Annotated in this window: 946 protein-coding genes, 3 tRNA genes, 1 other RNA gene, 14 pseudogenes, 11 riboswitches and 4 other annotated features (2 of these 979 cut by a window edge); of the genes and pseudogenes, 345 read left to right on the top strand and 619 right to left on the bottom strand. The window is 36.0% G+C overall.

The window, feature by feature from the left end:
• Nucleotides 1–776, top strand: the 3' portion of a protein-coding gene (locus tag AC6CHJ_RS09190; protein ID WP_147196734.1) for a hemolysin family protein. It extends 532 nt beyond the left edge of the window; 776 of the gene's 1,308 nt are visible here — the last part of the coding sequence; its start codon lies off the left edge, out of view; the stop codon is at nucleotides 774–776.
• A 358-nt stretch (nucleotides 777–1,134) separates the two neighbouring features.
• The gene (locus AC6CHJ_RS09185) at nucleotides 1,135–2,346 is read left to right on the top strand and encodes an MFS transporter (protein ID WP_498288208.1); all 1,212 of its coding nucleotides are present in this window, start codon (nucleotides 1,135–1,137) and stop codon (nucleotides 2,344–2,346) included.
• 311 nt (nucleotides 2,347–2,657) lie between these two features.
• Here AC6CHJ_RS09185 and AC6CHJ_RS09180 read toward each other — a convergent pair whose 3' ends face one another.
• Complete coding sequence (locus AC6CHJ_RS09180) at nucleotides 2,658–2,855, bottom strand: cold shock domain-containing protein (protein WP_066788321.1); 198 nt, start codon at nucleotides 2,853–2,855, stop codon at nucleotides 2,658–2,660.
• Nucleotides 2,856–3,182: 327 nt separating this feature from the next.
• On the opposite strand from AC6CHJ_RS09180, the pseudogene AC6CHJ_RS09175 reads away from it, so the two are divergent.
• The 4 genes and pseudogenes from AC6CHJ_RS09175 to AC6CHJ_RS09160 all read left to right on the top strand — a co-directional run.
• Nucleotides 3,183–4,031 (top strand): annotated as a pseudogene (locus tag AC6CHJ_RS09175) (ABC-F family ATP-binding cassette domain-containing protein); the annotation flags it as partial.
• Between the two features lie 183 nt (nucleotides 4,032–4,214).
• Nucleotides 4,215–4,532 (top strand): annotated as a pseudogene (locus AC6CHJ_RS09170) (ATP-binding cassette domain-containing protein); the annotation flags it as partial.
• A gap of 18 nt (nucleotides 4,533–4,550) precedes the next feature.
• Nucleotides 4,551–5,063: a hypothetical protein gene (locus AC6CHJ_RS09165; protein ID WP_498288544.1), complete on the top strand. Its 513-nt coding sequence runs from the start codon at nucleotides 4,551–4,553 to the stop codon at nucleotides 5,061–5,063.
• Between the two features lie 18 nt (nucleotides 5,064–5,081).
• A complete protein-coding gene (locus AC6CHJ_RS09160; protein ID WP_498288206.1) occupies nucleotides 5,082–6,206 on the top strand; it encodes a conserved virulence factor C family protein in 1,125 nt (374 codons plus the stop codon).
• A 411-nt stretch (nucleotides 6,207–6,617) separates the two neighbouring features.
• Here AC6CHJ_RS09160 and AC6CHJ_RS09155 read toward each other — a convergent pair whose 3' ends face one another.
• The gene (locus AC6CHJ_RS09155) at nucleotides 6,618–7,505 is read right to left on the bottom strand and encodes a LysR family transcriptional regulator (protein ID WP_147196740.1); all 888 of its coding nucleotides are present in this window, start codon (nucleotides 7,503–7,505) and stop codon (nucleotides 6,618–6,620) included.
• A 148-nt stretch (nucleotides 7,506–7,653) separates the two neighbouring features.
• On the opposite strand from AC6CHJ_RS09155, the gene AC6CHJ_RS09150 reads away from it, so the two are divergent.
• The 4 genes from AC6CHJ_RS09150 (at nucleotide 7,654) to AC6CHJ_RS09135 (ending at nucleotide 11,761) form a co-directional block, all read left to right on the top strand.
• Nucleotides 7,654–8,394, top strand: a complete 741-nt coding sequence (locus AC6CHJ_RS09150) for an acetoacetate decarboxylase (protein WP_066788311.1) — start codon at nucleotides 7,654–7,656, stop codon at nucleotides 8,392–8,394.
• A 67-nt stretch (nucleotides 8,395–8,461) separates the two neighbouring features.
• Nucleotides 8,462–9,487: a ketopantoate reductase family protein gene (locus AC6CHJ_RS09145; RefSeq protein WP_498288204.1), complete on the top strand. Its 1,026-nt coding sequence runs from the start codon at nucleotides 8,462–8,464 to the stop codon at nucleotides 9,485–9,487.
• Nucleotides 9,488–9,872: 385 nt separating this feature from the next.
• Nucleotides 9,873–10,436, top strand: coding sequence for a GNAT family N-acetyltransferase (locus tag AC6CHJ_RS09140; protein ID WP_498288202.1), 564 nt, complete (start codon nucleotides 9,873–9,875; stop codon nucleotides 10,434–10,436).
• A gap of 134 nt (nucleotides 10,437–10,570) precedes the next feature.
• Nucleotides 10,571–11,761 (top strand): YycP family beta-propeller protein, encoded by a 1,191-nt coding sequence (locus AC6CHJ_RS09135; RefSeq protein WP_249774476.1) that lies wholly within the window; start codon nucleotides 10,571–10,573, stop codon nucleotides 11,759–11,761.
• A 40-nt stretch (nucleotides 11,762–11,801) separates the two neighbouring features.
• Here the strand turns inward: AC6CHJ_RS09135 and AC6CHJ_RS09130 are convergent, their stop codons facing one another.
• Nucleotides 11,802–13,013, bottom strand: a complete 1,212-nt coding sequence (locus AC6CHJ_RS09130; RefSeq protein ID WP_498288200.1) for an NAD(P)/FAD-dependent oxidoreductase — start codon at nucleotides 13,011–13,013, stop codon at nucleotides 11,802–11,804.
• Nucleotides 13,014–13,243: 230 nt separating this feature from the next.
• Between AC6CHJ_RS09130 and AC6CHJ_RS09125 the strand changes: the two genes are divergently transcribed.
• From AC6CHJ_RS09125 to AC6CHJ_RS09100, 6 genes are all read left to right on the top strand, one after another.
• Entirely contained in the window at nucleotides 13,244–14,674 is a 1,431-nt protein-coding gene (locus AC6CHJ_RS09125; RefSeq protein ID WP_498288198.1) for a hypothetical protein, read from the top strand.
• A gap of 34 nt (nucleotides 14,675–14,708) precedes the next feature.
• Nucleotides 14,709–15,290 (top strand): hypothetical protein, encoded by a 582-nt coding sequence (locus AC6CHJ_RS09120; RefSeq protein WP_371923779.1) that lies wholly within the window; start codon nucleotides 14,709–14,711, stop codon nucleotides 15,288–15,290.
• Nucleotides 15,287–18,484, top strand: coding sequence for an AAA family ATPase (locus tag AC6CHJ_RS09115; protein ID WP_498288196.1), 3,198 nt, complete (start codon nucleotides 15,287–15,289; stop codon nucleotides 18,482–18,484). Before AC6CHJ_RS09120 ends, AC6CHJ_RS09115 begins: the two co-directional genes overlap by 4 nt.
• A gap of 130 nt (nucleotides 18,485–18,614) precedes the next feature.
• Complete coding sequence (locus tag AC6CHJ_RS09110) at nucleotides 18,615–19,754, top strand: cation:proton antiporter (protein WP_498288195.1); 1,140 nt, start codon at nucleotides 18,615–18,617, stop codon at nucleotides 19,752–19,754.
• 128 nt (nucleotides 19,755–19,882) lie between these two features.
• Nucleotides 19,883–19,955, top strand: a tRNA-Ala gene (locus tag AC6CHJ_RS09105).
• Nucleotides 19,956–20,090: 135 nt separating this feature from the next.
• Nucleotides 20,091–20,624 carry a P-loop nucleotide/nucleoside kinase family protein gene (locus AC6CHJ_RS09100; protein ID WP_498288193.1) on the top strand — a complete coding sequence of 178 codons (534 nt, stop codon included), beginning with the start codon at nucleotides 20,091–20,093 and terminating at the stop codon, nucleotides 20,622–20,624.
• A 267-nt stretch (nucleotides 20,625–20,891) separates the two neighbouring features.
• Here AC6CHJ_RS09100 and AC6CHJ_RS09095 read toward each other — a convergent pair whose 3' ends face one another.
• Entirely contained in the window at nucleotides 20,892–21,206 is a 315-nt protein-coding gene (locus AC6CHJ_RS09095) for a CHY zinc finger protein (RefSeq protein ID WP_498288191.1), read from the bottom strand.
• A gap of 108 nt (nucleotides 21,207–21,314) precedes the next feature.
• Here AC6CHJ_RS09095 and AC6CHJ_RS09090 point away from each other — a divergent pair, with 108 nt between their 5' ends.
• The 6 genes from AC6CHJ_RS09090 (at nucleotide 21,315) to AC6CHJ_RS09065 (ending at nucleotide 28,409) form a co-directional block, all read left to right on the top strand.
• Complete coding sequence (locus tag AC6CHJ_RS09090; RefSeq protein WP_498288189.1) at nucleotides 21,315–22,040, top strand: ZIP family metal transporter; 726 nt, start codon at nucleotides 21,315–21,317, stop codon at nucleotides 22,038–22,040.
• 95 nt (nucleotides 22,041–22,135) lie between these two features.
• A complete protein-coding gene (trhA, locus tag AC6CHJ_RS09085) occupies nucleotides 22,136–22,777 on the top strand; it encodes a PAQR family membrane homeostasis protein TrhA (protein ID WP_498288188.1) in 642 nt (213 codons plus the stop codon).
• Between the two features lie 402 nt (nucleotides 22,778–23,179).
• On the top strand, nucleotides 23,180–24,271 hold the full coding sequence (locus AC6CHJ_RS09080; protein ID WP_498288186.1) for a transglutaminase domain-containing protein: 1,092 nt from the start codon (nucleotides 23,180–23,182) through the stop codon (nucleotides 24,269–24,271).
• 186 nt (nucleotides 24,272–24,457) lie between these two features.
• Nucleotides 24,458–25,591, top strand: coding sequence for a sigma 54-interacting transcriptional regulator (locus AC6CHJ_RS09075; protein ID WP_498288184.1), 1,134 nt, complete (start codon nucleotides 24,458–24,460; stop codon nucleotides 25,589–25,591).
• 193 nt (nucleotides 25,592–25,784) lie between these two features.
• A complete protein-coding gene (brnQ, locus tag AC6CHJ_RS09070; RefSeq protein WP_498288182.1) occupies nucleotides 25,785–27,131 on the top strand; it encodes a branched-chain amino acid transport system II carrier protein in 1,347 nt (448 codons plus the stop codon).
• Nucleotides 27,132–27,302: 171 nt separating this feature from the next.
• Nucleotides 27,303–28,409: a PRK06851 family protein gene (locus AC6CHJ_RS09065; RefSeq protein ID WP_147196765.1), complete on the top strand. Its 1,107-nt coding sequence runs from the start codon at nucleotides 27,303–27,305 to the stop codon at nucleotides 28,407–28,409.
• 468 nt (nucleotides 28,410–28,877) lie between these two features.
• Here AC6CHJ_RS09065 and AC6CHJ_RS09060 read toward each other — a convergent pair whose 3' ends face one another.
• Complete coding sequence (locus AC6CHJ_RS09060) at nucleotides 28,878–29,285, bottom strand: hypothetical protein (RefSeq protein ID WP_249774465.1); 408 nt, start codon at nucleotides 29,283–29,285, stop codon at nucleotides 28,878–28,880.
• 152 nt (nucleotides 29,286–29,437) lie between these two features.
• Entirely contained in the window at nucleotides 29,438–30,262 is an 825-nt protein-coding gene (gene ku / locus AC6CHJ_RS09055; RefSeq protein WP_147196769.1) for a non-homologous end joining protein Ku, read from the bottom strand.
• 180 nt (nucleotides 30,263–30,442) lie between these two features.
• Here ku and AC6CHJ_RS09050 point away from each other — a divergent pair, with 180 nt between their 5' ends.
• The 23 genes and pseudogenes from AC6CHJ_RS09050 to AC6CHJ_RS08940 all read left to right on the top strand — a co-directional run bounded on the left by AC6CHJ_RS09050 (nucleotide 30,443) and on the right by AC6CHJ_RS08940 (nucleotide 51,669).
• Nucleotides 30,443–32,254 carry a DNA ligase D gene (locus AC6CHJ_RS09050; protein WP_498288542.1) on the top strand — a complete coding sequence of 604 codons (1,812 nt, stop codon included), beginning with the start codon at nucleotides 30,443–30,445 and terminating at the stop codon, nucleotides 32,252–32,254.
• A 106-nt stretch (nucleotides 32,255–32,360) separates the two neighbouring features.
• Nucleotides 32,361–32,582, top strand: a complete 222-nt coding sequence (locus AC6CHJ_RS09045; protein WP_498288180.1) for a transcriptional regulator — start codon at nucleotides 32,361–32,363, stop codon at nucleotides 32,580–32,582.
• A gap of 559 nt (nucleotides 32,583–33,141) precedes the next feature.
• Complete coding sequence (locus AC6CHJ_RS09040; RefSeq protein ID WP_147196775.1) at nucleotides 33,142–33,438, top strand: WXG100 family type VII secretion target; 297 nt, start codon at nucleotides 33,142–33,144, stop codon at nucleotides 33,436–33,438.
• 283 nt (nucleotides 33,439–33,721) lie between these two features.
• Complete coding sequence (esaA, locus tag AC6CHJ_RS09035) at nucleotides 33,722–37,147, top strand: type VII secretion protein EsaA (protein WP_498288178.1); 3,426 nt, start codon at nucleotides 33,722–33,724, stop codon at nucleotides 37,145–37,147.
• Nucleotides 37,137–37,610 (top strand): type VII secretion protein EssA, encoded by a 474-nt coding sequence (essA, locus tag AC6CHJ_RS09030; protein WP_147196779.1) that lies wholly within the window; start codon nucleotides 37,137–37,139, stop codon nucleotides 37,608–37,610. The genes esaA and essA overlap by 11 nt, the downstream gene beginning before the upstream one ends.
• Nucleotides 37,600–37,863 carry an EsaB/YukD family protein gene (locus tag AC6CHJ_RS09025; protein ID WP_147196781.1) on the top strand — a complete coding sequence of 88 codons (264 nt, stop codon included), beginning with the start codon at nucleotides 37,600–37,602 and terminating at the stop codon, nucleotides 37,861–37,863. The genes essA and AC6CHJ_RS09025 overlap by 11 nt, the downstream gene beginning before the upstream one ends.
• The gene (gene essB / locus AC6CHJ_RS09020) at nucleotides 37,863–39,152 is read left to right on the top strand and encodes a type VII secretion protein EssB (RefSeq protein ID WP_147196782.1); all 1,290 of its coding nucleotides are present in this window, start codon (nucleotides 37,863–37,865) and stop codon (nucleotides 39,150–39,152) included. The genes AC6CHJ_RS09025 and essB overlap by 1 nt, the downstream gene beginning before the upstream one ends.
• A 12-nt stretch (nucleotides 39,153–39,164) precedes the next feature.
• Nucleotides 39,165–43,625, top strand: a complete 4,461-nt coding sequence (gene essC, locus AC6CHJ_RS09015; protein ID WP_498288176.1) for a type VII secretion protein EssC — start codon at nucleotides 39,165–39,167, stop codon at nucleotides 43,623–43,625.
• A gap of 2 nt (nucleotides 43,626–43,627) precedes the next feature.
• Nucleotides 43,628–44,035, top strand: a complete 408-nt coding sequence (locus AC6CHJ_RS09010; RefSeq protein WP_147196785.1) for an EsxC family T7SS substrate — start codon at nucleotides 43,628–43,630, stop codon at nucleotides 44,033–44,035.
• A gap of 13 nt (nucleotides 44,036–44,048) precedes the next feature.
• Nucleotides 44,049–44,354: a WXG100 family type VII secretion target gene (locus AC6CHJ_RS09005; protein WP_066788226.1), complete on the top strand. Its 306-nt coding sequence runs from the start codon at nucleotides 44,049–44,051 to the stop codon at nucleotides 44,352–44,354.
• A complete protein-coding gene (locus AC6CHJ_RS09000; RefSeq protein ID WP_147196787.1) occupies nucleotides 44,351–45,019 on the top strand; it encodes a DUF5081 family protein in 669 nt (222 codons plus the stop codon). The genes AC6CHJ_RS09005 and AC6CHJ_RS09000 overlap by 4 nt, the downstream gene beginning before the upstream one ends.
• Nucleotides 45,016–45,324, top strand: coding sequence for a hypothetical protein (locus AC6CHJ_RS08995; protein ID WP_147196789.1), 309 nt, complete (start codon nucleotides 45,016–45,018; stop codon nucleotides 45,322–45,324). Before AC6CHJ_RS09000 ends, AC6CHJ_RS08995 begins: the two co-directional genes overlap by 4 nt.
• On the top strand, nucleotides 45,324–47,285 hold the full coding sequence (locus AC6CHJ_RS08990) for a hypothetical protein (RefSeq protein WP_498288173.1): 1,962 nt from the start codon (nucleotides 45,324–45,326) through the stop codon (nucleotides 47,283–47,285). Before AC6CHJ_RS08995 ends, AC6CHJ_RS08990 begins: the two co-directional genes overlap by 1 nt.
• A 12-nt stretch (nucleotides 47,286–47,297) precedes the next feature.
• On the top strand, nucleotides 47,298–47,549 hold the full coding sequence (locus AC6CHJ_RS08985; protein ID WP_498288171.1) for a hypothetical protein: 252 nt from the start codon (nucleotides 47,298–47,300) through the stop codon (nucleotides 47,547–47,549).
• Between the two features lie 29 nt (nucleotides 47,550–47,578).
• Nucleotides 47,579–47,959 (top strand): hypothetical protein, encoded by a 381-nt coding sequence (locus AC6CHJ_RS08980; protein ID WP_498288169.1) that lies wholly within the window; start codon nucleotides 47,579–47,581, stop codon nucleotides 47,957–47,959.
• Between the two features lie 187 nt (nucleotides 47,960–48,146).
• Nucleotides 48,147–48,539: pseudogene (locus AC6CHJ_RS08975) on the top strand (UCP033725 family protein).
• A 416-nt stretch (nucleotides 48,540–48,955) separates the two neighbouring features.
• On the top strand, nucleotides 48,956–49,192 hold the full coding sequence (locus AC6CHJ_RS08970) for a hypothetical protein (RefSeq protein WP_498288167.1): 237 nt from the start codon (nucleotides 48,956–48,958) through the stop codon (nucleotides 49,190–49,192).
• Nucleotides 49,193–49,288: 96 nt separating this feature from the next.
• Nucleotides 49,289–49,546: a hypothetical protein gene (locus AC6CHJ_RS08965; RefSeq protein WP_498288166.1), complete on the top strand. Its 258-nt coding sequence runs from the start codon at nucleotides 49,289–49,291 to the stop codon at nucleotides 49,544–49,546.
• 31 nt (nucleotides 49,547–49,577) lie between these two features.
• Nucleotides 49,578–49,733: a hypothetical protein gene (locus AC6CHJ_RS08960; RefSeq protein WP_498288540.1), complete on the top strand. Its 156-nt coding sequence runs from the start codon at nucleotides 49,578–49,580 to the stop codon at nucleotides 49,731–49,733.
• A 170-nt stretch (nucleotides 49,734–49,903) separates the two neighbouring features.
• Complete coding sequence (locus tag AC6CHJ_RS08955; RefSeq protein WP_498288164.1) at nucleotides 49,904–50,104, top strand: hypothetical protein; 201 nt, start codon at nucleotides 49,904–49,906, stop codon at nucleotides 50,102–50,104.
• 310 nt (nucleotides 50,105–50,414) lie between these two features.
• On the top strand, nucleotides 50,415–50,807 hold the full coding sequence (locus tag AC6CHJ_RS08950) for a UCP033725 family protein (protein ID WP_498288163.1): 393 nt from the start codon (nucleotides 50,415–50,417) through the stop codon (nucleotides 50,805–50,807).
• A 67-nt stretch (nucleotides 50,808–50,874) separates the two neighbouring features.
• Nucleotides 50,875–51,054: pseudogene (locus tag AC6CHJ_RS08945) on the top strand (hypothetical protein); the annotation flags it as partial.
• Nucleotides 51,055–51,159: 105 nt separating this feature from the next.
• Nucleotides 51,160–51,669 (top strand): GNAT family N-acetyltransferase, encoded by a 510-nt coding sequence (locus AC6CHJ_RS08940; protein WP_498288161.1) that lies wholly within the window; start codon nucleotides 51,160–51,162, stop codon nucleotides 51,667–51,669.
• 107 nt (nucleotides 51,670–51,776) lie between these two features.
• Here the strand turns inward: AC6CHJ_RS08940 and AC6CHJ_RS08935 are convergent, their stop codons facing one another.
• A complete protein-coding gene (locus AC6CHJ_RS08935) occupies nucleotides 51,777–52,253 on the bottom strand; it encodes a VOC family protein (protein ID WP_392993275.1) in 477 nt (158 codons plus the stop codon).
• 299 nt (nucleotides 52,254–52,552) lie between these two features.
• Between AC6CHJ_RS08935 and AC6CHJ_RS08930 the strand changes: the two genes are divergently transcribed.
• On the top strand, nucleotides 52,553–53,413 hold the full coding sequence (locus AC6CHJ_RS08930; RefSeq protein WP_392993278.1) for a glycoside hydrolase family 25 protein: 861 nt from the start codon (nucleotides 52,553–52,555) through the stop codon (nucleotides 53,411–53,413).
• Between the two features lie 57 nt (nucleotides 53,414–53,470).
• Here AC6CHJ_RS08930 and AC6CHJ_RS08925 read toward each other — a convergent pair whose 3' ends face one another.
• Nucleotides 53,471–53,965 (bottom strand): GNAT family N-acetyltransferase, encoded by a 495-nt coding sequence (locus tag AC6CHJ_RS08925; protein ID WP_392993281.1) that lies wholly within the window; start codon nucleotides 53,963–53,965, stop codon nucleotides 53,471–53,473.
• Nucleotides 53,966–54,105: 140 nt separating this feature from the next.
• Nucleotides 54,106–54,423, bottom strand: coding sequence for a hypothetical protein (locus AC6CHJ_RS08920; RefSeq protein ID WP_249774449.1), 318 nt, complete (start codon nucleotides 54,421–54,423; stop codon nucleotides 54,106–54,108).
• A gap of 305 nt (nucleotides 54,424–54,728) precedes the next feature.
• On the opposite strand from AC6CHJ_RS08920, the gene AC6CHJ_RS08915 reads away from it, so the two are divergent.
• From AC6CHJ_RS08915 to AC6CHJ_RS08905, 3 genes and pseudogenes are all read left to right on the top strand, one after another.
• Nucleotides 54,729–55,118 carry a VOC family protein gene (locus AC6CHJ_RS08915; protein WP_249774448.1) on the top strand — a complete coding sequence of 130 codons (390 nt, stop codon included), beginning with the start codon at nucleotides 54,729–54,731 and terminating at the stop codon, nucleotides 55,116–55,118.
• A gap of 65 nt (nucleotides 55,119–55,183) precedes the next feature.
• Nucleotides 55,184–55,768 carry a GNAT family N-acetyltransferase gene (locus AC6CHJ_RS08910; protein WP_249774447.1) on the top strand — a complete coding sequence of 195 codons (585 nt, stop codon included), beginning with the start codon at nucleotides 55,184–55,186 and terminating at the stop codon, nucleotides 55,766–55,768.
• 82 nt (nucleotides 55,769–55,850) lie between these two features.
• A pseudogene (locus AC6CHJ_RS08905) lies at nucleotides 55,851–56,381 on the top strand (DinB family protein); the annotation flags it as partial.
• Nucleotides 56,382–56,562: 181 nt separating this feature from the next.
• On the opposite strand, the gene AC6CHJ_RS08900 reads toward AC6CHJ_RS08905, so the two are convergent.
• Nucleotides 56,563–56,742, bottom strand: a complete 180-nt coding sequence (locus AC6CHJ_RS08900; protein WP_147196815.1) for a hypothetical protein — start codon at nucleotides 56,740–56,742, stop codon at nucleotides 56,563–56,565.
• Between the two features lie 33 nt (nucleotides 56,743–56,775).
• Nucleotides 56,776–57,765, bottom strand: coding sequence for a zinc-dependent alcohol dehydrogenase family protein (locus AC6CHJ_RS08895; RefSeq protein ID WP_498288159.1), 990 nt, complete (start codon nucleotides 57,763–57,765; stop codon nucleotides 56,776–56,778).
• An 814-nt stretch (nucleotides 57,766–58,579) separates the two neighbouring features.
• Between AC6CHJ_RS08895 and AC6CHJ_RS08890 the strand changes: the two genes are divergently transcribed.
• Nucleotides 58,580–59,059, top strand: coding sequence for a DinB family protein (locus AC6CHJ_RS08890; RefSeq protein ID WP_498288157.1), 480 nt, complete (start codon nucleotides 58,580–58,582; stop codon nucleotides 59,057–59,059).
• 139 nt (nucleotides 59,060–59,198) lie between these two features.
• Here the strand turns inward: AC6CHJ_RS08890 and AC6CHJ_RS08885 are convergent, their stop codons facing one another.
• Together AC6CHJ_RS08885 and AC6CHJ_RS08880 are read right to left on the bottom strand one after the other, a co-directional pair.
• Nucleotides 59,199–59,822 carry a LysE family translocator gene (locus AC6CHJ_RS08885; RefSeq protein WP_498288155.1) on the bottom strand — a complete coding sequence of 208 codons (624 nt, stop codon included), beginning with the start codon at nucleotides 59,820–59,822 and terminating at the stop codon, nucleotides 59,199–59,201.
• Nucleotides 59,823–60,056: 234 nt separating this feature from the next.
• Nucleotides 60,057–60,200: a hypothetical protein gene (locus AC6CHJ_RS08880; RefSeq protein WP_249774445.1), complete on the bottom strand. Its 144-nt coding sequence runs from the start codon at nucleotides 60,198–60,200 to the stop codon at nucleotides 60,057–60,059.
• A 283-nt stretch (nucleotides 60,201–60,483) separates the two neighbouring features.
• On the opposite strand from AC6CHJ_RS08880, the gene AC6CHJ_RS08875 reads away from it, so the two are divergent.
• Nucleotides 60,484–60,666, top strand: coding sequence for a hypothetical protein (locus tag AC6CHJ_RS08875; RefSeq protein ID WP_147196826.1), 183 nt, complete (start codon nucleotides 60,484–60,486; stop codon nucleotides 60,664–60,666).
• Between the two features lie 122 nt (nucleotides 60,667–60,788).
• On the opposite strand, the gene AC6CHJ_RS08870 is transcribed toward AC6CHJ_RS08875, so the two are convergent.
• Complete coding sequence (locus tag AC6CHJ_RS08870) at nucleotides 60,789–61,319, bottom strand: GNAT family N-acetyltransferase (protein ID WP_249774444.1); 531 nt, start codon at nucleotides 61,317–61,319, stop codon at nucleotides 60,789–60,791.
• Between the two features lie 227 nt (nucleotides 61,320–61,546).
• On the opposite strand from AC6CHJ_RS08870, the pseudogene AC6CHJ_RS08865 reads away from it, so the two are divergent.
• A pseudogene (locus AC6CHJ_RS08865) lies at nucleotides 61,547–61,792 on the top strand (YunG family protein); the annotation flags it as partial.
• A 528-nt stretch (nucleotides 61,793–62,320) separates the two neighbouring features.
• Here AC6CHJ_RS08865 and AC6CHJ_RS08860 read toward each other — a convergent pair.
• From AC6CHJ_RS08860 to AC6CHJ_RS08850, 3 genes are all read right to left on the bottom strand, one after another.
• Nucleotides 62,321–63,349 (bottom strand): GerAB/ArcD/ProY family transporter, encoded by a 1,029-nt coding sequence (locus AC6CHJ_RS08860; RefSeq protein WP_498288153.1) that lies wholly within the window; start codon nucleotides 63,347–63,349, stop codon nucleotides 62,321–62,323.
• The gene (locus AC6CHJ_RS08855; protein WP_147196831.1) at nucleotides 63,346–64,764 is read right to left on the bottom strand and encodes a spore germination protein; all 1,419 of its coding nucleotides are present in this window, start codon (nucleotides 64,762–64,764) and stop codon (nucleotides 63,346–63,348) included. Before AC6CHJ_RS08855 ends, AC6CHJ_RS08860 begins: the two co-directional genes overlap by 4 nt.
• Before the next feature lie 447 nt (nucleotides 64,765–65,211).
• Entirely contained in the window at nucleotides 65,212–65,349 is a 138-nt protein-coding gene (locus AC6CHJ_RS08850; RefSeq protein WP_149032004.1) for an Arm DNA-binding domain-containing protein, read from the bottom strand.
• A 570-nt stretch (nucleotides 65,350–65,919) separates the two neighbouring features.
• Here AC6CHJ_RS08850 and AC6CHJ_RS08845 point away from each other — a divergent pair.
• From AC6CHJ_RS08845 to msrB, 15 genes are all read left to right on the top strand, one after another.
• A complete protein-coding gene (locus AC6CHJ_RS08845) occupies nucleotides 65,920–66,357 on the top strand; it encodes a hypothetical protein (RefSeq protein WP_249774439.1) in 438 nt (145 codons plus the stop codon).
• Between the two features lie 83 nt (nucleotides 66,358–66,440).
• Nucleotides 66,441–66,614, top strand: coding sequence for a hypothetical protein (locus AC6CHJ_RS08840; protein WP_498288151.1), 174 nt, complete (start codon nucleotides 66,441–66,443; stop codon nucleotides 66,612–66,614).
• A 458-nt stretch (nucleotides 66,615–67,072) separates the two neighbouring features.
• Nucleotides 67,073–67,891 (top strand): GH25 family lysozyme, encoded by an 819-nt coding sequence (locus tag AC6CHJ_RS08835; RefSeq protein ID WP_392993299.1) that lies wholly within the window; start codon nucleotides 67,073–67,075, stop codon nucleotides 67,889–67,891.
• 725 nt (nucleotides 67,892–68,616) lie between these two features.
• Nucleotides 68,617–68,790, top strand: coding sequence for a hypothetical protein (locus AC6CHJ_RS08830; protein ID WP_392993302.1), 174 nt, complete (start codon nucleotides 68,617–68,619; stop codon nucleotides 68,788–68,790).
• A 546-nt stretch (nucleotides 68,791–69,336) separates the two neighbouring features.
• The gene (locus tag AC6CHJ_RS08825; protein ID WP_498288149.1) at nucleotides 69,337–69,879 is read left to right on the top strand and encodes an SMI1/KNR4 family protein; all 543 of its coding nucleotides are present in this window, start codon (nucleotides 69,337–69,339) and stop codon (nucleotides 69,877–69,879) included.
• Between the two features lie 414 nt (nucleotides 69,880–70,293).
• The gene (locus AC6CHJ_RS08820) at nucleotides 70,294–70,731 is read left to right on the top strand and encodes a BrxA/BrxB family bacilliredoxin (RefSeq protein WP_498288147.1); all 438 of its coding nucleotides are present in this window, start codon (nucleotides 70,294–70,296) and stop codon (nucleotides 70,729–70,731) included.
• Entirely contained in the window at nucleotides 70,719–71,507 is a 789-nt protein-coding gene (locus tag AC6CHJ_RS08815; protein WP_498288145.1) for a class I SAM-dependent methyltransferase, read from the top strand. The genes AC6CHJ_RS08820 and AC6CHJ_RS08815 overlap by 13 nt, the downstream gene beginning before the upstream one ends.
• A 497-nt stretch (nucleotides 71,508–72,004) precedes the next feature.
• On the top strand, nucleotides 72,005–72,586 hold the full coding sequence (locus tag AC6CHJ_RS08810) for a YpjP family protein (RefSeq protein WP_147196847.1): 582 nt from the start codon (nucleotides 72,005–72,007) through the stop codon (nucleotides 72,584–72,586).
• Between the two features lie 414 nt (nucleotides 72,587–73,000).
• On the top strand, nucleotides 73,001–73,945 hold the full coding sequence (locus tag AC6CHJ_RS08805; protein ID WP_392993313.1) for a thymidylate synthase: 945 nt from the start codon (nucleotides 73,001–73,003) through the stop codon (nucleotides 73,943–73,945).
• 12 nt (nucleotides 73,946–73,957) lie between these two features.
• Nucleotides 73,958–74,437 carry a dihydrofolate reductase gene (locus AC6CHJ_RS08800; RefSeq protein ID WP_150284610.1) on the top strand — a complete coding sequence of 160 codons (480 nt, stop codon included), beginning with the start codon at nucleotides 73,958–73,960 and terminating at the stop codon, nucleotides 74,435–74,437.
• 223 nt (nucleotides 74,438–74,660) lie between these two features.
• A complete protein-coding gene (locus tag AC6CHJ_RS08795; RefSeq protein ID WP_392993316.1) occupies nucleotides 74,661–75,500 on the top strand; it encodes a DegV family protein in 840 nt (279 codons plus the stop codon).
• 73 nt (nucleotides 75,501–75,573) lie between these two features.
• The gene (locus AC6CHJ_RS08790) at nucleotides 75,574–76,389 is read left to right on the top strand and encodes a GDSL-type esterase/lipase family protein (protein ID WP_150284609.1); all 816 of its coding nucleotides are present in this window, start codon (nucleotides 75,574–75,576) and stop codon (nucleotides 76,387–76,389) included.
• A complete protein-coding gene (locus AC6CHJ_RS08785; protein ID WP_066788105.1) occupies nucleotides 76,382–76,963 on the top strand; it encodes a YpmS family protein in 582 nt (193 codons plus the stop codon). Before AC6CHJ_RS08790 ends, AC6CHJ_RS08785 begins: the two co-directional genes overlap by 8 nt.
• Nucleotides 76,964–76,977: 14 nt before the next feature.
• Nucleotides 76,978–77,511, top strand: a complete 534-nt coding sequence (msrA, locus tag AC6CHJ_RS08780; RefSeq protein ID WP_392993322.1) for a peptide-methionine (S)-S-oxide reductase MsrA — start codon at nucleotides 76,978–76,980, stop codon at nucleotides 77,509–77,511.
• Nucleotides 77,504–77,935 carry a peptide-methionine (R)-S-oxide reductase MsrB gene (gene msrB / locus AC6CHJ_RS08775; protein WP_147196855.1) on the top strand — a complete coding sequence of 144 codons (432 nt, stop codon included), beginning with the start codon at nucleotides 77,504–77,506 and terminating at the stop codon, nucleotides 77,933–77,935. The genes msrA (AC6CHJ_RS08780) and msrB overlap by 8 nt, the downstream gene beginning before the upstream one ends.
• Nucleotides 77,936–77,983: 48 nt before the next feature.
• On the opposite strand, the gene AC6CHJ_RS08770 is transcribed toward msrB, so the two are convergent.
• Nucleotides 77,984–80,947, bottom strand: a complete 2,964-nt coding sequence (locus tag AC6CHJ_RS08770; protein WP_498288142.1) for an EAL domain-containing protein — start codon at nucleotides 80,945–80,947, stop codon at nucleotides 77,984–77,986.
• A gap of 301 nt (nucleotides 80,948–81,248) precedes the next feature.
• On the opposite strand from AC6CHJ_RS08770, the gene AC6CHJ_RS08765 reads away from it, so the two are divergent.
• Nucleotides 81,249–81,470 carry a YozE family protein gene (locus tag AC6CHJ_RS08765; protein ID WP_498288140.1) on the top strand — a complete coding sequence of 74 codons (222 nt, stop codon included), beginning with the start codon at nucleotides 81,249–81,251 and terminating at the stop codon, nucleotides 81,468–81,470.
• A gap of 101 nt (nucleotides 81,471–81,571) precedes the next feature.
• Nucleotides 81,572–82,276, top strand: a complete 705-nt coding sequence (deoD, locus tag AC6CHJ_RS08760; RefSeq protein ID WP_066788093.1) for a purine-nucleoside phosphorylase — start codon at nucleotides 81,572–81,574, stop codon at nucleotides 82,274–82,276.
• Nucleotides 82,277–82,339: 63 nt separating this feature from the next.
• Here deoD and AC6CHJ_RS08755 read toward each other — a convergent pair whose 3' ends face one another.
• Entirely contained in the window at nucleotides 82,340–83,506 is a 1,167-nt protein-coding gene (locus tag AC6CHJ_RS08755; protein WP_498288138.1) for a tyrosine-type recombinase/integrase, read from the bottom strand.
• Nucleotides 83,507–84,397: 891 nt separating this feature from the next.
• Between AC6CHJ_RS08755 and AC6CHJ_RS08750 the strand changes: the two genes are divergently transcribed.
• From AC6CHJ_RS08750 to AC6CHJ_RS08730, 5 genes are all read left to right on the top strand, one after another.
• Nucleotides 84,398–84,694 carry a hypothetical protein gene (locus AC6CHJ_RS08750; protein ID WP_498288136.1) on the top strand — a complete coding sequence of 99 codons (297 nt, stop codon included), beginning with the start codon at nucleotides 84,398–84,400 and terminating at the stop codon, nucleotides 84,692–84,694.
• A 618-nt stretch (nucleotides 84,695–85,312) separates the two neighbouring features.
• A complete protein-coding gene (locus AC6CHJ_RS08745; RefSeq protein ID WP_498288134.1) occupies nucleotides 85,313–85,597 on the top strand; it encodes a hypothetical protein in 285 nt (94 codons plus the stop codon).
• A 15-nt stretch (nucleotides 85,598–85,612) separates the two neighbouring features.
• Nucleotides 85,613–85,915 carry a hypothetical protein gene (locus AC6CHJ_RS08740; protein WP_498288132.1) on the top strand — a complete coding sequence of 101 codons (303 nt, stop codon included), beginning with the start codon at nucleotides 85,613–85,615 and terminating at the stop codon, nucleotides 85,913–85,915.
• A 207-nt stretch (nucleotides 85,916–86,122) separates the two neighbouring features.
• Nucleotides 86,123–89,089 (top strand): DEAD/DEAH box helicase family protein, encoded by a 2,967-nt coding sequence (locus tag AC6CHJ_RS08735; protein ID WP_498288130.1) that lies wholly within the window; start codon nucleotides 86,123–86,125, stop codon nucleotides 89,087–89,089.
• A gap of 971 nt (nucleotides 89,090–90,060) precedes the next feature.
• Nucleotides 90,061–91,401: an SIR2 family NAD-dependent protein deacylase gene (locus tag AC6CHJ_RS08730; protein WP_498288128.1), complete on the top strand. Its 1,341-nt coding sequence runs from the start codon at nucleotides 90,061–90,063 to the stop codon at nucleotides 91,399–91,401.
• 238 nt (nucleotides 91,402–91,639) lie between these two features.
• Here the strand turns inward: AC6CHJ_RS08730 and AC6CHJ_RS08725 are convergent, their stop codons facing one another.
• Nucleotides 91,640–92,713 (bottom strand): SH3 domain-containing protein, encoded by a 1,074-nt coding sequence (locus tag AC6CHJ_RS08725; protein WP_498288126.1) that lies wholly within the window; start codon nucleotides 92,711–92,713, stop codon nucleotides 91,640–91,642.
• A gap of 408 nt (nucleotides 92,714–93,121) precedes the next feature.
• Here AC6CHJ_RS08725 and AC6CHJ_RS08720 point away from each other — a divergent pair, with 408 nt between their 5' ends.
• The 10 genes from AC6CHJ_RS08720 to AC6CHJ_RS08675 all read left to right on the top strand — a co-directional run bounded on the left by AC6CHJ_RS08720 (nucleotide 93,122) and on the right by AC6CHJ_RS08675 (nucleotide 109,725).
• Nucleotides 93,122–93,457: a hypothetical protein gene (locus tag AC6CHJ_RS08720; protein WP_498288124.1), complete on the top strand. Its 336-nt coding sequence runs from the start codon at nucleotides 93,122–93,124 to the stop codon at nucleotides 93,455–93,457.
• A gap of 449 nt (nucleotides 93,458–93,906) precedes the next feature.
• Nucleotides 93,907–94,146: a helix-turn-helix domain-containing protein gene (locus tag AC6CHJ_RS08715; RefSeq protein ID WP_498288122.1), complete on the top strand. Its 240-nt coding sequence runs from the start codon at nucleotides 93,907–93,909 to the stop codon at nucleotides 94,144–94,146.
• 113 nt (nucleotides 94,147–94,259) lie between these two features.
• Nucleotides 94,260–95,063 carry a hypothetical protein gene (locus tag AC6CHJ_RS08710; RefSeq protein WP_498288120.1) on the top strand — a complete coding sequence of 268 codons (804 nt, stop codon included), beginning with the start codon at nucleotides 94,260–94,262 and terminating at the stop codon, nucleotides 95,061–95,063.
• A 27-nt stretch (nucleotides 95,064–95,090) separates the two neighbouring features.
• Nucleotides 95,091–95,963 carry a hypothetical protein gene (locus tag AC6CHJ_RS08705; protein WP_498288118.1) on the top strand — a complete coding sequence of 291 codons (873 nt, stop codon included), beginning with the start codon at nucleotides 95,091–95,093 and terminating at the stop codon, nucleotides 95,961–95,963.
• Nucleotides 95,957–98,242 (top strand): hypothetical protein, encoded by a 2,286-nt coding sequence (locus AC6CHJ_RS08700; RefSeq protein ID WP_498288116.1) that lies wholly within the window; start codon nucleotides 95,957–95,959, stop codon nucleotides 98,240–98,242. Before AC6CHJ_RS08705 ends, AC6CHJ_RS08700 begins: the two co-directional genes overlap by 7 nt.
• A 196-nt stretch (nucleotides 98,243–98,438) precedes the next feature.
• The gene (locus AC6CHJ_RS08695; protein ID WP_498288114.1) at nucleotides 98,439–99,533 is read left to right on the top strand and encodes a hypothetical protein; all 1,095 of its coding nucleotides are present in this window, start codon (nucleotides 98,439–98,441) and stop codon (nucleotides 99,531–99,533) included.
• Nucleotides 99,534–100,155: 622 nt separating this feature from the next.
• Nucleotides 100,156–102,525 (top strand): Helicase associated domain protein, encoded by a 2,370-nt coding sequence (locus tag AC6CHJ_RS08690; RefSeq protein WP_498288112.1) that lies wholly within the window; start codon nucleotides 100,156–100,158, stop codon nucleotides 102,523–102,525.
• 1,126 nt (nucleotides 102,526–103,651) lie between these two features.
• Nucleotides 103,652–104,215, top strand: a complete 564-nt coding sequence (locus tag AC6CHJ_RS08685; protein ID WP_498288110.1) for a site-specific integrase — start codon at nucleotides 103,652–103,654, stop codon at nucleotides 104,213–104,215.
• A 213-nt stretch (nucleotides 104,216–104,428) separates the two neighbouring features.
• Nucleotides 104,429–108,394, top strand: a complete 3,966-nt coding sequence (locus AC6CHJ_RS08680; RefSeq protein WP_498288108.1) for a YobI family P-loop NTPase — start codon at nucleotides 104,429–104,431, stop codon at nucleotides 108,392–108,394.
• A 563-nt stretch (nucleotides 108,395–108,957) separates the two neighbouring features.
• Nucleotides 108,958–109,725 (top strand): hypothetical protein, encoded by a 768-nt coding sequence (locus tag AC6CHJ_RS08675; RefSeq protein ID WP_498288106.1) that lies wholly within the window; start codon nucleotides 108,958–108,960, stop codon nucleotides 109,723–109,725.
• A gap of 57 nt (nucleotides 109,726–109,782) precedes the next feature.
• Here the strand turns inward: AC6CHJ_RS08675 and AC6CHJ_RS08670 are convergent, their stop codons facing one another.
• Nucleotides 109,783–110,649, bottom strand: coding sequence for a hypothetical protein (locus tag AC6CHJ_RS08670; RefSeq protein WP_498288104.1), 867 nt, complete (start codon nucleotides 110,647–110,649; stop codon nucleotides 109,783–109,785).
• Between the two features lie 703 nt (nucleotides 110,650–111,352).
• Here AC6CHJ_RS08670 and AC6CHJ_RS08665 point away from each other — a divergent pair.
• From AC6CHJ_RS08665 to AC6CHJ_RS08645, 5 genes and pseudogenes are all read left to right on the top strand, one after another.
• Nucleotides 111,353–111,478 (top strand): annotated as a pseudogene (locus tag AC6CHJ_RS08665) (purine-nucleoside phosphorylase); the annotation flags it as partial.
• Between the two features lie 183 nt (nucleotides 111,479–111,661).
• Nucleotides 111,662–111,811, top strand: coding sequence for a hypothetical protein (locus tag AC6CHJ_RS08660; RefSeq protein ID WP_184117462.1), 150 nt, complete (start codon nucleotides 111,662–111,664; stop codon nucleotides 111,809–111,811).
• Between the two features lie 108 nt (nucleotides 111,812–111,919).
• On the top strand, nucleotides 111,920–112,417 hold the full coding sequence (locus AC6CHJ_RS08655) for a hypothetical protein (protein ID WP_498288102.1): 498 nt from the start codon (nucleotides 111,920–111,922) through the stop codon (nucleotides 112,415–112,417).
• A gap of 230 nt (nucleotides 112,418–112,647) precedes the next feature.
• Nucleotides 112,648–113,085 (top strand): nucleoside 2-deoxyribosyltransferase, encoded by a 438-nt coding sequence (locus AC6CHJ_RS08650; RefSeq protein ID WP_147196864.1) that lies wholly within the window; start codon nucleotides 112,648–112,650, stop codon nucleotides 113,083–113,085.
• A gap of 250 nt (nucleotides 113,086–113,335) precedes the next feature.
• Nucleotides 113,336–114,028, top strand: a complete 693-nt coding sequence (locus tag AC6CHJ_RS08645; protein ID WP_498288100.1) for an aspartate/glutamate racemase family protein — start codon at nucleotides 113,336–113,338, stop codon at nucleotides 114,026–114,028.
• A gap of 412 nt (nucleotides 114,029–114,440) precedes the next feature.
• On the opposite strand, the gene AC6CHJ_RS08640 is transcribed toward AC6CHJ_RS08645, so the two are convergent.
• Together AC6CHJ_RS08640 and pgoN are read right to left on the bottom strand one after the other, a co-directional pair.
• Entirely contained in the window at nucleotides 114,441–115,235 is a 795-nt protein-coding gene (locus AC6CHJ_RS08640) for an SDR family NAD(P)-dependent oxidoreductase (protein WP_392993334.1), read from the bottom strand.
• A 156-nt stretch (nucleotides 115,236–115,391) separates the two neighbouring features.
• Nucleotides 115,392–116,237, bottom strand: coding sequence for a glyoxal/methylglyoxal reductase (gene pgoN, locus AC6CHJ_RS08635; protein ID WP_392993336.1), 846 nt, complete (start codon nucleotides 116,235–116,237; stop codon nucleotides 115,392–115,394).
• Nucleotides 116,238–116,858: 621 nt separating this feature from the next.
• Between pgoN and AC6CHJ_RS08630 the strand changes: the two genes are divergently transcribed.
• The 7 genes from AC6CHJ_RS08630 to AC6CHJ_RS08600 all read left to right on the top strand — a co-directional run bounded on the left by AC6CHJ_RS08630 (nucleotide 116,859) and on the right by AC6CHJ_RS08600 (nucleotide 124,750).
• On the top strand, nucleotides 116,859–117,266 hold the full coding sequence (locus AC6CHJ_RS08630; RefSeq protein WP_392993339.1) for a DUF2512 family protein: 408 nt from the start codon (nucleotides 116,859–116,861) through the stop codon (nucleotides 117,264–117,266).
• A 121-nt stretch (nucleotides 117,267–117,387) separates the two neighbouring features.
• Nucleotides 117,388–118,887, top strand: a complete 1,500-nt coding sequence (locus AC6CHJ_RS08625) for a lmo1851 family serine protease (protein WP_392993342.1) — start codon at nucleotides 117,388–117,390, stop codon at nucleotides 118,885–118,887.
• Between the two features lie 160 nt (nucleotides 118,888–119,047).
• Nucleotides 119,048–119,947 (top strand): CobW family GTP-binding protein, encoded by a 900-nt coding sequence (locus AC6CHJ_RS08620; RefSeq protein WP_392993344.1) that lies wholly within the window; start codon nucleotides 119,048–119,050, stop codon nucleotides 119,945–119,947.
• Nucleotides 119,948–120,124: 177 nt separating this feature from the next.
• Nucleotides 120,125–120,946 carry a CAP domain-containing protein gene (locus AC6CHJ_RS08615; protein WP_498288099.1) on the top strand — a complete coding sequence of 274 codons (822 nt, stop codon included), beginning with the start codon at nucleotides 120,125–120,127 and terminating at the stop codon, nucleotides 120,944–120,946.
• Between the two features lie 278 nt (nucleotides 120,947–121,224).
• Entirely contained in the window at nucleotides 121,225–122,643 is a 1,419-nt protein-coding gene (locus tag AC6CHJ_RS08610) for a spore germination protein (RefSeq protein WP_392993352.1), read from the top strand.
• Complete coding sequence (locus tag AC6CHJ_RS08605) at nucleotides 122,640–123,671, top strand: GerAB/ArcD/ProY family transporter (protein ID WP_392993355.1); 1,032 nt, start codon at nucleotides 122,640–122,642, stop codon at nucleotides 123,669–123,671. The genes AC6CHJ_RS08610 and AC6CHJ_RS08605 overlap by 4 nt, the downstream gene beginning before the upstream one ends.
• Complete coding sequence (locus tag AC6CHJ_RS08600) at nucleotides 123,659–124,750, top strand: Ger(x)C family spore germination protein (protein ID WP_392993357.1); 1,092 nt, start codon at nucleotides 123,659–123,661, stop codon at nucleotides 124,748–124,750. The genes AC6CHJ_RS08605 and AC6CHJ_RS08600 overlap by 13 nt, the downstream gene beginning before the upstream one ends.
• Before the next feature lie 65 nt (nucleotides 124,751–124,815).
• Here the strand turns inward: AC6CHJ_RS08600 and AC6CHJ_RS08595 are convergent, their stop codons facing one another.
• Nucleotides 124,816–126,165: an MATE family efflux transporter gene (locus AC6CHJ_RS08595; protein WP_392993359.1), complete on the bottom strand. Its 1,350-nt coding sequence runs from the start codon at nucleotides 126,163–126,165 to the stop codon at nucleotides 124,816–124,818.
• 75 nt (nucleotides 126,166–126,240) lie between these two features.
• On the opposite strand from AC6CHJ_RS08595, the gene murG reads away from it, so the two are divergent.
• Nucleotides 126,241–127,323 carry an undecaprenyldiphospho-muramoylpentapeptide beta-N-acetylglucosaminyltransferase gene (gene murG, locus AC6CHJ_RS08590; RefSeq protein WP_498288096.1) on the top strand — a complete coding sequence of 361 codons (1,083 nt, stop codon included), beginning with the start codon at nucleotides 126,241–126,243 and terminating at the stop codon, nucleotides 127,321–127,323.
• Nucleotides 127,324–127,425: 102 nt separating this feature from the next.
• Here murG and AC6CHJ_RS08585 read toward each other — a convergent pair whose 3' ends face one another.
• On the bottom strand, nucleotides 127,426–127,974 hold the full coding sequence (locus AC6CHJ_RS08585; protein ID WP_066787918.1) for a GNAT family N-acetyltransferase: 549 nt from the start codon (nucleotides 127,972–127,974) through the stop codon (nucleotides 127,426–127,428).
• Nucleotides 127,975–128,580: 606 nt separating this feature from the next.
• Here AC6CHJ_RS08585 and dapF point away from each other — a divergent pair.
• The 6 genes from dapF (at nucleotide 128,581) to odhB (ending at nucleotide 137,872) form a co-directional block, all read left to right on the top strand.
• Nucleotides 128,581–129,552, top strand: a complete 972-nt coding sequence (dapF, locus tag AC6CHJ_RS08580; RefSeq protein ID WP_249774409.1) for a diaminopimelate epimerase — start codon at nucleotides 128,581–128,583, stop codon at nucleotides 129,550–129,552.
• 23 nt (nucleotides 129,553–129,575) lie between these two features.
• Entirely contained in the window at nucleotides 129,576–131,309 is a 1,734-nt protein-coding gene (locus tag AC6CHJ_RS08575) for a diguanylate cyclase domain-containing protein (RefSeq protein ID WP_498288093.1), read from the top strand.
• A 143-nt stretch (nucleotides 131,310–131,452) separates the two neighbouring features.
• Nucleotides 131,453–132,133, top strand: a complete 681-nt coding sequence (locus tag AC6CHJ_RS08570) for a response regulator transcription factor (RefSeq protein WP_147196892.1) — start codon at nucleotides 131,453–131,455, stop codon at nucleotides 132,131–132,133.
• Entirely contained in the window at nucleotides 132,130–133,548 is a 1,419-nt protein-coding gene (locus AC6CHJ_RS08565; RefSeq protein WP_147196894.1) for a HAMP domain-containing sensor histidine kinase, read from the top strand. Before AC6CHJ_RS08570 ends, AC6CHJ_RS08565 begins: the two co-directional genes overlap by 4 nt.
• A 231-nt stretch (nucleotides 133,549–133,779) precedes the next feature.
• Nucleotides 133,780–136,590 (top strand): 2-oxoglutarate dehydrogenase E1 component, encoded by a 2,811-nt coding sequence (locus AC6CHJ_RS08560; protein ID WP_147196896.1) that lies wholly within the window; start codon nucleotides 133,780–133,782, stop codon nucleotides 136,588–136,590.
• Nucleotides 136,591–136,621: 31 nt separating this feature from the next.
• Nucleotides 136,622–137,872 carry a 2-oxoglutarate dehydrogenase complex dihydrolipoyllysine-residue succinyltransferase gene (gene odhB, locus AC6CHJ_RS08555; RefSeq protein WP_498288091.1) on the top strand — a complete coding sequence of 417 codons (1,251 nt, stop codon included), beginning with the start codon at nucleotides 136,622–136,624 and terminating at the stop codon, nucleotides 137,870–137,872.
• Between the two features lie 80 nt (nucleotides 137,873–137,952).
• Here the strand turns inward: odhB and AC6CHJ_RS08550 are convergent, their stop codons facing one another.
• The 3 genes and pseudogenes from AC6CHJ_RS08550 to AC6CHJ_RS08540 form a co-directional block, all read right to left on the bottom strand.
• Nucleotides 137,953–138,384, bottom strand: a complete 432-nt coding sequence (locus AC6CHJ_RS08550) for a tyrosine-type recombinase/integrase (RefSeq protein ID WP_498288538.1) — start codon at nucleotides 138,382–138,384, stop codon at nucleotides 137,953–137,955.
• A gap of 324 nt (nucleotides 138,385–138,708) precedes the next feature.
• Nucleotides 138,709–138,912: pseudogene (locus AC6CHJ_RS08545) on the bottom strand (N-terminal phage integrase SAM-like domain-containing protein); the annotation flags it as partial.
• 12 nt (nucleotides 138,913–138,924) lie between these two features.
• Nucleotides 138,925–139,143: an Arm DNA-binding domain-containing protein gene (locus tag AC6CHJ_RS08540; RefSeq protein ID WP_498288089.1), complete on the bottom strand. Its 219-nt coding sequence runs from the start codon at nucleotides 139,141–139,143 to the stop codon at nucleotides 138,925–138,927.
• A 374-nt stretch (nucleotides 139,144–139,517) separates the two neighbouring features.
• On the opposite strand from AC6CHJ_RS08540, the gene AC6CHJ_RS08535 reads away from it, so the two are divergent.
• The 3 genes from AC6CHJ_RS08535 to AC6CHJ_RS08525 all read left to right on the top strand — a co-directional run bounded on the left by AC6CHJ_RS08535 (nucleotide 139,518) and on the right by AC6CHJ_RS08525 (nucleotide 141,208).
• A complete protein-coding gene (locus AC6CHJ_RS08535) occupies nucleotides 139,518–140,042 on the top strand; it encodes a GNAT family N-acetyltransferase (RefSeq protein WP_498288087.1) in 525 nt (174 codons plus the stop codon).
• Between the two features lie 391 nt (nucleotides 140,043–140,433).
• Nucleotides 140,434–140,628 carry a hypothetical protein gene (locus tag AC6CHJ_RS08530; RefSeq protein ID WP_066787887.1) on the top strand — a complete coding sequence of 65 codons (195 nt, stop codon included), beginning with the start codon at nucleotides 140,434–140,436 and terminating at the stop codon, nucleotides 140,626–140,628.
• Nucleotides 140,629–140,881: 253 nt separating this feature from the next.
• Nucleotides 140,882–141,208: a hypothetical protein gene (locus AC6CHJ_RS08525; RefSeq protein ID WP_150284583.1), complete on the top strand. Its 327-nt coding sequence runs from the start codon at nucleotides 140,882–140,884 to the stop codon at nucleotides 141,206–141,208.
• A 339-nt stretch (nucleotides 141,209–141,547) separates the two neighbouring features.
• Here AC6CHJ_RS08525 and AC6CHJ_RS08520 read toward each other — a convergent pair.
• Nucleotides 141,548–141,790: pseudogene (locus AC6CHJ_RS08520) on the bottom strand (tyrosine-type recombinase/integrase); the annotation flags it as partial.
• Nucleotides 141,791–142,033: 243 nt separating this feature from the next.
• On the opposite strand from AC6CHJ_RS08520, the gene AC6CHJ_RS08515 reads away from it, so the two are divergent.
• Complete coding sequence (locus AC6CHJ_RS08515; protein ID WP_498288085.1) at nucleotides 142,034–142,471, top strand: hypothetical protein; 438 nt, start codon at nucleotides 142,034–142,036, stop codon at nucleotides 142,469–142,471.
• Here the strand turns inward: AC6CHJ_RS08515 and AC6CHJ_RS08510 are convergent.
• Nucleotides 142,463–142,687, bottom strand: a complete 225-nt coding sequence (locus AC6CHJ_RS08510) for a hypothetical protein (RefSeq protein WP_251646646.1) — start codon at nucleotides 142,685–142,687, stop codon at nucleotides 142,463–142,465. The genes AC6CHJ_RS08515 and AC6CHJ_RS08510 overlap by 9 nt on opposite strands.
• Nucleotides 142,688–143,359: 672 nt before the next feature.
• Nucleotides 143,360–144,440, bottom strand: a pseudogene (locus AC6CHJ_RS08505) (Ger(x)C family spore germination protein).
• A 464-nt stretch (nucleotides 144,441–144,904) separates the two neighbouring features.
• Between AC6CHJ_RS08505 and AC6CHJ_RS08500 the strand changes: the two are divergent.
• Nucleotides 144,905–145,105: a cold-shock protein gene (locus AC6CHJ_RS08500; RefSeq protein ID WP_066788929.1), complete on the top strand. Its 201-nt coding sequence runs from the start codon at nucleotides 144,905–144,907 to the stop codon at nucleotides 145,103–145,105.
• A gap of 259 nt (nucleotides 145,106–145,364) precedes the next feature.
• Here the strand turns inward: AC6CHJ_RS08500 and AC6CHJ_RS08495 are convergent, their stop codons facing one another.
• From AC6CHJ_RS08495 to AC6CHJ_RS08480, 4 genes are all read right to left on the bottom strand, one after another.
• Nucleotides 145,365–145,871, bottom strand: a complete 507-nt coding sequence (locus AC6CHJ_RS08495) for a P-loop nucleotide/nucleoside kinase family protein (RefSeq protein WP_498288083.1) — start codon at nucleotides 145,869–145,871, stop codon at nucleotides 145,365–145,367.
• Between the two features lie 430 nt (nucleotides 145,872–146,301).
• Nucleotides 146,302–146,772: a DinB family protein gene (locus tag AC6CHJ_RS08490; RefSeq protein ID WP_251646641.1), complete on the bottom strand. Its 471-nt coding sequence runs from the start codon at nucleotides 146,770–146,772 to the stop codon at nucleotides 146,302–146,304.
• Between the two features lie 311 nt (nucleotides 146,773–147,083).
• Nucleotides 147,084–147,932: an MBL fold metallo-hydrolase gene (locus AC6CHJ_RS08485; protein ID WP_498288081.1), complete on the bottom strand. Its 849-nt coding sequence runs from the start codon at nucleotides 147,930–147,932 to the stop codon at nucleotides 147,084–147,086.
• 254 nt (nucleotides 147,933–148,186) lie between these two features.
• Nucleotides 148,187–148,882, bottom strand: a complete 696-nt coding sequence (locus AC6CHJ_RS08480; RefSeq protein ID WP_498288079.1) for a VC0807 family protein — start codon at nucleotides 148,880–148,882, stop codon at nucleotides 148,187–148,189.
• Nucleotides 148,883–149,123: 241 nt separating this feature from the next.
• On the opposite strand from AC6CHJ_RS08480, the gene AC6CHJ_RS08475 reads away from it, so the two are divergent.
• Nucleotides 149,124–149,402, top strand: coding sequence for a hypothetical protein (locus AC6CHJ_RS08475; protein WP_066787858.1), 279 nt, complete (start codon nucleotides 149,124–149,126; stop codon nucleotides 149,400–149,402).
• A 223-nt stretch (nucleotides 149,403–149,625) separates the two neighbouring features.
• Nucleotides 149,626–149,826 (top strand): cold-shock protein, encoded by a 201-nt coding sequence (locus AC6CHJ_RS08470; RefSeq protein ID WP_147198058.1) that lies wholly within the window; start codon nucleotides 149,626–149,628, stop codon nucleotides 149,824–149,826.
• Nucleotides 149,827–150,032: 206 nt separating this feature from the next.
• Here the strand turns inward: AC6CHJ_RS08470 and AC6CHJ_RS08465 are convergent, their stop codons facing one another.
• A complete protein-coding gene (locus tag AC6CHJ_RS08465) occupies nucleotides 150,033–150,431 on the bottom strand; it encodes a YkvA family protein (RefSeq protein WP_498288078.1) in 399 nt (132 codons plus the stop codon).
• A gap of 404 nt (nucleotides 150,432–150,835) precedes the next feature.
• Nucleotides 150,836–151,228 carry a DUF1259 domain-containing protein gene (locus AC6CHJ_RS08460; RefSeq protein WP_498288077.1) on the bottom strand — a complete coding sequence of 131 codons (393 nt, stop codon included), beginning with the start codon at nucleotides 151,226–151,228 and terminating at the stop codon, nucleotides 150,836–150,838.
• A 171-nt stretch (nucleotides 151,229–151,399) separates the two neighbouring features.
• Between AC6CHJ_RS08460 and AC6CHJ_RS08455 the strand changes: the two genes are divergently transcribed.
• The 4 genes from AC6CHJ_RS08455 to AC6CHJ_RS08440 are packed head-to-tail and all read left to right on the top strand — an operon-like array spanning nucleotide 151,400 to nucleotide 153,742.
• Entirely contained in the window at nucleotides 151,400–152,011 is a 612-nt protein-coding gene (locus tag AC6CHJ_RS08455) for a histidine phosphatase family protein (RefSeq protein WP_498288076.1), read from the top strand.
• Nucleotides 152,012–152,067: 56 nt separating this feature from the next.
• Nucleotides 152,068–152,685 carry an NUDIX hydrolase gene (locus AC6CHJ_RS08450; RefSeq protein WP_150284571.1) on the top strand — a complete coding sequence of 206 codons (618 nt, stop codon included), beginning with the start codon at nucleotides 152,068–152,070 and terminating at the stop codon, nucleotides 152,683–152,685.
• 30 nt (nucleotides 152,686–152,715) lie between these two features.
• Nucleotides 152,716–153,063 carry a DUF6176 family protein gene (locus tag AC6CHJ_RS08445; RefSeq protein WP_251646633.1) on the top strand — a complete coding sequence of 116 codons (348 nt, stop codon included), beginning with the start codon at nucleotides 152,716–152,718 and terminating at the stop codon, nucleotides 153,061–153,063.
• 55 nt (nucleotides 153,064–153,118) lie between these two features.
• Nucleotides 153,119–153,742, top strand: coding sequence for a kinase (locus tag AC6CHJ_RS08440; protein WP_498288075.1), 624 nt, complete (start codon nucleotides 153,119–153,121; stop codon nucleotides 153,740–153,742).
• Between the two features lie 109 nt (nucleotides 153,743–153,851).
• On the opposite strand, the gene AC6CHJ_RS08435 is transcribed toward AC6CHJ_RS08440, so the two are convergent.
• Entirely contained in the window at nucleotides 153,852–154,094 is a 243-nt protein-coding gene (locus AC6CHJ_RS08435; RefSeq protein ID WP_498288074.1) for a hypothetical protein, read from the bottom strand.
• A 32-nt stretch (nucleotides 154,095–154,126) separates the two neighbouring features.
• On the bottom strand, nucleotides 154,127–155,071 hold the full coding sequence (locus AC6CHJ_RS08430) for a bile acid:sodium symporter family protein (protein WP_498288072.1): 945 nt from the start codon (nucleotides 155,069–155,071) through the stop codon (nucleotides 154,127–154,129).
• Between the two features lie 178 nt (nucleotides 155,072–155,249).
• Between AC6CHJ_RS08430 and AC6CHJ_RS08425 the strand changes: the two genes are divergently transcribed.
• The 4 genes from AC6CHJ_RS08425 (at nucleotide 155,250) to AC6CHJ_RS08410 (ending at nucleotide 157,807) form a co-directional block, all read left to right on the top strand.
• Nucleotides 155,250–155,612, top strand: coding sequence for a YnfA family protein (locus AC6CHJ_RS08425; protein WP_498288070.1), 363 nt, complete (start codon nucleotides 155,250–155,252; stop codon nucleotides 155,610–155,612).
• Nucleotides 155,613–155,765: 153 nt separating this feature from the next.
• Nucleotides 155,766–156,656, top strand: a complete 891-nt coding sequence (locus AC6CHJ_RS08420) for a LysR family transcriptional regulator (RefSeq protein ID WP_498288068.1) — start codon at nucleotides 155,766–155,768, stop codon at nucleotides 156,654–156,656.
• Between the two features lie 84 nt (nucleotides 156,657–156,740).
• Nucleotides 156,741–157,106, top strand: coding sequence for a CidA/LrgA family protein (locus tag AC6CHJ_RS08415; protein ID WP_498288066.1), 366 nt, complete (start codon nucleotides 156,741–156,743; stop codon nucleotides 157,104–157,106).
• Complete coding sequence (locus AC6CHJ_RS08410; RefSeq protein WP_150284564.1) at nucleotides 157,106–157,807, top strand: LrgB family protein; 702 nt, start codon at nucleotides 157,106–157,108, stop codon at nucleotides 157,805–157,807. The genes AC6CHJ_RS08415 and AC6CHJ_RS08410 overlap by 1 nt, the downstream gene beginning before the upstream one ends.
• Nucleotides 157,808–157,860: 53 nt before the next feature.
• Here the strand turns inward: AC6CHJ_RS08410 and AC6CHJ_RS08405 are convergent, their stop codons facing one another.
• A complete protein-coding gene (locus AC6CHJ_RS08405; RefSeq protein WP_066787829.1) occupies nucleotides 157,861–158,607 on the bottom strand; it encodes a glucosaminidase domain-containing protein in 747 nt (248 codons plus the stop codon).
• A gap of 181 nt (nucleotides 158,608–158,788) precedes the next feature.
• Here AC6CHJ_RS08405 and hutG point away from each other — a divergent pair, with 181 nt between their 5' ends.
• The 4 genes from hutG (at nucleotide 158,789) to AC6CHJ_RS08385 (ending at nucleotide 161,989) form a co-directional block, all read left to right on the top strand.
• The gene (gene hutG / locus AC6CHJ_RS08400) at nucleotides 158,789–159,736 is read left to right on the top strand and encodes a formimidoylglutamase (protein ID WP_498288064.1); all 948 of its coding nucleotides are present in this window, start codon (nucleotides 158,789–158,791) and stop codon (nucleotides 159,734–159,736) included.
• Nucleotides 159,737–159,799: 63 nt separating this feature from the next.
• Entirely contained in the window at nucleotides 159,800–160,765 is a 966-nt protein-coding gene (locus AC6CHJ_RS08395; RefSeq protein ID WP_498288062.1) for an SDR family oxidoreductase, read from the top strand.
• 56 nt (nucleotides 160,766–160,821) lie between these two features.
• Nucleotides 160,822–161,298, top strand: coding sequence for a DUF4871 domain-containing protein (locus AC6CHJ_RS08390; RefSeq protein WP_498288061.1), 477 nt, complete (start codon nucleotides 160,822–160,824; stop codon nucleotides 161,296–161,298).
• Nucleotides 161,299–161,368: 70 nt separating this feature from the next.
• Complete coding sequence (locus AC6CHJ_RS08385; protein WP_498288059.1) at nucleotides 161,369–161,989, top strand: NUDIX hydrolase; 621 nt, start codon at nucleotides 161,369–161,371, stop codon at nucleotides 161,987–161,989.
• Nucleotides 161,990–162,114: 125 nt separating this feature from the next.
• Here the strand turns inward: AC6CHJ_RS08385 and AC6CHJ_RS08380 are convergent, their stop codons facing one another.
• The gene (locus AC6CHJ_RS08380) at nucleotides 162,115–162,996 is read right to left on the bottom strand and encodes an SDR family oxidoreductase (protein ID WP_498288536.1); all 882 of its coding nucleotides are present in this window, start codon (nucleotides 162,994–162,996) and stop codon (nucleotides 162,115–162,117) included.
• Between the two features lie 175 nt (nucleotides 162,997–163,171).
• On the opposite strand from AC6CHJ_RS08380, the gene AC6CHJ_RS08375 reads away from it, so the two are divergent.
• Nucleotides 163,172–163,339 (top strand): hypothetical protein, encoded by a 168-nt coding sequence (locus tag AC6CHJ_RS08375; RefSeq protein WP_173668475.1) that lies wholly within the window; start codon nucleotides 163,172–163,174, stop codon nucleotides 163,337–163,339.
• A 115-nt stretch (nucleotides 163,340–163,454) separates the two neighbouring features.
• On the opposite strand, the gene AC6CHJ_RS08370 is transcribed toward AC6CHJ_RS08375, so the two are convergent.
• On the bottom strand, nucleotides 163,455–163,850 hold the full coding sequence (locus tag AC6CHJ_RS08370; protein WP_066787817.1) for a hypothetical protein: 396 nt from the start codon (nucleotides 163,848–163,850) through the stop codon (nucleotides 163,455–163,457).
• A 303-nt stretch (nucleotides 163,851–164,153) separates the two neighbouring features.
• On the opposite strand from AC6CHJ_RS08370, the gene dsdA reads away from it, so the two are divergent.
• Together dsdA and AC6CHJ_RS08360 are read left to right on the top strand one after the other, a co-directional pair.
• Nucleotides 164,154–165,392, top strand: coding sequence for a D-serine ammonia-lyase (dsdA, locus tag AC6CHJ_RS08365; RefSeq protein ID WP_498288057.1), 1,239 nt, complete (start codon nucleotides 164,154–164,156; stop codon nucleotides 165,390–165,392).
• A gap of 319 nt (nucleotides 165,393–165,711) precedes the next feature.
• Nucleotides 165,712–166,905: a NupC/NupG family nucleoside CNT transporter gene (locus tag AC6CHJ_RS08360; protein WP_249774378.1), complete on the top strand. Its 1,194-nt coding sequence runs from the start codon at nucleotides 165,712–165,714 to the stop codon at nucleotides 166,903–166,905.
• 75 nt (nucleotides 166,906–166,980) lie between these two features.
• Here the strand turns inward: AC6CHJ_RS08360 and AC6CHJ_RS08355 are convergent, their stop codons facing one another.
• Complete coding sequence (locus tag AC6CHJ_RS08355; RefSeq protein WP_158512583.1) at nucleotides 166,981–167,145, bottom strand: hypothetical protein; 165 nt, start codon at nucleotides 167,143–167,145, stop codon at nucleotides 166,981–166,983.
• A gap of 114 nt (nucleotides 167,146–167,259) precedes the next feature.
• Here AC6CHJ_RS08355 and AC6CHJ_RS08350 point away from each other — a divergent pair, with 114 nt between their 5' ends.
• From AC6CHJ_RS08350 to AC6CHJ_RS08330, 5 genes are all read left to right on the top strand, one after another.
• Nucleotides 167,260–167,430: a hypothetical protein gene (locus AC6CHJ_RS08350; protein ID WP_498288055.1), complete on the top strand. Its 171-nt coding sequence runs from the start codon at nucleotides 167,260–167,262 to the stop codon at nucleotides 167,428–167,430.
• A 188-nt stretch (nucleotides 167,431–167,618) separates the two neighbouring features.
• On the top strand, nucleotides 167,619–171,338 hold the full coding sequence (locus AC6CHJ_RS08345; protein WP_498288053.1) for a PDDEXK-like endonuclease domain-containing protein: 3,720 nt from the start codon (nucleotides 167,619–167,621) through the stop codon (nucleotides 171,336–171,338).
• Nucleotides 171,339–171,646: 308 nt separating this feature from the next.
• Nucleotides 171,647–172,201, top strand: a complete 555-nt coding sequence (locus tag AC6CHJ_RS08340; RefSeq protein ID WP_498288051.1) for a short-chain dehydrogenase — start codon at nucleotides 171,647–171,649, stop codon at nucleotides 172,199–172,201.
• Between the two features lie 111 nt (nucleotides 172,202–172,312).
• Nucleotides 172,313–172,837 (top strand): hypothetical protein, encoded by a 525-nt coding sequence (locus AC6CHJ_RS08335; protein WP_498288049.1) that lies wholly within the window; start codon nucleotides 172,313–172,315, stop codon nucleotides 172,835–172,837.
• A gap of 484 nt (nucleotides 172,838–173,321) precedes the next feature.
• The gene (locus AC6CHJ_RS08330) at nucleotides 173,322–173,720 is read left to right on the top strand and encodes a DUF2283 domain-containing protein (protein ID WP_498288047.1); all 399 of its coding nucleotides are present in this window, start codon (nucleotides 173,322–173,324) and stop codon (nucleotides 173,718–173,720) included.
• Nucleotides 173,721–174,113: 393 nt separating this feature from the next.
• On the opposite strand, the gene AC6CHJ_RS08325 is transcribed toward AC6CHJ_RS08330, so the two are convergent.
• Together AC6CHJ_RS08325 and AC6CHJ_RS08320 are read right to left on the bottom strand one after the other, a co-directional pair.
• Nucleotides 174,114–174,605 carry a GNAT family N-acetyltransferase gene (locus AC6CHJ_RS08325; protein ID WP_147198104.1) on the bottom strand — a complete coding sequence of 164 codons (492 nt, stop codon included), beginning with the start codon at nucleotides 174,603–174,605 and terminating at the stop codon, nucleotides 174,114–174,116.
• 79 nt (nucleotides 174,606–174,684) lie between these two features.
• Nucleotides 174,685–175,203: a DinB family protein gene (locus AC6CHJ_RS08320; protein ID WP_498288045.1), complete on the bottom strand. Its 519-nt coding sequence runs from the start codon at nucleotides 175,201–175,203 to the stop codon at nucleotides 174,685–174,687.
• Between the two features lie 647 nt (nucleotides 175,204–175,850).
• Between AC6CHJ_RS08320 and AC6CHJ_RS08315 the strand changes: the two genes are divergently transcribed.
• From AC6CHJ_RS08315 to AC6CHJ_RS08305, 3 genes are all read left to right on the top strand, one after another.
• Entirely contained in the window at nucleotides 175,851–176,666 is an 816-nt protein-coding gene (locus tag AC6CHJ_RS08315) for an MBL fold metallo-hydrolase (protein ID WP_498288043.1), read from the top strand.
• Nucleotides 176,667–176,835: 169 nt separating this feature from the next.
• Nucleotides 176,836–177,084 carry a DUF5776 domain-containing protein gene (locus AC6CHJ_RS08310; RefSeq protein WP_498288535.1) on the top strand — a complete coding sequence of 83 codons (249 nt, stop codon included), beginning with the start codon at nucleotides 176,836–176,838 and terminating at the stop codon, nucleotides 177,082–177,084.
• A gap of 610 nt (nucleotides 177,085–177,694) precedes the next feature.
• Nucleotides 177,695–177,916 carry a transcriptional regulator gene (locus AC6CHJ_RS08305; protein WP_498288041.1) on the top strand — a complete coding sequence of 74 codons (222 nt, stop codon included), beginning with the start codon at nucleotides 177,695–177,697 and terminating at the stop codon, nucleotides 177,914–177,916.
• 196 nt (nucleotides 177,917–178,112) lie between these two features.
• Here AC6CHJ_RS08305 and AC6CHJ_RS08300 read toward each other — a convergent pair whose 3' ends face one another.
• From AC6CHJ_RS08300 to AC6CHJ_RS08290, 3 genes are all read right to left on the bottom strand, one after another.
• Nucleotides 178,113–178,703 carry a hypothetical protein gene (locus AC6CHJ_RS08300; RefSeq protein ID WP_498288039.1) on the bottom strand — a complete coding sequence of 197 codons (591 nt, stop codon included), beginning with the start codon at nucleotides 178,701–178,703 and terminating at the stop codon, nucleotides 178,113–178,115.
• Nucleotides 178,704–178,923: 220 nt separating this feature from the next.
• Nucleotides 178,924–178,997, bottom strand: a tRNA-Arg gene (locus AC6CHJ_RS08295).
• A 112-nt stretch (nucleotides 178,998–179,109) separates the two neighbouring features.
• Nucleotides 179,110–179,577 (bottom strand): PTS sugar transporter subunit IIA, encoded by a 468-nt coding sequence (locus AC6CHJ_RS08290; RefSeq protein WP_498288037.1) that lies wholly within the window; start codon nucleotides 179,575–179,577, stop codon nucleotides 179,110–179,112.
• An 83-nt stretch (nucleotides 179,578–179,660) separates the two neighbouring features.
• On the opposite strand from AC6CHJ_RS08290, the gene AC6CHJ_RS08285 reads away from it, so the two are divergent.
• The 4 genes from AC6CHJ_RS08285 (at nucleotide 179,661) to AC6CHJ_RS08270 (ending at nucleotide 184,721) form a co-directional block, all read left to right on the top strand.
• Nucleotides 179,661–180,644, top strand: coding sequence for a LacI family DNA-binding transcriptional regulator (locus AC6CHJ_RS08285; RefSeq protein ID WP_498288035.1), 984 nt, complete (start codon nucleotides 179,661–179,663; stop codon nucleotides 180,642–180,644).
• A gap of 173 nt (nucleotides 180,645–180,817) precedes the next feature.
• Nucleotides 180,818–182,221, top strand: coding sequence for a sucrose-specific PTS transporter subunit IIBC (locus AC6CHJ_RS08280; protein WP_498288033.1), 1,404 nt, complete (start codon nucleotides 180,818–180,820; stop codon nucleotides 182,219–182,221).
• Between the two features lie 71 nt (nucleotides 182,222–182,292).
• Nucleotides 182,293–183,780 (top strand): glycoside hydrolase family 32 protein, encoded by a 1,488-nt coding sequence (locus AC6CHJ_RS08275; protein WP_498288031.1) that lies wholly within the window; start codon nucleotides 182,293–182,295, stop codon nucleotides 183,778–183,780.
• Nucleotides 183,777–184,721 (top strand): carbohydrate kinase family protein, encoded by a 945-nt coding sequence (locus tag AC6CHJ_RS08270; RefSeq protein ID WP_249774366.1) that lies wholly within the window; start codon nucleotides 183,777–183,779, stop codon nucleotides 184,719–184,721. Before AC6CHJ_RS08275 ends, AC6CHJ_RS08270 begins: the two co-directional genes overlap by 4 nt.
• A 93-nt stretch (nucleotides 184,722–184,814) precedes the next feature.
• Here AC6CHJ_RS08270 and AC6CHJ_RS08265 read toward each other — a convergent pair whose 3' ends face one another.
• The 3 genes from AC6CHJ_RS08265 to AC6CHJ_RS08255 form a co-directional block, all read right to left on the bottom strand.
• Nucleotides 184,815–185,003, bottom strand: a complete 189-nt coding sequence (locus AC6CHJ_RS08265) for an H-type small acid-soluble spore protein (RefSeq protein WP_147198120.1) — start codon at nucleotides 185,001–185,003, stop codon at nucleotides 184,815–184,817.
• A gap of 17 nt (nucleotides 185,004–185,020) precedes the next feature.
• Complete coding sequence (locus tag AC6CHJ_RS08260; protein ID WP_184117469.1) at nucleotides 185,021–185,194, bottom strand: hypothetical protein; 174 nt, start codon at nucleotides 185,192–185,194, stop codon at nucleotides 185,021–185,023.
• A gap of 119 nt (nucleotides 185,195–185,313) precedes the next feature.
• On the bottom strand, nucleotides 185,314–187,338 hold the full coding sequence (locus AC6CHJ_RS08255; protein WP_147198122.1) for a bifunctional 2',3'-cyclic-nucleotide 2'-phosphodiesterase/3'-nucleotidase: 2,025 nt from the start codon (nucleotides 187,336–187,338) through the stop codon (nucleotides 185,314–185,316).
• 492 nt (nucleotides 187,339–187,830) lie between these two features.
• On the opposite strand from AC6CHJ_RS08255, the gene AC6CHJ_RS08250 reads away from it, so the two are divergent.
• The 6 genes from AC6CHJ_RS08250 to AC6CHJ_RS08225 all read left to right on the top strand — a co-directional run bounded on the left by AC6CHJ_RS08250 (nucleotide 187,831) and on the right by AC6CHJ_RS08225 (nucleotide 192,905).
• Entirely contained in the window at nucleotides 187,831–189,939 is a 2,109-nt protein-coding gene (locus AC6CHJ_RS08250; protein ID WP_498288029.1) for a bifunctional diguanylate cyclase/phosphodiesterase, read from the top strand.
• Between the two features lie 194 nt (nucleotides 189,940–190,133).
• Nucleotides 190,134–190,736: a hypothetical protein gene (locus AC6CHJ_RS08245; protein WP_147198126.1), complete on the top strand. Its 603-nt coding sequence runs from the start codon at nucleotides 190,134–190,136 to the stop codon at nucleotides 190,734–190,736.
• An 82-nt stretch (nucleotides 190,737–190,818) separates the two neighbouring features.
• A complete protein-coding gene (locus AC6CHJ_RS08240) occupies nucleotides 190,819–191,034 on the top strand; it encodes a DUF1540 domain-containing protein (RefSeq protein WP_498288027.1) in 216 nt (71 codons plus the stop codon).
• A gap of 147 nt (nucleotides 191,035–191,181) precedes the next feature.
• Nucleotides 191,182–191,403 (top strand): DUF2829 domain-containing protein, encoded by a 222-nt coding sequence (locus AC6CHJ_RS08235; RefSeq protein WP_147198130.1) that lies wholly within the window; start codon nucleotides 191,182–191,184, stop codon nucleotides 191,401–191,403.
• A gap of 92 nt (nucleotides 191,404–191,495) precedes the next feature.
• On the top strand, nucleotides 191,496–192,248 hold the full coding sequence (locus AC6CHJ_RS08230) for a 3-oxoacyl-ACP reductase (protein WP_392993508.1): 753 nt from the start codon (nucleotides 191,496–191,498) through the stop codon (nucleotides 192,246–192,248).
• A 147-nt stretch (nucleotides 192,249–192,395) separates the two neighbouring features.
• Nucleotides 192,396–192,905 carry a QueT transporter family protein gene (locus tag AC6CHJ_RS08225; protein ID WP_249774362.1) on the top strand — a complete coding sequence of 170 codons (510 nt, stop codon included), beginning with the start codon at nucleotides 192,396–192,398 and terminating at the stop codon, nucleotides 192,903–192,905.
• Between the two features lie 84 nt (nucleotides 192,906–192,989).
• On the opposite strand, the gene AC6CHJ_RS08220 is transcribed toward AC6CHJ_RS08225, so the two are convergent.
• Together AC6CHJ_RS08220 and AC6CHJ_RS08215 are read right to left on the bottom strand one after the other, a co-directional pair.
• Nucleotides 192,990–195,206 (bottom strand): MMPL family transporter, encoded by a 2,217-nt coding sequence (locus tag AC6CHJ_RS08220; protein ID WP_147198137.1) that lies wholly within the window; start codon nucleotides 195,204–195,206, stop codon nucleotides 192,990–192,992.
• Between the two features lie 163 nt (nucleotides 195,207–195,369).
• Nucleotides 195,370–195,996 (bottom strand): TetR/AcrR family transcriptional regulator, encoded by a 627-nt coding sequence (locus tag AC6CHJ_RS08215; RefSeq protein WP_147198139.1) that lies wholly within the window; start codon nucleotides 195,994–195,996, stop codon nucleotides 195,370–195,372.
• Between the two features lie 396 nt (nucleotides 195,997–196,392).
• Between AC6CHJ_RS08215 and AC6CHJ_RS08210 the strand changes: the two genes are divergently transcribed.
• Together AC6CHJ_RS08210 and AC6CHJ_RS08205 are read left to right on the top strand one after the other, a co-directional pair.
• Nucleotides 196,393–198,999 carry a cation-translocating P-type ATPase gene (locus tag AC6CHJ_RS08210; protein WP_498288024.1) on the top strand — a complete coding sequence of 869 codons (2,607 nt, stop codon included), beginning with the start codon at nucleotides 196,393–196,395 and terminating at the stop codon, nucleotides 198,997–198,999.
• 153 nt (nucleotides 199,000–199,152) lie between these two features.
• A complete protein-coding gene (locus AC6CHJ_RS08205) occupies nucleotides 199,153–199,536 on the top strand; it encodes a RidA family protein (protein ID WP_498288022.1) in 384 nt (127 codons plus the stop codon).
• Between the two features lie 254 nt (nucleotides 199,537–199,790).
• Here the strand turns inward: AC6CHJ_RS08205 and AC6CHJ_RS08200 are convergent, their stop codons facing one another.
• On the bottom strand, nucleotides 199,791–201,089 hold the full coding sequence (locus AC6CHJ_RS08200; RefSeq protein ID WP_498288020.1) for an NCS2 family permease: 1,299 nt from the start codon (nucleotides 201,087–201,089) through the stop codon (nucleotides 199,791–199,793).
• Nucleotides 201,090–201,175: 86 nt separating this feature from the next.
• Nucleotides 201,176–201,276: riboswitch (purine riboswitch) on the bottom strand.
• Nucleotides 201,277–201,409: 133 nt separating this feature from the next.
• On the opposite strand from AC6CHJ_RS08200, the gene AC6CHJ_RS08195 reads away from it, so the two are divergent.
• Nucleotides 201,410–201,559, top strand: coding sequence for a hypothetical protein (locus AC6CHJ_RS08195; RefSeq protein ID WP_184117471.1), 150 nt, complete (start codon nucleotides 201,410–201,412; stop codon nucleotides 201,557–201,559).
• 40 nt (nucleotides 201,560–201,599) lie between these two features.
• Here AC6CHJ_RS08195 and AC6CHJ_RS08190 read toward each other — a convergent pair whose 3' ends face one another.
• The gene (locus tag AC6CHJ_RS08190; RefSeq protein WP_147193330.1) at nucleotides 201,600–201,791 is read right to left on the bottom strand and encodes a hypothetical protein; all 192 of its coding nucleotides are present in this window, start codon (nucleotides 201,789–201,791) and stop codon (nucleotides 201,600–201,602) included.
• 134 nt (nucleotides 201,792–201,925) lie between these two features.
• Here AC6CHJ_RS08190 and AC6CHJ_RS08185 point away from each other — a divergent pair, with 134 nt between their 5' ends.
• From AC6CHJ_RS08185 to AC6CHJ_RS08170, 4 genes are all read left to right on the top strand, one after another.
• Nucleotides 201,926–202,129: a DUF3797 domain-containing protein gene (locus AC6CHJ_RS08185; protein ID WP_498288018.1), complete on the top strand. Its 204-nt coding sequence runs from the start codon at nucleotides 201,926–201,928 to the stop codon at nucleotides 202,127–202,129.
• A gap of 611 nt (nucleotides 202,130–202,740) precedes the next feature.
• Nucleotides 202,741–202,824 carry a putative holin-like toxin gene (locus AC6CHJ_RS08180; protein WP_223823582.1) on the top strand — a complete coding sequence of 28 codons (84 nt, stop codon included), beginning with the start codon at nucleotides 202,741–202,743 and terminating at the stop codon, nucleotides 202,822–202,824.
• Between the two features lie 323 nt (nucleotides 202,825–203,147).
• Entirely contained in the window at nucleotides 203,148–204,281 is a 1,134-nt protein-coding gene (locus AC6CHJ_RS08175) for a DUF4145 domain-containing protein (protein WP_498288017.1), read from the top strand.
• A gap of 142 nt (nucleotides 204,282–204,423) precedes the next feature.
• On the top strand, nucleotides 204,424–205,287 hold the full coding sequence (locus AC6CHJ_RS08170) for a pyridoxamine kinase (RefSeq protein ID WP_498288015.1): 864 nt from the start codon (nucleotides 204,424–204,426) through the stop codon (nucleotides 205,285–205,287).
• Nucleotides 205,288–205,311: 24 nt separating this feature from the next.
• On the opposite strand, the gene AC6CHJ_RS08165 is transcribed toward AC6CHJ_RS08170, so the two are convergent.
• Complete coding sequence (locus tag AC6CHJ_RS08165; RefSeq protein ID WP_392993523.1) at nucleotides 205,312–205,851, bottom strand: ECF transporter S component; 540 nt, start codon at nucleotides 205,849–205,851, stop codon at nucleotides 205,312–205,314.
• 382 nt (nucleotides 205,852–206,233) lie between these two features.
• Between AC6CHJ_RS08165 and AC6CHJ_RS08160 the strand changes: the two genes are divergently transcribed.
• On the top strand, nucleotides 206,234–207,871 hold the full coding sequence (locus tag AC6CHJ_RS08160; protein ID WP_498288013.1) for a catalase: 1,638 nt from the start codon (nucleotides 206,234–206,236) through the stop codon (nucleotides 207,869–207,871).
• A 51-nt stretch (nucleotides 207,872–207,922) separates the two neighbouring features.
• Here the strand turns inward: AC6CHJ_RS08160 and AC6CHJ_RS08155 are convergent, their stop codons facing one another.
• A complete protein-coding gene (locus tag AC6CHJ_RS08155; protein ID WP_498288011.1) occupies nucleotides 207,923–208,519 on the bottom strand; it encodes a GNAT family N-acetyltransferase in 597 nt (198 codons plus the stop codon).
• Between the two features lie 261 nt (nucleotides 208,520–208,780).
• On the opposite strand from AC6CHJ_RS08155, the gene AC6CHJ_RS08150 reads away from it, so the two are divergent.
• The 10 genes from AC6CHJ_RS08150 to AC6CHJ_RS08105 all read left to right on the top strand — a co-directional run bounded on the left by AC6CHJ_RS08150 (nucleotide 208,781) and on the right by AC6CHJ_RS08105 (nucleotide 214,894).
• Nucleotides 208,781–209,563, top strand: coding sequence for an MBL fold metallo-hydrolase (locus AC6CHJ_RS08150; RefSeq protein WP_147193335.1), 783 nt, complete (start codon nucleotides 208,781–208,783; stop codon nucleotides 209,561–209,563).
• A 27-nt stretch (nucleotides 209,564–209,590) separates the two neighbouring features.
• On the top strand, nucleotides 209,591–210,601 hold the full coding sequence (locus AC6CHJ_RS08145) for a nucleoside-diphosphate kinase (RefSeq protein ID WP_498288009.1): 1,011 nt from the start codon (nucleotides 209,591–209,593) through the stop codon (nucleotides 210,599–210,601).
• 145 nt (nucleotides 210,602–210,746) lie between these two features.
• Nucleotides 210,747–211,175 carry a GNAT family N-acetyltransferase gene (locus AC6CHJ_RS08140; RefSeq protein ID WP_498288007.1) on the top strand — a complete coding sequence of 143 codons (429 nt, stop codon included), beginning with the start codon at nucleotides 210,747–210,749 and terminating at the stop codon, nucleotides 211,173–211,175.
• Nucleotides 211,176–211,190: 15 nt separating this feature from the next.
• Nucleotides 211,191–211,721 carry a GNAT family N-acetyltransferase gene (locus tag AC6CHJ_RS08135; protein ID WP_498288005.1) on the top strand — a complete coding sequence of 177 codons (531 nt, stop codon included), beginning with the start codon at nucleotides 211,191–211,193 and terminating at the stop codon, nucleotides 211,719–211,721.
• A gap of 445 nt (nucleotides 211,722–212,166) precedes the next feature.
• The gene (locus AC6CHJ_RS08130; RefSeq protein ID WP_498288003.1) at nucleotides 212,167–212,937 is read left to right on the top strand and encodes a GNAT family N-acetyltransferase; all 771 of its coding nucleotides are present in this window, start codon (nucleotides 212,167–212,169) and stop codon (nucleotides 212,935–212,937) included.
• 29 nt (nucleotides 212,938–212,966) lie between these two features.
• On the top strand, nucleotides 212,967–213,104 hold the full coding sequence (locus AC6CHJ_RS08125; RefSeq protein ID WP_392993542.1) for a hypothetical protein: 138 nt from the start codon (nucleotides 212,967–212,969) through the stop codon (nucleotides 213,102–213,104).
• Nucleotides 213,105–213,233: 129 nt separating this feature from the next.
• Nucleotides 213,234–213,584, top strand: coding sequence for a DUF2200 domain-containing protein (locus AC6CHJ_RS08120; RefSeq protein ID WP_392993545.1), 351 nt, complete (start codon nucleotides 213,234–213,236; stop codon nucleotides 213,582–213,584).
• Between the two features lie 160 nt (nucleotides 213,585–213,744).
• On the top strand, nucleotides 213,745–214,221 hold the full coding sequence (locus AC6CHJ_RS08115; protein WP_392993546.1) for a DUF2975 domain-containing protein: 477 nt from the start codon (nucleotides 213,745–213,747) through the stop codon (nucleotides 214,219–214,221).
• A gap of 10 nt (nucleotides 214,222–214,231) precedes the next feature.
• Nucleotides 214,232–214,447, top strand: coding sequence for a helix-turn-helix domain-containing protein (locus AC6CHJ_RS08110; protein ID WP_392993548.1), 216 nt, complete (start codon nucleotides 214,232–214,234; stop codon nucleotides 214,445–214,447).
• Between the two features lie 72 nt (nucleotides 214,448–214,519).
• A complete protein-coding gene (locus tag AC6CHJ_RS08105) occupies nucleotides 214,520–214,894 on the top strand; it encodes a DUF3997 domain-containing protein (RefSeq protein WP_498288001.1) in 375 nt (124 codons plus the stop codon).
• A 102-nt stretch (nucleotides 214,895–214,996) separates the two neighbouring features.
• On the opposite strand, the gene AC6CHJ_RS08100 is transcribed toward AC6CHJ_RS08105, so the two are convergent.
• From AC6CHJ_RS08100 to AC6CHJ_RS08080, 5 genes are all read right to left on the bottom strand, one after another.
• Nucleotides 214,997–215,632 carry a response regulator transcription factor gene (locus AC6CHJ_RS08100; RefSeq protein ID WP_147193343.1) on the bottom strand — a complete coding sequence of 212 codons (636 nt, stop codon included), beginning with the start codon at nucleotides 215,630–215,632 and terminating at the stop codon, nucleotides 214,997–214,999.
• A complete protein-coding gene (locus AC6CHJ_RS08095; protein WP_498287999.1) occupies nucleotides 215,607–216,653 on the bottom strand; it encodes a sensor histidine kinase in 1,047 nt (348 codons plus the stop codon). The genes AC6CHJ_RS08100 and AC6CHJ_RS08095 overlap by 26 nt, the downstream gene beginning before the upstream one ends.
• Nucleotides 216,650–217,342, bottom strand: a complete 693-nt coding sequence (gene liaF / locus AC6CHJ_RS08090) for a cell wall-active antibiotics response protein LiaF (RefSeq protein ID WP_392993556.1) — start codon at nucleotides 217,340–217,342, stop codon at nucleotides 216,650–216,652. The genes AC6CHJ_RS08095 and liaF overlap by 4 nt, the downstream gene beginning before the upstream one ends.
• 93 nt (nucleotides 217,343–217,435) lie before the next feature.
• Entirely contained in the window at nucleotides 217,436–218,089 is a 654-nt protein-coding gene (locus AC6CHJ_RS08085) for a PspA/IM30 family protein (protein ID WP_498287997.1), read from the bottom strand.
• 14 nt (nucleotides 218,090–218,103) lie between these two features.
• Nucleotides 218,104–218,448 (bottom strand): lmo0954 family membrane protein, encoded by a 345-nt coding sequence (locus AC6CHJ_RS08080; RefSeq protein ID WP_147193347.1) that lies wholly within the window; start codon nucleotides 218,446–218,448, stop codon nucleotides 218,104–218,106.
• 172 nt (nucleotides 218,449–218,620) lie between these two features.
• Between AC6CHJ_RS08080 and AC6CHJ_RS08075 the strand changes: the two genes are divergently transcribed.
• A complete protein-coding gene (locus AC6CHJ_RS08075; RefSeq protein ID WP_498287996.1) occupies nucleotides 218,621–219,184 on the top strand; it encodes an NUDIX hydrolase in 564 nt (187 codons plus the stop codon).
• Nucleotides 219,185–219,252: 68 nt separating this feature from the next.
• Here AC6CHJ_RS08075 and AC6CHJ_RS08070 read toward each other — a convergent pair whose 3' ends face one another.
• Nucleotides 219,253–219,537: a winged helix-turn-helix transcriptional regulator gene (locus AC6CHJ_RS08070; RefSeq protein WP_392993565.1), complete on the bottom strand. Its 285-nt coding sequence runs from the start codon at nucleotides 219,535–219,537 to the stop codon at nucleotides 219,253–219,255.
• A 125-nt stretch (nucleotides 219,538–219,662) separates the two neighbouring features.
• Between AC6CHJ_RS08070 and AC6CHJ_RS08065 the strand changes: the two genes are divergently transcribed.
• The 4 genes from AC6CHJ_RS08065 to AC6CHJ_RS08050 all read left to right on the top strand — a co-directional run bounded on the left by AC6CHJ_RS08065 (nucleotide 219,663) and on the right by AC6CHJ_RS08050 (nucleotide 222,592).
• Entirely contained in the window at nucleotides 219,663–220,280 is a 618-nt protein-coding gene (locus AC6CHJ_RS08065; RefSeq protein WP_498287994.1) for a nitroreductase family protein, read from the top strand.
• 148 nt (nucleotides 220,281–220,428) lie between these two features.
• Nucleotides 220,429–221,016 (top strand): Maf family protein, encoded by a 588-nt coding sequence (locus AC6CHJ_RS08060; RefSeq protein WP_498287993.1) that lies wholly within the window; start codon nucleotides 220,429–220,431, stop codon nucleotides 221,014–221,016.
• 19 nt (nucleotides 221,017–221,035) lie between these two features.
• Nucleotides 221,036–221,512, top strand: coding sequence for a metal-dependent hydrolase (locus AC6CHJ_RS08055; RefSeq protein WP_147193352.1), 477 nt, complete (start codon nucleotides 221,036–221,038; stop codon nucleotides 221,510–221,512).
• Nucleotides 221,513–221,701: 189 nt separating this feature from the next.
• The gene (locus AC6CHJ_RS08050) at nucleotides 221,702–222,592 is read left to right on the top strand and encodes a 3-hydroxyacyl-CoA dehydrogenase (RefSeq protein ID WP_498287991.1); all 891 of its coding nucleotides are present in this window, start codon (nucleotides 221,702–221,704) and stop codon (nucleotides 222,590–222,592) included.
• A gap of 91 nt (nucleotides 222,593–222,683) precedes the next feature.
• Here AC6CHJ_RS08050 and AC6CHJ_RS08045 read toward each other — a convergent pair whose 3' ends face one another.
• Both AC6CHJ_RS08045 and AC6CHJ_RS08040 read right to left on the bottom strand, forming a co-directional pair.
• Nucleotides 222,684–223,214 carry a ribonuclease H-like YkuK family protein gene (locus AC6CHJ_RS08045; RefSeq protein WP_066787496.1) on the bottom strand — a complete coding sequence of 177 codons (531 nt, stop codon included), beginning with the start codon at nucleotides 223,212–223,214 and terminating at the stop codon, nucleotides 222,684–222,686.
• 152 nt (nucleotides 223,215–223,366) lie between these two features.
• Complete coding sequence (locus tag AC6CHJ_RS08040) at nucleotides 223,367–225,310, bottom strand: catalase (protein ID WP_498287989.1); 1,944 nt, start codon at nucleotides 225,308–225,310, stop codon at nucleotides 223,367–223,369.
• 257 nt (nucleotides 225,311–225,567) lie between these two features.
• Here AC6CHJ_RS08040 and AC6CHJ_RS08035 point away from each other — a divergent pair, with 257 nt between their 5' ends.
• From AC6CHJ_RS08035 to AC6CHJ_RS08010, 6 genes are all read left to right on the top strand, one after another.
• Nucleotides 225,568–225,768 (top strand): cold-shock protein, encoded by a 201-nt coding sequence (locus AC6CHJ_RS08035; RefSeq protein WP_066787490.1) that lies wholly within the window; start codon nucleotides 225,568–225,570, stop codon nucleotides 225,766–225,768.
• A 102-nt stretch (nucleotides 225,769–225,870) separates the two neighbouring features.
• A complete protein-coding gene (locus AC6CHJ_RS08030; RefSeq protein WP_066787487.1) occupies nucleotides 225,871–226,173 on the top strand; it encodes a YunC family protein in 303 nt (100 codons plus the stop codon).
• Between the two features lie 356 nt (nucleotides 226,174–226,529).
• Entirely contained in the window at nucleotides 226,530–227,660 is a 1,131-nt protein-coding gene (locus AC6CHJ_RS08025; protein WP_147193356.1) for a betaine/proline/choline family ABC transporter ATP-binding protein, read from the top strand.
• 25 nt (nucleotides 227,661–227,685) lie between these two features.
• Nucleotides 227,686–228,321, top strand: coding sequence for an ABC transporter permease (locus tag AC6CHJ_RS08020; RefSeq protein WP_066787483.1), 636 nt, complete (start codon nucleotides 227,686–227,688; stop codon nucleotides 228,319–228,321).
• A 12-nt stretch (nucleotides 228,322–228,333) separates the two neighbouring features.
• Complete coding sequence (locus AC6CHJ_RS08015; protein ID WP_498287987.1) at nucleotides 228,334–229,254, top strand: osmoprotectant ABC transporter substrate-binding protein; 921 nt, start codon at nucleotides 228,334–228,336, stop codon at nucleotides 229,252–229,254.
• Nucleotides 229,251–229,952 carry an ABC transporter permease gene (locus tag AC6CHJ_RS08010; RefSeq protein WP_066787477.1) on the top strand — a complete coding sequence of 234 codons (702 nt, stop codon included), beginning with the start codon at nucleotides 229,251–229,253 and terminating at the stop codon, nucleotides 229,950–229,952. The genes AC6CHJ_RS08015 and AC6CHJ_RS08010 overlap by 4 nt, the downstream gene beginning before the upstream one ends.
• A 48-nt stretch (nucleotides 229,953–230,000) precedes the next feature.
• Here AC6CHJ_RS08010 and AC6CHJ_RS08005 read toward each other — a convergent pair whose 3' ends face one another.
• Nucleotides 230,001–230,564 carry a flavodoxin family protein gene (locus tag AC6CHJ_RS08005; protein WP_150284511.1) on the bottom strand — a complete coding sequence of 188 codons (564 nt, stop codon included), beginning with the start codon at nucleotides 230,562–230,564 and terminating at the stop codon, nucleotides 230,001–230,003.
• A gap of 151 nt (nucleotides 230,565–230,715) precedes the next feature.
• On the opposite strand from AC6CHJ_RS08005, the gene AC6CHJ_RS08000 reads away from it, so the two are divergent.
• On the top strand, nucleotides 230,716–231,291 hold the full coding sequence (locus AC6CHJ_RS08000) for a superoxide dismutase family protein (RefSeq protein WP_066787473.1): 576 nt from the start codon (nucleotides 230,716–230,718) through the stop codon (nucleotides 231,289–231,291).
• Nucleotides 231,292–231,632: 341 nt separating this feature from the next.
• Here the strand turns inward: AC6CHJ_RS08000 and AC6CHJ_RS07995 are convergent, their stop codons facing one another.
• Both AC6CHJ_RS07995 and AC6CHJ_RS07990 read right to left on the bottom strand, forming a co-directional pair.
• Nucleotides 231,633–232,682 carry a DUF4352 domain-containing protein gene (locus AC6CHJ_RS07995; protein WP_251646507.1) on the bottom strand — a complete coding sequence of 350 codons (1,050 nt, stop codon included), beginning with the start codon at nucleotides 232,680–232,682 and terminating at the stop codon, nucleotides 231,633–231,635.
• A 292-nt stretch (nucleotides 232,683–232,974) separates the two neighbouring features.
• Complete coding sequence (locus AC6CHJ_RS07990; RefSeq protein ID WP_147193362.1) at nucleotides 232,975–233,190, bottom strand: YczO family protein; 216 nt, start codon at nucleotides 233,188–233,190, stop codon at nucleotides 232,975–232,977.
• A gap of 247 nt (nucleotides 233,191–233,437) precedes the next feature.
• On the opposite strand from AC6CHJ_RS07990, the gene AC6CHJ_RS07985 reads away from it, so the two are divergent.
• Together AC6CHJ_RS07985 and AC6CHJ_RS07980 are read left to right on the top strand one after the other, a co-directional pair.
• On the top strand, nucleotides 233,438–233,773 hold the full coding sequence (locus AC6CHJ_RS07985; protein WP_249774340.1) for a nucleoside triphosphate pyrophosphohydrolase: 336 nt from the start codon (nucleotides 233,438–233,440) through the stop codon (nucleotides 233,771–233,773).
• Between the two features lie 93 nt (nucleotides 233,774–233,866).
• Nucleotides 233,867–233,967: riboswitch (SAM riboswitch) on the top strand.
• A gap of 129 nt (nucleotides 233,968–234,096) precedes the next feature.
• The gene (locus AC6CHJ_RS07980; protein ID WP_498287985.1) at nucleotides 234,097–235,200 is read left to right on the top strand and encodes a 5-methyltetrahydropteroyltriglutamate--homocysteine S-methyltransferase; all 1,104 of its coding nucleotides are present in this window, start codon (nucleotides 234,097–234,099) and stop codon (nucleotides 235,198–235,200) included.
• A 51-nt stretch (nucleotides 235,201–235,251) separates the two neighbouring features.
• Here the strand turns inward: AC6CHJ_RS07980 and AC6CHJ_RS07975 are convergent, their stop codons facing one another.
• The gene (locus AC6CHJ_RS07975) at nucleotides 235,252–235,665 is read right to left on the bottom strand and encodes a PH domain-containing protein (protein WP_498287984.1); all 414 of its coding nucleotides are present in this window, start codon (nucleotides 235,663–235,665) and stop codon (nucleotides 235,252–235,254) included.
• Nucleotides 235,666–235,848: 183 nt separating this feature from the next.
• Here AC6CHJ_RS07975 and AC6CHJ_RS07970 point away from each other — a divergent pair, with 183 nt between their 5' ends.
• The 7 genes from AC6CHJ_RS07970 (at nucleotide 235,849) to AC6CHJ_RS07940 (ending at nucleotide 241,179) form a co-directional block, all read left to right on the top strand.
• A complete protein-coding gene (locus AC6CHJ_RS07970) occupies nucleotides 235,849–236,814 on the top strand; it encodes an NAD(P)H-dependent flavin oxidoreductase (protein ID WP_498287982.1) in 966 nt (321 codons plus the stop codon).
• 111 nt (nucleotides 236,815–236,925) lie between these two features.
• A complete protein-coding gene (locus AC6CHJ_RS07965) occupies nucleotides 236,926–237,597 on the top strand; it encodes a reverse transcriptase-like protein (protein ID WP_498287980.1) in 672 nt (223 codons plus the stop codon).
• Between the two features lie 43 nt (nucleotides 237,598–237,640).
• Nucleotides 237,641–238,303 (top strand): response regulator transcription factor, encoded by a 663-nt coding sequence (locus tag AC6CHJ_RS07960; protein ID WP_498288533.1) that lies wholly within the window; start codon nucleotides 237,641–237,643, stop codon nucleotides 238,301–238,303.
• Entirely contained in the window at nucleotides 238,293–239,339 is a 1,047-nt protein-coding gene (locus AC6CHJ_RS07955) for a sensor histidine kinase (protein ID WP_498287978.1), read from the top strand. Before AC6CHJ_RS07960 ends, AC6CHJ_RS07955 begins: the two co-directional genes overlap by 11 nt.
• A 63-nt stretch (nucleotides 239,340–239,402) precedes the next feature.
• Nucleotides 239,403–239,981 carry a YdhK family protein gene (locus AC6CHJ_RS07950; protein WP_498287976.1) on the top strand — a complete coding sequence of 193 codons (579 nt, stop codon included), beginning with the start codon at nucleotides 239,403–239,405 and terminating at the stop codon, nucleotides 239,979–239,981.
• Nucleotides 239,982–240,084: 103 nt separating this feature from the next.
• Complete coding sequence (locus AC6CHJ_RS07945) at nucleotides 240,085–240,405, top strand: four-helix bundle copper-binding protein (protein ID WP_498287975.1); 321 nt, start codon at nucleotides 240,085–240,087, stop codon at nucleotides 240,403–240,405.
• A 174-nt stretch (nucleotides 240,406–240,579) separates the two neighbouring features.
• A complete protein-coding gene (locus AC6CHJ_RS07940) occupies nucleotides 240,580–241,179 on the top strand; it encodes a YdhK family protein (RefSeq protein WP_498287973.1) in 600 nt (199 codons plus the stop codon).
• Nucleotides 241,180–241,470: 291 nt separating this feature from the next.
• Here the strand turns inward: AC6CHJ_RS07940 and AC6CHJ_RS07935 are convergent, their stop codons facing one another.
• The 5 genes from AC6CHJ_RS07935 to AC6CHJ_RS07915 all read right to left on the bottom strand — a co-directional run bounded on the left by AC6CHJ_RS07935 (nucleotide 241,471) and on the right by AC6CHJ_RS07915 (nucleotide 243,458).
• Nucleotides 241,471–241,686: a DUF3006 domain-containing protein gene (locus AC6CHJ_RS07935; RefSeq protein WP_498287971.1), complete on the bottom strand. Its 216-nt coding sequence runs from the start codon at nucleotides 241,684–241,686 to the stop codon at nucleotides 241,471–241,473.
• A gap of 94 nt (nucleotides 241,687–241,780) precedes the next feature.
• Nucleotides 241,781–242,020, bottom strand: coding sequence for a ComEC/Rec2 family competence protein (locus tag AC6CHJ_RS07930; protein ID WP_498287969.1), 240 nt, complete (start codon nucleotides 242,018–242,020; stop codon nucleotides 241,781–241,783).
• 23 nt (nucleotides 242,021–242,043) lie between these two features.
• Complete coding sequence (locus tag AC6CHJ_RS07925; RefSeq protein WP_498288532.1) at nucleotides 242,044–242,373, bottom strand: MBL fold metallo-hydrolase; 330 nt, start codon at nucleotides 242,371–242,373, stop codon at nucleotides 242,044–242,046.
• 280 nt (nucleotides 242,374–242,653) lie between these two features.
• Nucleotides 242,654–242,851 carry a twin-arginine translocase TatA/TatE family subunit gene (gene tatA / locus AC6CHJ_RS07920; RefSeq protein ID WP_066787432.1) on the bottom strand — a complete coding sequence of 66 codons (198 nt, stop codon included), beginning with the start codon at nucleotides 242,849–242,851 and terminating at the stop codon, nucleotides 242,654–242,656.
• Between the two features lie 91 nt (nucleotides 242,852–242,942).
• Entirely contained in the window at nucleotides 242,943–243,458 is a 516-nt protein-coding gene (locus tag AC6CHJ_RS07915; RefSeq protein ID WP_249774330.1) for a hypothetical protein, read from the bottom strand.
• Nucleotides 243,459–243,605: 147 nt separating this feature from the next.
• Here AC6CHJ_RS07915 and AC6CHJ_RS07910 point away from each other — a divergent pair, with 147 nt between their 5' ends.
• The 5 genes from AC6CHJ_RS07910 to AC6CHJ_RS07890 all read left to right on the top strand — a co-directional run bounded on the left by AC6CHJ_RS07910 (nucleotide 243,606) and on the right by AC6CHJ_RS07890 (nucleotide 246,851).
• Nucleotides 243,606–244,013 carry a hypothetical protein gene (locus AC6CHJ_RS07910; protein WP_392993613.1) on the top strand — a complete coding sequence of 136 codons (408 nt, stop codon included), beginning with the start codon at nucleotides 243,606–243,608 and terminating at the stop codon, nucleotides 244,011–244,013.
• Nucleotides 244,014–244,378: 365 nt separating this feature from the next.
• The gene (locus AC6CHJ_RS07905; protein WP_392993616.1) at nucleotides 244,379–244,717 is read left to right on the top strand and encodes a hypothetical protein; all 339 of its coding nucleotides are present in this window, start codon (nucleotides 244,379–244,381) and stop codon (nucleotides 244,715–244,717) included.
• 41 nt (nucleotides 244,718–244,758) lie between these two features.
• The gene (locus tag AC6CHJ_RS07900; protein WP_498287967.1) at nucleotides 244,759–245,520 is read left to right on the top strand and encodes a class I SAM-dependent methyltransferase; all 762 of its coding nucleotides are present in this window, start codon (nucleotides 244,759–244,761) and stop codon (nucleotides 245,518–245,520) included.
• Between the two features lie 86 nt (nucleotides 245,521–245,606).
• Nucleotides 245,607–246,251, top strand: a complete 645-nt coding sequence (locus tag AC6CHJ_RS07895) for a hypothetical protein (RefSeq protein ID WP_498287965.1) — start codon at nucleotides 245,607–245,609, stop codon at nucleotides 246,249–246,251.
• Nucleotides 246,252–246,329: 78 nt separating this feature from the next.
• Complete coding sequence (locus AC6CHJ_RS07890) at nucleotides 246,330–246,851, top strand: P-loop nucleotide/nucleoside kinase family protein (protein ID WP_392993620.1); 522 nt, start codon at nucleotides 246,330–246,332, stop codon at nucleotides 246,849–246,851.
• Nucleotides 246,852–246,999: 148 nt separating this feature from the next.
• Here AC6CHJ_RS07890 and AC6CHJ_RS07885 read toward each other — a convergent pair whose 3' ends face one another.
• Nucleotides 247,000–247,434 carry an Rrf2 family transcriptional regulator gene (locus AC6CHJ_RS07885; protein WP_498287963.1) on the bottom strand — a complete coding sequence of 145 codons (435 nt, stop codon included), beginning with the start codon at nucleotides 247,432–247,434 and terminating at the stop codon, nucleotides 247,000–247,002.
• A 183-nt stretch (nucleotides 247,435–247,617) separates the two neighbouring features.
• On the opposite strand from AC6CHJ_RS07885, the gene AC6CHJ_RS07880 reads away from it, so the two are divergent.
• The gene (locus AC6CHJ_RS07880) at nucleotides 247,618–248,256 is read left to right on the top strand and encodes an NAD(P)-dependent oxidoreductase (protein WP_498287961.1); all 639 of its coding nucleotides are present in this window, start codon (nucleotides 247,618–247,620) and stop codon (nucleotides 248,254–248,256) included.
• 127 nt (nucleotides 248,257–248,383) lie between these two features.
• Here AC6CHJ_RS07880 and AC6CHJ_RS07875 read toward each other — a convergent pair whose 3' ends face one another.
• Nucleotides 248,384–249,298: a DMT family transporter gene (locus AC6CHJ_RS07875; RefSeq protein ID WP_150284493.1), complete on the bottom strand. Its 915-nt coding sequence runs from the start codon at nucleotides 249,296–249,298 to the stop codon at nucleotides 248,384–248,386.
• A 185-nt stretch (nucleotides 249,299–249,483) separates the two neighbouring features.
• Between AC6CHJ_RS07875 and recQ the strand changes: the two genes are divergently transcribed.
• Complete coding sequence (gene recQ, locus AC6CHJ_RS07870; protein ID WP_498287959.1) at nucleotides 249,484–251,253, top strand: DNA helicase RecQ; 1,770 nt, start codon at nucleotides 249,484–249,486, stop codon at nucleotides 251,251–251,253.
• Between the two features lie 121 nt (nucleotides 251,254–251,374).
• Here the strand turns inward: recQ and AC6CHJ_RS07865 are convergent, their stop codons facing one another.
• Nucleotides 251,375–251,665 carry a hypothetical protein gene (locus AC6CHJ_RS07865; RefSeq protein ID WP_066787410.1) on the bottom strand — a complete coding sequence of 97 codons (291 nt, stop codon included), beginning with the start codon at nucleotides 251,663–251,665 and terminating at the stop codon, nucleotides 251,375–251,377.
• A gap of 385 nt (nucleotides 251,666–252,050) precedes the next feature.
• Here AC6CHJ_RS07865 and AC6CHJ_RS07860 point away from each other — a divergent pair, with 385 nt between their 5' ends.
• The 3 genes from AC6CHJ_RS07860 to AC6CHJ_RS07850 all read left to right on the top strand — a co-directional run bounded on the left by AC6CHJ_RS07860 (nucleotide 252,051) and on the right by AC6CHJ_RS07850 (nucleotide 255,210).
• Nucleotides 252,051–252,248: a DUF6501 family protein gene (locus tag AC6CHJ_RS07860; protein WP_066787407.1), complete on the top strand. Its 198-nt coding sequence runs from the start codon at nucleotides 252,051–252,053 to the stop codon at nucleotides 252,246–252,248.
• A 186-nt stretch (nucleotides 252,249–252,434) separates the two neighbouring features.
• Nucleotides 252,435–253,298, top strand: a complete 864-nt coding sequence (locus tag AC6CHJ_RS07855) for an AAA family ATPase (RefSeq protein WP_249774321.1) — start codon at nucleotides 252,435–252,437, stop codon at nucleotides 253,296–253,298.
• A gap of 10 nt (nucleotides 253,299–253,308) precedes the next feature.
• The gene (locus AC6CHJ_RS07850) at nucleotides 253,309–255,210 is read left to right on the top strand and encodes a vWA domain-containing protein (protein ID WP_498287957.1); all 1,902 of its coding nucleotides are present in this window, start codon (nucleotides 253,309–253,311) and stop codon (nucleotides 255,208–255,210) included.
• A gap of 220 nt (nucleotides 255,211–255,430) precedes the next feature.
• On the opposite strand, the gene AC6CHJ_RS07845 is transcribed toward AC6CHJ_RS07850, so the two are convergent.
• The 4 genes from AC6CHJ_RS07845 to AC6CHJ_RS07830 all read right to left on the bottom strand — a co-directional run bounded on the left by AC6CHJ_RS07845 (nucleotide 255,431) and on the right by AC6CHJ_RS07830 (nucleotide 259,801).
• Nucleotides 255,431–255,709 carry a hypothetical protein gene (locus AC6CHJ_RS07845; RefSeq protein WP_498287955.1) on the bottom strand — a complete coding sequence of 93 codons (279 nt, stop codon included), beginning with the start codon at nucleotides 255,707–255,709 and terminating at the stop codon, nucleotides 255,431–255,433.
• A 190-nt stretch (nucleotides 255,710–255,899) separates the two neighbouring features.
• A complete protein-coding gene (locus tag AC6CHJ_RS07840) occupies nucleotides 255,900–257,258 on the bottom strand; it encodes a murein hydrolase activator EnvC family protein (protein WP_498287953.1) in 1,359 nt (452 codons plus the stop codon).
• 718 nt (nucleotides 257,259–257,976) lie between these two features.
• Nucleotides 257,977–259,158, bottom strand: a complete 1,182-nt coding sequence (locus tag AC6CHJ_RS07835; protein WP_498287951.1) for a toxic anion resistance protein — start codon at nucleotides 259,156–259,158, stop codon at nucleotides 257,977–257,979.
• A gap of 1 nt (nucleotide 259,159) precedes the next feature.
• A complete protein-coding gene (locus AC6CHJ_RS07830; RefSeq protein ID WP_184117476.1) occupies nucleotides 259,160–259,801 on the bottom strand; it encodes a 5-bromo-4-chloroindolyl phosphate hydrolysis family protein in 642 nt (213 codons plus the stop codon).
• Between the two features lie 269 nt (nucleotides 259,802–260,070).
• Between AC6CHJ_RS07830 and AC6CHJ_RS07825 the strand changes: the two genes are divergently transcribed.
• The 3 genes from AC6CHJ_RS07825 (at nucleotide 260,071) to AC6CHJ_RS07815 (ending at nucleotide 261,136) form a co-directional block, all read left to right on the top strand.
• Entirely contained in the window at nucleotides 260,071–260,367 is a 297-nt protein-coding gene (locus tag AC6CHJ_RS07825) for a DUF1033 family protein (protein WP_249774317.1), read from the top strand.
• Between the two features lie 203 nt (nucleotides 260,368–260,570).
• On the top strand, nucleotides 260,571–260,771 hold the full coding sequence (locus AC6CHJ_RS07820) for a cold-shock protein (RefSeq protein WP_066787385.1): 201 nt from the start codon (nucleotides 260,571–260,573) through the stop codon (nucleotides 260,769–260,771).
• Between the two features lie 164 nt (nucleotides 260,772–260,935).
• The gene (locus tag AC6CHJ_RS07815; protein ID WP_066787382.1) at nucleotides 260,936–261,136 is read left to right on the top strand and encodes a cold-shock protein; all 201 of its coding nucleotides are present in this window, start codon (nucleotides 260,936–260,938) and stop codon (nucleotides 261,134–261,136) included.
• 123 nt (nucleotides 261,137–261,259) lie between these two features.
• On the opposite strand, the gene AC6CHJ_RS07810 is transcribed toward AC6CHJ_RS07815, so the two are convergent.
• The 5 genes from AC6CHJ_RS07810 to msrA (AC6CHJ_RS07790) all read right to left on the bottom strand — a co-directional run bounded on the left by AC6CHJ_RS07810 (nucleotide 261,260) and on the right by msrA (AC6CHJ_RS07790) (nucleotide 268,168).
• Nucleotides 261,260–262,864 (bottom strand): ABC-F family ATP-binding cassette domain-containing protein, encoded by a 1,605-nt coding sequence (locus AC6CHJ_RS07810; RefSeq protein ID WP_066787380.1) that lies wholly within the window; start codon nucleotides 262,862–262,864, stop codon nucleotides 261,260–261,262.
• A 315-nt stretch (nucleotides 262,865–263,179) separates the two neighbouring features.
• Entirely contained in the window at nucleotides 263,180–264,685 is a 1,506-nt protein-coding gene (gene scpC / locus AC6CHJ_RS07805; protein WP_147193386.1) for a succinyl-CoA:acetate CoA-transferase ScpC, read from the bottom strand.
• Between the two features lie 750 nt (nucleotides 264,686–265,435).
• A complete protein-coding gene (locus AC6CHJ_RS07800; protein WP_147193387.1) occupies nucleotides 265,436–266,500 on the bottom strand; it encodes a DHH family phosphoesterase in 1,065 nt (354 codons plus the stop codon).
• 100 nt (nucleotides 266,501–266,600) lie between these two features.
• Complete coding sequence (locus AC6CHJ_RS07795) at nucleotides 266,601–267,404, bottom strand: SH3 domain-containing protein (RefSeq protein ID WP_498287949.1); 804 nt, start codon at nucleotides 267,402–267,404, stop codon at nucleotides 266,601–266,603.
• Nucleotides 267,405–267,619: 215 nt separating this feature from the next.
• Nucleotides 267,620–268,168, bottom strand: coding sequence for a peptide-methionine (S)-S-oxide reductase MsrA (msrA, locus tag AC6CHJ_RS07790; RefSeq protein ID WP_392993811.1), 549 nt, complete (start codon nucleotides 268,166–268,168; stop codon nucleotides 267,620–267,622).
• A 112-nt stretch (nucleotides 268,169–268,280) separates the two neighbouring features.
• Here msrA (AC6CHJ_RS07790) and AC6CHJ_RS07785 point away from each other — a divergent pair, with 112 nt between their 5' ends.
• A complete protein-coding gene (locus tag AC6CHJ_RS07785) occupies nucleotides 268,281–269,222 on the top strand; it encodes an LCP family protein (RefSeq protein WP_147193390.1) in 942 nt (313 codons plus the stop codon).
• Between the two features lie 60 nt (nucleotides 269,223–269,282).
• Nucleotides 269,283–270,503 (top strand): AI-2E family transporter, encoded by a 1,221-nt coding sequence (locus tag AC6CHJ_RS07780; protein ID WP_392993815.1) that lies wholly within the window; start codon nucleotides 269,283–269,285, stop codon nucleotides 270,501–270,503.
• A gap of 55 nt (nucleotides 270,504–270,558) precedes the next feature.
• Here AC6CHJ_RS07780 and AC6CHJ_RS07775 read toward each other — a convergent pair whose 3' ends face one another.
• Entirely contained in the window at nucleotides 270,559–271,734 is a 1,176-nt protein-coding gene (locus AC6CHJ_RS07775; protein ID WP_147193391.1) for an aminotransferase class I/II-fold pyridoxal phosphate-dependent enzyme, read from the bottom strand.
• A gap of 468 nt (nucleotides 271,735–272,202) precedes the next feature.
• Here AC6CHJ_RS07775 and AC6CHJ_RS07770 point away from each other — a divergent pair, with 468 nt between their 5' ends.
• The 4 genes and pseudogenes from AC6CHJ_RS07770 to AC6CHJ_RS07755 all read left to right on the top strand — a co-directional run bounded on the left by AC6CHJ_RS07770 (nucleotide 272,203) and on the right by AC6CHJ_RS07755 (nucleotide 278,025).
• Nucleotides 272,203–274,164, top strand: coding sequence for a methyl-accepting chemotaxis protein (locus tag AC6CHJ_RS07770; RefSeq protein WP_392993818.1), 1,962 nt, complete (start codon nucleotides 272,203–272,205; stop codon nucleotides 274,162–274,164).
• A gap of 56 nt (nucleotides 274,165–274,220) precedes the next feature.
• Nucleotides 274,221–274,325: riboswitch (SAM riboswitch) on the top strand.
• A 76-nt stretch (nucleotides 274,326–274,401) separates the two neighbouring features.
• On the top strand, nucleotides 274,402–275,310 hold the full coding sequence (metA, locus tag AC6CHJ_RS07765; RefSeq protein ID WP_147193393.1) for a homoserine O-acetyltransferase MetA: 909 nt from the start codon (nucleotides 274,402–274,404) through the stop codon (nucleotides 275,308–275,310).
• A 78-nt stretch (nucleotides 275,311–275,388) separates the two neighbouring features.
• On the top strand, nucleotides 275,389–277,338 hold the full coding sequence (locus AC6CHJ_RS07760) for a GTP-binding protein (protein ID WP_498287946.1): 1,950 nt from the start codon (nucleotides 275,389–275,391) through the stop codon (nucleotides 277,336–277,338).
• 196 nt (nucleotides 277,339–277,534) lie between these two features.
• Nucleotides 277,535–278,025: pseudogene (locus tag AC6CHJ_RS07755) on the top strand (NUDIX hydrolase).
• Nucleotides 278,026–278,137: 112 nt separating this feature from the next.
• On the opposite strand, the gene AC6CHJ_RS07750 reads toward AC6CHJ_RS07755, so the two are convergent.
• Together AC6CHJ_RS07750 and cbpA are read right to left on the bottom strand one after the other, a co-directional pair.
• Nucleotides 278,138–278,210, bottom strand: a tRNA-Lys gene (locus tag AC6CHJ_RS07750).
• Between the two features lie 79 nt (nucleotides 278,211–278,289).
• Entirely contained in the window at nucleotides 278,290–278,943 is a 654-nt protein-coding gene (gene cbpA / locus AC6CHJ_RS07745; protein WP_150284476.1) for a cyclic di-AMP binding protein CbpA, read from the bottom strand.
• A 248-nt stretch (nucleotides 278,944–279,191) separates the two neighbouring features.
• Here cbpA and AC6CHJ_RS07740 point away from each other — a divergent pair, with 248 nt between their 5' ends.
• The 7 genes from AC6CHJ_RS07740 (at nucleotide 279,192) to AC6CHJ_RS07710 (ending at nucleotide 285,699) form a co-directional block, all read left to right on the top strand.
• Entirely contained in the window at nucleotides 279,192–280,178 is a 987-nt protein-coding gene (locus AC6CHJ_RS07740) for an NAD(P)H-dependent flavin oxidoreductase (protein WP_446738375.1), read from the top strand.
• Between the two features lie 325 nt (nucleotides 280,179–280,503).
• Nucleotides 280,504–281,097, top strand: coding sequence for a M15 family metallopeptidase (locus AC6CHJ_RS07735; protein WP_223823543.1), 594 nt, complete (start codon nucleotides 280,504–280,506; stop codon nucleotides 281,095–281,097).
• A gap of 140 nt (nucleotides 281,098–281,237) precedes the next feature.
• Nucleotides 281,238–281,981, top strand: a complete 744-nt coding sequence (locus AC6CHJ_RS07730; RefSeq protein WP_498287944.1) for a hypothetical protein — start codon at nucleotides 281,238–281,240, stop codon at nucleotides 281,979–281,981.
• 720 nt (nucleotides 281,982–282,701) lie between these two features.
• A complete protein-coding gene (locus AC6CHJ_RS07725; RefSeq protein WP_084246889.1) occupies nucleotides 282,702–282,854 on the top strand; it encodes a YpzG family protein in 153 nt (50 codons plus the stop codon).
• Between the two features lie 150 nt (nucleotides 282,855–283,004).
• Nucleotides 283,005–283,811: an ABC transporter permease gene (locus tag AC6CHJ_RS07720; protein WP_066791871.1), complete on the top strand. Its 807-nt coding sequence runs from the start codon at nucleotides 283,005–283,007 to the stop codon at nucleotides 283,809–283,811.
• 4 nt (nucleotides 283,812–283,815) lie between these two features.
• Entirely contained in the window at nucleotides 283,816–284,589 is a 774-nt protein-coding gene (locus AC6CHJ_RS07715) for an ABC transporter ATP-binding protein (protein WP_498287942.1), read from the top strand.
• Nucleotides 284,590–284,604: 15 nt separating this feature from the next.
• Complete coding sequence (locus AC6CHJ_RS07710; RefSeq protein WP_498287940.1) at nucleotides 284,605–285,699, top strand: ABC transporter substrate-binding protein; 1,095 nt, start codon at nucleotides 284,605–284,607, stop codon at nucleotides 285,697–285,699.
• Nucleotides 285,700–285,731: 32 nt separating this feature from the next.
• On the opposite strand, the gene AC6CHJ_RS07705 is transcribed toward AC6CHJ_RS07710, so the two are convergent.
• Entirely contained in the window at nucleotides 285,732–286,319 is a 588-nt protein-coding gene (locus AC6CHJ_RS07705) for a TcaA NTF2-like domain-containing protein (RefSeq protein WP_147193401.1), read from the bottom strand.
• Between the two features lie 497 nt (nucleotides 286,320–286,816).
• Between AC6CHJ_RS07705 and AC6CHJ_RS07700 the strand changes: the two genes are divergently transcribed.
• The 6 genes from AC6CHJ_RS07700 to AC6CHJ_RS07675 all read left to right on the top strand — a co-directional run bounded on the left by AC6CHJ_RS07700 (nucleotide 286,817) and on the right by AC6CHJ_RS07675 (nucleotide 291,957).
• Nucleotides 286,817–287,437 carry a hypothetical protein gene (locus tag AC6CHJ_RS07700; RefSeq protein WP_498287938.1) on the top strand — a complete coding sequence of 207 codons (621 nt, stop codon included), beginning with the start codon at nucleotides 286,817–286,819 and terminating at the stop codon, nucleotides 287,435–287,437.
• A gap of 357 nt (nucleotides 287,438–287,794) precedes the next feature.
• Entirely contained in the window at nucleotides 287,795–289,333 is a 1,539-nt protein-coding gene (locus tag AC6CHJ_RS07695; protein ID WP_498287936.1) for an NAD(P)H-hydrate dehydratase, read from the top strand.
• A 30-nt stretch (nucleotides 289,334–289,363) separates the two neighbouring features.
• Entirely contained in the window at nucleotides 289,364–289,849 is a 486-nt protein-coding gene (locus AC6CHJ_RS07690) for a hypothetical protein (RefSeq protein WP_498287934.1), read from the top strand.
• 165 nt (nucleotides 289,850–290,014) lie between these two features.
• The gene (locus AC6CHJ_RS07685) at nucleotides 290,015–290,665 is read left to right on the top strand and encodes an alpha/beta hydrolase (RefSeq protein WP_392993840.1); all 651 of its coding nucleotides are present in this window, start codon (nucleotides 290,015–290,017) and stop codon (nucleotides 290,663–290,665) included.
• Between the two features lie 313 nt (nucleotides 290,666–290,978).
• Complete coding sequence (locus tag AC6CHJ_RS07680) at nucleotides 290,979–291,326, top strand: hypothetical protein (protein WP_066787322.1); 348 nt, start codon at nucleotides 290,979–290,981, stop codon at nucleotides 291,324–291,326.
• Nucleotides 291,327–291,510: 184 nt separating this feature from the next.
• Entirely contained in the window at nucleotides 291,511–291,957 is a 447-nt protein-coding gene (locus AC6CHJ_RS07675) for a hypothetical protein (protein WP_249774303.1), read from the top strand.
• A gap of 66 nt (nucleotides 291,958–292,023) precedes the next feature.
• Here AC6CHJ_RS07675 and AC6CHJ_RS07670 read toward each other — a convergent pair whose 3' ends face one another.
• From AC6CHJ_RS07670 to AC6CHJ_RS07660, 3 genes are all read right to left on the bottom strand, one after another.
• On the bottom strand, nucleotides 292,024–293,553 hold the full coding sequence (locus AC6CHJ_RS07670) for a solute symporter family protein (RefSeq protein WP_147193407.1): 1,530 nt from the start codon (nucleotides 293,551–293,553) through the stop codon (nucleotides 292,024–292,026).
• Nucleotides 293,553–293,945, bottom strand: coding sequence for a DUF485 domain-containing protein (locus AC6CHJ_RS07665; protein WP_147193408.1), 393 nt, complete (start codon nucleotides 293,943–293,945; stop codon nucleotides 293,553–293,555). Before AC6CHJ_RS07665 ends, AC6CHJ_RS07670 begins: the two co-directional genes overlap by 1 nt.
• Before the next feature lie 190 nt (nucleotides 293,946–294,135).
• Nucleotides 294,136–295,467: an MATE family efflux transporter gene (locus AC6CHJ_RS07660; protein ID WP_498287932.1), complete on the bottom strand. Its 1,332-nt coding sequence runs from the start codon at nucleotides 295,465–295,467 to the stop codon at nucleotides 294,136–294,138.
• Between the two features lie 128 nt (nucleotides 295,468–295,595).
• Here AC6CHJ_RS07660 and AC6CHJ_RS07655 point away from each other — a divergent pair, with 128 nt between their 5' ends.
• Together AC6CHJ_RS07655 and AC6CHJ_RS07650 are read left to right on the top strand one after the other, a co-directional pair.
• Nucleotides 295,596–296,417, top strand: a complete 822-nt coding sequence (locus AC6CHJ_RS07655) for a MerR family transcriptional regulator (RefSeq protein ID WP_498287930.1) — start codon at nucleotides 295,596–295,598, stop codon at nucleotides 296,415–296,417.
• Nucleotides 296,418–296,663: 246 nt separating this feature from the next.
• Nucleotides 296,664–297,614 (top strand): tyrosine recombinase XerC, encoded by a 951-nt coding sequence (locus tag AC6CHJ_RS07650; RefSeq protein WP_498287928.1) that lies wholly within the window; start codon nucleotides 296,664–296,666, stop codon nucleotides 297,612–297,614.
• Between the two features lie 255 nt (nucleotides 297,615–297,869).
• On the opposite strand, the gene AC6CHJ_RS07645 is transcribed toward AC6CHJ_RS07650, so the two are convergent.
• Together AC6CHJ_RS07645 and AC6CHJ_RS07640 are read right to left on the bottom strand one after the other, a co-directional pair.
• Nucleotides 297,870–298,607 carry a sulfite exporter TauE/SafE family protein gene (locus tag AC6CHJ_RS07645; RefSeq protein WP_498287926.1) on the bottom strand — a complete coding sequence of 246 codons (738 nt, stop codon included), beginning with the start codon at nucleotides 298,605–298,607 and terminating at the stop codon, nucleotides 297,870–297,872.
• A gap of 336 nt (nucleotides 298,608–298,943) precedes the next feature.
• Entirely contained in the window at nucleotides 298,944–300,017 is a 1,074-nt protein-coding gene (locus tag AC6CHJ_RS07640) for a CAP domain-containing protein (RefSeq protein WP_392993855.1), read from the bottom strand.
• Between the two features lie 459 nt (nucleotides 300,018–300,476).
• On the opposite strand from AC6CHJ_RS07640, the gene AC6CHJ_RS07635 reads away from it, so the two are divergent.
• The 9 genes from AC6CHJ_RS07635 to AC6CHJ_RS07595 all read left to right on the top strand — a co-directional run bounded on the left by AC6CHJ_RS07635 (nucleotide 300,477) and on the right by AC6CHJ_RS07595 (nucleotide 311,608).
• Nucleotides 300,477–303,815, top strand: a complete 3,339-nt coding sequence (locus tag AC6CHJ_RS07635) for a CDP-glycerol glycerophosphotransferase family protein (protein ID WP_392993856.1) — start codon at nucleotides 300,477–300,479, stop codon at nucleotides 303,813–303,815.
• A gap of 256 nt (nucleotides 303,816–304,071) precedes the next feature.
• Entirely contained in the window at nucleotides 304,072–304,272 is a 201-nt protein-coding gene (locus tag AC6CHJ_RS07630; RefSeq protein ID WP_066787299.1) for a hypothetical protein, read from the top strand.
• Nucleotides 304,273–304,848: 576 nt separating this feature from the next.
• On the top strand, nucleotides 304,849–305,013 hold the full coding sequence (locus AC6CHJ_RS07625) for a hypothetical protein (RefSeq protein WP_249774295.1): 165 nt from the start codon (nucleotides 304,849–304,851) through the stop codon (nucleotides 305,011–305,013).
• A 331-nt stretch (nucleotides 305,014–305,344) separates the two neighbouring features.
• Nucleotides 305,345–306,274 (top strand): glutaminase A, encoded by a 930-nt coding sequence (glsA, locus tag AC6CHJ_RS07620; RefSeq protein ID WP_392993859.1) that lies wholly within the window; start codon nucleotides 305,345–305,347, stop codon nucleotides 306,272–306,274.
• Nucleotides 306,275–306,636: 362 nt separating this feature from the next.
• Complete coding sequence (locus tag AC6CHJ_RS07615) at nucleotides 306,637–307,257, top strand: class I SAM-dependent methyltransferase (RefSeq protein WP_147193415.1); 621 nt, start codon at nucleotides 306,637–306,639, stop codon at nucleotides 307,255–307,257.
• 441 nt (nucleotides 307,258–307,698) lie between these two features.
• Complete coding sequence (locus AC6CHJ_RS07610) at nucleotides 307,699–307,965, top strand: YhdT family protein (RefSeq protein ID WP_147193416.1); 267 nt, start codon at nucleotides 307,699–307,701, stop codon at nucleotides 307,963–307,965.
• The gene (panF, locus tag AC6CHJ_RS07605; protein WP_392995622.1) at nucleotides 307,965–309,425 is read left to right on the top strand and encodes a sodium/pantothenate symporter; all 1,461 of its coding nucleotides are present in this window, start codon (nucleotides 307,965–307,967) and stop codon (nucleotides 309,423–309,425) included. The genes AC6CHJ_RS07610 and panF overlap by 1 nt, the downstream gene beginning before the upstream one ends.
• 134 nt (nucleotides 309,426–309,559) lie before the next feature.
• A complete protein-coding gene (locus AC6CHJ_RS07600) occupies nucleotides 309,560–310,771 on the top strand; it encodes a S8 family peptidase (protein ID WP_392993863.1) in 1,212 nt (403 codons plus the stop codon).
• Between the two features lie 81 nt (nucleotides 310,772–310,852).
• Nucleotides 310,853–311,608, top strand: a complete 756-nt coding sequence (locus AC6CHJ_RS07595) for a hypothetical protein (RefSeq protein ID WP_392993866.1) — start codon at nucleotides 310,853–310,855, stop codon at nucleotides 311,606–311,608.
• A gap of 119 nt (nucleotides 311,609–311,727) precedes the next feature.
• On the opposite strand, the gene AC6CHJ_RS07590 is transcribed toward AC6CHJ_RS07595, so the two are convergent.
• Nucleotides 311,728–312,327, bottom strand: coding sequence for a tetratricopeptide repeat protein (locus tag AC6CHJ_RS07590; protein WP_498287923.1), 600 nt, complete (start codon nucleotides 312,325–312,327; stop codon nucleotides 311,728–311,730).
• A gap of 157 nt (nucleotides 312,328–312,484) precedes the next feature.
• Here AC6CHJ_RS07590 and AC6CHJ_RS07585 point away from each other — a divergent pair, with 157 nt between their 5' ends.
• Nucleotides 312,485–313,342: a hypothetical protein gene (locus tag AC6CHJ_RS07585; RefSeq protein WP_498287921.1), complete on the top strand. Its 858-nt coding sequence runs from the start codon at nucleotides 312,485–312,487 to the stop codon at nucleotides 313,340–313,342.
• Between the two features lie 174 nt (nucleotides 313,343–313,516).
• Here AC6CHJ_RS07585 and AC6CHJ_RS07580 read toward each other — a convergent pair whose 3' ends face one another.
• Complete coding sequence (locus AC6CHJ_RS07580) at nucleotides 313,517–314,392, bottom strand: LysR family transcriptional regulator (protein WP_498288530.1); 876 nt, start codon at nucleotides 314,390–314,392, stop codon at nucleotides 313,517–313,519.
• A gap of 178 nt (nucleotides 314,393–314,570) precedes the next feature.
• Between AC6CHJ_RS07580 and AC6CHJ_RS07575 the strand changes: the two genes are divergently transcribed.
• The 6 genes from AC6CHJ_RS07575 to AC6CHJ_RS07550 all read left to right on the top strand — a co-directional run bounded on the left by AC6CHJ_RS07575 (nucleotide 314,571) and on the right by AC6CHJ_RS07550 (nucleotide 320,623).
• Complete coding sequence (locus AC6CHJ_RS07575; RefSeq protein ID WP_392993870.1) at nucleotides 314,571–315,035, top strand: nucleoside deaminase; 465 nt, start codon at nucleotides 314,571–314,573, stop codon at nucleotides 315,033–315,035.
• A 24-nt stretch (nucleotides 315,036–315,059) separates the two neighbouring features.
• Nucleotides 315,060–316,289 (top strand): amidohydrolase, encoded by a 1,230-nt coding sequence (locus AC6CHJ_RS07570; RefSeq protein ID WP_498288528.1) that lies wholly within the window; start codon nucleotides 315,060–315,062, stop codon nucleotides 316,287–316,289.
• A 264-nt stretch (nucleotides 316,290–316,553) separates the two neighbouring features.
• A complete protein-coding gene (locus AC6CHJ_RS07565) occupies nucleotides 316,554–317,801 on the top strand; it encodes an amidohydrolase (RefSeq protein ID WP_392993872.1) in 1,248 nt (415 codons plus the stop codon).
• Complete coding sequence (locus tag AC6CHJ_RS07560) at nucleotides 317,798–319,021, top strand: amidohydrolase (protein ID WP_392993874.1); 1,224 nt, start codon at nucleotides 317,798–317,800, stop codon at nucleotides 319,019–319,021. The genes AC6CHJ_RS07565 and AC6CHJ_RS07560 overlap by 4 nt, the downstream gene beginning before the upstream one ends.
• Nucleotides 319,022–319,266: 245 nt before the next feature.
• The gene (locus tag AC6CHJ_RS07555) at nucleotides 319,267–319,752 is read left to right on the top strand and encodes a hypothetical protein (RefSeq protein WP_150284450.1); all 486 of its coding nucleotides are present in this window, start codon (nucleotides 319,267–319,269) and stop codon (nucleotides 319,750–319,752) included.
• A gap of 115 nt (nucleotides 319,753–319,867) precedes the next feature.
• The gene (locus AC6CHJ_RS07550) at nucleotides 319,868–320,623 is read left to right on the top strand and encodes a class I SAM-dependent methyltransferase (RefSeq protein ID WP_392993878.1); all 756 of its coding nucleotides are present in this window, start codon (nucleotides 319,868–319,870) and stop codon (nucleotides 320,621–320,623) included.
• A 254-nt stretch (nucleotides 320,624–320,877) separates the two neighbouring features.
• On the opposite strand, the gene AC6CHJ_RS07545 is transcribed toward AC6CHJ_RS07550, so the two are convergent.
• Complete coding sequence (locus AC6CHJ_RS07545; RefSeq protein WP_392993880.1) at nucleotides 320,878–321,495, bottom strand: exosporium glycoprotein BclB-related protein; 618 nt, start codon at nucleotides 321,493–321,495, stop codon at nucleotides 320,878–320,880.
• A gap of 257 nt (nucleotides 321,496–321,752) precedes the next feature.
• Nucleotides 321,753–322,820, bottom strand: a complete 1,068-nt coding sequence (locus AC6CHJ_RS07540; protein WP_392993882.1) for a hypothetical protein — start codon at nucleotides 322,818–322,820, stop codon at nucleotides 321,753–321,755.
• A gap of 228 nt (nucleotides 322,821–323,048) precedes the next feature.
• Here AC6CHJ_RS07540 and AC6CHJ_RS07535 point away from each other — a divergent pair, with 228 nt between their 5' ends.
• The 4 genes from AC6CHJ_RS07535 to AC6CHJ_RS07520 all read left to right on the top strand — a co-directional run bounded on the left by AC6CHJ_RS07535 (nucleotide 323,049) and on the right by AC6CHJ_RS07520 (nucleotide 325,438).
• Complete coding sequence (locus AC6CHJ_RS07535; protein WP_150284446.1) at nucleotides 323,049–323,684, top strand: BMQ_0737 family morphogenetic spore coat protein; 636 nt, start codon at nucleotides 323,049–323,051, stop codon at nucleotides 323,682–323,684.
• 125 nt (nucleotides 323,685–323,809) lie between these two features.
• The gene (locus tag AC6CHJ_RS07530) at nucleotides 323,810–324,373 is read left to right on the top strand and encodes a hypothetical protein (RefSeq protein ID WP_392993884.1); all 564 of its coding nucleotides are present in this window, start codon (nucleotides 323,810–323,812) and stop codon (nucleotides 324,371–324,373) included.
• A complete protein-coding gene (locus AC6CHJ_RS07525) occupies nucleotides 324,366–324,638 on the top strand; it encodes a hypothetical protein (RefSeq protein WP_392993887.1) in 273 nt (90 codons plus the stop codon). Before AC6CHJ_RS07530 ends, AC6CHJ_RS07525 begins: the two co-directional genes overlap by 8 nt.
• A gap of 14 nt (nucleotides 324,639–324,652) precedes the next feature.
• Nucleotides 324,653–325,438, top strand: a complete 786-nt coding sequence (locus AC6CHJ_RS07520; protein WP_150284443.1) for a hypothetical protein — start codon at nucleotides 324,653–324,655, stop codon at nucleotides 325,436–325,438.
• Nucleotides 325,439–325,600: 162 nt separating this feature from the next.
• Here the strand turns inward: AC6CHJ_RS07520 and AC6CHJ_RS07515 are convergent.
• Both AC6CHJ_RS07515 and AC6CHJ_RS07510 read right to left on the bottom strand, forming a co-directional pair.
• Nucleotides 325,601–326,545, bottom strand: a pseudogene (locus AC6CHJ_RS07515) (beta-propeller fold lactonase family protein); the annotation flags it as partial.
• A 681-nt stretch (nucleotides 326,546–327,226) separates the two neighbouring features.
• Complete coding sequence (locus AC6CHJ_RS07510; protein ID WP_392993889.1) at nucleotides 327,227–327,520, bottom strand: hypothetical protein; 294 nt, start codon at nucleotides 327,518–327,520, stop codon at nucleotides 327,227–327,229.
• A 479-nt stretch (nucleotides 327,521–327,999) separates the two neighbouring features.
• Here AC6CHJ_RS07510 and AC6CHJ_RS07505 point away from each other — a divergent pair, with 479 nt between their 5' ends.
• Nucleotides 328,000–328,212, top strand: a complete 213-nt coding sequence (locus AC6CHJ_RS07505) for a hypothetical protein (protein WP_498287918.1) — start codon at nucleotides 328,000–328,002, stop codon at nucleotides 328,210–328,212.
• A 243-nt stretch (nucleotides 328,213–328,455) separates the two neighbouring features.
• Here AC6CHJ_RS07505 and AC6CHJ_RS07500 read toward each other — a convergent pair whose 3' ends face one another.
• Nucleotides 328,456–329,865, bottom strand: a complete 1,410-nt coding sequence (locus AC6CHJ_RS07500; RefSeq protein ID WP_392993895.1) for a right-handed parallel beta-helix repeat-containing protein — start codon at nucleotides 329,863–329,865, stop codon at nucleotides 328,456–328,458.
• Between the two features lie 647 nt (nucleotides 329,866–330,512).
• Between AC6CHJ_RS07500 and AC6CHJ_RS07495 the strand changes: the two genes are divergently transcribed.
• Both AC6CHJ_RS07495 and AC6CHJ_RS07490 read left to right on the top strand, forming a co-directional pair.
• On the top strand, nucleotides 330,513–330,638 hold the full coding sequence (locus AC6CHJ_RS07495) for a hypothetical protein (RefSeq protein WP_498287916.1): 126 nt from the start codon (nucleotides 330,513–330,515) through the stop codon (nucleotides 330,636–330,638).
• Nucleotides 330,639–330,692: 54 nt separating this feature from the next.
• Entirely contained in the window at nucleotides 330,693–330,953 is a 261-nt protein-coding gene (locus tag AC6CHJ_RS07490) for a hypothetical protein (protein ID WP_498287915.1), read from the top strand.
• A gap of 350 nt (nucleotides 330,954–331,303) precedes the next feature.
• On the opposite strand, the gene AC6CHJ_RS07485 is transcribed toward AC6CHJ_RS07490, so the two are convergent.
• Together AC6CHJ_RS07485 and AC6CHJ_RS07480 are read right to left on the bottom strand one after the other, a co-directional pair.
• Nucleotides 331,304–332,014, bottom strand: a complete 711-nt coding sequence (locus AC6CHJ_RS07485; RefSeq protein WP_498287913.1) for an ankyrin repeat domain-containing protein — start codon at nucleotides 332,012–332,014, stop codon at nucleotides 331,304–331,306.
• Between the two features lie 927 nt (nucleotides 332,015–332,941).
• Entirely contained in the window at nucleotides 332,942–333,814 is an 873-nt protein-coding gene (locus tag AC6CHJ_RS07480; RefSeq protein WP_147193431.1) for a YitT family protein, read from the bottom strand.
• A 705-nt stretch (nucleotides 333,815–334,519) separates the two neighbouring features.
• On the opposite strand from AC6CHJ_RS07480, the gene AC6CHJ_RS07475 reads away from it, so the two are divergent.
• Nucleotides 334,520–335,377, top strand: a complete 858-nt coding sequence (locus tag AC6CHJ_RS07475; protein ID WP_147193432.1) for a manganese catalase family protein — start codon at nucleotides 334,520–334,522, stop codon at nucleotides 335,375–335,377.
• Between the two features lie 441 nt (nucleotides 335,378–335,818).
• Here AC6CHJ_RS07475 and AC6CHJ_RS07470 read toward each other — a convergent pair whose 3' ends face one another.
• The 4 genes from AC6CHJ_RS07470 to AC6CHJ_RS07455 are packed head-to-tail and all read right to left on the bottom strand — an operon-like array spanning nucleotide 335,819 to nucleotide 339,471.
• Nucleotides 335,819–336,583, bottom strand: coding sequence for an IucA/IucC family C-terminal-domain containing protein (locus tag AC6CHJ_RS07470; protein ID WP_498287911.1), 765 nt, complete (start codon nucleotides 336,581–336,583; stop codon nucleotides 335,819–335,821).
• On the bottom strand, nucleotides 336,564–337,397 hold the full coding sequence (locus tag AC6CHJ_RS07465; protein ID WP_392993899.1) for an ABC transporter ATP-binding protein: 834 nt from the start codon (nucleotides 337,395–337,397) through the stop codon (nucleotides 336,564–336,566). Before AC6CHJ_RS07465 ends, AC6CHJ_RS07470 begins: the two co-directional genes overlap by 20 nt.
• A gap of 17 nt (nucleotides 337,398–337,414) precedes the next feature.
• Nucleotides 337,415–338,470, bottom strand: a complete 1,056-nt coding sequence (locus AC6CHJ_RS07460; protein ID WP_498287909.1) for a FecCD family ABC transporter permease — start codon at nucleotides 338,468–338,470, stop codon at nucleotides 337,415–337,417.
• On the bottom strand, nucleotides 338,467–339,471 hold the full coding sequence (locus AC6CHJ_RS07455; RefSeq protein ID WP_150284436.1) for a FecCD family ABC transporter permease: 1,005 nt from the start codon (nucleotides 339,469–339,471) through the stop codon (nucleotides 338,467–338,469). Before AC6CHJ_RS07455 ends, AC6CHJ_RS07460 begins: the two co-directional genes overlap by 4 nt.
• 173 nt (nucleotides 339,472–339,644) lie before the next feature.
• Between AC6CHJ_RS07455 and AC6CHJ_RS07450 the strand changes: the two genes are divergently transcribed.
• Nucleotides 339,645–340,631 carry an ABC transporter substrate-binding protein gene (locus tag AC6CHJ_RS07450; RefSeq protein WP_150284435.1) on the top strand — a complete coding sequence of 329 codons (987 nt, stop codon included), beginning with the start codon at nucleotides 339,645–339,647 and terminating at the stop codon, nucleotides 340,629–340,631.
• Nucleotides 340,632–340,915: 284 nt separating this feature from the next.
• Here AC6CHJ_RS07450 and AC6CHJ_RS07445 read toward each other — a convergent pair whose 3' ends face one another.
• From AC6CHJ_RS07445 to AC6CHJ_RS07425, 5 genes are all read right to left on the bottom strand, one after another.
• Entirely contained in the window at nucleotides 340,916–341,596 is a 681-nt protein-coding gene (locus AC6CHJ_RS07445; protein WP_392993908.1) for a hypothetical protein, read from the bottom strand.
• 406 nt (nucleotides 341,597–342,002) lie between these two features.
• Nucleotides 342,003–343,028 carry an NADH:flavin oxidoreductase/NADH oxidase gene (locus tag AC6CHJ_RS07440; RefSeq protein WP_251646361.1) on the bottom strand — a complete coding sequence of 342 codons (1,026 nt, stop codon included), beginning with the start codon at nucleotides 343,026–343,028 and terminating at the stop codon, nucleotides 342,003–342,005.
• Nucleotides 343,029–343,192: 164 nt separating this feature from the next.
• Nucleotides 343,193–343,615, bottom strand: a complete 423-nt coding sequence (locus AC6CHJ_RS07435) for a MarR family winged helix-turn-helix transcriptional regulator (RefSeq protein WP_498287907.1) — start codon at nucleotides 343,613–343,615, stop codon at nucleotides 343,193–343,195.
• Nucleotides 343,616–343,854: 239 nt separating this feature from the next.
• Complete coding sequence (gene fosM, locus AC6CHJ_RS07430; protein WP_147193439.1) at nucleotides 343,855–344,277, bottom strand: FosM family fosfomycin resistance protein; 423 nt, start codon at nucleotides 344,275–344,277, stop codon at nucleotides 343,855–343,857.
• 33 nt (nucleotides 344,278–344,310) lie between these two features.
• Nucleotides 344,311–345,237, bottom strand: a complete 927-nt coding sequence (locus tag AC6CHJ_RS07425) for an EamA family transporter (protein WP_498287905.1) — start codon at nucleotides 345,235–345,237, stop codon at nucleotides 344,311–344,313.
• Between the two features lie 105 nt (nucleotides 345,238–345,342).
• Here AC6CHJ_RS07425 and AC6CHJ_RS07420 point away from each other — a divergent pair, with 105 nt between their 5' ends.
• Complete coding sequence (locus tag AC6CHJ_RS07420) at nucleotides 345,343–346,230, top strand: AraC family transcriptional regulator (protein ID WP_147193441.1); 888 nt, start codon at nucleotides 345,343–345,345, stop codon at nucleotides 346,228–346,230.
• Nucleotides 346,231–346,293: 63 nt separating this feature from the next.
• On the opposite strand, the gene AC6CHJ_RS07415 is transcribed toward AC6CHJ_RS07420, so the two are convergent.
• The 4 genes from AC6CHJ_RS07415 to AC6CHJ_RS07400 form a co-directional block, all read right to left on the bottom strand.
• Nucleotides 346,294–346,827, bottom strand: a complete 534-nt coding sequence (locus AC6CHJ_RS07415) for a hypothetical protein (RefSeq protein WP_147193442.1) — start codon at nucleotides 346,825–346,827, stop codon at nucleotides 346,294–346,296.
• A gap of 95 nt (nucleotides 346,828–346,922) precedes the next feature.
• The gene (locus tag AC6CHJ_RS07410; RefSeq protein ID WP_147193443.1) at nucleotides 346,923–347,399 is read right to left on the bottom strand and encodes a DUF2975 domain-containing protein; all 477 of its coding nucleotides are present in this window, start codon (nucleotides 347,397–347,399) and stop codon (nucleotides 346,923–346,925) included.
• Between the two features lie 179 nt (nucleotides 347,400–347,578).
• The gene (locus AC6CHJ_RS07405) at nucleotides 347,579–348,082 is read right to left on the bottom strand and encodes a YusW family protein (RefSeq protein ID WP_184117482.1); all 504 of its coding nucleotides are present in this window, start codon (nucleotides 348,080–348,082) and stop codon (nucleotides 347,579–347,581) included.
• A gap of 102 nt (nucleotides 348,083–348,184) precedes the next feature.
• A complete protein-coding gene (locus AC6CHJ_RS07400) occupies nucleotides 348,185–349,633 on the bottom strand; it encodes a SulP family inorganic anion transporter (protein WP_498287903.1) in 1,449 nt (482 codons plus the stop codon).
• 183 nt (nucleotides 349,634–349,816) lie between these two features.
• Between AC6CHJ_RS07400 and AC6CHJ_RS07395 the strand changes: the two genes are divergently transcribed.
• A complete protein-coding gene (locus AC6CHJ_RS07395) occupies nucleotides 349,817–350,359 on the top strand; it encodes a recombinase family protein (protein WP_066787203.1) in 543 nt (180 codons plus the stop codon).
• Nucleotides 350,360–350,419: 60 nt separating this feature from the next.
• Here AC6CHJ_RS07395 and AC6CHJ_RS07390 read toward each other — a convergent pair whose 3' ends face one another.
• The 4 genes from AC6CHJ_RS07390 to AC6CHJ_RS07375 all read right to left on the bottom strand — a co-directional run bounded on the left by AC6CHJ_RS07390 (nucleotide 350,420) and on the right by AC6CHJ_RS07375 (nucleotide 352,525).
• Complete coding sequence (locus AC6CHJ_RS07390) at nucleotides 350,420–350,806, bottom strand: hypothetical protein (protein ID WP_446738411.1); 387 nt, start codon at nucleotides 350,804–350,806, stop codon at nucleotides 350,420–350,422.
• 32 nt (nucleotides 350,807–350,838) lie between these two features.
• Nucleotides 350,839–351,249 carry a GNAT family N-acetyltransferase gene (locus tag AC6CHJ_RS07385; protein ID WP_446738950.1) on the bottom strand — a complete coding sequence of 137 codons (411 nt, stop codon included), beginning with the start codon at nucleotides 351,247–351,249 and terminating at the stop codon, nucleotides 350,839–350,841.
• 163 nt (nucleotides 351,250–351,412) lie between these two features.
• Nucleotides 351,413–351,934, bottom strand: a complete 522-nt coding sequence (lepB, locus tag AC6CHJ_RS07380) for a signal peptidase I (protein ID WP_084246884.1) — start codon at nucleotides 351,932–351,934, stop codon at nucleotides 351,413–351,415.
• 96 nt (nucleotides 351,935–352,030) lie between these two features.
• The gene (locus AC6CHJ_RS07375) at nucleotides 352,031–352,525 is read right to left on the bottom strand and encodes a DUF1648 domain-containing protein (protein WP_150284425.1); all 495 of its coding nucleotides are present in this window, start codon (nucleotides 352,523–352,525) and stop codon (nucleotides 352,031–352,033) included.
• 153 nt (nucleotides 352,526–352,678) lie between these two features.
• Here AC6CHJ_RS07375 and AC6CHJ_RS07370 point away from each other — a divergent pair, with 153 nt between their 5' ends.
• Nucleotides 352,679–353,521, top strand: coding sequence for an aldo/keto reductase (locus tag AC6CHJ_RS07370; protein WP_498287900.1), 843 nt, complete (start codon nucleotides 352,679–352,681; stop codon nucleotides 353,519–353,521).
• A 44-nt stretch (nucleotides 353,522–353,565) separates the two neighbouring features.
• Here AC6CHJ_RS07370 and AC6CHJ_RS07365 read toward each other — a convergent pair whose 3' ends face one another.
• The 14 genes from AC6CHJ_RS07365 to AC6CHJ_RS07300 form a co-directional block, all read right to left on the bottom strand.
• A complete protein-coding gene (locus AC6CHJ_RS07365) occupies nucleotides 353,566–355,572 on the bottom strand; it encodes an FtsX-like permease family protein (protein WP_498287898.1) in 2,007 nt (668 codons plus the stop codon).
• Nucleotides 355,562–356,323 (bottom strand): ABC transporter ATP-binding protein, encoded by a 762-nt coding sequence (locus AC6CHJ_RS07360; protein WP_147193451.1) that lies wholly within the window; start codon nucleotides 356,321–356,323, stop codon nucleotides 355,562–355,564. Before AC6CHJ_RS07360 ends, AC6CHJ_RS07365 begins: the two co-directional genes overlap by 11 nt.
• Nucleotides 356,324–356,420: 97 nt before the next feature.
• Nucleotides 356,421–357,401, bottom strand: a complete 981-nt coding sequence (locus AC6CHJ_RS07355) for a sensor histidine kinase (protein ID WP_498287896.1) — start codon at nucleotides 357,399–357,401, stop codon at nucleotides 356,421–356,423.
• Nucleotides 357,402–358,100 (bottom strand): response regulator, encoded by a 699-nt coding sequence (locus tag AC6CHJ_RS07350; RefSeq protein ID WP_446738413.1) that lies wholly within the window; start codon nucleotides 358,098–358,100, stop codon nucleotides 357,402–357,404.
• 166 nt (nucleotides 358,101–358,266) lie between these two features.
• Nucleotides 358,267–359,673, bottom strand: a complete 1,407-nt coding sequence (locus AC6CHJ_RS07345) for a sensor histidine kinase (protein ID WP_498287894.1) — start codon at nucleotides 359,671–359,673, stop codon at nucleotides 358,267–358,269.
• Nucleotides 359,674–360,381, bottom strand: coding sequence for a response regulator transcription factor (locus AC6CHJ_RS07340; protein ID WP_498287892.1), 708 nt, complete (start codon nucleotides 360,379–360,381; stop codon nucleotides 359,674–359,676).
• Nucleotides 360,382–360,464: 83 nt separating this feature from the next.
• Entirely contained in the window at nucleotides 360,465–360,824 is a 360-nt protein-coding gene (locus tag AC6CHJ_RS07335) for a YxeA family protein (protein ID WP_446738415.1), read from the bottom strand.
• A gap of 15 nt (nucleotides 360,825–360,839) precedes the next feature.
• Entirely contained in the window at nucleotides 360,840–362,759 is a 1,920-nt protein-coding gene (locus AC6CHJ_RS07330) for an ABC transporter permease (protein WP_498287891.1), read from the bottom strand.
• Between the two features lies 1 nt (nucleotide 362,760).
• A complete protein-coding gene (locus AC6CHJ_RS07325) occupies nucleotides 362,761–363,516 on the bottom strand; it encodes an ABC transporter ATP-binding protein (RefSeq protein ID WP_498287889.1) in 756 nt (251 codons plus the stop codon).
• Between the two features lie 270 nt (nucleotides 363,517–363,786).
• Nucleotides 363,787–364,257 (bottom strand): DinB family protein, encoded by a 471-nt coding sequence (locus AC6CHJ_RS07320; protein WP_498287888.1) that lies wholly within the window; start codon nucleotides 364,255–364,257, stop codon nucleotides 363,787–363,789.
• 158 nt (nucleotides 364,258–364,415) lie between these two features.
• A complete protein-coding gene (locus AC6CHJ_RS07315; RefSeq protein WP_498287886.1) occupies nucleotides 364,416–365,618 on the bottom strand; it encodes a M20 family metallopeptidase in 1,203 nt (400 codons plus the stop codon).
• A 42-nt stretch (nucleotides 365,619–365,660) separates the two neighbouring features.
• Nucleotides 365,661–366,503 carry a MetQ/NlpA family ABC transporter substrate-binding protein gene (locus AC6CHJ_RS07310; protein ID WP_498287884.1) on the bottom strand — a complete coding sequence of 281 codons (843 nt, stop codon included), beginning with the start codon at nucleotides 366,501–366,503 and terminating at the stop codon, nucleotides 365,661–365,663.
• Between the two features lie 18 nt (nucleotides 366,504–366,521).
• Nucleotides 366,522–367,172: a methionine ABC transporter permease gene (locus AC6CHJ_RS07305; RefSeq protein ID WP_066787149.1), complete on the bottom strand. Its 651-nt coding sequence runs from the start codon at nucleotides 367,170–367,172 to the stop codon at nucleotides 366,522–366,524.
• Nucleotides 367,162–368,193, bottom strand: a complete 1,032-nt coding sequence (locus AC6CHJ_RS07300; RefSeq protein WP_150284414.1) for a methionine ABC transporter ATP-binding protein — start codon at nucleotides 368,191–368,193, stop codon at nucleotides 367,162–367,164. Before AC6CHJ_RS07300 ends, AC6CHJ_RS07305 begins: the two co-directional genes overlap by 11 nt.
• A gap of 96 nt (nucleotides 368,194–368,289) precedes the next feature.
• Nucleotides 368,290–368,392: riboswitch (SAM riboswitch) on the bottom strand.
• 143 nt (nucleotides 368,393–368,535) lie between these two features.
• A riboswitch (SAM riboswitch) is annotated at nucleotides 368,536–368,636 on the bottom strand.
• Between the two features lie 241 nt (nucleotides 368,637–368,877).
• Between AC6CHJ_RS07300 and AC6CHJ_RS07295 the strand changes: the two genes are divergently transcribed.
• Nucleotides 368,878–369,138 (top strand): hypothetical protein, encoded by a 261-nt coding sequence (locus tag AC6CHJ_RS07295; RefSeq protein ID WP_498287882.1) that lies wholly within the window; start codon nucleotides 368,878–368,880, stop codon nucleotides 369,136–369,138.
• 131 nt (nucleotides 369,139–369,269) lie between these two features.
• Here AC6CHJ_RS07295 and AC6CHJ_RS07290 read toward each other — a convergent pair whose 3' ends face one another.
• Nucleotides 369,270–370,595 (bottom strand): PA2928 family protein, encoded by a 1,326-nt coding sequence (locus tag AC6CHJ_RS07290; protein WP_498287880.1) that lies wholly within the window; start codon nucleotides 370,593–370,595, stop codon nucleotides 369,270–369,272.
• A gap of 465 nt (nucleotides 370,596–371,060) precedes the next feature.
• Here AC6CHJ_RS07290 and AC6CHJ_RS07285 point away from each other — a divergent pair, with 465 nt between their 5' ends.
• Together AC6CHJ_RS07285 and AC6CHJ_RS07280 are read left to right on the top strand one after the other, a co-directional pair.
• Nucleotides 371,061–372,443 carry an alkaline phosphatase gene (locus AC6CHJ_RS07285; protein ID WP_498288526.1) on the top strand — a complete coding sequence of 461 codons (1,383 nt, stop codon included), beginning with the start codon at nucleotides 371,061–371,063 and terminating at the stop codon, nucleotides 372,441–372,443.
• A gap of 108 nt (nucleotides 372,444–372,551) precedes the next feature.
• Nucleotides 372,552–373,205, top strand: coding sequence for a DUF4352 domain-containing protein (locus tag AC6CHJ_RS07280; protein ID WP_498287878.1), 654 nt, complete (start codon nucleotides 372,552–372,554; stop codon nucleotides 373,203–373,205).
• 656 nt (nucleotides 373,206–373,861) lie between these two features.
• Here AC6CHJ_RS07280 and AC6CHJ_RS07275 read toward each other — a convergent pair.
• The 5 genes from AC6CHJ_RS07275 to AC6CHJ_RS07255 form a co-directional block, all read right to left on the bottom strand.
• Nucleotides 373,862–373,966: a 3D domain-containing protein gene (locus AC6CHJ_RS07275; protein WP_249775953.1), complete on the bottom strand. Its 105-nt coding sequence runs from the start codon at nucleotides 373,964–373,966 to the stop codon at nucleotides 373,862–373,864.
• A gap of 280 nt (nucleotides 373,967–374,246) precedes the next feature.
• The gene (locus AC6CHJ_RS07270; RefSeq protein ID WP_498287876.1) at nucleotides 374,247–375,041 is read right to left on the bottom strand and encodes an SDR family NAD(P)-dependent oxidoreductase; all 795 of its coding nucleotides are present in this window, start codon (nucleotides 375,039–375,041) and stop codon (nucleotides 374,247–374,249) included.
• 121 nt (nucleotides 375,042–375,162) lie between these two features.
• A complete protein-coding gene (locus AC6CHJ_RS07265) occupies nucleotides 375,163–376,176 on the bottom strand; it encodes an AraC family transcriptional regulator (RefSeq protein WP_498287874.1) in 1,014 nt (337 codons plus the stop codon).
• A gap of 514 nt (nucleotides 376,177–376,690) precedes the next feature.
• The gene (locus AC6CHJ_RS07260; RefSeq protein WP_498287872.1) at nucleotides 376,691–378,052 is read right to left on the bottom strand and encodes an amino acid permease; all 1,362 of its coding nucleotides are present in this window, start codon (nucleotides 378,050–378,052) and stop codon (nucleotides 376,691–376,693) included.
• Nucleotides 378,053–378,132: 80 nt separating this feature from the next.
• Nucleotides 378,133–378,392 (bottom strand) — a binding site (T-box leader).
• A 131-nt stretch (nucleotides 378,393–378,523) separates the two neighbouring features.
• On the bottom strand, nucleotides 378,524–379,711 hold the full coding sequence (locus AC6CHJ_RS07255) for an erythromycin esterase family protein (protein ID WP_498287870.1): 1,188 nt from the start codon (nucleotides 379,709–379,711) through the stop codon (nucleotides 378,524–378,526).
• A 294-nt stretch (nucleotides 379,712–380,005) separates the two neighbouring features.
• On the opposite strand from AC6CHJ_RS07255, the gene AC6CHJ_RS07250 reads away from it, so the two are divergent.
• Complete coding sequence (locus AC6CHJ_RS07250; protein ID WP_498287868.1) at nucleotides 380,006–380,374, top strand: DUF3889 domain-containing protein; 369 nt, start codon at nucleotides 380,006–380,008, stop codon at nucleotides 380,372–380,374.
• A 105-nt stretch (nucleotides 380,375–380,479) separates the two neighbouring features.
• Here AC6CHJ_RS07250 and AC6CHJ_RS07245 read toward each other — a convergent pair whose 3' ends face one another.
• Nucleotides 380,480–381,130, bottom strand: coding sequence for a DedA family protein (locus AC6CHJ_RS07245; RefSeq protein WP_498287866.1), 651 nt, complete (start codon nucleotides 381,128–381,130; stop codon nucleotides 380,480–380,482).
• A gap of 267 nt (nucleotides 381,131–381,397) precedes the next feature.
• Between AC6CHJ_RS07245 and AC6CHJ_RS07240 the strand changes: the two genes are divergently transcribed.
• On the top strand, nucleotides 381,398–382,561 hold the full coding sequence (locus AC6CHJ_RS07240; RefSeq protein ID WP_498287865.1) for an acyl-CoA dehydrogenase family protein: 1,164 nt from the start codon (nucleotides 381,398–381,400) through the stop codon (nucleotides 382,559–382,561).
• 198 nt (nucleotides 382,562–382,759) lie between these two features.
• On the opposite strand, the gene AC6CHJ_RS07235 is transcribed toward AC6CHJ_RS07240, so the two are convergent.
• The 7 genes from AC6CHJ_RS07235 to AC6CHJ_RS07205 all read right to left on the bottom strand — a co-directional run bounded on the left by AC6CHJ_RS07235 (nucleotide 382,760) and on the right by AC6CHJ_RS07205 (nucleotide 388,122).
• Nucleotides 382,760–383,296: a hypothetical protein gene (locus AC6CHJ_RS07235; protein WP_498287863.1), complete on the bottom strand. Its 537-nt coding sequence runs from the start codon at nucleotides 383,294–383,296 to the stop codon at nucleotides 382,760–382,762.
• A 409-nt stretch (nucleotides 383,297–383,705) separates the two neighbouring features.
• A complete protein-coding gene (locus AC6CHJ_RS07230) occupies nucleotides 383,706–384,659 on the bottom strand; it encodes an ABC transporter permease (protein WP_498287861.1) in 954 nt (317 codons plus the stop codon).
• Entirely contained in the window at nucleotides 384,652–385,557 is a 906-nt protein-coding gene (locus tag AC6CHJ_RS07225) for an ABC transporter ATP-binding protein (protein WP_147193475.1), read from the bottom strand. The genes AC6CHJ_RS07230 and AC6CHJ_RS07225 overlap by 8 nt, the downstream gene beginning before the upstream one ends.
• Entirely contained in the window at nucleotides 385,550–386,266 is a 717-nt protein-coding gene (locus tag AC6CHJ_RS07220; protein ID WP_498287859.1) for an ABC transporter ATP-binding protein, read from the bottom strand. The genes AC6CHJ_RS07225 and AC6CHJ_RS07220 overlap by 8 nt, the downstream gene beginning before the upstream one ends.
• Nucleotides 386,256–386,633: a GntR family transcriptional regulator gene (locus AC6CHJ_RS07215; protein ID WP_147193477.1), complete on the bottom strand. Its 378-nt coding sequence runs from the start codon at nucleotides 386,631–386,633 to the stop codon at nucleotides 386,256–386,258. Before AC6CHJ_RS07215 ends, AC6CHJ_RS07220 begins: the two co-directional genes overlap by 11 nt.
• 3 nt (nucleotides 386,634–386,636) lie before the next feature.
• On the bottom strand, nucleotides 386,637–387,413 hold the full coding sequence (locus AC6CHJ_RS07210; RefSeq protein ID WP_498287857.1) for a hypothetical protein: 777 nt from the start codon (nucleotides 387,411–387,413) through the stop codon (nucleotides 386,637–386,639).
• A 130-nt stretch (nucleotides 387,414–387,543) separates the two neighbouring features.
• Nucleotides 387,544–388,122, bottom strand: a complete 579-nt coding sequence (locus tag AC6CHJ_RS07205; protein ID WP_392994008.1) for a hypothetical protein — start codon at nucleotides 388,120–388,122, stop codon at nucleotides 387,544–387,546.
• 169 nt (nucleotides 388,123–388,291) lie between these two features.
• Between AC6CHJ_RS07205 and AC6CHJ_RS07200 the strand changes: the two genes are divergently transcribed.
• The 3 genes from AC6CHJ_RS07200 (at nucleotide 388,292) to AC6CHJ_RS07190 (ending at nucleotide 389,724) form a co-directional block, all read left to right on the top strand.
• Nucleotides 388,292–388,621, top strand: a complete 330-nt coding sequence (locus AC6CHJ_RS07200; protein WP_249775941.1) for a PadR family transcriptional regulator — start codon at nucleotides 388,292–388,294, stop codon at nucleotides 388,619–388,621.
• A gap of 1 nt (nucleotide 388,622) precedes the next feature.
• Nucleotides 388,623–389,468 (top strand): DUF1129 domain-containing protein, encoded by an 846-nt coding sequence (locus tag AC6CHJ_RS07195; RefSeq protein WP_498287855.1) that lies wholly within the window; start codon nucleotides 388,623–388,625, stop codon nucleotides 389,466–389,468.
• Nucleotides 389,469–389,571: 103 nt separating this feature from the next.
• Nucleotides 389,572–389,724: a hypothetical protein gene (locus AC6CHJ_RS07190; RefSeq protein WP_184117487.1), complete on the top strand. Its 153-nt coding sequence runs from the start codon at nucleotides 389,572–389,574 to the stop codon at nucleotides 389,722–389,724.
• 56 nt (nucleotides 389,725–389,780) lie between these two features.
• Here AC6CHJ_RS07190 and AC6CHJ_RS07185 read toward each other — a convergent pair whose 3' ends face one another.
• From AC6CHJ_RS07185 to AC6CHJ_RS07175, 3 genes are read right to left on the bottom strand one after another with little or no spacing between them, the layout of a single operon-like run.
• Complete coding sequence (locus AC6CHJ_RS07185) at nucleotides 389,781–390,503, bottom strand: amino acid ABC transporter ATP-binding protein (RefSeq protein WP_392994013.1); 723 nt, start codon at nucleotides 390,501–390,503, stop codon at nucleotides 389,781–389,783.
• Nucleotides 390,496–391,158, bottom strand: coding sequence for an amino acid ABC transporter permease (locus AC6CHJ_RS07180; RefSeq protein WP_066787081.1), 663 nt, complete (start codon nucleotides 391,156–391,158; stop codon nucleotides 390,496–390,498). The genes AC6CHJ_RS07185 and AC6CHJ_RS07180 overlap by 8 nt, the downstream gene beginning before the upstream one ends.
• Nucleotides 391,159–391,180: 22 nt before the next feature.
• The gene (locus AC6CHJ_RS07175) at nucleotides 391,181–391,966 is read right to left on the bottom strand and encodes a transporter substrate-binding domain-containing protein (protein WP_498287852.1); all 786 of its coding nucleotides are present in this window, start codon (nucleotides 391,964–391,966) and stop codon (nucleotides 391,181–391,183) included.
• Between the two features lie 645 nt (nucleotides 391,967–392,611).
• Between AC6CHJ_RS07175 and AC6CHJ_RS07170 the strand changes: the two genes are divergently transcribed.
• A complete protein-coding gene (locus tag AC6CHJ_RS07170) occupies nucleotides 392,612–392,947 on the top strand; it encodes a 2Fe-2S iron-sulfur cluster-binding protein (RefSeq protein ID WP_147193485.1) in 336 nt (111 codons plus the stop codon).
• 182 nt (nucleotides 392,948–393,129) lie between these two features.
• Here AC6CHJ_RS07170 and AC6CHJ_RS07165 read toward each other — a convergent pair whose 3' ends face one another.
• The 12 genes from AC6CHJ_RS07165 to AC6CHJ_RS07110 form a co-directional block, all read right to left on the bottom strand.
• On the bottom strand, nucleotides 393,130–394,092 hold the full coding sequence (locus AC6CHJ_RS07165) for an SLAC1 family transporter (protein ID WP_498287850.1): 963 nt from the start codon (nucleotides 394,090–394,092) through the stop codon (nucleotides 393,130–393,132).
• 199 nt (nucleotides 394,093–394,291) lie between these two features.
• The gene (locus AC6CHJ_RS07160; protein WP_392994024.1) at nucleotides 394,292–395,077 is read right to left on the bottom strand and encodes a transporter substrate-binding domain-containing protein; all 786 of its coding nucleotides are present in this window, start codon (nucleotides 395,075–395,077) and stop codon (nucleotides 394,292–394,294) included.
• A gap of 1 nt (nucleotide 395,078) precedes the next feature.
• Nucleotides 395,079–396,389, bottom strand: a complete 1,311-nt coding sequence (locus AC6CHJ_RS07155) for an aspartate aminotransferase family protein (RefSeq protein WP_392995629.1) — start codon at nucleotides 396,387–396,389, stop codon at nucleotides 395,079–395,081.
• Nucleotides 396,390–396,600: 211 nt separating this feature from the next.
• Entirely contained in the window at nucleotides 396,601–397,995 is a 1,395-nt protein-coding gene (locus AC6CHJ_RS07150; protein WP_392994026.1) for a DUF4179 domain-containing protein, read from the bottom strand.
• Complete coding sequence (locus AC6CHJ_RS07145) at nucleotides 397,988–398,524, bottom strand: sigma-70 family RNA polymerase sigma factor (RefSeq protein WP_498287848.1); 537 nt, start codon at nucleotides 398,522–398,524, stop codon at nucleotides 397,988–397,990. The genes AC6CHJ_RS07150 and AC6CHJ_RS07145 overlap by 8 nt, the downstream gene beginning before the upstream one ends.
• A gap of 162 nt (nucleotides 398,525–398,686) precedes the next feature.
• Nucleotides 398,687–399,532: an agmatinase gene (gene speB / locus AC6CHJ_RS07140; RefSeq protein WP_498288524.1), complete on the bottom strand. Its 846-nt coding sequence runs from the start codon at nucleotides 399,530–399,532 to the stop codon at nucleotides 398,687–398,689.
• Between the two features lie 4 nt (nucleotides 399,533–399,536).
• Entirely contained in the window at nucleotides 399,537–400,391 is an 855-nt protein-coding gene (gene speE / locus AC6CHJ_RS07135) for a polyamine aminopropyltransferase (protein WP_066787053.1), read from the bottom strand.
• Nucleotides 400,391–400,831 (bottom strand): adenosylmethionine decarboxylase, encoded by a 441-nt coding sequence (gene speD / locus AC6CHJ_RS07130; protein WP_066787050.1) that lies wholly within the window; start codon nucleotides 400,829–400,831, stop codon nucleotides 400,391–400,393. The genes speE and speD overlap by 1 nt, the downstream gene beginning before the upstream one ends.
• Nucleotides 400,832–402,328 (bottom strand): aminotransferase class I/II-fold pyridoxal phosphate-dependent enzyme, encoded by a 1,497-nt coding sequence (locus AC6CHJ_RS07125; RefSeq protein ID WP_498287846.1) that lies wholly within the window; start codon nucleotides 402,326–402,328, stop codon nucleotides 400,832–400,834.
• On the bottom strand, nucleotides 402,328–403,515 hold the full coding sequence (metK, locus tag AC6CHJ_RS07120) for a methionine adenosyltransferase (protein ID WP_498288522.1): 1,188 nt from the start codon (nucleotides 403,513–403,515) through the stop codon (nucleotides 402,328–402,330). Before metK ends, AC6CHJ_RS07125 begins: the two co-directional genes overlap by 1 nt.
• A gap of 92 nt (nucleotides 403,516–403,607) precedes the next feature.
• A riboswitch (SAM riboswitch) is annotated at nucleotides 403,608–403,728 on the bottom strand.
• Nucleotides 403,729–403,903: 175 nt separating this feature from the next.
• Nucleotides 403,904–406,270 carry a heavy metal translocating P-type ATPase gene (locus tag AC6CHJ_RS07115; RefSeq protein ID WP_498287845.1) on the bottom strand — a complete coding sequence of 789 codons (2,367 nt, stop codon included), beginning with the start codon at nucleotides 406,268–406,270 and terminating at the stop codon, nucleotides 403,904–403,906.
• Between the two features lie 387 nt (nucleotides 406,271–406,657).
• Nucleotides 406,658–406,906, bottom strand: a complete 249-nt coding sequence (locus AC6CHJ_RS07110) for a hypothetical protein (RefSeq protein ID WP_147193494.1) — start codon at nucleotides 406,904–406,906, stop codon at nucleotides 406,658–406,660.
• A gap of 823 nt (nucleotides 406,907–407,729) precedes the next feature.
• Between AC6CHJ_RS07110 and AC6CHJ_RS07105 the strand changes: the two genes are divergently transcribed.
• Entirely contained in the window at nucleotides 407,730–408,239 is a 510-nt protein-coding gene (locus AC6CHJ_RS07105) for a YfiT family bacillithiol transferase (RefSeq protein ID WP_392994037.1), read from the top strand.
• Nucleotides 408,240–408,794: 555 nt separating this feature from the next.
• Here AC6CHJ_RS07105 and parC read toward each other — a convergent pair.
• Entirely contained in the window at nucleotides 408,795–411,233 is a 2,439-nt protein-coding gene (gene parC / locus AC6CHJ_RS07100) for a DNA topoisomerase IV subunit A (protein ID WP_498287843.1), read from the bottom strand.
• The gene (gene parE, locus AC6CHJ_RS07095) at nucleotides 411,230–413,203 is read right to left on the bottom strand and encodes a DNA topoisomerase IV subunit B (protein WP_150284385.1); all 1,974 of its coding nucleotides are present in this window, start codon (nucleotides 413,201–413,203) and stop codon (nucleotides 411,230–411,232) included. The genes parC and parE overlap by 4 nt, the downstream gene beginning before the upstream one ends.
• 240 nt (nucleotides 413,204–413,443) lie before the next feature.
• Between parE and plsY the strand changes: the two genes are divergently transcribed.
• Both plsY and AC6CHJ_RS07085 read left to right on the top strand, forming a co-directional pair.
• Nucleotides 413,444–414,046, top strand: a complete 603-nt coding sequence (plsY, locus tag AC6CHJ_RS07090) for a glycerol-3-phosphate 1-O-acyltransferase PlsY (protein ID WP_066787024.1) — start codon at nucleotides 413,444–413,446, stop codon at nucleotides 414,044–414,046.
• Between the two features lie 15 nt (nucleotides 414,047–414,061).
• Nucleotides 414,062–414,349 (top strand): HesB/YadR/YfhF family protein, encoded by a 288-nt coding sequence (locus AC6CHJ_RS07085; protein WP_066787020.1) that lies wholly within the window; start codon nucleotides 414,062–414,064, stop codon nucleotides 414,347–414,349.
• Between the two features lie 61 nt (nucleotides 414,350–414,410).
• Here AC6CHJ_RS07085 and AC6CHJ_RS07080 read toward each other — a convergent pair whose 3' ends face one another.
• Together AC6CHJ_RS07080 and acnA are read right to left on the bottom strand one after the other, a co-directional pair.
• The gene (locus tag AC6CHJ_RS07080) at nucleotides 414,411–414,833 is read right to left on the bottom strand and encodes an acyl-CoA thioesterase (RefSeq protein ID WP_392994045.1); all 423 of its coding nucleotides are present in this window, start codon (nucleotides 414,831–414,833) and stop codon (nucleotides 414,411–414,413) included.
• 135 nt (nucleotides 414,834–414,968) lie between these two features.
• Nucleotides 414,969–417,674, bottom strand: a complete 2,706-nt coding sequence (gene acnA / locus AC6CHJ_RS07075; RefSeq protein WP_498287841.1) for an aconitate hydratase AcnA — start codon at nucleotides 417,672–417,674, stop codon at nucleotides 414,969–414,971.
• Nucleotides 417,675–418,554: 880 nt separating this feature from the next.
• Between acnA and AC6CHJ_RS07070 the strand changes: the two genes are divergently transcribed.
• Nucleotides 418,555–418,761 carry a hypothetical protein gene (locus tag AC6CHJ_RS07070; RefSeq protein ID WP_150284381.1) on the top strand — a complete coding sequence of 69 codons (207 nt, stop codon included), beginning with the start codon at nucleotides 418,555–418,557 and terminating at the stop codon, nucleotides 418,759–418,761.
• A gap of 47 nt (nucleotides 418,762–418,808) precedes the next feature.
• On the opposite strand, the gene AC6CHJ_RS07065 is transcribed toward AC6CHJ_RS07070, so the two are convergent.
• Nucleotides 418,809–419,027, bottom strand: coding sequence for a helix-turn-helix domain-containing protein (locus AC6CHJ_RS07065; RefSeq protein WP_150284380.1), 219 nt, complete (start codon nucleotides 419,025–419,027; stop codon nucleotides 418,809–418,811).
• A 491-nt stretch (nucleotides 419,028–419,518) separates the two neighbouring features.
• Here AC6CHJ_RS07065 and AC6CHJ_RS07060 point away from each other — a divergent pair, with 491 nt between their 5' ends.
• The 3 genes from AC6CHJ_RS07060 to AC6CHJ_RS07050 are packed head-to-tail and all read left to right on the top strand — an operon-like array spanning nucleotide 419,519 to nucleotide 421,880.
• The gene (locus AC6CHJ_RS07060; protein WP_150284379.1) at nucleotides 419,519–420,790 is read left to right on the top strand and encodes an FtsK/SpoIIIE domain-containing protein; all 1,272 of its coding nucleotides are present in this window, start codon (nucleotides 419,519–419,521) and stop codon (nucleotides 420,788–420,790) included.
• Complete coding sequence (locus AC6CHJ_RS07055; RefSeq protein WP_223823540.1) at nucleotides 420,726–421,328, top strand: replication-relaxation family protein; 603 nt, start codon at nucleotides 420,726–420,728, stop codon at nucleotides 421,326–421,328. The genes AC6CHJ_RS07060 and AC6CHJ_RS07055 overlap by 65 nt, the downstream gene beginning before the upstream one ends.
• Nucleotides 421,329–421,340: 12 nt before the next feature.
• Nucleotides 421,341–421,880 (top strand): pilin, encoded by a 540-nt coding sequence (locus tag AC6CHJ_RS07050; RefSeq protein ID WP_150284378.1) that lies wholly within the window; start codon nucleotides 421,341–421,343, stop codon nucleotides 421,878–421,880.
• Nucleotides 421,881–421,921: 41 nt separating this feature from the next.
• On the opposite strand, the gene AC6CHJ_RS07045 is transcribed toward AC6CHJ_RS07050, so the two are convergent.
• From AC6CHJ_RS07045 to AC6CHJ_RS06835, 43 genes are all read right to left on the bottom strand, one after another.
• The gene (locus AC6CHJ_RS07045; RefSeq protein WP_150284377.1) at nucleotides 421,922–422,305 is read right to left on the bottom strand and encodes a YhjD family protein; all 384 of its coding nucleotides are present in this window, start codon (nucleotides 422,303–422,305) and stop codon (nucleotides 421,922–421,924) included.
• The gene (locus AC6CHJ_RS07040) at nucleotides 422,302–422,523 is read right to left on the bottom strand and encodes a WYL domain-containing protein (protein WP_150284376.1); all 222 of its coding nucleotides are present in this window, start codon (nucleotides 422,521–422,523) and stop codon (nucleotides 422,302–422,304) included. The genes AC6CHJ_RS07045 and AC6CHJ_RS07040 overlap by 4 nt, the downstream gene beginning before the upstream one ends.
• A gap of 258 nt (nucleotides 422,524–422,781) precedes the next feature.
• The gene (locus tag AC6CHJ_RS07035) at nucleotides 422,782–423,339 is read right to left on the bottom strand and encodes a hypothetical protein (protein ID WP_150284375.1); all 558 of its coding nucleotides are present in this window, start codon (nucleotides 423,337–423,339) and stop codon (nucleotides 422,782–422,784) included.
• A gap of 18 nt (nucleotides 423,340–423,357) precedes the next feature.
• Nucleotides 423,358–424,347 carry a DUF6731 family protein gene (locus tag AC6CHJ_RS07030; RefSeq protein ID WP_150284374.1) on the bottom strand — a complete coding sequence of 330 codons (990 nt, stop codon included), beginning with the start codon at nucleotides 424,345–424,347 and terminating at the stop codon, nucleotides 423,358–423,360.
• Nucleotides 424,348–424,487: 140 nt separating this feature from the next.
• Nucleotides 424,488–425,300, bottom strand: a complete 813-nt coding sequence (locus AC6CHJ_RS07025) for an N-acetylmuramoyl-L-alanine amidase (RefSeq protein ID WP_150284373.1) — start codon at nucleotides 425,298–425,300, stop codon at nucleotides 424,488–424,490.
• A gap of 1 nt (nucleotide 425,301) precedes the next feature.
• Nucleotides 425,302–425,559, bottom strand: coding sequence for a phage holin (locus AC6CHJ_RS07020; RefSeq protein ID WP_223823539.1), 258 nt, complete (start codon nucleotides 425,557–425,559; stop codon nucleotides 425,302–425,304).
• Nucleotides 425,560–425,565: 6 nt separating this feature from the next.
• Nucleotides 425,566–425,970, bottom strand: a complete 405-nt coding sequence (locus AC6CHJ_RS07015) for a hypothetical protein (protein ID WP_150284371.1) — start codon at nucleotides 425,968–425,970, stop codon at nucleotides 425,566–425,568.
• 95 nt (nucleotides 425,971–426,065) lie between these two features.
• Entirely contained in the window at nucleotides 426,066–426,260 is a 195-nt protein-coding gene (locus AC6CHJ_RS07010; RefSeq protein WP_150284370.1) for a hypothetical protein, read from the bottom strand.
• 140 nt (nucleotides 426,261–426,400) lie between these two features.
• Complete coding sequence (locus tag AC6CHJ_RS07005; protein ID WP_150284369.1) at nucleotides 426,401–426,676, bottom strand: hypothetical protein; 276 nt, start codon at nucleotides 426,674–426,676, stop codon at nucleotides 426,401–426,403.
• A gap of 229 nt (nucleotides 426,677–426,905) precedes the next feature.
• A complete protein-coding gene (locus tag AC6CHJ_RS07000; RefSeq protein WP_150284368.1) occupies nucleotides 426,906–427,196 on the bottom strand; it encodes a hypothetical protein in 291 nt (96 codons plus the stop codon).
• Nucleotides 427,197–427,363: 167 nt separating this feature from the next.
• Nucleotides 427,364–427,789: a hypothetical protein gene (locus AC6CHJ_RS06995; protein ID WP_498287838.1), complete on the bottom strand. Its 426-nt coding sequence runs from the start codon at nucleotides 427,787–427,789 to the stop codon at nucleotides 427,364–427,366.
• Nucleotides 427,790–428,113: 324 nt separating this feature from the next.
• Nucleotides 428,114–428,446, bottom strand: a complete 333-nt coding sequence (locus AC6CHJ_RS06990; protein ID WP_498287836.1) for a winged helix-turn-helix domain-containing protein — start codon at nucleotides 428,444–428,446, stop codon at nucleotides 428,114–428,116.
• Between the two features lie 504 nt (nucleotides 428,447–428,950).
• Complete coding sequence (locus AC6CHJ_RS06985) at nucleotides 428,951–429,091, bottom strand: XkdX family protein (protein WP_498287834.1); 141 nt, start codon at nucleotides 429,089–429,091, stop codon at nucleotides 428,951–428,953.
• On the bottom strand, nucleotides 429,091–429,258 hold the full coding sequence (locus AC6CHJ_RS06980) for a hypothetical protein (RefSeq protein WP_498287832.1): 168 nt from the start codon (nucleotides 429,256–429,258) through the stop codon (nucleotides 429,091–429,093). The genes AC6CHJ_RS06985 and AC6CHJ_RS06980 overlap by 1 nt, the downstream gene beginning before the upstream one ends.
• Nucleotides 429,255–430,652 carry a hypothetical protein gene (locus tag AC6CHJ_RS06975; RefSeq protein ID WP_498287830.1) on the bottom strand — a complete coding sequence of 466 codons (1,398 nt, stop codon included), beginning with the start codon at nucleotides 430,650–430,652 and terminating at the stop codon, nucleotides 429,255–429,257. The genes AC6CHJ_RS06980 and AC6CHJ_RS06975 overlap by 4 nt, the downstream gene beginning before the upstream one ends.
• Nucleotides 430,653–430,662: 10 nt before the next feature.
• On the bottom strand, nucleotides 430,663–431,277 hold the full coding sequence (locus AC6CHJ_RS06970; RefSeq protein ID WP_150284363.1) for a DUF2612 domain-containing protein: 615 nt from the start codon (nucleotides 431,275–431,277) through the stop codon (nucleotides 430,663–430,665).
• Complete coding sequence (locus tag AC6CHJ_RS06965) at nucleotides 431,270–432,451, bottom strand: baseplate J/gp47 family protein (protein ID WP_223823538.1); 1,182 nt, start codon at nucleotides 432,449–432,451, stop codon at nucleotides 431,270–431,272. Before AC6CHJ_RS06965 ends, AC6CHJ_RS06970 begins: the two co-directional genes overlap by 8 nt.
• Nucleotides 432,438–432,809: a contractile injection system sheath initiator gene (locus tag AC6CHJ_RS06960; RefSeq protein ID WP_150284362.1), complete on the bottom strand. Its 372-nt coding sequence runs from the start codon at nucleotides 432,807–432,809 to the stop codon at nucleotides 432,438–432,440. The genes AC6CHJ_RS06965 and AC6CHJ_RS06960 overlap by 14 nt, the downstream gene beginning before the upstream one ends.
• Nucleotides 432,806–433,114 carry a hypothetical protein gene (locus AC6CHJ_RS06955; RefSeq protein WP_150284361.1) on the bottom strand — a complete coding sequence of 103 codons (309 nt, stop codon included), beginning with the start codon at nucleotides 433,112–433,114 and terminating at the stop codon, nucleotides 432,806–432,808. Before AC6CHJ_RS06955 ends, AC6CHJ_RS06960 begins: the two co-directional genes overlap by 4 nt.
• A gap of 47 nt (nucleotides 433,115–433,161) precedes the next feature.
• A complete protein-coding gene (locus AC6CHJ_RS06950) occupies nucleotides 433,162–434,124 on the bottom strand; it encodes a phage protein (protein WP_150284360.1) in 963 nt (320 codons plus the stop codon).
• Nucleotides 434,117–434,494: a phage baseplate plug family protein gene (locus tag AC6CHJ_RS06945; protein WP_150284359.1), complete on the bottom strand. Its 378-nt coding sequence runs from the start codon at nucleotides 434,492–434,494 to the stop codon at nucleotides 434,117–434,119. The genes AC6CHJ_RS06950 and AC6CHJ_RS06945 overlap by 8 nt, the downstream gene beginning before the upstream one ends.
• Before the next feature lie 41 nt (nucleotides 434,495–434,535).
• Nucleotides 434,536–435,120: a LysM peptidoglycan-binding domain-containing protein gene (locus AC6CHJ_RS06940; RefSeq protein ID WP_150284358.1), complete on the bottom strand. Its 585-nt coding sequence runs from the start codon at nucleotides 435,118–435,120 to the stop codon at nucleotides 434,536–434,538.
• Nucleotides 435,120–439,508: a phage tail tape measure protein gene (locus tag AC6CHJ_RS06935; protein WP_498287827.1), complete on the bottom strand. Its 4,389-nt coding sequence runs from the start codon at nucleotides 439,506–439,508 to the stop codon at nucleotides 435,120–435,122. The genes AC6CHJ_RS06940 and AC6CHJ_RS06935 overlap by 1 nt, the downstream gene beginning before the upstream one ends.
• On the bottom strand, nucleotides 439,501–439,704 hold the full coding sequence (locus AC6CHJ_RS06930; RefSeq protein ID WP_498287825.1) for a hypothetical protein: 204 nt from the start codon (nucleotides 439,702–439,704) through the stop codon (nucleotides 439,501–439,503). Before AC6CHJ_RS06930 ends, AC6CHJ_RS06935 begins: the two co-directional genes overlap by 8 nt.
• The gene (locus AC6CHJ_RS06925; RefSeq protein ID WP_498287823.1) at nucleotides 439,688–439,981 is read right to left on the bottom strand and encodes a hypothetical protein; all 294 of its coding nucleotides are present in this window, start codon (nucleotides 439,979–439,981) and stop codon (nucleotides 439,688–439,690) included. Before AC6CHJ_RS06925 ends, AC6CHJ_RS06930 begins: the two co-directional genes overlap by 17 nt.
• A gap of 67 nt (nucleotides 439,982–440,048) precedes the next feature.
• A complete protein-coding gene (locus AC6CHJ_RS06920) occupies nucleotides 440,049–440,450 on the bottom strand; it encodes a phage structural protein (RefSeq protein ID WP_498287821.1) in 402 nt (133 codons plus the stop codon).
• A 41-nt stretch (nucleotides 440,451–440,491) separates the two neighbouring features.
• Nucleotides 440,492–441,505: a DUF3383 family protein gene (locus tag AC6CHJ_RS06915; RefSeq protein ID WP_498287819.1), complete on the bottom strand. Its 1,014-nt coding sequence runs from the start codon at nucleotides 441,503–441,505 to the stop codon at nucleotides 440,492–440,494.
• Between the two features lie 14 nt (nucleotides 441,506–441,519).
• Entirely contained in the window at nucleotides 441,520–441,975 is a 456-nt protein-coding gene (locus AC6CHJ_RS06910) for a phage neck terminator protein (protein ID WP_498287817.1), read from the bottom strand.
• Nucleotides 441,968–442,345, bottom strand: coding sequence for a hypothetical protein (locus tag AC6CHJ_RS06905; protein WP_498287815.1), 378 nt, complete (start codon nucleotides 442,343–442,345; stop codon nucleotides 441,968–441,970). The genes AC6CHJ_RS06910 and AC6CHJ_RS06905 overlap by 8 nt, the downstream gene beginning before the upstream one ends.
• Complete coding sequence (locus tag AC6CHJ_RS06900; RefSeq protein ID WP_498287813.1) at nucleotides 442,329–442,943, bottom strand: hypothetical protein; 615 nt, start codon at nucleotides 442,941–442,943, stop codon at nucleotides 442,329–442,331. Before AC6CHJ_RS06900 ends, AC6CHJ_RS06905 begins: the two co-directional genes overlap by 17 nt.
• Nucleotides 442,943–443,287, bottom strand: a complete 345-nt coding sequence (locus AC6CHJ_RS06895) for a DUF4054 domain-containing protein (protein ID WP_498287811.1) — start codon at nucleotides 443,285–443,287, stop codon at nucleotides 442,943–442,945. Before AC6CHJ_RS06895 ends, AC6CHJ_RS06900 begins: the two co-directional genes overlap by 1 nt.
• Nucleotides 443,288–443,304: 17 nt before the next feature.
• Nucleotides 443,305–443,604: a hypothetical protein gene (locus AC6CHJ_RS06890; RefSeq protein WP_150284348.1), complete on the bottom strand. Its 300-nt coding sequence runs from the start codon at nucleotides 443,602–443,604 to the stop codon at nucleotides 443,305–443,307.
• Between the two features lie 12 nt (nucleotides 443,605–443,616).
• Nucleotides 443,617–444,513: a DUF2184 domain-containing protein gene (locus AC6CHJ_RS06885; RefSeq protein WP_150284347.1), complete on the bottom strand. Its 897-nt coding sequence runs from the start codon at nucleotides 444,511–444,513 to the stop codon at nucleotides 443,617–443,619.
• A gap of 15 nt (nucleotides 444,514–444,528) precedes the next feature.
• Nucleotides 444,529–444,975, bottom strand: a complete 447-nt coding sequence (locus AC6CHJ_RS06880) for a structural cement protein Gp24 (RefSeq protein ID WP_150284346.1) — start codon at nucleotides 444,973–444,975, stop codon at nucleotides 444,529–444,531.
• A complete protein-coding gene (locus tag AC6CHJ_RS06875) occupies nucleotides 444,975–445,256 on the bottom strand; it encodes a DUF6275 family protein (RefSeq protein WP_150284345.1) in 282 nt (93 codons plus the stop codon). The genes AC6CHJ_RS06880 and AC6CHJ_RS06875 overlap by 1 nt, the downstream gene beginning before the upstream one ends.
• Before the next feature lie 11 nt (nucleotides 445,257–445,267).
• The gene (locus AC6CHJ_RS06870) at nucleotides 445,268–446,365 is read right to left on the bottom strand and encodes a DUF2213 domain-containing protein (protein WP_498287808.1); all 1,098 of its coding nucleotides are present in this window, start codon (nucleotides 446,363–446,365) and stop codon (nucleotides 445,268–445,270) included.
• A 27-nt stretch (nucleotides 446,366–446,392) separates the two neighbouring features.
• The gene (locus AC6CHJ_RS06865) at nucleotides 446,393–447,166 is read right to left on the bottom strand and encodes an Ea47 family protein (protein ID WP_498287806.1); all 774 of its coding nucleotides are present in this window, start codon (nucleotides 447,164–447,166) and stop codon (nucleotides 446,393–446,395) included.
• 53 nt (nucleotides 447,167–447,219) lie between these two features.
• The gene (locus tag AC6CHJ_RS06860) at nucleotides 447,220–447,972 is read right to left on the bottom strand and encodes a minor capsid protein (RefSeq protein ID WP_498287804.1); all 753 of its coding nucleotides are present in this window, start codon (nucleotides 447,970–447,972) and stop codon (nucleotides 447,220–447,222) included.
• Nucleotides 447,959–449,311 (bottom strand): DUF1073 domain-containing protein, encoded by a 1,353-nt coding sequence (locus AC6CHJ_RS06855; protein ID WP_498287802.1) that lies wholly within the window; start codon nucleotides 449,309–449,311, stop codon nucleotides 447,959–447,961. The genes AC6CHJ_RS06860 and AC6CHJ_RS06855 overlap by 14 nt, the downstream gene beginning before the upstream one ends.
• A 13-nt stretch (nucleotides 449,312–449,324) precedes the next feature.
• A complete protein-coding gene (terL, locus tag AC6CHJ_RS06850) occupies nucleotides 449,325–450,755 on the bottom strand; it encodes a phage terminase large subunit (RefSeq protein ID WP_498288520.1) in 1,431 nt (476 codons plus the stop codon).
• 4 nt (nucleotides 450,756–450,759) lie between these two features.
• Nucleotides 450,760–451,587 (bottom strand): terminase small subunit, encoded by an 828-nt coding sequence (locus AC6CHJ_RS06845; RefSeq protein ID WP_498287800.1) that lies wholly within the window; start codon nucleotides 451,585–451,587, stop codon nucleotides 450,760–450,762.
• Between the two features lie 839 nt (nucleotides 451,588–452,426).
• Complete coding sequence (locus AC6CHJ_RS06840; protein ID WP_498287798.1) at nucleotides 452,427–452,831, bottom strand: helix-turn-helix transcriptional regulator; 405 nt, start codon at nucleotides 452,829–452,831, stop codon at nucleotides 452,427–452,429.
• A gap of 21 nt (nucleotides 452,832–452,852) precedes the next feature.
• Nucleotides 452,853–453,029 carry a hypothetical protein gene (locus AC6CHJ_RS06835; protein WP_498287796.1) on the bottom strand — a complete coding sequence of 59 codons (177 nt, stop codon included), beginning with the start codon at nucleotides 453,027–453,029 and terminating at the stop codon, nucleotides 452,853–452,855.
• A gap of 275 nt (nucleotides 453,030–453,304) precedes the next feature.
• On the opposite strand from AC6CHJ_RS06835, the gene AC6CHJ_RS06830 reads away from it, so the two are divergent.
• Entirely contained in the window at nucleotides 453,305–454,396 is a 1,092-nt protein-coding gene (locus AC6CHJ_RS06830) for a Ger(x)C family spore germination protein (protein WP_498287794.1), read from the top strand.
• Nucleotides 454,397–454,464: 68 nt separating this feature from the next.
• Here AC6CHJ_RS06830 and AC6CHJ_RS06825 read toward each other — a convergent pair whose 3' ends face one another.
• The 24 genes from AC6CHJ_RS06825 to AC6CHJ_RS06710 form a co-directional block, all read right to left on the bottom strand.
• Nucleotides 454,465–454,656, bottom strand: a complete 192-nt coding sequence (locus AC6CHJ_RS06825) for a DUF3954 domain-containing protein (RefSeq protein WP_498287792.1) — start codon at nucleotides 454,654–454,656, stop codon at nucleotides 454,465–454,467.
• A 145-nt stretch (nucleotides 454,657–454,801) separates the two neighbouring features.
• Complete coding sequence (locus AC6CHJ_RS06820; RefSeq protein WP_498287790.1) at nucleotides 454,802–454,984, bottom strand: hypothetical protein; 183 nt, start codon at nucleotides 454,982–454,984, stop codon at nucleotides 454,802–454,804.
• Between the two features lie 19 nt (nucleotides 454,985–455,003).
• Nucleotides 455,004–455,180: a DUF6877 family protein gene (locus AC6CHJ_RS06815; RefSeq protein WP_498287788.1), complete on the bottom strand. Its 177-nt coding sequence runs from the start codon at nucleotides 455,178–455,180 to the stop codon at nucleotides 455,004–455,006.
• Nucleotides 455,143–455,343 carry a DUF6011 domain-containing protein gene (locus AC6CHJ_RS06810; protein ID WP_149032030.1) on the bottom strand — a complete coding sequence of 67 codons (201 nt, stop codon included), beginning with the start codon at nucleotides 455,341–455,343 and terminating at the stop codon, nucleotides 455,143–455,145. The genes AC6CHJ_RS06815 and AC6CHJ_RS06810 overlap by 38 nt, the downstream gene beginning before the upstream one ends.
• Before the next feature lie 163 nt (nucleotides 455,344–455,506).
• Nucleotides 455,507–456,484, bottom strand: a complete 978-nt coding sequence (locus AC6CHJ_RS06805) for a DNA-methyltransferase (RefSeq protein ID WP_498287786.1) — start codon at nucleotides 456,482–456,484, stop codon at nucleotides 455,507–455,509.
• A gap of 32 nt (nucleotides 456,485–456,516) precedes the next feature.
• The gene (locus AC6CHJ_RS06800) at nucleotides 456,517–456,867 is read right to left on the bottom strand and encodes a hypothetical protein (RefSeq protein WP_498287784.1); all 351 of its coding nucleotides are present in this window, start codon (nucleotides 456,865–456,867) and stop codon (nucleotides 456,517–456,519) included.
• Nucleotides 456,868–456,995: 128 nt separating this feature from the next.
• Entirely contained in the window at nucleotides 456,996–457,166 is a 171-nt protein-coding gene (locus tag AC6CHJ_RS06795; RefSeq protein ID WP_498287782.1) for a hypothetical protein, read from the bottom strand.
• Nucleotides 457,129–457,302, bottom strand: coding sequence for a DUF6011 domain-containing protein (locus AC6CHJ_RS06790; RefSeq protein ID WP_498287780.1), 174 nt, complete (start codon nucleotides 457,300–457,302; stop codon nucleotides 457,129–457,131). The genes AC6CHJ_RS06795 and AC6CHJ_RS06790 overlap by 38 nt, the downstream gene beginning before the upstream one ends.
• Entirely contained in the window at nucleotides 457,283–457,555 is a 273-nt protein-coding gene (locus tag AC6CHJ_RS06785) for a hypothetical protein (protein ID WP_498287778.1), read from the bottom strand. The genes AC6CHJ_RS06790 and AC6CHJ_RS06785 overlap by 20 nt, the downstream gene beginning before the upstream one ends.
• Nucleotides 457,556–457,573: 18 nt before the next feature.
• Entirely contained in the window at nucleotides 457,574–457,702 is a 129-nt protein-coding gene (locus AC6CHJ_RS06780; protein ID WP_498287776.1) for a hypothetical protein, read from the bottom strand.
• A 12-nt stretch (nucleotides 457,703–457,714) separates the two neighbouring features.
• On the bottom strand, nucleotides 457,715–457,858 hold the full coding sequence (locus AC6CHJ_RS06775) for a hypothetical protein (RefSeq protein WP_498287774.1): 144 nt from the start codon (nucleotides 457,856–457,858) through the stop codon (nucleotides 457,715–457,717).
• Nucleotides 457,852–458,067 (bottom strand): hypothetical protein, encoded by a 216-nt coding sequence (locus AC6CHJ_RS06770; protein WP_498287772.1) that lies wholly within the window; start codon nucleotides 458,065–458,067, stop codon nucleotides 457,852–457,854. Before AC6CHJ_RS06770 ends, AC6CHJ_RS06775 begins: the two co-directional genes overlap by 7 nt.
• On the bottom strand, nucleotides 458,067–458,378 hold the full coding sequence (locus tag AC6CHJ_RS06765) for a hypothetical protein (protein WP_498287770.1): 312 nt from the start codon (nucleotides 458,376–458,378) through the stop codon (nucleotides 458,067–458,069). Before AC6CHJ_RS06765 ends, AC6CHJ_RS06770 begins: the two co-directional genes overlap by 1 nt.
• The gene (locus tag AC6CHJ_RS06760) at nucleotides 458,378–459,346 is read right to left on the bottom strand and encodes an ATP-binding protein (RefSeq protein ID WP_498287768.1); all 969 of its coding nucleotides are present in this window, start codon (nucleotides 459,344–459,346) and stop codon (nucleotides 458,378–458,380) included. The genes AC6CHJ_RS06765 and AC6CHJ_RS06760 overlap by 1 nt, the downstream gene beginning before the upstream one ends.
• Nucleotides 459,234–460,136 (bottom strand): DnaD domain protein, encoded by a 903-nt coding sequence (locus tag AC6CHJ_RS06755; RefSeq protein WP_498287766.1) that lies wholly within the window; start codon nucleotides 460,134–460,136, stop codon nucleotides 459,234–459,236. Before AC6CHJ_RS06755 ends, AC6CHJ_RS06760 begins: the two co-directional genes overlap by 113 nt.
• A gap of 17 nt (nucleotides 460,137–460,153) precedes the next feature.
• Nucleotides 460,154–460,357, bottom strand: coding sequence for a YkzI domain-containing protein (locus tag AC6CHJ_RS06750; protein WP_498287764.1), 204 nt, complete (start codon nucleotides 460,355–460,357; stop codon nucleotides 460,154–460,156).
• 12 nt (nucleotides 460,358–460,369) lie between these two features.
• Nucleotides 460,370–460,537, bottom strand: a complete 168-nt coding sequence (locus AC6CHJ_RS06745) for a hypothetical protein (RefSeq protein WP_498287762.1) — start codon at nucleotides 460,535–460,537, stop codon at nucleotides 460,370–460,372.
• On the bottom strand, nucleotides 460,530–461,333 hold the full coding sequence (locus tag AC6CHJ_RS06740; protein WP_498287760.1) for a PD-(D/E)XK nuclease-like domain-containing protein: 804 nt from the start codon (nucleotides 461,331–461,333) through the stop codon (nucleotides 460,530–460,532). The genes AC6CHJ_RS06745 and AC6CHJ_RS06740 overlap by 8 nt, the downstream gene beginning before the upstream one ends.
• On the bottom strand, nucleotides 461,305–462,210 hold the full coding sequence (locus AC6CHJ_RS06735; protein ID WP_498287758.1) for a hypothetical protein: 906 nt from the start codon (nucleotides 462,208–462,210) through the stop codon (nucleotides 461,305–461,307). The genes AC6CHJ_RS06740 and AC6CHJ_RS06735 overlap by 29 nt, the downstream gene beginning before the upstream one ends.
• 76 nt (nucleotides 462,211–462,286) lie before the next feature.
• A complete protein-coding gene (locus AC6CHJ_RS06730) occupies nucleotides 462,287–462,478 on the bottom strand; it encodes a hypothetical protein (protein ID WP_498287756.1) in 192 nt (63 codons plus the stop codon).
• Between the two features lie 12 nt (nucleotides 462,479–462,490).
• The gene (locus tag AC6CHJ_RS06725) at nucleotides 462,491–462,826 is read right to left on the bottom strand and encodes a hypothetical protein (RefSeq protein ID WP_498287754.1); all 336 of its coding nucleotides are present in this window, start codon (nucleotides 462,824–462,826) and stop codon (nucleotides 462,491–462,493) included.
• Nucleotides 462,827–463,157: 331 nt separating this feature from the next.
• Nucleotides 463,158–463,469, bottom strand: coding sequence for a hypothetical protein (locus tag AC6CHJ_RS06720; RefSeq protein ID WP_498287752.1), 312 nt, complete (start codon nucleotides 463,467–463,469; stop codon nucleotides 463,158–463,160).
• Nucleotides 463,450–464,184, bottom strand: coding sequence for a Rha family transcriptional regulator (locus AC6CHJ_RS06715; RefSeq protein WP_498287750.1), 735 nt, complete (start codon nucleotides 464,182–464,184; stop codon nucleotides 463,450–463,452). The genes AC6CHJ_RS06720 and AC6CHJ_RS06715 overlap by 20 nt, the downstream gene beginning before the upstream one ends.
• A gap of 101 nt (nucleotides 464,185–464,285) precedes the next feature.
• Nucleotides 464,286–464,489 carry a helix-turn-helix transcriptional regulator gene (locus AC6CHJ_RS06710; protein ID WP_498288518.1) on the bottom strand — a complete coding sequence of 68 codons (204 nt, stop codon included), beginning with the start codon at nucleotides 464,487–464,489 and terminating at the stop codon, nucleotides 464,286–464,288.
• Nucleotides 464,490–464,671: 182 nt separating this feature from the next.
• Here AC6CHJ_RS06710 and AC6CHJ_RS06705 point away from each other — a divergent pair, with 182 nt between their 5' ends.
• Both AC6CHJ_RS06705 and AC6CHJ_RS06700 read left to right on the top strand, forming a co-directional pair.
• Nucleotides 464,672–465,052, top strand: a complete 381-nt coding sequence (locus AC6CHJ_RS06705) for a helix-turn-helix domain-containing protein (protein ID WP_498287748.1) — start codon at nucleotides 464,672–464,674, stop codon at nucleotides 465,050–465,052.
• Nucleotides 465,053–465,403: 351 nt separating this feature from the next.
• Entirely contained in the window at nucleotides 465,404–466,576 is a 1,173-nt protein-coding gene (locus AC6CHJ_RS06700; protein WP_498287746.1) for a site-specific integrase, read from the top strand.
• Between the two features lie 646 nt (nucleotides 466,577–467,222).
• Here the strand turns inward: AC6CHJ_RS06700 and AC6CHJ_RS06695 are convergent.
• The 11 genes from AC6CHJ_RS06695 to AC6CHJ_RS06645 form a co-directional block, all read right to left on the bottom strand.
• Nucleotides 467,223–468,488, bottom strand: a complete 1,266-nt coding sequence (locus AC6CHJ_RS06695; protein ID WP_147193501.1) for a cytosine deaminase — start codon at nucleotides 468,486–468,488, stop codon at nucleotides 467,223–467,225.
• Nucleotides 468,485–469,768, bottom strand: a complete 1,284-nt coding sequence (gene codB / locus AC6CHJ_RS06690; RefSeq protein ID WP_147193502.1) for a cytosine permease — start codon at nucleotides 469,766–469,768, stop codon at nucleotides 468,485–468,487. The genes AC6CHJ_RS06695 and codB overlap by 4 nt, the downstream gene beginning before the upstream one ends.
• Before the next feature lie 308 nt (nucleotides 469,769–470,076).
• Nucleotides 470,077–471,360, bottom strand: coding sequence for an MFS transporter (locus AC6CHJ_RS06685; protein ID WP_249775924.1), 1,284 nt, complete (start codon nucleotides 471,358–471,360; stop codon nucleotides 470,077–470,079).
• 155 nt (nucleotides 471,361–471,515) lie between these two features.
• A complete protein-coding gene (gene arcC, locus AC6CHJ_RS06680; RefSeq protein ID WP_066786998.1) occupies nucleotides 471,516–472,451 on the bottom strand; it encodes a carbamate kinase in 936 nt (311 codons plus the stop codon).
• 86 nt (nucleotides 472,452–472,537) lie between these two features.
• A complete protein-coding gene (locus AC6CHJ_RS06675; protein WP_066786995.1) occupies nucleotides 472,538–473,812 on the bottom strand; it encodes a YlbE family protein in 1,275 nt (424 codons plus the stop codon).
• A 62-nt stretch (nucleotides 473,813–473,874) separates the two neighbouring features.
• A complete protein-coding gene (gene fdrA, locus AC6CHJ_RS06670; RefSeq protein ID WP_498287743.1) occupies nucleotides 473,875–475,620 on the bottom strand; it encodes an acyl-CoA synthetase FdrA in 1,746 nt (581 codons plus the stop codon).
• Between the two features lie 73 nt (nucleotides 475,621–475,693).
• Nucleotides 475,694–476,743: an ureidoglycolate dehydrogenase gene (allD, locus tag AC6CHJ_RS06665; protein WP_249775923.1), complete on the bottom strand. Its 1,050-nt coding sequence runs from the start codon at nucleotides 476,741–476,743 to the stop codon at nucleotides 475,694–475,696.
• A 31-nt stretch (nucleotides 476,744–476,774) separates the two neighbouring features.
• On the bottom strand, nucleotides 476,775–477,824 hold the full coding sequence (allD, locus tag AC6CHJ_RS06660; protein WP_147193505.1) for an ureidoglycolate dehydrogenase: 1,050 nt from the start codon (nucleotides 477,822–477,824) through the stop codon (nucleotides 476,775–476,777).
• Between the two features lie 153 nt (nucleotides 477,825–477,977).
• Nucleotides 477,978–478,742 carry a (S)-ureidoglycine aminohydrolase gene (allE, locus tag AC6CHJ_RS06655; RefSeq protein ID WP_066786979.1) on the bottom strand — a complete coding sequence of 255 codons (765 nt, stop codon included), beginning with the start codon at nucleotides 478,740–478,742 and terminating at the stop codon, nucleotides 477,978–477,980.
• Between the two features lie 43 nt (nucleotides 478,743–478,785).
• Nucleotides 478,786–480,018, bottom strand: coding sequence for an allantoate deiminase (allC, locus tag AC6CHJ_RS06650; RefSeq protein WP_147195048.1), 1,233 nt, complete (start codon nucleotides 480,016–480,018; stop codon nucleotides 478,786–478,788).
• A 326-nt stretch (nucleotides 480,019–480,344) separates the two neighbouring features.
• The gene (locus tag AC6CHJ_RS06645) at nucleotides 480,345–482,012 is read right to left on the bottom strand and encodes a PucR family transcriptional regulator (RefSeq protein WP_147193506.1); all 1,668 of its coding nucleotides are present in this window, start codon (nucleotides 482,010–482,012) and stop codon (nucleotides 480,345–480,347) included.
• A 257-nt stretch (nucleotides 482,013–482,269) separates the two neighbouring features.
• Between AC6CHJ_RS06645 and AC6CHJ_RS06640 the strand changes: the two genes are divergently transcribed.
• Nucleotides 482,270–483,139, top strand: a complete 870-nt coding sequence (locus tag AC6CHJ_RS06640; protein ID WP_498287741.1) for an alpha/beta hydrolase — start codon at nucleotides 482,270–482,272, stop codon at nucleotides 483,137–483,139.
• A gap of 53 nt (nucleotides 483,140–483,192) precedes the next feature.
• Here AC6CHJ_RS06640 and AC6CHJ_RS06635 read toward each other — a convergent pair whose 3' ends face one another.
• On the bottom strand, nucleotides 483,193–484,515 hold the full coding sequence (locus AC6CHJ_RS06635) for a uracil/xanthine transporter (protein WP_066786968.1): 1,323 nt from the start codon (nucleotides 484,513–484,515) through the stop codon (nucleotides 483,193–483,195).
• A 21-nt stretch (nucleotides 484,516–484,536) separates the two neighbouring features.
• Entirely contained in the window at nucleotides 484,537–485,439 is a 903-nt protein-coding gene (locus AC6CHJ_RS06630) for an oxamate carbamoyltransferase subunit AllH family protein (protein ID WP_498287739.1), read from the bottom strand.
• A 169-nt stretch (nucleotides 485,440–485,608) separates the two neighbouring features.
• Here AC6CHJ_RS06630 and AC6CHJ_RS06625 point away from each other — a divergent pair, with 169 nt between their 5' ends.
• Nucleotides 485,609–487,267, top strand: a complete 1,659-nt coding sequence (locus tag AC6CHJ_RS06625) for a PucR family transcriptional regulator (protein ID WP_150284309.1) — start codon at nucleotides 485,609–485,611, stop codon at nucleotides 487,265–487,267.
• Between the two features lie 37 nt (nucleotides 487,268–487,304).
• On the opposite strand, the gene AC6CHJ_RS06620 is transcribed toward AC6CHJ_RS06625, so the two are convergent.
• From AC6CHJ_RS06620 to AC6CHJ_RS06585, 8 genes are all read right to left on the bottom strand, one after another.
• Nucleotides 487,305–488,681 carry an NCS1 family transporter gene (locus tag AC6CHJ_RS06620; protein WP_066786959.1) on the bottom strand — a complete coding sequence of 459 codons (1,377 nt, stop codon included), beginning with the start codon at nucleotides 488,679–488,681 and terminating at the stop codon, nucleotides 487,305–487,307.
• A gap of 76 nt (nucleotides 488,682–488,757) precedes the next feature.
• Complete coding sequence (allB, locus tag AC6CHJ_RS06615) at nucleotides 488,758–490,113, bottom strand: allantoinase AllB (protein ID WP_150284308.1); 1,356 nt, start codon at nucleotides 490,111–490,113, stop codon at nucleotides 488,758–488,760.
• Between the two features lie 35 nt (nucleotides 490,114–490,148).
• Nucleotides 490,149–491,489 (bottom strand): allantoinase, encoded by a 1,341-nt coding sequence (locus AC6CHJ_RS06610; RefSeq protein WP_066786953.1) that lies wholly within the window; start codon nucleotides 491,487–491,489, stop codon nucleotides 490,149–490,151.
• Nucleotides 491,490–491,959: 470 nt separating this feature from the next.
• Nucleotides 491,960–492,163 carry a YbdD/YjiX family protein gene (locus AC6CHJ_RS06605; RefSeq protein WP_498287737.1) on the bottom strand — a complete coding sequence of 68 codons (204 nt, stop codon included), beginning with the start codon at nucleotides 492,161–492,163 and terminating at the stop codon, nucleotides 491,960–491,962.
• Between the two features lie 13 nt (nucleotides 492,164–492,176).
• Nucleotides 492,177–494,228 (bottom strand): carbon starvation CstA family protein, encoded by a 2,052-nt coding sequence (locus AC6CHJ_RS06600; RefSeq protein WP_498287735.1) that lies wholly within the window; start codon nucleotides 494,226–494,228, stop codon nucleotides 492,177–492,179.
• Nucleotides 494,229–494,473: 245 nt separating this feature from the next.
• Nucleotides 494,474–495,385 (bottom strand): pseudouridine-5'-phosphate glycosidase, encoded by a 912-nt coding sequence (locus AC6CHJ_RS06595; protein WP_498287734.1) that lies wholly within the window; start codon nucleotides 495,383–495,385, stop codon nucleotides 494,474–494,476.
• Entirely contained in the window at nucleotides 495,382–496,491 is a 1,110-nt protein-coding gene (locus AC6CHJ_RS06590; RefSeq protein ID WP_498287732.1) for a carbohydrate kinase, read from the bottom strand. The genes AC6CHJ_RS06595 and AC6CHJ_RS06590 overlap by 4 nt, the downstream gene beginning before the upstream one ends.
• Nucleotides 496,492–496,636: 145 nt before the next feature.
• A complete protein-coding gene (locus AC6CHJ_RS06585) occupies nucleotides 496,637–498,019 on the bottom strand; it encodes an amino acid permease (RefSeq protein ID WP_249775986.1) in 1,383 nt (460 codons plus the stop codon).
• Between the two features lie 674 nt (nucleotides 498,020–498,693).
• Here AC6CHJ_RS06585 and AC6CHJ_RS06580 point away from each other — a divergent pair.
• Nucleotides 498,694–499,242, top strand: a complete 549-nt coding sequence (locus AC6CHJ_RS06580) for a cysteine hydrolase family protein (protein ID WP_498287730.1) — start codon at nucleotides 498,694–498,696, stop codon at nucleotides 499,240–499,242.
• Nucleotides 499,243–499,288: 46 nt separating this feature from the next.
• Here AC6CHJ_RS06580 and AC6CHJ_RS06575 read toward each other — a convergent pair whose 3' ends face one another.
• Nucleotides 499,289–500,728 (bottom strand): MDR family MFS transporter, encoded by a 1,440-nt coding sequence (locus AC6CHJ_RS06575; RefSeq protein WP_147193517.1) that lies wholly within the window; start codon nucleotides 500,726–500,728, stop codon nucleotides 499,289–499,291.
• Nucleotides 500,729–500,857: 129 nt separating this feature from the next.
• On the opposite strand from AC6CHJ_RS06575, the gene mscL reads away from it, so the two are divergent.
• Nucleotides 500,858–501,235, top strand: a complete 378-nt coding sequence (gene mscL / locus AC6CHJ_RS06570; RefSeq protein WP_147193518.1) for a large conductance mechanosensitive channel protein MscL — start codon at nucleotides 500,858–500,860, stop codon at nucleotides 501,233–501,235.
• Nucleotides 501,236–501,401: 166 nt separating this feature from the next.
• Here the strand turns inward: mscL and AC6CHJ_RS06565 are convergent, their stop codons facing one another.
• Nucleotides 501,402–501,998 carry an SCO family protein gene (locus AC6CHJ_RS06565; protein WP_147193519.1) on the bottom strand — a complete coding sequence of 199 codons (597 nt, stop codon included), beginning with the start codon at nucleotides 501,996–501,998 and terminating at the stop codon, nucleotides 501,402–501,404.
• Nucleotides 501,999–502,090: 92 nt separating this feature from the next.
• On the bottom strand, nucleotides 502,091–502,213 hold the full coding sequence (locus AC6CHJ_RS06560; RefSeq protein WP_084246878.1) for a YvrJ family protein: 123 nt from the start codon (nucleotides 502,211–502,213) through the stop codon (nucleotides 502,091–502,093).
• Nucleotides 502,214–502,449: 236 nt separating this feature from the next.
• On the opposite strand from AC6CHJ_RS06560, the gene AC6CHJ_RS06555 reads away from it, so the two are divergent.
• Nucleotides 502,450–502,878 (top strand): DUF2621 domain-containing protein, encoded by a 429-nt coding sequence (locus AC6CHJ_RS06555; RefSeq protein WP_066786929.1) that lies wholly within the window; start codon nucleotides 502,450–502,452, stop codon nucleotides 502,876–502,878.
• Nucleotides 502,879–502,919: 41 nt separating this feature from the next.
• Here the strand turns inward: AC6CHJ_RS06555 and AC6CHJ_RS06550 are convergent, their stop codons facing one another.
• The 7 genes from AC6CHJ_RS06550 to AC6CHJ_RS06520 form a co-directional block, all read right to left on the bottom strand.
• Complete coding sequence (locus AC6CHJ_RS06550) at nucleotides 502,920–503,420, bottom strand: CcdC family protein (RefSeq protein WP_147193520.1); 501 nt, start codon at nucleotides 503,418–503,420, stop codon at nucleotides 502,920–502,922.
• Nucleotides 503,421–503,443: 23 nt separating this feature from the next.
• Nucleotides 503,444–503,803: a response regulator gene (locus tag AC6CHJ_RS06545; protein WP_184117490.1), complete on the bottom strand. Its 360-nt coding sequence runs from the start codon at nucleotides 503,801–503,803 to the stop codon at nucleotides 503,444–503,446.
• A gap of 26 nt (nucleotides 503,804–503,829) precedes the next feature.
• Complete coding sequence (locus AC6CHJ_RS06540; protein WP_147193521.1) at nucleotides 503,830–504,540, bottom strand: cytochrome c biogenesis CcdA family protein; 711 nt, start codon at nucleotides 504,538–504,540, stop codon at nucleotides 503,830–503,832.
• Between the two features lie 338 nt (nucleotides 504,541–504,878).
• Nucleotides 504,879–506,270 (bottom strand): argininosuccinate lyase, encoded by a 1,392-nt coding sequence (gene argH, locus AC6CHJ_RS06535; protein WP_147193522.1) that lies wholly within the window; start codon nucleotides 506,268–506,270, stop codon nucleotides 504,879–504,881.
• Nucleotides 506,267–507,478, bottom strand: a complete 1,212-nt coding sequence (locus tag AC6CHJ_RS06530; RefSeq protein WP_147193523.1) for an argininosuccinate synthase — start codon at nucleotides 507,476–507,478, stop codon at nucleotides 506,267–506,269. Before AC6CHJ_RS06530 ends, argH begins: the two co-directional genes overlap by 4 nt.
• Before the next feature lie 247 nt (nucleotides 507,479–507,725).
• Entirely contained in the window at nucleotides 507,726–508,481 is a 756-nt protein-coding gene (locus AC6CHJ_RS06525; RefSeq protein WP_249775912.1) for an SDR family NAD(P)-dependent oxidoreductase, read from the bottom strand.
• Entirely contained in the window at nucleotides 508,468–509,412 is a 945-nt protein-coding gene (locus tag AC6CHJ_RS06520) for an MBL fold metallo-hydrolase (protein WP_147193525.1), read from the bottom strand. Before AC6CHJ_RS06520 ends, AC6CHJ_RS06525 begins: the two co-directional genes overlap by 14 nt.
• Nucleotides 509,413–509,532: 120 nt before the next feature.
• Nucleotides 509,533–509,740, top strand: a binding site (T-box leader).
• Between the two features lie 78 nt (nucleotides 509,741–509,818).
• On the opposite strand from AC6CHJ_RS06520, the gene proC reads away from it, so the two are divergent.
• Nucleotides 509,819–510,634, top strand: coding sequence for a pyrroline-5-carboxylate reductase (gene proC / locus AC6CHJ_RS06515; RefSeq protein WP_147193526.1), 816 nt, complete (start codon nucleotides 509,819–509,821; stop codon nucleotides 510,632–510,634).
• Between the two features lie 73 nt (nucleotides 510,635–510,707).
• Here the strand turns inward: proC and AC6CHJ_RS06510 are convergent, their stop codons facing one another.
• From AC6CHJ_RS06510 to AC6CHJ_RS06470, 9 genes are all read right to left on the bottom strand, one after another.
• Nucleotides 510,708–511,028, bottom strand: coding sequence for an LPXTG cell wall anchor domain-containing protein (locus AC6CHJ_RS06510; RefSeq protein WP_184117491.1), 321 nt, complete (start codon nucleotides 511,026–511,028; stop codon nucleotides 510,708–510,710).
• A gap of 111 nt (nucleotides 511,029–511,139) precedes the next feature.
• Entirely contained in the window at nucleotides 511,140–514,217 is a 3,078-nt protein-coding gene (locus AC6CHJ_RS06505; RefSeq protein WP_498287727.1) for an AAA family ATPase, read from the bottom strand.
• A complete protein-coding gene (locus tag AC6CHJ_RS06500) occupies nucleotides 514,214–515,383 on the bottom strand; it encodes an exonuclease SbcCD subunit D (RefSeq protein WP_498287725.1) in 1,170 nt (389 codons plus the stop codon). Before AC6CHJ_RS06500 ends, AC6CHJ_RS06505 begins: the two co-directional genes overlap by 4 nt.
• 163 nt (nucleotides 515,384–515,546) lie before the next feature.
• Nucleotides 515,547–516,314 (bottom strand): alpha/beta hydrolase, encoded by a 768-nt coding sequence (locus AC6CHJ_RS06495; protein WP_147193530.1) that lies wholly within the window; start codon nucleotides 516,312–516,314, stop codon nucleotides 515,547–515,549.
• Between the two features lie 516 nt (nucleotides 516,315–516,830).
• On the bottom strand, nucleotides 516,831–518,513 hold the full coding sequence (locus tag AC6CHJ_RS06490; RefSeq protein WP_066786897.1) for a methyl-accepting chemotaxis protein: 1,683 nt from the start codon (nucleotides 518,511–518,513) through the stop codon (nucleotides 516,831–516,833).
• A 457-nt stretch (nucleotides 518,514–518,970) separates the two neighbouring features.
• The gene (locus tag AC6CHJ_RS06485; RefSeq protein WP_249775906.1) at nucleotides 518,971–519,639 is read right to left on the bottom strand and encodes an HD domain-containing protein; all 669 of its coding nucleotides are present in this window, start codon (nucleotides 519,637–519,639) and stop codon (nucleotides 518,971–518,973) included.
• A 25-nt stretch (nucleotides 519,640–519,664) separates the two neighbouring features.
• On the bottom strand, nucleotides 519,665–519,901 hold the full coding sequence (locus tag AC6CHJ_RS06480; RefSeq protein ID WP_249775905.1) for a hypothetical protein: 237 nt from the start codon (nucleotides 519,899–519,901) through the stop codon (nucleotides 519,665–519,667).
• Nucleotides 519,902–519,969: 68 nt separating this feature from the next.
• Nucleotides 519,970–521,154 (bottom strand): NAD(P)/FAD-dependent oxidoreductase, encoded by a 1,185-nt coding sequence (locus AC6CHJ_RS06475; protein ID WP_150284288.1) that lies wholly within the window; start codon nucleotides 521,152–521,154, stop codon nucleotides 519,970–519,972.
• 31 nt (nucleotides 521,155–521,185) lie between these two features.
• Nucleotides 521,186–521,617, bottom strand: coding sequence for a helical membrane plugin domain-containing protein (locus AC6CHJ_RS06470; protein WP_066786888.1), 432 nt, complete (start codon nucleotides 521,615–521,617; stop codon nucleotides 521,186–521,188).
• Between the two features lie 458 nt (nucleotides 521,618–522,075).
• Here AC6CHJ_RS06470 and AC6CHJ_RS06465 point away from each other — a divergent pair, with 458 nt between their 5' ends.
• Nucleotides 522,076–522,282: a DUF4017 family protein gene (locus tag AC6CHJ_RS06465; protein ID WP_392995637.1), complete on the top strand. Its 207-nt coding sequence runs from the start codon at nucleotides 522,076–522,078 to the stop codon at nucleotides 522,280–522,282.
• 63 nt (nucleotides 522,283–522,345) lie between these two features.
• On the opposite strand, the gene AC6CHJ_RS06460 is transcribed toward AC6CHJ_RS06465, so the two are convergent.
• The gene (locus AC6CHJ_RS06460) at nucleotides 522,346–522,792 is read right to left on the bottom strand and encodes an SRPBCC family protein (RefSeq protein WP_147193534.1); all 447 of its coding nucleotides are present in this window, start codon (nucleotides 522,790–522,792) and stop codon (nucleotides 522,346–522,348) included.
• Between the two features lie 144 nt (nucleotides 522,793–522,936).
• Here AC6CHJ_RS06460 and AC6CHJ_RS06455 point away from each other — a divergent pair, with 144 nt between their 5' ends.
• A complete protein-coding gene (locus AC6CHJ_RS06455) occupies nucleotides 522,937–523,533 on the top strand; it encodes a DUF421 domain-containing protein (RefSeq protein ID WP_184117492.1) in 597 nt (198 codons plus the stop codon).
• 76 nt (nucleotides 523,534–523,609) lie between these two features.
• Here the strand turns inward: AC6CHJ_RS06455 and AC6CHJ_RS06450 are convergent, their stop codons facing one another.
• From AC6CHJ_RS06450 to AC6CHJ_RS06435, 4 genes are all read right to left on the bottom strand, one after another.
• Nucleotides 523,610–523,795, bottom strand: coding sequence for a hypothetical protein (locus tag AC6CHJ_RS06450; RefSeq protein ID WP_147193535.1), 186 nt, complete (start codon nucleotides 523,793–523,795; stop codon nucleotides 523,610–523,612).
• A gap of 324 nt (nucleotides 523,796–524,119) precedes the next feature.
• Nucleotides 524,120–524,302, bottom strand: a complete 183-nt coding sequence (locus tag AC6CHJ_RS06445; protein ID WP_147193536.1) for a hypothetical protein — start codon at nucleotides 524,300–524,302, stop codon at nucleotides 524,120–524,122.
• A 455-nt stretch (nucleotides 524,303–524,757) separates the two neighbouring features.
• Nucleotides 524,758–526,887, bottom strand: a complete 2,130-nt coding sequence (locus tag AC6CHJ_RS06440; RefSeq protein ID WP_249775904.1) for a type IA DNA topoisomerase — start codon at nucleotides 526,885–526,887, stop codon at nucleotides 524,758–524,760.
• 127 nt (nucleotides 526,888–527,014) lie between these two features.
• Entirely contained in the window at nucleotides 527,015–527,587 is a 573-nt protein-coding gene (locus tag AC6CHJ_RS06435) for a YitT family protein (RefSeq protein WP_147195058.1), read from the bottom strand.
• Between the two features lie 573 nt (nucleotides 527,588–528,160).
• Here AC6CHJ_RS06435 and AC6CHJ_RS06430 point away from each other — a divergent pair.
• Complete coding sequence (locus AC6CHJ_RS06430; RefSeq protein ID WP_147193538.1) at nucleotides 528,161–528,490, top strand: zinc metallopeptidase; 330 nt, start codon at nucleotides 528,161–528,163, stop codon at nucleotides 528,488–528,490.
• Nucleotides 528,491–528,534: 44 nt separating this feature from the next.
• Here the strand turns inward: AC6CHJ_RS06430 and ade are convergent, their stop codons facing one another.
• From ade to AC6CHJ_RS06410, 4 genes are all read right to left on the bottom strand, one after another.
• Nucleotides 528,535–530,301, bottom strand: coding sequence for an adenine deaminase (gene ade, locus AC6CHJ_RS06425; protein WP_498287721.1), 1,767 nt, complete (start codon nucleotides 530,299–530,301; stop codon nucleotides 528,535–528,537).
• 137 nt (nucleotides 530,302–530,438) lie between these two features.
• Nucleotides 530,439–532,019, bottom strand: a complete 1,581-nt coding sequence (locus AC6CHJ_RS06420; RefSeq protein ID WP_498287720.1) for a long-chain-fatty-acid--CoA ligase — start codon at nucleotides 532,017–532,019, stop codon at nucleotides 530,439–530,441.
• 153 nt (nucleotides 532,020–532,172) lie between these two features.
• Nucleotides 532,173–532,682 (bottom strand): DNA-deoxyinosine glycosylase, encoded by a 510-nt coding sequence (locus tag AC6CHJ_RS06415; RefSeq protein ID WP_249775901.1) that lies wholly within the window; start codon nucleotides 532,680–532,682, stop codon nucleotides 532,173–532,175.
• Nucleotides 532,683–532,698: 16 nt separating this feature from the next.
• Nucleotides 532,699–533,073 (bottom strand): hypothetical protein, encoded by a 375-nt coding sequence (locus AC6CHJ_RS06410; protein WP_498287718.1) that lies wholly within the window; start codon nucleotides 533,071–533,073, stop codon nucleotides 532,699–532,701.
• A 268-nt stretch (nucleotides 533,074–533,341) separates the two neighbouring features.
• On the opposite strand from AC6CHJ_RS06410, the gene AC6CHJ_RS06405 reads away from it, so the two are divergent.
• Nucleotides 533,342–535,402, top strand: a complete 2,061-nt coding sequence (locus AC6CHJ_RS06405; RefSeq protein ID WP_147193543.1) for a methyl-accepting chemotaxis protein — start codon at nucleotides 533,342–533,344, stop codon at nucleotides 535,400–535,402.
• Nucleotides 535,403–535,632: 230 nt separating this feature from the next.
• On the top strand, nucleotides 535,633–536,934 hold the full coding sequence (locus AC6CHJ_RS06400; protein ID WP_498287716.1) for an aminotransferase class I/II-fold pyridoxal phosphate-dependent enzyme: 1,302 nt from the start codon (nucleotides 535,633–535,635) through the stop codon (nucleotides 536,932–536,934).
• A 212-nt stretch (nucleotides 536,935–537,146) separates the two neighbouring features.
• Here the strand turns inward: AC6CHJ_RS06400 and AC6CHJ_RS06395 are convergent, their stop codons facing one another.
• From AC6CHJ_RS06395 to AC6CHJ_RS06375, 5 genes are all read right to left on the bottom strand, one after another.
• Complete coding sequence (locus AC6CHJ_RS06395) at nucleotides 537,147–538,400, bottom strand: dicarboxylate/amino acid:cation symporter (protein ID WP_249775899.1); 1,254 nt, start codon at nucleotides 538,398–538,400, stop codon at nucleotides 537,147–537,149.
• Nucleotides 538,401–538,543: 143 nt separating this feature from the next.
• The gene (locus tag AC6CHJ_RS06390; protein WP_498287714.1) at nucleotides 538,544–539,542 is read right to left on the bottom strand and encodes a tetratricopeptide repeat protein; all 999 of its coding nucleotides are present in this window, start codon (nucleotides 539,540–539,542) and stop codon (nucleotides 538,544–538,546) included.
• A 123-nt stretch (nucleotides 539,543–539,665) separates the two neighbouring features.
• Nucleotides 539,666–539,887 (bottom strand): hypothetical protein, encoded by a 222-nt coding sequence (locus AC6CHJ_RS06385; RefSeq protein ID WP_147193547.1) that lies wholly within the window; start codon nucleotides 539,885–539,887, stop codon nucleotides 539,666–539,668.
• A 135-nt stretch (nucleotides 539,888–540,022) separates the two neighbouring features.
• On the bottom strand, nucleotides 540,023–541,579 hold the full coding sequence (locus AC6CHJ_RS06380) for an aminotransferase class V-fold PLP-dependent enzyme (RefSeq protein WP_498287712.1): 1,557 nt from the start codon (nucleotides 541,577–541,579) through the stop codon (nucleotides 540,023–540,025).
• A gap of 2 nt (nucleotides 541,580–541,581) precedes the next feature.
• Nucleotides 541,582–542,133: a glycerol-3-phosphate acyltransferase gene (locus AC6CHJ_RS06375; RefSeq protein ID WP_147193549.1), complete on the bottom strand. Its 552-nt coding sequence runs from the start codon at nucleotides 542,131–542,133 to the stop codon at nucleotides 541,582–541,584.
• A gap of 173 nt (nucleotides 542,134–542,306) precedes the next feature.
• On the opposite strand from AC6CHJ_RS06375, the gene AC6CHJ_RS06370 reads away from it, so the two are divergent.
• Complete coding sequence (locus AC6CHJ_RS06370) at nucleotides 542,307–543,569, top strand: glycosyl hydrolase family 18 protein (protein ID WP_147193550.1); 1,263 nt, start codon at nucleotides 542,307–542,309, stop codon at nucleotides 543,567–543,569.
• 405 nt (nucleotides 543,570–543,974) lie between these two features.
• Here the strand turns inward: AC6CHJ_RS06370 and AC6CHJ_RS06365 are convergent, their stop codons facing one another.
• The 3 genes from AC6CHJ_RS06365 to cyoE all read right to left on the bottom strand — a co-directional run bounded on the left by AC6CHJ_RS06365 (nucleotide 543,975) and on the right by cyoE (nucleotide 548,633).
• Complete coding sequence (locus AC6CHJ_RS06365) at nucleotides 543,975–547,091, bottom strand: MMPL family transporter (RefSeq protein ID WP_392994134.1); 3,117 nt, start codon at nucleotides 547,089–547,091, stop codon at nucleotides 543,975–543,977.
• Nucleotides 547,088–547,552 carry a MarR family winged helix-turn-helix transcriptional regulator gene (locus tag AC6CHJ_RS06360; protein WP_147193552.1) on the bottom strand — a complete coding sequence of 155 codons (465 nt, stop codon included), beginning with the start codon at nucleotides 547,550–547,552 and terminating at the stop codon, nucleotides 547,088–547,090. Before AC6CHJ_RS06360 ends, AC6CHJ_RS06365 begins: the two co-directional genes overlap by 4 nt.
• A gap of 148 nt (nucleotides 547,553–547,700) precedes the next feature.
• Nucleotides 547,701–548,633: a heme o synthase gene (gene cyoE / locus AC6CHJ_RS06355; RefSeq protein ID WP_150284269.1), complete on the bottom strand. Its 933-nt coding sequence runs from the start codon at nucleotides 548,631–548,633 to the stop codon at nucleotides 547,701–547,703.
• A 257-nt stretch (nucleotides 548,634–548,890) separates the two neighbouring features.
• Here cyoE and AC6CHJ_RS06350 point away from each other — a divergent pair, with 257 nt between their 5' ends.
• The 5 genes from AC6CHJ_RS06350 (at nucleotide 548,891) to AC6CHJ_RS06330 (ending at nucleotide 552,028) form a co-directional block, all read left to right on the top strand.
• Complete coding sequence (locus tag AC6CHJ_RS06350; protein WP_147193554.1) at nucleotides 548,891–549,112, top strand: KTSC domain-containing protein; 222 nt, start codon at nucleotides 548,891–548,893, stop codon at nucleotides 549,110–549,112.
• Between the two features lie 224 nt (nucleotides 549,113–549,336).
• Nucleotides 549,337–549,432, top strand: coding sequence for a YjcZ family sporulation protein (locus AC6CHJ_RS06345; RefSeq protein WP_084246876.1), 96 nt, complete (start codon nucleotides 549,337–549,339; stop codon nucleotides 549,430–549,432).
• A 235-nt stretch (nucleotides 549,433–549,667) separates the two neighbouring features.
• On the top strand, nucleotides 549,668–550,393 hold the full coding sequence (locus AC6CHJ_RS06340) for an AzlC family ABC transporter permease (RefSeq protein ID WP_147193555.1): 726 nt from the start codon (nucleotides 549,668–549,670) through the stop codon (nucleotides 550,391–550,393).
• Nucleotides 550,390–550,716 carry an AzlD domain-containing protein gene (locus AC6CHJ_RS06335; RefSeq protein WP_147193556.1) on the top strand — a complete coding sequence of 109 codons (327 nt, stop codon included), beginning with the start codon at nucleotides 550,390–550,392 and terminating at the stop codon, nucleotides 550,714–550,716. The genes AC6CHJ_RS06340 and AC6CHJ_RS06335 overlap by 4 nt, the downstream gene beginning before the upstream one ends.
• A gap of 151 nt (nucleotides 550,717–550,867) precedes the next feature.
• Nucleotides 550,868–552,028 (top strand): cation:proton antiporter, encoded by a 1,161-nt coding sequence (locus AC6CHJ_RS06330; protein ID WP_147193557.1) that lies wholly within the window; start codon nucleotides 550,868–550,870, stop codon nucleotides 552,026–552,028.
• 97 nt (nucleotides 552,029–552,125) lie between these two features.
• On the opposite strand, the gene AC6CHJ_RS06325 is transcribed toward AC6CHJ_RS06330, so the two are convergent.
• From AC6CHJ_RS06325 to AC6CHJ_RS06315, 3 genes are all read right to left on the bottom strand, one after another.
• On the bottom strand, nucleotides 552,126–552,311 hold the full coding sequence (locus AC6CHJ_RS06325; RefSeq protein ID WP_066786829.1) for a hypothetical protein: 186 nt from the start codon (nucleotides 552,309–552,311) through the stop codon (nucleotides 552,126–552,128).
• Between the two features lie 64 nt (nucleotides 552,312–552,375).
• Nucleotides 552,376–552,840, bottom strand: a complete 465-nt coding sequence (locus tag AC6CHJ_RS06320) for a hypothetical protein (protein WP_147193558.1) — start codon at nucleotides 552,838–552,840, stop codon at nucleotides 552,376–552,378.
• 114 nt (nucleotides 552,841–552,954) lie between these two features.
• Nucleotides 552,955–554,412, bottom strand: a complete 1,458-nt coding sequence (locus tag AC6CHJ_RS06315) for an aldehyde dehydrogenase family protein (RefSeq protein ID WP_498287709.1) — start codon at nucleotides 554,410–554,412, stop codon at nucleotides 552,955–552,957.
• Nucleotides 554,413–554,562: 150 nt separating this feature from the next.
• Between AC6CHJ_RS06315 and AC6CHJ_RS06310 the strand changes: the two genes are divergently transcribed.
• Nucleotides 554,563–554,934 (top strand): nucleotide excision repair endonuclease, encoded by a 372-nt coding sequence (locus AC6CHJ_RS06310; protein WP_066786822.1) that lies wholly within the window; start codon nucleotides 554,563–554,565, stop codon nucleotides 554,932–554,934.
• Between the two features lie 93 nt (nucleotides 554,935–555,027).
• Nucleotides 555,028–555,270 (top strand): hypothetical protein, encoded by a 243-nt coding sequence (locus AC6CHJ_RS06305; protein ID WP_249775896.1) that lies wholly within the window; start codon nucleotides 555,028–555,030, stop codon nucleotides 555,268–555,270.
• A gap of 14 nt (nucleotides 555,271–555,284) precedes the next feature.
• On the opposite strand, the gene AC6CHJ_RS06300 is transcribed toward AC6CHJ_RS06305, so the two are convergent.
• The 6 genes from AC6CHJ_RS06300 to AC6CHJ_RS06275 form a co-directional block, all read right to left on the bottom strand.
• Nucleotides 555,285–557,144, bottom strand: a complete 1,860-nt coding sequence (locus AC6CHJ_RS06300) for a P-loop NTPase family protein (protein ID WP_498287707.1) — start codon at nucleotides 557,142–557,144, stop codon at nucleotides 555,285–555,287.
• A gap of 211 nt (nucleotides 557,145–557,355) precedes the next feature.
• Nucleotides 557,356–559,329 carry a thioredoxin domain-containing protein gene (locus tag AC6CHJ_RS06295; RefSeq protein ID WP_498287706.1) on the bottom strand — a complete coding sequence of 658 codons (1,974 nt, stop codon included), beginning with the start codon at nucleotides 559,327–559,329 and terminating at the stop codon, nucleotides 557,356–557,358.
• A gap of 471 nt (nucleotides 559,330–559,800) precedes the next feature.
• Nucleotides 559,801–561,018 (bottom strand): MFS transporter, encoded by a 1,218-nt coding sequence (locus AC6CHJ_RS06290; protein ID WP_147193563.1) that lies wholly within the window; start codon nucleotides 561,016–561,018, stop codon nucleotides 559,801–559,803.
• 239 nt (nucleotides 561,019–561,257) lie between these two features.
• Nucleotides 561,258–561,932 carry a toxoflavin lyase-like VOC family protein gene (locus AC6CHJ_RS06285; RefSeq protein ID WP_498287705.1) on the bottom strand — a complete coding sequence of 225 codons (675 nt, stop codon included), beginning with the start codon at nucleotides 561,930–561,932 and terminating at the stop codon, nucleotides 561,258–561,260.
• A 335-nt stretch (nucleotides 561,933–562,267) separates the two neighbouring features.
• Nucleotides 562,268–563,062, bottom strand: coding sequence for a class I SAM-dependent methyltransferase (locus AC6CHJ_RS06280; protein WP_498287703.1), 795 nt, complete (start codon nucleotides 563,060–563,062; stop codon nucleotides 562,268–562,270).
• A 63-nt stretch (nucleotides 563,063–563,125) separates the two neighbouring features.
• Nucleotides 563,126–563,533, bottom strand: coding sequence for an NUDIX hydrolase (locus AC6CHJ_RS06275; protein WP_147193566.1), 408 nt, complete (start codon nucleotides 563,531–563,533; stop codon nucleotides 563,126–563,128).
• A 183-nt stretch (nucleotides 563,534–563,716) separates the two neighbouring features.
• Here AC6CHJ_RS06275 and AC6CHJ_RS06270 point away from each other — a divergent pair, with 183 nt between their 5' ends.
• Nucleotides 563,717–564,211, top strand: a complete 495-nt coding sequence (locus AC6CHJ_RS06270; RefSeq protein WP_498287701.1) for a hypothetical protein — start codon at nucleotides 563,717–563,719, stop codon at nucleotides 564,209–564,211.
• Between the two features lie 148 nt (nucleotides 564,212–564,359).
• On the opposite strand, the gene AC6CHJ_RS06265 is transcribed toward AC6CHJ_RS06270, so the two are convergent.
• From AC6CHJ_RS06265 to AC6CHJ_RS06250, 4 genes are all read right to left on the bottom strand, one after another.
• Nucleotides 564,360–565,376, bottom strand: coding sequence for an NADP-dependent oxidoreductase (locus tag AC6CHJ_RS06265; RefSeq protein ID WP_184117494.1), 1,017 nt, complete (start codon nucleotides 565,374–565,376; stop codon nucleotides 564,360–564,362).
• Nucleotides 565,377–565,620: 244 nt separating this feature from the next.
• A complete protein-coding gene (locus AC6CHJ_RS06260) occupies nucleotides 565,621–565,953 on the bottom strand; it encodes an antibiotic biosynthesis monooxygenase family protein (protein ID WP_147193569.1) in 333 nt (110 codons plus the stop codon).
• Nucleotides 565,954–566,121: 168 nt separating this feature from the next.
• Nucleotides 566,122–568,557, bottom strand: coding sequence for a bifunctional diguanylate cyclase/phosphodiesterase (locus AC6CHJ_RS06255; RefSeq protein ID WP_147193570.1), 2,436 nt, complete (start codon nucleotides 568,555–568,557; stop codon nucleotides 566,122–566,124).
• 171 nt (nucleotides 568,558–568,728) lie between these two features.
• Nucleotides 568,729–568,968: a hypothetical protein gene (locus AC6CHJ_RS06250; protein ID WP_147193571.1), complete on the bottom strand. Its 240-nt coding sequence runs from the start codon at nucleotides 568,966–568,968 to the stop codon at nucleotides 568,729–568,731.
• A 129-nt stretch (nucleotides 568,969–569,097) separates the two neighbouring features.
• On the opposite strand from AC6CHJ_RS06250, the gene AC6CHJ_RS06245 reads away from it, so the two are divergent.
• Nucleotides 569,098–569,316: a hypothetical protein gene (locus AC6CHJ_RS06245; RefSeq protein WP_392994164.1), complete on the top strand. Its 219-nt coding sequence runs from the start codon at nucleotides 569,098–569,100 to the stop codon at nucleotides 569,314–569,316.
• Nucleotides 569,317–569,373: 57 nt separating this feature from the next.
• Here the strand turns inward: AC6CHJ_RS06245 and AC6CHJ_RS06240 are convergent, their stop codons facing one another.
• The 10 genes from AC6CHJ_RS06240 to AC6CHJ_RS06195 form a co-directional block, all read right to left on the bottom strand.
• Nucleotides 569,374–571,086, bottom strand: coding sequence for a methyl-accepting chemotaxis protein (locus tag AC6CHJ_RS06240; RefSeq protein ID WP_147193573.1), 1,713 nt, complete (start codon nucleotides 571,084–571,086; stop codon nucleotides 569,374–569,376).
• 211 nt (nucleotides 571,087–571,297) lie between these two features.
• A complete protein-coding gene (locus AC6CHJ_RS06235) occupies nucleotides 571,298–572,197 on the bottom strand; it encodes a patatin-like phospholipase family protein (RefSeq protein ID WP_147193574.1) in 900 nt (299 codons plus the stop codon).
• Nucleotides 572,198–572,284: 87 nt separating this feature from the next.
• Entirely contained in the window at nucleotides 572,285–573,097 is an 813-nt protein-coding gene (locus tag AC6CHJ_RS06230) for a metallophosphoesterase (protein ID WP_498287698.1), read from the bottom strand.
• Between the two features lie 147 nt (nucleotides 573,098–573,244).
• Nucleotides 573,245–574,666, bottom strand: coding sequence for a polysaccharide pyruvyl transferase family protein (locus AC6CHJ_RS06225; protein ID WP_392994169.1), 1,422 nt, complete (start codon nucleotides 574,664–574,666; stop codon nucleotides 573,245–573,247).
• A 148-nt stretch (nucleotides 574,667–574,814) separates the two neighbouring features.
• The gene (locus tag AC6CHJ_RS06220; protein WP_392994172.1) at nucleotides 574,815–575,420 is read right to left on the bottom strand and encodes a hypothetical protein; all 606 of its coding nucleotides are present in this window, start codon (nucleotides 575,418–575,420) and stop codon (nucleotides 574,815–574,817) included.
• Nucleotides 575,421–575,595: 175 nt separating this feature from the next.
• Entirely contained in the window at nucleotides 575,596–577,668 is a 2,073-nt protein-coding gene (locus tag AC6CHJ_RS06215) for a catalase (RefSeq protein ID WP_392994175.1), read from the bottom strand.
• 312 nt (nucleotides 577,669–577,980) lie between these two features.
• Nucleotides 577,981–578,256 (bottom strand): DUF2087 domain-containing protein, encoded by a 276-nt coding sequence (locus AC6CHJ_RS06210; RefSeq protein WP_392994178.1) that lies wholly within the window; start codon nucleotides 578,254–578,256, stop codon nucleotides 577,981–577,983.
• Between the two features lie 28 nt (nucleotides 578,257–578,284).
• Nucleotides 578,285–578,782 carry a DUF1648 domain-containing protein gene (locus AC6CHJ_RS06205; protein WP_249775867.1) on the bottom strand — a complete coding sequence of 166 codons (498 nt, stop codon included), beginning with the start codon at nucleotides 578,780–578,782 and terminating at the stop codon, nucleotides 578,285–578,287.
• A 147-nt stretch (nucleotides 578,783–578,929) separates the two neighbouring features.
• Entirely contained in the window at nucleotides 578,930–579,709 is a 780-nt protein-coding gene (locus tag AC6CHJ_RS06200) for a YqhG family protein (RefSeq protein ID WP_392994182.1), read from the bottom strand.
• A 32-nt stretch (nucleotides 579,710–579,741) separates the two neighbouring features.
• The gene (locus AC6CHJ_RS06195) at nucleotides 579,742–581,268 is read right to left on the bottom strand and encodes a DEAD/DEAH box helicase (RefSeq protein ID WP_498287696.1); all 1,527 of its coding nucleotides are present in this window, start codon (nucleotides 581,266–581,268) and stop codon (nucleotides 579,742–579,744) included.
• 201 nt (nucleotides 581,269–581,469) lie between these two features.
• On the opposite strand from AC6CHJ_RS06195, the gene AC6CHJ_RS06190 reads away from it, so the two are divergent.
• Complete coding sequence (locus AC6CHJ_RS06190; RefSeq protein ID WP_066786769.1) at nucleotides 581,470–581,814, top strand: hypothetical protein; 345 nt, start codon at nucleotides 581,470–581,472, stop codon at nucleotides 581,812–581,814.
• A 396-nt stretch (nucleotides 581,815–582,210) separates the two neighbouring features.
• Here AC6CHJ_RS06190 and rnz read toward each other — a convergent pair whose 3' ends face one another.
• The 4 genes from rnz to AC6CHJ_RS06170 all read right to left on the bottom strand — a co-directional run bounded on the left by rnz (nucleotide 582,211) and on the right by AC6CHJ_RS06170 (nucleotide 585,762).
• Nucleotides 582,211–583,158 carry a ribonuclease Z gene (rnz, locus tag AC6CHJ_RS06185; RefSeq protein ID WP_498287694.1) on the bottom strand — a complete coding sequence of 316 codons (948 nt, stop codon included), beginning with the start codon at nucleotides 583,156–583,158 and terminating at the stop codon, nucleotides 582,211–582,213.
• Between the two features lie 3 nt (nucleotides 583,159–583,161).
• Nucleotides 583,162–584,409, bottom strand: a complete 1,248-nt coding sequence (locus AC6CHJ_RS06180; RefSeq protein ID WP_249775864.1) for a DNA polymerase IV — start codon at nucleotides 584,407–584,409, stop codon at nucleotides 583,162–583,164.
• Nucleotides 584,410–584,499: 90 nt separating this feature from the next.
• The gene (locus AC6CHJ_RS06175; protein WP_498287691.1) at nucleotides 584,500–585,330 is read right to left on the bottom strand and encodes an MBL fold metallo-hydrolase; all 831 of its coding nucleotides are present in this window, start codon (nucleotides 585,328–585,330) and stop codon (nucleotides 584,500–584,502) included.
• A 90-nt stretch (nucleotides 585,331–585,420) separates the two neighbouring features.
• Nucleotides 585,421–585,762, bottom strand: a complete 342-nt coding sequence (locus tag AC6CHJ_RS06170; protein ID WP_392994195.1) for a hypothetical protein — start codon at nucleotides 585,760–585,762, stop codon at nucleotides 585,421–585,423.
• A gap of 114 nt (nucleotides 585,763–585,876) precedes the next feature.
• On the opposite strand from AC6CHJ_RS06170, the gene AC6CHJ_RS06165 reads away from it, so the two are divergent.
• Entirely contained in the window at nucleotides 585,877–586,503 is a 627-nt protein-coding gene (locus AC6CHJ_RS06165) for a LysE family transporter (protein ID WP_147193588.1), read from the top strand.
• Here AC6CHJ_RS06165 and AC6CHJ_RS06160 read toward each other — a convergent pair.
• The 5 genes from AC6CHJ_RS06160 to mce form a co-directional block, all read right to left on the bottom strand.
• Nucleotides 586,500–587,876 carry an amino acid permease gene (locus AC6CHJ_RS06160; protein ID WP_392994201.1) on the bottom strand — a complete coding sequence of 459 codons (1,377 nt, stop codon included), beginning with the start codon at nucleotides 587,874–587,876 and terminating at the stop codon, nucleotides 586,500–586,502. The two genes, AC6CHJ_RS06165 and AC6CHJ_RS06160, sit on opposite strands and share 4 nt — an antisense overlap.
• A gap of 179 nt (nucleotides 587,877–588,055) precedes the next feature.
• Nucleotides 588,056–588,526, bottom strand: a complete 471-nt coding sequence (locus AC6CHJ_RS06155; protein WP_150284237.1) for a chemotaxis protein CheW — start codon at nucleotides 588,524–588,526, stop codon at nucleotides 588,056–588,058.
• Nucleotides 588,527–588,539: 13 nt separating this feature from the next.
• The gene (locus AC6CHJ_RS06150) at nucleotides 588,540–589,661 is read right to left on the bottom strand and encodes a M20/M25/M40 family metallo-hydrolase (RefSeq protein ID WP_066786748.1); all 1,122 of its coding nucleotides are present in this window, start codon (nucleotides 589,659–589,661) and stop codon (nucleotides 588,540–588,542) included.
• Nucleotides 589,662–589,896: 235 nt separating this feature from the next.
• The gene (locus tag AC6CHJ_RS06145) at nucleotides 589,897–591,453 is read right to left on the bottom strand and encodes an acyl-CoA carboxylase subunit beta (RefSeq protein ID WP_147193590.1); all 1,557 of its coding nucleotides are present in this window, start codon (nucleotides 591,451–591,453) and stop codon (nucleotides 589,897–589,899) included.
• A gap of 3 nt (nucleotides 591,454–591,456) precedes the next feature.
• Nucleotides 591,457–591,870 (bottom strand): methylmalonyl-CoA epimerase, encoded by a 414-nt coding sequence (gene mce / locus AC6CHJ_RS06140; protein ID WP_498287687.1) that lies wholly within the window; start codon nucleotides 591,868–591,870, stop codon nucleotides 591,457–591,459.
• Between the two features lie 226 nt (nucleotides 591,871–592,096).
• On the opposite strand from mce, the gene prli42 reads away from it, so the two are divergent.
• Nucleotides 592,097–592,192: a stressosome-associated protein Prli42 gene (gene prli42 / locus AC6CHJ_RS06135; RefSeq protein WP_150284233.1), complete on the top strand. Its 96-nt coding sequence runs from the start codon at nucleotides 592,097–592,099 to the stop codon at nucleotides 592,190–592,192.
• A 39-nt stretch (nucleotides 592,193–592,231) separates the two neighbouring features.
• On the opposite strand, the gene AC6CHJ_RS06130 is transcribed toward prli42, so the two are convergent.
• The 14 genes from AC6CHJ_RS06130 to AC6CHJ_RS06065 form a co-directional block, all read right to left on the bottom strand.
• On the bottom strand, nucleotides 592,232–592,720 hold the full coding sequence (locus AC6CHJ_RS06130; RefSeq protein ID WP_498287684.1) for a DinB family protein: 489 nt from the start codon (nucleotides 592,718–592,720) through the stop codon (nucleotides 592,232–592,234).
• Between the two features lie 90 nt (nucleotides 592,721–592,810).
• Complete coding sequence (locus AC6CHJ_RS06125) at nucleotides 592,811–593,113, bottom strand: hypothetical protein (RefSeq protein ID WP_498287682.1); 303 nt, start codon at nucleotides 593,111–593,113, stop codon at nucleotides 592,811–592,813.
• A gap of 181 nt (nucleotides 593,114–593,294) precedes the next feature.
• Nucleotides 593,295–593,735, bottom strand: a complete 441-nt coding sequence (locus AC6CHJ_RS06120; protein ID WP_147193594.1) for a BrxA/BrxB family bacilliredoxin — start codon at nucleotides 593,733–593,735, stop codon at nucleotides 593,295–593,297.
• Between the two features lie 75 nt (nucleotides 593,736–593,810).
• On the bottom strand, nucleotides 593,811–595,262 hold the full coding sequence (gene dacB / locus AC6CHJ_RS06115; RefSeq protein WP_498287679.1) for a D-alanyl-D-alanine carboxypeptidase/D-alanyl-D-alanine endopeptidase: 1,452 nt from the start codon (nucleotides 595,260–595,262) through the stop codon (nucleotides 593,811–593,813).
• 108 nt (nucleotides 595,263–595,370) lie between these two features.
• Nucleotides 595,371–596,105 (bottom strand): SDR family NAD(P)-dependent oxidoreductase, encoded by a 735-nt coding sequence (locus tag AC6CHJ_RS06110; protein ID WP_147193596.1) that lies wholly within the window; start codon nucleotides 596,103–596,105, stop codon nucleotides 595,371–595,373.
• A gap of 190 nt (nucleotides 596,106–596,295) precedes the next feature.
• Nucleotides 596,296–597,378 carry a methylmalonyl Co-A mutase-associated GTPase MeaB gene (meaB, locus tag AC6CHJ_RS06105; protein ID WP_147193597.1) on the bottom strand — a complete coding sequence of 361 codons (1,083 nt, stop codon included), beginning with the start codon at nucleotides 597,376–597,378 and terminating at the stop codon, nucleotides 596,296–596,298.
• Complete coding sequence (scpA, locus tag AC6CHJ_RS06100) at nucleotides 597,371–599,521, bottom strand: methylmalonyl-CoA mutase (RefSeq protein ID WP_498287676.1); 2,151 nt, start codon at nucleotides 599,519–599,521, stop codon at nucleotides 597,371–597,373. The genes meaB and scpA overlap by 8 nt, the downstream gene beginning before the upstream one ends.
• Nucleotides 599,518–601,182 carry a methylmalonyl-CoA mutase family protein gene (locus AC6CHJ_RS06095; protein ID WP_392995641.1) on the bottom strand — a complete coding sequence of 555 codons (1,665 nt, stop codon included), beginning with the start codon at nucleotides 601,180–601,182 and terminating at the stop codon, nucleotides 599,518–599,520. The genes scpA and AC6CHJ_RS06095 overlap by 4 nt, the downstream gene beginning before the upstream one ends.
• A 200-nt stretch (nucleotides 601,183–601,382) precedes the next feature.
• Nucleotides 601,383–602,660, bottom strand: a complete 1,278-nt coding sequence (locus AC6CHJ_RS06090) for a dihydrolipoamide acetyltransferase family protein (RefSeq protein WP_392994224.1) — start codon at nucleotides 602,658–602,660, stop codon at nucleotides 601,383–601,385.
• Between the two features lie 17 nt (nucleotides 602,661–602,677).
• A complete protein-coding gene (locus AC6CHJ_RS06085; RefSeq protein ID WP_066786718.1) occupies nucleotides 602,678–603,661 on the bottom strand; it encodes an alpha-ketoacid dehydrogenase subunit beta in 984 nt (327 codons plus the stop codon).
• A gap of 3 nt (nucleotides 603,662–603,664) precedes the next feature.
• The gene (locus tag AC6CHJ_RS06080; RefSeq protein WP_147193600.1) at nucleotides 603,665–604,669 is read right to left on the bottom strand and encodes a thiamine pyrophosphate-dependent dehydrogenase E1 component subunit alpha; all 1,005 of its coding nucleotides are present in this window, start codon (nucleotides 604,667–604,669) and stop codon (nucleotides 603,665–603,667) included.
• Nucleotides 604,670–604,681: 12 nt separating this feature from the next.
• Entirely contained in the window at nucleotides 604,682–606,109 is a 1,428-nt protein-coding gene (lpdA, locus tag AC6CHJ_RS06075) for a dihydrolipoyl dehydrogenase (RefSeq protein ID WP_392994229.1), read from the bottom strand.
• Nucleotides 606,110–606,249: 140 nt separating this feature from the next.
• The gene (locus AC6CHJ_RS06070; RefSeq protein WP_147193602.1) at nucleotides 606,250–607,347 is read right to left on the bottom strand and encodes a Leu/Phe/Val dehydrogenase; all 1,098 of its coding nucleotides are present in this window, start codon (nucleotides 607,345–607,347) and stop codon (nucleotides 606,250–606,252) included.
• A gap of 171 nt (nucleotides 607,348–607,518) precedes the next feature.
• Nucleotides 607,519–609,567 (bottom strand): sigma 54-interacting transcriptional regulator, encoded by a 2,049-nt coding sequence (locus tag AC6CHJ_RS06065; RefSeq protein WP_498287672.1) that lies wholly within the window; start codon nucleotides 609,565–609,567, stop codon nucleotides 607,519–607,521.
• Between the two features lie 133 nt (nucleotides 609,568–609,700).
• Between AC6CHJ_RS06065 and AC6CHJ_RS06060 the strand changes: the two genes are divergently transcribed.
• Nucleotides 609,701–609,940, top strand: coding sequence for a DUF2627 domain-containing protein (locus AC6CHJ_RS06060; RefSeq protein WP_147195066.1), 240 nt, complete (start codon nucleotides 609,701–609,703; stop codon nucleotides 609,938–609,940).
• Nucleotides 609,941–610,018: 78 nt separating this feature from the next.
• Here AC6CHJ_RS06060 and AC6CHJ_RS06055 read toward each other — a convergent pair whose 3' ends face one another.
• From AC6CHJ_RS06055 to AC6CHJ_RS05940, 24 genes and pseudogenes are all read right to left on the bottom strand, one after another.
• Nucleotides 610,019–610,741: a glycerophosphodiester phosphodiesterase gene (locus tag AC6CHJ_RS06055; protein WP_392994236.1), complete on the bottom strand. Its 723-nt coding sequence runs from the start codon at nucleotides 610,739–610,741 to the stop codon at nucleotides 610,019–610,021.
• Nucleotides 610,734–612,195 (bottom strand): annotated as a pseudogene (locus AC6CHJ_RS06050) (flagellar assembly protein A). The gene AC6CHJ_RS06055 and the pseudogene AC6CHJ_RS06050 overlap by 8 nt, the downstream one beginning before the upstream one ends.
• Nucleotides 612,196–612,358: 163 nt before the next feature.
• Nucleotides 612,359–612,667 (bottom strand): hypothetical protein, encoded by a 309-nt coding sequence (locus tag AC6CHJ_RS06045; RefSeq protein WP_392994242.1) that lies wholly within the window; start codon nucleotides 612,665–612,667, stop codon nucleotides 612,359–612,361.
• Nucleotides 612,668–613,607: 940 nt separating this feature from the next.
• Nucleotides 613,608–614,030: a hypothetical protein gene (locus AC6CHJ_RS06040; RefSeq protein ID WP_392994245.1), complete on the bottom strand. Its 423-nt coding sequence runs from the start codon at nucleotides 614,028–614,030 to the stop codon at nucleotides 613,608–613,610.
• Between the two features lie 595 nt (nucleotides 614,031–614,625).
• The gene (gene spo0A, locus AC6CHJ_RS06035) at nucleotides 614,626–615,417 is read right to left on the bottom strand and encodes a sporulation transcription factor Spo0A (protein ID WP_066786694.1); all 792 of its coding nucleotides are present in this window, start codon (nucleotides 615,415–615,417) and stop codon (nucleotides 614,626–614,628) included.
• Between the two features lie 288 nt (nucleotides 615,418–615,705).
• A complete protein-coding gene (locus tag AC6CHJ_RS06030) occupies nucleotides 615,706–616,665 on the bottom strand; it encodes a SpoIVB peptidase S55 domain-containing protein (protein WP_147193607.1) in 960 nt (319 codons plus the stop codon).
• A gap of 120 nt (nucleotides 616,666–616,785) precedes the next feature.
• On the bottom strand, nucleotides 616,786–618,486 hold the full coding sequence (gene recN / locus AC6CHJ_RS06025) for a DNA repair protein RecN (protein ID WP_249775848.1): 1,701 nt from the start codon (nucleotides 618,484–618,486) through the stop codon (nucleotides 616,786–616,788).
• A gap of 20 nt (nucleotides 618,487–618,506) precedes the next feature.
• A complete protein-coding gene (gene ahrC / locus AC6CHJ_RS06020; protein ID WP_066786684.1) occupies nucleotides 618,507–618,956 on the bottom strand; it encodes a transcriptional regulator AhrC/ArgR in 450 nt (149 codons plus the stop codon).
• 97 nt (nucleotides 618,957–619,053) lie between these two features.
• The gene (locus AC6CHJ_RS06015) at nucleotides 619,054–619,875 is read right to left on the bottom strand and encodes a TlyA family RNA methyltransferase (protein ID WP_392994250.1); all 822 of its coding nucleotides are present in this window, start codon (nucleotides 619,873–619,875) and stop codon (nucleotides 619,054–619,056) included.
• On the bottom strand, nucleotides 619,872–621,782 hold the full coding sequence (gene dxs / locus AC6CHJ_RS06010; protein WP_147193610.1) for a 1-deoxy-D-xylulose-5-phosphate synthase: 1,911 nt from the start codon (nucleotides 621,780–621,782) through the stop codon (nucleotides 619,872–619,874). Before dxs ends, AC6CHJ_RS06015 begins: the two co-directional genes overlap by 4 nt.
• 317 nt (nucleotides 621,783–622,099) lie before the next feature.
• Complete coding sequence (locus AC6CHJ_RS06005; RefSeq protein ID WP_498287666.1) at nucleotides 622,100–622,984, bottom strand: polyprenyl synthetase family protein; 885 nt, start codon at nucleotides 622,982–622,984, stop codon at nucleotides 622,100–622,102.
• On the bottom strand, nucleotides 622,981–623,223 hold the full coding sequence (locus tag AC6CHJ_RS06000; protein ID WP_392994255.1) for an exodeoxyribonuclease VII small subunit: 243 nt from the start codon (nucleotides 623,221–623,223) through the stop codon (nucleotides 622,981–622,983). The genes AC6CHJ_RS06005 and AC6CHJ_RS06000 overlap by 4 nt, the downstream gene beginning before the upstream one ends.
• Before the next feature lie 2 nt (nucleotides 623,224–623,225).
• Nucleotides 623,226–624,575: an exodeoxyribonuclease VII large subunit gene (gene xseA, locus AC6CHJ_RS05995; RefSeq protein WP_498288515.1), complete on the bottom strand. Its 1,350-nt coding sequence runs from the start codon at nucleotides 624,573–624,575 to the stop codon at nucleotides 623,226–623,228.
• Nucleotides 624,576–624,704: 129 nt separating this feature from the next.
• The gene (gene folD / locus AC6CHJ_RS05990; protein ID WP_147193614.1) at nucleotides 624,705–625,574 is read right to left on the bottom strand and encodes a bifunctional methylenetetrahydrofolate dehydrogenase/methenyltetrahydrofolate cyclohydrolase FolD; all 870 of its coding nucleotides are present in this window, start codon (nucleotides 625,572–625,574) and stop codon (nucleotides 624,705–624,707) included.
• A 24-nt stretch (nucleotides 625,575–625,598) separates the two neighbouring features.
• Complete coding sequence (nusB, locus tag AC6CHJ_RS05985) at nucleotides 625,599–625,973, bottom strand: transcription antitermination factor NusB (RefSeq protein WP_147193615.1); 375 nt, start codon at nucleotides 625,971–625,973, stop codon at nucleotides 625,599–625,601.
• Between the two features lie 259 nt (nucleotides 625,974–626,232).
• On the bottom strand, nucleotides 626,233–626,634 hold the full coding sequence (locus AC6CHJ_RS05980) for an Asp23/Gls24 family envelope stress response protein (RefSeq protein WP_147193616.1): 402 nt from the start codon (nucleotides 626,632–626,634) through the stop codon (nucleotides 626,233–626,235).
• A 20-nt stretch (nucleotides 626,635–626,654) separates the two neighbouring features.
• Nucleotides 626,655–628,013: an acetyl-CoA carboxylase biotin carboxylase subunit gene (gene accC, locus AC6CHJ_RS05975; RefSeq protein ID WP_066786659.1), complete on the bottom strand. Its 1,359-nt coding sequence runs from the start codon at nucleotides 628,011–628,013 to the stop codon at nucleotides 626,655–626,657.
• 15 nt (nucleotides 628,014–628,028) lie between these two features.
• Nucleotides 628,029–628,529 carry an acetyl-CoA carboxylase biotin carboxyl carrier protein gene (gene accB, locus AC6CHJ_RS05970; protein WP_147193617.1) on the bottom strand — a complete coding sequence of 167 codons (501 nt, stop codon included), beginning with the start codon at nucleotides 628,527–628,529 and terminating at the stop codon, nucleotides 628,029–628,031.
• 253 nt (nucleotides 628,530–628,782) lie between these two features.
• On the bottom strand, nucleotides 628,783–629,328 hold the full coding sequence (locus tag AC6CHJ_RS05965; protein ID WP_066786653.1) for a SpoIIIAH-like family protein: 546 nt from the start codon (nucleotides 629,326–629,328) through the stop codon (nucleotides 628,783–628,785).
• Nucleotides 629,325–629,576 (bottom strand): SpoIIIAG-related protein, encoded by a 252-nt coding sequence (locus AC6CHJ_RS05960; protein ID WP_490722673.1) that lies wholly within the window; start codon nucleotides 629,574–629,576, stop codon nucleotides 629,325–629,327. Before AC6CHJ_RS05960 ends, AC6CHJ_RS05965 begins: the two co-directional genes overlap by 4 nt.
• Before the next feature lie 260 nt (nucleotides 629,577–629,836).
• Nucleotides 629,837–629,980: a hypothetical protein gene (locus AC6CHJ_RS05955; RefSeq protein WP_158512567.1), complete on the bottom strand. Its 144-nt coding sequence runs from the start codon at nucleotides 629,978–629,980 to the stop codon at nucleotides 629,837–629,839.
• Nucleotides 629,980–630,873, bottom strand: coding sequence for a stage III sporulation protein AE (locus AC6CHJ_RS05950; protein ID WP_184117496.1), 894 nt, complete (start codon nucleotides 630,871–630,873; stop codon nucleotides 629,980–629,982). The genes AC6CHJ_RS05955 and AC6CHJ_RS05950 overlap by 1 nt, the downstream gene beginning before the upstream one ends.
• Before the next feature lie 32 nt (nucleotides 630,874–630,905).
• Nucleotides 630,906–631,280, bottom strand: a complete 375-nt coding sequence (locus AC6CHJ_RS05945; RefSeq protein WP_066786645.1) for a hypothetical protein — start codon at nucleotides 631,278–631,280, stop codon at nucleotides 630,906–630,908.
• Nucleotides 631,280–631,510 carry a SpoIIIAC/SpoIIIAD family protein gene (locus AC6CHJ_RS05940; protein WP_066786641.1) on the bottom strand — a complete coding sequence of 77 codons (231 nt, stop codon included), beginning with the start codon at nucleotides 631,508–631,510 and terminating at the stop codon, nucleotides 631,280–631,282. The genes AC6CHJ_RS05945 and AC6CHJ_RS05940 overlap by 1 nt, the downstream gene beginning before the upstream one ends.
• A gap of 560 nt (nucleotides 631,511–632,070) precedes the next feature.
• On the opposite strand from AC6CHJ_RS05940, the gene AC6CHJ_RS05935 reads away from it, so the two are divergent.
• The gene (locus AC6CHJ_RS05935; protein WP_147193619.1) at nucleotides 632,071–632,280 is read left to right on the top strand and encodes a hypothetical protein; all 210 of its coding nucleotides are present in this window, start codon (nucleotides 632,071–632,073) and stop codon (nucleotides 632,278–632,280) included.
• 417 nt (nucleotides 632,281–632,697) lie between these two features.
• On the opposite strand, the gene efp is transcribed toward AC6CHJ_RS05935, so the two are convergent.
• Genes efp through AC6CHJ_RS05915 form a run of 4 tightly spaced genes read right to left on the bottom strand, consistent with a single transcriptional unit; the run spans nucleotide 632,698 to nucleotide 635,265 of the window.
• Nucleotides 632,698–633,255 (bottom strand): elongation factor P, encoded by a 558-nt coding sequence (gene efp / locus AC6CHJ_RS05930; RefSeq protein WP_066786635.1) that lies wholly within the window; start codon nucleotides 633,253–633,255, stop codon nucleotides 632,698–632,700.
• A 24-nt stretch (nucleotides 633,256–633,279) separates the two neighbouring features.
• Nucleotides 633,280–634,341, bottom strand: coding sequence for a M24 family metallopeptidase (locus tag AC6CHJ_RS05925; protein WP_498287660.1), 1,062 nt, complete (start codon nucleotides 634,339–634,341; stop codon nucleotides 633,280–633,282).
• A gap of 13 nt (nucleotides 634,342–634,354) precedes the next feature.
• Nucleotides 634,355–634,783 carry a type II 3-dehydroquinate dehydratase gene (aroQ, locus tag AC6CHJ_RS05920; protein WP_147193621.1) on the bottom strand — a complete coding sequence of 143 codons (429 nt, stop codon included), beginning with the start codon at nucleotides 634,781–634,783 and terminating at the stop codon, nucleotides 634,355–634,357.
• Between the two features lie 44 nt (nucleotides 634,784–634,827).
• Nucleotides 634,828–635,265, bottom strand: a complete 438-nt coding sequence (locus tag AC6CHJ_RS05915) for a hypothetical protein (protein ID WP_147193622.1) — start codon at nucleotides 635,263–635,265, stop codon at nucleotides 634,828–634,830.
• 183 nt (nucleotides 635,266–635,448) lie between these two features.
• On the opposite strand from AC6CHJ_RS05915, the gene AC6CHJ_RS05910 reads away from it, so the two are divergent.
• Entirely contained in the window at nucleotides 635,449–636,339 is an 891-nt protein-coding gene (locus AC6CHJ_RS05910; RefSeq protein WP_498288513.1) for a DUF1385 domain-containing protein, read from the top strand.
• Nucleotides 636,340–636,361: 22 nt separating this feature from the next.
• Here AC6CHJ_RS05910 and AC6CHJ_RS05905 read toward each other — a convergent pair whose 3' ends face one another.
• Together AC6CHJ_RS05905 and AC6CHJ_RS05900 are read right to left on the bottom strand one after the other, a co-directional pair.
• Complete coding sequence (locus AC6CHJ_RS05905) at nucleotides 636,362–636,721, bottom strand: hypothetical protein (RefSeq protein WP_147193623.1); 360 nt, start codon at nucleotides 636,719–636,721, stop codon at nucleotides 636,362–636,364.
• Between the two features lie 30 nt (nucleotides 636,722–636,751).
• On the bottom strand, nucleotides 636,752–637,585 hold the full coding sequence (locus AC6CHJ_RS05900) for a lipoate--protein ligase family protein (RefSeq protein ID WP_147193625.1): 834 nt from the start codon (nucleotides 637,583–637,585) through the stop codon (nucleotides 636,752–636,754).
• A gap of 104 nt (nucleotides 637,586–637,689) precedes the next feature.
• Here AC6CHJ_RS05900 and AC6CHJ_RS05895 point away from each other — a divergent pair, with 104 nt between their 5' ends.
• The gene (locus AC6CHJ_RS05895) at nucleotides 637,690–638,070 is read left to right on the top strand and encodes a rhodanese-like domain-containing protein (RefSeq protein WP_066786621.1); all 381 of its coding nucleotides are present in this window, start codon (nucleotides 637,690–637,692) and stop codon (nucleotides 638,068–638,070) included.
• 390 nt (nucleotides 638,071–638,460) lie between these two features.
• Here AC6CHJ_RS05895 and AC6CHJ_RS05890 read toward each other — a convergent pair whose 3' ends face one another.
• The 12 genes from AC6CHJ_RS05890 to comGA all read right to left on the bottom strand — a co-directional run bounded on the left by AC6CHJ_RS05890 (nucleotide 638,461) and on the right by comGA (nucleotide 647,957).
• The gene (locus AC6CHJ_RS05890) at nucleotides 638,461–638,820 is read right to left on the bottom strand and encodes a hypothetical protein (protein WP_498287656.1); all 360 of its coding nucleotides are present in this window, start codon (nucleotides 638,818–638,820) and stop codon (nucleotides 638,461–638,463) included.
• Nucleotides 638,821–639,154: 334 nt separating this feature from the next.
• Nucleotides 639,155–640,633 (bottom strand): aminomethyl-transferring glycine dehydrogenase subunit GcvPB, encoded by a 1,479-nt coding sequence (gcvPB, locus tag AC6CHJ_RS05885; RefSeq protein ID WP_147193629.1) that lies wholly within the window; start codon nucleotides 640,631–640,633, stop codon nucleotides 639,155–639,157.
• Nucleotides 640,626–641,975: an aminomethyl-transferring glycine dehydrogenase subunit GcvPA gene (gene gcvPA, locus AC6CHJ_RS05880; protein ID WP_498287654.1), complete on the bottom strand. Its 1,350-nt coding sequence runs from the start codon at nucleotides 641,973–641,975 to the stop codon at nucleotides 640,626–640,628. The genes gcvPB and gcvPA overlap by 8 nt, the downstream gene beginning before the upstream one ends.
• 20 nt (nucleotides 641,976–641,995) lie before the next feature.
• Nucleotides 641,996–643,108 (bottom strand): glycine cleavage system aminomethyltransferase GcvT, encoded by a 1,113-nt coding sequence (gcvT, locus tag AC6CHJ_RS05875; RefSeq protein ID WP_147193633.1) that lies wholly within the window; start codon nucleotides 643,106–643,108, stop codon nucleotides 641,996–641,998.
• A gap of 44 nt (nucleotides 643,109–643,152) precedes the next feature.
• A riboswitch (glycine riboswitch) is annotated at nucleotides 643,153–643,226 on the bottom strand.
• Between the two features lie 3 nt (nucleotides 643,227–643,229).
• A riboswitch (glycine riboswitch) is annotated at nucleotides 643,230–643,322 on the bottom strand.
• An 84-nt stretch (nucleotides 643,323–643,406) separates the two neighbouring features.
• Nucleotides 643,407–643,970 (bottom strand): shikimate kinase, encoded by a 564-nt coding sequence (locus AC6CHJ_RS05870; RefSeq protein ID WP_147193635.1) that lies wholly within the window; start codon nucleotides 643,968–643,970, stop codon nucleotides 643,407–643,409.
• A gap of 268 nt (nucleotides 643,971–644,238) precedes the next feature.
• The gene (locus tag AC6CHJ_RS05865; protein WP_147193637.1) at nucleotides 644,239–644,424 is read right to left on the bottom strand and encodes a hypothetical protein; all 186 of its coding nucleotides are present in this window, start codon (nucleotides 644,422–644,424) and stop codon (nucleotides 644,239–644,241) included.
• Nucleotides 644,405–644,842 (bottom strand): competence type IV pilus minor pilin ComGF, encoded by a 438-nt coding sequence (locus tag AC6CHJ_RS05860; RefSeq protein ID WP_392994286.1) that lies wholly within the window; start codon nucleotides 644,840–644,842, stop codon nucleotides 644,405–644,407. Before AC6CHJ_RS05860 ends, AC6CHJ_RS05865 begins: the two co-directional genes overlap by 20 nt.
• A complete protein-coding gene (locus tag AC6CHJ_RS05855) occupies nucleotides 644,821–645,126 on the bottom strand; it encodes a hypothetical protein (protein WP_147193641.1) in 306 nt (101 codons plus the stop codon). Before AC6CHJ_RS05855 ends, AC6CHJ_RS05860 begins: the two co-directional genes overlap by 22 nt.
• Nucleotides 645,116–645,574: a competence type IV pilus minor pilin ComGD gene (comGD, locus tag AC6CHJ_RS05850; protein WP_249775840.1), complete on the bottom strand. Its 459-nt coding sequence runs from the start codon at nucleotides 645,572–645,574 to the stop codon at nucleotides 645,116–645,118. The genes AC6CHJ_RS05855 and comGD overlap by 11 nt, the downstream gene beginning before the upstream one ends.
• Nucleotides 645,558–645,869, bottom strand: a complete 312-nt coding sequence (comGC, locus tag AC6CHJ_RS05845; protein ID WP_147193645.1) for a competence type IV pilus major pilin ComGC — start codon at nucleotides 645,867–645,869, stop codon at nucleotides 645,558–645,560. Before comGC ends, comGD begins: the two co-directional genes overlap by 17 nt.
• Before the next feature lie 14 nt (nucleotides 645,870–645,883).
• Nucleotides 645,884–646,912, bottom strand: a complete 1,029-nt coding sequence (comGB, locus tag AC6CHJ_RS05840; RefSeq protein ID WP_498287651.1) for a competence type IV pilus assembly protein ComGB — start codon at nucleotides 646,910–646,912, stop codon at nucleotides 645,884–645,886.
• A 7-nt stretch (nucleotides 646,913–646,919) separates the two neighbouring features.
• Entirely contained in the window at nucleotides 646,920–647,957 is a 1,038-nt protein-coding gene (gene comGA / locus AC6CHJ_RS05835) for a competence type IV pilus ATPase ComGA (RefSeq protein ID WP_498287649.1), read from the bottom strand.
• Between the two features lie 254 nt (nucleotides 647,958–648,211).
• On the opposite strand from comGA, the gene AC6CHJ_RS05830 reads away from it, so the two are divergent.
• Nucleotides 648,212–648,913: a helix-turn-helix transcriptional regulator gene (locus AC6CHJ_RS05830; RefSeq protein WP_498287647.1), complete on the top strand. Its 702-nt coding sequence runs from the start codon at nucleotides 648,212–648,214 to the stop codon at nucleotides 648,911–648,913.
• Between the two features lie 130 nt (nucleotides 648,914–649,043).
• A complete protein-coding gene (locus AC6CHJ_RS05825; protein WP_066786585.1) occupies nucleotides 649,044–649,283 on the top strand; it encodes a DUF2626 family protein in 240 nt (79 codons plus the stop codon).
• A 178-nt stretch (nucleotides 649,284–649,461) separates the two neighbouring features.
• Here AC6CHJ_RS05825 and AC6CHJ_RS05820 read toward each other — a convergent pair whose 3' ends face one another.
• The 3 genes from AC6CHJ_RS05820 to AC6CHJ_RS05810 all read right to left on the bottom strand — a co-directional run bounded on the left by AC6CHJ_RS05820 (nucleotide 649,462) and on the right by AC6CHJ_RS05810 (nucleotide 652,079).
• Nucleotides 649,462–650,286 (bottom strand): aminoglycoside phosphotransferase family protein, encoded by an 825-nt coding sequence (locus AC6CHJ_RS05820; RefSeq protein WP_498287645.1) that lies wholly within the window; start codon nucleotides 650,284–650,286, stop codon nucleotides 649,462–649,464.
• Between the two features lie 55 nt (nucleotides 650,287–650,341).
• Nucleotides 650,342–651,190 (bottom strand): GNAT family N-acetyltransferase, encoded by an 849-nt coding sequence (locus tag AC6CHJ_RS05815; RefSeq protein ID WP_498287643.1) that lies wholly within the window; start codon nucleotides 651,188–651,190, stop codon nucleotides 650,342–650,344.
• A gap of 250 nt (nucleotides 651,191–651,440) precedes the next feature.
• Nucleotides 651,441–652,079 carry an MBL fold metallo-hydrolase gene (locus tag AC6CHJ_RS05810; protein ID WP_498287641.1) on the bottom strand — a complete coding sequence of 213 codons (639 nt, stop codon included), beginning with the start codon at nucleotides 652,077–652,079 and terminating at the stop codon, nucleotides 651,441–651,443.
• A gap of 187 nt (nucleotides 652,080–652,266) precedes the next feature.
• Here AC6CHJ_RS05810 and AC6CHJ_RS05805 point away from each other — a divergent pair, with 187 nt between their 5' ends.
• On the top strand, nucleotides 652,267–652,446 hold the full coding sequence (locus AC6CHJ_RS05805; RefSeq protein WP_066786576.1) for a DUF2759 domain-containing protein: 180 nt from the start codon (nucleotides 652,267–652,269) through the stop codon (nucleotides 652,444–652,446).
• 110 nt (nucleotides 652,447–652,556) lie between these two features.
• On the opposite strand, the gene AC6CHJ_RS05800 is transcribed toward AC6CHJ_RS05805, so the two are convergent.
• From AC6CHJ_RS05800 to rpmG, 4 genes are all read right to left on the bottom strand, one after another.
• On the bottom strand, nucleotides 652,557–654,455 hold the full coding sequence (locus tag AC6CHJ_RS05800; protein ID WP_498287639.1) for an LTA synthase family protein: 1,899 nt from the start codon (nucleotides 654,453–654,455) through the stop codon (nucleotides 652,557–652,559).
• A gap of 229 nt (nucleotides 654,456–654,684) precedes the next feature.
• The gene (locus AC6CHJ_RS05795; RefSeq protein ID WP_498287637.1) at nucleotides 654,685–654,891 is read right to left on the bottom strand and encodes a YqgQ family protein; all 207 of its coding nucleotides are present in this window, start codon (nucleotides 654,889–654,891) and stop codon (nucleotides 654,685–654,687) included.
• Between the two features lie 17 nt (nucleotides 654,892–654,908).
• The gene (locus AC6CHJ_RS05790; RefSeq protein ID WP_147193657.1) at nucleotides 654,909–655,478 is read right to left on the bottom strand and encodes a 5-formyltetrahydrofolate cyclo-ligase; all 570 of its coding nucleotides are present in this window, start codon (nucleotides 655,476–655,478) and stop codon (nucleotides 654,909–654,911) included.
• Nucleotides 655,479–655,536: 58 nt separating this feature from the next.
• A complete protein-coding gene (gene rpmG / locus AC6CHJ_RS05785) occupies nucleotides 655,537–655,686 on the bottom strand; it encodes a 50S ribosomal protein L33 (RefSeq protein WP_066786565.1) in 150 nt (49 codons plus the stop codon).
• Between the two features lie 162 nt (nucleotides 655,687–655,848).
• On the opposite strand from rpmG, the gene AC6CHJ_RS05780 reads away from it, so the two are divergent.
• Together AC6CHJ_RS05780 and AC6CHJ_RS05775 are read left to right on the top strand one after the other, a co-directional pair.
• On the top strand, nucleotides 655,849–656,235 hold the full coding sequence (locus AC6CHJ_RS05780; protein ID WP_249775833.1) for a hypothetical protein: 387 nt from the start codon (nucleotides 655,849–655,851) through the stop codon (nucleotides 656,233–656,235).
• A complete protein-coding gene (locus AC6CHJ_RS05775) occupies nucleotides 656,232–656,696 on the top strand; it encodes an endolytic transglycosylase MltG (protein WP_249775832.1) in 465 nt (154 codons plus the stop codon). The genes AC6CHJ_RS05780 and AC6CHJ_RS05775 overlap by 4 nt, the downstream gene beginning before the upstream one ends.
• A 71-nt stretch (nucleotides 656,697–656,767) precedes the next feature.
• Here AC6CHJ_RS05775 and pstB read toward each other — a convergent pair whose 3' ends face one another.
• The 7 genes from pstB to AC6CHJ_RS05740 all read right to left on the bottom strand — a co-directional run bounded on the left by pstB (nucleotide 656,768) and on the right by AC6CHJ_RS05740 (nucleotide 664,138).
• On the bottom strand, nucleotides 656,768–657,595 hold the full coding sequence (pstB, locus tag AC6CHJ_RS05770; RefSeq protein WP_498287635.1) for a phosphate ABC transporter ATP-binding protein PstB: 828 nt from the start codon (nucleotides 657,593–657,595) through the stop codon (nucleotides 656,768–656,770).
• Nucleotides 657,596–657,608: 13 nt separating this feature from the next.
• A complete protein-coding gene (gene pstA / locus AC6CHJ_RS05765; RefSeq protein WP_498287633.1) occupies nucleotides 657,609–658,487 on the bottom strand; it encodes a phosphate ABC transporter permease PstA in 879 nt (292 codons plus the stop codon).
• A complete protein-coding gene (gene pstC, locus AC6CHJ_RS05760; protein ID WP_498287631.1) occupies nucleotides 658,487–659,428 on the bottom strand; it encodes a phosphate ABC transporter permease subunit PstC in 942 nt (313 codons plus the stop codon). The genes pstA and pstC overlap by 1 nt, the downstream gene beginning before the upstream one ends.
• Nucleotides 659,429–659,451: 23 nt before the next feature.
• On the bottom strand, nucleotides 659,452–660,408 hold the full coding sequence (locus tag AC6CHJ_RS05755) for a PstS family phosphate ABC transporter substrate-binding protein (RefSeq protein WP_150284102.1): 957 nt from the start codon (nucleotides 660,406–660,408) through the stop codon (nucleotides 659,452–659,454).
• 147 nt (nucleotides 660,409–660,555) lie between these two features.
• Nucleotides 660,556–662,733, bottom strand: coding sequence for a peptidoglycan D,D-transpeptidase FtsI family protein (locus tag AC6CHJ_RS05750; RefSeq protein WP_498287629.1), 2,178 nt, complete (start codon nucleotides 662,731–662,733; stop codon nucleotides 660,556–660,558).
• A 186-nt stretch (nucleotides 662,734–662,919) separates the two neighbouring features.
• The gene (locus tag AC6CHJ_RS05745; protein ID WP_392994315.1) at nucleotides 662,920–663,528 is read right to left on the bottom strand and encodes a superoxide dismutase; all 609 of its coding nucleotides are present in this window, start codon (nucleotides 663,526–663,528) and stop codon (nucleotides 662,920–662,922) included.
• 130 nt (nucleotides 663,529–663,658) lie between these two features.
• Complete coding sequence (locus AC6CHJ_RS05740) at nucleotides 663,659–664,138, bottom strand: DUF456 domain-containing protein (RefSeq protein ID WP_147193674.1); 480 nt, start codon at nucleotides 664,136–664,138, stop codon at nucleotides 663,659–663,661.
• A 122-nt stretch (nucleotides 664,139–664,260) separates the two neighbouring features.
• Between AC6CHJ_RS05740 and AC6CHJ_RS05735 the strand changes: the two genes are divergently transcribed.
• The 4 genes from AC6CHJ_RS05735 to AC6CHJ_RS05720 all read left to right on the top strand — a co-directional run bounded on the left by AC6CHJ_RS05735 (nucleotide 664,261) and on the right by AC6CHJ_RS05720 (nucleotide 666,969).
• Nucleotides 664,261–664,773: a DUF1189 family protein gene (locus tag AC6CHJ_RS05735; RefSeq protein ID WP_221297932.1), complete on the top strand. Its 513-nt coding sequence runs from the start codon at nucleotides 664,261–664,263 to the stop codon at nucleotides 664,771–664,773.
• Between the two features lie 50 nt (nucleotides 664,774–664,823).
• The gene (gene yqfZ, locus AC6CHJ_RS05730; protein WP_066786537.1) at nucleotides 664,824–665,162 is read left to right on the top strand and encodes a protein YqfZ; all 339 of its coding nucleotides are present in this window, start codon (nucleotides 664,824–664,826) and stop codon (nucleotides 665,160–665,162) included.
• A gap of 96 nt (nucleotides 665,163–665,258) precedes the next feature.
• On the top strand, nucleotides 665,259–666,374 hold the full coding sequence (gene ispG, locus AC6CHJ_RS05725; RefSeq protein ID WP_147193676.1) for a flavodoxin-dependent (E)-4-hydroxy-3-methylbut-2-enyl-diphosphate synthase: 1,116 nt from the start codon (nucleotides 665,259–665,261) through the stop codon (nucleotides 666,372–666,374).
• A 22-nt stretch (nucleotides 666,375–666,396) separates the two neighbouring features.
• The gene (locus AC6CHJ_RS05720; RefSeq protein ID WP_147193678.1) at nucleotides 666,397–666,969 is read left to right on the top strand and encodes a 5' nucleotidase, NT5C type; all 573 of its coding nucleotides are present in this window, start codon (nucleotides 666,397–666,399) and stop codon (nucleotides 666,967–666,969) included.
• Between the two features lie 45 nt (nucleotides 666,970–667,014).
• Here the strand turns inward: AC6CHJ_RS05720 and AC6CHJ_RS05715 are convergent, their stop codons facing one another.
• Complete coding sequence (locus tag AC6CHJ_RS05715) at nucleotides 667,015–667,497, bottom strand: hypothetical protein (protein ID WP_498287627.1); 483 nt, start codon at nucleotides 667,495–667,497, stop codon at nucleotides 667,015–667,017.
• Between the two features lie 616 nt (nucleotides 667,498–668,113).
• Here AC6CHJ_RS05715 and AC6CHJ_RS05710 point away from each other — a divergent pair.
• The 5 genes from AC6CHJ_RS05710 (at nucleotide 668,114) to AC6CHJ_RS05690 (ending at nucleotide 671,572) form a co-directional block, all read left to right on the top strand.
• Nucleotides 668,114–668,842 carry a ZIP family metal transporter gene (locus AC6CHJ_RS05710; RefSeq protein ID WP_498287625.1) on the top strand — a complete coding sequence of 243 codons (729 nt, stop codon included), beginning with the start codon at nucleotides 668,114–668,116 and terminating at the stop codon, nucleotides 668,840–668,842.
• Between the two features lie 242 nt (nucleotides 668,843–669,084).
• The gene (locus AC6CHJ_RS05705) at nucleotides 669,085–669,393 is read left to right on the top strand and encodes an excalibur calcium-binding domain-containing protein (RefSeq protein WP_147193684.1); all 309 of its coding nucleotides are present in this window, start codon (nucleotides 669,085–669,087) and stop codon (nucleotides 669,391–669,393) included.
• A gap of 174 nt (nucleotides 669,394–669,567) precedes the next feature.
• Entirely contained in the window at nucleotides 669,568–669,804 is a 237-nt protein-coding gene (locus AC6CHJ_RS05700; protein ID WP_498287623.1) for an RNA polymerase sigma factor, read from the top strand.
• Between the two features lie 230 nt (nucleotides 669,805–670,034).
• The gene (locus AC6CHJ_RS05695) at nucleotides 670,035–670,877 is read left to right on the top strand and encodes a zf-HC2 domain-containing protein (RefSeq protein ID WP_498287621.1); all 843 of its coding nucleotides are present in this window, start codon (nucleotides 670,035–670,037) and stop codon (nucleotides 670,875–670,877) included.
• 47 nt (nucleotides 670,878–670,924) lie between these two features.
• Nucleotides 670,925–671,572, top strand: a complete 648-nt coding sequence (locus tag AC6CHJ_RS05690; protein WP_498287619.1) for a DUF421 domain-containing protein — start codon at nucleotides 670,925–670,927, stop codon at nucleotides 671,570–671,572.
• 87 nt (nucleotides 671,573–671,659) lie between these two features.
• On the opposite strand, the gene AC6CHJ_RS05685 is transcribed toward AC6CHJ_RS05690, so the two are convergent.
• Genes AC6CHJ_RS05685 through AC6CHJ_RS05675 form a run of 3 tightly spaced genes read right to left on the bottom strand, consistent with a single transcriptional unit; the run spans nucleotide 671,660 to nucleotide 673,716 of the window.
• The gene (locus AC6CHJ_RS05685; protein ID WP_147193692.1) at nucleotides 671,660–672,085 is read right to left on the bottom strand and encodes a Fur family transcriptional regulator; all 426 of its coding nucleotides are present in this window, start codon (nucleotides 672,083–672,085) and stop codon (nucleotides 671,660–671,662) included.
• Nucleotides 672,086–672,097: 12 nt separating this feature from the next.
• A complete protein-coding gene (locus AC6CHJ_RS05680) occupies nucleotides 672,098–672,949 on the bottom strand; it encodes a metal ABC transporter permease (protein ID WP_147193694.1) in 852 nt (283 codons plus the stop codon).
• Entirely contained in the window at nucleotides 672,949–673,716 is a 768-nt protein-coding gene (locus AC6CHJ_RS05675) for a metal ABC transporter ATP-binding protein (protein ID WP_147193695.1), read from the bottom strand. The genes AC6CHJ_RS05680 and AC6CHJ_RS05675 overlap by 1 nt, the downstream gene beginning before the upstream one ends.
• Nucleotides 673,717–673,820: 104 nt before the next feature.
• Here AC6CHJ_RS05675 and AC6CHJ_RS05670 point away from each other — a divergent pair, with 104 nt between their 5' ends.
• A complete protein-coding gene (locus AC6CHJ_RS05670) occupies nucleotides 673,821–674,066 on the top strand; it encodes a DUF2624 family protein (protein ID WP_147193697.1) in 246 nt (81 codons plus the stop codon).
• A gap of 84 nt (nucleotides 674,067–674,150) precedes the next feature.
• On the opposite strand, the gene AC6CHJ_RS05665 is transcribed toward AC6CHJ_RS05670, so the two are convergent.
• From AC6CHJ_RS05665 to AC6CHJ_RS05625, 9 genes are all read right to left on the bottom strand, one after another.
• Nucleotides 674,151–675,689 (bottom strand): acyl-CoA carboxylase subunit beta, encoded by a 1,539-nt coding sequence (locus AC6CHJ_RS05665; RefSeq protein ID WP_392994330.1) that lies wholly within the window; start codon nucleotides 675,687–675,689, stop codon nucleotides 674,151–674,153.
• Nucleotides 675,690–675,703: 14 nt separating this feature from the next.
• The gene (locus AC6CHJ_RS05660; RefSeq protein ID WP_249775822.1) at nucleotides 675,704–676,483 is read right to left on the bottom strand and encodes an enoyl-CoA hydratase; all 780 of its coding nucleotides are present in this window, start codon (nucleotides 676,481–676,483) and stop codon (nucleotides 675,704–675,706) included.
• Nucleotides 676,461–677,390 (bottom strand): hydroxymethylglutaryl-CoA lyase, encoded by a 930-nt coding sequence (locus tag AC6CHJ_RS05655; protein WP_221297933.1) that lies wholly within the window; start codon nucleotides 677,388–677,390, stop codon nucleotides 676,461–676,463. Before AC6CHJ_RS05655 ends, AC6CHJ_RS05660 begins: the two co-directional genes overlap by 23 nt.
• Complete coding sequence (locus AC6CHJ_RS05650) at nucleotides 677,383–677,601, bottom strand: acetyl-CoA carboxylase biotin carboxyl carrier protein subunit (RefSeq protein WP_147193703.1); 219 nt, start codon at nucleotides 677,599–677,601, stop codon at nucleotides 677,383–677,385. The genes AC6CHJ_RS05655 and AC6CHJ_RS05650 overlap by 8 nt, the downstream gene beginning before the upstream one ends.
• A gap of 99 nt (nucleotides 677,602–677,700) precedes the next feature.
• Nucleotides 677,701–679,062, bottom strand: a complete 1,362-nt coding sequence (locus tag AC6CHJ_RS05645; RefSeq protein ID WP_498287616.1) for an acetyl-CoA carboxylase biotin carboxylase subunit — start codon at nucleotides 679,060–679,062, stop codon at nucleotides 677,701–677,703.
• Nucleotides 679,063–679,073: 11 nt separating this feature from the next.
• A complete protein-coding gene (locus AC6CHJ_RS05640; RefSeq protein ID WP_498287614.1) occupies nucleotides 679,074–680,717 on the bottom strand; it encodes an AMP-binding protein in 1,644 nt (547 codons plus the stop codon).
• 32 nt (nucleotides 680,718–680,749) lie between these two features.
• A complete protein-coding gene (locus tag AC6CHJ_RS05635; RefSeq protein ID WP_147193710.1) occupies nucleotides 680,750–681,892 on the bottom strand; it encodes an acyl-CoA dehydrogenase family protein in 1,143 nt (380 codons plus the stop codon).
• A 63-nt stretch (nucleotides 681,893–681,955) separates the two neighbouring features.
• The gene (locus tag AC6CHJ_RS05630) at nucleotides 681,956–682,579 is read right to left on the bottom strand and encodes a TetR/AcrR family transcriptional regulator (protein WP_147193712.1); all 624 of its coding nucleotides are present in this window, start codon (nucleotides 682,577–682,579) and stop codon (nucleotides 681,956–681,958) included.
• A 256-nt stretch (nucleotides 682,580–682,835) separates the two neighbouring features.
• Nucleotides 682,836–684,059, bottom strand: coding sequence for a helix-turn-helix domain-containing protein (locus AC6CHJ_RS05625; RefSeq protein ID WP_392994341.1), 1,224 nt, complete (start codon nucleotides 684,057–684,059; stop codon nucleotides 682,836–682,838).
• Nucleotides 684,060–684,179: 120 nt separating this feature from the next.
• On the opposite strand from AC6CHJ_RS05625, the gene AC6CHJ_RS05620 reads away from it, so the two are divergent.
• Nucleotides 684,180–685,478 carry an MFS transporter gene (locus tag AC6CHJ_RS05620; protein ID WP_392994342.1) on the top strand — a complete coding sequence of 433 codons (1,299 nt, stop codon included), beginning with the start codon at nucleotides 684,180–684,182 and terminating at the stop codon, nucleotides 685,476–685,478.
• A 65-nt stretch (nucleotides 685,479–685,543) separates the two neighbouring features.
• Here the strand turns inward: AC6CHJ_RS05620 and AC6CHJ_RS05615 are convergent, their stop codons facing one another.
• The 6 genes from AC6CHJ_RS05615 to AC6CHJ_RS05590 form a co-directional block, all read right to left on the bottom strand.
• A complete protein-coding gene (locus AC6CHJ_RS05615) occupies nucleotides 685,544–686,047 on the bottom strand; it encodes a GNAT family N-acetyltransferase (RefSeq protein WP_498287612.1) in 504 nt (167 codons plus the stop codon).
• Nucleotides 686,048–686,116: 69 nt separating this feature from the next.
• A complete protein-coding gene (locus AC6CHJ_RS05610) occupies nucleotides 686,117–686,374 on the bottom strand; it encodes a hypothetical protein (RefSeq protein WP_147193720.1) in 258 nt (85 codons plus the stop codon).
• Between the two features lie 73 nt (nucleotides 686,375–686,447).
• On the bottom strand, nucleotides 686,448–686,924 hold the full coding sequence (locus AC6CHJ_RS05605; RefSeq protein ID WP_392994346.1) for a PaaI family thioesterase: 477 nt from the start codon (nucleotides 686,922–686,924) through the stop codon (nucleotides 686,448–686,450).
• Between the two features lie 233 nt (nucleotides 686,925–687,157).
• Nucleotides 687,158–687,712 carry a hypothetical protein gene (locus tag AC6CHJ_RS05600; protein ID WP_392994348.1) on the bottom strand — a complete coding sequence of 185 codons (555 nt, stop codon included), beginning with the start codon at nucleotides 687,710–687,712 and terminating at the stop codon, nucleotides 687,158–687,160.
• Nucleotides 687,713–687,797: 85 nt separating this feature from the next.
• Nucleotides 687,798–688,694 carry a deoxyribonuclease IV gene (locus AC6CHJ_RS05595; RefSeq protein ID WP_147193726.1) on the bottom strand — a complete coding sequence of 299 codons (897 nt, stop codon included), beginning with the start codon at nucleotides 688,692–688,694 and terminating at the stop codon, nucleotides 687,798–687,800.
• A 17-nt stretch (nucleotides 688,695–688,711) separates the two neighbouring features.
• Nucleotides 688,712–690,010 (bottom strand): DEAD/DEAH box helicase, encoded by a 1,299-nt coding sequence (locus tag AC6CHJ_RS05590; RefSeq protein WP_498287609.1) that lies wholly within the window; start codon nucleotides 690,008–690,010, stop codon nucleotides 688,712–688,714.
• A gap of 207 nt (nucleotides 690,011–690,217) precedes the next feature.
• Here AC6CHJ_RS05590 and AC6CHJ_RS05585 point away from each other — a divergent pair, with 207 nt between their 5' ends.
• Together AC6CHJ_RS05585 and AC6CHJ_RS05580 are read left to right on the top strand one after the other, a co-directional pair.
• On the top strand, nucleotides 690,218–691,045 hold the full coding sequence (locus AC6CHJ_RS05585; protein WP_249775813.1) for a YqfQ family protein: 828 nt from the start codon (nucleotides 690,218–690,220) through the stop codon (nucleotides 691,043–691,045).
• 69 nt (nucleotides 691,046–691,114) lie between these two features.
• Nucleotides 691,115–692,086 carry a 4-hydroxy-3-methylbut-2-enyl diphosphate reductase gene (locus AC6CHJ_RS05580; RefSeq protein WP_147193732.1) on the top strand — a complete coding sequence of 324 codons (972 nt, stop codon included), beginning with the start codon at nucleotides 691,115–691,117 and terminating at the stop codon, nucleotides 692,084–692,086.
• A gap of 146 nt (nucleotides 692,087–692,232) precedes the next feature.
• On the opposite strand, the gene AC6CHJ_RS05575 is transcribed toward AC6CHJ_RS05580, so the two are convergent.
• The 12 genes and pseudogenes from AC6CHJ_RS05575 to ccpN form a co-directional block, all read right to left on the bottom strand.
• Nucleotides 692,233–692,760: a GNAT family N-acetyltransferase gene (locus tag AC6CHJ_RS05575; RefSeq protein WP_392994354.1), complete on the bottom strand. Its 528-nt coding sequence runs from the start codon at nucleotides 692,758–692,760 to the stop codon at nucleotides 692,233–692,235.
• Between the two features lie 12 nt (nucleotides 692,761–692,772).
• On the bottom strand, nucleotides 692,773–693,231 hold the full coding sequence (locus AC6CHJ_RS05570; protein ID WP_498287607.1) for a GNAT family N-acetyltransferase: 459 nt from the start codon (nucleotides 693,229–693,231) through the stop codon (nucleotides 692,773–692,775).
• 39 nt (nucleotides 693,232–693,270) lie between these two features.
• Nucleotides 693,271–693,686: pseudogene (locus AC6CHJ_RS05565) on the bottom strand (cytidine deaminase).
• Between the two features lie 39 nt (nucleotides 693,687–693,725).
• On the bottom strand, nucleotides 693,726–694,565 hold the full coding sequence (locus tag AC6CHJ_RS05560) for a DUF2785 domain-containing protein (protein ID WP_498287605.1): 840 nt from the start codon (nucleotides 694,563–694,565) through the stop codon (nucleotides 693,726–693,728).
• A 101-nt stretch (nucleotides 694,566–694,666) separates the two neighbouring features.
• Nucleotides 694,667–695,785 (bottom strand): Nif3-like dinuclear metal center hexameric protein, encoded by a 1,119-nt coding sequence (locus AC6CHJ_RS05555; protein WP_498287603.1) that lies wholly within the window; start codon nucleotides 695,783–695,785, stop codon nucleotides 694,667–694,669.
• Nucleotides 695,782–696,480: a tRNA (adenine(22)-N(1))-methyltransferase gene (locus AC6CHJ_RS05550; protein ID WP_147193744.1), complete on the bottom strand. Its 699-nt coding sequence runs from the start codon at nucleotides 696,478–696,480 to the stop codon at nucleotides 695,782–695,784. The genes AC6CHJ_RS05555 and AC6CHJ_RS05550 overlap by 4 nt, the downstream gene beginning before the upstream one ends.
• Nucleotides 696,481–696,590: 110 nt before the next feature.
• Nucleotides 696,591–696,965: a cytochrome c550 gene (gene cccA, locus AC6CHJ_RS05545; protein WP_066786436.1), complete on the bottom strand. Its 375-nt coding sequence runs from the start codon at nucleotides 696,963–696,965 to the stop codon at nucleotides 696,591–696,593.
• A 322-nt stretch (nucleotides 696,966–697,287) separates the two neighbouring features.
• Nucleotides 697,288–697,851, bottom strand: a complete 564-nt coding sequence (locus AC6CHJ_RS05540; RefSeq protein WP_498287601.1) for a hypothetical protein — start codon at nucleotides 697,849–697,851, stop codon at nucleotides 697,288–697,290.
• Between the two features lie 263 nt (nucleotides 697,852–698,114).
• The gene (rpoD, locus tag AC6CHJ_RS05535; RefSeq protein ID WP_066786431.1) at nucleotides 698,115–699,263 is read right to left on the bottom strand and encodes an RNA polymerase sigma factor RpoD; all 1,149 of its coding nucleotides are present in this window, start codon (nucleotides 699,261–699,263) and stop codon (nucleotides 698,115–698,117) included.
• A 33-nt stretch (nucleotides 699,264–699,296) separates the two neighbouring features.
• Nucleotides 699,297–701,117, bottom strand: coding sequence for a DNA primase (gene dnaG / locus AC6CHJ_RS05530; protein ID WP_498287598.1), 1,821 nt, complete (start codon nucleotides 701,115–701,117; stop codon nucleotides 699,297–699,299).
• Between the two features lie 459 nt (nucleotides 701,118–701,576).
• Complete coding sequence (locus AC6CHJ_RS05525) at nucleotides 701,577–702,392, bottom strand: pyruvate, water dikinase regulatory protein (protein WP_066786425.1); 816 nt, start codon at nucleotides 702,390–702,392, stop codon at nucleotides 701,577–701,579.
• A gap of 11 nt (nucleotides 702,393–702,403) precedes the next feature.
• Nucleotides 702,404–703,042, bottom strand: coding sequence for a transcriptional regulator CcpN (ccpN, locus tag AC6CHJ_RS05520; RefSeq protein ID WP_066786422.1), 639 nt, complete (start codon nucleotides 703,040–703,042; stop codon nucleotides 702,404–702,406).
• A 316-nt stretch (nucleotides 703,043–703,358) separates the two neighbouring features.
• On the opposite strand from ccpN, the gene AC6CHJ_RS05515 reads away from it, so the two are divergent.
• A complete protein-coding gene (locus AC6CHJ_RS05515; RefSeq protein ID WP_498287595.1) occupies nucleotides 703,359–704,741 on the top strand; it encodes a glycine--tRNA ligase in 1,383 nt (460 codons plus the stop codon).
• A gap of 35 nt (nucleotides 704,742–704,776) precedes the next feature.
• Here AC6CHJ_RS05515 and AC6CHJ_RS05510 read toward each other — a convergent pair whose 3' ends face one another.
• From AC6CHJ_RS05510 to AC6CHJ_RS05500, 3 genes are read right to left on the bottom strand one after another with little or no spacing between them, the layout of a single operon-like run.
• Nucleotides 704,777–705,586, bottom strand: a complete 810-nt coding sequence (locus tag AC6CHJ_RS05510) for an enoyl-CoA hydratase/isomerase family protein (RefSeq protein WP_498287593.1) — start codon at nucleotides 705,584–705,586, stop codon at nucleotides 704,777–704,779.
• Between the two features lie 13 nt (nucleotides 705,587–705,599).
• Nucleotides 705,600–706,643, bottom strand: coding sequence for an acyl-CoA dehydrogenase family protein (locus AC6CHJ_RS05505; RefSeq protein WP_498287591.1), 1,044 nt, complete (start codon nucleotides 706,641–706,643; stop codon nucleotides 705,600–705,602).
• A complete protein-coding gene (locus AC6CHJ_RS05500) occupies nucleotides 706,640–707,785 on the bottom strand; it encodes an acyl-CoA dehydrogenase family protein (protein ID WP_498287589.1) in 1,146 nt (381 codons plus the stop codon). The genes AC6CHJ_RS05505 and AC6CHJ_RS05500 overlap by 4 nt, the downstream gene beginning before the upstream one ends.
• 403 nt (nucleotides 707,786–708,188) lie before the next feature.
• On the opposite strand from AC6CHJ_RS05500, the gene AC6CHJ_RS05495 reads away from it, so the two are divergent.
• Genes AC6CHJ_RS05495 through AC6CHJ_RS05470 form a run of 6 tightly spaced genes read left to right on the top strand, consistent with a single transcriptional unit; the run spans nucleotide 708,189 to nucleotide 712,645 of the window.
• A complete protein-coding gene (locus tag AC6CHJ_RS05495) occupies nucleotides 708,189–709,094 on the top strand; it encodes an ABC transporter ATP-binding protein (protein WP_147193759.1) in 906 nt (301 codons plus the stop codon).
• 1 nt (nucleotide 709,095) lies between these two features.
• On the top strand, nucleotides 709,096–709,833 hold the full coding sequence (locus AC6CHJ_RS05490) for an ABC transporter permease (protein ID WP_147193760.1): 738 nt from the start codon (nucleotides 709,096–709,098) through the stop codon (nucleotides 709,831–709,833).
• A complete protein-coding gene (locus tag AC6CHJ_RS05485; protein WP_147193761.1) occupies nucleotides 709,834–710,970 on the top strand; it encodes a sensor histidine kinase in 1,137 nt (378 codons plus the stop codon). It begins immediately after the preceding gene.
• Entirely contained in the window at nucleotides 710,967–711,569 is a 603-nt protein-coding gene (locus AC6CHJ_RS05480; RefSeq protein ID WP_498287587.1) for a response regulator transcription factor, read from the top strand. Before AC6CHJ_RS05485 ends, AC6CHJ_RS05480 begins: the two co-directional genes overlap by 4 nt.
• Before the next feature lie 51 nt (nucleotides 711,570–711,620).
• Complete coding sequence (locus AC6CHJ_RS05475; protein ID WP_498287585.1) at nucleotides 711,621–712,160, top strand: GNAT family N-acetyltransferase; 540 nt, start codon at nucleotides 711,621–711,623, stop codon at nucleotides 712,158–712,160.
• 32 nt (nucleotides 712,161–712,192) lie between these two features.
• Nucleotides 712,193–712,645, top strand: coding sequence for a hypothetical protein (locus AC6CHJ_RS05470; protein WP_498287583.1), 453 nt, complete (start codon nucleotides 712,193–712,195; stop codon nucleotides 712,643–712,645).
• A 42-nt stretch (nucleotides 712,646–712,687) separates the two neighbouring features.
• Here the strand turns inward: AC6CHJ_RS05470 and AC6CHJ_RS05465 are convergent, their stop codons facing one another.
• The 5 genes from AC6CHJ_RS05465 to AC6CHJ_RS05445 all read right to left on the bottom strand — a co-directional run bounded on the left by AC6CHJ_RS05465 (nucleotide 712,688) and on the right by AC6CHJ_RS05445 (nucleotide 718,238).
• The gene (locus AC6CHJ_RS05465; RefSeq protein ID WP_498287581.1) at nucleotides 712,688–714,304 is read right to left on the bottom strand and encodes a thiamine pyrophosphate-binding protein; all 1,617 of its coding nucleotides are present in this window, start codon (nucleotides 714,302–714,304) and stop codon (nucleotides 712,688–712,690) included.
• 179 nt (nucleotides 714,305–714,483) lie between these two features.
• Nucleotides 714,484–715,503 carry a C45 family autoproteolytic acyltransferase/hydrolase gene (locus tag AC6CHJ_RS05460; RefSeq protein WP_498287579.1) on the bottom strand — a complete coding sequence of 340 codons (1,020 nt, stop codon included), beginning with the start codon at nucleotides 715,501–715,503 and terminating at the stop codon, nucleotides 714,484–714,486.
• Nucleotides 715,504–715,846: 343 nt separating this feature from the next.
• Nucleotides 715,847–716,593 (bottom strand): amidohydrolase family protein, encoded by a 747-nt coding sequence (locus tag AC6CHJ_RS05455; RefSeq protein WP_147193770.1) that lies wholly within the window; start codon nucleotides 716,591–716,593, stop codon nucleotides 715,847–715,849.
• Between the two features lie 163 nt (nucleotides 716,594–716,756).
• Nucleotides 716,757–716,930: a hypothetical protein gene (locus AC6CHJ_RS05450; RefSeq protein ID WP_184117502.1), complete on the bottom strand. Its 174-nt coding sequence runs from the start codon at nucleotides 716,928–716,930 to the stop codon at nucleotides 716,757–716,759.
• A 162-nt stretch (nucleotides 716,931–717,092) separates the two neighbouring features.
• Nucleotides 717,093–717,267: riboswitch (cobalamin riboswitch) on the bottom strand.
• 227 nt (nucleotides 717,268–717,494) lie between these two features.
• Nucleotides 717,495–717,697: riboswitch (cobalamin riboswitch) on the bottom strand.
• Nucleotides 717,698–717,818: 121 nt separating this feature from the next.
• Nucleotides 717,819–718,238 (bottom strand): GNAT family N-acetyltransferase, encoded by a 420-nt coding sequence (locus AC6CHJ_RS05445; protein ID WP_498287577.1) that lies wholly within the window; start codon nucleotides 718,236–718,238, stop codon nucleotides 717,819–717,821.
• 170 nt (nucleotides 718,239–718,408) lie between these two features.
• On the opposite strand from AC6CHJ_RS05445, the gene AC6CHJ_RS05440 reads away from it, so the two are divergent.
• Nucleotides 718,409–718,840 carry an NUDIX hydrolase gene (locus tag AC6CHJ_RS05440; RefSeq protein WP_498287575.1) on the top strand — a complete coding sequence of 144 codons (432 nt, stop codon included), beginning with the start codon at nucleotides 718,409–718,411 and terminating at the stop codon, nucleotides 718,838–718,840.
• Between the two features lie 14 nt (nucleotides 718,841–718,854).
• Nucleotides 718,855–719,409, top strand: a complete 555-nt coding sequence (locus tag AC6CHJ_RS05435; protein ID WP_498287573.1) for a histidine phosphatase family protein — start codon at nucleotides 718,855–718,857, stop codon at nucleotides 719,407–719,409.
• An 89-nt stretch (nucleotides 719,410–719,498) separates the two neighbouring features.
• Here the strand turns inward: AC6CHJ_RS05435 and AC6CHJ_RS05430 are convergent, their stop codons facing one another.
• From AC6CHJ_RS05430 to uvsE, 7 genes are all read right to left on the bottom strand, one after another.
• Nucleotides 719,499–720,038: a helicase gene (locus AC6CHJ_RS05430; RefSeq protein WP_498287571.1), complete on the bottom strand. Its 540-nt coding sequence runs from the start codon at nucleotides 720,036–720,038 to the stop codon at nucleotides 719,499–719,501.
• Between the two features lie 51 nt (nucleotides 720,039–720,089).
• Complete coding sequence (locus AC6CHJ_RS05425) at nucleotides 720,090–720,767, bottom strand: HAD family hydrolase (RefSeq protein WP_498287569.1); 678 nt, start codon at nucleotides 720,765–720,767, stop codon at nucleotides 720,090–720,092.
• A 57-nt stretch (nucleotides 720,768–720,824) separates the two neighbouring features.
• A complete protein-coding gene (locus tag AC6CHJ_RS05420; RefSeq protein ID WP_498287567.1) occupies nucleotides 720,825–721,289 on the bottom strand; it encodes a VOC family protein in 465 nt (154 codons plus the stop codon).
• 58 nt (nucleotides 721,290–721,347) lie between these two features.
• Complete coding sequence (locus tag AC6CHJ_RS05415) at nucleotides 721,348–722,700, bottom strand: M1 family metallopeptidase (protein WP_498287565.1); 1,353 nt, start codon at nucleotides 722,698–722,700, stop codon at nucleotides 721,348–721,350.
• 968 nt (nucleotides 722,701–723,668) lie between these two features.
• A complete protein-coding gene (splB, locus tag AC6CHJ_RS05410) occupies nucleotides 723,669–724,697 on the bottom strand; it encodes a spore photoproduct lyase (protein ID WP_498287563.1) in 1,029 nt (342 codons plus the stop codon).
• On the bottom strand, nucleotides 724,694–724,957 hold the full coding sequence (locus tag AC6CHJ_RS05405) for a transcriptional regulator SplA domain-containing protein (protein WP_147193788.1): 264 nt from the start codon (nucleotides 724,955–724,957) through the stop codon (nucleotides 724,694–724,696). The genes splB and AC6CHJ_RS05405 overlap by 4 nt, the downstream gene beginning before the upstream one ends.
• Before the next feature lie 179 nt (nucleotides 724,958–725,136).
• On the bottom strand, nucleotides 725,137–726,093 hold the full coding sequence (uvsE, locus tag AC6CHJ_RS05400; protein ID WP_498287561.1) for a UV DNA damage repair endonuclease UvsE: 957 nt from the start codon (nucleotides 726,091–726,093) through the stop codon (nucleotides 725,137–725,139).
• A gap of 147 nt (nucleotides 726,094–726,240) precedes the next feature.
• On the opposite strand from uvsE, the gene AC6CHJ_RS05395 reads away from it, so the two are divergent.
• A complete protein-coding gene (locus tag AC6CHJ_RS05395; RefSeq protein ID WP_150284057.1) occupies nucleotides 726,241–726,699 on the top strand; it encodes a GNAT family N-acetyltransferase in 459 nt (152 codons plus the stop codon).
• Nucleotides 726,700–726,935: 236 nt separating this feature from the next.
• On the opposite strand, the gene AC6CHJ_RS05390 is transcribed toward AC6CHJ_RS05395, so the two are convergent.
• Complete coding sequence (locus AC6CHJ_RS05390; RefSeq protein WP_498287559.1) at nucleotides 726,936–727,895, bottom strand: D-2-hydroxyacid dehydrogenase family protein; 960 nt, start codon at nucleotides 727,893–727,895, stop codon at nucleotides 726,936–726,938.
• 207 nt (nucleotides 727,896–728,102) lie between these two features.
• Between AC6CHJ_RS05390 and AC6CHJ_RS05385 the strand changes: the two genes are divergently transcribed.
• The gene (locus tag AC6CHJ_RS05385) at nucleotides 728,103–729,017 is read left to right on the top strand and encodes an NAD(P)/FAD-dependent oxidoreductase (protein ID WP_498287557.1); all 915 of its coding nucleotides are present in this window, start codon (nucleotides 728,103–728,105) and stop codon (nucleotides 729,015–729,017) included.
• A 12-nt stretch (nucleotides 729,018–729,029) separates the two neighbouring features.
• On the opposite strand, the gene AC6CHJ_RS05380 is transcribed toward AC6CHJ_RS05385, so the two are convergent.
• Nucleotides 729,030–729,176 (bottom strand): lmo0937 family membrane protein, encoded by a 147-nt coding sequence (locus AC6CHJ_RS05380; RefSeq protein ID WP_147193796.1) that lies wholly within the window; start codon nucleotides 729,174–729,176, stop codon nucleotides 729,030–729,032.
• Nucleotides 729,177–729,354: 178 nt separating this feature from the next.
• Nucleotides 729,355–729,606 (bottom strand): hypothetical protein, encoded by a 252-nt coding sequence (locus tag AC6CHJ_RS05375; RefSeq protein WP_066786367.1) that lies wholly within the window; start codon nucleotides 729,604–729,606, stop codon nucleotides 729,355–729,357.
• Between the two features lie 233 nt (nucleotides 729,607–729,839).
• On the opposite strand from AC6CHJ_RS05375, the gene AC6CHJ_RS05370 reads away from it, so the two are divergent.
• Nucleotides 729,840–730,682: a DUF2268 domain-containing putative Zn-dependent protease gene (locus tag AC6CHJ_RS05370; protein WP_498287556.1), complete on the top strand. Its 843-nt coding sequence runs from the start codon at nucleotides 729,840–729,842 to the stop codon at nucleotides 730,680–730,682.
• Nucleotides 730,683–730,686: 4 nt separating this feature from the next.
• Here AC6CHJ_RS05370 and AC6CHJ_RS05365 read toward each other — a convergent pair whose 3' ends face one another.
• The 5 genes from AC6CHJ_RS05365 to AC6CHJ_RS05345 all read right to left on the bottom strand — a co-directional run bounded on the left by AC6CHJ_RS05365 (nucleotide 730,687) and on the right by AC6CHJ_RS05345 (nucleotide 734,095).
• A complete protein-coding gene (locus AC6CHJ_RS05365; RefSeq protein WP_498287554.1) occupies nucleotides 730,687–731,388 on the bottom strand; it encodes a class I SAM-dependent methyltransferase in 702 nt (233 codons plus the stop codon).
• 135 nt (nucleotides 731,389–731,523) lie between these two features.
• Nucleotides 731,524–732,486 carry a cation diffusion facilitator family transporter gene (locus AC6CHJ_RS05360; RefSeq protein ID WP_498287552.1) on the bottom strand — a complete coding sequence of 321 codons (963 nt, stop codon included), beginning with the start codon at nucleotides 732,484–732,486 and terminating at the stop codon, nucleotides 731,524–731,526.
• Between the two features lie 11 nt (nucleotides 732,487–732,497).
• Nucleotides 732,498–732,818: an ArsR/SmtB family transcription factor gene (locus AC6CHJ_RS05355; protein ID WP_066786355.1), complete on the bottom strand. Its 321-nt coding sequence runs from the start codon at nucleotides 732,816–732,818 to the stop codon at nucleotides 732,498–732,500.
• Between the two features lie 183 nt (nucleotides 732,819–733,001).
• Entirely contained in the window at nucleotides 733,002–733,610 is a 609-nt protein-coding gene (locus AC6CHJ_RS05350; RefSeq protein WP_498287550.1) for a YgaN family protein, read from the bottom strand.
• Between the two features lie 29 nt (nucleotides 733,611–733,639).
• Nucleotides 733,640–734,095, bottom strand: coding sequence for a hypothetical protein (locus AC6CHJ_RS05345; protein WP_498287548.1), 456 nt, complete (start codon nucleotides 734,093–734,095; stop codon nucleotides 733,640–733,642).
• Between the two features lie 288 nt (nucleotides 734,096–734,383).
• On the opposite strand from AC6CHJ_RS05345, the gene AC6CHJ_RS05340 reads away from it, so the two are divergent.
• Nucleotides 734,384–734,698, top strand: a complete 315-nt coding sequence (locus AC6CHJ_RS05340) for a hypothetical protein (RefSeq protein WP_498287546.1) — start codon at nucleotides 734,384–734,386, stop codon at nucleotides 734,696–734,698.
• 83 nt (nucleotides 734,699–734,781) lie between these two features.
• Here AC6CHJ_RS05340 and recO read toward each other — a convergent pair whose 3' ends face one another.
• The 6 genes from recO to AC6CHJ_RS05310 are packed head-to-tail and all read right to left on the bottom strand — an operon-like array spanning nucleotide 734,782 to nucleotide 739,918.
• Entirely contained in the window at nucleotides 734,782–735,612 is an 831-nt protein-coding gene (gene recO, locus AC6CHJ_RS05335; RefSeq protein ID WP_498287544.1) for a DNA repair protein RecO, read from the bottom strand.
• Nucleotides 735,613–735,633: 21 nt separating this feature from the next.
• On the bottom strand, nucleotides 735,634–736,545 hold the full coding sequence (gene era, locus AC6CHJ_RS05330) for a GTPase Era (protein ID WP_147193811.1): 912 nt from the start codon (nucleotides 736,543–736,545) through the stop codon (nucleotides 735,634–735,636).
• A complete protein-coding gene (locus AC6CHJ_RS05325; protein ID WP_150284047.1) occupies nucleotides 736,532–736,939 on the bottom strand; it encodes a cytidine deaminase in 408 nt (135 codons plus the stop codon). Before AC6CHJ_RS05325 ends, era begins: the two co-directional genes overlap by 14 nt.
• 16 nt (nucleotides 736,940–736,955) lie before the next feature.
• Entirely contained in the window at nucleotides 736,956–737,312 is a 357-nt protein-coding gene (locus AC6CHJ_RS05320) for a diacylglycerol kinase family protein (RefSeq protein WP_498287542.1), read from the bottom strand.
• Nucleotides 737,299–737,787 (bottom strand): rRNA maturation RNase YbeY, encoded by a 489-nt coding sequence (ybeY, locus tag AC6CHJ_RS05315; RefSeq protein WP_498287540.1) that lies wholly within the window; start codon nucleotides 737,785–737,787, stop codon nucleotides 737,299–737,301. The genes AC6CHJ_RS05320 and ybeY overlap by 14 nt, the downstream gene beginning before the upstream one ends.
• Before the next feature lie 16 nt (nucleotides 737,788–737,803).
• On the bottom strand, nucleotides 737,804–739,918 hold the full coding sequence (locus tag AC6CHJ_RS05310) for an HD family phosphohydrolase (RefSeq protein ID WP_498287538.1): 2,115 nt from the start codon (nucleotides 739,916–739,918) through the stop codon (nucleotides 737,804–737,806).
• Nucleotides 739,919–740,537: 619 nt separating this feature from the next.
• On the opposite strand from AC6CHJ_RS05310, the gene AC6CHJ_RS05305 reads away from it, so the two are divergent.
• Complete coding sequence (locus AC6CHJ_RS05305) at nucleotides 740,538–741,179, top strand: GDSL-type esterase/lipase family protein (protein ID WP_498287536.1); 642 nt, start codon at nucleotides 740,538–740,540, stop codon at nucleotides 741,177–741,179.
• Nucleotides 741,180–741,220: 41 nt separating this feature from the next.
• Here the strand turns inward: AC6CHJ_RS05305 and AC6CHJ_RS05300 are convergent, their stop codons facing one another.
• The 18 genes from AC6CHJ_RS05300 to hemW all read right to left on the bottom strand — a co-directional run bounded on the left by AC6CHJ_RS05300 (nucleotide 741,221) and on the right by hemW (nucleotide 758,491).
• A complete protein-coding gene (locus tag AC6CHJ_RS05300) occupies nucleotides 741,221–742,177 on the bottom strand; it encodes a PhoH family protein (protein ID WP_147193822.1) in 957 nt (318 codons plus the stop codon).
• Complete coding sequence (locus tag AC6CHJ_RS05295) at nucleotides 742,131–743,297, bottom strand: sporulation protein YqfD (protein WP_498287534.1); 1,167 nt, start codon at nucleotides 743,295–743,297, stop codon at nucleotides 742,131–742,133. The genes AC6CHJ_RS05300 and AC6CHJ_RS05295 overlap by 47 nt, the downstream gene beginning before the upstream one ends.
• Nucleotides 743,298–743,302: 5 nt before the next feature.
• A complete protein-coding gene (locus AC6CHJ_RS05290) occupies nucleotides 743,303–743,542 on the bottom strand; it encodes a hypothetical protein (protein ID WP_066786320.1) in 240 nt (79 codons plus the stop codon).
• A gap of 50 nt (nucleotides 743,543–743,592) precedes the next feature.
• Nucleotides 743,593–744,048, bottom strand: a complete 456-nt coding sequence (locus tag AC6CHJ_RS05285) for a YqfB family membrane protein (protein ID WP_498287532.1) — start codon at nucleotides 744,046–744,048, stop codon at nucleotides 743,593–743,595.
• A 23-nt stretch (nucleotides 744,049–744,071) separates the two neighbouring features.
• On the bottom strand, nucleotides 744,072–745,076 hold the full coding sequence (gene floA, locus AC6CHJ_RS05280; protein WP_498287531.1) for a flotillin-like protein FloA: 1,005 nt from the start codon (nucleotides 745,074–745,076) through the stop codon (nucleotides 744,072–744,074).
• Nucleotides 745,077–745,086: 10 nt separating this feature from the next.
• Nucleotides 745,087–745,827, bottom strand: a complete 741-nt coding sequence (locus tag AC6CHJ_RS05275; protein WP_498287529.1) for an NfeD family protein — start codon at nucleotides 745,825–745,827, stop codon at nucleotides 745,087–745,089.
• A gap of 377 nt (nucleotides 745,828–746,204) precedes the next feature.
• Nucleotides 746,205–746,378, bottom strand: coding sequence for a 30S ribosomal protein S21 (gene rpsU / locus AC6CHJ_RS05270; RefSeq protein WP_004227078.1), 174 nt, complete (start codon nucleotides 746,376–746,378; stop codon nucleotides 746,205–746,207).
• Between the two features lie 118 nt (nucleotides 746,379–746,496).
• Nucleotides 746,497–747,165: a deoxyribose-phosphate aldolase gene (gene deoC, locus AC6CHJ_RS05265; protein WP_498287525.1), complete on the bottom strand. Its 669-nt coding sequence runs from the start codon at nucleotides 747,163–747,165 to the stop codon at nucleotides 746,497–746,499.
• 148 nt (nucleotides 747,166–747,313) lie between these two features.
• Nucleotides 747,314–748,117: an SDR family NAD(P)-dependent oxidoreductase gene (locus AC6CHJ_RS05260; RefSeq protein ID WP_147193831.1), complete on the bottom strand. Its 804-nt coding sequence runs from the start codon at nucleotides 748,115–748,117 to the stop codon at nucleotides 747,314–747,316.
• A 234-nt stretch (nucleotides 748,118–748,351) separates the two neighbouring features.
• Nucleotides 748,352–749,191: an N-acetylmuramoyl-L-alanine amidase family protein gene (locus tag AC6CHJ_RS05255; protein ID WP_498287523.1), complete on the bottom strand. Its 840-nt coding sequence runs from the start codon at nucleotides 749,189–749,191 to the stop codon at nucleotides 748,352–748,354.
• A gap of 81 nt (nucleotides 749,192–749,272) precedes the next feature.
• A complete protein-coding gene (mtaB, locus tag AC6CHJ_RS05250) occupies nucleotides 749,273–750,607 on the bottom strand; it encodes a tRNA (N(6)-L-threonylcarbamoyladenosine(37)-C(2))-methylthiotransferase MtaB (RefSeq protein ID WP_147193835.1) in 1,335 nt (444 codons plus the stop codon).
• Between the two features lie 15 nt (nucleotides 750,608–750,622).
• Nucleotides 750,623–751,360, bottom strand: coding sequence for a 16S rRNA (uracil(1498)-N(3))-methyltransferase (locus AC6CHJ_RS05245; RefSeq protein ID WP_498287521.1), 738 nt, complete (start codon nucleotides 751,358–751,360; stop codon nucleotides 750,623–750,625).
• 17 nt (nucleotides 751,361–751,377) lie between these two features.
• On the bottom strand, nucleotides 751,378–752,316 hold the full coding sequence (prmA, locus tag AC6CHJ_RS05240) for a 50S ribosomal protein L11 methyltransferase (RefSeq protein WP_147193838.1): 939 nt from the start codon (nucleotides 752,314–752,316) through the stop codon (nucleotides 751,378–751,380).
• A 19-nt stretch (nucleotides 752,317–752,335) separates the two neighbouring features.
• Entirely contained in the window at nucleotides 752,336–753,469 is a 1,134-nt protein-coding gene (dnaJ, locus tag AC6CHJ_RS05235) for a molecular chaperone DnaJ (RefSeq protein ID WP_147193839.1), read from the bottom strand.
• Between the two features lie 266 nt (nucleotides 753,470–753,735).
• A complete protein-coding gene (gene dnaK / locus AC6CHJ_RS05230; protein ID WP_249775780.1) occupies nucleotides 753,736–755,565 on the bottom strand; it encodes a molecular chaperone DnaK in 1,830 nt (609 codons plus the stop codon).
• Between the two features lie 36 nt (nucleotides 755,566–755,601).
• Nucleotides 755,602–756,210, bottom strand: coding sequence for a nucleotide exchange factor GrpE (gene grpE / locus AC6CHJ_RS05225; protein WP_498287519.1), 609 nt, complete (start codon nucleotides 756,208–756,210; stop codon nucleotides 755,602–755,604).
• A gap of 28 nt (nucleotides 756,211–756,238) precedes the next feature.
• The gene (hrcA, locus tag AC6CHJ_RS05220; RefSeq protein ID WP_147193844.1) at nucleotides 756,239–757,258 is read right to left on the bottom strand and encodes a heat-inducible transcriptional repressor HrcA; all 1,020 of its coding nucleotides are present in this window, start codon (nucleotides 757,256–757,258) and stop codon (nucleotides 756,239–756,241) included.
• A 99-nt stretch (nucleotides 757,259–757,357) separates the two neighbouring features.
• Nucleotides 757,358–758,491 (bottom strand): radical SAM family heme chaperone HemW, encoded by a 1,134-nt coding sequence (gene hemW / locus AC6CHJ_RS05215; RefSeq protein WP_392994415.1) that lies wholly within the window; start codon nucleotides 758,489–758,491, stop codon nucleotides 757,358–757,360.
• A 194-nt stretch (nucleotides 758,492–758,685) separates the two neighbouring features.
• Between hemW and AC6CHJ_RS05210 the strand changes: the two genes are divergently transcribed.
• Both AC6CHJ_RS05210 and AC6CHJ_RS05205 read left to right on the top strand, forming a co-directional pair.
• Nucleotides 758,686–759,084: a lipoprotein gene (locus tag AC6CHJ_RS05210; protein WP_498287518.1), complete on the top strand. Its 399-nt coding sequence runs from the start codon at nucleotides 758,686–758,688 to the stop codon at nucleotides 759,082–759,084.
• Between the two features lie 101 nt (nucleotides 759,085–759,185).
• Nucleotides 759,186–759,971: a phosphotransferase gene (locus AC6CHJ_RS05205; protein WP_498287517.1), complete on the top strand. Its 786-nt coding sequence runs from the start codon at nucleotides 759,186–759,188 to the stop codon at nucleotides 759,969–759,971.
• A gap of 142 nt (nucleotides 759,972–760,113) precedes the next feature.
• On the opposite strand, the gene hpaB is transcribed toward AC6CHJ_RS05205, so the two are convergent.
• The 4 genes from hpaB to gpr form a co-directional block, all read right to left on the bottom strand.
• Nucleotides 760,114–761,547: a 4-hydroxyphenylacetate 3-monooxygenase, oxygenase component gene (hpaB, locus tag AC6CHJ_RS05200; protein ID WP_498287516.1), complete on the bottom strand. Its 1,434-nt coding sequence runs from the start codon at nucleotides 761,545–761,547 to the stop codon at nucleotides 760,114–760,116.
• A gap of 195 nt (nucleotides 761,548–761,742) precedes the next feature.
• Entirely contained in the window at nucleotides 761,743–763,578 is a 1,836-nt protein-coding gene (gene lepA, locus AC6CHJ_RS05195) for a translation elongation factor 4 (protein ID WP_147193853.1), read from the bottom strand.
• A gap of 178 nt (nucleotides 763,579–763,756) precedes the next feature.
• A complete protein-coding gene (spoIIP, locus tag AC6CHJ_RS05190) occupies nucleotides 763,757–764,599 on the bottom strand; it encodes a stage II sporulation protein P (protein ID WP_066786274.1) in 843 nt (280 codons plus the stop codon).
• Nucleotides 764,600–764,651: 52 nt separating this feature from the next.
• Entirely contained in the window at nucleotides 764,652–765,659 is a 1,008-nt protein-coding gene (gpr, locus tag AC6CHJ_RS05185; RefSeq protein WP_147193855.1) for a GPR endopeptidase, read from the bottom strand.
• 161 nt (nucleotides 765,660–765,820) lie between these two features.
• Between gpr and rpsT the strand changes: the two genes are divergently transcribed.
• Nucleotides 765,821–766,069 carry a 30S ribosomal protein S20 gene (gene rpsT, locus AC6CHJ_RS05180; protein ID WP_066786268.1) on the top strand — a complete coding sequence of 83 codons (249 nt, stop codon included), beginning with the start codon at nucleotides 765,821–765,823 and terminating at the stop codon, nucleotides 766,067–766,069.
• A gap of 123 nt (nucleotides 766,070–766,192) precedes the next feature.
• Here rpsT and AC6CHJ_RS05175 read toward each other — a convergent pair whose 3' ends face one another.
• From AC6CHJ_RS05175 to AC6CHJ_RS05165, 3 genes are all read right to left on the bottom strand, one after another.
• Nucleotides 766,193–767,701 carry an MDR family MFS transporter gene (locus AC6CHJ_RS05175; RefSeq protein ID WP_498287513.1) on the bottom strand — a complete coding sequence of 503 codons (1,509 nt, stop codon included), beginning with the start codon at nucleotides 767,699–767,701 and terminating at the stop codon, nucleotides 766,193–766,195.
• Between the two features lie 116 nt (nucleotides 767,702–767,817).
• Complete coding sequence (gene holA, locus AC6CHJ_RS05170; protein WP_147193858.1) at nucleotides 767,818–768,828, bottom strand: DNA polymerase III subunit delta; 1,011 nt, start codon at nucleotides 768,826–768,828, stop codon at nucleotides 767,818–767,820.
• Nucleotides 768,829–768,920: 92 nt separating this feature from the next.
• Complete coding sequence (locus AC6CHJ_RS05165) at nucleotides 768,921–769,460, bottom strand: GrpB family protein (protein WP_147193860.1); 540 nt, start codon at nucleotides 769,458–769,460, stop codon at nucleotides 768,921–768,923.
• Between the two features lie 159 nt (nucleotides 769,461–769,619).
• Here AC6CHJ_RS05165 and AC6CHJ_RS05160 point away from each other — a divergent pair, with 159 nt between their 5' ends.
• Nucleotides 769,620–769,754, top strand: coding sequence for a YqzM family protein (locus tag AC6CHJ_RS05160; RefSeq protein ID WP_084246865.1), 135 nt, complete (start codon nucleotides 769,620–769,622; stop codon nucleotides 769,752–769,754).
• A gap of 23 nt (nucleotides 769,755–769,777) precedes the next feature.
• On the opposite strand, the gene AC6CHJ_RS05155 is transcribed toward AC6CHJ_RS05160, so the two are convergent.
• The 12 genes from AC6CHJ_RS05155 to AC6CHJ_RS05100 form a co-directional block, all read right to left on the bottom strand.
• The gene (locus tag AC6CHJ_RS05155) at nucleotides 769,778–772,054 is read right to left on the bottom strand and encodes a DNA internalization-related competence protein ComEC/Rec2 (protein WP_498287511.1); all 2,277 of its coding nucleotides are present in this window, start codon (nucleotides 772,052–772,054) and stop codon (nucleotides 769,778–769,780) included.
• 20 nt (nucleotides 772,055–772,074) lie between these two features.
• Nucleotides 772,075–772,656: a ComE operon protein 2 gene (locus tag AC6CHJ_RS05150; protein WP_066786247.1), complete on the bottom strand. Its 582-nt coding sequence runs from the start codon at nucleotides 772,654–772,656 to the stop codon at nucleotides 772,075–772,077.
• Between the two features lie 80 nt (nucleotides 772,657–772,736).
• Complete coding sequence (locus AC6CHJ_RS05145) at nucleotides 772,737–773,459, bottom strand: helix-hairpin-helix domain-containing protein (RefSeq protein WP_498287509.1); 723 nt, start codon at nucleotides 773,457–773,459, stop codon at nucleotides 772,737–772,739.
• A 69-nt stretch (nucleotides 773,460–773,528) separates the two neighbouring features.
• Nucleotides 773,529–774,266 carry a class I SAM-dependent DNA methyltransferase gene (locus tag AC6CHJ_RS05140; protein WP_147193867.1) on the bottom strand — a complete coding sequence of 246 codons (738 nt, stop codon included), beginning with the start codon at nucleotides 774,264–774,266 and terminating at the stop codon, nucleotides 773,529–773,531.
• Entirely contained in the window at nucleotides 774,263–774,613 is a 351-nt protein-coding gene (rsfS, locus tag AC6CHJ_RS05135; RefSeq protein ID WP_066786237.1) for a ribosome silencing factor, read from the bottom strand. The genes AC6CHJ_RS05140 and rsfS overlap by 4 nt, the downstream gene beginning before the upstream one ends.
• 121 nt (nucleotides 774,614–774,734) lie before the next feature.
• Entirely contained in the window at nucleotides 774,735–775,298 is a 564-nt protein-coding gene (yqeK, locus tag AC6CHJ_RS05130) for a bis(5'-nucleosyl)-tetraphosphatase (symmetrical) YqeK (protein ID WP_498287507.1), read from the bottom strand.
• Nucleotides 775,285–775,857: a nicotinate-nucleotide adenylyltransferase gene (locus AC6CHJ_RS05125; RefSeq protein WP_147193871.1), complete on the bottom strand. Its 573-nt coding sequence runs from the start codon at nucleotides 775,855–775,857 to the stop codon at nucleotides 775,285–775,287. Before AC6CHJ_RS05125 ends, yqeK begins: the two co-directional genes overlap by 14 nt.
• Nucleotides 775,858–775,869: 12 nt before the next feature.
• Nucleotides 775,870–776,175, bottom strand: coding sequence for a ribosome assembly RNA-binding protein YhbY (yhbY, locus tag AC6CHJ_RS05120; RefSeq protein ID WP_147193872.1), 306 nt, complete (start codon nucleotides 776,173–776,175; stop codon nucleotides 775,870–775,872).
• A gap of 4 nt (nucleotides 776,176–776,179) precedes the next feature.
• Entirely contained in the window at nucleotides 776,180–777,013 is an 834-nt protein-coding gene (aroE, locus tag AC6CHJ_RS05115; RefSeq protein ID WP_498287505.1) for a shikimate dehydrogenase, read from the bottom strand.
• Between the two features lie 12 nt (nucleotides 777,014–777,025).
• Nucleotides 777,026–778,129 carry a ribosome biogenesis GTPase YqeH gene (yqeH, locus tag AC6CHJ_RS05110; protein ID WP_498287504.1) on the bottom strand — a complete coding sequence of 368 codons (1,104 nt, stop codon included), beginning with the start codon at nucleotides 778,127–778,129 and terminating at the stop codon, nucleotides 777,026–777,028.
• Nucleotides 778,126–778,647 (bottom strand): YqeG family HAD IIIA-type phosphatase, encoded by a 522-nt coding sequence (locus tag AC6CHJ_RS05105; protein WP_147193879.1) that lies wholly within the window; start codon nucleotides 778,645–778,647, stop codon nucleotides 778,126–778,128. The genes yqeH and AC6CHJ_RS05105 overlap by 4 nt, the downstream gene beginning before the upstream one ends.
• Nucleotides 778,648–778,773: 126 nt before the next feature.
• Nucleotides 778,774–779,553: a phosphatidylserine decarboxylase gene (locus tag AC6CHJ_RS05100; protein WP_498287502.1), complete on the bottom strand. Its 780-nt coding sequence runs from the start codon at nucleotides 779,551–779,553 to the stop codon at nucleotides 778,774–778,776.
• Nucleotides 779,554–779,639: 86 nt separating this feature from the next.
• Here AC6CHJ_RS05100 and pssA point away from each other — a divergent pair, with 86 nt between their 5' ends.
• Together pssA and sigK are read left to right on the top strand one after the other, a co-directional pair.
• Nucleotides 779,640–780,179 (top strand): CDP-diacylglycerol--serine O-phosphatidyltransferase, encoded by a 540-nt coding sequence (pssA, locus tag AC6CHJ_RS05095; protein ID WP_066786218.1) that lies wholly within the window; start codon nucleotides 779,640–779,642, stop codon nucleotides 780,177–780,179.
• A 104-nt stretch (nucleotides 780,180–780,283) separates the two neighbouring features.
• Nucleotides 780,284–780,997: an RNA polymerase sporulation sigma factor SigK gene (gene sigK / locus AC6CHJ_RS05090; protein WP_066791851.1), complete on the top strand. Its 714-nt coding sequence runs from the start codon at nucleotides 780,284–780,286 to the stop codon at nucleotides 780,995–780,997.
• Nucleotides 780,998–781,255: 258 nt separating this feature from the next.
• Here the strand turns inward: sigK and mtnN are convergent, their stop codons facing one another.
• The 19 genes from mtnN to cymR all read right to left on the bottom strand — a co-directional run bounded on the left by mtnN (nucleotide 781,256) and on the right by cymR (nucleotide 799,365).
• Entirely contained in the window at nucleotides 781,256–781,951 is a 696-nt protein-coding gene (mtnN, locus tag AC6CHJ_RS05085; RefSeq protein WP_066786216.1) for a 5'-methylthioadenosine/S-adenosylhomocysteine nucleosidase, read from the bottom strand.
• A gap of 139 nt (nucleotides 781,952–782,090) precedes the next feature.
• The gene (locus tag AC6CHJ_RS05080) at nucleotides 782,091–782,897 is read right to left on the bottom strand and encodes a YrrS family protein (protein WP_498287500.1); all 807 of its coding nucleotides are present in this window, start codon (nucleotides 782,895–782,897) and stop codon (nucleotides 782,091–782,093) included.
• A gap of 95 nt (nucleotides 782,898–782,992) precedes the next feature.
• Nucleotides 782,993–783,274, bottom strand: coding sequence for a hypothetical protein (locus tag AC6CHJ_RS05075; protein ID WP_147193884.1), 282 nt, complete (start codon nucleotides 783,272–783,274; stop codon nucleotides 782,993–782,995).
• Nucleotides 783,275–783,481: 207 nt separating this feature from the next.
• On the bottom strand, nucleotides 783,482–783,958 hold the full coding sequence (gene greA, locus AC6CHJ_RS05070; protein ID WP_066786206.1) for a transcription elongation factor GreA: 477 nt from the start codon (nucleotides 783,956–783,958) through the stop codon (nucleotides 783,482–783,484).
• Nucleotides 783,959–784,073: 115 nt separating this feature from the next.
• Nucleotides 784,074–784,712 carry a uridine kinase gene (udk, locus tag AC6CHJ_RS05065; protein WP_147193886.1) on the bottom strand — a complete coding sequence of 213 codons (639 nt, stop codon included), beginning with the start codon at nucleotides 784,710–784,712 and terminating at the stop codon, nucleotides 784,074–784,076.
• Nucleotides 784,713–785,987: a peptidase U32 family protein gene (locus AC6CHJ_RS05060; RefSeq protein ID WP_147193887.1), complete on the bottom strand. Its 1,275-nt coding sequence runs from the start codon at nucleotides 785,985–785,987 to the stop codon at nucleotides 784,713–784,715. It lies immediately after the preceding gene.
• A gap of 17 nt (nucleotides 785,988–786,004) precedes the next feature.
• Complete coding sequence (locus AC6CHJ_RS05055) at nucleotides 786,005–786,934, bottom strand: peptidase U32 family protein (protein ID WP_147193889.1); 930 nt, start codon at nucleotides 786,932–786,934, stop codon at nucleotides 786,005–786,007.
• Nucleotides 786,935–786,939: 5 nt separating this feature from the next.
• Complete coding sequence (locus AC6CHJ_RS05050; protein WP_147193890.1) at nucleotides 786,940–787,572, bottom strand: O-methyltransferase; 633 nt, start codon at nucleotides 787,570–787,572, stop codon at nucleotides 786,940–786,942.
• 135 nt (nucleotides 787,573–787,707) lie between these two features.
• Entirely contained in the window at nucleotides 787,708–788,823 is a 1,116-nt protein-coding gene (gene mltG, locus AC6CHJ_RS05045; RefSeq protein ID WP_249775767.1) for an endolytic transglycosylase MltG, read from the bottom strand.
• A gap of 78 nt (nucleotides 788,824–788,901) precedes the next feature.
• On the bottom strand, nucleotides 788,902–789,195 hold the full coding sequence (locus AC6CHJ_RS05040) for a DUF1292 domain-containing protein (protein WP_066786187.1): 294 nt from the start codon (nucleotides 789,193–789,195) through the stop codon (nucleotides 788,902–788,904).
• Nucleotides 789,196–789,319: 124 nt separating this feature from the next.
• Complete coding sequence (locus AC6CHJ_RS05035; protein ID WP_147193893.1) at nucleotides 789,320–789,607, bottom strand: DUF1292 domain-containing protein; 288 nt, start codon at nucleotides 789,605–789,607, stop codon at nucleotides 789,320–789,322.
• Nucleotides 789,608–789,616: 9 nt separating this feature from the next.
• The gene (ruvX, locus tag AC6CHJ_RS05030; protein WP_147195078.1) at nucleotides 789,617–790,036 is read right to left on the bottom strand and encodes a Holliday junction resolvase RuvX; all 420 of its coding nucleotides are present in this window, start codon (nucleotides 790,034–790,036) and stop codon (nucleotides 789,617–789,619) included.
• Between the two features lie 2 nt (nucleotides 790,037–790,038).
• Nucleotides 790,039–790,305, bottom strand: coding sequence for an IreB family regulatory phosphoprotein (locus AC6CHJ_RS05025; protein WP_147193895.1), 267 nt, complete (start codon nucleotides 790,303–790,305; stop codon nucleotides 790,039–790,041).
• 73 nt (nucleotides 790,306–790,378) lie between these two features.
• The gene (alaS, locus tag AC6CHJ_RS05020) at nucleotides 790,379–793,042 is read right to left on the bottom strand and encodes an alanine--tRNA ligase (RefSeq protein ID WP_498287497.1); all 2,664 of its coding nucleotides are present in this window, start codon (nucleotides 793,040–793,042) and stop codon (nucleotides 790,379–790,381) included.
• 43 nt (nucleotides 793,043–793,085) lie between these two features.
• Nucleotides 793,086–793,291 (bottom strand) — a binding site (T-box leader).
• A 67-nt stretch (nucleotides 793,292–793,358) separates the two neighbouring features.
• Nucleotides 793,359–795,815: an SF1B family DNA helicase RecD2 gene (gene recD2, locus AC6CHJ_RS05015; RefSeq protein ID WP_498287495.1), complete on the bottom strand. Its 2,457-nt coding sequence runs from the start codon at nucleotides 795,813–795,815 to the stop codon at nucleotides 793,359–793,361.
• A gap of 20 nt (nucleotides 795,816–795,835) precedes the next feature.
• Entirely contained in the window at nucleotides 795,836–796,495 is a 660-nt protein-coding gene (locus AC6CHJ_RS05010; RefSeq protein ID WP_249775764.1) for a tetratricopeptide repeat protein, read from the bottom strand.
• Between the two features lie 13 nt (nucleotides 796,496–796,508).
• Nucleotides 796,509–797,630 carry a tRNA 2-thiouridine(34) synthase MnmA gene (mnmA, locus tag AC6CHJ_RS05005; protein ID WP_498287493.1) on the bottom strand — a complete coding sequence of 374 codons (1,122 nt, stop codon included), beginning with the start codon at nucleotides 797,628–797,630 and terminating at the stop codon, nucleotides 796,509–796,511.
• Nucleotides 797,631–797,649: 19 nt separating this feature from the next.
• The gene (locus AC6CHJ_RS05000) at nucleotides 797,650–798,792 is read right to left on the bottom strand and encodes a cysteine desulfurase family protein (RefSeq protein ID WP_498287492.1); all 1,143 of its coding nucleotides are present in this window, start codon (nucleotides 798,790–798,792) and stop codon (nucleotides 797,650–797,652) included.
• Between the two features lie 153 nt (nucleotides 798,793–798,945).
• Nucleotides 798,946–799,365 carry a cysteine metabolism transcriptional regulator CymR gene (gene cymR, locus AC6CHJ_RS04995; RefSeq protein WP_066786159.1) on the bottom strand — a complete coding sequence of 140 codons (420 nt, stop codon included), beginning with the start codon at nucleotides 799,363–799,365 and terminating at the stop codon, nucleotides 798,946–798,948.
• Nucleotides 799,366–799,602: 237 nt separating this feature from the next.
• Here cymR and AC6CHJ_RS04990 point away from each other — a divergent pair, with 237 nt between their 5' ends.
• Nucleotides 799,603–800,895, top strand: coding sequence for a replication-associated recombination protein A (locus tag AC6CHJ_RS04990; protein ID WP_498287490.1), 1,293 nt, complete (start codon nucleotides 799,603–799,605; stop codon nucleotides 800,893–800,895).
• Nucleotides 800,896–800,931: 36 nt separating this feature from the next.
• Here the strand turns inward: AC6CHJ_RS04990 and AC6CHJ_RS04985 are convergent, their stop codons facing one another.
• From AC6CHJ_RS04985 to hisS, 13 genes are all read right to left on the bottom strand, one after another.
• A complete protein-coding gene (locus AC6CHJ_RS04985) occupies nucleotides 800,932–802,170 on the bottom strand; it encodes an ABC transporter permease (protein WP_147193906.1) in 1,239 nt (412 codons plus the stop codon).
• Nucleotides 802,163–803,062: an ABC transporter ATP-binding protein gene (locus AC6CHJ_RS04980; protein WP_249775759.1), complete on the bottom strand. Its 900-nt coding sequence runs from the start codon at nucleotides 803,060–803,062 to the stop codon at nucleotides 802,163–802,165. Before AC6CHJ_RS04980 ends, AC6CHJ_RS04985 begins: the two co-directional genes overlap by 8 nt.
• A gap of 278 nt (nucleotides 803,063–803,340) precedes the next feature.
• Nucleotides 803,341–804,102: a tRNA threonylcarbamoyladenosine dehydratase gene (locus AC6CHJ_RS04975; RefSeq protein WP_498287489.1), complete on the bottom strand. Its 762-nt coding sequence runs from the start codon at nucleotides 804,100–804,102 to the stop codon at nucleotides 803,341–803,343.
• A gap of 134 nt (nucleotides 804,103–804,236) precedes the next feature.
• On the bottom strand, nucleotides 804,237–804,932 hold the full coding sequence (locus tag AC6CHJ_RS04970) for a glucosamine-6-phosphate deaminase (RefSeq protein WP_498287487.1): 696 nt from the start codon (nucleotides 804,930–804,932) through the stop codon (nucleotides 804,237–804,239).
• 17 nt (nucleotides 804,933–804,949) lie between these two features.
• On the bottom strand, nucleotides 804,950–806,671 hold the full coding sequence (gene ptsP / locus AC6CHJ_RS04965) for a phosphoenolpyruvate--protein phosphotransferase (RefSeq protein WP_498287486.1): 1,722 nt from the start codon (nucleotides 806,669–806,671) through the stop codon (nucleotides 804,950–804,952).
• Nucleotides 806,665–806,934 carry a phosphocarrier protein HPr gene (locus AC6CHJ_RS04960; RefSeq protein ID WP_147193913.1) on the bottom strand — a complete coding sequence of 90 codons (270 nt, stop codon included), beginning with the start codon at nucleotides 806,932–806,934 and terminating at the stop codon, nucleotides 806,665–806,667. The genes ptsP and AC6CHJ_RS04960 overlap by 7 nt, the downstream gene beginning before the upstream one ends.
• An 18-nt stretch (nucleotides 806,935–806,952) precedes the next feature.
• A complete protein-coding gene (locus AC6CHJ_RS04955) occupies nucleotides 806,953–807,672 on the bottom strand; it encodes a sugar isomerase domain-containing protein (protein WP_498287484.1) in 720 nt (239 codons plus the stop codon).
• 3 nt (nucleotides 807,673–807,675) lie between these two features.
• On the bottom strand, nucleotides 807,676–808,398 hold the full coding sequence (locus AC6CHJ_RS04950) for a GntR family transcriptional regulator (RefSeq protein ID WP_147193917.1): 723 nt from the start codon (nucleotides 808,396–808,398) through the stop codon (nucleotides 807,676–807,678).
• 34 nt (nucleotides 808,399–808,432) lie between these two features.
• Entirely contained in the window at nucleotides 808,433–809,584 is a 1,152-nt protein-coding gene (gene nagA, locus AC6CHJ_RS04945; protein ID WP_498287482.1) for an N-acetylglucosamine-6-phosphate deacetylase, read from the bottom strand.
• A 212-nt stretch (nucleotides 809,585–809,796) separates the two neighbouring features.
• Nucleotides 809,797–811,740: an N-acetylglucosamine-specific PTS transporter subunit IIBC gene (gene nagE, locus AC6CHJ_RS04940; RefSeq protein ID WP_498287481.1), complete on the bottom strand. Its 1,944-nt coding sequence runs from the start codon at nucleotides 811,738–811,740 to the stop codon at nucleotides 809,797–809,799.
• Nucleotides 811,741–812,568: 828 nt separating this feature from the next.
• Nucleotides 812,569–812,760: non-coding RNA, 6S RNA (ssrS, locus tag AC6CHJ_RS04935), on the bottom strand.
• Between the two features lie 248 nt (nucleotides 812,761–813,008).
• Nucleotides 813,009–814,787, bottom strand: coding sequence for an aspartate--tRNA ligase (gene aspS, locus AC6CHJ_RS04930; protein ID WP_066786127.1), 1,779 nt, complete (start codon nucleotides 814,785–814,787; stop codon nucleotides 813,009–813,011).
• Nucleotides 814,788–814,789: 2 nt separating this feature from the next.
• Nucleotides 814,790–816,079, bottom strand: coding sequence for a histidine--tRNA ligase (gene hisS / locus AC6CHJ_RS04925; protein ID WP_498287480.1), 1,290 nt, complete (start codon nucleotides 816,077–816,079; stop codon nucleotides 814,790–814,792).
• A gap of 79 nt (nucleotides 816,080–816,158) precedes the next feature.
• Nucleotides 816,159–816,398: a binding site (T-box leader), on the bottom strand.
• A 249-nt stretch (nucleotides 816,399–816,647) separates the two neighbouring features.
• Here hisS and AC6CHJ_RS04920 point away from each other — a divergent pair.
• Nucleotides 816,648–818,480, top strand: coding sequence for an N-acetylmuramoyl-L-alanine amidase family protein (locus tag AC6CHJ_RS04920; protein WP_498287479.1), 1,833 nt, complete (start codon nucleotides 816,648–816,650; stop codon nucleotides 818,478–818,480).
• 160 nt (nucleotides 818,481–818,640) lie between these two features.
• On the opposite strand, the gene panD is transcribed toward AC6CHJ_RS04920, so the two are convergent.
• The 8 genes from panD to dapB all read right to left on the bottom strand — a co-directional run bounded on the left by panD (nucleotide 818,641) and on the right by dapB (nucleotide 825,446).
• Nucleotides 818,641–819,027 (bottom strand): aspartate 1-decarboxylase, encoded by a 387-nt coding sequence (gene panD / locus AC6CHJ_RS04915; protein ID WP_066786117.1) that lies wholly within the window; start codon nucleotides 819,025–819,027, stop codon nucleotides 818,641–818,643.
• 2 nt (nucleotides 819,028–819,029) lie between these two features.
• On the bottom strand, nucleotides 819,030–819,881 hold the full coding sequence (panC, locus tag AC6CHJ_RS04910) for a pantoate--beta-alanine ligase (protein WP_498287477.1): 852 nt from the start codon (nucleotides 819,879–819,881) through the stop codon (nucleotides 819,030–819,032).
• The gene (gene panB, locus AC6CHJ_RS04905; protein ID WP_498287475.1) at nucleotides 819,878–820,717 is read right to left on the bottom strand and encodes a 3-methyl-2-oxobutanoate hydroxymethyltransferase; all 840 of its coding nucleotides are present in this window, start codon (nucleotides 820,715–820,717) and stop codon (nucleotides 819,878–819,880) included. The genes panC and panB overlap by 4 nt, the downstream gene beginning before the upstream one ends.
• A 213-nt stretch (nucleotides 820,718–820,930) precedes the next feature.
• On the bottom strand, nucleotides 820,931–821,914 hold the full coding sequence (locus AC6CHJ_RS04900; protein WP_147193929.1) for a biotin--[acetyl-CoA-carboxylase] ligase: 984 nt from the start codon (nucleotides 821,912–821,914) through the stop codon (nucleotides 820,931–820,933).
• Nucleotides 821,898–823,085 carry a CCA tRNA nucleotidyltransferase gene (locus AC6CHJ_RS04895; RefSeq protein WP_498287473.1) on the bottom strand — a complete coding sequence of 396 codons (1,188 nt, stop codon included), beginning with the start codon at nucleotides 823,083–823,085 and terminating at the stop codon, nucleotides 821,898–821,900. The genes AC6CHJ_RS04900 and AC6CHJ_RS04895 overlap by 17 nt, the downstream gene beginning before the upstream one ends.
• Complete coding sequence (bshA, locus tag AC6CHJ_RS04890; RefSeq protein WP_498287471.1) at nucleotides 823,078–824,214, bottom strand: N-acetyl-alpha-D-glucosaminyl L-malate synthase BshA; 1,137 nt, start codon at nucleotides 824,212–824,214, stop codon at nucleotides 823,078–823,080. The genes AC6CHJ_RS04895 and bshA overlap by 8 nt, the downstream gene beginning before the upstream one ends.
• Nucleotides 824,215–824,229: 15 nt before the next feature.
• Entirely contained in the window at nucleotides 824,230–824,634 is a 405-nt protein-coding gene (gene mgsA / locus AC6CHJ_RS04885) for a methylglyoxal synthase (protein ID WP_147193936.1), read from the bottom strand.
• Nucleotides 824,635–824,648: 14 nt separating this feature from the next.
• Nucleotides 824,649–825,446 carry a 4-hydroxy-tetrahydrodipicolinate reductase gene (dapB, locus tag AC6CHJ_RS04880; protein WP_249775980.1) on the bottom strand — a complete coding sequence of 266 codons (798 nt, stop codon included), beginning with the start codon at nucleotides 825,444–825,446 and terminating at the stop codon, nucleotides 824,649–824,651.
• Between the two features lie 215 nt (nucleotides 825,447–825,661).
• Here dapB and AC6CHJ_RS04875 point away from each other — a divergent pair, with 215 nt between their 5' ends.
• Entirely contained in the window at nucleotides 825,662–826,528 is an 867-nt protein-coding gene (locus AC6CHJ_RS04875; protein WP_066786098.1) for a YitT family protein, read from the top strand.
• A 72-nt stretch (nucleotides 826,529–826,600) separates the two neighbouring features.
• On the opposite strand, the gene AC6CHJ_RS04870 is transcribed toward AC6CHJ_RS04875, so the two are convergent.
• The 34 genes from AC6CHJ_RS04870 to prsW form a co-directional block, all read right to left on the bottom strand.
• Nucleotides 826,601–827,284, bottom strand: a complete 684-nt coding sequence (locus tag AC6CHJ_RS04870) for a zinc metallopeptidase (protein WP_498288511.1) — start codon at nucleotides 827,282–827,284, stop codon at nucleotides 826,601–826,603.
• 47 nt (nucleotides 827,285–827,331) lie between these two features.
• Complete coding sequence (gene lhaT, locus AC6CHJ_RS04865; protein WP_147193938.1) at nucleotides 827,332–827,940, bottom strand: lipoprotein heptaprenylglyceryl N-acetyltransferase LhaT; 609 nt, start codon at nucleotides 827,938–827,940, stop codon at nucleotides 827,332–827,334.
• Nucleotides 827,941–828,089: 149 nt separating this feature from the next.
• Complete coding sequence (locus AC6CHJ_RS04860; RefSeq protein WP_066786093.1) at nucleotides 828,090–828,857, bottom strand: menaquinol-cytochrome c reductase cytochrome b/c subunit; 768 nt, start codon at nucleotides 828,855–828,857, stop codon at nucleotides 828,090–828,092.
• 41 nt (nucleotides 828,858–828,898) lie between these two features.
• Nucleotides 828,899–829,573: a menaquinol-cytochrome c reductase cytochrome b subunit gene (gene qcrB, locus AC6CHJ_RS04855; RefSeq protein WP_066786091.1), complete on the bottom strand. Its 675-nt coding sequence runs from the start codon at nucleotides 829,571–829,573 to the stop codon at nucleotides 828,899–828,901.
• Nucleotides 829,574–829,594: 21 nt separating this feature from the next.
• Nucleotides 829,595–830,098 carry a QcrA and Rieske domain-containing protein gene (locus AC6CHJ_RS04850; protein ID WP_066786089.1) on the bottom strand — a complete coding sequence of 168 codons (504 nt, stop codon included), beginning with the start codon at nucleotides 830,096–830,098 and terminating at the stop codon, nucleotides 829,595–829,597.
• 265 nt (nucleotides 830,099–830,363) lie between these two features.
• Nucleotides 830,364–830,813: a DUF2487 family protein gene (locus AC6CHJ_RS04845; protein WP_066786086.1), complete on the bottom strand. Its 450-nt coding sequence runs from the start codon at nucleotides 830,811–830,813 to the stop codon at nucleotides 830,364–830,366.
• Nucleotides 830,814–830,860: 47 nt separating this feature from the next.
• Nucleotides 830,861–831,412 carry a ReoY family proteolytic degradation factor gene (locus AC6CHJ_RS04840; RefSeq protein WP_066786083.1) on the bottom strand — a complete coding sequence of 184 codons (552 nt, stop codon included), beginning with the start codon at nucleotides 831,410–831,412 and terminating at the stop codon, nucleotides 830,861–830,863.
• A gap of 17 nt (nucleotides 831,413–831,429) precedes the next feature.
• Complete coding sequence (locus AC6CHJ_RS04835; RefSeq protein ID WP_498287469.1) at nucleotides 831,430–832,683, bottom strand: tetratricopeptide repeat protein; 1,254 nt, start codon at nucleotides 832,681–832,683, stop codon at nucleotides 831,430–831,432.
• Between the two features lie 131 nt (nucleotides 832,684–832,814).
• Entirely contained in the window at nucleotides 832,815–834,110 is a 1,296-nt protein-coding gene (aroA, locus tag AC6CHJ_RS04830; RefSeq protein ID WP_498287467.1) for a 3-phosphoshikimate 1-carboxyvinyltransferase, read from the bottom strand.
• Between the two features lie 19 nt (nucleotides 834,111–834,129).
• Nucleotides 834,130–835,227 (bottom strand): prephenate dehydrogenase, encoded by a 1,098-nt coding sequence (locus AC6CHJ_RS04825; RefSeq protein ID WP_498287466.1) that lies wholly within the window; start codon nucleotides 835,225–835,227, stop codon nucleotides 834,130–834,132.
• Entirely contained in the window at nucleotides 835,224–836,324 is a 1,101-nt protein-coding gene (hisC, locus tag AC6CHJ_RS04820) for a histidinol-phosphate transaminase (RefSeq protein WP_498287464.1), read from the bottom strand. Before hisC ends, AC6CHJ_RS04825 begins: the two co-directional genes overlap by 4 nt.
• 23 nt (nucleotides 836,325–836,347) lie before the next feature.
• Nucleotides 836,348–836,710, bottom strand: a complete 363-nt coding sequence (gene aroH / locus AC6CHJ_RS04815) for a chorismate mutase (RefSeq protein ID WP_147193946.1) — start codon at nucleotides 836,708–836,710, stop codon at nucleotides 836,348–836,350.
• Nucleotides 836,703–837,797 (bottom strand): 3-dehydroquinate synthase, encoded by a 1,095-nt coding sequence (gene aroB / locus AC6CHJ_RS04810; protein ID WP_147193948.1) that lies wholly within the window; start codon nucleotides 837,795–837,797, stop codon nucleotides 836,703–836,705. Before aroB ends, aroH begins: the two co-directional genes overlap by 8 nt.
• 2 nt (nucleotides 837,798–837,799) lie before the next feature.
• Nucleotides 837,800–838,981 carry a chorismate synthase gene (gene aroC / locus AC6CHJ_RS04805; protein WP_498287463.1) on the bottom strand — a complete coding sequence of 394 codons (1,182 nt, stop codon included), beginning with the start codon at nucleotides 838,979–838,981 and terminating at the stop codon, nucleotides 837,800–837,802.
• Nucleotides 838,982–839,117: 136 nt separating this feature from the next.
• A complete protein-coding gene (locus tag AC6CHJ_RS04800; RefSeq protein ID WP_498287461.1) occupies nucleotides 839,118–839,888 on the bottom strand; it encodes a CheR family methyltransferase in 771 nt (256 codons plus the stop codon).
• Nucleotides 839,889–840,014: 126 nt separating this feature from the next.
• Complete coding sequence (gene ndk / locus AC6CHJ_RS04795; protein WP_066786060.1) at nucleotides 840,015–840,434, bottom strand: nucleoside-diphosphate kinase; 420 nt, start codon at nucleotides 840,432–840,434, stop codon at nucleotides 840,015–840,017.
• Between the two features lie 85 nt (nucleotides 840,435–840,519).
• Entirely contained in the window at nucleotides 840,520–841,494 is a 975-nt protein-coding gene (gene hepT, locus AC6CHJ_RS04790) for a heptaprenyl diphosphate synthase component II (RefSeq protein WP_184117504.1), read from the bottom strand.
• Between the two features lie 20 nt (nucleotides 841,495–841,514).
• On the bottom strand, nucleotides 841,515–842,219 hold the full coding sequence (locus AC6CHJ_RS04785) for a demethylmenaquinone methyltransferase (protein ID WP_249775741.1): 705 nt from the start codon (nucleotides 842,217–842,219) through the stop codon (nucleotides 841,515–841,517).
• 1 nt (nucleotide 842,220) lies between these two features.
• Complete coding sequence (locus tag AC6CHJ_RS04780; protein WP_147193954.1) at nucleotides 842,221–843,006, bottom strand: heptaprenyl diphosphate synthase component 1; 786 nt, start codon at nucleotides 843,004–843,006, stop codon at nucleotides 842,221–842,223.
• 164 nt (nucleotides 843,007–843,170) lie between these two features.
• Nucleotides 843,171–843,392 (bottom strand): trp RNA-binding attenuation protein MtrB, encoded by a 222-nt coding sequence (mtrB, locus tag AC6CHJ_RS04775; RefSeq protein WP_066786045.1) that lies wholly within the window; start codon nucleotides 843,390–843,392, stop codon nucleotides 843,171–843,173.
• A gap of 61 nt (nucleotides 843,393–843,453) precedes the next feature.
• Nucleotides 843,454–844,059, bottom strand: a complete 606-nt coding sequence (gene folE / locus AC6CHJ_RS04770; RefSeq protein WP_147193956.1) for a GTP cyclohydrolase I FolE — start codon at nucleotides 844,057–844,059, stop codon at nucleotides 843,454–843,456.
• Between the two features lie 231 nt (nucleotides 844,060–844,290).
• Nucleotides 844,291–844,563 (bottom strand): non-specific DNA-binding protein Hbs, encoded by a 273-nt coding sequence (gene hbs / locus AC6CHJ_RS04765; RefSeq protein WP_066786039.1) that lies wholly within the window; start codon nucleotides 844,561–844,563, stop codon nucleotides 844,291–844,293.
• Between the two features lie 362 nt (nucleotides 844,564–844,925).
• The gene (gene spoIVA, locus AC6CHJ_RS04760; protein ID WP_066786036.1) at nucleotides 844,926–846,404 is read right to left on the bottom strand and encodes a stage IV sporulation protein A; all 1,479 of its coding nucleotides are present in this window, start codon (nucleotides 846,402–846,404) and stop codon (nucleotides 844,926–844,928) included.
• Between the two features lie 94 nt (nucleotides 846,405–846,498).
• Nucleotides 846,499–847,224 carry a YphF family lipoprotein gene (locus AC6CHJ_RS04755; protein WP_498287458.1) on the bottom strand — a complete coding sequence of 242 codons (726 nt, stop codon included), beginning with the start codon at nucleotides 847,222–847,224 and terminating at the stop codon, nucleotides 846,499–846,501.
• 23 nt (nucleotides 847,225–847,247) lie between these two features.
• Entirely contained in the window at nucleotides 847,248–847,469 is a 222-nt protein-coding gene (locus tag AC6CHJ_RS04750) for a DUF2768 domain-containing protein (RefSeq protein WP_307723577.1), read from the bottom strand.
• Between the two features lie 165 nt (nucleotides 847,470–847,634).
• Nucleotides 847,635–848,651: an NAD(P)H-dependent glycerol-3-phosphate dehydrogenase gene (locus AC6CHJ_RS04745; RefSeq protein ID WP_249775738.1), complete on the bottom strand. Its 1,017-nt coding sequence runs from the start codon at nucleotides 848,649–848,651 to the stop codon at nucleotides 847,635–847,637.
• Nucleotides 848,652–848,679: 28 nt separating this feature from the next.
• Nucleotides 848,680–849,990 carry a ribosome biogenesis GTPase Der gene (der, locus tag AC6CHJ_RS04740; RefSeq protein ID WP_249775737.1) on the bottom strand — a complete coding sequence of 437 codons (1,311 nt, stop codon included), beginning with the start codon at nucleotides 849,988–849,990 and terminating at the stop codon, nucleotides 848,680–848,682.
• Between the two features lie 174 nt (nucleotides 849,991–850,164).
• Complete coding sequence (gene rpsA, locus AC6CHJ_RS04735; protein WP_498287456.1) at nucleotides 850,165–851,331, bottom strand: 30S ribosomal protein S1; 1,167 nt, start codon at nucleotides 851,329–851,331, stop codon at nucleotides 850,165–850,167.
• A gap of 83 nt (nucleotides 851,332–851,414) precedes the next feature.
• Nucleotides 851,415–852,008: a lysophospholipid acyltransferase family protein gene (locus AC6CHJ_RS04730; protein WP_498287454.1), complete on the bottom strand. Its 594-nt coding sequence runs from the start codon at nucleotides 852,006–852,008 to the stop codon at nucleotides 851,415–851,417.
• On the bottom strand, nucleotides 852,009–852,683 hold the full coding sequence (gene cmk / locus AC6CHJ_RS04725; RefSeq protein WP_173668470.1) for a (d)CMP kinase: 675 nt from the start codon (nucleotides 852,681–852,683) through the stop codon (nucleotides 852,009–852,011).
• A 273-nt stretch (nucleotides 852,684–852,956) separates the two neighbouring features.
• On the bottom strand, nucleotides 852,957–853,613 hold the full coding sequence (locus tag AC6CHJ_RS04720; RefSeq protein WP_498287452.1) for a flagellar brake protein: 657 nt from the start codon (nucleotides 853,611–853,613) through the stop codon (nucleotides 852,957–852,959).
• Between the two features lie 222 nt (nucleotides 853,614–853,835).
• Entirely contained in the window at nucleotides 853,836–855,125 is a 1,290-nt protein-coding gene (locus tag AC6CHJ_RS04715; RefSeq protein WP_498287450.1) for a PepSY1/2 domain-containing protein, read from the bottom strand.
• 21 nt (nucleotides 855,126–855,146) lie between these two features.
• The gene (sleB, locus tag AC6CHJ_RS04710) at nucleotides 855,147–855,920 is read right to left on the bottom strand and encodes a spore cortex-lytic enzyme (RefSeq protein WP_147193968.1); all 774 of its coding nucleotides are present in this window, start codon (nucleotides 855,918–855,920) and stop codon (nucleotides 855,147–855,149) included.
• Between the two features lie 230 nt (nucleotides 855,921–856,150).
• Nucleotides 856,151–856,825: a glutamic-type intramembrane protease PrsW gene (prsW, locus tag AC6CHJ_RS04705; RefSeq protein ID WP_147193970.1), complete on the bottom strand. Its 675-nt coding sequence runs from the start codon at nucleotides 856,823–856,825 to the stop codon at nucleotides 856,151–856,153.
• A gap of 71 nt (nucleotides 856,826–856,896) precedes the next feature.
• On the opposite strand from prsW, the gene AC6CHJ_RS04700 reads away from it, so the two are divergent.
• Together AC6CHJ_RS04700 and AC6CHJ_RS04695 are read left to right on the top strand one after the other, a co-directional pair.
• Entirely contained in the window at nucleotides 856,897–857,865 is a 969-nt protein-coding gene (locus tag AC6CHJ_RS04700; RefSeq protein ID WP_147193971.1) for an asparaginase, read from the top strand.
• Between the two features lie 201 nt (nucleotides 857,866–858,066).
• On the top strand, nucleotides 858,067–858,462 hold the full coding sequence (locus AC6CHJ_RS04695) for a DUF2975 domain-containing protein (protein WP_498287447.1): 396 nt from the start codon (nucleotides 858,067–858,069) through the stop codon (nucleotides 858,460–858,462).
• Between the two features lie 215 nt (nucleotides 858,463–858,677).
• On the opposite strand, the gene AC6CHJ_RS04690 is transcribed toward AC6CHJ_RS04695, so the two are convergent.
• The 4 genes from AC6CHJ_RS04690 to AC6CHJ_RS04675 form a co-directional block, all read right to left on the bottom strand.
• Complete coding sequence (locus AC6CHJ_RS04690; RefSeq protein WP_147193974.1) at nucleotides 858,678–859,640, bottom strand: YpdA family putative bacillithiol disulfide reductase; 963 nt, start codon at nucleotides 859,638–859,640, stop codon at nucleotides 858,678–858,680.
• A 308-nt stretch (nucleotides 859,641–859,948) separates the two neighbouring features.
• Nucleotides 859,949–860,629 (bottom strand): LysM peptidoglycan-binding domain-containing protein, encoded by a 681-nt coding sequence (locus tag AC6CHJ_RS04685; protein WP_184117505.1) that lies wholly within the window; start codon nucleotides 860,627–860,629, stop codon nucleotides 859,949–859,951.
• 77 nt (nucleotides 860,630–860,706) lie between these two features.
• On the bottom strand, nucleotides 860,707–862,143 hold the full coding sequence (locus AC6CHJ_RS04680; RefSeq protein WP_498287445.1) for a RecQ family ATP-dependent DNA helicase: 1,437 nt from the start codon (nucleotides 862,141–862,143) through the stop codon (nucleotides 860,707–860,709).
• 4 nt (nucleotides 862,144–862,147) lie between these two features.
• The gene (locus tag AC6CHJ_RS04675) at nucleotides 862,148–863,182 is read right to left on the bottom strand and encodes a YpbB family protein (protein ID WP_249775730.1); all 1,035 of its coding nucleotides are present in this window, start codon (nucleotides 863,180–863,182) and stop codon (nucleotides 862,148–862,150) included.
• A 101-nt stretch (nucleotides 863,183–863,283) separates the two neighbouring features.
• Between AC6CHJ_RS04675 and AC6CHJ_RS04670 the strand changes: the two genes are divergently transcribed.
• Nucleotides 863,284–863,532: a ferredoxin gene (locus tag AC6CHJ_RS04670; protein ID WP_147193982.1), complete on the top strand. Its 249-nt coding sequence runs from the start codon at nucleotides 863,284–863,286 to the stop codon at nucleotides 863,530–863,532.
• A 176-nt stretch (nucleotides 863,533–863,708) separates the two neighbouring features.
• On the opposite strand, the gene AC6CHJ_RS04665 is transcribed toward AC6CHJ_RS04670, so the two are convergent.
• Complete coding sequence (locus AC6CHJ_RS04665) at nucleotides 863,709–864,287, bottom strand: VanZ family protein (RefSeq protein ID WP_498287443.1); 579 nt, start codon at nucleotides 864,285–864,287, stop codon at nucleotides 863,709–863,711.
• A 438-nt stretch (nucleotides 864,288–864,725) separates the two neighbouring features.
• Here AC6CHJ_RS04665 and fabI point away from each other — a divergent pair, with 438 nt between their 5' ends.
• Nucleotides 864,726–865,508 carry an enoyl-ACP reductase FabI gene (gene fabI, locus AC6CHJ_RS04660; RefSeq protein ID WP_498287441.1) on the top strand — a complete coding sequence of 261 codons (783 nt, stop codon included), beginning with the start codon at nucleotides 864,726–864,728 and terminating at the stop codon, nucleotides 865,506–865,508.
• Nucleotides 865,509–865,596: 88 nt separating this feature from the next.
• Here the strand turns inward: fabI and AC6CHJ_RS04655 are convergent, their stop codons facing one another.
• Nucleotides 865,597–866,607 carry an NAD(P)H-dependent flavin oxidoreductase gene (locus AC6CHJ_RS04655; protein WP_498287439.1) on the bottom strand — a complete coding sequence of 337 codons (1,011 nt, stop codon included), beginning with the start codon at nucleotides 866,605–866,607 and terminating at the stop codon, nucleotides 865,597–865,599.
• A gap of 276 nt (nucleotides 866,608–866,883) precedes the next feature.
• Complete coding sequence (locus AC6CHJ_RS04650) at nucleotides 866,884–868,161, bottom strand: C40 family peptidase (protein ID WP_392994514.1); 1,278 nt, start codon at nucleotides 868,159–868,161, stop codon at nucleotides 866,884–866,886.
• Nucleotides 868,162–868,477: 316 nt separating this feature from the next.
• On the opposite strand from AC6CHJ_RS04650, the gene AC6CHJ_RS04645 reads away from it, so the two are divergent.
• Nucleotides 868,478–869,362 (top strand): LysR family transcriptional regulator, encoded by an 885-nt coding sequence (locus AC6CHJ_RS04645; RefSeq protein ID WP_066785977.1) that lies wholly within the window; start codon nucleotides 868,478–868,480, stop codon nucleotides 869,360–869,362.
• A 47-nt stretch (nucleotides 869,363–869,409) separates the two neighbouring features.
• Here the strand turns inward: AC6CHJ_RS04645 and trhO are convergent, their stop codons facing one another.
• From trhO to AC6CHJ_RS04590, 11 genes are all read right to left on the bottom strand, one after another.
• Nucleotides 869,410–870,363, bottom strand: a complete 954-nt coding sequence (gene trhO / locus AC6CHJ_RS04640; RefSeq protein ID WP_066785974.1) for an oxygen-dependent tRNA uridine(34) hydroxylase TrhO — start codon at nucleotides 870,361–870,363, stop codon at nucleotides 869,410–869,412.
• A gap of 188 nt (nucleotides 870,364–870,551) precedes the next feature.
• Nucleotides 870,552–871,130: an ECF transporter S component gene (locus AC6CHJ_RS04635; RefSeq protein ID WP_066785971.1), complete on the bottom strand. Its 579-nt coding sequence runs from the start codon at nucleotides 871,128–871,130 to the stop codon at nucleotides 870,552–870,554.
• Nucleotides 871,131–871,287: 157 nt separating this feature from the next.
• Nucleotides 871,288–871,424, bottom strand: a riboswitch (FMN riboswitch).
• 121 nt (nucleotides 871,425–871,545) lie between these two features.
• Nucleotides 871,546–873,330 carry an ATP-binding protein gene (locus AC6CHJ_RS04630; protein WP_498287437.1) on the bottom strand — a complete coding sequence of 595 codons (1,785 nt, stop codon included), beginning with the start codon at nucleotides 873,328–873,330 and terminating at the stop codon, nucleotides 871,546–871,548.
• A complete protein-coding gene (locus tag AC6CHJ_RS04625; protein WP_498287435.1) occupies nucleotides 873,323–874,039 on the bottom strand; it encodes a response regulator transcription factor in 717 nt (238 codons plus the stop codon). Before AC6CHJ_RS04625 ends, AC6CHJ_RS04630 begins: the two co-directional genes overlap by 8 nt.
• A gap of 229 nt (nucleotides 874,040–874,268) precedes the next feature.
• Nucleotides 874,269–875,456, bottom strand: a complete 1,188-nt coding sequence (gene ccsB, locus AC6CHJ_RS04620) for a c-type cytochrome biogenesis protein CcsB (protein WP_498287433.1) — start codon at nucleotides 875,454–875,456, stop codon at nucleotides 874,269–874,271.
• Nucleotides 875,453–877,120 (bottom strand): cytochrome c biogenesis protein ResB, encoded by a 1,668-nt coding sequence (gene resB / locus AC6CHJ_RS04615; protein WP_150283967.1) that lies wholly within the window; start codon nucleotides 877,118–877,120, stop codon nucleotides 875,453–875,455. Before resB ends, ccsB begins: the two co-directional genes overlap by 4 nt.
• A gap of 16 nt (nucleotides 877,121–877,136) precedes the next feature.
• Nucleotides 877,137–877,667: a thiol-disulfide oxidoreductase ResA gene (gene resA, locus AC6CHJ_RS04610; protein WP_066791844.1), complete on the bottom strand. Its 531-nt coding sequence runs from the start codon at nucleotides 877,665–877,667 to the stop codon at nucleotides 877,137–877,139.
• Between the two features lie 118 nt (nucleotides 877,668–877,785).
• Nucleotides 877,786–878,517, bottom strand: coding sequence for a pseudouridine synthase (locus AC6CHJ_RS04605; RefSeq protein WP_066785957.1), 732 nt, complete (start codon nucleotides 878,515–878,517; stop codon nucleotides 877,786–877,788).
• A gap of 99 nt (nucleotides 878,518–878,616) precedes the next feature.
• Nucleotides 878,617–879,615, bottom strand: a complete 999-nt coding sequence (locus tag AC6CHJ_RS04600) for a D-alanyl-D-alanine carboxypeptidase family protein (RefSeq protein ID WP_223823522.1) — start codon at nucleotides 879,613–879,615, stop codon at nucleotides 878,617–878,619.
• A gap of 18 nt (nucleotides 879,616–879,633) precedes the next feature.
• Nucleotides 879,634–880,233, bottom strand: coding sequence for an SMC-Scp complex subunit ScpB (scpB, locus tag AC6CHJ_RS04595; protein ID WP_498287431.1), 600 nt, complete (start codon nucleotides 880,231–880,233; stop codon nucleotides 879,634–879,636).
• Complete coding sequence (locus AC6CHJ_RS04590) at nucleotides 880,205–880,984, bottom strand: segregation/condensation protein A (protein WP_147193996.1); 780 nt, start codon at nucleotides 880,982–880,984, stop codon at nucleotides 880,205–880,207. The genes scpB and AC6CHJ_RS04590 overlap by 29 nt, the downstream gene beginning before the upstream one ends.
• 56 nt (nucleotides 880,985–881,040) lie before the next feature.
• Here AC6CHJ_RS04590 and AC6CHJ_RS04585 point away from each other — a divergent pair, with 56 nt between their 5' ends.
• Complete coding sequence (locus tag AC6CHJ_RS04585) at nucleotides 881,041–881,547, top strand: DUF309 domain-containing protein (protein WP_392995652.1); 507 nt, start codon at nucleotides 881,041–881,043, stop codon at nucleotides 881,545–881,547.
• Here the strand turns inward: AC6CHJ_RS04585 and AC6CHJ_RS04580 are convergent.
• The 12 genes from AC6CHJ_RS04580 to AC6CHJ_RS04525 all read right to left on the bottom strand — a co-directional run bounded on the left by AC6CHJ_RS04580 (nucleotide 881,544) and on the right by AC6CHJ_RS04525 (nucleotide 892,165).
• Nucleotides 881,544–881,915 carry a GNAT family N-acetyltransferase gene (locus AC6CHJ_RS04580; protein ID WP_066785937.1) on the bottom strand — a complete coding sequence of 124 codons (372 nt, stop codon included), beginning with the start codon at nucleotides 881,913–881,915 and terminating at the stop codon, nucleotides 881,544–881,546. The two genes, AC6CHJ_RS04585 and AC6CHJ_RS04580, sit on opposite strands and share 4 nt — an antisense overlap.
• Nucleotides 881,916–882,110: 195 nt before the next feature.
• Nucleotides 882,111–883,427 carry a diaminopimelate decarboxylase gene (gene lysA, locus AC6CHJ_RS04575; protein WP_498287429.1) on the bottom strand — a complete coding sequence of 439 codons (1,317 nt, stop codon included), beginning with the start codon at nucleotides 883,425–883,427 and terminating at the stop codon, nucleotides 882,111–882,113.
• Nucleotides 883,428–883,507: 80 nt separating this feature from the next.
• Entirely contained in the window at nucleotides 883,508–885,061 is a 1,554-nt protein-coding gene (locus AC6CHJ_RS04570) for a spore germination protein (RefSeq protein WP_392994521.1), read from the bottom strand.
• Entirely contained in the window at nucleotides 885,051–885,845 is a 795-nt protein-coding gene (locus tag AC6CHJ_RS04565) for a SigF/SigG family RNA polymerase sporulation sigma factor (protein WP_066785928.1), read from the bottom strand. The genes AC6CHJ_RS04570 and AC6CHJ_RS04565 overlap by 11 nt, the downstream gene beginning before the upstream one ends.
• Nucleotides 885,846–885,849: 4 nt before the next feature.
• Nucleotides 885,850–886,296, bottom strand: a complete 447-nt coding sequence (spoIIAB, locus tag AC6CHJ_RS04560; protein ID WP_066785925.1) for an anti-sigma F factor — start codon at nucleotides 886,294–886,296, stop codon at nucleotides 885,850–885,852.
• A complete protein-coding gene (locus AC6CHJ_RS04555) occupies nucleotides 886,289–886,642 on the bottom strand; it encodes an STAS domain-containing protein (protein ID WP_066785922.1) in 354 nt (117 codons plus the stop codon). The genes spoIIAB and AC6CHJ_RS04555 overlap by 8 nt, the downstream gene beginning before the upstream one ends.
• A gap of 231 nt (nucleotides 886,643–886,873) precedes the next feature.
• Nucleotides 886,874–888,178, bottom strand: coding sequence for a pyrimidine-nucleoside phosphorylase (locus tag AC6CHJ_RS04550; protein ID WP_498287426.1), 1,305 nt, complete (start codon nucleotides 888,176–888,178; stop codon nucleotides 886,874–886,876).
• A 15-nt stretch (nucleotides 888,179–888,193) separates the two neighbouring features.
• Nucleotides 888,194–889,396 (bottom strand): phosphopentomutase, encoded by a 1,203-nt coding sequence (deoB, locus tag AC6CHJ_RS04545; protein ID WP_249775720.1) that lies wholly within the window; start codon nucleotides 889,394–889,396, stop codon nucleotides 888,194–888,196.
• Nucleotides 889,397–889,475: 79 nt separating this feature from the next.
• Nucleotides 889,476–890,381: a site-specific tyrosine recombinase XerD gene (gene xerD, locus AC6CHJ_RS04540; protein WP_249775719.1), complete on the bottom strand. Its 906-nt coding sequence runs from the start codon at nucleotides 890,379–890,381 to the stop codon at nucleotides 889,476–889,478.
• 57 nt (nucleotides 890,382–890,438) lie between these two features.
• Nucleotides 890,439–890,936: a ferric iron uptake transcriptional regulator gene (fur, locus tag AC6CHJ_RS04535; RefSeq protein WP_066785913.1), complete on the bottom strand. Its 498-nt coding sequence runs from the start codon at nucleotides 890,934–890,936 to the stop codon at nucleotides 890,439–890,441.
• Nucleotides 890,937–891,055: 119 nt separating this feature from the next.
• Entirely contained in the window at nucleotides 891,056–891,565 is a 510-nt protein-coding gene (locus tag AC6CHJ_RS04530; RefSeq protein WP_147194008.1) for a hypothetical protein, read from the bottom strand.
• A 54-nt stretch (nucleotides 891,566–891,619) separates the two neighbouring features.
• The gene (locus AC6CHJ_RS04525; RefSeq protein ID WP_147194010.1) at nucleotides 891,620–892,165 is read right to left on the bottom strand and encodes an NUDIX domain-containing protein; all 546 of its coding nucleotides are present in this window, start codon (nucleotides 892,163–892,165) and stop codon (nucleotides 891,620–891,622) included.
• Between the two features lie 70 nt (nucleotides 892,166–892,235).
• On the opposite strand from AC6CHJ_RS04525, the gene AC6CHJ_RS04520 reads away from it, so the two are divergent.
• Entirely contained in the window at nucleotides 892,236–893,135 is a 900-nt protein-coding gene (locus AC6CHJ_RS04520) for an aldo/keto reductase (RefSeq protein ID WP_498287423.1), read from the top strand.
• Nucleotides 893,136–893,284: 149 nt separating this feature from the next.
• Here the strand turns inward: AC6CHJ_RS04520 and AC6CHJ_RS04515 are convergent, their stop codons facing one another.
• Entirely contained in the window at nucleotides 893,285–893,539 is a 255-nt protein-coding gene (locus AC6CHJ_RS04515; RefSeq protein WP_147194014.1) for a YqkE family protein, read from the bottom strand.
• A gap of 180 nt (nucleotides 893,540–893,719) precedes the next feature.
• On the opposite strand from AC6CHJ_RS04515, the gene AC6CHJ_RS04510 reads away from it, so the two are divergent.
• A complete protein-coding gene (locus AC6CHJ_RS04510) occupies nucleotides 893,720–894,655 on the top strand; it encodes an alpha/beta hydrolase (protein WP_147194016.1) in 936 nt (311 codons plus the stop codon).
• A 28-nt stretch (nucleotides 894,656–894,683) separates the two neighbouring features.
• Here AC6CHJ_RS04510 and AC6CHJ_RS04505 read toward each other — a convergent pair whose 3' ends face one another.
• From AC6CHJ_RS04505 to yneA, 6 genes are all read right to left on the bottom strand, one after another.
• The gene (locus tag AC6CHJ_RS04505; protein WP_066785889.1) at nucleotides 894,684–894,905 is read right to left on the bottom strand and encodes a YneF family protein; all 222 of its coding nucleotides are present in this window, start codon (nucleotides 894,903–894,905) and stop codon (nucleotides 894,684–894,686) included.
• A 133-nt stretch (nucleotides 894,906–895,038) separates the two neighbouring features.
• Nucleotides 895,039–895,479: a sporulation inhibitor of replication protein SirA gene (sirA, locus tag AC6CHJ_RS04500; RefSeq protein ID WP_066785888.1), complete on the bottom strand. Its 441-nt coding sequence runs from the start codon at nucleotides 895,477–895,479 to the stop codon at nucleotides 895,039–895,041.
• A 140-nt stretch (nucleotides 895,480–895,619) separates the two neighbouring features.
• Nucleotides 895,620–897,623 (bottom strand): transketolase, encoded by a 2,004-nt coding sequence (gene tkt / locus AC6CHJ_RS04495; protein WP_392994529.1) that lies wholly within the window; start codon nucleotides 897,621–897,623, stop codon nucleotides 895,620–895,622.
• 97 nt (nucleotides 897,624–897,720) lie between these two features.
• Entirely contained in the window at nucleotides 897,721–897,957 is a 237-nt protein-coding gene (locus AC6CHJ_RS04490) for a DUF896 domain-containing protein (protein ID WP_147194020.1), read from the bottom strand.
• Between the two features lie 129 nt (nucleotides 897,958–898,086).
• The gene (locus AC6CHJ_RS04485) at nucleotides 898,087–898,743 is read right to left on the bottom strand and encodes a YneB family resolvase-like protein (protein ID WP_249775979.1); all 657 of its coding nucleotides are present in this window, start codon (nucleotides 898,741–898,743) and stop codon (nucleotides 898,087–898,089) included.
• Nucleotides 898,736–899,050: a cell division suppressor protein YneA gene (gene yneA / locus AC6CHJ_RS04480; RefSeq protein WP_147194025.1), complete on the bottom strand. Its 315-nt coding sequence runs from the start codon at nucleotides 899,048–899,050 to the stop codon at nucleotides 898,736–898,738. Before yneA ends, AC6CHJ_RS04485 begins: the two co-directional genes overlap by 8 nt.
• Before the next feature lie 167 nt (nucleotides 899,051–899,217).
• On the opposite strand from yneA, the gene lexA reads away from it, so the two are divergent.
• Nucleotides 899,218–899,832, top strand: coding sequence for a transcriptional repressor LexA (lexA, locus tag AC6CHJ_RS04475; protein WP_147194027.1), 615 nt, complete (start codon nucleotides 899,218–899,220; stop codon nucleotides 899,830–899,832).
• A 149-nt stretch (nucleotides 899,833–899,981) separates the two neighbouring features.
• Here lexA and AC6CHJ_RS04470 read toward each other — a convergent pair whose 3' ends face one another.
• Nucleotides 899,982–900,482 carry a GNAT family N-acetyltransferase gene (locus AC6CHJ_RS04470; protein ID WP_498287420.1) on the bottom strand — a complete coding sequence of 167 codons (501 nt, stop codon included), beginning with the start codon at nucleotides 900,480–900,482 and terminating at the stop codon, nucleotides 899,982–899,984.
• Between the two features lie 452 nt (nucleotides 900,483–900,934).
• On the opposite strand from AC6CHJ_RS04470, the gene AC6CHJ_RS04465 reads away from it, so the two are divergent.
• Entirely contained in the window at nucleotides 900,935–901,243 is a 309-nt protein-coding gene (locus tag AC6CHJ_RS04465) for a hypothetical protein (protein WP_498287419.1), read from the top strand.
• A 212-nt stretch (nucleotides 901,244–901,455) separates the two neighbouring features.
• On the opposite strand, the gene AC6CHJ_RS04460 is transcribed toward AC6CHJ_RS04465, so the two are convergent.
• The 11 genes from AC6CHJ_RS04460 to mutS all read right to left on the bottom strand — a co-directional run bounded on the left by AC6CHJ_RS04460 (nucleotide 901,456) and on the right by mutS (nucleotide 914,426).
• Entirely contained in the window at nucleotides 901,456–902,016 is a 561-nt protein-coding gene (locus AC6CHJ_RS04460) for a DUF2247 family protein (protein ID WP_498287418.1), read from the bottom strand.
• A 287-nt stretch (nucleotides 902,017–902,303) separates the two neighbouring features.
• The gene (glnA, locus tag AC6CHJ_RS04455) at nucleotides 902,304–903,638 is read right to left on the bottom strand and encodes a type I glutamate--ammonia ligase (RefSeq protein WP_147194035.1); all 1,335 of its coding nucleotides are present in this window, start codon (nucleotides 903,636–903,638) and stop codon (nucleotides 902,304–902,306) included.
• Between the two features lie 35 nt (nucleotides 903,639–903,673).
• Nucleotides 903,674–904,057: a MerR family transcriptional regulator gene (locus tag AC6CHJ_RS04450; protein WP_147194037.1), complete on the bottom strand. Its 384-nt coding sequence runs from the start codon at nucleotides 904,055–904,057 to the stop codon at nucleotides 903,674–903,676.
• 205 nt (nucleotides 904,058–904,262) lie between these two features.
• The gene (locus AC6CHJ_RS04445; protein WP_498287416.1) at nucleotides 904,263–905,522 is read right to left on the bottom strand and encodes a methionine gamma-lyase family protein; all 1,260 of its coding nucleotides are present in this window, start codon (nucleotides 905,520–905,522) and stop codon (nucleotides 904,263–904,265) included.
• A gap of 103 nt (nucleotides 905,523–905,625) precedes the next feature.
• Nucleotides 905,626–905,925, bottom strand: a complete 300-nt coding sequence (locus tag AC6CHJ_RS04440) for a rhodanese-like domain-containing protein (RefSeq protein ID WP_066785861.1) — start codon at nucleotides 905,923–905,925, stop codon at nucleotides 905,626–905,628.
• A 208-nt stretch (nucleotides 905,926–906,133) separates the two neighbouring features.
• Nucleotides 906,134–906,361: an RNA chaperone Hfq gene (gene hfq / locus AC6CHJ_RS04435; RefSeq protein ID WP_066785859.1), complete on the bottom strand. Its 228-nt coding sequence runs from the start codon at nucleotides 906,359–906,361 to the stop codon at nucleotides 906,134–906,136.
• 57 nt (nucleotides 906,362–906,418) lie between these two features.
• Entirely contained in the window at nucleotides 906,419–907,336 is a 918-nt protein-coding gene (gene miaA, locus AC6CHJ_RS04430; protein WP_147194041.1) for a tRNA (adenosine(37)-N6)-dimethylallyltransferase MiaA, read from the bottom strand.
• The gene (locus AC6CHJ_RS04425; RefSeq protein ID WP_498287414.1) at nucleotides 907,318–908,256 is read right to left on the bottom strand and encodes an alpha/beta fold hydrolase; all 939 of its coding nucleotides are present in this window, start codon (nucleotides 908,254–908,256) and stop codon (nucleotides 907,318–907,320) included. Before AC6CHJ_RS04425 ends, miaA begins: the two co-directional genes overlap by 19 nt.
• Nucleotides 908,249–909,904 carry a glycerol-3-phosphate dehydrogenase/oxidase gene (locus AC6CHJ_RS04420; protein ID WP_147194044.1) on the bottom strand — a complete coding sequence of 552 codons (1,656 nt, stop codon included), beginning with the start codon at nucleotides 909,902–909,904 and terminating at the stop codon, nucleotides 908,249–908,251. Before AC6CHJ_RS04420 ends, AC6CHJ_RS04425 begins: the two co-directional genes overlap by 8 nt.
• A gap of 25 nt (nucleotides 909,905–909,929) precedes the next feature.
• Nucleotides 909,930–911,813, bottom strand: a complete 1,884-nt coding sequence (gene mutL / locus AC6CHJ_RS04415; protein ID WP_498287413.1) for a DNA mismatch repair endonuclease MutL — start codon at nucleotides 911,811–911,813, stop codon at nucleotides 909,930–909,932.
• A gap of 15 nt (nucleotides 911,814–911,828) precedes the next feature.
• Nucleotides 911,829–914,426: a DNA mismatch repair protein MutS gene (gene mutS, locus AC6CHJ_RS04410; protein ID WP_498287412.1), complete on the bottom strand. Its 2,598-nt coding sequence runs from the start codon at nucleotides 914,424–914,426 to the stop codon at nucleotides 911,829–911,831.
• Nucleotides 914,427–914,745: 319 nt separating this feature from the next.
• On the opposite strand from mutS, the gene gntK reads away from it, so the two are divergent.
• Nucleotides 914,746–916,290, top strand: coding sequence for a gluconokinase (gene gntK / locus AC6CHJ_RS04405; RefSeq protein ID WP_498287410.1), 1,545 nt, complete (start codon nucleotides 914,746–914,748; stop codon nucleotides 916,288–916,290).
• Between the two features lie 111 nt (nucleotides 916,291–916,401).
• On the opposite strand, the gene gnd is transcribed toward gntK, so the two are convergent.
• Nucleotides 916,402–917,298, bottom strand: coding sequence for a phosphogluconate dehydrogenase (NAD(+)-dependent, decarboxylating) (gene gnd, locus AC6CHJ_RS04400; protein ID WP_066785841.1), 897 nt, complete (start codon nucleotides 917,296–917,298; stop codon nucleotides 916,402–916,404).
• A 138-nt stretch (nucleotides 917,299–917,436) separates the two neighbouring features.
• Between gnd and AC6CHJ_RS04395 the strand changes: the two genes are divergently transcribed.
• Nucleotides 917,437–918,282: a MurR/RpiR family transcriptional regulator gene (locus AC6CHJ_RS04395; RefSeq protein ID WP_147194051.1), complete on the top strand. Its 846-nt coding sequence runs from the start codon at nucleotides 917,437–917,439 to the stop codon at nucleotides 918,280–918,282.
• A 140-nt stretch (nucleotides 918,283–918,422) separates the two neighbouring features.
• Here the strand turns inward: AC6CHJ_RS04395 and AC6CHJ_RS04390 are convergent, their stop codons facing one another.
• A complete protein-coding gene (locus AC6CHJ_RS04390; protein ID WP_147194053.1) occupies nucleotides 918,423–919,841 on the bottom strand; it encodes a DHA2 family efflux MFS transporter permease subunit in 1,419 nt (472 codons plus the stop codon).
• A 168-nt stretch (nucleotides 919,842–920,009) separates the two neighbouring features.
• Here AC6CHJ_RS04390 and AC6CHJ_RS04385 point away from each other — a divergent pair, with 168 nt between their 5' ends.
• Nucleotides 920,010–920,552 carry a TetR/AcrR family transcriptional regulator gene (locus AC6CHJ_RS04385; RefSeq protein ID WP_147194054.1) on the top strand — a complete coding sequence of 181 codons (543 nt, stop codon included), beginning with the start codon at nucleotides 920,010–920,012 and terminating at the stop codon, nucleotides 920,550–920,552.
• A 144-nt stretch (nucleotides 920,553–920,696) separates the two neighbouring features.
• Here the strand turns inward: AC6CHJ_RS04385 and AC6CHJ_RS04380 are convergent, their stop codons facing one another.
• Together AC6CHJ_RS04380 and cotE are read right to left on the bottom strand one after the other, a co-directional pair.
• A complete protein-coding gene (locus AC6CHJ_RS04380) occupies nucleotides 920,697–922,025 on the bottom strand; it encodes a GntT/GntP/DsdX family permease (protein WP_147194056.1) in 1,329 nt (442 codons plus the stop codon).
• A 288-nt stretch (nucleotides 922,026–922,313) separates the two neighbouring features.
• Nucleotides 922,314–922,746, bottom strand: partial view of an outer spore coat protein CotE gene (gene cotE, locus AC6CHJ_RS04375; RefSeq protein WP_066791840.1) — the 3' portion only. Its footprint extends 122 nt past the window's final position; only the last 433 of its 555 coding nucleotides appear in the window; its start codon lies off the right edge, out of view; its stop codon occupies nucleotides 922,314–922,316.

The following is a 922,746-nucleotide window of genomic DNA, read 5'->3' as shown; positions in this document are numbered from 1 at the left end:
ATGAAGAGGCACATAGCGAGGAAGAATTGCGCATGATTTTATCAGACAGCTATAAAAGTGGAGAAATAAATCCATCTGAATATAAATTGGTTAATCGCATTTTTGAATTTGATGAACGAATTGCAAAAGAAATCATGATTCCTCGTACTGAAATGATTGGCTTTAATAAAGAAACCACATTAAATAATGTATTTGAATTAATGAATGAAGAACAATACACTCGTTATCCGGTCATGGATGGTGATAAAGACCATGTCATTGGCATTGTTAATATGAAGCATCTCTTATCAGCTATTGTGATGGATGCCGCAAATGGTCAAAAAACCGTTGAAGAGTATATGCAGCCTGTCATCCGTATTATTGATACGGTACCAATCAATAGCCTTTTACTAAAATTTCAAAGGGAAAGCATTCATATGGCCATTTTGTTAGATGAATACGGAGGTACGTCAGGTCTCGTAACTATAGAGGATGTTATAGAAGAAATTGTTGGAGATATTCGAGACGAATTTGATGAGGATGAAGAGCCTGAAATTCAAAAGGTAGCTGATGGCCATTTTAAATTTAATGGAAAAGTGCTATTAGAACAAGTTAATTCTATGTTAGGTGTTCAAATAGATGAAGAAGATATAGATACAATTGGCGGATGGTTTATGTCACAACATGATAATATCAAGGAAGGCGTATTTTTTGAGAAAAACGGTTTCCAATTTATTGTAAAAGAAGTGAATAAACATCAAATCATTCGTGTCGAAGCAAAAAAAGTAAGTATTTAAAAGGATTATTAGCCATTAAATTAGACTAAAACCAGTAGGAGGATATTATGTTCAAAATATGAGCATAAATCCTCTATTTTTTTATATATTAGATTTGTTAAGGTGAAATATAAAGTATTTAGATAGGGTAGGAAAAAGCCCTAAATATGTGGCTATTAATTACTTATTACTATAGAGTGTAACATATTGAAAAGCATGCTATAATTCAAAGAAATATTTTTTGATAATACAAAACTTTTGATGAATCTAAATCCCCCAGATTTATCTCATATATGAAAGGAGTCGAAATTTAATGAATAGTCCAATATAATATTCCCCGATTAAGCCAAAATCCAAATGAAATATCGGGGGATATATAATGAAATTGAATAGAAATTTTTCTTTATTACTATTGGGTCAATCACTCGCAAATATAGGCGATGTTTTATATATAGTCAGTGTAATAAGTACAATTTTTGTATTAACAGGTTCAGCAATTGCAGCATCGTTCGTGCCTTTTACAATTGCATCTTCCATGTTTATATCCAGTCTGCTGACACCTCTCTTGGTTGAGAAATTAAATCTTAAATGGTTACTTGCTGGGTCACAAATTGCAAAAACTATTTTACTCTTTATTCTTGGGTTTATGTTAATAGGTCTAACAGCAACCAATTATTATTTTATCTTTTTAATAATAGGATGGATTGCTTTTTTTGACGGTTGTGCAAATCCAATAAGACAGACATTGACTCCTTACTATGTTAAACCTGAGCATCTAATTCAAGCTAATGGAATTTCTGAAACTGTTACGCAAGTAATACAAGCAGGTATGTGGTTCGTAGGAAGTTCATTGTTGATTATTGTGAGCTCTCAACAACTTATTTGGTTAGTTGGTTGTTTATTTATAATTGCAAGCATATTACTTTGCCTTTTAGAAAGTGTTAGCAATCATGAAACAACCGAGATAAAAGGGAAATTAGAAAAGATTAAAGAGGGTTGGAAAACTTTATCTAATACTCCAGTGTTAAGAAGGATTGCTTGGATAGAATTTTTGGAAACAATTGCAGCCACAGTTTGGATAGCTGCTATTTTATATGTGTTTGTCAGCGATGCATTAAACGTTGAAGAAAAATGGTGGGGATTTATCAATGGAGCTAACTTTTTAGGTTTGATTTTAGGAAGTGCTTATTGTATTAAATTTTCTTCTTTTGTAGAAAAGAAAATAGGAACCTTTATTTTTGTTGGTTCATTCTCAAGTTTCTTATTCACAATATTATTTAGCCTAAACAGCATTCCTATTATATCCTTACTTTTATCACTCTGTGTGGGACTCTTTGGACAAATTAAAAAAATTCCTCAACAAACGGTTATACAAACTAGTGTATCAAAAGAACAGTTGTCAACTGTTTATACCTCCTTAGGGGCTATCGGAACTGGGATTTTTGGTGTTGGCTCTCTTGTTATGGGAATATTAGCAGATTTTTTAGGAATCAGAATGGTATTCGTTATATCGGGCCTATTACTTGCGATTGTAAGTACAATTGCTCACAATAATAAGCAATTGTTTGTTAGAAATGTTATGGAACGATAAAATTAAAGATGAAGTATTTTATTAACTAAAACTTCCTTATTTTTAACGACTGTATGATAATTTGTGAATTAGGACCATCACTTTTGATGGTCTTTTCTGTTGAACTTATTGTACGAGGCTTTAGTAAAAGAAGAAAGGGTGCTACATATTAGATATGTAGCACCCTTAAATTTTTTTATCTTATTTATTAAGCCTTGATAAGTAATTAGTTGATAGCTCCATTTTTATATACAGCAACATTAAACGCTAACTATAAAACTGATAGAAACTTTATCTTAACTTACAAAAATTTCGCAAATAGCATTGTTGATTTATAATTTAACAACATTTGCTGCTTGGGGACCGCGATTTCCTTCAATGATATCAAACATTACTTCTTGTCCGTCATCTAAAGTACGAAAGCCTTCTTGTTGAATGCCGGTGAAATGGACAAAAACGTCATCGCCGTCATATTCTATAAAACCATAGCCTTTATCGTTATCGAACCATTTTACCTTTCCTTGATGCATTCATGATCCTCCTCACAACAGTCCATATTTAATTAAATTCATTGCTGAACACTGATTAAACTCTGAATAAAATCTTCAAACGAGCAAGTTAAGGCTCATTCTAGTATTCATCAGTGATGGGTAAACTATACATGATTATATAAAAAATGTCAAATAACTCTCACAATAGATGAGCTAAGAGCTTTTTAGGCGAGATTTGAGCCTAAGAGAAGTATACTAAATAGATCATGTCTATTAAGCGGAATCAAAGCTTTCAAATGGCTGAAGAAAGGCTTTAAAATATGGTAGACTTTATATATCAACTCCATTAGAAAGAGAAGGAAAATTATGAGTCACTTAATTGTATCTAATTTTACTAAAACAGTAGGAGATAAAACACTGTTTAGAAATATTGATTTTACTATAACAGAAGGTGAAAGAGCAGGACTTATCGGTATTAATGGTACGGGGAAATCCACATTGCTGTCTATTTTAGCAGGCGATTTGGAAGCTGATACGATAGAACTTGACCATCCAAATAAATATAGGATTGCATACTTGCCACAAAATCCCACTTTTAAAGAAGGAGAAACCGTTTTACAGGCGGTCTTTTCTGGCGATTCCCCAATACTCGCTCTTAATAGAGAATATGAGGAAACAGTTTTTGCTTTAAGCAGCCAGCCCGATTCAACATCGCTGCAAGAAAAGCTATTTCGGCTTCAACAGCAAATGGAACAACAACAGGCATGGGATATTAATGCATTAGCTAAATCATCATTGACAAGGTTGGGCATCGATCAATTTGAAGAACAAGTGAGTCACTTATCTGGTGGCCAGCAAAAACGTGTAGCCTTAGCCAAAACTCTTATAGAGCCGGCAGATCTCTATTTATTGGATGAACCAACGAACCATTTAGATGTTCAGTCAACGGAGTGGCTTCAAGATATGGTTTCTCGTTTAAAGGGAGCAGTCATTTTTATTACACATGATCGTTACTTCCTTGACGCTGTGTCAACACATATTTATGAGTTGTCAAACCAAACACTATATAAACATACAGGGAATTATGCAGCCTTTTTAGAAGCGAAGGCACTAAGGGAAGAGATAGAGAAAGCAACAAATGCGAAGATGCATAATCGTTACCGTTCCGAGCTTAAATGGATTCGTAGAGGAGCAAAGGCACGATCTACAAAACAGAAGGCTCGTATTCAACGCTTTGATGAATTATCCAAGAACTTGGACAAAATAGAAGAGGAAGACTCATTAGAAATTGGTCTTGCAACAGCACGATTAGGAAAAAAAGTGATCGAAGGTAATGAAGTTTCAAAAGCTTATAACGAAAAACAATTAATAAGCCGCTTCTCCTTCCTTTTACAACAAGGTGATCGTATTGGTATTATAGGCCCAAATGGTGCTGGGAAAAGTACATTATTGAATATCCTGGCAGGCAATATTCAGCCGGATGAAGGAACTATTGAATTCGGCTCGACTGTTCGAATTGCACATTTTACACAGCAGCTTCCTAAAATGGACGGCAATATGCGTATGATTGAATACATTAGAGAAACAGCAAATGATATTGAAGATGCTTCAGGTGAACACCATTCTGCAGCTGCAATGCTAGAGCGCTTTTTATTTCCAATGCACTCTCATGGTACCATCATTCAAAAGTTATCTGGTGGCGAAAGAAAAAGGTTGCACCTGTTAAAATTACTAATGGAACAACCGAACGTTTTATTGCTTGATGAACCGACAAATGATTTGGATATTGAAACTCTATCGATATTAGAAGACTTCATTGAACAATTTCCGGGTGTGGTTGTAACAATATCACATGATCGCTTCTTCCTTGACCGAATTGCGAAGAAGTTATGGATTCTAAAAGATGGAACAGTAGAACAAAGTCTGGAGGCATATAGCGATTACTTAGCAATTGAGCAAATACAAGAACAGCAATCAGAAAAAATTGCTCAAACTCCAAAGGCTAAACCAAAAGAAAAAACACAAAAGAAAAAGGTAACTTATAAAGAAAGATTAGAGTGGGAATCGATAGAAGGGGAAATTGCAAAAGTGGAAGAAGCCATTATGGCATTAGAAGAGGAAATTGCTAAAGCCGGCTCAGATTTTACTTTGCTTCAAAATTTAACTTCTGACTTAGAGCATCAAAATGCAAAATATGAAGAGCTCATAGAAAGATGGGAGTATTTACAAGGGATTATGAACGAATAGGAAGGAATGAAAGAAAATATGAATATTAAAAGTATAGAACCTACACCAAGCCCAAATACAATGAAAGTCATATTAGACCAAGAGCTTCCTTTTGGGACAGCCCATAATTATTCTGAGAACAATAAAGAAGACGCACCACAAGTAATCCAAGAAATATTGAAAATCGAGGGTGTGAAAGGCGTTTATCATGTTGCAGACTTTTTGGCAGTCGAACGAAATGCTAAGTATGATTGGGCTCAGCTATTGGCCGCAGTGCGCAATGCTTTTGGAGAAAATAACGAGCTTTCAGAGGCTCAAAAAGTGGACGAACATTATGGCGAAGTATATGTACATGTCCAAATGTTTAAAGGTATGCCATTGCAAGTAAAAGTGTTCGATAGTCTATCTGAACAACGTTTTGGTCTTTCAAAAAGATTTGTTGATGCATTTAACGATATGCTGAAAAAAGATGAAAACTATATTATGGAGCGTAAATGGGTAGATTATGGTGTCCGTTACGGTGATAAGGATCAAATTGGACAGAGCATGGTGGATGAACTGGAGGCCGCATATCCTGAAAAACGTATCCAAGAAATAATCGAAGCAAGTAAAGAAGAAAAAAACATAGTAACAAGAGAAAAACGAAAAATTACTATTCAGGAGTTTGAAGCAGATGATTGGGAGACGCGTTTCCAATTGCTTGATCAAATGGCTGACCCGGATACAAGTGACCTTCCATTATTGGAACTTGCGTTAAATGACGAAAAAATGTCAATACGCCGCTTGGCAACAGTATATTTAGGAATGATTGAGGACAAAGCAGTCGTACCATTTTTAAGTAAAGCATTAAAAGATAAAAGTGCTTCTGTTCGTCGCACAGCTGGAGATTGCATGAGCGATCTAGGATTTGTTGAATTTGAACCAGCAATAATAGAAGCTCTGCAAGACAAAAATAAGCTTGTTCGCTGGAGGGCTGCCATGTTCTTATATGAAACAGGTACCCCAGCAAGCCTTGAAGCATTAGAAAAAGCGAACAACGATCCTGAATTCGAAGTGAAACTGCAAGTGGAAATGGCCATTGCCCGTATTTCTAAAGGGGAAGAGGCCATGGGATCTGTCTGGAAACAGATGACTGAAGCTCGAGCAAATAATGATGTAAAATAAGTAGATTGAATCGAACCTATTTTAAAAGAAAAATGCCAGCATAATCAACTTCGATATGCTGGCATTTCTATATTATATTAAGAGCTGATTATATCTTCTCTCCTTCGTCCTTTTGAAAAGTACATGGAATAACTGTTATAAAATGATACAACACTAAACATAGCTAGCAGAAGTCGGATGACTATACTATAAATGGGTGCAAAAATGCTTGCAGTTAGTAATAAAAGTCCTAATACGCAGAGGAAAATGGCTGTATTCAAATCCTTCATGTAAACAACAACTCCTTACTTTTGTATGCTTATAAATTCGCTATGAAGGATGGATTAACCTCTTTTTTTTGAAAATTTTCATATTAATTGTGTGTTTATAAAAATTGCTTAAATATCCATCGTTAACACTTTTAATCTATTTTCAAGTAATTTTGAACATTTTAGAGTTCTCTTTAAAATAAGTAATAATAAAGTCTCTAAATTCTTTTGCTGATGGGGATAATAAACCATCTTTTACCCATGACAGGCCGACAGTGTAGGTAGGGCGGATATCAGCTATCTTTACGTAATGTAAATGGTATTTTCTGCATACCGAAATGGGAAGTAACGCCACACCTTGTCCAAGTTTAATGATTTCTGCCAATAGGCTAGAATCTACTTCAAAATTATTTATTGGTGTAAAACCTTCTTTTTCGCACAGCTCGTTTGTAAATCTACTGTATTCTTCATTACCGGCTAGAGATATAAAAGGTTCATTTGCAATATCTCTTAAAGAAATCTCCGAATGATCTGCCAACTTGTGACTAATAGGTAATACAAGGACAATATCCTCATCTACCAAAACGCAACTTGTTATTTCTTCATCCACTATAGGCGGACCTGCAATACCTAAATCTATATCCCCCTTTTTCAAGCTTGTTATAATGCCACGTTTAACTCCAATACCCTGTTGAATTTTTGTATCAGGATTGAGTGCGATATATTCACTAATTAGTCCTGTGAGAAAACGAGGATTGGAAATAGATATTTTAATTGTGCTTGTATTTTCTTGATCCTTTGACTGAATCTCCATTTTTGCATTTTCAATTTCTGTAAAAATTTTATTCACATGTTTCAAAAGAATTTTTCCTGACGAACTTAAATGAATATTTCTTCCTTTCCGGTCAAATAACTTTGTCCCTAATTCATCCTCGAGTCTCTTAATAGTAAGGCTTAACGAAGGCTGAGCAATATTTAATTGTTTGGCAGCCTTAGAAATATGCTCAGTGTAGGCGACTGTCTGAAAATAGTGTAACTGAAGCAACTCCATGTTTTGAATACCACCTATTTATTATAATAAATACATTTATATATTATTATGTATTAGATTAAATGTAAAATACGTTTTAAAATGATGAGTGTTAGGAACAAAAAGAAGAAAATATAAAGTATCTAATTTCAAAGGGAGTGTTTATTAGATGAGGAAGGAAGAAGTAGTTAGACAGTTTACTACTCCGTTAGATGCAGGGGCGTTCCCGGTTGGACCATATCATTTTTATAACCGAGAATATTTAAATATTTTATATAGAACTGACCTTGAAAGTTTAAAGAAAATCGTACCCGAACCTTTAGAGATTAAAGACCCACTCGTGAGATTTGAAATAATGAAAATGCCAGATGTAACTGGTCTTGGATCCTACACGGAATGCGGGCAGGTCATACCTGTAAGCTTTGAAGGAGAAGAGGGTGATTATCTACATGCCATGTATGTAGACAGCTTTCCGGCAATTGCATCCGGTAGGGAGATAGCGGCATACCCAAAAAAACTAGGCAAGCCTAATCTATATATAGATTCAGACGCCTTGGTTGGAACATTAGATTATGGTTCTTTGAGAGTAGCAACAGCTACTATGGGTTACAAACATTATCCTCTCGACCATTCAGAGGCACTAAAAGAAATTGTTAAACCAAACTATATGCTTAAAAAGATGCCTGGATATGATGGGTATCCAAGAATTTGTGAATTGGTCCGAAGCCAAATTACAGATGTGAAAATTCTTGGAGCCTGGTCAGGACCTGCGAGGTTGGAGCTGTTTGCCCATGCATTGGCTCCAATGGCGGATTTGCCTGTACTTGAGGTAGTGTCAGCTTCACACATCCTGACCGAGCTTTCATTAGCGTCGCCAACTGTTATTTTCGATTATCTAGCGGATAAATAGGCAGGCATTAATAATTGGTCAGAAAAAAATAGGTGTTCTAAAATGAAAAAGATAAGGGGAATTTAAAATGCGAATTGCAGTGTTAGGAGCAGGTTCTTTAGGAACTATTGCCGGTGCTTATATTGCTGCCGGCGGACAAGATATAGAATTGATTGATGTTTATCAAGCACATGTAGAGGCCTTAAACGAGACTGGAGCAAAAATAACTGGTACTACAGATTTTCATGCAGAGGTAAAAGCGATTACACCAGAGAATATGTCAGGGGTATATGATTTAGTGCTACTTTTAACAAAGCAGCTTTATAACCATTCAATCTTACAAGACTTGTTGCCATTTTTGAATGACCAAAGCACAGTACTTTCATTGCAAAATGGTATACCTGAAGAACAGGTAGCATCTATTGTTGGGAGAGAACGAGTAGTTGCAGGTTCTGTAGAATTTGGTGCGACTTTTATTAAACCAGGTGTATCAGAGCTAACAACGGAGTTTAATCGCTTTAAAGAATATGCCTTTCAGATTGGTGAATTAACTGGCGAAGTAACAGAAAGAATAGAGCAAATCAAAAAAATCTTAGATCTTGTAGGTGGTACTCATATTTCTACTAACCTAGTTGGAACAAAATGGTCCAAACTGTTAATTAACAATGCATTTAGCGGCTTATCTGCAGCTCTTAATACAGAGTTTGGTGGAGTACTTGATCATGAAATTAGTGTAGAAAGTGCAGTGCATATTGCAGATGAAACAATTAAAGTGGCACATGCAAATGGTGTGGAATTTGCTGATATGGGTGGTTTTGATATAGCTTCATTAGAAGTGAAAAGTGGAAAAGATATTCCTGAACGTATTCAAACACTGCGTGATATTATGAGATCGTCACGACTGTTAAAGGCAAGTATGCTGCAAGATTTGGAAAAGAACAGAAAAACTGAAATTGATTATATAAATGGGGTTATTCCTCGTTTAGCACTAGAAAAGGGAATACCGACTCCATATAATGATTTGGTTGTCAGTTTGGTGAAACAAGCTGAAGAAACCAAAGAATTGCCGATATTCGATTCTAATATTAAATTTTTTGAGGAATTAAATAACTAATAAATAATTTAAAAAAGAGTGTAAATCAATCCGGTTTACACTCTTTTTCTTATAATACTGGGAATCACTCATATAGATAGAAATTTGGGGTTATAATAAAATTGCAAGTACTCAATAATATTATTCTAAAAAAGTAATAGGTATATATGTAAAAAATTCTAAAACCAAATTTATCATTTTAATATTAATTAATTTTTCAAAATTGAGGTTATTTAAGTAGTTAATATAGGTGAAAATTAATATTTTCATTAAAAAGAGGAGGTATCGTTTACGTTTAGCAATTTAGGCAATAGAAGAGAGGGGAATATTATTATTTGAATTGTGTCTAACTTGTGTCTATAATGTATATATTCTATTGTAAAATAAATTCAGGGAGGTTATTCAAGTGGTATCTATTACATTAGTTCCGCATGATATAAGCTTTGCTGAAGAGATGTCTAATATGACAAGCGATCCAGCAATTCGGCAAGCTCTTGGTATGACAGATGCCCAATGCTCATTGGAAGGGACACGTGATTTTATACGCCTTGTTCAGCTAGAAGAAAGAATGGGCCAACAAGTTTCACGTATGATTTTTAATGAAAGAAATCAATTAATAGGTGTTATTTCATTAAAGTTGATTGATGAATTACAAAAAACCTGCCATATTGGTACGTGGATAGGCAAAGCTCACTGGGGAAAAGGATATAATGAATTGGCTAAGGCAGAGATATTAAAAATTGCCTTTTTGCAATTAGATTTGGAATATGTATTTGCGGGAGCGCGTTTAGAAAATATACGTTCTCAAAAAGCACAAGCCAAACTACCTTATATAACATTGCATGTTGAACGCCAATTTGAACATGAATGGAAGAAACTTGAACAGCAGGAACGAACCCCATGTATCTTAAATATGATTCGAAGAGAGGATTTCTTAAACTGGTATGAGCAATATAAGGCTGTCAGCTAAAATCTTGCTGAGAATATAAAAGTTATCTAATTCACCTTTTTTGGTATTAGATAACTTTTTTCCATTGTATGCTTTTTTCTCCTGCTATCTATGGTAAATTAATAGAGAGAATGAAAATGAATCAGGAGGCATATATGAGCTTCAAGAAAATCACCGTGTTTATCGGCATAGTGTTAGTCCTTTTAGGAGGAATATTTGGTTTTCGTCATTTCAAAACAACTAAAACAAGTGCTAAAACGAACCTCACATTTCAGGATATAAAGAAAAAAGATTTTTTACATAAACAGCAGGCTGTTTTATATGCTTCTCACACAACAGAACTACTCCAAGAGGGAAAAGGGAGCGGCCAAGCTATTTTTATAGATGAGGATGGCAATGCACAACGCTTACGGTTAGATGGACTGGAAAGCGGAAGTACATACTATCATAAAAAGAAGCTTTATATAGAAGACGCTAATCAAATTTTTTTAATCGGAAAGAATACAAAAAAGCAAAAGATGCCTAGCGAATTGAGAGGTATAAAATCGGGTTATCTGCCAGCAACGGATCAGTTTTATAGCTTGTATAATACAGGTTTCAGCACGAAATATGATTACAAAACATCTATTCGTTTCGGCAATAGTAAAGAGAAACGATTCCACGTATCACAAGTCCCTAGCTTTATCTCTGGTGTAGGGGAATTATCAGACCGTTTAGTTGTACTCACCCAAAATTTAATTAATGATCATTTTTCATTGCAAGAAGTATTTCTTCGAGAAAAAGAGGCCAAAGTTATAAAACTAACAGAACTTCCATTAAAACATCCATCTAATCTAGATATAATAAGTCCGATTATGGCAGATAAAAACAGCTACTATTTTGTAATGACGGATTATCAATCAGAAAAACGAGAAGACCTATCGTTAATTATTTATAATAGACAAACAAAAGAAACTGAAATTAAACCATTTATCAGCTATCGTTCAGAAGAACAAGTAGATAATGGATTGCCTAATAACTTTAACCATTCTTCTTATCTATACAAAAATCATTTTTATTATGTAAACGGTTTAGGAGAAGTGTATCGGTATAATTGTAGGGATGGGAAAATACAGAAATATTTGAACTTAGAATTTGAGTCAACGGCGAATCACAGGCTTGAGCAAGTTAGATTCCAAAATGGCCGAATCCACCATCTTTATTCAGATGAGGAAGGGAACTTTTTTATAGAAACATATAATTTGTCTTCGAAAAAAAGAGAAAAACTTCAAAAAATCAAAATGAATGGTTTAATCCCTCAAAATGATAAAGATTACTTTTTAACTAGTATTGAAATATTAAACTAGAAAACGATTCTCTAAGGAGAATCGTTTTTTTATGAAGAAATTAAGATATGCCGTATTTGCGGTTCACTTGAATGGTCTTCGTCTTCGAAGAGGACTTATGAAGAATCAAATCACGAATGACTTTAGAGCCCATCATGCTATACACTGTTCCATTGCCTCCATATCCTAATAGGTAATATTGATGCTTATTCGTAGGGTGTTCTCCAACAAAAGGTAAATCATCTTTCGATTCTCCAAATGTCGCAACATAGGAATATTCAATCTCTAAAGGCAGCGTTGGAAATAACTTCTGTGCTTCCTCAAGCAGTTTTTGAGATTGCTTTTTTAGTAATTCATCGCTTATATCACTATTAGGATTCTCTTCATCTAAACCGCCGACAATAATTGAACCATCAATTGTAGTTCTCAAATAGAGATAAGGTCGTTTTGTTTCCCATATGAGGGCTTTTTTATACCAACTTGTTAAGTCCTTGATTGGTTTTGTTACAATGACGTACGAACGGTTGAGGATAGCTCCTTTTCTCTTACCTACTGGTGTTGGCTCATAGCCGGTTGTATAGACAATATGCTTTGTACTGAAAACACCATCTGATGTTTTAACGGATAGAAGTTCGCCGTTTTCTTCGACATTTAATACAGAAGTAAACGGTAATAGGTGACCACCAAGATCTTCAAATTTTCGTAATACACCAAATACTAGTTTTAAAGGATTCACTTCTGCATCATGATATGTTAAAAGGGCGGCAGATTTTTTAAATGGCATCTTACTGCCTATTTCATCCTCATTCCAATAGTCACAATCAAATCCATTCTTTTGTAATGTTTTATATTCGCGCTGTATTTTAGCAATATCCTCTTCTGTACTTGCATAGCAGATACTAGGTCTGCGTATAAAATCTGCTCCATCAGGCAATTGGGCAGTCAAAGACTCTAGATCCGACATGGCCATATCACAAGATTTATAAAAAGATATAGCTGCCTTTTCACCGACTTTATCAATTAATTCACAGAGCATAATGTCATTTTCATATTGAAGCAATCCTGTATTGGCGCTCGTACTACCTTCTCCGAAGGCTCTTTTCTCTAATATAGCAACCTGTAAACCTTCTTTTGCAAGCGCATAAGCAGTTAAGCAGCCAGACATGCCCCCGCCTACTATGATAGCATCATAAATTTCAGATGGTGTTACTTCTTTCGGTTCAAAAGAAGGGACTGTATTTGGCCAATAAAGTTTTCCGTCATGTATTTCCATTTTATTCACTCACTTTCTATAGGAGTTTTTACCCTCTTTTGCTTAAAGTCTAACGTGCTATGATATAGTTATATATAGAATAAGATACAGCTAACAGGTTGTTAAAAAGTGCATGTATAGAGTTGAACAACATAGATGCACTAATATAGCTACTTTTCACCTACAGTGCTTGAAGTATGCTCTAATTAATGACATTTTCATAAAATAAAAAATAACTGGGGGTGTAGTGGATGGAAATGTTGGAATCTTTAAAAAATATGAAGTCAATTTCAATTTTTAACGAGAACATTGAACGTGGGGAATTTCATAAAACTATGCGGGATATTGCTTCACTTTCCGGTGTATTAAATGAACTATCTGCCAAACAAATGTATCAATCACCTTTGGAAATTATTCAGTTTTTACGTATGCTCGAATTGCTAAAACTACAAGCAGTTGGTTTAGCGGAAGCTATGGATGATGAAGATATGTTACTCTCTCGCTACTGCGAGTATTATCAGGAGGGGGTAGTGCCATCAAATGAGCGAGTTAAACAGATTATCAATACGCTTTCAAAGCACAGCTGGATTTCTAAGGAGTCAACTCAGCTAAAATTACTTGACCGAGGCAAAAGGATGATCGACTCATTAATCAGGCTAGCTAATGATTCACTTGCTTACCATATGCAAGATGATATCTCACGTTTGCTATATCAAGCTAAGCGAGATACAGAGATTAGCGAAGCATACGATTCTCATGGGATATCTGGTGGTCATACGTTAGCTTCAATGATTCAAAATTTAGAAGATGCTATAGACCAAATCGAATCAAGGCAATTAGAGTTCTTGGCAGATAAAAACGCATTGCCTCAGTTAGAAAAAATTCATTTTCTGATGGTGGAACTTGATAAAAAGTTATCCGAACGCTTATTAGAAGAAAATGTATTAAATCAATGCCCACTTATAAGCAGAGGGAAATCTTCCCTCAAAAAGGGAACAGCCCTAAGTAGTGGTCTGTTAAATAAATATAATCGTTTTACTTTGATGAATGATACACCTTTGACAGGAAACATTTCACTTGAGAAAGTACGTCAATTTATCATTGCTATGTATGAGCCTTCTAACGACACTAATATTCCGAATGCTCACGAAATTCTGAGCTTTATGGAGCAGGGGCTTTATGAAGATGAAGTAATTGATGGTATATGGTTGCCCATAAAATTTACAGCACCCATCAGTCCTTTAGATATTGAGGAAAGTATAGACTATTTGGAGAACTATGAACCTCAAATCTCAGATGAAGATATAAAGCAAAGTGAAATATTATTCGAAGAGTTATTAATCAATCAAGATGAAATAGATGAAGCTTTTCAAGAAGCATCATGGCAAATGACCAAAGCCATGATTTCAACGGATAATGTAGAACAGTATTTAGAAAATACGGAAGAAGCTGAAGTAGAACAACTAATAATAGAATCAGCATCTCCAGGTTGGGGAGACAGCATCCGGACAATGCTCGCGCTGTCTGCATTAGTAGACAATCACAAAATAACAGAGGAATCAAAAAAGGCAGTCCAAACATATGACAAGGAATGGGAGTGGATTAATGATGACGATAGAAAATATACACTCAAGCAATATAACCCAGAATCTAAATCCGTTATCAATGTTGCAAAATCTTAGAGCGTTTTTAACAACGGAAGAGGAGCTTGTGTTTATGCAGCTATTGTTCTCTTCTTCCTCTGCCATTCGAGGTCAAAATTATGGTTTGAAGAAAAAAGAAGCTGAAAAAATGCTAGGTATTAAGAATGATGATCATGCATTTTACTCATTTATCAATCGCTTGAATCAAGCAATCGCTAGATATTTTAAAGTGATTTATGATGAAAAAAGAGACCAGCTGATTATCATGATGCGAGTACCAGCTAAACAAGCAAAAACTACTTTAAATAAAGAGGCGCTTGCCATATTACTTTATATGTTTTATCAACAAGAGGTCTTAAGCCATGAATTTACCCTACTCCAGCAATTACTGACAGATTTTGGTCACGAAATGCAGCATGCAAGCCGTAAACTACAGAATAATATAGATATTTTAAAAAAGATTGGTGCTGTAGAAGAAGTACATCGAGCACAACAGGAACAGGCATATAAGGTAACGGCGATCGGTGTACATATGTTTTCCAACTCTTTCTTAAGAAGAGCGACAGAGTTTGCTCAATCATCACAGTTAAGCAAGGAAGAAGTGGTTAAATTCTTTAGACGCTATAATTTATATGAGCAGGAGGAGAACCAATGATTCCATACAGTTTGCAATTTAGTGGCATCCGAGATTATAGACCAACGAAAATCTCTTTTGGAAGTGAAAGTGAACATGTATTGATTGCTGGTCCAAATGGTGCAGGGAAATCAACTATTACATTCGCAATAGGAGCTGCTTTGTACTCTTCTCAAGTTGACATTGAAGGTCTCCGTTCTGCCAACTTGCCTCCTGATCAACCATGGCATGCAGAGGTATTTCTAACATTCCATAATACAGGGCTTTCACAGATTGACGCTCCGTCATATGTGGGTTTTCAGCTTTTGATACAACAAAAACCAGGAAATGTGATCCAACGGCAATACGCTGTGTATACAGGGGAATTTCCTGAAGAGATGGAGTTGACAACGACATATCGATCAGGCGATATCCAAAAAAGTAATCTATCCAAGTATAGGGAAGATTTGCAATATAAGTACCAAATACATCCAGATGTATTTTATCTTATATGGTATCAAAACGAAGTCAATCAATTTGCGGCTATGTCACCTGAAGAGCGTTTTCGGCGGTTCAGCGAAATGTACCATTTAGAAGAAATGCAAAGGGAATGGGAAGCAAGCGTTGAAAGCTTTAAGCAGATCGAAGCAGATTTCAAGTTAACAATTGGCAATCTGAAGTTAATCGAAAGCCAATTAAAAATGGCAGAGGATGCCTATAAACACTTTAGTAATAATAAAAAAACGCTAAAAAAAAATGGTGAGAAAAATGTATGGTTAATGCACTGTATTCGAGAAAAATTACGAGTTGAAAAAAATAGACATGAAGAAGATATAGCCATAAAGGAAAGATATATAAATGGGCTAGTAGAAAAACGAGAGATCATGCAACAGCAGTTGGCAGAATTAAAGGATAGAAAGACACTAAAACAACAGCAACTGAACGAAGCGGAGCAATACATTCAACAATTGAAGAACAGTGAAAAAAAGCTAAATCAAAAAAATGAAGTTATAAAAAAACAAATTCAACGATTGCAAGAAAAATTGAAAGACACAGAACAACTCCGAAAAAAAATGATGTATACCGAAGAAGAAATAGTCGTAGAAATGGACAAGTGTAAAATACGAGAGAAACAGCTGACTAAAGATATCGATTCATTCGTACATGAAAAAAGGCTTCATTCCAGGATAATCAACGACTTACAGTATAGAAAAGTACAAGAAGAATTATCGATACAGTCTCTTGATGAGCGAGAAGACGACTATCAAAATATATTATCTCTTTACATAAGCAGCCATCAAGTAGAAGTAAAGCTGTTGGAGAATAAAAAGGAATATAATGACTTAGCAAAAGAATTGCCAAGAATTGAAGAAGCAGAAACAATGTTGACTGAAGAAATTAAATTGCTAAAACAAGATAAAATGCTATCCCGTCGCCAATTAGATGCAATATCAACCCTTAGGAAGCAAGGAATCACTGCCTATACATTGAGAGATTTAGTTGAGTTGGATGAACGTGCAACTTTGAAAGATGAAATAGTACTTGACCCTATTAAATACACTATATTTTACATGGCAAGGACATGTCAGCCCGCGAATGATTTATACCATGTGCCTTTGCCATCCATCATACCAACTAAGTTTATAGACAGTTTGCCGACAATAAAATTAAAAATAAAAAAGGGACTCAAAGAGCAAGAAGTGATTTTAGCATCAAAAGTACTTTTTTGGGTGGATCAATTTTTACAAACCACCCCTCTCTTGAAGAAGAATGGTATTGAAGATGCACGAGGCGTCAGAGGGAGTCAGGAAAAGAATACATTCATTCTTAGTACGAGATCTTCAGAAGAAAGATTGATTTTATTACAAAAAAGATTCGAAAATAATCAACAAAAAAAATTCGAGATCAAAGTCAATTTAGCCAAATATGAAAAAGAAATTGGTGACTTGCAAAGTGTATTAAAAGATGTAAAAAAAGCAGAAGCATTCAATTTAGAGCTAGACCAACGAAACGATAAAGTAAAGCTTATTGCAGAAATAAACAAGCAGCTGGAAGAACAGCAAAAACAATCAGAGGATGTACAAGAGAAAATAATACATCTACATCAAGAGTTCGCATTTATAGTGCATCGCATGCAATTTCTAGAGCAACAACTTGATATTTATTCGCGGATTGGTGAATTAAAAGAAGAACAGCAGCAATTAACCAACCTAGAACAAGAAGAAAGAGATATACTAGACAAATTACATCTTATTCGAGCGAGTAAAGAAGAGTATTACGTTAAAGTGCAATCATTGCATGATTTTACAAGAGATTTTAACCGCAATATAAGAGATTTAGGGTTTGATATAGATGACAATAAACGGGAAATGACTAATGTGGAGAAGGATAGAACACATTTAGAAGAAAAAATAGAAGCTAATCAAGCGGAAATTACCCGCTACGAAATTCTTCTGCAGCAGCTAAAACACCTCATTCCTGATTTATACGAAATAGCAATGCAGAAGCAAATTGATACTAGCCTGTCGATGCCAATACTGCTCTCGGAAAATGAAAAAGCGCGAGTTGCCTTTGAAAATGCACGTAAGGGAGAAGTTGATCCACAAGCCGAAGAAAACTATAAAAAACGGAAAGAAGAGTACGAGAAAAAACAATCTGATGCCGCTTTGATGGAAGAATTAGTAGAAGAAAAAAGGCTATTGTTAGTAGATAAAGAAGATAAGTTGGATACAACGGTCCATGGACTTGTTGAAGCTTTGAACAAGAAATTCCAAACCTATATGAGCCTATTTAACTTTGAAAGCGAAATCATTTGGGAACGATATGAAGACAAACGAGGACGAGCTATTTTTAAATTATATGTAAAGGCGCATAAAGCGGGTCATGGCAGAAGGCTACAAGATGTGAGTGTAAAAGCGAGAAATGGAAAATATGGAAAGGGTGTATCGGGCGGGGAAGAATCATTAAGCTCACTCCTATTTGCACTCACCTTATTGCAACATTTAGATACAACACCAGGTTATATAATACTAGATGAATTTGATAGTGCATTAGATGAAAACCGAAAAGAAAAGGTTTTTGAATTGTATGCTAGAGAACTAGAGCGCAAGCTTATTATCTTGTCACCTAAAGCACATGATGACAGGTACTATGAAAAGTATAGCAAGGTTTTCATCGTCCAGCATAACGCTGTAAAAGTGGAAAGTGCAATCAAAGGTATACAGCTTGTAAAATAAGACTAATTCTTTTACAGATGGCATGGAGTATAGTATACTAGGTGTATAAATTAATATTTAAATGTAACACATGGTGGAGTCAGTCAATCTGGCACCGCCATGTGTTTTTTTATTTTCAAGGAGGGAAAATGTGTTTATTTTACAAATTGTGCTTGTATTACTAGCGACTAAATTGGCCGGCCATTTGAGTGTTAGGCTAGGGCAGCCATCTGTATTAGGGAAGATTATTATTGGTATTGTTATTGGACCTGCTTTATTAGGATGGATTGACGATACGGATATTGTGAAACAGTTCAGTGAAATCGGTGTTATCCTCCTTATGTTTTTGGCGGGGCTTGAAACAAATTTATCGGATCTAAATCGAAACAAAAAGGCTGCGTTACTAGTTGCAGTAGGTGGTATCATTGTTCCTATTTTATTGGGATATGCAGGATCCATTTATTATGGCTTATCAACAGCGCAAGCTATATTTATAGGATTGCTTTTATCCGCTACTTCCGTCAGCATTTCGGTACAAACATTAAAAGAACTTGGTTGGTTAAATAGTAAAGAAGGTTCTACTTTGCTAGGTGCAGCAGTTTTAGATGATATTATTGTCGTCGTCTTGTTGGCAGTAGCAATGAGTTTCTTTGGGGACTCTGATGTTAGCATTACTTGGTTGATCGGTAAAAAAGTCATCTTCTTTGCTATCATTATTTTAGTATCAATCTGGGTTGTACCTGCGTTTTTGAGACTGTTTTCAAAATTAAAAGTAACAGTGCCATTGCTTAGTGGAGCGTTAATTATTTGCTTTGGCTTTGCCTATTTCGCAGATTCTTTAGGTATTGCAGCGATTATTGGATCGTTTTTCGCAGGGATTGCGATATCTCAAACCAAATTTAAAGAGGAAATTGAGGAAAAGGTTGAGCCGATTGCAAATGGCTTATTTGTACCATTTTTCTTCGTAAGCATTGGCTTATCCGTTAGTTTTGCAGGTATCGGAAATCAAATATGGCTTATCTTTGTATTTTCATTGATTGCGCTTCTTTCGAAATTCATCGGGTCTGGTCTTGGCGCAAAAATGTCAGGCTTTTCTATGCGATCATCAATGGGTATAGGAGCAGGTATGATATCTCGTGGGGAGGTAGCATTAATTATTGCAGCAATGGGACTAGACTCAAAACTATTGCCAACAGAGTATTATACGCCAATGATTATTGTTGTCGTTATTACAACATTAGCTACACCTCCACTCCTAAAAGGAATATTTGGGAAATCACAAGAAAATTAGAATTCAAAAAAACGCTCAATCATAAGATTGGGCGTTTTGACTATAGATGCAATATGACTAACTGATAACAAGTTAATATTCTCTTGTTCGAAACATAGAGAATAAGCTATAATAAATTTATAAAAATGGGGGCATTAGCTCAGCTGGGAGAGCGCTTGCATGGCATGCAAGAGGTCAGCGGTTCGATCCCGCTATGCTCCATATAGAATTACTCAAACCCTACCAATCTATAATTAATTATCTGTAAATTTTAAATAGTCATTATTAGTGCTGTTTGATGAGAAAAAACCAAATTAAGGATTATTACAGGTCGTGTTCAAAAAGGAGTTTCTTTCAATGAATAAGATGGAAGTAAATAAAGTCTTTATAGTATCAGGACCAGCAGGAGTGGGTAAATCAACAACTTCTAAGGAACTCGTCAAAATCTTAAAGCAAAGTGCTTATATTTCTGGTGACTACATTAGCCATATGCACATTAACGGGAGAAAAAAACCATGGGAAAGTCCAGAAGAGGTATCTTTAATTTGGGACAATATTCTAGCCCTTACAAAGAATTTTTTGAATTATGGAAATGATGTAGTTGTCGATTATGTAACTTTTCCTCAAGAAGCAGAATGGCTTAGTGAAAACCTGAAAAGTTTAAGTGTAGAGGTTTATTATGCGGTTTTATGGACTGATAAAGAGACTTTGGTTAGCAGAGATCATATGCGAATTCCAGAACATCGAATGGGTGAACGATGCTTAATTTTACTAGATGAGTTTTTAGAGACAGATTTAGATGAAAAATACCTTTTAAATACAAGCAAAAATACATCCACTACATATGTATTAAATGAAATTCTAAACAATCTAAAATATAAAATGACATAGAGACATGCTTCTAACAAGACGTCGTTAGTTTTAGCTGTAAAAAGTTAGGAATAACAAAATTATCCTTTCTAAACTATATATGAATGAATTAAAAAAATAATAAAAAGAAAAACCGAACTATGTGTGAAAATTAATTTCACATGTGTTTGGTTTTTTAAATTAGTTAAAATATTTTTGACTAAGCCTCATTTTTTGTTAGGGGATAGAGGATCATTAAATATATTAGGATGAGTTTGAACACTTCAAATTGTCAAAACTCTATACTTCTCAATCTATATTAAAATAAATTGGGTAATGGTTTACACAACCGTCATTAAACTTTGCATTGCAAGAAGGACAGTGATTTGTATTCATATACTGATGAATGGTGAGTTCAGTTTTACAAACCCCACATAATATGGCTTCTACATCAAATTTTTCTTTTGGCCATTTTTGGATCGGATGATCAGCATTTTCTTCATGGCATTTATAACAAGGATAATATTCGCCGCAGCAAGCAAATTTGATAGCAATGACATCGAGAACTGTATGATAGTGAGTACACCGTGTTTCTTGATCAATAACATTTCCTAAGACGCGCAATTTACAATCTCCTTCAAGTTTTTCTACAATTGTAACATATCCCTTTCCAACAACTTGAATAAAATGAAGCTTATATCCATATATTTAACAGAATGTGGAGGTGGATATATGGGGATAGGAATTATTGGCTTTTTGGCAACTGCCAGCGGTCTTGGTGTTGGAGGTATACTTGCAACTATTTTTAAAGGAACAATACGAAAAGCGGCTGCTATTAATGGCATTTGCGCAGGTATTCTCCTAGGGCTGCTTTTTATCGAAATTATTCCAGAAAGCTTAAAGCTAAGTGGTGCGATGATTTTTGGTATAGGCGTATTTTGGGGTATTTTTGCGTTTAGCGTATTGCATGGATTCATGCACGGTGAGATGGAATCAAAGAATTTTCAAAGGGAGCAACATGGTAGGGCAGGAGCTATTTTAGCCTTAAGTATAGCAATTCACAATCTACCTCTAGGTTTGTCATTAGGATTCGGCGAAACAACTGGAATGAGTAGTTCATTACTGTTTCCTATTGTTTTACATAATATTCCTGAAGGGCTGGCAATATTTATTCCTATATCACTTGCAAAGATATCATTTAAACGACACATATTCATTCTGCTAGCAGTGTCATTTCCAGTAGGACTTGGAGCAATTCTTGGAAGTGTCATTGGAGCGTCCTATCCAATTTTTTGGGCTATTCTTCTTAGTTTCTCTATAGGAATGATTATAAGCGTAGTTTGGAAGGAAATTATAATGGAAGCAGCAGGACGCACTTCATTTTTATATGTTTTGAAATATCTTATTTTGGGTATGTTCGTCATGGCGAGTTTTCTTTTCTTTTTTCCACCAATATGATAATTGTAATAGTCAATCAGTGACATTGGGCAGTTGGAAATATACCTAAGAACTTTCATAATAATTATACAAGCAACAACAAAGGGGGAAAAGTTATGAGCGAATCAATAAATATGGCAGAACACGATAATCATAACGAGGAGTTTTGGAATGTCATCACACATGGTATAGGGTTTTTGCTTTCCATTCCCGCTTTAATTTTGTTAATGCACAAAGCAAATGTTGTTTCATCATCAATATATATGGCAAGCTTTATAGTATTTGGATTAACAATGATGATTCTTTATCTGTCTTCCACTTTATTTCACGGATTCAAGAAATATAAGCATATTTTTTCAAAGTTAGATCACTTTTCTATTTATCTTTTCATAGCAGGTACATATACGCCAATCGCATTAATTGGGGTTGGGGGCAAGCTAGGCATAACCATTTGCCTAATTGAATGGATTCTGACATGTATTGGAATTGTCTGTAAATGCTTCTTCATCTATCGCTACAAAAAGCTATCCTTATTATTCTATATAAGTATGGGATGGCTTGTAGTTATTGCTATTAACCCATTAGTTGCACATATTACATGGACGGGATTTTTGATTTTGCTAGCAGGTGGCATTTTTTATACAGTCGGTGCTTATTTTTACCAAAACAATAAAATTCCCTACAACCATGCAATTTGGCATTTATTTGTCTTAGCAGGTAGTGCATCGATGTATTGGTGTATTATTGATTATTTATAAACTTCAAAAGCGCAAGAGGCTGGGACATAAAAAATTAACTCCTTCCAATGTTGAATAATTGAACTTTATATAATAATTTTAAATGGAACGGAACACGGTTGATCGTAATTTTATGTAAGTTTTTCATTATGACTACATTCAAGAGAAAAATTATTAAAAAAAACCGGCAAATGTGAAATTGATTTCACATAGAGTTCGGTTTTTTTAATACCTAAAATACTCTTGTCTCAGTATCTTTTCTTGTGGCAAATATCAAGATACTGCATAACATAGACAATACGTTGGATAGAGTGGCAAAATATGCTTCTTTCAATTTAGTGATTTTGTATTATAGTTAATATATAGATTCACTTAAAATGATATGTTTTTGATAGATTATTAATATTGAAAGAAGGAAAGCATATGAAGAAATTTCTTGCCGTATTGCTTGGAATCTTCATTTTTTTAGGTGCTGCCATTTATTATATCCATTTAAATGTATATGCATCAGGTGGTACGCCGAAAGTTGAGTCTCAGCAGCAATTAAAGCACGAAATCTTAAAAAACTTGAATGAAGTAAAACCACACTTCACCATTCAAACAAAATACCCCATTTATAAGGCTAAAGAAGCAGAACAACAGCTGAAAAGCGTTTTCAAAGAAATAAGCTCTGTCGGCAATTATGGTTTTGGTAATTTAGATGGTTACTCTTACTATATATCTTCCACTATGGGTTTTACTAAAATCGAAATAAAAACATTCTATTTAACTACTGCAGATCAAGAGAAAAAGATACACCACAAAGTAAAAAAAATAATTCAAAATAATCATGTTCAGAAGATGACGGATTTTGAAAAGGTATTTTTCATCAATGGCTATTTGGCCTCACATATTGAGTATAGCGAAAATGCAACTCATGGTGGTCATTCTGCATATGCTGCATTATTTGACCATAAAGCAGTATGCCAGGGATACGCATTAGCTGCAGATTTGCTTTTAAGAGAATCAGGACTGCAAACCAAATACATTACAGGTAAAGTTAAAGGTGAAAACCATGCCTGGAATAAAGTAAAGCTGGATGGTAAATGGTACAACCTTGATATCACTTGGAATGACCCTATGCCTGACCGAGGTGAACGATACAGACTTAACTACTTTTTGATTAGTGATAATCAACTTGCAAAAGATCATATGTGGAATTATGACTCGCTCTTTCAAGCGAAAAGCAAAAAATACGAAGGTTTGATGAATGCTCAAGCATTTACAGTAGACAACAATAATGTTTTTTATACATTACCAAATGATTCAAATCTATATAAGTGGAATACAACTACAAGACAAAAATCAGTTCTTCTTCAGCACGTGATGCCTCTACAAAACATAGAGGCAAAGGACCACTGGTTACTATTAAAAGACTACACAGGCAATATGTCCAAAGTGAAAGAAGATGGAACAAAATATAGCGGAACGATTTTCGCTAGCATTAACCAATATACAGAGTCAGCCAGCAAATGAATAGCAAAATGGTTAAATGTATTAAAAAGTCTAATATATATGTAGATTAACTTTTATTCAATCTCAAACCTTTCGAACTGCTTACAGTTTGAAAGGTTTTTTACTAGTTCTATAAAGTTTGGTTACGACTAGAGTTTCGAAAATTGTGATATTATTATAGAAAAATATCCAAAAGGAGTGCGAGTGATGCACTTACAAGGAATTACGCCTCTACATGATTATGAGAATATTTTGATCGTTAATGAAGAAGGAAAAACAATCTTTTATGATATGGCTGATCTATCTATACTTCAACATTTAGGATTTAAACCTGAGAACTTTATTGGGGAACAAGTGACCCATCTATATAAAGATTTACCTAACGAAGAAAGTACCATATTAAGCGTGCTTCAATCAGGGGAGCCGTTGTGTGGTGTAACCCAGCGATTAACCGCACAGAATGGTTTTTCATATTCTTCCTTTAATTCTACGTTTCCGATTAAAGTGAATGGGAAGACAATGGGAGCAATAGAGTTTTCCAAAATTTATTATGGAAATGGAAATATACAAACTCTTGAAAGTTATTCATCTCACAAAATTTATCGAAAAAATAATACCATTTACACGATTGATGATTTATTAACTTGCAGTCCATCTATGCAACATATTAAAGATATCATTAATAAAATTTCTAAAACCGATTCACCAATATGGATAGAGGGTCCACAAGGCACGGGAAAAGAAATCATTGCTCAGTCTTTACATAATTTAAGTGATCGATTTACAAAGCCATATATATATTTTAATTGTAGTGCCATCGAACAAGAGAATATTGATGCTGTTTTATTTGGTCATTCTGAACATACAAAACCTAGTATTCTTAAAGAGGCCCAGGGTGGAACTTTGTATATTGATGATGCTCATAAGCTGCCATTAACTACACAAGTGAGACTATACAGAGTTATTGAAGAACAAGTTTTTAATGTAAATAGTAATGACCCAACAAAAGTAAGTGTTCGTTTGGTTTTTGCCACACCAATAAAAGGGGAAGAATTAATTAAAGAACAAACACTTAGAGAAGATTTTTTCTATCGTATGAGTGTAGTGTCGATTCAAATGCCTCCCTTAGTAGAAAGAAAAGAAGATATTAGTGTATTGGTACATTATTTTATTCATTTCTTTAATCAACATATGCATGTCCAAATTACTCATATAGATGAGAAGGTGCTTGAGCTTTTTGAGCAATATCCATGGCCAGGGAATGTTAGGGAACTAAAAAATGCAATTGAAACAGCATATAACCATACAGAAGATTCTTCTATAAAAATAGAAGAAAATTAGGGATTTCAAAACAATTATTAAAGTACAAGATGCAAAAATATCATTTAAGGTAAAAAAATTTTTACGGAGGAGGGGAAATTTTTCCCTTCTTTTTTTATCTGAATATTTAATTTAAGATAAAAAAGTCAACAAAGTTTGACACTTAATGTTCTTGGGGAAGGACAAATGTTTACTTGAAAACGGAGGTTTTTCAATGTCTAAAATGTTTCAACACAGTATAATTGTCGGGCTCGCTTTGTTTGCGATATATTTCGGTGCTGGGAATTTGATTTTTCCACCTTCCATTGGTAATGTATCTGGCACCAGTTGGATACCTGCTCTTATTGGGTTTTGTATAACAGGTATTGCATTACCGCTCATGGCGGTCATTGCCATCCTAAATGTAGGCGGAAAATTTGAAAACTTAACAAAACCTATTAGCCCATGGTTTCATAAAGTGTTTAATTTATTGCTCATGGTAGGAATCGGTATGTTTGTTACTATTCCACGTATGGCAGCTACTACGCATGAGTTAGGAGTATCTAAAATTTTTCCTTATATACCTTCTTTCTTTACGATTGTTTTATTTTTTGCCGTTAGCTTCTATTTCGTAATGGATCGGTCGAATGTAATTGATCGTATAGGGAAATGGCTTACACCTGTTCTTGTTGTTGTTTTAGTCATCATCGTTTTTAAAGGTATGTTTAGTCCAATTGGTATGCCGGCTCCTCCTTCAGTGAAAGATGCTTTTTCAAATGCATTTATTCATGCATACCAAACTGGAGATGTCGTAACAGGCATTTTCTGTGCACCCATCTTTATCGCTGCCATAGTGGGGTATGGTTATAAAGGTGCTTCTATGAAAAAGATAGCATGGCGAGGAGTAGCAATTGCTGGGGCAGGGTTATTCATTGTCTATGGAGGTTTGTTATATCTTGGGGCAACAGGGAGCAGTATATTTCCAAAAGATTTGGCTGATACAGCGCTTGTATCGGAGCTAATTCACGCGATCTTGGGGGACTTTGGAGGTGTACTCTTAGCGATCGCCATTGCTTTGGCATGTCTGACATCGGCTATAGGTGTCATTGTAGTAATAGCGGAATTCTTAGATGATTTAACTAAAAAAGTGTTGAGCTATAAAGTATGGGCTGCGATTGTTTGCATTACTGGTATTTGTATGGGGTCGTTAGGTGTAGCTAGAATAGTTGATTATACTATGCCGATTTTCACAGCTCTTTATCCGGTCGCCATTGTATTAATCTTGCTTGGTACATTCAATCGTTTTGTACCTAATTCAGGTTCCTATAGAGGAGCGATACTTTTGACGTTTATTGTTAGTCTTGTTGAGACCTTTGGAGGGATAGGTATTAAAGTGCCATTACTATTTAACGGCTTAAAGTATTTACCACTCAGTGAGAATGGATTTGCTTGGTTGGTTCCCGCTATTTTAGGATTTGTAGCAGGCGGTCTGTTATATAGAAAGAAGTCATCTCATCATGAATTAAATCAAGCTATTGAAGATAGGGAAAAAGAAGAATTAAAATTAGAGAAGATTCAATAGGTAGAATAAACTTAGAGTTGAGTATTATTTCTATTGAGGTTAAGAAATCAGCAATTTATAGATAAAGTAATGTTTTCCCTCTTTAAAAGTTTTGTTAGGCAGTCACCTATAGGCCCTTCTTAGCATATGCTAATTAAGTAATACATCTACTATGAGAGGGGCAATACATCATTGAAAGGAAATGAATTTCATTATTTTGCAGGGGGCAATACCTCAAAGGGTTTTTATAGTTTATTTGAATCTGCACTTAACAAGTTAGATAAGTTATATATCTTAAAGGGAGGACCAGGAAACGGCAAGTCGACTTTAATGAAGAAGATTGCTGGGTCAATGGTGGCAGCAGGCTTTGATACAGAATATCTTCACTGTTCATCAGATGCTGATTCATTGGATGGTATAGTCATCCCTTCTTTAAAAATTGGAATAGTTGATGGAACAGCTCCCCATGTAATTGAGCCAAAGATTCCAGGTGCTGTTGAGGAATACGTTAATCTAAGTGAAGCATGGGATACCAAACAGCTTGCAGAAAATAAGGATGTCATTCAACAATTATCTGCTGAAAAACAAAAAGCTTATACTACTGCGTATGAAAACTATAACAAGGCGCTTGCAATCCATGATGAATGGGAAGCTATATTTATCAGCAATACAGACTACGATCAGTTAGATGAATTAGCAGAAGATCTTCAAAAACAATTTTTTGGCGATCTAACTTTAAATAAAGATTCAGCAATCTTTCATAGATTCTTAGGTGCTGCCACACCTATCGGAGCAGTTGATTTTGTACCAAACCTTACAGAAGGTGTGCGCAAGCGCTATTTCTTAAAAGGAAGACCAGGTACTGGTAAATCTACACTACTCAAAAGATTAGCTAAAACGGCGAAAGCAAAGGGCTTTGACGTAGAAATATACCATTGTGGTTTTGATCCAAACAGTCTAGATATGTTGATTTTTAGAGAATTAGGTATAGCAATCTTTGATAGCACAGCGCCTCATGAATATTTTCCTACCCGGGAAGGTGATGAAATCATTGATCTATATAACCTAGCCATCACTTCGGGTACGGATGAAAAATATGAAAGCGAACTTCAAGAGATTCAAGAGGCCTATAAAAGTTCAATGGATGAAGCGACAGTCTACTTGGCAAAAGCAAAAGCTGCACATGAAAAACTAGAAAACATTTATGTAAATGCTACTGATTTTAAGATTGTCGATCAAATTACAACTCAATTAGAGGAAGCTATTCAAAATAAAGCTGAAGTGTTCAATAGATTGTAAGGAATCCTCAGCCCTTAATAACAAAATTAGGATAAGAAATATTATAAAAAGAGGAAAAAGCAATTGCGTTTGCAACACCAACTCGATGAGACTTTACAACTGCTGACATTACAGTTAGAAAATTAGAAAATAAAATGCTTTCTATTAAAGAAACACAGGAAAAGGTTATTCAACTTATTACTGAGAAGCTTAAATAACGATTAGTTGGGTTATCTTTATTAAGCTCCAATTTGATGCTTTAAGCATTAAGTTGGAGCTTTTATTTTTGATAACAAATGGTGGTTCACAAGCTGAAATTTAATAGTTTACATAATTATTATGAATGAAACTCAATGTCGAATAACCGTTGTCGAAATTTGGTTGGTAGTTAAAGTGATACTTAATTAAAAAGTAAACAATTCCTGTACTTCATTCGACATGATTCACCAGAATGAGATAAAAGGGCAAGTAAAAAGGTTTTCTGTCGAACTATAAAAATTTCTTTTGTTGAGCGACTTTTCTAACAGGCTTAAAGAAAGATTTATACTGAAGCAATGTATACATCATCACTATTACAGTCCAAACAACAAAAAGAGTGCCGAAAAGATTAAAGAAGGAATGAGAAGCGAGAAAAAATGTATACCAACTCAATAGACAAAAAACAATCATTCCAATATATGCCCACTTCTTTAATTGCATATAGCCGTATGCTATACCCAATACAATGCTGGCTAGCAATATACGAAGCAAATCCTCTGGAAAGTCAGAAATGCCGAGAATAGGTGCGTGTTCAATTGAAAGAGGCAACTGCTGGGTAAAAAAAGTAATGAATATTAAGAAAGTGCTTCCTAAGATGAATAAAAAGCTAATATAAGTAACTCCCGCTGGCCTTTCCACTTTAAACCTCACTTTCTTAGAACAGATTTCTTTAATATATAATGAAAGTACTCTAAGTATGTCTTTAGAATTAAACCTTTTAAGGCATCTTGAAATCGACTTAATAAGGAAATGCTAAAAGACCTTCAGAATTATCTCTGAAGGCCGTTAACTTAAGAAGTTTTTTCTTTCAAAGTTTTGCGTTTACGTGTTGTTTTCTTCGGCTTTGTTTTATCAAGGGATGCTTGTAATGCTGACATTAAATCCGTGACATTATCAGGCAAAGGCCGCTTAGCTTCAGATGCAGTAACCGTACTGTCTGCTTTTTTTTCTTCAATTAAATCCATCAAACGTAGACGATATTCATCCTGATATTTATTAGGGTCAAATGCTGTTGTGAGTTGATCCACTAATAGCAAAGCAGTGTCCAATTCTTTTTGAACAACAGCTTGTTCACTTGGAATGTTTGGTACTTCACCGATGCTTCTTACTTCGTCTGGAAAGTGAATGGTTTCCATTACAAGTGCATCTTTAAACACTCTTACGATGGCTAATTGTTCTTTTGAACGAATAATTATCTTGGCCACTCCGATTTTACCTGATTCTTCTAGCGTTTTTCTTAATAAAGTGTATGCTTTACTGCCATTAGCATCTGGTGACATATAGTAACTTCTTTCAAAATAGATTGGATCAATTTCTTGAAGTTTTACAAAATCGATTATTTCGACTGCCTTGTCTTCATTTTCTTTTCGTAAATTCTCAAGGTCTTCTTGATCTAATACCACAAACTTATTTTTTGCATACTCATAAGCTTTAACAATTTCATCCTCTGTGACCTCTTGATCACACCCCTCACACACCTTTTTATAGCTGATTGGAGTATTGCATTTTTTATGAAGCTGGCGTAGCTTCACATCTTTGTTTTCTGTTGCAGCATGCAATTTGATTGGAATATTTACCAATCCAAAGCTGATACTTCCTTTCCAAACGGTATGCATAATCATCACCCTCTTTTCCTTTAGTATTGAATGGATGTTAGGTTTTATGTATGCCAAATTAAATTAAGTGAAAACTACTGAGCGTATAAGTTTTTCATATCTAACAAAATGGGGAAGTAATTAATGCTAGTTGATTCAGGATAAATGGAAAAAGAAAGAAGGTGCACTTTTTTGAAACCAATGCTTTTAACAGCTACAGAGACTATTCCTTCTGGTGCTGACTGGCTATTTGAAACAAAATATGATGGGTTTCGCTGCATTCTTGAATGGAATAAGGATATAGAGCTATATAGCAGGAATGAAGGGAATCTAAGTAAGCAATTTCCTGAGATTTTAGATTTTTTAGCATCTATTAAAGAGAAAATGAAAAGTTATTTACCATTAGCTCTGGATGGCGAGCTAGTTTATTTAGCCAATGATTACAAAAGTGAATTTTCCATCGTACAAAGCAGAGCGCGTCTTCGTAGCAAGGAAAAAATTAATGATCAACGCAATCATTTTCCATGTCAATTTGTTGTTTTCGATATATTACAAATAAAGGGGAAAGATATCACGAATCTTTCTTTCTTAAAGCGAAAAGAAAAGCTAAAGGAACTATTTGAAAAAGTATCATTACCAGTTACGGTGATGCAGAATAATTTAGCATCAGTGCAAATGGTAGAACCTTTTGACGATCCCAATCAATTGTGGAAACAACTAGTTATATATAATGGGGAAGGATTGGTTGCGAAAGAAATATCAAGCCAGTGGATAGAAAATACTCGTACCAATAGCTGGCTAAAAATAAAAAACTGGCGATATGTAAATGTTATGGTTACCGCATATGAACAGGAAAATAACTTTTTTATAGGAAGTGTTCTTAGTGAAAAAGAATTTGTAGAAGTTGTAACATTTAAACATGGCATGAAAGAAGAGGAGATAAAAATTCTTTCCCAGTTATTCAAACAAAATGGAGTCAAAATAAACCAAAACCGGTGGGAGCTATCTCCATCGATTGGTGTTAAAATTGCCTGTATCGATTTTGTTGGAGGGAAATTGAGAGAGCCTAGATTTGAAGCATTTCAGTTCAATATAGAGCCAGAAGATTGTACATGGCATAAACTAGAAAAAGATCTATACCCCTTACCTTCCTCTGTTGAAATAACTCATCCCGACAAACCAATTTTCCCATTGGTAAGGATTAAAAAGGATGATTATTTGTACTACTTGCAAGTTATTTCCCCCTATCTATTGGCATTTTTATTCAATCGTCCACTCACATTAATTCGTTACCCACATGGTGTGCCGGGAGAAAGCTTTTACCAAAAAAGTGCCCCAGTCCATGTACCTTCATTTGTGACAGTAAAAGATGATCAGCTATATTGCAATAATGTTGAAACGCTTCTTTGGCTTGGAAATCAACTAGCAATTGAATATCATATTCCTTTTCAGGCAGTGAATTCAAGTGGTCCCACGGAAATTGTCTTTGATCTCGATCCTCCCTCTGTTGAAGCATTTCATTTAACCCTTGAGGCTGCAAAACAAATGAAAGTAATTTTTGATGGGCTAGGTTTCTTATCTTTTATAAAAACATCGGGAGGTAAAGGAATGCAGATCTATATCCCATTACCTGCAAATTCTTTTACCTATGAAGACACAGGATTGTTTACAAAGTTTATCTGCGACTTTTTAATCGAACAAGCTCCATCACTTTATACAATTGAGCGGCTCAAAAAAAATAGGAGGAAAAAACTCTACTTGGATTATGTCCAACACCGTGAAGGAAAAACCATTATCGCTCCTTATTCACCAAGGGGGAACGAAAGCGGGTTTATTGCAACCCCTCTTGAATGGGAAGAAGTGAAACCAGGCTTAACACCGGACCAATTTACAATACCAGTCATGATCGAAAGGGTACGCGCTAAGGGAGATTTATTCCGTCATTTTCGGAAGAATGTGAACAACAACGAGGAAGCGCTAACGCGATTTTTGAGAGAATTAAAAGGGGAGTAAAGAGAACGTCTTTTTTAAAGTCATACCAAACATTACTAATTGAAGTAAGTACGTTTGTTCGGTATAATTAATAAGAACATATATTCTTATTTTTGGAGGCAATGAAATGAAAGAGCAGCTGATAAAAGCCATGCAGTATAACCAATTGATCGAGGTGGTATATATGGCTAAGGGTGGTAAAATGACTAAGAGGCGAGTTCGAGTAATTAAGATTGTAGGCAACAAGTTTCAAGTGTATTGTTTCAGTAAGGGTAGTATTCGCACGTTTATCATTGAGAATGTTCTCGCTATGTTTCCAATAGTCTGTCAAAAGAAAAATGTGAGTTGAAAAAGAAAACTCCTCAAGGATTTCTAATATAGATTATATCCTTCAAAGCAAAAACGTCAGTATACTTGCTTGGAGGTTTTTTTGTAAAATAATACAACCTATTTAATTATTTTAATATAATTTTATATCCATTATTATGCTGTATTTATATGTAATTGGATAAATAAGAGAAAAGAAAGAGAAGCTCAGTTAGTTTATGGAGCAAATGTACTTGGAGTATTATATAGCTTGGAAAGGTATTTTCTATTATTTAAGATAGTTTTAAGTATTTTTGCCTATTTAATTTTAAAAAATTGTCCGATAGTTAGCCCTCTAAAGAGGGAGTTGAGAAAAAAAGGTACTTTTGGATTAATGTGATTATCATTTACCATTATGGAAAAAAACTCTTGATATAGCTGGTTTCATACATAAGGAATATGTTATCTCATATTCGAGATTATAAGTATATTAATATAATTTATGTTGACCATAGTGACCTTGTCAAATAAAATTTTTATAGTAATCAATTTTCCATTTGCTAAGTATGGAGGAAATTTTAAGAAATAAGGAGCTGTTGAGAATGTCAGGACAAATTCGTATGACCCCCCAAGAATTAAAAAGTAAAGCTACAAAATATGGGTCAAGCAGTGATCAAATTAGAACAATATTAGATGAGTTATCAAACCTTCAAGAACAATTACGTTCTGAATGGGAAGGTAAAGCATTTGAACGATTTGACGACCAATTCGAACAACTGAAACCAAAGGTTAAGAACTTTGCACAACTACTTAATCAAATCAAAGATCAACTTGACCAAACAGCAGATGCTGTAGAACAACATGATGTACAACTTTCTAAAAACTTCGGATTACAATAAAAATTCGTTATCCAGCATTTTGCAGTCTTACCTTCACCTCTAACGAAACAACAAAAGTGAGGGTTAACTGCCCGGAGAACAAATATTTAGCAAGATCGGAATGTTTGCGAACGGAATAATGCTCAGCTGTGTAGAAACGACTGCTGAGTGAGGTGTCATTTTATTCAACGATGGTTCACTGGTGTAAACGAAATAAATTAGTAGTAAACCTACTAGCTTGAGGACCGTTGAAAACTTTCGACGGTCCTATTGCTCTTTAGATGAAAAATAATGAGGTGTAGAAATGAAGAAATATCGGTTGCCATTTTTTATTGTTTTAGCTCTCCTTTTAGCGGCAATCATTGCATACATACCATTTCAATCGGCAACAAAAGAAAGAACAGAAAAAGCAGATTTTAAAATGGATGTCGCAATTGTTAATCTGGATGAACCTGTAGACTATAATGGGAAGAAATATAACTTTGGAGAAGAATTTAAAAAGAGTTTGGAAAATGACGATTCACATCGTTTCCATTTAGTAGATACAGCAGAAGCAGAGGATGGCATTGCAGATAAACGTTATAATATGGCAATTACCATTCCAAATGATTTTACAAAAAGAGCACTTTCAATCGATAAGGTAAGCCCTGAGCCAATAGAGCTTTCCTACAAATTAAACGAATCAGATAATGAAATTACAAAAGCACAGGCTCAAAAAATATCAGGTGACTTATTAAACTCATTTAATCAAAAAGTAATTGATGTCTTTTTTGCAAGCGTGATAGGGAACCTGCAATCTGCTCAAAATAATGTAAAAGGCATTGTGAAAAAGCAAGACCAACTAGCAGCAACTTACACCTCAGATATCCATGATCCATTAAGAGACTATTCTTCTACCTTAACGCAAATTGAAGACAGCACGAATGGAACAAGAAACTCATTTGTAAAACTGAACAAAGGGTTAAACAACTTTGCACAAGAAGCTCAAAAAAGTGTCAATGGTACTTCAGGATTATCGAATACGATGACAATGATGCAACAGTATATAACGGATGGAAATGATGGACTTAATTCGCTTATAAGCAAAATTACCGAAAACAATGATTCTTTAATGGCCGGCAATACTGAGGAATCATTAGAATATATCAAAGACCAACAAAAACAATTAAACGAATCATTTGAAGCAGATACAGGTTTACTAACAGAGATTCAAACATCTTTAAATTCTACAAGAGATGAAATATCTCGCTCTACCGTAACTTTAAAGGAACGAATTTATAATGATTTATCGAAAGAAGCTTCAGATTTAATTAATGAATCATTAAACGATTCTTTATCAGATCCTAAAAATGAAGCAAAATTGAATGCTCTTTTCTCTGTTCCTAAGGGCACGATCGAAAAAAATATTTTAAACAGCATTGATCAACTACCTTCCCTAGACGAAGAGCAATTAAAAGATTTAGATGTATCTGATACAACGAAAGATCAATTACGTAAGATTATGGCTGCAGCTAAACAATATGCTGTTGAAAACAAGCATCCTATTATTTCAAATGGCCAGTTATCTATTAATGATTATATGCAACAAATGAAACAAAAGCTTGCGACCGAAGGGGCAGTAATCGCTGATGAAGTAAATATTCCTGCGCAAGAAGCTGGCAGCCGAACATTCGCTATTAGTGCTCCAAATGGATTTGTAACAAAGAATATTGTATTAATGCTGCCAAATGGCGTTGTTTTAAATAATATTCAACCAGGTAAAATTGATTTGCCCACCGTACCGCAAGGAAAAATGAAAGTATATGCAACGTTTGTCTTAGCTGATTACGCTACAGATATTCTGGCTCCAGTTCATTGGTCTTGGTCAATTAATAGCCATAGCGAAGAGACAAATACAGCATTGATGAAGAATATGGTGACACGTGTGTCACTGCCAGCTAATTCACTAAATACAAACGAGGCACCTGTTCCCTCGCAAGATGCACCTATTATTGAAGAGGAGGCCCAAGAAACAACTATCGAAAAACCAGAAGACAATAAAGATACTGGCAAGACAAATGAATCTAATCAAACAACTGATAAAAATGAAGAGTCAACGAACGAACCAAAGGAATCAGAGGAAAAGAATCCAAATGTACAATCAAACTCTTCTAAAAATGCAACGATTAAGGAGAAACAATCCACAAAAACAGGCGATTCAGACGAAAAAGAGTCACCTGAAAAACCAAAGAGTACCGAAACAAAAACTATTACCGATAATGCGATACACCATGAGGTTACAACAATACTTGCATCGCAGGAGGATATTCCGACTCAACTAGTCATGTCCATTTGGAATTATCAGCGATTACAAGCATTATTGAACCTTTATTATAGTATCGATGTAACGAATCCGGAGCAATTTGCACAATTAAGCCACTCCTCATTTGAGCAAGTAGGTAGTGCGAATGCTGATTCCCTTTATTATGCTCTTTCGAATAAAGGGATGAAGGAATTCATCATTTCTACTCTTAAACAAACATTAATAGACCGTACTACTGCAAAACTAACGAATGATATGGAATCTCTTAATAAACAAGTCATTTCTTATAATGATGCACTGAATGGTATTGCAGAGAAGATACCTAACCTATCGCAACAACTAAATGATTCGAAAGAAGTCGCAGAACAACAAGTAGCTGATATTGATGCACTAATACCAACTGCTGCAGAATGGAAAGAAGCAAGTGGTCATCTAGCTGATACTGGCTCGAAGTTAACTGAGCAAAATGAAAAAGGAGGAAAAATAAGCATAGAATTGGAGGATGGTCTTAGTGATTTATTAACCGCAAGCGACACGGTAGCTAGTCGAGCAGAGGCAGCATCTCTTCAAGCTGGCACTGTTTATGATACATTTGATGGCATAAATCAAAAAGCAGAGCAAATTAAAATAGGCGGAACAAACATTGCTCACAAAGCTGATCAGTTAGCTGATAATCTTATTCAAAAGGTATCAAATGATAATGATTATGCATCAAACTTTAGCAATGTCCTTGCGAATAGCAAAATTGGTAATAAATCAAATGAAGCACTCTATGCATTCTTATCAAGCCCTATTGATATGTCAAAATCATCGATAAAAAATGCACGAGATACTCGTTCAACATTCTATTTACTTATAATTTCTTCATTCTTAGCTTTGTTTACAGCATATGTAATTGCTGGATTTAAACGATTCAGCTTTAAGAAATCAGATTTTGAAGACGCTGCACAACAAAGTATAATGGCAACCAATTTGCCAATCACTTTATTTACGACAGTTATTGCTACTATAGAAGGGTTAATTGTTGGTGCGATTTCCCTAAGCATTAATAAGTCAGCCATTGTTTCACCGTCGATATGGATGGCGCTTACAGCATTATGTATGGTTTTATTCGTACTTGCAGCAACATACTTACTTCGCCAATGGAAAATGGTTGGTATGTTTATTATCTTATTGGTGATTAGTATGTACCTATTCTTTACTGAAGCGCTTGGTTTTGACTTTGAAAGATCCCATATTATTCAACAATTTTCTCGTCTATCACCATTGCATTATTTAGAAAAAGCAATTTCAACTATTTTAAATACAAATAGTAGCAGTCTTTTAACCATATCTATAATCGTTATTTTAGGTTTGATTTTCTTTGTATTAAACCTATTTGTTTTTAAATTTATACGTTCGAAAGAAGAAGTGATGTATGAAGCGTAAGGGGATTATATTACTGTTAATTGTTATCGCTTGGATCATGCAAGCAGTGTCTGTCCAAGCTGATGAAAAGAATGGACAGTTAGACATTGATATCCATCGCATTAATCAAAACAAAACAAAAGTCGACAGAACCGATCATTCTGTTGAAGGGACGGAAGATTTATTTACTGATGAAAGTCTTCAACTGGATAAAGAGATCAGACAAAAAGAGACAGATAAGAAATCAGAGACGCTACATTCCCTTTTTCGAAATGACTTTATGGAACAACAAACACCTTCAACAGATCAATTATTCAAGCAGCCAATTAGTCTGAGTAATATACAACGAGAAGAAACTGCAGAGAGTCCAGCGATTAGCTGGCTCTTTGTCACTATTATTGCTCTGATTATCAGTCTTTTTTGTACAGGACTGTTCCTTTTACTTAAAAAGCTAAGTGTAGGTGAAACATATGATGAATCATAAACGCGTCACAATTGATTTTATGCAGAGCGGTGGCGGCAGCTACGATATTGCCATTTCTCAAAAAATGACTGTCAAACAATTATTGCAGGCTCTTGCCGCAAGTTTGCATACTTCAATCGATTTGAATAGCGTTATTAAATTACCTTTAAAACAAAAAACAATGATGCCTGAAGACAGATTCATGGATTATTCAATATCGAATGGAGAACTACTGGTCGTCTACATCGAACAAGACAAAAAAGGGGAGTCATAATGGAAGACAAATTAATATTAGGAGCGGTCGAATTATCTGCAAAAAAGAAAGATGACCGACTAATTCTATCTTTGCCACAAGCTGATACCTCTCTTCGCAATACACAGGAATTACAGCTTTTAAATCAAGACAAAAATTACTTTATACAAGCTGATGCTCAGGTGCAAGACGAGAACTTAGAGTTTCATTACTTATTAACAGATATGCGTTTTTTTGAACAGATAAAACAATTAGACCGAGAGCACAAATTACGCATGCTCTTTAATATAGGGCGTTTCAGCTCTATGTTAAACGGGCGTACAACTCTCGTTTTACATCCGGATAATCTAGTCTTTGATATCAACTTAATGCCTTATATGCTTTATCGTGGCATAAAAAATATTCTTCCGCCATTCCAGCATGAAGAAGGAGTGTTTTTAAAGGCTTATAAATGTCTAGCGATTGCTACGTTTTCTAAGGAATTTAAATTTGATGATCTTATGAACGGTGCTTATGAACGAGCAAAGCAGACATCCTTCGAAAAAGCTGTCCATCAGTCACAGAACGTAGAAGAGCTGCAAGCATTATTAAAAATATATTATGAGGAAGAACATAAGAAAGCAGCTCTAAAGTTTGAAAAAGTATCAAAAGCTCAATTTAAAGGTTTTAAAATTGCAACGATTGCTTTAGGTGTTGTTAGTATTGTGTTAATTTCTCTTGTTTTATATGCTTTTAGCTCTAAAATCCCAACAGAAGAGCTGTACAACCAAGCAAATGCATCCTATATCAATGAAAATTATATAGATGTAAAAGAATCTTTGAAAGATCAAAAAATAGAGGATATACCCAAAAGTATAAAAAAGATTTATGCGATTTCTAGTATCAAAACTAGTTTGCAAGAGGAAGAAAAACAAACAAACGCAATAAATTCTATATCGTCTATTTCAGATGAGCGTCTTTTAAATTATTGGATTGATATTGCAAGAAACGATTTTAATGGAAGCTTAAAGATTGCAAAAAGCCTAGATGTAAACGATTTGAAAAAGTTCAGCATCATCTTGTATGAAAATCAGTTGAAAAAAAATACAAAGATGAATCAACAAGAAAAAGAGGATAAATTAAAAGATCTTGAAGTTCAATTAAATGAAATAACTGAAGAAGAAGCAGCTGCACAAGAAGCTCAAGAATCTGAAACGCAAAAAGCAGCTGAAGAAAAACAAAAACAAATAGAGGCACAAGAAAAACAGAAAGTAGAAAAGCGAAAGAAGCAAAGCAAGGATAAACAAGATAAAAAAACAGACAAAGAATAGGAGGTGAAGGAAATGAAATATATATTGACGGTATCTAATGGAGACTCCTTCCATCGATATGAATTCCTCGCATCTCAACCAGAGGAAATCACGATTGGTGGAAATACAAAAGCAACGATTACGATGTCTTCTGCAAAGAGCGAGATTATTTGCAAGTGGGATGGCCGAGAGTTAACTGCAGATGATAGATTACTAAACTTTAACCAAGTCGAAACGATTGGATCCCTCTCACTTATTGTCTATGAAATGGAAGAAATGTGTTTTGATTTACTAGATATAACACAATGGACAATCGGAAATGAGGAAGATGATTCAATTTATTTACATAAGGAGAATCCAGGAAGAATATTTATCCAAAAAACAGGGCAGCAGGAATATTCCTTCTTTGCTGTTAATAGCAAGCTTATTGTCAATATGTACGCTAAAGAAGAAGGACAATTTTTTGATGGTGATCTGTTAGCAATTGCCGATATTTTATTCACTATTCAGGATTCACAGTTATTCGTGTATACTCCGAAAAACAGCTGTAAGATTCATTTGCCAAGCCTGGCCATTAAACATCCAGTAGTAAAACATACGTATCATCGTTCACCGCGTGTCCGATACCACCAACCTGATGAGGAAAAAATTATTGCCAATCCGCCAACAAGGCCATCTAAACCAAGCGAACAGCTGGGAAGATTGATTGTGCCGCCATTAGTGATGTTGGCTGCCATGATTTTGGTATCCATCTTTAGGCCTTATGGTATTTATATTGTTGTTATGCTTTCAGCGACCATTGTGACTGTCATTTTCTCGGTTACCTCTTATGTACGAAATGTGAAAAAATACAAAAAAAATATGAAAGAACGAGATGAAAAATTCAAAGCATATCTTCGAGAGAAATCGAAGGAATTATATCTTGCACAAAAAGAGCAGGCGGATGCATTAACCTATCATTTTCCACAGATACCTGAGCTATTACAGCTGTTGCAGGAGCAATCTGCAAGAATGTATGAAAAAACGCCATTTCATAATGATTTCTTATCCTATCGCTTAGGTAAGGGACCAGTGGATGGTAGCTTTCCCATCAAAATTAATGTAGAAGAATTCACTTTAGAAGAAGATCCGCTGATGGAAAAAGCCATTGAATTAGAACGTCAGTATAATCATGTTGACGATGCACCGGTTATAGCTGATTTAAGAAGCGGTGCAGTAGGTTATATCGGAAAACGTCCACTTGTCTTGCAGCAACTGAAACAAATGATCGCACAACTAGCATTCTTTCATAGCTATCATGAATTGCAGTTTGTGATGGTCTTCAAAGAGCAAGAGAGGAAAGAATGGGATTGGATGCGTTGGCTTCCACATGCGAGCTTACAAAATATAAACGTCCGTACATTTGTTTATCACGAACGTTCTAGAGAGCAAGTAATGAACTCACTTTATCAAATGTTAAAAGAACGCAAATTGGAAACGGAAAAGAAGAATACCCGAGAAGCAAAAGTTTTCATTCCACAAATCGTTTTAGTGATTACAGATGAAACCATTATTATGGATCATACCATAATGGAAATTCTTCAAGATGATTGCCGTCAGCTGGGTGTTTCTGTTGTATACGTGCAAGATGTTGTAGAATCGCTACCTGAGCATGTATCAACAATTGTACGAGTTAAAGATTCAACGACAGGGGAATTATTTATTCAAAATAATGAATTGAAAAAGCAATCATTTGAATTGGATTCTGTTGTTTCAGATAGTCTGCTTGAAGAGTTGACGAGAAGGTTAGCAGGCTATGAACATCTGCAAAGTCTAGAAAATCGTATTCCTGAGAGTATAACGTACATGGAAATGTACGGTGTGCAAACAGTTCAAGATTTGCAAGTATTAGAACGCTGGCAAAAACATAAACCGTATAAAAGTCTAGCTGTACCGCTTGGACTTAGAGGAAAGGATGATGTGGTTTATCTTAACCTTCATGAAAAAGCACATGGACCGCATGGTTTAGTAGCAGGTACTACAGGTTCTGGTAAATCGGAAATCATCCAGTCATATATCTTATCTTTAGCAACTAACTTTCATCCTTATGATATCGGTTTCTTATTAATCGACTATAAAGGAGGGGGTATGGCAAATTTATTCAAAGATTTGCCGCATTTACTTGGCGTGATTACTAACCTAGATGGTGCTCAATCTATGCGAGCGTTAGCATCGATTAAAGCCGAGCTTCGAAAACGCCAGCATATTTTTGGTCAACATGAGATTAACCATATTCATCAGTATCAAAAATTGTATGAAGAAAATAAGGTACAGGATCCAATGCCTGAACTCTTCATTATTTCGGACGAATTTGCAGAATTAAAAGCCGAACAGCCTGATTTTATGAAAGAACTAGTATCAACAGCGAGGATTGGACGGTCTCTTGGTATTCATTTAATATTAGCAACTCAAAAGCCAAGCGGCGTTGTAGATGATCAAATTTGGTCAAACTCGAAATTTAAACTCGCTCTTAAAGTACAAAATGAAAGCGACTCAAACGAAGTCCTCAAAACGAAAGATGCAGCTGAGATTACACAGCCAGGGCGAGCTTACTTGCAGGTAGGGAACAATGAAATCTACGAGCTTTTCCAAAGTGCATGGAGTGGAGCTACCTACAAAGGCAACCAGACAGCAGAGGATGTTGAAGATTTTACTATCTATACAATTAACGAGCTAGGTCAGTATGAGGTGTTAACAGAGGATTTAAGTGGCTTATCACAACAGGACGTACCAAAACGGCAATCCACAGAATTAGAGGCAGTAGTTGAAGAAATTCATCAAGCTGCAATAGTACAGAGCATTCAAGCACTGCCAAGACCTTGGCTGCCACCGCTAGAAGATAGAATTAGCCGACATGAATTAGGCGATGTAGTGAAAGAAAAGCAACGTTTAACAGCAAAAATTGGCATGATTGACTTGCCTCATGAACAATCGCAAATACCATTTGCACTGGACTTTGCACGAGATGGTCATGTCGCTATTTTTGCAAGCCCAGGCTATGGGAAGAGCACTATGCTTCAAACACTAGCCATGCAAATAGCGGAGAATTATACACCAGAAGAAGCCCATTTTTATTTACTCGATTTTGGAACAAATGGTTTACTGCCACTTCGTAAACTACCGCATACAGCAGATATGATTCGTTTAGATGAAGAATTAAAGCTACAAAAATGGATGAAACGCATGTCAGAGCTTATCAAGGCACGTAAAAAGCTTTTAAGTCAAATCGGTGTCTCAAACGCTGCGATGTATAAGGAATTAACGCATGAAGAACTACCTGATATTCTGATTTTCGTAGATGTAATGGATGCTGCAAATGAATCGCCATTAAAAGATGATTTTGATAGTTTGATGACTATCATTGCACGAGATGGGGCAGGCCTAGGCATCTTCCTTATTCTAACTGCAAGTAGACAACTGGCTATTCGAACACCAATCTTGATTAATATCAAAACTCAAATCGTACTGTATATGATTGATCAGTCTGAAAGCAGAGGAATTATGGGGAAAGCAGATGTATCCATTGAAGAGATGCCAGGCCGTGCGTTGATTAAATTAGATGAGGTCACACTCATGCAAGTAGCACTACCTGCAGAAGGTTTGGATGATGTACAAATTGCTGAAAACCTACGTAAGGCAATTGATGAGATTCAAAATCAGTGGCATGGTAAAAAGCCTGCACCAATTCCAATGGTACCAGAAATCGTAACAGAAGATTTCTTCTGTGCACTGCCGTCTGTTAAGGATGCTTTAGCAAATAATAAATGGCCAATTGCTGTGGATATGGAAAAGGTAGAAGCGGTGTCAATTGACTTTAACTCACATCAGCATTTACTAGTTATTGCGGATACTGAAAGAAGATTTATGCAAGCATTTGAAACCATTTTATATGCAATGGATCAATCGAATATTGTTACTCAGCTACTAATAGTCGACCAAGTAACAGCCGTCTATAGTTCCTTGCATAGTGGCCAATCGCAGTATGTCCAAAACAATGATGATGTAGCTGCATTAATTGAACAATTACTTGAAGCACAGCAGGCGAGACAACAATCTTATATCGAACAAAGAGAAAAGGGCATTACTTCTTTAAGAGCGTTTGTACAACAACTAAGTCCTATTGTTGTGTTGTTTACTGATATGGAGGCAATTATTAATCAACTGTCATCCACATCGCAGTCTCAATTAGCGAAGGTTATCTCAGAAGGGGCTACTTACGGCCTGCATCTAATTTTCGGTATGAATAGCCAAATGACAAGAAGCTATGATGAAGCCTCAACGGCTTTGAAGAAATTAAGTACAGCATTATCAATGGTCCGATTAAATGATCAATCCGTTTTAGAAGTACAAAGACCATATCGTGAAAAAGAGTTGAATGCTTCAGAAGGCTATATGATAAAAGGTAATCATGTTGAGAAAGTGAAACTATTATCCACAATGAAAGTAGGGGTGTAGATATGGCGTGGGAAGATTTAAATTTCTTTAATTGGTTCTTAAATGGAAATGAAATCAAAGCTAAACAATATCGTCAATTATCCCGTGCTCTAACTAATGATAAGGAAAGGTTGGAAAGCCGCATAGATGATATAGAAGATTCTACAGATGCATATCAGCAAGAACATCCATCGTTAAAGAGCGAAGGATTTCCTGCAAATTTATATAAGACAAAACAATCACTCGTTGACCAGAAGATGCTAAAGCTAATGGAAGAGTTAAAAGGTGAAAAAAAATCCTATACCTCAGCGATTAATATTGCCAATGAACGAGCTGGACATTATCAAAGGTTGGGAGAGGAAGAGAGAGAAAGAGAAAGAGAACGAGAAAAAAGAGAAAGAGAAAGAGAACTAGAAAAACAAAAAAAGTAATAGGAGGGTCAATATGTCTCAAGATGTTGAAATTAATGGCAGCCAATTAAATGAAGCTATTGCTCAAGCAAAAGTAATCAAAAGAGCACTTTACGACGCAAAAGCAAGTGCTGAAGGTTTTTCCAGTACATTAAGCGGTTCAGAATGGTCGGGGCGTGCCAAAGATGAATTCACAGCTTTTTTGGATATCATCATCCAATATCATGATGACATTTGTGGGGCAGCTCAAAAAAATCTGGAATCCCTAGAGAAATTAAAAAAACATATGGATGAGTTGATGCAAGAGGACATTGTTGTTGAAGTGGAGGGGATTGGATGACAGCAAAATTTACTGCAGAGGAATTACTACTCCTTGCCTCTGCATTTGATTGCCGCATGCTTTTTGGCTTGCCGGATAGGCAATTGCTAGTAATGAAAAATCAACAAGGCTTTGATGAGGCAAAACAAGGCCTTGTTGATAAAAATATTATGGATGTTGAAGGTAAGTTAACGAAGGATGGCTTCACTCTTGTACAGTTTTTAGAGCAATATGCTTCAAGCGACCGTTATATAAGGCTTGATAACCTGATGACAGGCTTTGGCAAGGATGAGCACCTCATTACTATCAAATGGCTCGAAGAGGGGAAATTCCAGTTGTTTGTTCACCAGGATATTGCCTTTCTAAAGAGAATTATGGAAGGCTACCCAATCTTTAATCGCGAACCCTTACAGGAGGATACGAGCTATTTAAAGAGGCAAATTCAAATGGAAGAGACTGAAGAATACTTTGAATCAGGGAACCCGACTGTTCAATTAGAATGCTTTACTATCAATTATGAAGAACAATCCTCAACTGCTGAGCAATGGATGTTTTTTGAAAATAATGGGCAGCTGCAAGGTATTGATATCGAACATAATATAGCCTATCAGCTAAGCCAATATTTTCTTGTGAAGAAAATTTACGATTTTTATCGTTTTCCTTATAAGGAGGCCCACATCCAATGAGTCAAGAAATAAAGATGAGTGTAGACGAAATGGTGTCTTTTCTGAAATATATTGAAAAAATTATTACAGAATTAGAGGTCAATATGAAACCTGCTATCGAAAATTTAAATAATATTCAATTCTACCTAGATGGCAAGGCAAAAAAGAATATGGGTTCCTATACGGATGCGAATAATCGGATGCTGGAGTTAAACAATTTATACAGCCGTGCTTTCTCTGTAGTCAACGGCATTATGAATAGCATGATAGAAGAAGATGAAGCCCTTGCCACAGAAATAGCGAAAGGACTGGGGCTGATCGAATAGTGAAGCTATTATACGAAGCGGACAAGTGGACAAAAGTTGCTAGCGCTTTAGAAAAGGTTAATGAAGCCCACAAATACGATAATAAATATGAAAAGTCAGATGATCTATTCAAAGACTCCAAAGCTGAAATATCAGAAAAGGATATAGATCATGCCATTTCTTTTAAACCCAAAACCTATGAACCAGAGGCGAAACCCATTCGCCAAGATTATAAAAAGTTATATGATTATGCTAAGGGAATTGGCAAAGTAATTGATGAAAAAGTAGATGATCCCTTCTATAAATCGATAGACGGGTATATTCAATCAATGGCTGATCTAAATATTTCTTCTTATAATACAACCAACACGATACATGTTGAAGAAGGCTGGTTGTTCAAAACCGATAAAGCAAGCATTACAATAGATGATTTATATGGAGCAGACACCACTTATTCAGAAAATCTTAAAGAAGAATACAATCAATGGAAACTGCAAAATAAAGATCAAGAAGATGTTTCAGAAGAAGATTATCGTACTGCGGCGCTTAATACAGGAGCCTTCGAATACGAAGGCTTACGAGCAGGCCAAGAGAAGAAGGAATTTTGGTTTAACCTTATTGCTGCAGGACTTGTTATAGGTTTGACGATTGTCTGTCCGCCAGCAGGACTAGTAGCCGGTGGTATTTACACTGCTGTTGATGTGGGAGGAGCCATAAAAGGGGAAGATCTGATTTCGGGAAGAAAGCTCTCGGACGATGAACGAATCATGCGAGGCGTTTTTGCCATTGCTCCCGCAGCAGGCGGACTGGCTATACGTACGACTCTCAAAAATGTTCCCGCTCTTGCTAATGTGGTGGTTAAAACATCGGAAGCTCTGGATAAAGCTGCCAAGCCTATCAAAAATTCTGTAGACAATCTTGCATTAAAAACAAAACAAACTGTAGCAAACGCCATTCGAAATGCAAATCATCTGGGAAGACAACATGCCAACCAGCTAAAATATATGCTGAAACATCCAGTGAACGCAGCAGTAACATCCAAAGCAGGAGAAACGACCATCAAGAAATCAGCTAAATTCATCGACGAAGCATTGCGGCCAGTACATATCAAGACAGTACAGACAACAACAGGTGAGAAAGTAGTCGCAGGACTTCAGCGGGGTGAAAATGCAGGGAAAGTTTCGAAGAAGGCTGATGATTATGTTGCTAGGATGAAAGCGGATAAAGAAATAATCTCAGTTAAAAATGAAAATCTTAAATTTGAACATGTTGGAGAATATTTTGATCATATAAATGAAATTGGAAAAAGAAATGATCTAACTACAGAGGAAAAGCTTCAGAGAATTCATAAGGCTTATGATGCTTTAGGAGATGCAAAAGGTGATATTACTGTAGTATCAAACACAAAATATTTAATGAACGAAGCATTTGATAGTGATACAGGTAGAATGATTATTGATTGGCCGCCTAAAATGGGCTTTATCGAAGACTCAATACAACCTATAAATAGAAATAATCCACTTCCAGAGCAATGGGATAGGATTGGTGGGAAAGGAGGCGAAAATTTTACCACACTGCCTGATAAAGGTAATCCATATTCATATGATCAAAGGGCAATACCATATTTAGAGAATCCATTTGCAAGACATACAGGAAACTTTGATAATGAAATTTACTTTAATGCAATAGATGCAATTAGGAGTAATGATCTTATAGAATTAAATGAAATTATTGGTGCTAATGGAAAAAAGGCGATAGACCAAATGGACTTTGATAGATTAACGGCTCAATACAAACAATTCCAAAAAAATATTAATATGAACATTGGAAACGTTGATGCGACATATGGGTTAAAAGGTGTTGCAGCCCCATGGCTTAATAGTAAAACTGGTGAAGTGTTAATGAAGGGTGGAGCTGAACAGATTGTAACACCAATAAATGGATTGGCATTAGAAAATTTGGGGATTATATCAAAATACTAAGAGGTGAAGGTTTTGACAAAAGAAGAATTCGTTGATCGTGTCAATAAAGAAAATATAAGACCTGGAGATTACGTAATAACTCTAAACAGAATAACGGATGCACCTTTAGTGATGGGTTGTGTACTTGTAAATGGTAGTTGGAAAATATTTGAAACATTTGAACGTGGAGGACACTATATAATTAAGGAATTTGACAATGAGAATGATGCATTTGAATATTTTTACGAACTAGTACGCAGAACATCTGAAAAATTTAATAGATAGGATACATGATTTTAAAGGAGTTAAAACTATTGAATATAAAAATAAAGAGAGATACTGGCATAATGGGTGGAGCAACACCGGTTTCTTTAAAAGTAAACAGTCAAGTAGTTAAAAAGTTGAAAAACAATGAAGAGTATTCAATATCTTCAGCTGAAGGGAAAGTAAAAGTTAAAGCAAATCAATGGTTTTTCGGGAGTGAAGAAAAACAAGTAGAGAGTGGCAACAGAGTAAACATTAAAATAAATAATACAGCTTTATTATTATATGTTATTTCACTAATTATTGTATTTGCAGGTGGCTTTACGAGTATAATTGCTTTTACTTTTATAGGATTGATTGGAATTGTAATTACAGTTATTTTTTCTACAAAACGCTGGTTTAAACTTGAAATTGAAAACATTGCTAATTAAAACTAAACAATGTAGTAAATAATTCATCTTGCGCCAAAAGACACTTCATTGTTCTTTGGCGCTTCTTTGTAATTCAATATCATAATTAAAAGTGTGAAGTTACTTTAATAGAAGAAAAAACCTATAATTTCAAGTAAGATCTTTGAGACTTTATTAACAAAAGACTGGTATGAAAGGAGTTTTTTAGATGAAATATGGAGTATACGGAAAGTATATGAATATTGAATATGAGATAAATAAAGATGAAGATAATAATATAATCATTATAACTGAAGATAAAACTTAAATAGATGGTACGTTTAAAGACACTTATAACAGTGGGGTTTTTAGTAAAATAGTAAAACCTGATGAACTTACAGAGTGTATCAATATAAAACCTTATGGCATCATAATGGATAAAAAATTAGAAATATCAAATGAGAGAGAAAATGAATTTCAAATCGTGACAAGCGATATACTAATTGGTACACAATTGAATTTACAGAGAGTAGATAGAGATGAATGGAAAGGTTGGGCTTCAAAGCTTGATGTAACCTTTGTTGAAGAAGAGAAACCGTTTAATCCTTTTGATTTAGCGTAATTATCTCATCTATAATCTAGTATTAATGTTAAAGCAATAGCGCAGTCTCCCTAAGGTGTGTAAATCATAAGGTAAAAGAAATAATTAAATATGATAGTAATAGTGAAACGAATGCTATTGACCATATTGTAATTCCTCTAATTGAATTGACGATAAGGGGATGGGGGTGAATAAGTTGACTAAGGAAGAATTTATTGAGCGAATCCATAAGGAAAATATTAGACCCGGGGATTATCTAATGATGTTAACTAAAATAACGGATGTGCCTTTAGTGTTAGGATGTGTACATGATAATGGCAAATGGAAAGGTCAATTTTTTTCGTCATTCTGCTAAATAACCAGCAAGTTGAACGTTTATGGGACTCAATTTTATATTATCGGTTTAAAAGGGTATATCATATGTCAGGAGGATAAAAGTGACAAAATTCGAATTTATTGAACGATTAAAAAAAGAAAGTATCAGACTAGGTGAATATTGTATAGTACTTGATAAAATAACGGATGCGCCTTTAGTGTTAGGGTGTGTATGGGAAAGTAATTTATGGAAGATATGTCAAACAAAAGAACGGAGCGGGCATTTTATAATTGAAGAATTTAATGATGAAAATGAAGCATTTGATTTTTTTTATGAAACAATATTATTCTATGCTTAAATTCTTTGAAAGCACCTCTAAAATATGAACCTAACTTAGTAAATAAGTAAGTTATTTCTACCACTATAAGAGTAACAAAAATACTAGGAGGAAATCATGACAAAAGCTGAGTTTTTTAAAAAAATAAAAACACAAAAAATACAAACAGGTGAATACTTACTCGTACTAGATCATATCTCGGATGCTCAGTATATTATTGGTTGTGTCTTCGATCAAGGTGTTTGGAAAATATATAAATCAAATGAGCGAGGAGGTCATTATGTAATAAGAGATTTTGAAAAAGAAAACCAAGCATTTGATTATTTTTATGAATTTATAATAAAAGACCAAAAATTAAAAATAACTTTTTTTTGAAGAGCCTAACTATGAACCAAATCATGTAGGAATATTAAAAAAAGATAATATCTATGAAGTATTTGCTACCTCTGAGAGAGGTGCTATATCAGGTATTAGAACCTTTAATTTGGAAGAAGAAGCGCTTGAAAATTTTATTTCAAGACTTGAATCTTTAAACCGGTTAATCCAAAAAAATTATTCATAGGTTATTAAAGTTAATCTTTCGTATTATCTGAGCTTTAGCCCGTAACGGATATCTATATAGCTAATATCTACGAGGAGTTGAATGCCTATATCCAGATATTAGACAGTGCGTGGCTCTTTCTAAGTCGGAAAGGGAATCAACCAATCAGCCGAATCCAGGCGTATCGCCAGTTGAACAAGGCCGCCGACATAGTAGAAATGCCAGACGGCATTGGCACCCATACTATGCGTAAAACGAAGGTGAACTTATGGAAAGAAAAAATGATTATAAAAATATTATGTGGTTTGGTTTGTTATTTATTGTTATTCCCGTTGTCTATGTTGGTAGTTGGATATTATATTATCAATTCAATGAGAGATGGAGTAACGTAGAAGCATCAATGAATTCTATGTTTGTTTATTATTTATTTGTATCTATATGGTGGTTTATTTACTCCTTAAGAAGAAAAAAGTAATAAACCTCACCTTTTATGTAAAAATATTCTAATGTGATTAAAGATTTGAAGTTTGGTTGGTACTGCAAAAACTTAGTTAAAGAATATAAACTATTTGCCAACAAAGATGGCTCTTACCATGTGACGTAGATAACAAGTAATATTACAATACAAGTAGAGAGAAAAATACTTAATTTCTAAAATTATAAGTATCATTTAGTAAAGTATTTGATTTGGGGGAAGGAATATTGAAAAGAGGCATATATGGAAAATACAATAATAAGGAATATAAAATAATAGCTGATATGAATGACAACATTCTAATAATGACTGAAGATAAAGCTAAAATTGACCAAACATTTAAGGAAACTAACCGAGGTGGAATTTTTAAGAAAATTGTTGAACCACAGGAACTATCAGAATGTGTATCTATATTCTCTTATTGCTTAATTGATGATGTGAAAGTAAACCTGATCCAAGAACGAGAATATCAATATCAAATTGAAACTAGTGATTTATTAATCGGTATAAAGCTGAATTTGCCTAGAATAGATAGAGATACATGGCTTGGATGGATTCCTAAAAGTAATGTAACATTGATTGAAGAAAGGAAACCGTTTAATCCTCTTGATTTAATGTGATGAGTATCTAATTTTGTTTAAGTTAATAATTAAGTGAGTAGTGATAAAATGATTTGGATTATATGGAGTTTATAATGGATTTGAATATGAGTTAGATGTTGATATGGCAGAAAATATTTATATTATAACTATGGACACAAGTAAAATTGATAATTCTTTTGAAGTTAATGAAAGCGGTAACAACTTTGAAAAAATTGCGATCCTGATGCACTGTCAAACTGTGATAGTATTACTTCTTTTGGCTTAAAAAATGGTGAAAAAATTCAAATTCTACAAGAACAAGAAAATACATATCAGGTAGGTAAGTTTTATTATTAAGAATTATTAATAAACAGATAGGAGAATTAGTTACATGTTAGAAAGCAAAAGGACAATTCTAGTTAAATATACAGAAGATGAGATAGGATATTTAGAGAAATTACTTAGTAATCCCAAAATGGTCAGATATATTGGAAATGGAAAAGTACGTAGTAGGGAACAAACAATAAATTTTTATAATTGGATTATTGAGCAGTATAAGGAGAATGAGAATTACGGCCTTAAAATCATAAAAGATAAAACTTCTAATAAAAATATAGGTCACGCAGGTCTAGTCCCACAAATTGTTGAAGGGAAGGAATTTGTAGAGGTGGGTTATTGGATTGAAGAAAATTATTGGGAAAAGGGATATGCATCGGAAATTGCTCAAACTTTGATAACTTATGGTTTACAAAACTTGAAACTCCCCGAATTAATTGCTCTCATTCAGAAAGGGAATGCTGCTTCTGAGAAAGTAGCCCTTAAAAATGGCATGAAAAAAGAAAAAGAGATAATGGTAAATGGGAAAATTGTTAATTTATATAAAATCTCGTTGAAAAAATAAAAAGAAAAAAACACGCTTGAAGGTTTTCAAACGTGTAAGTAAATGGAGGTAATTAGGCAGTTGGCAGACCGTCTAGTTCAATTATTATCCTTTTTTTACTTAATTATTCACAGATCAATTTTTTCTTTTACTTTAATTTGTTCCCACGTTTTTAATGACATTTTTTCAAATGCCTCCTTGAAGTTTAATCTAAGAGGTGATATACATTCCAGGCTATTTCCATCTGGGTCTTCAAAATATATAGCTGCATGAGCTTGTGGATTATTATTTAACACTAGTGGTTGCTCCTCATCAGAAAACCCAAAAGCTGATTTTATAGCTATGCCTCTTTCTTCTAACCAATTTTTAATATCATTCATATTTGGTCTGTCAATTCGAAATGCAACATGTCTTAGTGATGGGTGATAAGGAGTTCTCACTTTTTCTGTTTCCCATAAACCTAACCAGCTTTTTCCTTTATCAATCCAAAAAAATACGACTTTTTCTGATTGATAGGCAATCTCTAGATCTAATTTTAGATAAAATTCAACTGATCTTTTGAGATTACTTACTGGTAAATGTGCTTCATACAGTCCTTTAATCATTAATTTCCCCCGCCTGCATTTATATAATTTTATTTTTAATATAAAGAAAAATCGAGTTATGCGACATACAACTTTAGATTGAACTTATACTATAGCCAGATTTCTTATTCTACAAGCCGCAAAATTGTAAAAATATTTTCAAAGGATTGCATGGAGCAGTCCTTTTTATTTTGAATTGAGCAAGGCAGATAATGATTGTATATACATGATACATTGCAGTTGTCCTGTATGGTGTTTAAGTAAAAACATATATTGTTAATAAAAGTAAGAGATTGCATGCACAAGCTTAATGAGAGGAGGTGGTTATAATCGCAGGTGCAATCGTAGATATTTCTCATCATCAAGGTACTATAAATTGGTCGAAATTTTCAAAAGCGGTCGATATGGTAATTATACGAACACAGGATGGATCTAGCGTTGAAGATACAATGCACACTTATAATGAACAGCAAGCTATAAAGTATAAGGTGCCATTTGGCGTTTATGCATTTAATCGTGCTTCATCTGCCGCTGCTGCTAGGATAGAAGCTAAGAATTTCTATCAACGTGCTAATAAAAATACAAAGTTTTATGTAATAGATGTTGAAACATTTTCAAGTTCAGGATCAATTGGTGGTAGCGGGGAGAGTATGCGTTCTGTTATTAATGCATACGTTGCACAATTACGTGCTCTGACCAAGAAAAAGATTGGCTTATATATCGCAAATCATTTATACGACGACCTACATTTAGATGTTACTAAATTTGATTTTGTCTGGATACCTAGATATGGAGTAACACCCCCTAGTCATCCATTTGATATGTGGCAATATACAGAGACTGGTACTGTAGAAGGTGTTAGTGGAAAAGTAGATTTAAATCGATTAGCTGGCAAAAAAACGTTAGCTTGGTATATAGGAGATGATCCTAAGAAAGAAGAAGGTACAGAAAACATTAAGAAAGGAGAGTTGACTATCACACAGTATGAGGAATTAAAAAAGAGAATTGAAGAACTAGAAAAGGCTTTAGGCAAAAAAGATAGCAAAGTGAGCGAGGTTCATAAAGAGGGTTGGGCTTGGGCAAAAAAAGAAGGCATTATGGATGGGCAAAACCCTAAAAAGTTCGTTTCGCGCGAAATGCTGTCCAGTGTATTGTTCAAGAAATTTAATAAAAAGAAATAAATACTAGCCCCTATGACTGAGATCTAAAATCTCTTAGGGGCTTTCTTAGAGATGCTACTAAACTTTTAAATGTAAAATATGCTGCGGACCTTTAGGGCCTTCATAAAATTCATTCTTATCTTCAAACCCTGTCTTCAAGTAAAGGTTGTAAGCAGGAATGTTTTTCTTATTAACACCAAGCACTATTTCATTAATTTCTGGTAAATTTTCTTTCACAAATTTAGGCAATAGCTTGAGCCCCATTTTTGCTAAACCCTTTCCTTGATTTCTCGAATCAATTGAAAAAGCAGTGAGTAAACGGGCATTAGAATTGTTGCTGTACTTCAAAAGCTTAGCCCCATCTTCTAAAGCAAAATAACCAACAGGTAAATGGTTCTCCATAATTAATAAATGTTTAGTACTATTAGAAACTTGGGGGTTTTGAATCTTATCTAATGGCATACTTGTGAATTCCAATTGTTCTGTTGATAAATGGTAAGCTGATAACTGCTTCTCATATGTATTTTTGTATTCAACCAATTCAATTGAATTTTTTAAGGTTTCTGTTTGCATCCAGTCGACCTCCTAATATTTAGTTATTTCAGTATAATCTAATAATAGGTTATATACAATAAATATAGAGGATGGATAAAACTCTAATAACCAAATCTCTCTAAAGTAATGAGACGAAACTTAATTAGGCGAAAGCATAGTTAGCTTTTTGAGACGAGTTTACGTCTTCTTTTTTTCTTTGCTTTTTTCTGTTTGTAAGTTATATAAGAAGTTTTTAATGATGCGTAACTTCCGATGGCAGAATAACCATAAAACCATCCCATAAATAGGCCAGCAAGTAAATCGCCTCTATGACTAATAAATACTGAAATAAATAATCCTAGCACGAGAGCAACTGTTGGAACCCAGAAAGGCTTTATATGAAAAAATCTTTTTAAAATCTGTGTAATAATCATAACAACAGGGACTGCAATCACTGCATCCCAAAAGTTTGTATGTATCGTTGGAAAATGTTCCATTGTGCACCTCACTGTATAAATATATTTGTTTACAATATTTCCATCTAGGCAGGGGATTATACTAGAGAATTAATCTGCCTCGAACTTAGGCGAGCTAAAAGGGAGCTTTTCGGAGTCTACTTACACACTTGAATTAAATATTTGTCCAAAGTCAAAGCCTATACTAGAAGAGAGATAATATGATTGATACAGATAACTTGTATAAAAGCCTTTATTATCCACTATTTAAAGGAACACCAAATAAAAAGGGATTTAAACGTTTTCTATAGAAGTTATTAGTAATTTTAAAAAAGGTGGTCTTTGTTATGAATATAAATACAAATGCATCTCCAATTGCCTGTAAAATAAACAATGTTTTCATTCATGTTAGTGACCTGAAAAAATCTTCAGAATGGTACTGTAACTTACTTGGTATTCCATTTATTGAAGATCGTATTGAATCACCTGTATTCAATATTCCTCTTCCTTCAGAGACTGGACTTACACTGGATGATCATAGTTTTGACCCTGGATTTAAATTAAATCCCTCAGATCATGTATTATTTAATTTTTTCGTAGAGGATATTGATGAAGCGTACGATTTTATTGTGGGCAAACAGATTACCATTACAAAAGAAATTGAGCGTATTGGTGATTTCGCTTATTTTAACTTTAGCGATTTAGATGGCAATATATTAATGATTTGTAATAACTAAATATCAAAGAGTCATGGTTTTTGCACATGGCTCTTTAACTAAAATAATAAAGGAGACCAAATTTGATGAGAACAAATAATTTTCCATTAATAGAAACGGATAGATTGATCTTAAGAGAGGTTAGCAAGGATGATGCGGATGATCTGCTAATATATTTATCTGATAAGGAAGTAATGAAGTATATGGGGCTAGAGCCATTTCATTCTGTTGAGGATGCATTAGATGAAATTGCGTGGTATAAGTTAATATTTGAAAAGGGAACAGGAATGAGATGGGTAATTTCGTTAAAAGGGCAGGATAAGGTAATCGGTAGTTGCGGTTTTCTAAATAGGGCTACACAGCATTACCGCGCTGAAATCGGATATGAATTAAGTAAAGAACACTGGGGAAAAGGAATAGCCAGTGAGGCCATAGAGGCAGTTATTAGTTATGGATTTAAAGAGTTAAATTTACATAGAATAGAAGCATTAATTGAACCACTTAATTTACCTTCTCAAAAAGTATTGGAAAGAAAGGGGTTTATAAGAGAAGGACTTCTGAGGGGCTACGAGTTTACTTGCGGGAAATTCGATGATGTTTATATGTATTCGTTACTGAACCAGGATTTTAAAAGAAAAGAAGAAATAGGTAATCACTCTACTTCTGTTTAAGTATTTATTTTTGTAGGAAAAGTTTAGGTTAGCTCATTTTTAGCGATTTACCACATTGGAGGTCAAAGCTAGGAGGGATTGAATGGATATTGGAAATGAATATCTGAAAGTTATAAAAGAGAGATTTAAAAGAGTAAAAGATTTAGCAGATAAAACGATAAGTCAATTATCAGAAGAAGACCTTCATTGGAAAGTAAACGAAGCTTCCAATAGTATTGCCATAATAGTTAAACATGTGAGTGGAAATATGATATCTAGATGGTCCGATTTTTTAACGTCAGATGGTGAAAAACCTAACAGAAATCGTGATCAAGAATTTAAAGAAGATATGCCATCTAAACAAGAAATGATCTTAATTTGGGAAAAAGGATGGGATACCCTACTAAATACATTAAAAGAATTAGAGAGCCCAGATTTATTAATAAATATAACCATTCGCGGAGAAAAACACACTGTGTTAGAAGCAATTGAGAGACAAATGGCTCATTATTCTTATCATGTGGGACAGATTGTTTATATTGGTAAACAAATAAAAAGTGAAAATTGGAAAACTCTAAGCATCCCGGTAGGTAAATCAGAAGATTATCTTCAACAGATGCTAAATAAACATCAGTCTTCTAAACAGAAGAGCATAGACAGTGAATTATTATTAAAAGAGAGTAGCCTAAAGTTGCTCTCTTTGTTCCTAGTTTACGACATATTTCCACCTTCACTATAGTAAGTCACGATATTAAGAGAGTTGTCACTACAGGGGAGAAAGTTGAGAGCAAAATAAAAAAGACAGGTTTACCTGTCTAATCATTTTTCTTATCAATCTTGTTAATAATAACACGCAGTAAATCATTCTTTTCTTGTTGAACTTTAAGTAATTTAACTAAAAACCAAATAATAAATGCAACTGGAATTAAGTAAAAAATGATTGGTAGGATAAAAATAAATAAGTTGAACACAGCTACTCCAGTTCCCATCCCCATTAAAAACCCCCCTTTTTTTCTCATACTATATCCTTAGCTCGTTAAGAATACTTTTCCTCTAGATATATTAGTAGTCTCAACAATATCAATAGCCTTTTGTACATCTAATAAGTCAAATGTAGAATCTACCTCCATCAAACGCAATTTATTTTCAGCTAATAATGATATTAAAAGTTTAAAAGTATCTTGCCACTTATCTACTGATACATCTTTATTCCAATTTCTCAAATGAAATAAATTTGCATTCACTTTTGCTTTTTTTAGAATATCTGCCCAGTTTACCTGTTCACCTGATAAAAGACCAATGGTAATGAAATCTCCATTAGGACGTACACTAAAAGCTAGGTCGTTTCCCGATGAACCTCCTATAGAATCTATAGCAGCATCAGCCCCCAGTCCGTTTGTTAATTCCATAACTGTTCCATATAGGGGAACCTTAGAAGTATCTATTACATAAGAGGCACCGAGACGAAGTAACTCATCTGTATATTTATTGTTTCGAGTTACTGCAATCAACCGAAAACCTAAAATCTTTGATAATTGAGCAAAAATATGACCAATTGCTGAACCACAAGCATTAACCAATAAAACATCATGTGGTTTTAATTTTAAAGCCTCTGTACAAACCAACCATGCAGTAATGGGATTAATGTACATTTGTGAGGCAGTAAAATCATCTATGAAATGAGGTATAGGGACGGCAAATTCCGATGACGTCTTTACAAACTCTTGCCATGTACCTTCCCCGCGTAAAGGTAGCACACGTTTACCAATGAGATTGGTAGAAACTAAAGAGCCTACCTCTTCTACAATGCCCACTCCTTCATAGCCTGGAATATTAGGTAAAGATATACGGTGAGAATATGACCCTCTAATTGGTATTAAGTCAGAAGGATTGATAGGCCGGGCTAACATTCGAACAAGGACTTCATGATCCTTGGGTGGTTCGATATTTTTAGACTCAACTTTTAATACATTTTTAGGACTACCAAAATCATAGAATTTAATACATTTTCCTTCCAATATTAATGTCTCCTTGAGATAAATTAGTTTTGTTTAATTATATCATTGTAAAAATAGTCTATTATCATAAAAAATTATTCCACAAAATGAAGATTGTGGGGTTTATTTTTTGTTTGATTGGGTAAATACCCATTAGGTACTTTTTAAATCATTATTTTTATAGAACTGTAGGAGGGGCGAATGGAAAATCATATTGAACAACTTAAGATGGAATTTCAGGCACTAAGTGTAGATTTGAATAATTTAAAACGAGAAATCTATGAGGTACTTGAAAGTTTTAATACATAACAGTCCATGTTTTCTACCTATTTTTTACTTAGTATATTCAGTAGAAAATATTATCTTTTAAAGGAGCTTATTTAGCTCTTTTTCTTTTTGCTTTTTTCTTTATTTTTTGTGTTTATGTATGGTCTAGGATTCACCTATTCATTGCTATATAAATTCTCTGTTAAAAAAACAAATACGATGATAAAGGTAATTATTTCTTTCTGTCGAATCTATAACAAAGCTTTATAAATGAACTGAAGAGGAGATGGACTAAATAATTATCGAGAGGAATTTACACTTTGAAACTTTCACCATGGAAACAGTATGACACTTGGTCATGGAGGGAATTTACATTACTTCTTTTGCTCGAATTTTTTTTTGTAATAGTAGTTGTTAAATATGGAATTCAATCACTTTATCAATTGTTGTTTAGCAATACATTATACTTAGGAACATTGACAGGTTTGACGATTGCCATTGTACTTTTAACGGGATTAACAAAAGCATCATCGTTAAGGTTTTTAAATACTTTTAAAAGGGGCAAATTATGAGCAAATGTGAAAAAGAAATACTATTGAAAGAGTTTGGAAGCTGGCTTGATTTTGTGGAACAAATTGATGAATCTATCTGGGATAAACTCCTGGGTGAAGGTAAATGGGCAGTCTGTGATGTAGTTAGCCATATCTTACTTTGGGATAAATACTTTTATGAAGAAGCTATTAAGCCAATTGCTGAAGAAAAGCCAGTAACGGTTGAACACCTAGATTTTGATCTCTTTAATCAAGAGGCACGTGAGTTTGCTAAAACAAAAACCAACCATGAGTTGGCCGAGCTAGCAAAAGAATATCGTAAATGTATTATAAACTCCATTCAAGAGCAACCGGCAGAAAAGTTTACAACGCAGTATAAAGATGCTCAAGGAAATAATTTCGTTATCGAAAACTACTTAAAAGATTTTATTTGGCACGATCAACATCATATGAAGCAAATAGCTGAGAAAGGAAAGAAAAGCAGGATAGGTTTATAACCTTTCAAGGTATTATTTCATAATTAAAGCTCCTTCCCATATTTGGGGAGGAGCGAAGTTTTTCTTTCGCTTAGTATTTTTATTAGCATCCGTTAAATATCATTGTCCTTAATCAACAATTATTAAACTTGAAGCGCTTCTAATGATTTGGACGAGTAAATAGCAACTTTGCACCGAATCCGATTAAAACGATACCTGTTATTTTATCAATCGTACTCTGAACTTTAGTAGACATGAGCCATTGCTTTATATAACCTAATAAGAACACTATTGCAGTAAACCATAGGATTGATAAAAGTGCGTAACCACAGCCCATAATTATAAATTGGAGGCTTGTATTGAGACCTGGTGATACAAATTGAGGTAAGAATGTTAAAAAGAAAATAGCAACCTTAGGGTTTAATGTATTAGAGATTAAACCTTGTTTAAAGGCAGATTTTTTTTGAGGAATCACATTCGTTACACTTTCGGAAGCATTTCCTTTTTTCTTTTTAATAAACGATGTTGCTCCTAGGTAAATCAAATAAAAAGCCCCTAGAAATTTAATAATCTCGAATGTAATTGCTGATTTCATTAAAATAATAGAAAGTCCAAAAGCCGCAGCCAAGGTATGGATTATTGAACCACTCGTTAAACCAAGAGCCATCTTTAGTCCATCATTCTTTCCGGTACTAATTGTTCTTTTTGTGATTAATGCAAAGTCTACACCTGGAGACATAACAATAAAGATCGTTAGTAGTAAATATCCGAGAAAGTCGTTCATACTTGATCTCCCCTTGAAAAGTAATAGTTTATACTAACGTATATATATTCTTATTTCAACCAGCCTAGGGGATAAATAAGACAAGATTAATGACATGTTATTTTAAGAATGGTGTAAGAATTTGGTATGATTAACTAGTAGGAAGATTGTAAATGCTATTGAGTGCAAAGGTACACAAATATGGACGAAAAAGACCAGAGAACAGTAAATGTTAGCTGGACTTTTTGTTTGAAATTATTTCGATGTTTCACTATGTTTTTTCGTCTTCTCAGTCCTCGCAAATAACCAATAAATAATAGCAACTATACCGATTAGTGCCAAGGCAAGCCCTCCAAGCATCGCCATTGCTAAAATAAATCCAATATCCCCAAAATTCATTTTAAGTCTCCTTTTTATAGGTAGTATTAGTTTTGTATCTCATCATTATTACTGTTCATTAATGGCAAGATTCCCCTTTAGCAAGCGGATGTTTTTTGGGCGAGCTGACTCGATTAAAGAAAAGTAATGCGTATAGTCTATTGGTTAGTACGAATAGATGTTGTATAAACATTCGATATTAAAGAATTAGAACCATTTAATGATGCTATTTCGAAGGAAATAGAATCAACATTAGATGTAAAGCTGCCATCTACATATGTAGAATTAATAAGAAATAAAAACAGTGGAACTTCAGCTTTTAATACAGACTTTAAATGGAATTGCTATAGATGATGGAATTGGTGAAAATAATTATTTACTTAAAGAATGGGAACTACCGAAAGGACTAATTCTATTAGGCGTTGATGGTCACTCTTGGGTAGCTTTAGATTATCGTAATTATGATGGTGATAACCCGCCCGGTTGAAGTCTTCATCGTCATCCTCATATTCATCATTGTCTTCCAAAGGTTCTGGCTCTTTGTATTCCGAAAAGCCTTATGAGTGCATGTTAAAAGCCTACAGTTCAATCTATGTAGGCTTGAAAAAGTTAATCTGTAACTAATTTTGAATATAGGCTTAAATCAATAAATTTCCCATTTGATTTTTCACACTTTCTCATTGTTCCTTCAAATGTAAAGTTCAATTTTCGTAAGACTTTTATAGAGTTAATATTTTCTGGTTCTATCTTTGCTTCTATCCTGTTTATATTTAATGAATTAAATGCGTACTCTATTAAAGAAGAAATGGCTTCAGGTGCGTACCCTTTGCCCCAATATGCTTTACTAATATCGTAACCGATTTCTACTTTTGCGTTTTCAAAATCAATAGAATTATAACCACATGAACCGATAATTTGATTTGATTCCAATTCAATTATTGAATAACGAATAGCTCTCTTTTCTTGAGATAGCTTATCAAGTAAATTAATCATTTCTTTCGCTTGGCTTATATTATTGAAACTATTGATATTCATAAACTTCGTCACTTCTGGATCTGACCAAATTTTAAATAAGCTTTCTGAATCTGAAGTTGTCATTTTCCTTAAAAATAATCTTTCTGTGTATAGTTCTTTAATCAATATTTTTACCTCCGATTTTATTTTATTATGGGGAAAAGATATTGATATCTGCGCATAGTCCAGTCCCTTCTTTGTAATATCAATTTTATTGTAATAGTTCACATATATTGACACAAGTATGTTGATAAAATCACCAAGTAATTTAGAGTTCTAGCAATTATTTTTGTGTTGTACTTTAGGTCTTAATAGGTAATGTGTTAGGAGTTATTTATGTTGAATGACTTTAATGCGGCGTAACGGCATTAGTAGTAAATGACATATTAGGCGGAGAAATAAATAAAACTAAATTGCCTGGTGGCTGGCATTTTTATAACATTATTAATAGAAAGCGATATGATTTTACTGATTCTCAATTTAAAGAAGATATCCTGTATATGGATACTCCTTCAAATAGAGAAGAAGCCTATAAAGATACCAATGAAAAACAGTATAAGTATTTAAAACAACAGGTTTTCCTTAATTTAAGTAAATAAAATAAATATCAAGATATTATCATAAATAAATAGACGGCCTCTCATGTACTAAAAAAACAGGAGACTAGCCGCTTTTTTTATTTTATTTTGGTTCGGGTCCATACTATTTTTTCATAGCTTTAACCGAGATTATCCAAGTTGTACTTTTTCCTTCAGGTTATGTATCTCCATAGCGCCTAGTTTTCTTTTGAAAATCAATTTTTCTTCTTTAGCTTCTTTTATTTAATTTCAAACCACATTCTGAAGGGTTTCATATCTGGCTATTTTACACGTGAAAATCGTACGTCGTATAAGTATTAGATAAATATAAAAAGGGAGTTACTGGGGTCTTTGACTACACTCCCTTTTAATTTATTAGAATTTCTGCGTATACTTAATTTCTGAATGCCTCGGCTCACCATTATGCTAACTAATCTCCTGCTTGCCATATCCACTTGGCGATGCATCCACTTGGATAATTCAGCCTCCAGCAGCAATATTTACAACATTATCATGTAAAAACAATAAGAAACTAACAAGGAAAAAGAACTATTTTACATATTTATCTCTTCTTTTATTGTTCCAGATAATAAATAAGGGTAATAATACAGTGACCGGAATATATAAATACTGGAAATGATCTCTAAGAAATTCTACAACACGGATATTTATAAAGCCTATGCTTCCGAAAAAAAGAATAATATGCACTAAAGCCATCGCCAATTTTGGATGCTTCCGCTCTTTTTGAAAATATATTATTCGTATATTTAAAATAATTAAGCTGCATGAAATAATGCTCCAGGCGAGCCACATATATAGAAAGAAAACATCTAGCCTTTTGACAAAAGTAACTTCAATTGATTTCAAAATGTATAATACTGGCTCAGTAATATATGGCAAGGATGCTTTGGCGAAGTACATTTCTACAATAAGAATTATAAAAGCGACAAATAGTGTAATAATAAGTTGGTAAATTAAGATATCTTTAAAACGCACCTTATCTTCGGTCAATACAAATTTTCGTAATATTAAATAACTCTCTAAACCTGTAAATGAAGATAAGCCAAAAAGGGTCCCCTTTATCCATTGGTGACCAGTAATTGTTCCAATAGGAAATATTTGGGAAAAAGATAACTGTGGTAAAGTATAAAATAAAAAAAATACAAATATAAAGACAAAAGGTATTAAAAAAACGGGCATGTTTACAACAGTTGAGGGTCTACTGACGCTGATATAATAAGAAATAAACAACATTATTACCAATGTAATCGAATTAGGTGTTTTCTGTTCTACCCATATATTCAAGGTATATTGCATATAAATGAAAGAGAAGATCAGTAAAAATATCCAAATTAAAATAAAAATCCACCTTGTTATTTTCCCAGGTTCAAAGTATTTATAGAATTTTTCATATAGGCATAACTGAATAAAAATAATTACTGCAGAGATTAAGAACATTATCCAACTATCACGACCGCCAGCATTAATAATTATTTCTGGATATGCAATAAATATAATACCTGTTGTTCTAAAAAAGAGCATGAGAAACAGCTGAACTTTTGTAATGGTAAAATTCATGTTTTCTTTCCTTTCGGATCAAAACTGCTTGGTTGTGAAGTTGATCTTGAATGCTTCTTGCGGTATACAATTTGTGGAATTTTCTTAGGCTCAAAAGGCACAATTGGCGAAAAATATGGTGATTTTAAAGAGCTTAAATTACATAAATGTATCGTAAGAATTAGGAAGCCAGCCATTATGCCGAAGAAACCAAAGAGCGCAGCTGCGAACATAAATGGGAAACGCAACACTCGCACAGAGGTATTTAACTCTACCGATGGTACGACATAGCTAGATATTGCAGTCAATGCTACAACTATTACTACCATGTTGGAAACTAATCCAGCGTTGATTATGACATCTCCAACCACTAATCCACCGACAATACCTATGGTTTGAACCAAAGATTTTGGTAACCGAATACTAGCCTCTCGAATTAACTCAATGATCATTTCAACAATTAATGCTTCAACTATTGGCTTAAAAGGAATTTCACTTATATTTATTTTGAGTTTCTTGCTTAATTCGATAGGGAGAATTTCATAATGATAACTGACTATAGCAATATACAAGGCAGGTAGATAAACAGCTGTAAGGAAGCTAGCGATTCGAACCATTCGATAAAAGGACCCTACAATAACACGGCTATTAAAATCATCAGGCGATTGGTAAAATGAAAATAATGTGACAGGTGCAATATAAGCAGTAGGCGAATAATCGGTCATTATAACAATCTTTCCTTCAGAGAGATTAGCAAATACTCGGTCTGGTCTTTCGGTATTCATAATTTGAGGGAAAGGTGAATAGGGAGAATCCTCAATGAAATCATTCAACTGTCCAGATGTATATAATCCATCCGCTTGTTCTTTTATTCCTTCTAACTTTCTTTCTAAAGCAGAGAGATTGTCTTGGTTAGCAAAACGGGCTAAATACATATAATAAATATCTGCTTTGTTATCTATTCCAACAGTCACTTTTTTTACGATTAAATCAGGCACACGCATTCTTTTTCTAATGAGCGCCAAATTTGTGTCCTGATCTTCAACAAAACCTTCATGAGCACCTCGTAGGATAGCTTCGTTTATTGGCTCATCTGGAGATCTATGAGGTAAATTTGGCATTGTGAAACATACCATTTCTTGAGATCTCAATAAAAGTAGCACCGCGTATCCTTGACAGACATATTCTACTAACTTTTCGAGGTTATAACTTTCTTTATGAGTGGCGGTTGTCGCATCCCAGTCTTTTTCATTAAATGTTGTTTGCACTTTCAACGTATTCACTATATCTTGTACATCTTTTACATTGGCCATTGAACTATAGTAGCAAAGAATGGCATATTGATCTTTGGGGAACGAGATTTCTCTAGCTACAAAATCAACTGAATTATAAAAAGTGGCTTTTAATTTTTCAATCATCGATTCTAGTTGGAGCATAACTTCCTCCTCTTAGTCTTTTGCTTTTGAATACAATAAGACCATTACTTTCTCTTACACATCTTATTTTTTCATTATGTGATAACTTATTCTGTTTCAAACAAATAAAAGCTTTTGTAAATATATAAGAAATGCAAATATGAGAAAGAAAAAGTATTGGGTTTTTATATACAAAAAAACACAACATGCTAAATATACTTAGTTTAATAAATGGCTTATCGAACAACCGGGAGCATCGAATTTACGCACTTACTGCGTTTATTTGGTGTTCCTTTTTTATTGCTTTAATAAGGGGGGCTAGTAATGGAAGAATGGGCAGTTAACTTGCTTGCAAGAATATAAAAAGAACCGCACAGCGTTATATCAGATAAAAGGTATATTTAAGACGGTATCTTTTAAATGTAGAAAATCAACTTTTAATAAAACTAACCAAAAAGTAACCGAAAACTAACATTTAAAATGAAAATCCGCTTCTTTTTTTGTTTTTCCTCGCAATGATACTTGTTTTCTTTTCCCTGTCACAGGGTGCTTGGAAGCTTCTCCTACACATCGCCAAGTTGTTTTGTCTAATTGCTTATAATACATATGCGTTCACCTCTCTTAAAAAATAACATTTTCTATATATTTGCGACGGTCGGTTAATGAGTCTACAAATGAATAATTGTGATGGTTTGTAAGATAATCATTTAATCGTTTAAGTGCGAAGTCATGCAAAACATTGAACGTATCTTGCACTTGAAGGACAGCAGCTTATAATGAATCAGCAAGCTTTAAACTATCTAGCATAAAAGTTGGAATGACAAAATGATAAGCAAAACTATTGTCCATTCCTGATATTCTCGAAATGGGGGATATAAGCCTAATTGATTTCCAGTATGCCAAAGTACGTGGCATAATTAATGGGCGAATTGTTGCCATAGCTCTTCTTTTGAGACTCGGTTATCTATGTAAATATTGTTTTTAAAACACCTTGATTTATGGGGTCCAAATAAGACAATAATTTTTAATTTGTATGCAATGTACTTTATATTGAGTTGAGCTGGCGAAGTTATCTTTTTGCTTAAATATAGATTTTTTTTTCTATAAAAAGGTATTTTGTTGAAGAATTATGTTAAAGTAAAAAAGGTTTTTAAATTAACAACTTCGAGGAAAAAAATGCTTAAACTATTATCGATTAATATAATACCAGTAATAATAATACGTGTTTTATTATTTTTCTTAACACAAACTACGTGGCCTATTATTTATTTAGTCAAAATTTTCTTTGAACTATTTACCCCCATCCTACTACTGAGATTGAATTACAAAGTGGCCGTAAAAAAAGAGAAAACTTATTTTATATCCAATTCTTTTCTTATTCTTTTTAGTAGTTTGCTTGGAGTAGCGTTAGGCTACTTATTCTGGGGATTAGATGCTAGTGGATTTTCACTCCAAGACGATTTGGGGCAAAATATATTAAAAAACCCTGATAACGAAACAGCCGGAATTGTTAAGTTAGAGGCAATAATCAACGTGACACTTAGTATTTTGGGGAGTCTACTTTGTTCTATCATTTTAATTATGAGAAATCGCAAAAAATCTACTATTCTTTAATCAGCAAATATATGGAGTTATGATGGGTAACTAAGCACACCTAAAAGGTGTGCTTTTTATTTTGGGGAAAATGGGGTGTTGCAGTGGACGTGACAACAATTGAACAAATCGCCGGGAGCCAATTTATTTGGACTATATGCAGCATTCTATTGTGTGTAGCTACATTGTTGTACTTAAAAAGCGAAAACAAAAAGAGAGAAAAAAAGTTAGAAGAAACTCAAAAAGAGCAGAAAGTGAATCAGAACGCCGATACCTAGAACTGAAAGAAGAGTCACGCAAACGAGAAAAAAACTTATGGCCAACTTAAAAAGTCTTACTGAATTTCAAGAGAAAGTGTAAAAGCGATTGAAGGATTAAGCCAGTCTTATACCGGTCTTAAAAGTGACTTTTTGCATTTAGCAAAAAGAGTAGAACTGAAAGAAGAAAAAAGGTATTGGAGGAACTACCATGTTAGCAGTATTAGTTTTAGCGACCATTAATGCGCCAACTGTGATAGCTTTAGAGAATTAGTTAAAAGATCCTTACCAACTAAAAAGAATTACATCCCGCTCATCGCATTCATGATGGGTATTTTTATTGGAATAGTTTCATTTCCGTTTACAGAACTTGAAGTCACATTACGACTTTGGGCAGGTGGGATTGCTGGTCTAGCAAACACAGGTTTGTTTGAAATCACAAATTATCGAGAAGGTTTAAGTAAGGAGGGTAAGTAATTATGGGTAAAATCGTAGACATTTCTAAATGGCAACCAGAAGTGAACTATAAAACTTTTGCAACAGAGATAGACTTGGCTATCTTACGAGTACAAGATGGCTCTACAACAAAAGATAAGGTCTATCAAACGGATGCTGCAGGATGTGAGCAATATAAAGTTCCGTATGGTGTATATGCATTTACACGCTTTATTTCTGTAGGAGATGCCAAGGTTGAAGCAAGAGATTTTTATAGCCGTGCAACAGCTAATGGGCGTAAACCATTATTCTTTGTTGCTGATGTTGAAGATAAAACAATGAGCGATATGAAAGCAGGAACCAATGCCTTCATAGCAGAGTTACGTCGCCTTGGAGCTAAAAAGGTGGGTGTTTATGTAGCACATCATCTATACAGTGAATTTAATTTGGACTATTCAAAAGCTGATTTCGTGTGGATTCCTCGCTATGCTAATGATGGTGTTTCAGTGATTAAACCTAATTATCCATGTGATTTACAACAATACACAGATAAAGGTAAGATTGCGGGCATTGCTGGCAATGTTGATTTAAACCGTTTAAATGGAACAAAAACTTTAGATTGGTTTTTGGGAAAAGAAGGTGTGAAGGCAGTTTCAAAGCCAGTAAACCAAGGTTATTACCCCAAGAAATATGACAGGTTAGTTTCTCTAACAGACTTTGGTATCTATGAAGATAAAGAGTTTAAGAAAGAACTGAAACGCCATAAAAAGGACACTAAACTTGATATCATCGACATTGCTCGTACAAAAAATGGTACACCACGTTTTATAGTATGCGGTGGCTATTGCACGGCTAATCTGTAAAGGCGTATACAGTTAAGTAATATCATACTGTCCATACAGTTATAGATACGTTAAAAGACCAGGGCTATTAACACCTGGTCTAATTTTATTTCTTCCTAATCGAAATCTTTTACCCTTTCAATAAATGGTTTACCATCCACTATACCGTTGTTAAATAATTCTTGAGCAGTTTTAAATCTTTGGGTGTAGGAATCTTTAGAACGCGTGAGTAAAAAACTTAACTCTTCACTATAAAGTCTACTAATCCACCATTCTTCACCATTGTAATCTAAGCTTACTTCTTGATTCTCATCTTCAATAGCTCTTCTAACATCTTCTCATTCCTTTGAATCCATTTTTTTACCTCCTATTTAAACTAATACCCATCTCCAGGTGCTAATTTCCCATTTTTATAATGCCAATTATGTCTATGGGGAACCTTTGGATGTGATTTTTCATTCCCATGATTTGTATAATGTATATCCATATCTGCTTTTCCAGTTTTACCATAGTATCTTCGAATGCTAAGTTTCCCATCTTTATAAAAATCTCTTGATGAATAATTTTTTTAACTTCTTTTGGCAAACTTCTTAGTTATTTTGACTTTTGATAAGTAGTATGTCTACCCTTAACTTTAGTGCCTTTACTTCTAGAGTTTCGGATAATTAGACACGGATTAGACAAATCAATTAAGAAGGAAATATCCTAATAATGAATAAATTTACATATAAAAGGAGGGGGAGTCTATGTATAAATATCTAGTGGAAATCCGAATGACTGATGGACAAAGTCTTAAATTGAGAACTAATAGCGATGTAAGAGAGATCAATCCAGTGAAGATTGACGATAATAATGGCTACTCAACTATCACAAGCAAAATAACTTTAGATGGTTTAAAAAAATACGCACGTGTTTATTAAGAGTTTAAATGGAAAAACTAAATTAGCTAGTATTAATTTAAAAACTGAAAGGAGAATAATAACATGGAAGTAAGTGTGTCATCTTCATATCTAATATTTGGAGTAATAAAAATAATCTTAATGGTTGGTGCAATACCAGCTATAATATATGCTTTATATCTATTAAGAAAGATTTCAAAAAAATAATAAAAGAGTAAGAGTCTTTTCATCTTTATGTCCGAGAAGAAAAATTTAGAAATTAATAAGCTAATAAGCTAAATATCCTAAACTACAGATAAATGGTCTGGAAAAGTTGCTTCTAATATCCGTACTGATTGAAAAAAAGTAAAAAATATTCAAGAGGGGTAACAGATACAATTAGAAAGCATTATGAAAAAATACAAAGTTAAACCTAATTGGAAAAAGGATAAAATTGATTTGCATCATATAAAACCAGTAGCTTATAGGTAGTTCAAAATTAGCAAATTATAGGCAGTTCCTCGAGAAAAACATAAAAAAATCACCTCATGGTTTAATAATTATTAAAAACGAATTGTGGAGGGAAAAATGTCAGAAGTAAAAAAGGTATTAGAGAGGCTTAAAAATCAATTAGATGAAAATCTTACTCGATTAGACCCAGGAGGTTTAGTTGGACGTGATGGTACTATAATACGTGAAGAGTGCATTTTTAACCCACCTTCAAATATAGAAGAAATTTCTTCACTTGAAAAAGAGTTGGTGATAACTATTCCACAGGATTACAAAGATTTCCTTTTATATCATGATGGAATGACACTTTTTAAAAGCTATCTTGCTGAATTCAAATTCTTTAGCTTAAATGAGATTCGAGAAAATTTTTTGATTGTTCAAGAAGATTGCAAAGAATTTGACCTTGAACTAACAAAAAACTACCCAATAGGTGAATTTCCAGATGTCGGATATATTATGATTGAGAATGACAAGGCTAAAAAAGAAACATCAAAGGGTGCTATATATGTGAATCATATATCGCCAGAAGAAACAAACGAGTCATTTGTATCTTTTGTGGAAAAAATTGTAGATAAAACAGGTGAATTCTTCTGGGAAGATGCAAACCTTCCAGAATATTAATCTTTCTATGTAAGCAATAAACCTGGTTTTGCTCTTGTTGCATATCAAGATATTTTATACATTTAGTGAAATGCTAATTATTGATGAAGAATTAATGCTTGTTGTGCAGCAAATCGAAAAAATCATAGTAAAAGAATTACCGATGTTTCCTATAAAATAGAAAATTAATGAGCTATATAAAACAACACGGCCTTCCATGTTACTAAACCATGAGATAGTCGTGTTTTTATAATAAGAAAAAGTTTGTTTTAAAAGCACTATTGAATAACATTAAATATACCCAAAAATAAAAATCACCAAAAAATCACGTAAAAAATGAAAATTGGTGAAAAAATATGTAATTCGAGATAAAATAGAAGAGCACAAACCTTATAATTCAAGGGATTATGAAGGAATATGAAAGGGGACGAAATTATGAACCCATACGAAGAATATATGCAAGGCATTGTACAACCAATGCGAGATGAATTAGTGAACGCCGGTTTTACGGAATTAAGAACGCCGGATGAAGTGGCTGAACATATGCAAGAATCGAAAGGTACCTCATTGATTGTTATTAACTCTGTATGCGGATGTGCGGCCGGTCTTGCACGTCCAGCAGTTATTGAAGCTATACAGCAAGCTGAGTATAAGCCGGACCACTTAAGGACAGTGTTTGCTGGTCAAGATGCTGAAGCGACAATGCAAATGAGGGGCTTCTTTGAGGAAGTGCCACCAAGCTCTCCTTCTATTGCTATTTGGAAAGATGGACAGTTGGCTTACTTTATTCCGCGTGAACAAATTGAAGATCATGCAATGGAACAGGTGCGCGATCATTTAGTAGGCGTGCTTGATCAAATATGTGCGGAATAAAAACTATAGTAACAACAGTGGGAAGGCCCAACCAGCATTCATTTGAATTAGCGGAAAAAGCCTGTAAAGTACTTGAACTACCATTCATCGAAAGAAAGAAGAAGTCTCTTCAAAAAATAGCGGAAGAACACCATGCAAATTTAATTGTTGCGGGTAAACTCTCATATGAGTATCTTCCATTTGAATCTGAGGAACCTTTTTTCTTTCATCCTAGCTCAGCTGCCTTTCGCTTGAAACGGATAGCGAGGGGTGAGCATGAGCCTTTCTTGGATGTAGCCAAACTGCAAAAAGGAGATACCTTTTTAGATTGTACGTTAGGGCTTGGCTCGGATAGTATTGTGGCCGCTTATGCAGTAGGTGATATAGGATTAGTCATTGGCTGTGAAGGCAATCCGAATGTAGCGTTTATTGTACGTGAAGGCATGCGGTCGTATGACAGAGCGCAATTGCCTCTACTTTCTTGTATGGATTACATACAAGTTGTTAGTAGTTTAGCGATTGACTATCTTAAACAGCAACAGGATAATGCATTCGATGTCGTTTATATGGACCCTATGTTTGAAGAGACAATAGAGGAGTCAAAAAACTTTTCACCGTTGCGTGTTGCAGGACTGCAAAATTCATTAACAGATGAATGGGTAGAAGAGGCAAAAAGGGTAGCAAAGAAGCGAGTTGTGTTAAAAGCTCATTTCCGTTCTCCTTTGTTTGATCAATATCATTTCAAACGAGACATTCGCTATAATGCAAAATTTCATTATGGTGTGATTGAACTATAGGCCTGTGATTATTCGCAGGCTTTTGTTATACAAAAAAAACAGTGGATAGTATCCACTGTTTTCTCCTGAATTTCAGGTTTGTAGTTTGTTTTAAAAATTAGGGTACTCTAAACTAATGACCAAAACAAGCACTCAGTAAGGGTTTACATCCCTTACTGAGTGCGTTTGTTTTATAATCGCATTAGTCTGTAATACAAAGAGACATTAAATAGAATAATAGCAATAAAAATCCGATACCCATTGCGATTGACATAAAATTTGCCCTCCTTTTGTACAAAAACGAACGCTTTATTTTGCATTAAGGGCAGTGAATAATTAAAAATGAAGCCCGTAAATGCCGAATGGTTCTACTACCAATCTGATAGTCCCAGATTGCAGTGTCACTTTATTTCTACTATATTGTACAATGATTTAGAAAAAGATGAAACCTTTACTTCTGATTTTCGTATATACTAATAAGTGAAAAGACAATATTTGTTCAACGGCAGGTGAAAAGTATGAGAAATAAACTTCAAAAACTCCTTGTATCAACAGTCGCCGTTCTGACTTTAGGTGTTATCACATCTAATCACTCCATTTGGGAAAACTTATTAGAACACGGCGAAAGTCATAAAACGCCTTATACAAAAGATGTTTCAAAAGAATACATACAACATGCTCAGCCAGAAGTAGACCAATTCACAATGTCTGGTCAGCTAATAGATCAAGCAAAAGAACAATCTTATTTAAAATTTGGGAATCGTATTGGTCCTAAGATAAGCAATGAATTTGATCATATTATATTTCCCAAGATTGAGGAAGCTATTCATATGACAGTGGATCATCTGAATGTCAACGAGATGCGTGACTTGGCGATGACTGAAAAACCAAGTGGCGACTATTCTGAAAAGATTTTTCATATTTATCAAGCATCATCAGGACAAGATATGATTCGTTTCCATGTACGTACGGAACGCAGACCAGTAGATGGCTATTACTATAATTTTCATTATCACACCTATAAAGACAAATTTGCTTCTCATAACAATCTAGGTGAGATTTATTGGTCTAAAGATACACCACCAAAATGGTTAAGTTAAATTCTGAATATTAAAGAAAATATTTATGAACTCAATAGAAATATACGTTATCTATATTTCTACCAATTACTTTAAAACATCTTATCTTTTGTAATAACAGTTAGTCAGTAAAGATAAGTTTGTGAATGGCTTCTTTTTTAAAAGGAAACAAGTACTTTAACACAGATATGCTTGTGAAGATTTGGCGTTAATAGAAAAAACAAAAAGCTAAATTGTTAAATAAAAGCCAGATGCAAAGTAAAAATGCATCTGGCTTTTAATATTATTTATAATAGATATCTTTTAGTAAATGTATGTACATAGAGTGCTAACTAAAGAATTGAAAGTTAATACTATCTGTCTTTTTGTTTTATTTTACGTCATTTCTCGTCAATGTTATCATGAAATAGATAAATAAATTGGAGGCTATACTTAATGAAACAATACCAAGACCTTTGCCGCCATATTCTAGAAAATGGAATCGAAAAGGGTGACCGTACAGGGACTGGCACAATTAGCGTGTTTGGCTATCAAATGAGATACGATTTGCAAGAGGGTTTCCCCTTAATGACAACTAAGAAAACCTCTTTCCGATTAATTGCAACCGAGTTGTTATGGTTTTTAAAAGGGGATACGAATGTACGTACACTAATCGAAGAAAACAATCATATTTGGGATGAATGGGCTTTTGAAAAATGGATTAAAAGTGATGCATATGAGGGGCCTGATATGACAGACTTTGGCCATCGTGTATTAACAGATGAGACGTTTAAAAAACAATATGAAGAACAGATGGCCACTTTTCAACTGAGAATATTAGAAGATGAAGCATTTGCAAAGGAATTCGGCGATCTTGGTCCCGTTTATGGCAAACAGTGGCGCTCATGGCCTGACGGTATGGGTGGAACGATAGACCAAATACAAAATGTCATTGAATCAATTAAGAAGAATCCTGATTCCAGACGGCATATTGTAACAGCTTGGAATCCTGCAGAAGTAGAGGACATGGCGCTGCCTCCATGCCATTCATTCTTTCAATTTTACGTAGCGGAAGGTAAACTCTCTTGCCAGCTATATCAACGAAGTGCAGATGTTTTTCTAGGTGTTCCTTTCAACATTGCTTCGTATGCACTTCTTACCCATTTAATCGCTAAAGAATGTGGTCTAGAAGCTGGGGATTTTGTTCATACGCTGGGTGATGCTCATTTATATAAAAACCACTTGGATCAAGTGAAGGAACAACTTTCACGCAAACCCAAGACATTGCCAAAGCTTGTTATTAAAACGGACAAGAATTCAATTTTTGATTATGAAACTAAAGATTTGGCTATAGAAGGATATGACCCTTACCCGCGCATAGCAGCGCCTATTTCTGTCTAAGGAGATGAGTTTATGATTTCATTAATTGTAGCGCATGATGAAAATCGAGTGATTGGTTATCAAAATAAAATTCCTTGGTATTTGCCAGAGGATCTTGCATTTTTCAAAAAAACAACAATGGGTAAACCAATGATTATGGGGCGTAAAACATTTGAATCTATCGGCAAGCCATTGCCTGGAAGAACAAGCATTGTTGTGACAAGAGATCCATTATATCAAGTAGAAGGTGCAACGGTGGTACATTCTTTTGAAGAAGCTTTGAAAGAAGCAGAAAAAGAAAACAAAGAAATTATGGTAATCGGTGGAGAGCAATTATTTAAAATGGCGCTTCCAGTTGCAGATATCTTGTATATAACGAAAATACAACATGCCTTTAAAGGGGATACATACTTCCCGGTCTATGGTGATGAATGGAAGAAAGCTTCTGAGTCAGAGATACATGAAACAGAAGACCATATCAAATATTCTTATATTGTCTATAAAAAATCATAACTTAAAATAACGTAGAATATCTATAGTGGATATGGGTAATCATTTAATTATGGTGTTATTAAACTTTCAAGGTATCTCTGCATATTGTATAGATAAATACTTCACAAAAAGTTCTTATTCTCCCCCAAACAATTGACAAATGTCACATGTTTGAACAGCTGTAGACGGGTAAAATAAAGTATAAATACTTAAAACAGTGGATGGAATAAAAGGAAGTGTCATTATGGGACGAATTCAAATTGTAACAGATTCGACTGGAGAATTAACTAAAAGTGAAATTGAACTATACAATATTCATGTTGTACCACTATCAATTCAAATAAATAATGAAACATATATAGATGGTGTTAATTTAAATCCGATTGAATTTTTAGAGAAAATGGCAGAGTCTACTGAATTGCCTAAAAGCTCTCAGCCAGCAGTAGGGGTGTTTAAAGAGTTATTTGATGAGATTGGAAAGAATGGCGATGAAGTATTAGTTATTACTATGACAGGAAGTATGAGCGGCACCGTGAAGTCTGCGGAAGCTGCAGCTACCATGACTGATACAAATGTAGTCGTTATTGATTCTCGATTTACTTCATTTGGGCTTGGCTTTCAGGTGTTAGAAGCAGCACAGATGGCTAAAGAAGGCAAAAGCATGGATGAGATTCTACAAAGAATCGACTATGTGCGAGAGCATACCCACCTTTTTGTTGTAGTTGATACACTCGAAAACCTGGTTAAAGGCGGACGTATCGGAAAAGGGATGGGCATGATCGGTTCTTTATTAAACATTAAACCGATTGCCAACTTAGAGACAGGCGACTATAATCCTGTTGCGAAAGTGCGAAGTCATAAACAAGTAGTCAAATATCTAACCAATCAATACATCCAAGACACAGAGGGACGTGTTGTTCGAGGTGTTGGCATTGCACATGCGAATGGTTTAGAGATGGCAAACCCTCTAAAAACTAGGATTGAAGAGACAGGCTATCATGATGTAAAATTTGGCTATACGTCGCCAATTATTAGTACACATACAGGGCCAGGTGCAATTGGCTTTTCTTACTATACTGATTAATTTAGGCGGCAGGGAAGTTCCCTGCCTTCTTTCATTTTGAGCGACAGAGCCGATGTGAAAGGAGGGCAAAATAATGAAAAAGTGGATAGTTTATTTGCTGTCTGTTGTAATGCTCGCTGGCTGTGAAACACAGGACGCCGTGCATAATATAAAAGAAGAAACCAAAAAAATATTGGTGACACAAATGTTTAAACCCAAGGATGTCCAGTACGTAGCACTCGGGGATTCGCTAACCGAGGGAGTAGGCGACGAAGCGGAAAATGAAGGATATGTCGGTCGTTTAAAAACCGATATGGAAACATGGCAAGGCGTAAGATCTGTGACAATCCATAATGAAGCTAAAAAAGGTAGAAGAAGCGATCAACTCATTGACCAATTACAATCTGGGAAGCTTGACGATACACTGAGGAAGGCTAATATAATCACGTTGACTATTGGCGGCAATGATTTAATGAAGATTGTACGTGAACATATCACAGAATTAAAAAAGAAAGACTTTGATAAAGGAAGACCCAAATTTCAGCAGCGTTATGAGACCATAATGCAAATGATTAGGGAACGTAATCCAATAGCCCCTATCATCTTGATCGGTGTATATAATCCGTTGACGATCTTTACTAAAGAAGAGTCGGAAATGAACACGATCATGGATGAATGGAATTCTGATATTAGAGGCTTTGCGGATGATGATCCATATGCTGTTTTTGTAAATGTAGAGGATTTATTTGATACAAACGCGAATTTGGTTTATCATACTGATTTCTTTCATCCCAATGCTAGAGGGTATGATCAAATGACTGCTCGCATTATTGAAACACTTGAAGAAGAAAATCTAAAAAAACTATCACAAGGACAATTTGATTTTCAGGAGGATAGTATAGATGAATAAATGGAAAATAGCCTTTCTATTGCTTTTTACACTTGTGATTGTAGCTATTGTATCATTCTTCTATTTAATTACAAGACCGATTGATACAACGCCTAATCCAACTGTTAAGCAATTACCCAATGGCAGTCATTTAGAAGTACAAACGACCAAAAAAGATTTTGAAAATATGGCAAATCGATTGATTGAAAGTTCGATGAAAACGTCTAAAATTCCAGTCACAATGGAAGTTGATCAAGACGTCACATTAAACAGTACATTGACCGTATTTGAAATGGAATTGCCTATTACCATGACGTTTGAACCTTCATTAGAAGAGGGTAACTTACTCTTGAAACAAAAAACTGTTGAAGTCGGCATGCTTGATATACCGCCAAATACAGCTCTCAAACTATTGAAGGACTCCGTTGATTTGCCTAGCTGGATGGTGATTCAGCCGAAAGAAGAACAAATTTATTTTAATCTTACGGATATTGATATCCCTCTTGGTGAAAACTTAATAGGGCATGTACAAGCAAAAGAATTCAATTTAGATAAGAATCGCATTATACTTGATGTAATCATTCCTACTAAATAGGGAGGGCGTAATATATGTCAACATCTATTGCAACATTTGCAGGAGGCTGTTTCTGGTGTATGGTAAAACCATTTGATGAACAGTCAGGTATTGAATCCGTCATATCAGGCTATACAGGAGGTTATGTTGAAAACCCAAGCTATGAGCAGGTATGCACAGATTTAACTGGTCACTATGAAGCAGTACAAATTACATTTGATCCAGAAGTTTATCCATATGAAAAGTTAGTTGAAACATTCTGGACGCTTATCGATCCAACCGATGCAGGCGGCCAGTTTCATGATCGAGGCAAATCCTATATGACAGCGATATTTTATCATGATGAAGATCAAAAGAGAATTGCAGAAGAGTCTAGAAAGAGACTAGAGGAATCAGGGAGATTTAATAAACCCATTGCGACGAAAATATTAGAAGCTAAAAAATTCTATCCAGCCGAGGATTATCATCAACATTATTATAAAAAAAACCCGACTCATTACGAGCTTTATTCCATTGGGTCAGGAAGAACAGCATTTCAACAGCAAAATTGGGGGTCTCATAATGAATAAAGAGGACAAATTGAAAGAGTTAACACCGCTGCAATACCATGTTACTCAAGAAAGAGGGACAGAAGCTCCTTTCACAAATGAATATGATGAGCATTTTGAAGAAGGGATTTATGTAGACATTGTTTCTGGAGAACCGCTCTTTACGTCGAAAGATAAATATAACTCTGGGTGTGGTTGGCCTGCATTTACTAAACCTATAAAAGAGGAACAAGTTTCCGAGCATAAAGATACAAGCTTTGGTATGCAGCGTGTAGAAGTACGTAGTAAAGAGGGAGATTCTCATCTTGGTCACGTATTCCCAGATGGGCCACAAGAAACAGGTGGACTTCGTTATTGTATTAACTCAGCAGCTCTTCGTTTCATCCCAAAAGAAGATTTAGCTTCTGAAGGCTATAGCGAATATGAAAAGCTGTTTGATTTATAAGCACGATAAAAGAAGGCAACAGCGCAATACAGCGTTGTTGCCTTTTTGTTACTTAAAAATAGAAAAGAATTCTACCGGGCTTGTCCAGATAAAATCTGTGTCTGGGATCTGTTTACTGGATTCATTTAATTTGTTTAATAGATGTATCGTAGAAGCAAGAGATGTTTCATTCTCTTCCTCTAGCAGAAATGCAACACCGTATGCAAAAAGAGAGCCTTTTACTTCATTTTGCCATTTGAGCACACCGTTTAAAATGAACTTTTTATTTAAAAGGCTAAAACAAAATTGATATTTCATCTGGGATTGTATGGCCAAATTCATCGAAGAGATAATTTTCATACCGCCAAAGCTGATATTTTCGATGAGAATCTTGTTGGAACCTACTTCGACTTTTTCGTTTTGCATTTCTATTAAGGTCATATCTGCTTGAACGTAAGTAGGTAATTGAAAACGTATAAATGCACGCCGTTCCTGGTCAATAATAGTGAGTTTACAGGCACTACTAGGAGAAAGAGAGCCTGTTTTAAGAATTTGATAGAAATCTTTTTTTTGTAGAGGCTTTGAAAAAAGATAGCCCTGTATATAATGGCAGCCATTATGGAGTAAGAATTGTAACTGTTCATATTCTTCTACACCTTCAGCCACAACAGTCATTCCCAGCTCTTTCGCTAAATGGATAATCGAAAGTATGATGCCTTTATCCACACTACCCTCACTGGTTATATGCCGTGTGAAAATTTGATCGATCTTGATAATATCCGGTTTGAAAGTCCGAATTGACATAAGAGAAGAATAACCTGTCCCAAAGTCATCTATTGCTATTTTAATCCCTAAATCTCTTAATTGTTGAAGTGAAGACAACACATTTTTCTCGTTCTGCAATAGCGTACTTTCAGTGATTTCTAATTCAATAAATGTTGCTGAAATATCATATCGTGAAAGTAGAATTTTTACATATTCGGCTAATCCTTTTTTCATAAAGCGTGTTGGTGAGATATTAATAGCAATTGGCTTTAAATCAATTCCCTCGTCTTTCCAGTTTTTAAGCTGGACGCATACTTTTTCAATCACCCAATCTGTAATAGCATTTATAAGGTGGTTTTCTTCCGCCAAAGGTATAAACTCACCGGGCGAAACATAACCCCATTCAGGATGATTCCAACGTAATAGTGCCTCTGCTCCGTATACAGCACCACTGATCGGTTCAACTTGAGGCTGATAAAAAATTTCAAATTCCTCATTGTTAATCGCTTTCCGCATATCTTGATCTAAATTATATTTTTTATAGGAATGGATACTGTCTGTATATGAATATACTTGATAGTTTGCTTTACCTTGCCGTTTTGCATGATATAATGCTGAGTGCGCATTTTCCAATAATGTTTGCTTATCCGTACCATCTATACCATAAAAGCTAATGCCAATACTTGTTGATAGATGCATTTCAAATTCCTGTATGGTTAATGGTTTCTTACTTACAGTAATAAGCATTTCTGCTAATGAGTATACATCTTCCTTATCGTGGATTTTCCAAAGTAATACGATGAAATCATTGCTATTGAGCCTTCCGAAATAACTGTTTGGAGGCATTCGTTTACTAAAACGATTTGCAAGAGTTTTCAATGCCTCATCACCGATATGATAGCCTAAAGAATCATTTATTATATTTAGCCGATCAATATCTAAATAAAGCAAAGCGAATGGGTGGTTTCTGTTACATAAGCTTTCCATCACTTCGTAAATACTATGCTGATTTGGTAAATTTGTAAGAGCGTCATAACGTGCCAGATGGTTGATTTTCTCTTCTAGTAACTTTTCATGAGTGATATCAGTTACAAATCCAAAAAGAATTGTTGCATCTCTCTTTTCATTCGTGGTGGGGATTGTTTGCTCGAACAGCCATTTAACATCACCTGCACCATCAATTAATCGATAGGTAAACTTTGCACTTTCTCCTTTCGAGCTTTTCTCTAAGTAAGGACCGATTTCATGGTGATGACAAGGGTGAACCATATTTATCCAGATATCTTTATCTGTATATAAAGTTTCTAACGGAATTTTTAAGATATCTTCCATTCCTTTGGAGGCAAAAATCATTTTCCCAGTTTCAGCATCCCTCATCCAAATGCCAGCTGTTAGATTGTCAAAAATAAAGGCATAACGTGCAATAGTATCCTTCAGTTCCGATTCTAGCAGTTTCTCTGCTGTCTCATCTTTAATGACGCCATTTAGTTTATAAGGCTTACCATTCTTCCATAGAACGACTGCTTTCACTTTTATGTAGCGGAGATTGCCCGTTAAACCATGATAAATACGAAATTCAGCTGAGTAATCTTTCCCTTTGATAGCCTTTTGCACTTGATCATAAATTAATCTATAATCATCTGGATGAACTAATTTAAAGGGTTCTTCCATTTTCATGCTGGGTGTTTGAGGCAACCCAAAGAGTTTAAAAAAGTGCTTTGAGCATTTAAGACGGTCTTCAGCTATCCAATATTCAAAACTTCCAATATCGGCTATTTGCTGAGCGTTGTTTAAATGCTTTTGACTGGAAAGTAAGATGTCTTTTAATTTCACTTGTTCAGTCATATCACTCATCACCAAATATACAGCCTCTACCTTCTCTTCGTAAATTAATGGGATAAATGTAAATAACACATGAAGTGTACCATATTTATAATTACTAACTTCGATCTCATATCTTTGGGTATTGCCTGAGACAGCGTGTAAAAATGCTGTATGGATATTTCTGTAGGATTTCTTTGCAATAGATTCAAAATCTTGTATTTCATTTATTTCCTCACCCAGGATAGGGAAAGTTTCTTTATTCTGTATTATCACCTTCCCACTGGACGAAAGAATTAGAAAAGTATCTGGATGGTTTTCTGCTAGTGATGTAAGCATATTTAATAGAGCAAAAGTGATTGGACTTTCTTCTTGAGAAAAAGGGTTACTATTAGATATTAACGGTGAGTTTAAATGAATTAAATTTTCGAAATTTTTATCTGCCAATTCAATCACTTCCTTCTATTTTTTATTAAATATATAAAATAGTTGATAATTATGAATTATAAGTGCAAAGAACTAGAAAGTGAATAGGTTTAAAGGCTAAAAAAAGATATTTTTCATGCTATATTAGTAAAAATGGCATTGCTAGCATGATATGATAGACTAGTGAAATTAGATTCCCTTATTTCCTTAATTAGAAACGCAGAGTGTATTACTTCGCACTTGAAAATTAAACTTTCTGTGTAAATTAGAGACGAACGGGTACAATTATGATAAATATTCTTACTGAAACGGAGGGAATCATGTGAAACCTTCATTTTACCAATATGTATTAACATTTAGAGGCGGAAAAAATGACCCAAAGGCAGACTTTGCGGAAGCAGCATTTGATGATCATAGTTTTCCTAAAGCAGAGGAGGATTTCTCCGCTCTGTCGAAATATATAGAGGAGAACGATAGTGACCAATTAAAAGCCACAGTATTTGATGAATTATGGCAATTATATGAAGAAAAATTTTCAGAATAATATTTGTCAGATGTCAGACGTTCTTGCTACAATAAGGGTGTATGTATTATAAATATTGATTATAATAAATGTGTTATAGTCAAAAGAAAAGGGGATACAAAATGAGTATTCATATTAATGCAAAACAAGGCGATATCGCAGAGATCGTATTACTTCCAGGAGATCCACTTCGTGCAAAATATATTGCAGAAACTTTCTTAGAAGATGTTACTCAATACAACGAAGTTCGTAATATGTTCGGCTATACAGGTACATATAAAGGCAAACGTGTTTCTGTACAAGGTACAGGCATGGGCGTACCTTCCATTTCAATTTACACAACAGAGTTAATGCAAGAGTACGGATGCCAAAAACTGATCCGTGTTGGTACTTGCGGCGCTCTAAAACGCGATGTAAAGGTTCGTGATGTGATTCTTGCTCAATCTGCTACTACAGACTCTAAAATGAATGAAATTATCTTTAAAGGCATTGATTATGCGCCAACAGCTGATTTCGATTTATTGAAAAAAGCTTACAAAGCAGGCGAAGAAGCAGGTTTACACTTGCGTGTCGGTAACGTTTATACTGCTGATCTTTTCTACGGAGAAGACAATCAAAACGAAAAATTAGCGGATTATGGCGTATTGGCAGTCGAAATGGAAACAGCTGCACTTTACACACTAGCAGCTAAATTCAACCGTCAAGCATTATCTGTTCTAACAGTATCTGACCACCTTCTAACAGGTGAAGCTACTTCATCGGAAGAACGTCAAACTACTTTCAACGATATGATGGTAGTTGCTCTTGAAGCAGCTATTCAAGACTAGTTGTAGCAAGGGTTTGTGAACTGGTAAATTTTTACGGGTGACCATTGGTGACCAAATGTACTTTTAAAGGTTACTAAATAGGTCACTCGCTTTTTGTTTTTGTGACGTATCAATATGAGAATAGGTGTCTAATGTTTCACGAATATTTGCGTGACCGAGTTGTTCTTGAATGACCTTAATATTCACATTTTTGGAGAGCATATAACTAGCAAATGTGTGTCTTAAGCCATGAAATGTGATATAAGGTAAGTTGTATTTTTTTACAATATCTCGCCATTGAATGGACATTCTGTCAGGATGATTTGGAAAGCCACTATCCTTTGAGAAAACTAAATAAATGGGTTTATTATGCTTAGTATAGATTGGATTGCACTTTTCTTCTAATTTCCCCAACTTAATTTTCTTCTTATCAATATAATCTTTTAACTCGCTCATTAAATTTTGAGGAGCATATACCACACGACTTTCTCCAGTTTTCGTTGTATCCAGAAAAAATTGTTTGTTAGTTTTATCATATTGTAAGGTCTTCTCAACGTAGATTGAGTTGTTTTGAAAATCTAGTGATTCAAATTGTAAGCCGGCTATTTCTGCCATTCTTAATCCACAAAACAATGCAATTTTTATTTGTAATTGATGTTTAATGTGGAGTTTAGGAATTACTTGTAATAGTTGCTTTATTTGTTCCTCTGTATAATAGTTAATACGTCGTGTTTTCGTACGTTTTGGTTTAGTAGCCCTAGCACAAGGATTGACCTCGATATATCCCCATTCTATTGCTTTATTGAACATTGTATTAAGCATCACAAATTTTTCATAAACAGAACCGGCTTTCATCTTTTTCTGTTCAACACTAAATAAGTTAATTTGTGTTGCTGTAATTTTATGCAGTTTCATCATACCAAAAAAACCAAGTAACCCATTATTTAAATAATTTTCATATGTGTTGCGAGATTTTACTTTTAATTCTATCCCAACATAATCACTCATAAATTTTTCAGAAAACTGACTAAAAGTAATTTTCTTGGTATTACCAAACGTTTGTTGCTCCTTGCCTAATGACTTTTCAAACTGAGCAATAGCATTGATAATGTTACTCTCATTCAATTTCTTTAGTGTAGCAATTTTAATCTTTCGTAATCTTTTTCCATTTTCATCATATCCATATTCAACAATTATTTTAATTCTTGGTTGTCCTTTCTTATTTGGTTCAAGGATTCGATAACTTGCCAATTTAAATTCTCCTTAGAGTTGTATAGCAATTTTCTAAAATGAAATTATAAACCAAATTTTTCATTAATTATTATGTCACTTCTATTTTAGATATACAAATTTCTTTTAACTAGAAGAACAATATTAGCAAGGTGAGTGAAATCACTACTCTTTAGATGGCGAAATATACATATAGTTATAGTGTAATTCTTCCTTCTTTCCATTATGTTCCTTCTCATTTTTTTCGTGTAATTAGTACAGCTTTGTTGATGGAGGATGAATTTGAGAGTACTATATTAGATGTAAGAGAGATAAAGAAAGAGTTTAAGAACTCTCTAATCTAACTTAGTAGCAGTAAGGCGTCGGTAGTCGCTGCTACAGAGAGTGAGGTTAGTAACCTCATTCCTAGAGAAGAACTTTTAAAGCATTGACGCGGATTGAAATGAAAAAGAAATTCAATATATTGAGATTAATGTTAGTATCATTAAGACAAATGTCAAAAATGACTATATTATATAGATATAGCGATAAAATTGTGAAGGAACACATGGCTCTTATAAGAGAGTTGTGTGTTTCTTCTCTTTTTATATAGTAATTTGTTCCTTCTTTTATTTAAGGAAGAGGCTCAAAATAAGCTTCTCCTTAATTTTTTAAAAAAATTTGAAAGTCCTACAAAGTCAGTTATACCAAGGTTTCTAAAGCAATAATTTGTTTAGTGAAGCGTGAGAGAAAATCCAAAGTAGGATAGAAAAGTGGATGGACCTGCCATTATTGTGCTACCTTAGATATATATAGGGGGCATAAAGAAATAAGAAAAGGAAATTGTAATTAGAAAGATATCTGAAATTGAATGCAATGCCAGAATAATTATTTAGATGTATTGCTATAAAAATTATTGAGAGGAGAATGGAATTGATTAAACTAAGAAAGCCAGCAGAAGAAGACGTAAAACGTATTTTTGGAGAAACAATAAAAGTAGAGGATTATGAATACATAGTAGTATCAGATGAATGGTGTACATATACCGAATATAACAATTATGACTCGGAGTCTAATTTGTATAGCGATGTAAGTATTAATAATACAGCTATATGGGTAGGCGATGTAGTAAGTATATTCGAGGAAAACTTAGAAAGTTATACACGGGATTTGGATGATGATGAATATACATATTTCAACGAATTAAATGGAACAGAAGAAGAAAAATAAATATCCTTATTAAAGGAATTAACTGTAGGTAACATGGATGAAGAATATAGATATATGGTTGATATCATTGTAAAGGCGATTACTACGGATTATACAAGAATCTTGATTATGATTCCTTATACGTATTCAGTGACGAGGAAGATGAAGAGGAAGATGACGAGAATGAAAAATATAAAGGACTCGCTGAAGCGGTAAGTAACTATAACTGCGCGTGTAATGCAGATGTATTCTTGTATTTGAGCGATAATGAAGTTTGGACGATAACGTATGCTGGTTGCAGCGAGAGCACTACATACCAAAGTGATGACATTATTAATATACTAAGTAAATCTGTGTTCGTACCTTATGATAAATTGATAACCAAAGATGAATTGCGTGAAATATGTAGTGAGAATACTATTTAAAAAGAGATTAATAAAGATAACTAGTAACTATATGCTATTAATTGATTGAATATTAAGAATTATTAAAATAATAATGTATTTATAATATCTAAATTCATTCTTTATCTAAAAAGAAGAGTAATCCACTAAATTAGAGTGATTAAGTTTTTTTATGCTTCTAATGTACAGTGTAGTAACAGATGTGACAATAAATGAAAGGGAGTAGATAAATAATATGACAAATAAGAGCAACACAGATAGAGCGATTGAAATGGTTGACGAACTAAAGGAAAGGTTTTTAATATCTCACACGGAAGCTTGCCGTAGATTGGGCATTGCACGGATTAATTATTGTCGGTGGTCTAAGGGAGAATATCCGATTTCAGATAGGGTATTTAATCGTATGTTAGTTAAATACAACTCATTTAAAAATATCGACGACAATTCGATGTTAATCAATAAGTTGCAACTGCAAGTTACTGATATACAAAGACAGTTGGATTCAATCGCGGGAAAGTAAAGAGAGGAGATAAAAATGAATAGAAAAAATGATGAAGTGATATATGAGGCATACGTACACTATGCCCCCGACATGATAGAACATTGGACCAAAATCTACTTAGAGGAAGATTATGAAATACATAAGGGTTATATTTTTTATACATATTATAACGAGTATGAAGAGAAGACAGAGGAATATTTAATTCGTATAGATGATATTGTGGATAAGATGATATGTTACGCAAGTATAGGATATGACGAATTTAGCAAAGAGTTAATCAGAGAAGCAATCGAAGAATGTCCATGGTATAAATTTGAGATTGTGCCATTGCAATAATAAGCATAAAAAAGAGTTTATTAAACTCTGTAATTAAAAATAAAACCATTACAATTGCATGTTTGGTAGCAGTAGTTGTAATAGTTCTTTTATGAGACGGAAATTCATCAATATTAATATATTAATAGTATATCATTATTTGGTATACATATACCAGTGTACTTGAGTGGTATTATTAATCCTTCTAATTGAGAGGAGAAGAATAGAATGACTTTAATGAAACGGAATGAAGAACAACTAATTGATATTACTACAACAGTTAAAAAATACGGTAGTTTGAAGCCTTTAAAAGAGGTTTCGGATGCTGAGTATAATAAAAAAATGGCAGCAATACAGAGAGAGATTAATCAGAAAGGTATTCGGGGGAATTATAGGGTAGATGAACTTTTTGAAAAAATTGAAGAAAGACTATTTGTGCCGTCACAATACTATGTTACGGATAAATACAAAAGAAGTTATGTAAGTAGTAATCTCATTATGATTGATGTAGATGATTATACCGGGGATATGGATAAAGCTTATGAAAGCGGTCTTAGCAATTTATCGATAGGTTATGTACATACACCGTCAGGACAAGATAGATTTCGCTTAGCCTTTATACTAGACGATTATATTACAGATTATAAGCATTATAGTTATATGCATAAGACTATATGCAGCATGTTGCAAGGGTATGATTTCTACAGTTGTATTGATTTTGGTGCAAAATCGCCTATTAATTCTATAAGAGTAGGGCGAGGTTATAAATATTATAATGTAGATGCTCGAGTGCGATATACATTATATAAAAATAAAATAGCGCGAGAAATTGAAGAAGATTACGAAAAGAGATATGCAAGAGAAAACTATACTAATGATAGTGGCAGCGCTAGTGGGATTATTCTGACGGATGCTGAAATATATGAGAGGATTACGTACATGGGTGGCGTTGAAACTGAGTATGAGGATTGGTGGCCACTTGTTTTTGCCATAAGGGCAGAATTTGGCGACGGTGCAGAAGCATACGAATTAGCAAGAGCAGCATCATTTGACAGAGACAAAGATGATTTTAAAGAGAGATTAGATTCGCTTTTTAAGCAAGATATTGGATTATATACATTTGGTCCTTTTATAACTATCGCTAACAGGTATGGATATTCACCTTCTCTCGCCGTAACGGAGGCGAGAAGAGAAGCAGCAAAAGAAGCTGGAATATTAAGAGAAGAATATAGTTATAATATTAAAAATGTAAAACCCGAAAAGATGGAAGAGAAATACATAAATGCAAAAATAATAAAAAATTTATTAAAAGGTAATGATACAACTCTGATTGCTGCACCAACTAATAGTGGTAAAAGTACAGCAGTGATTGATGCATTCAAAGAAATAGCAAAGGAGTCACCTAAAAATATATGTATTCTGACGGTTCCACTTACTCCAATAATTGACAATTTAGCGAGCGAGGATGAAGAAGTTGTAGGTTATTATGCAACGCAAGAAGACTGCGAATTCCGAGACGCTATTGGAAATGCTCTAATTTATGAGAAGAAACAAATCTTTATTACTACTTATAACGCTACTCATAAGCTAGTCACATACATAAATAGTCTAATGCCGGATGCAAATATACGAATCGTAGCAGATGAGGTGCATCAGTGGGTACAAGCTTACAACTATAGAGATAAAGCTATAAGAGACTTGGCTATTACTTTACCATTAATACGATTGGGATTATCAGGGACAGACTATCCCATCGATGCTTCTTCTATTTTTAATAAAAAAATTAAATTTGTTAGAGAAGATGAAAAGATTAATGCGGATGAATACAATGTCTATACATATCAGAATGATAATGCAGATGTTTTTGCTGCTACGGTTAATGCAATTAAAAGTAATTTGACTAGTGGTGATAAGGTTCTTCTCTTTCTCGATAATACGGAAAAAAGTAAAGAATTAAAAGATAAAGTAAGAGAAGAATTGCCAATGGTTAGAGTAGCTACTGTAGATGCACCAACTAAGAAAGATAACGATGTCTATCACACTTTAGTCAAGGAGAAGCGTTGGCCTGATAATATTGATTTGATAATTTCAACTCGTCTTCTATCGGATGGAATCTCCATTATTAATAATTATGATAGCCATATCGCTATTTTATCTAGTCGATATTCGCAACTGAGAGATACAGTTGTACTACGGCAATCAGCATCAAGATTCCGTAATCAATATAAGAGTATCAATCTAATTGTGCAGGAACCAAGCAATAACATAGAAACTCCCTACAATTTCGAAGGGGCTATATCTCATGCGATGTATTATGCGGAAAAACAGTATGAGCGAGTGCAAGAGTTTGAAATCCCCGATAATTTATATGGGATTGTTGAAAATACATATCATGTGACCCCATTAGGAGTGGACGAACTAGCTATACGGCACGATGCGATGTTTTATCAATCTCGCTATTATGGTAAAAATCGGAAAGCTTTGTGGCTGGCATTCGGCAAAACATTAGGTTTACCAGTTAGTAAGATTGTTGATGTAACGCCTGCTCCTTCTCAGAAAGATGAATCAGTAAGTAGTAAAAAGAGAAGTGAAACGAAGGAAGAACGAGAAGAAAGAATGACTCAATTTAAGGATAGATGTACTCAAAAACATATTGATAGAGCTAGGATAGGGGACGTACATAGTCAAGAAAAACTTAAAAATTATTTGAATGACAACGAATACCGAACATTGAGTGATATTTTGCTTATTGTAAAGAGAGCGGAAGATATTTTTAAGATAGTAAGTCGGACGACTAGACGCAACAGTAATTATCAATACACTACATATCTGGATGAACTTTTAAAATTAGAAAGAGTGTCCGAACATAGTAATGATTTATACATAATCAAAGAGTTAACTTCTAAGCTAGAGCAGTATGATGGGCTAGTAACTAAAGAAGAATTTGAAAGTATTTTAAATTCAGTTGCACGAAAAGTTTCGGTGGCATTGCCTGTAGCAAGAGAAATTCCAAAGAAATATTTTATCAGTGAGAAGAAAAATAAGAATCAACAACGTGCAACGAAATACATACCAATTACTAGTCAGTCAGTTGGAGCAGTTTATGGAATAGAAAGTAGTGAAGTTCAAGAACATTTAGAAGAGTATAAATATTTGGTGGATAGTGGGAAAAGGGAGAAGAAAAAAATAGAGTGAGGTTAATAACCTCTTTAATGGAGGGTGGCAAGAACAGAGGTGCCCGTGGGCAGCGGAACGGCATCCACATACCCTGTCCCCCTATCCACATGAATTATTAAGCGTAAGCGTTGTTAGTGTTGGAGTATCTATTTTACTAACGTAAAACAGATACTTCTTGCTAAAAAAATCTAATTCTTCTTTATACTACTCTTCTCTTTTTTATATTATCAATTTAATTTATTTATCTAGATAAGACAGTTGATTATTAAATATATCTATATAAATAAGATTATCAACTGTCTTAATTAAAATTGAGATAGAAAGAAAAATAAAGAAGAGAATGAAAGGTTTTAATGAGGGAACTATCATGATGCGTTAGCATTATGGTAGTCCAACATTAACAACGGGTAAACCCGTGTAGTAATCTATGTGGATAGGGGGACACTCCTATGGGGGATGTCGGTCGGCGGTTCGGCCGTAAACTTTGGGGAAACAAAATTATTTCTTAGGAAATTCCAACTTTGATTTTTTAGTAGTAGAAAATATCAAACTGCATAGCATGAAATAAAGCAAATTTCGACATTGCTAAATAGATTCTATACGAAGGTGATATTATGAAGAAACTTAAAATGATACTAGCTGTTATCGAGCTATTAATACAAATTATTACATTAATACTAACATTACTTCCTAAGAGAAGAAAATAGAAGAGGAGCAGAACCATAACAGAGAAACTACTCAACTGCTACAACTGCAAGTTAATAACACTTTACAATCAGAGAGATATGCACGTCAAAACTGGCGTTGATATCCACTGTTCCCCTTCTTTTTGGATTTATCGATATATTACTTAATGTATATATCAATACTCCTAAATATTTAGTGAAATTAATATTTTATATGGTACAATAAACTCACTATTAAATATAAATGGTACAGTCCCCAAGCGTATTTAGAAGTAATTATACTAGTTTTTTAGGAGGATTATAGTGAGTTTTTTAGATATTGCAGCTTCAGCAGTTAGTAATTCATTGACTTTGTTTGTTGGAACGGGATTGAGTAAACATTTAACAGATGGTAAAGCCCCAAGTTGGCTAGAATTAATTATAGAGTGTGTTGAGAGATTAGATAACAAAGAAAAATTAAGTGATGAACTATTTGTAAAAAATGATAATGGAAAAATAGTAGATTCTAAATTGGAGCTTACAGTATGTGCTCAAATTATAGAATTAGAATATGAAAAAGTAAATAAAGATATTCGTGTTGAAATCTCACTTATTATAAAAGAATTAATTAATGATGAATCTATTAATCAAGAAAAAGTAGTTGAGTTTAAGAATTTAGTTAATGATAGGAAGGTAAACATAATTACAACTAATTATGACTCTATTTTGTCAGACTATATTATAAATAATAATAGAAGATTAGTCATTGAAGGAATGCCCATTTCAAGGGTAAATGGTGAGGTGAGTATATACCATATTCATGGGTCAATTCTCAAACCCAATTCAATTGTATTAACAATTAACGATTATTTTAATTTTCAACATAAAGAAAATTATTTTTCCAGAAAACTATTCACCCTATTGAGAGAAACTCAAGTTGTAATTCTAGGTTATTCTTTATCGGATTTTAATCTAAACAGAATACTTAATGAAGCAAAAAATACTGAGGGAGTTTCATTAAAACAATCAAATATATATTACATATCCAGACATAAAGTGGATGATGTACTGAAACGTTACTATTTAAGTTCCTATGGAGTAGAAATTATAGAAGAATGTACTATTTCTGAATTTGTTAATAATGTAGTGTCTTTATTAGAACGTGCTAAAACAGTCATAGTAAATAAAGCCCCGAAATTAAATAGTATGCTACAAGGTAATGGAATGTACGTAAAAGAGGCAATAGAGACAAAAGGATTACTAGATAGGATAATCATGAGGGCATCTTTAATTGGTACTAGCACAGACGACGAACATTTTCAGCGTTTTTTAATAAGACTTTTGGAAAAGAAACAAAGCCTAACGATGGATAGTGGAGCTTGGAGCCAGTATACACATTTTGCAGAATGGTTAGTAAATATAGCGTCTTATATTCCAATAGAAGATAGTTGTTTCGAAAAAGACTTTCTTGGTTTAATAGATTATTCTTTTTCTAAAATGAGCAGAGAACTTTATTATGGAAAATCTTGGGCTTCTTTTGAAGTGTGGGATTCCCAGTGGGATAACTTACTACCAGAAAATAAAGAGTTGCTATTAAAAATGATGGAGGAAAATCTTTATTCTCCAATGACTGGAGTTCCGTATTTATTGGATAAATATAAATAATTGTTAAATCTCATTTATAATGGAAAACATAATTAAAATTAAAAATTAAAATATAGTAATTAAATTTTGCTTAGCTTTCTATCATACTCTTCAGTAATTGGGCGCCTATCTTTAATAGAAGGCGCCCTTTTCTTTTCAATGATGTTCCGGAGCAACGAATTTATGGATTGTATTAAGGTATAGAAAGAATTTTAAGGGAGCAGCAACAAATTGGAGGTAGGTTGCTGATATTATAGAGTTATTTCTCTTTTTTAAACTTCACCACTTTAGATTTTTCAACCCAGCCTTCAATATATTCGTTATCCTGAACAAGCTGGATTTTAAGCCACTTTCCTTTTTTCTCGTGTACACTAACAGCGGAATTAGTTTTTAATTTATTTGGGTATGCAATTGGTGCATTTTTAGATTTACCCTCCCTTATAAATGTCTCTGCTCTTATCAACCCTATATGATTAATATAATTGTATTCATCAATTCCTTTTTCTTTTATATATTTTTTTATTTCGAGTTTATCAACAGCATATTCCTTTGTTGTTGCTATGTACTCTTGGATAGCGTCTCGAATTTGGAAATGATTCTCCTGTTGGAGATTAACAACTGTAATATATAGGGGAATAAGCAACATACTTAAAATTGTATAAACTACACTTGCACTTAAACCGTTCAACATATCTTTAATTAATTTCTTGAAAAAGCCTTGTTGTTTTGTATCATTTTGTTTTAATTTTGTATCTACAATTTCAAAAAATTCATCAACTGTTAAGTCTTTTAAATGAACAGAGGAATTTACTGTAAGCGTAGCATTGACTTCGCTTATTCCGCTTTGTTTAGTGTTATATGAATCTTCCTTATTACTCACTTCATCAAAAATTTCAATAAGCTCTGTAATTTTAATTGTATCAAGTTGATTATAAATACTAGATAGGTGTTCCATTGATTTCAAATTGTTAAATTGACTATGAATCTTAGAAGTATTTTTGCTTAAAGCAATTTGATTTCGTCTAAGAATATTAGTAAATGAAGAGTCTAACATTCTTTGTATTTGCGTTTGCTGTTTAACAATATCATCAAAAGGGGACCTCAACAATTCTTGCATTTTGTTTTGTTGTTCAATGATATCATCCAATGGGGACCTCATTATTTCCTGCATATAATTTTGGCGCTCAATTATAGCATCTAATGGGGACTTCATCATTTCTTGCATTTTGTTTTGGCGCTCAATAATATCATTGAATGGCGATTTCAACAATTTATTTAAACCTTCTTGGTATTTTAAATACCTATCTAATTGGGGAACTATATAATTATTCACAGGCTGAAAGACCTCCTTGAAGTAATTTATTATAATACTATTTAAAGAACATTGGAGAAGCTTGTATAATCATAGCATACTAAGGATAAATGAATTCAATTATTAATACCGGTTATAATAAATATTATAATGGACATTCCATCAATCTCATTGTCGTAAAACCAACCTCTATCATTTAAGTAGCAACAATTGATTTTCCAAATCATCTCATACTCAACTACATCGATAATCCCACTGTAATCCGGTATGGATTCTTCTACTTCTTTCTTGCTGAGTACACACGCACTGTAATAAAGACGCACCTTATCCGCACTTATGCTTAGATATAAACGGTAAGAAACAACTTATCAAAGTAGAGGATTCATGTGATTGGGATAATCCATTAATTGTTCGGGGAGGTGGTACAGGGTGTATTTAAAATCAGCAGATAGGGCACTCGGTAAGATATACTACCACTTATTGCAGATTGGTAATGTAGCTGGATTCAAATTGGGTGAGGAAGAAGTAGAAGATAGAGAATGCGAATTTAGAGCAAATCAATTATCTAAAATCACAGGAAAATTAGGAGAAGTAGCTTCTCTTTATGAATACCTCGACCGAGAAATCCTAAGCGAAGGAAAACTAATAAAAGGTGAAAGAGGTATTTACAAGATAGACGGTACTAGCATCTATTACAAATTTGGCAGACGCATCGAATACTACGACAAACGTATATCTAACTATAATATAAGCACCATTGGCTAGAATGGTAATGATTACTATATAGTAGGTTATCCATTACAATTAAATGGTACTAAGGTTCGCACACGAGGATATAATAAAAGAGAGAAGGAACAGAATGAGTCTAAATGCTAGACGATTCATTTTGTTCCTTCTCTTTTTGTTTTCTTTTTACAGTATTCCATTTTTCTTTTTTAGTAAATAGAATGTCGACTTTTTTTGAGGTTAAGTATGTGGTTTATGAAAAAGACTTAACTCGCGAAAACATACAACATATTATTTATACGCTCTACGCGATGGGGATGTTGATACCTTATATTGATGCCAATAGTGAGAAGGCTAGTTAATTCTAGTACTTCTCTTTTTAATGTGTTCCAAAAATGAGAAGTAATCCAATAAAATAAGTGTACAAGTTTGGTGAAGTTTCTAAAGTACAGTAGATATAAAAGAAAGATTCAAGGGAGGTGTAATAATTGCAAAGTAATGAATCACTAACAGATAAAGTCAACCGTCAAATCGATTACCTATTGTATTGCTATACGGTTGATGAGGTGGCAAGACTACTGGGTGTGTCTAGGGTATCGATTTACAATTGGCGACATAAACACTATAACATCAGCAAAATACGCTACAGAGTAATACAAGATAAGATGGACCAGATTTTAGAGGCGGAAAAGGAAAAAGAAGTTGAACATGCAAACATATATAAGTAATTAGTAAGTAAGTAATTTTATTAGGAAATACTGGTAAAATAATGAGTAATATAGTACACTAATAATAAGTTAGATAACTGCTACTAATATATCATTCGGGAGGTTTTAAAATAATGAATAAACTAAAAAATATAATTAAAAATACAATAGTAGGTGCATTATTAGTTAGTGGCTCATATGCTTTTTTCAATCCAGTAGATGCTAAGGCTGCTACAAATAATAATAATTTCGAATTGAGTGAAAAGGCAAAACAAGAATTAGCTGAGAATGCTAAAGTCGAAGCAATGATGGACAAGCTTGAAGAAGAACATCCGATTGTAGAGGGTGCAAAGATTACTAAATATACTTACGTTAGTGGTAATGACTATGTTAAAAATGGTAAATTTTATAAAGTTTATAGAGTTAATTGGACCAAGACTGATAAAGTTAGTTATGCCGGTGTAGCCGTACGTGTGGCTAGTAGCTACGAAAAAGTAATGTACACAACAAGCGGAAACCATGTTGATAGCCGTGCAAAATTGACAAGCGAACAGAAGAAAATTATTACTACATTAACTAAGAGTAAGACCTATAGTAAAAAGTTTCGCTATGTGGCAGTTTATAGGGATGACCTAAAGATAACATCACTATATATTATTCCAGATAATGGTGAAAAGGTAATTGATACATTAGAACCAGAAACTTATTATTATTTAGATAACAAAGGGACTCTGGGATTAGCCGCACCTAGCAAAAGTTCACCGCTTAAAGCCAAAGTAAAGATAGCTTATGCCTTAAATGTGTTACCGCATGTAGACACCGAAAAAGCTTGGTACAAAGCATTTACTGGTGGCTTTTACAATAAAAGTTCATTCCATGGATACGCTGTAGATTGTTATTATTTATTTGCTTATATATTACCTAAAAAGTTTCAATAAAAAATGATGAGAAGGAGAGGATAACTGATGAATAAAAAAAGAGTAGCGATAGTCATTTCTGCTCTTTTTATTTTGATTGCGTTTTTAATTTTTGGAATTATCGCCATTTTCAAAGCTATTAATCATGATAATAAAACCAAAAATCACGTTAGCGTAAACACTTCACAAATCAAAGGAGGCACTAACTACCATCACAACGATACAGATAGTGAGTACGATAAGATGTTAGCAGAAGAAGCTAAAGAAGCACAAGACGCACAAGATGAAAGAGTAAAAAAAGCAGAAGAGAAGAAAAAGAAGAAAGAAAAATACGCTTATGATGTAAGCAAAGAAAAAGGAAAGGAATACGTATTAGATGACGTAGGTGGTAAAATTCCTAAAGGAGCCATTGGCACCAAACCAATAAATAGTAAGAGAAGTACCAAAGATTTAAATAAGAACATAAAACCAATCTACAGTAAGTATGCAAAAGATTCGCCTAAGCTGACACAAAATAAAATTACAAAAGAAACCGATGTATTACATAAATATATAAAAGGTAATAATATTCTGATTGTTAATAGCCCTACAGATTTACAAGGTGATTCTGTTGCATTTGCATATAAAACAAATAATAAAGGTACTATTAAAGGTACAGTAGTAACTGTAATGCGTTTAACTGGTACGGCGAAAGAAGTTAAAAATAAAAATTTGCATTACATAATCAATTTTAATACTAATTACATAGACAAACATACTACTAATTGTTATAGCATAGCAAAAGCATTCGGCATGCCAATAAGTAAAAATGAATACTTTAATATGTACGAGAAGTACAAAAACGGAAAAATGACCGAGAACGATTACAAAAAGCCATACTCTATTGGTTACAACGGTATGGAGGTGGCTGTAGGATGGTAAAATTTAAAGATTTATTTAAGCTGTCAGTAGGATTATTATTCATTGGGATTTCATTCTCCTCCTTCTCTTTTTCGGTCGTTCACGCAGCCAATGATTATGAGACGTTTGAAGATGGTACTGTTATAGACAAAAATACATATAACAAAGGCAGTATGGTAGAAAACGGATTTAACTTTAATGATGACGAATTGAATGGAAAGAATGCTTTTAAATACTTACAAAAAAAATATCAAGGGGTATTCACACAAACTAAAAATTTGAAGGGACATAACAATACATCTGTGCAATTCAATCAGTATGATGCAGATAATTTCAGGACGATTTTTTATGGAGATGTAACAGATGCTGCTCAGTTGCAAATTAACGATTATGTGGGAAAACAAAGAAGATACATAGGAGTAGAGTACACAGCAACAGAACCTACACATAACCCAAAGGTATCATACGATATTTGTACTGATGGTACGCTACTTGCAAGAAAGGTTTTAGACAGACCGACTGACAATCCAGGTAGTATCCCAACAGCTAATAATTTAGTAAAAAACGGTTCAGCACAATTTAATTACAATATTGGAGTAAAAACTTATTATACTGGATTAGCATCTGCAAAATCGGGTAAAGTAAAAGAATTGCAAAATAAAAGTGGGCAAGAAATCCGAAAAGAATGGGCCGACCTTATTTATGACAAATATGCTGATGATGAAGTCATCGCACTAAATAAGCAACAAAAACATAGAGGTTGCTATTTAAGACCTAAGTACGGAATAAGTAACATGCACGCGAACCATATTCAGCTCAAGTATAAAGACCCTATAGATAGGATTGACCATTTCCACGTAACTGTTCCACCCACTGAACTCACTGACGGACAAGTTTACGAATGGCATAACGGCAGTAACTATGATGGTTTCCGACTCTCATACAAATCCAATGCCAATTTTAAAGCAATAGAAATCAAAACCAAAAAGATAGGTAAAATCATCGAAGCTACTCTGTTAGTTAAAAATACGATGTCACATTACGTCGACACAGGGACTGGGATACCAGCTGAATTTGTCGTTAGTGAGGGTAGTGGACACGTAATGTATTCAGGGTTATCACTCAAGGCACTTCCAAAATGGAGACCGGGAGAAATTAGAGAAATCCCATTATTTGATAGTTATATGATAGACGACAAATACGTGGGTCAGGATTTAGAAATTTATGCTAACTTTAATCCAGAGCAAGGAGACGCGTTTTACGAAAACACCTATAGTGATAATTCAGTCACTACTAAAATAAAAGTAGATGGCGACCCAGCAAACGATTGTGACGGAACTTGTATCAAATCATTTTTCGGAACGACAAAAAGTTATGGACGATTAGAAATGCAAGACGATAGCGATACATTAGTGTGTAATACATATACAGTTACACTAAATAATGCGACCGAGGTAGCGACACACAAAGCTAAATATACTACTTTAACTGGTTTATGGTCATCAAACTTCCATGGGCATGATAAGTACAAGAGTGATATCGATTCAATAGATGTTGGAAAAAAAGATACCCTACGAGCAACAGGTACTCCACAATTTTCCGGTGACCATGTAATTAACACACGGATTACTAACCATAAAGTACCCGGTATTAAAAAGTTGGGGAGAGTAATACGTTCCGGAAGAAGTATAGAGATGTACAGTGGTATTCATATTCGCATAACTGCTGAGAGCTTTGCAAGTTACGCAAAAGCGGAATCCACTGTTGATAAAATGTATAACTACATGACAGGTAAAAGTGACAAAAATAAATTTGTGGCACGAGGTAGCCGTACAAAAGGCGGGGAACTAAAAAATAATCTAGGTAAAATTGAAACTCCCGCTCAGATTGATAAAAATAGAGAAGAACGTGTTGTTAATACAAGTAAGAGCAAGACGCAATATGGAGATTGCAATAATACATTGACAAAATACAATGTATCGAAAGAATTTTTTGTTCCACTCGCCACTAAAAATGCAGGTGGCAAGCAGAAAACTCAGAATGGTGATTCCGCGCCAACGAAAGAGTATGCAGTAGGGAAAGACCCATATCAGTTATATACCAGTATTAATACTCCGGATGGAATTTATAAAATATTCTTCCGCAATTATGTTGACCCTAAAATTTTCGAGGGAGCTAGTGGAGAAGAAGAATACTGTAATACATCCTATGAAAAAGTGGCAATACAAGGTAACCTATACGATGATGTTCGCACTGTGGACGTGACCCCAGAAGGACCACCACCGGATTATGGATGGTAAAGAGAAGAGAAGTACACCATTAAATTAATATATTGACCTATCTAACTAATAATAGTTGGATAGGTTCTTTTTGTTCCTTCTCACCAATACAAAAAGATTATTTTATTGGGATATTATGTTATCCTAATCATAGAAAAAATTCTCTGGCATGTTTTTGTTTTATAGAAGTAATATAGCAAAAGGAGATGGATGATTTTTGAAAAGAGAAACCGAATATGGATTATGTAAATTTGTAGCGACTAAAGATGAAATTGGATACCAAGAGGTATTAGATGATTTTGAACATGCACAATTTATATATGTTTTAACATATAATATCTCTCCTAAAGATGAAACACTATTGGATAAATTGAATGAAGCTGATTTAGATACTGAAATTAAGTTTTTCACTAACATTCCTTCAAGATTCGATTCATATTATGCTAGTTGGGCTAAAAATAAAGCATCTAATGCAATAGTAAATTACTTAGAGAAGTTAAATTTTGATAATTTTAATAGTAAATTTGAAGCTAGGTTCATGTTTGAAAATCATTCAAAAATAATAATGACTAATAATATAGCATATATTGGTTCTGCTAATTTTTCTATAGAGTCAAATAAGAATTTTGAAGCGGGTATGATTACACAAGATATGAATATGATAAACTCAATTAAAGCTATAATTGACGAAGAAACTCCTGATATAGCTACTCCGTATTATGAAGCAAATATTATTCCAATTATTATTTTAGCGAGAGACCTAGAAATATTTATAACTCAAGTTAGTGAGGATATTTGGGGTATATGGGAAATTCATGGGAATACGATAGAAGATATATATATGGGAGCAGAAATGAAATTCGATATTAAAAGTATCGAACTTTTTGAAGAATTAAAAGAAGAAATTTTAGATGCTATTACTAATTTAATAAGTGAATTAAGTGAAAATGACGATGATTACGAGACCGTCAATATAATAGATAATTTAGAAGAGTTGAAGGAAGAATTTGAAGAATATACGATTGATGATGAAGTTATTGAACTTGTGGAGTTTGATGAACAAAGATATATAGACCATGAAATATCAGATAATGCTATATATATTAATGAAGACACATTAGATGATATAGTAACAGAGATTGCTCAAAAGGCACGGGAAATCATAGATGAACTAGCAAGAGATGCACAAGATAGTCTATACAATTTTAAATTAACCCTAAGCGATTTTTTAAAGAGACTATTAGAAATAATTACAGATTTAAAACACCTTATTAATAGTGAAATAGATAATACCAAGGTTAACAATAAGTAAATTTCACTTATTCAATTATCTATTGGCTGGATAATACAATATCAAAATTTTAGGAAATGTTCCTTATAATAGAAGAAACTCAATATAAAAGGTTATTAAAGAGAAAAGGAATAGTGTACGTAAATCTATTTCAAATAACAGAAATAATATCCATTTAGAACGATAGCTTTGCTATCGTTCTTTTTCTTTTTTGTTTCCTTCTCGAAGTGTTTTCTGGCATCAATTTCTTCTTTTGCTCAAAACTTATGAGTTCTGCACCTTTCTATTAGGCTTGATATTATTGACTTACAAGTTGCTCAAAACTTATTTTTAAAAATAGTCGGCCTTTTACAAAGTAGTCCAATATTCATTTCCTCATTCTTATTAATAAAACTTTGATTTCATTCACAGCAACATTCCTTTTCACCCCCACTGATTTAATCGAAGTTTACTGAAAAAAATAATAGTCTTAACAAGGAGATAAAGCCGCGATACCGGATTGTGGCTTTATCTCTCTGCATTTATCTATGGCTTTTATTAATTAAATTCGCTACCACAATAGAGGAAATATAACCATTGTTTTCCACGAATAGGCCATAGTGATTGTGAAAGAATATTCTATGAGGGGAGAGGGAATGATTCTATGATTGATGAATATGTAAAAGAATTGAAAAGATTAGCTATTAATAAAGATAAAGCAAAAATAAAATCATTACTTCAACAGATTCCAAATAATAAAAAGGGGTTAGTTTTTGAAGAGTTTCTTAAAGAATTATATATCGGTAATGGTTGGCTAGCTTTTAGAAACGGTTCTAAAGGTGACACAGGAGCAGATATTTTACTATCTCATCCCAGAACCCCAGACACCATTTCTATTATAGTTCAAGCAAAGAACCATGCAAGACGTTTAACGTTTGATGATACGAGAAATGAGTTATTAAAGTTTGAAGAGAAATCTAAAATAAAGTATAAGTGTAATAGTTATATATTGGTATCTATGGAAGGGTTTGTTAAAAATGCGAATAAATTAGAAGAATGTAATTTGCGTTTAGAAAATTGGGGCTATATAGAAGGTTTAATTGATAAATATTATAGTAAGCATAGAAGAAGCGAACCAGAGATTGAGTTATTAGCTCATAATAAAAGAGCATATAATAAATCTAAGGAACTTTTTAAACATTCCAATAAGGTGGCAGTTGTCCAGGCCACAGGAACAGGAAAGAGTTATATTATAAGGAAATTTTTGTGTGATTTTATTGATAAAAAATGTTTAGTTTTAGCACCATCAAAATATATTCTTAAGCAAATAAAGTCAAAAAGTATGTGGTTATTCCAAAATACAAAAATGATGACATATGCAAAACTTGCAAGATTTTCAGAAGGAAAAATTGAAAACTTTAAATTTGATTTTATAGTCTTAGATGAATATCACAGGTGTGGTGCTAAAGAATGGGGTAAAGGTGTTCAAAAATTATTAAATAATAATTATGATTCGTTACTATTAGGAACAACAGCTACTCCGATAAGGTATTTAGATGGGAATAAAGATATGTCTGATGAATTATTTGCTGGTAATGTTTCGTCCAGATTAAGTTTAGCTGATTCAATAGCAAAAAATATACTACCAATGCCTAGATATGTTTCTGCACTTTATACAATTGATAATGAACTAAATAAACTAAATGATAAGATTACATCCAGTGATGATTTAGAAAAAGATAATCTTTTATTGAAGTTGTCTGGGCTTAAGGGAAATTGGGAGAAATGTAAAGGTATTCCAATTATTATCAACAAATATATTAAGAAGGATGATAATAAATTTATTGTTTTTTGTGAAAGTAAAAAGCATCTAAGCAATATAGAATGGTTAGTAAAAAAGTGGTTTACGGTGGCAAAACCTAATAAAAGGGTAAAAGAGTATCGAGTAGTAAGTGGCGATAAACAAAATGAAGATGAATTAAATAACTTTAGGTTAGCAAGTAATAAAAATGAAATACACATATTATTTGCTATTGATATGTTAAATGAGGGTCTGCATATAGATGATATATCTGGTGTAATATTACTTCGTAGTACTACTTCCCCAAGGGTGTTTTATCAGCAAATAGGTAGAGCAATTCAAACAGGAAATGGTGATAAAAAACCGCTTATATTGGATTTAGTTAATAACTTTAATAACATTTGTGCGGGAGACTTTATTTCCGATTTAAATAAATCAAAAGAAAATGAAAGAAGAAAGAGATTTGAACTAGGTTTAGAAGAAAACTGTCCAGAGTTTACAATATTTGACGAAACAAAAGAGGAATTAGAATTTTTCAAAGACATTGAGTTAATGTTAAAAAATGCGTGGGAATACAGATATGAACAGCTTAAAGAGTTTTATAAAATAAATGGTCACTGTATGGTAAAACGTGACTATGATAATAAACAGCTTGCATTTTGGGTTGTTACTCAAAGAAAATTTTATAAAAAAGGAATTCTTGAAAAAGGAAGAGTAGATAAGTTAAATGAAATAAGCTTTGAATGGGGACGCGAGGAACAATGGTTACTTAGGTTTAAGGAATTAGAAAAATATCACAAAAAATCCGGAACAACAAATGTTCCTAAAGGTTTTAATGAAGTAAAAGAATTTAGTTTGTATGAATGGGTTCTTAATATGAGGAAGCTATATAAAGATGGGGAATTATCAAAAAAACAAATTGAGTTATTAGAGGGTATTGGATTTAATTGGGATAATCTTAAAAATCAAAGATGGAATATGATGTATGAACAGTTGATAGAATTTAGAAAACAGTATGGTCATTGTAATGTGAGAAGAAACCCAAGGAAAAAAAATGATTCGTCACTTGCAATCTGGGTTTCGAATCAGAGAAAGTTTTATAGGAAAGGTAAGTTATCAGATGAGAGAATAAATAAACTAAATGAAATAGGATTCAATTTTGAAATTAATTATAAAAACCGAGGTGCAAAAAAATCGAGGAACGTAAATCCGAATTTATTGAAGGAGGTATAGAAGAACCTCGTATGCAAGCGGTAATTGTAGCATACCAACAAGGAGAATTTAAAAAGGGTTCGTTCTATTTATGAAGTTCTTGCAACTTGGGAGCAATTGTAGTGAGGATTTCTCTTTTTCAAAAGTTATTTCTTCTTAAAGGATAGGGTAGCTTTTCTGTAATAAACAGGAACCTCGCTTTTTCTGGTGTGCTAGTGGAAGGGTTAGATTGCTTGGTGATAATGGAAACCACACACTTACATTAAGCAAACATTCGATTTTTCCGATACAACTCAAATATTAGGCGTGTATTAGCACGATAAAGAATAATATAGATAAAGAAATAATATTTGAATTACTTTCACTAAAAATGTACCTCGTCTAAAGCTTAAATTGGAGTTATTCGAGGATGGAGAAATGATAAAAATTTCGTTTACTCCTAGAAGTGATGCAATGGCTCAGGTTATCTTAAGCGTATTAAAGTAGTGAACGTATTAATTATCAAATACAAGATAATCAAAATGGAAAGAATCAGAGTATAGTTTTTATAACGATTAAAGGAAATATAAAAATAATGCAATTGCTAATGATTAGCAGTTGTTTTTTTATTCTATTGGATTTTTCGCTATTCTCGATGATACTCTATTTTTATGTTTGAAAAGGTAAACTTGTAACAAACGCTTGAGGTACTCTAAAATTAATAATGCCCGTATACTCCCCTTCAAGTTCTTCCAATAGCAATTATTCATATTCAATTAATATATTCACGAATAAGAAAAAGTTGGAGTATTACGATAGGTAAACAATGTTACCTAAGTTTAAGTAAATAACATATTATTTATTTTTCTTTGGCTGTAACAAAACTATTATTTAAATTAGAATTTATTGATGATTTGTTCATTTTCCTTCAATCCCTTCATATTTAATTATACATTTTTTTACACTGGAATATATACTATGCGAAGTTTGATAGTAATTTTATTGCTGCTTTTTTCTTCTCCTTCTGAATATGACACAATGTCATTTTGTCATATGCTAATTGTTGATATATCAACGTTTCCAAAAAATCATTATAAACACTGGAGACTGAATATGACATAGTGTATTGTATATTTATAATATGTCATATTATTGGAGTGAGAAGAAAATGAACGTTGTAAGCCCAATAAAAGATAAAAAGCAGCTAGAACTATTGAAAATGTATTTAAGAGAAAAAAGTAAAAGAGACTACCTAATGTTTATGGTTGGCATTTCAAGTGCATTAAGAATCAGTGATATTTTAAAATTAAAGGTTAAAGATGTTTGGGATGGCAAAAAGCCAAAGGAATTCATTTACTTAAATGAAAAGAAAACTGGTAAGTATAAACGGTTTCCAATAACCGAGAATTTAAGTAAGGCAATCAAGGAATATGTTAAAGAATACAAAGCAGAAGAAGATGACTATCTATTTTGCAGCAGAAAAGGAGATAAACCAATTACCCGACAACACGCAGCTCTAATTTTATCTCGTGGAGGTGATTTTGTTGGAATTAAAGAACCAATCAGTACTCATAGTATGAGGAAGACATGGGGATATTGGGCATACAAAAGTGGGGTTTCTCTAGCTTTAATTATGTCCGCGCTCAACCATAATAGTATTTCAAGCACTAGAAATTATCTGGGCATCACCCAAGAAAATTTGGACAACGTTTACATGAATCTAAACTTATAATTAATGAATTATATATAATAGAAGAAACTCAAAAATACTAATAGAAGATTATATTTGATTTATAGAAGCAATTATTTCTACTAAGAGTAATTGCTTTTTATATTTCTGATTAATTTGGTTTAATAAAAATCCAATTATTCCAAGTAACTGCTATAATTATAAGTGAAAATATTTCAAGTGTGATGAATCATGAACAACTTGGAGGTGTTCTAATTGGAATTTGAAAGTTTAGTGCCCAATATTGATGAGAATGATGATAATAAGAAACCCTTTTTAGACGCTATGCATTGGGCAATTACTAATGAAAATAATAAAAACATAGCTATCACTGGCCCTTATGGAGCTGGTAAAAGTAGTCTAATTGACACGTTTATTAAAAAAGAAGGAATTGAAGATAAGACCGTAAAAATATCGATAGCGACTTTTAATAAAGATAACATAGAAGATGATAGCAAAAATCAAGAAAGTCAAGATAAAGCTATTCCTCTTGAAAATATCCTTGAGCAGCAGGTACTCCAACAGTTGTTCTATAAAATTGAACCAAATAAAATACCGTTTTCTAAATTTACAAGAATATTTGATTTAGATAAGTATAAAACACTTGCTACTGTCCTTTTTACACTCATTATGAGTTTAATAACTTATTCTATGTTTAAATTTAATTGGTTACCTAAAGCATATAGTAAGTTTACTTCGGGTGACCTAAACTATACAGCAATAATAGTGCTTATAGTAATAACTCTAGCTGCATCATATACATATTTCATATATATTATTATTTTGATTTTCCAAAAGTTAGGATTAAGTAAGTTTGGATTTGGAAGTACATCAATCGAGGTAGTTACAAAGGATAATAACACTGTTTTTAATAGATATTTGGATGAAATTATCTACTTTTTTAAACAATCTAATTACAAGTACGTTATATTTGAAGATTTAGATAGGTTTGAAAATATTGGAATATACGAAAGGCTAAAAAGCTTAAACATTATTTTGAATAATACTAAGCAGCTATCAGGCCAAGATATTGTATTTATATATGCTTTGAAAGATGATTTGTTTACTAATAGTGATGGTTCTCACGAAATTTACAATAGAACAAAGTTTTTCGATTTTATTATTCCTACTATTAAAGTGGTACACACTTCTAATGCTGAAAGTATTTTATTAGATAAATTAAAATCTGAACTAAGAAGTGAAGAAAACCTTACAGGTTTAACAAGAGATTTTCTCGAAGATATAGCACTTTTCATTAACGATATGAGAATTTTGAAAAATATTTGTAATGAATTTAAAGTTTATAAAGACGCATTGGTGAATAATGGAATTACATTAGATAAATTATTAGCTTTCGTTGTTTATAAGAATATTTATCCAGGGGATTATTCAGAGCTATTAAATAATAAAGGAAAAGTTTATAGTATCCTAAATATTAAGGATTCTATCAAAGAAGAAATAAATAAAAATATCGAAATACTACAAAAAAATATTGATAATGTGAATATTACAGAAACTTATAACTCTAATGAAATTGAAATTTTATTTAATCAAGAAACATTTATAGAGAATAAATCGAGCTCTCATATAAATAAAATTGAAGTTATTAAAAATGGGGAAATTGTTAACACTATCGAACGTTCTTCTGATACAGCTATCATTTTCCAAGGTTTATTTGAAACTTGTTCAAGAATCAATGGGGATTTTAGTATTGCTGAATACAGTTTTTATGGGAGAAGTGATATATCGAACGGAATAAAATATTTTGATGCACCCTTAAAAATGAATTATTTAGAACGTTATAAATTTATTAAAGAAATGGAATCACAAAATAGTTTGAAAGTGAAACAAAAGGAACTAGAGAAAAAGTTGAAGGTAATAGAAAACTTATCAATATCAATATTAATTAAAAATAATGAGATTAACTCAGAAGTTTTAACTTCTATTAAATATGAAGACCAATTAATATATTTCTTAATTCGAAATGGTTGGATAGATGAGAATTATGAGGATTATCTATCATATTTTTATGAAGGTAGTTTATCAAGAAATGATAATAAATTCTTAAAGACCATTCGAAATGGCTTAGTAGGAGAAGAATATTTAAGATTAACAAATATAAGAAGGGTATTGGAAAGAATAAAACTGGAAGAGATGTCTTCTCAAAGTGTGATTAATTATGATTTGTTAGAATTTTTAATTGAAAATAGATTAATGAATTCGGAAAAGTATATTGCCATCGTGAAACTTCTTTTTGATTCTAATATTGATAAAGAATATTACTTAAGATTCGTAGAATCTATGATTGATAAAGTTAAATTTAATGTAGTGGGAGCTCTTATTTCTAAAGCGAATGAATTAGAGTTTAAAGTTTGGGAAGATATAGCTATTAATATAGATGCTGAAAGAAAAGAAAATTATGCTTATGCTATTATTAATAGTTGGTTATTTATTGATAGAGATATTGATATTCCTTACACAGAGAATATGAAAGAATTTATTGAACAGATGGAACCACAGAAAATTTATGACAACTGTAATTTAGAAGCAATTCAACAAATGTTAGCGGACTTAAATATTAGATTTAATAATATTACTTCTCTTGATGGTGAAAGAAAAGATTATGTAGCTAAACATAAATACTTCGAAATAAGCTTAATAAATATTCAACATCTGATAGAAAAGGTTAATATAAAAAACGTATTTGATAGTGATTTAATTAATGAATATATAAAAGCGAATATTGAAGAGTTTATTGAAAGTGTAATTTTGAAATTAGATAGCTACACTGAAGACGAAGAAACTCTAATCAGTTTTCTTAATAGTGAGGAATTAGATGAAAAGCTGAAATATGGACTAATTAAAAAAAGTTACAATAGAATTGAAGATATTTCAAAATTAGAATCTGTTAAAGATTTAATTGATTTAGATAGGATGAAATGTAATATCAATAATGTAATTTCTCTAATTAACCATGATGAATACGAAGAAGAAAAGGTAAGTTTAGATTCAGTATTTAGTAATAAATTGAACTGGAATGAATTGTTAGAACATAAGAATGAAATAAATCAAATTTCAGATGATACTTTCAATCTGATTACAAAAGAGTTCTTTAATTCTGTAATTGTGAATGGTAAAGCGATGGAAATTATATTCAAAGATACAGGAAGATACATTACAGTACCACACGAATTATTAGAAAATCCAGTTAAAAATTTATATGATAAACTTTCATCTCTTATAAATGTATTAGTTTGGGATATAGAGGTTTATCGATTTATTAGTCAATTTGAAGATGATGAATTATTATTAAAGTATTTATTTGAAGCCACAAAAGTTTATGGATACTATGAAATCAAGGATGATTTACTACAATTAAACTCAGAAGGTCTATTACCTTGGTCTGAGGAATTAATTAGTAAATTAGAATTTAATGATGAAGAAAGAATAACATACTTTAAACATATTTCTCCTAAAGTACCAGAACAATTTGTATTGGATGAGACTTGTGCGACAATCCCTCTAAGCTCTGAATTAAACCTAGAATGGAGTGATAGAGAAGCTAATACCTCATATTTCCTTACTTTAATGGATGAGGAAATTGAAGACTCTATTGTTGAAAATGCAATTGAAGAATTAGACTATTGGGATATTCAGATTTTTAGAGGGTTATTACAAATTTCAGAGAGCTTTGCTTTTTCGTATGTTGAGAAAAATGAGAAAGAAATATTTAATAATAGTGACTTTTCTCAAGAAGAATTTAACATGTTAACAAAAAGTAATTTAAGAAATGATTCAATTAAAAAACTATATAATAAAAATAAATTTGAGCCAAGTGCTGAATTTCTTAACTGGTTAATAAAAGAAGAAAGATATACTTCTTTGTTGGAACTATACAATGAAAGAGATATTATAAAGGCATATCAAAAAGAACAAAATATATCAATGATTTTGTATTGGTATATCAATGCTAAAAAGCTAAAGAGAGAAGGAATCTATGAATTACTTAGTAATTTAATACCTCCATTTAATGAGATTAAAATTGGTAATGGAAATAATAAGAAGTTTGAATACAATGAACAGACTAAAAAGCTAATGAAGTATTTAGAGGAAAAGAATGTTACGGCTACTGTTTATTGTAATGAGAATGCAGGGATTTATGTTAATAATAAGAGAAAATAAATTTTAATAGAAGTGCATAATTAAGAACATTACCAATCACTGGGCAATGTTCTTTTGTGTATCGAATCATGATAATTGATTTATTTTTTCATGTTGAACACATCCATCGGTGGTGTGTTTTTTATTTCTTCTCAATTCTTAATAATATTCACCCTATTTTTCTCACTTATTGAGAAAAACAACACTCTCTAATTTTTCATCAGCCTTTTCTCATCCTTTTTCATCATGTTTTTCTCAAGTCAAGTTTTAGGAAATATCTGTTACCAAATCAGATTTTAAAATGATATAATCATCAACTTTCTAAATAATTCAATTATCAAATCAAGTTTCTAGAATCCATTAAAAATGAATCAAGTTTTAGAAAATTGGAAAGATGAACATATTAAAGAGGGGGCTGTTGAAGAGATAAAAATCAACAATAGTAAGTAGTTGAAGAGGGATTCAGGTAGCTAAATACGAAAATTTACTTTACTTTTTTATATTGAAATCTTTAGATATTGGTGAGATTATTATCTAGGACATAGGACACATTTATCCATTATTATGAAAGTAAGGTAGACGTAATGAATATCTTGAATATCCCACCTTTTATGAGGACCATCTTTTTTAAATCTCTTATTGTGTATTTACTCGCTATATCAAATCCTTTGTATTCAATAAACAAGATACTGTTTGTTTTTGAATTAATTCTTTTTTTTATTATTATTTTAAGTATATTAATTTATTCTGATTATTCTAGTTCCAAGAAAAACTATAATAGTTTGCCAGATTGGGCTTTTTACAGATTACTCATACCGTGGTTGCAAGCTCTTTTAATCCTTGTAGTCATTTTTATATTGATGATATGGCTAAGTACCACAAAATATAACAATTCTATAATTTTAATAGTTTGTTCTTGTTGGCTATTTTCTTTAATAACTGTTGTTTATGTTTTTAGAAATATCTATTCGCTTTTAAAAAAGATTAAAGAAGTAGTTCAAGAACAAAGTTTATTTAATAAAGGAATTTTATCTCTATCATTCTTAACTCTTCTTTTTACCTTTGTCGCTCCAGACATAGCTTTTGCTTTTGGGTATAATTTATTTTTATCTGTATTTAAAGGTGTCAAACTAGGGTTTTTAGATAGTTATTATTTAAGTCTAATTATTTCAAATACTTTACCTGTAGGAACAACTTTTACTAATTATATTTCTGATATAGGAGATAATCCTTATATTTACACTTTTCAAATTTTTCATGTCTTTACGAATAAAATTATTAATTGGGTTATTATAGGTATGATTTTTAATTATCTATTTTTGGCATTTGACGGAAAACGCTTGAAGAGATAATCAACGGAAAGGCAAAGGCATACTATATTTAATCGTATGCCTAAAGAATCACTAAATTTATTTCACATTTTCAAAAATGCTTTTAACGCTTTCAATAAATAATTCCTTATTGTCATGAGCTAGTGTAAATAAAATTCCCGAATAGATAAATGCTTGAGTATATAATCCAATGCCAATATATAGCTCTTTAAACATTATATCAGCAGGTATTCTATCAATCTTTATCTTACCATTAGATTTTTTCTTTAAGAGATACTCGTTATCCTTTGTATTGAATCTTAAGCTAAGATGGGCTTCAGAATTTCTTAAATTTCTATTTATTATAGAAACCAAAACTTTGTGTTTAGGATTTTCGTCTTTAGTAAATTCTTTAACCTTATCAAATAGAGTCAAATTATAAATTTTGTAGTAGTTGTAAGGTTCTTTATTAGCTATCTTCTTAAGTACAATACAAGTAGTCAAAGTTTTACCTATAAATTCAACTCCTTTTGAATATGTATTTGATATTGCGTTAGCAAAGCGTTTTTTGTCTGCTATTTTTGAAGAATCAATAGTTCCAATCATTTGTTTGTCATTTGTAAAAAGTATAGAAAGTTCGGTATAAGCTGACATACACTCAATTTCAGGATTTTCAATTGTCCCCATAAAAAATGCTGTCATAATATCAATTGATTCTTGTCTTCCAACTTTATATGATTCAATATACAATTTCAAAAAGATTAAAATAAGTTCTTTAACTCGCTCTTTGTTAAACTGATTCTTATCCTCGTACCAGGATTTTAATATTTCAAAAAGATATTCATCAGTTTGTATGGAATCCCTTTTATTAACTAACAATTTTATTTCTTCACCAAAATATCCGTCAGCAGTCAATTCATCTAATTCATTTGATGCATCGATGAATTCTTGAAATATATTATTCAAGTTATTTTCCCTCCTCTAAGAAAAACTAAGTAAGTGTTACGTGATTTAAGTATATACTAATGGACTTTACTTTGAAATTTAGAGTAACAGAGAAGAAAGTCGTGTTTAGTCAAGTCGTATTATTATAGAAAACCCTGAAACCCTTGGTATTCATGGGATAAATATAATTGGCTCCATTTTGATGACAATAGCAACAGTAGCTTAAATAATAAACAAAGAGAATCCTAATATTAAAGGATTCTCTTTTTATATGAAACTCTATAACGTTGAAAGTATTAGTTTTATTGTCATCCCAATAATGTAAAAAGGATATATAAATAGGATATAATTTAGCTTAGAAAGTTAATTGTACAAAGTACAACGATTTGTAATACTCCTTTGTATTTAAATTGTGCAAATGTTTGGAGTGAAGAATTGGCGCAAACCCTTCGTACGCTTTGTCTTATCAGAAATCACTTTTTCATCGGTTAATTGAGTACCATCTAAATCTAAAACAATCAAATACTCTCCTTTCTTAAATTCAATATTGTTTAAGTTGCTTCAAAAAATACTTTGAGTAAAGAAAAATATAGGAAAAAGTGGATTGAAAACAGGTGACCATAAGTGACCAAAATGTCACCTGTTTTTAGTTTCAATTGCTATACAACAACGTTTTATTAAATCGAAAAATTTGATTTTGAAAGTGGCATAAACCCAGTCATATCAAGCTTTATTCGTATTAACAGTATCTGACCACCTTCTAACAGGTGAAGCTACTTCATCTGAGGAACGTCAAACTACTTTCAACGATATGATGGTAGTTGCTCTTGAAGCAGCTATTCAAGACTAATTGTAGCAATCGTTTATAGCCATACATTTTTAATAAGTGACCAAAAGTAACCATTTAAAAAAAGTGGTTAACATTGGTCGCTTTTTTACTGCTAATAAAGTATCAAGGTTTACTTCAACAAAAAAAGCATATTATATTTGTTGAATAGATTCTCTTTAAAGACAAAGAAAGTAGGTGATCAAAGTGGGGAAATATCAATTGGATACCAAAGGTCAGGTAGCTGTTACTAAGTATCACGAAAAAAATAAACCTGCCAAATTTGATAAAAAGCAGCAACTTGAAAAAATACGTGCGGAGTATTTGAAAAAGAAGCAACAACAAACTGAAAAATAATGCGAATGAAAACATAGGAGTCTACATTCTTCCTATGTTTTTGTTTTTGAGCATTAGAATAAAGTTAATATTTTTGATAATGATTTTTTACATACTGCTGAAACTATTGTGATTAAATTACGTAGATATAGTAATTATTTGTTGATAGGAGCGCTTATTATTTTATCTTATTATTTTTTATGTGGTTTAGGGGCATTTTTAGTAATAGTTTCATTGTCTTATTTTATCCTTATGTATAGCTTTAGAGAATTTGAATGGACAATTTTAAAATTTTTTGGACTCCTTCTAATTGGCATTTTTCTTTTATGGATTACTATTCCAAGTTTAAAATCTGTATTAACGAGAGATTTTGAAGTTGTTAAAGGAAAATGTAGTATAGAAATAACATCATCAACATTTGGAAGACACACTAATGATACAACCATCAATGTGCTTGATACAGATGAACAATTTGAGTTTCAAGGGATTTCTGATCTTGATGCTTATGGCACATCCATACCTTATTATTGTAAGGTTACAGTGACCAAAGACCATATGTGGGGAATGAAATATAAAATTTATGATTTAAAAACGAGAAAGCTATTGGAATCTCGCTTAGGTGAGTAGATTATAAAAGGTTTTGCACAAAAATAGTTAATATACCAAACTTTAGCAGGTTAATGCTTAAACATATCAAGCAGGCGGCCAAAAAGCGACCAATTCGTGATATGAATAGTAATTTAATGATTTTACATGAAATTTAATGATAATATGTTTAGGAATAAACTTTAATGATAATATGTTTAGGAATAAACTTTATTAAATAATTGATCGTTGTTTAAAATAGGAGGAACAAAATGGCTAAAATTTATCTTGCAAGTCCATTCTTTGATGTAGATGGTAGAGAGGAAATTGTACATGTAGAAAAAGCAGAACAGGTATTGAGAGCATTAGGGCACACTGTCTTCTCACCAAGAGAAAGTCAATTACCTGAATTCGAATTTGGTTCTTTTGAATGGAGAACATTCGTATTTAAAAACGATATGGAACACATTAAATGGGCGGATATGATATTTGGGATTATCGGAGAAAACTATGATGATACCGGAACGGCATGGGAATTAGGCTATGCTTATGCTATGGGTAAACCTGTTTTACTGTTTAATCCAAAAGGGGAAATCATTAATTTGATGATTACCGATAGTTTACATGCTTATTTTGAAGATTGGAATGAAGTTGAAAGTTATGACTTTGACACTCTTCCAAGTAAACCTTATTTAAAAGAAGTGAAATAAAAAAGGTGAGGGCTAATGCCCTTACCTTTTTTATTGTGGCAAAACTTGCTGTTTTAAATTTTATTGCAATCTATATGAATCATTTTTCTATGATTTATGTGATCTTGACTTGCATAACAAAGTATTACAGGTGCTGTACTCTAAGAAGGAAAAGGATCTTAAAATGTAGAAATTAAAGAATATAGGATGTTACGGTAGGTATTATAATATTCTATCCTACACTTACAGTCTATAAGGAGGGATTAGTGCATTGAAAACAATAGGTTTAATTGGCGGTATGAGTTGGGAATCATCAAATGAATATTACCGTTTAATAAATGAAGAAATAAAGAAAAAATTAGGTGGATTACATTCAGCCAAATGTATTTTATATAGCGTTGATTTTGAAGAGATTGAACGTTATCAAGCTAATGGAGATTGGGAAAGTGCCGGACACACTTTGGGGAATGTGGCATTCTCTTTAGAAAAGGCTGGAGCAGATTTTATTGTTATTTGTACAAACACAATGCATAAGGTAATAAATTATATTGAAGAAAAAATAAATATCCCGATTCTACATATTGCTGATGCAACAGCAAATGAAATAAAGAAAACTAAATTGAATTCAGTAGGATTACTTGGAACTAAATATACAATGATCCAAGATTTTTACAAATCAAGAATTGAAGCCAATGATATAAAGGTATTAATTCCAGTTCATGAGGATATAGAACTTATAAATAAAGTGATTTATGAAGAATTATGTTTAGGGAAAATCAATCATGCGTCAAAAGAATATTTTAAAAAAGTTATCAAGAATTTAATTGACAGAGGAGCCGAAGGGATTATATTAGGATGTACAGAGATTGGATTATTAATAAAAGAAGAGGATTCCGAAGTTCCAATATTTGATACAACAGTAATTCATGCTTTTGAATCAGTTAATAAGGCAATTGAAAATTAAGAGTTTCTTCTTTACCTATCGAATATCTTGAAAGTAGGATCGGAAAGGTACAAAAAGAATAAAACCTTTAGAAAAATCAGGTAACAATATGAGGAAAATAGAACTTGGTGATTTTCAGTTGCTTATTAATAGTGCAGGGGTCTCTCCAGGCAAATATGCACTAATTGCTTGTATACTTAATCTTCATAACAAAGAATTTCTCGATGTACATTATGGTAATTCGCTAATGTATTTCACAATTTTCATTCTATTTTTGGTTACTTATATTACATCTGCTTGGTGCTTCTTTCGGTGAGTCATAACTCTAATATTTTTATTTTTCAATACAAAATCAAGAAACTTATATACCCCATAGGATTGCTCCTATGGGGTATATTTTTTAAAACTATAATCGGTTTATTGATACATATTTTTAAAATACACTACGAACTAACCCACCGTCTATTCGCAAGGCAGAGCCATTAATGGCTGAGGCTAGGGGACTGCTTAAGAAAGTGACAAGATGGGCAATTTCTTCTGGTCGGATTAATCTTTGAATGATAGAGGTTGGACGATTTTCTTTCATAAATCGAGTTTCCGCTTCTTCCATTGTCAAATTTTTGTTAGGATAAAGCGTGTTTAACATTGTTTCTACTCCTTCAGTTAGAGTGGAGCCCGGCATAACCGTATTAACTGTCACGCTCGTACCTTTCGTTAGCTCAGCTAAACTACGAGAGAGTGAGAGCTGCATTGTTTTCGTTGCACTATAATGAGCCATTTCAAGAGATGGCATGATCGCTGCTTCACTGGCAATAAAGATGACTCTTCCTGCTTTCTTTTGAATCATTTGATTTAAGTACCAACGGGTAAGTCGAACACCACTCATGATATTCGTTTCAAAGAATTTAAACCATTCTTCATCAGAGATATCAAAGTATTCGGCAGGTTCAAAAATTCCTAGGTTATTAATAAGGATATCTATCTCCGCATAATCCTCAATCATTTTTTGGCAGCCTTGTTCTGTTCCTAAATCAGCTACTGCTGAATGAAGAATTGCATCTGGATATTTTGATTTAATTTCTTCAATAGTTTCATTCACTTTTTCTTCACGACGTCCATTAATCAGTACAGTAGCACCTTCTTCTACTAGCGACATAGCGATCGCTTTCCCAATGCCTGAAGTAGATCCTGTAACTAATGCCGTTTTTCCTTTTAAATTCAGTTGCATGTAGTTCCCTCCCAGATTGTTTTCTTAGACATTAACTTATCTATTATAGAATAAATTTTGTTTAAATTTTTCTTCTTATGGAACACTCCACATACTTTAAATACCTTAGAAAAAAGATATAGACGAATAGTAACGTCTATATCTCCTTATTTCTTATTAAAAGTCAAAATTGTCCGGATCTGGACCAACGCGATGATCTTGATTCAATCTGTCAATTTGTTCCATATCTTCTGCTGTTAGCTCAAAATCAAATATTGATGCATTTTCAACAATACGATGTTCTTTAGTCGATTTTGGAATTGTCACGATGCCATTTTGCAAGTCCCAACGTAGAATAATTTGTGCAATAGATTTATCATGTTTATTGGCAATTTCTTTAAGCTCTGGGTTATCCAATAATTGACCTTGCATCAATGGAGACCAGGCTTCCAGCTGAATACCATGTTCTTGACAGAATGACTTAAGATCTTTTTGAGTCAATCGTGGGTGGCATTCCACTTGGTTGATCATCGGTTTAACCTCTGCATCCTTCATTAAATCTTCAAGGTGATGAATTTGGAAATTACTCATTCCAATTGCTTTAACTCGTCCATCTTTGTAAAGAGATTCTAAAGCTCTCCATGCATCTTTATATTTACCTTCTACAGGCCAATGAATCAAATATAGGTCTAGATAATCCAATCCGAGTTTCTTAAGGCTCGTTTCGTACGCTGCTAAAGTAGATTCATACCCTAAGTCGTCGTTCCAAACTTTCGATGTTACAAATAATTCTTCTCTAGATATGCCGGCTTCTTTAAGTCCTTCACGGATTCCTTGGCCAACTCCTTCTTCATTACCATAAATAGCTGCAGTATCAATGCTGCGGTAACCATGTTTAATGGCTGTTTTAACAGCATTAACTAAATCTGGTCCTTCCTCTACTTTAAAAACGCCTAGACCAAACCATGGCATTTTTACGCCGTTATGCAAAGTTGTTGTATCTTGTAAGTTTTTCGCTACCATAAATAAACCTCCTGATTGTTATAAACTGAAATGGACTTAATTATATTTCGTCATACAGGAACCAACTCTGTCTTGTCGAATAACGCTTATTTATCCTGTTAAAGAGGAGAAATGTCCGGATTATATCTATTACCTTTAAATTAGAAAAATACCTTATTATTCCACATATTGCATGTTTAAATATGTTTTCAAAAGAGCATTTATAGAACCTGTACGAACTAATATTATTACCAACAATAAAGTTAACCATTACTCAAAATGTTCGATGGTCACACATGATTTGAACATCAAGATGATCCATAACGAATTGATAATGGTTAAAGCTTTCTGTACAAAAGTTATTATGAAATATATTCACCATAAAGAAAAGTACGTACTTATAAGTGCTATAGATACTTTCAGGTTCCAAAGGTACATTTTAGTGCCTATAAATTGGAGCAAGATATAAGAAGTGGCGTTTCAGTTTGAGGACAATAATTTTTTAGACTATGTGAGTAAACAAAATGGATAAATGGATTAATACGTATATCATCACCCAAAAAATTCATACTAACCTATGATTGATCTAATCAATCATCTCATTTAATCATTTATATGTTGTGTCAGCGAAAGGGGGATAGAATGATGAAATATGTGAGTGCATTCATACTAAAGCTAATTATGACTGCGGCAATACTATTAATCATCAATACAGGCATTTATGGAGGGGATGTTTCTACGACTCTCTGGATTAGCCTTGTCCTTGCTATTTTTGCTTTTGTTTTGGGAGACATTCTTATCTTCACCGTCTTTAGTAAGCGCTATGCCTATGTAATGGGCAATACTATTGCCACCTTCTCGGATGCTGTTTTAGCATTCGTCATTATTTATTTCATGGGTTCAGCTTTATATGTAGAAACGGTGGATACTCTTGCCGCATCATTGTTATCTTCTATTGTGCTTGGGATAGGAGAATGGTTATTCCACAAGTATATGGAAACAAAGGTGCTTGAACCAAAACCAGTGAGTTGCAATGTATCTTTTGATTAAGTGAGGCGAAAAGACTGCCAAGGAATTTTTGGCAGTCTTTTTCTTTTCGTTCGCTTTAATTCCTGCTATTATGATAGAAGGTGTGTTTTATACACTCTTAGATTGAAAGTGGTGAACGAATATGGATGATAAAACAAAGCAAGACCAAGAACAAAATGAACGACAATCAGAACAAGATGCTAATCATGGGAAAGTCACAGGAAAATACATACGTATGAAGCCATTTGCTTTCATCATGATGATCATGGTTTTGGTTCTTGGTACATCAGGTATAACGATTTTTGCATTAACAGTTGGCGAAGATAAAGTAGTGGAAGTTCGCACACCAGCACATGGCGAATTTCAAAAGTTGTTTAATGCATACGATCAGCTATCAAAAGGTTATTACAAGAAAATTGATACAGACAAGCTAGTAAACGGTGCGGTAGATGGTATGATCAGCGCATTAGGAGATCCATATTCTGATTATATGAATAAAAAGGAAGCTTCTGCGTTTAATGAAAGCATTTCTTCTAGTTTCCAAGGCATAGGTGCTGAGGTGCAAGAGAAGGATGGCCATATTGTGGTCGTATCACCGATTAAAAACTCGCCTGCAGAGAAATCAGGCATCAAAACTAATGATATTATTAAAAAAGTAGATGGCAAATCTATTGATGGAATGACAGCATCACAAGCCGTATTATTAATTCGCGGTAAGAAGGGGACTGAGGTCACACTTGAAATCCAGCGTGGAAGTTCTAGTAAGCTAACCACTTTTAAAATCACTCGTGCAGACATTCCTGTTGAAACTGTATATGCTGAAATGATGAAAAATAAAATTGCTCATATCCAAATCACAAGCTTCTCAGATGGTACTTATAAAGAGTTGCTTAGTGCATTAGATGATATGGAAGCAAAAGGCATGAAAGGTTTGGTTCTGGATGTTCGTCAAAATCCAGGTGGGTTGGTTGAATCCGTAGAGAATATTGCAAATCTATTTGTACCAAAAGGACAACCAATCGTACAATTCGAAGACCGTTCAGGCAATAAACAAGTCTATAAAGCAGAAGATGGCCGCAAGGTAAAAGTGCCAACAACTGTTCTTATCGATGGAGGAAGTGCATCAGCTTCTGAAATTTTAGCAGGAGCATTAAATGAGTCCTCCCATATCAAATTAGTAGGTGAAACTTCATTTGGTAAAGGGACGATGCAAACAGCTGAGAATCTACCGGACGGATCTAATCTTAAATTCACAATGGCGAAATGGTTAACACCAAAAGGTAACTGGATTCATGAAAAAGGCATAAAGCCTAATGTAAAAGTGAACTATCCAAGCTATGCATCACTTCCTTATCTGGACCCAGACAAAACCTTCAAGGAAGGTGCATTATCTGATAGCGTTAAAGTTGCTGAAAAATTACTTCAAGCTGCAGGCTATAACCCTGGTAAAATTGATGGCTTATACGATGCCTCAACGAAGTTAGCAGTGGAACAATTCCAAAAAGACAACAAGTTAAAGGAAACAGGTATTCTGAAAGGCGATACAACATACGCATTAATGAATAAAATTCGCTTGAAAATCAAAAAAGAAGATCCACAGCTGAAAAAAGCAGCAAGCATTGTAAAAGCTGAAATGAAATAGAGTAGTTAAGGAGCTGGCATTCATTTGTCAGCTCTTTTTTGAAAAGACACTATCACTATTTAGTAAACTAATCTACGATACAATTACGAACTGTTTGCCCCTTTTAGGGAGGGAAATACTATCTCTGCTGAAAGAGCAGTTAAATAGAAGGAGATTTAAAATGAAAGATGTATATTTATTCAGCGGTTTCTTAGGAAGCGGCAAAACAACCTTATTAATGAATACCATTCGCCAATTGAAAGAACAGAATTTAAAACCAGCCATTATCATGAATGAGCTAGGGGCTTTAAATTTTGATTCACAAGCAATCGAGGAAAATATACCTTTAAAAGAAATGCTAAATGGATGCATTTGTTGTACAGGTGCCGAAAAAACGGAGGCACAAATTCAATCACTGTTAGCAGATTCTGAGTTTGATGTGCTTATTATAGAAACCACTGGAGCGGCTCATCCAGTAGAAGCATTAGATGCAGTCTATTCACCGCTATTTGCAAATGAGTTAAATATTAAAGGTATCGTCACTGTCGCTGATAGTAAACGTTGGTTGGAAAGAGAAGGTATGTCAATCCAAACACGTTCCTTATTTTTAGAGCAGATTCGCCATGCACATTTGATTTTGGCAAATAAGATGGATTTACTGACAGAATCAGAAAGGGCAAAAGTTACTTTTGAGATGCAGAGCATTAATTCACATGCGCTGATCATTCAAACAACCAATGCCTCTCTACCGATTAAGTATCTTCAAAGACTACAAGCTACAGCTAGGCCGGCTTCTATTCAACAAGCAACCATTGGGGAGCATCTGCATTTAGGTTCTCGTCTTGTTACTTTCAATTCTGAGGAAAGTTTCACACAAGAAAAATTTGAAGAATGGATTAAAACGCTTCCTAATTCTGTTTATCGAATGAAGGGCTTTGTACCAATCGAGGGAATTAGAAATCCTATGCTGTTTCAGTATGCATATGGATTAACACAATGGCTTCCTGAGTATGTGAAAATGGAACCAAATCTAGTGATTATCGGAGAAAATGTGAATGAATTAGACCTGCCTAAAGCCTAAAATATTGAGATGTCAACCCTCTTAGAATAGCAATAAGGTGATAGACTTCAACTATCTTCCAAATAAAACCCTATAACTCTGCGGTCTCAGCTCCTTGCTGGAGAAAGTGGCAATCCTTGGCGACTTTTTTGCTTGATTCTTCGTTTAAGCTTGGAACACGACAAGGAGGAATGCAAGATGAACAAACTAACAAAATGGGCAATCCCATTCAGCTTACTTTTAACAGCAGGAGTGCACAGCGGAGCAATAGATGCTTCAGCTAAAACCGTTACGAAAGAACATACGAAGCAAACTTCAATGTCAAATCATACATGGCATTATCAATCAACTAAATATAATACACATAGTTATATTATGTTGAATAACTGCTTTACAAATGGTACAAATGCGAATACGCATCAACCTACAACTAAGCCGAATACAGATACATCAAAACCAAATACAGATACATCAAAACCAAATACAGATACATCAAAACCAAATACAGATACATCAAAACCAAATACAGATACATCAAAACCAAATACAGATACATCAAAACCAAATACAAACACAACAACACCGTCAAAACCAAATACTGATGCACCAAGCAAACCATCTACTGACTCTAATGCAACATCTGCTTCTCAATTTGAAAAACAAGTCATCACTTTGACTAATGCAGAACGTGCAAAAGAAGGTCTGCCTGCTTTACAAGCAGATACAAAATTGATGGGCTCTGCGAAAGCTAAATCTAAGGATATGGCAGACAAGAATTATTTCGATCATACAAGCCCAACTTACGGTTCACCTTTTGACCAAATGAAATCTCTTGGTATTACTTATAAATCAGCAGGCGAAAATATTGCCAAAGGTCAAAAAACACCAGAAGAAGTAGTGAAAGCTTGGATGAATTCAGAAGGTCACCGCGCTAACATTATGAACAAAAACTATACACATATTGGTGTAGGTTATGATGCAAAAGAAAATGTCTGGACACAACAATTTATTCAAAAATAGAATAAAGTATTTGAACTGAGATCAAAGCATCCTGATTTCAAAGATAAGAGGCTCTCGGAATATTTATTATTCTGAGAGCTTTTTTTATGTCTTCATAATTCTAAAGCCAGCCTAATATGCAACCTATATATGAATTAATTGGAAATAGGTATCAGTCATTTGATGGCTGGTTTATGTTTGAAATGTAATTTTATGTTCCATAATGAAAAGAGAAAGAATGACTAGGTAACTTGAAGGTGCCCAACCATATTCATCAAGAATGAAAGAGGAGGTATGAAATGCTCCAGCTAGAATCGATGGTTGAAAAATTAAAAGCCACTTTTTATAATTCAGTTGATTTTATAGCAAGAGAAATCTCGTTTCCAAAAGATCAATATGCAATTCTTTGCTACTATAGCTCGATGGCTAATAAAAAAGATGTACAAGATATATTGAATGTGTTAAAAGTGCAAACAACGTTTAATGAAAAAAGCTGGGATGCAACCACCTCTTCACGAAAAGAAGCCTACAATCTAGAAACATTAGTGGATTATGTTTGTCAGGGTTATACAGTACTTCTTTTATTGAATACTCAGCAAATGGTTCGTTTCTCTATACCTAACTTGCCCCATCGTTCTCCAGATGAGCCAACAAATGAAGCTATTTTACGAGGTGCCCATGAAGGATTTGTGGAAGATACAGACGTAAACTTAGGGCTAATTCGAAAAAGAATGCGAGTACCTGATTTAATTGTAAAAAAAGTAACTGTTGGAAAAGACAACAAAGCAGATATATATTATATGTATTTAGCCCGTTTTGCTAATCAAGAAAATCTTAATGATTTAGAGCAAAAACTCAATAATATGAAAGAAAAAGCCGATGGATTATATGCTTCAGGACAATTGAATGATTTCGTAGAAGATAATCCTCTATCACCTTTCCCTCAAATTATGAATACTGAAAGGCCAGACAGGGTATTTGCTAATCTTTCTGAGGGGAAAATTGTTATGATGTCGGACTTTTCGCCAACTGCTTATGTAGCACCTGTCACGTTATTTTCATTTTATCAATCGCCAGATGACTTTAATAGTCGTGTGATCGTCGGCTCATTTTATAGAATGGTTAGGGTATTTAGTTTTATTACTGCTATATTTTTACCTGCTTTTTATATAGCCATTGTCAGCTTTCATTATGAGGTTCTTCCGATTGAATTAAGTAAAAAATTAAAGTTAGACATTAGTGAAATACCTTATCGGCCAATTTTTGAAGCCTTAATTGTCGAAATAATTATTGAGTTAATTCGAGAGGCTAGTATTCGCTTGCCACAGGCTTTGGTCCAAACAATTGGTATTGTTGGTGGTTTGGTTGTAGGAGATGTCATTATAAGTGCTGGTTTAGTCTCCAATATGGTTGTTATTGTAGTTGCATTAACTGCAATTTCTAGCTATGTTGCACCATCAGTAGAGCTTAATACGTCAGTCCGTGTATTGCGTTTTCCGTTTATGTTTGCGGCTGCATTACTAGGTTTCTTTGGGATTTTAATCGGCGCACTTATTCTAGGCGTACATTTATGCAACTTAAAATCTCTGAAATCACCATACATTTATCCGATTGTTCCATTTGATCCAAAGAAAACGAAACAAATACTATTTCGTGGAAAACATACAACTTCAGGTACTCAACCTACCAGTTTTGATCCGAAAGGGAAGAAACCATGAATTTTACCATAACAAAAGTCCAATTATTTGTAATGCTCTTTTTTAGAACAACGGGAATTATTTTTATTGCTTATTCAGAGGCTCTTTTGAATGCTGGCGGAAGAGATGCATGGATTATGTTCTTTATTGCAGCTGCTTTTGTTTTTCTTCAATTATGTTTATACGAAAGATATTATAAATACTTCGAACTAGGGAAGATAACACGTTGGATTTATATTCTTAGCTGGCTTGCTTTACTTATATTATCTTTAGTATATATTCAATATACTTTAAATATTTGGGTGCTTGGAAATACTCCAAATTATGTTACGTTGCTACTGATGCTTTTAGTTTCTTATTATATTAGTGTCAGTCGGCCATCAACTGCTGTAAATATGCCAGTTTTCATTATTCCTTTCGTCTTTGTATTTGTATTCTTTCTATTGTTTGCCGTACCTGAATTAAGGGTGAGTCAACTTTTCCCAATTGGTAAAAGCTCAGGCCATCAATGGATCATGGGAACGCTGTATGGGTTAGCTTCGTTTACTGGTTTAGAAGGCTATTTAGTTTTAAGGAAATATGTATTGACTGAAGATAAAATGCGCTTCAAAGATATACTCATTTATCAAACCATCATAACTTTGTTTTCTGGCTTTTTAATGTTAGTAGTGAAGATGTATTTTGCGCCAGGTTCATTGCCATATATTACAGAACCCACCTTATATATTTTAAAGTCCATTGAAGTTACATTTGTTAAGAGACTAGATATTTTCTTTCTTTATATGTGGCTAGGCTGGAGTCTTATCTCATTCAGCTTGATTGTATTTAACATTCGCGTAGTTTATTTTCAAAAGGATCGTAAACATCAAAAAATTCCTATGGCGGTATTACACATCATAATATTTTTCAGCAGTTTAGCTTTTTTGAATATACGCTCTGTAGAATTTATTAGAGCTCATTTTCAATATATCTATATTCCTTTTACTATTATTTTACCGGTATTCATCATTTGGAAAAATAAAAGGAGGGAAACAAAATGCGCAAAATAATTGTTTTTCTCCTTTTAAGCTCTGTATTCCTTAGTGGTTGTTGGGATCAGCGATTGTATAAGGAGCTCTCTGTAATTTCTGTAGTCGGCGTAGATGGAACCATTGGAGATTTAAAAGCATTCTATGCCTATCCTAGCTCGAGCGATGATCCAACTAAATATATAGTGCTTGAGGGTGAGGGCAAAACAGCGAGAGAAGTAAGGATGAATGCCAATAAAAAAACTGAGCAAACAATGGACATAGCTGAATTGACTACCATATTAGTTAGTGAAGAAACCGCTAAGAAGGACCTATATTCTTTATTGGATGTCTATTATCGATCTGCTGAGAGTCCTATGACAGCTAAAGTTGTAATTACCGATGGCTCTACGAAAAGGTTCTTGGAACTTAAAGAAAACTTACCCAAAGAGATTGGGGAGTATTATTTAGACTTTATTCAGTCTTTTGAAAAATCCTCAATATATCCTGTAACTAATTTAGAAATCTCAGCAAATCAGATGTTTAGTGAAGGAAGAGATCTTGCATTACCGTATTTAAAAACTAGTGGAGATAAAGGGCTGCCTGAAGGTGAAGGTATTGCATTATTTAATGGTAAAGATTATACGGGTGAGCATCTTACATTACGAGAATCCACTTTTGCGACATTATTAGGCTATAAGAAATCAGATATTGTTGAGTTAGCATATCTGATGCATAAAAATGGAAAAGACATTTCTGTTGGATTTAATGCTATTCGCTTTAAGAAGAAAATGAAAGTAACACAGGATGGAAGTAATATAAAGGTAAAATATAATATTTACATGCCGATTGTTATGACGGAATATCCTCCAGACCATTTAGATCAAAAGCAAAAAAGGGAAGAGTTAGAGACGTTTATTGAAGGCAGAGTTGAGAAAGATGTAGCTAGGATGTTTAAAAGAAGCCAAGAAGCATCTTCAGATGTAGTAGGAATAGGCGAAGATATCAGAGCATATCATCCGAACTTATGGAGAGAAGGCAAATGGAAGGAAATATATAAAGACATTAAGATAGAAGCTAAAGTAAAGGTTAAAATCGTGCGTAGTGGAAGTATTAGATAATTGTAGTGGGAGTTACCGTCGTGGTGGATGGAACTCCCTTTTTAAATGTGTAATTGTTATAAACTTTATGCGTTCTCCATCTTGCGCTGTACAAACCGAAGTCGAATACTTAATGTGACAGCACCCATTGCCAGCCCTGCAATTAAACCAATCCAGTAACCATAAGGGCCAAGGTTCGTCATATTTGCTAATAATATACCGACAGGCAAGCCAATGATCCAATAAGAGACGAGTGCCATAATGAATGTAATGGTGACATCTTTATATCCTCGCAGTGCTCCTTGGATAGGTGCTTGGATGGCGTCTGAAAGCTGGAAGAAAGCAGCATATGTTAAGAAATGGCCAGCGAGTCTTATTACTTGCACATCATTGCTGTACACGCTAGCTATATGACCTTTGAATATAAGTAAAACAGTAAGAGAAATCATACAAAAAGTAACCGCAGTAATTGTACATAAACGACTATATGTTTTGGCATCTTGAAATCTCTTGGCGCCTGCTTCAAATCCAACCAAGATCGTCGCACCCATCGAGATACTGAGCGGAATCATATAAAGAAGACTGGCGAAGTTCATTGCAATTTGGTGTGCGCCGATTACTTCTGTACTATATTTGCTCATCATCATTGTAACGACAGAAAAAATACTGCTTTCTGCAAATATAGCTAAACCTATCGGCAAGCCAAGCTTAATAATTTCAAATGCTTTGGTTGGATTTGGCCTAGGTATTTTTGAAAAAAGTGAAAAACCTACAAACGGTGTCTTTTTCATTGTAATAATGATGGCAGCACCACAGATTAGCCAATAGGTAATGGCAGATGCTACACCCGAGCCAACGCCACCCAATTCGGGGAATCCTAAATGTCCGAATATGAATAAATAGTTAAAAACAATATTGATGGGTGCTGCCATCAATGTAATTAACATGCTGACTCTCGTTTGTCCAAGTGCATCAATGAAGCATCGCAATACACTGTATATGAATAATGGCAATAAACCAAAGCACATGGCTATTAAATAATGGTAGGCCACACGGTATACATCTGGCTCAAGAGACATGCCTTTCAATAACGGTTTTAAGCTAAGCGTTAATCCAGTAAAGATAATGATGGCTAACAGAATCGCTACATAAAAACCTTGTTTAACAGTAGCAGATGCTTCTTTCTCTCTTTTTGCACCTACAAATTGTGCTACAATAGGTGTGATTGATGTTAAGATGCCTGATAAACCAGTATAAACAGGAAGCCAAATAGAAGAGCCAATTGATACGCCAGCTAAATCTTGTGTACTGTATTTACCAGACATCAATACATCGAAAAATGACATGAGGTATAATGCCACTTGGGTAATTAAAATTGGCAGCACGATGGTCGACATTTTCTTCCACTTCGTGCCTACTTTTGTTGTTTCATGCATTTTGTTCAACTCCATTGAATATGAATGTTTCTAAAAGGGATAATAAGACGTTGATTTACTTTAAGGAGATTTAATATGACAAATCAGACAGTAATTTTAACGGGCGGGGGCACAGCAGGCCACGTCTCGCTCAATCAAGCAATCATACCATCTTTTCTAGAAAAAGGCTATGAGGTTCACTATATAGGTTCAAAAGAAGGGATAGAAAAAGAGATTATCGGTCAGGCATTTCCCAATTTGCCTTATCATCCGATATCGAGCGGTAAATTAAGACGCTATTTCTCTATGAAAAACTTTACGGATCCTTTCCGTGTATTAGCAGGGATTTCGCAGGCATTGTCTATTATGAGGCGCGTAAAGCCAGTAGTAGTATTTTCAAAAGGCGGCTTCGTTTCGGTGCCGGTTGTGATGGCGGCTAAAATGTCAGGCATTCCAGTTATCGCACATGAATCTGACGTAACACCAGGCCTTGCCAATAAATTGGCTTTGCCATTCGCTTCACATATCTTCACTGTTTTCAAACAAACATTAAAACATTTACCTGCAGAGAAATCGGCATGTACAGGTTCTACCATACGTCCTGCTTTATTTGAAGGAAGCAAGGAGAGGGGCCTACAATTATGTGGGTTTGGGGCAGATAAAGAGACCATTATGATCATGGGGGGTAGCCAAGGCTCTAAGTTCATTAATGATGCGGTTCGTGCCAATTTAGTGGAACTTCTAAAGAAGTACAATATCATCCATCTATGTGGTAAGGGGCATGTCGATACAGCACTAGTTGACTTGCCATCTTATAAACAGTTTGAATATGTAACAACTGAACTGCCAGATTTACTGCATGCAACTGATTATGTAGTATCTAGAGCAGGGTCTAACTCTATCTTTGAATTTTTGGCACTTCAAAAACCGATGCTATTAATTCCTCTTTCTTTAGAAAAATCTCGCGGTGATCAGATTTTAAATGCCAAACTGTTCTTTGAACAAGGATTAGCCGAAGTACTGCAAGAAGAAGAGGTCAATCAACAAAGCTTCTTAAAAGCGCTTCAATTGTTAGAAAAACATAGTGATTCGCTAATCAAAAATATGCAGGAAGCAGAATCTCCAAAAACACCAGATGAAATGGTGGAACTGATACTTCAATATGCAAAAACGAAATAAGATACTCAGGCAAGGCAGTTCAAAGGAATAATTTCTGTAGTAATATTAAAAGCCCCTCATTCTATATAGAATAGAGGGGCTTTTATTGGCAATACCGGTAATTTACATGGCTTGTTCTGTAGACTCGCCATTTCGGGTAGCCATATATAAATAAAAGGTATCTTTTTGGATTTTGAATAACTCAAATTGTTTCTCACCTTGATTAATTTCCTTATATAGAGATGGGTGGCTTTCTTTAGCATCTACAGCATAACCTAACTTTAATGCAGCACGAATTGATTTAGTATTTTCTTTGCGGATTTTTAAGAACACACATTGAAAATCGAGTTCAAAAAATAACTCTTCTAAAAACAATTCTTTCGCCTTTTGATTATAGCCTTTACCCTGATAAGGTACGCCTATCCATGTTCCTAAGAAGCCTGCGCCGTCTTGCACATCATACAAGGTAATGCTGCCAATCGGTTGGCCCCAATCGTCTAAAATCGTGCGAGAAACTACTTTACCGTTTTCTTCATCTTCCATAAGCTGGTTTGTCATAAACCAGAATTCATCGGCTGTCTTAGCCTTTTGACGAACAAAAGGGAAGACAGATGGGTGACTTAACAACTCAAAAAGCTCATTACATTCTTGTAATTCACGTCGCTTAATCATATTGAACGCCTCCTTTTGGGGGTGAACATCGAAAACCCAGTTCTAGCCCCAACGAAATTTTTCATTTAATGTTGCATAAAAAATTTCGGGGTGGGAATCGAACCCACTAGAACCAGCGATCACTGGTGGCGCACCATTTGCCTTCCCTATTGATTCTATATATTATAGACTCATTTATGAAATTATTTTGCTCTTTAACTATACTAAGATTTGCGCAAATTGCAAAGAAAAAAATACAGTTTTTAATAAAAAATTTGAACAAAGAATGATAATTGTGAACACCGTTTTTTTGCTGGAGGGAAACATAATATTGGATGAAAAGTATAGTGTTATTCCCTTATTTTCTTTAATATTCACTTAATTATGGAAAATTAATATAAATTGCGTATAATATAGAGTTAAGAATAGATAGTTTTTACTATAATGCCCTATGTTTTTACTGATTATTTGTATAATGTAGCTCTTGCTTAAGGATTTTTGCAAGAATTATTCATTGAAATTTGGGCATTCAATTATGTTTATAAAAGTACAAATAATGATGTATTAGTGTCCTATGGCTGCTTGTACAATTACATATTAGACTTACACGAAAAGAGGGGACCAAATATGATTTTAGACATTCAAAAAGTCCACGGTTCAGGAAATACTTTTTATTTATATGAAACTAAAAATGAGAAAGAACTGGATTGGGCAAATTTAGCCATATGGCTTTGCGACAAAGATATAGAAGATGGCGCAGATGGACTGCTCGTTGTGTCGCCATCTTCTATCGCATTAGCCAAAATGAGAGTATTTAACGCAGATGGCACAGAAGCATCGATGTGCGGCAATGGACTTCGATGTGTTGCACGCTATGTATTAGAAAAACATAATCTCTTGGAAGCCCAAATTGAAACGATGAAAGCTATTTTACATGTTGCAAAAGAACAGCCTTTAGCGGAAGGTATTCCTACTTACAGTGTTGAAATTTCACCTGTTTCCTTCGAACTCACTTCACTTCCAATGAAATATGAAAATAAAACAACTCTTATTAATGAGATCAATGTTGAACTTGATGAGCAGCTACAATTTACTGCCATTTCAGTGCCGAATCCACATTTAATTTCTTTTGTTCCAAAAGATTTAATAGCCACTTCGTCACATCAAGAGAAAGTGGCATCCTTTTTAAATGGCCCAAATAGTATTTGTCCAGATGGCGTAAATGTGAGTTATGTATATACAATGGGACCTGACGAGATATATGTACGCACTTTTGAAAGGGGAGTAGGCTTTACAAATGCTTGCGGCACGGCTATGACTGCTTCTGCATTAGTATCTCGCCTACTGAATTATACATCCAAAGAAAAAATTACTGTCATGAATCCAGGTGGGTTCGTCAAATGTATGGTCGGTATAAAACAAGATGAGCAATATAATTTGAGATTAATAGGTAACGCAACGATTACTGCATTATATACGTTAAAGTCTGAGGGCGCTCAATATTCATTTGAAAGCAAAGAAGAGACAGTAGAACAGCTCGCCTACCAAAAACTTAGTCATGAAGCGAAGGAAAAACACAAGACATTATTTGGCGATTGATGTTTGATGAGGAGGGAAAATGCATGATGCAAGAAGCATTTATTACAAGAGAACAATTTTATGCAATGTATCAGTTAGACCAGTCTCTTGTTTTTCTCATGAAAAAGAATGTTAACGGTTATCAATACGTTTATACGAACCAAGCAGCTAAGGATTTTTTTTCAGATAATCTGGAAGGTAAATATTTAACAGAAATAGTTAATCGAGTATCTGTGCCATTAATAGAGAAAAATTATGAAGAGGCCATCGCTAATCATAATCAAGTGACTTATCATGATTTCTATTTGGAAAATGACAGAATTCAAACAAATAAAACAGTTTGTACCCCCATAAAATACAATAAAGATACATATCTATTAGCTTCAACTTCAAAAATTGAAGAACTAAAAATCGGAACTTCAGAAGGAAATGCCAGTAATACAGCAGCTTTTAATAGCTTGAAAATAAGCCCATCAATGATGAAGCACCTCTTTGATACGTTCAACGTTGCAGTAAATATATGTATTACTGACACGCAGGGGGTCATTGAATATGTCAATGCCAGTTTCGAACAAACAACAGAGTATTCTGCTTCGGAGTTGATCGGGAATACCAATGCCATGTTGAACTCGAGAAAACAATCTCGCGCATTTTATAAAGAATTATGGTCCCAAATATCGAGCGGTTTTATATGGCGCGGAGAAATGTGTAATCGAACCAAGTACGGCAGAAACTATTGGCTAGATACAACGATTGTGCCTATCACAGATGAACAAGGGGAAATTAAGCATTATTTAGGTATAAGTTTTGATGTATCTAATAAAAAAATGCAAATGACGAAATTAAAAAATACTGAAAAGCTTTTTCAGCTTATTACAGAACATACCAAAGACTTTATCGTCATAACAAGCGATGAGGGTATTATTCAGTATGTTTCACCTAATCATGAGGCAAAACTAGGCTATGGGAAAGATGAGTTAATAGGAAAGTTTTATATGGATCTACTGTCAAAAGATAGTGCTGAAAAAATGCAAAAAGAGCTGGCGCAACATGGAGAATTCGATAGTATAAAATTAGAATTAGAAATTTGTTCAAAGGATCGCCGTACCTTTTGGACTGAAGCACAATTGACAAAAGTAAGAGATTCAAAACGTAAGGGTATATATCAAACTGTTCTAGTAGCTCGTGAAGTAACAGAACGAAAAGAAATGGAAGAACAACTGCGATATTTAGCTTATCATGATGCCCTGACGAAGCTTCCTAATAGAAGATATTTAATCGAGAAAGTTACCGAATACATCCGGATTGCAGACAGTTCAGGAAGCTCTTTAGCTCTATTATTTATTGATGGCGACAATTTTAAAGAAATTAATGATACGTATGGACATGAAATAGGTGATGAATTTATAAAAAGCTTTGGAGAAGCACTTTCTTCAAGTGTAAGAAACAGTGACCTTGTGGCAAGGATAGGTGGAGATGAGTTTATTATCGTCTTAACTGATTTATCGATAGATGAGATGAAAAGGAAAGAGCAAATTGGTCAAACAATCAGACGTATACAAGACATTTTGCATACTGGTTGGATGATAGGACCACATACCTTTTCCCCTACTTCATCTATTGGGGTTGCCTGCTATCCAGAGCATGGTTCTACTGTAGCTATGTTACTAGACCAGGCAGACCAGGCATTATACTATGCTAAAAGAGTAGCAGGAAAAGACTCTTATCATTATGTGGAGAGTATACAAGAAACCAGAGATTCAACCTTAGTACGTTAGCTTGTCCACCATCTATAATAAGCACTTTTACAAACAGTTTTGTTGTTGATTATAGAACGTACCAATCGAAACAGCGTTTAAACGTACAATTCGTGTCATAAATTATGTGACACCTCAAACTAGTAAGAATGGTGGCAGTATGTATGAATAAACGAATTTTATTAATTGAAGATGAAAAGAATATCGCAAGATTTATAGAACTGGAGCTTTCTCATGAAGGTTTTAGTGTATCAACATGCTTTGATGGTCGTGAAGGTTTACGAAAGGCGCTAGAAGAAAATATGAAAATCGATGTGATTCTCCTTGATGTCATGCTCCCTGGTTTAAATGGCATTGAAGTATGTAGAAGAATTCGAAGCCATTCCCAGGTGCCTATAATACTTATTACTGCGAGAGACGCAGTAATGGACCGGGTGGCTGGTCTCGATGCAGGTGCAGACGACTATATTGTAAAACCATTTGCCATCGAAGAGTTGCTTGCTCGTATACGTTCTATTTTAAGGAGAACAGCAGCAGCCCCAGAAAGTAGAGACTTGCTAAAATATAAAAATATCACAATAGACCAAGCTGCCTATACAGCATATGTAGATGAAAAAATGATTGAGCTCACCAAAACAGAGTTTGATTTATTGCGCCTTCTTATTGAAAACAAAAATCGAGTTTGTACAAGAGACCATATACTGGAGCGCGTTTGGGGTTATCAAAGTGATGTGGAGACAAATGTCGTAGACGTTTACATACGACATTTAAGAGCGAAACTTCCTGACAGTGCCAGCACATATATTGAAACAGTGCGGGGCGTAGGGTATGTGATGCGTGAATGAACAGAAAAAATTTATTCTCTTTCCGTAGATCATCGTTGAAAACTAAGTGGGCACTTACCTCGGCGGTTGTGATTTTCATTAGCTTTGCCATTATTTGTTCCGTGTTGTACTGGTCCATGCACACATGGTTATTATCGCAAGAACATCAATCAGTCAATCGGACAATGGATGATTTACAAGTCTTCTTTGAATCTCAAGGAAGTGGCATGACAATTGATGAAATTCGCTCGAATCGTGGATTAATGAATTCAATTATCGATAAAAATCAAACAGTACGTATTTTAAATAAAGATGGCATTGAAATTTTGCGGATTAACGATACCATCAATCAAATACCAGAAATCGAGAAACAAGTACCCTCACAAGGCTATATTGTAGAAAAGGAAAAATTAGAAGGAATAGATTGTTTTGTGGCTACAAGTAAATTGCAAATGTCGCCTTTTTTGGGGTATATACAATTGACACACCCTTTAGACTCTTTTCATTCATTGATGAATTATCTTTTAATGGCGATGTGCATACTCGGTTTAGGGGCATTAATTATTTCCTTTTACATTGGTCATTTTCTTGCGAACTTTCTTTTAAGACCGCTTCATGAGCTAAGATTAGAAATGCTGAATGTCGCGGAGGAAGGGTTTGGTACGCCTATACTAATGGAATATAGCTATGAAGATGAGATTGGTGATTTGCTTCAAGTTTTTCGCAAGATGATGGCAGAATTAGAGCAAACATTTCTATTACAACAGCAATTTGTCCAAGACGCTTCCCACGAACTTCGAACACCTATTCAAGTAGTAGAAGGGCATCTTTCATTAATCAAAAGATGGGGGAAAGATGATCCAGACGTTTTACAGGAATCTTTAGAAACCTCTTTAATAGAAATTAAGCGAATGAAAGATTTAGTAGAAGAAATGTTAGAACTAGCTAGAGGTGAGGGTGTTGCCCAAGATTCTCATTGCAACGTGGAAGAGACAATAATAGAGATAGTTGAAGAACAGCTACATTTATATCCATCAGTGAAGATTGAAATAGTGAAGCATCACTTTACAAATGTCTATGCAGCGATATCCCAACATGCATTGGGCCAAATCGTCCGAAATCTGCTTCAAAATGCCATTCGTTATAGCAACCTTGATGCCAAAATTTTTGTCTGCTTGACAATTGAAGGGAAAAATTGCAAAATCGAAGTCGAAGACCATGGTATTGGTATAGCTGAGTCTGATTTACCTTATATCTTTGAGCGATTTTATCGTGTAGATCAAGCAAGATCTCGAGAAGAGGGCGGCACAGGTTTAGGATTGAGTATCGTTCATATGCTCGTCAATAAATATGGCGGCAAAATTTTTGTTTCCAGTAAATTAGGGGAGGGAACTAAATTTCAGATAACATTCCCGTTAGAAAACAACCAAATTTGATGTCTTTTATGTAATTATTACATCATTCAAGAAAAAAAATGCTCAATTCTCTCAAAAACATTGAATTTTTTGTGAAGAGTAGTAAGATTGAAAGGAAAATTGTTCTTTTAAACCAATCTAACTTGCTGTACCGAATTGGCTGGAAGAATGATAAAATATACAGTGGATTTTCTGAAATTAAAACTTTAATTAATGGAACTGCCACTTGGCAAAAAGTTGGAGGTAATTCTCATGTCAAACAACGATTCACTTGCAAGTTCGCCGTGGGCTGCGTTTTCTGGTCCTAACCTTGGCTATGTAATGGATATGTATGATCTTTATCTGACAAATCCTGAAGAAGTAGACCAAGACCTTGTAGCACTTTTCAAACAATATGGTGCACCTTCTGTAAATACTTCAAATTCAACTGCAACTTCAACTGTTGATGCAGGCAATATTGAAAAAGTATTGGCTGCCGTACAGTATGCAGAAGCCATCCGTGAAATCGGTCACTTAGCAGCTGATCTTTACCCATTAAACAACCAACCAAAAGATTTTTCTCGCATTGAAGCAAATGCATATGGATTGACAGATGCAGACCTAATTAATATGCCTGCTTCTATCTTATTAAAAGACGTTCCTGCAAGCGTTCACAATGCGCTAGATGCAATAAATTATTTGAAATCAATCTATACAGAAAAGATTGCCTATGAATTTAGCCAAGTAGTAAATAAAGAAGAAAAGAATTGGATTCAATCAAAAGTTGAAAATGGCGCTTTAAAAACCAATCTTTCAGCTGATGAGAAAAAAGAAATTCTAAATATGTTAAATAAAGTAGAAGGATTCGAACAATTCCTTCATAAAACTTTTGTCGGCGTTAAACGTTTTTCTATTGAAGGAGTAGACTCATTAGTTGTACTAATAGATGAACTCATTCGTCGCTCTGAAAATCGCGGTACGAAAGATGTAGTAATCGGTATGGCACACCGTGGTCGCCTAAATGTGTTAACACATAATGTGCATAAACCTTATCAAATGATGCTTGCAGACTTTGCACATGTACCAAGCGAGTTATTCTTGCCAAAAGACGGCTCATTAGAAGCCACAAGAGGCTGGTCTAACGACGTGAAGTATCATCTTGGTGCAACATATAAAGCACCAAACGGATCTACTATTAAAATGGCTTACAATCCTTCTCACTTAGAAGTAGTGAGTCCTGTGGTTACTGGTCAAGCACGAGCAGCACAAGATGCTACAGAAAAACCAGGCCTTCCTGAACAAGATAAATCTAAATCTCTTGCTATCTTAGTGCACGGTGATGCAGCATTTGCGGGGCAAGGCATTGTGACAGAAACGTTAAACTACTCTCGTACATTAGAATTTAATACTGGCGGTTCTGTGCATATTATTGCAAATAATATGATTGGTTTTACAACTGAACGCCAAGATTCACGTTCTACTGTTTATGCATCAGATCCTGCAAAAGGTTATGAAGTACCAGTTATTCATGTCAATGCTGATGCGCCAGAAGCAGTCGTGCAAGTGGCTCGTTTTGCAGTTGAGTACCGTGCAATGTTCGGCAAGGATATTGTCATTGATTTGATTGGTTATCGCCGTTATGGCCATAACGAAATGGATGAACCAATGATCACCAATCCAACAATGTACAATATTGTTCATAATCATGAGACTGTTCGTGCTTTATACGGCAAACAACTTGTTTCTGAAAATATTGTGACAGAAGAAGATGTTACAAAACTTCAAAAAGATATTAAAGATGAGCTACAAACAGCGCTAGATTATGTCAAAGAAGTGGGCAAAGGCCACGAAACAAGCCTTGAAATGCCAGAAGCTGTGAAAAATGGCGCACCAAAAGACATTGCAACTGCTGTTGAAAAAGAGCGCCTTGAAAAAATGAACGAAGAACTTCTGACATTCCCAGAAGACTTCCATGTGTTTAAAAAACTAGGGAAAATTTTAAACCGTCGCCGTGATCCATTCCAAGGAAAAGGTAAAATTGACTGGGGTCATGCTGAAACACTTGCTTTTGGTACAATTCTGCAAGAAGGCACACCAGTACGCATTTCTGGTCAAGATGTACAACGCGGTACGTTCTCTCAACGTCATCTTGTGTTACATGACGAGCAAAACGGCAATGAATATGTGCCATTGCACCATATTTCAGGTTCACAAGCATCATTCGCACCAATCAATAGTCCATTATCTGAAGCGGCAATGGTTGCTTATGAATATGGCTACAATTTAGAAAATGAAAAAGCGCTTGCTATTTGGGAAGCACAATATGGTGACTTTGCGAATATGGCACAAGTCATGTTTGATAACTTTATTTCAAGCACTCGCTCAAAATGGGGTGTTAAATCAGGCGTTGTTATTTCACTACCGCATTCAGCTGAAGGCCAAGGGGCAGAGCATACAAGTGCTCGTCTAGAACGTTTCTTGCAATCGTCAGCTGAAAATAACTGGACTGTAGTAATGCTTTCAAGTGCAGCAAACTACTTCCACTTATTGCGACGCCAAGCTAAAACATTAGGCACAGATGCTGTTCGTCCACTCATCATGATGAGTCCGAAGTCACTTCTGCGCAATCAGCTTGTTGGAGCAGATGTAGAAGAATTAACAAACGGCGAATACCGCCCAGTAATTGAACACAATACAATAGGCCAAGATGCAGAGAAAGTGAAAAAAATCGTATTTGCATCTGGTAAAATGGCAATTGATCTTGCTGAAAAAATTGGTAGTGGAGAAGGTTATGAGCACTTGCACTTAGTACGTGTAGAACAATTATATCCATTCCCAGAAGAAGAAATCGCAGAAATTCTAGCGAAATTCCCGAAAGTCAAAACGCTTGCTTGGACGCAAGAAGAGCCAAAAAATATGGGTTCTTGGTCATTTGCAGATCCATACATGCGCGAATTAGCTGGTAAAGGCCAAAAAGTGGTGTATGTTGGTCGTGACGCGCATTCAAGTCCTGCAGAAGGCGATGCGGATTCTTATAAAGAAGCGCAAGCAAAAGTTATTGATGAAGCATTATCAAGTAAGTAAGCAACGTTAAAAGACAAAGGAGGAAATGAAAGTGGCAGACATTATTGTTCCAGAATTAGCAGAATCAATTACAGAGGGTGAAATCGTACGTTGGGTTAAGCAAGTAGGGGACCAGGTAGATAAAGGTGAATTTATCGTTGAGTTAGAAACAGATAAAGTCAATGCAGAAATCATCTCTGAAGAAGCAGGCGTTTTAACTGAAATTCTGGCTCAAGAAGGAGATGTAGTAGAAGTAGGAGCTGTTATTGCTAAAGTAGAAGCAGGCGGAGCAGCTGCAGCACCTGCACCAAAAGAAGAACCAAAACAAGAAGAAGCTCCAAAAGCGGAAGAGCCAAAACAAGAAGCTCCTCAAGCCGCAGCACCTGTAGTGGAAGAAACAACTTCAAATGACCGTGTAATCGCTAGCCCAGCCGCTCGCAAATTAGCACGTGAAAAAGGTATTAATCTTAGCGAAATTTCACCAGTAGATCCGCAAGGCCGCGTACGTGTTCAAGACGTAGCAGCTCATGGAACTGCACCAGCTGCTGCTCCTAAAGCAGCTGAAGCACCAAAAGCAGCACCAGCTAAAAATGTTGACGATTCTCGCGTAGAAGTTGTGAAAATGACTCGTCGTCAACAAACTGCTGCAAAACGTTTACTAGAAGTTTCTCAAAGCACTGCAATGCTAACAACATTTAACGAAATTGATATGACAAATGTTATGGCGCTTCGCAAACGTAAAAAAGATGCTTTCCAAGAAGCACATGACGGCACACGCCTAGGCTTCATGTCTTTCTTCACAAAAGCTGTAACAGCTGCTCTTAAAAAATATCCAGCTGTAAATGCTAAAATTGTCGGCGACGAATTGCACTACAATAAATTCTATGATATCGGCGTAGCTGTAGCGACTCCAGATGGATTAGTTGTTCCAAACGTTCGTGATACAGACCGTAAAAACTTTGCAGAAATTGAAGCAACAATCGCTGAACTAGCAACAAAAGCGCGTAACAAAAAGTTAGCTCTTTCTGACCTAGAAGGTGGTTCATTTACTATCACAAACGGTGGTGTATTCGGTTCATTAATGTCTACACCAATCATCAACGGCGAACAAGCTGCAATCCTTGGTATGCACAACATTGTCAGCCGCCCAATTGCTGTTGGCAATGAAGTACAAATCCGTCCAATGATGTATGTAGCACTTTCTTACGATCACCGCATCATCAACGGTCAAGAATCAGTTGGCTTCTTGAAAACAGTAAAAGACTTGATCGAAAACCCAGAAGATTTATTGTTAGAATCTTAATAAAACCTTTAGTATCAAAGGTATGAAAGGTTTTAAGAATTAAATGAATAAAGAAAGCTCCTGAGAAATCAGGGGCTTTTTTAATGCTTAAAATTCTTTTTGACCACATTTTGACCACCAGAATTTTTTTGAGTAGTTTTTTGTAAGTAATTTATGAGTAAGTCTGTTGTTTTTTCAATAGCTTCAGTGGTCACATGCGTGTAAATATTCATCGTAGTTTCGATATGTGCGTGACCTAATAATTTTTGAACTACTTTGATATCTACCCCAGCAGCAAACAACAAAGAAGCACATGAATGTCTTAGACCATGAACTGTTATACGCGTTAAATCATATCGTTTACACAGTTTATTTAAAACCTCATTAACATAAGAATTGCGATAGGGTTCAAATGAAGTTTCTTTTGTGAAAATAAATCGGGAGCTAACTTTTTCGCCTGTTATTAATCTTAGCTTTTTATTTTGTCTAATTAGGTCTTTCAAAACGTTATATGTTTCTGCATCTAGATGGATATCTCGCAGGGATGAAGGGGTTTTAGGTTTTAGTATCTGATAATTACCCTCAGCATCATAGAACAGTGTTTTAGTAATGCTGTTGTTTGTGTATCATCTTTCAAGTCCTTCTCCTGTAGAGCTAAAAGTTCTCCTTTACGCATTCCTAAGCAGCAATGTGCGAAAGAGGGCGTACTTTTTTAATGACTCATTTTTCTTTACTTGCTCTAAAAAATAGATAGATTGATCTTTGTTCCAAAAGTTCTCTAACTTTTCTTTTTCCTCGAATAAAGTGACTCTTGGATATACAGTATTATTAAAAGGCGACATCTCGATATATTCCATTCAGGAAGCAAAATCAAATACATTTCGCGCCTGAATAATAATAGGCTTATAAGATTTTAACTGAGTCGACATAAAGTCAATGAATTTCTGACACTCTTTCTTGGTAATATCTTTTAAACGTTTATCACCAATATGGGGGAGGATCCATTTATTAAAATCTATTGACTTGCGATAGACAGTTGAGGGTTTTAGATGTTTGGAGTACTCTTCCTCGTACTATAAAAATATCTCTTTGAAGAAATAATGTGACTTTAGATTTCTTGATTGTTTTTTCTCTTCGACCTCTAGTTTTTGGGCAGCTAATTTTGCTTCACTTAGCTTTTTAAATCCTCTTCTAGTGGTTCTTACCTTTTTCTTAGTTATAGGGTCAGTTAAAGAAAGTTTAATTAACCATCGGTCACCCTTAGCGGTGCTATATTTTGAATATGATGCCATTATTAATTCCTCCTTAACTTATTACATAAATCATTGCATCAAGAATCAGTTTACGTTGTGCTATTTTGCCACATGAGCTATCAATATTGTGAAGTAGGAATATGATTATAAACATAATGATTTAGCCTACGAGCTGCGAATGAGGCGCTAACTCGAAACTTCTTTTAAATTAATCTTACGGCTTCATCAAAGACCTCTGGTAAATTCAGTTCCTGAAGCATAAAAGTAGGCACTGCTACATGTAAAGAGAAGTTGTTAGCTTTGAATTCTTGATACTGGATAAAAGAGGGGGTAGGGGCAGTTTAGTCTGAGAAGGAGTTTACTTCAATTTGTAGAATTATTATCAAGGTATGCAAAAGTAAGGGGGAATAAAGATGACGAAGAGGAATATCCAAGTATCCCTTAGAAAAGGGAACATAAATGATGCGGAAAAAGTGTTAGAGCTTCAAAAAGAAGTTCTTTTAGAAAGTGAATTTATGATTTCGGTAATAGAAGAGTATGAAGAAACATCGGAGCAAATAAGAAACTGGATTGAAAAAATCTTAGAGAATGAAAGAGAAAAGCTAATCGTGGCGGAAAGCAAAGGGCAGATTGTTGGTTTGATTGTTTTTCGCTCAAAAAGTAATAAAAGACTTTCTCACACTGGTTCTTTTACGGCAATGGTGAAAAAAGAGTACCGCAATCAAGGCATTGGTAAACTGTTGATTAAAGAACTTTTAAAATGGGCGGAACATAACCCTTTAATAGAGAAAGTTAGTTTAGGGGTTTTATCAACAAATCAACGAGCTATCGAATTGTACAAAAGTATGGGATTTGTTGAAGAAGGACGTAAAATTAAAGAAGTTAAATTTAGTGATGACTTATATGTAGATGATATACTTATGTATAAACAGGTTTAATCCTGTTATCGTCCAACCTCTTTTTCAAACGGAGTGCTGCTATATAAAGGTAGTGCACTTATACTAATGGGTAGTTTTAGTTTAATTAGTAAAATAATAAGTCGACAGTAAATCTGGCTTTTTTGTGTCCCAGCCGGAAGATGAGTGTGCCTTTATCACAGCTAATCGTGAGTATGTAAAAGCTTATTCTGTAGATAAATAATATGGTAAACAACTTGAGAACGCTCAAAGCCTTGTCTTCTTGTGAAGGACAGGGCTTTTTTATTTACTTGAATAAGAAAGAACCATTGGATTAGGGATGATGTTTATATTTATTAATTTAAATAATAGACAAAGATGTATTATTAGTATATCTTTAATGTGATATAAGTTCAGAAAGGAAGGGTTAATTTTGTATTATCTCATTGCCGTTTATTTAGAACAAAACAAAACTGATATGTATTATTCTGAGTATGATTTTAGACGCTGTGAGAGAATTGAAGATGGAGGAAAGAAATTTTTGATTTCAAAGGATAAAGGTATGATTGATTTAACTAATGCTTATTATATATTAATAGGAGAGGGGAAACCTGAACATAATGTATAATTATTTTTTTAAATATTTTTATTAAATGCGGCCTCCCATGTTACTAAAAAACATGAGACTAGCCGTGTTTTTTTGTTTTTATATTGCTGTTCCAAACTTCATACATAACTGAAGTCCTGTTTGTGGTCATTTAATAAAGATGGGTAATTCTTATTGAACTAATGAAGTATGTTATGGATAATATATCCATTTTGTAGTATTGTGAAGAAAGATAACTTAACTAATAAAATATAAGGTAAAGAAGGAGATTATAATGAAAATAAATTTAATGATTTTTATATCATCCATAAAAAAGCAAAAAGAAAACAATATCGGAGAAATAGTTATGAAAACATTTGAATCTAACATTCGACCTGTAAAAGGGGACATTTTAGAAGATCCAGGATTCCATCCAGGATTTCATAATGGATATGAAGTTGTTAAGGTTACAATGAATTATGCTTTAAATGAATGCTGGGTTTCACTATGCCCTCTTGAGTTAGAAAGGGAAGAAATCGAGATAGAGAACTATATAGAGAGACTTAAAGAAAACGGTTGGTGTGTCGTCTCAAAAGAAGAGAGGAATCTCTTGTCAGAGTAGACTTCATTGAATCAACCGCCTGAAATGACTTGACTACCATAGGGTATAAAACAGTATAAAAACATATAGTTTGCGCTCTTCAAAAACGAGAGTTTTCTGAAGCTTTCCCTACTTTATAAGAAGAAAATAAACAATATAAATGCAGTTTAATCAACGGTCAAGAATCAGTTGGCTTCTTGAAAATAGTAAAAGACTTGATCGAAAACCCAGAAGATTTATTGTTAGAATCTTAATAAAACCTTTAGTATCTAGGGTTTGAAAGGTTTTAAGAATTGAATGGATAAAGAAAGCTCCTGAGAGATCAGGAGATTTTTTTGTTAACTTTTTTAGTGAGAGCACCTATTGGGCACATGAACTTTTGTTTGATTGCTCAAATAATTTATGGGTAAATCGGTTGTATTTTTTGATTTTTTCGGCAGTCACGTGAGTATAGATATTCATTGTAGTTTCAAAATGAGCATGGCCTAGTGATATTTGAAATACTTTCATAAATCCTGCAGCGAATAAAAGTGAAGCACATGAATGTCTTATGCCATGTACAATGATGCGAGGGAGTTTATATCGCTTACATAGTTTATTTAATACTTCATTTACTTAGAATTTCAATAAGGCTCAAAAGAGGTTTCTTTCGTAAAAGCTATTGCCCAATTTGTTGGAGAGTGGCGGAGACTAATCATTTTCTATCCAATTCTTAAATGCGAATTGTGTGAAGAAGCATAACAAGCTTGTTAAAGAATCGATTATTCAAGATAACGCAATAAAATTAGTGACGTTTGATAAATTCCATTCTACGAATACAGAAGAAAAAGAAATAAAGAACATGCGATGAAAGTGGCCATAAGTTATAGCGAAGGTGTTGTATTTAATACTTCTATCCAGTCTACAGAAACGGAAGTAGGAAAATCACATTTAGCTATGAGCATCTTAAAGTCAGTCAATCAGTTTGGCAATCAAGAAATATCAAGCCTATCTATTGATGTAGTTCGAACGATGGAACTTATAAAAGGTTCATTCAACAATAATGAAAGCATCTACAAGAGAATATTTCATAACTCTTTGTGGAGAAGTGGATTTGCTTTCCTAGATAATTTAGGCGCTGAAAAAGGAGATATTTACTCAACTAATCATATATCTGAATACATCAGTAAGTGCATAGAAGCATTTTCAATGCAAAAGAATATAAAACTACCATTGTCACTACAAACATCTCAGGTAAGAGATTATCAAACATCCCCCTATAAGAGGGATGTTTCACTAATATAACGGCTGCTGGTTTTGACAAGGCGGAAATCCATTTATATCCTGAATCATATGAATATCATACTGCTTTAATGCAAATTGTGATTGATACAAATATTCAATTATAAGTAACTTTCCGCCAGATGTACCACATAAAACACCTGAAGTCCCTTGGCCGTTGGCTAATGAAATGCCAACAGGCTGACCAATCAAAAAACGAATTTTTTGTTGCCATGGCATATTCTTCACTCCTTTAAATACATCATATTAAAATTTAAAAAATAGGTGCCGGTATTGTTATAAATGATGTGGGTGAAATGATAGGAAGTTGCTGCTTAGTTCGAATAAAGAGCGACATATCAGGAAGGAGGAGCAAAAACATTGTGAAAGTGGAGCATCAACAAATCTGATTACTATATCAGTAGATTCGAGCACAAGGGCGCTTATTTTGGAGTGTTTGAAAGAAACTATTTGATGTCTTTATAGAATGTGCTCCAAGTAAATGGCCGCTGGAACCACTTTGTATCAAAGTTTCATTAGACAATGTTTATATTATATATGGCGCGTAGAAGCATACAGTGACAAGCCTATAGGCATCTATTACATCTGGTGTTGAAACCACATTGCTGGTTTTACATGGATTCAAATGAAAAAGCCAGGGAGTTGTTTCCATCCTGACGAAAAATGAATGGGAGCAAATGCGACTTTTCTAAACAAGCTGGAGGCCAAATAATCCAAGTAGATCAACCACCAAGTGGTTATGACAAGCAGGAGAAGTCAGTATAAAGGTGAACTGACACATTCAGAAATTAGTACACACAGAAGTTTTAAAAATATCCAATAGAATGTTTGTAAAATAAAAAGAAAATAAAAGGGAGTTCCATCAAAATTGATGGTAACTCCTTCTTTAAATTATCTTATACTTCCACTACGGATGATTTTCACGTTTAATTTTGCTTCAATTTTGATGTTTTTATATATTTCCTTCCATTTTCCTTCTTTCCATAACTGTGGATGATAGGCCCTGATATCTTCTCCAATTCCTAATACATCAGTGACATTTTTTAAACATACTAGTTATGTCCTTTTCTACTCTTTCTTTAATAAAATTTTCTAAATGTTTTCTTTCATTTTTTCGGTCTAATTGGTTTGGTGGATATTCTGTTATAAGTATTGGCATGTCGATATTATATTGGACGTTGATATTTTCCCCATCCTGCATTACTTTCTTTTTTTTCTTGAAGTTAACGATATTAAAAGCAACCTGCACCTTCTTATCGTTTTTGTTCCAAAAATACGCTAACTCAACAAAATGCGCTTTCCTATCTCCTAACAATGTCGCAAAAATAGATTCTCTTAGGTTTAGATGCTCGCCCGTAAATTTTTTTCCATCAAATAAAGCCATCCCTTCACCTTCAGGCAGGCCATGGTCACCACTAATTATTAAGTAAGGTAAGCCTAGGTCTCTTCCTTCGCTAAACATTAGGTTAGCGGCAATCTCCAAATCTGTTTTAGGATATATTGTTGCTGCCTCAAAAGCCGTAATCAAATCATAATAGTATTCACCGATTTCCTTAGACGAAGTTTCTTTTATATCCAAGAATTTTTTTGGTGAACCCTTAGTAATGACCACTTTAGCATTCATCGGACTCTGAGCTGAGCGGTAATAAACATCTAATAGAGCATATAAATCCTTCTGAGCGCTTTCTTCATTAACTAATAAAGTAGTCAATTCAGCATTATCCATCGTTTGCTCAGTTTTTTTATTAGCATCTATTCTTGTTTCTCTCAATGTTTTACCAGTTCCTTCAAGTACTATATATTTAGTAGGGTCACTATTTGAACTAGGGTATGCAAAGTAGCTTTTTATATCTCCAATATGTCCTTCTATTCCTATCACGGATATCACTGAAAGTTCTTTATACAAACGTTGATCCCAACATCCACTAAGTAAAAAAGTGCTTATAAGAAGAAAAACAGTCACTTTGCGCATATAGTTTCTCTCCTTTTAAAAACTTCATTATAAATAACTCTTATTTTTCAGTATGTAACAAATTACAAAATTTCAATCAAAGAATAGTCATAATGAGATTTTTATACACTCAATATTTGAAACTAATCCAGCATTATTCATCATGGTAAACTAAGCTACTTTTAGATTCTCATCTTGAATAGATGTTCTAACATCCTCCCATTCCTTTTGACATTTATGTTCACTCCTTTTTAACTTGATGATGAAATGCTACTGGATGCGAGTAAGGGGTGTTGTTTAAGAGCTAAATATTAGACAAATGTGTATTTATGGTATATTGTTAAGGTAATAAAAGTACTTTATAGAAATAAGTTGAATTTGCATATTACAAAGAGTAATCGTGTATGTTCGGTACTTTTTGTAATATGTGAATTTTTTCTTTAAAAAGCTTATATATTAATAATTTTTTAATGGAGGTCATTTAAATGACACAAGGTACAGTAAAATGGTTTAACGCAGAAAAAGGTTTCGGATTCATCGAAGTTGAAGGCGGAGCAGACGTATTCGCTCACTTCTCAGCAATCCAAGGCGACGGATTCAAATCTTTAGACGAAGGTCAAAAAGTTGAATTTGAAGTTGAAGAAGGACAACGCGGACCACAAGCTACAAATATTGTTAAACTTTAATTAGCGTGTTATAAACTAGAGGGACCTTTTCAATAAGGTTCCTCTTTTTTATTTGACTTGGCTCAGTTATATTAAAATCGAGGTCTCTCAAGCTGTGAAAGGAGAAGGGGGAATCCGAGTAATAGATGAAATGAAAATAAAGTTATTTAGCATAATATGGACGAACAAAAATGCCCCGTACGAATTTAGAACGGGGTTAAAAATATAACAATGAAGCCCTCAAAATGGTTTTAACGGCGGTTTAATACAACTGTTTACATTACTCTTGTGATTCTTTTCCGCTAAATTCTAATATATTAAGACCCTCGGATGCTTCTGGTGCTTCAAAATATTTAGAAACATGAATAAAAGTCTCTTCTGTGTCAAAAGTTGCTCTTTCAGGTTGTTCGAGACGTCTTTGAGCAATTTGACGTAAGCATTGCTCATTATTTAAATTCAAAAAGATTAATTGATGGTTTGCATTGACTTCTGACGCTATATCTAAAAACCATTTTCGCTGTTTTTGAGTGTTACCTGGAAAATCCATTACTACATTTGTCCCAACACTTAATATGTTTTGGACATGCTTTTTCACCAACGGCTTCATTTGCGCTGAGAATTTTAGATAGTCATCAAATGATGTGATTTGATTGGGATAAAGAGAAGCAAGCCATTCATCCTCAGATAACAGTACTGCATGTTTTTCATTAGCTATTTGTTTTGATTTAGTGGATTTTCCTGCTCCCATTTTTCCAGTGAAAAAATATAAAGTACCCAATTTTTCCATTATGTTTATCCTCCAAGCTAATTTTAATGTTAGTTGTTCTACATTATTTACAAACTAAGTTATTAGTAATTACTTTTTCTTCTTTAAGTATGATTAATCCTTTTCAAATATTCAATATTTACATTTAGTTGGTAAAGACTTCTTTTAGGGCAAATAATAAAATATTCGATTACTGATTTAATGAGAATTTGCTAATATTTCCCTATGTTAATTAAAACCTAAAAAACAGTGGGGTCGGGAGGTTTTAAGGATTGAATGTATAAAGAAAACTCCTGAGAAATCAGGAGCTTTTAGTGCTTAAAATGCTTCTACAGAAAACTACTGGTTCGGTATGATTCTATATATCATTACTAATAGAATGAAACCTACTGGAACAATGAACTTTTGGTAAAAGCATATTATATAAGAGTGAAAACACCTGTTAGAAAAATTAATCCCAAATATTTGCTCGTGGAATATTTGCAGTTCTTAAATAATCTAGCAATTGCCCAGTATGGACTGACTCATGATATGCAACTCTTAGTAACATATCGCCAAGACTTCTTATGTAACCTGCATCAGAACGATCAATTTTGATATTTGTTAAATCTTCTTCCGAAAATGATTTAATAGTCTCTAAGAATTCATTTCTAAAAGGTTCTGCAAAGTTTATCTCCATTTTTACAGTGGAAAAAGGTTGTTTCTCGAAAGGGGAATCAAATGCTGCAAGACTTCCTTGATTTTTGATAGCCAAATGGTAATAATGTTCACTCTCTAAAACATGCCTTATCATTTCGATAATGGTCATAGCCTCATTATCAGGTTTCCAATGTAAAAAATCTTGGGGAATAGATGTCCAAATCTTAATACTTCTTCTTCGTATTTCCTTGAAATTTAAAAGAATTAAATCGATTGAATTCATAAATTATCCTCCATTTATTGGTGTATCTATAATATACACAAATGAACGTTCGAACAAAAGAGTGAATTTTTTTAAAAGTAATGCAACACTATCATAAATAACTCCAAGTCTTAAAGATACTTACCAAAGCTTCAAAGTAAAGGATATGAATTTGTAACGATTTAGGAGATTTTAAAAGCACAGAAAATATTAAAAAATTAAACAAGCGAAATATTATGAAAGAAAATCAAGTATATTTTTTAACGAAATAAAAGCCATCTCATTTTAATATCAATGAGATGACTATTGGTTGTTTAATGTTTTTAATATAGTTATTTAGATTTAATAATATGATCATTAACAAATGCTTTTATAAAAAAGAATTCATTGTCATTAGGATCTCTTTTATATTCTGCCTTAAAGCACTCTAAAGAATTTTCTAATGAGGAAGACTTTACAACTCGGCTTGCTGTTGTTAACTCTTCCCAATATATATTCATTTCTTCGGCATCACAGATGGATTCATGTCCAAGTAGGAACCAGTCAGCATCGTATTTTTGAATGTCTTGAATCATTGGTGTTAACAATGATTGCTTAAAATGAAATAGAGAATTTGTGGTTGTACCATAGGCGCAGTCTCCTAAAAAAATGACTTTTTCATCGGGAATGTAAATAATTGTTGAGTCGTCTGTATGGGTACTTTGGATTCTTTCAAGTATGCAAACTTTATTTCCTAAATCAATAGTTAATGTATTTTCAAAGATTACATCTGGAGAATTCAATTTAAAAGTATTTCTGCTTGGAATTTCGGTTTGTATAATCTTCATACATTGCGTACTCATTTGATTATTATTCACATACTTTTGGAGTGAATTATCATCATAAGCATAACTTTGCCATTCTTTTATTAATTCGTTTGTCTGGTTATTTACTATAATAGTTGCATCGAATTCATTCATTCCCAAAATATGGTCCCAATGTGCATGAGTAATAACCAAATATTTAATGGGAGGTGCATTTAGTTTCTCTATTTCTTGTAAAAATTCTTTTGCGTGCTGAGTAGCGTTTCCAGAATCTATTATTAGACTCCATTGATCACCATATATCAATCCTAAAGTTGGTCGATCTCGATTATCTTCATTAGGTAAATAATATATTCCATCAGTTAATTTATTTAGCATGATATTTCTCCTCTACATAAGATATTAATTATATGAAAGAGAAAATCTTCGTGTGAATTCTAAAATGAATAAGGTAAGATTCTCTCAGTTATATTTTTACCATTGGACTTGTACCTCCTTTTTCACTTAAGAAAAATAATCGTTGACTGAGTATTAAATGGACGAATGGTATTTGTTGCTTGGTAGTGAGAGTATCGAGAATGCAAAGATAACAGGCTAATATTAAAGTTGAGATGAGATTTATCTCACTAAGATTACTCAGCAACCACTTTTGATTCTTCTCTAGTTATATTATTATTCTTTTGTAACTGATTTTCTTGCTTAACAATATAATTTTGAACTGGGATGTTTATATAAAAGAACAGCCCGATAATTAATCCTGAAAAAATCCAATTTGCAATCTGTTTAAATACCAACATTTCTCCATAGCCATCAAGCCCATAATTTTTAAGTAGAAATACAGTTAAACCTGACATAAACAGACCTCTGATAATATAAATTACTTGAATGTATTGAAACCATTTAAAAATTCCTTTTTGAAAAAACAATGTTTTACTTGCCTTTCGTTCATGCCCTTGTAAATATACAAAATCAATTGCGAAGTATAATGAGACAGGGCGTTTCATTACTAGTAAAACAAAATAAAAAGAGGAATAAAAAAGACTTAGGTAAACACCATTCCAAATCATTTGCTCTGCTGAACCAGATAGAAGATCGACTGTCGTACCAATTGCTAGTGTCCCTAAAATAAATATACCTGTAAAGTTAAACTGTTTATCAATAACAAAACTATAAATGGTATATACAAATCCCGGAATAGTTGTAATTAGCATTGCTATGTAGTCACCAAAAGGTTCCCTACCGAATTTCCAAATAAAATATGGTAAAGCTGCATAAAAAATAAGGTCCATTAAAATAGACTTTTTGTTTGACTGCTGTTTTTTAACCATATTCCCTCCAAATCTTCAAATTAATTTTCTAATACACATTAAAAACATATTAACATAAATATCCAAAAGTGTTTATCACATAATAAAAAATTTTCAGTTTTTTGTTAAAAAAATTTTTATTTTAGATCATTTGATGTACCGGAACGAAAGTATTACAGGATAAAGAAGGGCATTATCGGCATTAACAAACAAAGTATGTTATAATATAAATTGTAATTACTACTATTTAGGGGAGATAAACATGCTAACTAAAATTAAAAAAGTTAAGTTTCAACCCGAATTTAAAAATCCAGTTTATGAGGTAATTCTTGATTGCCCAGAAGAAAATAAACTCTACATTAAATTTGACTATAAATATAAAAATAAGACTTTTATGCCTTCTCGTGTAAATTATAATAAAGAAGATAAGGGTGTAAAGCTTGCTTGGTATACTCAAAAAGTTGAGAAAATGACTGTCCAAGAGTTTTTAGGTCAAATTGCTCGAAAGGTAAATAAAAAGTACAATTTCCAATTTAAATAAAACAATAAAGTGTTACTATAACTACTGAATTAATGCTTAAATTTATTTTGATAAAAATAATGTTAGACAAATGAAGATTTAAAGTATATAATTAAGCTAATAGGAAAAAAGTTGAATTCGCATATTACAAAAAGTAATCGTGTCTGTTCGGTACTTTTTGTAATATGTGAATTTTTTCTTTTAAAAGCTTATATATTAATAATTTATAATGGAGGTCATTTAAATGACACAAGGTACAGTAAAATGGTTTAACTCAGAAAAAGGTTTCGGTTTCATCGAAGTTGAAGGCGGAGCAGACGTATTCGCTCACTTCTCAGCAATCCAAGGTGAAGGATTCAAATCTTTAGAAGAAGGCCAAAAAGTTGAATTTGAAGTTGAAGAAGGCCAACGCGGACCACAAGCAGCAAACATTGTAAAACTTTAATCTTTAATTTAGATTAAATTACAAAAATTAGAGAAATCCTTTCGAGGGTTTCTCTTTTTTTGTTTTCTTCCCTTATAACTACTGCTGTCATTGCTATTAGCTAGAAGTTGATCTAACAATAGGGTGCTAGCATCAATCATTCACTTTTCCTCTACCTAGAATTAATTATTCTGCATAATATATCATCTTAGTCGACAATTCATGAGTTATAGAAAAATATTAAAACCAATTTTACAAATCCAAAGGGTAAATAAAAACCAAATTAGAATGAAAAGAATACCAACTAGCCAGTTTTTTTGTTTTCCGTACCTTTTTAATTCATCGGCAGCTTTTGAATTCTCCTGTATAATTATAGAAGGTATTAATTTTAAAGCTAATAAAATTCCAAGAGGAACAATAACTAGGTCATCAAGATAACCTAAAATCGGAATAAAATCAGGGATTAAGTCAATGGGGCTGAAGGCATAAGCCACTACACAGATTGCTACAGCTTTAGCGTAACATGGGGTTCTAGGGTCTTTATAAGATAAATAAAGTACAAATAAATTCTGCTTTAACTTTTTAGCATAACTCTTTAAATGTGATATTACCTTTTTATTTTTCAAATGAGTGCTCCTTAATTTATTGCCTATTATGGATTGACTTTGATTGAAGTGAGTACATAATATTTTACTAATTTAAAATCATTTCCTAGTTCAATTTTAATATCTCATTTATAATTATCTAAAGTAGAGTAATATTTTAATTAAAAAGAGCGATTTTGAGTTTAATTATAACCGCACACAATTAGAATGGATAGACCCTTGGAGAATTAGAACCTTTCACATGAAATAATAATGAGTTATTAGAAGCTAAATATATCGTAAAACTTCTAAAGAACTTAATAAATAGTTTCAAGGCTTACAAAGTTAGGTAAGTGAAGAGTTGAGGGAGAAAACATATAAATTAAACTTTACCAGTGTGCTCTTGTGCTCACAAGCTGCCTTGTTTCATAAAAAGCGAAGGTAGATTAATGTTTTAAAACGCGAAATGCTTCTGCCACTTTATTAGCAAACGATAAGGGATTTTCTACAGATTGGAAATGAACATATAAAATAGTCGGATTTGTAAAAATCCAATGATTATGAATAGCGCTTATGGTTAAATTGTTTCGAACCAATAAATTAACAAAGGCAGGGAGTTCTTCCTCTAAAACTACAACTTCTCCAAGGTTCAGTGCATTGTCATTTTGGTCTAATGCCTCAAACGTTATCCCTGCGTGGAGTACACTCTTACTGGGACGGCCTTGAATCGTCACAAGAAGATTTCGGGCAATTTCTACTGAACAAACTCCATGATTCATGTTTGCTTGCCCATCAACAATTTGAGCATATTGTTGGCATAAATATTGAAAGTTCGCCATACTAAACACCTCATTTCTCCTAAATATTATGAAGCATCATTAAAGGCTAGAACACCTAGGCCAACGATTAATCTGACGAATTGAAATATCTATTATTTTAAAAATTTTCAAAGTAAAAGCAATTCCGATTTTACTGTTTTTACTTTATCATGAGAGAAGGGGGAGATTATATTGAGTCAAACACTATACCTACTTCGACATGGAGAAACAGAATATAACACACAAGGTCGTTATCAAGGAGAATTGGATTCTCCGTTAACCGACGATGGTAAATTTCAAGTAAAGCAAAATGCAAAAATGCTAAAAAGTATTATGGGAGATCCAAACGAGTGGAGGATTATTTCTAGTCCACTTGGGAGGGCAATTCAAAGTACAGAAATTATCTGTGAAACAATCGGTTTTGATGTTAGTAAAGTAGAGAATGATCATCGCTTAAGCGAAGTTGCTGTAGGGTCATGGGCTGGTTTAACAACAAAGGAAATTGAAAAGACTTGGCCACATCTTATTAATAATAACGATTTATATAGTTGGTTTTTTAATTCACCAGATGGAGAGAGTTATGATTCAGTTGTAAATCGTTTAACGGATTGGCTTGAATCTATCAAAAACGAACCTAAAGTAATTGCGGTGTCACACGGATTAACCGGGAGAATATTGCGTGGAATATATGCGGGGATGTTAAAAGAGGATGCTTTAAAACTAGAAGTATCTCAGTCAGTATTCTTTAAATTATCGAATAAAGAAATACATAAAATAAGTCTAGAATTCGATGACTTTTATTAGATTTCTAAGCTCATTTTAATATTCTATAAACAATCTAATTGGTGGTGGCATAATATTTGGAACTTAAATGGCTAGATTGGGCGAAGCAGCTTCAATCCATTGCACAGGCAGGGCTAACCTATTCTAAAGATGCTTATGACATGGAAAGATTTGAATTGATCAGAAATATTAGCGTTGAAATTTTAGCAAAGCATACAAATCTTGAAAACGAATTGATAAGAGAGCTTTTTGCCAATGAAACGGGTTATCAAACGCCCAAAGTTGATATAAGAGCAGTAGTGTTTAGGGAAAACAAAATATTAATGGTGAGAGAAAACACCGATGGACATTGGGCATTACCTGGCGGCTGGGGTGATATCGGGTTAACGCCAAGTGAAGTTGCGATAAAAGAAGTAAAAGAAGAATCGGGGTTCGATGTTAAAGCAACAAAATTAATAGCTGTACTAGACAAGAAGTGTCATCCACATCCTCCTTCGCTATATCATGTTTACAAAATGTTTATTCAATGCGAAATTATTGGAGGAGAGCCCCAAGATGGTATGGAAACAAGTGCAGTTGAGTTTTTTGAAGAAGATGAATTGCCATCTTTATCAACAGCAAGGAATACAGAAACCCAGATTCAATTAGCATTCAAGCATTTGCACAATCCTCTAGAACCTGTTTCTTTTGATTAAAAATTATTTAGAATATTGAGGTGAGAGAATATGAATATTGAGCTGACTAGATTTAAGGTAAAGGAAGGAAAAACAGAAGTAGTAGATGAATGGTTAAAATTTTTGAATGAAAATATGAAAGATGTACTAGTTACACTAGAAGGCGAAAGAATGTATGTTGAAACGATTTTCAGAGAAACACTTAATGGAGATGAATACTTGTATTGGTATTCAGTTCAAGGTGAGGGTGGCCAAGATGTCGATGAGTCAGAGCATTGGATTGACAAAAAGCATTTACAGTACTGGGATGAATGTATAGATACAAATTTCAAACCTGTTGACCTTACTACAGAGGTTGTTATGATACCTGAGAAAATTAGAAGTGTTATGACCGTTTGAAATGTTGATGTGAACTTTCATATGAAAATAGATAATTAACATGGAGGGACCATCCATGTCTATTAAAGAACTGGCAGAAAAGGTATCATCTCAATTTCTAACACGTTTGAACAAAGATCGTCCTTTCATAATTGGGATAGACGGACTGAGTGGGGCAGGGAAAACTACATTAGTGAAAGAACTTGCACAAGAATTGGATAATCAAAAGTATAACCTTACTACTTTTCATCTAGATGACCATATTGTTGAAAAAAATAAGCGTTACCAAACAGGGCAAGAAGAATGGTATGAATATTATTATTTACAATGGGATATAGAATGTTTGAGGATCAATTTATTTGAACAACTACATGAGGATAGTGAAATATTATCTTTATCGTTCTATGACAAATATACTGATCATTCTTCAATTAAACAGATTAGATTATTAACTAACAGTATTGTCTTAATTGAAGGAATATTTTTGCAAAGAGCAGAGTGGAGAAGCTACTTTGACTTTATTTTATACTTGGACTGCCCTCGTGAATTAAGATACAAAAGAGTATTAAATCGTGATTCATATATTGGAGATTACCAGGCACGACTCAATAAATATAAAAAAAGATATTGGTTAGGTGAAAACCATTATCTCGATAAAATAGATCCCATTATAAAAGCAGATATAGTTATAAAGGGGTAAATAAAAATGGTAGTACGATTCCTTAAAGGTTAAAAGAGGGTGGCAGTATGCCACCCTCTTTTAAGTTATCTAATTCTATGATAATTTAATCGTTGGTCTAACTATGTTCTTAATAAAAATCATTAATCCTTTCAATAAAAGGCTTACCATCAACAATCCCATTGTTAAATAGTTCTTGTGCTGTTGCAAACATTTGTGTGTAAGAGTCTTTAGAACGTGTAAGTAGGAAGCTTTTTTCTTCTCCGTATAATCTACTTACCCACCACTCCTCTTCATCTTTATAATATAATAAAATCTCCTGATGTTCATCTTCAATCGCTTTTCTAACTTCTTCCCATGATTTCAAATCCATTTTCCTTCCCCTTTTCTAAATTAACTATTTTCCTAAGTTTCTTGTGATATAGCATTGTTCATAACCAATTTACTAAAAACGGATGCTAAGACTTGTTGAAATAACATGCCAAATACAACGGGCATGGCTACCTTGCTTGGAAAGTATGTGGTGGCAACAATAACGCCAACTGCAATGTTTCTCATTCCTCCCGTAAATACTAAAGTAGTCATTTGAGGATGATTTTTTAAAATATAACGTCCGATCAGTAAAGCAAACATATATCCAGAAACAGCAATAAATAGGACTAGAAGCAGGACAGAAACGAGATGAGAATCAAAGTTTTTCAGGTAAGGAGCGATTGCACCACTATTAATCATGACAACAGAAAATAAACACAGCTTAGATAAAGGAGCAAGTTTCTGGCCAAATTTCTTAGGTATTTCCCCCTTAGAAAGTTCATTCGCTAAGATTCCCAAGATTGTAGGCAATACAATCATTAAAAGTAAATTAATGATCAGTGATACAACATCTAATTGAATCTTTTCACCTGAAACAATGCGAAGAATAGATGGAATGATAAAGGGAGAAAGTAACGTATCAATTAATATGATGGATAACCCTAAAGGTAAATTACCCCTACATATATTGATCCAAATAACGCTTGTTACACCAGTTGGAACTGCAACAGAGAGTACAAAGCCGACAGTCAATAAATGATCATCGAATATGACAGTTGATAATAGATAAGCCCATAAAGGCATCAAAATGTGTAGAAATACAATAGAGAATAAGATAATGACGGGATGCTTAACAAAAATTTTTACATCTTTAAATTTCATATTTAAGCTTCCTGCGAATGTCATAAAAGCAAACAGCCATGAGACAAGGAATAATAGATGATGTCCAATATGCTCTAGCAGAACACCTAGGACTAAACTTAATGGTGTCAAAATAGCAATGTATTTTTGAAGAAATACATTTAGTTTTTCTAACATGCAAAGACCTTCTTTTTTTATAATATATTATTATTTTAACTTAATTAACTCACCAAGGGAAAAATCTGTAGAAAGGGGGACAGACTATTCAAGTATTCAAGTTTCTCTTTTTTGATTAGCAGATGCAGAACAGTAAGATAAGCTTTACTATTATCAATTACTAGATTTACCGTATGGTATGATGAACTCTGGGACAATTGAAGAAGAGGATGTGAGTACCATTTCAATTTTACTATTTATTTTAGCGGGGCTTGCTGAAATTGGAGGAGGATATTTAATATGGCAATGGTTAAGAGAGGGTAGGCCTTTGTCGTTTGGCATAATCGGTGGAGTTATTTTATTCTTATATGGAGTTCTTGCTACTTTCCAATCCTTTTCAAGCTTCGGAAGAGTATACGCTGCTTATGGTGGAATTTTTATTTTTCTTTCCGTTTTATGGGGATGGGGAGTTGATCATAAGACACCAGACTTGTATGACTGGATAGGTGCGGGGATTTGTTTAGTTGGAGTAGCAGTGATGCTCTTTGCACCGAGACATTAAAAAGCAGATATTAAATTTTGCCTCTAAAATACGTTTAACCTACCTAGAGTGAGTGAGCATCTTAGATCGACTGGAATGGGCCATTGCACCGATTTTAGCATATACTATAAGTAGTGAGTTTATAGCCATAACTGGAGTTTGAGGAGTGAATTTATGGAGCTTAGAGAGTTAAAGTATTTTATTGCGGTTGTGAAAAATAAAAGTTTTACTAAAGCGGCTGAAGATTTGCATGTGACACAACCGACACTTAGCAAAGTAGTGAAGTCGCTCGAAAGTGAATTTGATGCGGCTTTATTTTATCGCTATCCAAGGCATATCGAATTGACGGATGTTGGTGAAATTGTCTATGCTCAAGCATTAAAAATGCTAAGCATAGTTGAGGAATTGGATACTGCATTGGAAGATGTATTACAAATGAAGAAAGGTACGATTAAAATTGGTATGCCACCGCTAATTGGCATTCTTTATTTGCCGAAGCTTTTAAAAGGATTTCAGGAACGATATCCTCATATTAGCATTGAACTTGTGGAACGTGGGGCAAATATTATTAAAGAATTGGTAGCAGATGGTGTTTTAGATATTGGCTTTGTAATGCTACCGGCGGATGAAAATGACTTTCAGGTGATTCCCTTTGCATCACAGGATCTTATGCTAATTATCAATAAGTCGCATCATTTGGCAGGAAGTAAGGAGATTAGCCTTAGAGAATTGGCTAATGAAAGAATGCTTTTATTTAGCCAAGATTTCACGCTCCACGATCGTATAAAGCAAGAATGTGAGCAGGCGGGTTTTACTCCTCAAATTGCTTATGAAAGTTCACAGTGGGATATCATAAGCCAGATGGTAGAATACAATTTAGGCGTTGCAATGTTCCCAAAATCATTTGCTGAGAAAATTAATCAAGAAAAAGTGAAAGCCATCCCAATTGTTAAGCCTCAAATACCTTGGGAGCTTGTATTGATTGCAAAGAAAGATCGTTATATGTCGCATGCAACAAGAGGATTAATTGGCTTTATTACATCCAACCATTCCAATTTGGAATAGCAAACATAAAAAAACGATATTTTACGAATGGCCATTTGTGAGGTAAAGTGTTCTTATAAGTTGAGCTTAGAAAAGGTGAGCAAAGTGAAAAAAATAAGTAAAATAATTATTCAAATAGTGTTCCTTTATGGGATTCTTTTGATAGGAGAGGGCATTTCAGCTGTACTACATTTGCCAATTCCGGGAAGCATCATAGGCCTCATACTATTATTTTTAGCACTTAAATTTAATATTATTAAATTAGAGTGGGTTGACCTTGGAGCTGGATTATTGACTGGGGAACTTGCACTATTCTTTATTCCTTCTGCCGTAGGTGTCATCCAATATGATCAAATTTTTGGGGTTGTCGGCATTAAATTGGTGACTGTAATTATTTTAAGCACCATTCTTGTTATGATCTGTACGGGAGCAGTGGCAGATTATTTACATAAAAAGGATGTGAAAGAATAATGAATATTTTTATTGCGTTCATCAGCCTTATTGCCACGATTGCTATCTTTCTAGTAAGTAAGAAAGCATATCAGAAAACGCATCGGCTCTTGCTGTCTCCACTAATTGTCAGCCCCTTGTTCCTTGTTATTCTTTTACTTTTAACAAGAACTTCATATGAACAATATAATCTAGGGGGTTCAGTGCTAACAAAATTATTAGGTCCTGCAACAGTTGCATTTGCTGTGCCAATATATAAAAATCTAGAATTGATAAAGAAACATGCGAAGATTATCGTAGCAAGTCTATTTACAGGTTCATTGGTTGCTATTCTTTCATCCTTCTTTTTTGCAGTATGGATTGGATTGTCAGCAGATATGATAACTAGCTTAGTTCCTCGTTCCATTACAACACCGATTGCCATGGATATTTCTAAAATGATCGGTGGCGAACCATCTATGACGGCCGTATTTGTTATTGTCACAGGTTTGACAGGCAGCATTACAGGTGCGATCATCATTCGATTATTCCGTATCAAAACAACTGCTGCAAAAGGGTTGATGCTCGGAATGGGAGCGCATGGTTTAGGAACTTCAAAAGCCTTCGAAATGGGGGAATTAGAAGGGACTTTTTCAAGTGTAGCAATGGTAATAGCTGCATTGATAAGTATCCTTTTGTCTGAAACCTTTTTTCCACTACTCCGCTTGTGTTTTGCTATGTAAAAAAACTCACTTTTTACTTCTGTGAAAAGTGAGTTTTTTTGTAATATCTAATTTTATTGGTAAATCTTTAACTTTTGACCATTGTCCAAATCATTGGTGTCCAATTGATTCCATTGTTTAATAGAGGTAACTGCAACACCATATTTATTGGAAAGAGAACGTAATGTTTCTCCATTTTTAACGATAACCTGTGTTTTGTTTTTTGGTGAATGATCATACTGCGTAAGATGGAATTCCTTAATCAATGCATTTAATTTTTGGTGATATCGTGTATCTGTTGCATAGGTACCAGTTAGATACTTTGTTGCATCTTTATAGGATTTCGTTTTACTTTTAAATGTTTTTTGATAGTATTTAGTGTTCCAAGAAGTCCCGTTGTGCAGTAGCTCAGCGTAGTCTTCTAAAGACGCTTTATAGCTTGGGTATTTTCGGAATTTTGCTTTAATCTGATGCATTTCGCCTTTGCCATTATCTTCTGATGTTGTCATCTTTACTGCTTGTCTTTGATATGTTCCTTTTATGCCAAAGAGATTATGATTTGGTGGAGAGCTTAAACCACTTTTACCACCGTTGCTTTCGAGTACCGCTTGGGCAATCATAACAGACGCATATAAATCATGTTCTTTTGCAATATCACGAGCATCATCAGAGATTAATCCGATAAAACTTTCAATACTTTGTTCTTTTGGAGTAGGCTTTGGCGTCTCTTCAATTGAATTATTGTACTGAGAAATGATAATGAAGATTGAAGTCGCAAATAGAATGGTCGCAAATAAAGTGAATAAGAAAGTTTTTTTCATTATTTAACGGTTCTCTAACAACCTTCCTCCTTTTTATAGGATGCTATCTATTAGTTTAACAAAAGTATAGAAAGTTTTCTATTAGATTGTTTATCGAGATAGTTTCTGATTGAATTATATTGTCATAATCTTTTGTATACGGTAGATTAATGGTAACTAAGAAAGAAAAGAGGGTGTATGAATGTTTAAAAAAACAGATGATGCAATTTGGGATGGACGTCTGGATGATTCGGAAAACAGAGAAAGCTTCCGTTATCATCAAGTGGTGAAGTGCCAGGTTTTAGATGGAACTGAAGAAAATGTAGAGGATATGGTAACGCTTATTGGATTTGCGTGTGATGAAGGGGTAAGAAGGAATCAGGGAAGAGTAGGGGCGAAGAAAGCGCCAGATACAATTCGTGGACAATTAGCCAGCATGCCGTTCAGAGGTCCTTTTAATGCAACTGTAATAGATGCTGGCACGATTGTTTGTGAAAAAAATGAATTGGAAGCAGCGCAAGAAGACCTTGGGAAAACAGTTGCCAAAGCATTAAATAGGGATGTGCCTTGTATTGTACTAGGAGGAGGTCATGAAACCCTTTACGGTCAATATCTTGGGGTAAGAGAACACGTAGGTAGGGAAGCCAAAATTGGATTACTTAACATCGATGCTCATTTTGATATGAGGCCTTATGACGAACAACCATCCTCTGGCACAATGTTTAAACAGATATTGGATCAAGATCCACATGCGAAATATTTTGTCTGTGGTATTCAACGTTATGGTAATACGACAGAGCTTTTCCGACGTGCCGATGAGCTAGGTGTTACTTATTTGTTTGAAGATGAGATGACAGACGAAGCGACGAAAGCTTCAATCAAAGCTTTCGTCAATGACTGTGATGTAGTCTTGCTAACCTTATGTATGGACGCTATCAGTGCTGCACATGCACCAGGTGTGAGCGCGCCTGCTCCTTTTGGGTTGGAGCCTCTAACCGTACGCACACTGATCCGTGAGATATGCAAAGAAAAGAAAGTGACTAGTTTTAGCTTATGTGAAGTAAATCCAGTAGTTGATGAAAATAATCGTACGTCAAAATTGGCTGCCCATATAATAAATGAAGCAACGATGTCTTTTTGGGGGAGATAGGGCATCTTAGGTGTAGGAAAGGTTCGTTAAATTGGGGTTTTTACTTTGTTAGGAGGTAATACTATGGCAACATGTCTTGTATTTGGTGGTACACAATTTGTAGGGAAAGCTATGGCAAAACGTTTGATTAGTGACGGACATGAAGTCTATGTCTTAAATCGCGGAACGAGAGAAGCTCCTCAGGGTAGTAAAGCTTTAATAGCAGACCGTAATAATATAAACGAATTATCAGCAGTTCTATATAATAAAACGTTTGATTACGTATATGATATCTCTGCTTATACACCTGAGCAAACAAGGAACGCCATCCAACTCCTAAAGGGAAAAACAAAGCACTTTATTCATATAAGTAGTGCATCGGTTTATTTAGCTACAAATGATTATCCACTTGATGAAACGAGTAAGACAGGTATTAACCCAATTTGGGGTGATTACGGGGCAAATAAATATCTTTGTGAGCAAGAGTTAATGAAAGAATACAACCAAAGTAAATTTCCTTACACAATCGTACGGCCTTTTTATATCTATGGACCTGGAAATAACCTGGATCGTGAAACATATATCTTTAAACGTCTATTAAATAATTCTCCTATTATCATTCCGGGCAAAGGTGAAAACGTAATACAATTTGGTCATATAGACGACTTGGTGGAGACTTTAATTCGAATATCTGGAAACAGTGAAAGTTTCGGGCAAATATACAATGTTGGAGATGGAAGCTCTATTTCGCTAGAGGGTTGGGTAAAAATGTGTGCCCAAATCATTGGGGTGGAGCCTACCATTGTTTTAGTGGATGCAAAAGAAACAGGTTACTTGTCAAGGGAGTGGTTTCCATTCAGAGATGTCTCTCTTTACGGATCTACTGAGAAGCTGTTGAATGATTTCAGTGCAATCCAAAAATATTCATTGTTTGAAGGATTAAAACAAACATTCACTCACTTAAAAGAGGAATTAATAGATTCTTACACTATGTCAAATGTTGAAAAAGATATCCTTGAAAGAAGAGGATACAGTATTAATGTTAGATAAGAGGAATTGCATAAATAATGAAATATTGATATCAGTATAATAATGTACTTATAAAAGTGAGGAGGATTTTTACCATAAAAAAAGTAAGTACTTTCGTTGCTTTATTTTTGCTGATAATCGCTTTATTTGGCTGCAGTAACAAGAATGAAACTAGTCAACAATGGAAAGAGAGTAATATTTTCGAGTCAGGCAATTATAAAATGATTGGTATAAAGGGTCGAGTAGGTTTTATATATGATAAAAAGAACATGCCTATCGTGGAAGGGCAGCAAAACAAATATATGTGGCATTTATGGGGAGAAAAAAATCAACTAGAAAAGAAGTTTAAAGTGCTAGGAACGCATGAAGGAAGTAAAAAAGACGTAATCATTGTTCCTGAGACAATAAATAACTTACAAATAAGTCCTAATAATAGTGCTGACGTTAGTATTCCAACCAGCATGGAATTCAAGAAAAGTGGAATGTGGAAACTTGATGTTCTCTTGGACGGTAAACTCTTCGATACTATTTATGTAAAGGTGAATAATAAATAAACCATCAAACTTAGAAGCTATTCACCTTAAGTGAAAATAATATTAGAATAATTTATAATGAGGAAAATAGATGGAAAATGAATTTTTTAAAATATTTGATGAGGAAAGAAATATAATAGGGGTTGCTTCGCGTAAGGATGTCCATGAGCTTGGGTATTGGCACGAAACCTTTCATTGTTGGTTTGTCACGAATATTGAGGGAAAGGACTATATCTATCTGCAGTTACGCAGTGATACTAAACAAGACTATCCGAACCTATTGGACATTACTGTAGCCGGGCATTTAATGGCTGATGAAACTGCCCGTGAAGGTGTTAGAGAGATAAAAGAGGAAGTAGGTATTGATATACCCTTTCATGATTTAGTGCCATTAGGACTCATTAAATATTGTGTTATAAATGAAAATTTCATTGATAAAGAATTAGCACACCTCTTTTTGTATAAAAGTGCGCATCATCTTAATGACTTTACTATTCAACCGGAGGAAGTTTCAGGTATGGTCTTAGTGGAATTTAATGATTTTAGTAAGCTTTGGTTAGACGAAAAACAGGAAATTAAAGCTAGCGGTTTTAAAATTAATAAAGAAAATAATAGAGCTGATTTCGTTGAGTATATCGGTAAGAATCAATTTGTCCCTCACCAAATTTCGTACTATATAGAAGTTATAAATAAAATAAAAGACCAAATTTGATGGTCGCAAGAGAATATATCTACAGGCAACATAGTTCTAATTTCTGAGCAAATGAAGTCTATTAATTAAGCCTGTGATAGTCCTTAGAAAAATAAGGATAAAGGAAATGGGATATTCCCTTTCCTTTATCCAAAAATCTGGCCGCCGTTGACATGCAATGTTTGGCCTGTGACAAATCGAGAATCATTCGAAGCCAGGTAAACAAACGTTGGTGCCACTTCAAACGGCTGCCCTTGACGATCCATTGGATTTCCTGCAAGCACCACCTGATCTGGGGAGAAGCTTGATGGAATAAGTGGCGTCCAAATTCGTCCTGGAGCAATAGCATTTACACGAATGCCTTTTGTAACTAAGTTTTTGGCTAATGAGCGAGTAAAGCCAATGATAGCTCCTTTTGTCGCACTATAATCAATTAATTGTTCATGCCCATCAAATGCTACGACTGAAGATGTATTAATAATCGATGCGCCAGGTTGTAAATAAGCAAGCGCTGCACGGGTTGTGTAAAAAAAGGAATATATATTTACTTTAAATGTATCTTCGAACTGTTCATCTGATATATCCTCTAGATGGTTTTGTTGAAATTGAATACCAACATGATTACAAAGAATATCTAGTTTTCCAAATGTGCTTACTGTTTTTTCGACAATAAGACGGCATTGTTCTTTTTGACGGAGATCACCCGGCAATAACAGCACTTGACGGCCTAATTCTTCTATTCTTTTTTTCGTGCGTTCAGCATCCTCATGTTCATTTAAATAGGAAATAGCAACATTTGCTCCTTCTTTTGCAAAAGCTATAGCCGCTGCTGCACCCATACCACTGTCGCCGCCAGTAATTAATGCTACATTTCCTTCTAATTTTCCGCTCCCTTTATCATTAGGATTTTCAATGATGGGTTGTGGTACCATTAGCTTTTCGACGCCTGGCTGCCGAAATTGCCGTTGCTCTGGTACCGTAATGGCAACATCTTGATACTGCGTGATCTTACCGAAATTTGGATTCATTGGATATGTTGACTCATTTGTTTCACGGTGGTTCAATTAACATTTCCTCCTCTAATTCACAAACTAACTATTCAAAGTACAGTATGAGAGAATTATTCAAAAGGTGCTTACTGTGAGGCACCAATATACAGAGACTTTGAATAAGATAGAATGAAAACAATAGGGAGATGATGGATTGGAGAATTATTATTTTAATGAGCATGTAAAATTCTTATTAATTAATGAATCGGATGAAAAGGTAGAAGTAGCATATGAAGAGTCCGTTTTTGAATTACCTTTAATTGGTCCAAGACCACCATTTTATGCTCATCCACGCTATACGGAAGAATATCCGTTGCTCTAAAGGGATTAATAAGAGCTGTACACAATTTGTGCAGCTCTTTCATACGTAACTGTGGAACGAGTGGATGGAGTCTCTGCAAGGGGGAGGAAAGAGAAGAGCAAAAGCATACGAGCTATTACTCTGCTTGAGGGAGAGTGTTTTTTCCATATTCCATTGAATCAATTGCTTTGATTAGTTTGTCAGTGAAATGCTCTGTTTTAAGCTGATAGCGGTGAAGCTTTTGATTTAATTGTAAAATCTTTTCAGTAGATGCATACAGATTAGATTCAGTATCATCAAAGTAGGATGTGATTGCATCTAAATCAAAAATTGCTTCCTGATCAGCTACAAAACCTGCATTTTCAATGAGCTGTTGATAAATCTCTCTTGTTTGCTCTTGTTCGACTGAAATAAAATCAACTAAGTTTTTACGGATGGACGAGATCATTTCTGATGTGTTTTGGAATTTATATATAATTTGTTTCATTTCATTTAATTGGTTAGTATAATTATTTGTTACTTTTTGAGTCATTTTATCGTTTCCTTTCGTGGTCTAAATTTACTATATAATATTTTATACCCATTCTGCAAAAGAATACACAAATGTAACACAAATGTAATAATGAGAATTTGTATGTAAGCGTTTCAATTAAATAAACATCTAAAAATAATTGAAAAACCCTTATTTTATAGGCTTTCAAGGTATTTATATCTAGACAGAATATTTGATGGATTACAAAAAGATATATATTAAATAAATGTTAAATTAATTAAGTCTTTTTGCTCATAAATGATTATTTTTTTCTTTATGTAAAAGATAAAAGGAGATTACAAGATGGCTAAAAATTTTTCTTTACCACCAGAATTAAAGGATTCGTTAATAGCTGCAAGTCCTGTTGTATGGCTTAATCCCCAAAAAAGTGAATCCTATTCAATTGATCACGCAATGATCGAAGAAGCCGAAAAGAGATTGATTCGTTTTGCTCCGTACATTCAAAGAGAATTTCCAGAAACATTATTTCTAAACGGGTTCATTGAATCACCATTGCAGCCAATGCTACAACTAAAAAAAGAAACGCTTATAAAAGGTAATATCTTTATTAAAAGAGATGATGGATTGCCAATCAGCGGCTCAATTAAAGCCAGAGGTGGTATACATGAAGTGTTATATTTAGCTGAAAAAGTCGCTTTAGAACATCATTTAATAAGTATGGAGGATGACTACTCTATCTTTGCTCAGCAAAGAATGAAAAACATACTGAGCAAATACAAGATCGTCGTGGCATCAACAGGAAATCTAGGCTTGAGCATTGGCATTATGAGCCGGAAACTTGGCTTTAATGTGATTGTACATATGTCGCATGATGCAAAAGAATGGAAAAAAAGCATGTTAAGAGCGGTTGGAGCGCAAGTTATAGAACATGCTGGGGATTATAGTTTAGCTGTTGCTAGGGGCAGAGAAGAAGCAGAGCGAGAAGCGAACAGTTATTTTATTGATGATGAAAACTCAAAACACCTATTTGCAGGCTATGCTGTAGCAGGACGCCGACTAAAAAAACAGCTAGACGAGCAAGGCATTAAAGTGGACGCCAACCATCCGTTATGTGTTTACATCCCTTGTGGAGTAGGTGGGGGACCAGGAGGCGTATGCTACGGCTTAAAAGAGAACTTTGGAGAACATGTATATTGTTATTTCGTAGAGCCAACTCAATCACCTTGCATGCTGCTAGGTATGGCTACAGGTCAGCATGATCAGATATCTGTATATGATCTAGGCTTGACCAATAAAACTATTGCCGATGGTCTTGCGGTTGGGCGGCCTTCTTCTTTTGCAGGGAAATTATTAGAGCCCTTATTGGATGGGATACTCACTGTAAGCGATGAAGAGTTAATTACCTATTTAAAAAAACTTTATCAAACAGAAGGTATTATAATTGAACCTTCAGCAGCAGCGAGTATAAAGGGCCTATTTGTTTCGTTGCCAACCTCTGCTAATAAAGAAGCAACACATATTATATGGTCAACAGGTGGAAGTATGGTGCCTAAAGAGGAACAGAAAAGCTATATTGAGTAACAAAAAATAAACCTAGCCAAAGCAGCTAGGTTTTTTATTTTTCTGTAAAATGGACAAGAGGCATGTTTTTGAATAAAAATTTGAAATGTTTATGATAATTTTAGTATTTTGAATGTATTCATAGATATTGATTTATGATATCGCGAATAGTAATATCATTTTTATGATTAACCAGTAAATAAATTATCAGAAATGTTTAAGAATATTGCCTGTAGAAATTTATGAAAACGTTTTGATTAGATGGATAGTAGTTTGGGCATGACTATTTAATATATTTGTGATGGTTTGATTGCTGATCTTTATGCTAGGAGTTGCCTATATGTTTTTCATGTTAAATATTTTAGGAGTCATTATTGTAATGGGCATTGTTTATTTATGTTCGCCCCGCAAAAAAGAAGTAGCATGGAGAGCGATCGCTACCTTGTTAGTGCTTGAAATACTAATTACGTGGTTTATGTTAAAAACCACTATCGGCGGCTGGATTATTAATAAAATTGCCTCATTCTTTACATGGCTGATTGATTGTGCAAATGAGGGGATTGCATTTGTCTTCCCGAGTGCCTTGGCAAATGATACAGTCGACTTTTTCTTCAGCGCGTTATTGCCAATTATCTTTATAGTTACCTTCTTTGATATTTTATCTTACTTTGGAATTCTGCCTTGGATCATTGATAAAGTCGGCTGGCTAATATCGAAAGCATCAGGATTGCCAAAGTTGGAAAGTTTCTACTCTATTCAAATGATGTTTTTAGGCAATACGGAGGCGCTTGCAGTAATTCGTGGACAATTGGCGAATTTAAAAGAGCACCGTTTACTAACTTTTGGAATTATGAGTATGAGTTGTATTAGCGGATCGATTGTAGGGGCATATCTGTCTCTCGTGCCTGCTGAATATGTATTTTGTGCTATACCGCTAAACTGCCTGAACGCTTTGCTTGTTGTGAATATGTTGAATCCTGTGAAGATTTCTAAAGAAGAAGACATTATTTATCAACCAGCAAAAGAAGAGAAAAAGGACTTCTTTTCAACTATTTCGAATAGTATGCTAATCGGCATGAATATGGTCATTGTTATTGCTGCTATGCTAGTTGGTTATGTAGCTTTAACAGCTGCAGTGAATGGTTTATTAGGAATCTTCGTTCACGGGCTGACCATTCAGAAGATTTTCTCTTATATTTTCAGTCCTTTTGCTTATTTACTTGGTTTACCGACTAAAGATGCGCTTTATGTTGCTCAGTTGATGGGTACGAAGCTAGCTACGAATGAATTTGTGGCTATGATGGATCTTAAGAAACATTTGAGTTCATTAGCTCCTCATACAGTTGCAGTAGCCGCTACCTTCTTAACATCATTTGCAAACTTTAGTACAATCGGAATGATTTATGGTGCCTTCAGCTCTCTTTTATCTGAAGAAAAATCAGCGATTATCGGTAAAAATGTTTGGAAATTATTAATAAGTGGTATTGCTGTCTCACTTTTGAGCGCTATGCTTGTAGGTTTATTTGTTTGGTAATAGATGAGTTCCTATTCCTTTGGGGTAGGGACTTTTTTGATAGATCAATGATGGATAAAAAAAGATGGATTCAGATTAAATAATCTGTCCATCTACAATGATTTGACCTGTTTTTTGGTCATATTCCACTTCGCCCATAGCACCAAGATTAATGCCCTTTGGCAACTCTCTAGTTTCTACCATTTGTCTTTCGTTAATAATTGCTAAGTATTCACCATTTACCAGAACTACTTTCGTCATATTAATCCAACTCCTTAAATGTTTTGTTAATTAAGAATACCCGTTCGATAGAAAGTTAAACATGCAAATATAAAAGAGAGACACTATAATGAAAAATAACAGGAGGAATGAATGATGCAAAAACTAAAACTAGAAGATATAGAATTTATGCTACAAGAAGCGAAGGGAAGCTTAAAAGAATTACAAGAAATTGATTTGATTGATGAACAAACAAAAGAATTAATTTTGCTTACAAAGGAACAAATTGAAGACTTAGAAGAAATGAAAAAAGAAGCTTCAGAATAAGGTAGCTAAGTTAAGGTTTCGTATTGTAACTCAATAAAGAAAGTTAGTGAAAAATGAAACGCGGAGTTTTTTAGTTTTTTAACATACTTTTAAAACTCAGAATAAATGAATACAATTTTTTTATTAGGAATAGTCTACCTCCTCCTACATATATATTATAAATAGGTCTTGCTGGAGGAGGAATATTCTTGAATGAACAATTAACAAAACGTGCAAAGCGCTTTTTTAAATATGTTGAAGAATTTACGGCTTTGGAAAATCCTGCTGTCCGTTCGATAAAAGATTACAAACAGATTTGGAATATCAATGATTTATACTTGTACGAATTGCTAGATTCTAAAGTGCAGCTAAAGCAGCGAGCAGAGATACATAAACCTATTCTAGAGCAAACATTTCTGGTCGCACCCAAGCCATATCCCGAAATATCCCCAAAAATTGCCCTTATTTATAAAAAGGAACATACCGCACCTGTGTATAAACACGCTTTCCAACTAGAAGAGAATTTATTACAAAAAGAAGGAGCTAACTGGAATCGTCATTCTAAAACTATAGAATGGACAAAGTGGGTTGTAAGAAAGAAGAATTACGATAAAGCCTGCAGCCTTTATAATGAGCTTTGTGAATGGGTTGAAAAACTCAACGGAGATAGCGATTTAGAGGTTGTATTGGCAAAAGGCTTATTTAATTGGCAGGATGGAGAGCATGTGATCGAGTTGCCTGTATTCACACAATCACTTGCTTTAAATAAGAATAAAGATACCATTACAATTAATACGAAAGACGACACTTATTCCTTTGATCAGCATTTATTGGAGAATTTTTCAGAAGAGCAACAAACACAGGTTACAGCTTTGTTAGATAATATAGTACCAGACAAATTCTTTAATGATGAGTCTGAAATTCTAAATAAAATTGCCCCCTATTGTCATCCTGAAGCAGAGGTAGGGGATCAAGCACATGAGAAGAAACCAATATTAATCGATGAATCTTTCATTATTATCCGCCACAAAAATCAGATTCGTTTAAAAAAGGACTTACAGAACTTAGTACAAGACCTTGAACATGAAAATAGTGCGCCCACTGAAGCACTTTATTCAGTATTAGGCTTACCACAGAAAAAAAGAGAAAGTAGCAGCGTAGCCAAAGGACAACTATTTTTGCCGCTAGATGTACCAGAGGAACAAAAGCAAGTAGTAAAAAAGTTAGAACACATGAGTGCTATCAGTGTCCGAACGAGCAATAATTCTGCTAAGTCAGAAGCTATTAAGAACATAGTCGCCCATTACTTAGCTAACGGAAAAAAAGTGTTGGTAGCTACAAATCGAGAAGAGCTAGCTGCAATTAAGAATGATTTGCCAAAGCATCTTCATCCGTTATGCGTTCACATAACAAGCGACGTAAAAAACTCAAAAGAACAAATTGAGCAATCAATTCAAGTAGTAGGGGAACGGCTTGATAATACCAATATGCGAAAAGGGCTTGAAAAGGTAAAACAAAAGCAACTAAGACTTCAAATGAGTGTCGAGCAAGAGCAAGCAAGCTTAAATGAGCTACGGCAATATCATTTGTCTGAAGGAAAGCCTTTCCTATTCGAGAATAAAGAGTGGTATAAACATGACGTAGCCAAATATTTATCAACTGACTCAAAACCATTTGATTGGATTCGAGATGATTTGCCGCTTGTTATGAAATTCCCGCTTTCTCATGAAGAATGGAAAGAATTCGGTCGCATTCATAATTCTCTTACAAAAGAGGATACCATTTTGCTCCATACGACTGTTCCATCCCCTGGTGAAATGATGAATGAAGCGACCTTTAAAATATTGTTAGAAGAAGAACAAAAACTAGAAGAATCAATTGACGCACGCCATATCCTGCCGATTGAGTTAGAATCCTCAAAAAAATCAGCATTGCTTATTATGCAAGCTTATGTGGATGATATTCTAACAAATTATGAAATAGTGGAGGATGAAAGTGTTCATGGTTTCTTGGAGGATGTGTTAGGAGACGAAAAAAAGAAAGAGGATTGGAAGAATGTAATTGATCAAATTAAAGCATTAAATAATAAGGCGTTAGAGATGTATCATGAAATAAGTCATCATCAAATACGACTACCGAAGAAATTGACGGTTGATATTAAAAAAGATTTAAGAATGGTTAGAGACCGTATGCTTGCCGGAAAGAAGCCAAATGCACTTTTTATGTTGGGTAAAGGCAAAGCTACGCGATACTTATTTGAAACGCCTGTATTGAATGGAAAACCACTTCGCAATTTTGAGGATGTAGCAATTATGCTACGGTATATTGAATACCGCACGTTAATTACACAGCTATCTAGAATGTATAATGGCAAAATCAGTGAAGTTAGATTCCCGCAAATTGATATAAGGCACCCTCAATTCCCTCTAATTTTGCATGAAAAAATAGAATTGCTTGAACATCTTATAAATATTGCTGATACAGATATGGCCTTATCACAAAAATTGGTGTCAGAAAAGTTGGAGAAAACTAATCTATTTAATCAACTGTGTTATGAAAAATTAAAAATAGAAATCTCACATACACTAGCGTATTTAAAATATGAAAAATGGCAAGAAAATTTCTTTGATAGAACCCAACAGCTTCGTGCAATAGCTCAACTTAAACATATGCATCCAATTTATAATGCTTTTCTTAATGCAATGGTAAAAAAGGATCCTTCGAAATGGAAAGAACTTTTAACAGAGTTGAAAATACAACGAAAATTGCAGCAAGATATTCATAAATGGAAGCACTATATAGATTTATTATCTCACAGTCTGCCACTAACCGCAGGTGATTTAATTGATCTCCTAGGTGAAGCGAAGGTGCCAGAAGACGATGCTATTGAATCATTTGTGCTGAAAAAGATGGCGACATGGCTATCAGGTAGCAGACACTTGCAGCCGAATATATTACATGCAAAGTTGAAACAGGAAAGAGTACTTCAAAAGAAATTAACGGAAGAATTAATTCAGCCAGTCTCTTGGCTATCGACGCTGAAACAAATTACTCCAGCAGAAAAAACAGCAATCACAAATTGGCGTTTTTACAATAAAAAAATGAAAAAAGACAGAGCCAAATTTGCACCACATTTTAAACAGGAAGCGGACAATATTCTTAAACAAGCGCAGTCAGCTATTCCAGTATGGTTAATGCCACTATCAGAGGTAACTAAATATTGGTCTGTTCCAGGGAATTATTTTGATGTTGTGATTGTCGACGGAATGGGAAGCCTTTCAGATCTCCAAGTATTATTGCGAGGAGAAAAAGCAATTATCTTTGGAGATGAGGCTACTACTAATAAATTGTCATCCAAATTAAGCCAAGAGGAAATTGCGGTACTAATGAACAATTACATTACAGATTTCCCGAATTACTCGTTGTATGATGGAACAATGTCTATGTTTGAAATTGCTCAACATCAATTACCAGACAAAGCAAAAATAGAATTACCGAATACTACATCCTTCATTCTAACGACCGAGGACCATGCGACATCATCTACCTTTGTAGCAGACTTGCAGAATGAACTGATGACGAGAGGGTATCGTTTCATGCCTACTATTAAAACAGGACCATTGACAATTGACTTGGCATTAGAGAGTTCTCATGGGCGCTTAGCGATCATATGTGGAGGAAGAAAGTGGACTAATCATTCAGAAATTGATGAGTTAGAATGTTGCCAACATCAGATGGAGCAGGCTGGTTGGACATTCTGGCATATAAGCGGTAGAGAATACTACTTAGATCATTCAAAAACAATGGAGAAATTGCTTAGTCTTATAAACTTCATGAAAATCAAACCGCAGAATCTGGTTCAAAATCAACCAACTCCCAGTCTCCACTTTCAAATTAATCAAAAGCCTACTTCAGTGGACCAAAATTAAATGGTGAACTGATGATAATAGCTTTAAAGGAATATAGCATTTTGACTAGGGGGGTTCTCTTAGTCAAAGTGCTTTTTTTGACCGCTTAACGTGTATGCTTTAATTAGATATTGCATAATAATGAATTTTACAGCTAAATGGAAGTCTTATCAGTCTTGTAAAAGGGGTGCTGTTTACATATATATTTATTTAGGACATTATAAGAATGTGAGAGAAGGTTGAACAGGTTAAAGTCAAACAACATTGTGTAGCTGTTCTTTTTGGATATTATTTGCGCGTCCAAATTTATATAAGAGAGGAGTAGATAAATGTCGCATGCGTTGATTGTTGGAGGAACAGGGATGTTATCAAACACATCTCTTTGGTTAGTGAGTAAAGGATATCATGTATCTGTAATTGGACGGGATGCTAAACGAATGGAAAGCTTAATTAGCAAATCAATCGATTCATCACTCATGACACCTGTATTAGTGGACTATAATGACGAAACTCTTTTAACAGCGAAACTAAGAGAAACTATAGAATGTAATGGGCCAATTGATTTAGTCATAGCCTGGATACATTCGTATGCTGAAAGTGCATTAGAAGTAATTGCAAATGAAATCTCAAATCAAAGCCACCGATACTGGCAACTATTTCATATACTAGGGAGTAGTAAAAACCTAAGTGAAGTAAAAGGGAAATTTAGTTTGCCTCACCCCACTCGTTATCACCAGATACAGCTTGGATTCATCCTTGAAAATGATCAATCGAGATGGCTTACAAATGATGAGATTTCACAAGGAGTAATTGATTCTATAAAAAGCGGTAAATCTATTAATATCATAGGAACGGTTGAACCTTGGGGTAAACGCCCTATTTAGCATTGTTGACATGATATTCTGTTTTTAAAGACAACTATCTAAAGAGCTTATAAGTTCAAGGATAAATATGAATCAAAACATCATGTTATTCATATTTAAAGGAGCATATTTGTGATTAACTGGAAGTTAAATGATGTAGATACATTAGAAAATCAAGGGAAATGGAATGAAGCTAAATCAATATTAATAAAATTGTGTAAAGATAACCCTTTAGAACCGAAATACTTTATTAGACTAGGTTTCTTATGCTGGTATCTATTAGTAGAAGGTCATACGCTAGATGGAGAAAGGGTCAATTCAAAAGAATTGGTTATTACTTTAGAGGAAGTTACTAATTTCGGATTAGAAAATTTTAATGATAATGAAAATTTTCTTTGGTGTTTTGGTTATATGATTTTTCAGTTTCCTTATTATTTTGGTGACTATGACTCTTGGGAGAAGAAAGGATGTAAAATGTTGGAGCGTGCTTACAGATTATGCCCTAATGATCCAATTTTTAAATATTCTTATTTAGGCTCTTTTCCTAATACTTATAAGAAGTTTACCGTTGAACTTTTAAACGTACAAGCTGCATTAGATTATAGATTTCAAGGAACAGGATTGTTATCACAGTATTTTAAAGATATATGGAGTTAGTACAAATACAAATATTGCTTATAAATGTTGATACATAAAACGAATTCAATGTAATAACATTTAGATAACAAAGTAGTTAAAGAAAGGAATAGCATGGCATTAGCTACATGCTAGGAAATTATAAAAAGTGATAGTTAATCTTTTCTTTTTAATTTTATTCTTAATAAGTATAGGATATATTTTTTATAGTATTAAATTGACAGAGAGGAAATTAAACAAACGGGGTTCGAACTATGTAAGCGGTGCTGATTTTTGGATTAACTTTATTTGCGGAATAATTGAGCTATTACCCTTTAAATACCGAAAATATTTTTTTATTACTCAATCAGTCCTTATATTAATCTTATTAATATTTCTATATTATACCTATCTTTCACGTTGAACGACTCTGGTATCCAATTGGTTGCTTAAGGATTGTATATCACACTTACATATTTACACTGGTCTAAAATAATGAAATTAAATAAAGGTAGGTAAAAATGAAATGAATATTATTCTAAAAGTCGATAAAGAAGTAGAAATAGCATATATAAATATTTTATCTTCAAGTTTAACTGGTAGAATTATTAAAACTGAAGAACTTGAAGAAAACACAGATTTTCAATTCGATTTAGATGAACAAGACAGGGTAAGAGGGATTGAAATATTTGGAGACACATTTGAAATTTTAAAAGATATGTTGGAAATAAAAAAATTTGAATTAAAAGGTGAGAAATGTTATTGGGGTAAAGAAAAATCAAGCGTAACGCATGATATCTTTTATAACGGAATTGAATTACATTTCGGAAATAATGATTACACTAATTTTATTGGTTTAACCATCATTGATATGGAAAAATATCCATTTACTTACCTAAATGAGGAAAATAATAATTATGCTTAATTTGGAATTTTTTTAAGAGGATTAGGTGTTGCAGTTTTTTGATATACAGTATCTATATTAGTTCTCAGGAGAAATCTATTCTATGGAAAACTATTATGTATGTTGGTATTTTCTTTTTACTAGGCACACATTTATAGTATATTGCCTTGGTAAGTAGTTAAAAGTCTATTTATAATATTAGGTGTTTGTCTTTTTGTAAGTTGTATAGTACATATCTAAGTTTTATAATAGTATTCCTTGAAAAAGCCGGACTTTTATTGTAAGGCTAATTTAGCCTTCCATAGTAGTTTGGCTTTCTCAATTTTAAAAGATATTTATCACACACTTCTAAAAGTTTGGAGATAGCGGGAAGAGAGAGTAACCTCAATTATTGAAAGTAGATTTGTACTAATATTACAAATCTCTTTTCATTATCCAAGATCCCCCGGCATCTTCATAAACTTTGATAAATCCGCTCTTTTCATAAAGTCTTAAAGCATTTTGATTTAGAGGATCGACGCTTAACGATATAGCCGGATAACCAATGGAATGAGCAAACTGAATCATATTAAATAACAAATTTTTCCCGATTCCTTTCCCTCTATATTGATTCTTTATTGCCATTCCAAGCTCAGGTGTATTCTCATCCACAAAGCCATAGCCAGCATTATCTTGGTCTAATAACCTTATCCATACTGCTCCTACAGCATTATTTTCTTTATCTATAGCAACTAGTGCATGGTCATTTTCTTTGCCCCAATTTATCAAGTATTTTTCTATATTGGGTTCTTTCAATATATCTAGACTAGGTGCAGGTTGACCTTCAGAAACAAATATAGACTGGTGCAGCATTTCCCATAAGAATGGAATATCTTTTTCCGTAGATGGTTTAATTGAATAATTCATGCTAGTCACTCCTTAAAAATCTAAAAAAGTAAGTTAAATATTTTTAATTCTTTGTTTAAAAACCTAGATTCGTCAAAAACTATTTTGTAGAGTTTATTTCATATAGATAGAAAACATAATCAGTAGGTACACCTGAGAAACCTTGTTGGCGTATCATAGCAGAAAGATTTCCGCGGTGATATGTTCCATGGTTGACTACATGTTGAACCAATTCGGAAAGATGAGTATTTAATCGTCCGAATTGAGGATGTTCAGGGGAAATTTCTTTATCCAAATCACTTTCACTATTAAGAAATCCTTGATATTCCTTTGCTAATTGATAAAACAACTTTTCCATTTCCTGTAGACCTTTATTCTTTGTATGCTCTTGTACTTGAGCGATTGAAGCTTGAATCTCACCCATAGTTTTTTGACGCATTACACCTAGCCAAATGGTATCGACCATATAAATATGATTAAAAGCCGCTGCAAGCGAAGGAAAAATACTTTGAACTTCCTGATTAAAAATTTCCTCAGGCAATTCCTTTAACCTTTCGAATAATTTGTTATTAGCCCAAACGTGATAATCATATAACTGTAATGCATGATGTTTTTTCATTTATATTCCTCCTACAATTTTTCAATATGGTAAAAATCTTGTCTTTTCATATCAGATGTGTAAATGGATAGGCATATCCATTATATTCTACTAATTTATTGAAATTCCTTCATGTTCAGAAATTAACAGTAGTATAGAAAGTAATATGTATTTAACCTTAACTTCATTTAATTCCTAATCAATCTAATCAAGCTATACATAAAATAGATTTAATATACTCCAAATTTGAAATAAACTGTAGTATTAAATTATGGTGGACTTAAGTATTACTGTACGGGTGGGAATCCAATTGCAAAAGAAAAAACAACTAACTGGCGTTCTAAAGGTTTAGACAGTGATTAAAAGAACATTGTAGATATGCGTTATTGGTGCAAGAATGACTTCTACGAATGGGAAAATATAGCGGACGAGTTATTCATGTCATGACAGAAAGTATTGCGAAAACGGAATATGCTGCTGGATAAGACAGCCAAGGCTATTGGGTGGGTTTAGTGAACTGGAAAACAATATTGAGTTATAAGGGAGGTTTGAAAGTTGGAGTCTTGTTGCTTAATAGAGTTTAAAGATGGCTATATTTGAATGAATAGTCATTCATAATGTGATATTCTACTAGTAAATGAAACGAGTGACGACAAGGGGTGAAGTACTTGTTCTTGAAAACGAAATCAAATCAAGATGAAGTGAGCAATGTTCGATTTGTAAATGGAGTCGTTCAGTTGAACAGCGTTAAGTTGAATGTGTATTGTTTTGAGACAGATGGAGTGCTGGTTGACACCGGCTCACAAACATTAGAGAAGGAATTCAAACCTTTTTTTGCACAAGCGGACGTTGATCAAGTAGTCATCACACATGCACATGAAGATCACAGCGGGGGCGCACAGTATTTACAAACCGAATTTGGACTGCCTATTTTCATGAATGACATGTCGATTGAGGAAAGTGCACGAAAAGCGGATTATCCGTTCTACCGGAAAGTGTTTTGGGGAAGAAGGCGCCCTTTCGATGCACAGCCAATCGGGGAAACATTCCGTTCGAGGAACGCTGATTGGACGGTCATTGAAACACCGGGACATGCAAAAGACCATTTAGCATTTCTGAATAACGAGACGGGACAGCTTTTTTCCGGAGATTTGTATGTCCATCCAAAAACAAAAGTCATTTTACGGGAAGAAAGCATTCCTACGATTATAAATTCTATTGAAAAGGTGTTGCAGTATGATTTCGGAGAATTGTTTTGCTGTCATGCTGGATTCGTAAAGGAGGGGCGCATGGCGTTGCAGGAGAAACTTGCTCATTTACTGGAACTTCGGGAGAATACGCTTAATCTTCATAAGAAAGGATATGACGAGCACGAAATCCACGCGCGACTATTCACAAAGAAATACCCAATCACCTTTTTCTCATTCGGCGAATGGAACTCAATCCATATTATCCGGTCGATTGTCAATGAAAGTATAGAGTGACAGGCGGCGGGCATCCAGTTGCGTTGGGTGTCCGCCGATCTATACGGATAAAGGTAAAATTGCTGCATTACAAGAAACGTTGATCTTAACCGTTTAAATGGTATAAAATCTTTAGATTGGTTTCTTGGAAAAGAGGAAGTTAAGGCAGTTTCAAAGCCTATACTAAAGCCTGGATAAAGAAAGCTCCTATTATAGTGAAAAGTATGATCGGTTGGTTTCTTTAACGTCTGTTAGAGTGTATGCTGATGTAGAGTTTAAAATAGAACTTAATAGGTACAAAAAAGATACCAAGATTGATATTGAAGCTATTGTATATACAAAGAACGGTAGACCTCGCTTCTTAGTTAAAGAAAAAGACAAGTGTGCTTTTATAACAACCAATCGTGAGTATGTAAAAGCCTATACTGTAGATAAATAATATGGTATAAACAACTTGTGAAAATTCATTGATACGCTAAAAGCCCTGTCTTCTTGTGGAGGACAGGGCTTTTTTTATTTACTTAAATTAAGAACGAACCAATGAATTAGGGATGATATTTATATTTATTATAATAGACAAAGATGTATTTATAGTATATCTTTAAGAAAATAGAAGTCCTGAAAGGAAGAGTTAATTTTGTATTATCTCATTGCCGTTTATTTAGAACAAAACAAAACTGACATGTATTATTCGAAGTATGATTTTAGGGGCTGTGAGAGAATTGAAGATGGAGGGAAGAAATTTTTGATATCAAAGGATAAAGGTATGATTGATTTAACGAATGCTTATTACATATTAATGGGAGAGGGGAAACCTAAACATAATGTATGGTGATTTTTTGGAACATTTAAAATTTTTTGTTATAAAATGCGGCCTCCCATGGTACTAAAAAGCATGAGACTAGCCGCGTTTTTTTGTTTTTATACATAACATAAAGTTCAGTTACACATAATGGCAATATGGCTTTTTTTGTCTTGAAACAAGAACGAACGTTCTTTATAATTTGGATATAACAAACAAATGTTCTTATTTTAAAGGAGGAATCACGATGAAAGAACAGTTAATAAAAGCTATGCAGCATAATCAATTGGTTGACTTAATGTACATTTCTCAAACAGGAGAGATTACGAAGCGTCGAGTAAAACTAATCAAAATTGTTGGTGACAGATTCCAAGCGTTTTGTTTCACTAAGCATGCTAAACGTACTTTTATTACCGATAATGTTCTTGCAGTGATGCCAGTCCTTAGAAAAGAACGTGTAGTTATATGAATAGTGAACAAGACGATTATAATGCAAAAAAACGTCGTGACAGCCATTCTAATTTAGTTAGATGTAATTGGCTTACTATGAAGAGAAGGACCACTGTTGTGGAGGAAAAGGCGAGTATAAAGCCTTCCTTTGATGTAACCAAATTTAATTGCTTAGAAAATAATTAAAAAGGACCACCGCATTGGTGGCCCTACAATTATTTAGGCATAGATGGGTGTTGCCAATAGAAATCAGCAATGTTTGGATAGTTTTTTGATAAGAAGTTATCCCAATTAATTTTCTTTAATGTTTCATTTGATAAATCAAGTTTCATTACAACATCATCAGATTCATTACCATAGGTATCTACCAATGGGTAATACCACCATACACGATAAATAGAGGTATTCTTAAATTTACTTAGAGCTTTTAAAGCATCACTAGTATCTTCAAACATTCCGCCTTTGGTCATCTTATTAGTTAGATTCTCATTTGCATTCAACTTAACAAGAATAATTTTTCTTTTAAAGTCGTCTGCAGCATTTTCAATTACATCAACACCGACAATACGCTTTTTGTCCATATTAGTTTTAGTGCCAAGAGCTTTAGTTATTACAGTTTTTACATTACTCTTAGTTACTTTCTGGTAGTCAACAGCTTTTTTTGCAGGCTTTTTAGTTTCTTCTTTCTTATGGTGTGTAACTGGCGTCTTAGCTTTTTTTTCTGATGAATCATAATCATTACCTAAAGCTGAACAAGCGCCAATAACAATTCCTAATATGAAATTATTCCAAAACAACCAAGACAACCACTCAGAAAACTCTTTGATGCCTTCTTTTCATTTTTTGCCATATGTAATCCCTCCTGTGATAAAAATACTATAAATGTCAAATAATTTAAATATAAAAAAGACCGCCAATATGACGGTCTGAGCTGATTTTGAATTTGTAAAACCTACTACAAAACCAAATACTACACATTAAAAATCAAGAATGCAGATATATCAAGGGGGTTGAAGAGTATCTTAATGCCCTTAACAGGATTCGAACCTGCGACCTAAAGTTTAGGAAACTTTTGCTCTATCCTACTGAGCTATAAGGGCGTAGCGATATATTAACAATCACTATTCTACTATAAAAACTGTAAACGAAAAAGTATTTTTTTCGAAAATCGAAAAAAGCATTGGATTATTGCCTATCCAATGCCTTATTAAATTATTTTTTCTTTATTTCGACTCCGTGTTTTGTGATGGCAACTTTTTCATCATCACTTAAATTAGTGAAAACTACAGAAGAGATAATGGAAGGAACCTTCTTTTTGATTGTATCAAAGTCGACATCCATTAAACGATCACCTTTTTTGACTTTTTGTCCGTCTTTAACAAAGGGAGTAAAGCCAAGTCCGTTTAAAGAGACAGTTTCAAGACCTATATGGAGCAGGATTTCTCTTCCTTGATCGTCAAATAAGTTGATAGCGTGCTTTGTTGGAAAGACACTGATGACCTTCCCATTTACAGGTGATACTACTGTAGAATTTGTAGGAACTATGGCAAAACCATCTCCCATCATTTTTTGTGAGAAAACTGGATCTGGCACTTCTTCTATGGGAATAATTCTTCCTTCCAATGGCATTGTCAATGATGGATCTTCAATGGTATCCTTTTTAAAAAACCCTTTAAACATATTTAAACCGCCTTTCATCTTTTTAACGTCTATATTCCCATTTCTGTTAAAAAGTAAAAGTGTTTTGTAGGAGGAAACAATACGTGACAATTAATGAAATTGCCAAACGAGCGAATGTCTCAAGGACAACCGTCTCTCGTGTTATTAATGGGACTGGTTATGTTCGGGATGAGTTAAAGAAGCGGGTGTTACAGGTAATAGAAGAAACAGGCTATATTCCAAGTGAAAATGCTAAATCATTACGTACAAAAAAGACCAATATTATAGGTGTGATTCTACCAAAAATCAGTACAGAAACATCGAGCCGTTTGATGAATGGTATCGATCAAGTATTGGCACCAAAGGGTTATCAAATACTATTGACTATTACGAATCAAGAACCTGCAAAAGAAATTGATTTTTTGCATTTGTTGAAGGGAAGAAATGTTGATGGCATTATTCTTTCGGCAACTCATATCGATGAAGCTTTGCGTGAAGAAATAAAAAAATTAAAAATACCCTTTGTTATGGTTGGTCAAGCAATGGAGGGAACAGCGGGCGTTGTTTTAGACGACTTTCAAGCAACATACGATTTGGTAAAACTATTCATTGAGAGAGGTCATAAAGAAATTGGTTTTATTGGAGTTACGGAAGAGGATCGAGCAGTGGGTTACCTCCGCAAATTGGGCTACCTGAAAGCTTTGAAAGATAATGGGCTGGAAATAAAACACCATTGGATGCAAGAAGGGAATTTTGATGCTGATTCTGGTTTTCAAGCGACCGAAAACATGGCTGAAGAAGGAGAGCTTCCATCGGCTATTATAGCAGTAACGGATCGTTTGGCTATTGGTGCAATTCAATATGCGAAGGGACAGGGGCTATCAATCCCAAGCCAATTGGCAATAGCTGGTATGGGTGCTTCTGAAATCTCTACTTTTATAGAGCCACAATTAACAACAGTAGATTTCTCACAAGTTGATGCTGGGGTAGAGGCTGCTAGCATTTTATTGGAGCAACTTAGTGGCCAGAAAACAGACACAGTAACAGTCAAAAATAATTATAGAATTCTTGTAAGAGAAAGTATATAATGTGGGGGTAATTGTACAAGCCCTCTTTTTTTCATTTATAAGGAATCGATTCCATAACTAACAACATAAGATGGAAATGAAAGCGTTGACCTCGTTACAGAGATGACAATATAAGATGTTTAATATTGTAAAAAGAGTGGAATCGTTTTCAATAAGAAAAAAGGGGTGGGTATATGTCTGAAAATCGGCAAATTGCTGAGGAAGTAATAGAAGCAGTTGGGGGAAAGGATAATATTGAATCTGTTGCTCACTGTGCAACTCGGTTGCGCTTAATGGTGGCAGACAAAAGTAAAATTGACCAAGAAAAAGTGGAGTCAATTGAAAAAGTAAAGGGTGCATTTTTTAATTCTGGCCAGTATCAAATTATTTTTGGGACTGGTACAGTCAATCGTATTTATGATGAAGTTACTCAGTTTGGGTTTACGACACGATCTGCTTCTGAGCAGAAAAAAGAAGCAAGGAAAAAAGGATCTCGACTACAACGTATGATTCGAACATTTGGTGATGTTTTTGTCCCTATTATTCCAGTACTTGTAGCTACAGGATTGTTTATGGGTGTGCGTGGACTTGTCATGCAAGAGCAAATATTGGGGCTCTTTGGCATGAAGCCTGACGATGTTTCGGAGAATTTCATTTTATATACACAGGTTTTAACGGATACTGCATTTATATTTTTACCTGCATTGGTTGCATGGTCTACATTCAAAGTATTTGGCGGTACACCGATCATTGGACTTGTGCTAGGGTTAATGCTTGTCAGCCCTTCATTACCGAATGCCTGGGATGTTGCAGGTGGCGATGTAAAGCCGATACACTTTTTCGGATTTATTCCAGTAGTTGGCTACCAAGCATCTGTAATTCCTGCATTTATAGCTGGGCTCATCGGTGCAAAGCTTGAAAAGTTTTTGCGTAAGCGCATACCTGAGATTCTAGACCTTATTTTAACGCCGTTCTTAACTTTGCTTGTAATGAGTGTTTTATCACTGCTCATTATCGGCCCAATTTTCCACTCTGTTGAGCAATGGATTTTATCAGCAGCGACTGTTATATTATCTTGGCCATATGGAATTAGTGGAATTTTGCTTGGTGGGCTCAATCAGTTAATCGTTATAACTGGTGTACACCATATATTCAATATGCTTGAAATTCAACTATTATCGAAGTATCATGATAATCCCTACAATGCAATCGTGACCTGCGCCGCTGCTGCTCAAGCTGGCGCAACATTAGCAGTTGCTTTAAAAACCAAATCGGCTAAATTAAAGGCTCTTGCTTTTCCTTCGTCACTATCTGCTTTTTTAGGGATTACGGAACCTGCTATTTTTGGCGTCAACTTGCGTTACGGTAAGCCTTTCCTTATGGGATTAATCGGCGGAGCGGTAGGAGGATTTTTCTCATCCTTACTCGGCTTAAAGGGAACAGGGATGGCTATTACAGTATTGCCTGGAACGCTGCTGTATTTAAATGGTCAGGTATTCCAATATATCTTTGTAAACTTACTGGCCGTTGCGGTAGCCTTCATCTTGACATGGTGGTTCGGCTATTCCGATGATGCCAAAGAAGAAAGTAATGAATAGATTAGTAGTGAGGCAAGGTTTCTTTTGTTCTCACTTTAAAAATATATCGTAGTACGGAGGTTCGTTTTGCCATGTCAGAACAATTTGGCCACCTGATTAATCGAGCTTATGACGAAGTAAAAAAATATAAAGAATTAGTGCTAAGTGATCCTTATCGTTTATCCTATCATTTAATGCCATCTGTCGGATTTTTAAATGATCCTAATGGGTTAATACAATACAAAGGTTTTTACCACGTTTTTTACCAATGGAATCCATTCGGTACTATGCATGGTTCAAAGTTTTGGGGACATTTCTCATCACCAGACCTAGTGCATTGGCAAGAGGAGCCTATAGCTCTTGCGCCTACAGAATGGTATGACAAAGACGGCTGCTATTCAGGAAGCGCTGTTTGTGATAATGGCCAACTTTACCTCATTTATACTGGTAATGTTAAAGGCGAAAATGGTGAAAGGGAAACGTACCAATGCTTAGCAGTTTCGACAGATGGCGTGAATTTTGAAAAAAAAGGTCCCATTCTTCGAGTGCCTGAGGGATATACAGCACATTTCAGAGATCCAAAAGTTTGGAAACATGAAGGACAATGGTATATGATACTAGGTGCTCAAAATCTGGAGGAAAAGGGCTCTGCTGTATTATTTATTTCACCTGATCTTTATCAATGGGAAATGATTGGTGGCATAGCAGGTGCTGGTATAAATGGTTTGGAGGAGTTGGGATATATGTGGGAATGTCCGGATTTATTCCCACTCAATGACCAGCATATTCTATTGATTTCTCCACAGTCTCTAATAAAAAATGGAGAAATGGCTCAAGAGTTGTTCCAATCAGGCTATTTTAATGGTGAGTTTTTGTATGAAACTCATCAATTCAAGCATGGTCCCTTTAAGTTATTGGACTATGGATTTGATTTTTATGCTCCGCAAACCTTTAAAGATATACACGGAAGAACAATCCTTTTTGGTTGGATGGGTATTACCAATGAGATAGAACAGCTCCAGCCAACTATAACCAATAAGTGGCTGCATGCTTTAACAATGCCAAGGGAGCTTCAGTGGAGAAATGGACGCATATTCCAAAGACCACTGGAGGAGTTGCAACTGTTGCGTAACAATGAAGTGTTGTATAAGGATATACAGATGAAACAGCAAGCTATTCAATTCGAGGGGATTCAAGGCACTTCTGCTGAGCTATTTATAGAGTTCTCCCCAAGAGACTGCCACGATTTCCAGATTGACCTACGCCATGAAGCAAGGTTGACCTATGATGATCAAACAAAAGAAGTAACGCTATATAGAAGGAATATTGATAATAGTGGAGAGCAATCTAGAAAGTGTAAAATTGAAGGTCTGTCCAATCTTCATTTCTTTATGGATGAGTCGTCTATAGAAATATTTATTAACGATGGCGGTGAAGTGATGACAGCCCGCTATTTCCCAAAACCTGAGGATCACTCTATTACTTTTGAAGGTGATGCTACATTTAGTATTACTAAATGGGATCTTCTCCAACATAAGAATGAAGAGTCCTCACCTCAACAGGAGTTGATATTTGCATGAATGGTGTTCTATGTTTCGGCGAAGCGCTTATCGATTTTATACCGTTAAATGAAGATAATATAACCTACCACAAAGCTCCAGGAGGTGCCCCTGCCAATGTTTCAGTAGGTATTGCTAAACTTGGCGGGCATGCTACATTCTTAGGTAAGGTAGGGGAGGATGTATTAGGTCGATTTTTGCAAGAGACATTAACAGACTACAAAGTGAATACGAAATCCTTAATGTTTTCAGCAGAAGCTAGGACAGGATTGACTTTCGTGACATTAGAACCTTCCGGTGAGCGACATTTTAGTTTTTATATTCAACCAAGCGCAGATCAGCTGATTACAAAAGATGAAATTAGTGCAGAGCTCTTTGTAAATCATAATATTTTCCACTTTGGATCTATTTCACAAATCAATGAACCATCCAAATCAGCCACAATGCAAGCAATACAGTTAGCTAAAGATAATAATATGACTATTTCTTATGATCCTAATTATCGTGAAAGTCTATGGCTACATGAAAATGATGCAAGAGAAATAATCTTATCTACAATCCCATTGGTGGATGTGTTGAAAGTATCCGACGAGGAGCTAACATTTTTAACTGGCTGCAAGACAATTGAAGAAGGGATAAAACGGTTACCGAATATCCCTTTGGTCTTGATAACAATGGGGAGCAATGGTTGTATGTATTCTTTTAAAGAACAATTAGGCCATATATCTGCGATAAAAGCGAAGGCGATTGATACGACTGGTGCTGGAGATGCATTTGTATCGGGCATACTCTATTCCTTATATACCTCACAACAGCCGCTACAGCAATTAGCTGTAGAAGAATTGGAAGCAATGATTCGTTTTGCAAGTATATCTGGTGGCTTGGCTACAATGAAAAAAGGGGCGATGTCTGGATTGCCCACATTAGAAGAGATTCAATCCTATCAATTAGATGTTGATTAGTACTACCCCCATTAGAGTATTCAACAACCAAATATGTGTGAATTGCGAATGAAAGGAATGCCCACTGGCCAATCTAACCAGTGGGCAGTTTTTTTATTGAAGTGTTTTGGCTTCTTTTAACTCAGCGATATCAACCTCTGAACGCTCTTCTAATGAACGTCTTAAATGGACTGTTGCTGTTTTTTCATTTACTAATTTGTCTATCCAGACAGAAACACCGTTATATGTTACTTCAAATTCCTGCGGAGAGGCGACTATTTCTTGTGCTCGTTGATAATCCAAAGTAATATCCCCCTAGTCTATAATGTAGGTTTTGTTGCATTTTTTGTTTTGTGTTTATAGGCTTTCTCAAGCTCCAATAATTCTTCTGCCGTTTCTTCTTTGACTTGTCTAGGTGCAATAAGTTGATTTTTAGGCGTTTGAGCCATACGTCCTGAATTGTGGCTTCTTCCTTGCTTATTGTCTCTTCCCATTTTGGCATTCTCCTTCCTTTTATAAAAGCATTCTTAATATGGCATGTTGTTTTTGCTTTTATCCATAAAGGCTACGGGGAATAGAAAAACCGCAGCAAATAAATGCCGCGGCGATAAGATTAACGATTTAAATTTAGTTGGAAAATGCCAAATCCTCTTACATCAGTTTTACCTGTATAAGTGAATAAGCTTCCTTCTTTAATATAATCCACAGCTTGCGGTGAAGTTGTGAATGTTACATTTACTTTTTGAGCAATTGGCGCGATGGACCAGTTATTGTCTGCTGTAGGTGTAATTTCTTTAACTTCAGAAATATAGTCCATTAGAATTTGACGGTTTTCATCTGCTGAGTCTACTACTAATTCACTCTCTGAAATGCCAGGGAAATGACCGCCGCCACTTGCACGATAGTTGTTTGTTACCACGATGAATTCTTGATTTGGATCAATTGGTTTTCCATCATACGTTAAGTTGACGATACGGCTTGAAGTAGGATTTTCCAACTGTCCAGTAGTTGAGTACTTCGCAGGCTTTGTAACATCGATTTGATATTGTACGCCATCGATTACATCAAAGTTATATACTGGGAAGGTTGGATTTAATAATGATTGTTCTGTTGTTTTAGATGTATCAATCGTATTGAATGCACCTGCAACCATTTCTAGCCATTCTTTTACATTAGAGCCTTTCACTTTTAAAGCTTTAAGCGTATTATCATATAAATACAAATCGCCGGCACTACGTATTGTTAAGTCGCCTTTTTTGATATCTGTGTATTCGTCTTTACCATTACGACCTGCTTTAAATGGTGCGCCAACAGATAAAATTGGCAAATCTTTTAACTCTGGTTTATTTAAAGCAACATATTTTTCAACAAACCATTTTTGTGCACTTGTTACAACTTGGATAGATGGATCATCTTGGACTAGTGCGAAATAGCTGTAGATATCATCAGTTGTTTTGCCGATTGGTGTGTTGATATATTTAAGTGTTGCTTCATGGTCTTTTAAGATAGCTTTTTTAATCTTTTCATCTGCTTTTTCTTCAAGGACTGATCGTGTTTGCGCTTGTGATTTAGATTTTGTAATCGCCCATTTTCCTTTGATCTTCTTCAAAGTTAAGTCGATAATTCCTAATGCGCCGCCACCAAAGCCAGCTTGTACTGCAGGTACACCGTTAATTGTTCCTTTTTTGTTATCTACACCTTTCGCAGCATTGCCTTGTTCATCCTTAAAGATAGAGTCCAAACTAGCAATATCCTTTGCTGGGAAGACTTTATGCGTATGTGAGAAAGTTATAGCATCGATTCCTTTTACTTTGCTTAATGCATAGATTGTATCTTCTGTATTTGTCACATCTTTGTTAAAGCCGGAGTGAGGCATTGCGATGACTACATCTGCGCCTTTCTTTTTCATGATCGGTACATATTTCTTTGCAGTCTCAACAATTCCCTTTACAATTACTTTGTTATTTAGATTAGCTTTATCCCATTCGCTGATTTGAGGCGGTACAAAGCCGATATAACCAACTTTGATGGTTTGTGTTTTCCCTGATTCGTCTTTTACTTTTTTGTTGACGATTTTGTATGGTGTAAATTGATTTTTATCATTATTCGGATTATTATCGTGATCATCTTTGTATACATTTGCATTTACAAAACCAAATGTGGCATCATTATAAACTTCTTTTAGGAAATTTAGACCGAAGTTGAATTCATGATTTCCAAGTGAAGCCATGTCATATTTCATAATGTTCATTGCTTTTATCATTGGATGGACTTCATTCTTTTTCAATGGATCGATTGTTGCTTTGTATGTTCCAAGCGGTGTTCCTTGAATAAGGTCTCCATTATCTACCAATACAGAGTTCTTCACTTCTTTACGAGCTTTATTGACAAGCGTTGCTGTTTTCGCTAATCCTAATTGAGGAGCTACGCTATTTTTGTAATAGTCAAAGTCTAATAAGTTCGTATGCACATCCGTTGTTTCCATGATCCGTAGTTTTACCTGTGATTGTACCTTTGTTTTTGCCGTTTTAGCTTGCGCTTCTGTTTCCATTATCGGTGTTAAAGAAGATGCAATTAGGCTTAGAGCAAGTGCGCTTGATAAAACTTTAAGGCCTTGGAACTTTTTTGTTGATTTCATACATTTCACCCATCCCTTTTAATTTTTTAAACCCCTTCAAAATATACCATAGAAAATATACTGATAAATTAGCATTTTTCCTCCAAAACAAAAACAGTAAAATATACATAATAAGCGTTTCTGACTAAACAAGTAAATAGTATCGGAGGACTAAAGTGGGATGTTCGTTTTAAAGAAAAAATAGTTAAAAAAGGTTTAATCAACAGAATATCTTCATTTGAGTTAGGAAGAATTCATAGGAATTATTTTATTTATTAGACAAGCTCCTTCTTATTCTTAATCTTGTGGTAAGTAAAAATAAAACTCATATGACCATTCTATTGGTATTTTATTCTTTGCTAGAAATTTGTATAATTAGTAGGTATAATGTATCTGAAAGAAGAACTGTTTTTAAAAAAGTATTTTGTAATCTTCCTAACGGACAACTTTTTTCCTATAAAAATTGCTTTAAGAGGAGGGATTTCTATAACAAACTTTGATTATGGAGGCTTCTTGAAAAAATTTCGGTGGCCGATTGGATTGCCTATTTTTTTGCTTGTAATCTCGTTTTTATTTAATAAGCAACTCTACGGTGTATTTGGTGCAGAAAATTATTTATCCATTCATTTAATGGTTGAGATATTTATTATTGTTTTTTCCTTTTCGATTGCTATTCAAGCATGGCTGATCGTACCATATGTTTTATCGAATAAAAGATTATATATTGGAGCCCTTTTTTTATCTTTAGGTTTAACGGAGTTGTTCCATACTTTAACTTATCAAGGGATGCCGTTTTTTCTAGAGAAAAGCTCTAATTACTCAGCTACATGGTTTTATATCATTGGACGCCTGTCATTAGCTGTTGGTTTGTTAAGTATATACCTGTTAAAGCCGAAAAATTCTGTGCTCAAAAATCGCTATATAGTATATGGTTTATCATTAGCCTATACCGTTTGTTGGTTGGGAATTATATACTCTCCCAAAGCATTGTTGCCAAATCTATTTATTGATGGAGTAGGGACTTCTCAGATAAAAAATGGGCTACAATATGCTGCTGCTTTTATACAACTTTTCTTTGTGGCTTATATTTTTAAAAGCAAAAATAATGTACAGAAAAAAGAAGTTGAAATGCTGGTACTTGGTTCTTTTTATTTAATATTAGGAGACCTAGTGTTCACCACCTATATCAATGTCTATGATTTCAGAGCTATGATTGGCCATTTATTTCAACTAACAAGCTATTACTTTTTTATGAAAGCACTTCATCATACTTCAGTTGAAGAACCATTTGAGTTGTTAATGGAAACTCAGGAGGAGCTGGAAAGTTCTCAGGATTCTTTAAGATACACGATGGATCATGATGAGCTCACGGGTTTGCCTAAACTGCACTATATAGAAACTAAACTAGCAGAAATGTTAAATATTCATAAAAAAGCTGCTGTTTTAATGATGGAAGTAGATCGTATAAAGGTTATAAATGAATCGTTTGGTAGTAGGTTTGCTGATCAAATTATTCAAGGAGTTTCTAAAAGATTGAATTGTGTAGAATCGCAGAAGAGGGTACTAGGCAAAGGAAATAACGGTGAATTTATTCTTATTGTTCCAACTGTGTCAAATAGAGAAGAAGTCACCGCCATTTGTGAAAAAATTACACAATTAATGGAAGTTCATTTTCCCGTCCAGCATCATCAAGTGAAAGTAGATTTAAATATCGGAATTGCTATTTATCCAGAGCATGGCAGAAATGCAAGCGATCTATTTAGACATGCTCAAGTTGCTATGCATCAAGCAAAACATCAAATAAACCGAGTACTTTTTTACGAAAAAAATATGGAAAAATGTTCAGAACAAAAAATGTTGCTAGAGCATGATTTACACAAAGCACTTGAAAATCAAGAACTCTTCCTTGATTATCAGCCACAGATTGATGTAAGAACAGGAGAAATAGTATCTGTTGAGGCATTACTCAGATGGAAGCATCCAACAAAGGGGATTATTTCTCCTGCTGATTTTATTCCGATAGCAGAAGAATCAGGGCTAATTGTGCCAATAGGTGAATGGGTGCTTCAACAAGCATGTAGCCAAGTGAAAAAATGCCAGGAGGATTGCCAGCTAACGATTGGTGTATCGGTAAATTTATCGATCCGCCAATTCTTCCAGCATAATTTAGCTCATACAGTCAAAAGGGTTCTGGCAGAGACACAGCTTCATCCTGCTTGTCTAGAACTTGAAATTACTGAAAGTATGACGATGGATAGAAAACATGCAGTCGAAACGTTATGCGAGTTAAAAGAATTAGGAATTAAAATTGCGATTGATGATTTTGGAACAGGATACTCATCTATCGCCTATCTGAAAGATTTGCCAATTGATACATTGAAAATAGATCGTTCATTTGTTATGCAAATACCAACAGGGGATACTGTTCTTATTTCGATGATTATTTCTCTGGCAAAACATCTACATTTAACAATTATTGCAGAAGGAGTGGAAGAAGAGCTCCAGTGGGAATTTCTTTCAAGAGAAGGATGCAATCTTATTCAAGGTTACTTATGTGGAAGGCCGATGCCGCTCCATCAAATTATAGAAACAATTCATTTTCAACAAGCTGCCCAAATTTAAGTAAGCAGCTTGTTTATTTTTTTGAAAAGAAGGTATTATGTTTGAGGGAAAAATATGATTTGAGAACTCGGTTTGTAAAACCATCCGACTATCAGGTAAATTCCATATTAGAGATAAAATATCAATTTTTGCAACGATTCTTTTTTAATGGGGTATTTATGCTACGATTAATAAAACAACTTGGAGGTTATAGTATGAAAAATTTAGTCAAAAAATTTGTAAAAGGTACGATCGCGACTAGTGTACTTGCATCTGGTTTATTAATTGGTACAGCGTCTTTCGAAACGAGTGAATTAGCAGGTACTCAGACTGTTCAAGCAGCTAGCAAAAAAGTTTCGAAAAAAGGGGTTTTTACACTTTCAAAGGGATTTACACTAAAAGAAGCCCAAAATGAATTAAGACCTGAAGCTGCAAGATTAATCCGTATTTACGGCGAATCAAACAGAACAGGAAAAACAACAACATTTAATAAATATGCAAAGAATCATATAGCACCTAAAACTGATACAAACTATTTACTAGGCTATAAATATTCAACGGATAGATACAAAGAAAGAATAAAGCTCAATCGTAAATCTAATAGCAAAAAAATCATTCATCTTTACGGCAAAAATTTAAAGCTGGCAACAACCTCAAAAGTAAAAAACTATGACTCAAGAAAAGGGACAGGTTGGGCAAATATTCGATATCAATTCCAGCCTAAAGATTTTAACGCAATGGGTAACGTATCGGTAACTCTTAAGTTTACCAAAGTGAAGAGCGGTAAATATGTACTTGAAGATATTCATTTCTATTAAGCCTTATAAATGATTATGGCTTGGGCATGCTAATCCAGAGCAATAAAAATTGTTCACTTCATAAATATGAGGAGGATAGCCCATGCCAAATGTACAAGTGAATTGTTCTGTTTCCGATTGTTTTTTCCATAAGGTTGGTAATGTTTGTAGTGCATCAGCGATTAATGTCGATATGGATTACCACTCCAGAGATAAGGATACAGAGTTTGCAACAGAGTTTGATTTTGACAAGATTTCCGAAAAAGCTAACACTTCTAAGGATACTTGCTGTAAAACTTTTAAACCAAAAGAAAAGTAAAAGATAACTCATGAACAATTGGCAGCTATGCGATTCATAGCATTAGGGATTCCACTATAACGTGGGTCCCTTTTTTAGTCATTTGATTTCCATAATATAATCTCGTATACTTTTTTCTGTATAACTAAAGAGTAAAGGAGACGCGTCATGACATTTGAAGAAATACTACCGCGTATGAAAGCAGGAGAAAAAGTAATAAGAAAAGGATTTAATGGAGCTGAATTATACATAAAATTAGTAGGGGAAAGCACGCATGATGGTGAAAAGCTAAATCCGTATTTTTTAATTAATGTATCTGGTGAAGGCTACACTATGTTCACGCCGACAGTTTGTGATTTATTAGCTGAAGACTGGGAAATTGTCGAATAAGACACTTCTCACTAGATGAGTGGAAATGTATTATATATGAATATAATTGAGAGTCCATGGATTGCCATGGGCTTTTGTAATGAGGTGCAAAAATGAAATTTGATTTTAAAGGCAAAACCGTTTTTGTTACGGGAGCAGCGTCTGGAATTGGGCACGCACAAGCAAGGGCGTTTCTTGAAAGTGGAGCGATGGTATTTGCGATGGATTTAGACGAAGAGGGATTGAATTCTATAGCGAATGAATATAAGCAAAATTTTGCTTATTCAGTAGGTAGCGTAGCGGATAATAGTCAGGTAGTGAAAGCTGTCCAAAAGGCCAATTCGCTTTTTTCTAAAATTGATATCTTGCTAAATACAGCTGGCATTTTAGATGGCTATGCAAAGACATTAGATACAGATGAGGCTTTGTGGGATGCTATTTTAAATACAAACCTTAAAGGAACATATTTAGTAACGAATGCAATTCTACCACAAATGATTGAGATAAAATCAGGGGTCATTATCAATATGGCTTCCATTGCAGGCCTTGTAGCAGGGGGAGGCGGAGCAGCATATACAGCTTCTAAACATGCAATTGTCGGTTACACTAAACAGCTAGATTTAGATTATAGTAAAATGGGTATTCGTGCTAATGCGATTGCACCAGGTGCTATTCAAACACCTATGAACAAAGCGGATTTCCAAGGCGATGGAGAGATGGCAAAATGGGTGGCAAGAGAGACACCTGCAGGTAGATGGGCCCAACCAAGTGAAGTGGCAAACCTTACACTGTTTTTAGCACATGACGCCTCAGACTATATACATGCTGCAGTCGTCCCAATTGATGGAGGTTGGATTGCAAAATAATGTTTTCTATTTAACAACTATTTGATATACTTTTCAAGTAAGCAAATTTGCTTGCACTGCGGCACTTTTGGTTAGGCATAGTCTAATCTCCTTTGGTCGCAGTTATGACTAAAATAGCTTTTGGCTATTTTACAAAGGAGAATGAAAATGAATAAAACGTTTTACAATGTATCTACACGTACCTCTGTTACAGAGATCACCAAAACAGCCCTCGTTGCCGCCCTTTATGTTGCGGTCACCACCGTTTTAGCTGTCGTCAGTTTTGGCGCCATCCAATTTCGTTTAGCTGAAATGTTTAACTATCTAGCACTTTATCATAAACGTTACATAGTAGCCGTCACTCTCGGTGTTATTATTGCTAATTTTATGTCTCCGACATGGCCAATCGATGTGCCAGTTGGTGGGCTTGCTACATTTTTAGTCATTCTTTTATGCCGAGCGGTAACGAAAAAAATCAAGAATGATATTGTAAAAATGACAGTCACAGCTTTAATTTTTGCTTTTTCTATGTTTACGGTTGCCGGGCAATTGTCTATTCTTTATCATCTACCTTTTTTCTATACATGGTATACAGTTGCGCTTGGTGAGCTGCTCTCGATGGCAGTAGGTGGCGTAATTATGAATATATTAAAAAAGAAAATTGATTTTACAAAATAAAAGCTTCACTAAAAATGCTCTTCTCAATTTAATGAGAAGAGCATTTTTTTATAGTAAATGTTTTCTTTTTAATGTCCTAACAAGTTATTCTTCTTCACTATCCTTCATTTTCCATCTATGCCCTGGCCAGTATGCATAACGGCCAAGCACAGCAGTGATAGCAGGAACAAGGAGAGGACGAACAACAAATGTGTCTAATAATACGCCGATTGCTGTCACGATCCCAAATTGCAGGAGTACTTGAATAGGCAAGGTAGCCAAGACTGCAAAAGTTCCAGCTAGAATTAAACCTGCAGAAGTAATCACGCTGCTTGTTTCACTGACCCCATTTGCGATGGCTAATCGATTACTTTGTTTATTTTTGTTTTTCCAAATACTTGATATCATAAAAATATTATAATCTTCACCTAATGCAACTAAGAAAACGAATGAGTATAAAGGAATTAAGCCCTGAATTGCTGAAATGCCTAATACATCGTGTACCAGTATCCAACCAGCGCCCAACGCAGATAAATAAGAAAGCAAGACTGTTAGGATCAGGTATACCATCGCCACAATAGATCGCAAGTACATTAACAACAATGCAGCTATAATAACGATTACTGTTGGTACAATTACTTTCATATCTCGTTCGGTTGTCTTCACTGTGTCATATTGCTTAGAAGTTTCGCCACCTATCCAGAGATGATCCTGTGGTTGCACACCTGAGTCTTTTAGTATGGTAGAAACCTTCTTGTTTAATTTTGGTATAGTATCAACAGCTTCCATACTGTAAGGGTCTTCTTTTAAAGTAATATCATAAGAATGATATTCTTTGTTTTTAACCCCTTCTTTTTTCTCTGAAACTTCTTCTATATAGGATAGCTTGCTCAGCTGATCTTTAATCTCAACTTTTTTACCTTCTGTATTGATGATTAATTGTAAAGGTGCTAGCTTTCCTTGTGAAAAATGTTCGGACATTAAATCAAAACCTTCTCTAGAAGGCATATCTTTTGGAAACGATTCTATTAAATCCTGTGTATATTGAATACGTGGAACGAAGGATGCTAATGCGCCTAATAGGACAACACTTAAAATAATGACAGTCCACGGTTTTCTTGTCACCCAATTGCCAATTTTTCTGCTGAACTTTCCGTGGGGAGCGATTCTTCTGACTTTTTTTCCTTTCTTTTCTTCTAGTTTCTTCGACATTTCCTCTGTTCTTGGGATGAAAGGATAAAATGCTGCACGCCCAAGAATACCTAACAAAGCAGGTAACAGTGTTAATGCCGCCATACCCATAATGAGGATAACTAAACTAAATGGAACTGCGAAGCGATGGAAGGATCCATATTGTGCAAGCAGCAAAGTGCTTAGGCTAAGCACGACGGTTAATGCACTTACTAAGATAGCTCCGCCTGAATGTTTAATGGCATGTTCTAGGGCTGTAAATTTATCCTCTTCCTCTAATAAACATTCTCTGTATTTGGACACTAAGAATAAACAATAATCTGTTCCTGCGCCGAATAATAATACGGTCATAATGGATACGGCTTGTGAATCAACTGTAATAAAGCCTTCTTTAGCGAGAAATCCTAAAAGAGGATTCGTCACACCATAAGCAAATCCTACACCTATCAATGGCACTAACGCTAAGAGTGGGGAGCGATATAACAGCACAAGCAATATTAATACTAATAAAACCGTACCAATCAGTAGCGTTACATCTGCTTTACTGAATAAGGCAGTAGCATCTGTAGAAATTCCTACAGGACCAGTAAAACGAACATGTAAGCCTGAGTCACTAATTTTACGATCAAATAAAGATTTAGAGTCTACTTTAGATAAATGTTTTTTTAATGTAGACAAATTACTATCTAATTCCTCGGTTGCTGCTTTTTTATCCATGAATATAGGCGTTACAATTGTTTGGCCATCTTCAGATGCAGATGCTTGTAAACCTTGCGGTGGAAGCTTTCCAAGCGGAGGAAGAAAATTTTGAGCTGATAAAGGATGTTTTTCTAGATGTTGATATAATGATGAAATCTTTTGGTAATCTTGGGTGGTCAACCCGTCTGTCCGATGCCATACAATTAACAATGGTGTACCTGTATTATCAGGGTATTGTTCTTTTGCAATTTTTTCTGCTTTTACTGACATAGCATTGTCAGGCAAATTAGCGGCACCATTATCTGTTTCTTTGTTAACGCTTGGAAAAACGGCTGTAAGTATGGCTACTAAAAGAACCCAAACTGCCAAAGTAATCCATCTTCCTTTTTTACTTGAGACAGCCGTTACAAATTCGATAAAAAACTTTTTCATTAAGAAGAGCCCCTTTCGGAAGGATTTAATTTAATTATATATACTGGTCAGTTAATTATCAAATCTATTTTCTTATTAATATATGATGACCTAATATCCTAGTATGTAAACATACGTTAAGATAAAAAATTCCCGCTATAAAAACTAGCGGGATAAGCCTATATTAATTTTTAAAGAAGCCATTCCAAAAAACATCTAATATTTGAACAGCGGATGTCTCAGTTGACTCGAATATGGAAAGCCCATCTGCTTGCTTATAATTCCCCACCCGAATAAGTGCAAGATAAGCATGCGCTGCAAATTTTGTATTTACATGAGGTATTTCTCCCGAGTCTATCGCTTTTTTAAATTCATTTTCAATCCCTTCGTACATTTTTTCTTCTGCTTTTTTCATTTCACTCATTTGCTCTTCTGATAAGGATTGTTTAGATTCTCTCATAAACCCATCCAAGTCAAGGGTGGTGGTTGCTTTTAAGTGTGCCGTTGTCACATCTAATAAACGATCATACAAGGGCTTATCTGAAGTGAGCAAAAATAGAATTCGTTCTTGAATTCTTTCCATTAGTGCAACCATTGTTTCTTTAAACAATTCAGCTTTGGTTTCAAAATAGTAATATACGGTTGCTTTAGTCGTTTCAGAATTTCGAGCAATGTCATCCATCGAGACCCTTTGATAGCCATTCTCCAAGAATAACCGTGTAGCAACTTGTAGGATTACTTCCCTTGTCGATATATTATTATCTTTTTGTTTCGGCCTTCCAACAGGGCGACCTCGTTTTTTAGAAGCCATAATCCTTCTCCTTATCTATTTCTACATAGTTTTGAAATCCATCACAAGAATGGCGTTCAAATTTATTTTTCGTAATTTATGTCCACTGATATTTTACCATTGAATTAGCAAGAATTCTAAAGAATAAGTGTAATTAACATTAAGATGACTGCGCCAGTTTTAAGCTTCAATTGTTTAACAGGAGAATTCTTTTTTGAATTGTAATGACAAATCTATTCATACAATAAGATTGCTAGGAATACGATAGTAGAAGTTAAAGGTGGAGATGGAGGTTGAGATCATCACAAGTTTAATAGATTTTATTCACCTGGATTCTCGTTTTTAAAAACACCCAAACGTTTAAAACTCTATTCATTCGCTAAATAAGCTAAAACAATACAAAAAAAGGAGAAAAATATGAAGGAATTCCACCAACAAACATCTGCACAAGTAATGGATTTGCTTTCTGTGACAAAGGAAGGCTTGAATGAACTAGATGTTCAGCAAAGATTAGAAGAATATGGACCGAATGAATTAGAAGAAAGCCAGAAGGTTAGTACAGTAGCTGTGTTCTTTGGCCAGTTCAAGGATTTGCTTGTCATTATTTTAATGGTTGCTGCGTCCATCTCTTTTCTATTAGGTGAGGTGGAAAGTACAATTGTTATCATGATAGTGGTTATACTGAATGCAGTTTTAGGCACCGTCCAGCATGTCAAAGCTGAACAATCACTAGATAATCTGAAAGCCTTAACTTCGCCTGTGGCAAAGGTATTGAGGAATAATGAAATCATCGAAATATTGTCTGAGGAAATAGTAGTCGGCGATTTGTTATATTTAGAAGCAGGCGATTATATTAGTGCAGACGGTAGGTTAATAGAAAGCTTTAATCTTTTAATTAACGAAAGCTCTCTCACTGGTGAATCGTTGGCTGTAGAAAAAACTACCGATCCTATACTCGATGAAGGTGTGACAACAGCAGATAAAAGAAATATGGTATTCACCGGTAGCTTTGTGACGAATGGACGCGGGACGGTTGTTGTCACATCAACAGGAATGAATACAGAGATTGGCAAGATTGCTAATCTCCTTGGAACAGCAAAAGAGAAGAAGACCCCACTTCAAATTAGTCTTGATCATTTTGGCGAGAAGCTTGCATTAGGCATCACACTCATCTGTTTAGCTATCTTTACGATTGACCTTATACGCGGTCGTGCCTTGGTGGAATCTTTTATGTTTGCTGTTTCGCTGGCAGTAGCTGCTATTCCAGAAGCATTAAGTTCTATTGTGACGATCGTTCTTGCCTTTGGTACTCAAAAAATGGCCAAAGAGAATGCGATTATACGAAAGCTTTTTGCAGTAGAAAGCCTTGGTAGTGTATCTGTCATTTGTTCGGACAAGACCGGTACCTTAACGAAAAATAAAATGATGGTTCAACAAGTTTATATTGATAAAGAAGTACAAGCATTTAATGAACTGAATATGAAAAACAAATTGCATAAACAATTTATTACTCAATCGCTCCTATGCAACGACTCCTTCGTAAGGGAAGAGAAGGAGATTGGGGATCCTACTGAGATTGCACTTGTAAAATTAGGTAAACACTATAAATTGGACGAGCTTATGCTTCGTAAACAACACCCAAGAATGGCCGAAATCCCTTTTGATTCTGACCGAAAATTAATGTCAACTGTTAATGAAGTTAATGGTAAAAGAATGCTTACGACAAAGGGTGCTTTAGATGTCCTTTTACAACGGATGAATAAGATAGAGACGTCGAATGGCATCGTTGAAATGACAAGCGAGGACAGACAAAGAATTGAAAAAGCCAATCACAACTTTTCAACTAAAGGGCTGCGCGTTTTGGCGATTGCTTATAAAAACGTGAGGCCAAAACAAACAATTGATTTCGAAGATGAACATGATTTAATCTTTCTAGGATTAGTAGCCATGATGGACCCACCAAGAGACGAATCAAAAGCTGCAGTAGAGAGCTGTATTCAAGCAGGTATAAAACCTGTAATGATTACAGGAGATCATAAAATTACTGCAACAGCCATTGCTTCTCAAATTGGCATTTTAAAAGATCCAAGTGAAGCTATTGAAGGGCATGAAATTGAAACATTAACAGATAAGGAACTACAAGATTATGTGGAGGATTATTCTGTTTATGCCCGTGTGACACCTGAACATAAAATTCGGATCGTTAGAGCATGGCAGGAAAAAGGCAAAGTAGTTGCAATGACCGGGGATGGAGTGAATGATGGTCCCGCTTTAAAGCAAGCAGACATTGGAGTTGCAATGGGCATTACCGGAACAGAAGTGGCGAAAGACGCTTCCTCAATGATTTTAACTGATGACAACTTTTCAACCATTGTCAAAGCAGTCGCGAATGGTAGGAGCCTTTACACCAATATCAAGAATGCTATTCTTTTCTTACTTTCTGGAAATGCCGGTGCTATCTTTGTTGTTTTGTATGCCACCGTCTTTGGGTTATCTGTCCCATTTGCCCCTGTTCATCTTTTATTTATCAACTTGTTGACAGACAGTTTGCCCGCAATAGCCATTGGTCTTGAACCAAATAATAAAAAGCTGATGAAGGATAAGCCGCGAAACATACACGAACCATTGTTAAATAAAAGGTTTACGACACAAGTAGTGCTTGAGGGCTTACTCATCGCTATATCTACTATCATCGCATTTCGGTTAGGTCTTTCAACGGGAAGTACTTTGACTGCCAGTACCATGGCATTTGCTACACTTTGCTTATCTCGTTTGATTCATGGCTTCAACTCACGATCAAAAGAATCTATATTTGCCATTGGAATCTTTTCAAACAAATATACATGGGTTGCCTTCTTAATTGGGGTGATTAGTTTACACCTTGTTTTATTCCTACCATCCCTAACTACTGTTTTTAAAGTAGCACCATTAAGCGGCTTGCAATTGGGCTATATTTACACGCTATCGAGTCTACCCTTCATAGTGAATCAGTGGTTTAAGGTTTTGTTTGTAAGAAGGAAATAAGTAAATTAACCGATCCTTTGCGGAAAGGGTCGGTTTTATTTGTGAAAATATAGTAAATGGTGTAACAAATATTAAATTTAAATGCCATCGATGGAACTTTTAGAAAGTTTAATATATTATTGTTATATACCTATTTAAAAAGGAGATTTAACAATGCAAAAAAAAGCATATACAGCAAAAAGTGCAACCTCATCAGGGCCATATTCACACGCAATAGACGCGGGAGATTATGTATTTTTCTCGGGTCAGACAGCAAAGAATACACCAACTGCTAAAGATCTAACTGGAGATATTGCTGCACAAACAAAACAATGCTTTGCCAACTTATTAGAAGTCATGGAAGAAGCAGGACTTTCCCATGAAGATGTGGTAAAGGTAAATGTTTATTTAACAGACATGAACAATTTTAATGCCATGAATGAAGTGTATAAAACTTATTTCATCGAACCTTATCCTGCAAGAACTTGTGTAGCAGTAGTTGCATTGCCACTAGGCGCAGAAGTAGAAATTGAACTGATCGCTAAAAGATCAAATTAAGAAGAAATGGCCAACAAGCAGCTTAAGCTGTTAGTTGGCTATTTTAATTGGGATAAGTCTTAATTAGAGTTTGAAATGCTCTAAATAGAAAGTCTTGGTGACCTAAATTTAGAATGAGTGACCTAAAAGAGAGTCCGAGTGTCCTTATCGAATAATGCGAAATATTTACATACCAATTAAAGTACACATCCATCCGCAATGCGCCCTAAAGATCCAAAAAGCGCCAAATGAGAAATATCCATTTGGCGCTTCTGCTATTTAACTATAAAAATAAAATACAAAATGAACAATAGTGCAAGAACATACATTATCGGATGGAGCTCTTTACCACGTTTTTGCATAAGCAAAGCTAATGGATAGAGAATAAAGCCGAACGCTAATCCAAGTGCAACACTAGAAGTGAGTGGCATCATAATAATGGTTAAAAATGATGGAATCGCTACTTCTGCACGTGACCAATTAATGTTTTGTAGATTCATAGCCATTAATCCGCCCACAATAATTAAAGCAGGTGCTGTTACCTCGTTTGTGATAACGGAAAGGATAGGTGAGAAGAATAATGCAATCGCAAAGCATACGGCAGTAATGACAGAAGTAAAACCTGTTCTTCCACCTACTGCAATACCAGCAGATGATTCAACACTGGTTGCAGGTGTTGAGGTACCGAGTATTGCACCAATTGCTCCAGCAGAAGAATCGGCTAGCAGTGCACGTCCGATTTTCGGAATTTTGTTGTCTTTCATAATGCCTGCTTGGCTAGTTAAAGCAATTAAAGCACCAGCAGTATCGAAAAACGCAACAAAAAGGAAAGTGAAAATCACGGCTAATACTTCAGGAGAGAAAATATCATGCAGGTGAGGAAATACCACACCAAAAGTTGGTTTAAGACTTGGGATTGTCCCCATAATATGCGTTGGGATTTTTACTAAGCCAGTCAACATACCTATAATAGTAGAAATAATCATCCCGTAAAAAATAGCACCCTTCACATTGCGGACTAACATAAGGATGGTGATGACTAAACCAAAAACGGCAAGGCCAGTTGTCGGAGAAGTTAAGTGACCTATGGATACAAAAGTATCTTTATTCGGGATAATAATTTTTGCATTTTTAAAACCGATAAATGCGATGAAAAACCCAATGCCCGCTGCTATGGCATGTTTCAAATCTTCTGGTATCGCATTAATTATTTTCTCCCGTATTTTTAATAAACTTAAAATGATGAAAATGAAGCCTGCTACAAAAACCCCAGTCAAAGCAACTTCCCATTTAATTCCCATACCTATACAAACAGAGAACGTAAAAAACGAATTCAACCCCATACTTGGTGCAATAGCTATCGGATAGTTTGCTAGAAGTCCAATAAGTAATGATCCTATGATAGCAGTTAGCGCAGTTGCGGTGAAAATAGCCCCCTTGTCCATTCCAGTTTGGCTAAGGATTAAAGGATTGACTACCAAAATATAAGCAATTGAAAGGAATGTGGTAACCCCAGCCAATGTTTCTTGCTTATAGCTGGTATTCCTCTCAGTAAATTGAAAAAAGTGTTTCATGATGTCTATCTCCTATTCTTTTATATAAAAAAACTTTGGCTACCAAGTGCCAAAGTCATCTACAAAGGAATAAAAAATAATTATTTCATTTATTTGATATTCCTTGTAGACAAGCTATTTATGGTAGCTGGTAGAAACGATCAAGCCTTATTCTTGAACTTATACAAGGATATTTAGGTTTTAAAAGTAATAGAAAGATAATATCAAGATTTAATGTATACGTCAATATAAGCTACAAAATTTATCGAATAATGTCGAAGTTGAATAATGTATAAATGATGAAAATAAATACAAGATAAGCTTTGATAGGAGGTTTTTTAATGGTAAATAAAAAAGGCAACAAGCAACATAACAAGGGGAAAGAAGAATACAGTAATGAATTTATAGAGGAAGAAAAAGTGCCAAAAAAGATGACGTTTAAGGAAAAAAAGGAAAAGGCCATTGAAGTTGCAAGCCAAAATTTGCAATAATATTTAGAAGCCTTAATGAAAATCATTAAGGCTTCTAGTATTACTTGTTTACTCTCTCATCCGATTGCTTATTGATTTCAGCAATGGCTTTTTCTCTCCATTCAGCCGCAAATTCTTCACGGAAATTGTCAGGACTATTATACGGAGAATTAGTATTTCGGTAATCTTTAGCATTAGGCAGTTGGCTATTATTGTTTTTATTCTTTGCTTTATAACCACACTTTTTTGGCATGTTAGATCACCTCCTACATAAAATAAGTTGCTCTTTTTCCTTCATTTTATGCTAAGCCTTTTGCCGCTCTCTTTTCACATATTAGCCAGTATTGCATATGCTAAATGGTATATGAAGAGGGAAGGGGACAGAAAATGAGTTATAAATACAAAGAAGCAGAATATGATAATCTAAATTTGATTAAGAAATTAGTGAGCGATTACGAAATATGCCCAGAGTGCGGAAGTGTAGGAAGCAACGGGAGAGATGGAACAATGAAATACAATAACAAACAGGGTAAATTTGAAAGAACATGCAAGTGTGGATGGGAAGCCAAAGTTGAGATAGAAAAGTTATAAATAATCAAAACGATCAAGCCAAAGTAAATGCGTTAAATCTAGTAATAATTAAAAAATACATAAAATGTTTTTTCTAAATTAAATAATGGCAGAAAACTCAGTAATCAATTTTAAAAGTTTAGTTGTAAATTAGCTTCTCAAAAGGAATTTATTTTCATTTGGGAAGCTATAAGATATGTACATGCAAATAATTATTTTCTAAAAGAGGTAGTTATTATTGTTAACATTCAGGTGGAATGAGATTGTTTGATCCAAAAGTATTTTCGAGAGAAGTGAAAAATGGTGATAGTATAGGGGATGATATTATAAGGAAACAATTGAAACAATATTTAGGAATTGAATTACATATCTAATAGTAGTAAACCGCTTAATGTATAACATATGAGCGGCTTTTTTATGGTTAAAAGCGATAAAAAGAATAAGTAAAATGGGATATTTGTAATTAAAATAAATAAATTATTTTCAATAATACGATTTTATAGCAAAAAGAACGTATGTTTGGTATAATGTTGATAGATAGTACGGTACTCAAGGGTGGTTGGCTTGCTCCTAAATAGATCAGACTAATTTGTCCATAACGTGTGGCATCGTCTGTACAAGGAGGTGATGCCATGACGGTATATGAATCATTAACGTTTGCGATTGCATTCGCTACCTTAATCATTACAATTCTGTCATTCAACCATAAAAAATAACCCATCCTTGAGTTAACGGCTCTGATGGGTTGTTATATCCTAAATGAGCTAATCCCCCTACCGGGAACCAACTATCATCTATTTAACCGTCCGATGCTCCAACATCGGCGGTCTTTTTAATATATGCAGTTCTACTTTTAGTATACGAGTATACTGACTATATTTCAAGTTTTGTGTCCGGACATTCACAATAGTAGATGTCTTGTTGGTCGATTGGTAGTTTCGTTTTTAACTAAAGATGGTATGAAAAGGAGAAAGACATGAAATTTGAAAAGTGATTTTAACTCGACCATAGATAAAAGATAGGATGTGTATGTCTTGTGATGTTAGAACGTATAGAGGAATACAATGATAAAGAAAATGAAGCAGATTCTTATTTTTATGCATTTTTAGAACCGATTTCACCTAAAATGGCTCAATTGGCTAAAGAACTAGAAAATACAATTTTCAATAGTCCACGCATGATGTTGACTCATTCTAGGGTGTTATCGGAGTACATCTTGAAGCAAGTCATTAAAATTAAAAAGTTTGAAGAACCAGCAGATAATCTGCTAGACAGAATTAATTTATTACAGCATAAAGGGTGCTTGGCAGAAGACATTTGCAATGCCTTACACCATGTGAGAAAAATGGGCAACCAAGCAGCACATGAAACCCGAGCATTCCGATTCTCTGAAGCCTTATTATCATGGGAAGCACTATATAAAATTATCAAATGGTATGTGGACACATATGTAGATGCAAAATTTAAAGTCCCCCCTTATCAAGATCCGCTACCGACAAATCAAAACCAATCTGCAACAGAAGTAATTGAAGATAGATTACAATCACTTGAAGAACTTCTTATGTCGCTAAAAGAAAGAGAAGAAGGAAAAGAAGAAGAGGAAGAAGAAGTACAAGGAGACGAGGATCGAGTTATTCGAGCAATATCCTATCAGGGTCAGCAAATTGATATACCTTATTTTCTTAGAGATATTTATTTGTTGCCACAGCGATTTCCTCATGCAGAGAAATTCTTAATCCGCTTAGGTGCAGAGCAACAGGTCCGTGTGATGAGTGAACTGCCTAGTAATTTAAATGATTTAAAGCAACATTTAAAAAGAAACCAAGAGCAGAATATAGAAAACCTTTTTAAGGATTTAAAAGTATTTGTTGAAGAAGAAGTAGAGCATAGAAGAGTCCAAATGGAAAACGAGGGAAAATTATTTTTATTTTTTAAGGACCAGTACATTGTTATTACTGACGAACTTTCTATTATCAAGCTTTCAAACAACGAATTTCGAGGAATTCCTCAACTTATCAGGCAGTTAAATGAGGATGATATTTGTACAGTAGGTCAGCTCCCAAAGGAATTAGTGATCTTAACTAAATATGATAAGGTTGGTAAGGGGACGGTTGAAAAATTATTTAATCAATTGATTGAAAAGCAAAAAAACATTCAGAAAGCAACACTGTAATAAAAGTTTTAAGTTTGATAACCCAATTGTTTGAGAAAAGAACATTGGGCTATCTTTTTTAATGCTAGTTTAATTACCAATGATAAGTGAAAATGATATACTACTTATACTTACAATTTTTTGTTTTAAGTAGGGAGGCAATATGAAGAAGGTTGCAATCATACAAGATCTATCATCTTTCGGCAAATGCTCACTAACTGCTGCTGTTCCAGTACTTTCTGTAATGGGCGTACAGGCTTGTCCTTTGCCAACAGCTATATTGTCAGCACAAACAGATTATCCTAGTTTTTTCTTTGAAGATTTTACAGATAAGATTCCTCACTTTATTGAAGAGTGGAGCAGTATGGATGCGAAATTTGATGGTATACATACAGGATTTGTCACCGGAAGAAAACAAATAGATCATATTTTTAAATTCTTGGAAAAATTTCAAACCGAAAATACACATCTATTGGTAGATCCAGTGATGGGAGATGGGGGAACAGCCTACAAACTTTATACCGATAATTTACTATCTAGAATGAGAGAGCTCGTAAAATCAGCGTATGTTATCACACCAAATGTTACAGAGTGCTGTTTATTAACAGGTTTATCCTATGAAAAATTATATAGTTATCAAAATGATGATTTTATACAAGCGTTAGAAGAAGCAGGTAAGAACCTACAACTAGTAACCGGAGCTAAAGTAATTATTACTGGAGTTACTCCGCCTAAGTACGAGGGGACAGGCCGCTTCATTGGGAATATGTACATAGATAGAGAAGCAATAAACTATAAAGCTATGCCGTTCAATGGATTAAGTTATTCGGGTACTGGTGATTTGTTTGCTTCGGTCATTATGGGTGGGTTAATGCGAGGAGATCATCTTAGTGATTCAGTACATCTTGCAGAATCGTTTCTAGCTGCTGCCATACAAGATACTTCAAGAGAAGACGTCCCCAAAATAGCTGGAGTTAACTTTGAAAAATTTTTAGGTATGCTTGTTAAAAAAAACACACCTCTCTAGTGCTAGAGGTGTGTTTTTTTGTTCTCATTTAAATGTTGGTATTTTTTTTAAGAACATACAGACCGGAATGGATACAAGTAGTCCAATAGCATTTTGAACAATGTCTCCAGGAATAGATGCGGCTGGTGCAATCCAATTTCCATAAAGGAAGCCTTCACCAATAAAGTAAACAGCAATCATTGGAGGCATGGAAATAATCGTTGCAATAAGGTTGAGCATTAAGCTGTTACCACTTCGTCCTCTTGACCAAGCGATCTTGCCTACAATAAAACCTTGTAAGCCACGTGCAACAAAGGAAATTGGTGCCCAAAGCGTCCATCCTGAAAGCAAATCAAACAGTCCCATCCCAAAAGCGCCGGCAATTGCTCCTTTTTTTGGGCCAAATAAAATGGAAATAATAAATAGCATGCCTGTACCGAGATGAACCAACCCGCCATTTGCTGTAATCGGCAACTTTATATTTAGTAGCATGGTGGCTACGAAAACTAAAGCTATTGACATGGCACTGGTAATTAAATCAAACGTTCGAATTCTATTTGTGGAATGCCCCATTGTTTTTTGCATACTTTTCCCCCTAATAAATCCTCAGCTATCACCTTAAATATAAAAAAGCTGAATTCTTTAAATTATTTAATAAACTGAACTGTAAATAAGATTATCAAATGGTTGATCTTTTTAAAAGTATCAATTTTCATAAATTTAAAGGGGCCAGCACGATATGAAAACCTCTAAAAATAAACAGCTATATAATAATTTTTTAAAATTATAAATACTATAAACCTCGATAGTCTACTTATGTTAATAAAAAGTTCGACACTAACACGAAACTATATATCCTACTAAATTGTCGTAATTCCTTTTTTAAATTAACTAAAAATGAGTTACTTGGTATAAATTTTGGGGAGAAGGGGTAGAAAAGAAGTAGAAGTAAAAGGAGGTAATAGGTTTGTCTGAGAATAAAAAACAAAATAAAAAGCAAGAAGTAGAGCGCGAAACATTAACGACTCGGCAAGGTCATCCTGTAACGGATAATCAAAATATCCGAACAGTTGGTAACAGAGGTCCAGCAACACTTGAAAATTACCACTTCATTGAAAAAATATCACATTTCGATCGTGAGGAAGTCCCAGAACGTGTTGTACATGCCAGAGGAAGCGGTGCATTCGGCTATTTTGAGACATATGGTAAAGTAGGGAATGAGCCAGTTGAGAAATATACACGAGCAAAGGTATTCTCGGGTAAAGGTAAAAGAACACCTTTGATGGTTCGCTTTTCGACAGTAGCAGGTGCTAAGGACTCACCTGAAACTGAACGCGATCCTCGTGGTTTTGCTGTGAAAATGTATACAGAAGATGGAAACTGGGATTTGGTCGGCAATAATTTAAAGATCTTTTTTATTCGTGATGCGATGAAGTTTCCGGATATGATTCACGCCTTTAAAGCAGATCCAGCTTCAAATGTGCCAAACCCACAAAGAATGTTTGATTTTGTAGCGAGAACACCTGAAGCTACACATATGATTACTTTCTTGTTCTCTCCTTGGGGAATTCCAGCAACATATCGCCATATGCAAGGTTCTGGTGTTAATACGTATAAATGGGTGAATGAAAAAGGCGAAGCAGTATTAGTAAAATATCATTGGGAACCGAAGCAAGGTATTCGAAATCTAACACAAGAAGAAGCACATCAAATTCAAAGTAAAAATGTAGGGCATGCAACGCAGGATTTATATGAGGCAATTGAGCGTGGAGATTATCCAGAATGGGAATTATATGTTCAAATTATGGTGGATGATTATCATCCAGAACTTGATTTTGATCCTTTAGATGATACAAAGCTTTGGCCGGAAGACAAATTCCCATGGCAACCAGTTGGGCGCATGGTATTAGATCGAAATCCGGTTAATTTCCATGAAGAAATTGAACAAGCTGCATTTGGTACAGGTGTTCTAGTAGATGGCATGGATTTCTCTGATGATAAAATGCTTCAAGGCAGAACATTTTCTTATTCAGACACACAACGTTACCGTATCGGGTCGAATTATCTTAAATTAGATGTCAATGCACCAAAAGTTCCTGTGCATACAAACCAGCAACGTGGCCAAATGGATACTAGAGATCCTCAAGAGTCTGGTGAAAATCCTCACATTAATTATGAGCCATCAGTACTTGGTGGTTTTAAAGAGGCAAGCAAAGAGGAACGTATACAACATCGTCCATCTTATAATGCTCAAGTTATGAGCGAGCCAATTGACCGACCAAATAACTATGGACAAGCAGGCGAAACTTACCGAAGTTTTAAAGATTGGGAACGTGATGAGCTCATCAACAACTTATCTAATGCGCTTGCTATTTGTGACAAAAGAATTCAAGATGCTATGATTGAACATTTTTCACAAGCCGATGAAGATTATGGTCGTCGTGTTAAAGAAGGTATTCAAGAAAAAATGAAAGAGTTAAAACAAACTGAAACAAAACTTCCTGGCCGAGAAGCGGGAATTTCTAAATATGGGGAAGGCACTAGAGCTGCTAATGAAGCTACAAAAGAAGCTGTAGATAAGAGCCATAAAGCTGATCCATATTAAATAAAAGTGATAAAGCCTCCCTACACCAATTATGGTGTAGGGAAGCTTTATTTAGGAATTATTAAGGGGTAGAAAAATAAACTTTTCAAAACAAACGCACTCATGAATCCGCTTATTATCTTTAAATTGTTCGATATTTTCCCCTACATAATGAGCGAAAGTATTTACTAAGTATAAATCAGGTATGCTGCTTTTAATGTGGGGATGCAACTCATCTTCTTCCAAATAAACGTGATAATAGGAATCTACAATATTAAATTGCATTTTTTTATACCAGTTTTGTACCCAAAGATCATTGCGAGTCCATGCCTCCAAACGATTTAACCCTAATTTCATCGCTCTAGTTTCTGCTGCAACGAGTAGTTGCTGTCCAATCCCTTGTCGGTAAAAATCAGGATGGACGGCGATATGCCAAATCATTCCCCCTAAACCTTCACCGCGAGAACATACCGTTTGCTCTTCTGCATATTCAACATCAATCAAACCAACAATTTGCCCATCATGCTCTGCAACTAGCTCAATAGATGGATTTTGATAGTGTACTTTCTTCGCTAAAACATTATCAAAATAAGCCGTCTGTAAAAATGCAAGCGCACGACATCTTACCCAACCAGTTTCATCTCGCTTGTTATAGTCTCTAATTATCAATTTTTCCTCCATTTTTAAGGACCACGCAGTTTATAGGGCAGTTATACGTGAACCCTTACAAGTAATGTACCCCGCATATTGTATTTAAGTTTGTCATTATATAACGCCCCCTTTACTTATAGTTATTTTAATTATATCAGAATATTAAGATTTTATAAGGTATTAATCTAAAATCCATTTATTATCACAAATTAAAGGATTTAGTGCATAAGCAAACGAATGTTATAAAGAATACATGTAAATTAACTTGGAGGCTTAGTTATGCTGAACGATAAATGGTTTACTGTGCAACAGATTGATACACATACATATGCAATTAGCGAATATGGACACTGGGAGAAAGTACATTCATTTTTATTGTTAGGTAATGATAAAGCTGTACTTATTGATACAGGACTAGGAATTGATAATATAAAAAGAATTACAAACCAATTAACAGATTTACCAATTGAAGTTCTTACAACACATGTCCATGCTGACCATATAGGAAGCCATGGAGAGTTTGAACATATTTTTGTCCATGAAGGGGATAAAGATTGGTTAGTGAATGGTATTAAAGGCTTGTCTATTGAGCAGATACGAAAAGATATAAGCAGAGGTATAACATTACCTACCCCTAAAACATTTGATGCAGCAACATATAAACCATACCAAGGAGAACCAACAGGCTTATTACATCATGGAGATGTAATCGAGTTAGGGAATAGAAGGCTGGTTATCTACCATACGCCTGGGCATTCACCGGGTCACCTTTCGATTTTTGATGAAACTAATGGATATTTGTTTACAGGAGATTTATTATATGATGAAACACCAATATATGCATTTTATCCATCGACCAACCCTGTAGATTTAGTCAACTCGTTAGATAAAATATCAAAGATTCCAAATGTCACGATCGTTTTCGGATCACATAACACATTAGGACTCAAACCTAAAATTTTAGAAGAAGTAAAATTGGCAGTTGAGTATTTGTGGGCAAATAAGCTTGTTAAATTTGGTACAGGTATCCACCAATTTAACGGGTTCAGTATTCATTTTTAATTCTAAAAACTTATAGGGGCATTTTAAATGGACAATAGTATGGATTACGGTTTGGCTATTTTAAAACCGGATGGAGTAATTAAGCCAAAGGTATACGACAGTTTTAAAAGAGAATTAGAAAAAAACAACCTGGAGATTGTTTTTGAAAAAAGGGCTCAACTACAAAAAAAAGATATTCAATCTCATTTTTCCTCTCCATTTAATATGGATGAGTATGCTGATTATTTATCTAGTGGTGAAATTATTTCCTTTCTGGTAAGAGGTCATGGAGCTTCACACAAATTAAGAGAAATTAAGTTGGAATTCCGTAAAGAATATGGTTTTACATCAAATGATATGAGAAATCTTTTGCATACTGCTGATCATGGTAACGAATATAATTTGCAGTTTAAGTTGTTATTTCCATCCTGCAACATTGTTGTATATTCGCAGTATGCTGATTTAACTGTGAAATTAAATGGTTCTAATAATGAAATACTTAATCAATTACTAAAAATAGATCAGGAATCTAATTTAAAGCATATTGGGTTGTTATGTGAAGATTATTCTATAATTGAAGTAATAAGGGAATTTAATAAACTAAAAAGCGGAAAACTAGAAGTGATTATGGTTTATGTCTATAAAACTAATTTTAAAGATATCAATATTGAATTACTAGGATACTTACCACTGAAAAAGACTCCAACAGTTAGTGCTAGACCTATGCATGGATCCATAACTGAATTTTTCGAATGGATACGAGATAATGAAGGTTTAGTTATCCTTAATTATCTGCCTTTAAAGAACATAAGCTCTGAGATGTTAAATTATTTGAAGGCTTTAAATTTATGTGGAGTTCAAGTTTACGATCCTAGGCGTACTTTGACAGAAGCTGAAATTCTTGAAGATATAGTAGAGGATGATTTTGGCCTTTTTGTAAGTGGAGGTACTAATGGATTTGATGTAGCTGGTGCAATCTCAATAGGAAAATACGAATTTAATCAATTAACCAATTTATATTTGCCAGAAGAAAAAGTAAAACCTCAAAAATTGCATTAAAGCAGGGAAGAACGCTATTCAGTGCATAAGAAGACATACGATAAAAAAGATGGTAGGGTCAAAAGCGGTTTGGTTTGCTAAATCGTTTGAAGATAGGAAAAAGGTGTTTACAATAATTATATGTGAGGCAAGATAAGAATTTCAAATGTATAATTTTAAAAAGATTGATAACGAGAATTTACTTGAAACATTCCCATTAATAACTCAACTCCGTACAGATATAAGCGAAAAGGACTGTGTAAGTCTATTTAAAGTAATGCAAAGTGAGGGGTATCAAATGATAGCTCTTACTGATCACGGAGTTATTAAAGCTATAGCTGGCTTTAAAATCCAAACAAATTTTTATAACAAAAAACATTTGTTTTTATATGATTTAGTAACAGAATCCTCAGATAGATCAAAGGGATACGGAAATGCAATGATGACATATCTAGAAGAAATAGCTCTAAAAAATCAATGCATATATATTGCATTAGAATCGGGATTAGCTCGATTAGACGCACATAGATTTTATGAAGATAAAAATAACTTTGATAAATTTTGCTATTCGTTTAGAAAACCTCTAAATACATAGAAGGGAGCGTATAAGATGAAGGAGCTAGACACAGAAAGAGTAAGGATTGTACCATTAGACGCTGAAAGCTTAAGATTATTTATTGATGATATATGTAAGCTACAGGATGTTTTCCATTTGGAAAAAAGTGAATTACTTTTGGATGAAGAAATAAAAGATGCGATGAAATATAGATTATCTAAAGTATTGATAGATTCCTCAAACTATTATTGGCATACAAATTGGCTCATAATATCCAAGGAGCTAAATTCTATTATAGGAGGAATTATGTTAAAAGGGTTACCCGATGAAAATGGTGAGGTTATTATTGGGTATTTCACCTTCCCTTGTTACCAAGGGAAGGGATATATGACAGAGACAATTAAGATATTAGCGTCTTGGATTTTAGATCAGCCTCTCGTTAAACGTGTAATTGCTGATACGGAAAAGAAAAATAAAGCTTCACACAAAGTATTAGAAAAAAATGGGGCGAGATTATATAAAGAAACTGAGGACTTATATTTCTGGGAGTTATCTAAGAAAACTATGAATCTTCACATAGAGTGATTTCCTAACTAAATTATAGTTTAACAATAACGAGCCTTGATCAATTATTGCCCAGACTTTTTTCCCTATTCTGCAGTGATTTAATAATCGCAGGAATTACAACAAATACAACTATCCCGACTATTATTGCTATAAAAGTACGTGGGCTAATAACATTTGTTAAGAAAAGCAACAGTAGAGTAACAAGAAAAAATATTCGACAATAGAATAGAAAGTTCTTCAAGACTATTCACCTCCTAATGAACATGTTAATTCCCTATTCAATAAGTATTTTCTTTGCTATGTATGTTCCTAGGTTTAAATTAAACATTTTTAATATTAACAAAATAGATTGTAATATATCCCTTGACTAAGAAGTATACCATTTTAATTATGCTATATTAAAAGATATGTTGAATGAATATTGAAGTGATTTATTGACAATATTTGAAGGGGTTTATTGGTAATGATCATACTAGATACAAATGAATATAAAAATGTAAAAATAAATTTAAATGGCACTAGATGTCCAACGTTCGTTTATTCAATATTGGATGGATACATTCCAGGGAAAGTTTATGCAGATTCTCATTTGCATCAAACAGTCCTTTTTGAAACAACAATAGGTATCTATTCTATAGTAGGTGCAACAGAAAACGTAGAATTTAATAATTTTCTTTTTAATCTTTATAGAAGAAGGAAAGAAGAAGGCTTACGATTCACCCTCTTTACTTCTTCGGAAATATGGGATTCAGTAATAATGGGGGAGTTTGAAAAAGAAATAAGACATTTGGTCAGATTTTCATTTAATTATGATGCTAACAAGGAAGTAGCCAATGTAATCAAATTACCTATTAACTATTCTCTAAAAAAGATAAACTCAGCAGTAATAGAGAATAGCCAGGAATTTGATAAGAATTATTATGAGGCGTACTGGGGATCTATTGGCAATTATGAAGAGAAGGGCTTTGGGTTTGCTATTCTCCATGATGCAAAAGTAATTAGCGAATGCACGTCAATTTTTGCTTCTGAACAATTTGCGGAAATTGATATTGCTACTCATAACGACTATAGAGGACAAGGGTTAGCGAAAATTATCGCTAAGATTTTTATTAACCATAGTTTGAAAAATAATATAATTCCTCGATGGGATTGTGATATATCCAATACAACATCTATAAAATTAGCAATGAAGTTAGGATTTACTAACCCTATAAAATATTCAATTTTTACATAGAATTTAACAGGTTTAAAGGAGCGATTAACATGTACGAAGTAAAAAATGCTTACTTTTTTCTTTATGATACTTCCACTCTCATTCTAGCTGGTTGTTTTATTCTTGCATTTTTTTTAACAATATTTTGGATTAGCCGAAAGAAAAAAGTGAAAAATAGTAACGATTAAGCTATTCAGCTGAAAGAGGAATTGCTTTAGAAGGTTATGGTATCTTGGCATTAGCGGGAAATTTAATTAGTGTGCTGTATTTAACATACAAGAAAAAATATTTAGATAAAAGCGAAGGGTAGAGATACTATGGTTAAACATAAAATATATACAATGAGCGTTGCCAGTGTTTATCCTCATTATGTTAATAAAGCAGAGAAAAAGGGTCGGACAAAGAAAGAAGTTGACGAAATCATTTGCTGGTTGACAGGTTATAACGAGGGAGAGCTAAAAGGACAATTGGATCAAGGCTCGGATTTTGAGACATTCTTTGCAAAAGCCCCTCATTTGAATCCAGCACGAAGATTAATTAAAGGGGTAGTTTGCGGTATCAGAGTAGAAGATATTGAAGAACCATTGATGCAAGAAATCCGTTATTTAGATAAGATGATTGATGAGCTAGCTAAAGGGAAAGCGTTGGGGAAAATTTTACGCGGATGAGTTCTCATAAGGATGAAAAGACCGCCAATTTGGTGGTTTTTTATTTGTTTTAATATTAAAGCAACGATATTTATTTAATGTAATATAATATTTATTTATTGTTTTTCAATAAATAATGTGTTAGTTTTTTAGAGAGGAATAAAAAAGTGAGGTGCTCTTTTTGAAAACAGGATCAACATTATTTTTGAAAATTGCTATTTTCTTGATGGGAATTCCAGTTCTTGCTCTCTGTATTTATTTAGTGTCTTGGTTACCAAATAATCCAGTGAATCCCGATTACAGCGGTATGTTATATCCTGTTTTGGTAGTGATTTTTGTATCAGCTATTCCATTTTATCTGGCTCTGTTTAAATCATATTGTCTGTTAAATTATATTGATAAGAATCAATCTTTTTCTCAGATATCTATTAATGCTTTAAAGAGTATAAAGTATTGTGCCGTTACTATCAGTTTTCTATATGTAGTCATCATGCCATTCGTTTATCTTATTGCAGAAAAGGATGACGCTCCAGGTTTGATTATCATGGGGATGGTACCAATTTTTGCTTCTTTAGTAATTGCAGTCTTTGCAGCAGTTTTGCAAAAGCTTTTACAAGAAGCCGTATATTTTAAATCAGAAAACGATTTAACAGTCTGAGGTGAAAGTAATGGGCATAATAGTAAATGTTGATGTGATGTTAGCTAAAAGGAAAATGAGTGTTACTGAACTTTCAGAGAAAGTAGGCATTACGATGGCGAATCTTTCAATACTGAAAAATGGAAAAGCAAAAGCAATCAGGTTTTCAACCTTAGACGCAATTTGTAAGGCATTGGAATGTCAACCTGGCGATATTCTTGAATATAAAAGTGATCAAGAAGTTTAAATCGATAAAGTTACATTTAATTAATATTCAAACATAAATAAATATTAGATACCTGAGGTAGGTTTAATCAAAATGAATAAAAAAGTTATTCTATTCTTTGGGGCTATGTTTTTAGTTAGTGGTTGTGCAGGCTTAGCTGATTATGATGTTTATTTGCCAGGGAATTACTCCATCATTAGAACTTCTGGACATGAAATCACCATTGCTCACAAAACTGATATTGGGTGGGGGCCAGCCGTAGTTCCTACTGAAATAATTAAAGCGGGTTGGAACAAAAACTATGTAATTGCTAAACAGAAAGATTTAGAAGATAACGAGATATATTTTTGGATAATCAATATAAAGACAGGAAATAAAGAAAAATTTCTAAATAAGAATGAGTTTAAAATTAAGTTAAAAAAATATAATATACACGTAAAAATGAAAGATGTGGATTCTTTGAGATGAAAAGCCAGTATTCTCTCAGCGATAGCGACACAATTCACCCAAAAAATCAAAAACCCAAGGATCTGAAATTAAATGATTCTTGGGTTTTGATATGTAAGAGCTTTAAGCTTCTACTAGGTGATGGTTAAATGCATAAACAACAGCTTGGGTGCGATCTTGTACTTCTAATTTGGAGAGAATATTACTAACGTGTGTTTTAACAGTTTTTAAGGCAATAAAAAGTTCATCAGCAATATCTTGATTTGTTTTACCCTGTGCTATTAACAATAATACTTCATGTTCACGTTCAGTCAATTCTTCATGAAGTGGACGATCATGTTTTTGACGCATTCTTGCCATCATTTTACTCGTAACCTCTGGTTCTAAGATGGGCGTACCATTGAAAGTACTTCGAATGGCATCAGCGATTTGCTTGGCGTTAGTTGTTTTCAATAAATAGCTAATTGCGCCGGCTTCTAATGCTGGGTAAACCTTGTCATCATCCAAGAAACTGGTGACAATCATAATTTTAACGTCAGGCCACTCATTCACTATAGCTTTAGTGGCCTCAGCCCCTGATAAGATTGGCATCACCATATCCATCAAAATAATATCTGGTCGATGCTTCAAAGCTAATTGAACTGCTTCTTCTCCATTAGCAGCTTCAGCAATGACTTCCATATCAGGTTGTGCTTGCAAATATGCTGATACTCCAATTCGTACCATCTCGTGATCATCGGCTAGCAGTATCTTGATCATTGGAGATAACCTCCTTTTCCACTGGAATTTGAATTTCAATCACCGTACCTTGCGATGGTACTGAGACAATTTTATATGTTCCACCGATTTCGACTGCACGCTCTTCAATATTGTGAAGGCCATATGAGCCGGCTTTTTCATCAGTTGTTTTGAAGCCGATTCCATTGTCTTGAACACGGAAAATAACACGCTGATCTCGTTCGACAAGAAGCAGCTCCATTTCGGTTGCTTTTGCATGACGTAAAGTATTGGAAAGTGTCTCCTGAGCAATCCTGAAAAGATGATCTTCTGCACCTTTAGAGAGGGACACTTCCTCTAATCGTTTGTGCATTTTGAACGTAACTTTTTGCTGTAACTCGGCTAGCAATTCCTCTAGCCCTTGTTTTAACGATTTGTTTTTTAATGCAACAGGACGAAGGTGAAGTAATAGTGCCCGCATTTCAAGCTGGGCTTGCTGAACAATTTCTTCCGATTGCTTTAATAATTTTTTAGTTGACGGTGTTGCATCTCCTGCTGTTTCATTAATGGTCGAAAGTAGCATAGAAGCTGCAAAAAGTTGTTGAGAAACAGAGTCATGAAGTTCCCGGGCAAGTCGGTGCCTTTCCTGTACAATACGTTCTTGAATGAGCTGATCTTGGTTAACTGCCTTATCATTTGTCAGCTTTTGCAAGCTTTTACGCTGAGTAGCTATCAATTCACTTATCTCATTTAATGACTTTTGAATTGAAAGCGGGCCACTCCAATTAGGCGGGATAGGATCACTTTTTTCAATATTATGAAGTGCATTTTCAAACGTTTTACTCTGCTGGCGAAGGATGAATATACCCCCTATTGAGATGCTTAGGCTAATCGCAAAAAGCAGAATAAGGAATAGAATAGCGACCGGCAAATTCCAATACTTTTCTTCCCAAAGTGTTTTCCATTGATTGAAATGGCCATCAAAAAGAATAAAGAAAATAAGCGAGAAAATAAATATTTCTCCGAAAAACAAGCTCATTGTTCGGGCCAAAAATTTCGTCATTGGCGAATCACCTCGACATTCCCAAATAATGTGGAAACCGTGATGATGAGTTCAGCCGAAGAATCCTCTGCATTCTCATAACCATTTCTAACGGCAATCGTATCGTTCCAAACTCTCGGATAACTTTGACCGAAACAATGCGCATCGCCGATAAACGTAGAATAATGCAGGCGTACAGGTATTTCATAAGGCACAAGTACTTTCACTTTTCCAAAGCCTTGCCGTACAGATATCAATGACGACCCTTTAGGTAAAACAGTCTGAGTCACATCAATCAGCAGATCACCGGCAAGGCTTTGTATATGTACATCTTGCCATTCGTATGACTCAATAGGTGTACCTTGAAATGAAAATAATTTATTCTGAATAAATGAGTTCGCTTGTTCTGCCGGTTGTTTAGATACAGATATGTGAAATTCTTCACCTTTTCGAAGTTTCCATAGAAGGTATAATAACACTCCGATGATAACTAGGCGTAAGCTCCACATAGATAGTAGGGCAATCCCCAGAAAAATGACACCTAACCAAAACAGCCATTTGCGCTTTCTGCGTATGCTGACATACATAAAAAAAGCACCTATAATGGCAAACATTATACTGCCATTTCCAAAGAAAGTAGCTTCAATAAAAATTAGCAAAAAGGCCGTAATACCAAGCATTGTAAGTGTTTTAGTTGAAAGGTGGGTCATTGGTTGCCTCCTTTCCAGTTAATTAAATAAGAAAAAAGAGAAGTCCCAGCTTCTCTTTTTTAGTATAACGATAGTCCAGAAGAAGTCCAATCATTATAGGGATTGGGTTGCCTCATTTTTTGAGTTATTTGCTTCCAGTCGCGCTAAGCGTTCTTCCATAGATGTGATTTCATGTTGACTGTCAATTTTTTGGCCAAGGTGATCGATATAACTCTCCATAGCTTCAAAAGTTTCAAGTCGACCATTTATTTTGTTTGAAGATTCTGGTTGGAGAAACTGGTTCATTTGATTATGTGCACGAACGACATTTTCTTTACCCATCAATTGTAATTGACGCACTTTCATATCTTTGATTTTATGCTTCATTTCTTCATACTTACGTTCCAAGCCAATGAGTTCTTCGGTAGATTTATCGATACTGTCCTGAAGAACGATGCTACGTTGTGAATACGCATCAAATTCTTGTTGGGCAAATGCGATTAAGTCTTGTTCACCGCTTTTATTAGCCAAATCCAGTTGCATGCTTCGTTTATTTTTCATTTCATTTGTATCTGCTAATTCTTTTTCGAGTTTTTGTTGCAATGTACCTTGTCGCTCTAATAATTTGCCTGTTTCCTCTGTTTGCTTTTCTGCTTCACGGATATACTGATTTAACATCTTAATTGGATTTTTATCCTCTTTTTTATCAAACATTTCATTTAAATCTGCTTCAACTGTATATTTTAGGCGTTGCCATAAGTTAGCCATATTTTTTCCTCCTCTTATTTTGTGATTTCATTCCATTGTTTTTCAAAGTTTGTAAATGGATCATCTGATGCAGTGAAAGTTTCGTTTTCAGAATGTTTCCACTTACGATAAACCACCCAAATAACAGCTAGTGCTGCGATTCCGATGAATCCAGGAATATTAGCTGCAGCTGTTAATAAACCTGAGATGGCAACAAGTGCCCAAATAATTTTTGAAAAAGTGGAACTGCTTTGTAAATAGAAATGCACCCCCGTAAAAAGAATAGCGGCCGAGATAGCCAATCCTGTTAATGGACCTAATGAACAGAGAATTGTAATGGCTGCGATACTGCCAATGACGAATAAACCAATTTTTTTCATTGTTTTTTCCTCCTTCGTTTGTACCTTTATGTTACGCTGAATTTCGTTTTGTCCAAACGGCCGGAGTATTGATTTTACTCTAGGTCTTGAGGCTGAGATGTTCTAAGACTATTTTGACCGCAACTTCTAACTTCGATAGAATATAAAAGAAAATACAAAAGGAGATATACATATGACTATTCGTAATGAATTGATGGCATATTGCCCATACAATGAGCAAGAAAAAAAAGATAAAGAGCTTATGCTTCGCTATATAGATCAATTTTCAGATGTTTTGACAAGAGAAAATGAATTTGCACATTTTACTGCATCAGCTTGGATTGTGAATAAAGAGCGAACAAAGGTATTAATGGCTTTCCATAATCAATATCAATCGTGGGCGTGGATGGGTGGACATGCAGATGGAAATGCAGACCTTTTACATGTTGCCTTAAAAGAAACAGAGGAAGAAACAGGGCTAAAAAATATTAAGCCTTTAATGTCGGATTATTATTCAATTGAAATTTTAGGTGTGGGAGGACATATGAAGAAAGGGAAGTATGTTGGTACACATGTGCATTTGAATGTTACCTTTTTAATAGAAGCAGATGAAGGCGAAGGTACAACTATAGCGCCTGATGAAAATAGTGCGATTGAATGGATGAATTTAGATGAAGCAATTGAAAGAAGCTCTGAACGATATATGAAACAAGTCTATACAAAACTAAATGAAAAACTTAGTAATGTGCAGGATTAATAATATTCAAATGACTTGTTATAGAAAATAAAGAAAACTCCACACTAAGTGGAGTTTTCCTTTATTTTTTAAAGCTTTTGCCAATCATTGAAGGCACAAATGACTTTTTGAAAAGCATATCCTTTGTTTGTTAGCGTATACGAAACCTTTTTTAGCGATGCTTCAATATAATCTTTCTCGACTAAATGGGCATCTATTAATTCTTGGAGGCGCTGTGATAATAGTTTGTCCGATATACCAGGGATGGCAGAATAGATTTCATGATATCTTTTCGGGCCATCTAATAAAACGTGAATAATCCGCACCATCCAGCGTTTTCCTAAAAATTCAATTGTTTCATGGCAACAGTCCAAATCAAATCCCTCCCTATAAACTAATTGTAGCATACAGGCACGAAATATTGACAAATTAACTTACTTAAAGTAATATATTTTCGAATACAATAACTAACTTAAAGTAAGTTTTGGAGGATACTATAATGACAAATTCAGTATATAAAGTAATGCAAGAACGTAAATCTGTACGTAAGTACGACCCTGATTTTAAAATTTCAGCAGATGAGTTAAGATCAATTTTATTGGAAGCTACTTCAGCACCTTCTTCTAGTAATCTTCAACCATGGCGTTTTTTAGTCATTCAAGATGAAGCGAAAAAGAAAGACTTGCGCAAAATTGCTAATAACCAAGAACAAATTGAAACTGCATCTGCGGTAATCGCTGTTTTAGGCGATATTAAAATGTATAAAAAAACAGAAGAAATTTACATGAAAAACGTAGCAGAAGGGCATATGGAGCATGAACGTGCATCACTATTAATCCAAAATGCGCAAAACCTTTACCCTCAATTGCCAGAAGAAATCTTAACAAATATTGCTACATTTGATGCTGGCCTAATTTCTATGCAAATCATGCTATTAGCAAAAGAGCATGGTTATGATACAGTGCCAATGGGCGGTTTTGATAAAGTGAAGTTTGCAGAATACTTCAATCTTGAAGAGAATGTAAAACCTATGCTATTAATCTCAATTGGGAAAGGGTCTGCACCTGCTTACGGATCATCTCGATTAGACATTGATGATATTACTACATTTATTTAATAAGTATGATAATGCTCATCCACCTGTTTGGATGGGCATTTTTCATACAATTATAGCTATGCCTAATATGAAATTTGGAGTATGAGCTACTTTAAAAAGAATTTTCTTTTGCTTTCATTTTAGGTATGATAGGACAAGGAGTGATATTATGAACTTTACGACAGAAAAATCATTCATTTTGGCTTCAGCTTCCCCGAGGCGAAAGGAACTTTTCGAACGTTTGAATGTACCATTTAAGATTTTAGTGGCAACTGTAGAGGAAACGAGTATAAAAGATGATAACCCAGATGAATATGTGAAGAAAGTGGCGCTACTTAAAGCAACTGATGTAGCGAAGAGAAACCCAGGGCATGTAGTGATTGGAGCGGATACTATCGTAGTAAAAGGACAAGAATTGCTACATAAGCCAAAAGATGCAAATGAGGCCATCAAGCATCTCAAACAGCTCCGCGGAAATGTGCATGAAGTGATGACAGCGGTTGCTATTATAGATGATGTTGGAAATAAAACAGCCTTTGTAGAAAAGACAGAGGTATATTTTAAACAAGTGCCCGATACCCTTATTGAGGCCTATGTAGCAACAGGAGATTGTTTTGATAAGGCTGGAGGTTACGGTATTCAGACAGATGGCGTGTTTTTGGTTGAAGGAATAAAAGGAGATTATTTAAATGTAGTGGGATTGCCCTTAGCTCGGCTTACAGAATTGCTAGTGGATACAAAGTTGATTTCTATTTAAAAAAGAAAGAGGATGAAGCATGACAGGAAAGACACACATCATTGGCGGTATTGCAGCATGTCTTGCTTTTGGTCAAACAAGTGTAGATTCACCATTACTTTTGGGAACGGCTGGCGCAATCGGCGCATTAATTCCTGATATTTGCCATGGAGGAAGTATGATTGGCCGTACATTTCCCGCATTGTCCAAATTGATAAATGGATTATTTGGGCACCGTTCATTTACACACAGTTTACTATTTTTATTGATTGTGGCTTGGATATTACATACATACGTAACCAATGATGCAATTAAAATGGGCCTTCTAATCGGCATGGCGAGCCATTTTGTGCTTGATATGTGTACAAAGCAGGGGATCCAGCTATTTTTCCCAATAAAAGTGAAAGTTCGTTTTCCTTTAACAACACGAACAGGGAGCAAAATAGAAGGAGCAGTAGCGCTTTGCTTACTCATTGCATGTCTTTATTTCAGTTTTGAAATAATGCATTTGCACTAATAGATAGAACAAACCTGCGAAACCATGCATGTTTGTTCTTTTTTTCTTCAAATAAACCGAGCCTTTTCCTATATACAAGTAGCAGCACCAATCTGCAAATATCGACAAAATTTAATGAGGTATGGTAAATTGAAGATGTATGAACGGATAATCAAAAAGTTCTATATACAAATTGAAGGAGTGGTACAAATGGAATTTCAACACATTACAGTTGCAGGCAGTGGTGTATTAGGTAGCCAGATTGCCTTTCAATCTGCTTTTCATGGTTTTCAAGTAAGTGTCTATGATATTAATGAAGCTGCGATTGTTAAAGCGAAAGAACGTTTGTTAAAATTGCAAGATGTGTATGCAGATTATTTTAAAGATGAAGAAAATGCAAAAGCTGCATTAAGTCGAATAACATATAGTACAAGCCTACAGGAAGCAGTAAAGGATGCAGATTTACTTATTGAAGCAATTCCTGAGTTGACTGAAATTAAAATCAGCTTCTATCAAGAATTGGCATCTGTAGCTCCGCAAAAAACAATCTTTGCCACGAACTCTTCCACTTTGCTTCCAAGTCAATTTGCTGAATATACTGGAAGACCAGAGAAGTTTCTAGCACTACATTTTGCAAATGAAGTATGGAAGAACAATACAGCAGAAGTTATGGGACATAGTGGAACAGACGAACAGTATGTAGATCAACTAGTCGAATTTGCCGGAGAAATCGGCATGGTGCCACTTCGTATTCTGAAAGAACAGCCTGGCTATATTTTAAATTCGCTTTTAGTTCCATTATTAAATGCAGCCCAAGGCTTATGGGCAAAAGGTGTAGCGGATCCTGAGACAATCGATAAAACATGGATGCTTGCTACAGGAGCTCCTATGGGACCGTTTGCAATCTTAGATGTTGTTGGTATTGAAACGGCTTATAATATTGTATCCACATCAGCAAAAGCACACCCAGAACTTCAACCAATTGCCGACCGGTTGAAGAAAGAATTTATTGATCAAGGGAAACTAGGAAAAGGGTCCGGCGAGGGGTATTATAAATATCCAAACCCTGCTTATTTAGATCCGAATTTCTTGAAAGCATAAAAATAAGAGAGGCAATCAATGATATGATTGCTTCTCTTATTTTGTTTAAAGAAGTATTTCTCGGGAAATTTTTTCTCATTTTTCTAATAATTTATTTCGTATAGCGATTAGCATAACAAGAAGCAACAAAAGCATCTGGTTTTATTTTGGGTTCTACTCCAATTGATTCGATTCGATTTACCATTTCATGTACAAATTCACGGGTTTTGTTGCGTTGGCCTGAACCGATATCGATATGGCCCTCCATTGTAAAGGTAGCACCATTATAAATATTCGGTAAAATAATCTCGATCAGCTGCTTCTTTCTTTCCTCTGTAAAAAGGGACACGATTTCTTCTGTAAAAGAGAGTTCTAAAGATATGCGTTCATGCAGATGTACCATTTTACGAGGCACAAGTACACGCCTCATGCATGCCCAGACTCGTTTACCTTCATCCACCACCACGATTCCAGTAATGAAAATGGTATCTACTTTATGAACTTGAGAATCTGTCCCGACAATTAATCTATAGTTTCCTAAGGGGTTACGATTCATAAAGTATGCAATTTCACGAAATACGTCTTCAAAATCCATATTCTTTTCTTGAAGATTTTGAAAAGGGTCGGCTTGAAACAGATCCATTTAATCACGCTCTTTTCAATAGGTATATGATAGTATATACAGAAGCAGTGAGGTTGTGATTAATCTACTTCGCATAATACGCTAATTTTCTACAAGAATACCCAAAGAAAAGGCAAACCATACTTCATGTTTTGCCTTTATATTTACTTTGCTTAGTCAATTATTCTTTCCCAAAATCGGGCTTGTGCTATACCTTCAATAAACTGTTCAAATTCCGTGAATGTTAAATCATATACGCCTTGTTCTTCCATCTTTATACGCGTATATAATAGTGATTCTGGACTTAAAACGGCTAATGCAAGCGGCTTGTGGTGTACATAAGTCATTTCGACAAGTTCAAGCACTTTAGATGGAATAGTTGGATTTGGACTTATTAATATTGATGAATCGTATTGTGCTGAATCAACGGTGCTATAAGTTTCAGACGCCTTTAGCACCTCATTTATACGATGTGCTTTTTTATCAATAATACTGTAATTAATTTTATGTTCTACAAGTTGTTGGACCCATTCTGTTAATTGCTGCGTATTAGGAGTACCATTTAAAATAATGGCGACACTTCTAGTATCAGGTTTGCATACTGTATCTGCCATTGTTAGGGCAGGAGACAACTTGGTTGATTTTACTTCTAGGTTTTTGATAGGAATCTTAGCCCCTACATTATCAGCTACTTTTTTAGCTAAATAATGATCGATATGATTAATAAAATCCACCGCATTATTTTTGACTTCCTGAGATTTACATTTGCCGATTTCATAAGTAAAAGCTTCTAATAGGTGTTGTTGTTCATAAGGCATTAAACTATTCAAAAACTGCTTTGCTTGTGAGTAGTGATCCTGAAAACTTTCTGTTTGCTCTCCACGCTTGTTACCACCCATGTTTTCTTGACTTTCTTCAAAAAAGCCTTGATTTTTGGGTGTGGGAGCATTTTGCTCATTGGTAGCCTCTGGGATAAGAAAGTCATTATTTTTGTTGTTTTTGTTTTGGAAAGGACATATCGGCTGGTTAATGGGTATTTGAAGAAATTTAGGCCCCCTTAGCCGTTCTACCTGTGCATCAGTATAGGAGAGTATCCTGCCTTGTAAGAGCGGATCTTCAGAGATTTCGATACCTGGGACTAGGTGCCCTGGATGAAAGGCGGCATGTTCAGTCTCTAGAAAGCCGTTGTCGACATTCCGGTTTAACGTCATTTTTCCAATAATTTTAACAGGCACGTCTTCTTCAGGCCAAAGTTTAGTGGGATCAAGAATATCAAAATCATAAGAAAATTGATCTTCTTCCGGAATCAATTGCAAACCTAATTCCCATTCTGGATAATCACCTTTTTTGATTGCTTCCAATAAATCTTGGCTAAGAAAATTGGGATTTTTGCCACCAATTTTTTGTGCTTCATCCCAGACCAATGAATGGACGCCAAGTGAAGGTTTCCAGTGAAATTTCACAAATTGAGTCTTTCCTTTCCTATTTACCAAGCGGAATGTATGAACGCCAAATCCCTCCATCATACGATAAGAGCGGGGAATTGTGCGATCGCTCATCTGCCACATGACCATATGTGCAGTTTCGGGATTTTTAGCGGCGAAGGTCCAAAATTGATCATGTGGGTTTGTACCATTTACAAATTCTTGATTGAGATCCGGCTTTACGGCACGTACAAGTTCGTGGAATTTCCTTGTATTGTGTATATAGAAAATAGGTACATTATTTCCGACTAAATCAAAATTGCCTTCTTCCGTATAAAACTTTGTTGCAAAGCCTTTGACATCTCTTTGAGTATCATTAGTTCCTCGTGAACTCTGCATGGAAGAAAAACGAACGAATACAGGTGTTATATTAGATGGATTTGTAAGGAAACTCGCTTTTGTATATTCCTCTAGGGACTCATATAATTCGAACTGACCGTATGCTCCAATTCCGTTGGCATAAAGAACACGTTCAGGGATTTGTTCTGAGTCAAAGTTTACTTTTTCACGCAAATAAAGTTCTTGCTTAATTGTATTTCTTTCCTGTTTCTTTTTAGTTTTTTTATTTATGCTACTATTGATTTTTTTATCTGCTAAAATACTTCTTTCATAATCATCATCTCTTTTTTGCATACATATGCCTCCCATGTCAATCTACCTTTGTAAATAGCCCAAACATATATCCCTAAAACATATTAGACAAAAGAATTATTGGACAACTGGTAAAGCATGATGTATAATAAAGACAATAATTAAATCGGCTCATCGTAAACAATACATTCACCTAGTAAAAAAAGTGATCGTGTTAACTCGATACTTCTTTGCTAGGTGAATTTTTTTGCAGGGGATATGTATTAATTATTAATATATTTTTTAGGAGGTCATTACACATGACACAAGGTACAGTAAAATGGTTTAACTCTGAAAAAGGTTTTGGATTCATCGAAGTAGAAGGCGGCAACGATGTATTCGTACACTTCTCTGCAATCCAAGGCGAAGGCTTCAAAACTCTTGACGAAGGCCAAAAAGTTGAATTCGAAGTAGAAGAAGGCAACCGCGGACCACAAGCAACTAACGTTGTAAAACTTTAATATTTATAAAAGCATCCTCTTAGAGGGTGCTTTTTTTGTTTCAAAAATTGAACGCACCCCTTGGTGGTCATTCCCATATGTATAGAATGAGGAGGGAATATGATGGTTTCAACTGAAACGTATATTATTGAGGGCCATTCTTTTATTGCTGTTTCTGTTTTTTTGCCTAAAACTACTTTGCTGACAGTATCAAATGATAAAGGCTATATCATGTGTGGAGCATTGGATGTAGGTTTATTAAATCAAAAGCTGGCGGACAGGAAAATTGTTGCTGGCAGGGCGGTAGGTGTGAAAACTATTGATCAGCTATTAAACGCACCGCTTGAATCAGTTACCTTTGAAGCAGAGGCATTAGGAATTACAAAAGGGATGATTGGCAAGGATGCATTATTAAAAATGGTATAATGAAGGAAATAAACATAGGTTTCTTTTTCTTTTCAATACATCTATTACAAGCGTATTCCTAAATGGAGTGCGCTTTTATTGTGTGTAAATATTTTCAAGCATCGCTTTAAATTCTATTATCATTTAATTATTATCTTTAAATACTTTCTAAAAGATAAAAATCCTATTGAGTATAAGACTTAGGAATTAGCTATAGAAAATATCAACATTGATAAAAATTGAATTTTAAGTTAATAATTAATCGCTTGGTTGCTTACTTATATGCCGTTAATTTGTAAAAATATTTTGTTTTGTTAGAATAGTTTTATGGGTATAGGGTATAGAAGTTAAATAGATAGAAAGCAGAGGGGATTTAGATGTTGAAGATTGAGCATTTAACAAAGAAATATCGGGGAGGAAAAAAAGCAGTAAATGATTTAAATCTTGAAATAAAAGAAGGGGAATTTATTGCGTTTATTGGCACAAGCGGCAGTGGGAAAACGACAGCTCTTCGCATGATTAATCGAATGATCGAACCTTCTAGTGGAACGATTACATTAAACGGAAAAGATTTATCAAAAATGAATCCTGTCACTTTGAGAAGAAGCATTGGCTATGTCATACAGCAAATCGGTCTAATGCCACATATGACCATTCGCGAGAATATAACACTAGTTCCAAAACTACTAAAGTGGTCGAAAGATAAAAAAGATGAAACAGCAGAGAAATTAATCGGCCTTGTCAATTTGCCGGAGAATTATTTAGATTTATATCCTGTACAGCTCTCAGGGGGACAACAGCAACGTATTGGCGTGCTACGGGCACTTGCTGCAAATCAAGATATCATCTTAATGGATGAGCCCTTTGGAGCGCTTGACCCTATAACACGGGATACACTGCAGGATTTGATGAAAGATTTACAGCAACGTTTAGGTAAGACTGTCATCTTTGTCACGCATGATATGGATGAAGCCATTAAACTTGCTGACCGAATTTGCATTATGCACAATGGTGAGATGGTTCAATTTGACACACCGGATGAAATTCTTACACACCCAGCAAATGATTTTGTTAAAGAGTTCATTGGTTCGCACAGGCTTATCCAGGAGAAACCAAGCGCAAAAATAGTAGATGATGTGATGATTAAGCCTGTCTCTATTACTCTTGAAAAGAGTTTAGATGAAGCCATTAAATTAATGGTATCAAAAAGGGTTGATACACTGTTCGTAACAGATGGTCATGGACGTTTATTAGGCTATTTGAATGTAGAGATGATCACATCAGCTAGACATACGACCCAAAGTATTGCTGACACAATGAACCGGGAAGTAGAGTTTGTAAAAACAGGAACAAAGCTGCAAGATTCAGTGCGTCGTATTCTAATCCGAAATTTAAAGAATATTACAGTGATTGATGAAGAGAAACGATTAATTGGTTTGATAACACGCGCCAATATAGTAGATATGGTGTACGACACTATTTGGGGAGAAGAGAATACAGAACAATAGTTAACAGTAGAAAGGACTGGATATTATGATTGATTTTTTAACGGAAAATAGTGGCGCGATTATTCAAAAGACTTTTGAGCATTTCTATATTTCAATTATTGCTCTGTTGCTAGGCATTATTGTGGCGGTCCCTCTTGGTATAATCCTGTCTAAAACTGAAAAAGTGGCCAAAGTAGTACTTGGCATTACTAGTATTCTTCAAACGCTACCCTCATTAGCTATTTTAGCTATGATGATTCCATTTATTGGCGTTGGTAAGGTACCCGCAATTATCGCCCTCTTTATTTATACTCTGCTTCCCATCCTAAATAACACATACATAGGTATGCGCTCAGTCAATAAAGATTTAGTTGCTGCAGGCATTAGTATGGGAATGACTACAATTCAGACCATCCGCTTAGTAGAATTGCCCATTGCCATCCCTGTTATTATGGCAGGTATTCGTTTATCAGCTGTGTATGTGATTTCATGGGCTACGCTTGCTTCTTATATTGGTGCTGGGGGTCTCGGCGACTTTATCTTCAATGGGCTAAACCTCTATCAGCCTGATTTCATCATAGGCGGTGCAGTGCTTGTTACATTGCTTGCGCTCATTAGTGACTTTATTTTATCGAAAGTTGAAAAATGGGCTACGCCTAAGGGATTAAGGATTGTAAGATAGGAGGAAATGAATATGAAACAATGGTTAAAAGGAATTGTAGCTATCTTGCTTGTGTTCACAATTACTGCATGTAATAAGTCAAACCAAGATGTGGATGAGATCAAAGTAGCTTCTATGGTAACAACCGAAAGTCAAATTATGGGTAATATGTTGAAGCAATTAATCGAGCATGATACGAATGAAAAAGTAGAGCTTATTAATAATTTAGGATCAAGTGTTGTAGCGCATCAAGCCATGCAAAATGGGGATGCCAACATTTCTGCCGTTAGATATACAGGGACGGATTTGACGGGGGTACTTCAAGCAGAACCGCTTAAGAATCCTCAAAAAGCATTAACGTTTGTACAAGATAGGTTTGATAAAAAATATAATCAAACGTTCTTTGATTCGTATGGATTTGCCAATACGTATGCATTTATGGTGACTCGTAAAACAGCAAAGCAATATCATTTGAAAAAGGTAAGCGATTTAAAGAAGGTTGCTAGCAAGCTCCAAGCTGGGGTTGATACCTCTTGGATGAACAGGCCAGGGGACGGTTATAAGGCTTTTGTAAAAGAATACGGTTTTGATTTTAAAGATGTTTTCCCTATGCAAATCGGCCTTGTCTATGATGCCGTTTCAGCCGGAAAAATGGACGTTGTGCTGGGCTACACAACAGATGGCCGTATAGCAAGTTATGATTTAGTTATTTTAGAGGATGATTTACACTTTTTTCCTCCATATGATGCCAGTCCTTTTGCAACAAATGAGCTACTAGAAAAAAAACCAAAAGTAAGAAAATCCATTGAAAAATTAATAGGAAAGATTTCGACTAAACAAATGCAAAAGTTAAATTATGAAGCTGATAATAATTTAATCGAGCCAGCAGTTGTCGCCGAAAAATTCTTAGAAGAGCATAATTATTTCGATGAGAAAGGGGGAGATGGGCAATGAAGGATATGACAAAGTTGAATACATTTGAGCAATTTATGTACTACTTCCAAGAAAACGGTATGTATGTGTTAACCCAGTTTACGACCCACTTTTTAATATCTGTTTACGGTGTACTGCTAGCGGCGTTGTTTGGTATTCCGATTGGGATACTAATAGCAAAATATAAAAAGCTCGCAAGTCCTTTGATTACATTAGCAAACATAATCCAGACTATCCCAGCCCTAGCTTTGCTCGCTATTCTTATGCTCGGTATGGGGCTGGGAAAAACAACGGTTATTGTTGCCGTATTTCTATATTCTTTGTTACCGATTATTAAAAACACATATACTGGCATCACAACAATAGATAATAACTTAATTGATTCCGGTAAAGGCATGGGTATGACGCGTTTGCAAGTGCTTTATATGATTGAATTACCTCTATCCTTGAAGGTAATTATTGCGGGAATTCGTATTGCTTTAGTAATTGCCATCGGGATTACAGCTATAGGGGCATTTATTGGAGCAGGTGGTCTTGGCGATATTATCATTCGCGGTACAAATGCGACCGACGGAACAGCCATCATTTTAGCAGGAGCTATTCCTACCGCATTTATGGCAATAATAGTTGATGTTTTGCTAAGTGTTGTGGAAAGGCGAATGGACCCCATGAGAAGACGTAAGGGAGATCAACTTAAGGTACAGTCTTTACAAGAATAAAAACTTCGGTTTTTAAAAGAGGGATTGGCTTATGCCAATCCCTCTTTATTAATGTGCGTTCGATTTTGATTCCAATTTTAGCTTTTCATTTAACAACAAAGCTTCTGCAACTGCTTGTTCGTCTTTCACAACGTCACCTGGTCTTCTGCCTTGACCGATAATGTAAGTAGAAAAGTTAATGGAGAGAAAATCAAATGTGTATTTAAATTGCTGGATTAGCGGCAATGCTTTAATGCGTGGAATGTCGCCACCCACTGTTACTACAATTGCGTTAACAGTCTTTAAGTGTTCCTTCAAATCTGGATAACGCTCGTCACGGATGGCTTGGCTGAGGCGGTCAATCATGTTTTTCATTAATCCAGTCATGCTATACCAATAAACAGGTGTAGAGAAAATCAATACATCACTTTCTAGGATGGCTTCAATGATTTGATCATAATCGTCAGCAACTGGTCTAAAACCTTTCATATCATGTCTCAAATCATGGATAGGTTTAATCATAATATCTTTTAAATAGATGCGTCTGTGAGTTACATTTTTTGTTACGATATCAGTGAGAATTTCTGTATTACCATTAGCGCGAGAACTTCCTATAAAGGTAGTGATTTTCATACAATTTCTCCTTTCTATCGTTCTTATTCTCTATTATAACTTAATAAAGTTTTAAATTGTTAGAAATTTCAAAAAGTGAATAAAAAGAATCACAAACATATCGAATAAAAAAAGGCTTAGCTGGCCACTCTGAGAGAAAGGAGTGTTTTAAATGAAATTATTAAAAAATACTTGGCCTATGTTAGTCGTGCTTCTCATTCTAACCGGGTGTTCGACAAACAAACAAAAAGTAGACAACTTAAAACCAGTAAGTGGAGAAAAAAATACAACCATTCACGCAACGGCTAAGTTTATTAATACAGAAGGTAAAGAGTTAGGGAAAGCGAATTTGACAGAAAATGAAAAGGGCGTACAAATCGATTTGAAGTTACAGGGTTTACCACCAGGAGACCATGGGATCCATATTCATGAAAAAGGGATATGTGAGAAACCAACATTCGAATCTGCAGGAAGTCATTTTAATCCAACTCACAAAGTTCACGGATACTACAACGCAAAAGGTTATCATTTAGGCGATCTTCCAAATATACAAGTGGAAGAGGATGGAACAGTAGATGTAGGTTTTGCGACCAAGGCCTTCACCTTAAAAGAGGGAGCGCATAATACATTGTTTGACAAGGATGGAAGTGCGTTTGTTATTCACGAAAAAGCAGATGACTATAAAACTGATCCGAGCGGTAATTCAGGCGCACGAATTGCTTGCGGAGTAATTGAAAAAAATAATTAACATCTTAAAAAAGCTAAGGCCATATCATTTTGACTACCAGACGAGAGAGCGACAAAGCCACCTCCAAGCTGTCGCTCATTATTCTCAATAAGTAAAGACGATTAAGTATGTTGTTTCAACAACGGAGACCATGATAAGCTGTCGGTTGGTTGCGTCTTGATGTCGAAGAAAATGTGTAGTTACTTATATCTAGTGTTATCCGTTAAGGATTAGAACTTTTTCTAGAAAATATGGGTGATAACAATAAAAAAAATCAGTAATAGTCTTCTGCGTAAAGAAGAATATTTATTTAACCAAAATAAAAACCGCTTGAATCTTACCATTCAAGCGGTTTTTTTTATTTAATAAGTCTGTAATACGAATGCTTTAAGCAAATCATCGTATTCGCTATTCATATCTTGGTCTGTCTTTTGAATTGTCCATTTACCATCTGTTTCTTTTAAAATGAGTGCATATTCACGACTATCATCTTTCAAACTCGTATTGTTCATAATTTGATCAATACGGCTAAATGTGTAATTTAAAGCATCTTCTTGTGCTTTTTTATATTCTTTATAGCTATATTTATTTTGGTTTTTCTTAGCAAATTGTTCGCTTACTTTTCGAGATTGTTTATAAAGATCTGATGTGTCGAAATTTTTAAAGCTAACATTTACTTTAGCCTGTTTTGAATCACCATAAGCAATTTTATAAGTAGGCTCAATTTTTTTATTTAAAGCGTTTCGGTATTTTTCAATAAACATTTTTTCTAAACGCATGGATGGTGTAAACTCACCAAAGCCTTCCTTCAATTGATTGGCAAGTTCTTCATCAAACTTTTGGCTGTCTGCTAAGACATCATTTGTGAGTAAGGATTTAAAATCTGGATTGTCATTGCTTAAGAAAACTTGATCAACATAAGCTGCTACAGCTTTCTTGGCATTCTCTGAATCATTTTTATACTTCGACGGATCCACTGATACTACTAACTCTTTATGTTTCTCACCTTTGTCATCATAAATGCGCGGTTGATAATGAAGCTCATACTTTTCTTCTTTATTGACAGGGTAAAAGAGGTCACCACTCGCTTTTTTCTCAGGAGAGATACTTCCTGATAGTTCTTTAAAAGATTCTTCATCCGGTGGATTTACATAGACAGAGTCAATTTTTTCATCATCTTTGCTACCATATAAACTAAAGTTTGAAGAATTTACTGGGATTTCATTTTTAGATTTATTTTGGACTGTCACATTTAATTTGAGATATGTTTTTTCATCGGTTTCATCATACTTGGTAATTGTTACATATTCTCCAGAATTAACTTTAAACGCAATATCACTCGCTTCGCTTCCAGATTTGTTTGTTTTTTTGCTGCTTCCACATGCCGCTAAGGCAAAGGTAAGAATAGCCAATAGGCTTAGCAGCCACAAATTCTTTCTGTTAATAGGAAACCCCTCCGTTTTCTTTTTAATTTGCTGAACCAAATGGTAACCAATCTTTCACAATAGAATCATCATTCTAAGGTATTCAACTGCAAAATTTTTGTGAAATGCTTATAAATAAGCAGTGAAAGGGTATGGATTCTTCTAGTTGCCGTATGTATTTGTTCGTATTCCGCCCCTTGAGAAAAGAGACTTTCACTCTCATGAAAGTCTCTTATACATGTCTTGCACGGATGTATGTGAGTAATAGAGAAGCACTAGCCTAGCCAGGATAGCGCTCTTCACTTGAAGAGGTATCCTTTGTATGATGGTTGTGTTTTTCATCTTCAACTTGTTGATTTAACTCCTCCATTGGGATGGGATCAACCGTTTGCATTTCAGGGTCTTTGTCGTAGATACTTTCTTTATCAGACTTTACTTCATCTGGTGTATCCAATGGTCCTTCTTTTAAATTTTCGGCTTTGTCATTTTCTTTCATTTTCATCATCCTTTCTTACTTTACATATAGCCTCAATTCAAAAAGTTAAACCATTTTTTAAACAGAATTCGGCAATTTTTGTGTGTAATCGGTAATAGTGGTGATCAGCTGATGGTTTCCTATAAAGGATAAAATGTATTACTTCTAAATTCTAGTTTTTCTTATAAAATAGTGTAAAATAGAGAAAAAGGAAACAGTACTAAAAACTCTATTTATACTAAAATACTCAGAGGTAGGTGAGTACAAATTGCCAATTTACAATAAATTAGTCCGAGATTTTATCCCGCAAATCATCGAAGGAAAAGGGAAAAAATGTATAGTTGAACAATTGAGTGAACAAGAGTTACTACAGAAAATGAAGCAAAAATTCATAGAGGAAGCCTATGAAGTACAAGAAGCAAAAAATAAGGAAGAGATGAAGGAAGAATTGGCAGACCTTTTGGAACTTATACATACAGCATTAGAAGTTTATAATATTTCATTGAAAGAATTGGAAGAATCACGTTTAGCTAAAGCTGAAAAAAGTGGACGTTTTTCAAAAGGTATTTATTTGGTTGAGGTGCAAGATGAGGAGAATATATAGTTGATTTAAAATCAAATTTAAAAATTTTTAAAAAACATTGACAATTCTGTTTATTGCGTTATTATATATTTATACAAACTTAATATGTTGATTTTCTTATCCAGAGAGGTGGAGGGACTGGCCCTTTGAAGCCTCGGCAGCGGACTATTAAAGTACTGTGCCAATTCCAGTAGCGTAAAGCTAGCAGATAAGAGGAGCGTTTTTTTCGTATGGTATTTCAACCCTCTTCTTATTCATTGAGAAGAGGGTTTTTTCTATTTAGAGGATAGAAGAGTTGGAGTCAATTAGTCAATTAACTAAATGAAACTAAGGGAGAGATTTTGATGACAAAGACGTTAGTAAAAGCACCATTTAGAGCTGATCATGTAGGTAGTTTATTAAGACCAGAAAGCATTCACCAAGCACGTAAGGACTATCAAGAAGGTAACATATCCGCAGAACAATTACATCAGATTGAGACGGAAGAGATCAAAAAAGCGGTGGATAAACAGATTGATGTTGGTTTACAAGCAGTAACTGATGGTGAGTTTCGACGTAGATTTTGGCATACAGATTTTCTTGAACATTTAAACGGTGTTGAAGGATATATCCCAGAACACGGCTTCAAATTTAAAGGAGAAGAAACAGAAAAATATGATGTTCGTAATAACGGAAAGATTTCTTTCAACTCAAATCATCCGCATATTCAAGATTTTCTAGAGTTCAAAGAAATTGTAGGAGATCGGGCAATTCCAAAACAAACGATACCTAGCCCAAACCAATTATTCAATGCTGGCATAAGAAACCTTGACATCTATCCAGATATCGAGGAATATGCGAGTGATATTATCCAAACTTACCGGGATGCAATCCAGGCCTTCTATGAAGCAGGTTGTCGTTATTTGCAGTTGGATGATGTCTATATTGCGGGACTGAATGCTGAGAATATCCCATTTAACGACAGTGGATATTCACGTGAAGAATTGATTAACCTTGCGCTTCGGGTAGCAAATGGAGTGTTAGAAGGCAAACCGGAAGATTTAATAGTAACTACACATTTATGCCGCGGGAATTATCGTTCAAAATGGGCTTTTGAAGGAAGTTATGCTAAAATTGCTCCAACTTTGTTCGCAAATGAAATAGTGGACGGATTTTTCTTAGAATATGATGACAATCGGTCTGGCGACTTCACACCACTATCCTATATTCCAAAGGGCGGGCCGCAGGTAGTTCTGGGAGTATTTACTTCAAAATTCGGCGAGTTGGAAGACAAGGAAAACATCAAAGCTCGTGTAGAAGAGGCAACACAATTTGTACCACTCGAGCAGCTATGTATCAGCCCACAGTGTGGATTCGCTTCAACTCATCATGGTAATATTCTAACGGAAGAAGAACAATGGGCAAAATTAAAGTTTATTGTTGATATATCAAAAGAGATTTGGGGATAAGAGAGTGGGAACAGCTAGTAAAGCTGTTCCTTATTTTGATTAATAGATGATTTACTGATCTAGCTTGGAGTCTAATTCAATTTTAGGGTTAATACTTTTTAAAGTAGCTAAAAATTGCAGCTGCTCCTTTGGAGATACAAGTGCCATTTTATTGTCTGCGTCAAAAATGATCTCCAATCGATCTATTGAAAGGGCAGGGGCAGCAAGCAAATTTTTGGTTTTAGCAATTGATTTAATCTCTTTGATAGGAACTTTCTTTTTGAAGGGGCCACTTCGAATAATCAGGTAGCTTTGATTAACTTTATATCCTGTACAAAACCAGCCCCATATGAGCAAAATTGCTAACGGAACAGTAAAAACAAGGACTACATAATCTCTTACTGCAACAATAGGTGCGAAACAAGCAATGATTGTACCCCAATATAAAGGGTATTGCCATAAATCTTTTTTTGATGGGTAATACATCTTGTTAAATCCTTTCGCTAATTTATTTTTAAAACATTCATATATGGAAATTAATTCTTTATATTACTTTATCAAATGCAGACCCGCATTTCATTCTGTTTTAGTTCCAATAATATGAAAATTCTTTGCATTCCCTTATACTAATAGAAAGAAAGGTATATACAATACATGGGGGTGTCCAAATTGAAAACACGTGTTACAGAGATTCTTGGAATTAAGTATCCCATTGTCCAAGGTGGTCTTGCTTATTTGGCTTACGCTGATTTATGCGCTGCGGTTTCAAATGCTGGCGGGCTAGGACAGATTACAGCCGCTACTTTGGGATCTAAGGAAAAGCTTCGAGATGAAATCCGAAAAGTGCGCACATTAACAGATCGTCCTTTTGGCGTCAACTTCGCTATTTCAAAACATCAAAATGCATATGAAGAGCTTTTAGAAACCGCAATTGAAGAGAAAGTACCTGCTATTTCTATTACAGGTGGTAATCCAGCTCCAGTGTTAAAACGCGTTAAAAATGAAGATATTCGCACTCTAGTCTTGGTTTCAGGAGTAAGGCAAGCTCAGAAAGCGGAAGAACTAGGAGCAGATATATTGATGGCAGTTGGTCAAGAAGGTGGCGGCCATTTAGGACGCGAAGATATTGGCACAATAGTTCTTGTACCGCGCGTTGTTGAATCCGTATCTATTCCTGTTCTTGCTAGCGGTGGTATTGGCGATGGTAGAGGATTGCTTGCAGGCCTCTCGCTTGGTGCGGAAGGTATTGAAATGGGTACACGTTTTATCGCCACTAAAGAATGCGTCCATGCAAGTGAAGAGTATAAACAAGCGATTATTCATGGAAAAGAAACAGATACTGTCGTAATCAAGCGGTCACTTGGTGCTCCTGCCCGCACCATTAAATCTCCTTTCACAGAAAAAATACTTCAAAAAGAAGAAAGCGGAGCAACTTATGAAGATTTGAAAGATATGATTAGTGGTGAAGCGAATTGCAAATATATTTATGATGGCGAGCAAGAAAGTGGTTTTGGTTGGGCTGGCCAAGTAATTGGTTTGATTGATCATGTGCCGTCTGTCGCTCAACTATTTGACGAGGTGATAGAAACAGCAGTAAACGGGCAAAATCGATTAGCTCAAATTTTAGGCGAGTAGCCTATTGTAGCCTCTTTATTAGAGGCTTTTTGTGTTAGGTGAGCTACTATATCATAATTAATCTGTATATTGGTGACAATAAGCTAAAAAGATAAAATGACGGAGGTTACAATGAAAATTACAATCAAATGGACTTACAAAATTCCACGTGGTGGTATGGAGACAGTCTTTCGCTCTGATCAAATGGAAGCTGGAAAAGCACTTAAAATGGCGGAAGATATTGAGAAAACAGGACGTATTAAAAATTTACTGTTGATAGACCCACATGGTAGTACATGGACAATGAAAGAGTTAAAACGCTATTTGAAAGAAATTGAAGAGGAGCCACACAATATTACAGTTTATTTTGACGGCGGATATGATTTAAAGACTGCGGTTTCGGGACTTGGTTGTGCTATCTACTTTGAACAAAATGGTAAACAAAAACGACTGCGAAGAAACGTACAGGCGGTTGGTCATAAATCAAACAATGAGGCAGAGTATGCAGCGCTGCATTTGAGTATTATCGAATTGGAGCTTTTAAATGTACATCATATGAATGTACGCTTTTTGGGAGATTCACAAGTCGTAATCAATCAAATGAGTGGTGAATGGGCGGTGCTAGAGCCAAATTTACTAAGTTTTGCAGATCGTATAGATACTGCGCTAAAAAAACTAGGCATTGAAGCAGAGTATGAACATATATCACGTAAAATGAATGGTGAAGCAGATCGCCTTGCTTCACAAGCATTGCAAGGCATCGAAATTGCCGCACAAGTAGAATACGTATTAGAAAGTGACTAATTATTGAAAACAGACATTAAGAAAAAGAGTGAGTAGCTTGAAAGTGTTAATAATAGATGATGAACAAAAAATAACAGATGTCTTAACATCTTATTTTGAGAGAAATGGAGATCAAACCTGTGTAGCAAATACAGGGGAAAAGGCTATTGAGATGATGGACAATATACCGCTTGATATGATTATTTTGGATTTAATGCTACCGGATATGGATGGGGAGGAAATCTGTCGGTATGCCAAATTGAACTATCAAATACCCGTCATCATGCTGACAGCCAAAATATCAATTGAAGATAAGGTGAACGGCTTTAACAGTGGTGCAGATGACTATGTGGTCAAACCATTTCATCCAAAAGAGATACTGATTCGGGCTGAAAGACTCCTTCCCTTAAAAACACAGCAAGATGTGATTAGATTTGGAGACCTAACTATTCTTAAAGAATTGAATACAGTTAAAAGACAGGAGGAAACGATACAACTAACACAGCATGAAGCAACGATTTTATGCTTGCTTGCTGAAAATCCTAAAAGGGTATACAGCCGGGAAGATTTACTGTACAAAATGGTTGGTGGTGTACAAGAGAATAATCCTCGTGTTGTTGACCAGCATATAAAAAATCTGCGTAAAAAGCTGAACTATGACTATATACAAACAGTTTTTGGTATTGGGTATAAAATGAACGAAATGGCGGATGAAGATGAAATTTAAAGTTAGAATCGCCTTTATTATTGCTGCATTTTCTTTAACAATGCTTCTTATAATCACTGCAATCCTGTTATATAAAGGGCATGAACATTTAATGATGTTACAACTTAAAGATGCGGAAGAAATTATTCATCATTTTGACATGGCGCTTGCTGAAACAGCTATCTGGTCAATCGGTTTGTTGTTTATCATTATTTTAGTGTCCAGTTTTTTCATAGCTCGGACTTTGACTAAGCCAATTCAAGAGTTGAATCATTTTGCTTTACAGTTAGTCAAAGGGAAAAGAGATTTGAATATTGCCTATACAATTGATGATCAGATTGGCCAATTAGGACAGTCCTTGAAAACATTAGATAAAACATTGAGTGTTTATGAGGTTCGGCGAAAAGAAATGACACAAGATTTAGCCCACGAAATTCGTAATCCTTTAGCATCTGTGAAGAGTTATTTGAGCGCTTTTGAGGATGGCGTATGGAAGGCAACTCCGAAAAGGCTTGAAGCGTGTATTGAAGAAATTGATCGTCTTATTTTGCTGGTAGGTGAGCTGGATACATTAAATGATATTAATAGTCCAACTTTTAAAATCAACAAGCAACTTCATCAGGTTGCTCCCATTATAGAGAGTGCTGTCATATCTCTTGCAAGTGAACTGCTTGAAAGAAAAATAGAAGTAAATTTGGCGCTGGACCAGAGTATTTTTGCTTCTGTCGATTCATTACGCTTAAATCAAATTCTGCATAATATCATTAAGAATGCACTTTTCCATCTTCCGGTAAAAGGGACTCTGGAAATTCAATTGATGAATAAATCACAAGAGGAACTTCAAATAATTATCTCAGATAACGGATGTGGTATGGACGAAGAAACATCCAGCAAATTATTTGAACGAAATTATAGAGGGCAAAATAATTATAAAGGTTCTGGAATTGGCATGACGATTACGAAAAAGCTAGTCGAAGCACATGGTGGACAAGTTTTTGTCAAAAGTCTTCTAGACAAAGGTACTACATTTACGATTTCTCTACCTATTTCTTCATAATTTCTACATATGTTTACGATATCTTTGACATGTTAATAGAAGTAGATAGAGGAGGAGTTTAAATTGAATAAAAAATGGACCATGGGATTCTTATCCATTACAACTGCATTTGCATTAGTAGCATGCAATGATCAACAAGGCGACCAAAAGAAAGGAGAGCAAGCAAAGACAACTGAACAACAGAATACGAATTCCGATCATATGAATATGGATCACTCTAGTTCAGGAGAAGTACCAACTGGATTGCAAGAAGCTAAAAATCCAACCTTTAAAATAGGCTCCAAAGCAATTATGCATACCGACCATATGCCTGGAATGGAGGGAGCCAAAGCAACAATTGTTGGGGCATATGACACAACAGTTTATTCAGTATCTTATAAGCCAACAGATGGTGGTAAAGAAGTGAAAAATCATAAATGGGTCATCCAGCAAGAAATCAAAGATGCGGACAATAAAAAGTTCGCAAATGGTGACGAAGTGACATTAGAAGCAGATCATATGAAAGGAATGAAGGGTGCAAAAGGCATCATTGATTCCTCGAAAGATACGACCGTTTATATGGTTAACTATACGCCGACAAATGGCGACAAAGAAGTGAAAAATCATAAATGGGTTACAGAAGATGAACTAACTAAAGAATAAACACAAAACCCTCCAATCGAAATTCAGGTTGGAGGATTTTGTGTTTATGAAATTTATAGGTGGGAATAATAAAAAAGAGAGCAAATTAACAGGAGGTATTATTATGAATTATGAAGAGTGTATTCAAGCTTGTATAGACTGTATGGAGGCGTGCAATCGTTGTTATGATGCATGTTTGAAAGAAGAAAATGTAAAAATGATGGTAGAGTGTATTCGAATGGACCGCGAATGTGCTGACATTTGTGCGCTAGCTATTAAATCAATGCAATCTAACAGTCCATTTGCTTCATTAATCTGTAAACTATGTGCGGAAATTTGTGAAGCATGCGGAAATAAATGTAAAAAGCATGACCATCAACACTGTCAAGAATGTGCAGAAGCCTGCTATCGATGCGCAGAAGCTTGCCGTAGTATGGCAAAATAACTATCCATTTCGTGAGAGCTAGAGTACCTCTAGCTCTTCTTGTTGTTTGTGTATCAAAACAAATGGATTAAACGTTGTTTAATCCTCGCCGTCTTTTTAAATTGTTTTTTATTGAAAGAAATAAAATATAGATGAATGTACATACTACCCATATCAAAATTATGGGAGGAAAAAATGATTAAGAAACCAGTTACGCTAGTGTATATTTTACTGACAATTTTAGTGCTTGCTGCTTGCGGCAATAGCGATACAAAAAAAGTTAACAAAAATATAAATTTAGCTCCAGATGATCATTTAAATATGGAAACTAAACATTCCGTTACGGATAATACTGATGTGGAAGATTACAACTCAGGGATTGTCCCTCCAAACATAAAAAAAGCTTCGACACCAGCATATCCTGTCGGTAGTCGAGTAGCCGTATTGGCCACCCATAAAGAAGGGATGAAAGGAGCAAAAGGGACTATTGTGGGTGCTTATGATTCAACAGCATACCAGGTAGATTATGCAAAAACATCAGATGTTCGAGAAGTAATGGGCTACAAATGGATTGTGCAAGAAGAGATACAAAAATCGAAAGATAAACTGTTGCAACCAGGAGAACATATTACGTTAGAAGCGGATCATTTACCAGGAATGAAGGGAGCAAGAGCAAGGATTATTACGGGCAAAAAAACAAACGTCTACATGATTAATTATCAACCGACTACAGGAGAAGCGAAAGAAAGAAACTATAAATGGGTAATAGAAAGCGAATTAACGAAAGAGCAATAACTATTTTTAATTTTTATTAATTGATGACCACAGAATTACAATTTTATAGTTTACTAATATTAAATGAAAAAGTTAAACAAATGAAAAAGCGAGAAATGATTGCTCATCCCTCGCTTTTCCTTATGATATATATTTACTTACATTATGTACTTTTATGATATCATATATTTTGCTGAAAAAACAATTATATTCTGTTATTCTTGAAAGAATAGTCGTATTGGGAAAGTGGAAGGACGTATGATCCATCATCATGTTTTTGAATATACGCCCAAAGCCATTCAACTTTAATAATCATTCTTCAAATAATTCGTCCGCCAAATTATCAATTTCTATTTTTAAATGTTTAGTTCCGTCGGCATCTATGGAAATAGTGTCATTCTCGATTATCAATAAATCACCTACTTGTACTTCCTTTGGTATTATTTTTTTAGGGTAATCCACAGTTACTCCATCTATTTCAATGACAGCTAATTCTCCCTTAAATCGTTCCACAACCCCTTTTTGCACTTATTTCACCTTCTTTACACCTTTATTCTTCTCATTAATTCTGTATGTAATTGTGCCTTGTTCGTCTGTTCTGTAAATTTTAGCATGAGCTTTTTTAAGCGGTTGAGTGTGCCTCTGCTGTTGAATGATGATAACGGTTATCTAAGCCCACGCTAATGGCAGCATATGTTGGATTTGCTTGTGATAAGATATTAGCATTTGTTGATTCTTTAGCACCGTGATGGCTAACTTTTAACACATCCACTATAGGAATCAAATGAGCAGCCAACATATCTTTTTCAGCTCTTGTTTCCGCATCTCCTGTAAATAAAAATTTATTTGCGCCATATTGCATTAGTAGTACTGCACTCCAATCGTTTAGATCACTCTGTGCATATTCTTTTGTAGGACCAATGAATTGAAGCTTAGCATATTTTCTTCAACTGGTATTGATATACCTTCTTTTGCTACATGTATTTTTAGTTGTTTTGCATTTACGGATTGTAGAAAGTTCCGATAAGCAATGGTTGTATGTGTTAAGCGAGGAGCAAAGACGGATTTAACAGGAAAAGCTTCTATCACATCTGCTAAACCGCCATTATGGTCAGCGTCCGGGTGAGTTGAGATGACTGCATTCAATTGTTTAACATTAAATTTTTTAAGATATTGTATAACATTTTTACCTTGTCCTTTATTCTTGCCGTCAATTAGTATGTTTTCCTTTGTTGATTGAATTAGAATAGCATCTCCTTGACCAATATCTAAAATAGATACCTTTACTTGTTCAGCAGAATCAAATTGATTGGGAGTTAGGTTACCGTTTATTGGTTTTTTTGTTAATTCTGATCACCCGGTAAGGACTAATAACCCTACTAGTAGATAGTAGAGTTTGCGTTAATATTTTTTTGTCATGTTTTTATTTCCTTCTTCCTTTTTTCTTTAATGAAACAACTAAAAAAGAGCAAAACATAAGTTTGCTCTTTATAACTTAATTGAGTTTATTTTCATCGTCTGTTTTTTTGGTGACAGTAACTTCATCTCGCAAATCTTGGGTTGAATTTTTAAATTCTCGAATAGTATCACCAGCTGCTTTGCCGATTTGAGGTAATTTGGAAGGTCCGAATACAATCAATGCAATAATAAGAATAACGATTAATCCGGGCACACCGATACTAGCTAGTCCCATAAGAAACCCTCCTATTAATATAAAATTGCTATTGCTTGCTTTTAGTATACCCTCAAACGACAGATATGAAACACACAGCTAGAAAAATGTTTTATTGAATTTGTTGTAACTCTTGTTCAATTCTTTTTTTCTCTTCTATTAATGCGTCTGCAGGCAACATAGCTTCATAACGCATATCCACATACTTTTGCTGGATTGCCATATATTCTGATTGTATCTTCTCGATTGCTATATGAATGTCATTAATTAATGGAGCTATTTTTTCTTTGTCTTCTTCAAGCATAATATATTCATCATTATTTAACATCACTTCTACTTTAAAGCGTTCATTTTCAATAGAAAGGTTAAAAAACAATTCAGCAAGATGATGTTTAAAATGTTTTTGATACGCTTTTTTTATTGGACTGCTTTCAGGCAAATCCTGAAATAACTTTCCGATAGTTGCCCTGTTTTCAAATATCTCATCATAATCAATTAAACCAATCTTCTTTAGAAAACGAGTGAATTCAATATCAAACTTAGATTGAATAACCCTTAATTCTGCATCTAAATACTTTAACTTGTCTTCATTGCGCAGCATTCTTTTACGCAGTTCACTTTGTTTCATAGATATGCCTCCTTTTCCCAACAATACTATCATATCAGATATAGCCATATGCACCGAAGGTTTTGAAAAAAAGAATATCGGAAAAATACTCATAAGAATAATGAAAGATGGAAATAGCTGATAAAAAGCTAAGAAGAAGGTGATGTGATGAAGTGGCTAAAATGGAGCAGTATGTGTTTTATTTTGATGCTTTTTGGTTGCATGGCGCCCAATCATTCCGTCCAAACAGGCGCCGTTGACAAAACTGGAACATTACAATTAGTAAAATCTATACGCGATGAGGAACTATATCAAAAAGGGAAAGAACTATTTGATAATGGGGGAAGTATAAAGATATCAGAAAAGGAATTGGCAAATTTAAAACCATACTACATTCAATTTAGAGATGATAATCAAAATGCAGTAGTGAGTAATTACTCCGTATGGATAGATAGAAAAAAAGACCGCGTATTTTTTACAGACTATCAGCGTCCATATTCTTATTATCAGGTAGAAGATGAAGATAAAGAATTTCTTGCAAAGCTACTCTCAAAAACTGATCTAGCTAAGGAATGATATACTAGTAAGAAAAAATGGAGTGTAGAAAATGATGTGGATTTGGTATGTGGTTAGTTTAGTAATCAGTTTATTTGTGACTTTTATTATTTTCAAAATAACGCATGTCGTATTGTTTGTTTTCCCCCCGTTGGCTGTCATTCTTGTTCACTTATACTACAAGAGAAAACCTAACAAAGGTAATTAGATAACACAATTTATACTATTTATTAAGGCTCAAATAAAAATTTGAGCCTATTTATGTGAAAAGAAATCGAAGTAATACTTGATAATAATTTAAATAGAAAAAATATTTATATTTATTAAAAAATAGCTAATTAATCTGTTAAAATTATATAAGTAAATACAATATATGGAGGAAAAAAGTGAAACAGAAGAGTTGGTTAATTATAGCTATCACTATCGCCATTGAGGCAGCCATTACATTCTTTGCAGCTACGAGATTTTCTGTACGTTTCATCGAAGTGATGTTTTTTATAGGCTTGGCATGTACTATTATCATTTACTATTTTTCTAGCAGTGGGGGTAGGGCTTCTGAAATTCGTTCTACTCAACTGCGAGGTGAGACGGGCTATATTCAAAAAAGTGAGCCTTTTGTGTTCAAAAGAGGTCCCGTTTTTAATGCTTCTATTTTATATTTATTGATTGGGTTACTATTATTTATTTTGCTTGTTTCGGGTGTAATTCCTCCAGCTGGGAATTAATAATCTAGGAAGAACCGAAACATAGTTAAGGAGAGTTTAAAGTGAATGAAGAGAACGAATATACGAAAATAAATTCGGAAATGTGGAATGATTGGGCTTCTTCGGGGGGCGAGTGGTCATTGTCAATTAGCCACGATGATTATGTAAAAGCAACTAAAGGGATATTCGAAATGTATCTCACTCCATGTCAACCTGTTCCTAAAGAGTGGTTTATCCCTTTAGAGGGTGCTAAAGTCTTGGGGCTTGCAAGGGGAGGAGGTCAACAATGTCCTATTTTCGCTGCTCAGAAAGCAGATATTACAGTTTTTGATTATTCGGATAATCAGCTTGAGTTAGATAAAGAAGTTGCGAAAAGAGAAGAGTATACAATAAATATTATCAAAGGAGACATGGCTAAACATCTACCGTTTGAAGATGAGTCTTTCGATATGATATTTCACCCCGTCTCTAATTGTTTCGTTCAAGATGTGGAACACGTGTGGCGAGAGTGCTATAGAATTCTAAAAAAAGGTGGTGTTCTACTCTCTGGTTTTGCAAACCCTGCCCTCTATTTATTTGGTGAGGGAGTGGATGAACTGAAAGTAGTACATAAACTACCTTATAATGGGTTAGAAAATAATGAAGAGAATCATGAGGATTTAAGAAAAAATGGCGGTATACAATTTAGTCATTCATTAGAATCTCAAATCGGTGGTCAAATCAAAGCTGGATTTCAGTTGAAAGATCTTTATGAGGATTATCATCATAAAGGAACATTAACACAATATATGCCGTGTTATATTGCTACTAAAGCTATTAAGTAATATATCATAAGGATAGGGCGCTCGTTTGATGGCGTATTGAAAACAATGATGGTATTGATCAGATTGTAGAGGGAGGGGAGAGGGCTTTGATTAAAAATCAAATTGAATATTATGAAGAGGCATCAAGGTGTTTTAATCCACTAAAACACTTTCAAATGCGTACTCAGGAAATGGAGAATAAATCGAATTATGGAGTGAGAACTGCTTCAAAGTGGAATGAAATTGTAGGGCAGTATCTAAAGGATGAGATTTACCCGGTAGTCCATCCAATTGGACAAGAGACATTCTCATTGTATGCAGTGTTTCCAACAGAAATATTTGAATATGCCTTAGATATAGATGGTGCTACTGCGCTTATAAAAAAAGAAGGTATCAACCCAACAATTTTTAATCCAACTCAAATTATTGCCTCGGTTGACGAAGGGAATATAAATAAAGATTTGAATAACATAAAAACGAATCATAAAAATCCTGTCATGATACTTCAAAGTCAGCGTTTAATGGGGAATATGCCTCATTGTATCAATGGTAATCATCGTATTTTTGAAGCTCATCGAAATAATGAAAAGTCCATTGAAGTGTACCATTTTAAAGAACTAGAATTTGTCCCATTTTTCTATGATGATCTAAGCAAGGCGATGTACTATTTGGAAATGGATTTTAATAATGTAATCAATGATAAAAGAGATTTTTTGAAAGATCCCTATGGTGCTTTTGCAGATGCTTTTTAAGATTAGATTTGGTGGATTTCAGAAGTATTAAGCAAATGAGTAATTGATATAAAAAAATATAAGAAATGGTGTTGAACAATGTTTTTTATTCAAATGTCTGGCTTCCCTGGCTCGGGAAAGTCCACACTATCTCGACAAATTGCTAAGAGAACAGGTGCAGTTATAATAGACCATGACATTGTAAAATCTGCATTATTACATTCGATAGAGAATATTCCGGTTGATGTCAAAACAGGTAAGATATCATACAATATTGATTGGTCTTTAATTGAATTTCATTTATCTCAAGGCCAAAATGTAATATTTGATAGTCCCTGCCTTTATAAAGAAATAGTTGATAAAGGAATAGGTTTGTCTAAAAAGTATAGTGTGAAATATAAATACATTGAGTGCTACCTTAATAACTTTAATGAAATAAATTATAGATTAATAAAACGAGAAAGCATGACAAGTCAAATAAGAGAGATACATTCTGAAGAGGCTTTTAAAAAAACCTTAGAAAGTAGCAAAAAGCCAACTGATTATGAATACTTGGTTGTTGATACTGGTAAAACTATGGACAGCTATATGGATAAGGTTATGAATTATATTAACGAATGAATTATATTCTTTCTTTGTATAATAGAAGTGATAATTTATTCAAAAAGTTCTAGAGCATATTTATTATGAAGAAGATATTTTTTGGGCTGTCAATGTAATGATACAAAAGTGTAATAGAAAACAGAAAAGCATTCATATGAATGCTCTTTTAACAGATATTTTCTTTATCATTGATATCCTTCACTACATCCTCTAAAGTAAGACTATTTAATACCTTCTCCATTGCTGATTGGGCTGTTATAAATAAAGGTTCAATTGTACTCTGGATGTTCTTTCCTACTGGACATTCGGGATTTGGATTGTCATGTATAGAAAACAGCTCTTTTTCCTGAACCACATTCACTGCTTTATAAACATCAAACAGTGTAATGGCAGATAGATCCTTTGCGAGTTGGGCTCCTGCTATGCCAGGTTGGACATTTACCAACCCTGCGGTTTTAAGCATGCCCATAATTTTTCGGATGACAGCTGGATTTGTATTTACACTACCTGCTAAGAATTCTGAAGTACTTCTCTCATTTTTATTGATTGCAATAAGAGCTAATATATGAATGCCTACTGAAAATCGACTACTAATGGACAATATTTTCACCCTTTACTTATAGATGTACCACAATAATACACCTGTAATTCTTTTTATTACAAGTATATTAAAAATAAATGAACGGTTAGAAAGAAAATAAAAGTGTTGACATACGTTTTAAATGTAATTATTATGGTTACAAGTAACTGTGGTGGTTACATTTTATATATGGAGGTACTTAAAATGAAAATTGGTATTATTGGTGCAAATGGTAAAGCTGGAAGCCTTATTTTAAAAGAAGCTATTAGTCGTGGACATGAAGTGACTGCTATTATAAGAAACGCTTCAAAAATTGGTGACAAGAACATTGAGGTTCTGGAGAAAACTATATTTGACCTTACATCTAATGATTTAAAAAACTTTGAAGTAGTTGTTAACGCATTCGGTGCGGCTCTTGGAGAAGAACAAGCCCATGTGGATGCTGGACATGCATTAATTGAGGCACTAAAAGGCACTGATACAAGAGCAATTATTGTAGGGGGAGCTGGTAGTCTTTATGTAGACGAAAACAAAACAGTTACAGTAATGGAAACACCTGATTTTCCTGAGATATTTAAACCAACTGCAAAAGGACAAGGACGAAATTTACAAGAATTAAAGGAAACTTCTAATATTAAATGGACATTTATTAGTCCTTCTGCAGTGTTTGATGCGGAAGGAAAAAGAACTGGTTCATATAAATCTGGAGAAGATCATCTCTTAGTTAATTCAAAAGGGGAAAGCTATATCAGCTATGCTGACTATGCTATAGCAGTATTGGATGAGATTGAAGACCCTCAACATGTAAATGAACGGTGTACAGTTGTTGGAGAAGCAGAATAATATCGACAAATGGATTTATCTACACCCTCTAGCTTCTATTAAAAAGAGCATTGAATTTGCTTCAATGCTCTTCTTTAATGTAATAAAGCTATTAAATTATTATTAAAAACAGTAGCATCTCTTTGTACTAAGCCTCATCCGCATCAGCAATACCAAGAATAATAATACCAATCATTACAATAGCAATTACAAAGTAATGCTTTGGTGTTAACTTCTCTTTTAAGAAGATACGAGACAAAATGACAGAGAAAATACTGTAAGAAGCAATAAGAGGTGCGGCGATGATTGCGTATGATCCCATTGCATAGACATAGAAGAATTGACCGGTTGTTTCTAAAATGGCAGCTAATCCTTTATCTCGTTCCTTAAATACATTGAAAGAAACTTTTTTGAATAATTTTAAATAGATAAACACGAAAACAGCGCAAATAAAGAATGTATATTCATATGCTAACAATGCAGTATCCTCAGACATTAATTTTAATTCATCCAGATAAATACCATCCGCAAATGTGCCGGCCCCATCTAATAGCGCATAAATAATTGGGAATGATACAGCCATAAAACCAAGCTGATATTTTTTATCTACTTTCACTTGATTTAGGCGCATCATTTTATCTTCCTCATGTTTTTCGACAACTGCAATTCCAATAACACCTACAGTAATAACAATAACCCCTAAAATATGAATCCAGTCAATGTCTTGTTGGAAAAATATAAATAGTAAAATAGCTGTAATGGCACCAGAGGAGTTTTGAACTGGTGATGAAATCGATAGCTCAAGATAACGTAAACCTACATAGCCCACAGTCATAGAGACGATATAGAAGAAAGAGACAGGCAAATATTTAACCATATCAAAAAGGTGGAAGTCTATATCTTTATAAAGATAAAAGATGGTTGCATGGATACCCATAACAAGACCGACCATTACAACAATTTTCAAATGGCTGAATCGATCTTCGCTATTGGATCCTTTTTTATAAAATAAATCTGCTCCTCCCCATGCTAGAGCAGTCAAGATTGAAAATAAAAACCACATATACAATTGGCTCCTTCTTTTTTTATATATAACTTTAATATTATACGGGGAATTATAGAATCTGAAAAGAATTTTTTGTTTCGTAAGGCTAAATGATTGGAATTATTCATTTTACGAAACCTCCAAGCTAAACGCTAGACATGTTACAATAGGGGTAATATTAAGTATAAAAAGGAGCCGACATGATGATAGAAAAGGCAATAGAATATCTAAAACATTACTACGGCTACAACCAATTTCGGTCAGGGCAGGAAAAAGTAATAGAAACCATTTTATCGAATGAACCATGCCTATGCGTTATGCCAACAGGTGGTGGGAAATCGGTTTGTTACCAAATACCAGCGCTGATAATGGAAGGAACGACGATTGTCATCTCTCCTTTAATCTCATTAATGCAGGATCAAGTGGATACATTGAGAGAAATGGGCATTGAAGCTGCCTATATTAATTCTTCTCTAAATGATTATGAATACAGTGAGACAATGATGAAACTTAAAGAGGGGCGATATAAGCTTCTATACATAGCGCCAGAACGATTAGAGTCTGAGAGTTTTAGAAACTTGATTGCCTCTCTTTCAGTGCCACTTATTGCCATTGATGAAGCACATTGTATTTCACAATGGGGACATGATTTTCGGCCAAGCTACCGTGCAATTGGACGACTTATACATTTATTTAAAGAAAAACCAGCTCTTGCTGCGCTCACGGCTACTGCTACTCCTGCAGTAAGAGCAGATATTTGCGCTCAATTGGACATACCTGAAGACAATACGGTACTGACAGGATTTGAGCGAGACAATTTAAGTTTTTCAGTCATGATCGGACAGAATAAAGAGCGTTATCTTAAAGACTTTTTGAAAAAGAATCACTCAGAAAATGGTATTATTTACGGTGCTACTCGAAAAACAGTAGATCATTTATATGAAGTTCTGAAAAAAGCGGGTATTCCTGTTGCAAAATACCACGCTGGTTTATCTGAACAATTACGCCAAACAGAACAAAACCGATTCTTGCATGAAGAAGCATCTGTTATGGTGGCAACAAATGCTTTCGGAATGGGTATCGATAAATCGAATGTCCGATTTGTTATTCACTATCAAATGCCGAAAAATATGGAAAGCTATTACCAAGAGGCAGGAAGAGCAGGTCGGGATGGTTTGCCAAGTGAATGTATTTTGCTATATTCTTCGCAAGATGTCCAAACACAGCGTTTTTTAATTGATCAAAGTGAGGACCGTGAGCGAATAGCGAGTGAACTGCAGAAACTTCAGAGCATGGTAGATTATTGTCATACAGAAAGCTGTCTTCAGCATTATATCGTCCATTATTTCGGTGATTCTTCTGCAGAAGCTTGCGGGAAGTGCAGCAACTGTACAGACGAACGAGAACGAACAGATGTTACAGTGGATTGCCAAAAAATCTTGTCTTGTGTCATCCGAATGGGACAGAAATTCGGAAAAACAATGGTAGCTCAAGTTCTAGTCGGCTCGAAGAATCAGAAGATGCGGCAATTTGGCTTTGACAAACTCTCGACATATGGTTTGTTAAGTGACATGAGTATTAAAGACGCAACTAATTTTATTGAATTTATGATTGCAGAAGAGCTGTTGGCAGTAAATCAAGGTAGCATGCCAACCATTTTCGTTACAGAAAAAGGGAAAAATGTATTGCTTGGAGAGTGTAAAGTTACAAGAAAAGCAGTAATTGTATCCAAGGCCATTTCAGTAGATGATCCTTTATTTGAAGATTTAAGGATATTTCGGAAACAGTTGGCTGATGAAGCACACGTTCCGCCGTTTGTTATTTTTTCTGATAAAACACTGCGTGACATGTGTGCGAAAATGCCTAGCAATGAGCAAGAATTTTTAGAGGTAACCGGTGTAGGGGAGAATAAGCTTGAGAAATACGGTGAGTTGTTTTTGAATAGAATCGCCGCATTCCAGGTTAACCAATGAGGAATCTAAATGATATAGCGTTTTGAAGAATCAAATTCTTTTTTTAGGCGTAAAAACGCATGCAAAAAGCCCAAAGCAAATTGGTGACTTGAGAATTTGCTTTGGGCTTTTTTAATTACGTTTAATTCGTTGTCAAATGCGCATGCTCTTCATCTAATAAAACAATACCGGTCACACCATTAACCGTTTCAGAATGAATAATTTTATCTTTCAGTATCGGCAGTAGCTTGGGGGAAAGTGCTACATGGATGCCTTCTACCTCCATGATAATATCCGTGTGAATAGGCGTATCAATATCCGCTGCATATTGTAGCCCATCCCTGTTTGCAACTGCGTAAAAACGTAGCAAATGATATTTGTTGTCTTTTGTTAGGTTTGTAATGAACTTTTTTCCTTGAACGGTTAGTTTCATCGTGAAATCATCCTTTTCGCAAATTCAGAAGTCCTCCTGCATCATGCCGAGCTCTATGACTCCATTATTCCACGGCACCATCCAATTTAAACAACGGAAATTTATTTTCTAGTCATCCATTCGGCGACAATAAAGAAAATAATAAAAAAAGCAAATGCGCCTGCAAAGAACCACATAGGTAACCCAGCTACCATGATTTACACCCCCGATTATATGCTGTCCTTATAGTAGCATATAGAGAGGGCTTGTATCATCAATCTGAATAAACGATAAGCTTTATAAGACAAATAGTAAAAAATCGTTTAAAATGGAGGAGCAGTATAGCTGACAATCTCAGTTATGAATTATAGAAGTTTTAAATTTTTAAAAGGGGCTAATAAATAGTATGATTCATTTAAATTGGAAAGATGCACCAACTATCAAAACAATTCGTTGTACCAACACAGATGCAAAAAAATACTTAGTATCAAATGTTTTAACAGTTGGTAAAGAGTATGAAGTGAAAAATGAAACAGAAGAGTTCTACTTCATTATTGATAATACAGGTCTTGTTGGCGGTTACTATAAAGACTACTTTGCATAATGAAAACACTTCACATTCTTACAATGAACGGTGTGAAGCATCAGTTCAAACCATTAATTCATAGATATGAGAAATGGTTTTGAGAACATAAATGCGGATCACTATATGACTCTGCTTTTCGCATCCTTCTAGGAAGCGAAAAGTTTTTTTATATCATTTAAGACAATATTGAAAGGGGTTTTTGAGATGCAGCAACTAATACAAAAGGAAAGAAAAAAACGAAAAACCAGAGAGTATAATGAAGAGCAACTACTTTTAATTGGTGAGGGAGGATATATTTCACCTAATGACCATCTGTGGCTTGATGTGTTATTTACAGTGACGTTAAAAAAGCCAGTTTTGCTGAAAGGACCAGCAGGTGCTGGAAAAACTAAAATGGCCGAATCCATTTCAGATTTTTTCCATCAGCCCATGCATAGCATTAACTGTTCTGTAGATTTGGATGCTGAAAGCTTGCTTGGTTTTAAAACAATAGTGCAAAAAGATGGTGAAACGTTTATCGAATTTATAGAAGGTCCTGTCATTAAAGCGATGAAGGAAGGACATCTTCTTTATATCGACGAAATTAATATGGCAAAGGCAGAGACACTTCCAATCTTGCATAGTGTTTTGGACTATCGGAGAATGCTGACAAATCCTTTTACTGGTGAAGTGATTGTTGCACACCCAGACTTTAGTGTAATTGCAGCTATCAATGAAGGTTATATTGGTACTGCGCCGATGAATGAGGCACTGAAGAATCGATTTGTATCATTTAGCATTCCTTATTTAAACGGGGAACAGCTAGAGGAATTATGGAAAGAAAGATTTCCTGATTTATCAGAAAACCTACGTATTTTGATGTTGCAATTGGCGGAAGACTTAAAGCAACAAGTCATTAATGGATTGTTGAGCGAAGAAGCAGCTTCTGTAAGAAGCTTGCTCGATGCAACAGAACTAGCACAGTATATGGATCCGCTTCGAGCTATTCGCTACGCAATAGCTGAAAAACTTGATGATCCAAGCGAGAAAGAATTAGTGTTAGAATTAGCGAAAACATGGATGAAGTGAGGGGTCAATTGTGGCTGAGCTAAGTCGGTTTATACAATTTAATAACGAACAGATCAATCCCCGTCAGATGCTTCAGTATGAACAGCTCTCAAAAGCTTTATCTAATACACCCTCATTACAATTAACTGAACGTCAATTGATTGAGTTAAAGCCGCAGGAGCAACAAATTGCTATGAGTGTTTTTTGGCGACATCGTAGCAAGCAAATCACACATCTAGGTCGACTTTCAGATATTTATTTGCTTTCGATTGGTTTTTGGAGAGAGTTTAATGTACGAGTGTGGTTGGAGATGGAAGAAGAATTCAAGGATCATCCTTATAAAAAGCTAATAAAGCAACTTGCTTTAATGATTGAAGAATTTCGATTAATGGATGTGGTTGAAAAGAAGCGTCCGGGGACCAAACAAGCCTTTGAGACTCGTCGGAAGGCTTATATTGAATCACATAAACACCGTTTTGAAGTTAACAGCCAAAAAGGCTTTATAGCAGATAGTTTTCTTTCTTACTTATTTTTAGCAGCGCACGAAGGTATGATCCGTTTGCCTCAATCTGAAGTGGCAGATCAATTTGAGCCTGTTTTAATGCTCTTCCAAGAAATCTATGACGTCAGAAGCACAACACAAAGTATAGCATTAGCAGTAAGAACTGTTTTTGCTATTGAAGAATATTTGGCAAGGGACCTTGTCCTGGATTACTATGCATTAATGGATGCCATTCCTGAGGCTTCTAAGTTCCATGAACATAAAGGTGTGAAAGAACAAGCATGCGGTGATAAAGACAATGCCAAGGAAACGATTGAGCAGCTTTTTAGAACGTGGCACAGAGAGACACAGGAAGAGAATGGCGTACATCTACGATATGAATTAGAGCGCGGTAATGCAGGCAAGGCATTGAGTATAGAAGCTGAAGAAGGACAAGAAGGTAATCAGATTTCTGAAGAAGGGGTAGGGAGCGCGTCCGATTCATCGGGCAAGGTATTTGAAAACGATCCTAATGATATAAAAAAACTTCCGCGAACAACAAAGAAAGCAAAGAAAGAGTACGGAGAACAAAATGCCAATGTTATTTTTGAAGAAAAACGCATACAGCCTGCTAAAGACTTTCAAAGCTTAGAAATGTTAAGTGTATGGAGAAAGGAACAATCGCCAAGTGTAAAAGCACTGACTGCTGAATTTCGCAAAAGAATGGCACAAAAAGAAATCGCAAAGAGAGATCACTTAACAAAGGGAAGACTAAATGCCTCTAAATTAATGTCACTTGTATTAGATGAACATCCAAAGCCCTTCTATCAAAAAAATGCCAAGTCAAAAGAGCTCGATGCTGTATTCGGATTGTTAATTGATGGATCAGCTTCCATGATGGATAAAATGGATGAAACGAAAAAAGCTGTATTGTTATTTCATGATGTTCTAAGACAAATGAAAATTACGCATGAAATTGTTTCGTTTTATGAAGATGCGTATGAAGCAACAGCGGAGGTACAGCCAAATACATTTGAATGGTTGCATAAGCTACAGGATGGGCAGAAGGACAATGGTCTTTCTATAATGGCTTTAGAACCTCATGAAGACAACCGTGATGGCTTTGCAATCCGTTGGATGATGAAGCAGTTAAAAAATAGAGATGAAAAGCACCGCTTCTTGCTGATCTTCTCAGATGGTGAGCCTTCTGCATTCGATTATGCACAAAATGGGATTAAAGATACGGCAGAGGCCGTACTGGAGGCTGAAAAGCATGGTATCCAAGTACTGCATCTCTTTTTAAACACAGAGATGCCTAGCGAGGAGCAGCTCCATCTTTTCCACACAATTTATGGTACGCACACAGTTTCAGCTAATAGTGTAGAAAAGTTTACTGAAGTAACTATCAGGCTGCTTCGTAAATTAATTTCGCTTGTTATTTCGGCTGAGTAGAAGAGTGTAAATTTTCTTTAAACCTATTTATAAATAAATATGCTCTAGCGATAGAATGCTAGTCAGTGAAAAAAACAGGAGTACATCCTAAAAAAATTGATATTAGAGAAATTCCTTTTTCTTCATTCATAATAATCAACTATGTTAGATATTAGAAAATCAACAGACTTGCCTTTATTATTTGAAAAGAGGTGAAGCTGATTTGAAAAAAATAGATCACTTAATAAGGTACAATGACTGCAGTTATAAAAATTAATATACCTAGTAACAAGATAAGTATTTTAACTATATACCATGGAGACTTTTCTAGAATAAAGTCAAGTATAAAATATATAATGAAGCTAATAATTCCTACATCACCAAAACCTGGATTACTTGTAGCATCACCGACATCATTCATTGTTTTTTTCAGATACTTATCTTGAGTGGCTTTACTAAACTTGAAACCACCATAAATAATAAAAAGTCCAATGAGACCTAAAATAATTTTGAAAATCATTTTTTCACCTGTAGTTATCATTATTGTTAGTAAGAGTAGCGCTTTTTAGATTTTTAGATAATCAAAATCTTATTTTACATCTTTCAATTAATGTTTTAATTAAATAAAAAAGGGCTATTCATTAGAATAACCCTTTTTTATTACATAATTTTAGCAGTGGTGGAGACAAAATTCATTTTTTCATTCTGCATTAAAATGAAATGTAACGTAAAGGATTTACTAGTCCCACTTTTTGCCCTTGCCAAGATGTGTTATGCATTTCAAAATGTAAGTGGCTACCAGTTGAACGGCCAGTAGAACCCATATAACCAATTACTTGTCCTTTTTTAACAGATTGTCCAACGCTTGTATTATAACCGCTTAAATGCCCGTATACGGTTGTCCAAATATGCCCGTCAATTGAGTGAGTAATCATTATTACATTCCCATAAGTAGATAATGGGCTTGCGCGGAAGACAACGCCATCTGCAGCAGCAACGATTGGTGTACCTTGTACATTTGCAATATCTGTTCCGTAGTGGACTTCAGCACCTGCACCAATATCACGGACACCAGAGTTAGAAGTTATAGTGCCAGTTGTTGGTCTAGTCCAAGTACCGCTTGATACATTAGATGTAATTGCTGGTTCACTGTGCTTGGAAACCGAAGCTGTTTTTGCAATACTTGGTTTTTTTACATGTGAATTTGTTTGTCGGGCTGATTTAACTTGACGAGCTCTTTCAGCTTCTTGACGAGCTCTTTCAGCTTCCTGACGAGCTACTTTTGCTAAACGTGCTTGTTCTTTTACGATGCTTGCTTGTACTTTCTTGCTAATTGTTAGTGCCTCTGAATATTCCTTTTCAGCTAACCGTTTACCAGCTAATAATTTAGCTTGTTCTGCTTCTAAACGATCTATCACTTTATTTTTATTTTTCTTTTGACTTTCTAATGAATTTCGTAATGCTTTTAATTGATCGCGATTATTTTGTTGTTCAACAAGTTTTTGTTTGAGTTCTTTTTTTTGTTCTTCAAGTTTCTTTTTATCATTTTTTTGTTCATTTATAATATCACGATCAGCGGCTACTAATGTATTGACAGCTGATATTCTGTCTATAAAGTCAACAAAACTATCAGAACCTAGTAATACATCTACGTAACTAACAGAGCCACCATTTTCTTGAATAGAGCGAGCTCTATCCTTCAATAAAGCATCACGTTCTTTTATGTTTTTTTCTAATTTCGTAATTGATGCATTTAGTTTTTCTATGTAACTTGTTGTAGATTCAATTTCTGCGAGGACTTTATTGATTTTTTGGTCCATATTATTTATTTTTGAATTTAGCTTGTTAATCTGGTTCATGAATACATCAATTTTAGATTTCGTTTGATTTATTTTTGAAGATTTTCGTTTAATATTTGAAGATAAGTCCGATTTTTTTTGATTTAATTCTTGTTGTTGTGTTTTTAAATCATTCAACGATTCCGCGCTAGCGCTAACCGATGGAATTGCTACAGTTAATGCTAATGTTGCTGCAATGAATTTGTTTAAATTTTGTGATTGTGCTTTCAATTAGTAACCCACCTCTAGTTAAATTAAATAATATCTCTTTTAATAAATATCTATTTACCCACAGCAAAAATCCAAGATATAGTCTACTCTCGTTGGGCATTTCGAAATTTAACGCTTTATGTACAACGATCTCATCCTGTTATTCTTAAAATGTAATCCGTACTATCAATTTTCACCTCTATTCTCTGATCCTCTTTTTTCAATAAATCCATTATATCTGTTATATTCCATTTCTTTCATTACAGTTTTTTTAAATATATGGTCAGATCAATCCTTAAATTGTATTATCTGTCATATATGAAGTCGGGGTTAAATATTTTGTTCATCTATTTATGTTTTTATGTAGAAAGTGATAGAAGGTAAAGGAGAAATAAAGGAGCCTAAGTTTTGTTAAGAAGCTGGGTAGACAAGTAAATTTAAAGGCTGAAAAAATTTTAGAAAGAGTAGAACTAAAGAGAGTACTTAAGAATCCTAAAGCAACAAATGTTTATATGGAGTATGTTGGAATCAGAGACGGTTCATTCCGGTTATATGTATCAGACAAAGGTTTTGTATGGATTGATGTGGATGGGAGATATTATAAATTTGTAAATATAAAAATTATTAACGATTTATTATGCGAAATAAAAAAGCAATGGCCTAACGAGCATTGTTTTTTAATTTACTTTAGTATGAATGAAAAAAAGACCAGATTCTAAATGAAGCTGGTCTTTAGTATTTAGTTTTCTCTTTTTTGTTGTTGATTTGTATGGATTGCTAATAAACGCTGTTTTAAATCTTCTTCCATTCGGGCAATTTCAATTTCGGCCGCTTTCCGTTTTTGGCGTCCGTCCTGTTGGATTTGCAGCGTTTCTTCTATAGTGGAGATAAGATTTTCTTGTGTTTTCTTGAGTGTATCGATTTCAACTAATCCACGCTCGTTTTCTTTGGCTGTTTCGATAGTGTTTATTTTTAGCATTTCAGAATTTTTGAGAAGCAAATCGTTAGTTGTTTTTGTTACTTCTTTTTGTGCTTCCACAGCTTTGCGCTGGTTATTAAGCGTTAAAGCGATGGCTATTTGATTTTTCCAAAGCGGGATTGCTGTCATAATGGATGATTGTATTTTTTCAGCAAGCGTTTGGTTTGTTTGCTGAATCATTCTAATTTGAGGCGCAGTTTGAATAGTGATTTGGCGTGACAGTTGCAAATCATAAATTCTTTTTTCAAGACGATCTACAAATTGAGTAAGATCGTTGTATTCTTGTACATCCATTTGGTCTTGTGATTTTTCAGCTTTTTGTCTTAATTGTGGAAGAAGGTCAGTCATAATTTCTTCCTTTTTAAGTTCAGCAGCTGCAATATAAACATTCAGCGCTTTAAAATAGGTTTTGTTTTGCTCATATAATCCGTCAAGCATATGAACATCTTCCACTAAACCAGCCTTAGAATGTTCGAGTTGAATGCCTATGCGATCGATTTGAGTGCTCAGTTTTTGATATTTTGTCATGAGTTCTTGAATTGAGTGCGAAACGCGACTAAAGAATTTTCTAAGTCCTGTTTTCTTTTCTTGGTGCAAAGCTTCAGGCTCTAATTCATTTAGTTTATCCATTAAACTTTTCAAAACATCTCCGACAGGACCTATATCTTTTCCTTGGACATGATCAAGCATTTGATGAGAGAAACGTGACAATTCAGTTTGTGCGTTAGCCCCATAAGTTAAAATCGCTTCATAATTTCCAACTGGAATTTGTTCGGCTAGTTGCTTTGCTTTTTCTTGCTCTTCTTTTGGCAATGTATCGAGCATTGTCTTTTTAGTTTCATTTGAAATTGCCTTTGTTTGAGCGGGCTCCGGCTGCAAATCAAAGGGATTGCTAAGTAAATCATCTATTGAATGTGAAGTATTGGAAGGTGAATCCTTCATGCTAATTCTCCTCTCGATGCATCAATTTTTCTTTTGGCGTTGTGTTCAGTTTTGCAAAATCCAGCTCCATTTTGAGCTCTTCAATATCGGATGCCAGAACTGTCTGTAAATCCTCTTGCATCACGTTATTCAAGCTTTCTAATGTATCTCGTGTCTCTTGTAATGTTAAATGTACATCTGCACTTTTGATTGGCTGCGTGGAGAGAAGAGCATACTTTTCAGTTAATTCGCTTGCAGAGTGAATATGTGCATAAAAAAATTGTTCTGCCTGGTAAAACTTCCTTGGGTTTTTACGTACTATATTAATGATTCTTTTTGCCATCCGATTCATTTCTAACAATTGCTTAAATATAGAAATGGAACGAATCTTCGTATAACAGCGATTAATATTTCGAAGCTCAGTGTTCGCTTCACTCAATTGCATTTCGATATGTTTATATTCTGAATGGGTCAGACCCCATTTTTTTAAAAATCGAAACTGCTGTACATATTTTATTGCAATATTTGATATCCCATAACCAACGACACCTAACAACGTACTGATTCCAAAATTCACGTCAAACCATAAGCTAATTGACCATGTCGCAACCATCACGAGGATATTAAGTATATGTCGAATTGTTATTTGTTTAAGGTTAAGCATTATTTTATCTCCTCCTGCCATAATATTAAATACGAATGATTGATTAGAAAGTTTCATTATTCACCGAAGGATTTGTTTTATAATTTAGTTGTTTCTTTTATTTTAATCTATTCGTTGGATAAATGCGAAAGGGAATGCTTAGGCAAATATTTTGGCATCCAACGATTCACGTAATACAATGAAGTAAATTCCTAAGGAAGAGAATAAAGCTTTTAGACAACTGTTATGTATACGAATTGTTGAAAAGTAAAAATGAAGGATTGACAAGCATGTACAAGATAATTTATATGAAAGCAGACTATGAACCATGGTGGCAATTTGACGGTTGGGAGCAAACAATACAATCAGTAAAAGAGTTTGATGATTTAGCAGAGGCAAGGAAATATTTAGAAAATATATTAACAAATTTTGAGAACAAATTTCCATTTAAAGCGATGAAAAAAGAGCGTTTTTGGGCATTTTGGTCTGAAGATGAAATTGAATTTTGCGAGGCCTGTGATGAAGATATCCAGACGTACCATGGGGTCGTGTGGGAAGAAATAGGGCAACACACTAAAAAGTTATAAACTTTTTGAAAAATCACCAAAATTGTTGACATTGGAAATTAACGTGTTATACTTAATTTAACAAATGAAATTGATTTACCGCAAACTTCCATTCACATATTACAAAAAGTGATCGGCTTGTCTCGGTACTTTCTGTAATATGTGAATTTTTGTTTTAGGTAATGATTTTTATTTGTTCACTTTATTTTTGGAGGTTTTCTCACATGAAACAAGGTACAGTAAAATGGTTTAACTCAGAAAAAGGCTTCGGTTTTATCGAAGTAGATGGCGAAAACGATGTTTTCGTACACTTCTCAGCTATCCAAGGTGATGGCTTCAAAACACTTGACGAAGGTCAAAAAGTAGAATTTGAAGTTGTTGAAGGTAACCGCGGACCACAAGCTGCAAACGTTGTAAAACTTTAATTCACAACTAACAGGGGTAACTTGTTTACCCCTTTCCTTTAAATAGATAGTTTTATATTTATATATTACAAAGAGTAGCTTATAAAAGATGCTTTTTGTAATATGTAAAATTTTAATTTCGATTGAAACTTGCGTATTAAATTTATTTTTGGAGGTTTTCTCACATGAAACAAGGTACAGTAAAATGGTTTAACTCAGAAAAAGGCTTCGGTTTCTTAGAAGTTCAAGGTGAAGATGACGTATTCGTACACTTCTCAGCAATTCAAGGCGAAGGCTTCAAAACTCTTGAAGAAGGCCAAAAAGTAGAATTCGAAGTTGTTGAAGGCAACCGCGGACCACAAGCTGCAAACGTTGTAAAACTTTAATTCTTTCAAAAGCATCCTTTATGGATGCTTTTTTTATTTAGTTTTTAATAGGAACAGAAGAGAGAGTAGGAAAGTGTAAAAACCACAATAAAAAGTGTGTTCATTTAAGAACACACTTTTTATTTAATCTAATTTATTTGCTTCTTTCCATTCAAGGAATTCATCATACGAAAGTTGTTTATCTAAAATAGAGCCATCTTGACGAATTTCAATAACACGATTTGCAATCGTTTGGATAAATTGATGGTCATGAGAAGTGAAAATCATAGCACCTTTAAAGTTGATTAATCCTTCATTTAGCGCTTGAATGGATTCAAGGTCCAAATGGTTAGTTGGTTCATCTAATAAAAGTACGTTGGAATGAGAAAGCATCATTTTAGACAGCATACAACGAACTTTCTCGCCACCTGAAAGAACAGCAGGGGATTTCTTTACTTCTTCTCCAGAGAAGAGCATACGTCCTAAGAAGCCACGTAGAAATGTTTCTGTTTCGTCTTCTGGTGAAAATTGACGTAACCAATCAACCAATGTTTTTTCATTACCTTGGAAGAAATCTTCATTATCAAGCGGGAAGTAGCTTTGAGAAGTAGTTACACCCCATTTGAATGATCCTTCGTAGTTTTCGTCTTCTCCAGCAAGAATTTTAAGAAGTGCTGTTTTTGCAAGAGCATCGCCGATTAAGATAATTTTATCTTCTTTATTCATTGAGAAACGTACATCTTTAAATTGTACTTCATCCTCAATTGATTTACCGAGGCCTTCAACAGTTAATACATCATTTCCAATTTCGCGTTCCACTTGGAAGTTGATATACGGATATTTTCGGCTAGATGGTTTGATATCATCCAGTTGAATTTTTTCAAGCATTTTCTTACGGGAAGTAGCTTGTTTTGATTTGGATGCATTGGCAGAGAAACGTGCAACGAATTCTTGAAGCTCTTTTATTTTTTCTTCTTTTTTCTTGTTTTGATCATTTAGCATTCTTTGAGCAAGTTGGCTTGATTCATACCAGAAATCATAGTTCCCAACATAAATTTGGATTTTGCTATAATCCAAATCAGCAATATGCGTACATACTTTATTCAAGAAATGACGGTCATGGGAAACAACGATTACTGTATTTTCAAAGTTGATAAGGAACTCCTCTAACCATTGAATAGCTTTTAAATCAAGATGGTTTGTCGGCTCATCCAATAGAAGAACATCAGGTTTACCAAATAGGGCTTGCGCTAACAAAACTTTTACTTTTTCGGATCCTGTTAAATCACGCATTGTCATATAATGCATCGATTCAGGAACACCTAATCCTTGTAAAAGAATAGCTGCATCAGATTCAGCTTCCCAGCCATTCATATCTGCAAATTCACCTTCTAACTCAGCGGCACGAATACCGTCTTCATCAGTAAAAGGATCTTTCATATAGATGGCATTCTTCTCTTGCATCACATCATATAATCGTTTGTGACCCATCATTACTGTTTCTAAAACTTGGTAGTCCTCATATTCAAAGTGGTTTTGTTTTAAAACAGCAAGACGTTCATCAGGATTCATGCTGACATGGCCATCTTGTGGTTCAATATCACCTGATAATATTTTTAAAAATGTTGATTTACCTGCACCATTGGCACCGATTAAACCGTAGCAATTTCCTGGTGTAAATTTAATATTTACATCCTCAAACAATTTACGGTCGCCATAGCGAAGTCCTACGTTACTTACTTGAATCATGTATGTAAGTACCTCCTTATTCACAATGTATCTATTATATCACGGAAAATAAGAAAGCCAAACCCTCAAGTAAAAACTGTGTTTCAGAATCTAATACATTCGGTTGAGATAGGGAAAAGCAGCTAAATATTAAAAACCAGCTTCTAAATTCGCTCCTTTATTAGTAATTCAAAAATATATTTCAAAAGAATAGAAAAATAATTAATTTGAAGAAGCTGCTAATTGTTACCTCTTTAATTTTCTCTTACGATTGCTTCTAAAACTACTCATCTTAAAATAAAAAAAGAAGAGAGTAGTCTACTCTCTTCAAAAAACTTATTTTTTCATTGAACCTGTTTTTTCTAGACGTTCATACATTTCAAATGCTCGACTTAAAATATGTGGTGTTTGTGCATTGCCAGTTGCTTCAACAGCTGCATTATAATATTCCCATAATTGTTCTTTAAAGTCAGGGTGTACGCAGTTATTAATGATTAGCGGCACACGTTCTTTTGGTGCTAATCCACGAAGATCCGCAACACCTTGTTCTGTAACAAGTACATCAACATCATGTTCTGTATGATCTACATGGGTAACCATTGGTACGATAGAAGAAATGCTTCCACCTTTAGCATAAGATTTTGTTATAAAGATACCGAGGCGCGCGTTACGAGCGAAATCGCCTGAACCGCCAATTCCGTTCATCATTTTGCTACCTGATACATGTGTAGAGTTAACGTTTCCATAAATATCAGCTTCTAGGGCAGTATTGATTGAAATAAGGCCTAAACGACGGATTAATTCAGGTTGGTTTGAAATTTCTTGTGGACGTAATACTAATTTGTCTGCATATTTGTCAAGGTTACCGTACACTTCTTTTCCTTTTTCAGCGGAAAGAGTAATAGATGTTGCTGAAGCAAAATCTACTTTACCAGCATCAATCAGATTGAATACAGCATCTTGCAATACTTCTGAATAAACTTCTAAATGTTCAAATTCAGATTCTTTGAAGCCATCTAGAACAGCATTTGCGACAGATCCTATACCTGATTGGATTGGTGCTAAAGTGTTTGTTAAACGGCCAGCTTTAATCTCAGAACGTAAGAAATCTAAAATATGGTTAGCCATAATTTGAGTTTCTTCGTCTGGTGGAACAATTGTAGATGGTGCATCAAGGTTTTCAGAGATTACAATTGCTTTTACTTTAGATGGATCGAGCTTAATGCCTTTTACACCTAGGCGGTCAGAAGTTTTTGTCAATGGGATTGGTTCACGGTTGCCTTGTTCTCCTGGTACATAAATATCATGCACACCAATTAAAGATTCGGGCTGTGCTACATTCAGTTCAATAATAATATTTTCAGCAACTTCCGCAAGAATAGGGTTGTTACCGACAGAAGTAGTAGGGATTAAATAGCCATCTTCTGTGATTGCAGTAGCCTCAATAATAGCATATTTGAATGTACCAAAAATATTTTGACGATATTGCTCAGCGCCATGAGATAAGTGCATATCAGCAAAAAGAATTTCACCATTGTTGATTAAAGTTCGAATACCCTTATCCGCTTGGAATGGTCCGCGTTTGCGAATCCCACCAGCTATAGCTAAGTCGTGGTCAACTTCTGGTCCCAATGAAGCGCCAGTGTATACATCAATTTTGAATTTCTCATTTTTAGCGCGTTCAACTAAGGCAGCTGGTACTACTTTCGCATCGCCTGCACGAGTGAAACCGCTCATGCCTACTACATCGCCATCTGAAATGAGAGCAGCAGCTTCTTTTGCTGACATAACTTTGCCAGCTAATTCTTTCATTCCAATACGATTTTCAAATGTTGCTTCCATTTTTCATTACCTCCTAAGTGTATTGTTCTTCCAACTTGTTATGATAATATATTAATTTAAGTTGAGAATGAATGCTAATATGATATATATGAGTCTATGTAAATTGAAATGTAGGCTGAATCATTTATAACATTCTGAACAATAAATGAAATCGGTTTCTGTATATATTTTTACATATGCTCATCTTTTTATCCACTATTTTTTTCTAAAATTTTTTTAGACAATAAAAATTATTTATAAAATTCAGTTATTTAAATTCATTTGATCATCTTTTTTTCTTTTAAATTTGCATTTTAATTTCCAATTTTATAATCTCAAAAAAAGAATAAAACCTTTGTAAATAAAGAGATTAAACTAATAAATGATATTAGAATAATGGAATAATTTTATTTTTTATTTAAAAAAGGAATTTATTACAAAATGTGAATTTTAAAGTAATATATTTTATACTATATTAATTTGATTGAATTAGAAGATTAAAGTGCTTTTTAGAATTTTGTTGCAAAAAATAGAAAATCCATGGAAATTAGAAGCTTATATTTGTGTGTATTATCGAAAGGCGTCTAAAATTAGCAAATGATAAGATTTGTATAAAATTATATTAAAATTATTTTTAAAAATATTTTCCTGGGTGACATGAAATTTTAGAAATAGATTATTTTGTTGAGTTTTTAATTTTTAAGTGCAAAAAAATTAAAGCCCTCCTTAAACATTCGCAATGCTAAAGAGGGCAGGATGATATAGGATTATTTATCGTTCTGAATTAGCTTTTAATACAGCTTGTAAAAAATCAATGCCTAATTCTGAAAGGTCACAGCCAGAGGCATTTGGATGGCCACCGCCTTGATAAGCTTTGGCGATGTTTGAAAGATTGACTTTATTGCCGATTGAACGTAAAGATACCCGATTTTTAACAAGACTGATGATAAAAACAGCATCAATTTCTTCGCAATATTTTTCTGCCAAAAAGTTTCCTAATTCACTATAATAGGAATCCGTTTCCACAACCCCAATATTTAGTGTTCCTTCATGGCCTTTCAAATTATACTCTTTTACGATCACCATTTGTTTTGACTTTTTCTTCAAAACTTTTTGAAGCTCTTCCTTAGAAAATTCTAAATAAGCTGAGTCCTCAGGTGTAAACAATTCGCCGTGTATAATATAATCTAAACGGGCTTTAATAAATTCATGTCTCCGCCTTGCGTAAAAAATTGTATTTAAGTCTGCTGCTTCTTGTATTGATAAAATATGCCAGTCCCATGTATCATATAAACGGATTTTTTCAACTAATTGAACTAACCGGTTATAGTATGTTTCTTTTTCTTTAACGGTATATTCGTTAGTACTAATTGAGCTTTCAAGAGATTCATCTTCTTCCATTTGAAGGAGAGGAGATACTTCATAATCAGCTTGGTGCAAGGCCTTGAAAATGAGAGTAGTAGCAGACATTTTTACATCATTTAATGTAGGAATTACCGAAGCCCATTCATAATCATTTAAAGCAATCGCTGATTGGTGATGATCAATTAACACAATATACCGTCCATCTGGATGTTTGTTTATTTGATCAATCATTTGCGCAGTTTCATCATTTACGCTGAGGTCTGTAATAATCAGTAATTCCTGATCATTCAGTTCATTTAATTTAACTTGTACAGTTTCATCAACTTTTCGGGTTTCTACATAATAAGGGGTATGTGGGATTCCATAGGCACGGAGGACAATGGATGGACCTACTCCATCTAAATCTGTATGAGTGATAAGATGAATATGTTCATAATTATGCAGCTTTTTAGGCAATTTTTTAAAATTCAATACTTTCCACGCCTTTCTTTCAAAACATAGCTCTCATTATAGCATTATTTGAAGCAGAAAAAAAAGTCGGTCATTCTCTAAAAGAATGACCGACCGTCTTTTACTTGAAAGCAGAAATTTCGGTGATTGTTTTTCCGTTTGCTACCTCTTTTATAAGACCAATATTAGGAGCATAGTAAGAATAATTCTTTCCTTTTCCGTTTTTCACCATCACGACGTGTTTGAAGCTGCCGTCTTTCGTTTTAACTGTTTGGTTGGTACCAAGAACTTTCATTACTTGGCCATCGGAACCTTGCCATGTTTGTTGTTTTTTTATAGGGTATTTAATAGCCAATGTTGCAATACCATCTTCTTTATAGCCTGTAAATAGCCCTTTTGTTGTTTCATATTCCATTATGCCATAGTTGTCCGGTTCAGCTTTATGTAGCCAAAAGTTTGTAACTGTACGATTGTCGGCATACACTTTTTGGAATGTTGATTTATGTGTTTCTTTGAATTCCGATCCTTTATTAAAAGGTGTTCTATATTCATATGTCTTGTTAATATTTCTTGCATAGTGCGTGTTTTTATGGGGAGCTAATGAATGGAGATCACTTGTTTTAACATAGCCTTTACCAAAATAAAGAGAAACCTTTGTCCATCCATTTTTGGTTCCTTTTAATACCGCAATACCTTGCCCTTTTTTTAATTTCTGAATGACAGAGCTTTTGGCTGAAGGCTTTTCGTAGATCTTTGTATTTGTTGTTGCTATTTTAAACGATTTGAGAGAAGCGGTTGTATATGAATCCTTAGTTGTTTTAGAGACAGCAGATGCATTGGATTGTGCTGGCTGCGCTGCAATAGAATATGTCCCAAATGTAAATGTAGAGAATAGAGCCATCGATAATAGTATTTTTCTTTTCATGTTCATTCCTCCTCAATCATCTATATGTATTTATTCCACAAATCATGTCGTAAGATTTAGGTTAATACTTTTCTATAACCTATTGAGAAGTTTCTAAACGTAAAATTAAAGGATTTATCGGATTAAGAGAGAATAAATAGGGGAAGTCTTATAAAATGCTTACTATGTAACTAAAATAAAAAAGGCCTACATTAAAGTAGAACCTTTCCTTGTGTTTATTCGTTTATATAGGGGTATTTCCAGTTGGATTTAATAAATTCATCTCGACCCGATTCTGCGCGATCTTGTTGATAATGATCTGGATTCTTTTTATAAAAATCTTGATGGTAATCTTCAGCAGGATAGAATGTCTCAGCTGCCCTTATTTCAGTAACAATCGGTTTTTGGAAGCGGCCGCTGTTTGCTAAATCCATTTTTGATTTTTCGGCTGATTGTTTATGTTCTGGCTTATGATAAAAGATTGCTGTACGGTAACTGCTTCCGCGATCTTGAAATTGGCCTCCATCGTCAGTGGGATCAATCTGTTGCCAATAAATTTCAAGTAATTTTTCATACGGGAAGATGCTTTCGTCAAATACAATTTGCACAACTTCTAGATGACCAGAAGTGCCTTTTTTTACGTCCTCGTATGTTGGATTTTCTAAATGGCCGCCCATATAGCCTGAAACAACACTTTCTATGCCATCCCATTCAACAAAAGGTTTTACCATACACCAGAAACAGCCCCCAGCAAAAGTTGCAGTGGAAAGTTTTGTAGTTGTCATAATTGTGGCCCCCTATAATTGATAGTATTCATACTTGATTGTTTTCTATCTTTAGTATGTAGTTAATATAATAACTTTTTCAAAAGTAAGTAGCAATGGAAGGAGAAGCATTATGAAAGAAACAAGACATAAGCACATACGCAAGAAACGGAAATTAAGAAAAGGTAGAGTCTTTTTCTTACTTATCGTTGTAGTACTCATAGCAATAGGAGCATTTGCGTTTACTCAATATAAAGCAGGATTGAATCTAGCGAAAACATCAGGGGATATACAGAAAATCGCTAAATTTAACGGAGATCCACAGACTAAAAAAAATGTAGAAAATATATTATTGCTTGGCGTCGACTCAAGAGGCGAGGCTAACTCAAGAACCGATTCAATGATATTGGTTTCAGTGAATAAAGATACAAACAAAATTAAAATGGTCTCATTTATGCGTGATATTTATGCAAACATCCCAGGATATCAATCGTACAAGTTAAATACAGCATACTATCTAGGAAAAGTAGATTTATTAAAAAAGACGATTCAAAATATGTTCGACGTAGAGATTAACCATTATGCATTAATTGACTTTAAGAGTTTTGAAAAGTTAGTGGATATCGTCGCTCCGAATGGTGTAAACGTATATGTTGATCATGATATGTCTGAAAACATTGGTGTTTCATTAAAGAAAGGTGAACAAACGCTAAATGGTAAGGAATTACTAGGGTTTTCTCGTTTCCGTCATGATAATAAAGGTGATTTCGGTCGTGTTGATCGCCAGCAAAAAGCATTAGAAGCACTAAAAAAAGAAGCTATGTCACCAAGAAACTTTAAAAATTACCCAAAATTACTAGGCGCTATTCAAGGATATGTGCAGTCAGATTTAACAGATCAGCAAGAACTTGCATTAATGCTTTCTATCATAAAAGGAGGCAATCCAGATATTACGCGATTAACTATTCCAGTACAGCATAGTTATGAGTATGGTTATTATCCTCAAGCAGGCTCAGTCCTCAATATTAATATTGAGCAAAACCAGCAAGCCTTAGATAAATTTCTTGATTCTTAGTAATTAGAAAGGGTTATAATGGTTGTAGACATTGTAAGCTCGCAAAGAGGGGGATCTTGATTGCAGACAGAGAAAAAATCATTTTTTACCACTCGCTTCATCCAATTTATGGGTGGTAAAAATTTGTTATTTGGTTTGATTACTTTATTATTAGCAGGTTGTATTATTTGGATTTATGATAGAATATCCTTCATCTTTTATCCGATCGTTGTTTTTCTAAGAACAGTCGTCCTGCCGGTTATATTAGCGGTGATTGCTTACTATTTATTGAGGCCGATTCTTAAAATTCTCGTAAAGTGGAAGGTTCCAAAAGTGGGCGGTATCTTCTTGATTTATATTGTAGGAATTGGATTAATCTCTCTCTTTGTAACACTCATCTTTCCATTTTTAAAAGAACAATTTATGAATTTGATTCAAGAATTCCCGAGCTACTTTATGCAGGTAGTACATTCTGTACAACACCTTTTGGAAGACTCAAGATTAAGTGAAACACTTGCAAAATATAATTTTGATTTAAATTCTGTGTTGAATAATATCTCGAATCAGCTCAATGAAATGGTAAAAGATGCGAGTAGCGAGATTGGGACAGGTCTAGCTAGCGGAGTCACCGGATTTATATCAACCTTAACAGGAATTATCTTGGCAATTGTTACTGTTCCATTTATTTTGTTCTATCTTTTAAAGGATGGCGAAAATTTACCGAATTATCTTTTGAAGCTTTTGCCTCCACGCATGAGAAAAGATACTGCTCATGTTTTGCATGAAGCTGACCATCAAATTAGTAGCTATATACAAGGACAAATCCTAGTGGCCATTTGCATCGGTATAATGGTGACTATTGGATTTCTAATCATTGGCTTACCGTATGCAGTTATATTAGGGGTATTAGCGATGATGACAAGCGTAGTGCCATATTTAGGTCCTGTTATTGCCATTACGCCTGCAGCAATCATTGCAGTCGTCAATGCTCCTATCATGTTACTGAAGTTGGCTGTTGTATGGACGATTGTCCAATTAGTGGAAGGGAAATTTATTTCACCGCAAATAATGGGGAAATCCCTACATGTGCATCCAATAACAATTATCTTTGTATTACTGACATCTGGATCGCTATTTGGCGTTCCAGGAGTGGTTTTGGGAATCCCTGGGTATGCAGTCCTCAAGGTACTCGTATCGCATCTATTCTATCTATTCAAAAGACGTTACAATAAATATAACGATCAGCCTTCACTAAATTATGAACTGGATGATTGGGCAAAACATAGAGAAGATGAGAAATGAAGTAAAAAATAAAAATATCCTGCTGATGAAAACGTATCATCTGCAGGATGTTTTTTTATGCGTGCACTTTATTGAGTGTTGCAAGCCGTCCAATTGCATCTTGAAGCAATGATTCATCTTGCACAAGTGCAATTCGAACATAATTCTTACCAGCTTCTCCAAAGACAGAGCCAGGTACTAGAACAACCCCAGTTTGCTCTATCGTATCAAATACAAAGTCAATATCATTTAGCTCTTGATTAGGATATTTAGCCCAAATAAACATCCCACCATTTGAAGGCGTAACATTCCATCCAAGCCCTTCTAGTCCTTCAACTAGGATTTGATGACGTTTTTTAAAGATACGGCGTAATCTTTCAGTAATCTCTTCAGCATGATCTAATGCTACACATGCTGCATCTTGTATTGGTTGGAAGGTGCCAAAATCGAGATTTGACTTTAACTCATGGAAAATAGAGATAATCTCAGCATTCCCTACGATATATGCAATTCGCGCACCTGCAAGGCTAAAGCTTTTGGATAGCGAGTTAATTTCAATACCTACTTCTTTTGCACCCTGCGTAGCCAAAAAGCTTATCGGACGATCTCCCTCAAAGTAAAACTCAGAGTAAGCAGCATCATGAATAACTATAATATTATACTTTTTGGCAAATTCAACCACTTCCAAGAAAAATTCTTTCGAAGGATTTGCTGGGACAGGATTACCTGGCAAGTTTAAAATAAGCAATTTGGCCTTAGATGCGATTTCCTCTGGTACTGCAGAGAAATCCGGCAGGAACTGATTTTCTTCTAAAAGAGGCATATAATAGGGGATTGCTCCAGCCAAATGTATTCCTGCATCATATGCTACATATGCAGGGTTTGTTGTGAGTACATAATCTCCTGGGTTGCAAAATGCTATCGGTAGATGGATTAAGCCTTCTTGCGATCCCATTGTTTGAAGAATCTCCGTTTGAGGATTCAATTCCACATTTGATCTGCGTTTATAATAATCAGCAACAGATTGTGTAAACTTCGCTGTGCCGCTTAAAGTATAGCCATACGAATCAGATTTAGCTGCTTGTTTTGATAGCTCTTGGCGAATTCTTTCGTCAGGTGGCAGGTCTGGACTGCCGATGCTTAAATCGATTAAAGACGTTCCCATCGCTGCCTTTTTATTTGCGGCAGCTTTTAAATCTCCGAATATGGCTCTTTTAAACATAGCCATTTTTGATGAACGTTCGATTTTCATTGAATTCACTCCTAATCTTATTAACACTCTATGAGCTTACTATATTTACACTCATAAAGAGTATAGAACGAAGCTAAACTAGAGAGAAAAAATAGAACTCTCATTAGTTAAACTCCGTTTAATTTTTATATAATTTTATCACGATAAGCTGCTATAATACAGATGAAATTAGTATGATACAGATGAATGAAGTTTTATTATTTTTAGTAAATTTAATTTATTCGAAAAGTTTTAACAAATAACGAGATATATTTGCATAATTTTTGATATACTAATGGGGAAGTTAGTCTATGTGTCTAAATAACTATCATTTAGTTTTGTTAGTGAAGTTAAGGGTGTTTTTGATAGTGCAGCTTTTGTTTATTCGGCCCTATAAAAACTATATACTCTTAACGCATAGAGGTTAATTTCAAGCTTTATAAAAAGAAGCCTTTGCTCTAATTAATAAGTATGAAAGGAGTTAGTGTGATGGGAAAGACGATAAAGTGGAAAATTATTAGTGCAGTTATGGTATTGGTACTAATTAGTCTAGTGGTTTTAAATCTATTTAGTACATATATTGTTAATGAGAAAACTAACAACAATCTTATTTCACAAAGCAAAGCAATAGTAACAGAGATGTCGGCATCTATTGATTACTTTTTACAAGGATATGAAAAAGGTGTTGTTCAATTTTCAGCAAATCAAGAGCTTGAGGGAACTGCGAAACAAATCAACCTAAAACTTTCAGAATTTTTAGATAATTATGACGGAGCTACCTCTGTTTATTTCGCAAAACCTGATAAGCAACTTGAAATCCAGCCTTCTGTAGAATTAGGAGATGATTTTGATCCTACAACTAGAGAATGGTATACAAATGCTGTGAATGACCCCAAAAATGTTTTTTGGACAAAGCCTTATTTAGATGAAGCCACCAAAACATATACCATTACTGCAGCTAAAGCAATAGAGAAGAACGGTAAGTTAATTGGTGTTGTAGGTGCAGATATCCTACTCTCAGATTTATCGAAAGAATTGTCAAAAAGAAAACTTGGTTTTGACGGTTATCCAGTATTAATTGCAGAGGATGGGACAGCTATTGTTCACCCTTCAAAAGAAGGAAAAAGCTTAAGCCGATACAGCTATGTGAAAAAAATGATGGTAAACAAAGAAAAGGTTGGTGTGGTGGAAGCATCAAATCAAGGCAAAAAAATGATTACGGTGTATAACACATTACCTAACTTGAATTGGAAGGTCGCTGCTGTTTATGAAAAGGAAAAAGTAGAACAGGCAGCACACGATATAAGAAACTTCTTTCTTATTTTTTCTATTATATTATTAGCCCTTTTATTTATTGTCTTAATTCTTATTATTTCTTCAATTACTAGACCTATTGCTGTTTTAAGAAAGTTAATGGACAAGGCATCTGGCGGAGATTTAAATGTTGCTGCAACCTATAATGGTTCTAATGAAGTAGGACAGCTATCGAATGATTTTAACTCCATGATAAACAGCATGAAATCCATTGTTCAAGTGGTAAATGGAACATCGCAAGAAGTAGGCCACCACTCTCAGCAACTTAACAAGCTTGTCGAAGAAACAACAGCTTCGAGCGAAGAAGTGACGGCTGCAATCGGAGAGATTGCTAAAGGAGTGAGTAACTCAGCTGAAAAGTCAGATCTTGCATTTGAACATGCTAATGCTTTAAGTAATCAAATTAACCAAATAAAGAATAAGACAATATCAATGCAAGACATTGCTGAACAAGCACAAGGAGTTAACAAAGAAGGTCAATCTCAAATGGAACAATTTCAGGCTGCCTTTTCTAGTTGGGAAAGTAATCTAATTAGTATGGCGGAAAAAATTGCATCTTTGGAAAAACAAATACTCTCTATTGATACAGTAATGGAAACCATACGAAATATTTCAAATCAAACGAATTTGTTGGCTTTAAATGCAAGCATCGAAGCGGCTCGAGCTGGTGATCAAGGGAAAGGGTTTGCAGTTGTAGCAGAAGAAGTAAGAAAATTAGCTGAGCAAACAGCTAAAGCCACAGAAGAAGTAAGAGAAACAGTACAGGCTCTGCAAAGAGAATCCAAAATAGTCACTGAACAAATGCATTCTACGAAAGACAAATTTCAAGATCAGTTGGTTGTGGTAGATTCTACTAGTGAATTGTTTAACAATATCTCTTCTTTAGTTTTACAGTTAGAAGAGGCTATTGATAATATTTCAAATGACACATTTAAGATCACAAGCTATAAAGATGAAGTAATAGACATGATTCAAGAGATGACAGCCACTTCTGAAGAATCAGCTGCAGCTTGTGAGGAAGTAAGTGCCTCTTCTTCCGAACAATTGGCAGCAATTGAAGCAGTTTTAAATTCGGCAGAGAAGCTTTCACACTTGAATAACAAACTTTCTGAATCAATCCAAAAGTTTAATTTATAGTTTTTAATTATTTGAATTTTTATAATAATCATGTTACGATCAATATAATTTTATATTTCTTATCAAGAGAAGCTGAGGGGAAGGCCCTATGACGCTTCAGCAACCTCTGTGTATGCAGAAAGGTGCTACATCCTGCAAGATTAAATCTTGGAAGATAAGAGTGCACGCATATCAATGCCCCTTTTCTTCTTGTAAGGAAAAGGGGTTTTTGTTTTATAAAGAAAAGGGGGTTATTTGATGCCAATTAATATTCCGAAAGATTTGCCGGCAACGGAATTATTAAAAAAAGAAAAGATTTTTGTCATGGATGAAAGTAGATCAAATCAACAGGATATCCGACCACTTAACATTGCTATTTTAAACCTAATGCCCGAGAAAGAAAAAACCGAACTGCAGCTTCTTCGACTTTTAGGCAATACACCATTACAGGTTACTGTTACATTTTTACATACCGCTACGCATATCTCTAAAAATGTTAGCAAATCTCATTTAGATACATTCTATAAAACATTTAATGAAGTAAAAGAGTTTCGTTTTGACGGATTAATTATTACAGGTGCTCCAGTTGAGACGTTGGCCTTTGAAGAGGTGGATTACTGGGAAGAGATGAAAGAAATTCTTGAGTGGTCCAAAACTAATGTCACGACAACACTTCATATATGCTGGGGAGCGCAAGCAGCGCTTTATTATCATTATGGAATTGATAAATACTCATTAGATCAAAAATGTTTTGGTGTTTTTCAGCATACTGTTCAGGAGTCAACAGCAAAACTAATACGAGGGTTTAATGATGTGTTTGTAGCACCACATTCACGCCATACTTCTGTTTCGGTACACGCAGTGGAGGAACATCCTAATTTATCTGTACTCTCTAAATCAGAAAAAGCAGGTTTGTTTATTGCTATATCAAACGACGAAAAAATGATTATGGTAACAGGTCATTTAGAATATGATGCTGAAACTTTAAGTGAAGAATTCAAACGCGATTTGGCTAGGGGTAATGACATAGCTATACCGAGTAATTACTATCCAGACGATAACCCTAATAATCAGCCGTTAAATACCTGGCGTTCGCATACACATCTTTTGTTCTCAAACTGGCTTAACTACTATGTTTATCAAGAAACACCTTATGAATGGGCATAGGTTAACTCTCATTCTCTATTGCTTATCTTTCTATTTGTTATAATAGACGAAAGAAGATACAAGAAAAGAGGATTATATGTGTTTGTGACTATTGGTATTTTAGCGCATGTGGATGCTGGAAAAACCACCTTATCCGAAAATTTATTATATCAATTTAATAGCATAAAAGAACGAGGTCGGGTGGACCACCAAAATGCTTTTCTAGATCATCATGCCATTGAAAGAGAACGGGGCATTACGATTTTTGCAGAACAAGGAAGGCTTGAAATGGGAGACGATACATATACCATTATCGATACGCCAGGGCACGTCGATTTTTCTCCAGAAATGGAGAGAGCAATCGCTGTAATGGATTATGCCATACTTGTTGTTAGCGCTTTAGATGGTGTACAGGGACATACAGAAACAGTTTGGTCTTTACTTAGAAAACATGAAGTCCCCACCTTTATTTTTATTAATAAAATGGATGCAGATACAGCAAATGGTGAGGCAGTTTTACATGAGTTGCGGCAAAACTTGTCAAAGAACTTTGTTCCAATAACAAACGAATTTACAAATGGTAGAGTATCAGATCAACTGATTGAATGGGTAGCAGAGAGAGATGAAGAAATACTTGAAAAATATTTCAACCAATCTCTGCTTGAAGGGGATGTAAAGAAAGCTTTTCAAAAGATGATGATAGAAGGAAAGGCTTTTCCCTGTGCTTTTGGCTCTGCCTTAAAAGATGAAGGAATTACCGAATTCTTTGAGCAAATTATGCTTTTAGCGAGAACCAGCTATGATGAGGCACTGCCATTTTCAGCGAATGTGTTTAAAATCCGCCATGATGATAAAAAGCAAAGAATTACATTTATGAAAACACAAGCAGGAAAGTTATCGGTTCGAGATGTACTTGAACTAGGTGGAACCCCTGAAAAAGTAACCGAAATTAGGCTTTACAATGGGAATGATTATAAGGTAGTTAAAGAAGTGCAAGCAGGAGAAATATTTGCAGTGACTGGCATTTCAAATGCAAATATTGGAGATGTCGTTGGAACAAAGAGCATTGCGCAAATGCCTTTTGAACTCATACCAACATTGCAATCTACTGTTGTGAATGATGGGACTGATCATATTAAGGACGTATTAGCATGCTTTAGATTATTAGAAGCAGAAGATCCTTCTTTAGAAGTCAGATGGATAGAGAGATTTCAAGAAATCCGTGTTCATGTCATGGGAGCTATTCAACTTGAAGTACTGAAAGAAGTAGCAAAACAGCGTTTTTCTCTCGATATCCATTTTGAAAGCCCCCAAGTTTTATACATGGAAACCATCAGTAATACTGTAACTGGGTACGGTCATTTTGAGCCGTTAAAACATTATGCAGAAGTACATCTTCTGATGGAGGCAGCCGAGAGAGGTGCAGGCATATTATTTGAAAATAGATGCCATGATGATGATTTATCTACCGGGCATCAGCGTTTAATCGAACACCATATTTTTGAGAGGCCGCATAATGGACTTTTAACAGGCTTCCCTCTAACAGATGTCAAATTTACATTACTGACGGGGCGTGCACATGAAAAACATACAGAGGGTGGGGATTTTCGTGAGGCCACTTTTCGTGCAATACGGCAAGGACTCGAAAAAGCGAGTATTCAATTATTAGAACCATACTATTTCTTTAAAATGAAGACAGACCAAGTTCATATCGGACGAATGATGACAGATGTTCAGCAGGCAAGCGGTACTTTTGAAGCGCCGATTATGAATGGTAATCAAGCTATTTTGGAAGGAAGGGTACCTGTCTCTACGTTTATGGATTATAGTACTGTATTTGCTGCATATACAAATGGCAAAGGTGCAATAACATTGAATTTTTACGGGTTTGATCAATGTCATAATCCTGAAGACACCATTGAAAGAATTAATTATCGAAAAGACGCTGATCCGGAATATTCATCATCCAGCATATTTTGCGCGAGAGGCAAGGGGTATGCTGTTCCTTGGGAAGAAGCAGAGCAAAACATGCATTGCTTGAAAAAATGATCGATGAAATCGTCAAGCATAGATTAAAGTAAAACACAAAGTTATAATTGAAAAGGAAACCTTAGCTAAGGTTTCCTTGTTTTTTCTCAAAATAGAAATACATAATACTTTTTATAATAGTATATGATAATATACAAATTATAATATTCAGTATATTTTAAAAACGTTTGTTGGAATTGTTTTTTGGAGGTGAAATATGACAACTACCTATGCAGAGTGGGGAGAAGCTAGAGTTAAATTAACTTGGAAAAAAGACTGCTTACTTCCCTTAATTAATGAAATTACAAGTGTACATGGTTTTTGCTTTTACGATGATAATTTTTTGTTGGTTGATTTAAAACATAGAGGATGGGATATTCCTGGTGGACATATTGAAGCTGGTGAAACACCAGAGGAATGCTTTAAGCGGGAGGCGAGGGAAGAAGCTTATATTGAAGGGGAGTGTACTTTGTTAGGATACATTATTGTTGACCATAGTGAAAATCCTGCATGGACAGATGACAGCCATATCCCCAAATAGGATTTCAGGTATTTTACAAAATGGAAATAACACGTCTACTTCCGTTTGAAGGAAAGTATGAATCTACACAACGAATATTTATAAATCCTGAGGAGGTTTCAGCGTATCATAGCGAATGGAATATTCTTTTTCAAGAAATATTAGATCATGCTACATCTATACAATAGAAGAAATTCTATTAGGAAGGTAATAAGTAATAATTCATTCATTCATAAAAAAAGACTGCAGACAAACACAAACTAGTGTCTATCTACAGTTTAGATATCATGAAAATTTTTATGGGCGTAGTGGGAGTCGAACCCACAACCCCCTGATTAAGAGTCAGGTGCGCTGCCAATTGCGCCATACGCCCGTTTGCCTTAATGACATATATAGTGTAACGCCGAATTCTTATAAAGTCAAGAGGCAAACTTGGTTATATTGATACTGTACTAGTGATGCTCAATCTTATCTTTTTTAAATACCTCAACATCTACAAGGCGGGCACCAGCTTTATGCAATATCCCCTCAATTTCCTTGACTGTTTGATCTGTTGCTCCTTTGGCGAGTGTCACGATAACTCTCCTTAAGTACCAATCATCATCATCAATAGAGAACACGCAATGGACAGGCCATTTTTTGCGGATCACTGATAAAGTTTTTGCAAGGATACCTTCTTGATCTGGCAAAGCAATCGTTAACGCACAGCTTCCTGTCTTATACCCCCATGCTTCTTCTAATAGTTCAAAGACACGAGAATGTGTAAGAATACCAGCAAAATTATCGTTTTCATCTAGTACCGTTAAATATGGTAATCGCTTGATTGTAAAAAACACTTCATAAAATGAGCTTTCCATTCCGATAGTACCATCAGGATCCGCCGCTAAATCACGGATAGGAATATCTTCATCATTACCATGTTCTAACTTATACTCTAAAATTGCGACCTTAAAGGCATTACCAACAAACTTTTCTTCTTTATCATCTAAAATTGGAATGCAACGATAACCCGAGGAGTAAAGCTTTTTTAACACAGATGAAATTGAATCACTTTCCTTGCAAAAAATAACATCATGCTTATTTACATATTTTTGTTTGACAATCATTGTATGACCTCCAAATTCTGTTTAAACATTTTTATTTGTAAAAGAAGCATCACGGCTAATAAGCCTAGAGAGTAATTAACCTCTTTTAAAAGCATACTCGCTATCATATGCATGAGCTTTTTAAACTATTCCCTTATAATTGGTTTTACAATCCTCATTATGATAATTAAATAGTTTTCTGTACAAAAATTCAGAATTGTGTAATATTATAGTAGAGTAAAATTGGATAAAGGAGGCTATTAAGTAAAATGTCGTATAATCATAATAGTGTAAAGGAACGCCTGAATTCTATGGAATTGCCTGTCATTGCTGCACCTATGTTTTTAGTGTCGGGAATTGAGTTAGTTGTTGAAGGATGCAAATCGGGTATAGCGACCACTTTTCCTTTATTAAATGCAAGAACGAATGAAGAGCTAGAGAAGTGGATGAAAGAAATCACTTCACAGTTAGAGGATGCAGAAAACAAAGGAAGTCTTGTTGCACCGTGGGGAGTCAATTTGATTGTACATCATACAAATACACGTTATCACGAAGATGTGGAACTGGTAAAAAAATATCAGCCTCCGCTGGTTATTACATCTTTGGGAAAACCAACAGATATTGCAACCACCGTACATGAGTATGGAGGACTTGTTTTTTCGGATGTCATCAGCATAGAACATGCGAAAAAGGCAATGGAAGCAGGAGTTGACGGACTTATATTAGTATGTGCTGGAGCAGGTGGTCACGGAGGTACATTACATCCTATGGCCTTCGTGCATGAAGTGAAAAAATTCTTTAACGGCATTATTATTTTAGCGGGATCTATATCATGTGGTGAAGATATACTTGCTGCTCAAGTGATAGGTGCTGATTTTGCCTATATGGGGACAAGGCTAATTGCTACTGCTGAATCGATGGCAAGCGGAAAATATAAAGAAATGACTGTTGAAGCAAGCGCCAGCGATATCATTTACACGGATAAAATTAGTGGGGTAAATGCAAACTTTATTGTACAGAGTATTGTCAATGCTGGGTTAGAACCAACTGATTTACAAAAGCCTCAACAACTAGAGATTGTACACAAAGCTGATGAGGCAAAAGCCTGGAAGGATATTTGGAGTGCGGGCCAGGGAGTTGGAAGCATAAAAGAAATTTTGCCAGTTTCAGAGCTAGTTGCTCAATTAATAGATGAATATCAAACAAGCATAAAAAAAATAGTTAAAAAGCAACTGGTAAAGATAAACGAAGCTTAATAGTGAGAGAAGCTTTTATGTCAAAAAGACATAAAAAGCTTCTTTTTTTGTTCTTTTTAATAATTATTAGTTTACATAATATTAATTAAGGTTTAAAAAAACGAATTTACTATATTTTTATTAATTTTATATACCTCGCTAGTCTATATAATAAAAACAAAACAAAGCACTAAAGAGCAAAATCCAACAAAACCGTATATAACCTAAAAAAATGATAAGAATAGACGTGAAAAAGTAAATGAAATTTTTACTAAACTTCCTATTTACATATAACATAAGAGTAAAAGGACACAGCTATTTCAAATTCAAAGGAGAGTCGATAAAATTGAAGGCATACTACTATGCACTTCTTCTATTGCCCATTATGATTATTATTAGTTTGCTTATTTTAATTTTTTATCCCAAGCTTTTCACATCAATTCATCAGCAGGAAGAAAAATCATACACTTATTTAGGGAAGAATGCGCCCCTTCCAACGGAACTAAACCCAATTGTAGAAGAAAAGAAAAATACATTAATTAATCAGGCAGCAAAAAAGAAAATCGATATAGTTATCACAGAAGGAATTCGATCATTTGCAAAGCAAGATCAAATCTATCAACAAGGACGCTCTAGACCAGGGCGAATTGTTACTTATACAAAAGCCGGGGAGTCATATCATAATTATGGACTTGCATTTGATTTTGCGTTGGTTGATCATTCTGGCAATATTATATGGAATACGCAATATGACGGTAACCAAAACGGCAAAGCAGATTGGTACGAAGTAGCTGATCTTGGAAAAAAATTAGGCTTGGAATGGGGCGGTGATTGGCCGAGCTTTAAAGATGATCCACATTTTCAGATGACATTTGGTATAAGTATTGAACAGCTAAAAGAAGGGTACCGGGTAAAAACAGTAGAAAAAGGAAAAAAGTAAGCAACCTTTCTCGGGAAGAGAGCAATGAACATTAATAGCATATTTTTTATACATTCGACATATTTAATAGGAACAGTGCATAGGAATAATGTGTAAGCAATAGACAACCTTTGCTTAATAAAATAAAAAGGGGTCAGCATATGAAATTTATACTACTATTTCTAACCAGTATTGCCGCTTTTGTTTTCACTTTCATTGTTCCTACACTTGAAGCGAAATTTCTATGTTTAATTGGTTCATTGTTATTATTTAGATTAGGAATTTATATGATAAATCAATCTGAAAAAGAAAGAACTGCCGAATTAGAACAGGAAGTAGAGGATTTATTACAACATCTTCCTTTTACACATAAAACGATATCAGATGATTATCTGCAAGCATTATTTATAGATGAGGCTTCCCAAACCCTTTTCACTGCCATAAGAAAGGATACGGGGGAATCTTTTGATGTGAAAGAATATCTATTTCCTGAAGTGTATGAAGCGGCGATTGAAGAAGATGGGAACCAACTTGCTTTTATAGCAAGAGGTGGAATACTTGGGGGCTCTTTATTGAAGAACGTAGACCATGTCGAAGTTTTCGATATCCAGAAAGAAGACGATGATTTAAATGATGAAGAATTTAGTGAAGAAGAGCAAGATGATATAGAAGATGGCATTTCGAAAGTAAGCCTAAAATTAGTATTGGACAACCTAGCACATCCTATTTTTGAATTTATCTTTTTTGAAAGTGAAGAACCTGTTGACCCTGATTCAGACGAATATAAAGATGCTTTTAAAGCATGTAATCAATGGTATCAAATGATAAGTATTCTAATAAAACGCCAAGATCATCAAAAGCAAGTACTTGTTACGAGATATGAAGAAGCACAAAAGGTTATTTAATGATTAAAATAACCTTAAAAATCCTATTTGAATAAATAATTTAACCAAAGATAAACTAAATTTTTTCGAAATAAAATTAAATAATTGGTTTAAAAAAATGTACAGAAGGTATACTATTAATGATTTCACTTATAAATCCTTTTCTGGTAGGAGGGGTTAACCAATGGGTGAACCAAGTCCAGGTGAGTAGTAAAGCTCGACCGCAGATTAAAATGTACCATGCCAAAGAAAGGAAACGGAGTGAAGACCCGTGGAGTAGTCTTGGGCAACATAGCGATTCTTTAACCATTTAATCGTCATTTCGATGATGAGGAGGAAGAATTCCATGAGTATGCCGCCAAAAAAGCGCTAACAAACAAGAATTCAAAATCTCTAGACCAGATTAAATAGTAATGATCAAGTTGAAACGGAGTGAAGACTCGTGGTGTAGACTTATCAGTTATTTTTAATCATCGTAAACCATATGATCAGGAGAGTGAAGTCCGATGAGCATGTAGAACGATTGTTCCACTGTTTGCGGAAGTTCAGCTACTGTGGGCTAGATTAAAAGGTCAAAAATGAAGCTTGCATAATTTAATCGCCGAAGAGGATAAGTGAAATCAAGCTCGGGGAATTTATTTCCCGGGCTTTTTTATGTACTTTTTTGAATAAAATCATGAGAGTTATCAATACTATCTAGGATTCACAATTATAAAACTACAAGTCGGGAGGAAGAACATAATGAGTAAACAACAACAGCTTGATCCAAAATCTCAAAAAGTTCATCAGCTCTGGAGTAGGATTAAACATCAAAAATCTCAAGTTAACGGTCAGACAGAAGTAACCTTGTCTAATCGAATTTTGAGAACCCTTGCAAAGGCAAGACATTTTTAATCCATGTAGATATTGTGCAATCACCACCAAAAAACATGATCAGTTTATACTGATCATGTTTTTTCTTTTTATAGGCTAGCGACACACTTTTTTAAATAGTGACATATCCTTTAAGTGAAGAGGTGGTGAAGGATGAGACCAGGAGAAAATATGAAAATTTCTCATAAAGCGGTTGAAGTTGAACAACAAGAATGGAAGAAGAGACGGTTAAAAGAACGCATGAAGCAGATGCTTACGATTGCTTCACCAATTATTCTCTTGTTGGTGTGGGAATGCCTTTCCCGAACCAATTTAATTGATGTTCGATTTTTTCCGCCTCCAACTAAGATTATTGGAACTCTTTTTTCTATGATTTATAGCGGTGAATTATTTCACCATATGTGGGTTTCTCTCTACAGGATATTCTGTGGCTTCTTACTCGGGGCAATACCAGGTATTGTCATTGGCTTATTAATGGGCCTATACTCTCCCATTCGACATTTTATATCACCAATTGTCATGGCGTTGATGCCAATACCAACATTGGCGCTTTTGCCAATTATTATTATTCTTTTTGGAATTGGCGATTTCTCCAAAGTGGTGACGATTGCAGGTAGTGTATTCTTCCCAGTAGTAATCAACACGACTGCAGGAGTTATAAACATTGACTCCATTTACTTAGATGTTGCAAAAAATTATGGCGCGAGCTCTAAGGACTTCTTCTTTAAGATTGCGCTTCCTGGATCGCTCCCGGTTATGATGGAAGGTATTCAGATGGGGCAGGCAATTGCGTTATTAACAATCGTAGCAGCTGAAATGATGGGTGCCACATCTGGCATAGGCTATTTGATATGGACTTCTTACAAAGCATTTATGCTACAGGAAATGTTTGTAGGGCTTATTCTCATCTCATTTTTTGGCTATTTATTTTCTTTGCTGCTTCGTTTTATCCAAAAGAAAATATTACCTTGGAGGTGAGTAAGTGGACACCAAAATTTCAATCGAAAATTTGACTAAAGTATTTTATAAAAAAAATGCAAGTGTTACAGCTTTAGATGAGGTATCTATGGATATCGCAGAGGGAGAGTTTGTTTGTATTGTAGGGCCAAGCGGTTGTGGGAAAACAACTTTGCTTCGAATACTGGCAGATTTGGAAACATTAAGCGCAGGAAAAATTGAAATTAAACAAGATAAGAAAGAACGTCCTCTTCAATCAATGGTTTTTCAAGAAAGAGGTATTATCCCATGGCTGACAGTAGAAGAGAATGTTTCCTTTGGTTTAAAAATGCGGCATCTGCCCATACAGCAAGTTAGAGAAAGAACAGATTATTATTTACAAAAAGTGGGGCTGGATCAGTTTAAAAAGCTCTATCCAAAAGAACTGTCTGGTGGTATGAAGCAAAGAGTTAGTATAGCTCGAGCCTTTGCCAATGATCCGGAAATTTTACTAATGGATGAACCCTTCGCGGCTCTTGATGAACAGAATAAATTTATCTTACAGGAAGAGTTACTTTCGATTTGGGAAGAGACAAAGAAGACAGTTATTTTTATTACACATAGTATAGATGAAGCACTGCTGCTGAGTGACAGAATTCTATTAATGAGTGCACAACCCGGTAAGATTATAAAAGAAATAAAAAATGATAGCCCGAGACCGAGGAAGATGGAACAGATGCGCGCAAATCAAAAAACTGCAGAACATTTTATAGAGATATTAAACCATCTACATGAGGAAGTTCAAAAGTCTAGAAGCTAGGATGGAGGGAATATGATGAAGAAATGGCTTAAAAGAGGGCTGGTACTACCACTTCTACTTCTAGCAATATTGATTGCAGGTTGCACGGAAAAAGGAAGTGATACAAAAAAACCAGTGGATAATACTGTGAGTAAAGAAAATCCATCAGGCGATCTTGCACCTTTAAAGAAAAAGGTGAAAGTAAAAATAGCTGAAGATGGAGCGGCATCTGGTGCAGGTTTTTATATTGCCAATGAAAAAGGGTACTTCAAAGATTACAATATTGAGGTAGAATTTGCTCAATTTGCAAATAGTGATGATATGTTGCCAGCACTTGCTGCTGGAGAAGTTGAAATGGCAGGCGGCATTTCGACAGCATCATTCTTTAATGCTATTGCTCAAGGAATTGATGTAAAAATAGTAGGGGATAAGGGTCATAATATGCCAGGTAAATCCTATTTTACATTCGTTATAAGCGATAAAATGAAAAATGTAATTAAGGATTATACAGATATGAAAGGTAAAAAAATTGCCATTTCTTCTAGAAACTCAATTGATGGTTATATCTATGAATTAATGCTTCGCCATGCGGGACTTACCGAGAAAGATGTAGAAACAGTAATTATGTCTGACTTTGGTAGTATGCTAGGAGCGTTACAAAACGGTTCTATTGATGCTGCGCTTAGCATAGAGCCCCTGATTGCACAAGGTGTTGAAAAAGGGATTATACATCGTTTTAAGGATGCAACTGATTTTGCTCCAGATTCGCAAATTGCTTTAGTTTTGGCTTCACCGAAATTCGTGAGTACAGACCGTGATGTGTCACTTCGCTTTATGCTTGCTTATCTAAAAGGTGTCCGAGATTATAATGATGCCTTTACGAAAGGAAAAGGAAAAGCGGAGATTGTCAGTATTATGACAAAATACACAGCTCTAAAAGATCCAGCCATATGGGATAAGGTAAATGTAACGGGATTAGATCCGAATGGTGAAATGCGTATGGAGGATATTCAGAATCAATATAATATGTATAAAGAAAATGGGGCAACAAAGGGAACATTTGAATTTGATAAGGCAATTGATACTTCACTAACAGAAGAAGCAGTAAAGATAATAGGGAGTTATAAGTAATAAAAAAAGGAGTAAGCAAATGCTTACTCCTTTTAAAATTTAGTTTCTTTTAAATCGGAAATTTTGAAGAAGCTGTTATTTTCATCGCCATCCACATAATCGTAATATACAGAATATGTTCTGTCATAGGCGTTAAGAGATTTATTTCCATTTTTCGTTTCGTTAATATATTCTTTGGTTTTCACAACAAAATCTGTATCGCTTTTACGGTCAATTGAAACAATCTCTACTTTATTGACTTCTTCTAGATCGCCTTGCTTATGTTTTGTGGGAATTTGTTTTGATAAATTTTCATATAACTTTGTGTCATGCATGATTGCTTCGTTTGCAAGTGGTTCAAAATTACCTGAGGCAATAGCTTCGGAACGCATAACAGGATAGTCAGAAATAAACTGAGTTAATTTTTCTTGTTCTGCTTTTGACATTTTTTGACCTGTTACTTTGGTTTCAATTATATCTTTAGTTTGGTGCTTATCAGCTTTCGATATAGCATCCTTCGATTTTTCTGTTAAGAAAGCATCTTCTTTTTGATCCTGATTTTTTTGATTTGCATCGTTACCACAAGCTGTAAGAACTGATGCAGCTAAGAATAACGAACATAACACTGGCCATTTCTTCATTTTATTGGTCCTTCTTTCAACAATTATTTCTATTATCATACCCTATTTTATACTGCAATAACACTGTAGTATGAAATGGTCTAAAAGTGTTGAAGCTTTCATTTTTTCTTTCTTCCTTTATTAGTTACAATTCAGTCTAAATGATTAAAAAAGAATGAATAGGGGTACTATTGAAGGTCGTCCGACTATGCTTGCTAAATTGTTAATTCACTTTAATATATGCAAGGAGACGTGAGCAGGAAATTTGGTTTATGGTTAATTTAATATCTAACTTTTCCTATACATATTGCTTTGTACAACTAAAACATACAAATTATGAATTAAGAAAGGATCTTATTTATTACATTTAGATGTCAGTATAGCTAGATTTTTAAAATTCCTGTAATGCTAAATGCTTTTTTTTCTACGTAAGATGTATAGCAAACAAAAAAAGCATACTAGACTACAGATTTAGAAGTCTTCTTCATAGGTACATTATAAAAAAAGAAGGGTGATGTATGATGATTAGAAAATCGTTGAGTTACTTACGTTTAATGGGTATGTGTTTAGGGATTGCCATAGTAGGATCAATAGCAGCTGGATGTTCGAGCGCTAAATTGATAGAAGGGAAAAAAGTACAAGCGGGAGTTATGGTAGAAGAAAATGAGAACATCGTCGATAAAAATGTACAATCAATAAAGCATGTACTAAAAACAGAATTTACAAGCCCTAAGCAGGAGTATAATAAAATTCTTCATAATCCTGAAAACTTTACAATAATAGAAGGAAAGAAAATACTGAAAGCTTCATACGGTAGTGAACTGCATAATTATGTTGAGGGATTATACAAGCCATACTTCACAAAAACTGGATTCTCTTCTTTTTTTGTTACATCAGCATTTAATTATACGCTGAAATCTAAAGATATAAAAATAAATGTGAAAGATATGGAGATAGAAAAAACGGATAAAAATCACAACTATCATTTTGTTGTGAGTGTTAACTATAAGAAGGGAGATCATGCAACAAAGAAGTATCAAATTAAAGGGATTGCTACTTTACCTGAAGAAGGTAAGATTGCTCAAATTACTTATAAGGATGATGGAGGATTGCTTAAAAATATAAAAAAGAATAGCTAAAAATTAGGGATTTGAATATAGAGGAAGTTTTTAACTTCCTCTATATTTTGATTTAAAATCATAAAGTAAATCGTCTAAGGTCTTTAGTCCCTAAACTAAGTAGGCGTAAGATTAAAATTTAGGTATAATAGCTATAGGGTTCATTAAAATATAGATATCTCTTGAGTAGATATAGAAAGTTTAGGTAAAATGTGGCTAGTATTAATTGGTTTTTTGACTTCTTTCTTCATATGAATGAAAAGATTTTAGAGGTTTAAATATTCTGATAAGTGCATTGGCAACATTAAGATTTTCTTATTATAATATATAAAGTACATATATATAGTACATATACAAAAAAGGGAAGAAGTGATTTTCATGTACATAGGCGGTCGGCAAGATTTAGCTGCGCTTGACCAATTTACAATAGAACAGGTCGGGCTTCCAGGTGCTGTATTAATGGAGAATGCAGGTTCTGCTATCGTGTCTGCAGTTTTGTCAACATACCATGATCTAGACGCGCGCATTCTTGTGTTAGCAGGTAATGGTAACAACGGCGGCGATGGATTTGTAGCTGCCAGAAAGTTATGTGATCATGGATATAATGTGGATTTGTGCCTTCTGCCTAAAGAGGAGACATTAAAGGGAGATGCACTTACCCACTTTTTAGTTTATAAAAATAGAGGTCTTCCCTATTTAACAATGGCAACAATGGATAAGGATAAGCTTCAGTCAAAAATAAACTGTGCTACTATTATTATAGATGCAATGATAGGTTCAGGGATGCAGGGCATAATTAAAGACCCATTTCGTTCAGTCATTGAAATGGTAAATGAGTCTACTGCTTATGTTTTAGCAGTAGATATTCCTTCAGGCTTGGAGGCTGATACCGGACTAGTTACAGAAATGGCCATCAAGGCTGATCGTACTGTTACTTTTGTGATGCCCAAAAAAGGATTCTTCTTGCAAGACGGACCAATGTATATTGGTGAATGGGAAATTGCAGATATCTCAGTACCTTATCAGCTTGCAGAAAAATCCACTCAATCTCTGCCAAGGCTAATTACAAACGGAGATGTCTATGCACAATTGCCAAAGAGACCATCAAACAGTCATAAAGGAACATTTGGCCATGGTATTGTTATAGGAGGCTCTAGTTCATATGTAGGAGCACCTATTTATTCCGCCAAAGCTGCATTTCACTCAGGAATTGGGCTTGTGACATTAGCTGTGCCGGAAGAAAATTATGCAATCTCAGCATCTCAGTTGCCAGAAGCATTATATATAAAGCTTTCAAATATAGAAGACCACATATCTCCAGCATCGCTTTCTGAAATTTCATTTTCTACATATAAGGCAATTGCCATAGGTCCTGGACTTAGTCGTTTTAAACATGGCGGAAAAATATTGGAGATCTTGTTTAGTAAATGCCACGATCAGCCTATTATTATAGACGCGGATGGCCTATTCTATCTTAAGGATTACCTCCATTTATTGAAGGAATACAAGGGCCCTGTTATTATTACACCCCATCCGGGTGAAATGGCAGCACTTTTAGATTGCAGTGTAGAAGAAATTGAAAGTAATCGATTAGAGGTAGCAAAGAAATTTGCAAAAGAGCATGGTGTATACGTATTATTGAAAGGTCATCGCTCTATTGTTGAAGTTCCAGATGGTAATACATGGGTAAATCCCCATGGACATGATGCGCTAGCACGGGGAGGTAGCGGTGATGTTTTAACCGGCCTTATTCTGTCCTTTATATGTCAACATGCAAGCCCTGAACAAGCGTTAGTATGCGCTACATTTTTACATGCTAGAGCTGCGGAAGTGAAAGCAGAGAAATTATCCCATTACAGTGTAACTCCAAATGCTATAATAGAAGGGATTCCTGAAATTCTAAATGAAATGCGATAAAAAATATAAAGAATAGAAAGGAAGATGGCAGTGCGCAATTTAGCCTGGTATATTTCACTGGCCATCTCGTTTTTTGGCTGTCTTGCCATCGAGTTTTTCTTCACAGGAAAGCCTACACAGTCAATCAACCATGCCAATACAGCAATTGTACCAATCGTATTATTAATTCCTTTTTTGTTTTTAAGTTTATTTATAACCTGGACAGTCGGAAGAAAGTACTTTGCTATTAGACCGTTGCGAAGACCAGGGATATTACTACTTGCTATAATCATTATTTTGGTTATTGCCATTACAGGTGAATATCAGACAATTCAAGAGACAATCAATGGATTTGAAAAAAAAGGGAAGACAATGATGTCTGTTTTGAAACATCAAAGCTATTTTAATTATTTTACTGTGAATTGGTATTTTAATGAAAATTCCTTTTTGCTAGTTCATCTTATCTCATTTTGTCTAGGTTTCGTTGGCCGCAATAGAGAATGGCAGCTAGAGCTAGAGGAAAAAAATATAAAGTGAACAATGAGTAGCGTGGCAAACATAGCCACGCTATTTTTAATTCCTTATACGTCGTTTCAGAAGCTATCTGGTGAAATCGATAGAAATTCTATTAGGATATAGTCAAAAGTCCAGTTTAAAAATTATGCTATGATAGTGTATATAATCCTTGAAAGGAAGATGATTATGAAATCACCATTTACATTTATTTATTCTGCTCCAACAAATATTGTAGAAGGAAAGAAATATCCTGCAATATTTTTACTGCACGGAATGGGAAGCAATGAAGAAGACTTGCCACAGCTAGTGCAAGAATTAAAAGAAGATTACTTTATATTTAGCTTGCAGGGCCCCATCCTTCAAGAACCTGGATATGCTTTCTATCATGACAAAGAGTTCGGAAAACCGGATCGCCATGTATTTGATCAAGTTGTTATCCATATTGCAAAATTTATAGAAGAAGCAGCTACTGAGTTCCCGCTTAACTTAAAAGAGTTGTATATTTTGGGCTTTAGCCAAGGTGCCGTGCTGGCCAATTCTTTAGCATTTGTAATGGGAAATCAAAAACTAGCGGGAGTTGTAGCATTAAGCGGCTATATTCCAGACTTTGTTAAGACAGATTATAAAAAGAAATCCGTTGATAGCCTTCCTATTTATATTGCACATGGCACTATGGATTACGTTCTTCCTTATCAATGGGCGGAAGAAAGCAAAGGCTTCTTCTTAAGCTATGATGCAGAAGTAACTTTTAAGGGATTCGAAGATGGTCATGGAGTACCCCCATATATCCAAGAAGAAGTGATACAATTTTTTAAAAAGAAATCTTCAAATCAATAACGTTTAAACACTATGATAATAGGGAATATTATTAAAATTTAAAACTTTTAAAAAAGAGGAAAAAAGAACCAAAGAAATTTTTTCTTCTTTTTTAATGTCTATTTACCTTATGGTTAATAAAGGTTTTATATTCATAAGAACTATTAGAGGAAATGTAGTTCATACTTTTGATACAAATTAGTCGTAATAAAAATAACTTTTTACCTATGGAAGAAAATCAGAAAATACTTCTCAACGTCACCTCATGTTGATTTTTGTAATTTTTTAGGTTAAAGTTTGGTTAACGTTAAAAAACCAAAATGAGGTGAGGAATATGAAAAAGTTTAGATGCCCTGTATGTGGTTTTATGGGTTTAGCAAAGAAACCGTATGATAGTAACCTTAGTGGATCTGGTGAAATTTGCCAGTGCTGTGGATTTCAATTTGGTTATGATGATCAATCTAGCCAAGCAAGAAAAAGGATCCAGGAATTCCATGATAGTTATCGAATTAAATGGTTATTTGAAGGTGCAAAAGTATTTCATCCCTCAAGTTTTCCGGTTGAATATATCCAAAAAAACAGTACACGTATGACAGAGACGCAATTGATCAGACAGCTAAATACAATTGGCTTTAAACATAATGTACCGAATAAAAAGTTGATGAAGACCACCATGAATTGAAAAATAAGGATTGTATAAATAAGATTTTTAATGATTTGCTTAAATTAAAATATTTCTAAGCGAGAGTATGAAGATCCGTTCAGTGAAAACACATTGGGCGGATGTTTTTTTTTATTGGCTTTGGTTTTTAGGTCTAGCATATAGATAAATTAGGGGGTGTATTTTTATCAAAAAAGGATTGATATTGGTTTGTATTTTATTGAGCTGTATCCTTAGCAGCTGCACTACATCAAATAAGAAGGGATTACCAGGTGACCGTCCTCCGTCTGTTTTTGTAGAATTGAATGGGGAAAAGTATAGCACGACTCAAGGTTCATACTGCTGGACAAATATGTGTGTTGACAAGGTAGGACCTCCAGAATTATTACAAAATAAAAAGCCAATCAGGCTTACATCTAAGGCAATAGCCCAGATTAAGATGGATTATAAGCCACAGCCTACAGAAGTTCATTTATCTTTAATGGAAGGTAATGAGGAAAAGAAAATACAGTTAAAAGGTGACGGACAATTCAAAACCCCAACAAAAAAGGGTGTGTATTATTATGTATATAGTGTATGGTGGGATACCGATGAAAAAGGGAAACAATACCATGGAGATGCGGCTTATGTTTTTTCATTAGAGATAGAATAATGACTACGTAATAGAGAGAATAAAAAAGAGATCAGGAGAATCAACCCCCAATCTCTTTTTTATTAGCTAGCTATTTTTAAGTCCAGTATTCGCTTTCACAGTTACTTCTGCATACTTGCGAACATCTGATTTTTGACCTACTAGTGAACCAATCCAACCTGCTAAGAAACCACACGGAACTGAAATGATTGCTGGATTAGTAAGAGGGAACAATGCTGTCCCTTTTAGAATAGCCGTACCTTCTGGACTCCAAATATTAGGGCTTAATGCTACAAGAATCAATGCTACAACTAGTCCAGTTACCATCGCTGAAACAGCACCTGTTGTGTTGAATTTCTTGTAATAGATAGTGTAAATAATAACTGGCAAGTTTGCGCTTGCTGCAATACAAAATGCTAGCGATACTAAAAAAGCTACATTTAATGTTTGAGCACCTAATGCAAGAAGGATAGAAATTACCGCAACCCCTATAGAAGCATAACGTGCAGCTTTCATTTGTTCTTTTTCTGTTGCTTTGCCTTTACGAATAATTTGGCCATAAATATCATGAGCGAAAGCAGAAGCACCTGATAATACCAATCCAGCAACAACAGCTAAAATAGTCGCGAAAGCAACTGCACAAACAAATGACATTAACAAGTCTCCGCCTAATGCTTGAGCAAGAAGTGGTGCGGCCATATTTCCGGCTGCGTTGGCTGAAACGATTTTTTCAGACCCTACAAATGCAGCTGCTCCAAAACCAAGGAAAATAGTGAGGACATAAAAGATACCAACAATCCATGTTGCGCTTACAACTGAGCTCCGGGCTGTTTTTGCATCTTTTACAGTAAAGAAGCGCATTAATATGTGAGGTAAACCCGCTGTACCTAAAACCAAAGCAATCATCACAGATAATGTATCAAAGCCGTTAGTATATTTTACGCCAGCATTGAGATAAGCTTCACCATGAGATGTTGATGTTTTAACAGTTTGGAACATTTCAAGAATATTAAAATTGAATTTTAAGAGTACAAGGAATGAGATAATAACAGTACCGATCATTAAAAGAACAGCTTTAATAATTTGTACCCAACTTGTAGCGGCCATCCCGCCCCATAGAACGTAAATTGTCATCATTACGCCCACTAACAATACAGCTATCCAATAGTCTATTCCTAGCAAAAGCTGTATTAGTGCACCAGCCCCAACTAATTGTGCAATCATGTAAAATAACACAATTACTATTGTACTTATAGCAGCAGTCCCACGAACTTTCTTTTGATTAAAACGTGCAGTAATCATATCTGCCAATGTGTAGCGTCCAAGATTTCGTAAAGGTTCAGCTACAATATATAAAACAACTAAATAGGCGACCAAATAGCCAATACTATAGAAGAAACCATCAAAACCAAATAAAGCAATAGCACCTGCTATTCCTAAAAATGAAGCAGCAGATAAATAGTCACCAGCAATCGCAATGCCGTTTTGCCAACCTGTTAGGCCACCGCCGGCAGTGTAGAACTCGCTAGCTGAATTTGTTCTTTTCGATGCAATATACGTAACAATCAAAGTGAGCACTACAATTGCCACGAAGAATAAGATCCCAATAGCCCCCATTAATAGCCACCATCCTTCGCTTTTTCAATAATTTTTTCGCTGTCTTGATCAAATACATTTGCTTTTTTGACATAAAGCATACAGAGTACCCACGTCATAATAAATAATCCTAAAGAATAAATCCATACCCAGGTAATATCGCCAAAGGCTTTTCCATCCAAAATTGTTGTGAAAGAGGTTAAGATAGGCAATAGAATGTAGAGACCTAAAAATAGAATTGAAATAGATCCAATAAAACTGTTTTTCTTTTTTACAAGCGCTTTAAATTCAGAACTTTCTGAAATTGATACATACTTTTCTTCTGTCAGGCCATTCAAAACATTTGGTTCTTGCCCCAAATGATCGCTCACAACTTGTTTTTCTTCTAACGAGTGAGCTAAATTTTGACTCATACAAAATCCCCCTTTAAAAATATGAAGTTGGAAGTGCTTCCAATCCCTTGAAATAATCATATGCAAATTTGACAAAAATAGCAACATTTTTTAGAAAATTAATTATTTTTGGGAAATAAGAAAAAACCACTATTTCTAAAGAGGAAATAGTGGCTACCTATATAATAGAAGAAACTTATTCATGTACCGTTCAGCTTTGATTATTTTTTAACTGATATAACAGTATACCAATAGCAGTCATTCCTTCTGCAATAGGAAAGGCTAACCAAAGTACTTTGCCCGAAAACGCTGCAGGCAATAAATAGAGCAATGGGAGAAATAGTACAAGGGAACGCATAAGAATGATAATCATCGATAAGCGTATTTTCTTAATCGATTGATAAAATTCTGCATATAGCAAGTTATAACTAAGAAACAAATAGCCAATAAAGAAAAGATGTATGCCATGCTTTGTAAATTCAATGATAGCAGGGTCATGCACGCTAAATGCTTGGATCAACTGATCATCAAGGAGCCATCCCACAAGAATAATGAGTATACCTGCAATAATGCCAGCAAGAAGTCCCAATTTCAAGACAGCCTTGAGTCGCTCTGTTAATTTTGCTCCATAGCTAAAGCTTACAATTGGTTGTATGGCTGCACTAATACCAAAGAAAAGCATGATAAATACGGCATGTAAATAATTGATTACAGCATAAGAAGTAACGCCAATTTCACCGACGAAATGACTGAAGGCAATATTATAGCCTACGACTACAATAGCAGTAGAACCTTCTGTAATAAAGCTTGGTGAGCCAATTTTTAAAATTTCTTTCATATTACTTAAGTTAAAGTGGAATGTTTTCAAATTAAAACGTAAATGGCTATCGCTTCGTAAAAAATGCAAAAGAAGTACACATAAACCTACGACTGTTGAAAGGGCTGTTGCATATGCAGCTCCACTAACACCCATATTCATCTGAAAGATAAAGATATAGTTCAGGATGATATTTAAGACTGATGTTGTGATTAAACCAATCATAGCTAGTTTCGGATTTCCATCGTTTCGTATAAAAATGCTTAAAACATTTTCTAATACATATATGAGACCGAAAAGAAGAATGACGTGAAGATAGTCTTCAACATAGGGAAGAACTTTAGTACTTGCGCCGAATAGCAGAGCTATCTCTTTTTGTTTCCAAAGACAAATGATAACGAGAACACCAACAATGCTCACGGTCATTAATAAGCTCTGCATAAAAATGGAGCGAGCTTGCTTTATGTTATCCTTGCCCATTTCTATAGAGTAAAGAGTTGCACCTCCCATTCCAATCCATAGAGAAATGGATAACAATATAGAGAAAATAGGCACTGCTATATTGACTCCCGCTAAGGCAAGCGGTCCGACTCCGTTGCTGACAAAAATGCCATCTACAAGAATATTGACAGACATTAAAATCATACCGAGTAGTGAGGGGAATAAATACGATAAAAATAGTTTGTGAATTGGGGTTTGCGTTAATTTGATTGATGTATCACTCATAGATGCCTCCGTAAAATGGAGCACTTCCTTTCTAGATAGAACGTTTCTTTTCCTTTTCTAATATGATTTTAAAGTATATAGTTACTATATAGTCAATACGTATGCACTTAATAGAGAGGCGGAATGTTATGTCAGAACAATCACATAAATATTTTACTACTGGGGAGTTTGCTAAACTTTGCCATATATCCAAACAAACCTTATTTTATTACGATGAAATCGGTTTACTTTCACCCTATATTAAAGAGGACAATGGATATCGTTATTATACCTATTCACAGTACGAAGTTTATATAGTAATTGAACTGCTGAAAGATTTAGGTATGCCTCTTAAAGAAATTCGAAATTTTTTAAATAACAAAACGCCGATTGAAGCTATTCAATTACTTACTAGCCAATTGGACGAAATTGACAATAAAATTAGTAAGCTTCAGCATATTAGAACAATAGCCGAAACGACTATCAAAATTATCAAAGAAGCATTAGAAGTGGATTGGGATAGTATTACCATTGAAGATCTTCCTGAGAGAACATTGCTCATAAGCCAGCATCTACGTCATGCAACAAATCGTCAATACTTGAATGCTGTGACTGATTTTATTGATTTGTGCAATAAGCATGAATTATATACGGGGCATCCAATCGGAGCCATTTTAGCAGAGGAAGAAATATTGGCTGAAAACTTTGGAAATTATAGTTATCTTTATACCGAAATGCCTTCGAGTATCGAAAAGGTCTCCACAATTGTTCGGCCAGCAGGACAGTATATTATTGCCTATCATAAAGGAAACGATAAGGAAATTGCTCCATCCTATCACCGAATATTTGAATTTGTAAAAGAGCATCAATTAGTGATTAAAAATTTTGCGTATGAAGAATATATTTTAGATGAGGTTGCTGTCAATGGTGCGGAGAATTATGTGACTAAGATTATGATTCCAATTAAATAGTCCATTTATTCTCGTTTGCGCTTATAATTTCTATTTAACCTTTCATTTATTCTTAATTGTTATAATTTATCTTTCTAAGAGAAATAATTTTTATTAGTAGAATAGTTAATCATTACATTTCGACAAAGTTGAGTCTTCTAAGTAGAGGATTCGACTTTTTATTATCTTCTTTTATTAAAAAGGTTCCCAAATGTATATTTGGGAAAGTTATTTATGATAGAATAGAAGAAATTGAGGTGACGTGAGATGGATCAAAAAAAGCCAAAAATACTTAGAGATTTTTTAATTTATTTAACAGCTATTAAAGGAAAGTCAAAACGCACACGAGATGAGTATGAATACGATTTGACCTTATTTCTGCGATTTACGCTTAGCGTACAACAAGATAAATTAGAGCAAATTGATACAATTGATATACATTCAATTGATGCCTCGTTCTTAAAGGAAATAACACTCGAAGATATGTATCTTTTTTTAGAATACTGCGAGGAGAGACGAAAAAATAGCGCACACACCCGTGCAAGGAAGGTAGCGACATTGCGCTCATTCTTTAAATACTTGAAATCCAAGCGCCATATTATAGAAGAAAACCCGGCAGATGATTTGGAAACACCAAAAATAGGAAAAAAGCAGCCGATTTATCTCAGTTTAGATGAAGCGAAGACATTTATGGGCGGCATCCAGTACAGCGCACATTATGATAGAGATTATTGCATGATGACATTCTTTTTGAATTTGGGTATTCGTGTATCTGAATTATGTAATCTAAATATGGACTCTATCCATGAGCGTACACTGACTGTGAGAGGGAAAGGCGATAAAGAAAGGTCTGTTTATCTCAATGATGCATGCCTTAAAGCGCTGAAAACTTATTTAGAGCATGAAAGGAACAAAATGAAGAATGCTGATAAAAATGAGGCTTTATTTCTTTCTCAAAAAGGAACACGTTTAACAAGGCAGCGAATTGCAAAGATTGTGAAAGCAATCAATTTATCATCAGGGTTAGAAAAAAAGAAGCTGTCGCCACATAAATTACGCCACACATCTGCTACGATGATGTATAAAAGTGGAGCAGATATTAGAAGCCTGCAACAAATTCTAGGCCATTCTAACGTATCAACAACTCAAATTTATACACATGTGGAGAATAAAGAGATCCAACGAGTAATTGAAAACAATCCTCTAAACATTTTATAAATAATAATATTATGTAAACAAATAAACAGAGACTTTATATAAAGTGTTGAGGTATGGCTACCGATGCAAAAGGGTATTAAAGGTAATACTAAATCAAAAATGTACTTAAACTAATGGGTCAGTATAGTTTAAGTACAAGTGAATTAGAATATTAATTCTTTTATAAGAAGTCCAATATATTTTATTTTAAAACAATGAGGAGGCGTCAATCCAAAAGTGTGATGGACGTCTTATTCGTGTGATTAGAATTGTATTTTAAAAATCAAAGTAATCTACAATCATTTGTACGACTAAAAGAACTGTTACTAATCTAAGAAGCGGTTTTACATGTTCTGTTTTTAATTTGCGAGCTAATCTTACTCCTAACTGTGCACCAACAATGGATCCAAGCATTAATGCTATGGTAAGTGGCCATAAAATTTTACCCGTTGATATGTAAGTGATGGCTGATCCAAAACAACTTGCAAAAACCCCAACTCTTGCTAAGCCGATTGCTCGGATATAAGAGATTTTTTGGCTTGCATATAAATATAATGCAAGTGTACTGCTTCCTGGCCCAAACATTCCGTCATACATTCCTATACCAATTAGTGCAGTTCCTGATTTTTTACTTGCATGAAATTGTTCAGTTCCATCAAAATTACCTGTATTAATGAAGGAAGTTACAAAAGCAAAGCTTAATAAAATGATTGCAATAAGCGTTAGGGCACTTCCGCTTAAAAAGGAAGCAATGAGTCCACCTAAAATACCTCCTCCAAGACAAAATAGTAGGACTATTAATGCTTCTTTTGTGGAAACTTCTTTTTTCTTTAATATGACAAGAAAGCTTGAGAGTGAACTGATAGTATTGGAAACCTTGTTTGCACCAATTGCTGAATGTACGGGTAACCCCATAAGTAACATAGTAGGTAAGCTAATAAGTCCCCCTCCTCCGACCAATGTACCGACTACATTACCTATTATTCCAATTAATAAAAAGATAATAAATTCCATTAAATAACCCACTTTCAAAATTGCACCATAGATTCAGTTTACCACGTATAATCAACTTTAAAAACATGATGAATGGAACGATGAGGTAGAAGAATTTGAATTAATGATAAGTAAATGATATGAGTATAATTTTTGATATTGTTTTTTAATTCATCTAAAGGTTTTTTATTAAACCAAAATGAAAAATACTAAAAAAGCATCCATTTTGATTATCTTTTTTCAAAATGGATGCTTCTTTTTAATTTTAAACAAGTAAGGTTAAATGGTGTTTTTGTTTAACTTTTTTTCGGCTCACCATTATCTCAAAGATTGATTTAATGGATGTATTTTTATCACTCAATTCCCTAAAAAGTTTTCGGTAAAAAAGGGCCTAGATGCTTGATCAAATGCAACTCCTACACCAAGCGCGTCAAATTTATCATTTAAAATGTTTTTACGATGCCCAAGTGAATTCATTAATCCTTCGTGAGCATATACACTGCTGATTTGCCCTTCAGCTATATTTTCTCCGGCTGTCATAAAAGCAATCCCATCATTCTTCATCCGATCAAAGGGTGATCCCCCGTTTAAATCTGTATGACTGAAATATTGATGAGAAGCCATATCATCACTATGTTTTTGAGCGGTCGCTTTGACCTGAACATTCCAAGAGAGTGGAGGTAGGTCATTTTTTACGCGTGCTGCATTTGTAAGGTCAAATAATTGATATTCAAAGCCTTTTGTAAGGCGTTTACTGCTTCGAGGGTAAAAGTTTTTCTTGTTCGCCTCTAAATTTTTACTAATAATTTGTACTGCGGTTAACGTATTATTATTATGCTTATCGAAAAATACTGTCACGTAGCTCCTGTCCATTTCGTATATGTCATACTCTCCGTTATTTTGCATTTGATAAAGGACAAAGCCTTTTTTAATACCTTTTAAGGGAGTGCCAAGTTTCTTTTCGACAGAGTGTTTAGAATTACCGATTTGTATCCCCTGTTTTGAAGATACCAAATTTTGATTTGTGTATAATCCAGCCACAAGTTGATTGGAATCATAGGTAACCATAAAAAAGTTGTGATAGTTTTTATGATACGTGTACCATTTAGCGCCATATTCATTATAGGTAGAACGCTGCGCTTTTCCCATCTGTTTTTCGACGCTTTCTTTTGTGTTCCCAATTTCTATATTGTGTACAGAGAGGGCTTGATGATTAGGTATTTTTAGGTCGGGCTTTTCAACGTTCTCAAGCGTATCCTGCTTTTTTGAAGTTAATTTTAAGTCGTGTACCTTTGCTGTTATAAAATCAACACCTTCTCTGAAGGTATTTGAAACAGATGACAGATCCTTAGTATTAATTTGATCCTTTTGAATAATGAAATATACTCCGAGGAGAATCAAGCAAAAGAAGGTTATCCTTAATAATTTCACACGGAACCACTCCTAATAATTTACTTTTTTTATGCCTAGCATATTATTGATTTTATAATGCCTTAGGAATGATAGCAAAAAAGACAAGAATGATTTCTATGTACGATTTAGAATTTCATCAATCGTAATAGCGGTTCTTATACTTCTATTGAGGTAAATGCTCAGATGAAAATTGTTCAAAACTAACAGGATTTATACCAATTGTTTGTCTCCTAGAAAAAAGACATTATTCTTAGGAAAGATACAAAACGCTTCCATGACGAGTTTTGCATATCGGACGATAGTAAAGCGTCAGAACGGGTGTTAGTTTGAACATGTAGGGGTGAAACCACCCAATTTGTAAAGCGCCCTTAAATAATGGCTATAGAACGCAAAATGAAAGAAATATGATAAAATAAATTACTAGGTGACATAATGAAAAAATGATAAATAACTCTTTATGAGGTTCAGGTGATAATATTGAAATTTAAACTTAAAAGAAACAGAAGTAAATCACCAAAAGTGAAGAATAAACAGTCTCTTTCCATTGTGCAAAGTGGACAAGAAATAGTATTTGAAGGTGTTTTTGCAAATAGTGAATATAAAGTAAAAGAACTTTGGGCGAAAGCAAGATACCACGAAGATTTTATTATTAAATTAGCAGAAGTTGAACCTTCAGCCAATTTCAAATTGACGATACAACTCGATCAAATTTTAGAACAAATCAAATTTGAAGACGATAACAATCAAGATGTATTAGATTTTTATTTAAAAGTTCGCAATTCAGCAGAAAATATCTCAGAAAAAAATCGAGAACGATTTCTCGAAAATAATGCAAAATTTATTACGATTAATGATCAAGAGTACATGGAATATTTTATCCGGTTTGGACGCTTTCAAAATACACAAATAAGTGGAATGGAAATGTACAAGTTGGATAATAATTTTGGTGTATTGGGGTTGACAACTAAGGGAAACATCTCGTTTTATTACAATAATCTTATTCAGCCAAATATTAAATTACAAACAGAAAAGATTGTGATGGATGAAGATATTATACGAATCGAAGGATTAATTTTCACAAAAAATGCTAAAATTAACAGCGGACTTGGTATTTTAAGAAACCGTACCACTAATGAAGAATTGCATACAACAATGTCATTTTCAGATATTCCGGAAGCAATTAACACGCATTTTGGTTTAAATAGATACCGTTTCCAAATGACCTTCAATACTGCTTCATTAATCAATAAAGAATTAAAAGATGGTATATTGGATGCTTATATGGATTTAGATTTAGACACCTATGGATACCAAGAGATGTACCGGGCAAGGGTTGGTCGACCAACGAAAAGGGTTAAGCTCTTTATGAAAGATCTCTATGCAAAACATGGGGACTATGCAATAGTCATACGTCCATATCTCACATTTAAAGCATCCAATTTATCGTTCGAAACATGGAATTTCCCAAATCGAGACTTTGACGTCCTAGTTAATTCTATGAAAAATGCAAGACAAATTTACAAAAAAAATCAAAACCGCGATATCTGGTTGGTAGGCGAAAGAATTTATAAGGCTCAAGATACTGGCTATCGATTCTTCGAATACATGAGGAAGGAACATCCTGAAAAAGAAGTCTACTATGTAATTGAAAAAGATTCGCCTGAAGCAGCGAATGTAGAGCCACTCGGCAATGTCCTCTATTATAAATCGGTAGAGCATATTGAAAAAACGATGATGGCAACTAGAATTATCTCATCTCATCATCCTGACTATTTGTATCCAATTCGTACGAAAAAGTACAAAAATCAGGTGCAAGGGGTAAAAGTTTTCCTTCAACATGGCGTAATGGGAACTAAGAATATGGTTGCAAACTATGGCAAAAATGGTGCAGCTGCCTTTGAAACAGATTTATTCTTAGTAAGCTCTGAATTTGAAAAAGACATGATTGTGGGAGATTTCGGTTGGGCTGAAGAACAAGTAGCGGTAACAGGCTTATCTCGATTTGATTCTTTATTTGCAAAAGATGTGGCCTTAAAACGACAACTGCTTATTATTCCAACTTGGCGCGACTGGATTACTTCAGATGAGGTATTTTTGGAAAGTGCTTATTTCGAACGTTATAAAGAACTTGTGAACCACCCAGCTTTACATATGCTGGCTGAAAAATATGATTTCGAAGTGGTGTTCTGCTTACATCCTAATATGCAACATTTTACGCATTATTTTAAAGAATTTGTATCTGTCAAAGTGATTAGCCAAGGGGAGGTTGATGTCCAAAGGCTAATCAAAGAAAGTGCGATCATGATTACGGACTATTCAAGTGTAGCTTTTGACTTTAGCTTCTTACATAAGCCAATCATATATTATCAATTTGACCAAAAACGATTTTTAGGTAAACGCCCCTCCCATTTAAATATTGAAGAAGATCTGCCAGGTACCATTGCCTATGAGGTAGAGAATGTGCTGGAGGAACTTGAAGGATATGCACAAAACAATTTTACGATGGAGGATAAGTACGTAAACCGGGCTTCTAAATTTATTCAATATCGTGATCAATTTTCTAATGAACGGATTTATACGACTATTCAACAAGCGAAAAAGCATAAAGAGACTTCTGATGAGTGGAAGATGGTACAAAAATATCTACAAAGACGTTTCAGAAAAAGTAAACCTTACTTCCCGACAATGAAAAAATTGTATAAATACTTAATAAAATTCACTAAAATAGATAAGAATTTAATCCTTTTTGAAAGCGGAGTTGGAAAACAGTATTCAGACAGTCCCAAATATATTTATGAGGAAATAATAAGACGTAAATTGCCTTATAAAAAGGTATGGGTGTATGACGATATCCTGCCTGTTAAAGACCGCAATACAATTCGAATAAAAAGATTAAGCCCGCAATATTATTATTATTTGGCGAAAGCGGGATACTGGGTGAACAATCAAAACTTCCCAAGCTATTTGAATAAACGGAAAGAGACCACCTATATTCAAACTTGGCATGGTACACCATTAAAAAAAATGCAATTTGATATTGAAAACGTTCAAGGACGAGATGATGGCTATTTGGACCGAGTTTATCATGCATCACGTCAATGGAGCACTCTATTATCGCCGAGCGCTTTTGCAACAAAAGCATTCCGATCAGCTTTCCGTTATGATGGGGACATCATGGAAAGTGGTTATCCGCGTAATGATATTTTCTATCGTTCAGACGTAGGAGTAATTACCGAACGTATAAGACAAAAATTAGGTTTATCGAAAGATAAAAAAGTCATTCTTTATGCACCGACATTTAGAGATAACCAAACAACTAAGAATAACAAGTTTACCTTTGAGTTGAACTTCGACTTAGAAAAAATGAAAGAAGCATTAGGGAATGAATACATCCTGCTTCTACGCATGCATGTGGTGGTTAGTAATAATATTAATATTCCTACAGAGTACCGTGACTTTGTAATGGACGTCTCTAAATACTCTGATATTCAGGAACTATACCTAGTCAGTGATATTCTGATGACAGATTATTCATCTGTTATGTTTGATTTTGCGAATACAGGCCGCCCCATTTTGTATTACACATATGATTTGGAAGATTACCGAGATAATCTTCGCGGCTTTTATCTAGACTTTGAAGAAGAAGCGCCCGGACCATTTATAAAAACAACGGAAGAGATTATTAATACGGTGATCAATATAGATCAAGTGATGGATCAATATAAAGTGAAATATGATAAATTCTATAAAAAATTCTGCGGCTTAGAAGATGGATATGCATCTGCAAGAGTAGTCGACCGATTTTTTGATAAGTAAATAATAGGTTATACAGAAATTATCCTTTTTGTTTTCAGCAAAGAGGGTAATTTTTTCTCCATAAATAGATGTTTACTTATAGAGGTGTGTTAATAATTACTTAGAGATTTAGTGTTGGATTAATAAACCCCATATTTATACAATAATTTTATTATGTAAACTAATAAATCACTTCACATTCTATATCGTTTATTTTACTTAAAAAAGGGAATAGATAAGCTGTACAGCAAACATAACCAGAAGTGGAGTGAAAGAAATGGCTTCTGAAAAACAGAACAATCAACAAGAAGATGAGTCATTAGTAGATGAAGGAGTTACAATTGGCCAACCGGAATCTGAAACAGGCCCTAATCCGCCGGAAAGACAACCAAAAGCAATACGGACAATCGGATTCGTTGTTTTAGGAATTGTCTTAATTGTCCTTGGATATACGCTAATCTACCATTTAATGTATTAACATGACGAAGTTATTAGAAAAGATTGAACCTCTGTATAGGGGTTCAATCTTTTTGTTTTTGTTGAAGCAAAAAAATTAATATTTCCATCTGGACAAGCCTCCTTTTTAAAGGAGTTTTATGGCAGTGTAAACGTCTTGGTTCCGAATGGCGGAAAATTTTGATCAAAGCAATAGGCAAGAAAGCTATTCTTGCAGGAGGAGCAGAATTATCATTCACCGGTAAAACTGATTTAGAGTATTGTTCTATGTTAAGGCAATCTTATGTGATGATGTTGCCTTTTAGTTTGGTAAGAAACATATACTTTTAGAAGGCTACCTTCCATCAGATAAATGTGCATCTTTTCATGTTAGCATAACCTATGATAAACTATTTTAACAGAATCTTCTAAATGAGAATATACTTATTGCTCTGTGATTTAATAGCTAAGAGGGAAATACAAGAAGCAGGACCAGCGAAACATAGAAGATTTTATTCGATTTTACTATCAATCTAGTTTTAAGCGGATAACGAAAATGTGCAGTTGTATAGGATATTCCTTCCTAAATTTAATTAATTACATAGAAAAGAAGGTTATTATGAAAAAAGAAGATATAAAAAACAAAGTTCATTTTGAAAAAACAAAGAAAGAAAGCAATGATGTATTTAATCGATCTTTTATAGGTACTCCTGCCATTGGCGGAATGATAATTATGGGAATATTAATTCTCTATGTTATATATAATATGTATTTCAGTGACTAATGTTATAGTTGCATACTTGGTTTAATACCGTTAGGGTAGAATTATAAAGTGCGTAACTAGTAATGCGCAATCTCCTACTTGGTACTAGGAAAAACATATATGAAAAGTGTCCTAAAGATAATTCTTTCCTAATTACAATTGATTTTTTGCAGGTGATATCATAGCAGAACTACGATATTATTTGGAAAATATATAAATAAGAAAAGAAGAATGCCTGTCTAAAAGGAAATGCGTATGTTTCACTAATTCCAAGTAAATAATGAAACGTGAAAGAGATGTCCTTTTTTAGAACATCTCCTTCTTGCTATAGATAGAGAAAGAGGTAGAAGTGATGTTAGAACAAATTATAAACGAAGCCAAATTACATACTAAAGAAGGAAAGCCGGCATCTTATATTCCAGCCCTAGCGCACCAATCTGTAGATCAATTTGGTATATCTTTAATAGACGAATATGGAAATTATTTTGAAAGCGGAGGAACAGATACTCTTTTTACATTGCAAAGTATTTCAAAAGTAATCAATTTTATGGTTGCTTGTGAGTATCATGGTTTAGATTTTGTTCTGGATAAAGTTGATGTAGAGCCAACTGGTGACCCTTTTAATTCGATAATGCGATTAGAGAGCTCTATTCCTGGAAAGCCTTTCAATCCGATGATTAATGCAGGTGCTATTACAATCGCTTCCATGTTACCCGGGAAAAAGCCTGAGGAACGTGTTGCACATGTTGCAGACTTTTTAGGCCGGACTACTGGCAGTATTCATAAAGTAAATGAAGAAATATATAGTTCCGAAATTGAAACAAGCCACCGAAATCGTGCAATTGCTTACTATCTAAAGGCAAATAATTATTTACTTGATGATGTAGAAAAAGCGCTAGAGACCTATATCTACTTATGCTCATTGGAAGTGACAACTAGAGATCTAGCAAAAATAGGATTAATGCTAGCAGGAAACGGTATTTATCCAATAACAAAAGAAGAAATAATCACTCGCCAAACTGCTAAAGTCACTAAAGCATTAATGACAACTTGTGGACTGTATAATGCTTCAGGCAAGTATGCTGCTTCTATTGGAATTCCAATGAAAAGCGGTGTATCTGGCGGAGTCTTATGTTCAGTACCCGATGGAAAAGTGGAGCAACTTAAAGGGAAAATAGGGATTGGTGTTTTTAGTCCTGGAATTGATGAGATAGGGAATAGTGTAGCAGGGATGAAATGTATTGAAAAACTTTCAAAGACATATGATTTGAGTATTTTTTAAATAACCCCATGAGGAAATCATGTAGCAGGTCGATATCCATTGACCGTTATGAGGCGTTGAATTATAACAGTTTCAGTGGTATTGGAGTCATGGAATAGCAATTCTCATGGTATACATACTATGTCTTTCTAGTATTTACTGTACTGCTAAATTGCTTGATCTTAGACCTATTTAAGTTTTAGTGAATAAAATGCTGAATTTTTAAAATATTATGTTATAATTGAACTCTATTAATAGAAAGGTGTGATTGATATGAAATGTGCTAACTTCTATAAACAAATTTGTATGGATAAGGTGAACTGCGAGTAATTCAACATTCAATTAGAATGCTCGCAAATTTTTAAATTACTGGAGGAGCATTCATGTTAAATAAAAAAGGTTTTGATCTGTGGGCAGACCATTATGATGGAACAGTACAAGTAAGTGAGGAAAATAACTTGTATCCGTTTGCAGGCTACAAAGAGATTCTAAATGGCATTTATAATGAAGTGATGCAAAAAGAGAATTCAAAAGTGCTAGATATCGGTTTTGGAACAGGCACTCTGACAAATAAATTGTATGTGAATGGTCATCAAATAAATGGCATTGATTTTTCAACCGAAATGCTTTCTATTGCCCAAGTTAAGATGCCTAAAGCAAACCTCATGGAATGGGATATATCGAAAGGCTTGCCCGCTGAAATCTTAACAAACCAGTACGATTATATTATTAGTACGTATACGCTGCACCATTTGACAGATGAAGAAAAGGTAACATTCATCAATAGTTTGCTACCTCTTTTAAAAAAAGGTGGTAAAGTTTTAATTGGTGATATTGCCTTTGAAACGAGAGAGCAATTGGAGAAATGTCGCCAAGAAAGCTTAGCTTATTGGGATCCTGATGAATATTATTTTGTATATGAGGAATTAAAACATTCCTTTAAAAATCTCTTTGAATTTTATCCGATTTCTCATTGTGGAGGCATTTTTATCCTCTCAAACTAAATGGGTTTAAAGATAAATGTTATAAAGATCCGATTTATTTTCCTTTTCGCTTTGTTTCAGCTATAATATAGGCATAGATGCATATATTAAAAATACCGTTAGTGCGGGTACACTAACGGTATAACAATAGCAGGCTCCATCAAAGGGGTCAGCTAGTAGAGGAAATAATCCACCGAGCTGCTAACTCAAGGGTGGATTATTTTTTTTGGTTAAATGACAGCATTGCAACAATTAAGCTAGAAAAAGCTACAGCAAACATAAGCGCTTCGAAAACTGTCATACGGCACCACCCCCTTTCTAACGGGGAGTGAGCCGACCACCCTTGAGAAATCCTATACTATTGTCTCTCTATTATAACATTATTTGTCCTCTAAACTTTCATTTTTCACTTTAAAAAAGTAAAATAGTAAGGAATTCTATTGATATAAAAGGGGAGTTTCTATGAATGATCCGCGTTTTAAGATTGCTCACCGAGAAGCAGTAATTGGGGTCTTGCTCGTGCTCATCAATTTTGCAATATGGTTTGGCTTTGCCTATGGGCTTGGATCAGCGGACCCGAAAGAATATACATATGTTTTCGGTTTTCCGGCTTGGTTTTTCTATAGTTGCATTGCAGGAACAATCTTTATGATTTTACTAATTATTTTTGTCATCAAGGTATTTTTCAGAGATATGCTTTTTGACGATGAAGGCGGTGATAAGTCATGATGCACTGGCAGGTAATTTTCCCGCTCTTTATTTTTCTGGTTATCATCTTTTTAATAGGTATATGGGCAAATAAACATGTAATGAATTCGAATTCTTTCTTGCAGGAATATTTCTTAGGCGGGAGAGATATGGGTGGTTTCTTACTGGCGATGACCATGATGGCTACTTACGGTAGTGCTTCTAGTTTTATAGGTGGTCCAGGTGTCGCTTATAATACCGGTCTTGGATGGGTATTACTTTCAATGGCTCAACTGCCTGCAGGCTACTTTGTATTGATGATTTTAGGGAAAAAGTTTGCTATTATCGCAAGGAAATACAAAGCGATTACGCTGATTGACTTTTTGCGTGAACGCTACCAAAGCAATTTTGTTGTAGTGGTATCTGCATTAAGTATTATTATCTTTTTATTTTCTTCTATGGCGGCCCAATGGGTGGGTGGTGCACGGCTTATTGAATCGTTGACTGGCTTGCATTATACAACTGCACTCTTTATTTTTGCCGCTGTGGTTCTCGTATACGTCATTATCGGAGGTTTCCGTGCTGTGGCATTGACAGATGCTGTCCAAGGGTCTGTCATGCTGGTTGGTAGTATCATTTTACTTGTAGGAACGATTATAGCAGGCGGTGGTGTTTCTAATATCATGCATGATTTAGTTGCTGAAAATCCGAAATTGGTATCACCATTCGGTGCAGATAACAGTCTTACCCCCCTATATGTTTCAACATTTTGGATTTTAATTGGGATTGGTGTTATCGGTTTACCACAGATTGCTGTTCGGGCTATGTCATATCGTGATACAAAAAGCATGCATGCGGCAATCATCATTGGAACTATTGCTCTTGGTACTGTTATGTTCGGTATGCACTTAACAGGCGTTTTAGCTCGTCCAGTCCTACCTGGCATTGAAATAGGTGATAAAGTAATGCCTCTTTTAACATTAAAAGTTCTTCCGCCATATTTAGCAGGTATCGTGCTGGCTGCGCCAATGGCAGCGATCATGTCGACGGTCAATGCATTGCTTATGCTTGTGAGCTCAACAATTGTAAAAGATATATATCTGAATTTTATTAAACCAAAGGCGACTGATCCTGAAATTAAAAGAATCAGTTTCCTAGTAACAGCTGTCATCGGGGTTGCTGTTATATTTGTTGCGTTAAAGCCTCCAAGTTTACTGGTATGGCTAAACTTATTCTCATTCGGTGGTTTAGAAGCTGTCTTTGTATGGCCAGTTGTATTCGGACTATATTGGAAGACGGGAAATAAATACGGTGCTATAGCCTCTATGATTGTCGGTTTAATAAGTTACATTACGCTTTACGAGATTACACTGAAGAAAAATATTCCAGACATATTGGGCATGCATCCTGTTACATTGCCAATTTTGTTTGCTTTGATTACCTATGTCGTCATTAGTATATTCACACGTCATAAAGTGAATCAAAAACAGCATATCATTTAATATTTTGCCAAGCTTCTTCTTAGAAGCTTGGTTTTTTTGTGGAAATAGGTTCTAAATTCTCTTGAAACGGGCATAGTATAATATACTTTTAATTTTTTTAGTATAATTACAGCATCCGAATGGAGAGGATACATATGAAATTTAAACAAAAATTGTTATCAGCTGCTTGTGCCACTGGCTGCTGTTTCTTAATACAAACAGCTACTACCCAAGCAAAAGAAACGTCAACACATCTACAGGATGTACTTATTTCTTATAAAGATTACCAAGGTAAACAGTATGCGGAACAACATGTAGAGCATGTAGAGAAACGGTTAGGCGACATGAAAATGGTTAGAGCTAATATAAATGCAAAACAATATCGTCTATTAAAAAATAATCCCCATATAGAATGGGTCAAAACCAGTACAGATAAGATGCACATTGCTTCCACTTCAACCATTAAATCAGTAGCGCCGAATTACAAACCAAAATGGAATATGAATTATGTCAAAGCACCTACCTACTGGAAAAAGGGATATCTCGGAAAAGGTGTTAAAGTGGCCATTATTGATACTGGAGTAAATGAAGTAGAGGGATTAGGAAATGTGGTTAAGCGCATATCCTTTGCGAAAGATAACCCAGCAACAAAAGATATAGATGAATCAGACCCATATGACCGTGGAAATTATGGGGATGGACATGGAACAAGCGTAGCGGCTATTCTTGGTTCACAGCTCGATAAAAAAACACAAAGTTCTAGTCATCTGAATGTAGCAGGAGTTGCTCCTAATATACGAATCTATTCTTTAAAATATGCAGACGGAACATCCAATGGACAAATCGGCGATATGATTGAAGCTATTCAATGGTCCATAAAGCACCATATGCAGATTATTAATATTTCATCTAGTATCTATACAGACCATCCAGGCCTAAAAAAGGCAATTAACCAAGCTGCTAAAAAAGGAATTATTATTGTAGCATCCGCCGGTAATGATGGCCCGCACGATGCTCCTACCTATCCGGCTCGTTATGAAAATGTGATAGGGGTTGCATCTATTGGTAAAGATAAAAAAAGCAGTCCTTTCTCAAACAGAGGTGCTTCAGTGGACTTCGCGGCACCAGGCGATGATGTCGCAACGTTGAACGTGGTTGGAGAAAAAATTGTCACATCAGGCACCTCATTTGCTGCACCTCATGTGACGGGACTCGTGGCACTTTTAATAGAAAGATATCCAAATAGCTCATCAACCACTATTATCAGCAAATTAAAGAAAAGCGCATTGGATTTAGGAGCAAAAGGGAAAGACAGCAAATATGGTTATGGATTGGCACAATTGCCGAAAATTCCAACAAAAAAGTAAGACCTCGTAAGCCTTAAATATTACCACTATTTAGAAAAATATTGGTATAATATTGTTAAAGGCCCAAAAGGAGGTTCCTTTATGAAAGAAAAGAATTTTCAACAAACAGTGGGCTTTAGTGTGAAAGACACATTGGCACTTTATTGGCTCTATGCCACACAAACTAAAGCAAAATATTCAGTTGAAATCCATCAAGAATTTGAAAATGAGTTCCCTGGTCGCAAAGTAGGGTATGAATATGTAGCTCGTATTGCTAAAAGGCTCGAAGCAGAAGGGGCTTTGTCATCAAGGCAAGAACATAAAAAAATTCTTTATAGTATTACAGAGCTTGGTCGAAAACGTTTAACACGTTATAACGAATTATATTACGGACGTTTCCATGAAATTGTTTTAGTCCTAGATCGCTTTTATTATGAATTAACCCGAAATGGCGAAAAGCCTCCAAAGCCAGCTCATCCATTACCTGAAGAATTTCGAAGCTACTTTTCAAAGCTGATTTCGGTGAAAGATGCTGTACGTTATTTAGCCTTAAAGTTAAGCCAAACACGTTCGAGTTTTTATATGGCGGAGGTAGGTCAGCAATTAGAAGACCTCTTTGGCTGGTGTCCTTCCAATGGATACCTCTACCAAATTGCCTGGGAACTAGAAGAAAAGGGATACTTGGTTGGTTCTTGGCCAGATGAGAAGCGAACAGTACGCAACCTAAGGAGTACAGATGAAGGGGCATCATTTTACAAAACGATCGCTATGAATTTGCAAGAACGTATTACAACTATTAGAAGATATCTGCATTATATGTTGAAATTCTTCACTGACCTGAAAGTAGAACAGCTTTAATAGAGACCTCTTTAGAGAAATCTAGAGAGGTTTTTATATTGTTTCAAATAATTATATTATGTAAGCTAATCTAGAAAAAATGAAGCTATCATTTTAAAGACAGCCACATTCATTCCTAACTAAAAATATAAATGTCCCACATCGAGACTACCAAGTCGATCCCACTTAATCCATGCAAGAGCTAATTCCTTACCAATTTGAATATAAAAAGTAGATTCTTGCTCAGTATATTCACTTTCTGTGCGGTTATAAATAGATAAAATTTCTTGCAGATCTTGCCCTTTTAAATGAGCTGTGTAGATTTCTTTATAAGCCAATAGCTCAGGTTCCTGACTTAGTGCTGCTTCATCGAAATCTGCTATGGCATGTGCTAAGTGGCGGAGTGTATTTGTATCGTAATAGAGTATAAACGCTCCTTTTACCGGTAAATCTTTTACCAATGATTCTGGGAGTGAATCGTACATTTTTTGCGTTTCCTCATTAAGGCCAAAATGCTCAATCTTTGCTATTTCAATATGTAATGCAGATAAATACGCTGCAACAGCTAACTTATTCTGCTCCATTAAATAGGCAACTTTTCCAATGCCTCGGTATAAGTCGCTGTTTGAAGGATGTTCTTTGATGGCTGCTGTATACATATTCAATGCCTGATCGTATTGACCCTCGTTTCGCAACTTTAACGCATGCTCTACCATCTTCTCAACATTGCCCAATTTCATCAACCTTTCCTTATGTAGATAGCTTCATTATAAAGGTTGGAGTAAGAATAGGGAATGGCAAAGAAGTTCAATTACTAATAGAGGTTAATTTAGAGGAGATATTTACTAATATGTTGAATTAGATTTCGTATTAATACTCCTAAAGAGAGGTTTAAACATGTATAAAATAATTCAAGTTGACAAAATAGAAGCTCAGTATTTAAATCAAAGAATAATTGAAGGCCTACAAAAGATGAATGGGCGAATTAACTCTAATAATTACGAAGAGCTCTTTGTAGCGTTAAAAGACTCAAGTATTGAAGGTATTGGTATTAGTTGGACTAACTCAAACCATCCCACTGCAAAATATATAGATTTCTGTTTTGCTATTCCTATACCTCAGCTTATGGAAAGATTATTGAAATATACAGCACCGCATAATAAAGTTATACTTTCATGTTGGGAAGATGAGATAGATAAAATTGGAATCGCAAAGGAATCTGGTTTTTCAGTTTTTAGGAAAACTTATATGGAAAGGTATTCAATCAAGTATATTATGAATAGACTACAAGCCACTCCAATACCGCATACAGGTTATTCATTACGAGAAGTATTGAAAGACGCCCGATTAACTGTAGATTTATTTCGTTTATTGAAACATAATTACGAACAAACACATTTGGCTAATGAGGCAAAGGATGTTTCATGGGAGCTTTGGCGAGAAAAACTTTTAAACGATAATCCAGATCTTGATTTAAGTTATATTATTGTGAACGATAATCAAATATCAGCTTATATGTTCTTACATAAAACGGAAGATTATCATTATGAAGTTGGTTGGATGGGAAAACGAAGGCATGTTGATATTTTGCCTGGATTATTGAAGAAACAATTAATAGATCTAGAAGCAGAAGGGATTCAAACCGTAGAATTTGAAATTGATACCACTGATTATTTCGCCTATGAATTTTGTGAAATACTCGATTTAAAATACAAGAAAAGTTGGGATTCTTTTTTATGGAAAACTAATAGATGAAGTTATAAAAAGAACATTTGTTCCATGTACTATAAAAGAGCATTTTTATTAAAAAAATGCTCTTTTAATATTTAAATAACAATAATATTATCATTTTAAACTATTATCCAATGTCCAATTTGGCAAAAATAATCTCCAAAGAACAAATGTTCTCGTTTGATTGGTGGCAATATATTAAGTTTTTTGTAACATGTCAATAAAATTCTCTGCTGCCTGCGATAAGCTATGATCCTTGAGCCATATTAATCCAACTGATCCTGTTAACTCTGGAGTATGTGATATTCGGTAAGCATTAACCGGATATCCGTCATATCTTTCAAGAAGGGTTTCTGGAACAATAGAGGCTGCAAAGTCAGATGCGATGAGATCCATCAACAAACTAATATCTGAACATTCACCAACAATATGCGGCTGTAGCTTCGCGCGAGAAAAAGCTTCTACAATTAAGTAGTGTACACCTAATCCCTCTGTACTTGGAAATAGAAGATGATATTGTTCTATTTCAACAAGTGATACTTCTTGATCTGTTAAAGTTTGCTTCTTGGATGTGATGAAATAAAATGGCTCATTACATAAATGAAGTACAGAAAAACCGTCCAGATTTAGGGGCAATCGAATAATAGCTAGCTCCACCACCCTGTCTCTGACTAACTGACAAAGGTGGGACGATTCATTCTGTTGAATTTTATATGTAATCTTTGGGAACTGGTTCTGAAATTGTTCCAGCAGCTTGGGCAACCCACTAACAGAAAATGTGTTAACACCTATAGTAAGCCTTCCATTTACCCCCTCACCTACTTCTTTTACCTCGGTTTTGTTTTCCTCCATTAATTGAGTTATTTGCAAAGCATTTTTATATAATGCTTTTCCTGCCTCAGTCATTTCTAAAAATTTCCCGCTTCTCTCGAATAATTTTGAGCCCAGCTCATCTTCCATTGCTTTCAATTGCTGGCTTAATGGGGGTTGAGACATATGAAGCCTTTTAGCAGCAGCAGAAATTTTCCTTTCCTCTACCATGGCAATAAAATAGCGCAATTGTCTTATATCAATCAATGATATTCCCTCCTTGTAGTTAAATGATATATGAAAAACATAAGTAAAACTAATTTTATTAATATTTTTCATATATTTAAGCGCGTGATAACATATTTATATCGGCGAAGGCACTCCTAAAACAGAATCATTACTGCCGTTAATGGTTAGACAATTTAAGATGAGGTGAATTCAAATGGATTTTGTACAACGAACAATCGATTTAGCGCGTGAAAATGTGGAAGCAGGTGGACGCCCATTCGCTACAGTAATAGTTCGAGACGGTGAGATTATTGCTGAGAGTCCAAACTTAGTGGCGCAAACGAATGATCCGACTGCACATGCTGAAATAGTCGCTATTAGAGAAGCGTGTAAAAAGCTGCAAACTGAACATTTAACAGATTGTGATATTTACATCCTAACTACACCATGTCCTATGTGTTTAGGTGCAATGTATTATTGCAGCCCTAGAAAAGTAATCTATATAACGACTCGTGAGGATTACGCTCCATATTATAAGGATGATCGCAAGTACTTTGAATTGGAAACATTTTATGATGAATATAGTAAACCTATTGAAGAACGCCGATTACCTATGTTTCAACAGGCGAATGAAGATAGTATTAAAGTGTATCAACGTTGGAACGAGTTAAACTCATAATAAAGGGTGAAAGGATCGGTGTCTGTGAATTCTACTTATTGGTTAACAAATACACGTCTAGAGACAAGTTATCTAGTCAATGAAGGTAAGGTAACAGGAACAAATTCAGAAAATTTCAATTTATTGATTAAAGATAAGAAAATAACAAAGATAATTGCTGCTTCTGAAGAGATCACAGATAATCTACCGCAAAAAGATGCGAAACAACTACTTGCTCTACCTTCTTTTATTGAAAAACATTGTCATTTGGACAAAACCTTACTTGGCGACCGTTGGCGACCTGTGAGATCAGTTCGAAATATTTTTGAACGTTTGGAAATTGAAAAAGAAGTTCTTCCTTCTCTAGAGACTACTACACAAGAACGCGCAGAAATGTTGCTTAAAAAATATGTGGAATTTGGCATTACTCATGTGCGTACACATGTAGATATCTATCCTGAGGTAGGTTTAAAGAATTTAGAAAATGTCCAAAAGGCATTACGGAAATTTGAGGGGAAATTAACATATGAAATTGTAGCCTTTCCTCAGCATGGACTGCTACGTACAGATTCAAGAGACTTAATTAGAGAAGCATTAAAAAACGGAGCGAGTTTTGTAGGTGGTGTTGACCCGGCTACAGTGGATGGGGATATAGATACTTCCCTAAAAGCCATGGTGGAGTTAGCCGTAGATGGTAACGCTGGAATCGACTTACATTTGCATGACCCAGATCACTTGGGGATTTACACAATGAAAAAACTAGCTCAGTTAACAAAAGAAGCAGGTTTGCAAGGGAAAGTAGCGATTAGCCATGCGTTTGGTCTCGGAGATATTCCGATATCACAAGCAGAAGAAATGGCCGGATTACTAGCTGATGCCGGAATCACCATTATCTCTAGTGTACCGATTGATCGCAAATTCCCTCCGATGGGCTTATTGCGCGAGCATGGCGTACCGGTTGCAGTAGGGTGTGATAACATTTTTGATGTTTGGTCACCTTTCGGCAATGGAGATATATTAGAACGGGTTGGACGTTTGGCTGAGATTTCTCATTGGGTGGATGAACGTTCACTTTCACAAGCACTTTATTATATTACGGGCGGTAAGACACCTTTGAATCAAGAAGGTAAACAAGTATGGCCGATGGTTGGCGATGAGGCAAATCTTGTTTTGGTCGAAGCATCGTGTTCTGCAGAAGCTGTCGCTCGCAGATCTAAACGAGTAGCTACGTTTTTTAATGGTGAAATGACTTCAGGTTCACTCGAAGCATACTAAGAGCATAAGGGGTGTAATGTTCTAAGTTTGTTAAGGATTTTTTTGTCTATGAATACTTGGCAACATACAAGTATTCATAGGCAAACTTTTATTTATTTTTAACCGGAAAGATAATCTATACATAGACAGCATGAATACTAGGGGAATTTATAGGGATTAATTTGATGCTTTATGCCACTAAAAGTGAAGTAAAGTGTTGAGGGCTTGCAATAGCCTTTATTTGATTTAACACAAACTTACTGAGAAATAAAGGGGAGTGGTTTTTTGCGATTATTATTAAAAAATGTACGTTTGGAAACAGGATATCTCTATGACCAAACATTTATCACAGCGACAAAAACGAATATATTTGATGTTTTGATTGAAAATGGAGTATTTAATGAAATTGCTCCCAAGATTGAAGAAAGCAATGCAGTTGTAATAGATACCAAGAAGCAGCTACTAGTCCCATCGTTTAAAGAAATGCATACACATATTGATAAAACCTACTTCAGTGGCGAATGGAAGGCACCCACTGTACCTACAGAAGGGATTTTTTCTCGTTTAAAGGAAGAAGCATTATTATTACCGAAGCAATTGCATGTAGCAGAAGATAGGGCACACGCGATGGTCCAGCACTATATTAAAAAAGGACATACACATATTCGAACACATGTGAATGTTGATCCACAAATTGAGACGAAACATATAGAGATAGTTAAGCATGTATTAGAAAGCTATCAAGATCAAATTACGTATGAAATAGTGGCATTCCCACAGCATGGTCTATTACGTAATGGTTCTTACTTTTTATCAATTCTCGAGAAAGCATTACAATTGGGGGCGACTCATATCGGAGGGGTAGACCCAGCTTTAGTAGATCGGAATAGTAGAGAAGTGATAAAAACAACTTTTGATTTAGCTGAAAAATATGAGGTAGGCATCGACATTCATTTACATGAGCAAAATACATTAGGTGAATTTGACATTCAACAAATTCTAAATGAAATGGAACAACGCTCTTTTAAAAAAGATGTAACAATTAGTCATGCGTTCGCTTTTGCAGACTTACCTGAAAAATCTTTAGATCAGTTAATAAGCCGAATGGCTGCTAATCAAGTTGGCTTAACGACAACCATTCCAATTGGTTCAGGTCCCATTACAATCCCTGTGAAATATTTGTATGATCAAGGCGTAAAAGTATCATTTGGCCATGATAGTCTTGTGGATCATTGGTCGCCTTTCGGAAGTGGAGATACTATTCAAAAATTAAATCAATTTATAGAGCGCTTTGGTTATATAGATGAAAAGCATATAGGTCAATCCTTTAAATATGCGACAGGAGGCATCACACCTTTAAATCATGCTGGAGAACAGCAATGGCCTAAAGTTGGAGATACAGCGAATGCGTTACTTGTGGATGCAGTTAGTTCCGCACATCTAATTGCTAGACAATGTCCTATTTCCACAGTGATCTCAAACGGGAAGGTCATTCATGAAGAAGAGATAGATTTAAGGGGGGAATTTCGATGAGCATATGGGTACGGAATGTTCGATTGGAAACAGGGGAAACAACATATGAAGATGGCAGTATTAAAACCGAGACTAGTTTGTTTCATATTAGAGTATCAGCAGAAAGATTGATTCAAGAAATCATGCCTGCTTCTTCGAATGTATCTGAAACAAATTCAATCGATATGAAAGGGAAACTGGCCCTTCCTGCATTTAAAGAAATGCACAATCATTTGGATAAAACATATCTTTCTGTAGGATGGAAAGCTTGTCGTCCGGTGAATAGTTTGTCCGAAAGATTAGAGCTGGAAGCGGCAGAATTAGAAGTCCTTTCTGAGACAGTGATGCAAAGAGCTTCTGCTATGATTGAATTACATTTGAATAATGGTGTTAATCATATTCGAACACATGTCAATATCGACCCTTTTATAAAGCTTAAAAATCTAGAGGGCATTAAAAATGCACTGGAAGACTATGAACAATATTTAACCTATGAAATCGTTGCATTCCCGCAACATGGCTTGCTAGCTCATGAGGAAATGCCTGACTTATTGAGACAAGCGCTAGATTCTGGCGCCACAATCTTGGGAGCGCTTGATCCAGCTGGTATTGATCAAGATATTGAAAAATCACTACAAGTCACCATGGATATTGCTAAGGACTGCAATGTAGATGTGGATATGCATCTACACGATAGAGGACAAGTAGGTTTTTATACGATGGATAAATGGCTGGATATGGTGAATGAACAAAATTATAAAGGGCATACAGCTTTCAGTCATGCGTTTGGCTTAAGTAAATTATCGTCACCTTTACAAAAGAAATTCGCGAAAAAGTTAAGTGAATATGATGTGGAAGTAATGTCTACAGTCCCTATATCCCTTAACCATCAGTTAATACCTATAGATATTTTGAAAACAGAGGGTGTTAAAGTTGCTTTAGGCTGTGATGGCTTTTATGATTCATGGAGTCCGTATTTTTCAGGCGATATATTAGAGAAGGTGCATAATTTTTGCCAATATACGGGTAAATCCAGTGAACGTGCATTACGCGATAGTTTAAGCTTGATTACACAAGGTGTGACTCCTTTAAGCACCGAAGGCCAACAACAGTGGCCCAAAGTAGGTACAGAAGCAAGTTTCGTTTTTGTTGATGCAAGCTGCAGTGCTGAAGCAATAGCTCGACTCCCGAAAAACAGAATGTTAATGCATAAAGGTAAGTTATATCAATCGAAAAATTAGAGGCAAGTATGTAAATTTAACAAGAGGTTATGAACTATAATTTTAAAAATCATAAAACAAAAAATCTGCGACAGAGCGAGAAAAAGTTCTATCGTAGATTTTTTAGCATGAAGGATTTTAAGTATATGATTTATTTACCTCATTTAGATACTGTTACACAGAGTCAAACCCCTTAAATGGGTATAATAAGAGGGCTGGGAATTAGTTCGAAATTTCTTTTTAATACTCAAAAGGAGGAGAGATAAATGGAAGAAACAAGGATGGAAACATATTTTAATACAAAGGATATTGCCAAACGAAATGCCCTTTTAAAGCAAATTGTATTTGACTTGCCAGAGCAGGGAAAGGACTTTTTTCTAAAAGCATACAAAAAAGAACGATATTTGGATATGCGGCTTACGGCCATTAGAGGATACGCAGCCTTCGCAAGCGAAGAAGAAGTGGCCGTTTTAATGAACAAGATGTTAGAAATCTTAAAAAAGCGTTCTGAAACTACACCATATAATTATGAGGAATATGAAATCTTACGATCAGATTTTTTAATGCCTTACCTTCTGGAAAAGTATTCTTATGACTGTTTCAAAAATTTTAATGCACTGCTGGAGAAACAGTACGATACCATGCCTGATGTTTTTAAAGGGATTTTCACCTGCAATGATAAAGGTGAACATATCCAACTGATACCTCCCGCAATAGTACGGAAACAGATGGAAGGTTTCTGGCGAAAGTGAGAAAGGGTAAAGATAAAGAGATACTTAGATAAGAGGGTTTTTAATGATTAACCAGCTTACCCTAACTGGTTTAAAAGAATTTTGTACATAATGTCTTAAGAAAGAAGGTAGTATTATGGAGACATCTGGAAATTTCTCAGGCAAGGCTGATATATATGCGAAATATCGCCCAAGATATCCTAAAGAATACATTGATTATTTGTTTTCAACTAACCATCTGAAAGATGATCGGATAGTGGCTGATATTGGTTCAGGTACGGGGATATTTAGCCGCCAGTTGCTTGAAAGAGGTTTACATGTTATTGGAGTAGAGCCAAATGATGAAATGAGAAATGTGGCAGAGCAATCCTTAAACCAATATTCTCGTTTTAGTTCAGTAAAAGCAACTGCAGAAAATACCACGCTGAAAGGGAACAGTATAGATTTAATAACGGTTGCCCAGGCCTTTCATTGGTTTGATAAAAAAGCCTTTAAAATTGAATGTCAACAGATATTGAAACAAAAGGAAAATGTCGCTCTTGTTTGGAACAGCAGAGATTTAACTAGCCCGGTTATTAAAGAAAATGAAGAGATTTGCCAAAAGACATGTTCAAATTTCAAAGGATTTAGCGGTGGAATAGAGGAAACGCCAGAAGTATTTAGCGACTTTTTTAAAGAAGGAAAATATGAGTTTAAAAAGTATTCAAGTGAGATGCTTTTTGATTATGAAGGTTTTTTGGGAAGGAATTTATCCGCATCCTATGCACCGAAAAAAGATGATGAAGAGTATGAAAGATTTGTTTATCTACTGACAGAGTTATTCGAAAAATATAGTAAAAAAGGAAAGATTGCTCTCCAAAACATAACGCGAAGCTATCTAGGCAATGTCTAATGGGCGAACATTTTATAGTGTAATGTCTATTTAAATTTAATAAGTTAGTTAAGATAAATATTCTAATTTGAATAGATAGAAAAAAAAGAAAGAATTATATTTCCTAATGGATTTTATCTAAAAAGTGTTAACATCTCATTTATTTTAAACAAATGACCAGGCTTTCACTGTTAGTGAGCCTGGTCATCTGGAATCTCTTAAACTAGATATTAATACTGCAAGGTAGATTGATTCTTATTTAAAGAAACTATCTTTTATACAATATTAATACCAGCACTTGCATTACCAGTAAGTGTCGTAGCAACTGCAAGACCTGTAGTAGTTACTGAGTACACCATTAATAAACGATCACCAGCCGCAACTGAGACTGGAGCTACGTTTGCTGTTCCAGATGCAATTGTACCTACTGCAATTGTTGAAAGAGCTGGAGTTAAATCAACAAATGCTGTTGTAGGACTGAAGACATTGCTTCCTGCTGGAGCACGGTAAATTTGCGCTCTAACTTGAGCTGTTCCCAATAAATCTAATGCTACTGTTGCAGTGAAAGAAGCAGAAATAGATGTTATAGTTCCTGCACGTGGAACTGAGAATGCTTCTGTTCCAGTAACAGCTGTTAAGTCAATATTTGTCCCAGCTAATGTCACTCCTGGAATAGCCGTACCGAATCCAATCAAACTTACTGTACCAACTAAACCACCTACAAGCGTTGTTAGGACAACAGGTGTAATACCTGAAGAAAATGGAATAATCGAGCCTGTCGCTACTGGTGTAGTAATACATGCTGCGTCAATAGCTTCGAATGGACCAAGTTGTGCAGTACATTCCATATTATTATTTGAAGAACAGCCACACATTGAATTATTTATACACATTTTTTCACCCCCTTTCTTCGTTATTCTATTCAGCTAGGATTATCTGGCAAGGGCAGTTATCTACTTTCTAGATTTTATATAGGAGAATATTAGAACTTTTATTTTGTAATTTTAATTGTTTGGGTTGATAACTATCAGCGATCGTACTTTCATTCCAACATAAATAAAGTCCAATATGTATTTTCATACTTATTGGACTAATTAGCATATGCACTTGTAGTTTTATTGAAGGTTAACTACGACCTCTTAGATTTAAATTAACTCCATTTTCGAAAGAAATTAAAAAGCGACGCATTCTTCTCTTTTTTAGTCTCTTCACCAATGGGGTCAACAATTATTTCAAACTGCTGATTGATTTCTTGTCGAGATTCATTTTCAAATTCTTCAATCTTAGGCTCGTAGATATCAACACCAGTATCTTGTAAAGAGGATGATATATCTAATTCAGACTCTTCAGAGGACTTTTCAAAAAATTCAACACCAACATTATTATTTAATGTCTCAATGTTACTTTTTTCGTCAGTAATGACTTTGTTATCTATATTTATGATGTCTATTTGTTCATCTTCATTTAGATTATTCGTATCGAGTTCGTTTTTTGTAGTTTGCTGAATTTCATCTTGTGACAAAGAATTCGGTTCATAAACATCCGTTGGTAATTCCTGCGAATTCGATGTGTTCTTAAAATGGATCGTGTATTCATTGGTGGTGTTTCTATATAAACCATTGTATATTTCGCTAGGGTAACTGTTGAACGATTGAAAATATTGTTGATTAAAATGTCGTTCATCAGAGCGAATAAATTGATTTTCATTCTGAGAAGAAGACGTTCCTTTGTTTACATCTAGTTGGTTCTTTATTGCTTTACCTGCTAGGCTTTGTAGCATTTTATAAGAAGGCTGTTTGGAATTCATTGTAGATTGATCAGATGTAGATTTACTATTTGAATAATTATGGGAGGAGGTATCCTTATAAGTTGCTTTCGGTCTTTTATTATTCTTGTCAGCTAATAATTTATTTAAAATTGTTAGTATTTCCTGATTCATTTCCACAATTGTTTGATTCAGTGATTCTATTTGGGTGGAAACATGTTTTACAAGCTCTTCGTTACCTTTTATTCGAGCATTCTTATTTCCATCCGTTTCTTCTGTAATACCTTTTAATTCTCCTATTTGAGTTTTTAGGTCATCAAACTCTTTTTTCATATATAAGTAATCTTCTACTGGCTTGCCAACTTTTAATGAAGTTAATGTCTCTCTATAAGATTGAATGCTTTGTTTTAACTTTTCAATATCTTGATTAGAGTATAATTTTGAATCTTCCATACCGTTTCACCCCCTTCATTTCATATTTTATTTAAATCACTTGATTTCTGTTACTAATAGAGAAATACCTATAAATTTATTCCATTTTTTATGTAAACAGCCGTCAACATAAATTAAAACCTACTAATTTTTATAAATATTAAGCTGAACTATTTTTTTGCCTATGCACTTAAAGCTTGAAAACATATGCTACAAACGAAAGACAAATAAATCTACGGAGGTGACAAAATGAAGCATGTGATTCCAAACCAGTTGCAGGAGCAAATTTGTATTAACGTTGATAAGGTTTATGACTGGATCGTAAAAGAAATGTCATTTGATATTTCTCCTACGGGTACAATTACCTTCCCAGGCGTAACACCAACAACTGATCTAACAGGTGCAATTGTTAGATGTAATGTAGTTCCAGCCGCAACTAATCCAATTGTTATTTTGAGCCGTGAAAATCGTGAATTCTCTATCGACGGTTCAACGGTATGTCTTCAACAATTAAACATTCAAAAGAACTTTGTTTTGACAATTGTTGTTACATTACCGAATGGCACGAGATTCACAAGTAACACAATTCCAGTTTCACGTTGCGAACAAGTTACACTATGCGCACCGAATGGAACAGATGTAGAGATTTTATTCACTGATCTAGACTGTTTCGTATGTACTACTGGAACTCTAACAGCTGCAGCAGGTACAATTACGTTCTCTGCATTAACGATTACTGTATCTGTTTGCCAAAGTATTCAATCTACTTTCCCGGTTACAGTTGAGTTCTTAGCAACTTTCTGCGAACCAAGAGCAGATTTGCCATTTGCATGTCCTGGACCGGTTCGTCCGGCGCAGTGCCCACTTATTTTCCCAGAAGTTTAAAAGTGCTAATAGAGAGAGAATAATAGTGCTAACCAATAGAAGTAAATCATATTGTAAAGAGAGGATAATCCTCTCTTTTTTTTGTTTTAAATGAGCAATCAATTTTTGCAAGGGGGTACTCATAAATGAATCATGTCGAAGAGAAGATTAATGAGTTGAAAAAACAAACAGATTTTTATATTCAGGAAATCAAACAAAAGGTAGAAAAGATTATGGTTTCTGATCAAGTAAGCGTCATTAGTTATTTTACAGCCTCATTCAATATTTCTTATATTCTCGATGATGAGAGTATATGCTTGGGAACTTATCATATTCGCAATTTAGGTAATCAGCCTATAACTAACCCCTCTATACTAATTAAGCTCCCTGAAAATTCTCCATTCTCTTTCTCAGGAAGGTATGTTAATGAACATTTCGCCACAGAATTAAAAGCGACCGGTAGCTGGGAGCGATTCAATGATCAATCAAGTAAAGATGAATTTTGGCTTAAACCTGTAGGGAAAACAGCGATTGAGCCTAATGAAACACTGTCATTCTCAAACTTTCAGATAAAATGGGCACATAATTTATCCTATTCAGGAAGTATTGTGGGTGTTACATATTGTGATCAGTTTAAAGAAGGTATAACGGTATTAAATCCTATTAATCTCAATGGAATTAGTCCAGCACAGGAGGATATTTATGAGTGAGTTTGAAAAAATGAATTACGTCAATGATCTTATGAGGGAACACCTTACTAATATTTCTCAGGAGAATAATAATAGCTTTGCTTATCTTGAAAAAAGCACATTGAATCTATTGATTGCCTATTTAATATCAGATGAGAAGAAAAAACCTCTAAGTATTAATCATAAAAAAATAGATAGCAAGATTATTAAGCAACTGGATAAAGCTATAGGGGATAGTAAGGAGCAGTTTGAAGAAGTGATTAGGTTACTTGAAAAGTTATCGTGAATGGAGATGCAAGAATGGATAATGAGGCAGTGAAAAATAAAGATCCTATTCAATTGCAGCAAATGATAATCTTTTTAAAAGCCGAATTAGCGAAATATAAAAATGAAGCTAATAGACTCAGGAATAGTGATTATAACTCATTAGTACTAAGATTAGAAAGAGAAAATATGCAATTAGTAAAACAAAAAAAGGAACTTTCTCTAGAAATTTTAAAGCTAAAAAGAGAAAATGAAAGAAAATTAAAATCCTATCATGAAAATATTCAAGCAATGGACACTCAAAAGAGAAAACAAATTTCTTCAATCGAACGTTTATTAAAACAAGTAGATAAACTTCGTGCAGAAAATAAACTAATAAAAGAGACATTAAAATTAACAATAAATCAATTCTTTACCATTAAATCTGATGCTAATTATAAAATAACAGCAGATTACTTTGAAAATAAGTGGAACTCTTTTACTAGAGAAATGAACTTACAAATGACTACAATAAATGAGGCTTTTGAAAGATTTTCTATGGATCAAGCCAATTCAGAGAAACATAATAAATATTTATTAAAAGAAATAGAGAAAAAAAGCTATGAGATAGAAAATTTAACGGAGGAGTTAGCAGAGGAGAAAAAAAATAAATCTATGATCCAACCGGACTCTCTTTCACAAATGGACTTCCAGGTAAAAAAGGTATTGGCTGAATCAATTTCATTTGAAAAGCAGTTGGATCAAAAACTACGCCTTCTTGATGACTTGGATGAAAAATTGAATATGTTAAGCATAGAAATAAATAAAGAAAAAAATGTATAAAATTATTATGTATACTAAAAGTACCCTAAAATAGACGCTCATATTGTCTATCTGTTAGGGTACAATTTAGGCATCTATTCCATGTGGTTTCGGTTTTGGGTCTTTACCATTATACCAACCCTAGGAAAGCTGCCTTTTTTTAGGGTATAGGAGAGCATTTAGTTATGAAGTTAGACAAATAGTTCCAGTATCTATACCCGTAGGCCCATTAAATCCAGGTATTGTATCAATTACTGTATTTGTCGCGATATCTATAACAGAGACAGTATTGTCAAGCTGATTTGTAACATAAGCTAATGTTCCATCCGGCAAGATGGTTACTTGGTCAGGGGATGCACCTACCGAGATTGTATCAATTACTATGTTTGTTGAGGTGCTTATGACAGATACTGTATTACTGCCTTTATTCACGATATAAACAAGTGAACCGTCAGGCGTTATTGCTGTTCCGACTGGACCAGTTCCAACAGGAATGGTCGCAACAACAGTATTTGTCACTGAGTTAATAACTGATACAGTATTACTGCTCTCATTTGTAACGTAAGCTAATTGACCGTTTGGTGTAAAAACAATTGATCTTGGGCGAGTGCCGACAGGAATTGTAGCAACCACAGTATTTGTCGCTGTGTTAATAACTGATACCGAGTTGGAGTTTTCATTCGCAACGTATGCATAAGCGCTATCAGGAGTAAAAGCTATACCTTGAGGTTGCAACCCCACTGTAATAGTTGCGATTACGGTATTTGTGGTAGTATCAATAACAGATACAGTGTTGGTTCCGTGATTCGATACATAAGCAAGCAATCCATTAGGGGAAATTGCCACTCCAAGAGGTTCAGGACCTACAGGTATAGTAGAAACTACAGTGTTTGTGGCTGTATTAAATACCGTTACATTATTCGAGAAGAGGGCAGGGACATAGCCAAATGCCCCGTTTGGTGTAATAGCTACTTCTAGAGGTGCTGTTCCGACAGGTATAGTAGCAACTATGGTATTTGTCGATGTATCAATAACAGATACCATATTATCAGGTGTTTCTAGCTGACCCGCGTCTGTCACATACACTAGAAAATGGCACACTGGTGTTGGTGGCTCAGGTATAAAGGGATTCTCACATATACAAGGACAACAAAAACCACAACAATGGCAATGACAATTTGGATTAGATTTAAACTTAAACCTTTCAAAATTTTCTCTATGCATATGTTTATGTCTCCTTTCTATAATTTAGTTTTGAGAGGACTTAACATAATTACAGCTGAAGTGGTTGCATTATAGAAGACAAAACAGGTCATTTTCATTTTATGTATAATTTATCTGTTCAAATAGGCATTAGCAATTATTTTTAAGCATCTATACCTAATTGACGTAAAGAATAGTTATGATAAATATAAACGAGAGATCGTTAATGAAGTTAAATTGAAAATAGGTTATCTAGGTATAATATGTCGTGAAAAATAAATACTTAATGCGCAAGTTATGCCTTACATAAGAAATGTAACGTTTACGTATAAGAATTTTCATCTTAATTAAAAGTAGTTATGAATCAAAATTATATATCTGATGTAAATAAGCATAAAAAATTCATTTATAAAATTTTATAAAATAAAAAGAAATCGGATTCCCAATATAGATTGCAGGGAATCACGTATTTCTCTTTTTTAAATTTTTAGTTTACATAATATAAATTATAGGAAGTTATATTTCATAATAAAGTATACTTATAATAGTGAGATATTTGAGATTTTTTATAACAAAAAAACCCAGCATTTCAGCCAGGCTTTTTGTTTATGGATTTTTATGACGTGCTTTAACATGTTCTTTTTTAGAATGAATCATTGAGTTGGCTGTCTTCCAAATTTTTTCTTTAATCTTTACTCCAAATTTATACCATTTGAACGATTGGATATGTTGCAGCCATTTTTGATGCTTTTCATGGCGCTTTGAAATCTCTTCATCTGGCATTTCTAATCTTTGGATAGCTTTTGTATATTGATTCATTTCCAACTTGAATTTAATGTCAAGCAATAAAAAAGGAATAAGTGCTAGAATAAAAATTGCTCCAAGATATACCAAAACCACTGATCAACCTCCTATATCTTTTCTATTCCCACTATTTCCTATGTATATGCATTCCATTCATTTATAAATCAAAAAAATTTAAATAAAACTTAAAATTGTTTTAATTATTTTGTAACACTTGATTTCACTTTTCATCTGAACTGTAAGTTAAAAGATAAGAGTTGGAATATACGCTTCGAGCCTATGCCCTTTTACGTTAAGGAATGCATATTATCGAAAAAACGCTCTGGTTTGTCCACTAACACGCTTTTGCAATACCTATATAGATATAGACACTTTTTTAATTGGTTGCTGTCTGAAGGGATTGTGGCTGCATATGCAACTTCAATTGACTATAGAAACAATTTAATTTTACTTGGATTATTTGAGAGGAAAATATAGCTGAAGGAGATCAAGTTGAGCATCGTGGACCTGCAATTGTAGAGTTATCTATCCATGCTTTAATATCCTTGTTTAATTACTTAACGAAGGAATCAGAAATGGAAAACGAAGATTGTTACTTCTATAGGAATGCTATGAATAAAATAGTTATCCATAAGAAGCCTGAAACAGCTAATAGACGAGCAAGAAATATCAGCTCAATCATCTTAAATAAAGAAGAAATTTTCGAGTTCCTAAAATTCATTAAAAATGATTATGGTAATTTACTCGACTCTTCCCTTGCTCAAAGACGTTATGAAAGAGATAAGTAATGGAATTGAGGATAGATGAACAGCTGAAAGGTCTGTATTCATCTATCCTATTTGTACATCAAATGAGCTCATTTACCACAACAACAAAGTATGGTGTTATTACGAACTAACTAAACGCTGACTCACCTTCATCATCCAAGTGGTGTTAGCCCCCATAGGTTTTTTAAATAAATTCAAGTGCATCTATACATATAATTGATCAGATAATTAGCAAACATGTATACGGAAATATCTAATACTAAGTTAGAATATAATTTTTTTGGCAGGAGAATCTTTTTTTAGTCTAAAGTCATATTTGTTTGCATTTTGATATTTTGGATCTATATAACTTGATTTCTTATCACTTTTTGAAGCTTTTAGAAATTCGGGAAAAGATTTATGTTCTCTCTCTTTCCATATCCAAATACCGATTTTTCCTTTTTCTTTATGATAAATATTCTTATCTAGTTTATTTTTTTGATTGGTTGTAAAATAGTTAGAGATGAAAATCCGTGAAGGGCCAGCAGATAAAATATTCTTCTCAATTACATTGTTTTTTGTATCATATTGTAATAATAGCTGTCCTCCATTTAACCCCTTTGTATCATTCCGATAAAGAATATTTTGAGAGATAGTAGAATTGGTTGTACCTCCCCGATGTTTATCATAGCCACCAATTGATATCCCAGTGTAAAAATTTTCATATATAGTATTGTTTATTATATTAATATGACTAGCGTATTTTTTAGCATGCTCAGAGGTTGCTTCAATTCCAATATCACTTTTATAAATAGTATTCTGTTCAATGGTTATATTCTTTCCACCATCTACATAAATACCACCAGCAGAATAATCCTCTCCATATGCTGGATTGCCGTAAGAGGATATTTCATAAATTATATTGTTCTTTACTATTCCATTTCGCACATAGTCCACTTTTTCGTCATTGGAAGTTCCTTCATAACCAATCAGATCAATCCCGATATTATTACTCCGCCGAACTATATTATTCTCCACTTTAAAATCATAAATATTTCCGTTTAGAACAAGAGATTCACTTAATCCCAGTTTCAAATCCTGCAACGTATTATTAAAAATATTTATATCTTTTATTTTGCCTGTTCCATATATAGCAATCCCATGGGCATTCCCATCATCTGTATGAGTTTCAATGCGTTGGACTGTATTATTTGTTAATTTAATATGGCTACTAGTCCCCGTTACATAAATCCCCATTACTGTTTTGTCTTCTAAATCAGTAGATAGATCCTGGATAGTTAGCCCACTGATGGTAACATAATTTTTGTTATTAATCGTCACTAAAGCGGTATCCTCTTCACCATCTTTCATGTTCTTTCCACTTAAAATAACCTTCTCCTTATTGTAGGCCTTAAATAAAATTGGCTTTGTATTAGTACCACTATGTTTTACGATAAGTTTTTCATGATAAATTCCTTTACGTATAAGAATAGTAGTACCTGCATTTGCTTCTGATGCAGCTTTTTTGAGTGTGCGAAATGGCTTTGATTTTGTACCAATATTTTGATCACTTCCATTTGTCGCAACGTATATAGCCTTAGTATTAGCCTTGGCCTGCTTCTCTTCTTTATTGGTTATAACAAAAACAACAGCCATAGAAACTGCAGCCAAGAGAATAAAATAAATTTTTTTCATTAAATCATTCCTTATTTAATATATTTCTAACTTTCATACTAATTTAAGATATATTAAATATAGCAAAAAAACTTAAAGAGTGGAACGGGATGGCTAAGGCTTCCTTTATTCATTGCCTATCCTCAGCTCCGCATAGATACGGCCATAAAAAATAAAAAGAAATGTTAATAACTTTATTACAGGATTAGCATATATGCTCGGCAATTTAATTAGCCTCCAATTTCTAGGTGCTTATTCCCCTACCATACCATCATTATCTCGGTCATCCATATATGGGTATACTATAACCTGCTGCTATTGCTTCTTTAATTGTCACTTGTCCATCCCCATTTATATCGATTTGTTTACTTTATCACTGAAACTCCTGCATTCATCTATCTTTTTTATATAACAAATGAACTCATTACTATAAAATAAAGTTTTTGTATGTTCAACTAAAACGCCAATGAACTAACGCCTCCAATTGTTTAAGTATACTTATTGACAAATATTAGATATCAACTATATTCTCTGACTTGAATAGATTTTCTTTAAAATAGTTAACAAAAGAATGCTCATTTTCATCCATTTTTCTTGCTGCTCCACAAATACTCGACTTAGTCTATTTTGGTTAAGATCCCAATTCTTTAAGATAAGGAGGCCTTGAATTGATTCGTTATAAAAGAAGATTACGATTGAAGGATTTAGAAATTTTTATGCTTTTTAAAGAGGGTACTTCGATGGGATATTTAATCATTGAAGATACGAAAAGAACGTTAAATTCAGCTGAATAACAACTTCTACCTTTTAAAATTATGGATGAAGATGAATTAGAAGAGTACAAGAATTTGATTAAGATTTATATTTTAGGTGATGAAGAATTATCAAAAGATGATAAATCAATATTCGAAGCATTTGCGATGGATTTAGTTGATGAAAAAGATTATTGTGCCTACATACTAGAATCATATGTAGATGAGCAATTCTTCTACGTTTCTCCAGTTGATTTAGAAGTAGAAGATTATGAAAAAATGCTTAAAATTGTTAACTCTTCTTACGATATTTCAAATTTAGATTTAAAAAACTTGAGTTATTTATCACAAGAATAATAATATTTAAGTAAAAGAAGAAAAGGTAAAGGCATCATGAGGATGTTTTTACCTTTTCTATGATTAGGGGAAAAATTTTATTTAGTCAATCCACAACTTAATCAATAATTGAACCATTGGATAAAGGGATTAACTTGACAGTTAAATGTGGAATAAAACTTCTGTTGGTTGAATGAGTAATCAACGATTAATATCAATTTCATTATTCTTTATTGTGCCTCCAATAAAAGCTTTGCCAGTGGGAGGGATATCTAAAGGAGATAAAGCGGGAATTACATTATTGTCTATTATTTATAGTAGCAGTATGTTTCTCTTGTACCAAATGGGATTTAATACAATATAGGATCTAGTTATTTTGCCCCTGCTTTTAATAAAATTTTTTCAATCTCTAAAAAGCCTTTTTTACGTGCATGTTGTAAAGGTGTCACCTTTTTGGTGTCTGGAATGTTCACATCTGCTCCATGTTCTATCAGCAATTGAACCGTTTGTTGCCGCTTTTCGTCCCCTTCATTCAAAATAATCGCTTCTAATAAAGCCGTCCATCCAAGATTATTGACATGATTTACATCAATATCCGTATGGGTGAGTATTTCTTTTATTACATCTATATATCCATGTTCTGAAGCAGGGATTAAAGCAGTTCCTCCATACCGATTTGTAATAGTCGGATCGGCCCCTGCTTCAATTGTAAGTTTTAAAATATCTATATATCCTTCTGCACCAGCATACAGGAAAGGGTTGTTTTTCATATCATCCCTAATATTCACATCTGCTCCAGCTTTGATGAGAACTTTTGCGGTTTCTACATCATTGTTATAGGTCGAAATCATAGTAGCAGTCCTATCTTTTGAGTCTTGTGCATTGATATTCGCCCCTTTCTTGTTGAGTTTGCTTACTGTATCTACCTCTCTATGTTCCGCTGCTTGAAGCAACTGCTCATTTAATCCTTTGTGCACGATTCTCATCTCCTTTTCTTGTTTTTTTGGTTCGCCACTAATATTTGAAATACAACCTTGAAGCAAGAGAATACAACCTATAAACGCTATCATCCACTTCCACATAAAAATTCCTCTCAATTCTAATTTTATTGTTACCCTGCCCTTTTTACATGATGGCGAAAATTTTTTATATCTAGCGACTTATCTCGGAAAACGCGTACGTTAAATATATAATTCATTTATTCTTTTCTTTCCAAAGAACAAGGCATCCTTGTATAAGTTAGCTAATGCCTACCACAAAGAATGTTCGTTGCATTAAAATGGATACTTATGCTATCGATAATTGAAATAATCCCTTGACCACAATAGCTAGCCAGCATACCAACCTTTTTCTCTTTAAGGGTTTTATAAGTTGCGATAAGTTTGATTTAAAATAATGATATCTTAATAGGTAGTATATGAAAAATATTAAAAAAATTAATTTTACTTATATTTTTCATATAGAAAGTGGAACTTTCCTTTAAGGGATATTATCCAAACACCATATTTTAGAGCAATTGTAGAAGAAAGATCTCTGGAGCTGTTTAAAGAACTCATAAGTCATATCTTCTGCCTCCGTTATACCTAATAATCTCAATCCATTTCTATACTTTATCATCGCTGTATAATCTTCTATTTCGGTGCCTCTTCAGAATTACAACAAATATTTGGCCATCTTACAATCTTGGCTGAATATGAAGATAAAAGCCTTATGTGTAGGTGTGATTGTGGTAATCTTGTGACTCGAAGCAGATTACTACTTTGTAATGGTACAGCAAGTTCTTCGTGTGGCTGTTTAAAAGGAGAAACATTGCATAAGGCATATCAAGAAAATGATTATATAAAAAGACAAAATTCACTTGAATTTGAAAGTGAATTTTGTCTTTTTTCTAGTTTAAAATAATGTTATCTTCTTTGTGAAGTAATGTTATCGCGATAATTATGGAAGTTCGTTCTTATTCTAAGATGCTGCTTTTTACAGTATAAGTGTTATATTGACAAAACTTTTATCTAATGAATATCATTCTTTCTAAAATTACCGCCCTTTACTTCTGATACCTCATAAACAGTAACAAAAGATTTTGGGTCAATTTCATTTATAATTTCCTTTAGTTTGGTTTCTTCTAAGCGATTAATGACACAGCTGATTTCTTTAAACTTTTCGTGGGAAAACCCGCCATAAACCTCGTTAAACGTTGCACTTCTACCTAAGCGGTCGCGTATAGTTTCTACCATTAATTCAGGTTGACTTGTGATAATTTTAAAGGTTTTAGAACCACTCAAACCTTCCTCCACAATGTGAACCACTTTAGAAGCTATAAAGTATGCAATTGCCGAAAGAATTGCTCCTTGTAAACCAAATACGGTTGAAACAACTATAAATACAAACACGTTTAAGAAGAGAATGAAATCACTTGTCCCAAATGGTAATTTTCGCGATAGAAGTACGGCAAGCATGTCAATTCCATCTAATGCACCGCCATTACGTAAGGCTAGTCCCATCCCAAAACCAAGAATAATACCACCAACAACCGTAATCAACAAAGTATCCCCTTGAATAATTGCCGGCGTATGGTGAAATAAGATGGTGCCAAACGATAATGAAACAATGCCGATAATTGAAAATAGGGCAAAAGTTTTTCCGATTTGTTTATAACCCAACCAAATAAAAGGGATATTTATGATGGCAATGAGAGCTCCCAATGGTAGTCCAAAAAGTTCAGAACCCACAATGCTTAGCCCAGTCACCCCTCCATCGGATACATGATTTGGAATTAATACTGTTTCTAGTCCATAGGCAGCTATAAATCCCCCTAAAATGACTAATAATCCTCGAATAATTATTTTTAGTTTATTGGTCTTTTGTTTTTTGCTTTTCTCCATAAATTCCTCACTTCTAGTCTTTTTTAAAGTATAACACATTTTATTCTCTGCATTGTAGCCATTCCTCAAACTCAAAGTAGGGATCTTAAGCAATATTGTTTCCCTTCTAATAAAATTCCTTCAAAGGATTTTAAGTAGCTGTTTAGTGAATATCTTCTTATATGATTTACCAGAACGTCATATCAGTTTCAATCCGTTTTAAAGTTTGAATTTGAATGATCCTTGCAACTAGACTTATGCGAGACAAACAAATTTAAACGAAGATTGTTAGGAGATACTATGGATTGCATACACTCGCGTTTTGGCTCTGGAGCAGTTCTACATGCAGTTTCCTATACAGAAACAGGTACCGTTTAGTTTTAGTATATTTATACTCAAATTCTTGCTAATCGAATGAGTTAATTTGTAAATATCCTTGATTTATTCTATGAATTATTTTTAAAAATCCACCTATACTATCCTTGTTTAAAAAATGGCGAAAAACAAGAAAAGGACGTGTAGAAAGTAAGGGTTTACTTAGCGGAAATCCAAAAATGCATTAAGATGAAGTATTTAGTGTTTGGACCGGTTTAACTACAAGCTACGGCATGATTTCTGGCTTTCAAACTTTTTCTAATAGTGTATATGACGAAGATGTAAAAAAATAATTGAAGAAATTACATGTAGATTATTTTAAAACCTATTAATCCGAATCGAGGGATGTAAATGTATTATTACAAAAATGAATTAATTAATATTATTAAACCTGGCAAACCAGATCCACAAGCAGCACGGGTCATGCAAGAAATATTAGGTGGTCATTATGGTGAAATGAGAACCATGATGCAATACTTTTTCCAAAGCTCTAATTTTAGAGGCAAGGAAACACAATATCGTGATTTACTTCGTGGCGTTTTCTTAGAAGAAATAGCTCACGTAGAACTTGTTCAGAATACAATTAATCAATTACTTAATGATTCTGGGGAATCTTCTGCACCGGGCAACAATGGTTTGGATCAAGCACCATTAGATGATGCTGTTAGACATGCAAATCCACACCATTATATTATGGCAGCTCAATCATCTTTACCTGTCGATGCTTCAGGTAATCCGTGGAATGGCTCATGGGTGTATGCACATGGAAACCTTATTGCAGATTTATTGGACAATTTAGTTCTTGAATCAACTGGTGTCCTTCAAAAGACACGTATTTATGAAATGAGTTCTAATCAGACTTTTAGAGAAACACTTGCATTCCTAATAGTTCGTGACAATGCTCACCAAAATGCATTTGCCAAAGCATTAGAAACTTTAGGTGTAGATTGGGGTAAACTATTCCCTGTTCCGAACTATGATATCAACAAATATCCTGAATGTAGAAAGTATGTTGAAATGGGCTATCATAATGCTCAATTTAATTTCAGATTAGACCCGACACGTATCGGTGAAATCTTTCAAGGGCAATCTCCAAGTAGAAATGGCGGAGAATTAAATGTAACTCCTCCACCAGAAGGATTCCCTGTGCCGGTTTTGCCAGAAATGCCAAATGAGCATAGCCCAGGTCTCAATGATATGAATAATTAATTCACCTATTTTCTGCTGTAGCGTGTGACAACGTTACAGCTTTTTATTATTGAGAAGTTGACTTTTAATGACAAATAACAATCAAAATTACATTAAGAGTGGTTCCATAATGGTAATTTGTTGAAAAATACCTTAAGAGGATTCTTCAATTGTTAGTTGAAGAGAGAATGAAAAAGATTCCCTTTGAGTGTTGCTTAAGCTCAATAGCTTTAATAAAAATATCTTGTTAATATGCTGCGCCATGGAACATGAAAATGTATTTAATGAACCATCAATTTCTAGATGACTATTCCCCTACCATCCCATCGTTATCTCGATCATCCTTATATCGGTATAATTAGACTATAAACAAAAACAAATATAGCTATGCCCTAATTTCAATCAGTAATCAAAAAATTGCATTAAAAAATAAAGCCTTCTCCTATTTAGTGGAGAGTCGCTTTATTTTTTATCTACTCTACCCTTAATACCACTAAGTGGACATGTGTTACAGCTCCTGCTTCCGTTCTTTAACCTATAAGATAAACAACATGTTTTTCTTTGTCTGATGTTGGCATTGTCATTAACAAAAACGTAACCATACTTTTCAAAAACATTTGAGTTAGAAATACCTAAAACATTTTCAGGTACTTCATGAATAAGGTAATGGATATCTTCCTTAGCACGAATTCTGATTTCTAAGTTGTCATGAGTCGAAAGTGTCTCATAAAGCCAATAAATATAAATCACAATATTCTCCCAGAGAATATCTTTAGAGACTTTAGTTTCTTTTTTTAGATGGTTCACTATAAGAAATAAATGTTCTGCAAAGAGTTCCTTGATGCATTCTTTTCTCCATTCATCTCTATCTTCAGTTGAAGCAAAAGTTGTTGTGTGGTTAAAATAAATCTTGGGAAGCCATTGTTCCTGATTTTCGATACTCTCTAAAGAAATATTTTGAAATGAAATATCAAGCTTTTTATTATAAACAGTCATTGAATAAAGAAAGATAACAGCTAAAAATGCGTATCTCTTCATAAAAATAGATGCTGTTGTTTGGAGATTTGGTGCTACAATCAAATTCGATAGTTTCTCCAAATAAATAGAGAGCATATCCCTGTCCATTAATTGCGCTAACTCAATCGAAAGCTCTGATCGGCTCTTTGTTGAAGTAAATCGAAATTCTCGTAATTGTTGTTTCTCCTGCTCAGTAAGATGCGACTCCATTTAATACCGCTTCCCCTTTTAAGATGCTTCGTCCTTTTCCGTATGGGATACACATGGGTGTACCAAAAATCGGATCATTGATGATTTCACTCTCTAAATCAAAGACATTTTTCACGAGTGACTTTGTTATAATATCTTCAGGTTTCCCTTTTTTATATACAGTTTGATTACGAACAGTAATAATATAGTCAGCATATCTGCAGGCTATATTAATATCATGTAACACCATGATAATTGTTCGCTTTTGTTGTTTATTTAGTTTATATAATAAATCTAATATTTCTATTTGATGAGTTAAATCTAAGTAAGTAGTTGGCTCGTCTAATAAAATAATATCCGTATTTTGAGCTAGTGTCATAGCAATCCAAGCCCGTTGCCTTTGACCGCCAGATAATTCTTCGATAGGTTTATCCTTCAAGTGTTCAACACCCGTAGATTTTAAAGCATTCATAACGATTTCTTCATCTTCTTGTGACCATTGACTATGCCAACTTTGATGAGGGTATCTCCCCTGTTTAACAAGCTGTAAAACGGTTAGCCCTTCTGGTGCAACCGGTGACTGTGGTAAAATAGAAAGTTCTTTAGCAACTTGTTTATTTGTAAGTTTGAAGACGTTTTTCCCATCTAATAATATGGAGCCTTCACTAGGTTTTAATAGTCTAGCGATGGAACGTAGAAGTGTCGATTTACCACAACCATTAGAACCAATTAAAATTGTCACTTCGCCTACTGGAATAGATAGGTCGAGGTTTTTTATAATGATAGAATTTCCGTAGCTAAGCGTTAGAGATTTTGCTTCAATTGTTTCTGTCATATTTTCTTCGGACTCCTTTACTTTTTGGGGTTTCTAAATAATAAATAAATAAAGTAAGGCGCACCAATAGCGGCAGTGAAAACGCCTGCTGGTACTTCAAGTGGACTGAAGGCAGTACGACCTATAACATCTGCAATCATTACTAGAAGTGCACCAATTGAAGCGGCAGTAGGGATTAAAACACCAAAAGATGAACCTACTAGTCGACGTGCTATATGAGGTGCCATTAATCCAACAAAGCCTATAGCTCCAGCAAAAGCAATGGCCCCTGCAACTAAGGCAGTACTCAAAAATAAAAGTAAGAAACGCATTTTTTGAACGGAGTGTCCAAGGCTAGATGCAGTGTCATCTCCAAATTCTTGAACATTTAAATGTCTCGATATAAAGAAAGTAATAAGCAACAAAAGAATTGTCCATGGAATAAGCATTTTTACTTGATCCCAATTAGCTCCACTAACGCTCCCTGTAATCCACATATTCGCTTCAGTTGCTTTATAGATTGGTCCAAGTAACATTAGCATCGTCGTCATCGCCTGCATAAATGCAGATACTCCAATACCGATTAAAACTAGTCGAATTGGTGTAATACCATCTTTCCAAGCGAAAATATATACTAAAAAGCCAATACTAGTAGCACCGATAAATCCTGCAACAGGAAGCCATTGAATACTTACCGTTAATGAATGGTTCGAATCACTGAAAATAGCTAAAAAGGCAACAACAGCTGCTCCACCGCCAGCCGAAATCCCAATAATATCTGGAGACGCCAGTGGATTTTTTATCATTCCTTGTAATATCGCACCAGCTACTGCTAAAGCCATTCCTGCAAAAACAGCAATAAAAATTCGAGGTAATCTAAAATCTATCACGACTAATTGATCAAAATCATTACCTCCACCAAATAAGATTTGTAACACGTTCAAAGGATTAATATAGGAATCCCCAACTGAAGCACTAAAAATGAATATCGCTATCGTTAGAAATACTAAAAGTATGATTTTCTTATATGCTTTTATATCAAGCAAAAAAGATAGTCGATCTTTAAGGAGTCTAATTGTTTTGAAGTGATTCATGCTTTTTTGAACCCCTTTCTTGCAATGTAAATAAAGAATGGTGTTCCAATGAATGCTGTCATAACTCCGACAGGTACCTCTTGAGGCATGATTATATAACGGGCAGCCACATCTGATATTAATAACAAAATACTCCCGAATAAAGCTGCCATAGGTATTAGCCACTTATGGTCATTACCAACACATTTTCTAGCAATATGTGGAATAACAATTCCGATAAAACCGATTGGACCAGCAACTGCAACAGAGCCTCCAGCAAGTAAGATAACGATTATACCAACAATTACTTTGATAAAACCTAAATTCAAGCCCAATCCTTTTGCTATATCGTCACCTAATGCTAGTACATTCATTTTAGGAGAAATGAATAAAGCAGCAATCCAACCCAAAGCCAGGTAAGGAAAAACAGAGGTTAATATCTCTAGTTTTCTTCCTTGCACAGAACCGGCAAGCCAAAATAATACCTGGTCAAGTTCTGCTTCGTTGGTTGCTAGTAAACCTTGAGTGAAAGATGAAAATAGTGCACTTATAGCGGCTCCAGCTAAAGTGATTTTAATAGGAGTTATTGCGTCCCTTCCGGAAGAACTAATTCCTAATACTGCAATTGCAGCTATAGTAGCTCCTAAAAAGGCCATCCAAGCAAATGACTGTAAACCAGAAATTTTAAAGAAAACCATAGAGAAAACGACTGCAAATCCCGCACCTGCATTGATACCTAAAATACCAGGCGAGGCTAGCGGATTTTTTGTTAGCGTTTGCATAAGAACGCCTGTTATAGCTAAAGAAGCTCCAACGCTTGCAGCGATTAATGCTCTAGGAATGCGTAAATTTCTAATAATAATATGCTCATTTGAGTGGTCAAATTGCGTAAAAGCATGTAATGCAGTTTCAATAGAGGTATCTGCGTAACCATATACAATGCTAATTCCTATACATAGTATCAGGATGATAACGCTAATCAATAAAGCTATTGTCTTCGAAATAGTATTCTTAAATATCATATGTAGTTAAATCTCTTTCCTAAATTTAATATTCAAAGCGTATGAAATAATTTCCTAAATAGTTATTGACATCGAAAATATCGTGCCATATGATTATTACAACGCAAGTGATAATGATTATCATTATCGAATTCAGTTATTATCTTATCATATACATTGGAGGAAGAAAAGAGATGCCAAGTACATTTCGTAAAATGATTGCACTGTTAGCAATCATTGCTGTATTTACACTAGCTGCTTGTGGAAATACAAAAGAAAAAAATAAAGACCATGCTGCTTCAAAAGAAAAAATAGTATCATATTCAGTTAAACATGCAATGGGATCAACAGAAGTAAAAGGTATGCCAAAACGTATTGTTGTATTGACAAATGAAGGAACAGAAGCTTTACTAGCAATGGGTGTAAAACCAGTAGGAGCAGTAAAATCATGGGCAGGAAACCCTTGGTATGATCATATTAAAGGTAAAATGGATAATGTGGAAGTAGTTGGCGAAGAGGGCGCAATTAATATTGAAAAAATTGCTTCATTAAGACCCGATTTGATCATTGGTAATAAAATGAGACAAGAAAAGGATTATGAAAAACTAAGTAAAATTGCCCCAACTGTTTTCTCAGAAACATTACGCGGTGATTGGAAAGAAAACTTTGAACTTTATGCCAAAGCCGTAAATAAAGAATCTGAGGGTAAAGACGTTTTACAAAAATACGACGATAAAGTAAAAGCTTTAAAAGCTAAACTGGGAGATAAAACAAATCAACAAGTATCAGTTGTTCGCTTTTTGGCCGATAAATCTCGAATTTACTATACTGACTCATTTTCTGGTGTCATTTTTAATGAGCTTGGATTTAAACGAGTGCCTGAACAAGACAAAATGTTTAAAGCTGACAGTAAGCTAGGTAATCTTGCTATTGAAGTAGGTAAAGAAGCTATTCCTAAAATGGATGGTGATCTAATTTTCTATTTTACATACCTTCCAACTGGTGATGATTCAGCATTAGCAACTGAAAAAGAATGGACACATGATCCACTATGGAAAAATCTATCAGCAGTAAAAAAAGGTCATGCATATAGAGTAGATGATTCTATTTGGAATACAGCAGGTGGCGTTCTTGCTGCGAATTTAATGCTAAATCAAATTGATAAGATTTTCTCAAAATAACACTACTAAAAATAATACCCGGATGGAAAATAGAGTATTTTCTATCCGGGTTTCTTTATGGGTAAAAGTAAATTATTTAGACTAGCTTATTTACCTTAAATACAGGTATTACTTCACTATAACTCCCCGAAGAGATGCCAGATAAAAAAATCTCCTACAGCTATTTCCGTTTGTAATTTCATGATGCATAAATCGTTTCTTCAGGCTTTAATGTATAAAGCTTAACATTTTTAAAAACATTTATCCTTTGCTAAAGATACTGTTCTAAAATTTATTTGTAAATTTTAATCTTTAATAAATGAATAAATATCATCCTCGGAAAGATCAAATAAATTCATTCTAATTGTGTCGTAATGTGAAGTTGAAATCTCTAATACCTCTCTAAGGGAAATACTGATTAGATAGTAATTTCCATCTTCAATAGCCAAGAAATCTCCATCAGATAAATCTCTTAAATGTAACATTCTACGGTCTTTTACTTTTACTTCAAATACATCACTCGGATTAAATTTTTTAATTCCTAAAGATAACATAGTTTCTTTTAAATTTTGATCCATTTCCTTTTCTTTCACTTTAATAAAATCAATGTTAATTTTATGTAGATTTAAATCAGATAGAATTAATTCATTATTGGATGAAACACCAGCAATTACTCCGGAGCTAAAAAAAATCTCAAGTTGGGTTTCGTTGCTTGTTTTTTCATTAAATATTTTTATACCAGTAATAGAATAATCTTTCTCGTCTTTTTTTTCATATTTTCTTATAACTTCCCTTTTATATGAAACGCCAAAAAAATAATCCGAATCTCCAATTACAGGAACTATATCTTGCAAAATTCCTTCCTTAATTTGTTTCAGATAAATCGAATATTCGCTTGGTAGTTTTTCTAAAACGGCTATCAGCATTGCATTAAACCTGTTTACATCAATTTCAATACATTCTTTTTTACGAAAAAAATTGAACAATTTCAGCCCTCCTTGTAACTTCGTCATCGTACTTTCTGTAGAATAAATTTAACATATTGCTATTTCAAATAGAGTTTGCGGTGATTCAGCATATACATCCGTTGTCGGGTATGTCTATATTATTCTGTGCTTTTTTTCAACTTGTACAGTGGGATACGTCTTTTTTATCCTAATGTTTTAGCGAAGTTCATCTATTTAATTTTCCTTTCTATCAGTATTTATATTATTCTTCCTCTTTTCATAAAAACCTCTAATATAAAGTATTATTAGTTGGTTTAGTTCATTAGCTAGAAAATAAAAAAGGAAATATAAAAAGATGATGCCCGAAATTGCAGACATCATCTTTTAACTTATAAAATTAACGTATTACGTTAGTAAAGCACGCTATCTGAAGGTATTAAGGCATTTATCTAAAGCCACGTTCATATTGTTTGGGTTCATTTATTTCCTTTTTAAGCTTTGCGGCTGCATCTAATGCCCAATATGGATTACGCAACATACCACGACCAACAGCAACTAAATCAGCTTCTTCGTTCCCAATTACAGCATTGGCTAGAATAGGATCATCTAATCTTCCCACTGCAATAACTGGAACATTCAGAGCTTCCTTGATTTTACGAGCTAACGGTACTTGATAAGCTGCCTGCGTACCAGGTCTACCCCCTGCACCAATAGGCCCTTCTCCACCTGAAGAGATATGGAAGATGTCTACGCCTGCTTTTTGATATTCTTTCGCAAACTGAATACTTTCATTAATGCTGTATCCCCCATCCACATATTCACTCGCAGATATTCGCATAATTAATGGCATATTTTCAGGTATCTCTTTTTTAGCTGCTTCAATAACTTCCCGGCCAAACTTAGTCAGATCTTTTCCATATTCGTCCTCTCTCTTATTTGTTAAAGGAGAATGGAATTGATGAATTAAATAGCCATGAGCACCGTGAATTTCAATGGCATCAACTCCGGCTTTTACTGCACGTTCTACAGCCTTACGGAATTTTTCGACCATTTCTTTTACTTCATCAGTTGAAAGGGCTCTTGGTGTCTTAGAATTTTCATCGAATGGAATTGCAGAAGCAGAAACCGGTACTTCAGCATCTTCTGCTTTACGTCCAGCGTGAGCAATCTGGATACCTACTTTGGCTCCATGTTGATGGCAAGCTTCTACAATGCGTGCTAATGGAGCAATTTGTTCATCTGACCATAAACCTAAGTCAAAGTCAGTAATTCGTCCATCAGGTTCTACATCTGTCATTTCAATAATAATAAAACTTGTTCCCCCAATTGCTCGAGATACATAGTGTATATAATGCCAATCTGTAGCAATGCCGTCTTTCTTTTCAACTGAATATTGACACATAGGAGGCATGACAACACGGTTCTTTAACTCTAAACCTTTGAACTTATAAGGACTAAATAAATGTTCCATTTGAAAACTCCTTTATCTTTAAATTTAATCGATTTAATAAACGAAAAAGATTCTTTCGGAAATTAAATGCATGACGCATGCATTTAATTTAAGGCTAAACAATACTTCATGTCAAGTCAAAGTACTTCATCTAAAATGTGGTACTTTGACTTCATTAGATTTTCTTATAACCCCTCTGTTAACTGTTTCATTACAGCTTCAACATTAACAGTAGAGAGATTTGATTTTAGTATTTTATGGAAAGAGGCTAAACTTCCTTGAAGTTTTTGCTCTCCTATATTAGTTAGACGTGTATAAGTACCCCTACGATCATCCGTGCAAACTTGTTTTTCTAATGCCCCACAGCTATTCGCTTCCATATTGCCTACAAGCCTAGACATTGCACTTTGACTCAATCCTACCATCTCTTGTAGTTGTTGTAATCTGAGCTTTTTTTCTGGCGCTTTAGAAAGGTGGTAGAGTACGTAGAAAGCTTTTAATGACAAATTATAATCTATTTGTAGGACATCCTCTAATTCTTTCTTTAATTTACTTTGTATAGAATCTATGACCAACCAGTACTCCATAAAATCATTATTATTCTTCATTCTATTCCACCTATTCAGCATTATATTATGGCTTTCAGATTATAATTTATACATAACCTAATATATCTCTAAAAAACATGTTACATAATAATTTCTTTAACATAAAATTCTACTATGTATTCGCATAGATAGTCAAATTGACATTAGGTGTATGAAATTAAGAATAATGTTGATCAAATTAATAAGCTATTTCTATTTATTCCGTTCTTATCAATAGCTTCTTTTAATGTTACCTATACTCAATTGAAAAATTCCATATGAGGTTTCTTTTCTTTGTAATAATCTAATCTGTCCTGCAGTGCACCAGTATGAAATTCGAACTTATGGCCATCTGGATCTGTAAAATATATAGATTTTTTATCCTTTTCGTCTCTAGGGCGACCCGAAAGTATGTTTACTCCTAATTTCTCTAATTTGCTATAGATATCATCGATTTCCGCTTCTTCTACGGAAAAAGCTATATGAGTGTATGATTGATTTATTTCATTACGAGGAATATTCTGTTCCTCATTTAGAGCAAGCCACATGCCATTTAAATCAAAGTAAGCAGTACTTCTTCCTTTAACCAATAGTTTCGCTTCACAGACATCCTGATAAAATGCTATAGATTGTTCCAAATTAGACACAGAAAATAAAAAGTGATTTAATCCTTTAATAAACAATATAGTCACCCCTATTTATTAGTATATACACTGTTATGAAGATTGCTTAGTATGCGAAGAAGAATCTTTATTCAAAGCCACCGATAATATCATCGCAATAATACAGGCAGTGCCGACCCATTGAAAAAAACCAAAAGATTCTTTTAACCAAAAAACTGTTGTTAATACGGCCGCTAACGGTTCCAAGCTCCCTAAGAGGCTTGGTTCTTTAGGTGAAAGACTTTGCAAACTTTCTATATAAAACCAGAATGCCATCATTGTACCAAAAATTATTACAAAAACTAAATATATATAAGATTCCATTGTTAAGTTAGTAAAGTCCATTTGCCAAGGAGGGTGGATAAAACTTAATGTAAACCCACCAATAACCATCGCCCAACCAACAATGACAAGAGATTCGAATTGTGCAAGAAGAGGAACTGCATATAATGTGTAAAATGCAAGAGCTAATCCAGACAAGACCCCCCACACAATTGCGGGTATTGGTACAGATAGACTTGAGATTGAACCATTCGTTAATAAGAAAAAGCAACCCCCTAATGCAAGAAAAACAGTTAACACATCTTGTCTTGTAAATACAGCCTTCTTACGTGAAACCAAATAAATAATAATCATTACAGGTGCTAAGTATTGTAATAGTGTTGCAACGGCAGCATTCCCATATTTAATCGATGCCATATATGTATATTGGACCGAAAGCATACCTAGTAATCCAAATATAATGAGTTGAACAGCTGTTCTTTTATTTTTCCAGATGCCAAAAACTTGGGAACGGCTTTTTCCAAAAAACTGTATGCTTAAAAGCAAGAATCCGGATATGAGCAATCGTGTCGTAACGAGCCAATTTACATCAATTTTACTTTGGTGAAATAGTTTCTGTGCAACTGTACCTCCCACACCCCAAAATATAGCCCCCATAATTACGAGTAACAATCCTTTTCTTCTGATAGTTCTATGCATGTTCATACTCCACCTCTAATATAATAATAGTGTTATAATAAGTGGAAAATAATTATAATAATACATAAAAAGAATGAAAAAATATAAATTTATTGAGGTGATGATGTGCAGGTGAACAATTTTGAAGTAAATAAAAGTTTAAAAGAACTCACCCAACATCGTACTGTTGAATTACCAATTGCATGTTATGAGACAAAGATAAACCAAAACATTCATGGTTATATACCGCTCCATTGGCATGAGGAAATTCAATTTGTGTTGGTTGTGAGCGGTGAAGCAACTTTTCAAATAAACGAAGAGAAATTAATAGTACGAGAAGGAGAAGGTGTATTTATAAATAGTGGCTGCTTGCATATGGCAGAAGATAAGAAAAAAACAGACTGTGTCTACATTTGTTTAAATGTATCACCTCATTTCGTCCTCCCACAAGAACTCTATACGACTTATGTTCTTCCTTTTATTCAAGCAACTAACTTATCTTACATCCCTGTTGATTCGAATACGCAATGGGGTAAAAACATAGTAGAAGCAATTCTTAAAATCAAAGAGTTGATGGAACAAAAAGTGCAGTTCTTTGAAATGGATATAAACATGCAACTAACGGTGATTTGGAAAAACCTAATCTGTAATGGTTTTCAACCAGAATATATTCAGACAGAAAAGTTAAAAAGTCAACGAATGAAACAAATGTTAAGTTGGATCCAAGTTCATTATACTGAGAAAATCAAATTAGAGGATATTGCTAAAGCCGGTCAATTGAGCCGCTCTGAATGCTGTAGGTACTTCAAGCGAACTTTAAAAACGACACCATTAAATTATGTAATTGATTATCGAATTCAAAAAAGCCTTCTCCTTTTACAACAAGAAGAGACTAGTGTGACAGAAGTTGCTTATGAAGTAGGTTTTAATAGTACCAGCTATTTTATTGAAAAATTTAAGAGTTCAATGAACATGACTCCGTTAGCATATAAAAAATACTTTATGGAGGATTGAAGCATCTATTTCGGGGACTCTCTCAAAATAAGCAAAAGAAAAAGACCTATCATATCCACTATGCTAGGCTTTTTTCTTAATATTTTGGTTGCTTGCCGTAAAAACAAAACAGGTAATACATGCAACGAATGATACAACCATGCCGAACAATAATCCAAAACCCTTCATAAATATGTCTTCCCCTTGATAAGAAGGCTTGATGGTAACAAACCAATAGATGAATAGTATTAAAAGGAAAAAGTAAAAACTGCTCCCAACTACGCTCATTTTTATACGATTTCGTTTTGATCCTTGCCAAGCTTTATTTATAGCTATCCATAGAAGAATGCTAGTCAATACAGCAGCAAACATTAAAATTATGTGAAGATAAGGGATGGGAAAGAAAATCAATAGGTAAAGAATTAAGCCAGTTGAGAAGAACAAAACAGCATTCATACAAAATAAAAATAGGCCAGAGAGCCAATGGTTTTGGAACCAGTTTGCGTTTTTTAACTTATGTACAAGATTATTTTTTTTACCAAGGTGTTCAATGAATATCTTTCTAAAATAAATGATGAGTAAAACTCCGATACATCCAATCATTAATATAGATGTCATAATACTACTCCCCTTTAATCAGCTATTCAGTTGGATAATTGCTTGTGGCAGGCTTAAAAGACATACTTCAATCTATAGATCGGCATTCGGTCTTCTCAGACAGTCAAATCATATTCTGTTTTTATGTGAATAGCTCTTTCTAATATTTCTTGTAAGACTGCTGCAAATAAAGAAATGACAACAGTAGCGAAAATGATAGCAGCAGCAATAATTGCGAGGCCTGGGTGAAGAGCATTTTGTTGGAGAAGGATGAGCATGCCGATTGTATAGATGGAAATAATCGTTAACGCACTCTTCTTTATACGTCCTAATGCCTCGACAGCTACCTTTGTAAAAGCGGTTTCCTCCTGAATGAAATTTAGTAATCGATAGGCTTGATATAAAGCGATATAAAAAGGTATTGCAGTGATATAAATGCCTATTAGAAGAGGTAATGCCAAGTAAGCATATGTTGGATTAGCTTCTGCAGCTTGACTGGCCATGCTCGGTAACCAAAAAACGCCACATATTAAGAGAAGTAGACCAATCATAAAAATAGAAAACCTCAAAAAAATTAACGATCCCCTTTTCATAAAGAACCTCCATATTTTGTTATTACAGCTATCATACTAATTTATTTATCGTTTTTCAATAAAAATATATTCCTTTTCATTATTAATATTTAATTATGTTTTTAGAAACGTATAAATGATTCATATTTTGATGCCTTTACAGAAAAACACGCAGGCCCTTAAGAAAAGGCCCGCGTGTTTTATTTCGTGAAAGTATAATGTCTTTCTACATTATCCTCAAATTTAATTTCTAATTCAATTTTCTTGTAATCTGAACCTAAATGGAAGACAGAGATAACTTCATTTAATACCTCTTGGTCTGGGGTTTTTGAATCGAATGTTAATTTTTTAAAGAGTTTTTGCACATGTTCGTACGCCGCGTTACCTTCTAACAATTGATTTTTACGATTATTTTCTACTTTTACTTCTGCCCCGTCACGTTCATTTTCATATTCAATATTGTAAAATTGATTAGCCCCATAATCTACTTCTAGATCAAATTCGGAGAAGCTAAAAGGAGCACCGTTGACTTTTTTATTGGTAGTATCGTTGCTATTTGGTGGCGCAGTTGTGACAGGTTCGTTTTCACCGCTGTTAGAGACTGGTGCATTCTTGTGTACATTTGATGCTTTATCTTTATCGCCGCAGCCCATTAGCGAAGCGGCTAAAAGAGGAATTGCAAGAATAGCAGACCATTTAGACATGTTCTTCATCTCCTTTATAGTATTAGCAATAGTATTTGCAGATAAAGGGATGAATAAACATATAACTACCATTTCCTTATAAATAAACAAGGTTTGTTCATTTTATACCTTTAAATTGTTGTGTATAGCAAACCGGTCCATCATTTTTTGACTGGATGAAGATAACCCTCTAAGCGTTACTGTATTACCATTAACATGATACTTCTGAATTACTTTATCAATGGCCAATACCGCTGAATCATCCCATATTTGAGCATTGGAAAAATCAATTATCACTTCTTTATGCTCTACATTGTAATGAAAAGAATCAATGAAACGGTCTGATGAAGCAAAGAATAGTTGCCCTTTGACTATACAAATAATTTCTTCATTCACTTGTTGTTCTTTTACTTGTAAACGGGATATCTTCGCTACGAAAAATAATGCACTTAAAATGACGCCTGCAAAAACACCTTTTGATAAATCATGGGTAGCTATCACAATAACAACCGTGACAAGCATTACTATCGCATCCATCTTAGGAGCTTTTCTTATATATGAAAAGGACGACCAATCAAAGGTTCCTATTGAGACCATAATCATAATGCCTGCTAAAACAGACATCGGAATTTGAACAACCAAATCGCCAAGAACAACAATCAAGAACATAAGGAAAATGCCTGCTACAAATGTTGACAATCTACTTCTCCCACCGGAGCTTACATTTATGACCGATTGGCCAATCATTGCACATCCTGCCATACCGCCAAAGAAGCCATTCACAATGTTGGCAATACCTTGACCTCTCGCTTCTTTATTCTTATTGCTTTCGGTCTTAGTCATATCATCTATAATGGATGCTGTTAGTAAAGACTCTAATAAACCAACGATCGCTAAGGCGAATGAATAAGGGAAAATAATTTTCAATGTTTCAAACGAAAAAGGAACATCAGGAATAAAGAAATTAGGTAATGATTTAGTAATTTCACCTAGATCACCAACTGTACGTAGATCCATATGTGTATTCATCGCTATCGCTGTTAAGATAACTATAGCAATTAAGGGTGCAGGAATTGCCTTGAAAAATCTAGGTACTATATAGACAATTAACAATGTGATACCTATAAAGACATATGTCATATTAGGGACATGAATAAAGTTCGGTACTTGAGCCATGAAAATTAAGATGGAAAGCGAGTTAACAAAACCAATCATGACAGCACGAGGAATGAATTTCATCAGCTTTGCTATTTTAAATATGCCAAATAGTACTTGGATAACCCCTGTTAAAATGGTGGCTGCCAACAAATAGTTAAGTCCGTGCTCTTTTACTAATGGGCCCATCAACAATGCCATAGAACCAGTAGCAGCAGAAATCATTGCTGGTCTTCCTCCGACAAAAGAAATAATAACTGCGATGCTGAAAGAAGCATACAACCCCACCATTGGGTCAACGCCAGCAATGATTGAAAAAGCAAGTGCTTCAGGAATTAAAGCTAAAGCTACCACCATACCTGCAAGAATATCCGCTCTTACATTAGAAAACCATTGTTTCTGGATACTTTCTAACATATATTCACCTCATTTCGATAATATCTGTTTAAGAGTTATATAGCTTGAAGCTTTTTAACTTTTTCAGACAACAAAATGAAGTATAACACCTTACTTCCCAAAATAGAACCATTTTGGAACTATTTTTTGATGACTTATAGTATGTTATAATAGAAAAAACGACTTTTATATAGGAGAGCCAATATGTTAATAGGATATATGAGGCCTTATATTGAGGATCAAAACTGTGAAAAACAAATCCAAACACTTCAAAGCTTTCAATGTGATCAGTTGATTCAAGAAGAACATTCGTCTGCAAAGAAAAGGATACATTTGCAAAAGATGATGGAAAACATTCAATCTGGAGATAAAATACTTGTAAACAGATTGTTTATCTTAGCAGATTCGACGCGCCATTTAGTTGAACTATTAGAGATTGCCCATGCTAAAGGTGCTTTCTTCTATTCGATTCACGAGGGTATCGATACAAGTAGCGAAGGCGGCTATTCATTTGAGGAGATTGTAAAACATTTACTTGATTTTCAAAGTGACGTCATTAGTGAAAGAACAAGAAAGGGTTTAGATAGAGCAAAACAAAAAGGAGTATCAGCTGGGCGTCCAAAAAAACCGGATGAAAATGTGAAGCGCGCCATCCAAATGTATCAAAGTAAGCAACATAGTCTTACAGAAATAAAAAATGAAACAGGTATCAGCAAATCAACCTTATATAGGTATCTTGAACGTTAAATATAATTTAAAAACACCAGCGACTCCCCAAATATTTCGGGAATGCACTGGTGTTTTATATTATCCTTCTGTTAAAGCATAGTACTTCTTTTCTATTCCGTTAATTTCAACGATTAAAACATCATTTCTTTCTTTCGTTGAGTATATCTTAGTTCCTACTGGAATATTGTTAGCCATCTTATTCTTAAAGGTTTGGCCAGAGCCATATTTACTTTCCACTTTGCCAATTTCTTTATCTTTGGTTACTTCCAATTGATTAACCCAATCAATATTTGTTTGATAAAGAGTATCATGGACCATTAACAGATCGGCATTATTATCTTCTTTTAATACTTCCGCTGCTGTAGGCGGTGCACTCACATTCTGTGTTTCCTTTACCTTGGTACCGCACGCTGTCACGAAAATAGATACTACAACAAGAAGTACGATGAGTGTTCTATAGCTCATCGCTAATTCCCCCCTGAAACTAAATTAATAGCTTAGTTTACATTTCCAGCTTGCATCGCGTAATTTCTTACTATCATACCATTGGTTTGTTTCATGTCGAGCTGTTCATAATAAGCTACTAAATCATCATCACAACATAAATCTACCATATAGATATCTTCTAATTCATGCAACATGCGCTTTACCAATTCTTTGCCGATACCTTTACATTTATACTCAGGCAACACTTCTAGAAGTGGAATATACGCGGACAACACACCATCGCTAATCGCCGTTATAAAACCTACTACCTTATTTTTCTCTTTATCAAGTGCAAGCACCACTTTATTGCTATTTTTTAGTAATTGTAGATGTGTTTTCAGACTAGGCGGGTTTGGCCAATCCACGAAAAAGCCTTGTAGCATATCTGAAGAAATGTTATCTAGAGAATTTGTATAAATCATCATCAGTCAACTCCTGAATTGTATTTTTCAACATCATAGAAGCAGATGATTAATCAAAAGTATAATAACAATATAGCGACCCCCACATTTTAGTTCACACTATAAAGTTCGATAAAGTAACAGCAAACCCCTGCCATTATTCGAAAACTTTTATAAAACTTCTTTAATGCCAAGACTGATTGAAAGGTTTAAAACGGAGCAATACTTTTCCTCTGATCTCTTTCCTATAATCGATCGGCCCAAAGTCTCTAGAATCCATAGAATGATTGCGATTATCTCCCATAACAAAGACTTTACGTTTTGGAATCACGATATCAATTGACGGACTATCCATTGTTTCTTTTATGTATGGCTCTTTAACCATTTTTCCATTGCGATAGAGTGTTTTTCCTCTAATTTGAATATGGTCTCCCGGCAAACCAATGACACGTTTTATATATAAGTCATGGCCCGCTATAATGTCAGCATCAAAACTGACAATATCATTATATTTTGGTGCATGAAATTCGTAGGAAACTTTGCTGGAAAGCAGGTAATCCCCTTCATGTAAACTGTTTTCCATACTATCTCCTACGACGACCTCGGGCGTAAAAAAAGTCCGAAAGAGCATCACCAAAAGAATCATTACTACAAGAGTAAAAATAAAATATTTAAAGTCCTCTATTAATGCAGCATATTTTTTCACTAAAATCGCCTAATTTCTATTAAGAATATGGTTGTGGTTAATTCTATTATTATCTATACTACCTTCCTTACGCAATGCTATAAAAGGAGAGATGTCTCAAGCTCTCCTAATACCTGATAAAGACATAATGGTCGGAATAGCAATCATGAGAATGACAAAAACCCACAGCATTCCCTCTAAATTTGAATCGTTTCCTATTGCCATTTGTATAGATTGCCAAATATAAACCGATTGAAAGAGAAATAGCATTGTTCTAATAAAAACTAAAAGGCACACCATTTGTTTCGTTTCTCTTTGCTGTTCGCTAGTAAGCTGGATGTGCGGGTTCTTATGATAGCTTGGTGATTTTTCTAAACAATATAGTCCCACAGCCAGAATGCCAATTAATAATGGAAGGAAAAGCAAGAAAACGCGTGAGCCGAGTTCTATAGGCTCTCCTCTTATCCCAAAATCAATAGGTACTTTCAATGGAATGCTTGAGAACATAAACCATACATAAGAAGCAGAAACTACAAATAGTCCAAACCCACTTAAATTGACGAGTTGCAACAACAAAAGGCTTCTTCCTTGAAAAGTTGTATGGTGTTTCATGCTAAATCTCCCCGCTTCTTTTTATAAAAGTTATGGTTAGATTGGACAATTATACAATTATTATGTATGTTTCTAAACCTGATAAGATGAAAATTTGGTAAAATGATTACAATTAAGATAAAATAGATAATGGTAAAAGAAGGAGTGAATAATATGGTAAAACAAACAGTTACTTTAAATAATGGCAATGAAATGCCTGCAGTAGGCTACGGTACATTTCGTGTAAAAGATAGCAATGAACTTTCAGATATGGTTGTAGTAGCTATCAAAGAAGGTTACCGCCACATTGATACAGCACACATCTATCAAAATGAAGAGAGTGTTGGTTTAGGTATTAAAAAAGCAATCGATGAAGGACTTGTTACGCGTGAGGAGTTATTTGTAACCTCAAAAGTTTGGAATGACGGGCTTACATATGATGAAACAATCGCAGCTTATGAAGAAAGCCTTCGTAAATTAGGATTGGATTATTTAGATCTTTATATTATTCACTGGCCAGGACTAGATGAAAATTATGTAGAAGTTTATAAGGCGCTTGAAGAACTTTATAATAATAAAAGAGTCAAAAACATTGGTGTCAGCAATTTCCATGTTCATCACCTAGAAACTTTGCTTTCAAAAACATCAGTAGTTCCTACAGTAAATCAAATCGAATTCCAACCTAAATTAACACAAGTGGAAGTACGAGAATACTGCAAAAAACACGGCATTCAAGTTGAAGCTTGGTCTCCTCTTATGAATGGCGAAATTTTAAACCATGAAGTTCTTGTTGATATCGCAAAAAAATATAATAAATCAACAGCTCAAATTGTATTAAAATGGGACTTAGATAATGATGTCATTACGATTCCCAAATCAATGACACCATCTAGAATCCGTGAAAATCTTGAGTTATTTGATTTTGAATTAACACAAGATGAAATCGACAAAATTTCTTCATTGAACGAAGGATTCCATTTCGGTCCGAATCCTGACGAATATAATTTCAATAATTAATCATAAAAAGGCAAAAGCTCTAGGAGCTTTTGCCTTTTGTTTTTTTATTGAGGTAAACTGTCGTTCACAATTTTACGATAGTATTTTGTTGAAAGGATAGCGAAGATAGAGTAAAGAACAATATAGATGCCAATCGTTACAACTAGTGGAATTACTAATTCTGTTCCAAATAACATCCAACCTGATTTAACTGCAAAGTAGCTATGACAAACACCAACAACTAGTGGGATGCCAAAACTAAAGAGTTGCTTGCGGCGTATTCCTTTCATGATTTCGTCTGTCGTAAAACCAATTTTACGAAGAGTTTTAAAGGATTCCCGCTCTTCTTCAGCTTCTGTCATCTGTTTAAAGTAGAGGATGCTGCCCGTCGCAAGCAAGAAAGCTAGTCCTAAGAAGCCAGTCACAAAAATGAGTAATCCAATGTTTTCTAGAGAATGCTTGTATGTTTCGCTCTTGATGGAAAATTGTTCTTCCGGAGAAAAATCTCCTTTACTATGTGATGTGAAAATACCACCTTTTGTTGACTTTTTATAAATTGAAATGGCTTTATCCATCTGTTCACTATTAGTAATCGTGTAGCCAGTATAGGTACGCCAGCCTGTTTGTTTAAGAATTTGTTTGTTAGTCTTAATTTGATTAAACAACTGATCTGACAGTACAATTGTTTTTTTTCCGCCATATGTTATTTCTGAAGGAATACTATTCTTTGCTTCAACCCCTATTAACTTCAAATGTTTAATCGAATTATTTACTCTTAATTTCATTTGGTTACCGATTTCTAATGGCATTATTTTTTGGAATATGGAGTTGTAACCCAGTATATAAGCTTCGTTTTTATTTAAGCTAATAGAAGGTAATTTTTTCTTTACATCACTTTCTTTTAGAACAATTGTATCAGAGTACTGATTACCTTTGCTCGCTTGTTTTGCCTCTTCATTTTTCATCACTGGTGTGAAATCGATAGGGACATTTAATAATTCATAATGATCTGTTTTATAATTGATTTCTTTTGCTTGTAGTGATTTTTCAAAAGCACTACCTTCATCATTAGCAACACTCATATCATAGGGAGTATATTGCTCTATTTGTGCCCCTATCGAATAGTAGGTAATGGACGATAGAGAAAGAACTGTAAGCGCGAGTGCCGTCAAAACCGTAATAATTGATAATGACAATGCATTACTTTTCATTCTATGCATAATGGGCGATACGGCCAGGACATCTTTTAATGAGAGATGTCCATTTTTAGAGCTGCGAATTGCATTCATAATTAAAGCAATAGAAAAACGGAAGACGAAATAAGTACCAATAATGACACTAGCCAATACGACTCCCATTTTGATAAATAATGTGTTTTCGTTTGCACTCTCATTTATATTAAAAATTGTAGTTGATAAATAGTACCCATACACAATAGCTGCTAGGCCTACTGCACCTAAAATGAGTTGAATTGGATTCATCTTTTTCATTTTTTGCTCAATGTTACTTGTTGTATGGAATAACTGTAACAACGTTGAACGATTTACAACCCATGTTGTTTGAATCAATACAATAATAAATAATCCAGCAAAAACAATCAGTGTTTGGACTAGTGCTATGAATGAAAAATCTAGCATTACTAATCCATCAACATGTATAATCTTCAAGAAAATTAGCGCAAAGAAACGTGAAAATAGGAACCCGATTAGAATGCCTGCTACTAAGGCAGCCACCCAAAGCAATAAGTTTTCAAGTGCAAGAATATAAGAGATTGTTGACTTTGGCATTCCAACAATTTGGTATAATCCAATTTCCTTACTTCGTCTTTTTAAAAATAACTGATTTGCATAGAAGACGAAGAAAAAGACAATAATCACAAGCATAACAGCGCCTACTTTAAAGCCGGCTCCTGCCTTTATGCTTGACTGAGTTAATTGATCAATCGCATCATTATGCTGCAATGTCACAAATGAAAAATAAAGGGCTGCACTGAAAATCAATGCGAAAAAATAGAGATAGTAGTGTTTAATGTTCTTTCGCATGCTGCGAAGAATTAATGTACTAATCTTCATAGCCATCACCGCCTAGAACACCTTGCGTATGCATGATGTCTTGGAAAAATTGCGTGCGTTTTTTGTCGCCTTTATATAATTGTGTGTAAATCTGTCCATCTTTTAAGAAAAGAACGCGGCTGCAGTAACTAGCAGCGACCGGATCATGAGTGACCATCATAATAGTTGCACCATTTGTTTTATTTAAAGAGGCTAAGTTCTCTAATAGAGACGAAGCAGCTTTTGAATCAAGTGCGCCTGTGGGCTCATCTGCGAATACAATACTCGGTTTAATAATTAGCGCACGAGCTGCTGCTGTACGTTGTTTTTGGCCGCCTGATAATTCATTTGGGTATTTCTTTAATAAATCTACAATCCCCAATTGCTTAGCTAATTCTTGGCACCGGTTTTCTGCTTCTTTTTCATTTGTTTTACCAACCGCGAGTGGAAGTAAGATATTTTCCTTAACTGTTAGCGTATCTAGAAGGTTGTAATCTTGAAAGATAAAACCCATCTCAGTACGGCGAAATGAAGCAAGTTGTTTTGATTTCATTTTTTGTAACATTTGCCCATTAATCTCTATTGTCCCCTGTGTAGGATTATCAATTGAACAGAGTACATTTAAAAGCGTTGTTTTCCCAGAACCTGATGGCCCCATGATCCCAACATATTCCCCTGCTTCTACATCTAAGTCAATCCCCTTTAATACTTCTTGTGCAGACTGTTTTTTTCCATATATCTTTTTGATTTTACGTCCTTTTAATATTTCCATATTATCTCCTCCTGATTAACTATTTATATTTTATAAAACTCTTGATCAATAATCGTTCGATTGACGTGACATTTAAAAAAGCAAAGTGACAAAAATGTCACTTTGCTATGGTTTCCAAGTAAGGATTGGATGTAGGGAAAGTAAGTGTGAACGTACTCCCTTCATTTATTGAAGATTGTACAGTAAGATTAATCCCTAATTTAACAGCCGCATTCCTTGCGAGGTAAAGGCCCATTCCTGTTGATGCGCTCTGCTTTCGTCCTGTCGTTCCTGTAAAGGATTTATCAAAAATTCTAGGTAAATCAGAAGGAGCAATCCCTTCTCCAGTATCTTCAATGGACAGTATTTTATGTCCTTTATCATCAGTAGACATACGGATTGTTATAACATCTCCATTATGGCTATATTTCACCGCATTGGTTAGTATTTGTCTTAGCAAAAAGGATAACCATTTTTGATCTGTTAAAACCTTTTCTTCATTATCCTCTACTTCAATAGCCAAATTTTTCGCAAGGCACCAGGATTGTAGCTCCTTTACTTCAAGCATAATAACAGATGAAAGGTTTATCTGCTGCATCATAGTATCCTGCTCGATTTCAGCCAGTCGCAAAGTATGAAGCGTTTGATCTAGAAGTAAATGAATTCTGAGCCATTCAACTTGAAGTGGTTTTTGATATTCTCTTGGCAAATCTTCAATCATAAGTTTCATTGCTGTGAGAGGCGTTTTCACCTCATGGATCCATGCTAAATGCTCATCGCGCTCTTGCAATCTTCTTATATTCAGTTCATTTTGATAATGCTCAAACTCCCGTTCCATTCCCTTGATTCTAGCGAGAAATATATCATTCATACACTGATACTCGCTAAGATCTTCATCCATTTCCTTAATGGCAATAGATTCTCTAAAGTAACGCCACAACAAAAACACTAGGAAAAGGAAGATTGTCGTTAAATTTATATACATGATGGAAATCAGTTTAAAGCCTGTATCTAGGTAGATTAAAAAATTAATCCATACTAAGCAGCCGATAAAAAATAGAATCCAAGGAAGCCGATCTTTTAGATAAAATAAAAACAATTAGGACACATCCCTTGTAATCGCCATATAACCAAGTCCTTTTTTTGTAACAATCACATCAACCAAGTTCAATTGTTCTAGTTTGCCTCTTAATCGGTTAATATTAACTGTCAGTGTGTTGTCATTGACAAATCGTTCGTCATCCCAAAGCTCACGCATTAAATCATCTCTAGAGACAATTTGGTTTTTATACTTCAATAGAATTCGCAATATCGATTGCTCATTCTTGGTTAAATCAACGGTTTGGTTTTGGTATGTAACAGTGCTAGAAGCGTAATCGATTGATGCTCCATTCCATATTACATACTCATCTTTTTCTCCTTCCTCTGCATAAGCGTAGGTCCTTCGTAAAATAGCTTGTACCTTTGCTAATAGAACGTCCATATGGAATGGCTTCTGAATATAATCATCTGCTCCCATGCCCATTGCCATCACCATATCCATGGGCTGATCGCGAGATGACAAGAAGAGAATTGGCACATTAGAAATGGCACGAATTTCTCTGCACCAATGAAATCCATCGTATGCAGGAAGCTGAATATCTATCAAAACAAGATGGGGATTTATTTCATGGTATGAATGCATGACATCCTTGAAACTTTCAGGCTGTTTCACGTTTAAATCCCACTTTGTAAATTGCTGTTTTATTAGTTGAAATATTGACGTATCATCTTCGATTAATAAAATAGTAAATGCCATATGTAAGCTCCTTATTAAGTCCTTTAAACTTTATTTATCATACCACTTCTTTTTAAATATTATCATCCTCATTCTAAATCTTTAATAGTTGAGTAGGACAACAATAATTAATAATAAAAGGCACAAGCCCTTAAAGCTTATGCCTTTTAGAGAAACAATTAAAAGGTTATATTTTAATTTCAATCGATGTGCCGGAGTCAATCTCACTTTGAATGGTGATTTGTCCGTCATGGGCTTTTATTATATCATGTGCAATCGCCATTCCTAGTCCAGACCCCTTATGTGCAGCTCCAGTATTTGTACCCCGATAGTAGCGATCAAAAATCCTTTCTAGCTCCTGCTTTTTAATACCCTTTCCATTATCTTTAATCAAAATATGTGTATGGTCTTTCTTATCAATGCTTATTTCTATTTTCACATGATCATTGTTATGAACGATAGCATTATAAATTAGATTATTAATTGCCCTTCGGAAAAGAATTTCATCCACTTCTTCCATTATGACCTCTTGATTAACATAAAATTGTATTTGTCGGTTCCCGTATATGGGGTCATTCAATATATCAATCACAATTGTCCGCAAAAGAGCAACAATATTCATTTCTTTTTTGTTCAAGGAAAGTTCTTTGTTCTTTAATCTAGTTGATAAATTTAAATCTTCCATAACGTCTTTAATGTATCTTGACTTTTCCTCAATTATTCCTGCATATTCCCTTATTTCATCAGTAGAAAAAGTATAATCTTTATCTTTCATCATTTCTGCATAGCCTTGAATGGAGGAGAGTGGAGTTTTAATATCATGAGAAATGTTGGAAATCCATTCCTCTCTCATTAAATCGAGTCTTTTCCTTTCTTTCTCACTTAACTTTAACTGGTCAGCTAAATGATTTAAATTATAAAAAACATTTTTATATAATCCTCTTGGCTTAGCGTGGTGATTAAATTCATGATTAGCGAGTTTTTTGATACCTTCAATTAAGGTATATAATGGCTGTGTTAACCTTTTGCTGAAGAAATAGCCGATCATTAACGCAATTAAGATATCTACAAGGAAAATAATTGTCCCAATATTAAATAATCTAATGATATCTTGATTGTTGTAAGAGATAAATTGGCGATCTAAGTGTTGATTTTCAATTCCTATCAAATAGCTAAACTGGCGTCCATTTATATTCTTTTCCCCTACATAAACGACTGTTTTTCCATTTATTTCTTTATATTTATACATTTGAATAATATCCGCAGGTATATACTTTCTCTTACTATTCGGAGGATTTCTAAACCCATATACCTCTTTGCCGTTTTCATCTAAGATTTGAATCCAGGCATTCTTTTTTTCTAATTTCTTTTGTCCATCTTTAGAAATTGTAGCTGCTTGCTTATGAGTGATGATTTCTTTATTAAAGGTTCTTGTGAATTGTTCGGGTGATATTTCATGATTTTGAAAAATTGGAACACCAAAAGCTTTCTGTGCTATTAGCATACCAATCCCAAGGAATAGATTAATGAAAATAATTAAAATAACTACCAATACAATAGATAATAAATATCTTCCTGTCAGCTTCCACTTCATCTATGCTTCCTCTATAACCAGCTTATAACCTAAGCCTTTAACGGTCATCAGAAATTGTGGTTGAGAAGGGTTTTCTTCGATTTTTTCACGAAGCCTACGTATATGAACCATGACTGTATTATCCATCCCGAAAAAATCTTCTCCCCATACTGAATCATAAAGCTGTTCTTTGCTAATTACCTTGTTTTTGTTTTGTAGGAAAACCTTTATTAATCCAAGTTCTTTTGGTTTCAATTCAATCACTTGCCCATTCTTTTTCAACTCTGCCTTTTCTTCGTTTAATTCAAATGGACCTGCCTTGAATGTTCTCTCTACTATTGCTTCAGACTTCATGTATTCTGTGCGACGTAAATGAGCCTTAACGCGATACGCAAGCTCTTTAGGGCTAAATGGCTTTGTAATATAATCATCCCCACCAATGGCAAAGCCCAATATCTTATCTATTTCTTCCGTTTTAGCTGATAAGAATAGAATAGGTACCTTGGAAATATTTCTGATTTGTTTACAGACATCATAGCCTTCACCATCTGGTAGCATAATGTCCAATATAACAAGATCTGGATTATTGTTTTGGAATTGTTCCAACCCTTCTTTAGAAGTAGTTGCCGTTATGACGTTTTCAATTCCTTCTTTTTTTAGTACGGTTTTGATGAGGCGTAAAATATCTTCCTCATCATCAATGATTAGAACCTTATTATTTGTTGCCACGTTGTATGACCTCCAGACTTGTCTTCTGCTTATTATATTATAGTAAAAAGGAATCCTTTTTCATAAGGATTCCTTCATAATAATTATTTTACCAACTTCTCATTAGCTTTTTTGGGAATATCGCCTTTTTTTACTTCCTGATATGAAGTGACTCCTTTATCAGCTTTTTCAAATAAAGTTAAATAAGCATTTTTCCGAAGCTGCTTTTGAGCAGTAAATGTTAATGTTTTAGCTTTACCATCCTTGTCAAAAGCGGGGAGTTTGTACTCATAAGATACATATGTTTTACCATTATCATCTTTATCTTTTAACATCGTTCCTTCTCCAATAATTTGAGTGTAGTACTGTTCTGCTCCTACCCTATTGAAGTTAACATTCTGAAGAATAACTAATCCGCCGACTATAATGACAATTGCTACAATAAATCCAATTAATTTTTTCATGATTTTTCCTCTTTTCTATTTAATGATTATTTTGTAGTAGTTCCTTACTGTTAAGAAATAATAGACAATGTAAATACAAACATAAGCGCCTATACAGATGCTGACAGGGATCATCAAATTTGTTTGCATTAACTTTGATAGCATGGTTAATGCCACGATAGAGTGAGCAATACCTGCTATTAATGGCAATGCAAAAATGAATAAGATTTGTTTTGAAATGGACCTTTTCACTTCTTTTTTGTTTACACCAATTTTGTGTAAAATTGCAAAACGATCTTTATCTAAGGTAGCCTCCGTTAATTGTTTAAAGTAGATAATGCTTCCTGTTGCTGCTAGGAATACTAATCCTAAAAATCCTGCAATGAAAATGATTAAACCTGTTGATTCCAACCCTTGGGCATAATTTGAATAAAAACTAGAGAAATTTGCTTCCTCTGGTAACAAGTTTTCTATTTTTTTTGTTAAAACTTTGGCATCCTCTTCATTACTTATCTTGTAAACTTCCATATTAACTAGTTTTGTGTTACTTGCAAATTTTGAAAATAGTTCATCACTAATTACAATTGTCATACCTGCTGTAGGTGTATTCAACACATTATATTTCTTCAAGTTTTTGAAGGTAATCTTCTCATTTTCATCATTCACTTTTAAAGGAATCGATGCTCCAACATACTTGGGTGAGAAACCTTCTGAATAGCCAGCTTCTAGTGCAGCTGCTTCATTTCCCTGTAATGATAAAGTTTCATCTCTTTTTTGTAATTTAGCTAATTGGTTAAAGGTTTTGTTGTTGATAATGCTGTATTCCATTTCATCTGGTAAATTGTTGTTATGGAGATTTGTTATATTGACATCCAACATGATTGTAGGCAACGTCTCATGATAGACAATTTTATGATTTCTAGCTCCCGATACCTGCCCTTCGATCTGCTGAGATACATTCTTGTTTTTAGCGATAAACATCATGCTATTAGGATTAACTATTTCTGCATTACTACGATTGTTATAATATAAACTATAAGCAGCTCCAACCGCAGTTAATGTAGTTGCACTTAGAACAGCAATAATTGTTAATGTACGTGCATTTCCCTTTATTCTGTATAGTAGTTGTGATGTACTGATTAAATTGATACCATTCCAAAAATGGGTTTTATTTTTTCTTAATAGTTTTAATAAATAAACTGTTAATGTACTAAACAACAAATACGTACCCAAAATAACTGTGACTAAGATGATAACTGGTGTTACCAAAAAACCAACTTTTCTCCATACTTCAGACACTAAAATATTTTGTAGTGCAAGCCAATATCCAATCCCAACTAAGAGAACTGCAATTAATGCGGTGGTAATAGAAGACTTTGGTTCTTTTTCGCCTTCTTGCTCTGCTTTAAACAGCTCAATTAATTTAAACCGGTAAATTAATCGATATCCATGTATTGAAGTAATGGCAGTAATCAGAATAAATACGATAACTGTATTTACAATTGCTTGAGAAGAAATAGCTAGACTTCCAATGGCTTTAAAACCCATTACTTTCATTAAAATGATGACAAAAACCTTTGAAAGGAACAAACCAAGGATAATGCCGATCACTAAAGCGATAAGCCCCATTATAAAATTTTCGTAAAATAGCATTCGGCCGATTTGCTTCTTGCGAACTCCAAGTAAAGAGTAGAGACCGACTTCTTTCTTACGTTTCTTCAACGAGTTTGAATACCAAATAAATACAGCAACAAATATAATTAGCACAATGGAAGCACCATTAAAAACTGAGCTAATTTTATCGGATGTTTCCGTTGTTTCTTGTATTGATTGGTCATACTTTAAAGAAACAAAGGTAAAGTAAATGATAATACTAAAAATCATTGATCCTATATATAAAGAATAGTTAGCAAAGTTTTTTCGTATATTCTTTCTGGCGATGCTAAATAGCGTCATTTTATTGTCCACCTCCAAGAGAAGCAAGGACATTTAGTATTTTTTGAAAGAATTCTTCACGGGAAAGTTGCATTTTTTGAATTTCCGCATAGATTCCTCCATCTTTGATAAATAAAATACGTTTACAAAAGCTTGCTGCGAAGGCATCATGTGTGACCATCATTATGGTTGAATGATTTTGCTCATTAAGTACTGTTAAACTTTCCAATAAATCAGTAGCAGATTTGGAATCCAAGGCCCCTGTTGGCTCATCCGCCAAAATAAGACTTGGTTTTGTCACCATCGCTCTTGAAGCGGCTGTTCTCTGCTTTTGCCCGCCAGAGATTTGATATGGATATTTATCAAGTATTCCTTGAATACCAAATGTTTCGGCTATTTCTTTTACACGTGTTTCTATTACATTTGGAGATACTTTGGACAATGCTAGAGGCAATAAGATATTTTCCCTTACTGTTAAAGTATCTAGTAAATTATAATCTTGAAAAATAAAACCAAGGTTATTACGGCGAAAATCTGATAACTGGTCTTCCTTCATGGTTACAATATTTTGACCAGCTATGATTACTTCACCTGAAGAGGGAGTATCAATAGTAGAAAATATATTAAGTAATGTAGATTTTCCTGCACCTGAAGGACCCATGATACCAATAAATTCACCTTCGTTTATTTTAAAGTCAATATCCTCCAATGCTTTATATTGATTTCCTTTTGTCCCATACACTTTTTGAACATTTTTTGCGGATAAGATGGTTTTCATTGAAATGTCCTCCTTTAATGACTACATTTCAGATTATATTGGACCGACCTTACACTGTTTTAATCTAAACCTTACATAAACCTTAAATATAGAGAAATCATCAAGAATGAAGTTAAAAAGTTGTAATTTCAAATGTAGTTTCGTAGAAACTCATTGTAAAATATCATAATGTTTCTTGTTGTGGATTTTTGATTTATTAATATAGACTAACGAGGTATATAAATTTAGAATATAACGATAAATAAAAAGAGATGGCTGAATGCCCATCCCTTATTTTTTGTGTAAGATTTCTTTTATTTGATTGAAGTGATGCTGATCATGTTCTGCAAGACCTTCAAAGTAGTCATATAAATTTAGCGTTGTTTGTCCAATAGTTATCTCTTCTTTCCAACGAATATCTGGAATTCCCTCTATTTTTTGAAGAAGTTCACTTCTTACTAAAATAAAGTCGGTTATAATTACCTTTTTTTCTTGTTCTCTAGCATTACGAGCAGATGTAGCATTTAATGTTTTTACATCAGGCCCTATTGGAAGTTCCTGAACTGAAAATAGGTAAGGTAAACGGTTATTTATGACAAATTCATCCCAAGGAATTAAATGTCCAATGATTTCAGCTACAGTCCATTTCCCTTCTTCTATTTTCCTCCTCCATTGCTCTTCTCTTAAATTATTCAATGATCGCACAAATTCTATAGCATATTGATGATGTTTAATTATCTTATTTCGTCCATTTATATTCATATAATCGTCTCTCTTCTTATATTATTTACTATGTAAGGTTCCAAACAAATAGAGTGGTTTTCCAAATGAATTAGCTATAGTTTATCATCCTTAATAATTATTTTCTGTATCAAGATAAAATAAAGCCCCTCAGCTAATTGCTGAGAGGTTTTATAGTTTTATTCTGCTTCGTCTGCTTTTTTCTGGTTAAATTCAGTTTTGATCGCATCTAACAAGTCAGGTTCAGTTATTAAGCGCAAAGCAGTAAGAGCAAGTGCTTTAGCACCTTTAATTAACGCTTCATCACCCTTTTCAGATTTTGCAGCTTCTCTAAATGCAATCGTGTGAGGTACAAGATCATCTGGACCAATTTTAATATATGGATGTATAGTAGGGACTACCTGGCTGATATTACCTGCATCTGTAGAGCCGATTCCATCACGTCCGCCAGCAACCTTCTCCCCTAACTCTTCTATTATGTCTTTAAACACTCCATTGAATGTATCATTAAGCAACAGATTATCTACTTCATTTTGGAAGGCAATAATATTAAGTTTTGTCCCAGTTGCGAGTGCTGCTCCTTCAGCGATAGCTTTTACTCGTTTGGTTACTTCGTTCAAACCTTTTCTTGTTGCTGCTCGAATGAAGAATCTAGCTTTTGCATATTCAGGCACAATATTCGGTGCATCTCCACCATGTGTAATAATTCCGTGAATACGAACATCACTTGTCACATGTTGGCGTAGGGCATTAATGCCATTAAACAATTGAATAACAGCATCCAGTGCATTGATACCTTTTTCAGGGGTTGCTGCTGCATGCGCCGCTGCGCCGATAAACTCGAAATCAAGCGGATCTACTGCAAGCGAAGGCGATGTTAGATTGGTTACACCTTGAGGATGTATCATCATTGCCGCATCGATTCCTTCTACTAATCCGTGTTTCACAAAGCTACCTTTCGCGCTTCCATTTGGTCCTCCCTCTTCTGCAGGTGTACCAAAGACAACCGCTTCTCCACCAACCTCATCCACAACTTTGCTTAAACTGATAGCAGCAGCAACACTCATGGTTCCAATAATATTATGCCCGCATGCATGACCGATTCCAGGAAGAGCATCATATTCAGCTAAAAAAGCAATTGATGGACCTGGTTTAGTAGATTTATAGCGAGCAACAAATGCTGTTTTGTGACCAGCCACATCTCTCTCTACTGCAAAACCTTCTTCTTGGAGAAGGTTTGTTAATTCTTCAGAAGCAAAAAATTCCTCATTTCCGATCTCTGGATTATTATGAATCCTGTGGCTTATTTCAATATACCTTCCTTGACTAATATTAACATTTGCTGTTATTGCCTCACTTAAATGTGTAAGTACTTGTGTCATATTAATTCCTCCTCATTTATTAAACTTTTAGCAACAATCTTTTTACCAACCTATTTTCTTTAATGGTACAAATGTTGGGATCAGTGTGCCGCCATATTCTTTATTGATGAATTTCGCTGTATCTTCCTCTTGGTATAACTCTGCAATTCGTTTTAAGGTTTTGTTGTTTTTATCTTTGTCATTCACTGCGATAATGTTCAGATAATCAATTGCTGTCTCGCTCTCATGGAAAATTGAATCTTTGATTGGATTAAGACTTGCATCTCGGGCAATACCGTTATTAATAACGCCTGCATCCACATCTTCTAATGCTCTCGGTATTTGAGCAGGAGCAGTAGGAATAAGTTCAATATTTTTAGGGTTTTCAATGACACTATCTTTAATAGAGCCTAAGCCATCATAACCATCTACTAATTTTATAAGGCCAGCCTCCTGCAATAATAATAGGGCTCTCCCTTGATTTGAAACATCATTTGGCAAAGCAATCTTTGCACCTTTTTTGATATCTTTAATGTCCTTCAATTTGTTTGAGTAAACAGCCATAGGTGCTAAACATGTTGTAGCAATTGGAACAAGTTTAAGATTATGTTCTTTAATAAATTGGTCAAAATAAGCAACAGTTTGGAATGAATTGGCATCCAACTCACCATCTGCTAACGCTGTATTTGGAAGTACGTAATCATTAAAAGATACAAGCTTAATTTTGATTCCTTCTTTAGCTGCTTTTTTCGCTACATAATCCCAAATTTGCGTATCTGTCCCCGTAATGCCGATTTTATATGTTTTTGATTTTCCATCTGCCTCCTTACCGCTGGATTCGCTTGAACAGGCTCCCGTAAAAATAACTAGTGACAGCACCAGAATGGATAGTAAACATTTTTTCATTTTAATTGCCTCCTTAGATTAACCTCTTCTTATTTTTTTCGATAAAATGTTGCCAAATGACTGTAGCCCCTGAACCAAAACAATTAGTATAGCTACGGTAATTAGCATGGTGGTCGTATCAAAACGTTGATAGCCGAACGTTATGGCTAAGTCGCCAATACCACCGCCGCCTACGGTTCCTGCCATAGCCGATGCTCCAATCAGACCAATTGTCGCGATGGTAAAATTCACAATAAGTGAACTAAGAGCCTCAGGCAGTAAAAACCTGAAAATTGTCTGAAATGGAGTAGCCCCCATAGCATCTGCCGCCTCTAAAACACCTTTATCAACCTCTAGTAGCGAGCTTTCAACTAATCGAGCAATGTAAGGGCCTGCGTAGAAGACTAGTGGAACAATAGCTGCAGATGTTCCAATAGATGTTCCGACAATGAGCCGGGTAACTGGGATGATGGCTACGAGCAAAATAATAAAGGGCACAGATCGGAAAACATTGATCACTGCATTTAAAACCGTGAATACTGGAAGGTTCTCAATGATCTGTCCTTTACGAGTGACAAATAACAGGATGCCTAGCGGAAGGCCGATAATGATTGAAAAGATAAATGAAAAACCAACCATTTGAATAGTTTGAATTAGCGCTTCAATAATTTGTTCAGAATTAACTAGCATGTGCTACCACTTCCTTGTAAAGAATTTGTTGAGCTTGCATATATGATAATGCTCGTTTCACTTCCGTATCGGCTCCTTGGATTTCAACAATCAGTTTGCCAAAAGGAATACCTTGCAGTTCGGTAATATTGCCGAATAGCACATTGATTTCCACATCGAGAATTTTAGATAACTGTGATAAAAAAGGACTTCCTGTAGACTCGCCGACAAACGTAATATGGAAAATATGATTTAGTGCTTGCTTGCGTTCCATCATATTGAGTATTGATGGTGGAATTTGATCATGCATTACGGTACTAACAAAGTTTTGAGCAGTGTTAGTTTTCGGCGCGGAAAAGATATCAAATACTGTTCCTTCTTCTATCACTTTCCCCGCTTCCATCACTGCCACTCTGTCGCATATTTCTCGAATGACAGCCATTTCATGCGTGATCATTAAAATCGTAATCCCATACTCTTTGTTAATCTTCTTCAAGAGTTCCAATATGGAACCAGTTGTCTGTGGATCTAGAGCAGAGGTCGCTTCATCACAAAGTAGAATTGAAGGCTGTGTTGCTAAAGCGCGCGCTATGCCTACGCGTTGTTTCTGGCCGCCGGATAGTTGATCAGGATAGACTTGAGCTTTGTCACCTAAACCAACGAATTCAAGTAATTCTGAAACCCTTTGTTTGATTTGATCCTTAGGAACTTTACTTAAAATGAGCGGCATCGCTACATTTGCATATACTGTTTTGGAATTGAGCAAATTAAAGTGTTGAAATACCATACCAATGCTTTTCTTTACTTCGCGAATTCGCTTTTTGCTAATGGTTGTTAAGTCATGACCGTCTACTATGACTTTTCCGGAAGTAGGTTTTTCTAGTGAATTTACACAACGAATTAAGGAGCTTTTTCCTGCACCACTGAAGCCGACTACGCCAAATATTTCACCTTTATTAACTTTTAAATTAATCGAATTTAATGCACGTATCTCCTTTCCTCCGCTGTTATACACTTTAGAAACATTTTGGAATTCTATCATCCGTTCAATCTCCTTCCGATTTTTTCAACAAAAAAGTCCTTCTCCATGGAAGAAGAAGGACAGTAAGACATATGACTTCATATGTACGGTAACGTCTTCTTATCTTCCAAGCTTAATCGCTTGCTGGAATTGGCACGGTGCAAAAATGTCCGCTGCCGAGGTTTCAAAGGGCCAGTCCCTCCACCTCTCTTGATAAGAGCAATATTTAATTAAGTATAAGTGGTACATCTGCTAAACTGTGTTTTTAATTCCCCCTTTCAAATTAATTTTGCCATAAAAAAATCCTTCTCCATGGAAGAAGAAGGACACAAAGACATATGGCTTCATATGTACAAATACGTGTTCTTATCTTCCAAGCTTAATCGCTTGCTGGAATTGGCACGGTGCATATGTCCGTTGCCGAAGCTTCACAGGGCCAGTCCCTCCGCTTCTCTGGATAAGAAAAATGATTATTTGATTGATTTTTACTATACATGGTCATTTTTGAATTGTCAATATAAAATAATATTTTAAAAGATTTTTATTTTTCTTATTGCTGTTTCTTTTATTATTAACATAGATTAACGAGGTTTATATATTTATTATTTTTATCTATTTTCAATGATTATTTATCTAATAAACATTATATATTTTAGAAAATTTTGATAAAATGTTATTACCCATATTTTACAAAGGAGTAATTCTATGAAAAAAATACTGACTGTTTTTTTGCTTGTAAGCTTTGTATTTCTTCTTAACTTTTTTATTTTAGGTCCTACTCGTACCTTGCTACCTTATTGGACTTCTTTCTTTATCATTTGTTTAGTCATTACCTTATTTAATTTCTTCCGATCAATGAATAAAAATTTTCCAGTAACATTTATTTTTATGGGTGTTGCATTGGGTTGTTTAGGTTTATGTTTATTTTCTTTTTTGATTACTAGTGGATATGAAATTTACAAATAAAAGAGGAAAAATACTCTTTCCAATTTAAAAGCCGATGAAATTTTACAGCTAAGTAGAATTTCATCGGCTTTTATAGATAGTTTATAGTAAACAAAGTACAAGAAAGAGACTTTAGTAGTTTCGTTTATTAATTATTTTCCAAGCTTATAATCATACTGATACACTACTTTCCCTGTTTCTTTGTTGATTTTATATTGATAACGTCCCGTCCAAGCATAGACAAACTTTGTGTCAGCGAATACTTCTAATGAAGTGGTGGCATTTTCAAGTGGAGCATCTAAAAGTTGCTCCCAAATCAAGTCTCGTTTTGTAAGATCAAGCAAGGCTAAGGTCTGCCGATTATCGTTGCGCTTTTTCTGATAAACAATGAGCTGCTTTTCAACAGGCTTACTTTCAACTAGCCTTACGCCCATTAGCTCGGGGTAAAGTTTTTTTATTTTCTCGCTTCGTTTTTCAACACCTGCTACACTCTCATCCCATCCTACTGGTAAAGTACGTATTTTATCAGCATAACTCGGATCTTCTTTTATTTCGTTCGTAGCTAAATTTAACTTAAAATAACGACCATCTAAGCCGTAAAGATAGACTTTATTTAGACCTTTAATAGAATAGTCAGTATACATGTAGCTTAAATTATCTTCTAATACAGGGAATTTATTCAGAAAGTCTTTTTCGTCTGCTTGCTTTTTCCCTGTTTTTGGATCTATAAAATAAAGGGTTTTCTTTTTATTATTTAACACCAACAGTCCCTCGCTAGTCTCTCCTACTAAGTATTCTTGCCAAGTAGAGATCCTACTCCACAGCTTTTTACCAGTATGAAGATCAATAGCACTCATTAAGAAGCCTTTGAAGTTGGTGGTTATTCCATTTTCTGTTCCATTGGGTGTAGTTTTACTTATTTTAACGACGGATATTGGCTTTTCTTTTAAATCGAAGAGTACAACAGGTGATTCTAGTTCAATTCTTTTGGGTGCGAAAAGTCCATTAAACCCCCATAACAGGCATGAAAAAACGAAAAACACCGTTATTAAAAACGAGCTGAATTTCAAGAACATTTTACCTAGGGATTGTTCTTTTTTCTTCAATTGATAAATTTGGCGAGGTATAAAAATAAATAATGATAGGATAACTAAGGCAGCAATCACTGTTAACAGAATGTAATCAGACCGCCAACCTGTTGGTATCCAATTGGCTAGATAATTTGGCTGCAGGAACTTGAGTAAGGCCGAACCAAGTAGAAAATTAAAGAACAGTACAATAATTAATTTTTTAAAAATCTTAATTATTGAAAAAGGCTCAGTTTCTTCGTTTCTCTTCTTCGCTACTATATAAATCATCTTGATAGGCAAATATAATAAACGGAGGTAGAGTAAGATTAGAGCCGTATTATGTATTATATTAGAATTAAAGTTTAGCAGCATTAGCCACTTTTCAAAAAAATTTGTTATTATATCCATTTTTCAATCCTTTTAATTAATATTTTACTTAATTATATCATTCTCTTCCTATTTCTCACAGTTTTCACATGTTCAAGGCTCAAGATTTGCCTCACCATCCTCTAACATTTCCAGAAGCCCTAGTTTCAACATCCTGTCCTCACAAAAATCGTTCAGCAATTAATTAAATGTCACCTATAAATCGCCTAAGAACATCTTATTAATCGCGATTTGAATAACTTATTATTCATATACTTAATTAAACCCTCTAACTCAAATAAACTTCTATATTTTTCAGTCAATACTTAAGTTACTTTTTTATAGCGTTAAAAATTATTTAGTCTGGATCTCTATTAAAATAGACCTTCGCAACAATTTTTTAACCAAAATACCCCTTCTTTACAATATCTTATCTTTCTATCAATATCTGCTTAATAATAGTTGATTAAAGTATAGTTAGACCAAATAAAGGAGGAAATGTTATTGATGAAATCATTCTTATCAAAAAAGCTAATCTCGATTGCAGCCGTATCTACTCTAGCACTTAGCAGCTTTACTATTGCTGGTTCAGAGGCAGAGGCAAAAAGTTCTTCCAAGAAAACAACGCCTAAAAATGTCATTTTCCTAATCGGTGATGGTATGGGGAACTCATATACTTCCGCGTACCGGTATTTGAAAAATTCTTCAAACTCAAAGTTTAAAAACCAAACATCATTTGACAGGTACTTAGTTGGTCAACAAATGACTTACCCAGAAGATCCGTTACAAAATGTAACCGACTCTGCTTCTGCAGCAACGGCTATGTCAGCAGGGGTAAAAACGTACAATAATGCAATAGCAGTCGATAATAATAAGAAAGATGTGAAAACAGTCCTCGAATCAGCAAAAGAAATGGGTAAGGCAACTGGTTTAGTTGCTACTTCTGAAATTACACATGCTACTCCCGCTGCTTTCGGAGCCCATGATGAAAGCCGTAAGAATATGAACGGTATTGCAGATGATTACTTTGATGAATTAGTAAAAGGAAAACATAAAATTGATGTATTACTCGGCGGAGGCAAATCTAATTTCGTACGTGAAGATCGTGATTTGACAAAAGAATTTAAAAAAGATGGCTATAATTATGTTACCTCGAAAGCTGAATTACAAAAGAATAAGAATAATCAATTACTCGGATTATTTGCTGATGGCGGTATGGACAAGATGATTGATAGAAATGCCGAAACCCCTTCTCTCGCAGATATGACCAATTCAGCAATAAAACAGCTCAGCAAAGATAAAGACGGCTTCTTCTTAATGATTGAAGGAAGCCAAATTGATTGGGCAGGCCATGACAACGACATCGTTGGCGCTATGAGTGAAATGAAGGATTTTGAAAAAGCATTTCAAGCTGCTATCAATTACGCTAAAAAAGACAAAAACACATTAGTTGTGGCAACTGCCGATCACTCTACTGGCGGATTTTCGTTAGCAGCAAATGATGACTATAATTGGTTCCCTGAAGCCATTAAAGCTGCAAAAAAAACCCCTGATTTTATGGCAGCACAAATTGCTGGTGGAGCCGATGTTGAAGGTACCTTAAAGAAATATAGCGGTTTGTCTTTAACGGAAGATGAAATCAATTCTGTAAAAGAAGCCAACACAGGTAAAGTAACAGATATCGATAATGCTATCGAGAAAATTTACAATAAGCGTTCAAACACAGGCTGGACTACTGGCGGGCATACTGGAGAAGATGTAAATGTTTATGCATTTGGTCCAGAATCAACAAAATTTGCAGGCCAAATCGATAATACAGATCAAGCGAAAATTATCTTTAATCTAATTGAGAAAAATAAAAAGAATAAAACAAAGATTAAAGATAAATAATACTCAGCTTTTAATATCTTTTCATCCCAAAATAGGTATATTTCTATTAAATCTGTGAGAAAGCAGGCGTCTAAATGGCGCCTCTTTTCATAAGTTGGAGGGTTTTCTTTGAAGAAATTGTTATCTATGACCTTGATATGTCTCTGCGTTGCCACATTAACTGCGGGCTGCTCATTCCAATCAAACTCTTCAACTGATACACATGTTGAAGCTGCAAGTAATAAGGATTACCTAAAAACTTATCAACCTAATACTCAAGTAACAGACGATCGTACACTTTTAAAAACCGGGGACGATATAACGGACAAACGTGGATATGCAAAATTAGAGAGTCTTAATCTAGCTCAAAAAAACTATAAACTTGGAGACATCACATTAACCATTCGTGATGTTAAAAAAATTCATCTTGAACCAACGTATAGCATGATGGATTATTTTCATGTTTTAACACAAGATGAAACATTTAGCGTAGTAAAAGCATTCGTAGATATTACGAATAATAGCGATAAAATTTTACTTTTCTCCCCTGTTGGATCACTGACTGCTAATACCGGACAAAAGTGGACGTTTGAACATGATATATACCTGGACGATATAACAGGAGAAATCAAGCCGCATGAAACGAAAAAAGGTAATATTGGATATGTTTTAGAAAATGGTAGCAACCCTAGGGAATTCACCCTTCAAACGAGTGATATTTTTGATAATAATGAGCAAAAAGTAGCAGCTGGCACAAAAATTATACTTACTTTGCCAAAGTAAGAGTTTATGCCAGAAAGACAAAAAGAGGAAAAATAAGGTGATTCTCTTTTGTCCATTTACATATTCGATATACGAACCAGCTAGCAATTCTATATTGTTTGCTGGCTTTTTTACAATAATATGCTTAAGGATTATCAGGCAACCCATGTTTAATGATTACTATTCAATTCCCAAAATTGAAAGAATCAATAATAGTATCATAAAAAAAATAAAGCAACTCAGTATATGAATTTTAATCGACTTTTGTTGTTTTTTACTTTTTCCTAATCCCGACGCAGCAATAATAATAAGTGATCCAAAAAATAAGAACATGATTGTTTGTGCAAATATCACTGACCAATACATTATAACAACTATAATCGTTAAATAGTTTAATAACATCAGTAACTTCAATACCTTAAAGGGATTCTTAAAGTTTAATTTTTTCTTCATATTAAGTATGAATATAACAAAAGATACTAAATATAAAATACAAAAAGTAATGCTAATAACAGACATAGCCAAAATTAATTACCTTCTCTTTCCAAAATTAATATATTCAACTACCCTGCTCCTGAGGAACGTTTGTAAATGATTATCTTATTCTATTAGTTTAGATTTATATATTACTATTTGGAGTATGATTGTATTGTTACTTTCACATGGTGCCGTCGTCCTCAATTGACGGTTTGCTTATTTATCCTCATATAAACGTCTATCTTACAACCTTTTATAGCATCACCTATATCCCCTGCAATAGCTAACCCATAACATTTTAACATAAACAATTATATGAAGAGGAATCACCTTAGTGTCAACTGCAATGACCTTTTTATATGGGTTTATTCTTAGATTGATACCAATCTTTGTGATTCCTGTACAGCCTACACATGTATCAGTATAAGTGGTTGTTGTAACATACATAGACTTTGGCTTTGCTTTCGCTTGACCATTAGTCGGCAACATACAAAACGAATTAAAAAAAGATTTTCACCAATAGTATTAGAGCATCCTAATGTATTCGTTTCTTAAACTATATACAATATTTGAAATAGAAAAAAGTTAAAAAATAGTCGGGACCATTCCCCCATCCATGCGGATTGGAGAACCTTTAAATGCGGATGCATAAGGACTACACACAAATGTAGTTAGTCTACCAATTTCCATTGGCTTGATAAATCGTTGTATTTCAGATTGGGGTAAGTTTTTAGACATAAAATCTTTCTCTTTTTCTGAAAAAGTTAAATCTTCATTAGGGTATATACCATCAATTATTTGATGAACATTTTCAGAGAGTGTTGGTCCTGGCATGATCGTATTAACTGTAACTTCTTTTCCGATTGTTAATTTAGATAAGCTTTTTGATAATGATAATAGCATTGATTTTGTCATACAGTACTGAGGCATTTGTCCTGAAGGCATTATTGCTTCCTCACTCGCAATAAAGATAACGCGACCATAATTATTTTTTAACATTTTAGGTAAATAAAAATTAGATAACCCATTTGCAGCAAGAACATTAGTACGGAAGTATTTTTCCCATACTTCGTCGTCAATGTCCTCGAATTGCATAATTTCATAGATACCCATACTGTTAACTAAAATATCAATAGTGGGGTACTTTTTAAATAAAGCTTCTCTTTGTTGAATATCGACAATATCGCCTGTAGCATTTTGAGGAGAGGTTGCAGGGAACTCCGTTTTAATTTCATTTACAATTCGTTCTACCTCTTCATAATTTCGTCCATTAATTAGTACATTGACACCTTCTTTGGCAAGTTCAATGGCAATTGCTTTACCTATACCTTTCGTTGATCCTGTAACTAAAGCTATTTTATTGTTTAATCCCATATCCATAACACATTTCTCCATTTCATTTACCTTTTAGTTAATAATAAAAAATGCTCTTATCCTTTAAGATATTAATTAGGTTAATATTTTCTAATATAATGTAAAAAATTGTACATATAAGAAAAAGTTAATTTATCGAGTTTGTATTTAAATGTTCAGTCCGCCAATTTGCGGGAGTATCACCTTCCCAAATGCGGAATGCGCGGTAGAACGAGTTTTGGTCTTCGTATCCAACCATAAATGCCACTTCTTTAATTTCGAACGAGGGGTCTGCCAAGTACTCTCGAGCCAAACCATATCGGACTTGTGTCAAAAGCTGTTTGAAACTCGTGCCTTCATCAGTAAGACGTCGCTGCAAGGTGCGACCGCTCATCACCAGCTCGCTAGCGACAGTCTTAATGTCAGGGCACCCTCCTGGTAGGCTACGTTTCATGATCCACTTGACCATTTCAATGATTGAGCGACTGTGTTGCTGCTTATCCAACGATTTATCCAATACGGGAGTTAAAATCTCGAGCAACTCTTCGTTATACGAGACAAAAGGGAGGTCCAGATCTCCTCGATGTAGCGTCAACCTGTTACAATTTCCTCCAATCCGGATATGGCAGCCAAAGTAAGCTTCAAGTACCTCTTTGTCCCCCATTGATTGTGAAAATTCGACAGATCTCGCCATCACTGGTTTACCTGTGCCGCGACGTCCAAGCTCCAAAAGAAATGCCAGCGTGATTCCAACCAGCATAGATGGTCCCGATTGCTCGGTATACAACCAATCTAGTTCAATTGTACAGACCTCACCTTCCTCAGTGATACGAAGGCTTTCAGGAGGACACAGTTGTTTATACCGTGCCATACGTTTTAAAGCGTCACGGTAGTCACGAGCATGGTAAGTCGCTAAGACTGCGGGTGGGTAATGCGCTGTTTCAAAGACGGTCGTAAGCTTAATAATTCCTTCGGCAGTGTCCTCAATGAGATCCGAGTATGCCTGCCAAATCGCAAAATACTGTTGGTTGGTGACAGTTGGGTCAGCAATAATGGTGAGCGGTAGTTGTGCTTTTCGAGCCACGTCGTGGGGAGCAATTCCTAATTGGTGTACGCCTGCCCAGAATCCTGCTGGGAATTTAATACGATTATGAGACTTCATAATGGGTCCTCCTTAGCTATCTATAAATTCATTAGTTCTGATTGTGTTTGCGTTCTACCTAGTTTTCAGGATAGATATTATAATACCTATTTAATGTCGCCTTGTAACTAGTGGAAGGCGACATTTCGTTAGCCAACTGCGTCAACCAAATCCGTTAGTATTAGTACGATTAACGAAATGAAGCTGCCGATTAAATAGGCAGCTTCATTAAAAGATATGATTCTTTCTTTTAGTAAATAATTTATAGTAATCTTAGCTTAAAGGCTTTCATGCTTGATAATTATAGAGGGCTTTTTAAAGATTATGGGGCTGGTCATCATATTTTTCCAATCCGAAATCATTAACATGTCTGCGTCAGCTTTGATAAGAGATTTGACGGTAACTTCTATTATTTCATTTTTAAAGGTAATATTTAGTTTAATCATTTTTAATATATCATTAAGAATGTCTCAACATAGGTAGTAAAGACATTTACTTGAAATTCATTTTCAAACCATTCAATAGAATGAACTAACTATTGTTTAATCTTTATTAATTTGTAACCAATGTAAAGAATCAAGAACCAAATCGGTGCAACAAACAATGCAACCCGCATACCAGGAATGAACGCCATTAAGACAACGACCATTAATAAGAATGTTAGGGCAATATATGAAGAAATTGGATGCCAAGGCATTTTGAATTTCAGCGCTGCAACTTCTTCTTTTGATTTTGCTTTACGGAATTTAATTTGTGTACATAAAATAATTGTCCAGCTCGTCACAACGGCAACTGTTGCCACTGCAGAGATGTATGTAAATACTTGCTCTGGTACGACATAATTTAAGACAACGGCTATTAACAACATCGTAGAAGAGAATAAAATACCACGGACAGGTGTACCATTTTTGCTTACTCGCTTGAACACTTTTGATCCCTGATTTTGTAATGCTAAGTTGTATAACATACGGCCTGAACCATATAGTCCACTGTTGAATGCTGAAACCGCTGCTGTAATGACAACGAAGTTAATAATATGTGCTGCTGCGGGAATACCGATTGCATCGAATATTTGAACGAATGGGCTGCCACTTGAACCAACTTCATCCCAAGGATAAATGGCCATCATAACACCTAAAGCGCCAATGTAGAAAATTAAAATACGCCAAACGATATTGTTAATTGCCTTTGGCACTGATTTACTGGGATTTTTTGCTTCTCCAGCTGTGATACCAACTAGTTCTACGCCCCCAAATGAAAACATTACTAAGACGAAACACATTAACAATCCTTCAAGACCATTTGGCATGAAACCGCCATGTTCCCAAAGATTACTTAAGCCCATTGGCTCGCCATTGTTACCGACACCGAAAATAATAATACATAAACCTACAATAATCATTGCAACAATTGCCACAACTTTGATCATCGCGAACCAGAATTCGAATTCACCGTACATTTTTACATTCGCTAAGTTAACAAGTGTCATGACGACAAGAACGACAAGTGCTGTTACCCATTGTGGTATATCTGGGAACCAGTAGTTAATATACACGCCTACCACTGTTAATTCTGCCATCCCAACGACAATCCACATGAACCAATATGTCCATCCTGTTAAGAAGCCCGCGAATTTCCCTACATATTTATCGGCATACTTGCTGAATGAGCCAGAGACAGGTTCAGCGACAGCCATTTCACCCAATGCACGCATGATCGTAAAGATGACTAATCCTCCAATTAAATACGCTAGCAATACAGCAGGACCTGCTAATTGAATCGTTGAACTTGAACCATAGAATAAGCCGACGCCAATCGACCCACCCAGAGCAATTAATTGCATATGACGGTTACTTAAACCACGTTTTAACTGTGAATCTTGATGATTTTCTTTCATACTTCCTTACTCCTCATCCTGTGAAATTTTCAAAATGTTTTGTGCAAAAAGGATAAAAAAAAACGCCCTTTTGGATTAACCAAAAGGACGATTCAACTCGTGTTACCACCTTTAATTTATAAGCAACTCACATTGCTTACCTTAGAAAGTACGGCCAGTCATTTACTGACGATACTCTTGCACATGATTACGGATGCTTACCGGTATAGCCTACTAAGAAAAATCTTTTCGGTACACAGCTCCAAGATGAATTCTCAATCGTTTTACATGCACCTCTCAACAACCGGTAACTTTCTGTTTGTAAAAATGAATTGATACTATTTCTTTTCATAGCCTTTATTTTATACAAATGTTTTTGAATTGTTTTTAATTTTATATTAAAAAAATTTTTTGTCAATATATAATTATTAAATTTTCTTAAATTATTTATGCTATTTAACTATATAAATCCTTCACTAAAAAAGGTATTCCCTACTTATAATAATGAGAGGGGCCTACATGTTTAATGAAAAAAATACCGTCGTAATGGTTTCTGATGATCATCCGGTCTTCCCAATATCCTTGATTTAATGCAGTGATTGGTTCGAACATCCACTCATTATATTTCTCTTTTTTCTGATACTTTAAATCAATGAATGAGTAGTCATAAGGTATCTCATTGAGGATAAATTCAAGACTATTCTTGCTATACTTTTTATCAAAATTCACTTGATTAGAGACTGTAGCATATCTTTCTGCTATAGTTCCATCATGCATATAAAAACCCATTATATAACTTTTCTTTTTATAATCGCTTGGTAGATTCTCATACATAGATTGTATTTTCCACTTCTGAAAAGTATTTCTATCAATATCTTTTCCTGCAATTTCGATTTGACGGTTTCGGACATGAATGTTGTGCCCCCACACGATTATTTTTTTGTCTGGGTAAACCTGAGTTGATAACCATAGCAAGTTTTCTCCCATCATTTTGTCTCTAATTATACTACTGGTTTCCTCTGTTGTGGTTTCCTCTGCTTTTTTAGCCTTATAATATCTTTCCAACATCACAAATCGGTTTTCTAATGTTTTCTCTAATACTTTTGCAAGATTTTTTTCGTTCGGATATTCACGCTTTAATTCTTCTGAATGGGTATGTATGAATGCTATTATCTCTTGATAGGAATTCTTAACGTTACTTAATTCTTCTCTTGAAAGGCTATTTCCCTCGATCATTGTATTATTGTATGTTTCAAGCCAGTTCAATTCTATTTCTTTATATCGTTGCGCAAGCTTATCATTATAAATTTTAATCCAATTACTTAGAAATTGAAAAAAATAACCTGTCCCCCTCATATCAAATCCTCCGAAAGATAGGTCATTTGTGTTTCGTTGTTGTATTAAATAATCAATTAAGGGTTTTGTTTCTTGATTATTCCACGGAGAAAGAAATGCAGATAATATTTCATTTGAATTCATATACTGGTTGATTGAACTTTCTGCAGAAACAGCAGCTCCCTCACCAATATTTCCTTCGAATAACACAACATCAAATCCTAATTCTTCGTGCAAGTATTTTATTAATCTTACTTTGGACTGGCTATATTCAGAGATGCCATGTGAACTTTCACCGAGAAAAACATACTGTTTGTCCTTTAATATTGGCGACAAAAATTTCAAGTCTGAATAATCATTGGATGTCAACGAGTTAATTTTATGGCTATGGGTTATTAACCATGATTTTTCAGCATTTTTATGAGTATAAATGACATATATTACTACGATAATAAGGAGAACTATAATCGTAAACGAGTATTTATAGAAGTTCTTAATGACTGTTCACCCCTCCGAATTTAGCATTATTTGTAATTCCTTCTTTTATATAGGTTCGATAAGAAAGAGCCTATATCCTTCATGAGACTATATAAATAATCATCCGAAATTTCAAAGACTAATTTTAAAGGGAGCAATGATATGAAAACAATTTTATTAATCCAATTCGCTCTTTTTTCAACGTTTATTGGTGATATTTCACATAATGATTTAGATCAAAATACGAATAATAAATATACGATCTCTACTTATTACAAATGGGGACAAGTTGCTATTCAAAAAACAAAAGAGCAATATCCTCAAGCTAAAATTATTGATTATTTTCATATTGGAAAAGTTTCCATCACAGATTACTCTATAGAAAAGTTTAGATTTTGGATAAAAGATAGTAATAAAGAATTTGGAGTGTATGTTGATCTTAAAATTAATAATTCAACTGGAGAATTAATTGAAATTCAGTTTAAAGAAACAAAAACCGAACTGACCCAAGGCACTTTATCAGCACCGTGAACAGTTCGGCTATTTTTATGGATGAATAAGTACTTATCAAGTTTTGTATGTGATTTCAGTAAAATATAGGTGGTCAACATCGTAAAGAAACGTTTTCTTTCATTTTCATTGCATGTTTCCCTTTCTTCTAAACGTTCCTCCCTTTTTTACTATTATAAAAACTACAGGAACTAATATAGGTATCATTGAAATAATAGCTAGAGACACCGCTAAATGGTTTTCAACCCACTTAACATTGCCCAAAATATAGCCTAAAATAATCCAAAAGAACGTCCATAGAACTGCGCCTATACTATTGAATTTTAAAAAAGTATAAAATGAATAATTTGTATATGCACTTACACAAGGAATGGTTGTTCGCATAAACGGAATAAACCGTGAAAAGATTATAGAAATATTTCTATAACGTTGGATAAATGCTTCTGCTGATTGAACTTGGTTCTCCTTTAAGAAATTCAGCCTCGGCTTTTTATGCTGCCATTTTCTTATTAAAGTACCTATATAATAGTTCTGACTATCTCCACTTATTGTTGCAAATATAAAGAGAGCTAATAAAATCCATAGATTCAATTCCCCTACTGTAGCTAGTGCAGCGCTTGCAAATACTATAGAGTCCCCCGGCAAAAATGTTAAAACAATAAACGCCGTTTTTAAATAAACAACTAGAAATAAGAAAATGTAAATTTGCACACCATATATATCTGTTAAATTATCTAAGTTTTTATCTAAATTAGAAATAATATTCCCTATGTTCATTATTCCTTCTCACATCCTTGTTATTTAAGTATAGTATATGATAAAGAAACTTATTAAATCCTTAAGTTTACTCCTTTACACCTCATAATAAAATAAGTCAATTTAGATACATATTTAATTGCGTATAGACTTTATTATCTGATAATATAAATTTAGAATATTAAACATCTATAGTAGTCCACCCTGTTTTAAATTGAGTGGATTTTATTTTAACTATAATCCTAGTAAACCTCTAAGTCTTATTTATTTTAATTGTGGGGTGTATATATGAAAGAGTTATTTATAAGAACAGATCTACAGCGTAATTGGCTGCACAAAATTGAAACATTACGAGCCGAGCTTTCCGCAGATTCTTTAGAAATTGATAAAAATGCTCTTTTTCCAATAAGAAACTTTGAAACTCTCAGAAAAGCGGGTTATCCCAAAATTACTTTACCTAAAGAATATGGCGGAGAAGGTTTTTCTGTGTATGACATGATTCTTCTTCAAGAAACGTTAGCAAGCTATGACACAAATACTTCGTTAGCAATTGGCTGGACACTAGGCATTATCGGCGAGCTTTATGAACATAAGCTATGGGATCCAGCACTATTAGAATCATTTTCAAAAGAAGTACAGAAAAATATCTTTATTAATCGGGCCGTAAGTGAAGCTCATACCGGTAGCCCAACGCGGGGCGGCCGTCCTGCTACACATGCTGTACGTGCAAAGAATGGTTGGACTATAAACGGCCGTAAAATTTTCACAACTGCTTCACCAATTTTAGACTATTTCCTAGTAAGCGCTTGGATTGAGGAACAACAAGTAATCGGCTTTTTCCTCATCAATAAGGATGTTCCCGGGTTATCAATCGAAGAAACTTGGGATGTAATGTCCATGCGAGGTACGGGCAGCCATGATTTAGTGCTTGAAAATGTCCAGGTGGAAGCTTCAGCACTTGTTGAATATCCGCAAAGTCCCTTTGGAGGCACGCATATCAATGGCTGGATTTTGCAAATCCCTGCCACATATCTTGGGATTGCCCAGGCTGCACGTGACTATGTAATAAACTTTGCCAATCATCATCAACCTAATAGCTTGAATGCGCCGATTGCTACTCTTCCTAACGTACAGCAGCATATAGGAAATATTGAATTAAAGCTGGATCAAGCACGCTTTACTTTATATGGGGCTGCCGAGGCATACGATGATTTAGAAAGGCGTCCATATTTAACAAATGAACTGGCAGTGGCGAAACACACTGTTACTAACGCAGCAATTGAAATTGTAGATATTGCTATGCGAATTGCAGGCGCAAAAAGTCTTCAGAATTCAAATCCTTTACAACGCTATTACCGGGATGTCCGGGCTGGTCTTCACAATCCACCAATGGATGACATGACGATTACGAAGCTGGCACAAACCGCGATTGAACAGGATAAACAATCATAAACGTAAATCATAAGGTATAAGTCTTTTTGATAGGTAAAATGAGATATTAAACGAGTATTGCCCGAAGGTTTTACGTACAAATCTAAATAAAAATAAAAAAAGCCTATAAAATCTTGCTAAAAGATTTTATAGGCTTTTTATCAACTTTTGTCTTATTCATCTATCTATTATTTCATCTTGATTAGAATAACAGCTCATTTATAAAGATCTCTTTGGCCAAATAAAATAAGATATCGATATTACAAAGTCAATACCTAGTATCAAAGTCCATAACTGAAGAATTTCATAAAAAGGCGCATCTTGTACGTGATTATTTGTTATAAAAATCATACCAATTAATAATACTGCTCCGATTATATAAGCAAAAACATGTTGTCCAAATGATTTCAAACCATGACGCGCAAATTCCATTCCATACCGTTTCACAGGTTTAGGGCCATCTTTCATAAGATAATAACGAAATTTCTCATCAAGCCAAGCAATCATGCTTTTGCCAAAAGCAATAGAACTGCCAATATAAACAGCGGCGATAGCATGTGCGACTGTAGGGATGGAACCAAAGTAAATATCAGTTCCCGCTACCACCAGTAATATTAAATCGATTAATGGGACAGATGCAAAAAACAATAGACCTAATTTTTTTTGCTTAAATACATACCTTAATACCAATCCAAATAATATAACTACCCAAAATGCAACTTCACAGGCAACGATCAACCAGGCGATCAAGTTCAAATTTACACCTCCTCTTTTTCTCTTGTACTTCGTTCGGTGTTACAAGCAATTTTTCATGTACTCTTTTACTCTTATAAATTTTCATTGGAAATTATTCCTGTTTATTCCCTATTACTACTGTATTTTACAAATAGTAATTTGACAATCAGTTATTAAGAAAGTTATACATTATTCTCTTATTGTCATTTTTTTATTTTATATATAGACTAGCGAGGTTTATAATAATAAAAATTGTTTTCTATCTAGAACAATCAGATATGGATGATTGAAATTTAGCAAGCAATCGGAAGGATTCAATCAGCTTTTTAACAAAACTAAAAAATGGTGCCTATCCATTTTTAAGAAAAATGAGACAGACACCATTAAATAATTATTTTTTTTTTTTCTTAATGCAATACTCCTATTAACTTTACGCAGCTACATCTCGTTTCGTAAATACGCCAAATGCAAGCAGCATAAAGACAATGAAGTAAATTAATAACATTGTAATAGAGAATCCTAACGTCATCCCATTGACCATTGGAATTCCATCAAAGTATTGAGATAGATCTGTATTAGCAAATAAGATGTATTTAGCCCAATTATACTGAGCGGCAATAATCGCTGTGACAGTACTACCCATAAATAAAAGGAAAATCGATAAACCTGTAGCTAATGAACTATTTCTAAATACAGCTGAAATCATAAATGCCATAGTAGTAATCATGATGACATCAACTGAAGCCAACAAATATCTTTTGATTAAATATAGAAGCATATTCTGCTCTACAACTGTTCCATTGGCATATGCAAGATGTGCATTATTCCCATCACCTGTACCGAATAATGCAAATCCTAAAATGGCAGCGCTAATAAATAAGATAGCTAATAAAAATACATCAAATATAATAACAGTTAAATATTTGGATAACAGAATTTTCGTTCGTTTAATAGGACGAATAAGCAACAGCTTGATTGTTCCCCATCCAAACTCGCTTGCCACAATTCCGGCTGCGACAATAATCGTAAACAATCCAGCAAATGAAATGAATGACGCACTGTCATAAATAAATGACCAACCTGTTTCAGCTTGCTCAGGAGGTAAATTATGATCTAAACGATATTGATTAATAGCTATATCTCTTTCTAAGCTTTGCTTATAGGTATTTGCTGATTTTGGAAGACCTTTCATTTCCTTCTTATACTCTTTTGTTTCCTGTTGTAATTCCTGCTTCCATTGCGGATTTGTACTCTGGCCTGAATCTCCATACACCTTTGTCAGAATGCCAGTCCCTAACACCGCAAGGACTAGTAGCCCAATCATTACGTAAGTTCCAGGTCGTTTAAATATTTTAATCCATTCATTTTTTATAAGATTAAGCATGCTTCTCCCCCCCTGTCGTAACTTCCATAAAGCGATCTTCTAGCGTTTTTGCTATTGGTTTTACTTCGTAAATTGAAATGCCTGCTTCAGTGAATTTTTGAATCATTTTTGGTACTTCTTCTTTTTCAAGCTCAATTTCATATCCTTTGTCCACTTTTTCATATGGAATGTTATCTAGTATACCAACATTCTCCAAATTGACCTCGAAGAAGTATTTTTGTTTTGTGTCATTTACATAATCGTGAACTTTTTGTATGTCTACGAGCTTCCCATTTTGGATAATTGCTATACGATCACACATCATTTCCATTTCAGATAATAGATGGCTCGAAACAATTACCGACATTCCTTTTTCTTTCGTCAGCTTTTTCAAATGATCTCGAATTTCTCTTATTCCCGCTGGGTCAAGACCATTTGTAGGTTCGTCTAAAATCATTACTTTTGGGTCATGAAGCAAACTTTGGGCCAGGCCTAATCGTTGTCTCATACCAAGTGAATACGTTTTAACTTTATCGTGAATGCGTTCTTTTAAACCGACAAATTCGACTACTTCGTCGATCTTTTGCTTTGATATACCTTTTATCATACGAGCATATTGCATAAGATTCTGATAACCAGTTAAAAATTTGTACATCTCTGGATTCTCTACGATTCCTCCAATATTCATCAGAGCCGCTTCGAATTCTTTTTCTACATTTTTGCCGCAAATTAAGATTTCGCCTGATGTAATTCCCATCAATCCTACCATCATACGAATAGTTGTTGTTTTTCCCGCTCCATTAGGTCCAAGAAAGCCAAATACTTCTCCCTCTTCAATAGTGAAGCTCAAATCATCAATAATTTTCTTCCCTTTGATTACTTTCGTTACATGGTTCAATTGTACAACCGGACTAGCCATTCATCTTCGCCTCCATATTCTTTGCAGTATCCTTAAACCATTCTAATACCGATAGTCCTTCTTCTTCTCTTAACTCCTCTACATTTTTCTGACCAATTATGTTCCCGTGGAAAATGACAATCGCTTCATCAAGTAGAGGTTCGATTTCATCGATTTCATGTGTCGCAATAATCACTGTTTGTAAATCAAAATTAATGTAGGACAATAAGCTCTTCACGATGGAATCGCGAACCATTGGATCAAGACCTGAAAATGGCTCATCTAAAAGAAGTACAGGTGCATTTCTTGAGAGCGCCAAAACAAGTTTTAACCGGCCCCTAGTTCCCTTTGATAATTGTTTTATCTTTTTTTCTCGTTCCAGCTTCATTTCTTTCAATAATTCTTCGGCTTTTACAGGATCAAAATCAGTAAATTGGGTTGCATAATAATCTACCATATTCGCTACTGTAAAGCCTGGATAAAACATATCAAGTTCAGTTAAATAAGCCACATTTTTAGAAATTTTTCTTGATACTTCTTCATTTCCAACTTCCACTTTGCCGCTATTTGGATAAACAAGACCAGCAATCATTTTTAGAGTAGTGGACTTCCCACTGCCATTAGGTCCCAGTAGCCCATAAATTTTGCCTGTTTCGAATGTAAGAGAAACATTCTTTAAAGAAAATTCTTTTCCATACTTTTTCGAAACATTACTTAGTTTAACGGCCATCCTGCTCCCCCCTTAAATATTGCTTTAATCCTTCCGTTATATCTTCTTCCGAGAGCCCAAGTCCTCTCATGCTTTGGACAAAACGATCAATAATTTCTCGTTGTAACTGAGTTTTTAATGAATCCACAATCTCTTCATTTTGTGTGACAAATGTTCCTTGGCCACGCTTCGTTTCCACAATTCCCATCCTTTCCATCTCACTATACGTTCTTTGGACTGTGTTAGGGTTAACACCTGATACGATCGCCATTTCTCGTACAGACGGAAGTTTCTCGCCTGGTCTGATCTCTCCTCTTACGATTTGGGATGACAAATGATCGGCTATTTGGATATAGATGGGCTTTGATGCTTGAAATTCTTTTGTCATCTTCTACACCTCAACTTTCCCGTCGAGAAGCAGGCAGGATATTACAAATAATCCAACAGAAATAGCCACATACAAAACAAGAGTTAAAACCGGTAAATTCATTGTATTTAATCCAAGCGTATAACCCGCATGACTGTATTTAAAACTCGCACCCATTATAACGGGGATCTTCCATTTAGTTAATATGTCTTGTAAAATATCGATACTTTCTAAAAAAGAAGAAATCAGGCTCAGCAGTATGAACAAAACAAACACGAAGAGCCAGCGCCAATTTTTCATTTTCGGATATTTACCTAATGAGTGATAAACCGTCCAATAAAACAAACACCAGAGAGAAAAATATAAGCTTATCAATACTAAACCGGCGTTTAGCGTGGTCAATTCGATAAATAAATCTGCTTTATCCAAAATAAATAAATCTTTGAAGAACAGATAGATCACTAACCCAACACAAGTTATAAATAATTGAGCGACCAGCTGATATGCAATGGAAATAACTATCTTTGACAGAATCAATAATTTGCTGTTTTGAGGGTTATAAAGCCATAATTGGGTTTTCCCTTCTAAACGAAGCATAGATAGTAGCATCCCCGGCAAGAAAAATACATGAAAACCAAGTAGCATGATTACGGCTATCGGTAGAAAAGATAATGGCTGGTGAAAATAAACTTCTAAGGCGAATGGTAAAATCAAAAACAACGCAAGAAATCCAATCCATAAAAAGAACCAGTTTTTCGAAATATGAAAGTCCTTTTTCAATAGCCCTTGAAAAGCTAACATGTAATACACATCCTTCTGTCACTCTGTCTTAGTGTCCTAATTAAATAGTACACTAAGACAGAAATAAAAATCAACAGAAATTTGAAGAAAAATTATATAACTGTAAAATAAAGTATTAATCTATAGCATGCTATAATTCTTTTCTAATTCTCTTTAATAAATTCAGTGCATCTTGAGTCGATTGAATTAAAGCTGGTCTACCCTTCTTGACCCTTAACTTCATAGCTTCTATAAAACAGGTTTCTGCTTCATCTAATCTCTTTAACTCTAAGAGACATTTCCCTTTGTGCTGCAAAACAAAGTCCAGATATTCATCGGTTTTATTTTCTTTGCCTAATTTCATCGCAAAATTAAAATGCTCTATAGCTATTCCATGTTCATTATCATACTTATACGCCTCGCCAAGTCGAATGGAAGTAATAATTTCTTTTGTTGTGCTTTTTTCTTTCTGAGCATACAAAAGACAGTACTTTAAACAAGCAATGGCCTTCTTTTGCTTTCCATTAATTCTATATAAATTGCCTAATGCTCCATTTAAAATATATAATTCCTCCTCTTTCAAATCCTGTTTCAATAAGCATTGAGCTTGAATAATCAAATCTTTTACTTTAGAACCGTCAGTAGGTTTTTCTCTTAAATAATCTGTTGAATCAAAATATGTTAGATTATTTATCTCATTCATTTTTTCCCTAAAACTTTGTATCGTCAACTTAAAGTCCCCCTTGGAAACTCGTTCAGTCTATATATTAATACAATAACTCCCAATTAAAAACCTTGTTTTTTCAGAAAATAAAATAATTTCTCCACTAGTATGTTTTACAAAGTAGTTAACATATGATACAGTACTATTATGTTATACAAAGTAGTGAGGCGAGCAAATGAAAGAAACCCAATTGTTAAAGGGCGTACTGGAGGGCTGTGTCTTAGCCATCATTAAGCGACAACAAGTTTATGGCTATGAGCTGGTACAAATTATGAGGGATTATGGATTTACTACAATTGTCGGCGGGACCATCTATCCTTTGCTACAGAAATTAGAAAAACAGGGGCTTATTAAGAGCAAGGAGTTAACTTCACCAGATGGGCCTAATAGGAAATACTTTTTTATCACAGCTTATGGTGAAGAGCAATTAATGAGTTTTGAAGAACAATGGAATTCATTAATAATAAAGGTTAACCGAATAGTAGAAAATGAGGAGAGTGAATAAAGTGGCAAATTCTTCAGCCGAACAATTGGTTGAGCAAAATAATCATCTTAGAGAACTTTTGTCCAAAGAAAATAAGGCGTACTACGAAGATATTTTAATGTACATGCGTACTCTTGGTCTTTTCTATAATGAATTGGAAACAGAAAAGCAATTAATGATGATATTACAAGATATATTAGAAGCACAGAAAAATGGTGAATCTGCAGAAAGCTTTTTTGGAAAACACCCAAAAGAAATGGTAGACCAAATAACAAAACAGTATGATAGACCCTCTTGGAAATCCATCTTTAAAATGAGTGGCTGGCTATTCTTAATTAGTTCTTTGTTTGTAGTCATAGGAAGTTTTACAGCTCCCCTTTTACAAATAAACATCTTTGTTCTTTTAATGAATGGGGTGTTTTCAATTGCTTTGATTTATGGTTTGTTTAAATTAATTCATGTGAGTATTTATATGAAGGCGAAATTACCGAAGTTTATACAATTTTTCATATTATGGTTGATACTTATGCTATCATTCGGCGTCTTTTTCCTCATTCAGTTTTATGCACCTAAGCAAGGTATCGTTAAAATTGGTCCTCCAATAGATTGGATTCTGATCATTGGTGTCGTTTTGACTGCTGTCTTGTATATCTCTACCAAAAAGAAACGAGAATTCTATGGTGCCCTGGCTTTTATCTTAACCTTAGGAATCTTTGGTCTATTATTAAGAATTCCTCAAACAAGAGAGTATCTGCAAAATGATCAAAATCATATTTATATGATACTTGGCGTTATTCTCCCATTTGCTTTATTTATATTGATTAATTTGTTTACACTCTGGAAAATGAAGGATGATCAAAAGGTTTAATTCTTTTTAAAATTTGGTTGAAAGGCAGAAAATCTTTTGAAATCTTTTTATATTCTTTGTAGAATAAGAAGAGAAAGATTTAACGAGGAAACGAGGTTATCTCATGTCATTACAACATCCAGATAAAAAAACTTATTCACCTGAGGAACTACTAAAGGAAATACAGCGATTAGCAGAACTCTTACAAAAAGAGGATTTGACAGAAGAAGAGTATCTCAAAGAAAAAGAGAAACTCATGGAAAAATTAAATAAATAATTAAACAGGCTATTCTTAAGTTCTTCGGACTTAAGAATAGCCTGTTTTCTTTTCTACTACAATACTTTTTCTAAGAAATCCTTTGCACGCTGTGTGGAAGGATTGTTAAAGAAGTCTGTTGGTGAAGCATCTTCAATGAGTTGGCCACCGTCCAAGAAGAATATCCTGTCTGCCACTTCACGAGCAAATCCCATTTCATGCGTGACGATCAACATGGTCATCCCTGTTTTAGTCAACGATTTCATTACATCTAGCACTTCTTTAACCATCTCTGGATCTAGCGCTGATGTAGGTTCATCAAATAACATAAGGTCAGGTTCCATCGCCAATGCTCTTGCTATGGCTACGCGCTGTTTTTGGCCGCCAGATAACCGATTTGGGTATTCATCTTTTTTCTCCAAAAGACCTACTTGCTTTAACAGCTCTTCTCCCCTTTTTTCAGCATTCTCCTTTGAGATTTTCAATACTTTCATGGGAGCATACGTCAAATTCTCCATTACCGTTTTATGGGGAAAAAGATGAAAATGCTGGAATACCATGCCTACTTTTTCACGGATTTTCATTAAGTCTGTTTTTTTCTCAGTGATCAACTGATCGTTAATTTGGATATCACCGCTAGTTGGTGTTTCTAGCATGTTGATACAGCGTAAAAATGTTGATTTACCTGAGCCGGATGGGCCGATGATCGCAATTATTTCTCCATCTTGAACAGTTGTTGAGATTCCTTTTAGCACTTCATTATTGCCAAATGTTTTGTGCAAGTCTTGTACTTTAATCACCTATTCTCATCCTTTTCTCAACCAATTTTCCTGCATATGATAGTATCAGTACAATAATATAATAGATTAAACCTGCTACTAGCAATGGCTCGATATAGTGGAATGTAGCTCCACCCACAATATAAGCGCGTCTCATAATATCGAGTGCTCCAATTACTGTAACGATAGCGGATTCTTTTGTTAGCGAGATAAACTCGTTCATTAAAGCAGGAATAATATTTTTTAATGCTTGTGGCAAGATAATGTCTTTCATCATGCTCGTATAGGATACGCCAAGCGCTTGGGCAGCTTCACTCTGCCCTTTATCTACGGCCATAATACCGCCACGAATAATTTCTGAAATATAAGCAGCTGAATTAAGTGAGAAAGCTAATATTGCTGCTGGCATAGGGCTTATGTCAATGCTTGGGAACATTTGCGGTATTCCCATATAAATAATGATTAATTGCAAAACAAGCGGTGTACCGCGGAATACAGATGTATAAAAATCTGCAAGCCATTGTAACGGTTTTATTCCGCTTAACTTAATGAGTGATAATAATACACCCAAAATAAAGCCAAAAACACACGCGAACGCGGCTATCTCTAGCGTCACGCCAATCCCTTTTAAGATATAAGGGATGGAGTCTGCAATGGCTGAAAAATCTAGATTCATCTAAACTACCTACTTCCCTTAATTAATCAACTTTGAACCATTTGGCTTTCATCTTATCGATTTCGCCAGAGTCATTTAATTCTTTTACAGCTTTATTGAAATCTTTCACTAATTTGCTACCTTTAGGGAAAGCTGCTGCTTTTTTCTGGTTATCGACACCATCAATCGTCGAGAATTTTAGATCTTTATTTTGTTTAACATAATTTTTAGCTACAATATCTTCTAATACAATGGCGTCTAGTCTTCCTAATTTCACTTCTTGAATCAATTCTGGTACTCTGTCACGCGTTTCTACTTTTACGCTTGGCACTTTATCTGCAATTTCGTTGGCTGTATCTTCTTCAATGGATGAAACCTGCGCACCGACTTTTTTACCTTTCAAATCCTCAAGTTTGTCGTATGTCACATCTTTTTTAGTAATGAGATAATCTTCTGTATCATAGTAGGAATCCGTAAAGTCCACCACTTTAGCACGTTTTTCATCTGGTGTGATGCCCGCCATCGCAAAATCAATTTTTTTTGCTTGTACGGATGGAATTAAACTATTAAACTCCATATCTTGTATTTTCAATTGATAACCCATTTTTTTAGTTACTGCATTGGCGAAATCAACGTCAAATCCAATAATTTCATCTGACTTTGCTGCATCGATGTATTCAAATGGTGCGAAGTCTGCTGATGTGCCCATCACTAAAATCCTTTTTTGATTGTTATCGGAAGATGAACCATCCTTGCTGGAATCTGATCCGCACCCTGCTAGAGTTAATGATAATACTGCTGCTGCTGTAAATAACCATTTCTTTTTCATTGTCCAAATCTCCTATCTCGTCATTGTTTCAATAAAACCACCCTATGTAACGTCGTGTTTTATTATGAATTCATATGAATAATTATAGATTTTAATTTATAATTATAATAACATATTAATAAAAAAATAAAAGCATTTTTTGCATAAAAATAAATATAATCTATTAAAAATATATTAACAGAATCTTTAAATAATTACAATTACATTTGTATAATTTTGTCTAATTACCTTATTCCTCAGGCAATAATCATTTCGGATTCAATTGATAATGTTATGAAGGCAGTCTAAAGCAAGATTCCGCCAGGTTTCTATCAGAAAACTCATTTAGTCGTGATACTCTACATTTCCAATCTGTATTTTATGCTGTCAACGAGTTTATTACGTTAATTTATTGCCATCCCATGCATTGGCGTATTCTTCATTATCCTGTATGAAATTTATTTTATACAGCTAGCCAAATTAAATATACCTACATTTGAAAACCCTTCTTCAAACTAACCACCATTCGGACACTCATTAAAACGATAGCTTATGCATTCCATCAATGAATGTTTTTTGTATGAGAATAGTCAGATTAATACAAACTGATATTAACATTTACTTCGCAAAACCTGATTATGAGGAAATTGAAAGGAGTATTCATCAATGCCACTTGTCACAGTACTTGGAGGAGAAACATTTGAAGTTGAAGCTGGTAAAAAATTAGTTTTAGCCCTTGAAGATAATGGAATAGAAATCTTTCACCAGTGTGGTGGAAAAGCTAAATGTACTACTTGTAGAGTGGAAGTCTTAGCTGGAGAATACAAAGATATTTCGAAAGTAGAAAAAAACGCCTTTGCTATTAAGAATATTGACGAGAATTTATATGAAGACTGTTTACGTTTATCTTGTCAAATTCGTGTCATTGAAGACATAACTGTTAAGCCAATTATAACTTCAGAAAATAAAAAAGGCTCTAGAGGACCTAGACCTGCAGATTAACTATGCTTAGATAAAAAACGCGGTGTTTAAGGCAATACCGCGTTTTTTTATAATTGAATTATATGATTATTGTAACCTTTCTTAGCTTTTTTAAAGCTAACAAAGGCACTTCTATATCTATTGTTTTTTATGCATAAAAAACCAGTTCCATTTAGATACTGGTTAAATGCTTTATATTACCTCTATCGTAATTTGTAAATTTTTACCTTTAATAAAAAACTTACCATTAGTATGGCTTCAAACAAAAAGAAACCTATGACCACATATTTCCCTATATCGATAATGTAATATCTAATTGAACTTAATGGACCCGTCGGCAAATGCATCGTAAAGCTTATGTACATACCAAATGTAAAGTTTCTTGCCCATTGTGAAGTTTGGTATTGAAGTATGCCCTCTTTTATTCCATATGCCTTCAACCGTTCAATTAAACGTAATATTTCAATGCTCTCTACTATAAGAAATATAAGTGAGACAATAATCCAAAGTACAAATAAGCTTTTGCCGTCTGATATTTTCGTAATACATAACGATAATCCAGTGATTGAAAGAGCTCCGTGAATAATACAATTTGTGCTTTTCCACTCTTTTATCTGTTCACGAAATGATTGTGAACGCATCGCTCTTATAAAAAGCCATATGCTCAGGCAGTAAAAGATCAGATCTATAAGCAAAATGAATGAAATACTCCCTTTATTAAATAGGTCCGGGAATAATGTAAAACCTGCAATCACTAACGATTGGGTCGCTACGCTTGGCAATAGTGCTACACCATTTATCTTATTTGCAAAAGATTTATTTTTAAATAAAAATAAGTAATTCCGAACTACTATGACAATATATCCTACATACAGAAGAATAGCCATAGAATAGAGAAATATTTGATCCCATTTCATCTGAGATAAGTGATTGTCCATATTCAATAAAACAATGGATGTAGCAGCAATCCATGTCCCTATTCCAAAACTGTTGATTGGGTCTATAATATGTTTCTTTGCAAAATCTCCTCTCTTTAGATTGAGAAGCAATAAAACAAATAGTAAAGTATAGATGATGAATAAAACACAAGCATATATCAAACCAATCACTTCATGATAATGGGGAAATAACTGAATAATACCGATTGATAAAATCCCCATTGCCATCACCACAGCTCCTGCAGGGGTAGGAATAGAAACTTCACTTACTTTAAAAAATAAATTCAAGAGAATAAATATACAGACTATCGTAGTTAGTACCATCATAATAACACAACCCTTAACAGAAAATACGTCTTCTAGTATACCTCCATTCTTAATTAGATACAAAAAAGCCCCGCTCTCGTTAAGAAAACAGGGCATACGATTACTTTACTTTAAACCATTTATTCTTCAATTCTTCTACTTTGCCTTCCTTTTCTAGCTCTTCCATAGCACGGTCAAATTTCTCTGTTAGTTTACTACCTTCAGGAAAAGCAGCTGATTTGGATTGATCTTCTTGCTCCTCAATAACATAATAGGTTAAATCCTTATTATCTTTTAGATAATTGTCTGCTACTATATCTTCTGTGATGATGGCATCTATTCTCCCTAACTTTACTTCCTGCACAAGTTCAGGAATACGATCTCGGCTTACTAATTTAACACCTTTGTACTTTTTCGCTAATGTTTTCGCTAATTTCTCTTGAATAGATGCAGTTTGAGATCCCAACACTTTCCCTGCAAGATCTGAGTCTTTTTCTATACCGCTTCCTTTCTTCGTAAGAATGTATTCCTTTGTATCATAGTAGGAACTTGAGAAATCTACTACCTTATCACGTTCTTCATTTGGCGTCATACCAGCAAGTACAAAATCTACTTTGTTCGCTTGAAGCGCAGGAATAAGGCTACTAAACTCCATATCCTTCACTTGAACTTGATAACCTAATTTCTTCATAACCGCTTTGGCTAGATCAATATCGAAACCTATTATTTCATCAGAAACTTTCGCATCAATGTATTCGAAAGGTGCATAGTCTGCTGCTGTGCCCATAACAAGAACTTTTTCTTTATTTTCTGCTTGTGCATCCGAATTTTTCTCCGTATCTTTTGTTCCACAGCCTACCAACAATACCGCTAGCAAGGCTATTACAGCAAATAACCATTTTTTCATTCTACTCACTCCGTTTATCCATATATTTTTGTATTGCATGATCAAGCATTGTTAAGCCCTCATCTATTTGTTCTTTCGTTACTGTTAAAGGAGGTATCATTCGTATCACATCATTGTCATTACCACAAAGATAAAAGAGGACGCCTTCTTCTAGTGCATTATCCAATATCTCCTTTAATGCTATCCCATCCCCTAACCCTGTTTTTGGATCGATTATGTTAATACCAATCATTAAGCCAATTGCTCGAACTTCCCCGACCACGTCATATTTTTCTTGAATGCCTTTTAAAAAATCGACTGCATAAGCCCCTACTTGTTTTGTATTCTCGAGCAAGTTTTCTTCTTTCATTACTTCAAGCGTTGTTAATGCAACTGAGCATGAAATTGGATTACCACCGAATGTCGTCCCATGTGAGCCCATTGGCCACTTCTCCATAAGTTCTCGGCTTGCAACAGTTGCACTTAGAGGAAGACCTGAAGCAATCCCTTTCGCTATTGCCATAATATCTGGTGTGACACCGAATGTTTGTGCAGCAAACCATTCTCCTGTGCGCCCAAAACCAGTTTGAACTTCATCAAATATAAGCAAAATACCATACTCATTGCAAAGTTCCCGGAGTTTTTGTAGCCATTCTTTCGGCGGTATAATATAGCCCCCTTCACCTAGCACAGGCTCTACGATAAATGCCGCCACTTCTTCCGGTGTAACCTGATGCTTAAAGAGTGTCTTTACATTTTTCTCAAGCAGATCCACCGTATATTGAACTGAAGCAAAGCCTGTTGGAGCTTCATTTACATTGGCATACGGTATCGAATAGACATTAGATGGGTTCAAAAATTTACGGTATTTACTTTTGGATGTTGTCACACTTAATGCACCTAGAGAACGGCCATGAAAACAACCTGTGAAAGAAATTATATAAGGTCGCCCTGTAGTAAATTTCGCTAATTTGATTGCTCCTTCAATTGCTTCAGTGCCACTATTTCCATAGAAAAAACAATCTAAATTTCCCGGTGTGATTTCCGCAAGATTCTTCGATAACTGTAATATAGATTCATACATAATAACGCCAGATGGACCATGGACTAATTGATCTGCTGCATCTTTTATACTTTGAACAATTTTCGGATGACGATGACCAGTATTTGCTACAGCAATACCTGCAGTGAAATCAAGATATGTCTTGCCGTCTGCTCCAAAATAGTAACACCCTTCTTCCTTTATCACTGGTAAATTTGGATGATCCTTTGCCATACTAGGAGCTAGATAATCGCCCATCTGTTCATATAATTCTAACCAACTCTCCATGATGTCCTCCTTATTAACTGAATTGACTTTATATTATATTTATAAACATAATAGCATAAATATTCATTTAGTAAAGAGTTTTTTAAATTGTTAGAAACAGTATATAAAAAAACGCATCTCTTTTTTTGAAATGCGTCCTTGTTACTTTATGTTAAATATCTAAAAGTGTGCCTAATTGTCCTTTTTCTTAGATGATTTAAAAAGTGTAATAATATTACTTATGAAGAGTTGCAGTTATAGGAGCTAAATTCTTAGCACTAATAAAACTCGTAAAATCAAATTGCAAAATTGTATTTTTGAAATTGAAATTTTCTATTTTCTCTTCTCCAGCAATATTAAATGTAGATTGGTAGCTTATTGTTTTTCCGTCGATTATCTTAACTTTATTATGAGAAACACTATGATTAGTAAGACCAGGTGAATAAGCATCCTCTTTTCCATTTAAGTATCTGTTATCTATCAATCTAAATGAATATTGTAGGTTGTTTGCTATTATATCTAACCGATGCTTATTCAATTTTCCTCTAAAACCCATTAGATGATAATCAATAATAATTTGATTGTTCACTCTTCTTATTTGCTGTACTTTCATAGCAAGTTTTGATCTTTTACTTTTAATCATGAATGGATGGTCAGCAAATTGATGATTCACATATGGCTCACTAATAGTTAATTGCGGATAAAAAGTAAGTTTTGTACTATCAGCACGGAGTTTATCCATTCCAACCCGGATGGTACTATGTGAAATATTACCTTTCATTTTTTCAAAGAGGGTTGTTCCATTTTCAAAATGATATATATTTTGATTGTTATCTACTGCTTTCATTATATAAATATCATCGTTTTTATATATCTTTTCGGTTTGATAGATCAGAGAAGATGTAGCTTTTCCTGTAAGAATTTTATTTGTATTAATTTTTAAATTATACTTTGGATAGTTTTTATTTTTAATTAATAAATCAGTTCTGTATTTTTCTTGCTGAATTGGAATATTAAATTTCCATTCACCCTTAATCCCATTGATAGAATGAATAGTAATAGGTAAATTAAATCTCTTTTTGATCTTCTTATATGGATAGTCTACTTTCCACTGAAAATTATATCCCTTATTTACTTTCGAAAGTCTAGTTGTCATTCCATTTGTCCAAGAGTCATGATCGCCTTTACTATGATTAAAATTGACATCAAAGCTAACTTCTCCTTTTTCATTATGACCACTATCCACTTTATTATTTACAAAACCCGTAATAGAAACCATATTTCCATCAAAGTAAGCACTAGTTAACTTTACGGTCACTCCATTCTTTTTGGTAGACTGATTTAGTTCTGTCACAGCATTTTTATTCGCTAATATTACTCCTATAGAATCGTTAAAACCTTTAAAAATTTGACTTATTAATGGTGTGTTTGCTAAAACTTTATTCATCGTTGGATTATACAGTCCTAAAATAAAAGAAATGAAGAGAATAACAGCTATAGCTGCAGTATGTCGAAGTACTTTTCTTCTTTTAATTTTTTGGGTGTTTATCCCTTTTTCTATCGACTTAAAGACTTTATCCTTTGGGACTTCTATATTCTCTATTGCTCTTATGATTTTCTTTTTATCCATAATATCCCTCCTCATTTTTATAGATTTTTTTTAACTCTGCTTTACCTCTTCTTAAAAAAGTTTTTGCTGTGCCTTCAGGTAGTTCCATGAGCTCGCTAATCGTTTTGATAGAGTAATCAAAATAATAAAATAATATTATGGCAATTTTATAATCGTGCTTTAGCTGATGTATAGCTTGTAACAAGCTCATTGACTCGTCTTGGTCAAAACGCTCTCTTTCGGGAAAATTTGATATTACTTCATCTGTTACAAAAACATTATTGTTGTTTCTTTTTAAAATCCGACTAGAACATCGGATTATAATTCTTGTAAACCAAGTTAAAAAGTATTCTGGATGCTTAAGCGAATGAATACTTTTAAAAGCTTGAAATGTCGCCTCCTGCACGACATCTAGAGCATCTTCCTCGTTATGTACATAAAGGAAAGCAGTCCTATAAATACGCTCATAATGCTGCTTTATCAGTTTTTCAAAGGCATTCTTATTTCCTTTTATCGCCTTTTTTATAAGTTTTTCATTATGTAAATCCATACCTCATTCAATTCCTTTCACATATTAGTGCTATTACATTGAATAAAAGTTTCACTAGTTTTAAATGTTTTTTGAAGAGCTCCTATATTATACTGCTAAGTATGCAAATCACTGAACCAATAAAAAAGCCACACTTATAATAAGTGTGGCAGTGTTCTTAATCTATTTTCCTACGATTAATAATAATTCACGAATCGTTTTACATGCAATAGCAGTGGATGCGCCTGTTGGGTCATAAGGAGGGGATAACTCCACAACATCTGCTCCTACCACATGATTCAGATCATCAAGTACCTTTAATCCAGCTAACAATTCTTTATACGTAATACCACCTGGTTCAGGTGTTCCAGTGCCTGGGAAAGTGCCCGGATCTAATACATCGAGATCGATAGTTATATATATAGGAAGATTCTCTAATTTTTTTACGATTTCAGGTAAAGTTTCTATTGAAAAACGTTCCATATAGGTATGGTCTTTCGCCCATTCGAATTCTTCTTTAAGGCCTGAACGAATGCCAAATTGAAAGATGCGTCCGTCGCCTAAGAATTCATGGCAACGTCTAATAACAGAAGCATGTGATAGTTTTTCACCCATATAGTCTTCTCGAAGATCTGTGTGTGCATCAATATGAATAACATGTAAATCCGGGTATTTTTCGTATGCGGCTTGGATGGTTGGGTAGCTTACCAAGTGCTCTCCACCGACCATTACAAACTTTTTCCCGTCATTAACAAGGCCTCTTGTAAATAGTAGAATTTCATTCATTGTTTTTTCAGTATTACCAAGTGGTAAATCAAGATCGCCAGAATCATGCACAGCAATATCTTCTAAGTCTCGATCAAGGTAAGGAGAATACGTTTCTAACCCATATGAGTCAGGGCGAATAGCTTGCATTGCAAAACGGGTACCTGGACGAAAACTAGTTGTCCCATCAAATGGAATCCCAAATAGAGCCAGTTCAGACTCCTCATAGCTGTTGTCACAGCCAATAAATGTTGATATATTCATTGTTTTACTTTGCAATCTTCAATGCCTCCCTTACATAGCTAGGCAATGCAAAAGCCCCAAGGTGTAAATCTGTATTATAATATTTCGTTTTCAACCCGAATGCATTCCACTTTTGTGCATCTAAATTAGTAATTGGGTGTTTTGTTTTTGATGCAAATCCGAATAGCCAATGGCCTGAAGGGTATGTTGGCATATGATATTGGTAAACTTCTGCAATTGGGAAAATGGTTGATAGTTTATGCCTTGCTTTTTTCATATTGTCCGCATACTCTGCAAAATAAGGTGATTCATGTTGATTGATTAAGATTCCATCAGTATTTAAAACTCTGTAGCATTCTTGATAAAAGGCAGTTGTAAACAAACCTTCTCCCACAGAAATTGGATCTGTTGAGTCCACAATAATCAAGTCAAATGATGCATCAGCAGCTTCTTTTACATAAGCTAGGCCATCTTCAAATTTTAGAGACATGCGCGGATCTTCTTCTACCCCTTCAGCAGTGACAGGTAAATATTCTTGGCACAAGCGAAACACCCGCTCATCAATTTCCACCATAACTACTTCTTCGACTGTAGGATAACGCAATACTTCACGCGCTGTACCGCCATCCCCTCCCCCAATGATCAGAACCTTCTTGATATTTGGGTTTGTAGCAAAAGCAGGATGGACAATCATATCGTGGTAGATGAATTGGTCTTTTTCATTTACCATCATTAGTCCATCAAGTGTGAAAAATGTGCCAAACTCTTTACCTTTATAGAAATCGATTTTTTGAAAGGGTGATTGCTCACTATGCAAATGCTCATCATAGGAAATTGAAAACTTACAGTCTTCGCTCCATTGTTCTGTATACCAATTCATTATTTTGCACCTTCTAATTCATATTCTTCTGGTTTCACTTGAATTTTGCCTAATTCACGATTAGCAAACTGGCGAATTTTTTCAACGGTTCCTCGAGGAAAATCAAAGGATTCCACTTTTTTTGCTTTAAGCTTTTCAGCTAAGTAATCTCCGGCTTTCCATGGGCTAACTGACTCCCCGCACGTATAAACATCTACAGATGCAAAACCATACTCAGGCCATGTGTGAATGGTTAAATGAGATTCAGAAATAATCACAGCTCCCGAAACTCCATACGGATTGAAATGATGAAAAACAGATTCAACAATCGTTGCACCAGAATAGTCTGCTGCTTCACACATATATTGTTCAATTAATGCGTTATTCTCTATTATTTCACTTGGACACCCGTATAACTCAATTAATACATGTCTTCCTAAAGTATTTAATTCTAAACCCATTTACTTTTTCTCCTTTACGACCGTAATATGATTTTTTCTAGGTGAATCTGATAAAATATTACCAAAATTCTGGATATAATAATGATACTGTTCGATAACTTCTTTTGAAACGTATTCTCCAGGTATAACAAGAGGTATTCCTGGTGGGTAAATCATGAGAGAATCAGCACTTATTCTTCCTATTGCTTCGTGAATGGGTATTTCTTCATGTTCTGCATAGTAAGCCTCTCTCGGTGTTAAAAGTAAAGTGTTTGCACTAAAAGGCGTAACATGCGGGTATCGGATACTTTTCCCTTTGCCATATTTGTGCTCAATATCAACCAAAGCAGTCACTAGCTTTTCTAGAGATTCTTTTGTATCAGCTGGAGTGATTACAGCCATAACAACATAACCTTCTGCTAATTCCATTTGAATATTATATTTTTCTTTTAGAAGCGTGTACACTTCAAAACCTGATAGTCCGCTTTCATTCACTCTGATGACAAGCTTTGTATAATCATGCAATTGACTAAATCTATGTTTTACATAGCTATTCTTTAATACTTCAAAGGAAGTATGTTCTTCTATTTCAATGATTGTTTGTTCAATGATTTCTTTTAAAGAATGATAACGAATGGCACCATATAATGCTAATTCGTGCCTAGCAACATCCAAGGAACTCATTAAAAGATAGCTAGCACTTGTCGATTGGAGCATATTCAATGATTTTTGAATTTGTTCTCTCGAAATTCGATCGCTGTTTAAAAGCAAGATAGAACTTTGCGTAAGCGAACCACCAGTTTTATGCATACTCATTGTGACCAAGTCTGCTCCTGCTTGGATGGGGTCGGGCAAAGAGTCAACAAATGATAAATGCGTTCCATGGGCGCTATCCACAATCACTGCTATATTTTGTTTATGTGCAAGTGTGCAAATTTTCTCCAAATCATTCATCGTCCCAAAATAAGTTGGATACGTAACGAGCAAAGCTTTTGCGTTTGGATGTAATGTTAATGCCTTTTCAATCGTTCTTACAGAGACACCATGGGAAATTCCAAAGTGTTGATCCACTTCAGGCTCTAAAAATACTGGACAGGCGCCGCTCAAAATTATGCCATTCATTACTGATTTATGACAGTTTCTTGGAACCAGTATATGATCCCCTGGCTTACACGCCGATAGAATCATAGCTAAGATACCAATCGATGTTCCATTGACTAAAAAATACGCCGCTTTTGCCCTAAAAGCTTCTGCTGCTAACTGTTGTGCCTCTTGAATGACTGATGACGGATGGCTTAATAAATCCAATTCTTTCATCGAATTGACATCCATTTTCATCGTAAAGTCACTAAAGACATCGTTTAATGGGCTTTTTAAAGCTCCCATTTTATGCCCCGGCACATCAAAAGGGGTTGTATTTTTCTTTGCATAGTTAACGAGCGCTTCAAACAACGGCATTCTTTCTTGGGAACAAATATCATATTTTTCGTTAAGGATTTCTTGCAGCACTTGTGCCATTAACGAGTTGCTCCTGCTAAATCGCCTGCAACGGCTTCCCTTAAAGCACTTACTTTATCAAGCTGTTCCCATGGCAAATTTAAATCATGTCGCCCAAAGTGTCCATATGCTGCTACCTGTTTGAACTGAGGATTCCGAAGATTAAGCATATTGATAATTCCTCCAGGTGTTAAATCGAATGTCTTGCGAATAGCTTGCAGTAGTTGATCTTTGTCTACGGTTTCTGTTCCGAAGGTATCAATTGCGATACTTATTGGCTCACTAACCCCTATTGCATAAGAAAGTTGGATTTCACAACGTTTGGCAAATTTAGCAGCTACAATATTTTTAGCAACATAACGAGCTGCATAAGCTGCTGAGCGGTCTACTTTTGTACAATCTTTCCCTGAAAATGCGCCGCCTCCGTGTTTTGCTGCTCCTCCATAAGTATCAACAATAATCTTACGGCCGGTAAGACCTGCATCGCCATGTGGACCTCCAATAACGAAACGTCCTGTTGGATTAATTAATGTATTTATATCTTCATTCATTCCAAATGTGCGAATTGTTTCTTGTACAATCTGTTCGTTTATATAATTCTTGAATTCAGCCATATTTACATCTTCATCATGCTGAATAGAGAGTAATATTGTTTCTATTCTTGGTTTAGTCGGATTTGTATAGTCGATCGTCACTTGAGATTTCATATCTGGGCGTGCCCATTTAAAGTCTCCAATTTTTCTTAAGAAAGAAGCTTTTTTCATCAAGGTATGAGCGATTTCAATTGCAAGCGGCATATATGTTTCTGTTTCATCCGTTGCATAACCAAACATAATCCCTTGGTCTCCTGCTCCAATCTCCTTTAGATCACTTGAAGAATCGACACCCATTGCAATATCTGGTGATTGTGTATGAACAAGTACTTGAATGTTGCAAGTATGTCCGTCAATACCGAATTGTGCATCACTGTAACCAATCTCAAGTAATGTGTCACGAGCAATTCTCTCAATATCTAATATGGCAGAAGTTGTGATTTCTCCCCCGATAATAACCATATTTGTTGTCGTAAACACTTCACATGCAACTCTTGAAAATGGATCTTGAGCTAAAGCTGCATCTAATACAGCATCCGAGATTTGGTCTGCGATTTTATCGGGATGTCCTTCTGACACCGATTCCGAAGTAAATAAAATTTTTTCAGTCAATATAATCCTCTCCTACTAAAAAATGTAAATATTAGCATACAAAAAAGCTCTCCAACCATTAGAAGGAAAGCTTCGATTAATATCAACTGCTTATCCTCTTATCGTTCACAAAACTTTGTACATTTTGTGCTCAGGTTGAGCCCCATGAACTGATAAATATCAGTTTGGTTTGCCACCGTATCTTAGACCCCTCGTCTCAACGGTTTTTAATAAGAGCAACTTTATTTTGCTAAGGCTTATAGTAATTGAATTTTTTTTGACTGTCAATCTATTTTTAAAACTTTTTTTATTTTGTTGAATTAAAAATCTACTAAAAAAGCCCTCATTAATGATAAATAAAACCCCAAAACTCTTTTAACACTTAGAGTTTTGGGGTTCTCACGATAGAAAATTAGCGGTTCGGTACTCGAAGGACACGCATGGCATTTAACACAGCTAGCAATGTAACCCCAACGTCAGAGAATACTGCTTCCCACATAGTGGCAATGCCAAAGGCACCTAATAGCAGGAATATACCTTTCACACCTAATGCAAAGAGAATATTTTGCCACACAATCACTCGTGTCCGTTTTGCAATACCTATAGCTGCTGGTATCTTAGAAGGTTCATCGGTCATTATAACGATATCTGCTGCTTCAATCGCTGCATCTGATCCTAATCCTCCCATTGCCATTCCGACATCAGCACGAGCTAATACAGGTGTATCATTGATACCATCCCCAACAAAAATTAACTTTTCTTTAGGATTTTTCTGAGCATCAATTTTTTCGATTTCTTCTACTTTGTGTTGCGGCAATAATTCAGCATGCACCTCATCAAGCCCAAGTTTCTCGCCCACAGATTTCGCTACAGATGCTGCATCACCAGTCAGCATGATGGTCTTTTTTATGCCTAGTTCTTTTAAAGAACGAACTGCTTGAACAGAATCTTCTTTTAGTTCATCTGCTATAACAATATACCCAGCATAATTACGATTTAGGGCAATATGAACAATCGTTCCAATCTCACTAGGTTCCTTGAATGCTATGTTTTCTTTGTTCATGAGTTTTGCATTTCCAGCTAAAATTTCTTTCCCATCAACTGTTACAGCAGTACCGTGGCCTGAAATTTCATTGTACTCTTGTATCTTGTCAACGCTAAATTCTTTCCCATATGCATTTCGTATTGACTGTGCGATTGGGTGATTGGAATGAGTTTCAGCAAAAGCAGCATATTCCAATAGGTCTTCTTTCGAAATATTACCAGATGGGCAAATGGTCGTGACTTCAAATACGCCTTTGGTTAAGGTACCCGTCTTGTCCAACACAACATACTTCACATTATTTAAAGCTTCTAAATAGTTGCTTCCTTTGACCAAGATACCCATCTTAGATGCTGCTCCTATTCCCCCAAAGAATCCTAATGGAATAGAAACCACCAACGCACAAGGACAAGAGATAACTAAGAATACCAGCGCCCGATAAATCCAATCTGAAAAAGTTGCGCCATTTAACAATAGCGGTGGTATGAAAGCTAATGCAGCAGCTACAATAACGACAACCGGTGTGTAATAACGAGCAAATTTCGTAATAAAATTTTCGGTTGGTGCTTTTCGGCTGCTAGCATTTTGTACGAGATCTAGTATTTTAGAAACTGTCGACTCTCCAAATACCTTTGTTACCTCTACACTCAATAGCCCACTTTTATTGATAAACCCACTTAGTACATCAGAACCAGACTGCACCTCTCTTGGAACTGATTCACCTGTTAGCGCAGATGTGTCTACCATGGAGTTTCCTTCTATGACCTTTCCATCTAATGGAACCTTTTCGCCTGGTTTAATGACAATGATATCCCCAATCTTTACTTCATCAGGCGAAACTCTTTTTATTTCATTTCCGACTTTTATGTTGGCATAGTCTGGTCTGATATCCATCAAATCCCCAATGGATTTGCGAGAACGGTTTACAGCAATGCCTTGGAATAATTCACCCACTTGGTAGAACAGCATAACAGCAACACCTTCTGGATATTGCTTGATTGCAAACGCGCCAATAGTTGCAAGAGCCATAAGAAAATGCTCATCAAATACTTGCCCACGCAAGATATTCCTAAAGGCCCTATAGATGACATCCCCACCTACGATTAAATAAGCAAGAAGAAATAGAGCTAACTCATATATACCTGAAACAGGAGTAAACATGCCAAGCGAGCCTATAACTATACCAATTCCCAGTCGAACCAACACTTTTTTTGTATTTCCAGTTTCATGATTGTGTTCATGTGAATCTTTGTCGTATTCTTCAATGACTTTCACGTGTGGTTCAATCCGGTTAATTAGCTTCACTGCTTCATTTATCACCAATTGTTCCGAAGTGGCGGATTCGGAAACTTCTATTATTAATTTTTTTGATACAAAATCTACAGAAGAACTGGTAACTCCTTCTAATTCTCCTACACTTTTTTCTATCTTTGCTGCGCAATTTGCACAATCTAGTCCATCCAAGTACAGAGTGTGGTTATGAGTATTTCTCGCTTTCCGTCCTTTTTCTAATATATTGATGTGCGGCTCTAGCCTGTGAATATTACGCCTTGCTTCTACAATGGTATCTATTTCTTTTGCCTTATCCATCTCCATCGTCAATGTCTTCGTGGCGAAATTAACATTACACGAAGTAACGGATTGAATACCATTTACACTTTTTTCAATTTTCATCGCGCAATTTGCACAATCAAGTCCTTCTAACAGAAGTTCTTGCTTTACTTTTTTGTTTTCCAATTTATTCACCCTCCTTTCTCTTTTTTCTGCTCTTTCATACAATCCCTACCCTTTTTAACCACGCTATTTACTTTTATTTGCATTTCCATCACCTCTCAATAATATATGATCAAATATTCATATGTTAAATGTATGCAAATTTAAGCTCTTAATTACTTCACTAGCAATATATGAACAAATGCTCATATATAGTATTGACTACATTATATTCATTAACATAAAAAACGTCAATGAATAAACAGAATTTTAATTAAAATACAAATAAAAAGGATTTCGGATAAAATAAAAAACCTACACAAAAGTGTAGGTTTTGCCAAAGGAAAGGATTTTCCCAGCCTATTATAAGGAAATGACAAGGAATACTAGTTAGAATTTTGCTTTGATTTTTTAATCCATGATGGTGATTTTGTGTTCATAAAGTTCACCAGGATATTCAATCGACAGAAAAGAAAGTAAAGGCAATCGCAAATCCTTCGTTATACGAAAATGCACATCGTTAAGATGAATGTTGCGACCTAGCTTGTAAATAGATTCGTAAAGGGAATCCTTAGACAGCCATAAAACCCCTTTTTCTTTCTTAGAAAGGTACTCTACTACATAATCCTTATTCTCCTTATTAATAGTTAACGTTAGCATTACATCAATCCCTTCCTCTAACTACTATTCAGTAATGAATAGCCATATTATTATTTCGCAAAAAATGAACCTTATAACTTGTCAGGCCACGTAACTGCGATTTAAGTTTTCTATAATATGGTATGCGCACTGAAAAATTGACTGTTTTTTGATAAAAAAGTATTTTTGTTTAAATTTAAGAATAAATCCATAAATCAACACTAATACTTGAATACTTGTAATAAGAAATAAATACCAGTACCAATTTTGCTTAAAATACCTATTTCCTCAAATGTGCCTTGAAAAGTAAGTTATTACTATAGGTACCTGCTTCATATCAATAATAAACAAAAGAAAAATCCTTCTCATTATTTTACATTTACCATCTATCTAAAAGAATCCCCACTTGCCCTTTCTAATTGTAGAGATGAACAAATCAAAGTCAACTTATTGCCGACTAATCTATATGCTTGGATCAATAACTTACTTTTCCATATCAAAATTTTATATAGTTCATTTATCATTTACATCAGAAGAAGTAAAAAAAGAAATATTAAATATTGCACTTGCGCTTATTGAATTAGACAGAAGCTATACTATCCCAACAGGTATCATCATTCTTTCTGGAAGATGATGAAAATGTTATGATTGAAATTATTACTACTGTTTCTAACCTCCATGATTTTTTATCCAGATAGACCACGGAGAATGTAGTATTTATAAAGTTTCAGTTAGAGCGTATTGGAGAAATTAGAATTAAAGTTAATCTAAAAGAAGGCCCATATTATTTTGAAGACAATTGTGTGAATAGCTTTTAAACTATAAAGAGGAAAAGAGGATTATGATGGATATAAAATACCCAATTGGTAAACTAAATGTTCCTGATGAAGTAACAGTTGAAGATCTACAAGAATGGCTGAGAAAAATCGAGACTTTTTCAAATCGATTAAGAGAAACAGTAGGAACATTAAACAATCAGGAATTAAGCAAAACCTATCGTGATGGTAGTTGGACAGTTCGTCAACTTGTACATCACATCGCAGATTCACAGTTGAACATGTATCAACGACTAAAACTAGCTTTAACAGATGAGAATGCAAAAGTACCCGCTTTTGATGAAGAAAAGTGGGCGATACAACCAGATACAAAACTTCCTGTAGAAGCTTCCATTAAAATGTTAGAAGGTATAAATGAGCGTATCGTGTACTTAGGAAATAGTTTAACTGAAGATCAATTAGTTCGATACTTTACTCATCAGACTAACGGTAAAATTACAGTTGCGACAAAACTGGCCAAATTAGCTTGGCATGAGGAGCATCACTTAGCTCATATAAAAATCGCATTATTACAATAATACAATTTTTATGGAAGTGGCTTATCAGTTCGATGAGCCGCTTATTTTTGGGGATTATTTAACCATTCGCTACTTATCCCCTTACATATACTTCTTCAGGATGTTTGCTTTTATTGCATCAACTCGTAGGATTGTACATATTTTTCGTAATTACTGTTTCAAATGTTCTTAGTCCTACAAATAATACATATATAGTTTAAGTCCTCTCTACCATAATCAATCTATTAAAACTAATAATAATACGATTGCATAAATTCATTACATTTTTTATTCTATTTTCCAAACTTACAATAAAGATGCAATGACAATTATCACCATTCTATATTCATTTGTAGGATATCCAAAATTGTCATTCCCAAAAACAAAAAACCTGAGAGAAAACTGAAAAACAGTTTCTCCCAGGTTTTTATCTTTCTGTGGCATAGCAAGCTGAGGTTTTCTACCAGACAGCCCATTACTATCATTGCGTAATCCTAGAAAAATTGCCTAGAGTGGCAACTTAAAAATTATGTCAGCTAATTTCATCCATATAATAAGTGATTAATGCTTACATATTTATTTAGGATTTCCCTCTTTAGCTGGTAGTTTTAAAATATGAGATATGAAGCCGTCTGTTTTAACATCAATTACATAAGATACATTTGAATATCTTTCAGACAAGCTATAATTTTCTTCTCGCAAATCTTCTTTTAAGCCATTCTCAGTAATTATTTGAATGCCTTCCCCTTTTTCTACATAGACAACCGTATAAATACGGTGTGGTTGCTTTTTGAGCTCTCGAAGTGTAAGTACACCACGTAGTGCACGATTGCCTGTCTCTACTTCATCAAGGGCCATTTTTTTAACGCCTCCGCGTTCTGTAACAATCATTACCTTGCCTTTATGGTTTGGCGGAATAATATTTGCAGCTTTTACCATATCCCCATCCAATAAATTCATCGCTTTTACGCCAGCAGTCCTTATGCCTGCCACCGGTACTTCATCGAGTTTAAATCTTATTGCATAGCTCAGATAGGATGTTAAATAGACTTCCGCACCTGAATCTGCAATTCCAGAAGCTATTATAAGATCATCTTTCTTAAGATTCATCATTTTAAATGGCTTATTATAGCGTTGTACCTGGAAATCTGCCAAAGCAGTTCGTTTAATTTGTCCATTCTTCGTAATGCTGACAACATATTTATCGGTATTAAAATCTGCAACGCCTTCAACATTTATAATTTTTTCTTCAGAGTCTAAAGGAATGATACTTGAAATATGCTGCCCTAAATCTTTCCAACGAATATCTGGTAACTCATGGACTGGAAGGAATATATAATGACCTTTATTTGTAAAGGCCAATATATGCTGTTGCGTATTTAATTGCGCCTCGTACAGTAAATGGTCGGATTCTTTCATGGCAAAATCTTCACCATTTGAAGCATTATACGAACGAATACTTGTCCTCTTTACGTAGCCATCACTAGTAACTGTCACGACTACGTCTTCACTTGGTACTAAAACATCTAAGTCTACTTTAATTTCTTCAATTTTTTCTTCTATTTCTGAGCGTCTTGGTTCTTGGAACGTTTTTTTCACTTCTTTTAATTCCTTTTGTAGCACGCTCACAAGCTTCTTCTCGCTCTCTAATATACTCTTTAGCTCGAGAATCTTTTCTTCAAGTTCTTTCTGTTCTTGCCGAAGTTCTGTAATATCTGTATTGGTCAATCTGTATAGCTGTAATGAAACAATTGCTTCCGCTTGAATTTCAGTAAAACCAAACTTCTCTTGCAAATTATGCTTAGCATCTTTTTTATCTTTTGAAGCACGGATAGCTGCAATAACTTCATCTAGAATTGATAGTGCTTTCATCAACCCTTCTACAATATGTAAACGGTTGTTAGCTTTATCTAAATCATACCGAGATCGTCTTACAATAATTTCTTTTTGGTGAGCGATGTATGCGTCTAATAGCATCTGTAAACTCATCATAGTTGGACGACGATTGTATATAGCAATCATATTGAAGTTATATGTAACCTGTAGATCGGTATTTTTCAATAAATATTTTAAAATCGGTTCTCCGCTGATTTCTTTCTTTAATTCAACTACTATTCTTAAGCCTGAACGGTCAGACTCGTCACGTACTTCTGCAATGCCATCTAAGCGTTTATCTAATCGCATTTCATCCATTTTTTTAACAAGATTTGCCTTGTTTACATCATATGGAATTTCAGTGATAACGATTTGCTCTTTAGCACCCTTAAGTTTCTCAATTTCTGCTTTAGCTCTAACAATGATCTTTCCTTTGCCTGTTTCGTAGGCTTTTTTAATCCCGTCAACCCCTTGAATAATGCCACCTGTTGGAAAGTCAGGTCCATGCAATACCTGCATTAGTTCTTGAACAGTAGCTTGAGGATTTTTCAAACGCATTAATACTGCATCTAACACTTCAGCTAGATTATGCGGTGGGATGTCGGTCGCATAGCCCGCGGATATCCCTGTTGACCCATTGACTAATAAATTAGGAAAACGTGAAGGCAGTACAGTTGGTTCTAAATCTTGATCATCAAAATTTGGCACTAAATCCACTGTATCTTTTTGAATATCGCGCAGCATTAGAGCTGCAATAGAAGATAAACGGGCTTCTGTATAACGCATAGCAGCAGGCGGATCACCATCGACAGAACCGTTATTGCCATGCATTTCGATTAACATGTGGCGGGCTTTCCAGTCCTGGCTCATACGTACCATAGCCTCGTAAACAGAACTATCACCATGTGGATGATAGTTACCGATTACATTTCCGACTGTTTTAGCCGATTTTCTAAAGGGCTTGTCGTGTGTATTGCCTTCCATAAACATTGCATATAGAATACGGCGCTGTACTGGTTTAAGACCGTCTCTTGCATCTGGCAAAGCACGGTCCTGGATAATGTATTTACTATAACGACCGAAGCGATCACCGATGACTTCCTCTAAAGGCAAGTCTTGAAATATCTCTGACTGCGTCATGTAAGATCCCCTCCATCATGTTGTATAAATTCGCTTTCTAATATCGTACTGTCTTCTTCAAGGCCAAAGTCCACATGCGATTCAATCCATTTTCTTCGTGGTTCTACCTTATCACCCATCAATGTGGCAACGCCTTTTTCTGCTCTTTCAACATCATTGATTTGAACGCGAACCAATGTCCGTGTTTCAGGGTTCATGGTTGTTTCCCAAAGCTGCTCAGCATTCATTTCACCAAGGCCTTTGTAGCGTTGAAGAATATAACCCTTACCAATTTTCTTAATTGCTTGTTGAAGATCTTTCTCTGTCCAAGCATATTCAATTACTTCTTTGCGCCCAGTCCCTTTTGATACTTTATAAAGTGGCGGCAAGGCAATATATACTTTTCCTGCTTCAACAAGTGGTCTCATATAACGGAAGAAGAAAGTTAAGAGTAATACCTGTATATGAGCGCCATCCGTATCGGCATCCGTCATGATTATAACTTTATCGTAAGCAGCGTCTTCAATGTTGAAATCTGTACCAACTCCAGCACCGACTGCATGAATAATGGTAGCAATTTCTTCGTTTTTCATGATGTCCTGAAGCTTTGCTTTTTCCGTATTGATTACTTTTCCTCGAAGAGGCAAGATGGCTTGGAAAGTACGGTCCCGCCCTTGTTTAGCTGAGCCTCCCGCAGAATCGCCTTCGACTAAGTATAATTCATTTTTGGCAGCATTCTTAGATTGTGCTGGCGTCAATTTTCCTGATAAGATAGTTTGTTTTTTGGATTTTTTACCATGACGTGCGTCTTCTCTTGCTTTCCGTGCTGCTTCGCGAACTTGCTGTGCACGAATAGCTTTACGTACAAGCGATGCACTAAGCTCCGCATTCTCTTCCAAAATATACATTAATTTTTGGGATACGACACCATCGACAGAGCTACGTGCTTCTGCTGTGCCAAGTTTGCCTTTAGTTTGACCTTCGAATTGTAATAGATTTTCAGGAATTCGGACTGAGATGATGGCAGCTAATCCTTCACGTATATCTGAGCCATCCAAATTTTTATCTTTTTCTTTTAGGAGTCCGACTTTACGTGCATATTCGTTAAACACACGAGTCATTGCAGCTTTAGCGCCTGTTTCGTGTGTGCCTCCATCACGTGTGCGAACATTATTAACAAAGGAAAGGATAGTTTCGGAATAACCATCATTGAATTGAAAAGCAAATTCAACTTCAATTTCATCTAGTTCGCCTTCAACATATTTAACTGGATGCAATACATCTTTTTCTTCGTTAAGATAGGCTACAAAGGCTTCAATTCCATTTTCATAATGATATACTTCTTGTCGCTCGGTTTCTTCATCAATAAGCTCTATTTTTAAGCCCTTTAATAAAAAAGCAGATTCACGTAAACGTTCAGCTAATGTATCGAATTGATACTTAGTTGTAGAAAAGATTTCTGGATCAGGCTTAAAATGAATAAATGTGCCTGTTTCTTTCGTTTTGCCTAGATTAGCAAGTGTAGTTACGGGCTTACCGCCATTTTCAAAGCGCATGCTGTATTTATGGCCATCTCGGTAAATGGTTACATCAAGCCATGAAGAAAGGGCGTTTACAACAGATGCTCCTACACCGTGCAAACCACCACTTGTTTTATAACCACCTTGTCCAAATTTACCGCCTGCATGCAAAATGGTAAAGATTACTTCAGGAGTTGATTTACCTGTCTTGTGCATCCCAGTTGGCATGCCACGTCCATAATCTCTTACACTAATACTTTGATCTTTATGGATTTTCACTACAATATGTGAGCCAAAACCCGCTAATACCTCATCTACAGCATTGTCGACGATTTCGTATACAAGGTGGTGCAAGCCTCTGCTGTCTGTAGAGCCAATATACATACCCGGACGTTTTCTTACGGCTTCTAAACCTTCTAATACTTGAATATCATCTTCACTATAAGAGGTGATTGTTTGTTTATTTGTCAAAAAATATTCCCCCTAAACACAAACATCCGTTCTACTTTTATAAATCATATACACAATAATAGATACTGTCAACTTCTTGTTCAGTTAGACTCAGGTTTTATTGTATCATTCGTTTAATCTATTGGACAATAAGAACCGGCAATTATTGAGAAAGTTGGTCATTGTGTACGCTTACAGTCTCGTGATAAAATATTATTACAATCTAATAATACCAACTACTAATGTTGGAGGGAGTTTTAAATGAATAGTATTTTAGTTGTTGTATTGGCTTATCTAATTGGTTCCATCCCATCCGGTTTATGGGTTGGTAAAGTTTTTTATAAAACCGATATCAGACAGCACGGAAGCGGAAACTTAGGTGCTACTAATACCTTCCGTACGCTTGGAAAAAAAGCGGGTATAGCCGTTACACTTATGGATATATTAAAGGGCACACTTGCAACTATACTTCCTATTCTAGCTGTTTTCCAAGGAAGTGGTATCCATCCACTCGTTGCTGGCATCATTGCTGTCGTTGGGCACATGTTCCCTATCTTCGCTGGCTTCCGAGGAGGCAAAGCTGTGGCTACGTCTGCAGGTATTTTACTTGGCTACCATTGGCCAATCTTTATCTTGCTCCTTATCGCCTTCCTTCTTTGCTTAAAAGTGTATAAAATGGTGAGTCTAGCATCTATGTTTGCAGCTGTTGTGGCTTTTATTTACGCACTTATTTATGGTATTTTATATAATGAATATCTTTTACTTATCATTATTTCCATTATTGTAGTCTTTATTTTTTATCGCCATAGATCTAATATATCGCGCATAAAAAAAGGAACAGAACCAAAAGTAACATGGTTATAAAAAAGGAGTGTTCTTATGAAAATTGTCATGTCTGAACAAGCATTTCAGTGGTTTTCCGATGAAATGGATGTAGCGCAAGGAGATACCATTCGTTTTTATGCTAGATATGGTGGCTCAAATCCTTTCCACGAAGGGTTTTCTCTCGGCATGAGTCAAGACTCGCCAATTAATCCAAGTGTTGTATTAGAGCATAATGGCACTACTTTTTTTATTGAGCAAGACGATACATGGTTTTTTAACAACCATGATTTATATGTAGATGTAGATCGCCAATTAGATGAACTTAAATTTGATTACAAGTAGATAAAAAATGCAAAAAGCATGCCTAATTCGGGCATGCTTTTTTAAACTATTCATCCAAGAGTTATTTGATTTCTGCAATTTCTTTATATTTATTAAACCACACCGGATTAATTCGTTCAAAAGCAACTGGTCGGAAATTTTCTTTTTTCACCACAATATGTTCGGATGTTGCTGTTGCTGCAATCGTTCCATCACTATGTACGATTTCATAGCCATACACTGTACGAAGACGTTCCTGTGATACAATCCATGTACGTATAATCGCTTTTTCACCATAACGTAGTGCAGCTTTGTAGCTAATATTGACATTCATAACAGGCGATACATAGCCTGCTTCTTCTAATTGAGTCACGCTAAAGCCTAAATCATGAATCAGCTGCGTCCTCCCTAATTCCATCCATATAACATAATTTGCATGGTATACAACGCCCATTTGATCTGTCTCCGCATATCGAATTTCAATTTCTTTTTCACTTACAAACATGTTGTTCACCTCATGTTAAGTATACCGTTATTTTGAGAGAAAATCCTTCCATAGCTTTTCTTCTTTCATTAAATCTCCTTTGTCTTATAAACTAAAACAAGTGCACAAAATTATTGTGCACTTGTTTGAACCATATTATTTAGATAATTTGTTACGTAAAACCATTTGTAGGATACCGCCGTTACGGTAGTAATCTACTTCTACTTCTGAGTCAAAACGAGCAAGCGCTTTGAATGTTTTAGTATCGCCATCTGGAGATGTAGCAGTCACAGTTAGGATATCACGAGGTTTAACTTCATCTGTAATATTAACTGAGAATGTTTCTTCACCAGTCAATCCTAGTGATTCTGAGCTTTCACCATCAACGAATTGTAGTGGTAGAACACCCATCATTACTAAGTTTGAACGGTGGATACGTTCGTATGATTCTGCGATAACTGTTTTAACGCCAAGAAGGTTAGTACCTTTAGCTGCCCAGTCACGTGAAGAACCCATACCGTAGTCTTTACCAGTAAGTACAACTAAGCCTACACGGTTTTTAGCATATTTCATTGCTGCATCGTAGATATACTCTACATCACCTGTTGGCCAGTAAGTAGTGAAGCCGCCTTCTGTACCAGGTGCGATTTGGTTGCGGATACGGATGTTTGCGAAAGTACCGCGCATCATTACTTCATGGTTACCTCGACGGCTACCATAAGAGTTGAAGTTTCGTGGTTCTACGCCATGTTCACGCAAGTATTTTCCGGCAGGTGTATCTTTACCAATTGCACCAGCAGGAGAAATATGGTCAGTTGTAATAGAGTCACCAAATTTCGCTAACACACGCATACCCATAAGCTGTTGAATTGCTTCTGGTTTTGCAGATAGGTTTTGGAAGAATGGCGGATTTTGAATGTAAGTTGAATTCTCATCAAACTCGTAAAGTGAATCTGTAGAAGTTTCAATTGCATTCCATTTTTCATTTGCATTGAATACAGTTTCATATTCTTTTTGGAACAATTCACGTGTAACAACTTTTGAAAGAACGGCATTTACTTCATCAGATGATGGCCAGATGTCATCAAAGAAGACATCATTTCCATCTTTGTCTTTACCGAATGAATCTTTACGTAGGTCTACATCTACAGTACCAGCAAGCGCATAAGCTACTACTAATGGTGGTGAAGCCAAGTAGTTAGCTTTCACTAATGGATGTACACGGCCTTCAAAGTTACGGTTACCTGAAAGTACAGAAGTCACGAATAAATCTTTAGACATGATTGCTTCTTCAATTTCTGGTAATAGTGGACCTGAGTTACCGATACATGTTGTACAACCGTAACCAACTGTATTGAAACCTAGCGTATTTAGGTAATCTTGTAAACCAGAATCTTCTAAGTAGCCAGTAACAACTTTTGATCCTGGAGCAAGTGATGTTTTAACCCATTTAGGAACAGTTAAACCTTTTTCCACTGCTTTTTTCGCAACAAGACCTGCAGCGATTAGAACGTAAGGGTTAGATGTGTTCGTACAAGAAGTAATCGCAGCAATTGCTACAGCACCTGCTGGAATTTCAACATCACCCTCTGAAAATTTAGCAGTTGAAGTTTTTGTGAATTCATCTGGAGTTAAGCCAAAACCTTGAACGCCAGCTGGAGCCACTACTACTTCGTGGTAGCGTGTTTTCATATCTGAAAGCGGAATTAAATCTTGTGGACGTTTAGGGCCTGAAAGATTAGTTTCGATTTCATCTAAGTTAATTTCTAATACATCTGTGTAAGTAGGTTCTAATTCTGGGTCAAAGAACATGTTGTTTGCTTTTAAGTAAGCTTCAACAACGTTGATATGTTCTTCGTCTCGGCCTGTAAGACGCATGTAGCTTAATGATTCATCATCGATTGCGAAATAACCACATGTAGCGCCATATTCAGGTGCCATGTTAGAAATTGTTGCACGATCCGCTAAAGGTAATGCAGAAACGCCTGGTCCGAAGAACTCAACGAATTTGCCGACTACACCTTTTTTACGCAATTCTTGAGTTACTTTAAGCGCTAAGTCAGTAGCTGTTGAACCGCTTGGCAATTTTCCAGTTAATTTCACACCAATTACTTCAGGAATTGGGAAGTATGATGGTTGGCCTAACATACCAGCTTCTGCTTCAATACCGCCAACACCCCATCCAAGAACACCAATACCATTGATCATTGTTGTATGAGAGTCAGTACCCACAACAGAGTCTGGGAATGTTTCGTAAGTGCCATCAGCATTTTCATTCACGTGAACTACTGGAGCCAAATACTCTAAGTTTACTTGGTGAACGATACCTGTTGCTGGTGGTACAGCACGGAAATTATCGTAAGCTGTTTGAGCCCATTTCAAGAAATTGTAACGCTCAGCATTACGTTCGAATTCAAGATCCATATTCGCTTTAAGAGCTGCTTCGTTACCGTATTTGTCAACTTGAACAGAGTGGTCGATAACAAGGTCAACAGGAATTGCTGGATTGATCTCGTTTGGATCTCCGCCCATTTTTTTCATTGCATCGCGTAATGATGCAAGGTCAACTACTACTGGTACACCAGTGAAGTCTTGAAGAACAACGCGAGAAGGTTTGAATGGCACTTCAGCATTTTCGTCTGCATCTTTGCCCCATTTCGCTAAGTTTTCTACATGGTCTTCTTTAATTACATAGCCATCATATTGACGTAATACAGATTCTAATAAAACTTTGATTGAATAAGGAAGGCGTGATACTTGTGCAATACCAGCTTCTTCGATTGCAGCTAAACGATAATAGTTGTAAGATTTACCGTTAACTTCGAATGAAGAACGACTGTTGTGCAAGTTATTGTTTGCCATGTTCGGTTCCCCCTTTAATTATCTACTGAAAAGGGCTTCGTATAAGCTTCTTTTCTCCAATACCAATAATAATAGAAAACAACACATAAGTAAATAACATTAATTTTATAGATTGATATAAATTTTTCTTATGGCCTTGGTTTCCAGTATTGAGGTTTTAACTTTTGAGTTATTGCTAAAATAGCATTTGTAAAAAAATAGATTTTATCCACATATCCAATATAGTGTTATTTAACACTATTTAACGGGGTACTCCCCGGGGGACAAGGTGGGGTTTTATACATGTTTTATAAACGTGTACCCCACCCGGGACATTTAAAACATTTAATTAGAAAATAACGCTGGACAGGTGCGTTTACATAGATTATACCTTTAACTAATTAATACTGAAAGGTATACAAAACATCGTAAGAGCTAACTATCAACGCATGCCTAGGAACACCTACAAATACAGCTGTACCTTTTGTAAATATAACCAAACTGCATATTAGCATATTTTTAACAAAAGGTAATAGTTGTTATTTTTTTCTTAGGGAGTAAATAAACCACCATATAGATACAAATAAATAATAAACAAACATAGAATTCATTGACGCTTCTACGTTCCCCCATCTCTCATTGAATTGATAATATAATATCCAACTACCAACATAGACAACGGGCATAACAATAAATAACAAACCAAACCACATAATATATTTATAATCATTTTTTCTTTCCATAAGTTCACCTTCGCTTCCCATGTTTTAAGTAATAACATTTAATTTATATAAAAAATTAGTGTATTTATGCAATATAGGTATTATGTTATATTTATATGGGAATTCAATACTAATTAAGAGTGCAATGGTTTAATTCATCTAAAAAAGGGGGTTACGCTTTGATCTTTCTAATATTTGCTTTCTTCATTTTATCTGTATTGTTAGTAGGTATAATTTTTTTATTAGTTTTCTTGGTGTCTTTTATACAAGGAATGATTGCTAACAAAAGAAATGGTTTACCATTATTAGATGAGCGAATGAAAAATGTAGTATTAGTTGCTATCGTTGTAATAGCCTGCATGTTTTTCTATGAAGTGTATCATTAAAGTTCTAAACTTAATTTGCTTATTAATGGCCACTAATGTGGTCTTTTTTATTGTTCATTTTTAAAATCAATGAGTTCTCGTATATCTTCTATCGCAAAGGCTTCCCCAATTTTCGATAACGCTGATTTAGGTATTCTCTCCATTTTATTATTAGAGAGTTCTGAAATGGTCCGCCTGGACAGACCTGTCATTTTTTCTAAATCACGTTGCGTAACATTGAACTCCTTCATTAATTGCTTCAATTTGATATTGATTATATAGCTCATCCATATAGCCCACCTTAAAAAAATTTAACTTTCTTTCATTGGACAAGGTATTTTCTTGGTACGTTTAACGTACATTATTACTACCAAGTCAAATACCACATCAAATACCAACGCCACTACCAAATTAGATTCCAGTCACACTACTTTATAACCTACCAAGCGTACTACCTGATTAGGTACAAATCACACGTAAAAAGCTATGCCAGATACCCTACCAGTTTAACTACTACTCTAGTATTCAATTAGGTATAGGCGAAATCCTTTAATATCAATACTTTATTGCTTAATTTCTTCTTCCAGTTAACATCAACTAATACTACGTATTAGAACCACTGTGGCGCGAGTCAAATAGAAAACGAAAGGAGATTCAAGATTGATTAATTTTCCAAAGACTATTTATATAGCTTTTGCGGGATGTGCGGGAAGAATACAGCTCATAAAGGTACTCGTTGCACACGATGTGGATGTTAAATAAAAAGGGGGTAGTATAAATGTTATTCGAAATTTTAACTACAACTGTAATGGGCGGGATTGCTGTAAAAGCTTATCTGGCCAAAAATGATTTGAGTGAGAACGACAGCGGGAAAATCCAACGCATTCTTTCTCTGTCTGGCTTAAATGTCAAAGATGGAAGAGACACATTAACGACTCAACTTGTCCGTAAAAAGAAGCATGAATGGGGATGGGAATACAAATACCGCATACCTTTCGGAAGAAGCTTTGAGGATTATGTAGCGAAACAAAAAAATATTGAGGATGGCCTTAATAACCGTAAGAAACAGGTTACTCTCCAAGATTTGAAATTCGATAAGAATATCCTTAAAAACATCCTCATGTTGAAACAAACTAAGCTTACTGAACAAAAAGAAGTTGAGATGTCTTTTGACGGTTTGCTCTGTATTCGTGTTTATGACAAGCCATTACCTAAACAAATTGAGTGGGACGAAAGCTACTTGAAAAAAGGTACATGGTTAGTGCCTATTGGAAGTATGCGTAACAACGACACCATTAAACATGATTTCGATAAAGATAAACATTTAATAATTGCCGGAGCGACTGGATATGGAAAAAGCGCAATTTTAAAACTCATTGCTACAACTTTAATTGATCAGCAGCCAGAACATGCCGAGTTATCGTTAATCGACTTAAAGGGCGGTTCTGCTTTTCATCGGTTTAGGGATTGTAAGCAAGTCAAATACTACTCGCGGGATCCGCAAGAAGCTGAAGGAGTTTTGAAGAACATTCAATTAGATATGAATGAATCATTTGAAACGGTAGTAAACAACGGGTTCGAAGATGTGAAAGAAGCTGGTATTAAAAAACGTCATTTCATCATTATTGATGAAGCTGCAGATTTAGCTGACTATGGGAAAGCAATGGATATTATAACAGATATTGCCCGCCGAGGAAGATCTGCTGGCTATTATCTTATTTTTTGTACCCAATATCCAACTACACAAGTCATACCCTCTCAGACAAAAAGAAATATTATCGCCCGTTTGTGCTATGTGGTCGATACAGATATAGCTTCCCGTGTTGTTTTAGATGAAAGTGGTGCGGATAAGTTGCCTGATATTCCAGGTAGAGGTATTTATAAAAATAACGTGAAGCGTTACGTTGTGCAGTCCCCTTACATCTCGAATTCAACCATTCAACAACAGATTTCCCCATATATCCAAAAGGAAGAGGAGGTTCCTAGTGCTATTGAAAACCCATCTAAACGAACGCCAAGAACAAATCCTATTACTTTTGAGCAAATTTGATTACATGACTAGAGACCAACTACGCGTGTACTTTGGTTTGCGATCCGTTCGCAATGCAAATCGTATTTTTAAGGAACTGTCTGATTACCTGTCTGTTATCCGCGATGGCTATCAATCCATTTACTATCTCAATAAATCTGGACGTGAATATGTTGGCTGTGAAAAAATCCGTAAAAAAACTGGTAATGTAGAGCATACTGTCATGCGCAATGAATTATTTCTCTTTAATCAATGTCCGGCTGATTGGGTAAACGAAATTAAAGTATCAGATGGTGTTACAACCGTGGTAGCAGATGCTATGTATACACACTTACATACGAAACATTTTGTTGAAATTGATAACCTACAGACCATGCGTGAGAATCGCTTGAAAATAGAACGTTACAAATCTTTAGGGATAGCTTTAGAACAGCAGTTAGGTCACCCTCCTGCTCTTGTATGGCTTACCACCACAGAGCTAAGAAGGATGCAAATAAAAGAAGCTTGTGAAGAATTACCGTTCGTTGTGAAGGTATTTATATATGAAGAAATCCGATAAAGGAGAGATGGAATGTTCTTTAATAAAAACAAAGTGGAAGTTGTGCCTGAAAGTAAATGGACTGATTTTGGTAGCCAACATGCTACACGTAAGGACTTAGCTATTGCTGCATGTGTGCCTGCTGTAGCTAGTCTTGGAATGGTCGCATGGAATAGTTTGACTAAAGTTTCAACTGCTCCTCTAGAAGCGGCTAGCAACAATATAGGTATAGAAGAAATTACACGCACTACAGTGTCAGGTCCAGCTATGCCTCCAGGTACTCCAGATACTTATACAACTATACCGACAGGCGCTGTTACAGACCATATAGCAGGCACTTCATTAGATGTGCTTACAACGATCATGAATCCCATTATTGATATCCTCGTCGCCCTAGCATTGCCCCTCGCTAGTCTTATGATGGTCGGTGCATGTTTCTTTATAATTTTAGGACAAAAGGAGAAAGCATACTCAATATTTTTCAATAGTGCGATTGGTTATGTATTGATTCAGATGTCACCAATGCTTCTAAACATATTGAAAACTGCAGGTACAGCAGTTCAACCACATTAAAAAAATCCCCTCTTATTTAAGGGGATGAGATTCTTTCACAATTACTTGTGATATACCTTTTTATTAACTTCCGCAACCGTTTTATATTCTATATTTAATAGGCGTTTTATTTCTTCGTTAGTCCAATTTCTTAACGCCACGTTGAAATATCTATGGTATTCAGTTGCACCGCGATATAACACTTCGTAAACGGTAATAAAATCATCTTCTCTTACTTCTTTTTCTATTCGTACCCCCAAAGATCCTAGTTGTCTTTTGACATTCAGTTTTTCTTGTTTTATTTCTTGAATCTTACTCTCAAACCACATATCGAAAGCTCCATGCGATTTAAAACTATCTAAAAACTTACGATCACGCTCTAGTGTCCGTATTGTTAAATCTAGAATAATTTGTTTATGCACTAGATCGCTGTGTTCCCTACTCATACGACTTCTCGTTCTTTTCTAAGGACTGGCATCACTGCAAGAACATTATCTGTAATAAAAGTACGCTTAGCATGCTTAGTGAAGCAAAATGCTTGGAATCTGTCACCAAAAATTTTGATTAGCTTTACTCGTCGTTTAGTTATCTCACCTGATTGAGAAATGTACATTAAATCAACCAATTGATTATGCTGCATCGCTTTCATTAACTGCTCTTTCATCTTGTCTCCCCCTCAAAATAGAACGCTTGTTTGTCTAATTATAAAGAACATTCGTTCTTGTTTCAAGACAAAAAAAGCCCTATTACCATTATGTGTAACAAAACTTTAAGTTATGTATGCAGTTAAAAACAAAAAAACGCGGCTAGTCTCATGCTTTTTAGTAACATGGGAAGCCGCGTTTTTAATGTCAATCAAAATAAAATAATTTAATGTTCTTATTTCAAGTAAACAAAAAACCTTACCGATTAAAGTAAGGTTTTAAATTTCTCTTTCTTTAGTTAAAAATGGATTCTTTTTTGGTTCTACTTCCTTAGTATTTTCTGAAACTTCGTTACCGTCTTTTCCTGCTTGCAAAAGTAGAGAAACTACTACATACAGAAAAAGTGCTAAATATACTGAATAAGCTACAACTAAAAGGCTCCAAACACTTGAAAAAATTATTTGTGTTGGGCTAGATATATTATAAAAGTTTGTAGGTTGTCCGGCCTTTCCTTGGATATACACTTGAAAGACAATCGTGAAAACAATACTGGAAATACCCGTCACTATGGTGGCTATGAGTAAATATAAAAATTGCTTTGTATATTCTTCATCACCCAATATTTCTTTCACTAATTTGGTAGTCATAATTGAAGCTATAATAGAAATAGAAGTTGCAAAAAAGCCTAAAGTTATACTTGAAACATTTAGATATCCAGATAGTGCTTGTTCAAATCCATTAAGGGAAAAGAAGTTTATTTTTTTAATAAACACAATAATAGCCACGACAATGGAAAAAATGCCAAGCATCCAAAAAAACATTAGAAATTTTCGCACTTGGTCCCCCTCTTCCTATTATATTTTACTTTTCATTTTCTCATATTCATTAACCATCTCACTAAATACGCTTATAGGATTTAGATGCTTTTCTTTGCCGAAAGTGAATTTTAAATAACTCTCTAGTTTCTGATCTAATAAATCTATTTTTTCAACCCTAGAATCTTCATCATCTTTACCATGAATATGAAACTTCTCAACATCTGATGAATCAATGTATCTCTCTAAAATGCTATCAGAAACATCCTCTGGAATATGGCTTTTTTTAATCGGCTGGCTTGCTATTGTAATTTCAACATACCTAATTTCATTATTTGAATCGTTCTTACCTGTTACTTTTTCCAATATGTGCTTAGCAGCTTCTCCTGTTGTTCGTACAGACATTTTTCTAAATTGCGTTTTTTCTTTACCTCGTCGCTTTGCTGTTTTGTCCATGATAACTTGTAGGCTCGTTTCTTCTTCAACATCAAACTCTTCCATCCAAGTACGAATTACTCCACCTAATGCTGTAGGGCTTAAAGAATCTCTATTACGTTGAATCATAAGGACTTTTTTATTTGTATCATAAAGCACACTTACTTGATGTCCTACATATTCATTATCTAAAATTGTTATTACGTCAGATTTTCCATGCAAAGTAGTTTTTACAGGAAGATGATAATCAATAAGTCTATCGAATACAAGATGATAATAGCCTAAATTGTCAACGCTAATGTCACCTAACCGAACAAATTCTCCATTGTATTCATAGACTAACTTTTCAAATGTTGATGACCCCTTATTGGTTGAGTAATTATTGTAAATAGCTTCTAGAATCGTTTTAATACCCACCCTCGATTCCGAACCGTCTTCTTTTTTCCCGACTATAAAGAAGTAATTAAACCCAATTTCTTTTGATCTAAGCTTGGTCTTTGTTGCCTTTTCATTTGAACTTTCTTGCAATTTCAGTTGTTCTTGTTGCTCTTCTAGTTGGTCTTGTTCGTCTATTATTATTGTATTATTCACCATTTAAACACTCCCCTTTTATACCATTTTATTGTAATAAAAGTGAAATGTCTTTAATACTTTTTTACTACGTCCTAATCCTTTCCAAAGATAATTTTTTAAAAAGCCTCCTCCCCCATGTGTAAGATGGGGATTATGAAATGTTATTTATCTACTGTATAGGCTTTTACATACTCCCGATTGGCTGTGATAAAGACACACTTGTCTTTATCTTTAACCAAGAAACGAGGTGTACCATTCTTTGCATATACAATAGCCTCGATATCAATTTTGGTATCTTTTTTGTATCTGTTAAGTTCTTCTTTAAATTCAACATCTGCATATACCCCTGCGTTTGTTAATAAAACTAAGCGATCAAACTTTTCACTGTAATAGGTGCTTTCTTTTGGTTTGGCTACTGGCTTAGAAACACCTTCGACTTGGTTTTTTGTATATCCTAAATGCCCTGCCATAACTTTTGCAATAGCTTGACATAATGCTTCAAAGTTATTGCGATATGCAGCTGCATCCTTTTCCGATGTCACAAAGCATACTTCTAAAAGGATTGCTGGCTTATTAGTGTTACGCAGGAAATACAATTCCTTTCGTTCCTTTGCTCCCCTGTCTACAATTCCAAGAGCTGTTGCCATGGCCGCACTCATTTTGGCTGACAATAGTTTTTGGTCATAGTATAAACATTCTGTTCCTGTTGCCGCAGGAGTAGCGCTGTTAAAATGAATAGCAACATCTAGTTCACGATCTTTATTGTTATGGAAATTCACGATATTAGCTAAGTTTTGATTTTGCGTTGTAGCTGTTGTTTCGTGATACTTATAACCCTCACCGTTGTACTCCTTAGTTACAATATCGTATACACGATTGACAACCTTTTTAGCCTCTTCATGCTCATTTAGAATGCCAACCGCTCCCGATACTTTATCACCGTGTCCGCTACTGATTACAAATTGTTTTCCCATATTATTTCAACCCTTTCTTTTTGAGTTCTTTTTCTTGGATTTTTGCTACTTTGCTTACAAGATAAGTGTTTTTCCAAATCCCATAAACAACTAAAGCGAATGGTACTGCTGCTAAAAGAACGTTGGTAAACGCATTAATAGAATCATCTGTATACCACTTGAGATTAATACCTACTGATTGCAAAAATAAAAGGACTGCTGATAGCAATCCTCCGAATAACGCAATATATTGTTTTAACTTGTCTGTTGTCAATTTCACGACCTCCTATTTAAAAAATGCTTTAAAAACTGCAAGGATTCCTAAGATAATAGTGACTATTCCTCCGGAACCAATAGCCCCGTAAAGAGCCACTGTTACTTTGCCCTTCAAGTCCAATTTTTTAATCTGTATTTCTCTATCAGTTTCCGCTTCATACTCCACTTGCTTTAAAACGTGATCAGCAAAAGGTTTTAGTAATTCACGTGTTTCCTTGCCATCTTTCATCACTGTGACTTCCAGGTCTTTTTGCCCTTTTTGGACACCTATCAAATCTGTCTTTATCGATGTCATTTCTTGCTTAAATACTAAGTGTTCTTTTTCTAATATTTCCAACCTCGGTAAAATGTCCTGATGAATTACTTCGCCATGTTGTTGCAGTTGTTCTTTATGTTCTTCCAATGTCTTATACATGGAATTACCCCCTCCTGGCATTCCCCTCTCCCCCATTCTCTCTATCTTTTGACAAGAAAAATACCCTCCACAGATTGTGGAAGGTAAATTATTAGCTACTTTAAATTCGCTTGAATATAAATGGAAAAATCATTACGTCTAGTCAACTTCCCTATGTTTATTTTTCCCTCCTCTTTTAGTTTTTCTGCTGACTGATAAGTTAAATCGGCTTTACTTTTATTCCAAAATTGAAGTAAAAGCGAATTACCTGTTACTTTAAGCAACCGATTTAAAAGCTCTAATTTATCCATTGAAAACACCCCCTCTTTATCTAAATTCTACTAATCGAAGAATTAACCTTTAATATTTTTTGTTAATTTAGATAAAACTAATATATCCTCCATGGATATTGGGGAAGGCATATAAAAAAACACATTCAACAGAATGTGTTTTAATCAATTAAAATAACCAATTTTTCAATAATTACCCCCACTTTTCTCACTTGTGAAATATAAAATTCATCATCTCTTGATACCATTATACAAATAAACTCTCTCCTATTTATATAAGCATTGATAAACCATTCTACTGCTGCATCATTAAAATAAAAATCCAACTCAAGGTCAGTTAAATTTCCTTTTACTTTTTCTTCAACTATTCCTTTAGATTGAAATTCAAAAGAATTATTTTTTGTAAAGATTTTTATTTTATCAAATTCCCTTAACACGGCTCACTCCCTCCCTCTCTATACTGATAAAATTCAAAAGAAATGGATATTACCCTTTAACAATTATCCCCTTTTTCATCAAAAATAACGCTAGTCGATTAACTGCGTTTATGTCTTATCATCTTCCTCTAATGTCTTAAACATGGAATTACCCCCTTCTGGCATTTTATCTTTCGGCAATAAAAATACCCTCCACAATGATTGTGGAAGGTATTGAAACAGCAATCTCCTATTGAACTTGCTGTTTTATTAACATAACCTTTTTATCCGAGTCTGTAATAAAAATAGTTTTATAATTTTCCATGTCACTGGTTTCCTCGCCTTTTGATATTAGCAAACTTGTAATAATATAGTGATTCATATGCAATTTTATGAAATGTTTATATGCATCATCTCGTTTACTAAAGTTAATTTCAATTGAATTTTCTCTAACGCCAAAATTACCTCGAGTCTTAAATATACGTTTTTCACCTTGAGCAAGAATATCTATCTTATCAAATTCTTTTAACATATCTTCCATATCATCCACTCCCATCTATCTACTTAATTCGACAAAAAAGGAGTAAGTACCTTTATTATATTTGTGGTTGTTTTTGGCAATAAAAATAACGCTAGTCGTTTAACAGCGTTTATGTCGTATCATCTTCCAAATATGCAACAAAAAAGCCAGCTACGCTGACTTGAAGTTTATCTTTTAACTACCGCTTTAATGATTTTTGGTCCATATTTAACTGCTCCACCAATTAATACTGGTATTGCCACTTTCAATGCTTCGCCTATGAATTGTTTATTACTATCATCTTGCTCACGCGCATGCATAACATGTTTATCCATTCGATCATAGATTGCTTCTCTTTGTTCAGGTGTAAGATCTTCTCTTTTCAATTCATCTTTATAAATTAATATAGCTTCTTTTAGAAGGTTAAAAACGTTTTGTCCAGAACTACTAGATAAATCCGTTACTTTGACTAACATGTCTTTAATATTAGGAGCAAGTTGCATAAGATTTTTAATATCTTCTATCGAAAAATCAATTTTTGCTTTCTCTAAAAATCCAGTCATTTTTGTCGCTACTAACGATTCTTGTTTTTCTGGATCGATTTTTTTGCTCATACAATATCCCCTTCTACTCTTCATATTAACAATGAAATTATTTCCAATATTATTATCAATTAAAATAGATTGTTAGTAAAGAAGTTGTTTTGTTCCTTGTAAAAAACAGGCTGAAACTTTTATAAAGTGGACTTTTCTATCTTGATCACTACCCTTATGATTTAATCCGTTTTTATAATATTAGAGTAGTTGATAGTTTATAACTTTATAGATGTTCTAAATTTGTTTATTTGGTCTGCTTGCTCTTGCGTAATTTATTCAAATTACGAAATAAACAAAAGCATCCTGCAACGGATGCTCAATTTTTTAATTATCCATAGTGTTTTACTTTATTACTTTTAAATTACTTATTAAATCTATACCTTTTTCAGTGATTAACCAATACCCTTTTTGTGGTGAAATAACTAGACCATTACGAGCCAGAGGTCGTTTAGATTGTTGCACCCAGTTTTCCCAATGGTTCCTTTTTCTATCGTCACTTTCCATTACTTTTTTTCTTTCATTATTCGAAAGTCCAAACTTTCTTGCCAACAATTCATAAGCTTCCTTAGTTGCTAAAGCATTATTTGTATTATTATAGTGGTAATTCAAAAAGTAAAGTAAATAAAAACTAACTTCTTCTTGCGCTGGAAAGGTATTCTCTCTTATTATCTCCATTTTTCCATTCCTCCCTTTATTTACATTTTAACAGAACAAGAGAGTTAATTTTATAAGTTTTAAAAAAATGACAAAATAAAAAAGCCTACTCAGTGTATGCTTCTTTTTCCTACTATCATAAATGTGGCATTCCATTAATTAGTACCCAATATCCCCGTTTTGCCTAAGATAATAATTGTTGCATAGTACAATAGAGCAACTAAAACAACAAATCCAAAACAACCTAATTTGTCTAGTAAAAAGCTTATCACCCTAAATAGTAAACTAAGAATCAATAAAGCAACTATAATTACTGGTGATGCTAGTATTAGACCCAAGCATATCAAAATAATTGGCAATAAAGGAATACCCAATGCAGACAAAATAGATGTTAGCATATTAACAAAGAAACCAAAAACCTGAGCACCCAAAATAACACTACCTTTTATAAATATTTCTCATGTTTAATATCGGATTTAAAAATAAAGTGTTTAGAAAAAAATAGTCATTCACACTTATAATTGTTTAATTCATGAACTGCTCTCCGACGATTGATTCATACTCTTCTTTCGTTATAGTATTCGTCCTTACACCATCTTTAACCTGTTCTTTAGTCCATAAATTACGGTCATAAAACCGTTTGATTCGATCGTACCATGCTGACATCAGACAGCACCTCCAGTCATTATTTCATACCATAGATTAGCAATATCACTATCATACTCATTGATTTTAGCTTCTTTCAGCATTGAATCATACCATAGTTCTGCATTTTCATTTTCAAGCGCCTCTATACGTTTCTCATCAGGAGAAGGAAACCTGTATGTCCTCATTTGCTTATACCTCCTAGTATTCTTGGAATTACATCATTAATAGAAGGAGTAACTCTAGATATCCTTAAATCTAATATTGATGCTGAAAGCTCTTTTTCTGGTATTGTAAATAAAACCTCATCATTCGAGCTTAATGACTTAAGCATCTTTTTGCCATCTAGAAAAGCATCCATAGTGAACCCATTATTTTTTACGAAACAAGCTACACCTGTATTTTTATCTAGCTTATACTTCAAAGAAACCTCTTTACCCCCGTAATATATTATTTTTATACCGTATACAAGCGTATTTGAGGCAAAACCAGTGCTAGTTGCATGATATATCCTTGACTGTGCAGCCAATGAATATATACCGATAGCATTCGCTACATTAAACCTATCTTTTCTCCTTGCAAAGCTGTAACTAACTGTTTTTCCAAACCCACCTGATAGATTTTGATCCGACTTGTTTAACATAAGTCCGACTACACTAGTCCTATCCGAAATGTTGTTGCCTTGACCTTCCCAGTCAATTTCAATTTCGGATACATCAGTAAAATCCATTGTAGCCAATATAGCGGTGCAATATCCCCAGACATTACTTGAAGTATCTGTATAAACTTCTAAGTAGTTTGAACTCTTATAAATTCTATAGTAGCTCCTGTAATAACCTAATTCTGAAGGTAATTTATCTCCTGTTATAGTTGTTGCCTTAATGATTTCAATACCTTTTTCTCCATTATTAAGGTTATTTCTGCCTACACTTGAATTCACTTCATCAAAGGTAAGACCAAATATAGACTTTCCGTTATCTCCAAATACTGTACCATTTTCTATTCTTTGAGTTGCTTCTTGATAAAGTTTTAAACTTGCTACTTCTCTTATTAATTCATTGTTTTTTGATTCAATTGACGATAAATCAATCTCTTGTACTGATATAACCCCTTCATCGTCAACATTAATTCCATCTCCAATTTTGACATGACCTAAAGTTGTCGCTGTCGCTTTTTCCGCCGAATGTTCATTAACTTTTTTGTCTAAAGCTTCAAGATCTGTTTGTTTAGCTGATCCATCAGCCTTACTTAAAGAAGTTTGAACATCACTAGCAAAGTCACTTTGAGGAATACCATCTAAAGGTTTAGAATATTTGGCTTTAAGTTCTTCTTTGGTTGCCAAGTTCGATGTATCTACATTTACTTTTATATTTCCTTTTTCATCTGGTAACTGGCCGTTAATTGTTTTTACTTCTCCGGCTTTTTCTTGTAGCTCTTTAATTGCTTCATAATCCGAGTTAAATTTAAAATCGAAATGTCCTGCTGCAGGATATTCACCATTTCCAAATCCTTGTATTTTCTTTTCTTCAGATGGTTCAACACCAACAGCATTCCATTTTAATGGTTTCTTGGTAAATGTCATTTTACCCCTCCTATATTGGCAACACAGATTCTTGAGCAGGTATTAGAATAAGGCTTAAAGTACCTTTATCGAATCCATGCTCTCCAAATTCAGGTGTGTCATATTTCTTTGAGAATCTAAATGTTCCTGTAAAATTTGCTGATGCAACACGAACATCACCAGGAGTTACTTGTTCAATTAGCTGGATTAACTGACCCGTAGTTAATTGAGAGTCATTCACAACTTTTAACGGGATTTTTTCAACCACTAATGCAAGTGGTTCACTTCCACCCTTTTCAATAACTGATTTGAATTGCAGATCAGTCGGCGAACAATTCAACGTATTAGCCATCGAATCAATGATAGCGTTCCAGGTTCCATCTGACTTACTTCTGATTCTTTTCGATTTAATCATCATGCGATATTGAGCATCATTCGCAAGACCTCTAGGCTGGTTTGTGTCAGCCCCTATTAAATCCAGTTCTTTCCCTTCGGCTTTATCTACATCAACCCATTCTCGCATCGTCTGAAGCGTTTCTTGCACATCTTCATATTGTTGGTTGAATACATATAGAATCTTTACTATGTTAGATGCAGGGTTTTTGCTCAAGGCATCAGTTAACATATTAAGCATGTCTTTAAGCATTGATAACCACCTCAATGTCATCCAATTTAAGTTCGGCCACTTGTCTTTGAGTAATGATAATATTTTCAGTGCCCAAGGAATCCGAATTTAAACCAATTTGGATTGATATGTCATCTATCCCTGCTACCTTATATAAAGCGCTGTAAAGGCGAGATACTATTACATCCGAACCCATAGTTAAACCTTGTTGTTCTTCTCCGTTCGAATCTAAACCGCCAATTACAGCGATTAAAGCATCCTTTAATTGCGTAATACCATCTGCTTCAAATTCTGCATTCGTTTGTACTTCTAATTTCACAAACACTGTTACAACTGAAGCAAAATCAAAACGGATATCGTGAGTATTCTGTGAGTTATCAGCAATTAGAGTAGATTGATCACCTACTGTTTGAGTAGTGGCTGATATACTATCAAATAACGCTTGTGCAACCGCCTCTTTGCTACCACCTAAAACATAAGCATGTACTGACTTTGGGGGATTGCCGTCATTATCTACTTCCATGGATTTGTTATAAATAACATTTGCCGAACGTACTCCTGACACGTTTCTTAATGCTAATTCAATTGCTGATGCAGTACCTTTTCCATTGGATTCGTTTGCCTTGAGAAGACGATTACGATAGGAGGTAAGGGATTCCATATCACTCCCACCAGTTGCTGCTACAGGATTCGTAACAGAGTGAATATCTTCTACAGGGTTCACTATATTTATTATGGTATTTGCTGAAACATTGGTATAACTACCGGTATCGACGCTAATTGCTTGTCCCACACCATTACCAGAGTCGTCTAAAGTTACATCATCTAGTAAAGCAAATTGGATATCCCCTTCTGTTGAATAGGTTTCTTCAGCTTGTATAATGTAGCCTGGTGCTCCAGTGAATTGTAAAGGTACATAAGAATTTGTAGCTGGATTTCTTGGGATATTTTTATCTCCGCCATGATAATCCAACGATACGCCATCGGCTTTTTTGATAAAACGACTGTTGTAAACAGCTTCTACAACGTCCCAAAGCTTTGCATAAAAAAAAGCCATCACTCTCATGATGATGCCTAATGGTGTATATGATGATAAATTTGTGTTTTCACCAAATTGTTCTTTAAGCTTCTCTTCCATCTCATCTAATAAATCCGAGTATGTTTTTCGAGAAAAACCATTCTTATTCAGAGCCACTTAAATCAACTCCCTCTAAGCTTATGTTCAGCCCATCTGTTTTAACGAGATCTAAGTCAATGGTAGAGGAACGGCCTTGACGGGAGATCATTATATTTTCTGCTCCCTCTATGATATTTTGGTCTGTTAACACTTGCAAAGCTTCTAACACACTATCTGAAATTTCTTCATCTTGGACCAATTTGTTTTGCATAAAAGAAGTGTCTAACCCGATATTTTCATCCAGTTCAAACTCTCCCTTTCGTATGCTCAAATTCATCAATGCCCCTTGTGCGATTTCTTCGTCACCTTCTACCATTACAAGGTTTCCGGCTTCATCAAAAACAAAATCACCATCTACAACCTTTAAAGTTTTCACCCATCAAACACCCCTATAATTATGGCATCATTACTACTCATCAAATCGTAAGAATCTGGATCTATGAATTTAACACCATCTAGATTATCCATATTACGTTGAATAACATTATAGAAAACAAGTGGATATTGACCACTTTCACAATCACTTTGGCAATGACGCATCACTGGACAATCTTCAATAGGCGATTGTTTAAATAAATTGTCGTCTTTGTCAGCTGTTAAGAAGAGAGGTTGAATATCTGCTCGTTTAGTGGCCGGATTATATTTAATTAATTTCGCTGGTGCTGCAGTTGCTACTGACAACAAAATTTCTCTTTGAAGATTCGTAAAGAACCTAGAAAATTCGCTCATTATTCAATCACCTCAACTTCTGTAATAAAATCTGTGCCATCATACATATGCTGGCCTTTTCTAGCCCGATACTTGCCGTTAGCCGTTTTGCTTTCAATCTTTATGATAGATGCAGTGGTAATGCGATGTTGCAGTAAACAACGGACGCTGTAGCCTTTAAAATCATCATCCTCATATTGTTGAGGTGATTCAATTAGGCCTGTCGAAGAGCTCAATGTAAAGCGCTCGTCATTCCCTGTTTCAATGCTTCGAATAACCATCTTCCCGCGCCGCCAATACATAACCGCATCACAATCATTTACAACTGCATTCAATTTATTTTCAATTTTGCCTGTCACTTTGTAGCCTTTTTTGTATACTTTATCTCTTGGCAGATTAAACTCAGCAAATTTAATCCCTAGAATACTAGATAATCTTTTGATAATAGTAGATGCTTTAGTTCCTTTGGCAAATGTAATATTCAATGTCTGTTTGCGCCATTTAGCTACCTTCACCGTTTTAAAGTTAGTGGTCCTCGTATACTTACGACCATTTGTACCTACATGTGTTGTTTTAATTGGTTTCTTTAATTTCACACGTTTATTCACGAAATACTTCTTAGCTGCATCAGCTGTTTTATGATCAACTTTAACTCCGCTATAGTCTTTACCTTCTTTAAACTTGACCGTTGTAACTTTGTCTACACCTTCATATTTCGTTGTAACTGAAGTGATTTTACCTTCTACAAGCAATCCATAATCATCTTTATAGCCAGCGCTTAAAGAAACGTTATATCCTTTTTTTATTTTGTTAATTGTGTCCTTGGTTAGATTATAAATCTGGAGGTTGCTTATATTCGGTTTGCTATCATCGTCAAAAGGGACAGTAAATCTAATTTCCAGATCATCGCCATTAAACTTTAAATGGCCTTTAGGTGTTTCAATAGTTACCTTTGTAATTCTACGAAACAATTGATTAGTCATCCCACTCACCTAAATTATCATCATCTTCTATTACATCATCCAATTCATCATCAGATAAATCATCGATTGTTAGAAAGACGGTTTTATAAAAATTCTCTTTCGAAACATCTGTAGCAATGCCTGATTCATCAAAAGGCACTATGGAAGGTGCGGGTAGTCTCTCATCGACAATTGATTCAAACAATGGCCTATTTAGTACCACTTTCTCACCAAGCACAATAATAGAGCCTTCATCATCCCATAAATCTACGGTGTAAAAATCGAATGTCTCGTTATAGTTAATCCCCATCGTATAATTGTCTTGTTCTAGGTCTATCTCAAACTGTACGGGTATTTCAGAAACATCTAAGTCGATATAACTTCTTTTCATTGCTTCACCACCAAAAAGAGTACCCGTTAAGGTACTCTTGATTATTTAACACGCATTCGTCCCCCTGCTGGAATAGAACGATCCGGCCATTTATTTAACTTTCGTAAGGCAGCTATTGTAGTACCATATTTTTTAGCGATGTTAGAATAATTTTCACCTGGCTTGACTGTGTGATATTTTTTTAAAGCCTTACCAGTCCCTGCTTTGCCTTTGTTTGATTTCACTGTTTTCTTACCAGACGTTTTTTTCTTCGTTTTCTTTTTGATATACGGTGTTTTGGTAATTCGAACTTTTTGCAGTTCCATAGTGAATTCAAAGCCATTTCCGACACTCGATGTGTAAGTTCCTGAAAAGCTTGTAATTAATACATCTTTCGCATTTAAACGCCCGACATACTTAATAGCTTTCCCATCATTCATGAGATTCTTTAAATGCTTACGTTTATCGTTAGAGTTCTTCACTTTTCCTTTGTCGAGGATTTTCCCACTAATTGAAAATGTATCAGGATTCCTTTGAACACTATCATTCAAAGGTAATCCATCTTCAACTGGATAGGCGGTGACGTTAACGGACGAGTTAAACGTTTCTTGCATACTATCAATATGATAATTGTGTATTTTCGCCATTAATACGCCACCCCACTATCGAATAAACCTCTCATCTCTTTGAACGCTGCTTCTAGGGCCTTATTCACCGCACGTTCTATTGCTGATTCAGTCGTTTCATCTTTGGTTTCAACATTGACAGTAATTTGCGGGCTAAAATGAATAACCGTTTCGCCTTTTTTGTTCAGTAACTCATTTGTTTTACGATTATTGTTAACATGAGAACCGAATGGAAGATCTACAAGCTCAGGACCTTCTTCGCCAACAAGAACTTGGCCAAAGTTATTCTTCCAGCCACCAGTAGCAAATCGTTTCTTAGGACTGCCACCCATACCACTAACATGGACGTGATTCATGTGGCCGGTTGCCCAACCAGGCTTACTACCATCGCCGTATTTCCTTCCAAATACAGTATTGTCACCAATCGTGTAAGAAACGCCTGGCAATCGAGAAGCCCATCTAGCGACTTCCTTATAACCACCGTTTGAACCAAATCCACTTAAATCGATAGCGTTATGTCTACCGTGATCATAAGTGTCTCCTGGTCTATGACCGCTCGTTATTATCAATCCTCTACCAAGAGGAGAGCTCATGATTGTTTTGGCAACATTAAACAAAGAATCATAGACACCGTACTTATTGCTAACGGATCCACCACCGACTCCGCCACCAAAGAAAGGTATTTTATTCGTAACATAGGAAATAGCAGCATCTTTTAATTTAGATAACGCTGCCGTACCAACACCTAAAATGTCACTTTTTAGACTGTGTTCTTTAATGTAGTTACCGATTGCTTCACTAGGATTCGTTATAAAATCTAAAGCCTTACTACCAAACTCCACGGCTTTTGAAGCAACGTTTTTCACTTTGTTTCCAATGCCTTTTGCATAACCAGGCATAGAACCTTTTAAGCCACCAGACATCATCTGTGAAGTTTGAGATGCCGTTAAAACTCTTGTTCCACGGGGTAAGTCTACGATTTCAGCACCTTTTGAACCAACTAAACGAGCATCCCCATATGGAGTATAAGCTAACTCTGGGCCTTCTTCTCCAACAACAGATGGTCCACCAGGATGATAGTTAGTTCCTCTAGCATTTGACGCTATACTGTTGCCTTGGTTATTGATAACCTTTGACTTGGCAGAAGTTGTATAACTCGTGTTGTTTGTTGAAAAAGTCGGAATACTAGCATCAGAACCAAGAGCTTTTAATCCCTTGTTAAGGAAACCTGCAATTCCATTCCACACGCCCGCTAATCCTTGCTTAAACTTATCCCACTTAGTCAACACTTGGCCCGTTTCCCAATCGACTTCTTTTACGTGTTCTTCAGCTTGTTTTTTGGCTTCATTCACAACATTTTTATGCATATCTTTTGCGGCATCTTTTGCAGCATCACGAGCTTTTTCAGCGTTATCTTTAATAGCCTCATACTGCTTTTTAGTTATAGACTTGTTGTCCTTATATTCTGTGTCTGCTGCTACAATAACTGCTTTATATTTTTTTTCAGCTTCTTTGATAGCCGCATCTTTGGCCTTTTTAGATTGCTTAACAATGTTTGCTGCTTGCTTTGCGCTAATTCTTCCACTTTCGTTTTTTAGCATCGTCATAATTGTACGTTGCTCTTTTGCAGATTTAGATAGCGTTTTGACAGCAGAAGAACGCATCTTTTCTTGTTCTTGGTTAATTTCTTGGCGTTCTTCTTCAGTAATCTGTCTTTTTTCTTTTGCAGCCCTTTTAAGAATACGATTGATCCTACTCTGTGATTTACGAACAAGATTCTCACGAGCTTTATGGTTGGTATCCATATTCTTTAAAATCAACTTTTGTTCTTTTTCGGATAGACCAGACTCCTTCATAAAACTGCTTAATGTTTTTGTTGTCTTACCGAACTTAGTCTCCATTGATTTTTCTATCGTATTAGCCATCTTGCCATAGGTATCAATCAAAGAGTCCGCTGTTTTAGTAGATACCTTTTGACCACGATAATATAAAAGGTTTAACTGCTCAGAAGCCTTGGTATTAAGCTTTTCATATGCTTTTATAGCGCTCGTTGTTCCTTTAGAAACCCCTTCAAAGTTCAATCCGTCTTTTAGTGACTTTTTAACTTTAGGCAGATTCTTTTCAAGAGACTCCTGTGCACTTGCACCAAACTTTTCACCAAATATGGATCCCGCAATACCACCAACGACACCACCAATAGCTGTGCCTACACCCGGAACCACCGAACCAAGCGCCGCTCCTGCAGCTGCACCTGCAGCACCACCAGCTAATGAACCACCATTTGAGCCAAGATTTTCTTTTCCGCCATAAACTAATAATCCGGCTCCAAGTAAAGTGCCGAGTATAGGAATCTTTTTACCAATAGAGGTCCCTGTTTTAAGGAGACCACCTTTGCCAACTTTTCCGAGACCGTTTTTCCCTGCTTTCCCAAGGAAAGTAGCGCCTTTTCCATTCTTTCCGCTACCACTCAGAACTGCCCCACCTGTACCTCGCGCTTCTGCATTTGCTAATTGAGCGCTTGTATTGCGTCGTAAGGCTGCTGTTTCAACATCGATTGATTTTGCACTTGTAGTATATTCATAAGACTGACGATTCTTCCACTTTCTAAATTTCGCACCAACTGAAAGTATGTTTCCATAGCCCTTTACTATCCCACCTATCGCTAATGCAAGAACTCCTATACCAGTAGCAGCTCCTAATGCTCCTGTAGTGATCAATCCCCATTTAGCAATTGATTCTTTTGTTTCTTTATTTAAGCTATTGAACCAATCAGATAAGTCTTCAACTTTTTCTGCTACATAGTTGAAAGTTGGAATTAATGCAGTTCCTAAATCAGTGGCTAATGTTTCGACAGATCCAGTAGCGTATTCTATCGAACCTTTTAGGGTATCCATTTTCTTTTTAGCTACATCCGCTGCAGTGACACCTTGCATCGCACTATTCATGTCATCAAAGCCTTTTTTACCAGCTTTAGAAGCAATAGTAGCTGCACGTACAGCATCTGTACCAAACATAGTCTTCAGTGCGTTGATTCTCTGTTCTTCTGATAATCCTTTAAGTGATTTTTGGAGTAACCCAAAGATCTGTTTCATGTCTTTCGCTTTACCCTGCTGAGTAAAGAATGCTGAAGAAACTAATCCAGACTGTTTAGCTAACTTATCATATTCTTTTCTAATCTTGGTTGAGGATGCGCCTTCACCCGCTTGAACAACCGCTAATTCTTTTAACTTGTTAACTACTCCATCATAAGAAATCTCAGCTGACTTAAGACCGCGCTTGACCAAGTAGTTATACCCATTAGTTATGCTCGTCTGAGCTAGTCCTAGCGCTTCCATTTGCTTTGCTGCCTCTTCTGTTTGAGGAGATAAGTTTAGCAACATGGTTTTAAGTGAGGTACCTGCATCGGAACCTTTCAAACCATTTTGTGCCATTACAGCAAGAGCAGTTGAAGTAGATTCAAATGATTGATTTACCATGTCAGCAACTGTTGCAGATTGAGATAATGCAAAAGACATTTCCCCAACATCTGTTGCAGATGCATTGGCAGCGCCAGCAAGTAAGTTGGCCGCCTTAGCAGAAGTAAGCGAAGTATCATTAGTAAATGAGTTTAAAGCTGTAGACATCGTTTCTGCAGCCTTAGCCAAGTCTAATTCCCCAGCAGTAGCAAGGTTGAGGGAATCTTTCAGTCCTCCGCTCAATATATTTTGAGTGTCTACCCCTGCTTTAATTAACTCCTGAAGGCCTTGTGCTGTTTCTACAGAACTATATCTCGTATCTGCTCCCAATTTCATGACGGTTTTAGATAAGCGGTTACCATACTGTTCCCATTCATCAACAGACATGAGAGATTCGGAGTTCTTCATTCCTTGCTCAAAATCTGCTGCTTTTTTAAGGGAATAGCCGATAGCCGCTCCGCCAACTAGGGTTAATTTACCGAACGTACTTGTTATTTCTCTACCGAATTCATTGATACTTTTTCCGGTATCTTTATATTTCTTGCTAAGTGTTTCTAGCCTACTAGATGTTTGTGAAAGATTATTTGCGTGATTCTTTATTTTTCTGTCTTGTCTTTCTACACTACGTCCGACTTCTTCGTTAGAATCAGCTAACTTCTTATTTTTGGCTGAAACTCTTTCAGCTGCTTTTTCAGCTTCTCCAAGACTACGATTACCTTTATCAACCTGATCTTTTAATGATGATGCAGCTTCTTTCGAATGCTTATATTGTTTACTTAAGCCTTCTTGCTGCTTATCAACATCTTTGATTGCTTTACCAGTTTTATTTAAAGTTGATTCGTAATGGCGGGCTTCATTTGCCGTTTCTTTTAAGTGCTTGTCGACGTCTTTTAAACTTCTGTAATCAACGTCGACAGCTACTTTCATGGTGGTATTTCGTATTGGTCTAGACATCTACACCACCTCTTCTGTTCAATGCTTCCTGCTTCATCCTAGCGAGATGATAAGCAAGGCCAATTTCATACGCTGTCATCACTTCTATTTCATCTCTCGTAGCAATGCCCATGATAATTGGTAGATACATTCGATAATTTGATTCGATGTAATCTTTGTAGTAAGCATCTGTTTGGATTTTACAGCAATCTTCCAAGAAAGCGGTCAGCTTCTGCTAATACCTCGCGATAACCGTCATTTTCATCCCAGTAATCCCAATCTGTTTTCGGAGAAGCAATAATTTCATCCATCAATTTTTCGTTGTAAATAGAATCTACGACTAGGCCATTGAGCCCTTTAGATTCATCTATAATTTCTTGAACACGCTTTGTACCAGGAAATGAAAAAGTATATTTCACTCCGGAACCTTTGTGAGTATATTCCTCTTGTCTTAAAACTTTTGTTGTTTTTTCTTCTGTTTTAGCGTTTGCCATGATTAAATTCCTCCAATTATTATGTTTTTTGATAAACAAAAAGAGTGGATTTCTCCACTCTCAAGAATTAGTAGTTTGTAACTGTGAAATCTCCAACTTTAACGGTATAAGTACGAGCTTCAATGCCATCAGAATAAGTAGCATCTGCAATTTTGGTTACCATTGCTTCGGTACCTCCGCGCCGTTCACGGGTTGACGGATCATCTACATAGCAAGGAAAAAATTCCTTTGTTTTATTCAAGTCATTGAAGACCTTACAAAAAGGTGAAGTTTGTGCAAGGGTAAATACCATTGTTCCTAAGCCACTATTATTTAATGACCAGGATGCTTCACCTTGAGCGTTTGACTCAACATTGACACGATCTTCATCAAATCCAGCTGTAACAAACGTCCCTTTTTTAAATCCTGTAACGACCTTATTTTTTGCAGTTGAAATGACTTTACTTGCATCATACACTTGTGGTGCCATTTATCATTACCTCCTGTTTTGAGAAAAATAAAAAGCCACCTCTATTTATTAGAAGTGACTTCTCCTCGAACTTTAATTGCATGAATTGCATTCTGCGGGTCATATTTAAACGACAGACCGCTATAAATACGTTTTGTTATATCTGTAGAAGCACCGTTATTGAATGGTGCAGCGATTAATGTATAGCTGTATTCGTCGGTTTCGGTATTTTTATCAATGATTCCTTGCTTTCCAGCAATTGTTAGACTGTTTGTAACGACACTGGCTGATAAAGAAACCCCTTCTGGTCCCGCTGGCACTTTATCATTTTCGATAAGCATTTTTTGTAAGTCATTTTCAATATTAGCCTTAATCCAGTCTTTACCGTGATAGAAATCGATATATTCCCCATCCGCTACAATGCCACCGCTTAAGACGTTGTAACCAGCATTCTTTACAAATACGTTTCCGCCGGCTTCGACAATAGCATCACGTTCATCTCTTGATAATTCTAATGGAGTGATCCCTTTTAACGGTACGTTATGCCAGGTCACGGAACCAATTTCACGAGCTGCAATCTCACCAATAGCCGCACCGTCAAGACGTTCGCCATCAATTTCATGATAAAAAGCAATTGTACGCGTTTTGTCTTTAAATGCAGCAAGTTCTGCTTTATCTGAAACTAAAACTACTGCGAATTTAAAGTCGTGTGGTTCAATTACATTGGAAAGTGATAACTGTTCAGGCGGTGTACCATCAACTAGCAAGGCGAAATGCCATGAATTTGAATAATATTTTTCAACCACTTCTGCCAAAGATTGACCTTCCGCGGGTGTTTCTCCAACGTATGTTGCAACACAATAAGCATCTGGTGCGTAGTTTTGCTGGTCTATAGTTTGTGCTAATTTGTACAACGCAGTGGATGTGCCGTAGTCAGCTGACAAATCTGTTAAATTCGCATATTCTTTGTAGCCTGCTTTTGTATCAGCCACTAATAATAATGGGCGTGATAATTGACCTTCTGTAGTTGCCGGATGCAACACATCAATGACTACTGTTACGTCTAAATTGGTCATGAATTAATAACCTCCTAATAATTAATTTGTATATTTTCTATACCTTCAATTTCATCCGCATACGGATCTAGTACGCGCATTAATACATCAAATCCAGCACTTCGTTCATACTCAATAGACAGAAAGTTGTCTCGCCTATCAAAGTCCGTTACATCTACAATCACAACACCTTTTTCAGCAAAAACTGCTCGTCCTGCAGATGATTTAAAAAAGGACTCGCATTTCTTAGCCAAATTTAAAACGCTCAATGAATTTTTATCATGCCATGTAAGGGATACGGTAAGTTCAAACGGAGCGTTATCATCGTCATGCTGTATAGTAATTTTAGGACTCGTAATAGAAAATGTTGCAAATGGATAAGGCGGTTGATCCCCTGTGCTGTTCGCTTCACCGCAAGGATAATTTGTTAAGGTTCTCACAGCCTTAATGAGAGAACTCGTTATGACTGTATAATCGAAGTACTCAGCCAAATGCACTCACCCACTTCAATTCATACTGTGAGAAGTCCGCAAAACCCTCATAACCTGTTTTACTTTCAACTGAATACTTTTGGTTATCCTGGACCACTTCTGCCTTGCTAGGGATATCCATGTTAATGATGAGTTGACGGCTATGTTGAGTTAATCGACCACCTGACTGATAGATCTCATTAGCTGAATAGGGAAGCATAACTCCTCTAGCTTCAATTGGTTTTGAATTTGTTGGGGGTTTATTTCCCTTCCATTCACCTGTATCCTCATCATAACCACCATTGTTGCTTGTGTCGGTTGTCGTAATGATAACTTGGATGTCTGTCTCATATTCCTGCAGCATATCGACAAACTCAAACATAGGCGCCATCGTCTCTCACCACTTTCCATGTTACATGCCTTTTTAATTCTCCGGTATTAATCAGCGGATTTGAAGAACCCTTATTAGAAACAGTCAATGCAGCATTTTTAGGGGTATGAAGGTCATTCATTTTCTTCTGAATATCCCCCGCAATAATGCCGCCTAATCGCTCAAAAACATCACGTGCTTTAATCTCCAACTCACAAACTCTTTCAATCTGTGATTCTAGGAAATCCATCCACGCATTGTTCTTCTCATCGAAGGTCGATCTAATAAAGGAACGTTCAGGAATGTTGACTGTCTCTTTCAAGATGAACATTACTTCTATGCCACCATTGCCTTTTGCGATAGCCAAAACGTTCTTTCCTTTCGGTTTGAACAATTCATTCCCGAAATCTGCAGGACGTTTTAAGCCCGCTGCTTTTGTCGGAATAGCCAAATATTTCTTCTTAGCCCGAATCTGCATACCGAACTCATGAACGTAAGCAAGCATCGCATAAAAAGAATCATCAGAACCAAAAACACCGATTTCAATAGCGTATCGGTCTAAGTCATCTAATTCTCTTTGCAACCGCATTAATTGTTCGTTATCATCGAATATTTCCATTAGATCACCGTCAAATTGACTTTTTTAGGGCTATAGAGCTTTAATAACCGTTGATATTCTTGTCCATACACTGTAGATTCAAGTCCTTTACGGTTGTCAACACTTCCTGAAGTAAAGGTCCGTTTGATAGGACCTACCGTTTCAGATTGAGTTTGACGTATATTAAAAGAGCCATAATGAGCCGCTAGATAGCGAGTAAGTCTCTCTTTATATTTGTCCTTCACCTTTAATTCAGACACCTCTAACGAAGCGTCCTCAATTAATAAAAGCACCTGCTCATCTGTTAAGGATGTGAGGTGCTTGGCTATTGCTTTTACATTTTCAACAGTAGTGAGTGGCACCATAACTTACCACCTTTCGGCTATTCACCCTTTATTTCAGCAATGCGTTTATCAATGGCCTCAAGAACTGTTTTACGACTCTCATTTTCCTTCATAGCTTCGAGCGTATCGACATCAAACGTATCGTCGATATATTCGATAGTGTCTTTCGCACTTGGTTTACCTTTTGAATATTCAAAAACGCCTTGTTCATCTAACTTTGCCATCAGTGGATGTGCTAAGAAAGCTTCAAAGGCGTTTTCTTCTACGTTGTTGGTACCGATATTTAAAACTGTTCCATTTGCTTCATACGAGTGATTTCCTTTATTTTGGACTAACATATTATCTCCTCCTTAAATACCGTCTACGCGGCAAATAGCCATAGGATATCGAACGATTAAGCCTGTTGTACGTTCTTCAAAAGGCACTTTTGTGCGTGGGAATGCGTACTCCTGTGGATGTCGCATGATATCCATTGGAATACCAAGCTCCACGACGTCTGCAGAAGAATCAAGAACCACAAAACAGTCCGTTCCTGCTGTCCCTTTACCTTTTAAATCGTTTACTGTTTCGATTCGTGCAAAAGTATTCTCTGATTGCAAGTATTGCAGTGCCGTTTGCTTTGTAAATTCGTTATAGATTTTACGTTGCAACTGTTGTTTTGCACTAGGAGTTAAAAGCAATGTATCCGCTTCATGACCGTTTAAAATGTCTACTTTACCTTTAGCCGTTAAGAGATCATCGATAATCTCTTCACCAGTTTTATCTTTCCATGCCGTTTTAGTTGATTCACCTTGAGATGCTGCAAGCACTTGAATACCTGTAATATCAGTTAAACCTTTGATGTTGTATTTTGCATCGCCTGAAAATGCGATTTGGTTTTCTTTTTCAGCAATAGCCTTGCGTACCAATTCAGCTTTTGTTGTATCGATAGAAATACCAAGCATGTTTGCTTCCCTTACTTCTTGGATATCGACACCAAATGCAGCTGCAATTGAGTAAATCTTCACAGTATCTTCTGCAAGATCAGCATCTACTAACGGAACATCAGATGCTCCAGCAGCTAGAATTTTAGCAGCACCTGAACGAGTCAAGATGTTATAGGAGTAAGTGCGAGCACCTGCAGGTATATCTGTTTTTAAAGCAAAAATTGAACGTGCTTTTAATTCGCTTTGTTTCGGTTCAAATACGCGTCTATCCAACGCTTTTAAGTCACGTGGATTGATTAAAGAATCTGTTGTGTATTGCATATTGGTTGTTCCTCCTTATGGTAAGTTGATTTCAATTTCTACTAGTTGATCAGCAGATGCATTCATTTTAAAAACTGCATTCGCTACAGATACAGTGCCATCAGCTGTAAATTTTTTTGTTGTTGGGTCCACTTTGACTGGTTGCCCATTCAACACTTCACCACCAGCCATAACAAAAATACGGCCACGTTTTACAACTGCCACTGGATCTCCTACTTCATATTTTTGGTCGTCTTTCTTTTCGATGTAATCATGACCTTCTCTTGCTAAGGCTACACCAATGACTTTTCCGCCATCTTTAACCGGAGTAATAGCATCACCTGTTGCATTTAATTGAACTGCTTCACCATAACGAACAACTTCTTCTGCGGCATACGTATCTGCTTCATAATCTTGGTAGTTTGATAGTTGACCGGCTTTACCTGCGACCGGCATGTAATCAAAGTAATTTGTAATTGGCATTATTGTTCCTCCAATTCTATTTTTTTATTTTCAAATTTTTTATAAGCATCGAAATAAATTTCGTTCTTGTTGCCATTGAGTGTTAATTCGTAATACATTCCATCAGGTAGGTTAGTACTTAATAACGCTTTAGCATTTTGCAAAGTTTTGGAGTACCAAACCACATATACGTCTTCTTCAGTAAACGAGGCAAGTGCGCCCTCATCTGTTTTATCAATATGTGATCTAGCGTATTCATAAACTAGTTCTTTGCATTTAGGAATAAAATTACTAGGATTCATTTACGACACTCCTATTTACGCATGTTTAAGCGTTGATTTTTTATATCTTCAAGCTCTTTGTCAGTTTCTGCGCCATCTACTCGAGTAAATAACGATTGGTTACCTGTCGACTTAAAGCCATTCGCTTGCACTTGAGCAGTAGTCGCATCAAAGAAAGCATTGATATAATCATCTGATTTGCTATCACCTTTGAATTCTTTGTTAATCGTTTGGATAACAGCTTCTTTCACTTCGCGATCAGTTTTGCCTTGGAAGTCAAATGAATCACCGAGGAGCGGTTTTGCAGTAGCAATCAGCGTTACCCGTTCTTCAACCTTCTTGTCTAATTCATCAGCAGATAGCTGCTGCTCTTTCAGTTGTTTGATTTCGTCGTCTTTTGCTTTGATTGTTGCTTCTTGAGCATCTGCTCGTCCTTGGAGTGTATCAACAGTTTTTGATTTTAATTCAGCTGCATCTAACTGTGCTTGTAATTTTTCAATGTGCGATTTAACTGCTGAGTCCACTTCATACTCAGCTGAATCAATTTTGTACTTTGCCATATTTGATTGGCCTCCTTTTTCATTATCAATTTGCCATGCGTCTGAATCATTCCGAATTCCTATATCAGGACCGGCACGACCTTTTTCTACGACGGCAACATGATTAATTTCGATGTTTCTTTGTACAGCGTCAAAGCGCTGGCCGTTGTATTCCCCATCTTGATTTACGATGTCACTTAAAAAGCCGATGGAGACCTCACGCTTGCCGTTTTTAATCTTTTGGATTAAAGCACTGTCTGTAACAGTGAACGACACGTAAAGCTTGTCTCCATCGACTCTGGAATCTGTATGTGTTAGCCCTTTAGATAAATCTTTGTGATTATTCACCGTGACTAACTCTTGTGGGTGTTCATCCGTAACGGATTTTGTACGAGCGGATATCATTGTGCTATCAGACAAAATGTCTTCGGGCAATTTCGCTTCATACGTTGTTGCTCCATCGCTACGACGATAGGGAAAAACACCTGTTTTCGCAATTGGCACATCTTTAAATGTGAGATAGCCCTCTGGTGTTTCAAGATAATCTTTAATATAGGTACGGTCAAAGCGTTGCAGTTTCGTTGTTCTCACCACCTTTCAAATATAAAAAGCTAACCTCTAAAGGCTAGCTTTTTCTCTTAAATATCTAAGTTTAATAACACTCTTACTAAATTCTTCGCCATCTATTATTCCCTTCTTAATATAATTAATCCAATCATAGGAGTAATACTCCATGGCTACTTTTGAATTGTTGTGAATACAATCCATATTTAAATAATATTCGCTGGAGTCTTGTCCAAAATACTCAATAGTATCCTTTACTAATTGAGCAGTTTTATTCCAAGCTTCTGAAAAAGCGCTAATTACTTCATTTTCAATTCCTTCTAATTTCCACTCTCGAACAATACATGGAACTACATCATCATCTTCCTCGAATATTCCGAAGAAATCAAATTCACTATCTTCTATCGTCATAGTAAGAAGTCTAACAATTTCAGCATCGCTATCATGAAACGGATTTATATTATAACCAAAACCAAATTTAACTCCCCTTCCATACCGAGCAGTACCAATTGTAGCTGTACTAGAAGGGACTAACATCTTTTGGTGAACTATTAAATCTCTTTTCTTTGAAATTACTTTCATTAGTGGATCTTTAGTTAATTCTGTCCTTTTATCTGAAAACCATTCTTTAAAGCCTTGAATGTTTTGATGTGCTTGAGATAGCATTGCAGGAATCTCTTTAATTGCTCTTAAAAAAGCATTCATAGAATATCTAAATTCTGAGTGTTTATGATAGTTATCTTCCAGCTGATGTAAGAACCAATGAGCTTCACCCAGTCTATCTAATGCACTTGCAAAAGTTTCTGCATTTCCTGTTTGTGTTTTCATTTTTTTCACCCTACAATATAATATCAAAAATTGAGTCAATAAAATGTATTTTTTTACTCGAACACCGGATATGCTGTACACCTACACCGATATGGCTCCCCTGGCAATCCTTCACTAGGAGGTTGTTTGTAATTAAACACCCTGCCCCCTAACGCTTGATGACTCTTGCGTACCCTTTCATCGTTCGAATCATTCCATTCAAATTTATTCACTCCCATGTTTTGATGTCGCTTTGCAACCAGTTGACCATGAATAGTCCCTGATTGATCTACAGCAATAAATTGTGCCCTCGATTGGCTTACATGGAACTGCTTCACAAGTTGCTCGCGGATTTCTTTTGTACTGGTACCATTCTTCACACCTTTATATACAATAGTTTCAATTTTGCTATGATGTTGTTCAGCAATGGATTTAATGTAACCAACATTTTGAGTAATCGATGATTGCACATAATCATCAATCCAGTCTTCATAGCTGATAAGACTAACACCAGCTACCTTCGCCTGGTCGTTCATGTTTTTCATATTGAACAAATTCAAGCCAGAAACAAAGCTATTAGCGATATCAACTAGCGTCGAATCATTAAAAATGTTCAAAGTCATAGCTTTGATTAGATCAAGCAGCCTTTGCAAAGCTGTGAGTTCATTTGCATCAGCTTGATAGGCCACTATTTGCGGTTTAATACCCTTATCAAACTCATGTAACGTAATTTTGTGCATTTCTTTAACTAATTGGAGCAACCTGCGTTGATAAGTAGCAGCTACTGCATCAGGAAAACGTGTAGGCGGTATTCTACGCTTTGTCATTTTGATATCCCTCATAAACTGAATTCGCAATGCCTTCCCAGTCAGCACTATCACCACTGAATTTCAATTCGTCTGTTAAACCAAACTGGCCAAAACGAGCAGAACGCACTTCATCAACTGTTAAAACACCATTCGCAATGTATTTCTCATCAGTTTCAGCTATCAATTTGCGAATCTCTGCATCTGTTTTGCTATCAACTTGCCATAAAGGATTCCATTTAACTTCCCACTCGATTGAATCTGGATCTATTCTCCCCATCTCTTCTGACTGCATGGTTAAACGGATCAGCCTTTCAGCTAGGGGCGTCAATTCATTTTCTTGTCCAGCGGCAATACGAGCGTAGTAATTCATCACGTCATATTGAGCACCAGTAATCGTCCCTGCTTCTTGTCCTTTTAACACTGTCTTAGGCATTCTTGTAGCACTCGCTAACAAGTCCCAATTGAAATCAAGAAGTTTATCGATGCCACTTACATTAGTTGATTGTTTTGATAGTTCTTCACCTTCAGCAATTAATGCCAATGCTTCGGTACGGAATAAAAAGTCCATAATCATGGATAATTGTTGTTTATCTTTAGCTTCCATGCCTTCAATATCTTTTGATTTATAGACTTTCATTGTAAAGTCATAAAGAATTTGACCTACAGACCATACAGAAGTATCGAAAACTTTAATGATGTCATACATAGGTTCAAGTAACGATTGACCTTTTTCGTCTTCTTCAAGCCTTCTTGTTTGATCATGGAGCAGCCTAGATATATGAACTTCAGATTGACCCATTTCAACTTGTACTTGGCCATTTCTCGATGTTCTATCAATTCGAACAGCCTCTAACTTTCCATAATCTATACTGAACACATCATCGTTCATTAAGAACTCAGCAACTTTCATTGAACTAAATGGATGAATATAGTCAATTGATTTAAGATTCTTTTCATCTAATGGATTATAAAGAGTAAAAGGGTTATTTTGCGTAACGCCCAAGCTTATAAAACCGTCACCACGTAACCGTTCGTATTGTCTCATTTGCTTAAACGCCTTTTTAGCTTTCAAATCGGCTAGTTTAGCCATTACTTTTTGAGCAATCTTGTCATCCGAACAACGTAACGTAAACCAGTTTCGCGTCATATCTTCAGCAGGGATATCAATAATATTCTGGATAATGCTATTAGTAGCATAAAGAGAAGAGATATCTTCATCAGTCAATATTTGACGCAAACTTGGCTGTTGTGCTCTCAGTTTGTCGCGTTGGCCATTCTTCCCTCCGCCTTGCAAAAAATCCTCACGATATGCACTATCATTAACTAATTCTTTCGCTCTTTCTAAGACCGTTGTCATTTAATCACCTTCCTTACATCATGTTTTTATATCTATCTAATAGATTTGAAGAACCGCTGTACATTTGGTTTAATGCCTGTGTACAAGAGTCGACCATATCGTCATGAGCAGCATTCGGGAAGCTAACTAATTCCTCGATAAAGTCTTCCACCCAAGGAGCCATTGATGGATGTGGTAAATACACATTTCCCGCTTCAAAAAGCGGAGACACTGCATTTGCACGTGCTTCCTTACCTCCATCAGGTTCAACAGGAATAATCCCGCTTATCTCGTCTTGTAGCATTTCAATGATTGCAGTGCCATTCGCCTTATCCTCGATGTATTTACTCCTTGCTTTTGGCCACTTATCAGAGGTAGCACGAATAGCTTTCATTGTGTCTACAAAACCCATCCGTTTGTGCGTTTGATCTAGAAAATAAAAATTCGCCTGCTTCTTGCCCCATACTTGACCAGCAACAAAGTCACTTGAATCAGATTCTTTGAATGTACAGTCCCATGATTGCGCTTGTTTATCCCAGTGAATAGGTAAAATTGCAACATCATCACTTAAACCAAGATCATGGTGCATCGCTTTATCACGTACATAGAATTTAATCCACTCACGTTTGAAAATTGCACCGCCTGCTGGAGTTGGTCTTTGCTGATAAAGAGAAGCCCAGGTTCGTGAACCAACCTCAATCTTTTTACTTTCCGCCCATTCTTCGTCATAGCCAAGTTCCGGACAAAGTGCTTGTCCTTCTTCTCGACCGAGTAAGTCGTCAGCATCTTCCGCTATAGCTGGCAAACGTAAACGAATCCACTTACGAGAAGTACGCTTTAGCAAACGTCCAATTAAGTCATCCTCATGCCATCTCGTCATAATGACAATTACTGAAGCACCGTCATGCAAACGCGTAGAAAGCGTTGACTCCCATTCATCCCAGATATTATCTCGAATGGTTTGTGAACCTGCTTCTTTAGCATTCTTAATAGGGTCATCGATAATCATTAGATCCGCACCTTGACCAGTAATTGAACCACCAATCCCGGTTGCAATCATGCCGCCTCGTTTATCTTCAACACCCCAGTCTTTTGTAGCAGCATTCGCTAGTGAAAGTTGAATGTTAAATAGTTCAGGTGCAAACTCATTGAATTTGTTTCGGTTTAAACGCCCAAACTTAGTAGCTAAACCATCTGAGTAAGCAGCTGCAATGACGCGCTTATCAGGATTACGCCCTAAATAGTAAGAAGGGAATGATTCTGTTACAGTCATCGATTTACCATGCCGTGGTGGCATTTCAATAAGGATTGAAAGTTGTTCCCCATCTGCTATCCGCTGCAAAGTCTCACATATTAATTCAGTGTGCCTGAAATGTGTGTAATGGCCATTGTGAACATATTCAACGTAATCACGATAATTACGCTTAGCAAGCTCTTTGTTGGCTTCTGTAATTAAGGCATCCATCTTTTCATCGCTTAGAGTTGGCAATTGCTCTCAACTCCTCTGTCGTTAGACTACTCATATCTATGGTTTGGATAGTTTTCGTTGAATCGCCTTTCGTTTCTGAATGAACTTTAGCGATGTCAGCTTTTAGCTTTTCTTCCTGCAACCTTTGCTTCTCATTTTCATTAAGTAAATCCGTATATTTGGCTAAAAAGTCTAATGCTTTCATTTTGTCAGCAACCTTTATCTTCACACCATTTTCTGTATTGCTTACTTCACTAATGATTGAAGTATCAACTTCCGATAATGGCTTTATTGCAACTGAATAACCACTATTACTACTTTCCACATAATCACCAATATCAGCGAAAGCGATATCCATATACTTTTGAAGGACATCGTTTTTATCAAGCATGATGCCCTCTGCTCTTTGGCGCTTCAATTCTTGGATTGTCTTTTTTATCCCATCTTTAGCCATCAGACGATAAGAGATAGAGCTTGCAGTTGCATAGTCCACCTCATACGCCATCTGATAAGCTTTCGTAGCATTCAGATACTTGGTATAGTACACACAAAAAAGCCACTGCTTATCGGTTAATTCACCATTATCATTAAGTGAGATTTCAACTGGTTCAGTGACTTTCTTTTTGTTAGGACTTGCTTTGTTTTTTGTATGCACACCTCTTTGTTTTGTGTGCACACTTTTTTCGTCCGCTTCATCATCTATTTTGTTCCATTTTCGCGTTTTCCATGACTTCACTGTATTAATCGTGACATCATATTTTGTAGCAATATCCTTATACTTCATGCCATTATCATAATCGACTTTGGCGAGTTCATATTTCTCAGCCACTCATTCACACCACCTCCTGGATAATTCATTTTTGTTTTATCACCTCATTATGCTAATTGCTTAATTTAATCAAAATAAAAAAAGGCTACCATCCTAGGTATGATAGCCTTTTGCAAAGTAGTAGATAAAAGTGAGACAGACAAGGATTTGCACCTTGTATGACTAATCCTAACCGTTTATACCGCTATAGAGGATTTACATATCTTAGCTAAAAATACGTTACTGGCGCCTGCATTGGGTTCACAAGATTACTCCTCTTATGTTGCGGTTATAAAATTGGCGTTTTTACATTGCGCGTACTTTCGCCTCGTTCAGGTTCTTGTTACTGGTACCTATAAACGACGATAATTCCTCTATACGATTAATCTACGTTGTAGCGTCTACTATTCCGCCACTGTCTCGTGATAATGAAAAAGGCTACCGTGTAATTCGATAGCCTTTCTATAAGGGGTTTTCAATTCATGTTGAGATATACATCATCATTTTGATTTTGCATCTCATATAAACGAACAATACAGCCGAGCCTATAATACCTAGTCCAGTAGCCTGCATTTAATTATTTGATGCTCCGTATTATTCGCTTATATCAGACGTATTCCTTTTTAGCGGAATATAACCAACGCCAATTGTCTTCTTGAGTTGGTTGGTTGGTCGGTTTTATTAACCCTTTTATGACTCTTTTAAAATGCTAATCATATACCGAAGGTATTCGGACGACCGGGGAATCTGCCTCCCCGGTACCTGCCTTCCAGTGTATTTCTAAATTGATTCTCGGTCTACATTGTTAAGAGTGGTAAGTTTGGTAAGTTTGGTAAGTTTGGTAACTGGGTAGATGTATACTAAGCTGCAGTGTCTTCTTCTAACATTTTTTCGATAATGGAAACCTTGATATTTGCTATAGCAACATGGCTTAATCCCATATGCTTACCTATCCAACGCATAGAACGACCTTCTAAAATCCAAAACAGCACTTCCGCTTCTCTATCACCTTGAATTTTATCCACTAGACTTTGAACAATACTTATATTTTGTTCGTATTTCTTAATGCGTTTAATGTGCTTTTCTCTTCGTAAATACTCATTAAAGATTGGATCACTCACATTGTTTGCTTTTGGCATTGATGCTTCAATTCCATATTGTGCTGTAGATGCTGCTATTTCTTGAAGTTCATTTTTTAATTCCCTAATTGTTGAAACCATCCAATGATAATCAGACAACAATTTATCTAATTGATAAGGATTCATTCTTCATTTCCCCTTTTATCTCTATCTCTGTTTAAAAGCTCCGCCACTTTTTCTATATCGTGGTCTATGAACACCCATCAATTCTTCTATATCTCTTTGCGTAAGCTGTGCTTTTCTCTCTTTGTGACTATTTGTACCTTTTCTCTTTATCTCTTCTTCTGGAGCACGTGACACCCATTTTATTTGAACACCATTCATACCCACATCCCCTTTTTAGCAAATAAAAAGGGAGCACCAAATAAACGCATAATTGCGTAAATTCGATGCTCCCGGTTGTTCCAATAAGCAAGTTATTAAACTAAGAATATTTTAGCATATTTGAAATTATTTTGCATAAATATTTCAATGTATTTTTCAATATATACTCCATCTCAAAATCCAATGACTGTTCTTTGTTTGAAATTTTGTAATTTGTTACATACTGAAAAATAAGAGTTATTTATAATGAAATATTTATGAAGGAGAGAAACTATATGCGCAAAGTGACTGTTTTTCTTCTTATAAGCGCTTTTTTCCTTAGCGGATGTTGGGATCAACGGTTGTACAAAGACCTCTCTGTTATTTCTGTAATGGGCTTAAATGGTCATCCGGGAGATTATAAAGCTTACTATGCATACCCTAGCTCGGGAGATGACCCAACAAAATATATAGTTCTTGAGGGTCAGGGGAAAACACCAAAAGAAGTACGGATTAATGCCAATAAAAAAACCGAGCAAACAATGGATATGGCTGAATTGACTACTATTTTAGTTAGTGGTGACACTGCTAAGGATGATCTATATTCTATATTAGATATATATTATCGTTTTGCAACGAGTCCAATGACAGCTAAGCTTGTTGTTACAGAAGGAACATCGAGAAGCTTTTTAGAATTAAAAGAATCCATACCAAAAGAGATTGGAGAGTACTATTTAGATTTTGTAAGAAGTTTTGAGACAGCTTCAATATTCCCAAAAACAGATTTGGAGAATGCTGCTAACCTGATGTTTAGCGAGGGAAGAGACCTTGCCCTACCATACTTAAAAATTAATGGAGATAATAAACTTCCACAAGCGGAAGGATTAGCTTTGTTTAATGAAAAAAGTTATACGGGCGAACATCTTACCCTAAGAGAATCCACTTTTGCGACATTAATAGGGTATGGAAAATCAGATAGTGTTGAGTTAGCCTATTTGATGCGAAAAGACGGAAAAAATGTATCGGTTGGCTTTAATGCTATTAAATTTAAGAAAAATATGAAAGTTACGCAGGAAGGAAATACCATAAAGGTAAAATATAATATTTACATGCCTATTGTAATGACGGAATATCCGCCAGACCATTTAGATCGTAAGCAGAGAAGAATTGAATTAGAGAAGTTTATTGAAGGCAGAGTTGAGAAAGATATAGCGAGAATGCTAAAAAGAATCCAAGAAGCTTCTTCTGATGTATTAGGAATAGGTGAAGAAATCCGAGCCTATCATCCGAATTTATGGCGAAAGGGTAAATGGAAGGAAATATATAAAGACATTAAAATAGAAGCGAAAGTAGATGTTAAAATCGTTCGTAGTGGCAGCATCAGATAATTTGAAGAGGGAGTTACCAACATTTTTGATGGAACTCCCTTTTATTTCAATATCCTACAACGATGCTTTTAAAACTTCTGCGTATATTTAATTTCCGAGTGTGTCGGCTCACCTTTATACCAACTAATCTCCTGCTTTCCATAACCACTTGGTGGTGAATCTACTTGGATTATTTGTCCCCCAGCAACTACATATACAGCATTATCATGTAAATCAATTTCGACAATCATACCGGAATCTTGTTGAATGTTTTTGACCATATTACGCCTCCGCTCTGATGATTTTTATAATAAACGAATCTTTATGAATTTTTAATCGTATAATTAATATCCGATCGATAATAATAAAGGTGGACGGTCTCCTAACCGTCTGCTCCTAATAGGCTCTTGCACGCTTGAACTTGTTTCAAGCGTGTTTTCTTTTGTTCAATTCCATTAGTACCGCATAAGCGCCACCGTTTTTATTTTCAGTTTGGATCTTGCTAATTTGCTTCCACCCGCGAGTTTCATAGTCATTAATCCTTTTTTGTAAGTCCATTGCTGTATAGCCACGAAGAATCTTTCTTCCAGCATCTCTTCCCCAAGCCATCTAATCACCTCCTCCTTTTTTATTTTTGCTCTAATACACGTGCGACATTTCTCATGTATCTTAATTGCTGCTCAATGTACGGCCCTTCCGGTTTTCCACCGCTTGCTAGATAATCTGCAATACGCTTGTCCACATCTTGTAGTACCTCAATTGGCATCTTAGGAGCAAGCTGCGCTATTTGTTCCGCTAATGACATCATTTTCACCGCCTAGAATATCGAAAATTGTTACTTGGTTCTTCAAAAAGTCCTCCTCTGCTTTTCGTACCCGACAAGTTGGACCAATACCAAACTTTATGGATCGCTTGGATTTTAAAGGCCGGTTACACCGTGCACAAAGGCATATACTTTCATCATTCATTTGCTTTACGCCTCCATTGCCATCTTGATAGCTAGACACATCTCTGCAACGGTAATAGTTACAATCATTAATTCAAACACTGACAATGCCCTTACCTCGCTTCCTAATTTCAAAATCTTGCGAACCTTTATATCCTTATTTCTCCATTCCACGTATTGAATTATTAGCAGCTTAAGTCGTGAATAAGCTCCAGCTGTACTTTACTTAATCTTTTTTTAGCAATTTCAATGTAATTTTTATTAAGTTCAATACCGATAAAATTCCGAGAATGTTTCAATGCTACCAACCCTGTAGTACCTGAACCAAAGAATGGGTCCATTACAACGCCATCAGCTGGACATCCTGCTAAGATACACGGTTCAATTAATTCCTCTGGGAACGTTGCAAAGTGTGCTTCTTTTAATGGCTTTGTTGCTACAGTCCATACTGACCTTTTATTCCTTTTATCGCGAATGGCTCTAAATGCTTCTGGACCATATTTCCCTACAAAAGAACCTCTTGGCTTATCAGTTCTTTTAGCCTTCTGTTGAGGGCCCATACCTCCATCTGATCCCCTTACATCAAGAGTTCCGTAAACTGCTGGTTCTTTTATTGATTCATGATCGTAAAAATACTTCGGTTTTTTACTTAATAAAAACAAATATTCATGAGCTTTAGTTGGCCGATCAGTAACACTTTCAGGCATAGCATTTGGCTTGTTCCACACAATGTCCTGTCGCAAGTACCATCCATCCGCTTGTAAAGCAAATGCCACTCTCCAAGGCAAACCCATTAAATCTTTAGGTTTTAATCCATTTGGTATATTGTTCATCTTAGTTTGTGGACTATCAGGATCCGGAACATAACTATGGTATTGCTTCATTTTTTGAGACCATGCACCTTTACCACTTCCTGCGTATGCATCTCCTAGATTGACCCAAAGCGTTCCGTCGTCTTTTAAAACTCTTTTGCATTCGCGAAATACCTCAACTAGAGCTTTTACATATTCATCAACGGATTCCTCTAAGCCAATTTGGCCATCTACTCCATAGTCTCGTAATCCCCAATAAGGTGGACTAGTAACTATTGTGTTAACCACTTGTGAGGGCAAGGTTTTTAAAACATCATAACAATGGCCTTGTATAATTTTATTGAGTTCCATATATTAACCTCATTTCTTTACACTTACGTATTTTAAAAAAGCCGCATTTGCTCCCATTCATTTTTCGGTAGCTCTATTGTCTCTTGTGGAATTTCAGGATCATGCTCTTGGAATCCATCAAACCAATGTAGAGGAAAACAACCACCTGGTCTTTTCATTTGTGAATCCATGTAAAACCAGCAATGTGTCTCCTTTGGACGTATATAATAGATACCTATCGGCTTGTCCTTGTATGCTTCTTTGCGCCATCTCATATTAGCTTTATAAACTTTTGAACTGTCTAATGACACCTTAATACAAGGAGGCTCTGACGGCCAATCACTTACAGCTTGTCCTATCAAAATATTGAATAGCTTTCTTTCAAACCTCCAAAATGTGAACATTTATGGTTGAATCTGCTAGCATAAAAGTGATTTGGACCATGTTCAAACAGAAAATATCGTTCGCCTTCTTTTAGATTTGTTGATGCTCCTGGATCTATACAAACACCTTCCACTTTAAAGCCTCCTTCTTAACGTGTATTTCTCTTCAATTCCACCGGTATGCCGTTTCCATTGACTTGTGGGGCATCCTTGCGCCATCCCGCTTGTTTGAATGTATTAATTTCTTCTTTGTTGAAATGGCCACAAACAATTCGACGTTCTCTATCGACAGTCTTGTAAAGTGTCGTTATAACTTCCATCATCAAGCACCTCAAATATGGTCATTTGATTTTTTAAGAACTCTTCATATGCTTGTTTTTTCTTACACACCGGTCCAATTCCTTGCTTGATTGACTTCTTGGATTTCAAAGGCCTATTACAGCGCGGACACAACATTGTTAAGCGCCTCCTGGGTGCAATAAATCCCTTGGACATTAAATACTGACTTGCTGTATTTAAAAGAGATTGCTAGAATGTGCTGTTCTTCTGGACAGTAATAAATGATTGTTAGGAATAATCTCTTAGAAGTTTTAATATATTTATATAAACGACCCTCAAACTCTATTTGAGGACTGACAGAATTATAGTTTCGATAAATTTCAGAGAGTGATTGATAGCTTTGATTTTTGTTAATGCTGACGACTTTCATTTCTTTCACCGCCCTTGTTTACTTATTACGTTTAAACTTTTCGTATTTTTTCCATTTCATAAAGCTGTGGATTTCCATTTTAATCATTAGGCTGAATCCGATTATAGCTACAATAAGAGCACATAGGTTGAGGAATTCGTTTGTCACAAGCACCACCTCCTATTGATCTAATACCCGTCTGATAGCCAATACGGAACGAAGTATACGATATTCAACGGAAATGAGGGCTAGTCCACCGATTCGATGGACCCCTCTTTTCTTCAGCTCAGCCATCAGGATTTCACGCTTTATGTGATTTAACATATAGCTTTTCTGCCGACACTTTCGTGATATTCAAGGATATAGTCACTGAACTCACTGTATAAACCAGCTGGAGCATTATGCTTTGCTAGCATATCTTGAACATCCTGTTCGTTGTAGCACACTGTTTTTGATGCCATTTCACTTTCTTCATTTAGCCAGAAAATGAGTGCGTATGGAGCTTGATTGAAGCCGATGAATGTTGGGTTCATTATTCATCACCTCGACTTAGTTTGTAATCGAGCCCATGGATACGGTTAATCTCTTTTAAAAATGGTTCAACTTGATTCAAAGCTTTTTCATATTCCTCCTGTGAATGAATATAATCGAAATTAACTTTTGTCCCTTTGCTATTTGGTTTTAGCCAACGAGTTGGGTTTTTTCTGTCATTCACCATTTGAATCCACATCCAAGCTTTCTGTTGAGCATAATCTTTGTCATTAACCTTATTAGTCATTTTTTCAAATAGCATTTGTCCACCGATTAACCCGATTTTTGGGGTATACTTCGTTTTTTCAGTCATTATTCGTCCTCCTTAAAAAGTAATTGTTCTAATTTATTGTTTTCGTATTCACTTTCACGATCACGAACCGATTCTTCTGGCATGAATAATTCCATACATAACTTTTTCAACCGGCTTCCCACGCGACTGTCGTCACCTTCTGCATAACTCTTGACTTGCCCATCTTTGGATTTGTATTGCTGTGTCCCAAATTCTTCGATTGTCAGGTTTGAAGTGATTATCGTTGGTAGTTTTTGTTCTATGCGATAATCAAAAATGGTATAAAGCAGTTCCTCAACAAATTCGGAAGGTTTTTCCGCAGCTAAGTCATCAATAACAAGCACATCAACTTTTTGAAATGCTGAGATTACATCTAAATCATTCATATTGCTTCCTTGGCTATACGTTTTGCGGACCTCTTTTGACATGTTAACTGCTTTTACTACCGCTACATTAACGCCTATTTGATGAACAAGATCATTTGCTATGCTAATTGCTAAGCGTGTTTTTCCAGAGCCTTTAATGCTTGAATAAATGTATAAGCCCTTTCCTGCATTTTTCATCTCTTCAAAGTTCTTAATGTAATTAACGGCAGCTAAACGATTAACCTTGCCGATTTGTTTATGTTGCTCAGTTGTATAAACACCGCAATTAAAATTATTCAGGTGAGCATCTTCAAAGAGTTTTGGAATGCCGGCAGTAGCAAGTTTCTTTTTAAGTTCTAACGCTTTTTGCCGCTGTTCATAACACTTACATAGTGATTGCCATTCAGATGGGTTTTCTAAATCGTACGGTTGTCCCATTCGGCTCCAATCTTTCCACCAAATAAAGCCTGATCCATCACACATTTGGAATGGGCATTTATCACTCGGTTCGTTAATCTGTTCGATTGGATTCTCCTTGTAATAACTTTGCACGTCGTTCATTCGTTGCTTGAATTCTGGATTCTTTTCCATCATCTCTTCCAGAGCTTTGTTTATTGGTTGCACTCTTCCCACCCCTTTTGCGATAAAGTTCCAAAGTTCGCAAGTCTGATATATTTTCGTAATTCCAGTTTCTTAAGATTTTCCCCATATAAATCGATGGGCTTTTCACATCGCGCTTAAGAGCTGTCATTTTCAAAGCTTCGTAGATTAGTTCTGTTGGATATTCTTGGTACAAGTAATTTATCTCTTCTTGTTCCATAGATCTGATGAGGCCAAAGTTTTTTTCATAGACTTTTATTAAGTCTCCAAAAATAGGATCTATCCTCAACCCTTCTCCTGGGTTTTGTATATTCGTTGTGGCTGTAGTTTCTTCATTGCTGAGGAGGATGTTGTTAGTATTATTTAAGTTAATATTATTTAAAGAATCAGTATTACTATAGTTAGTATTACTATTAATGGATTCTCCTACGTAGGGAATTCCTACATAGGGTTTTCCTACATTGGATTTTCCTACGTAGGATTTTCCGTCATAGGAATCATGTAAATATGGTTCAACTGTATAGTTATAGCCTTTAAGATGTCCCCTGTCGTCCCTAATCCTCTCACCTCGTATTAGGTAACCTACTTCTAACAATTCCTTAATGATAGACTTCACTGAATCCGGGCCATTTTTAGCCCGCTTTACAATATCGGTTTCATAAAACTTCCAATCATCTGGTTTGCTAAGCAGATACAGCATTAAACCTTTTGCTTGCCATGAAAGATTCTCGTTATTCGTAATTTCATTATCAACTTGTGTGAAGGCACGTTGTTTACGACTTTTCCGTAGAATATTTTGAGTATCTTGGTTCATATCGTACCTCCCCTCCTTTAAAAAACTTTTAGTTGTGCCAGTTCATGATGTATCTCGCTTAACCGTTCTTTTGTAAGTTTGATATATTTCTGGTCACCTTGTTCCATGTATTCATGTAACCAAGAAAGGTGATAATCTAGTTCAAGACGTAACGCTTTTATTGTTTCTACTTTTTGATTTGCTCTAGCAATTGCATGGACAATCGATTCTATTAAATTCATGGTCCTTCCTCCTTAAAATCTAGTGGTTTCACAAATCGCCAACCTATTTTTGACCTTAATCACCTGATAACCTTCGTAGCGCTCCATATATTCGATTACCAGCCTTTTAATTTCGTCTTTATCGCCCTTAGCTTGTTCAAAGATCCATGCAGGCAAGCACACTTTTGTTTGATTATTCATCTAACAAAAATCCAATCTCATAAGTGCTTGATAACTTTTTTGTGGTTCTGCAATATGCACACTTTTCACATCTAATAGGAGTGGCTAGACCTTGCTTCGTTTTAAGCATGCTTGGTAGATATGTTTCGACATACTCAAGTTCAAAATTGAAGCGACTTTCATCAAAGTGAAGAATTGCCTTGTCAGGAGGGCTCTCCTTCGTTACTGCCACAATATAAGGAGTTAGTTCATAACCTGTTGATTGCTTAATGATTTCTCTGTAAATAGCCATCTGTAGCACGTAGTCAAAGGATTCAACGAACGAGACGTACTTCTGATACTTGTCACTCCAAAATCTCTTAGAAAGGCTCTGTGTAGTCTTCAAGTCACTAAAGAAGCCTTGTTGCAAATTGATGTTGTCAATTTTCACTTTCCAATCAGCACCGAATAAATGGCCTGTGAAAATTCGTTCTTTCTCACCTGATAAAGCGAACATAGCAAATTCATCATTTTTCAATGTTTCAATCATTCGATCTGCTTGTTCAAAATCGGCATATTTTCCACCGCGGTTTTTAAATATGGCATCATGTTCTTGCTCACAAAAGTTATTGAATGCTGCATCACTCTCAAATGCCGCATGAGTGTAAGAACCAACCGTTAATGCATTAGAATAAGGTTCGATATACTCGCCGTTTAATTTCGCCATTTCTGCAGCTTCGCATTGCATCATGCTTTTGAATTGGGAAACCGAGAAATACTCTCGGTTCGCCTCCTGTGAGTGGTAATTCTCACTGTTCAAAGCTAATTTCATCGTCATCTTTTGGGATCTCCTCTACCTTTGGTTCAGGATTTGGTGCTTCTTCTCTTTTCGTTTCTGAAAAGGCGTTAGCTAAGCCACTCGACTCTTTTTTACCAGTGCTTTTATCAAACCAATCTTCTACTTTAGACATACCATCTCTTAGCGAGTTGAAAATCTTAATTAAGTCAAGGTAATCACGTTCTGTAAATGCCTCAGCATTGTACCCAAAACGTTCTTCAATCATTGGTTGTGTAACTCGATGCTGTTCCTTGAAAGCACCTAGCGCGCTTGCTATACGTTCTTTTAAAGGTTTGCTATTTTGCCCTGCTAGTGTCCGTTCACATTCTTCTACCGCCTTATCAACTATGTCTCCTGGAATAATTCCTAGAATGCAGGCTCTTAATCGTCGCGAACCATCGCTAGCTACCCGCTCGTAAATATCCCGAGGATCTTCTAATTTCTTGAGCTTACCTTTTGATTTGAACGAATGTTTCACCGTAAATACTTTTTCTTGTCGGACATTTGTTTCAAGATCCCAGGCATATGCCATTGCTACTGATTCACCTTCACGTTGTTCAAGCTCTTTAATTCCGAATGAAAGGTTTCCCCAATTTTGTGCGAGAACTTCTGCCAATCGAATAGATGGTCCGGTCACTTTCGTACCGCCGCGTGGGTACTGATACATCGCAACATTTGCTAATGCAGGCCGTTTGCAGTTGTCTAGGATTCGTTGTTCAGATTGAAACGTGTTACGAGGAAACTGCTTCGCCATGAAAATTTGTCCTTTGACTTCTTCCATTTCACGAGAAATACTAGCTTGCGCTGGTACGCCATGCCCCTGACTTTGACTTGGAAATGCTTGTTGGTATTGGTATTGTTGTGATAAGTCGTTCATTGAAAGTTCCTCCTTATTTGTGATAAGATAACTGAAAATATGTTTGTTTAAGGACCACTTGTGCGAGTGGTCTTTTTTATATTTCTTGGATGGCTCCACTCTTTTTGAGATGGTTTTCCAGGCATGATGTGCAACAAAAGAGTTTATCTTGAAAAAGGACTCCTTCGTAACCTTGAAAAACTGAATCGCTACATTCTTCACAACGTCCTACTGGCGAAGCGTACGTTTCTTGAAAGCCTTGTCCATTAACCATTGGATTTTCTAACACGATGAATCCTCCTTACTTTGTTGGATATTCAATACTCAGTGCAGTTACGCGTTCAATTGTGTTAATAAAACCTTCCTCTACTAGCATGGTGTATACGGTTTTATTACTGTTCTTCTTCATCAACGTTTGGAAATGTTGAGGCTCCAATTCATCCATAGCTAGTTCAGCAATTTCATGTGACGGTGTGTATTCATCAAACAGGTAAAAATTACTGTCAAAGAAATTCTCCAATTCATATGCGGTCATCTCGACTACTGCATCATGCAGGCTACGCGAGAATAAAAACTGAATCGCCAAATTAGGATTATGAGAGTAATCTAAAATCCCATTCGTTAGCTGCTTTACCAAACTAATCGCTCCTTTCTATTTAATTTGATGCTATTAACTCGCATCACGAAACACTTAATAACTCCTATGTATTAAGTACTTCGTGACAGGAGCTACCCTGTCGTGTTAAACTGAATGTACAGTTGATTTATCACGTAGCTGGCTAACCCCTTAAGTTAGCCGGCTATTTTTGTCTACACTCTTGTCTGTACGAAAAAATCAAGGATGTAAGAATGGCAGTTACAACTACTGCAAACAGCACGATAAACAACACATCTAGGCGATCATACATATAAATGCACCTTCTCTTTCTAAGTTTCCAAAACGTACCTGTCCGTCGTTTTGTTTATTTTTAATCCCACTCGTTCATGATGATTTCTTTAATAGCTGCCAATGACGGTTCATAAAGCCATACTCTTTTACCACGCGGTCCACGTTGCCGTTGATATTGTTTAACACGCGGATCCGTAAGTATATATTCTTCTAAAAAGCTCTTTTCGAATGGCAGGGCCTCCGACATTTGATTGATATCCCAAAAGAGAAATACTGGTCTTGAAGCTTCACGGACTAGAGTTTGAAATTCTTGTTCGATTTTCTCCTCGGTAATACCGCTCATCTCAAAAAGCGCTTTAATGACTGAACTTTCAGATTGTTGGATTTGCAACTTCCATGACACCACCTTCAACAAGTTCAAGCTGTTTGTATTTGTTGCAATCATCGATTTCCATTTGTAAAGCGGTTTCTGGTCTCCACGTTTCAATGAAACGTAATGCTTCAGCAAATTTCAATCTTGGTAATCCTGTATAACGAGCGATTTTGAAATACTTTTTAAAATCTCGCCAGAAAGCTTGAAATACTTTTCTTCCTATTCGTCTATAAGCTGACGATTCGATACCGCCCATTGCCTCTAACGCTTTTGCTTGGCCTGATTTGCGAATGGTGTATTCTTGATCGCTATCGATTCGCATAGTCTCTTTTAGCTCGCCTATATCACTTTTCAAATTCTTGATATCCTGTTCATGTTGCAAAGCCGCTTGAAGAGCCAGTTCTAAATTGTTTATTGGTTTGGTTAATTGTTGCTCCATGCTATTGAAAGCTTCGATGTATTTTAATTTGAATTGCAATGCTTCTTTTCCAGTGAAGCCCATTGCCAACAAAGTGAAACCATCGCGATTCATATAATACATTCGGTACTGCTGTTTATTTTGGGGATGCTCATAGACATCTTCTTGAAATAGGTCTGCCGACTTTTCGGCAACCCCTGTTATCAGGTCATCAATAGATTCAAGTACATGCCGGTGTTGTTTACCAAATGTTTCTGCAACAGATAAAGAAGTTGTTACTACCTGTTGGTTATTCGTGATTACTAAACTATTCATATTTCCTTCCTCCCTCTGTATGCTATCCAGCTTTACTTATATTATGACTTAAAGTCATAATTAAATTTAAAATTTTTAATGACTTAAAGTCATACTTTAGTTTAAAAAAAGAGCCATAAAATTGATTCACCGTACAAATCGGCAAGTAATTTCATTCGAGGAGCTGATGGCAAACACAAACCTCTTTCATATTTAGAAATTGAAGATTGGTCAACACCTATTTTGATTGCAACTTCTTCTTGGGTCATGTTCATTTTCTCTCGTGCTAAAATAAGGTTTGTATTCGGTGTTAATACTTGCGACACTTCCAACTTTGTCACCTCCATATGACTTGAAGTCATCTTGTATAATTTGAATATATAGGAGTTGAAGTCATATGTCAACACTTTAGCACATATATTTTATAATTCTTTATGATTTTTATGAACTGTAGTAATATTTAAGTTAGGCCTACCTGGGCATACTGTTAAGATAGGAGGTGAAATAAGTGTCTAAAGAAATTCGCTTCCATGAAATTCTGAAGAAACTACGTGAAAAACATAAAATGACTCAAACAGAACTAGCTGAGATTATAGGAGTTGATCAGACTGCAATCTCAAAATATGAACGTGGCAAAGGTTTTCCTGAGGTTGAAAAGTTGATTAAATTAAGTGAACGATTTGATATAGATTTAGATACGTTGATCTTTTCTACGGGATTCACTAGGAATGAGTTAGAGTTCATGGAAGAAGCGCGCAAAAAAATATCTGTAGAAGAATTGAAGGCAAATTACGAACTAGTAATTGACGACGATATCCCAGCTACAGACGAAGAAATTGAACAGGCTATTAAGTTTATTAAGTTCCAAAGGAGTTTGAATAGCGACTAGCGTTCAGCATTTTTTTGGTAGATGTCTAACCGTCTTATTAAGTCCGCAATATTAATTTTAATTTTGGGGTTACCAGGCTTGACTGAAGCTTCTTTATTCGACATAGTGAACATCTCCTCGGTTTTTACGAACGTGCGTTCTTATTTAGTTTTATTGTACCATACTTTTACTTTTCAAGTATATTTAATAGTATGATAATTTTCAATAACTTTTTTATCATTATGTTGGATTTATAGTAATAATTTCTATATTTATAGTCAATAATATCTAGTACTATAGTCAATATGAATGAAGATTTCTATTGTTCCTATTCCAAAACGTACCTGTCCGTCGTTAAGGAGGAACTTAGATATGGCAAGACAGAAACTACAAAAGACTAGAAAAGAAAATATTTATTGGTATCAAGATAGTGATAAAAAGAAAAAGTATGCGTATAGATATAAATATTACGATCACGTAGGAAAAAGGCGAGAAAAATCTAAACAAGGATTTAATTCAGATGTTGAAGCTGAACGAGCATTAACTAAAATTAAATCGACTATATTAAATGGTGGAGAGAAAATTGCTCTTAATGAACAAATTACTGTTGAGCAATGGATGGACGTATATCTTGATCGCCAACAAGCAAAGTGGAAAGTGTCCACTGCAGCTAATTACCAAAGAATCACTAACCTATATATCAAGCCGCTACTAGGTAAATATAAAATGTCCAAGTTAACCCGTGGGATATATGAGAAAGAATTCGTTGATCAACTGACGAACATGGGCAAGTCTGCGAAAAGCATTGAGTTGTATCATGGTTTCTTTATGGGTGCTATTAATGCAGCTGTCGATGAAGAAGTTATACAGCGTAACAAGATGTCAAAAGCTGATTTACCAAAAGTAGCTAAACAAAATGCTAATGAACTCGAAGGTAATTATTTGACTGTACAAGAATTACAAAAACTTTTAAGTTGTGTTAAACGTGAGTTTAGTTTGACAAGATATATGCTCATACTGCTACTAGCCAGTACCGGTATGCGTAGAGGTGAAGCTTGTGCATTACGTTGGTCAGAAATCGACTTGCAAAACAAAAAGCTTTCCATTAACCATACGCGGGATCATTTTGGTGAACGGTCGACTAAAACAGATAATAGTATTCGTACTATTGACATTACTGATTTTTTGGCATCACAATTTGAGAAATACAAAGTATGGTGCAAAGAAAGAAAGTTAACTTTTGGCATGAAACATGTTGAAAGTGATTATGTATTTATTTCTCGTAATTGTAATCCGATAAACCAAAACGAAGCATCCATCGTTTTGGATCAAGTTACCGAACATTACGATTTAAAAAGAATTACTCCTCATGGTTTGCGACATACATTTGTAACGATACTGATATCGAATAATGTACCCGTTACCAGCATTGCTAAGATTATTGGCGATACACCGCAAACAGTCATGAAGACATACGCTCATTCGTTTGAAGAAAATGAAAAGAAAGCAATGAAAGTGCTATCTGAGATTACTAATATCAATTAAGGCCCTTCTATACTTAAAAATGGGGTACAAAATGGGGTACCTACTCGTGTAAGTACCCCTCAACCCCTACCACTACTTGGATTTCCGCAAAGCCATGTGATAGATTTTTCTTATCACTTCTCACTTTTCATAAAAAAGCATAATCCCACATGATATTACTACCCTGTTACAAGGATGAATACACCTATTTTTTAGAAAATATATAGAAGATAGGACATTTATGGGAATATAGAAATAAAGAAGTAATATATATCAAATAACCGCAGTTTTAATTATATGTGATAATTTAACTTACACAAAAATTATAAGAGTTTGCACAAGAGGTTTTGCTAATAAAAAAACGAACTAAGTATGACATTTAATCTCATACTAGTTCGATTTCTGATTAATATTTTGCCTGATTACTATTCAATAAGAAAAACTCACACGAAAATTTAGTTTTGTGTTCATTCCAGCTGGTGCTTTCCGCGGGCTTGGCTTCAACCTCCTAGCTCTCCTGCGGGGTTTCGACTCAAGCTTTTGCCGCAGCAGCCGCCGTCTCCAATTCACATCGTTAGATATAATCATCACTACTTAGGACTATGTTCTAAGAAAATGCTTATATGAATATAAAATCTAATTTTATTCAAAACTCTTAAGGAAAATATTATCGATCAAATGTAACTCCCTCTGTAACACCATCTAGCATGATTTTCGTATCTCTAGGCTTTGTTTCAGCTATTATTTCACCATTCCTAATTGAATATAGAACAGAAGCTTGTTTGCGGATTGCATCGTATTCACTAGCTGCTTCTAATACAATCAAGTTCGCTGGCTTCCCTTCTTCTATTCCATATTGTTCTTCTATATCAAGTGTTCTTGCACTGTTGTTTGTGATTAAATCAATTGAATTCACAATTTGGTCATAGCCCATTAGTTGAGTAACATGCAAGCCCATATGTAAGACTTGTAGCATATTGCCAGTACCTAGTGGATACCACGGATCAAATATATCATCATGGCCAAAGCATACGTTGATACCCTCTTCTTGTAGTTCTTTCACACGAGTAATACCTCTGCGTTTCGGATAAGTATCAAAACGTCCCTGAAGGTGTATATTTACCAGTGGGTTTGCAACAAAATTGATATCTGCAAGCTTTAATAGTCTAAATAATTTTGATGTATAAGCTCCGTTATAGGAATGCATAGCTGTCGTATGGCTTGCAGTTACTCGGCTGCCCATCCCGAGGCGGTACGCTTCGGCTGCTACTACTTCCACAAAACGAGATTGTTCATCATCTATTTCGTCACAATGTATATCAACAAGGCGATCATATTTTTCAGCTAACTGAAAGGCAGCTTTTAATGAATCCACACCATATTCACGTGTAAATTCATAGTGTGGAATACCGCCAACCACATCAGCACCCATTTTTAATGATTCTTCCAACAATTCATAGCCATTTGGGTAAGAAAGAATCCCTTCTTGTGGGAAGGCTACCAGCTGTAAGTCAATAAACTTCGCCATCTCTTCTTTTACTTCTAGCATTGCCTTTAGTGCTGTCAGATCTGGATCTGTGACATCAACATGTGTGCGGACATGCTGAATCCCCTGCGCTATTTGCCATTTCAATGCTGTTTTTGCTCTAGTTTTTACATCTTGGGCTGTTAAAGATTCTTTTCTCTCCGACCATCTTTGAATCCCTTCAAACAATGTACCGCTGACGTTCCAGTTTGGTTCGCCTGCTGTCAATGTGGTATCCAAATGAATGTGTGGTTCAATAAATGGAGGAAGCACTAGGCACCCTTGCACATCTATAATTTGTTGGTCGTTCTTTTCAATTTTTTGAGCTATTTTTACTATCTTCTTATTTTGTATATGGATTTGCCATAATCCTTCTCTTTTTCTAAGCTTCGCATTTTTAATGATCATGCTTCTTTCACCTCATTGATTGTCATTGGTTTTACACTTGAAGTAGATTCCGCTTCCTTATTTAATAGAAGGGATAACACTACATAGATTAGAGCTGCGCTGATAAGTCCGTTCAATGGCGGTATGCCCGGTATGAATTTCGCTGCTACAAAACCGATTCCCCATGATACAATTGCGTTCCAGTTGAACGCTTTAAATTTCATTGTTTCAAACTCTTTATACTTGCCTCGGTGTACGATAAAGAAATCTGCAATAATAATCGCACCAATTGGCGGCAGTGCAGCTCCAAGCATAGTGAGGAATCCAACAAAATTGTTGTATAGCCACATAGCTAGAAATGTCCCAACAATGCCGTTAACAATAACTACCTTACTTTTCTTTATTTTTGTAATGTTAGATATCCCTAAACCTGATGCATAAATGGCGTTGTCATTCGTTGTCCAAATATTTAAGCCTAGCACGATAATTGCTGGGATGATTAGCCCTTGTAAAAACATCACTTCTGAAATATCTGATTGCCCTGTTGCAATCGCTCCAATCGCCCCAAACAAGAACATTAACGTATTTCCAACAAAGAAAGCTAGTACTGTAGTGATTACACTTGTCTTTTTCGTATTTGAGAATCTTGTAAAGTCTGGCGTTAAGGTACCACCACTGATGAACGATCCTACACAAATTGTTAGAGCAGCTGCAAAACTCATTGTTTCTTTTGGCTGATGCTGCATGAGAGCGTCAAATCCGCCAAGCATGTCCACTGCATCCCACGCAGAGTAGCTTCCTAATATAACAATCAAAGGTACGGCAATAAAACTTAAGATCGTGAGTGCTTTCATGCCGAAAAAGGCAGTTGCCGTCATAAGTAATCCCATGATAATGATTAAAAGATACGTATCTATGCCAGTTGCTTTATGAACAGGTACAGCGAACATCGCAACCCCTACTCCAAACCAGCCAATTTGGGTTAAGCTTAGGATAAAAGAAGACAGATAAGAACCCTTTAATCCAAATGCGTAACGCGTCAATAAGTGTGTAGATAAACCTGTTTTCGCAGCTATATAAGCGAGAGTGCCTGTGTATGCACCTAGTAATAGATTACCTAAAAGAACAATGACAATAAATTGTTTCATTGATAAGCCTAAGCCAAGTGTTCCTCCAGAGAGCATACTAGCTGAGAAGAAAGTAAAGCCAAGCATTACTACCAACATTCTAAAGAAACCGTTTCGGTGTGACGCGGGCACCGCCTGCAATGAAAAGTCTGCGTCTACTTTTTTGTTTTCCATACAAAACATTCCTCCTGTTTTAGAACAATCTAAAACTGGTACCGAGAATAGGATCTTCGGTATCGTACCTGCAGGGAAAACAAAAGAGGCTTCTTGCCATAATTCTGACAAGAAGCCTCTTTTTCAGCATAGAAAAAGGGCATAATCTAACACCATCTTTTTCTAAGCAATTCCGCTGTCCTTGTCAGCCTCTCTGGACTGATTTAAAGGTACCAGTATTAAGTTAAATCTATTATCACAAATAACAAAGCTATAGTCAATAGATTTTTTATTTAAAGCGAAAGTGATTTTATTTTTAAAACTCTAAATTATATGGTAATGTCGGTAGATTCATTAACATCCTTCCGTTTCTCTAAAATCAAAAGTGCACCGATGACACCAATTAATGAGAAAATCACTGGTATAATAAAGCCGTATTGATAACCAGTATTTACAGATGACGAATGAAAATGATCTAAAACACTACCAAAAATGCTTGGCAATAATACAGCGCTTAAAAAACCACCCGTATTTGCAAAGCCTGATACTACGCCCACTTCTTTCATATCGAAAGAATTTCTTACCACGGCGAATGTCAACGCACTCGCTCCATTACCGTATCCAATAATAAAGAAAAGTACATAAAGCATGCCCATGGGAGGTTTACCCCCTAAAAACAAGAAAGCGGTCCAGCATGCAAAAACAAACAATTGAACAATTATATAAGGCCTTTTTATTGTACCTATACGGCTAGTTATCCAGCTTGTTAGCGGAGCGCCGATTATTGCTCCAAATAACCCAATCATGACTAGCTGGCTCGCATCCTGACGACTCATACCATATAGATGCATTCCAAATGGAACTGCCCACGAACCAATGAAACCGACATAGGTACCGACCAACCCAAAATGGCATAAGAAGGTTGCCCAAGCTTGGCGCTCGGTAAAGATTCTGCGCAATAAAATCAAAGTTTTTTCTCGCTGTGGCTTTTCTTTTTTAATTGACTGCGTGATGTCTTGAGAAATACTCTTCTCCATCTTTTTAGGATGTTTAACTAGCACTAAATAGAGAAGAATCCCACATAGGCATAGTAATATGCCTACTGTTAAGAATGGAGTTCTCCATCCTGTAGCAGTAATCCATGATGAAAATGGTACAGTTGCAAATAAAAATCCAAGACTCCCACTCATACCTGCTAACCCTAGCAAACCTACAAATTCTTTCAATTTGAACCATTGACTTAATATTAGTACTAGATTAATCCAGATAGTAGCGTCACCTATTCCTACTAATAACCTCGCAAAGAAAAGGAAAAACTCATTAGAAGAGAGACTGTACATAAGGGTGCCTAGCCCATTTACAATAGCTCCACCAACCAAAAAATAGTTTGGACCAAATCGATCAGAAAGAATTCCAACCGGTATTTGCAGACCTGCGTAGGCCATAAACTGGATGCTTGTCAAAAGTCCAATTGTTGAGGCAGGTATACTAAATTCACCCATTAATTGATCTGTTATTAAGCCTGGGGCAGTTCGCTGACTTGCAATTAAAAGATATGTAACTAAAACGGTTGTGAAAACAACCCATCGGAACTTGCTATCCTGCTTTTTCAAAAGCAACACTCCTGGCTTTATAGATTTACTTTTTTCATTTTACTATACATTCTATGCAAAACTGTATTACCATTTTTTATATTTATATCGCTACTGATAAATAAAAACAGACGGAGAAATATGAACTCTTCTCCGCCTGCTTTCACTTTAAAATTTTATAATGTTACACGAGTACCTGTTTTACCTTCAAGAGCTTCTTGAAGTTTGTCGATAGAAGTGATTACGACATTTTTGCCGCCTTTTTTCAAGAACAAAATTGCAGCTTCGATTTTCGGACCCATGCTTCCTTTAGGGAAGTGACCTTCGTCCATGTAACGCAATGCTTCATCAATAGTCATTTCTAATAGGTTTTGTTGTTGTGGTGTACCGAAATGAATCGCTACTTGTTCAACACCAGTCAAGATGAATAGGTAATCAGCATTGATGTCAGCAGCAAGCAATGCACTTGCAAAGTCTTTATCAATAACTGCTTCTACACCTTTAAGCATACCATTTTCTTCAATTACAGGAATACCACCGCCACCAGCAGTAACTACTGTGATATCTTTTTCTAATAAAGCTTCAATTGCTTCTTTTTCTACAATGCGAGTTGGTTTTGGAGAAGCAACTACGCGTCTGTAGCCTCTACCGCTGTCTTCAACGAAGCTTACATTTTCTTCTGCAGAAATTCTATCAGCTTCTTCTTTAGTAAAGAAAGGACCAATTGGCTTAGTTGGATTTTCAAAAGCTGGATCGTCTTGAGAAACAACTGATTGAGTGATAACAGTTGCAACAGTTTTATTAATGTTTTTCTCTGTCATTTTGTTTTTAAATGCTTGTTGAATTAAGTAACCTAAGTTGCCTTCAGTTTCGGCATCTAAAACATCAAGTGGATAGTTAGGAATAACAGATTCTGCCATTTGAGATTTAATTAATGAATTCCCTACTTGTGGGCCGTTACCATGCGTGATAACTACTGTGTTACCTTGTTCAACTAATTTAAGAACTGGTTCACAGCTTTCATTGATATTTTGTTGTTGTTCTTCAATTGTACCTTTTTGGCCTTCTTTAATAATCGCGTTACCGCCGATTGCTAAAACGATTTTGTTCATTAATTTCTCTCCTTAAAAGTAAAAATAATAATATTCTTGTCAGAAAGAAGGAGAGGACGATGCCTCTCCTTCATCATTTGATCAGACTATTGTGGGTCGATAAGACCTAATTTAACTGCATAAGCATCGATTGCTTTTTCGAAGCAAGCTAATGGTGCACGAACAGTACCTGCGCCGATTTGGCCAACTCCAGCTTCTTTGTGTGCAATACCAGTGTTGATGACTGGTTCAATTCCTAATTCAACAACTTTTCTTGCATCGATTCCTAGGCAAGAACCTTGGAAATCCCAAGTTGGAATAGAGAAGTTTGGGTTTTGGTCAATACATATTTCAAGCATTTCATTACTTGTTTTTAGTGCATCTTCAAATCCGCCTGCACCTACAAAACGTGTAACACCAGGAGCAGCGATCATAGCAAAACCGCCGACACCGAATGTTTCAGTGATTGCGCTATCACCCATATCTGAGCATGCCATGTCTTGTGAATAGCCAGTAAAGAACAAACCTTGTGGTGTGTTTACAGGAGCAGTAAACCATTGGTCGCCCATACCTGCGATGCGGATACCAAATTCGTAACCATTACGGCACATAGCTGTTACAACAGTACCATGTTGGATAGTTCTAGCAGTATCCATAATTGATTTACCTGTCGCCATTGCAATATTTAGGAAGAATTGATCTGTATCTGCTAAGAATTTAATTACAGCTTGTTTTTCTTCTTCGCTTGCATCTGTTTTTAAGATATAAGGAGCGATCTCTTTTAAGAAAATAAGTGAACCAGCGATATTACGTTGGTGGAATTCATCACCCATTGTGATAGCTTTAGCGATCATTACGTTGATGTTCATGCCATCTTCAGTTTCTTTAAGAGCTTTAGAAAGAACTGGTCCAAGAACATCTCTCATCCAAGCTAGACGATTTGTTACTTCTTCAGAGTAAGCACCGAAACGAAGAACTTTACCGATACCTTCGTTCATTGTGCAATAAGCACGGTTTCCACCGTCACGGTTTTCTACAACTAGAACAGGCATGCTTCCAGAAGTGATACCGCCCATTGGTCCAACAGCATTTACGTGGTGGCAAGGAATGAATTCTACTTCACCGTTTTCTAACATTTTGAAAGCTTCATCTGCATTAGATGCCCAGCCTTCGAATAATGCAGCACCTACGCAAGAACCTTGCATTGGGCTTGGCATGTTTTCCCATTTAGTTGGAGGGCCTGCATGAAGCAAGACCTTTCCGTTTAATTCTTCAATAACTGATTTTGCTGGAACCACATCTAATAAGAATGGTGCACCTGCAACAATTTTATCTAACACGGCGCGGTTAGCTTCATCGATTGTATTATATTGTCCGTACATACTATTTTTCCTCCAATTTCAAGAACTGTACTTCCACTTTTTGATTCTCTTGCTTAAGCAGATTAACGAAGAACACTTAATACTTTGCGCATTCTTTCATTTCCGCCAGCAACTGGACGCCAGTCGAACTGAACAACTCTACCATTATTAGCAGTAATTGCTTCTGTGAATTTTTTCAAACCAACATTGACTACACTTGGTTTTTCTTTCAATAATTTTTCAATTGCTTCTGAAACAGTGAAGTCTTTTGAAGCTGTTTCTTTACCAGCAACCACTTCTTTATCTTTTTCTTCAATTTGAATATCAAGCATGCCAAGTGCAGTGCGAACAGCTTGGTTGTTACTGTCTCTTAGAATAACGCCAGCACTTTCAAGTTTTGCTTTTTGATCTGCAATATCTTGAGGATCTTGGTTAGTACCGCAAACAGTTGCAACAAAGTAAATTTCTTTGCCTTTTGCTTTTGCTTCTTGTTGAATTTTTTGGATACCAGGAACCAAAGCGCTTGCCATATCTTCATGAGAACCATAACCAAGTACAACATCGAATAAGATAATTGCAGTTGAGTCATCTTCTGCAGCTTTTTTGAAGAATTGAATTCTTGTATCTGGATCGATCATTGGGTGTGGTTTACCTTGTGTATAAATATCATCACCAAGGTCAGCTACTTCAAATCCATCTGCACTTAATAGGTACCCTTCATCATGGTGACCACTTTGAGCCAATCCAAGGCCTCTGCTGATAAGAGTAGCAGCTTCATAACCTAATGTACCGCCAGAGTATAAACCTTTAATTGTTTTTTGTTCAGCATTTAGGTTCACAGATGGAACTTCAATAGCTGCACCATAGTAATTAGGTTTAACTGTATTGCCACTTGCAAGATCTACTGCGATAGCTGCAGTTTCTTCAAGTGTATTTGCATAATAGATGTTACCTTCATGGTTGTGTGGTTCTTCACCTAAGAAGATAGCAACTACTGGTTTTGAAACGCTTTGTAGCAATTCAACAACTTCATCGCGCACTTCTTTTGCTGGTGGCTTAGAAATCATTGTGATGACTTCTGTATCTTTGTGATTAGCCAATGCTCTGATTGCATCCAACATTGTAATTGCACCAATCTTATCTGAAAGGTCACGTCCACCTGTACCGATAGCAGAAGAAACGCCTCCGCCTAAACGATCGACTTGTACAGATACTTCTTGGATACCAGTACCAGAAGCACCAACGATACCGATGTTGCCTGGTTTTACAACGTTAGCGAATGCAACTGGAACACCTGAAACAATAGAAGTACCGCAGTCAGGTCCCATTACAAGCAAGCCTTTATCATGTGCTTTTTCTTTTAAACGGCGTTCGTCTTCTACAGTTACATTGTCACTGAAAATCAAAACGTGCAAACCATTATCTAGCGCTTTGTCAGCTTCTTCTGCAGCGTATTGACCTGGAGTAGAGATAAGAGCCATGTTTGCATTTGGCAAAGCTTTCATTGCTTTATCCCAAGTTTTTACTGTTTGGAATTCTTCTTTGCTGTTGTTGATAGATTGGTTATTTAAATAAGTGTCAATCTCTTCAAGGATTTCTTCGATTTTTTCGTCTGCATCTGTATCGACAACGATACACATATCGTTTGCAGCTGCTCTTTCAAGATCTTCAGAGTATAGACCTGATGATTTGAAAATATCTTTATTCGCAGGAGTCCCCATCATTACTTGGACTTTATTAACGCCTTCCATTGTAGAAAGTTTGTTTGTGAGAAGCATTAAGTTTACTGAATCCTGGTAGGAGTTCTGTTTAATAATTGTATGAAGCATGTTGTTATGCACCTCTTTATAAAATTTGCTTTTGTAATAAGGGTGGCAAATAATTGCCCCTTATTCATATCCTTTATTCCGCGAAAGGATTTTTATGGTCATATGCATTATTGTGAATGACATCTGAAGTTAAGTACTCATAAATATCGTCAACAATTTCAATGCCATTTTCTTCGTACTTCTTAACTCTTTCAGCACTTCTTTGTCCTGGATAATAAACTTTGTCATAACCAGGTGCAGGTTTTATGTTATTCAAATCCTGCATAGTAGTAGAAATGCCTTCTTGGAATGCACTTAAAGTTGTGAAGAAATCTGGATTAATGACAATATGCAATTGGCCAAGATTACGATACTCAGTCAAATCATGGTACATAGAAGACACCTTGCCGCCAAATGGAAGGCCCAGCAAGATACCTGAAAGCACATCCACCATCATCATAAGACCGTAGCCTTTAGGACCTGCAATAGGCAATAATGCATTAACTTTAAATGGATCAGTTGTAGGTTCACCATTGCTGTCTACTGCCCAAGTTTCAGGTATTGGTTCATTTTTTGAACGCGCATGTAAAACTTTTCCCCAAGCTTGAACGGTAGTAGCCATATCAAATGTGATTTGGTCTCCATCTTTACCAGGAGCAGCAAAGGCAATAGGATTGGTACCATAGTAAGGTTCCGCTCCGCCAAATGGCACAACCATAGGATCAGATTGACAAACAGAAATTCCAATTAAATTTTCATGTGCTGCTTGCCCCACAAAGTAAGAAAGTGCCCCACTGTGGCTTATTTTCTTAACACCAACAACAGCAATGCCGTTTTCTTTCGCCATTTTGATAGCTTCATCCATAGCTAGCTTAGCAGCTACATGACCTACCCCATTGTCGCCGTCAAAAACAGCAGTACAAGGACCTGTTTTTTCGAACTTGAAGTTAGGTTTATTATTAATTCCGCCTTTAGCGATTCTTTCGGCATAATACTCAACTCGCATAGCTCCATGTGAATGAACGCCTCGAGCATCAGCATGAACAAGAACGTCTGCAACCCCATTGGCATGCTCTTCTGTGAGTCCAGCTTTATTAAGTTTTGTTGAGATTAAGTCTTTTAATTTTTCCTTTGTTACTTTCATTGTGCTCCACCCCTATGATCCCCATTTGTTTTTATTCTGCAAAAGGATTTTTATGGTCGTATTGATTGTTATGAATAACATCCGATTTTAAATAATCATAAATATCATCTACAATTTCAATGCCGTTTTCCTTATAATCTGCAATCACTACATCGTTGTTTTGTCCTGGATACAATACTTTGTCGAAACCTGGAGCAGGCTTAATGCCATTCAAGTCATCCATAGATTGTGAAATATCTTTTTGGAAGCCTGTGATTCCCATAAAGAATTCTGGATTAATAACAATGTGAAGTTGACCTAATTTACGGTATTCCGAAAGGTTTTCATACATAGAAGACACTTTATTACCGAATGGAAGGCCTAGTAATACACCAGATAGTACATCTACCATCATTGCTAAACCATAGCCTTTAGGACCTGAGATTGGCAATAATGCGTTTACTTTGTAAGGATCTGTTGTAGGTTCACCGTTTCCATCTACAGCCCATGTATCAGGAATTGTTTGATTTTTAGAACGAGCATGTAGAATTTTACCCCAAGCTTGAACAGTAGTAGCCATATCTAAAGTCATTTTACGATCGTCAGTACTTGGTGCAGCAAAAGCAATCGGATTTGTACCATAGTAAGGCTCTGCTCCGCCGAATGGAACTACCATAGGGTCGGATTGGCAAACAGAGAATCCAATAAGGTTTGATTCTGCCGCTTGATTTGTGAAGTATGAAATAGCTCCACTGTGTGAAATGTCACGTACGCCTACAATAGCTACGCCACTTTCTTTAGCCATTTTAATGGCTTCGTCCATAGCAAGTTTAGCTGCTGTGTGGCCATTACCGCCATCACCATGGAAAACACCTGTTGCAGGACCTGTTTTTTCAAATTTGAAATCAGGATTTGTGTTCATGCCGCCTTTAGCAATTCTTTCAGCATAGTACTCTACACGCATTGCGCCATGAGAGTGAATTCCTCTTTCATCCGCAAATACAAGAACGTCAGCTGCTGTTGAGGCATGTTCTTCATTTAAGCCTGCTTTATGAAGCTTATTTTTGATTAAACTTTTTAAATCTTCTTTGCTAACTCTCATCGTAGCACCTCTTTGCTTTCGATATTATCTCTCATTAACGGGCTTTTAACCCCACCTCAAGCTATTAGGCATAGGTGGAGTTCCGTACAGCCCGATTGCTATATTAACCCTCAGCAGAAAATCAAAATGCGCTGAGAATAAGGCAAAATGATATTATAGTGATGCGTCACGGTTGCAGTCTTTAGAGTACACATAAGTTAATGGTTCTCTACCAACTGCATAGCCAGCTTGTTGTACATAAGGACCCATGAAAATGTAGTCGTCTTTTTTAACTGGAATCCATTCGTTGTCTAAGTTATACATACCTTCACCAGACAACAGGTAAGCGCCATGTTCTTGAACATGAGTTTCGATGAATGGGTGGCTTGCTGCAGGATCGAATGATAAGATATGGAAGTTCATATCGAAATCAATATCCATTGGTAATAAGTCTTTGATATGAACATTTGTCATATCATCGTAGTCTCTGTAGTCGATATCATTTGAATGGCCAGATACAACCCATGGTTTACGGCCTTCAAGTGGTCTATATTTTTGTTTGTAAAGGAACAAACGAGAATCGCCAGCTTCTACATTTTCTAAATACATTGCAACGCCTGGAGGGCAATATACATAGCCGCTTTCTTTTAGTGTGTACTCTTCATTGCCAGCTTTTACTTTCACTTGGCCGCTAAGTACATAAACAAAGCTTTCTACATCGTCTTGGCCGCAGAAGCCTTCGCTGTTTTTCCCGCCTTCATGCATTGTTACGATGTAATCAACGAAGCTTGCGCCTAATTTTGGTGAACCTAAGATTGACATAGAGCAGTTTTCAAAACCAGGTACCACATTATTTACTAATCCTTCTGGAGCGATTAATGCATATAAACCATGTTTAATAATTGATCTGCTTGAAAGTAAGTCTTTAGGATAACCCATTTAAATACATCCCCTAATCTATTTTTTATATTATTTTTGAAGATTATTTATAGCCTAATTCATACAATGCACCAATAAGTGCTTTTACACCTTCAGCTAAATCTGCAGGCTCTGTAAATTCTGCAGGGTTGTGGCTGATTCCTTTTAGGCTCGGTACAAACAACATAGCTGTTGGTACAAACGGTGCAAAGATTTGTGAATCATGGCCTGCACCACTGTGCATAACTTTATAGTTCAATCCATTTTCTTCACATTGTTTCTCAATAAGTTCAACCACGTTTTTATCCATTGGAACAGGATCTGCGTCCATCCACATATCAATATCTGTTTCCACACCATGCTCTTTTGAAATCTCGTTCATTCGAGCAGTCATGCTTTCTGTAAAGGATACAATTGCATCTTTATCAGTATGACGTACATCAATCGTGAATAGTGCTTTCCCTGGTACTACATTGACAATGTTTGGCGTTACTTCCACTTTGCCGACTGTAGTTACAAGAGGATCTCCAACTTCTTTTGCCATATTGATGATTTCATAAATCATATGGCTTGCAGCATACATAGCGTCTTTTCTGTAGCCCATTGGTGTTGTACCTGCATGGTTTGCTTCACCAGAAATTTCGATTGTATATCTTCTTTGACCGACAATACTATTGACAACTGCCACTGATTTCTTTTCGGTCTCAAGAACGCTACCTTGTTCTACATGCACTTCTACAAATGCTTTTAGATCTTCGCGAGGTCCTTTGCTTTCATCTCTGAAGCCAAAACCTGCATTCTTCATTGCATCTACAAAAGGAACGCCTTCGAAATCGCTAATTGATTCAACTTCTTCACGTTTAGCGCTTCCAACAATGTTTTTAGAACCCCAGAATGCATAAGGGAAACGACTTCCCTCTTCTTCTGCCATTGAAACAATCTCAATGTTTCGAAGTGGCTCTCCGTAAGTTTCTTTTAAATATTTAATCGCAATAATACCAGCGATAACCCCGTATGCTCCATCGTATTTACCGCCGTTAACAACGGAATCCACATGAGAGCCGGTTAAAATTGTTTCTGATTCATCTTTACCTTTTAATGTACCGAATAGGTTGCCGACTTCATCAAAGCGAGCAGAAAGACCAAAGCTTTCCATCCACTCTTTTAAAGCGTGTTGTGCATCGACCCATTCTTTTGAGTAAAGCAGACGGGATACACCGCCTTTAGCATCCTTACCAAAACTGCCTAGCCATTCTAGCTTTCCAGCTGTTTCTTCAGGTAATGCAGAAAAATCCATTGCATCTATTGCCAAATCACTCATCTTCCTTTCTATCTTTATAGGGAAATCACCAGTACATATTCTCCAAAAATGGGGTTGAACTGTACTATGTAATTTGCGCATAGCCTGTAAAAAGCTGTGTTAATAAAATGCCGCATTTAATTTTGGACATTCGTACTTGTTTATTTTTACCCTATATCGTGATAAAAATTCCACTTCCTATTGTAAGTTTTTTTAACCGAATAGTCTTTATGATATTTTGATAAATATTATTTATTTTTTTATCCTTATAAGACAAAACCCCACCAACATCCTTGTTGGTGGGGTTTTTAAACACAATGTGATTATTTTTCTCTTTCGCGCTTCAAAAAGTTGATGATTTTTAGACCAACTTGTACAGACAGAGTTTCCTCTGAATCATCAAAATTAATGCCAGTTATTTCTTTTATTCGATCCAATCGATACATTACAGATTTATAATGGATGAAAAGAACTTTTGCAGTCTTAGATGCATTTTGTTGGCATTCCAAGAATGTTTGCAATGTAACCAGCAAATCTGTTCGATTCGATTGGGGATATTCAAGCAAGCGCTGTAATGATTGTGGGATAAATTGAGTTAACACTTGTGGATCATCAAATTGGCTTAAAAGCCTGAAAATACCTAGCTCTGCGAATGCAGTAATGGATTTTTGACCATTTAGCTTTTCACCAACATCGAGAGCATCTTGCGCTTCTTTGTAGCTTTTTGAAATTTCGATAATACTTTCTGCAACATTTCCTATTCCCACCTGTACTGCTACATCTTGAATTTGTTTCTCGATAATGTGTTGAATATTTGCAGCTGTTTTTTGAACGCCCTTTCGCCATGACTTATCATCATATTCATTTTTCTTTTTAACTTTCCACAGCACAGTTACCATATTGCCTTTGTTGGTAATAATTCCCCCAGGAAGATAATGATTTACCGCATCATATAGTGCTGCATGGCTTCGATCTAAGAGATTACTTTTGTTACTCTCTTTAGAATACGACGTTTCAGTAAGTGGATGAATTTTAAATAAGACAGCTACAAAAGAGCCTTCAAAATCCCAGCTGATGACATTAGCCTTTTCGTATATGGACTGCATTGAACGGATTTTACCGCTAATTAACTCATCAACCAAATCGTTTTTAAATTTCTTCTCAACTTCGGAGACCGCAAATTGTTTAACTAATTCAAGCGATAATGCATTAGCAGAGTTTTCAACAGCGATAAAATCAAGTTCTTCTAACGATTTATTGATTTCACCAATTAGCAGATATGTCTTTATATGATTGATGGTTTCAAGCGGAACAACGATTTGGTGACTTTTTTGATTTGGGATCTCTTGATATTTTACGATTTGACGATAATGCGGATATTTAATATTGATCGTTTCCTCATAAAAATGAACCTTTTCCACCAATTCAAACGTTTCAAGGTAAGGTACAGTTGAAACGATGCAATGAAAGTTTCTATCGAAGAGCGCAACAGGATTACCGATCAAATCTGAAAGAGTCGCAATTATACTGTCTATACCTTTATCAGCCAGAGAGATTTCAGTAAAACGGTCATGAATTTCTTTATAGTATTGCAATTTTTTCACTTGCCGATTAAATAGTTCGCCCATTACAGGATACATTACATCGATAAAAGGGATTTCTTTCGACATCTGTATGACTGGCATGCCTAATTGTTCAGCAGCACCAACCAACGGATTAGAGATATCTGTATCAAGATTCTTAATGACGAGAGCACTAACTTTCTTTCTTGCCAAACTTTCAATAAACTCAATTTGTTCTTTGTCATTGAACGAGCGAATGGAGTAGAGGCTAGTTAATATAACTTCACCGCCTTTAATCCATTCAACGATATCAGGTCCTTCCATAATGGTAATACCTGAAACATCATTATTTAAAAAACGCTCACCACCTAATACAATTGCATTTTGAAGTGGGGCTAAGTTTAATAGGTCGGATACTTTAAATTCCATTTGCCATGGTCCTTTACATTAGTTTATTAATCATTAACCTGCTAAGCTTTTAAGCAGCATAGCTTAGTTTTTGATAACGCACGTTTAGTTAAGAAACGACTACTACATGAATTTTGCTTTATACATGCAAACATTCATCATATTATTATACAATAATAACACAGCAAATGAAAAACATAGTTCATTTAGCTGTAATCAAATGATCGTTTCTAGCCAGTATATGGTTATACGATTTAAAGAAAGTGTGAGTGAAGTACATGTTAAAAACGACTGTTTCCTTTAAAAAGGAATTTAACTTCGAGTTGAAGGGAGACTTCTATCCAGCTGATGAAGCAAATAAACCAGTAATTGTCTATATACATGGTGGTGGCTTGTTTTGGGGCTCACGCGAAGATTTGAAAGCAGAACAAATTGAGTTTTACCATGAAGCAGGCTACAATATTTTTTCTATCGATTATCGTCTAGCACCTGAAACGAAAATTTCAGAAATTCGAACGGATATCGAAAGTGCTCTCTCATGGCTTGAAAATAAAGGCACTCATGAATTTGAATATGATCCAGAAAGAATAGCTGTTATTGGTGGTTCTGCAGGAGGGTATTTAGCTCTCTTATCTGGATTATTTAATCAAAAGCCTAAAGCAATCGTTTCTTTCTATGGCTATGGCGACATTACAGGCAATTGGGCAACAAAACCTAGCCCCCATTATCAAAAAATGACAGCTGTACCGGCAGAGCTTGCAAAAATGCTTGTTTCAGACCAACCGATATCAGTAGGACCTATAGAGAAACGCTATGCGATCTACATGTATGCTAGACAAAGTGGCAATTGGATTGAACAAATCAGCGGTCTTCATCCCGTAATATTCAAAGATAAACTACTCCAGCATTGTCCTGCAGCTTTAGCAGATGCTGAATATCCTCCTACTTTGTTGCTTCATGGAACAGACGATGAAGATGTTCCATATGAACAATCTGTCGTAATGCAAGAAAAACTGCAAGAAGCTGGTGTACAAAGTAAACTAATCACCATTCCAGGTGGAAAACATGTTTTTGACGAAAATTGGGGTAATTCTGACGTCCAAAATGCCTTTAAAGAGGTTGTTCAATTCTTAGATCAATACCTATAAGAAAAAGAGCTAAAGAATTTTCATTCTTTAGCTCTTTTTAGCATTACATATTTTTACGCTTTTTTACTATCGTCTTCTACACCATAACGATCCCATTTGATTAAGTTTTCCATTAAGAGTGCTAAAATAATTCCCATTAGCAAACCACTGCTAAGCAAAGGTCGGATAACACTTGGAATACTTTCAAAATAAGAAGCAGGAAGTGTCATTATGATTATACCTACGAATAATGGAACCGCAGAACGATATGCATTAATTGTATTGAATTTAACTTGTCTGAAGAAAGCGAAAGAAGAATTCAAAAGAAGCAAGTAAGAAACAAACAACGCTGCACTACCAATGCTCAGCGGCAATAATGAGAAGAAATGACCAAGCGGCGGTATTAACCCCATAACTAAGAACATAAATCCACCTAAAATAAATGGCATTCTTTTCAAGATACCTGTTTGGCTTAAAAATCCAATAGAAGACACATATGGAGAATAAGGTACAAGTCCAAACAAACCCGCAATAAAAGTGAATATGCCTGTAATAACGAATGAAACTCTATATTCCGAGTTCGTCGTTTTCACCTTATACATGCTTTCTGTCCCTTTTAGTGCTCCAAATGTATTGGCTGAGTTTAATAAACCCGCTAAGACAGCAGTTATGATAATACCTGGATCCCATGCAGGTTTACCTAAAGGAAACAAATCAAGACTAAATGAACCTGATTCGCTTGTTGTATTTCCTGAATGGAAAATCAATGAATAAGCAATCCAACCAACAATAATACCTATTAACAAACCATAGCGTCTTATGCTGACCGGAGCTTTAACACTAATCACAATAACAAGTATAGCAATAATGATAGATAACAAAGAAATCGGCAAATCAATATGTGCATTATCTGCTCCGTTACCAAAAGGAATACCTAGCATTCCCTTTAAGAAAATCCGAATAATTTGGCATCCAAATAAAAACATAAATACGCCCATAACCGCAGGTGTAAATAGCTTTGCAAGATGTGGCCCAAGACCAGTAATACCAATAAGAAATGTTAAAATTGCTGATATAATGACACCTACAGTTAAACTTCCGCCTAAAACGTCCAAAGGCATTCCTTGAGCAGCTGCGGTAGTGCCAAGCGCTAAAATTACGCCCCACCATAGACCTGATTGCCCTTCCATGATTGCCCGTTTATGTCCTACAAGTGCTTGAACGATACAAGCAAGACCCGTTACGATAAATGATAGTTGTAGCATACTGACAATTTTACCTTGTGGTAAATCAAATGCTGCACCTACCGTAATCGGGATTACTACTATATTTGTAAAAATAAAAAAGAGCCATTGCAAGCCCGAAATCCAGTTGCTAGATTTTAATAATTCTTTCATGTGTACACCTCTTATACAATATTATTCCAAAATAGAAAGAGCTTTAATACCAAGTAACATCCCTAATAATGTGTCTGTACCGGATGTATGCCCTAACTTTTTCATTTCCAAAAGCGCGTCTTGTAAATTTTCATTTTGTGGATTTGTCATGATTTGCATCATGTTTATAAGATGGGAATGAAATTTGCCTTGTGTGGCGTACATTAAGTATTCTAAGGCAATAGAAGTTGTTCGCTTCATCCCATATTCCACTAAATACGAGTGTAGCTTTTTTTGGAAACTATTCTTTTGACTACCGAGTGCCGTAAGAGCAGCACATAAACCAGTTAATAAATCATCTCCACTAGGTGTTAAGCCCAATCCTCTACCAATCCAGAAATCGAAAACGCTTTTCGGTTCTACTGATTCATCACCAGAGGCAAGCAAACTTAACTTATCCAATTCCTTTAAAATCGGCTGCACCGGTTTGAAATTCTTAGTTAAGATATACTCCTTAATTAGTTGATTATCTTCTAGGTTTTGTGTAAGACCCGTTTGCCAGTTTTCTGAAGTAAGCTCTACTGCAATTGCCCGGAGAATTTCATTTATGCTAGTAGAATTAACCTCTGTATGTTGAAGAACAGGAATTGTTATAGCTGCCTTCTTCAATGAAATGGAAAGATTCGGTGCTAAAACAAGCGCATCCAATACGGAATTCCACATTACTTCTTCGTTTTGGATTACCTGTTGGGCAAGCTTTTGGTCTCCTTCCTTTAAGGTAATACCAAATGGAGGAGTACCGTTCTCCGATGTCCCAATATGAATGAGATGTTCACCGAACACCAAATTAAAACTGTTGTTAAATACACTATGGACGTTGCCTTGCGGATTATTTTTAAGTATAGGATGAATCTCAGCACTTATTGTGCGAGCTTGCCACTCCATGATCTTCCCTCCTATCGATATATTGTTACATATATTAAAACATCCTTATAAGTTTAGTACATTACCACAAACTTGTCATTGTTTAAAATGGCTAAAAAATCATTTGTTTTTTGTTTATTGTTAACGTATAATAGTTACCTACACATAACCTTACAATGAGGGATTAACTATGAAAACAATGAATGACTTATTTATATTAGATGTTATGAAGGATTGTGTTGTGCTAGCTGGACATAGAGGTCTTGGCCGTTCAGTACAATTTGTGAACATTTCTGATACACCCGATGTGATACAATTTTTAAACGAAAACCACTTGCTTCTAACAACTGGTTACGCTTTTAAAGACGATACAGAAAAGCTATATGAACTTATCCAGCAAATGCATGCACGTAACTGTTCAGGTATTATTATTAAGACACATCGTTTCTTAGGCCAATTGCCTGAAACGGTTAAAATGCTGGCTGATGAATTAGCCTTCCCTATTATCGATTTGCCAACTGAGCATACATTAGGAAATGTATCAAGACATATACTAAATTATTTAAATGATGCGGAGTCAGAACAATTATATTATGCCATGCATGTGCATAAAGAGTTCTCTGATATGTTGATTAAAGGGTACACTTTGTCAGCTCTTGTGGAACAGTTAGGATTTTTCCTTAAACGCCCTGCCTTATTATTAAATCATCGTGGAGAAAAAATTGCTCATACACATGAATTTAATAAAGAGCCGATGAAGATTGTTGAACAGGAAATCATCCAACTGGTAAAAAATAATCTTTATGAAGCGCGACATGGAACAACGTATACCCTCACTTCTGAAAGCTATAATTCAGCTGCAAGCTATCCTGTTAAAACAAAACGACAGCATGAAAGTATGCTAGTAATTGTAGATGCTTTGACCCTTCCTTATCCTGCTTCTAAAGTGGCGATTGAACAAGCAAGCAATGTCATCTCTTTCACTCTGGTTAAGGAGCAAGCAATTGAGGAAAACTCTCGATTATTTAAAAATAACTTTTTTGCAGATTTAATTGAAAAAAGGATTAGCTCAGAGGAAGAGATTATTGGAAGATGCCAATATTACGGATTATACCCGCAATTAGAAACTATTTGCATTGTTTGCAACATTGATCCTGTGGGAAGAAATTATGAAACGCTTCAACTGTATGAAAAAAAGGTAAGCGATTTGCATAATAGTATTTATGATCAGTTAGAAGATGAAATGGTTAACGGTGAAATGAACGGAACATTATTTACGAAGGAAAAGTATTTTGTGCTGCTCTTGCAATTTGAACAATATTCAGAAGCTGAAAGACAAAAGTTACTGAATATTGTACAGAACATCCAAAGTATTGACGGAGATTTTTCATTGTCGTTTGGAATTAGTAACCCAACTCCATCGCTCAATGACATTTCACTGATCTACCAAGAGGCAGCCGAAGCTATTTCAAATGGGTACGATTTGAAAAAAACTTCTTTTATTCATTTTTATAAAACAAGAGAAATAAAAGAATTATTCAATATGATACCAAAAAAGAATTTAAAAGAACTATATGAAAATACACTTAAAACCCTTGCTTATCCTAAATCAAAAGAAGATGTGGAATTAGTCAAAACTATCCAAGTTTATCTCGATTCACATTGCGAGATATCTGAAACCTCTAGAAAATTATTTATTCATCGAAATACAGTAAAGTATAGGATTGAAAAAGCAGAAGATATGCTAGGCCGTTCTTTTCACGATCCGCAAGACTCTCTGCGAATAAGAGTGGCATTATTGATTGGTACCCTTCTTGAAGAAAATGAAGATCCGTCAATATTATTTTAAAAAAAGGATTGGAGATAAATCTCCAATCCTTTTCCTTTTATTTCTCGAATATTGTTCCTTTTTTGAAAGGAGAATTTTTAAATCCAAATTTCGTGATTAAGTAATAAGCAATACCAGCTACGAAGAAACCAATAATCCAAGCTAAATCTACTTCAATAAAGGCTGCTGCTGCACCAACCAGCATTGCAATGATTGCTGCAGGGTTAAACCCTTTATATGGACCGTTCGCATTATATAAATCCGCAACGTCGACTTTACCTTTTCTAAAGATATGGTATTCAACCAATAGAATAGCAACGATTGGTCCTAAAAATGCTGAGTAGATTAAAACAAACATATTTAAACCTTTTGCTGAAGATTCTTGAACAAGCATCCAAGGGAATGAAACAAGTGCAAGTACCCCAGTTACAGTAACAGCTACTTTGTATTTCGCTTTTGTTAACAATGTAATAACATATGCAGGCGGGATAATATTAGCAACCATGTTTGTTGCAATAACACCTAACACAATGAATGCTGAAACACCGATTGTGATTGCATCATTATTAATAATGATTGCTAATGCTTTTGAAGGGTTTGTAATACCAGTTACTGATGCAAGCATTGCACCAATTGTAATAACAAATCCATAAGCAATCATGATTGGAGAAAAGTATAAGAATCCTCGTTTTGTATCACTATAACCTGCTTTTAATTCACGAGAATAGTCAGCAGCACTTAGGAAAATCGCTGCGTAGTTACCTAAGAATACCATGATGAAACCGAAGAAATGTAGACCCCAAGAACCTTGAACATGGATCCAATTTTTCGCTACTTCAGTACCATGTGAACGCACTAAAATGATGAATACGTACAATAATGCTACCATGATAACGACAGAAGCAAGAGTTTCTACCCATTTAATAGCATGGAAACCGAATAAAGATAAAACAATTTGCAATAATACAAGAGCAACGAAGCAAATAGCAATATTATCAAAAGCACCATTCGTTGCGATTGTTAGGATTTCGTTTAATGCAGTACCACCAATCCAGCTTTGAATACCATACCAGATTATCGCTGGAACTCCTCGCAATAAGGATGAAATGATTGTTCCTTTAAAACCGAATGACATTCTTAGTTGTACAACATAAGGAACGCCTTCTTTGTAACCTAGTCTGTCATTTAAGATGAAAATGGTTGAAATAATTGCGATGGCAATAATAGCTGCCGCAAATGTTTGGAACATGTTTAATGTTGCAGCACCTGCTACTACCAAACTCGCTCCCAAAGTCATATTACCAAGGTTAACACCATCACCAATCCACATAAACATATATGAAAGTGGATTTACTGTTCTTTTGTCAGCCGTTTTCGGGTGTAGAGTTTCGTCTTCACCGCTGTGTGGCTGTACCTCATTTGTATTATTTGTCATTCTAAAATACCCTCTCATTTAACACGGGCATTGCACAGCAATACCCGCGCCCATTTCACTTTTTTAATTTAAGGAATTATTTTTGAGCAGCCATCAATTTTCCGATTGGCTCCCCGACAATCCCTTCATTTAAGTCGAACACAACGTTACCGCGTACAATTGTTTTAGTGACACGACAATCAATTTGTCTGCCTTCATAGGCACTAAATTTGTTTTTATAGTAAAGATCTTCTCTTTTCACTACATAAGATTGGTTAGGGTCAACAAAAATAATATCCGCATCTTTACCGACAGCGATTTCACCTTTGTTTGGCAAGTTAAAGCGTTCAGATGGATGCGTTGCAATTAAGTCAACGAACTTGTTAACTGGTAAACCGCGTTGTTTTACAGCTAAGTCAAACATCAAATCGACATTATTTTGAACACCACTAATACCGCCCCATGCTTCAAATATATTGCCTTGTTTTAAGTCTTCAGTACAAGGAGAGTGGTCAGATGTAATCCAGTTAATATTGCCTTTCATTAGCTCATCCCAAAGTTTTTCTTGGTCTTTTGCTTTTCTTAGTGGCGGCTGACATTTTGCGCGTGGCCCAATTTCTTCCACTTGTTCAGCAGTAATAGCCAAATAATGAGGACAAGTTTCTAGTGTTACGTCCACACCTTCTTGTTGTGCTTTTACGATAACTTGTACTGCTTCAGATGTACTAATATGCACAAGGTGAAGTTTACAGCCTGTCTCTTTGGCAAAAAGGATTGCACGGGAAACTGCTTCTACCTCAGTAAAGATAGGACGTGATTCCACGTAATCCATTGCAGTAGTACGGCCTTCTCTTACCATGTCTTCAGCAAGTTTTTTCGTTACAGATGGATTTTCTGCATGTATGCAAAGCAGTTGGTCTAACTCAGCCAATTTTTGCATTCCTTTATACAATGTATAATCATCTACATTTGTAAAGTCACCAGGAATATCACTCGTTATGTCAGATAAGAAACATTTAAATGCAAGTACTCCAGCTGCATCTAATTCTTCCAACTTGTCCAAGTTATCAGGAACAAGACCTCCATAAAACGCATAATCCACATAGTTTTGTGTTTTGGCTGCTTCCAATTTAAGATCTAATGCTTCTTTATTGATTGTAGCAGGAAGAGCGTTTAACGGCATTTCTACATAACTTGTAGTACCACCGGCTGCCATTGATTTAGAGCCTGTTTCAAAACCTTCCCATTCTGTACGACCTGGTTCACTGATATGCACATGCGTATCAATCATACCCGGCATTACAAATTGTCCTGCTGCATCAATCACTTCTTTAGCATCTTCAGTGATATGTTCTGCAATGCAAGAAATTTTTTCATCTTTGACTCCAATATCTACTTTGCGTACGCCATCATGAAAAACAACGTTACCGCCTTTTATTAATAAATCAAACATACTTTAAGTACTCCTCTCTCGAATAAAGAATAAGCTTATTGCACTTTATCGACTATAATTTTGCCGTTTTCAAAGACTACTTCGCCATTAACCAATGTGTTTTTAACTTTCCCTTTGAAAGTCATGCCCACATATGGAGAGTGTTTGTGGCGATAGTATAAATCTTCATTATGAAGGGTAAAGCTTTCATTTAAATCAACAATTGCCAAGTCAGCATCATAGCCTGTAGCTATTTTACCTTTTGTAGAAAGTCCAAAGCGTTTCGCTGGATTTTCAGCTGTTAGTTTTACGATTTTTTCTAATGGCAGATTGCGTTTATAGTACCCTTCTGTAAGCAAAATATTCAGTGTGGATTGTGCACCTGAGATTCCGCCCCAGCCTTCAAAGAAATTATCTGTAATAGTTTTCATAGAAGCTGGTGCTGGAGAATGGTCTGAACCGATGACATCAATTTCGCCATTAGCTAGTGCAGCCCATAACTCTTCCACTTCATCTTCATCGCGTAAAGGAGGAGCACATTTTGCTAAGCCGCCTTTTTCTTCTAAATCTTTTACTGTTAATGCAAGATAGTGAGGACATGTTTCAACTGTTACATTCACGCCTCTTTGTTTTGCTTCTTCAATGATTTTTACAACTTTACGGCTGCTCGCATGTACTACATGTAGTTTACAACCTGTCGCTTCTGAATAAGAAATAATTCTTCTAACTGCTTCAATTTCAGAAATGATAGGTCTAGACTCTACATAGTCTCTTGCAGAAGTTTTACCTTGACTAATTTTTTCTTCAGCAAGCTGCTCACAAATGACAGTGCTTTCAGCATGCACAGCAAGAATAGAACCGAATGAAGCAATTTCTTTCATTCCTTTAAAAATGGTTTCATCATCACTGTGATTAAAATCAGCAATGCCGCTTGGAGACATGAAAGCTTTAAAACCGATAACGCCATTGTCATGCAATCCCTTTAAATCTTTAATATTTTCAGGGACTAGGCCACCCCAAAAACGAGGATTAACAACAGCTTTTTGATCAGCAAGTGCTTTTTTCAAAGCTAAGTTTTCAGCGTTAATTGTCGGAGGAGTACTATTTAACGGCATATCGAAAAATGTTGTTGCACCACCTGCAGCTAAACTCTTGCTACCTGTCTCTAAGCCTTCCCACTCAGCTCTACCTGGTTCATTAAAATGAACATGTGAGTCTATTAAACCCGGAAAGACATGAAGACCTTCTGCGTTAATTTCTTTAAGGGCATCTCCGTCAATTTTTCTTCCGTATGCCACTTCTTGAATTTTTCCGTCCTTAATCGCTATATCTCCTAGCTGAACAGAATCAGCACTTACTATATTGCCGTTTCGTATAATCAAATCATATGAAGTCATAATTCCTTCTCCTCTCAATGTCTGTTTTGACTATTTCTAATATAGTTTGCATGGCTTAGCTAGTTTAATACGCAAACACTTATTATTCAAGCAGCGTATAAAGAGGCAAAGTCTTTACTAATATTCTTGAAATGTTCAAAGATTCGTCGTAAAAACGCTCGAATTTTGTCATATACTAGATACATAGATTATTATAATCATTTTGTATTAGTTGGTCGTTAGACACTTTAAACAAATTACACAATAGCTAGTGTACATTTTTTCTAATAGATTTTCAATTTTTGTTCACTTTGAACAAATCGTTTATTTACAATAACTATCTTAAAGTAATATTTAATTTTGTTTTGTTTACCCGTTTTTGCTAAATTTTACGTAATAAAAACCAAAATATTCTATTATTTGTATAATAAAAGCCTCCAATTCTAAAAGAATTGGAGGCTTCTTAAATTTCTATTTATATAGTTGAAAGCCTAGCAGCAGCGTGAAACTTTACCCTCTTTCCCATTGTAACGTTCTTCCTGCGCTTCGCAGAAAAACTCCTTCCTGCTTTTTATTTGCTGATCTGGATTTGCCTCTATCATATGTTTTACATATGTTTCATAGCTCGGAACTCCAACTAAAAGCGAGATAAATTGATTTCGTTGTTCTAGAACCTTTTTTAAAATAGTTAGCATATTAGCTCCTCCTTTATGCACTTCGTTTATACACGGTTTCATGGAGCGTTACTTTTTTATTACCTAATACTTTGAACCAAATTCGTAGAGCGGAAATAAAGACAGTAATCACGACAATCATAAAGATTGCACAAAGAGCAGCATCTACATAATCATTGACTAAAACTTGACGCATTTGAGCTATAGTAGCTGCTGGTGCCAATACTTCCCCTTTATCAAGCGCATTTTGAAATACTTTCGCATGTGATAAGAAGCCGATTTTAGGGTTGTCATGAAACAGTTTTTGCCACCCCGCTGTCATTGTTACAACTAACAATAGAGTGGTCGGTAACAATGTGACCCATGTGTAAACTTTTTTCCCCATTTTAAAGAGAATAGTTGTTCCCAAGACGAGCGCAATCCCCGCGAGCATTTGGTTGGCGATACCAAATAACGGCCAAAGTGTATTAATTCCACCTAATGGGTCTACAACACCCTGATAGAGGAAATACCCCCACCCTGCAACACATAGTGCCGTAGCAATAATGTTCGGTACCCAGGCATCAGTCTTTGCGAATGGTTTATAGAAGTTCCCTATTAAATCTTGAATGATAAAACGGCCAACCCTAGTACCTGCATCAATAGTTGTCATAATAAACAACGCTTCAAAAAGAATGGCAAAGTGATACCAGAAAGCCATCATAGTCGTTCCGCCAATTACCTTCGAGAATATGACTGCCATTCCGATTGCTAATGTAGGCGCTCCACCCGTTCTTGAAAGAATAGAGGCTTCACCCACCTGATCGGCAAGCCTTGTTAAATCATCAGGAGTCAATTTAAAACCCCAATCACTTATTGTAGCAGCTACAGTAACAGCATCAGTGCCAATTGCAGCTGCAGGGCTGTTGATAGCAAAATAGATACCTGGTGTAAGAACACATGCTGCTATCATGGCCATCACAGCTACAAAAGATTCAGTTAGCATAGCTCCATAGCCGATTGCTCTCGCATGTGATTCACGCTCAATCATTTTTGGAGTAGTACCTGATGAAACTAATGCATGGAACCCTGATACCGATCCACAAGCTATAGTAATAAATAGGAATGGGAAAAGGTTACCTGAAAAGACAGGACCAGTACCATCAATAAATTTGGTTACAGCAGGCATTTCTAATGAAGGAGCTACAATTAATATGCCTAGCGCCAAGCCGGCAATAGTTCCTACTTTTAAAAACGTACTTAAATAATCACGCGGAGCCAGCAAAAGCCAAACCGGCAATACAGAAGCAATAAAACCATAAGCGATCATCATAAGAGCAATTGTTTCGCCTTTAAAGGTAAACATTTGCGCTAACGTTTCATGTTCTGATACATATTGTCCGAAATAAAGAGATAATATTAATAGAATAATACCGATGATTGAACCTTCGCCCACTCTTCCCGGACGGATATACCTCATATAGATCCCCATTAAAATAGCAATAGGAATCGTTGCTGCGATGGTGAACATACCCCAAGGGCTACCCGCTAAAGCCTTAACAACGACTAGAGCCAATACAGCTAATAATATGACCATAATGCCTAAAATTCCTACCATTGCAATAATGCCTGTTACTTTGCCAATTTCATCTTTAATCATTTCACCTAACGATTTTCCGTTGCGTCGCATTGATCCGAATAGAATAATAAAATCTTGAACTGCTCCAGCCACCACAACGCCTACCACAATCCAAAGTGTTCCAGGCAAATAGCCCATTTGTGCAGCTAAAATTGGCCCAACAAGCGGACCCGCTCCTGCAATAGCCGCAAAATGATGTCCAAATAAAACCCATTTATTCGTAGGAACATAGTCTTTTCCATCATTGTTCACTACTGCTGGCGTTTGTCTAGAATCATCGAGCTGAAAAACCTTATTCGCTATAAATTTACTGTAAAAACGATAGGCAATAGCATAAACGCAAAGAGCTGCGGTCAAAATCCATATTGCATTGATACTTTCACCACGTTTTAAAGCAACATAACCAAAACTTATTGCCCCAATAGCAGAAATTACTCCCCATAATATGATGGATCTTAATGCTTTCAATTTTCCTGCCCCCTTATGATTCTAATTCTGTATAAATCTCTTTTTCTCTCATCCTGGCAAAAGATTAATATACAGTTTATTCTGAATTATATAATAATATAATCTGGAAAACAAAATAATTTTAATGTTTATATATATAAAGAAGAAGCTCGACAATTTTAAAACTATTTCTCCAAAATAAAAGGCCTTAATCTTTCAGATTAAGGCCACTCATTTTCTATTCTATTTATCTAATTTGTTAATACTTAAAGTTGATTGTAGTTGACAGCTAGTTTTGCACCAATCACTGCATTATTTTTCACTAATGCAATGTTGGCATCAAGACTTTTACCTTTTGTTAGTTCTTTTACCTTTCCTAATAAGAAAGGAGTTACATTTTTACCCGTAATTTGTTTTTCTTCTGCTTCTTTTAATGCAGATTCAATCACTTCATTAATTACAGATTCGTCCATTGCATATTCTTCAGGAATTGGATTGGCAATAACAGCTCCGCCTTTAAGGCCTAAATCCCATTTCACTTTTAATGTTGAAGCAATTGTCTCTACATCTTCTGCTTTAAAGTTGACGGGGAATTCGCTTTTGCGTGTATAGAAAGCTGGTAGTACGTCCGTGTTATAACCGATTACCGGTACACCTTTTGTTTCAAGATATTCCATAGTTAATCCTAAGTCTAGAATAGATTTAGCTCCAGCACAAACTACTGCCACATTTGTTTGACCCAATTCCTCTAAATCTGCTGAAATATCCATGGTGTTTTCAGCACCTCTATGAGCACCGCCAATACCACCCGTAACAAATATATTGATTCCAGCTACTTCTGCACAAATCATTGTTGCAGCTACAGTAGTTGCTCCAAGTTTTTTTGTAGCAAGCAAATAAGCTAAATCACGGCGTGACGCTTTCGCTACATCTGAGCTCTTGCCGAACATTTCTAATTCCTCATCTGATAGGCCAATTTTTATTTTTCCATCCACTATAGCAATTGTTGCTGGGACTGCCCCATTATCACGGATTATTTGCTCTACTTCACGAGCTGTTTTTACATTCTGCGGATAAGGCATGCCATGAGAGATAATGGTTGACTCTAAAGCCACTACTGGTTTCCCTTGTTCTTTTGCTGCACGTACTTCCTCAGATAAAGTGATGTATTCATTCATGATAATTCCTCCATGTCTTTTTGTAATTGTATTGCGGATAAATTTTGTCTAACCGTATATGGAGATGCTAATGTTTTTGAAGCATTCACACTTGCAGCTCTAGCTATTTCGGTTAAAGGTTTTCCTTCTAGCCAAGAGTAAATTACAGCAGATGAAAACGCATCTCCCGCTCCTGTTACATCAGCAATTTCATCGACTGGGATGGGTGGGATATGTAGGATTCCTTCATTTCTATTACCTATCATAGACCCCTCTTTGCCATTTGTGATGACTACATTAGCAATACCTAAATCTAGCCACTTTTCAACAGCCTTTTTCCAATCTTCATTTGTTTTAATTTCAGTATTAAAGTAAGTTTCCGATTCATCTCGGTTGGTAATTATCCATGATACCCCTGCCAAATCATCTGGCAAGCGATTCATTTTCGGAGATGAAACAGGAATTATTACAATTGGCAAGTTATGACTTTTAGCAAAGCTGCACAAAAATTGGATGGTTTCCTTAGGGCAATTCAAATCTGCCACAATGCATTTGGATTGACTTAATAAAGCTTCATTTTTCAACAGCAAATCAGGCGTGATAGCTTCATATACTTCCATATCTGCAAGGGCTATTATTAATTCACCCTGTGCATCCAAAACAGCAGTATAAGAACCTGTTGCCTTTTCAGGGAATTTAGCTACTGTATCAAGCTTCATATAAAGAGATGATGCGTCTTCAATGAATGACCAATCCATATCAAGACCACTTGCAGATAACAGCGACACATCACAACCAAGTCTTCCTAAATTCTCTGCAATATTACGGGCTACTCCTCCAGCATTTTGGGTAGTGTAACTTGGATTCGAAGTGCCTAGTTGAGCGCTATCTTTGATATGAAATTTACGATCAATATTGGCTCCGCCAACACATATGATTTGTTCGGATTCACTTAAAATATAGGCCCTACCCAAAATATTACCTCGTTTAGTTAAACCAGAAATCATATTAGCAATTGATGGACGCGATAAGCCTAACATCTCTGCAAGCTCTTGCTGCGACACATAAGGATTCTTGCGTATTGCATTCAAAATCAACTGCTCTTTATCAGTTATTTTTTCAGGCATCTTATCACCTTTCAAACATATGTTTATTAACCAAACATTTGTTTAATCATAATATGTTTTCTAGCTGTTGTCAATAAAAATATGAAAGCCTTTTCATTTTAATCAACAAAAAAAGAAGCAGGAATATACCTGCTTCTTTTTATCGTTAATCTTTAAACGTAAAATCCATTTCCTCTGGTTTAACAATTTTAGACTTTCTGACAAATTTATAACCAAAGAACAAGATTAAAAATAATGGGATACCTAGATAAGCTGCTACTACACTTCCCCAGTCAACTTTATCAGCTAAAAAGGCTTGGAAGTTTTGTGCAATAATCACAATTATACCGCATGCAACTGCGAAAATCGGTCCAATCGGGAACCACTTGGCACGATAAGGTAATTCATCTAATGAATGCCCTTGCGCTAAAAATCCTTTCCGGAAACGATAATGGCTCACTGAAATACCTAACCAGAATATAAATCCAGTAATACCAATGGCATTCATTAACCACAAGTAAACAGTTCCATCACCGAAAAATGATGCTAAGAATGCAAGTGCGCCAATTGCACAAGTGAAAATCATACTCACTACTGGTACACCGCGTTTATTTAATTTACCAAAAATTCGAGGTGCTTGTCCCTCCTTCGCCATTGAAAACAGCATACGAGTTGAAGCGTAGACACTTGAATTTCCTGCTGATAATACGGCAGACAATATAACTGCATTCATAAGAGACGCAGCGAAAGCAATCCCTGCTTTTTTCAATACTAATGTAAATGGACTCACCATAACTGAATCATTTTGTAAATTGGCATTTGTATATGGAATTAATAATCCTATTACAAAGATAGCAAAAACGTAGAATAACAAGATCCGCCAAAATACGCTTTTGATTGCTTTAGGAACATTTTTGGCAGGGTCTTCACTTTCCCCTGCTGCTACACCGACAATCTCAGTCCCTTGGAAGGAGAAACCAGCCGCAATAAAGACTACGAATACTCCTAGAATACCTCCTGAGAAAGGCGCGTCCCCCATTGTAAAGTTTTTAAACCCTACTGCTTCGCCACCCATAATTCCGAAAATCATTAAGACTCCGACAATTAAGAAAATAACAATAGCACTAACTTTGATTAACGATAGCCAATACTCACCTTCACCATAGCCTTTAACTGATAAATAATTTAGCAAGAATATAATAGCTAAAAATGCGCCGCTCCAGATCCATGAGGGGCTATCCGGAAACCAAAATTTCATAATCATTGTAGATGCGGTCAATTCCGCAGCAATTGTCATTGCCCAGTTAAACCAATACAACCAACCTATTGAAAATCCAAAAGCAGGGTCAACAAACTTGGAGGCGTATGAACTAAACGATCCACTTGTTGGCATATATGCAGCCATTTCTCCTAAGCTTGTCATAACAAAATAGACCATTGCTCCAACTAACATATAACCGAGCAGCGCTCCACCTGGCCCTGCTGTATGAATGGCTGAACCACTGCTTAAAAATAAACCAGTACCAATCGCACCGCCAATTGAAATCATTGTCAGATGGCGAGATTTTAATTTTCTCTTTAAATGTGTTTCTTCCTGTGCTCCCGCAGATATTTCCCCTTGTTTAACCAACACTTTTTGTTCATCTTGTTGCAAAGTCAATCAGAACACCCCTTTGTAAGCGGTAACATTTATTAGTATGAGGCTTTAAAGCAGCAAATTTGCTAATCATTGTGTTCTACAAATATAGTTTTCAAACCGCTATACAATAAAGCGACCTAAAATAAAGTGTCAGCCTACTGATTTCTAAAACTTTATACTAGAAATATAATTTAAAATTGTCGAAAGTGTCAATGTTTTTTTCGACAACTTTCGCTTCTCCATAAATATAACCTTATAAAAAAAGCTTCCCTTGCGCAGTAATCTGCATAAGAAAAGCCTAGAAGATCATCTTTTATTCATGTTTATTTTAATGAATCGGGATTTCGATAAAATCAAAAGCAAGATTTAGAAAGAAGATAGAATGTATAAAAACAAAGAGCAATGCTTGCTTATTTAACTTTTTTCCTACAGTTTGATCCATTAGCTCCAACACCCTTCTTGTTTTTTGTTATTATAGTCTAGAAAATATAAATATGCAAAATATTTTTTATTTTGAGTTTTTTCGTAATTACCCTTCAATTATGTCATGATATATGTAAAGACACAAAGGAGCTGTTTATTAAATGGAGAAAGCATTAATTATTATTGACTATACGTATGATTTTGTAGCTACAGATGGGTTGCTTACTTGTGGAGACCCTGGACAAATGATTGAAGAAAAGATGATTGAACACATTAATGAATTTGTAAACAAAGGAGAGCTAGTGATTTTTGCTTGTGATTTGCATGAAGAAAATGATCAATTCCATCCAGAAACTGCACTTTTTCCTTCTCATAATATAAGGGGAACAAAAGGCAGAGAATTATACCATAGCGTCCAGACTCTGTACGAAGAGATAAAACACCTGCCTAATGTCAAATGGATGGACAAAACACGTTATAGCTCTTTTGCCGGAACCAATTTGGAACTGCTATTACGAGAAAGAAAAATTAATGAATTATATTTGGCTGGCGTGTGTACAGATATCTGTGTATTACATACAGCTGTCGATGCTTACAATTTAGGATATCACCTCCATATTTATTCTGATGCAGTTGCAAGCTTTAACGAAGATGGCCATAAATGGGCTCTAAGACACTTCAAAGAAGCTTTGGGCGCGAATGTTTTATAAAAAAAGAACCCATTAAACAATTACTCGTTTAATGGGTTTCTTTTTGTTATGCTTCGGTTTTTCTTTTAGCGATAAAGATGGAGAAAATAAATCCTATAATCGCAAAAATAAACGCCCCTGTATAAACAGAGTGAATGCCGCCAGCTATAATATTTATAATACTTTCGATTTGTTCTGGCGAAAATAACTTCGTGTCAAATGTACCGTTTAAATTGATATGGCTTGCATGCATGTCAGCAAGTTTACTACTTGTAGCAGTATTGAACAGTACACCAAAAACTGCTGCACCAATAGATTGGCTAAATGTATTCGTGAACGAATTCAAACCTATTCCAATTCCAAACTGTTCTTTTTTTACAGAGGCTTGTACTGTAATAATTAGCATTGGTGCGATAAAACCCATGCCAAGTCCTAAAAGCCCTGTTGATAGATAGACAAATAACGGTTGTGTTGTAGAAGATAAGAACATCAGCATAAATGTCGCAATCAATAAAAAGACAGTACCTGTCATAATGTTTGTTTTACTTGTAACACGTCCAATTAAATTACCTGCAATGATGGCGCCAACTGTCCACATCACTGATAACGGCGTTAGCATTAAACCAGCTGCAGTAGCGTTTTTTCCTAAAACAGCTTGTGCATATACTGGCAAGTATGCCGATAAGCTAATGACGATACCAAAGCAAAATAACGTCAAGCCATTAACTATATTTAACTTCTTATTTTTAAATAATGAAAGTGGGATAATTGGCTCACTTGCCCGTCTCTCAACAGCAATAAATAAACCTAAGAATAATAAAGCTAGAATGTACATAATAATTTGTTTGACTGTAAGCCATTCTTGTGTATTACTCCCTGTAATCAGAGCATATAGCAAGGAGACCATTCCAACAGAGAAAAGAAATGCCCCAGCATAGTCGATTGAGCGTTTGACAATTACACGTTCTTCTTCATAGTATTTAGCAATTAAAAATATAGCACCGAGTCCAAATGGTATATTTAGCAAGAAGATAAAGTGCCATGTTAATTGATCGACTATGAAGCCCCCAATCAACGGACCTACAACTCCGGCAACTCCCCATACCATACTGATATATCCTTGTCCTTTTGCGCGTTTTTTCTCTGTTTCGAAGAGTTCGCCAACAATAGTTAAGGTAATCGGTAAAATGGATCCTGCTCCAATCCCTTGAATAGCACGGAAGATAATGAGCATTTCCATTGAAGTCGCGATACCACACAATAAGGAACCTAATAAGAAAATACTAATACCTATCATGATCATTCTTTTTCGGCCAAATAAATCTGCTAATTTACCAAAAATAATAGCGGCAATCGCGGATGTTAGTAAATAAGCAGAATAAATCCAACTAATAAGTTCAGCCCCTGAGAGGTCTGAGGTAATACTTGGAATGGCAGTCGATACGATTGTCCCTTCAATCGCTGCCAGCGCCGTTGCTAATAAGACAGCGGCAAAAACTTTATTCATATATACAACCTCTATTCTAATAAATAATCGTCAAATATTAATATTATCATGAAATAAGTGTTTTACCTAGAGGTGAATTACTAGATTTGATATGATGGGTGTGACTTTAAATAGAAAGAGGAAATTAGTTTGTGGGAAGATTTTAAGAAGTTTGCTTTAAAGGGTAATGTCATACAGTTAGCTATAGGGGTAATAATCGGTGGAGCTTTTAGCAAGATTGTCTCTTCTTTAGTGAATGATATTATTATGCCGATTTTTGCACTTTTCCTTGGAAAAGTAGAATTTAAAGAGTTACATTACCATAAAATCATGTATGGTGTTTTTATTCAAAATGTTGTAGATTTCTTTATTATCGCTTTTTCCATCTTTTTCGTGACAAAAATAGCCTCGAAACTTGAATTTCGTAAAAAAGAAGAAACAGCAGATGATGTACCAGTGGAGACTACAGAAGATGTTTTGAAAGACATAAGAGATTTGCTAAAAGAAAATCAAAAAAAGAATACTTAAATGGAACAGGAAAGGCGAACATATACAATCTGACTTATATGATTCGTCTTTTATTTATACTTGGGGTTTAGTAAGAAATAAAGAAAACCCAATCCACGCGCCATTTTTACGCGATGATTGGGTTCAATTTGGTTTTAAAATATTTATAAAGATAATTTCAATTTAATTATTTTCCATCTTCAATGATTGTTTCCATATCTACAGCAATCGTATCATATGGTACTTCTTTATAACCACTATAACTCTTAACAACGACGCCTTCTTGGTTAACTAGGAAAAAACTTGACCCGTGAATTACTTGATTGGAGTTAGGATCATCTTTGACAAATGTTTTAAAGGATTTAAGTGCAAGATTAGCAATATCATCTTGTGAGTACCCTGTAAGTAGGTCCCATTTAGAAGTGTCTGGAACAGGATATTGTTTTAAATATTTTTTAAGCTTTTCAGGTGTATCTGTTTTAGGGTCCACACTAAAGCCGACAATATTATAATCCTTTAATCCCTTTTCTTTAAAATCCTTTTGAATCGCTGTCATATTCATAGTCATCGGTGGACACACTGTTGTACAGCTCGTAAAGATAAACATGGCAAGCCAAGGTTTTCCCTTTAAGCTGTCGAGTGAAACTTTCTCACCATTTTGGTTGGTATAGTTAAAATTTTGTACTTTCCAATCTGTTTCAGCCTTAAAATTGCCACCGCCGCATGCAGATAATAAAATCGCCGATACGATTAATAAGCATGGTAAGAATAGTATTTTTTTCATATAACTTTCACCTCATGTACGATATTCCTAACTAAATTGTATCATAGAATAGACTCGCACAAAAAAATTCTTTGGTCAACTTTGTGAATCTTCTACTTCAAATCTAAGAGTGCCTCGTGAATTGCTTGTAACTTGGTTTCCACTCGATGCATGAGATAGAATGACACAAAAATAGGGAAACCTATTTCTTGTATGAGTGAGACCCATTCAGCCAACGCATTTCCTCCTCCCTTATTAAAGCTCCTACCTCTTTAACACAAATAGCTTCTTTAATTCTTTAACGGAAAATCACTCTCCATCCATTGAGCAACTTAACTTTCCTGAAGTTCAATTATAAAAGGTATTCAATTACTCCCCCTCCTTATTTCCTATATAGACATTTCTAGTGAAAAGGAGACTAATAGATGCAAATTTATTACTTTCCTTTTATAATGGTGATGAGGTGAATAGTGTGTTAAACGGCTGGTTTTTAGTCTTTATATTATTTTGGGTAGTTGTACTCGTTGGTCTATTTGCTATTGGTGGTTTTTTCATGTTCCGCAAGTTTTTAAAATCTATGCCAAAAGATGATGGCAAATCCACACTAGATTGGCAAGATTACTATGTACAAAAAACTTTGCACATGTGGCAGCCAGAAGAAAAAGCGTTGCTAAATGAGCTAGTAAGCCCAGTTCCAGATTTATTCCGAGATGTAGCAAAACAAAAGATAGCTGGAAAAATTGGTGAGCTTGCTCTTGAAGAAAGAGCAAAAAAAATTAACATGGACCTCATCATTAGAGGATACATACAGGCCTCACCGAAAAGGGATCATAAGTTTTTGCGCAAAAAACTTAATCAAATGCAAATTGATATATCCCCATACGAAGATATTTTAGAATAACAAAAGGTTCTTTTCCTTTAGGGAAAAGAACCTTTTGTTATTTATGGCTGTTGCTGTAAATGTAATTGTTTTTCCAACTTTTTGTATTGGATCAACATAGCTATACGCCAAGGTGCAATCATAGAGTATGCAAGCAAGAAGAAAATTCCTCCAAGCTCTCCTAAATGGATAGTGTTGCTTAAATAAACTTTAACAACAGTTCGTATTATCAACAACCCTATTAAAATAAAGAAGAAAGCTTTTGATGGTTTTAGATATACATCTCCATCGACAATATGGAATTTAGAAGTAGCAATCAATACTGTTGAAAAAATCACTCCAACTATAACTACCTCAAATACTTGCGGCCACGGCACTCGGAAATAATCAAAACAAAACATTAAAGCACCTGTAGACATAGCAATTGGCGGTATAATTATCTTCCTTGCACTTGCAGGCTTTTTAGCAGATCTTGCACGGATAAACATCATCATGATGCCCATGAATACGACAGCCACTGTTGAGCCTACCAACATATATTGAGAAGGTATGGATTGTAGCATAAAGGTCACCTATCTTTTAATAATTATTCGGTCATTTGACGTATAGTTGCGGCTAAACGTTCCCTCTCAAAAGGTTTAATAACAAAATCCTTTGCTCCATATTTCAGCGCTTGAAGGATCAATTTTTGTTGGCCTAATGCACTTACCATACAAATTTTAGCATTAGGATCTTCTTTTATGATTTCTTTCGTTGCTTCCAAACCAGACATAATAGGCATTGTCACATCCATCGTGACAATATCAGGGTTCAACTTAAGGTATTGCTCAATTGCTTCTTTGCCATTTACTGCTTCACCAACAACTTGAAATCCCGCTTCTACTAGCATGCCTGATATCGCTTGACGCATGAATGCTGCGTCATCTACTACTAAGACTGTTGACACCTTTTCACCCCATCACCATTCCTAAACTAGAATCCTTGGAAACCACCAAATAGTGGCGATATTAACCGGTTAAAATAAGTCATACCATCGAAAAATAGAACTATGCCGACTACTATCATAATATAGCCGCCGACTTTAACGATTTTTTGGCTATTTCTTCTAATCCAATTCATACGAGAAATAAAGAACGAAAGAACAAAGAAAGGAATAGAAAAGCCTAAAACATAAGCCAACATATACCAAATCGCTGAATCTGGATGGGTAGAACCCAATAGCATAATAGACCCCAGAATTGGACCGGTACATGGAGTCCATCCAGCCGCAAATACTAACCCAATTAGTATAGACCCAATGTATCCTGATGGTCTACTTTTTAACTCAAATTTACGGTCTTTCATTAAAAATTTTGGTGTAAAGATGCCAGTAATCACTAAACCAAAAACAACGATAAGAATTCCGCCTACTTGGCGTATTAACTCATCATATCTTACGAATATACCTTTCACAAATGAAGCTCCAAAGCCTAAAGCGATGAAAATCATTGAAAATCCAATTAAGAAAAAGACAGTATGCAAAATAGCTCTTCTTTGCATCATTCCTTTTTGACTCTTTAGCTGATCAAAGGATACACCTGTTATGTAAGATAAAAACGCTGGATAAAGAGGCAGCGTGCACGGCGAAATAAAGCTTAAAAATCCAGCTCCAAACGCCAGAAAAACATTAACGTCAGTATTCATTTATGTACGTCGCTCCTTTTGATTATTGTTTCTATCGTAACAAACTTTGTACGAAATAACATAAATTTAGGGTGTGACATATTTTTGAACTTTGTGATGATACACCTATTGATTTAAGTTATAGTTGTTAAAACGCTTGCTATAGAGAAGGCTTTTCTCGTTTTAACACAATACTTTTTGGCCCTCATTTGGATACTTTCCACAGAATATTTCAATACTTGGGCAATCTATTGCTATTATTATAAGGCGGAATGACAAGAAAAGGGAAGTCTTTTTGGTGCAATATCTTGAAATCGAAGAAAAACCAGCCCCCCATTGGAAACTGGTCGTGATTTTCATTACATACTTATTAGAGAACTTAAGATATCTTGTGCTTTTTCAATTTGCTTCCGAACTTCTTCAAATCCTGTTCCACCCTGAGAGTTACGGCGACTAACTGCTGTTTCAGGAGCTAATACTTTGAATACATCGCTTTCAATAAGAGGGCTCGCTTGTTGCATCTCTTCTAATGATAAATCCAGTAAAAAATTGCTATGTTCTATACAGTAATATACTAACTTACCCGTAATTTCGTGTGCTTCCCTAAATGGCAAACCTTTTGTCACTAAATAATCTGCCAATTCGGTAGCATTTGAAAAATCATTATGAACTGCTTTATTTAAACTATCTTGGTTTATGTTCATAGTACGAATCATTCCCTCAAATATACGCAGTGAGCCAGTAATTGTATGAAGTGTATCAAACATGCCTTCTTTGTCTTCTTGCAAATCTTTATTGTAAGCAAGTGGCAAGCCTTTCATTACCGTTAGCAAACCGATTAAATTGCCATATACACGGCCTGTTTTTCCCCTTATTAACTCTGCCATGTCTGGATTCTTTTTCTGCGGCATAATACTCGAGCCAGTTGAAAAAGAGTCATCTAATTCAATAAATCTGAATTCCTCGCTCGACCAAAGAATAATTTCTTCCGCCAATCTAGATAAATGTGTCATCAGCATTGAGCTATTGCTTAAAAATTCGATTATGAAATCACGGTCGCTTACAGCATCTATGCTATTTTGGTAAATATCTGAGAATCCCAATAGATTTGCAGTCAACTCTCTATCAATTGGAAATGTAGTTCCAGCCAAAGCTCCTGCTCCTAGAGGTGATAGATCAATTCTGCTGATTGACTCACTAAACCGTGACTTATCTCTTTCAAGCATCCAAAAATAGGCCATTAAATGATGCGCAAACGAGATAGGCTGAGCACGTTGCAAATGAGTATAACCAGGAGCTATCGTTTCAATATGTTCTTTTGACTTTTCAATAATTGTATTTTGCAAAGATATGATAAGAGCAATTGTTTTCTTTACGTGTCTTTTTAAAAACAGATGCATATCCGTTGCAACTTGGTCATTTCTACTTCGTCCCGTATGCAATTTTCCACCTACAGGGCCTACAATATCGATTAGCATTTTTTCTAGATTTAGATGAATATCTTCTTGCTCAACGGAATAGTGGAGCTCATTTTCTTCTGCCTTCTTCTGTAGTGTATGAAGGCCCTTTTTGATAGCGACAACTTCTTCGTGGTTAAGAATTCCCGTAGTACCGAGCATCGTTACATGGGCAATACTTCCTTCCAAATCTTCCAAGACTAATTCTTGATCGAAGCTGATGGATGCGCCGAATTCATCTACCCATTGTTCGGCTGATTTTTGGAAGCGCCCTCCCCATAGCTTGCTGCTCATACTTGCACCTTCTTAGTTTCCTTGTTGTTGATCATAGCATTAACTTTTGTAGGAAGACCAAATAACTCAATAAATCCAATCGCTGAATTATGATTAAAAGCATCATCTTTTGTATACGTAGCTAGCTTTTCATCATATAAAGAGTTAGGTGATTTACGACCTTCTACAATTGCATGACCTTTAAACAATTTAACGCGTACGGTGCCGTTAACAAACTTCTGCGTTTCTTTAATAAAGGCTTCTATGGCAATACGTAATGGTGAGAACCAAAGACCTTCATAAATTAATTCGGTTAACTTCTTCTCGACTACTGGTTTGAAATGAGCCAATTCTTTTACCAGCGTTAAATCTTCTAATTCTTTATGCGCAAGAAGAAGAGTGTGAGCACCAGGCACTTCATATACCTCACGTGATTTAATACCAACTAAACGATTTTCCACATGGTCAATGCGTCCAACTCCATGTTTGCCTGCTAGTTCATTTAGTTTTAAAATCAGATCTGCCAACTTATACTCTACTCCATCGATTGCAACAGGTACTCCTTTTACAAATTCAATTTCTAATGTATCTGCTGTTTCAGGCGCATCTTCTAGGGATACAGTCAACTCATACGCATCTTCTGGCGGTGCTGCCCAAGGATCTTCTAATATGCCACATTCATTTGCACGTCCCCAGAGATTTTGATCGATTGAAAAGGGGCTATCTAAATTGATAGGAATAGGAATGTTTTTAGATTTTGCATAATCAATCTCTTCCTCTCTACTCCATGCCCATTCTCTCACAGGCGCCAATACTTCTAAATCTGGGTTTAAAGATTGTATAGATACTTCAAAACGAACTTGGTCGTTCCCTTTCCCTGTACAACCATGTGCCACTGCAGTTGCTCCTGTTTTTTCTGCAATTTCAACGAGTTTTTTTGAAATAAGCGGTCTTGATAATGCTGATACAAGCGGATATTTTTGTTCATACCATGTATGACCTTGTAATGAGAGGAGCGCATATTCCTCTGCAAATTCATCTTTCGCATCTACCATATACGACTCTGAAGCACCGACCTCGAGTGCTTTGTTCTTTACAAAATCCAAGTCCTTACCTTCCCCTACATCTAAACAACAAGCAACCACTTCATATCCTTTGTCCTTCAACCATTGGATTGCTACAGATGTATCCAAGCCTCCTGAATAAGCTAATACTACTTTTTTTGACATTGCCCATTCCTCCTTTATGTATTTTTATACATATTTATTTTATATTTATGCATTTATGTTAACATGTAATATTTATTAATTCAAGTGAATGTTCATGCATTTTAATAAATTATTTGTTTTTTCACTTGAATCAGTCTTTTTTACTCAAATTTCATTCAGTACTATCCACATAGGAAATCTTCATTTTCAAAACACAAAAATAGCGGTAATACGTATAGTACGTATCACCGCTATAAGAATAAAACTCTTACTTTTTATAAAAAAAACTCTTCCCCAGCTTCTCAATCAACGCCGGTGCTACAGCATAAAATTTGCTTGTAATGCCCATAACTCTCGGCAAATTGACTTCCCTAATTCTTGTTCCTATTGTACGGATTGTAGCATCCGCCACTTTCTCAGGTTGGAGTAATATGTTTTTCATAGCACTCCTATAGGAGGCTGTACGGTCCGCTTTATCTAGAAACGGTGTATCAATAGGACCTGGATGTATACAGGTTACAGCAATGCAATAGGGTTTCAGCTCCATTCGCAATGCATTAGTATAACCAATGAGTGCATGTTTTGTCGCTGCATAGATAGCGGACTTTGGAGTTGCTACTTTCCCTGCTTGCGAGCCTATATAAATCAGCTGACCGTATCCTTTTTCTTCTTTCATTTTTGCAGCTAAATACTTCGTTAATAAAATGGGTGCCTGTACGTTCACTGAAATCATGTCCATAATATCCTGATTCTCTGTTTCTGTGGCATACTCAAATGTACCAATACCAGCTGAAAAAATTGCAACATCTAGCTCTGGCAACTGATTTACTAACCCCAACACACCTTCTGCATTTGATAAATCACTTTGTATTACGGTAATACCTTTTGAACGGATCTCTTCTAAAGCCGATAAATTTCGGCCTGTTGCAATTATATTATCACCACGTTCAGCAAGCTTTAATGCAATGAGACGTCCTACTCCAGACGTTGCACCAGTAACCAAAATGGTTTTATTTTTTTTCATACCAAAATACTCCATTGGAATCCGTTTCTTCTCTAATTAACTCACAATCTAGCAAATAATCGATTTGACCGATTGTTTGGGAAAGGGTCAGACCCAGTTGTGATTCATAATGTGTAGGGAAGATTATTTTAGTCAGCTCAAATGTATTTTGAGGCTTTCCTTCTAATAAACTTAATACTTTCATTGCTCGAAGATGCTGCTTTTCAAGCCTTGCATTCACTAGTTCTGAAACATTATGAATATCGCCACCATGTCCACTGTATAGGACATCTATTGGTAATGTTAATAGTTTTTTCAATGAATTGTTATATTGTAACAATGACTTAGCTCTTTTAGACTTTGGATTCAACGGTGGTTCTATTAACGGATTAGAAGCGATACGATCCAGGAGCAGGTCACCACCAAAAATACATCTTTTCTTTTCGTTCCAAAAAGCAAAATGACTTTGTGCATGACCTAGTGTTTCTATTGCAACGAGTCCAGGATGACCTGGTATTTCATCTCCTTCATGAATAAGGTCGGTCAAAGTACGCTCCCCAAGCATTTCTATCGAACGAGTCATTTTTTTAACCCATCCAAAGTATTTTTCTGGTACCCCTTCCTCTTTCATCCGATCGAGGTAAAAATCATAATGTGAATTAAGGAAAACGGGGTCACGTCGTAGCCACGCATCTATATAAACATGCCCTAATACTTTGGCGTTAGGAAATGCATCAATTAAACCAATATGGTCTGGATGGTGATGCGTTAGAATTACTTGTTCAATATCAGTCATTTGATAACCGGCATTTTTTATTCCCGCTTCCATTGCTTCTAAAGCAACACTTGTTTTGGTTCCTACATCAATAATGGAAAGCGCATCATCTTTTAGTAAATATGAGTTAACCGTTCCTTCTGGGTATGGAACAGGTGTCGTTATTTTTTGTATCATACCAAAACCCCTTTTGCTTAAATGAATTACTATTCACTTTATTGTATCTCTTTTTAGAGGAATCGTCATTCATTTGATTTGACAGATTTAACAATTTTGCCTATAATCTCATTTACATATCTAAAAGCGAAGACGAAGAATAGTACACAGAAAATTTGTTTCAAGAGAATGCGGCCCCGTGCTGAAAGCTGCATATTCAAATTTCTTTGGAACCTGCTTCCGAGCTGCTATGCAAACATAGCCGTAACTCTGCGATAAAGGGCAATAGTTGTGCTGCACTCGCAGCGAAACAAGGTGGTACCGCGGATTTTGCATTTTCGTCCTTTTTAGTTAGGATGAAAATGCTTTTTTATTTGCAAGTATAATTTCCGCGCTTATAGAAAAATTACATGTAGGAGGCGATTATATGGAGACAATTGTATTTGCAGGCGTTGGAGCAATGGCAGAAGCAATCATTCAGGGCTTTGTGAAAGAAGGTGTCGTACCGCCGAGAAACATGTACGTTATGAATAAATCGGATAAAGAAAAGCTACAAAAAATTGCTCATAAATATGGAGTCCAAATCGTCTGTGAAGATCGCGCCATTTTAGCGAAAGCAGATCTTTTAATCCTCGCTATGAAACCAAAAGATATCCAAGGAGCGATGGAGAATCTATTTCCTTATCTAGGTGCAAATACCACTGTGTTATCGGTGGCAGCTGGTGTCTCTATGCAGTCCATTGAAGAGAAACTTGGCAAACGCCCTGTTGTGCGGGTCATGCCAAACACATCTGCTTCAATTGGCATGTCTGCAAGTGGTATAGCGTTTAATCGCTTAGTTACTGATTCACAAAAAGACGTATTTATAGGCATGCTTGAAGCCATTGGATTAGTTATTGAAGTCGAGGAAGATGAGTTGCATGCAGTCACGGCATTATCGGGCAGCGGTCCTGCCTATCTATACTATTTGGTCGAGGCTTTCGAACAGGCTGGTATGAAATTTGGGTTAAGCCAAAAAACAGTACGCAATTTAGCTGTTCAAACGATTGCCGGCGCTGCAGAAATGTTAAAACAAACCGATGAAGAGCCTAGCGAATTAAGAAGGAAAGTGACAAGTCCCGGCGGAACAACAGAAGCAGGCATTAAAGCATTAGAAGAACATGATTTCAAAGAAATTATTATGGCCTGTGTACAAAATGCGGAAGCTAAATCGCGCGAACTATCAGCTTTATTGGATAAATAAAAATGCAAATCTGTAATAAAAAAGCTATTGATGTATATATACATCAATAGCTTTTTGTCTTAAATAGACTAATTTATTTATTTTTAGTTTTTTCATTGCTACGATTTGCTGTTTTAGAACGACTTGTAATCAAAGCCAATAATAAAAAGAACCCTGCAATTGAAAAATATAAACCTGAATGGTTTGCTTCTACACCTGTTTGGGGTAGTGTATTTTGTACAAATTCTGCTTTATTAACATCATGTGAGCTAGCAACAGTTGCTGTATTACTTTCCACACTCGTTGAATTGGTAGAAGAAGCCGTTTGTGCATGGGCATAAGAACCTTGTCCCATCAAAAAAGTGAGTCCTAGAATACCAGAACATACTAGATTTATACAATATTTCTTTATCATTTTTTCACACCTCAACATTAATATACAAACATGCTTTTTGTAGACTTTACGTCCCATCGCCCCATTATATACCTAACATCGAGATTAGGCTATTTTTTTCTTATAAGTTTGCTATTTTAAAACGAATTTTGTATGACTATGCCCTTCCTTGCTTTTCTTCACTTCTAATAGAGCGGGCATTGCGTCTTTTAATTCGGCCACATGCGAAATAATACCAACAATCCTACCATTATTCTGCAGATCAATCAGTGTTCGAATTGCTTTATTTAATGCTTCTTCATCTAACGTGCCAAATCCTTCATCAATAAACATCGTGTCAATTTGAATATTGCCTTGGAATGATTGAATAACGTCGGACATACCAAGAGCTAATGATAAGGATGCGTTGAACTTTTCGCCACCTGATAGAGTTTTTACATCTCGTTTTTGTCCAGTATACGCATCATAGACATCTAAGCCTAAACCACTCTGTTTTCCCCTTGCTTCTTGTCGGTCACTTCTAACAAGTCTATATTGTCCCCCTGACATTGGATGCAATCTCGTATTGGCTGCATGGATGATTTGCTCCAAATATTCAATTTGCAAAAAGCGTTCAAAAGAAATCTTCAATGAATTCTGACCACGTAAGACATTATACAAGTCTATAATTTTCGCAGTTTTTTCTTCTAACTGCTGTATCTCTTTACCGCTTTCTTCTATTTCTTTTACCAACCGGTGCCCATCTGCTTGATACTTTTTAATAGCATGGATTTGTTCATTTAAACTCTTTGCTTCCAATTGAATAGCGGCAAGCTGACGCTCTAAATTAGTTTCATCTTTTGTTTGTTGGCCTGCATATTCTTCCACGCCTGCTTTAATTTGCTCCTTCAATGCGTATAAATGCAATTTATATGCTTCATAGGAAGATTCCAATGTTTCAATGTCTGAAAGCTTCAGCCTCGCTGCTTGATAGGCGCTTCCTTGATCAAAACCCGCAGAATAGACCGCTTCTTTAAACTGACTTTGCGCCTCTTCTAAGGCTTGTTTAGCCAAGGTATGATTTTTCTCTGCACTATCGATTGTTGCTCTAAGAGAGACAACCTTATTCTTCGATTGTTCTATTTTCTTTTCTATTACTTCATAATGCCTAACTAACTCAGCTTTTTTAAAAGATAGCTCTTTAATTTTTGAAGTCAATGCTTGTATAGAGGAAAGGCCAGCTGGAATCTCCTTTTGTAAGCTTTCGTATTCTCCTCGTACTTGATAAAAGCTCTCAAGATTTGCATTTTTCTCTAGTTCAAGAGTTGAATATTTTTGTTGTAACATTTCCCTCTTATCATCAAGTAGCTGCTTCTCTTGTCGAAGTACTTCTAACTTCTTCTTTTGTCGCTTTAAATCGTTGACTTCTTGCTCTAATAGTTGAAACTCCTGGGAGACTTTTTCACCATCTGTCGGCTCCATATCTAATCTACGTAGCTCTTCTTCCCACTGAAGACTTTGTTGTCTACCGGCATTTACATTGGCTTGGTATTCAAAGTAAGCTGTAGAAGCTGTATCAGCCTCGTATTTCAATGCAGACAATTGCTGCTCTGTTAGCGAAATATCATGATTGCCTTCTAGCGATCGATGTTCCAAGCTTCCGCAAACAGGACATGGTTCACCATCCACAAGCTTTGTGGCAAGGACACTTGCTTGGTTATTAATCCATTTCTTTTCTTCACGCTCATAGTTTTCAAGTTTTGTTTCATACATTTGCTTTTTGGCTTTTTCATCCATGAGCAACTGTTCTAAAGATAACATTTGTCTCTGCCACTTTTGCCAAGTTGATTGTTTTCCTTTTAATTCTGTTAGAGTGACGACCTTTTCATCATAGGTTTCTAATTGTTTATGAAGTGATGTAATTTGTGTTGCATGCTGATTTCGTTGATTATCAACCGTCTCTAAGTCAGCTGTAATCAACTTCAATCGATTAGTAAAGTTCTCAACATCTAGTTGTCTTTTCGATAATTTTTCAGAAACCTTCTCAAGTTCATTGAGCTTCACTTCAAGCTTTTGCAATGTTGAAAGCTCAATAGTGAGCTGCTCTATCATTGGCATATTCTGTTTTGCTTCGTTGAATTCCACTTCTAGCTTTTGATGCTCCATTGTTGTGAGTCGAAATTCTTCTTCCAACTTGGCTAATTCTTGTTCTTTCTGCTTCTTTTCTTGTAATTTTTCATAGTATCTTTCTTCTATCGGAATAATATGGCTGGCTTTTTTAGCATTTTCAATTCTTTGCTTTATTTGTTCAAAATGCTCTTTTTGTTCTTCTAACCGTTTCAGCTCTGCTTCTTTTTCCTTATAAGATATTAGACGTTTGTTAAACTCTTTTGTTTCAACAAGAAGGGTATGATGTAAGTTGATTTTCAAGTTAAGCTCTTGGATTAAAGCTTCTTTTTCAGCCTGCTGCTCTTGGTAATATTGTACCTCTTCAGCTAACGCAAATAGCAACTGGTAAATATTAATATGTTCTGCGCTTAACACTTCGTTGAGATGTGAATTACGTTCTGGTATTACGGATTGAATTTGTTTAATATATAAGTCTCTCTTTGCATGCGCTTTTTCTAAAGAATTCATTGCTAAGTCTCTTTTAATTTTTAAACTATCCGCTAAATGTCGATAGGATTCCGTTTTAAAAATTTTCCGCAGAATAGCTTCTTTATTCTCCGTTTCTGACGTTAGCAACTTACGGAATTCTCCTTGTGGCAACATAACTATTTGTTTAAATTGATCCTTCGATAAACCTATCAGTTCTTCCATTTTCCGATTTATTTCTGTGAGTTTTTGTGATTCAACTACTGGCTTTTCGCCATCAGATTCCACTTTAACAAATTCCAATTTATCGCCAGTAGCATTTTTATTTCCTTTTTTCTTGTGAGCTAATTGACGAAAAATACGGTAAGTGCTGCCCTTAATTGTAAATAAAAGTTCAGCTGATGTATGAATATCCTCTGCTGCAAAATGGCTACGTATTTCCCTTATTTCCGCTCTGTCTTCACCACTAGCAGAACCATATAAGGCAAAACAGATTCCATCAAAAATTGTTGTTTTCCCAGCACCAGTCATTCCAGCAATAACGAAGAGTCTATGTTCCCCAAGCTCCCTAAAGTCAATGATTTCTGTTTGTTTGTATGGACCAAATGCGGTTAATTTCAGCTGTAATGGCTTCATTTGGATTCCACCTCAATTTCTTGCTTGTGAAGTAATTCTTCTTGTAATACTTCTTTGAACAGGTCAAGCGTATCCGAATCTGGTTCTTGTCCCGTAATTTCATAATAAAAAGCCTCGAACAATGTCACATCATCCATTTTTCTCTTTGATATATTTTCTTGTAACGGTTTATTTCTATAATCTAACAATGATAAGCGTTCCACATGCATCGCATTTGGATAGACGGATCTAATCTTTTCCATTGGAGATATAATGGGACTTTCATCTAACAACTTGATAAACAAATAATCTTCGCAAGTCGGTGACACTAATATTTGTTCCATTGTATTTTCGATCGTTCTCATATCTCGTTTTGGCAATAAGGGTTTCTTGGTTGTTGTAATTTGCCCAGCACCATCTATTTCAACAATTAAATAACTCTTTTTATGATTTTCTTCAGAAATAGAATACTTCAACGGCGAACCCGAATATCTAATTTTTTCTGAATCGACAAAGTGTGCTTGGTGCAAATGCCCAAGAGCAGTGTAATGAAAAGGCTCAAAAAGCTTGGAATCAATACATTCAGATCCCCCAATAGATAACGGTCTTTCAGCGTCAGAAGGATTTTGTTCTTCCGCCCCATTCTTTGTAACGAAAGCATGTCCAATAAAAACATGTCGGGCTTTAGGATCCATCTTAGGGACAATTGATTCGATAATCTTTTCCATCGCTTGTTGCTGTGTTCTTATAGCTGGATCTTGGTAAAGATATCGAACTTGCGTTGGATCTGTATATGGTACAAGGTGAAAATGAACTTCTCCCGTATCATCTTTTAAAATAACCGGTGTTTGATCTAACGACAGATTCCCGATTAAATGAAGCCCACGTGAAGCCATAAAACGCGCACCAAAGTGGATACGATTAGGACTATCATGATTACCTGCTATTGCAAGAACTGGTATCTCACGTTTGATCACTATTTCAAAGAATATGTTATCTAACAGTTGGACTGCCTCAGTTGGTGGAACAGCACGATCATATAAATCTCCTGCTATGATAATAACGTCGGGTTTTTCCTTATCAATTTCTGCAATAAATTGTTGTAGTATATATGCTTGGTCTTCAATCATGGAGACCCCTTGTACATATTTCCCTAGATGCCAATCAGCCGTATGGAAAATTTTCAACAGTCTCACTCCATTCGATAAATATTTTCTTTATCATACCATATATGTAGCAAACGAATGTTCTGAAATAATAGGGCTTTTTGATGACTCTTTATATAAAAAAAGAACATCACGTTATAAAAGTGATGTTCTTCTCTGTATAAATATTTTCACCGCTATAATACTAGGCATGAAGAATTTGTGCTTCTGTAGACCAATCTAATTCATCAAGGAAATGTAGAGTATCTTCAAACACTTTTTCACGTTCTTTACCTAAAGTTATAATATGGCCAGAATTTTGATACCAGATGATTTCTTTTTCATCTGCTTCAACAGTTTCATATATATATGGTGCACTCTCTTGGTATAAAGAGTCATCCAATTTGCCTTGTAGTACTAATGTAGGTGAATGGATTTCTTCTATTTCATCAGAAGTATGCTGAATCATCTTTTGGACCTCATCCAAAGCCTGTCTTGGCATAGCTTTTAATGCGTCTAATTCAATTTGAATTTGATTATCGTCTTTACCCTCTAGTTTTTTATATACTTGCGCATAATTGTATAAGCGTTCGAAAAGACCTTCTTTTGATTTACGTTTGATCGGTGCACACATTGATACCACACCTTTAACAGGAAATTCTGCTCCTACTTTTAAGGTGAAGACTCCACCTAAAGAAATACCTGCTACTGCAATTTCCTGATAGCCAAGTTCTTTCAAGTGATGATATCCCCGTGTTACATCTTCCCACCAATACTTCGCACCATATTTCAAGATTTCTTCAGCGCTGACCCCATGACCACGATACATTGGCGCATGACAAGTATAGCCTTGCTTGTTTAAAAATTGACCTAATTTTTTAACGTCTTTTGTGCTTCCTGTAAAACCATGCAATAATAAGACAGCTCTGTGGTCCCCTTTTAATGTAAATGGTTGAGGTGCTAATAACTTCATTGTTTAAAACTCCTTTTTATATAATGAGCATATAATAGTTAATTCCTTGTCAAACAAAAATCACTATTTTAATCTTTATTTTGAGGAAAACGCTCAATATTTGTTCACAATTAGATTACATCAAGACTAACACCTTTTATTTATAATGTACAGTATATTATCTTATGTTTTATCATGCATTTTTGTAATGGTTATTATGAGAAATATGCCTTGTTACGCTGATGAGTTAAAGTCTCTAATAATTCTACAAGGCGTATTGTATACGCTATAAAATGCATATTTTTTATAAACAACGGTTGAGAAAGAAAGGCTATAAATTTTTCTTCTTATTATAAGTTGAACGTAAAAATAATAAACTACGATTGGAATCTCCTAATAACATATACTTGTTTTATTAAGGAATCTTCTTATACATGTTTTTCACCAATCCTATATAGTAAAAAAAGAAAACCTAGTAAGAAGATAATATCTCACGAAGTTTTCTTTTTCTTCAGTATTTAACTATTGCACTATTGATCATACTCTAAATTTATAGGTCAAATCCTGGAGACCTGTCGCTTGTTTATTAAGTTCTTGTACAACTCCATTAATTTCTTGCAGTGTTGCATTTTGCTCTTCCACAGAACCAGAAATATTTTTTGCTGAGGTGGCAGACATTTCTGCTCGTGTGGCTATCTCTTCTACAGATGCGGTAACTTCTTCAGCAGCAGCTGAAAGTTGCTCTGATGTTGTAGTTACATCTTCTAGGCGTGTCGTCATTTCATCTACTGACTCTACTATATCATCAAAAGAGTTTGCAGCATCCGTTATTATATGAACACCTTCGTCTACGTTTTTAAGATTCGAATTTACCGATTTTGCAACTGTCTCAGTATCCATTTGGATTGTGGTAGTTAGTTTTACAATTTGTACAGCAGAGTTCTTGGATTCTTCTGCTAATTTACGAACTTCATCCGCTACTACTGCAAAACCTTTACCATGGTCACCAGCTCTTGCCGCTTCAATAGCTGCATTTAAAGCTAAAAGGTTAGTTTGTTCTGCAATATCCGTTATTAAATTCGTCATATGCTGAATCTCTTCAGCTTGTTTTTTCAAACCGATAATCAAGTTATTTGTCTGATTAGTAGAATCTGAAATTAACTGAACTTGGTTCTTCGCAACATTTAAGATTTTACCGCCCTGATTTGCTAGTTCTGTTGCATTTTTAGCTCGATCAAAGAGTGTCTGTGAAGCCTCTGCGATCCGCTGAACACCAAGTGATGTTTCTTGCATGGCTTTCGCTGCTTCCTGAGCTACATCTACCGAGTCCTGTGCTCCTCGGGATGTTTCATCAACATTATCTGAAACCTTATCTGCGGCATGTGAAATTTCTTCTGTGGATGCAGCTAATTCTTCAATCGAAGATGAGAGCTGGTGAGACCCTGCTGCAATATGCCGAATAATACCTTGCAAATTCTTTTTCATTTCATTGAAAGAAGCAGCCAATTTCCCTACTTCATCGTTAGATTTTATAGGAATATCATCTTGCAACAAATCACCTGCTGCAATTTGCTGTGCACCTTTAACGACATCCAACAGTGGCTTAACAATGATTCTTCTTACATTATTAATAAATAGCAAGGCAGTTAAAATACCGAGAATCGCTATTACAAAGTTTAAAATTTTCGCATTTTTTGCGATATAATCTACCTGATCTTGTGCAGCCTTCAACGAGTCTTGTTCATACTTATCGGCTGATGCTACAATCCCCATTAAATCATGGCTAGCAGATTCTGCACTCGTTAATTGTGATGCTGCATTATCATCCATATTTTGTTCTTTAGATTGAACAATCCCATCAATAACTTTGTTGTAATCTGTTGTTAAGTCATTCATCATCTCAGAATAGTCACGAAGCTTTTTAGTATTAGCATTCTTTTTTAAATCATTAATCGATTTGGTTGTTGCTTCTTGGTAAGACAATAATTTTTGCTTATTTGATGCATTGCTGTCTAACAAATAACTTCTCACATATAAACCTTCAAAGGCAAGATTTGATTTAATTGCGTTGATTTGGTTAATCGTATGTATATTTGTATTGATTAGTTCATTAAACGAACCAACCAATTTGTTCATTCTATTTGCATTTACACCCATCAAAATCAGTAGAAAGAGTAATAAAGCAATAAATCCTACACTTATTTTCTTTTGAACAGACATAATTCTCTCATCCCCTTTATTATTCCAAATAGAAGTACAAACAAATAAAATCCAGTAATTGTCTTACTAACTTCTACTTATAGAATTCCCACCCTTCAATATCTACCTAGAGTTATAGTGACATATCTAAGTACTAATATAATAGCATTATTTTACACTAAAATATATTAGTCCAAAGTACCCAAATTTATTGATTTATTTAACTTGAATAAATTTTTGAACTTTTTATAAGCTATTCTATCAAATTCCTATCAAAACCAAGATATTTAATATAGTTTCTTGAAAAATATATTTACAAATAGCAGCTAAATAACATTGTAAACTCGATGAACTAGCATAGATTAGAGCTTGATTATGAATGGCCGAAATAATGTTAAAAAACAAAAACCACAGGCATCTGTAAAAAAATTACAATGTGCTGTAGTCTCATGTTTACTATCAACAATACAAATAATATTTACCTTTTGGCATCCCATTCAGCATAAAATTGTTCTAAATAAGTTTCTAGGAATAGATGCCTTCCTTCTGCTAGTTCCTTGCCCATATTAGTATTCATTGTGTCTTTTAGTTTTAGTAATTTCTCATAAAAATGCATAATCGCTGTATCTTTACCTGAACGATATTCTTCTAGTGTTAAGTTATCTCTAGGTTTCATATCAGGGTGATGTATTGGTCGACCTTTAAAGCCCGCATAGCACATAACTCTAGCGATACCTATGGCACCCATTGCGTCTAATCTATCTGCATCTTGTACAATTTTACCTTCTAGTGTATTCATTTCTTTTTTCTGTGTTCCACCTTTAAATGACATAGTCGTAATGATTTCTAGAATGTCAGCTGCAGTGACATCATCGACTCCATTATCCTTCAACCACAGTTTAACTTTATTAATTCCAGTTTCTTCATCTTTATTTAATTTTTCATCTGCGACATCATGCAATAAGGCTGCAAGCTCACATATAAAAATATTTGCATCCTCTTTTTCAGCAATTGTTTTTGCCAATTCTGTTACTCTGTGAACATGCCACCAATCATGACCACTACTATCTCCACCCAGTTCTGCGTATACAAATTCTTTTGCTGAGTTAATAATCTTTTCTTTACCAGCACTACCGTATGTATTCAATTTCTCTACCTCCTTTAAAACTTACTTATATAAAGTAGCCATTTTTATATTTCTGAATAACATAGTCTTTTATAGACTGAATGCATTCAGCTGATAAAGGGCTCTTGTTTTTACTAATTATGTCTCCATATGGTGTACCATCCACCATACGTATCATTCCTGAAAATTTTTGTTCTTTTGTTTCGTCATATCCTTGAACATGAATAAAACAGGTTATCGGCCCGTGAAAGGCATAATCAATAATGGTGATTTGTTTTTTCATTCTTCCACCTTCTTTTGTTTTAAAAAAACCGACTTCCATTTAAAGAAGTCGGTTTTGCTATCATCGGCTTAGTAAGCTAGTCCGTATAATGCTTTAATATGTGATAAGTAGCGAATATTACTTGCTTCTTTCATTAACGTAGCTGACAAACCTTTAAGTTGTGTGTTATTAGCACCAACTGTTGCTACGCCATCTTTACGACCTAAAGAAGCAAGTGTACCAGAGTTCACTGCTACAAATGTTTTCATTGGTTGACCTTTCAATAGAGCAAACAAGTTATAACCCGCTGTTTCACCCATTTGCCATGCTACTTGAGCTGTTGGAGCATATAGTGGACGTGCACCTGGCTCAGGAATCATAACAGAAGAGTCACCTACTACGAATACATCAGGGTGTGAAGTAGATTGTAAGAACTCATTAATTGTTGCTTTACCACGATCTACTTCTAAGCCAGACTCTGCTACTACTGGAAGTGCTGCAACTCCGCCTGTCCATACAAATGTATTGGCAACGATCACTTGACCATCTTTTAATGAAATTTGGTTACCTTCTACAGAAGTAACAGGAAGTCCTGTTAAGAATTCAACACCGCGTTTTGATAAAGATTCAGTAGCTCGTTCAATTAAAGTATCTGGTAATACAGGAAGCACTTTAGGACCTGCTTCAACTAATTTTACATTGAACTCTTTAAAGTCTACACCATATTTTTCAGCAACTTTTGGCATATTGTCGATAATTTCACCAACAAGTTCAATACCAGTCAAGCCGCCTCCACCGATTACGATAGTTGCATCTGCAGGATCTTTTGTTTCTGCATAAGCTTTAATTTTTGATTCAATATGGTTGAAGATATTGTTTGCATCGTTAACAGATTTAAGTACCATACTGTTTTCTTCAAGTCCTGGAATTCCGAAGAATCCTGTTTGGCTGCCAAGTGCAACTACAAGGATATCGAAAGAAAGAGATGAACCATCATCTAATTTAACGAATTTGCCGTCTGGAGAAATTTCAGTCACCTTAGCAATGTGAAGGTCAATGTCTTTACCTTTGAATAGTTTTTCAAGTGGGAAAGAAACTGCTTTTTCATTGATTGTGCCGCCAGCTAAACGGTGAAGTTCTGTAATAATTTGATGAGTAGGAAATTGGTTGACAACCGTTACTTCCGCGTCATCTTTTGTTGCGTATTTGCGGAATGTTAATGCAGCTAAAACGCCACCGTATCCTCCGCCTAAAATGATGATTTTTTTTGACATAATAAATCCTCCATGTTCAGAATTAATAATTCTATTTTAAATGTTTATGTTCTTCGTTCACTTGGATGAAAGCATTCGCAAAACGGAAAAGTTGTTGTACTTGAGGTTCTTTAATCAAGCGAAGCATACCGAAAAGGCCAATTGTTTCAGTGCTAGCATCAGCACGGTCTTTCGCTTCGATTGCTGTTGCTGCTAGTCCTTTAGCAGATTTTACTACTGGGTTGGCCATTTCACTAACAGCACCAACGATATCGTTTTTCAAAACTTCATCTGTTGTTAAAGATTGAGCTAAGTCATAAACTTTTGTAAGAGTAGTCATCATTTCTGTCAATTTTGGCAATTCATTAACCAAAGCAGTGATTGATTCTTGTACCTCAGGTTTCAATAATTGATCCAATACATCCAGTTTTTCTTGGCTTACAGCTTTTTGTTCAGCTTGTAATTGATTAGTCGTTTCTGACATATCCAATTCTCCTTTGCAATAACTATTATTAACTACATATTTCAAAGTAACCTAAAGAAGCATTACTTGATAATCCTTAGACATCTAACAATAAGACGCTTTTGGCCAAGCATGCCAAAAAACATCCAAATTACACACTTTCACTCTAAAAGTGTGTTTGCCAATCATATTAAGCGCCTTGAAAATCAGTATGCTTCGAATATTTAAATGGAGTATACTCCCCACTTTTAACCTACATAATGAATAATACACCTTTCTTCACAGACTTTCCATCTTAAAAGAGTATTTTCTGTGAAAAAAGTCAAAATGCATAGTTTTCTTTTGGTAAATTTTATATAATTAATTTCTTTATATTATTGAAATCTATTTCAGGAACGAAATGTATATGCTAGAATAAAATAGTAGAAATAGAAATCACTTAGAGTACGATAAAGGCTAGGAGGCAGTTGTATATGAAAATGAATTACTTTGTCCCCCCTATACTAGCTTATCTGATTGTTTGTATAATTTGTACCACCCTCCCAGCTTCTGAAGGATATAATTCAGTCGGCTGGAAATTATTTATTGGTCAAATTTACGCAATACCCATGTTGATCATTGTTTCCATGATCATGTTCATTTTAAAGAAAAAAACACCAGAAGCAAAAAAAAGAATGGATTGCTAAAAGCAATCCATTCTTTTTTTAAAATACATACGTGTATGTAATACCTTCAAATACTGTTTTCTCTTATACGTGTACTAAACCGATTCGATTAGCTACACGATTCGTCAACATACTTGTTGCCTTTGGCAGAACAGCCTGGAAAATCGGGTTTAACACAGGTGCAGCAAACCCTCCAGCTTTCACTTCTAGATAACCAGTCATTTTCGTTTTTTCTTCACTAATTGCTTCTCCTTCAAAGTAACCGTTACCAGTAAACTTATCAGTCAAACCTGTTAATGTAAATGAAATTTTATTAGGCTCATCCCAGCTTGTAATAGTAATCTCCACTTTTACTTCTTTTTTCAATACACCAACATTTCCTGCAAATGTCCAATTTGAATGTTGTTCATCCATCATTTCATGTTCTCTATAGCCAGGCACTAAAGTTGCCCAATTTTCCATTTTGCTAACAAATTCCCAGACATCTTTTTGTGGAACATTTACTTCTACAGTGTGTGAAGCTGTTGCCATTATGATCACTACTTTCTATATTTTTAGTCCACCATCATTATACATAAAAACATTTCAAAGGAATACTGCTAAACCATAATTCGTATAGCAATACAATTATTGCACAGTTTAAAAAGACAAATTCAATTGAAAAGAGTGAATGATGTGGCATTAATCTTGAAAACGTTGCTTCTCATTTTATCAGGTGTAATCTTATTAAGAATTTCTGGCAGAAAATCCATTTCACAGATGAACTTAAGCACCACCATTTTAATGATTTCTACTGGAACAATTCTTGTTCAACCGATTGCAGGTCAAGGAGTCACTCATACAATTATGGCTGTAGGAATTCTTGTATTATTAGTACTTTTTTTAGAATATCTCCAATTAAAATTTAATGCCATAGAAAAACTTATTACGGGAAAAAGCAAAGTTGTGATTGAAAATGGAAAATTAAACATTCGTAACATCAAGAAAGTTCGATTGACAATAGACCAGTTGGAAATGCGACTTCGCAACCAAGGTGTATCGCGTTATCAAGATATTAAAACAGCTACTATTGAACCCAATGGTTTACTTGGTTACGAATTAATGGATGAAGCCAAGCCCTTAACTGTTGGAGAATTTAAAAAAATAATGGAAACTTACCAACGAGAAATTTCTTCACAAACAACTACAGATGCTGCAACACAACAACCAACAATTTTTGATGAGTTAACTGAAAAGCCTAAAGAATATGATCACCCTGATTATCTTCAATAAGATTACTTCATATTAAAAGCCTAAAAAGTGCCCAGACGGTACAATAAATAAATTGTATCAAGTGGGCACTTTTTATTTAATCGTTGTTTTTAGTAGTATCCGCCTCAGTTTGTTTACCTACATTATACGTATCACTTTTCGCCTTGGCAGCATTATCATGTTTTGTTTCCTCAAAATCATCTGGGTTCAAATCAAAACTCAAACCAGTTTCCTCACGATCTTCTTTCTTGGTAGATAAATTTTTCTTTTCATTGTTTGCCATGTTTCTTCACCTCCACCTCTAGAATGCTCGAAAAGCATTCATTCATGCAGATAAATGTCCACAATTGGACAAGGGGTATATCTGCCGTTATGCATATATACCCCTTGAATCAATATTCTATAAGCTAATATAAAAAAAATTCTTATTTTATCCTGGCCAACCGGAAATATCTATCAGTATACTGATACCACAGTTAAATCCTGCTATAAGTTCTTCCCTTTAACTTAAGCAATGCGAACGAACCCTAACTACTTTCGAGTTCCTATACCTGTAGAAAAATTGCCTAATTGTAATAACACATTGAATCAAATGGATACTTTTTAATTATTCGTTGAGACGTGAAGGATTTGTTTTATTTGTTGGTCTATCCTTGTTTTCATTATCATTTTTAGCTTTTGCTGAGTTATTTTGCCCTATTACATCTAAATCGTCTGGACTTAAATCATAGCCGTAACCAAATTCCTCTCGGTCTAAATTGTTTGACTTTTTCTTTTTGTTGTTAGCCATGTTTTTCACCTCCACCTCTAGAATGCGCAAAAAGCATTCATTCATGCGGATAAACTCCCTAAATTGGACAAAGGGTATATCTACCGTTATGGCAAATATACCCTTTGGATTTGATATTTTATTAGCTAATTTAAAAAAGTTCTTATTTCAACCCGATCATCCGGGGAATATCTATCACGTTTACTGTTGCCGCGGTAAAATCCTACTGGAAAGTTCTCTAACTTAAGCAACGCGAACCCTACCTACTTTCGCGTCCTTGTAGCCCTATAGCCACGCCAGTATGAATAAGTATCTTCAAAAACACATCGTAGAATGCCAATAACTTTAAAATTAGCTAATCAGCATAAATTATATTATCTCTTACTTATCTCAAATTGTCAACCCAATTGAATGATATTAAATCAACAAATATGAAAAGACCAGAATATCTATCGATTTTCTTTTAATAGCCACCACTAATTAAATACAAAGGTTACTTTCCCTTGTTCAAGCTTTAACTTAGCCGAAAAGGTCGTACCTTTTTTTGATTTAAAACCCTTGATTTCTTTCGTGATTCCATTCTGGCATAGTTCTTTAATCTGGTTTGGTGATAGCATTTTGCTGGCCACTCTTTTAGATATAATTAAGCTACAGCCTTCTTTATAGTGAGAACAACCATAAAAATTCTTTTGCGAGACCAGCTTACCCTTATGGCAAAGTGGACATAAAATATCTATTTTTTCTTTACATAAAGATTCTTGTGGGATCTGAATTGTAGTCTTCTCCACTTTATCAGGCGTGGTCTCTATCAAATGATGGAGGAATTTTTTTACACTGTTTAAAAAAGCTTCTTGCGTGCCAGTATTATTTCCAATTTTACGCAAATAGTTTTCCCATTTAGCAGTCATAGATGGACTTGCGAGAAGTGAGCCTTCTAATGTTTCACAGAGTATGCGTCCTTTATCTGTGATGGAAACAATGTTTTTAGCGACATCAATATAACCGTGTTTTTTTATTGTTTCAATAATACCTGCTCGCGTGGCCTCTGTCCCTAATCCCTCCACCTCTTTCAAAATATCACTTTCTCCTGAATCCTCGATTATTTTGCCACAGGTTTTCATCATTTGAATTAGTTGGCCTTCTGTATAAGGTTTTGGAGGTTGAGTAGTACCTTCATGGATATGAAGAATGGCCTCCACACTTTCATTCTTTAAAACTTTGGGCAAATACTGTTCTTCTTTCTTTTTCGTTGGAGCTGGCCATAATTCCTGAAAGCCTCGAACAAGTTCAATTTTCCCTGTAGTTTTAAACTCAATACCAACTACATCTGTGATAATGGTTGTCTCTTCATATAGATAGTCATGGTGGAACATTGAAATAGTCGTACGGACTACCTCTAGGTAGAGATTTTTTTCTTGAAGCGACAACCCGTTCAACTTAGCTGCAGTAGGAATCGTTTTAGTAGGAATAATAGCATAATGCTCTTCCACTTTAGATCCATCAACATACCTTCTTTGTGGTTTGGTATGAGTTGCTTCAAATTGCTGGCCGATGAGTTGTTGATATCCTGATAGCCCTCCTGAGATATAGGTAAATTCTGCATCCGTAATGTATTGGCAATCTGAGCGTGGGTAAGAAATCAGTTTTTTTTCATACAAGGATTGAGCAATTTCCAACACCTTTGCGGGGCTATATTTCCACGTCTTGTTGGCTTTTGCTTGTAATGTAGAAAGTGAATGCAACTTTGGCGGTCTAATGGACTTCTTTACTTTCTTTACATCTTTAACAATACCATTCAACGGAGTATTTTCATGCACTCCTGCTTGCTTCAACAATTCTTCTACTTCTTCGCGCTTGTCCTTTTTTATATTAGCTTTCCCTTGGTATTTTCCTTGCTGCGAAGCAAATTCACCAGTTAGCTCATAAAATTTGGCAGGCTTAAAATCTTCAATCTCGAGTTGTCTTTGATAAATCATGAAAACAGTTGGTGACTGAACACGGCCGATGGACATCGTTTCATTGTACCCTTTTGCTTTCAGAAGCATTGTATATAAGCGGCTTGCATTCATGCCGACTAGCCAATCACTAATTTGGCGTGTTTGCGCTTCTTGATAGAGCAACAGATCTTTTCGGTTATCGCGTAAGTTTGAGAAACCTTTTCTGATTTCCTCTGCTTCTAAGGAATTAATCCAGAGCCTTTGAACTGGCTTATTTCTTACACCTGTCTGTTTTAATATAGAATAAAAGATATTAGAACCTTCCCGATCGACATCACAAGCATTAATTAAGAGGCTCGCTTCCTTGAACAACCGTTTCACCTCTTGAAATTGTTCCCACTTTCCCTTCCCTACTCTAAATTCATAGCGATCCGGAATCATGGGCAATTGTGAAAGCGACCACCGCTTCCATTCAGCTTTATAATCAGCAGGCTGCTTTAGTTCTACCAAATGGCCGATACCCCATGTAATCGTTGCTCCATGAGGTAAAACTGGAGAAGGTTTTAATTCTATGTAATGTTTTGTTTTTCTAGCAACTTGAAAAGCCTCTGCATAAGCCTTAGCCTGCGAAGGTTTTTCAGCGAGTATAACAACTTGTTCTATTGTCATTCAACCTCCTGTCTCTCTCCTTAACTATGACTGTCAGCCCTAAAAAGAACACATATTCTTATAATGCTACTCTTATTGAAATAAATCAATATATGTTGTTTAAGAAATAACCTGCCAAGTGCGAATTTCAAGACGTTAATGTTCTGGTAAATGTTCTACTTGTTACTAAGCTAGTTGTCATGCCTGCAAAGAAGATAGCCACAATCGATAGCAAGAATGTATTTGCAGAAAGCAATAACCCGCCAAGTGTGATGACGAAACTATCAAAGATAAAAATAAGCAGGCCTACATTTAGACCGGTCTTTCCATTAATAAAGAGAGCAAGTAAATCACTACCACAAGTACTGATACCCGCACGTAACATGATTCCAATGCCAAGGCCTATAAGTATACCTCCGATTATTGCACTAAACATGGCATCCATCCGAATAAGCACTCGTAAAGGCTTAAATAAATCAATCATCAAAGAAGAAATAATTAAGCCATGGATACTATTATAAAGATAAGCACGATTTTTAAACCAAGCAATTATAAAGACAGGTATACTTAAGATGATTATCATTAATCCAGGTGTTAAATTGTAAAGATAATAGAGAATTAATGATAATCCAATAAAGCCACCGTCCAATATTTGATTAGGTGCCAAAAATAAATTAATTCCTATAGACAGTAAGATACTGCCACTAAATATAATTTTCATCTTTCTAAGCAGAACAATGCCGCCTCCTTGCAAATATTTATTAGTTAATCTTATGAGTAGTTAAATTAATATAGAATTGCCTTCCCCACCCTTATGATTTTTGGTTTGTCTTTTCTGAAGTACACCATGAAAACAAAGTTACAGAAGATTAATTTATAATAGGCCATATCATGGCTGCTCTTTTAGTAGCATGGAGTGTCGGTCTTTTTAGCGAAACAGCAATAAATATTACCTTTACAGAATTAAGTCACATTTTCATTGTAGATCCTCTGTTATCCCATGGTTAGTGTCAGGATATTACGGCAGCTAGTGCATCTTTCATATTTACTCTTGGAATAATTTACGAAAATAAATGCAATTAATTTTAGCCTTACAAAAGAGACATTGTCTGTTCTACATTAGACAATGTCTCTTTTTATATCTTCAAAAATGTAGATCTGGAATAGTTCGATATATCGCACTGAGTCCTTTAATTCAAACCCTTTTATGTGTAGTAAGAACATTGCCATTTAACCCAACCTCCGAACAATGAACAAGCATACTATACATAGAAGGAATAGGAGGTGAAAATATATGATTTCAAGTTGGTTGAGAATAGCATCCATCTACTTTGCAATTAGCGTAGGATATGGGATCTATATGTATGCAACCGATACTTATAATTGGGTAATATATGCACATCTGCTTGTACTAGGATGGCTTTCCAATGTGGCAATCGGTTACTCTTATCAGCGTAAAAATTGCAAATCGAAGGAATTAGAAAGATGGCAGTTTTACCTATTTAATATAGGGCTGCTCTTATTCTTCATCGGGCTAATATTTGGCTCAGTTGTCCTTGTTTGGATAGGGATTGTGCTAATCGCATTATCTATCCTTCTCTATTTAGTTCGGTTGTTCTTGTAAAGCTTAACAGCAGATTCCTTCTAAAGGAATCTGCTTTACATAGTTTATTTGTGGTTTAAAGGAATGAATTTGAACTCTTTCGTATTAAATAATCCTTGATCAGTCAGTCTTAAAGCTGGAATGGCAGGGAGGGCAAGAAACGATAGTGTAATAAACAAATGAAATGATAGGTTTGTATCTATTTTTCCAAGTGCCTTATGAAGCTCTCTCATTTGTTCAACCACTGCTTTTGCGTCTAGATCTGACATTAATCCACCGATAGGTAGTGGGATTGAACTCAACACTTCACCATCTGCTGTAATCGCATAGCCGCCTTGTATCTTATTTATTTCATCTATAGCTAGCAACATATCTTCATCGTTCGTTCCACATACTATCAAGTTATGAGAATCATGTGCAAATGTTGTAGCAATGGCTCCTCTTTTTATCCCCATTCCCATTACAATTCCCTTTCCTATGCAATTTAGATTATGATGGCGTTCAATGACCGCTAATTTTAATAAATCGTCTTTAGGTGAAGGATTAAATTCATTATTTTTCACAGGGACATTTTCTACTTTTAATTTAGTCTCTAATTCATTTGGGATAATTTCAATTATGTGTACTTGCTCGTTCGGGTTAAGTGGTATCGCCAAATCTTCTTTTTTCACGAGTGGCAGTTTAACGGAGTGTAAAATTGAATGAGGTACAGGGATTCTTTTCTTTCTCTCGGTTAGCATTTTTCCATTTTCAGCGACTTTTTTCCCGTTTTTCCATACAGCTTGAGATTCGCATTTTTTCAAATCCTTTAAAAGAACAAAATCTGCTAGATATCCCTCTGCTAATGCACCTTTTTTATGTAGCTTATAGCATTCAGCCGCATTCAACGTAGCAATTTGTATTGCTAACAACGGTGCCATTCCTGCTTCAATCGCAATTGAAACAGCATGATTAATACTGCCTTCTTTCATTAGTTCTTCAACATGCTTATCATCGGTACAAAAGCAAAATCGCCTAGCATTAGTTGCGGTAACAGCGGGTAAAATAGCCAAAACATTTTTAGCAGCAGACCCTTCTCTCATAAGAACATACATCCCTTGTTGTACACGAATACTTGCTTCTTTTGCTGAAATACTTTCATGATCAGTATGTATGCCAGCCGCCCGATAGCCTCGAATTTGAGTCTTCGTCAATTCAGCTGCATGACCATCTACAAGTTTTCCAAGGTTCTTTGTTTCCACAATCTTTTTTAGGATGTCATCTTCCATCTTAAAAAAAGCTTCATAATCCATTACTTCAGCTAATCCAAGCACATCATATTCATTCATAAACAACCCAACAGCTTCTGCATCTAGTTTAGCGCCTGCATGTTCAAAGGAAGTAGCAGGGACACTGGAAGGGACCATTGTATATATATCCATTTCTGCCTGACGTGCACTTAAAAGCATATATTGAACCCCAAGTGTACCTGCAACATTTGCAATTTCGTGGGGATCTGTAATAGCATTCGTAACGCCAAATGGTAAGATTACACGGCTAAACTCAGAAGGGGGCAGTAAAGTGGATTCTATATGGATATGAGTGTCTATCAACCCAGGAATAACATGTTGGCCTTTCGCATCTTCCTCTTCTAATGCTTCAAATTCCCCCTCTTCATCAATCGCTACAATCATTTCATTTTTCACTACAATGTCAGCCTTTCGCCAAACAAGGTTAAACACATCCGCTACTTTTGCGTTACGTAAAATAAAATCTGCTTGCTTTTTTTGCTGAGAGCTTGAAATCTTATCTTTAACTTTTTGTATTTTGCTATCCACTTCTTCTTTATTCATCTAAAAACCTCCTTTTATAATTGAGCAATCACTACCTTTATATGCTACCCTTATAAAAAAATGAATTATAAGAAAAAAATGTAAATCTAATTATTTAAGAAGAGTTCACTTTAATAGAAAGTGAACTCTTCTTACCATCATTTATGAATATGAGTGCTATCTGAATAATTAGTGCGCAAATGCACTTTTTGTATTTTGCCAGAAGCCGTTTTAGGTAATTCCTCAATAAATGTAACACTTGTTATTGCTTTAAAATGCGCTAATTTGGATCGAGAGAACTCAATTACCTCAGACTCTGTTAATGTGCTGTCTTTCCGTAAAACAATGTATGCATGTGGAGTCTCTCCCCATTTTTCATGCGGAACAGCGATTACAGCTGCTTCAAGGATATCTGGATGATCATACAAGACACCTTCTACTTCTATAGATGAAATATTTTCTCCACCGCTTATAATGATATCTTTTTTACGATCCGTAATAGTTAAATAGCCCATTTCATTTATATGGCCTACATCTCCTGTATGCAGCCAACCATCTTTGACTGTTTGAAGAGTAGCTTGTTCATTTTTCCAATATCCTTTCATTACACTATTGCCTCGAACAATGACTTCTCCGACTGTTTCCCCATCGTATGGCACTTCTTCACCTAGTTCATCTACAACTTTTACTTTTGTGCCAATCATGGGTGTTCCGGCTTTCGCCTTTAATTCATACTTTACCTCTTTTGGTAGATGCTCATATTGAGGTAATATACGTGAAATTGTACTTAGTGGAGAGGATTCTGTCATGCCATATACTTGGACAAATTCCCATCCGATTTCCTTTTCTACTGTTTCTACAAATGCTACTGGAGGAGCAGAACCCGCTATTACTACACGAAGTTTATCAGACCGTTCAGGCTGTTCTTCATCGAAATATTGAATTAAACTGTTTAATACGGTAGGAGCCATATGGACAACGGAGACATTGTGTTCAGCTATTTCATCAAAAATTGCTTTTGGAGAAGATTTTCGTAAAAATATTTGGGTTGCTCCATTGGCTGTATAATAAAATGGTGACCCCCATCCATTCACATGGAACATTGGTAAAACATGAAGGAGCACATCTTCATCTGTCACTCGTAAATGGTGCATTGTTGTAATTGCATGTAAATAATTGTTTCTATGTGTTAGCATCACACCCTTTGGATCTCCTGTTGTTCCACTTGTATATAAGAGGCTTGCTACGTCATTTTCTTCAAGCGTCTCTCTTGGAAAAGGAGCTTCACTAAAACCAGTAAGCCACTCATCATAACCAAGTTCGGATGTTCCATTCTCTTTATAATGAACTACAATATGCTCTACTGTTTCTAGTTTATCTTTAACAGGTAAAATTAAATGATAAAAATCTTGATCAACAAACAATATTTTTGATTCACTATGATTTAGGATAAATAGATAGTCTTCAGGTTTCAGTCGAATATTAAGAGGTACCATGACTGCTCCCAATTGATAAATGGCATAAAAACCTTCATACATTTCAATTGTATTTGAAGCTAAATAAGCAACATGATCGCCTTTTTTAACTCCCATTGAATGTATCCCTCGTGACAATCGGTTTACCCGACCATTCAGCTCATGGTATGTAAGCTCTCTATTTTCATCTATAATTGCTTTTTTCTCACCATATAATTCCACTGCACGATCTAAAAAATCTGTAAGCACTAATGGTACATTCATCGTCCTACACCTCATTATCTTTTAATATACCATTTATTTTACAATATTCAGATAATTATGTCATTAAAAACATTGCGTATGATTTTTATAGTGTAAAAAATACTCTTCTAGTATTATGCCATACAAAAAAACCAGTGAATTATTCTCACTGGTTCATAATATATACCTTTCTATTATCCGCCACTCTTCTATCTTTTCATTGAATGATTTGATGTTCTTTCCAGGTATTGGACTAGTAGAAGGCATTTTAGCAAAATCAACATCTACATCTTTTAAAAAATCTAAACCAATATACTTTTTAAATACATCAAAAGACTTTCCTCCATTAAATAAGATCAAGCGAATAGATGGATATATTCGAAGTATTTTACTAAAATCATTCGGAACAATCTCTTTAATCGTAGAATCAAGGCTTCCCTGCCGTTCACAGGATTGTATAGTGTCCCACAAGCCAATCCTGTGCTGAATAAGAAGTTGGATTTTCAGTTGATAGTCATTTGGAATATCAGAACCTAGAATTTCACCTATAATTGGCCAAAAATGGTTGCGGGGATTGCCATAATATTGCTGCTTGGTAAGCGATTGTTGGCTGGGCATAGAACCAAGGATCAGCACACGGGTATCTTGGTCGATAATTGGCTCCAAAACATTATGAATTGGCATTCTTCAACCACCTTTTCTAAAATCTTTTGGCATCTAGTCTGCGATCCAACAAATTAAATTCAATCACCATCTCATTATAAGAAGTGAAGGTTGCTTCATAAATAGAATCTACTAAAGAAATATCCATTGTTGCATCAAAGTTTGTACTAACTACCTGGAAGGTATCTCTAAAAGCTTCCATATTCTCTTGGAAAGCCTTAATTTCACCCATCTCTTGTATAGTTGGATCAGTAAATGTATATACGCCAAAAGAATGTTGGTTCGCACAAAATTTTTCAAACGCATCAAATCTAGCTTTTCCTTTTTTCTTGGCGAGACGTTTTAATTCCTTCATGCTTTTTAAAACATTTTCACCCTGTTCAGCCAGTAAGGTATTGATTGTTGAATTCATAAAATAACGGCCCTTCTATTTAAATATTTTTGCTTACTTTTATCATATCATAGCGAGGATTTTTTCACATATGAGCTGTTTGATTCCACTAAATAGTTTATTAAAAAGTAATTCTTTAGCCTGAATGCCTAATCTATTTTCTTTAACTAAAGAATTGTCGATAAAAATCGAATTAGTAGTATTGACTACATTTATCAATCTAGTTTATAGTAATAAAGTTGTTTAATAACTACATTACAGAAAAATTTTACTAAGGCAGGAGATAAAATTGAAAAAAAGCAAGTTAGCGCTTTCATGGCTGAAAAAAAGTATTTCAACCAAATTGTCACTTTCACTGCTAGTTGCCATCATCATTGTTTTTTCAGTAACTGGCGTGATGAATTATACCTATACGAAATCTCTTCTTATACACGATATTGAAGAAGAACTTTCAACAAAAAGTAATGCCACTGCAGAGTCCGTTAATAGCATGTTTTCTGAAAAACAAGCGATTGTCCGGCAAATTGCTGCAAACCAAGAAATTACGGACTATTTACATACTACTCATTCACGTAACGAGGCTAGAACAGATTCTCATTATAAAACGGTTATGCAATCACTTGACAGGATACCTAAAGCTGATGAGTCTATTGCTATGGTATGGGTTGCCAGTATCGATGGGAACTTCTTAATAGGGAACAACAATTTATTGCAGGATAAGAGTTTTGATATTAAAACTCGGCCGTGGTATCAGCCTGCTTTAGCAGATGATGATGTTTATTTTACTGAACCTTATATGGACCAAGTGTTTGGCAAGGTTATTTTAAGTGCCATTAAACAAATAAAAGATGGCAATAAAACGTTAGGATTTGTTGCAATTGATTTGTTTTTAGATGATCTACCTGGAATTATGCAGTCATATAAACTAGGTAAAGGTGGCTATTCATTTTTACTAGATAATAATGGAACCATTTTGTATCATCCTGATAAAAAATTAATCTTAGAAAAGAAATTGTCTGATTTAACAGGCGATATGGGTAAAATCGGACAAAAAATGGTAACTGGAAAAGAAGGTCTACAATTAGCTTCAGTTAAAGGCCAGAAACAATATGTCGGTTACTCCCAGGTACCAGCTACAGGCTGGTCAGTAGGTACGTCTATACCTCAAAAAATAGCACTTGCTAGTCTAGATGAGTATGTTAAAAAGATGATTTTATTCTTTGCAATCGGCGGCTTGCTTCTTATATTAATAGTCTATTTGCTTTCTAAAAAAATGCTTCAATCAATACCGTATATGTCCAAAGTTATTAAAGTGCTAGCAACTGGAGATTTGACACCTAGATTGAAAGTACAATCAAGCGATGAGCTTGGACAAATGGCAACAGATATTAATCTTATGATTGATTCATTTGCTGACACTATTAATCAAGTGAACGACTCTGTGGGACAATTAGCCGCTTCATCAGAAGAATTGACTGCTATCTCAGATGAAACCGTGAAGTTTTCAAATGAAGTAGCTTCTTCGACTCAGCAAATTGTAAAAGGTTCTGAACAACAAATTGAGGGTGCAGACCAAACATCCTACTCAATGGAAGAAATGGCTAACGGCGTTCAGCGAGTTGCAGAGTCAACAACAAATGTTTCTGAACAGACAAACATGTCAGCAAATGAAGCAACAGAAGGCTATAATAATATCCAACATGCCATGGACCAAATGGAACAAATTAGAAACTCAGTTGGTGATGCTTCAAGCGAGATCCAAAAGTTAGAAGTGTATTCGAAAAATATTGATGAAATGGTATCAGGTATCACCAATATTGCCTCACAAACACAATTGTTATCTTTAAATGCTTCAATAGAAGCCGCTCGAGCAGGCGAACACGGTAAAGGATTTGCAGTAGTGGCTGCAGAGGTGAAAAAATTATCTGCAGAATCACAGGAATTCTCCTCTCATATCGCTGCTATCATTCAAAAAGTGCAATCGTCTACAGCGGCTGCTGCCAAGTTAATGAATAAAGGCGTAGGCGATGTCGATGAAGGCTCTGCTATTCTTAATACAGCGGGAAGTTCATTTAAACAGATGACAAATGCATTCCAAACTATAGCGGACCAAGTTTCTGAAGTTTCAGCTGCAGCAGAAGAAATTTCTGCCGGCACAGAAGAAGTTTCAGCTGCTATGAATGATATTTCATCAGTAACCCGCAATACCTTTGAACATACTAAAGGCATTGCAAGCGCGGCAGAGCAGCAATCTGTCTTTATGGAAGAAATCTCTTCTTCAGCCAAGACTCTTAGTGAAATGGCAGAAGATTTACAAACAGCATTAGCTAAATTTAAAACTAATCAATAAAATTAAAAAGCAAAAATATGAGGAGCATTGCTCTATCATGTCTTTGCTTTTTTTCTCTTTAATTTCTTCAATTTCTGTTAGCTCCTTTTTGTTTTTATTTTAAATAGACTAGCGAGGTTTATCTTTTTAAAAAAATTCAAGTAATAACAATATTATTGGCTATACCCCATCCTTTTCATCATAAAATCATGTATAATATCGTTAGCATAGAGAAAAAGAGGCGATCAATTTTGCATAGTTTAGCAAAAGAATTAAATGAAAAAATTCAATCAGAAAATCCATTTGTATTTGAGATGCTATCGGATCTAGGAAAAGCATTATACTATCCAAAAGAAGGAATCCTAAGCCAATCAGCCGAAGCTGGGAAAAAGGCTCATAAATTTAATGCGACTATCGGAACTGCTCTTGAGAATGGACAGCCGATGCATTTAAACGTAATTCAAGAAACTTTATCCGCTTATAAGCCTTCTGACCTTTATCCTTATGCCCCACCTGCTGGCAAACCTCAACTTCGTGCAGAATGGCGTAAAAAAATGCTAGTGGAAAATCCTTCATTAGAAGGTAAATCCTTTGGCAATCCAATTGTGACGAATGCATTGACACATGGTTTGAGCACTGTTGCTGATTTATTTGCAGATCAAGGCGATGCGATTATTATCCCTGATAAAAACTGGGAAAACTATGATATGGTGTTTGGTATTCGACGCCATACAAATACTGTCACTTACCCTTTATATAATAACGAAAATAAATTTAATGCAGATGGATTGTACGATGCGATTATAGCGCAAAAAGAGAAAGGCAAAGCCATTGTCTTATTGAATTTCCCAAACAATCCAACAGGCTATACACCTCTAAAAGATGAAGGCGATGCGATTGTGGATGCTATCCATAAAGCAGCAGATGCTGGTATCAATGTTGTAGTTGTTACAGATGACGCATACTTCTCCCTTTTCTTTGAGGATTCTTTACATGAGTCTTTATTTGGTGCATTGAGCAATTTGCATGAACGCGTCCTAGCAATTAAAGTAGATGGCGCTACAAAAGAAGAATACATTTGGGGATTCCGAGTTGGTTTTATCACTTACGGAAATAAAAGCGAAGCAATCCTAGCTGCTTTAGAAGATAAAACAATGGGGATCATCCGTGCAACAATTTCAAGCGGTTCGCACCCTTCTCAAACATTCTTGCTTCATGCATTACAAAGTCCAGAATTTGAAGCGCAAAAACAAGAGAAATTTGATATCATGAAAGCCCGCGCCAACCGTGTGAAGGAAGTCTTAAATAATAGCAAATTTAACGCTGTATGGGATTACTATCCATTCAATTCTGGCTATTTCATGTGCTTGAATTTAAAATCTGTTGATGCGGATACACTCCGCTTACATTTGTTAGACCGCTATGGTGTAGGCACAATCGCACTTAGCGAAACAGATTTGCGCGTTGCATTCTCATGCATTGAGGAAGAAAATATTGAAGAATTATATGAATGCATCTATCAAGGAATTAAAGATTTAGAAGCGACTAAATAATTTAAAGAAGAAAAACCAAAATAAAAAACCGAGCTTCATGTGATAAAAATTCACATATGCTCGGTTTTTCTTTTTATTTTATTATAATTAAATCCAATCATAATAGAGAACTTAATTTAGTACTCCGCTGTCGATGCGATTACCAATCTTAGAAGAAATTCTTCACTTTTAAAATTGATTTTGAGAATGGCTAATCTTAAAAACTACCATTTTTATTGAGCTTGCTGCAATTGAGTTTCATTTACAGCACTCTCTTCTACTAAATTACTTTCTGTATTAGCAACGTACATTGCGCACACAGCGTCTCCTGTGACGTTTACGGCTGTACGGGCCATATCTAGAATTCGGTCAATACCAATAATGAGAGCAATCCCCTCTACCGGCAATGAAACTGCATTTAACACCATTGCCAACATAATTAAGCCTGCTCCAGGAACAGCAGCTGTACCAATACTTGCCAAAACTGCAATGATAACAACAGTAGCTAATTGCATAATTGTTAATTCCACCCCGAATACTTGTGCGATAAAGACAGTTGCTACTCCTTGCATAATAGCAGTTCCGTCCATATTGACAGTTGCTCCAAGTGGCTGAACAAAACTTGAAATCGATTTAGGTACACCTAATTTCTTCTGTGCAATATCCATTGCAAGCGGCAAAGTGGCTCCACTACTTGATGTACTAAATGCGACAGTCATTGCTGGGAAAAAATCTTTGACAAATTGAATCGGATTCCTCTTCGCCATAAATTTTACCGCTCCACCATAGACGAAAATAAAGTGCACAATCAACCCTAAAATAACAACAATCATATAAAGGCCCATTGCTTTAATTGCATCAAATCCTTGTTTACCAATGGCCGACGCAATCAGGCCAAAAGTACCGAACGGAGCAAATTTCATCACTAATGTCACTAAGTACATCATGATTTCATTACCTTCATCGATAACCTTCCATGCAGTCTTTACCCGGTCGCCTAAGAACGCCAGGGCAATACCGATAAAAACAGAGAAGAATATGATTTGAAGCATATTGGCTTCCACAAATGCTAGAACAGGATTTGAAGGAATAATGTTTAATAATGTATCAGTTACTGCAGGAGCTTCATTTGTTTCGTATTGAAGCCCATCTGTTGCAAAAGTTCCGACAGTTCCTGGTTTTATAACTGAAGCCAACACAATTGCAATAATAATAGCAATCGCCGTTGTCGCTAAGAAAAAGACAATTGCCTTTACGCCAATTTTCCCAAGTTTCTTTGGATCACCAATATTTGCCGTCCCGAGTGCAATAGAAAAGAATACAAGTGGAACAACAAGCATTTTAATTAAATTAATGAAGATCGTTCCAAGTGGGGAAAAGAAATACTGATCAACTTTAGGGAAAATGGATGGTGCTGCAAAATTCATCACTAAACCGACAACTGCGCCGACAATTAACGCGATTAAAATATTTCTAGCCAACTTCATCGTAACGCCTCCTTTTTATAGAATATTCTAATATATTGAAATATTAATAAAATTATATATCATTACATCGAATTTTGTAAACAAAAATCCAAATTTTATAATCATATTCTATAAAAGGATATATATTACATTCACTCAACTTCTTATAAGAGCTTTAGTTTTTCTCTTGCTTCTTGATCTCCTTGTAAGGCTGCTTTTTGGTACCAATATTTTGCTTTCTTAAAATTAACTTGTGTACCAATCCCTGCTTCGTAGCAAAAACCAAGATTGAACTCCCCATCTACATCTTGTTGATCTGCCGCAAGCTGATACCAGCGCATCGCTTCTACCCCATCGCCATTTTGAAATGCCTCATGTCCTAGACGATTAGCAGCAAATACATCCCCTGCTAGCGCTGATTGTGTAAACCAATGGTGCGATTTGGTTTTATCTAGATCGACACCCACCCCATTTTCGTACATATAACCAAGCGTATACATCGCCTCTGCAACGCCTCTATCTGCAGCAATTGAAAAAAGTTCAAATGCGCGCTGTTCATCTTTTTCAACAAACTCTCCTCGTAAATACATATCTGCATAGTTATTCATTGCATCAGCATGTCCTTTTAAAGCCGCTTCTTTATAAGCAAGGTATGCCTTCTCCCAGTCTTCTCTTACAACCACTCCATCATAATAAAAATTGCCTAGCCAATAGATCGCATCCAGATTTCCTGCAGCTGCAGCTTGTTCATACCATACAAATGCCCAATCATCATGGCCAATAGTTTTATAGATTTGACCAAGTAATAATTGTGATACAGAGTCTCCTTTCATGGCTTTTTGATATAGATGATTTGCTTCCTGTAATTCTTTTGCATTCCAATAGCTGTTAGTTTCAGTTATTTTTTGCTCAAGAAATGCCTCTAACAATAAAAGAAAATCACGATGTATAATTTCACAATATTTTCTATCGTATACAGTCAGTTGCTTGAACTGTCGGAAGAGCAATATGTTGTTGTTATCGAGACCTTCCTCTTTGAAAAATGCTAATATCTCTTTTAACTCATTAAGTGAGCATTCTCTCAATTCTATTTGTGAAATATTGTTAAGGATAGTTTGGTATTCTTTTATTTCAATTAGCTGTTTCAATTTTTCTGTATTCATTTGGGGATTGTTCTCCTTTTTATTTACATAGTAAAAGGCTACGCAAGAATTCCATACTCACATAGCCTTACCCCTTATTTGAGTTTCTATTACTAATATTAAGAACTAAGTATCTTCCGCTGTTTAAAATTTTTTGAACAATGGAAGCCACGGTTTTTGGCCTTGAGTTTGTTGTTGCTGCTCCATAGGTGATTCAACTGGTACTTCATCTTGTGTTAATGCTTTTGTAGCATTTGGCTTAAATGGAGGCGGCCCCATTGTTGTCTGCACTGCTTTAATGAGCGGCGGAGGGGGTACATCTGTAACATTCTTATATTCTTCGCCATTAAAGGGTGTCATAGCCAATCCAATCCCTCCTTTCTTCATACCATAATATATGAATGAAAGGAGTAGGGATTCTTGGCGACCGCCCGGCAGCATGTATGGATCTGATAAATGAAAAATAAAATTGATTGTGGTATTACAATTTGTTTAACTTTTTTAATCACTTGTTTGTAAAACTAACGAAGTATTTATATATTGATCAAAAAATTGAATAAAATTTTCAAAAGCTACTTCAAAATCTGGTCCTATGGTGGAGATTTGAAAGATATGCTTCTCCTTCAAGTATACACTTTCACCATGTAAAAAGAATCCGTTTAATTTAGCATCATCACAAAAGTTTTGAAGAGAATTAGGAAAAACAAAAGACATAATGGTCGGATAATTTGAAGAAACACATATTTTATAACGAGATATACTGGAATCCTCTACACTATCTAAGCGATTCTTCAATATTTTATATCGTTCTGGATATTCCTTTAATGCCTCGACTGTATTAGATACGAGGAATGCTGGAATTGTAAATGGGATTGGATGGTAAAAATAATGTGCTAAATTTAAATAAAGTGGCGCATTGTTAGTTTGTGGTACTTGATTTAAAAATACAAAGGAAAGGCCACTTAATGCTCCGAGTGCTTTCCCGCTGACAGCAGATGCCATATAGAGCCCTCTCATTGAAAAAGCTAAAGCACCAAATGTGCTAATACAATCTACACATACCTTTACTTGGTATTGTTCCGCTAATCTCGTGATTGCTTGGAGATTATTGCATTCACCTGTAGATGTCTCACCATGTACAAGGGCTATCCACCGATAATCACCTGTTTTAAACATTTCTTCAATTTCCGCTAGTTGAAATGTCTCACCCCATTGATATAAACAACTATGAAACTGTAAATCCCAGTGTCTTGCTTGCCTGATGAGACGTTCTCCAAATTCTCCATTTGAAAGAATGATACCCTTTTGTTGTTGGAAGTCAGCTTTCATTTGTCCAAGCATTGCTTCATTTGCTAATGTTCCAGAACCGACAATTGTTGTAACAAATTTCGCTTGTGCTTCTTGTAAAAGCCGATCCAATAACTCTTGATAAAGATTCTTAAAATTCCCCGACCTATGAGACAAGCTAGTATTGGTCAAAGTGCTTGTTTGTAAAACTGGACCAGGATAAAAATAATGTTGCTTTAAACGAATTTTTTCAGCCATTTGAGCACAATTTTTTCGAGTTAAAATCATAGGAATAAATTTCGCTTGTGATGTTCCGACTTCAGAACCAAAAGGTGTAAAACCTAAGTGCTTATACAGCTTCTCTTCCTTTGTAAAACCTGAAATTATAGCTCCAGAATAATTTCTTTCATATACGTACGTATAAATAGCTTTTGCTAACTGTCTGAATACACGGCCGTTCCTAAATTGTTTTTTCACTGCTAATAAGCGAATTTCACAAAGTTTTTCATAGTCACTGCTATCTAAATAATTTTCCACATTCCCTATTTTCTCATCTAATGAAAATGGACGTTGATCCCGAAAAGCGAGCATACCTACAATATCGTTATTTCGATATACTAATATATATGTATTTTCATTATGAAAGCGATCTTGTAATTTTCCATCTTCATTTGGCGAATGCTGAGCGATTTCTTCTACAAAAGTTTGATAATTAAACCGTGCAATTTCATTGAATTCTTTATCTGTTCGTGCTATTTTGCAATAATACATGATTAGCTCACTCTTTCCCTAAGATTTTTGCGGTGCTTATATGTAATGAGCAAAAAGCTCAACAATAACGGTGTATAGACAGGTATATGGAAGGTGAGAATAACCAAACTGCAAGCCACAAAACCAAAAATCATTCCCCTTGTAAGGTTTTTGAAAAATGGCAGAGCGATAGCAGTAGAAGTAGCCAATATCATTAAAAGCATTGGATTCAATACGGCCACACCACCAATCAATGCTGCTACCCCTTTCCCACCTTTAAAATGGAGCCAAACTGGAAAAAGATGCCCTAAAATACATAGACATACACCACAAGCAATTACAAACTCATCAAGCAATAGTATATGACCTATCATGGCTGTTACAGCAGCTTTAGCTGCATCTCCTATAAAAGTATAAAGGAACGCAAGCTTCCCCAATGTTCTGCCAGCATTCCTTGCTCCTAAATTACCGCTGTTTAGATTAGCCAGTGATACACCATACCATTTGCCGATAAACCATGCTGCCATGATACTTCCTATTAAATAAGAACTCAAAAGATAGATAAGTATTATCATTTAATTCAGCAATTACACCTTTAAGGATAGTTGCTTTTTCACCTGCCTTCTAGGTTCTTTTTATATTTATTCGCTATTAGTACCCTAAACCCTTGCTTTTACAATAAAACTTTCGCAAATTTTTTCTTTTCGCATATGTTGTATATGAGAATGAAAGAGAAGGTGGGGGTTATTTGTTTATTTATGTTGTAAAAACTGGAGAGTCTATTTTTTCTATCGCCAGAAAATATCAAGTAACCATGGATAGTATAAGAACTATCAATGGATTATCGACTGATACAATTGTTCCGGGCCAAGATTTATTGATTCCAACAGACCAGTATGTAGTACAACCTGGAGATTCACTTTTTACAATTTCCCAAATGGCGATGGTCTCAGCTGATCGAATAAAAGCTTATAATGGACTTCAGTCTAATGAACTATCAGTCGGGCAAACATTGTATCTACCTCCAAGAGAAAAATACAGCGCCTATAGTTTTGGCTATATTACCGTTTCCACTCCTGAAAGTAATCAATTAATTACACAAACATATGCACCACTGAACACCTATTATGGCATTTTCGAACACCACGTTCTAGCTGATGGCAGCTTGAGCGAGCTGAACGATCAAGGCATCGTTAATATGTCCCGGGACAATTTTGTTGCACCTATAGCAGTGGTTACAAACCTAACAAGCACAGGATTTGATCCAAATTTGACCGTCACTATATTATCAAATGCCACAGTTAGACAGCGTTTGATTACAAATATTTATAACCTACTCCGAAACAAAAATTATTCAGGCGTCAATATAGATTTTGAACAAATCCCTGCTTCACAGCGTGATAACTTTACAACTTTTTTAAGAGAACTTCGCACTCGCATTCAACCAGGTGGGTTTTCACTATCTGTTGCTTTACCGTTTAAAACAGAAGAAAACGATCCGCCTTGGAGAAGAGGATATGATTATAGGGGAATTGGAGCAGCTGTTGATTTTGTATTCTTGATGGCTTACGACTGGCATGAGCTTGGTAGTGATCCTGGTCCTGTAGCTCCTATTCAAGAAGTAAGAAAAACGGTAAATTATGCGATTCAAACAATCGGGGCAAGAAAAATTCTCTTAGGCGTCCCTAGATATGGCTATGATTGGACTGTTGCAAACGGCCAAGTAGTCAGTGCAAAAGCTGTATCAGTGGCTGAGGCAATCAAAACGGCTATGCGACATAATGTACCTATCTCCTATTCAAGAGAGTACCAGCAACCGTTCTTTACTTATTGGGATGCAACTGGCGCTGAGCATAGGGTATGGTTTGAAGATGCAAGGGCACTTGCTCAAAAACTACAAATGATTGTTGACAAACGATTAAGAGGAATTGGATCATGGCATCTTGGCTTGCCATTTACACAATCAGCCGTATTATTTAATGAATTCTTCCGCATACGAAGAATTTTATAAAAGAAAAAAGCAGGGAGTCATTTCCCTGCTTTTTTCTATCTCAATTTTCTCATTAACTATGAAGGGAAATTCAGAATAATATCATTTATAACCGCAATAATTTCAACAATTAAAAGAACAAGTACAGCGGCCAGAAAGATAACTAACATTCTATTTTGCTTGTTGAGCAAAATGAGAATCAGAATGATAATAATCAGCACGACAAGCAAGAGTAAATACATATTCCCCCTCCCTCAAAACTAAAATATAAACCTACTACTCTAACTATCATATGAAGGGTATATAATTCTTGTTGATTATTTTTAAGACTTTAATCTTTATTATTGAATAAAAAAATTGGATACAGAATTCTGCTAAATTCTGTATCCAACCAGATCTTATTTTATCAGAGAAAGAATCAGAGATTTAGTCCTCTTTTTTTATAAACGGCCACCAGTTAGCTTTTCCAAATGTTTTAGCAAGCACTGGAATAAACAACGGTAAAATCACTAGTGCATACAATACTAGGCCAATTAAGATAACCGTTGCTATTTCTAGCAATGATAGAACACCTGCTGGCATCATAGCAGCAAACGTACCTCCAAGAATAACGGCCGCAGAGATGATGACAGTACCCATTTTGCGCATGGACTCTAGCATTGCTTCACCTACTGATCGATCTTTGTATTCATTGAATCGGTCCATTAAGAAGATACTGTAATCAATGCCGAGCGCAATTAAAATTACAAATGCGAAGAATGGGACTGCCCAGCTAATACCATCATAGCCAAGCAAATTCACGAATATAGATTCTGTAATAGCCATTGAAGTATAGTAAGTTAGGATTAATGAAGCAATCAAATAGAGCGGCATAATAATCGATCTTAGTAATAAAAGAAGGATTAATGCAATACCAGAAAGCATAAGAATGACCGTCCTCGTATAGTCCGCATCTGACATTTTGCCCATATCGTTATAGGTGCTTGTAATACCTCCTACTGCCACTTTAGCATTTTCAAGCTTTGTATCTTTTGTAGCATTGTCCACTGCTTTTTTTATAGGATCAATTTGCGCAATCGCTTCGTTTGAATAAGGATTTTCTTTAAAGACAACATCCAATGTCATAGTTTTGCGGTCTTTTGACATATAGGCATTAAGAGATGGTTCAAACTCTTTACTGTGAATCGTTTCTTCTGGTATATATACGCCTGCCATATCATCCGGCGATGAGGCCAACCCATCTAAATAACCTTGAGCCCCTTTGAGCCCTTTATGGACTTTATTTAAACCAGTAGCACTTTTATTTAGACCATCTGTCAATTGACTCATCTGTCCGCCTAAATTTGAAAATCCATTTAATAATTGTTGTTGGCCATTTTTCAAATTAGAAAGCCCACCTTCAAAAGTAGACATATTCCCAATAATTTGGTTTTGACCATTTGCAGCTTGGTTTAAACCACTTTGAAGTGAACTTACTGCTTGGATAAGTTTTCCAAGCCCCTCTGCCATTTGCTTTTGACCATTTGCCATTGGTTCTAAATTAGCATTAGCTTGATTTAGACCAGTTTGGACTTGCCCCAAGCCGCCAGTTAATTTTCCAAGACTTCCGGCTATTGCTGTCGTACTCTGCTGTACAGTAGACACTGTTTGTTTTATTGTAAGGTAATCTTTATTTTGATTTAAATCTGGATTTCCCTTCTCTAAATTAGTAAATGATGGGTTTAATGCTCCCATAGTTTGTGCTAGTTTAGAAAGATTGTTCCCTATTGCTTGATAGCCTTCTTTCAATTTTGATAAACTCTGTGCACTTTGTTGATAGCCTGTTAGAAGCTTTTTGCTCCCATCAGACATAGCAACCAAATTATTTTTGATATCCTCAAGCCCTTTATTAATCTCGCCTGCACCCATTGATCCGTCTCGGATGCCCTTCTCAATCCTTGTTAAACCTGTTTGAACTTGACCCATACCATTTTTTAATTGGTCTGTACCATTGATAAGACCATCAATACCATCTGTGGCTTTTTTCAATTGCGGACCAGACTTTGATAACTCTCCACCTGCAGATTTCAAGCCGTCGCTGATTTTTTTGATGCCTTCGTTGCTTTTCCCCACGCCCTCTTTCAAACCTTCAGCTTGGTTTGCAACTGCTAAATCTTTTATTTTTTCTCCTGTCGGACGTGTAACAGATCGAACAAAGTCAACGCCATCATTTTTAGCTACTTCTTTACTGATTTTTTCTGCTAATCCCAAATACTCCGCAGAATCCATTGCTTCGTCATTTTTAATAACAATTTGAGTTGGCATAGATTGGCCTGGACCAAAGCTGTCTGCTATTATATCAAATGCTTTAATTGAAGGTACATCATCACCAGCTTCATTCAGCGAATTATAAGAAAGGTCGCCATCATAAGCTACTAAAAACGGAATAGATACAGCTCCTACTATTAATAGAGCAATTAACGGTCGTGTTAATGCAAAGCGCCCGACAATCCCCCAGAATTTACTATCCTTGTGTTCAAGTTTTCCTTTGGATGGCCAGAAAATCTTTTTCCCCATGACCGCCATAAAGAATGGGACGACTGTAGCGAGAGCAAGCAAAAGAATAGCTACACCAATAGCAACAGCCGCTGCAGATTGATACAGCTTGAATGTTGATAGCCCAATTGCTGCAAAACCTATCATTACGGCAAGGCCACTAAAGAACACCGTCTTTCCTGCAGTTTTATATGTTGCAACTATTGCCTCTGCAACGCTCTCTTTTTCAGCAAGTTCTTCTTTAAAACGGCTAAAAAGCAAAATACAGTAATCCGTCCCGATACCAAACAAGACTGCTACTAGGAAAATTTGTGTATATTGAGAAATTGGGAAATCCCATTTATCAACAAGGAATGAAACGATTGATTGCGAAACTAAATAACTAAATCCTACTGTAATCAGCGGTATTAATGGTGTAATGATAGATCTGAAAACTAATAGCAATACAGCTAGAATAAATACAACTGTGATGCCCTCTGTTTTCTTTAAACCTTCTTGTGAATTTGTATTAAGGTCTTCATCGATCATCCAGCTGCTCGTAAAGTAATGTTCTATTTTCACACTCTTTAGTTCTTTATAGAGTGCTTTCATTACCTTTTGAGGGTTGCGGTCACCAACTTCCATGGACAGTGAAGCCATGATTGTTTTCCCATCTTTTGAAACGAGTTGATCTTTTAAAGCTTTTTCATCAAAATGAGTAGTTATATCAGTGATACCCAGTTGTTTCTTATCCTTTTGTAGCTTCTGAATAGCTTGTTTTACTTCTTTTGTGTCCTCTGCGGACAATTTTTTCTTATTATGAAATACAAGTGCTACTTGTGATTTATCATTGTCTTGCATATCATCTAGCATACGCTTTGCCATGGAAGAAGAATAATTGCCCGGAACATCAATACTACCTTTCTCTTTTACAAGATTGGCCATATTTGGTGCTGTCATCATTAATACAGCTGCAATTGCTATCCATGCAATGATGACAAACCATCTTGCTTTTATGATTGCCTTCATTCTTTTACACCTTCTTTATTATTCATATTGATTAAAATATGGGAAAGCTTTTCATATGTATGCATAAAGCTCTCAATTTCTTTCCTATCAAACTTTGTAATGAAATGCTTAACTAGCTGATGAATTTTTTCTTCTGTTTCAAGGTAGAGCTCCTTGCCTTTTTCTGTTAGAGATAAATATACCACTCTCCGATCGTTCTCATCTCGAGTTCTCTCAATTAGTCCCTTATCCGTCAAGCGCGTAATAATTGCCGTAATGGCACTTTTATTGACATGAAAAGCTTCTGCTAGATCTGTTGATGTACAGCGGTCATGCTGAAATATAAATCGAAGGGTATAATGCTGATCATTCGTCAATTCTTTACTCAGCTGGTCTTTAACAAGTGCCTCCCCCATTCGATTCACTTGGAAAGAAGTTTTGATATATTGGTCAATAAGCTCTTGGATATTGTCATAAGCCAATCTGTTCACCTCGCTATTTAGTTCAACAATTTAACTATTCATCTGTTAAACTATAAAAAGAAACAATAATTTTGTCAATTGTTTTTCAAAATATTACATCCTTGAACACAGCAAAAAAACGGCAAGCCGAATTAGGCATTGCCGTTTTTTAATGGAATTTTAAATACAGTCCAACTATTGAGTATATAATAACCGTTGAAAATAGGACCGTCATATGAAGAAGTGAATAAACAAATAGTAAAGTTGCCCATTTTTTAGGATCTTTTTTATGATACCCATAAATATTCATAACAAGCCAAGCTATGCTTAGTAATAAAGCTACTAGCATTAAACCCTTGCTTAGAGTTCCAAGCAAAAAGCAGCTTGCTGTGAGAAGAATTAAATAAATATTTGTTGTTATATATGTGCGTTTCATACCTTTCGCTACAGGAAGCATAGGAACCCCAGCAGCACTGTAATCGTCTTGTTTACGAATTGCAATTGCATAGAAGTGCGGCATTTGCCAAATTAAAGTGATTACAAATAAACCAAGAATAGCCGGATGCATAATGTTTGGATGGATTGCTGCCCAACCAATTAACGGAGGCATAGCTCCTGAGATGCTACCGACTTCTGTATTATAGACTGTATAGCGTTTCGTCCAAATAGTATAAGGGAATACATAAAAGAAAATTCCCGTAAAGCCTAGCAATGCTGCAAGCGGTGTCGCCAAATAAAGCGCGAGCAACCCAACAATCGTTGATCCAATAGCAATAAACCACACTGTACCGATTCTAATATCTCCAGTCACTGTTGGCCGTTTTTGGGTGCGTTGCATTATAGCATCTATATCCCTATCGTAGATATTGTTAAAGGCCCCTGCTGCAGCAATAACTAAAGCAGAGCCAATGATTGCTGAAACTATACGAAGCCAATGATCAAATGGATTAATTTTATACGTATATAGCGCGAGCGTTAAACCGGCAACCATTGGAATTAAATTCGACTTAATTATCCCTGTTTTTACTGTCTGCGCTAAAATTTGCATGAAAGAAGGCGGCGTTTCTGCTTCTCTCTGTTTATATTTATGTTTGCTCCCCATTATTCTATTTTCATTCCTTTACTAACTAAAATAAACTATATATAAGAATAGTAATGACAACAATACTTTTATTGTAACAAAATTCGCCTTTGATATATATCTTTTTATTTTAATTCACAAGAATGCCATGAATCTATTTCAAACTTGATTATTTTTTCTTTTGTCTGTGACACTCAATAGAAAAAAACCGCTTTAAATTATTTAAAAATTCTGTTATCTTATTAATAAAAGATATAATGATTAAGGAGGTATTCATAATGCGATGGATAAAGATAGATTCCTCAAAATTAGAAGCAGTTGGATATGACGAGGGCGCAATGATTTTACGGATTCAATTCATAAAAGATGGCGTCTTTGAATATTATGGTGTTCCACCATTCGTTCATAAAGACTTAATTGAAACTAATCATCCTGAAAGAATTTTTAAACAATACATTAAAGATAAGTATCGTTACGTTCGACTTCAAAACCAATCCTAATCATTCACCCAAGCAACTTTAACTCGCACTACATAAGATAAAGTACAGTCAGTGGGATGTGAAGGCATGGGGTTTTGTATTATTGTATCCTAATAATTCGCCCCAACAGGAATAATCATAAAAAATGCTTCAAGCATTTAAGCCTGTTTTCTACACATTTACCCAATGAGTGTAAAGCAAAATGCATATTATATTAATACCTTTTCATAAGGAGGTGCATAAATATGGGCTTTACATTACTAGTTGTTCTATTCATCTTGTTAATTATTGTCGGAGCTTCTTACATGGGTTACGGTTACGGCGGCGGTGGAGCTTGTTAATCATTCCAAAAGCATCCACAATAAATAGGAGTGTAGTCGTTTAACTGTGCTTACAAACTAAACAGATCATATTAAGCAAATATGACACTCTAAATGGAAAGGAGAGCGATGAACGCTCTCCTTTTTGTTTTTTCAATAACTTGAAAATTTTCAGAAGCGCTGGAACGAAAAAAGTGCTATAAAACATCCATAAAGTTATGTATGATAAAGAGAATATAATAAAAGGAGTGATTCGTTGAACAGTTCGGTAGAGAATGTCCAATATGAGCAAGTAAAACATCCTTTCTTGCAAGGTATACGAGACTGCATTCCTACACTGTTAGGATACATAAGTATTGGGGTGGCATTTGGCATTGTGGGCTCAGCATCCCAATTAAACATGATAGAAATTGCTTTATTGACCATATTGGTCTATGCAGGTTCAGCACAATTTATCTTTTGTGCGCTTGTTCTGAGTGGGACTCCACCTCTCGTGATTATTTTCACGATTTTCATAGTAAACCTTCGACACTTTCTTATGAGTCTTTCTGTTGCGCCCTATTTTACGAAATACAGCTACCTGCGCAACATTGGATTTGGCTCATTGTTGACTGATGAAACTTTTGGCGTCGCAATCACCAAGTTAATGCAGACAAAAGAAATGAGTGGAAGATGGCTGGATGGGCTTAATATTACTGCCTATGCAGCTTGGATTGTATCATGTCTTGGAGGTGCACTGCTTGGCAAATGGATTACAGCGCCTGAAAAGTGGGGGCTTGATTTTGCTTTAATTGCAATGTTTGTAGCGCTTCTCGTATTGCAATTGCAAAGCGTCGGAAAAACAAAGCTCACAAAAAATTTATGCTTAATCGGGATTGTAGCAATTCTTATGTATATATTCTCCTATTTTATGCCATTACATTTGGCAGTTATACTTTCAACAATCTTCGCAGCTGCTATTGGGGTGGTGATGGATCGATGAGTATGAATATAATGATATGGACAATTATTGGCTGTGCAATTGTTACATGGCTCCCAAGAATTATTCCATTTCTTTTTGTAAAACACGTAAAGCTTCCTTCCATAGTAATGAAATGGCTCTCTTTCATTCCAATATGTATTTTAAGCGCGCTCGTTGTAGAAAATTTGCTTGTACCTGGCGATGGAATAACTTCTCTTAACTGGTCTGTTGTATTTGCTTTTATTCCAACGCTTCTTTTGGCAATATGGACAAAAAGTTTATCTGTAACTGTATTAGCTGGGGTTATATCTATGGCAATTATACGAATATATTTACCAGTATGAGTGTTTTCATAGTTTTATTTAGCCAAAGGTATACATTTTATGATATTATTGAAACATAATGTTTTTAGCAGACAAAACAAAAGTAATGAGGAGTCTATAGGCATTCAATTATTCGAATCTTTAAACTTCTTTTGGTTAAGGGGGCAGATTATTGGAATTACTACTTCAATTAGTGATTATTATACTCGCAACAAAAATAGCGGGAGCCATTGCTGTTCGATTTGGACAGCCAAGTGTGCTCGGGGAAATAATTGTGGGGATTATTATCGGACCAGCAGTTTTAGGATTGATTGGCAATATCGATGATAATGAATTATTACATACCTTTAGTGAACTTGGTGTTATATTTTTAATGTTCTTCGCTGGCGTTGAAACAAATATTAAAGATTTAACCTCTAATACAAAGTCAGCATTGACTGTAGCGGTTTTCGGTGTTGTGCTACCTCTAGTAGGAGGTTATTTAATCGGTGAAAGCTTTGGCATGGATCCTACACATTCATTATTTTTAGGTATTGTGTTGACAGCTACTTCGGTTAGTATCTCCGTACAGACTTTCCGTGAGCTCAATCAATTAAAAACACGAGAAAGTGCTACAGTGTTAGGCGCAGCCATTGCTGATGATATACTTGGCCTGATTTTACTGGCAATCGTTATCAGTATTACTGTCGGGGGAGATGTATCCATCCCAACAGTGTTATTGAAGCAAGTAATTTTCTTTGCGGTCATTATTCTTGCGAATTGGAAAGTTGTGCCCGTCATTTCTAAAATTGTAGCAAAATTTAAATCTACAGATATTTCGCTAGTTTTTGCAGTTGTACTTTGTTTTGCTTATTCATATTTCGCCGATTTCATGGGTATTAGTAATATTATCGGTGCATTCTTTGCAGGTCTTTCTCTAGCAGCAGACAAATCTCGTATAGAATTTGAAGAAAAGCTTTTACCATCAGTAGGTGTTTTATTTATTCCTGTATTCTTTGCAAGTATCGGACTTTCTGTTTCCTTTAAAGGAATTGGTGAGCATATAGGGTTGATTGTTATTCTATGTGTTGTTGCTGTTCTAACGAAAATTGTGGGCGCAGGTATCGGTGCACGAATTACTGGATTTAATACAATATCAGCGATTTTAATTGGTATTGCCATGGTTTCTCGAGGGGAAGTCGCATTAATAACATCCAGACTTGGATTTCAAAAAGGGCTATTTTCTGAAGAGTACTATACTCCTATGATTATCGCAGTTGTATTTACAACTGTTGTCACACCACCTTTATTAAAATGGATTATTTCCATTAAAGAAAAAAGAACTTCAATTTAAAACCATTCTAAAAATGCTAAAACCCAAGAATAGCTATATTCTTGGGTTTCTATCATTCTTAAGCTGAAAATACTAGGTAAAGAAGCGTATAAGATGTTTAAAATTGAATATCTGATGCGTGTTCTTTTAAATAAAATTCCACTAATCTTTTAAGATCTTTATGTTTGATCTTTACATACTCTTCCCCATCAATTTCTTCAATGGGTAGTTCTGAGATCGCCTCTTCCATCGTTTTGCAGAAATATGCTGTGCCGTCTACCATAAATGTCCATTTCTCTTGCAAAAGACCCACTCCTTCTATGCTCCTGAAGCTTATTATATAATCTCTATAAAGCCAGGTCAAAAATTTATTGGAGCTCTAATAGTCTTATTTGATCAAAGTTGATAAAGCAACTCGCCAATAGCTGGTATTGGTCAATCAAAACAATTCTTGGATTCTCTCTTTTGATCGTATGTAAGTAGTTTTTGGTCGCAAGAGTTAGCCCTTCAAAAAACAAATTATAACGGCACAAATGTTTTTCTATCTCTTCATCTCCACTATATTTTACTATATAAATTGTATGATCCGTTTGTGAAATACGATAAGAAATAGTAGTACCAATAGATTCGACCTTCTGTGTTTCTTTTGTTTTCACAAGATTGATTAATGCTTCGCCTAGTTTGAGTAGAAAAGTGCCATGTACTGCTGATTCAAATACTGCATCTGTTGTATTCTCCTCGTTAAAATAAATGATGATATTTTCATAGAAGAAATCTGCATAATACGGTGTTTTTAAAAGCTCGAGATTACCGGGTACAAATTGAATTTCCACTAATTATCAACTCCATATTTTCTATTATATGCATATTTTTTCTCCACTCAATACCATTTTATCTTAATTCAATAAGAAAAGCCGCCTGAATGTTTCATTCAAGCGACTTCTTTTTTAAAATGGATATTCTCGCGGTTTTGTTTGAACAGAAATCCATTTTTGATACGTAAATTCTTCCACAACACTTGGATTACCGAATCGACCTACACCACTGTCACGCATACCTCCAAATGGTACTGTTGGTTCGTCGTTGACAGGTTGATCATTGACATGAGTCATACCAAATTCCAAATATAATGCATAATCTGTTGCTTTTTCTATATTACCGCTGAATATAGACGAGCTTAGCCCATATCGTGTGTCATTTGCCATCTCAATAGCCTCTTCATCGCTATCAGCTTTGATAATCGGAGCAATTGGAGCAAATAATTCTGTTTGTGCGAGTTCACTGTCATTTTTAACATGTCCGAAAATAGTTGGTGTTAACACGTTCCCTATTCTTTCACCTTTTAGCAATACTTCAGTACCTGCATCAATCGCCTTTTGGATATTATCAACACCTTTTTTTACTTGACCTTCGTTAATTAACGGTCCAATGATTGTTTTAGGATCCCTCGGATCTCCATAAGGAATATTTTTAACTCTTTCAACGAATTTTTCTACAAACTCATCATACAAATCTTTGTGAACAATAATGCGGTTGGTAATCATACAAATCTGGCCCGAATGTAGGAACTTCCCAAATGCTGCCGCTTTTACTGCTTGGTCAATATCTGCGTCCTTTAATACTACAAATGGTCCGTTTCCTCCTAGTTCTAGAGCAACACCTTTCAAAAGGCCACCTGCAATAGAGCCAATCCGTTTGCCGACTTCTGTAGAACCAGTAAAACTAATTAGTGCTACATTTTTGTTTTCGATCATTGTATCGCCAATCGTAGAGGATTTCGTCAAAATTGATTGGAAAACACCAGCTGGCATTCCCGCTGCTTCGAATGCCTTAGCAATCAATGAACCTGAGCAAAGCCCCACTTGCAAGTCTGCTTTATGAACGACCGCATTACCAAGCGCAAGTGCTGGAGCAATCGTACGCATTGATAAATACATTGGAAAGTTAAAAGGAGCAATGGATGAAATGACGCCAAGCGGTAAACGATAGGAATAATTGACCTTATTCTCAATAATAGAAGGCGTTTCAGTAACTTGTCCTAATTTATCAACCATTTTTAATGACTCTTCCATTACGGCGACCGTATTATTATATTCAATATTACTCTTCAAAACACTGCTTCCTGACTCAATAACTAAAAGATCGATTATGTCATCCTTATTATCTTTGTAATATTGGATTGCTTTTTCCATGACATCACGACGCTTTTGTGAATCTTTTGCCCACTCTTTTTGCGCTTTTTTAGCATTGTCAAAGGCTTCTTCAACCTGGTTTTTTGATGCCAGTTTGACGGTGGTTAATACATCATTGTTGTATGGATTCTCTATATTGAAAGTGTTATTTTCTTCCCCTTCTTCCCATTGACCATTTAAAAAGCTCTTATTAAGTTCAGTATATTTATTCATAGTTGTATAACTCCTTTTTTATAGTCTCCGCATCGATTGTAGTATGTGATATATAAAAGATGTAATACTACAATACAACTAGACGAGTAGCTTTTCTTGCTTAACTGTGCTAGTATAAACTTCTATTAATGTAAGAGGACGTGAATTATTTTGATTAAAATTGAAATGCCAAAACCTGATGTAGTGATTCGCCAGCGTGAACAAAATCCAAAAGAAGGAGAAGCAATCATCCCTTCAGTCTTTGGATTTATAGACTTCCATAAGGTTCCTCGTGATAAAGGTGGATTATTGCTATTCTTTAACGATGCCAACGAGCTATTATTTGTAGGTAAAGCACGCAAAATGCGCCCACGATTAAAAAAGCACTTTGAAGATAATGTATCTCCACTAAAAGATCACCGTGATGAAGTGCACAAAATTGAAGCATTCATCATTGATGATCCAATGGAAAGAGAAATCTACGAAACATATGCAATTAATAAGCTTCGCGCGAAGTACAACACGGATAAAGTGTTCTATTAATCATTTGCCTAATAAAAGAAAATATAAACATTTGAAAATCATTTGAAACATATACACCTCCTAGTACGTAATACGTTAAAAGGAGGTGTTTTTGTGAGAAAATGGATAGTTTTTCTTTTTGCCTTTATCGTTCTATACTTTGTCTGCCACTTTACATCTGGTATCCTTCTTACAGCCTGGTATACGCCTAATTTAACGGAGGCATGGCAAGCAAGCGAATCTTTGCCAAGCAATGTTGTATTTTCTGGTCCAGTATTCTTCCCTACTTTCTTGCTTGCGGCGATTGCTGCTGCAGGAGCATTTTTTATAGCAGCAAAAGTAAAAAGGAGCGCATAAAATGCAGCTCCTTTTTAATCTGTATTCAATTCTAAAAAAGGTGGTGGCGGTTCTAAAGGCATTCGTATATCCCCATCTTTTAAGGTCAAAGCATAATAAGGATTTTTTACGACAACAAGAGACTGTACTTGGCTTGGTTCTTTTAGTTTCAAGTTTTCATACTCTTGTATAAAAATTGAATAGTCTAAGCGTACGCTTTCAATTGCTTTTATATCCTCCACTACTCTATCTCTTTCTTCTATTGTCAACCATATTGAGTTATTTAATAACTCTTCTTTAGCCAACATGATAACCCATTGCTTTGCTTCTACAATATCATCAAAAGTACTTAATTTTTGAATAGCTTGCTGTATCTTTGTATGAGCTGCAAGTCTTTCATATTCTACAGCTGAAATACTTTTAAGTATCTCTTCTAATTTATTTCGGACCGTTTGGTTGAGCTGAATTAATATTTCGGGAACCAATTCTATCAAAAGCTCTTCTTGACGTAGCACGGACTTGTACTTTTGTTCAAGTAGTTGTTGAGTTTCGTTCAGTTCTTTCGCTTGATTTATAAAATAAAGGTCTTCTTCCCGTTTGCCGAATAAAAAAGATAAAATAGATCGTCCATTTATCCTTTTGTATTTTTGATCTAGCATATCAAATTGAACAGTATACTGATATCGCTTTTTTCGGTAATCTCTTACTTCTTCAAGATAATGTTCTGCCAATTCCTTAAATTTTCCGAAAATACTGTCTTCCTTAAATAAATCCTGTTGTTTTAATGCTTGCACGAGCTGATAAAGTGTATGAATCTCTTTAAATAAGCAACTTAATTTTTCATATTCTGATATCATCTCAGCGACAAATTGATTTTCTTCATACTGAGTATCTTTTAATTCATCAAATTCTTCTATAAAACTTGTTAATGTTTTCAATGATGAGTTATAGGGTTCTCTTTCTTCTATAATTTCTAATTCAGCTCGAAATCTTTTAATCCAATGAGCCAAACGTTGAATAATAAAAGGTATTCGTTTTGAACGATCGCTCGCTGATTGCTCTATTTCTTTATATATCATGTCAATATTGCTTTGCTGCCACTGTTCTTTGTCATTATGAGCGAGTGCTTGATTTGCTTGTAATGCAGATACTGAGACCCTTTTTCTTATATAGTGTTCAATCTGTTGGTCTTCTAAAACCGAACCAGTTGAGCTCATAAAGTTAGAAATAAATAACGGCTTTATATGGTTTGAGCTCTTCTTCATTAAGTTTAACTCCACTTTCTGGATCTCACGATTAGCGTTTACAATCCAGAAAATATCCTCTGCCCGCTGTAAAAAGCTCTCTTTTATATAGGCAGTTCTATTCCCTTTAAACTGTACTAGCGTAGCATCCATAATGGTCACAGTCTTTAAGAGCGGATTTTGAATAAATATTTCAATAAAATCCAACCCTTCACGCAATATATTGGCACCTGAGGTATCAATAGAAGTAAATAGCCCTACATGTTCAATGCCAAAAGAAGCTACTTGTCCATCATAAAAGTGAGCACGTACCTCTTCCTTTTCGGCATATCGAAAAATAGAACTCACTGCTAAATGCGCCTCTTTCAAATGACTTAAAATAGGTCTTTTTAATAAAGTGTTCAAGAGAGTAGTTTTGCCCGTTCCTCTCATGCCAACAAATAGAACTGTCGGATTTTGGACCGCATCATCAATAATATACCCTAATGCTTTTGCTGTATCTTTTATGTATGTATTCTGAGTGAGTAATAGGTGGATTTTTTTTATCTTGCCTATGAATTGGTGGATATCATCAAGGGGTTTTTGAGAAACTCCATGAGTAGGCAAATTTACTTTTAATTTACTCACATTTTGTAGGTCTTTATCCACCATTTTTCACCCCCTCGCTCTTTTTCTACATTATATAGTATACATGATATATCAGTAAATTCGACATTATTTTTCTAAATTTGTTTCTAAATATGTTAATTAAATGATAAACAAACCTATTTTTATGACATCTCATTCTATAACTTTATACTCATATTAAATCAATAAATTTTTACTAGAATGTATTACTATCAAAAAAACATCACCGATTTTTTTAATCGGCGATGTTAGTAGGTCCTAATTTTTTGAGAGCTTCCTCTTCATTATGGATCGCCAGTTGACATGCATAATCCTCGCATATTTGCATTTCAAATGGTCCTTCATCCTTTATATGCCAAACATCAAACGGTCGATAGAAGGAAAAAAGAGCATTCTTTATACCTCTAGTTGGATTGTTGATGTGGATTTCACTTGAAGGCGCTTGGTAGGCAAGTAAAGCTTGAAGCAGCCAAAATGTACCTCCAGGATAACGATTAATATCAGAGGCAAATGTTTGAAGAATCTCATCTCCCAAATTTCGATATTTATCATCTTCCAAGAGCTTTCCTAGTCGAAACATTTGAACGGCAAGCGTACTATTCCCTACCGGATAGGCATTATCGATTGCCGTTTTTTCTCTTACAAGCAAAGGGCTTGCAGCATGACTCGTTAGGAAAAATGCTCCATGTTCATCATCATGAAAATTCTCAATTGTTTGATCTGCCATATGATGTGCTCGTTTAAGATATTCATTTTTACCAGTAGCAAGATATAATTCATTAAGGGCCCATAGATAGTTTGCATAATCATCTAAAAATCCAGGTTGAGAAACTTTTTGTTCTCTATAGCTAACATATAGTTCGTTTTCTTTTACTACGTTTTTTTGTAAAAAAACATCCGCTTCTTGCGCTAATTCAATAAAGGTTTTTTCTTCAAACACTCCACCAGCCTTTGCTAATGCGGCAATCAACAACGTGTTCCATGCAGTCAATATTTTATCATCTACATGAGGATAGACTCGCTTTTCTCTAGCCTTTAATAATTTTAATCGGCATTCTTCTTGCTTTTCTTTTGATAATTTTCTATTCTGTGTATGAATTAAATTTGGTATATTAACCTCTTCGAAATTACCTCCTAGTGTCACATCATAATCCTCTGCGAATGCCTTTCCTATTTCTGGACCAAGGATGTCTATAACTTCATCATAATCCCATGTATAATATTTACCTTCAACTCCTTCGCTATCCGCATCAATTGCGCTATAAAAACCGCCATCTGGATGTTGCATTTCACGTTTTATAAATTTAATTGTTTCATAGACAATCTGTTTGTATTTTTCGTCTTTCGTTATTTGATATGCTTCTGTATAGCACTGTATTAGAAGCGCCTGATCATATAACATTTTTTCAAAGTGTGGTACAAGCCACATCCGGTCCGTTGAATATCTTGCAAAACCAAAGCCGATATGATCATATATCCCGCCTCGATAAATTGCATTCAATGTTTTAGTGACCATCTCCAAAGCTTCTTTTTCTCCTGTCATATTATAATACCTTAGTAAATATAATAGTTGGCTTGGATTTGGAAACTTAGGTTCTGTTCCAAAACCGCCGTAGACTTTGTCGTACCCCTGCTTTAATTGGCCATATGCTTTACCAGCAGCATCCTCATGTATTGCAGACTTCTCAGGTTTAGACAGATCTGAAAGAGCATCCATAATTTGCGCTCCTACTTCATCAACTCTATCTCGTTCTTTATGATATGCCTTTGCGAGATAAGGCAGAATTTCCATCATCCCTGGCCTTTTATACATACTGTATTTTGAAAAATAAGTCCCAGCAAAATAAGGTTTCTGATCTGGTGTTAAGAAAACATTAAGCGGCCATCCGCCAGAGCCAGTCATCATTTGACAAACATTCATATAGATTGAATCAATATCCGGTCGCTCTTCTCTATCGACTTTTATACAGATAAACCATTTATTCAATAAAAATGCAACCTCTTCGTCTTCAAATGATTCATGAGCCATGACATGGCACCAATGACAAGTCGAGTAGCCAATGCTAACAAGGACAGGCTTATCTTCCTCTTTAGCTATGGTAAAAGCCTCTTCTCCCCATGGATACCAGTTAACAGGATTGTATGCATGCTGTAGTAAGTAAGGAGAAGTCTCATTTATCAGTCTATTAGCTTTTTTCTCATTTGGCATTTTTGTTCATCACTTCTTTCATATAAAAAATAGAGAGGCTTTGCCTCCCTTACATAAAGTCTACCCTAATAATCCTATCATTATTCGGTGCATATTTGTCTTCAATTCAATACTATCTACTGATTTCTTTAATGAGATATATAGTTTATTTATCAATATTACAATCTATTTATATTTATTATTGGAGGTATTATTATATGGACTCAACATCTAATTAACACTTCTCATGGTTCGTTTGAATTTTTCAAGATGGGAACAGGAGCTCCTTTATGTATTACTCATCAATATATAGAGTTTAATAACGCCTATGCCCTTTTTACCCTGCTAGTTTTAAGTGAGAGTACAGGCTGAATTCTACATCCTAGTAAAAAGTGAACTGTATTTAAATAGTCAATGATTATTAAGATTATCTATATCATTATCAGAAAGCCTTATCAAACTATTCAATCCCTTAACGTAGATTTTCCTTTTTCAGTAGTTATTTTCTTTTCTCAATGAATTAAAACCTATCAAACCAATTGTTAGTATAATCCCTCCACCAGCCCAAAATACACTAGTTGTAGAAAGAATTGCTAGGATACTACTCATAATACCCAACGATACTGTGTCACTTGTATAATTAATAGATGATGATATACTAAACACTTTACCTAGCATATTATTTGGTACTTGTTGTTGGATTAATACAATTCTTCCAAGCCCTTCACTTGCCTGACCTATTCCAATAAGAATCGTTGCTAGATAGATCATAAAAATAGATGGTGATAAACCAATTACTAACAAACCACTTCCCCATAGGATAATCCCTATATTAAAAATTATTAATGGTTTAAGTTTTTTCAATGTACCAAGCATAATAGAAGTAGCAAATGCTGCTGCACCAAGTATACCTGTAATAATTCCGAAGGTTGAAATATCTTTCTCTAAATTTTTATCCAAATAAATAGGTAATCCCACACGCCACAACCCTGTATTTATCAGTATGCTTATAAATTGAACAAGTATAATAATAAGAATACTTCTATTTGACTTTAAATAAGCTAAAGTCGATTTAATTTCACTTACTGTTCCTTCTTCACTTTGACTAGTATTAAACTGAGGAACCTGATAGTTAATTAGCAAATGAAATACAGTCGAAATACTCATTAAAATGAATGCTAGAGTGAAAATGTGTATTTGATCAGTAAATTTAACAACTATTCCTACTGAAGCTGGGATTAGAATACTAGCACCACGTTGAATAGAATCTAATAGAGCGTTGCTTCTCTGTAATTTATTATCTGTAACTAGTTCAGGTAACAAAGCACGAAAACTTGGTTCTGAAAAGCAATTAAGAATGCTAATTAGGACGGCTGTACATATTAAAATAAAATAATTTAAAAATCCCCAAAAGAATAGTATTGGAATAGCAAGAATTAATATCGCAATAAGAGAATCAGATATTACTGTTATTTTCTTCTTATTCCATTTATCCGCCTTTACTCCACCATAAATACCAAAAACAATAAATGGTAACGTTTGCGCCATAATTATCAAAGACAAATAGAATGGTGAACTATTAGTCAGCTTTATTGTTAACCAGATGAGTTCCAGACTAAACAATGTTAAAGAGCTTCTTTTGAAGAGTCTTCCAAATAACAAAAAAGTAAAGTTTTTCTCACTTAGAATATCCTTATAGGGAATTTTCAATCGCTAGTATCCTTTCATTGAATAGGCTATATTTGATAAATAGTATTTATCATTTCCCCTTCTTTTCATTTGTAATTTGCATCTTACTTTGATCATCTATAGAATTAGCAAAGATTTGGTTTTTCCCTTCAAAAACTAGAACTAAGGTATACAATATATTAGAAACTACTTCTGATGGTAAAAGTCTTATTGTCTATAAAGATGGTTCTAATATTATAAAACAGTACCGCTTACTATGATTATTCAATATAAAACTTATTGTCATCATTGACCCCAATATTAATTTTAGAATCTAACATTATATCTAAAGGAAACACAGTAGCTACTTTATTAGAGAAAAACCATCTTCTTTTCGGATTTACTAATAATAAATAGACTGGCAAATCTCCTTTTGTCATAAAAGATAATGTATTATCATTCGTTACTTCTTCTCCATCCCTTTCAACAATGGAAAGTTCCCTTAATTGTTTTGCAGCCTGCACTTTATCTTTAACAACTAAGCTTATTTCAGACATTTTTATAATATTTGCTGCAGTAAAAGGAACATGGCTCGATGGATTATCTAATCTTGCAATAAATTCTACAATGTTCCCCGATGGATCTTCAAAATATAAAGAATTTGCTTTTATACTTGCGAAATATACTTCATCTTGATCTTTTTCTTTTAAAAGCGTTACTTTTTGTTTAACCCATTCCTTAGCAGCTTGAAATTGATTTTTAGGGATATCAAATGCAAAATGGTAAAAAGGTTCTTCTGCCTCATGAACATTGGTAAACTCAACTATTGTAAGACCAAATTTTATTTTAAAGCTACCATTTGTAACGATTTCTATAGGTAATTCTAGAATATCCCTATAAAATTTTTTCATTTCTTCTAGTCTTTTCGTCTTAAGTATTACTTGATTGATATTCAAATATTCTTCCTCCTTTCGATAAATAAAATATAACATTCTATATTTTCAAATAATATTAGACCTAAGACTGAACAAAGTCAGAAGAATATTCTTCATGCAAATTTTAATCCCGAAATAGATGACCAAATAAGAACATATAATTATCCAAATGCAACTGGAGATTATGTAATGGTTGTAAATATTAAATACGATCTAGGATAAGGTGAAATATATATGAAGAGTAAATATATGTAATTAATTTACAGAAATAAACTCTTCATACTATTTTGCTATGGAACAAGAGGTAAAAAAACAGTTCTTCTCTTTGTATTCCTAATTATTTGTAATAATTCGCCCTAAACCTTTAAGGCCAATTTAACAGAGATATTAATATCTTCTTCAAATAATCCTAAATTATTTATTTTTAATAATTCATTTCTGAGTTCATTTTCGAAGCCAGAAATATTGTCCCCTAAAAATCTTTTAGCGCCATATGAGGTTGAATATATATTCCCTAAAATTGAATCTACTGTCCAACGATATTTGTAAGAAGGTAGATTATGTATTTCTAACTTGAATTTAGAGTTTTCTATTATACTTGCATGACTTTTATCTGGATGAGCGTAAATTGTATTTCCAGCTTTTCTTTTATCTCCATACCATTTACTTATCACCTCTTTCACCTTATTTTCCCATAGAGTGAATTCTTTATTAGGAATATAGTTATCAATGATTGCTACTCCTCCTCCTGGGATAATAAGATTATATAATTTTTCTAACACCTCCTCCCTATTCATCCAGTGAAATGATTTTGCCATTGTTACTAATTTAATATTTGAAACACTCATTTCATAAATAAATTGATTTAAATCACCATTAAAATATTCAATGTTTGGGATTCGAAATTTTTTCTTAAATTCCTTTGCTTCATTTAGCATTTCATTTTCCGTATCGATACCAATTATTGAATCAAACCAATCATAAAGTCTAGAAGCTATTTCCCCAGTTCCACACCCTAAATCCAACATATTACCTTGACCATCTAGAGAAAACTTATTGACTAAAAATCTAAATAAATAAGACGGATAGATAGGCCTAAACCTAGAATAATACCATGCTGTTCCTTTGAATAAATCATCTCCATAATTCATAAACATAACCTCCTTCGTTTCTCGTAATAAGGAAACCTCTTAACCACTAGGAGTTCCCTTGTACTATTTAGATGAATTGATTTGTAAAGATTGAACCTTTAAAGCACATTCCTGAGGTCTTACATCAATAGACGATAATCTTTCTATATCCATCCACACAGGCAAGTACATTCCTCTATCTCTATTTATGTTAGTGTATTCTTCTCCTTGGCCAGTTCCTAAAGTGCCAGAAATGATTTCAGATAGAAAAAAATATTGAGTACCATCATATTCGACTTCTAAAATGCACTCATTAACGTTTACAATTACCCCTAATTCTTCGAAGGCTTCTCTTTTAGCTCCGTCTTTTGGTGTTTCACCAATCTCGATTCCTCCACCAGGGAAAACATAGTAAATAGAATTATCTCTAATTCTTTGAATGAGTAAAACTTTCTTATTTTCTAATATAACAACTGATCCTCTATCTCTCATAAATGACACACCCCTATCATTTATTATTTGTATTTAAACCATACATTTGTTCAGCGCATTTTTAACACATATATATGATTTTTTACCATTTTAATGTTAAACTCATGTAAGAAATTTTTTATAAGGATAATTACTTATAATAGTATATTTTGTATCTGGTGGTGATAGATAGAGGTGATCAAATTGAAAGATAAACTTAAATTAAACATACTACTCTTATTTTGTATCATTCTAACCGCCTGTTCATCTACATCAAATTCAGACACTTCCCCCCCAAGTGTAAACTTAGCTAGTGCTTCTGGAGACATTGTTTTAGGTATTGCACAAGTGGATTGGTCTCAAGATTCATCTGAAAATATGAAAGTTGATGATATTTTCAAATTTGCTGAGAAACAAGAGCAAAACAACTTACAAGCAGGAGTAGAAGAAAGTCTGGGGCTAACACCTGCGAATAAAAAATTTAAAAGCTATTCAGCTGAAGTAGAAAAAATAAATGTATCTTTCTATAAAAACAAAAAGTTATATGTTAAAAGAAGAGCAAATTTGAATCCCGAAATAGATGACCAAATAAGAACATATAATTATCCAAAAGCAACTGGAGATTATGTAATGATTGTAAATATTAAATATGATCTTGGTAAAGTAAAATATGTAGGAAGAGTACATATTTTTAACTAAGTGTCCGTTCCATTTTTCGGCTACATTAAATAGTATTAACTTTAACAGAGATATTAACTCTAGAGAAAGATTCACACACTCTATTATTTGTAAGCAAAAAAGCATTCCCATCGATGGAATGCTTTTTGCTTACGAGAACCACTTATTATCAGTCTATTTCCGAAACTTTAACCAATTGCTTACCTAAATTTGCTCCTTTAAATAGGTCAAGAAACGCGTCAATAACATGGTCAAACCCTTCTACGATTGTCTCTTCGTATTTGAGCTTTCCTTCATTTAACCATGTTGCAAGTGCGCTATACCCTTCTCCAATTCGGTCGGAGTAATCACCTAGTGTAAAACCTTTCATAAGGGCACTTGTTTTGATAAGTGCTGTTTGAACTCGAGGCCCCATATCCACTTCTACATCATTATAGGATGATATAGCTCCACAAACAGGAATTCGTGCAAATTTATTAAGAAGCGGGAATACAGCATCTGAAATGGTGCCACCCACATTATCAAAGTAGATGTCAATTCCTTCGGGACATGCTTTAGCTAAAGCTGTTGGAACATCTTCTTTTTTATAATTAATGGCTTCATCAAATCCTAGTTCATTCAATAAATATTGACATTTTTCATCTGTTCCAGCAATTCCTATTACTCGTGTTCCCTTTATTTTAGCAATTTGTCCAACAGTCGACCCAACTGCGCCTGCAGCTCCAGATACAACAACTGTTTCACCTGATTTTGGCTTCGCAATATCAAGTAGTCCAAAGTATGCTGTTAATCCAGTCATGCCTATAATACTTAGATTAGCTGTGACTGGTGCTAAATTTTTATCAATTTTTTTTATTTCTTTCTCATTAACAACAGAATATTCCTGCCATCCAAGATTACCTAGTACTACGTCACCTTTCGAAAAACTTTCCGACTTAGAATCCACTACTTGGCCAATAACACCAGAAGTGATTACCTTATTTAACTCAAACGGAGCTATATATGATTTGGTATCCTGCATTCTACCGCGTAAATATGGATCAACCGAAATATAAGCTGTACGGATTAATACCTCCCCAGCTGAAGTTGTCCCGATTGGCGTATCAATAAAATCAAAGTCATCCATTTTCGGCATCCCAACAGGACGTTGTTTTAAAGTAATTTGTTTTTGCATTTGTTGATTCATATTCATCCTCCATTCAATTATTCAATATTTCATTCATATTGTTTTTTAATGCAATATTTTTATCATACGTTAAAATAAAAGTATACTCTTGTCCATTAAGAAGTCAATAAACGTGCTTTGGACATTGATAATCTCTAACTAATTTAAAAATTATCCTTCTAAAAATTTGTTATTCAATATTAACTCCTTATTGAAAAATCATATAAAAAAAGACACTCATTCGAGTATCTTCCTTTCGTTCTTGTTATTCAACAACTGTATAGTTACTATTTTCCATGCTAATAACATACTCAGGTTTTGGGGGCTTGCCGCCATGTTCTTTAATTTGCTTCTTATGGCCAGCAATATGCTCAGGACTTTTCTCCCAAGCTTTCCATGCCTCTTCTGAATCCCAACGAATAATCATCACAACTTCTTCTTCGCCACGCCGGGTATTTTTCAATAACAATTCTCTACTAATAAACCCATCGCGTTGCTCAATTAATGAAGGTCCTTCACCCGGTTTTTTTGAAAAACGATCAATAATATTATTAGCATGTCCTTCAGTTAGAATCCATCTTCGTATTTGTACAAACATTTTTCCGCCCCATTTCTTCTGTATGATTTTTGCATCTTATTCATTTAGAAATTTTTATCTATCAACATTTTTAGTGTATACAAATGTATACATAAAGTCAAATGAATCTATGACTAGGATAATCATCTAGGTGAATAATAGAACAAATATAAAAACCGATTGAAAAGATCAATCGGTTTTATGCGCTTTATGATTTTCTAAAATATCTTGTAACTCATCTGCTTTCACAGGTCGGCTAAATAGGTAACCTTGGAATTCATGGCAGTCATTGTCGCTTAATAAAGAGAGTTGTTCTTCTGTCTCCACGCCTTCAGCTATCACATTTAATTTGAGGCTATGGGCCATATTTATGATAGTCTTTACAATCGCCTCGTCTTTTATTTCTTCATTGATATATCGAATAAAAGACTTATCAATCTTTAACGTATCAAGCGGGAATGAGCGTAAATAACTCAAAGAAGAATAGCCTGTCCCAAAATCATCTAAAGAAAGTTTAACACCCATTGCTTTTAGCTGTTCCATCACAGGGAGCGCAGATTTTGGATTTTGAACAATCGATTCAGTAAGCTCTAATTCAAGATTTTTTGCTGGCAATCCTGTCTCTGATAGTATTGTCTGGACAGTTTCAACGAAATCAGGTTGTTGAAATTGCCTTGAGGAAATATTCACGCTCATTCTTAAATCATCAAAGCCTTGGTCTATCCATTTTTTGGCTTGCTGTGAGGCAACTCGTAGAATCCAATAGCCCATCGGAATAATTAGACCTGTTTCTTCAGCGAGTGGGATAAAATCGTTTGGCGGAACCAGGCCAATTTCTGGATGATTCCATCTGATTAGGGCCTCCACTCCTGTCACCTTGCCTGTATCCACACCAATTTGTGGTTGATAATATAACTCAAATTCATGATTTTCTATAGCTTTTCGCAGACCTATTTCTAAATTCATTTTCTTCGCCATCATATTATTCATCTCAGCTGTGAAGAATTGATAATTGTTTTTCCCTAGCTCTTTTGCTCGATACATAGCTGTATCTGCATTTTTAATAAGAATCTCATGCTCCATTCCATCTGAGGGATACATACTTATACCAATCGATCCAGTAATAAACAATTCATGCTCGCCAAGTAAAAATGGACGGTTGAGTTTTTCCAAAATCTCTTTTGCCAAACTTACGACTTGTTGATGTGTAGTATGCGACACAACGATAATATATTCATCGCCCCCTTGACGTGCAAGCATATCTTTTTTTTGTATACATGTTTCCATACGTTTAGCTACTTCAATCAGAAATGCATCACCTACATCATGACCTAATGTATCATTGATATATTTAAAGCGATCTAAATCGATAAACAATACTGCTAGCATTTGACCGCTTATTGCAGCTTGTTCAATACACATCGTTAAATGCGTATTTAATAGCCTACGATTCGGTAAATTTGTTAGCGGATCGCGATAAACTAATTCCGTTATCTTTTCTTCTGTTCTTTTTCTTTCTGAGATATCGCGCAGAATGCCGCTGAAATATGTTTCATCCCCTTTTTTTAATGCAGAAAGAGACAATTCTAAAGGAAATTCCTCATTATTTTTTCGTAATCCTTTTAATTCTACCATTCGACCAATTACATGTGGCTCTTTTGTTCTAAGATAACGATCCATTCCTTTACGATGTGCTTCGCGATATTCCATGGGAATAATAATTTCAAGCTGCTTCCCAAGGACTTCCTCTTCTTTATAACCAAAAATGATTTCTGCTGCTTTATTAAAGGAAATAATCATACCCCTTGAATTACATAAAACAATAGCATCACTTGCCGTAAGAATTATCGACTGATATATGCTATCTTTGAACTCCAATTCAGTAGACGTTTGTTGAAAACGACGATCTAAATAAAAACCTCCGATAATACAAGCAAAGATGAACAGCATGCCGCCGGCTACTGTATAAGCTAAAACACCACTATCAATAGCTGTTCTCTTAAAATGGAGCATCTCATGGTTTGGCTTCATTTTCATTGCTGCCATTCCTGTGAAATGCATGCCTGCGATTGCACCCGCCATGACTACAGAGCTCATCCACTTTTGCAATTGCATCCCAACTGTTTTAGATTGGAAATAAAAAAATAAATATAAGGATACGACTGAAGCTGCAAATGCTATCAACCATGACAATAGATAAAGAATAGGGTCATATGAAATATCCATCCCCATATTCATCGCCTTCATACCTATATAGTGCATCGATACAATACCGGTTGTGATAAATAATGAACCTATTAGTATATAAATCTTTCTTTTAAGTCCTCGGCTAACAATTAGAAAAGCAACTGCACTTGCCAGGATTGCTAATATAAAAGATAAAGATACCCAAAATACACTATAGGAAACTGGCATAGGCAATTTAAGCGCAAGCATTGCAATAAAGTGCATTGACCAGATGCCTGCACCAAAAGTAGCAGCTCCTACCCACCACCATAGCTGCTTAAGCCCTCCTTTTAACGACATAAGCCTAATAATAATATTTAAGGCAGTGTATGAAGAAATTATTGCTATACCTACAGATAACGCTAAAAGGGCACTATTGTAATGTCCCATCATATTCATATATTAAATCCCTTCTGATAAAAAATTGTTTACTTGTCATAATAATCTATTTATATATGCTAAAATTACACTTTTTTATTATACAGAGTTTTTCACCTTTTGAAATCAAAATCAAATATTTTATATGTAAAAACAAGCAGCAATCATTTGCTGCTTGTCTTGTTTTCCTATTTAATCAAAGCTATCGCGCCAAGCTTTTTCAGCCGCTTTTTCTCTTTTTTCTTCTTCTTTCCGGTAAATCTCTGTTCGTCTGCGCTCATTTTTTTCTTGAAGATGTTCTAACTCTTCTTTCCCTGCAAATTCCATACTAATTTCTGCTTCTTGAATATTCTTCTTTGTATTTTCAATCATACTGTTAATTCGCGCGCTGCTATTTGATCTTCTGTGATTTGAATTATCCTGTTTTGCCATAGTTATCCTCCATTCAAGTGTGTTCACCAGTAGTTTGTTTTTGAATGGATAAGTTATACCTCTTTCGTTCTATTCTCTCTTAAGTCTTACATAAAATAAAAAGAGAATTTAGCAAAAAGGAGTGCATGAATGTATACAGTTCATTTTTTAGAAGGAAAAAACATAGTCTTAAGCCAACTTTTAAGGAAACTGCCAAAAGTTGGAGATGATTTGCGCATTAAAGGACGAAAAGGCAAAGTATTAGAGATTATATACAATAACGAAAAGTCGGTGAACGTTAATGTTCATTTTGAGGTGAAAAAGAAAGCTCCTGCTGTCGCTGTACAATTCGGAAAAAAGAAAAAGTAATTGTTGGATGCTATAGTTATGAAAGAAATCCCCCATTTATCTCAATGGGGGATTTCTTTATTCTTTCAATTGAAATTGCATTACATGGTTTTCAAGTTGGCATGCCATCTCATTGGTGGTACCTGAACGAGTGGATACTTCATCAATCCCAGCAGTCGTTTCTTCTGCAGCCGCAGAGATACTGTTCATCGTGTTTTCAATACCGCGAATGGAAGTTGCAAGTTCCTGGATCATCTCTGCTACATGCTGTGCCTGATCCGTTTCCTTTGCCATTAAATTAGATATTACCGTTGTTTCCTTTACAGTTTCAGCAACTGATACTGCTATTTCGCTTAATGCTGTGACAGTTTGACTAACCGTTTCAGCACCTTGTTCTATCTGCTTGGTATTGTCTTCTACTGATTCTAGGACATGTTGAATTTTTTTCATAATATCTTGTACGAGCTTTTCGACTTGTGATGCTTCGCCATCTGATTGTTCGGCAAGCTTACGCACTTCTTCTGCTACTACCGCAAAACCTTTTCCATGCTCACCTGCTCGTGCAGCTTCAATCGATGCATTTAGCGCCAGCAAATTTGTCTGGGAAGCAATACCCGAAATGCTTGTCGTAATAGTTTGGATTTGTGAAGCAGATTCGACTAAATCAGATATTGTCTGGCTTACTTCTTGGGAACCGCCCCTGATTCTCTCCATATCACGGCTGATTTCAATGGCACGTTGCTCACCTTGCTTGGCCACTGCCATTGTTTGATTTGATTTTTCTACAGTTTGATCAGCTCTTTGCTTCATTTCTATCGACTCTTCTGCAAGCGATATTAATACAGTCGAAGCGTTTTCTGTATGGTGCATCCCATCAGTTACAGCTATCGAGACGTCCTCTATATTATGCGCAACAATTTGTACGGCATTATTCATTTCAGTTAACGAACTTGCAGTCTCTTGCGCATTTTCACTCAACTGATGTGATGTAGTATGCATCGTGGCTATCATCTGTTCCAAATTATCGCTCACTTGATTTAGTGTTTGAGCAAGATCGCCAATTTCATCATTACTTTTAATCTGGTTATTGGCAACAGAAAGATTACCTGAAGCAATTTCTTTTGCCTGTGAGATTAATTGGGAAATCGGCTTCGTCTTACGGCGAATTAAGAAGAATGTTACGATTGCGGCTAAAAGCATAGGAATTATACTTACTAGAATTCCTTTACTCACCACACCCCATGTTCTCGTACTAACAATATTTGCATCAAAATCTATTACACTAACAGCAATAATTTCTTGCGTTGGATCATTATCCTTATAGATAGGGGCATAACCAGATAAACGTTTCAGCCCTCCATATGTATACGGCTCTGTATATGTGGAATGTTTCATACTAAGTAGGGTACTCATTGCACTTTTGTCAATGTGAAAGGAATCTCCCGTATGAAAACCCTTGTCCGTTAAATTTTGATCTAATGCTAGAATGTTTCCTTCTAAATCAAGGATATACTGTGATTCAAAAATATCCTTATGTGCTGTTGTCCAATTAAGCTGTTCACTGATCCGGTCCTTTGCTTCTTGATTCCCGGATAATGCTTGATTCACGTCTTCCGGTTTTATTAAACCAGTTGTAATATTAGCGCAGCCATACGCCTCTATGCCTGCCGCTTCATATAGTTTATCGTAAGCAGTTTTATATGTAGCGATTGAAGAAATCACCATCATCACAATCAATATACCAGCAATGATAGAACCTAGTTGAAAGGTTAATTTTCTTGTAAACTTCATAGTTGAATTTTCCTCTTTTCTATTAAACAGCCAATAATCATAATCAATTGGATAATTTCCAAATTTTATTATAACGAAAGTAGTGCTTAAAATATAGCTTTTATGTGAGAAAAGTTTGTGACAACTCATACAATTGTCTCGTTTTCATAAAAAAAGAGAGACTGGATTTCCCAAGCTCTCATTTTTTTATATTTTATTTATTAAAATGCTGTTAATGTTGATAAGAATACATGCCACTCCAGCTTTTCAAGAAATCGAATGTGCGTTTCTTACCAATGTCAATTAATATTTCTTTCGTTTCTCCATCTAAAGAAAATTGTGTAGCGCTAAATTTCTCAACTGGTAAAAAAATAATATTTTTTTCATGTACACGGGAAATATAGCGCTCATCATGCGCATCCTTCATCGTCGCAAAAAGCGCCTCAAATAGCTGTAATCCATTTCGAATTTTATGTGGCTCCATATCCTTTCGTGAATTACTTAGCTTAATGCCAATAACAGGTCGCTCCTTATTGACCTCCTCATCAAACAGCCAGATTGGAAAATTGCTGAGCACACCACCATCTACAACAATAGATTCGCCTTGCCCAACATATAGTTTGACAGGCTCAAAGAAAAACGGAACACCACAACTCATCCTTAAAGCTCTAGAGACTAAAAAGGATCCAGGTTCTATATTATAGGTATTCAAATCATCTGGGAACACAATCATTTTTCCATTCGTTAAGTCGGATGCTATCAAGCGCAGCGAACCTTCTGGAAGATCACTAAACGTATAAATGTTTTTTTCTGACAACTTTTCATAAAACCATCTTTCAAGCTCTAACCCTTTGTAAATCCCCATTCGAAAATAGAGATTAATCCATTTCATGAAAGGTAGATTAAACATCATTTTTCTTTGATCCAGAAAAGTACTTACATCTAATTCATCAAGCATGGTTTCAATCTCATTTGCTGTATAGCCGGCTGCCAAAAAACAGGCCACAATAGCGCCTGCACTTGTACCTGCTACACGATGGAAATATATATCATTCTCTTCAAGCATTTGAAGAGCACCCACAAAAGCAAAGCCTTTAATTCCTCCACCCGAGAAAACGCCATCAACTAGCAAAGTGCAGTCCCTCCTCATTACACTGTAATAGAAGGTAAGTGATTTTAGAACAAATAAAAAAAGATTTTCTTTAACAGAAAATCTTTACTAGCTTAAAAGCTCTATTACAACAATTTCGGGTCGATTAAACAGGCGAAACATTGACCCGCTATTTCCTAATCCACGAGAAATTACTTGAATCATATTGTCTGTTTTATGGACACCTTCCACTCTCGAAGGGAATAATCGATAGCTATGATCAATCAAACCACCGATAAACGGGATGCGGATAATGCCGCCATGTGCATGGCCATTGAATGTTACATCAACTCCACGCTCTGCATAAAGTTTATGGTGTTCTGGACGATGTGCAAGCAAAAGAATAGGTAAAGAATAGTCAATCCCAGCAAGCGCATTATCTAACATTACTTCTAGATCTTTCCCGCCTGCTGGGTCTTCTATTCCGGCGATTTGAAGATACTTGCCGTTATGGTGGAACAATTCATAATGATTAGCTAAGATATGAACGCCCATTTTTTTGAGATGATCGCGAAGGTCAAACCAACCTTCAATTAACTCTTCGTGATTGCCTGTTATGAAATAAACAGGTGCAATGTTTAATAAGGACTTTACTGTGTTAAGACCTCTCACTTCATTGAAAAAGAATCGGTCCACCAAATCACCAGTGATAAAAATTATATCAGGATTTTGACCATTCACATGATCGATTAGATGTCTTTGATTCTTTCCAAATCGGGCATGATGCAAATCTGATATTTGAACAATCCGCAATCCTTCCAATTCACATGGAAGCTTGTTAACTCGAATCCTATACGTTGATAATTGGAGCCACTGCTGATTTAGATAAAGGAATCCCTCAATCAAACCAAATGCTGCCAAGAGTTTTAAAAAGCGTTTCATCTCTACTCAACCTTTCATGCATTATAGCACTATTGTTCCTCCTAAATAGCTGGACGAAACATGGCCACTATAGAATATGAAATTTCAGCACTTTCTATCACGGAATCGTACGGGTGAATTATTAATTTTAAGAAGCGCTTCACCAGTTTACTTCTTATTGCCAAATAACCTTGCTGCCTTTAATGCTAATTGCACTGATTTACGATTTAACGTAGCCTTTTGTACTTTCACTTCTTGTTGCAGTGTATTGATTTCTTTTTTAAGCTGCGGAATTTGTTTTTGAATTTGTTTTTGAAGCTGAGTAATTTTTTTTTCGCTTTTACTTTTTTCAACAGCTTTTTCTTGTTCAAATATTCCTGCCCATCGTCCAATCAATTCTTCATGTGAACATGCAACAAATGATTTGACTGCAGGGTAATAATCTACCTTTTCAATTCTTTGATCGAATACTGTATTTTTTACATTTGGATCTTCTTTAAATACATGGTCAAGCCCATTCTCATTCAAAAAGCTTATATAGCGATCAAAGTTTTCTGGCGCCCTTTTACTAACTTTTTGGAAATCTGCTTTCTCCACTACATCCAAAATATTAGTATTATCATCTATATCATTGGCCCATAAATAAGTGAAATCATGATATTCCGCAAGTTCTCTCATACGGCCGTCCTTAGGAATGATAATGCTAGGAGTTCCAGCTAAGATTGCTGCTACATTACCATGAAGACGAGCACCAAAGCTTAGGTCAGCTTGTTCGACAAACTCAAGCCAGGATGGAACATTCGTAAAATAACGGACACGATCTTCTTGATATAGTTGATGTGCTACTTTATAAGGGAAGTTTGATCCTTTACCAGGCAGGTCAGGTCCGCCTAAATAAATCATTCGAAGTTCCCGGAGCCATTGTGGAATATAATAGTGGTCAGGGAAAGCGTGGGCGCTGCGGTCAATAAAGTCTAAAACATGTTTAGGAGATTTTGGCGAGTTATTAATCGTTACCATTGAATCCTGCGTGATTGTAGTATTGCGGATCGGCAAATCTCGACCAAAACCAAACATTGATGGGCAACCAATTACTGTATGGTCTTTCCCTTCTGTAAATCCTAATTTGGTTAAATATCGTGCAGTAATATCGCCTCGGACACCAATAATCGAAGATTTATTAAGAACTGCTTTTACAAAATCCTTAACGTCTTGATCAAATTCAAACGACTGATCTAGATTTGGTTCAAAATCAATGCTAAGCCCTACCCCAATTACATAGACAGGTATCGTCAAGCGATTAATCAATTCGGCATATTTCTTAAGTTTCGGTGCGAAGCTTGGTCTGAAAGCATCCGCAAGCGGTATAATATAGCCATCATAATTTGCATTGATATAATCTGCTCTATTTGGATTGATTTTATAGTAATCAGGCGTCAGTTTGACGTCCTCTGTGGTTAATGTTCTGAAAATACTATAGGCATACACTAGATTCCCAACGTTGCTGCCAATCGAATTATGGACAATTTCATAAGCCGGAGTAAAGTTTTCATAAGGAGACATACCAGCTCTTATTAAATAATGTTTCATTCTTTTCTTGATCTTCCTTTCAAAAATATGCATTATTCGACATGTTTACTACGTTATCATATATTCAAAGTGTTGTCTAACTAGCTCGATTGCTAGAGGCTTTATTAAAACTAAGTACCCAATAAAAAAAGACAGCATTAAATCAAACTTACTGGTTTAATACTGTCTCTTTTTTTGAGATGCTTTCGTCCAAACCAGCTATCCCATTTTGTTTTAAAATACTCTGTAATTTATGTTTAGTATTTTCATCTGTAACAATACAGCTAACTGAAAAAAGCTGCTTTTTTATAACTAATTCGTATCCATTATTAATATCCTTACTGTACCCGTAATAAGGATGGTTAAAGTCGATAGGTTGGAAGTTAAATGATTTCACTTTTCTCCAAGGAATATATTTGTTTCCTATTACTATGCCTTTCTCAACTATTGCAAATAGATTAAGAAGATTTTTAATATTTACTACTGGGATAACAGCTAAAATAAAGGTATTGATTGAAAATAAATAACTATAGATTAACGCACCATATGCAAACATTAAAGCTATTACGTATAAGAACGCACTTTCTTTTATTGCTTTAAGGGATTGACGAGCATTTTTTCTCTGTGGAAATATTTTTATATTCTCTTGGTCTTGAATGGTTAATGGAAAAATTACAGGACCCTTCAATTTATATACAAGTCGTATAAAATTTACAGTAAAGTAAAGGAGAACAGCTATTAAGCTAAGATAAAGAAATAACATGAATAACATCATAATATTCACCCCTCGTATATGTATTATTTTAATTTTACCTTATTTTCCTTTATATAGAAACTAAAAATCCTCTTATCATTTACTGATAAGAGGAGCTATTTAATTCTAAAATTTATTGACTAAAAAGTAAATAAACTGGCTGAATTGTCAGCCAGTCTATTTATCTTTTATTATATTATGTGCGATCCCAGAAGCGTTCCATCGCAATTGCATTGACAAATTCTTTATGGAAGTTTGGATTATTTGCAGCAAATACTACGCCTGACAAGTTATTATTTTGAGTTGTAGGAATGTAAGCTTTACCTGTTGATGCTACTCCTATTGGTTTATAATGTTTGTAAGCTTCCTGAACGAATATGGCCATTTCGCCATCAAACATAGGTTGGTCTGTCGAAGTACCACCCACAACATATAGTGAATCGACTAAATATGGACTTGAAGTGAGGAACGTTTTATTGACCATAATTGACGTACCGTCATCTCCCTTAACTTCTCCAAGCTTATCACTAATAACATCCACAAATACGCCGTTTTCCTCTAGTGAACTCAACGCCTCAGATACTTCTTTTCCGTTGAATCCATTACCAATTAATACACCTACTTTACGTGTATAAGCTGAACTATTCATATTCGTATATTGACTTAGAGATGGGTAGCTTGTTTCAACTGAGACATGTGTACCACTTGGACGATCTACGCCGAGATTATCAGCAACAATATAGGCCATTTCTTGGTCTACGTTTACAAGTTGATCTACACATTGTTGGCGTACGGACTTGCTTAATACGCTACCAATTTGGAAGCTCAACGCTTTAATTGTATGTTGTTTTTCAATCTCCGTTAAACTATTCCAGAATATTCTTGGTTGTGTATAGTAATCAGTAAATGAATCACTTCTTGCTCTCGTCATGGTTCCGTCCACTTTTTGAGGATAATGTTCATAGCCTCCCTCTTCGATTGGTGTTGTATGAGGCGAACTATTACTTAATGAATTATTATTGTATTTTGCTTCGTCTACATCTATTGGATATCTCATAAAGCCTTGTTGCGAGTTATTATGGAACGGGCAGACCGGTCGATTTATAGGTAAATCTTGGAAATTAGAACTACCCAGGCGATGATATTGAGCACTTTGATAAGCAATTAGTCTACCTTGCAGTACAGGGTCATTGGAAAAATCAATACCTGGCACTACATTTGCCGGATTGAATGCAACTTGTTCAATTTCTGCAAATTCATTATCAACATTTCTGTTTAACGTCATTTTACCAATGAGTTTAACTGGTACAAGTTCTTCTGGCCAGAATTTAGAAGGATCAAGAATATCAAAGTCAAATTTGTGTTCATCCTCTTGTGAGATGAGTTGTACACCTAATTCGTATTCTGGGTATGCACCTTTATCAATTGCTTCTCTCAAATCTCGTCGATGGTAGTCCGGGTCAATCCCACCGATTTTTTGTGCCTCATCTTGCAATATTGAATGGACACCGAGTACTGGCTTCCAAACAAATCTAACAAATGTAGGAACACCTTCCTCATTAACAAATAAGTACGTATTAATCGCCCATGATTCCATCATACGGTAACTTCTTAAGATGCCTCGATCGGACATTACCCATAAAGCCATATGAAGAGCTTCTGGATTGTTTGCTACATAATCCCAAAACGTATCATGGGCACCAGCACCTGTTGGCATACCTGTTCGTGGTTCTGCTTGATATGCATGAATAACATCCGGGAATTTCATAGGATCTGTGTTAATTAATACTGGCATTGCAATGGATGTTAAGTCATAGTTCCCTTCTTCTGTATAGAATTTCACACCTAAGCAGCGTAAGTCTCTGGCTGTATCTTTAGATCCTCTGCTCCCTTGTACCGTTGAAAAGCGTACAAATAAAGGTGTCTTTTTGCCTGCCTCTTGTAAGAATCCCGCTTTTGTTAGGTCTTTCATCGATTCGTAACATTCAAATTCGCCATGCGCTCCATATCCTCTCGCATGTACCTTCCTTTCAGGTATAGGTTCACGCACAAATTTGGTCATTTTTTCAAAATAATAGTAATCTTGTTGCAAAGAAGGACCACGTTCACCTGCAGTTAATATTTCGGCGTCATTTACTACCTTTCTGCCTTGATTCGTTGTTAATGGTTTACCCATATTACTTACTCGATAATTTTCTAATTGTTCGTTTTTACTGTTTTCATTTACATTGGTTTTAATTGATTTATCTTGTGCCACAAAATCACCCATCCTATTTTTATTTTCTTCTACAATCTTGAATTTACCCTAAATTTTGGACAATAAACTTTTTCAATAGATATCGCCTGCCCAATAAATCGCTGTTAATATTAACTAGCTCACTATTTTTTACCCAGCTTAATTTTTCTGAAACGCATGTATACATAAATATTTAACTATCAAAATTTATTTTTTAAAAAATTAATTCTAGTGAAAATACAACCTGTAACTATCCTTCATACAATGAAGGTTTGCTATTATAAACAATTCATGTGTCTGAAACTATAATATAAAAAAGGACATGAGATGGGCTTCATGTCCTTTTTATTCATTATATAGGGCGTCATCTGAATTGACTGTATATTGGCTGCCATTATTTGTTCTTCGCAGATAGTCATAATCCACCAAGTATCTTCTCAAAATAGCAAAGTCATCATACATTTGCTGTAGGTTTTCATTTACTTCTTTTTCTGTGTATATTTTATTTTTTTTAAAGCGTTGAATGATAATATCTAGAATCTGCAATTTGTTTTTTTCTTTTTTAGGTATTGTCAGCAGCTGTCCATTTTTAAAGTAACGCTCTTGGATAGTTTTATTCATAAGCATTTCCCCCTACTCCCTTAAATCTTTACTGGATTTTCTGTTGCCGTATAATACCCACAATTAATGGTATGAGTGTGCATGCAAGAACGGCAGGGAGAAACCATATACCAAACCCCTTCCACCATCCCATCGCAATAGAAACGGACTCAAATGCAATCAGAGAGAAAAGAATTAGGCAGATATTTTTTATTTGGTTGAGCATTTGCCTACTGATTAAGTAAAAACTTGTTGCATTTTCTTCGTTTATTCTTGCGGGGTAGTTATGGATTTCCGGGTGCTTTTCAATTGGCAACATAATAAGGAAGATGATCAAGCTTATCCCCGGCAATAAAAAAAGTTCCCATTTTGAGCCCATGCGGTCTACCTTGCCTGCTGCATTGTAATGGGCAGGGACCTGTTCCGGCAAGCGTCCCCATACAAGCACTAGAAAGATAATTGACCCAGCAAAGAACAAATAGCCAAACAAATCAAATATTTTTTCATTTTTAGTTTTAGGCAGGTGAATTTTTGGTCTTTTGCCCATGATGTTTCTTCTCACTCCTTTATTATGCTTTAGTTGGAATTTATGTATGTATAAACCAATTGTAACACAATTGAATGAAAATTTCGTTTATATTTCAATAACCCCATACGAAAAAGCTCAATACAGCATAGTGTATTGAGCTCCAACTTATTTCAAATAAAAGATACCGCCATTAATAATTTCACATTTAATCTTCGCCGCATACCGTTCCTCTAGTGCCTTTTTTTCGATTTCGTAGCACTCAGGTTTATCTTCTACATCATTATAGAAGTAATCGAGAACTCTTTGATCTCTAACCCATTTTTGTTTTGCTTTCTCTGCCCAATTATGGTCATCGCCTTGGATGATATTATAAAGTAACTCATCAAGTCGTTCTATTCCTCTGAGCGGTTTTATAATATATTGTAACGGAAACGCAGCATCCGGTCTTTCCGACACAAATGACAGCTCTTGAATCTGTTCATGGAATTGTTCGATTACCTCCCCAGTCATTAAATTCAAGCCGAAAGAAAAAAGCATTTCTTTTGTTTGATCACAGTAATAGGAAACTTTATAGTTTACACCGAGAAAAGGTGTTAAAAATATTTGGTCCTGATTATCATCAACAGCTTCATATAAATGGACATATGCACCGAGTTGCTGTGCTACGTGAAAGATTTGATTAAGCCGATAAGAACCAAATCGTACGATCTCCCCTTTTACATCTTCCAAAACTTCTTCGGGATGTGTAATACATGTGAGTTGAGCAGGACAAGGAACACCATTCGTACTCTCAACATATTTCCAATAATAAGGCCGATTCATAATTCGTTTGTCCATGTCGATTGTCAATTGAGCCGTAATATAATGAGGATGCCTTTCGATAATAGAACAGTCTGTTTCTTCAAAAAAATGGCTCAGATATTCGTTCACTTGCGAAGAATACATGCTTTTCCTCCTTTCTAAACATTTTCCTAAACCTAAATTGGATGTTTGTAAGTTAAGATATCGTCTAACTCCCCGACAACTTTTTCAAAAACGTCAATTTTCAAATGCAGGAGATCTAATATTTTTTGTTCAATCGTATCTGCTATTGCCAAATTATAGATTTGGACATCGTGTTCTTGTCCTAATCGATGTACGCGACCGATTCGTTGTTCTAGCTTCATTGGATTCCATGGTAAGTCATAGTTAATAATATGGTGGCAGAATTGAAGGTTAATCCCTTCCCCTCCCGCTTCCGTTGCAATTAATACTTGCGCCTTTTCCTTAAACAAATATTTCATATAATCGCGTTTACTTTTATTATATTTACCATTAAATAGTACACTGGTTATGCCGTTATTATGCAAGAACCATTGAAGAAAAATCTGGGTTGCACGGTATTCTGTAAAGATAATCACCTTATCCTCGGCACTACGTACAATCTCTAACACTTTTTCAGCCTTAGCATTCGTTTGGAGTGCCATTAATTGTTCTATTACTTCTTCAACGAATGCAATTTCATCTTTCGTATTACAGTTTTTCATCATATTTTCTAGTGTAAGACATGTAGCTTCTTTACTGCTACACATTTCTTTTTGCAATGTAATCATAGAAAAGGAGCCTGAAAAGACAGATGAGATGTCTTTCAATTGAAGTATTAAATCATAAACTTCTCTTTCCTTTTCAGTAAATTCAACAGGGATATTATGCACTTTTCTTGTTGTCCATTCAATGCCTGTATCCTGTCGCCTATTTCGGACCATTACTTGATTAACGAGTTCCTTTAGAAACTCGTCGTTTTCTAAATCATGCTTGCTCGCTTTAAATGATGATTGAAATACATCGAAGTTGCCTAGATGACCAGGTTTTAGAAGTGAGATGAGATTGAAGAGTTCAAATACGTCATTTTGAATCGGGGTAGCAGTTAATAATAGACAAAACTTTTTCTTTAAGCTTTGAACAAATTCGTAGATTTTAGTCTTATGGTTTTTAAGTTTATGCGCTTCATCAATAATAATCATGTCATACGCCTCTGCATAGATAGCCTCTTTATGTGGACTTTTTTTGGCAGTATCCATACTCATGACGAGAATATCTGTATGCTCAATGGAAGTGTTCTTTCTATAGGGGATGGCCGGTATATAAAATTTACTCGTTAACTCATCAGACCATTGATTGACAAGAGATGCTGGTGCAAGAATTAGAGCTTTTTTAACAAGGCCTCTCATGAGGTATTCTTTTAATATTAGACCTGCTTCAATTGTTTTACCGAGTCCTACTTCATCTGCGAGTATAGCTTTACCGTTCATCCTTTCGATCACCGTCTGGGCGGCTTCTAGCTGATGTTCAAGCGGTGTTACGTTGGGCAAATATTTCAATGACTTTAAGCCAGTAAATTCAGTGATAAGATTCGTTTTAACAACATCGTAGCACATTTTGTACAGTTTCCAGCTATCCCACTGTTGTGTGTTGAGCCTTTCAGCGAATTCTTCCTCCCAATTAGGCGATTTTTCCACATTCATGCGATCACCTCTTATATTCTTTTGTCTTAACATGTGCCAATATTGCATAAACTATGTTATTTCCTTAATAAATTAAGCAGGCATTAAACCAATTCATTTGTCGTCCTACTCATATACTAAGGAGAGGAAGGAAGCATAAATAATTATGTATTCATTTCGTTTTAATTCTCATTTGCACAATAAAAAGGAGGTGTTTTTTGAATGAGTGGAAATAATAATTCAGAAAACAGAAGAAAAAGCAGTAATTCATCCTCTTCCAACTTCAAAAAACATCCGGCCGTAAATGACTATAGCTTAGAAGATTTAACAAGTGGTAAACCATTGGATGTCGTGGTAGCTGCTTTATTACTTTCAGGGAAGTTAAAAGTGGATGGAGTTCAGCTATTCCGTGAATCACCAGCACTTATAGTGACATTAATAGGGAAATTTAAGACTGGTGATGATAATAAAAATAATAACCCTAATAATTTTTCGCATGGCACTAATGGATGGAACGATGTTTTTGATGTTTTTCAACAACGCACACAAAAAGGTGATGATTCTTGAATAATATGAATAATAATATTTTTGGAAGTGGAGCTTTTTCGAATGCTGTCATGCTAGTTGTATTAATGTTTTTACTCATTTATGGTTCAACTAGGGTAACTAGAGTACCAGTTATAACAGAATTGATTTGATATCACTAGACAACCGCACAAACAGCTTCTCGTGAAAAGAATATACTACTAATAATCCAAGTGATAACAGCCATGGCTTTGGTGAAGCCATTTGCGCGTTTAGTCACTTGGAAAATTCCTCCTATAACTTCAGGCAACGCCCTTTGTCTGAAGGCTCAAAATATAGACACTCCCACCTTTTTCAGTTTCGCTTTGCCCAAATGCATATTTGGGCATTTTTCTATTTTATTTGCTGAATTCCAGCATTCATCTAAAATTAATCATATTAATTTTTTAATGTTTGTTTTAATTCTCCATGTAGCCAGGTAAATTCATCGAGGTCCTTCACAATATAAGCATTCGGAATAATCTTTCTTACTTCATGAACCATTTTTGATGCGTCTTCAGATAAGTAACGCGCACTAATATGGTTTAATAGCAAATTTTTAACCCTTGCTTTTTGTGCAACCTTGGCTGCAATTAGATTGGTTGAGTGCCCGTAAGCAGCCGCTCCTTCTTCAAGAGAAGCATCAAACGTACTCTCATGAATCAAAACATCGGCTTCTTCACTAAGTCTGACACTATTTTCAGAATACATAGTGTCCCCTAATATGGTGACCGTAAAACCTTTCTTAGGCTCTTCGGTGACTTCTATACTTCTGACAACTGTCCCATCCTCTAATACAATGTCTTCTCCATTCTTAAGTCTTCCCAATAATGGCCCTTTAGGTACGCCAAGTGCAACAGCTTTATCCATGAGAAGGGTACCCTTTTGCTGTTTTTGCTCAATTCTATAACCATAGCTTGGTACCACATGCTCTAATGGCATTGCCTTAACTATAAATTGCTCATCTTCAAATATAATTCCTTCATTCACTTCTACAAAGCGAATAGGATAACCCAAATGTGTGCCTGTAATTTTGAACGTAAGCAGAATCCATTCCTCAATGCCTTTTGGTCCATATATGGTTAAAGGTCCATCTCCTCCTAAAAAGGAGCGAGATCCAAGAAATCCAGGCAGCCCAAAAATATGGTCGCCATGCAAGTGTGTGATAAAGATTTTATCAATTTTACGTGGTTTAATTGTTGTGTGTAATACGAGGTGCTGTGTAGCTTCTCCACAGTCAAAAAGCCAAATAGTCCCTCTTTCTTCTAATAATTTGAGTGCAAGCGAGCTTACATTTCTTCCTTTTGATGGCATGCCAGCACCCGTTCCTAAAAATTGGATTTGCATCTATTATCCCCTCTCTCGATGATCATCTAAAAAATCTTTGCTAAAGCTTGTTTTTGATTCATAGGTAGTTTTTTTTGCATGTTTAATGCCTTTTGTAATCTTATCCTTGCCGAATTTATATTGCAATTCTTCAACAACTTTACGAATTGGCTCCTCTTTTGCGTATTTTTCATATGTAAAAAGAGATAGTTGTTCTACTGTATCTGACTGATCTACTACATTGCTAACTGTCACACCAAGCAGGCGTACAGGATTTCCATTCCAATGTTTTTCAATGAGGGAGAGTGCGATTACTTCAATATCTTTTTTCTTAAAAATAGCGTTTTGTGAAGTTTTGCTCCGTGTATAATTATGCCAATCTGCATCTCTAATTAAAATGGAGACCGTATGCCCTGCTAATTTCTTCGCATCCAACCTTTTAGCTACACGCGTACATAGTTCTTCTATAGCAGCTTGAAGCTCTGAAAGAATCATTAAATCAGAAGGAAATGTCACGGAGTGCCCAACTGATTTAGTGTCGTAAATAGAATTAGGATCGACTTCCCTTTGATCTATTCCTTGAGCTCTATTCTTCAATCGAAGGCCATTTTTTCCAAGATTCGCTTTCAATAAATAATCTTCGCTTCTCGCTAAATCGCCAATTGTTGCAATCCCGATTTCTTTTAGTTTGTTGGAAGTGCTAGATCCAACACCGTGCATCTCAATGACAGGCAAATGCCACAGCATTTTTTCAACATCGCGCTTCCGTAGGATTGTAATGCCCATGGGCTTTTTCATATCAGAAGCTGTTTTTGCTAAAAACTTGTTCGGCGCTATGCCAATTGAACAAGGCAAATCAAGCTCATGCAATATACGTGTTTGAATCATTTCCGCTAGTTGTATTGCTTCAATTCCATGTGCAATTTCCGTTACATCTACATAGCCTTCATCGATCGATACAGGCTCAACAAGGTCGGTGTATGAGCGTAAGATATCGAACATCGCTTTTGACGCATGGCGATATCGTTCAAAGTTTGGTGGCAGTACAATAAGATTTGGACACTGTCTCTTTGCTTCCCATACAGCCATTGTCGTAAAAATGCCTTTTGCCCTTGCTTCATAAGAACAAGTAACGAGTATCCCTTTCCTTTCGCTAGGATTACCAGCAATGGCTACAGGCTTCCCCTTTAATTCAGGATGGTATGCTTGTTCAACAGAAGCATAAAAACTATTCATGTCAATATGAAATATAATCCTTCCACGACCATTCATACAATCCCTCCATCGATCACACGTTCTCTATTTAGTATACCAAATTTTTTTTCGATAAAAAAGCAAGCGAGATTTCCGCTTGCTGATGATTTATTGATTAGGCTTTGCATATTCAGCGTAATGATGGACAAGGTGATCCAGACCATCTCTTAATTCTTGACCTGACATTGCTACGCCGTGTCCTGTGATTGCCACTTCAGGCTTTAATTGTATTAACTTTTTTATCGACTTTAATGCTTCAGCAAAGTCTTGCGTCAGATATTTGGGTGGCCCGCTAATTTCCTCTTTTTGCGAAATCACACTTGTCAGAGATTCTTGCTTAACTGTTATAAACGCATCCCCTGCGATTAAGGCACGGTCTTTATCTCTGAAGAATGAGACATGACCTCGCGTATGGCCTGGTGTATGAATCCAGCGAAACTCGGGTAAGAAAGGCACACTCCCATCTGTTGGCAATGCTTGCACATGATTGCCTAAGTTAATCGCATCGTTCGGAAACATAGGCGACATTTTTGCAACTAACCCAGGATCTGAACTAGCATCGGGATGGGGATAATTCATTGCTCCTGTTAGGTAAGGCATCTCCAATTCGTGTGCATATACAGGGACTTCCCACTTTTCGATCAGTTCAATAATAGATCCGACATGATCGAAATGGCCATGTGTAAGAATAATCGCCTTTGGTTTATTCTCTTTGCCAAAACGTTCCTCTACCTCTGCTATAATCTTGTCAGCTTGCTTTGGAACCCCTGCATCTACTAGTACAAACTCATTGCTATTCGGCTCGCCGACTAAGCAAATATTTGCAATCTGTGTTGTATACATATAAAGATCAGGGAGCACCTCGACCCCTTTTCCACTTGCAACGGAAGTAGCAGGGATGAATTTATAATCATTGCCATACTTCATCTCTTGTTCCATACTTAATCTCCTTTCTAATTCTGTTTGTGATCTATTACCCTTTCTTTCAGAAAAGAATCATTGCTCCCACTGCGTCCTTGGACATTAAATTTATTCTTCCTTTTTCCCTTGCTGCTCTTTGTTATCGTTCATTGAGCGGTAAACCATTGTCTTCATACTGCCCTGAACAACATTCTCCAAGAAAAATGAACCAACCAATTCTAAATATTTGTCATCATCGTACATTTTTTTATTTTGTAGTTCCATTTCAGCCAAGCCATCATATGTTGCTAAAAGTGCATACGTGTAATCTTCTCCAACAATCGGCAGTAGAATATCGACAATGTGATGATAATTTTCATTGCGGTATTTTTTTAATTCCTGTAAGTTCTCAACAGCTTCCTTGAATTTTTCTTGTTTCATTTCAAACGTTTGATAAACATATAGTGGCATTCTATTTTCAACTCCCTTTAATTAATTTCATCATAGATTCCTCTAAATAATAGTTGTAGAATGGACAGCTTTTGAATAGCATGTACTAAACACTTTTCTTGAAGGAGATACTTAATGGGGATTTTTTTTAGCTATATTTTTCTAGGTTTATCCTTAGCTGCACCAATTGGTCCTGTAAATGCGGCACAATTGGACAAAGCGTTGAAATTCGGTTTCTTGCATTCATGGTTCGTTGGTTTAGGTGCCATTCTTGCTGACGGGATTTATATGCTTGTCGTCTATTTAGGGGTCGTACAGTTTCTTGATACGCCTTTTATGCAAACTCTATTATGGTCTTTTGGATGTTTTGTGCTTATTTATACAGGCATTGAGAGTATGGTTAGTGCTGGTAATGTACAAGTTACACCAAAAAAAAATAACGCTTCATTGTCAAAATCTTTCTTCTCTGGGTTTTTTATGTCCATCTCAAATCCACTAACAATCCTATTTTGGTTAGGTATTTATGGTTCGATATTAGCAAAGACCATTTCCGAAAATGATAATATGCACATTGCCCTCTATAGTTTCGCTATCTTTTTAGGATTATTGCTGTGGGATGTGACAATGGCTTTGACTGCTAGTAGCTTTAAAAAATTTGTTGCTGGAAAGCTGTTAGTGGCCATTTCTTTCATTTCCGGATTATCTTTAATTGGATTCGGTCTTTATTTTGGCATTCAAGCCATAAAACTAATGTTCTTCTAAATGCCTTTTGGATAACTATTTACTTTCTTTTTAGTACCTTTTTTCTGAGTGAAATGGCGAATAATCAGCACAATTGCAACAAAGGCTACAAATAATAAACTCATATAAAAACCCATTCTTGTTGACTTATGAAGCAGTGTCCCGCTTATTGCTACAAGAATTAACGCCATGCCAACAAAGCGTTTGATATGATCAAAACTGGTTGCCTTCACGATCTTTGGCAAAGAAATTAAAATAAAAAGCCAATTGTATAAAAGCATAAGACCGGCGGCAGTAGTGATGTATTCATATACTCGGTCTGGCATAATCCTTGAAAATATAATAGAAGCTATCAATCCACAAATCGTCAATCCAAGAGCAAATGGGGGCACTTTCAGTTTTCCTTGTTTAGAAAAGATTTTTGGCGCATCTGAGTCTTCAGACATCGTTACTAACATGCTTGTTACTGCAAATAATGATGCTGCCATTGTCGAAAAACCGGCGATAATAATAGCTCCGTTAAAAACATGTGGGAAAAACGATAGCTGGTATGGATCCAGTGCGATAGCAAATGGGCTTTCTTTTGCATTGAATTTTTCCAAGGCCGCTAACGAGGATGCGAGGAAAATGGATATTAGATAAATGGTTGTGAGTATAGCTAACATCACGTTGCCTGATTTCTTAACATCTTCTTTATTTTTTAGCCTTGTGGAGAGGATACCCATGATTTCAATACCGCCAAATGCATAAAAGCCGAATATAAGTGCACCCCATAGACCCATAAGACCATAAGGAGAAAATTCTTTTAAATTACTCGGCATGCTAAAATCATTTTTGCTGCCGCCAAATAAGCCGAATATAACTGCGATGGCCAAAATAATAAACATGAAAATCGCAGCTACCTTAATGACAGCAAATATATTTTCAATTTTTTCAAATCCTTTCGTACCAATCACTACGACTAGCACACCGAGAATTGCATAAATTGATGCAAAAATCCATAAAGGAACAGAAGGAAACCAAAAACGAGTAAGTAATGACAGGGCAGTCAATTGACTACCGGTAATAAGAATTTCTGAAAACCAATAAACCCATCCGCTACTAAATCCTGCCCAATTGCCGTAAGCTATCTTTGCATATGAGCGAAATGAACCTTTTTGTGGATTATGCGCAGACATTTTACCGAGAGCATCCATTACAATATAAGTACCTAAGCCTGCTAAAATGAATGCAATCATAATAGACGGCCCTGTTTTTGTTATACCTATTCCTGAGCCCAGAAAATAACCGGTCCCAATTATACTTCCTACTCCAACAAGTGATAGCTGCCACCAGGAGAGCTTCTTTTCCTTATTATCATCGCTTTGCGACCCAATACGTGAAGGAATTTCCATCAGAATCCCTGCCTTTCTTATCACGCCTATTTTTAGCAATATAATTAGATTTATACGCTTTACTCTTGTTTGCTAAAAGAGGAAGCAGATTGGCTCATATCATCGCTATTGGTTGTATGAACTAAAAAACAAAAAGAGCCATAAGCAATGGAAGCTTATGGCTCAAATAATAATGGTTTTTATATTTGGACTTCTTCGTCTTTAAGGTGTTGCAAGTAAGCTTTAATATCTTTAATTCCTTCCAATGTATCAACTAGCACATCTGGCGAAATCAATGTAATCAATCGATCATCTAGGTTTGCTACTGCCTCAAAGAATTGAGTTTTGGCATAATTAACAAGCCCAACTTGTTTCAGAGCAGATTCTTCAATGTCTAGAATTTCTTTAGCATCCGCCACCATTAAACCAAATATTAATTCGTCTGATTGAATGACTATCACTTTTGCAGTCGATAAATCGGCATTTCTCTGATATAAAATGCGCTCACAATCTAAAATGGGCCGCAACTCGCCTCTAATCTTTGAAAAACCAACTAAATATTCAGGAAGATGCGGAATAGGCGTAATATGTTCCGCCTTTTCTATTGCGTCCACACGTTCAACCGGCACTGCATATTCTTCTTTACCACATGAAAAAACGATAACTTTCATATTTGCTTTCCCTCTATTTCACTTTAGCAGAACATTTTACGATTTCTACAAGAAGCTCAGCCAATTTTTCTAGCTCTTCAATAGGCATTCTTTCGGATGTTGTGTGAATATTTTCATAGCCCAATGCCAAGTTAACTGTTGGTATGCCAAAGCCTGCGATTACATTGGCGTCGCTGCCGCCACCTGATTGCATTAATTTTGGTTCACGTCCAATATTGCTTGCAGCTTCTTGTGCAATTTGTACAACTAAATCATCCGGACCAAATTTGAAGCCAGGATACATACGTGCAACTTCTACTTCTGCTTCGCCGCCCAATTCTTTTGCAGCTGTTTCAAATGCTTCCTTCATATGATTTTCTTGTTGAATTAACTTTTCTTCTACAAGTGAACGACACTCTGCTAATACAGATGCTTCATCACAGACAATATTTGTAGCTTTACCGCCTTCAAAACGACCGATATTTGCAGTTGTTTCAGAATCGATTCGGCCCAACTTCATTTTGGCAATTGCTTTTGCAGCTATAGTAATAGCAGATACACCTTTTTCAGGTTCTACACCAGCGTGCGCTGTTTTTCCTTTTAATGTAGCAAAGATTTTTGTTTGGAATGGAGCTGCTGTAACAATGCCCCCTACCTTACCGTCAGAATCTACTGCAAAACCATATTTAGCAGTGATTTTGTTAGGGTCTAATTCTTTTGCTCCTTCAAGACCTGATTCTTCACCAGCTGTAATGATGAATTCGATGTCGCCATGCTCAATATTTTCTTCTTTTAAGCGTTTAGCTAATTCAAGCAGTCCAGCAATTCCTGCTTTATCATCTGCTCCAAGAATAGTTGTACCATCTGAATAAATATATCCATCTTCTTTAATTACTGGTTTAATACCTACACCAGGCACAACAGTATCCATATGGCATGTGAAGTAAATCGGCTGAACATCTGTTAATGAGCCTTTTAATGTTGCAATTAAGTTTCCTGATGCATGACCATTGCGGCTCGCTGAATCATCTTCAAAAACATCAAAACCTAATGCTTCTAATTTACTAATCAATACAGGCGAGATTTTTTCCTCATGATATGTTTCGGAATCGATTTGAACTAATTCCATAAATTCTTCTACAATACGGCTTGGCATGTTGCAAGACTCCTTTATTTATGTAATAAAAATGGTACTTTAAACCCTTAACTTACTGCGAAGTCAAAATTCCTAATGAAAAATAACTGCCTTAACTGTTAGGATGGGTATGCTTTAAGCACAGTGGAAAAGTAATAGTCCCACTGTTTAAAGTTTCAATAAATAGTTTATCATAATTCAGTCCAAACACCTATGTAGTTGCCTCAGCAGGCAACATTAACATTTAGTTTACTTGTTATAGAGGAATATTGCCATGCTTTTTATATGGCCGTGTTTCTTGCTTGGAGCGAAGCATTTCAAGTGACTGCATAAGCTTTATACGTGTTTCTCGCGGATCAATTACATCATCTACTAATCCGTGTGATGCCGCCACATATGGATTGGCAAACTTTTCTTTATATTCATCTATTTTTTTCGTACGCATCGCTTCTGGGTCACTTGCGCCTGCAATTTCAGAGGCATGGATAATATTAGCTGCTCCAGACGCTCCCATTACTGCAATTTCAGCATTTGGCCATGCATATACCATATCCGCTCCAATAGATTTAGAATTCAGTGCAACATAAGCACCACCATAAGCTTTTCTTAGAATGACAGTTATTTTAGGTACCGTCGCTTCTGAATAGGCAAAGAGAATTTTTGCGCCATGACGAATGATGCCGCCATGCTCTTGTTTAACTCCAGGGAAAAAGCCTGATACATCTTCAAATGTAATGATCGGAATATTGAAAGAGTCACATGTACGAACAAAACGTGCCAGTTTATCGGATGAGTCGATATCAAGCCCGCCAGCAAGTACTTTAGGCTGATTGCATACAAGTCCCACTGATTCACCATCAATTCGTCCAAATCCAACAACCACATTTTTTGCAAATTCTTTCTGCACTTCCATAAATGAATTTGCATCCACCACTTGTTCAATAACTTTCCTAACGTCATAAGCTTTTGTTTGATCAACTGGTACAATGTCTAGTAATTCTGAACGGAAATTATCGTCGTTTGAAGAATCTTCACGTCGTTGAGTTGGCGTTTTCTCTCTATTATTTTGCGGCAAATAACTAAGTAACTGTTTCACCTGTTCAAGTGCATCCGGTTCTTCAGACGCTCGAAAATGAGCATTGCCACTTATAGTATTATGGACTTTGGCACCGCCGAGTCCCTCTGAAGTAATTTTTTCACCTGTCACAGTTTCAATAACTTTCGGTCCTGTAATAAACATTTGGGATGTATTATCAACCATAAATATAAAGTCCGTAATAGCAGGTGAATAAACCGCTCCCCCTGCACAGGGTCCCATAATAACCGAAATTTGAGGGATGACGCCTGAATAAATAGAGTTCCGATAGAAGATATGTCCATAGCCATCAAGCGATAACACACCTTCTTGAATGCGGGCACCCCCGGAATCATTGATACCAATAAATGGAGCACCATTTTTTGCAGCTAAATCCATTACATTAGCAATCTTTTTCGCATGCATCTCGCCAAGCGCCCCGCCAAATACGGTGAAATCTTGAGAAAATACATATACCGGACGTCCGTTAACCTTGCCGTAGCCTGTTACTACGCCATCTCCTGGTCCCTTTTTTTCTGCCATGTCAAAATCAACTGTCCTGTGATGAACAAAGGGATTAATTTCTACAAATGTCCCTTCATCCAGTAGCAAATCAATGCGTTCACGTGCTGTTAATTTACCTTTTTCATGCTGTTTATCAATGCGAGATTCGCCGCCCCCAAGCTCAATTTCTCTTTTTCTATCATATAATTCATTAATTTTGTCATACATATCCATGTGTTAACTCTCCTTCTTTTCGTTACGTTCGACTAATTCATAAAGAACGCCATTCGATGATTTAGGATGAATAAAAGCAACCTTTGCCCTGCCCGCGCCGTTCTTTGGCTTCTCTGATAAAAGGGTTGCTCCTTCTTTTCGCATCCTTTCCATTTCTTCCTCAATGTTTTCTACTAAAAGAGCGATATGATGTATACCTTCTCCTCTCTTTTCTAAATATTTATATATAGCGCTTTCATTTGTAAGCGGCTCAAGTAATTCTATATGCGTATTGTTTGCATCTATAAATGCAACTCGCACTCCCTCTGACTCTACTTCTTCAATATTTAATAATTTCATTCCTAATACATTTGTATAATATGTAGTACGTTCATCTAAATTTTTAACGGCAATGCCTATATGATCTATGTTTTTCAATGCTGACACCCCTTTTGTATTCTAGTCTATTGTAGCTGAATTATTCAGAAAACTCTACTAATACTTGTTTATTGAATGAGATTTGGTAAAATATTTTTAAGAGATCAGCGAAACAAGTGAAACTTAAATTTAGGTTCTGTTTTCCGTATGTTGAGGGTATTCTGTCTTTGTCCTCTTGAGGATATGGATTAAAGAATTTATATAGCGGTAAAAAGGAGAGAGAACAATGAGCAATAAAACTATTCAAAAAGTAGTCGTTATATTAATGGCTCTTATTATGGTCATGTCCATTCTAACATTCGGTTTAGCAATGATTCGATAATAAAAGAGCAGACTCTTTAAATAGCAGTCTGCTCTTTTTTTATAGTCCTAGCTTTTGCTTAACTTCTTGTATTTGTAGAATATGCCTTTTTTCATGGTAGCCAACAAAAGGAATCCATTGATCGAGACTCATCAGTCCAAAAGCAGGGTGAGGAAATGCTTTTTGTTTAAGTATTTGTACGTCTACTGATTTTTCTACATCTTCTAACTGCTGATGTGAGGTTGATAATTTCTCTTCCAGCTCATTTATGCTAGCAAATTTATCAGATGGTAATGCAGTGGCAGGAGCGTTGACTTTAACATCGCGATTAACAGTTGCTTCAATAGGTTTATGACTTACTGTAGCATTCTCCCCTTTTTTTGCATTTTGCTTTATCATCATCGCTATATTTGACTCCAACAAGTATAAATGCTCTACAATTTCCTTGATAGACCATTCTTCTGATGAAGGTTTTTTATTTAAATTTTCATCAGATATGCCACTGATTTCTGTTAAAAGTTCTTCTCTTACTTGGTCATTGATTTTCATTCTGAAATCTCCCTTTATAAGTTTAGATTCACTTCTTTACACTCATAGTTTACTATACTATTACCTCTATACTGAAATGACAGGGCTCCGTTAAATTCTTACTACTTCTAAGATGTCGTTATAGTATTCTTTATGAGCTTCACATTTATGAATCTTTTCGTCTAATATGGCAATTTCTTGATCCATCCCCATTACCAATTCTTTAATAAATAATTGTGTCATGGCACTGCTGATGCTATCAAAGCTTTCAATTAATAACCGTCTTTTTTGAGATAGAACTCTTTGTTGTTGAATAGATTTCACTGCTTCTTCCGTTAATCGGTGAATCTCTTGCTGTATATCCTTTATCAATAGAGTAGCCACATCATCTGTATATTCTTTTATATCTATCATTCTTTCCCTCCTCTACGATTTTCCGTTATTCATAGAGTATGGAGAGCTTCTAAAAATTATTCATCTTTTAATATATTCTTTCTTGAAGAAATGATAGATCTAAATGAGAAGGAAGCATACCGCCTATTAGTTTATCAAAACAAAAAAGCTTCCAAAAGAGGAAGCTCTTATTACATTTCAATTATACTTCATCACAAAACTCTTCAAAATACGCTTGGATCGAAGTGATTACAGACATAGGATCATGTCCTTCAATTTCATGACGGCCAATTTCAGCCACTGGCTGCCCATCTTTCAGCATCACAAATGATGGAGATGAAGGGATATGGTCGTCACCAAAGTGCATACGTGCTTGTGCAGTAGCTTCTTGGTCTTGGCCTGCAAATACGGTTACTAGATGATCAGGACGTTTATCATAATTAATCGCGTGTACTGCTGCTGGGCGTGCAATACCCCCTGCACAGCCGCAAACAGAATTGACCATAACAAAAGTAGTTCCAGGACGGTTGAAAGCATCCTCTACTTGTTCGGCTGTTTTTAATTCTTCATAACCGTTTCCAGACAATTCACTGCGAGCTTGACGCAGCATATCTTGCATAAATAAATCGTAATCCATATTCATGTGTATTCGCTCCTTTTTTTACATCACTATTACTATAACAGGTGTTCGTCCACTTTTCAAAATGATCGTTTCAGATTATAGAACATGCGCAGCTTCCGTTAGAATATGATCAATTTCCTCTACAGAATCTTCTTGATTTTCGACAAGCAAGCTAAAGATATACATTTTGCCACTTTGTCCAATGAAATAACCACTTAAAGTATTTACATTTTCAATAGAACCTGTTTTTGCAAATACACGCCCATTTGTCAGAGGAGAGGTCAGTCGATTTTGGAGGGATCCCCCTGTTAGGCGATCATTCTTCCCCGCGATTGGCAAACTATTAAAATACGTATTAAACCACTTTTCGTCTTTATAAATCTTATATAATAATTCAGTTAAATCCTCTGCCGTCAAACGATTTTCTTGCGATAAACCCGACCCATCGTCCAACACAGCATTATTTATAGGGATGTGAGCAGATGCTGCATATTTCTTTATTGTTTTCAGACCAGCAGGAGTACTACCACGTTTTTTCACTTCTTTTCCGAGGGTCTTTACTAAAACATTGGAGATACTATTATTACTCAACTTCATATATGGAATCATTATATCTTTTAAAGGCACCGACTGCTTCTGTGCAATAAGGTGTGCGTTTTTCGGAGGTACGGCTCTGTAAAATGTGGTATCTGTAAAGTCTACTTGCTGACTTTTTAATGCCTCTTTAAATAATGTCATCGTCTGTTTTGTTGGCTGTGGAACAGCTATCCATTCTCTTACTGTCTGTTCCCTTGGCAAATTACCTGTAATATACACTTTACGTGTTCCAAATGCCCTTTCTATTTTGAGCGTATTCGGCTGTCCATATGCAACTGTTTTTGCCTCATTACGAATAAGTAGTTCTCCTTTAGCAGGTTCTATGTGCAATGTAGGCTTTTTCCCCTCTTTGTTACCCTTTGCCTCTATTAGGACGGAAGCTGCATCGTAATCTTTGTTAGGTGAAATCATTAATGCTGTGACAGGGGCAGCATAATAATAAGATTGGTCTTCTTTTTCAATGTGCGGAGTAAGCAATTTTTGATCAAAATAGAAATCATCAGCTACAATACGTCCATTAATTTTCTTTAATCCTTGACTATGAAGAAATGCGGCCAGTTCTTTCAAGTCGTTCATAGAAAGAGTAGGATCACCTTTTCCTTGAAGATACAAATCGCCTTGCAAAACACCTTTTTTCACTATTCCATCCATAAAGACATTCGTTTTGAAACGATAATTTTCCCCTAGCTCACTTAAAGCCGCTGCTGCTGTGAAAAGTTTCAAATTTGAAGCAGGTTTTTGTGACCTATCCCCATTATAATTAAATATAATTTGCCCTTCTAAATTACGAATGACCATACTGACATCAGCAGCGGGTAACTCTTGTACTATGGTGCTTCTTAGGTTCCCATCTATTTCTCCATCATTTTCAAAATTAGCACTAGCTATATTTGTGAACGGCATTGCACTAAAACATAGAATAATTAAGAAGAATATATACTTTTTGTACATATTTCCCTCCCCCAATAGAGCTTTAGGGCAAGTATATGAATAAGTAGTGCGAAATATGTCGAAAAAAAGAGTAACTGAGCTTATTTTCTCATTTACCCTTTCAACTTATTAATCCTCGTACATCATTTTCTTCGTCATCCCACCATCTATGGTAACATTCTGAGCTGTAATAAAATCGTTTTTAGGATGAGTAAGAAATATACATGCATTGGCAATGTCGTCGGGTTTACCAACCCTGCCGCTCAAATGCATTGCATGGTCATTTTCGGTTAGTGCCTCATAATCCTCTGTTTCAATCCAGCCTGGAGATATACAGTTGACCTTAATTCCATCTGGTCCGAATGATCGTGCTAAGGCATGCGTCAAAGCCACAATGCCTCCTTTTGTAGCAGCATATGCTTCTGTATTCGGTTCAGACATAAAAGCACGTGTTGATGCAATCGACACGATGGATCCACCATTTTCTTGTTTTCGCATATATTTTGCTGCTTCTCTAGAACATAAGAATACACTTCTCAGGTTGGTATTCATTATGTCATCCCATTCATCAATAGTAGATTCATATGGTGATACAGGCACGAATTTTCCTGCGTTATTGACTAGAACATCAATCTTACCCCAATGGTTTACAGTTTCGCTCATCAAATGGATAATATCCTCTAGTTTTCGCACATCCGTTTGCACAAATATGGCACGGCTACCCAATTCCTTAGCAAATTCTTCTCCTGTAGGATTGATATCAGCCAACACTAAATTTGCATGTTGTCTTGCATACATTAATGCGATAGATCGACCTATTCCTTTTGCCGCTCCTGTAATAACTACTGTTTTCGCTGCGAACATATTTTATTTCCCCCAGTCAATACTATTTTTTTAATATTTAAAATATTTTATTTAGTAGATATCTCTTTTAGATGTTTCCTACTTTAATGTAGATTTTATTGGATTGTTATATTCAATTTACAGCATGAGAACTACGATTAAGCGTTAACAGCTTTTTTCATACGAGAAGCACGAAAAAACCGAGCTAAATTCACTCAGTCTTTTCGTCAGAAAATAGTAAATCAACTGCCTGAGATACAGTTATCTGTCCTTCAGATATTTGTTTTTCAAATTGAGAAACTCGTTGTTTTGTATCATTATTTGCATAAAAAGTGTCGATCAAACGATCTCGAATCATAGCCTGGAACCATTCAGTTGTCTGTTTGGTACGACGGCTTGACCAAAAACCCGTTTTCATACAGGTTTCCCGAAATTCTTCAATCGTTTCTTGTATTCTTGATAATCCTTTGTTTTCAAGAGAGGATACAAGGTGTGTCCTTGTATCCCACCCAGGTGTGGCAGGCTGTAAAAAATGCTGTATTCGTTTGTACTCTGACATGGTTCTTTGCGCTGGACGAAGATTATTCCCATCAGCTTTATGCACAATAATTGTATCTGCTAATTCCATGATGCCTTTTTTCATTCCCTGTAGTTCATCTCCTGCTCCTGTCAGGACAAGAAGTAAAAAGAAATCTACCATACCTCTTACAATTGTTTCGCTCTGGCCGACTCCCATCGTTTCGATTAGTACAATATCGTAGCCTGCTGCTTCACATAATAGCATGGTTTCTCTTGTTTTTTTATGCACACCGCCTAAAGTCCCCGCTGAAGGAGACGGACGGATAAATGCATTGGGCTCACGTGAGAGCTGCTCCATCCTTGTCTTATCTCCGAGAATGCTGCCTCCATTGACTGTGGAGCTTGGGTCAATAGCGAGTACAGCAACTCTATGTCCTTTTTCACAGAGCATTTTGCCGAAAGCTTCAATGAAGGTGCTTTTCCCCGCTCCTGGAACACCAGTTATACCAATTCTAATGGAAGCACCTGTATAGGGAAGCATCTTTTTAAGTAAGTCCTGCGCATCCGATTGATCTTCTGGATGAGCACTTTCAAGAAGGGTAATGGCTTTTGCCAAATGCAGACGCGAGCCTTCCCTTATATTTTCAGCTAGTTCGTCTAGATTCTGTTTGACTTTCGTCTTTTTAACAAACTTCTTTCGTTTGGTTTCCTGCATCCCGTCATGTATCGATTGAACCCCTGGCTGGACAAATAATGCTGATTTTTTATCAGTCATTTACTTCCTCGTACCCTAAATTCTTATAGATAAGTTCAATCATTTTTTGAGATGCAATAGGCAATACTGTACCAGGTCCAAAGATCGCTTGGGCACCGCTCTGATATAAAAATTCGTAATCTTGAGCAGGTATAACACCACCGACAATCACGATAATGTCTTCTCTGCCTAGTTTTTTCAATTCATTAATGAGAGCGGGCACTAATGTTTTATGACCAGCTGCTAGAGACGAAACGCCAACAACATGAACGTCATTTTCTGCCGCCATTTGTGCGGTTTCTTCTGGCGTCATAAATAACGGTGATATATCCACATCAAAACCAAAGTCTGCATACCCAGTAGCAACAACTTTAGCTCCGCGATCATGGCCGTCTTGGCCCATTTTAGCGACTAAAATCCTTGGGCGTCTTCCCTCATTTTCTAAGAATTCCTCAGTCATTTGTTTGATCTCTTCGATAGCTTCCTTATCAGAATAGTTGGAAGCATAGACACCGCTAATAGAGCGGATGACTGCTTTATGTCGTCCTGCAGCTGACTCAATTGCATCCGAAATTTCCCCAAGCGTGGCTCTTGCCCTTGCTGCATCTACAGCTACTGTAAGTAAGTTTTCCTCCCCTGTTTCTGCAGCATGAGTTAAGCGATCTAATTCATAGCGTACTTTCTTTTCATCTCGTTTTTCTTTCATTAATTGAATTCGATCAATTTGCGATTGACGTACCATCGTATTATCGATATCTAAAATTTCTATAGGATCCTCTTTATCTAAACGATATTTATTGACGCCTATGATTGTTTCTGTTTTAGAATCAATTTTAGCTTGCCGCTTTGCGGATGCTTCCTCAACTCTCATTTTAGGTAGCCCGGTTTCAATTGCTTTTGCCATACCACCTAGCTCTTCAATTTCCTCAATCAACGTCCATGCAGACTTTGTTAATTCGTCAGTCAACTTCTCAACATAATAAGAACCGCCCCACGGATCAATTGTTTTGGTCATTTGTGTTTCATTTTGCAGAAAAAGCTGTGTATTTCTTGCAATCCGAGCAGAAAAATCTGTCGGAAGTGCGATGGCTTCATCTAAAGCATTTGTATGCAGTGACTGTGTATGCCCCATCGTTGCTGCATTGGCTTCAATCAAAGTCCGTGTCACATTATTAAACGGGTCTTGTTCTGTTAAAGACCAGCCAGATGTTTGTGAATGTGTGCGAAGTGCGAGTGTCTTTGAATTTTTAGGATTGAACGTAGACATCATTTGAGCCCATATGCGGCGAGCGGCACGCATTTTGGCGATTTCCATATAATAATTCATGCCTATCGCCCAGAAGAAAGACAATCTCGGTGCAAAATCATCGATGTCAATGCCTGCCTTCAGTCCTGTACGGACATATTCGAGTCCATCTGCTAAAGTATAAGCTAACTCAATATCATTTGTGGCTCCAGCTTCTTGAATATGATAGCCTGAAATAGAAATAGAATTGAATTTCGGCATAAATTTAGACGTATATTCAAAAATATCAGCGATGATTTTCATCGACATTTCAGGCGGATAAATATATGTATTACGCACCATATACTCTTTTAAAATATCATTTTGGATTGTGCCTGCAAGCTTATCTGGAGTGATGCCTTGTTCTTCAGCAGCTACTATATAAAAAGCAAGCACCGGTAGCACTGCACCATTCATTGTCATGGAGACAGACATCTGATCAAGCGGGATTCCATCAAATAGAATTTTCATATCTTCAACAGAATCAATGGCAACTCCTGCTTTACCTACATCCCCCGTCACACGAGGGTGGTCAGAATCATAGCCTCGGTGTGTTGCAAGGTCAAATGCAACGGAAAGGCCTTTTTGGCCCATTGCTAAGTTTCGGCGATAGAAAGCATTCGATTCCTCTGCAGTTGAAAAACCAGCATATTGCCGAATCGTCCATGGACGGCCAATATACATAGTTGGATAAGGTCCTCTTGTATTAGGCGCGATTCCTGCTACATCATGAAGATGCACTGCGGTTTTAATATCATTGAACGAATAGCTGGTTTTAACTTCTATATTTTCATTAGTCATAAATGTAGATTGTTTTTTTGATGGAAGTTCATCACGCAAAACTTCTTCTATGTGAACAGTTGAAAAATTAGGTTTCATCGTTGAACCTCCTTCAATGTTTCAGCAATATTCTTCAACTTTTGAATCATATTTTGGCCTTTGTATAAATATCCGTTTAAACCTTTTGCTTGCCAATCGGTATCGAATTTCCCCGCCACATCCAATATAATAGAGGCTGGTTTTTCTTCCAACAAAACAGGGATTGCAGTCAGAGTATCCTCATCTGTTGCACAGAAAATGACATAATCCTCTTTGCTATTTTTTAACCACTCCTTAGCTTTTTCTATATCTGTTGTAGGCTCTATTACGTTAGAAAGCATACCTGCAGTAGCTAAGACCCCTGTAGCGAAATCTATACGCGGCTTAATCTTTTTCAAATCGCCAAATGGCAAAATTGCTGCTTTGACTTTTGCATCTTTCATTGTTCGTCTTAAACCTTCGAATGGTTCTGAAAGACGTTTGACTTTGTAAAATGTTTCAACTGAAGCCTCTTCATTAGCATCAGCAAAATCGTTTGTGCCAACAAGTATGGTTTTCCTTGTTTCCACTTCAAGAAGACGTTTAGTCATTGTTTCTTCAAGCTCTTTTTCTATTTGGCCACTTTCTACATATTGTGTATAGCCGCCCATTGCTTCAATTTCAACAAACTTTCCCCAAGCTTCTTTAGCTAAATCGTGCGTTAACGATTCGATATAATAAGCACCACCAGAAGGGTCCTCTATCTTGGTAACATGCGATTCTTCGCGTATTACCAAGCCCACATTTCGTGCAATCCGAACTGATTGGCTTGATGGCTTTGTTATAATATTATGAGGGTGTACTGTTAAAAGATCAGCTCCGCCTATAGCTGCAGCAAATGCTTCATTCCCTGCCCGTAGCAAGTTTACGTAAGGATCTAATTTTGAGAATCTTCTAAGAGATGTTTCTGCATAAATCTTTACAGGTTTTGGATTTTCAATACCGTAAGCTTTAGCGAATGCTTTCCAAAGTATTCGAAAAGCTCGAAGTTTTGCTATCTCCATAAAAAATTGTGTATCAATTGAAAAGGCAGCGAAAAATTGATTTTCAAGCTGATTAAAATCTGTTTCTTTTTCCATTTGTTCACTCGCTATTGCAAGAGCTATGGCTAATTCTTGTACAGCGTTTGCCCCTTTGTAATGAGCATCCATTATGTTAGCGCTTACCTTTCGAACATTCTGAAAACCGTTGATTTGACAGTGCTCATTAGATAATACAAAACCTTTGGCTTCTTTATTTTCTATAAAGTTAAAAACATTTAGGATTTCTGGATCTGCAGTCCGTATAAAAAATGGATGGTCATTCAGCAATCCTGCGAGTTTTTTCAGAGCCTCTTCACTCCACTCAAAGCTCACTTGGTCAATCATTAAATATTGATTACCGAATAATACAGAATTCTTTAATTCAGAGATGTATTCATCAATACAATCAGCGTAGGTGGATTGGGCAATCGCAAAAGCACCTTCACTCCTCATCTCTCGGACTGTGTTAGCTTGTGCATCTAATTTTCCATCTAATGTATTCAATAAGTCTTCCATGGTATAAAGCGGTTCAATTGTAATACCTTCAATAGTTTTAGTGAAAAGCGACTCAAATGGCTTCCCTTTTAATGCTTTTATCGAGGCTTCTTTCCATTCCTCATAAGATGGTTTCGGGAAATTTACTTCTTTCATATTTGTCATACGCACGCGTAGATGCTTCCCCCCTTTGTCATTCTTACTACTATTTTACACAATATGTACATAGCTTAAAAGTAAAAGAAGTCTGAAAACCATTTCAACTAGGTTACCAGACTTCTTTTTTATTTATTCCACTTTGTCATTTAAAAAGATTTTGTTGGAAGAAGAAATGAGGCTCTCAATATCATTCTCCAGTATCTATCTTAATAAATGGACATTGTATCTTTTGAATAGCCCTCAAGCAATTCTTTGACACGTGAAAGGAATTTGCCACTCACTAAACCATCAAGAATACGATGGTCAATCGATAAGCATAAATTAACCATATCTCGTGCTGCAAACATGCCGCCTTCCATAATCACCGGACGTTTCACAATGGATTCAATTTGTAGAATCGCCGCTTGAGGATGATTAATGATGCCCATTGATTGGACAGAGCCGAATGCTCCGGTATTATTAACGGTGAAAGTACCGCCCTTCATATCATCTGATTTCAGCTTGCCAGCACGCACTTTCGATGCTAACTCATGAATTTCCTTGGCAATGCCTTTAACTGATTTGTCATCTGCATTTTTGATAACAGGCACAAATAGGGCATCCTCAGTTGCGACAGCGATGGATAGATTGATATCCTTCTTCTGGATAATTTTATCGCCTTGCCACTGTGAATTCATCATAGGGAATTCTTTTAAAGCTTGTGAAACTGCTTTTACAAAGAAAGCAAAGTATGTGATGTTATATCCTTCACGTTTTTTAAAGTCACCTTTAATTGAATCACGGTAATTCACCAAATTAGTGACATCAGCTTCCATCATTAGCCACGCATGCGGAATTTCCTGTGTACTATTCACCATATTTTTAGCTATGGCACGACGGACGCCTGAAACAGGAATTTCAATATCGCCTGTAGCAGTTGGCTCATACGTTTTTTCTTCTTTAACAGGTGCTGGTTCAGCCTGAATTGTAGGCTGCTCTGGAGTAGCAACTGGTTTTGCTTCTACTTGTGGATTTGGTTTAGTAGCTGGCATTTGTCCGGAATCAATAATCTTTTGAATATCTTTTCTTGTAATCCGCCCAGAAGTTCCACTGCCTTCAACCATATTCAAGTCGATGCCATGCTCTGATGCCATACGAACGACTGCAGGAGAATACCTTTTTTTCATACTTTGATCGCTTGCTGATTCTTCATTCTTTGTTTCTGCAGGAGCGGAAGCCTCTGTTTTTACTTCTGCAGCTCCGCCCTCAATTTCAACCTTACAAACAACTTCGCCCACCGCAATGGTGTCACCTTCGTTTGCGATTAATTCAATGATTTTGCCCGCAAAGGATGATGGGAGTTCAGCTGTTACTTTATCTGTCTGCACTTCCGCTAATGTATCGTACTTTTTCACTTCGTCGCCCGGTTTAACTAACCATTTTTCGATTGTGCCTTCCGTTACACTTTCTCCTAGTTGTGGCATTGTAATTTGTTCAATTGCCATTTTAAAACCCCCTTTGCTTAAAATGCAGCTAATTCACGCATTGCTACTTCTACTTTATCTGGATTAATCATAAAGAATTTTTCCATTGTTGGCGCGTAAGGCATAGCCGGTACATCAGGACCTGCTAAGCGTTTGATTGGCGCATCCAAATCGAATAGCGCATGTTCCGCAATAATCGCAGAGACTTCGCTCATGACGCTACCTTCTTTATTATCTTCTGTTACAAGCAATACCTTACCCGTTTTCTTTGCAGCTTCAATAATAGCCTCTTTGTCTAATGGGTAGATCGTACGTAAATCCAATACATGGACAGAGATGCCGTCTTTTTCCAAACGTTCAGCTGCTTGCAATGCAAAATGTACCCCAAGGCCATACGTAATGACAGTCAAATCTTCGCCTTCTCGTTTCACATCAGCTTTGCCGATTTCAATTGTATAGTCCTCTTCTGGCACTTCGCCTTTAATCAGGCGGTACGCTCTTTTGTGTTCAAAGAAAAGGACAGGATCGTCATCGCGAATCGCTGCTTTTAACAATCCTTTCGCATCATATGGAGTTGATGGAATGACGATTTTTAAACCGGGTTGATTAGCAAATACTGCTTCTACTGATTGTGAATGGTAAAGCGCGCCATGGACTCCTCCACCAAATGGAGCACGAATAACCATTGGACAATTCCAGTCATTATTTGAGCGGTAACGGATTCTAGACGCTTCCGAAATAATTTGATTGACTGCAGGCATGATAAAATCCGCAAATTGCATTTCGGCAATAGGTCTTAAACCATACATCGCTGCACCAATACCAACTCCGACAATTGCTGATTCGGCAAGAGGTGCGTCAATCACACGTTCTTCACCGAACTCATCGTAAAGGCCTTGCGTTGCTTTAAACACGCCGCCCTTTAAACCGACATCTTCTCCAAGAATAAAGACACGATCGTCTCTTTCCATTTCTTCTTTCATCGCTAATGTAATGGCATCAATATATGATAAATTCGCCATCTGCTACACCTCCTCATGGTTTCCGTAGACGTATTGCAATGCATGTTCCGGCTCCGCATATGGAGCGTTTTCCGCATAATCTGTCGCTTCGTCAACCTCAGCCATGATTTCTTCTTGCATCTTTTCTTCTATTTCTGAAGTTAGAACGCCTAAATCTTTTAAATATGCTGCAAAGCGAACAATCGGATCATTCGCACGGCCTTCTGCCAAATCTTCTTCTGTTCTGTATTGACGATGGTCATCATCAGATGAGTGTGCAGTTAAACGATAGCAGATCGTCTCAATTAAGCTTGGTCCCTCACCGTTTCTTGCACGATCTGCTGCTTCTTTCATCACTTTATACACTTCAAGCGGATCGTTGCCATCTACTGTTACGCCAGGCATACCGTAGCCAATCGCACGGTCTGAGACATTTTCACACGCAACTTGCTTGCTAAGCGGCACTGAAATAGCATAGCGGTTATTTTCTACCATAATAATAACAGGAAGCTTGTGAACACCAGCAAAGTTAGCTCCTTCATGGAAATCACCTTGGTTTGAAGATCCTTCTCCAAGACTAACAAATGTGACAAAATCTTCTTTTTGCATTTTCCCCGCAAGTGCCACACCTACCGCATGTGGAACTTGTGTCGTTACAGGTGAAGAACCTGTAATAATGCGGTTTTTCTTTTGGCCAAAGTGACCAGGCATTTGGCGGCCGCCAGAGTTAGGATCTTCCGCTTTCGCAAATGCAGAAAGCATTAACTCTTTTGCTGTCATGCCGAAATGTAGCACAACGCCCATATCCCGGTAATACGGTGCGACATAATCTTTTTCATTATTTAAAGCAAATGCTGCGCCGATTTGAGCTGCCTCTTGTCCTTGGCAAGATATAACGAATGGGATTTTACCTGCACGGTTTAATAGCCACATTCTTTCATCAATACGTCGGGCAAGCAGCATTGTTCTATACATATCAAGTACTACTTCATCAGATAAACCTAAAGCAGTATGTTTATTTTCAGTCATTATGATCTCTCCTTAGAAATGAATTGCCATTCCATCAACAGCAAGGGCCGCTTCACCTATTGCCTCAGATAAGGATGGATGCGGATGAATATGCGCAGAAATTTCAAAAGGTGTTGCATCAACTAACATTGCAAGGCTTGCTTCGGCAATCAATTCCGTTGCATGCGCACCCATAATATGCACACCGACTAGATCGTTTGTCTTTTTGTCTGCAATCATTTTAACAAAGCCTTCAGTCTCACCAAAAACAAGCGCTTTGCCAATTGCTGCAAATGGGAATTTACCCACTTTTACATCAATTCCAAGTTCTTTCGCTTGTTTCTCTGTATAGCCGATACTTGAAATTTCCGGGCTTCCATATATACAGCGTGCAATTTTATGGGCTTCCATCGGCCATGTTTCTTTACGAGCAATATGGTCTACAGCATGAATTCCTTCGTGTGAAGCAACATGAGCTAATTGTAAGCCGCCGATTACATCACCAATAGCATATATATGTGATTCCTTCGTTTGGTAATGCTCATTGACTTGGATGAAACCTCGTTCTACTTGGATATCTGTATTTTCAAGGCCGATGTTTTCAATGTTTGCTTGTCTTCCGACAGACAATAGAAGTTTTTCAGCTGCAAAGATTTGCGTTTTGCCATCTACTTCAGCTGTAATCTCAAAACCATCACCTGTTTCTTTATACGTATCAGGTAGCGTTTTTGCATTTGTAACTATCTGAATGCCACGTTTTTTCAGTGATGTTGCCATTGCTTTTTGGATGTCATGATCTTCTGTTGGCAATATCGAATCTGAATATTCAACAACCGTAACTTCCACTCCAAAATCATGTAACATAGATGCCCATTCAATCCCTATAACTCCGCCACCAACGATGACAATTGATTGAGGTAAGGTTTCAAGTGACATTAAATCATCTGATGTTACAATATTTTCACCATCAGGTGTTAGTCCCGGAAGCGTCCGTGGTCTAGAACCTGTGGCGATAATTACGTTTTGTGGGATTAACATTGCATTTTCTCGACCGTCTTTAAATTCGACAGAGATTGTGCCAGGCATTGGCGAAAAAATCGAAGGGCCTAATATTCTGCCATAGCCTTCGTATACATCAATTTTCCCTTTTTTCATCAATGCTTGGATTCCTGCATGAAGTTTATCTATGATACTATTTTTTCTTTTTTGAGCCTGCTCAAAATTGAATGTGACTTCTTTTACATCTACACCAAAATTCTCTGCATGCTCTTTTGTTGTCCGGTATACTTCTGCGCTTCGTAGCAAAGCTTTACTTGGTATACAACCTTTATGTAAACAAGTTCCCCCTAGTTTCCCTTGTTCCACAATGGCAGTCGATAGACCCAATTGCGCGGCGCGAATCGCGGCAACATAACCTCCAGTGCCTCCACCTACTATGACAAGGTCATAATTCTTAGCCATAAGAACACTCTCCCTATTTTATACTAATATCTTTTAATATTAAAAGAATTGAATAGCTACCGTTTTTCACGGCAGCTATTCAATTTTATTACCTGGTACTAAATTATATCATAAAATGCTAGATTGTCATCTCTTGATTCTTATCCGCGTTGTGATAAGATATTTTTTTCGTTTTTCAAGAATGTGCCTCTTGATTTAGCCATTCTTTCAATTCTATCCTCTGCCATACGATTTGCAGCTAAGTATGTTGGAATATTATCACGTTCTGAAATTTCAACAATTTTTGTAATGCTATCATAAATACCTTCAACTTTTTTCATAGCGCGATCATAATTGTAACCGTATAATTCATCAGCTACATTGATAACACCACCTGAGTTGATTACGTAGTCTGGAGCATAGATAATGCCTTTTTCGTGAATGATCTCACCATGTTTTGAGTCTTTCAATTGGTTATTTGCAGATCCTGCAATTACTTTTGCTTTTAATTGCGGAATTGTTTCATCATTGATGATTGCTCCTAATGCACATGGAGCAAAGATATCCACGTCTTGTGCATAAATTTCTTCAGGGCTAACAGCAACTGCACCAAATTCATCAACTACACGTTTGACAGCGTTTTCATTAATATCGGTTACGATAAGTTTTGCGCCTTCTTCGTGAAGATGCTTGCATAGTGAATAAGCAACATTTCCAAGACCTTGAACAGAAATGCGTTTTCCTTCTAAGCTATCTGTTCCAAATGCCGCTTTAGCTGCTGCTTTCATACCTACATAAACACCGTATGCTGTTACAGGAGAAGGGTTGCCTGATGAACCGAATGCAGGTGAAATTCCTGTCACATAATTTGTTTCTTCATGGATTAAGTCCATATCAGCAACTGTTGTACCCACATCTTCTGCAGTAATGTAGCGTCCGTTTAAGCCTTGGATGAAACGGCCTAATGCGCGGAACATTTCTTCATTTTTGTCTTTAAATGGATCTCCCATGATTACAGTTTTACCACCGCCAAGGTTAAGTCCAGCTGCTGCATTTTTATATGTCATGCCGCGCGCTAAACGAAGTGCATCTTCAATAGCTGCTTCTTCTGATTCATATGTCCACATGCGAGTACCACCAAGCGCAGGTCCTAGTGTAGTATCGTGAATAGCGATAATCGCTTTCAACCCTGAAGTTTTATCTTGGCAAATAACCACTTGTTCATAATCATATTTTCCCATATATTTGAAAATTTCCATCTTAATAATTCCTCCTTCGAAGTTATAAAAAATCTGGTTGTATCCAGTCAATAATATATAATGCAAGAAGCGTGCCAAAACTTTTTGCCTTATAAAATAAAAGTTTAAACAATTTCGACGTTTTTTTCAATGCATAGCCATGCAGATGTGTGCAGTTATTTGCACGTCATTTTATGCAAGTTCATATTTTTCTAATTTATAATACAAGCTTCTAATCGAAATTTGCAACGCTTTAGCAGTCTGAGTTTTATTATATCTATTGTCCTTGAGAGCGGTTTCAATAATTCTTTTTTCATATTGGGCCATTGCTTCATCCAATGTTCCGTTATATATTTCTTCTTCTACTTTGCCCTCTACAGTTGAAGTTTTTTGCGCCGAAATTTGCACATAGTTTTCCTGTAATTCTGTTTCAGTAGCAGGCATAAAGATCATTGCCCGCCCAATCACATTCTCTAATTCTCTTACATTACCAGGCCATTGATAGTTTCTTAACTTTTGAATTACTCCTCTAGTCACCTTTGTTACATTTCGACCATACTCACGGTTGAGTTTTTGAAGCAGACGATCTACAAGCTGCGGGATATCTTCAAGTCTGTTTCGAAGTGGTGGTATATAAATTGGCATGCGATTAAGCCTGTAGTAGAGATCCTCTCGAAACGTATGGTCATGAAGCGCTTTTTCCATATTGACATTTGTGGCTGCAATGATACGGACATCTATAGGAATGGGTTTTGTAGCGCCCACTCTAACAATCTCATGTTCTTGTAAAACACGTAAAAGTTTGGCCTGGGTGCTAAGCGACAGCTCGCCAATTTCATCTAAAAAGATACTACCTCCGTTCGCCTCTTCAAAAAGCCCACGCTTGCCGCCTTTTTTAGCTCCAGTAAAGGCACCTTCTTCATAACCAAACAATTCGCTTTCCAATAAATTTTCAGCAATTGCCGCACAATTGACTCTAATAAACTTCTCATAGTGGCGATTACTTTCACTATGTATTGCATGGGCAAATAATTCTTTCCCTGTACCTGATTCGCCCCTTAGAAAGACCGTCACCGGCGTTTTTGCAGCGAGCTTAGCTTGTTCAATCGCAAGCTTCATTTCTTCTGAATCGCCGATTATATCATCGAAAACATACTTTGATTCTAGTGTTCGTATAATTGTTTTCGCTTGGCTCAATTCCTTAGATAAGTTGCGCATCTCTGTTACATCATGGATGACCCCTACGCTGCCTTTAAGCTCATCTTCAACTAGAATTGGCGCCACATTGACGATAACTTCTCTTTTGGAAGGTCCTAAGCGCAAATTAACTCCTCGTATCGGCTTTTTGGTTTCAAGCACTTTTAAATGCATACTCTCACCTTCTGAAATATCGGTAGTTGCAGGCTTACCGATAATCTCTTCAGGTGACAAGCCTGTAATCCTTGTATAAGCCGGATTGACTACAATACCTCTTCCCTTCTCATCCACTACAGAGATCGCGTCGTCGCTCGATTGTATAATAGCTTCTAGCATCTTTTTTACTTCTTTCAGATCAGTAATCTCTTCCGCTAAGGCAACAACTTCAGAAATATCTTTAAATATTGCAAGTACACCAATTTGTTCTGACTTTTCATCTACCATTGGAATTTTGGAAAGCACGACCTTTTTTCCGGATGGAAGAATTAATTCTTGATTTGTCTCTGCTTGACCTGTTTCAATCACCTGCTCAAGTTCAAGAGCATTCATAACGTCTTTATAATGCTTGCCAACTGCTTTTTCTATTGGTGTATTAGTAAGTCGCATAGCACTTTGATTATAAAAAATAATTTCTCCTTTTTGATTAACGCTCATCATGCCTTCATCTATAGAGTTAAAGATAATTTGCTGTCTTCTAGAAAATGCTTGGATTTTTTGAATATAATAATCTTTCTCCTGCAAAAGTTTGATAATAATCTCAATCACGCTACCCGGTATCACAGTCGTATTATGTGGTAACTCCTCGACCAATTCGTCATAGACCTTCGGATTACCAGTTACATCAATCGCCATATCGATAGAAGCATTCTTAAAATCACGCCAGTCATTTGCTGTAGCAATTCCTGACTTTTTAGCTTCTTTTATGCCTTTAGCATTATCATTCTTATCGATAACAGCCACTGTTTGCCAGTCTGACGAATGTGCGAGTAATTGCAGAATGGCTGTACCTCCTTTTCCTGCACCTACAATCATAATCCTATGCATTCTTATTCACTCCTTCCAAATATGTATGAAAATTCTTTCATATGGTTAGCTATCATCTTATCGGAAGTTTCCTATCTTGACAATGTGCAGGATACAAGTAAAAATGGATTATATTAGAGGAGTTGAACCAAAAATGGGGCGTTTTATTGCTTTTGTCATTCTAGCCATACCCGCTATTATGGCAGCAGCGGGTATCAAATTAATGCGAGATACATTTTTCGCCAAGTTATTCGATCCGATTCCATATCTTTGGCTACAATTTGTAATAGGGATTGTATTGTTTTTAATCGGCTTTGGATTTTTTGCCGGCTTTTTATTAAACCGTGATCGCAGAAATGGACGAGTTGCGCAAAAATATACAAAGAAAAAATAACATTGTGCAAAAAGCACCGACAAGAACGTAGTGTTCTCTTCGGTGCTTTTTGTATAATTATCTGAGCTTTACATTGATTTATATAGTCTCCTGCATTTTCCGCACTTTCTCTGGATAGTCAGTAATCCATCCGATAACCGCATCATGCGGTTCTTTCAGAAATTGTTCATCACCTGTAATGTTATAAAAGCGGCATTTTCTTCCTTGAGCAGTAAGTGCATCAAGATACCTATTTTTATAATAACGCGATTTATTCGCATGAATTACATCTACGTATGGCAATTTGTCTAACTCTGCCCAGTTCAATTTCTTTGTTGCAATTAAGGCGGTCTCTATTCTTGGCGCTATTTCTTTTGCCTTTTCTAGCAATTCAGGATGAAACGATGAAATATGTAAATTTGGTATTTCACTACATTTCGCCACAGTCTCTCTTAGAGCGCTTTCATCTTGAAGCAGTGACTCTTTTAATTCCACATTAAGGGGTACAGAATGGACTTTGTGCCAACCTAGAAACTCATCAAACGTGCTAATTTTAGCTCCGCTAAACCTTCTAAAGAAAAATTTTCCAACATGTAATAGTTTAACCTGTTGGTAATACAAATTCGAAATCAGCTCATTTTTCCCTGTAAGACGCCTTAAATTATGATCATGAATCACAACTGGAATATGATCTTTCGTCGCTTGAATATCTAATTCTATACCATCTGCCCCTGATTCTAACGCTAATTCAAAAGCATCTAGCGTATTTTCAATACCTCGAGCAGAAGCGCCTCTATGCGCAAAAACGAGCGGTCTAGACATTTAAAACACCACTTTCCAATTTAAATTCTCCTTTCGTCATTTGTTGAATAGTTGATCTTTCAGAACCTATTTGGAGAGTTGTCTCTGGATATGCAGCTTTGGTAATGGAAATTTTTTCATTACCACTACTCTTCAGTAGATGCAAAATCTCATCTATTTCATATTCAAGTATCTCAATTTGAGATTCCTTTTCTTTTATATTACTAGCAATCTTATCGTACGTTTGGCGCTGAGCTGGCATCATTTTATTCAAGAACTTTTGCAATTGAGCTATCTTTGCGATCCGGGAGTGAAATAATCAGGTCTGTTTTACGACCAAGCTGATTGCCAACCCATGCTGCATGAATCGAATTTTTTGCGCAAATACTTCCACCTATAAGTTTACCCTTATTTTCATCGACTCTGATATTTTGTGCCTTCATATCTGTACTGATGGCATATGTACTTATAAAAATGGTTTCTTTCGCAGCTAAATAGCAGTCATTGGTATACTGTACATAAATATTTTGACCCGCCATCACTTTCGTAATTTTGTTACCATATATACCTCCACAAACATAGACATCTCCGTGAGTAGATTGTATAAGTTCAGCTCCAGTTACACCTTCTTTGCTCTCAATCAGTATGTCACCTGTCGCCTTGACTGTAAATCCAGGTAGAATAGTTCCTCGAATAGTAATCGAGCCTGTGAACTCCAGATTGCCCGTTTCGACTCCCACATCACTCGGTATTTGAAGGTGTTTCTGAACTGATAAAGGAGGATAAGGATGCTCGATGACACCATCGAAAGATGCGTGGATGGTCACTATACCACTCGACTCTTTTTCATAAATAGATTTTTCATCATAAACCAACGTAAAATCTTTACCATCCATTGCCTCTATTCGTTGTCCTAAAACACTTTTCCCCGGAATTCCTTTCTTCGCAGGAATTTTTTCTCCTAACCATTCATCTTTTTTCACTTCCTGAATAAAGTTGATATCATAATGGTTTGCACGGCCATTATCAAGGATTTGGGGTTTCTTTTTTGGAAAGCTTTTATATGTAATCTTCGCATCTTCACCCTTTTGGGGAGGTTGGCCTTTTGCTATGACTGTTGGTTTGCCTAATAGAACAGTTTCAAGCGAAAGGGTTATATAACCATATTGGACACCCGCATTTTCTGCTGCTTCTTTAATTTGTTTATTCATAATCAACTCATCCTGAAATAGAGATGCAGGATGATCATTAATATACATAGTAGCTGCCATACCGTCACGTGCTATAACGATTTCAATGGGCGGCAGCCAATAGCCAATTTCTTGTTCTTCTTTTGAACAATTTAAAAAGACACTTCGCAATGCTTGAAAACCATTTAATTTAATTCTTTTGAATTTTTTTAATACAGGCTCAAACTCTTTTAAAGAATAACCTTCTTTTTTAACTAATACATAGACAATCGCTTCTTTTTCCATAAGCATAATCCAATCATTTTCAAAAAGAACCAACTTAAAAACCTCCCATCATTCTTTAATTATAGCACTTATTTCCTAATGTACAAAAATCTCCATTTACTCCTCTATTGATAAGATAGTAAATGAAGATAAGATTTAAATATTTCTAGCACTTTTAATTCTTTTAATTCCCCCTATAACTAGCTCCATACTTTTCTAAGTACGAAATTTCCCCTTTTTTAAACAATGTATTATAGCTATAAGAAATATTATAGTCATTCGAACTATTTTCTATTTTTTTATAGTATTTGTTAGGTAATTTTAGTTTGTATTGGTTTAATTTTATATAATAGGTATTGTCTACTTTAGAAATATCTTTTTTCTCAACTGTATATCTACCGTCTGCTATCTCTTCATAAAATAGTTTATTAATTCCCCAAAAACAAAAGAGGATGAAGATAAATAAAATAATCCATTTTGTTAGCTTCCCCAAAGCAATTCCTCCTTTTGTTATACTGATTACATTTATAATATACATTGATGGATTTAAAGATTCATTAATCAATAATTAAATAGCTCTGGAACTCCCCTTAAAAATCACCACTTCCTCAAATATCTTTGTTCACTTTGCAACATAATCTCCACTACAGAGTACATTACAGGTAAAAAATTCACTAAATAAAGCTAATCGTGCATTATACTATCTACATATCTATTTTGAAGGAGCTCTATTTCTTGAATGGACTGGCCCCATAAAAATTCATAACAAGAAACTTAACAAAAGAAAAAAAGCAAAAGAAATTTCTAAAACTGTACTTTATATTACAAATAGCATTTAATGATAAGTGGTTGTTTTACCCCATTTATTTTAATAATTCATTCAATATATTAATTTAAAGTACAATTTCAGGAAAATTAATTAATGAAAGGAGAAGTATTGATGTTGGGCGGAATTCATTGGAGTTACATGTTAGTTCATCTTTTTGTCATTTGGCTAATAGTTTTAATAACCGTACTTATTAGAAGAAAAAATTTGAATTCAACAAATAAACATTATATTACTATTGCTGCAATTATTATTGTTTTTCTTACTGTTCTACACTTTTTAGGATACCAAATATCTTTCATTTTTAGATTAATCGAATGGTCTAGCAAATTTATCTTACCCTGGATAGCACTATATTGGCTAACTAGAGCAATAAAGCTATTAGAAAAAAAGATAAAATAATGTAAAAGAGAGCGATTGTTCATTATAAGAACAGTCGCTTTTTTTATTTAACTAACATTTCAAAGCAAATTAATTATCATCCTCTTACTGTACCTGTTATTTTTATCATTATTTTATTTTTGAGCAATGAAGCCGTTTTTTCTATCAAACAAAAAAGACAGTCTTATAAGCCGCACTTTATAAATTTCCTAACCTTTTTGTAATTTCAGCTGCTGGGAAGATCCCTATTAAAAGATACTTCGCCTACCTCTTCAATATTAATGGTTAATACTTGCCAATCCTCTACTCCGAACAAGGATTCACCAATTGACGAATATATTGTTTCAGCTAAATCTTTTTTACTTAAAAGGTCGTCTTCAGCTAATTTAATTGTAGCTTTAATTTCATTGCCCTTATTACTGAATTTAGTTATTTTATCGCCTTCACGGATGCTGTCGCTAATTATTTCTTTAAAATCAACATCATCTGATTCATTTTCCAATTCTTCAGTTGGTACTGATTCTTCCGTTTCTGTTTGGGCTTGTACTTGCACTGATTCAGATTCAGCAGATCTGTCTTCATCGTTATTTCCACATGCAGCTAGTAATAATAGAAATAATACGTCGGTAAATAATATGTATTTTTTCATAGTATTCCTCCTATTTTTTACATTTAACAAATACTATAGCATATCTAATAAAATAAATTAGGATTGTTGAATAAAAATGCTAGTAGCTCCTGGTGGTTAAGTGATGCATATTTTAATGATCAGCTAGTGGTTTCAAGGAGCTTAATTGCTGAAATATTTTCAATAGGATTATCTTGATTTCTCTTTAGGCTTGTAAAAAATTAAAGCAATTGTTGTATCAGATCATTGTTTTTTATAGTATTTAGCGACTTTTCTATTGCGGTAACTGTATATTTACCTCTTTCGTAGAATTATCAATATTTAATTCTTGCTTTATATAATTTATAACAAGTGTTAATGATATGTGATAACTTCTTAAAGTTTTTTGCGATAAATGTTTTAAATCTAATTACAACATAAACAGTTCAACTGTAAGTAAATTTCTATAAAATTTTTCTATAGAAAGCAAAAAAGCACACCTCCAGTTGTTGAATTTTACATAAACTCAATAAATGGAAATGTGCTATATAATACAATTATTTAATAGTAGTTTATTGCTTCATAAATAATTACAATGGCAATTTACTATTATTCTATTTCAAGGCTTTAAACCGCTTTAAACAGCCACCATTTCAATACGAATCTTATCAGCGATCATAGCGATAAATTCTGAATTGGTTGGCTTAGATTTTAAGTGATGGACTGTATAACCAAACATTTTGGAAATAGATTCGTAGTTTCCGCGATTCCATGCGACTTCGATCGCATGGCGAATTGCACGCTCTACACGTGAAGGAGTTGTATCAAATTTCTTTGCAATATCTGGGTACAGAATTTTAGTAATGGAACCTAGTAAATCTACATCAAGATATACCATTTGAATGGCTTCTCGTAAATATGCATAGCCTTTGATATGTGCTGGAACACCTATTTCTTTAATTATTGCTGTAATAGTTGCATCTAATTGGCGCTGATCCATCTTTTGTGGAGTGGAGCTTTGCAGGACACTAACCCTTTTTTGTTTTTCCACTTTTTTACCGCCCACTTGCAGTATTTTAGACGCTAAACGATCATATTCAAAAGGCTTTAGCATAAAGTAAGATGCACCAAGCTCTGCTGCTTGTTTCATTACATCTTCTTGTCCAAATGCAGTCAACATAATTACTTGCATACTATTAAGCTGTGGGTTTTCATGGATCGTTTCCAATACAGCCAACCCGTCAAGGTGCGGCATAATTATATCTAATAACAGCACATCCGGCACTTGGCTTTCCAGCATTTTCAAACATTGTTTGCCATTTGTCGCTGTGCTGATTACATCAATTTCTGGTTGCTGTGACAGATACTCCTCCAGAGCTTTCACCAACTCACTATTATCATCCACAATTGCAACTTTTACTTTGTTCATACAGGACTCCTCCTTCATTTTTCCCAAGATTCAATCTGATTTTTGTTTCTTGCATAAATCTAGACATACGTTTGATACAAAATGGTAAATTCGACATCTTTACGGATAGCCCTTCAATTTTTTGAAAAATGAGTATGAAGGAATATGAATAATTTCAATTTCGACAATATTATGTAAATTAATTCGTGGTGTTTATTGACTATTATTGTAACAGATTTTTTGTAAAAAGAATACCAAATAAAAAGAAGAAAAAGCTGTCTCTTTCTTAGAGACAGCTAAAAATAAATTTTATGCAGGTTGATTTTTAAGCATTTCAGTAATTGGCAACGCAGCGCCTTTTTCCGGGCTTTCAATATACATGTGAGTAACCGCCCCGGCAAAATGACCATTTTGAATAATTGGGCTTCCGCTCATCCCTTGCAAAATTCCACCTGTTTTTTCTTTTAAGACAGGATCCGTTACTTCTATTTGAAAACTTTTGTTGTTCACTTTTGTAATCGTGATATCGAAGGTTTCTACCTTTTTTCCTTGAATAGTTGTTAATATTTTGGCCGGGCCTTTTTTAATTTGAGATGGCTGCATAATTTCAATTGCTTTTGGCAATGATGGTTGTAAAGTGTTTTGCCATTTTCCAAAAATGCCATATGAACTATTTAGCTCAATATCTCCAATTTCGCCATTTCCATTCTCTACAGAAGAAATTTTGTAACCTGGTTCTCCTGGAATACTTTTCTTAATATGTTCTATTCGCGCATAAAAAATGGACCCATCATTAAAATTCGGCGGTTCCTGCAATATCTGGTCAATAATCTGATGGCCAAGCGCTCCATATTGTTTTGTTTCTGGATCTAAAAAAGTGAGTGTTCCAATCCCATCTGTCTCGTCGCGCAAAAAATTCATGACAGATGCCATTTCTTCTTTCCGCACTTTGACGGTTTGATCTTCCCCATCTCGTCCAACTGTCATCTTAATGGCATCTTTTGATGAACTTTTCAAGATTTGATGGATGTTCTCAAGCTTCTTGATTTTAGTCTTATTCACTTTCTTGACGATATCTCCTCTTTTTAGCCAGCTTCCTTCTTGCAACAAGACATCATTTGAAACCGTCACATTTGCCAGCTGCAATTCCACACCGATTGAATCCCCCATTGGTATCACCTTCTTAGCGGCGCTTGCCATTGTCGACATGGATAACAGTATTCCCAGCAAAATAATCAAGCTCAAGAAAGAGCGCTTTGCATTTCTCATATGCCACCTCCTTTTTTAATTATCATGGCTATAATTGAGATAGTTATGAAAGGTAAATATTTGTGCACCTATTTGGCGTATAAAAAAACACCTCACATTTATGTAAGATGTTTTGCTATTTTATGCATGCATTGTTTTCTTTCTTTCATTTGCAATGTCGATCAATTCTTTAGCATGTTGGAAAGTCAGATCTGTTACTTCTGCACCAGACATAATTCTGCTAATTTCACCAATCCGATCATCATCAAAAATCTCAGTCAAAGATGTAAATGTTCTGTGTGCATCTTCTTGCTTTTGGATATAATAATGATGATCAGCCATTGCGGCAACTTGAGGCAAATGAGAAATACATAAAACCTGTGAATGTATTGAAACCGCTGCAATTTTTTCAGCAATAGCTTGAGCAACTCGTCCGCTAACGCCAGTATCGACTTCATCAAATATAATGGAAGTAATACCATTAGATGAAGAAAAAATCGTTTTAAGCGCTAGCATGACACGTGAAAGTTCCCCGCCAGACGCGATTTTCGTCAATGGTTTAGGCGGTTCTCCTATATTTGTCGCAATATAAAAGACAACACGGTCAACTCCATATTGATCAAATTGACCAGGAGCCAATGTTTCAAAATGAACACTAAATTCGGCTTTTTCCATATACAATTCACGTAACTGCTGCATAATGGAAAAAGACAACTGTTCCCCTACAATTTTGCGAATACTTGTTAGTTTTTCGGCGGTTTTTTGCAATGTTTTTTGCAATGTCATTAATTGCTGTTCTTTTTTTTGGATATTTTCATCTCTGTTTAAGAGAGATGCCAATTCCTCGCCTATTTTTTCACGATACGTTAGAATTTCTTCTAAAGTATGCCCATATTTACGCTTCATTGATCCAATAAGAGCTAAACGTTGCTCTACTTCATTCAGCCTCTCTGGATCAAATTCAAGCTCATCCAGAATATTTTTCACTCCAAATGCAGCTTCTTGCAAATTGTAAAATGCGTTCGATACAGCTTCTGAATACTCATTAAAGCTTTCGTCAACAGTAGCCACATCCTCTAATGCGGACATAGCTTGACCAATCCAATCAAGCCCTTTTGATTCACCTAAAATGGTTTCGTGCGCTGTACTTGCACCTTCAAATATTTTGTTGAAATTTAGCAGTCTTCTGCGTTCTTCCATTAATTCATCTTCTTCATTAGGCACAAATTTGCATGCATCAATTTCTTTGATTTGAAACTGAAAGAGATCAATTTTTTGTGCCACTTGTTGCTCATTAACTGAAATCGCAGCAAGCTCCTTTTTCAACAGGCGATATTCTTCGTATTGCGAAATATACAGCGTTTTTTGATCTGTGATTTGATCTCCTGCGAATTGATCAAGCAACGAAAGGTGATGCTTATCATCCATTAATTCTTGGCTTTCGTGCTGGCCGTGAATGTCGATTAATGTTGCACCTATTTCCCTAAGTAATGATAGTGGGACAAGTTTTCCGTTGACTCGGCAAACACTTTTGCCGTTATCATTTAAGTCTCGTCTAAGGATGACCGAGCCTTCTTCTATATCAATGCCAGCTTCCGCACATTTAGAATATGCTGTATGCATCGATGAAGATAGGGTAAAAAGTCCTTCTAATTCGGCTTTTTTCGCCCCATGGCGAATAAATTCTTGAGATCCTCGCCCTCCTGCAAGAAGTTGCACGGCATCGATAATAATAGACTTCCCTGCCCCAGTTTCTCCAGTCAAGACCGTTAATCCTTCTTGAAAGTCGACCGTCAGATCTTCAATAATAGCGAAATTTTTAATTGACAGTTCTTTTAACAAGTTTCACACCCCGTTTACAGCTATAACATTTCCAACAAGCGATCTTTAATAAGGTTTCTTTCTTCATCTGCTCTGCAAATAATAAGAATTGTATCATCGCCGCAAATAGTTCCAAGAATTCCTTCCCAATCTAACCGATCCAATAAAGAACCGATTGCATGTGCGTTTCCTGGCAATGTTTTCATCACAAGCATATTGCTTGTACCATCTATAGACACAAAGGCATCCGCTAAAGCTCTATGCAGTTTTTGGATCGGATTAAAGCGTTGGTCTGCCGGTAAACTATATTTATAACGCCCATCATGCAATGGCACTTTTATTAAATGAAGTTCTTTAATATCTCTTGAAATGGTAGCTTGTGTCACATGGTAGCCTGCTTCTTTCAGCATATCCACTAATTCATCTTGTGTTTCTATCTCATTATTTGCGATCATATCGCGTATGCGAATATGTCTTTGGCTTTTATTCAACTGTGATCACCTCGTGCATAATTATGCTTATCTTAAATAAGGTAACATTTTTCCTATTGTTATACAAGAAAAAACACGGCCGTGAGTCGTGGCCGCGTTATTTCAATTGTTGATGTGCTTCATTTACTAACTTGTTGAAATCAGTAAATGAATGGACTTCCTCACCATTCTGAGGATTGTATAGATGGAATAAAAATTCAATATTTCCCTCTCCACCTGTAATTGGTGAGTAGGATGCATCTTTTAATACGAAACCAGTATTTTCAGCAAAGTTAGCCACTTTTTCTAATACTTCAAGATGTGTCTTAGCCTCTCGGACAATTCCTTTTTTCCCAACTTTATCTTTCCCTGCTTCAAATTGCGGTTTTACAAGTGCAATTACATCGCCCGTTGGTAATAACAATGTTTTCAAAACAGGTAAAATTAATTCAAGAGAAATAAATGAAACGTCGATTGTTGCAAAGTCTGGTAAACCAGAATCGAAGTTAACTGGTGTGACATAACGGAAATTGGTTTTTTCCATCACCGTTACACGTTCATCTGATCGTATTTTCCAAGCGAGTTGGTTTGAGCCTACATCTAGTGCATAACAGTGTTTTGCACCATTTTGCAGCGCACAATCAGTAAAGCCGCCTGTAGAAGATCCGATGTCCAACATAAGCTTTCCTGAGACATCTACATCAAATATATTTAAAGCCTTTTCTAATTTGAGACCACCGCGACTCACATACGGCAATTGTTGGCCTTTAATTTGAAGATCTGCATCAACTGGAATTTTTTCGCCCGCTTTGTCTACACGCACTTCTTTAGAAAAAACTTGGCCTGCCATGATCAAGCGTTTGGCTTTTTCACGTGTTTCGCAGAGGCCCCGTTGTACAAGCAATACATCTACTCGTTCTTTCGGCATTTTCGTTGTCATTTTGTTTCTAAACCCGCTTGCTTCTTAGATTTTTTATCGATAAGATGAAGCACGCTTTCTACAGCGTCTTCTTCTGTCATATGCAAATCACGTAGCAATAAGTCTACATTCCCGTGTTCAACAAATACATCAGGAATGCCCATGCGGTCAACTAAATCCGTATCATAACCATGGTCGTTTGCAAACTCTAACACAGCGCTCCCAAAACCACCTTCAAGCATGGCTTCTTCTATCGTAAGAATAGGCTTTTTGCTTTCAAATAAACGATGAAGCATATCTTCATCCATAGGCTTAATGAAACGAGCATTAATAATTTCCGTTTTGATACCTTTAGTAGCTAAGAGATCAGCTGCAGCTTTTGCCATTGGAATAGTGGTTCCGAACGTTAGAATTGCTGCATCAGTACCATCCTGTAATACTTCCCAAGTACCAATGTCAATCGGTTGCAATTCTTCATCCAACGGTACTCCTAAACCATTACCTCTTGGATAACGGAGTGCAATTGGACCTGCATCGTAATCAAGTGCCGTTTTTACCATATGCTGCCCTTCATTTTCATCTTTAGGCATCATAATCACCATGTTCGGCATGTGACGTAAAAAGGCAATATCGAATACACCTTGGTGTGTTTCGCCATCTGCTCCCACCAAGCCTGCGCGGTCGATACCAATAAATACATTTAACTTTTGTCTGCAAATATCATGTAAAACTTGGTCATATGCACGTTGTAAGAATGTAGAGTAAATCGCAAGGAATGGTTTCGTTCCTTCTGCTGCCATCCCAGCTGCCATCGTAGTAGCATGTTGTTCTGCAATCCCTACATCAAAGAACCTATTTGGGAACTCTTTTGCAAATCCCTCTAATTTGGAACCCACTGGCATTGCAGGAGTGATGGTTACAACACGAGGATCCTTACGTGCAATGCGTGTGACTGTATCAGCAACCAATTTTGACCATGCAGGAGCTGTTGTTGAAGATTTAATAAAATCTCCTGTTTCAATTTTATATGGCCCAGTGCCATGCCAAGTACCAACAGTATCGTTTTCAGCAGGCGTATAGCCTTTTCCTTTTTTTGTTACAACGTGAATAAGGACAGGCCCTTGCGTTTTTTTAGCATTTTGTAACGTGTCTTCAAGGCTTTCAAAGCTATGACCATCAATTGGTCCGAGATAGGTAAAGCCTAATTCTTCAAAGAAAATGCCTGATACAAGCAAGTATTTCAAACTATCTTTCACACGTTCAGCTGTTGAAGCTAACTTACCACCAACAGCAGGGATTTTCTTTAAAAGTCCCTCTAATTCATCTTTTGCTTTATTGTATTGACTCGCCGTGCGAAGGCGACCTAACACATTATGCAGAGCACCTACGTTAGGCGCAATAGACATCTCATTATCATTTAGAATCACAATCATATTTTTTTGTTCATGTCCGATATGGTTCAAAGCTTCTAACGCCATACCGCCTGTTAAAGCACCGTCACCAATAATAGGAACAATATAGTTATGTTCGCCTTTGACATCGCGGGCTGCTGCCATTCCCATTGCTGCTGAAAGGGATGTAGAACTGTGCCCTGTTTCCCACACATCATGTTCGCTTTCACTGCGTTTCGGGAAACCACACAATCCCTTATATTGTCTAAGTGAATCAAATTCACAAGCGCGTCCAGTCAAAATTTTGTGGACATACGCTTGATGGCCGACATCGAAAAGTAATTTATCTTCTGGGCTATTAAAAGCTCGATGCAAAGCTATCGTTAATTCAACAACCCCAAGATTTGGGCCAATATGACCTCCAGTATGAGCGCACTTTTCAATTAGAAACTTACGTATATCTTCACTAAGGTCCTGTAGTTGTTTTGTTGTACATTCTTTTAGAAAGGATGGACTAGATATCTGTGTTAAATCCATCGCCATCACACACCTTTTCATTATAGATTCATCGCACATTGTTGTTTTACACTATTATAACAGTGATAAAGTAAAACTTCACACATTGGGGGTCTTTTTTCTTCCCACATGAATTTTAGGATCATTTAATATGACATTAATAGACCTAACCCAGTATAGAGTATGAACTCAATTGGTTCAACTTAGCCTCTACATTTGAGAAAGCATCGTTCAGCCTTTCTTCACTGTTATAAACAGCTTTAAGAGAGTTTCCCCAAACATACATGGAAAATTGCTCAATAAAAGCATAGTAAACAATTGCACAAAATTTTGAGCTGTTACTTGTTACGATGAACAATATATTCAGCAAATTCTTTAAGTAAAATACTGTCAGAAGGCAATTTATCTAACGCTTCGATTGCTAAACGGAAATGTTTTTGCAATTTCTTGTTTGCCCCATCAAGTGTTAATAATGCAGGGTATGTGCTTTTGTCGCTTGCTACATCTTTGCCTGCTGTCTTACCAAGCTGCTCTGTGGTACCTACTACGTCTAAAATATCATCTTGTATTTGGAAGCATAATCCAATGTGATGGGCATATTCTGCCAATATGCTTCTTTCATCTGCTGTTGCATTAGCAAGTATAGCACCAGCTTCTATGCTAAAGCGAAGGATAGCACCTGTTTTATTAATATGGACTTTTTCTAGTTCTTCTAACGTCAGCTGCTTTTCTTCACCCTGAATATCTAGAATTTGACCGCCGACCATACCTTCCGCGCCAGCTGCAATACTTAATAGGTTGATGAGTTCTAAACGTTTCTCTGCATCCACATGTTGCATTCTAGCTAGTATGCCAAAAGCTAGAGTATTTAACGCATCACCAGCAAGAGTGGCAAAGGCTTCGCCGAAAACTTTATGATTTGTTAATTTGCCGCGTCGATAATCATCATTATCCATACTTGGCAAATCATCATGGATTAAAGAGTAGGTATGAATCATTTCAATGACAGCACCGACAGTATAAGCTGCCTCATCTTTTACATTGAAATGATCCATAACAGCTAGCACAAATAAAGGGCGAACTCTTTTACCACCTGCATTCAGTGAATAAAGCATTGATTCCTTTAATATTTCCGGTGCTGTAATAATCTTCACAAGATCATCCATATGTTTTTCAACGAGTGGAATATTACTTTTCATGAATGATTGGAGTTGTAACGTCATTGTTTATTTCCCTCTTCTCCTGTAGGCTCGAACGGCTTTTCTTTGCCGCTTTCATCCATAATAGAGACAAGCTGTTCTTCTGCCTTTGTCAATTGGTCGTGGCAAAACTTTGATAGTTTCATTCCCTTTTTATACAGTTCAATTGCATCTTCAAGCGGCACTTCGCCTATTTCTAATACTTGTACAATCTCTTCTAATTCGTTAATTGAAGTTTGGAAGGTTTGTTTTTCATTAGCCATTTTTAGTCTCCTTTCTTCGTAACAGATACAATGGATGCTAAAGCTTTTCCGTCATGCAAGTGTAGTTCAATTTGATCTTGTGTGTGAAGGTCATCAACTGATTTGACAACAGTACCCTTCTGGTATGCAATACTGTACCCTCTTGTCATGATAGAAAGTGGATTTAACGCTTCCAAAGTTCTGATTGCAGAACGAAACTCTTCTTTTTTTTGATTGATTTGCCCTACAATTGCTTTTTGCAAAGCACTTTCTAAATTGATTACATTTTTCTTTTCTTGCTTAATTTGTGTTACCGGTGTGCGTATTGCCAAGGTTTGATCCAATCTTTGAATAAGCTGTTTTTGGTCTTTCACATAACGTACTGTCCCCTGTTGAAGCCTCTCATCTAAACGCATGAGCTGTTCGGTAAACGGTCGATAGAGCCTGTCAGGTAGACTGAGTGGATAGGATTTTTGCAAGCGGTCTAAACGGCTACGTTCGCTTCTAATTTTAGATTGAGTCAATTGAATTAGTTGAGCTTTTTTTGTGAGCAGATATTTCAAAAGTTCTTGGCTGCTTGGCACAGCAAGTTTTGCGGCTGCCGTCGGTGTTGCAGCTCTCGCATCTGCTACAAAATCAGCAATGGTCGTATCTGTCTCATGACCTACACCACTAATGATCGGCAACTTACTATTAAAGATAGCTCTTGCAACAATCTCTTCATTGAAAGCCCATAAATCCTCTATGGAACCTCCGCCACGACCAACAATTAATGTATCGATATTCGGTGTATTATTTGCCTGTTCAATTGCTTTCGCAATACTTTTGGCAGCATTTTCCCCCTGAACAAGTGCAGGAAAAATAACAATATCCACTAACTTATAGTGTTGTTTAATCGTCGTGCAAATATCACGGATAGCAGCACCAGTCGGAGCTGTCACAACTGCTATTCTTTGTGGAAAGGCTGGGATTTGTTTTTTATGGGTATCAGAAAATAGTCCCTCTTGCTGCAACTTCTCTTTTAATTGCTCAAATGCTAAGTAAAGACTACCTATACCCTCCGGTTCCATTTCTTCGGCATATAATTGATATTGCCCGCCGCCTTCGTAAACCGTTACATCCCCTTTAATCAACACTTTCATGCCATTTTCAGGTTTAAACTTCAATTTTTTAGCGCGCATAGCAAACATAACTGCTTTCACTTGCGACTTTTCATCTTTCAAGGTGAAGTAAATATGCCCAGACCCAATATGATGCTTCACATTGGAGAGTTCACCTTTAACATAAACATTGCGCAAATGAGGATCTGCATCAAACTTTTTTTTGATATATTTTGTAAGTGCTTGCACTGATAAATAAGGCATTGCCAAAATACGAAAACTCCTTATCTATACACTGGTAAAGATACCAGCGTTTATTCCTATTTCCCATTTCACAAAGATAGTTGTACTTATCAGTGAAATGGGCTGTCTTTCGCTAGAAAAACAGCCCATGTCTTCATATTATTTGACTAAAGGTTGTCTACTTGACTTCTTTTTGGCAGATTGCAATGTATTGTAAAGAAGCATTGTAATCGTCATAGGTCCGACTCCACCAGGTACAGGGGTAATAGCTGAAACTTTCTCAAAAACTGCATCGAAGTCAACATCCCCACAAAGTTTGCCATGATTATCTCTATTCATGCCTACATCAATCACGACTGCCCCATCTTTTACATCTTCTTTGCCGATTAACTTGGCACGGCCAGTCGCTACAACCAATATATCAGCTTGTTTTGTAATAGCACTTAAATCCTGTGTTTTAGAGTGGCAATACGTAACTGTTGCATCTTTTTTTAGTAGAAGCTGCCCCATCGGTATGCCAACTATATTGCTTCGGCCTACAACGACAGCATGCTTGCCTGCTACATCAACATTTGAGTATTCCAGCAGTTTCATAATCCCAGAAGGGGTACATGGCTGGAATGAGGGTTCACCAATCAGCATTTTACCTACATTGATTGGATGGAAACCGTCAACATCTTTATATGGAGATATAGCATCGATGATTTTTTGTTCATTGATATGTTTAGGCAACGGCAATTGCACTAAAATGCCATCAATCGCCGAATCAGTATTCAATTGTTCGATTTGAGATAACAGAGTATCTTCTGATATTTCGGCTTCAAATTGGATTAAACGCGAATAAATTCCTAGCTCTGAACAAGCTTTTTGCTTATTAGCCACATATGTATGCGATGCAGAGTCATCGCCGACCAAAATCACTGCTAAGCCAGGGGTAATGCCTTCACTCTTTAAGTCGTTCACTTCCTGTTGAATCGTTTCTCGAATCTTTCCACCAATTTCTTTACCATTGATCAATTTGCCTGACATTCTTTCCACCTCTATTTAAGGATTTTACGCAAATTTAGAAAGAACTCCATTCACAAATTTGCTGGATTGTTCATCGCCAAATGTCTTACTTAATTCAATTGCTTCATTTAATACAACACTTTTTGGTGTTTCAGGTGTAAATAACAGCTCATATGCTGCTAAACGCAAGATAGTGCGTTCAATTTTTGCTACGCGATCAAAAGACCAATTTTCAAGTTTTTCAGCTAGTGCTGCATCAATCTCCTGCAAATGCTCAGTTGTACCAGTTACTATCTTTTCATAGAACGTATCTGTCTCTTCACCCATGATATGCTCCATTGCTTCTTGTACTGTCAGCTCTGTATTTTCTAATTGGAAAAGGGTTTGTAATGCTTTTTCCCGCGCTTCTCGTCGCTTCATCTAAAATGTGCTCCTTTTACTACTACATCTGACCATTTTAATAATTGTCATTATGTGAAGTGTTTCATTTATTTACAATAGATTTATTTTATCACAAAACACCTATAGAAGCATGGATTCTTGCATGTTTTGAAAAATTCGACAATGGGACTGAAATACTGTAAAAAAAAGGGCTCTTAAAAGCATAAAGATACCTTTAAGAACCCTTCTAAGAATGGTGTGAGTTCTCCACCACCAGAAGCTTCTGTATGACTTTTATTTAGTTTTTCATATCACTTTGATCAAATAAGATTCCTGTAATATGTACATTCACTTCTTTTGTTTGATGAGAGGTCATATTTACGATGGCTTCGCGAATATGTGATTGCACTTGTTTTGCAACCTTAGCAACTGATACACCATATTGGACAAAGCAATAAACATCGACGACTAAGCCTTCTTCTGTCCATTCAGTCTTAATGCCTTTGCCATGCACTTTTTTGCCGAACTTCTCTACAACACCTGTCGCAAAGTTGCCTCTTGTTTTTGAAATACCATCCACTTCAGTAGTCGCAATACCCGCAATCACTTCAATGACTTCAGGTGCTACCTCAATACGGCCAAGAGACGTCTTGTCAGCGGGTGTTTCTTGCGGTACTGAATGTACAATTTCGTCAGCCATTTAGCTTGCCCCTTTCTTTCTTATGAATTCATGACATCATTTTCTTCAAGGAATTTCGTGTTGAATTTACCTGATTTGAATACTTCATGATCCATTAATTTTTCGTGGAATGGAATAGTTGTATGAATTCCAGGACCCTCCACAATGAACTCCCCAAGTGCACGTTTCATCTTTTCGATCGCTTCTTCACGAGTATCGGCATGAACAATCAATTTTGCTACCATTGAATCATAGTATGGTGGGATCGCATAGCCTGGATACATAGCAGAATCAATACGTACGCCAATACCACCTGGCGCTAGGTAATTTTCCACTCTGCCTGGAGAAGGCATGAAGTTTTTTGATGGGTTTTCTGCATTAATGCGGCACTCAATTGACCAACCATTTACCACAATATCTTCTTGTTGGTATGTTAATTTTTCGCCAGAGGCAATTTTTAATTGCTCACGTACAAGGTCAACCCCAGTAATTTCCTCAGTAACAGGATGTTCAACCTGGATGCGCGTATTCATCTCCATAAAGTAGAATCGATCTGCCTTATAGTCATAGATAAATTCAACTGTACCTGCTCCGCGATAACCACAAGCCTTCGCTGCTTTTACGGCTGCTTCGCCCATTTCAGTGCGTCTTTCTTCAGACAATGCAGGTGAAGGCGCTTCTTCAACAAGCTTTTGCATTCGACGTTGCACAGTGCAATCACGCTCACCTAGATGAATCGTATGACCATATTCATCTGCAAGCACTTGGATTTCACAATGGCGGAAATCTTCAATGAACTTTTCTAAATAGACGCCTGGATTACCGAAAGCAGCTTGTGCTTCTTTTTGGGTGATTTGAACGCCTTTAATCAAAGATTCTTCATCGCGTGCCACACGGATACCCTTACCTCCACCGCCGGCAGTTGCTTTAATAATAACAGGATAGCCAATTTCTTGTGCTACAGCTACTGCTTCATGTTCATCAGCAACAAGTCCTTTAGAACCTGGTACTGTCGGCACGCCAGCAGCAATCATAGTATCTTTAGCAATATCTTTAATTCCCATAATATTTATAGCCTGTGATGTTGGGCCGATAAACGTAATACCTGCATCTTCACATGCTTCGGCAAAACTCGCATTTTCAGCAAGAAAACCATAGCCTGGGTGGATACCATCGCAGCCTGATTTCTCTGCTACTGTTAAGATACGGTCAATCTTTAAATAACTATCGCTTGAAAACTTAGAGCCGATGCAATAAGCTTCATCTGCCAACTGTACATGCAGCGCTTCACTATCTGCTTCTGAGTAAACTGCTACAGAGGCAATACCTAATTCTTTGCATGCACGGATAATGCGAACTGCGATTTCTCCACGATTGGCAATTAATACTTTTTTCAACATAGAGCATAGCCTCCCTTAGTTTTCTTTTACTAGGAATAAAGGCTGGCCATATTCCACTAATTCACCGTCAGTCACTAGGATTTCGACGATTTCACCTTTAACTTCTGCTTCAATTTCATTGAATAACTTCATCGCTTCTACGATACAAACAATGGATTCTTCTCCAATTTTGTCTCCTACTTGAACAAAAGGTTTTGCATCTGGACTTGGCGCCTGATAGAATGTTCCGACCATAGGTGAAACTATTTTATGCAATGATTCAGTTGAAGCGGTTTCAACTGTTTTCGCTTCTTGTTTTTCTACAGCTGGAGCTGCTTTAGCTACAGGCGCTTCAACAGCTGGTGCAGCTTGCACTGTTTCAATTGGTTTTGGTGCTTCGGGAGTATGATTTGAGATAACAATCCCGCTATTTTTTTTGAGTTTGACTTTTACTTCGTCAGCCTCATACACGAATTCTTCAATTGAAGAAGCATCTACTAATTTAATAATCTCGCGTATTTCTTGAATTTTCAACATATGTTACTCCCCTTATATTGTGATATAGTACAAGTTTTATTTTATCGTGTTTGGTAATATTTTTAAACAGTTATTTGGGAATATAGATATCTTCAACATTTTGGGCATAATTCCTCCTTTTCCTTGAAGATAATTCAAAACACTTATTAGAGCTGTATTTATAATCTACATTCATCCATCTAAAGGATAAATTACACACAAAAAAGACGGAAAAACAACTAGATTGTTTCCCCATCTTCAGAAGACGTTTTATTTAGTTAATTGTTTCGGATTGGAAATCTACTACTACTTTTCCTTCATTAAACTCTTTTTTCACCATATAAACAATCTCATTCGCTTTTTCTTTTGATAATTCATTTGCCTGTACTGTTACACGAATTTGATCGTCTTCAGCCCGAACAAATGCGTCTGAGTATCCCAATGTGCGAATCAACATTTCAAGCATCGCTTCATTTGATTCATTTTTTGTAATCGCATCAATTTCATCGAAATATTTGTTCTTTTCATCTGCGCTGTATTGAGAAGAAGCAACTTTTTGAGTTAGTGTTTCTTTCAATTGACTGCGCTCGTTTTGCAGCTCCATACGCATCTCTTCAAATAAGTGGCTTTCTGTAGTAACAGGAGTTGTTTTGCTTGTCTTACTTGCAAGTTCGCTAATCTTAGTATCTTTCAATGAATTATCACTGAAAATAGCAAGTCCGTTAAATGGCGTTACTGGATTAGATAAATAATAGACCGAAATGACTGCTGCCAAACTTAATAATGTTAAAAACCATACTGCTTTCTTTTTTACTCTCATGGGGTATCCTCCTTTTTTTCCATTGAACGTACGACAATACGATGAGTTGGTATTTCAAGTACACTTGATAAGACTGCTACAAGATCATTTTTTACTGTTAAAGAATCAGCTCCTTCAGCTACGACTAACACGCCGGTTACTTTCTGTTTACTCTCTCCATTTGTTTGCTGCCAGTTAAAATATTGTCCAAGGGATGACTCTTCCTTTTTAGGCTGGTCGTTTGTCTGGCCATAGTAAAAATAAATCATCACCTTACCAACACCTTCAATGGAACTAAGAATAGAAGTGAGATCCTGGGTCCCTGTTTGTTCGCTGCCAGCATTCGATGGATCTTTGTTGGTGTGATTCGTAAGCGAGAATATTCCGCTTACTAGAAGTATTGCGACTAAAATTCCTGCGGCAAGAAACGGTTTTTTAAAATTTGCTGCTTTTCCAAGGACATCTCCTCCTTCAAAACATTAACGACTAACACAATCTATGAATCTTATTTCAGCAATATGCAAAAGTGTTACAAAAAGTATTGAATACTATATAAAGCAAGCACCATTTTTAATAACAGTGTCGCCTCCTCTTCCACATCTTTAGGAAGAATAAGAAGCAGGATTTTTCCGATGAGGCAATACACTAGCAAATTAAATAAAAAACTTGCCACTATGCCCCCCCCTTTCCCATCTGCATCTGAACCATAAGCACGACCATCATAATCGTGAAGAAATAGGCAAATGCAATAAGGAATGACACAGCACATAGAATGAAAAGTGTTTTGCTTACATCTTCGATTAATCCATTCACCTTACTGTCTGTGAACGGTTCTAAAACAGCAGCTAGAAAACGATAGCAAAAACCGAGTATTAAAATATTGAGTGTCGGAAGAATCGTTACACTCCAAACGCTTACAAGTAAACCAGTACTCGTAGTAATTAAAGCTGTCGACGAGTATTTTTTAAAAGTATTGAGAGATTCTGTGACAAGGGAACCGATGATAGGAATATTTTGTTGCAAGAGCCTTTTAACCGGCTCAGCTATTTCTCCTGAAAATGTACCAACCAAAACTCCATTTGTAGCAAGTAACATGGTATAAATTAGGACAGATACGGATACTACGCTCAAAACCGACATTCGCAAAAAATCTGACATTTTGGCAAACGAGAGCTCAGGAAGCATTCGCGTAATAAAATCGAAAACAAATGTGGCGATTAACATAGGGATTAAATATTTTGTAACGACCACTAAAATAGTCTGCAGGAAAATAAGGAAAACAGGACTAATGGAAAGCACTGAAAATATCCCTGAGCCAAGAAGCAAAGAGGATGTTAAAAGTGGCGACAGAACAAGATAAACATCCATTAGCTGTTCTGTTATATGTTGCATTTGTGTAAAAGCCTTAAAAACAGGTCGAATTGTTACCATGATCACTACTATTAAGAAAAAAAACCTTGTCCACTCTTTCATTGTTGGAAGCAGCCAATTAATACATAAAAACAGGATAGCGTAAAGAAAAAATGAACGTAGTGCGAAGAATTGTTCTTTAAATGGTTCGATCAAAAACGCAGCCACTTGTTCGATTATTACACCCCCTACGGTGCTACTAACTTTTCCCATTGTTTCAAAAATGATGCTAATTCATCGAGCCAAAGCGTGACAATCCAGATTTTTATAGCAAGATGACTTATAAAGGCAATGCTTTCATAATCGTTTTCATCTAATATGTGCGATACAATAAGTGAACAAAGGTAAAGCAAGGAACTACCTAATATAAGCGGCATATATGGCAAATCAAATAAAAAAAAGGTCTTTAATTTTTGCCAAAAAGGTAATACAACTCGCATCATCAAAAAACTTAATAGAATAAAAAATAAGACAACTGCAAAGAATTGATGCATTGTCGGTATTACTATTCGTATACCAATAAGGAAGAGGAACGTCATTAAAACATAGAATAAGAATTCCATTATGACGTCATCAGCCATTGGAAGAAGGTAATAATCTCATCAAAAAAGAGACGCAAAAATCGAAGCAACTCGATTGTGATATATAAATAGGCAATAAAATTAAGAAAGAAAGAAAATTCTTTTTTACCTGTTTGTTCAAAGAAGATGTGTAAAAGTCCCAGGACCAGTCCAATACCAGCTATTCTAAGCAAATCTTGAAGTTCCGAAGTCGCCCCTCCTCTCTTTACAATTTATGAGAGGGAAAAGAATTTATGCAGGGAAATTATGAAGAAATCTTGATAGATCTCACAAATAAAGCACTTAAGATAAGTGCACGAAGGATTTGTATTGGGATTTTTCTTATATATGTTTGAATTTCTTGACAGTCGAGAACTTTTAAATTAAATAAATTTTTGAATCATAGACTTTCTTTTAGTAATTAAATTGTTAATATATTGATTGATATTAAACGAGTAAAAATAAAAACTTCCTTCTTCGAAACTCGTAACCGTTCTTTCAAATTTCATTCCATTTCTTCGTAAGAGTTTATAGAGGCTTTATTGGCAGTTTGTGTTTCAGCAATTACTGTTGAAAGTTTTAACAGCATAGGTAATTAGCAGCTGAACCACTTCGCATACATTGAATTAGAATAGTGGTTAAGATAGGGGGCTTATTTCTTCTAGTACATAAAGACTTTATAATCATCAGAAAATACCAGCAATATGCTAGGGAGTATGTTATATTGATACGGAATTAATAATATTTAAGTAAGAACACAGTGTATAATTACATCTAAAAATGAGGGTTGACTTTGCTTGTTTTTACACTTTTTCTTCTATTCTTTTTATCTGTATTGTTAATCGGTTTAATTTTCTCGATAATTTTCTTGGTATCGTTTATTAAAGAGATGATTGAAAACAAAAGAAATGGTCTACCAATTTGGAATGATCGAATGAAAATTGTAGTATTAGTAGCTATCGTTCTAATCGTCTGCACTTTTTTCTATGAAGTGTATCATTAAAGTTTTGCATATTTAAAGACCACTTATGTGGTCTTTTTATTATTCTTTTTCGAAATCAATTAAGTCATTTATATCTTCTATTGCACAAAACACTTCATATCATTGCTTTTTTCCTTATTTGGTTCAGTTCCTATCGCTAACCATTTAAGTGGTTCTTTTCAAACTCAAATTTTCCTTATCTCCTTTTTTAAATAGGTAGCGTAGCATCCTTTGAAGGGATACCTCTGCCAAAGCCATATTCACTGTTATAAATAGGATCTGTATATGAATTACAAAATTTAAAGTACCAGTTAAGTTAGCTGAAGCAACACGAATATATCCTGTTTTAACTTGCTCAACAAGTTGAATAAGTTGAAAAGGAATAGTAAAATTCTCACAAAAAAAGCCATGCAGTTATGCATAGCTTTAATTTATAGATTAAGCACGAGAAACATAAGAACCATCAGATGTATTGATGATTAGTTTGTCACCTTCGTTTACAAAGAATGGTACGTTTACAACTAGGCCTGTTTCCATTGTTGCTGGTTTTGATCCGCCTGTTGCAGTATCACCTTTAATTCCAGGATCCGTTGCAGATACTTCTAGTTCAACTGTGTTAGGTAGTTCAACGCCTAGCACTTCACCTTCATACATCATGATATGAACTTCCATGTTTTCTAGAAGGTATTTTAATTCTTCTTCTAATTGGCTTGCAGTCAATTCGATTTGCTCATATGATTCCATATCCATGAATGCATAAGCGTCGCCTGATGCGTATAGATATTGCATTTTGCGTGTATCGATTTGTGCTTTTTCCACTTTTTCGCCTGCACGGAATGTTTTTTCTGCTACGTTGCCATTACGTAAGTTACGTAATTTGGAACGTACAAAAGCTGCACCCTTACCTGGTTTTACGTGTTGGAATTCGATAACACGGAATAGGTTCCCGTCTACTAAGATCGTTAACCCTGTTTTAAAATCATTTACTGAAATCATTTCTGTATATCCTCCAATAATAAATTATAAGATGATTAATTCTTTTGGTGCATGTGTCAATTTTTCATTGCCAGTTTCAGTAATTAGCGTATCATCTTCTATACGCACGCCACCAACTCCTGGCAAATAGATACCCGGTTCACATGTGACAACCATGCCAGGCTCTAATGTGATATTGGATCTAAACGATAATCCAGGACCCTCATGTACCTCTAAACCAATTCCATGACCTGTAGAATGGCCAAAAGCATCACCATAGCCATGTTCCTTAATATAATCGCGGCATATTGCATCCGCTTCCTTACCTGTCATACCTGGTTTGAATTTTTCAAGTCCGAGAAGCTCTGCTTCCAAAACAATTTGGTAGATTTCCTTTAACTGTTCAGAAGGTTCGCCCACAGCGACTGTGCGTGTCATGTCAGAAATATAACCATTATATAAAGCGCCATAGTCTAAAGTGACGAAATCACCTTTTTCAATTATTTTATCAGTTGCAACGCCATGTGGCAATGCAGAACGTACTCCTGAAGCGACAATGGTATCAAATGAAGAAGAAGTTGCACCAAGTTTACGCATATAGAATTCAAGCTCATTTGAAACCTCAAGCTCTGTTTTGCCTGGTTTGATAAATTGAATGATATGTTCAAACGTTTCATCTGCAATTTGGCAAGCTGCTTTAATTGTCTTTAATTCATCTTCTGTCTTAACGAGACGAATTTTTTCGATCAAATCTGTAACGCCGACTAAGTCAGCTGGAATAACCTTAGAATACGCTTCATACATGCTATAGCTAACTACATCTTTCTCAAAACCAAGCGATTTAATGCCTAATTCTTTCACGATTGCAGCAATTTCTTCAATGATTGTCCCCTTGTGTTCAACAATGCGATAGCCTGTAATTTGTTTAGATGCTTGTTCTGTGTAACGGAAGTCAGTGATAAACACTGCCTCTTTTTGTGATACTACCGCCACACCAGAAGTACCTGTAAAACCTGTCATATAACGTAAATTATAATTATTGGTAATAAGCAAACCATCTAAATTTTGCGAATTTAACGCTTTCACTAATCTCTCTACTCTTTCCATTATAATCCCCCTTTTATCCCTCTAAAAACATTCGAAGAGCTGCGCTATATCCAAATGTGCCAAGCCCTGTAATTTGCCCTACACATACAGGCGCTAAGTAAGAATGATGCCTAAATTCTTCTCTTTTATGTACATTTGAAATATGAACCTCAATAACAGGCACCGAAACACCAGCAATTGCATCCCTTAGTGCGATGCTCGTGTGGGTGTAAGCGCCAGGATTGAAGATAATGCCATCTACACCTGTATCTTCAGCTTCATAAATCCAATCAATCAACTGGCCTTCAACGTTTGATTGCTTGCAATCAATTGAAGAGTTGAACTCAGCTGCTAGGACTTTTAATTGGGACTCAAGGTCTTTTAATGTTGTATGCCCATAAACAGCTGGCTCTCTCTTGCCAAGTCGATTAAGATTAGGACCATTCAAGCATAAATAATTCATTGTTAGCCCTCCTCCTGCACTGATAGCCTTATTTTAGCATAATCCTAGACAGATTGGGGCAGTTTATTTCGAGATTCTAAATTTCTCATTTTCGCATGATATGTGGCTGTTTCAAATATCCAGAGCAAATGAAGTCCAATAACAACAGCAAGCGGAATTGAAAAGTGACGAATGTAGAAGGTATGTTGAACAGACCATTCAATGAGCCATACAATCACAATCGCAAGGAAAATAGCTACAATATCCATGCGTACTTTTTTCAATAATTCAGCAATCGCAAATAATACAGCCGCAATAATTACAACAAATATCCAGAGAATAAACCATTTGACAAGACCATGTGAATCGCTAAAAATATGCCACTTTTTTGCCCAACCTATCGGCGAAAGTTTCATAAAGGAAAACCAATCTAATATCTTTAAACTAAGTATAAATGTAAGCGAACTGAATAAAACAGTCCACAGGTAAACGTTAATTCTCATCTAAAAACCCTCCTTCCCCCTGAGGATAGACAAAAAATAAATATAATATGCTTTCTCTAGTGCAATGTTGATTTTTTTAGTACAATAAAAACAGTTTTTATCTTGTGAGAAAGCGCGGTGTCGTATGTGAAAGGTCAACAAAATCTCCCTGTATACGGTGGACAAGCCTTAGTGGAAGGTGTCATGATGGGCAGCAAAAAGCATACCGTATCAGCTATTCGCCGCAATGATGGGTCTATCGACTATTATTATGTCGAGCGAAAATACAATCCTACACTTCAAAAACTTAAAAAAATTCCCTTATTAAGAGGTATTATCGCCTTAATTGAGTCGGCTGCAAATGGATCAGAGCATTTACAGTTCGCCAGTGAACGCTTTAATGTCAATCCAGGTGAAGAAATAGAAGAAGAGAAAGAATCAAAATCAAAACTCGAGATGTGGCTTGGTGTAGCTGCAATCGGTATCCTATCATTTATTTTTGGCAAATTTATTTTTACGCTAATCCCTGTCTTTTTGGCCCAATTATTCCATTCTTGGCTGCCAGGAAAAACAGCTCAAATTTTATTGGAAAGTGGATTTAAACTAGTACTATTAGTCAGCTATATCTACCTAGTCTCACTGACACCTATGGTTAAGCGTGTGTTTCAATATCATGGCTCGGAGCACAAGGTAATCAATTGTTTTGAAAACGGCCTGCCGCTTACTGTAGAAAATGTACAAGCACAGTCTCGGCTTCATTATCGATGTGGTAGTAGCTTTATGTTGTTTACTGTACTTGTTGGAATGTTAATCTATTTTTTAGTTCCAACAGATCCATTTTGGCTTCGCATCCTAGACCGTATCCTATTAATCCCAGTTGTTCTAGGTGTTGCTTTTGAGGTACTGCAAGCAACCAATGCCTGTAGGGACATTCCTATCCTACGCTTCCTAGGCTATCCTGGCCTTTGGCTGCAATTGTTGACAACAAAAGAACCTCATGATGATCAAGTAGAAGTAGCGATTGCTTCTTTTAACAAACTATTAGACATTGAGAAAGATCCTGCAAATATACCAGCAGCTGATAAAGCTGTCTAATAAATAAAAAATGCAAAGGCTACTATTGAGCCTTTGCATTTTTTGTTTCTTTTCTTTTTCGAACCATCCAAATACCGAAGTAACCGATTAACCATGCTATCAAATAGTACAGTGAAAGGCCCCATGCGAAGTAATGAAAAAAAGATAGCATGATAATCCCAAAAGAAATGTACGAAATAAGCAATGCTATTAAAGGATTAATGTGGTTGATAGCACACGCTATTCCTTGAATTAGGAAAGCAAATGGGAAGATTAAATATAATCCAAAGATAAAGAACGATTTATTGACATCTCCTTCACCGAACAATCCTAAAAACGACAATACTGATAACGTAAGGATTGTAAAGGCCGGGAACATCAAGCCGGCGAGTTTGTTATTCATCTTTTCACCTCTAGCATTGCTTTCTTTTTATTATTTTCTAAAATTCCATTCATCCGATTCATAACGTGTTTTCGCCAGATTTTCGACAAAGGATTGCTGTTCCTCTGTCAATTCATAAGGGACCAACTCAATATCAAGCGCCTCTTGAAAACCTTTATAGAAAGCTTCAATGCAATCTTCCACATCAACTGTACGGTTTGCCAATTGATTGATTGCCACTGCTTTTTGAGGCAAATGCTTTTGCATGCGTTCTCTGTCTCTGTCTGAAGAAAAGTTGAAGAGTGAAATTAACTTCTCTTCATCCATATCAATTAAGATGGCGCCATGCTGCAATATTACACCTTCTTGTCTTGTTTGCGCACTGCCAGCAACTTTTTTGCCTTCTACTACAAGCTCATACCAGCTTGGTGCATCAAAACAAACTGCACTTTTTGGCTTTTTCAGTAAGTCACGCTTTTCTTCTGTATCAGGAATTGAAAAATAAGCTTCCAACCCAAGGTTTTGGAACCCTTTCAATAACCCTTCACTAATAACACGATAGGCTTCTGTTACCGTCTTTGGCATCTCTGGGTAATCCTCTGTCACGATTACACTATAAGTGAGTTCATGTTCATGCAAGACAGCTCGTCCCCCTGTGGGGCGTCTGACAAAGCCTAAGTCTAGTTTATGTATTTGCTCAAAATCGATATCCTGCTTTGCACGTTGAAAATACCCAATGGAAAGTGTCGCAGGGTTCCACTCATAAAAACGGATGACCGGAGGAATCAACCCTTCACTATGCCAATGCAGAAGCGCTTCATCCATCGCCATGTTATAAGCAGGACTGCAAGGTCCTGAATTAATAAAATACCACTTCGTTTTCATGTATACCATCCCTTCTTCACAACTATTTATTTTAACAAACCCATTGGACTATCGCTAGTTCTTCTTTTATAATATGTATGATAGATAGAAAGGGGTAAGATTTTGTGAGCTGGTTATATACTATACTAATTATTGTAGGTGTAATTGTTATTTATACACTAATCAATGCACTTCGCTTAAAAAAAGCAGTCACTTCTTTAAATGAAGAAGAATTCAAAAAAGGTTATCGCAAAGCGCAATTAATTGATGTTCGCGAATTGAAAGAGTTCGAGGGCGGTCATATTTTAGGCGCACGTAACCTGCCATCTACGCAACTACGCAATCGTTATCGCGAATTAAGAACCGACCAGCCTGTTTATCTTTATTGTCAAAGTGGTACTCGCAGTTCAAGAGCCGCATTATTTTTAAAGAAAAAGGGCTATGACCAACTCTATCAATTAGAAGGCGGTTATAAAAAATGGAACGGCAAAATTAAAGTTAAATAACCAACAATTATACAAGTTGCATATGGTATTTTATTCTAGTGTGAGTGCCTTCTTACTAGCTATTATGCTAGTAAGAAGGGGTTGTATCTGACTCATTCTTTGGGAACAAAGTTGGATATTACTCACACTGATACCAATAAGAGCGTATAAAGAAGAGAATCTTCTTTATACGCTCTTTTTATGCAGCAAGAAAAGCATTGAGAGCAAAGATTCCTGATATCCCTAAAAGAACGAAAAATATAATGAGTTAAGTCCTTTAGGAAAATAGAAAAAAACCTAAGGATTCATCTTCATAGTCTTCTCAAAAAAAGTCTATGAAAAATGGATAACTGAATTCTGTTCTGATTTGAACAATTGCTTTAATTGGTTGGCCTTCATTTCTTTTAGAGTTCAATTTTTAGGCTTTGTATCCCCTTCAAACCATACCTTATCTTTTTTAATTTGCTTATTATAGTGATCTGCAAAGTATATTTCAAAACCAATTTTCTTTGTATCTTCGCAAGGTATTGGAATTACTTTGTCTTTATTGTAATAATCATATAGATCTTTTTCACTTAAATCACTTTCAAGTACAATATATGACGCAACTGTTGGAAACCCTCCACTTCCAGAAGGTTCGCCTCCAAATAACACACCATAAGCAAAATCTTTCTCAATTACCTTAGTTTCATCCGGAAGTGGATATTCATAATGCTTAGAAGCAAATGACTTCGCATATAAATATTCTTGACCAAACAATACATATAACAAGGAACCACTTAAAAGGATTAAAATTGAAACTATCGCTATCTTTTTCTTTATTTAAAGCCTCTCCTGAAAGCACTTTACAATCCAGTTAATCTTAAAGTGAGTGATCATGAGATGGACCAGATTGGTAAAAGCTCCATATTTAATTAAATCAACAAGCTAATCAAAATTCAACAAATACCGCGATCATTGAATAAGTGCTTTATGTTAATTCAGATGACGAAGTTAAAAGTAGAAAGGGCTCTACATATTAGTTATTTCTAATATGTAGAACCCTTTAATTAGTCTATCTATATAAGATTAGGCCTTAATAAAAATCTCACAATGCACTTTCTTATTATACTTCTACTAAATCTGTCTTTTTCACATATTTCAATACTGGGTGACGGGCCGCACGTGTTTCGTCTAGACGGCTAATAACAGTAGTATGCGGAGCTTCTTGAACGACTTCAGGTGTTTCTTCCGCTTCTTTCGCTATTTGAATCATGGCATCACAGAATGCATCTAATGTTTCTTTTGATTCTGTTTCAGTTGGTTCAATCATTAACGCTTCTTCCACATTTAATGGGAAGTATGTTGTTGGTGGATGGTAGCCAAAGTCTAACAGCCTTTTGGCAATATCCAACGTACGGACACCCAACTTTTTCTGACGGCTGCCACTTAGAACAAATTCATGCTTGCAGTGGCGATTGAACGGCAATTCATAATAAGATTCTAATCTGCGCATCATGTAATTGGCATTGATTACTGCATTTTCAGTCACCGCTTTCAAGCCATCAGGGCCCATAGTACGAATATAGGTATAAGCTCGTACGTTGATACCGAAGTTACCGTAATATGGTTTTACACGACCGATTGATTTTGGACGGTTATAATCAAATGTATAGCCTTCCTCTGTTTTGATTAATACAGGTTTTGGCAAGTAAGGCATTAATTCTTTCTTAACGCCAACCGGGCCAGAGCCAGGTCCGCCGCCACCATGAGGTCCTGTAAATGTTTTATGCAGGTTCAAGTGAACACAGTCAAATCCCATGTCTCCTGGTCGAACTTTTGACATAATGGCGTTTAAATTCGCACCATCATAGTATAGCTTGCCGCCAACACCATGGATGATCTCAGCAATCTCTAGAATATCTTCTTCAAATAAACCAAGTGTATTTGGATTAGTCAACATTAAAGCAGCCGTATCTTTCCCTACAACTTCGCGCAAATGTTCTAAATCGACTAAACCATTTTCGTCAGAACGAACAGTTACTGTATCAAAACCAGCTACAGATACAGAAGCAGGATTCGTACCGTGCGCCGAGTCAGGAACGATTACTTTTGTACGTTCATGTTCCCCGTTCGCTTCATGGAAAGCGCGAATCATCATAAGTGCTGTCCATTCTCCGTGTGCACCAGCTGCAGGCTGTAATGTCACTTCATCCATGCCTGTGATTTCAACTAAATGTTGTTGTAGATCATACATAAGTTCAAGAGCACCCTGCACTGTTTTTTCGGCTTGCAGTGGGTGAATATGTGCAAAGCCTGGGAAACGTGCAACAGTTTCATTGATTTTTGGATTATATTTCATCGTACATGAACCAAGTGGATAGAACCCAGAATCAACACCATGGTTTCTGCGTGAAAGTGCAGTATAATGACGCATAATATCTAATTCCGATAGCTCAGGGAGCTCAGCTTCTTCTTTTCTAATCAAGTTTTCTGGCAATAAACTTGAAAGTTCCATATCAGGTACATCCAACTCAGGCAGGCTGTAACCTACACGACCCTCTTTCGACAATTCAAATACAAGCGGTTGGTTTTCCTTATGCATGTTGTAATGCCCCCATTTCTTGGACAAGTGTATCAATTTCTTCTTTTGTCCGTTGTTCAGTGACTGCGATTAATACATGGTTAGCAAGTGCTTCTGAAACCTTGCCAAGGTCAAAGCCACCGATCATTCCCTTTGTAAACAGGTGATCGTTTAATTCCTCGACAGATCCTTCCACTTTAACAACGATTTCATTGAAATGCGGCCCTTTGAAAGGTACTTCAAAACCTGCTTTTTCAAATGCTTCTTTAGCATGATGTGTCTTCAAGATATTGTGCTTCGCCATTTCTTGAACACCTTTTTTTCCTAGAGCAGTCATGGCAACAGAAGCTGCTAACGCATTCAACGCTTGGTTAGAACAGATATTTGAAGTTGCCTTTTCGCGACGAATATGTTGTTCACGCGCTTGTAGAGTTAGAACGTAACCACGGATACCATCTTCATCGATCGTTTCTCCTACTAGTCTTCCTGGTACTTTACGCATCAGCTTTGTTGTTGTTGCAAAGTAGCCACAGTGTGGTCCTCCAAAACTTTCCGGTATACCAAACGGTTGTGCATCACCAACTACAACGTCTGCACCCAGTTTTCCTGGAGGCGTCAATATGCCTAGCGCTAATGGATTACTACTTACAACAGAAAGTCCTTTAACTGCATGGATTGCCTCTGACATCGTCGCTAGATCCTCGATTTGGCCAAAGAAGTTTGGATATTGCACCATGATGGCTGCTGTATCTCCATCTACTAAGTTGTTCAATGCATCCATATCTGTTTTACCGTCTTTAAGCGGTACTGTCACCACTTCAATAGACTGACCGTATGCATATGTTTTTACTACATCTATTGTAATAGGGTGAACGGCTTCAGAGATTAATAGTTTTTTACGGCGTGTATGCGCACATGCAAGCATACCTGCTTCTGCCATTGCTGTTCCACCATCATACATAGACGAGTTAGCCAAATCCATACCTGTTAATTCTGCTATCATTGTTTGGAACTCGAAGATAGCTTGCAATTCCCCTTGTGAAATTTCAGGTTGGTATGGTGTATAGGCTGCGTAAAACTCTGAACGGGAAATAACATGGTCAACAATAACTGGCTTATAATGGTCATAGACGCCTGCACCTAGGAAGGTTGCATATTCATCATGATTCGCATTTTGTCTTGCAAGGCCAGCTAATTCTTTCAATAGTGCCGTTTCAGCTTTAGCAGGTTTAATATTGTATTCACCTTTAAAACGGACTTTTTCTGGAATGTCTGCAAACAGCTCGTCAACTGTTGAAACACCAATCGTATCAAGCATTTCTCGTTGATCTTGCTCTGTCATAGGTAGATACCGATGTAACATATCTCATAAGCCTCTTTTCGTTATTTTTTTAATCTTTTATAAAATGGAGTTGCAACTGTCTTCGCTTTTACGCGTTTATTGCGAATTTCAACTTCCACCTCTTGGTCCAATTCAGCGTATTCACTTTTAATAAGCGCTAGCCCAATATTTCTTTTCGTCAAAGGCTGTTGTGTACCAGTAGTAACTTCGCCAACTTCTAAATCCCCGACAAACACTTTATATCCGTGACGCGGAATGCCTTTGTCGATCATTTCAATACCAACTAATTTTCTAGGAACACCATTAGCTTTTTGATCAGCTAAAACAGATTTCCCTATAAAATCGCTATCTTTATTGATTTTCACAACGAAGTTAATACCTGTTTCAAGCGGAGAAATCGTATTAGACAACTCTTGACCATATAGCGGTAGGCAAGCTTCAAAACGCAATGTGTCACGTGAACCTAATCCACATGGCAAAACGCCTTTTTCTTTCCCAGCTTCTAAAATCTTATCCCATAATTCTACAATCGCGTCATTTGCTCCATAAATCTCAAATCCATCTTCCCCTGTGTAACCTGTGCGAGAGACTAATGTATCAAATCCAGCTACTTCCACATGTTGTTTGAGGTGGAATGGTTTGATAGTCGACAAATCAACATCTGTTAATTGTTGCAATACTTCTTCTGCTAGTGGTCCTTGAAGTGCCAGTTGGCCAATTTCGTCTGATTGATTAGTAATTTTTACATCTCCAGACTCATGCTTCAAAAGCCATTCGTAGTCTTTTTCGATATTTGCTGCATTGACAACAAGTAAATAATTGTTCTCTGCCAATCTATAAATCAATAAATCATCTACTACTCCACCATTTTCATAGCACATCGTCGTATATTGCGTACCGTCTATTGCAATTTTTGAAACATCGTTTGTCATAAGCTTTTGTAAATACGCTAAACTTTCTGAACCTTCAACGAAAATTTCGCCCATATGCGACACATCAAAAAGCCCTGCTTTTGTTCGAACTGCTTCATGTTCTTCCTTTATAGAAGAAAACTGCACCGGCAAGTTCCATCCACCAAAATCAATTGTTTTACCACCGTACTTTGCATAAGATTCAAATAATGGCGTGTGTTTTAAAGTCGTTTCCAATGTCATCCCCCTTATCCATAAAAAAGACAGAGAAACCCCTATAAAGGTTTCTCTGTCCTGTTCACCTGAAAGTTTAACCATAAAGGCTGGCCTCTTTGGTGGCTAAAATTAGCTCTCTCCAGAGTTGCGTCCCGTACGAGTCTTTTTGCCTGAGAGATTCATAGATACCTACTTGCTCCTTCGGCGACACTAAAAACATGTTCTCTCCCCGCACAATCATCCGCTTTTTATATTGGTACTCTTCCAATGTTGTATAACACAATTGCTTGAATATATCCTACCATTGAATAATCAATTCTGGCAATCATTTTCTAAAGATTGTTTGAGGAGAACTCCACGCTTTCTCCACACCAATGTGATCGCCTTTTAATCGGTTAATTTGGAACGCGGCATAGTCCACAATCTGTCTTAAAGACCTACCTTCAGTTCGTACCGTTATATGTGCAGCATTTAGGTAATATTTTCGCCTTTTTAAATAAAGCTCTTCTAATTCTTCTTTTGTCGACTTTTGTACGATGGGCCTATTTTTATCTCGATGTACTCTTTTCCAGATATCAGAAAAAGCTGCGTCCAAAAATAAAACCAATCCTGTTTGCCGCATGATTTTTCGATTTTCCTCACTGATAGAAACTCCGCCACCTGTTGCAATTATACAAAATTCATCACGAAATTCTTTCAGGAATTGCGTTTCTTTTTGGCGAAAATAGACTTCACCCTTTTGTTCAAATATTTCCGGAATAGTTAACCCTTCTCGCCTAATAATCTCCTTGTCCATATCATAGTAAGGCATTCGTAGAAAATAACTAAGTCTTCTGCCAATCGCACTTTTCCCGCTACCCATAAATCCGACAAGATATACTTTTTTCATTTTTTCACCTTCTTCGACTAGCGAATGCCCTATACCAAAAGTTCACTTTTAATTATAGTAGCATGAACACTTGTCGATTCCAATCACCTTTATTTTTTGACAACATTACATAAAAGAACAAAATGGGTGATGATACGCTCAGAAGCATATCTTTATTTCCAATTAATGCTGAAAAAAATAGTTATGAAAGAGAAATGGTGATTTTTAAACTTAAAAGGAAATTGCTAAAAAGAATGGTATAGAAGTCAATTATTTTATGTCATGATTCTTATTCCCTTTCAAACGAGAGCAGGATAGACTTTGTTTGATTTAAATAGGCAATTTTTAATTCATCATACGAGCGATAATGCGATTCATATGATGCCGCTACAGCTAACATCATGTTAGTGATGAAGAATAAAAAAATCATAGCTGTTAGCAGCAAGAAACCTTGTTCATTCCTGATTCGGGACAATAAATTTTCTTCTCCTCTCACTTCCGCTTTTAAACGTAATAGTCGTTTCAAAGATAGAATCAGCATATTCAAATTCCGCATATTGAAGTCCAAATAACAAAGGTTGATATCCCCCCACTCTTCGAATATCCGAACCAACAGACTTTATGCCAATAATTCCTCGATTCGACGAATAAAGAGCTGTATATTTTTCGCTTAAAGAGAACTCTTTAGCATGTATAAGTTCTTTTGAAAGTTGATAGACGAACATTTCATATTGCAATTCATTATCACTTAATATGCCACTCTTTTTATGCCCATACCATACAAAAAAGAGTAGAAAAAATTGAGCAAACATCATTAATATTATAAGCTGTAGCATGGTATCCAGAATGGTAAATCCCCTTTGATTATTATTTAAGTATTTGTCTCTACACATAGCTGTTCTTCTTTTATGCCCGAATAACGAATACAAATGGAGGTTTCATCCCCTTTCCAATGGTAGATGACATCATCAATTTCTACATTTCCTTGGTACTTTTGAAATCGAACAATATTTCCAGCTGCATACAATGCTGCTTCTGCCGCATGCAGGCTCAATTTCTTTTTATAAAGCGATGTCTCTAATTGATAGTAAAAAGGCAATAATGTACCAAAAATTATAAAGACTATTACAAGAGTTAATAATGATTCCGGCAATGAATGACCGTTTTCATTGTTCAATTTGCACCCTTCCTTCACCTAAATAAACAGTTAATTTGACGATCCTATTATTAATAGAAAAGTACATAGTACCTGATTTTTGTACTGTTAACTCTTTTGTATAAGTAACTGATTGAATAGTACTGTATGGAAGTAATTGAATGTTCGTTGGATATTTCCTTACTAGATAATCCTTATTGCCATGCGCTGGCACCTTGATTCTTACTTCATTGAGCCCTTGCACAATAGTGAGAGTAGCATAATCTTGATAACGGAAAGACAAGGCTTGAGTTAGCTCAATATCTGCTTTCAATTGTTTAATGAAACGGTCCTCTAATTGTCGATCCAAGTGACTTTTGCCCAAAGTAATACCAATCAATGATATGAGCATCGTAATGGCCAAGACCAACAACATTTCGATGAAAGTAAAGCCCCCTTGACTATTTACAGGTCTATTTAGAAATTTCAACTTTACCATCCGTGATAGTTAACTTCTTGCTTTCACAAGCTTTAGAATCCGTTTGTTTTAAATATTCATTTGTTTCTAATTCAGTTGTGGAACTTGGATAATTGCCATGGTCGATTCGATAGGCTTCTACTTGGCCTTGCACCATTTTGACATACGCATCGCAGCCTTTTTTATCAACTGTTGCGAAATGTTTTGTTACATTAGGAATAGCAATCAATATGAGTATCGAGATGATAAACAGCACAATTAACATTTCTATAAGCGTAAAACCTTTCTGAAAATGCTCTTTCCGCATACCTTTCTTCCTTTCTAGACTAAATCCATCATTTTATACATCGGCAATAAAATCGCAAGATACGCGCCTAAAATGCAAAGTGCAATTACAACAAACAAAAGTGGTTGGACGAATGCTAAGCTTCGCTGAATAGTATTTTCTGTCCGTTCAATTAAAAACTCACTATAGATTTGCAGCTCTCTCCCTAAGTTGCCACCTTGTTCACCATGAAGCACATGCGCATAAAAACCTTTATAAAAGTATGGTTCTTGTTGAATCGCAGTTGACAATGACTCACCATAAACTATCCTTTTTTGAAGAATCTCCGCTACCTTGGCTAAATAAGGCTGTAATGTTTGGGTTTTCAATAACTCTAAGGCTGCTTGCATTGACATTCCACTTTGAATAAGACCGCCTAATTCATAAGAGATCTGCCGCGTAATCTGTAATTTAAAGTGTTTGTTAATATAAGGAATTTTTAATAAAAATAGAATTTGACTTGTTACCCTTTTCTTTTTCAACCAAATGAGGAAAAGGATCAACATTGATATAAATGAAATACCTAATACTATAAAGAAATCTGGCAAGTGTAAAAACAGCTTGGATAATGTTAAATCGAAACTTGTTTCGGAAGATTGGTTTGCCATCATAAAAGACATGTTAGGCAGAAAATAAGTTCGAAATGCGAAAAAGAGCAGGATTAAAAAAACAAACAGCACAGCAGGATAGACAAGCAATTTCTGTAGCCGTTCTCTATTTTGCTCCTTTTTCTCTAGCTGATTTGCCACTGTTTTTAAAGCTTGGATAGTTTTACCGTGTTCTTCTGAAACTAGAATGGTCATTAAATAAATTTTAGGATAGCCTAAAAGACAAAGTACGTCAGTCATAGATGAGCCATTTCGTAGCTGTGCTCTTATCTTAACCTCACCGTCTGTATCCTTTTTTAGATGATGAGGTAGCAGCATAAAAAGCGAATCTGAAAATGTAAAACCCTCTTCTAACAAAACGCTCATCTTTTTTAGTAATTGCGCTGAATCCCTTAAATGGATTTTTCGCTTTAGCAAAAAAAAATTAATCCATTTTCTTTGTAGAATGTTGGGAGGCGATTGCACCAAATTGAACCCCCTTTTCAATCTGTCCTTCTAGCGTTTTTTCAAAAGGAAGCTCGTAACTAATTTTATTTTCAATTGCTTTAAAGGATTGGTCTAGGTATTTGTCAGATAAAATCTCAAAAATAGCTGTTAACTTTTTGGACTCCTGCAAGGGAACAAGTCTCTGAGCTACAATACCGATGACTGTCTGCTTTAATTCTTCCAATGAAATCCCTAAATCCAATAAACGGTATAAACAGCCAACGGTATCCTTACTATGAATGGTCGACACGACCAAATGGCCTGTCAAAACAGCTTCAATGGCTATGTGCGCTGTTTCACGATCCCGGATTTCGCCAATCATAATGACATCTGGAGAATGGCGTAAAATAGCTTTTAAGCCTACAGAATATGTGACCCCTGCTCGTTCATTCACCTGTATCTGCAAAAGATGGGACTGGTTGTTTTCAACGGGATCTTCAAGTGAAATAATATGTTTTTGATGCATATTAGAAAGATGATTGATTAAAGAATAGAGTGTTGTCGATTTTCCGCTTCCAGTTGGTCCAGTCATCAGCAAGATACCTTGTGGCTGTTCTACCAGTCGTATTAAGTCTTTGGCCGATTCACAGAACATGCTTAATTCAGTAATTGGCACTGTTCGATTTTGAAGCATTAAACGTATGACGAGGCTTTCTCTCATAAATACGGAAGGAAGCGTCGATACACGAAAAGAAACATTTTGATCATTGAAAATATGCTCGAATGAGCCGCTTTGGGGTTTACGTTTTTCACTAATATCTAATGAGGATAAAAATTTTAAGTAAGAAATCAAACGATCTCCTATATCTAGGGGAAGCCCGCTTATAGGGACAAGTTTTCCGTATTTGCGGAAATAAATTTCATAGCGATCAGTTGTAGGCAATAGATGTAAATCTGTAGCGTTAAATTCCATCGCCTTTTTTAATAATTGCATTGTCTTCTGTTCAACAACAGTTTCTGTGTCAGAAAAAAGCATTTTACCTCCTCTTCAACCAACAAGCAAGGACCGCTCTTTACCTGTTATCACTATTATACAAGTAATCTATTAGATTTGGAAAGCTATATTTCTGAATTTTTCGATATAATTATCTCTTTCTATCAGTATGTAATATATAACTCGTTGTATAGAACAAGTATCTCCATAAGTGTTTTAATAAATCTCGTGAAATCTACTGTCACTATTCCATAATTGCTTTATAATGGTAGTATTCTTATAGGAGGTGGCTGTTTTTGATTAATCATAATCCACTGAAAGTGACTAGCACTTTATCAGATGAAACTCGTTTTTCAATTTATCAATATATGTTGCAAGAGAAGAAGCCTTTCTCCGTGCAAGAGATTGCCGACCATTTTCATATTCATCCAAATGTTGCGCGACTCCATTTAACGAAACTAACAGAAATAGATGTCATTAGCGCAGAATATGAAAAAACAGGAAAGGGCGGACGTCCAGGACGGCGTTATAAAGCTTTAGAAAATGGTATTTCGTTATCTTTCCCAAAGCGAAATAATGAAGAGCTACTAGATTGGGCAATCGACATTTTAGGAGAATTCGGCGAGGAAGCTTATATTGTCGGCCAAAAGATTTGTTATAAAAAAGGACGAAATGAGATTGAAGCAACCATTCTAAAACAGCGAAAAGAAATAACCCACTTAACTTTTGAAGAAAAGCTGGAAATTTTAACTGATACAGCTGCATTAATTGGATATATCCCAATGATCAAAGAAACCCCTGCTGGGAAAACCCTGTCTTTTGCTATTTATAACTGTCCTTTCCACACTGAAATCAAGCATAATGCAAGACTTGTTTGTGCATTACATGAATCTTATTTGAAAGGCCAATTTGATGCATTGTTTAATGTAAGCGATTTTGTGCAAGTAAAAAGTATGATGCAAAACTGTGAATACTGTACTTATCAAATAAATATATAATTTTTCATAATGTTAATGGAATTTACACTTCATTGTCACAAAGTCTTTACATCTTGCAGTTTACAGGCAAAATTCAATCATTTATAATGAGTATGAGATTATTGTGTCGTCGAAAAGGAGGGAATCGTACATGGATAATATGTATAAGGTGCTTGGCTTCTGGACAGGTATTTTCGCAGTTATGTTTTATTTAGGTGGTATGAAAGAGGTTTCGCTATTATTCGTAGCTAACACAGGGTTTTTCCTTCTATTAGGCTTCTTAAACCTTACAGAACGCATGTATATGTACATTTTCGGAGCATATTTAACTGTATTCTTTGCTGGATTTACTTATTGGACTACATTCATTCACGTTCCTGGCATGGAATAAGAAACAGACGATATGTAATAAAGAGCTATTGATATTAGATCTTACTAATATTGATAGCTCTTTTGCTTTTTATAAAAACACTTTTTTACTATTCAGTTACTTATATATAATAATCTTCTAAATACCAGGTTGGAATAGGGTCATCCATTCCGTTGAACCAAGTGAGCACATCTTTTGCTTAGTTTTTCATAATAGTTACTTGGTCTTCTCCGAAGGGGATAGCCCATGGAATGGAAGAAAGCATGTTACTACAAATATAAAAAACCAAGAGTTTGAAAAAGTCTATTGGCGGCCTTCCGTTGAAATAGCCATTAAGCTGTCCTGTAGCAAAGTGAGGACTAATCGTAGCACTCCACACAATTCGGTTAAACTCTTCCCAGGGATCACCATAATCATTGCGATTAAAATCAATAATGCTTAGCTCTCCTTTAGATGAAATTATCATATTTCCTACATGGTAATCACCGTGTTGAAAACATTGAGTCCTTCCTTCTAAAAGATGTTTGTTATTTTGGATATAGGAAATTATCTTTTCCCCACCTTTTATTTTCAGACCACAGTCTTGGTACATTTTTATCTTGCTATCTGCTTTACGCGAAAATCGAGCTTTCCACTCCTCTTGGCTTTCCGGCGCTGGTATTCGATGAATCTCCTTCAATATTCGCCCCGCATCCTTACCAAGTCTGTATTGCTCTATTTCCGTCATACTTTTTAGCGCGATTTCGGCATCCTCTCCCTCGCACCAATTAAAAAGTGAATATACGCTTTTTCCATCGTCGCATATTCCTATTTTAATTGGATTTGACACGGGAACTTTACATTCTGTGAGGTGTTTCATTGCTTCAAATTCCTTAACCTTCTCATCATATAGAGAAATTTCTGCAATCCGAAGCAACATTTTTTGATTCAGGTCGTTTTCAACAAAGTATTTTTTGTCGGTAGACCATCCTTTCATTATTGGCTTGATTAGCTTAAACTTCTCCCTCTCTTTTAAAATATGCATAGTTTCACCTCAATTAGCTTTTTTTCTTGAATTATGAATTTTCGTTTTTCTGAAATTATTTATCTTTTTGTAACAAGATCAGATTATGTTCTACTTGAAATCCAATTTTCTTATACATGTGGATCGCATGTTCATTATCTGATCGAACACAAAGAGAGATTTCTTTGATAGAGGGAAACGAAAACAGCCATTGCAACCCTCCTGTTAAAAGAGTTGTACCTATTCCCTTACCGCGGGCATTGGCATCTACACCAAAAAATTCAATACTACCTTCAGAATATGTAGGATTAGCTTCTGCATATAGATAACCTATCAAATTGCCTTCTTCAATTACTCCGAAAACTGCCGCTTCATCATTTAATCCTTGCAATATCTCCTCACCGGATAAATATGAACTTGGAAAAGTTGAATTATGCAGATTAATGAATGCTTCATTGTGAGATGCTGGCAACTTACTAACAGACTGAGTCTTTTTTGCCTTTAAAGTTTGGTTTTTACATGTTAAAATTGTTTGTTTACTAACTGGTTTAAAACCCAAATACTTCCCTGTATCTATTACTAGTCTATTGCGAATGTCAGGAAAAAGTGTAACAGCTTCTAGTAATATACTTGAAGTCTCTAATGCATCATTACTCTTTATAAAAGGTCCCCATATATCCACAGTTTTTCTTTCATTATCTGCATCAAAACCGCAAACTCCTATTATATTGTTTTCATCTAAAGCTGATATAAATGCATTCTCTGCAGGCACATCTGTAAAATCTTTCTTCCATGTACTCATGATTTCCTCTGCATTTTTTCCGCAATAACCGATGTGGTTTTCAGGAATACAATTCATTCTTGCAATGAATTCCGCAATACCATTTAATTCTTCACTAGATGATTGACTTAACGTCAATGTCATAAGCTTACCTCCTCCGTATGATTATTAATATCTCTATTAGTATTAATTCTATAATCTACTAGTCTTTTCCTTTTAATCACGATTATAAGAAGTATCTTTCATTTAAGGGCTACAGATTATCCTTTAAAATATAAAAAGAAACAATATTTAACTTTTGTTAAGCCAAATATTGCTTCTTTTCTTTTTACAAAACTGTAGATATGGTGAATGGTGCTTAGTAAGCTTTAACATTAATACAATTCATTAGAACTTAAAAACCATTTAAAAAAGGATTCTGTTCAGTTTCAATATCCACTCGAGTGGGTTCACCATGACCAGGATAAATAATAGTATCCTCATCCAAATTTAATAAATGATCATGGATAGATTTAAGCAATAGTTCTTGATTTCCTCCCTCTAAATCTGTACGGCCAATACTACCTTCAAATAAAGTATCTCCTACAATCGCAAACCGATCTTCTGGGAAGTAAAAGGAAATACTGCCAGGCGAATGTCCGGGCGTATGGAAAATATCCATCTTAAAGTCAAAAAGCTCTAAGGTTTGCTCCTTATCAATCAAATGGTCAGCAGCATTCACCGTCACATCTGGAATTTCAGCATATCTACCAGAACCGTTGTATGCTGGGTCCTGTAACCAATGAGCCTCTGCTTTATGCAAATATACTGGTATTTCGAAAGCTTGTCTCACATCCTCTACACCCCCAATATGGTCAAAATGGGCATGTGTTAAGAGTATGGCTTTAGGCTTAAGACCTAACGATCGTAACTTTCTAACAAATGCTTCTCCGTCTCCTCCTGGATCAATCACCAAACATTCTTTATTATTGTTGTTTACAACATAGCAATTGGCCTGAATGGGGCCAAGCGGAAAAGTTCGTATATTTAACATTTCAATCACCTCTATATCCATGATAAATCATTTCTTGCGAGAACCAAAGCCTTATTCTTTAGAAATTTTTAAGCTTGTTCAAATATCCGTCACTTTTTGTTCTCGACAAAAACTAAAAATAGCTTTACAATAGAGAAGGAATATTGTTTGCGACATTCATTTTCTGATGTCGAAAGGAGTGTCTAACTTGAACTTATTAATGGTTATTTTTGGCCTAGTAGCAATTTTTGGGCTTATTGGCACAATCCAAAGCATTAAAGAAAAAGCTATTCTTGGCATCATCTTTAACTTTGCAGCATTTGCTGTTTTTGGTTGGTTCGTTTTCATGACGATCCTACATCAAGGTTTCCCGCCAAGCCTACATTAATCAACAAACAAAAAAAGGTTGTCCTATTAAAGGACAGCCTTTTTTTGCATCTGCTGACAAAACCATTTTAAAAGCCGCACTGTCATCTTTAGACAGTACGGCTTTTCACACTATTCTTTTTCTTTCTTAACAGTAGCTTTCCCTGTTTTTGAATCATAGAAACGAAGTAAATCGCCATTAATAATCTGATCAGAGTACTCTAGTTTTTTGTTTGCTTGCTCAATATAAGGATCACATTTCTCTGCATCTGTTTTTTCTCCAGTTTTCTTGTCATAGCACACTTCCCCTGCATATAACAATTTGTCTGTTACAAATCGGCCATCTCTGAATGTCACAAAGTCTTTGTGATCTTTAGAGAATAAATCTGCACCCAATTGTAAATCGTTAGATGTGTCAACACCTAGTAAGTGTAAAACAGTTGGACGAATATCTAATTGACCAGCTACCTCGTGCATTGGTTTACCAATTCCTGAATGAGGAATATGGATAAAGAAAGGCACTTTTTGAAGCTGAGCAGAATCAAACGGTGTAATTGAATCTTTTCCTAAATACTGAGCCATCGCTTTATTATGGTTTTCAGAAATACCATAGTGGTCACCATACATGACAATAACTGAGTTATCATATAGGCCTGATGCTTTCAATTGCTTAAACAATTCTTTAATAGATTCATCCGTATAGCGGACAGTTTGGAAATAACGGTTTACTGTATTGTCACTAGATGTATACGGTTCAATCATTTGATCTTCTTCATCTGAAGTGAATGGATAGTGATTAGACAATGTAAGCATCCGTGTATAGAACGGTTGTGGCATTGTTTTCATAATCTTAACTGATTGATCCATGAATGGAATATCTTTTAAGCCCCAGTTAGCTGAATTGTCATCTGTAACATTGTATGAATCTACATCATAAAAATGTTTAATATTTAAAGCTTGATACATCATATCACGGTTCCAGAAACTTTTATTGTTAGCATGCAGAACAGATGTATAATAACCGTTCCCATTTAATCGTTCTGCCATTGAATTGAACGTATTGCCGCTATTTGTAAAGAAGACTGCGCCACGTCCAGTACCGTATAAGGAGTTTTCAACAATAAATTCTGCATCAGATGTTTTACCAAGCCCAGTTTGATGATAGAAGTTATCGAAGTAGAATGTATCCTTGTCTTTAGATAATTTGTTAAGGAAAGGTGTAATGACTTGGCCATTCACTTTCTTATTTATAACAAAGTTTTGAGTTGATTCAAGAGAAATAATAATCACATTACGTTTTTTAGCTACGCCAAATGTTTTCTTATTATTATCAGCTTGATTTGATTTCACGTAATTTGTTACTTCTGTCAACTCACTGCCGTCTGCAAGAGCTCGTTGAGCATGTGATTTTGATTGCACAAAAATATCATATAAGTGATAGTTGTATGTTCCCATGTTTTTAACTAATAGTTCACGGTCAAAACTACGTGTTAGTAGTTGAGGTCTTTCTGTTTCTGCTAATCCTAAATTTAAGAAAAGCATCGCAAAAGACAAAACAAAGTAAGTTCTGCGCAAGTTTGGTCTTACAACTGTTGCTTCTTTTGCAATTGGCAACAACTTAACTGCTAGTATTAATAAAATGAAATCTGTAAAGAAGAAAATATCATACCAGTAGATTGAAGAAGCTGCTGAATTACCTAAATCTCCGAAGTTATTTGTTTGGAATAGAACCGGCAATGTAATAAAGTCGTTAAAGAAGCGATAGAATGCTACATTACCATATACTACAATGGATAAAATAGCGCTAATTGTAATTAAATATCGATTCCGTACCTTTGCCGTCTTGAAGAACAATGAAATACCATATATAAATAATAAAAATGCAAGCGGGTTAATCAACAATATTAATTCTTGCATAGCATTTTCAATCTTCATATCAAAGCTCGTTTTATATGTGATATAGGTCTTGATCCAAGTAGTGACAATGGCTATCACTAATATCGTATGTTTAGGAAGCTTTTTGAGTTTCATGCTTAATATCCTCCTACTTTCTTTCTTATTCTTTTGTTCACAGTCTGAAAGAAACAAAATATATACTAATCCTTTTTTTACAGGAACGCAACATTTTTGTTACAGAATAATTTCCCATACTGTGTACTACCCATTAATTAACGATTTAAACCCTGAAAAGGTTTCAATTTTATTCACAAAAATTGGATTTAATACCCAACTGTAAAAGGACTTTTATTACAAACGAAAATTAACTGTACCTTTTACTTTCCAGTTTTTTCGTTTCAGTCCTTAAAATATGGCGTGCAGATTGAAAATCTTGCACTTCGATTAAACCACCTTTATAGAGCTCTACTAAATCTATTTCCATCAGCTGCAAATCGCCAACACGGTTTTTTGTATAAACAAAAGTTCCAAAACGTTTTAAAAGCTGCATAACATCGTATACTGTCTCCAAGGGTTGATTGCCCCCTTTCATTTCTGCTCCACGAGAATTATTTCACGTTCTGTAATAATTTTTCCAATAGATAAATCATAATCATCTCGCGGGATTTTTTCAACCACCTGCAATTGAAATGCTAAAGAAATTGTTGAACCTCTATAATTCGACAAGTATCGGTCATAATAACCACCGCCAAAGCCAAGTCTAAAACCATCTTTATCATATGCAAGCCCCGGCACAATTAAGCATTGAATTTCTTCTTTTTTTACTACTTTTGTGCGATTTGGTATGGGTTCTGAAATCCTGCTGTAACCTATTTCAACTTGATCAAATGATGTAATTTCATAAAATGTCATCTCTCTTGTCTTGGGATGACATTTAGGTACTGCAACTGACCTACCTCTAGCCCATAGCTCCTCAATAAGTGGCCAAGTATCAACTTCGGGAAAATTAGATAAAGTAATCCCGATAACAGACGCATCTTTAATTGCAGATTCATCCAAAAGTTTGCTATGTATAATGGCGGATTTTTCTTTATATGTATCAGCAGCAAGTTGTTTCAATTGCAGTTGCATTGCATTTCGAAGATCTTTTTTATCCATTTCGCCACCCCTTTAAAATTGAAAATGCCAAAACCACTGGAGGTTTTGGCAATGAGCATTATTTTGTTTCACGGTGAAGTGTCATTTTGTGATCACGAGAACAATATTTTTTTAATTCAAGACGTTCTGGATTGTTACGTTTGTTTTTCTTTGAGATGTAGTTACGTTCACCACATTCAGTGCAAGCTAATGTAATATTAACGCGCATTGTTATCCCTCCCACTCTATATAAAGAATAAAACTTTGTGAGCATGATTTATACGACTAACTTATTATATCACAGATTGCAAAAAAATCTACTGTCATTTCTAAATACTTGTCCATATGTTACAATAAATTGAGCAAATTTAAAAAGGTCGAAGGTGAACGAATGAATCTACCTGTACTCTTCATAATTGTAGGAACAGTTGTTTTTATTGCATCTTTTTTTATCGGCAACCACCCCCAAAAATTAGAAAACGAAGTGGAAGAGCTTTCTCTTCAGTTTTATCAAGAAACTAACCAATTAAAGCATCGTATAAAAGCAGTAGAAGAGGAGTTAATGATGGATTCCCCTCTGCTAAAAACTAAAACTATAAAACAGGATCCGCACCCACGCCGTGAGAAAACGAACATAAATAATATCCATCAAATTCTCATTAGCCAAGTACTCGCATTACATCAGCAAGGCTATACAGTGCCCGAAATTAGCCAGCGTTCTTCTCTTACACAGGAACAAGTCCATGCAGTGATCACTTCACGAGGTGGACGTTTATGAGAAAATCAACTCTTCGTTCATTTGGCCTTGGACTTTTCATCGCTGGTAGTGCCATGTTTTTATACGATGAATTCACAGAAAAGCCCAGCAGCGACCGGATTGCAGCTAGCTCTTCTAAAGGAAATATAGTGAAAATACAAAAAGATAAGCTGGTCTCACTACAAAAAGAAGCCGCTGAAGCCAAAGAACAACTGGCAAAAATTCAAACTGATTACAATCAGCTGAAAAATGATTCTGCTGCAAAAAAAATTCATTCCTATACATTAGTTATCAATCGAGGAATGGACAGCGAGGATGTTAGCCAATCTATAAAAAGAGGCGGCATCATTAAAGATGAACGTGCATTTGAACGGTTCATGGCTGATAAAGATGCATCTAAAAATATTCAAATCGGTGACTATAAGCTAACTTCAGATATGTCCAATCAAGAAATATTAAATATCATAACTCGAAAAAAATAAAAAAAGATGCGGATAAGAGCACAGACCTTCTTCCGCATCTTTTTGTTTTCGATTTTTCTGTAAGCAAGCCATTATCCGAATCTCCCAGAAATATAGTCGCCGGTTCTTCTATCAGCAGGAGATGAAAATAACTTATTGGTTTGGCTGCACTCTATCATCTCACCGTGCAAGAAGAAAGCAGTCTTATCTGAAATACGTGCTGCTTGCTGCATATTGTGCGTCACAATAATAATAGAATAGTTCTGTTTTAATGTCTGAATTAATTCCTCTACTTTCAAAGTAGAAATCGGATCAAGCGCAGAAGTCGGTTCATCCATCAGAATCACATCAGGTTCTATCGCAAGACATCTTGCAATGCAAAGCCTTTGCTGCTGTCCTCCTGACAAACCATATGCATGATGTTGCAAGCGGTCTTTAACATCATCCCAAAGCGCAGCTTTTCTTAGACTATTTTCAACGATTTCGTCTAGCATTTTTTTATTTTTTATTCCATGAATTCTTGGACCGTACGCTACATTTTCATAAATTGATTTAGGAAATGGATTTGGTTTTTGAAATACCATTCCTACTTTCGTTCTCAAGCGTTCTACAGTATATTTTTTGTGTAGAATATTTTCCTCTTTATAAAGGATATCACCTGTAATACGAACATTCGAAGCTAATTCAACCATTCGATTCAAAGTTTTAAGATAAGTTGATTTTCCGCAGCCTGAGGGTCCGATGATGGCTGTCACTTCTTTTTCTTTAATGGAAAGATTAATGTCTTTCAGAGCATGCTGTTCTCCGTACCAAACATTCAAATGGTTGGTTTGAAAGATTTCTCTCGGCTTTTCTATTTGTATAATCTTGGAACCTTCTACTTTTCGCTTCTCTGGTTCTCTAACTTGGACATGTAACATTTGCTTACCACCCTTAATAGCGTTTTTGATATTTATAACGGATATAGACAGCTAGTGAATTCAATAGAAGTAAAAATACCATTAGTACAACAATTCCTGCTGCTGCTACCGTTTGAAATTCAGGTTGAGGCCTTTTTGCCCAATCGAATATCTGCATAGGCAGCGCGGTAAATTCACTCAATAAACCAGTTGGCAAAAAATACACAATTACAGGAATACCTAAAATAACAAGTGGTGCCGTTTCACCAACTGCTCTTGAAAGAGCCAGGATGCATCCTGTTGCAATGCCAGGAATGGCTGCTGGTAACACAACATGTAAAATTGTTTTCCATTTGGCAGCTCCCATTCCATAGGAAGCTTCCCTTAGATCACTTGGTACACCTCTGATTGCTTCTTGTGAAGAGACGATAATAACAGGTAGTACGAGTAAACTCATCGTTAATCCTGCTGCTAAAACACTTTTCCCTAGCATTAGTCCCCGTACAAAAACTGTTAAGCCAAGAAGTCCAAATATAATAGAAGGAACTCCTGCTAAATTTGAAATATTAATTACAATAAGATTTGTCAGTTTGGTCTTTGGTGCATATTCCTCTAAGTAGATGGCAGTAGCTACGCCTATAATAAGAGTCACTGGAGCAACCACTAACATTAACAATATTGAACCAACCAAAGCAGCTTTGATACCAGCTTTGGCAGCAAAACGAGAGGAATAATTCCCCAGGAAATCAAGTGATAAATGTCCCGCTCCTTGGCTAATCAGACGAAATAATAATAACGCGAGAACAGCTAAAACAAGTAAGGTCGCTACTAGAAAAATACCTTTTACAAATCGATTTAGGTTTACCCTGCTTTGGATTCTAGGCAATATTTCTTTCTGGTTGATGAGGTTCATCAATATCCCTCCCTAAATCGCTTAGATAAAAACTGTGCCGCTATGTTCATTAGGAAAGTAAAGAAGAATAGCGTAAATCCAATTGCATAGATTGAATAATAAATGGTCGTACCGTAACCCGCATCGCCACTTGCTACCTGCACGATATATGCCGTCATCGTTTGAATAGAATCTGTAACTTGCATATCGAACTTAGGTGTTGATCCCCCAGCGAGCGAGACGATCATCGTTTCACCAATAGCTCTAGATACAGCAAGTACAACTGACGAAAGTATGCCAGATAATGCTGCAGGTAATACAACTTTTAAAGCAACTTCAAGCCTTGTAGACCCTAATGCCAAGGCGCCTTCCCTTAGTGAATTGGGAACTTGAGACATGGCATCTTCTGAAAGAGATGCAATCATAGGTAAAATCATTATGCCAATCACAATTCCCGGACTAAGTGCATTAAATATTTTAAGCGATGGTACGATATGTTGGAGTAATGGAGTGACGAATGTAAGTGCAAAGAATCCATAAACAATCGTCGGAATACCCGCTAAAATTTCTAATATCGGTTTAATCACCTGTCGAATTTTGTCGCTAGCATATTCGCTTAAATAGATGGCAATCGCAAGGCCCAGAGGAGTCGCTACGATTATAGCGATTCCCGTGACCTTTAAAGTGCCCATTAATAATGGCCAGATGCCGTATGTAGGGTCAGTGCTGGAGAAAGGAAACCATTCCTTTCCAAAAAGATATTCCCAGACACTTACCCTCGTGAAAAATTCACCTGTTTCTACTACCAACGTCAATATGATGCCTATTGTGGTCAGTACAGATACCAATGCTGCTATAAATAAAAGCTTAGGCATTAATTTTTCAGTCAAATGTGAGCTTTGATTCTGAGACTGCTCAATCAACTCCTGTACTGTTTTCTCTTCTAGCTTTTTAGTAGCCAATTCAAGCGCTCCTTTTTAAACTCTTATTTTAGACCTTCCAGTGATTCTAAATCTTTTTTATAGTCTTCATCTGGCGTTTTTACATAGCCTACTGCCTCAGCCATTTCGCCTGCATTTTCTATTGTGTATTTCATAAAATTGTACATAGATGCATTTTCTTTAACTGATTTATTTTTCACATACACGAACAATGGGCGGGATAGTGGCGTATAGGTACCGGATTTGATAGTTTCGTGTGTAGGTTCAATACCACCGATTTTCACCACTTTCAATTGGTCTTTATTCGCAAGATAATAGGCAAATCCAAAATAGCCAATTCCATTTTTATCGGATTCTACACCCTTGACTAAAACATTATCATCTTCTGATAATGTTGCATTTTTAACGAGATCTTTTCCTTCTAAAATATCATTTACAAAGTAGTCATATGTTCCAGAATCTGTACCAGGAGAGTAGAATGAAATTTTTTCTTTTGGCCATTTTGGATTGATATCTGACCATTTTTTATTTTTACCGTTTTCTGTCCAGATTTCTTTTAACTGATCTACAGTAAGATCTTCAACCCAATCATTATCTTTATTCACGACTATCGAAATGCCATCATATGCAATCTTCATTTCTGTATAGTCGATTCCTGCTTCTTTTAACTTAGCTGCTTCCTCATCTTTTACTGGTCGAGAAGCATTTGAAAAATCTGTTTCTCCATTTATGAACTTTTCAAACCCTCCACCTGTTCCAGACACACCGACTGATACTTGAGTCTTCGGATGCGATGCTGAATATTCTTCTACGATTCCTTCTAAAATAGGCGCTACAGTAGAAGAACCATCACCCGAAATATTGCTTTCTGCTACTTCATCGGCTTTGGCTGTTTGCTCGGCTTCTGAGGACTTTGATTTTCCGTCTCCTTGACCGCAGGCTCCCAGTAATAGAGCTGATCCAATCATAGTTGCTGCCACTAAGTTTTTTGCTTTTTTCATCCGTATTGCCTCCCGTAGAAAATAGTTATTCCTTACACTATCTACTATATCGATAGATTGTTAAGCTAGTATAAAGGGAATGTAATAGAATATTTAGATAATGTAAATGGCATGTAAAAAAGCACAGCTATAAGCTGTGCTTTTTGTTTACTCATTTTCTGACTCAGTATTTTTCGGTTTTGTAATTTTTTCTTTGGTCGACTGTTTTTGTTTTTGCATATGGTCTTTTTGCAAAGAGAAATACGTTTCGACAGCTTTACGTGCAATAATGTTATTTATATGTGGGTATCTATCTGAAGTCGTAATCCATGGCACCACAACTGCATAGGCAATTTCAGGATTTTTATATGGAGCAAATCCAATATGCGTTACAGTTAGTGTTTGTGAGCCATACGAAGCCCTTTTAGGACCATAATACACAACTTCGGCTGTACCAGTTTTCCCTGCTGCATCAAAATCGACGCCTGAAAAGTCCGATGCTGCAGAGCCTTGTCTGCCAAAATACACAAGATGCATCCCTTGTTTGACATGGTCTATTTCATATGGTGAATTACGGATTACATTTAGCACTTTTGGTTGGAATTCTTCAACTAAAGGACCTAACTTTTTGCCGTCAACCGAAGGCTCACGGATTTCTTTCGCCAGATGTGGTTGAATTCTCTTACCACCATTAGCAATTGTAGAAACATACTGTGCCAATTGAAGCGGTGTAAATGTATCATATTGGCCAATAACTAAGTCCAACAATTTCCCTGGAATTGTTTCTTGACCTTTAAAGCCTGTAAACTCCCCAGGTAAATCAATTCCAGTATCTACACCAAGGCCGAATTGAGCGAAAGATTTACGAATCTTGCTAAAATCGCTAGCCTTTACCGGTAACCCTGCTCCCGGTACATAATTTACCCCTGCTATTTTCATTGCTGTTTTAAACATATATACGTTTGAAGAACGTTCAAGAGCTTGTAAATCCGTTAAATAAATTGCTCCCCCTCGGTTGAAAATAGAAGATTTAGTTGTCTGTCCTATGCGAATTGGTTCATCCAGCAACGTTTGTCCAGGAGTAATTGCATTCAAAGAATAACCAGTTAATAATGTAGCCGGTTTTACAACTGATCCTACCTCGTAAGCAGATGTGAAAGTACCTATCGCATAATCGTTCACTTTTGTTTTGCCATTTTCATCAGTATCAATCTTTTTACCGACCATCGACAGAACTTCTCCGGTATTCGGGTTCATCATTACTAGAAATGCTCTATCCAATAAACTGGATGCTCCTTGTGCTTTAGCACTCAGCAACTGTTCTTCAACTAATTTTTCGAGTTTTTCTTGTAGCTGGCTATCCACAGTAAGTACCAAGTCTTTACCAGGGGATCCAGGGAAAGTCGTTGTGGTATCGACCACTTGGCCTTTTCCGTTCGTTTCGTTCTTTACAACGGCTTTTTGCCCTTGTAGTAATTCTTCGTATTCTCCCTCGATATAACTTTTACCTACTCGATCATTCCGGGAGTAATCACGCGCTAGATAATACTCTAACTTGTCTTTAGGAATCCCTTCAGAAGGTGAGGTTGTCGATCCTAGAATACTTAAATCAGAATTTTTGATGCGCTTCCAGTCTGTAGCGGTGTTTACGTTTGGCAGTTCATTCAAATGCTCAGAGACAATCGCAAACTCCTTGTCTGTTACGTCATCGCTTTTGATAATTTGAGGTGATAAGTTATACCCCGCCACCATTTTGCTATAAATTGCCAGAACTTGTAGGTCACTTTTTGAAAAGCTTTTTAGCTCTGCATTTGTAATACGCTCCCGCACTAAATCATCAATTTTTGCTTGTTTTTGAGAGCCTGTTAGCTTTTCATCTTTATTGATTGCTTTTTGCTCTTGTTTCGAAACTTTTTCATAAGCTTCTTCTTTATGGAGTTTAATCCAAAAATCTTGTTTATCCCGTAGTGCGATTTTGCTTGTATCCATCTTAATTAGTGTTGCGAGTTTTTTAGCTGTTTTTAGCATTTCGTCACTTGTAGTGGTTTGAAGCTTTGTATATGTAATCGCATTTTTCGGTTTATTATCAACCAGTACGCGCCCTTCTCTGTCATAAATCCTACCACGAGGCACACTAGTATTGACTGTCACTTCTTCTGTTTTTTCTAGTGTTCTTACATAATCCTCCCCTTTTACAATTTGCATATAGCCTAAACGTAAAATTAGGATGGAGAACAAAATAAAAATAGAGAAAAAGAGTACGTTCATTCGAAAAGAAAGACTAGCTCGTTGCTTTGCCTTGACATTAGTAGAACGCTTTTTGGGATTTTTATTTTTTTGGCGCATCGAATACGGGATCCTCCTTTCCGGTTTCATTCACAACTAGTAGTATATCATTTTTCCTTTGAAAAAACATAAAACTATTAATTGATTGCTAGCCCATTTGATATGTGTTTTTATCATGCTTATGTAATAAAAAAACACACCTACATAAACGTAGTAGGTGTGTTTTTTGTTCCAATTAGAACAGAATTATTTTGCTGCTTTGTATAATTCAGCAACTTTATCCCAGTTTACAACATTCCAGAATGCTGAAATGTAATCAGGACGACGGTTTTGATAGTTTAAGTAGTATGCATGTTCCCAAACGTCCAAGCCTAATAATGGTGTTTTACCTTCCATGATTGGAGAGTCTTGGTTTGGAGTAGACATGATTTCTAATTCTCCATTAGATAATACAAGCCATGCCCAGCCAGAACCAAAACGAGTTTTAGCTGCTGCTGCGAATTTTTCTTTGAACGCATCAAGGCTGCCGAATTTAGCGTCGATTGCTTCTTTTAATTCGCCAGTTGGTTCGCCGCCACCGTTAGCTGATAATAATTGCCAGAATAATGAGTGGTTAGCATGGCCGCCACCGTTATTGCGTACTGCTGTACGTACGTCTTCTGGAACTGCATCAAGGTTAGCAATGATTTCTTCTACAGACTTACCTTCGAATTCAGATTTACCGGATAAAGCATCGTTTAATCCTGTAACATAAGTATTGTGGTGCTTGTCATGGTGAATTTCCATTGTTTTTGCGTCAATATGAGGTTCTAATGCATCAAATGCATAAGGTAAATTTGGTAATTCGAATGCCATAATAAAAGTCCTCCCTGAAATTAAGTAATAATTACTACAAATCTAGATTATCAAAAATTAGAGTGTTGTTCAAACATTAGACACTTGTTTTTATAGAATTCAGCCTTTTGACTGAGCCTTCACTCAATACTTATACAACCATCACAAAGATGATAATCATAATGATTTGAATAACCCCTTTTGTAAAAACGGAAGTAAGAAAACCAACAAGTGATCCGATACCTGCTTTAAAAGCTGTTTTTAAAGAAGTCCTCTTAAAAATCAGCTCTGCTAACACAGCACCAATAAATGGACCGATTAATATACCTGCAAATGGGATAACAAATGGGCCTACAAGCAATCCAATGGTACTCCCCCAAATTCCTGCTTCACTTCCGCCAAATCGTTTCACACCAAATGCATTTGCTAATGTATCTGCTCCAAATAATAAAAGAGTAAACAAAACCTCAATCACCCAGAACCACCATGGTAATTCACTAAATGAATGGAACAAGCCATGAATGATGAATCCTAAAAATATAAATAACACCGATGGTATGATTGGGTATACCAAACCAACCATGGCGACAATAAAACTCGCAATAACTAATGTCCATGATATAAATTCCATTTAATTAACTCCCTTCTTAGAAACAATCACTTATACCCTTTGTCCAAAAATCCATGCATTTTCACCAAGCATTGTCGAATCTAAATCGCTTCCATGGTACTATAATTTTGGAGGTATTGAATATGAAGATTAAACACTGGCAGTTATTCAAAGATAGTCTATTCCACCCTAAAAAGCTAGCGGCATATAGATTGTTGCCCATTGGCAAAGTTATACAGTATGTATTAATGCTGGTCCTTTTTGTTACGATTGTTTCACTTATTCAATTTGTAACAGGTAGCAGTATAGAAACCAGTCAAATAAATGGATTGAAGGAATTCTTTAATGAAGTGAAATGGCTCATCTACCCCGCTAGCTTTATTCTGTTATTCCTTATTAATTCATTCTCGCTCTTTCTTCAGATTAGTATTTACGCTTTGGCTGGAATGGTAATATTAATTATCCGTAAAAAACGCGGCGAATATCGGCATATTTGGCGTACAGCCGCCCTAGCTGTCACATTACCAACAATTATTGCGACATTATCTGTATTCTTGCCGATACATACTTATATTATGACCATCTTTACAGCGCTTTTGACACTCCTATACGTCTTTATCGCTTCGTCAAAATATCCAAATCAACCTCAAAAATAGTTCTGAATCTCTCTCTTATTCATATAGTAGATGATAAGGAGGGATTTTTTATGAGAATACTAGTTTCGGCACTGATTATTATTATTTGTGCTTATTTTATAAAAGTAGATTTAATTGAAGGTACTGTTTCTAAAGCAGATTTTTATAAAAACCAGCCAGAGCCAGTTTGTACGAAAACAGATGAAATCCAAACTATTAAAGTTACCGTAGCGTTAGGCGATACATGGGAATCTTTATTTGCCTTGTACCCTGCAGAAGATATGAATTTCGCGGATCGTCTAGAATTGGTCTATAAATTCAATCCCCATCTATTAAAGCAAAGCTTCAAAGAGAACGAACAAGTGGTTCTACCTTATCGTATAAAAGCCAACAACAACTGCACAAACTAGGTAAACAATGTTTCTCTCTTGTCATTTCCTTTTGAACACTGCTAAAATAGTGTACAGTAAGGCTTTTTAAATAGCCTATGAAGGAGAGAGTAATTCATGAATGAAATCACGCACCGTTCGAATACACGGAAAGTTCGTGTTGGTGATTTAACAATTGGCGGAAGCAATGAAGTAATCATCCAAAGTATGACAACGACAAAAACGCATGATGTGGAAGCGACTGTCGCAGAAATACTGCGTTTGGAAGAAGCAGGCTGCCAGATTGTCCGTGTTGCATGTCCTGATGAACGAGCAGCGAATGCATTAGCTGATATTAAAAAACGAATTCATATACCGCTTGTAGCGGATATACATTTTGACTATAAACTAGCATTAAAAGCAATTGAAGCTGGCGTTGATAAAATTCGTATTAACCCCGGCAATATTGGCCGTAAAGAAAAAGTTGAAGCTGTTGTAAATGCAGCGAAAGCAAAAGGTATTCCTATCCGTATAGGTGTAAATGCTGGATCCTTGGAACGTAAAATCATTGATAAATATGGCTACCCTACTGCTGACGGTATGGTAGAAAGTGCTCTTCACCATATAAAAATTTTAGAAGACCTTGATTTCCATGATATTATCGTTTCCATGAAAGCTTCTGATGTAAATTTAGCGATAGAAGCATATGAAAAAGCCTCTCGTGCTTTCGATTATCCGCTTCATTTAGGCATTACAGAGTCAGGTACTTTATTCTCAGGAACTATCAAGTCAGCTGCTGGCTTAGGTGCTATCCTTTCAAAAGGAATCGGGAATACACTCCGTATTTCTTTGAGCGCTGACCCTGTAGAAGAAATTAAAGTAGCAAGAGAATTGTTAAAATCTTTCGGGCTTGCTTCAAATATACCGACTTTGATTTCATGCCCTACTTGCGGACGTATTGAAATTGATTTAATTTCCATCGCAAATGAGGTAGAAGAATATTTGCAAACAATCAAAGCTCCTATTAAAGTATCTGTGCTTGGTTGTGCAGTAAACGGACCTGGCGAAGCACGTGAAGCTGATATTGGTATTGCTGGTGCGCGTGGAGAAGGCTTATTATTCCGCCACGGGAAGACAGTCCGCAAAGTACCTGAAGAAACAATGGTAGAAGAATTGAAAAAAGAAATTGACATTTTAGCCGAAGAATATTACCAAAAACAAGCAGCAGAAAAAGCTGCGAATGTGCAACTTTAACTGTTTGGAGGGCGAACTGACTATGGAGAAGAAATATAGTTTTGGCATAGATATAGATGGTACCGTAACAACTCCAGAGTTTCTATTGCCCCATATTAATAAAGCATTTAACAGAAATTTATTATTAGATGATGTCACTCAATATGATTTAACAAAAGTATTGAATATAGATGCTCAAACTTTCTATGACTGGTATCGTAAAGAAGAACTTAATATGTACAGCAATCCTCCAGTCCAGCTCGAAGCTCAGCGAATTCTTTCAAAATGGCATAATGATGTAATGCTAAACTTTATAACTGCACGAGAGGAAAATTCTCGAGAGGTTACAGATCTCTGGTTCAAAACCAACTTACTTCCTTATGATTTACTAGAAATAGTTGGAAATACAGATAAAGTAATCGCAGCTAAGAAACATGGCGTCCATCTTTTCATGGAAGATAAGCATGATAATGCAGTACGTATACATGAGGAATTAAAGATACCTGTCTTACTTTTCGATGCTCCATATAATCGTGATACGATCCCTGATGGTGTCATCCGTGTCCAAAATTGGACTGAAGCAGAAAACTGGGTCAAAAAAGAGTTCGGCATCTAAACAAAACAAGAGCGAAAGAACAAACCAATTGTTCTTTCGCTCTTTTTAAAATTTTACACCTAGCAGTTTTTTCATTTCCTCTAACTTCTTAGGTTCTTTTTTCACAGACATATATGTCATTTCTTTTTTCATCGTATCCTGGAAAAAAAGCGTCCCATCTTTTAGCATATATATTTTATAAGTTAATTTATCCATTTTTTCCGTATCACCAAGTGCCACAATATAGCTTCCATGCTTGTCCAGTTGCTTTACTATAGATGCTTGTTTTTCTGTTTTGGGTACCATTACAACACTCCGATTCACCATTCGAATGAAGTCTTGTACTTTTGCAGGTTCTTTAATCAATTTGCCTGTCTTTTCAGTAGATACCCCTTGATCATTTACACCTTGAATATAAAGATATTTATAAAACTCGGTTTTCGGGATAATAATTTCACGAGTATTTACTTTAGACTTTCCTTCTCCGCCACAACCAGTAAGCACCATTATAACAGCTAGCATACATACAACAACTTTGATTATTTTCATATTAGGCCCCTCTCTTTCCTTTGCCACTTGTCGTACCTAATTATACAAGAGATTCCAAAGAAAAGATGGTTATGATTAAAGTTGTAACAAGATTGGCAAACCTATTGAAAAAGCGCTTACAGAATTTTTATTTTGCAGGTTTCAAACTTTATTGTTTTGAAAGACTGCACTATAATATTATATATAGAAAACAAAAAGGAAGTGGTGGGAAGTAATGATGAGTTGGCAGTATTTGTTCAATTTATTTATGAATTGCTTTATATTCCTCTTCTTCATCCAATATATTTGCTCAATCTTTAAAGCTTCTCGTAAAAGCGGTCTTTCCAAAATATTAATAAATTGTCTTGTCATATCTGCCCTTGTCCTTTTGTCCCTCCCTATACTGGAAGAGTGCGACATCAATTTAGGTTATGTTATTGAATTCCCTTTTGATGATTAAGTAAATTTTCAATTGGAGAAACAGCTATTTTAAGATGCTAACACATAAGTGGTCCATAATTTTAAAATTACAAAAGCAATCTTCTGCTTAACAGCAGATGGTTGCTCTTTTTATGTCTTGATTGTTTCAATTCCTGATTGTTCAGGGTATTGGTCCTCAAGTAAAGGAGTGGTTAATATGTGGCATGCCGCATTTTGGGGAGCAGTGTCAGGTTCAGCTGTCCTGCTAGGCGCTTTAGGCGCATTATTCTTACCAATTAAAAATAAATGGATCGGTTTTATTATGGCATTTGGGACCGGTGTATTAATGGGTGCCGCAACTTTCGAATTGCTTGAGGATTCGGCTCATGATGGTGGTGTAAAAGCAACAGGAATTGGTTTCTTAATGGGTGCTATAGTATTTACTATTTTTGATTATTTGGTTTCTAATAAAGGAAAGATTCAGCGTAAACGATCGCAAGGTGATCTAGCAGCATCAAGCGGATTAGCTATTTTTGCAGGCACTATTATGGATGCAATACCTGAATCTATCATGATTGGCGCTAGTCTCATCGGACAGCAAAGTGTCAGTTTCCTACTAGTTGTCTCTATTTTTATCAGTAATATCCCAGAAGGTCTTTCAAGCACTACGGGTATGAAAAAAAGCAACTATTCAACTGCGAAAATAATTTGGTTATGGATTGCAGTTTTAGCTATATCGACATTTGCGTCATGGGCAGGATTTTTCTTCTTAGACGATGTGTCTGCTGCTACCCAATCAGCAATTGCTGCATTTGCAGGTGGCGGTATAGTAGCCATGATTGCTTCAACAATGATGCCGGAAGCCTATGAAGAAAGCGGACCAATTACTGGATTGGTTGCAGCCTGTGGTTTATTCATTGCTTTCTTGCTTGATCAATTCTCTTAATTTAATTGCCGCTCACTCTTCGGATGTGTGCGGCTTCATTTTGTGTTTTATACTGCCCTTTCCATTTCCCTTCCCTTTAACTCCATTCTAATTCACTACTATAATAGAAATTTACCTAGTAGAACTATTATTAAACAATACTTTTTGCACATAAAAATTCAAATTATTTATAAATTTTAGTTTGATTTATTCATAAAAATAACTTATTATAAATAGGAATAATTTCGAAGGAGTAAAAACGAATGAAAAAGACCCTACAAATTGGTATAGCTGCAGCTTTAGCAACAACAACGTTTTTTGGTGCTACAATCACTAAAAATGATGAAAATGTTCAAGCTCGTAGTATCTATTCAAATTGCACCGCTTTTAACGGAAAATACGCTCACGGAGTGAAAGTTTCGGCTAAAACGAAAAATACAGTACACAAGCGCAATGGCAGCATAGTTTATGAATACTCACGCGCATATGTTTCCGCAAGTATTTACAAAAAAGCCATGAAACAAAACCGTGATTTGGATAGAGATAGAGATGGAATAGCTTGTGAACGCTAAAAATATCATATAACTTCTATTTAATTTAAAAGCCTGTCTCCGTATACGAGACAGGCTTTCATTGTATTGTATATCTAATTTAAAAAACGTCTCTTTGTAGAAATAAAAATTTTTACGAAATCTTTGTAACGAAAAGGTGATTTTTTAGATATATGAGTTGAAAGGAGGTTAAATATGAACGAGTTAACGGAAATTTATGAAAAATATGGCGACCAAGTTTTTAAATATTTATATGTCTTATGCCGTAATACAGACATTGCAGAGGAACTGACACAAGAGACTTTTTATCAGGCTGTTCGTATAGTTATAATGGAAAATGCAAAATGTCAATTTGGCTTTGTCAAATTGCAAAGTATACATACTATAAGTACGTGGATAAGCAGGTTAAACAACCGCAATCATCTTACCTAACGAATCAAATACCCTCTGCAGAAAGTAATATTATTGAAAGTGAAAATAAAATTACACTTTACCGGAAAATACATTTGTTAGAAGAGCCATTTAAAGAAATTGTGTTACTTCGAATACTAGGTGCATTGTCGTTTAAAGAAATCGGAGAAATATATCAAAAAAATGAGAATTGGGCAAGAGTTACTTTTTATCGTGCTAAAGTAAAATTAAAAGAGAGTGAGTGAATGTACATGAACAATGAATGTCCTATAGTGCATGATTTATCATCATCCTATATTGACCAACTATGTAGTGAGGAAAGTTCAAGATTTATAGAACAGCATATAAGCACTTGTAAATCATGTGCAGAACTTTTAGAAGAAATGCATAAAGAAATCGATATTCAGAAACAACAAGAATTCTCGAGTCGTTTAGAACAAAAGAAACCATTTCAAAAATTAGCGCGCTATTTTAATGCTCAGAACAGATTCATGAAATTTTCAGGTTATTCGTTTTGGATTACACTTATTATTACTTTAGGTTTTTTTATAAACTCTGTAGGTGTATTTACACAGATTAATCGCGAGAAAGAAAAAGTACAACTAATAGACCAAGAACAACATGAAATCATGAAAAAATCCTTCTCACTATTAACAGATAGTTCACACATAGATACTAAAGCACTTCAAGATGTTTTCCAAGAATATAAAGGTAAATTAAAATTTCTAGCAGTATTTTCAGAGCAGAATATAGAGGATAATACAGTATTGAAAGAAGGTCCGACGTATACTTACCCTATTGACTATTCACAAGCAAAACTTATTATCGGAGAAAAAGGAAAGATTACACAACCAATCATTCCAAATAATTATGATATTGGTACAGTAGCTATGGCAGATGATCAATGGATAGTGCAATATGAATACAAGGAATCATATCTTAAAACAGTTGAAAATGCATTTCAAATTAAACACTATGCCCCTTCTTCTTGGACAGTATTTCAGATACCAATAACGTTAATGTTTATACCTATAATTCTCGCAACGTACTGGTTTATTCAAAAACGAATTATAAAACGAATGAAGAATAATTAAACTTATCTTAGGGTATTTAAAGATTAAGTTAGGAGTGTGAGAAAAAGATGATATTAACTATTACACTTAAAGTTATTCTAGGCTTTATAGCACTTATGATAGTAATTCGCTTAATGGGAAAAAAGGAACTCTCTGAAGTTACTCCTTTCGATATAGTCTTTTTATTGATGCTGGGAGGTATCCTTGAAGAAACTCTTTATGATAGCAAGGTACAGGTATGGCATTTTCTCTATGCAATTATTTTATGGACTGTACTGAGCTTTATGACAAATCTTGCTGTTAGGAAATATGATAAATTACGTCCGTTTATTAAAGGAGAACCATCAATTCTTATAAATAAAGGTGTCTTAGATATAAAAGAATTAAAGAAAAATAAAATGGAAACTGAACAATTGCTTTCCTTGCTTCGTCAGCAAGGGATTTTTTCTATTAGAGAAGTAAAATATGTGATTTTGGAACCCGGAGGTCAAATTAGTGTAATGAAGAAGGATTCATCCGATCAAGTAACGACTGATACATTGCCTCGCCTGCTTATTGACGAGGGGCAAATCGTAAATAGAACATTAAATCAAATTAGAAAGAATGAACAATGGGTCATTAAACTATTAAAAAAAGAAGGCTACGAGGATATTAAAAAAGTTTACTATGCAGAATGGTCTGAAGGTAAAGGCCTTTATGTTCAATGCAACGAATAGTTAGTGCTGAAAGAGGATAATAGATTAGGAAATTAGGGAAATTAGGGAAATTAATAAATATAAAACAACAAAAGCCTGTCAACCTTGTTATGACAGGCTTTCCGCTACACATTCGGGACATTTTCCGTAAATTTCAAATTTATGACTATCAATTTCATAACCAGGCAACTGTTCTTGTAACATATCCATTGGGCAAAGGTGAATTTCTTTAATATTGCCGCATACCATACAAATGAAATGGTGATGATGGTGTTCGGTTTCACATTGCATACGGAAGTGACGTTCACTATTAAGCTCGGTTTCTTCCAGTATACCTAGATCCACAAATGTTGCTAGATTGCGATAAATAGTATCAAAGCTCATGCCAGGATAATCCTTCTTCATCACATCCAACAAATCTCTTGCAGTTAAATATTTACCCGTTTTCGTGAACATGTCTAAAATCTGTTCACGTTTATCCGTTTTTTTGTAGCCACTTTCCTTCAGAATATCCCATGCTTTCGATATATTCATGAGAATGCCTCCTTAACTCTTTTTCGCACGAATAGCTATAGCAGCTTTCTTTCCGACAATGACGAATAGTAAAATGAAGATAGATGTCACTACGATTGTTCCGCCTGGTGCCAAGTTTAAATAGAAGGCTGAAATCAAACCAATCATAACAGCCAACTCCCCAAACAAAATTGCAAAGAAAATCGTTTGTTTAAATCCTTTGGCAATGCGGAGACTTGCAGCCACTGGCAATGTAATAAGTGATGACACCAGTAAAATTCCGACAATCCGCATACTTGCTGCAATGACTAATGCCGTCACAATCATAAAAAGAAAATGAATCCATTTTGCAGGAAGTCCGCTTGCTTTCGCATATTCCTCATCAAATGATAAAACAAATAGCTCTTTATAAAAGAAATAAACAAAAACAACTACTAAAATAGCGATCGATAGGACTACCCAAAGATCCTGTCTACTTACAGCTGATACAGATCCAAATAAATAACTGAATAAATCAGTACTAAAACCTTGTGCAAGAGAAATAAAGATTGCACTAACACCAAGGCCAGCCGACATAATAATAGGAATAGCCAATTCTTCAAAATGCTTATATAAACGACGTAAACGTTCAATTACCATTGAACCGCCGACAGCAGACAGAATTCCTAAATAAATCGGATTTAATAAAGCCAATGCTGAGAATGTTTGGCTGAGATATAAGCTTCCAGCTATTCCGGCTAAAGTTACATGGCTTAACGCATCTGCAATTACAGATAATCGACGTACTACAATGAAAACTCCTAATAACGGAGCGATTACGCCAATAATCATGCCTGACAGAAATGCATTTTGTAAAAAATCATAATGCAATATAGATGAAATCATTATTTATTCTCCTTCTTCATATGAGGAAGTTGGCGTACCGAATGGCCATACCATTCATTACGCTGATCTGCTGATATCGAATCATAGTTATCTTTATAGCCATGAAAATGAATCGTTTTGTTTAAACATGCAACATGGCTGATCGTATCCGTCAGTGTGTCCACATCATGTGTTACCAAAATCATTGTAATTCGCAGTTCCTCATTTAAATGATAGAGCATATCATAGAATGACTGTACATTTTCGTAGTCTATTCCGACAGTTGGCTCATCTAGAATAAGCAGTTTTGGTTCTGCAATCAGTGCCCGTGCTATAAATACACGTTGTTGCTGGCCTCCTGAAAGCTCGCCTATATTACGATTTGCAAATTGTTCCATGCCTACAGCATGCAATGCCTCGAACACTCGCTCTTCTTTATTGGGAAGATGTCTTTTGAACAATCCAATTTTTTTAGTTAGGCCGCTTGCTACTACTTCTTTTACTGTTGCTGGGAAACCCGCATTAAATGAATTCGATTTTTGCGACACATAACCGATCCACTCTCGATGTTTAAATGATGTACTCTTTTCCCCGAACAGTTTTACAGAGCCCTTTGTAGGCTTTAATAGGCCCAAGATAATTTTAAGCAGTGTAGATTTGCCAGAGCCATTTGGACCAAGCAACGCAAGAAAGTCGCCTTCTCGCACAACAAGCGATATATTATGTAACACTTCCTGATATTCATACTGAAACGAAACATCTTCTAGTTCTATTAATGGCTGTTTCAATTAGCCTCACTTCTTTCTAATTCATAATCATTACGATTTATGTCAAATAGTATAGCGAATTGAAGGTGCTTTGTAAAGACAATTACATTAAAGGGGATAAGCGAATGGATTATTTAGCATTAATTAGTGAGATGAATCGAAAAACGGATAAGGAGCTTGCTGAATATGCCAAAGTTCATCAGATTCCACTTTCGAAAAAAGAAATACAAAAACTGCGCCCACTTCTTTCAAAATTTTCGTTTCAATGGGTCCTGACAGGAATTCCGGATAAAGTCCTGAAAGAAGTGGAAGAAATTCTAGGCAAGAAGAAAACAAAAGAATTATTAGGCAAATATGCAAAATATCTTTAATCATTAATAGAAGGCATAGCAAAAGGCGAAATGCATGAAAAATGCATTTCGCCTTAGTTTTGTTCTGTTGCTTTGTTCGTTTCTTTAAACTGGTCTAACCCCATGTTTACGTTCTGTAAATGATATATCTTTCGTTTTATAGGCTTCGAATCTAGCTTCTAATGTAGCCCGCAACTCATTTGGTTGTATGACATCATCAATTATGAGCTCAGATGCTAAACGATAAACATCAATTTCAGCGCGATATTCATTGCGCTTTTCTTCAATAAATGCAGCTTGCTCTTCTTTTGGTAACTGTGCGATTTTATTCGCATAGACTGCATTTACAGCTGCTTCTGGACCCATTACAGCAATTTGGGCAGTAGATAAGGCGATGCACGCATCTGGCTCAAATGCTGGACCAGCCATTGCATACAAACCAGCACCATATGCTTTACGAACGATGACAGTTACTTTTGGAACTGTTGCTTCACTCATTGCAAAAATCATCTTTGCGCCATGGCGAATAATGCCCAGCTTCTCCACTTGAGTACCAATCATGAACCCTGGTACGTCGGCTAAGAATAAAAGCGGTATATGGAATGCATCGCAAAGTTGGATGAATTTTGCCGCTTTATCCGCTGAATCATGGAATAAGACACCACCCTTAACTCTCGGTTGGTTAGCGATAATACCGACTGATTGGCCGTTAATTCGCGCAAGACCTGTAATAAGCTCCGCAGCAAAAAGCTTTTTCACTTCACAGAACGATCCCTCATCAACAATTCGGTCAATCAGGTCATACATATTAAATGGTACATTCTGATTGGCAGGAATAATCTCTTCAATCGTTTTTTCAAAGTTCGCTGGCAGTTTAGGCTCTTCTATTACCGGTTTAATTTTAAAGTTATCAGGAAAATAAGAAATATATTGGCGTGCGTAGGCAATTGCTTCTTGTTCTGTTTTTGCTAAAACATCGCCACATCCAGATGTTGTACAGTGCATTTTTGCTCCGCCCATTGTTTCTAAGTCTACTTTTTCCCCAATAACCATCTCAGCCATCCGAGGCGATCCTAAATACATGGAAGCATTCTTTTCAACCATGACCACGATATCACAAAACGCAGGAATATATGCTCCGCCTGCTGCTGACGGACCAAATAACAAGCAGATTTGCGGTATGCGTCCGGATAGTTTGACTTGGTTATAAAAAATACGTCCTGCTCCCCTTCTTCCTGGGAACATTTCAAGCTGATCTGTAATCCTCGCGCCTGCTGAATCGACTAAATAAAATAGCGGTACGCCTAGTTTTTCGGCAGTCTCTTGAATTCGGATGATTTTTTCAACAGTACGGGCCCCCCATGAGCCAGCTTTGACTGTTGAATCATTAGCCATAACACAAACCGTACGTCCATGGATTTTTCCTATGCCTGTAACCACACCGTCTGCCGGCAAATCTTTCGCTAAAACATTGGCAAACGTTCCATCTTCAGCTAATATACCATCATCAAATAGTAACTCAAGACGTTCACGCACAAAGAGTTTTCCTTGTTCACTATTTTTCGCATGATACTTTTCGTTTCCACCTTTTTGAATCGTCTCTTTCATCTCATCATGTTTAGAGCGTGTTGTTAGTTCCGCCATTTCTGTCATCCCCCTTATTTTCCTTGATAAACAGGTGTTCGTTTTTCTTGGAAAGCCTTTAACCCTTCTAAACGGTCTTCAGTGGGAAGCAATCTGCTATAGGCAAGTGATTCAATTTGCAATGCTGTAGCAATATCTGTTTGCATCCCATGATTTATCGCTGTTTTGGCTTGTTCCAAAGAAAGTGGAGCATTTTTGGCTATTTCTTTCGCAAGTGCTACAGCTTTAACCCATACATTGTCCGGTTCTTCTACATATTCCACTATTCCATAGTCCTTTGCTTCCTCTGCAGTTAGACGGCGAGCTGTGTATATTAATTCTTTTGCTTTCCCAACACCAATCAATCGAGGTAAACGCTGTGTACCGCCAGCTCCTGGAATAATACCTAATGAAGTTTCAGTTAAGCCAAGCTTTGCCGCACTGCTAGCAATGCGCAAATCACAGGCAAGGGCTAATTCAAGCCCACCACCAAATGCTACCCCATTGATAGCTGCAATAACAGGCTTAGAAATGGACTCAAAATGAGAGACGGTTTGGCCAATAAGGGCCACTGTTTGTTTTGTTTCCATCTCCGTCATACCGTGCCGCTCTTTCAAATCTGCCCCTGCACAAAATGCTTTCTGACCTTTTCCTGAAACAATCACCACACGTACAGACGGATTGTATTGAACTTCATCCAATACATCGTTGATTTCTTGTAGCATCTTTCGAGATAAGGCATTCGCTGCCTCAGCTCTATTGAACAGAATGGTGGCGATGCCTGCTTCAACCTCAAGCTTTACATACTCCGCCATGATTCTCCTCTCCTCTCGCTACTGCTACTAATTTAGAATGTAATGGTTTCCCCAATTTTTCTTCCACATACAATGCAGTTTGTACAATTTTTTCTCGCTGAATCCCCGTTTGAATACCCATGCCTTCGAGCAAATATAGTAAATCCTCAGTGGCAACATTTCCTGATGCCCCATGTGCATATGGGCATCCACCAAGCCCCCCTATAGAGCTGTCAAACTTTTGAATGCCATGTGCAAGGCTTGCCATTACATTAGCTAAGGCCATCCCTCGAGTATCATGGAAGTGCATCGCTAATTGATCTGTACTAAAATGGCGGGTCATTTCTTCTAAGAGAGCATCAACCTGAGTAGGAACACCTACTCCAATCGTATCACCCAGTGAAATTTCTGAGACGCCCATTTCAAATAGCTTCTCCGCAACCCTTGCGACCTGGACTGGAGAAACCAATCCATCATATGGGCAAGCAATAACAGTTGAGATATAGCCTCGAACAGTTTTCCCTGCAGCAAGGGCGCCTTCTGCTACTTCCTTTAACACAGGGTAAGTCTCAACAATCGACTTGTTAATGTTTGCTTTATTGTGCCCTTCGCTAGCAGACATAAAGATACTTACTTCATCAATGTCAGCTTCTATTGCACGTTCTAATCCTTTGCTATTCGGCACGAGAGCACCATATGTAATTCCTTTTTTACGCTTAATTCCTTTTAAAACTTCTACTGCATCAGCTAGCTGCGGAATCCATTTTGGATGGACAAAGCTTGTTACTTCAATATAATTGAGTCCTGTTTCGCTTAAGCGATCTATCAGTTCAATCTTGTCATTTGTATTAATAAGTGTTTTTTCATTCTGTAAACCATCGCGTGGACCAACTTCTTTCACTTGGACGCTTGATGGAAGTTTAATCATTCTCAATCTCCAATAAGTCGTCGTCTACGTTAATAAAATTACCTTCCGCAGCGATTACATTTTTCACTATTCCAGCTTCTTCTGCTGCTATGGGAATTTCCATTTTCATTGATTCCAGGATGACAACATCCTGTCCTGCTTCCACGCGCTCTCCTTCTGAAACCAAAATTTTCCACACTGTTCCTGCCATACTTGCTTTTACTGTTGTCATCATAAATCCCTCCGATTAAAATAGTAGATAGAGAGGTGGTACACTCCTAGTGAACGAAGGCAAAGTTCTGGATTTCTATGTGCCCCCCTCTCTATTTTTTTATTTAGACTTTCCAACTGTTTCTTTTAAGTAATGTTCTTCTACAAATTTAGTAGTCGTTATTCCACTTTTAAACTGTTCATTTTTCACTATATCTAAAAGCATTGGAATATTTGTTTGAATTCCTTCAATTACATATTTTTCAAGTGCTTCCTCTAGCTTTTCACAAGCTTCTAAACGATTACCTGCAAACACAACCAATTTTGCGATCATAGGGTCGTAGAATGGTGTAACTTCACTTCCCTCTTGGATTGAAATCTCGTGTCTAATACCTTCACCCTCTGGTAATACAAGCTTGGTAATTGTACCTGGAGAAGGGAAGAAAGTTACTGGATTTTCCGCATAAATGCGCACTTCAATTGCATGACCCTTGGCTACAATATCGTCTTTTGAAATGTTTAATACATCACCATAGGCAATTTTCAGTTGCTCCTCAACTAAATCTAACCCCGTAATTTCTTCTGTGACTGGATGTTCAACCTGCAATCGTGTATTCATTTCTAAAAAGTAGAAGTTTTGATCCTTATCTACTAAAAATTCAATCGTTCCTGCATTAGTATATTGGATGGTCTTTGCTGCATTTACTGCAGCCTCAAGCATTTTTTCTCTTGTCTCTTCTGAGATAAATGGAGATGGAGCTTCCTCTAGGACTTTTTGGTGACGTCTTTGAATGGAACATTCCCGTTCGTATACCGGAATAGTATTTCCATGCTGGTCTGCCAAAATTTGCACCTCTACATGATGTGGATCAGCGATGAATTTTTCGATAAACATTTGCCCATTCCCAAAAAAACTTTGCGCTCTCTTTTGATTTCCCTCAAATGCTTGGCGGAGCTCTACTTCGGTATGAACAAGCTGCATTCCTATACCGCCTCCCCCAGCTGATGCTTTTAACATCACTGGGTAGCCCATTCTATTGGCAATTTCGACAGCTTCTTCAGCGTCTTTTAGTGGATCATTCACACCATCTACAATCGGTACACCCGCTTTTTCCATTGTTCTACGCGCTTCTAATTTACTGCCCATTGCAGCAATGACGTCTGAGGAAGGTCCGATAAATACCAGTCCTTCTTCTTCCGCACGCTTAGCAAACGCGGCATTTTCAGAAAGTAATCCGTATCCTGGATGAATTGCTTCTGCGCCTGATTCCTTTGCTACTTTAACAATTGCATCGATATTTAGATAACTCTGGGCTACCGGCGGCTTGCCTATACAATAGCTCTCAGTTGCATCAGAAACATATAAACTATTCGCATCTGCTTCTGAATAAACAGCTACAGTTTCAATTCCAAGTTTTTGGCATGTTCTAATAATTCGCCTTGCGATTTCTCCACGATTGGCAATTAGTACTTTTTTAAACATTTGAAGCCCCCCTAGTTAATTGATTGAGAGAGTGCGTTGAATTGTTCTCTTAGTTTATATTTTTGAATTTTTCCGGACGCCGTCATCGGATACTCGTCAATAAAGAAAATATACCGCGGTATTTTATGTCTGGAGATCTTGCCATCACAAAATGTGCGAATCTCCTCTTCTGTTGCTATTTGACCATCCTTCAAAATAACCCAAGCTGCTGCTTCTTCACCGTATTTTTCGTCCGGTACACCCGCAACTTGTACGTCAAGTACTTTTGGATGCTGATATAAAAATTCTTCTATCTCGCGTGGGTAAACATTTTCCCCACCACGGATAAACATATCTTTCAATCTACCTGTTACACGTAGGTAGCCATTTTCATCCATTGTTCCCAGGTCACCTGTATGAAGCCAGTTATCTTCATCGATTGCTTCATGTGTAGCATCTGGATTTTGGTAATACCCTTTCATAACAACATAACCACGGGCACAAATTTCACCTTGTTCTCCACGCGGCAATTCTTCGTTGGTGCCTGGTTTAGCGATAATTACTTCCACATTAGGCAATGCACGACCGACTGTCTCTACTTTTAATTGAATAGGATCCTCAATCCTTGTCTGTGTAACAACAGGAGATGATTCTGTCTGTCCGTAACAAATTGTTACATCTTCCATGCCCATCACATTTATGACACCTTTCATGACTTCAATTGGACAGTTAGACCCTGCCATAACACCTGTACGAAGTGAAGAAAGATCAAATTCATGAATATTCGGCAAATTGAGTTCACTAATAAACATTGTCGGTACGCCATGAAGAGCTGTGCACTTTTCTTTCTCAACCGTTCGGAGAACTGTTTCAGGATGAAATTCCTGTACAGGAACCATTGTACCGCCGACAGATGTAATGGCGAGCGTACCGATTACGCAACCGAAACAGTGGAAAAATGGCACAGGAATACAGAGTCTGTCTTCATGTGTTAACTTCATACATTCTGCAATATTAATCCCATTGTTAATCAAATTAGAATGCGTCAGCATAACACCCTTTGGAAAACCAGTTGTGCCAGATGTATATTGAATATTAATGACATCTTCATAAGAGAGAGAATTCTTTCGCTCTAACAGTTGTTCATCTGTTATTTCATTGCCTTTGGCCAAAAATTCATCATATGAATATGTGCCGGGATAGCTTTGATCACTAATGACAACAACAGTTTTTAAATACGGCAAACTTTCACTTTGGAGTTTTCCAGGTTCACTTGTTTTGAGTTCTGGGCAAATATCATAAATAGTTTCAATAAAGGAATAGTCGCGATAATGATCGATTAAAATAATCGCGCGTGAATCAGACTGTTTCAGAAGGTACTCAAGCTCCTGTGAACGGTAATTTGTGTTCACAGTTACAAGTGGTGCACCCATCTTTCCAGAGCCAAACTGCAAACCTGGCCACTCTGGCACATTTGTTGTCCAGACGGCAAAATGATCTCCCTTTTCTAACCCAATCGCCATTAATGCTTTTGCGACGCCATTCGCATGGTCATTAAATTCAGCGTAAGTCATGCGGATATCTCTATCTGCATATACGAGCGCTTCATTTTGTGGAAGTAGTGCAGTTTTTTCATCCAATAATTCGCCTATCGTTTGGTAAACAAGTTCTGCCATCATAATCCCCCTTTATTCTCTTTTATGATAATTTAGCAGCCTAACAAGCGAGATATGACTACTCGTTGGATTTCAGAAGTACCTTCCCCAATCTCCATCAGCTTAATATCACGCAGATGTCTTTCAACATCATATTCTGCCATGTAACCATAACCACCGTGAATTTGGATGGCTTTGTTACACGTCCTAAAGCCCATCTCTGAAGCAAAGAGTTTTGCAAATGCCGCCTCTTTTTTAAATGGTTTACCATTATCTTTTAACCAAGCAGCTTTTAGAACCATGTTTCGTGCAAGTTCTATTTCCATTGCCATATCAGACAATTTGAAGCTAATGCCTTGGAATTTGGATATGGATTGACCGAATTGTGTACGTTCTTTAGAATAAGCTAGCGCTTTTTCAAATGCAGCCTGCGCAATGCCGACTGATAATGCGGCAATAGAAATGCGGCCGCCGTCTAATGTATTTAAAAATTGGCCAAATCCTTTTTTCTCATCGCCTAGAACATTCTCTCTTGGTACACGCACATTTTCTAAAATAATTTCGCATGTATTAGATGCACGTACACCCATCTTTTGATAATTTGAACGAATCGTAACACCCGGTGTGTTTGTTGGCACAATAATAGCAGTAATAATATTTCTGCCTTTCTCATTTTGGCCTGTAACAGCTGTAACAACTACTTGTCGGGAATACTCCGCATTAGTAATCCAACATTTCTCTCCGTTGATTACCCATTCATCCCCATCTATATAGGCACGTGTACGTGTTCCTCCAGCATCTGATCCAGCATTCGGCTCCGTTAATCCAAATGCACCTAGTGTTTTACCTTGTGCCATCGGAACTAAAAATTCTTGTTTTTGTTCTTCTGTTCCAAAATTATAAAAAGGCGTAGCGCCAAGGCTAACTGCAGCTGCATAGCTTAAACCAGTACCGCCGCAAGCACGTCCGATTTCTTCAACTGCTAATGCATATGAAACAATATCTCCGCCTGCCCCACCATATTCTTCTGGGAATGGGATACCGAGCAATCCTAATTCGCCCATTTTGTCGAAGCTCTCTTTTCTAAATGAATGGGTTTCATCTAGTTCACGAGCATATGGCTCAATTTCAGCTTTTGCAAAATCTCGTACCATATCACGGATCATACGTTGTTCTTTTGTTAATTCAAAGTTCATCTTTATTTCCCCCTTGTGTATAGACCGACTAGTCGGTTTGTAAAACAGAAAATGAAAATCCCCTTATTCAATAATCAAAAGTTGTTGTTTTAATGCTTCTTCGTAGCCTTCCTTTGTTACAATTCCCCGTAGAATTATATCGTTAAAATAAGATGTGATTTGCTGCATTGTCATTGGTCCGTTCTGCCTGTACCATTTATATGTCCAGTTGACAAGACCGATGATTGCCATTGTGGTCATACTTGTTGAAATTTCTTTTCGGAATGAACCAAATTCTACCCCATCACTAATGACTTGCTCAATTAGCTTCTGATATTCAGTTCGTTTTTCGTTTATAACCTCCTTGTATTCATCCGGCAAATACGTTCCTTCGTTATAGAAGACAGTAATATGCCGTTGATAGTAATCAAAAACATATGTAAACGCATACAACATTGCTACCACTTTTTCAATCGGCGTTTCATGCGTATCATAAGCTTCCTTTGTTTTTTTCAAGACAACGGAAATAAAAACATCGTGTATCTCGTAGAGAAGAGCGTCTTTCGATTTATAATTATGATAAAAGCCGCCTTTTGATGTCTGTGCTGCTTCGACTATTTTGTCAATTGTGACGCCGTGGTAACCTTTCTCATGAAACAAATCTAACGCTGTTTCAAGAATTCTTTCTTTCACCGATTGCTTTGTCATTTAACCTTCACCTACAACTAGCTAACTAAATTTAATTCAGAAAATTTACTATTTACTGTATTTTCAATATAACATAACAGATAATTCAAGTCTAGTAAACAGTTAGTAATTTCTACCTTATTCGTAAATTCTCTCGTTTAGTTGATAACCTTAAAGTAAAAGACTATTTATCGTATTTTACGTTGCCCCACTTCTATTTAAAAAGCACCCCCTAACGATTCTTGTGAAAATAGTTAGAGTGTGCACTTCTCTGTTCTTATATATTCTCTTTATTGATTTGATAATAAACGGTTTCAACAAATTCTTTATATGGTGAATCAGGCATTAGCTGCATATTTTGTTTCGCTATTTTTACCAGTTGCTTTGCTATTTTTTCGTTTCCAATAACCTGCTCACATAAGGCCCTATAGGCATCTTTAACATACAGTATTGAGAGATCAAACGGATGGTGAATGGAATGATGAATGCAAACTCCTTTAAATACTTCAATTGCTTCTTCATAGCGCTGTAAACCATATAATGCTTTTCCTTCTTCAATACGTAAAAAGTCTAACGATACTTCATCCATAACATGCTCAACTAGCGCATTGTTAATAAGTTCTAACGCTTTAGTATAATCCTTATCATTGTCTATTACATAATGAATCTGAATAAAACATAAAATCCACTTCGTAATGTTATCTTCCGCAAAATCGCTGTATTGCTGTAGCTTCTTTTCATAATAATAAAAAGCTTCTTGATCTTTATCATTCATTGCCTGATATGCAGCTAATCTGTATAAATGGTCAATTCGATAAAAAATACGCTCTTTTTTTGAATAATGAATTGCTTTATTCATGACACGAATAGCTTCTTTTGAATCCCCTACTGCAAATCGCATAATAGCTTCATAATAATCTAAATCCAGTTTTGTAAGTGCATCGATATAATCACCTTGCCGCTCTATCAGCATGCGCTCATTCAATAATTTTTGTAATGCTTCCTGATACTGATGTTGGGCAAATAATACATTCACACGAAACAACACCATGCCTGCTTGCCTAGCAGTAATATTTAGATCATCATAAATAGCTGATGCTCGATCTGCTGTATCCTGCCATCCCTCTAATTGCAGATAATGAAGAATTCGACTGTAAATCTCAAGCAGCCTTGCTGCCTCATACCCTTGTGTAAGCTTTGGTAAGAATGGCTTGATCTTCTCAATCCAAGCATTATAATCCGGTTTAACTTGTTCTTTTAAGAGTTGCTCTCCTTCGTGCAATAACTCCTGAAATTCCTGAATGCTTATTTCTCCCCATAATTCCGATATTTCAACTTCCAATCGTCGCGCTAGATATTGTAAGTTTTCGATAGATGGATTTGCCTTATTATTTTCGATTAAGCTAAGCATTCCCTTAGTCATTTGGTCTCCAGCACATGCTTCTAATGTTAATCGATGTTTTTTACGAAGATTGCGGATACGTTCGCCAAGAGTATTCATGCGATTCAGCTCCTATTATATTTTACTAGTTTAATTATATTAAACTTTCACTTTAAATGAAAGGTCAATTGTGATATCCTTTGTTTAATTAAATTAAACTTTCAGAAAGGATTGAATAATTTGAACGATGGTTTGAAATTGAAAAAAGCTACCTACCATTTGTGGACATTTACTGCTAGCAAGATGATCAGCACTTTTGGAGCTCAAGTCTACGCATTTGCAATCAGTTTTTATATTTTGAAAATGACAGGCTCTGCTTCTAGTTTTGCAACTAATCTGATTTGTAATATCCTACCGCGAACATTAATCGGACCTTTTGCAGGTTATATTGCAGACACTTATTCTCGGAAAGTAATTGTTATAGCAGCCCAGCTTGTTTCCACTGTAGCTATTTTTGGATTGCTGCTCTATAGCCTTTTTTATACTTTATCTTTACCAGCAATTTATATTACGACTGTTATTCTGTCCATTGCATCTACTTTTTCCAGCGTTGGTTTTACTTCATCAATTACTGGGTTAGTCGATGAAAAGCGAATTCAAAAGGCGATGTCTTTAAACCAAATGGCTTCTTCTATGGCAGCTGTTGCAAGCCCTGCGATTGGTGGAGTGTTATACGGAGCTGTATCTATACCTTTCTTTCTTGCAATCTATGGAGTTGCTTCATTACTTGGCGCGATCATTGAATCAACGATGAATTTTTCACTTTTCGCAAATCGAAATGTAGAAAAATCTACAGTTGCTAAAGAATCCATGTTTGCCAGCATTAAAGATGGAATTTCTTATATACGGCTTCAGCCCATTTTAATGGCCATCATATGGACTGCTCTTCTTATAAACTTTTTCATGGGTGCGCTTCAAGTAGGTTATTCATTCTTACTTATAGAGAAATTAAAAATCATTTCTTCTCACTTTGGTTTCATTGAAGGCGCTATGGCAGCCGGGATGCTGTTCATCTCTGGATATTTAGCTGCAAGGAAGGAATTTCAATCACCACTTATCATTTCAAAAAGGGGCATTGCTGGATTAGGCATTTTAATGTCATTGGTAACCCTACCATTGCTTGTTCCTCTCCCCTATGAAGGAATGTTTGCGTTTTATGCATCCCTATCTTTACTAAATGGTGCTTTATTACCATTAATAAATACGCCGCTGCAAGTTCTTATGATGAGGCTAATCGATGATGATTACAAAGGGCGTGTGTTTTCTATTTTAGAAACAATGGCTATGGCATTAATGCCAGCCGCCATGATTTTATTTGGATTTCTTTATGATGTTCTTCCTGCTCCTTGGATTTTATTTGGCTCAAGCTTTCTACTTATATTAACTGTTTCTATTCTTATGAGACCTTCTGTCATTCGGAATGCTACAACCTTGGATCAGAAGCCCGTGAACGAGCAAACAAATAGGGCAATAAGCTGAATAATTGTTCACTCTTTTTACAAAGCTAATATCTAAACCATCTTTAACAAAAAATATGGCACAATTCATATAATTGAATTGTGCCTCACATTATTTAATAACTTTTCTAAAACGATTTCATCTCTAATTGGTATATCATTGTATCCTGTAAAAGGAATCTGTGGTTTAATCTTTCTCGCAGTTTCGACAGCATTCTTTAATAATTCTGCTAGATAGTATCCTCTTTTTTGATAAAATTTCATGGCTAATAAATTATCATTTGTAGTTATAAGTTTTACGTGGGTACATTTATTTTCTAAAGCTTCTTCTTCCACTCTAGCCACCAATAAAGTGCCTATCCCCTTCTTTTCTTCTAAACTATCTAATGAAATTATTTCGCATTCTTTCTCAGTCATATAGTAGGTAATTAAACCAGTGATTTGATCTTTATCATTTACAACAGCAAAACCATCAAGCTTACTACAATCAAAAACGCCAGAAGAAATAACCATTTCTGTGCTGCCCCACTGTTTCTTTAAAAAATCTTTAACTTTTTCTTCCGATATATCACATAATGCTAATAGTCTCATAAGAGTCTCCTGATAATTTTATTTATTCAGATATATTTGAACGTAACACTGTAAACATTTTTTCATAATTTATGATTCACTAATGCCTATCGCAATTAAAAGGAAATATGACAAAACCAAAACAGCGCTATTTAATAACACTCCTGATACTATGAACCAAAGTTTTTTTGATGCTATAGCAAAAATTATCCCAAGCACTGATAGTACAGTAAACACACAGACACCTAAAGTTAGATTTGCATTTGGACCTCTTATACTAAAGAAAAAAATAATATTTAATATAACCGTTAATATTGATAAAACTCCTAAAATAGCTTTCTTGTACAAGATAGCACTCCCCCTTTTAAAAGTCTTTTTTAAGTACGGTGATTACTATATTAATTTCCTCTTTTACGCTTTTTTAATCTAAAATCATTATAGTAGAGATACTGTTACAACATTTTTTATCATTTTGGACTACCTCTGCTGTAAGATATGCTGTTCTATTTCCTTTTCTTTCTACTTTAGCGACAACCTCAGCTATACCAGGAACTACCGGTCGGAAAAATGTGGTATGTAAATCAATTGTAGTAAACGATTGGCCTTGCTTTAGTTCAGTTGCTATTGCATAAGCCATCATTGTATCTGTAGCTGCAGCAACAAATCCACCCATTGTGACGCCAATACCATTGACGAATTTTTCATCTATTGTCCATATTGCTTTTGCCCATCCATCTTCCGACAGTACAGGCTCGATTTGAAGAGTTTGGTCACAGTTAGGTAAGGGAATCTTTTTCAAAACTACATCTTTAAAATTTTCTATACTATACTTACCCCCTGTTGCGTTCCTACCTTCTACTTCCGCATTATCAATCAATTGGTTGCTTGAATTGTTCATAGTTTTAACCCAACCCCTTTTACTTTTAGAACAGTCATCTAGCTGCCTGTTTTGGAACTACCTTACAATAAACCATCGAGTTTTAGCAAGCGATTTATTTCATTAAAGTAATAGTAACTTAGTGAATCTTCTTCGAAATACACTAATACATTATATTCTTCTTTTATAAGAGTAGTGAATTTAGAGTATCCATTTATTTATAAAAATCTGATAATCCAATTACTTTTCGCTCTCTATGATTCTATACAATCTGTGTAATACTTAATTAAATCAAACCCAACATAAATCTCTTTCGAATAGTCCCATCGGTAATAATAATTCCAGTAGCTTATGATTCTTTGTGTAATAAGATAATGAAATGATGGGTTTTCCAGAAAAAAATCCTTTATAAAAGCATCGTTTAATTGGTCTACCTGTTTTTGAATTCTGCTTAAAATCTCTATTACATACTCTCCTGTTAATTTTATAATAAAAGGTGTCACCCAGTAGTCGTAATGCCCCCTCTCCAAAAGGTTAGTAAGATATTTTTCTCTTACAAATCCATCACAATGTCTAGTATATATGCAGTCAGCTATTGTTTTTTGGGTAATGCTTAAGCTTTCATATACATCTTTAGAGATCTCGTTAAAATAAATACGTTCCGGAATAAATAAATTTTCTTGATCTACAAATATCTGAAATGGATGTGAAAAATTTTGACTAAATAGCTTTAAAGGCAATTTTTTTTGTATGTATTTTACTTCTTGCTTTAAAGAAATTGGAAAAGCTTTGTTTAGAATGTTTCCCATTAATTATGACTCCTCCTTTATTCATTATTAGGATAACAAAAGCCCTTACCCTAAATTAAAGGTAAAGGCTTTATTTTTCTAGTAACTAATCTTGCTCACCACGTAATGCATCGATTTTTTCTGGCATAAACTGCCCTGTACGCAGCATTTCAATTTCGTATGCATATGGCGCTTTTTTGGTTTTAGCATCTTTCCCTACCCATGGTGTTTCTAGGATTTTAGGAATTTGCTCAAATGCTTCATGATGAACAATACGGCTTAACGCATCAAATCCAATATGACCAAAGCCTATATTTTCATGGCGGTCTTTTGCAGCACCACTAACATTTTTGCTATCATTAACATGCAACACTTTAATACGATCAAGACCTATAACTTTGTCAAAATTCGTTAATACACCATCAAAGTCATTAATAATATCATAACCCGCATCATGTGTATGGCATGTGTCATAACATATAGATAGCCGTTCATTGTTTGTAACGCCATCAATAATTTTAGCCAGCTCTTCAAAAGTGCGTCCACACTCAGATCCTTTGCCAGCCATAGTTTCTAATGCAATTTGTACCGGATAGTCTTGTGATAAGACTTCATTCAGGCCTTCAATAATCTTAGCAATGCCGACTTCTGCTCCTGCTCCAACATGGGCTCCAGGATGCAATACAATTTGATTTGCACCAATAGCTGCGGTCCGCTCGATTTCTTTTTGTAGAAAATCGACACCTAGCGCAAAAACTTCAGGCTTGGTCGTATTCGCTATATTAATTATATACGGTGCATGTACTACAATATTTGATAAACCATTTTCTTTCATATGCGCAAGGCCTGCTTCAATATTTAAATCTTCAATTGCCTTTCTGCGCGTATTTTGGGGGGCGCCTGTATAAATCATAAAAGTAGTAGCCCCGTATGAAGCCGCCTCTTCACTTGATCCCAGCAACATTTTTTTGCCGCTCATGGAGACGTGAGAACCAATTAACATAATGAAAAGTCCCCTTTCTAACGATTGCGGTTACGTTTACGTCGTTCTTTTTTCTTGATTTTATCCATTTCCCAACGCATATTACGTTTATATCCTGGTTTGACCTTTTTAGGCTTGCGGACACGAGATTTTGCAATTTGGTCGATCTCATCCACTTTCTTTTCACGATTTTGACGCGCATGACGCTCTTTCATTTCAATAATTTCGCCATTTTTAATATCTTTTGGTACAAAAGGAATCCCCATTTTTTCTACTCGTACAATAGCATCTTCATCTGAAGGCTCAAATAATGTAATGGCAAGCCCTTTGTTGCCTGCACGTGCAGTACGGCCAACACGGTGTATAAAGAATTCTAAATCCTGCGGTAATTCGTAGTTTATTACATGGCTAACACCTGGGATATCAATACCACGGGCTGCTAAGTCAGTAGCAACGATATATTGGAATTCTAAATCCCGAATTTGCTTCATCATTTTTTTACGATCGCGCGGCGGCAAATCACCGTGAATCCGTCCAACACGTTTCCCATTGCTCGAAAGGAAATTCGCTACTGCTTCAGCTTGCTTACGAGTATTGGTAAAAATAATCGCTAAATACGGATTAATAGCATCCATAACCTCTAAGAGTTTTGTATTGCGTGATTTGCTTCTTGTTGGAATTAAGTAGAAATCAATATTTTCTGCTACTGGTTTTTTGTCGTTCATGTGAATATGAACAGGTGCTTCCATATATTTTCTTAAGAAAGGCTGTAAGCTCTCTGGCACTGTTGCGGAGAAAACATACATTTCAAGGTTTTCAGGCATTTGGGTCGCAAATTGGTCAATATCCTCAATAAAGCCCATATCAAATGCTAGGTCTGCTTCATCTACAACTAAAATAGATGCAGTATGCACAAGCAACGCTTGTTCTTTCACGAGGTCGCGTATACGCCCAGGTGTCCCTACCACAATTTGAGGCTGAGACTTTAATTTATCGATTGAACGCTGTTTATCCGTACCACCTATAAATAATTTAGCGTGGATATCAGTTTTTTCGATTATCTTCATTAACTCTGCATGTATTTGAGTAGCAAGCTCTCTAGTTGGTGCAGTAATAACTGCTTGTACCTTTTGCTCGTCTTGCTTAATACGCTCTACAATAGGAATTAAAAAACTATGCGTTTTGCCAGTTCCTGTGTGAGCTTGTCCGATTGCGCTTTTTCCTTTTAAAATCAGCGGAATCATTTCTTTTTGGATTGGCGTTGGCTCAGTAAAACCGAGTTCTTTGATTGCCTCTCGCAAAAATGGTTGAAAATTGTAATCACTATACTTGGACATTCATTTGTCCCTCCTAACTTCCTTCACTCATTGTAACATGATTCGTACATTAAAGTAGCCATTTGCATATGATATCTATTAATAGCACTTTCGTCAATTCTGTTGGCGATTTTTCCTATGGTTTTTTGTTTACCCCGCTTAAAGGAGGAGTAATTTTTCGATCGATTAAAGGTTTACTTTATTTAAGAATATGAAAGGAGTAATCATATGGTTCACCCATCCTTTTTTCCATACGGCAATCCAGCTCAACGTAATTATCCGATGTATACAACCAATCAGACGCTGAGGCCGCCTTCACCTTACCAACCGAATATGTATAGGCCATACCCGATTGCAAATACAGGATTTCCGCAAGCAACAGGACAAAAACCTAGAAAGAAAGGCGGGGGCCTTTTACAAAATTTAAAAAACACATTAACAGGAGGTAACAAACAAAATAATAATGAAACTTACTACCCTGCGCCAGGTATGCCACCTTATGGTATGCGTGGGCCTGGAATGATGGCTGGAGGTCCTCCTCGGATGGCTCCTGTACCCCGAGGCCCAAGAGGAGCTGCTGCATCACGGGGATCAGTGAACGTAGCAGAAGAATCAGTAGTTGCTGAAAACTTGGGTGGTGTAGAAGCTGGAGATGGTATAGGCGCTGGGCCTGAAGTAGCTGGTGTCGCAGCAACTGAGGCAGCAGCAGCAACAGGTGCAGCTGGATTGTTTGGCGGAGGTTTTGCGAAACTTGAACAATATATGAATACAGCCGATCAGCTTTATAATACCTATCAAAAATACTCACCAATGGTAAAACAAATCTCACCTATGTTCCAAAATATACCGGCTATGTATAAGCTTTATAAAGGATTCCAATCAATGCCTGATGCTAACTCTGGAGGTGGAGCAACAGCCAGGGCAGCAAGTGGAGGTACTTCAGGAGGCGCATCTAACTTGAATACAGGTAATACAGGTTCCTCCTCAACAGGTGGCCAGAATTTTATCCAAACGCCAAGAGCTTCAAGACCACGCATCTTTCAGCCTCCTTTCTAGTCGATAATTTTGTATTAGATTAAGGACTCCGTTATAATGGTAATAGTGAGCATTGAAAGGGGTCCAATTATGCAAGTCATTAAAATTACACCTAGAGGCTATTGTTACGGTGTTGTAGATGCGATGGTTATCGCTCGCAATGCTGCAATGGATAAAACATTGCCAAGGCCTATATATATACTTGGAATGATCGTTCATAACAAGCATGTAACTGATGCATTTGAGAGTGACGGGATCATTACATTAGATGGAAAAGATCGTTTGGAAATTTTGGAAAAAGTCGATGGAGGCACAGTTATTTTTACTGCACATGGTGTATCGCCAGAAGTGCGAAAATTAGCGTCCGAAAAAGGGCTAATTGCTATTGATGCCACTTGTCCCGACGTGACTGTAACGCACGATTTAATCAAAGAAAAGTCAGCAGAAGGCTATGATATAATCTATATTGGGAAGAAAGGCCATCCTGAGCCTGAAGGTGCAATTGGGGTAGCTCCTGATCATGTCCATCTTGTACAAAATATTGAGGATATCGAGGCGCTTCAACTAACGAACGATAAAATATTGGTTACAAACCAAACGACGATGAGTCAATGGGATGTATCACATTTAATGGAACGTTTAAAGGAAAAATATCCTAACATAGAAGTTCATAAGGAAATTTGCTTAGCGACACAAGTCCGCCAAGAAGCTGTGGCAACACAAGCTGGTGAAGCAGATTTGCTCATCGTAGTCGGAGACCCGAAAAGCAATAACTCTAACCGCCTGACACAGGTTTCTGAAGAAATAGCCCAAACGAAATCGTACCGTATCGCTGATCTTTCAGAATTAAAACTAGAATGGTTGGATGGAGTTGAAAAAGTCGGCGTGACAGCAGGCGCTTCTACGCCAACGCCAATAGTTAAAGAGGTTATTAAATTCTTAGACCAATACGATCCTGCGAATCCTGCTACACATGACTTAAGCCGTTCTGTCACACTAGACAAAATTCTACCGAAAATCAAACAACCTTCACCTGTGACAAAGATCTTACCAAAAGGATAATTACGGGCAATCTCAGATTTCATGAGTGATCCATAAATAAGCCTTCTGTTTTTCTAACAGAAGGCTTTTTTGGTTAGATGCGTGAGGCACAGCTTATACAGCTAGCGAGGCAGGCTATCTTCCTAACTGTACATTAGAGGATTCAATTATCTCTTAAGAAGAGAATAAACATTAGTATCGTATGCTTTTCCTTGTTGATATATATACCCTCTTAAAATTCCCTCTTTTTGAAAACCGACTTTTTCTAATAATTTATTAGATGCTTCATTTTCTAGGAAAACAATTGCTCCTATACGTGTTAAGCCCATCGTATTAAAACCAAATGAAATTACTTTTGATATTGCCTCAGAAGTGTAACCTTTCCTCCAGTACTCCGGATGAATCTCATATCCAATTTCAGCTCTTTTATGTTTTTGAGACCAAGCATGGTATCCAATTGTACCAATTATACCTTTTGTTCCTTTTCGCTCAATCCCCCACCTTATGCCTCTTTCTTCATTATAATTTTTCTTAAAAAACTCTACTAATTCTTTTGCTTCTTTTGCGCTGTTTAATGGTTCTGACCCATAAAATCGTGTGACTTCTTTATTGGAAAGGCAAGCGAAAATATCATATACATCTGTATCCGTTAATTCTCGCAGAGTTATTCTATCTGTCTCTAATATAGGAAACATTTAATCTCTCCTTTATTTTAGTTTTGAATTTGACTTAATTGGCATACTCATTGTAATAGTTCTATTTTTATATCCCATTTTTTCATACAGTTTAACAGCTTGATTTCCTGCATATACGCTTAAACGTGCTTCTAAATATCCGTCTCTTTCGAAATTTTCGGTCGCAGTTGTCATCAATTTTTTTGATATTCCTTTACCTCTAAATTCTTCTATTACAAACAATTCATAAATAAATCCATATGCTTTTTCAGTAAATTGATCTTTACTACTACCTATAAGGATCCAACCCATTAAGGTACCGTCTTCCGTTGCAATTAAATAGTAACTTCCCTTTTCCAATAAAGGCTCAACAAGTTGTTTGACTTTTACATCTGTCGGTATGATCCCACCCATAGTACCATCGTGTATAGCTTGTGGTGTTAATAATAAAATCTTTTGGTATTCCAAATCATTCGGTCTTCTGATTTCCATTAATTTAACATTCTCCTTCACGAACAAATCTCACACCATTTAGTTGAAAAACTCTTCCTCTGGATATGCGGCAGTCCAGTGATAGGGTTGCATTTCTGATAACGGTTTATAGACAATATCTTTCCCTGCCAAACTAACTGCAACCATAACAGACGGCCCCCAGTAGAATAGTCTTTCTTGGCACACTCCACAAGGTGATAAGACTTTGATGTCTGCAGCTGTATCATCTCGAACTAAACAGATGGAATGTGTTACCCTTTTGTTCAGCTTATGAGCTTCTAGTATTGCACCTGTTTCTATACAAAGTTCAGTAGATGCGTTAATCACTTCAGGCGCTATACTCGTCAAGATTGTACCATCGTCTAATGCCATCGCTGCGGCCCCCCCCAACCTGTTGGGTATCTATCCTTGATTAATTGCTCTGCATAAAGATATAATTTTTCTTTTAACTCCATCATTACCTCTCCTATTAACAATCTACGAATCTTCGATGACTAAGCATACACCCTATGATGTAGGTCCTTTAATTTCTCTGCCATCAATTCTCTTATGCGACAATCTCCATATTTAAATCCAATCCTAAAATAGAAGGTTTTAATGAAGTTTGCGACATTGAACTTGGTCTGGAAAAATTTATTTGAGAATCCTTCTTTCTCAAATATCAAATCTAAGCTATTAAATATTTGCAACACCCATTGTTCTAATTCCTTCTCGCTTTGTCCTTTTTCCAATAATGCTTCTATCACAAAGATTAACCGCTCATCTTCATCGTCAATATAGGTTGCATCTTTAAACAAACACTGTTGGACTGTTTGAAGAATTTTTGAGAATTGTAGTTCCTCTATTATCTTAGGATGACTTGCAAGAGATGCTAATAAGTCCGCTCCATGTGCAATACTGTGAGCCCACCCCTTTTTTTCTACATATCCTCTTGTATCCATCTCGACATTCATATAAATAATGGCTCTGTTCATTACACATTCTAAATTCTTCAGCGTTAAAAAGTTCAATTCACTATCTTTTGTTAATATCCCGGTAATGAGTAAAGAAGAAAATGAGCGAGTGAAAACTGAATCTGTATTTAATTCGCCAATCTTATAGAACAGATGGTTCTCATCTAAACAGATTTCCAAAATAGAACAATATTGCTCAAAGGTTAATAAATTTTCATTAAATATTCTTATAAATGTTGGATATATTAGATTATCTCTTAGTTCCGGGTCAACTGATCCTATATTATCCAACATATTTTGAATTAAATATTTTAAGTCAGCTTTAACAAAAGTTCCAATATTCCGATTCTTTAATTGATTAAGTTGTAATTTTAAATTCATGTTAGATACCTTTCGAGTCACCATTTTTTTAAAAGACTCCATTATATAACTCAAATAAACATGGCTTTTGTATTTCCATGTTCATTTGAGTCTTAACTGGTTTAAATAAATTGAAATGGCTCAGTAGAGAGTTTTGAAGGGATAAATGTGCAATCAATTTTTTGCTCTTTGCATAGTTCGTCCATCTTTTTTGAAACACCTATTTTCATGATCGATTCTACATGGTGCCCAGGGTCAACCACGTGGAGGCCTAAGTTTTCTGCATCTTGTGCAACATGGAAATACAAGTCACCTGTTACAAAGACATCTGCTCCTGCTCGTTTCGCATCAAATATATATTTGTTGCCATCGCCACCGAGCACTGCTACTTTTGAAATATTTGAAGATAAATCACCAACTACACGTACAGCTTTTACCTTCAGTCTTGCTTTTACATGTTCTGCAAAGTCTTGCAAGGTCATTGGATGAATCGTACCAATCCGACCAAGCCCCATTTCTTTTGCAGGTGTCTCAAGAACAAACAAATCATACGCTGGCTCTTCATATGGATGAGCATTCAGCATCGCACGTAGGACTTTATTTTTCTTGCCTTCTGGGACCACGACTTCAATCTTCACTTCTTCCTCTAGATGAAGCTTACCGAGTTTTCCTGCAAATGGATTAGCACCTTCTTGCGCTCTATATCTGCCTTCACCTTCAAGGGTATAACTACAGGAGTCATAGTCGCCAATTTGACCAGCCCCAGCTCCTGCTAGCGCTTGTCTTAATGCTTCAGCATAATCAGTTGGTATATAGACCGCTAGCTTATACAATCTTTCCGTATATGTTGGCACAAGGGTTTCACAGTTTTCTAATTGTAAGGCTTCTGCTAATAAATCGTTTACTCCGCCTTCTGCTACATCAAGATTCGTATGTGCTGCATAGACTGCAATATCATGCTTGATGCATTTTTCTATCAGTTGGCCTTGTGGCGAATCAGTGCGCATATTCGCTAATTTTCGGAAGATAGGCGGATGGTGTGCAATAATTAATTCACATTGATTTTCAATTGCCTCATCAACCACTTGTGTATTCACATCCAAAGTGACCAATACTTTTTTTATTGGCTTATTTAAGGTGCCAATAGCTAAGCCAATGGGATCACCTTCCATTGCCGCTAACTTTTTAGGAGACCATGTTTCAAAAATACTAATGATTTGTTGCCCATTCGCTACTTTCAATCTTTCAAAACCTCCTTGACCAGTTCTATTTTCTGTTGAAGTTCTCTTTCTTTCTCTGCAATAGCTGTAGTTGGTTCTGCTTGTTTTAATGCTTCTAGTACTTGTAGCCATTGATTTATTTCATGTTGCCACTTCTCTTTAAAGACAGCATTTTTCTCTTTATAGAGTACGGGGCCTAATAGTAATTGTACTGTGTTTAACGATTCTTCTCCTCGTTCTAGAACAAGCACTTCATAGATTTTTTCGTCTTCCTTCAGTATTTCCTCATTTATAATCTTCCAGCCATTTGCCATTGCCCATTCACGGATAGCTATCGCATGAATATTCGGCTGGAGGATCAGGCGCTCTACTCCCTGCAAACGTTCAGCATCTTTTTCTAATATGGAAGCAATTAGCGGACCTCCCATACCTGCAATTGTAATAGCTGTGACGCCATCCTCTTTTTCTATAGCTTGTAGGCCATCAGCAAATCGAACAGCAATACTTTCTTGCAATTGTTCTTTTCTTACTTCGTTGCATGCGGATTCATAAGGGCCTTTCACCACTTCACCAGCAATGGCTCTATGTATAACCCCCTGCAACACTAAGTAACACGGCAAATAAGCATGGTCACTCCCTATATCAGCCACAATGGCTTTCTCTGGTACAAAAGAGGCTACTGTTTGAAGCCGTTTGGATAATTTTTGAGCATTCATATAAAGTCCCGTCCTTTCATCTTATATTGTAACTGATAATAGATAGTATTTGTATGCAAAAAAACCCTTATCCACGTTGGATAAGGGTTTGCAAAATAGTCGAGAATTAATTATTTTAATCCAGAGATATATTTTGCCATTGCATCAAGTTCAGCGCCTTGAACTAAACCAGCTGGCATGCCGCCGCCTTTACCTTTAGTTAAGATGTCTTTAACTTCTGCTTCAGATAAACCTGTGCCATGTAAGTTAGGACCTACATTACCTTTAAGGTTGTCTCCGTGGCAAGAGATACATTTTTGTTGAGCAATTGCTTCAGGATCTGCTTCGCCTGAAGCTGATTTGCCTTCTGTTTGTTCAGTTTTTTCTTTGTCTCCGCCTTTAGCGATTTCAGCTTTTTTATCTGCTCCGTCAATAGACATGAAGAAGATTAAACCTAAGCCAAAAGCCATGATTAAGATATACGGAATAATAGGATTTTTCATCAATTTACCCTCCCTCATAAGTTCAATCTATTTCTATAAATAGAATCAGTCAACACTTAATATTGTACTTCATTCCGCAAGAAACGGAAAGACCTTCTGAAGAAGTTTTCAATCGTTTGTGACAAAATTGCCATATTTGACACAAAAAAAATAAATTTTTCTTGCATTTTCTCTTATTAGTATCACCTTCGTCCATTTCTCTGTCCTATTTTGTAGGAAAGCCATTTCAATGGTCATATACCTACATCCTTATTTTCTACACTTTATTCATCGTTATGCTTCCTAATCCAATTTTAAAGTCACACAGATTTTCTAGTTTCTATTACTATATGAAATAATAAATAATTAAAACTAAAAGGCCTAACCCACCTGAAATAAGGAAATAAATTAAGTGTAACCATATACCAGAGATAATCCATAGAACACAATTCCCTATCAAAACACCATATAACACCATTGATTGGCCTTCAAAGAAAATATTTGCTCCTTTTATCGATATCCCAAAGAGCAGAAGAGCGATTGTTGCGTATGCAAATGTTGTACTAATAGCTCTATTAGGAGACAACCGAAAAATCAATATAATGATCCCAATGATGGCTGCAATACTAATGGCAAGCGGAATAAAAACGAGAGGCGCTTGTAAATAAAAAAGTGCAATCAATAACAAAAGGATACCAGCAATTGTTAGGCTTTTTTTCCAAATCATTTTTACTGAGCCTTTGGCTAATATGGAAGTGGATGCGCTTACTTCATCTATAGAGAAATCCTTGCTATCTTCTCCAGCTGTGTAGAGAGTTGTGAGAAAATCACAGTATTGCTCCGGTAACAGTTTATTTTCTTTCCAAAACGCAATCTCGCTCAATATGACTTCTTTTTTTTGACTATTCATCCATTCACCTCGAACTTGTTAAGCTCTTTGATTTTCACCTTTAAAAAAGGCACCTAATTAAATAGGTGCCTTTTAATTATTGCACTCACGGACAACTTCTCTATGTGCTCTCCCTTGAAGAAATAGTTGAGCCAAGCTGCCTGTATAGCTTTGATAATCATGGTCTGATTTTATACTATGATTTAAATCTTACTGTATAAGAAAGATGATTTAGAGAATTTCTCCTGTAAACGTCTGATTGATTAACAATCAGGTGCCCACTGTTATTCTAAGAAATCTTTTAATCGCTTACTGCGTGAAGGATGGCGCAATTTTCTTAGCGCTTTCGCTTCAATTTGTCTGATACGTTCTCTTGTTACACCGAAGACTTTACCTACTTCTTCTAGTGTACGAGTACGGCCGTCATCTAAACCGAAACGAAGGCGAAGGACATTCTCTTCTCGGTCTGTCAATGTATCTAATACATCTTCTAACTGCTCTTTTAAAAGCTCATATGCCGCATGATCAGATGGCGATTGCGCTTCTGAATCTTCGATGAAATCGCCTAAATGAGAATCATCTTCTTCGCCGATTGGTGTTTCAAGTGAAACAGGCTCTTGGGCGATTTTCAAGATTTCACGCACTTTTTCTGGTGTTAAATCCATCTCTTCACCAATTTCTTCAGGTGTTGGTTCGCGCCCTAAATCTTGAAGTAGCTGGCGTTGCACACGAATCAATTTATTGATAGTCTCTACCATGTGCACTGGAATACGAATAGTACGAGCTTGGTCGGCTATTGCACGTGTAATCGCTTGGCGAATCCACCATGTAGCGTACGTAGAGAATTTGAATCCTTTACGGTAGTCGAATTTTTCTACTGCTTTGATTAAGCCCATATTTCCTTCTTGGATAAGATCCAAGAAAAGCATTCCGCGACCAACATATCTTTTGGCAATACTTACTACTAACCTTAAGTTAGCTTCTGCCAACCGTTTGCGCGCTTCATCATCGCCTTGTTCAATACGTTCAGCTAAAGCAATTTCCTCTTTCGCGCTTAATAAGTCAACTCGTCCAATTTCTTTTAAATACATTCGAACAGGGTCATTTATTTTTACGCCTGGAGGAACACTTAAATCATTCAAGTCAAACGTTTCTTCTTCGGCATTTCCTTTTAGCAAGCGATCAAGATTCTCTTCGTCTCCGTCTTTTCCGCCTAGTTCGATGCCATTCGATTCGAGCTTGTCGATGAATTCTTCTACCTGGTCTGCTTCCATTTCATATGTTTGCAGCTTATCAGCAATTTCTGCATAAGTTAATTCACCATTTTTTTTACCTGTTTCAAGCAAGATTTTTTTGGTTTCTTCTAATGTATGTTCTAAATCCAATTCTTTTACTTCTTTTTCGTCATTTGAACGTTTAGACTTGTCCGCCATAGGTGTTTCCTCCTTCTGCCAATCACAATCAACTTACATACGAGAAAGTGATTTCATTAAATCAAAAACTTCTTTTGAAAGCTCCATAGCACCTTTGATATCGTGCATTTTTTCAGCTTCTTTAATTGCCGAAGTTTTATCATGAATTTGTTGTTTAATTCTAAATTTCTTTAAATGCGCCCGGCAATCTGCAATTTCTTCATCCGCATGATTCGGATCACGCTCGACAAGAGCCGCTTCCATTATAATCTTTCTACGCTCTCTGTCATTGATAACTTCAGCGAAACGCTTATAATCCGCTTGTTCATATTCTTCATAAAACCCTATTAAGTGTATATATATCGCCATATAATCTTCCCGTACAAAAGGATTCTCATCCTCTTCTTGGCGAATTCGATCCACTATATCAATGTTATGGAGCATATGCGAAAGCAATAAACGCTCTGCTCTATCTGTTGCTGTAATGGGTTTTTGAAGAGTTGGCTGCATTAAAGGCTGTATTTGTTGCTTTTGATGCTGTGAACTTTTAACTACCTGAGCTTCTTTTTGCCGCAATTGCATTTCTAAAGTCTCAGAGGATATATTCGTATCCATCGAAATCTGTTTAATATATAATTCTTTTTCAATGGGCGATATTCCTTCTATTAAAAAGTTCAGTGCCTCATCGACATATTGCAATATGTCGTTTTGGTATTGAAAATTCTTATTGCGCCTTGCATGCATTAACATGAAGGCAACATAGCTTTGCGGCTCGCTTATTACTTTTTCCTTAAAAGCATCTGGACCAAATTGCTGTATATATTCATCCGGATCTAAACCTGTAGGCAAAAGGGCGACTTCAACATTGAGTTTTTCAGCATGGAGCATTTCCGCTGCTTTCTTCGCCGCTTCCCAGCCGGCTTTATCACCGTCATAGCAAACAATTATGTGATCAGTTAGACGTTTAATCTTTGCCAAATGTTGCGTTGTTAGAGCTGTACCCATAGAGGCCACTCCATTAAACACTTCCGCTCTTTTGGCTGATAGCACGTCCATAAAACCTTCAAACAGGACAACTTTGCGTTCTTTCCTTATAATAGGTCTAGCCTGATCTAAGTTATAGAGTACTTGTCCTTTATGAAAAATAGGCGATTCAGGGCTATTTAAGTACTTTGCATCCTCACCACCGCTATCTAAAATTCGGCCAGAGAATGCGATAATTTTTCCTTGCTCATCACGAATAGGGAACATCACACGGCCTCTGAAACGGTCAAAGTAACCTGATCCGTCCTCACGTTTGATAATTAATCCGCTTTGTTCCATTTCGTCTAAGCTAAAGCCTTTTCTCGCTAAAAGTTGAGTCAATGAATCCCAATGTGGCAAAGAGAAACCAATGCCATTAGATTCTATCTCCTCTTTTGAAAATCCTCGTTGTTGTAAATAGGAAAGCCCTTCTTCACCTTCTTCTGTATGAATAAGCAAATGTTGATAATATTCTGCTGCAAAGGCATGAGCCTCTTTCATTCTTTCCTCTTCCGGCGTTGCAGAAGATACATGATGATGATCATGTGAAGAAGATACATCAACATGGATACCTACTTGCTCACCAAGCTTAGCTGTAGCTTCTTGAAAGGTAAGATTTTCAATATCCATTAAAAATGTTATGGCGCTGCCGCCAGCTCCACAGCCGAAGCAATGGAATATTTGCTTATCTGTTGATACGGAAAAAGAAGGTGTCTGTTCTCCATGGAACGGACATAAACCAAAATAGTTTCGTCCCCGTTTGGTCAACTGGACATAGTCTGATACAACATCGACGATATCTACCTTTGTACGGATCTCTTCAATAATCTCTTCTGGTATTTTTTGTGCCATTCCATCACCATCTTTTTTTGTTCAAATAACCAATTCGAGATTATCATTATAAATTCCTTCATTTTTCGACAAAAAAATAAAATTTTTAACCTTTATTCAAAGGCAATAGTCGTTAAAAGGAAAATATTAGGAATTTAGGTGTGGAATAAGTGCTCGTAAAAGTTAAATTGTTCATTCAACAAGTAGAAAATAATTTCTACCCAATAAATGAGGCATTATTTTATTTACTTTAGTATTGACAAAATCTCATTAATTATTTTTACCACAATTTTTTATTATAAAACATTTGTTTCGGAAATTCTACCACAATTTTGATATTTTTATTAAGCAAACAAAAAAACCTTCAGGAATATGAAGGCTTTACACCTCAAATATGGAGGTTGAGTATGTTTGTGGATTCTAAAGCAATTCAACTTCCTTTTCATTTATCTTTTGAATAGAAAGAAGAATCTCCAACCATTATTGATTAGAGATTTGGATACGGTGCAATATATCATTTGCCGTTTCTTCGACCGCTTTATTGGTTACATCAATTACTTGGCAACCAATTCTGCCCACTACTTTTTTGAAATGGACGATTTCTTCATTAATACGTTCGAGACGAGCATAATTGGCATCATCATTTAGCCCTAAAGCAATTAAACGTTCTTTTCGAATATTATTTAACTTATCCGGAGAGATAACGAGTCCAAAACATTTTTTTGGATCGACCGAAAAGAGTTCTTCCGGTGGTTCTACCTCTGGAACAAGCGGGACATTTGCCACTTTAAAACGCTTATGTGCCAAAAATTGTGAAAGTGGTGTCTTAGACGTACGCGAGACGCCGACTAAAACAATATCAGCCTTTAGTAAACCTCTAGGATCTCGACCATCATCATACTTAACAGCAAATTCAATCGCTTCAATTTTTTTAAAGTAATCGTCATCCAGTTTTCGAACTAAACCCGGTTCTTCAATTGGTTCAATTTGCAACGTATTTTGAAGCATTTCCATCATGGGACCCATTAAGTCTACCGCAGGAATCCCATTTGCGCTGCAGCTCTTATGCAAATAATCGCGCATTACTTCTTTCACCAATGTATAAACTATCATAGCTCCCTGTTGATCTGCCAGAAGCACAATTTCCTTTAACTGTTCAATACTCTCTACGTGTGGAAAGCGTTGGATTTTAGTATCTTGCATGCCTGGTCTAAATTGGCTGATAGCCGCTTTCGTAACTAAATCGCCCGTCTCTCCTATAGAATCCGATATAATAAAAACAGATATATTATTCATGGTTTATCACCTCACAAATCATGATTTTCTGCGAGCGATAAAAATGCACGCGTTATATTTGTTTTTGTTAAACGACCAACAACTTCCAGACCATCTGGGTGTTGCACCACAACGGGTAATGCGTCTATCTGTCTTTCAATTAGCTTGTGGGCCGCCTGTATTAAACCATCTGATTTAAAACAATAGGCTATATTCGGCATCCTTGTCATAATAATATGTACTGGAATATGGTTTAAATCTTGGCTGCCTATACTTGTGCGAAGCAAATCTTTTCTAGAAAGTACACCTGTCAAATAAGAATTTGGATCCACGACAAATAACGTGCCCACATCTTCTAAAAACATCTGACAAATAGCATCATAAACAGAAACATTTTCTGAAATCACTACCGGTATAGACTGGAAATCTTTCACCTTCATATTAGTCATACTGTCAACTACAGCTTGATTGGATTTTTTGCCAGAATAAAAATACCCTACTCGGGGTCTTGCATCTAAGAAACCAGCCATTGTCAAAATCGCTAAATCAGGCCTTAAGGTAGCGCGTGTCAATGATAGACGCTCAGCGATATGCTCTCCTGTAATCGGGCCATTTTCTTTGACAATTTCTAAGATTTCTTCCTGACGTTTGTTGAGCTCTATTGGACTCACCGCCTCAAAAAGTGTTATACTCAATACCTAATAATTATATACTACTTTCATTCTTATTGCTAAGAAAAGAATCACGTGGTACAATTGTCTTCATAATAAAGCGATGAACGGTCAATAAGTATGATTTCATCTTGACAAGCGAGTAGAGATGGTGAAAGTCTACACGAAATCAGAAAAAGGCAGCCGGGAGCTAACTTTTTAAAGTGGATTACTCAGGTAATCAATCGGGGTGGAACCGCGGGTATAGCACTCGTCCCCGGGTACAAATATGTGCCCGGAGACGGGTGCTTTTTATTATTTTATTGGAGGGTTTAGAATGGCAAAAACAATGGAAAGTATCGTATCTTTAGCGAAACATCGCGGCTTTGTCTTCCCAGGATCAGAAATTTACGGTGGTTTAGCGAACACATGGGATTACGGTCCACTAGGCGTTGAGCTAAAAAACAACGTAAAAAAAGCTTGGTGGCTAAAATTTGTACAAGAATCTGAGTATAACGTAGGATTAGACGCAGCAATCTTAATGAATCCTAAAACTTGGGTTGCTTCTGGCCATGTTGGTAACTTTAACGATCCAATGGTCGATTGCAAAAAGTGTAAATCTCGCCATCGCGCAGATAAATTGATTGAAGATGCTGCATTAGCACAAGGTGAAGAAATTGTTGTAGATGGTATGCCGTTCGACAAAATGGCGGAAGTCATGAAAAAATATGATGTACATTGCCCAGATTGCGGCGCACAAGATTTTACTGAGATTCGCCAATTTAATCTTATGTTTAAAACATTCCAAGGTGTAACTGAGGACTCTACTAATGAAATCTTCCTTCGTCCAGAAACTGCCCAAGGTATTTTCGTTAACTTTAAAAACGTTCAACGTTCTATGAGAAAACGTGTACCATTCGGTATTGCGCAAGTCGGTAAATCATTCCGTAATGAAATTACACCAGGTAACTTTACATTCAGAACACGTGAGTTTGAACAAATGGAACTTGAGTTTTTCTGTAAGCCTGGCACAGAGTTAGAGTGGCATGCTTATTGGAAAGAGTTCTGCAAAAACTTCCTATTAAATTTGGCTATGCATGAAGAATCTATGCGTCTTCGTGACCACGATGAAGAAGAACTTTCACACTACTCTAATGCAACTACTGATATTGAGTTTAAATTCCCATTTGGCTGGGGCGAACTATGGGGTGTAGCATCACGTACTGACTTCGACTTAAAACGCCATGCAGAACATTCAAGTGAAGATTTCACTTATATAGATCCTGCTACAAATGAACGCTTTGTGCCTTATTGCATCGAGCCATCACTAGGTGCTGACCGCGTGACGCTTGCATTTTTATGCGACGCTTACGAGGAGGAAGAGTTAGAAGGTGGCGATTCACGTACTGTTCTTCGCTTCCACCCTGCTCTAGCACCTTTTAAAGCAGCTGTATTGCCGCTTTCTAAAAAATTGGGTGACAAGGCTTCAGAGGTATGGGCAGAATTACGCAAGGCATTCCCTGTTGATTATGATGAATCTCAATCAATTGGTAAACGATACCGTCGTCAAGATGAAATCGGTACTCCATTCTGTATCACGTATGACTTTGATTCAGTGGAAGATGGTCAAGTTACAGTCCGCCATCGTGATTCAATGGAACAAGTTCGTATGCCAATCGCCGATGTTCAAGCTTATATCGAAAAACACCTTGTATTCTAATAAAAAGGAGATGTGCTTATCGCACATCTCTTTTTTTATTTATTAAATTGTGGATTTCTTTTTTCCGCAACTGCCCTTACACCTTCTTTAAAATCTGGAAGTTCAGTTACAATACCCATTTGCGATGATATATAGTCTAGTGAAGAGCGCAAACTCATTGTTTGACTTTGATAGACAGCTCTTTTGATCATTTGAACGACTACCTTAGATTTACCTGCCAATTTCATTGCATAGTCGTTCGTAAATTCTTCTAAGTCAGTATCCTTTACAACATATGTGACAAGCCCTTTTTCCTTTGCATCCTGTGCTGAAAGTATGCGACCCGTCCATAATAAATCCAGTGCTTGATCAACCCCTATAATTCTAGGTAAATAGTAAGCTCCTCCATCTCCTGGTACTATACCAACGTTGATATAGCTTTCTGAAAGCTTAGTGGATTCTGCTACAATACGAATATCACACATTAATGCCATATCAAGACCTGCACCCATTGCAAAGCCATGTATTTGCGCTATCACTGGTTTATCAATCTCTTCCAACAAAAGCGGGATGCGTTGGATTTTTTTCCAAAGTGAATTTTTCCGTGCTAGTGCTGTAGAGGTAATATCCTCCTTGCTCGCAAAGAAGCCTTCTCCCGCCTTCATCGCTTGAATATCACCCCCTGCACAAAAACACCGCCCATTGCCTTTAACTACTAGCACATGAATATCCTCAGAATCTCTCACTAATTCAAGAGCTTCAATCCATTTCAGAATCATTTCTTCACTAAATGCATTCATACTTTCAGGTCTATTTAAGGTAATTGTTGCAATGTTGCCGTTTTGATCAAACAATAAATCTGCCATCCCACACCTCTCCCTAATATGTCGTTAAAAATTCCCACATGGAATTATTTGATTTTAGTAAATCTCTTGATAGCTTTTGGCTCCATTTAAAATGCCCTCTTCCTTCATCACGGTAAGACCATAGTCGGCGGGTATAATGATGCAGGTGGTGTTCGTACGTGACGCCGATTGCTCCGTGCACTTGATGAGAGGATGCGGATACTGTCCGAATAGCTTCTTCTATACGTATTCTTGTAAGAGGAATTTCATGGCGATGTCGTTTTTCCACTAAAGCCTCCATCATATTATCTACAGCTGAATCAACTATAACTGTTTCTCCGGCTAACTGAGCTATATGACGCTGGATGAGCTGAAAGCGGTGGATGTAGCGTCCAAATTGCTGCCGCTGTTTTGTATATTCGATGGTTGATTCATAGATTTTTTCTAGTGTGCCTGCAATGACAGCGCATTTTGCTGCTGTTTCTAGTAAAATCATTTCTTCTATCTGTTCATAATCTATTATTCTGCTTTTTTCCAGGATAGGAATAGCCGTTAACTTTATATAGTCGCGCGGCTCCCTAGCTAAATTGGCACCCTCTTTAACTAGAGCATCCTTTAACGGTACTTTTACTAGGTAATTTCCTCCACTGCCTTTAGCGATAGTAACAAGGTTACTAGCATACCTGCCCCATGCTACATGAGGAAACGCTCCACTAACTTCCCCATTTTCGGATAAGGTACAATCAGGTGTATCAGATAAATTATAAGTAATCATTTCATCCGTTGGCGCAAGATGGAACTTCTCCAGTAAATAATTCGAAAAAATATACTCCATCAGGGGAATGGGCACAGCATATTTGCCACCTATCTTAAGAAGTGAAAATAAATCCTCTAAATCACCACCTGCTCCGCCTGCTTTTTCAGAAATACATGCAGCTAGTAATCCATTCTCTTTCAATATTTCCCACACATCATCTGCCCATTGGCCTTCATCAATCAAATCTACGGTTTCTTTTGTAATGTGCTTTTTAAATATTTTTTCCATCGTCTTTACTAATAGCTCTTTTATCTCGCTCATCCATTAATCACATCCTTTGCAATGATGCCGTATAGTATTTCTGTCGTCCCTCCCCGAATAGTAAAGCCTGGCGAATGTAGAATAGACTGAGCCATATACCGATCTAACATTTTTTGAGCATCCATTGTTGGATATGTCTCTGTTAAAAGACGTACCATTTCAGGAATGCTTTGCTCGAATTGTGTACCCATTGCTTTGACCAAAGCTGCAGGTACAGCCACCTCACCGCCTTGTTCCAACATTTTCGCAACACCGAGGGATAAATTTCGTAGACTCCAAAGGTTCGCGACGAGCTCAGTTAGCTTGTTCATGGCTTCTTTATTTTGCTGTTGCTTAAGAATCGAATATATTTCTTCAAGGAGCGGGAATGTGCTAAGAATCCGCTCAGGTCCACTTCTTTCATAGGCTAATTCAGCAAGTCCTTGTTTCCACCCTTCTCCGATTGTTCCAACTATACGGTTATCTGGAACAAATACATCTTCAAAAAAAACTTCATTGAAGTGATGTTCCCCTGTCAAATATTTTATAGGTTTGACGCTAACACCTTTATCATGTAAATCTATAATCATTTGGCTTAGTCCACTATGTTTAGATTCCTTGCTATAAGGAGCAGTTCTCACTAAAGTAATCATAAAATGAGCGTCATGCGCGTTGCTCGTCCATGTCTTAGCGCCGTTCACCAGCCATCCGCCTTCTACTTTTTTTGCATTTGTGCTAACAGATGCTAGATCAGAGCCACTATTCGGCTCACTTAAACCAATTGCAAAAAAACATTCTGCATTTGTTATTCTAGGCAAGAAATAACTTCGCTGCTCCTCTGTTCCATAGCGCAATAAAAGAGGACCTGTTTGCCGATCCGCAATCCAATGAGCTGCAACTGGAGCGCCAATCGCTAAAAACTCTTCAGTTAAAATATAGCGGTCAATCGTACTTCTTTCTTGCCCACCGTATTTTTGGGGCCAGGTCAGCCCAATCCATCCCTGTTCAGCAATTTTTTTAGAGAATTGTGGATTACAGCCGCTTAGCCATGAATCACACGCGGTCTCGAATGTTCTATTCGCCAATTCCTTTTGTAAAAATGAACGCACTTCTAATCGGAATTTCTCTTGATCCTTCGTAAATTGTGAAGATGGTAATTTCATCTTGATCATGCTCCTTTGCCGATTTTCACGCCACCTTACATCTATATGCGTATCGTAACAATGGAACACCTATTAACACAAGAAGTTTTTTCTGAATATTTTGTCTAAATGGTGGGTCTAAAGATAGTTTCTAACTATTCATCTTATGTTTATTCAGGAATGATGATGAAATTCAAGGTAATATTTTTTGAGGCGATGTAAATCCAATTAAGGTTCAGTTTGTGAATTTTCATATATACAATTTATTTCATAATTTTCAGAGACGAATGAGTTATAAAAACAGTTGTCTTCTCTGTTTAGGAACACAATACATGACATTTGTCATTTTTCTTCATGACGTAAACGACTAATGATGTTTCCTGCAGCATATTAAAATGAACATATAACAGTTGGGGGTGAAAAGATGAATGACGTTGTTACTTTTTACAATGTAACCAAAACTTATAAAGACCAAAAAGCAGTGAATGAAGTTTCTTTTTCCATACAAAGTGGAGAAATAGTTGCTATTTTAGGGCCGAATGGAGCGGGTAAATCAACCACAATTATGTTAATGCTTGGCCTTTTAGAGCCATCTTTAGGATTAGTCCAATTATTTACTCATTCTCCGAAAGAAAAGCTGGTTCGCGAAAGGATTGGGGCAATGCTGCAAGAAGTTAGTGTAATTGATCGTTTAAAGGTAAAGGAGATCCTTGAATTGTTTCGAAGTTATTATTCGAATCCTTTATCTTTAAGTGAATTGATTAAATTAAGCGGAATGTCTACAGAGCTTTTAAATCAAAGAGCAGAAAAGTTGTCGGGCGGCCAAAAGAGAATGCTCAATTTTGCACTATCACTTGCAGGAAACCCAGACTTATTATTTTTTGATGAACCAACTGTGGGGATGGACATTAAAGCTAGAGCAAATTTTTGGAACACAATTCGCATCTTAAAGGATAAAGGAAAAACTATTATTTTCACTACACATTACTTGCAAGAAGCGGATGATGTAGCAGAAAGGATACTTCTTCTGCATGATGGCAAACTGGTTGCAGATGGGCACCCTAGTGAAATCAAAAAGAAAATAACAAAACAGTCTGTCTCGTTTCTTGCTTCTACTGATTTAACGCTGGACCAATTCAGATCTCTACCACATGTAGAAGATGTTTATCTAGAGGAGGGCAGGATTTACTTAATTACAAATGATACAGATACGGTTTTATTCTCTTTAATTAAATCCAACTCTAGCGCTGAAATTAGCGAAATTCAAATTAAACAGGGGCGTTTAGATGAGGTATTTGAACAATTAACATTGAGCAAGGAGGCACAATAATATGTATGCCATGTGGATGCAAACAAAAGCTGAAACACTGAAAGTTTTAAGAAATCCCTATTATGTCTTTTGGTCACTTGCCATGCCTATTCTTTTTTACTTTCTCTTTACGAAAATCATTAATACAGGCGTAGATGATAAACAACAATGGCACAAGCATTATTTAATGTCGATGACAATTTTTAGTATTATGGGATCTTCCATTATGACGTTAGGTATTCGGCTTGTACAGGAACGGACAGAAGGCTGGTCCCGCTTTATGCGTATTACACCTCTTTCAGAGTATAGCTATTTTATTGCCAAAATGATGGCGCAAACAGTGATTCATATACTATCCATCATGGTAATCTTTGCGGCTGGCATAATAATTAATGGTGTTTCCTTATCATTCCAAGAATGGCTTTTGAGTGGTTTGTGGATTTTGGCTGGTTCTTTGCCATTCCTTGCACTTGGCACTTTAATTGGGACGATGAAACGTGTGGATACAGCTTCCGGTATTAGTAATATCCTTTACATGGCATTGGCAATTATGGGTGGTATGTGGATGCCAATTGAAATTTTACCTAGAACAATGCAAGCAATCGCTAAATGGTTGCCTTCATATAATTTAGGAAACGGTGCTTGGGAGATTATCAGTGGTAGATATCCTGAATGGTTTAACGTTTTGATTTTGTCGGGTTATTTCTTCTTATTCGTGATATTATCTAAATATGTAAGAAAAAAACAGGAAGCGATATAAATGAAAAAGAAAGAAACCTTCTCGATTTTCCCTAAAAGATATGGATTGTTCCCCTATGTGTTTTTAATATATTTGGGAATGCCTGCAACTCTTGTTATACAAAATGAAATAGGTCTTAAACGAATTCTAGGATTAATTATCGTTCTCATATTTGCAGTGTCTTACAGGCAAATGTATTTTAAAGCCGGAAAAAAGTCTTTTGACTCTTGGCTTGCACTACAGTTAATTATTATTTTTTTCATGAGTTTAGTTTATGATTTCAATTTCCTATTCTTGGGATTTTTTTCTACTTACTTTATAGGCTCATATACTGAACAAAAGAAATTTTTCAGAGCTTATATTGCTCTTTGTCTTGCTGTAATCATACCACTGCTCTATTTATATTTTACCGTTTCGTTTAGTCTTATCTTTATTTTTCTTTATTTGCTCGTTATGCTATCCTCCCCATTCGGTATTCGGTCTATGATCCAGCGGAGGAATTTAAAGGAACAATTGAATGAAGCAAATGAGCAAATTCAACAATTGATCAAACGGGAAGAAAGAATTCGTATTGCGCGCGATTTACACGACACACTTGGTCATACTCTATCACTACTCACATTAAAAAGTGAATTAGTCGGGAAGCTTATTGAGAAAAATCCCGAGAGAGCCCGCTTAGAAGCTAAAGAAATGGAAAGAACATCTCGCTCAGCCTTAAAGCAAGTTAGAGAACTTGTAACAGATATGCGAGCAATTACAGTTGCAGAAGAATTAAATGAAGCAAAGTTAATTCTTACAGCGGCATGTATTGAGCTATATGTCGAAGGTGATGTAGATTTACCAGATGTGCCTTCTTTAACGCAAAATATTTTAAGTATGTGCCTGCGTGAAGGCGTTACAAATGTTGTAAAGCACAGTCAAGCAAGTCATTGTAAGATTAGTAGTAAAGCTGTAGCTGGCCATGTGCTAATAACTATTATAGATGATGGGGTTGGCCTTACAAACACTATTAATAAAGGAAATGGACTAAAAGGAATAGAGGAAAGGCTCTCTTTAATCGAGGGAAGGCTTATACTTACTTCCTCTCAACTAGGAACAGAGTTAACATTTCAAGTTCCGATCATCGTAAAACAATTGAAAGAAGGGGTCGCTTTGTGATTCGAGTTGTAATTGCTGAGGACCAACGGATGCTAAGATGTGCACTTGGTTCTCTTTTAGATTTGGAAGAAGATATCGAGATCGTTGGTCAAGCTGAAAATGGTGAAGAAGCTCTGCGTATTATCTATTCATTCAAACCGGATGTATGTTTACTAGATATTGAGATGCCAATTAAGAGCGGACTTGATGTTGCTGAGGAACTGAAACAACTAGATTCTTCTTGTAAAGTTATTATCCTAACTACATTCGCTCGACCTGGTTATTTTGAGCGTGCTTTAAAGGCAAATGTTCATGGCTATTTTTTAAAGGAAAGCTCAAGCGATGAGTTGGCAGATTCTATTCGCCATATTATGAAGGGCAAACGCGAATTTGCACCTGAATTGGTTTTTGGAAGTGTGACAGAAACAAACCCGCTGACTGCTAGGGAACAAGATGTTCTTAGGCAAGTAGCAGCAGGCAAGACTGCAAATGAAATTTCTGCGAGCCTCTATTTATCTTCGGGCACTATCCGCAACTATATATCAGAGATCATTAACAAGCTTGGAGCAAAAAATCGTATTGAAGCCATCAGCATGGCTCAGCAAAAAGGATGGATATAAGAAAATTCTCAGCTAAAAAACAAAAAGATCATAATGAATGGAGGAATACGTATGTTTACATATACAGTTAATAATGATATTAGATTAGGCTTACTCGAAGTTCGACATGCAGAAGAACTTTTTGCTCTTACTGATCAATCAAGAGAAAGCTTAGAAAAGTGGTTACCGTGGGTAGCGTTTACGCGTACAGTACAAGACTCAAAAAACTTTATTGAAGGTACACTAAAACAATTTAGCGAAAACAATGGATTTCAGGTAGGCATTTGGTATAAAGATGAGCTTGCTGGCGTAATTGGTCTACATGGAATCAACTGGACGAATAAATCTACATCAATTGGTTATTGGCTTGGAAGCAGTTTTGAAGGTAAGGGATTAATGACCAAGGCATGTCAGGCAGTTATTCAATACTGTTTCGAAGAGTACGGTTTACACCGAATTGAAATTCGGGCTGCTACTGGAAATAACAAGAGTATCGCCATTCCCGAACGACTCGGTTTTACAAAAGAAGGATGCATAAGGGAAGCAGAAGTGTTAAAAAACGGTTGTGCGGATCATTATGTTTTCGGACTCCTTAAATCCGATTTGAAATAATGAGTCAACATATATTGGAGTGAGAATTAAGCATGCGTTTTTTTAAAATAATGGCAGTGTTGCTATCTATTTTTCTATTAACAGGTTGTTTTGGTGAAAGCTATGACTTTTCTCCACCCACTGTCTCACTTTCAACATCGAATGCTATTATTTCAAAAGAAAAATTAGCAGAGGCGAATATTAAATGGTACCAAGACAATGTTTTTAACAAAAAAATAGACAATCTTTTCGCTTTAGCAAGAAAGCAAGAGCCCATATTAGTGAAAAAAGGAAGCAAACTTGAACTTAATATAGAGAATGGGTATGATGAGCTTGAAAATATAGAAGTTTCCATCTGGAAAGGCCAAAAAGAAACTATTTTAGGAATTGAAGAAGATAAAACCTTCTATTTACCCAAAGTAGAAGGCGAATATATGATAGTAGTTGAACTTGATACATCTAAAGGAATGGCTCAATACGTTGGAAATCTTATGATTACAAAATAATAAAAAGATGTGGTGACTGCCTATACAATCACCACATCTTTTTTAATTTGTTTCTGGGAAGAAGACTTGGGCTGTTCTGATATCTACGAGTGTTGGAGCATTAGTATTCAGCGCTTCTTCCAAAAGCGATTCTAAGTCGGTTTCTGATTCAGCACGAAGTCCCTTCCAACCACAAGCTTCTGCTACTTTCACAAAATCCGGATTTGTTAAATCTACCCCTACTTCCTTCTTATCAGCAACTTTAAGTTTGTCTCTCTCCATTTGCAGAGCCTCGTTATTTAAGACAATGACTGTAATATTTAAGTTGTAGCGGGTAGCTGTTAGTAAATCTGCTAGGACCATTTGGAGACCGCCGTCCCCTACTATCGCAACTACTTGTTTTTCTGGTTTAATAAGCTTAGCTGCCATCGCTGCGGGAAGACCAAAGCCCATCGTGCGCCAGTAACCGGAAACTAAAACAGTTTGATTCTTCTGTTTAAAATTACGGTTAGTCCATACTGTATTGTCTCCCGTATCAAGTGCAAGGACAGCATCCGCAGCTACTGTTCGGTCAAGAGCACGGATAATGCGAGATGGATGATAGGGATACCCCTCTGTGCTACCTTCCTGCTCATTTAGCTGAGCCCATTTTTCTTTGATTTCCTGACAGCTTGCTATCCAGTCTTCAGAACGGGAAAATCCTTGAAGGCTCTCTGTTAAGAGAGGAAGAACTTCTTCCGTTTTGCCCATAATACCTAGCTCGACAGGAATGCCTTTTTCAAATTTATCGAAATGGCAATCGATGTGAACGATGCGTGCATCAGTTGGCACATATCCTTCCGGCCACCAGGTCGTACCAGCCAAAAGTACAACGTCTGCCTGTTTAAACAAATCAGAGGCATAAGGATTTCCACCTTCACCAATCCCTTGCAATACATGCGGAGAAGATTCATCAAAAACTCCTTTACCTCCTAAGCTTGCTAGGATACCCGCTCCCCACAAATCTGCAAGTTTCTCCAACTCCTCTGAAGCACTTGCAGCGCCAGCACCTGCGAGTATCATGGAACGCTTAGCTGTTTTCATGATGGCCGTTGCCTGTTCTAAGCTTTCTTTCGTAAAGTGGGCTGAGCCCTCTATAACCTGTGGCAACGAACGCGGTTTACCTTTGGCTACCATCATGAAAATGTCTTTCGGTATAGACAAATGAGTTACAACCCGCTGTCCGAGTGATGTTTGTACTGCTTTGTGTAGAAGTTCTATCGTGGCATCTGGACTCGTAAGATTAGCAGAATAAGAAGCGAAAGGCTTCATTAACTCCTGCTGATCAATATATTGTGGAAACTCAGTACCTATTTTATTACTAGGTGCTTGACCAGTAATAGCCAGAACAGGCGCTTTGTCTGCATGAGCATCACCTAGCCCATTCATCAGATTAGTAGCTCCTGGCCCCATTGTTGCTGTACATACTCCAAGCTTCCCTGTTAGTTTCGCCTCGGCTGAAGCCATAAATGCAGCAGTCGACTCATGTTTGACCGCGATGAATTTTATTTTATCTTGCTTAGCCAGTGCATCGATGAGACCAAAACTAGCATCTCCAACAACTCCATAAATTCGTTTCACGCCAAATAAAGACAGTTGATCAAGCATTAATTCCGCAACTGTACGCTTAGTTTCTCCCATAACATGAACCTCCTTGATAAATCTTTTTAACTTGCCTTGAAGTAGCTATCCCTTATTGTTCATATTATTTCTTCCCCTAAAAAGCGTTGGTTAACCCTCATCTATCTATTTGAGGATGTTGCTGTTAAACGGATAATCTTTGCTTTGGATAAACATCATTTTAGTAATGCAGATGTAAATTATCCTTTGATTATTCCTTTTAGAAAATGCTGATCTATATTCTTTCCATTCACCCATTCATTTAAGTCAATATCCAGCACCTCTGAGCTTTGGGCAATGGTTGTTAAGATCCTTGCATTGGCATAAGAATACGAAAAAGTATGAAGGGTGCCAAATAAGTTGTCATAGTCACTGAAAAACAATGGTGATGTAGTTTCTTTAAACTGTTCAAACATTTCTTCATGTGTAATAGCTTTTTCTTTAAAGCCCTTCAGGTATTGTTCCCGTTTCATTGAACCATCTATTGAAACTCTATTTTGGTTTTTCATTTCAATTGTTCGAAAGTGATTTTCACATGACATTAAAGATTCTTCTCGTCTTATATTTACATTCAAAGGACTCGCTTCGACTACTGCTAAGCTTCCATTCTTATCTCCTATTGAAAAGTTGTAGCATGCTGAGTGTGGTATCTCTTTTAGCATTTCAATTGCCTCTTCAGTAGTAGAACAGCTATCCAAAACCATTCGAATTGAAATCCATGGAGATATGCCCACCGTATAATCATTATTACTCACAAAATGTAATCCTATGACTAGACCTTTCTGATTTACACCATCATGTCTTCCCAGTCCCTGAAGGTTGTATCCTGCAGAAGCAAAGGTTCCTTCAGGTTGAACCAAACTAAAAATGCCATCATATAAATCAGGCGTAAAATCATAATTTCTAACATAATAATCTTTTGTTATGATGGCAGAACACCCCATTGCTTCTGTTTTAGGTACATCATAACCTGAAAATAAGGATGCTGCTTTTGGGAAGGAGAGGTTCAAACCTTGAGCAATCCCTTCTAATTCTTCAAGCAGCTGCGGCGCAAAAGTGGTATAGATCGATTTCATATTCGGAATATCAATCTCTGGCTTTGTTATAACTTCAAAGGTCTTCAATATCGATGGGTTATTTTTAAAGAAATTCGCCAATTGAACTCCTATATTAAACGAATTATCTCTTGCTTGAAGAATATCTACAGCAAAATTTGTCATTACTTATACACCTCTATTATTTTTCTATGAGCATAATTAAAGAATTAATCCTCTCTTAGCGTGCAACTCCTTAATTGAAAGATACTATTTCCATATCCATAAATCCTGCCATTAGTTGCTTTTATTAGACATTTTTTATTTGTATCTATTGTAAATAAAGATCAATTAAAATAATTTACCTCACAAAAAACCCAGCCTTATAAAAGACTGGGGCATTATCTACTCATTTTTTCTTTTTCCAAGTTTCCAAAGGCGAGCACAGGTTGTACATTTCTAACAAACTTTCAAGACTTTAACGAATGGTACAGTTGGTGTTGCATCCATACTTTGAAAGAGCTGAACCTCATCTCATAAAATACCAATTATAAGCATTCTTATATAGAATTTCCTCCGCTTCTTTTTCATTAAATAGCCCTTGAATTAATTCAATGTCTGCTGTTTCAAACGGTCTTGTTGCTCTCGTTGAGGGTAAATCTGTACCAAACATTAAGGCTTCGGGGTTAGCCTGGTAAATCTCTTTTAATGCTTTTTCTACATTTAATTCGACGCGACCAAATCCCGTGGCTTTAACACGTACTCCTCGATCCACAAGTCTTAATAAATGTGGCAATCCTTCCGCAGATAAACCCAAATGGTCAATAGAAATAGCCGGCAAGGTTTCTATCGTAGATGCAATGCTTGGCAATTCTTTGGCATCTATATAAAGCTCACTGTGCCAGCCTGCCAAATCATATACCCTTCTAGCTAGATAATCGAGCTTTGAAAGATCTTCTGAACCACCGCGCTTCACATTAAAGCGCAATGCTCTAACACCATCCATATGTAATTTTTCTATTTCCTCATCCGACACCGTAAAAGGCAATTGGGTCACACCACAAAAGGTTGGCCCTAATAATTTTAAAGATTTGACTAAATAGTCTTGGTCAAATCCTTGAAATGAACCAGATACAATTGCACCCCCTGCTATCTCAAAAGAGGCGGTATCTCTTTGATAATCTACTACATTGTAAGAAGGCGGAAGATATCCCTGATTTTCAAAAACCGGAAACTCGTAATCAATTATATGAAAATGCGCGTCGAATAGTTTCATTTAAACTCTCCTTTTTTAAAAGAATTTAGAAAGAAAAAATCTTTTAATGCTATATAAATAATAACAAGGGAAGCATATTCAAACAAATACGTATATGAAATACTTCACATTATAAAGGTTACTGAAATTAAGACGCTAAAAACTTTATTTAATATTAAGTCAACTATCCAAGCAATTCTTTACGAACAATTTCAAAAGCTTGAGAAATTTGCTGATGCTGATTTGGAAACTTACGATTTAATTCCTTTTTCATATCATACAAGTTCTCATACTGATGTACGATTTGATTATTCATTACTAATGACCGAAATTCTTCAATAAACATATCTTTCTCCATTATTGTTCCTCCTTGAAATAGAAGTAACATACTCCAAATAAAAAACGCTATTCCTTTTCAGAAATAGCGTGGACATTTTTGCAAGTTTAAATAAGCGTAAAAAGAACTCTTTTTTCGCTTCTAGTCGCACAAAAACACCACCTATCTCCACGTAGGTATTTGGTGTGTACTTGAATCTTGGCAGGTCTCCTGACTTATCTTCAACGCCCTCTATGCCTTCCCGTTGTTAACAGTGGCTTTAAATATAGGCTCCAAATTACAGTTGCGGGACAGTGCCGGATTCTCACCAGCTTCCCTTTTAAGTATACCTTCGTATGCACCAGTTCATGACACGTATGTTATTATCGAGATTAAGCTGGTAGATTTCCTTTTAATAAGGGTTCAACACTCCTTTTTATAAGGTAACTACTAAGCTATCACATTACTTGATTACACAATATTTAAAAACAAAAAAACAACTTTCATCCATTTATGGTGAAGTTGTTAATAATAGACAAAACAAATAAACATACTGCTGAGGTATGTATACTGCCTCTCACTAACACCTCCCTATCCTCGTAGGTAAATTGATGCTCATCTATGGCAGGTCTCCTGACTTATGATCTTCATTTATAACCCCCTTCCCATTTTCTAATTTATGAAAACAGTGGTACCGCTTATAAACTCCCAAATACAGTTGCGGGACAGCGCCTGAATTACACAGGCTTCCCTTTTAAACAATGAAAATATAACTCGACTTCATCGTACCAATAAATGCTTGCTATTCAATTTTCATACTTAAGATTATCAAACTACTTTTTATTTTACAATAAATAAATATATTTTAAGATTCATTGTCTTTTACTCAACTATATTATTTTAACTATTTTTTATTTTATTAATTATTAGCTACTCTAAATATTCATCCCTAAGATCTGAATTCAAATACCTAGCCATACCTGTTTTTAACTTTTTAAAACCAGATTTATTATAAAACTCTTCGTTCCCCGTCGTAGAGATTAAGTGTACACATGATACATCTCTCAGTTGATTTAATATATACTCCATAACCTTTTTCGCTATGCCATGACCTTGGTAATCTTTGTGAACAACAATATCATAAATTGCAGCGTTAAAAATGCCATCTGACAACGCTCTGCCAAATCCGATAATTCGACCATTCACATACACTAAAGCAATTACGTTACTTGCACTGAAGACTTGTTGAATGACTTCAGGGTTATGCTTTTTCCATCCAACAGATGCATAAACTTCTCTCATCTCATCAAGATTTGCATGGGTAAAATCATTACAAATCAATATATTCAATTAATATACTCCTCTCCTTGTTTTCTAGAAATTGTCGCTTTAATTCGCCGCCTTTTATTATTTATTTTCACCTATATTTTATCTAATGTTCACCTTTATTACATCACTTTACAAGAAGGAAAACGAGGTACCTCTATAGAATAAGTAAACAATTGAGTGGAGGTATAATCATGTTTATCGTAAATGTCGAGGGTGCTATAAGAAAGGAACATAAATGGCTAATCATAGAGAGAAGTAAAAAAGAAGAGCATACTGCTGGATTGCTATCCCTTGTAGGCGGCAAGGTAGAATCTGATGGTCAGTCAGCAGATATATTAGAAAGAACTATAAAACGAGAAATCCTTGAGGAAATCGGTGTAAAAATAAAGGCTAGGCTTCATTATGTACATAGCAGTTCATTTGTTTCTGATGTAGGTGATCACGTATTGAATATCGTTTTTCTATGCGAGTATCATTCTGGTAGTGCCTCACCTCTTAGTCAAGACGAAGTAGAAGAAGTTTTTTGGTTGACTACTGCGGAGATTTTAAACCATCCAATGGCACCTATTTATTTAAAGGAAAGTATTAATCTTGCTGAGAAAGTAATTCCTAACGGTTATTGAAAGGAGTGATTTGATTGAAAAAAATTTATATTGTAAGACACTGTGAGGCTAAGGGACAGTCGGCAGATGCAACTCTTACAGATAAAGGCTATAAACAAGCCACAGATTTATGCGAGTTTTTTTGTAATATTGAAATAGATCATATTATTACCAGTCCGTTCGTCCGTGCAATTGAATCCGTTCAACCACTAGCAAATCATTTGAATTTACAGATTGTTACTGATAACAATTTAAAGGAACGTGTATTGAGTTCAGACAATTTTAATGATTGGCTAGAAAAACTTGAAGCAACATTCAACAATCATGAATTAAAATTTGAAGGTGGCGAATCCAGCGCTGAAGCTGGAAATCGTATAATCACTGTTGTCGAAGGGATTTTTAACAGCAATCATCAAAATACTGTAATTGTTACACATGGTAATGTAATGTCCCTGCTGCTTAGACATTTTAATAAAAGCTTTGGTTTTAAAGAATGGAGAAGTCTCAGTAACCCTGATGTGTACCTTTTAGAAAACAGGGATAATAAAGTAACTTTTAAAAGACTATGGAGAGGGCCTTCTTGCTTATAGGATGTAACGCTTGCTGGCTTTTCAGTGTGTCTTGCCTCAGAAAGGCCAGCATTTTATTATTTTCATGCCGTTTAATGAATCGACAATGCTTAATTTTGACAAAAAACAAAGTGATCTTCTGAATCCAATACGTGCAGGTAGTCAGCGATGTACCCTCGTAACCACAATTCCCCATCAATTCTTCTAAGATAAAACCCCTTCGGAAAATTTACGTCTTCAGATAATATCTCTGATGCTATTGTAACGGAGCCATATGGTGCCTGATGTTGCAAAGAAGACTTCCCCAAATTCCCTTCAGGCTGATCAAGATATGCCAACCTTAAATATGGTCCAAGCTCTACAGGACATAAGTCTAAACCAACTTTTTTTGCTTTATTAAAAAGCTGAGGTATTGTTGCTCCTTCAGGGAAGCCAAGATTGCGTACTTTGAGCTCAACTGTTTTCACCTTGTATGCCTTCTCTGAAACAGTAAATTTATCATCATCAAAAAGTTTTTCTCCATATTTATTCAGCAAAATAGAACGTTGTTGTAACTTCTGAAGTAGCTGCGTTTTCGTAAGGCCGCCAATTTTGATCATCCTGCAAATAGTTGGGCACTCAGGATATATTTTATCTATTTCTATTTCCATTTGATATCACTCCATACTTAATGAAAATAATAGTAAATAAAAGTTTGGTTACTAACCACGAAGAGAGTATGACTTGTTTAACCTTAAAATTAATGTCTTTAGCTCAATTAAATCATTTATAACAAAATCGGCATGGGAAAGTTCATTTTCATTAGCAAAATCAAAATTACATCCAATAGAATGCAGATCATTATCTTTTGCGGCATTAATATCAGATAAGCGATCACCTACTACTGCTGCATCTTTAATATTGTATTTCTCTACAATACATTTCACTAAGTCTGATTTGTTCAGTGAATCGATTTGTTGAATACTGAACGTTTCGGTTATCCATTTATCTAAATCATAATAACGGATGATGGCGTTTAAATACTCCTGCAATCCATTACTAGCTATGTAGATTGAAAGTCCTTGCTCCTTTAAAAAATCGAAGACTTCCTTTACATTGGGATATAAAGAACCATTTCCTCGTTCTATATTGTTTATTAATACCTTCAAGAAATATTGATCTGTGTATCTTCTTTCTTCGCTAGAATGATTGGGCAATAGCGTTTCCCATACCTTAGGCAAAGGAACCCCCATTATTTCACGATATTTATCGATAGGTGTTGCTCCCTCCCATTTATTCATTGAACAAAGATGTTCAAAAGTTTCATCAAGCGCTAGCTCTAATATTGTGTCTGTTTGAAAAAGAGTACCATCCATATCAAAAATGATTGAGCGCAACATTACCTTTCTCCTTTTCTATCAAATTTCTAGGGTTTATTAACTTCTACTTTATTCCTTTTAAAAATCATCTTTATTTAATTGTTCCCATTCACTTAAATACATACGTGTAGCAATTTCTTTAGGATTCTTAAGTTTGCAAATAAACTCTAAACTATTACCATCCGGATCATTAAAATGGATTTTAGCATGAGCATATTGTTGGTGGGGCATCACAAAAGGTTCAATCGGTTCGAAACCAAATGCTTCTCTTGGTTTAACTCCTCTATTCCTAAGCCAAGCCACTGAAGTCTTCAAATCTTCTAGAGTTACTTGAAAAGCCACATGCCTGATGGAAGGATGGTATTCTAGTTTTACATTGTCAGTTTCCCATAAACCTAACCAACTTTTATCTTTTTCTATCCACAAAAAAGCAATTTTATCGTCAACAATATGATCTAGTTCTAAACCGAGCTCTTTGTAAAAAAGTACAGATTGTTTTAGATCGCTAACTGGTAAATGTGCTTCATATAATCCTTTTATCATTTCGATCTCCTTCTTACAAAATAATACATTCATTATAGCATCGCATAGAAACTAATAATCAAAATTTTAGAAATTCTTTTAACAAATGATCATCTTTTAGTTCCAAATATTGCTTTATAAATCTTACAAATTCCGCTGTGTCTACATCTTTATACTTATAAAAATCATAGTAACTTTTCAAAAAATCTTCTGCTCTTTTTTTGCCGCCACATTCTGATAATACTTTCCATAGATAAACTGAAGCTTTGCCGTAAATATGATTACTTTGTTCCCCTAATGTATACTTGTTTAATGAAAGATTAACAGGCAAGGGAGTATCCTTAAATTGGCTTATATCTAATGAAATATACTCATTTTCGTAATCTGAATAAAATAAACGTGTAGCGAGGGTCGCAATCCCTTCGTCTAACCAAGCATCGTGAAAAGGATCACTACTAATCATTCCGTAAAACCATTGATGAGCTATTTCATGGACTACTATGCTCTCTTTCCAATCAGACATATCTCCACTATTCTGGATAGTTCCTGCTGTTACAATACCTGGATACTCCATTCCTAATTGGGAAACAATAATATCCAATTGCTTATGAGGGTAAGGTCCAAACTTATCTTGAAAATAATTTAATGCTTTCTCAGCTATTTGCAATGCTTCTCTCTGTATTTCGGCATCATCATTAAGTGTAAAAGTCCTTATATTTACCTGTCCTACCTTTCTTTCAATTTCATTCGGTTTCTTTAGAATAGCAATAAAGAAGTCTTTTACATTCTTCATTTTTAATGTTGTTTTATGACTGCCCACGTATTCACGATCACTTGTAGAAACGATTGTTAACCCTTTAGGAATTTTATAATTCACTTCAAAATCGCTAAAAGCTGTGTGATACGTTTCACCTCTTACACGATAGTCTTCTTTATTCCAACCGCCATTTTTATAGGTAGCTACCATAGGATACCATTGTGCTAAGTAATAGTTCCCATTTTCCTTTGTAAATCGATAACCTTCCTCTGGCATAGTAAAGTTATATTGAATGTCAATAACCATCTTCTTAGTTGGGTAGACCTTCTTATCTAAAAGCACTTTGAGCGTATCTTTTTTAAGAGAGAACTTCGCTTTTTCACCATTAACAAGGGTCCTTTTAATATTGGCTGTACCAGGGTTATTTAAAGTAGGTGAATTTTCTTTCGTAAAAATGTTTGGAATAAAGTAGAAAACCACATCACTCCATTTATCATTCGAAGTATTTGTTATCGTACTACTCGACTCAACATCGAAGTGTCCTTTTGAATCCATTTTTAAACTTATTTTGTATTTAGTCTTGCTGCCGAACGGTTGAGTAATCGGGTTGTATTTTTGACTCATTTGCTTAGGCACAACTGTCTTCTCTAATTGAGGTCCTGTTTTTGGCTTCAAAATAAATGTTACACAAATGGATACAAAGACTAATAGACATCCAACTATCCAGATATATTTCTTTATAATTCTTCGCCCCTCTGACTGGTAAAATTTTTCATGTTATACTAGTAGTCTATTCAAATAATTTATTGATTATTAAAAATATAAATTGTATACACGTCTTCATCATAAAGAATTTAAAATAAAACATATAAAAGGATGAAGTGTTATGAAAAAAATCTATTACACGTATTTTTCCTTACTTATTTTATTTTTAACTATTTTTCTTTTTGCATTTGCCCCAGAATTTATTTTACTTTTCCATTTTATTATTCCATTATTATTAGTCTTAATAGGCCTAATAAGTGCTTTATACGGGAGTAAAGGTGAAATTCGAATGGTGGTCGTTGTCTTACATCTATTTATTCTAATTGTATTTGCTAGTATTTATATATTGGGGATTTATGGATTCAATGAACCTTAATATATTATGTGCCCTCGCTTATGGCAGGGGGCTTTTTTTATTTTCGTTTCAATGGTTTATATCTATATAATCAGTGCTCTTCTTTCTTAAAACAAGTCTTAGTATATTTCTGAATTCTCTCATCAATAACTACATCGCTCTACTTTATATTCTGGTGCTTGCATAAAAGAAGTATAATTATACATTCATTTCACCCTCTTAAAATTCCTTTCTTTTTATAGAAAGAAGAAAAAAACGTCACTTTCCCCTTTTAATACAGCTAAGCAAAAATTAGCGGGAAATGACGAAATATAAGAATTAACATAAATAAACTCTCTATTTCTCCTATTTTTCGCTATTTTTCATCTATCTTTAATTTCCAATAAAAAAGCCCTTCATCTCAAAAGAGATCAAAGACTTAATGATTAAAAGGCGATTTACTTAGATTTTGTTGGGAAATAATCAGTAAAAAACTTAGGATAAATTGTCGATCCAACTAGTAGAAGCTTTTATTCTTTTTTAATTACGTAAAATACTCCAACTTAGCGTGGGGAAAGAATTTTTCCATATAACTATAGAGGTGGTTTTTTATATCTTCCTCTTCGTCTTTTTGATAAATATATTTCCCTATACCATATTTTCCCCACTTATATCTTCGTCTTTCTTCATCTAACTCCAGCTTTGTCATAGGATAATTTTTTTCAATAACCCGTTTGGCTGGTTTCGTAAAACGATGCTGGATGAATTCAAAGGTTAAATCTTTCTTCGCTTCATCAGGAAGCTCTGCATCTAGGCGTTCGAACATATGGTAATAACCTTCTTCCCATCCTTCATGTAGATAAATAGGAGCCACAATAAATCCAAGTGGATATCCTGCTCTTGCGACTTTGCCCGCCGCTTCAATTCTTTTGGCTAAGGGTGAGGTGCCAGGCTCAAAGTTCTTTATTACATAATCAGCATTAACGCTAAACCGGAATCTTGTTTTTCCGTTATGTTTGGCGTCTAGCAAATGATCGACATGATGGAACTTTGTCACAAAGCGCAATTTACCATATTCAGATTCTCCAAAATGTTCAATCGCATGTTTTAAGGTATGCGTCAGATGGTCAATCCCAACAATATCTGATGTACACGAAGCTTCAAAACGCGTGATTTCAGGTGCCCGCTCTGCCATATATTGATCTGCTGCTTCTAAGATTTCTTCTACATTGACATACGTTCGAATGTACGGCTTGCTTCCCATTGTCGTCTGCAAATAACAATAGTGGCAATGACCCATACAGCCTGTCGCGAAAGGGATCGCATATTCAGCTGAGGGTTTAGATGTATCAAATTTTAGCGTTTTTCTAATACCTACGACAAGCGTAGATTTTGCAACCCGATACTTTTGGAAATCATTTTCACCTGGAAGATTCCTAATTTGGTTATGAGATGTGGTGTATTGAATTTCCACACCACTGTTTTCGAATTTCTTCAGCAACTGTTGGCCGAGCGGATAGTCAAGGGCTTTTGGTTCAAAATAGACTAGCCTTGGTGAGAATGGTTTATTCATTGTAATGGTCCTTCTGAAGAAGTTCCATAATAATAATTAAAAGCCCTATTTGCTTCTTCTTCTGTTGTATAGACTGCCATTTCATTTGATAGTGGATAATAATTTTCATATAAAAAGAGTGCGAGCTCATTTGGATTTTCAGGATGGTTTACAACTGCTGCACTTTGTAAATTGGCAACATCTTGCGTGTGAGGATTTCTATAAAATACATAGACGATATCACCTGGATTATAAGACTCACTGCTATTCATCTCGTTCATTTTCGTACGTCTCCTTTTTACTATTACTTAGTGATCCTATTTCTATTTTGCTTTACATAATAAAAATTATGTTACTTATTTAGATGAAATAGCAAAAGTTTGTTCAAGATGCGAATAGAAATAAATTATGTATACAAAAAAACGGCGCTAAAAGATGCTAGCTGCCGTCTATTCCAGTATTATTTCCATTCAACCTTTCCTCCTGCAACACGTTTGACACCTCGGATGTTTGAAATATCTTCAACCAATTGTAGCATAGCAAGATTCTTTTGTTTGGCTTCAATCATTACATCAAAGTCACGGTTAAGCTCTTTTGCCATCTTTAAGAAGGGCAACACAAAATCCAACGACACAAAGTCTGCATGTGAACGAAAAGCACCTTCTGATTTGGGAGATGATAAATGAACTTTCGGCACTACGTTTGTGTGATTCCATGTATCAAAAATGCGCGGTAAAAATGCCTCGAATTCGATATCCCCTTGATTCGCCATATAATGATGATAATCAAGGATCATTGGAACGTTTTCTTTTTCACAGGCTATCAGTGTTTCTTCAACATTATAGGTTTTATCATCATTCTCAAGCGTCATATGTTTTTTAACCTTACTCGGCAACATTTTTAAATTTTCATGGAAACGTTTTAACGTAGCAGTCTTATCCCCATATGCTCCACCGATATGAATGTTGATCAACCCTTTTTCCAATACATCCATCGCTTCAAGCATGTTGAAATGGAATTCCATGTCCTTTACAGCATTTTGCGTTACTTCTTCACGTGGACTTGTAAAAAGGGTGAATTGGTTCGGATGAAAGCTTGGTCGCATGTTGTATTGCCTGATGAGTTCCCCCAGCTCCTGCCATTCATCTTTGAAGGGTGTTACAAAATCCCACATCACTTCTGGATGTGTAGCCAAAGGAACAAGTGAGCTTGAAAGACGATATAAACCAATTTCGTTTGCAATATTATAGTGAAGAATTCTTTTAGTGTGGTGTAAGTTTAAAGCAGTTACAGCTCTTAATTTGTCCATTCGCTCATACTCTGAAAGAGCTGAATAGCGAGCAAAGGTCATTGTCTTTGAAGGACTCGCATCCCATAAACCTAATGCATTTGCTACAAACCCAAAATTAATTTTCATGTCGTTATCCTCCATTACATGTCACTACATAATGAGTAATTCCCTAATTCCCCTATCTTTTACCTACCTCTTTAACATTTTTGACTTCTTTTGTTTTCGCTTAAACATTGTTATAATTCAGAAAATAGTTTTTAAGGAGAGATTAAGTTGAACCAACATCAACTCGTGATCACTCAGTATAAACCTGAGTATGCTGAACAGACTGTTGACATGTGGCGAAATAGTAAGGAACGAGCTATAGGTCAAAAAGAAATTCATAGCTTTGAAAATCACATTTACTTTTTAAATCATATTTTACCTGAACAGCACCAAATAGAATTAGCTTTAATTGATGACAAAGTAGTCGGAATGATTGCCTATAATGACAAGGAGGTAAGCCAGCTTTATATTCATAACGATTATCAAGGGTTAGGGATAGGCAGAACGTTACTTGATAGGGCTAAAGAACAATCAAGCGGTAGTTTAACTTTATTTACCTTTGATATCAATAAAAACGCACAACGGTTTTATGACAAGAATGGATTTAAAATAGTAGCAAGAGGCCATGAAAATGAGGAAAATTTGCCTGACATTCAATATAAATGGATTCAAAATAATAGTTTTTAAGAAGCTTGAGGTACTATTCAAGGGTTAAAAAAAGGTGTGAACATTTCTCACACCTTAATTCCCTAATACATATTCAATTATATTTAAAACAAGAAAGGAATCATTAATACAGCAATTGCACCTAAAGTCGTCACAGATATGACTTTAATTAGATCCTTTTTCAAAAAATCTCCCTTTCACTTTCGTATTTATGAACTTTGCTACAAATTTTGTTTCTGAGAATACTTCTAAAATCATTAAATTAAAGTTCTAATCGGTGAACCTAACAAATATGCCCGGATATCCTCCAAAGCTTCTCCATAATATTTCTCATAGTTTGATCGAGTCACATATCCAAGATGCGGTGTAGCAAGTACATTGGGTAAAGTTCTAAAAGGATGATTTTCACTTAACGGTTCTTCTTCATAGACGTCTAATCCCGCACCAGCTATCACTTCGTTTTCAAGCGCTTCTATTAAATCATGTTGATTTAAAATGGGTGCTCTTGATGTATTGATTAGAAAGGCTGAGGGTTTCATTTGCTTCAATTCATTAGAGGTGATTAAATTTCTTGTCCGGTCACTTAAAACCAGATGAATCGATACATAGTCGCTTTGCCGTAAAAGTTCCGCCAATGAAGCCGCTTTTCTTACTCCCAGCGGATCTGTCTTTTCCTTTGTTAAGTTTTCACTCCATGCGACTACATACATTCCAAAGGCTTGGGCTATCGTTGCCATCTTTGTACCGATTTTTCCAAGTCCAATTATCCCAAAGCACTTACCATAAAGATCTTCTCCAACCGACAATTGCCAAGATCCTTTCTGTCTAAAGTTATTATGTTCTTCTGTTATGTGGCGTGCTAAGTTCAGTATGAGCCCCCAAGCAAGTTCAGTCGGCGGTTCTGATCCGCTTGATGTGCCGCACACTGTTACTCCGCATTTCTTAGCTGCTGTTAGATCGATGGATGCATTCCGCATACCTGTCGTTACTAACAATCTTAGCTTTGGCAGCCTTCCGAACATGGCTGCATTAAATGGCGTTCTCTCCCGCATAATAATGACAATATCAAAGTCTTTAATTTTATCAACAATTTGATTCTCAGTATGGAAATGTTGGTGAAATGCAGTTACTTCAACCTGATCCTCTATGGAACTCCAATTTGCAAAATCAAGTGCCATTTTTTGATAATCATCAAGGATAGCGCATTTTAATTTCATATGTACCTCCAGTAGTTTGAACTATTTCCTTTATTACTCATATTATAAGTTATTGAACACCAATTTGGTGTATAAGAGGAATTAATTTGATTTTCATATTTTAAGTCATAGAAAGCGCTCACTAGTTTAAAACTAACAAGTCAGTGGTATATTTTTCAAATGAACCTCTAATACTAAAATATCTTTAAAGAACAGGCGGTTAGATAAATGAAGACAATGGATTGTATTATTATTGGCGGAGGGATTGCAGGCTTGCAAGCTGCCATTCAATTGGGCAGATATAAACACTCAATTATGGTCATTGACTCTAATCAGGGACGGTCCACTATATGTAAAGGCTATCACAATATTCTAGGTTGGCCGGATGGTGTTAGCGGAGAGGAATTGCGTAAGCTAGGTAAAATCCATGCAGAGAAGTATGGTGTCGAATTCTTGAATGGTTTTGTAATATCTCTTCGAAAAGAAAAGGACCACTTTCTTATACAAACATCGTCAAATCAAACATTTCAAGCGCGCACCGTTTTTCTTGCAACGGGATTAGTTGATCATCTTCCTAAGCTTGAAAACTTGCTTCCTTGCCTAGGAAAGTCTATTTATGTATGTCCTGACTGTGATGGCTATGAAGTATCTGACAAAAAAACGATCGTTTTAGGCAGCGGGAATACAGGCGCTTCTATGGCCGCAACCCTCACTTATTGGACAAATAATGTAACATTTATTAATCATACCAAAGAGCAACCTGACTCAAAAAAAGTCAAAGAGCTAGAAGATTTAAATATCGAAATAATTAATGAAACATTAACGCGTGTTCTTTTAGATGATAAAGGCAATTTTGCTGGTGTAGAGCTTGAGAATGGTAAAACTATTTCTGGCGAGAAAGGCTTTACAGGTTTTAGCGGCAATAAAATAAATGCAGAGTTGGCTGAACAAGTGGGTGTAAATCTTAATGACAGCAGACATATAATAGTCAATCCTCGAACAAAAGAAACCTCGGTTGAGGGCATTTGGGCAGGAGGAGATCTTACCGCCCATTCTGAACAAGTCACTATTTCTATGGGAGATGGTTCCCAAGCCGCTATTTGGATTCACAAACGATTATTGAAACAAAAAAGGGAAGCCTAAACGGCTCCCCTTTTATCGATTTGCCATGCCTTTAATCAACTTTACTATAATCAAGATGACTGCAATAATTAAAAGAATATGAATTAAGCCTGCGCCAATTTTAAATATAAGACCTAGCACCCAAAGTACAATCAGTATTCCTATAATGGTCCAAAGCAACTTCATTCCCTCCTTCCTACATATTTACTAATATACCCATTAAATAAAATTGAATACGGTTGTGTTTTGGCACGTAAACCAAGAAAATGAATGAAGTCTTATGCCCTGATCTTATGTATTAATAAAAGAACAAAAAACAAACGTGAAATTTTCTTCCACGTTTGTTTGAGTTATTATTTTACCAGAAAAATGCAGCTGAAAGAGCGATCCCTGTAATAGCACCTAATGCAATGCCATAGCCAAAGCCGCCTCCGCCCCAGCCCCAGCCCCAACCAAGTCCATAACCACCGCCGCCCTGAGGGCGAATCCATACCATATTGCGGTCTACTCGAGTAATATGACCTTCATGCACTCTGCCATCACGATCTGTAATCCGCACATGTCTTCCATGGTAACGACGACACATATTATAAGCTTCTGATGCGTTCATCCTATGCCTCCTCCCATTCATTTCTACATACGTGTATGCCTCCATATTATATGTCTCGCCCTTTTCTCCCTTTGGACAAAGGTCTAATTTAAAAAAATATTCAGCATACCTTAGGAGTCAACATATGATAGTTATAAAGCGTAACGCCATCTAAAGGAATGGCATTTGGTTAATTCCTTTAGATTTTATGATTTTGGCTAGGATGATAGAAAACATGTAAAGGAATGATTTGATTGGCAGTAATCGAAACACAAAAATGGCTTCATACTTTTAATGAAAGATGTAAGGAAACCTCTATAAAAGAAATAAATAATAACCATATTGATGTACTTTGCAAACCATTGGAGAATGTATTTGAAAAATTGCCCCCTCAAGCGATTCAGTATGAACTGCTTCAGTATGGGTTATTTGACCCGAAAGATTGGTACAGAATAGAATATGTGATGGAAGAATTAGAAAAACAAAAAGTATGGAAAAGGATTGAACACGAATTTTTGAAATTGAAAAAAAGATGGAAAGGCCCCGATATACCTATATATATTTTTCCTATTAAAAAAGGAAAGCGGCGTTCAGAAAAAGAACAATTTCGAAAAAACGGAGTGGCTTATAAAAATGCATTGTTTTTATTTGTATCGACAGAATTGCATAAGGAAGAATTAAAAGCAATGCTTGCCCATGAATACAACCATGTGTGTAGAATTAATCTAATAGATATTCCACCTAAAATAACACCATTAAAAGAATCGCTTGTCGTGGAAGGGCTTGGTGAATATGCGGTGAATGAGTTATATGGCGAGAAGTGGCTTGCCCCCTGGGTTAATCTGTATTCGCTAGATACTTTGCAAAAAATATGGAAAGAGCATTTCATCAATTCGCTTAATCTGACAGGTATTGATGCCCATCAAAAATTCTTATATGGTCAAAAAAGGAGCCCCTTCACTAAATGGATCGGATATGCAATCGGTTATCATATTGTTCATTCTTATGTTGAAAAAAACGGCCCTTTTACTTCTAATGAACTCTATCAAAAATCAGCGGATACGCTTATCAAAGGTTCCGCTTTTAGATTGGAGTAGCCTATTATTTAGAAGCAAGATAAACTATATACCCTATATGCCCATGCACTTTTTCTGTCATTTCATTATGCTCATCCCATACATCGTAGAGTGACATTGGAATAGATTCCGATAAATCCATTTCATCAAGATCGCTTGAAATAAGAGAGGAATGTGTTTGGATTTCCACAATAGTCGCAAATCCTGCTTCTTCTAGAATGGAACGCCATTCTTCTCCTGTGTAAATGTCATGAACTCCATAGAGCTTTTGAACTTCTTCTTTCATGGATTTAGGTATAGAAGCTTCTGCGGCCATTTCAATTAAAAGTAATTGACCCTTTTCTTTGAGCACGCGTGCAAGCTCCTTTACCGTTTCTTTCGCATGTGTAAAGCTAATAACAGATTCTGAAAGAATAAAGTTAAACGTTTGGCTCTCGATATCTAACTTTTCTGCATCACCAAGTAACACTTGAACAGGTAGATCTTCTTTAGCAAATCTTCTTTTCGCTTTTTCTACCATGAGAGGGTGATGGTCAATAGCTGTTACACTACATTTAAATTGTTTGGCTAAATATTGAGCTGTTTGGCCAGTACCACAACCAATATCTAAAACCAGGTCGTCCTGATTAATTGATACCTTTTCAAAAATAGACCTCGTCAAACTCGCCCCTCCAGGATGTGCACTCCCGATACCAAAGTATGCAAGCAAATCAATATACTCATTCATAGTTAGTTCTCCCCCATTTTAGTCATATAAATTATCGTATGCAGGAATGAAGAGGTAGAAGCCATACATTAACCTAGAATAAGCACCCATATTTAAAAAGCTCTTCCCTACAGGGAAGAGCTTTTTAGCATTGAGTTAATTCAATTTATGGTCATGTGGTTTTTCTTGATTCATATTTAAGTTGCACAGGATGTCGTCACCGTGTTGATGTCCATCATTTTCAAGTTGAATTGTCATATGGCCAATGCCCATATGTAGCAATTCGTGCTCTAAGTGTTGTAGGATTCCTTGGCTTTCTTGCACTGTTAGTGAACCATTCACAACTGCATGGCATGAAAGCGCATTTTCACCACTCGTGATGCTCCATATATGCAAATCATGAATGGCTAGAATCCCATCGGTTCCTTCTATAACTTGAATAATCTTTTCAATTTCCACATTGCTTGGCGTTCCTTCCATCAAGACATGAATAGAATCTTTAGTTACACGCCAACCACTGACTAAAATCAATATTGCTACAATAATACTTGCTAATGGATCTGCCCAATCCCAGCCAAACAGCATAATAAGAATTGCTGCCAACACTGCGCCGACTGAACCAAGCATATCACCAATAACATGCAAGAAGGCAGCTTGCATATTAAGGTTACCGTGCGTATCACCGCCACGCATTAGGATCCAAGCCACAAGAATATTGACAAGCAGACCAATAATAGCAATCAGTAGCATACCATTTGAAGCAACTTCCGGTGGATAGGCGAAACGTTTGACTGCTTCTATACAGATAAAGATGGATATAACAATTAATGCTACACCATTAAATACAGCTGCCAAGATTTCAAAGCGCTTGTATCCAAATGTATTACGATAATTGGCTACTCTTTCACTAAAGGTAAAGGCAACTACGCCAACTCCGAGCGATATTGCATCACTTAGCATATGGCCGGCATCAGAAAGTAAAGCCAAACTATTGGTCATATAACCGCCAATAACTTCTACAATCATATAAACTGTAATAATGAAAAAGGCTATCAGTAATGTTTTCTTATTCGCACCATGGGTATGGTTATGCTGATGTCCATCATGTGAATGAGCCATAATACTCCCTCCTAATTGTGCGTCGCATGGTCAATCGTCTGCTGCAGTATCTGCATCACATGATCATCATCCTGTGAATAGATGATGGTCGTCCCTTCACGGCGAAATTTCACTAAACGTAGATTTTTTAAGAAACGTAACTGATGGGATACAGTAGATTGTTTTAGGTGCAGCTTTTCGCTCAATTCATTGACCGAGAATTCTTTTTGGCAAAGTAAATTTAAGATTCGTATCCTTGTTGGATCACTTATAGCTTTAAAAGTTTGCGCTACAAGGAATAGACTTTCTTCATCCAAATCTTCTGGTTCTTTTGATAGCGGTTCCTCTTTCAATGGAAAAGCCCCCTTCTTATTCAATATAATATGTGTATATATTCATATATACACATATTATATTGTTGTTAAACATGCAAGTCAAAGATATGTGCGGAAAATCAACAAAATTTTCTGTTCCGTATAGTAGTTCAGAATAACTTTAACAAAAGAGAACCTTTTACAAAAGCTCTCTTTCATTCTTTATTTATCTTTCGCCTTCCAAACAACACTGTATAAAATAGTTTCTTCTACATCCTGAATACCTTGTGGCAGCTCCCCATTTTTACTGCTGGGCGAACTTAAATGATTTTCAGAAGTCCCGTACCAAGCAGCTAAATAAACGGGTTTGTTCTTCTTTAACATAATACGCTTGTTTACTAGTGATTCAAAAGAATACCCTTTCATATTATTAGAGAAATTCGTAGTGGCAATTCCAGATGGCGTACCCATAATCAACTTTAAAGATGTTCTTTTATAATCTATATTATTATCAATGGCAAAGGAGAAAAGAGTATTTTTGTATTTACTTTCTACCATGTTTGACATGGAAGTTAATTCCCCTTTAAATTTTCCTTTTTTATAATGCCCAATTTTGAATTCTAAATCATCCATCTGCCCCAATTCACCATCAAACTGAAAGAATTCTATTTGGCTTACTCCAGCATACATCATTAGTGATTCTTCTTTATCACTTAATGAGTAGGGCTCTATTGAGATTTTTGTATGTCCATTCATGCTTACTTTTTTTTCATTTGAACATCCGATTAATAATAAGCAACAACAAATGAATAAGAAAAACCATTTCTTCATATTTTTCTCCTCGGAGTTATTCTCGTCTTTTAATTGTCTCCATCGGGAAAGCAATCTTTTATGATCTTCAGCAATCTTTCCAATGAATCCTGTCCTTGTATTCTATAAACTTTGTCTTCATATAGTAATACACCATTCTCATAAATAGAGACGTAATTCGGTAGATGATTATGGCGGATGATAAACATGTATTCCGTACCTGAGGGTTCAGCTTTAACATTTCTTTTAATATTCAAACCTTCTAATACATTTAAGAGGCTTTTGAAATTTGCGTTGTTTTCATCAATACTCACTATAAGATCTTCAGTTTTTATCTTTTCATATTTTGTATCAACCATTATCGTTATTCGATCTTTATTTTTATACTGTTCAATATGTAATACATCTTGCAGTAGATTTTTTGTTTTGTATTCATTATAAAAATAGATACATCCGCCTATCACTAAAAAGAAAGCAACAATGCGATAAATTATTTTCTTTTTCAATCCATTGCTCCTTTTTCTTATTAGGTATGTGAAACTTTTTCCATGACATTTTTAAACCGTAATACTCGTTTTTGCTTTTGAAAAATCCCTCTATTTATAACTAATTAGCTCTCCCTTAATAATACAATAAAATATCCCTATAATTATATATAATTTTATAAATTTCAAATTATGGTATATAAATACTTTAAGACTTGTTAGACTAAATGGAACAATTAATGAAGGCATAATTTATTTTTAAACTTTTAAATATAAAGTATATGGTGAGAGATTAAAGGAGAGAACATAATGGGGAGTATGATAAAGATAGCAATTTTCGGATATATAATATCGTTTTTTATAAGTGTAATTTACAGTCTAAAATTCCAATTCAGTAGAGAAAATCATAACGAGCAAGGCGAAAAAATATTGAACATATCTTACAGAATTGCATTTCCATTAATTATATTGGGCTGGTTTGTTATAGATTTAATCGATAGTTATGTTTTACCTTTTTCTTTAGAAAGCTATAAAACAGCTATATGGTTATTGGTAACTGGCACGTTTGTTGTTCATGCCTTATCTTTATTTATTTTAAAGAATATAAATACAGGCATAAGGTAATTATGAAAAAAAGAGTCATTCCTACAAAGAATGACTCTTTTTTTATATAACAATAAATTCAATAATCTCTAAGCATTTAGCATTTATTCATTATCCTCATCAGTTCTTAATGCTGTATCAGGTTGGCCCTCATCCGGTTTTTCACTGTCGTCCATATGCTTATTAAATAACAATGGCGTTCGTTCTAATTGTTCAATAAAAGAGCGGCTCTTAAAACGCATGCCTGTTTGTTCTTCATAAATGGTCGTCACAATTTTACGGATAAATTGCCTTGTCTCTTTTTTTAATGTCAGTTTACCAATTTGGTCGATCGGTACTGTATAAAACATGCGTATGAGTTTTATCTGTGTTGGCGTTAGTCGAATGAGATACGGATCTAGATGAAAACACCGATGGCATAGAAATCCACCTTGAGAAAAGGAAAAAGCAAATTCCCCTTCCACTGCTCCGCAGCTAGCACACGCATGTAATACTGGCTGTACGCCTGTATAGGGAAGCATTTTCCACTCCACAAACATGGCAATCGATTCAGGATCGTAACCTTCCTCAATCGCATGGAGAGCTTGCACCATTATATCGAATGCATAAGGCTCTGGACGGTCTGATTCAATCAGTCGGTCGATGATTTCAACTACATAGCTTGCATAAGCTGTAGCCGTGATATCTTCTTGTATATGACGCATGCTCTCAAGGGGTTCTCCTTGCTGCAAAGTACCCATACCTCGACCTTGTTGAATCATGAAAATACCATGAACAAATGGTTGGCTAATGGCAGCTAAACGGCTTTGCGGCTTTTTTGCTCCCCTTGCCATAGCTGCTGTTTTGCCAACTTCCCTTGTCATAATAGTTACTACTTTATTTGTTTCTCCGTATGCTTTGGTTTTTAAGACAATCCCTTCCCATTTGTTCAGCAATTGTCCTCACTTCCTAGTCGTTTAGTATTCATCTTCGCGATAGCCATAATCTCGCAGTTGCGATGCACGGTCTCGCCAATCTTTTTGAACTTTGACCCATAGTTCTAAATATACTTTACTGCCAAGCAATGTTTCGATATCATGCCTTGCACGTGTACCGATTTCTTTTAAAAGAGCTCCGCGCTTACCAATGATAATTCCCTTTTGCGAATCGCGTTCAATAATGATAGATGCGTTAATACGCACTAGGTCTTTGTTTTCATCTTTAGCAATCTTTTCGATTTCGACAGCCACTGAGTGGGGTATTTCATCACGAGTAAGATGTAATACTTTTTCTCGAATTAACTCAGCAATGATAAAACGTTCAGGGTGATCAGTCACTTGATCTGCTGGATAATATTGCGGCCCAGCAGGCAAGTATTTCTTCAATGTTTCTAATAATTTATCCACATTATTGCCTTGCAGAGCAGAAATAGGTATAATTTCAGCAAAATCAAACTCAGCTTTGTATGCGTCAATTATTGATAACAATTCATCAGGATGTACGGCATCAATTTTATTAACAATTAAAAAAACAGGTGTCTTTGTCCCTTTTAACATTTCCATGACAAAACGGTCACCTGCACCCATTTTTTGTGTTGCATTGACCATAAACATAATGGCTTCTACTTCACGTAATGCGTTTTTTGAAACCTTTAACATAAATTCGCCTAGCTTATGCTTTGGCTTATGGATTCCAGGTGTATCGATGAAAATCATTTGGGCATCTTCAGTTGTATAGACACCTTGCACTTTGTTACGGGTTGTTTGAGGCTTATCGCTCATGATTGCAATCTTTTGCCCGATAACTCGATTCAAAAATGTTGATTTCCCTACATTGGGTCTCCCTACTATGGTAACAAATCCTGATTTAAATTCTTTATTTTCCTGCATTCACTAAATCCTCCGGTGAAAAGGCGCCTGGTAACAACTCAGCAACAGTTGTTTCAAGTACATCGCCTTTCATATTAGTTAAGTATACTGGCATATCTTTTGGGAAGAATTCAGACATAACCTGTCTGCATGCTCCGCATGGTGCACAAGGTCCTTCTGTATCTGCAACCACTGCAATTGCCTTGAAGTTTCTTTCTCCCTCTGAAACTGCTTTGAAAATAGCAGTACGTTCAGCACAATTCGCCATAGAGTACCCAGAATTTTCAATATTACAGCCTTGATAGACTTTGCCATCTTCTGTTAATAAGGCTGCTCCCACTTTAAATTTTGAATAGGGAACGTAAGCCTTTTCTCTTCCTTCTTTCGCAAGGTCCATTAATTGTTGTTTCTCCATTTTATACACCTCAAATTCATAGATTCATCCACTTTGGCAAAAAGATGAGTATTCCGATTATAACACTCGCACAGGCAAAAACAAATACAGCACCCGCCGCAATATCTTTTGCAGCGCGAGCTAGCGGGTGAATATCAGGCGAAGCAAGATCAACTACATTCTCAATCGCCGTATTAATCATTTCTAAGCTAAGCATCAAGGCAATCAACAGGATAACGACAATCCATTCCATCTGTGATAAGCCAGTAAAAATACTTAAAAAAATGGCAAGCAATCCCGCAAATATATCAAAACGAAAATTCTGTTCGCGCCATGCTTGCTTAACCCCCGCTGCTGCAAATGTAAACGAACGGAAAAATTTACGAATGTCCATTCTCATCGCGAGTCAAACCGAATGAATTTAAAATCTCATCTTGTTTACTAAACATTACGCGCTCATCTTCAGGATTCATATGGTCATAACCAAGCAAGTGCAAGAAACCATGAACAGCAAGGAAGCCGAGTTCACGCTCAAAAGAATGTCCATACTCCTCTGCTTGTTCAATTGTCCGGTCGGTTGAAATAATGATATCTCCTAACACGCGAGGCATGCCTTCCGCAATGATTGGTGTTTCTCCCTCGCCTATTTCTTCTAAAGCAAAAGAAATAACATCTGTCGGTGCATCCTTTTGACGATAGGTACGATTAATTTCATGGATCGCTTCATTAGTAACAAATGTTACTGATAATTCAGCCTCATCCTCAATCGCTAATATCTTTGCAGCGTGCTGCAATAGTTTTTCAACCAATTCAATATCTTTTTCTTTTACTTTTTCTGTTTCATCTAAAAAGTCGATGTTCAAGCTCATATGTTATCTCCTCATCTTATTCTGGCTTCGGGTATTCAATTCTCGAGTGGAAGATCCCCTTTAATGTTTCACAAAATACATGTTCAATTCGTTGCAACTCACGAAGGGATATATCACATTCATCAAACTGGCCGTCTTGTAATTTGTCTTGGATAATGCTGTGGATCAGCTGTTGAATAGCATCAGCAGATGGATTTTTCATCGAACGCACTGCTGCCTCTACACTATCTGCTACGCTTATTATAGCAATTTCTTTCGTTTGTGGCTTCGGTCCTGCATAACGATAGTCCGCTTCATTCACATCAGGGTTTTCTTTCTTCTCCTTATAATAGAAGAACTTCACTAAGCTTGTCCCATGATGTTGTCTTGCAATGTCGACAATTTCTTTTGGCATTTTATGCTTTTCTAATATTTTAACACCATCTTCTACATGGGCGATAATAATATCTTTACTTGTTACTGCCGGCAAGTTATCATGCGGATTGCTGCCCATCTGGTTTTCAACAAAAAAGCCTGGCCTTCTTGTTTTACCAATGTCATGATAATAGCATCCGACACGAGCTAAAAGACCATTCGCCCCCACTTCTTCACAGGCAGCATCAGCTAAATTTGCAACCATTACACTGTGATGATATGTGCCTGGTGTTTCGACTAAAATTTTCTTGAGCAATGGATGGTTTGGATTGGAAAGCTCCACTAGCCTATAAGTCGACAGCATACCAAAAGCTGATTCGACGAATGGCAATAAACCAAGCATTAAAGCACCAGATACAATAGCTGAAACAATGGCGGCACTTAGATAAAACAACAGTTCTTTCGGTCCATAATTCGACTGCGATAAAAGAAGATAAAATGCGATAAATGCAATATTCACACAAGCGACTCCCAAGCTTGTTGTCATTACGCTTGATCTTTTTCTAACATTGCGCATAAAGTAAATACTCGCCAAACCGCTAAAAATAATGTAAAGCGAAACTTCCATTTGCAGTACAGAAGAATAGCCTTTTTGAAATATAATTCCTGCCACGGCTGCAGACATAATTGTTGCTAATATAGCAATACGCTCATTAATTAGGATACGGAACATCATAGGCAAAATAGTAGCCGGGAATAAAAAGCCTACGATTACATCAAACTCGCTAGATATTAGGTTTAATAGTTTCATTACGATGATAGACGCCAAATAAATAATCATTGTAATCATAGCATGGCGCGTTTTAGTTTCCTTATCATCTCTCTCATGATATAAAGCAATATAAAAGAAAGCCATTTGCAATAAAACGAATAATGCTAATCCTAAAATTGGTTTTGGGGATTTTTGATTAATCAGCATGCCTGTAATTTCTAATTGATGATAGACTTCACGGTCAATTAATTGGCCTTCCTGTACAATAATCTGCCCTTGTAGTATACGCGTTGGATCAACATTTGCCTTCGCTTGTTCAATACGCTCTTTGGTCAACCTTCCGTCTCTTTTATCATTCGCAACTATCGACGACCTTGCGAGTGTAATGGCGATCGTACGAACAGCATCAGGTATCGAAAAGCTTCCTCTAACCGATCGCTCCACACTTCCCTTCGCATCAGTCAGTTGTTCTTCCCTAATCGGTTCTGCCATTTGCTTGCTAACAATTGAAACTAAGGCATCTTGCGTATTCTTTAAACCATCTTCATCCTGTGCAAGCAATGTGACAATTTCTTGTTCAGTCAACCTTACACTTGGTCCACTTTGATCAATTTTGTCTAGTTTTGCTCTTAATTTATTTATTTGATCCTCTTTTTTAGATTTTTTTGTTACTTTTTCAACCTTTTGCTTTGCTTCTATTATGTAATCAAAGGTAGTTTTCAACAGTGTTACTTGATTCTTCCCTATTTCTGTTGAAAAGGTATAGACAGGGTTTACTTCAGATGCAATTCTTTCTCGATCTGCTTCTGTCTTTTCGGTATCCTCTACCGTTTTGGCAGATCTTATTGTTTCAGGTGACAGCTGAAATAACTTTAGATCATAATGCTCTCCCTTTATATCATTAACTGTCAAAGCAAATTGTAGAATGCCAGCTACTATTAACAGAATCGCTAAAAGTATAGGAAAACGTATATATCTGTTTAATGTCCGAATAAAATTACTCATTAAAGCGCCTCCCATCTAATATTACTATACCAATTAGGCAAAGATTTTCCAGCTTTATTTTGGTGATAAAGGATAATATATTAAAAAAATTAAATAAATTTCCATTTAAATTAAATAGAGTTCCTTTCATCTAAATGAGCTCTCTTAGTGGTTGTGCGTTGCTTCATATAGCCTACTCCCATATTCATTATAAAATAAAAAAGAATGGTGGATTCACCATTCTTGATATTTCTTGTTTTATGCTCTTTCAATTCCCCTTTTCATATCACTAACATTAGTGCTTACATTAAGCTAAACCAGTTACTGAAATTCAATACTCCCTATTTTAAATTTTTAATAACATTATCTATTCCTGGTGGACATTTTTATGATTCATCGATTGAAATCATGACAAAGATAATTCCATATAAACACTCTTCTATTTTCTTATTACTGCCTTCAGATAGAATTTTAGCACTCTATTTCTTCATAACTTAATTTTTCTCCACTTTCATCGAAATCTTATCCTTCTTTATTTATGTATTTTTTCATGTCCTTACATTGAGTAATTAACCTTTAGGCACATTTGTGTCAAAAAAGTCATAAGATATAAAAATAAAGAAAAGACTCGAGGTGTATGATGACTTACAATTCTTTACAATATATTGCAATAGGTGATTCCCTTACTGCTGGAATCGGCATCCCTTTCCTCAATTCAGGATTCCCAGAGTTTTATAGAAAACTGAGTGAGCATACATTGGAAAAGCGTATTTATCTTCACAAATTCGGAAAGTCTGGCGCAACCACAGGAGATATATTAAATATGCTCGATTCCCCAACTGTTGGAAGAGCTATTAAGTGCGCAAACATTATCACGATTACAGCAGGTGGAAATGATTTAATTAATGCAGCAAAGAATCTTCTAAGGCATAATGACAAAGAAAGTGTGATTCATGCGATGCAACAATCTCAAGAGAACTACTCTAAAATCATCAAAAAAATTCAGATAATAGATAAAGAAAATCCATCTATCTTGAGATTAATGAACTTATATAACCCATTTCCTCATATACCAGTGGCGGATGAAGCAATAAAAACATTTAACATCGCCGTTTCAAGATTCGCAAAACAAAAGAATATCAAAGTGGCAGATGTCTATCATGTCTTTAGCGGTAAGGAAAAAGCGCTCTTATCAAAAGATGGAGTTCATCCTAACCAAGAGGGCTATCATCAAATGGCTTTAACTTTTTCTAAGCTTGGCTATGCACCTCTAGAGTATTGAATTCCAGAAAAAAAGAGTAGCGAGAGATTCGCTACTCTTTTTTATTTTTGTTGTTCATATGCTTGGATAATCTTTGCAACAAGTGGATGTCTCACTACATCAGCTTGCTCTAGAAACTTAATTTCAACATCTTTTACATAGCGCAATGTTTTTTCAGCGCTGATGAGACCTGACTTAGCACCGTGAGGTAAATCAATTTGTGTCTCGTCTCCTGTAATAACCATCTTGGAGCCAAATCCTAAACGAGTAAGGAACATTTTCATTTGTGCTTCTGTTGTATTTTGTGCTTCATCTAAAATCACAAACGCATCATCCAGTGTTCTGCCTCTCATATAGGCAAGAGGTGCGATTTCAATGGTGCCACGTTCAATCATACGGGCAGTTTGTTCAGCACCTAAAACATCATGCAATGCATCGTAGAGAGGCCTTAAGTATGGATCTACCTTTTCTTTCAAATCGCCTGGCAAGAAACCTAAACTTTCTCCAGCCTCAACAGCTGGTCTTGTTAGAATAATACGTTTTACATGCCCATTTTTTAAAGCTTGTGTCGCCATCACGACAGCTAAATATGTTTTACCTGTACCAGCTGGCCCTATACAAAAAACTAAATCCTTATGGCGAATCGCTTGGATATATTCTCGCTGGCCGATGGTTTTAGCACGGATAATCTTTCCTTTTGTATTGCGGCCAATCGCCTCATCATATAGCTCAGAAAAGTACTCCATTGTACCACTTTTGGACATTTCAAGAGCTGAGACTACATCACGTTGATTGATATTTATACCTTTACGGATCACTTTCAGCAACTGTTCAACTAACTCACTTGCTTGTTGTTTATTTTCTTCATCACCGACAATGACAATACTGTCACCACGGGTAATCATTTGGATTTGAAAAGCTTCTTCGATTAATTTCAAATTGGCATCCGATATGCCAAGTAGCATGACTGCTTCATTCGGATCTTGCATTTTGAGTTGGATCGGTTGTTGTTCTGTCATTCTCAATCTCCTTGGTTATCGCACTTTTTACCGCAATATTCTCATTTATTAAAAATAAAACTTTCCCTTTTACTGTATCATTATCAATGGTAACATTCAAAAGTTTTTCTTTTTTGATGACTGTTTTCGGCGGCAAGTCCCGTAAATATTTTTGATGTAGCAAGGGAACAATCATATCTTCTACCGCATTCTTATCAAGTGTTACTTTTTTGTCAATCTGTTCTTGCTCAATAGATACTTCACCTATTGAAGATAGCCATTTTGGTAAGTTTACGACCTTCCATTCATATGGGCTCTTCTTTTCATTTGCCCATCTAAAATGATACGTTTTTTCACCCATTGTTCCGTATGTGATTTTTTTGGGCATAGTAAATGTTGACTCAATCCAATAATCCGCATACACTTCTCCATCTGCACCATAATAAATTGCTTTTTCACCTTGTTTTAAAATACCAGTTACTAAAAGGTCTCCTTTTTTTACTGCATCATTTTCATCGACTACTCGCTCTCCCCTTTGTAGATTAAAGTGTGTAATTACGCCACTTTTATTAGCATATAATTCACCTTTCATTGAACTCTTTTCTTCTTCTTGATCTACAGCTGGTGCATTTAATGGCTCAAAACTCATTTTGCTGCCTTTCCGATGGATATGAACCCATGAAAGGTCCCGATGTTTTGATAGGATATATTGCCGAATTACTGAATCGTCCGGTTTATCTTTTTTCATAATGGGGCCGTCTAAGTTTAAATCATGCAACGTTTCAGATAATTCATCTTCTTGCTCAGGAGTCGCATTGTCGATGGACACCTGCCAAATCCATTGTGAAAAGAAAAATGGTATGAAGAGCAAAATCAAAATGCCGGCAAATACAGTCCATTCTTTCCTTAAAATTTGATTATCATCTAAAGACTCAATGTGAAAGGTAACACCGTATTGGTAACGCAATCTTCGAATCGTTTTTAGATGCTTCCGAATGGTTTCAAATCGGACTTCTTCTTCAGAAAGACGTAAATTTCTAAGTATAATATTATTTTTAGTTAAAGCATTTAAGAAAGCTTCTACTTTCTTTGTGCGTTTTATGCAAATTTCTATCATACGATAATCTCTGCTTTTTTTCATTATCCCTAATCCTCAATTCTGGTAAGCTCAATTTTTTTTACATTGCTCATATCAAGCGCCAATAATTCATCTCGGAGAAGATTGACATGAAATGAATCAGCTTCTATCTTTATCTTAAAATTTTCATGAATGAATACCATTTGATGATCATGAATAGCTTCTAGCAATATATCCCCTCTGATTCGAATTCCCTGGAAGTTTTCGATTTCGATCAGCGGCACTATTTGCAATAGCCTTTTCGACATAAAAAACCTCCTCTCTTTTTAGCATATGCTAGAAGGGAGGAGGTCATGTGTTATCTTTTAGATTTTGGTGGGCCTAAAATTTCAGCCATAATGATGGCATTTGCCATTTCATTTGTACTTTGTGGAAATTTGAAACCGGTTGATTTCTTATCAACTGTTTTCTTTATTTCTGCAGGTACAGTTGTGGTATGTTTATGCTTTTCAAAAATAGGATTTTGCGTTCTTCCTACCGATTGCCTTTCAATCAATTCCTGAGCTTTTGGCAATGCCTTATCAACCGTCTCTGCGGCACGCTTTTGCATACTCCTAGGCACCTTGCCTTCAAGCTCGCCAATCGCTTTACGTGTATATTCTTCTGCTTTTTGACGCGTACGATTTGGTGTTGATGGATCAACACGCTTTATTTTTCGATTAATTGGAGGCGTTGTTTTTGAAGCATCATCATCTTTATTTTTGAAAAGGTAACCCACCAGTGATGTAATAATCAAGAATATTAGTGCTTCCATTCAAAACGCTTCCTTTCAAAGGCTTAGCTTTCAGTAGATGAACCACCGTCATGTTGTTGATTCATTTTGCCAATTGAATCACGCATCCCTGTATCAGCTTGGATGTTTTTATAATTCATGTAGTCCATAATACCGATGTTACCAGTTCTAAGCGCCTCTGCCATTGCCATCGGCACTTCTGCTTCTGCTTCTACTACTTTAGCTTTCATTTCTTGTACTTTCGCAATCATTTCTTGTTCGGATGCAACAGCCATAGCACGACGTTCTTCCGCTTTCGCTTGTGCAATATTCTTATCCGCTTGGGCTTGCTCGATTTGAAGCTCTGCCCCAATATTTTTGCCTACATCTACGTCCGCGATATCAATAGATAAGATTTCAAACGCAGTACCTGAATCTAAGCCTTTTGATAATACCGTTTGAGAAATGGAGTCAGGGTTTTCTAAAACTTCTGTATGACTTGTTGAACTACCGATAGTACTTACAATCCCTTCGCCAACACGAGCTACAATTGTTTCTTCACCCGCACCACCGACTAGACGTTCAATATTTGCTCGTACTGTAATACGAGCTTTTGCCTTTACTTCAATCCCATTCATTGCAACCCCTGCAATAAATGGCGTTTCAATAACTTTTGGATTTACAGACATTTGAACAGCTTCTAAAACATCACGGCCCGCTAGATCAATTGCTGCACAACGTTCAAAAGTAAGCGAGATATTCGCACGATGCGCTGCGATTAATGCATTTACAACACGGTCTACATTACCACCTGCTAAATAATGGCTTTCCAATTGATTAATTGTAACAGGAAGTCCTGCTTTGTGGGCTTTAATGAGCGGGTTGACAATACGAGAAGGAATAACCCGGCGCAGCCTCATACCAATTAATGTGAAAATGCTTACCTTAACGCCAGCTGCAAGGGCCGAAATCCATAGAGCAACTGGTACAAAAGTAAATAAAATAATTAAAGCCAAAAAGACAATAACAATGCCGATAATTGTAAAGATAAAACTACCTGTAATGGCCATTCTAATCCTCCTATACGTTTTCAGACTCCCGTACAACAATACGGACGCCTTCTACTTTAATAATGATTACATTTCTATGCGCTTCAATATAGCCGCCTTCCGTAACCACGTCGATTCTTTCATCCCCCAACATGGCAGTGCCAGAGGGACGAAGTGGAGTAGCGGTAACGGCCACTTTTCCAAGTAAATCAGTGCGATTAAGATTTGATACATAGCCATGTTCTGTATCGGTTGAATCTTTTAACACCATTTTGTTCAACAAATTTAGTTTTTTGCCGAAAAATTTCATCATAATCACCATTCCTACGACTGCTATAATAAGAGCAATCAAGACTGCATAAGCCATATGCGTTGTATGTGCGCCTGAACTTATCAAGCTGACAATGATTGCCGCAAAACCAATAATGCCGACTATGCCGCCTGGCAGTAAAAATTCCAATAAAACAAGCCCAACACCAATTAGAAGCATTATAATACCTAGCCAAGATGCAAAGCCTGCAATAAAATGAACGACGTAAAATATCAACAATGCAACGATGCTAAGTATTCCTCCAAAACCAAAATGCGGTGAAAATAGCTGCAATACAAGGCCGAAACTGGCGAGCGACAGTAACACTGTTACCGTTATGGGATGGGTCATAAAAAGTTGCCAGCCAGGTAAAGAAGCGGCAGAGACTTGGGCTGCAAAGCTAGGTTCCGCAATAAATGCGGCTGATAGCGTACAAATTAATATAATGATGATCTTTTTCATTAGTTATGTATGTGATCCCTCCTCTTCGCACAAGCTTATACTCTAACTTACGTTTGAAAGTGCTAGAAGTTTCATTTTATTTTCATTTAAAATTGGTCGATATGTAGCATAATTTAAGCTTGTGTATTATATTACACTGCGATTTAAGAAATATTTATAATATGTCTTATTTGTCTTATACTTTAAGAGTTTGTAGATTAAAACTGAAAATATCACATCTAGCCAAAGTAATATCTAGTTCCTTGGAGTAATTTTATTGCTTTCTTTCAAAAAAATAAGCTGAGAAATCTAGTAAGACTTCTCAGCTTAGTTCATTTGCGAGTTTATAAATCATGATAGTGCGTGTTTAGAACGTAGGGATTGTCTAGGAATTTAAATTACCACTTACGTTTACGTGCAGCTTCTGATTTCTTTTTGCGTTTTACGCTAGGTTTTTCATAGAATTCGCGTTTTCTTACCTCTTGAATTGTACCACTTTTAGAAACAGTACGTTTGAAGCGGCGAAGAGCATCTTCAAGCGATTCGTTTTTTCTAACGACAGTTTTTGACATCTCTCTTTCCCTCCCTCCGAACACACGTCAAAACACAATAATAAAATCATACGTCATATCATTGTGTACTAAAAAAGTATAACTTATTAATAGGTTTTGGTCAATACTATTGCTTCAATTAATAGTCAGTTTTTGCACGGTTGCCCTTCATGATTTGTACGCCAGAGCTTGCACCTATTCTTGTAGCTCCTGCTTCTATCATTGCTTCTAAATCTTCTAGGCTTCGCACGCCGCCAGATGCTTTTACACCTGTATGCTCTCCAACTGTTTTACGCATTAATGCAACATCTTCAACCGTCGCACCTCCTGTTGAAAAACCAGTAGAAGTTTTTACGAAGTCAGCGCCAGCTGCAATTGAAAGTTCACATGCTTTGATTTTTTCTTCTGTAGATAGTAGGCAAGTTTCAATAATAACTTTCACTAACACACCGTCTGCTGCATCAACAACAGCTTTTATATCTTTTTCCACTACATCATATTGTTCGCTCTTTAAAGCGCCTATATTAATGACCATATCAATTTCGTCAGCGCCATTAGCGATGGCATCTTTTGTTTCAAATGCTTTCGTTGCTGATGTTGAAGCCCCTAAAGGAAATCCAATTACTGTACACACCTTAGAGTCAGCACCCTTTAATTCTTCGGCTGCTATACTAACCCAAGAAGGATTGATGCAAACAGATGCAAAGTTATATTCTCTTGCTTCTGCACAGATCTTTTTGATTTGTTCCTCTGTTGCTTCGGGTTTTAATAATGTGTGGTCGATATATGATGCATAATTTTTAGCCATTTGGAAATTCTCCTTTAAATAAAGTTGTACGTACCTCTAAAGTCTACCATGACTTAATATAGTTTATCCATAAAAAAGAAGAACTAAAACCACTTACCCAAAGTAGAATAAAAAAATCCATATGCTGGGCATATGAATTTTAATATTATTATTTTTGTTGTTCTGTCCAAGCTTGAACATCTGCAATAGATGGGTTTGCGATATAGTGACCGCCTTCAACTTGCAATACTTGTCCTGTCATGAATTTTGACTCATCTGATGCAAGGAATACAACAGTATAGCCAATATCATTTGGTTCACCATGATAAGGTAAAGCATTATATTTAGAGAAAATATCTAACATACCTTGTGGCATATTGTTCTTAGCAGCAGGAGTTAAAATTAATCCCGGTGCCACTGCATTACAACGGATTTTATCTTTGCCGTATTGAGTAGCAATGTATTTTGTTAATTGAGCTACTGCTGCTTTTGATGCACCATATGCTGAACGTACCGCATCGGATGCAAAGGCAGCCATAGATGTTGTATTAATAATTGAACCGCCGCCCGCTTTTTGCATATATGGAATAGCAAATCGAGAACCAAGCAATACAGATTTTAAGTTAACGTTCATCAAACGATCCCATTCATCTAAATCCATATTCACAACATCTAAATCTTTACGTAGATTAGTTAGGCCTACGTTGTTAAATAAAGTAGTGATGGTACCGTATGTGTTGACTGTGAATTCTACTGCTTCTTTAATTGAATCTTCGTTTCCAGCATCTAAAAAGATTGCTGTTGCTTCAAAACCTTGTTGTTTCAATGCTTCAGCTTCTTTTTTGGCACCTTCTATATTAAAATCACCAATAACTACTTTTGCTCCTTCTTTTGCAAGCAATTGAGCTGATGATAAACCAATACCTGATGCACCGCCTGTCACTAATGCTACTTTACCTTCTACTCGTCCCATTCAAAAAACCTCCCAAATTAAAATGAAACCTATTTATCAGTGGGACCTTTATCCTCGCTGATCAATTGTTTCAATCGACATTCCAAAGCTAATAATCCATAATTAACTACTCTTTATGAAAGGTAGTATGTGCGATTATAGGGTTGGTAATGTGATATAGACTTAATTATTTCTACTAATATATTTTAACACTTAAATATTAGATTTCAAATTAATTTGTTCGGTAATAGTTAATTATTTTTTTCGTTTCGAGTAAATTTCAACACCTTTAGCAATATCGACTGTTAACTTATCAAGTTTATCCCTGTCTAACAGTCTTTTTTCATCATTAGGGTTGGTTAAAAAACCTAATTCAACTAAAACTACTGGTACTTTTGACCAATTAAAACCGGCTTGATCACCACGATAGCTTATGCCATTTTGGTAAATATCCGTCCTGTGAGAGACTTGTTTTAAAATATCCTCTGCTGCCCACTTGCTTTCTTTATAGAAAGAAGTTGTATGTTCATTCTTTACGGGCGCAATCACAGAAAAGCCAGAAGCATTTGGATTTTCAGCTCCATCAGCATGAATTCTAATATACAAAAATGATTTATTCTTGTTCGCTTGTTTGGTACGTTCTACATTGGATAAATCCACATCATTCGTATGTCTTGTCAGAATCGTTTTAAATCCCTTTTTCTTTAGTTGTGCAGATAACTTTTTTGCAGCCTCTAATGTAACAGCGTACTCTGGTCTTTTTGTTGTAATACCTATAGATCCTACTGTTGCTTTATATTTGGTTTGTAAAGAATGTGGAGCTTCTGGCTCTTGTCCAACATTCGCTTTCAATTGATGTCCAGGGTCAATCGTAATGACCAATCGTTTTTTCTTTCTCTTATGTGGAGCTTCTTTCTTTTTCTTTTCCGGTGATTTCATGTGATCTTTGGGGTTTTCTTCAGCCACATTTTTTTGGTTTTTTTGGTGAGTTTGTTGGGTGTTTACTAAACCTTCGTTGGTTTTATAATTTACAATTAATGTAATGCCAGAAATAATAAATGCCAAGATGATTAAGGATAGTGCTAATTTTTTCATTCAATCGCCTCAATTCTTGTGTTACTCCTAACTATAACAAAAAGCCTAGCATTCGTCTCGCTAGGCTTTCTGTTATATTCTTTATACTTCTACTGTGTCCATCACACGCACAAATTGTGCATAAGAATGCGGATAGTAGGCTTTTTCAATTTTAACTTTCACTAACTTGCCAATCATGTCCTCACTACCTTCGAAAACTACTTTCATGTAGTTTGCTGTATAGCCAGTAAGAAGCCCGGTATCTTTGCCTTCTTGAACCACTTCTTCCGGGATGACTTCAAGGACTTGGTCTTCAAATCTAGAGGCGTATTCTTTTGCCAACTGATCATTTAATGTCAGTAAGCGGTGAACACGTTCATTTTTGATTTCTTCATCAATCTGATCTTCCATACGTGCAGCAGGTGTTCCTGTCCGTTTTGAGTAAGGGAAGATATGCAATTCTGCAAATTGATGTTTAGCAATGAAATTGTATGTTTCCATAAATTCATCTTCTGTCTCGCCTGGGAACCCAACAATAACATCTGATGTAATAGCCAAGTCAGGTAAAACTTCACGCAAGCGATCAAGGCGCTCACCGAAGAATTCCATTGTATATTTGCGGCGCATGCGTTTTAATACAGTATCTGATCCTGATTGGATTGGGATGTGAAGATGGTTGACGACAATTTTAGAATCTCTTAACACTTCGATTACTTCGTCAGTCAACTGGCTAGCTTCAATTGAGCTAATTCGCAAACGTTTTAACCCTTTCACATTCGCTTCAAGATCACGAAGCAACTGCGCTAAATTGTAATCTTTAAGGTCCTGGCCATAACCGCCTGTATGAATTCCTGTTAAGACAATTTCTAAATAGCCTGCATCCACTAATTGTTGCGCTTGACGAACAACTTCTTGCGGATCACGAGAACGCATCAGCCCACGCGCCCAAGGTATAATACAAAATGTACAGAAGTTGTTACATCCTTCTTGAATTTTTAAAGAGGCTCGCGTGCGATCTGTAAAGTAAGGCACGTCCAACTCTTCATAAACACGGTTTTTCATAATGTTTTTTACAGCATTGATAGGTTGACGCTCTTTTTTGTATTGTTCGATATAAGAAAGCAAATTCATACGATCCTGTGTACCCACGACAATATCTACTCCTGGAATTGCCATAATTTCAGCAGGAGATGTTTGAGCATAACAACCAGTTACACAGATGACTGCGTCTGGGTTTTGACGAATCGCCCGGCGAATCACTTGGCGACTTTTTTTATCGCCTGTATTCGTTACAGTACATGTATTGATTACATATACATCCGATTGATGATCAAAATCTTTCCGTTCATAGCCTTCATCTTTAAACAGTTGCCAAATAGCTTCTGTTTCATAGTGATTCACTTTACAACCAAGTGTGTGAAAAGCCACTGATGACAAGGCTGCTCACCTCTTTCATTCAAATTCATATGATATAGCAGATAAAACGTATAGTGGCGCTGTCTCTGCTCTTAATATTCTAGGTCCGAGCGAGATACTCTGACATCCTAATTGTTGTAGTGCTTGGGCTTCAGATCTATCAATCCCACCTTCAGGACCGAAAATCACAAGCATTGATTTATTATCATACACCTTTTTTAATCTTTCGGCAAATCGCGTTCGCGTAGTTTCTTTAGCATCTTCTTCATCTGCAAGAAATACAACATCATAATCTCCTACAACTTGCAATAGCTGTTTAAAGCTATACTGTTCATGAATTGTTGGAATATGCGTTCGATGTGATTGCTCCGCTGCTTCTTTTGCAATTTTTTGAAGTCGTTCTTGTTTCTTTTTCCCTTTTTTCGCATCCCATTTTACAATGGAACGTTCTGCTTCAAATGGGATAAAATCGTACATACCAAGTTCTGTTGATTTTTGTACGATAAGTTCAAGCTTATCTCCCTTAGGCAATCCACATGCAACCGTTACATGGATTGGTAACTCTGTGTTCGGACGCACTTCGCCTGTTTTTTGCACTTCGACCGAACCATTATCTATCTTTGTTATCTTGCAGACGAATGCTTCTCCATTATGTACAGCGATTAGCTCATCAGCAAGACGCATGCGCATCACATTGATAATGTGATGCGCATCGTCCTCTCGAATCGTGGCTACTTCATCATTAAAGGGTTGCTCTATAAAATACCTTTGCATTATACCACTCCACCCTATTAGGATTTACGACAAATAATTGTAACCCAGTCTTCCATCATCATCACTTCTTCGATGTCAAAGCCAGCATCAAGCAGTGATTTTTTTACGTCTTCTTTTTTCCCTTCTATGATTCCAGAAGTGATAAAGTATCCACCTGGTTTCACAATAGAGTAAGCATCATTCGTAAATGTCATGATGATTTCTGCCAAAATATTTGCAACAACTAAGTCTGCTGGTTCTTTTACTGTATCTAGAAGATTTCCTTGTACCACATTAATACTATTTTCAACTTTGTTCAAAACAACATTTTCTTTCGCAGAGCGAACTGCTACTTCATCCAAGTCTAAGGCATGAACGCTTTTCACTCCTAAGAGCGCCGCGCCAATTGCCAATACGCCTGAGCCTGTGCCGACATCAATCACGGTAGAACTTGGCTTAATATACTTTTCTAACGCCTGCAAACTAAGAACTGTTGTCGGGTGTGTTCCTGTACCAAATGCCATGCCAGGGTCTAACTCGATGATTAATTCATCACTCTCAACTGGCTTATATTCCTCCCATGATGGAACGATGGTGAAACGATTTGATATTTTAACAGGATGATAGTATTGCTTCCATGCAGTTGCCCAATCTTCTTCTTGTACTTCACTTGTGGTAACTTCATTAGCTCCAATATTTATATCAAATTGATGGAGATTTGTGATTGCAAGCTTGATCTCTTCTACTGTTTCTGCTAAAAAACTGGTAACAGGCAAATATGCTTTCACGACAACTCCATCTACCGGAAAGTCTGACGGGTCTAAATCGTAAATTTCTCCGTATACATTTTCTCTTGTTTTTGCTAGCTCTTGAGAATCTTCAATAACTATACCGCTTGCCCCAGCTTCATATAATATATTTGAAATAGGTTCTACTGCTTCATTGGCAGTGTGAATCGAAATTTCCGACCATTTCACTTGCAAATCACTCCTCTAATTATTCGCCTTTAAATTTTTTCTTCAATTTATCAATTAATGAACTGCTTTGTTCTTCTGGGATATCTCCAGAAATATTTGCGAACTCTCGAAGTAGTTCCTTTTGCTTTTCAGTTAGTTTATTTGGTGTTTTGATTTGAACGATGACGTGTTGATCTCCATTGCCATAGCCATGCACGTTTTTAACACCTTTTCCTTTTAAGCGGAAGTGGTCGCCTGATTGAGTACCTGCAGGGATTTTCATTTTTACTTTGCCGTTGATTGTTGGCACTTCAATTTCGTCGCCAAGGGCTGCTTGAGGGAAGGTGATTGGCAATTTCAAATAAATATCGTCGCCATCACGTTCAAATTTTTCGTGTGCACGTACATGGAAAACGATATATAAGTCGCCTGAAGGGCCACCATTTTTTCCGGCCTCTCCCTGGCCGCTTATGCGTAATTGTTGACCATCGTCTACACCTGCTGGAATATTGACTTTGATTTTTCTACGTTTTTTAACTGTTCCTGCACCATGGCATGTTGGACATTTTTCTTTAATGATTTGGCCAGTTCCTTCGCAATAGCCACAGGTACGGCGATTTGTCATTTGACCGAACGGTGTATTGACTGTTTCTGAAATTTGCCCAGAACCATTACAGTGTGAGCATGTTTCTTTGGACGTGCCCGGTTTTGCACCGTTACCATGGCATGTTTCGCATGTTTCTTCCCGAGGGATTTCAATTTCTTTTTCTTTCCCGAATACTGCTTCCTCAAAGCTAATAGTCATGCGATATTGCAGATCATCGCCTTTTTGTGGTGCATTCGGATCTCTTCTGCTACGGCCGCCACCGCCAAAGAAGGTACTGAAAATATCTTCAAAGCCACCGAAACCTTCAGCACCTGAAAATCCGCCGCCAAATCCGCCAAAGCCTTGGTTAGGATCTTGATGGCCAAATTGGTCATAACGCGCTCTTTTTTGTTCATCGCTTAATACTTCATATGCTTCAGCGATTTCTTTGAACTTTTCATCTGCGCCTTCCTCTTTGTTGATGTCAGGATGATATTGTTTTGATAACTTACGGTATGCTTTTTTTATTTCGTCTTGAGAAGCCGTTTTGCTAATTCCTAAGACGTCATAATAATCGCGTTTCTCCATCTTTCACACTCCGCTCTTTTAACATAAATATTATTGTATCATGTATTTATAAAATGGCAAAAACACACTTTTATTGAAAAGGTGTATTTCAGCACTCATTTAAAAAAGCCAAAGCCCGAGAGCGGTCTTTGGCTTTTGATTATCTTTTTATTCTACATAAACGAACTATTACTACAGTACTTATAACCGAGAGCATTGTCTTCCTTTATAATACTCTGATAAAAGGTACATTGCTTAAGTTCTAATTTTATATAGATTTTGCACAATTATTTTTTATCGTCTTCTACTTCAGTGAAGTCAGCATCAACGACACCATCGTCTTTTTTGCCTTCTCCTTCAGCGCCAGCTTGTGCTTGTTGCGCTTCAGCTGCTTGTTGATAAACTTTCATTACAAGAGGTTGAAGAACGCCTTCAAGTTTTTCTTTCGCTTTTTTGATGTTTTCTGTTTCACCAGCTTCAAGCGCATTTTGCAATTCTTGTTTTGCTTCTGTTACAGAAGTTTTTTCTTCGTCTGTAATTTGATCGCCTAAGTCAGTAATTGTTTTATCCACTTGGAATACTAGTTGATCTGCTTCATTTTTAAGATCTGCTTCTTCTTTGCGTTTTTTGTCAGCTTCTGAATTTGCTTCAGCTTCTTTAACCATGCGCTCGATATCTTCTTCTGATAGACCAGAATCTGATTGAATTGTGATTTTTTGTTCTTTTTGTGTGCCTAGATCTTTCGCTTTAACATTCACGATACCGTTTTTATCAATATCGAAAGTTACTTCGATTTGAGGGATACCGCGTGGTGCTGGCGGGATATCAGTCAATTGGAAGCGGCCAAGTGTTTTGTTGTCTGCTGCCATTGAACGTTCACCTTGAAGTACATGAATATCTACTGCTGGTTGGTTATCTGCAGCTGTAGAGAATACTTGTGATTTAGATGTTGGGATTGTTGTATTACGGTCGATTAATTTAGTGAATACACCGCCCATTGTTTCAATACCAAGTGATAGAGGTGTTACGTCAAGAAGAACAACATCTTTCACATCACCAGTTAATACGCCGCCTTGTACAGCTGCACCCATTGCTACAACTTCATCAGGGTTAACGCCTTTATGAGGTTCTTTACCTGTTGCATTTTTTACTGCTTCTTGTACAGCAGGAATACGAGTAGAACCACCCACAAGAATTACTTGATCAATTTGTGATGCAGATAATCCAGCATCTTTCAATGCTTGGCGTGTTGGTACCATTGTACGTTCAACTAAATCAGCTGTTAATTCATTGAATTTAGCACGAGAAAGAGTTACTTCTAAGTGTAATGGGCCAGCTTCGCCTGCAGTGATGAACGGTAATGAAATTTGTGCTGAAGTCACACCAGAAAGTTCTTTTTTCGCTTTTTCTGCAGCATCTTTTAAGCGTTGCATAGCCATTTTATCTTGAGATAGATCTACGCCGTTTTCTTTTTTGAATTCCGCTACTAAATAATCAATGATTTTTTGGTCAAAATCATCGCCGCCAAGACGGTTGTCCCCAGCTGTGGCTAGTACTTCAAATACACCATCGCCTAATTCAAGAATAGAAACATCAAACGTACCGCCACCAAGGTCAAATACTAAAACTTTTTGGTCTTGGTCCATTTTTTCTAAACCATATGCAAGTGCAGCTGCTGTAGGTTCATTGATAATACGTTCTACTTCTAAACCAGCAATCTTACCAGCATCTTTAGTAGCTTGGCGTTCTGCATCGTTGAAGTAAGCAGGTACTGTAATTACCGCTTTTGATACTTTTTCACCTAGATAGTCTTCTGCATACTCTTTTAAGTGTGTAAGAATCATGGCAGATACTTCTTGCGGTGTATATTGTTTATCTTCAATTGTTACTTTGTAGTCTGTACCCATATGGCGTTTAATTGAACTAATTGTGTTTGGGTTAGTAATAGATTGGCGTTTTGCTACTTCACCTACTTGGCGTTCACCGTTTTTGAATGCTACAACAGATGGAGTTGTGCGCGCTCCTTCTTTATTAGCGATTACAACTGGTTCGCCGCCTTCAAGTACAGCGACGCAAGAGTTTGTTGTTCCTAAGTCAATACCGATAATTTTGCTCATTAAAAATTCCTCCTAGTGATTCATTACTTAATCCGACTACTCGTTTACTTTTACCATTGCTGGTCGAAGCACTCTGTCTTTCAGCATATACCCTTTTTGCAGCTCTTGCAAAACAATACCCGGGTCTTTTGACTCGTCATGTTCTTGCATCACTGCATGGTGTATGTTGGGATCAAATTCAGCGCCAAGCGATTCAATCGGCTCAAGACCTTCTTTCTTAGTCGCTTCAACAAGAGAACGATAAATCATTTCAATTCCTTGTTTCATCGATACTGCCTCTTCCGTTGTCGCTTCAGCTTGCATAGCGCGCTCGAAGTTATCTAGTGCTGGCAATAAGTCTGTCAGCAGACTTTGAGCACGATACTTCTCTTGTGCCACGCGTTCAAGTTGCGTGCGGCGTTTTAGGTTATCAAAGTCTGCACGCAAACGAAGGTAACGCTCTTCTTCTTTAGCCAGCTTTTCTTCTAGTAGCGCTAGCTCGTCTACTTGTTCTTCTACCTTTTCATCAGTTTCATCGTTTCTAGCTGCTTCCGTTTTTTCTTCCGGTACAGCTTCTACGTTTTCATCATTTTTTGGTGCTGCATTTTCTTTAGCTGTCTCTTCATTTGCAGCGAACTGTTCTTTTTCTTCTTCTGATTTAGACAATTAATACCCTCCTCTTCTACCGGCCATGCTAGTGGCGTTCGATAAATCGACTAAGACCACTGCTCATTAAATCTAATATAGAAACTACTCGCCTATAATCCATGCGAGTAGGACCGATGATCGCGATTGATCCTTTTTGCTCTTCACCTATAGTATAGGTTGCTGTGATGACGCTGCAATCCTCCATTGCTATATGATGGTTTTCAGAGCCTATTCGGATTTGAATGCCTGATTGATGATGAGGGAAAATAGTCTGTATTTGACTTGTTTTTTCCATTAGCTCCATCAGCATTCGAACTTTATTTAAGTCATGGAATTCAGGTTGCTTCAGCATATTCGTTTTACCACCGTAGTATATTTTACCTTCACCGTGGTACTTATTGAGGTCGAAAATTGACGTAAGCAATCCATCATATGAGCCAATATGCTGCGCAATAACAGCTGTTGCCTCTTCTTCCAGCTTTTTGTGAATCTGCTCCAGTGGAACTCCAACAAGCCGTTCGTTTAGTATATTAACGACTTTTTCAATATCCGATAGCGAATAGTTTTCCGGTATCGATATTAATCGATTTTCTACATGACCATGATCTGTTACGATAATGGCTACGGCAGATCCCACTGAAATCGGTACGATTGAAAATCGCCTTACTTTATGAAGCTGAACATCCGGTCCCAAAATAATCGACGTGTAGGTGGTCAATTCTGATAAAATATCAGCGGATTTACGAATTACTTGCTCGGTTTCCATCATCCGATCTTGAAATAAGGATTGAATAGTTATGATATCTTGATTTGTAATAATTTGAGGTTTTAGCATATGATCCACATAAAATCTGTAACCCTTTTCGGAAGGAACCCGACCAGAAGACGTATGGGTTTTCTCTAAGTAACCAAGCTCTTCTAAATCAGCCATTTCATTCCGTATGGTAGCGGCGCTAAAACCTATACCTTCTTTTTTCGCAATTTGGCGAGATCCTACAGGCTGTGCAGTCGCAATGAAATCATCTATGATTACTTGCAGAATTTGCAGCTGTCGATTCGTTAGCATGATCATCACCTCACATTGTTAGCACTCAATAAGAAGGAGTGCTAATACAATTATTAATTTAACACCTCTCAAGAATGATGTCAACGGAAATGCCTAACCCTACAATAAAAATTGCTGAAATACTTCATTACCTACAAAACGACCTTTTCGAGTGAGTTTGACAAAGTCACCATCATCTTCAATAAGCTCTTTTTCAAGTAAATCTTTCAGCTGATCCTCATAAACACTTTCGATAGTACATTGATATTTTTCGTAGAAATGCTTTTTGCTGACACCCGCTGTTTTGCGAAGTCCAAGAAAGAGTTCTTCTTCTATTTTCTCTTGCTTTGTTTCAACATGTGTCTGTTGAATAGGCTTTTCGCCTCGAGAAATAGCTTCCATATATTTCTTTAAGGGACCAATATTAGAATAACGCACACCATTCATATACCCATGAGCTCCTGCCCCAAATCCAGCATACTCATCGTTGTCCCAGTATATTTGATTATGGATAGAAGAGTAGCCAGGTTTGCTAAAATTACTAATTTCATATTGATGGTACCCGTGTTTTTCCATCTCCTCCATCAACACATCATACATTTCTGCTTCTAAATCTTCACCTGGAAGACTAAGCTTTCTTTTGACCATCAAATTATAAAATATTGTTTTCGGTTCTACGATTAATGAATATGCTGAAAAATGAGTGAGGTTTAAAGAGAAAGCATATGCTAATGTTTCTTTCCATTGTTCCATCGTTTGTCCAGGCAAACCATACATTAAATCAATGCTGATATTTTCAAAACCAATCTTCCTGGCATTCTTGATCGTTTCAAATACATGTTCATTGGAATGAGTACGCCCTAAGTTTCTCAAAAGCTCCTCTTGGAATGCTTGAACACCCATGCTAAGCCGATTAACGCCCCCATTGTATAAAACGCGCAGTTTTTCTTCCGTCAATTCATCAGGGTTAGCCTCTGAAGTAAATTCTGTGACATGTTCCATTGGTATATACATGCGAATTAATGACAATAAACGTTGAAGTTGCTCAGGTGAAAGTGCGGTTGGTGTGCCTCCCCCTAAGAAAACTGTTTCAATTTTGTGATCCTTATAGTCGCTTGCCCACATGCGCATTTCTTCACCCAATGCTTCTATATATTCATCGACTGGCTGGTTTTTAAAAAATACCTTGTTGAAATCACAATAGTTGCAAATCTGATGGCAAAATGGAATATGAATATAAATACCTCTAGCCAATCTGAAAACCTTCTTCCTTTTGAAAATTCTGCTTCTTAACTAACATCTTTTAATCCTGTCATATAGTTTAGTTTATTTTTACTGTTAATGAAAATCAGACGCGTTAATATAAAAAGTTTTATTTAGATTACAACTTGTAAAATTATTTTAATTTTCCTATAATTTGTATAAACATTAAAGGAGATGAGTGTATAATGAAAAGATTTTTGATTGCTTTATTGTCAATTTTCGTTTTAGCTGGTTGTGCAAGCAACACAGATAAGGGGAAATATATTGCAAAGAAAAGGGATTTGGAAAACACCGTATTTAGCGGACAAACCGAAGAAGCCAACCAACTTATTTTTAATAAGGGTAACTTAACGATTATTACAAATCCAACTTTGAACAATATTAAACCCTCTACTAATCCTCAAAAAAACACCAATGAAAAAAGTAGCGAAAATCATTACAACAATATAAAAATTAGAACAGCTGGAAACACGTATACGATTACCGGATCTAATGGATTAGAATTAAAATTAAAGAAAGTCGGCAAACGTGTCATTAGTGATCTGGATGGCAACGAGTATTCGACAGAACGTGATTTAGATTAATATAAAAGGTGGATGGAATCTAGCTGTCCGTTCTTTTTAGTTCACAGTAACACTATTAATTGATTGAAAACTAGAATACTTTGTAAAGAAGGTGTATTATTTTGCAGCCAATTGATATAAGTGAAATTCCTAATGAGATAAAAAAGTACATGGGTACCATCCATTCAATTCGTTTCCCAAAACAGGGTTGTACATCAGATGTTGCCATTATTGAATGTGAAAAGGCTGTTTTCGCACTTAAAAGAACAAAAGAACATTTATATAATACTTGGTTGAACAAAGAAATTTCCGTTTTACATTGTTTATCTAGTAAAACAGATTTACCGATTCCACAAATAAAAGAATTTAAATGTGACAAAGATCAAACTTGGGCTCTAATTGAATACCTAGAAGGAGCAACTGTTAGAGAAGCCTTATCTAATGAGAAAAATAAGGAAACTAGAGAGGAAATAATATTTGTCTTTGGAAAGGCACTTTCCCGCATACATTCAACTTCATGTCCCGCTGAATTGAAATATAAAACGCCTTGGCTTGATGAAATGCTACTAAAAGCTACATACAACTTCACACACTATGAAGTAGATGGGTCAGAAGCAATATTAAATAAAATTCAAACCCAAAAACCTAAAAATTTCAAACAAACATTAATACATGGCGATTTTACAATAGATAATGTATTGTTGCATAACGGTAAAGTATCGGGGATGATCGATTGGTCGGGAGGGGCTTATGGTGATCCAAGATATGATGTAGCACTTGCCATTCGTCCTAAGCCTAATGTTTTCGAAAATAGTGATAGAGAGATTTTTTTTAAAGGATATGGCAATAAAATTATAAATCAAGAGGAATATGATTACTTTGCGAACGGCTTATATGAATTCTTTTAATCATATCCTATCCGAAACAAGGCATCTCCAACACATTAGATAATCTATACCATTTAATCATCAAAATCGGATAGCCGTAGGCTATCCGATTTCTCGTTTCTAAGTACTTTCTCTCAGTCTGACTATAAATAATGCTTAGACTCTATTTAAGTTTCTTTTTCACCAATTCTACATATGGTTTCTTGTCATATTCATGATAAAGGCTCATTGCCAATCTTACTGGATCCCCAAAGAAGAATCGTTCATATAAGGTCTGACGGGTACCGAATGAGCTCATTGTCGCATCCCAAGCGAGCCGGAAAAGTTTTACACGGTCTTCTGCATTATTTGCAGCAGATTGTAGATATAGGTCTATATCTTTTCGAATTGATGAGTGAAATGCTTTTTCGGTTGGAATAGACATTAAGCCGCTCGCACCTAGCAATTGAACTATTTCAGTAAAACGTGGATATACCTTAGGAAAAATACTGATGGCAACTCTAAGAGTCGTATAATCCGGCTGCATCAAACCTGCTTCGTTCATCTTTGCTTCAACTTCGGATTTGATCAACAAGGCTTTTAAAGTTTCAAGTGCCACAATAATTTCGGTAGCCTTTTCTTGTACGTGTTGAAAGCCTGAAATATTGATAGATTCTATAATTGATTGAACGATTCCCAGCATAAATTCTGTTTTCACAATTTGTCTGGATAACACCTGATGTAGTCCAAAAGATTGAAAAGAACTCCTACCTAAAAAGGACTGTGCGACATCAATATTGTCATAGTAAAATACACGATCCCACGGTACTAAGACATTATCAAAGACGACAATAGAATCCATTTCTTCATAGCGAGAACTTAAAGGATAATTAAAGACAGACTCCCCTTTTACAAATGATTCTCTACAAATAAATTTGAGTCCCTTTGTGTTACTTGGAATGGAAAAGGCAAACCCGCTCTCTTCATCAAATGGCTTCCCCGCTTTAATGAATAACATTTCATCGGTGATACCGCCCTGGGTTGCGAGTAAACGCGCTCCTTTGACAATAAGACCCTCACTCGTTCTTTCTACAACCTCAGCAGATATTGGCTCACTCGTCGGTTTATCTAAAACACTGCCGCGGTCCACTTGTGGTTCTATAAACGTATGTGTCATCGATAAATCATTATCTCGAACATATTCATAATATTTTTGTAAATTTTCAGGAAAACAATGATCTTTCCCCTCCAATAAATGGGCAGATGAAGCCATAGCCATAAGTGCTGTATTCATATAATCCGGGCTTCGTCCCATCATGCCATTGCTTTCTCTTGCCAATAGCTGGATAGCCTCTCTTCTCTTCGCTAAATCTTCTTTTGACCTTGGCATGAGAAAGGAAAGTCCTACAGGATCACCCTTCCCCTCAGAGAGATAGGTTAATTTATCTTTTAATATTTCATCATGCTGTAAATCATATAACCTAGCCTGACTCTTCATTACACCTCTAAATGCAGGATGTTCAGAAATATTTCCTGTCACCTGTTCTCCATCAACCCAAATATTAGCTTTCAATTGGTCAATCTGTTCAATATATTGGGATCCAGTTCTTACGGGCATAACTCTCCTCCTACCTTTTTATTCATCAACTTTTAGTTATTCGTCTAAAAGTATCATATGACATTTCTTAACAGGCGGTGACATGGCTATTTAATTGAAAAATGAAAAACACCTGATGAGCTTGAAAAACCTCATCAGGTGTTTTTATCTATAAGAGCTACTTACGCATATTTCCAACAACATTGTAATTTCATGTTATTTTTTCGGTTGATCATCATCCATTTTAAGTACAGCCATAAACGCTTCTTGCGGGACTTCAACTGAGCCGACTTGCTTCATACGTTTTTTACCTTCTTTTTGTTTCTCAAGAAGTTTACGTTTACGCGAGATATCGCCGCCGTAACATTTAGCCAAAACGTTTTTACGCATCGCTTTAATAGTTGAACGTGCAACAACTTTTTGACCAATCGCAGCTTGCACTGGTACTTCGAATTGTTGACGTGGAATTAACTCTTTTAATTTTTCAACAATAACCTTGCCTCGTTCATAAGCAAAATCCTTGTGAACAATGAAACTTAAAGCATCGACCTGTTCTGCATTCAAGAGAATGTCCATCTTCACTAGTTTTGATGGTTTATAGCCAATCAATTCGTAGTCAAAAGATGCATATCCTTTTGTGCTGGATTTCAATTGATCAAAGAAATCATAAACAATTTCGGATAACGGAATTTCATACAGGATATTTACGCGTATAGAATCCATATAATCCATCGTCAGGAAATTCCCGCGTTTTCGTTGGCAGATCTCCATTACAGCACCCACATAATCATTTGGCACCATTATACTTGCTTTAACATAAGGCTCTTCAATACGATCAATCTTTTGTGGATCCGGCATCATTGAAGGGTTGTCCACTTTAACTTCCTCACCATCGGTCATATGAACATGGTAAATAACTGATGGTGCTGTTGTAATTAGATCAATATTAAATTCGCGCTCAATACGTTCTTGAATAATCTCCATATGCAAGAGACCTAAAAATCCGCAACGGAAACCAAATCCTAGAGCTTGAGAGGTTTCAGGCTCATATTGGAGAGCAGAGTCATTCAACTCTAATTTTTCTAATGCTTCCCGTAAATCATTGTATTTTGATGTATCAATTGGATAAAGACCGCAATACACCATCGGGTTCAACTTACGATAGCCAGGTAATGCTTCTGTGGCTGGGCGATTTGCAAAGGTAATCGTATCCCCTACGCGCGTATCTCCTACATTCTTAATAGAAGCTGTGAGATAGCCAACATCCCCGACAGTTAAAAACTTCGCTGGCGTCATTTTTGGAGTATGCACGCCTACTTCGATGACTTCAAATTCTGCGCCTGTTGCCATCATGCGAATTTTATCTCCTGGTTTCACAGTGCCTTCAACAACCCGAATAGAGGTAATTACGCCACGATATGCATCATATACAGAGTCAAATATCAGTGCTTGTAATGGCCCTTCCGGATCCCCTATTGGTGCTGGCACTTTTTCAACAATTTGCTCCAGAATATCTTCTATTCCAATGCCCGCTTTGGCTGATGCAAGCACAGCTTCAGATGCATCGAGACCAATGACATCCTCTATTTCACCTCGTACACGCTCTGGATCAGCTGATGGAAGGTCGATTTTGTTAATGACTGGTAAGATTTCCAAGTCATTATCTAGCGCAAGATATACATTTGCAAGCGTTTGAGCTTCAATACCTTGTGCTGCATCGACAACTAAAATCGCACCTTCACATGCAGCCAAGCTTCGTGATACTTCATAAGTAAAATCGACATGCCCCGGTGTATCGATTAAATGTAAAATATATGTTTCTCCATCTTTCGCTGTGTAGTTCAACTGTACGGCATTTAGTTTAATTGTAATGCCTCGTTCTCTTTCCAAATCCATGGAATCTAGCAGCTGTTCTTTCATTTCCCTTGCTGTTAGCGCTTGGGTTTTCTCTAGTATCCGGTCTGCTAATGTTGATTTGCCGTGATCAATATGTGCGATAATAGAGAAATTTCGTATATGTTCTTGTCTGTTAATTAATTCTTCTCGATTCATTCGTTCCGCTCCTATAATCTATGCGCCTCATTTTTGAATCGTCTATCTGCATGCGTTGCCTTAGACTAATTCAATTTTTCAGCTTCATTTCTCTTTCTATCACACCACTATAGAAGCGGTGATCTACTGAAATGTTGTTATTAAGAATTATAGCAGTGAAACGCCATATATTGCAATGTTAGGAATTAGGATTAGCAAACGCTTCTTCGATTGCACGTGCCAAAATCGCGACTGATCGATTTAACTCTTCTTCTGTGTTATCCACACCGCCTATTTCAACTAAAATGGATTGCTTCGACAAATCTTGATTGTAAATTCCATTTACGCCCGCACCCTTTTTAGCAATGACACCACGCGAGATACCAGGTACAAGGTCTGCCATTTTTTTAGACAACTTCTCAGCATATGCTTCATTTGCCTGGTAACTTGGATTTTTTGTTCCGATGACAATGGCCATGCGCGCATAAGAGGTGCCATTATATGTGATAGTCGATAAATTTCTTTTTGCAGAATCTCTATGAATATCCAAGATTAAATCATAATCTTTTTTTTCTATTTGCTTTTTAACATAAGGACGTACTGCATCATACGCCTGGTAAAACTTCATTTGTTTTTGACTCATCACTTTCTGAGTATCAACATCCAAAAGGTCCAATTGAATATTATTTTGTTTAAAATGATTGGTGAACAATTTTCCTAGGGATTGGATATTCTCGGTGTTATGATACGCAGTTACTGCCTGTTGATGTTTTCGAAGTATAGGCGCATAAGCTTCATGAGAATGTGTAAAATATACCAATGCATCAAAAGAAGCTTTTGATTTTTTGTCCGATACTTTTGTAGCTAACCCCTTTTTAGCAGCATAAGCAACTTTTGTTTCTTGTACAGGGGACTCAATGACTGGCTTTCCATTTGGCTTTTGTTCAGCCAACACCGGGATCTTAGCTGCAATAATAGGTAGTGAAAAGAAGATTGCTAAGAATAATAAACTAAATTTCCATCGTTGTTTGCGTCTTCGCATTCTATATCCCTCCTCCTGTCAGCTTATGAAGGAGGAGAGAGAGATAGAACCATTATGCATTACTAATCCATCGTGTACAAACACTCGATAGCATGTTGATATAAGCAGAGAGCCAATCATCAATGTTTTTTGGCGTCACAAAAAGCCGTTGCTGGCCTGTTAGAACTTCTTGGAATAGCTGAAGTCGCTCTTCTTTGTCCCACTTCACCCAATCACCAAAGATAGGCATCAGTGCCTCTGTTTGAATCTTCGTTTCTTCGTTTGGCGTATAGGCAGAAACAGATAAAGCTTTGGACGGCGACTTCCCTTCTGATATCTGTGCGGAGATATATTTGAACATGGTTTCAATTGCATCTGTTATCAATACAGGACCATCCACCACTGTTGGTAATCCAATTGCTGTGACAGGACATCCCATTGTTTCGAGCGAAATCTCTTTACGGGCATTCCCTACTCCCGCCCCAGGCTGAATGCCTGTGTTTGTAATTTGAACTGTTTTACACAGTCGTTCGCTCGAATTAGTCGCGAGAGCATCAATTGCAATGATTAAAGATGGCTTAATTCGATCCGCCAACGCTTTGACAAACTCACTCGTTTCATATCCTGTTTGCGCTGTTACGCCTGGCGCATAAATCATACATCTATCTTGGATTAGTTCATCCTGGTTGTGGAGCTGTTCAATCGTCATTGGACCCACGGCATCTGGTGTAATCGTACGATTGCCTAACCCTATTATCAATACTTTTTCAAGCGTCTCTTTTTTATGAAGTTTTTGCAGTGTTCTAATGATCGACTCTTCGAACATCTCAAGACCTTCTTGGTCATAAGGGTCTAGCGTAGGTACAGATAAAGTAACATACGTGCCCTCTTTCTTACCGATATGTTCTTCTCCTTTTTGGGATACAATAACTTCTGTGACCTTTACGATATTTTCCCACGTTTCTTTTATATCAATTCCATTAGATTCCCTTAGTGTCTCTCGCTCTTCCTCTGTCTTATGATTGATAAAGGCTGTTGTTTCATCGACTAAATCAACAGTTGACCATTTGAAATTTTCCATTCTATCACCTCTTCTTTAGTTTGACCATTGTGTCAAGTAAATATTCTTTGCTATTGTCTCTTGATTTTTATAGTAGGCATTTGCTATAATGATGCTTGTTGTATAGACACATACAGTTGAGAATTTACTCATCTCGATCCTTTTTAGGAGGTGAATTTGAAATGCCAAATATTAAATCTGCAATCAAACGCGTAAAAGTTAACACTAAAGCTAACGCACAAAACGCACAAGCTAAATCAGCAATGCGTACTGCTGTGAAAAAAGCTGACGCTGCACTAACTGCTAAAGAAGAAAACGCAAACGAACTATTAACTCTTGCTGTTAAATCTTTAGACAAAGCAGCTTCAAAAGGCTTGATCCACAAAAATGCAGCTTCTCGTCAAAAAGCTCGTTTAATGAAAAAAGCTTAATCCTTGATGGGATTCAAAAAGGCTAGAGAGAAATCTCTAGCCTTTTTTTATTGCATATCTTTTGACCATGTAAAAGGAACCGTCCCACTACGAACGGTTCCTTTATTTAATGCTAGAATTAACTTAACTATCCTTTTTTACAACTTCAACTCTATCTTTTCCCATCAATAGTACCACAATGACAGAAAGGGCAATAGGAATTAAAGCCATAGAAAATGTGAAAGTAACAGAGTCCGACAAAGCATGGACTATTTTATCAAGTATAAAACTAGGAATCTTTGCGCGTTCACTTGCTTCAAAAAGTTGCCTCGAATTATCTGTATCCGGTACATAGTTCCCATTCCCCATTCCCTTAAAGGCGTCAGTCAATTTTTGTGAAAACCCACTACTTTGTATAGCACCAAAAATGGTAATACCAAGCGTCATGCCAAACGAACGCAAGAAAGAGTTAGTTGAGTTAGCTGTCCCTCTAAAATTCGGTTCAAGGTTATGGATAGAAGCTGTCGGCAGAAGAGAGAACGAAAAGCCAACGCCAAAACCCACTAAAATCATATAAACGGTCAAAAGTAGCCTTGCTGTATCAGGCGTCAATGTACTAAGAAGATACATGCCTGCAAAATAGGATATCACAGAAATTATCATTAATCTTTGGAAGCTTGTTTTAGTAAGGAAAATACCACCCATCGCACTGCCTACTACTGACCCAAGCATCATGGGCATTAATATTAACCCTGCATTTGTTGCCGACCCGCCATAAACAGCTTGAACAAAAATGGGAATAAAAATGGTCAAAATAATAAACGTACCGCCGTATAAAAAAGCTAATATTTGTGAAGCAGCAAATAGACGTCTGCGGAAAAGCCAAAATGGTAATATTGGCTCTTTTGCTTTTATATCGAATATAATAAATGCTATAAAAAAAATTATAAATCCACTAAACAAACTGACAATTTCAATGGATAACCAATCAAACTTCTTGCCGCCTAGCTCCAATCCAAACATTAAACAGATGATTGCTGCTACGAGAGTAATTGCCCCACCCCAATCAATTTTTTGATTTTCGAGTGCTGAGGATTCTTTATAGTAGCGAAGGATGAAAAATAATGAAATAATGCCGATTGGTACATTTACATAAAACACCCAATGCCAGCTGATATACTCTGTGATGTATGCGCCCAATAACGGACCGAGCACACTAGATGCACCAAATACTGCACCCAACAATCCCGTTATTTTCCCTCGCTTCTCAGGTGGATATATATCAAACACAATCGTAAAGGCAATAGGCATTAAAGCGCCACCGCCTATACCTTGGATTGCGCGGTAAATGCTTAGTTGTGTCATTGACTGTGCAATTCCACAGAGTGCTGATCCAATTAAAAAAACGACTAATCCAAATATAAAAAATCGCTTACGTCCAAACATATCCGATAATTTTCCGAAAATCGGCATCCCTGCCATAACAGCCACCATATAAGCGGATGTTACCCAGATAAACATGTCAAAGTCCCCTAAATCCGACACAATCGTTCCCATTGCAGTTGCCACGATAGTATTGTCCATGGCGGACATCAAAATCCCTAGCAACAATCCCGCAACAACAAACCGGATATTGCTCTCTTTTGTGATCATGTATTCACTCTCCCTTCTCTAATTCACAGTATATAGTAAAAAGGATCGTGGTATCGCTATAATTTTCTCGTTTTTAAAATAGTAAAAAAGCTAGCTCAAGTAAGCTAGCTTTCCTTCTATAATGGTTTCATTAAAAAAAGTTCTAGGAACCTCTCTCGTCTACCGCTGACCGATTTTAACTTGAGGTCGACTTCACTCAGTCCATACAATGCTTTCAATAAAGCTTCTTCCGATATATTTCTCCTGTCTTCTACTATACGTTTGATCCGATAAGGATTGACCTTTAACTGCTTGGCGATTTGTCCTGAATGATAACCTTTTTTCAATAAATAATAGACATTGGACATCAACCTAATTTGTGAAGCTAAAAGCGCAACAAGCATAATAGGTTCTTGCTTTTGCCTTATTAAATCGTGATAAATAGAGAGCGCTTCAGAAACATCATGGCGGATATAAGCATTCAACATTTTAAATGCATCCTGTTCCAATGTCTTTGAAACGAGTTCCTCCACTAAAGAAGCTGTGATAGTTGTTTCTTCACCAAGATATAAGCAAATTTTATCTACTTCTGATTTCAGATGAAGCATATCCAAGCCAACGAGTTCAATTAGTTTAGCTGTTGCTTCATCTTCAATTAACTTGCCAAAACCGGCTACCTCATGTTGCACCCAAACAGCCAAATCATGCTCTTTCGGGGTTTCAGCTAACAAATATACCGCATGCTCTTTCATTTGCTTTGTGACCTTTTTTCGTTCATCTAACTTTTCATACGGTGCAATAAAAATTGTCACAGATGTGTCTGATGGAAATTCTAACCACCTAGCAAGCCGAGTCAAATCATGTTGGATTTTTTCTTTTGTTTTATCCGTTGCCTTTAAAAACGAGGCATTCTTTGCAATAATCAACTTCTTGCTTGAGAAAAAAGGAATCGTATCTGACTCATCAATTACTAGATCTACTGGCTTCTCATCCAAATCAATTGTAACTGATTCAACCTCTCCTTCTTCTTCTAACTTATCTTTGATTCTGCGTATCGTTTCGTCTATATAATAAGATTCGAGGCCCGCTAAAAGATAAACAGACGCCAATTTTCCTTTTTGAATATCTGCCCATAATTTTGAAAACATAATGATACTCCCCCTACTACTGCTCCTTTAAGTATACATGGGTTTTGGTGGATATGCACTGTCTTCGCTAAGGATATGGATAGTAGATTTCTTTAATTGTTATTTCTTATACTAAGTATATTCTTTACAAAGTCTTCTTTATACTTTGTATAATCATTAATATTTAACCCTGTAGCTGTATTATTAATATATTCTTGTTTCAGCTTCATATAGCGATGTTTAACTTCTTCATTCGCATTTAAATAATCCCTAAAGAAAAGAAGATTATTCCAAAGATCTTTTTGATAATCAACCAAATGTATAAAGTGGGTTTTTTCTTGATAAGTATCATCCGTAAACTTAGCCAACACCTTTTCTTCAGGCCGTTCTACTTTCAACCTTAAAAAACCAACTTTTGAAAAGTCTCTAAGCAATGATTCATCTACTTTTTTTAGATTGTCTACTCCTACTAAAATATCAATGATTGGCTTGGCAGGCATATCTTTAATTGCCGTACTGCCGATATGCTCGATACGCTCTGCAGCTAGACCTGTTTGTTCTTCTATAGCTTTCCGAGTTTGCTGGAACTCTTCATTCCATTCAAGCGAATAATCTACCAACTTTATTTCATCCCGCTTCAATCCTAACTTCATGTAATAACTCCTAATAAACTGTTTAAGTTTAAATTTAGTTGACATATCACTACATTAAGCCCTATTTTAAATCTATTGCGGAGAACGCCATTTTCCGCATTCAATCTAGATTTTTCACAGCCATTACCGTATAATTAAATCGAACTAGGAGGGATAGTAATGAATCCATTTGAACAAGAGGTACAAAGCAAAAGAAATGACGCGATCGATTCAGGCGTTGGATTCGGCGTATCATTCGCATTCTTCGCAATCATGTTCATCATCGCAACAGTTATTGAGTATGTGAATTTATAAGTCCTTATTCCGAAAAAGCTTTGTCATTTGGACAAAGCTTTTTTCTTTTCAAGAAACTCTGCCGTTGTATGGATTTGCCATGAATCTTCTTTGACTGACACCTCGATTGATCCTGATTCCGCTGTGTTTAAAGTAGTATAACCTAATCTTTGATAACGATCGACCACTTCCTGGCTCGGATGACGATACCGATTATTTAAGCCTGTAGAGAATATGGTAAGCAAAGGCTTTGTTATATTCAAAAAAGGCTCCGAGCTTGACGTTTTGCTTCCATGATGGCCAGCTTTTAATATCGTTAGTCCCGCTATATCCGCTACACTATTTCCGATGAGCTGCTTCTCCCCCAACTCTTCTAAATCACCAGTAAAAACGGTTTTAAATTCGCCAAACTTTAGCAGCAGTACAAGAGAGTCATTATTACCCTCATAATTAGTATCAGTTGGTGAAATATATTTGATTTCAGTATGGTTTTCTGCCCAGCTATAACCTGCCATTCTTTCTTTTAGAGGAATTCTTTTTTCTTTAACGAGCTTAAGAACCTCTCCCATCACTGCCTTCTCCCAAGAGTTTGGACTTATGTGTATTTCTTTCACATGCAATTCCTCAATTACTTCTTCCGCACCTTCAACATGGTCTGCATCTGCGTGCGTTAAAATCATTGCATCCACTGAGCGTATCCCTCGACCTTTTAAATAGGGGACCACCACCTTCCTACCTACTTCATACTCATTCTTAGGTTCCTTCCATTTTTCTTGGCCAAAACGAAGTAATCCGCCTGTATCAATTACATATACTTTTTTGCGATATGGCAGTTCAATCACTGCGCTATCCCCTTGACCAACGTTTAAATAAGTAATGCGTAAATCTCGGTGCAAGCTTGAAGCAAAATGAATGATCAAAACCGGGAATAAAATCCATGCAGCTGCTCGGACAAAGTATTTTTTCTCTATATAAACAAATGCAGTTAATACACCTATCATTGCTAAGACACAAAGAAGAATGTCCGGCCTGCCCGACACCCACATTTGATATGGTATTTCCTTGAAAAACAAAATCCCTGAGGTTAACCATGTTCTCAGAGGTTCATATACTGCAAAAATTAGATTAGAAAGAGGTAAAGATATACCTGTTAATACAAGCATAATTAGATTAATAGGCAAAATCACAAACGAAAATAGGGGTACGAACACAAGATTGGCCACGAATGAAGAAAGGCTCAGCTCGAAAAAGTGGTAAATCAATAAAGGGTAGACTAATAGCTGACAGACAAATGTCATATAAAATGATTGGAGCAATACATGATTTGAAGATTGTAAAACCCTACTTGAATAAATTAGCGCAGCTGTCGCCAAATATGACAATTGAAACCCGATTTGAAATACCATGGCTGGCTGATAGGCAAGAAGTAAAATGAAACTTATAGAAAGTGCATCATCTACCGTTAATAATGATTTGCTTGCTCGACTAATCATCATTATTTCTACCACAGTCACAGAACGCCATACCGAAGGGGCCCCACCAGCTAGACAAGCATACAGCGGCAGAACAATCATAATAGCCAGTGTTGCATGTTCTTTGCGGACATGGCACCTCAGCATTATCTCAAAAAGCAATAGCGTGATAAGGGCAACATGCAACCCAGAAATAGCGAATAAGTGTGTGATGCCCAGTTTTTGATAAGCACGACTGAGATCTTCATCCACATTCCCTTGGTCACCAATAATAAGTGCCTCTGCTTCAGCTGCTAAACGTTTAGGGAATGTCCTTTCTATATGCTTTTTAACTTTTAATCGTTGCTGTGCCAAAACAGAAGAAATACTTTTCTTTTTTCCGATATATTCAGCTTGTTCAATTTCATAAATGCCTATAGCACCTTGACTCTTCAGGTACTCATCCATTGAAAAAGCATATTGATGCGCAGGCATATTAGCTGGCGTAAGTTTTCCTTTAACACGGAACATAGCCCCACTTAAAGAAATATTTTCGTATTTTTCTTTCTCTTCTTTGTTTGAAAACGTCATGACCGCATAAATTTTGGCACCACTGTCCGTTTTGGAAAAGCCACGCAATTTAGCGCCATTAATTGTATAGGTACCAGTCCATGTAATCACCGCATGCTCTGGAATATGTTCTTTTAAATCTTCATTTCGATTCTTTGTATAAAAAAAGGCAGAAAAAGAAAAAACGGCGATAATGGCAAGAAGCCATGTTTTTTCATTTTTCCACCATAGAAAACAGCTATACGGAACGAATAGCCAAAGAAGAAAGCTATCTTTAAATGCTGCTAGAACAGCAAGCATAATAGCTAGAGCTATATATATTAATTTATGTCTAAAAGAGAATGGCCAAATAATTCTTCCACCTTCTGTTCATAAGGGGCCAATTCTTCAGGCGTTGCACCATGTTCACGCAATTTAGTAAGCATGTCCATATAGAGCATCATTTTTTCATCACTTAAAAAATCTATTTTTCTCTCATCAAAAGGTACATGTACGACATTCACCTTGGCTTGCGCCAACAATTCGATGGCGTACGGGTTATTCTTGTAGTCTGTTGCATAGTATAAGTTTTGGATGCCTGCTTGTATGATAGATTTGGTACATGGCAAACAAGGAAAATGCGTCACATAGAGATCTGCTCCTTTTGTCGGCGTTCCATATTTCGCACATTGCAACAAAGCATTAACCTCAGCATGCACTGTTCTAACGCAATGATTGTCCACTACATAGCACCCATTATCGATGCAATGGTCATCTCCGGAAATCGAACCATTATAACCTCCAGCAATAATTCGTTTCTCACGGACTATCGTAGCCCCTACTGATAATCTTGTACATGTACTTCTAAGTGCAAGCAAATGGCTTTGCGCCATGAAAAATTGGTTCCACGTGATTCGCTCCATATTATTGCCTCCTGTAATTATTACTTATTATATTCAGTGTAATTTTTAGAGACATCTTTTTCAACAGGCAAACGGGCTATTTAATTGACTGTTATTTGATCTTGTAGCGATTCAAATGTTTTGTCACCAATTCCCGTTACATTTTTTAAATCTTCAATCGTTTGAAAAGATCCATTTTCTGTCCGATAAGCAAGGATAGCTTGGGCTTTTGCAGGACCAATACCATTTAGGGTTTGCAAAACTGATTCATCTGCAGTATTGAGATTGACTAAATCTGAAGTACTTTGGCTACCACCGCTTGGACTGCTAGTATTGATAGACGGCTGGACTGCGGTTTTGTCATTTGATGCAATGGCCAGCACTTCTTCCACCTCTTCGCCTGTTTTGGGCACGTAAATAACCATCTCATCCTGCAACTTTTGAGCATGATTGATTTGCTTAGATTGTGCATTCTTAGCATATCCTCCAGCCAGCTGAATAGCATCTATAACGCGACTATCACCATCCAGCTTGTAGACCCCTGGATTTTTGACCGCTCCTTTGACATCTACCATTATGGATGTAGACGCTACGATTTCAGGTTTTTCAATCGATGTGCTATTTGATTTACCATTTGCATGATCAGCATTATTTGGTTCGTTTAATTCGTTTGTTTTTTCAGCACGGGAAAATAAGTCGTCCTGTGGGGGTGTGGACGATTGTTTGGAAAAGTATATAAAAGTAAAGAAAAAAATAACGATGGCTATGGGGATGCCAAATTTTTTGCCATTTTTCTTCAAAAAAGAAGGAATTAGTCCGCACATCCTTTCTTTTTCAGAAGGCAATATACGAAGCTAATTCCAGTATATAGGATATTCATTTTTTTGAAAAGACTATTTTACAGCCCGGAAGAAAATTCTTTCAGAAAATTCTACAGGCTCTTTTTCAGCAAAATCAGCTGTGATGAAGATATCCTGAAAGCCGGCTTCTTTGAGCATATTGTTATACATTTCAATATCAAATGTACGCTGTGTATGAAATTCTTCAAATCTTTCATAATACCCATTATCTAGTTGGGAATAGAAAACAAGATCATGATGGACAGAATGAGGTTCTTCACCTTTTTCAGTCATCCACAAATAGCTGACTTCTCCGTCATCATAAGTGAAAGGAGAGTCCATAAAAAGTTCATCCATTTTGTAAATTGAATGCACATCAAAAAACAGCTGTCCGCCGCTTTTCAATGATTCATATATACGCTTAAGTGTTTCTCTTACCGCATCTTCTTCTAGAACATAGTTGATAGAATCTATCGGAATCGTAATGACATCGAGATCGTTGAAACCCTCAAGCTCATCCATGGACATGCAATAGAGAGGAATATCAAGGCCTGCTTCTGCAAAGTTTTGAGAAGCTACCATTAGCATATCTTCAGAAAGATCGATGCCGCTAACTTTATAGCCAAGAGCCGCAAATTTTGCGGCCATTGTCCCTGTACCGCAGCCAATATCCAAGAGATTGGGATAAGAGGCAGGCGACGCATGTGAAGTGACCCAATTGACATATTCATCATATGGAACGTCTGTCATTAAGCCATCATAGACTTGTGCGAATTGTGAGTAGCTACTCATTCTGGATCCACTGCTACAAATTTTTCAGGCGCGTCTCCCCATAGACGTTCTAAGTTATAGTAAGCGCGTTCGTCCTTGTGGAAAACATGACATACCACTTCACCTAGATCTACTAAAATCCATCGAGCCGAATCAAAACCTTCAAGCCTTTTTACTTCATAGCCTGCTTTATGAGCAACATCTGCGATTTCACGCGCAATTGCTTGGGTTTGGCGATCGGAGTTACCATGGCAAATTAAGAAGTAATCCGCCAAAAGTGAAATACCCTCCATATTTAACGCAACTATATCTTCTGCTCTTTTGTCATCACAAGCTTTAAAAGCAATTTCTAATAAATTATTTGCCATATATTTGTTTTCCTTCTTTCCTTTGACTTTACGCCAAAACATATACTTATGTTACGCAAGTTTTGTTTATATTAACCGTTGATTTAAGTAAGAGGTTGCTGAAAATTTCTTATATATTACTTCATCTTTTTTGCAATATATCATTGTAGCATTCGAAAGAATCTGGGAACACAGGTTGACCCTTGCTGATAAGAAACCCAATTGAGTGCGTAATACATTCACTCATTAGTTCATCTAAAGGTAGCTCTTGTGCAGCTTTCCTCAACTCTTCAACACCTGAAAATTGACGGTTCGGTTCAATCATATCAGCGATATAAATGATTTTTTCTAAATCACTCATGTTAGCGCGCCCTGTTGTATGGTAGCGAATCGCATTGAGCACATCTTCATCTTCTACATGGAATTCTTTTTGTGCAACATAAGCACCTACAGGACCATGCCATAATTCATGGTGGTAATCAAGCAGTAATGGATTCATGTTCTCGCCTTTAATAACTTCCTTCATCCAAACACGGTCCGCATATTTGCATGAGTCATGCAGAATCCCCGCTGTTTCCGCTTTTTTTGTATCTAAATTGAAGCGCGTTGCTAATTCGATTGCTGTGTCTGCAACGCCAATAGTGTGGATATATCGACGCTCAGGCATACGGTCTTTCATTGCAGCTAATAATTCATTTCGTCCCATATAAACCTTCCTTTCGTATATACTCCTCCACCGCAGGCGGCACTATAAATGTAACTGGTTTCCCTGCATGTAATCGCTCGCGAATCATCGTTGAAGATAAATCCACCATCGGCGCCTCAATCTTTTGCACAGGCAACGACGTGCTACCAACTGAACCAGGGCGGTGTACACCAACAAAATGGACTAGCTTTGTCAATTCCTCAATATGATACCACTCATCCAACATATCTATCATATCTCCGCCAATGATAAAATAAAACTCTACTTCTGGCTCTAATGCTGTTAAAGCCCTTAACGTATCATATGAGTAAGATACGCCGCCATGCTTGATTTCATACGGTTCTACCGTAAAATGAGGAACCATCTCTGCAGCGAGTTCTGTCATATGAAATCGCTGTTCTGCTGTTGCATCTTCTGGTTTAACTTTATGCGGTGGTATTGCATTTGGCATGAGGCGCACTTCATCTAAATTAAGCGCATAATACGCTTCATTAGCCATGATTAAATGCGCAATATGCGGCGGATTAAAAGTGCCGCCGAGAAGCCCTACTTTTTTCATGAAATCAAATCCTTATTTTGCTTTTGGCAATTCGATTTTGCGATGTTCACGTTTTGATGCTTGTTTATATAAAACAACTGTAAGACCAATCAATTGAACAAGTTCTGCATTTGTGCCTGAAGCTAATTGTTCTGCCACATCATGCTTATCTTCTTCACAGTTGTCTAAAATACGTACTTTTAATAATTCACGCACTTCTAATGCTTGCTTAATTTGTACAAGCATTGCTTCATTAACACCGCCTTTGCCCACTTGAAAGATCGGCTGTAATGAATGTGCTTCTGCACGTAAAAATCTTTTTTGTTTACCTGTTAACATAAAATCAATTTCCTCCTATTTGCCGAAGCAAAAGTTCTTCTACATCTTTCGCATTCGGGTACGAGCCCATCCAGTAACTGTAACTAAGCGCACCCTGATGGATAAACATGCCTAGTCCTGTCACAATGGTGGCTCCTGATCGCTTTGCTTCTTTTAAAAATGGCGTCATCATTGGATTATACACAATATCTGCCACAATTGCAGTCTTAGACAGCCGTTTAAGCCCAATGGGCATTGAAAATTCACTTTTATTTAAACCTGCGGCCGTCGTTTGGATAATAATATCATATCGATCCAAATCCTCTGATGCTCTCTCTAAGGTAAGCGCCTTATCCTCTATATCCAAATCATCACAAATAGCCTGTGCCTTGCTGATAGTACGATTGGCAATATTAATTTGCCTATATCCAGTTTGTTTTAAAGCAAACGCAATGCCCCGAGCTGCCCCGCCCGCTCCAATTAGCAAGACAGACTTATGGCGATGGTCTATGCCAACTGCTTCTTCTAAAGAACGTACAAAGCCAAGCCCGTCCGTATTATAACCTTTATACCGACCATCCTGCATCCTTACGACTGTATTAACCGCACCCATCTGTGCAGCTGTGTCATCAATCTCATCAAGCAATGGAATAATGGATTCTTTATGTGGTATTGTCACATTCCAGCCGCTGCAGCCAAGTAGTTTTAATGAAGTCACGGCTGCTTCTAAATTTTCTGGCAATACATGAACTGGGATATAGCTTGCATTTTTGCCCTCTTTTTCAATCCACGTACTATGCATTAAAGGTGACATAGAATGCTCAATGGGATTCCCTATAACGGCATACCATTTCTTCATCTTAGTTCCTCCCTATATCAATGACGGGCGAACTTGCACTTCGACTCCCTCTGGTGCGTATGCCGCAATTACGACATTTGGATCTTGTATTGTAATCCAGCCAAGCCCAGAAAAAACAATATCAGTTTTCGCTTCTTTAATTGAAAATTCATGGCGTACCAATTTCGGAAGTGCATCCATATGTTGCTTTATAGGCGGTGATAGCAGCTCGCCTTTATGGTTTTCGTAAAGTTCATCTGCATTTTCGAGCTTAGTACGATGAATCATCAGTTCATTAGCAATATGCACTGTAAAGGCTGCTCTCTCGCCTTTAATAAAATCAAATCGCGCAAGCGCGCCGATAAATAGAGTTTGCGCCGGATTTAATTGAAATACCTTTGGTTTAATTTCTTTTTTGGGCATAATATATTTAAGCTCTGATGGATCTAAGTAATGCGCCATTTGATGATGATTGATAATACCCGGCGTGTCATAAATAGCTTGTCCATCTTCTAATGGGATTTCAATCATGTCTAGCGTAGTGCCAGGGAAATAAGAAGTAGTGATGATATCCCCTGCTCCTGTTGCTCTTTTAATAATTCGGTTAATGAATGTAGATTTCCCTACATTTGTACACCCAACAACGAAAACATCTTGTCCATTACGATAATTCTCTATTGCTTCTATCGCTTCTTCCATACCGCTGCCTTTATGCGCACTGACAAGCAAGACATCGATTGGTTTTAGCCCAAGCGCTTTTGCTTCTCTTTTCAGCCAATTAATCACTTTTTGCTTTTTCACTGATTTTGGTAGCAAGTCCGCTTTATTTGCGATGAGGAGTACCGGATTATTGCCAACAAAACGGTGTAATCCAGGTAACCAGCTCCCATTAAAATCAAATATATCTACAATTTTTACGATTAAGCCTTTTTGAGTACCAAGGCCGTTTAAGATGCGCAAAAAGTCGTCATCTGTCAAAGAAACAGGCTGAAGCTCATTGTAATTCTTGAGACGGAAACAGCGCTGGCATATGATTTCTTCTTTCTCTAACGTTGCTGCAGGAGCATATCCTGGTGCATTTTTATCTTCAGTTTGGATGGTAGTACCACAGCCAATACATTGTGGCATGTCTTTCATTCTTTTTCCTCCCACGTTTTAATTCCTTTTTTGCTTAAATATTTAAAAACACGGCGTTCGATGAAACGATTGAATCGTGTAACAAATCCGTCCGATTGTGCGACAGGCTTTACTAAAATCGTATATAACCTACTACGATTTGCTCCCATCATATCTGTGAGCATTTGGTCTCCCAGCATGAGCACTTCTTCAGGTCTCATATCAAGTAATGCAAGAGCACGTTTAAAACCCTTGCCAAGCGGTTTTTGCGCTTGGAAAATATATGGAATTCCGACCGGATCTGCAAATTTTTTGACGCGTGCCTCTTTATTATTCGACAGAATGACAACCTGTATTCCAGCATCCTTCATCTGTTGAAACCAGGCAATTAAGTCCTCTGTAGCATCTGCACGATCCCATTCGATTAATGTGTTGTCTAGATCTGTAATAATCCCTCGAATGCCTTTTTCTTTCAGCTTTTCCGGCGTAATATCAAACACCGAAAGTGCAAATTCGTGTGGCATAATCAATTTGTACATTTTTTCCTCCAATAAATCTATTCTCCTGCATTTACAGGCGGTTCCCCTAACAAATATATATGCTCAAGAAGCTAAGAAGGGGTGAACCTCCCGTAAAAGCCCAATGGTTTATCTACGCTCTACAAATTATAGCATATGTGCAAATGCTTGACCCACTTGGATCTTTTGTCCGGGAACAGTTTGTTCTAAGAATTCTGCGCTATTGGGTTCAAAAAGCATCACAACGGTTGACCCAAAACTGAAGAATCCTACTTCTTCTCCTTTTTTCCACTCTGTTGTTGTATTCGTCAAATGAATGGAATTCACGAACATGGCACCAACTTTAATGAACGCGCAAGTGGCACCGTTTGCTGTTTGTAGCTCTGTGATTTGTCGGTAGTTTTTTGAAATCGGCTGATCCCCATAAGTCAATCCTAAAGAATTAACGGGATAAGATTTTCTTCCAAGTGTAAATTGTTTTATCACTTCACCATCAATCGGACTATGAAGCCTATGATAATCCGCCGGACTAAGGTAAAACACAATGTATTTTCCATTGATATACTTTGCAATATTTTCTTCTTTGCCTAGTAGATCAACAAGGTTGTACTTTTTTTCCTTCACCAAAAATATACTGTTTTCTACAATATCGCCGCAGGATTCAATTTTTCCATCAACTGGGCTTGTATACAATTCAGCTCCTTCTGCAATCGGCCGAGCACCCTGTTTTAATTTCCGAGTGAAAAAGTCATGTAGATTGTGGTATGTGTTATTTTCCGTTTCTTGCGTATCAATTCCATATAATCGTATATAGGAAGAAATTATTCTTTTGCTAAAGCGAGAACCAGCTATTCCTCGCAGTATCGTAGACGACCACCTGCCGTTTGTTAATTCTACAAGTGACCGGTAATATTTTTCTCGTAACATTGACAACCCTCATTTTAAAAAAGTTTTACACTCCCAATTAAAAGAAGTATAATATTGTAATACTGAACATAAAGGAATGATGTCCATTGTTTTTAATTGAAGTAGTGGATACCACAATTAAAAAAATGAAAGCACACTTAGCTAATACTATCACACTAGGGAATATCTCATTCGGCGGCGCCTCTATTATGGCAACCATCCATGAGTCCTTTAATTATGCTGTATTGTTTATTTTCATAGCTGCATTTTTGGATCGTTACGATGGCAAAGTGGCACGGAAATTCAATCAAGAATCAGAGCTAGGAAAACAATTGGACTCCATGAGTGATATTATATCATTTGGTGTGGCTCCAGCGATATTAATGTATGAAATGACACTTGTCCATTTTGGCACGATCGGTATGATTGTCGCTGTATTATATATTGCATGCGGTGCATTTAGGCTGGCTCGTTTCAATATTACAGAATCCAATGGTTATTTCAGCGGTCTGCCAATTACCGCATCTGGTGCTATCTTAACGTTAACATTTTTCTTCATACCGGTATTATCCCCAGTTTTTTATATGTTTTTATTCCCACTTCTATCAGTTCTTATGATTAGCACGTTTACATTAAAGAAGGTTTAATTTGGCGAATAAGTATGACCTGCATTTGCAGGTCATTTTTTTGTTGTAAAATGACTTCTCTTGTCATATGATGTGTTACTCACATGTAAGGAAGGATGACGACAATTAGCTCCCTTTTAACAGCCATCATGCAACTGTGGGTCGATCTCCCCGTCTTACTTGGCTATTTAAAAGGCCAATCGTTTCCGCAACCCTTTTCAAAAGAGGAAGAAGCCGAGTGTCTCGAACGGTATATGAATGGCGATGAATCTGCAAAACTTGAACTCATTGAAAGAAATATGAGGCTTGTTGCGCATGTCGTCAAAAAATTCCATCCGAAACACGAACAGCTTGATGACTATATTTCCATTGGGACGATTGGGTTAATGAAAGCGGTCGCAAGCTTTACGCCGCAGAAAAAGACGAGGCTTGCTACATATGCAGCTCGTTGTATAGAAAATGAAATACTAATGCATTTAAGAAGCCAGAAAAAAGTTCAAAAAGACGTGTCTTTACACGAAACCATCGGCTCTGACAAAGATGGTAACCCGCTAGAAATTGCAGATTTTTTGCAAAGCGATGAACCTTCCACCGAACAACAGATTGAAAGGTGTGAAGAAGAGCAGCTTTTATATGAGCATCTAGATTTATTAGATGACCGTGAATTAAGCATTATTCAACAGCGCTATGGACTCGGCCAGCAAGAACCCAAAACCCAGAAGGAAATTGCAAAAGACATGAATATATCCAGAAGCTATGTTAGCCGCATTGAAAAACGTGCACTAGTCAAACTGTACCAGCATTTAAAAAAGAAAAATCATCGAAATTTCGAGCAATAAAAAAGAACTGCCATATATATGGCAGTTCTTTTCTATCTTTAAGATTCATTCATTCGGAAACTTCTGATACCATTATAAGGCTTAATACTGCTGTAATTGCCATAGCCGCCGCCATAATAAAAGTCATGAGAATCCCTCCCGCATCCTAAGTATGTAAGTATCTGTTGCTTTTATCTTACCACTTAAAAGAAGGCTTTGAATGGAACATTATGAACAACTGCTGTCTAAATTTTGGATAAATTGTGTCAGGCCACTGCCTTACGCTAACTTTGAAATAACCTTCAAAACAATCTCTGTTGAATGTTTTGCTGCTACTTGTAAAAATTCATCAAAGCTGATTGCAGATTCTTTGCCAGCAATATCAGAAAGAGCACGAATGACCACAAAAGGAGTATCAAATTGATAGCAAACTTGCGCTACAGCAGCTGCTTCCATCTCAACAGCTTTCATTGATTTAAAATCCCCACGTACTTTTTCCACACGAACAGGATCGTTCATAAACGAGTCGCCCGTTGTGATCAGACCAACTGCAAATTGGTGCTCGCCTATTTCTGTTACGGCTTCTTTCGCGATTTCGATTAGTTTTTGATCTGATTGGAACATAGCTGGCATTTGTGGAACTTGTCCGATTTCATAGCCGAAAATAGTAGCATCCACATCATGATGCCTTACTTCGTCTGAAATAACTATTGCACCGATATCAAGATTTTCATCATAGCCGCCTGCAGATCCTGTATTAATGACAATATCCGGTTTGTATTCATGCAGTAGCAATGTAGTTGTCATGGCTGCATTGACCTTGCCAATCCCGCTCTTCAGAAGGATGACATCATGGCCTGCGTATGTACCTGTCGTAAATTCACTATGCGCCATAGTTCGGCTCTCCGTATTTTCTAGTGTGTTTCTTAAATATTCTACTTCTTCTTCCATTGCGCCAATGACAGCAATTCTCATTTTTATACTTCCTTTCTTAAGTTAAATCTACTCCATGCTGGGCCGTAATCTTCCCATATGAGATAGTCACTTATACCGCTTATTATATTACAACATAAAGAATGGCGATGCCTCACTTATAGGGGGCATCGCACATATTTTAATAAGCGCCTTGATGTGTTTTTAAGACTTCCAATTTAGTTGGTTTCCAACCTTTATTAGGAATCCACTCCATTGAAACACGATAGTTCTTGGTCTTGTCATTTGAAGAAACAATTCCGATTGACGTATTCGGGCTACCACCGTTCTTAACATACCATATAATCATATCATTTTCATCTAAGCCTGTCGTATGAGCAATCGTTTTTATTTTTTCGTTCCAATCAAGTGAACCTTTTGTATAGCTTGAATTATGGACATCGCTGGATTCTTTTTGTTTTGTTTTAGTTGGCTTCCATTTTGAATCGGTAACAACTTTTTTCACGTTTGGATCGTTAGATTCTTCGACTTTAGCCGTATGACTGTATTGGTCACTGTCTTTCTTACTTTCTTCATTATCTTGTGTTTCATCTGAAGCTGAATTATTATCTTCATCACTAGCAGTCTCTTCTTGTTCACTAGACGAATTATCGTCTTCCGCTTGTGCATCACTTTCTTCTTCAGATGCGTCTGCTTTTTCTTTCTTGGCCTCTTCCGCTTGTTTTGCTTTCTCTTTTTCTAGCTCTTTTGAATCTTTTTCTACTATATTATCTTTTTCGGATTCATTTTCTTGCGGTGTTTGTTGGGCAACTTTATCACTTTTAGTGTCTTTGTTATGCGAGCCGCCAATGACAATGAAGCCAGCTACAACGAGTATAAGTGCAGCTACAACACCAATTAACACATTCAATATTTTATCCATTTTCTTTTTATCTGTGTTTTTTGGTTTTTTGCCATTCGGATTATATCGGCGTCCAATTTCAGCCATAAGTCTCCCCCTTACTTCTTTACATGATGACGCGCATCATCTGGTTTGGTTTCTTAATACTCTTGTCTATCATAGCATAAAAACAGAATACGCTTCTAGCTTTGCGAGTATACATGAAAAGCATTCCAGGTAGCCCCAAAGCATATAAAATAAGGATTAAAGTCGTATTCATTTCTTTTACAAGTAACCGCAGACCCAATAACATGCTTTTTAATTGTTACTGTCGTTTGATTTCCGTAGTTTTCAAAACAATCAGCTATAATTAATTGATTCGTATGGTACTGATATTTAATAATAATCATGAGTGATATACCCAAAGTTAAAATACCAACGCTACCGAAAATCGCGATTGACTTTTTCTTTTTAGATGTTTTCAATTAAATCTCTCTTTCTTTCGTTTCATAATTCAGAATATAATATATTTTATTTTTCCTTTTTTTCAACCATTTAATAATGGCTGATACGTTTACTTAATCTATTTATAACAAAAACCTCATTTGTTGAATACAATAATTTCCGTTTAATTGCGTTTCATAAAAAAAGAAGACAATACAAACGATTGTCTTCTTTAAAGGTTTTACATTTTATTTAATAGAAATAATCTCGACATCCATGTCTCCACCAGGTGTATTGACTTTTACACGGTCTCCCACTTTATTGCCAAGTAGGGCTTTAGCGATTGGCGAATCATTTGAAATACGACCCTCGAAAGGATCTGCTTCTGCTGAACCTACGATTGTGTAAGTTTCTTCGTCGTCTTCCTCTAAGTCCTTGAATGTTACTGTACGGCCAATTGTTACGATATCAGATGTACTCGCGCCTTCTTCGATAATCATGGCATTACGAATCATTGTTTGCAAAAGCGAAATACGGCCTTCTACAAAGCCTTGTTCGTCCTTCGCAGCATCATACTCGGAGTTCTCCGATAAGTCACCAAAACCACGCGCTGTTTTGATGCGTTCAACAACTTCTTTACGTTTAGTTGAAATTAAGAATTCTAATTCTTCTTCTAGTTTTTGCTTACCCGCTGCAGTCATTGGGTATTGTTTTTCTGCTGCCATTTTATTCACTCCTCGATTGCTTCTTCATCATCTTAATAAAAATACTATGTCGCTACTCGTTAAAGCATGCGACATAGTTTCTAACAAGAATATTTACTAATCATTTACAATGATATTACACAATACTATTTGTTTCAAGAATTGTTTTTATTTTTGTAACCATTAAATCAATTGCCACTTCATTTTGGCCGCCTTCTGGAATAATAATATCTGCATAACGCTTAGTTGGCTCAATAAATTGATTATGCATCGGACGAACAACAGAAAGATATTGCTCAATGACAGAATCCATTGAACGACCACGCTCATTGATATCGCGTAAAATACGGCGAATAATCCGCAAGTCTGCATCCGTATCCACAAATAATTTAATGTCCATCAATTCACGCAAGCGCGGATCAAAAAGTACCAAAATTCCTTCAAGAATGATAACATCTTGTGGATCAATATGAATGGTTTCTTTTGAACGTGTATGTAGTGCATAATCATACACTGGTTTTTCAATGGATTTTCTTTCTAATAAACGCTTTACATCACTAATTAATAAATCCGTATCAAATGCATCCGGATGATCATAATTCGTTTCTAGTCGTTGATCAAATTCCAAATGGCTTTGATCTTTATAATAAAAGTCTTGCTCAATCACTACTACTGAATGTTCTTTAAATACATCATGGATGGCATGTGTCACACTTGTTTTGCCAGACCCAGAACCTCCAGCGATGCCAATCACAACTGGACGTTGTTTTTCCATCTACCGCATCTCCTTGCGCATCATATTCATTGGATACAGCTTCTCAGCACATTTGAAACGAACGATTTGCAATGGATGTCTAGCAGCATCAAGTGCTTGTCCATCTTCATCCCATACTTCGTCAATGACAACTTTAAAGTTTTCAATTTCAGGCCCGAAAAACTCTACTTCGTCGCCAGGTTTAAAGTAATTACGTTGCTGTAATGTAACCATTTGTGTTTCTTCATTGTAATCTAAGACCATGCCAACAAAATCAAATTTCGTTTGCTTGCCATGTTCACCGAACATTTGTTGTTCATATCCAGGTTGTCCTTCAAAGAAAGAAGAAGCTGTTTCACGGTTTGCACATTTATCTAGCTCTTCAAGCCATTCAAGTTTAATTTTGAAATTATCAGGATCTGCACAATATGCGTCGATTACTTTACGATAGACACTGACTACAGTAGCTATATAGTGAATCGATTTCATACGACCTTCAACTTTTAAAGAGTCAATGCCTAAGTCAATAATTTTTGGAATAGATTCGATAAGCTTCAAATCTTTCGGGCTCATTGCAAAGGCTTCGTTGCCTTCTTCAAATAAAGGCTTTTCTTCACCATCTTCTACTGCATATAAATCATAATCCCATCGACATGATTGGCAACAACCCCCACGATTAGAATCACGCGCAGTCATATGGTTAGATAAAACACAACGACCAGAATAAGCAATACACATTGCGCCATGAACAAATGACTCAATTTCAATATCCACTTTTTCTTTCATTAGTTTGATCTCTTCTGCACTTGTTTCACGTGCTAACACGACACGCTCTAATCCTTCTTCTTTCCAATACTGAACAGCTTTCCAGTTGGAAAGGGATTGTTGCGTACTTAGATGGATTTCTAATTTTGGTGCAACAATTTTACATGTCTCAATAATTAATGGATCGGCTACAATAATACCTGCTACTCCTGCGCCTTCCAGTGCTTTTAGATATTCATCAAGTCCATCCATATTATCATTGTGAGCAAAAATATTCGTCGTCACATAGATTCTGGCACCATATTTATTAGCAAATTCTACACCTTCGCGCATTTCATCGATTGAGAAATTTCCTGCGTTTGAACGAAGACCAAATTCTTGGCCGCCGATAAATACAGCGTCTGCACCATAGTGGACTGCAATTTTTAATTTTTCCAAGTTGCCTGCAGGTGCTAGCAATTCGGGTTTTTTAACGATGACTCTTTTGCCATCACGAATTTCGCTTATCGTATCGTCTTTTAATAATGTCACGGTTTTTTTCTCCTTTCCTAGTATACAGTTTCCTTGAAGAAGAAGCCTGTATCCAATGGACGCAACTCTGGTTGAATTTCTTCAATTTTTGCGAGTAGTTCTTCTTTTATATCGAAGTATGCATCAGGAGATTCAGTGTATGCATCAATTGCTTTGCGGTAACACTCTGTTACAGCGACCACATATTCTTCTGTATGCAAGACACCCTCAATTTTGAAAACGTCGATTTCAGCTTCAAATAATTCATCTAATTCATCAATAATACACATATCATTCGGACTGAAAATATGCGTACCGTTTAAATCCTCGTATATTGGATATTTGCTGTTTCGTTCTGGATCATGCAAGAACATATTGCGATTGTTTTTCCGGTTTTCAACTTCCATTGCTTTGCCTTCATACAGGAAGTAATGGCCAAGCAGTGGTCGTTTCGACTGGAACATACATGTCATTCCGTGCACTTGGACTTCGATTTCGATTTCGGCATTTTCTTTAATTTCAACAATTTCATCCATGCTTAATTCACGAGCAAGGACAGCCCTTGTTGCACCGCGTTTGCCCCAATAATTAGCTTGGAACCAGTTCGTTGCAATTGTTTCTGGGTTCCAATGTAATGGGATGTTAACGTCTGCTTCACGTCTAGCAATGATGACTGATGGATCGCCAAAAACGATGCCATCCACACCTATTTCTGATAATGCTTTCATATAAGGTGCTAGTGCATCCACCCGATCATTATGGAAGATAGCATTCATCGCAACGTATACTTTTTTTCCAGCATTGTGAATGATTGCAGTAGCTTCACGTACTTCTTCAATAGTAAATTCTCCTGCTAATCGTAAACCAAATTGCTGTTCACCTATTAAAAAGGCATCTGCACCTGCTTCAATAAGCGCTTTAATATGTGAAAGCGATTGTGGAGTTACAAGTAATTCAGGTTTTGTCATTATGGTCACCTCTTTATACAAATCAATAATCCATCACCAACTGGGAAGAATGTGGATTGATAATCTTCATTTTCTATCATCCAATCCGCAAATTGATGCAAATTACGAATCATCGTTCTTTTCCGCCTAGGTACCTCTGAAAGATCCAGATCGGAAAGGCCGTGCATATACATATTATCGATATATATAATACCGCCTTGTTTTATAAGCGGACTATACTTTTCAAAGAACTTTTGATATTGCCCTTTTGCAGCATCGATAAAAATAGCATCAAATGCTGAGTGATGATTTTCTATATCTACTTCTAATGCATCGCCTGAGATGATTTCCACTTGCTCAGCAACAGAAGATTTCGAAAGGAAATGTTTAGCTTGCTGTACACGGTTTTCATCTCGTTCAATTGACACTATTTTTGTTTCGGGCAATGCCTCAGCCATACGAATGGCAGAGTAGCCAATTGCAGTGCCAATTTCTAATATACTTTTAGGTTGTTGGATTCGGAGCATTTGCAGCAATAATTCAATTGCTGGCAGTTGCATAATAGGCACAAAGTTTTCTTTTGCGAATTGTTCCATCTCAGTAAGCAATGGATTTCGTGGTTTTATAAAGGACATTGTATATGCATCCGAAATAGCCATACAATTCCCTCCTTATTTTTTCAAAAATACACTTTATCTTATCACAAAAATAGAAGAAAAGCGAGAGCCGCTCTTCTCCTATCTTAGTTATTCAAACCTAATTTCAATAAATCGGTTCAGCATCTTTTTCCTAGTTTACTTTATATATTTCTCAACTTTACCTAAATGTTCATCATACGTTTTAGAGAAATGATTGTTACCGTTTTTGTCTGACACAAAGTATAGGTATTCTGTTGTTGCTGGATTTATTGCAGCCTCAAGTGATTCCTTACCTGCGTTTGAAATAGGGCCTGGTGGCAATCCCTTAATCTTATACGTATTGTATGGATTTTTCACTTCTAAATCTTTATAAAGGACCCGGGATTTATGCTCTCCTAATGCATAAAGAACAGTAGGGTCGGTTTGAAGTGGCATTTTGCTTTCTAAACGATTATAAAAGACACTAGCAATCGTTTCACGGTCGGTTTTGGCTGTTGCTTCTTTCTCCAAAAGGGAAGCAAATGTTAAAAATTTATGAACAGATAAATGTTTTTGCTTCAATTGGCCAGAGTAATTAGTGATAACCTCATTGGTCTGTGCAATCATTGGCTCTATGATTTCCTGTAATGTCGGCTTCTCTTCGAAATACGGGTATGTTGAAGGGTATAGGTAGCCTTCAAGTGGATAGCGTATATCTTTTTGGTCAATTGCTTTTGTAACGGTACGTGGATACGCTTTTTTCATTTGTTTAATGAATTTCTTGCTATTCACGAGATCCATAAACTCTTTTTTCGAGTAGTTTGTACTTTTTTCAACTTTTTCTGCAATTTGGTCAAGAGTTAAACCTTCTGGGATTGTAATCGTAAAGATTGGCGTACGGTACACTTTCCCTGTTTTCAGACTTTTGATAATTTCATCGATCGTCATAGAAGAAGTCAGATTATAGGTACCCGCTTGAAATTCTGATTCATTTTTTACCTTTGTATAATACTTGAAGACTTTAGCATTTTTAATAATATTTTTATTCTCCAAGGTTTCGGAAATAGTATCAATCGATGAACCGATCGGGAGATTAACTTTGACTGTTTTAGTTGCATTTTCATCTACTGGCTTTAACGCATTATTTACATAAAAATACATACTTATCCCAAGAATCAGTGCAAGTGCAATAAATACTCCTGATGCAGCTAATACAATTTTACGTACAACCCTTTTTTCAGACTGCCGTTCTTTTATTTTATTGATCTGATCTTGGTTTTTCTTCTTTTCCACGTAGGTAATTCCTCCTTAACGGATGTTTGCTGCACAAAAAAGCGGAATGCTAGTTGCTCATTCCGCTTAGGCAAACAATTACTCTTCGCCAAATTCAGCGTCAAGAGTGTTTAAAACTTCTTCCACCATGTCCCATTCTTCATCAGTTTCAATAGGAACAAGTTCTCCGCCTTCACCATCTTCAGCTGGGACAACAGCAGATGCAAAGATTTCAACTTCTTCGCCTTCTGCAGCGCCTTCTTTATAATATAGTACATAGGAGCGGTCAAAATCCTCAGAGTCGAATGTATAAAGTACCGCGTATACTTGTTCGTTACCGAATTCATCTACTGCCACGATGTGCTCGTGATCATGTTCGTGTTCATGTGCCATTTAGGTCACCTCTTCTATATATTTTATGCTGTCTACTTCAGTAGCATCTTAAGTATTCCTTTTGTATTGGATAAATACATATTGCCGAGCATTTATTTTAAACTAAACTGCCAACTCTCTGCAATTATCCTTGTTCAATATCCTCATCCAACTCTTCAATAACAGATTCGATGTAATCCCACTCTTCATCTGTTTCGATTGGAGTAAGTTCACCGTCTGTTCCATTATCTGATGGTTCATAGGAGGATGCGAAGATCTCAACTGTGCCATCTTCGTCTTCTGAACCAATAATAGAGTAAAGTACATATGATTTGCCGAATTGTTCGGAATCAAATGTATGAAGCACTTCGCAAAGTTGCTCATTGCCTTCATCGTCTACAATTGTAATATGTCTTTCTTCAAATTCTTCCATAATTCCACCTCATAACTGTTTTCGGTCTAAGTATCCTTGGAGAATCATAACCGCCGCCATTTTATCAATGACTTTTTTTCGATTTTTGCGACGTACATCCGCTTCGATTAGCAAACGTTCCGCAGCCATTGTTGTCAATCTCTCGTCCCAAAGCGTTACTGGCTTAGAAAATGTATCTTCTAAAAGCTTTGCATAAGCCTGTGATGCCTCGCCTCTTGGTCCAACGGTATTGTTCATATTTTTGGGGAAACCTACAACAAATTCAGCAATGTCATACTCATTCACCAGCTCTTGGATTCTTTCAATGCCGAATTCATTATTTTCCTCATCAATTTTTACCGTTTCGATACCTTGGGCTGTCCAACCTAGCGCATCGCTAATTGCTACGCCAATCGTTTTGGAGCCAACATCTAAACCCATTATTCTCATCATTATGCCTCGTTATTCTTTTTAATATAGAACTTAACCAACTCTTCTAAAATTTCGTCACGTTCAAGTTTACGAATTTTGTTCCGTGCATCCTGATGACGAGGGATATAAGCAGGATCTCCTGATAATAGATAACCAACGATTTGATTGATAGGATTGTATCCTTTTTCTTCTAGCGCTGCATGTACTCGTTGCATGGTTTCTCTAACTTCTTGTTCCATCGATTCTTCAGGGAAATTAAATTTCATCGTCTGATCAAACTTACTCATGCAGGGCACCTCACTTTAAAATAGTAGAATAACGTCTTGTATCTATGTTAGTATACCCTATTCAACAAACCTTTTAAATAGATTTTACATAATTATACACGGAATCCAACGCTTCTTCCAATTTAGAAGCATCTTTTGCACCCGCCATCGCCATATCAGGACGGCCTCCGCCTTTGCCTCCGCAAATCTCTGCAACTTCTTTCACAATCTTGCCTGCGTGATAGTTTCCGTTTGCTAGATCTTTTGTTACCCCGGCAATCAGCATAACTTTACCTTCAGATGCTGCGCCTAAAACAATGACACTATGGTCCATTTTAGCTTTCAAATCATCCATTAGTTGGCGTAATTGATTGTTGTCTTTTGCTTCAACCTTTGTTGCCAGCACCGTTACTTCGCCGATTTTCTGTGCTGATGATAAGATAGTTGAAGCTTGTGCACCTGCTATTTTGGCAGATAATGACGCATTCTCGCGTTGTTGCTCTTTCAACTCTTGTTGAAGACTTTCCACACGTGCGACTAAGTCTTTCGGATTTGCTTTCAGCAAACTAGCAGCTTGTTCTAAAACATGCTGTTCTTCTTTCGTTGCTTGATATGCAGCTTTGCCTGTTACAGCTTCAATACGTCGAGTGCCTGCACCAATACCGCTTTCTGACATAATTTTAAAGAATCCAATTTCTGAAGAACGTTTAACATGGATACCACCGCATAGTTCAATAGAATAATCGGACACTTGTACTACGCGCACGACATCACCATATTTTTCACCAAATAAAGCCATTGCACCAATTTCTTTCGCTTCCGCAATTGGCATCTCCTGAATAACTACTGCGATGTCATCCCAGATTTTTTCGTTAACGATCTGCTCTATTTTTTCTAACTCTTCTTTAGTAACAGCGCCAAAGTGTGAGAAGTCAAAACGAAGACGGTCTGGTCCTACATATGAACCCGCTTGGCTTACATGATCGCCTAACACATCTTTTAGTGCGCGTTGCAATAGATGTGTTGCTGTATGGTTCTTCACAGTCAAGTTACGTTCTGTGCGATCAACTTGTGCAAATACATCTTCACCTACATGCATTTCGCCAGATTCAACAATAACTGTATGCAATGCTTGGCCATTTGGCGCTTTTTGGACATCTTTTACAAATGCATTGAATGAATCGTTGCTAATTGAACCATGGTCAGCAATTTGCCCACCCATTTCAGCATAGAAAGGTGTTTCAGCAAGAATAATTAGTGCTTCATTACCCTCTGAAGCTGTTTTTTCGATTTGTCCATTTACTACCATTGCCGCAATTGTTGTGTTTGTCTCAAGAGTTTCATAACCCACAAATGTGCTTGCCTCTGTTAGGTTTGCAAGTACTTCTGATTGGACATGCATAGAATCGACATCTTGGCGTGCATTACGAGCACGTTCACGTTGAACTTCCATTTCTGCTTCGAAACCTTCAACATCCACTGTCATGCCTACTTCTTCTGCATATTCCTCTGTCAATTCGACTGGGAAGCCGTAGGTATCATATAAACGGAATGCATCTGCTCCAGGAATGCTTGTTTGTCCGTTCGCTTTTTGGGCTTCTACCACTTCATTGAAGATAGAAAGGCCGTCATGTAATGTCTCATGGAATCTTTCTTCTTCGTTCTTAATAACGCGAGCGATAAATTCCGCTTTTTCTTTCACTTCTGGATAGAAGTCAGCCATGATCTCACCAACTGTTGGTACAAGTTGGTACATGAATGGTTTTTCGATACCTATTTGTTTTGCATATCGTACGGCACGGCGAAGTAAACGGCGAAGCACATAACCACGACCTTCATTTGAAGGTAATGCTCCATCACCAACTGCAAATGCCACTGTCCGGATGTGGTCTGCAATGACCTTGAATGGCGTGTTTATATCTTCCTCGCTGCCAAAGATTTCATTTAAATCGATTTCATTTGGGCGTTTGTATTTACGATTTGCAAATTCTTCAATTTTCTCGATAATTGGCATAAACAAATCTGTATCAAAGTTAGTTGGCACATCTTGAACAACTGAAGCCATACGTTCTAGGCCCATACCTGTATCAATGTTTTGTTTTGGCAGAGGTGTATATGTGCCATCTGGATTATGATTAAATTGAGAAAAAACAAGATTCCATATTTCTAGATAGCGCTCATTTTCACCGCCCGGATATAATTCTGGATCTTTTAGGTCGTTGCCGTATTTCTCTCCGCGATCGTAGAAAATTTCTGAGTTAGGGCCACTAGGACCTTCTCCAATATCCCAGAAGTTCCCTTCCAAACGAATTAGGCGTTCTTCTGGAATACCAACTTCGTCTTTCCAAATCGTATAGGCCTCATTATCTTCCGGATGTATGGTAATGGACAATTTTTCACCTTCAAAGCCCATCCATTTTGGATCTGTTAAGAACTCCCACGCATAGTGGATAGCTTCTTTTTTAAAGTAATCACCAATAGAGAAGTTCCCAAGCATTTCAAAGAATGTATGGTGGCGAGCTGTTTTGCCGACATTCTCAATATCATTCGTACGTATTGCTTTTTGTGCATTTGTAATACGTGGATTTTCAGGGATCACTGAGCCATCAAAATATTTTTTCAACGTTGCTACTCCGGAATTGATCCATAGTAATGACGCGTCATTAATTGGCACAAGCGGCATACTAGGTTCTTGTTTGTGTTTTTTCTCTTCAAAGAATTCGATAAACTTGCGACGAATTTCTGCTGATGTTTTCATTAATTTTCCTCCTTTTATATATAAAAAAACCCCCATCCACTGTAACAGGGACGAAGGTTTCTATTCGCGGTACCACCCTAATTATAATAGCTTTTGCTATTATCACTTAATTACCTTAACGCGGCACACGGTAGTTTTTGGCTACACTCAGGAATAGCTTTTCCAAATTGGGTAGTGAAGGTTCTCACAGCCTAGGAACCTCTTTCTGTACACGGACCAACAAGTACTTTTTTCCTTCAACGTATTGCAGTATTAGAGATCAATCTTGTTTAAATAGGATAACTCTTACTTATTTTAAGAAATGCTTTTACTTCTGTCAATTCTCATTATTCATAAAATCATAAGGGCTAATGCCCGCCATTCCAATCATTGGATGAATGCCTGAATAATTATCTAGCGTTAAAGCAACAGGTAACTTGTCCTCTACTGATTGTATTGCTTCTTTCTCAGTTGATTCCGTTTTTGTATCATTCTTTTCTTCTAGCGATTTGATTTCAGTTGTCTCATCCAATGATAAACGCTCTACAAGTGAGGTATGGCGTTTCATATCATCTGTTTTTTGAAAGCCATACACAAATGTGTCTGGCTCGCCACATAGAATAAGAAAATTTTTAGCTCTTGTAATACCTGTATATAGCAAATTTTTCCGAAGCATTTTGGAATAACCGCGGACTATTGGCATTATAACCATCGGAAACTCGCTTCCTTGCGATTTGTGAATGGAGCAGCAATACGCAAGCGTTACCTGATTTAGATCACTTTTTTGATACGTTACTTCAATGCCATCAAACGATACAACCATTAAATCCGTTTTTTCAATCGTTTCTTTTGCCTTCACAATTGAAATGACTTCACCCATATCGCCATTAAACACATTGTTATTTGGCTGATTAACAAGTTGTAGCACTTTATCGCCAATCCGGTAAATCGTATCACCAAAGGCAATCTCTTTTGTCTTTTGGTTTTTTTTGGGATTTAGTAATTCTTGTAGCATTTTGTTCATTGCATCAATGCCCGCATTGCCACGATACATTGGTGCGAGCACTTGGACGTCATGAATAGAAAAACCTTTATTAATAGCACTCTTGACCACTTGCCCTACAACGTCTGCAATTTGATCTTGGGTTGCACGTATAAATGAACGGTCACTTGTTTTCACCATCAAGTCTTGAGGGACAGTACCACGTTTCATTTCATGTGCCAACTGAATTATTGATGACCCTTCTGATTGCCTATAAACATCTGTTAACTCCACTGTTGGAATGGCTTTTGAGGCAAGCAGATCCTTTAAAACCTGTCCTGGACCTACCGGCGGAAGTTGGTCTTGGTCGCCTACAAATATTACTTGGCAGTCATCATTCAATGCCCTCAAAAGTTGATGTGCGAGCCATGTATCAACCATTGACATTTCATCGACTATAATAAGCCGCCCCATTACTTCTCGCTCCACATCTTCTTCCTTTTCTTGACCCGTGAAACCTAACAAGCGATGAATAGTCATTGCAGGCAGTTCCGTTGATTCGCTTAAGCGCTTGGCAGCTCTACCTGTAGGAGCCGCTAGAACGATTGGAAAGGCCTCTTCTTTCTCTGCATAATCTTTAGGGTTTAGCGAGAGCCCATGAAGTTCTGCATAGACATCCACTATTCCCCTGACAACTGTTGTTTTCCCCGTTCCGGGGCCCCCCGTTAAAATCATTACAGCTGAATTAATAGCCGTTTCAATTGCCTTTACTTGTGTATCTGCATATGTAACACCAAAGCGCTCTTCTGCTTCACCAATTACTTTCCTTATCTCAGAAGAAGGAAAAGATGAGTGCTCTTCGTTTTTTTGAGCTAGCTCTGTAATCTTTGAAGCAATGCCTATTTCAGAATAATAAAGAGACGGCAAATAAACTCTTGTTTCTTCACCGCAAACTTTGCCATTCTCGCCTAGTTCAATTATTGCTTGGGAAATATCATCGTATTCAATCGTGCATGACTGACTCGATTCAAGCATCGCCTTGGAAGCAGGCAAAATTTCTCTTGCATCTAAAAAAACATGCCCTTCTGATAATGAGGCAGTGTTTAACAAGTGAAGTATAGAGGCTTTGATGCGGTCGGGATGGTTGCCGGTGATTTGTAGCCTAGCGCCCAGTTCATCCGCTCGCTGAAAACCAATCCCCTCAATATCTTCAATGAGGCGGTACGGATTTTTTTGTAGTACTTGTAGTGTCTCACCTTCATACATTTGATAAATCTTCACAGCAATTTGAGCACCAAATCCCCATTCGTTCAATTGAATCATAATGCGGTCAAGCCCTAAATTTTGCTCAAGTACAGAGCGCAGTGTTTGTTTTTTATCTTCTGTTAAGCGTGGAACGTCATCCAACACATCAGGATTTTCAATGATGGTTTTAATAGCATCTGCACCTAGCTGTTGAACAATCGTTTCAGCTGTACGGTGGCCTATCCCCGGAAATAAATCGCTAGATAAATATTGCACGACACCTGTTTCAGTTGCTGGAATCTCTTTTTCAAAAGTGGCAGCTTGAAACTGCAGCCCATATTTAGGATGCTGTTTCAGCTGCCCTGTATAACGGTATAACGCTTCTTCTGAGACAGCAGGAAAATAGCCTGCGACAATAATCTCTTTTTCTTTATAATCCGTATTTGTTTCTTGGATTTTCAATTTAATAATCGAGAATAAGTTTTGTGCATTATGAAATATTGTGACGACAGGCCGGCCGACAATAAAAAGTGGTTCATCGGAAAATAAAGATAGATTTTCAGCCAACGCTGCCACCACCTTTCTTTTTAATCTTTTTTCATTGCAAGCATGTCATGAATGTAACGTGCTTGATCAAACTCTGGCTGCAAAGTAAAAGCTTGCTTTAAATGATACTGTGCATCTTCTATCTTATCGGTAGAAACAGCATACAGGACACCCAGATTATAATGGGCATCGGCATTGTTCCAATCTGTATCGATTACATACTTCAGTTCTTTTTCTGCTTCATTAAAAAGCTCCAAAGTAGCTAACATAATGCCATAAGAAAGCCTGATCTGTAAATCTTCCGGGGCTAGTTCTGCAGCTCTTTGCATATAAGGCAATCCGAGTTTCGGCTCGTCGATATGTTCAAAGCTTTTGCCAAGCATAAAATAAGCGTCTGCTCCTTGAATACCATGGCGGATAGAACGTTCATAAAGTTTTGCTGCTTCTGTATACCGTTCTGAATTGTAGTAAAGGTTTGCAAGGCCATAATAAGCAGTTGCCGCAGATTCATCCAATGAAATAGCTTTTTGGAAGAATCGCTCTGCTCGCTCGATATCATCAAGCGATGCAAGCAAATTTCCAAAGTTAATATAGCCAATTGTTTCATTTGGATTCTCTTCTATAGCTTGTGTAAAGGCTTTTGCGGCATCTTCATACCGTTTTTCTTGGATGGCTTTAATACCTAACTCATTTAAATCCATATTTTCACCTCTATTACCCTACATACGTTAGTTTTTTACTGTCTTTAAATACTTCGTCTATTGTAGCGCCACCTAAACATTCATCACCATCATAAAGTACAACAGATTGGCCAGGAGTGATAGCACGTGTTGGTTCGTTGAATGTTACGTACCATTCATCATCACCAGTGATTTCAACTGTCACCGGCACATCTTGTTGGCGATAGCGGAATTTCGCGGTCGCTTGGAATGTTTTCGGCATATCACGATGCGTCGTGAAGCCTGTTTTTACAGCTTTTAAGCTTGTTGAATAAAGCTTATCATTGTGGAAGCCTTGTCCCACTAATAATACGTTGCGTTTTAAATCTTTCCCCAGAACAAACCAAGGATCGCCGTCTCCACCAATCCCAAGGCCGTGACGTTGGCCGATTGTATAATACATAAGGCCGTCATGCTTGCCTATTACAGTGCCATCGAATGTTTCCATATTGCCAGGTTGTGCAGGTAAGTATTGACCTAGGAATTCTTTAAAGTTTCGTTCTCCAATAAAGCAAATACCAGTTGAATCTTTTTTCTTAGCTGTTGCAAGGCCCGCTTCTTCAGCAATTTCTCTAACGCGTGGTTTTTCAAGTTCACCAATCGGGAACATAACTTTTGAAAGTTGTTCTTGTGAAAGCTGGTTTAAGAAGTAAGTTTGATCTTTATTTTGATCAATGCCGCGAAGCATTCTTGTTTCGTTATCGCGTACTTCAACGCGTGCATAATGGCCTGTTGCTAAATAATCCGCACCTAGCTTTAATGCGTGTTCTAAGAATGCTTTAAATTTAATTTCTTTATTGCACATCACATCAGGATTCGGTGTACGTCCTGCTTTGTATTCTTCTAAAAAGTACGTAAATACTTTGTCCCAATATTGTTGTTCAAAATTGACTGCATAATATGGGATACCGATTTGATTACATACTTTAATAACATCTTCATAGTCTTCAGTCGCAGTACATACGCCTGAATCATCGGTATCATCCCAGTTTTTCATAAAAATACCGATAACATCATACCCTTGTTTTTTCAGTAGATAAGCTGCTACGGAAGAATCGACTCCTCCAGACATACCAACCACAACTCGGGTTTGTGAGGGGTCTTTCGTTGTATTCATATTGTTCACCTTTTTTCTATTATTTCGCTAATCGTTTTACAATCTCAATGGTCCGTTCTGCCGCTGTATCAATATCTTCTAGGTCTAATCCATAGCCGAAGCTATAACGAATCGAATTCCGAAGCTCATCTGCTTCGCTTCCATACATTGCAACAAGTACATGCGATGGATCAATGGAACCGGCCGTGCAAGCAGAGCCACTAGATGCTGCAATACCTGCCATATCCAAATTGACTAAGAATGATTCGACATCCATATTTTTAAAGCTAATATTCATAACATGTGGCAAGCAGTATTGCTCATTTCCGTTTATATGATAATCGATTTCCGCCTGATCTAATTTCTTTAAGAAGTGTTGGTGGAATTCTTTGTATGCTTGTTGTTTCTCTTCAAAATTCCTTTGCGCAATGGCTACAGCTTCAGCAAACCCAACAACCGCTGGAACATTTTCCGTTCCTGCTCTGCGCTTACGCTCTTGTTCTCCACCATAGATTAGTGGCTTTAGCTTTGTTTGATCGCGTTGATATAAGAATCCAATGCCTTTTGGACCGTTCAATTTGTGGGAAGATACTGAGAGCAAATCAACGTGCAAATCATTGACATCAATCGGTAGAATGCCAAACGCCTGTACCGCATCAGTATGGAATGTTGCACTATGCTTTTTCAACAACTCGCCGATTTCTTTAATAGGCTGTATAGTACCGACTTCATTATTTCCAAACATAATCGTTACTAAGATAGTATCATCGCGTAAGGCCTTTTTGACGTCTTCAAGAGAAACACGACCCGTTTCATCAACAGGCAAATAAGTTACCTCATATCCTTCTTTCTCCAGTTGTTGACATGTATGAAGAACTGCATGATGTTCTACTACAGTTGTGATAATATGGCGGCCTTCATTCTGTTTCGCATAAGCAGTGCCTGTAATAGCCAAATTGTCTGCTTCACTACCGCCGCCTGTCACTATAATCTCCTGGTCTTTCGCCCCAATGCTTTTAGCTAAAATATGTCGAGCGTCATCCAAGTGCTTTCTAGCAAAGCGGCCAATTCTATGAATGCTAGATGGATTGCCGTAAACTGATTCCATACTTTCTACCATTTTGGAAATCACTAGTGGATGCATGGGTGTTGTAGCCGCATGGTCAAGGTAAATTTCTTTCATCTTTAAAACTCCTTCTAAACCGGTTTAACGGGCAGTAAGATAGATTCCCCCGTACAAAATTGAGTTAAAAAACAAACAGTTAGAGGGGGTAACTGCCGTCAATACCCTCGCAGAACATCTAATTTCCATTGGTACTCTCTGAATAGATGCTGCTTATATATAAAACATATATCCTTTATCATCTGGCTCTTCTGTATAAGAAGCTAAATCTTCTAGGCTCGTTTTCTCTAAAACCTCTTTGACAGCGTCACGTACACGAAGCCATAACTGTCTTTGAGCGGGAGCTTCTTCCTCAATCCCTTCAACAGGCTGAATTGGGCCTTCTAACACTTTAATTACATCTGCCGAAGAAATCAAATGAGGAGGCTTGGAAAGCATATATCCTCCATATGCACCTCGAACACTCTTAACGAGACCCGAATTTCTTAGTGGTGAAACTAGTTGTTCTAAGTATGCTTCCGATAAATTATTCTGGGATGCGATTTGCCTAAGAGGAATGGGCCCTTGTCCATATTGTTTGGCAAGTTCGATCATAATGGTTAGCCCATATCGCCCTTTTGTTGATATTTTCATTTATACACCTCTATATTTAGCGAATTTGTCTATGCACAAGTATAGCATATTTCCCTTCATTCTACTCGGGTATGATTTATGAACATGCACATTTGGCTTTTATCTGTTAATACTGAAGAGGAATTAATCAGTAATGACAACAAGATTTAAAATGCCTAATCTATTTTAATGCAAAGCTAGTGAATATTTGAGAAAATAACAAAGTAGGCTTTAGATATTAGAAAAGAGGTGACCACGTTGCCGCAACAACCACTTGCATTTCGCATGCGTCCGCGCAATCTGGATGAAGTTGTCGGTCATCAAGACATCATTGGACCAAAGACTAATTTATATAAAATGATTCAAAAAGGTCATATTCCCTCCATGTTGCTATATGGAGAACCTGGTATAGGTAAAACATCCATTGCATTTGCTATTGCTGGTTCTTCTAACTTGCCGTTCTTTGCATTGAATGCGACAAGGGCTGGAAAAAAGGATGTAGAGGATGTAGTAAATGAAGCGAAGATTGTGGGACAAGTTATATTATTCCTTGATGAAATACACCGATTCAATAAATTGCAACAGGATACATTACTTCCGCACGTTGAAAATGGTGCTATTGTACTCATCGGAGCCACAACAGAAAATCCATTTCATGATGTGAATCCAGCCATACGTTCACGCTGCGGTGAGATTAAGCAGCTAAAAAAGCTCGACGAAAGTGAAATAGTTTCATTAATTCAACGGGCTCTAGAAGATAAAGAACGTGGCCTTGGCCAATATTCAATTCGCATAACTGAAAAGCAAATTCAGGAAATTGCTCTTGCAGCAAACGGTGATGCAAGAAAAGCTCTTACTCTGCTAGAATCTGTTTATTACGCCTCTGATGAAGAAAATGACGAGACTATTGTCGATGATGCGACTATCCAAAGTTTAGCTGAGCGCATCGGTGTTTACGGAGACCAAAAGGGTAGCCATTTTTATAACTTATTATCTGCGTTACAAAAATCAGTTCGCGGAAGTGATCCTAATGCCGCCATTTATTATCTAGCTAACCTCTTAGAAAATGGCGATTTAGTTGCTGTCTCAAGGCGGCTTTTAGTCATGAGTTACGAAGACATCGGTCTAGCCGCTCCTGAAGTAGGCGCACATGTACTTGCAGCTATCCAATCCGCCGAACGACTCGGTATGCCGGAAGCTCGCATACCGCTTGCATCTGCTGTAATCGAGATGTGTTTGGCTGAGAAATCTAATTCTGCCATCACAGCGATTGATGCAGCTATTTCTTCTATCCATCAAGGAAAAACTGGTGACATCCCGCTCCATTTGCGAGACGCTCATTATAGCGGAGCCAAAACACTTGGCGTAGAAGGTTATCAATATCCACATAATACACCTGTCGGTACTTTTGGCGGTTGGGTAGACCAAGAATATTTGCCAGACAAGCTAGTCGGCTCAGAATTCTATAAACCTATAATTGCCGGACAAGAAAAGCGAATGGCAGGCATTTATGATCATTTAAACCAATTAAAAAAGAAAAATAAAAAATGATTGAAAAGGCTAATGCCTCTTCAATCATTTTTTTCATTATGTTGTTACTTTTAAAACCGTTTTAATTTTTTGCATCATGCCGCCTGAGCTGTATGTCAATACACTTCGTTTATAGAATGAAAAACTGATGTAGAACAATACGATAACTGTGACAATCAGGATAATAAGCGCAATCAACGGCTCCATTGGTGAAAGATCTGTTGCACTTATGCGTAGCGGCATAACCATTACGGTCATAAACGGGATATAGGATGACACTTTTACTAGCATCGTATCTGGGCTAAACAAGCCGGACATCAAGATATAAAAACCCGCCATACCCATTAACATTGCAGGCATCATAGCTTGGCTAGCTTCCTCTACTTTTGATACAAGCGAACCAAAGAGCGCCCCCATAATTAAGAATAAGAAAATGGACAACAATAAGTATGCAATAGTGTATAAAATATAGGTTGAAGATAGATGGTCAATCGTATTCGTTACTTTATCCCATTTAGAACCTCCATCCACAACTAAAAATAGCGCTACTTGAACAACGATTAACACAATGAGCTGAGTTAGCGCCAGCAAATATGTTCCGGTAATTTTCGCCAAGAAGTGCGTGGAAGGCTTTATACTTGCAAGCATTACTTCAAGCACACGCGATCCTTTTTCAGATGCGACATCGGTGGTTATCATCGATAAGAATGAAATAACAAAAGAATAGACAATGGAACCGATTAAAATAGAAACACCGATCCCGGCAGATTTTTCATCTTCACTTTTACCTGTGCCTTTTTGTTTATCTAAGTTTTTAGAGATAATCGTTGTATTGGCATCAAGAATCTGTGCAGCTTGATCGCTTGTCAGATTCAACTGTTGTACGGCATAAATTCTGCCAGCATATTGAATCATCCCTGACAAAGCGGTTTGATCGTTATATTCAAGCGGTTCAAATGTCGCTATTTCTGCTTCCATTTGTTTATTCTTGCTTGTAAGAAAAACAGCTGCGTCGTACTTTCCATTCTTTACTTTCTTTTCGACCTCAGCCCTTGATTGATCTGTAAAATTAAATTTCATATCTTTATCCGATTTAAACAAAGGCTTGAAATCCTGTTCTGTCTCATTAACCATCGCAATTTTCACAGGCTCTTCAGAAAATAATGCAGCCTTAATATCAGACCAGAACATTACACAACTAATTACGGCAACATACAAAAGAATAGATAGAATAAATGATTTCGTTTTAATTTTTTGTTTATAAAGCTGTGTAACTAAAATCCAAAACTTAGACAACTATACCACCTACCAAATCTTTGAAAATTTCATCAAGAGTTAAATAATCCATGCTGAATTTATCCATATATTGCCCTCTACTAATTTGTTCAAATAGCTGTTTCCCGTATGTTTCGTCTTCCAGTGTAAGTGTGTATCCATCTCTTGTTTTTTTGACGTTTGTTACGCCTTCTAACATATGTAACTCTTTTTCTGTTAAATCTGTTCGAATGCTTAATTTCTTTTTACCATATTGTTCTTTTAAGTCTTTTAAACTACCAGTGAAAAGCGAAACGCCTCTTTTTAAAATGCACAAATGGTCACAAAGCTCCTCAACATTAGCCATTTGGTGGCTAGAAAATAAAATTGTGGTTCCTTTTTCTTTTAAATAGAGAATGGCATCCATCAAAAGCTCACGGTTTACAGGATCCAGACCACTAAAAGGTTCATCAAGAATTAAAAATTCAGGCTGGTGGATAAAGCTTGCAATCAACTGCACTTTTTGTTGATTCCCTTTTGACAAGGTTTCCGCTTTCGCCTTTCTTTTGTCGACTAGTTCAAAACGTTCAATCCAATAATCTACATCCTGTTTTAAATCTTTTTTGCCCCTGCCACGCAAAACACCAAAGAAATAAAGCTGGTCTTCAACGGTCATTGATGGAAATATTCCTCGTTCTTCCGGTAAATAGCCCAGGACATCTCTGTTTACTTTATTGATAGGTATATCATTCCAAGAGATGTTTCCTTCCGTCGTTTCCTGTAAATCAAGAATCATACGGAAAGTAGTTGTTTTACCCGCGCCATTTTGCCCGATCAAACCGAATATCTCTCCTTTTTCAATCGTAAATGAAAGCTGGTTAACCGCAGTGAAATTTTGGTATTTCTTCGTGACATGATCAATTTTTAAAGCCATAGCTGTCTCCTTTTATAAAAATTTTCCGAACATATTACATATACGTTTAGTACAGCATAAAGTATTCATTTATTTAACTATTTAAGTGCAGTATCACTGAAAAATTTCTGAAAACTAATTGTCTTCATTCAATATTGAGATTTTTCAGCTCAATCACTATACACATTTATCCTATCATATAATTTCCTATAACATCCTTATATTTCTTTTTTTAGATAACTTACGTCCTAAAATATTAAAAAACCGTATTCGCACAGTACATGCGAATACGGCTACAATTAATCACTAACACGTTGTATTTTAATGTCTTTTAGAATATCATTAATGACCCAGCTAGCTGCAAACAGTCCTGCTGTAGATGGGGCAAACGCATTGGATGAAGGTGGCATTTTAGCTTTCCGAATCTCTGCGTCTGGATTACCAACTGTTTGAGCTACATCTTGTCGTATTACAATTGGGCTCTCATCAGAGAAAATAACCGGAACGCCTTTTTTGATACCTTCTTTTCGCAATTTTAAGCGAATCACTTTTGCAAGTGGATCAGTATGGGTCTTAGAAATATCTGCAATTTTGAAACGTGTCGGATCAGTTTTGTTAGCTGCTCCCATACTTGAAATGATTTTTATATTGCGTTTTAGACATTCTTTAATCATATGAATTTTGTATTTGACCGTATCTGAAGCATCTATGACATAGTCTGGCTGATAGCTAAAGAATTCTTCGTATGTTTCTTCAGTATAAAACATATGAAGGTCAATTACTTCACACTCAGGGTTGATGTCTGCTATTCTTTCTTTCATAACTGCTGATTTAGATTTGCCGATTGTCGATAGATATGCGACTAATTGGCGATTGATATTGGTAATATCTACATCATCTTTGTCCACCAAAATAATACGACCTACTCCGCTTCTTGCACATGCTTCTGCAGCAAAAGATCCCACGCCGCCGACTCCTAAGATGGCAACAGTCGTATTTTTAAGCTTGTCCAAGCCTTCTTGGCCAATAGCTAATTCATTTCTTGAAAATTGATGCAACATGATATCGCACTCCTTCTACTTAAGTAAACCAAGTAACTTACTAAGATAAACAAAACAAATTATAGCATGAAAATGTAATTGAAAATAGACTCTTGATAAAAAAGAAGGCCTTAGAATCTAGGCCTTCTCTTTATCTAGAAATCCAAATCTGTCAAAACAATCACGTTTGGATGATTGTTTAAGACGGTTACTGGCACCTCTACAGTCATATTCCCATCGATTAAAGATTTGATCGCATCTCTTTTTTTCTCTCCCACTCCGATTAAAAGGATGTATTTCGCCCTCATAATGGATTTTATACCCATTGTAATCGCTTTTTCAGGAACTTCATCAATTGATTCAAAAAATCGTGCATTAGCTGTTCTTGTAGAAGGTGTCAAATCTACGACATGGGTTTCACTGTCAAAAGAAGTACCCGGTTCATTGAAACCGATATGTCCATTTTCACCTACGCCTAATAATTGAAAATCAAGAGTTAGGGATTGTAAAAGCTCCTCATATCGCTTAGCTTCTAATTCTGGATTTGTAGCTTCTCCATTAGGTAAATGAGAATTTTTGAAAGGCTTCTCTTTAAACAATTGTTGCGTCATAAAAGAAAGGTAGCTTTCAGGATGTTCTTTTGGTAATCCAACGTATTCATCCAAATTTACACTCTCACAGTTAGAGAAGTCAATTGAGCTATTTCGGATACGTTCGTATAAAGGAAGCATTGTTCCTCCAGTTGCAAGTCCGAAAGTTTTAGCTCCATTGTCTTTCTGCTCCTCAATTAATTGAAAAGCTCGAGTATATAATTGATCTAGGTCCTTCACGGTTTCTAATTGAATAGCCAACTGGTCACTTCCCTTTTCTATTTAGTTTCCTTCATTAAATATTGTGTTACATAGCTTGAAACTTCTTTATTGGAGGAAAGTTGCAGAATCTTTTCTATATGCTTTTCTAAATCTTCTTTTGAAGATTTGGCGATTTGGGCACGTGCCCTAAGTATTGAAGATGCACTCATTGAGAATTCATCTAGCCCCATTGCAAGCAAAATAGGAATTGCTATCTCATCGCCTGCCATTTCGCCACACATACCTACCCATTTGCCTTCTTTATGAGCGCCGTCAATGACACTTTTCACAAGACGCAAAATAGCAGGATTATACGGTTGATACAAATAAGAAACTTTTTCATTCATCCTATCTGCTGCAAGTGTGTATTGAATTAAATCATTTGTGCCTATAGAAAGAAAGTCTGCTTCCTTCGCGAATAAATCGGCCATAACAGCAGTAGAAGGTATTTCAACCATCATACCGACTTCAATGGTATCGCTTACTTCTTTGCCTTCGGTTACAAGCTCCCTTTTCACATCCTCTAGAATGGCTTTCGCTTCTCTAAATTCTTCAAGTGTTGCGATCATAGGAAACATAATTTTTAAATTGCCATAAATGCTTGCACGAAGCAATGCACGGAGCTGCGTTCGGAACAATGCTGTATCATCTAAACAAAGGCGAATGGCACGGTGGCCTAAGAAAGGATTCATTTCCTCTTCCATTTTCAAATATGGAAGCTTCTTGTCGCCACCAATATCTAACGTCCGAACTACTGTTGGCTTTCCTTTCATCTTTTCAAGAACAGATTTATAAGAAACAAATTGTTCTTCTTCAGATGGCAAATCAGTGCGGTCCATATATAAAAATTCTGTTCGGAATAAACCTACGCCATCTCCGCCATTTTCTAACACAATATCTGCATCGTCAGGCTTACCGATATTCCCAGCGATTTCAACATGGTGTCCGTCTCTACTTATGCTTGGCTCGCCCTTAAACTGCTCAAAGTATGCACGTTCTTCAAGATAAGCTTTTTGAGCCGTTTGGTATGTACCAACTATCTCCGGCTCTGCATCTACTATAACATCGCCTTTTGAACCATCTACAATGACTAATGATCCTTGTTGGATATCTTTTGTCGCTGTTTTGGCGCCAACAACCGCTGGGATTTCCATTGTTCTAGCAAGAATTGCTGAATGTGAGGTTCTACCACCGATATCTGTCACAAATCCTTTAACATGTGTTTTATCGAGTTGAGCCGTCATAGACGGTGTAAGGTCATTTGCGATTATGATTACATCTTCATTTAAATGGCTGTAATCTGGTATCTCTACATTCAATAATTTTGACAATAAACGCTTTGACACATCTCGTATATCTGCCGCTCTTTCTTTCATGTAAGCATTCTCCATTACCTCAAACATCTCGATAAATGTGGTTGATACCTCATGGAGAGCAGCTTCTGCATTCGTACCTTCATCGATTTTCCCATCAATCATACCGAGCATTTCAGGATCCTCTAATACTAGCAAATGTGCTTGGAAAATGGCTGCTTTATCAGGTCCAAATTTCCTTTCAGCTTCTGCTTTGATTCCTTCTAAATCCTTTTTAGCTTCGGCTACAGCATTTTTCAGACGCTTTTTTTCTGCCTCTGAATCGCTGATGGAGACTTTTTCAAATGACAAGTCTGGTTCTACTAAACAATACGCTTTAGCAATGGCAATACCGTTTGATACGGCAATCCCCTTCATTTCTAGCATTCTTCACCAATTCCTTCTGTAGAAAGAACATTTTTGACTTTGTTTAAAGCTTCATCTGCATCGCTTCCTTCCGCAGATACTAAAATCTCTGCTCCTGAAGGAATGCCCAGTGACATCACACCCATAATTGATTTAAGGTTTACCGTTCTGTCATTATACGTAAGCTGAACCTCTGATGAGAATGGTGTTACAGCTTGTACTAAAACTGTACATGGTCTTGCATGTAAACCTTCTGATGCTGTAATGTTAAATTTCTTTTCCATTGTAAATACCTCCAAGAGTTAATTAAAATTGACCCGCTTTTGATATTGTTCTATCAAAGCTTCATTATTCTTTCCTGCTTTATCCACATTTGCACTAGAAAATACTGGAGCGCGCTCCTCTTTTTCCATAATTATCTCCACCACTTCACTTATCAAAGCATTCAATATGCAAGAACCGATGGTTGTAGAGACAGGACCATATTGCAGATCGCCTCTGTAAAGGACGCCATCGCCAACAGGCACATGAGTATCTATTATAACATCTACTACATCCTCAAGCCGTTTGTGTGAAAGGTGCCTTGAAGATTCCCTTGAATAGTTAAGAGACTGAAGCGAGATGGTGGTTATTTTTAACTTTTTTGCTAAAAGTGCAACGTCAATTGGAACAGCATTTCGCCCAGATGTAGAAATAATAAGAAGGACATCTCCATCGTGAAAATCAAAACTTTCTATATGCTTTTCAACAAAATTTGAATCTTTTTCATTTTTAGAAGAAGTGAGCGCACCACTGTGAAGCATAAGGGGTTCTATACTAATTGGTTTGGCAGGAACCAATCCGCCTGCCCTATAAAATGCTTCTTGAGCTAGAAGGTGAGAATGTCCACAGCCAAATAACTGTAAAATGCCCCCTTTGTTCACGCTCTCTGCAATTAGTATCGCTGCCTGTTTTATGGCAGGCATTTCCTTTTCATATACATCTTTTAAAAGATGCGTGACTTCAGCAAAATAATTGTTCATGTGTCACCTCGTAATCTCGCTTATAAACTTATAACGGTCTGCGCGATACACGCTGCGCACAAGTTCAAACGGCCTTCCGTTCGATAAATAACTTGTTCTTTTGATAATCAAGACAACTGCTTTTTGCCCAACGTTTAGATATTTTGCATCCTCTTTTGAAACAATAGCGGCTTCCATCTGCTGTGTGGCATTGTGAATGTCTAGTCCGTATTCCTGCTCAATCAATTGATAGAGAGATCCACTTAGCTGATCTTTGCTTAAGTTTGGGACAAGTTTAACAGGTATATACGTCCTTTCAATAGCCATGGGAAGATGATCCGCATTTCGAATACGCACTATAAAGTATACCTCATCTTCATCGTTTAAACCTAAATCTTGCTTTATTTCAAAAGAAGGTAGTTGTTTCTCAAACAGTACTATATCACTGCTCGGCTCCATACCTCTTGCGATCATATCCTCCGTAAAACCGGTCAAGCCATTGAGCGGCTGTTCAAATTTAGGATCAGCCACAAAAGTGCCTCTCCCTTTTTCCCTATATAGCAAACCACTATTAACTAATCCTGTAATCGCTTGCCTCACTGTCATCCTGCTGACATTGTATGTCTCAGACAGCTCCCTTTCGGAAGGTATAGAAGATCCTTTAATGTACTCGCCAACCGCTATCTTTTCTTTGATGATATCTTCAATCTGTATATATATAGGCACATGCGAATTCCGATCAACCAAATCTATTCAACACCTTTAAATTAATGAACTTACACTACAGATTTTCAATGACGTTGCCTTTTTTAATCGTCTTTTGAATCTTTAAGTCTTTATCCAATAAAACGAGATCTGCGTCATAATGTTCTTTGATTCTTCCCTTGCCAGTCAAATTCAATTGCTTTGCCGCATTGAAGGATGTCATAGCGACAAGTTCTTGTAGTGTACAGTTGGTTGCTTCTTTCATATTTCGAAGAGCTTGATCCATTTTTAATACGCTGCCAGCCAATGCGCCATTCTCTAAATGAGCGCCACTCTCTGTGACATGAACAAGCTGCCCACCTAAATCGTAGTCACCATAGGGTAAGCCTTTCGCTCTCATTGCGTCGGTAATTAAAATAATATGCTCGGCGCCTTTCATTTGATAAGCAAGCTTAACTGATTCCTTATGTGAGTGAATGAAATCGACAATGGTCTCTGCTTGAATTTCAGGCAGAAGCAATGTACCTCCTACCACGCCTGGATCCCTATGATGGAAGGGGCGCATTTGATTATAAAGATGCGTTCCTTGTTTCACGCCAAGAACTACTGCTTTTTGCACTTCTTCAAAAGTTGCATCTGAATGACCGATAGAAACTACAACGCCTGTCTTTGCGACATTTTCTACAAATTCAAATCCGCCATCTGTTTCTGGTGCTACAGTTACTTCTTTAATCCTGTATCCGCTAAGTTCTTGAAACCGTTGGAATAATGATAATTGGGGTGGAATAATATGCTCGAGCGGCTGTGCACCCGCGCGTTTTTTCGAAACAAACGGACCTTCCAGGTGAACGCCGACCATTTCGGCTTCATCTATACCACTTTGAAAAACAGCTAAATTTTTTAGTGCTTCTTCTATAGTGTCAATCGATTGAGTCATGGTAGTTGCAAGAAAACTGGTTGTCCCCTCTTTCAGCAGAGATTTCGCCATTATATGAAGCGATTCTGGCGTAGCATCCATTGCATCACTACCAGCTGATCCATGTATATGCATATCGATAAATCCTGGAAGAAGATATTGGTTAACGCCATCTATCACTTCATCTGCTTCTTTCTCTATCAAACGGCCGATGTGTTGAATAACGCCATCTTTTATATAGACGTCATAATTGTCCATACGTTCATCGGCATTTACAATGGTTACATTTTTTATCAGGCATGTTTGCTTCAAATTTAACATCTCCTAAAGAAAATCCAGGTGTCTAACAGAAAACTTTAAATATAATGTTACATAGCTTTAAAGCAATTTTTGATTGTAATGAAGTGAAATCAGCTTCTATTCCACATTTAGACCCAAGCTTTCTGGACTGTAGAGTTTTAGCTGATTTCACTTTTATTAAAGCTACAACATTCATTAATCTGTTGTTATACCTGACTTAAATTTTATTCTTCTAATCTGATGATATTTGATGTTCCACTACGTTGGTAGCCTGTTTTTTCAAGCTTCACGCTTTTATCTTGTGAGTTTGTAAAGATTACAGGTGTCGCAATGGATGGAGCATTTTCTTTAACATATGCCCAGTCAACTTTGATTAAATCATCCCCGCGTTGAATAAGCTGATCTTGTTTTACTAGCACCTCAAAGCCTTTACCATTTAATTTTACCGTATCAAGGCCGATATGGATTAAAATTTCTATTCCTGTATCCGTTACAAGGCCGATTGCATGTTTTGTCGGGAAGATCATCATCACTTTTCCGTCAACAGGTGATTGTATAACACTGCCTTTTGGCAAAATCCCGAAACCAGGACCCATCATGCCAGATGCAAATGCTTGGTCAGGTACTTCTGAAATTGGAATTACATCACCTGTTACCGGCATAACAAAGTCTTCCGGCAATAAGTTCGTATGTGTAACATCTGTCTCTTCCAATGCTGCTTCACTTACTACATTTTTGGGAGCTGGATTTCCTTTGGCGATGCGTTTTTTCATTGCGTCTGCCAAAAATTCTACAGACGTACCAATGATGACTTGCAAGTTTGTTTTACTGATGCGCATAACACCACGTGCACCATATTTTTTCAATTCTTTTTCGTTCGCCAAACCCGCATCTTTTACAGTTAAACGAAGGCGTGTCGTACAATGATCCACTTGCACGATGTTTTCCTTGCCGCCTAGCGCTTCAATTGTATGATAAGCTTTTGCATCAAGTACTTCATCTTCTGTTCCTTGCATTGTTTCTGTTTCTTCATCCTCGTCATCTTCACGGCCTGGCGTTTTTAAATTGAATTTTGTTATTAAGAAATAGAAAATTACAAAATAGATAGCGCCAAATGCTAAACCAAGAGGTATAAGCAAGAAAGGTTTTTGTGCGATACCGAGATTCAATAAATAATCTATTAGACCGGCAGAGAAACCAAAACCATCATGAATATTTAATGCAGCCGCTATCATTAAAGAGATACCCGTTAATACAGCGTGCACTGCATATAAAACTGGAGATAAGAACATAAATGTAAATTCGATTGGTTCTGTTACCCCTGTAACAAAAGCTGTTAAGGCGATTGACAGGAACATACCGCCCACAATAGCGCGTTTCTCTTTTTTAGCTGCAAAGTACATAGCTAAACAAGCTGCTGGCAAACCAAACATCATAATCGGGAAGAAACCAGCTTGGAAGAGTCCTGCTGCTGGATCTCCCGCTAAGAAACGAGGAATATCCCCTTTTACTACTTTACCCGCAGCATCCGTAAATTTACCAAAGTCAAACCATACTATTGTATTGATTACATGATGCAAACCAATCGGAAGTAACAAACGGTTTAAGAAACCGTAAACCCCATAACCAATTGCGCCTGCTCCGATAATCCAGTTACCTGTAGAATCAATAACTCCTTGAATTGGTCCCCAAATATAAGCAAGCAACGCGGCAATTATAGCCATAGTGATCGAGGTTATTATGGGGACAAATCGTTTGCCGCCAAAGAATGAAAGCCACTCAGGAAACTTTACATTATAAAATTTATTATATAAAAGTCCTGCGACAATACCCGAAACAAGCCCTCCGAAAACACCCATATTCAAATCTTTATCTATTTTTTCTAGTACACCTGATAAAACTAAATAGGCTATCGCCCCAGCTAACGCTGCACCCCCATTGTTGTCAAAAGCAAAACCCATCGCAATACCAATAGCAAAAATAATTGGGAGATTACCAATTATTGCATTACCTGATGCTTCCATAACCTTGGCGACAATTTGAATAAATTTCACATGGCTACTCCCAATCATATCAGGCGAGCCAAGCCGAACAAGCAATGCAGCTGCAGGCATGGTTGCAATCGGGAACATTAGCGATTTACCAATCTTTTGCAAGAAACCTAACATTTCAATACACTCTCCTTTGTTTTGGTATAGTTGTCTATACCAATTAGTATAAAGCGTTTTCATTGAAAAAAAAAGTGCTATTTATTATATGTTATGTAAATAACAAAATATGCATTACTTAAAACAAAGATAGGCTGAGTTAAAAGTAGTCAGCCTATTCAAAGACTCTAGTCTATAGAACAGATTAGAAAACCAAAACATTAGGTTATTATATTTTTTACCTTAAAATTTATACTTCATCATATGACCTTTGTTATTTTTTTAAAAAATCAACAAATATTTTTATTCTTATTATATTTTAAAGTGATTACCAGGTATGTTATAAATACACCTACTATTTGTAGTACAATTGATTCCCATGTAAACATGTTAGAAAGTATACTTAAACCATTAAAAATTAATAATCCGACAATAACTCCAATTATTTGGTTACTATTCATAATTTTTATGCCCCTCTTCAATTTTTTAAAAACCGAATATAAATTGCTTAGTAGAATGTTTTTATTAATACACACGGATCTTCAGTCATAATATAACTTCCATTAGGACTGGTTGTTTTAACTTCTTGCATTTAAAAAGACTTGGGAAAGTTTATTGATACCAATAAAACAATGAATCCTTTAATCTTTAGCTTTACTCTCCTACTTCTCTAACTTTTTACTGTATTAATCCTTATGAATTAGAAATTTTACCCTCTTTTTTATAATATAAACATCTTAATAAATAGTTTTTTAAAAAAATATTTAGTTACCCTCATTGTTTAGATATTTCCCATAAAAAAATCCTCTGATTCTTAGAGAATCACAGGTTATCAATCTTACAATATGAACAAATCCCGATTGTGCCGTCGAGTAATGCAAATAGCCTTGAACCCGCACTCTAGCAGGTGGGTGTCGTATTCGAAACTTTAAAAGTCCCCTACTAAGTAAAGGGCATGTTTGCCATTCCAAAATGAGCAACTCCCAAAGACGATATGTTCGGTCAAGACGATATGAGCTTCAACGAACACCTCAGGATTTGTTGTTAAATACATATTAACACGAAAGTTTTGAAAAATCAAAATAAAAGTTTTTACTCTTTAATTATTAATCTTTCATTCGTGCTCCTTACATTTCTTTGACTTAATTCTCATCAGTCTTCAATCGAGCTGATAATAATATTAAATCTTGTAAGATAAGAATATATACCACTGTCACACAAGAGTTAAACATAAAAAAAGAGAATCGAGAAATTTTTCTCGACCTCTTTTTTATCACTTTTAGGTTTAATTATAATTCATCCGCAAGTGTTTTTGTTTTAATATGAAGTTCATCTAATTGCGCTTCTGATACTTCGCTTGGCGCTTCAGTCATTAAGTCGCTAGCAGATGCTGTTTTAGGGAATGCAATGGTATCACGTAGATTATCGCGGCCAGCTAACAACATTACTAAACGGTCTAAGCCGAATGCAATCCCGCCGTGAGGAGGAACGCCGTATTCAAATGCATCCATCAGGAAACCAAACTGTTCATTCGCTTGTTCTTTTGTAAAACCAAGCACTTCGAACATTTTTTCTTGTAATTCTTTTTCGTAAATACGTAATGAACCGCCACCCAACTCGTAACCATTAAGAACGATATCATATGCTTGGGCACGTACTTCGCCTGGAGCTGTCGCCATTTTTTCAAGATCTTCTTCAAATGGGCGTGTGAATGGATGGTGTGCTGCTGTATAGCGTCCTTCTTCTTCTGAGTACTCTAGCAGCGGCCAATCAGTGATCCAAAGGAATGCAAATTGAGATTCATCAATTAGACCTAAATCTTTTCCTAATTTCTTACGAAGTGCACCAAGTGAATCTGCAACAACTGAACGTTTATCTGCTACAAATACTAGCGTATCACCTGGCTCTGCACCCATGCGTTCCATTAGTTTTTGGCCAAATTCATCTTGGAAGAACTTGCCGATTGGGCCTGTTAAACCTTCTTCTGTTACTTTCATCCACGCTAAGCCTTTTGCTCCGTAGCGGCCAACGTATTTTGTCAATTCGTCTAAGTCTTTACGAGAATATTTGTCGTTGGCACCTTTAATGTTCAAGCCTTTAACTTCATTGCCGGCTTCAACTGTTTGAGCAAATACTTTGAAGTTACAGCCTTCTACCACATCAGAAAGTTGGATTAACTCCAATCCAAAACGGACATCGGGCTTATCAGAGCCATAGCGAGCCATTGCTTCGTCGTATTTCATGCGTTGGAATGGACGTGGGATCTCAATGTCCTTAATATCTTTCATTACTTTTTGAATCAATCGTTCATTTAAGTCTAAAATTTCCTCTTGCGTCATGAAACTCATTTCCATGTCTATTTGCGTAAATTCAGGCTGTCTGTCAGCACGCAAGTCTTCATCACGGAAACAACGAGCAATTTGGAAGTACTTTTCAAAACCAGATACCATCAACAATTGTTTGAACAATTGAGGTGATTGAGGCAATGCATAAAATTCACCTTCATGAACACGAGACGGCACAAGATAGTCACGCGCGCCTTCTGGAGTAGATTTTGTCAGAATTGGTGTTTCCACTTCCAAGAAACCTTCATCTTGCAGGAAGTTACGGATGACTTTTGTTACGTCTGAACGCATTTTAAATGTGTTATACATTACAGGACGGCGCAAATCTAAATAACGATATTTCAGACGCAAATCCTCATTTACTACAATACGGTCCTCAATTTGGAATGGCGTTGTTTTGGCTTTATTAATTAATTCAACTTTGTCTACATAAACTTCAACCATACCTGTTTCCATATTTGGATTAATCATATCATCTGCACGGCGTTTTACTTCGCCTTCCACTTCGATTACATATTCTGTACGGAAGCTATCAGCTAGATCAAGCGCTTCTTGTGAGTTTTCTGGAGTAAATACGATTTGTACTATCCCTGAGCGGTCGCGCAAATCAATAAAAATCAAGCCGCCAAAATCTCTTCGGCGTTGTACCCATCCCTTTAAAACCACGCGCTCACCTGCATGTTCGCCGCGCAAAATACCACATTCATGTGTTCTTATAGCCATCTTTACTTTTCCTCCATTTGCTTCTGCTTCTGTTTTGTTAAATATTCTACTAAATCGAAGATCGGCACTTTCTCTTGATCGCCTGTAGCCATATGTTTTACAGCCACTTGTTGTTCCGCTAATTCTGTTTCACCTAGCACGATAACCCATGTAGCCTGTTTTCGGTCGGCTGACTTCATTTGCGCTTTCATTTTGCGGTCCGTGTAATCAAGCTCTGTTGAAATGCCTTTTGCTCGGAATGAGCTAGCTAGCTCAACCGCTTTTAATTTCGCATCTTCATCCATAGCAACAATATACATATCTAACTGGTCTTCAATATCCAACTCTTTGCCTTCTGCTTCCAATGCTAGTAGCAAGCGTTCAATACTCATACCAAAACCAATACCTGGTGATTCAGGTCCACCAATTTCTTCTACTAAGCCGTTGTATCTTCCGCCACCACATAATGTTGTGATGGAACCAAAGCCTTTTGACGTACTCATAATTTCAAATGCTGTGTGATTGTAATAGTCTAATCCACGTACTAGGTTAGGATCCACTTCATAAGAGATGCCTAAGACATCTAAATACTGTTTTACTTTGTTGAAGTAATTCGCAGATTCTTCGTTTAAATAATCTGTCAATGCTGGAGCAGTCGCCATTAACGGATGATCATGATCTACCTTACAATCCAAAATACGTAAAGGATTTTTTTCTAATCGCGATTGGCAATCTTGGCAGAATTCATCAATATGTGGCTTAAAATGATTAACTAGAGCTTCTCTGTGATTTGCACGTACCTCTTGATCCCCCAGTGAATTGATGACAAGTTTCACATCTTGAAGTCCTACCTTGCTATAAATATTCATAGCTAGGGAAATTACTTCTGCATCAATAGCTGGGTCTTTGCTTCCAATTGCTTCTACACCAAATTGAACAAATTGGCGATAACGACCAGCTTGTTGTCGTTCATAACGGAACATTGGCCCTAAATAAGATAGCTTAATCGGCTGATCTGGCTGGCCAAACATTTTATGTTCTACATATGATCTAACAACACCTGCTGTACCTTCTGGGCGCAATGTTAATGAACGATCCCCTCTATCTTTAAACGTATACATTTCCTTTTGTACGATATCAGTGGTGTCACCTACGCTACGCGTATACAATTCAGTACTTTCAAAAATTGGTGTGCGGATTTCTGGATAGCGGTAAAGATGACATAGCTCACGGATAATCTCCTCAACTTTTTGCCATTTTTCTGTTACACCAGGTAATAAATCCTGCGTACCTCTAGGAACTTTAAAATTCATAGTAGAACTCCTTTCTATTTTAAAAAAGATCAACTAGTGCTTAATCCTAACAAAAAAGGCCCTCGCCCCCTGCATAAATGCAAGGGACGAGAGCTCTATAGCTTCCGCGGTTCCACCCTAGTTGATCTAGTATAATGACTAAATCCTCTCAAATCGGATAACGGCCGATTCCGTTTCCCCCTACTAGAACCATGTCCGTTCGAAGAAAAGCCTCTCAAGTGTTATTCACAAATCAGTACGATGGAAAAGCTTGCAGCCACGGCTTATTCCTCTCTAAAAAGTACTTGCTGATTGTTACTTTCTTGGTCTTTGGCGATCAATTTTTTAGATAATACTTATAATATCATTTCTAAGGAATATGTCAACTATTGCTCTATCTTTGTTTGATCTAGGTTTTCTTGTATATTTTATATTTTTTTATCATCAAAATTTTAACAAAATTTAAAAGCTGTATTTATGAAGTTTTCCCGAAAGATGTGGAATAAAGGAAAAATTTTTTATTAAACTATCAAAAAAGTTGTAGTTTTTTATGACTTTTCATCTTACAATGTAGAAAAGGAGGAAAAACATGGATACTAATAATCGAAAGAAAGCGACCATTGTCACACTTTGCTTATTGCTAGTGTTTTCATTATTTGCAGTCATACCAAAAGCAGAAGCTGCTACAGTAAAATTGAAGGTGACAGCGAATGCTTTAAATGTACGAAATGCACCAACTACGTCTAAATCACGTGTCCTTTTTAGCATCAAAAAAAATACTGTTGTCACCAAATTAGCCAAAAAGGGTTCATGGTATAAAGTAAAGTACAAAAATAAAACAGGTTGGGCTTCAGCTACTTATTTAAAAGTGGTCAAGCAGACACTACAGCCTCTTAGCAACACAACAAAAGTAGTTTTATCCAAAACAAATGACCTAAACATTCGCAAGAGTAACACTACTTCTTCTACAATAGTTGGAAAAATGCAAAAGGGAGAAAGTGCAACCTATAAGGCTAAAAAAGGCGATTGGGTACAAATTAGTAAAGGATCTATTACTGGGTGGGTAAACGCTGCTTATGTAACTGTTTCTACTAAACCTTCTATGACAGCAGCTGCAGCTAATTATTATTTCGCGGTGACAGCAAATTCTTTATCTGTACGCGCTGAACCTTATGCCGATTCCAAGCTGCTCACATATGTAAAAAAGAATGAATCTCTTTTAATTTCACGAATTGCCAGCAATGGGTGGATTGAGGTTACTTATAAAACAGGAAAAAAAGGCTGGGTACTTTCAAAATACGGCAAACAGCAAAAGAAAGAACCAATTACAAATTCTGTTACAATTGTTGTGCCTGAACAAACAACTTACTACTATATTACAGAGCCAACAGGTCTCACGATGCGTAACAGTTATAGTGTGAACGCAAAGTCACTTGGACAAACTATACCCAATGAAACTAAGGTACAAATCTTAAAGCAAGCTAGTAACGGATGGATTTATGTAAAATATAACGATGTAGAAGGATGGATTAACGGGAGCTCATACTATGGATTTGCTTCAATTGAAAATATTTCATTTACATCAAGCATACCATCTAAGACTTCTTACTTCGTAATGAAAGCTGATACATTGAATATTCGTTCATTGCCTTCTACAGTAGCACCTACATTAGGAAAAGCTTCAAAAGGCAATTACTTTAAAATCTTACGTATTTCAAGCAACAATTGGGTACAGGTTCAATATAACTCAAAACAAAAAGGCTGGATCTCAGCGAATACTAGCTCTAGTACCATTACAACAAAAAAACCAACAACTTCTGTATCGAATCCTTTAAAAGGCTCGCTAACAGGGTTGAAAATTGTAGTAGATGCAGGTCACGGTAAACAAGATTCCGGCGCTGTCGGCAATGGAGTCTATGAAAAAACATTGAATCTTTATGCAGCACGCGCTGTCAGAGACGCAATCCAAGCAGTCGGTGGTGCAGTTTCTATGACACGTAATAGTGATAATGAATTTTTGACACTGGATCAACGTTCGTTCTATGCTGCAAAGGTCGGAGCCAATGCCTTTATCAGTGTTCATCATAATTCTGGTCCTGCAGCAGCAAGTGGTTATGAAAGCTACTATACATCATCTGCTAAGGTTTCTAGCTATAACTTTGCAAAAATAATTAACGATGAAATTACGAAAGCCATAAAAGATGAATATCCAAATTACAATATTCGGAAAGCAAACAATAGCGCGCTTAAAGATAAAAGTCTTCAAGTAACACGCGTGAACTCGGTTGTATCTATTCTCTTAGAGCTTGGTTTTGTTTCCAATAAGGATGACGTCAAGCTTGTGAACACAGATGATTTCCGCGAAACTGTTGCAGAAGGTGTTGTAAATGGGCTTTTAATCTACTTTGGTCGTAACAAGTGATAAAACGAAAATGGAATAGCATATAAAAAACCGAACTATAGTGCGATTATCATCACACTTGTTCGGTTTTTTATTTATCTTTGAATTCAAATTCTATTAAAATTATTATTATTTTGTTTTGAAAGAGACGAATTTTGTTTTATCCGATCCTCTTTATATATTAAACGATAACCGTAGCTTCTGGTTCATGCTGAAGCATTTGTTTAATCTGATTGTGCTCATTTAAAATGGCAACTGCTGGTTTATGATTCAAAGCTTCTTCTGCTGTCATATAGCCATAAGCGATAATAATAACTATATCTCCCGGTTGCACGAGCCTAGCAGCAGCACCGTTTAAGCATATAACTCCTGAACCACGCTCTCCAGCAATAGTATACGTTTCAAAACGAGCCCCGTTATTATTATTTACAATTTGTACTTTTTCGTTTGGCAAAATGCCGACTGCTTCCAATAAATCTTCGTCAACTGTGATGCTGCCGACATAATTCAGATCAGCTTGTGTCACTGTTGCACGGTGTAATTTAGATGTCATCATCATTTTTAACATTTTTATATCTCCTCAGTAGAAAAAAGAATATTATCAATTAAACGTACTTCTGAAAAATAAACAGCAGCAGCGACAATTAATTTTTCCGTATTCGCCTGTACTTCCTGCAAATCCGGATAGCTCCAGACTTCTATATAATCAATCCGGCCGCTTGTATTAGCATGGATATATTCTTTTGCTGTTTCAATGGCTTGTTTTTTATCTTGATGTTGCAAGAAATCTTGTTTTGCCAAAAGTAACGCTTGTTGAATGAAAGGGGCTTCTTTTCTTTCCTCACTTGTTAAGAAAACGTTACGAGAGCTTTTGGCTAGGCCGTCTTCTTCTCGCACAATCGGCACACTGCATATTGTAACAGGGAAAAAGTAATCCCTTGCCAGCATTTCAATTAGCGCTAACTGTTGTGCATCCTTCTGACCAAAATATGCATTTGTTGGTTGCACAATATGGAACAACTTCGTCACAATTTGCAATACTCCATTAAAATGGCCCGGTCTGCTCGCGCCGCATAATATAGATGTAGCAGGCCCTGCAGCAAATTGAATTCCGCCATCTGTTCCATACATCTCTTCCACTGAAGGGACAAATAAATAATCTACTCCAGCCTTCTCTGCTATTTCTCGATCCCTTTCCAGATCCCTAGGATAGCTTTCGTAATCTTCATTGGGACCGAATTGAGTAGGGTTTACAAAATCACTCAACACCACTATTTCATTATCTCTTCTTGCTGCATCAATCAGTGATATATGCCCCTCATGCAAATACCCCATCGTGGGAACTAATGCCACGCTTTTATGTGCAGAGTGAAACTCTTTTAGCTCTTTTTGCAATCCTGCAACTGTTGATATTACTTTCATCTTTTTATGCCTCCATACAATTCATCTATCGTCTCTTCAGACATAGTAAATTGATGTTTAGGAGCCGGAAATTCATTGTTTTTTACAGCATTGCAAAATGAAGTGATACCCTTGCTTATTTCTGAAGCAACATCTGCATATGTCTCTACGAACTTTGGCAAATGATGATTGCCATATCTTAATACATCATGATAAACAAGCACTTGCCCATCGACATTGCGTCCAGCCCCAATTCCGATTGTCGGTATGCGTAATTCTTGCGTAACAATTTCAGCTAATTGATGCGGTACACATTCCAAAACGAGAGCAAATGCTCCCGCCTCCTCTAATGCTTTGGCATCTTGGATTAATTTTTTGGCAGCTTCAGCATTTTTACCTTGTACTTTAAATCCGCCTAAAATAGCAGCAGACTGCGGCTGCAATCCAAGGTGCCCCACAACTGGTATACCTGCATTAATCATTCTTTTGATAGAAGGGAGTAACATCCCTGCCCCTTCTACCTTTAAGGCATTTGCACCTGTTTGCTGAAATAAGCGTACTGCATTTTTCAAGGTTTCTGTCTCATCGCCATGGTAACTGCCAAATGGCATATCAACTACGATAAATGTATCTCTTGCTCCATTACGTGTTGCTTTTCCATGATGGATCATATCATCCATCGTCACATTGACTGTAGAATCGTAGCCTAGTACCACCATCCCAAGCGAATCACCAACCAATATCATATCGACTCTGCTGCTTTCCACAAGCTGTGCAGAGGGATAATCATAGGCCGTAATCATTGTGATTTTCTCGTTCAATTCTTTCATTTTGATAAAATCCGTTGTCGATTTCATTATTTTTCCTCCTTTTTGAAGAGGAAGAAAACAAAACCCTTCTATCTTAAAGGATAGAAGGGCAGAATTTTCGTAAAGCAATCGTTTTCTTCCGTCCCTGTCTAGTCGATCAAGGCAGATCAATTATTGTAATAGTGTCGTTTTGGAGGTACAGTTCCGAGTTGGATACTGTCCTAGACTCACTATAACAAGTTCTATAACAATTGCCAATATTTATTTTTCTAATTCGATGTCAGCTGAGATAATTTCTTTTATAGTTCCATCATCTAACAGCAATTGCAGGACACCATCTTTTGTTATACCGACAGCCTTGCCTATAAATGTTTCACGGAGAGTTGTTGCTTTAATTCGATTGCCGATTGTGCAAGAATTCTTTTCCCACAATGTTTTTATTTTCTCAAAACCTTCAGCTACATATTGCTTACTGAACGCTTCCATATAATAAAGAATTTTTGCTACAAGCGCCGCCCGATCAATTTCTTTACCAAGTGATATACGTAAAGACGTAGCAATCGACGCAATCTCTTCACCAAAATCTTCTTGCTGGTGATTAACATTTATGCCGATCCCCATAATAATCGCATTAACTCTATCGGGATCTGCTTGCATTTCAGTCAATATCCCTGTACATTTCATGCCATTAATCAGCAAATCATTCGGCCATTTTATAGCAGGGCTAACGCCTGTTACATCAAAAATAGCATATGTAAGAGCGACTGCAGCCACCAATGTAAATTGTGGTGCTTGATAAGGTGCCACATCTGGCCGCATAATAATGCTCATCCAGATTCCTTTTCCTTTTTGAGACTTCCACTCACGCATGAGCCTGCCTCTACCTTCAGTCTGTTCTTCACAAATTACTAATGTCCCATCAAGGGCTCCCTCTTGTGCTAACTGATGAGCAATTGTTTGCGTAGATGTCAGCGATTCTTCATAAATAATTTCTCTGCCAAAGCGCTTTGTTTCCAAAAGTGCTTTTATTTTTGATGGGTCAAGGGTATCCGGGCTTTTCTGCAATAGATAGCCTTTTTTACGTGTTGCTTCAAACTCATAGCCCTCTTCTTCTAACTGTTTCATATACTTCCATACCGCTGTACGTGAAATTTGGAGCTCATCTGCCAATTGCTGGCCAGAAATGGGCTTATCTTTTGCAGCTAATAAACGCTTTACAATTTCATATTTAATGGGTGTGTTCACGCAAAAACCATTCCTTTATCTGTTCAGTACTGTTAGACAGCCGATTTTCAAGAATTTCATTTAAAATCCTATTCAGCATTTCTTTTAGCCAAGGCCCACCTCTTTGACCGCTCCACTTTATTAGGTCTTGTCCACTCACTGCCAATTCTTGTTGGGACTGAATCGCTAAGCTACTTTTGATCTGGACTATGTCATACTGAGATCCAGGAGCCTTTACATTCTTGTTTAATTGGCAAGCAAACTCATATGCCGTTTCTAAAATATCTACATCATAGTCAAAGTAATCCCTTTTAGTCCATCCACCATCATTTAGCAATTGAAATGCTTCAACTACTGCTTTAACATATTTCTTTTCACTATTCGAACATTTTAATTGCGACAATATTGAAGCATCGTGATTAGGTTGTAAGAGAGTTAAAAATGCCCACCCTTTTACAGATTTTCCGTTAGGCTTAAAGCATCCCCAAGCCTCATAATGGCTATAATCCCCAGGCAGAAATTGTGACAGACTGCTATTTGAAATATGAAGAAATGCATTTTTCGGATAGCGGCTTATAAAGATTTTATCGAACTCTTGTTTTAAACGTTCCTTGGCAATAAAGCATATGTCTTCCGCCTGCTGTTTAATAGCCTCCAACGTATTGATTTCAATCTGGAACCCTAATTGTGCACTAAACCGTATGGCACGGAGCATTCTTAAAGCATCTTCCTTAAACCGCTTTGTTGGTTCTCCCACCGCTCGGATGATACGTCGTTCCATATCTTCCTTGCCACCATATAAATCAATGATTTCTTCATGGATGGTTAAAGCCATCGCATTAATAGTAAAATCGCGTCTTTTCAAATCTTCAGAGAGGGATGAGACAAACTTTACTTCATCTGGTCGTCTGTGATCCTGATACTTCCCTTCAGTACGATAAGTCGTTACTTCAATAGGGCTGAGCTTATGAATGACTAGCACGGTACCATGCGCAATCCCAACATCTGCTGTATTCGAAAAAAGTGCCTTCACTTCTTCAGGGTGTGCATTTGTTGCAACATCTACATCATGTACCAAATGCCCTCGCAGTAAATCCCTTACAGCACCACCTACAATGACAGCTTCATAGCCATGGTTAATTAATGTTTCCATTACATTAAAGGCTGCTTTCCAGGATTTCTGCTCATACATTTTTCTTTGCCACCTTTTCATAAAGCGCTTCATATTGTTCCACAATATGAGTAGAATGGAAATTTTGCTGGGCTGTTGCAATCGCATTTTCTTTGAATTGAAGGTGTTTTTCTTCATCTTGCAACAATTGAGCTGCATATTCTGCAGCTTTTTCTACATCTGCTAAATCAACTATATACCCATTTTCGCCATGTGAAATGACTTCTGGTATACCACCAATATTCGTACCTATGCCTGGCACGCCACAAGCCATCGCTTCCAACAGAACAAGACCAAATGCTTCTTTCTCAGACATAAGCAATTTTAAATCACTTATAGCATAAAGCTCTGATAGGTTTTCTTGCTTTCCTAAAAAGAGGATATCGTCCGCGAATGGTCCCTTTTTGATCTCATGCATAATCTTGCTCTTCTCAGGCCCATCGCCTACCAATAACAATTTTGCTGGCATTTTTTCTCTTACTTTTAAAAATGTTTGAATAACGTCCGGCACATGTTTAACTTTCCGGAAATTCGAAACATGAATCAGCACTTTCTCATCTTCCTGAATACCAAACTCTTTTTTGAGGACTGTGCAGTCTTGTGGTTTATATTCTCGTTCATCTACAAAATTATAGATGGTCTCAATCGGTTTAGTCGTATCAATTAATTCATATGTCTGTTGCTTTAAAGAATTGGATACAGCCGTGACAATATCCGATTTTTCTATGCCGTATTTAATAGCACTTGTTAATGCTGTGTCATATCCCAAAACGGTAACGTCTGTACCATGTAAAGTTGTGACGATTCCTACATTTTCTCCAGCCATATCCCTTGCTAAAGCCGCACATACTGCATGTGGGATAGCATAGTGAACATGAAGCAAGTCAAGTCCCTCACTTTGAATAACATCTGCCATCTTGCTCGCTAAAGCAATTTCATATGGGGGATATTGAAATACAGGATAATTGCTGACTTGTACTTCATGGTAAAAAATATTTGAATACATTTTATTTAATCTAAATGGCATGCTTGAAGTAATGAAATGTATTTCATGGCCTCTTTCAGCTAGCATTTTTCCGAGTTCTGTTGCCATAACACCAGAACCTCCAACAGTCGGATAACATGTGATTCCGATTTTTAATTTTTTCATCCGACCACAACCTTTCTAATCTTCTTGATGTTGTATTAAACGCCAATCCATAAATCCTTCTTGAAGTCCTTTAATTAATACTTCTGCTGTCCCCATGTTGGTCGCTAAGGGGACCTGATACACATCACTTAACCTCATTAGGGCAGAAACATCAGGCTCATGCGGCTGTGCAGTTAGCGGATCGCGAAGGAAGATTATCATATCCATTTCATTGTTAGCGACCATTGCTCCGATTTGTTGATCTCCACCTAAAGGACCTGAACGAAATCGGGTAATGTTGAGCCCTGTCGCTTCCATAATACGTTTACCCGTTGTACCTGTTGCAAACAACTCATGTTGTTGCAATATAGGACGATAAGCTGTCGCAAATTGTATGATATCTTCCTTTTTCTTATCATGTGCAATTAAAGCTATTTTCACTTGCCACACCCCTTTTATAGAATATTTTCAAGTCCATATACAAACTGGTTCAATTCCAGTACTTTTTCAATTGATAAGGTTAAGCCTGTCATAAAGGAATTGCGGTCAAACGAATCATGTCTTATGGTTAACAATTCCCCTGTGCCACCGAATAATACTTGCTGATGGGCAACTAATCCAGGCAGCCGCACACTATGTATACGCATGCCATCAAAATCGGCTCCGCGAGCTCCTTCTAATGTTTCACGCTCAGCCTCAGCTCCTTGACGGTGCGCCATACGATTTTCTTTAATCATCTGTGCGGTTTTTAGGGCTGTCCCTGATGGCGCATCCAATTTACCATCATGGTGCATTTCAATAATTTCTGTATCAGGAAAATAGGACGCAGCCATCTGAGCAAACTTCATCATTAAAACTGCCCCAATAGAAAAGTTTGGAGCAATAATGCAACCAATGCCTGCACTTTCTGATAAATACCTTAATTCTTGTAATTGGCTCTCCGTAAATCCAGTTGTGCCAACAACAGGCCGCACACCAGCAAAAAGTGCTGCCTTGGTATGTATAAATCCTGCTTCTGGTACAGTCAAATCAACGAAAACATCTGCTTGTACCGTTTCAAATAATGTTTGTATTGATGAAAAGACAGGAACACTATAAGTGGCGTCAAATTCCTGATACTGTGCTAAATTGGGAGCAATATTTTTATAATCAAACACAGCTACTAATTCCATCTTATCATCTCTCATTACAGTATGTACTGCATTTTGACCCATTTTGCCTCGGGGGCCTGCAATTGCAACTCGGATTACCATTTTCATCGTCCTTTCTCATTTCTACCATATATTTTATCTATTGTAGGCTTCTAGTTGAAAAAACCTTGGAAATACATGATAATATATTCTTGTGTTGATTTTTAGGTATTTCTACTAATAATGTAACATCTATTTGCCTTAATTACGATAAAGGACAATTATTTTTGTACATTTAAAGCTATTATATTCTATAACAAAAAGATGAGGTGAAGCTTATGCCAAAAATTAAAGTTAAAAATACATTATTTATTATTTTAGGCGCAGCATTATTCAGTTTCGGTTTTGTCCACTTTAATATACAAAACCATTTAGGTGAGGGCGGTTTTAATGGTATAACGTTAATTCTTTATAATGTATTAGGATGGGATCCAGCAATACTCAATTTAGTTTTAAATATCCCCATGTTTGTCATAGGATGGAGAATCCTTGGCAAAAAAACTTTTGTTTATACAATTATCGGAACTGTTTCGGTATCAGTATTTTTAAAAGTTTTCCAAATTTATCAATTCCCTATCGACTTGCACGATGATATGTTTTTAGTGGCGCTATTCGCCGGCGTATTCCTAGGCGCTGGTCTCGGCATCATTTTCCGTGTTGGGGGTACAACTGGTGGAGTTGATATTATTGCAAGGCTTGCAAATAAGTTTTTCGGATGGCCGATGGGTAAAACTATGTTTATGTTTGACGCTATCGTCATTATTTTATCTTGGTTAACATACTTGGATGCACGGTCTGTTATGTATACGCTAGTCTGTGTGTTTATCACCGCACAAGTAATCGATTTTGTACAAGAAGGTGCATACGCTGCGAAAGGTGCATTCATTATTTCTAAAAATAGTGATGAAATTGCAGCAAAGATTACTAAACAAATGGATCGTGGTGTTACTTTCCTAAAAGGTTATGGTTATTATACAAAAGAAGACCGAGAAGTTCTCTATTGTGTAGTGGCAAGAAATGAAATGTTTAGGCTAAAAAGCATTGTACTATCAGTAGATCCGCATGCATTTGTATCAGTTTCTGAGGTTCATGATGTAAGTGGTGAAGGTTTTACACTCGATAATCAAAAAAATCCGCTTGAATAACACAATTACATGCATATTAAAAAAAGCGAAGGGCCTAAAATGGCCCTTCGCTTTTTTTACTCGATCTTCGAATTAATCATCATTATTATTGCCCATACCTGTATAAATGAGCAACAAACGTAGTAACTCCATAACAGCTGTAGCAGCTGCTGCTACGTAGGTTAATGCTGCAGCACTTAAAACCTTGCGCGCATGAGGTTCTTCTTCATTTCTTATAATCCCTAAGTCCACTACTTGATGCATTGCTCGTCTTGAAGCATCAAATTCTACTGGCAACGTTACAATTTGGAAAAGCACACCAACTGCTAATAATACGATGCCGACTAACATTAATTGATGCATCGCGGTACTAAACATACCAATCATAATGAAAATCCATGAAACATTGGATGAAATATTAGCTGCAGGAACCAATTTAGAACGTAGCGTCAAAAAAGCATATGCTTCTTTATGTTGAATTGCATGGCCGCATTCATGAGCAGCTACAGCCGTACCTGCGACTGATGAATAATCATAGTTATCTGCTGAAAGAGCTACTGTTTTGCTCGTAGGATCATAGTGGTCTGATAGGACTCCTTCTGTTCTTACTACACGAACATTGCTCAATCCATTGTTATCCAATATAGTTCTTGCTACTTCTGCACCTGTCATGCCAGAAGTAGAGCGTACTTCAGAATAACGCCGGTATGTTTTCATTACTTTTCTCTGCGCATAAAGCGGCAGTAACATTAGTACAAGAAAATAAACGATATACATCGCTATTGACAACTAAACCATCCTCCTAATACTTACTTAATACTATTTTAATGGTTGTCGATTTTACTATCAAATAAAAACCTTTTTTTCATGGACCAATATGCAAGCGCGATACATAAAATGGATAACCAAAAAGTAAAGTAGCCAATCTGTGCAATATAATCAGATAGCATACTATAAATAGGCATTTGGCCAAACACATAGTCAATGATGACATCATGCAATGTCCAAGCTCCTGCAATAGCCACATGGATTAAACGAAACTTATATTTCGGGATATACAGAACACCTTGTACTGCCATAGCAAAATGAGAAATCACAAGCATCCAGCCATCGTAGCCGATTGATCCTAATTGTTGTAATGCCAACAGGTTCATTACTACAGCCCAAAGTCCGTATTTTACCAATGTAATCAATGCCAAAGCCTCTATTAAACGAAAGTGTTTCCCGAATAACCAGAATATAATGGCTATAGAGAAAAACAATGTAGCAGTAGGGCTATCAGGCACAAAAATTCTAAATATCGGCTTTGTATCAGCCAATTGACTACCATACCAAATATATCCGCCAATTGTTCCCAAAACGTTCACAACCAATAGTATCCATAAAAAGGCTTTGTGTGTTAAATACTGCCATATAATAAAACTAAACTTCATGTTGTCCTCCTGGTTATTTCCTTCATTCTTTATTTTGTATGTAAAATTACTGTATATGTATTGCTTTCTGATTTCCCTTATTTGTTGTTATAACAGAATCTCATTTACTGTAGAAAAAAAGAGCCAGTTTCCTGACTCTTCTCTCCATATTATTCAGCTTTTAATTCAGAAATGAATTTAGCTAATTTCTGTAAATCTTCATCTGAACCTTTATATTGTCCAGGTGGCATACCGCCTTTACCTTCATGAGCGATTTTTGCAATCTCATCAGGAGATAAACCAGTATTTGTCAGGTTTGGACCTGCTCCACCTTGAAGTTTATCACCATGGCAGTTAATACAAGATTGTTTTGCATATACTTTATAGCCAGGGTCTTCTTGGTCAATTTCAACTTCTTTCACAATTTGACCTTGCTTCTTAGCAGCAGCCCAGTCATGGTTTACAACAGATTCCCAAGTTAGGTAAACCATAGAAGCTAGCGCTAATAGCATAAATGCTACTGGAAGTGGGCGTTTAAGCGGTTTGCGTTCAGGACCTCTATCTAAGAATGGAGCTAACATTAAAGCACCAATTGCGATAGCAGGCACTACAATTGCACCAATTGTATTATAAGGGCCTGAAGCATATTCATATTTAAGTAATTGGTATAAGAATAAGAAATACCAGTCTGGCATCGGAATGTAACCTGTGTTTGTTGGATCCGCTTGTCCTTCTAGTGGCGACGGATGGGCAACAGTCAAGATTAAATACCCAACTAAGAATACAGCACCAACCATCCACTCTTTTAATAAGAAGTCAGGCCAGAACGGTTCTGTTTTGCCAGGATATTCGGAATAATCGGGTGGGTAAACGCTTTTATTGTTCTTTTCTTGAACACGCGAATCCCCTACGAATTTCATTCCTTTTCCTTTATGCATTTTGTCCCCTCCTTAAGGAAATATTAATGGCATTGTAAATCTTACAATGGGCCAGATATCCCTTGTCTACGAATCATGATAAAGTGAGCTGCGAGCAATGCAAGTAAGCCTGCTGGCAAGAAGAATACATGAATCGCAAAGAATCTAGTTAGTGTTTGAGCACCGATGATTGTTGCATCACCAGCTAATAAGATTTTTATAAGTTCACCAATAAACGGTACTGATGCTGCAATTTGAATACCTACTTTAGTAGCAAATAATGCTTTCATATCCCAAGGAAGCAGGTAACCTGTAAAGCCAAGGCCTAACATTACACAGAAGATTAGAACCCCAACGATCCAGTTCAATTCACGAGGTTTTTTATATGAACCTGTGAAGAATACCCGTAATGTATGAAGGAACATCATAACTATTACGAGAGAAGCGCCCCAGTGGTGCATACCACGCACGATTTCACCGAATGCTACCTCATTTTGGAGATAGTAAACTGATTTCCAAGCATTTTCAATATCCGGTACATAGTACATTGTTAAGAACATACCTGATAAGATTTGAATAACAGTAACGAAGAACGTTAACCCCCCGAAACAATATACGAATGCAGAGAAATGATGTGCAGGGTTTACGTGCTCTGGAACTTCATGGTCGGCAATATCACGCCAAATCGGTGTAATATCTAGGCGTTCATCGACCCAATCATAGATTTTATTAAGCACTGACGTCGTACCCCCTTACAATTATACTAATGTGTTTGCTCTTGTTTTTCCGATCATTACTAGACCGTCTTTTACTTTTACTTCAAATTCGTCTAACGGACCAAGTGGCGGTGTACCCGGAATATTTTTACCGTTTTTCTCGTAACGACCTCCGTGGCATGGGCAGTAGAATTGGTTTTTAAATTCTGGGCTGCCGTTCCAGTTGACAGTACAACCTAAGTGTTTACATACAGGTGAAAGTGCGATAATTTTATCGCCATCTTTATAAACCCACGCTGTATCTGTAACATCAGATTTGTACCAAGCGTCAACTTGCTCGAACTTAAAATCAACTTTTACAGGAGTTTCTGATAGCTCTGATGCTTTTTTATCAGTCATTACAAAATCTCCGCCAGCTTTCTTTTCTAGAACTGGGTCGATTGCAAAGCGAGCCATTGGCATAAGCATACCTGCTGCCATAAAACCACCAACACCTGTTAGTGTATAGTTCAAAAATTGACGTCTTGTGACACGATTGTTACTCATCCTTTTCCCCCCTCTAACTTCAGGTCAGTCCAATGGACAAACTTATACAAAATAGTAATACTAGGACATATCTATGATATATCAAGTAAAATGTTAGGTCAATAACGCTTTCAATTGTTTTAGACAGTTTTGTGAACATTTATCGAAAAAAGTGAAAGTTCCAATTGTTGATAACCTCCCTGCATACTATCGCTCTTAATCTGACAGTCCTTCATAATCCTGTTATAAAACAGCAGTTTAGGCTATTAGCATTTAGTATACAATTTTATTGATTTGACCATTTAGCCGATAACATTGGAATAACTTGTCGTAATTGGTCGCTAAGCACTTGTTGTCTAACTTTTTGATCCATATCGCTTAAAGGTATGGACGGCAACCACAAAACATCCTTCTCCGGCGCTAATTGTGTCCATTCATGATCACTTGTAATGAAGAAAACATATGTAAAACCGCTCGCTATTAACTCGTCATGCATAGCCGCTATCAATTCTTTTCTGTTTAAAGATTTGGTATATGTAACAGGTGAAGTTAATACAACCCTTCCTTTAAATTGCTGTTCCAGAAAATTTGTTAACGACATTAAGAATTCTGCCCCAGATGCACTCTGTTTTATACCTATTTCTGTTCCTTCTAACAAAACTAATGGAACGATTGCTGTATCTATAAATTGTTTATTCTTTAAAAATTCATCTATATCCTTGCTTGTCCAAAACATACTAACTCCTCCTCAAGATAAAACTTCATCCAAAAAGGATGAAGTTTTTATTTTTCTTCATTTTTTATTATATTTAATAGTGCAGATAACTTATAAAACTTCTCTTTGTCGTTCTGGTCTAGTGCTTCATCAATTTGTTTTAGAACAGCTTCCTCTTGAAAAGTTTTCATACTATCTTGCAAAATTTCCTCCGCCAACTGCCGATCCGACTCGCTGATTTGCAAATAATTTGGCATAAAAGGATTTTCCTCTAGTACTGTTAAGTATTCGCGGCTCGGCGGAACTTTAGGGAAGTTTAATTGAATGTACATTTCTTCGTTTGGGTGAAGCCTTAAATCGTGAAAGGATTTTTCTGCGTCTGCAGTCATAATGTTCTCACGGTAAAATCGGAATGGGATACCTGAGGAATCAGTTGTAGACATTACCATTGCTCTTGGACAGTAATGTGCTTCTTCTACAAAATGAATGCGTTCTAATAATTCATCATGGCCCAGCAGATAGTTTAAAATCCATACACATTCACGTCGTTTCATTTGGTATTTTTTTAAAAACCAACGAACAAATTCTTTTTTGTCCAAGACAGAAACGGATGCCGTCATTTTGCATGGGTCTCCTCTCATTCAAAAGTTTGTAAAAGATCTTGCCAAGCCGGTTCATCTGGCTGTAATGCTACCAACTGCCGAGCGACTTGCTGTGCTTCCATACGCTTACCATCTTCAATTAGGAAATAAACGTATTTTTCGAGGAACAGTGGATCTTCCTTGTGTTCAGTATATGCTAACTTATAAAATTCGTATGCACGTTTGAAGTTTTCTAATCGATCATATGAGAGAGCGGCAAACGCAGACAGCGACGACCAATCAAAATCATCTTTTTCAAGCTGTTCAATTAATTCGACTACCTCTTCATCTCTTTCTTCGTTGGAAAGTATGGATACGAGTGTAAGGATAGCTTCCATATACTCACTATCTAATGCAATCGCTTGGCGCAAATATTGCTCGGCCTCATTTGGTAAATTATTTTTCAATGCCATTTTGCCTGCGAACAAATATAGTTCTTTATCATATTCATCACGCATTATTCCCTCTTTTATTACTTCTAAAGCTTTTTTGTTGTCTTCTAACATAGCATGACTTTGAGCAAGCAATAAGTATGCGGAAAAATAGTCTGGATCCAGTGTTTTTAAATCTTCTGCATAGCGAATAGCAGTTTCATACATTTGACATTGAAAAGCAGAATACGCAGCGCCAAATAATAAATCTGGAGAAGTTTGATTTTCTAGTGCTTGCGTATAAAATTCATATGCTTCTTCAAATGCACCGCCAGCTCTATATACTTCAGCTAATCGTTCAACCAATCTCACACCAGCAATTTCTTCTGTATCTTTGTTTATTGAATGATAAAGCCTAGCTGCTTCACTGAAGCGTCCTATTTCCATTAAAAGCTCAGCTTTCGCAAATTGGAGAAGTGGCTCATCCGGCAATATTTCCAATGCTTCATTCATACGTTGCTCTGCAACTTCATATAAGCCTTGCATTTGATAATAATCGGCTAATGCAAGTAGGACCTGTGGATATTCTGGTTCTTCTTTACCGATAGACATTAGGTATTCAAGTGCCTGATCTTCTTCGCCACGCTCCATTAAAAGAGTGGCCCTATCAATCTTAAGCTGAACCTCATCTGGGAAAACATATTGTAAATGTTCCAATAGTTCATCTGCTTCATCTAAAAATCCGAAATTAATCAGTAGACCTGCAATCTCATATTGCATATCGGGATTAACTTTTAATAATACGTCTCCAAGCAAATCTTGAATTTCTTTTAAATCCCCTTGCTGAATCGCATCTATCATTTTTTTTTCAATATCCATATTGTCACCTGTTTTAACATTAATTTTTAAATCCTGATATATAAACTTAGTTTCTACAAATAAATAAGGATTCATTCTAATGCTACATGAGTGTCTCTTTTGGTACAAGAAAAAAACATTTTTCGTATTAATTATCGTGATTGTAAAATAGTCTCTAAATCTTCGAAGAAGTTCGGATAGGACACTGCAATGCAGTCGCTATCATCTAACTGAATAGCTCCTTCAGTTATCAATGCTGCGATTGCACCCATCATGCCTATACGATGGTCCCCATATGTTTGAAGCGATGCGCCATGGAGTGGTTTTCCTCCTTGGATAATCATGCCATCTTCTGTAGCTTCTATATCTGCTCCAAGTTTTTTTAATTCAGATACAACAGCAGCAATTCTGTCTGTTTCTTTGACTCTTAGTTCTGCTGCATCCCGAATAATCGTCTTTCCTTGCGCTTGTGTAGCTAAAAGAGCAATAATTGGAATTTCATCGATTAATAATGGAATTAAGTCCCCGCTAATCGTTATGCCATTTAAAGTAGATGTGCTAATTGTAATTGTTCCTCTAGGCTCATAAGCATGGTCATCTACGTTGGAAACCTCGATATCTGCACCCATTTCTTGCAGCACAGTGAGAATGCCTGCCCGCGTCGGGTTTAGCCCAACATTATGAAGTATAACATTGCTATTTTTTGCAAGTGCTCCTGCTACTAAAAAGAAGGCGGCTGATGAGATGTCACCGGGCACTTCAACATGAGCTGGGATGAGGTCTTGGCCGCCTTTATATGAAATTGTTCCATTTTCAGCTATAATTTCTGCGCCAAACTGTCTTAGCATTCTCTCTGTATGATCACGGGTTAAACCCTTCTCATAAATGGTAGTTGTTCCGCGTGCATGCATTGCTGCAAGCAAAATAGCAGATTTCACTTGAGCGCTAGCGACTGGCATTGTATATTCAATTGCTTGCAATGGATTACCCTTGATTGCTAGCGGAGTATACTGGCCATTCTCTCTGCCATTAATTTGCGCTCCCATCAAGCGTAAAGGATCTATCACTCGTCTCATTGGCCTCTTCCCAATAGAAGCATCGCCATTCAAGACAGTGTGTAATTTGGAACCAGCTAATATCCCTAACATCAAACGGGTTGTCGTCCCTGAGTTGCCTGTATCCAGGATGTCTGTCGGTTCTACCCAATCGGCCATCCCCTTGCTTTCAATCACAACATTCGTGCCTTCTACTTCTATCTTAACACCGAGTTTTCGAAAACAATCGATAGTGCTCAAACAATCATTGCCTAGCAAAAATCCGCTAACTGTCGTGCGTCCTTTCGCCATACTACCGAACATAATCGCTCGATGTGAGACCGATTTATCCCCCGGTATACTCAATTCTCCATGCAAGCTTGGTTTATGATAGTCTAAATTCATTTGATTCATAATCAAAACACCTGCCTCTTTATCTTATATAAACATCGTACTGGGTACGGCGCTTAATACAACTTGCTGCTTTTCCGCGATCTTCTTCGTTTTGAAAACTAACCACAAGGATACCATATACGTCTTCTCGTGTTTCTATAATACGAATATTTGTAATGCTGATCTGTTCTTCTGCAAAATAAGCAGTAATTTCTGCAATGCTACCTGGGTAATCAGGGACATCAATTGATAAATCATATGTAGAAAATAAAGCCCCTTTTGTACTCGGAAGCTGATCTCTATATTCTTTTGCATCGAAAAAAAACATTTCAATTTCATCCGCGTTGCCCGTTTCAAGAACCTCTTTTACTTTAGCCATTTCCTTTTGCCAACTAGTCAATTGAGCAAGTATCTGAATTCGATTTTGCATTGTGATATCACGCCATAACTTCGGGTTTGAAGAGGCAATCCTTGTGAGGTCTCTGAATCCTCCAGCCGCTAACATTTTTGTAGTTTCGTTTTGCGTGCTTTCTTCTTTTAATTGATTCACTAATGAAGCTGCCACAATATGAGGGAAATGGCTCACTACAGCTGTCATTTGATCGTGAGATGCTGCTGATACAGTTAAGAGCTTGGCCTTTGTATAAGAAAGTATTTCTTTTAACCTTTGTATTGTTGCTTCCTCTTCACTTTCTAGAGGGGTCAGCAAATAATAGGCGTTTTCAAATAAATATGGCTTTGCAGCTGAGATGCCACTTTTATGCGAGCCCGCCATCGGATGCCCGCCAATAAAAGTTATTCCTAATTTCCTTAGTTCACACGCTTTTTCCATAATTAATGTTTTTGTGCTACCTGTATCCGTAATAATTACATCTTTCTTTAGTGGCCAGTCCTTTATTAAGTCTAGCCAGTTTAACGTAGCATTTACAGGTGTTGCAAATAGTATTATGTCAGCTCTTTCTGATGTACTTTTAGGATCCAATGTTCCTTCTTGGATAATATTTAGTTCTAAGGCGGCATCAGTATTCTTTTCGTTTATATCATAGCCAATCACATGTAGATTAGGGGACTTCCGTAATGAAACCGCAACGGAACCGCCAATTAATCCTAAACCGACAATGAGAATAGTTTTCTTCATATTGCAACGCCTTGGTCTTTAAGGACATCTGTTAACTGTCTCAAGAAGCCTTCATTCTGTTCTTGCGTACCAATCGTCACCCGTACATACCCTGGTACGCCAAGTACATTGCCGCTTCTTACAATATACCCTTTTTCCATTAGTCTTTGGAAGACTATATCACTGTCAGTCTTCACTTCCATTAAAATAAAGTTAGTATCTGAAGGATAAAAATGAAGATTATGCGCTGTACAGAATTTCTCTATTAGCTGTTTACCCTTTTCATTTTCACTTCTGCACATATCAATGAAGGATTGATCCTCAACTGCTACACTTACTACGGCTTGACTTAATACGGTAGTGTTAAATGGTCCTCTAACAGGTTCCAATTTAGCAATAATCGGTTCTGAAGCCACTCCATAGCCAACTCGGAAAGAGGCTAATCCATAAGCTTTAGAAAATGTACGTAGGATAAGTAGATTAGGATATTCATCTATATACGAAAGCGTATTTCTGTATGTAGGGTTTGTTATATATTCAAAATAAGCTTCGTCTAGGACCACTAATACATCCTGAGGAACCTTGTCAAGAAATGCTGTAAGGGCACTGTCATCAATCACAACCCCTGTTGGATTGTTTGGACTGCATAGCCATACGACTGCTGTCTCATGATCTATCTGTTCAAACATCTCTACTAAGTCATGAGTACCGTCTTTCAAAGGAACCTCGCGTACTTCTGCTCCTTCAATTCTTGCATTTAATGCGTACTGTGAAAAAGTCGGCTTTGCCATTACTGTATTAACCCCTGGACGAAGAAGCGATCTTGATATAATGCTAATTAATTCGTCAGACCCATTGCCAAAAATAAGCTTTCGACCACTAACACCTAAATGCTCTGAGATGGTTGACCGCATATCAGTTGCTGCTCCATCTGGATATAAAGCAAAGTTGAATGCTTCTTTTGCTAAGAATTCTTGCACCTTGGGCGAACAGCCATATGGATTTTCATTTGAAGCAAGCTTATGAATAGTGCTTAGTCCGAATTCTTTCTGAACTGCTTCAATCGACTTTCCTGGCTGATATGCTTTTAGCCCCTCAATTTCTTTCTTCCATTTCATTGCACTCTCTCCTTCTATATCTATTATTTTGTCAAATCTGGTCTTAATTTTACAGCCTCATTCAGATAGATGTGCTTAATTTCATTTTGTGGGACAGTTGTATTCACATGTACTAGTACTCGAATACATAAGGGAAGCCCGTTTGGCACATTCATCTCATGTGTACACATAACGGGAACATACTCCCATTTCGGAAGTGACCGTACAGCTTTAGCAGGAAAAGCTGAAACGATATCTGCAGTTGTAGAAATAATCACTGATGCAACATTCTCCGGAAGCACCTCATTATCCTTTATTATTCGCTCCATTAAATTCTTTGTTTCCTGCATTACTAATGCTGGATTATCATAAGCGATTGTACTGGCGCCTCGTATTCCTCTAATCATATGATACCCCCTCTATTAATTCTCTTAAAAGAAGATCTGTTTCTTGACACTCACTACGGGATATTCGCTGAGTGAATGGTTTACCGATATCCTTTAAAAGTACAAACTGCAGTTCACCATCTTCAGCTTTTTTATCCTTTTGCATAAACTCAAATAATTCATCAAAACTAAAATTAGCAACAGATTCTACAGGATATTTATTACGTATAGCAAACAAAAGAAATTCTTTCGTAAATGAGCGTGATATTTGACCATACTTTTCGCTTAGCAATAAAGCATATACCATACCGATCATCACCGCTTCGCCGTGCGTTAATTTCCCAAAGCCAAATGCTGCTTCTAGTGCGTGGCCGTATGTATGGCCAAAGTTTAAAAATTTTCGTACGCCATGTTCTTCTTCATCTTGGGCTACTATATTTGCCTTTACACGAATCCCCTGTTCTAAATAGCCCATCGTTTTCTCTTCATCTAGATTGAACATTGGCGGAAGCTCCATTAATTCCTGTAACCAGACCATGTCAGAAATAAGTGCATGTTTTACTACTTCAGCCATTCCTGATCTTACCTCTTGTGCTGGCAAGCTTTTTAAAAATTCAATATCGAATATGACACCTTCTGGTTGATAAAAGGTTCCTATCATATTTTTGCCTAAAGCATGATTTATCGCAGTCTTTCCTCCTACTGCGCTATCGTGGGCAAGAATGGTCGTAGGCAATTGAATGATCGGAATTCCTCTCATAAAAGTGGAAGCAACAAAGCCTGTAAGATCGCCAACTGCTCCTCCACCAAAAGCAAACAGCATTGATTTACGTGTACACTTTTGTTCTAACAAAAATGTCTGTGCGGCTAAGTATTGCTCAAATGTTTTGCATGCTTCTCCGCCTGGCAAAACAAATACAGAGAATGGAAAAGGGAAACTTTTTGTAAATGCGTCTTTATATATTCGCCAAACATTTTCGTCCGTAAATACAATTACCTTGTCCCTTTCTACGATGAATTGTTGATACGTTTTTATAGCTTCTTCAAGGTCTCCCTGACCTATATACACATTATAGCTACGGGAGGGAGTATGAATTGGAATTTTCATCACTAAAACTCCTTCATTATTTTTCTCATCTCATTTATTTGGTCTTTTAATTGGCCAAGCTGGTCGCTATGGAAATGTTCAACGATAGCTTTTGCTATTTCGAAAGCTACAACATGTTCTGCCACAACTGAAGCAGCAGGTACAGCACAACTATCGGAACGCTCGACACTTGCCTTAAAATCTTCCTTAGTATCAATATCAACACTTTGAAGGGGTTTATATAATGTCGGAATAGGCTTCATTACTCCACGAACTACGATTGGCATCCCAGTAGACATACCACCTTCTAGACCACCTAAGTGATTGGTTCTCCTTGTGTATCCCTCTTCAGGACTCCAGAGAATTTCATCATGCACTTCGCTCCCTTTTAAATGAGCCATTTCAAAACCAAGACCAAATTCCACTCCTTTAAAGGCATTGATGCTCATCATAGCCGCAGCTAATTTACCATCCAATTTACGGTCATAATGGACATACGAACCGATTCCAGCTGGTACACCTTCTACTATAACTTCTACAACGCCGCCAATCGAATCTCCCGCTTTTTTAGCTGCGTCAATTGCTTCTACCATCTTAATAGAAGCATCTTGATCTACACAATAACATGGATCATTTTCAATGATTTGACGAATTTCATGAACTGTTTTATTCATCGTCGTTTCAGGATTTGCAATGACACCACCGATTTCTGTTACATGCGATACAATATGGATGCCTAATTCATTTAGTAAAACTTTTGCTACAGCGCCAACTGCTACACGCACAGTCGTTTCTCTTGCCGATGAGCGTTCTAATACATTTCTTAAGTCTCTATGTCCGTATTTAATGCCGCCTACTAAATCTGCATGTCCTGGGCGTGGTCTCGTAATTTTTCTTTTAATCTCATCTGGGTTTATATCTTCTGGCAAAGGGTCCGCACCCATAATTTTTGTCCAGTGTTTCCAATCATCATTTTTGACAATTAGCGCAATCGGCGACCCTAACGTCTTGCCATGTCGAACACCTGAAGCAATCTCTACAGTATCTGTTTCTATTTGCATGCGGCGCCCTCTTCCATGGCCACCTTGTCGACGTTTAAGTTCTTTATTAATCTGTTCTGTTGTTAGCTCTAATTGGGCTGGTATTCCTTCGATAATAGTAGTTAATTGTGGTCCATGCGACTCTCCTGCTGTTAAATAACGCATATACTTTCCCCCTTCAACTCGTTAAAGTGTATGTTTTTCACTATAACATATTTTAACTCAAAAAAGCATGAACAGACGGATAAATTTGTGATTAATAAAAAGAGCGCCTTCCGTATAAAACGAAAGCGCCTTCAACTTATGCCTTGCTATAAAAAAATGTATCTTCAATATCAAACGAATATTTAGATGGATTAAAGATTTGCTCTGTACTACCAACAAATAATACTCCACCTGGTCGAAGCGCTTTACTAAAATTTAGGTATATTTGATCTTTTGCTTCTTCTGTAAAATAGATCATTACATTGCGGCACACAATCAAATCATAATTTTGTTCATATGGATCTTTGAGCAAGTTATGTTTGCGGAAGGTCACTGTCCGTTTTATTTCATCTTTCACTTGGTAGAACATCCCGTTTTTCACAAAATACTTTTCTTTAATGGCTGTAGTTACCTCTGCTAGCGACCGTTCTGGATATATCCCAGTTTTTGCTTTTGCTATTGCATTTTCATCAAGGTCAGTTGCTATAATTGAAATCTGCGATAAAGGAAGATAGTTTGATAAGACCATAGCGATAGTATATGGTTCTTCTCCCGTTGAGCAGGCTGCACTCCATATTTTTAGTTTTCTATTCTCTTTTAACAATCTTGGAAATATCTTATTTTGGAGAACTTCCCACCGTTTGCCGTTACGATAAAACTCAGATACATTTATTGTCATTCGATCTAAAAATTCATTTAATAATTGTTGATCTCTTTCAATTCCCTTATAAAAATCATTGAAATTTTTAAATCCTCTTTTTTCATATAGGGATGTTAATCTTCTTTTCATCTGGGCTTCTTTATATAAAGCCAAATCAATGTTTGTTTTGCGTTTAATATTTGTGATAAATCCTTCATAATCCGTCATATGCTCTTCCCTCTCTTTAGACCTAGGTTTATTATACCTAATTAGTTCCAAATCGGAAATGGTCTATTAATAGAGTTTGAAGAAAAATAAAAAAACTGTTCATTTGAGTGAACAGTTTTCTTGATATTAGTGAATTTCTTCTTCTGTGAAGAATAGACCGATTTCACGTTCTGCTGAAGCTAATGAATCAGAACCGTGGATCACATTGTGAGATAAAGTTGTTGAGTAGTCACCACGAATTGTGCCAGGTGCTGATTGCTCAGGGTTTGTAGCACCCATCATTAGACGAGCTACAGAGATAACGTTTTCGCCTTCCCATACCATTGCAAATACAGGACCAGATGTGATGAATTCAGTTAACTCACCAAAGAATGGCTTGTCCGCATGTTCAGCATAGTGTTTTTCAGCTAATTCTTGAGATACTTGCATAAGTTTAGCACCTTTTAGTACGAAACCTTTGCGTTCAAATCGATCAACGATGTCACCAACTAGTTGGCGTTTTACACCGTCAGGTTTAACCATTAAAAATGTTTTTTGGATAGCCATTAAATATTACAACTCCTTAAGATGTTCTAGGGTAAAAACCCTACTTGAAAATAGTATCATTGAACGCTTGAATGTTCAACAATTTTTAGAATTTGCGTTTCCCCATATATAAAGCAATATCTTTTAAAGACTTTTTCACAGAATTGGCTGGCAATTCTTCAATTTCTTTTAAAGCTTTTTGCAAATATAAGTTGCTTATATGATAGGCATCGTTGATTGCATTAGAGCTGCGCATTTTTTTCAAGAAAACTTGTCGTTCATCTTCTTTCATATCGCCGTTCAATGCTTTTTCAATATATGGCCGAATAGCTGAATCGTTTTTCGCCAATAAGACAGGCAATGTGATATTCCCCTGAAGTAAATCGCTGCCTGCGGGTTTCCCTAACTGTTTATCTGTAGCTGTCAAATCCAGAACATCATCAATGATTTGGAATGACATGCCTACATAGTAGCCGAACTTCTTTAAGTGATGTGCTACGCTATCATCTGCTCCAGCGGCTACAGCACCAAGCTGACAGCTTGAGGATATAAGCAATGCAGTTTTCCGTTTAATTCTACGGAAATAATCACGGATAGATTGGTTTAAATGCATCTTATCCTCAATTTGAATGATTTCTCCTTGCACAATTTCCACCATCGTTTTAGATAGAATTTGGTGAGCCTTTTCATTTTGAATATTCGTCATATATTCTAATGCCCTTGCAAAAATAAAATCACCAGCATACATAGCAACACGATTATTCCATTGGGATTTAACAGTAGGACGCCCTCTACGCAGCTCAGCGTCATCGATGACATCGTCATGTACAAGCGATGCCATATGTATTAACTCAAGTGGCACAGCTACGTTTTTCATATCATCTATATTATATTGGCCAAATTTTGCACCGAGCAACACAAAGACAGGTCGAATACGTTTTCCGCCAGCCTTCAGCAAATGGAGAGAGGCATCTTTCAAATAGTGTGAAGATGAATCCAACGCTGTTTCTAATTCTTTTTCGATGACTCTTATGTCTGATTGCAGATCAGCATAAAGAAGCTTTAACTTCATCTTTTCCACGCGTCTAAACATCCCCTACACTAAATTTCTTTTTTTATGCCCATATGCATAGCAGCTGCTCCGCCACTATATGATTTGTATATTACATTTTGTAAGCCCGCAGCTTCAAACATTTTTTTCAATTCTTTCATCCCTGGGAAATCATTTGCAGATTCTTGCAACCAAGAATATTCATTGAAACTTTTAGCAAAAAGCTTGCCAAATAACGGCATAATATAGTGAAAATAAAAGCGGAACAATTGTCTATAACCTGGAATTTCAGGTTGTGATGTTTCAAGGCATACAACCTTGCCGCCCGGTTTTACCACACGGTGCATTTCTTTTAAAACTTGCATATAATCAGGTACATTGCGAAGACCAAACCCAATTGTTACATAATCAAACGTATTATCATCAAATGGCAGTTCCATCGCATTTCCTTGTATTAGCTCTATTTGTTTTATATTCTTTGTTTTTTCAATGCCTACATTCAGCATATTTTGGCTGAAGTCTAGCCCTGTGACATGGCCATTCTCTCCAACTGCGTCAGCAAGCGCAATTGTCCAATCTGCAGTGCCGCAGCAGACGTCTAGCGCATGAGAACCTGGTTTTACAGCCATGCGTCTCATTGTATCTTTACGCCAATTTTTATGCATCTGAAAACTAATGACAGAATTCATCTTATCATAGCTATCTGAAATATTTTCAAAAACAGCGTGTACGCGCTCTTCTTTAGATTGAGCCATTCTACTCAACACCTTTCATCGTAATCTGTGCCTCTACATTTACTTCAACATGCTGCAACATAAATGTTTTCACTTCATCTTGTAAGATCGGAGAAGCTGTAATAATACGTATTAGCCTAGATGAAAGGTTAGAGATTAGCCGTCTTAAAATTTGTTCATTGTTCATGCCTGCATACTCTTGCTGCTGTTCTAGTATTTTCAGGAATGGCGTTTTCATATGCTTTTCTTGTAAAGACTGTAATTCTCGTTTAAGTCGTTCCAAAACCAGTCCGTTTTTGACAATTTCAATATAACTGTCTAGATTAAAACGCTTCAAAAACTGGCACGTAATCGTTGATTCGATCACTTCTAGAATCTTATACCATTCATCCATCGAACGCTTCATAGGCTCATATAAAGCAGTCCTTGATTCGCTGCTCTTTGCGACAGCCTCAGACAATGAACGAACAAGCTCAATATCAGGAATTTTTGCAAGTGTTGCATAATACATACCGCTATAGTAATCGCCAGCAAGAACTGTTAGTTGCTGCCTTTTTGTGGCAGCATCTTGTTCGTTGATTTGTTCATGGCCATTCAATGCGGCATAAACCATAGCAACTGCGTTTACAGCCTGTTCTATTTTTTTCGGCCAATGTTCGCCGTTCAATTTTGGCAATAATATATAGCGAAGTTGTCCATCAAAAATAATTGGCTGGCCTGTATACTGCAGGAGCGTTCTATGATGCAATTTGGTTAATATATTATTTTTTGATTGTAATAAATGTTCTTCTAAAATTGCTGCATTCATAAACTTTTCTCCATTCAGTTCATTTCCTGTTGCTATACTGTATTACTTATCTCGTTCTAACAATGTAAAAGGCCAATTGGGGCTTTTTTCACCTACTGCTACAGCATGGCCCAATCAATCTTTCAACACCTTATTTTCCAGAGATAGTAAAACGGGCTATAATTTTATTTTTTCGCATCGCTTTCAACAATACCAAATGCTGTTTGAATCTCTGCTTTGCCTCGAATTTTCATCGCTGAAGTGTGTTCTGTAAATTGCGCGATCATTACTTCACCCTCGTCCAGTTTCTCCGAGTGGTGAAATTTTGTATCATTCCCGCGAGTCAAACCGATCACATGGACGCCATCTTCCTTTGCACGTATTACTACATAATCATTTTGGCCCATTTGAAGAGTCTCCTTGTATTCGAATTTCCTTTTCCTATCATACCATAAAAAAAGGCGTAAATTAAGCCATTTTAATGAATGATAGTATTTCTTGTCGTTTCACATCATCTTCTGAAAAGATTCCTTTTGCTGAAGATGTAACCGTTTTTGCACCTGGTTTTTTAATACCTCTCATAGTCATACACATATGTTCTGCTTCCACCACAACATAAACACCTTCCGGCTCTAGCATCTCCATCATTGTTTCGGCAATTTCACTTGTAATACGTTCTTGCAATTGTGGACGGTGTGAAATAGTTTCAACTGTTCGCGCAAGCTTGCTTAGACCTGCAACAACTCCATCCTTTGGCAAATAAGCAATATGAGCTTTACCATAAAAAGGTACTAAGTGATGTTCACACATAGAATAGAATGGTATATCTTTTACTAACACTACTTCATTATGCTCTTCATGAAAAACTGTTTTAAAATACTCTCTAGCATCTATATGAAGTCCTTGGAACATTTCTGCATACATTTTCGCCACACGTTTTGGCGTATCTAATAATCCTTCACGATCAGGATTTTCTCCTACTGCTTCAAGTATCATTTTTACTGCTTGTTCAATTTTATTTAAGTCAACATTCGAATTTGAATGATCAATTTTCTCTTCTTTAATATTAATCATGGTAACCCCCTATGCTTCTAAAAAAGTCTCAAAATGAGATTAACATACAAGACCTCTAATCGCAAAATATGAAAACGGATTTATTTCATTTTCTAAACTTGAATAAACCTATATTATTCTTAGCCCATCCCACTAAGTAATATCTTTTTATGTATAGTTAGTCCTGTTCACTCTTAATTATACAAAAAGAGTAGCCAGTTATATTGGCTACTCTATGTAACAGATGCAAAATTATTTTACTGCATCTTTAAGCGCTTTACCTGGCTTGAATGCAGGTACTTTGCTTGCAGCGATTTCGATTTCTTCACCCGTTTGAGGATTGCGTCCTTTACGAGCCGCACGTTCGCGGATTTCAAAGTTACCAAAACCAATTAATTGTACTTTATCTCCCTTTGCAAGAGCTGCTTGGATAGATTCAAATACTGCGTCAACTGCTTTTGTTGCATCTTTCTTAGAAAGTTCTGCAGTTTCTGCAACAGAGTTTACTAAATCTGTTTTATTCACACCATTCACCTCCTCTCAAAAGGCATACCACTAAATCATGTAAAAAGATTATCACAACACTATTTACTGTGCAACAATATTTATACTTCATTTGTTGATTTTAAGCAAATAATAATGCCTGTCTTAACCAATATAGCATGTTTAAATGAAGTATACGACAGTAAAATATGTACAATTAAAGCAAATATATGATATCTATTTTACATATAGATACATGAAAAACACCATAAAAAAAGGGCTACTTACATACTGTAAATAGTCCTTCATTGTTCCTTTTATTCAATTTATAAACTATTTTCTTTATATAGATAAATAAATCTTCAGTCCAGATTCATTTATTAAATGGTTAATATATATTGTATTTATAAAATAAATGTTACCATGCCTGAATCGCCTTTATTGACCATTTTTTCTATCGTTTGGCGCATTCTTGCTTTTGCATGTTTAGGAACTGCATCTGTCTTGTAAGCAATGCTTTCTTTCATTACTTCAAACAATGGTGTGCCGAATAATTGCGTTTCCCATAATGCATCCCGATCATGTAAAAAGGCATACGTTAAATCTTTCAGCAGCTGCTGGCTATGGAACTCTGATCCAATCAACGGTGCGAATTCCGCTGCCATATCAATACGTAAAATATGATAAGATGGTGCTTTTGCTTCCATGCGGACACCAAAGAAATTATTCTGTTTAATAATCTCTGGTCTTGACGGTTCGAATTCCTGAAGGGTCGGCAGTGTTACACCATAACCATCCTTCCGCGCTTGCTCAATCGCTTCATGGAAGCGTTGATAAGATTTTCTCGCTTGTTGCGATTCTTTTATAAATAATAACCAATCCTTCTTACTTTGGATAGGCTCTTCCAGCCATTCGTCACAGATATTTTTGAAAATATCATTTTTCAGTTGTAAGCTAATTATCGCATGCCCTAATCCCGCATCTACACTTTTCACCTGTGCTGACGCAATGAAGTCCTCATCAAGCAATTCTTTTGTCAAGCGTTCAATATCTCTAATTTTATTGACAGATTGCTTCCAATTGTCAATTGATTGCTTGATCAATTTATTTAATTCATGATTCTCTTCTAGTACATCCAACCAATCCGGTTTTTCCATTTCCAATTTTTTAATTGGGAATTCATATAATGCTTCTTCTAGGATATGTTTTACCTCATTTAGCGTCATTTGATCTACTGATGTAGAAATGACTGGTGCATTATACCTCTCATGTAGTTCATCACATAATTCTTTAGCAGTCGTATGCGCTGGCATTTTGCTATTCACTACAATGACAAATGGTTTGCCGATTTCTTGTAATTGATCAATAATATCTTGCTCCGCCTGACGGACAGATTCACGCGGAATGCCATTAACTGTACCATCAGTCGTCATTACAACACCAATATTAGCATGCTCTCGTATAATCTTGTCTGTACCAATTTTAGCTGCATCTTGGAATGGAATCGGGTCGTTGTGCCATGGTGTATGTACCAACTTTGGTCCATTTTCATCTTCATAGCCTTTCACTCCATCAATAATGTATCCTACACAATCTGCGAATCTAATCTTAAAAGGCATATCCTGATTGCCTACTGAAATTTGCGCGCCATTCGCTGGGACAAATTTAGGTTCTGTTGTCATAATGACTGGACCAGGCGAGCTTTGTGGCAGCTCATCTTGTGCTCGTTGTCTTTCTTTTTCATCTTCCATATTCGGTAATACCATAATATCCATAACACGCTTTGTAAACGTTGATTTACCTACTCTTACAGGTCCTACTACACCAATATAAATATCGCCGTTCGTTCTTGTTGCCATTTGCTCGTACACTTCTTGTGACATGTTTTTCTTCCCCCTTTTTCTCAGCACTATATCCTATGCACGCAAAAAACGTTTCATGCACAAGTCATGAAACGCTTTTTAAAAAGGTAAATTATTATTTTCTTTTCGAATCTGTAAGAAATTCGACTTCTTGTTTGTCATTCACTGTATAAGGCAAAGAATAGGCAGGCAAAACCTCATAGCGATCCGATAAAAGGTGTCTGATGTCTTCACCACTTTTCACATTTGGCTTTTCTTTATCAAGAATTCTTTGCAGTTCAATAGAATAATCAATGCAAATTTCGCCACTTCCTTTTACTATAAAGGGCAGATTGGTATTTGAATAAGGGCTAGGAACAGTAGGGGCTTGTTTATAGCCCATTTTTTTATAATCTATTTGATAAATATCATCCTTGATTTGGCCCGCAATTGGCACAAATCCATTTACACCTTTTTTAATATTCATCTCTCGGATAATTTCAGTGCCCCGCAGATCGACTAATTTTACTTTGGGCTTTTTGCTCTCTGCATGCCAGATTACATATTGATATATTCCACCCTTTTCAAAAGAATTGCCTGGAGCTTTCGGAATATATCCGCCACTTATAAGCTTTGAAAAATCTATTGGGTACTTGATATATTGGTCTACATCTTGATCACGATTCTGAATCGGCAATAAGCCGCCTGTATCTTTTCTGAATTGATTAATAGTCTTTTGGACTGTTAATAGCTGTGCTTCATCTGGCACTTGATTTTCTACTTTCTCTTTATCTGGATACATACATCCGGCCAATACCACTGTAAGTAATGCAACAAATAATAATAAGCTATATTTTTTCATAAACTTTCCCTCATTCATTTATTTTAAAATGACATTACAACAAATACCATTGTCAAAAAGCCAATTATTAAAAAAATATACGCAATCAACGCGACAATTGAACTGATAATTCGATTTTTTATCTTTTGTCTGCTTAAATAAATGAGTCCTGATGCGACAAGCATAAAACCAATGGAATAAAAAGAAATCCACATCATTGTCATACCGGATATGCCTGTACTTGCAAGAAGCACTAAATTTGACAACGATACAACCACCTTTCTTATGTACATTCAGTCAAACCCTATATGAGATAGCCTAAAAAAATAAGAGATGGCTGCTGCTCACCTCTTATTTTGACTATTCACTAAATACGTAGAGCGTTGAAAATATCTTATGACTCCATTATACAATATGGATGTTAACAAAGTTTAGAGATAATACGCATCTAATTCTTGCTTTTTCACTCTAAGCATAAGTTCTTCCACCGTTTGGCGAGGGTTCTTATCCTCAAACAAAACGCTGTACAACGCTTCTGCAATAGGCATGGACACTTCGTACTTCTCTGCAAGCTGATGGGCTGCCTTTGTTGTACGAACGCCTTCTACCACCATGCCCATTTGTTCAAGAATCTCATCTAGTGTATACCCTTTGCCGAGCATATGGCCAGCTCTCCAGTTACGGGAGTGGACACTTGTACATGTGACGATTAAATCACCCATGCCTGCCAGCCCTGAGAATGTAAGTGGGTTAGCACCCATTTTCACGCCCAATCTGGAGATTTCGGCAAGACCTCGAGTAATTAGGGCCGCTTTGGCATTATCGCCAAATCCTAAACCATCAACGGCTCCTGCAGCTAATGCGATAACATTCTTTAAGGCACCGCCTATTTCTACCCCGATGACGTCCTGATTTGTATATACTCTGAAATATTGATTCATAAATAAATCTTGTACTCGCTCAGCTGCTACTATATCTTCACATGCAGCTGCTACTGTTGTAGGATGATGCAATACCACTTCTTCTGCATGACTAGGACCTGACAACACTACAATTTCCTCAATAAATTCAGCTGGAATTTCTTCTTTAATAATATCAGATATGCGTAATAAAGTATTAGGTTCGATTCCTTTTGAGACATGTATAAAAAGGACCTTTTTGTCTAATGTCTTGAGCATTTTTTTACAAGTCTCGCGGATACCTTTAGTAGGCACAGCCATGACAACTATTTCCGCATGTGAAATTGCCTTTTCCATATCATCTGTCGCATTTAAATTCTCCGGCAAGATTGTTTCCGGCAAATATTTAGCATTCCTATGTTGGTTGCTAATTTCTTCCGCCTGTTCTTTTCTATGTGTCCATAGTAATGTATCATGCCCGTTTTCTGCTAGAACAATCGCTAATGATGTCCCCCATGAACCTGCTCCTAGCACTGCTACACGACTCATGTAAAAGCCCCTTTCTATTAAATAGTTATTAGTCCCTCGCTCTTGTAATCAACTTAATCGGCGTACCTTCAAAGTCAAAAGTCTCGCGGATTCGGTTTTCTAGGAAACGCTCGTAAGTAAAGTGCATTAATTCTGGATCATTGACAAAGACAACAAATGTTGGCGGCTTAATCGCTACTTGGGTTACATAGTAAATACGTAAGCGACGACCTTTATCTGTTGGTGCAGGATTTCTTGCTACTGCATCTGAAATTACTTCGTTTAAGATGCTCGATTGAATCCGCATGGAATGATTTTCGCTGACGCGATTAATAATTGGCAAAATGGAATGTACACGTTTCTTGGTTTTAGCAGACACAAAAATAATAGGTGCATAGTCAAGAAACTGGAATTGTTCTCTAATTTCCTTTGTTTTTTCATTCATTGTTTTTTCGTCTTTCTCTACAACATCCCATTTATTCACAACAATAATCACAGCTTTACCAGCTTGATGCGCATAGCCAGCAATTTTTTTGTCTTGTTCTTGTATACCTTCTTCGCCGTTTAAAACAACCAGAACGACATCTGAACGTTCAATTGCTCGAAGGGCTCGAAGGACACTGTATTTCTCTGTTGTCTCATAGACTTTTCCTTTTTTGCGCATTCCAGCAGTGTCAATGATGACATATTCTTGACCATCAAATTCATAATTTGAGTCAATGGCATCGCGCGTTGTACCGGCAACATCGCTGACAATAACTCGGTTATCACCAAGAAAGGCATTAACTAAAGAAGATTTGCCGACATTTGGACGGCCAATTAATGAAAACTTAATGACATCCTCATCGTATACTTGTTCTTCTTCATTTGGGAAATGTTTAGCTACTTCATCAAGCAAATCCCCTAAGCCTAAACCATGTGATCCTGAAATTGGGAATGGATCGCCGAAGCCTAATGAATAAAAATCATATATCATATCTCGCATATCAGGGTTATCAATTTTATTAACAGCTAGTACTACTGGTTTTTTTGTTTTGTATAAAATTTTGGCTACATGCTCATCTGCCAATGTTACGCCTTCTCTTCCATTGACCATAAAGATTATTACATCTGCTTCGTCCATGGCAATCTCTGCTTGATGGCGAATTTGTTCTAAAAACGGCTCATCTCCTATATCAATACCGCCAGTATCAATAATATTAAAATCATGTGTAAGCCAGTCCGCAGAACTATAGATTCGGTCGCGCGTCACACCTGGAATATCCTCCACTATGGACACACGTTCACCTACAATTCTGTTAAAAATAGTCGATTTACCGACATTTGGACGGCCGACAATTGCGACAATCGGTTTCGTCATTTTAAATTCATCCTTCCAACTTCTTAATCCTATTATACAACAAAAAAGGTGATGGCATCTGATCTGTCACCATCACCTACAATTCAAGTCAATATATCTTTATTTTATCAAAAAACTGATGCATTGCAAGAAAAAACAGACGCTAGAACGATTCTTTGCGTCTGTTTCTTTTAATTAGTTATTTTTTGAGAAATTTTTCAGTTGATCACCAATCACATCACCGAATGAAAATCCATTTGTTTCTTCTGGCATTTCGTAGTCTGTTACTTCTTCTTCAGCTGCATTATTTAGTAATGCTTTAATGCTAAGAGATAACCGTTTTTCGTTTTGATCAACGCCCAGAACCTTCACTTCTACCTCTTGGCCTTCTTTTAAAGCTTCATGAGGAGTGGAAATATGATTATGTGAGATTTGTGAGATATGGACAAGTCCTTCTACACCTGGGAATACTTCGATGAAAGCGCCAAAACCAACTAGGCGTTTCACTTTCCCTGTAAGAACAGCACCCACTGGAGCTTTCTCTTCAATATTTGTCCATGGGCCTTCTTGTGTTTCTTTAATAGATAAAGAAATACGCTCTTGTTCTGGATCAACGGATAGAACTTTTACTTTAACACGTTGTCCTTCAGAAAGAACGGATGCCACATCATCAATATGTTCGTGAGATACCTGAGAAATGTGTACAAGGCCGTCAACGCCACCCAGATCTACAAATGCGCCGAACGAAGCTAAACGCTGAACAGTACCTTCTAGTACATCGCCTTCATGAATACCACCTAACACTTCGCCTTTTTTCTCAGCTTTTTGGGCTTCTAAAACTGCGCGGTGAGATAGGATTAGACGGTTTTTCTCTTCTTCCATCTCTACGATTTTGAATGTTAACGTTTTTCCTTTGTAATCGTCGAAAGATTCAACAAAGTGATCTTCTACAAGTGAAGCTGGTACAAATCCTCGAACGCCTAGATCAACGACAAGGCCACCCTTCACTACATCTTTCACTTCAGCTTCAATTATTTCGCCGTTATTAAATTGTTCCTCTAAAACTTTCCATGCCTTTTTCGCATCAACTTTGCGTTTTGACAACACGTATTGACCAGGCTTTGCATCATCGGGTTCTTCAACTTTTGTTACGATTAATTCTAATTCATCATTTACGGAGACAGCGTCAGAAGCTTTTTCCACATGCAAGCTAGATAGCTCGCTAATTGGCACTACGCCATCAAACGGTGCACCAGCTATAGTGACGATTGCAACTTTATCTTCCACTTGTTCGACCTTGCCTTTTACGACATCGCCTTCACGGATTTCGTTTACTTCGTTTAAGTTCATTTCTTCAGACATATGTAATCCTCCTTCACAATGTATAATTCCTATTTTATAAGAATTTGCTAGTAAAAACAAAAATTAACCCTTATAATCACATATTATTTATTTTCAGGATGATGTTCATTTAGCAATAGCTGGATATGATCCATGATCACTTGTGTTACTTCTTCCGCTTTTGCCTTTGTTTCTCTGTACGGTTCCATATCGATTGGTTTACCAAATACAACTCTCACTTTTCTAAACGGTTTATATGGACCTATGATGGCACATGGAACCACATTTGCATTTCCTCGCAATGCAAAAAAACCAGCGCCCGAAAAACCTTTGCCTAGTTTACCGCTTTTATTGCGAGTACCTTCTGGAAAAAGGCCAACAACTTGGCCGTCTTTTAATGTATCAATTGCAACTCGCAATGCTTGCCTATCGCTTAAACCACGCTTCACAGGAAATGCATGTACCTTAGGGAGAATGGATTTTAAAATAGGAACTTTAAAAAGCTCTTCCTTTGCCATAAAGTTGACCGGTCTTGGTGAACAAATACCCACCATTGGAGGATCTAAATTATCGATATGATTTGAGCATAAAAGTATACCGCCTTCTGCAGGAAAATTTTCCTTTCCTATAACTTCCATGCGGTAGATTGGCTTTAGTACATTAAACACAACTGTTTTAGCAAATTGGTAAAAGTCCATTTAGCCCATCCTTTCATTAGCTAATTCCAAAATAGTTTGTGCAGCTTCAGAAATAGAAAGCTCTGTTGTATCAAGGAAAATGGCATCTGGTGCCTGAATCAACGGAGAAGCTTCACGCTCACTGTCTAATTTATCGCGTTTTGCTATTTCAGATTTTAATTGTTCCAATGATGATTCAATACCTCGGTGTTTATTATCCTCATATCTTCTCCGAGCTCTTTCTTCCACTGTCGCTGACATAAATACTTTTAATTCTGCTTCTGGCAGCACTGCGGTAGCAATATCTCGTCCATCCATTACTACACCGCCCTGCTTTGCCATTTCACGCTGGTGATCTACCATAATCTCTCGCATCGTTGCATGACTAGCAACTTTCGATACATTCTTGGTCACTTCATTAGAACGGATTTCTTCCGATACATCTTTCTCATCAAGAAATACAAGTTGTCCATTGCTTGAAGGCTTTAACTGGATCTTCGTATTTGTAAGCAAATCAGTAATGCTTTTAGCATCTTCTAAATTTATATGTTCGTTCAATGCTTTTAATGTAAGAGCACGGTACATTGCGCCCGTATCAATATAAGTATAGCCAAGCTTTTCTGCCACTATTTTGGCAATTGTACTTTTGCCGGCCCCTGCAGGACCATCAATAGCGATTTGTATATTCATCTTCAAATGTCAACCCCTTCTCTCCGTCATATTGTAACACAGAAACCAATTGCCCGTGAAAAGATAAAGTGAAACATTACTCAATATTGAATCTGCGTTCAAACAGCAAGGAGAACCTTAGTAATATGAAGCTAGCATAAATTTATTTAAGGTAATAAAAAAACGAACAAATGTGATTATTTTACTTAACATTTGTCCATTTTCCTTGTTATTATTTTCCGATTCATAATTAAATATTTGTTATACTAACAGATTAAAACTTCACAGTTTCAAAATACCCTAAAAGCTTGTTTCCTTTTTGCGATTTTGCAATTGCCGTTCAAAACAGAACCTTACAATGTATTGTCGGTCGACGTCATCCGTATTTGTAAATTGCAGTGTAGCCAACATTCTTTGGTCTTTTTCTATTATCCGAATGACTCTTGCAGAGGTATGGACATATTTAACTCCTTCATTTGAATTCGAAAATGGCAAGACAATGATAAGTTGTAATTCATCATTTTCTTTAAATGGTACAATTTTGGGAATGTTGATTGCTAAGCCACCAGCGCTAATGTCTTCCGCCACATATTGATAATTCTGTTGATTATACTCTACAGCAATATCAACAGGTGTAGCTACACGAACATATTCACGCCTTTGTATCCTAATAAACTGATCGTTAGCAGGTAATGCCAGCATAATCATTGGAATATTGCTTTTAATTCTTCCAAGAACTTCTGTTTTAAATGCATAAGCGTTTTTAGCTTCATCTACAAAAGAAACGCGATATTGTCCACCCTCTAACAAAAAAGAGGTCTTATTTGTTTGTATATTGGTTGGATAATCAATGTAGAGAATATTGTTTTTTTGCTCTACAATTTTAGCGCGAAGGCGATCTTTTACATCGGAAGAAATTGATTCTAATATTATATTGGTACCTATTTTCAATTCCATAGCAATCTCCCTTTATGATTCATAAGTTGTGTTTTTATTATGCCACGGATTGGACGATTTAGCTATATCCATTCTACATAAAGGAAAAGAGCATAAAATGCATTTATATATTTTTTTATTTTTATCATTATGAATTTAAAAACGACATAATATTTAATCATCCGACACCTTTAGACCTACAAAAAAATCAGTGAGGATTCGTTCCCCACTGATATATGTTTTTTATGACAGTCGCTCGTTTTTAATTACCTCACCTGTCTCTGTGTCAATTAGTACTTTGTATGTGTGCTGCGTTTTATTGGCGTTCACTCTAACTGTTACTTCATAACAAAGTCTCTCGACAAAATCTTTATCCTCAACATATGCTAAATCTTCTTCCATCACTTCCGCATCGCTATTAAAGAATGTGTTCCAATCTATTTTCTTCATCGTTTGCGGTTTTACTTTTTCTTTTTGAATGTACTCAATTCCATTAAGACCTACAACTTCACCAGTATCTTTAGCTATTTTCACTTGTACGCCATCCGCATAAATCTTCGCTTTGGTTGATTGATCTACTCTAGCGTAGCTTAAGTGCCAAACTTCACTATTTTCTCTTGCATCTGTTTCAACAACATCGGTATAGCCTAGTTCTTTTAAATGTTGATCTGCCAATTTTTTTAGTTTTAGAATTGGAAGACTAGTTTGTCCAAATGGTCGTTCAACTAAATAGGAAAGAAGATGGCCGCCTTTTACGGTCAAATCCGCATAACCTGTGCGTTCGCCTTTAGTGAAAGTAATGTGATAAAAAGGATACGGTGCACCTTTTCTGCTATTTTTCACTGCTATAGTGGCATTTGATAACTCTGGGAACATATCTTTAAAACGATTTATCGCTTCGCTCTTGCTAATTTTTCGGTCATCTAATTTTTGCAGGTTTTTCCTCTTTTCATGATCTGATTCACTAGCAGTCAACGGAAAATCACTTTCTCTATATGTCTTAATTGATTTAGCCATATTTTTAAAATTACCCGTTGATTGGTCTGCCGTTTGTTCTTCTAGCCAATGTTTATAATTGTTATCTTGCTGTAACACATGTGCTGTTGCTACTTGCCAATCATTCGAAAAGTTTGTGAGGTTTTCAGAAACATTCTTTATGTTGGCATGCCATTTATCAGCATTCTCCTTAGATGTCATCGTCATTTTTGCATTGTTACCTAGTCGACCAAGATAATTCATCCATTCGCTTGTAAATTCTTGATCTAACGGCAAATCCGCTATGGAATATTTAATATCAGATGACAAGCGCCATACATCTTGTAAAGATTGATGCAGTGCGGTGGTATCTTTATACATTAAGGATTGCTGAACAGCTTGCTGTAACTCATTTAGTTGTGTTGAAGCATCTGCCATTTTATTCGTATATTGTCCGTGCAGTAGATATTGAAGTTCCTTATTTTCTCTATTTGATGCTACTATAAATATTAAGCAGACTATTAGTGCGTAGCTTAATAAAAATATGGTTTTTTTCATTCGTTTTCACCTCCAGTTTTACTAAATGCAGAAGATATGCTCGCCAATTTGTGTGATTTGTTTTCTTGTCCATATCCATTTACTTGTTGCTGTTTTTGGGTTGAAATAATAAAGGGCATTTTGTGAGGGATCCCATCCATTCATTGCATCCAGTACTGCTTCCATCGCTTGTTTGTTCGGTTCAAGCCAGATTTGTCCATCTGATACAGCTGTAAATGCACCAGGTTGGAAGATGATACCTGAAACAGTGTTAGGAAAATCAGGGCTTTCCAAACGATTCAATATCACAGCAGCTACAGCCACTTGTCCTTCATATGGCTCTCCTCTTGACTCTCCATATACTGCATTTGATAACAGCTTCAAATCCTGTTCCGTAAATTTACTTGGGATTTGCATATCTGCCCCATTACCAGTGCCTTCTTGTGTAGTTTTCTTTTGGCCACCATAGACAGTAAATTTATTTCCTTTTCTTATTTGTTCCATTACATAGTCTTTATCATAGTTTGAAACCGATGCTAACTTCTTCTTCGTTGTTGCACCAGCCACTCCGTCTATCGGCAATCCATATTGATCCTGGAAATTTCGCAATGCCCAATATGTGCTATAGCCAAATTTCCCATCAATCGTTCCTTTATAGTATCCAATGTATTGAAGTCTTGATTGCAATTCAATAACGTCATCGCCAAACGCGCCTCTTGTAATAATTTGTGAGGAGAATGCTTCTCCTGTCCTCGGGGCCACGCTTGTAAGAAAAAGACTTAGAATAACCAACAAAAGCATTTGATAACGTCTCATATTGACAGCTCCTTTTCTATAAGCATGGTTTCTTGCATGTTTTTTATACAAAAAAACTGAGAGAAAAAATCCCCTCAGTACAAACAAAAAGTAAAAGGCTTTTAGAAATTTATTATTCTAAAAGCCTTTTGTTTCTTTTCTTTATTTTTTCGATTAAAGAGATGCTGTTTGAACATATAGCAAACAATCCTAGTCAACCTATTTTTAAAAATTGATTTCGCTATTTTCTATTAAAATTTCTGCTGTGCCGCAAGCATCTGAACCAATTGCTTATGTGCAATTTTTACTTTGCGCAGAGCAAACCACCATAAAAACAACATAAATGGGAGCATGATATATGCCCACTTTCCTTCTATTGTTAGTATGAAATTAAAAATAATATGAAGCAACATTGGCAAAGCCAAAGACACTGCTTGGTAACGAATAGAGCTGTTTCTTCCTGTAAATTTTGCTCTTCCTAGATAATAACCCATAACAACGCCAAAAAGGGCATGGCTAGACACAGGCATAAGAGCCCGCATAAAAGCCGTATCTAAGCCGAATGACAGGATGTATAATATATTTTCAACAGTCGCAAATCCAAGTGATATACTGACTCCGTATAAAACGCCATCATAAGGGTCATCAAACTCGATATGATGATAAATGGCGATTAGTAATATAAACCATTTGAAAAACTCTTCCACTACTCCTGAAAACAGTACATCTTGCATTAGTACACTTGAAAAAATTTTTTCTTCATTTACGACAAATTGCAAAAATAAAATCGGAAATGTTAAAATTGCACCATATATAAATGTATGAAACAATGTTGTTCTAGGCTCTGTTGCCATTTGGTTCCTCAAGTAAAAGAAACTAAATAGCGCTAGTGCCGGAGCAATGGAAACGGATAAAAGAACAAACATTTGTCAGGCACCCCGTCTCTATTTATAGTACTATTTTATAAGATATGACAGGAAATTTCGAGGAGGACTTTATGAAGAAAAAAGTTTTGCTTATTCATACAGGAGGCACTATATCCATGCATATGAGTGAGGACGGAGGTGTCATCCCAGATACAAACAATCCTTTAATGCAAGAAAGCAAAAAACTGGAGATGATTGCAGATCTAATTGAAATAGAAGCTTTCAATCTACCATCGCCACATATAACACCGAAAAAGATGCTTGAATTGCGCAATTTAATCATAGATACCATTAAGAAAAATACGGTTGACGGAGTTGTAATTACCCACGGCACAGATACGTTAGAAGAGACAGCTTATTTCTTAGAATTAACAACAAATTTAGAAATGCCGATCGTACTGACAGGTGCCATGCGTTCATCAAATGAGCTAGGTGCTGATGGTGTTTATAACTTGGTAGAAGCTGTTAGAGTTGCTTCGTCTGATCAAGCAAGAAATAAAGGCGTACTTGTGGTGATGAACGATGAGCTTCATTCAGCTGTAAATGTTACAAAAACATCTACAAGCTCTGTTTCCACTTTCCAGTCACCGCAGTATGGCCCGCTTGGACTAGTGACAAAGACATTAATCCACTTTCAACAAGCACCAATGAAAAGAGAATACGTTGAAGTAAATAGCTTGAATAAAAAAGTTGCGTTATTTAAAATATATGCAGGAATGGATGCAGACCTTCTTCATTCAGCAATTGATTGCAATTATGATGGTGTAGTATTAGAAGGACTAGGACAAGGCAATGTTCCTCCTGCAATACTGCCTACTATAGAAAAATTAATACAACACGGCATTCCAGTTGTTCTAGTATCACGTTGTTTTAATGGCATTGCGCAAGGTGTATATGGATATGAAGGCGGCGGCAGAATGCTAGAAGATATGGGCGTTATTTTCGCAACAGGTTTAAGCGGACAAAAGGCTCGCTTAAAGTTAATGATCGGTCTCAACCAAGAGGAAAAACCAATTAATGTTAAGAAATTCTTCATCTAAATACATCATTCATCAAAAATTATATGGAAATCCTGTTTTTGCAGGATTTCTTTTTCCTTTATGTTCAGCAGATGAACTTTCTGAATTTTCATACGTTATAATATAAAGGTAAATATAAAAAAGGGGGAATACTATGCAAAAAATCAATTCCACCATTTTAAGTTCAGTCACCATTTTAATAGGTACAATCATTTTGTTATTATGTGTGTTTGTTTTACCGAAGGTAGCCCAGGAAACCGTATTAATACATCCAGAAGTAACATATCTAAAATATCCTGTTTTATTAGGAATTATGCGACAGCGCTGCCCTTTTTTTATGCGATATATGAGACACTGATTATGATTCAAATTATTGAGTATCAATCTATCAATCCTAGTCGCATTGTTCAGGGATTAAATCGAATAAAATACAGTGCATTTGTTATTATTGTCTTCTATGTCTTAGGAATCTTTATACTTGACTATGCAAATGCACTACCGCCAATAATTGCAGTAATGGGATTTGGGATACTTCTTGTTACAATAATGGTGGCAGCAGGAGCATCGTTCATAAAAAATATACTTATAAAATATCAATTGAAGTTATCTAATTCATAAAAGATCACCCTGGGACTAGCTTAGTTCAGATTTAATTCACAAATTATAAAATCCAAAAGACAGATTTATTCTACACACATTTGTAGAGTAAATCTGTCTTTTAATTTTAACAGCAATTATTTGTTTAACAATACAACCTAAAGAAAACCAATATAGCTTTGTTAAAGCTAGGACATCATATATATTTACTTATGACAAAATCCTAGTTATTTATTTTAGCGTTTTTCTTTAATTGATTTTGCGATTAAGTCTCCATGCAGTTTTCCATTTTCAATAAAAATTTCATTAGCATTATTGCCTGCTGCAATCACACCTGCAATGTATAACCCCGGCACATTTGTTTCCATGGACTCCGGATTAAATGTAGGGCGACCAGTTGCTTTGTCTTCCGTTACGCCCATTTTTTGAATAAATGAATGGTCAGGATGGTACCCTGTCATCGCGAATACAAAGTCATTCTTCACAGTAACTTCTTTACCTTCCTGCAATAATATTACTTCATCCTCTGTAATCTCTTTTACGAGTGTATTAAACATCATATTTATCTCGCCATTGCGTACAAGAGCTTCGAAATCTGGCAATACCCATGGTTTAATGCTCGGCGAGTATTCCGCTCCGCGGTAGGCAACTGTTACACGAGCACCTGCTTTATGGAGTTCTAGACCTGCATCTATCGCAGAATTCTTACCTCCAATAATCAAAACGTCCGTATCAAAGAAGGGATGGCCCTCCTTAAAATAATGATACACTTTTGGTAACTCTTCCCCCGGTATGTTCATATAATTGGGATGGTCATAATATCCTGTTGCAATGACAACATAGGGTGTTTCATATTCAGCCAAATCTGTTTTCACAATAAATTTGCCCTCATTTGGCGTTACTTGTTCAACTCTTTCGAAGCGATGAATATTTAGGTCTTTTCTTTTTACAACTTCACGGTAGTAGACCAATGCTTGATTTCGCTTTGGTTTTTGTTGTTCAGTTATGAAAGGTATATCACCAATTCCTAATTTTTCGCTTGAACTAAAAAACGTTTGATGCGTAGGATAGTTATAAATCGAATTGACGATATTTCCCTTCTCAATAATAATGGGATTTAGCCCAATCTGTTTTAATGAAATAGCCGCAGCTAAGCCACATGGACCGCCGCCTACAATTATCGCTTCTTCTTGTAGCACTACAATGTCACTCCTTGTAAATTTCTTTCTGTTTCAGAGATAGCTCTATATGCAACTTTAAACAATCAATATTAAGTTTACAGTATTGTCTAATTGTACATTATACGCCTGGATACCATAAAAAAACAGGCATGCGCCCTCTACCACATACCCGCACTCTTTTAAATTATAAGCATTTTTTGTTGACGGACTTTTGCCCACCTCAATTGAATTGACAATAATTGAGGTGAAGTCCTTTAATCAGACTCGATTTACAAGATATAGAGGAATTTAGCCTAAAATAAATCAAAGTTAATGTAATATCTTATTTATTTTTGGGCTGGTATTGCAATTGTTGTTCCTGGCGCAACGTTATTTCCTGTAATACCGTTTGCTTCTTGTATAATCGGAATTCCGGCTGCACTGCCATAGAACTGGACTGCTATACTTTCGATTGTTTCGCCAGACTTCACATTATAGAGACGTCCAGCTGCCTTTGCTTCTTCATATAACTGTTGCTGCTTCACTTTTTGTGCTTCAAGTTCTGCATTTGCGGCTTGTTCTTCTTTCTCTTTTTGTGCTTCAAGCTTGGCATTTGCAGCTTGTTCTTTTTTCACTTTTTCAGCATTTATTCGGTCTGCTTCTTTTTGAGCGGCTTGTTCCTTCTTTAGCTGCTCCTGTTCCTCTTTTTTTGACGCTTGAGTAGTTACTTTTTCTTTCTCGCTATTGGTCTCAATATGGACACCACTGTCACTCTCTATTTCCGCTTTCTCATGACTGTTATCATGTGAGAGAGTACTAAAATATATCAAGGTGGAAATAGGAATTAATATAAAGACAATTGCTAATGCTGTTAGCAATTTAGGTTTGCTTTGATTTTTTTTCTGCTTACCCTCATCGTTTTGATGTCTTCTTTTCATTCTAGAAGGATTTTTCTCTTCTTCTTCCGGCTCAATATAAATTGCCTGTCTATGTTCTTCAATTTTTCCTCGGTAATCATCTTGAGGCATGGAAATCCCCCATTTCAATAAAACTTCTATTCTCCTATTATGACGAATTAATAGGTACTTGTAAATGAACGAACTTACTAGGGCATAAGTGCCTGTAACCGTTCTTGCCATGATGGTCGATTTCTTGATACAGGATGAAATTCTCTTTTTGCGACAATGTCTTGGTGATTAATGCCGCAAAAATGGCAGCAGTTTGGCGGCTTCTCTTCCAACGATTGTCCAAAATAGGAAACTAATCCTTCTCGCATACATTTTTGAGCTTCTACAAAGTTTGCAACCTCTCTGATTTGCTCTACCTTTTGTCTGCGTAAATCTTCTAACTTTTGGATAACCTTTTCCGCTGGCAATTGTGTCATCCAATATGACAAAACACGATAACCCGTTTCGCTAATTTGGTTTAAATCAATCATTTTTTTGGGATCTTGTTCTAGACGTTGATATTCCATAAATACTTCCACATGGTATGAACTAGGCAAATCCTCTGTCACGATAAAGCGGGTATGATCTTCATCCTTTGGACTATGTACCAAGATGGCAAGCGCATCTTTCCCATCACGCCCTGCCCTTCCAACCTCTTGCATATAATTCGCCATTGTGGCAGGTATATGGTCGTGGAGGACTTGGTATACATTATCTTTATGGATTCCCATACCAAATGCAGTTGTAGCACATATCCACTCTAATTCTCCTGATTGAAATTGCTGTTGGATGAACTGCCTATCTTCCATCTCCATTCCAGCGTGGTAAGCGGCTGCTCTAATCTGTTTTTTTCGAAGCTCATCAGCATAAAGAAGAGTTTTTTTTCGCGATTGTGTATAAATGATACCTGGCCCCTCGGTTTGCACAACATGATTAATAATCCATGGTAGTTTTTCATCAACGCTAGGAAGATTAATGACATCATAATGAATATTAGGCCTTTCAACAGAGTGGATATATTCAAATGGATGAATCATTTTCAAATATGTTTTAATATCAATTACCACTTGTTCTGTAGCAGTCGCACTTAAGGCTAATATTGGGGGTCTGTTTCTCTTAGGAATCCAACTGGCAATCTTCAAATAATCTGGGCGGAAATCAAATCCCCATTGAGAAATACAGTGCGCCTCGTCTACAACAATGAGCGAGAATTCTATCTTTTGAAAAACACGCTGGATTGAGTCGGTTGCAAGCATTTCAGGAGATATAAATATATATCGATAAGTAGCTATTCGTTGAAGTGCATGTAACTTTTCACTGCCTTGTAAAAAAGAATTGAGAGCTATCACTCTCTTTTCTCCAAATCTTTTTAATGAATCTACCTGGTCTTGCATCAATGAGAGCAATGGAGAAATAATTAAAATGGGACCATTTAATATATATCCCGGAAGCTGATAGCATAATGACTTGCCCATTCCTGTTGGCAGTAGCGCCACTGCATCTCGTCCTTCTAAAATTGCTTCTATTACTTCCTTTTGTCCTTCTCTGAACGCCTCATAACCAAAATGCCGATAAAGAATATCTTCAAGTTTCATAAGCTCAACCTCCTTTTGTCGCCATCACTAATCGAATTTGGAAATAAGACAAATGCGGAATACTTTCACGTATAACTTTTAATTTTTTGCTCCCAGTCTGTCGCATTACATCTCTTGCTTTATTTGCATCCTCTTCGCTAATAAATTGATTGAGTGGAAAATCTATATCATTCATTGCCATCTCTACAAAATGGTCCTCAATTGTGCTGATTTTTAATGATCGGACTTGTGCGATTTGGTCTGGTGTATAGCCATTATAATATAAATCTGCGGTTTTCTTTGTGGAATCATTTAAAACATTTTCAAGCCTTATTCCTGCAGCCAGTTGATGTAAAAAGGGATATTGATTGCGCTTTGCATACAGGTCGTCCAGCCAAATATGTAACGACTCGATTAATATTAATTGCATATCTAACTCAGTTGCATCAAACTCTTCCGCCAATTGTTGCCATGTCCAGCCTGATAAACGATACCCTGTTATTCGTAAAACAATCGTTAACTTGTGCTTGTCATCTATCGGCAATTGTTGGATAGATTCTTCCAACTCATCTCTGAATTGGTTTTTAAAATTAGTCTCTTTATATGGCTTTCCCATTAAAAACTGCTTTACAAAGTGTTGAATTTCCTCATCTTTCTGGAGTGGCATGAAACGATAGTCTCCTGCATGAAAATGCGACAAAGTTTGCACTACAAGCGAAAGTCGCTTAAAAAAGATGTGTTCATTGCCACGATAGTACCATCCATTAAAAAGTAACTCTTTAGATTGCTGAAGAAGCGTCTTCCCTCTTGCTGTTATAATTGCTTGTTGTCCATCATTTATATGAACCCAGCCTGCATCAATTAATTGATTTAATTCATCAGTAAAGGTATTTTTAGAAAGTTTCGGCAGGATACCAAAATATTTGTGAAGGTGAAATGTCCCTACATCTTGAATCGTCTGACCTGACCTCTTCCCCCTTAACAAATGAAGGGCTGCTTTTGAAGAACGCTGACCATTCATTGAAGAAAAAATAGATAATAGTACTTGTTGTATATACATGATTATTCCTCCATTTAAAGTGATTTAGGTTGAAATGTGAGGAAAAGCGTTTTAGAATAAGTAAGAAGCTATTGGGATTGATAGTAAAGGAGAGAAGTATAATGGCTAAATTTACCATCGTTGACCAAGATACATGTATTGCTTGCGGTGCATGTGGGGCGGCAGCACCGGATATTTACGATTACGATGATGAAGGAATTGCCTTCGTTATTTTAGATGATAACACGGGAACAGCTGTAGTTCCAGAAGATTTGATGGAAGATATGGAGGATGCTTTCGAAGGGTGTCCAACAGATTCGATCAAAGTAGCAGAGGAGTCTTTTGAAGGCGACCCGCTTAAATATGAATAATTATATAACGTTATAGATAAAAGAGTATCGAACCTAATTCGGTGCTCTTTTTATCATTTCAAATTCATTTACTGGATATATTAGAGCTAACTCGTCGAGACTGTTTTTCTGCTGTCGAAACCTTATCTGTAACAATTATAAATCTCAGGGGTAAATTAAGCATTTTAATTTCGCTATTACGAGTGCGAGTTAAGTATAAACTTCAAAAAAGAATTTAGTTCAATATTGTTCTTTTTGATTAAAAACTTAAAGGATTTTAGGAATAATTTAAATACACCATAACCCAAGAGGACCCCCGAAAAGTTAAAGATTATGTCATTTACATCAACATAACGAGTAGTGAAACCAACCATTAAAGCTATGATTAGCTGTAAAATTTCTATAAAAACCCCTAGTAAAAAACCTAAAACGACAATCTTTTTAAAACTTACTTTAGAAATGAAAGGAAGTCCAAATCCAAATGGAATTGTCAATAAAATATTAAGTAAAGAAGTTTTTATTGCAAAATGATCTGGATTAAATGGAATGAAATTAGCGTCCTTCCATACATTTTGCCCTATGTCTTTTTTCATCTCTCCGTCTAGAATTATAGGGAATTGAGTGTACTTTAAAACATTACATAAATATATAAAAAATATGGTGAAAAAGAACAAATATACATAGCTTTTTTTATATTTTAATTTTAATAATAAAATTATAATTATCCAAAAGAAAGCTAAAATAAGTATAATTGACTCATCAAAATCAATTAACATTGTATTACTCCTTTAAATACCAAAAATGCTTTAGGCATCCCTGACACTCTTTTTTTAATTAGAAACTTTTCCCCTTTTATATTCTACCATATTCTTCTGTTTTCCAAATTAACATATTTACTTACATGAAAAAAGCAGTTAAAGCAAAACCCAAAGTAAGTGCTATTAGCTGTAATTAAGAGGGAGATTTTTACTTTCCTCATTTCATCTCCTTTTAATTTGTAATCGAGCGCTTTTCTTATGCTTTAAGAAAAGATAACGCATGAAAATATTAACTACAACGAGCAAAGAATATACAAGTACTCAGCATTTACAAATTACCATTCCTATAAATTGTCGTTCTACAAAGAAGGTTATATTTCACGATTGCATTCTTTTAATAGATAGGTTACAATTTTTAGTATCTGGTATTAATAGCAACTATTATAGGAGGGTACGATGGATAATCTATTTCAACTAAAAGATAAAAATATCGTCGTGATGGGCGTAGCAAATGACAGAAGTATTGCATGGGGTACAGCCAAAGCATTGATTGAAGTCGGCGCTAATGTCATCTTTACATACCGTAAAGAACGTTCTTTAAAAAAACTAGAGAAACAACTTGCAAACTATGAGGATATTCAACCACTATTAATTCAATGTGATGTAAATAGCGATGAAAGTATACAGCAGGCATTCAACGAAATTTCTGAAAAAGTAGGTACAATTCATGGGATTGTCCATTCTGTTGCCTTTGCACATGCAGAAGATTTAAAAAATCGTTTTGTTGAAACATCTCGCGAAGGATATGCTTTTGCACAAGATACAAGCGCTTACTCCTTGATCGCTGTTGCAAACGCTGCTCGTCCATTTATGACTGAAGGCGGCTCGATTGTCACTATGACTTACTTAGGTGCAGAACGTGTACTTGAGGGCTACAATGTCATGGGCGTTGCTAAAGCTGCTTTAGAAGCATCTGTTCGTTATTTAGCTGCAGATGTAGGCACTGACGGTATCCGCGTAAATGCTATCTCAGCTGGAGCAATCAAAACACTCGCTGCTAAAGGGGTGCCTTCATTCAATACTATCTTAAATAAAATTGAAGAATCTGCTCCATTAAAACGTAATGTGACACTTGAAGAAGTGGCAAATATGACCGTTGTTATGCTTAGCCAATTATCAAGTGGTATTACAGGAGAAGTTATTTATGTCGATAGCGGTTATCATATTCTTGGCATCTAATAATACTAAAAACTGCTTCATCCAATATTAACATTGGGTGAAGCAGTTTTTTATTTTCTATCCAATGAACGCACTTATTTTAAGACGATCACTTGGTTAGTCGATCTATAATATCTTGCACCGTTCCCTCGTTAGCTAGATGCAAACTTGTTCCGGCCCACATTGCCATTAAACTATACATATCTAGCTCTGCCGCCCGAAGACGAATATTTTTAGTTAAATCATTTTGATAAGGATATGGGGCAATTGTATTTCCCTCCATAAAGACCATAAAGTCATTTTCTATACCCCTTGCATATTTCCCTGAAAAAGCCTTTGTATAGGCAGTATTGTCTTCATCTGCTAACAAAATCTGTTTTTTATAAATTGAAGCTGCACCACTTTCTTCACTGACAATGAAGGCCGTACCGATTTGTGCCGCTTGTGCACCTAAAGAGAGCACTTCTTCCATTTGGGCTTTAGTTGCAATACCTCCAGCTGCTATTTTAGGAATATGGATCACTTCTTGCGCTTCGTTCAATAGTTGTTTGAGCGGGATAAACTCTATAGGTTCTATAAATGAACCTCTATGTCCCCCCGCTTCTTCACCTTGTAGTACAACTGCATCCATTCCCAACTCCTGAATGTATAAGGCTTCTTTAATTGTCGTAGCTGTCCCGATTGTATAAATGCCATGTTGCTTGAGTCTATCTAAGAGATTCTCAGATGGTACGCCAAACGTGAAAGAACAAACTTTTACGCCTTCTTCTATAATGACATCAATCTGTCCATCAAAATCTGTGGCAGATAATGGAGCTCCTTCTTCCGCAATCATCAATTTTTTACGATACGGCTTTAACACATTATAAGCTTCTTCCAGTTCTTCTGTTGTCGTTTCTACAAAATTGGGAATAAATAAATTGACAGCAAACGGCTTATCCGTTTTTTCCTTGACAGCCTGAATAAAAGCTCTGGTCACCTCTGCGTTTAAATAGCCTGCACCAATAGATCCTAAGATTCCTCCATTTGAGCTCGCTGCTACCATTTCAGGAGTGGTCACTCCAGCCATTGGGGCTTGCACAATCGGATACTTTAACTGCAAATTCTCGATTAAATCCATATATTATACCTCCTAGGATATGTATTAACTACTAACTTATAGATTACTTTACCATATATTCTTCTAAAATTATCTACATAGTATCTTACCCGTTCAATTTTGTTTTAAATCTTTTCCTACAGGGTATAAAAAGAAAAAGCCTTCAAAAGAGAAGGCTAATTCAAGAGTTAAAATATCTATGGGATTTTAGAGTGCTATATAATTATTGGTTCATCTTCCCTACTAACATATCTATATGATTAGCGAAAAGTAAGTTTGAGAGTGGACAATATTATATTAGTTGACACCAGAAATGCGGCCGTATCCAACTAAATATTGGTTCCACCAATCTAGAGATTCAGTTACAACACCATTATTTTGGGCATCTAGCATTCTTCCGCCACCCAAATAAATACCGACATGAGCGATTCCTTGTCCATAACTAAAGAACACAAGGTCTCCTGCTTTCGCTTCACTTGCACTAATTTTTTTGGTAGCTATATATTGCTGAGCAGCTGTTCGCGGCAAGCTAACGCCTGCTTGTTTGAAGGCCCATTGAGTTAGACCAGAGCAATCAAATCCTGTAGATGGATTACTTCCTCCCCATACATAAGCTCGTCCTAAATATTTACTAGCTTCAGCTATTGCAGCTTTAGCTGAACCAGAACCTGATACAGAAGGTGCTTTTTGATCACTATCGGTTACTTTTGCACCATTGTTACCATTGCCAGCATTACCTGATGAGCCAACATTATTCTGTTGAGGTACGCTTTCAGCTTTTACCGTATTATTGCTTGTTTTGCTGACCTGTGCAGCTTTTACTGCTTCGGCTTCTTGAGCTTGTTGTGCTTCTTTTGCTTTTTTAGCTTGTAAGAATTGCTTTTCTTGAAGAGCTTTTAAGCGTCTTGCTTCTCTTTCACGCTTTTTACGTTCTCTTTCAAGTCTTTCTTGTTCTTTCTTGGTTGCAATTTGTTCTTTCAATTTTAGAGATTTTGCTTTGTTTTCAGCTTTTTTTGTTTCTAATCTATTTTCTTCTTCCTGCATTTCTTGGAATTGGTTTTGTAGCTTAGATTGCTTCTCTTGCAAATTGTGTTTTTCTTTAGCAAGCTTAGCTTTGTCTTTTTTCTGTTCATCTAATAAGTTTTGGTCTGCATCTAAAATGGTTTTTACAGAAACAGTACGGCTTACAGCATCCGCAAAGTTATCTGCACCTAAAATAGCATTTAGGTATGGACTGAATGTGCGATCTTGATTTTGGTATGCTTTTAAACGGTCCTCAATAATCTTTGAGCGTTCATTGATCGTTTTTTCAGTTTTTGCAATCTCATTGTTTGTTTCTGCTATTTCTTGTAAAGTTTTTTCATATTCAGCTTGTTTTTTGTCTAGTTGTTTTTGTAGTTGTTTAATTTCTTTATTTAAGAGGTTAATTTTATGATCGATGGATGCTTTCTTTTGAATCATCTGCGCGGATGTTTTTGCATTTACATCAATTGGTTGTTGCGTTGTGTACATAAAGCCGCATGACAGTGCAAGGGTTGCTATAGCAGTGCGACCCCATTTTGTGCGTTTATTCAATCTAAATCAACTCATTTCCCTAATTTTCTTTATATGCGTTATTTACCATTACTTATATTATCATGAATAAAGCGTTTGTATAGGTCTTTTGATGGCATTTAATAGAAGCGTAACGGATGTTACATATTTGTCATAATATTCTTTTCTTCTATTTTCTTCTACAAATTATATCACTTACTTTCCTATAAGTCTTTTATATTGTTTTTATTCCATTTTTTAAATAGGATTCACAACCTTTTATTCACCCCTTAACAAAGCGAAAAAGGCTGTAGATATGTTACTATAATTAAATCAAGGGTAAGAGGAGCGAAGTCTAATGGAATGGCAACAGTTAGAATATTTTCAGGTGTTGGCTAAAATCCAGCATATGACCAAAGCAGCCGAGAAATTGTCTATTTCCCAACCTGCACTAAGCCGATCAATAGCTAGGTTAGAAATGGAGTTGGGGGTTCCTTTATTTGAAAGACAGGGCCGTTCCATCAAGCTAAATAGGTATGGCGAAATATTTGTTAAACGTGTGCACAATATTATGCGAGAATATCAAGATGGGCTCCATGAAATTCAAGAACTAATTAATCCGAATCACGGAGAAGTATATCTAGGCTTTTTACATACACTTGGCACAAATGTAGTGCCAGATTTGATTATGCATTTTAGAAAACAGTTTCCAAATATTCATTTTGTCCTAAAGCAAAATCACACTCACTCACAGCTTAAGCAACTAAAATCCGGGGAACTAGACCTGTGTCTGCTCGCTGAAATGAATGTAGAAAAACCTATAGAATGGATGGAGCTTTGGCGTGAAGAGTTATATGCTATAGTACCAATATCACACCCGCTTGCCGATCGTAAAACTATTACCATATTTGAGTTGGCCAACGAACCTTTCGTATTGCTTAAAAAGGGATATGCCTTGCGCATTCAGATTGATGAAGCGCTAAATCAAGCAGGCTTAACTCCGACAATTACATTTGAAGGGGATGAGGTAGCCACGGTAGCAGGTTTCGTGGCCGCAGGATTAGGTGTTTCCATATTGCCTGACGGAGAAGAAATAAATCCAAATAGGATGGCGAAAATAAAAATTAGCGATTTAAAATTAGAAAGGGTCATTGGGATGGCTTGGTCTTTAGAACGTTATCTATCTCCAGGTGCTAAGCAATTCCGACAATTTATTCTTCAATATTTTAAGAATAAAAAATAGTTATAAAAAAAAGCAAAACGCCCTGTGCGTTTTGCTTTTTTCAATATCTATTTAGCAATCGTTTCGCCAATTTGCGCTAGACGATCTAGTACTTCACTTTCAGTTAATTGATGTTTAGCAATATAACGGTTTCTTGGATGCACCCTACATTCATGCGTACAACCACCTAGATGCTTATCTTCATTTTCTTCCGAACATAAGATTTGTTTATTGCATTCAGGATTTGCACAATTGATATAACGCTCACAAGGTTCACCATCAAAGTGGTCTCTACCAACGATGACATGTTCTACTTGGTTAACTGGAACCGCAATTCGTTCATCGAACACATAGCATTGGCCATCCCATAATTGTCCTTTAGCTACTTCATCTTTACCATATGTGACAATGCCTCCGTGAAGCTGAGCCACATTGTCAAAGCCTTCTCTCTTCATCCAACCAGAGAATTTTTCACAACGAATGCCGCCCGTGCAATATGTCAAGATTTGCTTACCTTCAAATTGCTCTTTATTTTCATTAATCCACTCTGGCAATTCGCGGAATGTTTGAATATCTGGACGAATTGCACCTCTAAAATGCCCCAGATCATATTCATATGTGTTACGTGCATCTATCACAACTGTATTATCTTCTTGCATTCTTTTCAAAAACTCTGCTGGTTCTAAATATTCACCGGTTAATTCATTTGGATTAATATCTTCTTCTAAATGGAGATTCACCAATTCATCTTTCGGACGTACATGCATTTTTTTAAAGGCATGGCCCTCTGCTTCATCTATTTTAAAAACAATTCCATCAAAAAGTGGATTGTTTCGCATATAATCCATATATGCATTTGTAGCTTCTACAGTTCCAGAAAGTGTACCATTGATTCCTTCTGGAGCAACCAATATACGGCCTTTTAATTCATTTGATTGGCAGTATGCTAGATGCTCCTGAGCAAATTGCGCAGGATCTTCGATTTTTGTATAGAAATAATATAATAAAACTTGATATTTCATTTATTTCACCTATCTTTCATATTTACAAGATATTAAGACGGGGTCAGTAATTTTTAGACGCCGATAAATCTTGGCTTTTAAAACGACTTATCTATTATACTATAATTTAAAGAAAAAAGGGGCTCATTAGCTCGAACTCCATTAAACAAAAAAAGCTAGCTTATTTATCATAAGCTAGCAATCTATTTTTACATATATTGTTTTTGCTGTTTTTGTATCCACTTTTTCATGTTTGAAGCTAGAAGTAAGAAGATAGCTGTTAGGATAATACCTTTAATAATATTAAAAGGCAATATACCCGTCACAATTGTTTTTGTTAGGACAGCCCCTGTCTCAGTTGGTACATTTAAGAAGTAGGAATACATCGGCATAAATAAGAAATAATTAAGAACGCTCATCCCTATAGCCATTGAAATTGTACCGACTACTAATCCAGTTGAAAGCCCTTTGGTAGTTGTTAAACGTTTATATACAAAGTAAACCGGCATAATAAATAATATACCTGTTGTTATATTTGCCAAATGTCCTACTGGCACACCTGTTGGGCTGCCTTTATAAAACCAATCTAGCACATTTTTGATGACTTCTACTGTTATTCCTGCAACAGGCCCCATTGTAATTGTTGCCAAAAGAGCGGGGATATCACTAAAGTCGACTTCTAGAAAAGCCGGGAATGGAGGCAATGGAAAGTTAAAAATCATTAATACAAATGAAATACTGCTCAACATTCCAATCGTCACCATTTTTTGTAGACGTGTGTTCTTCAACGTTTTTCTCTCCTTTTGCGATTCACTTCAAAAAGAGGAAAGGCCCGTTTTGATTATGAACAAATAAACCCCTAAGCAAAAATTCGCTTAAGGGAGAGTTAGGCATAGTCAAATAAACGTCCTCGCATTCCACAAAAAAATGCACAGACGACCGTACCTTCACCTTCTCCCATCCAGACTATACTGTCGGCCCTGGATTCTCACCAAGTCCTGCCTTAACGGCTCGCGGGCTCAAGAGGTCAAAATGCCTCTAATACCGCCGATCGGGAATTTCACCCTGCCCCGAAGATGAATCAATATGTTTTTATTACAATTCAACTATATAAGAGATTTAGAACTTTGTAAAGAGAGTTGCACCATTCGTTGTAACAAAAAACGCCAGCATCTTTATGCTGGCGTTTTTAACTATTAAAATTTACTTACTGATCTTGGCTAACGGCAAGTAGAAAATAAAACTTGTACCCACATCCACTTCACTTTCTACCAAGATCCTGCCTTTATGTGCTTCAATAATATTTTTAGTAATCGCAAGTCCTAATCCTGTGCCGCCTTTTCCCCTAGTTCTTGCTTTATCAGCCTTATAGAATCGCTCAAATACATATTCTATGTCTTCTTTTGGAATACCTGCGCCATTATCCTTTACTTGGATACGAGCGTAGTCTTGCTGCTGATCGACAACAACTTGTACTATACCTTTTTCCCTTGTATGGCGAATGGCATTGTCAATTAAATTGGTTAGGACTTGCTCAATACGGTCTTCATCTAAACTAATCAGTGTCACATCATCAAATGACGATGAGTAGGTTAGCGTGATATGCTTTTCTCTTGCTGCTTGCACAAATTTCTGGGTAATTCGTTCGAACACGGGCGTAATAGGTACTACTTCTTTATATAAGGTGATGTTCCCCGATTCCATCCTCGCCAAATCTAGCAAGTCTGTAACCAACCTACCCATTCTCTGTGATTCATCATAGATAATTCGTATCATTTCATTCCGTTCTTCCTCACTAGATACGACATCATCGATAATAGCTTCACTATAGCCTTGCAGCATAGCAATCGGCGTTCTTAGTTCATGTGATACATTTGCGATAAAGTCAGAACGCAACTTATCCAAGCGATGTTCTTCTGTTTTATCGCGAAGCACCGCCACAGCCCCTCGAACAGAATCGCCGCTATAGAGAGGGCTTATAGAGATTAAAAAATATGCCCCTTCCATTTCCAACTCTTCTCTTAATACTTCTTCCATTTCTAAGACATGGTCAAGCATATGGTAAATTTCATTAGGGATCAATTGGTGTTCATCTCGTTTTTTGATCGCCCATTTCTGAAGCAAGAGATCCGCGGGAGGGTTGCTTAATATGATACTTCTTTCACTATTAAATGTAATAACAGCATCTGTCATCGAAGTTAGAATGCTTGAAAGTTGTTCTTTTTCTTGGTTGATAACTTCCATATGGTGCTTGAGCTGCTTACCCATTTGGTTAAAGGCTATCCCTAGCTGACCAATTTCGTCATTTTGCAGTACCGGTACCTTTTTATCAAAGTGTCCCTTCGCTAATTCAAACGCCGCTTCACGAATTTTCAATAAAGGGGATGTGATACGCGTTGATAAGAAAAAGGCAAAGAAAGTTGTTAATAGAAAGGCTATAATAGCTGATAGAAATACAATCTTTGTTGTTTCTTTTGATGTTCGATGGATCGCATCAGGACTTTGATAGATAAAGACGACACTATGCTCCATCTTCTCAACATTTAAAGGAAAGGCTAAAACAATATACGATTCAACATGATCCCTCTCGGTTGAGGAAGGAAGCATCATTTCTTTCACAATAGGTTTAGATGAAGTAAATGCTTTATTGAAGGATTTTTCACGAATAATCCGCTCTTTTATCTTCTCTGAATTGACCCCTTCTTGCAAAGAAAATAGATCATGACCAGGCTTGTCTGCTATAACTGCATTTGTTTCATCACTTAAAATATCATGTATTATAGATTTAGTAGAGGCTATCGATTTATGGTCATCGACGACTCGTGCGATGGTGGTCGCTTCTTGTCTTAGTAGGGCTTCAGATTGTTGGGTATGGTATTTGGATAAAAATTCAAGCATCAATACTGTGAATACAAATAAAACAAATGAAACGAGAAGCAATATGGTTACCCATAGCTTCCCGACTACACTGCCCCATATCCTAATCATTCACTACCTCAAATTTATAGCCCACTCCCCAAACAGTTACAATCATTTTTGCAGCATTTTCCGATACGCGATTTAATTTTTCACGAAGTCTTTTGACATGTGTATCAACTGTGCGCAGATCACCGAAGAAATCATAATGCCATACTTCTTTCAATAGCTGTTCTCGGTCAAATACTTTATCTGGTGCTTTTGCCAAATAATAAAGTAATTCATATTCCTTCGGCGTTAGATTCACTTCTACGCCATCCGCTGAAACGCGATGTGCATCATTGTCAATAGTCAAATGCGGGAACACAACTAAATCCTTCGAAACCGATGTCACTGTTACGGGTGAAAAGGCAGCCGATCTGCGTAGAATAGCTTTTACTCGTAGTACTACTTCCCGAGGGCTAAATGGCTTTACAATATAATCGTCCGCTCCAGATTCAAAGCCTTGGACCCTATTAGCCTCTTCACCTTTTGCTGTTAATAAAATAATTGGTGTTGATTTCTTCTCACGAATTTCCTCGCAGGCTTCTAAACCATCTTTCTTCGGCATCATAATATCTAAAAGAATACAGCGGTAATCATTGGTTAATGCTTTTTCTACCGCTTCTTCTCCATTTTCTGCTTCTTCTACTATGTATCCTTCACGCTCAAGATACATTCTGATAAGTCGACGAATTCTTTCCTCATCATCAACTATTAATATTGAAATTTGTTCAGTCACTGTACATGCCTCCCAGTATGCTATAGTATTATTGTACAATTCTTAATAGAAAATGAAAAGAAAAGCCTTTTTCTCATAAGAGAAAAAAGGCTTTTCTTTTGTCATAGAAACAGCATCTAAAGACAAGTACTCTAGTCATTACAGCGTATTCTCATTGTGAATTATCAAGCTAACCTTATATCTAACTATATTTAACTATAGTTGTTAGGTTTATTGCTTTAATTAGTTTTTATCCAGCATAAGAATGTAGACCAGCAATAATCAAGTTAACTGCTACAAGATTGAACATAATAATAACAAACCCGATTACTGCAAGCCATGCTGATTTTTGTCCTTGCCATCCTTTAGATAAACGCAGGTGAAGAAATGCCGCATAGAATAACCAAGTAATAAGAGCCCAAACTTCTTTAGGATCCCATCCCCAGAATCTTGACCAAGCTTCTTGTGCCCAAATCATAGCGAAGACTAGCGCACCAAGTGAAAAGACAGGGAAACCAATTAGTACAGATCGATAACCAACTTCATCCAATAACTGCATATTTACTCGTTTTGTAAGTGGTTGGATTGCACGGCTAATGGATTTGCGAAGAATTAAACGAATGATAATATACAAGATTGAGCCAAAGAGTATGGACCAAACTACTGTCGTTAATTTTTTCGCATTTACTAATGCCGGCATGGCAGCTAAAGGTTTCATCTTGTCTGGAGATTTCATTTCATATTCATGCATACCGAATAGAGCCGGCGTGTTGTAAGTAATTTCTTGTGTAGCGCCATTTTTATCTACATAGGTGAAATCAGCATTATAATCCATTAATTTAAAAGTAGTAGTCACAATCACAAATCCTAATACAAGTACGCCAGCATACATGACGATTTCTAGCCAAATGCTGCTCTTTGTACGTTTTTGTGTATCAACGCTCTTCATGAGATAAATCAAACCAGCTACAGCACTAATGGCTAAGATGGATTCGCCCATCGCAGCCGTAATAACATGGATAGTTAGCCAATAACTTTTAAGGGCTGGGATTAACGGCGTCACTTCTTTTGGGAACATACTTGCATAAGCAATAATCAAAATGGCGATTGGCAAAGCAAAAAGGCCAAGTGATGGCAGTTTGTAAATAAAATAAATGAGAATAAACGCACCGACAACAAACATGCCAAATGCAGTCGTAAACTCAAACATATTACTTACAGGCGCGTGTCCAGAATAAATCCAGCGAGTAATGAAATAGCCTAAGTTCGCAATAAAACCAATAATTGTAATAGTAATGGCGATAGTTCCCCACTTTTTATTGGAGACGGATGCATCTTTTTTTCCGCCTTTTACCGCTCCACCAAAAAATAGCGTACCTACTAAATAAGCGATAAAAGCAATAAATAATAACGTACTGCTCAGATCAATTAAACTCATAAGGTGTTGTCACCTTCCTTTTCTTCCATTTCCTTCTCATCTTCTTCTTGCTGGTCAACCCATAAAGGCAGGTGGGCATAAGTAGTAACCGCATCCAAATCTTTCTTCATGCTAAACCAGTTTTTATTTGTATGCGCAGCAAGCAACAGGCGACCATCATTTGTACGTTGTAACCAAAGTCGACGATGGCTCCAATATGAACCTATTACTACACCTAACATAAAGATTATACCACCGATTGCTAAAATTGGGAGAGTCCTATCTTTACGTATTGTTAGGCCTGAAACATTACGAGTTTCGATATTTTGGAATTTCATTTGATATTTAGTTGTGCCAAGTGGTTCAAGTGTTTGCTTAATTGCAACAAAGCTTGTCTCACCCTTTGGCGTCTCTGGTGTATACATTTTGAAAATAAAGGCAGGATTATTAGGTAGCGGTGAGTCAGATTGCGGTTCCCCATCATCAAAACCTGAAAAAGTTGGGTAGTAACCTTTAACTTCGACTTTTGAGCCGTTTCCTAAATCATACTCTTTTTTCGGTTCTGTTAAGTCAATATCTACTTCACCTAAAGATTTTCCTGTTTTCTTATTCACTAAATTAAAATTCATTGCTTTTAATTCGTTTAATTTAAAATCCATTTGATAGAGGGCATAGCCATCGTATTTCAGTGGTTTATTTACTTGGATTGCATGGTGTGCGACTTTCTTCATATCTTGAGTCTCACCAGCAATGCCTTCATCCTTTGATTGATACAGCACAACATCTGACTGATAATTTTTTGCTATTGAATTAACAGCAGCTTTGGATTGATTGAACTCTTGTTTTTGTTCCTCTTTTTTATACGTTTCAAAGGTGAATTTATTATTATGTAGATAATAACCATCCATACCAGGAATAGATGCTGTCTCGCCTTCTCGAATCCATAAGGATTCATCAATATAAAATCCAGGCATTAAGCGCAACATTACACCGAACAAGAAAATGATAAGCCCTACGTGATTGATATATGGACCTGAGCGCGCAAATCGGTTTTTCTCCGCGAGCAATACTCCATCTTCTCTTCTCACTTTATACTTTAGCTCTTTCATTTTCTTCTCAGCTAAATTTAATGACTCTTCCGCTTTATCCGCGGCTATTTCTTTCTCGCCAAAAATACGTTGGCGTTTCATAAAACTTTCATGTCGTTTTACACGTTGATTCTTTAATGATTTGTAAAGAGGCACGCCTCTATCAATACTTGCAGCAATAATAGAGATCGCCAGCATACCAATTAAAGTCTGGAACCACCAAGAACTGTAAATATCACTCAGCCCCAAGTTATAGTAAATTTTACCAAAAGTTCCATAGTTATCAATATAAGCCTGTTTTGCATCTTCACCTTGCATGACATTAACATACATTACTTGCGGCAAGAATGTACCGATAGCTGCAGCAACTAGTGTGATGACGATAATCGAAACGCCGACTTTGACACTAGAAAAGAAGTTCCATATTTTATCGATGATTGTTTTATTGTATGTTTTTGAACGTATGGCTCTTCCTTCATACTTCATATCGACGACTTTTGCGTGCTTTTCTTCTTCTGTTAGCGGCCTTCCGCATTTTTCACACAGATGTGTTCCTTCAGGATTGACATGGCCACATTCACACGTTATGTTTTTCATCCGTAAGAACTCCTTATTATGGTTTAATACTGTTTAGATATTGATTAATCTCTTTCTCTTTCATTTCCCCGGTAATAATATTCTCAATTTTGCCATCTTTATTAATCAGTATCGTAGCTGGCAACGGATCAACATTGTATGCTCTCATAACACTTCTAGTTTTATCGATTACTATTGGAAATTCAACTCCTAGCTTGTCTGTAAAACTTGTTACTTCAAGTTCGGATTGAGCAATATTAATACCCAATATTTGGATTCCTTGATCTTTAAATTCTTTATATTGATCGTTTATAGCAGGCATCTCTTTTTTACAAGGTTTGCACCAAGTTCCCCAAAAATTTAACAGGACACCTTGACCCTTATAGTCCGATAGCTTATGTGTTTTACCATTTAAGTCCACAAGCGAGAAGTTAGGAGCATCATCCCCCACTTTAAGCAACTTTACATCATTCTTATTTGCTGTTGTATAAATAGTGTAAACGATAGCAGCTACAAGAACAGCCAAGATGGCTATTCGTAGATACAGCCTTTTTTGTTTTTTTTCCATTGGCATAGAAAGCCTCCTTTAACAGTAGAAACAGCCTATTCCATTATAGCAAATTTAATCTAATTAGTTCTGTAAGATATAGGTCTTTGTGAAAGCTTTATGAAGGATAATCGGCTGGTTAGCCGATTTTTCCTGTTTCTGACAATACACGTAGCTGTTTTACTTCATGTGCTGTTAATTCGCGTGATTCTCCTGCATTTAATCCATGTAAACCTAAAAATGCAAATTGCTCCCGTTTTAATTTTTGAACTGGGCATCCAATTGCTTCAAACATACGCTTCACTTGTCTATTTTTACCTTCATGAATGGTAAGCGCAATGATGGACTTATTTTGCTGTTTATCCGATGATAGCACTTTCACTTTTGCAGGAGAAGTTTTGCCATCTTCTAGTTCAATCCCGCGTTCTAATTTTTTTAAATCTTCCCTGCGAGGTAAACCCTTCACTTTTGCTACATATGTTTTATCAATTTTATAGCGAGGATGTGTCATTTGATTTGCAAATTCCCCATCGTTTGTTAACAATAAAACTCCTGATGTATCAAAATCTAAACGGCCGACTGGAAAGATCCGTTGTTCCACTTGCGGAAAAAGATCTAAAACAGTTTTGCGCCCTCTATCATCAGATACAGCTGAAATAACACCACGCGGTTTATATAATAAGTAATATACTTTCTCTTCCTTTTCTATTTTTACACCTTCTACTTCAATCGAATCATGTGAGGACACTTTGATACCGAGCTCACGAACGACCTGACCATTGACTTTTACTTTACCTTCTGTAATTAATTCCTCTGCTTTTCTTCTAGAAGCAATCCCCGCATGTGCGATTACTTTCTGTAGTCTTTCCATTTAGTCACCTCATTAAACTTAATGCTATTAGCCTTCAAAAATTATGTCATACTTTGACTAATAATAAAAGAGAAAAAGACCGTCACTAGGACAGTCCTTTTACTTCCAAATCATTTGTACAGGCTCTTCAATCAAAGGCTTTCCATTTAACTGGAATTGCCATACACCAATCTCTCCCTGTGCAATGCGCGGCATCTGCAAAATAGATTTGACTTTTTTGCTCTCATCTTTTGTTAACAAAGCCGACACAGGATGGTCAAGTTTAACTTGTAAATCATCTTTCACTTGATAAACACCTTTTTTTGCTAAGACACGTTGTTCATATTTATTGAAAACTGTGTCTGCAAATCCAGCATGCACTTGCCAGTCATTAGATTCGTTTAGCGTCACAACAATTACGCGCTTTCCATCTTTTTCAAAATATGTTGCAAGTGTTCGCCCCGCTACTTTTGTATAACCTGTTTTACCTGCAATCGCATATTTGTTAGAGTGCAACAATTTATGTTTGTTTTGCCAAACTGTTGGGTTTTCCAAATCACTTTTATAGAATTTGGTAGTAGCAATTTTACGGAATTTTTTCTCCTGCATCGCAATACGAAGCATTTGGGCCGTATCATAAGCAGAGGATAAGTGCTTCTCATGATGAAGGCCAGAAGGGTTTTCAAATCTGGTTTCTGTTAAATCATAGAGCACAGCATAGTCGTTCATTAATTTAACAAAGCCTTCTGCTGATCCACCTACTTCTTCTGCAATTGCTGTTGCAGCATCATTACCCGAACGGAGAAGCAGGCCATTGAGCAGTGTTTTTAGGCTCGTCTCTTCACCCTCTTTTAAATAAATGGAAGACCCTTCGCTCAAGGTTGCTCTTTTCGAAATGGTTGTCGTTTTATTTATATCCATTTCTTTAATTGCTACAAAAGCTGTCCACATTTTTGTAAGGCTTGCAATTGGGAGTCTTTCATGTTCATTCATCCCTATAAGCAGCCTTCCCGTATCTGCATCAATTACTGCATACGAATGAGAAGCAGCTTGAGCTGTTTTTTCAAATGGCATAAAAACGACAAGGCAACTTAATACTACGATAATCCAACGATACAAATTGTCACTCCTTTAACTTCATTCTGTTTCAGGTTCCTGGAAGGCTTCTTGGAATTTAGACATAAATAAGTCTGGTTGATCATCCAGCTCTTCCATTCCTTCTTCTGGGAGAGTCGGCAATTCAGATAAATCATTTAAACCGAAATAATTTAGGAACTCTTTCGAGGTGCCATACAATATTGCACGTCCAGTCCCTTCTGCTCTTCCCACTTCATGGATTAAACCTCTTGCATTTAAAGTATGTAACGCTCTCTCACTTTTTACACCTCTTAAATCATCAATTTCTACACGAGTTATTGGCTGCTTGTACGCAACAATAGCTAATACTTCTAAAGATGCTTGTGACAATGATTGGCTTGGAGGATTCTCAACTAATTTTTGGATCAATTCAGCATGCTGTGGCTTCGTAATTAGCTGAAAGGTTCCTGCTAATTCTTTTAGTTTGATTCCCCTGTTATCCTGTTCTTCATAATCTTTCATCATTTGCTCAATAGCTAATTTTATTTCACCTTCATCAGCCTCTAGTAAAATGGATAGTTGTTTAATTGTCAGTCCATCTTCACCTATGACAAATAGTAGGCTTTCAATTTTACTCATCAATAGATTCAAGTTGCTCATCTGTTATTTCTTCCTTCCGTAGTATCACCGTTAAATCGGCAAAGTTGTTCAATTGTTCAATCGCCACGATTTGCCGCTTCATCAATTCTAGAAGTGATAAAAATGTGATAACAAGCGTTTCTCTGTCATCTGACGGAAATAAATCAAAAAAGTCTGCACGACCGTTGGAAAACTTTAATACATTGATTACAGACTTCATTTGAGCTTTTATCGTGATGTCTTGTTTCGTTATCTTTGTAGACAAAGGAGCTTTCAATCTTTTTCTATTTAACATTTTTTGAAACGCCGCAACCATATCATAGACATTGACTGAAGCATCAAATAAAGCAAGTTGTTCCTCTGGCATAAGAGCAGATAAATCTGTTGGCGGTCTAGTAAAATAATGTGTTCTGCTGGTTTCTAATTCTTTTAAATTAAGAGCTGCTTCTTTATATTTTCTATATTCTATTAATCTTGCTACAAGCTCATCACGGGGATCCTGCTCTTCAATTTCAAACTCTTCTTCAGTCAGTTCACCTTCATATATTGGTAATAGCATTTTACTTTTAATGGCGAGCAATGTTGCAGCCATAACCAAATATTCGCTTGCTTCGTTCAATTCCAAAACTTGCATCGTATGAATATGGCCCATATACTGTGCAGTAAGCTCAGCCATCGGTATATCATATATATCAATTTCCAAACGATGAATTAAGTGCAATAATAAATCAAGAGGGCCTTCAAAAGCCTCTAACTTCACTTCGTATGACATATCTTACCACCTGACAATTTTTCTTTAAAATTTAGTATAGAGGAAAGGTGAGCAAAATGCATCCTATGCATCATCCTTTATTTATTCAATTTCTTGCATACTTTAATGGCAACCAAGATTATTTTGAATGCCATGAAGTACTAGAGGAGTACTGGAAGTATGTAGCTCCACGAGATAAATTGCATCCACTAACTGGCTGGATCCAATTAGCTACTGGCTTATATCATTATAGGCGAGGCAATTACAAAGGTGCTGATACTATTTTAAAAAAAGCAGAGCTAACTCTTCGCAATTCCCTTCACTCGCCTTTTTTTGATGACAAGGAAATCGATGCTCTTAGCGTAATCGAACATATTCATCAAACTCAAAAAAATGTGAGTCTTAGGGAACCTTTTAAAAACTGGCCAGTCAATATATTATCAATTTCTTTAAAAGATAGAGTAGAAGAATCCATCTCTATATTGCCAAACCTGGATGATCAATTCCTTCAAAATAAGCATATGCTTAGAGATCGTACGGATATTCTTCGTGCACGGAACGAAAAAAGAAGAAGCAGACATTAAACCTCTTCGTCTGCTTCTTCCAACATTGTTAAACATTTTTGTATAAACGGCTCTGTTAACTCATCAGCGGCAATAGAGCCACAAACATCCATTTCATAAAGCTTTCGAATCATTTCGACTCCAACGCCTTCTCCACGATGAGAAGGATCAACAGAAATATGTCTAACAATCCATTTATTATCTTTAATTTCGACTCCTACAAGACCAATATAATCATCGTCTTGTTTCCACAAATATAGTTGCCAGTTTGGATCAGAGTTATATTGACAAATCGTCTCTTGCAATTTTTTCACGTCTTTATGTTCTGGCATAAAGGACAAGAGCCCCATTGCAATTTTTTCGTTTGCTTTTTTATAACGACATAACATGTATTAGATCCCTCTTCTTTTTGCCTTTAAGTCTCTTTGAATATCCTACACGAAAATAAATAAATGCGCAAATATTCTTCCGTTATTTGGTAAGGGAATCAGGTGCTACAAAAAACCAATAGATTACTCCCCAAATCACAGCCATTAAAATAAAAGATATTAATAAAATAATATTGCTTCTTCTCACGATAGCTTTTACCTCCTTCCAATTGTCAAAGGAAGGTCTAACCTTACAATATCCTCATATGTTTCACGCTTGATTGCCAACTGATGTCTTCCCTCTTCTACAAAAACTACCGCAGGCCGAGGAATTCGATTATAGTTGCTGGCCATTGAGTACCCGTAAGCCCCCGTGCAAAATATAGCAAGAATATCATTAGGCTCAGCCTCTGGCAATTGTATATGCTCAATCAGTTTATCACCAGATTCGCATAACTTACCAGCTATCGTGTAAAACTCAGCAGGTTTCTGTAAAATCTTATTAGCAATGGCCGCTTCATACTTCGCTCCATATAGAGATGGACGAATATTATCGGACATTCCACCATCAACTGCTAAGTACTTTCGTGTATCGGGAACCACTTTTTGTGAACCTATAGTGTATAAAGTTGTTCCAGCTTCGCCTACTAGGGAGCGACCTGGCTCAATCCAAATTTCAGGCATGCTTAAATTGTGCCTTTTGATTTCTTCTGATACTGTTTGAATTAATTCTTCTACATAGATATTTGGCTCTAATGGCTCGTCGTCTTCCGTATATCGAATACCAAAGCCACCGCCTAAATTAAGCACGTTAATCTCATAGTCTTCCTCGTTATGCCATTTACTAATTTTTTCTATTAATCTAATGGCAGCCAACCTGAATGCTGTACTGTCAAAAATTTGTGAGCCAATATGACAGTGGAGACCTTGTAGTTTTAGAAAAGGATCGTGCTGCAGCTCTTTAAATGCTCTGTCCGCTTGCCCATTGTTCAAGTCAAAGCCAAATTTCGAATCTGCTTGTCCTGTCGTAATAAAATCATGGGTATGTGCTTCAATCCCCGGCGTAACCCGAAGAATTACGTCCATTTTCTGCTCTTTACGCGCAGCTAGTTCTTTTAGTAATTGAATTTCTCTAAAGTTATCAATGACAATACAGCCAATTCTTTCATTAAAAGCAAGCTCTAATTCTTCCAAACTTTTATTATTTCCATGAAAGTGAATTCGATTGCTAGGAATTCCTGCCTGTAATGCTGTGTATAGCTCGCCTCCTGAAACGACATCTATCGATAAGCCTGCTTCTTCTGCAGCCTGATAGATGGCGATACTTGAAAACGCTTTGCTTGCATAACACACTTGTGCTTTCACAGAAGCTTTCTCGAAAGTATCAATAAAACTCTTTGCCCTTTTGTAAAATAACTCGAGGTCATACACGAAAAGGGGAGTCCCATATTTTTTTGCAAGATCTACCGTATCTATATCTCCAATTGTTAAATGGCCTAATTCATTAATTGCTTGCGTTCCATATAAAAACATCAAATCTCTCCTATCATGAATAAACCGAATTTTCTTTATAATGAACTTTACCATGATAGGAAGAGAGATGCAATGCGTTGTTAGTTTCGCTTTCTGTCTTTTGCTCCAACAATATACGGACGAGGAGCGTCGTTAGTCATTGGGAAACGAATTAATACATGGGCAAAACCAACTGGGAAAAATGGAATGAGCGGCCATAGATAAGGCACCTTCATCGGTTTTAGAGAGACCATGTACCAAACAAGTAGGAATAATCCTATAAAGAAACCATTTAACCCTAATGCTGCTGTTAATAAGAGCAAGATAGTTCTAAATATTTTTATCGATATACTTAGCTCATAAGAAGGAATAGCAAAGGTGAAAATGGCCGAAATAGCCGTATAGAGAACAACCTCAGCTGAGAATAAGCCGACATCGATTGCAATTTGACCTATGATAATCCCTGAAATAAGTCCCATGGCAGTGGATAAAGGAGTTGGAGTATGAATCGCGGCAATCCTTAAAAATTCGACGCCTATGTCTGCAGTTAATATTTGGACGAGGAGAGGAACTGAGGTTTTTTTGTTAATGCCAATAAAATCAATCGATTGCGGGATAAATTCAGGATGTTTGACTAGTAAAAACCATAGAGGAAGCAAAAAGAAACTTAAAAATACGCCAAAGAAGCGCAAAAATCTAAGCATTGTACCAATGGCTGGCGCTTGTCTATATTCTTCAGCATGTTGCAAATGATGAAACATTGTAATTGGGACCAATATAACAGATGGTGATGTGTCTACTACAATGGCGATATGGCCTTCTAAAACATGCGCAGCTACAATATCCGGCCTTTCACTGTATCGGACAAATGGAAGCGGATGATAACGTTGCTTAATCAGCCATTCTTCTAGTGATTTATCCGACATGGTCATGCCGTCATGATGAATCGCTTTAATCCTCTCTCTTACATAATGGAGATGCTCATCATTAACAAGTTCTTTAATATAAACAATAGCTATATCCATTTTGCTTCGAGCTGTTTCTTGGTGAAGCTCGAACCTTAAAGAAGTGTCACGAATTCGCCTTCTAATCAATGCCGTATTCAAAACTATATTTTCTGTAAAGCCATCTCTAGAGCCACGTATTACCTTTTCATTATCTGGTTCTTCTGGCTGTCTACCAGGATAACTTCTTAAATCAGCAACAAATGCTATACCAGAGGGTGTGATAAACGCGACTTGCCCACTTAAGATTGCAGCCAACAATTTGTCCTTAGATGTTTGCATTTCCCAAGCAAAATAAGGAAAACATTCAAAGAAGTACTTTGCTTCTACACTTAATTTCTCTTCTTTGCTTGAATCCACTTTTTCATCTTTCTTATTAGCATCTAATTCTGGAGCATCTTCTTTTTTCACTTGAGCTTGGTTCTTCCCAAAGACAGATGTAGGCTGTGTGGCTGTTAAAATACGCGTGAAATTTTCTGTATCAGTTAAGCCATTAATATTAATCATAAATACGTCCATGTTGTGCACATGGACATATTTCATATTGATATCATAGCTTTCACTTTTACCAAACTGCGAAATCATGAACTCTTCTGCAGCTTCGTTGCTTTGAAATAAAGATACTATTTTATTATTGGTATCATTGCTCATGTTCTGCCACCTTTACCAATTGTTCGTATTGTTGATCTGTTAACCAAATTTTAAGCTGTGCTAATATCTTCTTCTCTAGCCGTGATACTTGCACTTGAGAAATACCCAAGCGTTCGGCAATGTCACTTTGGGTGCAATCATGGTAATAGCGCAGATAGATGACTGATTGTTCTCTTTTCCCCAGTCTCTCTAACATATCTTTTAATGGAATATGTTCAAAAGGTTTTTCAGATCTCTCATCTTTCATTTGATCCATTAAGCTGATCGGATCCCCATCGCTTTCAAAAATTTGTTCATGAAGTGAAGCAGGGTCTCGTAGCGCGTCGCTGGCCATTGTGATGTCATCAATAGAAACATCTAATTGCTGCGCCAATTCTTGCAATGTCGGCGGCCTTTCATTGTTCTTCAGGAAGTCATCTGTTGCATGACGAATTTTAAAATTAAGCTCACGGATGGAGCGGCTCACTTTTACCATACCGTCATCGCGCAGAAATCGTTGAATCTCCCCAATGATCATTGGAACAGCGTATGTGGAAAATTTTACCGGGTAGGATAAATCAAATTTATCGACTGATTTCATGAGGCCAATACAACCTATTTGAAACAAGTCTTCTAAGTCTGCCCCTCGTGATGCAAATCGTTGAACAATGGACCAAACAAGTCTTGTGTTTCCTTCTACCATATCTTTCCTTGCTGCTTCATCCCCTGCCTGCGCTAATTTGATAAGCTCTCGCATCCGATCTTGTGTTAGTAACTCTTTTGACGCTTGCGGGTTTGATGTCATATTGTCACCTTACATATAGCGGCTCTTGGACTGGTTGAAATTGTTTCTTGAAAGTAACGGCCGTTCCTTTCCCGAGTTCTGATTGCACAGTTAATTGATCTGTAAAGCTTTCCATGATGGTAAAGCCCATCCCTGACCTTTCTAGCAATGGTTTTGTTGTATATAGCGGTTCCATCGCTTGTGTCACATTTTCAATTCCTATACCTTGATCAAGAATTGTTATGGTTACTTCTCGGCCATGTCTTGAAGCTTGTACTGTTACAATGCCATTAGGATTTTCATCATAACCGTGAATAATCGCATTTGTTACTGCTTCTGAGACAACTGTTTTAATTTCTGATAGTTCTTCAATAGTTGGATCAAGTACTGATAAAAAGCTTGTAATCGCTATTCTAGCGAGTGCTTCGTTATCGCTTACTGCCATGAATGATAGCGTCATTTCATTATCCATGCAGAATCCCTCCTAAACTTTGGATGGCTTCTTGTTCAGTGTCATGCCAAATATATTTTCCTAATCCAGAGAACTGGAATATTTTCTCCATGGTAGAAGAAGGTTTAATAATTAATGTACGGCCATTATGCACTTGCAGATCTCGCATTCTCCCAAGTATTAAGCCTACGCCTGCGCTATCCATAAATTGAAGGCTTTCTAAGTTCCAGATAATGTCTTGTACATAACCGCTATAGATCGCCTGAGAGATGTCTTCGCGGATATGGCGAGCTGCATGGTGGTCGAGTTCGCCCCCCAGCCTGATAATGGCTATTTTTTCAGATGTAATTTCAATATGATGCTGCATTTGTATACCTCCTTTTTAGAAACTATACTACATGAAAAGGTAGGTTTCCTTAAGTATGACAATTTAAGAAGTAATAAGCTAAAAATAGAAAAAATGTGACAGCTACCATCCCTCATTATAGACGGCCATTTTCCCTTTTAAACACAAAGAGTTGGATTAATATTTTTGATTTCAAGTCAAAAAGTGGTATAGAAAAAACCTGCATTCAATAGAATGCAGGTTTAATTTAAACTATTCTGTAATGATTTCTTCAATTAATTCTGGTGCTTTCACTTCGTTTTCTGAGAGTGAAATATTAGCATATATCTTTTCGATCACTTCTTTGACTTCTTCTTGGTTTGCATAAATTGTAGCTAGAGATTCGCCTTCTTTTACAGAATCGCCCACTTTTTTATGCAATATAATACCAACAGCAAGGTCAATAACAGAATCTTTAGTAGCGCGTCCAGCACCCAGTAACATTGCAGCAGTACCAATCTCGTCTGCTACAATATGACTTACATAACCTTGCTCTTTTGCAGGTACCTCAAACGTATATTTTGCTTGTGGCAACAGGGAAGGGTCATCCACTACACTCGGATTGCCTCCTTGGCTTTCAATAAACTCTTTGAAAACTTCTAAAGCTTTGCCATTTTGAATAACTTCTTCGAGCTTTGTTCTTGCTTCCTCGATAGTTTTCGCTTTATTACCAAGTACAACCATTTGAGAACCAAGAGTCAGGCAAAGTTCTGTAAGATCTTCAGGTCCTTCCCCACGCAATGTATCGATCGCTTCTTTGACTTCTAATGCATTGCCTATTGCATAGCCTAGAGGCTGGTTCATGTCCGAAATAATCGCCATTGTATTACGTCCAACATTTTTTCCTATTTGAACCATTGCATGCGCCAATTTCTTAGAATCTTCAACCGTTTTCATAAAGGCGCCATCACCAGTTTTAACATCTAATACAATAGCATCTGCTCCAGCGGCAATCTTTTTACTCATAATTGAACTAGCAATTAGCGGAATGCTTGATACTGTTGCTGTAACGTCACGTAGTGCGTAAAGCTTTTTATCAGCTGGAGTTAAGTTCCCGCTTTGGCCAATAACGGCTAGTTTGATTCGGTTTACTTGTTCTGCAAATTGTTCAGTTGATAATTCAACATGGAAGCCATCGATTGCTTCTAATTTATCAATCGTTCCACCTGTATGGCCTAAACCGCGTCCGCTCATTTTTGCCACAGGAACGCCTACAGCAGCTACTAGTGGTCCTAGAACAAGTGTAGTTGTATCTCCAACGCCACCTGTCGAATGCTTATCTACTTTTATTCCTTCTATATCGGACAAGTCGATTTGGTCGCCCGACTCCACCATAGCCATTGTTAGATCCGCTCTTTCACGCTCACTCATATCTTGGAAATAGGTTGCCATCAACAAGCTACTCGCTTGGTAATCAGGGATAGATCCGTCTGTATAGCCTTGGATAAAGAAGCGAATTTCTTCTGTCGTAAGTTCTTGTCCCTCACGTTTTTTTTCGATAATGTCTACCATTCTCATGGATGGATCCCTCACTTATTTTAAAAGTTGTAAAAAGCTTGTGCCGAATTCAGGCATTTTGACACCAAAGTTCTCAGCAATAGTCGCTCCAATAGCAGCGAATGTCTCTGTCTTTGGTAGTTCTTTACCTTCTTTCAATCGAGGCGAATAAGCAATTAGTGGAACAAATTCGCGCGTATGGTCTGTTCCAGGGAAAGTAGGGTCGTTTCCATGGTCTGCTGTAATGAGAAGTAAATCATCTTCCTTCATAAGGTCCAACGCTTCTGCTAATCGACGGTCAAATTCTTCAAGAGCTTCTCCGTATCCAATAGGATCGCGTCGATGGCCATATTTAGCATCAAAGTCAACCAAATTAAGGAAAGATATTCCTTGGAAGTCTTTTTTCAAGACATTCACTAATTGATCCATTCCATCATCATTGTCTTGTGTACGGATAGCTTCCGTAACGCCTTCGCCATTGTATATATCTGATATTTTGCCTAATGCTATGACATCAAAGCCTGCATCCTTCAATTCATTCATTACTGTACGGCCAAATGGTTTCAATGCATAATCATGACGATTGGAAGTACGTTCAAAATGGCCTGGTGTACCAACAAAAGGTCGTGCAATAACACGGCCAACTAGATATTCAGGTTTTAACGTAATTTCACGTGCAATTTCGCATATTTTGTATAATTCTTCTAGCGGGATAATATCCTCATGTGCAGCAATTTGCAATACTGGGTCAGCAGATGTATAAACAATAATTGCACCTGTCTCCATATGCTCTTTTCCGAAATCTTCAATGACTTGTGTCCCTGAAGCTGGTTTGTTGCAAAGCACTTTGCGCCCAGTACGTTCTTCTAATTCATCAATAAGCGATTGAGGGAATCCTTCTGGGTACACTTTGAATGGCTTGTTAATATTTAGGCCCATGATCTCCCAGTGGCCAGTCATCGTATCTTTACCTACAGAGGCCTCTTGCATATAGCCATGAAAAGCTTGAGGCTGATCAACAGACTTCATGCCCTCTAAATCTTCTAAGCCGATTATGCCTCGAATATTAGAATAGCCCAACTTTTCCATATTCGGCATTGTGAGCCCTTTCATTTCTTTCGCGATGTGTCCGAGAGTATCCGCGCCAACATCGTTAAAACTAGCTGCATCCGGCGCTTCTCCTATACCTACAGAATCCATGACGATAAGGTGAATGCGTTTAAACGGTTTTATAGTCATAATGTTGCCCTCCTTGTTTATAGATTTATTTTACCAAAATATTTTAAAAAATAAAGGTCAGACATCTGATGTATATATTTTATGCTCTTGGATGGAACTGTTTATATACTTCAGACAACCTTGATTTGCTAATATGTGTATAAATTTGTGTTGTAGAGATATCAGCATGTCCAAGCATTTCTTGCACTGCACGTAAGTCTGCTCCATTTTCAATTAAATGAGTCGCAAAGGAATGACGTAAAATATGTGGCGTCAATTCTTTTGTTATATTCGCTTTTTCTGCATAACCCTTTAATAATTTCCAGAGACCTTGCCTTGTTAACCTTTTCCCTCTCTGATTGATAAATAACGCATCTGTTCGTAGCTTCGGATTCTCAAGATGAAAACGCGCATGATTTAAATAATTCGTACATGCATTAATGGCTGAGTTTCCAAGAGGAATAATCCTCTCTTTGCCGCCTTTCCCAAAAACACGTACAAAGCCCATGGTTAAATGAATATCTTCCATATTAAGTGTTATACACTCACTCACACGCATACCAGTTGCATATAAAAGTTCCATCATCGCTTGATCTCTAACACCTTGTGGCCGCGAAAGATCCGGCATAGAGAGAAGACGATCTATTTCTTCAATTGATAATATTTTTGGCAATTTTTGCTCAATTTTAGGCAATTCTAAATGTACGCTCGGATCATTGTTTGAATATTTTTCTCTTAACAAAAACTGATGAAATGAGCGAATGGATGAAATATGCCTTGATATGGTCCTAGCTGAAATCCCTTTTCTTTGCAAACTCTGCAAATACTTTAAAATCTGCAATTTATCAATTTCATCAAATTTCTCTAACTGACTCGTCTCAAACAAAAACTGTGTATAATCTTTTAAATCTCGTTCGTAGGACTGCAATGTATTTTGTGATAATTGGCGCTCTACTCTTAGAAAGTGAATATAATCTGCAATTGCATCTAGTATTTCTTGTTTCATCGCAATAATCCTCCTAAAACAAAAAAGGACAGCACCTCCGCCATCCTTTCCATTTGTTTAAAAATCTTCATTATTATTTGGATTGTTAACATTCTCTTTGTTTTTTTCTTCGGCATGCTTTTCAGTACAACGCCAGCATATACCGTGAAATGTCAATCGATGGTCCTTTATTTGGAAATTCCACCGTTTTTCAACTACTGCTTCAACATCTTCAAGCAAGTCTTCTTGTATTTCATCAACGGCGCCACATTCGATACAAACGAGGTGATGATGAAAATGAGCTGCACCCTCTTGCCGTAAATCATAACGAGAAACCCCATCGCCAAAATTGATCTTATCGACAATTTTCAGCTCTGTCAGCAACTCTAATGTACGGTACACAGTTGCTAGACCGATTTCCGGTGCTTTCTCCTTTACTAATAGGTAAACATCCTCAGCACTTAGATGATCTTCTTCATTTTCTAAAAGTACTCTAACCGTCGCTTCTCGTTGTGGCGTCAGTTTATAGCTAGCACCATGTAATTGTTTTTTAATTCGATCAATACGGCTCTCCATATGACGCCCCCCTAAACTTCTACCATTATACCAAAAGTTTATTTCTCATTACAAGATTAAGCGACTAAAATACTTATAATGATTGTTTAATGATAATTAATATCAAATGATAAAAATCATTAAAACATAAAATGGATAATGAGAAGCTCAATACCAAATATAAGTGCAGCTAATACTCCAATGGCGATGAGTCGATTCCAATGAAGCCCCTGCCGTCTAGAATTATAAAATGGTTTAGGGACAAGCACAATTGAAAATAACAATAATAAGCAAGTGTATAAAAATTGAATAGGAAACCACCAAAAAACGTAATTCCAAATAGCATTTTGAGTAGCGATTAGATAAGCTGAACAAAAACCAAAAAAGGCGCTTTTACAGACGACTACTAATCTTGTTGCATGGCGGAACCATTGATGTGTAGCAAGCAACACTAAGAAAAGATACGGCATAAATGCTGGCCATAGCGATTGCCACATTTTTGGCTTACCCTCAAACAGAAGGCGAGGATCAATTATAGATATTAGCCATTCGGTTTGTTCGGGAGCTGAAATCTTAAAAGCTATAATTCCACCAATGAAGCCAATTGAAATGATTAGAAAAAAATACGATAGTTGCAATGAACGATTCACTAGGTCACCTACTTTCTAATAGTACAACCTATGCTCCTCGTTCTAAAAAATACCTTATTTTGATAGATTATTTTTTGCCCACATAATTGCTAGAATTGTTTTCGCATCATAAATTTGTTGTTTCTCTACTAAACGCTCTGCTTCTTCAATGGAAACTTCCATAAGTTCAACAAATTCGTCTTCATCTGGGCTTGCTGGCTGTTCTATTTGATATAAATCTGTTGCAGCATAGAGATGGATAATTTCATCAGCAAATCCAGGAGATGTGGCGAATGAATAAATTTTTTCGAAGTTCTTCGCACCGTAGCCTGTCTCTTCTTCCAATTCACGCATTGCTGTTTTTTCTGGAGCTTCACCTGGCTCGAGCTTACCAGCTGGAATCTCAATAATACTTTGTTCGAGAGGCTTACGATATTGTTCTACCATAACTATTTTCCCTTCTTTTGTTACAGGAATAATAGCAACCGCTCCCGGATGTTTTACTAATTCTCTTGAAGCAGTTTTGCCATTTGGTAGTGTGACTTCATCTTTTTGGACATTAATAATACGTCCTTTATAAATTTCTTCTGTTGAAATAGTTTTTTCTTCAAATTTTTTCATTGTCGAATTCCTCTCTATTGTTATTTATCTATGAATCATTGTACCATTATCTTTAAAGGAGGCGATAGTTTTGGAAAAAAGACGGTTAGGAGCAAGTGAATTACTATTATCAGAAATAGGTCTAGGCTGCATGTCTTTACCGACAAATCGTGTTGACGCATCATATATAGTTGATACTGCAATCGATGCAGGCATCAACTACTTTGATACAGCTGACCTCTATCAGCGTGGCATGAATGAAGAAACCATCGGCCATTTACTAAAAGAAAAGCGAAAAGATATATTACTGGCGACAAAGGTGGGGAATGTATGGAATGCTTCTTCTGATTCATGGCACTTTGACGCTTCCGCTCAACATATCAAAAAAGCTGTCAGAGAGAGTCTGAGTCGTCTTCAAACAGATTATATCGACTTATATCAGCTGCACGGTGGTACCTTAGGGGAAAATTGGGAAGAGATCATTGATACATTCAATGAACTGAAACAAGAAGGTATTATTCGGGAATACGGAATTTCTTCTATTAGGCCAAATGTTTTTATACCCTTTTTAAAAGAGAGCAAAGCTGTATCCATTATGATGCAGTATAGTTTGCTCGACAGACGCCCAGAAGAATGGTTTGATTCCATTAAAGAGCTCGGCGCTTCAGTAGTGACTCGTGGATCTCTTGCTAAAGGACTGCTCACGGATGATTGGAAAAATAGGGTTCAAAAGACCAATGGTTATCTGACATACTCACAAGAAGAACTACAAGCTACCTTAACTAATTTGGCGAATGCGGCCACTTCAGTTCATGTGACCGCCTTGCAAAGTGTTCTCCAGCATAAAGAAATTGCCTCTGCTATTATTGGAGCAAGCACACGAGAACAAATTGCAGCAACTATTCAAGCCTATAATCAAATTGACCATTCCAATGATAGTAATTTAGTCGAATTAACAAAGCTAGACCAATATACAGAACATCGACTATAAAGTATAGTCACCTCACTTAGGAGATTATTTCATCTAAATTTTCTTATTCAGCCATCAGCTGGATTATAAAAGCCGCGAATAGCTGCATTTAAGGATAGGACAAAGTATGTCTATCTTTTTGATGCAATACTATTCGCGGCTTTTAACCTTTAAAATTTGGAACCTCTATCTCCATATTCATCTAATAATTCCGCAAAAGATTTATTCTTCTCTCGTTGCTTGCGCTCAAATGCTAATTGTGCTGCTTTTTCTTCTTGTACCTGTTGCTCTTTTGCCACAAGTTCCTTTTTCGCTAGCTTTAACTTTTCCAATACATCTCCGTTTAATTGATCTTGCAATGTAAGCTTTTCATCTTTTTGCTCTTTTTGAGAAGATATATTTTGGTTTTTTCTTTTCTTAGCCATTTACAAAATTCCTTTCAAATTCCATTTCACTTTATCAAAAATCCAAGTCAACTCATATTATATTATAAAGCAATACAAATATTAAAAGTAAAAGACTTCAGAAAAACGAGGGATTTGATTCATTGCAAACAAATCTTTATGGCAGGAATGTAAAAATCTATATTGGAAGCAGGGGTGTCGATGAAAAAGAAGTTTTTTTGGATTTTCGGGTTAGTGACAGGCATTTTTGGCGGCATCCTTTCATTAGCTGGTTACCTAGTTTCAAGCCAACTCATTTATATAAAGAAAAAAGATGACTTGTTTATTTTAGAAAGAGAAAAAAAAGCTTTACGCTACGACGAAAAATGGTTCAATAGAGTAGAAAAAGAAGATATTATAATTTCTTCTCCAAATGGTTACGTCATAAAGGGAATCTATTTTAAGCCCCTACAGACAAAGAAGACAATGATAATTTGTCACGGGGTCACGGAAAATAAGGTAAACTCAGTAAAGTATGTAAGACTTTTTGAACGATTGGGCTTCAATACCATTGTTTATGATCATCGGAGACACGGAGAATCAGGAGGAAAGACCACAAGTTATGGCTTTTATGAGAAATTCGATTTAGAAGCTGTGCTACATTATATAAAAGAACAATTAGGGTACGAATCCATTATCGGCGTTCATGGTGAATCAATGGGTGCAGCTACCACCCTTTTATATGCCGGTATACTGGAAGATAGAGCGGATTTTTATATTGCTGATTGCCCGTACTCAGATTTCTATGAACAGCTTTTGTATTTAATGAAGAAAAAAACTCCATTAAAAAGTCCTTTAGCTATAAAACTTGCTGAGATTTTTTTACGTCTTCGAGATGGCTACTGGTTGAAAAATGTTGCTCCGAGAACAGCCATTCCTAATATTACAAAACCTGTCCTGTTCATTCATAGCCTTCCAGACGACTTTATTTTGCCAGATATGACGATTGAGTTATATCAATTAAAAAAAGGCCCCAAAATGCTAAAGTTATTTGAACATGGGGCACATGCACAATCATTTAATGAAAATCCAGATGAGTATGAAAAAGCTGTGCATACATTTATCGAAAAATATATTACAAATGAACAAGAAACATAAAAAACAGCACTCATTGGAGTGCTGTTTCTTATTTATTGTTTACTTTATTCATTTGGTTCATCATTTGTTTAATTTGTTTTTCTGATGGCTTTCTACCCATTTGAGTCATCATCATACGTAACATTTGTTCATTGATTGGTGGGTTTTCTTTCAGGTATTTCATCATATATTGTCTTGCAATAAAGAATCCGCCAACTAAACCAATAATTAACGCTACAATAATTAATGTAATCGCTAGTCCAGTATTCAACTAATTTCCTCCTCTAAATTGTGCATACGAGAATATCTCTCCAAAGAGGATTATACAACAAAAATGTCATCGACACTACTATTTCTCTTATTTTTGGTGACCGAGTCTTTCTCCTTCTAGTAAAGAGGCACTGTTAACTTTCTGCCAGAACAGAAAATTTTGGAGGTTTTAACCAGCCACATTCCATTTCGCCCTTATTGAAGCCAATAAAACCAGAGCTAATTTTTGATAATGTTGCAAATAAATCTAACTCTAACATACGGGAGCCAATACAATAAACATTTAGATAGTATGGCTGAATTTCTATGTGAAGATCCCCTTTGAATTGATTACTTAAATAGATTTCATGGTTTTTAATATTAATAGCAGAAAAACTAGTATGTAAATGTTTTTCTATGCTAGTTTCAATATCCTCAACAGGCAATGTCTCACATAAATAAGCTAATTCCTGTGAAGGATAAAAATTATTTTGGTTCGTTTTGACCCCATTAATTAATTCGAATAGAAGACGTTCTCTACCATATATAAATGATTGATGTTTTGGTTTAATATGAAAGATTGAGTAAACACGCATTTTTAAGCCGCCCCTTTCTTTCTACTAAGTATACCTTCAATCAAGTGAATATTTTGTCAATTTAAACTGTAAATACCCCACTTTCTTTGTCAAAAAACAAAAAGTAGAGGCATATTCCCTCTACTTTTTGGTATTTCTATTTATTTTGCCATTAAAGCTTTAACTTTCTCTACTACGTTGTTTACTGTAAAGCCATATTCTTCGATTACTGTTTCTCCAGGTGCACTAGCTCCGAATCGGTCAATAGCTAAAACATCACCTTCAAAACCAACATATTTATGCCAACCAAATGAAGAAGCCATTTCAATTGCTAATCGTTTTGTTACGTTTTTAGGCAATACGCTTTCTTTATATGCTGCATCTTGTTCGTCGAAACGGCCTAGATCTGGCATTGATACAACTGTAACATCAATTCCTTCACCAGCTAATGCATTTTTAGCAGCAACAGCTAACTGTACTTCAGAACCGGTTGCTAATAGCAATGCATCAGCCACTTCTTTGTCTGCCTTTTCAACAACATAAGCACCTTTTTCAACGCCTGTATAGATTGCATTCACATCTACATCAAGCACTGGCAGGTTTTGTCGTGACAACACTAAAGCAGTAGGTTTATTTTTAGATGATACTGCAAGCTTCCATGCAGCGGCAGATTCGTTAGCATCAGCAGGACGGATAACAGAGAGGTTCGGCATCGCACGCAATGCTGCTAAATGTTCAATTGGCTCATGTGTTGGACCGTCTTCACCAACAGCAATAGAATCATGTGTAAACACATATGTCACAGGAAGTCCCATAAGTGCAGATAAACGTACGGCAGGGCGCACATAGTCAGAGAAGACAAAGAATGTTCCACCAAACACGTGAAGACCGCCATGCAAAGCCATACCATTTAATGCAGCACCCATTGCAAACTCACGAACACCGAACCAAATATTACGTCCAGCTCGTTCAGTTGCAGAGAAATCTCCTGCATCCTTAATAGTAGTTTTATTAGAGCCAGCTAAGTCAGCACTTCCTCCAAAGAAAGAAGGCAATTTCTTAGCTAACGCATTAATCACATCACCTGAGGATGAACGTGTAGCTACCGATTTGCCTGGCTCGAAAGCTTTGATTTCTGCGTCAAAGTCTTCAGGCAGCTCTCCATTAATTGCTTTTTCTAGCTGTGCAGAAAGTTCTGGGTATGCTTGTTTGTATGCTTGGAATTGTTCGTTCCATACAGATTCAGCTTCTTCCCCTTGAATTTTCGCTGCTTCTTTAAATGTTTCGTATACTTCCTCAGGAACGAAGAAATCTTCATTTTCCCATTGATAAGCTTGTTTTGTTAGTAGAACTTCATCAACGCCAAGCGGTGCACCGTGAGATGATGATTTACCTGATTTGTTAGGAGAACCAAAGCCAATAACTGTTTTAATCTCAATTAATGTAGGTTGTCCTTTATGAGTTTTTGCTTTTTCGATTGCTGAATTAATAGCTTCAATATCATTGCCATCGTCAACCAAGATATAATTCCAGCCATATGCTTTAAAACGTTCAGCTGTATTATCTGAGAATGATTTATTCAAATCACCATCTAATGAAATATCATTACTATCGTATAAGACAATTAGTTTATCTAATTGCAAATGGCCAGCAAGTGAAGCTGCTTCTGCAGATACACCTTCCATTAAATCTCCATCTCCGCAAAGCGCGAATGTATAATGATCTACAATAGAATGTTCTGGTGTGTTGTATACTCCTGCTAAATGTGCTTCAGCCATCGCCATACCAACAGCCATAGCAATCCCTTGCCCCAGTGGACCAGTTGTCGCTTCTACTCCAGCAGTGTGCCCAAATTCAGGATGACCAGGAGTTAATGAATTCCATTGACGGAAGTTTTTAATTTCATCCATCGGTAAGTCATAACCACCTAAATGAAGTAGGCTGTATAATAACATTGAACCATGTCCTGCTGACAATACAAATCTGTCACGGTTAAACCATTTTGGATTTTTTGGATTATGTTGCATTTGTTTTGTCCATAGCGTGTAAGCCATTGGTGCTGCACCCATTGGTAAACCTGGATGACCAGAATTTGCTTTTTCGATTGCATCAATCGACAAAGTTCGAATTGTATTAATTGCAAGCTGATCTGCTTGTAGCGTCATGAATAGACATCCTTTCTGAAAGCAAAGTATTATTCTATTACAGTTTAGTCAACATTATGTCAGAAAACAATATTTTTTCGACATTTACTTTACCTTATTAATTTAAAGGATTATTTCGTTTTTGAATTTCCTTTACCTTTTCCGGTGTTACTTCATCGCCATTTGGATCAAATACTCGGACATGCTCAATGGTGTCTCTCATGGAATTACGGAATGTATCCAGATATTCTTTTCGAAGTGCTGTTTGTTCTTTTGCTTCCTCGACACTTAGTCCTTCTGCTTTTGATTTTCTAGACAGGAAATTAATACGGTCAATCTTTTCTTTTGGCAACATTTATATACACCCTTTCATATTCTTCATATCTTAAAGAGTATGTAAAATATGTTTTAAGTGCAAGCGTTAAGCATTATTTGCATATCAAGCCAACCAGTATTCGAAAGTAAACTTTTCGACAGTTTACAATTAATTATTGTGCTCTTCGAATTCTTTATAGCGTCTATGTACTGTTGCTTTGCTAAGTTGGAAGCCCAATCCATTTAGAGTAGAAGTGATTTCTTCAAATGTTAGCCCTTTATTTCTCAATTGAATAATCTGTTCAATCGGAGCATCAATTCTTTCTCTACCTTCTGGATTGCCCCGATCCTTTAAGTTATTTTCAGGCCTATAGCCGTTTTGTACAGCCCTTTTCATCCCACGACGTATTTTGGCATTATGTAATTTCCTTTGATATTCCTCTACTAGTGCCAATATTTCAAGCAACATTGTATCCATTTCATTCAGCTGGATATTGCCTGCATTATTAAGCGTAAAAATAGTCACTTCCATTTTATTAAGTAGATGTAATACGGCCATGCGACCATTCCCTCGTCCTAATCGCGTTTCATCCTGCACAAACAATGCTGTAATATGTTGTTCTTTAATATAATCCAGCAAATCCATGAGTCCCTCGCGTTCTACGTCATAGCCGCTATGTCGATCTTTAAATACACTCATAACATTATAGCCTTTTGTTTTGGCAAACTCTTTTAGTTCACTTTCTTGCCGTTCTAGCGAAGAATCTTGGGATTCTTTTTCTGTACTCACACGGCAATATAATACTGCTTCTTTCCCTCTATTCATTTTCACTCGCCAACTCTATTCCTCTTTTATTTGTGCTAGTTTTTTTGTACGCAGGAATAGATAAAGTATGACCAGCTATAATGCGTCCGTCAATAATATTGTTTTTATCTTTCACTAAAGAAACCCACTCACTTTTGGATAAATCCCCTTTATAAAGTCCAGATAGCGACCATAAAGTATCTCCTTCTTGGACTTCTATGTTTGTGTAGCTAGTTGTATCCCGATTGATGACCATAAGAATAACCATAATGGCGAATATGAATGCAAATAAATAGGTGGTATTTCGATTTTTTTTAATCCAGTTCATAAGGATCTCCCCTTCATCGAATGTTTGTTCGTAGTTTATATAATTCAATATAATACGAACATGCGTTTTTGTCAAATATATTTCGAACCTATGTTTGCATCCGTTTAATAGACATGTTATACTTCATTTAACAATTAAAGAAAATTGCTGATAAGAGGGTGAGCAAATTGAAAAAGGTATCAAAAAGACAAGATGATATATTGGAATTTATAAAAGAAGAAGTACGCACTAAAGGATATCCGCCTTCTGTACGAGAAATAGGCGAAGCTGTAGGTTTAGCTTCCAGTTCAACTGTCCACGGCCATTTGAATAGATTGGAAAGCAAAGGGCTGATTCGCAGAGACCCGACAAAACCGCGCGCTATTGAAATCTTAGATCAAGGAAATGTTACCAAACAGGGTGTTATGCATGTTCCTTTAGTTGGGAAAGTAACTGCCGGGTTACCTATCACCGCTATCGAAAATATTGAAGAGTACTTCCCTATTCCTGACACTTACGGTGGATCAGATGACCATATTTTTATGCTCGAAATCATGGGTGAATCTATGATAGAGGCAGGAATTCTCGATGGAGACTATGTGATTGTCAAACAACAGGCAACTGCCAATAATGGAGATATCGTAGTAGCTATGACGGAGGAGAACGAAGCAACAGTAAAACGTTTTTATAAAGAAAAGGGACACTTCCGTTTACAACCAGAGAATTCCTCTATGGAGCCAATAATTGTTGAAAACGTTGCTGTTCTTGGTAAAGTTGTTGGTCTTTATCGAAACATATACTGATACTTAAAAAAACAATCGAGTCTATTACATTACCTGTAGACTGATTGTTTTTTTATAAACACAAAACAGATAGCGCGGGTGTTAAATTAGTTTTATTTTGCGCCTACTTAAAGTGCTATTTTGCAGTATGAAAACATTGCATGTTTCTTTTATTTCTCAACTAGCTTTTTAATCGCCAACATGGACTTACCCTGAATAATACCTGTATCTTCAAATTTAAATGAAGCGTATAATGTTTTAGCTTTGATATTACTTGTTTGATAAAAGAGAGCTATATATTCTGCTTCACCAAATGGCCACGTTACTATTTCCTTCAACACTTTTTCAAATGCAAGTTTGCCATAGCCTTTCCCTTGGTAACTCTTTCCAATCATAATATGCCAAATAAAATAGCTCTTCTTGCCGTAAAAATCTTCTTTTTCAAACGATTCGTGATCCAACGTATCATAAATATACATCAAAAATCCAACCACCACTTCACCGGCATAAATGGCATAGGGTGCAGCAAATATCCCTTCTGCATTCAACATATGAGCATCTGCAAAGCTTCTTAGGTTAGTAGTTTCTATAAAGTCTTTTTGGTTTTCTTCAACTTCAAGTGCTATTACTTTCTCTATGTTATCTCCAGTTATTTTTCGTAATTCAATCATTTTCTATTTTTTCTCCTCTCTTAATACAATCCACTACCTCCTTGCACATTCAAAACATAGTCACATATCATACGATTATTCTCATAATATGCTGTACAAAGTATTCACCAGTAATAAACTCTACTCTTCCTGATTTTTCATTCTAGCGCCATACATAATTGTAATAAAACTTAAAAACTTCCATTATTCAATATAAGTAAATATATTACAGTGTATAATATAGGTAAATACAGGGTTATAAATTTTTAGATTTAACAGTCAGATGGTTTAACACATCTTCTATTGCGCAAAAATATCTCTCGACAATTGAGTGAAGCAAAAACACAACATTTTTGCTTTCCGAAGCGCTTAAATATGAACGTGATAAGGCTACTATTATTGTTTAGGATTAAGGTTATCTGGGTGAAGTAAGCAAGACTAATATTAAAAAGTGACAGAGGTGGGTTTGAAAGATGGATACTTTTAAAACTTCAGAAAATGATGACGGTTCTTATATTGACTTGGAAGTTCTGCAACATTACTTGGCAACTGGAAGAGAAGTTGAATTCTACTATCATAAAACAAAATACTATATAGCAAATAGCTCTCAAGGATATATACTTTTAGAAGTATTTCCAGGTTCTGATACCAAGAGTAAGGATATTTCTGATAGTTTTAATGATACAAATGAATTTTTGCTTAATGTTAAAATCGCTAATACCTCATTAAAAGAGATTTTCTCTAAGCATACTAAGAATATAGAGATCGTCTTTATCTATTAAAGATTGAAATGGGTGACTTGCTAATCCCGATAGTGTGTTATGATATTTAGTTTTTTAATTGTCTGTGACTAAATAGAAATAGACCTCAACATGTAAAAGATATTAGGATCCTACGACTTAAAATTGAGTTTATTGTTAGTATTATTTTGGTAATTCGCATTTTTTCTTAAATATTATTCGACTATCTGTTTTTGTTCTTCTAAAAATTGATTTCATCTATTTAAAAATAGTTCTTGATTTTTCTCTGTTACTTCAAAAGTCATCGAGAAATATCGAAAATCACGTGCTGGTATTGAAGGTATTTTAAAATCCCAAATAACATCGTAAACTTTGGTACTGTAGTCTATTTCTTTTAATTCTGAGTCGTATCGTTTCGGATGATTATATTTTTTGGGGTTTTGATACAACCACAATAAAGCAATATAAAGATATTTGTTTTTACAGTCAATCATGAATTGTTTATTTTCCAATAACATTAAATCAATTATTTTCTCTTGTATTAAATCATTAATATACTTTTCAGCTAAGTCTTCTTCATTTTTAAAAAGTGAAGCAAGCTCAAATAGCGTATTTGAAGTATTATCATTAATTGATACCTCTGATACTGCTTTTTCAATAGCATAATTTAGAGAAACATATTGACTTTTTAATCCAAAATATAATTCATTCCAATTTAAAGAGGCATGATCTATAAAGAAAGCATACGGAATATTTAAATTTAACGAGTTCTCTGGCATATCTAAAATAAATTCTTCATTCTGATAATCTGTCATATTAATCATTCATCTCCTTTTCGATAGAATAATCTACCCTTAGGTATTTAACCAATAGCTTGTTGTACCCGGTATCACATTTGATGCGTGATTTGTCCTTCTCTATTAATTGTATAATGAACTATACTTTCTTCTCTTTCAATGTTTTTCCTTCCTTTTATAAATTTACTTTTCTTTATACCTTTTGCTATTTATATTATTTCCAAATTTTATAAATACTGTATGCATAATAAACACCTATTAATACAAAAAAAGCGCTGGGACTTTGAATCCCAGCGCTTTTTATTTTAGTAAGTCTTCATGTATTGGTCACGTTCCCATTGGTGGACCTGTGTTCTGAAGAAATCAAATTCTATTTCTTTTGCTTCACGGAAATTAGCATAAATATGCTTTCCTAAAGCACCTTGAATGACTTGATCCTCTGCAAGTGCGTGCAATGCGTCATCTAGGTTTGCCGGCAAATTACCAATGCCTTCTTCTAGTCTTTCTTCAGCATTCATCACATAAATATTTCGATCAACTGCAGGTGGCGGTGTCAACTGTTGCTCAATACCATTTAATCCCGCTTCTAGAATGACAGCCATCGCTAAATAAGGATTTGCTGCTGGATCAACTGAACGTACTTCAATCCGAGTAGATAGACCGCGAGAAGCCGGAATACGGATAAGAGGAGATCGATTCTGTGCTGACCAAGCAATATAACATGGAGCTTCATAACCTGGCACTAATCGTTTATAAGAGTTCACAGTTGGATTTGTCACAGCTGTAAAGCCTTTGACATGTTTTAATACCCCAGCCATAAATTGATATGCTGTATCGCTCAATTGCAGGTCGCCATTCGGATTAAAGAAAGCATTTTCTGACCCTTTAAATAAAGATACATTACAATGCATCCCAGAACCCGCCACACCAAACAATGGTTTAGGCATAAACGTTGCGTGTAAACCGTGTTTGCGAGCAATTGTTTTTACAACCAATTTAAATGTTTGGATGTTATCGCATGCTGTAATCGCATCTGCATATTTAAAATCAATTTCATGTTGGCCCGGTGCTACTTCGTGGTGAGATGCTTCAATTTCAAATCCCATTTCTTCCAACTCAAGCACAATATCACGACGGCAATTTTCACCTAAGTCTGTTGGTGCTAAATCAAAGTAACCACCATGGTCATTTAGTTCAAGTGTTGGTTCGCCCTTTTCATCTAATTTAAATAAGAAAAACTCAGGCTCAGGTCCTAAATTAAAGCTGGTAAAGCCCATTTCTTTCATACGGTTTAATATGCGACGCAAGTTATTTCTTGGGTCTCCTGCAAACGGTGTACCATCTGCACTGTATACATCACAAATAAAGCGGCATACTGTACCTTTGCCGATTGTCCATGGGAATACAATAAATGTATCTAAATCAGGATATAAGTACATATCAGATTCTTCAATACGCACAAAACCTTCAATAGACGAGCCATCGAACATCATTTTATTATCCAACGCTTTTTCTAGCTGACTTACAGGTATTTCTACGTTCTTAATAGATCCTAATACATCTGTGAATTGTAAACGGATAAAATTCACTTCTTTTTCTACTACCAATCTACGAATATCATCTTTTGTAAACTTTCCCAATGAAATCTCTCCCTATATGTAGAATTTTTTAGGTGTTATGAAAAGAAACGAGATAAATCTCCATGTCGGATAGAGGTTTTTTGCATACTTTGCGCTTGACGCATTTCTTCTCGTAAAATCCTTCTTAAATCTTCATCAGTAATTTCTTTCTTCAATTGCTTGGTAACAAGCGGTTCATTTTTCATTTCAAATACTTTTTTAATTCCAGCCATATTGATACCTTGTTCTAATAAATCCTTAATCTCTAATAAATCATCAACATCATTTAATGAAAACATCCGGCGATTCCCTTCAGTTCTTGCTGGAACAATGAGCTCATGTTCTTCGTAATAGCGAATTTGACGAGCGGTTAAATCAGTTAGTTGCATCACAATGCTAATTGGCAGCAAAGGCATAGTCTTTCTAATCTCTTTATTCAAATCCTTCACCTCACCTTTCACAAGTTAATTTTATAACATGTTAGCTTTACTGTCAATATAATGTTAGGTTTTCTAACATGTAAATTAAAACTTAATTAACAGGAGTTAAAATACGTATTCATTCCTTTAGAAATATAAAAAAACATCCTTCCTTATATTCGGAAGGATGTTTTATCATCTCTTAATAGCTCTGTTTTCTTACCTTTTATTGTTTAGTGCTTTGAAGTTGTTGAGCTGCACTTAAAATCGCAAACTTTACGTGTTCATATGTCAAGCCACCTTGAACATAGGCAGTGTATGGAGGGCGAAGCGGACCATCCGCTGATAACTCAATACTGGCTCCTTGTACAAATGTACCTGCAGCCATGATCACATCATCGTCATAACCTGGCATAGGAGCAGGTTCAGGTGCAAAGTGTGCATTGACAGGGGAATTTTTTTGGATAGCCTGGCAAAATTGGATCATTTGCTCTGGGGTGTTAAATGAAACTGATTGAATTAAATCTGTTCTTTTTGCATCATAGCGCGGTGATGGAGACATCCCAATATCCTCAAGTACAGCAGCAGTAAATATAGCTCCTTTTAATGCTTGAGACACTACATGAGGAGCTAAAAAGAATCCTTGATACATATCTAACAGTGCGTTAAGAGATGGACCTGCCTCTGCTCCAATACCAGGTGAAGTCATGCGGTATGCGCATTGTTCGACATATTTCGCCTTACCTGCAATATAACCCCCAACTTTTGCTAAACCGCCGCCAGGGTTTTTAATTAAAGAGCCTGCCATAAGATCTGCACCCAGTTCAGTAGGTTCTACTGCATCCACAAATTCACCGTAGCAATTGTCTACAAAAATGATGGCGTCACTTTTAATCAACCGGATTTTTTGAATCATTTCAGCGATCTGATCAATCGTAAACGATGGTCTTGTTGCATACCCCTTAGAACGCTGAATAGCAATTACTTTCGTTTTATCAGATACCCTCTCTTCAACCTGATCCCAATCAATATATTGATCGTCCAATAAGTCAATATGCTGGTAACTAATATTGAAGTCTTTTAATGAGCCAGTGTCTTGATCTCCTCCATCAACAATAGACTGAAGTGTATCATATGGTTGTCCTGTAATATACATCAATTCATCACCTGGTCTCAGCACTCCAAAAAGGCTAAGAGTGATGGCATGTGTACCCGAAATAATTTGAGGTCGAACAAGCGCCGCTTCCGCTCCGAATGTATCAGCATAGATACGCTCTAGATTATCACGCCCTTCATCATCATATCCGTACCCTGTTGAAGGATGGAAATGATGTTCGCTGACATTATTATTACGAAAGGCAGAAAGTACTTTTTGTTGATTATAAAAAGCCATTTCATCCGCACGGTTAAAGTAGGGTTTAACCTTCTCTTCAATTTTCTTTGCTAGCATCAATGTTTCATCTGTTAATGGTGACTTGTAAGCCATTTTCTCTACTCCGTTCTCTCTAATAATTCCAATCATCATTATTATTGTTTAAATAGCAAAAGACGATGCACAAAGCTGTGATCGTCCTCTTTCCATATAAAAATTAAAATTCCAGCTCGCCTTCCCAAGCACTCATGCCGCCTTCAAGATTCGTTACATCGTAACCAAGCCCTTCAAGGTAAGAGCATGCGCTGAAGCTGCGTCCGCCTGCATGGCAAACAAAGATATAAGGGGTTTCTTTATTTAACTCCTCCATACGCTCTGGAATTTGACCAAGCGGGATATGGATCGCTCCAGGAATAATACCATTAGCCACTTCCTCATTTTCTCGAACGTCTACAATATGTAAATCTTCGTTCGCATCTAATTTGTTTAATACTTCTTCAGGTGTGATTGTTTTCATAAATAATTCCTCCAATAATTTTTAAGTATAATATAGAAGGCCGTAAGAAAAAAGAGTTAACCACTGTTATAGCAGGTCAACTCTTTCATCTATGCCGTCTATCAAGTACTATTAGCTTTTAACCATCCAATTTGCAAATGAAAAGTTTAAGTGGCGATTGTCGGTTAAACTCTGGATAAAAACTACACATAAAACGCTGTAACCCTTATTACTCTTCTTCTTGTTGGAATGCGACAGGCTTAGATGGTGCAAATGTAGAAATAGCATGCTTATAGATCAAATGTTGCTTTCCTTCTGCTTCTAGCAAAACAGTGAAATTATCGTATGAACGGATTGTACCCTTTAATTGAAAACCATTTAGCAAAAATACTGTAACAAAAATCCCATTTTTTCTTAATTGATTTAAATATGCATCTTGTAAATTAACTGTTTTCAATCCTTTTCCCCCTCGTTCTCTTTTAAGTATTTATTCGCCAAAGTGATGCCGAATCCTCTATTTGCTTAAAATTTGACTTAATATTTCCACTATACCCATTTCTGCGTTATACCATTCAATTTCCATCTTATTACGAAAATAAGTAAGCTGACGTTTTGCATAATGCCTAGAATTTCGTTTTAGGGTTTCTATAGCTTCATCAAATGAGACTAACCCATCTAAATATGCGTAAATTTCTTTATAACCAATCGCTTTAATAGACTGGACATCGCGAATATCCCTTTTATAGAGCCGCTCCACTTCTTCAAGCAACCCTTTATCGATCATTTGGTCTACTCGCTGATTGATTCGACTATATAGCATTGCTCGATCCATATCTAAACCTATGATCCGATGTTGATAGATTGGAATGTTTCCACGATGCTGTTCTTCATTTGATTTTTTGATTGTGCTGTGTTCTGCCATTTCAAGAGCACGTATGACACGCCTTGTATTATTTGGATGTATAGTGCTGCCTGTTTCGGGATCAACTGACATCAGCTTTGCATGCATAGCTTCCGGTCCTTTTTCCTCTAACTCATCGTAGTAACGACGTCTGATTTCTTCATCAATTTTTTCGTCTGTAAAACGAAAATCATATAGCACAGATTGGATATAAAGACCTGTGCCTCCTACAATAATGGGAAATTTCCCTCTTTCTTTTATTTCATTAATTTTATGTCGTACTAATTGCTGGTATTCTGCTACAGACATTGAATCTGTGGGCTCCTTAATATCCAACAAATGATGTGGAATTCCTTCCATTTCACCTGGGGTTATTTTAGCCGTGCCTATGTTTAAATCCTTATAAACCTGCATGGAATCACCATTGATAATTTCACCATCAAGAGCTTTGGCTAGTTTAATACTTAGTGCTGTTTTTCCCACAGCAGTAGGCCCTACAATCGCTATTACATCTATATCTTTTTGTTGCATTCTTTTTTCTCCAACCAATTCAGTATTGTTTGTATGACAAAGTCATTATTTATTTCATTTAGTATTTCATGACGCATTTCAGTAAACAGCTGTACAGTAATATCTTGCAATCCAGCTCGGCTCAACTGCCTTGCTACACGCCAAACCCCTTTTTCAAAGCCACCTACCGGATCTTTTGAGCCGCTAATTAGTAATATCGGTAAATCTTTTCGAATTCGCGCTACTTCAGCGTGCTTTGATAATGTAATAATACCTCCCAATAAATCTACAAAAAATTGATTGGTAGAGATAAAACCACAATCATCATCCGCTAAGTATTTTTTAATTTCTGCTTCATCTCTCGTGAGCCAATCTACAGCTGTTTTGGGGTGAGTGATTTTTTTGTTGAACAGACCAAAAGATAATTGATTCAACAGCTTACTTTCTTCACGTTTTCCTTTTCCAGCAGCTAACCCTTTTGCCAAATTGGCACCAGCATAATGCTGAACACCGACTGAACCGGTTCCACAGTAAATCGCCTTGCATAGCTCCTCGCTATATAACTCTGAATATCTCCTAGCGACAAAAGAGCCCATGCTATGTCCGAAAAGAATCATTTTCGGCAGTTCGTACTGTGTGCGTATTTCATCAGTTACTGTCTTTACATCTTCTACCACATGTTCAAAACCATTCTTCTCACTAAAAAACCCTTTTACTTCGTGATTTAATTCAGCCGTTTTGCCATGGCCTCGATGGTCATGCATAGAGACAAGATATCCTGTATCTGCTAATTTTTCTGCAAAGCTGAGATATCGCCCTTGATGCTCTGCCATGCCATGTAAAATATGAATATGGCCTTTAATCTCTTGGGTAGGCTCAATAATCGTAGCAGCCAGACGATGACCATCTTTAGCTGCTACGTTGAGTGTTTTCTTATTCATATGATGCTCCGTTTGCAAAGTGTCCTGCATCATAAAGTAGATCTTCTAACTCTTTAGTGAATTTATTTACTTCTTCGGTGGTATATTGCAAATACTTGCTCATCAAGTTGATCACTTCATCTTTATACATCTTCACACTGTCAATATCAAAGTACATTTTAGAAGACCGCCGTACTAAGAAATCTGCTGGTTTATAAGCCATTTCAAATTGAATTGCATAAATCAACTGTGCATGCATAGCAAGAGGCAGCTGAATTCCTTCTTCTCTTGGCAATGTTTGCATAATACGATACAATTCATCAATATTTGTTCCATAACGTCTTACAAGTCTCTCTGCTTCGTTAAAGGTTAAACCATAACGTGTACCTTCTTGTGCCTTGTAATGAACATATGCTTCAAAATTTCCAGAATGAATGCCTTTCGCCCCTGATAGTGACAAATCTTTTGTAATACATGGTCCGACTTTTTTAAATTTATGGCTAGATACAATTTTATCTACTGTTTTCTCTGCCATCTTGCGGTACCCTGTCAATTTGCCGCCTGCCATTGTCAGCAATCCAGTAGGTGATTCCCAAATTTCATCTTTGCGTGATATCTCAGATGGATCTTTTCCTTCTTCATAAATCAGCGGCCTTACACCTGCCCAGCATGATTCTACATCTTCTTCAGACACATCTACATCAGGGAAAATATAATGAATCGTATCTAATAGATAATCAATGTCTTCTTTCGTCGCAACTGGCTTTACTGGATTTTTATCATAAAATGTATCCGTTGTGCCAACATATGTCTTGCCATCCCGTGGAATAGCAAAAACCATACGGCCGTCAGGTGCATCAAAGTAAATAGATTGTTGTAATGGAAAATGCGATTGATCAATAACAATATGGACACCCTTTGTAAGTCGAAGCTTTTTATTATTACTGATTTTATCTTTTTGGCGCATTTTATCTACCCATGGCCCTGTTGCATTCACGACAGATTTTGCTTGAATTGTCCATTTTCTTTGAGTGATTTGATCTCTCACGACTGCACCGGCTACTTTTTTGCCATCGTATACAAAATCCTCAACCATCGCATAGTTTAAGCATACAGCACCTAATTCTACTGCTTTTTTCAGAACTTCAATCGTTAAGCGGGCATCATCTGTACGATACTCTACATAATAGCCTCCGCCTTTAAGCTTATCTTTGTTCAATAATGGCTCTTTCGCTAGAGTTTCTTTCGGTGATAACATTGTACGACGTTCGGATTTTTTGACGCCTGCAAGCCGGTCATACATATTTAATCCTAATGATGTGGATAAAGGCCCAAATGTACCTCCTTTATAAAATGGAAGTAACATCCATTGAGGAGTCGTAATATGCACACCATTTTCATAGACGATTTCTCTTTCTCTGCCCGTTTCTTTTACAATACCGACTTGCAACTGTTTCAAATAACGTAAGCCGCCGTGCACAAGCTTAGTTGAACGACTGGATGTACCCGCAGCAAAATCTTGCATTTCGACTAAAGCTACAGACAATCCACGTGATACTGCATCGAGCGCAATCCCAGCACCCGTAATACCCCCACCTACAACTAAGACATCGAATGAATAGTTGTTCAACGTGTTCATTACTTCATCTCTTTTAATGGCTGAAAACATATTAAATTTCCTCCTTTTGCACTTTTTACATCACGCGTTTAAACATTTTTTCAATTTCATATGTTCTAAAATGAACGATCACTGGCCTGCCGTGAGGACACGTAAATGGATTCTCCCTTAGCTTTAAATCCTCTAATAGTCTTTCCATCTGTGGCTGATCTAAATAATGGTTAGCTTTAATGGAACGCTTGCAGCTCATCATTATTGCTGCTGACTCTCGCAGTTTTTTTATATCCGTTACGCGGCTATGCAGCACCTGTTCAATTAACTCTTCAATAATCTCTGATTCCATATTTACTGGGAACCAGGTCGGATATTCCCGTACTATAAATGAGTTTTGGCCAAATTCCTCGAGATATACACCTACTTCTTCAAGAGCTTTGGTATTTTCCTTCAAAGTGAGTGCTTCATCCGCTGAATAATGGAAGGTCAATGGCAAAAGTAACGCTTGACGTTCATCAGGATTTACTTCCCCAACCTTTTCTTTAAAATACTCATACTTTATCCTTTCTTGCGCTGCATGTTGGTCAATAAGATAGAATCCATCTATGCTTTGCGCCACAATATACGTGCCGTGTATTTGGCCGACAATCTCCAATTCCGGAAATGGTTCTTTGAAAGGTTCAGGATGTTGGCTGTCCTGTGCTTTTGGAACATTAAAATCATCCAATTGCTCAGCGCTCTCATCCACGCCATCTATCATGTCTACTTGCGGCCCATCTTTTAACTCTTCCCATTTCTCCTCTACAATAAAACCTTTGTCTTGTCCTTTTAAATCTTCTGGAATAAAGGATTCTTCCTTTGACTTAGGTTTTTCATTGAATTGTGGTAGGCTCGTCGTGTCGTAATTAACCGTCTTCCAGAAGTTAATTTGTTCTGTAGAACGCGGAATCTTTTTCTTTACCTCCATTATTTCAGGAGGTTGCATTGACTGACGAATCGCACGGTGAAGTGAAGTTTCAATCAATTGGATTAAATCGGGCTCTTTGCTTAAACGTATTTGCTGTTTTGCAGGATGAACATTTACATCAGTTAAATACGGGTCACCTTCAATATGAAGCACAGCTATCGGATATCTGCCTATTGGCAAGAAAGTATGATAGGCATCAATTAACGCCTTTTGAATGGTGTAATGACGCACCCATCGTCCATTGACAAATATAGAGATGTAATTTTTAGAAGCTCTTGTAATTTCAGATGCTGTCGCATAACCAGATATAGTATAGTCATTTGTTTGACCTTCAAAATGTACCATTTTTTTCGCATTAGCCACGCCGTAGATAGCTGCCAATACCTGCCTTACATCACCACGGCCATTCGTTTTAAGCAATGTATTCGCCCCGTGCGCAAGCCTAAATGCGATATCTGGATAGCACAATGCAAGACGGTTCATCAAATCAATCGTATGACCAAGCTCTGTTTGTATAGTCTTCATATACTTTAAACGTGCAGGAGTATTGAAAAAAAGCTGTGAAACAGTCAGGTTAGTTCCCTTGCGCAAAGGCCCCGGTTTTTGCTCTACAATATGTCCACCCTCCATAAAAACTTCAATACCGCTTTCTCCGTTTGAAGTTTCAAGATGAACTTTTGAAACCGACGCTATACTTGCAAGTGCCTCGCCTCTAAATCCTAGCGTCCGGATGCGGAATAAGTCATGCTCGTTGTTAATTTTACTGGTAGCATGGCGTTGAAAAGAGACTAGCGCATCCTCTTCATCCATGCCGCAACCATTATCAATGACTTGGATTGAAGTTAAGCCTGCTTCTTCTAATACTACTTCAATAGTAGTACTACCTGCATCGATTGCATTCTCTACTAATTCTTTCACAACAGAAGAAGGGCGTTCCACCACTTCCCCTGCCGCAATTTTATTGGACAAAAATTCATCCATAATATGAATATGTCCCATTTACTACATCTCCTATTACTTTAATAATTTCTGCTGAAGCGAGTATACAAGCTGCAGTGCCTCCATTGGCGTTGTACCTGAGACGTTTACTTGCTTCAACGTGTCAATAATTTCATTTTCCGATGGCGAATAGTCTGGCTCGACTTTCGTTTGGGGTAACGCCGGCTTCTCTTCTTCAAAAAGGGATAGCTGTGTTTCTTCATGCACAGCTAGTGATTTCTTAGCATTTTTCTCTATATTTTGGTCAGCGCCTTCAAACTGGTTTAGTAATATTCGTGCGCGTTCAATAATAGCAGAAGGCAATTCAGCTAGTTCCGCTACATGAATACCATAGCTTTTATCCGCTGGTCCTTTTTTTACTTTATGCAAAAATACAACTTTACCATCTTGCTCTGTTGCAGAAACATGAACATTCTGAAGCCTCTCTAATTCATTCTCAAGCGTTGTGAGCTCATGGTAATGGGTAGAAAATAACGTATTGGCGCCAATCTTGTCATGGATATATTCCATCATCGACTGCGCTAATGCCATACCATCATACGTAGACGTTCCTCTACCTATTTCATCAAAGAGTAATAAGCTGCTGCTTGTTGCATTAGTGATGGCTTGCTGTGATTCAAGCATTTCAACCATAAACGTACTCTGGCCACCAGCTAAGTCATCTGCAGCGCCAATCCGAGTGAAGATTTGATCGATGATCGGTAATTCTGCTTCATCTGCTGGTACGTAACACCCAATTTGGGCCATCACTGCAATTAATGCAACTTGCCGCATATAAGTACTTTTCCCGGACATATTCGGTCCTGTAATCAGCATCATATTTTGCTCAGCACTTAAAACGCAATCATTCGGTACATATAGTTGCTTGTTCATCATCTTTTCAACTACCGGATGTCGTCCATTTGTAATTTTCATAGAACGTTCAGTGTGAAATACCGGTTTTATAAAATGATATTTATCCGATACCTCAGCAAAGCTTATGAGAACATCTAATTCGCTAATGGAAGCAGCCAATGCTTGTAGTCGAGGAATAAATTGTTTCAATTCCTCTCTGACCTCTGTAAATAGTTGATATTCAAGGACCAGACTTTCTTCTTCGGCATGCAAAATGATAGATTCTTTTTCTTTCAATTCCTCTGTAATATATCTTTCAGCATTTGCCAATGTCTGTTTTCGTTCATAACGAGATAAATCCACTGCATTGATATTGGATTTTGTCACTTCAATGTAATAGCCAAATACACGGTTATAGCCGATTTTCAAATTTTTAATCCCTGTTTCTTGTCGCTCTCTTTGTTCCAATTGAGCTATCCAATCTTTCCCGTTATGTGAAGCATCCCGAAATTCATCAAGCTTTTCATTGAAGCCTTCCCTTATAACGCCACCTTCTTTGACTGAGATAGGCGGATGGTCTGTAATAGCATTACTTAAGTAAGCTAGAACATCATCACACGCGTCAATTACCCGACCTAGCGAAGGAAGTTGATTCCCGTTCGATTTTAATAGCACATTCTTTATAGCAGGAATGTTGTATAGGGAGTCACGTAATTGAGCCAAATCTCTGCCGCCTACATTGCCAAAAGCAACTCTTCCAGCAAGTCGTTCTAAGTCATAAACTTTCGAAAGAAGCTCTTTTAATTCTGCCCTTGCAAAATAATCTTCTAGCAGTTCCGTTACAATGTTTAGGCGTTGTTCAATTGCACCTCGGCTGGCTAATGGCTGATGTAGCCATTGCTTTAATTTCCGACCGCCCATTGCTGTAGATGTATCGTCCAACAGCCAAAGTAGCGTTCCCTTCAAATCACCACGTAATGAAGAAATCAACTCTAGATTGCGTTTGGAGTTGGCATCAATCTTCAAATAATGCTTGGTTTCATGGAAAACAAATGATTGTATGTGACTTAATGAACGCATTTGGGTATGTTCAATATAACAAAGCAATAACTGGCAAGCTTTGTGCAACTCTTTTGGTACATCTGCAAAATAACGTAGTTGGTATTCCGCTATACTATCAACCCTATTCTCGATTGATAGAACAACAGACGAAGAAGAGGCAAGGCTTTGGAAGTCATCGTACACAGCTTCTTCTATCACCAATTCTCTAATATTCAAAGCATGCAGCTGTTGGAACAATTCCTTTTTCTCGCCTTCAATCCACATCGCAGCCGCTTCCCCTGTTGATAGATCAAGATAACTGAATGCAAATTGATTATTATTTAGTTTTACAGCTGCACCAATAAAGTGATTGGACTTACCGTCTAGGTCTTTACCTTCCATAATAGTGCCTGGCGTAATAAGTTGAACCACTTCTCGTTTAACTACACCCTTTGCGACTTTTGGATCTTCTGTTTGTTCACATACAGCTACTTTAAATCCTTTTTGTACGAGTGTTTCAATGTAATTTTGGGCAGAATGATGAGGAACGCCACACATGGGTATACGCTCTTTAGAGCCTGCATCTCTGCTCGTTAATGTAATTTCTAATAATTGAGAAGCACGAACAGCATCATCAAAAAACATTTCATAGAAATCGCCTAAGCGAAAAAATAAAAAAGCATCTTTATAATCTGCTTTTATCTGCAAATATTGTTGCATCATAGGTGTATAAGACATTTTAATACCTCTCTTATGTTGCTAAATCTTATTATTATTATAGCAAATGGGTGTCGAAAAATCGTTTATCAGTCATTGGAAAGTGTTTTTATAGGAAGCCCAGCTACTACCTTTAAAATTTTTAAGGCATTTACGTTACAATCCTTTTCTTCCCTGAATAGAACAGCTAAAATAGAAAAGGAAATATTTTTTCTGAAACTGTTTTATTACAAGAAATAATTTTTATTATTTAATCTATTATATCTATTTAACGTTTCCTTACAATGGTTTTACCAGATGAGCGAAATGAACTTAAAAGATAACAAAAGGAGCCATCTACATGTCAAATAGATCTTATTACCTTGGTGTTGATATTGGCACGACTGCTACAAAAGCTGTTTTATTTGGCGAAAAAGGCCAAGTCATCAGTACACATCGTGCAGGATATCCTTTATATAGCCCAACTCCTAGCGTAGCAGAACAAGACCCAGACGAAATTTTAAATGCAGTAAAAGAAACTATTCGAGTTGCTATTGAGAAGAGCCAAATAAATGTAGAACAATTAAAATTGGTATCATTTAGTGCAGCCATGCATAGCCTTATTGCTATTGGTGAAAACGGGAAACCCCTTACTAGATGCATCACCTGGGCCGATAGCCGTGCCACTGACTGGGCAGAAAAAATAAAAAAAGAAATGAATGGGCATGATATTTACAGTCGAACAGGCACACCGATCCATCCGATGTCCCCTTTATGTAAAATTACATGGCTACGCCACGAGAAAAAAGAGATTTTCTCTAAAACCTATAAGTTTATTAGTATGAAAGAATATGTGTTTCATCATTTCTTCGGACGCTATATAGTGGACCATTCTATTGCTTCTGCAACAGGCATGTTCAACCTTAAAAATGCAGCGTGGGATGAGCAAGCACTGTCAGTAGCGGGCATTACAAAAGACCAACTTTCAGAGCTTGTGCCAACGACATTTTATCTTAATGGTTTAAAACAAGAAGTGTCTGAAGAACTTGGTATCCCTACACATATTCCATTTGTCGTAGGAGCGAATGACGGTGTTCTTTCTAACTTAGGTGTGAATGCAATCGATCCAGGCGTTGTGGCCGTAACAATTGGGACGAGCGGAGCCATCCGTACTGTAACTGACCGACCTGTAACCGATCCAAAAGGACGTATCTTCTGCTACGTACTCACAGATAAGCATTGGGTTGTTGGTGGACCTGTCAATAATGGCGGTATGACATTCAGATGGCTGCGTGATGAACTTGCTTCTTCAGAAGTTGAAACAGCCAAACGTCTAGGTATTGATCCATATGATGTATTAACGAAAATTGCTTCCAATGTAAATCCAGGCTCGGACGGTCTACTATTCCATCCTTATTTAGCCGGTGAACGCGCACCGCTTTGGAATGCCAATGCCCGTGGTTCTTTCTTCGGATTAGGTTTACATCATAAAAAAGAGCATATGATCCGGGCAGTATTAGAGGGTGTTATCTTTAATTTGTATACCGTCTTTATCGCCCTTCAAGAAGTAATCGGTGTGCCAAATAAAATCCAAGCTACTGGTGGCTTTGCCCGTTCTGCATTATGGCGCCAAATGATGGCTGATATCTTCAATCAAGAAGTGTCTGTTCCTGAAAGTTTTGAAAGCTCTTGCTTAGGAGCCATCGTTCTAGGCATGTATGCACTAGGCGAAATTGAAGATTTTTCAATTGTTTCTGATTGGGTTGGTTCTACTCATCTACACAAACCAATCGAAGAAAATGTTGAATTATATGTTGAATTGATTCCTATCTTTATTCGTATTTCTCGGATGCTTTCACAAGAATACGAAGACATTTCCAAATTCCAAGAAAAATGGGTTAAATAAATGTGATGATGTCCTATTACTAGACAATCTGCTCTAGCAATAGGACATTTTTATGCTTAAAAAAAGAGCCAGTCACCCAAAAGGCAAAAGACTCTTCCATTTATTCATTTATTATTTTTTTTCAACTGCATGGCCGCCAAATTCATTGCGAAGAGCAGCTACCACTTTTCCTGTAAACGTATCTTCTTCTAATGAACGATAGCGCATCATCAAAGCAAGTGATGTTACTGGCACTGGCGCTTGTAATTCCAACGCTGTTTCAACAGTCCATTTTCCTTCGCCTGATGAATGCATAATCCCTTTCAATTGATCTAATTTAGGATCTTTTGAGAAAGCATTTTGAGTTAATTCCATTAACCATGAACGAATAACAGATCCATGATTCCACATTTTCGCTACATTCTCGTAGTCATAATCAAACGGACTCTTTTCTAATACTTCAAACCCTTCCGCGATCGCTTGCATCATCCCGTATTCAATACCGTTATGAATCATTTTGAGGAAGTGACCACTACCGGATTTCCCTGCATATAAGTAACCGTCCTCTACACAGATGTCTTTAATAATCGGTTGTATAGTTTGGAAAGCCTCTTCCTCTCCACCTATCATCATACAAGCACCTTCTAGTGCCCCAGAAGTTCCGCCACTTGTGCCACAATCCATAAAGAAGATACCAGATTGCTTTAACTCTTCGGAGATGCGCATTGCTTCTTTATAATGTGAATTCCCGCCATCAATTAAGATATCCCCTGCTTCTAGTAGGCCTTTTAATTGTTCAATCGTTGTTTTCGTAATATCTCCTGCTGGCACCATTAACCAAATAATGCGCGGTTTTGGCATTGCTGCTACAAGCTCCTCTAACGTTCCGAAGCTATTGCCTCCCGCATCTTTAAATTTGGATGTTGCTTCTTCATTCACGTCTGTCGCAAAAACTGTATGTTCATGTTTTAGTAAATTCAAACCTAAATTAAAGCCCATTTTCCCTAAACCAACTAAACCAATATTCACCTAAAACACTCCTTTTCCTTCTGTTTCTTTTATTATAGCGAAAATATTTTCTTTTTTAAATTAAAAATATGAAAAAATATTTCTAACCAGAATTATGCTATACTACTTTTACGAGTATGAACGGAAAGGATTCTAATTATGCCCCATAACACGTTAAAAAAAATTCAATCACTATATCCACGCCTAAGTGAAAAAGAAAAGAAAATAGCTGACTATATTAAAGATAAACCCGAAAAAATCGTTAATCAAACAATTAACGAAGTATCGCAAGACTTAAATATTGCAGATGCAACTGTTTTCCGCTTTTGTAAGCGCTTAGGTTTTAAAGGATACCAAGCCATGAAAATAGCTCTTGCAGCTGAAATCACAAAGCCTATTAAACAAATACATGAAGAAATAAAGGTAGATGATGACGAAATCACTATCTTTGAAAAAATTTTCAAGTCTAATATCCAAACACTTGAAAACACACTCCATGTAATTGATGGATCAGCAATTGTGAAAGCGACTCACTTAATTTGCAATGCAGCTAACATCTATTTTTATGGCACCGGTGGTTCTTCTGTAATCGCTATGGATGCGTATCATAAATTTATTCGGACAGGAAAAAAATGTTTTGCTTTTATTGATTCTCACTTCCAATTAATGTCCGCTTCTCAGCTTTCCAAAGATGATGTAGCCATTGTCATTTCTCATTCTGGACGCAATCAGGATACGTTGCAAATTGCTAAAACTGCTAAGGACAAAGGTGCAGCAATCATTGCAATCACAGGATTCCCTAAATCTCAAATAAGCCAGTTAGCTGATGCCTCCCTCTACACGAGTTCAGAGGAAACAGAATACCGCTCAGAGGCATTATCCTCTAGGATTGGTCAGTTAAGCATTATCGATGCTCTTTATGTAAACACCATGGTGCAGCATAAAGAAGAAGCAAATGTAGCCCTCGAACATATTCGCGATGCTATTGCTAAAACACGTATATAAAAAAGGATAGATGACATGTATCTATCCTTTTTGCTTTATAGGTTCTTGTTTCCTAAAGTAGTATCCGGCAAGTAATAGATAAATCATATAATAGCAGCCAATACAAATTATTTTGTATTGGCTGCTTTTTATGCATTTGTTTAATTCTTTGATTTAGATGGAACAAATAGGGTTAAGACAAGCGCAATAATAGCTAAGATTGTCATAAAATAATATGAATCACTTGAGCCTAAAACTGAAGCAAGAGTTTTGATTACCTTAACTGGAGTATTTGGTGTTTCCTTTAATAATGTTTCAGCATGACTTGTTGTTTGTGCTGTGAAAATTGTAATTACCACGGCAGTACCAATTGCACCAGCAATTTGGCGTAAAGTATTGTTTACAGCAGTTCCATGCGTCACAAGTGCACGAGGTAAAGAATTTAAACTAGCTGTGTTCAAAGGCATTGTGATAAAACTTAATCCTACACGCAAGAAAATAGTCCGTATCATTAAGAAAACAAAGGGAGTTGTCTCTGTTAGATCTGTTACAACCCACATAGAAGGAATAATAAAAATTAATCCTATGATAAATAAAGGTTTCGCTCCAAATCTATCATACAATTTACCTGTCACTGGAGACATTAAAGCATTGACAATCGCTCCAGGTAATAATAGTAATCCAGCTTCAAAGGCAGAGAACCCTCTTCCGTTTTGTAAATATATCGGCAATAGTACCATATCAGCATACATCATCATGGTGACTATAATGTTGATGATGGATGTCAAAGTAAACAATTTATTTTTAAATACTGATAAATCGAGTAAAGGTTCAGTAGATTTAGACTGCTTTAAACAGAAAGTCAGTATTGCAACTATCCCTAGAATGATAGTGCATAATACAACCATATCCTCCCACCCCCTGCTGCCTGCAGAACTAAATCCATATAAAATAAAACCAAAACCGATTGTAGATAAAATAACACTAACTATATCTAGTTTTACTTTTTCTGTTTCTGAAACATTCATTAAATATTTCATTGCTAAAACTATAATTATTATAGTAAAAGGTATGATTCCAATAAATAACCAACGCCATGAATAATACTCTATTATAAAACCTGCTAGTGTAGGAGCAATTGCTGGAGCGAAAATGATGGCTAGTCCGATGAAGCCCATCATACTCCCTCTTTTTTCTGGCGGAAAGATAAACATAACAACACTCATCAAAAGAGGCATAATTATTCCAGCACCAATTGCTTGAATCATACGACCTATTAATAATAATGGAAAGTTTATTGCTACCGCACATATTATTGAACCAAATAATAGGAAACCCATTGAACTTAAAAATAACTGGCGTGTTGAAAATCGTTTCATCAAATAGGCAGTAATAGGTACTAATACTCCGTTAACTAACATAAAACCTGTGGCTAACCACTGTACAGTCGAAGCAGATATTGAAAATACAACCATTAGTTTACTAAATGCAACATTTAAGAGTGTTTGATTTAGAGTTGATAAAAAACAACCCAAAATTAATACTGTTAATAATACTTTTTTATTTATTTTATTGGAAATATTCTATTTCCTCTCGTTAATTTGCTTTTTTAACACTGTGTCAATAAAATAGATAATATCATTTATTTAAATTGATTCCTATTTACAATTTTTTTAGAACTGATAACTATACAACACTTTTTTTAAAGGCATCGTCTTAATATAAGTAAATAGACAAAGGAGACCAAAATGAACAAACAAAAAAAGGAAGACCCTCGCGCCAAACGCTCTAAACAAATGTTAAAACAAGCTGCAGTGGATATATTGATAGAAAACCCTAATATATCAAAACTAACTGTTCAAAAAATATCACAACAAGCAGGATTAAATCGCGCAACATTTTATTTACATTTTTTAGATATAGGAGACCTTTTAAAGCAGTTAGTCCACAATATTTTTGACGACTTGTTGTTGGAAATGTCTCCAACCTTATTCGTTGATGATAAAAACAATAAAGAACAATTAATTGCATTTTTAGATTACTTTTATAAACATCGAAAAATTTTTTCTGTTCTTATTGAACACCCTGGTTTCAAAAAAAAATTACAAATGATCTTAACGGATTCTATTGTCATGAAAAGAGAAAGAAAAAGTAAGGAAATTGAAGTAACAATTTTATCGATGGATATTCTTGCTTCCTCAATCCTCGGTATAATCATGTGGTGGCTAAAAGATGGAGTTCAGTTTAGTTCTGAATACATAGCAACGCAAATTATTGAGTTATATCGCTAATTTTAGAAGATCAATAATATCTTGTATCCGACTTACTATAGTTTCATAAAATAAAAAAGAACATCACTATATAATAAGTGATGTTCTTTTTTTATAGAGGCCAAAGTGTTGTTTTATTAAACACCTGAGAAGACTCACGTTTTTTTAAATAAACGCGTTTAAGATTAATGCAAAGATAAACGCCATAAATGACAGAATGGTCTCTAAAGCTGTCCAAGTCTTAAACGTTTCTTTAATTGATAATCCTAGATATTCTTTAACCATCCAGAATCCTGCATCATTCACATGTGAAAACATTAATGAACCGGCACCCGTTACAATAACCAGTAACTCTAAGTTAACACCAGACATATTCGCAATAATCGGAGATACTATGCCTGCTGCAGTTGTCAGTGCAACTGTTGCAGAACCTGTCGCGATACGAATTAAACCAGCAATAATAAACGCCAGTACTAGAGGAGATACAGAGAAATTCTGTGCCAAATGGCCAATGGTATCACCGACACCACTATCAATCAAGATTTGTTTAAATCCGCCACCTGCACCGATAATCAAAACAATAGATCCTACTGGGACTAAACAATCTTCTGTAAATTTCTTGATAGCCTTGCGATCTTGTCCTAAACGCAGGCCAAGGAAATAGTATGCTGAGAAGACAGAGATCAATAATGCGATTAGCGGGCTACCGATTAAAGTGAATAGTTTTTCAATTGTTTCACTCGCTTTTATATATGGCGCAATAGTACCAAGCACCATTAAAATAACCGGCAAAAGAATAGAAAAGAATGAAATCCAAGTGCTTGGCATTTTGTCCTTTGGTATTTCTTCTACATGGACAAATTCAGGCTCTTCTTCGGGAGTGACACGTTTACTTATAAACTTAGCGTAAAGCGGACCTCCGATAATGCCAGATGGAATGGCAATAATTAAAGAATATAAAAGCACTTTTCCCAAGTTCGCATTGTAGATGCCTATAGCCGCTACTGCTCCTGGATGTGGTGGAACTAAGCCATGAACAATGGATAATCCAGCAATGGCAGGTAATGCAATTAATAAAATATTTTTCTTTGATGCTTTTTGTATCGAAATGACAAGCGGAAGTAAAATTAAAATTCCTACCTCAAAAAAGACCGGAATCCCAATTACAAATCCAGAGAAAAACATAGCCCAAGGCAATTTCTTTTCTCCGAACACTTTTATAAAGTAATTTGCGATGCGTAGCCCTGCCCCCGACTCAGCGAGCATCTTCCCTAGAATAGCGCCAAGTGCGATAATGCCAATTAAGTGGCCGAGCGTCCCACCAACACCGGTTTCATATGCTTTTACGATTTCATCCAGCTTCATGCCAGTGAAAATAGCAAGGAACAGACTAGCAATCAATAAACTAATAAAAGCATGCCATTTAAAGACAGATACACCTAAGATAACGATGACAATCGCTAGCAGTGTAATCAACAATAAATATGCGTCCATTTTACTTCCCCCTTTTATATGTTCTTCTATCATGTAAGCATTTTCATTAGACTTATTATAAGGAAAAAATTTTTATTAATCAATATAGAATATGAAAAAAAAATACATGAACTTATGATATTCTAAGATATACCATTTCTCTTTGTATTCCCCAATACCTTAAAACTATACAATTTAAAACAAAAAAGCCGAGATTTGCTCTCGGCTCAATTTTATACTTTTCCCACTATTAACAGATATCAAGATCAAAACTAACTAGATTGTCACTCTTTCAGAAAAGCAATTGATTTATCCAAATGATGATGATTCTAATCCACTTGAGGAACTGGAAGAGCTAGAAGAACTGGATGAAGAAGAGCTTTCATCTTTAAAGTCCCATTCTTCTTCATCGTCTAATGGATGGATGCTAATGCAAATCGTTGTTTCTCCCACAATTTCCGCCAGTAATTCTCTCTCTATTGTAATAATAAATTTTTCTCCATCCGGACAAATAATGGCCTCAATGCAGTTTGGATGCTGGATGACACGGATGTGCACCTCTTCTTTACCTGTTGACTCGTCTTCATCCCTGTAATGTAGCTTGATTCTTTCTTTATAGGGAATGGATTCTGAATGGACAGCCGTTTTAGAATGATTGTTATAGGCATACCATACATTAATATCATACTTGCCAGTGACTTCGACAAACTTGCCGACTTTTTTTGCAGAATAAGTATGATTG

The organism is Rummeliibacillus sp. GQ308, from assembly GCF_059759115.1.
This window is presented reverse-complemented; position numbering and strand designations above follow the sequence as displayed.

Excerpts from the sequence above, each read along its gene's own strand:
- AC6CHJ_RS09185 (WP_498288208.1), top strand. The coding sequence starts at position 1,135 with ATGAAATTGAATAGAAATTTTTCTTTATTACTATTGGGTCAATCACTC.
- AC6CHJ_RS09180 (WP_066788321.1), bottom strand. The coding sequence starts at position 2,855 with ATGCATCAAGGAAAGGTAAAATGGTTCGATAACGATAAAGGCTATGGT.
- AC6CHJ_RS09165 (WP_498288544.1), top strand. The coding sequence starts at position 4,551 with ATGGAACAACCGAACGTTTTATTGCTTGATGAACCGACAAATGATTTG.
- AC6CHJ_RS09160 (WP_498288206.1), top strand. The coding sequence starts at position 5,082 with ATGAATATTAAAAGTATAGAACCTACACCAAGCCCAAATACAATGAAA.
- AC6CHJ_RS09155 (WP_147196740.1), bottom strand. The coding sequence starts at position 7,505 with ATGGAGTTGCTTCAGTTACACTATTTTCAGACAGTCGCCTACACTGAG.
- AC6CHJ_RS09150 (WP_066788311.1), top strand. The coding sequence starts at position 7,654 with ATGAGGAAGGAAGAAGTAGTTAGACAGTTTACTACTCCGTTAGATGCA.
- AC6CHJ_RS09145 (WP_498288204.1), top strand. The coding sequence starts at position 8,462 with ATGCGAATTGCAGTGTTAGGAGCAGGTTCTTTAGGAACTATTGCCGGT.
- AC6CHJ_RS09135 (WP_249774476.1), top strand. The coding sequence starts at position 10,571 with ATGAGCTTCAAGAAAATCACCGTGTTTATCGGCATAGTGTTAGTCCTT.
- AC6CHJ_RS09130 (WP_498288200.1), bottom strand. The coding sequence starts at position 13,013 with ATGGAAATACATGACGGAAAACTTTATTGGCCAAATACAGTCCCTTCT.
- AC6CHJ_RS09125 (WP_498288198.1), top strand. The coding sequence starts at position 13,244 with ATGGAAATGTTGGAATCTTTAAAAAATATGAAGTCAATTTCAATTTTT.
- AC6CHJ_RS09120 (WP_371923779.1), top strand. The coding sequence starts at position 14,709 with ATGCAGCTATTGTTCTCTTCTTCCTCTGCCATTCGAGGTCAAAATTAT.
- AC6CHJ_RS09115 (WP_498288196.1), top strand. The coding sequence starts at position 15,287 with ATGATTCCATACAGTTTGCAATTTAGTGGCATCCGAGATTATAGACCA.
- AC6CHJ_RS09100 (WP_498288193.1), top strand. The coding sequence starts at position 20,091 with ATGAATAAGATGGAAGTAAATAAAGTCTTTATAGTATCAGGACCAGCA.
- AC6CHJ_RS09090 (WP_498288189.1), top strand. The coding sequence starts at position 21,315 with ATGGGGATAGGAATTATTGGCTTTTTGGCAACTGCCAGCGGTCTTGGT.
- trhA (WP_498288188.1), top strand. The coding sequence starts at position 22,136 with ATGAGCGAATCAATAAATATGGCAGAACACGATAATCATAACGAGGAG.
- AC6CHJ_RS09080 (WP_498288186.1), top strand. The coding sequence starts at position 23,180 with ATGAAGAAATTTCTTGCCGTATTGCTTGGAATCTTCATTTTTTTAGGT.
- AC6CHJ_RS09075 (WP_498288184.1), top strand. The coding sequence starts at position 24,458 with ATGCACTTACAAGGAATTACGCCTCTACATGATTATGAGAATATTTTG.
- brnQ (WP_498288182.1), top strand. The coding sequence starts at position 25,785 with ATGTCTAAAATGTTTCAACACAGTATAATTGTCGGGCTCGCTTTGTTT.
- ku (WP_147196769.1), bottom strand. The coding sequence starts at position 30,262 with ATGCATACCGTTTGGAAAGGAAGTATCAGCTTTGGATTGGTAAATATT.
- AC6CHJ_RS09050 (WP_498288542.1), top strand. The coding sequence starts at position 30,443 with ATGCTTTTAACAGCTACAGAGACTATTCCTTCTGGTGCTGACTGGCTA.
- AC6CHJ_RS09045 (WP_498288180.1), top strand. The coding sequence starts at position 32,361 with ATGAAAGAGCAGCTGATAAAAGCCATGCAGTATAACCAATTGATCGAG.
- AC6CHJ_RS09040 (WP_147196775.1), top strand. The coding sequence starts at position 33,142 with ATGTCAGGACAAATTCGTATGACCCCCCAAGAATTAAAAAGTAAAGCT.
- esaA (WP_498288178.1), top strand. The coding sequence starts at position 33,722 with ATGAAGAAATATCGGTTGCCATTTTTTATTGTTTTAGCTCTCCTTTTA.
- essA (WP_147196779.1), top strand. The coding sequence starts at position 37,137 with ATGAAGCGTAAGGGGATTATATTACTGTTAATTGTTATCGCTTGGATC.
- AC6CHJ_RS09025 (WP_147196781.1), top strand. The coding sequence starts at position 37,600 with ATGAATCATAAACGCGTCACAATTGATTTTATGCAGAGCGGTGGCGGC.
- essB (WP_147196782.1), top strand. The coding sequence starts at position 37,863 with ATGGAAGACAAATTAATATTAGGAGCGGTCGAATTATCTGCAAAAAAG.
- essC (WP_498288176.1), top strand. The coding sequence starts at position 39,165 with ATGAAATATATATTGACGGTATCTAATGGAGACTCCTTCCATCGATAT.
- AC6CHJ_RS09010 (WP_147196785.1), top strand. The coding sequence starts at position 43,628 with ATGGCGTGGGAAGATTTAAATTTCTTTAATTGGTTCTTAAATGGAAAT.
- AC6CHJ_RS09005 (WP_066788226.1), top strand. The coding sequence starts at position 44,049 with ATGTCTCAAGATGTTGAAATTAATGGCAGCCAATTAAATGAAGCTATT.
- AC6CHJ_RS09000 (WP_147196787.1), top strand. The coding sequence starts at position 44,351 with ATGACAGCAAAATTTACTGCAGAGGAATTACTACTCCTTGCCTCTGCA.
- AC6CHJ_RS08995 (WP_147196789.1), top strand. The coding sequence starts at position 45,016 with ATGAGTCAAGAAATAAAGATGAGTGTAGACGAAATGGTGTCTTTTCTG.
- AC6CHJ_RS08965 (WP_498288166.1), top strand. The coding sequence starts at position 49,289 with ATGACAAAAGCTGAGTTTTTTAAAAAAATAAAAACACAAAAAATACAA.
- AC6CHJ_RS08940 (WP_498288161.1), top strand. The coding sequence starts at position 51,160 with ATGTTAGAAAGCAAAAGGACAATTCTAGTTAAATATACAGAAGATGAG.
- AC6CHJ_RS08935 (WP_392993275.1), bottom strand. The coding sequence starts at position 52,253 with ATGATTAAAGGACTGTATGAAGCACATTTACCAGTAAGTAATCTCAAA.
- AC6CHJ_RS08925 (WP_392993281.1), bottom strand. The coding sequence starts at position 53,965 with ATGCAAACAGAAACCTTAAAAAATTCAATTGAATTGGTTGAATACAAA.
- AC6CHJ_RS08920 (WP_249774449.1), bottom strand. The coding sequence starts at position 54,423 with ATGGAACATTTTCCAACGATACATACAAACTTTTGGGATGCAGTGATT.
- AC6CHJ_RS08915 (WP_249774448.1), top strand. The coding sequence starts at position 54,729 with ATGAATATAAATACAAATGCATCTCCAATTGCCTGTAAAATAAACAAT.
- AC6CHJ_RS08910 (WP_249774447.1), top strand. The coding sequence starts at position 55,184 with ATGAGAACAAATAATTTTCCATTAATAGAAACGGATAGATTGATCTTA.
- AC6CHJ_RS08900 (WP_147196815.1), bottom strand. The coding sequence starts at position 56,742 with ATGGGGATGGGAACTGGAGTAGCTGTGTTCAACTTATTTATTTTTATC.
- AC6CHJ_RS08890 (WP_498288157.1), top strand. The coding sequence starts at position 58,580 with ATGAGCAAATGTGAAAAAGAAATACTATTGAAAGAGTTTGGAAGCTGG.
- AC6CHJ_RS08885 (WP_498288155.1), bottom strand. The coding sequence starts at position 59,822 with ATGAACGACTTTCTCGGATATTTACTACTAACGATCTTTATTGTTATG.
- AC6CHJ_RS08880 (WP_249774445.1), bottom strand. The coding sequence starts at position 60,200 with ATGAATTTTGGGGATATTGGATTTATTTTAGCAATGGCGATGCTTGGA.
- AC6CHJ_RS08860 (WP_498288153.1), bottom strand. The coding sequence starts at position 63,349 with ATGAATTTTACCATTACAAAAGTTCAGCTGTTTCTCATGCTCTTTTTT.
- AC6CHJ_RS08855 (WP_147196831.1), bottom strand. The coding sequence starts at position 64,764 with ATGCTCCAACTAGAATCGATGATTGAAAAATTAAAAGCCACTTTTTAT.
- AC6CHJ_RS08850 (WP_149032004.1), bottom strand. The coding sequence starts at position 65,349 with ATGTATTATAAGCAATTAGACAAAACAACTTGGCGATGTGTAGGAGAA.
- AC6CHJ_RS08845 (WP_249774439.1), top strand. The coding sequence starts at position 65,920 with ATGCTTAAACTATTATCGATTAATATAATACCAGTAATAATAATACGT.
- AC6CHJ_RS08835 (WP_392993299.1), top strand. The coding sequence starts at position 67,073 with ATGGGTAAAATCGTAGACATTTCTAAATGGCAACCAGAAGTGAACTAT.
- AC6CHJ_RS08830 (WP_392993302.1), top strand. The coding sequence starts at position 68,617 with ATGTATAAATATCTAGTGGAAATCCGAATGACTGATGGACAAAGTCTT.
- AC6CHJ_RS08825 (WP_498288149.1), top strand. The coding sequence starts at position 69,337 with ATGTCAGAAGTAAAAAAGGTATTAGAGAGGCTTAAAAATCAATTAGAT.
- AC6CHJ_RS08820 (WP_498288147.1), top strand. The coding sequence starts at position 70,294 with ATGAACCCATACGAAGAATATATGCAAGGCATTGTACAACCAATGCGA.
- AC6CHJ_RS08815 (WP_498288145.1), top strand. The coding sequence starts at position 70,719 with ATGTGCGGAATAAAAACTATAGTAACAACAGTGGGAAGGCCCAACCAG.
- AC6CHJ_RS08810 (WP_147196847.1), top strand. The coding sequence starts at position 72,005 with ATGAGAAATAAACTTCAAAAACTCCTTGTATCAACAGTCGCCGTTCTG.
- AC6CHJ_RS08805 (WP_392993313.1), top strand. The coding sequence starts at position 73,001 with ATGAAACAATACCAAGACCTTTGCCGCCATATTCTAGAAAATGGAATC.
- AC6CHJ_RS08800 (WP_150284610.1), top strand. The coding sequence starts at position 73,958 with ATGATTTCATTAATTGTAGCGCATGATGAAAATCGAGTGATTGGTTAT.
- AC6CHJ_RS08795 (WP_392993316.1), top strand. The coding sequence starts at position 74,661 with ATGGGACGAATTCAAATTGTAACAGATTCGACTGGAGAATTAACTAAA.
- AC6CHJ_RS08790 (WP_150284609.1), top strand. The coding sequence starts at position 75,574 with ATGAAAAAGTGGATAGTTTATTTGCTGTCTGTTGTAATGCTCGCTGGC.
- AC6CHJ_RS08785 (WP_066788105.1), top strand. The coding sequence starts at position 76,382 with ATGAATAAATGGAAAATAGCCTTTCTATTGCTTTTTACACTTGTGATT.
- msrA (WP_392993322.1), top strand. The coding sequence starts at position 76,978 with ATGTCAACATCTATTGCAACATTTGCAGGAGGCTGTTTCTGGTGTATG.
- msrB (WP_147196855.1), top strand. The coding sequence starts at position 77,504 with ATGAATAAAGAGGACAAATTGAAAGAGTTAACACCGCTGCAATACCAT.
- deoD (WP_066788093.1), top strand. The coding sequence starts at position 81,572 with ATGAGTATTCATATTAATGCAAAACAAGGCGATATCGCAGAGATCGTA.
- AC6CHJ_RS08745 (WP_498288134.1), top strand. The coding sequence starts at position 85,313 with ATGACAAATAAGAGCAACACAGATAGAGCGATTGAAATGGTTGACGAA.
- AC6CHJ_RS08740 (WP_498288132.1), top strand. The coding sequence starts at position 85,613 with ATGAATAGAAAAAATGATGAAGTGATATATGAGGCATACGTACACTAT.
- AC6CHJ_RS08735 (WP_498288130.1), top strand. The coding sequence starts at position 86,123 with ATGACTTTAATGAAACGGAATGAAGAACAACTAATTGATATTACTACA.
- AC6CHJ_RS08710 (WP_498288120.1), top strand. The coding sequence starts at position 94,260 with ATGAATAAACTAAAAAATATAATTAAAAATACAATAGTAGGTGCATTA.
- AC6CHJ_RS08705 (WP_498288118.1), top strand. The coding sequence starts at position 95,091 with ATGAATAAAAAAAGAGTAGCGATAGTCATTTCTGCTCTTTTTATTTTG.
- AC6CHJ_RS08700 (WP_498288116.1), top strand. The coding sequence starts at position 95,957 with ATGGTAAAATTTAAAGATTTATTTAAGCTGTCAGTAGGATTATTATTC.
- AC6CHJ_RS08690 (WP_498288112.1), top strand. The coding sequence starts at position 100,156 with ATGATTGATGAATATGTAAAAGAATTGAAAAGATTAGCTATTAATAAA.
- AC6CHJ_RS08685 (WP_498288110.1), top strand. The coding sequence starts at position 103,652 with ATGAACGTTGTAAGCCCAATAAAAGATAAAAAGCAGCTAGAACTATTG.
- AC6CHJ_RS08675 (WP_498288106.1), top strand. The coding sequence starts at position 108,958 with ATGAATATCTTGAATATCCCACCTTTTATGAGGACCATCTTTTTTAAA.
- AC6CHJ_RS08650 (WP_147196864.1), top strand. The coding sequence starts at position 112,648 with ATGGCTAAAATTTATCTTGCAAGTCCATTCTTTGATGTAGATGGTAGA.
- AC6CHJ_RS08640 (WP_392993334.1), bottom strand. The coding sequence starts at position 115,235 with ATGCAACTGAATTTAAAAGGAAAAACGGCATTAGTTACAGGATCTACT.
- pgoN (WP_392993336.1), bottom strand. The coding sequence starts at position 116,237 with ATGGTAGCGAAAAACTTACAAGATACAACAACTTTGCATAACGGCGTA.
- AC6CHJ_RS08630 (WP_392993339.1), top strand. The coding sequence starts at position 116,859 with ATGATGAAATATGTGAGTGCATTCATACTAAAGCTAATTATGACTGCG.
- AC6CHJ_RS08625 (WP_392993342.1), top strand. The coding sequence starts at position 117,388 with ATGGATGATAAAACAAAGCAAGACCAAGAACAAAATGAACGACAATCA.
- AC6CHJ_RS08620 (WP_392993344.1), top strand. The coding sequence starts at position 119,048 with ATGAAAGATGTATATTTATTCAGCGGTTTCTTAGGAAGCGGCAAAACA.
- AC6CHJ_RS08615 (WP_498288099.1), top strand. The coding sequence starts at position 120,125 with ATGAACAAACTAACAAAATGGGCAATCCCATTCAGCTTACTTTTAACA.
- AC6CHJ_RS08610 (WP_392993352.1), top strand. The coding sequence starts at position 121,225 with ATGCTCCAGCTAGAATCGATGGTTGAAAAATTAAAAGCCACTTTTTAT.
- AC6CHJ_RS08605 (WP_392993355.1), top strand. The coding sequence starts at position 122,640 with ATGAATTTTACCATAACAAAAGTCCAATTATTTGTAATGCTCTTTTTT.
- AC6CHJ_RS08600 (WP_392993357.1), top strand. The coding sequence starts at position 123,659 with ATGCGCAAAATAATTGTTTTTCTCCTTTTAAGCTCTGTATTCCTTAGT.
- AC6CHJ_RS08595 (WP_392993359.1), bottom strand. The coding sequence starts at position 126,165 with ATGCATGAAACAACAAAAGTAGGCACGAAGTGGAAGAAAATGTCGACC.
- murG (WP_498288096.1), top strand. The coding sequence starts at position 126,241 with ATGACAAATCAGACAGTAATTTTAACGGGCGGGGGCACAGCAGGCCAC.
- AC6CHJ_RS08585 (WP_066787918.1), bottom strand. The coding sequence starts at position 127,974 with ATGATTAAGCGACGTGAATTACAAGAATGTAATGAGCTTTTTGAGTTG.
- dapF (WP_249774409.1), top strand. The coding sequence starts at position 128,581 with ATGATTTTAGACATTCAAAAAGTCCACGGTTCAGGAAATACTTTTTAT.
- AC6CHJ_RS08575 (WP_498288093.1), top strand. The coding sequence starts at position 129,576 with ATGATGCAAGAAGCATTTATTACAAGAGAACAATTTTATGCAATGTAT.
- AC6CHJ_RS08570 (WP_147196892.1), top strand. The coding sequence starts at position 131,453 with ATGAATAAACGAATTTTATTAATTGAAGATGAAAAGAATATCGCAAGA.
- AC6CHJ_RS08565 (WP_147196894.1), top strand. The coding sequence starts at position 132,130 with ATGAACAGAAAAAATTTATTCTCTTTCCGTAGATCATCGTTGAAAACT.
- AC6CHJ_RS08560 (WP_147196896.1), top strand. The coding sequence starts at position 133,780 with ATGTCAAACAACGATTCACTTGCAAGTTCGCCGTGGGCTGCGTTTTCT.
- AC6CHJ_RS08540 (WP_498288089.1), bottom strand. The coding sequence starts at position 139,143 with ATGGCATCATATTCAAAATATAGCACCGCTAAGGGTGACCGATGGTTA.
- AC6CHJ_RS08535 (WP_498288087.1), top strand. The coding sequence starts at position 139,518 with ATGACGAAGAGGAATATCCAAGTATCCCTTAGAAAAGGGAACATAAAT.
- AC6CHJ_RS08525 (WP_150284583.1), top strand. The coding sequence starts at position 140,882 with ATGAAAATAAATTTAATGATTTTTATATCATCCATAAAAAAGCAAAAA.
- AC6CHJ_RS08515 (WP_498288085.1), top strand. The coding sequence starts at position 142,034 with ATGAAAGTGGCCATAAGTTATAGCGAAGGTGTTGTATTTAATACTTCT.
- AC6CHJ_RS08510 (WP_251646646.1), bottom strand. The coding sequence starts at position 142,687 with ATGCCATGGCAACAAAAAATTCGTTTTTTGATTGGTCAGCCTGTTGGC.
- AC6CHJ_RS08500 (WP_066788929.1), top strand. The coding sequence starts at position 144,905 with ATGACACAAGGTACAGTAAAATGGTTTAACGCAGAAAAAGGTTTCGGA.
- AC6CHJ_RS08495 (WP_498288083.1), bottom strand. The coding sequence starts at position 145,871 with ATGGAAAAATTGGGTACTTTATATTTTTTCACTGGAAAAATGGGAGCA.
- AC6CHJ_RS08490 (WP_251646641.1), bottom strand. The coding sequence starts at position 146,772 with ATGAATTCAATCGATTTAATTCTTTTAAATTTCAAGGAAATACGAAGA.
- AC6CHJ_RS08485 (WP_498288081.1), bottom strand. The coding sequence starts at position 147,932 with ATGCTAAATAAATTAACTGATGGAATATATTATTTACCTAATGAAGAT.
- AC6CHJ_RS08480 (WP_498288079.1), bottom strand. The coding sequence starts at position 148,882 with ATGGTTAAAAAACAGCAGTCAAACAAAAAGTCTATTTTAATGGACCTT.
- AC6CHJ_RS08475 (WP_066787858.1), top strand. The coding sequence starts at position 149,124 with ATGCTAACTAAAATTAAAAAAGTTAAGTTTCAACCCGAATTTAAAAAT.
- AC6CHJ_RS08470 (WP_147198058.1), top strand. The coding sequence starts at position 149,626 with ATGACACAAGGTACAGTAAAATGGTTTAACTCAGAAAAAGGTTTCGGT.
- AC6CHJ_RS08460 (WP_498288077.1), bottom strand. The coding sequence starts at position 151,228 with ATGGCGAACTTTCAATATTTATGCCAACAATATGCTCAAATTGTTGAT.
- AC6CHJ_RS08445 (WP_251646633.1), top strand. The coding sequence starts at position 152,716 with ATGAATATTGAGCTGACTAGATTTAAGGTAAAGGAAGGAAAAACAGAA.
- AC6CHJ_RS08440 (WP_498288075.1), top strand. The coding sequence starts at position 153,119 with ATGTCTATTAAAGAACTGGCAGAAAAGGTATCATCTCAATTTCTAACA.
- AC6CHJ_RS08435 (WP_498288074.1), bottom strand. The coding sequence starts at position 154,094 with ATGGATTTGAAATCATGGGAAGAAGTTAGAAAAGCGATTGAAGATGAA.
- AC6CHJ_RS08430 (WP_498288072.1), bottom strand. The coding sequence starts at position 155,071 with ATGTTAGAAAAACTAAATGTATTTCTTCAAAAATACATTGCTATTTTG.
- AC6CHJ_RS08425 (WP_498288070.1), top strand. The coding sequence starts at position 155,250 with ATGATGAACTCTGGGACAATTGAAGAAGAGGATGTGAGTACCATTTCA.
- AC6CHJ_RS08420 (WP_498288068.1), top strand. The coding sequence starts at position 155,766 with ATGGAGCTTAGAGAGTTAAAGTATTTTATTGCGGTTGTGAAAAATAAA.
- AC6CHJ_RS08410 (WP_150284564.1), top strand. The coding sequence starts at position 157,106 with ATGAATATTTTTATTGCGTTCATCAGCCTTATTGCCACGATTGCTATC.
- AC6CHJ_RS08405 (WP_066787829.1), bottom strand. The coding sequence starts at position 158,607 with ATGAAAAAAACTTTCTTATTCACTTTATTTGCGACCATTCTATTTGCG.
- hutG (WP_498288064.1), top strand. The coding sequence starts at position 158,789 with ATGTTTAAAAAAACAGATGATGCAATTTGGGATGGACGTCTGGATGAT.
- AC6CHJ_RS08395 (WP_498288062.1), top strand. The coding sequence starts at position 159,800 with ATGGCAACATGTCTTGTATTTGGTGGTACACAATTTGTAGGGAAAGCT.
- AC6CHJ_RS08385 (WP_498288059.1), top strand. The coding sequence starts at position 161,369 with ATGGAAAATGAATTTTTTAAAATATTTGATGAGGAAAGAAATATAATA.
- AC6CHJ_RS08380 (WP_498288536.1), bottom strand. The coding sequence starts at position 162,996 with ATGAATCCAAATTTCGGTAAGATCACGCAGTATCAAGATGTTGCCATT.
- AC6CHJ_RS08370 (WP_066787817.1), bottom strand. The coding sequence starts at position 163,850 with ATGACTCAAAAAGTAACAAATAATTATACTAACCAATTAAATGAAATG.
- dsdA (WP_498288057.1), top strand. The coding sequence starts at position 164,154 with ATGGCTAAAAATTTTTCTTTACCACCAGAATTAAAGGATTCGTTAATA.
- AC6CHJ_RS08360 (WP_249774378.1), top strand. The coding sequence starts at position 165,712 with ATGTTTTTCATGTTAAATATTTTAGGAGTCATTATTGTAATGGGCATT.
- AC6CHJ_RS08355 (WP_158512583.1), bottom strand. The coding sequence starts at position 167,145 with ATGACGAAAGTAGTTCTGGTAAATGGTGAATACTTAGCAATTATTAAC.
- AC6CHJ_RS08350 (WP_498288055.1), top strand. The coding sequence starts at position 167,260 with ATGCAAAAACTAAAACTAGAAGATATAGAATTTATGCTACAAGAAGCG.
- AC6CHJ_RS08340 (WP_498288051.1), top strand. The coding sequence starts at position 171,647 with ATGTCGCATGCGTTGATTGTTGGAGGAACAGGGATGTTATCAAACACA.
- AC6CHJ_RS08330 (WP_498288047.1), top strand. The coding sequence starts at position 173,322 with ATGAATATTATTCTAAAAGTCGATAAAGAAGTAGAAATAGCATATATA.
- AC6CHJ_RS08325 (WP_147198104.1), bottom strand. The coding sequence starts at position 174,605 with ATGAATTATTCAATTAAACCATCTACGGAAAAAGATATTCCATTCTTA.
- AC6CHJ_RS08320 (WP_498288045.1), bottom strand. The coding sequence starts at position 175,203 with ATGAAAAAACATCATGCATTACAGTTATATGATTATCACGTTTGGGCT.
- AC6CHJ_RS08305 (WP_498288041.1), top strand. The coding sequence starts at position 177,695 with ATGAAAGAACAGTTAATAAAAGCTATGCAGCATAATCAATTGGTTGAC.
- AC6CHJ_RS08290 (WP_498288037.1), bottom strand. The coding sequence starts at position 179,577 with ATGTTTAAAGGGTTTTTTAAAAAGGATACCATTGAAGATCCATCATTG.
- AC6CHJ_RS08280 (WP_498288033.1), top strand. The coding sequence starts at position 180,818 with ATGTCTGAAAATCGGCAAATTGCTGAGGAAGTAATAGAAGCAGTTGGG.
- AC6CHJ_RS08275 (WP_498288031.1), top strand. The coding sequence starts at position 182,293 with ATGTCAGAACAATTTGGCCACCTGATTAATCGAGCTTATGACGAAGTA.
- AC6CHJ_RS08270 (WP_249774366.1), top strand. The coding sequence starts at position 183,777 with ATGAATGGTGTTCTATGTTTCGGCGAAGCGCTTATCGATTTTATACCG.
- AC6CHJ_RS08260 (WP_184117469.1), bottom strand. The coding sequence starts at position 185,194 with ATGGGAAGAGACAATAAGCAAGGAAGAAGCCACAATTCAGGACGTATG.
- AC6CHJ_RS08255 (WP_147198122.1), bottom strand. The coding sequence starts at position 187,338 with ATGAAATCAACAAAAAAGTTCCAAGGCCTTAAAGTTTTATCAAGCGCA.
- AC6CHJ_RS08245 (WP_147198126.1), top strand. The coding sequence starts at position 190,134 with ATGAAAAATTTAGTCAAAAAATTTGTAAAAGGTACGATCGCGACTAGT.
- AC6CHJ_RS08240 (WP_498288027.1), top strand. The coding sequence starts at position 190,819 with ATGCCAAATGTACAAGTGAATTGTTCTGTTTCCGATTGTTTTTTCCAT.
- AC6CHJ_RS08235 (WP_147198130.1), top strand. The coding sequence starts at position 191,182 with ATGACATTTGAAGAAATACTACCGCGTATGAAAGCAGGAGAAAAAGTA.
- AC6CHJ_RS08230 (WP_392993508.1), top strand. The coding sequence starts at position 191,496 with ATGAAATTTGATTTTAAAGGCAAAACCGTTTTTGTTACGGGAGCAGCG.
- AC6CHJ_RS08225 (WP_249774362.1), top strand. The coding sequence starts at position 192,396 with ATGAATAAAACGTTTTACAATGTATCTACACGTACCTCTGTTACAGAG.
- AC6CHJ_RS08220 (WP_147198137.1), bottom strand. The coding sequence starts at position 195,206 with ATGAAAAAGTTTTTTATCGAATTTGTAACGGCTGTCTCAAGTAAAAAA.
- AC6CHJ_RS08215 (WP_147198139.1), bottom strand. The coding sequence starts at position 195,996 with ATGGCTTCTAAAAAACGAGGTCGCCCTGTTGGAAGGCCGAAACAAAAA.
- AC6CHJ_RS08210 (WP_498288024.1), top strand. The coding sequence starts at position 196,393 with ATGAAGGAATTCCACCAACAAACATCTGCACAAGTAATGGATTTGCTT.
- AC6CHJ_RS08205 (WP_498288022.1), top strand. The coding sequence starts at position 199,153 with ATGCAAAAAAAAGCATATACAGCAAAAAGTGCAACCTCATCAGGGCCA.
- AC6CHJ_RS08200 (WP_498288020.1), bottom strand. The coding sequence starts at position 201,089 with ATGAAACACTTTTTTCAATTTACTGAGAGGAATACCAGCTATAAGCAA.
- AC6CHJ_RS08195 (WP_184117471.1), top strand. The coding sequence starts at position 201,410 with ATGGTAAATAAAAAAGGCAACAAGCAACATAACAAGGGGAAAGAAGAA.
- AC6CHJ_RS08190 (WP_147193330.1), bottom strand. The coding sequence starts at position 201,791 with ATGCCAAAAAAGTGTGGTTATAAAGCAAAGAATAAAAACAATAATAGC.
- AC6CHJ_RS08185 (WP_498288018.1), top strand. The coding sequence starts at position 201,926 with ATGAGTTATAAATACAAAGAAGCAGAATATGATAATCTAAATTTGATT.
- AC6CHJ_RS08180 (WP_223823582.1), top strand. The coding sequence starts at position 202,741 with ATGACGGTATATGAATCATTAACGTTTGCGATTGCATTCGCTACCTTA.
- AC6CHJ_RS08175 (WP_498288017.1), top strand. The coding sequence starts at position 203,148 with ATGTTAGAACGTATAGAGGAATACAATGATAAAGAAAATGAAGCAGAT.
- AC6CHJ_RS08170 (WP_498288015.1), top strand. The coding sequence starts at position 204,424 with ATGAAGAAGGTTGCAATCATACAAGATCTATCATCTTTCGGCAAATGC.
- AC6CHJ_RS08165 (WP_392993523.1), bottom strand. The coding sequence starts at position 205,851 with ATGCAAAAAACAATGGGGCATTCCACAAATAGAATTCGAACGTTTGAT.
- AC6CHJ_RS08150 (WP_147193335.1), top strand. The coding sequence starts at position 208,781 with ATGCTGAACGATAAATGGTTTACTGTGCAACAGATTGATACACATACA.
- AC6CHJ_RS08145 (WP_498288009.1), top strand. The coding sequence starts at position 209,591 with ATGGACAATAGTATGGATTACGGTTTGGCTATTTTAAAACCGGATGGA.
- AC6CHJ_RS08140 (WP_498288007.1), top strand. The coding sequence starts at position 210,747 with ATGTATAATTTTAAAAAGATTGATAACGAGAATTTACTTGAAACATTC.
- AC6CHJ_RS08135 (WP_498288005.1), top strand. The coding sequence starts at position 211,191 with ATGAAGGAGCTAGACACAGAAAGAGTAAGGATTGTACCATTAGACGCT.
- AC6CHJ_RS08130 (WP_498288003.1), top strand. The coding sequence starts at position 212,167 with ATGATCATACTAGATACAAATGAATATAAAAATGTAAAAATAAATTTA.
- AC6CHJ_RS08125 (WP_392993542.1), top strand. The coding sequence starts at position 212,967 with ATGTACGAAGTAAAAAATGCTTACTTTTTTCTTTATGATACTTCCACT.
- AC6CHJ_RS08120 (WP_392993545.1), top strand. The coding sequence starts at position 213,234 with ATGGTTAAACATAAAATATATACAATGAGCGTTGCCAGTGTTTATCCT.
- AC6CHJ_RS08110 (WP_392993548.1), top strand. The coding sequence starts at position 214,232 with ATGGGCATAATAGTAAATGTTGATGTGATGTTAGCTAAAAGGAAAATG.
- AC6CHJ_RS08105 (WP_498288001.1), top strand. The coding sequence starts at position 214,520 with ATGAATAAAAAAGTTATTCTATTCTTTGGGGCTATGTTTTTAGTTAGT.
- AC6CHJ_RS08100 (WP_147193343.1), bottom strand. The coding sequence starts at position 215,632 with ATGATCAAGATACTGCTAGCCGATGATCACGAGATGGTACGAATTGGA.
- AC6CHJ_RS08095 (WP_498287999.1), bottom strand. The coding sequence starts at position 216,653 with ATGACGAAATTTTTGGCCCGAACAATGAGCTTGTTTTTCGGAGAAATA.
- liaF (WP_392993556.1), bottom strand. The coding sequence starts at position 217,342 with ATGACCCACCTTTCAACTAAAACACTTACAATGCTTGGTATTACGGCC.
- AC6CHJ_RS08085 (WP_498287997.1), bottom strand. The coding sequence starts at position 218,089 with ATGGCTAACTTATGGCAACGCCTAAAATATACAGTTGAAGCAGATTTA.
- AC6CHJ_RS08080 (WP_147193347.1), bottom strand. The coding sequence starts at position 218,448 with ATGAAAAAAATTGGTTTATTCGTCATTGGCAGTATCGCAGCCATTACA.
- AC6CHJ_RS08075 (WP_498287996.1), top strand. The coding sequence starts at position 218,621 with ATGACTATTCGTAATGAATTGATGGCATATTGCCCATACAATGAGCAA.
- AC6CHJ_RS08065 (WP_498287994.1), top strand. The coding sequence starts at position 219,663 with ATGACAAATTCAGTATATAAAGTAATGCAAGAACGTAAATCTGTACGT.
- AC6CHJ_RS08060 (WP_498287993.1), top strand. The coding sequence starts at position 220,429 with ATGAACTTTACGACAGAAAAATCATTCATTTTGGCTTCAGCTTCCCCG.
- AC6CHJ_RS08055 (WP_147193352.1), top strand. The coding sequence starts at position 221,036 with ATGACAGGAAAGACACACATCATTGGCGGTATTGCAGCATGTCTTGCT.
- AC6CHJ_RS08050 (WP_498287991.1), top strand. The coding sequence starts at position 221,702 with ATGGAATTTCAACACATTACAGTTGCAGGCAGTGGTGTATTAGGTAGC.
- AC6CHJ_RS08045 (WP_066787496.1), bottom strand. The coding sequence starts at position 223,214 with ATGGATCTGTTTCAAGCCGACCCTTTTCAAAATCTTCAAGAAAAGAAT.
- AC6CHJ_RS08040 (WP_498287989.1), bottom strand. The coding sequence starts at position 225,310 with ATGCAAAAAAGAGATGATGATTATGAAAGAAGTATTTTAGCAGATAAA.
- AC6CHJ_RS08035 (WP_066787490.1), top strand. The coding sequence starts at position 225,568 with ATGACACAAGGTACAGTAAAATGGTTTAACTCTGAAAAAGGTTTTGGA.
- AC6CHJ_RS08030 (WP_066787487.1), top strand. The coding sequence starts at position 225,871 with ATGGTTTCAACTGAAACGTATATTATTGAGGGCCATTCTTTTATTGCT.
- AC6CHJ_RS08025 (WP_147193356.1), top strand. The coding sequence starts at position 226,530 with ATGTTGAAGATTGAGCATTTAACAAAGAAATATCGGGGAGGAAAAAAA.
- AC6CHJ_RS08020 (WP_066787483.1), top strand. The coding sequence starts at position 227,686 with ATGATTGATTTTTTAACGGAAAATAGTGGCGCGATTATTCAAAAGACT.
- AC6CHJ_RS08015 (WP_498287987.1), top strand. The coding sequence starts at position 228,334 with ATGAAACAATGGTTAAAAGGAATTGTAGCTATCTTGCTTGTGTTCACA.
- AC6CHJ_RS08010 (WP_066787477.1), top strand. The coding sequence starts at position 229,251 with ATGAAGGATATGACAAAGTTGAATACATTTGAGCAATTTATGTACTAC.
- AC6CHJ_RS08005 (WP_150284511.1), bottom strand. The coding sequence starts at position 230,564 with ATGAAAATCACTACCTTTATAGGAAGTTCTCGCGCTAATGGTAATACA.
- AC6CHJ_RS08000 (WP_066787473.1), top strand. The coding sequence starts at position 230,716 with ATGAAATTATTAAAAAATACTTGGCCTATGTTAGTCGTGCTTCTCATT.
- AC6CHJ_RS07990 (WP_147193362.1), bottom strand. The coding sequence starts at position 233,190 with ATGAAAGAAAATGACAAAGCCGAAAATTTAAAAGAAGGACCATTGGAT.
- AC6CHJ_RS07980 (WP_498287985.1), top strand. The coding sequence starts at position 234,097 with ATGACAAAGACGTTAGTAAAAGCACCATTTAGAGCTGATCATGTAGGT.
- AC6CHJ_RS07975 (WP_498287984.1), bottom strand. The coding sequence starts at position 235,665 with ATGTATTACCCATCAAAAAAAGATTTATGGCAATACCCTTTATATTGG.
- AC6CHJ_RS07965 (WP_498287980.1), top strand. The coding sequence starts at position 236,926 with ATGAAAATTACAATCAAATGGACTTACAAAATTCCACGTGGTGGTATG.
- AC6CHJ_RS07955 (WP_498287978.1), top strand. The coding sequence starts at position 238,293 with ATGAAATTTAAAGTTAGAATCGCCTTTATTATTGCTGCATTTTCTTTA.
- AC6CHJ_RS07945 (WP_498287975.1), top strand. The coding sequence starts at position 240,085 with ATGAATTATGAAGAGTGTATTCAAGCTTGTATAGACTGTATGGAGGCG.
- AC6CHJ_RS07940 (WP_498287973.1), top strand. The coding sequence starts at position 240,580 with ATGATTAAGAAACCAGTTACGCTAGTGTATATTTTACTGACAATTTTA.
- AC6CHJ_RS07930 (WP_498287969.1), bottom strand. The coding sequence starts at position 242,020 with ATGCAATATGGCGCAAATAAATTTTTATTTACAGGAGATGCGGAAACA.
- tatA (WP_066787432.1), bottom strand. The coding sequence starts at position 242,851 with ATGGGACTAGCTAGTATCGGTGTGCCCGGATTAATCGTTATTCTTATT.
- AC6CHJ_RS07915 (WP_249774330.1), bottom strand. The coding sequence starts at position 243,458 with ATGAAACAAAGTGAACTGCGTAAAAGAATGCTGCGCAATGAAGACAAG.
- AC6CHJ_RS07910 (WP_392993613.1), top strand. The coding sequence starts at position 243,606 with ATGAAGTGGCTAAAATGGAGCAGTATGTGTTTTATTTTGATGCTTTTT.
- AC6CHJ_RS07890 (WP_392993620.1), top strand. The coding sequence starts at position 246,330 with ATGTTTTTTATTCAAATGTCTGGCTTCCCTGGCTCGGGAAAGTCCACA.
- AC6CHJ_RS07880 (WP_498287961.1), top strand. The coding sequence starts at position 247,618 with ATGAAAATTGGTATTATTGGTGCAAATGGTAAAGCTGGAAGCCTTATT.
- AC6CHJ_RS07875 (WP_150284493.1), bottom strand. The coding sequence starts at position 249,298 with ATGTGGTTTTTATTTTCAATCTTGACTGCTCTAGCATGGGGAGGAGCA.
- recQ (WP_498287959.1), top strand. The coding sequence starts at position 249,484 with ATGATAGAAAAGGCAATAGAATATCTAAAACATTACTACGGCTACAAC.
- AC6CHJ_RS07865 (WP_066787410.1), bottom strand. The coding sequence starts at position 251,665 with ATGAAACTAACCGTTCAAGGAAAAAAGTTCATTACAAACCTAACAAAA.
- AC6CHJ_RS07860 (WP_066787407.1), top strand. The coding sequence starts at position 252,051 with ATGATTCATTTAAATTGGAAAGATGCACCAACTATCAAAACAATTCGT.
- AC6CHJ_RS07855 (WP_249774321.1), top strand. The coding sequence starts at position 252,435 with ATGCAGCAACTAATACAAAAGGAAAGAAAAAAACGAAAAACCAGAGAG.
- AC6CHJ_RS07845 (WP_498287955.1), bottom strand. The coding sequence starts at position 255,709 with ATGATTTTCAAAATTATTTTAGGTCTCATTGGACTTTTTATTATTTAT.
- AC6CHJ_RS07835 (WP_498287951.1), bottom strand. The coding sequence starts at position 259,158 with ATGAAGGATTCACCTTCCAATACTTCACATTCAATAGATGATTTACTT.
- AC6CHJ_RS07830 (WP_184117476.1), bottom strand. The coding sequence starts at position 259,801 with ATGCTTAACCTTAAACAAATAACAATTCGACATATACTTAATATCCTC.
- AC6CHJ_RS07825 (WP_249774317.1), top strand. The coding sequence starts at position 260,071 with ATGTACAAGATAATTTATATGAAAGCAGACTATGAACCATGGTGGCAA.
- AC6CHJ_RS07820 (WP_066787385.1), top strand. The coding sequence starts at position 260,571 with ATGAAACAAGGTACAGTAAAATGGTTTAACTCAGAAAAAGGCTTCGGT.
- AC6CHJ_RS07815 (WP_066787382.1), top strand. The coding sequence starts at position 260,936 with ATGAAACAAGGTACAGTAAAATGGTTTAACTCAGAAAAAGGCTTCGGT.
- AC6CHJ_RS07810 (WP_066787380.1), bottom strand. The coding sequence starts at position 262,864 with ATGATTCAAGTAAGTAACGTAGGACTTCGCTATGGCGACCGTAAATTG.
- scpC (WP_147193386.1), bottom strand. The coding sequence starts at position 264,685 with ATGGAAGCAACATTTGAAAATCGTATTGGAATGAAAGAATTAGCTGGC.
- AC6CHJ_RS07795 (WP_498287949.1), bottom strand. The coding sequence starts at position 267,404 with ATGAAAAGAAAAATACTATTATCGATGGCTCTATTCTCTACATTTACA.
- msrA (WP_392993811.1), bottom strand. The coding sequence starts at position 268,168 with ATGACAACTACAAAACTTTCCACTGCAACTTTTGCTGGGGGCTGTTTC.
- AC6CHJ_RS07785 (WP_147193390.1), top strand. The coding sequence starts at position 268,281 with ATGAAAGAAACAAGACATAAGCACATACGCAAGAAACGGAAATTAAGA.
- AC6CHJ_RS07775 (WP_147193391.1), bottom strand. The coding sequence starts at position 271,734 with ATGAAAATCGAACGTTCATCAAAAATGGCTATGTTTAAAAGAGCCATA.
- AC6CHJ_RS07770 (WP_392993818.1), top strand. The coding sequence starts at position 272,203 with ATGGGAAAGACGATAAAGTGGAAAATTATTAGTGCAGTTATGGTATTG.
- metA (WP_147193393.1), top strand. The coding sequence starts at position 274,402 with ATGCCAATTAATATTCCGAAAGATTTGCCGGCAACGGAATTATTAAAA.
- cbpA (WP_150284476.1), bottom strand. The coding sequence starts at position 278,943 with ATGATTGTCAAACAAAAATATGTAAATAAGCATGATGTTATTTTTTGC.
- AC6CHJ_RS07740 (WP_446738375.1), top strand. The coding sequence starts at position 279,192 with ATGTCGTATAATCATAATAGTGTAAAGGAACGCCTGAATTCTATGGAA.
- AC6CHJ_RS07730 (WP_498287944.1), top strand. The coding sequence starts at position 281,238 with ATGAAATTTATACTACTATTTCTAACCAGTATTGCCGCTTTTGTTTTC.
- AC6CHJ_RS07725 (WP_084246889.1), top strand. The coding sequence starts at position 282,702 with ATGAGTAAACAACAACAGCTTGATCCAAAATCTCAAAAAGTTCATCAG.
- AC6CHJ_RS07720 (WP_066791871.1), top strand. The coding sequence starts at position 283,005 with ATGAAAATTTCTCATAAAGCGGTTGAAGTTGAACAACAAGAATGGAAG.
- AC6CHJ_RS07710 (WP_498287940.1), top strand. The coding sequence starts at position 284,605 with ATGAAGAAATGGCTTAAAAGAGGGCTGGTACTACCACTTCTACTTCTA.
- AC6CHJ_RS07705 (WP_147193401.1), bottom strand. The coding sequence starts at position 286,319 with ATGAAGAAATGGCCAGTGTTATGTTCGTTATTCTTAGCTGCATCAGTT.
- AC6CHJ_RS07700 (WP_498287938.1), top strand. The coding sequence starts at position 286,817 with ATGATGATTAGAAAATCGTTGAGTTACTTACGTTTAATGGGTATGTGT.
- AC6CHJ_RS07695 (WP_498287936.1), top strand. The coding sequence starts at position 287,795 with ATGTACATAGGCGGTCGGCAAGATTTAGCTGCGCTTGACCAATTTACA.
- AC6CHJ_RS07685 (WP_392993840.1), top strand. The coding sequence starts at position 290,015 with ATGAAATCACCATTTACATTTATTTATTCTGCTCCAACAAATATTGTA.
- AC6CHJ_RS07680 (WP_066787322.1), top strand. The coding sequence starts at position 290,979 with ATGAAAAAGTTTAGATGCCCTGTATGTGGTTTTATGGGTTTAGCAAAG.
- AC6CHJ_RS07670 (WP_147193407.1), bottom strand. The coding sequence starts at position 293,553 with ATGGGGGCTATTGGGATCTTATTCTTCGTGGCAATTGTAGTGCTCACT.
- AC6CHJ_RS07665 (WP_147193408.1), bottom strand. The coding sequence starts at position 293,945 with ATGAGTCAAAATTTAGCTCACTCGTTAGAAGAAAAACAAGTTGTGAGC.
- AC6CHJ_RS07660 (WP_498287932.1), bottom strand. The coding sequence starts at position 295,467 with ATGAGTGATACATCAATCAAATTAACGCAAACCCCAATTCACAAACTA.
- AC6CHJ_RS07655 (WP_498287930.1), top strand. The coding sequence starts at position 295,596 with ATGTCAGAACAATCACATAAATATTTTACTACTGGGGAGTTTGCTAAA.
- AC6CHJ_RS07650 (WP_498287928.1), top strand. The coding sequence starts at position 296,664 with ATGGATCAAAAAAAGCCAAAAATACTTAGAGATTTTTTAATTTATTTA.
- AC6CHJ_RS07645 (WP_498287926.1), bottom strand. The coding sequence starts at position 298,607 with ATGGAATTTATTATCTTTTTATTAATTGGAATAATAGGTAATGTAGTC.
- AC6CHJ_RS07630 (WP_066787299.1), top strand. The coding sequence starts at position 304,072 with ATGGCTTCTGAAAAACAGAACAATCAACAAGAAGATGAGTCATTAGTA.
- AC6CHJ_RS07625 (WP_249774295.1), top strand. The coding sequence starts at position 304,849 with ATGAAAAAAGAAGATATAAAAAACAAAGTTCATTTTGAAAAAACAAAG.
- glsA (WP_392993859.1), top strand. The coding sequence starts at position 305,345 with ATGTTAGAACAAATTATAAACGAAGCCAAATTACATACTAAAGAAGGA.
- AC6CHJ_RS07615 (WP_147193415.1), top strand. The coding sequence starts at position 306,637 with ATGTTAAATAAAAAAGGTTTTGATCTGTGGGCAGACCATTATGATGGA.
- AC6CHJ_RS07610 (WP_147193416.1), top strand. The coding sequence starts at position 307,699 with ATGAATGATCCGCGTTTTAAGATTGCTCACCGAGAAGCAGTAATTGGG.
- panF (WP_392995622.1), top strand. The coding sequence starts at position 307,965 with ATGCACTGGCAGGTAATTTTCCCGCTCTTTATTTTTCTGGTTATCATC.
- AC6CHJ_RS07600 (WP_392993863.1), top strand. The coding sequence starts at position 309,560 with ATGAAATTTAAACAAAAATTGTTATCAGCTGCTTGTGCCACTGGCTGC.
- AC6CHJ_RS07595 (WP_392993866.1), top strand. The coding sequence starts at position 310,853 with ATGAAAGAAAAGAATTTTCAACAAACAGTGGGCTTTAGTGTGAAAGAC.
- AC6CHJ_RS07590 (WP_498287923.1), bottom strand. The coding sequence starts at position 312,327 with ATGAAATTGGGCAATGTTGAGAAGATGGTAGAGCATGCGTTAAAGTTG.
- AC6CHJ_RS07585 (WP_498287921.1), top strand. The coding sequence starts at position 312,485 with ATGTATAAAATAATTCAAGTTGACAAAATAGAAGCTCAGTATTTAAAT.
- AC6CHJ_RS07575 (WP_392993870.1), top strand. The coding sequence starts at position 314,571 with ATGGATTTTGTACAACGAACAATCGATTTAGCGCGTGAAAATGTGGAA.
- AC6CHJ_RS07560 (WP_392993874.1), top strand. The coding sequence starts at position 317,798 with ATGAGCATATGGGTACGGAATGTTCGATTGGAAACAGGGGAAACAACA.
- AC6CHJ_RS07555 (WP_150284450.1), top strand. The coding sequence starts at position 319,267 with ATGGAAGAAACAAGGATGGAAACATATTTTAATACAAAGGATATTGCC.
- AC6CHJ_RS07550 (WP_392993878.1), top strand. The coding sequence starts at position 319,868 with ATGGAGACATCTGGAAATTTCTCAGGCAAGGCTGATATATATGCGAAA.
- AC6CHJ_RS07545 (WP_392993880.1), bottom strand. The coding sequence starts at position 321,495 with ATGTGTATAAATAATTCAATGTGTGGCTGTTCTTCAAATAATAATATG.
- AC6CHJ_RS07540 (WP_392993882.1), bottom strand. The coding sequence starts at position 322,820 with ATGGAAGATTCAAAATTATACTCTAATCAAGATATTGAAAAGTTAAAA.
- AC6CHJ_RS07535 (WP_150284446.1), top strand. The coding sequence starts at position 323,049 with ATGAAGCATGTGATTCCAAACCAGTTGCAGGAGCAAATTTGTATTAAC.
- AC6CHJ_RS07530 (WP_392993884.1), top strand. The coding sequence starts at position 323,810 with ATGAATCATGTCGAAGAGAAGATTAATGAGTTGAAAAAACAAACAGAT.
- AC6CHJ_RS07525 (WP_392993887.1), top strand. The coding sequence starts at position 324,366 with ATGAGTGAGTTTGAAAAAATGAATTACGTCAATGATCTTATGAGGGAA.
- AC6CHJ_RS07520 (WP_150284443.1), top strand. The coding sequence starts at position 324,653 with ATGGATAATGAGGCAGTGAAAAATAAAGATCCTATTCAATTGCAGCAA.
- AC6CHJ_RS07505 (WP_498287918.1), top strand. The coding sequence starts at position 328,000 with ATGGAAAACGAAGATTGTTACTTCTATAGGAATGCTATGAATAAAATA.
- AC6CHJ_RS07500 (WP_392993895.1), bottom strand. The coding sequence starts at position 329,865 with ATGAAAAAAATTTATTTTATTCTCTTGGCTGCAGTTTCTATGGCTGTT.
- AC6CHJ_RS07485 (WP_498287913.1), bottom strand. The coding sequence starts at position 332,014 with ATGTGGAAGTGGATGATAGCGTTTATAGGTTGTATTCTCTTGCTTCAA.
- AC6CHJ_RS07480 (WP_147193431.1), bottom strand. The coding sequence starts at position 333,814 with ATGGAGAAAAGCAAAAAACAAAAGACCAATAAACTAAAAATAATTATT.
- AC6CHJ_RS07475 (WP_147193432.1), top strand. The coding sequence starts at position 334,520 with ATGTATTATTACAAAAATGAATTAATTAATATTATTAAACCTGGCAAA.
- AC6CHJ_RS07470 (WP_498287911.1), bottom strand. The coding sequence starts at position 336,583 with ATGGAGTCGCATCTTACTGAGCAGGAGAAACAACAATTACGAGAATTT.
- AC6CHJ_RS07465 (WP_392993899.1), bottom strand. The coding sequence starts at position 337,397 with ATGACAGAAACAATTGAAGCAAAATCTCTAACGCTTAGCTACGGAAAT.
- AC6CHJ_RS07460 (WP_498287909.1), bottom strand. The coding sequence starts at position 338,470 with ATGAATCACTTCAAAACAATTAGACTCCTTAAAGATCGACTATCTTTT.
- AC6CHJ_RS07455 (WP_150284436.1), bottom strand. The coding sequence starts at position 339,471 with ATGATATTTAAGAATACTATTTCGAAGACAATAGCTTTATTGATTAGC.
- AC6CHJ_RS07450 (WP_150284435.1), top strand. The coding sequence starts at position 339,645 with ATGCCAAGTACATTTCGTAAAATGATTGCACTGTTAGCAATCATTGCT.
- AC6CHJ_RS07440 (WP_251646361.1), bottom strand. The coding sequence starts at position 343,028 with ATGGAACATTTATTTAGTCCTTATAAGTTCAAAGGTTTAGAGTTAAAG.
- AC6CHJ_RS07435 (WP_498287907.1), bottom strand. The coding sequence starts at position 343,615 with ATGAAGAATAATAATGATTTTATGGAGTACTGGTTGGTCATAGATTCT.
- AC6CHJ_RS07425 (WP_498287905.1), bottom strand. The coding sequence starts at position 345,237 with ATGCATAGAACTATCAGAAGAAAAGGATTGTTACTCGTAATTATGGGG.
- AC6CHJ_RS07415 (WP_147193442.1), bottom strand. The coding sequence starts at position 346,827 with ATGACATCTATATTAATGATTGGATGTATCGGAGTTTTACTCATCATT.
- AC6CHJ_RS07410 (WP_147193443.1), bottom strand. The coding sequence starts at position 347,399 with ATGAAAAGGGGATCGTTAATTTTTTTGAGGTTTTCTATTTTTATGATT.
- AC6CHJ_RS07405 (WP_184117482.1), bottom strand. The coding sequence starts at position 348,082 with ATGTCTAAATGGTCTGCTATTCTTGCAATTCCTCTTTTAGCCGCTTCG.
- AC6CHJ_RS07400 (WP_498287903.1), bottom strand. The coding sequence starts at position 349,633 with ATGTTAGAAAGTATCCAGAAACAATGGTTTTCTAATGTAAGAGCGGAT.
- AC6CHJ_RS07395 (WP_066787203.1), top strand. The coding sequence starts at position 349,817 with ATGTTAATAGGATATATGAGGCCTTATATTGAGGATCAAAACTGTGAA.
- AC6CHJ_RS07390 (WP_446738411.1), bottom strand. The coding sequence starts at position 350,806 with ATGAGCTATAGAACACTCATCGTACTTCTTGTTGTAGTATCTATTTTC.
- AC6CHJ_RS07385 (WP_446738950.1), bottom strand. The coding sequence starts at position 351,249 with ATGATTTATACAAATTCTCTAGATAACATTTCTTCAGATATGCTACAA.
- AC6CHJ_RS07375 (WP_150284425.1), bottom strand. The coding sequence starts at position 352,525 with ATGAAACACCATACAACTTTTCAAGGAAGAAGCCTTTTGTTGTTGCAA.
- AC6CHJ_RS07370 (WP_498287900.1), top strand. The coding sequence starts at position 352,679 with ATGGTAAAACAAACAGTTACTTTAAATAATGGCAATGAAATGCCTGCA.
- AC6CHJ_RS07365 (WP_498287898.1), bottom strand. The coding sequence starts at position 355,572 with ATGAAGATTAGTACATTAATTCTTCGCAGCATGCGAAAGAACATTAAA.
- AC6CHJ_RS07360 (WP_147193451.1), bottom strand. The coding sequence starts at position 356,323 with ATGGAAATATTAAAAGGACGTAAAATCAAAAAGATATATGGAAAAAAA.
- AC6CHJ_RS07350 (WP_446738413.1), bottom strand. The coding sequence starts at position 358,100 with ATGGCATTTACTATTTTATTAATCGAAGATGATACGTCAATATTTCAA.
- AC6CHJ_RS07345 (WP_498287894.1), bottom strand. The coding sequence starts at position 359,673 with ATGAAGTGGAAGCTGACAGGAAGATATTTATTATCTATTGTATTGGTA.
- AC6CHJ_RS07335 (WP_446738415.1), bottom strand. The coding sequence starts at position 360,824 with ATGAAAAAATTAATTGGATTTATTGTAGCAATTGTCATTATAGTCGGC.
- AC6CHJ_RS07330 (WP_498287891.1), bottom strand. The coding sequence starts at position 362,759 with ATGACGCTATTTAGCATCGCCAGAAAGAATATACGAAAAAACTTTGCT.
- AC6CHJ_RS07325 (WP_498287889.1), bottom strand. The coding sequence starts at position 363,516 with ATGAAAACCATCTTATCCGCAAAAAATGTTCAAAAAGTGTATGGGACA.
- AC6CHJ_RS07320 (WP_498287888.1), bottom strand. The coding sequence starts at position 364,257 with ATGAATATAAATGGACGAAATAAGATAATTAAACATCATCAATATGCT.
- AC6CHJ_RS07315 (WP_498287886.1), bottom strand. The coding sequence starts at position 365,618 with ATGACACAAGTACTTACACATTTAAGTGAGGCAATAACAGCAAATGTT.
- AC6CHJ_RS07310 (WP_498287884.1), bottom strand. The coding sequence starts at position 366,503 with ATGAAAAAATGTTTACTATCCATTCTGGTGCTGTCACTAGTTATTTTT.
- AC6CHJ_RS07305 (WP_066787149.1), bottom strand. The coding sequence starts at position 367,172 with ATGCTAGTTAATTCTGAACAAATTATTGAAGCGCTAATTCAAACTATT.
- AC6CHJ_RS07300 (WP_150284414.1), bottom strand. The coding sequence starts at position 368,193 with ATGATAGAATTCCAAAATGTTTCTAAAGTGTATAACAGCGGAGGAAAG.
- AC6CHJ_RS07295 (WP_498287882.1), top strand. The coding sequence starts at position 368,878 with ATGAAAAAAATACTGACTGTTTTTTTGCTTGTAAGCTTTGTATTTCTT.
- AC6CHJ_RS07290 (WP_498287880.1), bottom strand. The coding sequence starts at position 370,595 with ATGGATATAATAACAAATTTTTTTGAAAAGTGGCTAATGCTGCTAAAC.
- AC6CHJ_RS07285 (WP_498288526.1), top strand. The coding sequence starts at position 371,061 with ATGAAATCATTCTTATCAAAAAAGCTAATCTCGATTGCAGCCGTATCT.
- AC6CHJ_RS07275 (WP_249775953.1), bottom strand. The coding sequence starts at position 373,966 with ATGTTAAAATGTTATGGGTTAGCTATTGCAGGGGATATAGGTGATGCT.
- AC6CHJ_RS07270 (WP_498287876.1), bottom strand. The coding sequence starts at position 375,041 with ATGGATATGGGATTAAACAATAAAATAGCTTTAGTTACAGGATCAACG.
- AC6CHJ_RS07265 (WP_498287874.1), bottom strand. The coding sequence starts at position 376,176 with ATGAAGTCTCATAATCGTATTAAATTCCCAGCAGGATTCTGGGCAGGC.
- AC6CHJ_RS07260 (WP_498287872.1), bottom strand. The coding sequence starts at position 378,052 with ATGAAAGAAAATCATCAAGATTCACAGTTAAAACGTGGTTTAAGTAAC.
- AC6CHJ_RS07250 (WP_498287868.1), top strand. The coding sequence starts at position 380,006 with ATGAAAACAATTTTATTAATCCAATTCGCTCTTTTTTCAACGTTTATT.
- AC6CHJ_RS07245 (WP_498287866.1), bottom strand. The coding sequence starts at position 381,130 with ATGAACATAGGGAATATTATTTCTAATTTAGATAAAAACTTAGATAAT.
- AC6CHJ_RS07240 (WP_498287865.1), top strand. The coding sequence starts at position 381,398 with ATGAAAGAGTTATTTATAAGAACAGATCTACAGCGTAATTGGCTGCAC.
- AC6CHJ_RS07230 (WP_498287861.1), bottom strand. The coding sequence starts at position 384,659 with ATGCTTAATCTTATAAAAAATGAATGGATTAAAATATTTAAACGACCT.
- AC6CHJ_RS07225 (WP_147193475.1), bottom strand. The coding sequence starts at position 385,557 with ATGGCTAGTCCGGTTGTACAATTGAACCATGTAACGAAAGTAATCAAA.
- AC6CHJ_RS07220 (WP_498287859.1), bottom strand. The coding sequence starts at position 386,266 with ATGGCCGTTAAACTAAGTAATGTTTCGAAAAAGTATGGAAAAGAATTT.
- AC6CHJ_RS07215 (WP_147193477.1), bottom strand. The coding sequence starts at position 386,633 with ATGACAAAAGAATTTCAAGCATCAAAGCCCATCTATATCCAAATAGCC.
- AC6CHJ_RS07210 (WP_498287857.1), bottom strand. The coding sequence starts at position 387,413 with ATGTTAGCTTTTCAAGGGCTATTGAAAAAGGACTTTCATATTTCGAAA.
- AC6CHJ_RS07200 (WP_249775941.1), top strand. The coding sequence starts at position 388,292 with ATGAAAGAAACCCAATTGTTAAAGGGCGTACTGGAGGGCTGTGTCTTA.
- AC6CHJ_RS07190 (WP_184117487.1), top strand. The coding sequence starts at position 389,572 with ATGTCATTACAACATCCAGATAAAAAAACTTATTCACCTGAGGAACTA.
- AC6CHJ_RS07180 (WP_066787081.1), bottom strand. The coding sequence starts at position 391,158 with ATGAATCTAGATTTTTCAGCCATTGCAGACTCCATCCCTTATATCTTA.
- AC6CHJ_RS07175 (WP_498287852.1), bottom strand. The coding sequence starts at position 391,966 with ATGAAAAAGAAATGGTTATTTACAGCAGCAGCAGTATTATCATTAACT.
- AC6CHJ_RS07170 (WP_147193485.1), top strand. The coding sequence starts at position 392,612 with ATGCCACTTGTCACAGTACTTGGAGGAGAAACATTTGAAGTTGAAGCT.
- AC6CHJ_RS07165 (WP_498287850.1), bottom strand. The coding sequence starts at position 394,092 with ATGGCAATGGGGATTTTATCAATCGGTATTATTCAGTTATTTCCCCAT.
- AC6CHJ_RS07160 (WP_392994024.1), bottom strand. The coding sequence starts at position 395,077 with ATGAAAAAATGGTTATTTGCTGTAATAGCCTTGCTAGCGGTATTGTTG.
- AC6CHJ_RS07150 (WP_392994026.1), bottom strand. The coding sequence starts at position 397,995 with ATGGATAAAAAGAAAATCATAAGAGCAATAGAGAATATAGAAGTCCCA.
- AC6CHJ_RS07145 (WP_498287848.1), bottom strand. The coding sequence starts at position 398,524 with ATGGATTTACATAATGAAAAACTTATAAAAAAGGCGATAAAAGGAAAT.
- speB (WP_498288524.1), bottom strand. The coding sequence starts at position 399,532 with ATGAATATATCAACATTTATTGGCTGTGACAACAGCTATGAGGAGTCT.
- speE (WP_066787053.1), bottom strand. The coding sequence starts at position 400,391 with ATGAATTGGTATACAGAACAATGGAGCGAAGACTGTAAGTTTTCAATT.
- speD (WP_066787050.1), bottom strand. The coding sequence starts at position 400,831 with ATGGGTTTAGAATTAAATACTTTAGGAAGACATGTATTAATTGAGTTA.
- AC6CHJ_RS07125 (WP_498287846.1), bottom strand. The coding sequence starts at position 402,328 with ATGGCACAAGTGCTGCAAGAAATCCTTAACGAAAAATATGATATTTGT.
- AC6CHJ_RS07110 (WP_147193494.1), bottom strand. The coding sequence starts at position 406,906 with ATGCTAACGTTAACTATTAATAAGGAGAATAAGGATTATGTAGTAGAG.
- AC6CHJ_RS07105 (WP_392994037.1), top strand. The coding sequence starts at position 407,730 with ATGGATATAAAATACCCAATTGGTAAACTAAATGTTCCTGATGAAGTA.
- parC (WP_498287843.1), bottom strand. The coding sequence starts at position 411,233 with ATGACGCAGTCAGAGATATTTCAAGACTTGCCTTTAGAGGAAGTCATC.
- plsY (WP_066787024.1), top strand. The coding sequence starts at position 413,444 with ATGAATAGTATTTTAGTTGTTGTATTGGCTTATCTAATTGGTTCCATC.
- AC6CHJ_RS07085 (WP_066787020.1), top strand. The coding sequence starts at position 414,062 with ATGAAAATTGTCATGTCTGAACAAGCATTTCAGTGGTTTTCCGATGAA.
- AC6CHJ_RS07080 (WP_392994045.1), bottom strand. The coding sequence starts at position 414,833 with ATGTTTGTAAGTGAAAAAGAAATTGAAATTCGATATGCGGAGACAGAT.
- acnA (WP_498287841.1), bottom strand. The coding sequence starts at position 417,674 with ATGGCAAACAATAACTTGCACAACAGTCGTTCTTCATTCGAAGTTAAC.
- AC6CHJ_RS07065 (WP_150284380.1), bottom strand. The coding sequence starts at position 419,027 with ATGAGCTATATAATCAATATCAAATTGAAGCAATTAATGAAGGAGTTC.
- AC6CHJ_RS07060 (WP_150284379.1), top strand. The coding sequence starts at position 419,519 with ATGTTATTCGAAATTTTAACTACAACTGTAATGGGCGGGATTGCTGTA.
- AC6CHJ_RS07050 (WP_150284378.1), top strand. The coding sequence starts at position 421,341 with ATGTTCTTTAATAAAAACAAAGTGGAAGTTGTGCCTGAAAGTAAATGG.
- AC6CHJ_RS07045 (WP_150284377.1), bottom strand. The coding sequence starts at position 422,305 with ATGAGTAGGGAACACAGCGATCTAGTGCATAAACAAATTATTCTAGAT.
- AC6CHJ_RS07040 (WP_150284376.1), bottom strand. The coding sequence starts at position 422,523 with ATGAAAGAGCAGTTAATGAAAGCGATGCAGCATAATCAATTGGTTGAT.
- AC6CHJ_RS07030 (WP_150284374.1), bottom strand. The coding sequence starts at position 424,347 with ATGGTGAATAATACAATAATAATAGACGAACAAGACCAACTAGAAGAG.
- AC6CHJ_RS07025 (WP_150284373.1), bottom strand. The coding sequence starts at position 425,300 with ATGGGAAAACAATTTGTAATCAGTAGCGGACACGGTGATAAAGTATCG.
- AC6CHJ_RS07015 (WP_150284371.1), bottom strand. The coding sequence starts at position 425,970 with ATGTATAAGACATTGGAAGAACATAAAGAACAACTGCAACAACATGGC.
- AC6CHJ_RS07010 (WP_150284370.1), bottom strand. The coding sequence starts at position 426,260 with ATGGATAAATTAGAGCTTTTAAATCGGTTGCTTAAAGTAACAGGTAAT.
- AC6CHJ_RS07000 (WP_150284368.1), bottom strand. The coding sequence starts at position 427,196 with ATGGAAGATATGTTAAAAGAATTTGATAAGATAGATATTCTTGCTCAA.
- AC6CHJ_RS06995 (WP_498287838.1), bottom strand. The coding sequence starts at position 427,789 with ATGAGCAAAAAAATCGATCCAGAAAAACAAGAATCGTTAGTAGCGACA.
- AC6CHJ_RS06990 (WP_498287836.1), bottom strand. The coding sequence starts at position 428,446 with ATGGAGATAATAAGAGAGAATACCTTTCCAGCGCAAGAAGAAGTTAGT.
- AC6CHJ_RS06985 (WP_498287834.1), bottom strand. The coding sequence starts at position 429,091 with ATGTCAGCATGGTACGATCGAATCAAACGGTTTTATGACCGTAATTTA.
- AC6CHJ_RS06980 (WP_498287832.1), bottom strand. The coding sequence starts at position 429,258 with ATGAGGACATACAGGTTTCCTTCTCCTGATGAGAAACGTATAGAGGCG.
- AC6CHJ_RS06975 (WP_498287830.1), bottom strand. The coding sequence starts at position 430,652 with ATGACATTTACCAAGAAACCATTAAAATGGAATGCTGTTGGTGTTGAA.
- AC6CHJ_RS06970 (WP_150284363.1), bottom strand. The coding sequence starts at position 431,277 with ATGCTTAAAGACATGCTTAATATGTTAACTGATGCCTTGAGCAAAAAC.
- AC6CHJ_RS06950 (WP_150284360.1), bottom strand. The coding sequence starts at position 434,124 with ATGACTAATCAATTGTTTCGTAGAATTACAAAGGTAACTATTGAAACA.
- AC6CHJ_RS06945 (WP_150284359.1), bottom strand. The coding sequence starts at position 434,494 with ATGAAAAGAAGTTATATCGACTTAGATGTTTCTGAAATACCCGTACAG.
- AC6CHJ_RS06940 (WP_150284358.1), bottom strand. The coding sequence starts at position 435,120 with ATGGCGAAAATACACAATTATCATATTGATAGTATGCAAGAAACGTTT.
- AC6CHJ_RS06935 (WP_498287827.1), bottom strand. The coding sequence starts at position 439,508 with ATGTCTAGACCAATACGAAATACCACCATGAAAGTAGCTGTCGACGTT.
- AC6CHJ_RS06925 (WP_498287823.1), bottom strand. The coding sequence starts at position 439,981 with ATGGCAAACGCTAAAACAGAAGAAAAAACAACAAAAGTTTTAAGACAA.
- AC6CHJ_RS06920 (WP_498287821.1), bottom strand. The coding sequence starts at position 440,450 with ATGGCACCACAAGTGTATGATGCAAGTAAAGTCATTTCAACTGCAAAA.
- AC6CHJ_RS06915 (WP_498287819.1), bottom strand. The coding sequence starts at position 441,505 with ATGACCAATTTAGACGTAACAGTAGTCATTGATGTGTTGCATCCGGCA.
- AC6CHJ_RS06905 (WP_498287815.1), bottom strand. The coding sequence starts at position 442,345 with ATGGCGCCTATGTTTGAGTTTGTCGATATGCTGCAGGAATATGAGACA.
- AC6CHJ_RS06900 (WP_498287813.1), bottom strand. The coding sequence starts at position 442,943 with ATGGAAATATTCGATGATAACGAACAATTAATGCGGTTGCAAAGAGAA.
- AC6CHJ_RS06895 (WP_498287811.1), bottom strand. The coding sequence starts at position 443,287 with ATGGTGCCACTCACTACTGTTGAAAATGTAAAAGCAATAGCCAAGCAC.
- AC6CHJ_RS06890 (WP_150284348.1), bottom strand. The coding sequence starts at position 443,604 with ATGTTAGTCCAAAATAAAGGAAATCACTCGTATGAAGCAAATGGAACA.
- AC6CHJ_RS06885 (WP_150284347.1), bottom strand. The coding sequence starts at position 444,513 with ATGCAATACACAACAGATTCTTTAATCAATCCACGTGACTTAAAAGCG.
- AC6CHJ_RS06880 (WP_150284346.1), bottom strand. The coding sequence starts at position 444,975 with ATGCCAATTACAAATTACTTTGATTACATGCCGGTCGCAGGTAAAGCC.
- AC6CHJ_RS06875 (WP_150284345.1), bottom strand. The coding sequence starts at position 445,256 with ATGAATCCTAGTAATTTTATTCCTAAATGCAAAGAACTAGTTTATGAA.
- AC6CHJ_RS06865 (WP_498287806.1), bottom strand. The coding sequence starts at position 447,166 with ATGAAAACACAAACAGGAAATGCAGAAACTTTTGCAAGTGCATTAGAT.
- AC6CHJ_RS06860 (WP_498287804.1), bottom strand. The coding sequence starts at position 447,972 with ATGACAAAGCGTAGAATACCGCCTACACGTTTTCCTGATGCAGTAGCT.
- AC6CHJ_RS06855 (WP_498287802.1), bottom strand. The coding sequence starts at position 449,311 with ATGACAACGGTCTTAGAAAGAGCGAAAGAATTAGTTAATGATAGTGCA.
- terL (WP_498288520.1), bottom strand. The coding sequence starts at position 450,755 with ATGGATGCCTTAATTACAGAAGCCAACAAAGAGCTTGCTAAGCGTAAT.
- AC6CHJ_RS06840 (WP_498287798.1), bottom strand. The coding sequence starts at position 452,831 with ATGAATCCTTATCAATTAGATAAATTGTTGTCTGATTATCATTGGATG.
- AC6CHJ_RS06835 (WP_498287796.1), bottom strand. The coding sequence starts at position 453,029 with ATGAATGGTGTTCAAATAAAATGGGTGTCACGTGCTCCAGAAGAAGAG.
- AC6CHJ_RS06830 (WP_498287794.1), top strand. The coding sequence starts at position 453,305 with ATGCGCAAAGTGACTGTTTTTCTTCTTATAAGCGCTTTTTTCCTTAGC.
- AC6CHJ_RS06825 (WP_498287792.1), bottom strand. The coding sequence starts at position 454,656 with ATGGTCAAAAACATTCAACAAGATTCCGGTATGATTGTCGAAATTGAT.
- AC6CHJ_RS06820 (WP_498287790.1), bottom strand. The coding sequence starts at position 454,984 with ATGGCTTGGGGAAGAGATGCTGGAAGAAAGATTCTTCGTGGCTATACA.
- AC6CHJ_RS06815 (WP_498287788.1), bottom strand. The coding sequence starts at position 455,180 with ATGTCATTAGCGGAACAAATAGCGCAGCTTGCTCCTAAGATGCCAATT.
- AC6CHJ_RS06810 (WP_149032030.1), bottom strand. The coding sequence starts at position 455,343 with ATGAATGATGAAAGTATATGCCTTTGTGCACGGTGTAACCGGCCTTTA.
- AC6CHJ_RS06805 (WP_498287786.1), bottom strand. The coding sequence starts at position 456,484 with ATGGAACTCAATAAAATTATACAAGGCCATTGTTATGATGTTTTAAAA.
- AC6CHJ_RS06800 (WP_498287784.1), bottom strand. The coding sequence starts at position 456,867 with ATGTTCACATTTTGGAGGTTTGAAAGAAAGCTATTCAATATTTTGATA.
- AC6CHJ_RS06795 (WP_498287782.1), bottom strand. The coding sequence starts at position 457,166 with ATGGAAGTTATAACGACACTTTACAAGACTGTCGATAGAGAACGTCGA.
- AC6CHJ_RS06790 (WP_498287780.1), bottom strand. The coding sequence starts at position 457,302 with ATGTTGTGTCCGCGCTGTAATAGGCCTTTGAAATCCAAGAAGTCAATC.
- AC6CHJ_RS06785 (WP_498287778.1), bottom strand. The coding sequence starts at position 457,555 with ATGAAAGTCGTCAGCATTAACAAAAATCAAAGCTATCAATCACTCTCT.
- AC6CHJ_RS06775 (WP_498287774.1), bottom strand. The coding sequence starts at position 457,858 with ATGTTAAATCACATAAAGCGTGAAATCCTGATGGCTGAGCTGAAGAAA.
- AC6CHJ_RS06770 (WP_498287772.1), bottom strand. The coding sequence starts at position 458,067 with ATGAACCCAACATTCATCGGCTTCAATCAAGCTCCATACGCACTCATT.
- AC6CHJ_RS06765 (WP_498287770.1), bottom strand. The coding sequence starts at position 458,378 with ATGACTGAAAAAACGAAGTATACCCCAAAAATCGGGTTAATCGGTGGA.
- AC6CHJ_RS06755 (WP_498287766.1), bottom strand. The coding sequence starts at position 460,136 with ATGAACCAAGATACTCAAAATATTCTACGGAAAAGTCGTAAACAACGT.
- AC6CHJ_RS06750 (WP_498287764.1), bottom strand. The coding sequence starts at position 460,357 with ATGAATTTAATAGAATCGATTGTCCATGCAATTGCTAGAGCAAATCAA.
- AC6CHJ_RS06745 (WP_498287762.1), bottom strand. The coding sequence starts at position 460,537 with ATGAATAATCAAACAAAAGTGTGCTTGCCTGCATGGATCTTTGAACAA.
- AC6CHJ_RS06740 (WP_498287760.1), bottom strand. The coding sequence starts at position 461,333 with ATGACGATGAAATTAGCTTTGAACAGTGAGAATTACCACTCACAGGAG.
- AC6CHJ_RS06735 (WP_498287758.1), bottom strand. The coding sequence starts at position 462,210 with ATGAACGACTTATCACAACAATACCAATACCAACAAGCATTTCCAAGT.
- AC6CHJ_RS06715 (WP_498287750.1), bottom strand. The coding sequence starts at position 464,184 with ATGAATAGTTTAGTAATCACGAATAACCAACAGGTAGTAACAACTTCT.
- AC6CHJ_RS06700 (WP_498287746.1), top strand. The coding sequence starts at position 465,404 with ATGGCAAGACAGAAACTACAAAAGACTAGAAAAGAAAATATTTATTGG.
- AC6CHJ_RS06695 (WP_147193501.1), bottom strand. The coding sequence starts at position 468,488 with ATGATCATTAAAAATGCGAAGCTTAGAAAAAGAGAAGGATTATGGCAA.
- codB (WP_147193502.1), bottom strand. The coding sequence starts at position 469,768 with ATGGAAAACAAAAAAGTAGACGCAGACTTTTCATTGCAGGCGGTGCCC.
- arcC (WP_066786998.1), bottom strand. The coding sequence starts at position 472,451 with ATGAACAAAATCGTTTTAGCAATCGGCGGTAACGCGATTATTAAAGAA.
- AC6CHJ_RS06675 (WP_066786995.1), bottom strand. The coding sequence starts at position 473,812 with ATGTACGGACAATATAATACAATCGATGAAGCTAACCGCGCCGTGTTA.
- fdrA (WP_498287743.1), bottom strand. The coding sequence starts at position 475,620 with ATGCTTCATACAATTATTAAACAGAACTCCTACCAGGATTCAGTAAAC.
- allD (WP_249775923.1), bottom strand. The coding sequence starts at position 476,743 with ATGAAAGTAACAAAGGAAAAATTAAAAGACTTAATCTCAACAAAACTT.
- allD (WP_147193505.1), bottom strand. The coding sequence starts at position 477,824 with ATGAGAGTTAGCAAAGAAGATTTAAAAAGTTTAATCAAAAATAAGCTT.
- allE (WP_066786979.1), bottom strand. The coding sequence starts at position 478,742 with ATGGGTTATCCTAAAGACTTACTTTCAAGCAGATCAATTATTAAACAT.
- allC (WP_147195048.1), bottom strand. The coding sequence starts at position 480,018 with ATGGATTTTTCTGCATTACCTGAAGAAACAGCTGGAAAGCTAGAATGG.
- AC6CHJ_RS06645 (WP_147193506.1), bottom strand. The coding sequence starts at position 482,012 with ATGGAATTTAAAGTATCCGACCTATTAAACTTAGCCCCACTTCAAAAT.
- AC6CHJ_RS06640 (WP_498287741.1), top strand. The coding sequence starts at position 482,270 with ATGTTAAAAACGACTGTTTCCTTTAAAAAGGAATTTAACTTCGAGTTG.
- AC6CHJ_RS06635 (WP_066786968.1), bottom strand. The coding sequence starts at position 484,515 with ATGAAAGAATTATTAAAATCTAGCAACTGGATTTCGGGCTTGCAATGG.
- AC6CHJ_RS06630 (WP_498287739.1), bottom strand. The coding sequence starts at position 485,439 with ATGGAGTGGCAAGCTCGCACAATAAGTGCTGAGATTCATCCTATACTT.
- AC6CHJ_RS06625 (WP_150284309.1), top strand. The coding sequence starts at position 485,609 with ATGAAAACAATGAATGACTTATTTATATTAGATGTTATGAAGGATTGT.
- AC6CHJ_RS06620 (WP_066786959.1), bottom strand. The coding sequence starts at position 488,681 with ATGACAAATAATACAAATGAGGTACAGCCACACAGCGGTGAAGACGAA.
- allB (WP_150284308.1), bottom strand. The coding sequence starts at position 490,113 with ATGTTTGATTTATTAATAAAAGGCGGTAACGTTGTTTTTCATGATGGC.
- AC6CHJ_RS06610 (WP_066786953.1), bottom strand. The coding sequence starts at position 491,489 with ATGACTTCATATGATTTGATTATACGAAACGGCAATATAGTAAGTGCT.
- AC6CHJ_RS06605 (WP_498287737.1), bottom strand. The coding sequence starts at position 492,163 with ATGCTAACTATTTTAAAAAAGGTTCTAGAACAACGAAATCAATTTATC.
- AC6CHJ_RS06595 (WP_498287734.1), bottom strand. The coding sequence starts at position 495,385 with ATGAATGAATACATCACTTTATCTGAGGAAGTACGTGCAGCAAAAGAA.
- AC6CHJ_RS06590 (WP_498287732.1), bottom strand. The coding sequence starts at position 496,491 with ATGCCTGAAAAAATAACTGATAAAGAGCAGTTGATTTTGAATGCAATA.
- AC6CHJ_RS06585 (WP_249775986.1), bottom strand. The coding sequence starts at position 498,019 with ATGATTTCAATTGGCGGTGCGATTGGTACTGGTTTATTTTTAAGCAGT.
- AC6CHJ_RS06580 (WP_498287730.1), top strand. The coding sequence starts at position 498,694 with ATGGAGAAAGCATTAATTATTATTGACTATACGTATGATTTTGTAGCT.
- AC6CHJ_RS06575 (WP_147193517.1), bottom strand. The coding sequence starts at position 500,728 with ATGAATAAAGTTTTTGCCGCTGTCTTATTAGCAACGGCGCTGGCAGCG.
- AC6CHJ_RS06565 (WP_147193519.1), bottom strand. The coding sequence starts at position 501,998 with ATGAAAAAAATACTATTCTTACCATGCTTATTAATCGTATCGGCGATT.
- AC6CHJ_RS06550 (WP_147193520.1), bottom strand. The coding sequence starts at position 503,420 with ATGCTACAATCCATACCTTCTCAATATATGTTGGTAGGCTCAACAGTG.
- AC6CHJ_RS06540 (WP_147193521.1), bottom strand. The coding sequence starts at position 504,540 with ATGAATACTGACGTTAATGTTTTTCTGGCGTTTGGAGCTGGATTTTTA.
- argH (WP_147193522.1), bottom strand. The coding sequence starts at position 506,270 with ATGAGCAGCAAGCTATGGGGAGGGCGCTTCCAAAAATCAGCCGAACAA.
- AC6CHJ_RS06530 (WP_147193523.1), bottom strand. The coding sequence starts at position 507,478 with ATGTCAAAAAAAGTAGTATTAGCTTATTCAGGAGGCTTGGATACATCT.
- AC6CHJ_RS06525 (WP_249775912.1), bottom strand. The coding sequence starts at position 508,481 with ATGAAAAAAAATAAAACCATTTTGGTTACTGGTGCAACGTCTGGAGTA.
- AC6CHJ_RS06520 (WP_147193525.1), bottom strand. The coding sequence starts at position 509,412 with ATGATACAAAAAATAACGACACCTGTTCCATACCCAGAAGGAACGGTT.
- proC (WP_147193526.1), top strand. The coding sequence starts at position 509,819 with ATGGAGACAATTGTATTTGCAGGCGTTGGAGCAATGGCAGAAGCAATC.
- AC6CHJ_RS06510 (WP_184117491.1), bottom strand. The coding sequence starts at position 511,028 with ATGATAAAGAAATATTGTATAAATCTAGTATGTTCTGGTATTCTAGGA.
- AC6CHJ_RS06505 (WP_498287727.1), bottom strand. The coding sequence starts at position 514,217 with ATGAAGCCATTACAGCTGAAATTAACCGCATTTGGTCCATACAAACAA.
- AC6CHJ_RS06495 (WP_147193530.1), bottom strand. The coding sequence starts at position 516,314 with ATGAAGTTATTAGCACCTCAACCATTTACATTAAAAGGGGACCACAGA.
- AC6CHJ_RS06490 (WP_066786897.1), bottom strand. The coding sequence starts at position 518,513 with ATGTCTGTTCAAAAGAAAATAAGTGTAGGATTTATTGCTTTATTACTC.
- AC6CHJ_RS06480 (WP_249775905.1), bottom strand. The coding sequence starts at position 519,901 with ATGAAAAAACAAATCACCATTATTGATTATGCCTTTCACGGGCCGATA.
- AC6CHJ_RS06475 (WP_150284288.1), bottom strand. The coding sequence starts at position 521,154 with ATGTCAAAAAAAATCATCATTTTAGGCGGAGGATACGGTGGCGTTTTA.
- AC6CHJ_RS06470 (WP_066786888.1), bottom strand. The coding sequence starts at position 521,617 with ATGTCAGAAACGACTAATCAATTACAAGCTGAACAAAAAGCTGTAAGC.
- AC6CHJ_RS06465 (WP_392995637.1), top strand. The coding sequence starts at position 522,076 with ATGAATTACTTTGTCCCCCCTATACTAGCTTATCTGATTGTTTGTATA.
- AC6CHJ_RS06460 (WP_147193534.1), bottom strand. The coding sequence starts at position 522,792 with ATGGCAACAGCTTCACACACTGTAGAAGTAAATGTTCCACAAAAAGAT.
- AC6CHJ_RS06450 (WP_147193535.1), bottom strand. The coding sequence starts at position 523,795 with ATGGCAAACAATGAAAAGAAAAATTTATCTACCAAGAAAGAAGATCGT.
- AC6CHJ_RS06445 (WP_147193536.1), bottom strand. The coding sequence starts at position 524,302 with ATGGCTAACAACAAAAAGAAAAAGTCAAACAATTTAGACCGAGAGGAA.
- AC6CHJ_RS06440 (WP_249775904.1), bottom strand. The coding sequence starts at position 526,887 with ATGACAATAGAACAAGTTGTTATACTCGCTGAAAAACCTTCGCAGGCT.
- AC6CHJ_RS06435 (WP_147195058.1), bottom strand. The coding sequence starts at position 527,587 with ATGAAAATTATATTTAGTGGCAGTATCTTACTGTCTATAGGAATTAAT.
- AC6CHJ_RS06430 (WP_147193538.1), top strand. The coding sequence starts at position 528,161 with ATGATTTCAAGTTGGTTGAGAATAGCATCCATCTACTTTGCAATTAGC.
- ade (WP_498287721.1), bottom strand. The coding sequence starts at position 530,301 with ATGAATAAAGAAGAAGTGGATAGCAAAATACAAAAAGTTAAAGATAAG.
- AC6CHJ_RS06420 (WP_498287720.1), bottom strand. The coding sequence starts at position 532,019 with ATGAATGTACCATTAGTGCTTACAGATTTTTTAGATCGTGCAGTGGAA.
- AC6CHJ_RS06415 (WP_249775901.1), bottom strand. The coding sequence starts at position 532,682 with ATGCCAATTCATAATGTTTTGGAGCCAATTATCGACCAAGATACCCGT.
- AC6CHJ_RS06410 (WP_498287718.1), bottom strand. The coding sequence starts at position 533,073 with ATGAATTCAACAATCAATACCTTACTGGCTGAACAGGGTGAAAATGTT.
- AC6CHJ_RS06395 (WP_249775899.1), bottom strand. The coding sequence starts at position 538,400 with ATGAAGTTGGCTAGAAATATTTTAATCGCGTTAATTGTCGGCGCAGTT.
- AC6CHJ_RS06390 (WP_498287714.1), bottom strand. The coding sequence starts at position 539,542 with ATGAATACAGAAAAATTGAAACAGCTAATTGAAATAAAAGAATACCAA.
- AC6CHJ_RS06380 (WP_498287712.1), bottom strand. The coding sequence starts at position 541,579 with ATGTATTATTGCAAAATAGCACGAACAGATAAAGAATTCAATGAAATT.
- AC6CHJ_RS06375 (WP_147193549.1), bottom strand. The coding sequence starts at position 542,133 with ATGATAATACTTATCTATCTTTTGAGTTCTTATTTAATAGGAAGTATC.
- AC6CHJ_RS06365 (WP_392994134.1), bottom strand. The coding sequence starts at position 547,091 with ATGAAGGCAATCATAAAAGCAAGATGGTTTGTCATCATTGCATGGATA.
- cyoE (WP_150284269.1), bottom strand. The coding sequence starts at position 548,633 with ATGGGGAGCAAACATAAATATAAACAGAGAGAAGCAGAAACGCCGCCT.
- AC6CHJ_RS06350 (WP_147193554.1), top strand. The coding sequence starts at position 548,891 with ATGCGATGGATAAAGATAGATTCCTCAAAATTAGAAGCAGTTGGATAT.
- AC6CHJ_RS06345 (WP_084246876.1), top strand. The coding sequence starts at position 549,337 with ATGGGCTTTACATTACTAGTTGTTCTATTCATCTTGTTAATTATTGTC.
- AC6CHJ_RS06335 (WP_147193556.1), top strand. The coding sequence starts at position 550,390 with ATGAGTATGAATATAATGATATGGACAATTATTGGCTGTGCAATTGTT.
- AC6CHJ_RS06315 (WP_498287709.1), bottom strand. The coding sequence starts at position 554,412 with ATGAATAAATATACTGAACTTAATAAGAGCTTTTTAAATGGTCAATGG.
- AC6CHJ_RS06300 (WP_498287707.1), bottom strand. The coding sequence starts at position 557,144 with ATGGTGGATAAAGACCTACAAAATGTGAGTAAATTAAAAGTAAATTTG.
- AC6CHJ_RS06295 (WP_498287706.1), bottom strand. The coding sequence starts at position 559,329 with ATGCCAAATGAGAAAAAAGCTAATAGACTGATAAATGAGACTTCTCCT.
- AC6CHJ_RS06280 (WP_498287703.1), bottom strand. The coding sequence starts at position 563,062 with ATGAATTATGGAGATGATTTATTCAAAGGAACAGCATGGTATTATTCT.
- AC6CHJ_RS06275 (WP_147193566.1), bottom strand. The coding sequence starts at position 563,533 with ATGAGAGATAGAGGATCAGTTGTTATATTAGAAAATAAGAAAGTTTTA.
- AC6CHJ_RS06265 (WP_184117494.1), bottom strand. The coding sequence starts at position 565,376 with ATGAATCAACAAATGCAAAAACAAATTACTTTAAAACAACGTCCTGTT.
- AC6CHJ_RS06260 (WP_147193569.1), bottom strand. The coding sequence starts at position 565,953 with ATGTTTGTACAAATACGAAGATGGATTCTAACTGAAGGACATGCTAAT.
- AC6CHJ_RS06255 (WP_147193570.1), bottom strand. The coding sequence starts at position 568,557 with ATGAATATGATGGGACATTACAATAGTGCCCTTTTAGCGTTATCTGTA.
- AC6CHJ_RS06250 (WP_147193571.1), bottom strand. The coding sequence starts at position 568,968 with ATGGCAAAACAGGATAATTCAAATCACAGAAGATCAAATAGCAGCGCG.
- AC6CHJ_RS06245 (WP_392994164.1), top strand. The coding sequence starts at position 569,098 with ATGTATACAGTTCATTTTTTAGAAGGAAAAAACATAGTCTTAAGCCAA.
- AC6CHJ_RS06240 (WP_147193573.1), bottom strand. The coding sequence starts at position 571,086 with ATGAAGTTTACAAGAAAATTAACCTTTCAACTAGGTTCTATCATTGCT.
- AC6CHJ_RS06230 (WP_498287698.1), bottom strand. The coding sequence starts at position 573,097 with ATGAAACGCTTTTTAAAACTCTTGGCAGCATTTGGTTTGATTGAGGGA.
- AC6CHJ_RS06225 (WP_392994169.1), bottom strand. The coding sequence starts at position 574,666 with ATGAAACATTATTTAATAAGAGCTGGTATGTCTCCTTATGAAAACTTT.
- AC6CHJ_RS06220 (WP_392994172.1), bottom strand. The coding sequence starts at position 575,420 with ATGATGTTATTCATGTTATTTCTTTATCTTAGCTTAATAGCTGTTCTC.
- AC6CHJ_RS06215 (WP_392994175.1), bottom strand. The coding sequence starts at position 577,668 with ATGGGTGATTTTGTGGCACAAGATAAATCAATTAAAACCAATGTAAAT.
- AC6CHJ_RS06210 (WP_392994178.1), bottom strand. The coding sequence starts at position 578,256 with ATGAATAAAACTATCCAAGAGCGTTACTTTAAAAATGGACAGCTGCTG.
- AC6CHJ_RS06205 (WP_249775867.1), bottom strand. The coding sequence starts at position 578,782 with ATGGGCAAAAGACCAAAAATTCACCTGCCTAAAACTAAAAATGAAAAA.
- AC6CHJ_RS06200 (WP_392994182.1), bottom strand. The coding sequence starts at position 579,709 with ATGTATTCTTCGCAAGTGAACGAATATCTGAGCCATTTTTTTGAAGAA.
- AC6CHJ_RS06195 (WP_498287696.1), bottom strand. The coding sequence starts at position 581,268 with ATGAATGTGGAAAAATCGCCTAATTGGGAGGAAGAATTCGCTGAAAGG.
- AC6CHJ_RS06190 (WP_066786769.1), top strand. The coding sequence starts at position 581,470 with ATGAGTGGAAATAATAATTCAGAAAACAGAAGAAAAAGCAGTAATTCA.
- rnz (WP_498287694.1), bottom strand. The coding sequence starts at position 583,158 with ATGCAAATCCAATTTTTAGGAACGGGTGCTGGCATGCCATCAAAAGGA.
- AC6CHJ_RS06180 (WP_249775864.1), bottom strand. The coding sequence starts at position 584,409 with ATGAATGGTCGTGGAAGGATTATATTTCATATTGACATGAATAGTTTT.
- AC6CHJ_RS06175 (WP_498287691.1), bottom strand. The coding sequence starts at position 585,330 with ATGGAACAAGAGATGAAGTATGGCAATGATTATAAATTCATCCCTGCT.
- AC6CHJ_RS06170 (WP_392994195.1), bottom strand. The coding sequence starts at position 585,762 with ATGCCACTATATGTTTATCAAACGTTTGAAATGAAACAAGAAAAATTC.
- AC6CHJ_RS06165 (WP_147193588.1), top strand. The coding sequence starts at position 585,877 with ATGGGGATTTTTTTTAGCTATATTTTTCTAGGTTTATCCTTAGCTGCA.
- AC6CHJ_RS06160 (WP_392994201.1), bottom strand. The coding sequence starts at position 587,876 with ATGGAAATTCCTTCACGTATTGGGTCGCAAAGCGATGATAATAAGGAA.
- AC6CHJ_RS06155 (WP_150284237.1), bottom strand. The coding sequence starts at position 588,526 with ATGAAAGTTATCGTTTTTTCATGTGGTAAAGAAGAATATGCAGTGCCG.
- AC6CHJ_RS06150 (WP_066786748.1), bottom strand. The coding sequence starts at position 589,661 with ATGCCAAGCCGTATTGTAGAAGAATTTATGGAATTAGTTCAAATCGAT.
- AC6CHJ_RS06145 (WP_147193590.1), bottom strand. The coding sequence starts at position 591,453 with ATGGATATGTATGACAAAATTAATGAATTATATGATAGAAAAAGAGAA.
- prli42 (WP_150284233.1), top strand. The coding sequence starts at position 592,097 with ATGAGCAATAAAACTATTCAAAAAGTAGTCGTTATATTAATGGCTCTT.
- AC6CHJ_RS06130 (WP_498287684.1), bottom strand. The coding sequence starts at position 592,720 with ATGAAAATCAATGACCAAGTAAGAGAAGAACTTTTAACAGAAATCAGT.
- AC6CHJ_RS06125 (WP_498287682.1), bottom strand. The coding sequence starts at position 593,113 with ATGATAGATATAAAAGAATATACAGATGATGTGGCTACTCTATTGATA.
- AC6CHJ_RS06120 (WP_147193594.1), bottom strand. The coding sequence starts at position 593,735 with ATGAATATGGATTACGATTTATTTATGCAAGATATGCTGCGTCAAGCT.
- dacB (WP_498287679.1), bottom strand. The coding sequence starts at position 595,262 with ATGTACAAAAAGTATATATTCTTCTTAATTATTCTATGTTTTAGTGCA.
- AC6CHJ_RS06110 (WP_147193596.1), bottom strand. The coding sequence starts at position 596,105 with ATGTTCGCAGCGAAAACAGTAGTTATTACAGGAGCGGCAAAAGGAATA.
- meaB (WP_147193597.1), bottom strand. The coding sequence starts at position 597,378 with ATGACTGATAAAAAATCAGCATTATTTGTCCAGCCAGGGGTTCAATCG.
- scpA (WP_498287676.1), bottom strand. The coding sequence starts at position 599,521 with ATGAAACCTAATTTTTCAACTGTTCACATAGAAGAAGTTTTGCGTGAT.
- AC6CHJ_RS06095 (WP_392995641.1), bottom strand. The coding sequence starts at position 601,182 with ATGACAAATATGAAAGAAGTAAATTTCCCGAAACCATCTTATGAGGAA.
- AC6CHJ_RS06090 (WP_392994224.1), bottom strand. The coding sequence starts at position 602,660 with ATGGCAATTGAACAAATTACAATGCCACAACTAGGAGAAAGTGTAACG.
- AC6CHJ_RS06085 (WP_066786718.1), bottom strand. The coding sequence starts at position 603,661 with ATGGCGAATTTATCATATATTGATGCCATTACATTAGCGATGAAAGAA.
- AC6CHJ_RS06080 (WP_147193600.1), bottom strand. The coding sequence starts at position 604,669 with ATGACTGAAAATAAACATACTGCTTTAGGTTTATCTGATGAAGTAGTA.
- lpdA (WP_392994229.1), bottom strand. The coding sequence starts at position 606,109 with ATGGCTAAGAATTATGACCTTGTCATAGTAGGTGGAGGCACTGGAGGT.
- AC6CHJ_RS06070 (WP_147193602.1), bottom strand. The coding sequence starts at position 607,347 with ATGGAAATTTTCAAATATATGGGAAAATATGATTATGAACAAGTGGTT.
- AC6CHJ_RS06065 (WP_498287672.1), bottom strand. The coding sequence starts at position 609,567 with ATGCATAGGATTATGATTGTAGGTGCAGGAAAAGGAGGTACAGCCATT.
- AC6CHJ_RS06060 (WP_147195066.1), top strand. The coding sequence starts at position 609,701 with ATGGGGCGTTTTATTGCTTTTGTCATTCTAGCCATACCCGCTATTATG.
- AC6CHJ_RS06055 (WP_392994236.1), bottom strand. The coding sequence starts at position 610,741 with ATGTCTAGACCGCTCGTTTTTGCGCATAGAGGCGCTTCTGCTCGAGGT.
- AC6CHJ_RS06040 (WP_392994245.1), bottom strand. The coding sequence starts at position 614,030 with ATGAAAAAATACATATTATTTACCGACGTATTATTTCTATTATTACTA.
- spo0A (WP_066786694.1), bottom strand. The coding sequence starts at position 615,417 with ATGAACAAAGTAAAAGTTGCAATTGTGGATGATAATAGTGAGTTGGTG.
- AC6CHJ_RS06030 (WP_147193607.1), bottom strand. The coding sequence starts at position 616,665 with ATGAGAAATGCAAAGCGCTCTTTCTTGAGCTTGATTATTTTGCTGGGA.
- AC6CHJ_RS06015 (WP_392994250.1), bottom strand. The coding sequence starts at position 619,875 with ATGACAACGAAAATGCCGAAAGAACGAGTAGATGTATTGCTTGTACAA.
- dxs (WP_147193610.1), bottom strand. The coding sequence starts at position 621,782 with ATGGATTTAACACAGATATCTAGTCCATCCTTTCTAAAAGAATGTACA.
- AC6CHJ_RS06005 (WP_498287666.1), bottom strand. The coding sequence starts at position 622,984 with ATGACGTTACAACTCCAATCATTCATGAAAAGTAATATTCCACTCGTT.
- AC6CHJ_RS06000 (WP_392994255.1), bottom strand. The coding sequence starts at position 623,223 with ATGGCTAATGAAAAACAAACCTTCCAAACTTCAATTAACGAATTAGAA.
- folD (WP_147193614.1), bottom strand. The coding sequence starts at position 625,574 with ATGTCAGGCAAATTGATCAATGGTAAAGAAATTGGTGGAAAGATTCGA.
- nusB (WP_147193615.1), bottom strand. The coding sequence starts at position 625,973 with ATGAAGCGACGAGAAGCGCGGGAAAAAGCATTACAAACCCTTTTCCAA.
- AC6CHJ_RS05980 (WP_147193616.1), bottom strand. The coding sequence starts at position 626,634 with ATGGCTGACGAAATTGTACATTCAGTACCGCAAGAAACACCCGCTGAC.
- accC (WP_066786659.1), bottom strand. The coding sequence starts at position 628,013 with ATGTTGAAAAAAGTATTAATTGCCAATCGTGGAGAAATCGCAGTTCGC.
- accB (WP_147193617.1), bottom strand. The coding sequence starts at position 628,529 with ATGTTGAAAATTCAAGAAATACGCGAGATTATTAAATTAGTAGATGCT.
- AC6CHJ_RS05965 (WP_066786653.1), bottom strand. The coding sequence starts at position 629,328 with ATGAGAGTAAAAAAGAAAGCAGTATGGTTTTTAACATTATTAAGTTTG.
- AC6CHJ_RS05960 (WP_490722673.1), bottom strand. The coding sequence starts at position 629,576 with ATGATTTATTTTTACTATGGCCAGACAAACGACCAGCCTAAAAAGGAA.
- AC6CHJ_RS05945 (WP_066786645.1), bottom strand. The coding sequence starts at position 631,280 with ATGGAATTCTTATTCTATGTTTTAATGACGTTCCTCTTCCTTATTGGT.
- efp (WP_066786635.1), bottom strand. The coding sequence starts at position 633,255 with ATGATTTCAGTAAATGATTTTAAAACAGGGTTAACGATCTTAGTAGAC.
- AC6CHJ_RS05925 (WP_498287660.1), bottom strand. The coding sequence starts at position 634,341 with ATGGAAAGAGTAGAGAGATTAGTGAAAGCGTTAAATTCGCAAAATTTA.
- aroQ (WP_147193621.1), bottom strand. The coding sequence starts at position 634,783 with ATGAATTATTTATGCTTGAATGGTCCTAATCTTAATCGACTTGGCAAG.
- AC6CHJ_RS05915 (WP_147193622.1), bottom strand. The coding sequence starts at position 635,265 with ATGAGAATTAACGTTTACCTGTGGACTGTTTTATTCAGTTCGCTTACA.
- AC6CHJ_RS05910 (WP_498288513.1), top strand. The coding sequence starts at position 635,449 with ATGATGGGCAGCAAAAAGCATACCGTATCAGCTATTCGCCGCAATGAT.
- AC6CHJ_RS05905 (WP_147193623.1), bottom strand. The coding sequence starts at position 636,721 with ATGAATAACAAACTCGCCGGCTTGATGTTCCCGGCCTTTACAATCCTT.
- AC6CHJ_RS05900 (WP_147193625.1), bottom strand. The coding sequence starts at position 637,585 with ATGAAAACGAAGTGGTATTTTATTAATTCAGGACCTTGCAGTCCTGCT.
- gcvPB (WP_147193629.1), bottom strand. The coding sequence starts at position 640,633 with ATGCATAAGGAAAACCAACCGCTTGTATTTGAATTGTCGAAAGAGGGT.
- gcvPA (WP_498287654.1), bottom strand. The coding sequence starts at position 641,975 with ATGTTACATCGGTATCTACCTATGACAGAGCAAGATCAACGAGAAATG.
- gcvT (WP_147193633.1), bottom strand. The coding sequence starts at position 643,108 with ATGACATTGGAAACGACTTTAAAACACACGCCATTATTTGAATCTTAT.
- AC6CHJ_RS05870 (WP_147193635.1), bottom strand. The coding sequence starts at position 643,970 with ATGAAAAAAGTATATCTTGTCGGATTTATGGGTAGCGGGAAAAGTGCG.
- AC6CHJ_RS05860 (WP_392994286.1), bottom strand. The coding sequence starts at position 644,842 with ATGTGTAGAGACAAATACTTAAATAATAATCAAAGGGGATTTACCATT.
- comGC (WP_147193645.1), bottom strand. The coding sequence starts at position 645,869 with ATGCGGAAAGAGCATTTTCAGAAAGGTTTTACGCTTATAGAAATGTTA.
- comGA (WP_498287649.1), bottom strand. The coding sequence starts at position 647,957 with ATGCTTTTTTCTGACACAGAAACTGTTGTTGAACAGAAGACAATGCAA.
- AC6CHJ_RS05825 (WP_066786585.1), top strand. The coding sequence starts at position 649,044 with ATGGATAATATGTATAAGGTGCTTGGCTTCTGGACAGGTATTTTCGCA.
- AC6CHJ_RS05820 (WP_498287645.1), bottom strand. The coding sequence starts at position 650,286 with ATGCATATTTTAAAAGAGAGGGAGAAGTTTAAGCTAATCAAGCCAATA.
- AC6CHJ_RS05815 (WP_498287643.1), bottom strand. The coding sequence starts at position 651,190 with ATGACATTGACGTTAAGTCAATCATCTAGTGAAGAATTAAATGGTATT.
- AC6CHJ_RS05810 (WP_498287641.1), bottom strand. The coding sequence starts at position 652,079 with ATGTTAAATATACGAACTTTTCCGCTTGGCCCCATTCAGGCCAATTGC.
- AC6CHJ_RS05800 (WP_498287639.1), bottom strand. The coding sequence starts at position 654,455 with ATGAAACTCAAAAAGCTTCCTAAACATACGATATTAGTGATAGCCATT.
- AC6CHJ_RS05790 (WP_147193657.1), bottom strand. The coding sequence starts at position 655,478 with ATGGATAAAAAAGATCTTCGAAATGCAATGCAACTGCAATTGAAACAA.
- rpmG (WP_066786565.1), bottom strand. The coding sequence starts at position 655,686 with ATGCGCGTTAATATTACATTAGCTTGCACTGAATGTGGTGAACGTAAC.
- AC6CHJ_RS05780 (WP_249775833.1), top strand. The coding sequence starts at position 655,849 with ATGAATCTACCTGTACTCTTCATAATTGTAGGAACAGTTGTTTTTATT.
- AC6CHJ_RS05775 (WP_249775832.1), top strand. The coding sequence starts at position 656,232 with ATGAGAAAATCAACTCTTCGTTCATTTGGCCTTGGACTTTTCATCGCT.
- pstB (WP_498287635.1), bottom strand. The coding sequence starts at position 657,595 with ATGTTACATGTCCAAGTTAGAGAACCAGAGAAGCGAAAAGTAGAAGGT.
- pstA (WP_498287633.1), bottom strand. The coding sequence starts at position 658,487 with ATGAACCTCATCAACCAGAAAGAAATATTGCCTAGAATCCAAAGCAGG.
- AC6CHJ_RS05755 (WP_150284102.1), bottom strand. The coding sequence starts at position 660,408 with ATGAAAAAAGCAAAAAACTTAGTGGCAGCAACTATGATTGGATCAGCT.
- AC6CHJ_RS05750 (WP_498287629.1), bottom strand. The coding sequence starts at position 662,733 with ATGCGCCAAAAAAATAAAAATCCCAAAAAGCGTTCTACTAATGTCAAG.
- AC6CHJ_RS05745 (WP_392994315.1), bottom strand. The coding sequence starts at position 663,528 with ATGGCATTCGAATTACCAAATTTACCTTATGCATTTGATGCATTAGAA.
- AC6CHJ_RS05740 (WP_147193674.1), bottom strand. The coding sequence starts at position 664,138 with ATGGAATTTATATCATGGACATTAGTTATTGCGAGTTTTATTGTCGCC.
- AC6CHJ_RS05735 (WP_221297932.1), top strand. The coding sequence starts at position 664,261 with ATGAAGATTAAACACTGGCAGTTATTCAAAGATAGTCTATTCCACCCT.
- yqfZ (WP_066786537.1), top strand. The coding sequence starts at position 664,824 with ATGAGAATACTAGTTTCGGCACTGATTATTATTATTTGTGCTTATTTT.
- ispG (WP_147193676.1), top strand. The coding sequence starts at position 665,259 with ATGAATGAAATCACGCACCGTTCGAATACACGGAAAGTTCGTGTTGGT.
- AC6CHJ_RS05720 (WP_147193678.1), top strand. The coding sequence starts at position 666,397 with ATGGAGAAGAAATATAGTTTTGGCATAGATATAGATGGTACCGTAACA.
- AC6CHJ_RS05715 (WP_498287627.1), bottom strand. The coding sequence starts at position 667,497 with ATGAAAATAATCAAAGTTGTTGTATGTATGCTAGCTGTTATAATGGTG.
- AC6CHJ_RS05710 (WP_498287625.1), top strand. The coding sequence starts at position 668,114 with ATGTGGCATGCCGCATTTTGGGGAGCAGTGTCAGGTTCAGCTGTCCTG.
- AC6CHJ_RS05705 (WP_147193684.1), top strand. The coding sequence starts at position 669,085 with ATGAAAAAGACCCTACAAATTGGTATAGCTGCAGCTTTAGCAACAACA.
- AC6CHJ_RS05700 (WP_498287623.1), top strand. The coding sequence starts at position 669,568 with ATGAACGAGTTAACGGAAATTTATGAAAAATATGGCGACCAAGTTTTT.
- AC6CHJ_RS05695 (WP_498287621.1), top strand. The coding sequence starts at position 670,035 with ATGAACAATGAATGTCCTATAGTGCATGATTTATCATCATCCTATATT.
- AC6CHJ_RS05690 (WP_498287619.1), top strand. The coding sequence starts at position 670,925 with ATGATATTAACTATTACACTTAAAGTTATTCTAGGCTTTATAGCACTT.
- AC6CHJ_RS05685 (WP_147193692.1), bottom strand. The coding sequence starts at position 672,085 with ATGAATATATCGAAAGCATGGGATATTCTGAAGGAAAGTGGCTACAAA.
- AC6CHJ_RS05680 (WP_147193694.1), bottom strand. The coding sequence starts at position 672,949 with ATGATTTCATCTATATTGCATTATGATTTTTTACAAAATGCATTTCTG.
- AC6CHJ_RS05670 (WP_147193697.1), top strand. The coding sequence starts at position 673,821 with ATGGATTATTTAGCATTAATTAGTGAGATGAATCGAAAAACGGATAAG.
- AC6CHJ_RS05665 (WP_392994330.1), bottom strand. The coding sequence starts at position 675,689 with ATGGCGGAACTAACAACACGCTCTAAACATGATGAGATGAAAGAGACG.
- AC6CHJ_RS05660 (WP_249775822.1), bottom strand. The coding sequence starts at position 676,483 with ATGGCGGAGTATGTAAAGCTTGAGGTTGAAGCAGGCATCGCCACCATT.
- AC6CHJ_RS05655 (WP_221297933.1), bottom strand. The coding sequence starts at position 677,390 with ATGATTAAACTTCCATCAAGCGTCCAAGTGAAAGAAGTTGGTCCACGC.
- AC6CHJ_RS05650 (WP_147193703.1), bottom strand. The coding sequence starts at position 677,601 with ATGACAACAGTAAAAGCAAGTATGGCAGGAACAGTGTGGAAAATTTTG.
- AC6CHJ_RS05645 (WP_498287616.1), bottom strand. The coding sequence starts at position 679,062 with ATGTTTAAAAAAGTACTAATTGCCAATCGTGGAGAAATCGCAAGGCGA.
- AC6CHJ_RS05640 (WP_498287614.1), bottom strand. The coding sequence starts at position 680,717 with ATGGCAGAACTTGTTTACCAAACGATAGGCGAATTATTGGATGAAAAA.
- AC6CHJ_RS05635 (WP_147193710.1), bottom strand. The coding sequence starts at position 681,892 with ATGAACTTTGAATTAACAAAAGAACAACGTATGATCCGTGATATGGTA.
- AC6CHJ_RS05630 (WP_147193712.1), bottom strand. The coding sequence starts at position 682,579 with ATGACAAAGCAATCGGTGAAAGAAAGAATTCTTGAAACAGCGTTAGAT.
- AC6CHJ_RS05625 (WP_392994341.1), bottom strand. The coding sequence starts at position 684,059 with ATGAATACTCTTGGCGAACGTATCCGCAATCTTCGTAAAAAACATCGA.
- AC6CHJ_RS05615 (WP_498287612.1), bottom strand. The coding sequence starts at position 686,047 with ATGAGACTATTAGCATTATGTGATATATCGGAAGAAAAAGTTAAAGAT.
- AC6CHJ_RS05605 (WP_392994346.1), bottom strand. The coding sequence starts at position 686,924 with ATGAACAATTCAAGCAACCAATTGATTGATAATGCGGAAGTAGAAGGT.
- AC6CHJ_RS05600 (WP_392994348.1), bottom strand. The coding sequence starts at position 687,712 with ATGGGAAACATTCTAAACAAAGCTTTTCCAATTTCTTTAAAGCAAGAA.
- AC6CHJ_RS05595 (WP_147193726.1), bottom strand. The coding sequence starts at position 688,694 with ATGTTAATTGGTTCTCACGTCTCCATGAGCGGCAAAAAAATGTTGCTG.
- AC6CHJ_RS05590 (WP_498287609.1), bottom strand. The coding sequence starts at position 690,010 with ATGTCCAAGTATAGTGATTACAATTTTCAACCATTTTTGCGAGAGGCA.
- AC6CHJ_RS05585 (WP_249775813.1), top strand. The coding sequence starts at position 690,218 with ATGGTTCACCCATCCTTTTTTCCATACGGCAATCCAGCTCAACGTAAT.
- AC6CHJ_RS05580 (WP_147193732.1), top strand. The coding sequence starts at position 691,115 with ATGCAAGTCATTAAAATTACACCTAGAGGCTATTGTTACGGTGTTGTA.
- AC6CHJ_RS05575 (WP_392994354.1), bottom strand. The coding sequence starts at position 692,760 with ATGTTTCCTATATTAGAGACAGATAGAATAACTCTGCGAGAATTAACG.
- AC6CHJ_RS05570 (WP_498287607.1), bottom strand. The coding sequence starts at position 693,231 with ATGGAAATCAGAAGACCGAATGATTTGGAATACCAAAAGATTTTATTA.
- AC6CHJ_RS05560 (WP_498287605.1), bottom strand. The coding sequence starts at position 694,565 with ATGAATTTAAAATTACAACTTAATCAATTAAAGAATCGGAATATTGGA.
- AC6CHJ_RS05550 (WP_147193744.1), bottom strand. The coding sequence starts at position 696,480 with ATGAATGCTCAAAAATTATCCAAACGGCTTCAAACAGTAGCCTCTTTT.
- AC6CHJ_RS05540 (WP_498287601.1), bottom strand. The coding sequence starts at position 697,851 with ATGAATAGTCAAAAAAAAGAAGTCATATTGAGCGAGATTGCGTTTTGG.
- rpoD (WP_066786431.1), bottom strand. The coding sequence starts at position 699,263 with ATGGCGGACAAGTCTAAACGTTCAAATGACGAAAAAGAAGTAAAAGAA.
- dnaG (WP_498287598.1), bottom strand. The coding sequence starts at position 701,117 with ATGGCACAAAAAATACCAGAAGAGATTATTGAAGAGATCCGTACAAAG.
- AC6CHJ_RS05525 (WP_066786425.1), bottom strand. The coding sequence starts at position 702,392 with ATGAATAATATATCTGTTTTTATTATATCGGATTCTATAGGAGAGACG.
- AC6CHJ_RS05515 (WP_498287595.1), top strand. The coding sequence starts at position 703,359 with ATGGCAAAAACAATGGAAAGTATCGTATCTTTAGCGAAACATCGCGGC.
- AC6CHJ_RS05510 (WP_498287593.1), bottom strand. The coding sequence starts at position 705,586 with ATGGCAGATTTATTGTTTGATCAAAACGGCAACATTGCAACAATTACC.
- AC6CHJ_RS05505 (WP_498287591.1), bottom strand. The coding sequence starts at position 706,643 with ATGAGCGAGATAAAAGAGCTATTAGTAAAGACGATGGAAAAAATATTT.
- AC6CHJ_RS05500 (WP_498287589.1), bottom strand. The coding sequence starts at position 707,785 with ATGAAATTACCATCTTCACAATTTACGAAGGATCAAGAGAAATTCCGA.
- AC6CHJ_RS05495 (WP_147193759.1), top strand. The coding sequence starts at position 708,189 with ATGAATGACGTTGTTACTTTTTACAATGTAACCAAAACTTATAAAGAC.
- AC6CHJ_RS05490 (WP_147193760.1), top strand. The coding sequence starts at position 709,096 with ATGTATGCCATGTGGATGCAAACAAAAGCTGAAACACTGAAAGTTTTA.
- AC6CHJ_RS05485 (WP_147193761.1), top strand. The coding sequence starts at position 709,834 with ATGAAAAAGAAAGAAACCTTCTCGATTTTCCCTAAAAGATATGGATTG.
- AC6CHJ_RS05475 (WP_498287585.1), top strand. The coding sequence starts at position 711,621 with ATGTTTACATATACAGTTAATAATGATATTAGATTAGGCTTACTCGAA.
- AC6CHJ_RS05470 (WP_498287583.1), top strand. The coding sequence starts at position 712,193 with ATGCGTTTTTTTAAAATAATGGCAGTGTTGCTATCTATTTTTCTATTA.
- AC6CHJ_RS05465 (WP_498287581.1), bottom strand. The coding sequence starts at position 714,304 with ATGGGAGAAACTAAGCGTACAGTTGCGGAATTAATGCTTGATCAACTG.
- AC6CHJ_RS05460 (WP_498287579.1), bottom strand. The coding sequence starts at position 715,503 with ATGACAAATTTTGCTGTAGATATTCTTCAAGCAAGAGATAATTCGTTT.
- AC6CHJ_RS05455 (WP_147193770.1), bottom strand. The coding sequence starts at position 716,593 with ATGAAACTATTCGACGCGCATTTTCATATAATTGATTACGAGTTTCCG.
- AC6CHJ_RS05450 (WP_184117502.1), bottom strand. The coding sequence starts at position 716,930 with ATGGAGAAAGATATGTTTATTGAAGAATTTCGGTCATTAGTAATGAAT.
- AC6CHJ_RS05440 (WP_498287575.1), top strand. The coding sequence starts at position 718,409 with ATGTTTATCGTAAATGTCGAGGGTGCTATAAGAAAGGAACATAAATGG.
- AC6CHJ_RS05430 (WP_498287571.1), bottom strand. The coding sequence starts at position 720,038 with ATGGAAATAGAAATAGATAAAATATATCCTGAGTGCCCAACTATTTGC.
- AC6CHJ_RS05425 (WP_498287569.1), bottom strand. The coding sequence starts at position 720,767 with ATGTTGCGCTCAATCATTTTTGATATGGATGGTACTCTTTTTCAAACA.
- AC6CHJ_RS05420 (WP_498287567.1), bottom strand. The coding sequence starts at position 721,289 with ATGATAAAAGGATTATATGAAGCACATTTACCAGTTAGCGATCTAAAA.
- splB (WP_498287563.1), bottom strand. The coding sequence starts at position 724,697 with ATGAATAAACCATTCTCACCAAGGCTAGTCTATTTTGAACCAAAAGCC.
- AC6CHJ_RS05405 (WP_147193788.1), bottom strand. The coding sequence starts at position 724,957 with ATGAACGAGATGAATAGCAGTGAGTCTTATAATCCAGGTGATATCGTC.
- uvsE (WP_498287561.1), bottom strand. The coding sequence starts at position 726,093 with ATGAAAATTAATTTTGGGTTTGTAGCAAATGCATTAGGTTTATGGGAT.
- AC6CHJ_RS05390 (WP_498287559.1), bottom strand. The coding sequence starts at position 727,895 with ATGAAATTAAAATGCGCTATCCTTGATGATTATCAAAAAATGGCACTT.
- AC6CHJ_RS05385 (WP_498287557.1), top strand. The coding sequence starts at position 728,103 with ATGAAGACAATGGATTGTATTATTATTGGCGGAGGGATTGCAGGCTTG.
- AC6CHJ_RS05375 (WP_066786367.1), bottom strand. The coding sequence starts at position 729,606 with ATGAACGCATCAGAAGCTTATAATATGTGTCGTCGTTACCATGGAAGA.
- AC6CHJ_RS05365 (WP_498287554.1), bottom strand. The coding sequence starts at position 731,388 with ATGAATGAGTATATTGATTTGCTTGCATACTTTGGTATCGGGAGTGCA.
- AC6CHJ_RS05360 (WP_498287552.1), bottom strand. The coding sequence starts at position 732,486 with ATGGCTCATTCACATGATGGACATCAGCATAACCATACCCATGGTGCG.
- AC6CHJ_RS05350 (WP_498287550.1), bottom strand. The coding sequence starts at position 733,610 with ATGAAGAAATGGTTTTTCTTATTCATTTGTTGTTGCTTATTATTAATC.
- AC6CHJ_RS05340 (WP_498287546.1), top strand. The coding sequence starts at position 734,384 with ATGGGGAGTATGATAAAGATAGCAATTTTCGGATATATAATATCGTTT.
- era (WP_147193811.1), bottom strand. The coding sequence starts at position 736,545 with ATGCAGGAAAATAAAGAATTTAAATCAGGATTTGTTACCATAGTAGGG.
- AC6CHJ_RS05325 (WP_150284047.1), bottom strand. The coding sequence starts at position 736,939 with ATGGAGAAACAACAATTAATGGACCTTGCGAAAGAAGGAAGAGAAAAG.
- AC6CHJ_RS05320 (WP_498287542.1), bottom strand. The coding sequence starts at position 737,312 with ATGGACATTCGTAAATTTTTCCGTTCGTTTACATTTGCAGCAGCGGGG.
- ybeY (WP_498287540.1), bottom strand. The coding sequence starts at position 737,787 with ATGAGCTTGAACATCGACTTTTTAGATGAAACAGAAAAAGTAAAAGAA.
- AC6CHJ_RS05310 (WP_498287538.1), bottom strand. The coding sequence starts at position 739,918 with ATGAGTAATTTTATTCGGACATTAAACAGATATATACGTTTTCCTATA.
- AC6CHJ_RS05305 (WP_498287536.1), top strand. The coding sequence starts at position 740,538 with ATGACTTACAATTCTTTACAATATATTGCAATAGGTGATTCCCTTACT.
- AC6CHJ_RS05300 (WP_147193822.1), bottom strand. The coding sequence starts at position 742,177 with ATGACAGAACAACAACCGATCCAACTCAAAATGCAAGATCCGAATGAA.
- AC6CHJ_RS05295 (WP_498287534.1), bottom strand. The coding sequence starts at position 743,297 with ATGAAAAAAAGCAGAGATTATCGTATGATAGAAATTTGCATAAAACGC.
- AC6CHJ_RS05290 (WP_066786320.1), bottom strand. The coding sequence starts at position 743,542 with ATGTCGAAAAGGCTATTGCAAATAGTGCCGCTGATCGAAATCGAAAAC.
- AC6CHJ_RS05285 (WP_498287532.1), bottom strand. The coding sequence starts at position 744,048 with ATGGAAGCACTAATATTCTTGATTATTACATCACTGGTGGGTTACCTT.
- floA (WP_498287531.1), bottom strand. The coding sequence starts at position 745,076 with ATGGCCATTACAGGTAGTTTTATCTTTACAATTATCGGCATTGTTATT.
- AC6CHJ_RS05275 (WP_498287529.1), bottom strand. The coding sequence starts at position 745,827 with ATGAAAAAGATCATCATTATATTAATTTGTACGCTATCAGCCGCATTT.
- rpsU (WP_004227078.1), bottom strand. The coding sequence starts at position 746,378 with ATGTCAAAAACTGTCGTTAGAAAAAACGAATCGCTTGAAGATGCTCTT.
- deoC (WP_498287525.1), bottom strand. The coding sequence starts at position 747,165 with ATGGCTAAAAATTATGCATCATATATCGACCACACATTATTAAAACCC.
- AC6CHJ_RS05260 (WP_147193831.1), bottom strand. The coding sequence starts at position 748,117 with ATGGGACGAGTAGAAGGTAAAGTAGCATTAGTGACAGGCGGTGCATCA.
- AC6CHJ_RS05255 (WP_498287523.1), bottom strand. The coding sequence starts at position 749,191 with ATGAAAAAATTAGCACTATCCTTAATCATCTTGGCATTTATTATTTCT.
- AC6CHJ_RS05245 (WP_498287521.1), bottom strand. The coding sequence starts at position 751,360 with ATGCAAAGGTATTTTATAGAGCAACCCTTTAATGATGAAGTAGCCACG.
- dnaJ (WP_147193839.1), bottom strand. The coding sequence starts at position 753,469 with ATGGAGAAACGCGATTATTATGACGTCTTAGGAATTAGCAAAACGGCT.
- dnaK (WP_249775780.1), bottom strand. The coding sequence starts at position 755,565 with ATGAGCAAAATTATCGGTATTGACTTAGGAACAACAAACTCTTGCGTC.
- hrcA (WP_147193844.1), bottom strand. The coding sequence starts at position 757,258 with ATGCTAACGAATCGACAGCTGCAAATTCTGCAAGTAATCATAGATGAT.
- AC6CHJ_RS05210 (WP_498287518.1), top strand. The coding sequence starts at position 758,686 with ATGAAAAGATTTTTGATTGCTTTATTGTCAATTTTCGTTTTAGCTGGT.
- hpaB (WP_498287516.1), bottom strand. The coding sequence starts at position 761,547 with ATGCCCGTAAGAACTGGATCCCAATATATTGAACAGATTGACCAATTG.
- lepA (WP_147193853.1), bottom strand. The coding sequence starts at position 763,578 with ATGAATCGAGAAGAATTAATTAACAGACAAGAACATATACGAAATTTC.
- spoIIP (WP_066786274.1), bottom strand. The coding sequence starts at position 764,599 with ATGCGAAGACGCAAACAACGATGGAAATTTAGTTTATTATTCTTAGCA.
- gpr (WP_147193855.1), bottom strand. The coding sequence starts at position 765,659 with ATGGAAAATTTCAAATGGTCAACTGTTGATTTAGTCGATGAAACAACA.
- rpsT (WP_066786268.1), top strand. The coding sequence starts at position 765,821 with ATGCCAAATATTAAATCTGCAATCAAACGCGTAAAAGTTAACACTAAA.
- AC6CHJ_RS05175 (WP_498287513.1), bottom strand. The coding sequence starts at position 767,701 with ATGATCACAAAAGAGAGCAATATCCGGTTTGTTGTTGCGGGATTGTTG.
- holA (WP_147193858.1), bottom strand. The coding sequence starts at position 768,828 with ATGTTTTCAAAATTATGGGCAGATATTCAAAAAGGAAAATTGGCGTCT.
- AC6CHJ_RS05165 (WP_147193860.1), bottom strand. The coding sequence starts at position 769,460 with ATGAAGTTAGGATTGAAGCGGGATGAAATAAAGTTGGTAGATTATTCG.
- AC6CHJ_RS05160 (WP_084246865.1), top strand. The coding sequence starts at position 769,620 with ATGAATCCATTTGAACAAGAGGTACAAAGCAAAAGAAATGACGCGATC.
- AC6CHJ_RS05155 (WP_498287511.1), bottom strand. The coding sequence starts at position 772,054 with ATGCTTGCTGTTCTAGCAGCATTTAAAGATAGCTTTCTTCTTTGGCTA.
- AC6CHJ_RS05150 (WP_066786247.1), bottom strand. The coding sequence starts at position 772,656 with ATGGAGCGAATCACGTGGAACCAATTTTTCATGGCGCAAAGCCATTTG.
- AC6CHJ_RS05145 (WP_498287509.1), bottom strand. The coding sequence starts at position 773,459 with ATGTGCGGACTAATTCCTTCTTTTTTGAAGAAAAATGGCAAAAAATTT.
- AC6CHJ_RS05140 (WP_147193867.1), bottom strand. The coding sequence starts at position 774,266 with ATGAGTAGCTACTCACAATTCGCACAAGTCTATGATGGCTTAATGACA.
- rsfS (WP_066786237.1), bottom strand. The coding sequence starts at position 774,613 with ATGGCAAATAATTTATTAGAAATTGCTTTTAAAGCTTGTGATGACAAA.
- yqeK (WP_498287507.1), bottom strand. The coding sequence starts at position 775,298 with ATGGGACGAAATGAATTATTAGCTGCAATGAAAGACCGTATGCCTGAG.
- AC6CHJ_RS05125 (WP_147193871.1), bottom strand. The coding sequence starts at position 775,857 with ATGAAAAAAGTAGGGCTTCTCGGCGGCACTTTTAATCCGCCGCATATT.
- yhbY (WP_147193872.1), bottom strand. The coding sequence starts at position 776,175 with ATGTTAACAGGTAAACAAAAAAGATTTTTACGTGCAGAAGCACATTCA.
- aroE (WP_498287505.1), bottom strand. The coding sequence starts at position 777,013 with ATGAAGAAATGGTATGCCGTTATAGGGAATCCCATTGAGCATTCTATG.
- yqeH (WP_498287504.1), bottom strand. The coding sequence starts at position 778,129 with ATGAAAGACATGCCACAATGTATTGGCTGTGGTACTACCATCCAAACT.
- AC6CHJ_RS05105 (WP_147193879.1), bottom strand. The coding sequence starts at position 778,647 with ATGTACAAATTGATTATGCCACACGAATTTGCACTTTCGGTGTTTGAT.
- AC6CHJ_RS05100 (WP_498287502.1), bottom strand. The coding sequence starts at position 779,553 with ATGTTACGAGAAAAATATTACCGGTCACTTGTAGAATTAACAAACGGC.
- mtnN (WP_066786216.1), bottom strand. The coding sequence starts at position 781,951 with ATGAGAATTGCTGTCATTGGCGCAATGGAAGAAGAAGTAGAATATTTA.
- AC6CHJ_RS05080 (WP_498287500.1), bottom strand. The coding sequence starts at position 782,897 with ATGGCTGAAATTGGACGCCGATATAATCCGAATGGCAAAAAACCAAAA.
- greA (WP_066786206.1), bottom strand. The coding sequence starts at position 783,958 with ATGGCAGCAGAAAAACAATACCCAATGACTGCAGCGGGTAAGCAAAAA.
- udk (WP_147193886.1), bottom strand. The coding sequence starts at position 784,712 with ATGGAAAAACAACGTCCAGTTGTGATTGGCATCGCTGGAGGTTCTGGG.
- AC6CHJ_RS05055 (WP_147193889.1), bottom strand. The coding sequence starts at position 786,934 with ATGACAAAACCTGAATTACTTGTAACTCCACAATCGCTTTCACATATT.
- AC6CHJ_RS05050 (WP_147193890.1), bottom strand. The coding sequence starts at position 787,572 with ATGGCTATTTCGGATGCATATACAATGTCCTTTATAAAACCACGAAAT.
- AC6CHJ_RS05040 (WP_066786187.1), bottom strand. The coding sequence starts at position 789,195 with ATGGCACATGAACACGAACATGATCACGAGCACATCGTGGCAGTAGAT.
- AC6CHJ_RS05035 (WP_147193893.1), bottom strand. The coding sequence starts at position 789,607 with ATGGAAGAATTTGAAGAAAGACATATTACAATTGTAGACGATGAAGGC.
- ruvX (WP_147195078.1), bottom strand. The coding sequence starts at position 790,036 with ATGAGAATAATGGGTTTAGATGTTGGCTCCAAAACGATTGGCGTAGCA.
- AC6CHJ_RS05025 (WP_147193895.1), bottom strand. The coding sequence starts at position 790,305 with ATGAGTAAGTTTGATCAGACGATGAAATTTAATTTCCCTGAAGAATCG.
- alaS (WP_498287497.1), bottom strand. The coding sequence starts at position 793,042 with ATGAAAACATCAGCAGAAATTCGTCGCAAGTTTATCGAATTCTTTGAA.
- AC6CHJ_RS05010 (WP_249775764.1), bottom strand. The coding sequence starts at position 796,495 with ATGGATTTAAATGAGTTAGGTATTAAAGCCATCCAAGAAAAACGGTAT.
- mnmA (WP_498287493.1), bottom strand. The coding sequence starts at position 797,630 with ATGAATACAACGAAAGACCCCTCACAAACCCGAGTTGTGGTTGGTATG.
- AC6CHJ_RS05000 (WP_498287492.1), bottom strand. The coding sequence starts at position 798,792 with ATGAAAGAAATTTACCTTGACCATGCGGCTACAACACCCATGCATCCA.
- cymR (WP_066786159.1), bottom strand. The coding sequence starts at position 799,365 with ATGAAAATATCAACAAAAGGGCGATATGGGCTAACCATTATGATCGAA.
- AC6CHJ_RS04980 (WP_249775759.1), bottom strand. The coding sequence starts at position 803,062 with ATGGCTTTAAAAATTGATCATGTCACGAAGAAATACCAAAATTTCACT.
- AC6CHJ_RS04975 (WP_498287489.1), bottom strand. The coding sequence starts at position 804,102 with ATGTTGCATCAATTTTCAAGAAATGAATTAGCTATTGGCCAAGAAGGC.
- ptsP (WP_498287486.1), bottom strand. The coding sequence starts at position 806,671 with ATGCTAGAAATGAAGGGGATTGCCGTATCAAACGGTATTGCCATTGCT.
- AC6CHJ_RS04960 (WP_147193913.1), bottom strand. The coding sequence starts at position 806,934 with ATGGAAAAGAAATTTAACATTACAGCATCAGAAGGTTTACATGCAAGA.
- AC6CHJ_RS04955 (WP_498287484.1), bottom strand. The coding sequence starts at position 807,672 with ATGAACAATTATTTTGCTGAAGTCACGCATCTTTTAAAAGATGTATAT.
- nagE (WP_498287481.1), bottom strand. The coding sequence starts at position 811,740 with ATGTTAGGTTTCTTGCAAAAGATTGGTAAATCGCTAATGTTCCCGATT.
- aspS (WP_066786127.1), bottom strand. The coding sequence starts at position 814,787 with ATGGCTATAAGAACACATGAATGTGGTATTTTGCGCGGCGAACATGCA.
- hisS (WP_498287480.1), bottom strand. The coding sequence starts at position 816,079 with ATGAATTTTAAAGTTCCTAGAGGTACGCAGGATTTATTACCTGGTGTA.
- AC6CHJ_RS04920 (WP_498287479.1), top strand. The coding sequence starts at position 816,648 with ATGGATACTAATAATCGAAAGAAAGCGACCATTGTCACACTTTGCTTA.
- panD (WP_066786117.1), bottom strand. The coding sequence starts at position 819,027 with ATGTTAAAAATGATGATGACATCTAAATTACACCGTGCAACAGTGACA.
- panC (WP_498287477.1), bottom strand. The coding sequence starts at position 819,881 with ATGAAAGTAATATCAACAGTTGCAGGATTGCAAAAAGAGCTAAAAGAG.
- panB (WP_498287475.1), bottom strand. The coding sequence starts at position 820,717 with ATGAAATCGACAACGGATTTTATCAAAATGAAAGAATTGAACGAGAAA.
- AC6CHJ_RS04895 (WP_498287473.1), bottom strand. The coding sequence starts at position 823,085 with ATGTATGAGCAGAAATCCTGGAAAGCAGCCTTTAATGTAATGGAAACA.
- bshA (WP_498287471.1), bottom strand. The coding sequence starts at position 824,214 with ATGAAAAAATTAAAAATCGGAATCACATGTTATCCGACTGTTGGAGGT.
- dapB (WP_249775980.1), bottom strand. The coding sequence starts at position 825,446 with ATGGTAATCCGAGTTGCAATTGCAGGCCCCCGAGGCAAAATGGGTCAA.
- AC6CHJ_RS04875 (WP_066786098.1), top strand. The coding sequence starts at position 825,662 with ATGCCAAAAATTAAAGTTAAAAATACATTATTTATTATTTTAGGCGCA.
- AC6CHJ_RS04870 (WP_498288511.1), bottom strand. The coding sequence starts at position 827,284 with ATGTATATCGTTTATTTTCTTGTACTAATGTTACTGCCGCTTTATGCG.
- lhaT (WP_147193938.1), bottom strand. The coding sequence starts at position 827,940 with ATGAAGTTTAGTTTTATTATATGGCAGTATTTAACACACAAAGCCTTT.
- AC6CHJ_RS04860 (WP_066786093.1), bottom strand. The coding sequence starts at position 828,857 with ATGCATAAAGGAAAAGGAATGAAATTCGTAGGGGATTCGCGTGTTCAA.
- AC6CHJ_RS04850 (WP_066786089.1), bottom strand. The coding sequence starts at position 830,098 with ATGAGTAACAATCGTGTCACAAGACGTCAATTTTTGAACTATACACTA.
- AC6CHJ_RS04845 (WP_066786086.1), bottom strand. The coding sequence starts at position 830,813 with ATGTTTTGGACAAGCAAGGATATAGATGAATTTTTAAAGAATAAACAA.
- AC6CHJ_RS04840 (WP_066786083.1), bottom strand. The coding sequence starts at position 831,412 with ATGACGGCATCCGTTTCTGTCTTGGACAAAAAAGAATTTGTTCGTTGG.
- AC6CHJ_RS04835 (WP_498287469.1), bottom strand. The coding sequence starts at position 832,683 with ATGGATATTGAAAAAAAAATGATAGATGCGATTCAGCAAGGGGATTTA.
- aroA (WP_498287467.1), bottom strand. The coding sequence starts at position 834,110 with ATGAATCAAATGAATTTAGACTATCATAAACCAAGCTTGCATGGAGAA.
- AC6CHJ_RS04825 (WP_498287466.1), bottom strand. The coding sequence starts at position 835,227 with ATGAAGAAAACTATTCTCATTGTCGGTTTAGGATTAATTGGCGGTTCC.
- hisC (WP_498287464.1), bottom strand. The coding sequence starts at position 836,324 with ATGAAATGGAAGAAAGAAATTGAGGGGCTAAAAGCATATCAGCCAGGA.
- aroH (WP_147193946.1), bottom strand. The coding sequence starts at position 836,710 with ATGATTAGAGGAATACGAGGCGCCAGTACAATCGCTTATGATAATCCA.
- aroB (WP_147193948.1), bottom strand. The coding sequence starts at position 837,797 with ATGAAAATTCCAATTCATACTCCCTCCCGTAGCTATAATGTGTATATA.
- aroC (WP_498287463.1), bottom strand. The coding sequence starts at position 838,981 with ATGCGTTATTTAACAGCAGGAGAGTCGCATGGACCACAATTAACTACT.
- AC6CHJ_RS04800 (WP_498287461.1), bottom strand. The coding sequence starts at position 839,888 with ATGACGGATTATGAAGGATTTATCACAAATATTAAACGCAAAACAAAC.
- ndk (WP_066786060.1), bottom strand. The coding sequence starts at position 840,434 with ATGGCTATCCAAAAAACATTTTTAATGGTTAAACCTGACGGTGTAAAA.
- AC6CHJ_RS04785 (WP_249775741.1), bottom strand. The coding sequence starts at position 842,219 with ATGGCTCAATCTAAAGAAGAGCGCGTACACGCTGTTTTTGAAAATATT.
- AC6CHJ_RS04780 (WP_147193954.1), bottom strand. The coding sequence starts at position 843,006 with ATGAATGCAGCAATTTTAGAAGAACATTTATTACAATCAAAAAATAAT.
- mtrB (WP_066786045.1), bottom strand. The coding sequence starts at position 843,392 with ATGGGCCAAAATGATTATGTAGTAATACGTGCAAAGGAAGATGGCGTC.
- folE (WP_147193956.1), bottom strand. The coding sequence starts at position 844,059 with ATGATTAATATTAAAGAAGAGAAAATTGATCATTCAAATTCGAATGTT.
- spoIVA (WP_066786036.1), bottom strand. The coding sequence starts at position 846,404 with ATGTCACAAGAAGTGTACGAGCAAATGGCAACAAGAACGAACGGCGAT.
- AC6CHJ_RS04755 (WP_498287458.1), bottom strand. The coding sequence starts at position 847,224 with ATGAAAAAATATAGCTTATTATTATTTGTTGCATTACTTACAGTGGTA.
- AC6CHJ_RS04745 (WP_249775738.1), bottom strand. The coding sequence starts at position 848,651 with ATGAGTCGTGTAGCAGTGCTAGGAGCAGGTTCATGGGGGACATCATTA.
- der (WP_249775737.1), bottom strand. The coding sequence starts at position 849,990 with ATGACGAAACCGATTGTCGCAATTGTCGGCCGTCCAAATGTCGGTAAA.
- rpsA (WP_498287456.1), bottom strand. The coding sequence starts at position 851,331 with ATGTCTGAAGAAATGAACTTAAACGAAGTAAACGAAATCCGTGAAGGC.
- AC6CHJ_RS04730 (WP_498287454.1), bottom strand. The coding sequence starts at position 852,008 with ATGGACTTTTACCAATTTGCTAAAACAGTTGTGTTTAATGTACTAAAG.
- AC6CHJ_RS04720 (WP_498287452.1), bottom strand. The coding sequence starts at position 853,613 with ATGGAATTGAAAATAGGTACCAATATAATATTAGAATCAATTTCTTCC.
- AC6CHJ_RS04715 (WP_498287450.1), bottom strand. The coding sequence starts at position 855,125 with ATGAAAAAAACCATATTTTTATTAAGCTACGCACTAATAGTCTGCTTA.
- sleB (WP_147193968.1), bottom strand. The coding sequence starts at position 855,920 with ATGAGACGTTATCAAATGCTTTTGTTGGTTATTCTAAGTCTTTTTCTT.
- prsW (WP_147193970.1), bottom strand. The coding sequence starts at position 856,825 with ATGTTTGTTCTTTTATCCGTTTCCATTGCTCCGGCACTAGCGCTATTT.
- AC6CHJ_RS04700 (WP_147193971.1), top strand. The coding sequence starts at position 856,897 with ATGAAGAAAAAAGTTTTGCTTATTCATACAGGAGGCACTATATCCATG.
- AC6CHJ_RS04695 (WP_498287447.1), top strand. The coding sequence starts at position 858,067 with ATGTGTGTTTGTTTTACCGAAGGTAGCCCAGGAAACCGTATTAATACA.
- AC6CHJ_RS04685 (WP_184117505.1), bottom strand. The coding sequence starts at position 860,629 with ATGCCTCAAGATGATTACCGAGGAAAAATTGAAGAACATAGACAGGCA.
- AC6CHJ_RS04680 (WP_498287445.1), bottom strand. The coding sequence starts at position 862,143 with ATGAAACTTGAAGATATTCTTTATCGGCATTTTGGTTATGAGGCGTTC.
- AC6CHJ_RS04675 (WP_249775730.1), bottom strand. The coding sequence starts at position 863,182 with ATGTATATACAACAAGTACTATTATCTATTTTTTCTTCAATGAATGGT.
- AC6CHJ_RS04670 (WP_147193982.1), top strand. The coding sequence starts at position 863,284 with ATGGCTAAATTTACCATCGTTGACCAAGATACATGTATTGCTTGCGGT.
- AC6CHJ_RS04665 (WP_498287443.1), bottom strand. The coding sequence starts at position 864,287 with ATGTTAATTGATTTTGATGAGTCAATTATACTTATTTTAGCTTTCTTT.
- fabI (WP_498287441.1), top strand. The coding sequence starts at position 864,726 with ATGGATAATCTATTTCAACTAAAAGATAAAAATATCGTCGTGATGGGC.
- AC6CHJ_RS04655 (WP_498287439.1), bottom strand. The coding sequence starts at position 866,607 with ATGGATTTAATCGAGAATTTGCAGTTAAAGTATCCGATTGTGCAAGCC.
- AC6CHJ_RS04645 (WP_066785977.1), top strand. The coding sequence starts at position 868,478 with ATGGAATGGCAACAGTTAGAATATTTTCAGGTGTTGGCTAAAATCCAG.
- trhO (WP_066785974.1), bottom strand. The coding sequence starts at position 870,363 with ATGAAATATCAAGTTTTATTATATTATTTCTATACAAAAATCGAAGAT.
- AC6CHJ_RS04630 (WP_498287437.1), bottom strand. The coding sequence starts at position 873,330 with ATGATTAGGATATGGGGCAGTGTAGTCGGGAAGCTATGGGTAACCATA.
- ccsB (WP_498287433.1), bottom strand. The coding sequence starts at position 875,456 with ATGAGTTTAATTGATCTGAGCAGTACGTTATTATTTATTGCTTTTATC.
- resB (WP_150283967.1), bottom strand. The coding sequence starts at position 877,120 with ATGAAAAACATAACGTGTGAATGTGGCCATGTCAATCCTGAAGGAACA.
- resA (WP_066791844.1), bottom strand. The coding sequence starts at position 877,667 with ATGGAAAAAAAACAAAAAAGGCTGTATCTACGAATAGCCATCTTGGCT.
- AC6CHJ_RS04605 (WP_066785957.1), bottom strand. The coding sequence starts at position 878,517 with ATGGAAAGACTACAGAAAGTAATCGCACATGCGGGGATTGCTTCTAGA.
- scpB (WP_498287431.1), bottom strand. The coding sequence starts at position 880,233 with ATGAGCAACTTGAATCTATTGATGAGTAAAATTGAAAGCCTACTATTT.
- AC6CHJ_RS04590 (WP_147193996.1), bottom strand. The coding sequence starts at position 880,984 with ATGTCATACGAAGTGAAGTTAGAGGCTTTTGAAGGCCCTCTTGATTTA.
- AC6CHJ_RS04585 (WP_392995652.1), top strand. The coding sequence starts at position 881,041 with ATGCATCCTATGCATCATCCTTTATTTATTCAATTTCTTGCATACTTT.
- AC6CHJ_RS04580 (WP_066785937.1), bottom strand. The coding sequence starts at position 881,915 with ATGTTATGTCGTTATAAAAAAGCAAACGAAAAAATTGCAATGGGGCTC.
- lysA (WP_498287429.1), bottom strand. The coding sequence starts at position 883,427 with ATGTTTTTATATGGAACGCAAGCAATTAATGAATTAGGCCATTTAACA.
- AC6CHJ_RS04570 (WP_392994521.1), bottom strand. The coding sequence starts at position 885,061 with ATGAGCAATGATACCAATAATAAAATAGTATCTTTATTTCAAAGCAAC.
- AC6CHJ_RS04565 (WP_066785928.1), bottom strand. The coding sequence starts at position 885,845 with ATGACATCAAACCCGCAAGCGTCAAAAGAGTTACTAACACAAGATCGG.
- spoIIAB (WP_066785925.1), bottom strand. The coding sequence starts at position 886,296 with ATGGATAATGAAATGACGCTATCATTCATGGCAGTAAGCGATAACGAA.
- AC6CHJ_RS04555 (WP_066785922.1), bottom strand. The coding sequence starts at position 886,642 with ATGCAGCATCATATTGAAATTACATCTGAAAAAATAGCCATTATCAGG.
- AC6CHJ_RS04550 (WP_498287426.1), bottom strand. The coding sequence starts at position 888,178 with ATGAGAATGGTAGACATTATCGAAAAAAAACGTGAGGGACAAGAACTT.
- deoB (WP_249775720.1), bottom strand. The coding sequence starts at position 889,396 with ATGACTATAAAACCGTTTAAACGCATTCACCTTATCGTCATGGATTCT.
- xerD (WP_249775719.1), bottom strand. The coding sequence starts at position 890,381 with ATGAAACAAGAAATACTAGATGCAATTGCAGATTATATTCACTTTCTA.
- fur (WP_066785913.1), bottom strand. The coding sequence starts at position 890,936 with ATGGAGAGCCGTATTGATCGAATTAAAAAACAATTACATGGTGCTAGC.
- AC6CHJ_RS04525 (WP_147194010.1), bottom strand. The coding sequence starts at position 892,165 with ATGAAAAAATTTGAAGAAAAAACTATTTCAACAGAAGAAATTTATAAA.
- AC6CHJ_RS04515 (WP_147194014.1), bottom strand. The coding sequence starts at position 893,539 with ATGGCTAAGAAAAGAAAAAACCAAAATATATCTTCTCAAAAAGAGCAA.
- AC6CHJ_RS04510 (WP_147194016.1), top strand. The coding sequence starts at position 893,720 with ATGAAAAAGAAGTTTTTTTGGATTTTCGGGTTAGTGACAGGCATTTTT.
- sirA (WP_066785888.1), bottom strand. The coding sequence starts at position 895,479 with ATGCGTGTTTACTCAATCTTTCATATTAAACCAAAACATCAATCATTT.
- tkt (WP_392994529.1), bottom strand. The coding sequence starts at position 897,623 with ATGACGCTACAAGCAGATCAGCTTGCAATTAATACAATTCGAACTTTG.
- AC6CHJ_RS04490 (WP_147194020.1), bottom strand. The coding sequence starts at position 897,957 with ATGTTGCCAAAAGAAAAGATTGACCGTATTAATTTCCTGTCTAGAAAA.
- AC6CHJ_RS04485 (WP_249775979.1), bottom strand. The coding sequence starts at position 898,743 with ATGAATAGAGGGAAAGAAGCAGTATTATATTGCCGTGTGAGTACAGAA.
- yneA (WP_147194025.1), bottom strand. The coding sequence starts at position 899,050 with ATGAACTGGATTAAAAAAAATCGAAATACCACCTATTTATTTGCATTC.
- AC6CHJ_RS04470 (WP_498287420.1), bottom strand. The coding sequence starts at position 900,482 with ATGATTGAATTACGAAAAATAACTGGAGATAACATAGAGAAAGTAATA.
- AC6CHJ_RS04465 (WP_498287419.1), top strand. The coding sequence starts at position 900,935 with ATGGATACTTTTAAAACTTCAGAAAATGATGACGGTTCTTATATTGAC.
- AC6CHJ_RS04460 (WP_498287418.1), bottom strand. The coding sequence starts at position 902,016 with ATGACAGATTATCAGAATGAAGAATTTATTTTAGATATGCCAGAGAAC.
- AC6CHJ_RS04445 (WP_498287416.1), bottom strand. The coding sequence starts at position 905,522 with ATGGCTTACAAGTCACCATTAACAGATGAAACATTGATGCTAGCAAAG.
- AC6CHJ_RS04440 (WP_066785861.1), bottom strand. The coding sequence starts at position 905,925 with ATGAAAACAATCACACCTGAAGAAGTATTAAACAAATTAGATGCGAAC.
- miaA (WP_147194041.1), bottom strand. The coding sequence starts at position 907,336 with ATGCAACAAAAAGATATAGATGTAATAGCGATTGTAGGGCCTACTGCT.
- AC6CHJ_RS04425 (WP_498287414.1), bottom strand. The coding sequence starts at position 908,256 with ATGAATAAGAAAACACTCAACGTAGCAGCTAAAGATGGTCATCGTCTG.
- AC6CHJ_RS04420 (WP_147194044.1), bottom strand. The coding sequence starts at position 909,904 with ATGTTTTCAGCCATTAAAAGAGATGAAGTAATGAACACGTTGAACAAC.
- mutL (WP_498287413.1), bottom strand. The coding sequence starts at position 911,813 with ATGGGACATATTCATATTATGGATGAATTTTTGTCCAATAAAATTGCG.
- mutS (WP_498287412.1), bottom strand. The coding sequence starts at position 914,426 with ATGTCTTATACACCTATGATGCAACAATATTTGCAGATAAAAGCAGAT.
- gntK (WP_498287410.1), top strand. The coding sequence starts at position 914,746 with ATGTCAAATAGATCTTATTACCTTGGTGTTGATATTGGCACGACTGCT.
- AC6CHJ_RS04395 (WP_147194051.1), top strand. The coding sequence starts at position 917,437 with ATGCCCCATAACACGTTAAAAAAAATTCAATCACTATATCCACGCCTA.
- AC6CHJ_RS04385 (WP_147194054.1), top strand. The coding sequence starts at position 920,010 with ATGAACAAACAAAAAAAGGAAGACCCTCGCGCCAAACGCTCTAAACAA.
- AC6CHJ_RS04380 (WP_147194056.1), bottom strand. The coding sequence starts at position 922,025 with ATGGACGCATATTTATTGTTGATTACACTGCTAGCGATTGTCATCGTT.